Annotated in this window: 867 protein-coding genes, 9 tRNA genes, 3 rRNA genes, 2 other RNA genes, 7 pseudogenes and 2 riboswitches (1 of these 890 only partly in view); of the genes and pseudogenes, 312 read left to right on the top strand and 576 right to left on the bottom strand. The window is 65.6% G+C overall.

Features of this window, described 5'->3' with window-relative positions; translation table 11 throughout:
• Window positions 1–10: 10 nt before the first annotated feature.
• The 12 genes from V3G39_11785 to V3G39_11840 form a co-directional block, all read right to left on the bottom strand.
• Complete coding sequence (locus V3G39_11785) at window positions 11–892, bottom strand: hypothetical protein (GenBank protein ID XAS75344.1); 882 nt, start codon at window positions 890–892, stop codon at window positions 11–13.
• Between the two features lie 26 nt (window positions 893–918).
• Window positions 919–2430, bottom strand: coding sequence for a long-chain fatty acid--CoA ligase (locus V3G39_11790; GenBank protein XAS75345.1), 1512 nt, complete (start codon window positions 2428–2430; stop codon window positions 919–921).
• Window positions 2431–2491: 61 nt separating this feature from the next.
• On the bottom strand, window positions 2492–3709 hold the full coding sequence (locus V3G39_11795) for an acyl-CoA dehydrogenase family protein (GenBank protein XAS75346.1): 1218 nt from the start codon (window positions 3707–3709) through the stop codon (window positions 2492–2494).
• A gap of 1 nt (window position 3710) precedes the next feature.
• A complete protein-coding gene (locus V3G39_11800) occupies window positions 3711–4733 on the bottom strand; it encodes a phosphotransferase family protein (protein XAS75347.1) in 1023 nt (340 codons plus the stop codon).
• Window positions 4730–5182 carry a MaoC family dehydratase gene (locus V3G39_11805; protein ID XAS75348.1) on the bottom strand — a complete coding sequence of 151 codons (453 nt, stop codon included), beginning with the start codon at window positions 5180–5182 and terminating at the stop codon, window positions 4730–4732. The genes V3G39_11800 and V3G39_11805 overlap by 4 nt, the downstream gene beginning before the upstream one ends.
• A 27-nt stretch (window positions 5183–5209) precedes the next feature.
• A complete protein-coding gene (locus V3G39_11810; GenBank protein XAS75349.1) occupies window positions 5210–5866 on the bottom strand; it encodes an HAD family phosphatase in 657 nt (218 codons plus the stop codon).
• The gene (locus V3G39_11815; GenBank protein XAS75350.1) at window positions 5863–6873 is read right to left on the bottom strand and encodes an NADPH:quinone oxidoreductase family protein; all 1011 of its coding nucleotides are present in this window, start codon (window positions 6871–6873) and stop codon (window positions 5863–5865) included. The genes V3G39_11810 and V3G39_11815 overlap by 4 nt, the downstream gene beginning before the upstream one ends.
• On the bottom strand, window positions 6870–7688 hold the full coding sequence (locus V3G39_11820) for an SDR family oxidoreductase (protein ID XAS75351.1): 819 nt from the start codon (window positions 7686–7688) through the stop codon (window positions 6870–6872). The genes V3G39_11815 and V3G39_11820 overlap by 4 nt, the downstream gene beginning before the upstream one ends.
• Before the next feature lie 4 nt (window positions 7689–7692).
• Window positions 7693–8445 (bottom strand): SDR family oxidoreductase, encoded by a 753-nt coding sequence (locus V3G39_11825; protein XAS75352.1) that lies wholly within the window; start codon window positions 8443–8445, stop codon window positions 7693–7695.
• Window positions 8446–8490: 45 nt separating this feature from the next.
• Window positions 8491–9711 carry an acetyl-CoA C-acetyltransferase gene (locus V3G39_11830; protein XAS75353.1) on the bottom strand — a complete coding sequence of 407 codons (1221 nt, stop codon included), beginning with the start codon at window positions 9709–9711 and terminating at the stop codon, window positions 8491–8493.
• Window positions 9712–10641: 930 nt separating this feature from the next.
• The gene (locus V3G39_11835; protein XAS75354.1) at window positions 10642–11625 is read right to left on the bottom strand and encodes a quinone oxidoreductase; all 984 of its coding nucleotides are present in this window, start codon (window positions 11623–11625) and stop codon (window positions 10642–10644) included.
• A 49-nt stretch (window positions 11626–11674) separates the two neighbouring features.
• Window positions 11675–12295 carry an L-threonylcarbamoyladenylate synthase gene (locus tag V3G39_11840; protein XAS75355.1) on the bottom strand — a complete coding sequence of 207 codons (621 nt, stop codon included), beginning with the start codon at window positions 12293–12295 and terminating at the stop codon, window positions 11675–11677.
• A 119-nt stretch (window positions 12296–12414) separates the two neighbouring features.
• On the opposite strand from V3G39_11840, the gene V3G39_11845 reads away from it, so the two are divergent.
• Window positions 12415–13026 carry a histidine phosphatase family protein gene (locus V3G39_11845; GenBank protein ID XAS75356.1) on the top strand — a complete coding sequence of 204 codons (612 nt, stop codon included), beginning with the start codon at window positions 12415–12417 and terminating at the stop codon, window positions 13024–13026.
• A gap of 34 nt (window positions 13027–13060) precedes the next feature.
• On the opposite strand, the gene V3G39_11850 is transcribed toward V3G39_11845, so the two are convergent.
• Entirely contained in the window at window positions 13061–14545 is a 1485-nt protein-coding gene (locus V3G39_11850) for a glutamate--cysteine ligase (GenBank protein ID XAS75357.1), read from the bottom strand.
• A gap of 347 nt (window positions 14546–14892) precedes the next feature.
• On the opposite strand from V3G39_11850, the gene V3G39_11855 reads away from it, so the two are divergent.
• Genes V3G39_11855 through V3G39_11865 form a run of 3 tightly spaced genes read left to right on the top strand, consistent with a single transcriptional unit; the run spans window position 14893 to window position 20392 of the window.
• Window positions 14893–16071 carry an exonuclease SbcCD subunit D gene (locus tag V3G39_11855; GenBank protein XAS75358.1) on the top strand — a complete coding sequence of 393 codons (1179 nt, stop codon included), beginning with the start codon at window positions 14893–14895 and terminating at the stop codon, window positions 16069–16071.
• Window positions 16068–19139 (top strand): AAA family ATPase, encoded by a 3072-nt coding sequence (locus V3G39_11860; GenBank protein XAS75359.1) that lies wholly within the window; start codon window positions 16068–16070, stop codon window positions 19137–19139. The genes V3G39_11855 and V3G39_11860 overlap by 4 nt, the downstream gene beginning before the upstream one ends.
• A gap of 35 nt (window positions 19140–19174) precedes the next feature.
• Entirely contained in the window at window positions 19175–20392 is a 1218-nt protein-coding gene (locus V3G39_11865; protein ID XAS75360.1) for a pyridoxal phosphate-dependent aminotransferase, read from the top strand.
• Window positions 20393–20444: 52 nt separating this feature from the next.
• On the opposite strand, the gene gcvP is transcribed toward V3G39_11865, so the two are convergent.
• From gcvP to V3G39_11935, 14 genes are all read right to left on the bottom strand, one after another.
• Window positions 20445–23360: an aminomethyl-transferring glycine dehydrogenase gene (gene gcvP / locus V3G39_11870; protein ID XAS75361.1), complete on the bottom strand. Its 2916-nt coding sequence runs from the start codon at window positions 23358–23360 to the stop codon at window positions 20445–20447.
• Window positions 23361–23450: 90 nt separating this feature from the next.
• Window positions 23451–23548, bottom strand: a riboswitch (glycine riboswitch).
• 110 nt (window positions 23549–23658) lie between these two features.
• Window positions 23659–24195 carry a MerR family transcriptional regulator gene (locus tag V3G39_11875; GenBank protein XAS78227.1) on the bottom strand — a complete coding sequence of 179 codons (537 nt, stop codon included), beginning with the start codon at window positions 24193–24195 and terminating at the stop codon, window positions 23659–23661.
• A gap of 273 nt (window positions 24196–24468) precedes the next feature.
• Complete coding sequence (locus V3G39_11880; protein ID XAS75362.1) at window positions 24469–24999, bottom strand: bifunctional nuclease family protein; 531 nt, start codon at window positions 24997–24999, stop codon at window positions 24469–24471.
• Window positions 24996–25649 carry a MerR family transcriptional regulator gene (locus tag V3G39_11885; protein XAS75363.1) on the bottom strand — a complete coding sequence of 218 codons (654 nt, stop codon included), beginning with the start codon at window positions 25647–25649 and terminating at the stop codon, window positions 24996–24998. Before V3G39_11885 ends, V3G39_11880 begins: the two co-directional genes overlap by 4 nt.
• Window positions 25650–25674: 25 nt before the next feature.
• Window positions 25675–26109 (bottom strand): FHA domain-containing protein, encoded by a 435-nt coding sequence (locus V3G39_11890; GenBank protein ID XAS75364.1) that lies wholly within the window; start codon window positions 26107–26109, stop codon window positions 25675–25677.
• A gap of 91 nt (window positions 26110–26200) precedes the next feature.
• The gene (gene gcvH, locus V3G39_11895; protein ID XAS75365.1) at window positions 26201–26587 is read right to left on the bottom strand and encodes a glycine cleavage system protein GcvH; all 387 of its coding nucleotides are present in this window, start codon (window positions 26585–26587) and stop codon (window positions 26201–26203) included.
• A gap of 66 nt (window positions 26588–26653) precedes the next feature.
• A complete protein-coding gene (locus V3G39_11900; GenBank protein XAS75366.1) occupies window positions 26654–27451 on the bottom strand; it encodes a DUF881 domain-containing protein in 798 nt (265 codons plus the stop codon).
• Window positions 27448–27780 carry a small basic family protein gene (locus V3G39_11905; protein ID XAS75367.1) on the bottom strand — a complete coding sequence of 111 codons (333 nt, stop codon included), beginning with the start codon at window positions 27778–27780 and terminating at the stop codon, window positions 27448–27450. The genes V3G39_11900 and V3G39_11905 overlap by 4 nt, the downstream gene beginning before the upstream one ends.
• The gene (locus V3G39_11910; protein ID XAS75368.1) at window positions 27777–28649 is read right to left on the bottom strand and encodes a DUF881 domain-containing protein; all 873 of its coding nucleotides are present in this window, start codon (window positions 28647–28649) and stop codon (window positions 27777–27779) included. Before V3G39_11910 ends, V3G39_11905 begins: the two co-directional genes overlap by 4 nt.
• Window positions 28646–29281: a CDP-alcohol phosphatidyltransferase family protein gene (locus tag V3G39_11915; protein XAS75369.1), complete on the bottom strand. Its 636-nt coding sequence runs from the start codon at window positions 29279–29281 to the stop codon at window positions 28646–28648. Before V3G39_11915 ends, V3G39_11910 begins: the two co-directional genes overlap by 4 nt.
• A gap of 33 nt (window positions 29282–29314) precedes the next feature.
• Window positions 29315–30157 carry a formate dehydrogenase accessory sulfurtransferase FdhD gene (fdhD, locus tag V3G39_11920; protein ID XAS75370.1) on the bottom strand — a complete coding sequence of 281 codons (843 nt, stop codon included), beginning with the start codon at window positions 30155–30157 and terminating at the stop codon, window positions 29315–29317.
• On the bottom strand, window positions 30157–32445 hold the full coding sequence (locus V3G39_11925) for an FdhF/YdeP family oxidoreductase (protein ID XAS75371.1): 2289 nt from the start codon (window positions 32443–32445) through the stop codon (window positions 30157–30159). Before V3G39_11925 ends, fdhD begins: the two co-directional genes overlap by 1 nt.
• Before the next feature lie 38 nt (window positions 32446–32483).
• Complete coding sequence (locus tag V3G39_11930; GenBank protein XAS75372.1) at window positions 32484–33659, bottom strand: nucleotide sugar dehydrogenase; 1176 nt, start codon at window positions 33657–33659, stop codon at window positions 32484–32486.
• A gap of 15 nt (window positions 33660–33674) precedes the next feature.
• Window positions 33675–35030 carry a deoxyribodipyrimidine photo-lyase gene (locus V3G39_11935; GenBank protein ID XAS75373.1) on the bottom strand — a complete coding sequence of 452 codons (1356 nt, stop codon included), beginning with the start codon at window positions 35028–35030 and terminating at the stop codon, window positions 33675–33677.
• 74 nt (window positions 35031–35104) lie between these two features.
• Here V3G39_11935 and V3G39_11940 point away from each other — a divergent pair, with 74 nt between their 5' ends.
• From V3G39_11940 to V3G39_11950, 3 genes are all read left to right on the top strand, one after another.
• Window positions 35105–36511 (top strand): wax ester/triacylglycerol synthase family O-acyltransferase, encoded by a 1407-nt coding sequence (locus tag V3G39_11940; GenBank protein ID XAS75374.1) that lies wholly within the window; start codon window positions 35105–35107, stop codon window positions 36509–36511.
• 196 nt (window positions 36512–36707) lie between these two features.
• Window positions 36708–37019, top strand: a complete 312-nt coding sequence (locus V3G39_11945; GenBank protein ID XAS75375.1) for a transposase — start codon at window positions 36708–36710, stop codon at window positions 37017–37019.
• A 47-nt stretch (window positions 37020–37066) separates the two neighbouring features.
• Window positions 37067–37474, top strand: a complete 408-nt coding sequence (locus tag V3G39_11950) for an IS3 family transposase (GenBank protein XAS75376.1) — start codon at window positions 37067–37069, stop codon at window positions 37472–37474.
• Here the strand turns inward: V3G39_11950 and V3G39_11955 are convergent.
• Window positions 37418–37675: pseudogene (locus V3G39_11955) on the bottom strand (IS3 family transposase). The gene V3G39_11950 and the pseudogene V3G39_11955 sit on opposite strands and share 57 nt — an antisense overlap.
• A 201-nt stretch (window positions 37676–37876) precedes the next feature.
• Here V3G39_11955 and V3G39_11960 point away from each other — a divergent pair.
• From V3G39_11960 to V3G39_11985, 6 genes are all read left to right on the top strand, one after another.
• The gene (locus V3G39_11960) at window positions 37877–39334 is read left to right on the top strand and encodes a DUF222 domain-containing protein (protein XAS75377.1); all 1458 of its coding nucleotides are present in this window, start codon (window positions 37877–37879) and stop codon (window positions 39332–39334) included.
• Window positions 39335–39447: 113 nt separating this feature from the next.
• Window positions 39448–39852, top strand: a complete 405-nt coding sequence (locus V3G39_11965) for an SRPBCC family protein (protein XAS75378.1) — start codon at window positions 39448–39450, stop codon at window positions 39850–39852.
• A 55-nt stretch (window positions 39853–39907) separates the two neighbouring features.
• Window positions 39908–41143 (top strand): FAD-dependent oxidoreductase, encoded by a 1236-nt coding sequence (locus V3G39_11970; protein ID XAS75379.1) that lies wholly within the window; start codon window positions 39908–39910, stop codon window positions 41141–41143.
• Window positions 41144–41343: 200 nt separating this feature from the next.
• Complete coding sequence (locus V3G39_11975) at window positions 41344–42000, top strand: hypothetical protein (GenBank protein XAS75380.1); 657 nt, start codon at window positions 41344–41346, stop codon at window positions 41998–42000.
• Window positions 42001–42012: 12 nt separating this feature from the next.
• Window positions 42013–42504 carry a nucleoside deaminase gene (locus V3G39_11980; GenBank protein ID XAS75381.1) on the top strand — a complete coding sequence of 164 codons (492 nt, stop codon included), beginning with the start codon at window positions 42013–42015 and terminating at the stop codon, window positions 42502–42504.
• Window positions 42505–42933: 429 nt separating this feature from the next.
• Window positions 42934–43746 (top strand): methyltransferase domain-containing protein, encoded by an 813-nt coding sequence (locus V3G39_11985; protein XAS75382.1) that lies wholly within the window; start codon window positions 42934–42936, stop codon window positions 43744–43746.
• A gap of 35 nt (window positions 43747–43781) precedes the next feature.
• Here the strand turns inward: V3G39_11985 and V3G39_11990 are convergent, their stop codons facing one another.
• Window positions 43782–44102: a MerR family transcriptional regulator gene (locus V3G39_11990; GenBank protein ID XAS75383.1), complete on the bottom strand. Its 321-nt coding sequence runs from the start codon at window positions 44100–44102 to the stop codon at window positions 43782–43784.
• Window positions 44103–44325: 223 nt separating this feature from the next.
• Between V3G39_11990 and V3G39_11995 the strand changes: the two genes are divergently transcribed.
• Both V3G39_11995 and V3G39_12000 read left to right on the top strand, forming a co-directional pair.
• Window positions 44326–44757 carry an HSP20 family small heat-shock protein gene (locus V3G39_11995; protein ID XAS78228.1) on the top strand — a complete coding sequence of 144 codons (432 nt, stop codon included), beginning with the start codon at window positions 44326–44328 and terminating at the stop codon, window positions 44755–44757.
• A 20-nt stretch (window positions 44758–44777) separates the two neighbouring features.
• Entirely contained in the window at window positions 44778–45071 is a 294-nt protein-coding gene (locus V3G39_12000; GenBank protein ID XAS75384.1) for a hypothetical protein, read from the top strand.
• Window positions 45072–45283: 212 nt separating this feature from the next.
• Here V3G39_12000 and V3G39_12005 read toward each other — a convergent pair whose 3' ends face one another.
• Window positions 45284–46027 (bottom strand): GAF and ANTAR domain-containing protein, encoded by a 744-nt coding sequence (locus tag V3G39_12005; protein ID XAS75385.1) that lies wholly within the window; start codon window positions 46025–46027, stop codon window positions 45284–45286.
• 341 nt (window positions 46028–46368) lie between these two features.
• Between V3G39_12005 and V3G39_12010 the strand changes: the two genes are divergently transcribed.
• Complete coding sequence (locus V3G39_12010; protein ID XAS75386.1) at window positions 46369–47490, top strand: AI-2E family transporter; 1122 nt, start codon at window positions 46369–46371, stop codon at window positions 47488–47490.
• Window positions 47491–47584: 94 nt separating this feature from the next.
• Here V3G39_12010 and V3G39_12015 read toward each other — a convergent pair whose 3' ends face one another.
• The gene (locus tag V3G39_12015) at window positions 47585–48373 is read right to left on the bottom strand and encodes a sulfite exporter TauE/SafE family protein (protein XAS75387.1); all 789 of its coding nucleotides are present in this window, start codon (window positions 48371–48373) and stop codon (window positions 47585–47587) included.
• A gap of 229 nt (window positions 48374–48602) precedes the next feature.
• Complete coding sequence (locus V3G39_12020) at window positions 48603–49997, bottom strand: rhodanese-like domain-containing protein (protein XAS75388.1); 1395 nt, start codon at window positions 49995–49997, stop codon at window positions 48603–48605.
• Between the two features lie 152 nt (window positions 49998–50149).
• On the opposite strand from V3G39_12020, the gene V3G39_12025 reads away from it, so the two are divergent.
• From V3G39_12025 to V3G39_12035, 3 genes are all read left to right on the top strand, one after another.
• Window positions 50150–50356, top strand: a complete 207-nt coding sequence (locus tag V3G39_12025; protein XAS75389.1) for a hypothetical protein — start codon at window positions 50150–50152, stop codon at window positions 50354–50356.
• Window positions 50357–50431: 75 nt separating this feature from the next.
• Window positions 50432–50698 carry a metal-sensitive transcriptional regulator gene (locus V3G39_12030; GenBank protein ID XAS75390.1) on the top strand — a complete coding sequence of 89 codons (267 nt, stop codon included), beginning with the start codon at window positions 50432–50434 and terminating at the stop codon, window positions 50696–50698.
• Between the two features lie 161 nt (window positions 50699–50859).
• Window positions 50860–52455 carry a phospholipase D family protein gene (locus tag V3G39_12035; protein XAS75391.1) on the top strand — a complete coding sequence of 532 codons (1596 nt, stop codon included), beginning with the start codon at window positions 50860–50862 and terminating at the stop codon, window positions 52453–52455.
• Window positions 52456–52628: 173 nt separating this feature from the next.
• Here V3G39_12035 and V3G39_12040 read toward each other — a convergent pair whose 3' ends face one another.
• Window positions 52629–52838, bottom strand: coding sequence for a hypothetical protein (locus tag V3G39_12040; protein XAS75392.1), 210 nt, complete (start codon window positions 52836–52838; stop codon window positions 52629–52631).
• Window positions 52839–52854: 16 nt separating this feature from the next.
• The gene (locus V3G39_12045) at window positions 52855–53649 is read right to left on the bottom strand and encodes a hypothetical protein (protein ID XAS75393.1); all 795 of its coding nucleotides are present in this window, start codon (window positions 53647–53649) and stop codon (window positions 52855–52857) included.
• A gap of 126 nt (window positions 53650–53775) precedes the next feature.
• Between V3G39_12045 and V3G39_12050 the strand changes: the two genes are divergently transcribed.
• A complete protein-coding gene (locus tag V3G39_12050; GenBank protein XAS75394.1) occupies window positions 53776–54468 on the top strand; it encodes a response regulator transcription factor in 693 nt (230 codons plus the stop codon).
• Between the two features lie 279 nt (window positions 54469–54747).
• Here the strand turns inward: V3G39_12050 and V3G39_12055 are convergent.
• The 11 genes from V3G39_12055 to V3G39_12105 all read right to left on the bottom strand — a co-directional run bounded on the left by V3G39_12055 (window position 54748) and on the right by V3G39_12105 (window position 64619).
• A tRNA-Pro gene (locus V3G39_12055) sits at window positions 54748–54821 on the bottom strand.
• A gap of 74 nt (window positions 54822–54895) precedes the next feature.
• Window positions 54896–56377 (bottom strand): ribosome biogenesis GTPase Der, encoded by a 1482-nt coding sequence (gene der, locus V3G39_12060; protein XAS75395.1) that lies wholly within the window; start codon window positions 56375–56377, stop codon window positions 54896–54898.
• A 12-nt stretch (window positions 56378–56389) separates the two neighbouring features.
• Window positions 56390–57118 (bottom strand): (d)CMP kinase, encoded by a 729-nt coding sequence (gene cmk / locus V3G39_12065; GenBank protein XAS75396.1) that lies wholly within the window; start codon window positions 57116–57118, stop codon window positions 56390–56392.
• Window positions 57115–58197 (bottom strand): prephenate dehydrogenase, encoded by a 1083-nt coding sequence (locus V3G39_12070; protein ID XAS75397.1) that lies wholly within the window; start codon window positions 58195–58197, stop codon window positions 57115–57117. The genes cmk and V3G39_12070 overlap by 4 nt, the downstream gene beginning before the upstream one ends.
• Window positions 58194–59054 carry a pseudouridine synthase gene (locus tag V3G39_12075; protein XAS75398.1) on the bottom strand — a complete coding sequence of 287 codons (861 nt, stop codon included), beginning with the start codon at window positions 59052–59054 and terminating at the stop codon, window positions 58194–58196. Before V3G39_12075 ends, V3G39_12070 begins: the two co-directional genes overlap by 4 nt.
• Window positions 59051–59662: an SMC-Scp complex subunit ScpB gene (gene scpB / locus V3G39_12080; protein XAS75399.1), complete on the bottom strand. Its 612-nt coding sequence runs from the start codon at window positions 59660–59662 to the stop codon at window positions 59051–59053. Before scpB ends, V3G39_12075 begins: the two co-directional genes overlap by 4 nt.
• The gene (locus V3G39_12085; protein XAS75400.1) at window positions 59655–60554 is read right to left on the bottom strand and encodes a ScpA family protein; all 900 of its coding nucleotides are present in this window, start codon (window positions 60552–60554) and stop codon (window positions 59655–59657) included. Before V3G39_12085 ends, scpB begins: the two co-directional genes overlap by 8 nt.
• Before the next feature lie 6 nt (window positions 60555–60560).
• Window positions 60561–61421, bottom strand: coding sequence for an AAA family ATPase (locus V3G39_12090; protein XAS78229.1), 861 nt, complete (start codon window positions 61419–61421; stop codon window positions 60561–60563).
• A gap of 48 nt (window positions 61422–61469) precedes the next feature.
• Window positions 61470–62429: a site-specific tyrosine recombinase XerD gene (gene xerD / locus V3G39_12095; GenBank protein XAS78230.1), complete on the bottom strand. Its 960-nt coding sequence runs from the start codon at window positions 62427–62429 to the stop codon at window positions 61470–61472.
• 93 nt (window positions 62430–62522) lie between these two features.
• On the bottom strand, window positions 62523–63884 hold the full coding sequence (hisS, locus tag V3G39_12100) for a histidine--tRNA ligase (GenBank protein XAS75401.1): 1362 nt from the start codon (window positions 63882–63884) through the stop codon (window positions 62523–62525).
• A gap of 39 nt (window positions 63885–63923) precedes the next feature.
• Window positions 63924–64619, bottom strand: coding sequence for an MBL fold metallo-hydrolase (locus V3G39_12105; GenBank protein XAS75402.1), 696 nt, complete (start codon window positions 64617–64619; stop codon window positions 63924–63926).
• A 368-nt stretch (window positions 64620–64987) separates the two neighbouring features.
• Here V3G39_12105 and V3G39_12110 point away from each other — a divergent pair, with 368 nt between their 5' ends.
• Genes V3G39_12110 through V3G39_12120 form a run of 3 tightly spaced genes read left to right on the top strand, consistent with a single transcriptional unit; the run spans window position 64988 to window position 68213 of the window.
• Window positions 64988–65524, top strand: coding sequence for a peptidylprolyl isomerase (locus tag V3G39_12110; protein ID XAS75403.1), 537 nt, complete (start codon window positions 64988–64990; stop codon window positions 65522–65524).
• A gap of 53 nt (window positions 65525–65577) precedes the next feature.
• Window positions 65578–66918 (top strand): DUF349 domain-containing protein, encoded by a 1341-nt coding sequence (locus V3G39_12115; protein XAS75404.1) that lies wholly within the window; start codon window positions 65578–65580, stop codon window positions 66916–66918.
• Window positions 66915–68213 (top strand): M18 family aminopeptidase, encoded by a 1299-nt coding sequence (locus V3G39_12120; protein XAS75405.1) that lies wholly within the window; start codon window positions 66915–66917, stop codon window positions 68211–68213. Before V3G39_12115 ends, V3G39_12120 begins: the two co-directional genes overlap by 4 nt.
• Before the next feature lie 23 nt (window positions 68214–68236).
• Here V3G39_12120 and V3G39_12125 read toward each other — a convergent pair whose 3' ends face one another.
• The 9 genes from V3G39_12125 to V3G39_12165 form a co-directional block, all read right to left on the bottom strand.
• Window positions 68237–70588, bottom strand: coding sequence for a bifunctional (p)ppGpp synthetase/guanosine-3',5'-bis(diphosphate) 3'-pyrophosphohydrolase (locus V3G39_12125; protein ID XAS75406.1), 2352 nt, complete (start codon window positions 70586–70588; stop codon window positions 68237–68239).
• Between the two features lie 9 nt (window positions 70589–70597).
• A complete protein-coding gene (locus tag V3G39_12130) occupies window positions 70598–71137 on the bottom strand; it encodes an adenine phosphoribosyltransferase (GenBank protein XAS75407.1) in 540 nt (179 codons plus the stop codon).
• Window positions 71134–72309 carry a protein translocase subunit SecF gene (secF, locus tag V3G39_12135; GenBank protein ID XAS75408.1) on the bottom strand — a complete coding sequence of 392 codons (1176 nt, stop codon included), beginning with the start codon at window positions 72307–72309 and terminating at the stop codon, window positions 71134–71136. The genes V3G39_12130 and secF overlap by 4 nt, the downstream gene beginning before the upstream one ends.
• 1 nt (window position 72310) lies before the next feature.
• The gene (secD, locus tag V3G39_12140; protein XAS75409.1) at window positions 72311–74299 is read right to left on the bottom strand and encodes a protein translocase subunit SecD; all 1989 of its coding nucleotides are present in this window, start codon (window positions 74297–74299) and stop codon (window positions 72311–72313) included.
• Between the two features lie 6 nt (window positions 74300–74305).
• Window positions 74306–74725, bottom strand: coding sequence for a preprotein translocase subunit YajC (gene yajC / locus V3G39_12145; protein ID XAS75410.1), 420 nt, complete (start codon window positions 74723–74725; stop codon window positions 74306–74308).
• A 184-nt stretch (window positions 74726–74909) separates the two neighbouring features.
• Entirely contained in the window at window positions 74910–76052 is a 1143-nt protein-coding gene (ruvB, locus tag V3G39_12150) for a Holliday junction branch migration DNA helicase RuvB (GenBank protein XAS75411.1), read from the bottom strand.
• A complete protein-coding gene (ruvA, locus tag V3G39_12155; protein XAS75412.1) occupies window positions 76049–76648 on the bottom strand; it encodes a Holliday junction branch migration protein RuvA in 600 nt (199 codons plus the stop codon). The genes ruvB and ruvA overlap by 4 nt, the downstream gene beginning before the upstream one ends.
• The gene (gene ruvC, locus V3G39_12160) at window positions 76645–77184 is read right to left on the bottom strand and encodes a crossover junction endodeoxyribonuclease RuvC (protein XAS75413.1); all 540 of its coding nucleotides are present in this window, start codon (window positions 77182–77184) and stop codon (window positions 76645–76647) included. Before ruvC ends, ruvA begins: the two co-directional genes overlap by 4 nt.
• A gap of 104 nt (window positions 77185–77288) precedes the next feature.
• Window positions 77289–78050 carry a YebC/PmpR family DNA-binding transcriptional regulator gene (locus tag V3G39_12165; GenBank protein XAS75414.1) on the bottom strand — a complete coding sequence of 254 codons (762 nt, stop codon included), beginning with the start codon at window positions 78048–78050 and terminating at the stop codon, window positions 77289–77291.
• A gap of 203 nt (window positions 78051–78253) precedes the next feature.
• On the opposite strand from V3G39_12165, the gene V3G39_12170 reads away from it, so the two are divergent.
• From V3G39_12170 to V3G39_12195, 6 genes are all read left to right on the top strand, one after another.
• A complete protein-coding gene (locus V3G39_12170; protein XAS75415.1) occupies window positions 78254–78691 on the top strand; it encodes a VOC family protein in 438 nt (145 codons plus the stop codon).
• An 84-nt stretch (window positions 78692–78775) separates the two neighbouring features.
• Window positions 78776–80128 (top strand): M20/M25/M40 family metallo-hydrolase, encoded by a 1353-nt coding sequence (locus V3G39_12175; protein ID XAS75416.1) that lies wholly within the window; start codon window positions 78776–78778, stop codon window positions 80126–80128.
• A complete protein-coding gene (locus V3G39_12180) occupies window positions 80128–81585 on the top strand; it encodes an MFS transporter (protein XAS75417.1) in 1458 nt (485 codons plus the stop codon). Before V3G39_12175 ends, V3G39_12180 begins: the two co-directional genes overlap by 1 nt.
• A gap of 185 nt (window positions 81586–81770) precedes the next feature.
• The gene (locus V3G39_12185) at window positions 81771–82673 is read left to right on the top strand and encodes a class I SAM-dependent methyltransferase (protein XAS75418.1); all 903 of its coding nucleotides are present in this window, start codon (window positions 81771–81773) and stop codon (window positions 82671–82673) included.
• Between the two features lie 37 nt (window positions 82674–82710).
• Window positions 82711–83265 (top strand): carboxymuconolactone decarboxylase family protein, encoded by a 555-nt coding sequence (locus tag V3G39_12190; GenBank protein XAS75419.1) that lies wholly within the window; start codon window positions 82711–82713, stop codon window positions 83263–83265.
• 57 nt (window positions 83266–83322) lie between these two features.
• A complete protein-coding gene (locus V3G39_12195; GenBank protein ID XAS75420.1) occupies window positions 83323–84858 on the top strand; it encodes an alpha-N-arabinofuranosidase in 1536 nt (511 codons plus the stop codon).
• A 7-nt stretch (window positions 84859–84865) separates the two neighbouring features.
• Here V3G39_12195 and pdxT read toward each other — a convergent pair whose 3' ends face one another.
• Window positions 84866–85486 carry a pyridoxal 5'-phosphate synthase glutaminase subunit PdxT gene (pdxT, locus tag V3G39_12200; GenBank protein ID XAS75421.1) on the bottom strand — a complete coding sequence of 207 codons (621 nt, stop codon included), beginning with the start codon at window positions 85484–85486 and terminating at the stop codon, window positions 84866–84868.
• Window positions 85487–85561: 75 nt separating this feature from the next.
• Between pdxT and V3G39_12205 the strand changes: the two genes are divergently transcribed.
• Window positions 85562–86461, top strand: a complete 900-nt coding sequence (locus V3G39_12205; GenBank protein ID XAS75422.1) for an aminoglycoside phosphotransferase family protein — start codon at window positions 85562–85564, stop codon at window positions 86459–86461.
• Between the two features lie 35 nt (window positions 86462–86496).
• Here the strand turns inward: V3G39_12205 and V3G39_12210 are convergent, their stop codons facing one another.
• Complete coding sequence (locus V3G39_12210) at window positions 86497–86778, bottom strand: hypothetical protein (GenBank protein ID XAS75423.1); 282 nt, start codon at window positions 86776–86778, stop codon at window positions 86497–86499.
• Between V3G39_12210 and V3G39_12215 the strand changes: the two genes are divergently transcribed.
• Complete coding sequence (locus V3G39_12215; GenBank protein XAS75424.1) at window positions 86762–87016, top strand: hypothetical protein; 255 nt, start codon at window positions 86762–86764, stop codon at window positions 87014–87016. The two genes, V3G39_12210 and V3G39_12215, sit on opposite strands and share 17 nt — an antisense overlap.
• Before the next feature lie 7 nt (window positions 87017–87023).
• Here V3G39_12215 and V3G39_12220 read toward each other — a convergent pair whose 3' ends face one another.
• From V3G39_12220 to betA, 6 genes are read right to left on the bottom strand one after another with little or no spacing between them, the layout of a single operon-like run.
• Entirely contained in the window at window positions 87024–89006 is a 1983-nt protein-coding gene (locus tag V3G39_12220; GenBank protein XAS75425.1) for a VWA domain-containing protein, read from the bottom strand.
• A gap of 32 nt (window positions 89007–89038) precedes the next feature.
• Complete coding sequence (locus V3G39_12225) at window positions 89039–90439, bottom strand: sigma 54-interacting transcriptional regulator (GenBank protein ID XAS75426.1); 1401 nt, start codon at window positions 90437–90439, stop codon at window positions 89039–89041.
• 57 nt (window positions 90440–90496) lie between these two features.
• Window positions 90497–91660, bottom strand: coding sequence for an aromatic ring-hydroxylating dioxygenase subunit alpha (locus V3G39_12230; GenBank protein XAS75427.1), 1164 nt, complete (start codon window positions 91658–91660; stop codon window positions 90497–90499).
• Between the two features lie 58 nt (window positions 91661–91718).
• On the bottom strand, window positions 91719–92894 hold the full coding sequence (locus V3G39_12235) for an FAD-dependent oxidoreductase (protein ID XAS75428.1): 1176 nt from the start codon (window positions 92892–92894) through the stop codon (window positions 91719–91721).
• On the bottom strand, window positions 92891–93238 hold the full coding sequence (locus tag V3G39_12240) for a bifunctional 3-phenylpropionate/cinnamic acid dioxygenase ferredoxin subunit (protein ID XAS75429.1): 348 nt from the start codon (window positions 93236–93238) through the stop codon (window positions 92891–92893). Before V3G39_12240 ends, V3G39_12235 begins: the two co-directional genes overlap by 4 nt.
• Before the next feature lie 5 nt (window positions 93239–93243).
• Window positions 93244–94947 (bottom strand): choline dehydrogenase, encoded by a 1704-nt coding sequence (gene betA, locus V3G39_12245; protein ID XAS75430.1) that lies wholly within the window; start codon window positions 94945–94947, stop codon window positions 93244–93246.
• A 143-nt stretch (window positions 94948–95090) separates the two neighbouring features.
• On the opposite strand from betA, the gene V3G39_12250 reads away from it, so the two are divergent.
• On the top strand, window positions 95091–95897 hold the full coding sequence (locus tag V3G39_12250; protein ID XAS75431.1) for an IclR family transcriptional regulator: 807 nt from the start codon (window positions 95091–95093) through the stop codon (window positions 95895–95897).
• On the opposite strand, the gene V3G39_12255 is transcribed toward V3G39_12250, so the two are convergent.
• The 5 genes from V3G39_12255 to V3G39_12275 are packed head-to-tail and all read right to left on the bottom strand — an operon-like array spanning window position 95894 to window position 103996.
• Window positions 95894–98329, bottom strand: a complete 2436-nt coding sequence (locus V3G39_12255; protein ID XAS75432.1) for an FAD-dependent oxidoreductase — start codon at window positions 98327–98329, stop codon at window positions 95894–95896. The genes V3G39_12250 and V3G39_12255 overlap by 4 nt on opposite strands.
• A gap of 31 nt (window positions 98330–98360) precedes the next feature.
• Entirely contained in the window at window positions 98361–99365 is a 1005-nt protein-coding gene (locus V3G39_12260) for an ABC transporter substrate-binding protein (protein ID XAS75433.1), read from the bottom strand.
• Window positions 99366–99418: 53 nt separating this feature from the next.
• Complete coding sequence (locus V3G39_12265; GenBank protein XAS75434.1) at window positions 99419–101398, bottom strand: ABC transporter permease subunit; 1980 nt, start codon at window positions 101396–101398, stop codon at window positions 99419–99421.
• Window positions 101395–102489: a glycine betaine/L-proline ABC transporter ATP-binding protein gene (locus V3G39_12270; protein XAS75435.1), complete on the bottom strand. Its 1095-nt coding sequence runs from the start codon at window positions 102487–102489 to the stop codon at window positions 101395–101397. The genes V3G39_12265 and V3G39_12270 overlap by 4 nt, the downstream gene beginning before the upstream one ends.
• A 28-nt stretch (window positions 102490–102517) precedes the next feature.
• Entirely contained in the window at window positions 102518–103996 is a 1479-nt protein-coding gene (locus V3G39_12275; protein ID XAS75436.1) for an aldehyde dehydrogenase family protein, read from the bottom strand.
• Between the two features lie 206 nt (window positions 103997–104202).
• Here V3G39_12275 and V3G39_12280 point away from each other — a divergent pair, with 206 nt between their 5' ends.
• Window positions 104203–104745 carry a GNAT family N-acetyltransferase gene (locus V3G39_12280; GenBank protein XAS75437.1) on the top strand — a complete coding sequence of 181 codons (543 nt, stop codon included), beginning with the start codon at window positions 104203–104205 and terminating at the stop codon, window positions 104743–104745.
• Window positions 104746–104758: 13 nt separating this feature from the next.
• Here V3G39_12280 and polA read toward each other — a convergent pair whose 3' ends face one another.
• Window positions 104759–107440 (bottom strand): DNA polymerase I, encoded by a 2682-nt coding sequence (gene polA, locus V3G39_12285; GenBank protein XAS75438.1) that lies wholly within the window; start codon window positions 107438–107440, stop codon window positions 104759–104761.
• A gap of 79 nt (window positions 107441–107519) precedes the next feature.
• On the opposite strand from polA, the gene V3G39_12290 reads away from it, so the two are divergent.
• Complete coding sequence (locus V3G39_12290; protein ID XAS78231.1) at window positions 107520–107903, top strand: PaaI family thioesterase; 384 nt, start codon at window positions 107520–107522, stop codon at window positions 107901–107903.
• Between the two features lie 22 nt (window positions 107904–107925).
• Here the strand turns inward: V3G39_12290 and V3G39_12295 are convergent, their stop codons facing one another.
• From V3G39_12295 to V3G39_12395, 21 genes are all read right to left on the bottom strand, one after another.
• Window positions 107926–108504 (bottom strand): GNAT family N-acetyltransferase, encoded by a 579-nt coding sequence (locus V3G39_12295; protein ID XAS75439.1) that lies wholly within the window; start codon window positions 108502–108504, stop codon window positions 107926–107928.
• Between the two features lie 118 nt (window positions 108505–108622).
• Window positions 108623–109339, bottom strand: coding sequence for an ABC transporter ATP-binding protein (locus V3G39_12300; protein ID XAS75440.1), 717 nt, complete (start codon window positions 109337–109339; stop codon window positions 108623–108625).
• Window positions 109336–110178, bottom strand: a complete 843-nt coding sequence (locus tag V3G39_12305) for an ABC transporter ATP-binding protein (GenBank protein ID XAS75441.1) — start codon at window positions 110176–110178, stop codon at window positions 109336–109338. Before V3G39_12305 ends, V3G39_12300 begins: the two co-directional genes overlap by 4 nt.
• Window positions 110175–111863, bottom strand: a complete 1689-nt coding sequence (locus tag V3G39_12310) for a branched-chain amino acid ABC transporter permease (protein XAS75442.1) — start codon at window positions 111861–111863, stop codon at window positions 110175–110177. Before V3G39_12310 ends, V3G39_12305 begins: the two co-directional genes overlap by 4 nt.
• A complete protein-coding gene (locus V3G39_12315) occupies window positions 111860–112783 on the bottom strand; it encodes a branched-chain amino acid ABC transporter permease (protein XAS75443.1) in 924 nt (307 codons plus the stop codon). The genes V3G39_12310 and V3G39_12315 overlap by 4 nt, the downstream gene beginning before the upstream one ends.
• A 103-nt stretch (window positions 112784–112886) precedes the next feature.
• Window positions 112887–114065 carry a branched-chain amino acid ABC transporter substrate-binding protein gene (locus V3G39_12320; protein ID XAS75444.1) on the bottom strand — a complete coding sequence of 393 codons (1179 nt, stop codon included), beginning with the start codon at window positions 114063–114065 and terminating at the stop codon, window positions 112887–112889.
• A 196-nt stretch (window positions 114066–114261) separates the two neighbouring features.
• The gene (locus V3G39_12325; protein XAS78232.1) at window positions 114262–114858 is read right to left on the bottom strand and encodes a response regulator; all 597 of its coding nucleotides are present in this window, start codon (window positions 114856–114858) and stop codon (window positions 114262–114264) included.
• Window positions 114859–115012: 154 nt separating this feature from the next.
• Window positions 115013–115095 (bottom strand) — tRNA-Leu (locus V3G39_12330).
• A gap of 53 nt (window positions 115096–115148) precedes the next feature.
• On the bottom strand, window positions 115149–116603 hold the full coding sequence (gene pyk / locus V3G39_12335; protein XAS75445.1) for a pyruvate kinase: 1455 nt from the start codon (window positions 116601–116603) through the stop codon (window positions 115149–115151).
• Window positions 116604–116672: 69 nt separating this feature from the next.
• The gene (locus V3G39_12340) at window positions 116673–118130 is read right to left on the bottom strand and encodes a glutamate synthase subunit beta (GenBank protein XAS75446.1); all 1458 of its coding nucleotides are present in this window, start codon (window positions 118128–118130) and stop codon (window positions 116673–116675) included.
• A complete protein-coding gene (gene gltB, locus V3G39_12345; GenBank protein XAS78233.1) occupies window positions 118123–122637 on the bottom strand; it encodes a glutamate synthase large subunit in 4515 nt (1504 codons plus the stop codon). Before gltB ends, V3G39_12340 begins: the two co-directional genes overlap by 8 nt.
• A 245-nt stretch (window positions 122638–122882) precedes the next feature.
• On the bottom strand, window positions 122883–123842 hold the full coding sequence (gene lgt, locus V3G39_12350; protein XAS75447.1) for a prolipoprotein diacylglyceryl transferase: 960 nt from the start codon (window positions 123840–123842) through the stop codon (window positions 122883–122885).
• Window positions 123839–124639, bottom strand: a complete 801-nt coding sequence (trpA, locus tag V3G39_12355) for a tryptophan synthase subunit alpha (protein XAS78234.1) — start codon at window positions 124637–124639, stop codon at window positions 123839–123841. Before trpA ends, lgt begins: the two co-directional genes overlap by 4 nt.
• Window positions 124633–125940, bottom strand: coding sequence for a tryptophan synthase subunit beta (gene trpB, locus V3G39_12360; protein ID XAS75448.1), 1308 nt, complete (start codon window positions 125938–125940; stop codon window positions 124633–124635). The genes trpA and trpB overlap by 7 nt, the downstream gene beginning before the upstream one ends.
• On the bottom strand, window positions 125937–126737 hold the full coding sequence (trpC, locus tag V3G39_12365; GenBank protein XAS75449.1) for an indole-3-glycerol phosphate synthase TrpC: 801 nt from the start codon (window positions 126735–126737) through the stop codon (window positions 125937–125939). The genes trpB and trpC overlap by 4 nt, the downstream gene beginning before the upstream one ends.
• 5 nt (window positions 126738–126742) lie before the next feature.
• Window positions 126743–127006, bottom strand: coding sequence for an HGxxPAAW family protein (locus V3G39_12370; GenBank protein XAS75450.1), 264 nt, complete (start codon window positions 127004–127006; stop codon window positions 126743–126745).
• A 76-nt stretch (window positions 127007–127082) separates the two neighbouring features.
• On the bottom strand, window positions 127083–127664 hold the full coding sequence (locus V3G39_12375) for a Trp biosynthesis-associated membrane protein (GenBank protein XAS75451.1): 582 nt from the start codon (window positions 127662–127664) through the stop codon (window positions 127083–127085).
• Window positions 127661–129205, bottom strand: coding sequence for an anthranilate synthase component I (locus tag V3G39_12380; protein XAS75452.1), 1545 nt, complete (start codon window positions 129203–129205; stop codon window positions 127661–127663). The genes V3G39_12375 and V3G39_12380 overlap by 4 nt, the downstream gene beginning before the upstream one ends.
• Window positions 129202–129558, bottom strand: a complete 357-nt coding sequence (hisI, locus tag V3G39_12385) for a phosphoribosyl-AMP cyclohydrolase (GenBank protein XAS75453.1) — start codon at window positions 129556–129558, stop codon at window positions 129202–129204. The genes V3G39_12380 and hisI overlap by 4 nt, the downstream gene beginning before the upstream one ends.
• A 116-nt stretch (window positions 129559–129674) precedes the next feature.
• Window positions 129675–131510 (bottom strand): ABC transporter ATP-binding protein, encoded by a 1836-nt coding sequence (locus V3G39_12390; GenBank protein ID XAS75454.1) that lies wholly within the window; start codon window positions 131508–131510, stop codon window positions 129675–129677.
• A complete protein-coding gene (locus V3G39_12395; GenBank protein ID XAS75455.1) occupies window positions 131507–133459 on the bottom strand; it encodes an ABC transporter ATP-binding protein in 1953 nt (650 codons plus the stop codon). The genes V3G39_12390 and V3G39_12395 overlap by 4 nt, the downstream gene beginning before the upstream one ends.
• Window positions 133460–133477: 18 nt before the next feature.
• Here V3G39_12395 and V3G39_12400 point away from each other — a divergent pair, with 18 nt between their 5' ends.
• Window positions 133478–134119, top strand: coding sequence for a TIGR03085 family metal-binding protein (locus V3G39_12400; protein XAS75456.1), 642 nt, complete (start codon window positions 133478–133480; stop codon window positions 134117–134119).
• 78 nt (window positions 134120–134197) lie between these two features.
• Here the strand turns inward: V3G39_12400 and hisF are convergent, their stop codons facing one another.
• On the bottom strand, window positions 134198–134953 hold the full coding sequence (hisF, locus tag V3G39_12405; GenBank protein XAS75457.1) for an imidazole glycerol phosphate synthase subunit HisF: 756 nt from the start codon (window positions 134951–134953) through the stop codon (window positions 134198–134200).
• A 62-nt stretch (window positions 134954–135015) separates the two neighbouring features.
• Here hisF and V3G39_12410 point away from each other — a divergent pair, with 62 nt between their 5' ends.
• Window positions 135016–135630, top strand: a complete 615-nt coding sequence (locus V3G39_12410; protein XAS75458.1) for a hypothetical protein — start codon at window positions 135016–135018, stop codon at window positions 135628–135630.
• Window positions 135631–135669: 39 nt separating this feature from the next.
• On the opposite strand, the gene V3G39_12415 is transcribed toward V3G39_12410, so the two are convergent.
• The 46 genes from V3G39_12415 to V3G39_12640 form a co-directional block, all read right to left on the bottom strand.
• A complete protein-coding gene (locus V3G39_12415; protein XAS78235.1) occupies window positions 135670–136131 on the bottom strand; it encodes a PH domain-containing protein in 462 nt (153 codons plus the stop codon).
• Window positions 136128–136973, bottom strand: a complete 846-nt coding sequence (hisG, locus tag V3G39_12420) for an ATP phosphoribosyltransferase (protein XAS75459.1) — start codon at window positions 136971–136973, stop codon at window positions 136128–136130. The genes V3G39_12415 and hisG overlap by 4 nt, the downstream gene beginning before the upstream one ends.
• A 75-nt stretch (window positions 136974–137048) precedes the next feature.
• Entirely contained in the window at window positions 137049–137312 is a 264-nt protein-coding gene (locus tag V3G39_12425) for a phosphoribosyl-ATP diphosphatase (protein XAS75460.1), read from the bottom strand.
• Between the two features lie 11 nt (window positions 137313–137323).
• Window positions 137324–137818: a 6,7-dimethyl-8-ribityllumazine synthase gene (gene ribH, locus V3G39_12430; protein ID XAS75461.1), complete on the bottom strand. Its 495-nt coding sequence runs from the start codon at window positions 137816–137818 to the stop codon at window positions 137324–137326.
• Window positions 137815–139068 (bottom strand): GTP cyclohydrolase II, encoded by a 1254-nt coding sequence (gene ribA, locus V3G39_12435; GenBank protein XAS75462.1) that lies wholly within the window; start codon window positions 139066–139068, stop codon window positions 137815–137817. Before ribA ends, ribH begins: the two co-directional genes overlap by 4 nt.
• Before the next feature lies 1 nt (window position 139069).
• Window positions 139070–139771, bottom strand: coding sequence for a nicotinamide mononucleotide transporter family protein (locus tag V3G39_12440; GenBank protein ID XAS75463.1), 702 nt, complete (start codon window positions 139769–139771; stop codon window positions 139070–139072).
• A complete protein-coding gene (locus V3G39_12445) occupies window positions 139768–140400 on the bottom strand; it encodes a riboflavin synthase (protein ID XAS75464.1) in 633 nt (210 codons plus the stop codon). The genes V3G39_12440 and V3G39_12445 overlap by 4 nt, the downstream gene beginning before the upstream one ends.
• Entirely contained in the window at window positions 140400–141461 is a 1062-nt protein-coding gene (ribD, locus tag V3G39_12450) for a bifunctional diaminohydroxyphosphoribosylaminopyrimidine deaminase/5-amino-6-(5-phosphoribosylamino)uracil reductase RibD (GenBank protein ID XAS75465.1), read from the bottom strand. The genes V3G39_12445 and ribD overlap by 1 nt, the downstream gene beginning before the upstream one ends.
• Before the next feature lie 128 nt (window positions 141462–141589).
• Window positions 141590–141726: riboswitch (FMN riboswitch) on the bottom strand.
• A gap of 10 nt (window positions 141727–141736) precedes the next feature.
• Complete coding sequence (gene rpe / locus V3G39_12455; GenBank protein XAS75466.1) at window positions 141737–142408, bottom strand: ribulose-phosphate 3-epimerase; 672 nt, start codon at window positions 142406–142408, stop codon at window positions 141737–141739.
• Between the two features lie 16 nt (window positions 142409–142424).
• The gene (locus V3G39_12460) at window positions 142425–143999 is read right to left on the bottom strand and encodes a transcription antitermination factor NusB (protein XAS78236.1); all 1575 of its coding nucleotides are present in this window, start codon (window positions 143997–143999) and stop codon (window positions 142425–142427) included.
• A 2-nt stretch (window positions 144000–144001) separates the two neighbouring features.
• Window positions 144002–144934, bottom strand: coding sequence for a methionyl-tRNA formyltransferase (gene fmt, locus V3G39_12465; GenBank protein ID XAS75467.1), 933 nt, complete (start codon window positions 144932–144934; stop codon window positions 144002–144004).
• Window positions 144934–145479 carry a peptide deformylase gene (gene def / locus V3G39_12470; protein ID XAS75468.1) on the bottom strand — a complete coding sequence of 182 codons (546 nt, stop codon included), beginning with the start codon at window positions 145477–145479 and terminating at the stop codon, window positions 144934–144936. The genes fmt and def overlap by 1 nt, the downstream gene beginning before the upstream one ends.
• A 1-nt stretch (window position 145480) precedes the next feature.
• A complete protein-coding gene (locus tag V3G39_12475; protein ID XAS75469.1) occupies window positions 145481–146209 on the bottom strand; it encodes an HAD family phosphatase in 729 nt (242 codons plus the stop codon).
• Window positions 146210–146246: 37 nt separating this feature from the next.
• Window positions 146247–148283 carry a primosome assembly protein PriA gene (locus tag V3G39_12480; GenBank protein ID XAS75470.1) on the bottom strand — a complete coding sequence of 679 codons (2037 nt, stop codon included), beginning with the start codon at window positions 148281–148283 and terminating at the stop codon, window positions 146247–146249.
• A gap of 40 nt (window positions 148284–148323) precedes the next feature.
• Entirely contained in the window at window positions 148324–149544 is a 1221-nt protein-coding gene (gene metK / locus V3G39_12485; protein ID XAS75471.1) for a methionine adenosyltransferase, read from the bottom strand.
• Window positions 149545–149684: 140 nt separating this feature from the next.
• Entirely contained in the window at window positions 149685–150929 is a 1245-nt protein-coding gene (coaBC, locus tag V3G39_12490) for a bifunctional phosphopantothenoylcysteine decarboxylase/phosphopantothenate--cysteine ligase CoaBC (protein XAS75472.1), read from the bottom strand.
• Between the two features lie 24 nt (window positions 150930–150953).
• The gene (gene rpoZ, locus V3G39_12495) at window positions 150954–151217 is read right to left on the bottom strand and encodes a DNA-directed RNA polymerase subunit omega (protein XAS75473.1); all 264 of its coding nucleotides are present in this window, start codon (window positions 151215–151217) and stop codon (window positions 150954–150956) included.
• Between the two features lie 85 nt (window positions 151218–151302).
• A complete protein-coding gene (gene gmk, locus V3G39_12500; GenBank protein XAS75474.1) occupies window positions 151303–151863 on the bottom strand; it encodes a guanylate kinase in 561 nt (186 codons plus the stop codon).
• Window positions 151864–151866: 3 nt separating this feature from the next.
• Complete coding sequence (gene mihF / locus V3G39_12505) at window positions 151867–152181, bottom strand: integration host factor, actinobacterial type (GenBank protein ID XAS75475.1); 315 nt, start codon at window positions 152179–152181, stop codon at window positions 151867–151869.
• 146 nt (window positions 152182–152327) lie between these two features.
• A complete protein-coding gene (gene pyrF, locus V3G39_12510) occupies window positions 152328–153233 on the bottom strand; it encodes an orotidine-5'-phosphate decarboxylase (GenBank protein XAS75476.1) in 906 nt (301 codons plus the stop codon).
• Window positions 153230–156535 carry a carbamoyl-phosphate synthase large subunit gene (gene carB, locus V3G39_12515; GenBank protein XAS75477.1) on the bottom strand — a complete coding sequence of 1102 codons (3306 nt, stop codon included), beginning with the start codon at window positions 156533–156535 and terminating at the stop codon, window positions 153230–153232. Before carB ends, pyrF begins: the two co-directional genes overlap by 4 nt.
• 2 nt (window positions 156536–156537) lie before the next feature.
• A complete protein-coding gene (gene carA / locus V3G39_12520) occupies window positions 156538–157704 on the bottom strand; it encodes a glutamine-hydrolyzing carbamoyl-phosphate synthase small subunit (protein XAS75478.1) in 1167 nt (388 codons plus the stop codon).
• Entirely contained in the window at window positions 157701–158999 is a 1299-nt protein-coding gene (locus V3G39_12525; protein ID XAS75479.1) for a dihydroorotase, read from the bottom strand. Before V3G39_12525 ends, carA begins: the two co-directional genes overlap by 4 nt.
• Window positions 159000–159021: 22 nt before the next feature.
• Window positions 159022–159948: an aspartate carbamoyltransferase catalytic subunit gene (locus tag V3G39_12530; GenBank protein XAS75480.1), complete on the bottom strand. Its 927-nt coding sequence runs from the start codon at window positions 159946–159948 to the stop codon at window positions 159022–159024.
• On the bottom strand, window positions 159945–160565 hold the full coding sequence (pyrR, locus tag V3G39_12535; GenBank protein ID XAS75481.1) for a bifunctional pyr operon transcriptional regulator/uracil phosphoribosyltransferase PyrR: 621 nt from the start codon (window positions 160563–160565) through the stop codon (window positions 159945–159947). Before pyrR ends, V3G39_12530 begins: the two co-directional genes overlap by 4 nt.
• 162 nt (window positions 160566–160727) lie before the next feature.
• Window positions 160728–163895, bottom strand: coding sequence for a glycoside hydrolase domain-containing protein (locus V3G39_12540; protein ID XAS75482.1), 3168 nt, complete (start codon window positions 163893–163895; stop codon window positions 160728–160730).
• Window positions 163896–163927: 32 nt separating this feature from the next.
• The gene (nusB, locus tag V3G39_12545; GenBank protein ID XAS75483.1) at window positions 163928–164341 is read right to left on the bottom strand and encodes a transcription antitermination factor NusB; all 414 of its coding nucleotides are present in this window, start codon (window positions 164339–164341) and stop codon (window positions 163928–163930) included.
• Window positions 164342–164348: 7 nt separating this feature from the next.
• Complete coding sequence (gene efp / locus V3G39_12550; GenBank protein ID XAS75484.1) at window positions 164349–164909, bottom strand: elongation factor P; 561 nt, start codon at window positions 164907–164909, stop codon at window positions 164349–164351.
• 87 nt (window positions 164910–164996) lie between these two features.
• Window positions 164997–166073: a 3-dehydroquinate synthase gene (gene aroB / locus V3G39_12555; protein ID XAS75485.1), complete on the bottom strand. Its 1077-nt coding sequence runs from the start codon at window positions 166071–166073 to the stop codon at window positions 164997–164999.
• On the bottom strand, window positions 166070–166579 hold the full coding sequence (locus tag V3G39_12560; protein ID XAS75486.1) for a shikimate kinase: 510 nt from the start codon (window positions 166577–166579) through the stop codon (window positions 166070–166072). Before V3G39_12560 ends, aroB begins: the two co-directional genes overlap by 4 nt.
• Entirely contained in the window at window positions 166573–167793 is a 1221-nt protein-coding gene (aroC, locus tag V3G39_12565) for a chorismate synthase (protein XAS75487.1), read from the bottom strand. The genes V3G39_12560 and aroC overlap by 7 nt, the downstream gene beginning before the upstream one ends.
• Window positions 167794–167806: 13 nt before the next feature.
• Window positions 167807–168661: a shikimate dehydrogenase gene (locus tag V3G39_12570; GenBank protein XAS75488.1), complete on the bottom strand. Its 855-nt coding sequence runs from the start codon at window positions 168659–168661 to the stop codon at window positions 167807–167809.
• On the bottom strand, window positions 168655–169923 hold the full coding sequence (gene mltG, locus V3G39_12575; protein XAS75489.1) for an endolytic transglycosylase MltG: 1269 nt from the start codon (window positions 169921–169923) through the stop codon (window positions 168655–168657). The genes V3G39_12570 and mltG overlap by 7 nt, the downstream gene beginning before the upstream one ends.
• Window positions 169920–170435: a Holliday junction resolvase RuvX gene (ruvX, locus tag V3G39_12580; protein XAS75490.1), complete on the bottom strand. Its 516-nt coding sequence runs from the start codon at window positions 170433–170435 to the stop codon at window positions 169920–169922. The genes mltG and ruvX overlap by 4 nt, the downstream gene beginning before the upstream one ends.
• Window positions 170432–173137 carry an alanine--tRNA ligase gene (alaS, locus tag V3G39_12585; GenBank protein ID XAS75491.1) on the bottom strand — a complete coding sequence of 902 codons (2706 nt, stop codon included), beginning with the start codon at window positions 173135–173137 and terminating at the stop codon, window positions 170432–170434. The genes ruvX and alaS overlap by 4 nt, the downstream gene beginning before the upstream one ends.
• 130 nt (window positions 173138–173267) lie before the next feature.
• Complete coding sequence (locus V3G39_12590) at window positions 173268–174377, bottom strand: dipeptide ABC transporter ATP-binding protein (GenBank protein XAS75492.1); 1110 nt, start codon at window positions 174375–174377, stop codon at window positions 173268–173270.
• On the bottom strand, window positions 174374–175531 hold the full coding sequence (locus V3G39_12595) for an ABC transporter ATP-binding protein (GenBank protein XAS75493.1): 1158 nt from the start codon (window positions 175529–175531) through the stop codon (window positions 174374–174376). Before V3G39_12595 ends, V3G39_12590 begins: the two co-directional genes overlap by 4 nt.
• 13 nt (window positions 175532–175544) lie before the next feature.
• Entirely contained in the window at window positions 175545–176558 is a 1014-nt protein-coding gene (locus V3G39_12600; GenBank protein ID XAS75494.1) for an ABC transporter permease, read from the bottom strand.
• A 120-nt stretch (window positions 176559–176678) separates the two neighbouring features.
• On the bottom strand, window positions 176679–178406 hold the full coding sequence (locus V3G39_12605) for an ABC transporter substrate-binding protein (GenBank protein ID XAS75495.1): 1728 nt from the start codon (window positions 178404–178406) through the stop codon (window positions 176679–176681).
• 91 nt (window positions 178407–178497) lie between these two features.
• A complete protein-coding gene (locus V3G39_12610) occupies window positions 178498–179496 on the bottom strand; it encodes an ABC transporter permease (GenBank protein ID XAS78237.1) in 999 nt (332 codons plus the stop codon).
• Between the two features lie 300 nt (window positions 179497–179796).
• Window positions 179797–181503 carry an ABC transporter family substrate-binding protein gene (locus V3G39_12615; protein ID XAS75496.1) on the bottom strand — a complete coding sequence of 569 codons (1707 nt, stop codon included), beginning with the start codon at window positions 181501–181503 and terminating at the stop codon, window positions 179797–179799.
• The gene (locus V3G39_12620; protein ID XAS75497.1) at window positions 181500–183593 is read right to left on the bottom strand and encodes an ABC transporter ATP-binding protein; all 2094 of its coding nucleotides are present in this window, start codon (window positions 183591–183593) and stop codon (window positions 181500–181502) included. Before V3G39_12620 ends, V3G39_12615 begins: the two co-directional genes overlap by 4 nt.
• Entirely contained in the window at window positions 183586–184521 is a 936-nt protein-coding gene (locus V3G39_12625) for an ABC transporter permease (protein ID XAS75498.1), read from the bottom strand. Before V3G39_12625 ends, V3G39_12620 begins: the two co-directional genes overlap by 8 nt.
• Window positions 184521–185501 (bottom strand): ABC transporter permease, encoded by a 981-nt coding sequence (locus tag V3G39_12630; protein XAS75499.1) that lies wholly within the window; start codon window positions 185499–185501, stop codon window positions 184521–184523. Before V3G39_12630 ends, V3G39_12625 begins: the two co-directional genes overlap by 1 nt.
• A 130-nt stretch (window positions 185502–185631) precedes the next feature.
• Window positions 185632–186267, bottom strand: coding sequence for a hypothetical protein (locus tag V3G39_12635; GenBank protein ID XAS75500.1), 636 nt, complete (start codon window positions 186265–186267; stop codon window positions 185632–185634).
• Window positions 186268–186443: 176 nt separating this feature from the next.
• A complete protein-coding gene (locus V3G39_12640) occupies window positions 186444–187802 on the bottom strand; it encodes a replication-associated recombination protein A (GenBank protein ID XAS75501.1) in 1359 nt (452 codons plus the stop codon).
• Between the two features lie 62 nt (window positions 187803–187864).
• Here V3G39_12640 and V3G39_12645 point away from each other — a divergent pair, with 62 nt between their 5' ends.
• From V3G39_12645 to V3G39_12655, 3 genes are all read left to right on the top strand, one after another.
• The gene (locus V3G39_12645) at window positions 187865–188710 is read left to right on the top strand and encodes a thioesterase family protein (GenBank protein XAS75502.1); all 846 of its coding nucleotides are present in this window, start codon (window positions 187865–187867) and stop codon (window positions 188708–188710) included.
• Window positions 188711–188720: 10 nt separating this feature from the next.
• Window positions 188721–189518: a GNAT family N-acetyltransferase gene (locus V3G39_12650; GenBank protein XAS75503.1), complete on the top strand. Its 798-nt coding sequence runs from the start codon at window positions 188721–188723 to the stop codon at window positions 189516–189518.
• Window positions 189519–189634: 116 nt separating this feature from the next.
• Window positions 189635–190144, top strand: a complete 510-nt coding sequence (locus V3G39_12655; protein XAS75504.1) for a GNAT family N-acetyltransferase — start codon at window positions 189635–189637, stop codon at window positions 190142–190144.
• A gap of 54 nt (window positions 190145–190198) precedes the next feature.
• On the opposite strand, the gene aspS is transcribed toward V3G39_12655, so the two are convergent.
• Both aspS and V3G39_12665 read right to left on the bottom strand, forming a co-directional pair.
• On the bottom strand, window positions 190199–191983 hold the full coding sequence (gene aspS, locus V3G39_12660) for an aspartate--tRNA ligase (GenBank protein ID XAS75505.1): 1785 nt from the start codon (window positions 191981–191983) through the stop codon (window positions 190199–190201).
• A 122-nt stretch (window positions 191984–192105) separates the two neighbouring features.
• Entirely contained in the window at window positions 192106–192468 is a 363-nt protein-coding gene (locus tag V3G39_12665; protein XAS75506.1) for a YchJ family metal-binding protein, read from the bottom strand.
• 108 nt (window positions 192469–192576) lie between these two features.
• Between V3G39_12665 and argG the strand changes: the two genes are divergently transcribed.
• Window positions 192577–193989, top strand: coding sequence for an argininosuccinate synthase (argG, locus tag V3G39_12670; protein ID XAS75507.1), 1413 nt, complete (start codon window positions 192577–192579; stop codon window positions 193987–193989).
• A gap of 77 nt (window positions 193990–194066) precedes the next feature.
• Here the strand turns inward: argG and V3G39_12675 are convergent, their stop codons facing one another.
• The 30 genes from V3G39_12675 to infC form a co-directional block, all read right to left on the bottom strand.
• Window positions 194067–195269 carry an aminotransferase class I/II-fold pyridoxal phosphate-dependent enzyme gene (locus tag V3G39_12675; GenBank protein XAS75508.1) on the bottom strand — a complete coding sequence of 401 codons (1203 nt, stop codon included), beginning with the start codon at window positions 195267–195269 and terminating at the stop codon, window positions 194067–194069.
• Window positions 195266–195898, bottom strand: coding sequence for an NUDIX hydrolase (locus V3G39_12680; protein ID XAS75509.1), 633 nt, complete (start codon window positions 195896–195898; stop codon window positions 195266–195268). The genes V3G39_12675 and V3G39_12680 overlap by 4 nt, the downstream gene beginning before the upstream one ends.
• A gap of 13 nt (window positions 195899–195911) precedes the next feature.
• A complete protein-coding gene (locus tag V3G39_12685) occupies window positions 195912–197588 on the bottom strand; it encodes a CTP synthase (GenBank protein XAS78238.1) in 1677 nt (558 codons plus the stop codon).
• 15 nt (window positions 197589–197603) lie between these two features.
• The gene (recN, locus tag V3G39_12690; GenBank protein XAS75510.1) at window positions 197604–199385 is read right to left on the bottom strand and encodes a DNA repair protein RecN; all 1782 of its coding nucleotides are present in this window, start codon (window positions 199383–199385) and stop codon (window positions 197604–197606) included.
• Window positions 199385–200302 carry an NAD kinase gene (locus V3G39_12695; GenBank protein ID XAS75511.1) on the bottom strand — a complete coding sequence of 306 codons (918 nt, stop codon included), beginning with the start codon at window positions 200300–200302 and terminating at the stop codon, window positions 199385–199387. Before V3G39_12695 ends, recN begins: the two co-directional genes overlap by 1 nt.
• A complete protein-coding gene (locus V3G39_12700) occupies window positions 200299–201090 on the bottom strand; it encodes a TlyA family RNA methyltransferase (GenBank protein ID XAS75512.1) in 792 nt (263 codons plus the stop codon). The genes V3G39_12695 and V3G39_12700 overlap by 4 nt, the downstream gene beginning before the upstream one ends.
• On the bottom strand, window positions 201090–201272 hold the full coding sequence (locus V3G39_12705; protein ID XAS75513.1) for a hypothetical protein: 183 nt from the start codon (window positions 201270–201272) through the stop codon (window positions 201090–201092). The genes V3G39_12700 and V3G39_12705 overlap by 1 nt, the downstream gene beginning before the upstream one ends.
• A gap of 116 nt (window positions 201273–201388) precedes the next feature.
• Entirely contained in the window at window positions 201389–202009 is a 621-nt protein-coding gene (locus V3G39_12710) for a hypothetical protein (protein XAS75514.1), read from the bottom strand.
• A gap of 50 nt (window positions 202010–202059) precedes the next feature.
• On the bottom strand, window positions 202060–203100 hold the full coding sequence (locus tag V3G39_12715) for an HAD-IIA family hydrolase (protein XAS75515.1): 1041 nt from the start codon (window positions 203098–203100) through the stop codon (window positions 202060–202062).
• A 3-nt stretch (window positions 203101–203103) separates the two neighbouring features.
• The gene (locus V3G39_12720; protein XAS75516.1) at window positions 203104–203511 is read right to left on the bottom strand and encodes a single-stranded DNA-binding protein; all 408 of its coding nucleotides are present in this window, start codon (window positions 203509–203511) and stop codon (window positions 203104–203106) included.
• Window positions 203512–203644: 133 nt separating this feature from the next.
• Complete coding sequence (locus V3G39_12725) at window positions 203645–204472, bottom strand: hypothetical protein (GenBank protein XAS75517.1); 828 nt, start codon at window positions 204470–204472, stop codon at window positions 203645–203647.
• Window positions 204469–204654 (bottom strand): hypothetical protein, encoded by a 186-nt coding sequence (locus tag V3G39_12730; protein ID XAS75518.1) that lies wholly within the window; start codon window positions 204652–204654, stop codon window positions 204469–204471. The genes V3G39_12725 and V3G39_12730 overlap by 4 nt, the downstream gene beginning before the upstream one ends.
• 265 nt (window positions 204655–204919) lie before the next feature.
• Window positions 204920–205037, bottom strand: a 5S ribosomal RNA gene (rrf, locus tag V3G39_12735).
• A 124-nt stretch (window positions 205038–205161) separates the two neighbouring features.
• A 23S ribosomal RNA gene (locus V3G39_12740) occupies window positions 205162–208301 on the bottom strand.
• Window positions 208302–208644: 343 nt separating this feature from the next.
• Window positions 208645–210176, bottom strand: a 16S ribosomal RNA gene (locus V3G39_12745).
• Together the 16S, 23S and 5S rRNA genes form the textbook arrangement of a ribosomal RNA operon.
• 326 nt (window positions 210177–210502) lie before the next feature.
• The gene (gene tyrS / locus V3G39_12750) at window positions 210503–211771 is read right to left on the bottom strand and encodes a tyrosine--tRNA ligase (GenBank protein ID XAS75519.1); all 1269 of its coding nucleotides are present in this window, start codon (window positions 211769–211771) and stop codon (window positions 210503–210505) included.
• A gap of 77 nt (window positions 211772–211848) precedes the next feature.
• Window positions 211849–212487, bottom strand: a complete 639-nt coding sequence (locus V3G39_12755; GenBank protein XAS75520.1) for a DNA-3-methyladenine glycosylase — start codon at window positions 212485–212487, stop codon at window positions 211849–211851.
• A 2-nt stretch (window positions 212488–212489) separates the two neighbouring features.
• Entirely contained in the window at window positions 212490–213938 is a 1449-nt protein-coding gene (gene argH / locus V3G39_12760; GenBank protein XAS75521.1) for an argininosuccinate lyase, read from the bottom strand.
• Window positions 213935–214462 (bottom strand): arginine repressor, encoded by a 528-nt coding sequence (locus V3G39_12765; protein ID XAS75522.1) that lies wholly within the window; start codon window positions 214460–214462, stop codon window positions 213935–213937. Before V3G39_12765 ends, argH begins: the two co-directional genes overlap by 4 nt.
• A complete protein-coding gene (gene argF / locus V3G39_12770) occupies window positions 214459–215388 on the bottom strand; it encodes an ornithine carbamoyltransferase (GenBank protein XAS75523.1) in 930 nt (309 codons plus the stop codon). Before argF ends, V3G39_12765 begins: the two co-directional genes overlap by 4 nt.
• On the bottom strand, window positions 215385–216572 hold the full coding sequence (locus V3G39_12775; protein ID XAS75524.1) for an acetylornithine transaminase: 1188 nt from the start codon (window positions 216570–216572) through the stop codon (window positions 215385–215387). Before V3G39_12775 ends, argF begins: the two co-directional genes overlap by 4 nt.
• A 55-nt stretch (window positions 216573–216627) precedes the next feature.
• A complete protein-coding gene (gene argB / locus V3G39_12780; GenBank protein ID XAS75525.1) occupies window positions 216628–217554 on the bottom strand; it encodes an acetylglutamate kinase in 927 nt (308 codons plus the stop codon).
• Window positions 217551–218702 carry a bifunctional glutamate N-acetyltransferase/amino-acid acetyltransferase ArgJ gene (gene argJ / locus V3G39_12785; GenBank protein ID XAS75526.1) on the bottom strand — a complete coding sequence of 384 codons (1152 nt, stop codon included), beginning with the start codon at window positions 218700–218702 and terminating at the stop codon, window positions 217551–217553. The genes argB and argJ overlap by 4 nt, the downstream gene beginning before the upstream one ends.
• Window positions 218703–218754: 52 nt before the next feature.
• Window positions 218755–219840, bottom strand: a complete 1086-nt coding sequence (gene argC, locus V3G39_12790; protein ID XAS78239.1) for an N-acetyl-gamma-glutamyl-phosphate reductase — start codon at window positions 219838–219840, stop codon at window positions 218755–218757.
• Between the two features lie 28 nt (window positions 219841–219868).
• Window positions 219869–222400, bottom strand: coding sequence for a phenylalanine--tRNA ligase subunit beta (gene pheT / locus V3G39_12795; GenBank protein XAS75527.1), 2532 nt, complete (start codon window positions 222398–222400; stop codon window positions 219869–219871).
• Window positions 222400–223494 carry a phenylalanine--tRNA ligase subunit alpha gene (pheS, locus tag V3G39_12800; protein ID XAS78240.1) on the bottom strand — a complete coding sequence of 365 codons (1095 nt, stop codon included), beginning with the start codon at window positions 223492–223494 and terminating at the stop codon, window positions 222400–222402. The genes pheT and pheS overlap by 1 nt, the downstream gene beginning before the upstream one ends.
• A gap of 61 nt (window positions 223495–223555) precedes the next feature.
• Complete coding sequence (locus V3G39_12805) at window positions 223556–224314, bottom strand: RNA methyltransferase (protein XAS75528.1); 759 nt, start codon at window positions 224312–224314, stop codon at window positions 223556–223558.
• A 109-nt stretch (window positions 224315–224423) separates the two neighbouring features.
• The gene (gene rplT, locus V3G39_12810) at window positions 224424–224831 is read right to left on the bottom strand and encodes a 50S ribosomal protein L20 (GenBank protein XAS75529.1); all 408 of its coding nucleotides are present in this window, start codon (window positions 224829–224831) and stop codon (window positions 224424–224426) included.
• 59 nt (window positions 224832–224890) lie between these two features.
• On the bottom strand, window positions 224891–225085 hold the full coding sequence (gene rpmI, locus V3G39_12815; GenBank protein XAS75530.1) for a 50S ribosomal protein L35: 195 nt from the start codon (window positions 225083–225085) through the stop codon (window positions 224891–224893).
• 95 nt (window positions 225086–225180) lie between these two features.
• Complete coding sequence (infC, locus tag V3G39_12820) at window positions 225181–225765, bottom strand: translation initiation factor IF-3 (GenBank protein XAS75531.1); 585 nt, start codon at window positions 225763–225765, stop codon at window positions 225181–225183.
• A 404-nt stretch (window positions 225766–226169) separates the two neighbouring features.
• On the opposite strand from infC, the gene V3G39_12825 reads away from it, so the two are divergent.
• A complete protein-coding gene (locus V3G39_12825) occupies window positions 226170–226505 on the top strand; it encodes a TfoX/Sxy family protein (GenBank protein ID XAS75532.1) in 336 nt (111 codons plus the stop codon).
• A 16-nt stretch (window positions 226506–226521) separates the two neighbouring features.
• On the opposite strand, the gene V3G39_12830 is transcribed toward V3G39_12825, so the two are convergent.
• The 7 genes from V3G39_12830 to V3G39_12860 all read right to left on the bottom strand — a co-directional run bounded on the left by V3G39_12830 (window position 226522) and on the right by V3G39_12860 (window position 234954).
• Window positions 226522–227718 carry an MFS transporter gene (locus V3G39_12830; protein XAS75533.1) on the bottom strand — a complete coding sequence of 399 codons (1197 nt, stop codon included), beginning with the start codon at window positions 227716–227718 and terminating at the stop codon, window positions 226522–226524.
• A gap of 87 nt (window positions 227719–227805) precedes the next feature.
• Window positions 227806–229215, bottom strand: coding sequence for an FGGY family carbohydrate kinase (locus V3G39_12835; GenBank protein XAS75534.1), 1410 nt, complete (start codon window positions 229213–229215; stop codon window positions 227806–227808).
• A 34-nt stretch (window positions 229216–229249) separates the two neighbouring features.
• Window positions 229250–230257, bottom strand: a complete 1008-nt coding sequence (locus V3G39_12840) for an NAD(P)-dependent alcohol dehydrogenase (GenBank protein ID XAS75535.1) — start codon at window positions 230255–230257, stop codon at window positions 229250–229252.
• Between the two features lie 7 nt (window positions 230258–230264).
• The gene (locus V3G39_12845) at window positions 230265–231752 is read right to left on the bottom strand and encodes a mannitol dehydrogenase family protein (GenBank protein XAS75536.1); all 1488 of its coding nucleotides are present in this window, start codon (window positions 231750–231752) and stop codon (window positions 230265–230267) included.
• A 2-nt stretch (window positions 231753–231754) separates the two neighbouring features.
• On the bottom strand, window positions 231755–232603 hold the full coding sequence (locus V3G39_12850; protein ID XAS75537.1) for a carbohydrate ABC transporter permease: 849 nt from the start codon (window positions 232601–232603) through the stop codon (window positions 231755–231757).
• Entirely contained in the window at window positions 232604–233575 is a 972-nt protein-coding gene (locus V3G39_12855) for a sugar ABC transporter permease (GenBank protein XAS75538.1), read from the bottom strand.
• Window positions 233575–234954, bottom strand: a complete 1380-nt coding sequence (locus tag V3G39_12860; GenBank protein XAS75539.1) for a sugar ABC transporter substrate-binding protein — start codon at window positions 234952–234954, stop codon at window positions 233575–233577. The genes V3G39_12855 and V3G39_12860 overlap by 1 nt, the downstream gene beginning before the upstream one ends.
• 128 nt (window positions 234955–235082) lie before the next feature.
• Here V3G39_12860 and V3G39_12865 point away from each other — a divergent pair, with 128 nt between their 5' ends.
• A complete protein-coding gene (locus V3G39_12865; protein ID XAS75540.1) occupies window positions 235083–236081 on the top strand; it encodes a sugar-binding domain-containing protein in 999 nt (332 codons plus the stop codon).
• Window positions 236082–236091: 10 nt separating this feature from the next.
• Window positions 236092–237492 (top strand): dihydrolipoyl dehydrogenase, encoded by a 1401-nt coding sequence (gene lpdA, locus V3G39_12870; protein XAS75541.1) that lies wholly within the window; start codon window positions 236092–236094, stop codon window positions 237490–237492.
• An 11-nt stretch (window positions 237493–237503) separates the two neighbouring features.
• On the opposite strand, the gene V3G39_12875 is transcribed toward lpdA, so the two are convergent.
• The 9 genes from V3G39_12875 to V3G39_12915 all read right to left on the bottom strand — a co-directional run bounded on the left by V3G39_12875 (window position 237504) and on the right by V3G39_12915 (window position 247835).
• Window positions 237504–238271, bottom strand: a complete 768-nt coding sequence (locus V3G39_12875; GenBank protein ID XAS75542.1) for an SseB family protein — start codon at window positions 238269–238271, stop codon at window positions 237504–237506.
• On the bottom strand, window positions 238268–239005 hold the full coding sequence (gene priA / locus V3G39_12880) for a bifunctional 1-(5-phosphoribosyl)-5-((5-phosphoribosylamino)methylideneamino)imidazole-4-carboxamide isomerase/phosphoribosylanthranilate isomerase PriA (protein ID XAS78241.1): 738 nt from the start codon (window positions 239003–239005) through the stop codon (window positions 238268–238270). Before priA ends, V3G39_12875 begins: the two co-directional genes overlap by 4 nt.
• 66 nt (window positions 239006–239071) lie before the next feature.
• Window positions 239072–239722 (bottom strand): imidazole glycerol phosphate synthase subunit HisH, encoded by a 651-nt coding sequence (hisH, locus tag V3G39_12885; protein ID XAS75543.1) that lies wholly within the window; start codon window positions 239720–239722, stop codon window positions 239072–239074.
• Window positions 239719–240342, bottom strand: coding sequence for a hypothetical protein (locus V3G39_12890; protein XAS75544.1), 624 nt, complete (start codon window positions 240340–240342; stop codon window positions 239719–239721). The genes hisH and V3G39_12890 overlap by 4 nt, the downstream gene beginning before the upstream one ends.
• Before the next feature lie 5 nt (window positions 240343–240347).
• Window positions 240348–240980 carry an imidazoleglycerol-phosphate dehydratase HisB gene (gene hisB, locus V3G39_12895; protein XAS75545.1) on the bottom strand — a complete coding sequence of 211 codons (633 nt, stop codon included), beginning with the start codon at window positions 240978–240980 and terminating at the stop codon, window positions 240348–240350.
• Window positions 240980–242095, bottom strand: a complete 1116-nt coding sequence (locus tag V3G39_12900) for a histidinol-phosphate transaminase (GenBank protein XAS75546.1) — start codon at window positions 242093–242095, stop codon at window positions 240980–240982. The genes hisB and V3G39_12900 overlap by 1 nt, the downstream gene beginning before the upstream one ends.
• A gap of 13 nt (window positions 242096–242108) precedes the next feature.
• Window positions 242109–243452 carry a histidinol dehydrogenase gene (hisD, locus tag V3G39_12905; GenBank protein XAS75547.1) on the bottom strand — a complete coding sequence of 448 codons (1344 nt, stop codon included), beginning with the start codon at window positions 243450–243452 and terminating at the stop codon, window positions 242109–242111.
• A 61-nt stretch (window positions 243453–243513) separates the two neighbouring features.
• Window positions 243514–246501: a bifunctional [glutamine synthetase] adenylyltransferase/[glutamine synthetase]-adenylyl-L-tyrosine phosphorylase gene (locus tag V3G39_12910; GenBank protein ID XAS75548.1), complete on the bottom strand. Its 2988-nt coding sequence runs from the start codon at window positions 246499–246501 to the stop codon at window positions 243514–243516.
• The gene (locus tag V3G39_12915) at window positions 246498–247835 is read right to left on the bottom strand and encodes a glutamine synthetase family protein (protein XAS75549.1); all 1338 of its coding nucleotides are present in this window, start codon (window positions 247833–247835) and stop codon (window positions 246498–246500) included. Before V3G39_12915 ends, V3G39_12910 begins: the two co-directional genes overlap by 4 nt.
• 66 nt (window positions 247836–247901) lie before the next feature.
• On the opposite strand from V3G39_12915, the gene panB reads away from it, so the two are divergent.
• The gene (panB, locus tag V3G39_12920; protein XAS75550.1) at window positions 247902–248774 is read left to right on the top strand and encodes a 3-methyl-2-oxobutanoate hydroxymethyltransferase; all 873 of its coding nucleotides are present in this window, start codon (window positions 247902–247904) and stop codon (window positions 248772–248774) included.
• Between the two features lie 42 nt (window positions 248775–248816).
• Here the strand turns inward: panB and V3G39_12925 are convergent, their stop codons facing one another.
• The 3 genes from V3G39_12925 to V3G39_12935 all read right to left on the bottom strand — a co-directional run bounded on the left by V3G39_12925 (window position 248817) and on the right by V3G39_12935 (window position 251350).
• Window positions 248817–249698: a GNAT family N-acetyltransferase gene (locus tag V3G39_12925; GenBank protein XAS75551.1), complete on the bottom strand. Its 882-nt coding sequence runs from the start codon at window positions 249696–249698 to the stop codon at window positions 248817–248819.
• A gap of 130 nt (window positions 249699–249828) precedes the next feature.
• Entirely contained in the window at window positions 249829–251082 is a 1254-nt protein-coding gene (locus V3G39_12930) for an MFS transporter (GenBank protein ID XAS75552.1), read from the bottom strand.
• 79 nt (window positions 251083–251161) lie between these two features.
• Complete coding sequence (locus V3G39_12935; protein ID XAS75553.1) at window positions 251162–251350, bottom strand: methionine aminopeptidase; 189 nt, start codon at window positions 251348–251350, stop codon at window positions 251162–251164.
• A 60-nt stretch (window positions 251351–251410) separates the two neighbouring features.
• Here V3G39_12935 and map (V3G39_12940) point away from each other — a divergent pair, with 60 nt between their 5' ends.
• Window positions 251411–252268 carry a type I methionyl aminopeptidase gene (gene map, locus V3G39_12940; protein ID XAS75554.1) on the top strand — a complete coding sequence of 286 codons (858 nt, stop codon included), beginning with the start codon at window positions 251411–251413 and terminating at the stop codon, window positions 252266–252268.
• A gap of 26 nt (window positions 252269–252294) precedes the next feature.
• The gene (locus V3G39_12945) at window positions 252295–253074 is read left to right on the top strand and encodes an ROK family protein (protein XAS75555.1); all 780 of its coding nucleotides are present in this window, start codon (window positions 252295–252297) and stop codon (window positions 253072–253074) included.
• An 8-nt stretch (window positions 253075–253082) separates the two neighbouring features.
• Here V3G39_12945 and V3G39_12950 read toward each other — a convergent pair whose 3' ends face one another.
• Both V3G39_12950 and V3G39_12955 read right to left on the bottom strand, forming a co-directional pair.
• Window positions 253083–254240: a peptidoglycan bridge formation glycyltransferase FemA/FemB family protein gene (locus tag V3G39_12950; GenBank protein ID XAS75556.1), complete on the bottom strand. Its 1158-nt coding sequence runs from the start codon at window positions 254238–254240 to the stop codon at window positions 253083–253085.
• Window positions 254241–254294: 54 nt separating this feature from the next.
• Window positions 254295–254948 (bottom strand): MBL fold metallo-hydrolase, encoded by a 654-nt coding sequence (locus V3G39_12955; protein XAS75557.1) that lies wholly within the window; start codon window positions 254946–254948, stop codon window positions 254295–254297.
• A 50-nt stretch (window positions 254949–254998) separates the two neighbouring features.
• Here V3G39_12955 and V3G39_12960 point away from each other — a divergent pair, with 50 nt between their 5' ends.
• The gene (locus V3G39_12960) at window positions 254999–256459 is read left to right on the top strand and encodes a GuaB1 family IMP dehydrogenase-related protein (GenBank protein XAS75558.1); all 1461 of its coding nucleotides are present in this window, start codon (window positions 254999–255001) and stop codon (window positions 256457–256459) included.
• A gap of 17 nt (window positions 256460–256476) precedes the next feature.
• On the opposite strand, the gene V3G39_12965 is transcribed toward V3G39_12960, so the two are convergent.
• The 3 genes from V3G39_12965 to V3G39_12975 form a co-directional block, all read right to left on the bottom strand.
• Window positions 256477–256704, bottom strand: a complete 228-nt coding sequence (locus tag V3G39_12965; protein XAS75559.1) for a hypothetical protein — start codon at window positions 256702–256704, stop codon at window positions 256477–256479.
• A gap of 71 nt (window positions 256705–256775) precedes the next feature.
• Complete coding sequence (locus V3G39_12970; GenBank protein ID XAS75560.1) at window positions 256776–257507, bottom strand: ABC transporter permease; 732 nt, start codon at window positions 257505–257507, stop codon at window positions 256776–256778.
• Entirely contained in the window at window positions 257504–258223 is a 720-nt protein-coding gene (locus V3G39_12975; GenBank protein ID XAS75561.1) for an ABC transporter ATP-binding protein, read from the bottom strand. The genes V3G39_12970 and V3G39_12975 overlap by 4 nt, the downstream gene beginning before the upstream one ends.
• A gap of 55 nt (window positions 258224–258278) precedes the next feature.
• Between V3G39_12975 and V3G39_12980 the strand changes: the two genes are divergently transcribed.
• Window positions 258279–258854, top strand: coding sequence for a TetR family transcriptional regulator (locus V3G39_12980; protein XAS75562.1), 576 nt, complete (start codon window positions 258279–258281; stop codon window positions 258852–258854).
• Window positions 258855–258989: 135 nt separating this feature from the next.
• Here V3G39_12980 and rnpB read toward each other — a convergent pair.
• From rnpB to V3G39_12995, 3 genes are all read right to left on the bottom strand, one after another.
• Window positions 258990–259401: RNase P RNA component class A (gene rnpB / locus V3G39_12985), an RNA gene on the bottom strand.
• A 144-nt stretch (window positions 259402–259545) separates the two neighbouring features.
• On the bottom strand, window positions 259546–260985 hold the full coding sequence (locus V3G39_12990) for an RNB domain-containing ribonuclease (protein XAS75563.1): 1440 nt from the start codon (window positions 260983–260985) through the stop codon (window positions 259546–259548).
• Window positions 260986–261066: 81 nt separating this feature from the next.
• A complete protein-coding gene (locus V3G39_12995) occupies window positions 261067–262455 on the bottom strand; it encodes a DUF222 domain-containing protein (protein XAS75564.1) in 1389 nt (462 codons plus the stop codon).
• Window positions 262456–262676: 221 nt separating this feature from the next.
• On the opposite strand from V3G39_12995, the gene yaaA reads away from it, so the two are divergent.
• Window positions 262677–263426: a peroxide stress protein YaaA gene (yaaA, locus tag V3G39_13000; GenBank protein XAS75565.1), complete on the top strand. Its 750-nt coding sequence runs from the start codon at window positions 262677–262679 to the stop codon at window positions 263424–263426.
• Window positions 263427–263486: 60 nt separating this feature from the next.
• Here yaaA and V3G39_13005 read toward each other — a convergent pair whose 3' ends face one another.
• The 7 genes from V3G39_13005 to V3G39_13035 form a co-directional block, all read right to left on the bottom strand.
• Complete coding sequence (locus V3G39_13005; protein ID XAS75566.1) at window positions 263487–264764, bottom strand: bifunctional RNase H/acid phosphatase; 1278 nt, start codon at window positions 264762–264764, stop codon at window positions 263487–263489.
• A 4-nt stretch (window positions 264765–264768) separates the two neighbouring features.
• Complete coding sequence (locus V3G39_13010; protein ID XAS75567.1) at window positions 264769–265509, bottom strand: C4-type zinc ribbon domain-containing protein; 741 nt, start codon at window positions 265507–265509, stop codon at window positions 264769–264771.
• Window positions 265506–266393, bottom strand: a complete 888-nt coding sequence (locus V3G39_13015) for a Nif3-like dinuclear metal center hexameric protein (GenBank protein XAS75568.1) — start codon at window positions 266391–266393, stop codon at window positions 265506–265508. The genes V3G39_13010 and V3G39_13015 overlap by 4 nt, the downstream gene beginning before the upstream one ends.
• A 113-nt stretch (window positions 266394–266506) precedes the next feature.
• Window positions 266507–266582, bottom strand: a tRNA-Val gene (locus V3G39_13020).
• A 55-nt stretch (window positions 266583–266637) separates the two neighbouring features.
• The gene (locus V3G39_13025; protein XAS75569.1) at window positions 266638–267132 is read right to left on the bottom strand and encodes a hypothetical protein; all 495 of its coding nucleotides are present in this window, start codon (window positions 267130–267132) and stop codon (window positions 266638–266640) included.
• Window positions 267133–267142: 10 nt separating this feature from the next.
• Entirely contained in the window at window positions 267143–267601 is a 459-nt protein-coding gene (locus V3G39_13030; GenBank protein XAS75570.1) for a peroxiredoxin, read from the bottom strand.
• 55 nt (window positions 267602–267656) lie between these two features.
• Complete coding sequence (locus V3G39_13035; protein XAS75571.1) at window positions 267657–268076, bottom strand: DUF3052 domain-containing protein; 420 nt, start codon at window positions 268074–268076, stop codon at window positions 267657–267659.
• 232 nt (window positions 268077–268308) lie between these two features.
• Here V3G39_13035 and aceE point away from each other — a divergent pair, with 232 nt between their 5' ends.
• Complete coding sequence (aceE, locus tag V3G39_13040; protein ID XAS75572.1) at window positions 268309–271068, top strand: pyruvate dehydrogenase (acetyl-transferring), homodimeric type; 2760 nt, start codon at window positions 268309–268311, stop codon at window positions 271066–271068.
• A gap of 83 nt (window positions 271069–271151) precedes the next feature.
• Here aceE and V3G39_13045 read toward each other — a convergent pair whose 3' ends face one another.
• Together V3G39_13045 and V3G39_13050 are read right to left on the bottom strand one after the other, a co-directional pair.
• The gene (locus V3G39_13045; protein XAS75573.1) at window positions 271152–271610 is read right to left on the bottom strand and encodes a glycerophosphodiester phosphodiesterase family protein; all 459 of its coding nucleotides are present in this window, start codon (window positions 271608–271610) and stop codon (window positions 271152–271154) included.
• A gap of 134 nt (window positions 271611–271744) precedes the next feature.
• Window positions 271745–271936 (bottom strand): annotated as a pseudogene (locus V3G39_13050) (glycerophosphodiester phosphodiesterase family protein).
• Window positions 271937–272082: 146 nt separating this feature from the next.
• Here V3G39_13050 and V3G39_13055 point away from each other — a divergent pair.
• The 6 genes from V3G39_13055 (at window position 272083) to V3G39_13080 (ending at window position 278659) form a co-directional block, all read left to right on the top strand.
• A complete protein-coding gene (locus V3G39_13055) occupies window positions 272083–273219 on the top strand; it encodes a helix-turn-helix domain-containing protein (protein ID XAS75574.1) in 1137 nt (378 codons plus the stop codon).
• 78 nt (window positions 273220–273297) lie between these two features.
• Window positions 273298–274482: an acyltransferase domain-containing protein gene (locus V3G39_13060; GenBank protein XAS75575.1), complete on the top strand. Its 1185-nt coding sequence runs from the start codon at window positions 273298–273300 to the stop codon at window positions 274480–274482.
• A complete protein-coding gene (locus tag V3G39_13065) occupies window positions 274479–275558 on the top strand; it encodes a beta-ketoacyl-ACP synthase III (GenBank protein ID XAS75576.1) in 1080 nt (359 codons plus the stop codon). Before V3G39_13060 ends, V3G39_13065 begins: the two co-directional genes overlap by 4 nt.
• Before the next feature lie 78 nt (window positions 275559–275636).
• On the top strand, window positions 275637–275885 hold the full coding sequence (locus V3G39_13070) for an acyl carrier protein (GenBank protein ID XAS75577.1): 249 nt from the start codon (window positions 275637–275639) through the stop codon (window positions 275883–275885).
• 105 nt (window positions 275886–275990) lie between these two features.
• Window positions 275991–277235: a beta-ketoacyl-ACP synthase II gene (fabF, locus tag V3G39_13075; protein ID XAS75578.1), complete on the top strand. Its 1245-nt coding sequence runs from the start codon at window positions 275991–275993 to the stop codon at window positions 277233–277235.
• The gene (locus tag V3G39_13080; protein XAS75579.1) at window positions 277235–278659 is read left to right on the top strand and encodes a carboxyl transferase domain-containing protein; all 1425 of its coding nucleotides are present in this window, start codon (window positions 277235–277237) and stop codon (window positions 278657–278659) included. Before fabF ends, V3G39_13080 begins: the two co-directional genes overlap by 1 nt.
• A gap of 51 nt (window positions 278660–278710) precedes the next feature.
• Here V3G39_13080 and V3G39_13085 read toward each other — a convergent pair whose 3' ends face one another.
• A complete protein-coding gene (locus tag V3G39_13085) occupies window positions 278711–279226 on the bottom strand; it encodes a DUF3145 domain-containing protein (protein ID XAS75580.1) in 516 nt (171 codons plus the stop codon).
• Between the two features lie 178 nt (window positions 279227–279404).
• Window positions 279405–280649, bottom strand: coding sequence for an LCP family protein (locus V3G39_13090; protein ID XAS75581.1), 1245 nt, complete (start codon window positions 280647–280649; stop codon window positions 279405–279407).
• A gap of 389 nt (window positions 280650–281038) precedes the next feature.
• Between V3G39_13090 and V3G39_13095 the strand changes: the two genes are divergently transcribed.
• From V3G39_13095 to V3G39_13155, 13 genes and pseudogenes are all read left to right on the top strand, one after another.
• A tRNA-Ile gene (locus V3G39_13095) sits at window positions 281039–281112 on the top strand.
• 585 nt (window positions 281113–281697) lie between these two features.
• Entirely contained in the window at window positions 281698–281976 is a 279-nt protein-coding gene (locus V3G39_13100; GenBank protein XAS75582.1) for an SHOCT domain-containing protein, read from the top strand.
• 10 nt (window positions 281977–281986) lie between these two features.
• Window positions 281987–282145 (top strand): DUF2933 domain-containing protein, encoded by a 159-nt coding sequence (locus V3G39_13105; protein ID XAS75583.1) that lies wholly within the window; start codon window positions 281987–281989, stop codon window positions 282143–282145.
• Between the two features lie 105 nt (window positions 282146–282250).
• The gene (locus tag V3G39_13110) at window positions 282251–284614 is read left to right on the top strand and encodes a heavy metal translocating P-type ATPase (GenBank protein ID XAS75584.1); all 2364 of its coding nucleotides are present in this window, start codon (window positions 282251–282253) and stop codon (window positions 284612–284614) included.
• 126 nt (window positions 284615–284740) lie between these two features.
• Window positions 284741–285328 carry a LemA family protein gene (locus V3G39_13115; GenBank protein XAS75585.1) on the top strand — a complete coding sequence of 196 codons (588 nt, stop codon included), beginning with the start codon at window positions 284741–284743 and terminating at the stop codon, window positions 285326–285328.
• Window positions 285329–285337: 9 nt separating this feature from the next.
• Window positions 285338–286282: a M48 family metallopeptidase gene (locus V3G39_13120; protein ID XAS75586.1), complete on the top strand. Its 945-nt coding sequence runs from the start codon at window positions 285338–285340 to the stop codon at window positions 286280–286282.
• Between the two features lie 80 nt (window positions 286283–286362).
• Window positions 286363–286794 (top strand): PRC-barrel domain-containing protein, encoded by a 432-nt coding sequence (locus tag V3G39_13125; GenBank protein ID XAS75587.1) that lies wholly within the window; start codon window positions 286363–286365, stop codon window positions 286792–286794.
• A gap of 184 nt (window positions 286795–286978) precedes the next feature.
• Window positions 286979–288328 carry an APC family permease gene (locus tag V3G39_13130; protein ID XAS75588.1) on the top strand — a complete coding sequence of 450 codons (1350 nt, stop codon included), beginning with the start codon at window positions 286979–286981 and terminating at the stop codon, window positions 288326–288328.
• Between the two features lie 433 nt (window positions 288329–288761).
• Window positions 288762–289421 (top strand): ATP-binding cassette domain-containing protein, encoded by a 660-nt coding sequence (locus V3G39_13135; protein ID XAS75589.1) that lies wholly within the window; start codon window positions 288762–288764, stop codon window positions 289419–289421.
• The gene (locus V3G39_13140; GenBank protein XAS75590.1) at window positions 289418–290971 is read left to right on the top strand and encodes an ABC transporter permease; all 1554 of its coding nucleotides are present in this window, start codon (window positions 289418–289420) and stop codon (window positions 290969–290971) included. The genes V3G39_13135 and V3G39_13140 overlap by 4 nt, the downstream gene beginning before the upstream one ends.
• A gap of 490 nt (window positions 290972–291461) precedes the next feature.
• Window positions 291462–292109 (top strand): hypothetical protein, encoded by a 648-nt coding sequence (locus tag V3G39_13145; GenBank protein ID XAS75591.1) that lies wholly within the window; start codon window positions 291462–291464, stop codon window positions 292107–292109.
• A 254-nt stretch (window positions 292110–292363) separates the two neighbouring features.
• A pseudogene (locus V3G39_13150) lies at window positions 292364–292537 on the top strand (IS256 family transposase).
• 312 nt (window positions 292538–292849) lie between these two features.
• Window positions 292850–295174 (top strand): transglycosylase domain-containing protein, encoded by a 2325-nt coding sequence (locus V3G39_13155; GenBank protein XAS75592.1) that lies wholly within the window; start codon window positions 292850–292852, stop codon window positions 295172–295174.
• A 1360-nt stretch (window positions 295175–296534) separates the two neighbouring features.
• Here V3G39_13155 and V3G39_13160 read toward each other — a convergent pair.
• The 8 genes from V3G39_13160 to V3G39_13195 all read right to left on the bottom strand — a co-directional run bounded on the left by V3G39_13160 (window position 296535) and on the right by V3G39_13195 (window position 303090).
• Window positions 296535–297797 (bottom strand): ScyD/ScyE family protein, encoded by a 1263-nt coding sequence (locus V3G39_13160; GenBank protein XAS75593.1) that lies wholly within the window; start codon window positions 297795–297797, stop codon window positions 296535–296537.
• A 276-nt stretch (window positions 297798–298073) separates the two neighbouring features.
• Window positions 298074–298146 (bottom strand) — tRNA-Asn (locus V3G39_13165).
• 97 nt (window positions 298147–298243) lie between these two features.
• On the bottom strand, window positions 298244–298765 hold the full coding sequence (locus tag V3G39_13170) for a hypothetical protein (protein ID XAS75594.1): 522 nt from the start codon (window positions 298763–298765) through the stop codon (window positions 298244–298246).
• Between the two features lie 4 nt (window positions 298766–298769).
• Window positions 298770–299042 (bottom strand): GlsB/YeaQ/YmgE family stress response membrane protein, encoded by a 273-nt coding sequence (locus tag V3G39_13175; GenBank protein ID XAS75595.1) that lies wholly within the window; start codon window positions 299040–299042, stop codon window positions 298770–298772.
• A 118-nt stretch (window positions 299043–299160) separates the two neighbouring features.
• Complete coding sequence (gene dnaG / locus V3G39_13180; GenBank protein XAS75596.1) at window positions 299161–301056, bottom strand: DNA primase; 1896 nt, start codon at window positions 301054–301056, stop codon at window positions 299161–299163.
• Window positions 301057–301133: 77 nt separating this feature from the next.
• A complete protein-coding gene (locus tag V3G39_13185) occupies window positions 301134–302399 on the bottom strand; it encodes a deoxyguanosinetriphosphate triphosphohydrolase (protein ID XAS75597.1) in 1266 nt (421 codons plus the stop codon).
• Window positions 302396–302818, bottom strand: a complete 423-nt coding sequence (locus tag V3G39_13190; GenBank protein ID XAS75598.1) for a DUF3806 domain-containing protein — start codon at window positions 302816–302818, stop codon at window positions 302396–302398. Before V3G39_13190 ends, V3G39_13185 begins: the two co-directional genes overlap by 4 nt.
• Window positions 302815–303090 carry a DUF2277 domain-containing protein gene (locus V3G39_13195; protein ID XAS75599.1) on the bottom strand — a complete coding sequence of 92 codons (276 nt, stop codon included), beginning with the start codon at window positions 303088–303090 and terminating at the stop codon, window positions 302815–302817. Before V3G39_13195 ends, V3G39_13190 begins: the two co-directional genes overlap by 4 nt.
• A gap of 52 nt (window positions 303091–303142) precedes the next feature.
• On the opposite strand from V3G39_13195, the gene V3G39_13200 reads away from it, so the two are divergent.
• Window positions 303143–303988 carry a sulfurtransferase gene (locus V3G39_13200; GenBank protein XAS75600.1) on the top strand — a complete coding sequence of 282 codons (846 nt, stop codon included), beginning with the start codon at window positions 303143–303145 and terminating at the stop codon, window positions 303986–303988.
• 32 nt (window positions 303989–304020) lie between these two features.
• On the opposite strand, the gene V3G39_13205 is transcribed toward V3G39_13200, so the two are convergent.
• The 9 genes from V3G39_13205 to V3G39_13245 form a co-directional block, all read right to left on the bottom strand.
• The gene (locus tag V3G39_13205; protein ID XAS75601.1) at window positions 304021–304968 is read right to left on the bottom strand and encodes an amino acid ABC transporter permease; all 948 of its coding nucleotides are present in this window, start codon (window positions 304966–304968) and stop codon (window positions 304021–304023) included.
• Complete coding sequence (locus V3G39_13210) at window positions 304965–305645, bottom strand: amino acid ABC transporter permease (GenBank protein XAS75602.1); 681 nt, start codon at window positions 305643–305645, stop codon at window positions 304965–304967. The genes V3G39_13205 and V3G39_13210 overlap by 4 nt, the downstream gene beginning before the upstream one ends.
• 12 nt (window positions 305646–305657) lie before the next feature.
• Complete coding sequence (locus V3G39_13215) at window positions 305658–306512, bottom strand: glutamate ABC transporter substrate-binding protein (protein ID XAS75603.1); 855 nt, start codon at window positions 306510–306512, stop codon at window positions 305658–305660.
• A gap of 58 nt (window positions 306513–306570) precedes the next feature.
• Complete coding sequence (locus V3G39_13220) at window positions 306571–307299, bottom strand: amino acid ABC transporter ATP-binding protein (GenBank protein XAS78242.1); 729 nt, start codon at window positions 307297–307299, stop codon at window positions 306571–306573.
• A 143-nt stretch (window positions 307300–307442) separates the two neighbouring features.
• Window positions 307443–308621, bottom strand: coding sequence for a tRNA dihydrouridine synthase DusB (dusB, locus tag V3G39_13225; protein ID XAS75604.1), 1179 nt, complete (start codon window positions 308619–308621; stop codon window positions 307443–307445).
• Between the two features lie 69 nt (window positions 308622–308690).
• Window positions 308691–309299, bottom strand: a complete 609-nt coding sequence (locus V3G39_13230) for a response regulator transcription factor (protein ID XAS75605.1) — start codon at window positions 309297–309299, stop codon at window positions 308691–308693.
• Window positions 309296–310501 carry a sensor histidine kinase gene (locus V3G39_13235; protein XAS75606.1) on the bottom strand — a complete coding sequence of 402 codons (1206 nt, stop codon included), beginning with the start codon at window positions 310499–310501 and terminating at the stop codon, window positions 309296–309298. The genes V3G39_13230 and V3G39_13235 overlap by 4 nt, the downstream gene beginning before the upstream one ends.
• A gap of 13 nt (window positions 310502–310514) precedes the next feature.
• Window positions 310515–311321, bottom strand: a complete 807-nt coding sequence (locus V3G39_13240) for an ABC transporter permease (protein XAS75607.1) — start codon at window positions 311319–311321, stop codon at window positions 310515–310517.
• Window positions 311318–312274, bottom strand: coding sequence for an ABC transporter ATP-binding protein (locus V3G39_13245; protein ID XAS75608.1), 957 nt, complete (start codon window positions 312272–312274; stop codon window positions 311318–311320). The genes V3G39_13240 and V3G39_13245 overlap by 4 nt, the downstream gene beginning before the upstream one ends.
• Before the next feature lie 98 nt (window positions 312275–312372).
• Between V3G39_13245 and V3G39_13250 the strand changes: the two genes are divergently transcribed.
• Window positions 312373–312702, top strand: coding sequence for a DUF6703 family protein (locus V3G39_13250; GenBank protein ID XAS75609.1), 330 nt, complete (start codon window positions 312373–312375; stop codon window positions 312700–312702).
• 9 nt (window positions 312703–312711) lie between these two features.
• Here the strand turns inward: V3G39_13250 and V3G39_13255 are convergent, their stop codons facing one another.
• From V3G39_13255 to recO, 3 genes are read right to left on the bottom strand one after another with little or no spacing between them, the layout of a single operon-like run.
• Window positions 312712–313200, bottom strand: coding sequence for a GNAT family protein (locus tag V3G39_13255; protein XAS75610.1), 489 nt, complete (start codon window positions 313198–313200; stop codon window positions 312712–312714).
• A 21-nt stretch (window positions 313201–313221) separates the two neighbouring features.
• A complete protein-coding gene (locus V3G39_13260) occupies window positions 313222–313998 on the bottom strand; it encodes an isoprenyl transferase (protein ID XAS75611.1) in 777 nt (258 codons plus the stop codon).
• The gene (recO, locus tag V3G39_13265) at window positions 313995–314768 is read right to left on the bottom strand and encodes a DNA repair protein RecO (protein ID XAS75612.1); all 774 of its coding nucleotides are present in this window, start codon (window positions 314766–314768) and stop codon (window positions 313995–313997) included. Before recO ends, V3G39_13260 begins: the two co-directional genes overlap by 4 nt.
• Window positions 314769–314828: 60 nt before the next feature.
• On the opposite strand from recO, the gene V3G39_13270 reads away from it, so the two are divergent.
• The 3 genes from V3G39_13270 (at window position 314829) to V3G39_13280 (ending at window position 317890) form a co-directional block, all read left to right on the top strand.
• Window positions 314829–316418, top strand: a complete 1590-nt coding sequence (locus tag V3G39_13270; GenBank protein ID XAS75613.1) for an NAD(P)/FAD-dependent oxidoreductase — start codon at window positions 314829–314831, stop codon at window positions 316416–316418.
• A 130-nt stretch (window positions 316419–316548) separates the two neighbouring features.
• Window positions 316549–317157 carry a tetratricopeptide repeat protein gene (locus V3G39_13275; GenBank protein ID XAS75614.1) on the top strand — a complete coding sequence of 203 codons (609 nt, stop codon included), beginning with the start codon at window positions 316549–316551 and terminating at the stop codon, window positions 317155–317157.
• Window positions 317158–317230: 73 nt separating this feature from the next.
• Window positions 317231–317890 (top strand): alpha-ketoglutarate-dependent dioxygenase AlkB, encoded by a 660-nt coding sequence (locus V3G39_13280; GenBank protein ID XAS75615.1) that lies wholly within the window; start codon window positions 317231–317233, stop codon window positions 317888–317890.
• Window positions 317891–318066: 176 nt separating this feature from the next.
• On the opposite strand, the gene V3G39_13285 is transcribed toward V3G39_13280, so the two are convergent.
• From V3G39_13285 to hrcA, 15 genes are all read right to left on the bottom strand, one after another.
• Complete coding sequence (locus V3G39_13285) at window positions 318067–318399, bottom strand: hypothetical protein (GenBank protein XAS75616.1); 333 nt, start codon at window positions 318397–318399, stop codon at window positions 318067–318069.
• Window positions 318396–319655 carry a cytochrome P450 gene (locus V3G39_13290; GenBank protein XAS75617.1) on the bottom strand — a complete coding sequence of 420 codons (1260 nt, stop codon included), beginning with the start codon at window positions 319653–319655 and terminating at the stop codon, window positions 318396–318398. Before V3G39_13290 ends, V3G39_13285 begins: the two co-directional genes overlap by 4 nt.
• A gap of 86 nt (window positions 319656–319741) precedes the next feature.
• Complete coding sequence (locus V3G39_13295; protein ID XAS75618.1) at window positions 319742–320218, bottom strand: tRNA (cytidine(34)-2'-O)-methyltransferase; 477 nt, start codon at window positions 320216–320218, stop codon at window positions 319742–319744.
• A gap of 5 nt (window positions 320219–320223) precedes the next feature.
• A complete protein-coding gene (locus V3G39_13300; protein ID XAS75619.1) occupies window positions 320224–321159 on the bottom strand; it encodes a pseudouridine synthase in 936 nt (311 codons plus the stop codon).
• Window positions 321160–321180: 21 nt separating this feature from the next.
• Window positions 321181–322443, bottom strand: a complete 1263-nt coding sequence (locus V3G39_13305; GenBank protein ID XAS75620.1) for an aminotransferase class III-fold pyridoxal phosphate-dependent enzyme — start codon at window positions 322441–322443, stop codon at window positions 321181–321183.
• 62 nt (window positions 322444–322505) lie between these two features.
• Complete coding sequence (leuA, locus tag V3G39_13310; protein ID XAS75621.1) at window positions 322506–324248, bottom strand: 2-isopropylmalate synthase; 1743 nt, start codon at window positions 324246–324248, stop codon at window positions 322506–322508.
• Window positions 324249–324568: 320 nt separating this feature from the next.
• Window positions 324569–325984, bottom strand: coding sequence for a PQQ-binding-like beta-propeller repeat protein (locus tag V3G39_13315; protein ID XAS75622.1), 1416 nt, complete (start codon window positions 325982–325984; stop codon window positions 324569–324571).
• A gap of 5 nt (window positions 325985–325989) precedes the next feature.
• Window positions 325990–326733, bottom strand: coding sequence for a class I SAM-dependent methyltransferase (locus V3G39_13320; protein XAS75623.1), 744 nt, complete (start codon window positions 326731–326733; stop codon window positions 325990–325992).
• Between the two features lie 6 nt (window positions 326734–326739).
• Window positions 326740–327651 carry a GTPase Era gene (gene era, locus V3G39_13325; protein XAS75624.1) on the bottom strand — a complete coding sequence of 304 codons (912 nt, stop codon included), beginning with the start codon at window positions 327649–327651 and terminating at the stop codon, window positions 326740–326742.
• Entirely contained in the window at window positions 327648–328973 is a 1326-nt protein-coding gene (locus V3G39_13330) for a hemolysin family protein (GenBank protein XAS75625.1), read from the bottom strand. The genes era and V3G39_13330 overlap by 4 nt, the downstream gene beginning before the upstream one ends.
• A gap of 7 nt (window positions 328974–328980) precedes the next feature.
• Window positions 328981–329472 carry an rRNA maturation RNase YbeY gene (gene ybeY, locus V3G39_13335; protein XAS75626.1) on the bottom strand — a complete coding sequence of 164 codons (492 nt, stop codon included), beginning with the start codon at window positions 329470–329472 and terminating at the stop codon, window positions 328981–328983.
• Window positions 329469–330509, bottom strand: a complete 1041-nt coding sequence (locus V3G39_13340) for a PhoH family protein (GenBank protein XAS75627.1) — start codon at window positions 330507–330509, stop codon at window positions 329469–329471. Before V3G39_13340 ends, ybeY begins: the two co-directional genes overlap by 4 nt.
• A 47-nt stretch (window positions 330510–330556) precedes the next feature.
• Window positions 330557–331303, bottom strand: a complete 747-nt coding sequence (locus tag V3G39_13345) for a 16S rRNA (uracil(1498)-N(3))-methyltransferase (GenBank protein XAS75628.1) — start codon at window positions 331301–331303, stop codon at window positions 330557–330559.
• 9 nt (window positions 331304–331312) lie between these two features.
• Window positions 331313–332437, bottom strand: coding sequence for a molecular chaperone DnaJ (gene dnaJ / locus V3G39_13350; protein ID XAS75629.1), 1125 nt, complete (start codon window positions 332435–332437; stop codon window positions 331313–331315).
• A 56-nt stretch (window positions 332438–332493) separates the two neighbouring features.
• Window positions 332494–333525, bottom strand: a complete 1032-nt coding sequence (hrcA, locus tag V3G39_13355) for a heat-inducible transcriptional repressor HrcA (protein ID XAS75630.1) — start codon at window positions 333523–333525, stop codon at window positions 332494–332496.
• A gap of 125 nt (window positions 333526–333650) precedes the next feature.
• On the opposite strand from hrcA, the gene V3G39_13360 reads away from it, so the two are divergent.
• The 10 genes from V3G39_13360 to V3G39_13405 all read left to right on the top strand — a co-directional run bounded on the left by V3G39_13360 (window position 333651) and on the right by V3G39_13405 (window position 343780).
• Window positions 333651–334520, top strand: a complete 870-nt coding sequence (locus V3G39_13360; protein XAS75631.1) for a DUF3097 domain-containing protein — start codon at window positions 333651–333653, stop codon at window positions 334518–334520.
• A 10-nt stretch (window positions 334521–334530) separates the two neighbouring features.
• Window positions 334531–335466, top strand: coding sequence for a hypothetical protein (locus tag V3G39_13365; protein ID XAS75632.1), 936 nt, complete (start codon window positions 334531–334533; stop codon window positions 335464–335466).
• A gap of 113 nt (window positions 335467–335579) precedes the next feature.
• Window positions 335580–336539 (top strand): quinolinate synthase NadA, encoded by a 960-nt coding sequence (gene nadA / locus V3G39_13370; protein XAS75633.1) that lies wholly within the window; start codon window positions 335580–335582, stop codon window positions 336537–336539.
• Window positions 336539–337987: an FAD-binding protein gene (locus V3G39_13375; GenBank protein ID XAS75634.1), complete on the top strand. Its 1449-nt coding sequence runs from the start codon at window positions 336539–336541 to the stop codon at window positions 337985–337987. Before nadA ends, V3G39_13375 begins: the two co-directional genes overlap by 1 nt.
• Entirely contained in the window at window positions 337984–338883 is a 900-nt protein-coding gene (gene nadC / locus V3G39_13380) for a carboxylating nicotinate-nucleotide diphosphorylase (GenBank protein XAS75635.1), read from the top strand. Before V3G39_13375 ends, nadC begins: the two co-directional genes overlap by 4 nt.
• An 883-nt stretch (window positions 338884–339766) precedes the next feature.
• On the top strand, window positions 339767–340285 hold the full coding sequence (locus V3G39_13385; GenBank protein XAS75636.1) for a hypothetical protein: 519 nt from the start codon (window positions 339767–339769) through the stop codon (window positions 340283–340285).
• A 155-nt stretch (window positions 340286–340440) separates the two neighbouring features.
• Window positions 340441–341616 (top strand): VOC family protein, encoded by a 1176-nt coding sequence (locus V3G39_13390; GenBank protein ID XAS75637.1) that lies wholly within the window; start codon window positions 340441–340443, stop codon window positions 341614–341616.
• Window positions 341606–342247: a GNAT family N-acetyltransferase gene (locus tag V3G39_13395; GenBank protein ID XAS75638.1), complete on the top strand. Its 642-nt coding sequence runs from the start codon at window positions 341606–341608 to the stop codon at window positions 342245–342247. The genes V3G39_13390 and V3G39_13395 overlap by 11 nt, the downstream gene beginning before the upstream one ends.
• Window positions 342248–342589: 342 nt before the next feature.
• A complete protein-coding gene (locus V3G39_13400; protein XAS75639.1) occupies window positions 342590–343027 on the top strand; it encodes a GNAT family N-acetyltransferase in 438 nt (145 codons plus the stop codon).
• A 381-nt stretch (window positions 343028–343408) separates the two neighbouring features.
• On the top strand, window positions 343409–343780 hold the full coding sequence (locus tag V3G39_13405; GenBank protein XAS75640.1) for a hypothetical protein: 372 nt from the start codon (window positions 343409–343411) through the stop codon (window positions 343778–343780).
• A 721-nt stretch (window positions 343781–344501) separates the two neighbouring features.
• Here V3G39_13405 and V3G39_13410 read toward each other — a convergent pair.
• The gene (locus V3G39_13410) at window positions 344502–345215 is read right to left on the bottom strand and encodes a GntR family transcriptional regulator (protein ID XAS75641.1); all 714 of its coding nucleotides are present in this window, start codon (window positions 345213–345215) and stop codon (window positions 344502–344504) included.
• A gap of 175 nt (window positions 345216–345390) precedes the next feature.
• On the opposite strand from V3G39_13410, the gene V3G39_13415 reads away from it, so the two are divergent.
• The 5 genes from V3G39_13415 to V3G39_13435 are packed head-to-tail and all read left to right on the top strand — an operon-like array spanning window position 345391 to window position 352191.
• On the top strand, window positions 345391–346596 hold the full coding sequence (locus tag V3G39_13415; protein ID XAS75642.1) for a CoA transferase: 1206 nt from the start codon (window positions 345391–345393) through the stop codon (window positions 346594–346596).
• A 9-nt stretch (window positions 346597–346605) separates the two neighbouring features.
• Entirely contained in the window at window positions 346606–348687 is a 2082-nt protein-coding gene (locus V3G39_13420; protein ID XAS75643.1) for a hydantoinase/oxoprolinase family protein, read from the top strand.
• A 3-nt stretch (window positions 348688–348690) separates the two neighbouring features.
• Window positions 348691–350565, top strand: a complete 1875-nt coding sequence (locus tag V3G39_13425) for a hydantoinase B/oxoprolinase family protein (protein XAS75644.1) — start codon at window positions 348691–348693, stop codon at window positions 350563–350565.
• A 58-nt stretch (window positions 350566–350623) separates the two neighbouring features.
• Window positions 350624–351238 carry an isochorismatase family protein gene (locus tag V3G39_13430; protein ID XAS75645.1) on the top strand — a complete coding sequence of 205 codons (615 nt, stop codon included), beginning with the start codon at window positions 350624–350626 and terminating at the stop codon, window positions 351236–351238.
• Entirely contained in the window at window positions 351235–352191 is a 957-nt protein-coding gene (locus tag V3G39_13435; protein XAS75646.1) for a hydroxymethylglutaryl-CoA lyase, read from the top strand. The genes V3G39_13430 and V3G39_13435 overlap by 4 nt, the downstream gene beginning before the upstream one ends.
• 222 nt (window positions 352192–352413) lie before the next feature.
• Here the strand turns inward: V3G39_13435 and V3G39_13440 are convergent, their stop codons facing one another.
• Both V3G39_13440 and V3G39_13445 read right to left on the bottom strand, forming a co-directional pair.
• Window positions 352414–353022, bottom strand: coding sequence for a hypothetical protein (locus V3G39_13440; protein XAS75647.1), 609 nt, complete (start codon window positions 353020–353022; stop codon window positions 352414–352416).
• Window positions 353019–355358: a cbb3-type cytochrome c oxidase subunit I gene (locus V3G39_13445; GenBank protein XAS75648.1), complete on the bottom strand. Its 2340-nt coding sequence runs from the start codon at window positions 355356–355358 to the stop codon at window positions 353019–353021. The genes V3G39_13440 and V3G39_13445 overlap by 4 nt, the downstream gene beginning before the upstream one ends.
• A gap of 209 nt (window positions 355359–355567) precedes the next feature.
• Here V3G39_13445 and V3G39_13450 point away from each other — a divergent pair, with 209 nt between their 5' ends.
• The 3 genes from V3G39_13450 (at window position 355568) to V3G39_13460 (ending at window position 358194) form a co-directional block, all read left to right on the top strand.
• Complete coding sequence (locus tag V3G39_13450; GenBank protein XAS75649.1) at window positions 355568–356071, top strand: GNAT family N-acetyltransferase; 504 nt, start codon at window positions 355568–355570, stop codon at window positions 356069–356071.
• A 360-nt stretch (window positions 356072–356431) separates the two neighbouring features.
• Window positions 356432–356554, top strand: coding sequence for a hypothetical protein (locus V3G39_13455; protein ID XAS75650.1), 123 nt, complete (start codon window positions 356432–356434; stop codon window positions 356552–356554).
• Between the two features lie 404 nt (window positions 356555–356958).
• Window positions 356959–358194, top strand: a complete 1236-nt coding sequence (locus V3G39_13460; GenBank protein ID XAS75651.1) for an IS256 family transposase — start codon at window positions 356959–356961, stop codon at window positions 358192–358194.
• Window positions 358195–358452: 258 nt separating this feature from the next.
• Here V3G39_13460 and V3G39_13465 read toward each other — a convergent pair whose 3' ends face one another.
• The 5 genes from V3G39_13465 to V3G39_13485 form a co-directional block, all read right to left on the bottom strand.
• Entirely contained in the window at window positions 358453–359463 is a 1011-nt protein-coding gene (locus V3G39_13465; GenBank protein ID XAS75652.1) for a magnesium transporter CorA family protein, read from the bottom strand.
• Window positions 359464–359572: 109 nt separating this feature from the next.
• The gene (locus tag V3G39_13470; protein XAS75653.1) at window positions 359573–361162 is read right to left on the bottom strand and encodes an ABC transporter permease; all 1590 of its coding nucleotides are present in this window, start codon (window positions 361160–361162) and stop codon (window positions 359573–359575) included.
• On the bottom strand, window positions 361159–362070 hold the full coding sequence (locus V3G39_13475; GenBank protein XAS75654.1) for an ABC transporter ATP-binding protein: 912 nt from the start codon (window positions 362068–362070) through the stop codon (window positions 361159–361161). Before V3G39_13475 ends, V3G39_13470 begins: the two co-directional genes overlap by 4 nt.
• A gap of 7 nt (window positions 362071–362077) precedes the next feature.
• Complete coding sequence (locus V3G39_13480) at window positions 362078–362731, bottom strand: TetR family transcriptional regulator (protein ID XAS75655.1); 654 nt, start codon at window positions 362729–362731, stop codon at window positions 362078–362080.
• 491 nt (window positions 362732–363222) lie between these two features.
• Window positions 363223–364056 (bottom strand): SDR family oxidoreductase, encoded by an 834-nt coding sequence (locus V3G39_13485; protein XAS75656.1) that lies wholly within the window; start codon window positions 364054–364056, stop codon window positions 363223–363225.
• Between the two features lie 446 nt (window positions 364057–364502).
• Between V3G39_13485 and V3G39_13490 the strand changes: the two genes are divergently transcribed.
• Window positions 364503–364757 carry a hypothetical protein gene (locus tag V3G39_13490; protein XAS75657.1) on the top strand — a complete coding sequence of 85 codons (255 nt, stop codon included), beginning with the start codon at window positions 364503–364505 and terminating at the stop codon, window positions 364755–364757.
• A gap of 365 nt (window positions 364758–365122) precedes the next feature.
• Here V3G39_13490 and V3G39_13495 read toward each other — a convergent pair whose 3' ends face one another.
• Window positions 365123–365410 carry a hypothetical protein gene (locus V3G39_13495; protein ID XAS75658.1) on the bottom strand — a complete coding sequence of 96 codons (288 nt, stop codon included), beginning with the start codon at window positions 365408–365410 and terminating at the stop codon, window positions 365123–365125.
• A gap of 139 nt (window positions 365411–365549) precedes the next feature.
• Between V3G39_13495 and V3G39_13500 the strand changes: the two genes are divergently transcribed.
• Window positions 365550–366317 (top strand): LuxR C-terminal-related transcriptional regulator, encoded by a 768-nt coding sequence (locus V3G39_13500; GenBank protein XAS75659.1) that lies wholly within the window; start codon window positions 365550–365552, stop codon window positions 366315–366317.
• A 409-nt stretch (window positions 366318–366726) separates the two neighbouring features.
• Window positions 366727–367356, top strand: coding sequence for a LysE family translocator (locus V3G39_13505; protein XAS75660.1), 630 nt, complete (start codon window positions 366727–366729; stop codon window positions 367354–367356).
• A gap of 771 nt (window positions 367357–368127) precedes the next feature.
• On the opposite strand, the gene V3G39_13510 is transcribed toward V3G39_13505, so the two are convergent.
• Both V3G39_13510 and V3G39_13515 read right to left on the bottom strand, forming a co-directional pair.
• Window positions 368128–368886, bottom strand: coding sequence for an SDR family NAD(P)-dependent oxidoreductase (locus tag V3G39_13510; GenBank protein XAS75661.1), 759 nt, complete (start codon window positions 368884–368886; stop codon window positions 368128–368130).
• A 28-nt stretch (window positions 368887–368914) separates the two neighbouring features.
• Window positions 368915–369931: an acetamidase/formamidase family protein gene (locus V3G39_13515; GenBank protein XAS75662.1), complete on the bottom strand. Its 1017-nt coding sequence runs from the start codon at window positions 369929–369931 to the stop codon at window positions 368915–368917.
• Between the two features lie 317 nt (window positions 369932–370248).
• On the opposite strand from V3G39_13515, the gene V3G39_13520 reads away from it, so the two are divergent.
• Window positions 370249–371031, top strand: coding sequence for a DUF1206 domain-containing protein (locus V3G39_13520; GenBank protein ID XAS75663.1), 783 nt, complete (start codon window positions 370249–370251; stop codon window positions 371029–371031).
• A gap of 434 nt (window positions 371032–371465) precedes the next feature.
• On the opposite strand, the gene V3G39_13525 is transcribed toward V3G39_13520, so the two are convergent.
• Window positions 371466–372197, bottom strand: coding sequence for a PIG-L deacetylase family protein (locus tag V3G39_13525; protein ID XAS75664.1), 732 nt, complete (start codon window positions 372195–372197; stop codon window positions 371466–371468).
• A 274-nt stretch (window positions 372198–372471) separates the two neighbouring features.
• On the opposite strand from V3G39_13525, the gene V3G39_13530 reads away from it, so the two are divergent.
• Entirely contained in the window at window positions 372472–373788 is a 1317-nt protein-coding gene (locus V3G39_13530; GenBank protein XAS75665.1) for an ISL3 family transposase, read from the top strand.
• Between the two features lie 978 nt (window positions 373789–374766).
• On the opposite strand, the gene V3G39_13535 is transcribed toward V3G39_13530, so the two are convergent.
• The 5 genes from V3G39_13535 to V3G39_13555 form a co-directional block, all read right to left on the bottom strand.
• Window positions 374767–375024 carry a hypothetical protein gene (locus V3G39_13535; GenBank protein XAS75666.1) on the bottom strand — a complete coding sequence of 86 codons (258 nt, stop codon included), beginning with the start codon at window positions 375022–375024 and terminating at the stop codon, window positions 374767–374769.
• 112 nt (window positions 375025–375136) lie between these two features.
• Entirely contained in the window at window positions 375137–375448 is a 312-nt protein-coding gene (locus tag V3G39_13540; protein ID XAS75667.1) for a type II toxin-antitoxin system PemK/MazF family toxin, read from the bottom strand.
• Window positions 375448–375687, bottom strand: a complete 240-nt coding sequence (locus tag V3G39_13545; protein ID XAS75668.1) for a ribbon-helix-helix domain-containing protein — start codon at window positions 375685–375687, stop codon at window positions 375448–375450. Before V3G39_13545 ends, V3G39_13540 begins: the two co-directional genes overlap by 1 nt.
• A 610-nt stretch (window positions 375688–376297) precedes the next feature.
• A complete protein-coding gene (locus tag V3G39_13550) occupies window positions 376298–376480 on the bottom strand; it encodes a DUF4177 domain-containing protein (protein ID XAS75669.1) in 183 nt (60 codons plus the stop codon).
• Between the two features lie 653 nt (window positions 376481–377133).
• The gene (locus tag V3G39_13555) at window positions 377134–377565 is read right to left on the bottom strand and encodes a DUF6278 family protein (protein XAS75670.1); all 432 of its coding nucleotides are present in this window, start codon (window positions 377563–377565) and stop codon (window positions 377134–377136) included.
• A 79-nt stretch (window positions 377566–377644) separates the two neighbouring features.
• On the opposite strand from V3G39_13555, the gene V3G39_13560 reads away from it, so the two are divergent.
• Window positions 377645–378697: an MFS transporter gene (locus V3G39_13560; protein ID XAS75671.1), complete on the top strand. Its 1053-nt coding sequence runs from the start codon at window positions 377645–377647 to the stop codon at window positions 378695–378697.
• A gap of 71 nt (window positions 378698–378768) precedes the next feature.
• On the opposite strand, the gene V3G39_13565 is transcribed toward V3G39_13560, so the two are convergent.
• The 3 genes from V3G39_13565 to V3G39_13575 all read right to left on the bottom strand — a co-directional run bounded on the left by V3G39_13565 (window position 378769) and on the right by V3G39_13575 (window position 379893).
• Window positions 378769–379197 carry a type II toxin-antitoxin system VapC family toxin gene (locus V3G39_13565; GenBank protein ID XAS75672.1) on the bottom strand — a complete coding sequence of 143 codons (429 nt, stop codon included), beginning with the start codon at window positions 379195–379197 and terminating at the stop codon, window positions 378769–378771.
• The gene (locus tag V3G39_13570) at window positions 379194–379430 is read right to left on the bottom strand and encodes a type II toxin-antitoxin system Phd/YefM family antitoxin (GenBank protein ID XAS75673.1); all 237 of its coding nucleotides are present in this window, start codon (window positions 379428–379430) and stop codon (window positions 379194–379196) included. The genes V3G39_13565 and V3G39_13570 overlap by 4 nt, the downstream gene beginning before the upstream one ends.
• Before the next feature lie 109 nt (window positions 379431–379539).
• Window positions 379540–379893 carry a hypothetical protein gene (locus tag V3G39_13575; GenBank protein XAS75674.1) on the bottom strand — a complete coding sequence of 118 codons (354 nt, stop codon included), beginning with the start codon at window positions 379891–379893 and terminating at the stop codon, window positions 379540–379542.
• Between the two features lie 764 nt (window positions 379894–380657).
• On the opposite strand from V3G39_13575, the gene V3G39_13580 reads away from it, so the two are divergent.
• Entirely contained in the window at window positions 380658–380876 is a 219-nt protein-coding gene (locus V3G39_13580; protein XAS75675.1) for a hypothetical protein, read from the top strand.
• A gap of 599 nt (window positions 380877–381475) precedes the next feature.
• Here the strand turns inward: V3G39_13580 and V3G39_13585 are convergent.
• Both V3G39_13585 and V3G39_13590 read right to left on the bottom strand, forming a co-directional pair.
• The gene (locus tag V3G39_13585; protein ID XAS75676.1) at window positions 381476–381799 is read right to left on the bottom strand and encodes a HepT-like ribonuclease domain-containing protein; all 324 of its coding nucleotides are present in this window, start codon (window positions 381797–381799) and stop codon (window positions 381476–381478) included.
• A complete protein-coding gene (locus V3G39_13590; GenBank protein XAS75677.1) occupies window positions 381796–382266 on the bottom strand; it encodes a nucleotidyltransferase domain-containing protein in 471 nt (156 codons plus the stop codon). The genes V3G39_13585 and V3G39_13590 overlap by 4 nt, the downstream gene beginning before the upstream one ends.
• Window positions 382267–382684: 418 nt before the next feature.
• On the opposite strand from V3G39_13590, the gene V3G39_13595 reads away from it, so the two are divergent.
• The 8 genes from V3G39_13595 to V3G39_13630 all read left to right on the top strand — a co-directional run bounded on the left by V3G39_13595 (window position 382685) and on the right by V3G39_13630 (window position 389864).
• Window positions 382685–383407 carry a hypothetical protein gene (locus tag V3G39_13595; protein XAS75678.1) on the top strand — a complete coding sequence of 241 codons (723 nt, stop codon included), beginning with the start codon at window positions 382685–382687 and terminating at the stop codon, window positions 383405–383407.
• A 167-nt stretch (window positions 383408–383574) separates the two neighbouring features.
• Window positions 383575–383829 carry a ribosomal protein L7/L12 gene (locus V3G39_13600; GenBank protein ID XAS75679.1) on the top strand — a complete coding sequence of 85 codons (255 nt, stop codon included), beginning with the start codon at window positions 383575–383577 and terminating at the stop codon, window positions 383827–383829.
• A 675-nt stretch (window positions 383830–384504) separates the two neighbouring features.
• A complete protein-coding gene (locus V3G39_13605; protein ID XAS75680.1) occupies window positions 384505–384972 on the top strand; it encodes a hypothetical protein in 468 nt (155 codons plus the stop codon).
• On the top strand, window positions 384969–386555 hold the full coding sequence (locus tag V3G39_13610) for an alpha/beta hydrolase (GenBank protein ID XAS75681.1): 1587 nt from the start codon (window positions 384969–384971) through the stop codon (window positions 386553–386555). Before V3G39_13605 ends, V3G39_13610 begins: the two co-directional genes overlap by 4 nt.
• Before the next feature lie 64 nt (window positions 386556–386619).
• Window positions 386620–387561: an ATP-binding cassette domain-containing protein gene (locus V3G39_13615; protein ID XAS75682.1), complete on the top strand. Its 942-nt coding sequence runs from the start codon at window positions 386620–386622 to the stop codon at window positions 387559–387561.
• Window positions 387558–388304: a hypothetical protein gene (locus V3G39_13620; GenBank protein ID XAS75683.1), complete on the top strand. Its 747-nt coding sequence runs from the start codon at window positions 387558–387560 to the stop codon at window positions 388302–388304. Before V3G39_13615 ends, V3G39_13620 begins: the two co-directional genes overlap by 4 nt.
• A gap of 79 nt (window positions 388305–388383) precedes the next feature.
• Window positions 388384–389019 (top strand): DUF4389 domain-containing protein, encoded by a 636-nt coding sequence (locus V3G39_13625; GenBank protein XAS75684.1) that lies wholly within the window; start codon window positions 388384–388386, stop codon window positions 389017–389019.
• 245 nt (window positions 389020–389264) lie between these two features.
• Entirely contained in the window at window positions 389265–389864 is a 600-nt protein-coding gene (locus V3G39_13630; GenBank protein ID XAS75685.1) for a hypothetical protein, read from the top strand.
• A 271-nt stretch (window positions 389865–390135) separates the two neighbouring features.
• On the opposite strand, the gene V3G39_13635 is transcribed toward V3G39_13630, so the two are convergent.
• The 3 genes from V3G39_13635 to V3G39_13645 all read right to left on the bottom strand — a co-directional run bounded on the left by V3G39_13635 (window position 390136) and on the right by V3G39_13645 (window position 394657).
• Window positions 390136–391005: a DUF6544 family protein gene (locus V3G39_13635; protein XAS75686.1), complete on the bottom strand. Its 870-nt coding sequence runs from the start codon at window positions 391003–391005 to the stop codon at window positions 390136–390138.
• 435 nt (window positions 391006–391440) lie between these two features.
• A complete protein-coding gene (locus tag V3G39_13640; protein ID XAS75687.1) occupies window positions 391441–393978 on the bottom strand; it encodes an ABC transporter permease in 2538 nt (845 codons plus the stop codon).
• A 1-nt stretch (window position 393979) separates the two neighbouring features.
• Window positions 393980–394657 (bottom strand): ABC transporter ATP-binding protein, encoded by a 678-nt coding sequence (locus tag V3G39_13645; protein XAS75688.1) that lies wholly within the window; start codon window positions 394655–394657, stop codon window positions 393980–393982.
• A 1196-nt stretch (window positions 394658–395853) separates the two neighbouring features.
• Here V3G39_13645 and V3G39_13650 point away from each other — a divergent pair.
• Genes V3G39_13650 through V3G39_13660 form a run of 3 tightly spaced genes read left to right on the top strand, consistent with a single transcriptional unit; the run spans window position 395854 to window position 398359 of the window.
• Window positions 395854–396945, top strand: a complete 1092-nt coding sequence (locus V3G39_13650) for a hypothetical protein (GenBank protein ID XAS75689.1) — start codon at window positions 395854–395856, stop codon at window positions 396943–396945.
• On the top strand, window positions 396942–397688 hold the full coding sequence (locus tag V3G39_13655; GenBank protein XAS75690.1) for a hypothetical protein: 747 nt from the start codon (window positions 396942–396944) through the stop codon (window positions 397686–397688). The genes V3G39_13650 and V3G39_13655 overlap by 4 nt, the downstream gene beginning before the upstream one ends.
• Entirely contained in the window at window positions 397685–398359 is a 675-nt protein-coding gene (locus tag V3G39_13660) for an SRPBCC family protein (protein XAS75691.1), read from the top strand. The genes V3G39_13655 and V3G39_13660 overlap by 4 nt, the downstream gene beginning before the upstream one ends.
• Window positions 398360–398981: 622 nt before the next feature.
• On the opposite strand, the gene V3G39_13665 is transcribed toward V3G39_13660, so the two are convergent.
• The 11 genes from V3G39_13665 to V3G39_13715 form a co-directional block, all read right to left on the bottom strand.
• On the bottom strand, window positions 398982–399593 hold the full coding sequence (locus tag V3G39_13665; GenBank protein ID XAS75692.1) for a CBS domain-containing protein: 612 nt from the start codon (window positions 399591–399593) through the stop codon (window positions 398982–398984).
• A gap of 307 nt (window positions 399594–399900) precedes the next feature.
• Window positions 399901–400155: an ANTAR domain-containing protein gene (locus V3G39_13670; GenBank protein XAS75693.1), complete on the bottom strand. Its 255-nt coding sequence runs from the start codon at window positions 400153–400155 to the stop codon at window positions 399901–399903.
• Between the two features lie 33 nt (window positions 400156–400188).
• Entirely contained in the window at window positions 400189–400656 is a 468-nt protein-coding gene (locus tag V3G39_13675; protein ID XAS75694.1) for a GAF domain-containing protein, read from the bottom strand.
• 400 nt (window positions 400657–401056) lie between these two features.
• Complete coding sequence (locus V3G39_13680; protein ID XAS75695.1) at window positions 401057–401254, bottom strand: hypothetical protein; 198 nt, start codon at window positions 401252–401254, stop codon at window positions 401057–401059.
• A 705-nt stretch (window positions 401255–401959) separates the two neighbouring features.
• Window positions 401960–402649 (bottom strand): response regulator transcription factor, encoded by a 690-nt coding sequence (locus V3G39_13685; protein ID XAS75696.1) that lies wholly within the window; start codon window positions 402647–402649, stop codon window positions 401960–401962.
• Window positions 402628–403326 (bottom strand): histidine kinase, encoded by a 699-nt coding sequence (locus V3G39_13690; GenBank protein ID XAS75697.1) that lies wholly within the window; start codon window positions 403324–403326, stop codon window positions 402628–402630. The genes V3G39_13685 and V3G39_13690 overlap by 22 nt, the downstream gene beginning before the upstream one ends.
• Window positions 403327–403333: 7 nt before the next feature.
• A complete protein-coding gene (locus V3G39_13695) occupies window positions 403334–404389 on the bottom strand; it encodes a GAF domain-containing protein (protein XAS75698.1) in 1056 nt (351 codons plus the stop codon).
• Between the two features lie 41 nt (window positions 404390–404430).
• The gene (locus V3G39_13700) at window positions 404431–405459 is read right to left on the bottom strand and encodes a hypothetical protein (GenBank protein XAS75699.1); all 1029 of its coding nucleotides are present in this window, start codon (window positions 405457–405459) and stop codon (window positions 404431–404433) included.
• A 417-nt stretch (window positions 405460–405876) separates the two neighbouring features.
• The gene (locus V3G39_13705; protein ID XAS75700.1) at window positions 405877–406548 is read right to left on the bottom strand and encodes a BON domain-containing protein; all 672 of its coding nucleotides are present in this window, start codon (window positions 406546–406548) and stop codon (window positions 405877–405879) included.
• Between the two features lie 441 nt (window positions 406549–406989).
• The gene (locus V3G39_13710; protein ID XAS75701.1) at window positions 406990–407349 is read right to left on the bottom strand and encodes a hypothetical protein; all 360 of its coding nucleotides are present in this window, start codon (window positions 407347–407349) and stop codon (window positions 406990–406992) included.
• 306 nt (window positions 407350–407655) lie between these two features.
• A complete protein-coding gene (locus V3G39_13715) occupies window positions 407656–408459 on the bottom strand; it encodes a GAF and ANTAR domain-containing protein (GenBank protein XAS75702.1) in 804 nt (267 codons plus the stop codon).
• Between the two features lie 583 nt (window positions 408460–409042).
• Between V3G39_13715 and V3G39_13720 the strand changes: the two genes are divergently transcribed.
• The 4 genes from V3G39_13720 to V3G39_13735 all read left to right on the top strand — a co-directional run bounded on the left by V3G39_13720 (window position 409043) and on the right by V3G39_13735 (window position 410682).
• Entirely contained in the window at window positions 409043–409255 is a 213-nt protein-coding gene (locus V3G39_13720) for a hypothetical protein (GenBank protein XAS75703.1), read from the top strand.
• Between the two features lie 31 nt (window positions 409256–409286).
• Entirely contained in the window at window positions 409287–409712 is a 426-nt protein-coding gene (locus V3G39_13725) for a PRC-barrel domain-containing protein (protein XAS75704.1), read from the top strand.
• Window positions 409713–409794: 82 nt separating this feature from the next.
• On the top strand, window positions 409795–410094 hold the full coding sequence (locus V3G39_13730) for a hypothetical protein (protein ID XAS75705.1): 300 nt from the start codon (window positions 409795–409797) through the stop codon (window positions 410092–410094).
• A 39-nt stretch (window positions 410095–410133) separates the two neighbouring features.
• The gene (locus tag V3G39_13735; GenBank protein XAS75706.1) at window positions 410134–410682 is read left to right on the top strand and encodes a GNAT family N-acetyltransferase; all 549 of its coding nucleotides are present in this window, start codon (window positions 410134–410136) and stop codon (window positions 410680–410682) included.
• A gap of 302 nt (window positions 410683–410984) precedes the next feature.
• Here the strand turns inward: V3G39_13735 and V3G39_13740 are convergent, their stop codons facing one another.
• Window positions 410985–412037 carry a zinc-dependent alcohol dehydrogenase family protein gene (locus V3G39_13740; GenBank protein XAS75707.1) on the bottom strand — a complete coding sequence of 351 codons (1053 nt, stop codon included), beginning with the start codon at window positions 412035–412037 and terminating at the stop codon, window positions 410985–410987.
• A gap of 596 nt (window positions 412038–412633) precedes the next feature.
• Between V3G39_13740 and V3G39_13745 the strand changes: the two genes are divergently transcribed.
• Window positions 412634–413881, top strand: coding sequence for an FAD/NAD(P)-binding oxidoreductase (locus V3G39_13745; protein ID XAS75708.1), 1248 nt, complete (start codon window positions 412634–412636; stop codon window positions 413879–413881).
• A 109-nt stretch (window positions 413882–413990) separates the two neighbouring features.
• On the opposite strand, the gene V3G39_13750 is transcribed toward V3G39_13745, so the two are convergent.
• Window positions 413991–415186 (bottom strand): IS3 family transposase gene (locus V3G39_13750; protein XAS75709.1). Its coding sequence is split into 2 segments (ribosomal slippage): window positions 413991–414905 and window positions 414908–415186, totalling 1194 coding nucleotides; the frame shifts between segments, so codons are not numbered across the junction.
• Window positions 415187–415255: 69 nt separating this feature from the next.
• Here V3G39_13750 and V3G39_13755 point away from each other — a divergent pair.
• Both V3G39_13755 and V3G39_13760 read left to right on the top strand, forming a co-directional pair.
• Window positions 415256–415516, top strand: a complete 261-nt coding sequence (locus V3G39_13755) for a TusE/DsrC/DsvC family sulfur relay protein (protein ID XAS78243.1) — start codon at window positions 415256–415258, stop codon at window positions 415514–415516.
• A gap of 37 nt (window positions 415517–415553) precedes the next feature.
• Entirely contained in the window at window positions 415554–416069 is a 516-nt protein-coding gene (locus V3G39_13760; GenBank protein XAS75710.1) for a DsrE/DsrF/DrsH-like family protein, read from the top strand.
• A 367-nt stretch (window positions 416070–416436) separates the two neighbouring features.
• Here V3G39_13760 and V3G39_13765 read toward each other — a convergent pair whose 3' ends face one another.
• Complete coding sequence (locus tag V3G39_13765; protein XAS75711.1) at window positions 416437–416790, bottom strand: DUF4342 domain-containing protein; 354 nt, start codon at window positions 416788–416790, stop codon at window positions 416437–416439.
• 783 nt (window positions 416791–417573) lie between these two features.
• On the opposite strand from V3G39_13765, the gene V3G39_13770 reads away from it, so the two are divergent.
• From V3G39_13770 to V3G39_13790, 5 genes are all read left to right on the top strand, one after another.
• Complete coding sequence (locus tag V3G39_13770) at window positions 417574–417726, top strand: hypothetical protein (protein XAS75712.1); 153 nt, start codon at window positions 417574–417576, stop codon at window positions 417724–417726.
• A gap of 212 nt (window positions 417727–417938) precedes the next feature.
• Window positions 417939–418241 carry a hypothetical protein gene (locus V3G39_13775; protein XAS75713.1) on the top strand — a complete coding sequence of 101 codons (303 nt, stop codon included), beginning with the start codon at window positions 417939–417941 and terminating at the stop codon, window positions 418239–418241.
• Window positions 418238–418468: a YlcI/YnfO family protein gene (locus V3G39_13780; GenBank protein ID XAS75714.1), complete on the top strand. Its 231-nt coding sequence runs from the start codon at window positions 418238–418240 to the stop codon at window positions 418466–418468. Before V3G39_13775 ends, V3G39_13780 begins: the two co-directional genes overlap by 4 nt.
• A 373-nt stretch (window positions 418469–418841) precedes the next feature.
• Window positions 418842–420320: a hypothetical protein gene (locus tag V3G39_13785; protein XAS75715.1), complete on the top strand. Its 1479-nt coding sequence runs from the start codon at window positions 418842–418844 to the stop codon at window positions 420318–420320.
• Window positions 420321–421341: 1021 nt separating this feature from the next.
• The gene (locus tag V3G39_13790) at window positions 421342–421641 is read left to right on the top strand and encodes a hypothetical protein (protein XAS75716.1); all 300 of its coding nucleotides are present in this window, start codon (window positions 421342–421344) and stop codon (window positions 421639–421641) included.
• Window positions 421642–421797: 156 nt separating this feature from the next.
• On the opposite strand, the gene V3G39_13795 is transcribed toward V3G39_13790, so the two are convergent.
• The gene (locus tag V3G39_13795; GenBank protein XAS75717.1) at window positions 421798–422292 is read right to left on the bottom strand and encodes a GNAT family N-acetyltransferase; all 495 of its coding nucleotides are present in this window, start codon (window positions 422290–422292) and stop codon (window positions 421798–421800) included.
• A gap of 95 nt (window positions 422293–422387) precedes the next feature.
• On the opposite strand from V3G39_13795, the gene V3G39_13800 reads away from it, so the two are divergent.
• From V3G39_13800 to V3G39_13820, 5 genes are all read left to right on the top strand, one after another.
• Window positions 422388–422597, top strand: coding sequence for a YlcI/YnfO family protein (locus tag V3G39_13800; protein ID XAS75718.1), 210 nt, complete (start codon window positions 422388–422390; stop codon window positions 422595–422597).
• Window positions 422594–423016, top strand: coding sequence for a Fic family protein (locus V3G39_13805; protein XAS75719.1), 423 nt, complete (start codon window positions 422594–422596; stop codon window positions 423014–423016). Before V3G39_13800 ends, V3G39_13805 begins: the two co-directional genes overlap by 4 nt.
• A 47-nt stretch (window positions 423017–423063) precedes the next feature.
• On the top strand, window positions 423064–423300 hold the full coding sequence (locus V3G39_13810) for a hypothetical protein (GenBank protein ID XAS75720.1): 237 nt from the start codon (window positions 423064–423066) through the stop codon (window positions 423298–423300).
• Window positions 423297–423563, top strand: a complete 267-nt coding sequence (locus tag V3G39_13815) for a type II toxin-antitoxin system PemK/MazF family toxin (GenBank protein XAS75721.1) — start codon at window positions 423297–423299, stop codon at window positions 423561–423563. The genes V3G39_13810 and V3G39_13815 overlap by 4 nt, the downstream gene beginning before the upstream one ends.
• 604 nt (window positions 423564–424167) lie before the next feature.
• Window positions 424168–425435 (top strand): IS3 family transposase gene (locus V3G39_13820; GenBank protein ID XAS75722.1). Its coding sequence is split into 2 segments (ribosomal slippage): window positions 424168–424453 and window positions 424453–425435, totalling 1269 coding nucleotides; the frame shifts between segments, so codons are not numbered across the junction.
• Here V3G39_13820 and V3G39_13825 read toward each other — a convergent pair.
• From V3G39_13825 to V3G39_13835, 3 genes are all read right to left on the bottom strand, one after another.
• The gene (locus V3G39_13825; protein XAS75723.1) at window positions 425390–426133 is read right to left on the bottom strand and encodes a hypothetical protein; all 744 of its coding nucleotides are present in this window, start codon (window positions 426131–426133) and stop codon (window positions 425390–425392) included. The two genes, V3G39_13820 and V3G39_13825, sit on opposite strands and share 46 nt — an antisense overlap.
• 1881 nt (window positions 426134–428014) lie before the next feature.
• Window positions 428015–428638: a hypothetical protein gene (locus V3G39_13830; GenBank protein ID XAS75724.1), complete on the bottom strand. Its 624-nt coding sequence runs from the start codon at window positions 428636–428638 to the stop codon at window positions 428015–428017.
• A 164-nt stretch (window positions 428639–428802) separates the two neighbouring features.
• A complete protein-coding gene (locus V3G39_13835) occupies window positions 428803–429642 on the bottom strand; it encodes a GAF and ANTAR domain-containing protein (GenBank protein ID XAS75725.1) in 840 nt (279 codons plus the stop codon).
• Between the two features lie 489 nt (window positions 429643–430131).
• Here V3G39_13835 and V3G39_13840 point away from each other — a divergent pair, with 489 nt between their 5' ends.
• Window positions 430132–430743: a CBS domain-containing protein gene (locus tag V3G39_13840; protein ID XAS75726.1), complete on the top strand. Its 612-nt coding sequence runs from the start codon at window positions 430132–430134 to the stop codon at window positions 430741–430743.
• 373 nt (window positions 430744–431116) lie between these two features.
• Here V3G39_13840 and V3G39_13845 read toward each other — a convergent pair whose 3' ends face one another.
• Window positions 431117–431458, bottom strand: a complete 342-nt coding sequence (locus V3G39_13845; protein XAS75727.1) for a hypothetical protein — start codon at window positions 431456–431458, stop codon at window positions 431117–431119.
• 528 nt (window positions 431459–431986) lie between these two features.
• Between V3G39_13845 and V3G39_13850 the strand changes: the two genes are divergently transcribed.
• The gene (locus tag V3G39_13850) at window positions 431987–433195 is read left to right on the top strand and encodes a serpin family protein (GenBank protein ID XAS75728.1); all 1209 of its coding nucleotides are present in this window, start codon (window positions 431987–431989) and stop codon (window positions 433193–433195) included.
• A 56-nt stretch (window positions 433196–433251) separates the two neighbouring features.
• Here V3G39_13850 and V3G39_13855 read toward each other — a convergent pair whose 3' ends face one another.
• A complete protein-coding gene (locus tag V3G39_13855; protein XAS75729.1) occupies window positions 433252–433653 on the bottom strand; it encodes an SRPBCC family protein in 402 nt (133 codons plus the stop codon).
• Window positions 433654–434266: 613 nt separating this feature from the next.
• On the opposite strand from V3G39_13855, the gene V3G39_13860 reads away from it, so the two are divergent.
• The 3 genes from V3G39_13860 to V3G39_13870 all read left to right on the top strand — a co-directional run bounded on the left by V3G39_13860 (window position 434267) and on the right by V3G39_13870 (window position 436087).
• On the top strand, window positions 434267–434452 hold the full coding sequence (locus tag V3G39_13860; protein XAS75730.1) for a hypothetical protein: 186 nt from the start codon (window positions 434267–434269) through the stop codon (window positions 434450–434452).
• A 257-nt stretch (window positions 434453–434709) separates the two neighbouring features.
• A complete protein-coding gene (locus V3G39_13865) occupies window positions 434710–435177 on the top strand; it encodes a hypothetical protein (GenBank protein XAS75731.1) in 468 nt (155 codons plus the stop codon).
• 109 nt (window positions 435178–435286) lie between these two features.
• Window positions 435287–436087, top strand: coding sequence for a hypothetical protein (locus V3G39_13870; protein XAS75732.1), 801 nt, complete (start codon window positions 435287–435289; stop codon window positions 436085–436087).
• 52 nt (window positions 436088–436139) lie between these two features.
• Here the strand turns inward: V3G39_13870 and V3G39_13875 are convergent, their stop codons facing one another.
• Together V3G39_13875 and V3G39_13880 are read right to left on the bottom strand one after the other, a co-directional pair.
• Window positions 436140–437036, bottom strand: a complete 897-nt coding sequence (locus tag V3G39_13875) for a serine/threonine protein phosphatase (protein XAS75733.1) — start codon at window positions 437034–437036, stop codon at window positions 436140–436142.
• A 42-nt stretch (window positions 437037–437078) separates the two neighbouring features.
• Window positions 437079–438386: an IS256 family transposase gene (locus V3G39_13880; GenBank protein ID XAS75734.1), complete on the bottom strand. Its 1308-nt coding sequence runs from the start codon at window positions 438384–438386 to the stop codon at window positions 437079–437081.
• Between the two features lie 608 nt (window positions 438387–438994).
• On the opposite strand from V3G39_13880, the gene V3G39_13885 reads away from it, so the two are divergent.
• From V3G39_13885 to V3G39_13915, 7 genes are all read left to right on the top strand, one after another.
• Complete coding sequence (locus V3G39_13885; GenBank protein XAS75735.1) at window positions 438995–439498, top strand: hypothetical protein; 504 nt, start codon at window positions 438995–438997, stop codon at window positions 439496–439498.
• Window positions 439499–439875: 377 nt separating this feature from the next.
• A complete protein-coding gene (locus tag V3G39_13890; GenBank protein ID XAS75736.1) occupies window positions 439876–440364 on the top strand; it encodes a hypothetical protein in 489 nt (162 codons plus the stop codon).
• A 194-nt stretch (window positions 440365–440558) separates the two neighbouring features.
• The gene (locus tag V3G39_13895; protein ID XAS75737.1) at window positions 440559–441401 is read left to right on the top strand and encodes a GNAT family N-acetyltransferase; all 843 of its coding nucleotides are present in this window, start codon (window positions 440559–440561) and stop codon (window positions 441399–441401) included.
• 138 nt (window positions 441402–441539) lie between these two features.
• A complete protein-coding gene (locus tag V3G39_13900; protein XAS75738.1) occupies window positions 441540–442328 on the top strand; it encodes a methyltransferase domain-containing protein in 789 nt (262 codons plus the stop codon).
• Window positions 442329–442440: 112 nt separating this feature from the next.
• Window positions 442441–442674, top strand: coding sequence for a ribbon-helix-helix domain-containing protein (locus V3G39_13905; GenBank protein XAS75739.1), 234 nt, complete (start codon window positions 442441–442443; stop codon window positions 442672–442674).
• Window positions 442671–442913 carry a toxin gene (locus V3G39_13910; protein XAS75740.1) on the top strand — a complete coding sequence of 81 codons (243 nt, stop codon included), beginning with the start codon at window positions 442671–442673 and terminating at the stop codon, window positions 442911–442913. Before V3G39_13905 ends, V3G39_13910 begins: the two co-directional genes overlap by 4 nt.
• 1358 nt (window positions 442914–444271) lie before the next feature.
• Window positions 444272–444943 carry a hypothetical protein gene (locus V3G39_13915; protein XAS75741.1) on the top strand — a complete coding sequence of 224 codons (672 nt, stop codon included), beginning with the start codon at window positions 444272–444274 and terminating at the stop codon, window positions 444941–444943.
• Window positions 444944–445124: 181 nt separating this feature from the next.
• On the opposite strand, the gene V3G39_13920 is transcribed toward V3G39_13915, so the two are convergent.
• Window positions 445125–445976 (bottom strand): hypothetical protein, encoded by an 852-nt coding sequence (locus tag V3G39_13920; GenBank protein ID XAS75742.1) that lies wholly within the window; start codon window positions 445974–445976, stop codon window positions 445125–445127.
• A gap of 1514 nt (window positions 445977–447490) precedes the next feature.
• Between V3G39_13920 and V3G39_13925 the strand changes: the two genes are divergently transcribed.
• A complete protein-coding gene (locus V3G39_13925; protein XAS75743.1) occupies window positions 447491–448417 on the top strand; it encodes a hypothetical protein in 927 nt (308 codons plus the stop codon).
• Between the two features lie 69 nt (window positions 448418–448486).
• On the opposite strand, the gene V3G39_13930 is transcribed toward V3G39_13925, so the two are convergent.
• Both V3G39_13930 and V3G39_13935 read right to left on the bottom strand, forming a co-directional pair.
• Window positions 448487–448918 (bottom strand): PIN domain-containing protein, encoded by a 432-nt coding sequence (locus V3G39_13930; protein ID XAS75744.1) that lies wholly within the window; start codon window positions 448916–448918, stop codon window positions 448487–448489.
• Complete coding sequence (locus V3G39_13935; protein XAS75745.1) at window positions 448915–449190, bottom strand: hypothetical protein; 276 nt, start codon at window positions 449188–449190, stop codon at window positions 448915–448917. Before V3G39_13935 ends, V3G39_13930 begins: the two co-directional genes overlap by 4 nt.
• 136 nt (window positions 449191–449326) lie before the next feature.
• On the opposite strand from V3G39_13935, the gene V3G39_13940 reads away from it, so the two are divergent.
• From V3G39_13940 to V3G39_13950, 3 genes are all read left to right on the top strand, one after another.
• A complete protein-coding gene (locus V3G39_13940; GenBank protein XAS75746.1) occupies window positions 449327–449488 on the top strand; it encodes a hypothetical protein in 162 nt (53 codons plus the stop codon).
• The gene (locus V3G39_13945; GenBank protein XAS75747.1) at window positions 449485–449913 is read left to right on the top strand and encodes a hypothetical protein; all 429 of its coding nucleotides are present in this window, start codon (window positions 449485–449487) and stop codon (window positions 449911–449913) included. Before V3G39_13940 ends, V3G39_13945 begins: the two co-directional genes overlap by 4 nt.
• 137 nt (window positions 449914–450050) lie before the next feature.
• Window positions 450051–450539: a GNAT family N-acetyltransferase gene (locus V3G39_13950; protein XAS75748.1), complete on the top strand. Its 489-nt coding sequence runs from the start codon at window positions 450051–450053 to the stop codon at window positions 450537–450539.
• Between the two features lie 177 nt (window positions 450540–450716).
• Here the strand turns inward: V3G39_13950 and V3G39_13955 are convergent, their stop codons facing one another.
• Window positions 450717–451148, bottom strand: coding sequence for a hypothetical protein (locus V3G39_13955; GenBank protein XAS75749.1), 432 nt, complete (start codon window positions 451146–451148; stop codon window positions 450717–450719).
• Window positions 451149–451571: 423 nt separating this feature from the next.
• Here V3G39_13955 and V3G39_13960 point away from each other — a divergent pair, with 423 nt between their 5' ends.
• Window positions 451572–451964 carry a DUF4870 domain-containing protein gene (locus tag V3G39_13960; protein XAS75750.1) on the top strand — a complete coding sequence of 131 codons (393 nt, stop codon included), beginning with the start codon at window positions 451572–451574 and terminating at the stop codon, window positions 451962–451964.
• Window positions 451965–451971: 7 nt separating this feature from the next.
• Here the strand turns inward: V3G39_13960 and hemW are convergent, their stop codons facing one another.
• From hemW to V3G39_13985, 5 genes are all read right to left on the bottom strand, one after another.
• On the bottom strand, window positions 451972–453219 hold the full coding sequence (gene hemW / locus V3G39_13965; protein ID XAS75751.1) for a radical SAM family heme chaperone HemW: 1248 nt from the start codon (window positions 453217–453219) through the stop codon (window positions 451972–451974).
• 12 nt (window positions 453220–453231) lie between these two features.
• The gene (locus tag V3G39_13970; GenBank protein XAS75752.1) at window positions 453232–453711 is read right to left on the bottom strand and encodes a hotdog fold domain-containing protein; all 480 of its coding nucleotides are present in this window, start codon (window positions 453709–453711) and stop codon (window positions 453232–453234) included.
• A gap of 10 nt (window positions 453712–453721) precedes the next feature.
• Window positions 453722–454456, bottom strand: coding sequence for a tRNA (guanosine(46)-N7)-methyltransferase TrmB (gene trmB, locus V3G39_13975; protein XAS75753.1), 735 nt, complete (start codon window positions 454454–454456; stop codon window positions 453722–453724).
• Window positions 454453–456312 (bottom strand): translation elongation factor 4, encoded by a 1860-nt coding sequence (lepA, locus tag V3G39_13980; GenBank protein XAS78244.1) that lies wholly within the window; start codon window positions 456310–456312, stop codon window positions 454453–454455. Before lepA ends, trmB begins: the two co-directional genes overlap by 4 nt.
• Window positions 456313–456379: 67 nt before the next feature.
• Complete coding sequence (locus tag V3G39_13985) at window positions 456380–457615, bottom strand: MFS transporter (protein ID XAS75754.1); 1236 nt, start codon at window positions 457613–457615, stop codon at window positions 456380–456382.
• Window positions 457616–458092: 477 nt separating this feature from the next.
• On the opposite strand from V3G39_13985, the gene V3G39_13990 reads away from it, so the two are divergent.
• From V3G39_13990 to V3G39_14025, 8 genes and pseudogenes are all read left to right on the top strand, one after another.
• Window positions 458093–458785, top strand: a complete 693-nt coding sequence (locus tag V3G39_13990) for a helix-turn-helix domain-containing protein (GenBank protein ID XAS75755.1) — start codon at window positions 458093–458095, stop codon at window positions 458783–458785.
• A 10-nt stretch (window positions 458786–458795) separates the two neighbouring features.
• Window positions 458796–459953 (top strand): ATP-binding cassette domain-containing protein, encoded by a 1158-nt coding sequence (locus V3G39_13995; protein XAS75756.1) that lies wholly within the window; start codon window positions 458796–458798, stop codon window positions 459951–459953.
• On the top strand, window positions 459950–460651 hold the full coding sequence (locus V3G39_14000; GenBank protein XAS75757.1) for an ABC transporter permease subunit: 702 nt from the start codon (window positions 459950–459952) through the stop codon (window positions 460649–460651). The genes V3G39_13995 and V3G39_14000 overlap by 4 nt, the downstream gene beginning before the upstream one ends.
• An 8-nt stretch (window positions 460652–460659) precedes the next feature.
• Complete coding sequence (locus V3G39_14005; GenBank protein ID XAS75758.1) at window positions 460660–461424, top strand: ABC transporter permease; 765 nt, start codon at window positions 460660–460662, stop codon at window positions 461422–461424.
• A 48-nt stretch (window positions 461425–461472) separates the two neighbouring features.
• Window positions 461473–462432: a glycine betaine ABC transporter substrate-binding protein gene (locus V3G39_14010; GenBank protein ID XAS75759.1), complete on the top strand. Its 960-nt coding sequence runs from the start codon at window positions 461473–461475 to the stop codon at window positions 462430–462432.
• 22 nt (window positions 462433–462454) lie between these two features.
• A pseudogene (locus V3G39_14015) lies at window positions 462455–463845 on the top strand (malate synthase A).
• 198 nt (window positions 463846–464043) lie between these two features.
• Window positions 464044–465381, top strand: coding sequence for an acyl-CoA dehydrogenase family protein (locus tag V3G39_14020; protein ID XAS75760.1), 1338 nt, complete (start codon window positions 464044–464046; stop codon window positions 465379–465381).
• Window positions 465382–465424: 43 nt separating this feature from the next.
• On the top strand, window positions 465425–466675 hold the full coding sequence (locus tag V3G39_14025) for an acyl-CoA dehydrogenase family protein (protein XAS75761.1): 1251 nt from the start codon (window positions 465425–465427) through the stop codon (window positions 466673–466675).
• A 4-nt stretch (window positions 466676–466679) separates the two neighbouring features.
• Here V3G39_14025 and V3G39_14030 read toward each other — a convergent pair whose 3' ends face one another.
• Window positions 466680–467045, bottom strand: a complete 366-nt coding sequence (locus V3G39_14030) for a GntR family transcriptional regulator (protein ID XAS75762.1) — start codon at window positions 467043–467045, stop codon at window positions 466680–466682.
• Window positions 467042–467539, bottom strand: coding sequence for a DUF427 domain-containing protein (locus tag V3G39_14035; GenBank protein ID XAS75763.1), 498 nt, complete (start codon window positions 467537–467539; stop codon window positions 467042–467044). The genes V3G39_14030 and V3G39_14035 overlap by 4 nt, the downstream gene beginning before the upstream one ends.
• A gap of 200 nt (window positions 467540–467739) precedes the next feature.
• Here V3G39_14035 and V3G39_14040 point away from each other — a divergent pair, with 200 nt between their 5' ends.
• Together V3G39_14040 and V3G39_14045 are read left to right on the top strand one after the other, a co-directional pair.
• On the top strand, window positions 467740–468933 hold the full coding sequence (locus tag V3G39_14040) for an acyl-CoA dehydrogenase family protein (protein XAS75764.1): 1194 nt from the start codon (window positions 467740–467742) through the stop codon (window positions 468931–468933).
• Between the two features lie 49 nt (window positions 468934–468982).
• Window positions 468983–470128 (top strand): acyl-CoA dehydrogenase family protein, encoded by a 1146-nt coding sequence (locus tag V3G39_14045; protein ID XAS75765.1) that lies wholly within the window; start codon window positions 468983–468985, stop codon window positions 470126–470128.
• On the opposite strand, the gene V3G39_14050 is transcribed toward V3G39_14045, so the two are convergent.
• The 3 genes from V3G39_14050 to V3G39_14060 all read right to left on the bottom strand — a co-directional run bounded on the left by V3G39_14050 (window position 470093) and on the right by V3G39_14060 (window position 471973).
• On the bottom strand, window positions 470093–470545 hold the full coding sequence (locus tag V3G39_14050; GenBank protein ID XAS75766.1) for a GntR family transcriptional regulator: 453 nt from the start codon (window positions 470543–470545) through the stop codon (window positions 470093–470095). The genes V3G39_14045 and V3G39_14050 overlap by 36 nt on opposite strands.
• Window positions 470542–471471 carry a hypothetical protein gene (locus tag V3G39_14055; GenBank protein ID XAS75767.1) on the bottom strand — a complete coding sequence of 310 codons (930 nt, stop codon included), beginning with the start codon at window positions 471469–471471 and terminating at the stop codon, window positions 470542–470544. Before V3G39_14055 ends, V3G39_14050 begins: the two co-directional genes overlap by 4 nt.
• 88 nt (window positions 471472–471559) lie before the next feature.
• Window positions 471560–471973 carry a MerR family transcriptional regulator gene (locus V3G39_14060; protein ID XAS75768.1) on the bottom strand — a complete coding sequence of 138 codons (414 nt, stop codon included), beginning with the start codon at window positions 471971–471973 and terminating at the stop codon, window positions 471560–471562.
• Between the two features lie 199 nt (window positions 471974–472172).
• On the opposite strand from V3G39_14060, the gene V3G39_14065 reads away from it, so the two are divergent.
• Window positions 472173–473678, top strand: a complete 1506-nt coding sequence (locus tag V3G39_14065; protein XAS78245.1) for a SulP family inorganic anion transporter — start codon at window positions 472173–472175, stop codon at window positions 473676–473678.
• A 99-nt stretch (window positions 473679–473777) separates the two neighbouring features.
• On the opposite strand, the gene V3G39_14070 is transcribed toward V3G39_14065, so the two are convergent.
• The 33 genes from V3G39_14070 to V3G39_14230 form a co-directional block, all read right to left on the bottom strand.
• Window positions 473778–473850, bottom strand: a tRNA-Ala gene (locus V3G39_14070).
• A 69-nt stretch (window positions 473851–473919) separates the two neighbouring features.
• Window positions 473920–474423: a DUF4442 domain-containing protein gene (locus tag V3G39_14075; protein XAS75769.1), complete on the bottom strand. Its 504-nt coding sequence runs from the start codon at window positions 474421–474423 to the stop codon at window positions 473920–473922.
• A 10-nt stretch (window positions 474424–474433) separates the two neighbouring features.
• On the bottom strand, window positions 474434–475060 hold the full coding sequence (locus tag V3G39_14080) for a histidine phosphatase family protein (GenBank protein XAS75770.1): 627 nt from the start codon (window positions 475058–475060) through the stop codon (window positions 474434–474436).
• 16 nt (window positions 475061–475076) lie between these two features.
• Window positions 475077–475430: a ribosome silencing factor gene (gene rsfS, locus V3G39_14085; protein XAS75771.1), complete on the bottom strand. Its 354-nt coding sequence runs from the start codon at window positions 475428–475430 to the stop codon at window positions 475077–475079.
• Window positions 475431–476021, bottom strand: a complete 591-nt coding sequence (gene nadD, locus V3G39_14090) for a nicotinate-nucleotide adenylyltransferase (protein ID XAS75772.1) — start codon at window positions 476019–476021, stop codon at window positions 475431–475433.
• Window positions 476022–476035: 14 nt separating this feature from the next.
• Window positions 476036–476230, bottom strand: a complete 195-nt coding sequence (locus V3G39_14095) for a hypothetical protein (protein ID XAS75773.1) — start codon at window positions 476228–476230, stop codon at window positions 476036–476038.
• Between the two features lie 46 nt (window positions 476231–476276).
• Window positions 476277–477560, bottom strand: a complete 1284-nt coding sequence (locus V3G39_14100) for a glutamate-5-semialdehyde dehydrogenase (protein XAS75774.1) — start codon at window positions 477558–477560, stop codon at window positions 476277–476279.
• A 52-nt stretch (window positions 477561–477612) separates the two neighbouring features.
• Window positions 477613–478269, bottom strand: coding sequence for a VTT domain-containing protein (locus tag V3G39_14105; protein XAS75775.1), 657 nt, complete (start codon window positions 478267–478269; stop codon window positions 477613–477615).
• A gap of 206 nt (window positions 478270–478475) precedes the next feature.
• Complete coding sequence (proB, locus tag V3G39_14110; GenBank protein XAS78246.1) at window positions 478476–479609, bottom strand: glutamate 5-kinase; 1134 nt, start codon at window positions 479607–479609, stop codon at window positions 478476–478478.
• A 13-nt stretch (window positions 479610–479622) separates the two neighbouring features.
• Window positions 479623–481176 (bottom strand): GTPase ObgE, encoded by a 1554-nt coding sequence (obgE, locus tag V3G39_14115; GenBank protein XAS75776.1) that lies wholly within the window; start codon window positions 481174–481176, stop codon window positions 479623–479625.
• 78 nt (window positions 481177–481254) lie between these two features.
• A complete protein-coding gene (rpmA, locus tag V3G39_14120; GenBank protein XAS75777.1) occupies window positions 481255–481527 on the bottom strand; it encodes a 50S ribosomal protein L27 in 273 nt (90 codons plus the stop codon).
• 67 nt (window positions 481528–481594) lie between these two features.
• Window positions 481595–481915, bottom strand: a complete 321-nt coding sequence (rplU, locus tag V3G39_14125) for a 50S ribosomal protein L21 (GenBank protein ID XAS75778.1) — start codon at window positions 481913–481915, stop codon at window positions 481595–481597.
• Between the two features lie 114 nt (window positions 481916–482029).
• Window positions 482030–484633 carry an Rne/Rng family ribonuclease gene (locus V3G39_14130; protein ID XAS75779.1) on the bottom strand — a complete coding sequence of 868 codons (2604 nt, stop codon included), beginning with the start codon at window positions 484631–484633 and terminating at the stop codon, window positions 482030–482032.
• Between the two features lie 319 nt (window positions 484634–484952).
• The gene (locus tag V3G39_14135) at window positions 484953–485690 is read right to left on the bottom strand and encodes a TIGR03936 family radical SAM-associated protein (GenBank protein ID XAS78247.1); all 738 of its coding nucleotides are present in this window, start codon (window positions 485688–485690) and stop codon (window positions 484953–484955) included.
• Window positions 485691–485702: 12 nt separating this feature from the next.
• The gene (locus tag V3G39_14140; protein ID XAS75780.1) at window positions 485703–487658 is read right to left on the bottom strand and encodes a TIGR03960 family B12-binding radical SAM protein; all 1956 of its coding nucleotides are present in this window, start codon (window positions 487656–487658) and stop codon (window positions 485703–485705) included.
• A gap of 20 nt (window positions 487659–487678) precedes the next feature.
• Entirely contained in the window at window positions 487679–489511 is a 1833-nt protein-coding gene (locus tag V3G39_14145; GenBank protein ID XAS75781.1) for a long-chain fatty acid--CoA ligase, read from the bottom strand.
• A 51-nt stretch (window positions 489512–489562) separates the two neighbouring features.
• Window positions 489563–490498 carry a bifunctional riboflavin kinase/FAD synthetase gene (locus V3G39_14150; protein ID XAS75782.1) on the bottom strand — a complete coding sequence of 312 codons (936 nt, stop codon included), beginning with the start codon at window positions 490496–490498 and terminating at the stop codon, window positions 489563–489565.
• A 9-nt stretch (window positions 490499–490507) separates the two neighbouring features.
• Window positions 490508–491620, bottom strand: a complete 1113-nt coding sequence (locus tag V3G39_14155; GenBank protein ID XAS75783.1) for a HoxN/HupN/NixA family nickel/cobalt transporter — start codon at window positions 491618–491620, stop codon at window positions 490508–490510.
• Window positions 491621–491701: 81 nt separating this feature from the next.
• The gene (truB, locus tag V3G39_14160) at window positions 491702–492649 is read right to left on the bottom strand and encodes a tRNA pseudouridine(55) synthase TruB (GenBank protein XAS75784.1); all 948 of its coding nucleotides are present in this window, start codon (window positions 492647–492649) and stop codon (window positions 491702–491704) included.
• Window positions 492618–493037 (bottom strand): 30S ribosome-binding factor RbfA, encoded by a 420-nt coding sequence (gene rbfA, locus V3G39_14165; protein ID XAS75785.1) that lies wholly within the window; start codon window positions 493035–493037, stop codon window positions 492618–492620. The genes truB and rbfA overlap by 32 nt, the downstream gene beginning before the upstream one ends.
• Window positions 493038–493087: 50 nt before the next feature.
• Window positions 493088–494107: an SAM-dependent methyltransferase gene (locus V3G39_14170; GenBank protein ID XAS75786.1), complete on the bottom strand. Its 1020-nt coding sequence runs from the start codon at window positions 494105–494107 to the stop codon at window positions 493088–493090.
• 136 nt (window positions 494108–494243) lie between these two features.
• A complete protein-coding gene (infB, locus tag V3G39_14175; GenBank protein XAS75787.1) occupies window positions 494244–497228 on the bottom strand; it encodes a translation initiation factor IF-2 in 2985 nt (994 codons plus the stop codon).
• 159 nt (window positions 497229–497387) lie between these two features.
• A complete protein-coding gene (locus V3G39_14180; protein ID XAS75788.1) occupies window positions 497388–497720 on the bottom strand; it encodes a YlxR family protein in 333 nt (110 codons plus the stop codon).
• A gap of 8 nt (window positions 497721–497728) precedes the next feature.
• Entirely contained in the window at window positions 497729–498835 is a 1107-nt protein-coding gene (gene nusA / locus V3G39_14185; GenBank protein ID XAS75789.1) for a transcription termination factor NusA, read from the bottom strand.
• On the bottom strand, window positions 498835–499449 hold the full coding sequence (rimP, locus tag V3G39_14190) for a ribosome maturation factor RimP (GenBank protein ID XAS75790.1): 615 nt from the start codon (window positions 499447–499449) through the stop codon (window positions 498835–498837). The genes nusA and rimP overlap by 1 nt, the downstream gene beginning before the upstream one ends.
• Window positions 499450–499526: 77 nt before the next feature.
• Window positions 499527–500414: an ABC transporter permease subunit gene (locus V3G39_14195; protein ID XAS75791.1), complete on the bottom strand. Its 888-nt coding sequence runs from the start codon at window positions 500412–500414 to the stop codon at window positions 499527–499529.
• Entirely contained in the window at window positions 500401–501117 is a 717-nt protein-coding gene (locus V3G39_14200; protein ID XAS78248.1) for an ABC transporter ATP-binding protein, read from the bottom strand. Before V3G39_14200 ends, V3G39_14195 begins: the two co-directional genes overlap by 14 nt.
• A gap of 59 nt (window positions 501118–501176) precedes the next feature.
• Window positions 501177–502304, bottom strand: a complete 1128-nt coding sequence (locus tag V3G39_14205; protein XAS75792.1) for an ABC transporter substrate-binding protein — start codon at window positions 502302–502304, stop codon at window positions 501177–501179.
• A 75-nt stretch (window positions 502305–502379) separates the two neighbouring features.
• Window positions 502380–503651 carry a GTP-binding protein gene (locus tag V3G39_14210; GenBank protein XAS75793.1) on the bottom strand — a complete coding sequence of 424 codons (1272 nt, stop codon included), beginning with the start codon at window positions 503649–503651 and terminating at the stop codon, window positions 502380–502382.
• The gene (gene cysD / locus V3G39_14215) at window positions 503651–504574 is read right to left on the bottom strand and encodes a sulfate adenylyltransferase subunit CysD (protein XAS75794.1); all 924 of its coding nucleotides are present in this window, start codon (window positions 504572–504574) and stop codon (window positions 503651–503653) included. Before cysD ends, V3G39_14210 begins: the two co-directional genes overlap by 1 nt.
• Window positions 504571–505125, bottom strand: coding sequence for an adenylyl-sulfate kinase (cysC, locus tag V3G39_14220; GenBank protein ID XAS75795.1), 555 nt, complete (start codon window positions 505123–505125; stop codon window positions 504571–504573). The genes cysD and cysC overlap by 4 nt, the downstream gene beginning before the upstream one ends.
• Window positions 505122–505814, bottom strand: coding sequence for a phosphoadenylyl-sulfate reductase (locus V3G39_14225; GenBank protein XAS75796.1), 693 nt, complete (start codon window positions 505812–505814; stop codon window positions 505122–505124). The genes cysC and V3G39_14225 overlap by 4 nt, the downstream gene beginning before the upstream one ends.
• Window positions 505815–505965: 151 nt before the next feature.
• Complete coding sequence (locus V3G39_14230; GenBank protein ID XAS75797.1) at window positions 505966–507621, bottom strand: nitrite/sulfite reductase; 1656 nt, start codon at window positions 507619–507621, stop codon at window positions 505966–505968.
• 92 nt (window positions 507622–507713) lie between these two features.
• Here V3G39_14230 and V3G39_14235 point away from each other — a divergent pair, with 92 nt between their 5' ends.
• Window positions 507714–508640, top strand: coding sequence for a hypothetical protein (locus V3G39_14235; protein XAS75798.1), 927 nt, complete (start codon window positions 507714–507716; stop codon window positions 508638–508640).
• Window positions 508637–509548: an aminoglycoside phosphotransferase family protein gene (locus V3G39_14240; GenBank protein ID XAS75799.1), complete on the top strand. Its 912-nt coding sequence runs from the start codon at window positions 508637–508639 to the stop codon at window positions 509546–509548. The genes V3G39_14235 and V3G39_14240 overlap by 4 nt, the downstream gene beginning before the upstream one ends.
• Before the next feature lie 15 nt (window positions 509549–509563).
• On the opposite strand, the gene V3G39_14245 is transcribed toward V3G39_14240, so the two are convergent.
• Entirely contained in the window at window positions 509564–510325 is a 762-nt protein-coding gene (locus V3G39_14245; protein ID XAS75800.1) for a thioredoxin domain-containing protein, read from the bottom strand.
• Between the two features lie 31 nt (window positions 510326–510356).
• Window positions 510357–510845, bottom strand: coding sequence for a MauE/DoxX family redox-associated membrane protein (locus V3G39_14250; protein ID XAS75801.1), 489 nt, complete (start codon window positions 510843–510845; stop codon window positions 510357–510359).
• Window positions 510846–510928: 83 nt separating this feature from the next.
• Between V3G39_14250 and V3G39_14255 the strand changes: the two genes are divergently transcribed.
• Window positions 510929–511795 carry a glycosyltransferase family 2 protein gene (locus tag V3G39_14255; protein ID XAS75802.1) on the top strand — a complete coding sequence of 289 codons (867 nt, stop codon included), beginning with the start codon at window positions 510929–510931 and terminating at the stop codon, window positions 511793–511795.
• Window positions 511796–511843: 48 nt separating this feature from the next.
• Here the strand turns inward: V3G39_14255 and V3G39_14260 are convergent, their stop codons facing one another.
• Entirely contained in the window at window positions 511844–513610 is a 1767-nt protein-coding gene (locus V3G39_14260; GenBank protein ID XAS75803.1) for a proline--tRNA ligase, read from the bottom strand.
• A gap of 226 nt (window positions 513611–513836) precedes the next feature.
• Here V3G39_14260 and V3G39_14265 point away from each other — a divergent pair, with 226 nt between their 5' ends.
• On the top strand, window positions 513837–514829 hold the full coding sequence (locus V3G39_14265) for a hypothetical protein (protein XAS75804.1): 993 nt from the start codon (window positions 513837–513839) through the stop codon (window positions 514827–514829).
• Window positions 514830–514922: 93 nt separating this feature from the next.
• Here V3G39_14265 and V3G39_14270 read toward each other — a convergent pair whose 3' ends face one another.
• Window positions 514923–516593 carry an acyl-CoA dehydrogenase family protein gene (locus tag V3G39_14270; GenBank protein XAS75805.1) on the bottom strand — a complete coding sequence of 557 codons (1671 nt, stop codon included), beginning with the start codon at window positions 516591–516593 and terminating at the stop codon, window positions 514923–514925.
• 37 nt (window positions 516594–516630) lie between these two features.
• On the opposite strand from V3G39_14270, the gene V3G39_14275 reads away from it, so the two are divergent.
• On the top strand, window positions 516631–517404 hold the full coding sequence (locus tag V3G39_14275) for a maleylpyruvate isomerase family mycothiol-dependent enzyme (protein ID XAS75806.1): 774 nt from the start codon (window positions 516631–516633) through the stop codon (window positions 517402–517404).
• A 14-nt stretch (window positions 517405–517418) separates the two neighbouring features.
• Here the strand turns inward: V3G39_14275 and V3G39_14280 are convergent, their stop codons facing one another.
• Window positions 517419–517799, bottom strand: a complete 381-nt coding sequence (locus tag V3G39_14280; protein XAS75807.1) for a MauE/DoxX family redox-associated membrane protein — start codon at window positions 517797–517799, stop codon at window positions 517419–517421.
• Window positions 517800–517834: 35 nt separating this feature from the next.
• The gene (locus tag V3G39_14285; protein XAS75808.1) at window positions 517835–518674 is read right to left on the bottom strand and encodes a GNAT family N-acetyltransferase; all 840 of its coding nucleotides are present in this window, start codon (window positions 518672–518674) and stop codon (window positions 517835–517837) included.
• A gap of 76 nt (window positions 518675–518750) precedes the next feature.
• Here V3G39_14285 and V3G39_14290 point away from each other — a divergent pair, with 76 nt between their 5' ends.
• Window positions 518751–519290 carry a DUF402 domain-containing protein gene (locus tag V3G39_14290; protein ID XAS75809.1) on the top strand — a complete coding sequence of 180 codons (540 nt, stop codon included), beginning with the start codon at window positions 518751–518753 and terminating at the stop codon, window positions 519288–519290.
• A gap of 7 nt (window positions 519291–519297) precedes the next feature.
• Here the strand turns inward: V3G39_14290 and ispG are convergent, their stop codons facing one another.
• The 7 genes from ispG to V3G39_14325 all read right to left on the bottom strand — a co-directional run bounded on the left by ispG (window position 519298) and on the right by V3G39_14325 (window position 526222).
• Window positions 519298–520455: a flavodoxin-dependent (E)-4-hydroxy-3-methylbut-2-enyl-diphosphate synthase gene (gene ispG, locus V3G39_14295; protein XAS75810.1), complete on the bottom strand. Its 1158-nt coding sequence runs from the start codon at window positions 520453–520455 to the stop codon at window positions 519298–519300.
• Between the two features lie 20 nt (window positions 520456–520475).
• Complete coding sequence (locus V3G39_14300) at window positions 520476–521798, bottom strand: site-2 protease family protein (protein XAS78249.1); 1323 nt, start codon at window positions 521796–521798, stop codon at window positions 520476–520478.
• A gap of 40 nt (window positions 521799–521838) precedes the next feature.
• Complete coding sequence (gene dxr / locus V3G39_14305) at window positions 521839–523020, bottom strand: 1-deoxy-D-xylulose-5-phosphate reductoisomerase (protein ID XAS78250.1); 1182 nt, start codon at window positions 523018–523020, stop codon at window positions 521839–521841.
• Between the two features lie 63 nt (window positions 523021–523083).
• Window positions 523084–523776 (bottom strand): hypothetical protein, encoded by a 693-nt coding sequence (locus tag V3G39_14310; protein ID XAS75811.1) that lies wholly within the window; start codon window positions 523774–523776, stop codon window positions 523084–523086.
• Window positions 523773–524360, bottom strand: a complete 588-nt coding sequence (locus V3G39_14315) for a hypothetical protein (protein ID XAS75812.1) — start codon at window positions 524358–524360, stop codon at window positions 523773–523775. Before V3G39_14315 ends, V3G39_14310 begins: the two co-directional genes overlap by 4 nt.
• Window positions 524357–524659 (bottom strand): hypothetical protein, encoded by a 303-nt coding sequence (locus V3G39_14320; protein XAS75813.1) that lies wholly within the window; start codon window positions 524657–524659, stop codon window positions 524357–524359. Before V3G39_14320 ends, V3G39_14315 begins: the two co-directional genes overlap by 4 nt.
• Before the next feature lie 114 nt (window positions 524660–524773).
• On the bottom strand, window positions 524774–526222 hold the full coding sequence (locus V3G39_14325) for an NAD-dependent succinate-semialdehyde dehydrogenase (GenBank protein ID XAS75814.1): 1449 nt from the start codon (window positions 526220–526222) through the stop codon (window positions 524774–524776).
• Window positions 526223–526453: 231 nt separating this feature from the next.
• On the opposite strand from V3G39_14325, the gene V3G39_14330 reads away from it, so the two are divergent.
• Complete coding sequence (locus V3G39_14330) at window positions 526454–527707, top strand: saccharopine dehydrogenase NADP-binding domain-containing protein (GenBank protein ID XAS75815.1); 1254 nt, start codon at window positions 526454–526456, stop codon at window positions 527705–527707.
• Window positions 527708–527717: 10 nt separating this feature from the next.
• On the opposite strand, the gene V3G39_14335 is transcribed toward V3G39_14330, so the two are convergent.
• Together V3G39_14335 and V3G39_14340 are read right to left on the bottom strand one after the other, a co-directional pair.
• The gene (locus tag V3G39_14335; protein ID XAS75816.1) at window positions 527718–529619 is read right to left on the bottom strand and encodes an acetate--CoA ligase; all 1902 of its coding nucleotides are present in this window, start codon (window positions 529617–529619) and stop codon (window positions 527718–527720) included.
• A 46-nt stretch (window positions 529620–529665) separates the two neighbouring features.
• Window positions 529666–530640, bottom strand: a complete 975-nt coding sequence (locus V3G39_14340) for a GDSL-type esterase/lipase family protein (protein ID XAS75817.1) — start codon at window positions 530638–530640, stop codon at window positions 529666–529668.
• 298 nt (window positions 530641–530938) lie between these two features.
• On the opposite strand from V3G39_14340, the gene V3G39_14345 reads away from it, so the two are divergent.
• A complete protein-coding gene (locus tag V3G39_14345) occupies window positions 530939–532036 on the top strand; it encodes a Rossmann fold nucleotide-binding protein (protein XAS75818.1) in 1098 nt (365 codons plus the stop codon).
• Between the two features lie 27 nt (window positions 532037–532063).
• On the opposite strand, the gene rlmN is transcribed toward V3G39_14345, so the two are convergent.
• From rlmN to rpsB, 6 genes are all read right to left on the bottom strand, one after another.
• On the bottom strand, window positions 532064–533230 hold the full coding sequence (rlmN, locus tag V3G39_14350; GenBank protein XAS75819.1) for a 23S rRNA (adenine(2503)-C(2))-methyltransferase RlmN: 1167 nt from the start codon (window positions 533228–533230) through the stop codon (window positions 532064–532066).
• A 69-nt stretch (window positions 533231–533299) separates the two neighbouring features.
• Entirely contained in the window at window positions 533300–534181 is an 882-nt protein-coding gene (locus V3G39_14355; GenBank protein ID XAS75820.1) for a phosphatidate cytidylyltransferase, read from the bottom strand.
• Window positions 534182–534202: 21 nt separating this feature from the next.
• Window positions 534203–534769, bottom strand: coding sequence for a ribosome recycling factor (gene frr / locus V3G39_14360; protein XAS75821.1), 567 nt, complete (start codon window positions 534767–534769; stop codon window positions 534203–534205).
• A gap of 58 nt (window positions 534770–534827) precedes the next feature.
• Entirely contained in the window at window positions 534828–535559 is a 732-nt protein-coding gene (gene pyrH, locus V3G39_14365; protein XAS75822.1) for a UMP kinase, read from the bottom strand.
• Window positions 535560–535699: 140 nt separating this feature from the next.
• Window positions 535700–536527, bottom strand: coding sequence for a translation elongation factor Ts (gene tsf, locus V3G39_14370; GenBank protein ID XAS75823.1), 828 nt, complete (start codon window positions 536525–536527; stop codon window positions 535700–535702).
• A gap of 57 nt (window positions 536528–536584) precedes the next feature.
• Window positions 536585–537493, bottom strand: a complete 909-nt coding sequence (rpsB, locus tag V3G39_14375; GenBank protein ID XAS75824.1) for a 30S ribosomal protein S2 — start codon at window positions 537491–537493, stop codon at window positions 536585–536587.
• Window positions 537494–537766: 273 nt separating this feature from the next.
• On the opposite strand from rpsB, the gene V3G39_14380 reads away from it, so the two are divergent.
• Entirely contained in the window at window positions 537767–538921 is a 1155-nt protein-coding gene (locus tag V3G39_14380; GenBank protein XAS75825.1) for a pyridoxal phosphate-dependent aminotransferase, read from the top strand.
• 41 nt (window positions 538922–538962) lie between these two features.
• Here V3G39_14380 and V3G39_14385 read toward each other — a convergent pair whose 3' ends face one another.
• Window positions 538963–539271 carry a DUF4333 domain-containing protein gene (locus V3G39_14385; protein ID XAS75826.1) on the bottom strand — a complete coding sequence of 103 codons (309 nt, stop codon included), beginning with the start codon at window positions 539269–539271 and terminating at the stop codon, window positions 538963–538965.
• A gap of 168 nt (window positions 539272–539439) precedes the next feature.
• Between V3G39_14385 and V3G39_14390 the strand changes: the two genes are divergently transcribed.
• Window positions 539440–539925 carry a M23 family metallopeptidase gene (locus V3G39_14390; protein XAS75827.1) on the top strand — a complete coding sequence of 162 codons (486 nt, stop codon included), beginning with the start codon at window positions 539440–539442 and terminating at the stop codon, window positions 539923–539925.
• A 6-nt stretch (window positions 539926–539931) separates the two neighbouring features.
• On the opposite strand, the gene V3G39_14395 is transcribed toward V3G39_14390, so the two are convergent.
• The 18 genes from V3G39_14395 to V3G39_14480 all read right to left on the bottom strand — a co-directional run bounded on the left by V3G39_14395 (window position 539932) and on the right by V3G39_14480 (window position 555683).
• Window positions 539932–540900: a tyrosine recombinase XerC gene (locus V3G39_14395; protein XAS75828.1), complete on the bottom strand. Its 969-nt coding sequence runs from the start codon at window positions 540898–540900 to the stop codon at window positions 539932–539934.
• A 9-nt stretch (window positions 540901–540909) separates the two neighbouring features.
• A complete protein-coding gene (gene dprA, locus V3G39_14400) occupies window positions 540910–542004 on the bottom strand; it encodes a DNA-processing protein DprA (protein XAS75829.1) in 1095 nt (364 codons plus the stop codon).
• Window positions 542001–543530 carry a YifB family Mg chelatase-like AAA ATPase gene (locus tag V3G39_14405; protein ID XAS75830.1) on the bottom strand — a complete coding sequence of 510 codons (1530 nt, stop codon included), beginning with the start codon at window positions 543528–543530 and terminating at the stop codon, window positions 542001–542003. The genes dprA and V3G39_14405 overlap by 4 nt, the downstream gene beginning before the upstream one ends.
• Window positions 543527–543916, bottom strand: coding sequence for a YraN family protein (locus tag V3G39_14410; GenBank protein ID XAS75831.1), 390 nt, complete (start codon window positions 543914–543916; stop codon window positions 543527–543529). Before V3G39_14410 ends, V3G39_14405 begins: the two co-directional genes overlap by 4 nt.
• A 202-nt stretch (window positions 543917–544118) precedes the next feature.
• Window positions 544119–544424: a DUF2469 domain-containing protein gene (locus V3G39_14415; GenBank protein XAS75832.1), complete on the bottom strand. Its 306-nt coding sequence runs from the start codon at window positions 544422–544424 to the stop codon at window positions 544119–544121.
• The gene (locus tag V3G39_14420; protein XAS78251.1) at window positions 544421–545119 is read right to left on the bottom strand and encodes a ribonuclease HII; all 699 of its coding nucleotides are present in this window, start codon (window positions 545117–545119) and stop codon (window positions 544421–544423) included. Before V3G39_14420 ends, V3G39_14415 begins: the two co-directional genes overlap by 4 nt.
• Before the next feature lie 23 nt (window positions 545120–545142).
• The gene (lepB, locus tag V3G39_14425) at window positions 545143–545949 is read right to left on the bottom strand and encodes a signal peptidase I (GenBank protein ID XAS75833.1); all 807 of its coding nucleotides are present in this window, start codon (window positions 545947–545949) and stop codon (window positions 545143–545145) included.
• Window positions 545950–545956: 7 nt separating this feature from the next.
• Window positions 545957–546652, bottom strand: coding sequence for a signal peptidase I (lepB, locus tag V3G39_14430; protein ID XAS75834.1), 696 nt, complete (start codon window positions 546650–546652; stop codon window positions 545957–545959).
• A gap of 151 nt (window positions 546653–546803) precedes the next feature.
• Complete coding sequence (rplS, locus tag V3G39_14435; protein XAS75835.1) at window positions 546804–547175, bottom strand: 50S ribosomal protein L19; 372 nt, start codon at window positions 547173–547175, stop codon at window positions 546804–546806.
• 193 nt (window positions 547176–547368) lie between these two features.
• Window positions 547369–548544, bottom strand: a complete 1176-nt coding sequence (trmD, locus tag V3G39_14440; protein XAS75836.1) for a tRNA (guanosine(37)-N1)-methyltransferase TrmD — start codon at window positions 548542–548544, stop codon at window positions 547369–547371.
• Window positions 548545–548548: 4 nt separating this feature from the next.
• The gene (gene rimM / locus V3G39_14445; GenBank protein ID XAS75837.1) at window positions 548549–549058 is read right to left on the bottom strand and encodes a ribosome maturation factor RimM; all 510 of its coding nucleotides are present in this window, start codon (window positions 549056–549058) and stop codon (window positions 548549–548551) included.
• A 54-nt stretch (window positions 549059–549112) separates the two neighbouring features.
• Complete coding sequence (locus V3G39_14450) at window positions 549113–549571, bottom strand: DUF2752 domain-containing protein (protein XAS75838.1); 459 nt, start codon at window positions 549569–549571, stop codon at window positions 549113–549115.
• Between the two features lie 13 nt (window positions 549572–549584).
• Entirely contained in the window at window positions 549585–550775 is a 1191-nt protein-coding gene (locus V3G39_14455) for an MFS transporter (GenBank protein ID XAS75839.1), read from the bottom strand.
• Between the two features lie 113 nt (window positions 550776–550888).
• Window positions 550889–551131, bottom strand: coding sequence for an RNA-binding protein (locus V3G39_14460; GenBank protein XAS75840.1), 243 nt, complete (start codon window positions 551129–551131; stop codon window positions 550889–550891).
• A 5-nt stretch (window positions 551132–551136) separates the two neighbouring features.
• A complete protein-coding gene (gene rpsP / locus V3G39_14465) occupies window positions 551137–551703 on the bottom strand; it encodes a 30S ribosomal protein S16 (GenBank protein XAS78252.1) in 567 nt (188 codons plus the stop codon).
• A gap of 161 nt (window positions 551704–551864) precedes the next feature.
• Window positions 551865–552851 (bottom strand): 2-dehydropantoate 2-reductase, encoded by a 987-nt coding sequence (locus V3G39_14470; GenBank protein ID XAS75841.1) that lies wholly within the window; start codon window positions 552849–552851, stop codon window positions 551865–551867.
• Complete coding sequence (locus tag V3G39_14475) at window positions 552848–554053, bottom strand: CapA family protein (GenBank protein XAS75842.1); 1206 nt, start codon at window positions 554051–554053, stop codon at window positions 552848–552850. The genes V3G39_14470 and V3G39_14475 overlap by 4 nt, the downstream gene beginning before the upstream one ends.
• Before the next feature lie 25 nt (window positions 554054–554078).
• Window positions 554079–555683: a helix-turn-helix domain-containing protein gene (locus V3G39_14480; protein ID XAS75843.1), complete on the bottom strand. Its 1605-nt coding sequence runs from the start codon at window positions 555681–555683 to the stop codon at window positions 554079–554081.
• 81 nt (window positions 555684–555764) lie between these two features.
• Between V3G39_14480 and aceA the strand changes: the two genes are divergently transcribed.
• On the top strand, window positions 555765–557099 hold the full coding sequence (aceA, locus tag V3G39_14485) for an isocitrate lyase (protein XAS75844.1): 1335 nt from the start codon (window positions 555765–555767) through the stop codon (window positions 557097–557099).
• A gap of 36 nt (window positions 557100–557135) precedes the next feature.
• Entirely contained in the window at window positions 557136–558815 is a 1680-nt protein-coding gene (gene aceB, locus V3G39_14490) for a malate synthase A (protein XAS75845.1), read from the top strand.
• Between the two features lie 10 nt (window positions 558816–558825).
• On the opposite strand, the gene V3G39_14495 is transcribed toward aceB, so the two are convergent.
• The 11 genes from V3G39_14495 to V3G39_14545 all read right to left on the bottom strand — a co-directional run bounded on the left by V3G39_14495 (window position 558826) and on the right by V3G39_14545 (window position 574754).
• Window positions 558826–562134, bottom strand: a complete 3309-nt coding sequence (locus V3G39_14495) for a glucodextranase DOMON-like domain-containing protein (protein XAS75846.1) — start codon at window positions 562132–562134, stop codon at window positions 558826–558828.
• A 99-nt stretch (window positions 562135–562233) separates the two neighbouring features.
• Window positions 562234–563139: a GNAT family N-acetyltransferase gene (locus tag V3G39_14500; GenBank protein XAS75847.1), complete on the bottom strand. Its 906-nt coding sequence runs from the start codon at window positions 563137–563139 to the stop codon at window positions 562234–562236.
• 32 nt (window positions 563140–563171) lie between these two features.
• On the bottom strand, window positions 563172–564266 hold the full coding sequence (locus tag V3G39_14505) for an amidohydrolase family protein (protein XAS75848.1): 1095 nt from the start codon (window positions 564264–564266) through the stop codon (window positions 563172–563174).
• A 20-nt stretch (window positions 564267–564286) separates the two neighbouring features.
• On the bottom strand, window positions 564287–565159 hold the full coding sequence (locus tag V3G39_14510) for a universal stress protein (GenBank protein XAS75849.1): 873 nt from the start codon (window positions 565157–565159) through the stop codon (window positions 564287–564289).
• Window positions 565156–566997 (bottom strand): amino acid permease, encoded by a 1842-nt coding sequence (locus V3G39_14515; GenBank protein ID XAS75850.1) that lies wholly within the window; start codon window positions 566995–566997, stop codon window positions 565156–565158. The genes V3G39_14510 and V3G39_14515 overlap by 4 nt, the downstream gene beginning before the upstream one ends.
• 300 nt (window positions 566998–567297) lie before the next feature.
• Window positions 567298–568902, bottom strand: coding sequence for a signal recognition particle protein (gene ffh / locus V3G39_14520; protein XAS75851.1), 1605 nt, complete (start codon window positions 568900–568902; stop codon window positions 567298–567300).
• Window positions 568903–568949: 47 nt separating this feature from the next.
• Entirely contained in the window at window positions 568950–571316 is a 2367-nt protein-coding gene (locus tag V3G39_14525) for a [protein-PII] uridylyltransferase (protein XAS75852.1), read from the bottom strand.
• The gene (locus V3G39_14530) at window positions 571313–571651 is read right to left on the bottom strand and encodes a P-II family nitrogen regulator (protein ID XAS75853.1); all 339 of its coding nucleotides are present in this window, start codon (window positions 571649–571651) and stop codon (window positions 571313–571315) included. The genes V3G39_14525 and V3G39_14530 overlap by 4 nt, the downstream gene beginning before the upstream one ends.
• A complete protein-coding gene (locus V3G39_14535) occupies window positions 571648–573105 on the bottom strand; it encodes an ammonium transporter (protein ID XAS75854.1) in 1458 nt (485 codons plus the stop codon). Before V3G39_14535 ends, V3G39_14530 begins: the two co-directional genes overlap by 4 nt.
• Before the next feature lie 78 nt (window positions 573106–573183).
• Window positions 573184–573960, bottom strand: a complete 777-nt coding sequence (locus V3G39_14540) for a hypothetical protein (protein XAS75855.1) — start codon at window positions 573958–573960, stop codon at window positions 573184–573186.
• A 116-nt stretch (window positions 573961–574076) separates the two neighbouring features.
• Entirely contained in the window at window positions 574077–574754 is a 678-nt protein-coding gene (locus tag V3G39_14545) for a helix-turn-helix domain-containing protein (GenBank protein ID XAS75856.1), read from the bottom strand.
• 41 nt (window positions 574755–574795) lie between these two features.
• Here V3G39_14545 and V3G39_14550 point away from each other — a divergent pair, with 41 nt between their 5' ends.
• The 4 genes from V3G39_14550 to V3G39_14565 are packed head-to-tail and all read left to right on the top strand — an operon-like array spanning window position 574796 to window position 577723.
• Window positions 574796–575872, top strand: coding sequence for a tellurite resistance/C4-dicarboxylate transporter family protein (locus V3G39_14550; protein XAS75857.1), 1077 nt, complete (start codon window positions 574796–574798; stop codon window positions 575870–575872).
• A gap of 7 nt (window positions 575873–575879) precedes the next feature.
• Window positions 575880–576074 (top strand): DUF1737 domain-containing protein, encoded by a 195-nt coding sequence (locus V3G39_14555; GenBank protein XAS75858.1) that lies wholly within the window; start codon window positions 575880–575882, stop codon window positions 576072–576074.
• Window positions 576071–576496 carry a rhodanese-like domain-containing protein gene (locus V3G39_14560; GenBank protein ID XAS75859.1) on the top strand — a complete coding sequence of 142 codons (426 nt, stop codon included), beginning with the start codon at window positions 576071–576073 and terminating at the stop codon, window positions 576494–576496. Before V3G39_14555 ends, V3G39_14560 begins: the two co-directional genes overlap by 4 nt.
• Before the next feature lie 3 nt (window positions 576497–576499).
• Window positions 576500–577723, top strand: coding sequence for an O-succinylhomoserine sulfhydrylase (locus V3G39_14565; protein XAS75860.1), 1224 nt, complete (start codon window positions 576500–576502; stop codon window positions 577721–577723).
• Window positions 577724–577755: 32 nt separating this feature from the next.
• On the opposite strand, the gene V3G39_14570 is transcribed toward V3G39_14565, so the two are convergent.
• The 3 genes from V3G39_14570 to V3G39_14580 form a co-directional block, all read right to left on the bottom strand.
• Window positions 577756–580038: a hypothetical protein gene (locus V3G39_14570; protein ID XAS75861.1), complete on the bottom strand. Its 2283-nt coding sequence runs from the start codon at window positions 580036–580038 to the stop codon at window positions 577756–577758.
• Window positions 580038–581276 carry a signal recognition particle-docking protein FtsY gene (gene ftsY, locus V3G39_14575; GenBank protein ID XAS75862.1) on the bottom strand — a complete coding sequence of 413 codons (1239 nt, stop codon included), beginning with the start codon at window positions 581274–581276 and terminating at the stop codon, window positions 580038–580040. The genes V3G39_14570 and ftsY overlap by 1 nt, the downstream gene beginning before the upstream one ends.
• A gap of 78 nt (window positions 581277–581354) precedes the next feature.
• Window positions 581355–581540 (bottom strand): hypothetical protein, encoded by a 186-nt coding sequence (locus V3G39_14580; GenBank protein XAS75863.1) that lies wholly within the window; start codon window positions 581538–581540, stop codon window positions 581355–581357.
• A 112-nt stretch (window positions 581541–581652) separates the two neighbouring features.
• Between V3G39_14580 and V3G39_14585 the strand changes: the two genes are divergently transcribed.
• Window positions 581653–582876 carry a serine hydrolase domain-containing protein gene (locus V3G39_14585; GenBank protein XAS75864.1) on the top strand — a complete coding sequence of 408 codons (1224 nt, stop codon included), beginning with the start codon at window positions 581653–581655 and terminating at the stop codon, window positions 582874–582876.
• Here V3G39_14585 and smc read toward each other — a convergent pair.
• From smc to V3G39_14640, 11 genes are all read right to left on the bottom strand, one after another.
• A complete protein-coding gene (gene smc / locus V3G39_14590) occupies window positions 582855–586475 on the bottom strand; it encodes a chromosome segregation protein SMC (GenBank protein ID XAS75865.1) in 3621 nt (1206 codons plus the stop codon). The two genes, V3G39_14585 and smc, sit on opposite strands and share 22 nt — an antisense overlap.
• A 70-nt stretch (window positions 586476–586545) precedes the next feature.
• Window positions 586546–587313 (bottom strand): type I methionyl aminopeptidase, encoded by a 768-nt coding sequence (gene map / locus V3G39_14595; protein ID XAS75866.1) that lies wholly within the window; start codon window positions 587311–587313, stop codon window positions 586546–586548.
• A gap of 145 nt (window positions 587314–587458) precedes the next feature.
• Window positions 587459–589396, bottom strand: a complete 1938-nt coding sequence (locus V3G39_14600; GenBank protein ID XAS75867.1) for a M3 family metallopeptidase — start codon at window positions 589394–589396, stop codon at window positions 587459–587461.
• Complete coding sequence (mutM, locus tag V3G39_14605) at window positions 589393–590292, bottom strand: bifunctional DNA-formamidopyrimidine glycosylase/DNA-(apurinic or apyrimidinic site) lyase (GenBank protein ID XAS75868.1); 900 nt, start codon at window positions 590290–590292, stop codon at window positions 589393–589395. Before mutM ends, V3G39_14600 begins: the two co-directional genes overlap by 4 nt.
• On the bottom strand, window positions 590285–591034 hold the full coding sequence (gene rnc, locus V3G39_14610; GenBank protein ID XAS75869.1) for a ribonuclease III: 750 nt from the start codon (window positions 591032–591034) through the stop codon (window positions 590285–590287). The genes mutM and rnc overlap by 8 nt, the downstream gene beginning before the upstream one ends.
• A 16-nt stretch (window positions 591035–591050) precedes the next feature.
• The gene (gene rpmF / locus V3G39_14615) at window positions 591051–591245 is read right to left on the bottom strand and encodes a 50S ribosomal protein L32 (GenBank protein XAS75870.1); all 195 of its coding nucleotides are present in this window, start codon (window positions 591243–591245) and stop codon (window positions 591051–591053) included.
• A 1-nt stretch (window position 591246) separates the two neighbouring features.
• The gene (locus tag V3G39_14620) at window positions 591247–591819 is read right to left on the bottom strand and encodes a DUF177 domain-containing protein (protein XAS75871.1); all 573 of its coding nucleotides are present in this window, start codon (window positions 591817–591819) and stop codon (window positions 591247–591249) included.
• 101 nt (window positions 591820–591920) lie between these two features.
• The gene (gene coaD / locus V3G39_14625; GenBank protein ID XAS75872.1) at window positions 591921–592421 is read right to left on the bottom strand and encodes a pantetheine-phosphate adenylyltransferase; all 501 of its coding nucleotides are present in this window, start codon (window positions 592419–592421) and stop codon (window positions 591921–591923) included.
• A gap of 9 nt (window positions 592422–592430) precedes the next feature.
• The gene (rsmD, locus tag V3G39_14630; GenBank protein ID XAS75873.1) at window positions 592431–592988 is read right to left on the bottom strand and encodes a 16S rRNA (guanine(966)-N(2))-methyltransferase RsmD; all 558 of its coding nucleotides are present in this window, start codon (window positions 592986–592988) and stop codon (window positions 592431–592433) included.
• On the bottom strand, window positions 592988–595234 hold the full coding sequence (locus V3G39_14635; GenBank protein ID XAS75874.1) for an ATP-dependent DNA helicase RecG: 2247 nt from the start codon (window positions 595232–595234) through the stop codon (window positions 592988–592990). Before V3G39_14635 ends, rsmD begins: the two co-directional genes overlap by 1 nt.
• 4 nt (window positions 595235–595238) lie before the next feature.
• The gene (locus tag V3G39_14640; protein ID XAS75875.1) at window positions 595239–596789 is read right to left on the bottom strand and encodes a DAK2 domain-containing protein; all 1551 of its coding nucleotides are present in this window, start codon (window positions 596787–596789) and stop codon (window positions 595239–595241) included.
• A gap of 190 nt (window positions 596790–596979) precedes the next feature.
• Here V3G39_14640 and rpmB point away from each other — a divergent pair, with 190 nt between their 5' ends.
• Window positions 596980–597174: a 50S ribosomal protein L28 gene (gene rpmB / locus V3G39_14645; protein XAS75876.1), complete on the top strand. Its 195-nt coding sequence runs from the start codon at window positions 596980–596982 to the stop codon at window positions 597172–597174.
• 72 nt (window positions 597175–597246) lie between these two features.
• Here the strand turns inward: rpmB and thiL are convergent, their stop codons facing one another.
• On the bottom strand, window positions 597247–598224 hold the full coding sequence (thiL, locus tag V3G39_14650; GenBank protein ID XAS75877.1) for a thiamine-phosphate kinase: 978 nt from the start codon (window positions 598222–598224) through the stop codon (window positions 597247–597249).
• A gap of 86 nt (window positions 598225–598310) precedes the next feature.
• Between thiL and V3G39_14655 the strand changes: the two genes are divergently transcribed.
• A complete protein-coding gene (locus tag V3G39_14655) occupies window positions 598311–598541 on the top strand; it encodes an Lrp/AsnC ligand binding domain-containing protein (GenBank protein XAS75878.1) in 231 nt (76 codons plus the stop codon).
• A 41-nt stretch (window positions 598542–598582) separates the two neighbouring features.
• Window positions 598583–599002, top strand: coding sequence for a DUF3515 family protein (locus tag V3G39_14660; protein XAS75879.1), 420 nt, complete (start codon window positions 598583–598585; stop codon window positions 599000–599002).
• 67 nt (window positions 599003–599069) lie between these two features.
• Here the strand turns inward: V3G39_14660 and V3G39_14665 are convergent, their stop codons facing one another.
• Window positions 599070–600203, bottom strand: coding sequence for a D-alanine--D-alanine ligase family protein (locus tag V3G39_14665; GenBank protein ID XAS75880.1), 1134 nt, complete (start codon window positions 600201–600203; stop codon window positions 599070–599072).
• A gap of 72 nt (window positions 600204–600275) precedes the next feature.
• Between V3G39_14665 and V3G39_14670 the strand changes: the two genes are divergently transcribed.
• Window positions 600276–601337 (top strand): PLP-dependent aspartate aminotransferase family protein, encoded by a 1062-nt coding sequence (locus V3G39_14670; protein ID XAS78253.1) that lies wholly within the window; start codon window positions 600276–600278, stop codon window positions 601335–601337.
• Between the two features lie 24 nt (window positions 601338–601361).
• Here V3G39_14670 and V3G39_14675 read toward each other — a convergent pair whose 3' ends face one another.
• Entirely contained in the window at window positions 601362–602363 is a 1002-nt protein-coding gene (locus V3G39_14675) for an NAD(P)H-dependent glycerol-3-phosphate dehydrogenase (protein ID XAS75881.1), read from the bottom strand.
• A 127-nt stretch (window positions 602364–602490) separates the two neighbouring features.
• Here V3G39_14675 and cofC point away from each other — a divergent pair, with 127 nt between their 5' ends.
• Window positions 602491–603165: a 2-phospho-L-lactate guanylyltransferase gene (cofC, locus tag V3G39_14680; GenBank protein XAS75882.1), complete on the top strand. Its 675-nt coding sequence runs from the start codon at window positions 602491–602493 to the stop codon at window positions 603163–603165.
• A gap of 4 nt (window positions 603166–603169) precedes the next feature.
• Window positions 603170–603382: a hypothetical protein gene (locus V3G39_14685; protein ID XAS75883.1), complete on the top strand. Its 213-nt coding sequence runs from the start codon at window positions 603170–603172 to the stop codon at window positions 603380–603382.
• Between the two features lie 23 nt (window positions 603383–603405).
• Here the strand turns inward: V3G39_14685 and V3G39_14690 are convergent, their stop codons facing one another.
• From V3G39_14690 to leuC, 4 genes are all read right to left on the bottom strand, one after another.
• Window positions 603406–603864, bottom strand: coding sequence for an HU family DNA-binding protein (locus tag V3G39_14690; GenBank protein ID XAS75884.1), 459 nt, complete (start codon window positions 603862–603864; stop codon window positions 603406–603408).
• Window positions 603865–604006: 142 nt separating this feature from the next.
• Window positions 604007–605323, bottom strand: a complete 1317-nt coding sequence (locus tag V3G39_14695; protein XAS75885.1) for an ISL3 family transposase — start codon at window positions 605321–605323, stop codon at window positions 604007–604009.
• 285 nt (window positions 605324–605608) lie between these two features.
• Entirely contained in the window at window positions 605609–606214 is a 606-nt protein-coding gene (gene leuD, locus V3G39_14700) for a 3-isopropylmalate dehydratase small subunit (protein ID XAS75886.1), read from the bottom strand.
• A gap of 19 nt (window positions 606215–606233) precedes the next feature.
• Window positions 606234–607634, bottom strand: coding sequence for a 3-isopropylmalate dehydratase large subunit (gene leuC, locus V3G39_14705; protein ID XAS75887.1), 1401 nt, complete (start codon window positions 607632–607634; stop codon window positions 606234–606236).
• A gap of 93 nt (window positions 607635–607727) precedes the next feature.
• Here leuC and V3G39_14710 point away from each other — a divergent pair, with 93 nt between their 5' ends.
• A complete protein-coding gene (locus V3G39_14710; protein XAS75888.1) occupies window positions 607728–608486 on the top strand; it encodes an IclR family transcriptional regulator in 759 nt (252 codons plus the stop codon).
• Window positions 608487–608565: 79 nt separating this feature from the next.
• Here V3G39_14710 and V3G39_14715 read toward each other — a convergent pair.
• The 6 genes from V3G39_14715 to clpS all read right to left on the bottom strand — a co-directional run bounded on the left by V3G39_14715 (window position 608566) and on the right by clpS (window position 611666).
• A tRNA-Glu gene (locus V3G39_14715) sits at window positions 608566–608638 on the bottom strand.
• Window position 608639: 1 nt separating this feature from the next.
• Window positions 608640–608711 (bottom strand) — tRNA-Gln (locus tag V3G39_14720).
• A 120-nt stretch (window positions 608712–608831) separates the two neighbouring features.
• Window positions 608832–609236 (bottom strand): DUF3224 domain-containing protein, encoded by a 405-nt coding sequence (locus V3G39_14725; protein XAS75889.1) that lies wholly within the window; start codon window positions 609234–609236, stop codon window positions 608832–608834.
• 54 nt (window positions 609237–609290) lie between these two features.
• Window positions 609291–610787, bottom strand: a complete 1497-nt coding sequence (gene gltX, locus V3G39_14730) for a glutamate--tRNA ligase (GenBank protein ID XAS75890.1) — start codon at window positions 610785–610787, stop codon at window positions 609291–609293.
• Window positions 610788–610839: 52 nt separating this feature from the next.
• Window positions 610840–611421: a DUF2017 family protein gene (locus tag V3G39_14735; protein ID XAS75891.1), complete on the bottom strand. Its 582-nt coding sequence runs from the start codon at window positions 611419–611421 to the stop codon at window positions 610840–610842.
• Window positions 611421–611666 carry an ATP-dependent Clp protease adapter ClpS gene (gene clpS, locus V3G39_14740; GenBank protein XAS78254.1) on the bottom strand — a complete coding sequence of 82 codons (246 nt, stop codon included), beginning with the start codon at window positions 611664–611666 and terminating at the stop codon, window positions 611421–611423. The genes V3G39_14735 and clpS overlap by 1 nt, the downstream gene beginning before the upstream one ends.
• Window positions 611667–611769: 103 nt before the next feature.
• Here clpS and V3G39_14745 point away from each other — a divergent pair, with 103 nt between their 5' ends.
• Both V3G39_14745 and V3G39_14750 read left to right on the top strand, forming a co-directional pair.
• Complete coding sequence (locus V3G39_14745) at window positions 611770–613068, top strand: nicotinate phosphoribosyltransferase (protein ID XAS75892.1); 1299 nt, start codon at window positions 611770–611772, stop codon at window positions 613066–613068.
• On the top strand, window positions 613065–613643 hold the full coding sequence (locus V3G39_14750; GenBank protein XAS75893.1) for an isochorismatase family protein: 579 nt from the start codon (window positions 613065–613067) through the stop codon (window positions 613641–613643). The genes V3G39_14745 and V3G39_14750 overlap by 4 nt, the downstream gene beginning before the upstream one ends.
• Window positions 613644–613648: 5 nt before the next feature.
• Here the strand turns inward: V3G39_14750 and V3G39_14755 are convergent, their stop codons facing one another.
• The gene (locus V3G39_14755; protein ID XAS75894.1) at window positions 613649–614524 is read right to left on the bottom strand and encodes a universal stress protein; all 876 of its coding nucleotides are present in this window, start codon (window positions 614522–614524) and stop codon (window positions 613649–613651) included.
• Between the two features lie 154 nt (window positions 614525–614678).
• Between V3G39_14755 and V3G39_14760 the strand changes: the two genes are divergently transcribed.
• Window positions 614679–615491 (top strand): hypothetical protein, encoded by an 813-nt coding sequence (locus V3G39_14760; protein XAS75895.1) that lies wholly within the window; start codon window positions 614679–614681, stop codon window positions 615489–615491.
• Here V3G39_14760 and V3G39_14765 read toward each other — a convergent pair.
• The 6 genes from V3G39_14765 to V3G39_14790 form a co-directional block, all read right to left on the bottom strand.
• Window positions 615479–616261: an RDD family protein gene (locus V3G39_14765; GenBank protein ID XAS75896.1), complete on the bottom strand. Its 783-nt coding sequence runs from the start codon at window positions 616259–616261 to the stop codon at window positions 615479–615481. The two genes, V3G39_14760 and V3G39_14765, sit on opposite strands and share 13 nt — an antisense overlap.
• A 30-nt stretch (window positions 616262–616291) precedes the next feature.
• A complete protein-coding gene (locus V3G39_14770; GenBank protein XAS75897.1) occupies window positions 616292–618037 on the bottom strand; it encodes a DEAD/DEAH box helicase in 1746 nt (581 codons plus the stop codon).
• A gap of 65 nt (window positions 618038–618102) precedes the next feature.
• A complete protein-coding gene (locus tag V3G39_14775) occupies window positions 618103–618447 on the bottom strand; it encodes a hypothetical protein (protein XAS75898.1) in 345 nt (114 codons plus the stop codon).
• 91 nt (window positions 618448–618538) lie between these two features.
• The gene (locus V3G39_14780) at window positions 618539–618859 is read right to left on the bottom strand and encodes a DUF3039 domain-containing protein (GenBank protein ID XAS75899.1); all 321 of its coding nucleotides are present in this window, start codon (window positions 618857–618859) and stop codon (window positions 618539–618541) included.
• A 62-nt stretch (window positions 618860–618921) separates the two neighbouring features.
• Entirely contained in the window at window positions 618922–619506 is a 585-nt protein-coding gene (locus V3G39_14785; protein XAS75900.1) for a YqgE/AlgH family protein, read from the bottom strand.
• A gap of 34 nt (window positions 619507–619540) precedes the next feature.
• Window positions 619541–622015: a DEAD/DEAH box helicase gene (locus tag V3G39_14790; protein XAS75901.1), complete on the bottom strand. Its 2475-nt coding sequence runs from the start codon at window positions 622013–622015 to the stop codon at window positions 619541–619543.
• 407 nt (window positions 622016–622422) lie between these two features.
• Here V3G39_14790 and V3G39_14795 point away from each other — a divergent pair, with 407 nt between their 5' ends.
• Window positions 622423–623079 carry a TetR/AcrR family transcriptional regulator gene (locus V3G39_14795; protein XAS75902.1) on the top strand — a complete coding sequence of 219 codons (657 nt, stop codon included), beginning with the start codon at window positions 622423–622425 and terminating at the stop codon, window positions 623077–623079.
• On the opposite strand, the gene V3G39_14800 is transcribed toward V3G39_14795, so the two are convergent.
• The 4 genes from V3G39_14800 to V3G39_14815 form a co-directional block, all read right to left on the bottom strand.
• Window positions 623067–624503, bottom strand: a complete 1437-nt coding sequence (locus V3G39_14800) for an NAD-dependent malic enzyme (protein ID XAS75903.1) — start codon at window positions 624501–624503, stop codon at window positions 623067–623069. The two genes, V3G39_14795 and V3G39_14800, sit on opposite strands and share 13 nt — an antisense overlap.
• A 136-nt stretch (window positions 624504–624639) precedes the next feature.
• Window positions 624640–625007, bottom strand: a transfer-messenger RNA (tmRNA) gene (gene ssrA, locus V3G39_14805).
• A 112-nt stretch (window positions 625008–625119) separates the two neighbouring features.
• Window positions 625120–626394 (bottom strand): cyclopropane-fatty-acyl-phospholipid synthase family protein, encoded by a 1275-nt coding sequence (locus V3G39_14810; GenBank protein XAS75904.1) that lies wholly within the window; start codon window positions 626392–626394, stop codon window positions 625120–625122.
• The gene (locus tag V3G39_14815; protein XAS75905.1) at window positions 626391–627827 is read right to left on the bottom strand and encodes an FAD-binding oxidoreductase; all 1437 of its coding nucleotides are present in this window, start codon (window positions 627825–627827) and stop codon (window positions 626391–626393) included. The genes V3G39_14810 and V3G39_14815 overlap by 4 nt, the downstream gene beginning before the upstream one ends.
• Before the next feature lie 177 nt (window positions 627828–628004).
• Here V3G39_14815 and V3G39_14820 point away from each other — a divergent pair, with 177 nt between their 5' ends.
• From V3G39_14820 to V3G39_14835, 4 genes are all read left to right on the top strand, one after another.
• Window positions 628005–628649 (top strand): TetR/AcrR family transcriptional regulator, encoded by a 645-nt coding sequence (locus V3G39_14820; GenBank protein XAS75906.1) that lies wholly within the window; start codon window positions 628005–628007, stop codon window positions 628647–628649.
• A gap of 83 nt (window positions 628650–628732) precedes the next feature.
• The gene (locus V3G39_14825) at window positions 628733–630298 is read left to right on the top strand and encodes a DHA2 family efflux MFS transporter permease subunit (GenBank protein ID XAS75907.1); all 1566 of its coding nucleotides are present in this window, start codon (window positions 628733–628735) and stop codon (window positions 630296–630298) included.
• 141 nt (window positions 630299–630439) lie between these two features.
• Window positions 630440–633823, top strand: a complete 3384-nt coding sequence (locus tag V3G39_14830; protein ID XAS75908.1) for a pyruvate carboxylase — start codon at window positions 630440–630442, stop codon at window positions 633821–633823.
• Window positions 633820–634602 carry a hypothetical protein gene (locus V3G39_14835; protein XAS75909.1) on the top strand — a complete coding sequence of 261 codons (783 nt, stop codon included), beginning with the start codon at window positions 633820–633822 and terminating at the stop codon, window positions 634600–634602. Before V3G39_14830 ends, V3G39_14835 begins: the two co-directional genes overlap by 4 nt.
• A 12-nt stretch (window positions 634603–634614) precedes the next feature.
• Here the strand turns inward: V3G39_14835 and V3G39_14840 are convergent, their stop codons facing one another.
• Window positions 634615–635049, bottom strand: a complete 435-nt coding sequence (locus V3G39_14840) for a hypothetical protein (protein XAS75910.1) — start codon at window positions 635047–635049, stop codon at window positions 634615–634617.
• 255 nt (window positions 635050–635304) lie between these two features.
• Between V3G39_14840 and V3G39_14845 the strand changes: the two genes are divergently transcribed.
• Window positions 635305–635553: a WhiB family transcriptional regulator gene (locus V3G39_14845; GenBank protein XAS75911.1), complete on the top strand. Its 249-nt coding sequence runs from the start codon at window positions 635305–635307 to the stop codon at window positions 635551–635553.
• Here V3G39_14845 and V3G39_14850 read toward each other — a convergent pair.
• Window positions 635516–637024: a PAS domain-containing sensor histidine kinase gene (locus tag V3G39_14850; GenBank protein ID XAS75912.1), complete on the bottom strand. Its 1509-nt coding sequence runs from the start codon at window positions 637022–637024 to the stop codon at window positions 635516–635518. The genes V3G39_14845 and V3G39_14850 overlap by 38 nt on opposite strands.
• A gap of 63 nt (window positions 637025–637087) precedes the next feature.
• Complete coding sequence (locus tag V3G39_14855; GenBank protein ID XAS75913.1) at window positions 637088–641917, bottom strand: NAD-glutamate dehydrogenase; 4830 nt, start codon at window positions 641915–641917, stop codon at window positions 637088–637090.
• A gap of 144 nt (window positions 641918–642061) precedes the next feature.
• Between V3G39_14855 and V3G39_14860 the strand changes: the two genes are divergently transcribed.
• Both V3G39_14860 and V3G39_14865 read left to right on the top strand, forming a co-directional pair.
• A complete protein-coding gene (locus V3G39_14860) occupies window positions 642062–642622 on the top strand; it encodes a hypothetical protein (protein ID XAS75914.1) in 561 nt (186 codons plus the stop codon).
• On the top strand, window positions 642619–643110 hold the full coding sequence (locus tag V3G39_14865) for a DUF2505 domain-containing protein (GenBank protein ID XAS75915.1): 492 nt from the start codon (window positions 642619–642621) through the stop codon (window positions 643108–643110). Before V3G39_14860 ends, V3G39_14865 begins: the two co-directional genes overlap by 4 nt.
• Here V3G39_14865 and pruA read toward each other — a convergent pair.
• The 5 genes from pruA to V3G39_14890 are packed head-to-tail and all read right to left on the bottom strand — an operon-like array spanning window position 643107 to window position 648770.
• Window positions 643107–644741: an L-glutamate gamma-semialdehyde dehydrogenase gene (gene pruA / locus V3G39_14870; protein ID XAS75916.1), complete on the bottom strand. Its 1635-nt coding sequence runs from the start codon at window positions 644739–644741 to the stop codon at window positions 643107–643109. The genes V3G39_14865 and pruA overlap by 4 nt on opposite strands.
• Window positions 644742–644787: 46 nt before the next feature.
• Complete coding sequence (locus V3G39_14875; GenBank protein ID XAS75917.1) at window positions 644788–645294, bottom strand: hypothetical protein; 507 nt, start codon at window positions 645292–645294, stop codon at window positions 644788–644790.
• On the bottom strand, window positions 645294–646712 hold the full coding sequence (locus V3G39_14880) for a wax ester/triacylglycerol synthase family O-acyltransferase (GenBank protein XAS75918.1): 1419 nt from the start codon (window positions 646710–646712) through the stop codon (window positions 645294–645296). Before V3G39_14880 ends, V3G39_14875 begins: the two co-directional genes overlap by 1 nt.
• Before the next feature lie 4 nt (window positions 646713–646716).
• The gene (locus V3G39_14885) at window positions 646717–648075 is read right to left on the bottom strand and encodes an AAA family ATPase (GenBank protein ID XAS75919.1); all 1359 of its coding nucleotides are present in this window, start codon (window positions 648073–648075) and stop codon (window positions 646717–646719) included.
• A complete protein-coding gene (locus tag V3G39_14890) occupies window positions 648072–648770 on the bottom strand; it encodes a hypothetical protein (protein ID XAS75920.1) in 699 nt (232 codons plus the stop codon). Before V3G39_14890 ends, V3G39_14885 begins: the two co-directional genes overlap by 4 nt.
• Before the next feature lie 143 nt (window positions 648771–648913).
• Here V3G39_14890 and V3G39_14895 point away from each other — a divergent pair, with 143 nt between their 5' ends.
• On the top strand, window positions 648914–649126 hold the full coding sequence (locus V3G39_14895) for a helix-turn-helix domain-containing protein (protein ID XAS75921.1): 213 nt from the start codon (window positions 648914–648916) through the stop codon (window positions 649124–649126).
• 21 nt (window positions 649127–649147) lie between these two features.
• Here the strand turns inward: V3G39_14895 and V3G39_14900 are convergent, their stop codons facing one another.
• A complete protein-coding gene (locus tag V3G39_14900; GenBank protein XAS75922.1) occupies window positions 649148–649690 on the bottom strand; it encodes a hypothetical protein in 543 nt (180 codons plus the stop codon).
• A gap of 113 nt (window positions 649691–649803) precedes the next feature.
• On the opposite strand from V3G39_14900, the gene V3G39_14905 reads away from it, so the two are divergent.
• Together V3G39_14905 and V3G39_14910 are read left to right on the top strand one after the other, a co-directional pair.
• Entirely contained in the window at window positions 649804–650625 is an 822-nt protein-coding gene (locus V3G39_14905; protein ID XAS75923.1) for a LysM domain-containing protein, read from the top strand.
• Window positions 650622–651197, top strand: coding sequence for an Rv3235 family protein (locus tag V3G39_14910; protein ID XAS75924.1), 576 nt, complete (start codon window positions 650622–650624; stop codon window positions 651195–651197). Before V3G39_14905 ends, V3G39_14910 begins: the two co-directional genes overlap by 4 nt.
• Before the next feature lie 27 nt (window positions 651198–651224).
• Here the strand turns inward: V3G39_14910 and secA are convergent, their stop codons facing one another.
• The gene (secA, locus tag V3G39_14915; protein XAS75925.1) at window positions 651225–653984 is read right to left on the bottom strand and encodes a preprotein translocase subunit SecA; all 2760 of its coding nucleotides are present in this window, start codon (window positions 653982–653984) and stop codon (window positions 651225–651227) included.
• Between the two features lie 149 nt (window positions 653985–654133).
• Here secA and V3G39_14920 point away from each other — a divergent pair, with 149 nt between their 5' ends.
• Complete coding sequence (locus tag V3G39_14920; GenBank protein ID XAS78255.1) at window positions 654134–655822, top strand: GNAT family N-acetyltransferase; 1689 nt, start codon at window positions 654134–654136, stop codon at window positions 655820–655822.
• On the opposite strand, the gene V3G39_14925 is transcribed toward V3G39_14920, so the two are convergent.
• The 10 genes from V3G39_14925 to V3G39_14970 form a co-directional block, all read right to left on the bottom strand.
• The gene (locus V3G39_14925) at window positions 655801–656100 is read right to left on the bottom strand and encodes a GNAT family N-acetyltransferase (GenBank protein ID XAS75926.1); all 300 of its coding nucleotides are present in this window, start codon (window positions 656098–656100) and stop codon (window positions 655801–655803) included. The genes V3G39_14920 and V3G39_14925 overlap by 22 nt on opposite strands.
• Window positions 656100–657194, bottom strand: coding sequence for a crosslink repair DNA glycosylase YcaQ family protein (locus tag V3G39_14930; protein ID XAS75927.1), 1095 nt, complete (start codon window positions 657192–657194; stop codon window positions 656100–656102). The genes V3G39_14925 and V3G39_14930 overlap by 1 nt, the downstream gene beginning before the upstream one ends.
• Before the next feature lie 140 nt (window positions 657195–657334).
• Window positions 657335–658030 carry a response regulator transcription factor gene (locus V3G39_14935; GenBank protein XAS75928.1) on the bottom strand — a complete coding sequence of 232 codons (696 nt, stop codon included), beginning with the start codon at window positions 658028–658030 and terminating at the stop codon, window positions 657335–657337.
• Window positions 658031–658070: 40 nt separating this feature from the next.
• Window positions 658071–658739 (bottom strand): ribosome-associated translation inhibitor RaiA, encoded by a 669-nt coding sequence (raiA, locus tag V3G39_14940; protein ID XAS75929.1) that lies wholly within the window; start codon window positions 658737–658739, stop codon window positions 658071–658073.
• An 82-nt stretch (window positions 658740–658821) separates the two neighbouring features.
• Entirely contained in the window at window positions 658822–659658 is an 837-nt protein-coding gene (locus V3G39_14945; GenBank protein ID XAS75930.1) for a phosphoribosyltransferase family protein, read from the bottom strand.
• 68 nt (window positions 659659–659726) lie between these two features.
• On the bottom strand, window positions 659727–661538 hold the full coding sequence (locus V3G39_14950; protein XAS75931.1) for an LpqB family beta-propeller domain-containing protein: 1812 nt from the start codon (window positions 661536–661538) through the stop codon (window positions 659727–659729).
• Complete coding sequence (gene mtrB / locus V3G39_14955) at window positions 661535–663238, bottom strand: MtrAB system histidine kinase MtrB (protein XAS75932.1); 1704 nt, start codon at window positions 663236–663238, stop codon at window positions 661535–661537. Before mtrB ends, V3G39_14950 begins: the two co-directional genes overlap by 4 nt.
• A gap of 31 nt (window positions 663239–663269) precedes the next feature.
• Complete coding sequence (gene mtrA / locus V3G39_14960; protein XAS78256.1) at window positions 663270–663947, bottom strand: MtrAB system response regulator MtrA; 678 nt, start codon at window positions 663945–663947, stop codon at window positions 663270–663272.
• Between the two features lie 136 nt (window positions 663948–664083).
• Window positions 664084–665535: an adenosylhomocysteinase gene (gene ahcY / locus V3G39_14965; protein ID XAS75933.1), complete on the bottom strand. Its 1452-nt coding sequence runs from the start codon at window positions 665533–665535 to the stop codon at window positions 664084–664086.
• Between the two features lie 205 nt (window positions 665536–665740).
• Window positions 665741–666466 carry a class I SAM-dependent methyltransferase gene (locus V3G39_14970; GenBank protein ID XAS75934.1) on the bottom strand — a complete coding sequence of 242 codons (726 nt, stop codon included), beginning with the start codon at window positions 666464–666466 and terminating at the stop codon, window positions 665741–665743.
• Between the two features lie 251 nt (window positions 666467–666717).
• Here V3G39_14970 and V3G39_14975 point away from each other — a divergent pair, with 251 nt between their 5' ends.
• Complete coding sequence (locus V3G39_14975; GenBank protein ID XAS75935.1) at window positions 666718–668349, top strand: DUF222 domain-containing protein; 1632 nt, start codon at window positions 666718–666720, stop codon at window positions 668347–668349.
• A 52-nt stretch (window positions 668350–668401) separates the two neighbouring features.
• On the opposite strand, the gene V3G39_14980 is transcribed toward V3G39_14975, so the two are convergent.
• The 12 genes and pseudogenes from V3G39_14980 to V3G39_15035 all read right to left on the bottom strand — a co-directional run bounded on the left by V3G39_14980 (window position 668402) and on the right by V3G39_15035 (window position 679063).
• Window positions 668402–668938 carry a DinB family protein gene (locus V3G39_14980; GenBank protein ID XAS75936.1) on the bottom strand — a complete coding sequence of 179 codons (537 nt, stop codon included), beginning with the start codon at window positions 668936–668938 and terminating at the stop codon, window positions 668402–668404.
• A complete protein-coding gene (locus V3G39_14985; GenBank protein XAS75937.1) occupies window positions 668935–669687 on the bottom strand; it encodes a metallophosphoesterase family protein in 753 nt (250 codons plus the stop codon). The genes V3G39_14980 and V3G39_14985 overlap by 4 nt, the downstream gene beginning before the upstream one ends.
• Window positions 669688–669697: 10 nt before the next feature.
• The gene (locus V3G39_14990) at window positions 669698–670657 is read right to left on the bottom strand and encodes a cation diffusion facilitator family transporter (protein ID XAS75938.1); all 960 of its coding nucleotides are present in this window, start codon (window positions 670655–670657) and stop codon (window positions 669698–669700) included.
• Between the two features lie 9 nt (window positions 670658–670666).
• Window positions 670667–672526 carry an alpha-amylase family protein gene (locus V3G39_14995; protein ID XAS75939.1) on the bottom strand — a complete coding sequence of 620 codons (1860 nt, stop codon included), beginning with the start codon at window positions 672524–672526 and terminating at the stop codon, window positions 670667–670669.
• A gap of 1 nt (window position 672527) precedes the next feature.
• Window positions 672528–673901 carry a mycothione reductase gene (locus V3G39_15000; protein XAS75940.1) on the bottom strand — a complete coding sequence of 458 codons (1374 nt, stop codon included), beginning with the start codon at window positions 673899–673901 and terminating at the stop codon, window positions 672528–672530.
• Window positions 673902–673910: 9 nt separating this feature from the next.
• Complete coding sequence (locus V3G39_15005) at window positions 673911–675152, bottom strand: aminotransferase class V-fold PLP-dependent enzyme (protein ID XAS75941.1); 1242 nt, start codon at window positions 675150–675152, stop codon at window positions 673911–673913.
• Window positions 675153–675193: 41 nt separating this feature from the next.
• Window positions 675194–675415: pseudogene (locus V3G39_15010) on the bottom strand (tryptophan 2,3-dioxygenase family protein).
• Between the two features lie 137 nt (window positions 675416–675552).
• Window positions 675553–675777 (bottom strand): annotated as a pseudogene (locus V3G39_15015) (hypothetical protein).
• Between the two features lie 13 nt (window positions 675778–675790).
• Window positions 675791–676978 carry an SIS domain-containing protein gene (locus tag V3G39_15020; protein ID XAS75942.1) on the bottom strand — a complete coding sequence of 396 codons (1188 nt, stop codon included), beginning with the start codon at window positions 676976–676978 and terminating at the stop codon, window positions 675791–675793.
• An 8-nt stretch (window positions 676979–676986) separates the two neighbouring features.
• Window positions 676987–677217 (bottom strand): hypothetical protein, encoded by a 231-nt coding sequence (locus V3G39_15025; protein XAS75943.1) that lies wholly within the window; start codon window positions 677215–677217, stop codon window positions 676987–676989.
• On the bottom strand, window positions 677214–678689 hold the full coding sequence (locus V3G39_15030; GenBank protein XAS75944.1) for a phosphomannomutase/phosphoglucomutase: 1476 nt from the start codon (window positions 678687–678689) through the stop codon (window positions 677214–677216). Before V3G39_15030 ends, V3G39_15025 begins: the two co-directional genes overlap by 4 nt.
• 20 nt (window positions 678690–678709) lie before the next feature.
• Entirely contained in the window at window positions 678710–679063 is a 354-nt protein-coding gene (locus V3G39_15035; protein ID XAS75945.1) for a DUF3499 domain-containing protein, read from the bottom strand.
• Window positions 679064–679286: 223 nt separating this feature from the next.
• On the opposite strand from V3G39_15035, the gene V3G39_15040 reads away from it, so the two are divergent.
• The gene (locus V3G39_15040; GenBank protein XAS75946.1) at window positions 679287–679610 is read left to right on the top strand and encodes a metallopeptidase family protein; all 324 of its coding nucleotides are present in this window, start codon (window positions 679287–679289) and stop codon (window positions 679608–679610) included.
• A gap of 6 nt (window positions 679611–679616) precedes the next feature.
• Entirely contained in the window at window positions 679617–680447 is an 831-nt protein-coding gene (locus V3G39_15045; GenBank protein ID XAS75947.1) for an NAD(P)H-binding protein, read from the top strand.
• Here the strand turns inward: V3G39_15045 and V3G39_15050 are convergent.
• From V3G39_15050 to V3G39_15060, 3 genes are read right to left on the bottom strand one after another with little or no spacing between them, the layout of a single operon-like run.
• A complete protein-coding gene (locus V3G39_15050; GenBank protein XAS75948.1) occupies window positions 680444–681901 on the bottom strand; it encodes a DUF5719 family protein in 1458 nt (485 codons plus the stop codon). The two genes, V3G39_15045 and V3G39_15050, sit on opposite strands and share 4 nt — an antisense overlap.
• Window positions 681898–685026 (bottom strand): glycosyltransferase, encoded by a 3129-nt coding sequence (locus V3G39_15055; protein ID XAS75949.1) that lies wholly within the window; start codon window positions 685024–685026, stop codon window positions 681898–681900. Before V3G39_15055 ends, V3G39_15050 begins: the two co-directional genes overlap by 4 nt.
• Window positions 685027–685052: 26 nt before the next feature.
• Complete coding sequence (locus V3G39_15060; GenBank protein XAS78257.1) at window positions 685053–685319, bottom strand: WhiB family transcriptional regulator; 267 nt, start codon at window positions 685317–685319, stop codon at window positions 685053–685055.
• 123 nt (window positions 685320–685442) lie between these two features.
• Between V3G39_15060 and cofD the strand changes: the two genes are divergently transcribed.
• Together cofD and V3G39_15070 are read left to right on the top strand one after the other, a co-directional pair.
• Entirely contained in the window at window positions 685443–686417 is a 975-nt protein-coding gene (gene cofD, locus V3G39_15065) for a 2-phospho-L-lactate transferase (GenBank protein XAS75950.1), read from the top strand.
• The gene (locus V3G39_15070; GenBank protein ID XAS75951.1) at window positions 686410–687459 is read left to right on the top strand and encodes a coenzyme F420-0:L-glutamate ligase; all 1050 of its coding nucleotides are present in this window, start codon (window positions 686410–686412) and stop codon (window positions 687457–687459) included. The genes cofD and V3G39_15070 overlap by 8 nt, the downstream gene beginning before the upstream one ends.
• A gap of 12 nt (window positions 687460–687471) precedes the next feature.
• Here the strand turns inward: V3G39_15070 and V3G39_15075 are convergent, their stop codons facing one another.
• Genes V3G39_15075 through V3G39_15090 form a run of 4 tightly spaced genes read right to left on the bottom strand, consistent with a single transcriptional unit; the run spans window position 687472 to window position 690997 of the window.
• Window positions 687472–688392, bottom strand: a complete 921-nt coding sequence (locus V3G39_15075) for a DNA-3-methyladenine glycosylase 2 family protein (GenBank protein XAS75952.1) — start codon at window positions 688390–688392, stop codon at window positions 687472–687474.
• Window positions 688389–689138 (bottom strand): hypothetical protein, encoded by a 750-nt coding sequence (locus V3G39_15080; GenBank protein ID XAS75953.1) that lies wholly within the window; start codon window positions 689136–689138, stop codon window positions 688389–688391. Before V3G39_15080 ends, V3G39_15075 begins: the two co-directional genes overlap by 4 nt.
• A 10-nt stretch (window positions 689139–689148) precedes the next feature.
• Window positions 689149–690114, bottom strand: coding sequence for a hypothetical protein (locus V3G39_15085; protein ID XAS75954.1), 966 nt, complete (start codon window positions 690112–690114; stop codon window positions 689149–689151).
• Between the two features lie 13 nt (window positions 690115–690127).
• Window positions 690128–690997: a glycosyltransferase gene (locus tag V3G39_15090; protein ID XAS75955.1), complete on the bottom strand. Its 870-nt coding sequence runs from the start codon at window positions 690995–690997 to the stop codon at window positions 690128–690130.
• A 50-nt stretch (window positions 690998–691047) separates the two neighbouring features.
• Here V3G39_15090 and V3G39_15095 point away from each other — a divergent pair, with 50 nt between their 5' ends.
• The gene (locus tag V3G39_15095) at window positions 691048–692544 is read left to right on the top strand and encodes a hypothetical protein (GenBank protein ID XAS75956.1); all 1497 of its coding nucleotides are present in this window, start codon (window positions 691048–691050) and stop codon (window positions 692542–692544) included.
• Between the two features lie 9 nt (window positions 692545–692553).
• Window positions 692554–693885, top strand: a complete 1332-nt coding sequence (locus V3G39_15100) for a C1 family peptidase (protein ID XAS75957.1) — start codon at window positions 692554–692556, stop codon at window positions 693883–693885.
• A gap of 30 nt (window positions 693886–693915) precedes the next feature.
• Here the strand turns inward: V3G39_15100 and V3G39_15105 are convergent, their stop codons facing one another.
• Window positions 693916–694632: a GntR family transcriptional regulator gene (locus tag V3G39_15105; GenBank protein ID XAS75958.1), complete on the bottom strand. Its 717-nt coding sequence runs from the start codon at window positions 694630–694632 to the stop codon at window positions 693916–693918.
• 144 nt (window positions 694633–694776) lie between these two features.
• On the opposite strand from V3G39_15105, the gene V3G39_15110 reads away from it, so the two are divergent.
• From V3G39_15110 to V3G39_15135, 6 genes are all read left to right on the top strand, one after another.
• Window positions 694777–696000 carry an NRAMP family divalent metal transporter gene (locus V3G39_15110; GenBank protein XAS75959.1) on the top strand — a complete coding sequence of 408 codons (1224 nt, stop codon included), beginning with the start codon at window positions 694777–694779 and terminating at the stop codon, window positions 695998–696000.
• Entirely contained in the window at window positions 695997–696755 is a 759-nt protein-coding gene (locus V3G39_15115) for a 5-oxoprolinase subunit PxpA (protein ID XAS75960.1), read from the top strand. Before V3G39_15110 ends, V3G39_15115 begins: the two co-directional genes overlap by 4 nt.
• A complete protein-coding gene (locus V3G39_15120; GenBank protein ID XAS75961.1) occupies window positions 696748–697377 on the top strand; it encodes an allophanate hydrolase subunit 1 in 630 nt (209 codons plus the stop codon). The genes V3G39_15115 and V3G39_15120 overlap by 8 nt, the downstream gene beginning before the upstream one ends.
• Complete coding sequence (locus tag V3G39_15125; GenBank protein XAS75962.1) at window positions 697374–698225, top strand: biotin-dependent carboxyltransferase family protein; 852 nt, start codon at window positions 697374–697376, stop codon at window positions 698223–698225. Before V3G39_15120 ends, V3G39_15125 begins: the two co-directional genes overlap by 4 nt.
• Window positions 698226–698317: 92 nt before the next feature.
• Window positions 698318–698605 (top strand): DUF3311 domain-containing protein, encoded by a 288-nt coding sequence (locus V3G39_15130; GenBank protein ID XAS75963.1) that lies wholly within the window; start codon window positions 698318–698320, stop codon window positions 698603–698605.
• Window positions 698602–700275, top strand: a complete 1674-nt coding sequence (locus V3G39_15135) for a sodium:solute symporter family protein (GenBank protein ID XAS75964.1) — start codon at window positions 698602–698604, stop codon at window positions 700273–700275. Before V3G39_15130 ends, V3G39_15135 begins: the two co-directional genes overlap by 4 nt.
• 44 nt (window positions 700276–700319) lie before the next feature.
• Here V3G39_15135 and V3G39_15140 read toward each other — a convergent pair whose 3' ends face one another.
• The 4 genes from V3G39_15140 to V3G39_15155 form a co-directional block, all read right to left on the bottom strand.
• Window positions 700320–700679 (bottom strand): hypothetical protein, encoded by a 360-nt coding sequence (locus V3G39_15140; GenBank protein XAS75965.1) that lies wholly within the window; start codon window positions 700677–700679, stop codon window positions 700320–700322.
• Window positions 700680–700753: 74 nt separating this feature from the next.
• Window positions 700754–701503, bottom strand: coding sequence for an SDR family NAD(P)-dependent oxidoreductase (locus V3G39_15145; GenBank protein ID XAS75966.1), 750 nt, complete (start codon window positions 701501–701503; stop codon window positions 700754–700756).
• Entirely contained in the window at window positions 701496–702719 is a 1224-nt protein-coding gene (locus V3G39_15150) for an AMP-binding protein (GenBank protein ID XAS75967.1), read from the bottom strand. Before V3G39_15150 ends, V3G39_15145 begins: the two co-directional genes overlap by 8 nt.
• Complete coding sequence (locus tag V3G39_15155) at window positions 702716–702967, bottom strand: acyl carrier protein (protein XAS75968.1); 252 nt, start codon at window positions 702965–702967, stop codon at window positions 702716–702718. Before V3G39_15155 ends, V3G39_15150 begins: the two co-directional genes overlap by 4 nt.
• A gap of 68 nt (window positions 702968–703035) precedes the next feature.
• Between V3G39_15155 and V3G39_15160 the strand changes: the two genes are divergently transcribed.
• Genes V3G39_15160 through V3G39_15180 form a run of 5 tightly spaced genes read left to right on the top strand, consistent with a single transcriptional unit; the run spans window position 703036 to window position 709456 of the window.
• Window positions 703036–703566, top strand: coding sequence for a GNAT family N-acetyltransferase (locus tag V3G39_15160; GenBank protein XAS75969.1), 531 nt, complete (start codon window positions 703036–703038; stop codon window positions 703564–703566).
• Window positions 703556–704614 carry a pseudaminic acid synthase gene (gene pseI, locus V3G39_15165; protein XAS75970.1) on the top strand — a complete coding sequence of 353 codons (1059 nt, stop codon included), beginning with the start codon at window positions 703556–703558 and terminating at the stop codon, window positions 704612–704614. Before V3G39_15160 ends, pseI begins: the two co-directional genes overlap by 11 nt.
• A gap of 6 nt (window positions 704615–704620) precedes the next feature.
• The gene (locus V3G39_15170; GenBank protein ID XAS75971.1) at window positions 704621–706939 is read left to right on the top strand and encodes a glycosyltransferase; all 2319 of its coding nucleotides are present in this window, start codon (window positions 704621–704623) and stop codon (window positions 706937–706939) included.
• Complete coding sequence (locus V3G39_15175; protein ID XAS75972.1) at window positions 706939–707772, top strand: hypothetical protein; 834 nt, start codon at window positions 706939–706941, stop codon at window positions 707770–707772. The genes V3G39_15170 and V3G39_15175 overlap by 1 nt, the downstream gene beginning before the upstream one ends.
• A complete protein-coding gene (locus tag V3G39_15180; GenBank protein XAS75973.1) occupies window positions 707765–709456 on the top strand; it encodes a hypothetical protein in 1692 nt (563 codons plus the stop codon). Before V3G39_15175 ends, V3G39_15180 begins: the two co-directional genes overlap by 8 nt.
• A gap of 5 nt (window positions 709457–709461) precedes the next feature.
• On the opposite strand, the gene V3G39_15185 is transcribed toward V3G39_15180, so the two are convergent.
• From V3G39_15185 to pseB, 5 genes are read right to left on the bottom strand one after another with little or no spacing between them, the layout of a single operon-like run.
• A complete protein-coding gene (locus V3G39_15185) occupies window positions 709462–711174 on the bottom strand; it encodes a class I SAM-dependent methyltransferase (GenBank protein XAS75974.1) in 1713 nt (570 codons plus the stop codon).
• The gene (locus V3G39_15190; GenBank protein ID XAS75975.1) at window positions 711171–712037 is read right to left on the bottom strand and encodes a hypothetical protein; all 867 of its coding nucleotides are present in this window, start codon (window positions 712035–712037) and stop codon (window positions 711171–711173) included. Before V3G39_15190 ends, V3G39_15185 begins: the two co-directional genes overlap by 4 nt.
• A gap of 1 nt (window position 712038) precedes the next feature.
• A complete protein-coding gene (locus V3G39_15195; protein XAS75976.1) occupies window positions 712039–712923 on the bottom strand; it encodes a hypothetical protein in 885 nt (294 codons plus the stop codon).
• Window positions 712924–712929: 6 nt separating this feature from the next.
• Entirely contained in the window at window positions 712930–714063 is a 1134-nt protein-coding gene (locus V3G39_15200) for an aminotransferase class V-fold PLP-dependent enzyme (GenBank protein ID XAS75977.1), read from the bottom strand.
• Window positions 714063–715052, bottom strand: a complete 990-nt coding sequence (gene pseB, locus V3G39_15205) for a UDP-N-acetylglucosamine 4,6-dehydratase (inverting) (protein XAS75978.1) — start codon at window positions 715050–715052, stop codon at window positions 714063–714065. Before pseB ends, V3G39_15200 begins: the two co-directional genes overlap by 1 nt.
• A 136-nt stretch (window positions 715053–715188) precedes the next feature.
• On the opposite strand from pseB, the gene V3G39_15210 reads away from it, so the two are divergent.
• Genes V3G39_15210 through V3G39_15235 form a run of 6 tightly spaced genes read left to right on the top strand, consistent with a single transcriptional unit; the run spans window position 715189 to window position 720921 of the window.
• Window positions 715189–716256, top strand: a complete 1068-nt coding sequence (locus V3G39_15210) for a hypothetical protein (protein XAS75979.1) — start codon at window positions 715189–715191, stop codon at window positions 716254–716256.
• Between the two features lie 47 nt (window positions 716257–716303).
• On the top strand, window positions 716304–717785 hold the full coding sequence (locus V3G39_15215; protein XAS75980.1) for an aldo/keto reductase: 1482 nt from the start codon (window positions 716304–716306) through the stop codon (window positions 717783–717785).
• A complete protein-coding gene (locus V3G39_15220) occupies window positions 717782–718444 on the top strand; it encodes a TIGR03089 family protein (GenBank protein XAS75981.1) in 663 nt (220 codons plus the stop codon). The genes V3G39_15215 and V3G39_15220 overlap by 4 nt, the downstream gene beginning before the upstream one ends.
• Entirely contained in the window at window positions 718441–719490 is a 1050-nt protein-coding gene (locus tag V3G39_15225; GenBank protein XAS75982.1) for a Gfo/Idh/MocA family oxidoreductase, read from the top strand. Before V3G39_15220 ends, V3G39_15225 begins: the two co-directional genes overlap by 4 nt.
• A 10-nt stretch (window positions 719491–719500) precedes the next feature.
• Window positions 719501–720292, top strand: coding sequence for a CoA transferase subunit A (locus V3G39_15230; protein XAS75983.1), 792 nt, complete (start codon window positions 719501–719503; stop codon window positions 720290–720292).
• On the top strand, window positions 720292–720921 hold the full coding sequence (locus V3G39_15235; protein XAS75984.1) for a CoA transferase subunit B: 630 nt from the start codon (window positions 720292–720294) through the stop codon (window positions 720919–720921). The genes V3G39_15230 and V3G39_15235 overlap by 1 nt, the downstream gene beginning before the upstream one ends.
• A gap of 13 nt (window positions 720922–720934) precedes the next feature.
• On the opposite strand, the gene V3G39_15240 is transcribed toward V3G39_15235, so the two are convergent.
• The 3 genes from V3G39_15240 to V3G39_15250 form a co-directional block, all read right to left on the bottom strand.
• On the bottom strand, window positions 720935–721765 hold the full coding sequence (locus V3G39_15240; GenBank protein XAS75985.1) for an ABC transporter ATP-binding protein: 831 nt from the start codon (window positions 721763–721765) through the stop codon (window positions 720935–720937).
• A 1-nt stretch (window position 721766) separates the two neighbouring features.
• On the bottom strand, window positions 721767–722627 hold the full coding sequence (locus V3G39_15245; GenBank protein XAS75986.1) for an ABC transporter permease: 861 nt from the start codon (window positions 722625–722627) through the stop codon (window positions 721767–721769).
• 86 nt (window positions 722628–722713) lie between these two features.
• Window positions 722714–723688, bottom strand: a complete 975-nt coding sequence (locus V3G39_15250) for a glycosyltransferase family 2 protein (GenBank protein XAS78258.1) — start codon at window positions 723686–723688, stop codon at window positions 722714–722716.
• 493 nt (window positions 723689–724181) lie between these two features.
• Between V3G39_15250 and V3G39_15255 the strand changes: the two genes are divergently transcribed.
• Window positions 724182–725099, top strand: a complete 918-nt coding sequence (locus V3G39_15255; GenBank protein XAS75987.1) for an LCP family protein — start codon at window positions 724182–724184, stop codon at window positions 725097–725099.
• Window positions 725100–725185: 86 nt separating this feature from the next.
• On the opposite strand, the gene V3G39_15260 is transcribed toward V3G39_15255, so the two are convergent.
• From V3G39_15260 to V3G39_15270, 3 genes are read right to left on the bottom strand one after another with little or no spacing between them, the layout of a single operon-like run.
• A complete protein-coding gene (locus V3G39_15260; GenBank protein ID XAS75988.1) occupies window positions 725186–726352 on the bottom strand; it encodes an acyl-CoA dehydrogenase family protein in 1167 nt (388 codons plus the stop codon).
• Between the two features lie 9 nt (window positions 726353–726361).
• Window positions 726362–726883, bottom strand: coding sequence for a 5-(carboxyamino)imidazole ribonucleotide mutase (gene purE, locus V3G39_15265; protein ID XAS75989.1), 522 nt, complete (start codon window positions 726881–726883; stop codon window positions 726362–726364).
• Window positions 726880–728058: a 5-(carboxyamino)imidazole ribonucleotide synthase gene (locus V3G39_15270; GenBank protein XAS75990.1), complete on the bottom strand. Its 1179-nt coding sequence runs from the start codon at window positions 728056–728058 to the stop codon at window positions 726880–726882. The genes purE and V3G39_15270 overlap by 4 nt, the downstream gene beginning before the upstream one ends.
• Window positions 728059–728103: 45 nt before the next feature.
• On the opposite strand from V3G39_15270, the gene V3G39_15275 reads away from it, so the two are divergent.
• The gene (locus V3G39_15275) at window positions 728104–728553 is read left to right on the top strand and encodes a GtrA family protein (protein XAS75991.1); all 450 of its coding nucleotides are present in this window, start codon (window positions 728104–728106) and stop codon (window positions 728551–728553) included.
• Here V3G39_15275 and V3G39_15280 read toward each other — a convergent pair.
• From V3G39_15280 to V3G39_15290, 3 genes are read right to left on the bottom strand one after another with little or no spacing between them, the layout of a single operon-like run.
• Complete coding sequence (locus tag V3G39_15280) at window positions 728545–729504, bottom strand: HAMP domain-containing sensor histidine kinase (GenBank protein XAS75992.1); 960 nt, start codon at window positions 729502–729504, stop codon at window positions 728545–728547. The two genes, V3G39_15275 and V3G39_15280, sit on opposite strands and share 9 nt — an antisense overlap.
• Window positions 729505–730191 carry a response regulator transcription factor gene (locus V3G39_15285; protein XAS75993.1) on the bottom strand — a complete coding sequence of 229 codons (687 nt, stop codon included), beginning with the start codon at window positions 730189–730191 and terminating at the stop codon, window positions 729505–729507. It abuts the gene before it with no gap.
• A gap of 9 nt (window positions 730192–730200) precedes the next feature.
• A complete protein-coding gene (locus V3G39_15290) occupies window positions 730201–732051 on the bottom strand; it encodes a biotin--[acetyl-CoA-carboxylase] ligase (GenBank protein XAS75994.1) in 1851 nt (616 codons plus the stop codon).
• A gap of 25 nt (window positions 732052–732076) precedes the next feature.
• On the opposite strand from V3G39_15290, the gene V3G39_15295 reads away from it, so the two are divergent.
• Genes V3G39_15295 through V3G39_15310 form a run of 4 tightly spaced genes read left to right on the top strand, consistent with a single transcriptional unit; the run spans window position 732077 to window position 737557 of the window.
• Window positions 732077–733711, top strand: coding sequence for an acyl-CoA carboxylase subunit beta (locus tag V3G39_15295; protein XAS75995.1), 1635 nt, complete (start codon window positions 732077–732079; stop codon window positions 733709–733711).
• Entirely contained in the window at window positions 733708–733914 is a 207-nt protein-coding gene (locus tag V3G39_15300; GenBank protein XAS75996.1) for an acyl-CoA carboxylase epsilon subunit, read from the top strand. Before V3G39_15295 ends, V3G39_15300 begins: the two co-directional genes overlap by 4 nt.
• A 51-nt stretch (window positions 733915–733965) precedes the next feature.
• Entirely contained in the window at window positions 733966–735639 is a 1674-nt protein-coding gene (locus V3G39_15305) for a DUF885 domain-containing protein (GenBank protein ID XAS78259.1), read from the top strand.
• Window positions 735640–735682: 43 nt separating this feature from the next.
• Window positions 735683–737557, top strand: a complete 1875-nt coding sequence (locus V3G39_15310) for a Na+/H+ antiporter (protein XAS75997.1) — start codon at window positions 735683–735685, stop codon at window positions 737555–737557.
• Window positions 737558–737671: 114 nt separating this feature from the next.
• Here the strand turns inward: V3G39_15310 and V3G39_15315 are convergent, their stop codons facing one another.
• Window positions 737672–738538 (bottom strand): hypothetical protein, encoded by an 867-nt coding sequence (locus V3G39_15315; GenBank protein XAS75998.1) that lies wholly within the window; start codon window positions 738536–738538, stop codon window positions 737672–737674.
• 158 nt (window positions 738539–738696) lie between these two features.
• On the opposite strand from V3G39_15315, the gene V3G39_15320 reads away from it, so the two are divergent.
• The gene (locus V3G39_15320) at window positions 738697–739341 is read left to right on the top strand and encodes a Maf family protein (GenBank protein XAS75999.1); all 645 of its coding nucleotides are present in this window, start codon (window positions 738697–738699) and stop codon (window positions 739339–739341) included.
• On the opposite strand, the gene V3G39_15325 is transcribed toward V3G39_15320, so the two are convergent.
• Together V3G39_15325 and V3G39_15330 are read right to left on the bottom strand one after the other, a co-directional pair.
• Window positions 739338–740906 carry an acyl-CoA carboxylase subunit beta gene (locus V3G39_15325; protein ID XAS76000.1) on the bottom strand — a complete coding sequence of 523 codons (1569 nt, stop codon included), beginning with the start codon at window positions 740904–740906 and terminating at the stop codon, window positions 739338–739340. The genes V3G39_15320 and V3G39_15325 overlap by 4 nt on opposite strands.
• Window positions 740903–742084 carry an acyl-CoA dehydrogenase family protein gene (locus V3G39_15330; protein ID XAS76001.1) on the bottom strand — a complete coding sequence of 394 codons (1182 nt, stop codon included), beginning with the start codon at window positions 742082–742084 and terminating at the stop codon, window positions 740903–740905. Before V3G39_15330 ends, V3G39_15325 begins: the two co-directional genes overlap by 4 nt.
• A 51-nt stretch (window positions 742085–742135) precedes the next feature.
• Between V3G39_15330 and V3G39_15335 the strand changes: the two genes are divergently transcribed.
• The gene (locus tag V3G39_15335; GenBank protein XAS76002.1) at window positions 742136–742549 is read left to right on the top strand and encodes a MerR family DNA-binding transcriptional regulator; all 414 of its coding nucleotides are present in this window, start codon (window positions 742136–742138) and stop codon (window positions 742547–742549) included.
• On the opposite strand, the gene V3G39_15340 is transcribed toward V3G39_15335, so the two are convergent.
• Window positions 742539–743831, bottom strand: coding sequence for an HD domain-containing phosphohydrolase (locus tag V3G39_15340; GenBank protein XAS76003.1), 1293 nt, complete (start codon window positions 743829–743831; stop codon window positions 742539–742541). The two genes, V3G39_15335 and V3G39_15340, sit on opposite strands and share 11 nt — an antisense overlap.
• A complete protein-coding gene (locus V3G39_15345) occupies window positions 743818–744924 on the bottom strand; it encodes an HD domain-containing phosphohydrolase (GenBank protein ID XAS76004.1) in 1107 nt (368 codons plus the stop codon). Before V3G39_15345 ends, V3G39_15340 begins: the two co-directional genes overlap by 14 nt.
• A gap of 199 nt (window positions 744925–745123) precedes the next feature.
• On the opposite strand from V3G39_15345, the gene V3G39_15350 reads away from it, so the two are divergent.
• Complete coding sequence (locus tag V3G39_15350; GenBank protein XAS76005.1) at window positions 745124–745489, top strand: hypothetical protein; 366 nt, start codon at window positions 745124–745126, stop codon at window positions 745487–745489.
• 154 nt (window positions 745490–745643) lie between these two features.
• Window positions 745644–745820, top strand: coding sequence for a hypothetical protein (locus tag V3G39_15355; GenBank protein ID XAS76006.1), 177 nt, complete (start codon window positions 745644–745646; stop codon window positions 745818–745820).
• A gap of 79 nt (window positions 745821–745899) precedes the next feature.
• Here V3G39_15355 and rsrA read toward each other — a convergent pair whose 3' ends face one another.
• The 5 genes from rsrA to V3G39_15380 all read right to left on the bottom strand — a co-directional run bounded on the left by rsrA (window position 745900) and on the right by V3G39_15380 (window position 749477).
• Window positions 745900–746166: a mycothiol system anti-sigma-R factor gene (gene rsrA, locus V3G39_15360; protein XAS76007.1), complete on the bottom strand. Its 267-nt coding sequence runs from the start codon at window positions 746164–746166 to the stop codon at window positions 745900–745902.
• Window positions 746163–746816 carry a sigma-70 family RNA polymerase sigma factor gene (locus tag V3G39_15365; protein ID XAS76008.1) on the bottom strand — a complete coding sequence of 218 codons (654 nt, stop codon included), beginning with the start codon at window positions 746814–746816 and terminating at the stop codon, window positions 746163–746165. The genes rsrA and V3G39_15365 overlap by 4 nt, the downstream gene beginning before the upstream one ends.
• Before the next feature lie 218 nt (window positions 746817–747034).
• Window positions 747035–748036 (bottom strand): glucose-6-phosphate dehydrogenase (coenzyme-F420), encoded by a 1002-nt coding sequence (fgd, locus tag V3G39_15370; GenBank protein ID XAS76009.1) that lies wholly within the window; start codon window positions 748034–748036, stop codon window positions 747035–747037.
• Window positions 748037–748046: 10 nt separating this feature from the next.
• A complete protein-coding gene (locus V3G39_15375) occupies window positions 748047–748685 on the bottom strand; it encodes an alpha/beta family hydrolase (protein XAS76010.1) in 639 nt (212 codons plus the stop codon).
• A gap of 3 nt (window positions 748686–748688) precedes the next feature.
• Window positions 748689–749477, bottom strand: coding sequence for an SOS response-associated peptidase (locus V3G39_15380; GenBank protein ID XAS76011.1), 789 nt, complete (start codon window positions 749475–749477; stop codon window positions 748689–748691).
• 50 nt (window positions 749478–749527) lie between these two features.
• On the opposite strand from V3G39_15380, the gene aroA reads away from it, so the two are divergent.
• From aroA to V3G39_15420, 8 genes are all read left to right on the top strand, one after another.
• Window positions 749528–750826 carry a 3-phosphoshikimate 1-carboxyvinyltransferase gene (gene aroA, locus V3G39_15385; GenBank protein XAS76012.1) on the top strand — a complete coding sequence of 433 codons (1299 nt, stop codon included), beginning with the start codon at window positions 749528–749530 and terminating at the stop codon, window positions 750824–750826.
• 2 nt (window positions 750827–750828) lie between these two features.
• On the top strand, window positions 750829–751887 hold the full coding sequence (gene rsgA / locus V3G39_15390; protein XAS78260.1) for a ribosome small subunit-dependent GTPase A: 1059 nt from the start codon (window positions 750829–750831) through the stop codon (window positions 751885–751887).
• Between the two features lie 2 nt (window positions 751888–751889).
• Window positions 751890–753626, top strand: a complete 1737-nt coding sequence (locus tag V3G39_15395) for an FUSC family protein (protein ID XAS76013.1) — start codon at window positions 751890–751892, stop codon at window positions 753624–753626.
• Complete coding sequence (gene hisN / locus V3G39_15400) at window positions 753623–754417, top strand: histidinol-phosphatase (GenBank protein XAS76014.1); 795 nt, start codon at window positions 753623–753625, stop codon at window positions 754415–754417. Before V3G39_15395 ends, hisN begins: the two co-directional genes overlap by 4 nt.
• 88 nt (window positions 754418–754505) lie before the next feature.
• Complete coding sequence (gene gabT / locus V3G39_15405; GenBank protein ID XAS76015.1) at window positions 754506–755843, top strand: 4-aminobutyrate--2-oxoglutarate transaminase; 1338 nt, start codon at window positions 754506–754508, stop codon at window positions 755841–755843.
• A gap of 138 nt (window positions 755844–755981) precedes the next feature.
• Window positions 755982–756131 carry a hypothetical protein gene (locus V3G39_15410; protein XAS76016.1) on the top strand — a complete coding sequence of 50 codons (150 nt, stop codon included), beginning with the start codon at window positions 755982–755984 and terminating at the stop codon, window positions 756129–756131.
• Window positions 756132–756148: 17 nt separating this feature from the next.
• Window positions 756149–756727, top strand: coding sequence for a PRC-barrel domain-containing protein (locus V3G39_15415; protein ID XAS76017.1), 579 nt, complete (start codon window positions 756149–756151; stop codon window positions 756725–756727).
• Entirely contained in the window at window positions 756727–757170 is a 444-nt protein-coding gene (locus V3G39_15420) for a PRC-barrel domain-containing protein (protein ID XAS76018.1), read from the top strand. Before V3G39_15415 ends, V3G39_15420 begins: the two co-directional genes overlap by 1 nt.
• 25 nt (window positions 757171–757195) lie before the next feature.
• On the opposite strand, the gene V3G39_15425 is transcribed toward V3G39_15420, so the two are convergent.
• Genes V3G39_15425 through V3G39_15435 form a run of 3 tightly spaced genes read right to left on the bottom strand, consistent with a single transcriptional unit; the run spans window position 757196 to window position 761273 of the window.
• A complete protein-coding gene (locus V3G39_15425; GenBank protein ID XAS76019.1) occupies window positions 757196–758533 on the bottom strand; it encodes a pitrilysin family protein in 1338 nt (445 codons plus the stop codon).
• Window positions 758530–759849, bottom strand: a complete 1320-nt coding sequence (locus V3G39_15430) for a pitrilysin family protein (GenBank protein XAS76020.1) — start codon at window positions 759847–759849, stop codon at window positions 758530–758532. Before V3G39_15430 ends, V3G39_15425 begins: the two co-directional genes overlap by 4 nt.
• Window positions 759846–761273 carry an NAD(P)/FAD-dependent oxidoreductase gene (locus V3G39_15435; protein XAS76021.1) on the bottom strand — a complete coding sequence of 476 codons (1428 nt, stop codon included), beginning with the start codon at window positions 761271–761273 and terminating at the stop codon, window positions 759846–759848. Before V3G39_15435 ends, V3G39_15430 begins: the two co-directional genes overlap by 4 nt.
• 118 nt (window positions 761274–761391) lie before the next feature.
• On the opposite strand from V3G39_15435, the gene V3G39_15440 reads away from it, so the two are divergent.
• Together V3G39_15440 and V3G39_15445 are read left to right on the top strand one after the other, a co-directional pair.
• A complete protein-coding gene (locus V3G39_15440) occupies window positions 761392–761961 on the top strand; it encodes an FHA domain-containing protein (GenBank protein XAS76022.1) in 570 nt (189 codons plus the stop codon).
• Window positions 761958–764348 carry an FHA domain-containing protein gene (locus tag V3G39_15445; protein XAS76023.1) on the top strand — a complete coding sequence of 797 codons (2391 nt, stop codon included), beginning with the start codon at window positions 761958–761960 and terminating at the stop codon, window positions 764346–764348. The genes V3G39_15440 and V3G39_15445 overlap by 4 nt, the downstream gene beginning before the upstream one ends.
• 11 nt (window positions 764349–764359) lie before the next feature.
• Here the strand turns inward: V3G39_15445 and smpB are convergent, their stop codons facing one another.
• Genes smpB through ftsE form a run of 4 tightly spaced genes read right to left on the bottom strand, consistent with a single transcriptional unit; the run spans window position 764360 to window position 767903 of the window.
• Complete coding sequence (gene smpB / locus V3G39_15450) at window positions 764360–764830, bottom strand: SsrA-binding protein SmpB (protein XAS76024.1); 471 nt, start codon at window positions 764828–764830, stop codon at window positions 764360–764362.
• 32 nt (window positions 764831–764862) lie between these two features.
• The gene (locus tag V3G39_15455) at window positions 764863–766185 is read right to left on the bottom strand and encodes a M23 family metallopeptidase (GenBank protein XAS76025.1); all 1323 of its coding nucleotides are present in this window, start codon (window positions 766183–766185) and stop codon (window positions 764863–764865) included.
• 10 nt (window positions 766186–766195) lie between these two features.
• The gene (gene ftsX / locus V3G39_15460; protein ID XAS76026.1) at window positions 766196–767116 is read right to left on the bottom strand and encodes a permease-like cell division protein FtsX; all 921 of its coding nucleotides are present in this window, start codon (window positions 767114–767116) and stop codon (window positions 766196–766198) included.
• Window positions 767117–767129: 13 nt separating this feature from the next.
• Window positions 767130–767903, bottom strand: coding sequence for a cell division ATP-binding protein FtsE (gene ftsE, locus V3G39_15465; protein ID XAS76027.1), 774 nt, complete (start codon window positions 767901–767903; stop codon window positions 767130–767132).
• 158 nt (window positions 767904–768061) lie between these two features.
• On the opposite strand from ftsE, the gene V3G39_15470 reads away from it, so the two are divergent.
• Both V3G39_15470 and V3G39_15475 read left to right on the top strand, forming a co-directional pair.
• Window positions 768062–768403, top strand: coding sequence for a thiamine-binding protein (locus V3G39_15470; protein XAS76028.1), 342 nt, complete (start codon window positions 768062–768064; stop codon window positions 768401–768403).
• A gap of 186 nt (window positions 768404–768589) precedes the next feature.
• Entirely contained in the window at window positions 768590–768850 is a 261-nt protein-coding gene (locus V3G39_15475) for a GNAT family N-acetyltransferase (GenBank protein XAS76029.1), read from the top strand.
• Between the two features lie 17 nt (window positions 768851–768867).
• On the opposite strand, the gene prfB is transcribed toward V3G39_15475, so the two are convergent.
• The 8 genes and pseudogenes from prfB to V3G39_15515 all read right to left on the bottom strand — a co-directional run bounded on the left by prfB (window position 768868) and on the right by V3G39_15515 (window position 774225).
• The gene (prfB, locus tag V3G39_15480) at window positions 768868–769986 is read right to left on the bottom strand and encodes a peptide chain release factor 2 (protein ID XAS76030.1); all 1119 of its coding nucleotides are present in this window, start codon (window positions 769984–769986) and stop codon (window positions 768868–768870) included.
• Window positions 769987–770021: 35 nt separating this feature from the next.
• On the bottom strand, window positions 770022–770516 hold the full coding sequence (locus tag V3G39_15485; GenBank protein XAS76031.1) for a pilus assembly protein TadG-related protein: 495 nt from the start codon (window positions 770514–770516) through the stop codon (window positions 770022–770024).
• On the bottom strand, window positions 770513–770968 hold the full coding sequence (locus V3G39_15490; protein XAS76032.1) for a pilus assembly protein: 456 nt from the start codon (window positions 770966–770968) through the stop codon (window positions 770513–770515). Before V3G39_15490 ends, V3G39_15485 begins: the two co-directional genes overlap by 4 nt.
• A complete protein-coding gene (locus V3G39_15495) occupies window positions 770965–771381 on the bottom strand; it encodes a TadE family protein (protein ID XAS76033.1) in 417 nt (138 codons plus the stop codon). Before V3G39_15495 ends, V3G39_15490 begins: the two co-directional genes overlap by 4 nt.
• Before the next feature lie 13 nt (window positions 771382–771394).
• Window positions 771395–771604, bottom strand: a complete 210-nt coding sequence (locus V3G39_15500; protein ID XAS76034.1) for a hypothetical protein — start codon at window positions 771602–771604, stop codon at window positions 771395–771397.
• A 34-nt stretch (window positions 771605–771638) separates the two neighbouring features.
• Complete coding sequence (locus tag V3G39_15505; protein ID XAS76035.1) at window positions 771639–772562, bottom strand: type II secretion system F family protein; 924 nt, start codon at window positions 772560–772562, stop codon at window positions 771639–771641.
• Window positions 772559–773422: a type II secretion system F family protein gene (locus V3G39_15510; GenBank protein XAS76036.1), complete on the bottom strand. Its 864-nt coding sequence runs from the start codon at window positions 773420–773422 to the stop codon at window positions 772559–772561. The genes V3G39_15505 and V3G39_15510 overlap by 4 nt, the downstream gene beginning before the upstream one ends.
• Window positions 773419–774225 (bottom strand): annotated as a pseudogene (locus V3G39_15515) (ATPase, T2SS/T4P/T4SS family). Before V3G39_15515 ends, V3G39_15510 begins: the two are co-directional and overlap by 4 nt.
• Window positions 774226–774425: 200 nt before the next feature.
• Here V3G39_15515 and V3G39_15520 point away from each other — a divergent pair.
• Both V3G39_15520 and V3G39_15525 read left to right on the top strand, forming a co-directional pair.
• Complete coding sequence (locus V3G39_15520; protein XAS76037.1) at window positions 774426–775232, top strand: phosphoribosyltransferase; 807 nt, start codon at window positions 774426–774428, stop codon at window positions 775230–775232.
• A 6-nt stretch (window positions 775233–775238) separates the two neighbouring features.
• A complete protein-coding gene (locus tag V3G39_15525; GenBank protein XAS76038.1) occupies window positions 775239–776093 on the top strand; it encodes a DNA-processing protein DprA in 855 nt (284 codons plus the stop codon).
• A gap of 1460 nt (window positions 776094–777553) precedes the next feature.
• Here V3G39_15525 and V3G39_15530 read toward each other — a convergent pair.
• From V3G39_15530 to V3G39_15540, 3 genes are all read right to left on the bottom strand, one after another.
• Entirely contained in the window at window positions 777554–778618 is a 1065-nt protein-coding gene (locus V3G39_15530; GenBank protein ID XAS76039.1) for a hypothetical protein, read from the bottom strand.
• Window positions 778619–778787: 169 nt separating this feature from the next.
• Window positions 778788–779879, bottom strand: a complete 1092-nt coding sequence (locus V3G39_15535; GenBank protein XAS76040.1) for an XRE family transcriptional regulator — start codon at window positions 779877–779879, stop codon at window positions 778788–778790.
• Entirely contained in the window at window positions 779876–780550 is a 675-nt protein-coding gene (locus tag V3G39_15540) for a hypothetical protein (GenBank protein ID XAS76041.1), read from the bottom strand. Before V3G39_15540 ends, V3G39_15535 begins: the two co-directional genes overlap by 4 nt.
• Before the next feature lie 82 nt (window positions 780551–780632).
• On the opposite strand from V3G39_15540, the gene V3G39_15545 reads away from it, so the two are divergent.
• From V3G39_15545 to V3G39_15570, 6 genes are all read left to right on the top strand, one after another.
• Window positions 780633–781832, top strand: coding sequence for a tyrosine-type recombinase/integrase (locus tag V3G39_15545; protein ID XAS76042.1), 1200 nt, complete (start codon window positions 780633–780635; stop codon window positions 781830–781832).
• Entirely contained in the window at window positions 781829–783982 is a 2154-nt protein-coding gene (locus V3G39_15550) for a site-specific integrase (protein XAS76043.1), read from the top strand. Before V3G39_15545 ends, V3G39_15550 begins: the two co-directional genes overlap by 4 nt.
• A gap of 931 nt (window positions 783983–784913) precedes the next feature.
• Window positions 784914–785159 carry a hypothetical protein gene (locus tag V3G39_15555; protein XAS76044.1) on the top strand — a complete coding sequence of 82 codons (246 nt, stop codon included), beginning with the start codon at window positions 784914–784916 and terminating at the stop codon, window positions 785157–785159.
• Window positions 785160–785796: 637 nt separating this feature from the next.
• Window positions 785797–787650 carry a hypothetical protein gene (locus V3G39_15560; protein ID XAS76045.1) on the top strand — a complete coding sequence of 618 codons (1854 nt, stop codon included), beginning with the start codon at window positions 785797–785799 and terminating at the stop codon, window positions 787648–787650.
• Complete coding sequence (locus V3G39_15565; GenBank protein XAS76046.1) at window positions 787647–788531, top strand: HAMP domain-containing sensor histidine kinase; 885 nt, start codon at window positions 787647–787649, stop codon at window positions 788529–788531. Before V3G39_15560 ends, V3G39_15565 begins: the two co-directional genes overlap by 4 nt.
• Window positions 788531–789946, top strand: a complete 1416-nt coding sequence (locus V3G39_15570; GenBank protein ID XAS76047.1) for a response regulator — start codon at window positions 788531–788533, stop codon at window positions 789944–789946. Before V3G39_15565 ends, V3G39_15570 begins: the two co-directional genes overlap by 1 nt.
• Window positions 789947–790323: 377 nt before the next feature.
• Here the strand turns inward: V3G39_15570 and V3G39_15575 are convergent, their stop codons facing one another.
• Entirely contained in the window at window positions 790324–790770 is a 447-nt protein-coding gene (locus V3G39_15575) for a hypothetical protein (GenBank protein XAS76048.1), read from the bottom strand.
• A 380-nt stretch (window positions 790771–791150) separates the two neighbouring features.
• Between V3G39_15575 and V3G39_15580 the strand changes: the two genes are divergently transcribed.
• Window positions 791151–795155, top strand: coding sequence for an FtsK/SpoIIIE domain-containing protein (locus tag V3G39_15580; GenBank protein ID XAS76049.1), 4005 nt, complete (start codon window positions 791151–791153; stop codon window positions 795153–795155).
• Here V3G39_15580 and V3G39_15585 read toward each other — a convergent pair.
• On the bottom strand, window positions 795116–795592 hold the full coding sequence (locus V3G39_15585) for an SRPBCC family protein (GenBank protein XAS76050.1): 477 nt from the start codon (window positions 795590–795592) through the stop codon (window positions 795116–795118). The genes V3G39_15580 and V3G39_15585 overlap by 40 nt on opposite strands.
• Window positions 795593–795715: 123 nt before the next feature.
• Here V3G39_15585 and V3G39_15590 point away from each other — a divergent pair, with 123 nt between their 5' ends.
• Together V3G39_15590 and V3G39_15595 are read left to right on the top strand one after the other, a co-directional pair.
• Window positions 795716–797458 carry a biotin carboxylase gene (locus V3G39_15590; protein XAS76051.1) on the top strand — a complete coding sequence of 581 codons (1743 nt, stop codon included), beginning with the start codon at window positions 795716–795718 and terminating at the stop codon, window positions 797456–797458.
• A gap of 70 nt (window positions 797459–797528) precedes the next feature.
• The gene (locus tag V3G39_15595) at window positions 797529–798731 is read left to right on the top strand and encodes a serine hydrolase (protein XAS76052.1); all 1203 of its coding nucleotides are present in this window, start codon (window positions 797529–797531) and stop codon (window positions 798729–798731) included.
• A gap of 48 nt (window positions 798732–798779) precedes the next feature.
• Here the strand turns inward: V3G39_15595 and V3G39_15600 are convergent, their stop codons facing one another.
• The 3 genes from V3G39_15600 to V3G39_15610 form a co-directional block, all read right to left on the bottom strand.
• Window positions 798780–800087, bottom strand: a complete 1308-nt coding sequence (locus tag V3G39_15600) for a DUF222 domain-containing protein (GenBank protein XAS76053.1) — start codon at window positions 800085–800087, stop codon at window positions 798780–798782.
• Between the two features lie 152 nt (window positions 800088–800239).
• Window positions 800240–800316, bottom strand: a tRNA-Met gene (locus tag V3G39_15605).
• Between the two features lie 62 nt (window positions 800317–800378).
• Complete coding sequence (locus V3G39_15610; protein XAS76054.1) at window positions 800379–802991, bottom strand: UPF0182 family protein; 2613 nt, start codon at window positions 802989–802991, stop codon at window positions 800379–800381.
• Between the two features lie 75 nt (window positions 802992–803066).
• Here V3G39_15610 and V3G39_15615 point away from each other — a divergent pair, with 75 nt between their 5' ends.
• A complete protein-coding gene (locus V3G39_15615; GenBank protein XAS76055.1) occupies window positions 803067–803609 on the top strand; it encodes a PPA1309 family protein in 543 nt (180 codons plus the stop codon).
• Between the two features lie 19 nt (window positions 803610–803628).
• On the opposite strand, the gene V3G39_15620 is transcribed toward V3G39_15615, so the two are convergent.
• The 3 genes from V3G39_15620 to V3G39_15630 are packed head-to-tail and all read right to left on the bottom strand — an operon-like array spanning window position 803629 to window position 806195.
• A complete protein-coding gene (locus V3G39_15620) occupies window positions 803629–804717 on the bottom strand; it encodes a PDZ domain-containing protein (GenBank protein XAS76056.1) in 1089 nt (362 codons plus the stop codon).
• Between the two features lie 2 nt (window positions 804718–804719).
• Window positions 804720–805145, bottom strand: coding sequence for a molybdenum cofactor biosynthesis protein MoaE (locus V3G39_15625; GenBank protein ID XAS76057.1), 426 nt, complete (start codon window positions 805143–805145; stop codon window positions 804720–804722).
• A 6-nt stretch (window positions 805146–805151) separates the two neighbouring features.
• Window positions 805152–806195, bottom strand: coding sequence for an NAD-dependent epimerase/dehydratase family protein (locus tag V3G39_15630; protein XAS76058.1), 1044 nt, complete (start codon window positions 806193–806195; stop codon window positions 805152–805154).
• A 66-nt stretch (window positions 806196–806261) separates the two neighbouring features.
• Here V3G39_15630 and V3G39_15635 point away from each other — a divergent pair, with 66 nt between their 5' ends.
• Both V3G39_15635 and V3G39_15640 read left to right on the top strand, forming a co-directional pair.
• Window positions 806262–807773: a zinc-dependent metalloprotease gene (locus V3G39_15635; GenBank protein XAS76059.1), complete on the top strand. Its 1512-nt coding sequence runs from the start codon at window positions 806262–806264 to the stop codon at window positions 807771–807773.
• A 14-nt stretch (window positions 807774–807787) separates the two neighbouring features.
• Entirely contained in the window at window positions 807788–808372 is a 585-nt protein-coding gene (locus V3G39_15640) for an NUDIX domain-containing protein (protein ID XAS76060.1), read from the top strand.
• On the opposite strand, the gene V3G39_15645 is transcribed toward V3G39_15640, so the two are convergent.
• Entirely contained in the window at window positions 808369–808992 is a 624-nt protein-coding gene (locus tag V3G39_15645; protein XAS76061.1) for a YgjP-like metallopeptidase domain-containing protein, read from the bottom strand. The two genes, V3G39_15640 and V3G39_15645, sit on opposite strands and share 4 nt — an antisense overlap.
• A gap of 144 nt (window positions 808993–809136) precedes the next feature.
• Between V3G39_15645 and V3G39_15650 the strand changes: the two genes are divergently transcribed.
• Together V3G39_15650 and V3G39_15655 are read left to right on the top strand one after the other, a co-directional pair.
• A complete protein-coding gene (locus V3G39_15650) occupies window positions 809137–809949 on the top strand; it encodes a hypothetical protein (protein XAS76062.1) in 813 nt (270 codons plus the stop codon).
• A gap of 14 nt (window positions 809950–809963) precedes the next feature.
• A complete protein-coding gene (locus V3G39_15655; protein ID XAS76063.1) occupies window positions 809964–811286 on the top strand; it encodes an AarF/ABC1/UbiB kinase family protein in 1323 nt (440 codons plus the stop codon).
• 67 nt (window positions 811287–811353) lie between these two features.
• Here the strand turns inward: V3G39_15655 and V3G39_15660 are convergent, their stop codons facing one another.
• The 5 genes from V3G39_15660 to nudC form a co-directional block, all read right to left on the bottom strand.
• Window positions 811354–811491 (bottom strand): hypothetical protein, encoded by a 138-nt coding sequence (locus tag V3G39_15660; GenBank protein ID XAS76064.1) that lies wholly within the window; start codon window positions 811489–811491, stop codon window positions 811354–811356.
• 57 nt (window positions 811492–811548) lie between these two features.
• Window positions 811549–811833, bottom strand: coding sequence for a WhiB family transcriptional regulator (locus tag V3G39_15665; GenBank protein XAS76065.1), 285 nt, complete (start codon window positions 811831–811833; stop codon window positions 811549–811551).
• A 130-nt stretch (window positions 811834–811963) separates the two neighbouring features.
• Window positions 811964–812170, bottom strand: coding sequence for a hypothetical protein (locus V3G39_15670; GenBank protein XAS76066.1), 207 nt, complete (start codon window positions 812168–812170; stop codon window positions 811964–811966).
• Window positions 812171–812299: 129 nt separating this feature from the next.
• The gene (locus V3G39_15675; GenBank protein XAS76067.1) at window positions 812300–814429 is read right to left on the bottom strand and encodes an ATP-dependent DNA helicase UvrD2; all 2130 of its coding nucleotides are present in this window, start codon (window positions 814427–814429) and stop codon (window positions 812300–812302) included.
• 4 nt (window positions 814430–814433) lie between these two features.
• Window positions 814434–815348 (bottom strand): NAD(+) diphosphatase, encoded by a 915-nt coding sequence (gene nudC, locus V3G39_15680; protein XAS76068.1) that lies wholly within the window; start codon window positions 815346–815348, stop codon window positions 814434–814436.
• Window positions 815349–815389: 41 nt separating this feature from the next.
• Here nudC and V3G39_15685 point away from each other — a divergent pair, with 41 nt between their 5' ends.
• Window positions 815390–816541, top strand: a complete 1152-nt coding sequence (locus V3G39_15685) for a phosphotransferase (GenBank protein XAS76069.1) — start codon at window positions 815390–815392, stop codon at window positions 816539–816541.
• Here V3G39_15685 and V3G39_15690 read toward each other — a convergent pair.
• From V3G39_15690 to moeB, 3 genes are all read right to left on the bottom strand, one after another.
• Window positions 816517–819954 carry an ATP-dependent DNA helicase gene (locus tag V3G39_15690; GenBank protein XAS76070.1) on the bottom strand — a complete coding sequence of 1146 codons (3438 nt, stop codon included), beginning with the start codon at window positions 819952–819954 and terminating at the stop codon, window positions 816517–816519. The genes V3G39_15685 and V3G39_15690 overlap by 25 nt on opposite strands.
• Entirely contained in the window at window positions 819951–823100 is a 3150-nt protein-coding gene (locus tag V3G39_15695; GenBank protein ID XAS78261.1) for an ATP-dependent DNA helicase, read from the bottom strand. The genes V3G39_15690 and V3G39_15695 overlap by 4 nt, the downstream gene beginning before the upstream one ends.
• Window positions 823101–823165: 65 nt before the next feature.
• A complete protein-coding gene (gene moeB / locus V3G39_15700; protein ID XAS76071.1) occupies window positions 823166–824305 on the bottom strand; it encodes a molybdopterin-synthase adenylyltransferase MoeB in 1140 nt (379 codons plus the stop codon).
• 106 nt (window positions 824306–824411) lie between these two features.
• Between moeB and V3G39_15705 the strand changes: the two genes are divergently transcribed.
• Both V3G39_15705 and V3G39_15710 read left to right on the top strand, forming a co-directional pair.
• Window positions 824412–825041 (top strand): TetR/AcrR family transcriptional regulator, encoded by a 630-nt coding sequence (locus tag V3G39_15705; protein ID XAS76072.1) that lies wholly within the window; start codon window positions 824412–824414, stop codon window positions 825039–825041.
• A gap of 129 nt (window positions 825042–825170) precedes the next feature.
• Entirely contained in the window at window positions 825171–825392 is a 222-nt protein-coding gene (locus tag V3G39_15710) for a DUF3107 domain-containing protein (GenBank protein XAS76073.1), read from the top strand.
• A 92-nt stretch (window positions 825393–825484) separates the two neighbouring features.
• Here V3G39_15710 and V3G39_15715 read toward each other — a convergent pair whose 3' ends face one another.
• The gene (locus tag V3G39_15715) at window positions 825485–826189 is read right to left on the bottom strand and encodes a ferritin-like fold-containing protein (GenBank protein XAS76074.1); all 705 of its coding nucleotides are present in this window, start codon (window positions 826187–826189) and stop codon (window positions 825485–825487) included.
• A 223-nt stretch (window positions 826190–826412) separates the two neighbouring features.
• Between V3G39_15715 and V3G39_15720 the strand changes: the two genes are divergently transcribed.
• Window positions 826413–828008: a DEAD/DEAH box helicase gene (locus V3G39_15720; protein ID XAS76075.1), complete on the top strand. Its 1596-nt coding sequence runs from the start codon at window positions 826413–826415 to the stop codon at window positions 828006–828008.
• Between the two features lie 80 nt (window positions 828009–828088).
• Here the strand turns inward: V3G39_15720 and V3G39_15725 are convergent, their stop codons facing one another.
• From V3G39_15725 to V3G39_15735, 3 genes are read right to left on the bottom strand one after another with little or no spacing between them, the layout of a single operon-like run.
• A complete protein-coding gene (locus tag V3G39_15725; GenBank protein ID XAS76076.1) occupies window positions 828089–829135 on the bottom strand; it encodes an NAD(P)-dependent alcohol dehydrogenase in 1047 nt (348 codons plus the stop codon).
• A 53-nt stretch (window positions 829136–829188) separates the two neighbouring features.
• Complete coding sequence (locus V3G39_15730; protein ID XAS76077.1) at window positions 829189–830049, bottom strand: PD-(D/E)XK nuclease family protein; 861 nt, start codon at window positions 830047–830049, stop codon at window positions 829189–829191.
• On the bottom strand, window positions 830046–830894 hold the full coding sequence (locus V3G39_15735; GenBank protein ID XAS76078.1) for a PHP domain-containing protein: 849 nt from the start codon (window positions 830892–830894) through the stop codon (window positions 830046–830048). Before V3G39_15735 ends, V3G39_15730 begins: the two co-directional genes overlap by 4 nt.
• Window positions 830895–830966: 72 nt before the next feature.
• Here V3G39_15735 and V3G39_15740 point away from each other — a divergent pair, with 72 nt between their 5' ends.
• The 7 genes from V3G39_15740 (at window position 830967) to V3G39_15770 (ending at window position 837398) form a co-directional block, all read left to right on the top strand.
• Window positions 830967–831563, top strand: coding sequence for a hypothetical protein (locus V3G39_15740; GenBank protein ID XAS76079.1), 597 nt, complete (start codon window positions 830967–830969; stop codon window positions 831561–831563).
• Window positions 831560–832192 (top strand): hypothetical protein, encoded by a 633-nt coding sequence (locus V3G39_15745; protein XAS76080.1) that lies wholly within the window; start codon window positions 831560–831562, stop codon window positions 832190–832192. Before V3G39_15740 ends, V3G39_15745 begins: the two co-directional genes overlap by 4 nt.
• Before the next feature lie 86 nt (window positions 832193–832278).
• Entirely contained in the window at window positions 832279–833853 is a 1575-nt protein-coding gene (locus V3G39_15750; protein ID XAS76081.1) for an aminopeptidase P family protein, read from the top strand.
• On the top strand, window positions 833850–834323 hold the full coding sequence (locus tag V3G39_15755) for a hypothetical protein (protein XAS76082.1): 474 nt from the start codon (window positions 833850–833852) through the stop codon (window positions 834321–834323). The genes V3G39_15750 and V3G39_15755 overlap by 4 nt, the downstream gene beginning before the upstream one ends.
• Before the next feature lie 10 nt (window positions 834324–834333).
• Window positions 834334–835659, top strand: coding sequence for a CBS domain-containing protein (locus V3G39_15760; GenBank protein XAS76083.1), 1326 nt, complete (start codon window positions 834334–834336; stop codon window positions 835657–835659).
• A 47-nt stretch (window positions 835660–835706) separates the two neighbouring features.
• The gene (locus tag V3G39_15765) at window positions 835707–836237 is read left to right on the top strand and encodes a DUF1003 domain-containing protein (protein ID XAS78262.1); all 531 of its coding nucleotides are present in this window, start codon (window positions 835707–835709) and stop codon (window positions 836235–836237) included.
• Window positions 836238–836264: 27 nt separating this feature from the next.
• A complete protein-coding gene (locus tag V3G39_15770; GenBank protein XAS76084.1) occupies window positions 836265–837398 on the top strand; it encodes a P-loop NTPase in 1134 nt (377 codons plus the stop codon).
• Between the two features lies 1 nt (window position 837399).
• Here V3G39_15770 and V3G39_15775 read toward each other — a convergent pair whose 3' ends face one another.
• Genes V3G39_15775 through sigE form a run of 4 tightly spaced genes read right to left on the bottom strand, consistent with a single transcriptional unit; the run spans window position 837400 to window position 840152 of the window.
• A complete protein-coding gene (locus V3G39_15775) occupies window positions 837400–837771 on the bottom strand; it encodes a preprotein translocase subunit TatA (GenBank protein XAS76085.1) in 372 nt (123 codons plus the stop codon).
• Between the two features lie 20 nt (window positions 837772–837791).
• Window positions 837792–838940 (bottom strand): trypsin-like peptidase domain-containing protein, encoded by a 1149-nt coding sequence (locus V3G39_15780; protein ID XAS76086.1) that lies wholly within the window; start codon window positions 838938–838940, stop codon window positions 837792–837794.
• 27 nt (window positions 838941–838967) lie between these two features.
• A complete protein-coding gene (locus V3G39_15785; protein XAS76087.1) occupies window positions 838968–839513 on the bottom strand; it encodes a zf-HC2 domain-containing protein in 546 nt (181 codons plus the stop codon).
• Window positions 839514–840152 (bottom strand): RNA polymerase sigma factor SigE, encoded by a 639-nt coding sequence (gene sigE / locus V3G39_15790; protein XAS76088.1) that lies wholly within the window; start codon window positions 840150–840152, stop codon window positions 839514–839516.
• Window positions 840153–840307: 155 nt separating this feature from the next.
• Between sigE and V3G39_15795 the strand changes: the two genes are divergently transcribed.
• The gene (locus V3G39_15795) at window positions 840308–840940 is read left to right on the top strand and encodes a class I SAM-dependent methyltransferase (protein ID XAS76089.1); all 633 of its coding nucleotides are present in this window, start codon (window positions 840308–840310) and stop codon (window positions 840938–840940) included.
• Between the two features lie 83 nt (window positions 840941–841023).
• Here V3G39_15795 and V3G39_15800 read toward each other — a convergent pair whose 3' ends face one another.
• Complete coding sequence (locus tag V3G39_15800; protein ID XAS76090.1) at window positions 841024–841191, bottom strand: DUF3117 domain-containing protein; 168 nt, start codon at window positions 841189–841191, stop codon at window positions 841024–841026.
• Window positions 841192–841360: 169 nt separating this feature from the next.
• Between V3G39_15800 and V3G39_15805 the strand changes: the two genes are divergently transcribed.
• A complete protein-coding gene (locus tag V3G39_15805; protein ID XAS76091.1) occupies window positions 841361–842167 on the top strand; it encodes an enoyl-CoA hydratase-related protein in 807 nt (268 codons plus the stop codon).
• 16 nt (window positions 842168–842183) lie between these two features.
• On the opposite strand, the gene V3G39_15810 is transcribed toward V3G39_15805, so the two are convergent.
• Genes V3G39_15810 through dapE form a run of 6 tightly spaced genes read right to left on the bottom strand, consistent with a single transcriptional unit; the run spans window position 842184 to window position 846732 of the window.
• Window positions 842184–843428 carry a hypothetical protein gene (locus V3G39_15810; protein XAS76092.1) on the bottom strand — a complete coding sequence of 415 codons (1245 nt, stop codon included), beginning with the start codon at window positions 843426–843428 and terminating at the stop codon, window positions 842184–842186.
• 31 nt (window positions 843429–843459) lie between these two features.
• A complete protein-coding gene (locus V3G39_15815) occupies window positions 843460–844053 on the bottom strand; it encodes a DNA-3-methyladenine glycosylase I (protein XAS76093.1) in 594 nt (197 codons plus the stop codon).
• Window positions 844054–844086: 33 nt separating this feature from the next.
• Window positions 844087–844545, bottom strand: a complete 459-nt coding sequence (locus tag V3G39_15820; protein XAS76094.1) for an SRPBCC family protein — start codon at window positions 844543–844545, stop codon at window positions 844087–844089.
• Between the two features lie 6 nt (window positions 844546–844551).
• A complete protein-coding gene (locus V3G39_15825) occupies window positions 844552–844869 on the bottom strand; it encodes a DivIVA domain-containing protein (protein ID XAS76095.1) in 318 nt (105 codons plus the stop codon).
• Between the two features lie 31 nt (window positions 844870–844900).
• Window positions 844901–845662, bottom strand: a complete 762-nt coding sequence (locus V3G39_15830) for a TIGR00730 family Rossman fold protein (GenBank protein XAS76096.1) — start codon at window positions 845660–845662, stop codon at window positions 844901–844903.
• The gene (gene dapE, locus V3G39_15835) at window positions 845659–846732 is read right to left on the bottom strand and encodes a succinyl-diaminopimelate desuccinylase (GenBank protein XAS76097.1); all 1074 of its coding nucleotides are present in this window, start codon (window positions 846730–846732) and stop codon (window positions 845659–845661) included. The genes V3G39_15830 and dapE overlap by 4 nt, the downstream gene beginning before the upstream one ends.
• A 172-nt stretch (window positions 846733–846904) precedes the next feature.
• Between dapE and V3G39_15840 the strand changes: the two genes are divergently transcribed.
• From V3G39_15840 to V3G39_15875, 8 genes are all read left to right on the top strand, one after another.
• A complete protein-coding gene (locus V3G39_15840) occupies window positions 846905–847231 on the top strand; it encodes a metal-sensitive transcriptional regulator (protein XAS76098.1) in 327 nt (108 codons plus the stop codon).
• 81 nt (window positions 847232–847312) lie between these two features.
• Window positions 847313–848491: an FAD-dependent oxidoreductase gene (locus V3G39_15845; GenBank protein ID XAS76099.1), complete on the top strand. Its 1179-nt coding sequence runs from the start codon at window positions 847313–847315 to the stop codon at window positions 848489–848491.
• Window positions 848488–848808: a (2Fe-2S)-binding protein gene (locus V3G39_15850; GenBank protein XAS76100.1), complete on the top strand. Its 321-nt coding sequence runs from the start codon at window positions 848488–848490 to the stop codon at window positions 848806–848808. The genes V3G39_15845 and V3G39_15850 overlap by 4 nt, the downstream gene beginning before the upstream one ends.
• Window positions 848796–850226, top strand: a complete 1431-nt coding sequence (locus tag V3G39_15855; GenBank protein XAS76101.1) for an FAD-dependent oxidoreductase — start codon at window positions 848796–848798, stop codon at window positions 850224–850226. The genes V3G39_15850 and V3G39_15855 overlap by 13 nt, the downstream gene beginning before the upstream one ends.
• Before the next feature lie 5 nt (window positions 850227–850231).
• Window positions 850232–851140 carry a dihydrodipicolinate synthase family protein gene (locus V3G39_15860; GenBank protein ID XAS76102.1) on the top strand — a complete coding sequence of 303 codons (909 nt, stop codon included), beginning with the start codon at window positions 850232–850234 and terminating at the stop codon, window positions 851138–851140.
• Window positions 851141–851163: 23 nt separating this feature from the next.
• Window positions 851164–852165 carry a proline racemase family protein gene (locus tag V3G39_15865; protein XAS76103.1) on the top strand — a complete coding sequence of 334 codons (1002 nt, stop codon included), beginning with the start codon at window positions 851164–851166 and terminating at the stop codon, window positions 852163–852165.
• Between the two features lie 8 nt (window positions 852166–852173).
• Window positions 852174–853661 carry an aldehyde dehydrogenase (NADP(+)) gene (locus tag V3G39_15870; GenBank protein XAS76104.1) on the top strand — a complete coding sequence of 496 codons (1488 nt, stop codon included), beginning with the start codon at window positions 852174–852176 and terminating at the stop codon, window positions 853659–853661.
• Window positions 853661–854626: an ornithine cyclodeaminase family protein gene (locus V3G39_15875; protein XAS76105.1), complete on the top strand. Its 966-nt coding sequence runs from the start codon at window positions 853661–853663 to the stop codon at window positions 854624–854626. Before V3G39_15870 ends, V3G39_15875 begins: the two co-directional genes overlap by 1 nt.
• A 6-nt stretch (window positions 854627–854632) precedes the next feature.
• On the opposite strand, the gene V3G39_15880 is transcribed toward V3G39_15875, so the two are convergent.
• Window positions 854633–855325, bottom strand: a complete 693-nt coding sequence (locus tag V3G39_15880) for a GntR family transcriptional regulator (protein XAS76106.1) — start codon at window positions 855323–855325, stop codon at window positions 854633–854635.
• 147 nt (window positions 855326–855472) lie between these two features.
• Between V3G39_15880 and V3G39_15885 the strand changes: the two genes are divergently transcribed.
• From V3G39_15885 to V3G39_15900, 4 genes are all read left to right on the top strand, one after another.
• Window positions 855473–856255, top strand: coding sequence for an amino acid ABC transporter ATP-binding protein (locus V3G39_15885; GenBank protein ID XAS76107.1), 783 nt, complete (start codon window positions 855473–855475; stop codon window positions 856253–856255).
• A gap of 1 nt (window position 856256) precedes the next feature.
• Complete coding sequence (locus V3G39_15890; protein XAS76108.1) at window positions 856257–856898, top strand: amino acid ABC transporter permease; 642 nt, start codon at window positions 856257–856259, stop codon at window positions 856896–856898.
• Window positions 856898–857554, top strand: a complete 657-nt coding sequence (locus V3G39_15895) for an amino acid ABC transporter permease (protein XAS76109.1) — start codon at window positions 856898–856900, stop codon at window positions 857552–857554. Before V3G39_15890 ends, V3G39_15895 begins: the two co-directional genes overlap by 1 nt.
• Before the next feature lie 90 nt (window positions 857555–857644).
• On the top strand, window positions 857645–858523 hold the full coding sequence (locus V3G39_15900) for a transporter substrate-binding domain-containing protein (protein ID XAS76110.1): 879 nt from the start codon (window positions 857645–857647) through the stop codon (window positions 858521–858523).
• Between the two features lie 481 nt (window positions 858524–859004).
• On the opposite strand, the gene V3G39_15905 is transcribed toward V3G39_15900, so the two are convergent.
• On the bottom strand, window positions 859005–859976 hold the full coding sequence (locus V3G39_15905; GenBank protein XAS76111.1) for an aldo/keto reductase: 972 nt from the start codon (window positions 859974–859976) through the stop codon (window positions 859005–859007).
• Window positions 859977–860090: 114 nt separating this feature from the next.
• Between V3G39_15905 and dapD the strand changes: the two genes are divergently transcribed.
• Both dapD and V3G39_15915 read left to right on the top strand, forming a co-directional pair.
• Entirely contained in the window at window positions 860091–861020 is a 930-nt protein-coding gene (gene dapD / locus V3G39_15910) for a 2,3,4,5-tetrahydropyridine-2,6-dicarboxylate N-succinyltransferase (protein XAS76112.1), read from the top strand.
• Window positions 861021–861038: 18 nt separating this feature from the next.
• Window positions 861039–862037 carry a hypothetical protein gene (locus V3G39_15915; protein ID XAS76113.1) on the top strand — a complete coding sequence of 333 codons (999 nt, stop codon included), beginning with the start codon at window positions 861039–861041 and terminating at the stop codon, window positions 862035–862037.
• Between the two features lie 190 nt (window positions 862038–862227).
• Here V3G39_15915 and sucD read toward each other — a convergent pair whose 3' ends face one another.
• From sucD to V3G39_15930, 3 genes are all read right to left on the bottom strand, one after another.
• Window positions 862228–863118 carry a succinate--CoA ligase subunit alpha gene (gene sucD, locus V3G39_15920; protein ID XAS76114.1) on the bottom strand — a complete coding sequence of 297 codons (891 nt, stop codon included), beginning with the start codon at window positions 863116–863118 and terminating at the stop codon, window positions 862228–862230.
• Between the two features lie 45 nt (window positions 863119–863163).
• Window positions 863164–864348, bottom strand: coding sequence for an ADP-forming succinate--CoA ligase subunit beta (gene sucC / locus V3G39_15925; GenBank protein XAS76115.1), 1185 nt, complete (start codon window positions 864346–864348; stop codon window positions 863164–863166).
• A 96-nt stretch (window positions 864349–864444) separates the two neighbouring features.
• The gene (locus tag V3G39_15930; GenBank protein XAS76116.1) at window positions 864445–864855 is read right to left on the bottom strand and encodes a cobalamin B12-binding domain-containing protein; all 411 of its coding nucleotides are present in this window, start codon (window positions 864853–864855) and stop codon (window positions 864445–864447) included.
• Window positions 864856–865200: 345 nt separating this feature from the next.
• Here V3G39_15930 and V3G39_15935 point away from each other — a divergent pair, with 345 nt between their 5' ends.
• Window positions 865201–865953, top strand: a complete 753-nt coding sequence (locus V3G39_15935; protein XAS76117.1) for a M23 family metallopeptidase — start codon at window positions 865201–865203, stop codon at window positions 865951–865953.
• Window positions 865954–865981: 28 nt separating this feature from the next.
• On the opposite strand, the gene pcrA is transcribed toward V3G39_15935, so the two are convergent.
• Together pcrA and V3G39_15945 are read right to left on the bottom strand one after the other, a co-directional pair.
• On the bottom strand, window positions 865982–868468 hold the full coding sequence (pcrA, locus tag V3G39_15940) for a DNA helicase PcrA (GenBank protein XAS76118.1): 2487 nt from the start codon (window positions 868466–868468) through the stop codon (window positions 865982–865984).
• Between the two features lie 67 nt (window positions 868469–868535).
• Complete coding sequence (locus tag V3G39_15945) at window positions 868536–869804, bottom strand: divalent metal cation transporter (protein ID XAS76119.1); 1269 nt, start codon at window positions 869802–869804, stop codon at window positions 868536–868538.
• Window positions 869805–869879: 75 nt separating this feature from the next.
• Here V3G39_15945 and V3G39_15950 point away from each other — a divergent pair, with 75 nt between their 5' ends.
• The 7 genes from V3G39_15950 to V3G39_15980 all read left to right on the top strand — a co-directional run bounded on the left by V3G39_15950 (window position 869880) and on the right by V3G39_15980 (window position 876206).
• A complete protein-coding gene (locus V3G39_15950) occupies window positions 869880–871154 on the top strand; it encodes a carboxylate--amine ligase (GenBank protein ID XAS76120.1) in 1275 nt (424 codons plus the stop codon).
• Window positions 871151–871918, top strand: coding sequence for an amino acid racemase (locus V3G39_15955; GenBank protein XAS76121.1), 768 nt, complete (start codon window positions 871151–871153; stop codon window positions 871916–871918). The genes V3G39_15950 and V3G39_15955 overlap by 4 nt, the downstream gene beginning before the upstream one ends.
• A complete protein-coding gene (locus V3G39_15960) occupies window positions 871915–872442 on the top strand; it encodes a GNAT family N-acetyltransferase (protein ID XAS76122.1) in 528 nt (175 codons plus the stop codon). Before V3G39_15955 ends, V3G39_15960 begins: the two co-directional genes overlap by 4 nt.
• Window positions 872442–873791, top strand: a complete 1350-nt coding sequence (locus V3G39_15965; GenBank protein XAS76123.1) for a serine hydrolase domain-containing protein — start codon at window positions 872442–872444, stop codon at window positions 873789–873791. Before V3G39_15960 ends, V3G39_15965 begins: the two co-directional genes overlap by 1 nt.
• A gap of 46 nt (window positions 873792–873837) precedes the next feature.
• Window positions 873838–874491, top strand: a complete 654-nt coding sequence (locus V3G39_15970; GenBank protein ID XAS76124.1) for a DedA family protein — start codon at window positions 873838–873840, stop codon at window positions 874489–874491.
• A 22-nt stretch (window positions 874492–874513) separates the two neighbouring features.
• A complete protein-coding gene (locus V3G39_15975; GenBank protein XAS76125.1) occupies window positions 874514–875647 on the top strand; it encodes an SLC13 family permease in 1134 nt (377 codons plus the stop codon).
• A gap of 73 nt (window positions 875648–875720) precedes the next feature.
• Window positions 875721–876206: an 8-oxo-dGTP diphosphatase gene (locus tag V3G39_15980; GenBank protein ID XAS76126.1), complete on the top strand. Its 486-nt coding sequence runs from the start codon at window positions 875721–875723 to the stop codon at window positions 876204–876206.
• Window positions 876207–876233: 27 nt separating this feature from the next.
• On the opposite strand, the gene V3G39_15985 is transcribed toward V3G39_15980, so the two are convergent.
• Window positions 876234–877367, bottom strand: coding sequence for a glycosyltransferase family 4 protein (locus V3G39_15985; GenBank protein XAS76127.1), 1134 nt, complete (start codon window positions 877365–877367; stop codon window positions 876234–876236).
• 35 nt (window positions 877368–877402) lie between these two features.
• Here V3G39_15985 and V3G39_15990 point away from each other — a divergent pair, with 35 nt between their 5' ends.
• Together V3G39_15990 and V3G39_15995 are read left to right on the top strand one after the other, a co-directional pair.
• Entirely contained in the window at window positions 877403–878245 is an 843-nt protein-coding gene (locus V3G39_15990) for a PIG-L family deacetylase (GenBank protein ID XAS76128.1), read from the top strand.
• Complete coding sequence (locus V3G39_15995) at window positions 878242–879333, top strand: lysylphosphatidylglycerol synthase transmembrane domain-containing protein (protein ID XAS76129.1); 1092 nt, start codon at window positions 878242–878244, stop codon at window positions 879331–879333. The genes V3G39_15990 and V3G39_15995 overlap by 4 nt, the downstream gene beginning before the upstream one ends.
• 4 nt (window positions 879334–879337) lie before the next feature.
• Here V3G39_15995 and V3G39_16000 read toward each other — a convergent pair whose 3' ends face one another.
• A complete protein-coding gene (locus V3G39_16000) occupies window positions 879338–880228 on the bottom strand; it encodes a phosphatase PAP2 family protein (GenBank protein XAS76130.1) in 891 nt (296 codons plus the stop codon).
• A 117-nt stretch (window positions 880229–880345) separates the two neighbouring features.
• Between V3G39_16000 and V3G39_16005 the strand changes: the two genes are divergently transcribed.
• From V3G39_16005 to V3G39_16015, 3 genes are read left to right on the top strand one after another with little or no spacing between them, the layout of a single operon-like run.
• Complete coding sequence (locus V3G39_16005) at window positions 880346–880702, top strand: PRC-barrel domain-containing protein (protein XAS76131.1); 357 nt, start codon at window positions 880346–880348, stop codon at window positions 880700–880702.
• Complete coding sequence (locus tag V3G39_16010; GenBank protein XAS76132.1) at window positions 880699–881448, top strand: class I SAM-dependent methyltransferase; 750 nt, start codon at window positions 880699–880701, stop codon at window positions 881446–881448. Before V3G39_16005 ends, V3G39_16010 begins: the two co-directional genes overlap by 4 nt.
• Before the next feature lie 45 nt (window positions 881449–881493).
• Window positions 881494–883089, top strand: coding sequence for a phospholipase D family protein (locus V3G39_16015; GenBank protein XAS76133.1), 1596 nt, complete (start codon window positions 881494–881496; stop codon window positions 883087–883089).
• 204 nt (window positions 883090–883293) lie between these two features.
• Here the strand turns inward: V3G39_16015 and V3G39_16020 are convergent, their stop codons facing one another.
• Both V3G39_16020 and V3G39_16025 read right to left on the bottom strand, forming a co-directional pair.
• Window positions 883294–884298, bottom strand: a complete 1005-nt coding sequence (locus V3G39_16020; protein XAS76134.1) for a phosphotransferase — start codon at window positions 884296–884298, stop codon at window positions 883294–883296.
• 76 nt (window positions 884299–884374) lie between these two features.
• Window positions 884375–885010 (bottom strand): TetR/AcrR family transcriptional regulator, encoded by a 636-nt coding sequence (locus V3G39_16025; protein ID XAS76135.1) that lies wholly within the window; start codon window positions 885008–885010, stop codon window positions 884375–884377.
• Between the two features lie 82 nt (window positions 885011–885092).
• On the opposite strand from V3G39_16025, the gene V3G39_16030 reads away from it, so the two are divergent.
• From V3G39_16030 to V3G39_16040, 3 genes are all read left to right on the top strand, one after another.
• Entirely contained in the window at window positions 885093–885386 is a 294-nt protein-coding gene (locus V3G39_16030) for a hypothetical protein (protein XAS76136.1), read from the top strand.
• A gap of 799 nt (window positions 885387–886185) precedes the next feature.
• Window positions 886186–886515 (top strand): hypothetical protein, encoded by a 330-nt coding sequence (locus tag V3G39_16035; protein ID XAS76137.1) that lies wholly within the window; start codon window positions 886186–886188, stop codon window positions 886513–886515.
• Window positions 886512–886910 carry an isoprenylcysteine carboxylmethyltransferase family protein gene (locus V3G39_16040; GenBank protein XAS76138.1) on the top strand — a complete coding sequence of 133 codons (399 nt, stop codon included), beginning with the start codon at window positions 886512–886514 and terminating at the stop codon, window positions 886908–886910. The genes V3G39_16035 and V3G39_16040 overlap by 4 nt, the downstream gene beginning before the upstream one ends.
• A 369-nt stretch (window positions 886911–887279) precedes the next feature.
• On the opposite strand, the gene V3G39_16045 is transcribed toward V3G39_16040, so the two are convergent.
• Window positions 887280–887432 (bottom strand): hypothetical protein, encoded by a 153-nt coding sequence (locus V3G39_16045; GenBank protein ID XAS76139.1) that lies wholly within the window; start codon window positions 887430–887432, stop codon window positions 887280–887282.
• 75 nt (window positions 887433–887507) lie between these two features.
• Between V3G39_16045 and V3G39_16050 the strand changes: the two genes are divergently transcribed.
• Both V3G39_16050 and V3G39_16055 read left to right on the top strand, forming a co-directional pair.
• Complete coding sequence (locus tag V3G39_16050; GenBank protein XAS76140.1) at window positions 887508–889082, top strand: acetolactate synthase large subunit; 1575 nt, start codon at window positions 887508–887510, stop codon at window positions 889080–889082.
• A 613-nt stretch (window positions 889083–889695) separates the two neighbouring features.
• Window positions 889696–889875 (top strand): hypothetical protein, encoded by a 180-nt coding sequence (locus V3G39_16055; GenBank protein XAS76141.1) that lies wholly within the window; start codon window positions 889696–889698, stop codon window positions 889873–889875.
• On the opposite strand, the gene V3G39_16060 is transcribed toward V3G39_16055, so the two are convergent.
• Window positions 889872–891251 (bottom strand): NAD-dependent succinate-semialdehyde dehydrogenase, encoded by a 1380-nt coding sequence (locus V3G39_16060; GenBank protein ID XAS76142.1) that lies wholly within the window; start codon window positions 891249–891251, stop codon window positions 889872–889874. The two genes, V3G39_16055 and V3G39_16060, sit on opposite strands and share 4 nt — an antisense overlap.
• Window positions 891252–891952: 701 nt before the next feature.
• Between V3G39_16060 and V3G39_16065 the strand changes: the two genes are divergently transcribed.
• Entirely contained in the window at window positions 891953–892273 is a 321-nt protein-coding gene (locus tag V3G39_16065; protein XAS76143.1) for an antibiotic biosynthesis monooxygenase, read from the top strand.
• Between the two features lie 153 nt (window positions 892274–892426).
• Here V3G39_16065 and V3G39_16070 read toward each other — a convergent pair whose 3' ends face one another.
• From V3G39_16070 to V3G39_16090, 5 genes are all read right to left on the bottom strand, one after another.
• Window positions 892427–893047, bottom strand: a complete 621-nt coding sequence (locus V3G39_16070; GenBank protein XAS76144.1) for a methyltransferase domain-containing protein — start codon at window positions 893045–893047, stop codon at window positions 892427–892429.
• 92 nt (window positions 893048–893139) lie between these two features.
• Window positions 893140–893925, bottom strand: a complete 786-nt coding sequence (locus tag V3G39_16075) for an LLM class flavin-dependent oxidoreductase (GenBank protein ID XAS76145.1) — start codon at window positions 893923–893925, stop codon at window positions 893140–893142.
• A gap of 48 nt (window positions 893926–893973) precedes the next feature.
• Window positions 893974–895857 carry a GMC family oxidoreductase N-terminal domain-containing protein gene (locus V3G39_16080; GenBank protein ID XAS76146.1) on the bottom strand — a complete coding sequence of 628 codons (1884 nt, stop codon included), beginning with the start codon at window positions 895855–895857 and terminating at the stop codon, window positions 893974–893976.
• A gap of 133 nt (window positions 895858–895990) precedes the next feature.
• Entirely contained in the window at window positions 895991–896758 is a 768-nt protein-coding gene (locus V3G39_16085) for a cyclase family protein (protein ID XAS76147.1), read from the bottom strand.
• A 30-nt stretch (window positions 896759–896788) separates the two neighbouring features.
• The gene (locus V3G39_16090) at window positions 896789–897442 is read right to left on the bottom strand and encodes a DUF998 domain-containing protein (GenBank protein ID XAS76148.1); all 654 of its coding nucleotides are present in this window, start codon (window positions 897440–897442) and stop codon (window positions 896789–896791) included.
• A 65-nt stretch (window positions 897443–897507) separates the two neighbouring features.
• Here V3G39_16090 and V3G39_16095 point away from each other — a divergent pair, with 65 nt between their 5' ends.
• Complete coding sequence (locus V3G39_16095) at window positions 897508–898512, top strand: alpha/beta fold hydrolase (GenBank protein XAS76149.1); 1005 nt, start codon at window positions 897508–897510, stop codon at window positions 898510–898512.
• A gap of 12 nt (window positions 898513–898524) precedes the next feature.
• Window positions 898525–899193 (top strand): class I SAM-dependent methyltransferase, encoded by a 669-nt coding sequence (locus tag V3G39_16100; protein XAS78263.1) that lies wholly within the window; start codon window positions 898525–898527, stop codon window positions 899191–899193.
• Here V3G39_16100 and V3G39_16105 read toward each other — a convergent pair.
• A complete protein-coding gene (locus V3G39_16105) occupies window positions 899179–899526 on the bottom strand; it encodes a cupin domain-containing protein (protein XAS76150.1) in 348 nt (115 codons plus the stop codon). The two genes, V3G39_16100 and V3G39_16105, sit on opposite strands and share 15 nt — an antisense overlap.
• A gap of 194 nt (window positions 899527–899720) precedes the next feature.
• Here V3G39_16105 and V3G39_16110 point away from each other — a divergent pair, with 194 nt between their 5' ends.
• Window positions 899721–901373 (top strand): ABC-F family ATP-binding cassette domain-containing protein, encoded by a 1653-nt coding sequence (locus V3G39_16110; GenBank protein ID XAS76151.1) that lies wholly within the window; start codon window positions 899721–899723, stop codon window positions 901371–901373.
• 9 nt (window positions 901374–901382) lie between these two features.
• Here the strand turns inward: V3G39_16110 and V3G39_16115 are convergent, their stop codons facing one another.
• The 4 genes from V3G39_16115 to V3G39_16130 are packed head-to-tail and all read right to left on the bottom strand — an operon-like array spanning window position 901383 to window position 905106.
• On the bottom strand, window positions 901383–902294 hold the full coding sequence (locus tag V3G39_16115; protein XAS76152.1) for a glutaminase: 912 nt from the start codon (window positions 902292–902294) through the stop codon (window positions 901383–901385).
• A 1-nt stretch (window position 902295) separates the two neighbouring features.
• Entirely contained in the window at window positions 902296–903873 is a 1578-nt protein-coding gene (gene guaA, locus V3G39_16120) for a glutamine-hydrolyzing GMP synthase (protein XAS76153.1), read from the bottom strand.
• A gap of 10 nt (window positions 903874–903883) precedes the next feature.
• Complete coding sequence (locus tag V3G39_16125) at window positions 903884–904285, bottom strand: DUF3817 domain-containing protein (protein XAS76154.1); 402 nt, start codon at window positions 904283–904285, stop codon at window positions 903884–903886.
• On the bottom strand, window positions 904282–905106 hold the full coding sequence (locus V3G39_16130) for an SURF1 family protein (protein XAS76155.1): 825 nt from the start codon (window positions 905104–905106) through the stop codon (window positions 904282–904284). The genes V3G39_16125 and V3G39_16130 overlap by 4 nt, the downstream gene beginning before the upstream one ends.
• Before the next feature lie 130 nt (window positions 905107–905236).
• On the opposite strand from V3G39_16130, the gene V3G39_16135 reads away from it, so the two are divergent.
• The gene (locus V3G39_16135; GenBank protein ID XAS76156.1) at window positions 905237–906997 is read left to right on the top strand and encodes an ABC transporter ATP-binding protein; all 1761 of its coding nucleotides are present in this window, start codon (window positions 905237–905239) and stop codon (window positions 906995–906997) included.
• Window positions 906978–908753, top strand: coding sequence for an ABC transporter ATP-binding protein (locus V3G39_16140; GenBank protein XAS76157.1), 1776 nt, complete (start codon window positions 906978–906980; stop codon window positions 908751–908753). The genes V3G39_16135 and V3G39_16140 overlap by 20 nt, the downstream gene beginning before the upstream one ends.
• Window positions 908754–908860: 107 nt before the next feature.
• Here the strand turns inward: V3G39_16140 and V3G39_16145 are convergent, their stop codons facing one another.
• Together V3G39_16145 and guaB are read right to left on the bottom strand one after the other, a co-directional pair.
• Window positions 908861–909982 carry a GuaB3 family IMP dehydrogenase-related protein gene (locus tag V3G39_16145; GenBank protein XAS76158.1) on the bottom strand — a complete coding sequence of 374 codons (1122 nt, stop codon included), beginning with the start codon at window positions 909980–909982 and terminating at the stop codon, window positions 908861–908863.
• A 26-nt stretch (window positions 909983–910008) separates the two neighbouring features.
• Window positions 910009–911535 carry an IMP dehydrogenase gene (gene guaB, locus V3G39_16150; protein XAS76159.1) on the bottom strand — a complete coding sequence of 509 codons (1527 nt, stop codon included), beginning with the start codon at window positions 911533–911535 and terminating at the stop codon, window positions 910009–910011.
• Window positions 911536–911559: 24 nt separating this feature from the next.
• On the opposite strand from guaB, the gene V3G39_16155 reads away from it, so the two are divergent.
• Window positions 911560–911991: a hypothetical protein gene (locus V3G39_16155; GenBank protein ID XAS76160.1), complete on the top strand. Its 432-nt coding sequence runs from the start codon at window positions 911560–911562 to the stop codon at window positions 911989–911991.
• Window positions 911992–912526: 535 nt separating this feature from the next.
• Here the strand turns inward: V3G39_16155 and shbA are convergent.
• On the bottom strand, window positions 912527–913222 hold the full coding sequence (shbA, locus tag V3G39_16160; protein ID XAS76161.1) for an RNA polymerase sigma factor ShbA: 696 nt from the start codon (window positions 913220–913222) through the stop codon (window positions 912527–912529).
• Window positions 913223–913332: 110 nt separating this feature from the next.
• Between shbA and V3G39_16165 the strand changes: the two genes are divergently transcribed.
• Window positions 913333–913575, top strand: coding sequence for an RNA-binding S4 domain-containing protein (locus V3G39_16165; GenBank protein XAS76162.1), 243 nt, complete (start codon window positions 913333–913335; stop codon window positions 913573–913575).
• 190 nt (window positions 913576–913765) lie between these two features.
• On the opposite strand, the gene groL is transcribed toward V3G39_16165, so the two are convergent.
• Both groL and groES read right to left on the bottom strand, forming a co-directional pair.
• The gene (gene groL, locus V3G39_16170; GenBank protein XAS76163.1) at window positions 913766–915376 is read right to left on the bottom strand and encodes a chaperonin GroEL; all 1611 of its coding nucleotides are present in this window, start codon (window positions 915374–915376) and stop codon (window positions 913766–913768) included.
• A 119-nt stretch (window positions 915377–915495) separates the two neighbouring features.
• Window positions 915496–915789: a co-chaperone GroES gene (gene groES, locus V3G39_16175; GenBank protein XAS76164.1), complete on the bottom strand. Its 294-nt coding sequence runs from the start codon at window positions 915787–915789 to the stop codon at window positions 915496–915498.
• Between the two features lie 239 nt (window positions 915790–916028).
• Here groES and V3G39_16180 point away from each other — a divergent pair, with 239 nt between their 5' ends.
• On the top strand, window positions 916029–917252 hold the full coding sequence (locus tag V3G39_16180; GenBank protein XAS76165.1) for a class I SAM-dependent methyltransferase: 1224 nt from the start codon (window positions 916029–916031) through the stop codon (window positions 917250–917252).
• A 10-nt stretch (window positions 917253–917262) separates the two neighbouring features.
• Here the strand turns inward: V3G39_16180 and V3G39_16185 are convergent, their stop codons facing one another.
• Window positions 917263–917475: a hypothetical protein gene (locus tag V3G39_16185; protein XAS76166.1), complete on the bottom strand. Its 213-nt coding sequence runs from the start codon at window positions 917473–917475 to the stop codon at window positions 917263–917265.
• A 13-nt stretch (window positions 917476–917488) separates the two neighbouring features.
• Between V3G39_16185 and V3G39_16190 the strand changes: the two genes are divergently transcribed.
• Together V3G39_16190 and V3G39_16195 are read left to right on the top strand one after the other, a co-directional pair.
• Window positions 917489–918508 (top strand): glycoside hydrolase family 3 N-terminal domain-containing protein, encoded by a 1020-nt coding sequence (locus V3G39_16190; GenBank protein ID XAS76167.1) that lies wholly within the window; start codon window positions 917489–917491, stop codon window positions 918506–918508.
• Between the two features lie 75 nt (window positions 918509–918583).
• A complete protein-coding gene (locus V3G39_16195; GenBank protein XAS76168.1) occupies window positions 918584–919756 on the top strand; it encodes an MFS transporter in 1173 nt (390 codons plus the stop codon).
• A gap of 5 nt (window positions 919757–919761) precedes the next feature.
• Here the strand turns inward: V3G39_16195 and tsaD are convergent, their stop codons facing one another.
• The 5 genes in view from tsaD to V3G39_16220 are tightly spaced (each overlapping or abutting the next) and all read right to left on the bottom strand, a layout consistent with a single transcriptional unit that may run on beyond the window.
• Window positions 919762–920814 carry a tRNA (adenosine(37)-N6)-threonylcarbamoyltransferase complex transferase subunit TsaD gene (gene tsaD / locus V3G39_16200; protein ID XAS76169.1) on the bottom strand — a complete coding sequence of 351 codons (1053 nt, stop codon included), beginning with the start codon at window positions 920812–920814 and terminating at the stop codon, window positions 919762–919764.
• Window positions 920804–921286, bottom strand: a complete 483-nt coding sequence (rimI, locus tag V3G39_16205) for a ribosomal protein S18-alanine N-acetyltransferase (GenBank protein XAS76170.1) — start codon at window positions 921284–921286, stop codon at window positions 920804–920806. Before rimI ends, tsaD begins: the two co-directional genes overlap by 11 nt.
• The gene (tsaB, locus tag V3G39_16210; GenBank protein XAS76171.1) at window positions 921283–921972 is read right to left on the bottom strand and encodes a tRNA (adenosine(37)-N6)-threonylcarbamoyltransferase complex dimerization subunit type 1 TsaB; all 690 of its coding nucleotides are present in this window, start codon (window positions 921970–921972) and stop codon (window positions 921283–921285) included. The genes rimI and tsaB overlap by 4 nt, the downstream gene beginning before the upstream one ends.
• A complete protein-coding gene (gene tsaE / locus V3G39_16215; GenBank protein ID XAS76172.1) occupies window positions 921969–922439 on the bottom strand; it encodes a tRNA (adenosine(37)-N6)-threonylcarbamoyltransferase complex ATPase subunit type 1 TsaE in 471 nt (156 codons plus the stop codon). The genes tsaB and tsaE overlap by 4 nt, the downstream gene beginning before the upstream one ends.
• A protein-coding gene (locus V3G39_16220; protein ID XAS76173.1) for an alpha/beta hydrolase crosses the window boundary here: on the bottom strand, window positions 922436–922746 show its end. It continues 874 nt past the right edge of the window; only the last 311 of its 1185 coding nucleotides appear in the window; its start codon lies off the right edge, out of view; the stop codon is at window positions 922436–922438. The genes tsaE and V3G39_16220 overlap by 4 nt, the downstream gene beginning before the upstream one ends.

The raw sequence follows: 922746 nt of genomic DNA on the forward strand, positions 1-922746 counted from the left end.
TCGCGGGGGATCAGACGTCGGTTCGGCTGCGCCAATCCTGCAGTCGCACCGAGTCGCCGCGTACCCGCGCCGCTCTGCGGTCGTCCAGTACGGCGTTCAGCAGGATCCCGGCGACGATCACGCCACTGACGGTGAGCACCCAGACCGAGAGCACGAAGGTGCTACCCACCAGGCCGTAGTCCTTCACCTGTTCGGTGATCTGACCGGGGATCCAGATCTCGGAGCCGATCGAGACGAGCACGGCGCCCCCGGCGATCAGTAACGACCCTGGAGCCAGCTTGGACCAGGGCACCCGCCGTAACAGCAGGGACCACTGTGTCCACCAGTAGAACCCGCCCATCGCGATCCCGAGCGTGACCGACTCGAGGGCGACTTCGGCAACGCCGTTGACCGGCCAGTTGCGGGTGTGCCCGCTGAGCCACATCGCCGCCGCGAGAAACGGCACCAGCGACACGACCCATACCAGTCGCATCCACCACCACCGCTGCCACGGCATCCTGGGGCGGTCCCAGGCGATTTCCAGGATGCGCTGGGTGGTTCCGGCGACCCCAACTGTGAAGGCGATCGCCAGGACGAGCCCGATGACCAGCTGCCCCCACCCAGGATCGGCGGTCGGCTCCAGCAGGGCCCGTACGTCTTTTCGGCCCTCCGCGTTCAGACCCAGTGCGTCGCTGATCAGACCGAACGCCGACCCCTGGTGGAACCGCCGCAACAGTGCTGAGGTCGCGATCAGCAGCGGCACCACGCAGAGCAGTTGCTGGGCGGCGAGCGCGAGCGTGTAATTGCCCAGGTCCAGGGTCTGGGAACGTCGCAGCGTGTGGCCAGGAAGGGTCGCTGACCACCGCGCATCCAGTGCGCTCAGCACTTCGGACACTCGACGTCTTCTGGTCACCTGCCCGATTCTCCCTCGTCCGGGTGTCAGCTGTCCGCGCCGGCCTGCCTGCGAAGCTCCCGGCGCAGAATTTTCATCGACGGTCCGAGCGGCAGATCTTCCCGGACATGAACCGTGCGGGGATATTTGTACCGCGCGAGATGTTCTCGGGCAAACAGCTGAATATCGTCTGCCGTGCTGACCGAGCCGGCAATCAGCGTCACGAACGCGACGATCTCCTCACCGTACTCGGCGTCGGGCACGCCGACGACGGCTGCCATCTGTACGTCAGGATGGGTCACCAGGACTTCTTCGACCTCGCGGGGGTAGATGTTGAACCCGCCACGGATGATCAGGTCCTTCTTGCGGTCCACGATCGACAGAAAACCGTCCGCGTCCTTCACCCCGATGTCTCCGGTGCGGAACCAGCCGTCCTGGATGGCCGCAGCAGTGGCTTCGGGATCATCGAGGTAGCCCTCGAAAACGCAGTGTCCGCGCACCACGACCTCACCGCGTTCGCCCACCGGGATCAGTTCGACCCGGTCCTCGATCGCGCTGTCGGCAATCTCCACTTCCACTCCCCAGGACGGGTGACCGACGGTGCCCGGCCGCACGCCGTAGACCTGCTGGTTCGACGTGGCGCCGGGTGAGGTCTCCGACAGCCCGTAACCCTCGGTGATCTGCGCCCCGAATGTTGCTTCGACCTGCTCTAGCACCGCTACCGGCAGGGCAGCTCCACCGGAGGCGACCCGCTTCATCAGCGGGATACCCGGTGCACCGGGTCGGGCGGCCGCCTGCAGCAACTGCACGAACATCGTGGGCACCCCGGCGAACACAGTGACCCCTTCGTCATTGAAGCTGCGCAGACAGGCAGCCGCATCGAACCGTGGCATCAGGACCATCGTCGCGCCGACCCGCAGCGGGGTGTTCATCGACGCCTGCTGACCGAAGATGTGGAACAACGGCAGACATCCCATGACCACGTCCTGGGAGTTTGCCGGGGTGTCGGAGTCATAGGCCATGTTCAGCACCGTCATGATCAGATTCAGGTGGGAGAGCATCACCGCCTTGGGCCGGCCCGTGGTGCCACTGGTGAAGATCAGCACGGCGATGTCGTCGGGCGCCCGGGTGACGTAGGTGGGTAGCGGGTCAGGGTACGTTGCCAGCTCGCTCACCAGGATCGCGCTGGCGCCGCCCTGCTGCGCAATGGCCGCAGCCAGTTGTCCCACGGACTCATGGAACAGCACGAGGTCGGCGCCCGACCTTCGGACCATCTCGCCGCCCTCTGCGGGGGTCAGCAGCGGCGAGATCATTACCGCGGTCGCACCGGCCGCGATGACCCCGTAGTAGCCACTGACGAACTCGATGACGTTCGGCGCGAACAGCGCGACCCGCGACCCCGGACCGACACCGCGCTCGGCGAGGGCGCCGGCCACCCGCAGACTGCTGTCCCACAGCTGCGCATACGTCACCCGCCGCTCGCCCTGGACGATCGCCACCTTGTCAGGGCGGCGCTTGGCCGAGTCGGACAGGATGCTCGCCACGGACAGTGTCGGCATGAGATCTCCCTTGTTCCAGCCGGACGACCACGCTGCCGCCCGGCTCCACCTAACTGCCTGACTAACTCGTGTGCCGGCGCAACTCCCGCTTCGCCAGCGAGTTCTTGTGCACCTCATCGGGACCATCGGCGAACCGCAACGTGCGGATACCCGCCATTGCCCGCGCCAGCGGGAAGTCCTGACTCAGGCCGCCCGCTCCGTGCGCCTGAATGGCCTTGTCCAGGATCCACTCAACCGTTCGTGGAGTGGCGATCTTGATGGCCTGGATCTCGGCGTGCGCGCCCTTGTTGCCGACCGTGTCCATCAGCCACGCGGTCTTGAGCACCAGCAGGCGCAACTGCTCGATGCGCACCCGTGATTCGGCGATCCAGTCGCGGATGACGCCCTGCTCGGCGAGCGGCCGACCGAAGGCGACCCGCTCGCTGACCCGGGTACACATGAGCTCGACGGCGAGCTCGGCGACGCCGATACAGCGCATGCAGTGGTGGATCCGACCCGGGCCGAGGCGGGCCTGGGCAATCGCGAAGCCCTCGCCCTCGCCGCTGATCAGGTTGCTCACCGGCACCCGGACATTGTCGAAAATGATCTCGGCGTGCCCACCGTGGTCGTTGTCGTCGTACCCGTAGACGGTCATCCCGCGCACCATCTGCACACCGGGGGTGTCACGCGGCACCAGGATCTGGCTCTGCTGACGGTGTCGCTCAGCCCCCGGATCGGTCTTACCCATCACGATCAGGATGGCCGCGTCGGGGTTCATCGCACCGGTGATCCACCACTTGCGACCGTTGATGACGTATTCGTCACCGTCCCGTTCGATCCGGGTCTCGATGTTGGTGGCATCAGAGGAGGCGACGGCCGGCTCGGTCATCGCGAACGACGACCTGATCCTGCCCTCCAGCAACGGTTTCAGCCACTGGTCCTGCTGCTCGGGGGTGCCGAACTGCTCCAGCACCTCCATATTCCCGGTGTCCGGTGCGGAACAGTTCACCGTCGCAGGCGCCAGCTCCAGGGCTCGGCCGGTGATCTCGGCAAGCGGCGCGTACTGCAGGTTCGTCAGGCCGGCGCCGTGCTCGCCGGGCAGGAACAGGTTCCACAACCCCTGCGAGCGCGCATCGTCCCGCAGGGTCTGCAGGGTCGCGCTACGCGACCACGCCCAACGATCATCGGACGCGTCCAACTCCGCGTGGAAGGTGTCGACGGAGGGAATCACCCGCTCGTCGACGAATTCGCGTAGCTGGGTCATCAGCGCCTTGGTGCGCTCGTCGTAATCGAAGTCCATCTCAGCCTTCCCGCAGGGCTGTGAGCCCCGCGTCCACGAGGGGGCCGACCGCCGTCCCTACGTGTTCGAAACCGGGGCCGACGGTCTGGCCATGGATGTATCGGTAGTGAATGCCTTCCAGGATGGTCGCCAGCTTGTAGTACGCCAAGCCCAGGTGCCAGCCGATGTGTGACACGTCGCGGCCGCTGGCACGGGTGTACCGCTCCAGCATGGCTTCCGTGTCGGGGTAACCCGGCGCGCTGGCCACGTCTGAGACACCAGAATCGGGCGTCAGTTGCGAAAGCCGTTGATAGACGACGAAAAGTGCAACGTCCGACAGCGGATCACCGAGCGTTGCCATCTCCCAGTCGAGTACCGCGCCGATCCCGTCGTCCGACGTCACGAGGAGGTTGTCCAGCCGGTAGTCGCCGTGCAGAACCGACACGTCACCACCCGTCGGAACCCGCGCTGCCAGAAGATCCGACAATTCATCGGCGCCTGGCAGGTCACGACTGCTGGAGGCGGTCATCTGCTTGCGCCAGCGACGCACCTGGCGCTCCAAGAAACCCTCCGGTCGGCCGAACTGACCGAGCCCGACCGCGTCGTAGTCGACGGCGTGCAACGCAACGAGGGTGTCCACCAACCGGTGGCCGATAGCCCGGGTGCGGTCTACGCCGAGTGGCTCCAACTGGGAGGCGTCGCGGTAGGGCGTGCCCTGCACGAACTGCATGACGTAGAACGGCGCGCCGATGACGCTCTCGTCCGCGCATACGGCGTACGTGGCGGGAACCGGTACGTCGGTCGGTGCGAGCGCCGTGATGACCGTGTGCTCGCGCACCATGTCGTGCGCTGTGGACAGCACGTGCCCCAGCGGTGGCCGCCGCACGATGACCTGCCGGGTGCCGTCAGTGACGGCGTAGGTCAGATTGGACTTGCCGCCGGCCACGATCGCGGCGCTCAACTCACCGCTGAGGCAGTCCGGCGCGTGTTCTTCCAGGTATTGCGAGAGCGCGGTGAGATCCAGACCCTTCGGGCTGTCGCTCACGGCACGAGCACCGCGACGGTCTCGGCGACGCAGGCCGGTTTGTCACTACCCTCGAGCTCAACGGTCACCGTCACGACGCTCTGAGCGCCGCTCGCGCCCCGGTTCAGCGCGGTGAGCTTGGCGCTCGCGCGCACTCTGGAGCCGACCGGCACCGGGGTGGGGAAGCGCACCTTGTTGGAGCCGTAATTGATCCCCATCGACAGGCCCTGCACCGTGTAGATCTCCCAGACCATCGACGGGATGAGCGACAAGGTGAGGTATCCGTGCGCGATCGTGCCACCGAACGGACCCTGCTTCGCCTTCTCCACGTCGACGTGGATCCACTGGTGGTCACCGGTGGCGTCCGCGAAGGTGTTCACCTGCTCCTGCGTGACCGTGTGCCACTCGCTCACGCCGAGCTCTTCCCCGACGACGGCTTCCAACTCATCCAGTCCATTGAATGTACGCATGGGCGAATCTCCTTGCTGTTGAGGCGGCTACGACGTGGGGCTGAGCGCTGGGGTCAGCAGCGCGGTCAGAGATCGAGCTGTGCTGTGCGCATCGGTGTGCAGCACGGTCTGCAGCCCGGCGGCGCGGGCACCGACCAGGTTGGGTTCGGCATCGTCGACGAAGACCACCTGCGCCGCGTCCAGTCCCAGGCGCGAGACCGCGAGGTCGAAGATGCGCCGCTCCGGTTTACGCATACCGACCTCGCCGGAGATCACGATCGGGTCGAAGAGCTCGGCCAGCAGCTTCCGGTCGTAGGAGAACCCCCAACTGTTGGACAACAACCCGGTCCGTACGCCGTCGGCGCGTAACTTTCGCACGACCTCGACGGTGTTCGCATCGACGCGACTCGTGGCGAAGATGCCGCGTAGGTGATGACCAGGCTGTACCGGACCGCCGTCGACCGACCTCAACTCCGGGGTCAGCAGCGCGTTGAAACCGTCTGCGGTCAGCTCGCCGCGCTCGAGGCGGTGGATAGGGCTGTCCGGCGACGCCGCGCGTCCCAGCCACATCTTCAGGACCTGGGAGAAGGACTGCGGATCGATGTGCTCACTGGTCGTCCACGCGGAGATGCTGTCGCGGATCGGCGCCGTCAGCACGCCGCCGTAATCGAACAGGACCGCCTGTGCTCGCTCGGTGCGACTCACGGAATCATCACGACGCGGCCGACCGTCTCGCCCGCTCCCAGCCGTCGCAACGCGTCCGGTACGCCGTCGAGGCCGATGCGTTCGCTGACCAGCGGCACGGCGATACCGTCCTGCGCCAGTTGCGTGAGCGTGGCGTGGCACTGCGTCATCAGTTCGGGGATCTTGGACTTATAGAGACCCCAGTGCAGCCCGAGGATCGAATAGTTCTTGATCAGTGCATGGTTGAGCGCAGCCGACTGGATACGTCCGCCGGCGAAACCAATCACCACGATCCGGCCCTCGAAGGCGATGCACTTGGTCGAACGGTCGTAGGTGTCGCCACCGACCGGATCGTAGATGACGTCGGCCCCGCGACCTTGGGTGACCTCCTTGACCACCTGCACGAAGTCCTGCGCATGTCGATCGATCACCACGTCGGCACCGAGTTCGCTGGCGAACCGGGCCTTTTCGGGTCCGCCGACCACTCCGATGACGCGGGCACCGGCGGCCTTGCCGAGCTGGACGGCCGAGCTGCCGACCCCACCCGCTGCGGCATGCACCAGCAGGGTCTCCCCCGGTTGCAGCATCGCCCGGCGGTGCAGAGCGAACCAGCTGGTCTGATAGCCGATCCAGAACGATGCGGCCTGCGCGTCGTCGAGCGCCGCGGGCGCCAGATGCACGTCGGTGGCGTCCATCAGGGCGAACTGGGCGAATCCGCCGGCGGGGATAGCCGGCGACCCGAGGACACGCGCGCCGACCCGGATGCCGTCGCCGGGCACCACCCCCTCACCGAAAGCGGTGATCTCGCCGCAGATCTCCACCCCGGGGGTGAAAGGCAGGTCGGGGCGTACCTGGTATTTGCCCTGGCACATCAGGACGTCGGGGAAGTTCAGCGCTGCAGCGAGCACCCGTACGGCGACCTGACCGGCACCGGGGACCGGAACCGGCACGTCGACCAGGGTAAGGACGTCCTGCGGTTGCCCGAGTTCGTTGATCTGCCAAGCCTTCATCATGTCCATAGCGCTCATCCTCGATCTTCCCGTGCCTTCTCGAGTTTGCGTTGCAGCTTGTTCATTCCGGCGAGCCAGCGGTCCGGCTCGCTCGCCTTGGTGGCGGCGTATCCCGCGACCTCCGGGTGGGGGAGGATAAAAAATTCCTCGGTGTGCAGCGCTGCGGCAACCACCTCGGCGACCTGTTCGGTCGATAGTGCGTCGTCGTGACTCAGCAGGTCGATCAACTCCCCCGATGCCTCGAGCATCCGGGTCTGCACCCCTTGTGGGCAGATTGCCTGCACGACCACGCCGCGGTGCCGGTACGTGACGGACAACCACTGCGCGAAGGCAACTGCTGCGTGTTTGGTCACGGCGTAGGACGGGTCGCCCAGGATGGTGAGCATCCCGGCCGCCGACGCGGTGACGACGAATCGACCACCGCCCTGACGGATCCAGATCGGTTCGAGGGCTCGCGCCGCACGGATATGGGCCAACAGGTTGATATCCATGACCGTGGCCCAGTCTTCGTCACTGGTGTGCGCCAGGTCGGTACCGAGCCCGATCCCTGCGTTGGCGAAGAAAATGTCGATGCTGCCGAGCAACCGAGTGGCGGCGTCGACCAGATCGGTGACACCGCGCTCCGTCGACAGGTCAGCAACGACCGGGTCGGCGCCGATCTGCTCGGCGAGCTGGGTCAACTCCTTCGCATCACGGTCGGCGACCACGACGCGCGCACCATCGGCGGCCATCCGGGTCGCGATCGCCGCACCGATTCCGCGTGCTGCTCCCGTGACGACGACGGTCTTGGCAGGGCTGTCAGTTATGTCAGGGCCGTCGGTCAGGTCAGACATCGGTTCACACCCCGCCGGTGAGCGTCACGCCACCGTCGAGGACGAGGGTCTGACCCGTCGTCCACGCGCTGTCGTCGGAGAGCAGGTGAGTAACCGCAGCTGCGACGTCCGCAGGCTCCCCGAGTCGGCGCAGCGGGTAGGCCGAGGCGACCTTTTCCTCACCCTCCGCGTACAACGCCTCGGCGAACTGCGTCTTGACGACCGCGGGAGCCACTGCGTTGACCCGGATCCCCGGGCCGAGCTCGACGGCGAGGCTTTCGGTCAACGAGATCAGCATCGCCTTCGTCGCGCCGTAGAAGGAGATACCCGGTGCTGGTCGAATGCCCGCCACCGACGCGACGTTCACGATCGACCCACCGTGCTCGTGCATCCAGGCCCGGTAGGCCAACTGCACCCACGAGAGTGCCGCGATCGCGTTGACTTCCGTCGTCTTGCGGGCGGCACCCAGGTCCACCTCGATCAACGGACCGTATGACGGATTGATACCGGCGTTGTTGACCAGCAGATCCAACGACCCGAAAGCGGCGATAGCGGCATCGATGGCAGCCTGCTGATGCGCCGGGTCGTCGGCTTTACCGGCCACCGCGAGCGCGACGTCCGGTCCACCCAACTGGGCTGCGGCCACGTCGAGTGCCTCCTGCTTGCGCGCGGTGATGACAACCCGCCCACCCTCGTCGACAATGCGTTGGGCAATGGCGAGGCCGATGCCCCGACTGGCGCCGGTGACGATGGCGGTCTTCCCGGACAAACGGCTCACGAACTACTCCTCATTGACGAACGGGTGTGGTCGGGGCGCGAACGCTCAGCTGAGTCGTTCCAGAATCATTGCCATTCCCTGGCCGCCGCCGACGCACATGGTCTCCAGACCGAACTGCTTGTCGTGGAAACGCAACGAGTTGATCAGGGTGCTGGTGATGCGCGCACCGGTCATCCCGAACGGGTGCCCGATGGCGATCGCGCCGCCGTTGACGTTGAGCTTGTCCATCGGGATGCCCAGGTCGCGCGCAGAGGGGATGACCTGGGCGGCGAATGCCTCGTTGATCTCGACCAGGTCGATGTCGCCGATGCTCATGCCCGCATACGCGAGCGCGCGACGCGACGCCTCGACCGGACCGAGGCCCATGATCTCCGGCGACAGACCGGTCAGACCCGTCGACACAATGCGTGCCAGCGGGGTCAGGCCGAGCGCCCTGGCCTTGGTGTCGCTCATGATGACGACAGCAGCGGCGCCGTCGTTCAACGGGCAGCAGTTGGCGGCCGTGACCGTGCCGTTCGGGCGGAACACCGGCTGTAGACCGGACACTCCCTCCATGGTGACGCCGGCGCGCGGGCCGTCGTCCTTGCTCACCGTGGTGCCGTCGGGCAGCGTGACGGGGGTGATGTCGCTCGCCCAGAAGCCGTTGGCGATGCCCTGCTCGGCAAGGTTCTGGCTGCGGACGCCGAACTCGTCCTGCTCGGCGCGCGAGACGCCCTTGAACGCCGCCACGTTCTCGGCGGTCTGACCCATCGCGATGTACACGTCCGGCAGGTTGCCGTCCTCGCGCGGGTCGTGCCACCCCTCGATCTGCCCGGTTGCGGCGACCTCGGTACGTCGGCCGGCGTCGTCGAAGATCGGGTTCTTCGTATCGGGGTGACCGTCGGCGAAACCGTGCTCATACCGACTGACGGTCTCCACCCCGGCTGAGATGAACACGTCGCCTTCGCCGGCGCGGATCGCGTGCATGGCCATCCGCGACGTCTGCAGGCTGGAGGAGCAGTAGCGCTGCACCGTCGTGCCGCCGACGTGATCCAGGTCCAACATGGTGGCCACGATGCGTGCCATGTTGAAGCCGGATTCACCGGCCGGCTGACCGCAGCCGAGCATCAGATCCTCGATGTCCCCCCGATCCAGCTCGGGCACCTTGTCCAGTGCAGCCGCCACCATCTGCACCGTCAGGTCGTCGGGCCGTATCGAGGCCAGCGAACCCTTGCGGGCCCGGCCGATCGGGGAACGGGCGATGGAAACAATGACAGCCTCGGGCATGTGCACTCCCTGCAGTAGGGCCGCCGCGACTCACGCGGCGACCGACTAAGCGCTTGCTTACTTGTGGTCGGGATCACCTTAGCGGTGATCGAATCGTTACCCAACGTAATGCGCCACGGCGTCGTGACAAGAGCGGTAATCACCGGCACAGTCGACGCCTGCTCATCCACTCAGGCGAACTTCTGTGCCACGACTGCGGGGCAGGACGACGACCTACAGCGGTGCGTGCACAGTTCCTTCACAGTCGCTTCGCGCCCGACCAACCATGTTGCCCCCTCCCCCGCCCTACTTTGCCTCACTGCACTACCTTCCTGGGTTGGACGGCGTACGCACTATTGCGGTCGCCCTGGCGATCTGCGCACATCTGGGTCTGCCGTGGGCGCAGGGTGGGACCGTGGGGGTCGGCATCTTCTTCACCCTGAGCGGCTTCCTCATCACCTCGATCCTGGGTCTACGTTCCAGAACCTGCTGCTGTCCTACTCCTCGTCGTGGTTTTGATCAGGACGGCGTTCCTCCACCCGTGGGGATTCGTTCTGCTCTCGGTCGCCACAACGGTTCTGGTGGCGGGCGATCGGCGGCCCACCCCGACGCACGGGCCAGGCATCGCGGTGCCGCGGCCAGGTCTCCCAGCCTGAATCCTTGCGATCGTTACCCCCCGACTGATCATCACGCAGCGGGCGAGCCGCCGGCGAAGCACTCTCAGGCCAGCGCTTGTCAAGCCCGCCAGCACACACAGGCCGACTCACGAGCAGTTGCCGTGTTGTGGGTGAACACCCGCACGCTGATCAGCAGCGGCCCCAATGCCTCATCGAACATGTTCATCTGGAACGACGCACTGACGCAGGCGTGCACCCGCTACCCCGAGCCTACGGATCTACGACTGGGCCTGCGCACTGTCTCGTGTCGTCTCATTGAGCGGACGTCGGAGCGTCAGAGCGTCAGCAACAACTTGCCGGTGGTGGCCCGACCTTCGAGCGCTTCGTATGCTGCCGCGGCATCGTCGAGAGGGTGCGTGGCACTGATGTCGATCTGCAGCGATCCGTCCAGGATCCCGCCGAGGATCGCGCCGGCCCGCCACAGCAGTTCCTCCCGGGTGGCCAGGTATGCGGCCAATGACGGGCGGGTGACGAAGAGCGATCCGAGGGCGTTCAGACGTTGCAGGTCGAAGGGCGGCACCTGTCCGCTCGCGCCGCCGAACAGCGCCATCGTCCCGCGTGGTCGCAATGATCGTAGGGATGCCTCGAAGGTCGCCTTGCCGACTCCGTCGTAGGCCACATCAACTCCGCGACCGGCCAGCTCCCGCACTCTTGCAGCCAGCTCATCGGGACGCCCGTCGTACTCGTGGTAGCCGATGGTGTGCGCTGCACATAACCGGGAGGCTATGTCGAGCTTCGCCTGGCTGCCTGCAGTCGCGACGACATGGGCGCCCTTCGCAGTGATGAGCTGCACCAGCAACTGCCCGACCCCGCCGGCCGCTGCATGTACGAGCGCGATGTCACCCTCGCGTACCGGATAGGTCGATTCGACCAGGTAGTGGGCGGTCATCCCCTGCAGCATGGCTGCAGCCGCCTTCGTCAGGTCCAGACCCTGCGGCACAGGTACGACGCTCGCCGCAGTGACATTGACCAGTTCAGCGGCCGACCCGGCAGATTGTCCCCAGGCGACCCGATCGCCCGGGCTGATATCCGTCACGGCAGCACCGACCACCTCGACGATGCCCGCGCCCTCCTCGCCCAGCACGAACGGCGTCGAACCGGGATAGACACCCTGCCGCTTGTAGACGTCGATGAAGTTGACACCGACAGCCGCGACCCGGACCTGCACCTGATCCTGCCGGGGTGGCGGGACGTCGTACTGGCGCACGGCAAGGACCGAACGGTCACCGTGCTCGGTCACGAATAAGGCACGCGTCATACCCGCCACTCTAGGACCGGTCCGACCGGCAGCGGATGCCGTCAGGCCGTCATTCGAAGAGGCTCGGATCTCCGGAACCGACCCGCACGACCTCGGGCACCTCGCCCGACCAGTCGATGACCGTGGTCGGCTCGTCACCGCATTCGCCGGTGTCTATGACGGCGTCGACCTGATGATCCAGCTCCTCCTTCACCGTCCACCCGTCGGTCATCGGGCTCGTTTCGCCCGGCAGGATCAGAGTGCTGGACTGCATCGGCTCCCCCAGCTCGGCGAGCAACGCGCACACCACGGGAGCCGCCGCGATCCGCACTCCCACCGTGCGTTTCTTGGGATGCAGCAGGCGTCGCGGCACCGCACCGGTCGCGGGCAGGATGAAGGTGTATCTACCCGCGTCGGCAGCCTTGACAGCACGGAACACCCGGTTGTCCAGTTGCACGAGTTGCCCGATCTGGGCGAAATCGTGACATGCCAACGTGAAGTGGTGGTGCGAGTCCAGCGCCCGGATACGGGTAATCCGCTCCTTGCCCTCAGCGTTGTCCAGCGAGCATCCGAGCGCATACCCCGACTCTGTCGGATACGCGATCAGACCACCACGACGAATGATGTCGGCTGCCTGCGCAATGCTGCGTGGTTGCGGATCGTGGGGGTGAACGTCGAAGTACCTCGCCATGCAGCAACGGTAGGCGACGGCGGTGACATCCGGGGCAAATTCTCGATCCACCCGCGCATCGCGCGAGTCCTGCGCGCTGTCGGTCTGCAGATGGCCCGGGGTCCGATTAGATTGCTCGGATGAGCGTAGCGAGCCCGAAATTCAGCCTGATCCTCATCCGGCACGGCGAGACGGAGTGGTCCCTGAGCGGACAACACACCGGCACCACTGACCGTCCCCTGCTACCCGAAGGCGAAGAGTGCGCGCGACGGGCCGGAGAGGTGATCAAGGACATGCCGCTGGCAGCCGTGTTCGTCTCGCCACTTCAGCGTGCGCGTCGCACCGCAGAGCTCGCCGGTATCACGGACTACGAGATCGATCCGGACCTGCGCGAATGGGATTACGGCGCATACGAGGGCATGACGACCCCGCAGATTCGCGAACAATGCGGAAACCCGGAATGGGAAATCTTCAAGGATGGCGTCGTGCCCGGTGTGACGCGGGGCGAGACGGTCGAAGATGTCGCCGCACGGGTAAGTCACATCGTCGAGAAGGCCGTGCCGCTGCTGGACGAGGGCAACGTGGTCGCCTTCGCGCACGGGCACTCACTGCGCATCCTGGCGTCCGTCTTCCTGCAGACGGTGCCCCGCCTCGGCGCCAAGCTGATGCTCGACGCAGGTGCGGTGTCGATGCTCGGCTACTACCACGGCAACCCGTGCATCCAGGTCTGGAACCGCTCGACCCGGGAGTGATGCCGCGGTGCACCTTTCGTATCGGTCAGGTCGGTCAGCTCGGCAGCGCCCAGGTATGCACCGGCTCGTTGCTGTGCATGCCTTCCAGGTAGAGCTCGAGCATCTGGGCCAGCGCTTCGGCGCGGCTGGCTCCGCGTGCTTCCAGCGCCTGCACGCAATCGATCTGCCAGGTGGCCCCGTTGACGCCCGCGCGGCAGCGTGCCTCGATGATCCCGAGGTAGCGCTCCCGCACGGCGGTAGCCACCCCCCACCGTCGTAGGCCTTCGTGCGCCAGCGGTAGCAGGTGGCGTAGGACGAGTTCATCCGCCGAAACCTCGCCGTACCCGGGCCAGTAGAGGGTGGCATTGATCCCGTGCCGGGCGCCCTCGGTGAAGTTGTGATCCGCTGCGGCGAAGCTCATCCGGGTCCAGACCGGACGGTCGTTCTCCGCGAGCATTCGCACCACGCCGTAGTAGAACGCCGAGTTGGCCATGGTGTCCACGATGCTCGGACCGGCCGGCAGGACGCGGTTCTCCACCCGCAGGTGCGGCGATCCGTCGACGGTGTCGTAGATGGGCCGGTTCCAGCGGTAGACGGTGCCGTTGTGCAGCCGCAACTCCATCAGCGCGGGCGCGGTGCCTGCGGCCAGTACAGCCACCGGGTCTTCGTCGCTCGTCTCCGGCAGCAGCGCCGGAAAATAACGGACGTTCTCCTCGAACAGGTCGAAGATCGAGGTGATCCACCGCTCTCCGAACCACACCCGGGGCCGGACGCCCTGGTTCTTCAGTTCGATCGAGCGGGTGTCGGTGGCCTGTTGGAACAACTCGATCCTGGTCTCATGCCACAACTGTTTGCCGAAGAGGTAGGGCGAATTGGCGCCGATCGCCAACTGCACCCCCGAGATCGCCTGCGCGGCATTCCAGTAGGCCGCGAACTGCGCCGGGGGGGTCTGCAGATGGAGCTGGATCGAGGTACAGGCGGATTCGGGGTAGATGGAATCGGCGTACATCGCGAGGCGCTCCCCGGTCGGACCCTCGATATCGATGAAGAGATCCTCCCCGCGGGCGGCGAAGATCGACTCGTTCAGCGCGGCGTACCGGGTGTTGGCACTCATCCAGTCCGGTGAGAAGTGTTCGGGCATCAACGTGGGCAGAATGCCGATCTGCACAATTCGGGCCCCTGATTCGCCCGCTTTCTCCTCGGCGCGGTTCAAACTCTCGCGCAGGTCGCTCTCCAGCTCGGCCGCCGAATGACCTGGCATCGGACGCGGACTGACGTTGAGCTCGATGTTGTAACGTCCGAGCTCGGTCTGGTAGTCGTTGTCGGCGATGCTCTCCAGCACCGTTGCATTCGACATCATCGGCAGGCCGTCGCGGCCGACCAGATTGAGCTCGATCTCCATACCGGTGAGCTGACGCTCGTACTCGAAAGAATGCGTGGCGAGCATCCGTTCGAAGACGTCGAGGTCTTGGCGGACCTTCTCGCGGTACCGCTGCCGCTGCTCGCGGGTGTAGGCCACACCCGAGACTTCTGCGCCCATCAGGCCTCCTCATGCAGTGGATCAGAAATAAAGCAGGTACGGATGTGGGCACAGTTGCTGGCCGGGCGCGCAGCGACTCTCGAGCAACTTCGAGCACACCGCACTGGTGGAGATCGGCTAAACCTACGGGGTCCAGGCCCGGTTTGTGATCGCTGCGCCCGAAGAGCGGACAGCAGTGCCCACATCGCGGACCGTGCGGCCCCGTGCGGATCGAGGATGGAGGGGTCAACCGGACGCTGCATCGAGAAGCCGTCGACAGGTCATCTGCCGGCAGATCTCCGTCCGGACGTTCCCGCCCGACCGGCCGATAACGGCCGTTGTCGGTGCCAGCTTCTAACCTTCGGGGTGTGCGCATCATTCACACCTCCGACTGGCACCTGGGTCGCTCCTTCCACGGTGCCGGGCTGCTCGACGCCCAGGCGCAGTACCTCGACCATCTGGTCCACCTGGTCCGCGAGGAGAAAGCCGATGCCGTCCTGGTGTCCGGCGACATCTACGACCGCGCCCTGCCGGCCCCCGCGACCGTTGCCCTGCTCGATGACGCGGTCGTTCGACTGCTGGACGCCGGGGCTCAGGTGGTCCTGTCCAGTGGCAACCACGACTCGGCCATCCGGCTGGGCTTCGCATCGCGCGTCCTGGAGCGGGCCGGGCTGCACATCCGCACCCGCGTCGACTCCATCGGAACACCGGTCGACCTGGGCGGCCTCGTCGTCTACCCGCTTCCTTACCTCGAACCGGCCGTGGTCGGGCCCGAGCTCGGCACCGACGAACTAACCCACGCAGCGGTGCTACGAGCCGCCATGCAGCGCGTTCGAGCCGACATCGCGGTGCGCAACCGCCGCAGCGTCGTCATGGCACACGCCTTCGTGACCGGCGCGACGACCTCGGACTCCGAGCGCGATATCGCCGTCGGCGGGGTCGCGGCTGTGCCCAAGGAGGTGTTCACCGGTGTCGATTACGTCGCGCTCGGACATATCCACCGACCGATGGGTCTGGCGGCCGGCATCCGCTACAGCGGCTCCCCGGTGGCCATGTCGTTCTCCGAGACCGGTCAGGTCAAATCCTCGGTCGTCGTCGATTTCGACGGGCGGGCCGTGCGGACCCGGCTGGTCGAGGCACCCGTACATCGCCCGCTCGCACGGTTGCGTGGAACGCTGCCCGAACTACTGCGTGACTCATCTCTTGTGCAACATGAGTCCTCCTGGTGCGAGGTCACCCTGACCGACGCAGCGCGACCAGCCGCCGCCATGGAACAGATCCGACGCAGATTCCCGCACACGTTGACACTGGGATTTGAGCAGGTGCACACCCCGACGGCCCGTCGCAGCTACACCGACCGGGTACGCGGGCGCGGCGACGTCGATCTGTGTTGCGATTTCACCCAGCACGTGCGCGGTGGACTGGTGACAAGTGCCCAGGAACAGGCGATCTGGATCTCCGCTCTCGAGCACGCCCGCACCGACCGCGCCGCCACCATCGATGAAGGGGTAGCCGTTGCGCCGTCCTCCACGCGCGGCGCGGCATGAGACTGCACCGGCTGCAGGTGCAGGCGTTCGGCCCCTTCGCCGCCGTCGAAACGGTCGACTTCGATGCGGTCGCAGCCGCGGGCCTGTATCTGATTCAGGGTGCCACCGGAGCCGGTAAGACCTCGATCCTGGATGCGATCTGTTACGCGGTCTACGGGGCTGTCCCCGGAAGTCGGACCGGTCACCGCGGGTCGATTCGTAGCGATCACGCCGACCCCCTGCTCGCGCCACGCGTCGTGCTGGAGTTCACTGCCGCCGGTGACCGGTTGCGCATCACCCGTAGCCCGGAGTGGGATGCCCCGAAAAAACGCGGATCCGGTACCACCCGCCGCCCCGCGACCGTGGTGTTGGAGATACTGCGCGGGGCCGAATGGGTCGCGCAGAGCACCCGCATCGACGAGGCCGCAGAGATCGTGACCGACCACCTCGGTCTCGGTATGGAGCAGTTCGCCCAGGTGGTGTTGCTGCCGCAGGGCGAATTCGCATCATTCCTGCGGGCCAAGCCCGAAGAGCGGTCGGCACTGCTGCGCAGGTTGTTCGACATCGAACGCTTCGCAGATGCCCAACAGTGGCTCGCTGACCGCAAACGCGCACTCTCCGACACGGTGCACGACGCCGATCTCGCTATCGCGCTACACGGCGAACGGCTGACCACGGTGCTCGCCGAGTCCGACCTACCAGCGGCCCCCTCCAACGGCGCGCCTCAGGTCCCCGCGTCAGATCTACCCGGGTCCACGTTGCTCGCCACGATCGGCGAATGTCGTGCGCTGGCGGTGGACCGCGCCACCCAGGCACTGGTCGACGCGGACGGCGCGGCAGAAGATCGAGACATCGCCCGCGACGCCCGGTTACGCGCCGAAACAACTCTGCAGTGGCAACTGCAGGCCACCGAGGCACGGGCCACGCTGGCCGCCTACGAGCAACGACACGCGGCACGAGAGCTGGAGCTGTCCACCGTTCGGGCCGCCCGCCGGGCTGCAGTCATACGTCCGGTCGCAACGCACCGACTGGCGGTGGCCGAGGTGCTCGCCACCGCCGAGGGCGCAGCGCGAACCGCTGAACGCATGGTCGTCGAACTGGTCGATACCGATTGCCTGGTCGACGGTCAGCTGCATCGGACGTCTCTGCAGACCGCCGTCGAGCTGGGTAGCTCGACGCTCGATGTGCTCGCCGATCTGGCCGCCCAGCACGCCACCGCCGCGGCTGCGGTGGTTCTGCATTCCAAGGCCTCCCTGGCCGCACACGAGCGGAGTCTCGCTGCGCACGAAGCCACTGTGCGGCTGCAGGCCACCATCGACGACGTCGAACGGGAACTCGCCGCGCTGTGCACCGACGTGTCGGTGCTGCAGGATGCGCGACGATCGGTCGAGGTACACCGCGTAGCGCTGCACACTGGACGAACGCTGGCCGATGCGCGGGTCCTGCAGACCGCAGCCGAACAGCAGGCAAAGGTCTCGCGGTCCAGGTTCGCATCGGCCGAGCAGCAAGCGATCGACCTGCGCCAGGCGCGACTGTCCGGGATGATCGGTGAGATCGGCGCCGGACTCACCCGCGGCTGCCCGTGCCCGGTATGCGGATCCACCGAGCATCCAGCGCCCGCTGCACCACCTGCTGGTGCCGCAGCTGAGCAAGACGTAGTGCGCGCCGAGGCAGTGGCCGTCGCGGCCCGCCAGGCCCTCAGTGATGCAGATGCCGCCTTCGCAACAGCCCGGGGCAGCCACGCTGAACGAGCAACAGCGCATCGTGCGGCGCTGGACGCCCTCGATACCCTCCCCGGAACGCTTGACGACGATGCGCTGCAGGGCGCGCTCAGTTCGGCGCAGGCAACGCTGACCCGAGTCGAAGCTACCCGCAGCGCATTCGAGGCGCTGAGTGGCCGACTCGCAGAACTCACCGGGTCTGCGACCAGTGCGCAGCAGAGCTGCACCAGCGCCGATTACGACCTGGGCCTGGCCGAGGCCCGGCACGCGGAATCGCGGACGGTCCTGGCGACCCTCGAAGCCAGAGCGCTGGCGCTGCGTGAACAACACACCGCGCAATGCTGCTGCGATCGCGTCGATCGCGGCGATCCCATCGACCGCCACACGCGCCTGGTGCCGGCCCTACGAGACCTGCATCAGGCCGATCTGGCGGTTCGACTCGCTGCAGCAGCAGACCGCCAGTCCGCCGCCGAACTCACCGAAATACTGGCGTCTCAGGGATTCTCGGATCTCTCCCAGGCGCAGGCCGCTCTTCTCGATCTGCCGCAGATGGCGCAGATCGAGAACCGGATTGCCGCCGAACAGACTGCCAACGAGCGGGCTACCGGCATTCTGGAGCAACCGCAGCTCATCGCCGCCGAGCGCTCGCCGAAACCCGATATTGCCGCGCTGGAAGAAGCGGCCCAAGCCAGTGATCACCGACACCGGGCAGCGGTGCACGCCGTGTCCGGTGCTGATCGCGCGGTGCATGAGTTGGATCGCATCGCCACCTCGGTGCAGCTCCTGGTCACCGGATCGTCCACTGCACGAGCCGACCTCGCAGTGCTCGGACCACTCGCCGAGACGGCGTCCGGGCAGGGTGACAACACGCTCCGAATGCGTCTGACGTCCTACGTGCTTGCGGCGCGGCTGGAATCGGTCACCGCCCTGGCGAACGAGCGGCTCGCGGTCATGTCCGATGGTCGCTTCACCCTCGAGCACAGCGACGAACTGGCCAAGGCCGGTGCCCGCAGCGGTCTGGGTCTGCGGGTTCTGGACAGCTGGACCGGGCGCAGCAGAGACACCGCGACACTGTCCGGTGGGGAGGCCTTCATTGCCTCCCTGGCGCTGGCCCTCGGGCTGGGTGATGCCGTACTACAAGATGCCGGAGGTCGGCCGCTGGAGTCCCTGTTCGTCGATGAAGGGTTCGGGTCGTTGGACGAACAGACTCTCGACCAGGTCATGAGCGTGCTGGACACATTGCGCAGCGGGGGTCGCAGTGTCGGGATCGTAAGCCATGTGGCCGAGCTGCGACACCGCATCCAGAGCACCATCGACGTCGTGAAGACCGAAAGCGGTTCGCACATCCGAGCCCACGCCGTGGCATAACGCCCGGACATGCGGGCTGTGTCAGGCTGTGCCGCGTGCGCGAGATCAAACAGTCAGCCAAGCTGCAACATGTCCGGTACGACGTACGCGGACCGATCCTGGTCGAAGCCGAGCGCCTGGAGGCTGAGGGTCACCGCATCCTCAAGCTGAATATCGGTAATCCTGCGCCGTTCGGGTTCGAGGCGCCGGCGGCCATCGAACAGGATCTGATCCATCACCTCCCGACCAGTCAGGGATACAGCGATTCCCGCGGAATCTTTTCCGCACGCACGGCCGTCGCGAACTACTACCAGAGTAAAGGTCTGACCGAGGTCGGCGTCGGCGACATCTTCATCGGCAACGGGGTCAGCGAACTGATCTCCATGGTGCTGCAGGCGTTCGTCGACAACGGCAACGAGATTCTGATCCCCGCTCCCGACTATCCGCTGTGGACCGGCGCAGTGACTCTTGCCGGCGGTATTCCTGTGCACTACCGGTGCGATGAGGAGAACGGATGGAATCCCGATCTGTCCGATATCGAGGCCAAGATCGGCCCGAACACCCATGCGCTCGTGCTGATCAACCCCAACAATCCGACCGGCGCCGTCTACAGCGAAGACATCGTGCGTGGTCTCGTCGATATCGCCCGGCGGCACGACCTGGTTCTGATGTGCGACGAAATCTACGAGAAGATCCTGTTCGACGACGCGGTCCACCACCACGCGGCGACGTTCGCCGGTGACGACGTGCTGTGTCTGACGTTCAGCGGCCTGTCCAAGGCGTACCGCGTCTGCGGATACCGCTCCGGGTGGCTGGCGATCACCGGCCCGCGGCATCGTGCCGGGGATTTCCTCGAGGGTCTGACTCTGCTCGCGAATATGAGGATGTGCGCCAACGTCCCGGCCCAGCACGCGATTCAGACGGCACTCGGTGGATACCAGTCGGTCGGCGAACTCATTGTGCCCGGTGGCAGATTCTACGAGCAGTCCATGCTGGCCTGGCGACTGCTCAATGAGATCCCCGGCGTCAGCTGCGTCAAGCCGCAAGGCGCGTTGTACTGCTTCCCGCGCCTCGATCCGGCGGTCTACCCGATTCAGGACGACCAGGCCTTTGTAATCGACCTGCTGCGCGCGCAGAAGATCCTCGTCACTCATGGCACGGGCTTCAACTGGTTCGAACCCGACCACTTCCGGTTGGTGACGCTGCCGGACGTGGACACGCTGGCCGAGGCGATCGGCCGTATCGCGGCCTATCTGGGCACGATTCGCGTCTGACGATCGGCGTCAGACGCGAATCACCCCAGGAATATGGGGCCAGGATGCGCGCTCAGTCTTCGAACGCCTCCGGCGCCGGGCAGGAGCAAATCAGGTTGCGATCGCCGTAGGCGCCGTCAACACGCCGCACCGGGGCCCAGTACTTGCGGGTCGGATCGACGCCTGCCGGGTAGACCGCTTCGGCCCGTGTGTACGGGTGCTCCCAATCGGTGGTGAGGGACTGCGCGGTGTGCGGGGCATGCCGCAGCGCGCTGTCGGCCGCGGCGACACCACCGTCTTCGACGGCCTGAATCTCGGCCCGGATCGCGACCATCGCATCGCAGAACCGGTCGATCTCCGCCAAGCTCTCACTCTCAGTGGGCTCGACCATCAGGGTGCCGGCTACCGGAAAGGACATGGTCGGAGCGTGGAACCCGTAGTCGACCAGCCGCTTGGCGACGTCGTCGACGGTGATACCCGAGGACTTGGTAATGCCGCGCAGGTCCAGGATGCACTCGTGCGCCACCAGTCCGTGCTCGCCGGAGTACAACACCGGGTAGGAATCGCGCAGACGCGCCGCGATGTAGTTCGCGGAAAGCACTGCGGTTTTGGTTGCTTCGGTCAGTCCGTGACCGCCCATCAATCGCACGTACGCCCAGGAGATCGGCAGGATCGACGCAGACCCGTACGGTGCTCCGGACACCGGACCGACTCCGGTACTTGGGCCGGCCTCAGCGGCGAACGGGTGATTCGGCAGGTAGGGCGCCAGGTGCGCGCGGACCGCGACCGGTCCCACACCGGGGCCGCCACCACCGTGCGGGATGCAGAACGTCTTGTGCAGGTTGAGGTGGGAGACATCGCCACCGAAAGTGCCCGGCTCGGCGATACCGATCAACGCGTTGAGGTTGGCTCCATCGACATAGACCTGCCCGCCCGCCGCGTGCACCAGCGAGCACAGCTCGGTGATGGTGTCTTCGTAGACACCGTGTGTCGAGGGGTAGGTGATCATCGCTGCAGCGAGCTTGTCGCCATGCTGATCGATCTTCGCGCGCAGGTCATCCAGATCGATCTCGCCCGTGTTGGCTGTCTTCACGACGACGACCTTCAGGCCCGCCATGACGGCGCTGGCAGCATTGGTGCCGTGCGCCGAGGCGGGAATGAGGCAGATCCGACGCTCGAAATCGCCACGAGCCTCGTGGTAGGCGTGGATGGCTAACAGACCCGCGAATTCTCCCTGGGAACCTGCATTGGGCTGCAGGGACACCGAGTCGTACCCGGTGATGGTGGCCAGCCAGGATTCCAGATCGCTCACGATCGACCGGATCCCGACCGTCTGGTCGGCGGGCGCGAACGGGTGCAGGTTGGCGAACTCCGGCCAGGTGACCGCTTCCATCTCCGTGGTCGCGTTCAGCTTCATCGTGCAGGAACCAAGCGGGATCATCCCACGGTCCAGTGCGTAGTCGCGGTCGGACAAGGTGCGCAGGTAGCGCAGCATCTCGGTCTCGCTCTGGTGGGCGTGGAAGACCGGGTGGGTCAAGAAGCTGCCCTCCCGGATGACCGCCGGTGCCCAGGACGGTGCGGGGGCGTCAGCGATCCGCTGCGGAGCGGCCGCTCCGAAGGCTGCTGCCACCGATGCGAGTTCCTCATCCGTCGTGGTCTCATCGACACTCAACGAAAGCCGGTCGGCATCGATCTGCCACAGGTTGATGCCGCGCTCCAGCGCGGCAGTACGGATGAGTTCGGCGCGCTGCGGGACCTCGAGCGTCAGCGTGTCGAAGAAGTCACCCGCTGCGACCTGGACGCCGGCCTCATGAAGCGCCGCCGCCAGGGCTACTGCCTTTGCGTGCACCTCGCAGGCGATTCGTGTCAGGCCGACGGGGCCGTGCCATACGGCGTACATCGAGGCCATGACCGCGAGGAGCACCTGGGCGGTGCAGATGTTCGAGGTGGCCTTCTCCCGGCGAATGTGCTGTTCACGGGTCTGCAGGGCAAGGCGATAGGCCGGGGCGCCGTCGGCATCCACGCTGAGACCGACCAGACGGCCCGGCATCGTGCGCTCCAGCCCGGCCCGGACACTGAGGTATCCGGCGTGCGGGCCGCCGAAGCCCATCGGGACCCCGAACCGTTGCGTCGTGCCGACGGCGATATCGGCTCCCCAGGTGCCGGGCGCTGCGAGCAGGGTCAACGCCAACAGATCGGCGGCGACCGTGACCAACGCACCGAGCTCGTGAGCGGCAGTGGCCAACCGGGACCACTGCCGAATGCGCCCGGAGGCATCGGGGTACTGCACCACGACACCGAAGACGTCCCGGTCCCCAGCCGCAGCACGCAATCCGTCGGGATCTGCAACTGCGCTCAGGTCGGTGACGACGACATCGATCCCGAGCGGCTTGGCACGCGTGCGGGTCACCGCGATCGACTGCGGCATCACCTGGGCGTCGATCACCAGGACGGCGTCGGCGGTCGCCTTGCTGCTGCGCCGCATCAACGTCATGGCCTCGGCGACGGCCGTCGATTCATCGAGTAGGGACGCGCCGGCCGTAGCCAGTCCCGTCAGGTCGCAGACGACCGTCTGGAAGTTGAGCAGTGCCTCCAGGCGGCCCTGGGAGATCTCCGGCTGGTAGGGCGTGTACGCCGTGTACCAGGCGGGGTTCTCCAGAACATTGCGGCGGATGACCGCCGGTGTGTGCGTCCCGTAGTAGCCCAGCCCGATCATGCTCGTCAGCACTGTGTTCTGGGCCGCGATCTCGCGCAGCTCCCGGATCACGGCCGGCTCGGATGATGCTGCCGCCAGCTGCAACGGATGGTCCGAGCGGATCCCGCCGGGTACAGCGGCCTCCATCAGCGCGGCGACGCTGGGCTGTTCGATCGCCTTCAACATCACCGTCACGTCATCGCTGGTGGGAGCGATGTGCCGGCGAACGAAGTCCGGCGCGACCGCCTCAGGGGAGACGGCGTCTGATGCGGTGTGTTCGGTCGAACTACTCATGGCGTTGTGTTCCCTCGCGGAGGCGGACAGTGGGCTACGCCTCCCCTACTGTCGACCGCACGCAACAAGGCATGCGAACTTCAGACGTGCCTCGACCGGGCGGTCCGGGAGCCTGAGAGGTTCTGGGGAGAATTGCCCCTTCGGCGTCCTCGTGCCAGTAGGAACGAGTTCTCTCCCGCCGGTGTCGTCAGCAGGACAAGCGTACTACGCCCCACCGGCAACGGTACGCAGCCGCGACTCGTCGGCCTGCTGAAAGCTCCCGCCGATCAGGGAGTAGGCCCGCCAGTTGCGGCCCGTCTCAACCGGCGTCTCGCGCCTCGCGCCGACGCTGCAGCTCATCACCGGGGTGGGCTGCCGGACGCTCTGCGTCCGGACGTTCGCTCGGTAGCGAACTGAGGCTGCCCTCCACTTCGCGCCATACCGACCCCAGGGCAATACCGAAAACGCCCTGACCACCGCGCATCAGATCGATGATCTGATCATCGGACGTGCATTCGTAGACGCTTGCACCATCGGACATGAGAGTGATTCCGGCGAGGTCAGCTATGCCACGCGAACGCAGTACTCCCACGGCGACCCTGATCTGCTGCAGGGAGACGCCGCTGTCCAGGAGTCGTTTGACCACCTTGAGTACGAGAATGTCGCGGAAGCTGTAAAGGCGCTGGTGACCGGAACCGGACGGGTTGCGCACCGATGGTTCCAATAGACCGGTGCGGGCCCAGTAATCGAGCTGACGGTAGGTCACCCCCGCCGCGTTGCACGCAATCGGCCCTCGATAACCGACGGCCTCGTTGTCGACGCTGTCTGCAGGATGCGCAAACAATGCGCCCTGCAGCGGTGCAGGGGCGGACGTGGCCCTGTCGCGAGCCGTGGCATCGCCTGTCGTGCCCGTTACCGCCACGGTCGACCTCCATGTTGTGGGCCTGCAGCCCGCTCGGACTGCCCGCTCGGCGGACGGCCAATGTTCACTGTACGACCCGGTCCGGCTCTTCTTTCAGGAACGAAGCGGACCGCCCGTGCTCGAAAACGTAAGCGCCAAAACACGGCGGGTCAACGACTGATGCCTTGAAGCTTCGGCGTGTCGCGAGCCAATGGCCAAGACTAAACCTCAACTTGAGGGTGACTGTTCTCCGTCAGGACCCTCGGGATCTGAGTCCGCGATCTCATCCTCGCTGGCCGCTTCGAAGTCCTCCGCGGATACGTTGTCAAGGAATTCGCGGAACTTCTCGACCTCATCGTCTTCTTCGACCGGCACAGCGACACCGACTGCGTCGAAAATCTCGTCGGCCACATAGATGGATACACCGGCACGCAGTGCGATGGCGATGGCATCCGAAGATCGGGCGCTGATCGTCGTATCACCGTCCACCACCAGCTCGGCATAGAAAATATTGTTCTCCATGCGGCTGACCACCACATGCTCCAGCGTGTGACCGAGTTCGGCCAACACGTTGACCAGGAGGTCGTGGGTCAGCGGCCGGGGCGCGGTAATGCCCTGTTGCGCGTAAGCGATCGCCGTCGCCTCAGGCGCACCGATCCAGATCGGTACGTACAGCTGACCATCGCGTTCACGCAACAGAACGATCGGCTTATTGGTGGGCATCTCCACCCGCACGCCCATGACATCGACTTTCCTCATGGAGCCAACGCTACCTGCGCGCGCAGCAGAGCGAGATGCAGCTCCAGACACTCCCCCTCGACGGCGCTCTCCGCACTGCCACCCCGACCGCCACGAAGCTGTGTCACGATCGCCGCCTCCCGTTCGGCCGCGAGGCGGAAGGTGCGTAGATGTCTGGCGCCGAGCCCCCGTTGCATCAATGCAGCTGCGCTTCGCGCGATCACGAGCGCGGGCCGGTCGAAGTAGCCGTCCACCGACACGATGAGGCCGAATCCGGCAAGGTCGCGCACCTGGATCTCGCTGAGTCCGGCGCCGCGAGCCACTTCGCCCAACGTCAACCGCAAGGGCGACTCGTTCCGGGTCACCGCTTCGTCTCCCACGGGCCCGAGCGGGTCCAACGCCACCGGGGGTGGCGGTACGGGACGAGGATCGGGCCCAGTGGACGGTTCGAGACCACGGTCGTAGGCGTCCAACGCCTCTCGGATGACGCGCAACGGCCAGAACCGATCCCGTTGAGCGGTGAGTACGAACCTGAGGCGATCGACGTCTGCGTCGCTGTAGCGGCGGTAGCCGGAGGCCGAGCGCCCTGGACTGACCACCCCCTCGGTGTCCAGGAAACGGACCTTGGAAATCGTCAGGTCGGGAAAATCAGCACGTAGTAGAGCCAGCACCGATCCCACGGTGTGGCTGGAACCGTCAGGAACCGGCGGCACCGTAGAACACCAGGCGGTACTTACCGATTTGGACCTCAGTGCCGCTGACCAGTTGGGCCGAGTCGGTGATCTGACCGTTGACGTAGGTGCCATTGAGCGAACCCACGTCCTGCACGACGTACCCGTGCTCGGCTCTGCGGAAGATCGCATGGCGGCGAGAGACGGTCACGTCGTCCAGGAAGATGTCGCTGTCAGGATGCCGCCCCGAACTGACCTCGTCGGCGTCCAACAGGAACTTCGCTCCGGCACCGGGCCCACGCTGCGCAATCAGCAACGCAGTGCCGGGACGCAAGGCCTCGATAGTCGCCTGTTCGGTGCCCGAAGGGTGCGACTCCGGCTGCTGCACCACGGCCGGAAGTTCCGCGCCGACAGCGGGTATACGAGCTGTGGTGTCACCGGAGGCCGGTTGATCGGTCATTGCGTCACCCTATGCGATAGATATAAGGCCAACCGCACACCGATCGGTGCGCGGCTGGTGCTGAAGAGAAGCGTTGAAGGGGCCTGCCTGCTCAGCCGAGTGAGGCGGTGTAATCGGCAGCGTTCTTCAGAGCCGCCATAGCAGTCGGGTCGCTCAACCGGAGCTCGAACATCCAGCCCTCGCCGTACGGATCAGAATTGATGAGCTCCGGGGTGCTGTCCAGCTGGACGTTGACAGCGCTGACCTCACCGTCCAGCGGCGCATACAGATCGCTGACGGATTTGGTCGATTCGACCTCACCGCAGGAATCGCCGGTAGCGACCTGGTCGCCGACGGCCGGCAGGCTGACGTACACGACGTCACCCAACGCCTCCTGGGCGAAGGCGGTGATGCCGATCCGAACGACCTCTCCCTGCTCGCCCACCCACTCGTGGTCCTCGGTGTAGCGCAGGTCGTCGGGGTATTCCAGCTCGGACATGAGGCTCCTCGAGTGAAACGGCGTCGTGACACCCCCGGTCAGCACTCGTGGTGCTCGGGGACTCAGTCAACCGGTCGGCGTACTGTCTGGCTGAGCGTAACGAGCACTGCTTCGTGCCCGCAACGCGGAGACGGTCACTGTAGTCGCAGTCTTCACGACCGCGGTCGCGCCCAGTTGCCGGAACGTGCTCACCACGCCACCCGGTATCGCCATCGCGGTCGACATCGTCTGCGGGTCCCCGATGGCCAGAACTGTGTACGGCGCGTGGATCGCCGTACCGTCCACGACCAGCCGATTGTCCGAACTGGTTGAGAAATACGTGCTGGCCACTACTCGCACGTCGTTGATCTGGATCGCCTCGGCCCCGGCGTCGCGCAGCTCCTGCACGGTATCCAGCAACGTCGCGGCCTGCACACCTACCTTTGGATCTGCGACCAGAATGCGGATTCCCGGACCCTTCGCGCCGATCGTGCCCGCAAGAATGCCCAGTTGGGTAAGACGTTCGCGCGCCGCCTGCAGCGCTGCTGCATCCCCCTTGCTGCCCTGCAGCTGATTGCGTGTGTCGGTGAGCGTGTCCTTCTCCCTCGCCAGTCGTGCGTTCTGCCCGGTCTCGGCGTCCAACAACGCAATCAGGTTGTCCTGAGACAGGTCCTCCAAACCTGAGGATCGGGTTTGTTGCACCTGCGCTGCCATCGCGAATCCCAGACCGAGAGCGAGCACGACTGCGATGGCATTGCCCTTGGTGGCTCGCGGTCGACCGTTTCGCGCCAGGATGCGCCAGCCCGAGACCGACCCGGCCGTGGGTTCCGCACCCACTCCGGACCGGTCCGCAGACTCCGGCTGCCCGCCATCGGGGGTCGTCATGCGTGGAAGAGGTGGCGGCGTATTGCCGCCACGTTGGAGAAGATGCGCAACCCGAGCACGACGACCACCGCGGTGGAGAGTTGCGAACCAACACCCAGTTGGTCACCCATGAATACGATCAATGCAGCGACGACGACGTTCGAGAGCAACGACACCACGAAGACCTTGTCGCTGAAGATTCCGTCGAGCATTGCCCGCACGGCGCCGAAGACCGCGTCCAGCGCAGCAATGACGGCAACCGGGAGGTAGGGCTGCAGCCACAGCGGGACATCGGGGTGCAGGAACAACCCGAGCACGATGCCGACGACGAGGCCGATGGCGGGAATCACGGGGTCTCCTTCGCGTAGCGCAGTCCGGCAGGTGCCGCAGCGGGCAACGACACATCGGTCCGATCGCTCAGGGTCTTACGGATACCGAAGCTCTGGCTCAGCCCCTGCAGATAGATGCCACCCTCGCTGCGAGCGAAATCTTTACCCATTGAGGCCGGACCGATCGCGGACACCGTATACGGGGGCTGCAGTGCGGTGAAATTGACCAGGATCGCCTGCCCGGCCGACCTGATCGCACTCTGCGCCGTCAGGCGCTGCCCGTTGATGGCGATCGCTTCGGCTCCGGACTGCCACAGCCCGTTGGTGATCAACTGCAGGTCGGTCGAGCTGAGCTGACCTTGACCGCCGGCTGCTGTGTTGCCTGGATCGGCCCGCGGATCGGCTCCGGACCCTGGATCGCTACCCGGCGCATCGTCGACCTGCAGCACGATCCCCGGTCCGCGCACCGCCGTCAGACCCGTGGCAGCCGACAGGCTCAGCAGCTCCTGTGCGGTCACCGTCCCGTCGTTACGGGACAGCGCCCCGGCCTGAGCGGTGGCGATCTGGGCGCGTAGTGCAGTGATCTGGGTGGTCGATGCCAGGATGCTGCGTTGCCCCACCTCGATACGAGAGACGAGTGCGTCGCGTTGCTTCTGCTGAACGCCACTGGGCACGCGAAGGCTGAGGGCGGCGGCGATCAGTGCGAACCCGAGCAGCACCACCGTCAGGATCAACAACGGCGACCGGGTCGGGGGTACGGCAACGAGCCCCGCGGCAGCCCGCCGGTCGGCCTCCTGCTGGTAAGCGGGGTCCAACGGATTACGCATCAGCTCGGTGATCAGCGACATCGAGGCCGCAGGATCACGGCTGGCCGCCAGTGGCGGAGTCACGGAGAATGCACGGGCGCGCGCGACACCCTTGATCCGTCACGGACCATCTGGCGGATCTGGACGGCGTACATCAGGCCGGCGACCCAGTAGAGCCCGGTGCCCCACCACGCGAATCCCCAACCGATCGGCAGCGCGATCGCGCCGACGATTCCGGGTTGGTGACCGAGCAGCACCAGCGGGAATGCGTAGATGAGGTTGAAGGTCGCGGCCTTGCCGATGAAGTGAACCGGCGGGATCGGGAGCCGGTGAATTTTCAGGACCGGCCCGAGGCTCAGTACGAACAACTCACGCACGACCAGGACGGCGACCAGCCACCATGGGATGAAGTGCCGCCACGCCAGGCCGAGCAGGGTGGACAGGATGTACAACCGGTCGGCCAGCGGGTCGAGCAACTGGCCCAGGCGGGAGACCAGTCCGTAGGCGCGGGCGACCTTACCGTCCAGGTAGTCGGTGAACCCGGACACCATCAGGACGGCCAGCGCCCACAGGTCGTGCCCGGTCAGGATCAACGCCAGGAAAACCGGCACACCCACCAGGCGCGATGTCGACAGCGCATTGGGAATGGTCCAGATTCGATCGCTCACGGGCTGCGTCACATCGGCAGCAGCCTGCTTCGCGTCATCCTCCGGCACAGCAGCAGCCTAGTGCGATGCGTGCAAAGTTCCTTAACGATCGCTCCGCGCCTGGACCCGGTGCGGATGTGTGAAGCCGGTCATCCGGTCCTCACGCAGGAACGCCACGAGGGTGATCCCGAACTGTTCGGCCGCCTCGATAGCGAGGCTGGAGGGCGCCGACACGCAGGCCAGTACCGAGATACCGGCCATCGCTGCCTTCTGGACAATCTCGAAGGACGCCCGTGACGTCACCACGAGCGCCAGATCGGCCCTGTCGACATCCTGCATGACCGACCAGCCGATGACCTTGTCGACGGCGTTGTGGCGCCCGATGTCCTCGCGGATCACGACCGGTCGACCGTGTCGGTCGAACAGACCGGCGCCGTGCACACCACCGGTCTGCTCGAATACCCGCTGACCGGCCCGCAACTGCACGGCGCTCGATGCCAGGACCTCCGGCGTCCACCCGACGTCATCACTCTGGTCGTCGTCACTCTCGGCATCCGGTGCAACAGGTATGACAGCCAGCACCGCGTCGATACTGGCCTTTCCGCACAGCCCGCATCCGCCGTACATGACCAGGCTGCGCTGCGCGCTGACCGGCAACGGGCGCGCGGAGTCTCTGAGGGTGACCTCCAGCACGTTCATCGTCTCGGTGTCGACGCAGTATCGCGCGACCAGGACGTCGTCCCTGCCAGCAATGACGCCCTCGGCCAGCAGGAAGCCGTGCACCAACTCCACGTCGTTGCCGGGGGTGCGCATCGTGACGGTCAGCTGCTCGCCCCCGACCCGCACCTCGAGGGGTTCCTCCACGGCGACCGTGTCGATCCGACTACGTGCGTCGCCCGCCAGGTCGAACCGGACCGCCTTGCGACGCGTTGTGACGCGCCCCATCAGACCAACGCCTCCAATCGCACCAGGACCGTCTTGGAGGTCGGGGTGTTGCTGCGTTTGGCGGTGGAATCCAACGGGATCAGCACGTTGGTCTCGGGGAAGTAGGCGGCCACACATTGTCGCGCCGTCGGATAGGACACGATCCGAAATCCCGGCGCGCGTCGTTCCTGTACGGCGTCGGTGCCGTCGACACCACGCCACACAGAGACGATGTCGACCATCTGCTCATCGTGCAGGCCGAGATCGGCCAGATCGTCACTGTTGACGAAAACGACGCGGCGCCCGTCCTTGATACCCCGGTAGTGGTCGTCCATGCCGTAGATCGTGGTGTTGTACTGATCGTGGCTGCGTACGGTCTGCAGCAGTAGGTGACCCGGTGGGCAGTCCGGTGCCCAGAATTCATGCACGGCGAAGGTGGCTTTGCCGGACGCTGTCTCGAAGCGGCGTTCGTCCCGCGGCGGGCTCGGCAGCAGGAAACCACCCGAATGGTCCAGGCGGGTCTCGAAATCGGCGAACCCCGGCACGACGGCCTCGATGTGCGAGCGGATCACCCGGTAGTCCGAGCGCATCGCCGCCCAGTCGATGTCCGTGTTGTCGAAGGTCTTGCGGGCCAGTTCACACACGATGGCGACCTCGCTGAGCAGGGTCGGGTCCGCGGGTTCCAGCCGCCCCTGTGAGGCGTGCACCATGCTCATCGAGTCCTCGACGCTGACTCGTTGCGGACCGCTGATCTGCCGGTCGTGTTCGGTGCGTCCGAGCGTGGGCAGAATCAGCGCTTCCTGCCCGGTGACGGTGTGTGAGCCGTTGAGTTTCGTGGATACATGAACGGTCAACGCGGCACGCTGCAGCGCTGCGGCCGTGACGTCGGTGTCGGAGGTCGCCCGCACGAAATTGCCACCGAGCGCCATGAACACCTTCGCGTGCCCGTCGCGGAAGGCGCGCACGGTCTGCACGACGTCGTGTCCGTGCTCGCGGGGGGTCTTGATCGTGAAACGGGCATCGAGGGCCGCGAGGAAGGGCTCGCCCGGCTTCTCGTAGATGCCCATGGTGCGGTCACCCTGCACATTGGAGTGGCCACGCACGGGACAGACACCGGCGCCCGGCTTACCGATATTGCCCTGCAGGAGTAGCACGTTGACGACGTCCTGAATCATCGCGACCGAATGCCGGTGTTGGGTCAACCCCATTGCCCAGCACACGGTCGTTGCCCGCGACGCGGCAAATTCCTGCGCCAGCGCCTCGATCTCACGACGTTCCAGGCCGGTTGCGAGAAGCGTGGCATCCCAGTCGATGCGTCGCACGGACGCGGCATACTGCGCGAAACCGCTGGTGTCGGAGTCGATGAATGCACGATCCAGCACATCTGGCCGTTGCAGCAGCAGGTGGCCCAGTGCCTGGAAAAGCGCCTGGTCGCCACCGAGACGCACCTGCAGAAAGAGATCGGCGAGCGCTGTACCGGGGCCTACCACCCCTCGAGGGGTCTGCGGGTTGCGGAACTTGATCAGGCCCGCCTCGGGCAACGGGTTGATCGCCACAATGCGGGCCCCGCGTGATTTGGCCTTCTCCAGCGCCGACAGCATCCGGGGGTGGTTGGTGCCGGGGTTCTGACCGGCGATCACCAGCAACTGCGCGTTCTCGACATCGTCCAGCGTGACGGTGCCCTTGCCGACGCCGATCGATTCGGTCAGAGCGGTCCCGCTGGACTCGTGGCACATGTTCGAGCAGTCCGGCATGTTGTTGGTGCCGAACTGACGCACGAAGAGCTGGTAACAGAAGGCGGCCTCATTACTGGTGCGACCGGAGGTGTAGAACACCGCCTCGTTCGGATCGGACAGCGCCCGTAGGTGGCCGGCGAGTACGTCCAGCGCTGCGTCCCAGCTCAGCGGCCGGTAGTGGGTGTCCCCCGGTGCCTTGTGCATCGGGGTGGTCAGCCGACCCTGTTGACCCAACCAGTAGTCACTGCGGCCGTGCAGATCCTCGATGCTGTGCTCGCGGAAGAATGCGGGAGTCACCCGCCTGGTGGTGGCTTCCTCGGCGACTGCCTTGACGCCGTTCTCGCAGAACTCGGCAGTGTGGGTGTGGCCCGGGTCGGGCCAGGCGCATCCCGGACAATCGAAGCCGCCGGGCTGGTTCAACTGCAGCAGGGTGCGTCCCGAGCGCACCGGGCCCATCTGCTTCAACGCCATCCGCATCGATCGGACGACGGCGGGCACACCGGCCGCAGACTGGCGGGGAGCACCCACCTCGATGTTGTCGTCGCTGTCGTGAATTTTCGTTTCGCTGGCCACGCTCGAACGGTACGCCGCTATCCGGAGCGCGGTGTAGGTCAGTCCCCACCGAAGAGGTCGCGGGTATATACCTTCTCGGGCACGTCGGCGAGCTCCGAGGAGTGCCGATTGGCGACGATGACATCGGCCGTCTCGGTGAACTCGCCCAGGTCCGCCACGATGCGTGACCCGAAGAACTCCTGCTGGTCCGCCAACTCCGGCTCGTAGACAATCACCTCGACGCCTTTGGCCTTGATCCGCTTCATGATGCCTTGCACGCTGCTGGCGCGGAAGTTGTCCGACCCGGACTTCATGATCAGCCGGTGGATGCCGACGACCCCGGGGTGCCGACGCAAGATGTCGTCAGCGATGAAGTCCTTGCGCGTCGTGTTGGCGCCGACGATGGCCTCGATGAGCTTTTGTGGGACCTCGCGGTAGTTGGCGAGCAGCTGTTTGGTGTCTTTGGGCAGGCAGTACCCGCCGTAACCGAACGACGGATTGTTGTAGTGCGAGCCGATCCGTGGATCCAGGCTCACGCCGTCGATGATCTGTCGGGTGTCGATGCCGTGGGTCAGCGCGAAGGTGTCGAGTTCGTTGAAGTAGGCAACCCGCATCGCAAGGTAGGTGTTGGAGAAGAGTTTGATCGCCTCGGCCTCCTTGCTCGAGGTCAACAACAGCGGCACGTCCTCGCGCACGGCCCCCTCGCGTAGCAGGTCACCGAAGGCTTGGGCCTGCTCGGTCCGGGCGCCGACGATGATCCGCGACGGGTGCAGGTTGTCGTGCAACGCGCGACCCTCCCGCAGGAACTCCGGGGAATGCACGATGGCCTGCGTCCCGAACTGCTCACGCAACGCCTCGACGGCCCCGACCGGAATCGTCGACTTGACGATGATGTAGGCGCCGCTGTCGGCGGCGAGCACGTCACGGACGACTCCTTCGACGCTGGAGGTGTCGAAGGAGTTGGTCTGGGGGTCATAATCGGTGGGGGTGGCGACCAGCACGAAGTCGGCGGATGCGTACGCCGACGTCGGATCGGTATCGAAGGTCAGCTGCAGGTCGCGATGCGCGAGGAAATCCTCAATCTCCGGATCCCCGATCGGGCTGCGCCCCTCGCGGAGCAGCTCGATCCGGTCCCCGTCCAGATCGACGCCCAAAACCTCGTTGTGCTGGGCCAGCAGGATGGCGTTGGACAGTCCGACATATCCCATGCCCACGACGACGATGCGGCGGTTCATGGCGCACATCCTGCCTCAGCGGGCGCTCTCGTAACGACTCAATGCTTCTTTTCGCTCCACCGCATGGTCGACAATCTGCCGCGGGTAGTCGTGCTCGTAACCATCGTCGGCTCTCCACGGTTCGTGGGCGCTCTTGCCACTGAGGTGGCGTAGTTCCGGCACCCAACGCCGGACGTAGTCACCCGTGGGGTCGAATTTCTGGCCCTGCGTGATGGGGTTGAACACCCGGAAGTACGGCGAGGCATCGGTGCCCGTGCCGGCGACCCACTGCCAACCGTGGTTGTTCGACGCGATGTCCCCGTCGACCAGGTGGTCCATGAAGTGGCGCGCCCCGACCGTCCACCAGACATGCAGGTCCTTGGTCAGGAAACTGGCGGTGATCATCCGTACCCGGTTGTGCATCCACCCCGTCGCGAGCAGTTGCCGCATCCCGGCGTCGACGATCGGGTAACCGGTCTCACCGGACTTCCACGCCTGCACGTGCTCGGCGGCTTCGTCGTACCGCATCGACGCGAGCGGGTCACGCAAGTCGTGCCACGCCGACCGCGGGTTGTGCCACAACACGTCTGCATAGAACTCCCGCCAGGCGATCTCGCTGCGGTAAGTGGAAGCGCCGCCGGAGCGCTTGCGCGCAAGGTCGGCAAGAAGGGTGCGGGGGTGCAGGACACCGAGTTTGAGGTAGGGCGACAACTTCGATGTGCCGTCGACCGCTGGGTGGTCGCGCTCCTTCGCGTACTCATCGACAGCGCCGTCCAGGAAGTCGGCCCACCGGGCGAGAGCCGCCTCCTCCCCCGCCGCGAAATCCAGCGTGCCCTGGGCGGCAGTCGCCACGGAATCGGCGGCATCGTCCTGCGATCCGCCGTCGATCCAGCGGATCTTTGCGGGACGCTGCGCTGGCGCGGGCCAGCCATGATCGAGCCACGCCCGCGAGAACGGTGTGAAGACCTTGTACGGCGATCCACTGCCGTTGAGAATCACCCCGGGACCGACGGCATACGGTGTGCCGGTTTCTATCAGTCGCACATCGTCACCCAGGCAGCGACGGACGCGCTCGTCGCGATGACGCCCGTACGGTGTCGTCTCACGCGAGACGTGCACGCTGTGCACACCGTGTTCTTTGACGATCTGCGCGATGACCTCCTCGGGGTCACCTCTGCGGATGGTCAGGCGGCCCTCGCACGCCTCGTTCAACGACTGCAGGTTCGCGGCCAGCCAGCGCCTACGAGCTTCACCGGCACCGTCCCACAGTCGCGGCTCGATGATGAACAGAGGGACGACGCCGTCCGCTGCGGATTCCTGCACAGCCGCACCGAGCGCCGGATGGTCGCGTAGTCGAAGGTCACGCCGGAACCACAACACGGAATTAGCCACGCACCCATCTTGCCGTTCGCCGCAATCGCTGCAATGAGGCAGTATCTGCAACACCCCTGCGAAAGGCAGACCTGATGCCGTTTCCCCCCACCTTCGCCGACCCGACCGCCATTGCGTTCCTGACGGCTGAGAACCGCACCATGCCGATGCACGTAGGCGGTCTGCAGCTCTTTCGTAAACCCCCTGGCGCGCCGCGTGATTACGCGAGCACGGTGTACGAGCAACTCATCGACGTCGACGACGTCGCCCCGCTTTTCCTGAAACGTCCTGTTCGCTCCCTGGGTACCGGCGGTTTGTGGGCATGGGAGCCGGACAGCCAGTTCGATATCGAACACCACGTCCGACACAGCGCGCTGCCACGGCCGGGCCGCGTGCGCGAGTTGCTCGAGCTGTGCTCGCGACTGCACGGGACCCGACTGGCACGTGAGCGGCCCCTGTGGGAGGCACATGTCATCGAGGGCCTGGAAGGCGACCGGTTTGCGATCTACACCAAGTTGCACCACGCGCTGGTCGACGGGATCGCCGCAAGTCGCCTCTCGCAGAACTCGCTGAGCACGGATCCTGACGACACCCGGATTCGGCCACCGTGGGCCGCCGGCCCGAAACGGCCCCGGACCGCAGCCCAGCCGGAAACCGACACATCTGTGTCACCCGCAGCACTGCAGTCTGCGATGGCGGTACTCGCAGATGCCGCAGGCATGCCGAGCGCGCTGATCAGGACGCTACGGCGCGGGGTCCAGGGTGAAACGTCGGCCGTATCGCTGCATGCCCCCCGCACCATCTTCAACACGACCATCACCGGATCGCGTCGCTTCGCGGCGCAGAGCTGGCCGATGGAGCGGCTGTCGGCGATCGCTGCCGCTACGGGCACGACGGTGAATGACGTGGTGCTCGCGATGTGCGGTGGGGCCACTCGCGGATACCTCGAAGATCTCGGGGAGCTACCCGGCGAACCCCTCGTCGCGATGGTGCCAGTCGGTCTGAATGCCAAAGACTCCCAATCCGGTTCGTCCGCCGGTGGTAACGCGGTCGGTGCGGTGATGGCCACCCTCGCGACCGACCTGACGGACCCGGGCGATCGCCTCACCCGGATCCACGGTGCGATGGTCGACGGGAAGCAAGCACTGTCATCGATGACAGCGACCCAGATCGTGGCGATGAGCGCGGTCGGGATGGCGCCGGCGATGTTGGTGCCGTTGTTGCGAATGCAGGGCATCGTGCGTCCGCCGTTCAACCTGATCATCAGCAACGTCCCGGGGGCCCGCAAGCGTCACTACCTCGGTGGTGCGGCCATGACAGGCCATTACCCCCTGTCGATCCCGATGCAGGGCATGGCACTGAACATCACCTGCCTCAGCTATGCCGGGAGCATGGAGTTCGGGCTGACCGGCTGCCGACGCAGCGTGCCACACCTGCAGCGACTCCTCGGACACCTGGACGATGAAGTGGCCGGCCTGGAGCAGGCCGCCGGCATCGCCTGAGCACGCCGGGCAGCCACTGTTGGGCCACCCAGCAATGCGTCCGACGAGCAGGGTCGCCACGGTTTGAACACGTTGGCGGCGAGATGGCGGGGCCAGCTGGGTCGAAGGGGAACCCTGCCGAAGTTGTCCTGAGGTTGACCCCGTTTGGTGGACATCCTGTCCGTCAGGTTTTGCCCTGGCAGGGAAGGATGTACTCATGGGTGCGAAGAGGAAGAGTTACACCCCGAAGTACCGGCAGGAAGCTGCTCATCTGGTGATCGATACCGGGCGCACCGTGGTGGCGGTCGCTCGGGAGATCGGTGTCGGGGAGGCGCTGTTGGGGCGGTGGGTGGCGATCGAGCGGTCCCGGATGGATGATCCGCCTGGGGCGGTCGATGCGGATGAGCGGGCCGAGTTGGTCCGGTTACGCCGTGAGGTCGCGGAGCTGCGGATGGATCGGGAGTTCCTGAAAAAAGCAGCGGCCTTCTTCGTGGCGGAGAATTCGAACCTGAGCAGGCGTTCGCAGTGATCCACGCGCAGAAGGCCACTGCTGAACCCGGCCGTGGCGTGACCCGAATGGCAGAACTATTGGACGTCTCACGCTCGGGGTACTACGCCTGGGCTGCCCGCCGGACAGGAGGACAGCCCGGTCCGCGGGCATGCCGTCGGACGGATTTGACGGTGAAGATTCGCGTCGCTCACGACGCGTCCAACGGGGTCTATGGTTCCCCGCGGATCGTGGTCGATTTACGCGAGGGCGGTGAGGTCGTCTCGCGTAAGACTGTGGCGAAGTTGATGGCCGCGGACGGGATTCGTGGGATCAGCCCGCGCCGGTGGCGGCCAGTGACCATCATCACTGATACGTCGGTCCACGCGATCCCAGACCTGCTCGCCCGACGTTTCGACCAAGGCGTCCTGGCCCGTGATGGCTTCGGCGTGGGTATCGCACCAATACCTGTCGTAGTACTCGGTCCTCAGGGTTGACCAGAACAATTCTTGCTGGGCGTTGTCCCAACAGACGCCGGTGCGACCCACCGACAAGCGGACGTCGACTTCTTGGGCGACATCGGCCAGTTGGGTGCTGATGTACTGGCAGCCGCGATCCGCGTGGAAGATCACCTTCGCCGTGGGGCCGGTTTCTTCGCCGCGGAAGGTGACCGCCCGCCGCAGGGCGGGCGTCAGTATCTGGATCGAGCAGGTCTACAACCGTTCCCGCCGCCACAGCGCGCTCGGGCAGATCAGCCCGGTAACGTTCGAACACCAACTCATCACCGCGGTCGCCCAGGCCGCTTAAATTGATGTCCACCAAACGGGGTCAACCCCAGTCCTGCGCGTCGACCGAGCTTTCAGCGGGGGCTTGTCGGTGGTCGGTGCTTTGATCAATACATGAGTTCGACAGCAGGTGTGAAGGTCGTCGGTGACGACGCGAACAACCCTGCTACCGCGCCGGTTTCACTCCAGGACCCACTGGAGCGGGCACGCCGAATCTGTGGGCGGTTGAACGCCGCACACGCCGAACTGATCGACCTCGTCGCCGAGCTGACCACCAACGACACGTGGGCCATCGCCGGGATCCGCTCGCTCGAACACTGGCTGACCTGCTTCACCGGAGTCTCCCCCGCCACCGCCCGCGACCTGACCTGCATCGCCACCCGCCGATCCGAGCTCCCCGCACTAGGCCGCGAACTAGCCACCGGCCGACTTTCCCTCGGCCAAGCAGCCGTCATCGCCGCCCACACACCCATCGGATACGACACCGACGTCGTCGACCTCGCCGTACACGCCACCGTCCCCCAACTACGACGAGCGCTAGTCAGATACGACTTCACCGAACCCACCACCCACAACCAGACCGATACCCCACCAGTGGCGCCCGACGCCCTCTCGATCGCCGCCGCACCCGCAGAACTATCAATGCACTTCAGCAAAGACCGCTTCCACCTGACCTACTCCGCACCCGCCGACATCGGCGCTCTGGTCCAACAAGCCCTCATCGAAGCCAAAGACGCCCTCTTCCTGGCCACCCAAGGAGCCCAAGGCACCCAAGCAGCCGTAAACACACCAACTGGATCGGATGAAACGAGCCAGGGTGCTACCAGCGTCACTACCGCTACCGGGCGACAGACCCGGATGGCCGACGCGATGGAACAACTCGCCACCCGCTCCCTACAAATCGGCACCGAACACGTCACCGGGCGGGCGAGCAAGTTCCGGATCTACCTACACCTGAACACCGACGCAGCAGCCTGGACCCACAAAGCCGGCGCCCTCCCAGAACACCTACGCCGCAAATGGACCTGCGACGGGACAATCCAACCCATCTGGGAAACCCACGGAACACCCATCAACGTCGGACGCGCCCAACGCATCGTGCCAAACCACACCCGCCGCCTGATCGAAGACCGCGACCGCGGCTGCACCTACCCCGGCTGCCTGGCCATCCATCACCTGGAATGCCACCACATCGTGCACTGGGCCGACGGCGGAACAACCACCATGAACAACCTCATCAGCCTGTGCCCCCACCACCACGACCGACACCACCTGGGCGACTTCACCATCCACCCAATAACGACAAAGCCCGGACAACACAGCCAATTCCAGTTCCACACCCGCGGCGGATGGAGCATCGAACCCGTCACCGCCACACCCACACCTACCGCTGAACCCGGCAACGGCAACTGGCCAACAGACGACACCGACCCAACGGATCTGAGCGAACCACCCCGATACATCGGCCCCACCAACGAAGTACTCCACCTGGACTGGGTCCGCTTTTACCGCCGGCCACCATCTACCGACGACGAGGACAAGGGCAACAACAACGGCGTCCAGTCGTCGTAGAACTTTCGGAGCCGAGCAGTTCTGCGATCGATTTCGGCGCCCATCTTCACCTTTGGCAGCTGAGAAACTGACGTGAAGGTGACCACCGATCAGCTCGGTGAGATGGTGGGAGCATGCGTGACTTCCGACGAGGCATTGCCTCGATAGGCGCCAGCGGCCCCTGCCCGCCTGAGAAAGCATGGGAACGCTACGCCGATCCGCAGCTGTGGTCGACCTGGTCACCCCAGATCCGGCGTGTCGAAACCAACACCGAGCGACTGAGAGTAGGCACCACCGGAACGGTCCACGGGCCGGTGGGGGTGCGGGTTGACTTCGAAGTCACGGCGTTCGACGAAGAAACCATGCGCTGGGCCTGGAGCGTGCGGTGCGGGCCCATCCGGATGGACCTATGGCACGGAATCAACTCCCGGCCGACCGAGCAGGGCTGCTCCACCTGGCTCAAAGCGCGTGGCGCGTGGCCGATCCTCGCCGCGTATCTTCCGATCGCCCGGATAGCACTGCACCGGCTCGTGCATTGAACGCGGGCGGCACTCACCCCCTCTTCCTGACCACCTCAACCACCAGGAGTTCGACATGACCGAACAAGACCCCTTCATCATCGTCGGCGCGAGCCTCGCCGGAGCCAAGGCAGCCGAAGCGCTGCGGGAGGAAGGTTACGAAGGGCCGATCATCCTCATCGGCGATGAGGAAGACCGGCCCTACGAGCGGCCGGCGCTGTCGAAGGAGTACCTGCAGGGCAAGGCAGAGCGTGATTCCTTCGATGTACACGTTGCGGACTGGTACGACGCGCACCACGTCCAGCTGCGACTGTCCACGACTGTCACCGCAATCAACCCGGCAACTCATCGGGTGACGCTCGGCGACGGCACACAGCTGCGTTACGCAAAGCTGCTGTTGACCACGGGCTCCAGAGTTCGTCCGCTGGCGGTGCCTGGCGCGGACCTCGCGGGCGTGCACTATCTGCGCACTGTTGCGGACAGCGACGGGATTCGCGCAGCCTTTGCCAAGGCATCACGTGTTGTCGTCATCGGGGCAGGGTGGATCGGGTTGGAGACCGCCGCGGCGGCTCGGGCGGCTGACGTCGAGGTGACGGTGCTGGAGAATGCCGAGCTGCCACTGCTGCGGGTGCTCGGAGCGGAAGTTGCTCAGTCATTCGCGGACCTGCACACCGACCATGGGGTCGATCTTCGCCTCGGTGTGTCGGTCAAGGCACTTACCGGCGACAACGGTCGGGTCACCGGTGTGGAGCTCGAGGACGGCACCCACCTGGAAGCGGACGCGGTGATCGTAGGCGTCGGGATCGTTCCGAATTCTGACATCGCGGAGGCGGCCGGCCTCGAAGTCGACAATGGAGTGCGCGTCAACGCATCTCTGCAGTCCAGCGATGCCGACATCTACGCTGCCGGTGATGTCGCCAATGCGCACCATCCGTTCCTGCAACGCCAACTACGTGTTGAGCACTGGGCAAACGCCACCTACCAACCAGCAGTTGCCGCGAAGTCGATGCTCGGTACTGCGGGCGAATACGACAGCCTGCCCTATTTCTTCTCCGATCAATACGACCTCGGGATGGAATACACCGGGTACGCAGAACCTGCTGAATGCGACGAGGTCGTCATTCGCGGATCGTTGAAGGACCGCGAATACATCGCGTTCTGGCTGATGGGTGGCAAGGTGCAAGCCGGGATGAACGTCAACGTTTGGGACGTGACGGAAGATATAGAGGCACTCATCCGATCGGGCAAGCAGGTCGACACAGCGCAACTCGCCAATACCGACACGCCGCTGGGTTCCGTCATCCAGCATTGACGCCTACCGCTGACCCTGGGGCGTGCGTGCACTCGTGAGACTGCATGCATGCCCCCAGGGCCGTGCAGGAGTCGGCGGGCCCTGCGTATCCCAGACTGTTCACCGTTTGCGGACCCCCCGTCCGAGCGATCTGAGGAAGATCGAGGACAACGCCATAGTCTCGTCGTCCTCGTCGCACGGATCCGTGCCAGGGTGGTCCGATGAAGCTGTCCAGGGAGTCGAGGCTCACGGGAGCATGGGTCTGCATCGCGGTGCTTCTGCTCACCGTCATTCAGCTCGCGATCGGAGCCTTCGGCGACCTCCCCCAGTTTGCTGACAAGGGATTCGGCTATCGCCTGGTCGTGTATCCGGTGTTGATGTTGATAGTCCCGCTGGTATGGCGTTTGCGAAATCGCGATGTTGCCACCCGGTCGGTGCCGTGGGTCGCTTTCGCGCTCATCGGGGCGCCGTTCCTGATCGACGTGTCAGGAAACACCGCCGGGTTGTACGACTCGATCGACGTGTGGGACAACATCAACCACTTCGTAAACTGGATGCTGCTGTCAGCCGGCATCGGACTGCTTCTCGCGCGAATAGACATCCGCCCAGCGTGGATGTTGGTGCTGCTGATCACCGGTATCGGGTGTCTCCTGGCCCTTGGTTGGGAGATCGGCGAGTGGTGGACTTTCATTCGGCGCGGAACCGAACTGAAAGGAGCGTACGAGGACACGCTCAGCGACGAACTTCTCGGCACGGCAGGCGCATTCGTCGCTGGACTCCTCGTGGCGCGATGGAGAACCGGTGTCGGCAGCTCGGCGGTGGGGCCGCTCCACAGGTCAAAGGACTCAGGCATCTACAGTGATGATTCCCCACTTTGATACGGAGTCCCCATGCCTGACACGAGCAGTACCACGGCCCTGACTCAACGCGCCGTCGATCTGGCTGTTGAAAATGTACAGGCGGGCGGAAAACCGTTCGCGTGCGTCATCGTCGATGCGACAACCGGCCAGGTGGTGCACGAAGCGGCGAACCAGGTCTCCCAGACCGGCGACGTAACCGCCCACGCTGAGATCGTCGCCATCCGCGAGCTCGCCGCTGCCGGGCGCACCGACCTGACCGGTTGCGATGTCTACATCACCGCCTACCCGTGCCCGATGTGCCTCGGCGCGCTCTATTACGCCGCGCCGGAACGGGTTCTGTACGCGTCCAGCCGCGAGCAGGAAGGCGAACACTACGAGGACGGCGGTCGCTACATGACCCTCGGGACGTTCTACGAGGAGTACTCCAAGCCGGCCGCGGAGCAGAGTCTGCCGTCGGTGCACATCTCCACCAATGACCCCACAGCCGCGTTCCGACTATGGACCAGCCGCAACAAAGATTGACGCGACTCAGAGCAGAAATACGTGAGAGGCGTTTCGGGGCCGCCTCTTTCTGTGTCGGCCCAGTCAACGGGCTGACAACATCGGCGGCTGCGGTTCTCTGGCTCGACAACTCTGGAAGTCACACCGCATCTGTCCGCGACCGCGACACCGTTGATCACCGAGCGCCAGTTGTACCCTCGCGGCAGCTCACACAAACCTACAGTTCAGCGCTGGCAGAGGAGTAACGCGAAGGGCATCAGGTGCGGGGACGATTCCTGAATTTGGCACTCGTGTCGGGCAGGCTGTAACTATGAATTCACCTCTGATACAGGCGTCTTCGGCTGGTACGCCAGCTATGGCGGATTTTGCAGCGGCGAGTTCTGCAACGGCGGCGTACGAGTTGTTGGACCTACGGCGTCCACCCAGGGTGACCGGGGTGGACTTGCGACGATGCCCGGGTTCGTACCGGATCGCAACGTGCGGGCAGTCACCGCGATGAGCGTGTCCTGCACGGCAATGGATGCCGAGTTCGACACGTTAGCGACCTGGACAGCGCAGGTAGCCGCCGATCTGACCCCGGCCGACCGGATCCCAGCAGGATGCCGAGGTAGCGGCAACCCCGGCGCCATGCACTGGCTATTGGACCACCTGCAACCGCAACCGGGCCAGACCTTCCTGGACGCCGGCGCCGGCATCGGCGGACCGGCCGCGTTCGCCGCCGCAGAAACCGGCGTACGCCCCCTGCTGACCGAACCCCAACCCGGGGCATGCCGAGCCGCGCGGTCCCTGTTCGACCTCCCCGCCCTGCGCGCCAACAGTCGCTTACCCATCGCAACTGGGGCCATTGCGGGCGGGTGGAGCCTGGGAGTGCTCTCGACCATGCAGGATCAGCCTCAATTCCTGGCCGAAATACGACGGGTACTACGCCCTCAGGCGCGTTTCGGCCTGATCGTGTACTGCGCCGCCCACCCCGGACCCTTACGCCAGCCACCACCTGAAGGGAACAACTTCCCCACCGAACGCGCCCTGGGCGCCCTGCTGGAGCACGCGTCGCTACGGGTACTGACCAGCGGGTGGATAGAGCACTTTGCTGCACTACCAGCCGGCTGGGCGGACGCGACCCACACCGTGCAAGCCGAGCTCGAACACCGCCACCGCAACGATCCCCGCTGGCAACGAGCCGAAGAACAATCCAGCCGGATGGGCGCGCTGCTCACCACCGGTGAAGTACGCGGACAACTACTCGTGGTCCAGCCGGCCTGAGACTGCGATACACCTCGGCCGGGCGCGCGGCCAAGTCACACCGTGCCCTGACCCGGCCCCACGGATGGATCGTTGATGTCGCGCCCGGCGCGTTGGGGTGGGTTGTCGCGGAGTTCGCTGTTCTCATCTTGCAGCTCTAAGACCATCGCGATGCCGGCAAGGTTGAGCCCTTCCCTCTGCAGGTTGCTGATGCGTCGGAGCCGGGCCAGGTCGTTGCTGCTGTAGCGGCGGGTACCGCCGATGGTGCGCTCGGGGTGCAGCAGGCCTCGCGTTTCGTACAGGCGCAGGCTTTGCGCGGGGGTTCCGACAAGTTCGGCTGCGACAGTGATGCTGTACACCCCGCGCGCGGTGTCCACCGGGGCTGATGATGGGTGACCGCTGACAGGTTCCTGGTGGGCTTGTGCGTGCTGGTCCCGGTGGTCTCGCGTCACGATCCTCATCTTTTCCAAAATCTGGATAGGTGCTCCTCTTGCATGAGCCTCTCACGGGTGTTATAAAAAACCTATGGCAATCGCCACAGATCCCCATCCCGGGGGTCTGGGTAACAGGTGAGAGAAAGGAACGATCGACATGCCTGCGATGCTCATGCGTACAGACCCGTTTCGGGAGCTGGACCGGCTGACCCAACAAGTACTCGGTGCCGCCGGGACTCCCGCGCGCCCCTCGGTGATGCCGATGGATGCCTGGCGTGATGGTGACACGTTCCACATCGAGTTCGACCTGCCCGGGGTGGCCCCGGACTGCATCGACCTGGACGTGGAACGCAACGTGGTCACCGTACGAGCCGAACGCCCAGCGTTGGACAGGGACACCGAAATGCTGGCCGCTGAACGCCCTCGTGGAGTCTTCTCCCGCCAGCTGGTCCTGGGTGACAACGTGGACACCGAGCGAATCGACGCCAGCTACGACGCGGGAGCGTTGACGTTGACCATTCCGGTTGCGGAAAAAGCAAAGCCCCGCAAGATCCGTATCAGTGGCCACGACCACGACCGCACCACGATCAGCGCCTGAGGGGTTGATGGGGCATCGTGATGGCAACGCCGCTGGCCACCGCCACCGAACCCGAGCCCGCCGCGGTCGACGAGGTCTTCCTGGAACTCATCCTGGGCGACCCGGACCTGCTGGAGGCGCAGTTCACGGCCATCACCGCTGATGAGGGCACCGGGCAGCGACCACCCGAAGAGTCACTGGTCGTGAAGGATGTTCCCGGTCGGGGCTGGCCCGCAGTCCTACGGGGCAGCACCAGTGCGGTCCGCCTACCCGCCAGGGTCGGTGAGCGCATCACCAGGCGGCGTAACAGGCAACGGTCCCCGCCTCAAGCCTGACCCGCTCCGTTCCGTTCCGCTCCGAAACGTTGATGGAAGGCAGGTGATCGCATCGATATACGACGTATCCCATTCGTGAACACTGTCGGGCGGCCCGCGCCTGTCAGCCCCGACCCTTTGTCGACCCTCGCATGCACCACACGGCGACAAACTATCTCGGGGCATTCAGGCCGGGCCGCACCCTCGTTGCGGGCGGCTCGGAGAAGTGCTGGTCAGGTGGCGATGGACTGATCGGGGGTGATGGGGCCGGCGTCGGGCAGGGCACGGGTGTGCACGATCTCCTGCGCGATCTGAACGAGTTTGCGGTTCGTGTCCTGGGAGACGCGGCGTAGGAACGCGAACGCTTCAGTGTCGCCGATGTTGTACCGCTCCATCAGGATCCCCTCAGCCTGCCCGATCACGGTGCGGCTGATGATGCTCTTGTCACGGTTGTGGATGTCCCTGCTGTCCGAGACCGCGACCGCCAGATGCGCGGCCAAGCTTTCCGCGATAGTGAAATCGTCACCGGTAAAAGCTCCGGGTCGATCGCAGTACAAGTTCATCGCTCCGAAAGATCGCTCATGGGTGAACAGCAGCATCGACAGCAACGAGCCCACCCCCAGCTCTTCATGTACCTGGCGGGCCCACTCGGGCCAGCGAGTCTCCCCAGCCAGGTCGGACACGTAGAGGGATCGGTTCTCAAACCGGGCCACGTCCACGCACGGGCCCTGGCCCAGGTCGTGCTGGACGTCATCAGCCCGCGCCACCACACCATCACTCGCCGCGCCCGCACTGATCTTCTTGCCGGACACCAGGGTAATTCCGGCGTGATCACACGCAGGAACCAACGCGACCGCCAGATCCACCCCGGCCTGCATTCGCTCCCTCGGGTCGAGCGACTGGTGCAGATCCCGCGGAACATCGACACCGGAACCCGGCAGGGAGGGCTGGGCAGGGCCACGTGCAGACAGATTCATAGCGGATCCGATGCTTCACGCCTAGCCCCCGGTTTCGAGAGAAAGACGAAATGATCGAGAGCCCACTGCCAGACCCGCGTAACCCCCAGCATCCCACCCGTCGGCACCTACCAGTCGCGTCCGCGGCCCATACCGCCTACCGTGAACAGCACAGGATCTCGGGTATCCGGATATCTAAGGACCTCAGGCCCCGCCGGTTGACTTCCACAGCCGGTGGGACCACATCCCCTCCTGGCAGCCACTCTGACACGCTGAGTGGCCGGCGAGATGTTCATCAGGTTGGTCCCACCGCGGGATGATCAGACGGTGAGCAATCCATTGCGACAGAAGCAAGGTCGGGCATGACGCGACGAGCTGATGCACCGGACGAGCCCACCCCCGACTTTGATGCGGCACCTGCCACTGGCGGGAACGGCGTTCACCCGGCGGCGCAACTAGGACCCCGCCTGAACCGACGCTCGCCGTTCATCATCGGCCTGATGGCAGCGGCCGGTGTCGTTGTCATCTACTGGTTGGCGTTGGTGCTGGGGTCGATGCGCAGCGAGCTGGTCCTCATCGGATCCGCGTTGTTCATCGCGATGGGCCTGCAACCGGTGGTGGCGTGGCTCGAGCGCCACCACTTCCGCCGTGGCCTCGCCGTGACGGCGGTGTTCCTGTTCTTCCTCGCCCTGGTCATCGCGTTCCTGGTCGCGGCAATCCCCCCGATCGTCGCGCAGGCGACCCAGCTCATCAACGACATCCCTTTCTACGTCGCACAGCTGCAGAACAAATCCTCGCTCGCCGGGCGACTGAACACCCAGTACAACATCGAGTCCAAGCTCATGTCCGCGGTGAGCGGACCCTCGATGCTGGGCAACGTCGTCGGCATCGGCGAGGCCATTTTCGGGTACGTCACCAACCTCGTCCTGCTGACCGTGCTCACGGCATACTTCCTGGTCGACCTGCCCCGCGTGCGACGCCTTCTCTACCGCCTGCTGCCGGCGTCACGGCGCCCTCGGGCGGTGCTGCTCGGCGACCAGATCATCGAAAAAGTAGGGGCGTACGTACTGGGCAAGGTGATCATCTCGATCGTCACCGCGGTTTCCACCTACATCTGGTTGGTGATCTTCGGCGTTCCCTACCCGCTGCTACTCAGCGTCCTGGTCGCCCTGCTGGACCTCATCCCCGTGGTCGGTTCGAGCATCGCCGGGGTGTTCGTGTGCGCAGTTGCGCTTACCGTCTCCATTCCGGTGGCGGTGTACACGGTGGGCTTTTTCCTCGCGCAGCGGGTGATCGAGGACTACGTACTCATCCCCCGCATCATCGGACGGGTGGTGAAGGTACCGGGGGTGATCACCGTGGTCGCAGTCATCCTGGGTGCAGCGGTCCTGGGCCTGGTCGGCGCGCTCATCGCCATCCCGGTCGCCGCTGCGGTGCAGCTCATCATCGAAGAGGTCGTGATTCCCCGGATGGACAAGGAGTAGTAGCGCACCGGGCGCAGGCGGATCCCCGCGCGGCAGTGGGCCACCAGGCCGGCGAAGTGTGTAGGACCCGGTCTCTGGTGGGGGCCCGGTCGGGTCAGTTGAGGCTGAACGCGCTGTGCATCGCTACGTAGACCGCAACGACGATGAGCAGCCCGGCGAACGCCCGACTGAGCGCGAGGTTGGAAACCCGGTTGGCGACCCGGGTGCCGAGCAGAGACCCGGTGATCGCGGCCACCGTGAAGGGAACGATCACCGACCAGTCGAAGGTTGCGTGACCGGCCCGGGCGGCCAGGGCAGCGGCTGAGTTCAGGGCGATGATCAACAGTGAGGTACCGACCGCGACGGGCATGGTGAAGCCCAGCATCATGACCAGGGCGGGCACGATGATGAATCCACCGCCGACGCCGAGGAACCCGGTCAGGAACCCGACCAGCAGGCCGGCGAAGATGAACTTCGCAACACCGGCGGGGCTCATCCCCTTTCGAACCCCCGACATCTTGCTCTCATCGGGCGACCTGGGGCCGGTCGCACGGCGCAGCATGCCGGCTGCTGCGAGCAGCATCAACGCAGCGAACGCGAGGAGTAGCAGGTTGGGGTCGACCTGCCGGTTCAGGGCGGTGCCGACCAGGGATGCGGCGATACCGGTGATCCCGAAGGTGATTCCGGTCGCCCAGCGCACATGGGCGGATCGGGCGTGTCCGAACGCGCCGATCAGCGCGGTGATACCGACGATGACCAGACTGGCGGTGGTGGCTGCACGGGCCGGCTCACCCAGCACGTACACCAGCGCCGGGACGGTCAGGATCGAACCGCCGCCGCCGAGGGCGCCGAGGCTGATACCGATCAGCAGACCCAGCAGTACCGAGCCACCCAGGATCAGCACCGGTCATGGGCCTTAGCCACGGCCGAACAATCGGCTCAGGAACGATCCCTGCCGGCTGCTCGGCGCGGTCGGGTGCCCGGGGCACCGGTCAGCGCGAGGAACGCGGCCCATGACCTGGTCCACGTGCTGACCGCAGCCGGCCCAGGTGGTCTTGCCGCAGATCTTGCAGGTAATGGCACGACACATAGGTGTTTCTCCGAATCAGTCGATGGTGCTGTGGGGTGAGTAGTCAGGAGGTGAGCGGGAGTCCGCTGGTGGTGGCGTGCTCATCGAAGCTGTCGTCGATGAGCACGACGGGCAGGTCGTGGGCAGCCAGGACCGAGGCGGCGATCGACGCGCGGTAACCGCTGGCGCAGTGCACCCATACTTCCCCGCGCGGTACCTGGTCCAGGTGGCCCAGCAGTTCGTGCAGCGGGATGTTGAGAGCGCCCTCGATGTGGCTGGTGGCGAACTCGGCGGAGCGCCGAACGTCCAGGACCGGCACCGTGCGGTGGTGGCGCACCTGGGCCAGGTCGGCGAACTGCGCGCGGTGGAAGGAACCCAACGATTCAGTGGTCCAGTCGCGGGGCTCCCCGGTAGCGGCGCCGTCCAGGCGGTCGATGCCGATACGGGTCAGCTCACGTTGGGCCTGCGCGACCTGCTCGGGGTTGTCACCCAGCAGGGTCAGCGGGGTATCCCACGGGATCAACCACCCCAGGTACGTCGCGAACTGACCCTCGACACCGACGTTCAGGGTGCCGCTCACGTGCCCGGCAGCGAACGCGGTCCGGTTGCGTAGATCCACGATCCACTCCCGGTCAGCGATCCGGTGCGCCAGGGTCGCGGCATCGACAATCTGCGGGGTGTCGAGGTTCGGTGCGGTGGGGCCGGCGGCGTTGCCCGGTGACATGTGTACGTAGTAGGCCGGGTAGTCCCCCAATCCGGCGAGAATGTCCTGCGCCCAGTGCTGCTCGTCCTGGATCAACGCCGGGTTGATGTCCTTCTCGGCGCCGATCGTTGAGTCCGTGGCGCCCCCGGTCGAACCAGCCGAGCAGAACGAGCCGAACCCGTGGGTGGGTAGCACCTGCGTCTGATCGGGCAACTCCGTCGCCAGGCGGTGCACCGAGGCGAACTGATGATGCAAGAGGTCCTGGGTGTGGTCCTGCCCGAGCAGATCAGGGCGCCCGGTCGCGCCGAACAGCAACGACCCGCCGGTGAATACCCCGACTGTCTCCGCTCCTTCGAAGCCCTGGGGACCAACGGCCTCCAAGGCATACGACAGATGGGTGAAGGTGTGACCAGGAGTAGCGATCACCCGTACCCGCATCGTCGCTGACACCTGCACCACGTCACCATCGCGGACCGGAACCCGATCGAAGGAAACCTCGTCGTCGGCGTTCACGTAGTAGCCCGCTCCAGTGACGTGCGACAGAGCCAGGCCACCGGTCAGATAGTCGTTATGCAGATGCGTCTCGAAAACGTGCGTGATCCGCACCCCATGCTCAGTCGCCAGATCAAGCATCCGGTCGATATCACGCTGCGGATCAATCACCACCGCCACCGTCCCGTCGTGCACCAGGTAGGAGCGATCACCCAAGGTTGGCGTCTCCACGGTCAGCACCATCGGTTGTTTCGAGGTCGTCATCACAGATTCCTTCTCGTCCGGCACAGCTTCGGCCGGACTGAGTCGGCGGTCTCACTTTCGCGAGGGATCAAATACCCATGGGGGTATGTTCAGAGTAGCCTCAAATACCGCCAGGGGTATACCTACCGGATCGTCGACCAATAAGGAACGCCATGAGCTACGCACTCAGCACGACCATCCGTCAACCGTTCGCTGCGACCGTCCAGGCCACCCGGGACGCGCCGGCCGACCAGGCCTTCGGTGTCCTGACCGAGATCGATCTCGCCGCCGCCCTCAAAGCCAAAATCGATGAACACATCGCGCCGCAGGTCATGCTGGGCCCCTGCCCCACGTCGCCACCGACGCCCGCGACAGACTGACCAAGACCCTCGCCGCAGTCACCAGCCTCGCCACCCGCTGACCCCCACCCCGACCGAACCCGCAAAGGACCACCCATGGTCGCTCTCGACCCCACCGACATGACCCCCGTGCTCAACCGGCTACGCCGAGCACAAGGCCAACTCGGCGGCGTGATCCGCCTGATCGAAGAAGGACGCGACTGCAAAGACGTCGTCACCCAACTCGCAGCAGTCAACCGGGCACTGGACCGCGCCGGATTCGCCATCGTCTCCACCGGCATGCGCCAATGCCTCACCTCCCCCGACGGCATCAGCCCCGAAGACCAGGCCACCATGGAAAAGCTCTTCCTCACCCTGTCCTGACACCCCACCGCGCACGTGGCTGCCTGCGGAACGCTCCGATGGGCGACCGGGGTGCATCGCAACCATGGGTCCGGCGCCCGCTGCCCATCCTGTTGCGACGATCCCGCGAATCAGCTCAGCGACTGCTGGCCCAAGCGAGTTCCGCGCGGTTGGATGAGGGCATGGATGTTGCTGACTGGTTTTTGAGCGCGGCCGAGCGCGGCAATCCCGCCACCCGCCTGGACTCTCGCCACGACGATGGGCGAGCGTGGACCTCGGGTAATGAGGTCCTTCCCTTGGTGCACGGAGTGACCTACTTCGCTCAGTTGCTGAGGTGTCTGTGCGAACTTCGCGCAGGGGACCTGGTGTTGTTCACTGACTGGCGCGGTGATCCCGACCAGCACCTGGATGAGTCGGGCGCACAGGTCACGACCGCGTTGTGTGACGCCGCCAGCCGGGGCGTGGTGGTGAAGGGGCTGATCTGGCGTTCGCACCTGGACAAACTCTCCTTCAGTGAGCAGCAGAACCGTCATCTCGGTGAGGAGATCGAGGCGGCCGGTGGTCAGTGCCTGCTGGACCAGCGGGTCCGTCCGGGCGCCTCCCACCATCAGAAGTTCGTCGTCATGCGTCACCCCGGTCGCCCCGAACTGGACGTCGCGTTCGTCGGAGGTATCGACTTGTGTCACAGCAGGCGCGATGACGCCGCACATGCCGGTGATCCACAAAAGCAGCCGATGGCTGAGGTCTACGGGCACCGTCCCCCGTGGCACGACATCCAGGTAATGGTCCAAGGTCCGGCAGTAGCCGATGTCGAGGCCACGTTCCGGGAGCGGTGGCAGGACCCTGCGCCGCTGAGTCGTAACCCGATCAACCTGCTCAGCGAACGGCTGCGTCATGATGACCACACCGCCGATCCGCTGCCGGATCAACTGCCCGACCCTGCGCCGAGGGGAAGCGCCTACGTGCAGGTAGTACGCACCTACGGCAACCGGCATCCCGGGTACCCGTTCGCCCCGCACGGTGAGCGCAGCGTGGCCCGCGCGTACTCCAAAGTGATCCAGCGCGCCGAGCGGCTGATCTACCTCGAAGACCAGTACCTGTGGAACACCGACATCGTGGCGTGCTTCGCCGACGCGTTACGTACCTCGCCTGCACTACAACTCATCGCGGTCATTCCCCACCACCCCGATCAGGACGGGCGATTCTCACTGCCACCAAACCTCGTCGGACGACAGGCAGCGTTGGACCTGCTGCACGCCGCGGGACCAGGGCGAGTGGCCGTCTACGGGGTGGAGAACCCCGCGAGCACACCGGTCTACGTGCACGCCAAAGTGTGTGTGGTCGATGACGTCTGGGCAGCGGTCGGGTCGGACAACATCAACCGCCGCTCCTGGACGCACGACTCAGAAATCGCGTGCGCAGTCCTGGACGACGCGCATGGCCCACGCGAACCACAGATCATCGACCGTTTCGGCTCCGGCGCGCGTACGTTCGCCCGCGAGCTGCGTTTGGAACTGGGCCGCGAGCACCTGGACCTCGACACCGACACCGCGTTGATCGATCCCGCCCGCGCATTCGAGACATTCGCGGCCAGCGCTACCCGCCTGCAGGCATGGCATGACGGCGGACGCAGCGGGCAACGACCACCGGGCAGATTGCGGCCCTACCAACAGCCACGGTTGTCGCGCCGAACCCTGGCCTGGGCAACCCCGCTCTACCGGATCATCTACGACCCGGACGGGCGCCCACTAGGCATGCGTTACACCCACTGTTTCTGATTGACAACGGGGGATTTCGAGGCGCTTCGTGAGTTCTGCGGATCAGGCTTTGAACACCGCGGAGTCTGTTCAGTCCGTTGTGGAGTGGCCCCGTAACGGGTTGCTGCACAACACGATCCGCTGTGACCGCGATGGTCACAGCGGATCGTCTTGCTCCAGTGCTGGTTACCGGGCTAGTAGATGCGGCGTCGAGATCCACCGATGGGGACCAAGTTGATCACCACGCCGACCACGAGCAGCACGATGCCGATCCACAGCAGGACGTGCAGGCTGGCGACCAGTAGGGCCAGGATTATAAGAATGATTCCGAGAACAACCATGGTGACTCCTTTGATGTTGTGAAACGGTGGTGTTGCGGTGGGTCTTTCGAACTCATCAGTCAAGCAGCCAACTGGTTACTCAAGCAATGGGCACGGTGTGGTCCACCCGTCGGTGGTAACGCATCCCAGCCAGTCCGCCCAGGATCGCCCCGATCAGGGCAGCGACGGCGACAACGAGCAGGGCGATGATCCCGGCGGTGGTCAAGGTGCCTTCGCGGACCGGAATACGGGGAAAGATGTTCAGGGTGGCCGACACGTTGTATTTCTGCCCGGCTGCTGCCGCCAGCACCGCGAGCACGACAGCGATGACCAGGGTCCATACCCATACAGCGACGCCCTGGCTGATGCCGTTGAAGCGGGCCATCCGGCCGGCGACGTACCCACCGCAGTAGTAGGACACCAGCACGATCACCAACAACACGATCGCCCCCACGATCCCCACGGTGTTGGAGCTGCTCGTCCCACCATCAGCGGCCTTCGTGATGTCGTTGCTGCCGACTCCGACCGCAGCGCCGGCAGCCGCGAGCAGCGCGGTCAGCAGAACCGCCATTCCCGTGGCGGTCAACCACCCGAAGAACGCAGACCCGACCTTGACACCCCCATGCCGGTCCTTCTGGACCTGGGTCACTGCCTCGGGATCGACCAGTACACGCTCATCGTCGGCAGCCACCACCCGATCCGATCCACGGCGATCAACCTCGACCCGCTCGTTGCGGGTGTCGCGGATGCGTTCCTCTTCAGGGGTGCCCGTGGTGGGGTCTGCATCTCTGCCCTGGCGCCACGGCGTCCCCGGCTGTGAACGGTCGCCATCTTCAGCGACGGACTCGTCGAAGGGGCGAGCCCCGCCCGCACCGTCGTTGTTGTTGGTAACCACTGGAATCTCTCCTTCATGTCGAACGAAATCAGCTCGGACTGCCAGAACGGGTTGTTCCCGCATGACAACACTCTGACACCCCTCAGGAGGTGGTACCACCCCCCCTGGGAGGTTTATATTTCATTCATGGCAAAGGACTCCCTACCCCATGCCCGCAAGGGCTCCCGGGGGCCGATCACCGTGGCGCTGGTCGATGACTACGACGTGGTCCTGCTCGGGGTGGCCCGCATCATCGACCAGTACCGGACGCGGGTCATCGTCGCGGAAATGGACACCAACGAACCCCTGGCCGACACCGTCGACATCGTGCTGTACGACGCGTTCGCCCAACCTGAGTCGGACCGGGACGAAATCGCCGTGCTGATCAAGAATCCCCATGCACGCAAAGTGGTGGTCTACACCTGGAACTTCCACCCCCAACTGATAGCCGCCGCCCGCGCCCTGGGGGTGCACGGGTACCTATCCAAATCGATACCTGCCCGTGACTTCATCACCGCGCTGGAAGCAGTACACGCAGGACAGATCGTGATCAGCGACCCCCCCGGATCAGCCCGCGCAGTAACCGGGCTGGACTGGCCAGGCCGCGCCGAAGGCCTGACCGACCGCGAATCAGAGGTCCTCGCCCTGATCACCCAAGGAAAAAGCAACCCCGAAATAGCCACCCTGACCTACCTCGCGCCCAACACCGTGAAGTCCTACACCCGCATCATCTACCGCAAACTCGCCCTCACCAGCCGCGTCCACGCCGTCCTATGGGGCATCGAACACGGCTTCTCCCCCGACCACCACCGCATCGACCACTGGCGCGGCGGACCCTGACCCACCACACAACTCCGCCGGTTCTCTGGATTGCCCGCTCACGGCCACCGAAGACCTGACATGAGTCCCCTGTGTCGGGCAACGCCTTCCGACAGCCTGCAGCGACGTGTGCACCCAGCCACGACGGGACAAGGAAACGGGATCAGCATCCGGCCGGGATTCGCCCCACCGTGGCCAGGGAACGAAAGAAGGGACCGGGCGGACCCAGTCCCTTTTTCCCAGAACCCTGCACGGCCACGTTTCGCGACCTCGCAAGGTTCTGACCTGCACACACATCTGTCGGGCTGACAGGATTTGAACCTGCGACCCCTTGACCCCCAGTCAAGTGCGCTACCAAACTGCGCCACAGCCCGTTGCCCCGGAGGGCGAGCGAAACAATATCCCACCGAGTGCGCCGCCGCCCAATCGGGACAGCGGCGAGAGGGACTCAGCGCTTTCGCTTCTCCCGCACCCGTACCGACAGTTCGATCGGGGTGCCCTCGAAACCGAACTCTTCGCGCAATCGGCGCTCCAGGAAGCGGCGGTAACCCGCCTCGATGAAACCGCTGGCGAAAACCACGAAACGCGGCGGTCGGGTGGAAGCCTGGGTCGCAAAGAGGATCCGCGGCTGCTTGCCACCGCGCACGGGGTGCGGGTGGCTGGAGGCGATCTCACCGAGGAAAGCGTTCAGTCGCCCGGTCGGCACCCGGTAGTCCCACGATGCGAGGGCGGTCTCCAGCGCGCGCACCAGACGGTCCGTGTGCCAACCGGTGACCGCCGAGAGGTTGACCCGGGGCGCCCAGGTGATCTGTACGAGCTCCCGCTCGATTTCACGCTCGAGGTAATAGCGTCGTTCCTCATCCACCAGGTCCCACTTGTTGTACGCCACTACCAGGGCCCGTCCGGCGTCCACGATCTGCTGCACGACTCGGATGTCCTGCTCGGCGATGGAGTCTTCGGCGTCGATCAGCACTACCGCGACCTCGGCCTTCTCGATAGCCGTCTGGGTGCGCAGTGAAGAGTAGAAATCAGCACCCCGCGTCTGATGCACGCGCCGACGGATTCCGGCCGTATCGACGAATCGCCACACCTTGCCGCCGAGTTCGATCATTTCGTCGACCGGGTCGCGGGTCGTGCCCGCAACTTCGTCCACGACGACTCGCTCGGACCCGGCCAGCTTGTTCAGCAGCGACGACTTGCCGACATTCGGTCGGCCGACGAGCGCAACCCGCCGCGGACCGCCGCGGCGGTAGGCGTCGCCCACACTGGATTCGAGTGGTAGTACCGCGAGCAACGCGTCCAGTGCGTCACCGGCCCCCCGCCCGTGCATCGCGGACACCGGGTAGGGCTGACCGAGCCCCAGGGACCACAGCATCGCCGCATCTGCTTCGGTGCGTAGGTCATCGACCTTGTTCGCGATCAGAATCACCGGCTTGCCCGATTTGCGCAGCAGCTTCACGACTGCCTCGTCGGTGTCGGTCGCGCCCACCATCGCATCCACGATGAACAAAACCGCGTCCGCCAGCTCGATGGCTACCTCAGCCTGCTCTGCGACCCGCAGGTGGATGCCGGTCGCGTCGACCTCCCAGCCGCCTGTGTCGACGAGGGTGAACTCGCGGCCCGTCCACTCAGCGTCGTAGGCGACCCGGTCGCGGGTCACCCCCGGCACGTCCTCGACGACCGCTTCGCGGCGGCCGAGAATACGGTTGACGAAGGTCGATTTGCCGACGTTCGGACGACCGACGACGGCCACCACCGGACGTAGCTCCCCCTCCACATCGGTGCCGTCAGCACCGGCCTCGCCGCTCAGCAGCGCGCGATCGGCCTCACTGAGGTCGAAATCCTCAAGACCGACCCGCAGCGCCCGCTCCACCGTGGTGTCGGCATCGGGAAGTTCACTGTCGGCCGGCTGGCGCGCATCGTCGGTCATAGGATCATTGTCTCAGGGTTGAGGGGCTCCGCCGTCACGCCCGTTTCGCACGACGGCCAGGACCGCCTGCACCGACCCGTCGAAGTCGAGATCCGAGGTATCGACGGTCACGACGCCGTCAGCAGCCTGCATGAATGCGGCGACCGTGGAATCACGCGCGTCCCTATCGACGACCTGGGCGCGGGTCGCTGCTGCAGTGGTGGACAACTCCCCCGCCCGGCGCGCAATGCGTGCTTCTTCACTCGCGGTCATCAGGATCCGCACGGTCGCGTCCGGTGCGACGACCGTCGTCAGGTCGCGCCCTTCGGCGATCACCCCTCCGGTGGCGTCGCTGATACGTGCGATCAACTCGCGCTGCCGATCGCGCAGGTGATCGCGCACGCCCAGATTGGTCGCGACCGTGGACACCGCCATCGAGATGGACGGCTCCCGGATGGCTGCGGCAATGTCGCGATCGGCCACCAGCACGGTAGGCGACGTGGGGTCGCTACCCATCGACAGCGGAAAGGTCAGTGCTTCGAGAGCTACCGCGTCCTGGTCGGCCAGGTCGAGCCCGCGATCCACGCACCACCAGGTGAGGGCGCGATACATCGCCCCGGTGTCGAGGTAGCCGACGCCCAACTGCTGCGCGACGGCCTTGGAGACACTGGATTTGCCGGTCCCCGACGGCCCGTCGATCACGACGACCAACGCCTCCGTCGACCCATCGAGCGGCATACCAGAACTGCTGACCTCGTTCATTCGTGCACCTTCCACCCTCGTGCTTCCAACTGCGTCATCAACCGGTCGAGCGCAGATGGCAGGACCGAGAGTTCGGCAATACCCAGCGGCGCCCCGATGCCGTGTTCGAGGCGAAGATCTTCCAAGTTGACCCCGGCATCGCCGACATCGTTGAACAGCCGACCCAGGGCACCGGGCTCGTCCGGCACCAGCACCACCACGCTCGCGTACGACGCTGCAGGTGCACCGTGTTTGCCGGGGATCCGCGCATGACCGAGTTGTCCGTGGCTGATCGTGTGCGCCACCACCGCGCGGGCACCGTTGCCATCATTGGCTGCTATCGACGCGAGAGCAGCCGCGACACCGGCCAGGTCCGCGGCAGCATCGCGCAGGACCGGGGCGAGCACCTCGGCGTTCCCGGCGAGTATCTGGGTCCACAGCAGGGGGTCGCTCGCCGCGATGCGGGTCACGTCCCGAAGGCCTTGGCCGGCCAGGGACACCGCGGCGTCCGGCAACTCCCGGAGCCGACCCGCGACCACGCTCGCCGCCACCTGAGGCAGGTGCGAGACATAGGCAACGGCCCGATCGTGCTCCTGCGCGCCCATCGTCACCACTGCAGCTCCGGTGACGCCCGCCAATCGGGCGACCTGCTGAACAGCAGCAGGATCGGTGCGCTCATGGGGGCACACCACCCAGGTACGCCCCTCGAAGAGATCGGCCTGAGCGGCAACGGCACCGGAACGCTCGCGGCCGGCCATCGGGTGCGAGCCGAGGTATCGAGGTAGCTGAGCCACGGTCGCACCGATTTCGACATCCCGCAGAATCGTCGACTTCACGGAGGCCACGTCGGTCACGACTGCATCCGGCCACTTCGCCAGTGCGGCCACGATGACCTCAGCGGCAACATCGGGCGGCGCAGCCACGATGACGACCTCAGGTGCCTGGGGCTCCGTCGCTGTGCCGGCACCCAGGTCCGCCGCGAGTGCGACCGCCGTCGGCGAGGGATCGGCAAGCGTCACGGTGTGCCCGGCACGTGACAACGCGAGTCCGATCGAGGTACCGATCAGGCCCGCGCCGACGACGTGGACGGACGAACTCACAACCCGGCTGCCTTGTAGAGGCCGGCGATCTCCCTGCTGGACAGCGGCCGCAACTTGCCCGGGCGCAGCTCACCGAGCTGGACCGGTCCGACGTCGGTGCGCACGAGGGATTCGACCGGGTGACCGGTCGCTTCGAGCAACCGGCGCACGACGTGGTTGCGACCCTCGTGCAGGACGACCTCGACCATCGCCCACCCCGGGCGGGAGTCCACAACCTTGAACGAGTCGATCTTCACGACGCCGTCTTCCAGCTCGACGCCGTCACGAAGCTGGCGGCCGAGCGCACGCGGCACGGGGCCGGGTACGACGGCGACATAGGTCTTGGTGACGCCGTAGGACGGGTGCTGCAGTCGGTTGGCCAGCTCGCCGTCGTTGGTCAGGATCAGCAGACCCTCGGTGTCGACGTCCAGCCGTCCGACGTGGAACAGCCGTTCCTTGCGCCCTTCGACGTACTCCCCCACCGACGGGCGATCCAGCTCGTCGTGCATGGTCGAGACCACACCGGTGGGTTTGTTGAAGGCCAGGTAGACCCGGGAGCTGTCCAACTGCACGCGCTCGCCGTCCACGTGGATCGTCACGCGCTCAGGGTCGATACGGACACCGAGCTCGGTCACCCGTTGCCCGTCGATCTCGACCCGGCCGGCAACGATCAGGTTCTCGCAGACCCGACGGCTACCGACGCCGGCCGCGGCCAGCACCTTCTGCAGCCGTTCACCGCCGGGCACATGCTGATCGACTACCTGCTTCGGCTTCTCCCGCGGTGGGACCACCTGCTGTACGGGTCGTTTGGCGTTGCGGCCCGGCGACGGGCGACCTTTGCGGTGCGAACGTGCGCCGCCTTTGTCTTGGCTACTCATGCGTGTCCTTGCTCGATCAGTTCTTCGATGACGTCGGAGTCGGGGAGATAGGGGGCGAGCGCCGGCAGGTCCTCCAGGGAGGTGAGCCCGATGCGCTGCAGAAAATAGGGGGTGGTGCCGTAGAGACCGGCGCCGCTGTCGGCCGCCTCGCCGACCTGCGCGATCATTCCGCGGGTGACCAGGGTGCGCACGACGCCGTCGACATTCACGCCGCGTACCGCACCGATGCGCGATCGGGAGATCGGCTGCCGGTAGGCGACCACGGCCAGCGTCTCCAATGCGGCCTGGGTCAGCTTTGCGTGCTGACCACCCATCAGGAACCGCTCGACGACCGGTGCGTAGTCGGCCCTGCTGTAGATCCGCCAGCCGCCGTTGATGCAGCGCAACGTGAAACCGCGACTCTGCGCGGCGTATTCGGATTCAAGATTTTCCAGCAACCCGCGGATACGCGCTGCCGGCAGCTTCAGTCCGTCGGCGAGCTCGGGCACTGTCACCGGTTGATCCACGACCATCAAGACGGCTTCGAGGGCTGCGGCCACCCCTCCGGGTAGCTGGCCCAGATCGAGTTCGAGTTGCTCGTCCTCGGGCGCCGACACGTCATTACTCATCGGTCGGCTCCTCCTTCACGTGCGCCTCGGTGTCATCGTCGTATTCATCGGTGATCTGGACCTGTCCGGTGCCGGTCCATCGCACGTGCAGGATCCCGAGAGCCTGGGGTTGCTCGAAGGCCACTGCGGACTCCTTGAACAACTCCAGCAGGGCAAGAAATCTCGCCACGATCACCAGCGTCGAGTCGGCATCGGCCACCAGCTCGGAGAAGGACAGCGTATTGCCTGCTCTCAGTAACTCCGAAACGATCTCCGCCTGCTCACCCACATTGACGGTGTTCGCGTGTAGATGCTCCAGCCCGACCGTCGGCTCCGGTCGGGGCGTCATGGCGCGCGCGGCGATCTGCGCCAGCTGTTCCGGGCCGATGCCCATGACCAGTTCCGGGAGCAGCGACGCGAACCGCTCCTCCAGGCCGGCCTGTCGGGCGGTGATCCGCCCGGACGTCGCCATCCGTTCCGCGAGCAGCGACGCAACATCCTTGAACGCCCGGTACTGCAGCAGCCGCGCGAACAGCAGATCGCGAGCTTCGATCAACGCAAGGTCCTCTTCGTCCTGGCTGCCGCCGCCCGGCAGTAACCTGCCCGCTTTGATGTCCAGCAAGGTCGCAGCGATCAGCAGGAACTCAGTGGCCTGGTCCAGATCCCAGTCGTCTGCGCCGGCCTGCGCCGTACGGATATGCGCAATGAATTCGTCGGTGACCTGGGACAGGGCGATCTCGGTGACGTCCAGTTGATGTTTGGAGATCAGGCCCAGAAGCAGCTCGAACGGTCCGGAGAACACATCGAGGTGCACTTCGAACGGTGTCCGCGGTGCGCGGCGGGTCAGCACGCCGCCGGGCACCTGCGGTGGCGGCGTCCCGGTGCCGCTCTGCGGGTCGGTCGCTGCCGGCACTGCGGCTCAGGCCGTGGCGCCGCGCGCGATGAGTTCGCGGGCGAGCTGCCGGTAGGCCTCGGCGGCCCCATGCGTGGACGCATACCGGGTGATCGGCTCCGCGGCCAGCGAGGCATCCGGGAACTTCACCGTGCGGTTGATGACCGTGTGCAGTACGTCGTCGCCGAAGTGATCCACCACGGAACGCACGACGTCCTTGCTGTGCAGGGTGCGCCCGTCGTACATCGTGGCGAGGATTCCGTCCAGCCGCAGACCCGGGTTCAACCGGTCAGTGACCTTGTCGATCGTCTCGATCAGCAGCGCCACCCCGCGCATTGCGAAGAACTCACACTCCAGCGGGATCAGCACGCCATGCGCTGCCGTCAACGCGTTGACCGTCAGCAGTCCCAGTGAGGGTTGGCAGTCGATCAGGATGACGTCGTACTCGTCAGTGACCGGTCGCAGCACCCGCGCCAGCACCATCTCCCTCGCGACCTCGCCCACCAGCTGGACCTCTGCCGCTGACAGGTCGATATTGGCGGGCAGCACATCCAGGCCTGGTGTGTTCGTGAATTGGATGACGTCGTGGATGTCGTGACCCCGGCTGACGAGCAGGTCGTAGACGGTCACGTCCAGCTCGTTGGCGCGGACCCCCAGCCCGACGCTGAGCGCTCCCTGCGGATCGAAGTCGACGACGAGCACCTTGCGGCCGTACTCCGCCAGCGTGGCACCCAGGTTGATGGTGGAGGTGGTCTTGCCGACCCCACCCTTCTGATTGCACATCGCGATGATGCGCGCGGGCCCGTGGGTCGACAGCGGGTTCGGGGTCGCAAAAATGGGAAGCGGTCGGCCTGTCGGTCCGATGTTCTCGTGCGAGGTCAAAGTAATCTCGTGCTCTTCCGGGTAGGACGTCGTACGGCTCGCGCCGATCGCGACTCAACTTAATGCATCGCCGCCGGGTCCGTGGTGGGTCGCGCGTGCTCGGGGGTGGGCGCCGGCGAAGACTTCGCGTAGTTGCTGCACCGAAACCATCGTGTAGATCTGCGTGGTCGTCACCGACGCATGTCCCAGTAGCTCCTGCACGACCCGTACGTCCGCTCCGCCGTCGAGCAGATGAGTGGCAAACGAGTGTCTCAGCGTGTGCGGGCTCAGATGCGCGTCCAGTCCCGCCCGCGCGGCGCATGCCTGCACGATGTTCCACACCGACTGGCGGGTCAACCGGGTGCCGCGGGCACCGAGAAACAACGCCGGGGTCGACATCTTCGCGACCTGCGCCAGGGCAGGGCGACCGCGCACCAGGTACGCCGACAGCGCAACTCTGGCGTAGCTGCCGAGCGGCAGGATGCGCTCTTTGCTGCCCTTGCCCAGGACCCGCACTGCATCGTTGTCCAGGTCGACATCGTCGACGTCCAACCCGGTGGCCTCACTGACTCGCGCACCGATTCCGTACATCAGTTCCAGCAACGCACGGTCGCGCAACGCAGTGGGTGTGTCACCGACGCTCGCCGCAGCGAGTAACCGCTCGACGTGGTCCACCGGAATTGCCTTCGGCAGTCGCTGGGGAGGCCTGGGAGGAGTCACGCCGGCGGCCGTGTCAGTTGCGAGCTCCCCTTCGAGGGTGAGGAAACGGTGCAGCCCACGCACTGCGGCGAGATGACGGGCAGTGGAGGATGCGGCGAGCGCCGGATGCTCCTGGTCGCCCGCACGCAACGTGGCGGCGTATTCGCTCACGTCAGCCTCTGCCACGGCCGACGGGTTGCTGATACCGCGGGCAGCGAGGTAGGCGGCGTAGCGGCGCAGATCACGCTCGTAAGCCGCGAGGGTGTGGACCGACGCGCCACGCTCGACGCGCAGGTGGTCCAACCATCCCCGCACGGCACGGTCCAGCGGGCTCAGCACGTGATCATTGTGACCGACAATCTCGGGTTTTGGACATGCGCAACGGGTCAGATATGACCCGTTGCGCATGTCCAAAAGGTGAGACGCTCGCTACGGGCGCACCAGCGACGGGCGTAAATCACCTGCCGGCGGACACCAGGTATCGGGGTCGGCCGCAACCTGCTCTCCGCTGCGGATGTCTTTGACCTGGTCGGCGCCGGACCCCTCGTCGCCGCCCTCTGTGACGTCCTGTTCAACGCCCGGGAACCAGACGTAGGGAATCCCCCGCCGATCCGCGAACTGGATCTGTTTACCGAACTTCGCCGCCTTCGGTGCTACGAGCGCAGGGATGCCCCGACGTCGCAACGCCGTGGCGATCCGCATCGATCCGGCCCGTGACTCCTCGTCGTTGACTGCGACGAGCACGGCGACCGGGGTCTCTCGCGAGGCGCTCAACCCGCCCTCGGTGATGAGCAGTCCGAGCAGCCGGGACAACCCGATGGAGATACCGACACCGGGGTAGGTGCGCTTACCGTCGCTGGCCAGCGCGTCGTACCGACCTCCGGAGCAGATCGACCCGAACGCCTCGTTACCTTCCAGGACCGTCTCGTAGACGGTGCCGGTGTAGTAGTCCAGGCCGCGGGCGATCTTCAGCTCGGCGGACAGGATGCCCGGCGCGTGTTCGGCGCCGGCATCCATGATCGCGGCGAGCTGGGCAAGCCCTTCGTCCAGTAACGGGTGGTGCACGCCGAGGGCGCGCACCTGCGCGACGAAACTGCTGTCCGGCGTCGAGATGGCTGCCAACGCGAGGCACTGGTCGGCCTGCTCCTGCGTGCGACCCGCCGCGACCAGCACGTTGCGCACCCCGTCGGCGCCGATCTTGTCCAGCTTGTCAACGGTACGCAGGGTGCCCGCAACGTCGTCGATCCCGAGCCCGCGGTAGAAACCCTCACAGATCTTGCGGTTGTTGACCTGGATGCGGAATGGTCCGATCGGTAGCCGAGAGAAGACATCCGCTATGACGAGCGGTAGTTCGACCTCATGGTGCGGGGCGAGCGTGTCAGCCCCGACAATGTCGATATCGGCCTGGATGAACTCGCGGTAGCGGCCACGCTGGGGGCGCTCGCCACGCCAGACGGGCTGGATCTGGTAGCGGCGGAACGGGAAGGTCAACTTGCCGGCGTTCTCCAGCACGTAGCGAGCCAACGGCACGGTCAGGTCGAAGTGCAGGCCGAGGGCCGGCGTGCTCGCGTCGTCATCACCGGCGAGGCGGCGTACCGCGTAGATCTCCTTGTCGGCATCTTCACCTTGCGAGCTCAACCGATCCACCGGCTCCATGGCGCGGGTGTTGATCGAGGCGAACCCGTGCAGCTGGAACACCTCGCGGATGGTGTCGATGAAGTGCTGCTCCACGATCCGCTGCCGGGGCAGCCACTCAGGGAAACCGCTGATGGGGGTGACTTTGCTGGCCATGAGTAGAGCGAACGTCCTTCGGATGCGTGGTGAGCGGAATCAGAGGTTCTGCAGGTGGGGATTGGTCGCGCGCTCGCGGGCCATGGTGCTGCCCGGTCCATGCCCGGGCAGCACCAGGGTGTGGTCGGGCAGCGGTAGCACGACCTCCTTCAACGAGGCGGCCATTGCTGCGGCCGATCCTCCGGGCAGATCGGTGCGCCCGATGGATCCGGCGAACAGCACATCACCGGTAAGCATCGTCATCGAGCAGGCGGCCTCGTCGGGAACGCCGTCGGGAATACCCGGCAGCCCGAACATGACCGAGCCTTCGGTATGCCCGGGCGTATGCAGCACGTCGAGCTCGAGGCCGGCCAGTGCAAGCCGCGCGCCACCTTCGACGGCGGTTACGTTCGAGGGCTCTTTCCAGGTCGCGGCCGCACCGAACTGCTGCTCGAACATGGCCAACAGCTGGGGGTCCAGGCCCGCGAGTGGGTCGGTCAGCCGGTAGCGGTCGTCGGTGTGTATATACGCGCCGAGCTCGCCCCCGCAGACCGGCGTCACCGAATAGACATGGTCCACATGCCCGTGGGTGAGCAGGACAGCACTGGGTCGTAACCGATGCTCGCGCAGCACCTCGCCCAGCGTGTCGGTGACGCCGATGCCCGGGTCGACGATGACGCACTCCTGGCCGGCGCCGGTAGCGAGCACATAGCAGTTGGTGCCGAAAGCGGCGGCAGGGAAAGAGAGAGCAAGCACTCCAGAACCCTACCGACGTCTGATCCACGCTTCTGCCGGGTGCTCACGCCACATCGGCACCGGTGACAGCCCGCACTGCTCGCCTGTTGCCTACACTGCACACGTACGCCGAGACACCTCTCGGTCCCAACGAGTCCGGTTTCGGCGGCAAGGGAGTAACGCACGTGCGAACGACACGCCGCAGTGCAGCAGGCATGTCGTCGGCAGTAGTGGCCGCGTCGGCTCTGCTGTTGACCGGATGCGGATCCCAGACATCTACTGCTGCAACGTCCGACACCGCCGCCGGGAACTCAGCACCCTCATCTGCTGTATCCCCCGGGGCCGCGGGCCCGAAGTGCACCGCCGCCCCGAATGCCAGATCTGCGCCCATGCTGAAGCTGCCGAACAAAGAATTCGCTGCAGGCAAGACGTTCATCGCAACGATCCAGACCAACTGCGGACCGATGACGGCAGAGTTGTTCGGCCGCCAGGCACCGCAGACCGTCGCCTCGTTCATCGCGCTCAGCAAGAATTTCTACCCGCAGACACCGTGCACTCGGTTGACAACTTCAGGCATCTACGTCCTGCAGTGCGGCGACCCGACCGGCCGCGGAGATGGCGGGCCGGGGTATGAGTACGGGCTGGAGAATCCGCCGAAAGACGGCAACTACCCCGCGGGGACGTTGGCGATGGCGCGAACCACCGACCCGAACAGCAACGGAAGCCAGTTCTTCATCGTCTATCAGGACAGTCAGATCGACCCTTCGACCGGCGGGTACAGCATCTTCGGACGTGTTACCTCCGGGTTGGCGACCGTGCAGGCCCTCGCCAAGAAGGGCACCGACAGCAGTAACGCTCCGGGCGACGGACACCCCACACAACCCATCGGCATCTTGAAGATCACCATCACCGAAAAGAAGGCATGAGACCCGTGTCAACGGATATCCCCAAGCCCCATCCGAAACCCGCCATGCCCGTCATGCCGGCACCACGCCCGCCGGCCGCCGGCCCAGGGGCATCACTGGATGCCCCTGCGACAGCCGTCGCACCGCCGATGGTCAGCACCAGCAAAGCAGCGACATTCGGCCGGGTCGGCGATGACGGCACGGTCTACGTACGCACACCCGAGGGTGAGCGCGAGGTCGGTAGCTACCCGAATGCGAGCCCTGCGGAAGCGCTCGGCTACTTCGCCCGCAAGTACGACGAGCTCGCTGCGTCAGCGGTGCTCCTGCTGCAGCGCGTGGTCCAGACCGACCTGACCGCCGGCGCGGGCGGGGAGCTGCTCAAACAGCTGCGCGGCAGCGTGAATCAAGCCCGGGTGGTCGGAGATCTGCCGGCCCTCGATGCGACCCTCGAGCAGATCGCGACCGCCCTCAAGGCAAAGGGTCAAGTTGAGGGTGAGGTTCGCGAAGCCGCCCGCAAGGAAGCCCTGAGTGCCCGGGAGATCCTGGTCACCGAAGCGGAGAAGATCGCAGCGGTCCCGGCCAAGAGTGTGCAGTGGAAGACCAGCACGGCACGGATGCGTGAGCTCCTGGAGGACTGGAAGAACGCGCAACGCCATGGCGCACGGTTGGACAAAGCCACCGAGAGTTCACTGTGGACACGGTTCAGCGCTGCCCGCAACAGTTTCGACAAGGCCCGTCGCACCCACTTCGCCACCCTCGATGAGGAGCACGGCACCGCCAAGACCCGCAAGCGCGAACTAGTGGCCGAGGCCGAAAAGCTGTCGACATCGACCGAGTGGGGCCCCACTGCCGGGGCGTTCAAACGGCTGATGGGTGAGTGGAAGCAGGCCGGCCGCGCGTCCCGCTCGGACGACGACAAACTCTGGGAGCGCTTCAAGGCAGCCCAGGACGCCTTTTTCAACGCCAAGGACCAGGTCGTCGCCGCCGAGAACGTCGAGTTCGAAGCCAACGTCCAGGTCAAGGACGCGCTGCTCAAGGAAGCCGAAGCGCTGCTACCCGTCAAGGATCTGGCAGCTGCAAAGGTGGCGCTGCGCGGGATCCAGGACCGGTGGGACGCTGCGGGCAAGGTGCCCCGCAAGGACATGGAGCGGGTGGAGAAGGCGATGCGACGCATCGAGACCACAGTGCGCGATGCGGAGAACACCCGTTGGAAGAAGTCCGATCCGGAGATCGCCGCACGGGCCAATTCCATGGTCGAACAGCTGGAGCGTGCGGTTGCCGGACTGCAGGCAGATCTGGACAAGGCGATCGCTGTCGGCGATGAACGCAAGATCGCCGCTGCCCGCGAGTCGCTCGCGGCCCGTCAGACCTGGTTGGACCAGGCGCGCGGGGGCGCCGAGGAGTTCGGCGGATGAACCCGACCCTGCCCGACCGCGCAGCGGCCGATGGACTGGTCGATTACCTCAACGCCAGCCCGTCGCCGTTCCACGCCTGCGCTGCCACTGCGCAGCGGCTGGTCGAGGCCGGTTTCACGCAACTGGACGAGAGCGCTTCGTGGCCGGCCGAACCCGGTAGATACCTGGTGGTGCGCGGTGGGTCGCTCGTTGCCTGGTCCACCGAACATGCCGAGGGACCCACGACGGCGTACCGCGTTATCGGCGCACACACCGACTCCCCCAATCTGCGTATCAAACCCTGCCCGGACCTGACCCGCGTCGGGTGGCAGTTGCTGGGTGTGGAGATCTACGGCGGACCGTTGATCTCCAGTTGGCTGGACCGCGACCTCGGCCTGTCGGGTCGTATCGCTGTACGCGACGGCTCGGGTACGCGTGCGGTCCTCTTCCGCGACGACGACCCGGTGCTGCGGGTCTCGCGCCTCGCGATTCACCTGGACCGCTCGGTCCGTGACGGCGAGGCACTCAACCCGCAGACACAACTCGCGCCGCACTGGGGCCTGGGGAACGCACCGGGCGATTTCCGAGGTTATCTCGCCCAGCATGCCCAGGTCGCACCCGGTGACGTCCTCGGCTGGGACGCCATGACCCATGACATCGCACCCGCATGCATCTTCGGACGCGATCGCGACCTGGTGACCGGCGCACGGATGGACAATCAGGCAACCTGCCACGCAGGGACGTCAGCACTGATCGAGGCTGCTGCTGCGCCGGGTCGCACTGCCCTCGTCCCTGTGCTGGCGCTGTTCGACCACGAAGAAGTCGGCAGCGTCTCCGAGCGAGGTGCCGCGAGTGTCTTCCTACCAGTTGTGTTGGAGCGGGTCACTGCATCGCTCGGCGGCTCGCGCGAGCATTACCTACGCGCGCTGGCAGGAAGCATCGTCGCATCCGGCGACATGGCGCACGGCACCCATCCGAACTACGCCGACCGACACGAGCCGCAGCATCTGATTGCCCTGAACGGTGGGCCGGTGCTCAAATTGAACTCGCAGCTTCGGTACGCCACAGACGCCCTCGGCGCGGCAGCATTCCGGTTGGCCTGCGAGCAGGCGCAGGTACCCTGTCAAGATTTCGTCGTGCGTTCAGACCTACCCTGTGGCTCGACGGTGGGACCAGTGACAGCTGCCGGCCTCGGCGTCAGCACCGTGGACTTCGGTGCACCGATGCTGTCGATGCACTCGGTGCGCGAGCTGGTCGGCGCCGATGACCAGCGGATGTACTCCGCAGCCCTCACCGCATTCCTGTCCCCCGCCTGACCCCGTCCTCGCCTGACCCCAACTCAGCTGGGGGCAGCTGCCGACTCGGTCTTTTCGCCGACGTCTTCGGTGCGGCGGTGGCCTGACCCGGTGATGCGGTAGACGTCGAACACCCCATCGATCAGCCGCACTGCCTGCATGACGTGCTTGAGATGGCTGGGATCACCCATCTCGAAGGTGAATTTCGACAGGGCGACCCTGTTGCGGCTGGTGGCCACACTGGCGGACAGGATGTTGACGTGCTGGTCGGACAGGACCCGGGTCACGTCCGAGAGCAGCCTGTTGCGATCCAACGCCTCGACCTGCAGTTGCACCAGGAAAATACTCGCAGCAGACGGCGACCAGGCAACCTCGAGGATCCGCTCGGGCTGGGTGCGCAACGACTCCGCGTTCGTGCAGTCGGTGCGGTGCACCGACACGCCGTTGCCCGTCGTCACGAAGCCCATGATGTCGTCGCCGGGAACCGGGGTACAGCAGCGTGCGAGCTTGACCCACACGTCGTCCGTGCCGACCACGGTCACGCCCGAATCCGCGTGCCGGTGTCGTGCCGGCACGCCCAGCGGAGTCGTGGCCTCGGCCAGATCCTCGGTGGCTGCCTCCTCCCCGCCCAGCGACACCAGCAACTGGCTGACGACGTGCTCGGCGGACACGTGACCGTCACCCACCGCTGCGTACAGCGCGTCGATGTCCTGGTAGTGCAATCCCGTGGCCACCTGGGTCAACGAGTCATGCGACATCAGCCGTTGCAGACCCAGACCCTGCTTACGGACGTTCTTGGCCAACGACTCCTTTCCGGACTCGATGGCCTCCTCGCGCCGCTCGCGGGAGAACCACTGCCGGATCTTGTTGCGTGCCCGGGGGCTGTTGACGAAGTTCAACCAGTCCCTGCTCGGGCCGGCGCCGTCCGCCTTGGAGGTGAGCACCTCGACGACGTCACCGTTCTCCAGCGTGGACTCCAGCGGCACCAGTCGGCCGTTGACCCTGCCGCCGATGGTGTGGTGGCCGACCTCGGTATGCACGGCGTAGGCGAAGTCGACGGGGGTCGAGCCGGCAGGCAGGCCCATGACCTCCCCCTTGGGGGTGAACACGTAGACCTCGCGACTGCCGACCTCGAAACGCAGCGACTCCAGGAACTCCCCCGGATCACTGGTCTCGCGCTGCCACTCCAGTAACTGACGCAACCACGCCATATCGTTGACCGGACCGTCGTCGGTGACCTGGGGACCACCCGAAGCCGCGGCACTGGCGTCCTCTTTGTATTTCCAGTGCGCTGCGACTCCGTACTCGGCCCGGCGATGCATTTGATACGTGCGGATCTGAATCTCGACCGGCTTACCGCCGGGGCCGATCACCGTTGTGTGCAGCGACTGGTACATGTTGAACTTCGGCATCGCGATGTAGTCCTTGAAGCGCCCCGGCACCGGGCTCCAACGGCTGTGCAGGGTGCCGAGCACCGCGTAGCAGTCGCGCACCGACTCCACCAGTACACGCACCGCAACGAGGTCATAGATCTCCTCGAAGTCACGCCCCCGCACGATCATCTTCTGGTAGACGGAGTAGTAGTGCTTGGGCCGCCCCGTCACCGTCGCCTTGATCTTCGCGGCCCGTAGGTCTGCACCGACCTGCTCGCCCACACCCTTCAAATACTCCTCGCGGGCCGGTGCGCGGTCGGCGACCAACCGGGCGATCTCGTCGTAGACCTTGGGGTAGAGGGTCGCGAACGACAGGTCCTCCAGCTCCCACTTGATGGTGTTCATGCCCAGCCGGTGGGCCAGCGGAGCGAAGATCTCCAGCGTCTCGGTGGCCTTGCGTTGCGCGGACTCCACTGACACGTAGCGCCAGGTGCGCGCGTTGTGCAGCCGGTCGGCCAGTTTGATGACGAGCACGCGGATGTCGCGGGCCATCGCGACCACCATTTTACGGACGGTCTCGGCCTGCGCCGCGTCGCCGTACTTCACCTTGTCCAGCTTGGTGACACCGTCGACGAGCATCGCGATCTCATCGCCGAAATCGCGTCGCAACTGCTCCAGGGAGTACTCGGTGTCCTCCACCGTGTCGTGCAGAAGCGCTGCGGCGAGGGTCGGGGGTGTCATGCCGAGCTCGGCCAGGATGGTCGCCACCGCGAGGGGATGGGTGATGTACGGATCACCACTTCTGCGCAGCTGACCCGTGTGGCACCGCTCGGCAACGACGTAGGCCCGCTCGATGACGGATACGTCTTCCTTGGGGTGGGTGCTCCGCACGGTGCGCAGCAGCGGCTCCAGCACCCGGTTCGTACCTGAGCGTGGTCCGCTGAACCGGACCAGCCTCGCGCGGACCCGTGAGGTCGCGGCAGCAGGCGGTGCTGGGGTGGTTTCCCTGTCGCCAGCACTCATGGGCAAATCCTAGTCGCCGTCGATGCTCAGCAGCGCGAGCACATCGCGATCGGGCAACGCCGACCGTCCGCCCAGAAAGACCAGCTCCATCAACATCGCAATCCCGACCACCCGCGCGCCGGTCCGTTCCAGCAACGTACACGCGGCAGCAGCGGTGCCGCCGGTCGCCAGCACGTCGTCCACGAGCAGCACGCGGTCGCCCCCAGCAACGGCATCGGCGACGATCTCGATCCTCGCCGTCCCGTATTCCAGCTCGTAGTCCTCGCCCAGCACGGCGCCCGGCAGCTTGCCCGCTTTACGGACTGCCACAAACGGAAGACCGAGCGCCAGGGCTACCGGAACACCGACGATGAACCCTCGCGCCTCCACCCCCGCTACTGCGTCCACCGTGCCGCGATATCGACCGGCGATGTCCTCGACGACCGTCGTGAATGCGGCTGGGTCGGCGAACAACGGAGTCAGGTCTTTGAACGCCACCCCCGGCTTGGGGAAGTCAGCGATCTCACGGGTGTGCTCGCGCAGCAGCCTGGCGATGTCGATATCGCTCACGTGCGGTCGTCCTCGTCGCGCAGTGCGAGCGGGTGCACCTCACGCTTGCGCACTTTGGTCCGGCGCGCATCGGCAGCGGCCTTGGCGCGCTCGGGTTCGATGACCCCGGACATGTTCTCGCCCTGCTGCTCCTCTGCACCCTTCGAGCCCGTCCCGACGCCGACGCCGAGTGCAGCGTGCTGCGAGGTCTGGAAGGTGGCGGCCCGGCGTTCCAGATCTTTCATCGCGGGCTCGCGGGATCGTAGGGACGCCAGCAGGGGGGTAGCGATGAAGATCGAGGAATAGGTGCCGACCGCGATACCGACGAAGAGCGCCAGCGCAAGGTCCAGCAACGTACCCGGGCCGAGGACCGCGAAACCGACGACCAGCAATGCTGCAATCGGCAACAACGCCACCACGGAGGTGTTGATCGAGCGCACAAGCGTCTGGTTGACGGCGTAATTGGCCGCCTGGGAGTAGCTGCGGTTGCCCGACTCGATCGCCTCGTTGGTGTTCTCGCGCACCTTGTCGAAGACGACCACCGTGTCGTAGATGGAGTATCCGAGGATCGTCAAGAACCCGATCACCGTCGCCGGGGAGACCTCGATGCCGACGAGTGCGTAGATCCCTACGGTCAGCACGAGGTCGTGGATCAGCGCGACCAGAGCCGACACGGCCATCTTCCAGGTCCGGAAGTAGATCGCCAGCAACGCGGACACCAGCGCCAGGAAGACGACCAGTGCCTGAATCGCCTTTGTGGTGACCTGCTTACCCCACGTCGGTCCGATGAAGCTGCTGGTGATGGAACCGGTAGGAACCTTGAACTCCTTGGCCAGCGCGGCGCTCACCTTGTCGGTGCTGGCGGCAGTGCCATTACCGAGGTCCTTGGAGTCAATCGTCAGGCCGCTGTTACCGACCTTGGTGACGTCGAGATTCGCGGTTTTACCCGTTACCGAAGCGATGACCTTGTTCGCGCGGGCGGTGTAGTCACCCATCTGGGAGATACCCGCAACCTTGATCTCGGAGCCACCCCTGAACTCGAGGCTGAGATTCAGTCCCGGACCCAGGAGCCCCACAAGGGCCAGCACCAGGAAGACCGCGCTGACGGCGTACCAGGTCCGACGTCGTCCGACGAAGTTGATCTGTCGACGACCCGTGTAGAGGTCGTTACCGAAGGCAGCGAAGCTCGCCATGTCAGACCTCGCTTCCGGCTGCGGCAGCGGCAGCCTTACGTTCGGCAATCGTCACGCGGCCACGACCGGCGTACGTCACGCCGCGGGCCCCGAGACGGTCCGGATCGAATCCGGACCACTTGTGGCCGTTGCCGAAGAACGACGTGCGTGACAGCAGCGTCAGCACCGGGTGGGTGAAGAAGAAGACCACGGCGACGTCGATGACGGTGGTGAGGCCGAGGGTGAACGCGAAGGCCTTCACATTGTCTTCGGACAGCAGGTACAAGACGGCAGCTGCCAGGAAGTTGACGGTGTCGGAGATCAGCACGGTCCGCTTGGCGCGATCCCATCCGGTCTGCACACCGGCCCGTAGCGGGCGACCCGATCTGACTTCATCTCTTACCCGCTCGAAGTACACGATGAAGCTGTCCGCGGTGATACCGATGGCCACGATCAGTCCGGTCACGCCGGCCATCGTCAGACGCAGCCCGCTGGTATATCCGAGCAGTGTCACCGCGGCGTAGGTGATCGTGCCGGCGATGACCAGCGAGGCGATCGTGACCAGGCCGAGCAGGCGGTACTGGGCAAGGGAGTACAAGACGACCAGGAACAGGCCGATGATGCCGGCGATGATGCCGTCGCGAAGTTGGGAGGAGCCCAGCTGCGGACTGATCTGGCTGGAGGTCAGCTCCTTGAAGGAGAACGGCAGCGCACCGAACTTCAGCTGGTTGGCCAGTGTTTTGGCGGTTGCCTCAGTGAAGTTACCGGTGATCTGAGCCTTACCACCGGTGATCGCACCGTTGGTGTTCGACGGGACCGAGATGGCCTTGCCGTCGACCACGATGCCGAACTGGTTCTGCACACCTTTCAGGCCGTTCAGCCGACCGGTGACCTCGCCGAACTTCTTGGCACCCGCAGATTTGAACGACAGATTGACCTCATACCCGCCGGTCGCGACGCCCTGCTGGTTGGTGGCCGGACCATAGCTGGCATCGCTGATCTGGCTACCGGTTACCTCAGAGGGGCCGAACAGGTACTTGGTCGCGGGTTGACCGGGTGTGTTCGCGTCTGCGCAGGCCACGGTCGGCTCGCCCTTGGGCACCTCGGATGAGATCTGCTGCCACTTGGCGGCTGTCGGGCCGAGGCGCGGATCGTTGTTGGAGCAGGAGTAGTTCTGCAGCAGCTGGCTGTAGGTCTCCCCCTTGGTTGCCAACCCGTTGATGATCCAGATATCACCGACAGGACGGGTCTCCCACTGCGTCGAGCTGGCGCCCAAGGTGCCGGTGGTGCCGGTGCTCTTCGGCGTCGCGGGCGTCGAGCTGGAGGGCGCGGGACTGCTGGACGAAGCCGTGGGACTGGCCGGGCTGGAACTGGTGGGCGCGGGAGTACTGGTCGCCGCACGGAACGCCTGCGGCAGCACGTCGTTCGCGGTGGTGCCGGAGGACTTCGCGGGCGAGGGTTTGGATGACGACGGCGACGGTTTGGACACCGACGGCTGCACCGACGGGGAGCTGGGCGACGCGGATGCCGACGGGGACGGCGTGGGCTTCGGCGTCGCCGGCGCGACATAGGGCGTCGGCAGAGTGAACGTCGGCGGTACATCGGTCGCACTCGTGATGGCGGCACGGAAGAACAGCTGTGAGGACTGCGCAAGTGCGCTCAGCGTCTGCTGGCTGGGGTTGCCCGGTAGGGAGACTTCGATGCTGTCCGCACCCAGGGTGCTGACCTGCGCCTCGGTCACCCCGTTTCCGTTGACCCGCTGCCGGATGATGTCGACGGCCTGATTGACCTGACCCGACGTTACTTTCTGACCCTTGCCGACCGAAGGCTGCAGCACGATCTGCCGGCCACCCTCAAGGTCAAGGCCGAGTTTCGGGGTCCACTGACCGCTGGGGTTACCCAGCGACACACTCGCGCCGATCGCGCCGAACATCGCGATGATGAACGCGGCGAGAATGATGAGTGTGCGGGTCGGTCGACCGCCGGGTGCGCGTCGTGTGCGGGTTGCCACCGGTGCTCAGGCCCCCGTGCGGTCGTCGCCGCGTTCACGGAATTCGTCCGTGTCCAACTCGTACGGGTCGCGGGCTCCGCTGTCCGCATCCGCTACAACGGCAGTGTTCCCGCTCTGCGCGGCATCCTCGGGCAGCAACGTTGCACGGGGTACGACCGCACGGCGGATGAACTGCATCCGGACACCAGGGCTCACCTCGACGGTGGCGATTCTGTCGTCGATCTCGACCAGGGTGCCGAGCATGCCGGAGGTCGTGCTGACCTGCGATCCGACCTTGAGGCTCTCCTGCTGCTGACTGGCCGCTCGTCGCTTACGACGGTTGGAGATGAACAGCAGCGCGCCCATCAGAATCACCAGGCCGATCAGCACATACGTACTGCTACCGGACCCGGAGTTGCCGGAGTTGGCTGTCACGAAAACGGGCATGAAGCAGAACGTCCTTTGAAATCTCGCAGTAGCGCGGAGCCGCAACGGCTCTTACTCGGTGGTGCATCTGAAATATGGAGCGGACTTTGAAGGTGACCGCCCTGGCTTACCAGCCGCTGAGTCTAGGTCAGCATCGCCTTAGGCCCAACCACCGGTTGACTAAGTGGCGCATGGTCGACAGGTATCAATCGGCATTCGGGGGTCCCCCTCCGAACCGGCCGTCGACGTCGGTGAAAGGCAGCTGGGCGCCATCTGTGATCGGCGTGGGTGGGGTGAGGCCCAGGTGGGACCACGCCAGCGGTGATGCGGCGCGCCCACGCGGCGTGCGCACGAGGTAGCCCTCGCGGACCAGGTACGGCTCAGCGACCGTCTCAACGGTGTCTGCTTCCTCGCCGACCGCGACCGCGAGAGTCGACAGACCCACCGGTCCGCCGCCGAAGCGACGACACAGAGCGTCCAACACGGCGCGGTCCAGGCGATCCAGCCCGCGGTCATCCACATCGAACAACTCAAGAGCTGCTCGCGCTGACGGCAGATCCACGATGCCGTTGCCGTGCACCTGCGCGTAGTCGCGGACGCGGCGCAGCAGCCGGTTCGCAACGCGGGGGGTGCCTCGTGCACGACCGGCCAGCTCGTCGATTCCTGCAGGCGTGCTGTCGACCCCCAACAGGCTCGCGTTGCGGGTAAGGATCAACGCCAGGTCCACGCTGGAGTAGAAGTCCAGGTGGCCGGTGAAACCGAAGCGGTCCCGCAGCGGCGCCGGCAACAACCCTGCCCGGGTCGTGGCACCCACGACCGTGAACGGCGGCAACTCCAGCGGGATCGCAGTAGCGCCCGGGCCTTTGCCGACGATGATGTCGACGCGGAAGTCCTCCATTGCGAGGTACAACATCTCCTCCGCCGGGCGCGCCATCCGGTGGATCTCGTCCAGGAAGAGCACCTCACCCTCCGCGAGGGAGGAAAGTACCGCCGCCAGGTCGCCGGCATGTTGGATGGCCGGCCCGCTGGTGATGCGGATCGGCTGCTCCAACTCAGCGGCGATGATCATTGCCAGCGACGTCTTACCCAACCCGGGTGGCCCGGACAGCAACACGTGATCCGGTGGAGCATTACGTCGCCGAGCTGCCTCCAGCAGCAGAGCCAGCTGATCGCGTACTCGCGGCTGGCCCGGAAACTCCGACAACTTGCGCGGTCGCAGCGCCGCATCGAGTCGGCGGTCGTCGTCATCGCCGCTTCGACTACCCGGATCTACGATCCGAGCGGTCGCGTCGAACGACTGGTCGCCGTACGACTGGTCGCTGTCCGCCAGGTCCTCGGGCTGATTCATCGGCCGAGCTCGCGTAATGCCGCCCGCAGCAGGACCGACACATCGGCCTCTTCGGACTCGCTGTCGCTGACCTTGGCGAAGGCATCCTGAGCCTGCCTGCTGGACCACCCGAGACCGATCAGGGCCTCGACGACCTGGTGCTGGCCGTCTTCGAAGGGCAACGTCGCCAACGTATCGGCCACCCCGGTGGCGGAGACGGGCCCGACCTTGTCCTTCAGCTCCAGGACGATCCGCTCAGCGCCCTTCTTGCCGATCCCCGGCACCTTCACCAGCGTTGCCAGCTCGCCCAGGCCGATGGCCCGACGCAACACCTCGGGAGCGTGGATGGCCAGCATCGCCAGCGCCAGCCGGGGCCCCACCCCACTGACGGTCTGTACCAGCTCGAACAGGTCACGCTCGCCCGTGGAGGCGAATCCGAACAGCGTCAGGGAGTCCTCACGGACCACCAGGGTGGTGGCCAGGGTGGCGGTGTCGCCGATCCGCACCGAAGCCGCTGTGGACGGGGTGGTCAGCACGGACATACCGACTCCACCGACCTCGATGACCAGCGTGCCGAGACCGGTCATCACGACCGTGCCGCGCAGGCTGGCGATCATCGTGGCGCCCTTCCAGCTCGCGCAGCAGTCTGCCGCGCCAACGCCGTGGCAATGCGGTCCTGGGCACCTCCGCGCCAGACGTGACAGATAGCCAGCGCCAGCGCGTCGGCTGCGTCCGCAGGCTTGGGGGCCACCTGCAGGCGCAGAATGCGGGTGACCATTGCCGTGACCTGGGCCTTGTCCGCCCGACCATTGCCGGTGACGGCGGCTTTGACCTCCGACGGGGTATGCATCGCCAGCGGCAGACCCAACCGGGCGGCAGCCAGCATCGGCACCGCGGACGCCTGCGCGGTGCCCATGATCCCCTTGATGTTGGCCTTGGCGAACACCTGCTCGACCGCGACCGCGTCCGGCTTGTGGATCTGCAGCCACTCATCGATCTCGGTCTGCAGCATCAGCAGCCGCTCAGCAGGATCGTCGGCCACCGGAGTACGCACGACCCCGACCGCAATCATCCGCAGCGGGATGCCGATACCACCCTCGACCACGCCCAGACCGCACCGGGTCAGACCGGGATCGACACCGAGCACGCGCACTTCAGCCTCCGATAGGACATCTCAGGTCACCGAACACGTGTTCGGTGACCTCGAACGTACCCGCCCACGTCACACGCGGCGCGCAGGCGGGTCGGCGAGTCCGGTCAGTCGTCGTCCTCGTTCAGCTCTGCCAGAACCTCGTCGCTGACATCCCCGTTGGCGAAAACATTCTGCACATCGTCGCTGTCCTCCAGCGCGTCGATCATCCGAAACATCCGGCGCGCGCCGTCGGCATCCAGTGGCACCTGCACCGTCGGCACCCAGGAGGATTCTGCCGAGTCGTAGTCGATGCCGGCAGCCTGCACCGCCTCGCGAACGGCGACGAAGTCGGATGCCTCCGAGACAATCTCGAAGAAGTCGCCGTGATCGTTGATCTCCTCCGCACCGGCGTCGAGGACGACCTCGAGGATGTCGTCCTCGGTCTTGTCCGCCTTCGGGACGGTCACCAGACCCTTGCGCTGGAACTGGAAGGCCACCGATCCGCTCTCGGCCATCGTCCCGCCATTGCGTTGCAGCGCAGTGCGGACCTCGGCGACGGCCCGGTTCTTGTTATCGGTCAGGCATTCGATCAGCATGGCGACGCCACCCGGCGCGTATCCCTCGTACATCAACGCGAGGTACTCCGTCGCTCCGGCTTCTGCGCCGGAACCACGCTTGACCGCACGGTCGATGTTGTCATTGGGCACCGAGGACTTCTTGGCCTTCTGTACCGCGTCGTACAACGTCGGGTTGCCCGAGAGGTCTCCCCCACCGGAGCGCGCCGCCACCTCGATGTTCTTGATCAACTTCGCGAACAATTTGGCGCGTCTACCATCGACCACGGCCTTCTTGTGCTTGGTGGTGGCCCATTTGGAGTGCCCGCTCATTGTCTCCCTGCTTCGTACTAGTGACCTCGGGAATCGCGCTGTGCGCTGCCGCGATCCGCCCGTCATCGTAACGAGCCGGGAGTTGCGGAACAACGGAACAGTCGTTGTGGGTCGGGCCGAAGCCACGCCGCTGCCAGATCGGGCCACCGTGACCGCTGCCATCGCCACCCTGCAGCCCACCGGATGTGCGGTAGAACAGTGTCATGGCTTTTATCACCAGCTCAGGTTTCTCCCATGTGCGACTGACCGTCACCGACATCGCCCGCTCGAAGGCGTTCTACGACCAGGTCTTCGGTTGGCCCGCAGCGATCGACAACTCCGCAACGGTTGAAGAACCCGGTGTTCGGGAGTCCCCGGAACAGTTCTACGGCGGCACCGTCTACCAGACCCCCTCGGGAGCGTTGTTCGGGCTACGCCCGGTCGCGCCGGGCGATCAGCGATTCGATGCCGATCACACCGGCCTGGACCATGTCAGTTTCCAGGTGGCCTCCCGCGCGGACCTCGTCGATGCCCACCAGAAACTCCAGGACGCCGGTATCCCGCACGGAGAGGTCACCGACCTCACCGGCGCCGGAATGGCAATTCTGTCGTTCAGCGACCCTGACGGAGTGCATCTGGAGCTGAGCGCGCCGCTGTCCTGATCATCGAGGGGCGGGCGCCCCACTGCGGTACTGCGGCACGGCTGACCCGCTGCCGAGGGCCGCACCGATAGTTAGAGTGCCCCCATGTCCGTGCACCCTCGCGCCGTCGACAAGCTCCAGACGCTCGTCAGGATTGCGACGGTCAGCAACCGGGACCCCGGCCGCGTCGACTCCGCTGCGTTCGACCTGTTCCGCACCGAACTGGCACGGCTGTTCCCGCTGTTGCACGAACATCTCGAGCTGACCCGGATCTCTACCCACGGCCTCCTTTTCCACTGGTCCGGCCGAGCACAGGTACCGGCAACGGCAGCCGGGCGACCGGTCGTGTTGATGGCGCACCTCGACGTCGTGCCGGTCGAGGGCACCTGGCGGCACGACGCGTTCGGTGCCGCGGTCGTGGAACACCTCGGCACCGAAGCGATCTGGGGACGCGGCACCCTGGACGACAAAGGCGCCCTGGTCGGTATCTGCGAGGCCGTGGAAGAGCTACTCGCCGGGGGGTTCGCCCCGGCCCAGGATGTGTGGCTGTCCTTCGGTTGCGACGAAGAGGTGATGGGCACCGCCGCAGGACTGGCGGTCGAAGAGCTCGCGCGACGCGGTGTGCGGCCGTGGTTTGTACTGGACGAGGGCGGCGCCATCGCGAGTGAGGCCTTCCCTGGGGTCGCCGCATCCATCGGCGTCATCGGCGTCACCGAGAAAGGCACCACCTCGATCGAGATACGGGTCGAGGGGCGCGGCGGGCATGCCTCAACGCCGTCGAGGATGGGTCCGACAGCGCGGCTGGCCAGAGCGATCACCCGCCTGGACCGTTCCTCTCTGCCGGCGAGCCTTCCGGAGCCCACCATCGAACTTTTCCGCCGCCTGGCCCCGCACGCGGTGCTCCCGTTGCGCCCGCTGCTCGCCAACGCCGGGCGCCTGCAGGCGGCGCTGACCCGGGTTCTGCTGGCCGCAGGGCCGGAAACCGCCGCGATGACCCGCACCACGTTTGCGATCACCACGTTGTCGGGCTCCCCTGCAATCAATGTCATTGCTGCCACCGCACGGGCCGGGGTGAACATCCGGGTAATGGTCGGTGACAGCGTTGCCGATGTGCTCGCACACGTACGCAGAGCGGTCGACGACGATCAGGTGCACATCGACGTCCTGGAAGTAGGCGCCGCGAGCCCGATCTCACCGATCGACGACGAAGCGTTCCAGCTCCTGGAGTCGACGATCAGCACAGTGTTCGCCGACGCCGTGCCAGCGCCGTACGTCATGATGGCCGCCACCGACGCGCGCCAGTTCACTGCGATCTGCGACCGGGTCTACCGCTTCGTACCGTTCCGGATGACCAAGGCTCAACGTGAGTCGATCCACTCCTACGACGAACACCTCGGCGTGGATGCCTTTCTCGAGGGCATCACCTGGTATCGACGGCTGATCGAGGAGATCCGCTGATGACACCGGCCCCTGGAACACGCAGCCCTCGGGTGGTCGTCCAGAGCCTCGCGAAGGTCGTGGGTTTTCTGGTCATGGTGGAGGTCGCCAGCGGCGTGCTGCAGGGGTACTACACACCGATATACCCCCAGATCGCCCACCATCTCGCGATGGCTGAGGGCGACGTCAACTGGTTCGAGGCGGCCCAGCTGGTCCTCTCCGCGCTGTGTGTGCCGCTGCTGGCGCGCCTCGGCGACCTGATCGGGTACCAGCGGGTGCTGCTGCTCGCCACCGCTGTTACGGCCCTCGGGTCGTGGATCCTGGTCATCGCACCGTCGTTCACGACCTTCCTCATCGGCTGGTCGCTGCAGGGCGCGTACGTCGTCTGGCTGCCGCTGGAGATAGCGATCATCCACCGTCGCCTGCGCGGCGGCAAAGACCGCGAACGGCGTACCCGCCGGGGTGCTGCGGTCCTCGTCGGCGCCCTCGAGCTCGCCGTCATCGGTGGCGCCCTGACGAGTGGCCAACTTGTTGACCAGGTGGGGATGGGTGTGGTCCTGGCGCTGCCGGCGATCGTGGTGACAGCGGTCTTCTTCGTCATCCTGCTCGGCATCGAACACACTCCCGGTGAGGCCACCGGTGGGATCGACTGGACGGGCCTCGCACTGATCACCGGCTCGCTCGGGCTGGTGATGGCCGGCCTGGTCGTCATCCGGCTCCGCGGTCCGGAGTCGTGGCTGGCGTGGCTCCTGGTGGCGGCCGGGGTCGCGAGTCTGGTGCCGTTCGTGCGGTATGAACTGGGCCGGGCCGAGCCGCTCGTCGATGTGCGTCTCCTGCGTGATCCGCGGCAGTGGCCCATTCAGCTGACTGCTTTCCTGTTCGGTGTCCCAGTGCTCGGAGGTCAGATCCCGCTGTCCACCTACGCCCAGGCCGACCCGGCCGAGCGCGGCTACGGGTTGGGAGCCGACGCGGCCTTCGTCTCGACGCTGATCGGGGTCTACGTCATCACGTTGGCGATCGGGGCGTTCACGCTGCCGCTGACCTCACGGCTTCTGGGGTTACGACGCGCTCTCATCGTGTCGTGCCTGCTGATCGCTCTCGGCTACGCCTTGTGGATCCCGTTCCATGACGCCACCTGGCAGGGTCTGGTCAATATGGGCATCGCAGGCCTCGGTTCCGGCGCCGTGGTCGCAGCCCTGCCGGCCGCCGCGGCCGCTGCAGCCCCCGAGAATCGCACCAGTTTCGCCACCGGCATGACCAACGCGACCAAGACGGTGGGTGGGGCGATTGCCAGCTCGATCTTTGCCATCGCGCTGTCTGCTGACGGTTTGGACCTGAACCGGGCCTCGGCCCCGCTGTCGGGCTACCTCACGGTCTGGGCCGTGTGCTCAGGCGCCGCTGTACTGGCCGCGCTCGCGCTGATGGCCGCCCCGAAGCGGGCCTTCACGGACCTGGTGCCGACCACGCCGATGGCCTGAACAGCAGGACCGGCTCGGCGTCGACGCGCGCATCACGGCGGCATGCGCTGCAAGGACCGGTTGAGGCACCGCGGTCAACGGGGATCTTCGAGAGTTTTCCCAGCGTGCGCACATACTGCGGTCTGCTCACGTTAGGTTGGGGCGCCGTCCTTCGCCCGCAGAACACCCGGAGAGGTCACTCATCCATGAGCCAGGCCACCGCCCCTCTTCTATCGGCACTGGATGCCGGCGACCTGGGCACGATCAAGGGGTGGTTCAACCCCAGTGACCGTCATCTGTTCGAGTTCCTCCTCGGCGAGCAGGTGCGACACGAGCATCACGGTGAGCTGGTCGAAGTGGGTAGCTTCCTGGGTAAGAGTGCCGTGCTGGTGGGGCATTTCCGGCAACCGGGAGAGACCTTCACCGTGCTGGATCTCTTCGAAGGTGAAGCAGGTGACGCAGAGAACACCCGCGAGCTGTCTGACTCCTACAGTGGGCTGACCCGCTCAGCATTCGAGGCGAACTATCTTCGTTTCCACCCCGATCTGCCGACCATTGTTCAAGCAACGTCCAACCACATCGTGCAGCACGTGGCCCCCGGCTCGGCGCGCTTCGTGCACATCGACGCATCCCACCTCTACGAGCACGTCGCGACAGATGTCGACTCCGCGCGACTCCTGCTCCAGCCGGACGGCATCGTCGCGTTCGATGACTACCGCTCCGAACACACCCCGGGCGTGCCTGCCGCCGTATGGGAGGCCGTCGCCACCAAAGACCTGCGGGTCATCGCTCTCACCGAGTCCAAGCTCTACGGCACTTGGGGTGACCCGGCAGCAGCCCAGGAGCAGATCCAGACCTGGCTGGGGGCGCGCGGGCACTGTTTCTGCGCGACGCACATCATCGCCGGACGACCGATCCTACGCATCAAGATCAGCGATCTGCCCGCCCCTGAACCCGCGCCGGCATCGACTCCCCCACCGGTCGTCGCGGCACCAACCGCAGTCCGCGGCATGCCCCGGTCGCGGACCGGCATCCGCAAAGTGGCCAAGGACTGGCTACCGCCCATCGCCCACCGGGCCGTCTCACGGCGGATGAATCCGCCCAAATAACCACCCGCCCCACCAACGGGAGCTCGATGGAGGACACATGAGTCGACAACCTCGGCTGCGACCGGAGGACCTGGACGCGGACCAGACCACGCTCTACCGAGCGATCGCAGACGGTCCGCGAAGTCAGGGTCCGCAGGCGTTCGCGCTGACCGACGCCGACCTGCAGCTTCAGGGACCATTCGGCGGATTCCTCCTCTCGCCCGCGATCGGCGCCGCCCTGGCAGAGGTCGGCGTGGCGGTCCGCTACCGCTCGCAGCTGCCGAACCGCCTACGCGAGCTGGCCATTCTCGTCGTTGCCGCCAGTCGGGACAGTGCGTTCGAGCGCGCCGCGCATGAGGCCGTGGGCCGCACCTGCGGCATCACCGAAGCCGAGCTGATCACGATCCGTGATGGCGGATTACCCCAGCTCGACGACCCCGTGGAGTTGGCCGGCCTGCGCCTGACCTCGGCGCTGACCATGGGGGACGTCGACGACGAGATCTGGGAGCAATGTGTGCCACCACTCACCGAGCGCGACGTTTTCGAACTGATCGTGCTCGTCGGCTACTACTCGACACTCGCGCTGCAGATGCGAGTCCTACGCGTCGAGTGAGCCGTCCCCCCTTCCCCGAGACCTAAAAGATCAGGGAAGGTGCGGGACACTCGTGCGATGTCGCAACCGACCGCCGCACAAAATTCGCCGAAGGCCACCGTCACCGCTCATCCGCAATTTGTGGTCGGGCCCGTCCAGCGTCGGATCTTCGGGTCGTTCGTGGAACACATGGGTCGATGCGTATACGAGGGCATCTACGAGCCGGCGCACCCCCATGCCGACGAACGGGGATTTCGCGGCGATGTGTTGCAGCTGGTCAAGGAACTCGGCGTCACCCTCGTGCGGTACCCCGGCGGCAATTTCGTCTCGGGCTTTCGCTGGGAAGACTCGGTCGGCGCACCACAGGAGCGGCCGGTCCGGCTCGATGCGGCCTGGAAAGCAACTGAGACCAATGAGTTCGGTCTACATGAGTTCATGGAGTGGATCGGTGAGATCGGGGCCGAACCTCTGATGGCGGTCAACCTCGGCACCCGTGGCCTGCCGGAGGCACTCGATCTGCTCGAGTACTGCAACCATCCTGGCGGAACCGAACTGTCCGATCGCCGATCCCGCAATGGCGCAGTACAACCGTTCGGGATCGGCCTCTGGTGCCTGGGTAATGAGATGGACGGCCCGTGGCAGTTGGGCCATCTCAGCGCGTCCGACTACGGGCAGCTGGCATCTCGGACCGGTCAGGCGTTGAAGCGGTTCGACCAGGAAATCTCCCTCGTCGCCTGCGGGAGCAGTAATCGGGGCATGCCCACCTTCGGTGCCTGGGAGGCCGAAGTGCTCGATCGAGCGTTCGACGTCGTGGACTATGTCTCGGCACACGCCTACTACGACCCCGACGCAACGGACCGACAGTCCTTCCTCTGCAGCTCGGTCGACATGGACCTGTTCATCAACTCGGTCACGGCGACAGCGGACCACGTCGCATCGGTCCGCAAGTCCGACAAACAGATCCAAATCTCCTTCGACGAGTGGAACGTGTGGCGTCAGTCGGCTTTCGGCGGGGAGGACCTACTGGAGTGGACCGACCGGCCGCGGCACCTGATCGAGGACGAGTACACCGCCGATGACGCCGTCGTGGTCGCCTCACTCATCATGACGCTGCTCAACCACTGCGACCGAGTGGGTATCGCCTGCCAGGCCCAGCTCGTCAACGTCATTGCGCCGATCCGGACCATGCCTAACGGCCCGGCCTGGCGGCAGACGACCTTTGCGCCGTTCGCGCTGTTGGCACGGCACAGCCAGGGGGTGGTGCTCGATCTGCGGGTAGACGGGCCGACGGTGACAACGACCTATGGCAGTTGCAGCGCCCTACTGTGTTCCGGCACCCGCAACCCGGATGACGGTTCGATGACGATCAGCATCGTGAACCGCTCGGCAACGGATGCGATCAATACGGCCATTGATCTGACTGCTTTCGGTCCGCTGGAGATCGTCGAGCACGTCGCTCTCGATGGGGTCGACCCGCAGGCCAGCAACACCGCCGATGAGCCGAACCGGGTGACCCCGGAGTGCGTCGAGGTCACCGGGGTCGTCGACGGAACCGTGACGGTACAGATCGCGCCGGCAGCGTGGCACCTGATCCGGCTCACTACCCGGGCTTGAGGCGCAGTCAGGATGTTCTCGAAGCCCTCACCAGGTCAACGAAATAGCTGTGCACCCGGTAGTCGTCGGTCACCTCCGGGTGGAATGAGGTGGCCAGGAGCGACCCCTGGCGCACAGCGACAATGCGTCCCGCCGCAGGCCCGTCCGGCACCCGCCCGAGCACCTCGACGCCCGCACCTGTCTGCTCCACCCACGGAGCCCTGATGAACACGGCATGGACGGGACGGACAGTGCCGTCGGTCAACCACGCCAGCCGCAGATCAGTCTCGAACGAGTCGACCTGCCGACCGAAGGCGTTCCGCCGCACAGCGATATCCATTCCACCGAGGGTCTCTTGTTGGCGGTGACCGTCCAGCACCCGGTCGGCGAGCAGAATCATCCCCGCGCACGATCCGTAGACCGGCATACCTGCCGCAATCCGTTCCCGGATCGGAGCCTGCAGTTCAAAGGCACGCAGCAGTTTGTCCATCGTCGTGGACTCACCACCCGGCAGCACCAGGGCATCGACCTGGGCCACTTCGGCGGGTCGGCGAACAGGCACGGCCTGCGCGCCGGCCGACTCCAGGGCGCGCACATGCTCCCGCACATCTCCCTGCACAGCGAGCACACCGATCCGCAGCCTCGTCACCAGAGGATCCTAGGAAACCTGGCCCGCACGGCTGCCATCGGGCATCGCACATCGCACATCGCCATACTTGACCGCATGCTGATTGACGTACCTACGCCAGTTCGGCGACGGGCGTTGCTGCTGGGTGCGCAGCGCTGGCTGGACGATCTCCCCTGTCTCATCGAGGAACTCGCCCGCACCTGGCAGCTGAGCGACCTCAGTGGCCCGTTCCAGGACGCCACCGAGGCGTATGCGGTCGGCGTCACGTGCGCAGATGGCACGCGTGCCGTGCTCAAACTGATCGTCCCGCGAGGTCGCGACGCCGAGAACGAGATCACCGCCCTGCACCTTGCGGGCGGCCGGGGCGCCGTGCGCCTGCTGCGCGGTGATGCGCACCGGGGTGCGCTGCTGTTGGAACGGCTCGGCGCATCGATGCACGACCTGTCCCTGCCCACCCGGCAACGCGAGATCCACCTGGTGCGAGCCCTGGCGCAGATCTGGCGTCCCGTGCAGGGATCCCACCTTCCGACCACTGCCCAGATCGGCCTCGAGCTCGCGGAAAACATCGAAGTGAACTGGAACGCGGCGACACACTCAACCCCCGAAAACGTCATTCGCAGCGCGCAGGCCGCTGCGCTCGCGCGAGCCGCAGCGTACGACGCCCGGACCGCAGTGCTGCTGCACGGGGACGCCCATCAGTGGAACGCGCTGCAATCGGAGCGCGGGTTTGCTCTGGTCGACCCCGATGGTCTGATCGGCGACCGCGAGTACGACCTGGCCGTCCTGGTCCGCGAAGATCCGTGGGACGCCGATGCGGAACCTCGGGAACAGTCCCGGCGCCTCGCCCGTTCGACAGGGACCGACCCCGATGCAATCTGGCAGTGGTCGGTCGCCCAGCGGGTACACACGGGACTGCTGCTGTGCGCGCTCGGGATAGAGGAGGAAGGGACGGCGATGTTGGAATTCTCCCGCCACCTTGCCGAGACCGCCGCCTGAACATAACGACTTGATCTCTGTACCCAGCCGGTTGGCTAGAAGTTATCAGGCATCGCGCAGACTTCGCCCATGACTTCCCGCAACATTTTCTCGGTCCCCCTCCTTTTCAGCTGCTCAATTTTGACGGTGGCGTTGACAGCCTGCGGAACCAGCACAGGTCCAGGCGCAACGACGCCCGCGCCGGTTACGAAGACCGTGGTGGTGACATCGGCGGTGAGCACTACGCCACGCGCTTCTGCCCCAGTTGCCACATCAACCCCCGCCAGCCAGCAGACACCCGGGACAAACACATCGAGTTCGGTGACCGCGCCGTCCACTTTTGTGATGCCGAATGAAGTCGGCAAGGTGCTTCAAGCAGCGCAGGACGACATTCAACGGGTCTCGGGCAACCCGGTGTTCTTCACCGCCTCCAGCGACGCCACCGGTGCGAACCGCTTCCAGGTTCTCGACTCGAACTGGAAGGTCTGCGCTCAGAACATCGCGCCGGGCAGCCGCCAGGACCAGGACAGCAACATCAGCTTTTCCGTCGTCAAGCTCACTGAGAAATGTCGATGAGACATCCTCAGCCGGAGGCGCCGAACCACCCGCCACGCGACGTGCGACCGGACAGGTAACTGTCGACCACGGCCGCGCCCAGCCCGTCCAACTCGGGCGCCTGCACACGGCCCCCCGACCGCCCCGCGAGCTGATCGAGGAACCGCGCCAGTCCCGGATCCTCACCGAGCCGGAAGATGGTGGTCTGAGCACCCAGCCGGACCGATGTATCCAGCTCCCGCACCGCGTACGCGACGGTCAACGGGTGCGGCGGATAGTCGAAGAAGACCTCGCCGTCGGCCTCGAGGTGGGAGGTCGGCTCCCCGTCGGTCACAATCAACAACACCGGTTGAGCATTCGGGAACCGCCGGAAATGACCGTTGGCCAGCATCAATGCGTGGTGCAGGTTGGTGCCTTTCTCCCACTCCGGGGCCAGTCCGGTCAGCTCGGCGATGTCCATCGTGCGAGCGTGCCGTCCGAAGGCGACCAGCTCCAGGTGATCGCCCCGGAAGCGGGTGGAGATCAGCTGATGCAGCGCCAGTGCAGTCCGCTTCATCGGCAGCCAGCGACCGTCCATCGCCATCGAGAACGACGTGTCGACGAGCAGCGCAACCGCTGCCTGCGTGCGCGCCTCGGTCTCCTGCACCTCCACGTCCTCGAAGGAGATCAACGGCCCGCCCGGCTCGCCGGCCCGCCGCACCGTCGCGTTGGTCAGCGTGCGGGTCACGTCCCACGATTCGGTGTCGCCGAACTCCCATGGCCGCGAAGCCCCGGTCGGCTCCCCCGCCGTGCCTGCCTTGCGTGCATCCCGCTGTCCCTGCCGACCCGACAGCGCCTGGCTGACGTCCCGCAGCAGCGACCGTCCCAATTCGCGCATTGCACGGGGTGAGAGCCGCAGGTCACCCTGGGGGTCGGACTGCAGGTAGTCGCGGCTACGCAGCTGTTTGTCCAACTCGGCGAGGCGTTGCGCGTCGATGGCGGCTTCGTCACCGAGCTGACGGCGTAGTGCGTCCAGGTCCAGGTCGTCCATCTGTGCTCCGGCGTACTGCTGGGACAACTGCTCTCCCAGAGCGTCCAGGTCGGCGAGGTCCTGCAGCATTCCCGTGCCGTCACCCAGCCCCATCCCCTGCTCGCCCTCGAACTGCTCGCCACCGCTCCAGTCCTCGCCTGGGCGCAGCGCACGCAGGTTGTCGTCCAGCGCCCCGAGCTGATCCATCAACTCCGGCGACCCGAACGCCTGCGCGGCCAGCGCATCCAATTCGTCGCGCTGCTCCTGGGTCATCGAGTTACGCATCCGCTGGGCAGCGGCCGCCCGCTGCGCCAGCGCATCCAGCAACTCGTCCATCGTCTCGGGGCGTTCGGGAAAGAAATCCCCGTGCTTGTCCATGAACTGCTCGAACGCGGAGTCGGTGTTCTGCCCCGCCCGGTGCTGTGCCAACAGCGAATTGAGATCCTTCAGCATCTCGGCGACCCCGGCGCGGTCCTCCTCAGTGGCGCCTTCAAGAGCCTTCTTCATCCCCGCGAACCGCTGGTCGAGCATCTCGCGCCCGAGCAGGTCCTTGATCCGTTCGTAGTCTTCGCGGGCTTCGACATCGCGCCATGGATAGTCGCCGAGCTCGTTGACCGCAGCGGCGGTCGATGGTGACAGGTTCTCGATCCGCATCTCGGCGAATCTCGCGTCGTCGTCCAGGTCGCGCGCGAGCCGCTTGCGCTCGCTGAGCACGGCTTTTTCCAATAGTTGCTTGATCTCGGCAAAAGTGCCGTCCAAATTGTGTTTGGCCAACATCTCGCGACGCTTCTGCGCAACCTGCCGGGCCAACTCGTCCAGACCTTGCTGATCGCGACCCCCGCGACGTAGGAATTCACGCATGGCGTGCTCGGGAGAATACCCGGACATCACATCTTCCCCGATGGCATCCAGCGCCTCGGACAGGTCCACCGGCGGCGCGAGTGGGTCCGGCCCACCGACGTATCGGCCGTAGCGAGACCGATGCGTTCGCTTACTGACCATCGCGCAAACCTCCGGGTAACGAGTAGATGGATCTAGCGGTAGGTCGCTCGGCCTTCTTCGTCGACGTCCTTGCTGACCTTGCGTGCGAGATACAGGCCCTCAAGCGCCAACTCGACGGCACTGGCCCGTGCGCCGGCAGTACCCGCCCCGAGCCGATCGGCAACCTGGTCGTAAAGATCGGATCCGGCGATATCCGGCAGTGATGCGAGCAGGACCGCGGCGGTCACTTCGTCCCCGGTGCTCACCTCATGACCTGCCTCGATCGCAGCTACGAGCGGGCCCAGATCGATGCCGCGCAACCGAGCTCGGGCGGTGTCGGCGATCGCCATCCGCAACAGGTGTTCCAGAACTGCTTCTTCGCGGCCTTCGTGGCCACTTTCGAATTCGACCTTGCCCGTCAGCACGTCTGACGCAGTGTCGAGGTCGATGATCCGCGCAACCGCTTCGTCCTCATGCTGCACCGTCGCCCGGCGCAGTGCTGCGGCAGCGACGGTTTCGGCTGCTGCAATCGCGAATCGCGCAGACACTCCGGAGCGCTGATCAACGGCACTGGATTCGCGCAGGCCACGGGTGAAACGAGCCAGTATCTCGACGATGAAATCGGGCACCGCGCCAACGAGATGCGCCTCCTGGGAGATCACCGCGATCTCGCCCTCGACGGTCAGCGGGTAATGGGTACGCACCTGCGCACCGAAGCGGTCCTTCAGCGGGGTGATGATGCGGCCGCGGTTGGTGTAGTCCTCGGGATTGGCGCTGGCCACGACGAGCACGTCCAGCGGCAGCCGGAGCACGTATCCGCGTACCTGGATGTCGCGTTCCTCCATCACGTTCAACATCGACACCTGAATGCGCTCCGCCAGGTCGGGCAGTTCGTTGATCGCGACAATGCCGCGGTGCGCGCGCGGGATCAGGCCGAAGTGAATGGTCTCCGGGTCGCCCAGACTGCGCCCTTCGGCGACCTTCATCGGGTCGATATCGCCGACCAGGTCGCCCACCGAGGTATCGGGTGTCGCGAGCTTCTCGGCATACCGTTCGTCCCGGTGCCGCCAGGCGACGGGCAACTGGTCGCCGAGCTCGCGCGCACGCCGGATCGATGCCGGGGTGATCGGGTCGTACGGGTGCTCGCCGAGTTCGGAACCCGCGATCACCGGCGTCCACTCGTCCAGCAGACCCGCAAGGGTGCGCAGTACGCGGGTCTTGCCCTGCCCGCGCTCACCGAGCAGCACGATGTCGTGCCCGGCCAGCAACGCCCGCTCAAGCTGCGGGATCACGGTGTCCTGAAAGCCTTGGATGCCCGGCCAGGCGTCACGACCTTCCGCGAGAGCGGCCAGCAGGTTGCGGCGGATCTCCTGACGGACGCCGATCAGCTCGTGGCCGCTGGCGCGTAGTTCGGCGAGGGTGGAGATGACGGGGGCTGTGGTGGATGCACTCACCCCTGCACGCTACGTCACGCCCCGGACCGACCGATCGACGCGGGTTGGTCGGTGCTGTCAGGCCGGGTCGGTGACACGCGACTGCACCCAGTCGTGGAATGCCGCGATGTGATGCTCGCTGGGTACGAGAACGCCACCGTTCGCGTACATCCGCGAACTCATCGCCGGCTGGCACCGTTCGCAGGCGTCGAAGTCCTGCCTGTTGACGCGGTCGAACAACTCCACGGACGCGTCCAGGTCCTTTCCACTTTCGACGACGCCCGGCAGGTAGAGCCAGTCACACTCCACGATGGTGCGATCGGGCGCCATCGGGAACATCCGGTGCACGATCACGTGGTCGGGCACCAGGTTGATGAAGACCTGCGGACGCACCGTGATGGCGTAGTAGCGCCGATCCTGCTCCTGACTCACCCCCGGTATCCGGTCCAGGCCCTGCGAACCGTCCACCGTGAATCCCTGGATCTGCTCGCCGAACTGCGCGCCGTGTCCGACGAAATACTGCGCGGCGTATCCGTCGGCGAACTCCGGCAGTACCTCGGTCAGCTCAGGGTGGATCGTCGCGCAGTGATAGCACTCCATGAAGTTCTCGATGATCAGTTTCCAGTTGGCCCGCACGTCGTAGACGATCCTGCGTCCCAGCGCGAGATTCTCGATGTCGTAGCGCTCGATCGACTCCAGGTCGCCCAGCCGGTCGACCACCTCCTGCTGCACCGAGGCGGTGAAGTCAGGCGCCTGGTCCGCCAGACACACCCACACGTACCCCAGCCACTCCCGGACGTGAATAGCGCGCAACCCGTAGTCGACCCGGTCTATGTCGGGCATCTTGGTCAGGTTCGGCGCCGCGATCAGCTTGCCGTCCAGGTCATAGGTCCAGGCGTGGTACGGGCATTGGAACGCGCGTTGGACCTGTCCTGACTCGTGCACACACAACCGGGCGCCGCGGTGTCGGCAGATGTTGAAGTAGGCCCGCGCCTGCCCTGTGCGGTTACGGGTCAGCAGAATGCTCTCGCGACCGATCTGCACCGTCCGGAAAGAACCCGGTGCAGGCAGGTCTGCGCTGCTGACCGCGCAGCACCACAGTTGCTCGAAAATGCGCTCCTGCTCGCGAGCGAAGTACGTGGGATCCACATAGGTATGACCGGGCAGCGTGGAGATCAGGCTGGCGCCGGCCCGGCTGCTGGGCTCGCTCGCTGACGGGGTGGACTGCACGGTGTCGGTCACGTCACTCCTTCGATCAACAGTGTTTTCAACGGAACTGAGCGGTAGTCGGGTAGGAGCGTCATCCGGCCGGCACCGCCGGCCGGTAACCCGACAGCGAACGCCGCCAACGCCCGAACAGCTGCACCTGATCGATCCCGACGACACCGATCGGCTCTCCCGCACGTCGGTAGACCGCCAGAAAGCTGCCCGAATCCAGGTCGCCGGCCTCGACACTCACCTCGTCGTGACCATCGATGGTGCCTGCGAACTGAATGCGCGACCCGTACTGGTCCGACCAGAAATACACGGGTTTCACCTTCCCGATGGCGCCGCCGTGCAGGAGCTGCTGACTGATCAACGCGGGGCGCTCGTGAGCTCCCGTCCAGTGTTCGACGCGTCGATGTCTGCCGACCTGCTCATCGAACCAGGTCGCGCAGTCACCGACGGCGTAGACGCCGTCGATGCCGGTGAAGCCCGCGGCGTCGCACCGCACGCCGCCCCGTAGATCCAGGCCCGTCGACCCGAGCCACTCGACGTTGGGTACGGCGCCCACCCCCACCACCACGACGTCAGCCGTCAGCACCTCACCGTCGGCCAGCTGCACCTGTCGCACCCGGGTCTCACCGGTCATCCCGACCGGCGCCGCACCGGTGAGAAGTCGGACGCCCGCGCGTTCATGGACACGAGCGACCACGGCACCTAGAAATACGCCGAGCGGACCCGCCAAGGGCGTGGGCGCAGCCTCCACCACCGTCACCTGCAGTCCGAGTTCGTGCGCAGACGACGCGATTTCCGAACCGATGAAACCGGCTCCGATGACCACGAGGCGACGGCTGATCTGCAGGTCGGCCGACAGTGCAAAGGCGTCATCGAGAGTGCGCAGGGTGTGAATGCCCGCCAGCCCCGGACCACATGGCAGGGTGCGGGCCCGGGCACCCGTCGCGAGCACCACGGCGTCGCCGAACACCTGCCGACCGTCGGCGAGCGTGACGGTGCGGTCAGCAGCGAGATCGACGGCGGCATCGCCCAGCAGGTACTGCAAACCGAGCGACTCGGTTTCATCCTCCAGGGCGAGATCAGCCACGCCCATCGTCCCGGCCAGAAATTGCTTCGACAGCGGTGGCCGGTCGTAGGGCGCGTGCCGTTCGTCTCCGATCAGCGTGATGTCCCCGTCGAAGCCCTCCGCCCGCAAGGCGCGGGCGGTGCTCAGACCGGCCAGGGAGGCACCGACGATCGTCACTCGATGCGGTGTCATACCGATCCGAGGCTCAATCCGGGTGGCAGGTTCGGCTGCTGGGTGGATAGTTCGACCTGAATCTCACCATCGACGACGACAACCCGATGCGCCCGTACCGGGCGCTTGGCCGGCGGCGCATCGACGGCGCCGGTGCGCAGGTCGAAGCGCGATGCATGCAGCGGGCATTCCACCTCGCAGCCCTCTACCCACCCGTCGGCCAATGACGCGTCCTGGTGGGTGCACGTGTCGTCGATTGCAAACAAGTCGCCGTCTTCGGTGTGAAAGACAGCTATCGGCGGATCTGCCGCCACCCGCAGCGCATCGCCGGGCGCCAGCGCAGCCAATGGGCACACTCTCAGCATGGGGTTCACCTCGGGACGGATTGCAGGGACGGCGGTTCCAGCGGCATGCCGGTTCCAGCGCGGTAGAACGTCGTGTCCTGCGCCGCCAGGGGCGTCCGTCCGCGCAACAGGTCGGCGGCCTTCTCGGCGAGCATCACCACGGGTGCGTAGATGTTGCCGTTCGTCACGAAGGGCATGACCGAGGCATCGGCGACGTAGAGGCCCTGCAGCCCGTGCACCGCCATGGTGGCCGGATCGACCACGGCCATGTCGTCGGTACCCATTCGCAGCGAGCAGGAGGGGTGCAGCGCGGTCTCGGCATCCTTGGCCACCCAGTCCAGGATCTGCTCATCGGAAGTGACCTGCGGTCCGGGCGAGATCTCCCCGGCGCTGAACGGCGCGAGCGCCGGCTGGGCCAGGATCCGGCGAGCTGTCCGGACGGCCTCCAGCCATTCGCGGCGGTCGTTCTCGGTGGACAGGTAGTTGAAGCGCAACGCCGGTTTCACCCGCGGATCACGACTGGTGATCTTCACCGAACCGATGGTGTCGGCGTACATCGGACCGACATGCACCTGGTAGCCCTCGCCGCCTTCAGGAGCCGACCCGTCGTAACGCACTGCGATCGGCAGGAAGTGGAACATCAGGTTGGGGTAGGCGACCTGGTCGTTGCTGCGCACGAAACCACCACCCTCGAAGTGGTTCGTAGCGCCTGGGCCCTTACGCGCGAACAGCCACTGCGCACCGATCCATGGCTTGTAGCGGTGTTTGAGGTAACGCTGCATCGTGACGGGCTGTTTGGCTGCATGCTGGATATAGACCTCCAGGTGGTCCTGCAGGTTCTCTCCCACACCGGGCAGGTGGTGCACTACCGGTATCCCGAGCGCGGCCAGCTCTGCGGAGTTACCGACCCCGGACAACTGCAGCAGCTGCGGGGAATTGATGGCACCGCCACACAGGATGACCCGCTGCGCGCGGGCCTGGATGCCCCGGTGCCGCCCCCGGTCGTAGGTCACCCCGACCGCGCGGGTGCCATCGAAGACGATCGCGGTGGCCAGGGCGCGGGTGCGCACCGTGAGGTTGGGTGCTCCCATCACCGGGTGCAGGTAGGCCCGAGCAGCCGACAGTCGGCGGCCACGGTGGATATTGCGATCGAACGGCGCGAAACCGTCCTGGCGATAGCCGTTGACGTCACCGGTCCTGGGGTAACCCGCCTGCTCGGCCGCCGCGAAGAAGGCCTCGAACAACGGATTCGTCGCCGGGCCACGCTCCAGAATCAGTGGACCGTCGTGCCCGTGGAAAGGGTCGTCAGGGGCCGCCGCGAGGCAATTTTCCATCTTGCGGAAGTAAGGCAGACAGTGCGCGTAGTCCCAATCCTGCATGCCCGGCACGGTCGCCCAACGCTCGTAGTCCATCGGATTTCCGCGCTGGAAGATCATGCCGTTGATGCTGCTGCTGCCGCCGAGTACTTTGCCGCGCGCGTGATAGATCCGCCGCCCACCCATCTTCGGCTCGGGTTCGGACTCGTATCGCCAGTCGTAGAACCTGCTGCCGATCGGGAACGGGAGGGCGGCCGGCATATGGATGAAGACATCCCACAGCGAATCCATCCGTCCCGCCTCGAGTACGAGGACCCGCCTGGAAGGGTCCTCACTCAGTCGCCGGGCCAGCACGCTACCGGCGGATCCACCACCCACGACGATGTCGTCGTACTGCTGTGTCCCGTTGTCCATCGATTCTCCACACATCACGAGGTCGAACCCGCCGTCACCGCCGTATCGAGAGTAGCAATGTAAGCGTCATATGCACCAGCTCTCACATAGTGCAACTTCGATCGCTTCATTCCTGCTGGTTTCAACGGATCTATAGTTGCGCCATGAGCGTCGAGGGGGCAGATCAGGGCGGTAAGGAGAGCCGCGGACTGGGCGGTGTGCAGTCGGTGGACCGGGCGATCACAGTGCTGGAGATCCTCGCTGCCCGCGGCAGTGCCGGAGTCAGCGAGGTAGCCGACGAGATCGGGGTGCACAAGTCGACGGCCTTCCGGCTGCTGGCCGCCCTGGAAGAGCACGATCTGGTCCGCCAGGGCGAAGACCGCGGTCACTACGAGCTGGGTTTCGGAATGCTGCGCCTGTCCAATTCCATCCCCGGCCGCCTGGATCTGGTCCGCCAGGCACGACCGGTCATGGACGCTCTGGCGCTCGAGCTGGACGAGACCATCAACGTTGCCGTGTTGCGTCAGGGGTACGTCGTCAATGTCGGGCAGTCGATCGGCCGGTCGGCGGTTGCTGCGCACAACTGGATCGGCGAACTCACGCCACCGCATGCCACCTCCAGCGGGAAGATCCTGCTCGCAAATCTGGACGCAGAACAACGTCGCATGATGACCCTGCAACTGGTCCGGTTCACCGACCGCACCATCACCACCCGCTCGGCGCTGGACAAGGAGCTGCTGACGGTCACCCAGTCGGGGTACGCCAGCACCGATGAGGAGCTGGAGGTCGGATTGAGGGCGATTGCGGCGCCGCTGCGCGACCACACCGGCGCGATCGTCGCGGCGCTGTCGGTGTCCGGGCCCGCATACCGCTTCGACGTCGACCGCACCACGCAGCTGGTGGCTGCGGTCTGCCGGGCGGCCGACCAGATCAGCAGCCGCCTGGGCTATTTCCCACCCGTGCCGCACTAGCCCCGCAGCCGCTCCATCCCCGGATCCACCAGCGGCTCCGCTGCCACCACCGCGTCCAGTCTGCGGTCGAAGTAGCCGATCTGCAGCCGCGTTCCCACCGTGGTCAGCGCATTCGGCAGCCAGGCGTACGCCACACCGGAGCCGATCGTGTGCCCGTACGCGGCACTCGTCACGTACCCGACACAGGTGTCACCGTCGTAGACCGGCTCCTTCCCCGAGGCGGTCTCGCCAGGTTCGCTGAGCACCAGACACGTGAGCTGCCGGTGCGAGCGGTCCTTGCGCGCCAGCAGAGCGTCCCTGCCGATGAAGTCGCGCTCGGAGCGCACGGCGAATCCGACACCGGCTGCATAGGGGTCGTGTTCAGCGGTCATGTCCGACCCGTAGGACCGGTACCCCTTCTCCAGGCGCAGGCTGGTGAATGCGCCTCGCCCGGCAGCGATGATCCCGTGCTCCTGGCCCGCCTCGAAGAGGATGTCCCAGAGCCGCTCGCCCTGATCCGCGGTGGTGTACAGCTCCCAACCCAGCTCACCGACATACGACAATCGGAGTGCGGTCACGGCGACCGGACCCACGTAGCAACTGACCCCCCGGAAGTATTTCAAACCGTCCGGGCCGAGATCGACGTCGGTCAACGGCTGCAGCACCTTGCGGGCATTCGGACCCCACAGCCCGATGCAACAGGTGCCCGCCGTGATGTCGCGCACCTGTGCGGATCCGTCGGGTAGCAGGTGACGCTGCATCCACGCCAGGTCCGCGTTCCCGTTCGCGCCCACCTGGTAGTGGTCGACCCCCAGCCGAGCGACGGTGATGTCACTGCGAATGCCGCCGTCGTGGTCCAGCATCAGGCAGTAGGTGACCGCGCCGACTGATTTCGCAACATTGGCCGTGACCAACCGCCCCAGGAACGCTGTCGCGCCCGGCCCGGTGACCTCAAGGCGCTTCAGCGCGGTCATGTCGTACATCGCGACCGTCCTGCGGGTGGCCTGCGCTTCGGCAGCCACGATCGGCGACCAGTACCGCGCGGCCCACTCCCCGAGATCGGGAATATCTGCGTCCTCGTCCAGGGCCTTGTTCGCTTCGTACCACTGCGGACGTTCCCATCCGGCCGCTTCCAGGAACTGTGCTCCCAGCTCCTGCTGCCGGCGGTAGAACGGGCTGACCCGTAACGGTCGTAGATCGCTCGGCGGCTGCAGGGGATGCAGGATGTCGTAGACCTCATCGAAGTTGCGGCAGTCGCGGGCCAGCACATAGTCCGGTGCGGTCTGATGCGGCTCGAAACGCGCCAGGTCGCACTCATGCAGGTCGAACGAGGTGCACACCCCATCGACCAGGAGCTCGGCCACGGCGCGACCGACCCCCGCCGAGTGGGTCACCCACACTGCCTCTGCGACCCAGAAACCGGCTACGTCCGGCGCCTGTCCGATCAGCGGCATGCCGTCGGTGGTGAAGGAGAACAGCCCGTTGAAGCCGGACTCGATGCTGGTTTCCCGCAGCGCCGGCAGCAGGGCCTGCGTCTGCTCCCAGGCCGGAGCGAAGTCCTCAGGGGTGAACTGCAGCACCGACGGCATCGGTGCATCCTTCGACCAGGACGCGATGTCGTTCGCGTCCAGCGGCATCGCCCGGTGTCCGTAGTAACCGACCCCGAACCGGTCGAACTTCTCCCGGTAGTACAGGTCCTGGCCCTGATGACGCAGGATCGGCAGGGTCGCCTCCTGGGTGCGGCCGGCGAGCGCGGGCACCGGTGCGGTCCAGGCCATCTGGTGCCCCAACGGGGTCAACGGCAGGCTCAGGCCGACCATCGCGGCCACTTTCGGACCCCAGATGCCGGCACAGCACACCACGATGTCGGCCGGGATCTCACCGTGATCGGTGAGCACCGCGCGCACAGCGCCCCCGGTGACCAACACCTCCTTCACCTCGTGCTGCCCGAGCAGCCGCGCGCCCGCGCCCGCGGCGCGGTCCAACTGCGCCTGCACGCCCTGCACCGCACGCGCCAGGCCGTCGGTGGGCACGAACAGCCCACCGAGCACCTGATCGCCATCGAGTAACGGATACCGCTGCAGAGTTGACTGCGCGTCCAGTACCTCCGCGTGCACACCCCAGGACGACAGCCATCCGTGGCGCCGGTGCAGCTCCTGCAGGCGCTCCGGCGTCGTGGCGACCTCCAGGCCACCGACCTGCAGGAAACACGACGCACCGTCGACCGTGAGACCGCGGTACTTCTCAACGGTGTAGCGGGCCAGGTCGGTCAGCAGCTTGGTCGGGCTGGCCTGGAACACCAGACCCGGTGCATGCGAGCTCGAACCACCCGTCGCCGGTAACTCGCCCTGATCGACGACGGTGACGTCGGTCCATCCCTTCAGGGTGAGCTCATCGGCGAGCGCTGCGCCGACGACGCCCGCGCCGATGATGACGACCGTGGGACCAGTCATGGCAACTCCGTGTGTGAGGTCGGGATTTCGGTCAGAATTTCTTGGCACCGGGGATACCGGCCAGCCAGGCATTCACCTTCGCGGGGTTGGCGGCGACCCACTTCTGCGCGGCCGCGGCAGGGGTCATCTTGTCCTCGGCGATGTAGCGCGCAATGACGTTCTGGTCGGCATTGGTCCACTTGAAGGCCTGCGCGAGCTTGAAGGCCGCCGGGTTGCCGGTCTCCAACCGGGTCGAGGCGATCTTGTTGAGCTTGTAATCGGGGTAGTCGCACTTGACGTCCTGAGCCTTGGCGTCGCAACCGGCCGTGTACGCGGGCAGAGTCACCTTCTTCAGTGCCACCTCCGACAGGAACCACTGCGGGCTGTAGAAGTACCCCAGCATGGGGGTCTTCTTGGCCTGAGCCTGGCGGAAGGAGGTGATCAGCGCCGCCTCGCTACCGGCGTAGACGACCTTGTAGTTCAGTTTGAGGTTCTTGACCAGGGCAGCATCGTTGGTCACGAATGCCGGGTCGCCGTCGAGCAGCTGGCCCTTGCCGCCCGATTCGGAGGTCTTGAACAAGCTCGCGTATTTGTTGAGGTTCTTCCAGTCGGTGATGCCCGGGTACTTCGCGACCATCCACGGCGGCACGTACCACCCGATCTGCCCCACGTTGCCGGTGGGCCCGAGGTCCTTGGCGACCTTCTGGTCGGTGATGTACTGCTTCACCAGATCTTCGTGCCCCCAGTTCTCCATGATGAGGTCGATCTGACCGGTGGAGAAGCCCTTCCAGGCAACCTGCTCCGCGAGCGGGATCTGCTTGACCTGGCAGCCCAACGCCTTGGTGGCGACCTCGGTGTACACGGCAGCATCCGCGGTGTAGCCGACCCAGTCGTTCATCGCCAGGTTGATGGCGCCGCAGGGCGCGCCCTTGGCAGCGGTCTTGGCGGAGCCTGATCCACCTGCTGCAGCGCCGACCTTGGCTCCGCCGCAGGCTGTCAGTCCAAGCGCCAGCACAGCGAAGGTCACTGCGCCGGAACGGATGTGATTGCGTTGCATGACAATCTCCTTTTTCGGGATAAGTGGAGCCAGAGCGAAAGTGCGCAGTCAGGTCAGGATGCCCTGCTGGGGTCGATACGGCGTGCTGCGCTCTGGGTGATGCGGTCCAGGAACACCCCGAGGAGCACGATCGCGAGTCCGGCCGCGAGACCCTTGCCGAAGATGGACTGCTGGACGAAACCGTTGTATACGTCGTATCCCAGGGCTCCGGCACCGACCATTCCGCCCACCACCACCATCGACAACACATAGATCAGCCCCTGGTTGGTCGCCAGCGCAAGAGACTTCGCCGCCATCGGCAGCTGTACCTGGCTGATCAGCTGCCAGGTGCTCGCCCCGGAGGATGTCGCCGCTTCGACGGTCTCGGCCGGAACCCCCTGAATACCGTCCGCCACCACCTTGACCGTGACGGGTATGGCGAAAGCCATCGCGGCGGCAATCGCGGTAAAGCGGGAGGCTCCGAACAACGCGAGGAAAGGTACGAGGTACACGAAGGCCGGCATGACCTGGAATCCGTCCAGGATGGGGCGGATGATCCGCTCGACCCGGCGATCGCGACCCATCCACACGCCGAGCACGATGCCGACGATCATGGTCAGGGCAGTGGCGACCAGGGTCATCGCCAATGTTGCCATCGCGTCCTGCCAGACACCCAGCATCACCACCAGCAGCAGACAGACAACGGTGGCGACCACAGCCCAGCGGCCGCCCATCAACGCCGCCGCGACGGCCATCACCCCGATCACCAACCAGAACGGTGACCCGGTGAGTAGCGACTGCAACGGGTTGAGGACCGCCACGGTCAGGCCGTCCCGGACACCGTTCGTGACTCCGGAAAAGGTCGTCTGCACCCAGTCGGACGCGCTCGATGCCCCGGTCACGATCTGCGGACCGATGTTGAGGGAGTCGGGGAAGACCGACGCCCAGACGAACGTGGCCGAGTCGTAGACCGCGATGCCCACCACAACCACCCCGGCGAGGACCGCCGCACGTCGGGTACGGGTGCCGAGCACCCGTTGGGGGCCGGACCGACTGGACCGTCTGCTGACCGCTGTCGTGGTGCGGTCCAACACGACGGCGAGGACGACGATCGCCAGGCCACCGTTGACGGCGTCTCCCACATTCAGTGTCTGCAACGCCCTGATCACCGTCTGACCCAGGCCTGGGGCGGAGATCAACGCCGCAATGGTCACCATCGACAGCGCCGCCATCATCGTCTGGTTGATCCCCAACACGATGGTGCGGGTCGACATCGGCAACAGCACCTTGCGCAAGGTCTGGTTGCGCGTGGAGCCCAGCGACTCAGCTGCCTCGACCGTCGTCAGCGACACCCCGCGGATACCGAGGTCGGTCAGTCGGATGACCGGCGGGATCGCGAAGATCAACGTGGCCACCGTCGCCGATGCCGGCCCGATCAGGAAGAGCAACGTCAACGGCGCCAGATAGACGAAGCTGGGCATCGTCTGCAGAAAGTCCAGCACCGGAAGCACGAGGCGACGCGGGGTGTCGTGCCGCCCGATCCAGATCCCGAGCGGGATTCCGATAACGACTGCTATGAGCACTGCCCCCAGTGTCAGCGCGAGGGTGTCCATGCTCTCCTGCCACAGACCCTGCAGCCCCAGGAAGAAGAAGCCAGCACCCGCGAACAACGCATACCGCCAGGTCGTGGCCAGCCAGGTGATGAACACGACCAGGGCGATGACACCCAGCCAGCCGATCAGCGGGGCCGGCCGGCCGAAGCCGGGTTGGGATATCAACGACTGGATGAACGTGACGAAGTTCGTGATGCCGATCTGGATGTAGTTGATCCCGTAGACGAAGATCGGGTTGCTGTTGCGGCCGCCCGCGATGTTGTCGTTGACGGTGTTCAGCCGATCGTGCAGCGGTGTCGTGGAAGCCGTCGCGAGGGGCAGCGTCTGCTGCCCGCGGAAAGCCAGGTACAGCACGATCCACGCCGCACCGAGCCCGATCCATGCCCACCGCGCGCGTAGCTTGGTGGTGAAAGCACCGAGCGGCACCGCGCCGGTGGTCATACCGGTTCCCGCGACAGCACCGTAGCCAGCTCCTCGCGCCCGACGTAGCCGATGACCCGATCACCGTCGACAACACGCAACCGTGCATCCGATTCCAGGATCTGACGTATTGCGTCCCGGATCACCGTTCGACTGGCAACCGTCGGACCGTCGGTGCGCTCGCCCGGCTGCTCAGGCGTCGCGATCCACCGCATCGTCAGGACGTCCTGACGAGCGACGTCCCGCACGAAATCCCGCACATAGTCGTCGGCGGGATTACCGACCAACTCATCGCCGGTTCCGAGTTGGATGGCCGCCCCGTCGCGCATGATGAGGATGCGGTCACCGAGCTTGAGGGCCTCGGACAGATCATGCGTCACGAAAACCATCGTCTTACCCATGTCGTGATGCAACCGGATGACCTCCGCCTGCATGTCGCGGCGGATCAGCGGGTCGAGTGCTGAGAAGGGCTCGTCGAACATCAGCAGTTCCGGGTCACCGGCCAGCGCACGTGCCAGACCCACCCGCTGTTGCATGCCGCCGGACAACTCGTGTGGGAAAGACTTCTCATAACCGGTCAGACCCACGAGGTCGATGACCTCCTGGGCCCGGGCCCAGCGGCTGGCCTTGTCGACTCCCCTGATCTCCAGTCCGTAGGCGACGTTCTCGGTGACGCTACGGTGCGGCAGCAGACCGAAGTGCTGGAAGACCATCGAGATCTTGGTACGACGGATCTCACGCAACGTCTTGTCGTTGGCGTCCAGCAGGTTCGAGCCGTCGAGGTCGATCTCGCCGCTGGTGGGTTCGATCAGCCGTGAAAGGCAACGGATCAGGGTCGACTTGCCGGAACCGGACAAGCCCATGATGACGAATACCTCGCCGCGTGGCACGTCGAAGGACACGTTACGAACTGCAGCCGTGCACCCCGTCTGGTCAATGAGCTCGCGGCGCGACAGCGCGCGTAGCTGCGCCGATGCGGGGACGTCGTCGGCCTTCCTGCCGAACACCTTCCACAGGTCGCGGACCCGCAGCAGCGGCTCCTGGACATCCGACACACCGGTCGGGCGACTGCGGGAGTCGGAGCGCACTGGTCCTGTCGTGGGTGCGGTCATGTGCATCTCACCTTCTAGGAGTTCCGTGTCAGGCTTCGGCGTTGCCGAACCAACGCGGCGGTGCGGGTTCGATGTTGTGCCAGATGTGCTTGGTCTCGCGGTACTCCTCCAGACCCGCCTTACCGAGTTCGCGCCCGACCCCGCTGCGTTTGAACCCGCCCCATTCGGCTTGCGGTACGTAGGGGTGGAAGTCGTTGATCCACACCGTGCCATGCCGCAGCGCTCGCGCAACCCGTTGTCCACAACCCGGGTCACCGGTGAAGACGCCGCCGGCGAGTCCGTAGATCGTGTCGTTCGCGATCGCGACGGCATGCGCCTCGTCGCTGAATCGTTCCACGGTGAGCACCGGACCGAACGATTCTTCCTGCACGATCTGCATCGAGCTGTGGCAGTCGTCGAAGATCGTGGGCAGGTAGAAGAACCCGCCCTGCAACGCGTCGTCGGCCGGGCGGGCGCCGCCGCAGCGGAGCACGGCCCCCTCGGCGATACCTGCCGCAACATAGGACTCGACCTTCTCCCGGTGCGCCGCAGAAACAAGGGTGCCGGTTTCGGCAGCCTCGTCAAAGGGACCCCCGAGGCGGATCCGGCCGGCCCGCGCGACCAGTTCATCGACGAACTCGTCGTGAATGCTGTCCTGCACGATCAGCCGCGAACCGGCCGAGCAGACCTGCCCGGAGTGCAGGAAGATCGCCGTCAGCGCATGGTCCAACGCGGTTTCGCGGTCTGCGTCGGCGAATACGATGTTCGGATTCTTGCCGCCCAGCTCCAGAGCGACCTTCTTGATCGTCGAAGCCGCCGACGCCATGACGGCCCGACCGGTGGCCAGGCCTCCGGTGAAGGAGATCAGATCCACGTCCGGATGGCTCGCCAACACGGCTCCGGTATCGGGACCAGCCCCCAGGACCAGGTTTCCCACACCGGCCGGCAGACCGGCGTCGGTCAGGGCCTGCAGGAACAGGATGGCGGTTGACGGGGTGAGCTCACTGGGCTTGACGATGAACGTGTTGCCCGCGAGCAACGCCGGTGCGATCTTCCAGATCGCCTGCAGGAGGGGGTAGTTCCACGGAGTGATCAGGGCACATACGCCGACCGGTTCATACTCGATACGGCTGACGATGTCGCGCCGACCGGTGTCCACGACACGTCCGGCCGATGCACCGGCCATGCTCGCGTAGTGGCGTAGACAGGCGATCACGTCCTCCATGTCGTATTCGGCCTCGACCAGACGCTTGCCGGTATCCAGCGCCTCCGCACGCGCAAAGTCATTCTTGCGATCCGCCAGGAGTTCAGCTGTCCGGCGCAGCAAGTCGCCGCGATCCCTCTCGGGTAATTGCGGCCACGGGCCGGAGTCGAACGCGCGTCGGGCAGCGGCGATGGCCTGTTCGCAGTCTTCGCGGCCCGCCTCGCTGACCGTCGCGACCAGCGAACCGTCGGCCGGACAATGGATCTCGCGGACAGCACCGGAGGCCGCGCTGCGCCATTCTCCGTCGATGAACAGATCGTGCATCCGACACCTCCCCGATTCTGTTCGTGTCTGTTGCTCATGTTGCCGCATGTTGTGCATTACGCACCACCTTTTCCACACAGCTGCCGCTGAGGTTACCGCGCCGGACGAAGCCGCGGGCCGCAAATTTGCCGCCACCGACCCCGCAAGCACCCTTCGCCCAGGCATCCGGTGAGGCGCCTTTCGGACCGGCAGGACATCATGTCCGGATGGATTCGCCGGAGCAGCCCACGATCGTGATCCGCCCACGACACCCGGATGATCTACCGGAGCTGACCCGCATCCTGGCCGCCCAGCAACCCCAGTCCCGCTACCCGTTTCGCTGGCCCATGCCGTTCCCGGTGGAGCAGTTCATCGCCCGCACGACCGAGGAAATGGCCTGGGTTGCGACCCGGAGTGACCGCGTCGTCGGCCATGTGTCGGTGACCACCCTCGAAGAGGATGAGATGGGCCGCTCCTGGTCAGCGGGCACCGGCCGCGCCGCCCGCGAACTGGGCTGCGTTTCAGTGCTCTTCGTGGACCACACGCTGAGAGGGTCCGGCATCGGCGGGGCGCTGATGGACACCGCCGAAGCCTGGATCTTCGGTCGCGGCGACAGCGCGGTACTGGACGTGGTGCAACGGCACAGCAACGCGCTCGCGGTCTACCGCCACCGAGGGTGGCGCGAGATCGGAACCGCCAGGCCGCCATGGCTGCCCGATGAGGAACCACCGGTCATCCTGATGGCCAAGGATGCGCCGACGGCCCATTGAAAAGAGTCGTGGATCAGTGAGCAGCGTCGTGCCAGGATCGGCCGACGCCCACGCTGACGTCCAACGGCACGGTGAGATCGATCGCGGCGCCCATCTCCTGACGCACCAACGCCTCCAGCTCGACGCGTTCGCCCGCGGCCACTTCCAGCACCAGCTCGTCGTGCACCTGCAGCAGCATCCGAGACTGCGAGCCGGACTCCCGTAACGCTGCATCGACGCGCAACATCGCCAATTTGATGATGTCGGCCGCCGATCCCTGGATGGGGGCGTTCAACGCCATCCGCTCGGCCATGTCGCGACGCTGACGGTTGGTCGACGTCAGGTCAGGTAGATACCGACGGCGCCCGAGCATCGTCTCGGTGTACCCCGTCAGGCTGGCCTGCGCGACGATCTCGCGTAGGTAGTCACGCACGCCGCCGAACCGGGCGAAGTACTCATCCATCAGGCCCTTGGCCTCATCGGTGCCGATCGCCAGCTGCTTGGACAGGCCGAACGCAGACAGCCCGTAGGCCAGGCCGTACGACATCGCCTTGACCTTCGCGCGCATCGCGTTCGTGACGTCCTGCGGGTCCACGTGGAAAACCCTGGACCCGACGAAGCGGTGTAGATCCTCACCGGTGCGGAATGCCTCGATCAGGCCCTCATCGCCGGACAGGTGCGCCATGATCCGCATCTCGATCTGGCTGTAGTCAGCCGACAGCAGCGTCTCGTAGCCCGCGCCGACGACGAAGACCTCGCGGATACGTCGGCCCGCTTCGGTGCGAATGGGGATGTTCTGCAGGTTCGGGTCGGTGGAGGACAGCCGCCCGGTCGCGGCGATCGTCTGCTGATAGGTGGTGTGGATGCGACCGTCGTCGGCCACCGACTTCATCAGACCTTCGACGGTGACCCGCAGCCGCGAACTGTCCCGGTGTCGCAACAGCGCTTCCAGGAACGGGTGCTCGGTTTTTGCGTACAGGTCGGTCAGCGCGTCGGCGTCGGTGGTGTACCCGGTCTTGGTGCGCTTCGTCTTCGGCATACCCAGGGTCTCGAACAAGACGACCTGCAGCTGCTTGGGCGATCCCAGATTGATCTGTTCCCCGTCGATCGCCTCGTAGGCATCGGCGGCGGCAGCGGACACCCCGTCGCCGTAGTCACCCTCCAGAACCTCCATCGCGTCCACGTCGACTCCGATTCCGGCGCGCTCCATGGCGGCGAGCACCTGCACGAGCGGCAGCTCCAGATCGCGCAGCAGCGCGCCCTCGCCGATCTTCTCCAGCTCTTCATCCAGTGCCGTGGACAGGTCGAGCACGGCCCGGGCAGCCGACATGGCCTCATCGCTGCGCTGGTCGCCGACACCGAGGTCGAGCACCCCCTGAGCGGCGTTGGCCGGGGTGCCGGTCAGCTCGCGCTTGAGGTGGCGCAGCACGAGATCGGTCAGGTCGTAGGAGCGCTGGTCCGGCCGCACGAGGTAGGCGGCCAGCGCGGTGTCACTACTGATCCCCCGCAGCGGCAGACCGCGGGCCTGCAGCGCCTGCATCGGCCCTTTCGCGTCATGCAGGACTTTCGGCCGTTCGGCGTCGGCCAGCCAGGCGGCCAGTGCGGACTCCCCGTCGGGTGCGAGCGTTTCCAGGTCGATGTAGGCGGCGTCGTTGCGTCCGGCGGGAGCAATCGCGAGGCCCTGCATATCTCCGGTCCCGCGGGCCCAGCTGCCGAGCACGTGTACCCCGCAGCGCACCCCGGGACCGGCCGTCTCGGTCAACCATCCGGGCACCTCACCGCTGTCGAGGACAACGCCGTCGACCTCGACGCCCGCGCCGGGAGTGGCTTCGTCCGCCACTGACTCCAAGGTCGCGAACAGCCGATCGCGCAGCACCCGGAACTCCAGACCGTCGAAAACGGTGTGCACCTCCTCCCGATCCCACCCCTGCCGCTCCAACGCGTCCACCTCGAGGGGCAACTCCAGGTCGCCCAGCAACTGGTTCAGGTGCCGGTTGCGAAGGACGCCGTCCAGATGTTCGCGCAGCGACTCCCCCGCCTTGCCCTTGATCTCGCCGACGTGATCGACGACCCCGGTCAGGTCGCCGTACTGGTTGATCCACTTGGCGGCCGTCTTCGGGCCGACACCGGGCACGCCCGGCAGATTGTCCGACGTCTCGCCGACCATCGCCGCGAGATCGCTGTAACGCTGCGGGGGGACGCCGTACTTCTCCTGCACCGCGGCGGGTGTCATCCGCGCCAGGTCGGACACGCCTTTGCGGGGATAGAGCAATGTGACCCGCTCATCGATCAGCTGAATCGCGTCGCGGTCACCGGAGCAGATCAGCACCTCGTCGAAGTCTGCGGCCCGGGCCTGGGCGGTCAAGGTGGCAATGATGTCGTCAGCTTCGTAACCGGGCATCTCGACGTAGGAGATGCGCAGCGCATCCAGGACCTCCCGGACCAGCGAGACCTGACCCTTGAACTCATCCGGAGATGCGGACCGGGTTGCCTTGTACCCCGCGTACTCCTCCCTGCGGAAGGTCTGCCGGGAGACATCGAAGGCAACCCCGACGTGCGTCGGCGCCTCGTCGCGCAGCACGTTGATCAGCATCGAGGTGAAGCCGTACACGGCATTTGTCGGTTGCCCGGTCGTCGTGGAGAAGTTCTCCACGGGCAGCGCGAAGAACGCCCGGTAGGCCAGAGAATGCCCGTCCAACAACAGCAGCCGTTTCACGCATGGCAGCCTAAGCCCCATGACCGACACCACGCCCAACGGCGATCTGAACGCCGCCCTGCTCGCACAGTTCAACGGAATGAATGCCGGCGCTCTCGGTGAGCGCATGGGTATCGAATTCCTGGAGGTCTCACCCAACCGTGTCGTCGCGCGGATGCCCGTCGCCGGCAATACCCAGCCCTACGGCCTGCTGCACGGCGGAGCAAGCGTGGTGTTGGCCGAGACGGTCGGTTCAGTGGGGGCGGCGCTGCACGCCGGAGACACGGGGATAGCGGTCGGGATCGACATCAGTGCTACCCATCACCGCGCCGCCCGCGAGGGCTACGTCACGGCGACCGCTACCGCGCTGTCGCTCGGTCGCACGCTGGCGTCCTACGACGTGGCGATCCTCGACGACGACGGACGTCGGGTGTGCACCTCGCGCATCACCTGCATGGTGCGTCAGACCGCACCGGGCGCCTGAGGGTCAGGCGCGCGCGTCCGCGTCAGAGGGTGCCGGCGACCTTCACCTTGTCCTGCGATCGGGCCCGCAGTGATCGGCGCTGGCGGACCGTTGCCGCGCCGGTGGGGTCGGCGTGACCGACGAGTGTGCGGCGCAATGACGCCGTCGAGGTCGTGCGGACGGTGAGAACCCCGGCGAAACCCAACTTGGCGAAGTACCGATTGGCGCTGCGTTCGGCGACGGGCACGAAACACACGACCTGCGCGCACCCCAGTTCTTCGGCGCGCTCACAGACCTGAACGAGCAGCGCCTTGGCAACCCCGGCTCCCCGATGTTGGGGGGACACCCACATCTGGTCGATCCACACAGCCTGTTCTTCGGCGAGCCCGGACAGCGGGCTGATCGTCGCGACGGCATATCCGGCGTCCTGCCCGTCACAGGTGGCCAGCAGGATACGTACGTCCTCCCGTGCCAGAGCGGCCTGCATCCGACCGTCGCGGGCCGCGCGCTGAGCCCACTGCAGGGTCTGCCCCGACTGGGTGCGCAGGGCGATCCAGAGCGGGATCAGGCGCTCCAGATCGCTTGCTTCGGCGATGCATACCTGCACTGTGGGACGAGTCATCGCCAAGCACCTCACGCGACGTGGAAACGGGACGCACTGACACTAGTGCCCGAACCTCGCAGTTGTTTGACGGGTTGCTGAATGCCGGGTCAGTCGGGTCGGGCGGTATAAGCCGCACTCAGTCCTCGCCGAGGTAGGCCTTCTTCACATCGTCGCTGACCAGGAGTTCGCGGCCCGGGCCGTCCAGGACGATCTTGCCGACCTCCAGGACGTACCCGTGAGTCGCCAGCTTCAGGGCAGCCCGCGCATTCTGCTCGACCAGCAGAATCGTCGTACCGCGCTTCTGCAGGGTCTGCACCGTCGTCATGATCTTCTTCATCATGATCGGCGACAGGCCCATCGAGGGCTCGTCCAGCATCAGCAGTTTGGGCCGGCTCATCATCGCCCGGCCCATCGCCAACATCTGCTGTTCACCGCCGGAGAACGTGCCGGCCGCCTGTTTGCGGCGTTCCGCCAGGATCGGGAAGAGCTCGTAGGCCTCGTCCAGATCGGCCTGGATGTTGCCCCGGTCCTTGCGGGCGAACGCACCCAGCATCAGGTTCTCCTCCACCGACTGACGGGGGAAGATGCGGCGCCCCTCGGGGGAATGCGCCAGCCCCATCGTCAGGATGGTGTGTGCGGGAGTCTTGTCGATCCGCTCCCCCAGGAAGCTGATCTCGCCCCCCGAGGGACGCAGCAGGCCCGAGATGGTGCGCAGCGTCGTGGTCTTACCGGCGCCGTTGGTGCCGATCAGGGTCACAACCTGCCCCTCGTCGACCGTGAAGCTGATGCCCTTGACGGCCGTGATCTTGCCGTAGGCAACCTTGAGGTTCTTGACCTCGAGCATGGGGCTCACGCCTGGTCCTCCACATCGTCGTCGTCGTCACCGGTGCCGATGTAGGCCTCGATCACCCGATGGTCGGACTGCACCTCGCCGGGCGTCCCCTCGATCAGCACCTCGCCGCGGACCAGACACAGGACCCGGTCACACAGGTTGAAGATGAACCGCATGTCGTGCTCGATCACCACGACGGCCCGACCGGTCTCCCGGATGCGGAAGATGAGGTCGGAGGCCTGCTGGGTCTCCTGCGGGTTCATCCCCGCGGTGGGCTCGTCCAGCAGGATCACCTTCGGATCGGTGGCCAACGCCCGGGCGACCTCCAGCCGTCGCTGGTCGCCGTAGGGCAGGTTGCGCGCGAGCATCTCAGTCGCGTGGCCCAGACCCACGAAGTCCAGCCAACCCTGCGCCTTCTCGCGCGTCTCGGCCTCCTCGCGACGGAACTTGGGACCGTGCAGGATCGTAGTCAGCACCCCGGAGCTGGTCCGGCAGAAGGTGCCGACCATGACGTTCTCCAACGCGGTCATATTGCCGAAGAGTCGGATGTTCTGGAAAGTTCTGGCCATCCCGGCCTCGACCACCTTGCGCGGCTTCGGCGGGATCTGGACCCCGCCCAGCTGCACCGAACCCGATGTCGGCTTGTACAGACCGGTCAGGCAGTTGAAGAAGGTCGTCTTACCGGCACCGTTGGGGCCGATCAGACCGACGATCTCCCCCTCGTGAACGGTCATATTGACGTCCTTGACGGCGGTCAGGCCCCCGAACTGCATCAGGACGTTGTCGGCCTGCAGCAGCACCTTGCCGGTGAACCCGCCATCGCCTCCCGCATGTCGCGGCTTCGTTGCAGCGGTACTCATGCGATTGCCTCCTGCTCGTCCAGGTGCTCGTGCCCGATGATGTCCGCCAATTCGTCGTCCTCTTCGTGGAATTCAAGCTGCCGACGCTTGCTGGCGATCAACCCCTCTGGTCGGAAGCGCATCATCAGGACCAGCGCCAGCCCGAAGATCAACAGGCGGTAGTCCTCGATGAAGCGCAACTTCTCGGGCAGCAGCTTCAACACCACCGCGCCCAACGCGACGCCGACCACGGTGCCCATCCCGCCCAGCACCACGGCTGCGAGCAGGAAGGAGGACTCCTGGAAGGTGTAGTTGTCCGGCACGACTGCCGGAGTCGAGTGTGCCTGCACCGCTCCGGCGATGCCTGCGAGGAATGCTCCCCCGGCGAACGCCAGGATCTTCAGCCCGAAAATGTTGACGCCCATGGCTTCGGCAGCCCGCTCGTCCTCACGGATGGCGATCCAGCCGCGCCCGATCCGACTGTTGTTCAGCCGGGAGAACACGGTGATGATCAGGGCCGCGACGAAGACCAACAGGATGTAGTAGTTGGAGTAGTTGGAGATGGTGAACGGCCCGAGATTGTGCGACGCGCCGAAGTTGAATCCGAACAGATTCAGGTCCGGGATACCGGCAATACCGTCCGAGCCGTGGGTCAGGTTCGGGCCGCTGATGCCGTCCAGGTTCAAGACGGCCTTGTGGAAGATCTCACCGAACGCCAGGGTGACGATCGCCAGGTAGTCACCGGACAGCCGCAACGTGGGCGATCCGATGATCAGACCGAGCACGGCCGAGGTGAGCCCGCCCAGTAGAGCGACCACCAGGAACGGCGGGTGCCATCCGATGGTGGCGCTGGCCGCATTCGACATCATCGCCCCGACGTACGCCCCGGTACCGAGGAACGCGATGTACCCCAGGTCCAGCAGGCCGGCCAGCCCGACGACGATGTTCAGTCCGAGCGCCGCGCACAGGAAGATCGCGATCTGCACCGCGATCGACATATTGGAGTCGGTGCCGTTCTGGGTGAGCGGGAAGAGCAACGCCACGACCAGTGCGCCGAGCATGATCACGGGGCGGTGACGCGATGCCGCCATCGTCAACCACGAGAAGTAGCCACCACGGAACAGGAGCGAGCCGAAGGTCGCGGCTGCGGTGAGGGATGCGAGGACCGATCCGCCGTCATCCCCGCGCAGTACGAAGGCAACCATGAACAGCAGGGCTGCGAGCGTGGCGGTGATGACGACGATTTCCAGCCAGGCGGCGCCGTGCACCTTCAGTTGGTTACGCACCTTGACCGGTGCCAGCAGCAGCGCGCCGGCGATCATGACCAGTGTCGCGACGAGCGCGACCCAGGCACCGGGATCCAGGTTGATCAGGCCGCCGGACTGGTAGGCGATGTTGTAGTCGATCAGTCCGATGAAGATGAAGGACCCGATTGCCAGGGATTTCGCGGCCGCGGGCGTGTCCCACCACGACATGGCCGCCGGGCGGCAGTACAGCAGGAATGCGTGGACCAGCCCTGCGGCTCCCATGATGATGGCCAGCTCCTGCAGCGGAGCCGGATTGCCGGTCAGCGACAGGTCCCCCAGAAGCTTCGGGTCGTAACTCCAGGAGAGCAGCGCTGCAACGATCAGCAGTACCGACCCACCGGTGAACAGGCCCTGCCCGATGGCGGGCTTGGGCGACATGGTGGCCAGTGGATTCTTCATGCGCGGTCCACCACCCGGGCTCCGAAGAGCCCTTCCGGCTTGAAGACCAGTACCAGAATCAACACGACGAATGCGTACACATCACTCCAGGCGTTACCACCGAATTGGCCAGGGATGTACTGCGTGGCCATGGCCTCGATGAGGCCGAGGATCAGGCCTCCTGCAACGGCACCCTGGATGTTGCCGATACCCCCGAGCACGGCTGCGGTGAAGGCTTTGAGCCCGGCGAGAAAGCCCATGGTCGAGGACACGTTGCTGTCGCGCAGACCTTGGGCGACTCCTGCGAGCGCAGCGAGAATCGCTCCCATCGCGAAGGCCGCGGTGATGATGCGGTCGACGTTGATACCCATCAGCCGGGCAGTGTCCGGATCCTGGGACACCGCGATCATCGCTTTTCCGGTGCGGGTCTTGGCAATGAAGATGTAGAGCCCGATCGCACTGACCGCCAGCAGCGCGAGGGTGAACAAGGTCGTGCGTTGGATGACGACACTGCCGATCGTCAGCGACTGACCGGTGACCCCGTCGATGCTGGGGTAAGGCACGTTGCTGGTGGCCCCCGGGTACCAGAGCTGGATGGCGCGCTGCAGCGCGATCGAGATACCGATCGCCGTGATCAGCGGGGCCAGCCGTGGCGCGTTGCGTAGCGGCCGGTAGGCGAATCGCTCCATGAGCAGGGCGACACCCACCGAACAGAGCGCACCGCCGATGATCATGACCGGCAACACCCACAGGCCGGTGCTCTTCTGACACACGACCTGCCAGGTCGCCAGGGACCCGAAGGCACCGATCATGAAAACCTCGCCGTGCGCGAAGTTGATCAGCTGCACGATGCCATAGACGACGGTGTAACCGACGGCAATCAATGCGTACAACGACCCGACGGTCAAACCGTTGAGCAGCTGCTGGATGAACTGAGTCATCAGGCTCCCAGTGTTGTCAGAATTGTCATTTTTTTGCGTGTTTGCGCAGTGACGCGAGGGCGAGAACCGACATGGTTCTCGCCCTCGCGCTACTGATGTGCGGTCAGAATTTGTCGGTCTTGGCGGCGACCCAGGTGCCGCCGGTCACCTTGTAGACGGTCAGCACCTTGTTGGTGGTGTCACCGAACTTGTCGAAGGCGACGTCACCGGTCACCCCGGTGACCTTCACGTCGGCCATTGCCTTGACGGTCGCTTCGCGGGCGTCCTTGGGGGACTTCGCATCCTTCAGCGATGTCTTCAACGCTTCGATGATCGCGTTGGCTGCGTCGTACGCGTACGCGCCGTAGCCGCCGGCTTCGGTGGAGAACCCACCCTTCTTGTAATCGGCCAGGAACGCCTTGCCGGCGGGGGTGCTGTCGGTGGGGGCGCCCACCGAGGTGGCGAGGTCACCCGTGCGGCCACCCAACTTGATGAACTGCGGGTCGTAGATCCCGTCGCCGCCCATCACGGGCACCGCCAGACCACCCTGCGCCATCTGCTTGGACAGCGGGCCGGCCTGCGGGTATTCACCGCCGTAGTACAGCGCCTGCGGGCTGCTCGGCTTGATCTGGCTGATCACGGCAGAGAAGTTCGTCTGCGTCGGGTCGATTGTCTGGGCGGCGGTGATCGTGCCGCCCTCCTTCTTGAATTCCTTCTCGAAGGCCGCGGTCAGACCGGCGCCGTACGCCTTCTTGTCGTTGATCGTGGCGACCTTCTTGATGCCCTGCTGGATGAGGTACTTCGCCGCGAACGGGCCCTGCACGGCGTCAGTGGTGCAGGTGCGGAAGTAGGTCGCGTACGGGCGCTTGTCGTTCACATTGCTCAACGCGACACCGGTGTTGGCGGGCGAGACCTGCACGATGTTCGCCTTGGCGAAGACCGGCTGCGTGCTGGTGGAGACACTGGAGTTCAGGTTACCGACCACACCGACCACGGTGGGGTCGCCGGCGAGCTTGGTGGCGGCGTTGGTGCCGACCTCGGGCTTGCCCTGATCGTCCTCGGCATCGACCTTCAGCGTCCAACCGGGGATCGTCTTCTTCTCGTTGGCCTGCTGGATGGCCAGTTTCACCGAGTTCTGAATACCGAGGCCGACTGCGGACAGGTCGCCGGTGAAGGGGGCCGTCACGCCGATGGTGGCCACCTTGGCGGTGTCGCCACCGCCGGCCTTGCTGGTGCCACCGTCGGTGCTGCGGCTACCGCATGCGGACAGTGCCAGCGCGCCGGCGATTACGGGGACACCCACCTTGATCAGGGTCGAACGCACGAGATTGCCTCCAGGAAGTAACGATCGGTCGCTGCGATCGCAGCGACTCGGATCTTATGTACCTGATCGGCCATTCAGTCATACCCAGCTGATTTTGATTCCTGTTCGTGATCTTTGAATTTCTATATATTCGCCTGTGCACGCAATCTGCTTTGCAGATCCGCGGCGACATTGATCAATCCCGAGCACGAGATCCCTCGATGATCGCGTCGGCCACCTCACGCATTCCGAGGCGTCGATCCATTGCGGCCTTCTGGATCCACCGGAAAGCGGCAGGCTCATCCAACGCCAAGTCACGCATCAGGATGCCTTTCGCCGCGTCCAGCCGTTTGCGGGTCGCCAGGCGATCGGACAGGTCGCCGATCTCGGCGCTCAGCGCGACCCGCTGCGCCCACCGCGACAAGGCGACCACGATGGCCGGTCCGAGGTCATCGATGGTGAACGGCTTGACGACATATCCCATGACGCCCGCGTCGCTCGCCCGGCCGACCAGGTCCTTGTCGGAGAAGGCCGTCAACATCACGACGGGCGCGAGCCCTTCAGAGCCGATCGTCTCCGCCGCTGTGATGCCGTCCAGGACCGGCATCTTGACATCCATCACCACCAGGTCAGGGCGCAGCAGCCGGGTCTGCTCGATGGCCGAGCGACCATCGCGTACGGCTGCCACGACGTCGTACCCGGACTCGGTGAGCATCTCGGCCAGGTCCATCCGGATCAGGGCCTCGTCCTCAGCGACGACGATCCGTGGGCGCGGCAGGGGCTCCGGCTGGATGGTTGCGCTGTCGTCGGCGCTGTCATCTGCGCTGTGGTCGGCATTGTCCTCGGTCACGAGACCGAAGCGTACTGACGTGATGTTTCGGCAATGAAAACTCGCGTCGGCCGGTTTTGCCTGTTCGGCTGGCTTTGTCTGTCAGGAGGTCATCAGGTGCCGGGAGCGGGATTCGAACCCGCACGCCCTCTCGAGCAAAGCATTTTGAGTGCTCCGTGTCTGCCATTCCACCACCCCGGCAAGGAGTGCGCGCGCAATTCTACGCATGCGCGCGCACCTGATACGACCAGGCGTCAATCGTTGGGGATTTCGGCGTACGCCGGGGCGACCTTGTTCTTGGCGTCGCCCATCTGGTGCACCCGCAACGCGTTCGTCGACCCGGGAATGCCGGGTGGCGAACCGGCGATGAGGATGACCAGGTCGCCCTCCTTGCTGAGTCCCAGCTCCAACAGGACGTCGTCGACCTGCATCGCCATCTGGTCGGTGTGCTTGACCTCGGGCACCAGGTAGGCGTTGACACCCCACACCAATGCCAGCTGGTTGCGAACCACCGGGTTGCAGGTGAAGGCCAGCATCGGCCGCGGGCTGCGCAGCCGAGCCAGCCGCAGCGCCGAATCGCCACTCGTGGTGAAGGGGATCAAATACTTCACACCGAGTAGTTCACCGATATCCGCGGCAGCCTTTGTCACTGCGCCGCCCTTGGTGTGCGGTTGCGTACCGAGCGGCGGGATGCGCTCCAAGCCGTGCTCTTCGGTGCTCTCGATGATGCGGGCCATGGTCTGGACCGCCACGATCGGCCATGCTCCGACACTGGTCTCACCTGACAGCATGATCGCGTCCGCACCGTCCAGCACGGCGTTGGCGCAGTCGCTGGCCTCGGCCCTGGTGGGTCGGGAGTTCTCGATCATCGACTCCAGTACCTGGGTCGCCACGATCACCGGCTTGGCGGCCCGCCGGGAGAGCTCGACGGCACGCTTCTGCACGATCGGCACCTCTTCGAGCGGCAACTCCACACCGAGGTCGCCGCGCGCCACCATGATCGCGTCGAACACGTCGATGATCTCCGCGAGATTGTCGACCGCCTGCGGCTTCTCGATCTTGGCGATCACCGGCACGCGGCGTCCCAGTTCGTCCATGATCTCGTGAGCGCGGTCGATATCGGAGGCGTCCCGCACGAAGGACAACGCAATGAGGTCGGCGCCGAGGGTGATCGCCCAGCGGAGGTCGGCCTCGTCCTTCGTGGACAGAGCCGGCACGCTCACGGCGACGCCGGGCAGGTTGATGCCCTTGTTGTTGGACACGGTGCCGCCCTCGACGACCTCGGTCACGATGTCCGTCGCGCTCACCTGCAGTGCGCGCAACGACACCTTGCCGTCATCGATGAGCAGCGAGTCACCGGGTGCAACATCACCGGGCAGACCCTTGTAGGTGGTCGAAACACGGTCCTGGGTGCCGTCGACCTCGTCCACGGTGATGGTGAACCGGTCCCCCACGGCAAGAACGACCGGACCGCCGGAGAAACGACCGGTGCGGATCTTCGGACCCTGCAGATCGCAGAGGATCGCCAGTGGGCGCCCGCTGTCCTCGGCAGCTTTTCGCAGGTTGTGGTAGACGATTTCATGATCTTCGTAGGCACCGTGGGAGAGGTTCAGGCGGGCGACGTCCATCCCCGCCTCAACCAGCTCCCGGCACCGCTCCGCGGAGGAAGTTGCCGGACCCAGAGTGCAGACGATCTTGGCTCTACGCATGATTTCGATCCTAATCAAGAGGCGTTACAGGATTCGTGACGTCCGCCGTACGGTCCGGTAACTTGCGCCTCAGACCACCAACGGTCGGTCGGTCGGCGCAATAGGTGCGGGCAGGTCCGATGAACCGGTCAGGTAGGCATCCACCCCACGGGCAGCAGCACGCCCTTCGGCAATGGCCCAGACGATCAGCGACTGCCCACGCCCGACGTCGCCGGCCACGAAGACACCCGGCTGGCTCGACATGAAATCGGCGTCCCGACGCACATTGGTGCGCTCGTCGAGCTCGAGGCCGAGTTGACTGATCAGCCCGTCGCTCTGCGGGCCGAGGAATCCCATCGCGAGCAGCACCAGCTGCGCCGGGATCTCCCGCTCAGAACCTTCGACCTCGACGAACCCGGCGGCAGTGCGCTCGACCTCGACGATCCGCAGACCGGCGAGATTGCCCGCACCGTCGTCCACGAACTCCTTGGTGTTGATCGCGTAGACACGCTCGCCACCCTCCTCGTGGGCGCTGGCCACGCGGTAGAGCATCGGGTAGGTCGGCCAGGGGTTCGCCTCCGCGCGCTCCTCGCCGGGCCGGGGCATGATCTCCAACGAGGTGACCGATGCAGCACCCTGCCGGTGCGCGGTGCCGATGCAATCCGCTCCGGTGTCACCGCCGCCGATCACGACGACGTGCTTGCCCTTCGCCGTGACCTGCCCGGGGGCTTCCTCACCCAGTGCGACCCGGTTCGCATCGGGCAGGAAATCCATTGCCTGCATGACACCGTTCAGGTCGTGCCCGGGCGCTGGCAGTCCGCGCCGCACGGTCGCACCCACGGCGAGCACCACTGCGTCGTACCTCGCCCGAAGTTCGGGCCCGGACAGTTCCTCGCCGATCTGCACACCGCAGCGGAACCGGGTGCCTTCGGCCATCATCTGCTCCAACCGGCGGTCCAGGACAGATTTCTCCATCTTGAACTCCGGGATGCCGTAACGCAGCAGCCCACCGGCCTTGTCCGCCCGCTCATAGACCGCGACGGTGTGCCCGGCGCGGGTCAACTGCTGGGCAGCGGCGAGACCGGCCGGGCCTGATCCGATCACCGCGACGGTCTTGCCGGTAAGGCGGTTCGGCAACTGAGGCAGGACGGCGCCCGCGGCGAACGCCTGCTCGATCGTGGTCAGCTCCACCTGCTTGATGGTGACCGCCGGTTCGCTGATGCCGAGCACGCAGGCGGTCTCACACGGAGCCGGGCACAACCGACCGGTGAACTCGGGGAAGTTGTTCGTGGCGTGCAACCGCTCGATGGCATCCGCCCAGTCCCCGCGCCAGGCGAGATCGTTCCACTCCGGAATCAGATTTCCCAGCGGGCAGCCGTTGTGACAGAAGGGGATGCCGCAGTCCATACAACGACCGGCCTGCTCCTGCAGGTCACCCAGCTGCTGCTCCTCATACACCTCTTTCCAGTCCCTGATACGCACTGGAACGGGTCGCCGTGCGGGCAACGCACGGTCGCGGACCTTCAGAAAACCTCGTGGATCAGCCACGGTTCACCTCCATGATTCGTTCCCACACCTGCGCGCCGTCGGGGTCCAACCCTTCGGCGTCGGCCGCTGCCCGCACGTCCAGCACCCGTTGGTAATCGCGCGGCAGCACCAGGCTGATCCGCGACGCCGACTCCGGCCAGGTCTGCAGCAACTTCTTGGCCACCTGCGACCCGGTCCATTCGTGATGGTCGCTGAGGAGTTTCTGGACGCGTTCCACGTCATCCTTGCGAAGCGCCATCACGTCCACCAGCTCGGTGTTGACGACCCGCTCGTCCAGATCCAGCACATACGCGAGTCCACCGGACATACCCGCCGCGAAGTTACGACCCGTCGAACCCAGCACCAGCACCGTTCCGCCGGTCATGTACTCGCATCCGTGATCACCGACCCCTTCCACGACGGCGAGGGCTCCGGAGTTCCGCACGCAGAACCGCTCCCCCACCTGACCGCGTAGGAAGAGCTCGCCGCTCGTGGCGCCGTACCCGATGACGTTGCCCGCGATGGAGTTGAGCTCCGGTACGAACACCGCGTCCCGCAGCGGTCGAACGACCACCCGGCCGCCGGACAGACCCTTGCCGACGTAGTCGTTGCCCTCACCGAACACCCGCAGCGTGATCCCGCGCGGTAGGAATGCGCCGAGCGACTGCCCCGCAGTGCCGGTGAGCGTTACGTCGATCGTGCCGTCGGCCAGACCCTCCGGGTAGCGTTTGGTCACCTCGTGTCCGAGCATCGTGCCGACCGTCCGGTTGACGTTGCTGACCGGCAACTCGATGCGGACCGGCGCCTGATCCAGCAGCGCGTCGCTGCTGAGGGTGATGAGCTGCTGATCCAGCGCCTTCTCCAGCCCGTGTTCCTGATCGACGGTGTGGTGGCGCGCGGTACCGGTCGGCACCGGCACGTCGGCCAGGATCGTGGACAGGTCCAAGCCCTGAGCTTTCCAGTGCGAGATGGCCTGTTCGGTGTCCAGGGCCCCGACCTGACCGACTGCCTCCTCGATGCTGCTGAACCCGAGCTGCGCCAGGATCTCGCGGACCTCCTGCGCGATGTATTCGAAGAAGGTCTGCACGAACTCCGGTTTGCCGCTGAAACGGGCGCGCAGCTCCGGGTTCTGGGTGGCGACACCGACCGGGCAGGTATCCAGGTGGCAGACCCGCATCATGATGCACCCGCTGACGACCAGCGGCGCACTGGCGAAACCGAATTCTTCGGCCCCCAGCAGCGCGGCCACCACCACGTCACGGCCGGTCTTGAGCTGGCCGTCGGTCTGCACCACGATGCGGTCGCGCAGGTTGTTCAGCAGCAGCGTCTGCTGGGTCTCTGCCAGGCCGAGCTCCCACGGTCCGCCGGCGTGCTTCAACGACGTCAGTGGGGCGGCACCCGTGCCGCCGTCGTGACCGGAGACCAGGACGACGTCCGCATGTGCCTTGCTGACCCCGGCGGCGACGGTCCCGACGCCGACCTCGGAGACCAGCTTCACGTGGATGCGCGCGGCCGGGTTGGCGTTCTTCAGGTCGTGGATCAACTGGGCAAGATCCTCGATCGAGTAGATGTCGTGGTGCGGCGGCGGGGAGATCAGCCCGACCCCGGGCGTGGAGTGGCGGGTGCTGGCGATCCAGGGGTACACCTTCGGCCCGGGCAACTGACCGCCCTCGCCGGGCTTGGCGCCCTGCGCCATCTTGATCTGGATGTCATCGGCCTCGGTCAGGTAGACCGAGGTCACCCCGAACCGGCCGGAGGCGACCTGTTTGATGGCCGAGCGACGTTCCGGATCCAACAGCCGGTCCAGATCTTCGCCGCCCTCACCGGTATTGGAGCGTGCGCCCAACCTGTTCATCGCGATCGCCAGGGTCTCGTGTGCTTCCTGGCTGATCGATCCGTAACTCATCGCACCGGTGGAGAACCGTTTCACGATCTGCTGCACGGACTCCACCTGATCCAGCAGGATCGGGTCGCGCCCGGAGTTGAAACGGAACAGTCCGCGCAACGTCATCAACCGGGACGACTGCTCATCGACACGGGCGGTGTACTGCTTGAAGATGTCGTACCGCCGCGCCCGGGTGGAGTGCTGTAGACGGAACACCGTCTCCGGGTCGAACAGGTGCGGCTCACCGTCCCTGCGCCACTGGTACTCCCCGCCGGTCTCCAGAGTGCGGTGCGGTGGCCGCTGGCCGCTGCGTGGATATGCAGTGGCGTGCCGGGCGGCGACCTCCTTGGCGATCACGTCCAGCCCTACTCCGCCGATCCGGGAGAAGGTACCGGTGAAGTAGTCGGCCACCAGCTCATCGGACAGACCCATGGCCTCGAAGATCTGCGCGCCCCGGTAGGAGGCCACGGTGGAGATGCCCATTTTCGACATCACCTTCAACAGCCCCTTGCCCAGCGCCTTGATCAGGTTCTTGGTGGCCTGTTCGGCGGTGATGTCCGGCAGTTCGCCGCGCCGCACCATGTCCTCCACCGACTCCATTGCCAGGTAGGGGTTGACGGCAGCAGCGCCGTAACCGACCAGCAGTGCGACGTGGTGTACCTCGCGCACGTCACCGGCTTCGACCAGCAGACCGACCTGGGTACGGGTCTTCTCCCGCACCAGATGGTGATGCACGCCCGCGGTCAGCAGCAGGGACGGAATCGGCGCGAAGTCGGCGTTGCTGTCCCGGTCGGACAACACCACGAAGCGGTAACCGTCCGCGATCGCCTGGCTGACCTCGGCGAAGATGCCCTGCAGGCGCGCCCGCAGCGCCGTCGCGCCGCCCTCGACGTTGTAGGTGCCCCGGATGACGTAGGTGCCGTACCCCGGGAAGTTGCCCTCCAGGTTGATATGCGCCAGCTTGGACAACTCGTCGTTGTCGATCACCGGGAACGGCAACTCGACCTGCCGGGCATGCTGCGGACCGATCTGCAGCGCGTTGCTCTCCGGGCCCATGAGGGTGCCCAGAGAAGTCACGAGTTCTTCCCGGATCGAGTCCAGCGGTGGATTCGTGACCTGCGCGAACAGCTGCGAGAAGTAGTCGAAGATCAGCCGCGGCCGCTGTGAGAGCACCGCGATGGGGGTATCCGTGCCCATCGAGCCGAGTGCTTCGCCACCCGTGCGTGCCATCGGAGCGAGCAGGATGCGCAGCTCTTCCTGGGTGTAACCGAAGGTCTGCTGACGGCGCTCGACCGATGCCGGTGTGTGCCAGACATGCTCGCGCTCGGCGAGGTCCTTCAGTTTGATGATGCCGGCCGTGACCCACTCGGCGTAGGGGTGCTCCGCGGCCAGCTGCGCCTTGATCTCCTCGTCTTCCACGATGCGACCCTCGGCGGTGTCCAGCAGGAACATCCGGCCCGGTCGCAACCGCCCCTTGCGCACCACGCGGGCGGGATCGAGCTCGAGCACGCCGGCCTCCGACGCCAGAACCACCAGACCGTCGTCGGTCACCGAATACCGGCCCGGACGTAGCCCGTTGCGGTCCAGCACCGCACCGATCAGCGACCCGTCGGTGAAGGTCACGCACGCCGGCCCGTCCCAGGGCTCCATGATCGTGGAGTTGTATTCGTAGTAGGCCCGCCGGGCAGCATCCATCGACGCGTGGTTCTCCCAGGCCTCCGGGATCATCATCAGGATGGCCGCAGGCAGGCTGCGGCCGGCCAGGTGCAGCATCTCCAGCACCTCATCGAACGACGCCGAATCTGAACTACCCGGCGTACAGACGGGGAAAGTACGCGACAGATCGCCCCGGAACACCCCGCTGGCCAGCATGGATTCGCGGGCGCGCATCCAGTTCTGGTTGCCCCGTACGGTGTTGATCTCGCCGTTGTGCGCGATCAGCCGGTAGGGGTGGGCCAGCTTCCAGGACGGGAAGGTGTTGGTGGAGAAACGCTGGTGGACCAGCGCGAGCTGGGTGGTGAACCGCTCGTCGGACAGGTCGGGGAAGAAGGGCTCCAGCTGCCCGGTGGTGAGCATCCCCTTGTAGACCACCGTCCGCGCGGACAGCGACGGGAAGTACACGTCGGTCTCGTGCTCGATGCGTTTGCGCAGACAGAACGCCATCCGGTCCAGCTCGACGCCGCCCGCGTCGCCGTCCGCGTCCGCGACGAACACCTGCCGGAAGACGGGCATCACATCCAGGGCGGCCTGTCCGACTCCCTCGGGGTCGATCGGCATCTCCCGCCAGCCGAGCACCTGCAGACCCTCTTCGGCGGCGAGCTGCGCAAAGCGCTCGCCGATGTGCCACTGGGCGTCAGGATCGGTCGGCAGGAAGGCAATCCCCACGGCGTACCGGCCCTTCGCCGGAAGCTCGAATGCGCAGACACCACGGAAGAACTCATCAGGGATCTGGGTCAGCACGCCCACGCCGTCGCCGACACTCGCGTCGGCACCGGTGGCGCCGCGGTGCTCCAGATTGCGCAGCGCGGTCAGCGCATGCTGCACGATGTCGTGACCGGCCCAGCCGCGCATCGTGGCCACCATGGCAACCCCGCAGGCGTCGTGCTCGTAGCGCGGGTCGTAGAGACCCTGTGCCGGTGGCATCGAGGAGAAGGGGCTCTGCTGCGCAGAACTTGTACTTTTCTCCGGAAAATCGATGGCGTCGCTGAGGGTCATCTGGCGCACCGTTCTGTGGTCGTCGTACGCCCATGGGAAACAGGCGCAAAGGGCTGATCGAAGATGTCTGGACCGGCGCGCTGCGAATTCACGCACGCGCATCGGCGACATCACTGCCCGGCAGGACGACGTTGGCCGGCGGGAGCATCAGACTAACGGTGCCCCGCCGAAGTTCACAAGGTGGACTTGCCCGTCTCACCCTTCGAGACGGTGGAGGGGGCGTCGCCGCCCTGTTCCGGAGCGTCGCCAACGCCGTCTGCGGTACTCACCGTGCCCGCCGTGCCCGCCGGAGACGCGAGACCTTCCCGGATGCCGTCAGGGTGGCGCCGTCCCATCATCACGAACAGCACCGCACCGCCCAGGAAGACCAGGATGGACACCCAGACGTTGACCCGCTCACCCAGGATGTAGTTCGCCGGGTCGGTACGCATCAGCTCGAAGACGATGCGCCCCATCGGATAACCCATGATGTACAACGCTGTTGCGCGCCCCCGGCCCAGCAGGACGCGGCGGTCGATCACCAGGATCGCAATAGCGACGAGCAGTACCCAGATCGATTCGTACAGGAAGGTCGGCTGGTAGTAGCCGAGGACGACGGCCTTCCCGCCGTTGTAGACCGCATGACCGCGCGCCGAGTCCCACTCGTAGATCTGCAGTTTCCACGGCAGGTTGGTCAGTCCGCCGTACAACTCGTTGTTGAAGTAATTGCCCCACCGACCCATTGCCTGCGCCAGCAGGATGCCCGGTACGGCCGCATCGGCGAAGTCCAGGAAAGAGATGCCGGCCTTGCGGGCCCCGATCAGACCGCCGACCGCGCCGAGTGCGACGGCTCCCCAGATGCCCAGCCCGCCCTGCCAGATGGCGAACGCGTCCAGCGGGTGACCGCCCTTACCGAAGTATGGGCCGGGTGAGGTGATGACGTTGTAGAGCCGCCCGCCCACGATGCCGAACGGGACGGCCCACCACGCCACCGTGTAGATGTCGTCGACCTTGCCACCGCGCGGGATGATCCGGCGCCCCGCAACCCATACCGCAGCGAAGATTCCGGCCAGAATGCACAGTGCGTACCCGCGAATGGGCAGCGGGCCGATCCACCACACCCCGTGCGTCGGGCTGGGCAGGTAGCTGTTCACGAACGACGGACGCCGTCAGCCAACTGACCGGTCAGGGTCCGCAGGTCCGCCAGACCCGCCGCGGCGGTGTCTGCGTCCAGCAACTGACGAACCAATGCCGATCCCACGATGACACCGTCCGCGAACTGGGCGACTTGGGCGGCCTGGTCAGGGGTGGAGACCCCCAGACCCACGCAGATGGGCAGGTCGGTGACCGCGCGGGTGCGCTCGACCAGCACCTGAGCCTGGTCACCGACGGTGGCGCGGGCGCCGGTGACGCCCATCAGCGACGCCGCGTACACGAAGCCTCTGGTGGCCGCCGTCGTGCTCGCCAACCGTTGCGGCGTCGAACTGGGCGCAACCAGGAAGATCCGGTCCAGGTCGTACTCGTCGCTCGCAGCAATCCAGTCGCCGGCCTCGTCGGGGACCAGGTCGGGGGTGATGAGGCCGCTGGCTCCGCTGTCACGCAGCGACGCGGCGAACTGCGACACGCCGTACCGCAGCACCGGATTCCAATAGGTCATCACGACTGCCGCACTGCCTGCATCGGTGATCGCCCACGCTGCCTGGAAGACATCGCTGACCCGGACGCCGTTCTCCAGCGCCCGTGTCGCGGCAGACTGGATGACCGGGCCGTCCATCAACGGGTCGGTGTAGGGCAGACCCACCTCGACGATATCGGCGCCGGCATCTGCCATGGCCACCATGGCCTCGATCGATCCCTCGACAGTGGGGAACCCCACGGGGAGGTAGCCGATCAGAGCCGCCCGCCCCTCCTGCCGGGTGCGTGCGAGCACTTCACTGACACCGGTCACGATTCACTCTCCCCGCCACCCGTGGCGGCATCTACGTCTGCGGGCCGCGGCGAATCCGCCGACGGTGTCGTCGCGTCATCATCGATCAACCCGAACCAGGAGGCCGCGGTCTGCACGTCCTTGTCACCCCGGCCCGAGAGATTGACCAGGATCACACCCTCGGGGCCCAGTTCGCGGCCCACCTGCATGGCGCCCGCCAACGCATGGGCGCTCTCGATCGCCGGAATGATGCCCTCGGTCTGGGACAGCAGCCGGAAGGCCTCCATCGCGTCCACGTCGGTGACCGCGCGGTATTCGGCCCGCCCGCTGTCGCGTAGGAAGGCGTGCTCGGGTCCGATGCTGGGGTAGTCCAGGCCGGCCGAGACCGAGTGCGAATCGACGGTCTGGCCGTCCTCGTCCTGCAGGACGTAGGTGTAGGCGCCGTGCAGCACGCCCGGCTGTGCCTGACCGCTGAATCGCGATGCATGCCGACCAGAGGCAACGCCCGCGCCGCCACCTTCCAGACCCACCAGTCGTACGTCGGCGTCGTCGATGAAGCGATGGAAGATACCCATCGCGTTGGAGCCACCGCCGACACAGGCCAGCACGGCGTCCGGAAGGCGGCCGTGTTCATCGAGCATCTGAGCGCGTGCCTCGACGCCGATGATGCGGTGGAAGTCGCGGACCATCTCGGGGAACGGATACGGACCGGTCACGGTGCCGAGCACGTAATGCGTGCCGTCGACGTTGGCCACCCAGTCGCGGAACGCCTCGTTCACTGCATCCTTGAGGGTCCGCGAACCGTGCTCGACCGGCACGACCTGCGCACCGAGGAGCCGCATGCGCGCGACGTTCAGCGCCTGCCGCTCTGTATCGACCTTGCCCATGTAGACAATGCACTCCAACCCCAGCAGCGCGGCCGCCGTCGCCGTCGCGACACCGTGCTGCCCCGCGCCGGTCTCGGCGATCACGCGCGTCTTACCCATCCGACGGGCGAGCAACGCCTGACCCAGCACATTGTTGATCTTGTGCGAGCCGGTGTGGTTGAGGTCCTCCCGTTTGAGGATCACCCGCGCTCCCCCACAGTGCTGCGCGAACCGCGGAACACTCGTCAGAATGCTCGGCCGCCCCGTGTAGGAGCGGTGCAGCTCGGTGAGTTCGCCGATGAAGGCCGGGTCGGCCATTGCCGTGGTCCGGCATTCATCCAATTCCTCCAGCGCCGCGACCAGAGCCTCGGGAACATACCGGCCACCGAACGCCCCGAACCGGCCCAGGCCGGGTGCAGGAGCGGTCTTGTTGACGGGTTGCGGTGAAAGAGTGGTCATACGGGCACCTCACGGCCTGCGTCGATTAAAATTTGTGCGGTCTCACGGGGCGATCCACCGATCACCAGTGCCTCGCCGACCAGCATTGCGTCGGCACCTGCAGCAGCTATCACGCGTACGTCGGAACCGGTGGCAATACCACTCTCGGCGACCTTGATGCGGTCGGTGGGTAGCAGTGGCGCCAGGCGCGCGAACGCGTGCGGGTCGACGTCCAGTGTCTTCAGATTCCGGGCGTTGATCCCGATCACAGCTGCACCCAGATCCACCGCCCGAGTCAGTTCCACCTCGTTGTGCACCTCTACCAGCGCCGTCATGCCGAGGTCGCCCGCCTGCTGGTACAGATCGCGCATCAGGGTGTCGTCCAGGGCAGCGACGATCAGCAGGATCAGATCCGCTCCGTGCGCGCGTGCCTCGGTGACCTGGTAGGGGTCCACCATGAAGTCTTTACGCAGTACGGGCACGGCGACCCGGGCTCGGACAGCGTCCAGATCGGCGAGCGACCCCCCGAAGCGGCGTTGTTCGGTCAGTACCGAGATGACGCTCGCGCCACCGGCCTCGTAGGCCGCAGCCAGGTCGGCGGGGTCCGGGATATCAGCCAACTCGCCCTTGCTGGGGCTGCGTCGTTTGACTTCGGCGATCAACGCAACAGACCCAGTGCCGCCCAGCGCGCTCTGCGCGTCCAGTGCGGGAGGCAGCTGCGCTGCGACCCGCGACAACTCGCTGAGGTCGGTGTCACGTCGACGCGTCGCCAGGTCCTCGCGGACCCCGGAGATGATGTCGTCCAGAACGGTGCCCACGTAGGTCAGTGCACTCCGGTCTGGGCCTGGGTCGGTAGGTCGCGGGTGTCCTGCTCGCCCGGCGCCTTCAGGGCGGGTGCGCCGAAACCCGCAGCGCTGAGCCCTTTGCCCACCACGATGGCGATCACCACGAGGATCGCCCCGGCGATATCCAGCCAGGTCTGGTCGAAGCCCACCCCCAGCGAGATCAGCAGGGACGCCACGATGAGCAGACCGACCATGCTCCAGGCCGCGACACTGTGCCCGTGGTTTTCGTGTTCCTCGGCCATCGATCGTGCTCCTTTTAAATCAGTGCCCCTCATGCTGCGCAGGACCGCGCGGCACCGGTGACCGTAGGACATTCTGTCAGGCTGAGTGAGCCCCATCGTCCCGTGGGTCATCGACGGTCGGATCCTCGCCGGCGCTGAGCCGGTCCCACGCCGAGGTCTGGGCGACCTTCGCCGTCGGGGCGTCGTACCTGCTGGACAAACCGTTCCACCGCCGACCCCCGATTCCGGCCTGGATCGCGACGGCGACCAGCACGGCCGCACCGAGAACTGCGACCCACGGCCAGAAGGTCAGCGAGCCGTTCACCACGGCTTCGCCGGTGCGACCGGTGGACGTCGCAGCACGGGCACGCACCACCGCTGCCGGGTCGTTGACGACCAGGAGTGCGCCGATCATGGCCAGCACTCCCGCCAGCGCGGTGGCGAACGTTGCGATCAGGCGGGCGATCCGACCCGCTGTCAACAAGGCGATGACGGCCGCCGCCCCCATCAATGCGCCCGCCGGAACCAAGGGCGCCGCACCGGAGCCACCGATCGCCACCTTCGACTGCTCCAGCACCGCGTCGGCGATATTTCCGTGCACCCATGTTCTGCTGGCTGCCAGCAACAGCAGCAGCACCGCGACCAGTCCGAGGAAGAAGACGGACCGTTTGCTGGTCATGACACCCCCCGCATGCCCTGCGCCATCGCCACGGCGCGTAGCGCAGCCCTGGCCTTGTTCCAGGTCTCCTGATACTCACTCTCCGGCACTGAATCGGCCACGATGCCGGCACCGGCCTGTACGTACGCGACGCCGTCCTTGATGACCGCGGTGCGGATGGCGATCGCCAGATCGGCATCCCCTGCGAAGTCCAGGTATCCCACGACGCCGCCGTAGACACCCCGCCGAATACCCTCGTATCGGTCGATCAGCGCCATCGCGCGGGGTTTGGGGGCGCCGGACAGAGTGCCGGCAGGGAAGGTCGCGACCAGTACGTCGTACGCGGTCAACCCCGAGCGCAACTGGCCGACGACGGTCGATTCCAGGTGCATGATGTGGCTGTAGAAGCGGGTCTGCATGAACTGGACGGTCTCGACGCTGCCCGGCGCGCACACCCGCTGCAGATCATTGCGCGACAGGTCGACCAGCATCAGGTGTTCGGCGCGCTCCTTGGGGTCGGCGACGAGTTCACTACTGAGTCGCTGATCGTCCTCGGGGGTCTTGCCGCGCGGTCTGGAACCGGCAATCGGGTGGGTGGTGACGCGTTGCCCTTCGACCTTCACCAGAGCCTCCGGACTCGACCCGACGATGTCGTAGGTCGAGCCGTCGGCCAGCGGCACCCGCAGCAGATACATGTAGGGACTCGGGTTGCTGGCGCGCAATGCCCGGTAGACGTCGAGTGCGTCGGCCGTGCACGGAACGCTGAACCGTTGGGAGACCACGATCTGGAAGGCCTCACCGGCGCGGATCGCTTCCTTGGCCTGCTCGACCATGTCGTGGTACTGCCCGCGCGTATGGGTGCTGACCGGCTCGCGCTCGAGCACCTCGGGCGCCGACACCGCACTGCGGGCAGGTCTGGTCAGATCCGCCTGCATCCGCTCGACCCGGGCCACCGCATCGAAGTAGGACCGCTCGACACCCTCGGGGCGGCTGTCGTAGTTGACGGCGTTGGCGATCAACAGGATCGACCCGTCACTGTGGTCCAGGACCGCCAGGTCGGTGGCCAGCATCATGCTGATCTCGGGCAGCCCGAGCTGGTCGCGACCCGTATCGGGCAACGCCTCGAACCGGCGCACGGCGTCGTAGGTCACCACGCCGACCATCCCACCGGTCAACGGCGGCAGACCGGGGATTCGCGGGGTCGCCAACTCTGCCAGCGTCTCCGTGAGTGCCCGTGCCGGATCGCCTGCTGTCGGTACCCCCACCGGGGGTGACCCGATCCAGTGCGCCTGGCCATCGCGCTCGGTGAGGGTGGCGCGACTGGCGACCCCGACGATGGAATAGCGCGACCAAACCCCGCCGTGCTCGGCGGACTCCAGCAGGAAGGTGCCCGGTTCATCGCGCGCCAACTTGCGATAGACCCCGAGAGGGGTCTCGGCGTCGGCGAGCAGACGTCGTACGACGGGGATCACCCGACGGTCGCGGGCCAGCTCGGTGAACACCTCCAGCGAGGGCCAGTCCTGCCCGAACGGGGTCTCGGCATGCAGCCCGGTGATGTTCATCGCGGATCTCCGGCGACCAAGCGGTGGAAGCAGCTGCGTTCGCCGGTGTGGCACGCCGCGCCGACCTGCTCGACCCGCAACAGCAGCGCGTCACCATCGCAGTCCAGAGCAGCAGACTGCAGGTACTGGACGTGGCCGGAGGTGTCGCCCTTGCGCCAGTATTCGCCCCGGCTGCGCGACCAGAACGTCACCCGTCCCTGCGCCAGGGTGCGACGCAATGCCTCGTCGTCCATCCAGCCCAGCATGAGCACCTCGCCGGTGTCGTGCTGTTGGACGATTGCCGCCACCAGTCCGTGGTCGTCGCGTTTGAGAGAAGCCAACAGGTCAGCAGTGGCGAGGGGGGTTGCAGACACCCCGCCATTGTGCCGTTGCGGTCCGGACCTCGCCGAATCGACCGTCGTCCCGCTTTTTGGACATGCTCAACGGGGCACATGTGCCCCGTTGAGCATGTCCAAATCGTGAGATGGGTTCAGCGGGACTGCTGGGCCGTCCACGACGCATGCATCCGGGCATAGACGCTCCCGGCCTGCGTGACCAGCTCGGCATGCGGTCCACGCTGCACCACCCGCCCACGATCGACGACGACCACCTCGTCGGCGGCTTCGGCGGTGGACAACCGGTGCGCGATCGCAATCGAGGTGCGACCGCGCGAGAGGCTCTCCAGGGCACGTTGGATCGCGACCTCGGTCGCGGGGTCCACTGCGGAGGTCGCCTCATCCAGGAGCAGCAGATCCGGGCCGGCCAGGTAGGCCCGCACCAACGCGACGAGCTGACGTTCGCCGGCAGACAACGACTCACCGCGTTGACCCACCGCTGTCGCGAGCCCGGCGGGCAGCCCGGCGAGCCAGTCACCCAGGCCGAGGATCCGGAATGCCTCGCCAACCTGCGCGTCGGTGATCTCCGGTCGCGCGAAACGCACATTGTCGACCAGTGGGGCATCGAACAAGAAGCCCTCCTGCGGAACGAGCACCACACGGGACCGCAACGAGGGGAAACGGATTCGACGTACGTCGACCCCGTTGAGCAACACGGTGCCACTCACCGGATCCATCAGTCGGGTGAGCAACTTGCCGATCGTGGTCTTGCCGGAGCCGGTCTCCCCCACGATCGCCACCCGAGAGCCGGGCGCAAGATCCAGGTCGATGCCGTGCAGCACCTGCGGGCCGCCGGGGTAGGCGAAGTCGATACCGCGCAGCTGTACCCGTACCGGACCAGCGGGCAGGTCGACTCCGCCGGCGCCGGGATCGGGCACATCGGCGGGCGTGTCGATCAACCCGATCACCCGACGCCATCCAGCGACCGCATTCTGCAGCTCGTTGAGGTTCTCGGTCGCGGTCTGCACCGGCTGGGTGAACAAATTGACCAGGAAGAGAAAAGCCACCAACTCACCCAACGAGAGTCGCCCGTGCGCCGCGAGCACCGTACCCACCGCCAAGGAGGAGATGGTGGTGATGCCGGCGACCAGCTGTCCGGTGACGAAGGCGCTGACCGTGCGGACCTGGGCGTTGATGGCAGACAGGCGGTGCGCCTCGACCGCAACGTCGACCCGCTCCGCCGTCCGGTCCTCGACCCCGTACGCGCGGATGGTCGTTGCCCCGACCACCGATTCGGAGATCGCGCCGAGCATGTCGCCGACCCGCTCGCGAACCGCAAGATAGGCGCGGCCGACGACCGCCTGGAAGCGGCGCAGCAGGATGAACAACGGGATGAAGCAGAGCCACACCACCCCGGTGAGCTCAGGACTGTAGAAGAGCATCAGCGCACTCGCGATGAGGATCTGTGCGCTGGAGACGATCAAGGTCAGACCGCTGGACTGCACGAACTTGGAGATCTGATCCACGTCACTGGTCACCCGCGACACCAGTGAGCCGCGCCGTTCGGAGCTCTGGGTGAGCATCGACAGATCGTGGATGCGTCGGAAACCGGTGATCCGCAACGTCGCCAGGCCACTCTCGGAGGACCGGAAAAGTCGCAGGTTGACCGCGTACGACGCGAAGCTGGTCACTACGACGGCAACCGCCACCAGCAGCACGAAACGCAGCACCAACCCCACGTCGGGCCCGCCCTTCGCCAGGATCCCCTTGTCGGTGGTCTGCTGCACCGCGACCGGCACGAGTACCTGCCCGAGCGTGGCGAGCAGCGCCAGCCCAAGAGTGATCGGGGCGCCGCGGCCCAGCTCCGGGGAGATAGCGAGGCCGCGCTTGAGGATGCTCCAGGTGCTCAGGTGATCGGTATCACCGACGCCTGCTGTCCGGGCGTCAGGGACTGCAGCACCGGTGGCGGCCTTCGTGGGGGCGGCGCTCATCGCTGATGCGCCGTCTCGTCGAACAGGTCCAACTCCAGATCGGCTTCGTTCGATTCCGCCTCGGCCATCTTGGCGCGGTCGACCAGCTTGGCCCGGTCGGCGAGTTCGGCTCGGTGCTCGACGTCGTCGGCGTACGCGCTGACGATGTGTGCGTACGGAGTACACCGCTGCATCAGCTCCAGGTGGGTGCCGGTGTCGACCACCCGGCCGCGTTCGACGTAGACGACTGCGTCCGCGAGGCAGATGGTGGACAGCCGGTAGGCCACCACCAGGGTGGTGCTGTTGCTTCCGCGTTGCGCTGCGTCGGCGCGTAGTCCGTCCAGGATTGCGACCTCCACTGTGGGATCCACCGCCGAGGTGGCGTCATCGAGTACGAGCAGGTGAGGGGAGCGGATCACAGCGCGGGCCAGGGCAATCCGCTGACGTTGCCCACCGGACAGGGTGGCGCCGCGTTCGCCGACGCGGGTATAGAGGCCGTCGGTGAGCTCACCGACGAACCCGTCGGCCTGCGCGACCCGCAACGCCCGCTGCACATCTGCGTCGTCGTACCCGCCACCGAGGGTGATGTTGCCCAGCACGGTGTCGTCGAAGAGGAAGGTGTCCTGCGAGACCAGGGTCGCTGCCGCGCTGATCCCGTGCCGACGGACGTCGGTCAGGTGGATCCCGTCGATGAGCACCACCCCGGAGCTCGGGTCGACGAGTCGGAGGGCGACGTTGGTCAAAGTGGATTTGCCCGAGCCGGTCGGGCCCACCACCGCGGTCAGCGAACCAGCCGGCAGATCGAGCGTGACGTCATGCAGCACCTGTACCCGGGTGGTGGGCTTCTGCTCTGCCTGCCCTGAGAGGTTCGCGTGCCCACCGACCTCGTAGGAGAAGTCGATATGGCCCATTGCGAGTGCGCCGGATCCGTCGGAGGGAAGGTCTTTGCGCCCGTACTGCATCGACCCTTGAGCGGACAGCACCGTGTCTACCCGGCGCCATCCGACCAGGGTGATGGGCAGGTTGCCGAGTACCCACCCGATCGAGCGCACCGGGAAGGCAAGCAGGGAGAACAGGTACGCGACCTGTACGACATCGGCGGCGCTGAGGTCTCCGGACTGCACCCTCGCCGTACCGACTGCGAGCACCGCGAGGGTGCCGAGGGTGGGGATGGCGTCGATGACCGGGTCGAAGATGCCCATCACCCGACCGACCTCGATCGCGGCGCCGCGCAGCTCGTTGGTCCGCTCGGCGAACCGCTGCGTCTCCTGGTCCTCGCGGCCCATGGATTTCACCACGAGCGCGGCCTCGATGCTCTCGTGGGCGACCTCGCTGACCTCCCCACGTAGCTGCTGAGCCCTGGTCGCCCGGGGCGAGACCATGGCCCGGAAGACCGTGTTGACCACGAACAGCGTCGGAAACACCAGCAGGCCTATCAGCCCGAGCCAGATGTCGATCCGCAGCATCTCGGTAACACCGACGATCAGCATCACCACGACGCCGAGGGCCAGCGGCAACGGCTGGAAAATCCCCCACGCAGCCTCCACATCGGCATTCGCGTTCGAGAGCAGCTGACCCGAAGGGTGGCGGTGATGCCAGGACAGTGGCAACCGCAGGTACTGCCGGGTGACCTGGCGGCGGTAATCGGCGTTGAGGTTGTAATAGGCCACCCCGGCTCCGACCCGGCGCAGCACGACGCCGACCGCGATCAGCAGCACCACGATTCCGAGTTGCCACACGATGGTCCACACCTGGCCGGCGGTCACCCGTCCCGCCTGCACAGCGGGTGTCACGACGCTGCTGATCAGGTGACCGATCACCCGGGCGGTGAACACCGTCATCACGCCGTAGAGGACCGATCCCACCACCGACACGGCCAACGCGCGTGGCTGCCTGCGGAAGCCCGTACCCACGATGCGTAGCACCGGACCGAACGACCGCGTCGTGGAAGGTGCATCGGTCGAAGACATATGTACCAGTATGGACGCATGCAGAACATCGCCCAGCAGGAACGTGCCGCCCTCGTATCGACCATGCTCGCCATCGGACCGGATGCTCCGACGCTGTGTGGGGACTGGCTCACCCGCGATCTCGCAGCGCACCTGGTGCTGCGTGAACGTCGCCCGGACGCTGCCCTGGGCGCGGTACTTCCCGCACTGGCGGGCCGGACCGCACGCATTCAGAAGGGGATGGCCGAGGGCGACTGGAACGCTCTGCTGGAGCAGATCCGCACCGGCCCGCCGCGCTGGCACCCTGCCGCGATCGCCAAGATCGACGACGCCACCAATACCGGCGAGTTCTTCGTGCACCACGAGGATGTGCTGCGTGGGGCACCCGGGTGGGAACGTCGCGTTCCGTCCCCACAGTTGTCGAAGGCCCTCTGGTCGGCACTGCCGCAGATCGGCCGGTTGGCGTTGCGCACCGTCCGCGTGGGAGTGGTCGCGAATTCCCCCGGCGTCGGCCGTCGTTCGCTGAAGAAGCCCAAGGACGGTCACGGCAGCGTCGTGCTGACCGGTGAGCCGGGCGAGATCTTCCTGTCGATCTTCGGTCGCGACACCGTCGCCCAGGTCGAGTTCGAAGGATCGGACGCCGACGTGGCGGCCTACCAGGGCGCGTCGCGCGGCGTGTGACCAGAGTCGTAGGAGTTGTGTGAACGGGTGCGCTCCATAGAGCGCACCCGTTCACACAACTTTCAGGGATCTCGCGGTCTAGCGGACGGGGTATCCCGCTTCGCTCAGGGCTGCCTTGACGTCGGCAATGGTGAACTGGCCGAAGTGGAAGACCGAGGCCGCCAGCACCGCATCCGCACCGGCGCGCACCGCGTCCACGAAGTGCCCGGGACATCCAGCACCACCGCTCGCAATCAGCGGGACCGTCACTTCTGCGCGCACTGCAGCAATGAGCTCCAGGTCGAATCCGTCCCTGGTGCCGTCGGTGTCCATCGAGTTCAACAGGATTTCCCCGGCCCCGAGCCGGGCAGCCTCGGCGCACCACTGGACGGCCTCGATCCCTGCCGACTGTCGACCGCCATGTGTGGTGACCTCGAAGTGTCCGTCGGGAGCGCGACGCACATCGGCGGACAGGACCAGCACCTGGGCACCGAAGCGGTCCGCGATCTCGGCGATGACCTGCGGGCGGGCAATGGCTCCGGTATTGATGCCGACCTTGTCGGCGCCGCTGCGCAGCAGCCGGTCCACGTCGTCGACGCCGCGCACTCCGCCGCCGACCGTCAAGGGGATGAACACCTGCTCGGCGGTCCGGCCCACCACGTCGTAGGTCGTCGCGCGGTCGCCGGAACTCGCGGTGACGTCCAGGAAGGTCAGCTCGTCGGCTCCCTGTGCGTCGTACCGGCGGGCCAGTTCGACCGGGTCGCCGGCGTCGCGCAGGTTCTCGAAGTTGACGCCCTTGACGACCCGTCCGGCGTCGACGTCGAGGCACGGGATGACCCGGATCGCGACGCTCAAGACGAGGCCTTCGGCAGGGCTGCACGCAGGAATGTCACGGGTAGCAGCCTACGGTGAGCCCCATGGACACCCCGACCGACGATCACGCGCTGGGCCCGGACCAGTCGTCGTTGGCCGGCGCCAACGCCGTCGCCGCGTGGGCGCGATCCGCCTGCGAAATGGTGGAGCAGGAGGATGTGGTCCGGCCCGTTGTCATTGCCATCGACGGACCCGCCTGCGCCGGCAAGACAAGCCTGGCGGCGTTGACCGCCGAACTGCTCGACGACGCGCCCGTCGTCGCGATGGACGATCTGTACCCCGGCTGGGACGGCTTGGCCGACGGTGTACGGCTGGTCGCGGACAAGGTGCTCGGGCCGATGTCACATGGCGAACGGGCGTGGTACGAGCGGTACGACTGGGTTGCGCAGGCCGGCGCGGAGACGGTGATCGTGCGCAGACACCGGTACCTGGTCGTCGAAGGGGTCGGATCGAGCGCCGGGCCGGCGTCGCCGTACGCAGATGTGCGGGTATGGGTAGACGCACCTGTCGACGTCCGCCGCGAGCGCGCCGACGCGCGCACGGCCGGCACCCAGGGTGGTTTCGACGGTCACTGGCAACACTGGGCCGACCAGGAGGCTGTCCTTTTCGCAGCTGACGGCACGATGGAACACGCCCACCTGCGCATCGACACCGCGTGAGCCCACTGCCGTCAGCGAGCTCGGTTCAGTCGTTGCGACTCAGCTGCGTTCGACGGTGGAGTGCACCTGGACGAGCGCGGCCATTCGGCCGGCCTCGGCGTCGGCGCGCTCACCGTCCGAGCGCTGGATGGCCATCACAGCGAGATGCTCGGTGTCATCCAGCTCCAGGACCAGCCACGGGGTGCCACCGCCGAATTGCACATTGACCACCTCGGTCCAGGCCACGGTGCGCGTTGACATCAGGTTGCGTACCTGCACACCTTCCGTGGTGGGCACCGCCCGGACCTGCGCGTACCGCATGAGGATCAACGCGACCACCACCCCGAAGAGAACCAGCATGGTCGAGTCGGCGCCGGCCCAGCCGCTCACCCCGCCACGCGGCACGGTGAAGGCCACCAGCGTGAACACCACCACACACGCGACCGCCGAAACGACCGCGACGATCCGCGAACGGTGTGGGCGGAAGACGTCGTACGGTGTCCCGGTGCCTGCGCCGCTCATAGCCGGCACGCCGCAATCTCGGTCACCAGGATGGCGCGGGCACCGAGCTCGTACAGCTCGTCCATCACGGTGTTGGTCACCTTCCGCGGCACCATCACCCGTACCGCGACGTACTGGTCATCGCGCAACGGGGACACCGTCGGACTCTCCAACCCCGGGGTGACCGCGCAGGCCTGCTCCACGAGTTCGCGCCGGATGTCGTAGTCGACCATGACATACCGCTGCGCAGTCAGCACGCCCTGCAGGCGGCGCACGAAGACGGACAACATCGGGTTGGACTCGGCATCCGCGCGCTGCACGAGCACGGCCTCGCTCTGCAGGATCGGCTCGCCGAAGACCTCCAGACCCGCGTTGCGCAGGGTGGACCCGGTCTCGACCACGTCCGCGATCACATCGGCCACGCCGAGCGTCACGGCCGTCTCCACCGCGCCGTCCAGGCGTACGACGCTTGCCTGGACCCCGTGCCGGGCCAGGTCGGCGCGCACCAACCCCGGAAAGCTCGTGGCAACGCGCCGACCGTGCAATTGCGAGACGTGATCGGGTCCGCCCGGCAACCCCGCGTACCGGAAGGTCGATGCACCGAAACCGAGCGCCAGACATTCGGTGGCGGAACTGGCCGAATCCAGCAGTAGGTCGCGACCGGTCAGCCCGACATCCAGGGTGCCCTGCCCGACGTAGACGGCGATGTCACGGGGGCGCAGGAAGAACAGTTCGACATCGTTGTCGGGGTCGAGGATGACCAGTTCCTTGGCATCACGCCGTCCGCGGTATCCGGCCTCCCGCAGGATGGCCGCGGCAGGTTCGGCCAACGCACCCTTGTTGGGCATCGCGACTCTGAGCATCGGTGGTCCTTCGTGAGGTTGTCAGCGTGGGGTTTGTCGGCGTGGGGGTTGTCGGCGTGGGGTTGTCCGGCTATTTCACAGGTGGGCGTAGACGTCGTCCAGGCTGATCCCGCGCTCCAGCATCAGTACCTGCAGGTGGTACAGCAGTTGGCTGATCTCCTCCGCAGTCGCGGTGTTGCCCTCGTATTCGGCCGCCATCCACACTTCGGCGGCCTCCTCCACGATCTTCTTGCCGATGCCGTGCACACCACTGTCCAGTTCGGCGATGGTGCCCGAATCGGCGGGGCGGACCCGTGCTTTCTCGGACAGCTCAGCCCAGAGGCTCTCGAACGTCTTCACAGCAGACCAGATTACGTGGCGGTGCGCGCGGGCCTGGATACCGCCCGCAGAGTGACGGCGGTCGCGACCGCGGCGGTTGCCGCCTCATGACCCTTGTCCTCGATGGATTCCGGCAGCCCGGCGCGATCCAGCGCCTGCTGCTCGTCGTCACAGGTGAGCAGCCCGAACCCGATCGGAACACCGGTGCTCGCACCGACCTGGGTGAGTCCCAGGGCGGCCGCCTGACACACATAGTCGAAGTGCGGGGTACCCCCGCGGATGACGACGCCGAGGGCGACCAGAGCGTCGTAGGACGGCGCGAGTCGCGCACACGCCACGGTCAGCTCGAAGCTGCCGGGAACCCGGATCAGGTCGATATCGCCATGGCTCACTCCCGCGTCGGCCAGACCGCGGAAAGCACCGTCCACCAGCCCGTCCATGATCCGGGTGTGCCAGGACGCGGCGATGACCGCCACCCGTAATCCACGGGCATCGACGTGCAGAGTGGGGGCGCCGGGTCCGCTCATGTCAGGACTCCTTCAGTGCTCGTGGTGGGCGGGGTATGGCCGAGGCGTTCGCGTTTGGTACGCAGGTACCGCTCGTTCTCCGGGGTGCGACCCACGTGCAGCGGTACCGAGGCGACCACCTCGATGCCCAGCTCGGCCAACGCAGCTGCCTTACGAGGGTTGTTGGTGAGCAACCGGACGCGCTGCACTCCCAGGTCCTGCAGGATCGCCGCGGCCGCATCGTATTCGCGGGCGTCGACGGGCAGACCGAGTTCGGTTTGCGCATCGACCGTGTCGAAACCATTGTCCTGCAGCGCGTATGCACGTAACTTGTCGATCAGACCCACTCCGCGACCCTCGTGCCCACGCAGATAGATCACCACACCACCGTCGCGGGCCACGGCCTGCATCGAGGCCTGCAGCTGGGGTCCGCAGTCGCAGCGCCGCGAACCGAAGACGTCGCCGGTGAGGCACTCGGAATGGACCCGTACTAGGACCGCTGCCTGGTGGTCGCTGTCCTCGAGCGCTTCTTCGTCGCTGCCCATCCCGGCGGGACTGACCAACGCCAGATGGTCCGCGCCGGTGACGAGATCCGCATACGCCGTGACCGCAAAGACCCCGTGCTCCGTGGGGAGCACGCTGTGCGCACGCGCCGACACCCGGTCACGGGATCTGCGCCATGCCACCAGGTCCGCGATCGTGATGACCGTCAGACCGGTACGCCCGGCAAGAGCCATACCGTCCGCGAGGCGCATCATCGAACCGTCATCGTGCACCAACTCCACGATCATCCCGACGGGGGGCAACCCGGCCAACCGGCACAGATCCACCGCCGCCTCGGTGTGACCGGCGCGGGTCAGCACACCCCCGGACCGGGCCCGTAGCGGGAACACGTGGCCCGGTCGTGTCAGGTCGGTCGCCAGGGCACCGGGGTCGGCGAGCGCACGCAGAGTTGCCGTGCGGTCCGCAGCACTGATGCCGGTGGTGACCGAGCCGGCCGCGTCCACCGAGACGGTGTAGGCAGTCCCTTTGGGGTCCTGGTTGTCCGCCACCATCGCCGGTAGCGCCAGCCGGTCGGCGATCTCACCCGGCAGTGGCGCACAGATGACGCCCGAGCCGTGCCGGATCGCCCACCCCATCCACTGTTCGGTGACCAGCGACCCGGCCATCACCAGGTCGACCTCGTTCTCCCGGTCGGCGTCGTCGGCGACCAGCACCGGACGCCCGAGGGCAAGCTGCGCGAGGGCCTCGTCGATGGTTGCCAGTGGCATCTCAGATACTCCCGGTCGGTTCGAGCACCAGTGCGTCGCGCCCGCTACTGCGCGAGACCTTCAGCCAGACGAAGAAGCCCCAGATCACAAAGCCTGCATAGACGGCGTACAGCACGGCGGAGGGGTAGTACTGGAACTTGATCAGCTCCGGCACCCCGACCAGGTCGACCGCCAGCCACATCAACCAGAAGTCGTTCCAACCGCGCGCCATCGCGAAGGTCGCCATCATCGATCCGACGAAGATCCACGAGTCGGCCCAGTAGTACCACCAGGGCGCGGGGAAGCCGGCCCCGATCATGGTGAAGATCCACCAGCACAGCACGACACCGGCGGCCCAGGCCACGACGTACGCCGCGCGTTCGACTGCGGTCGCCCAGCGCGGGTCCACCGCTGGGGCATCTGCGGTCCTGGTGCGTCGGGTCTGCCGCCAGGCCCACCAGCCGTAGACCGACGTCAGGATGAAGAACACCTGTCGGCCGGCCTGCCCGAAGAGCACCTGACCGCCGTGTCCGGTGAATCCCACCGCGAAGAACACGGTGAGCAGCAGCGCGTTACCGAGGATCCCGACCGGCCATGCCCAGATCTTGCGCCGCATCCCACCGAGTGCCGAACCGATGCCGAACAGGTTGCCGACGATCTCCCGCCAGGTGATCTGGTGTCCCCCGATGGTGATGTACGCGTCGTAGATGTCGACGATGCTCATCTGTTGTCTGCTTCCGTGGCGCCCGTGTCGCAGCTGTTCGGCCCGAGGTGCAGGAGCCGCTCGGCGTACTTGGCCAGCACATCCACCTCGAGGTTGACGCGTTCGCCGAGTGCGCGCGCCCCCAGGGTCGTCAGGTCCAAGGTGGTGGGGATGAGCGAGACGGTGAAATTGGTCGCGCTGACCGATGCGACCGTGAGCGAGACCCCGTCCACGGTGATCGAACCCTTCTCGACCACGTACCTCGCCAGCGCGGCGGGCAGTTCGATGCGGATCACCGTCCACCGCTCGCCCGGTTCGCGGCCCAGGACGGCGGCAGTGCCATCGACATGGCCCTGCACGATGTGGCCGCCGAAACGGCCGTCGACGGGCATGGCCCGTTCCAGATTGACCGGGTCGCCCGGCGCTACCGCTGCCAGGCTGGAGCGACGCAACGTCTCGGCCATCACATCGACGGTAAAACTGTGGGCGTCGTGTTCGACGACGGTCAGACAGACCCCGTTGACGCAGATCGACGCGCCATGTCGGGCATCCGACAGCACGACGTCCCCTGCGATGCGCAACACGGCCGAATCCTTGCCGTGCTCGATCGACTCCAACGAGCCGAGTTCCTCCACGATGCCGGTGAACATCAGGTCTCCTCCTGTGGGATGTCGCTGGTCGGGATGTCGCTGGTCGGGATAGCACTGCACCCGGGGCGCATTTTCAGTCGAACGTCGTTGCCGATGCGGGTGACGTCATGCAGTTGGAATGATGCTGCGCCGCCGATGCTCTCGATGCCGAGTGGGCCTACGGCGGGGTGCCCGTCGCCGAGCAGCATCGGCGCGAGGTAACACACCACCTCGTCCACCAGGCCCGCCGTCAGGAATGCCGCACCCAGTGTCGGGCCGCCCTCCAGGAGCACGTGCCGAATCTGACGACGGTGCAGCTCGGCGAGTACCGCGCCGGGATCATGGCGCCGCAGCTGAATTGTCGGCGCGGAATCATCGAGCACCCGAGCGGCGTCGGGCACCGCTCGCCCGCCCACGACGACACGCAACGGCATCAGGTCAGGGGTCGTCGGCGTGCGCACCGTCAGTTGCGGGTCATCGGCCAGAACGGTGCCGGTGCCGACGACGATCGCCCCGACGCCGGCTCGCAGCAGATGGACGTCGGCGCGGGCAGTCGGGCCGGTGATCCACTGGCTGCTCCCGTCCACAGCAGCGCTTCGACCATCCAGCGTCGCGGCGAACTTCCAGGTGAGGAAAGGTCGCCCGTGGGTCACCGCGAAGGTCCAGTACTCGTTCAGCATGCTGGCTTCGCCGGCCAGGACGCCTGCCTCGACGCGTACACCGGCCCGCTCGAGCGCCGCTCCGCCACCGCGCGCCGCGGGGTTGGGGTCGGACTGGGCGAACACCACCCGCGCCACGCCTGCGTCGATCAGGGCCTGCGCGCAGGGCCCGGTGCGGCCGGTGTGCGCGCAGGGCTCCAGTGAGACGTACGCCGTGCTGCCGCACGCCCGGTCCCCGGCGGCCTCGAGCGCCGCGACCTCGGCATGGGGTGAGCCGGCACCCCGGTGCCACCCGCTGCCGACAATGTCCCCGGACGCCACCAGAACGCAGCCGACGCGTGGATTCGGGTCGACTTCCGGACCACGGCCTGCCAGGTCCAGGGCATCCCTGATGAAGCGCTCATCGGTGGATCGGGTGTCCATCTCGCTCCTGATAGCCGGCCGGTCGGGCACGGGCTCCGGGAGATGGCGCGCCAAGTGGGAGCGGTCCGAGAGACCCTTCAGGGGTCACCCGTAACCGCGACGAGACGTCGCCGACCCGCCTGAGCGAGTCACGTGCTGCCTACCATCCGGACTTTCACCGTCGGTCCCGGAGTTCCACCAGGTCAACCGATCCACTGGGAAAAGCTGGACCGGGTCGCGGACTGTCACCGCCGGTTCGGAATTACACCGACCCCGGAGCACGTTCGGTTCAAATGCTACCGCAGCATCAGGTCGGTACCGCCGGTGAGCGCCATCTCGCGCAGGCGGTGGATAGCGTCGGCTGCGCTGTCGGCACCGTAGACCGCCGAACCGGCAACGAAGACGTCCGCACCTGCCTCGGCACACTGACCGATGGTCTCCAGCGATACGCCGCCGTCGACCTGCACCCAGATCTCACCACCGCGCCGGCGCACGGCCTCCCGCACCGCACGCACCTTCGTCAGCTGATCGACCATGAAGGACTGGCCACCGAATCCGGGCTCCACGGTCATCACCAGCACCATGTCGAGCTCATCGAGCAGTTCCTCATAGGGCTCGAAACGCGTGCCCGGCTTGATCGCCATACTCGCCCGAGCCCCGGCCGACCGGATCGCGCGTGCCAGTCTCACCGGGTCCGAGGCGGCCTCGATGTGAAATGTCACGCTGCCCGCGCCGGCTTCTGCATAGTCCGGCGCCCAACGATCCGGGTCCTCGATCATCAGATGGCAGTCCAGCGGGATGGGGCTCACCTTCGCCAATGCTTCGACGACCGCAGCCCCCAGTGTCAGGTTCGGTACGAAATGCCCGTCCATCACATCTACATGCGCCCAGTCGGCCGTTTCGATGCGGGCGAGCTCGCTCTGCAGGTTGGCGAAATCGGCGGACAGGATGCTCGGTGAGATCTGCACGAGGTACTCCTTGTTCTCAGCTGGTCAGGCGGGGCGGGTCGGCCTTACGCAGCAAGGCGAAATACATGGCATCCGTGCCGTGGATGTGCGGCCACAGCTGCACGTCAGGCCCGTTGCCCAGGTCAGGGATCGGGGCGCCGGCGGCGTCGCGGAAGAGCGGCCGGGCATCTTCCAGCACCACAGCGTTGTCTGCAACTACTGAGGCGACCAGTTGGGAGGTCTCGGCGAGATGCGGGCTGCAGGTGGAATACCCCACCACGCCGCCCGGCCGGGTCGCGGCAATAGCTGACTCGAGCAATTCGCGTTGCAGAACGACCAGGGGCGCCACATCCGAAGGTGTCCGTCGCCAGCGCGCCTCCGGTCGACGCCGTAGCGCACCCAGGCCGGTACACGGCACATCGGCAAGGACCCGCTCGTAGGTGTCCGGTTCCTCCTTCCCCAGATCACGTCCGTCACCGGTGCCGATCATTACCTCGATACCGGCCTCCAGCGTCGCGCGCAGCGACTGCCGGACCAGCGTGGTGCGGTGCTCGCTGACCTCGTTCGCGAAGACGGTGGCGCCCTGCTCGGCCGCGAGGTTCGCCAGCAACGCAGTCTTTCCGCCCGGCCCGGCGCACAGATCCAGCCATTCCTCATGCGTCCGCAATGTCACCAGATCCGGCTGCGCCAGTGCCAGCGTGAGCAGCTGTGAACCTTCATCCTGCACGGCGGCCCGCATCCGCCGGACAGCCTCGATCGACGCAGGATCGCCACCGTCCAGCACTGCGCCGACCCGGGACAGACGTGAGGGTTTGGCTCCCGCGTCCACCAGCTCCTGCACGCTCGCCAGACCGGGCCGGGCCACCAGCGACACCAGCGGCGCGGCGTTGTCGGCCCGCAGCAACGCGAGCAGCTGCTCTTCGATATCCGCTTCGGTCGCAGTGCCGCGCTCCAACAGTGCGGCCCGCATCGCGCGTACCGCCCAGAGCGGATGGGAGTGCTCGACGGACAGCCGTTCCAACGGCCCTTCGCCGGTGGTCACCTCGGTAATCCAGTCCTCGCGGGTGCGCTCACTGACCCGACGCAGGACGGCGTTGACGAAACCGGCGGCCCCGGCACCGTTGACCTCGCGGGCGAGGGCCACGGTCTCGGAGGCGGCGGCATGCGCGGGGACCCGCATGCCCAGCAGCTGATGCACGCCCAACCGCAACGTGTCCAACACCGGCGGGTCGATCTTTGCGACGGGCCGACCGGCGGCGCGTTCGATGATCGGGTCGTAGAGTCCGCGCATCCGGATCGCGCCGTAGGTCAACTCGGTCGCGAAGCCGGCATCCCGGCCGTGCAGGTCGTGCTCGCGCAGCAGTTTCGGCAGGATCAGGTTCGCGTAGGCACCCTCAGCGACATCACGGGTCACCTGCCAGGCGACGAACCGTGCAGGGTCCCCCGACCGGCGACGATCGGAAGGACGTTGGGTCGATCGGCCACCACGGCGGCCTGCACCCGGCCCGCCGTTGTCCTGCCGGTCGTCGTCGCTGCGCCGCCGCACCGCGGGGCGCTGCCTGCCGCGCGCATCGCGGTAGCCGTCGTCACTCTTGTTGTCGTCGCCCTGCATGCTCACCCGAAGACCTCGCCCTGCTCGATCCGTGATCCACGCGCCCAGTCGGCGGCGGCCATCGCCTTCCTGCCCTGGGGCTGAACCGATCCCAGGAGCACCCGCCCCGCACCGGTCTGCACCTGCACCCCGCTCTTCTCAACGGTCAGGACCCCCGGTGTACCGCCGCCCTGCTGATCGACGTCCACCATCGTGACGGGGCCCAGCTTGAGGCGCTGATCGCGAAAGAGCGTCCACGCGCCCGGCGACGGGGTAACACCACGTACCCGTCGGTCGACGGCGAACGCCGGCTCATGCCATCGCACCCGGGCGTCCTCGACGCTGATCTTCGGAGCGAGTGAGACTCCTTCGCCGGGTTGTGCCGTGGGTGTCAGTTCACCCTGCGCCAACGCGTCCAACGTGGCGACCAGCAGGCCGCCGCCACCCTCGGCCAGCCGGTCCAGCAGCGCGCCGCTGGTGTCGTGATCGGAGATGGTCTGCGTCATGGTGCCGAGGATCGGCCCGGTATCCATACCCTCATCGAGCAGGAAGGTCGTCGCTCCGGTGACCTGGTCACCATGCATGATCGCGTGCTGTACCGGCGCGGCACCGCGCCAGGCCGGCAGCAGCGAGAAGTGCAGGTTGACCCACCCGATCCGCGGGATCTGCAGCACCGACCCAGGAATCAGAGCGCCGTAGGCCACGACGGGACAGACGTCGGGGGCCAGCTGCGTCAGTTGCTCGCGGAAGTCTGCATCCCGTGGGCGGTCCGGCATCAGTACCGGTATGCCGAGTTCGTCAGCGACGGCACCGACGGGTGAACGCCGCACCGAACGACCCCGCCCGGCAGGTGCATCCGGTCGCGTGACCACGGCGATGACCTCGTGCGCGGAGCCGAGCACAGCGCGCAGCGCGGGCACCGCCACCGCTGGCGTGCCGGCGAAGACCACGCGCATCAGAGCGCTCGCCCGTAGGTCGCGTGCGGGCTGTCGCGCACGATCGGACCGGGTAGCCCCGCCCATTCAGCACTGCGGATGGCTTTCAGCGCGGCGCGCCGCGCCGGCCCGTCCAGCCGATCCACGAAGAGGATGCCGTCCAGGTGGTCGGTCTCGTGCTGCATACAGCGCGCCAGCATGTCGCTGCCCTCGACCGTGACCGGTTCGCCGTGCATGTCGAAGCCGGTCGCGACCGCGCGCAGCGACCGGGTGGTGTCGAACACCATGTCGGGGATCGACAGGCACCCCTCGGGGCCGCACTGCAACTGCGTGGACAGCGCCAGTTGGGGGTTGACGATGTGTCCCAGCTGACTGTCAACGTAATAGGTGAAGACCCGCAGCCCGACACCGATCTGGGGGGCCGCCAAACCTGCCCCCGGCGCGTGCATCATTGTCTCGGTGAGGTCGGCGACCAGTGTCTGCAATTCGCGGTCGAAGACGGTCACAACGGCTGCGGGTGTCCGCAACACCGGATCGCCGTACAACCGGATCGGGGTTACCGACATGTCAGAACTCCTGCCCGAACGGGTTGCTGACCGGCAGAGCGCGCAGCAGCAGATCAGTGCGTAGATCCTCGGCACCGGTGTAGTGGATGGCATCCATCCCGGCGCGCACGGCAGCCTGCACGTTGTCCAACCGGTCGTCGATGAACACGGTTTCATCCAGGGGGCCCAGGTGCTCGATGCGTTCGGCGAGGATCTCGAAGATCTCCGGGTCCGGTTTGGCGACGCCCTCCTCCCCGGAGACCACGATGTCCTCGAAGAGGTGCAGAAAATCAAAGTGTTCGCGGGCAACCGGGAAGAGCTCATGGGACCAGTTGGTCAGCCCGAAGAGTGGCACGCCTGCATCGGCCAATTCACGGAGGACAGCCACGGTCGGTTCGATGGGGCCGATCATCGACGCGGCGAAGTTGGCGCGGTAGGCCAGGATCTCCGCGCGGTAGTGCGGATGCGTGTTGACGGCCTGTGCTTCGCCGTCGGCCCACTCACGCCCGGCGTCCTGCAGGGCATTCCAACTGTAGAAGTCGAAAGACTCATCGGCGAGGAAAGCCGACGCCCGTGGTTCACCGACACCGGCGCTGATCGCCGCGCGAGCGTCCCAGTCGATCAGCACGTTGCCGAGGTCGAAGACGACCGCAACGACTGGTGAGGGTGCGACATCGGGGCTCGCTGGGCTTACGGGTCGCACTGCTGCGGGCAGGGCGGATCCGCCGGACTCCGGAAGGTTCGAACTCATGGTGACGCAAGCCTAACCGCGTGCGGCAGTGGCCGGATCAGAGCAGATCGCCCGCCGGGTCGACGTGCACACTCACGCTGCCGGGATCCTTTCGTGCACTGCGGACGGCTCGAGCGGCATGCAGGGCCGCCGCTGCCTGCGGCCCCTGACTCAGCGGCACGCGCAGCAGGAGCCGCTCACGCGGTTCGCGGTCCCGCCCGATGTGCACCAGAGGACCGATGCGCTCCACACCGACACCGTCAGCTGCGCCACCACCAGCGCCACCAGCGCCACCCACGAGCTCGTCGAGTGCCGCAACGGCGGCGGCGTCCCCGGTCAGACCGGCCATCCACACCGTCGGCGGTAGGGCCAACTCGGCACGTTCGGTGAGTTCGCGCTCCGCCAACCAGGCGGGCGCCCATCGAACCAGCGCTTGCACGACCGGCAGCGGATCTGCATCAGGGATCCCGCACAGGACCACCACGCCGTGGTCATCGCGTGATCGCGTGAGGGCAGCGGCTGTACACCAGCGGCGCAACGCCTCCTGACCGGCAGACAGGACGGGCCGGTCGATCAGTGCCCAGCCATCCAGCAGCAAGGTCGCACAGTATCCGCCGTCCGCTACCGGCTCGGCGCCCGGCGTGGCAATCACCAGCGCGGGACCCTCGCCCACCCTGTCGATGACGTCGGTGGCGCTGGATCGCAGGACCGGGACCCCTGGAAAGGCCCGGCCCAGTTCCTCCGCAGTTCGCGTCGCTCCGATCACGACCGCGCGGAGTCGATGCGAATGACAGTTCGGGCAATCGAACGGATCGGCTGCGACACCGCACCAGCGGCATTGCGCAGGACGTCCCGGACCCGGCAGCGCGAGAGGCCCGTGACAGCGGGAGCACCTCGCCGGGTCCCGGCACATCTCGCACCGTAGCGACGGGAGGTATCCCCGGAACGGCACCTGCACCAGAACCGGACCACGCGTCAGGGCTTCGTGGGCGAAGCGCCAGGCTTCGGTCGGCAGATGCGCCCGAGCGGCGGCGCCGGAGCGTTCGACCTCTCGTTCGCCACCTGCGACCACCACTGCGGGCAGCTCGCCGCGACGGGTCACCGCCTGGACGGAGACCACCGCGCCATGGGCAACCCACTGCTGCATGACGACCGACCGGGTGAATCCCCCCGAGAGCAGCGCTGCACCGGTCTGTTCGGCTCGCAGACGCAGCACCTCGCGTACCTGCGGGTAGGGCGCCCGCAGGTCGGTCAGCAGATCGTCACCGTCGTCCCACCAGGCGACCAGACCGAGGTCGACCACGGGCGCGAAGGCCGCCGCCCGGGTGCCGACCACGCACCTGACATGGCCCCGCAGCAGTTTGAGATAAGCGGTGTAGCGGGCCTGCGGGCCCTGGTCAGCGGTGAGTCGGACGTGGCGACCGGCGCCGAGCAGTTCGGTGAGCGCGGCATCGACCCGGTCGACGTCGCGGTGGTCGGGAACGATCAGAACTGCAGATCGTCCACCCTGCAGGGTGGCGCGTGCTGCGGCCGCGAACGCTGCAGGCCAGTCCTGTTGCGGATCGGTGGTCGGAGCGGCCAGCCAGGATGCGGCCGGCCCCTCACCCGCAGCCAGCCGGCGCAGGAATGCCGGTCCTGCGGGATACCGGTCCCACGCGGTAGGTCCCTCGCCAGCGGGCTGCGTCGCCTGTGCTTCTCCTGCTTGCCCTGCTTCCGCTGCCCGTGCGTCGAGGGCCTTCTCGGCCCCGGCATGTCGAGCGGGCACGGCGAGGCGCACGACATCGCTGAAGGTACCCGCGTAGCGGTCCGCCACCGCACGGCACAGCCGGGCCAGCGGTGGGGTGAGGACGGGCTCGGGCGACACCACCTTGCGGATCGCGGTCAGCTTGCCGAGATGTTCGGCCTGTGCCGTGCGATCCAGTACGAACCCGGAGACGTCCTTGCCGGCGAAGCGGACCTTGACCCGCACGCCGGGCTGCGCGACGAGGTCCAGCTCGGCCGGAACGGCGTATTCGAAGGGCCGGTCCAGATGCGCGAGCCCGATATCGACCGCGACCAGCGCGACCGGGCGGGTTACCTCGGTTGTCGGCATCATCTGGTCAGTTATACGCGCGACCTGCGACACGACCAGCTGCCTACGTACGGACGGCCTTCTGCAGCGCCTCGACGCGGTCGGTGCGCTCCCAGGTGAAAGCGTTCTGCACACCCGGGGCACTCGTGCGGCCGAAGTGACCGTAGGCGGCCGTCGGCTGGTAGATCGGGCGTAGCAGATCCAGTTCGGCGACGATCGCGGCGGGCCGCAGGTCGAAGACCTGCGAGATTGCCCGCTGGATGTTCTCCAGCGGCACGGTTTCGGTACCGAACGTCTCCACGTAGAGCCCGACCGGCTGGGCCTTGCCGATCGCATAGGCGACCTGCACCTCGCAACGCGTCGCGAGGCCGGCCGCGACGACGTTCTTGGCAACCCACCGCATGGCATACGCCGCGGATCGGTCGACCTTGGAGGGGTCCTTACCCGAGAACGCGCCACCACCGTGGCGGGCCATTCCGCCGTAGGTGTCCACGATGATCTTGCGGCCCGTCAGACCGGCATCACCCATCGGTCCACCGATGATGAACTGGCCGGTGGGGTTGATCAGCTTGCGGTAGGAGGAGGTGTCCAGCGGGTTACCCGCTGCTGCCAGCTCTTCCAGGACCGGGCGGATGACGTGCTCGTCGATGTCCGGCGCGAGCATCCCGTCCAGCGAGATGTCCTCGGCGTGCTGGGTGGACAACACGACGGTGTCCAGCGCGACTGCCCGTTCGCCCTCGTAGGAGATGGTGACTTGCGTCTTGCCGTCCGGGCGAAGATAGGGCAGCGTTCCGTCCTTGCGCACCGCCGTGAGCCGCTCGGACAACCGGTGCGCCACGAAGATCGGCAGCGGCATCAACTCTGCCGTGTCGTCGCACGCGTACCCGAACATCAGGCCCTGGTCGCCGGCGCCCTGGCTGTCGAGCGCGTCGGTGCCACCTTCTGCGCGGTGCTCGTGGGCCGAGTCGACACCCTGGGCGATGTCCGAGCTCTGGGTGCCGATCGAGATCGAGACGCCGCAGGTGTGCCCGTCGAAGCCCTTCAGCGACGAGTCGTACCCGACCCGCACGATGGTGTCCCGCACCAGTTGCGCGATCGGCACGTAGCTGTTCGTGGTGACCTCACCTGCCACGTGCACCAGACCGGTGGTGACCATGGTCTCCACGGCAACCCGCGAACGAGGGTCCTCCGCGAGCATCGCGTCCAGGATCGCATCGCTGATCTGATCGCAGATCTTGTCCGGGTGACCTTCGGTCACCGATTCGGAGGTGAACAGACGAACCACTACAGCTTCTCCTCGTGTCGCATCATCTGGGCGCTTACGGTGTTGTACTCAAGATGCACCTCGGCATCCTCGAGCGTTGCTCGACGGGTCCCGAGATGTGGCGGAGCCGACAGACATCTCCCGCTGGCCGCCCGCCGAGTCTAATCAACAGCGCGTAACTGCAGGACCGCGTCCCAGATGCCGTCGGCGATCGTGAGCTTGTCGCTGCGGCCCAGCGTCTGTGCTGCGCGGCCACCCGGGGTCATGAGGTGCACCGTGGAATCGTCCTGACCGAAGGTCACACCCTCGCCGACCTCGTTGGCTACCAGCAGGTCGACCGGCTTGCGCGCGAGTTTGGCACGTGCATGGTCCAGGACCGAGCCGTCGTCATCGCCGGTCTCGGCTGCGAATCCCACCAGGAACGGGGTGCGCTCGGCTGCCCGACCGACCAGAAGTTCGGCCAGGATGTCCGGGTTACGCACCAACCGCACCGTCGGGACCTCATCGGGTGCCGCGGGATCGAAGGACTTCTTGATCTTCGCGGCACTGACACTCTCGGGACGGAAGTCGGCCACCGCAGCAGCCATCACGATCACGTCGGCGGTCTGAGCCAGTACCGCCGCGCGCAGCTGCAGCGCAGATTCGACGCTGACCAGGCGGCATCCGTGCGGTGTCGGAAGCGACGCGGTGGAGATGAGCGTGACCTGAGCGCCGCGTCGGACCGCGGCCTGCGCGAGCGCATATCCCTGTTTGCCCGATGACCTGTTGCCCAGGTAGCGGACCGGGTCCAGCGCTTCCCGCGTCCCACCGGCTGTGACCACGACCGATATTCCGGCCATATCGCCACCTCCGATGTCTTCGATGACCCGGGTATCACCGCAGCTGGACAGGTGGGGCGCACAGAACGCAGCGATGTCCGCAGGTTCGGGCAGCCTGCCCGGCCCGGAGTCGGCGCCGGTCAATCGGCCCACCGCGGGATCCATGACCTGGACACCTCGTTCGCGAAGCGTTGCCACATTCGCGACGGTGGCCGGGTGCAGCCACATCTCGGTATGCATGGCCGGGGCCATCACGACCGGGCAGCGCGCCGTGAGCAGGACATTGGTCAACAGATCGTCAGCGAGACCGTGCGCCGCCCTCGCGAGTAGATCCGCGGTTGCGGGGGCCACGACGACCAGGTCCGCATGCTGACCCAGGCGTACATGCGGGACCTTGTGTACCTCGGTCCATACATCGGTGACAACAGGTTTGCCGGACAGGGCCGCCCAGGTAGGAGCACCGATGAACTTCAGGGCCGCAGCAGTAGGGACAACCGTGACGTCATGTCCACCCTTAACGAATAGGCGCAACAACGAGCACGCCTTGTACGCAGCGATCCCACCGGTCACCCCCAGGACGATGCGCATGGTCTTACCGGATACCGACGCGGGTCAGGCCTCGACCTTTTCGATGTCGAGTTTGCCCTGGTTCAACTCGCGTAGCGCGATCGACAACGGCTTGTCGTTCACGCCGCTCTCGACCAGCGGGCCGGCGTACTCCAGCAGACCTTCGGACAGCTGGGAGTAGTAGGCATTGATCTGACGGGCCCGCTTCGAGCCGTAGATGACCAACGCGTACTTGGAGTCGGCGACACTGAGCAGGTCGTCGATGGGCGGGTCGGTGATGCCTTCGGGGGCTGCCTGGGTGCCTGACACGGGTGTCTCTTTTCGTTGCAGTGCTGAAGTTGAAACGGTGCCGTGCCGCTGACGCGGTCAGGGACGGACACGTGAATGGCCCAGTTTACCGCCGTCGCATCAGTTCCATCAATTCGACGACTTCGCCCGAAGCGCGCTCGACGTCGTCGTTGACAACGACCGTGTCGAACTCGTCCGCTGCAGCGAGCTCGATCCGTGCAGTGGCAAGACGCCGCTCGCGCTCAGCCCCGGTCTCGGTTCCTCTGCCCACCAGACGCCGCACCAGCTCCTGCCACGACGGCGGTGCGAGGAAGACGAAGTGGGCATCCGGAAGCTGCACGCGTACCTGCCGGGCGCCCTGCAGATCTATCTCCAGCAGTGGTAGCCGCCCGTCCGCGATGGCCTGGCGCAGCGGCTCTCGCGGGGTGCCGTAACTCGCGCGACCGTGCACAACGGCGTATTCCAGCAACTCATCCTGCTCGACGAGCTCGTCGAAGCGGTCCTGCCCGATGAAGTGGTAATGCACTCCGTCGATCTCGCCCGGGCGTGGGATGCGGGTCGTCACGGACACCGAGAGCCAGACCTGCGGGAAGTGATCGCGAATATAGGCCGAAACGGTGCCCTTGCCGACCGCGGTCGGCCCGGCAAGTACGAACAGTTGCGGCACCCCTCAGGCCTCGAACCGCTCCAGCAGGGCGGCGGCCTGGTGGACCCCGAGCCCACGCACCCGTCGGCCGCTCGAGATGCCGATATCGAGCATTATCTGAGCTGCTTTGATACGACCCACTCCGGGCATCGACTCCAGCAACGCCGACACCCTCATCTTGCCGATGACCTCGGAGGTCTTTCCCGCCTCGACGACGTCGCGCAGCGATCCCTGCGCATTCTTCAGGCGGTTCTTGATCTGGGCACGTTCGCGGCGAGCGTCTGCCGCCTTCTCCAGCGCCTGGGCTCGTTGCTCGGGCGTCAGTTGGGGAAGGGCCACCGGGATGCTCCTGCTTCGTGGAATGAGGTCGGGTCGAGCTGCCGAACAAGTGCCGGTAGCTAGTGGGACAACCTATCGGGGAAACCTAATGCGGTGCAGGCCCGCTGCGGCAATCCGGGGTCGGTGTTTCTGATCTCACACTGACCTCACGCACTGCATCGCAGTGCATCGGCCGTCCGGCGGGCGGCTGCCCGCAAAACGTGGGCATCGGGGCCTGCGGACAGCACATCACGACTGCTGGCTGCCAGCACCCTGGATCGAGCGGTGCCGAAGACCGCGTCCAGCTCGGCCGGACCTGCGCCCTGCGCGCCCACACCCGGTGCGAGCACCGGTGTCACACCGGTCTCGAGCGCGAGATCGTGGGCTGCCTGACCCACGGTCGCGCCCACCACCAGTCCGATGCTGCCGAGCTCGCCGCGGTCGCGGGCAGCTTCATTGTCACGGTCGGCACCCGCCGCGACGGCTCGGGCCACGCTCACGCCGTCGTGCATCGCGTGCTGCACCGCGGCGCCCTCAGGGTTGGAGGTCAGCGCGAGGACGAATATGCCGCGACCCTGATCGTGTGCGAGATCGATCGCCGGTCGCAGCGACTCGTACCCCAGGTAGGGGCTGAGGGTGACGGCGTCGGGAGCATGCGGGCCCTCGCGCAGGTACGCCTCGGCGTAGGCCGACATCGTGCTGCCGATATCGCCGCGCTTCACATCCAGCACGCTCAACGTGCCCAGGTCACGCAACCCTGCGACCACCTCTTCCAGCAGCGCCATTCCCCCGGATCCGAAGACCTCGAAGAATGCCGACTGCGGTTTGACCGCAGCCACCTCGGCGCCGAAGGCCTCGACACAGGTCATCGCGAACGTGCGCACCCCGTCGAGCGTGTACGGCAGCCCCCACGACTGAACCAGCTCGCGGTGCGGATCGATCCCGGCGCAGAGCGGACCGTATTCACGCATCGCCACAGCGAGGCGCACGCCGAAGGGTGGCGCCTTGGGCAGTGCCGGCGCGGATGTCGTAGCCGACGCCGCCTCAGAGGGGGTCAATTCAGAGGGGGTCATTGCGCGGTGTACTCGAACAGTCCCTTGGCGTGCTCCTGCAACGGCTTGACCCGCATCGGGCCGGCGAGCTGCGATTCGATGCCCTGCACCGCGGCGGCCAGCTGCTGAACAGTGGTGATGATGGGCCTGTCCATGCTGGTGGTCGCGGCTCGGATCGCGTATCCGTCCGCGCGGGCGTCCTGACCGGAGGGGGTGTTCACGACCATCGCCACCTCCCCGCCCAGGATGCGGTCCACGATGGTGGGCTCACCCTCGGGGCCTACGCCCTCGCTGTGCTTGCGCACCACCTCGGCGTGGACGCCGTTGCGGCGCAACACATCTGCAGTTCCCGCCGTGGCCAGCAGATCGAAGCCCAGATCGGCGAGTCGTTTCAACGGAAAGATCATCGCCCGCTTGTCGCGGTTGGCGACGGAGACGAAAATCGTGCCTTTGCGCGGTAGGCCGGTGACCGCGTGCAGTTGACTCTTTGCGAACGCCGATCCGAAATCGTCGTCGATGCCCATCACCTCGCCGGTCGAGCGCATTTCCGGTCCGAGCAGACTGTCGACGACCTGACCCTGCGTGGTCAGGAAGCGCTTGAACGGCAGGATTGCCTCTTTGACGGCCGTAGGTGCAGTCGAGGGCAGCGTGCTGCCGTCGCCGGTGCTGGGAAGGATGCCCTCGTCGCGTAGCTGCTGGATGCTGGCGCCCAGCATCACCCGTGCTGCTGCCTTTGCCAGCGGCACCCCGGTCGCCTTGGCAACGAACGGAACCGTTCGACTCGCGCGAGGGTTGGCCTCCAGGACGTACAGGATGTCCTGGGCGAGCGCGTACTGCACGTTCATCAGGCCCCGTACACCGATGCCCTCCGCCAGCTTGCGGGTGTACCCACGCACCCTGGCGACCTCCGCCACCCCCAGGGTGACCGGGGGCAGCACACACGCCGAGTCACCGGAGTGGATCCCGGCCTCTTCGATGTGCTCCATGATGCCGCCGAGATACATGTCGTGCCCGTCGTACAGTGCATCCACGTCGATCTCGATCGCATCGTCGAGGAAGCGGTCGACCAGGACCGGGTGCTCCGAGGAGGCCTGGGTGGCCCGGGTGACGTACTGCTCCAGGGTTGCGTCGTCGTAGACGATCTCCATTCCGCGCCCACCGAGCACGTAGGAGGGCCGCACCAGCACCGGATAGCCGATTTCGTGGGCGACGGCGACCGCTTCGCTCGCGCTGTAGGCCGTTCCGTGCTTGGGCGCCGGCAGACCCGCTTCCGCGAGTACCCGCCCGAATGCGCCGCGGTCCTCGGCCAGGTCAATGGCCTCCGGGGAGGTACCGACGATCGGCACACCCGCTTCCTTCAGCGCCTTCGCGAGCCCGAGCGGAGTCTGCCCACCGAGCTGCACGATCACTCCGGCCAGCGGCCCGGCGGCACGCTCGGCGTACACGACCTCCAGCACGTCCTCCAAGGTGAGCGGCTCGAAGTAGAGGCGGCTGGAGGTGTCGTAGTCGGTGGAGACTGTTTCGGGGTTGCAGTTGACCATCACGGTGTCGAACCCGGCATCCCGCAGCGCGAATGACGCGTGCACGCAGGAGTAGTCGAACTCCACGCCCTGCCCGATCCGGTTCGGACCAGAACCCAGGATCAGTACGGCCGGGCGCTCGCGGGGCGCGACCTCGGTCTCCTGGTCGTAGGTGGAGTAGTAGTAGGGCGTGTGCGCTGCGAATTCGGCGGCGCAGGTGTCGACCGTCTTGTAGACCGGGCGGACCCCGAGCGCGTGCCGCACGCCGCGCACGACGGCTTCTGGCATGTCCCGCAGCTGAGCGATCTGGGTGTCGGAGAAACCGTGCCGCTTGGCCAGCCGCAGCAGCTTCGCGGTCAGTTCCGGCTCGGTGCGCACCCGCTCGGCGACAGAATTGATCAGCTCGATCTGGTCCAGGAACCACGGGTCGATCTTGGTGGCGTCGTGGACTTCCTCGACCGACAGTCCCGAGCGCAATGCCTGCTGGACGAGCACAATGCGCCCATCGGTCGGTGTACGTGCCTGGTCCAGCAGCGCCCGACCCATCGCCTTGGACGGTTTCGCCTCCGGGTCCCAGTGGAAGGCCGCTCCGACGCGCTCCATCGAGCGCAGTGCCTTCTGCAGCGCCTCGGTGAAGTTGCGACCGATCGACATGGCCTCGCCCACCGACTTCATCGTCGTGGTCAGCGTCGGGTCGGCCGCCGGGAACTTCTCGAACGCGAAACGGGGCACCTTGACCACGACGTAGTCCAGGGTGGGTTCGAAACTCGCGGGGGTCGCCTCGGTGATGTCGTTCGGCACCTCGTCCAGGGTGTAACCGATCGCCATCTTCGCGGCGATCTTGGCGATCGGGTACCCGGTCGCCTTGGAGGCGAGGGCGCTGGAGCGGGAGACCCGCGGGTTCATCTCGATCACGATGATCCGACCGTCGGCGGGATTGATCGCGAACTGGATGTTGCAGCCGCCGGTCTCGACGCCCACCTCGCGGATGATGGCGATGCTCACGTCGCGCAGCCGCTGGTATTCGCGGTCGGTCAAGGTCAGCGCGGGGGCGACGGTGATCGAGTCACCGGTGTGCACGCCCATCGGGTCCAGGTTCTCGATGGAGCAGACGATCACCACGTTGTCCGCGTGATCGCGCATGACCTCCAGCTCGTATTCCTTCCAGCCCAGGATGGATTCCTCCAGGAGCACCTCGGTGGTGGGGCTGGCCTGCAGCCCGGCGCCCGCGATACGTCGCAGCCCTTCCTCGTCGTAGGCGAAACCGGAGCCGAGCCCGCCCATCGTGAACGAAGGACGCACCACCATCGGGTAACCGAGGTCGTCGGCGATCGCCAGGCAGTCCTCCATCGTGCGGGCAATGGTCGAGCGGGCCGACTCAGCGCCGCACCGTGCCACCACGCCCTTGAAACGCTCGCGGTCCTCACCGAGCTCGATGGCCTCGACATTTGCGCCGATCAGCGGGCAGTTGTACTTTTCCAGCACGCCCGCGTAGTGCAGCGCGATCGCGGTGTTCAGCGCGGTCTGCCCGCCCAGGGTCGCCAGCACGGCATCGGGGCGTTCGGCCGCGATGATCGATTCGACGACGGCCGGGTTGATCGGCTCAACGTACGTGGCGTCGGCGAACTCCGGGTCGGTCATGATCGTCGCGGGATTGGAGTTGACCAGGATCACCCGCAGACCCTCGTCGCGCAGCACTCTGCAGGCCTGCGTGCCCGAGTAGTCGAACTCGCATGCCTGACCGATCACGATCGGTCCGGAGCCGATGACCAGAACGCTATTGATGTCTTCGCGACGAGGCACGCTCAGGACTCCTTGCTGGTGGTCATCAGGTCGATGAAGCGGTCGAAGAGGTAGGCGGCGTCGTGCGGACCGGCCGCGGACTCCGGGTGGTACTGCACCGAGAACGCCGGCAGGTCCAGGCATTCCAGACCTTCGACGACGTCGTCGTTGAGGCAGATGTGCGAGACCCTGACCCGGCCGAACTGCGCACCGGCGGGAGCCTGCGACTCACCCTCCAGCGGCGCATCCACGGCAAAACCGTGGTTGTGCGAGGTGATCTCGACCTTGCGGGTACGGCGATCCAGCACCGGTTGGTTGATTCCCCGGTGCCCGTACTTCAGTTTGTAGGTGCCGTAGCCGAGCGCCCGACCCAGGAGCTGGTTACCGAAGCAGATGCCGAAGAACGGGATGCGCGCCTGCAACACCTGCTGCAGCAGGTGTACCTGCGGAGCGGTCGCGGGGTCACCGGGACCGTTGGAGAAGAACACCCCGTCCGGCGCCAGCTCGGCGATCTGCTCGAACGTTGTGTCCGCCGGAAGCACGTGCACCTCGACCCCGCGGGCCGCGAGGTGCAGCGGTGTCGCAGCCTTGATCCCCAGGTCGAGAGCAGCGACGGTGAACCGCTTCTCACCGACTGCGGGCACCACGTACGGCTGTGCGGTCGACACCTCCGAGGCGAGTTCGGCTCCGACCATCGCAGGCGCCTCGCCCACTCGTGCCACGAGGTCGCCACGCAGCTCGTCGCCGGAGAAGATACCCACCCGCATCGCCCCGCGTTCGCGAAGGTGCCGGGTCAACGCCCGGGTGTCAATCCCGCAGATGCCGACGATGTGCTGATCGCGCAGGTCCTGCTCCAGGCTGCGCACCGAGCGCCAGTTGGAGGGTCGCAGCGCGGGATCGCGCACCACATAACCCGCGACCCAGATCCGCGCCGATTCCCCGTCCTCGTCGTTGACGCCGGTATTGCCGATATGCGGCGCCGTCATCACGACCACCTGGCGGTGATAGCTCGGGTCGGTGAGCGTCTCCTGGTAACCGGTCATGCCGGTGGAGAAGACCGCCTCGCCGAAGGTGACTCCGGTGGCGCCGTACTGCTCACCGGCGAAGGTGGTTCCGTCCTCCAGGACGAGCGTTGCCGGGCCACGGTCGAGCACATCGATGGTGGCTGAGGAATTGTCGGGTGAATTCACGGGTGCACCTCACCGTCGAGCAACGTGGCCCGACCTCGTAGGTAGGTGGAGTGCACGGCGCCGTCCAGCGCGACGCCGTGCCAGGGGTTGTTGCGGGACAGCGAGCGGGAGTCCGCACGGTCGACGATCGTGCGGCAGGACGGGTCGAACAGCACCACATTCGCGGGCGCACCGTCCCGCAGGCCTCGCCCGTGACCGGCCAGACCCGCGATCCGTGCCGGTGTCGTCGACATTGCCGCCGCCACCTGCGCCCAACTCATCGCACCGTCGCGCACCATCACCGTATGGACGACCTGGAGAGCCTGCTCCAGCCCGAGCATCCCGAATGCGGCCTCCTCGAAGGCGTGCTCCTTGTCGTGGCGCGCATGTGGGGCATGGTCGGTGGCGACGGCGTCGATGGTGCCGTCCGCGAGTGCTTCGCGCAGCACGAGGATGTCCTCGATCGGCCGCAGCGGCGGGTTGACCTTGAAGGTCGGGTCGTAGGTCGAGACCTTTTCCACCGGCAGCATCAAGTGGTGCGGTGTGACTTCCGCTGTCACATCGATACCTGCCGCTTTCGCCCACCGGATGACCTCGACGGCACCAGGTGTGGAGACATGCGCGATATGCACGCGACTACCGGTGTGCCGGGCCAGCATCACGTCGCGAGCGACGATGACCTCTTCGGCAACGGCGGGCCAGCCGGGCAGACCGAGCCGTCCGGACAGTTCCCCTTCATGGGCGCACGCCCCCGGTCCGGCAAGGCGCGGGTCCTGCGCATGCTGCGAGACGACACCGCCGAAGGCTTTGACGTATTCCAGGGCCCGCCGCATGATCCGCGGATCATGCACGCACCTGCCGTCGTCAGAGAAGACCCGGACACCGGCGCGTGAGCGAGCCATCAGCCCCAACTCGGCCAGCTGCTCACCTGCCAGCCCCTTGGTCACCGCACCGATCGGTTGCACATCGACGAGGCCTGCCCTGCGACCCAGATCCAGGATGCGCTCGGCGGCTTCGGCGGTGTCGGTGACCGGGTCGGTATTGGCCATTGCCAGTACGGCGGTGAATCCGCCGGCCGCAGCGGCAGCCGATCCGGTCAGGACCGTCTCGGCGTCCTCCCTGCCGGGTTCGCGCAGATGGGTGTGCAGGTCCACCAGTCCCGGCAGCACGATGAGCCCGTCGGCGTCGATCCGGCGCGCATGGCCCGGTATGTCGGCAGCAGCCACTTCCCGGCGTACGACGCCGTCGATCAGCAACAGGTCTGCACGACCCTCCCCGACGATGTTGCCGCCATGGATCAGGTACGTGTCGCTCATCCGTGCCTCTTGCCTCGATGGGTTATTCACCGGCGCCTCCCAGCAGGTGGTAGAGCACACTCATGCGGATCGCGACGCCGGCCGAGACCTGGTCCAGGATCGCCGAGCGCGCTTCGTCGGCCGCGTCTGCGGTGATTTCCAGGCCGCGATTCATCGGACCGGGGTGGGCGATGACCGCGTCGGGGCGCAACAGCGCCAGCCGTGCACGGGTGAGGCCGTACCCGACGGTGTACTCGCGTGGCGTCGGGAAGTACCCGCCGTTCATCCGTTCCTTCTGCACGCGCAGCATCATCACGGCATGCGCATCGGGCAGGACAGCATCCAGGTCGTAGGACGTGGCGAATCCGGCCGCCGCACTCCACGCGGCGATACCGCTGGGCATCAGTGTCGGCGGCGCCACGAGGGTGACCTGCGCACCGAGTGTCTTCAACAGCAGCAGATTGCTGCGCACGACCCGGGAGTGGGTCAGGTCGCCCGCGATGACGATGTGCTTTCCGGCCAGGTCGCCGATGCGCCGGCTGATCGTGTAGGCATCCAGCAGCGCCTGAGTGGGATGCTCGTGCGTCCCGTCGCCGGCGTTGATCACCACAGCGTCGATCCAGTCGGCCACCTGTGCGGGCGCACCGCTCGCGTGATGCCGGATCACCATGGCGTCCACGCCCATGGCCGCCACTGTCGTCACGGTGTCGCGCAGCGACTCGCCCTTGCTGACCGAGGACCCTTTGGCGGAGATGTTGATGACGTCTGCTGACAGCCACTTACCCGCGATCTCGAAAGAGGATCGGGTGCGCGTGGAGTCCTCGAAGAAGAGGTTGACCACCGTACGACCGCGCAGTGCCGGCAACTTCTTGACGTCGCGGTGCTGTACCTCGTGCATCTGGGTGGCGGTGGCCATGATGGCCAGGATCTCGTCCCGGTCCAGATCCGCCGCAGACAGCAGGTGCTTCACTGCGTCACCTGGTCGCCGCTGCGAACCGGATCCGCGACGCCGGGCGGGGCGATCATCCGTACCTCGTCCACCCCGTCGTCTTCGACCAACGACACGTGGACCCGTTCACTGAGAGCCGTGGGCAGGTTCTTGCCCACGTGGTCGGCCCGGATCGGCAGCTCGCGATGACCCCGGTCGATCAGGACCGCGAGGCGCACCGCCCGGGGACGACCCAGATCGCCGATCGCGTCCAGGGCGGCTCGCACGGTGCGTCCGTGGAAGAGCACATCGTCGACCAGGACAACGACGGCGTCGTCGACACCGACCGAGGGGATCTGGGTCGCGGCTGCGGCGCGGATCGGCTGAGTGCGGAGGTCGTCGCGGTACAAGGTGACGTCCAGCGTGCCGGTCGGGACCACGACGCCCTCGACATCGGCGATGGCATCGGCGAGGCGGGCGGCAAGCGTGGCACCGCGCCTGGGGATACCGAGAAGCACGAGATCTTCGGCACCTTTGTTGCGTTCGAGCAACTCGTGCGCGATGCGGCGTAGAGCTCGGGATATCTCCCGGTCGGACAGGACCACCCGGCCGAGGGAAAAAGCCGGATCAGCGGATGTGGCGGGGTCTGCACGCGTCACAGCGTCAGGACCTCCTTCGCCGCCTCGCAGGACGGATCGTTAAAGGATGTCTGTCGGAGTTGAGAGTAGCCCTTTCGGGATCGAGGTCGCGTCACGGTCCGACAGATGGTTGCCGGCTGCAGGGTCGGCCGGGGCAATCGACCCGGTATCGCCGGCCCGCGGTCAGCTCAGGTAGGCCGAGACGTCGACGATGAGGGTCAGGGTGGTCGAGGACCGGTTGGTGAAGGTCAGCGTGCCGTTTGCGGCAATCGGCATCAGCGCCGTGTTCGAAACCGGCCCGCCGCGGCCGAACTCGAACAGCGAGGCCGCCCCGGACGCGCCACCTGCAAGAGATCCGCTGGCGCCCACCGGGCCTACCGACATTGCCACCTGCACGCCCTTCGCGCTGCTGGGCAGCGGCGTGCCGTAGGTATCACGCACGCGGACCGAGACGGACCGGTCGGCAGCCAACTGGAAGCGTTGCGGATGGACGGCGGTACCAGCCGCACTGGAGAGCACCCGGGTCTGCGGCACCTGGGTCCACTCACCCTGATCTGCAGGGCTGCCACCTCCGTATGCCTGCACGTCGACCAGCAGCTGCAGCGCCATCGGTGAGCGATTGGTGATCGTTATCGTGCCGTCCCGTTGCAGCCGGATGAGCGCGGTACCAGCGACGGTCGCCCGCGGCCCGAAGTTCAGGACCGACGTGCCGGTGGCGCCGTTGACCGTGAGGTAGCCGGCAGCCCGTGGGGCGGCCGCCGTCAGATTGAGCAGGGCCGCGGTCGTGCCGGATCGCACGGGAGACCCCGGTGCCCCCGCGATCCGCAGTCGGACGGTGCCACCGGCCGGTATCGCGCCGATCCTGGCGTTGGAGGCGCTGCCGTGCCTGGTGTCGACCAACCGGGTCTGCGGGGTCACCGTCCAGCGGTCCCCCGCCCGCGACGCGAACGCCTGCACGTCGATGACCACCTGCACCGACGCCTTGCCGTGATTGACGAACGTGACCTTGTGACGGGTGAGAGGGAACAGCCTGGACGTCGACGAGACCAGCGAGGCACCGAATGTCACCGGTGCCGAGGGGGTCGTCAGCCAGCCGCTTCTGGAGGACTCGACGGTTACCTGCAACTGCGCGCCGGTCGCCCACGAGGGCACCGGCGAGCCGCGCAGGCCCGACACCGCGACGGTCATCGAAGCTCCGGGCGCCAACGCCCGACGCACCGGGTTGTAGGACGTGCCGCGACGGGTGTCCAGCAACCGCACCGGCGTCACCGCCGTCAGCCGGGTCGCCGGGGTGGGGACCACCGCAGCAGAGGCGACTGCCGGGCCCGCTCCCCCGCTGTTCTTCGCAACGACAGTGAACCGGTACGACATCCCGTTCTTCAGACCGGTGATCGTTGCCGTTCGCGCAATTGCCCGGACAGTGACCGATCGGCCTCCCGGCGACGCGGTGACCGTGTACGCGGTCGGAGCCGCACCTGACGCGGAAGCTGTCCACCGCACCGTCGAGGACGAGTCGGCAACCGACGCAACCACCTGCCGCACGCCGGCCGGAACGGCCGCCGCCGACGACCCGATCGGCTGGAACCACAGCGCATCGGCCGCGAGCCGCGTGCCGGCGGGGCTCCCCGCGTTGTCGGCGAGGTGAGCCACGACCCTGCCCGTCGCCCGCACCGTGAAAGTGGTGACCGGCCGGTAGCCCTTCGCGCCGGCTTGGGTGATGACTGAACTCGCGGAGACGCCCGCACCGGTGATCGTGTAACGCACTTTGGCAGTGCTGTTGGAGGCGGGAAGATACGCCATCGCCCGGTAGGTGCCGGGGGTCAGGTCTACCGACCAGCTCGCTCCGTTGACCTCACGGGATGCGCCACTGCTACCGGTCCAACTGGCCTGACCGCGCAGCCCCTGCCCCGCCATCGAATGCCAGGACGACATCGGACCGGTCCACCTGAAACCCGCGCCGACCGGGCCCGTCACCCGGTTCCCGTAGCCGACGGGGGTCGCATTCCCGGACAGCCTCGTATCGATCCAGTTCGCATCGAACTGCAGACGGACTCCGCCCCAGGTCTCGGTGATATTGCCCGCGTACTGGTGCATGCGTTGGTTGCCGGCCCACTTCGTGTCAGGAAAGTCGGGGAACTTCGACTGGACAAGGTTGTCGGCGATGCCGTTCCAGTAGGCGATCCACACATCGTCCGGCGCGACGAAACCCCTTGCCGCGCGGGACATATCGCTCATCATGGACTGCGGGCCGCCGTAGACACCCGAGCGGTAACCCGACCGGTGCAGTGCGGCCGTCCAGGACGACATGAAGGACAGCACCGTCGCGCGACAGGTCGGGCTGGACCCATAGTCCTCCATGTCGTAGTAGAGCGTGCGGCCGGGAGCAATTGCGAAGTGGCGCGCCTTGGCCACCGCATCGGTTGCCGCAGCAGTGCCCTGACTGGACGCCGACGACGGGGAGATGGTCCGCGGTCCGCGGTTGGTGACACACGGCGCCTGCAGACCCACGTAGATCGGGATCAGACCCCACCCGGCTGCGCTGACCGACGTCACCCAGGACGCCGAGAGGTTGCCGTCTCCGCAGGCGCGCTGCGAACCGCCGATGTAGATACCCGCTGCTCGGAACCGAGAGCTCTTCCAGGCGTTCATCGTCTTCAACGACGGCGCGGCGCAGGTGTCGATACCCAGTCCGGTGAACACACCCGTCGCGGGTGCCGCTGCCGTGGCCGGTCGCGCATCGGCGGGTACCCGCGAAGCAACCCGATCGACGCCGCCGGCGAAAGAGGGTGCGGATGAGGGGTTCGTGCTCGCGGCCGAACGATCGGCTGGGGCCACCGACCCGGTCGTGGCAGCCATTGTTGCCAGCACCTGATCCACTGCGGTTCGCGACGAACCCCAGGTTGCCTGGACGACCACGTCGCGGTCGGCGACAGCTGCGATCTGCGACCCCGATGACGGGTCAGCGGCGATGTCGGCCCGTACCGCGCCGATCCGGCCGTTGACGCGGGCGGTTCGGGCGGCTGCAGGAGCCAACCACACCGTGTCCGCTCGTCCGACCAGATGGGCTGGACAGTCCTGTTGAGCTGCGGCTGCGCCGAGGTAGACCGTCGACACGTCCAGGCGTACGCACGCGCTCGGCGTCCTGTCCAGGTCGATGACGCGCCACGAGAGGGGTACCCGCAGCGATACCCCTCCATAGGACACCGAGCGCGTCGGTGACGTTCCAGCAGCCGTCGCTTGGACGTCGTGCGAAGCCGGCGGGATGGGAGCAGCGGCCGCGGCGGTCAACTGGCCGGAGCCGGCGACGATGGCTGCGGTCAGCAGCGAGGACAACACACCGCGAAGGGGCACTCGGACTCCAGCTGTTGGCGTTACACGATGCTTCAGCTCAGAGTGTGCCGGATGCTCGCGACCTGGGAGAGCAAACCGCTCATAAACTTAGGAGATTCATCAGTGGACAGCTGAGCGGCAAGGTGGGTGGCCTCCGCGATGGCGACCTTCTCCGGCACGTCGTCGTTGTAGGACAGTTCCCATACGGCGAGCCGCAACAGAGCACGATCCACCGCCGGCATCCGCTCCATCGGCCAGCCCCGGCTGTAGGTCTCGATGGTCTCGTTGATCACCGACCAGTGCTCCACGACACCGCGAACCAGCACTGCCGTGTATTCCGGCAGCGGAGCCGGCGTCACGGGCTCCAGGACCCGTGCGTCCAGCAACGTCACGGCGTTGACGCCGCGCTGCTCGGCCTCGAAGAGCAGGTCGACTGCGCGCTTGCGAGCTTTCGTGCGTGCGCCCATGCTCCGGTCAGCTCACGCGGCCGAGGTACGAGCCGTCGCGAGTGTCGACCTTCACCTTGGTGCCGGCCTCCAGGAAGAGCGGTACAGCGATCTCGACACCGGTCTCCAGGGTCGCGGGCTTGGTACCACCGGTGGAGCGGTCACCCTGCAGACCAGGCTCGGTGTGCGCGATCTCCAGTACCACCGAGGTCGGCAGCTCGATATAGAGCACGGCGCCGTCGTGGGTCGCGACGATGGCCTGCATGTTCTCCAGCAGGAAGTCGGCAGCAGAACCCACCGTCTCTGCCGGGATGGTCATCTGGTCGTAGTTCTTGACGTCCATGAAGACGTAGTCCGCGCCGTCCTTGTACAGGTACTCCATGTCGCTGCGGTCCACTGTTGCGGTCTCGATCTTGATGCCCGCATTGAAGGTGCGGTCCACGACCTTGCCGGAGAGCACGTTCTTCAGTTTCGTCCGCACGAAGGCCGGGCCCTTGCCGGGTTTGACGTGCTGGAACTCCACCACTGCCCACAGCTGCCGGTCGATCGACAGGACCATGCCGTTCTTCAGTTCATTCGTGCTCGCCACGTGCTCGTCATCCTTCAGGTCGTCAGGTAGTCGCTACCGCAGGGGAGCGACGGTCGAGTCTACCGGCCGCAGTTGCCGGCGCCCGAATCAGCGTTCCGCGCTGACGGCGTCGTACGCCGCCCGCAGGTCCGCATCGGACGGGCCCTGCAGTCGGGTGACCTGCGCGATGCCGGTCAACGCCACGAAGCGCAGCAGATCGCCGCGCGTCTTCTTGTCACGGCGCATCGCCGCCAGCAGTTCCTCGAAGCGCCCGCCGCGATAACTGGTCGGAAGACCCAGCGAAGTCAAGATCTCGCGATGGGCCGCCACCAACCCTGCGTCGATCAACCCGGCCCGCCTGGACAGTTCAGCGACGTAGACCATCCCGACCGACACCGCGTCGCCGTGCCGCCAGGTGTAGTGCTCGACCTGTTCGATGGCGTGGGCGAAGGTGTGCCCGTAGTTGAGGATCTCGCGCAGGGAGGACTCCCGCAGATCGGCGGCCACGACCCGCGCCTTGACCGCAACGGCCCGGTGGATGAGCTCCGGGAGCACGTCCCCGCGAGGGTCGCAGGCCGCACCTGGGTCGACGCGGATCAGCTCCAGGATCTGTGGATCGGCGATGAAACCGCACTTTGCGACCTCGGCGAGGCCCGCGGCCAGGTCCGGCGCCGGCAGGGTGTCCAGCAGATCGAGATCGGCGAGCACGGCGAGCGGCTCGTGGAACGCACCGACGAGGTTCTTGCCCTCGGGGGTGTTGATACCGGTCTTACCGCCGACCGCTGCGTCCACCATTCCCAGCACTGTCGAGGGCAGCTGGATCACCCCGACCCCCCGCAGCCAGCTCGCGGCGACGAACCCGCCCAGGTCGGTGGTCGCTCCCCCACCGAGCGCGACGATCACATCCGATCGGGTGAAACCGGCTTCGCCCAGCACCGACCAGAGCCGCGTCATGACATCGACCGTTTTGGCGTGCTCGGCATCCGGAAGCTGCTGCACCAGGACCCGTCGACCCGCAGCCCTGAGCGCCTCTGCGAGCTGTTCGGCGCGCTCGGCGAGAACCGGCGCATGCACCAGCAGCACCCGGGTCGCGGCTGCCGGCACGACCTGCGGCAGCTGCTGCAGGACGCCGTTGCCGATCACCACGTCGTATGCCGTCCCGACGGTGATCGTGGTGGCGTTCAACGAGGCTCATCGTCGTGCAACAGCGCCACGACCTCGTCGGCGATGCTGTCCGGGGAGCGTCCACCGGTGCCCACCCGCCATGTCGCGAGCGCCTCGTAGGTCGGTCTGCGCACGGTCATCATCCGCGTCCAGGCCGCCCGCGGATTGACCGCCAGCAGCGGCCGGGACCCATCGAATCCGACCCGTCCGGCGGCGTCCCTGATCGTCACGTCCAGGAAGACCACCGGCAGGTCGCGCAGCAGACCTGCCGTGTCGGGGTGCATCGCCGCTCCACCGCCGAGCGCCACCACGCCGTCGCCGAGAACGCCGCGGGCAACTGCCTGCGCCTCCAGCGCGCGAAAGGCCGGCTCACCCTGCTCGAGGAAGATGTCGGAAATACTCAGACCCGTCTCGTCCTCGATGAGCTGATCGGTATCCACGAACGGGGCTGCGAGACGCTGAGCGACCAGCGCGCCGACGGTGCTCTTACCGGCGCCTGGCGGGCCGATCAGCACGAGCGTCACCATGTGCGCAACTGCTCGGGGATCGAGTTCAGATAGCCGCGGTGGTTCCGGGAGGTCTCCTGCAGGCTGTCGCCGCCGAATTTCTCCAGGCATGCCTCCGCCAGCACCAGGGCCACCATTGCCTCCGCGACCACGCCGGCCGCAGGCACAGCGCAGACATCGGAACGCTGGTGGATTGCGGTGGCTGCTTCCCCCGTCATGGTGTCGATGGTCTGCAACGCCCTGGGAACCGTGGAGATCGGCTTCATCGCGGCCCGCACCCGCAGCATCTCTCCGGTCGACATGCCGCCCTCGGTACCACCGGCGCGGCCCGTCGTGCGGCGGACGATTCCGTCCTCCCGCACGATCTCGTCGTGCGCCTGCGACCCGGGGCGCGCCGCCGTACGGAACCCGTCCCCGATCTCGACACCCTTGATGGCCTGGATCCCCATCAACGCAGCCGCAAGCCGGGAATCAAGCCTGCGGTCCCAGTGCACGTGCGATCCCAACCCGGGCGGAACGTCATAGGCGATGACCTCGACCACCCCGCCGAGCGTGTCCCCCTCGGCGCGGGCCGCGTCGACCGCAGCGACCATCGCCGCTGAGCCCACCGCATCCAGGGTGCGTACCGGATCAGCATCGAGCGCATCGACATCATCCGGCCCGGGGAGGGGCGCGTCCTGTGCGACGGCCGCGCTACCGATGGCAACGGTGTGCGATACCAACCGGATTCCGTAGGCCGACTGCAGAAAACGAGCCGCGACCTCGCCGAGAGCGACCCTCGCGGCGGTCTCGCGCGCCGAGGCGCGTTCGAGCACCGGACGGGCGTCGTCGAACCCGTATTTCTGCATACCGACCAGATCGGCGTGGCCGGGACGAGGCCGGGTCAGCGGCTTGTTTCGGGCCAGCTCCTTCGGCGCGCCCACATCGTCGGCATCCGCGAGCGCGGCGTCGTCGACCGGGTCCGGGCTCATCACCGTCTGCCACTTGGGCCATTCGGTGTTCGCGATGAGGATCGCCACCGGCGAGCCCATCGTCAGACCGTGCCGCACACCACCGGTGAACTGCACCTGATCCTGTTCGAATTTCATCCGTGCCCCACGCCCGTACCCGAGCCGGCGGCGCGCCAGGGCGCCTACCAGATCCGAGGCGGTGACCGGGATTCCGGCGGGAAGTCCCTCGATCACCGCGGTGAGGGACGGGCCGTGGGATTCCCCGGCGGTCAGCCAACGCAACATGGTCCGAAGTTTGTCACGAGGCGGGTATGCCCTGTGCAGCCCGTCCGGCTGTCTGCATCGCGGCCAACGGCGCCGGCAGACCCGTCATCAGTCGTACCTGCTCGGCGCCCTGATGAATGAGCATCTCGATCCCCGGTACCACGCGGAATCCGACCCGCTGCGCCGCCAGACCCAGCGGGGTGGGCCACCCCGCGTAGACCACATCCAGCAGCACGCCCGGTGGGCACCCCCGATCATCGCTCAGGTCCTTCATCGCGGCGGCGACCGGATCGGCGGCACCGGCAGGCAGAGTGCTGACCACGACAGCTGCGGACACCGTCGCTGCGGGCGCATCAGCAAGGGAGATCACCGTCGCCGTGATTCCCATGTCCGCGGCCTGGCGCAACGTCTGGTCTCGGGCACGATCGCGCACAGCCAACGTCACGTCGGTGATTCTGAGCTCTTTCAGTGCTGCGAGAGCCGATCGCGCGGTCGCCCCCGAACCCAGCACGAGGGCCGAACCGCCTGCTGCCCGCCGCACACCGGCATCCACGAGTGCTGAACAGATGCCGGCGACGTCGGTGTTGTGAGCCTGCCACCGGTCGCCGTCATGCACGAGCGTGTTCGCGGCACCCGTCTGGCGGGCCACCTCCGAAGCGTCATCTGCCAGGGCCAGTGCGGCTTCCTTCAGCGGCATCGTCACCGACAGCCCACGCCATTGCTCATTCAGTCCTGCGACGAAAGCGGGTAGCTCCTCGGGCTCCAGGCGGTGCAGCTCGAAGGTCCACTGCGAAAGCCCGAGCGCCACATACGCGGCGCGGTGCAGCACCGGAGACAACGAGTGCGCCACCGGGCTGCCGACGACGGCAGCGCGCTGCCGACTCAGCATTTGCCGGGATGTGCGCCGCACCAGGTCTGGAACTGTTTGACCGCAGCCTGATGCTGCGCGGCGGTGGTGGAGAAGACCGTCTGACCGGTGGCCAGGTCGACTGTGACGAAATAGATCCAGCTGCCGGGTGTCGGGTTCAATGCCGCCTTCAGCGCAGCTACTCCGGGATTGTCGATCGGACCCGGCGGCAGGCCGGGGCGCTTGTACGTGTTGTAGGGGCTGGCGGACTCCCTCGCCTTGCCGCTGGTGGTGACCGTGCCGCGGCTCTTCAGCACGTAGTTGACCGTCGAATCGAACTGCAGCGGCATCTTGGCCGCCAACCTGTTGTCGATCACCCGGGCGACCTTGCCCTCATCCTGGGTGCGGCTGGCCTCGGCCTGGACGAGGGAGGCGACAGTGGTGACCATGGCGAGTCTGTCAGCTGCGATGTTCAACGCGGCTGTCTGTTTCTTGAACTGCGTCACCATGGTTTTCAGCTGCACCTGTGCGCTGGCACCCTTGGGGAAGTTGTAGGTCGAGGGAAAGAGATACCCCTCCACTTTCCCGCCCGCTGCGACCGGGAGTCCCAGACTCGCGGCGGACACCTTGGCGTAGTCGGCGAGCGGGACCTTGGTGGCCTTCGACAGACGCGCATAGATTTCAGTGGCCCACAACCCCTCGGGAATGGTGACACCAGCGAGCTTGGTCCCCGGTTGCAGCAGCAGGGCGAGGGCCCCCGCCGAGCTCATCTGGCTACGCATCCGGTAACTGCCCGGTTGCAACGCGGCGAAACCTGCACTGCCGGCTGCCAGATCGGTAAAGGTCGACGCGGACTTCACGACGCCCGCCTGCTGCAGTGTCTGCCCGATGGCTGCGCCGCTGTCACCGGGCTGAATGACGATGGTCACGGTGCCGGTACCAGGGCCCTGGTAGTCGCCGCCGGCGGCGTTGGAACTGAATGAGGGAAGCCACGAAGAACCCAGCGCCCCGATCGCGAAGATCAGTGCTGCCCCGATGACCACGACGCCGATGACCATGGCCAGGCAGCCACGGATCGCGGATTTACGACCATCGTCGGCCACGGGGCTTTTTTTGCCGGAGGGACGCGGCTGGGGACGCTCACGGATCTCGCGTCGCGAGGTGGCCGGCCTCGCCGGAACGGCTATTGGCAACGTGGGGTCGGCGGGGTCTCCGACCGGCGGCTGACGTCGCGGGTGTGCGGTGGTGGCGCCATCGTCGTCGGGCGCACCGAAGATCGCATCCCCCAGATGGGAGTTGTTCATGGCAGCCTTTCTTGCCCCGACGGGGTACGCCGAGAACGGTGCCGCGGCTTGCGGGCACCGACAACTTCTCCGGGAGCGTTACCGGAAAGTCTTTCTGCGTCAAGGGCAGACTGCAGAATCACTGCCGCGGCCTGCTGGTCGATCACGCTGCGGCTACTGCGGGCGGTGCGCCCTGCCGCGTGCAGCGCCCGCTGAGCGTCGACGGTGCTGAGTCGTTCGTCGACCAGACGAACGGGCACACCAGGGGTGCGCTCATCCAATGCGACCGCCCATTCACGGGCGGTCGCAGCAGCGGCTCGTTCGGTGCCGTCCATCGAGCGCGGCAGGCCGACAACGATCTCCAGGACCCCGCGCTCCCGCGCTTCCTGCGCAATGGACGAGGTGTCGTTGACCGCATTTGGATCGCGCGGCACCGTGCGCAGCGGGGTCGCCAGCAGAGCATCCGGGTCGCACAGGGCCACCCCGACGCGCACCGAACCCACGTCGACCCCGAGCCGGACCCCTGGCCTCATCGAGCGGTGACGACCTGACCTACCGCGTGCTCGACCCCGACGAGAGCCTGCCCGGTCTTGGAAGCGTCGCTGCCGCCGCCCTGAGCCAGGTCCGGCTTACCACCGCCACCACCGCCCAGCACGCCTGCGGCGACCTTGACCAGATCACCGGCTCGAATACCCCATTCGCGGGCCAGGGCATTGGTCGCGATCACCACCACCGGCCGGTTCTTGCTCAGCCCGGTGACGGCCACCACCGACGGTGTGGCGTCCGCGAGTTGATCGCGCAACTGCAGGACCAGGGCGCGCACCTCCTCGCCACTGAGGTCGCCGGCATCGTGACCGATGTAGCGCACGCCGAAGACGTCCTGGGCGCCCGCAAGGATGTCCGCGGCGCCGGCGAGAACCTCAGCCTGACGCATCTTGGCAATTTCCCGCTCCGCGTCCTTGACCCGGGCCAGCAGCTCGGAAATACGCTGCGGTAATTCACCGGGTTGCACCTTCACCAGGCCCGACAGCTCAGCGACCAGCGCCCGCTCACCGGCCAGGTAGCGCAAAGCATCCATCCCGACGAAGGCCTCGACACGTCGGACCCCGGAACCGACCGACGATTCACCGGTCAGGGTCAGCGCCCCGACCTGCGAGGAATGCGCGACGTGGGTTCCACCGCACAACTCCCGCGACCACGGTCCCCCGATCTCGACCACGCGCACTTGTTCGTCGTAGGACTCACCGAACAGCGCCAGCGCGCCCCAGTCCCGCGCCTGCGGCAAGGTCATGTACTGCGCCGAGACCGGCAGGTCGCTACGCACTGCCAGGTTCGCGACCTCTTCGATCTCCGAGCGCGTCTCGGGCGACAGGGCCGATCCCCACGCGAAGTCCAGTCGTAGATAACCCGGTTTGTTGTACGAACCGGACTGCAGCGCCGACGGGCCGAGCACCTGCCGCAGCGCGGCGTGGATCACGTGCGTGCCTGAGTGCGCCTGACACGCGGCTATCCGCCAGTCGGGGTCGACGTTGGCCTGCACCTGTTCGCCGACCTGCACGGGGGTCTCACCGACCCGCACGGTGTGCACGACCAGCCCCTTGACCGGACGCTGCACGTCCAGCACCTGCAGGGTGCCACCGGGCGTGACGATCTGCCCGGAGTCGGCGATCTGACCACCGGATTCTGCGTAGAACGTCGTGCGGTCCAGGACCACCTGACCGGTCGTACCCGGCTCCAGCTCCTGCTCCCGCTGACCGTCGCGGACCAGACCTACGATCGACGCGTCGCAGGACAGGTGCTCGTAGGCCTGCCAGTCGGTCGCACCGAGCGACAGCAACTGCGTCCAGACGCCGACGTCGGCATGGCTGGCTTTCTTGGACTTCGCGTCCGCACGTGCGCGCGCGCGCTGCTCCTGCATCAGGAACCGGAATCCGGCCTCGTCCACGGCCACGCCCTGCTCGCCCGCCATCTCCAGGGTCAGGTCGATCGGGAAGCCGTAGGTGTCGTGCAGTTGGAAAGCCGACGCGCCGGACAGTTCCCCGGCGCCTGCGCCCTGCTGTCTCTTCACCTTCGATACAGCCGTGTCCAGGATTGTGGTGCCCTGATCCAACGTGCGGCGGAAGGCGTCCTCCTCGGCGTAGGCGATCTGGGCAATGCGCGCGAAGTCGGTATCGAGCTCGGGGTAGCTGGCCTTCATCCGGTCCCTGCTCACCGGGAGCAGCTCCGGTAGCGCATGGTCGCGGTACCCCAGCAGACGCATCGCCCGCACGGCGCGCCGCAGCATCCGGCGCAGCACATACCCACGCCCCTCGTTACCCGGCGTGACGCCATCACCGATCAACATCAGCGAGGATCGGATGTGGTCGGCCACGACCCGCAGGTGGACATCGTCGGGGTGGGAGCTGTTCGCCGCATGCCCGGACTTGGCACCGTAGGTGCGACCGGTCAGCTCCGCCGCCCTGGCCAGGACCGGGTAGACCTCGTCGATCTCGTAGAGGTTGTCCTTGCCCTGCAGCACCGAGGCCATCCGCTCCAGGCCCATCCCGGTATCGATGTTCCTGCGCGGTAGCGGCCCGCTGACGTCGAAGTCGGTCTTGCCGCGGAAGGCGGACAGCTCCTCCTGCATGAAGACGAGGTTCCAGATCTCCATGAAGCGGTCCTCATCGACCGCCGGTCCACCGTCAGCGCCGTACTGCTCGCCACGGTCGTAGAAGATCTCCGAGCTGGGACCGGCCGGACCGGGAATACCCATGCTCCAGTAGTTGTCGTTCGCGTCGCGTCGCACGATGCGCTCGGTTGGGATGCCGATCCGGTCGCGCCACAGCTCGTAGGCCTCGTCGTCGTCGGTGAATACCGTCGGCCACAGGCGATCGGCGTCCAGGCCGTATCCCCCGTCCGCCTGGCTGGTTGTCAACAGTCCCCAGGCCAGGTCGATCGCACCCTCTTTGAAGTAGTCGCCGAAGGAGAAATTGCCATTCATCTGGAAGAAGGTGCCATGCCGAGAGGTCTTGCCGACCTCTTCGATATCACCGGTCCGCACGCACTTCTGCACACTGGTGGCCCGATCCCAGGCCGGCTCGCGCTGACCCAGGAAGTACGGCACGAACGGCACCATTCCCGCGTTGACGAACAACAGATTCGGATCGTCGTAGATCAGCGATGCGCTGGGTACGACGCTGTGCCCGTTGTGCTGGAAGTAGGCAAGCCAACGGCGGCGGATCTCGGCGGTTTCCATGAGACTTCCTGAGGTGGGCAGCGATCGCTGCATCGGGCGAGCAGCGCAGCCGACCTTACAACCGCACACGCAGTCGGCCCGCACCTACGTGCGAGCCGACCGATGCTGTGCAGCTGAGCGGGCAGTGCGATCAGGCCGGCGTCGCCCCGTGACCTGCTGCGGGTCGGTGGCTGGAGGGCGTTCCGTCGGCGGGCCGGTCGAGGGTGATCGAAGGGAAGAAACAAGCCAACTGGTGATCGCGTCCGTCGTCCGCCTGCTCCAGCGGCGGCTCTTCGATGGCACACACGTCCTGTGCTTTCCAACAGCGGGTGCGGAACACGCATCCCGACGGCGGATGCTGCGGACTCGGTAGATCACCGGTAAGCAGGATGCGTTCGCGGTCGTTCTTGCGAGCAGGATCCGGTATGGGCACCGCGGACAGCAGTGCCTGCGTGTAGGGATGCTGCGGCACCTCGTACAGCGTCTCGCGGTCAGCCACCTCCATCACCTTGCCCAGGTACATCACCACCACCCGGTCGGAGATGTGACGGACCACGGACAGGTCGTGCGCGACGAAGATATAGGACAGGTCCAGCTCGTCCTGGATCTCCTCCAGCAGGTTGATCACCTGCGCCTGAATCGATACGTCCAGCGCGGATACCGGCTCATCACAGACGATCAGCTTCGGCTTCAGGGCAACCGCGCGCGCCACGCCGATCCGTTGACGTTGCCCGCCGGAGAACTCATGCGGGTAACGGTTGTAGTGCTCGGGGTTCAACCCCACGCGGGCCATCAACTCCTGGACGGCCTTCTTGACGCCCCCCTCAGGGTCGATCTTCTGGATCTCATAAGGCGCAGCAATGATGCTGCCGACCGTGTGCCGAGGGTTCAGCGATCCGTACGGGTCCTGGAAGACCATCTGCATCTCCCGACGCAGCTTGCGCAGATGCGACCCCTTGGCATCGGTGATGTCCTCGCCGTCGAAGCTGATACTGCCGCCCGTGGGCTCCAGCAGCTTCAACATGGTGCGACCGGCCGTCGACTTACCGCAGCCGGATTCACCGACGAGGCCGACGGTTTCACCACGACGGACGGTGATGTCCAACCCGTCCACGGCCTTGACCGGCGCATCCGCGCGACGAATCAACCCACCCTTTTTTTGCGGGAAGTACTTCTGCAGGCCCTTCACGACGAGCAGGTCGTCCTTGGGCTGCACGGCTGTTGAACCGGACTTGAGACCATCCTGAGGTTGCGTGCTCATACGTTCTCCTGGAATTCGTCCGCCGAAGCGGATTCGGTCTCCGGCCTACTGAACTCTTCGCTGATCTTCGACATCTGCTCCGGGTTGTCCGACTCGGGATCACCGGCAATCTCGTCGCGATCCTTGTCGGTCAGGAAACACCGTGCCTCCTGAGTGCCGATCTGGTAGAGCTCCGGCTCGACAATGAAGCATTTGCGCTCAGGGACACGGCCTGAGTAGGCACACCGAGGATTGAACGAACATCCGCGCGGCAGGTTGATCAAGGACGGCGGATTGCCGGGAATCGGGTCCAGCTTATCGGCCTTCGGTCGGTCGAGGCGGGGCATTGAGGCCAGCAGGCCCCAGGTGTAGGGGTGCTTGGGGCGCGCGAATGTATCGAGAACCGCGCCCTTCTCCACCGGCCGACCGGCGTACATCACCAGGATGTCGTCGGCGATATCGGCGACCACGCCGAGATCGTGGGTGATGATGATGATGGCCGACCCGAACTCGTCCTGCAGCTCCACCATCAGATCCAGAATCTGGGCCTGCACCGTGACATCCAGCGCCGTGGTCGGCTCATCCGCGATGAGCAGCTTCGGGTTGTTGATCAGCGCCATCGCCACCATCGCACGTTGCCGCATACCGCCGGAGAACTCGTGCGGGTACTGGTCGATACGCCGGGCCGGTGAAGGAATACCGACCTTGCTCAACATCTCCAGGGTCCGCTCGCGCGCCTCCTTCTTACTCGCCTTGGGGTTGTGCACCCGATAGGCCTCGACGATCTGCGCGCCCACTGTGTAATAGGGGTGCATCGCTGACAGCGGGTCCTGGAAGATCATCGCGATGTCTTTTCCGCGCAGGTGTCGGTATTCCTCATCGCTGATGTCGGTCAGCTCGCGACCATCGAATTTGATCGACCCGGATACCTGCGCGGACGTACCGCGCTGCAGGCCCATGATGGCGCTGCTACTGACCGATTTACCGGATCCGGACTCGCCGACGATGCCCACGGTCTTACCCGCAGCGAGGGTGAAACTCACCCCGTCAACTGCCTTGACCAACCCGTCCTCTGTCGGAAAATGGACCGCGAGGTCTTCGACCGCCAACATCACTGAATCGCCAGGACGGTCGTCATCGGGCGCGCTCTTGCTCCCTGTCACAGCTGTACTCATCAGTGCGCCTTCCTCACGCGAGCTTCACGCGCGGATCGATAAAGCCGTACAGGACGTCGACGATCAGGTTCGCCAAAATGATGAACGTCGCCACAACCAGCACGATGCCGATGGTGGTAGGCAGGTCGAACTGAGTGGCTGAGGAAACTGCAAGCGTGCCGAGACCGGGGTAGGCGAAGATCTGTTCGGTGATGATCGCACCGCCGAGCAGCGCGCCGAGGTCGAGACCGGCCTGAGTCACGATCGGAGTCAGAGCAGCCCGCAAGGTGTGCTTGAACAGCACGCGGGTGCGCGGCACTCCCTTCGCCTTAGCGGTGCGTAGATAGTCCTCGCCGACTGTTTCCAGCACGAAAGCCCGGGTAAGTCGCACATAACCAGCCGCGTAATAGAGCGCGAGAGTAAGAGCAGGCAAGAACAGACCCTGTAGCCATAGGGCAGGGCTGGTGGAGAACGGGGTGTAGGTCGGTGTCGGCACCAGCTGCCATTTGATCGATACGAACTGGTACAGGATCAGACCTGTCACCACGGTCGGCATCGCGTAGAACACCAACGAAACCCCCACTAGAGCTTTGTCGATGATGCTACCGCGCAGCAACGCCGCGATGATCCCGAGCCCTACTCCGAGGATGATCCACATGATAAACGCCGCGATTGCCAGCGATGCCGATACTGGTATTCGCGGTTTCAGCTCGGTAGTGACATTTTGCGAGACCTGTAACGAATAACCCAGGCATGGCGCTGGGCATTTGGCGATAGTTTCAGGCGCTGATTTCTTCAGTGCGGGGTCATCCGGGAATTCCCGGCCCTTCACGACACCGACAACGAATTGTGACCACTGCTCCAGAACCGGCTTGTCATAGCCCAGCGCCTTGGAGTTTCGCTCCACCAAGGCAGGGGTGCACTGTTTACCGCAGGTGAACTGCGCCGGGTTGATGGGTCCGGCAAAAAAGAGGATGAAGGTAATCAGACTTACCGCAAGCAGTAAGAAAACCCCACCGATTAGTCGACGGATGACGTAGGCAAACATTCAGGGACTCCGCTCCCGGGTTGCGCAGGCCCGTGAGGTTTCGCGCAACGTGGCTCTTCCTGGTGACACAGATGGCGGTCAGGCCTCGGCGAGAGGCCCGACCGCCATAGTGGTCTTGACTTACTTCGAGACGCCGATCGACCCCAGGTCGGGGTACATGCTCACGGCCGGGTTGTTGATGTAGTTCGTGATCTTCGAACCATGCAGGAAGACAAACTTCTCGACAATGAGGGGGAAGTACGCGTAATCCTTGCCCAACTGCGCGTCAGCCTGATTGTAGATCTCGGCCGCCTTGTTGACGTCGGTCTGCGTACCAGCCTTGTCGAACAGCGCATTGACGGTCTTGCTGGTGTAACTGCCGTAATCTTGGGCCTTCGAAGACGCCGTCAGGTTTACCCGCGAGTCGAACAGCGGCGGAAGCACGGTCGACTGCGCCGACCAGTCAGCGCCCCAACCGGCCCAGTACAGATCCGAGTCATCGGTGGGGGTCTGGATCGTCGGGTAGTACTTGTTCGGCACCGGGTTCAGCGTGACGTTGAAGCCGGCCTTGTCCCACGTCGCCTTCAACGCCGAGGCGCCCGCAGTACGCGGCGCATTGGGCCGGTAGGTGAACTTGATCGGGTACGGCATCTTCACACCCGCAGACTGCAGGATCTTCTTGGCCGCCGCAGCGTCACCCTGACCCAACGGGCCAAGGGTGGGGTTTTCCTTGTATCCCAGCAGCGCCGGGCTAACCAGGGACTTGGCCGGTGCGGCCGTCATCGACCCACCGTAAGCCTTGATGTAGGCCGGTTGGTCAAGGGCTGTGGCAAGAGCCTGTCGGACCTTGGGGTTCGTCAACCTCTTCATGTTGGGCAGGATGTAGTCCACGAACGGCGATTGCGGATTTTCGACGCGGCTCTTGACATTTGGGGCCTTCAACTGCGACAGGTTCGCTGGCGGGACGTTCATCATCTCGACAGCAGTCTGGTCGACGCCATTGTTCGCAATCAGCAACTGCGCCGCTGTGTCCGGTGGCTGGTTCTCTTTGAAATCGATCTGGTCAGGCAGCGCCTTACGGTTGCTGTCGGACTTTGCGATGAATTTCGGATTGCGGACGAAGGTGCCGCCCTGACCGGGCTGCCAGTTGCCCTGCAGCATGTACGGACCGTTGGAGAAGATGGACAGGTTGCTCTTGACACCCTGGTCCTTGTCCTTGCGGTACGGGTCGAACTCACGCAGGCTCGCCAGGGCGAGGGGGAAGTCTGGGAACGCCTTCCGGAAGTTGTAGGTGATCGTCTTTCCCGAACACGAGACGGCCTTGTCGAAGCCTGCCTGATCCTTGCTGTCGTTGGGGCCCTGATACACCGGGGTGCCGTCGGCCTTGGATTTGATGTCCAGATAGGCCCATGCGTACGTCGGGCCCCCGGTGAGGTTCGGATCGAAGTTGCGTTCGATGCCGTACTTCAGATCCGCGCACGTGACCGGCTTGCCGTCCTGCCACGTCACATCGTCCTTGAGGGTGTATTTCCACGTCTTTGCGCCGTTGGACTGAGTACCCGTGTTGGTGGCCAGATCCGGTATCGGAGTGGCGGCCGTTTTCGCATCCTCGGTCACCGGGAGCTGCACCAGGCTGCGGGAGAAGAGACGACTCTCGTTACTGAGGTCAACTCCGATGTAGCTGCGCTGCGGGTCCCAACTCGTGACCGGGGTCTCGTACAGGTACGTCAGGGTGCCGCCTTTGACGGTGCTGTTGGTTTTGGCAGCGGTTGCGCCACCAGTGCTGCCACCGCCGCAGGCGGACAATGCCGTCGCAGCCGAGATCGCGGTAGCGACCGCGAGCATGGCTGGCTTCTTCCTCAGTGTCATTGTGTTTCTCCTTGAAGGTAAGCGCGGGGTATGCGCTGGGATGCGCCGATGTTGGTCGTCGCGTTGAGGGGTGTAGATCAGGACGGGCAGGTCATCGACGGCCTGCTTTCGGGTCGAAGGCATCGCGTAGTCCGTCACCGAGCAGGTTGAACGACAGCACCAGCACGACGATCAAGATCGCCGGCTCGAAGAAGAACGGTGCGTCAGTCTGGATGTAGGAAATGGAGTCATTCAGGATGTTGCCGAGCGTCGGCGTCGGCGGCCGGATGCCGACTCCCAGGAACGCCAACGCTGCTTCGGCGGATATGTACAGGGGCAGGTATAAGGAGGTATAGACCAGGAACGGGGCCCACAGGTTGGGCAGCAGTTCCTTGAGGTAGATCCGAGTCCTGCTGGATCCCAGGCTGTTCGCAGCCTCGATGAACTCGCGATTCCGCAACGTCAACACCTGCCCTCGAATGACCCGGGCAAAGTTGGGCCAGCCAAAAACCCCCAGGACCAGCGTGGCGTAGAGCCCGTTGGCCAACGGGCCGCCTGCCCCGCCAGGCAGATGTAGGTCGTCGGCCAGAATGGTCACAAGAATTCCCGACAGGGCGAGCAGCATAAGGGTTTGCGGGAAGCACAGCGTCAGGTCGATGATCCGCCCCAGCACAAAGTCGACCTTGCCGCCGACAAATCCGCTGATCATTCCCACGAGCGCGCCGAACAACAGGGTGACCGCAGTGGCGCCCAAGGCGATCGCGAGCGAATACGTCGTACCGAGCATCAACCGACCGATCATCCCGTAGCCGTTGGCCGGGGCGACGCCGAGCAAGTTCGCGGACGACGCACCGGTGAAGCCGCCGATCGGCATTCCAGAGGAGTCGAGCAGATTCGGATGCGTTGCCCCAGGTCCTATGACGCCGAACTTGGTCAGTAGAGGCGCCGAAATAGCAATCAGGATGCCGAGCATGGCGACCACACCTGCAGCAAGGGTGACCTTGTCCTTCTTCAGGTGCCCCCACGCCAGCTGCCGCGGGGTCTTACCCTGAATCTCTTGCGGGCGGTCCTCGTCCGGGACCTGCGCCTCTTCCGGATCTTCGATGATCACCGTCAACGCGATCTGCCTCCTACTGGAACGAGAATGTGCCGGACAAGTGACCTGGTCGGGGCGGTGCTGTTAGCGCGCTACGTACGGACCCGTGGGGAAACATACCCACCCGAAGAGCCGCGGGCCAGACCCTGGCCCAACGTGCAACCGAATCGTGACCTCGCGGCGGTATCGAGACTTCGAGCGGACCCGGACGGGTCATCAAGATTGCACCGATGTGGCACCGGGGTGGCACGCAAACGGAGCCGGTGTCCAGGACACCGGCTCCGTCGATCCCGTGACGGGATGTGTTGCTACAGGTCAGCCGTTGACGCCGACCTGGGTCCAGTCGATGGTCTCGAACTGGGTCGGGCCGAAGTTCACGACGCCGTTCTTGACGCCCCAGATGAGCGGGGTGGTCGCCAGCGGGACGATGGCCACGTAGGACGCGAGGTCCTTGTCAATGGCAGCGATGTCAGCCAGCCGGGAGGTCGGGTCGAGGTTGGCCAGCGCCTTGTCCCAGAGCGCGCCCTGGTTGGGGCCGGAGTAGCCGGTGTAGTTGGAGCCGCCCTTTGCCGGGTAGTAGATCGGCTCGGAGCTGGAAACCGGGAGCAGACCACCCTCCCAGGTGAAGGAAACTGCCTGGTAGTTGCCGTTCTGGATGTAGTCGGTGAAGTACTTCGCCACCGGCACCGTGTTCAGCGTGACCTTGATGCCGACCTGCTTGAGCAGGGTCTGCACCAGCTGAGCACGCTGCGCGTTCGTCGCCGTACCGGACGGGATCGTGATCGCGAAGCCGAGCGTCTGACCGCCCTTGGCGAAGTAGCCGTCACTGCCCTTGGCGTAGCCGGCCTTCTTCAACATGTCCTGAGCCTTGGACACCGAGTACGGGTAGTCGTTGCCGAAGTCGTCGGTGTACCCCTTCTGGCCCGGCATCAGGATGAAGTTGCCCTGTGTCTGCGGGGGTACTCCGAGGCCCTTCTGGATCACTTTCGTGAAGGTCTGGCGGTCGATACCGTAGGCAATTGCCTTACGGACGTCCACGTTGTTGAACGGCGCCTTGCGGATGTTCATCGTGAGGTGGTTCCACTGCAGCCCACCGGACTTCATCAGCTTCGCGTCGGTGCGGCTGGATGCCTGCTTGACAACGTCGGCATTGGCCTGGGTGTCGGCAACGTCGATTTCCTTGTTGTCGTACGCCTGGCCGACCGAGTTCTGGTCGATGACACGCCAGATGATCTTCTGCAGCTTGGGCTTACGGCCCCACCACTTCGGGTTGGGGACCTCGGTAACCACCTTTGCGCTGGCGTCCACCTTGCTGATGATGAACGGGCCATTGGTCGGGTACTGCGTGCTGGCGTACTTGGTGTTGAAGTCCGCCGGCGTTGCCGATGCGATCGACGGCAGTACCGGGTAGACGAAGGCCACCCAGTCGGAGAACTTCTTCTTGAATGTCACGGTGTAGTCGTAGGGCGTTGCGCCCTTGGTCACCGCGCTGATGTCCTCCCAACCGGTCGTCGAGGCCGGCTGGAACTTGGTGTTGGTGCCGTTCATGGCCTTCCAGTTGTTCAGCTCGTCCATGTAGGTGATCGGCTTGCCGTCACTCCACACACCCTTCGGGTTGAGCTTGACCTCGATCTTCTGCGGGCTCTGGCTGACGATCTTCGCCGAGACGACGTAGTCCGGGTTGACCTGGTAGGTGCCATCCGCGTTGAAGGTGAAACCGCCACCCACCGGGGTGATCGGGTTCTGGATCGTCTGGGTGTCACCGAGCAGACCGTTGGCCTGGTAGTTGTTGAAGTTGGACGGAAGAGAGGCGACCATTCCGGTCAGGGTGCCGCCCTCCTTGACCTTGTCGTAGGCGACTTTGGTGTATGCCGACGCCGGCAGGCTGGACGCGGCAGCCGAACTGCCGGACTTGCTGCCCGAGGCACTGGATTTGGTGGCGCTACTGCCTCCACCGCACGCAGCGAGGGACAGGGCGAGCCCCACCCCCGTGGCGGTCACTACTGTCAACTTGCCCCTCATGATTTCTCCTTCTCGGTGATATTGACCCCGGTCACCCGTAGCGGATTTTCTTCCGCCCAATGGCAGGCAACTGAGGAACTGTGGATCGAGCGCAAACTCGGATCCTCCTGGCGGCAGCGCGCTTGACGCCGCTCGTCCAAAAGCTTGTACAACGGGCAACGTCCATGAAAGTTGCAACCGTCGATCTGTTGTGTGGGACTGGGTAGATCGCCCTCGAGCAGAACCCGTTCGCGGGTCCGTTCGACCCGCGGATCAGGAATCGGCACGGCAGACATCAACGCCTGGGTGTAGGGATGTTGCGGCGAGGAGAATACGTCGTCGGCACGCCCGTACTCCACGATTCTGCCCAGGTACATCACGGCCACCAGGTCTGCGATCTGCCGCACGACCGCCAGGTCGTGCGCCACGAACAGGTAGGACAACCCCAGCCTGTCCTTGAGGTCCTGCAACAGGTTGATGACGCCGGCCTGGATCGACACATCGAGCGCGGACACCGGCTCGTCCAGGATGAGAATCTTCGGGTCGGTCGTCAATGCCCGGGCGATACCGATCCGCTGACGCTGACCGCCGGAGAACTGATGCGGGTAACGACCTGACATCGACGGATCCAGACCGACGATCTCCAGCAGCTCGGCGACCTTTGCCGAGCGCTCGGTGCGCGAGACGCCCCGCACGCTGAGGGGTTCGGAGATGATGTCCTCGATCGACAGGCGGGGGTCGATCGCTGCCATCGGGTCCTGGAACACGACCTGGATGTCACCTCGCAGCTTCAACCGTGCTGAAGAGCTGAGAGTGGACACGTCGACGCCGTTCAGTTCCACAGTGCCGCTCTGCGGCGTGGCCAACTCCAGAATTTCCAGGATGGTCGTGGACTTCCCGCACCCTGACTCGCCGACCAACCCGAGGACCTGCTTCTCCTCCAGCTGGAAACTCACCCCGTCGACGGCCTTGACCGACCCGATCGTCTTGCGGAACACCACTCCGGTAGTCAGCGGGAAGTGGCGTTTGAGGTCCTTGACGGACAGCACCGTCGCGCCCTTCACGGTGGCCTGCGCCTCGGCCGGAACCGGCTCCGGCGGCGGGAAGACCTTGGCGATATCGAGAGCGCCCGACTCGAATTCGTCAACTCGGATACAGGCCACCTCACGCGACCTGATCTTGACCAGCTCGGGCTCCTCGACCAGACAGGCGTCGATCACGGCAGGGCAGCGGGGCGCGAACGGGCACCCCGGCGGCAGGTCCGCCAACGACGGCGGCCGCCCCTCCATGGGCACCAGCCGGGTGTGCCCGGCAGTCTGCATGTTGGGAACCGAACGCAGCAGGCCCATGGTGTAAGGCATTCGCGGCGCCGTCAGTACATCGTCGACACTTCCGGTTTCGACCAGTCGACCGGCGTACATCACCGCGACCCGATCCACATTGCCGGCAACGACGCCCAGGTCGTGGGTGATCAGCACTACTGCGGCGCCGGTCAGATCCTTGGCCTTCTGCAGTACCTCCAGGATCTGCGCCTGGATCGTCACGTCCAGAGCGGTGGTCGGCTCGTCGGCGATGATCAGGTCAGGGTCGTTGGCAATCGCCATGGCGATCATGACGCGTTGCCGCATACCGCCGGAGAACTCGTGCGGGAATGCCTTGATACGACGCTCTGGAGCCGGGATCCCGACGGTGGTCAGCAGTTCGATCGCTCGACTCTCCGCAGCACCCTTGGAAAGCCCAGAATCATGTAGTCGCAGCGCCTCACTGATCTGGGCACCGACGCTGTAGACCGGAGTCAAGGCGGACAACGGGTCCTGGAAGATCATGGCGATCTCTTTACCGCGAAGCTTCGACAACTCCCGGTCGGAGCGGCTCAGTAGTGATTCGCCGCGGTACCGGATATCCCCGGTGATCCGGGCGGTGCTTGGCAGCAGCCCCATGACCGCCATCGAGGAGACGGACTTGCCCGAGCCCGACTCTCCGACGATGCCGAGGAACTCACCCCGGTTGACCTGGTAGGAAATGCCGCGAACAGCCCGCACAGTGGGTGCGCCGCGTTGGACGAACTCGACCGACAGGTCGTCGACCTCCAGCAGTGGCGTATCAGTCATTGGTGACTCCTGAAGTCGGGTCGACAGCGTCGCGCAGGGCATCGCCGACCAGGCCGACGGCGAAGAGCAGCAGCACCAGAGCGGCGGACGGGAAGAGGAACAGCCAGCTCTGCGTCGTCGCTCCCGGGGTACCGGCGGCGATCAACGTGCCCAGTGAAATCTGCGGAGCCTGCACGCCGTACCCGAAGTAGGACAGCGCGGTCTCGGTGCTGATGGCGTAGACCACTCCGAGCGTTGCGTCGATGATCAGCAACGACGCGACATTCGGAATGATGTGTCGGAAGACAATCTTCGGCGTGGAGACACCCATGAAACGGGCCGCCTTGACGAAGTCTCGATCTTTGAGCGACCGCGTCGAGGAACGGATCACCTGAGCCAGGATCATCCAACCGAATGCCGGAATGAACAGCACGAGGGATACCCACGAAAGGCTCTTCAACGCCGGGCTGATCAGCAACAGGATGAAGAAGGACGGCAGTACCAGCATCAGGTCGATGAACCACGACACGATCGAGTCGAAGACGCCACCGATGTACCCGGTGAAGGATCCCACGATCGCGGCGATGACGGTGCCCAGTGGCCCACCCACCAGGCCGACGACCAGGGAGATACGAAGTCCCAGTGCCGTGTCGACATACAGGTCGTGGCCGATGCCGTCGGTGCCGAACCAGTGGTCGGAGCTGGGAGCAGTGCCGCTGTTGAGCAGGTCGGTACTACCGGCTCCCCAGTGCGTGGTGGCCGGCCCGAAGATCGCCCACGCGATGATCAGCACAACCGTGATGGCACCGATCCAGAACCGGGTCGTGGACCGCAACTCCAGCCACACGAGCTTGCCTCGGCTCGCCTGACCCTTCTTCGCCGCTTTGGAGTTGAAAGGCGCCGAGTCCGGCTCGGGCTCTTCAAGTACCTGCTGGTTTTCAAATGCCATCAGATTCTCACTCTCGGGTCGAGTGCGGCATAGAGGATCTGCGAAAGGGTCGAACTGATCAAGATCAGGATCGCCACATACAGGATGGAACCGGTCGTTGCGTTGATGTCGTTCTGGGTAACGGAGTTGAGCGCCAGCTCCCCCATTCCGTGCCAGCTGAAGATGGTCTCCAGAAAGACCGACCCGGTCACGAGCAGACCGAAGCTGTAGGCGAAGAACGTCGACATCGGAATGAGAGCGACCCGCACACCGTGTCGGATCATCGCCGACCCTCGCGTGCGGCCCTTCGAGCGGGCGGTTCGGATGTAGTCGGCACTGAGGACGTCGAGCATCGCGTTGCGCTGATACCGGGAGTAGGACGCGGCGCTGGTGGCGGTCAGGGCAATTGTCGGCAGGACGATGTGACTCAGTCGGTCGAGTAGAACGGACCAGAAACCACTGGTACCAGGCGTGTACTGCCCGGTGAAGTTGATGAAGTTGATGCCGATGGCTTCGTTGAACTTCGTCGCGATGATCATCAGGAGGACCCCGATGACGTATACCGGGATCGACAGGACGAGGAAGGAAAGGTAGGTCACGGCCTGGTCGCTGGCCCGGTACTGCCGCACAGCGCCCCAGACGCCCAGGACCACTCCGAGGATCGCGCCGAGGATCGCGCCGATCAGCAGCAGCTGCAGGCTGACGCCGGAGCGCACGATCATGTCGTGGACCACGGGCTGCCCGTTGATCTCTTTGCCCAGGTTCCCGTGCAGGACCAGCTGGGTGAACCAGTGCCAGGTCCGTTCCAGAACCGGCGTATTGGGATTGGTGCCGTACTGATCGAGCGTGCGGGCGATCACCTCGTTGCTGGGTCGAGGGTTGCGACCGAGAAAACGCGCTGCGGGGTTCTCGAAGATGCTGGCCAGGATGTAGCTGAAAGTAGTGGCCAACAACGTAAGGATCACGTAGTTGATAAAACGTCGCAGCAGGAAAAGACTCATGCCCAACTCACCCCCTCAGGCCCTTGAGCAGCGGGCAGGAAATCCGTGGATCGCACGAGGTGTGCGCTCCTTTCGATAGGCGGCAGTGGTCCGCGGTCGCAGAAACTACGTGCACTAGCTGGTAATTGGCTCACAACCACCACGCTGCGATTGATACGAGCACGGCAATGCCGGCAGGCAGCAGGGTGCTCGTGTTCCACACCGACGTGACGGTGCTGCCTGATCCGTTATCGGCCACTCTGTCCATCCGCTCCTCGATGGTCCGCTGCGCCAGGGCACTGCCTGGTTGCAGCGAACCGGTCGACGTGCGCGTGCTCTGGCGGGCGGCACCCGGATGGGTTGCGGCGTACACCTCGCCTCGGCTGGGGTTCCAGGCCCTGTTGCCCGGAGCATTCCAGGACCGGAATGCCCGCTCGCCGCCATCGAACGACGCGATGACCTCGACCAGTCCCCGAGTACGTACATAACGCACGGCGCCGTAGGGGATGACATGTGTCCGCCACACGTTGCAGACGACGACCGCGTCACGTAGTACACCCAGATGCGGCCGCACGAGGATCATCCAGGTCAGCAGTGACACAGCACCGAGAACCAGCAGGATCTTGAGCGCCAAACCCAGCGGCTCCTGCAGTACGGCCAGCACGGCACACAGCGCGCAGAACGCCCACACAGATCCCCCGTACACCCACGCGGACATACTGCGGAAAATCTGCTGATCCGAATCGTCGACGTCGCGGTTCGTACCGGTCGAACCCATACGCGACATCGAGTCGATACGTTGACGCGCGATGTTCACGAGCAAGCCTCTCCAGCAACATTCGACATGGGTGGTGTCGACCACTACGCAAGGGCGGCCGGCGTGGTGGTGGGTCGCTCCCCATTAGGGAACATGCCACACGGGAAGCGAATACGGAAGGATGTGAGCCGACGGTGACCAAACCGTTACGGTCGCTGTCGAGCCCCTCGGATAATGCTTTTCAACGACGCCCAGCGCTCTGTCAGGCTGGCTTCCCAGCCTCGCCCGCTGGGACGGTAGTAGTCAGCCTTCTCCACCAGATCGTCAGGCAGGAACTGCTGCGGGCCAACACCGTTGGGCTCGTCGTGGCTGTACCGGTACCCCGCACCGTGTCCGAGGTCAGCGGCCCCCGGGTAGCCGCTACCCCGCAAGTGCGCCGGGACCGCGCCTCCGAGGCCGGCGCGCACATCCGAGATCGCTGCATTGACCGCTGAGTAGGACGCGTTCGATTTCGGTGCGATCGCGTTGTGGACCACCGCCTGCGCCAGGATGATGCGTGCCTCCGGCATGCCGATCTGGGCCACCGCGTGCATTGCCGCAACCGCAGTCTGCAATGCCGTCGGATCGGCCATCCCGACGTCCTCACTCGCTGCGATGACGACCCGGCGTGCAATGAAACGCGGATCCTCCCCCGCTTCCAACATGCGCGCCAGGTAGTGCAGTGCGGCATCGACGTCGCTGCCACGCATCGACTTGATCAACGCACTCGCAACGTCATAGTGCTGGTCGCCTGTGCGGTCGTACCGCACGGCCGCCCGGTCCATTGCCTGCTCGACGTCGACTAGTTCGATCTGATCGCAGGAGCGATCGGCGGCCACACCCGCCCCCGCCTCGAGCGCTGTCAGCGCCCGGCGACCATCGCCACCAGCCATCCGTACGAGATGGTCGCGGGCATCGTCGTGCAGGTCGAACACCCCCCCGAGACCGCGATCGTCACGCATCGCGTCGGCCAGCAGACGTGCCACGTCCTCGTCGGACAGCGAGGTGAGACGTACGAGCACCGACCGCGACAGCAGGGGAGCGATCACACTGAATGAGGGGTTCTCCGTCGTCGCGGCCACCAGCACGATCAACCGGTTCTCCACCCCCGGCAGCAGCGCATCCTGCTGCGCCTTGCTGAATCGGTGGATCTCATCCAGGAACAGAACGGTCTGGCGCCCGTAGAGATCCCGCTCCCTCGCGGCCTGGTCCATCACCGCACGAACGTCCTTGACGCCCGCGTTGATCGCCGACATCTCCACAAATGTCCGGCCCGCAGCGTCCGCGACCAGGTGCGCCAGAGTCGTCTTTCCGGTGCCGGGCGGACCCCACAGAATCGCCGACATGGCACCGGCCGCACCGCTGGCACCCTCGATCAACCGACGCAGCGGGCTGCCCTGCCGTAGAACGTCGTCCTGGCCTCGAACCTCGCTCAGGTCCCGTGGGCGCATCCGCACCGCCAGCGGGGGTTGGATCGCGGGATTACCCCCCGGCGTCCGCCCGGGATCGGAAAACAGATCAGCCATGCGCTGAACCGTATCCGGGACCGGTGACCGGTGATCGCGCTCGCGTCGTCGATGATGTCCCGATGAGTGAGTTCGACGATGCGCTACGGATGGATGACGCCGACCCGACCGGCACCTGCAGCGGGGTGCTGAGTGACGACTGGAAGATCGGCGAAGCCGTGAACGGCGGATTGTTGATGGCCCTGGCCGCGAAGGCCGCCGCGACCGCGTCAGGGGGTACTGCGTCAGGGCCTGCTGCGGGTCATCGTGACCCGCTCAGCTTCAGCGCGGTGTTCCTGTCGCCCGGTACCGCCGGTCCCGTGCACCTCTCACCGAAGGTACTGCGCACCGGGCGTTCGATGAGCAGTGCCGAAGTCGTGGTTACCCAATCGGGCAGTGACGGGGCCGTGGAAAGGTTCCGGGCACTGGTCACCCTCGGGGATCTGGACCGGCACGCTGCCGCCCCGTTGGTCACCACGCAGCCGCCGGCGATGCCGGTGCCCGAAGCATGCGTGAGCACCGACGACGCTCCATCCAGCATGAGCAGTACGGGCTTCCTGCAACGGCTGGACCTACGTCTGGACCCGGTTTGCGCCGGGTGGGCGGTCGGGGCACCGAGCGGGCAGGGTGAGATGCGCGGTTGGCTGCGATTCGCAGATGGGCGGGAGCCGGATCCGTTGTCCCTACTCCTGGCCCTGGACGCCTTCCCACCGGTGGTCTTCGATCTGGGGTCGACCGGCTGGGCGCCCACGGTCGAGTTCACCGGGTATGTGCGGGCGCGCCCGGCGCCGGGGTGGCTGCAGGTGCGCACCCATACCCACCACGTGGCCGGCGGCTTGTTCAACGAAGACTGCGAGATCTGGGACAGTACCGGCACACTGGTCGCTCAATCCCGCCAACTCGGCTCGGCGCGATTCCCGACGCCATGAGGATCTTCCCTTGCTGATCGACGAGGACCCGTTCGTCATCGGTGATCTGCCCCCAGGAGCGTTGGCTGCTGCCTGGCGGCACGGCGAGGCGGTGGCGGTGCACCGGATACCCCCGATGAGACGGGGCCTGTCGATGCTGTTGTTGGGGCCGCCGGCGGACCTGGCGCCACTGATCGCCGCCCTGGTGGGCACCGATGCAATGATGGGCGTACGCGGCGTAACGATCGAACGTCACAATTTCGAGCCGGTTGCCGCTGAGCTGAGGCGTGCGGGAGCTGTTCTGCACGAGGGTCACGACTGGGACTGGATGTGGACCTCGACGCCGCCGCCCGCGCCCAACAGTCACCACGACACCCGCAACAACGACACCCGCAACCGGATTCACGAGCTGGACGACACGCTTGATGCAGCGCAGATCCGGCGCTTCTACGCCGCGGCGAACCCGGACGCCGAGTCGCAGCCCGGGGAAGGGGTGGCGCAGTTGTGGCTGGGCATCCGCGACCGGTCCGGTCTGATCGCTGTCGGCGCTCTGCACGCAACACCCGCCGGGTATCCGCACCTGACGGGGATAGCGGTCGACCCAGCCGCGCGTGGTCGCGGGCTCGGCGTTGCCCTGTCGGCCGAACTGACCCGCCGCGCCCTCGGACAACCACAACCGGTCGGGCGACCGATGAGCACGTTGGGTATGTACGCCGAGAACGATGCTGCCCGAGCGGTGTACACCCGGCTGGGTTACCGGGTCGGCCGCGCGTGGGCCTCACGGCCCATCACCTCACCCGGCGTCTCGCACGCGGTTAGCTCTGGTTAGCTCACCATCTGAGGCGGGCGGGGAAATCGTCATCGCCCGTGCGGGGATACCCGTCGCGCGGCTCGTGGTGGAGCACGTAGCGACCGCGCGTTCGTTCGGGCAACTATTTTGGGACGGTGGACTTTCGCGAAATCGGGGCGACAGACGTCGGGGCACTCCAGACGCTGTTGGAGTCGGTCTCGGACTATTCACAGCGCGTCACCGGTTCGCCCACGGGCCCTTCGGACGCGCTGAGCGCGCTGCGGGCCGTGCCTCCGGACAGAACAGTGGACGACAAGTTCGACATCGGCATGTGGGACGGGCACCAACTGGTGGCATTTGCGGACGTCGTGCGTGGTTATCCGGCCGAGGACATCGCCTACATCGGTCTGCTGATCGTCGACGGCTGTCAGCAGGGACGCGGGCTCGGTCGCGGCCTGCACGGCGAGCTGCTGCGGGTCGCCTCCGGCTGGGCCGGGATACGCCGGATGCGCTTGTCGATCGTCGCTACCAATGCGTCTCGTGCGGATCCGTTCTGGTGGGCGTTGGGCTACCGGCCCACCGGCGAGGTCAGGCCCTACCAGTACGACAGTGTCGACAGCGCCGTTGCGCTCTGGGAGCGCCCACTGCGGACCGAAGTTGGGTGAACGGGCGCGCTCTATAGGGCGCGTCCGTTCACCCAACTTTGCAACTGGTCTCGGTCAGCCCTGCGCGGGCTCCGCCGGCTTTGCATCCACGCCGGCCTCTTTGCGCTGCTCGGGCGTGATGGGTGCGGGCGCGGCCGTCAACGGGTCATATCCGCCGCCGGACTTGGGGAAGGCAATGACCTCCCGGATCGACTCGGTGCCCGCAAGCAACGCGCAGATCCGGTCCCAGCCGAAGGCGATCCCGCCGTGCGGGGGCGCGCCGAAGGCGAAGGCGTCGAGCAGGAAACCGAACTTCTCCTGCGCGTCCTGCTCAGACAGACCCATGATTGCAAAGACGCGTTCCTGGATGTCACGGCGGTGGATACGGATCGACCCGCCACCGATTTCGTTGCCGTTGCAGACCATGTCGTAGGCGTACGCCAACGCACTGCCCGGGTCGGTGTCGAAGGTGTCTTCGAATTCCTTCTTCGGGCCGGTGAACGCGTGGTGCACCGCAGTCCAGGCGCCGGAGCCGACTGCGACGTCGCCGGAAGCGACCGCGTCAGAGGCCGGCTCGAACATCGGCGCGTCGAGCACCCAGAGGAAGGACCACGCCGACTCGTCAATGAGCCCGCAGCGCTTGCCGATCTCCAGGCGGGCAGCACCGAGCAGGGCGCGCTCGCTCTTGCCCGGACCCGCCGCGAAGAAGATGCAGTCACCCGCTTTGGCGCCGACGTGTGCGGGCAGGGCTGCGGTCTCGGCCGCACTCAGATTCTTGGCAACCGGACCGGTGAGCGTGCCGTCCTCTTGCACCAGCACGTAGGCCAGGCCTCGGGCGCCGCGCTGCTTGGCCCAGTCCTGCCAGGCGTCCAGCGTGCGACGCGGCTGCGCGGCACCGCCGGGCATCACCACAGCGCCGACGTACGGCGCCTGGAACACCCGGAAACCGGTCTCGGAGAACAGTTGCGTGCACTCGACCAGTTCGCTTTCGAACCGCAGGTCCGGCTTGTCCGAGCCGTATCGGTCCATTGCATCGGCGTACGTGAGCTGCGGGAACGGCGTCGTCAGTTCGACCCCCTTGACGGCCCACACCGCGGTGGCAATGGCCTCCCCCAGTTCGATGATGTCGTCCTGTTCGACGAAGCTCATCTCGATGTCCAGCTGGGTGAACTCCGGCTGGCGGTCAGCCCGAAAGTCCTCGTCGCGGTAGCAGCGGGCGAGCTGGTAGTAACGCTCCATGCCGGCCACCATCAGCAGCTGCTTGAACAGCTGCGGGCTCTGCGGCAGGGCATACCAGCTGCCCGGCGCAAGCCGGGCGGGCACGACGAAGTCACGGGCGCCCTCGGGGGTGGAGCGGGTCAGGGTCGGCGTCTCGATCTCGACGAAGTCCCGTTCGGCCAGGACAGCGCGGGCGGCCTGGTTGACCTTGCTGCGAAGGCGGATTGCGCCACCGGCCTCGGGACGACGTAGGTCGAGGTAGCGGTACTTCAGCCGGGTCTCCTCACCGACAGTTACCCGCCCGTCCAGCTGGAACGGCAGCGTCGCGGAGGCGCTCAGCACCTCGATCTGCTCGGCGACGACCTCGATCTCACCGGTCGGCAACTCAGTGTTGAAGTTGCCGTCCGGGCGCACTCGGACCCGACCGGTGATTCGGACGCAGTATTCGTTGCGCAGGTCGTGCGCGCCGCCCTGCTCCAGCACCTCGTCGCGGACGACGACCTGGGCGATGCCGCTGGCATCACGCAGATCCAGGAACGCGACCCCACCGTGATCACGCCGACGGGCCACCCAGCCGGCGAGCGTGACGGTCTGGTCGGTATGACCGGCGCGTAGTGTGCCGGCCTCCTGGGTGCGGAGCACAGGGAGATTCCTTTTCAGTAGGGAAACGATCGAGAGTGGCCGTGCCCGAGAGGTAGGCCTGCTGCCATCGTACGGATGCCAGGCGCGCACGGCACGTCAGTATTGCGGCGCCTGCGACTGGCTCATTCCTCGTCGAGATAGAGCCACCGACCACCGCGGCGCTCGAAGATGCTCCTCTCATGCATCGACCCGCCCTCGTAGGAGGCAACGAAAGAGACAATTCCCCGCTGATCGCCGGGCCCGCCACCGTCAACCTCGAGGATGCGCAGCCCTGTCCACTTCATCCCCTGGTCCAGGGTGACCTGTTGGGGACGGGTGCGCGGATGCCACGTCCGCCAGAGATGCTCGGCATTCCCGTAGAAATTCGCCGTGTACCGCGAGCGCATCAGTTGCTCGGCGGTGTCGGCCAGGGCTGTGGCGCCCAGGAGCGGCCCGCAGCAGTCGTCGAAGGAACTTCGGGAGCCACAGGGGCAGGGGTCCGGCATGGACCCAGCATGGCAAACCCGCGCTGGCAGACCGACCACGGTGGTGTCTGTGTGACCGGCATGCGGCACCGTCGACATGCATCACCCGCCCGCCATTAACCTGAGGTCGTGTCCAAGGTTCTGAACTCACTGCCCGTCGGCGAGCGCGTCGGCATCGCCTTCTCCGGAGGTCTCGACACTTCGTGTGCCGTCGCCTGGATGCGTGAGGGCGGCGCGGTGCCGTGTACCTACACCGCCGACCTGGGCCAGTACGACGAATCGGACATCGCGTCGGTCCCGGGCAGAGCCGGGCAGTACGGCGCCGAGCTGGCACGGCTGGTGGACTGCCGCGAACCGCTGGTCGAAGAAGGCCTTGCCGCGATCGCCTCGGGCGCCTTCCACATTCGCTCCGGGGCCCGCACCTACTTCAACACGACCCCACTGGGTCGGGCAGTCACCGGCACGCTGCTGGTGCGCGCGATGGCCGATGACGGGGTGTCCATCTGGGGCGACGGATCGACGTACAAGGGCAACGACATCGAGCGTTTCTACCGCTACGGGCTGTTGGCCAACCCGGGCCTGCGGATCTACAAGCCGTGGCTGGACGCAGACTTCGTCGCCGAACTCGGCGGTCGGCAGGGCATGTCGGACTGGCTGACCGAGCGCGATCTGCCCTACCGCGACAGCGCAGAGAAGGCCTACTCCACCGACGCCAACATCCTGGGCGCGACGCACGAGGCCAAGCGGTTGGAGCACCTGGACACCAGCCTGGAGATCGTCGAGCCGATCATGGGCGTCGCGTTCTGGGACGACGCGGTCGCGATCGCGACCGAGGACGTCACCATTGCCTTCGAGCAGGGCCGACCGACCTCGATCAACGGCCGGTCCTTCGACGATGTGGTGGCGCTGATGCTGGAAGTCAACGCCATCGGTGGACGGCACGGCTTGGGGATGTCCGACCAGATCGAGAACCGCATCATCGAGGCCAAGTCCCGTGGCATCTACGAAGCGCCCGGGATGGCGTTGCTCTTCATCGCCTACGAGCGCCTGGTCGCTGCGATCCACAACGAAGACACCCTGGCGTCCTACCACAACGACGGTCGACGCCTGGGTCGGCTGCTCTATGAAGGACGCTGGTTCGATCCGCAGGCGCTGATGATCCGCGAGGGGCTGTTGCGCTGGGTTGCCTCAGCCGTGACCGGCACCGTCACTCTGCGGCTGCGACGCGGCGAGGACTACTCGATCCTGGACACGTCCGGTCCCGCGTTCTCCTACCACCCGGACAAACTGTCGATGGAGCGCACTGCCGACGCGGCTTTCGGACCGGTGGACCGCATCGGTCAACTGACGATGCGCAACCTCGACATCGCCGATACCAGGGCGAAGTTGGAGCTGTACGCCGCTCAGGGGCAGCTAGGCACCAAGACGCACCTCATCGGCGAGCTCGAGCCCGGCGGCGCGGCGCAGATCTCGGCCAATCCCAGCGCGGATGACGACGACGACGCGCTGGACCGCGCGGCGATGGAGTTCGGGACCGACTGACGGACCGCGTGGCGCGGCCCGACCCCCCGCCGAGCGGCGGCATCCGGCCTCAAGCGGCGGTCAAATAAGGCCGCCACTCATTGGTGATGTCCGCCGCTCGGCGATCGGGGTGGGTGGGGTGCCGAAGTCCGGACGTAGGCAGCCAGTCGGTCCAGCGCCTCGTCCAGAGCCGTGGTTGCTCCGCAGAACGAGAGCCGCATGAAGTGGTGTCCGTCGACGGGGTCGAAGTCGATACCCGGCGCGAGGGCCACCCCGGTCGCATTCAGCGTGTCATGGCACCAGCGCAGCGAGTCGTCGGTGAGGTGGCTGATGTCGCAGTACGCGTAGAACGCACCGTCCGGCGGAGCGAACGAGGTGATACCCAGCTCCGGAAGTCGGCGCAGCAGCACCTCACGATTTCGGGCATACCGCTGCACGTGTGCGGAGAGTTCGACATGCGCCTGCGGTGAGAAGGCCGCGACCCCGCCGACCTGTGAGACCGCCGGTGCGCAGATCGACAGGTTGCCCTGCAGCAGATCCATCGACTGTCGTAGCGCGGGCGGCAGCAGCGACCACCCGAGACGCCAACCGGTCATCGAATGGAATTTGCTCACCGAGCCCATCACGGCACTTTCACGGGAGGACTCCCACGCGGTGACGCACTCGCGGCCGTAGGAAATTCCGTGGTAGATCTCATCGGAGATCAACAGCACGTCGTTCTCCTGGCACCAGTGGGCGATCCGGGCAAGTTCACCGGGGTCGATGATCGTGCCGGTCGGGTTCGCCGGGCTGGCGATGATCAGCCCGTCGGGTCGTTCCGGGAGCGCCTCGAGCATGGCGACCGTCGGCTGGAAGCGGGACTCGGGTCCGCACAACAGGTCCATGGGCACACAGCCGAGGGCATGCACGGTGTTGCGGTACGCCGGGTAGCCAGGCCGGGTCATCGCGATCCGGGCGCCCGGCTGGAACGCTGCGAGCAGCAGCGTGCTGAACCCGCCCGACGATCCGTTCGTGACGAGCACGTCGTCGGCGGATACATCGAGGCCGTAGGAACTGCCGTAGTGCCCGGCGATTGCCTCGCGCAGAGCTGGGATGCCATCGGACTCCGTGTAGCCCAGTACCTGGGTGTCGATCGCCTCGTGCACCACGTCCAGCACCGCGCGTGGGGCCGACGTCGAGGGCTGGCCGACACACAACATGATCGCGTCACCATGGGTGCGCTGCCGCGCGATGGACGCACGCACCAACTCCATCACCTGGAACGGCGGGACGACACCGCGCGCGGCAAGCTCTCGACTCATCGGTATGAGGGGTGGAAGGGCCAGGGGGCATCAGCCGGGCGCAACGGTGCCCAGTCCTGCTGGCGGGCAACATGGCCGGCCAGCACGGCGGCAGCCCCTGGGCCGTTGTGCATCCGACCGGCCAGAACCGCCGAGACCGCGTCGTCCAGATCGACCCAGCTGAGGGTCATTGCGGCTTCTTCACCTTCGCGGTCGAAGCCGGTCTCCGCCGCTACGAACACGTCGCGGGCCAGGAAGACCCTGATGTTCTCCGACATCGCACCGGGCGAGGTGAACAGGTCGATCAGCACATCCCAGCGGCGCGCATCCAGCTCGACCTCCTCGCGCAGCTCGCGGGCGGCGGCGTCACGCGGATCTTCGCCCGGTTTGTCCAGCAGACCTGCCGGTATCTCCCAGCAGTAGGTACCCACCGGGTGCCGGTACTGCTGCATCATGGCGACCTGTTCGCTGCCCGGCTCGCCCCGTAGCGCCAACACGGCCACGGCACCGGTATGGCGGATGTAGTCCCGAGTGACCTCTCCGGCACCGTCCAGGTCGACCACATCGGTGCACACGTCCCACACCCGTCCGTGGAACGACGTCTGAGATGACACCACCCGATGCGGGGCGAAGCGATCTTCGATATTCACGACAGTTCGATCCTCACGACGCCGTGGTGGGTTCGCTGACCCGCTGGGCGGGCACATCGACCAGCTGCCCGGCGCGCTGCTCGTCCAGAGCAGCCCCGATGAGACCGGCGAACAGCGGGTGCGCACGGTGCGGACGGGACAGAAATTCCGGGTGCGCCTGCGTCGATACGTAGTAGGGGTGTATCTCGCGCGGCAGTTCCACGAACTCCACCAGTTCTCCGTCCGGTGAGGTTCCACTGAAACGTAGACCGGCCTCGGTCAACTGGTCGCGGTAGGCGTTGTTGACCTCGTAACGGTGTCGGTGCCGTTCGGACACCTCGGTCCTGCCGAACGTTTCTGCAACGACCGAGCCTTCGGCGAGGACGGCCGGGTAGGCACCCAGTCGCATTGTCCCGCCGAGGTCGCCGGCCCCCTCGACGAAGGCTTTCTGCTCTTCCATCGTCGCGATGACCGGAGCCGGTGAGCCGGGATCGAACTCGGAAGAGGACGCATGCTCGATACCAGCGACGTTCCGGGCGTATTCGATCACCATGCACTGCAACCCCAGGCAGATCCCGAGTGTCGGCACCAGGTGTTCGCGGGCCCAGCGCAAGGCGCCGAGCTTGCCTTCGATACCGCGGATTCCAAATCCTCCAGGCACCAGCACAGCATCGACACCGCCGAGCGCCTTCTGCGCACCTGCGGGGGTGCTGCAGTCATCGCTGGCGACCCATCGGATGACGACTTTCGCATCGTGGTGGAAACCGCCGGCCCGGAGCGCCTCGGTAACGGACAGGTAGGCGTCGGGCAGGTCGACGTATTTGCCAACCAGGGCGACCTGCACCGAGTGCTGAGGGTGATGCACGCGCTGCAGCAGCTCGTCCCAGTCGTGCCAGTCCACATCACGGAAGGACAACCCGAGCCGTCTGACGACGTAGGCGTCCAGGCCCTGGGTGTGCAACACCTTCGGGATGTCGTAGATGCTGGGCGCGTCGATACAGGCCGCGCATCCGTCGGCGTCGACGTCGCACATGCGCGAAATCTTGGCCTTGATGGCGTCCGGGATCTCCCGGTCGGCCCGCAGCACGAGCCCGTCGGGTTGAATGCCGACCTGACGCAGGGCAGCAACCGAGTGCTGGGTGGGCTTGGTCTTCAGCTCGCCGCTCGGCGCGAGGTAGGGCACGAGCGAGACGTGCAGGAAGAAGACGTTCTCCCGACCGACGTCCTGGCGCACCTGACGGGCCGCCTCCAGGAACGGCAGCGACTCGATGTCTCCGACGGTGCCGCCGATCTCGGTGATGATCAGGTCGACGTCCTCACCGGCCTGCGCGCGCATCTGCGTCTTGATCTCGTCGGTCACATGCGGGATCACCTGCACGGTGTCGCCGAGGTACTCCCCCCGCCGCTCACGGGCCAGCACCCGGCTGTAGACCTTTCCGGTCGTGACATTGGCGTCGCCGGCGAGGTTGACGTCCAGGAAACGCTCGTAGTGACCGACATCCAGGTCGGTCTCGGCGCCGTCCTCGGTGACGAACACTTCACCGTGCTGGAACGGATTCATCGTGCCCGGATCCACGTTGAGGTAGGGATCCAGCTTTTGCATCGTGACCCGCAGGCCGCGCGCACGCAGCAGGTGTCCGAGGCTGGAGGCGGTCAGGCCCTTGCCGAGTGAGGAGGCGACGCCCCCGGTTACGAAGATCTGTTTCGTCATCTGCACCACGGGCTGTCAGCCTACGTCATCCGCGGTTGTGTGTGTCCCGTCATCGGCCGTCGGCACGGACCATTCCTCGCAGACGGGGCTCCCAGCGGCCCGCGTAGCCCCCTCCAACAGTTCGCGTGCGTGGCGCTGGGCGACCTGGCTGTCCCCGGTACCGCCCAACATCCTCGCCAGTTCCGCCAACCGGTCAGCACCATCGACCGCGAGTACGTCGCTGCGGGTGATGTGCCCGTCGCTCTGCTTGTGCACGACCAGGTGACGGTCGGCATACGCGGCTACCTGCGCGAGGTGGGTTACGACGATGACCTGTGCGTGCTCGGCAAGTCGTTGCAGGCGCGCGCCCACGTCCAATGCCGCCGCGCCGCCGACCCCGGCATCGACCTCGTCGAACACGAATGTCGGGACCCCGCCGGATCCGGTGGCGACTTCCAGGGCGAGCATGACCCGGGACAGCTCTCCCCCGGATGCTGCCTTCGCCAGATTTCGCGGCGTCGCTCCGGCGTTGGCGGCCAGCAGGATCTCGATGCGATCGACCCCGTGTGCCGTGTATTCCTGCGGCGTCGACGTGACCTGGACGTGTACCCGTGCCGAACCCATCGCGAGGTGTGCCAGCTCCTCTTCGACCAGCCTTTCCATGCTCTGCCCCGCTGCCGTGCGCGCCTGGGTGAGGGCCGTCGCAGCACTGCACAGCTGCGGAGTCAGTTGCTCGAGCAGTTCCTGCAGCTGTTCGATGCGATCGTCTCCCGCAGCCAGTTCCTGCACCCGACTCGCAGCGTCACGGGACCACTCCAGCACATCCACGACCGTCGATCCGTATTTGCGGGTCAATGAGCCCAGAGCCGCCCGACGCTGCTGGACCGCCTCCAACCGTCCCGGCTCGAGATCGAGGTCGGATACGTAGCCGCCCAGGTCGGCCCCCAACTCCCCGGCCAGTACGCGGATCTCGCGCAACCGGTCGGTCAACCCGCCGAGCTGCCCGTCGTGCTCTCGCAAGGCCGCGAGGCCCGGTCCGACACCCGAGATGAGATCGACGACGTAGGGCATGATTTCCAGCGCATCGTCATCGCCGACCAGCGCGTCCCGGGCACGGGTGGCAGCTTCCCGCAATGCGTCGACGTGCAGCATTCGTTCGCTCTCGGCGGCCAGTTGCTCATCTTCACCGGGTTGCGGGTCGATCACCGCGATCTCCTCCAGCCCCAGCGTCAACAACTGCAGTCGGTTGGCTCGCTCACGCGATTCCTGCCGCAGCGTGTTCAGCTCGTCGCGAGCTGCGGTCCATCGCTGGAACAGATCCTGGTACGCCGCCCGCTGGGCAGCAAGCCCCTCGCCGCCGAACTCATCCAGCATCACCCGATGCTGGTCGGGACGTTGCAGTCGCCACTGATCGGACTGGCCGTGCACGGCGACCAGGTGCTCGCCGATCTCGGCGAGCACCCCGATCGGAACCGACCGACCTCCTACATGTGCCCGCGAGCGCCCGTTCGCGGACACACTCCGGGTCAGCACCAGACCGTCGTTGACAGCGTCGGTGAGATCAGCTCCCGCGTCGACGGCGCGGCGTAACGCATCGGAGTCTGCGCCGACGTGCACGATGCCCTCGACGATGGCCTGGGACTCGCCGGTGCGTACCAGGCCCGGGTCCGCCCGTCCCCCGAGCAGCAGGCCGACACCTTGCACGACCATGGTCTTGCCGGCGCCGGTCTCGCCGGTAACGACATTGAGGCCGCGTGACAGCTCCAACAGCGCGTCGTCGATGACTCCGAGGCCGCGCAGGTGAATCTCCGTCAGCATCAGCGCGGATCCGCCGGCACGACTGCGCCGTCCAGCCCTCGCCATCCGGACACGGACAGGTCGAACTTGGCCACCAACCGGTCGGTGAAAGGTGCGGCACTCAGTCTGGCCAGTCGCACCGGCCGGTCGCTACGTCGGACGTCGATGCGCGCGCCCGGCGGGATGTCGAAGGACCGGCGCCCGTCGCACCACACCACGGCCTCGGCGCCCGTGCGTTGCATCAGCTCGACACCGACCCGCGAATTGTGGTCGATGACCAGGGGTCTGGCAAACAGTGCGTGCGCTGATATCGGAACCACGAGAAGAGCCTCGACTCCGGGCCACACCACCGGACCGCCGGCGGAAAAGGCGTAGGCCGTGGACCCGGTGGGCGTCGCCATGACAATCCCGTCAGCACCCCAGGTGGACAGCGGCCGGTCGTCGATCTCCAGTATCAACTCCAACATTCGCTCGCGAGAGCGCTTCTCCACCGAGGCTTCGTTCAACGCCCAGCCGGTCCACCTGACAGACCCGTCGAGACTGACCTCCACCTGGAGTGTCATCCGCTCCTCAACCGTCCAGGAACGGTCCACGATCTTCGCGACGGTGGCATGCACGTCGTCGCGGTCGGCTTCGGCAAGGAAGCCGACATGACCGAGGTTGATTCCGAGCAGGGGCACGCCCTCGTCGCGCATCAATTCGGCGGCGCGCAGGATGGTGCCGTCGCCGCCGAGTACGACCGCAAGCTCCGATCCGGCGACGCATCGTCCGCAGTCGACACTCACATTGGGTTCCGCGAGTACGCCGAACGCTTCGAGTTCGTCCTCCGGGCCGGTGACCTGGACATCCGCAGCGGCAAGATCCCGCACGAGGGCAAGGGCGATATCGACGGCCTCTGCGCGACGGGGATGGCCGATCAACGCGATGCGACGGTTCACAGGCGCCCGTCCGCCACAGCGTCCATGAATTCCTGAATCGACACGTCGCTCATTTTGCCTTCCGCGCGGTGTCGGCACCACATCAGGTACTCGGTATTGCCGGTCCCCCCGATGACCGGGCTGTGCAACAGCCCATGCACGTGCAGTCCGAAGGATCGCGCAGAGTCCTGTACGGCCGCCAGGACTTCGTGACGCTGCTGTGCGGAGCCGACCACCCCGGTACGACCCAGTCGCTCTTTACCGATCTCGAACTGCGGCTTGATCAGGGTCACCAGGTGACCCTGCGCCGCCGTCAACGCCGCGAGGGTGTCCAGCACCAGCCGCAGTGAAATGAAACTGAGATCGGCAACGACGATGTCGGCCACACCTCCGACCGCTTCGGGGGCCAACCCGCGCACCGACTGCCCTGACATCTCCACCACGCGTGGATCGCCTGCCACCAGCGGCGCCAACTGCCCCCGACCGACATCGAGGGCCACCACTTCGGCGGCCTGTGCAGCCAGCAGTACCTGGGTGAAACCACCGGTAGAGGCCCCTACATCGATACACCGCGCGCCCTTGACGTCGATCGGGTACGCGGCCAGGACAGCCAGCAACTTGTAGGCAGCCCGGCCCACCCATAGCTCGGACTCGCCTTCCACTTCAACGCCCTGATCGTCCCGGACCTGGGTGGACGGTTTGCGGACCGGTTGACCGTCAACACGCACGCGTCCCTCGCGCAGCACTTCCGCAGCCGTCGCGCGTGACCGGGACAGACCACGGACGACCAGAGCCTGGTCCAACCTCATCAGCGGGACGACTCGGTCAGGCAGCTGTTCAATGCCTCGTGTGCCCGTGACAGAACGTCGATCACAGCGGCAAGGTCGCAATCGGGCTGCACGGACAGCTCGCGGGCTGTCAACATCTGGCGCGCAGCAGCAGCACCGGCATCTGCGTCCTGAGCGTGCGCGACGTGCTGAGCCTGTGACATGGCGGCAGGGGTTTGGGGCCGCGGTGGGCGAGGCGTCGGACCGGGGGCAATGCCTGCTGTTGGCGCCGCTCCGCGAGCAACCGCACCGAAGGAACTACTCGATGAAAACTGTGACGTCACGCGTCATTCTCGAGGTCGGAGTAGGAAGGATCGGAGTAGGAAGGATCGCCACGTCGCGATTGCACCTTTGCCGGCGTGCTCGCGCCATCAGCCGACGTCGTCGACGCCCTGGAGGTCGACGGCTTTCGGGTAGCAGCCTTCTTGGTGGACGCAGTGGTTGCAGCGACCTTCCTCGCGGCCGTTGCCTTCGCAACGCCTTTACGCGGTGCCCTGCTCGTGCCGCGTACCTGCCTCGGTCTATCGGTTGGAGTGCTGGCCGCAACTGCGGAAGCTGCCTCCAAGGCCTTCCGCAAATCGGCGATCTGCGCCGTGAGCCGGTCGATCTCGGCCCGGCTCGACTCCTGGATGCCGGGGGTGCTGAGTCCGACCCGTTGCAACTGCAGGTCGATCTCGGCGCGCAGTACATCGGCAATAGCACTGCGGTTGGTGGCGACAAGGGCGGTGAGTTCCTCGGTCACCTCGCCGATTTGTCCGCCGAGCTGAAGCATCTTGACGGCCGACGGACCGACCCCGGGCACTTCCAGCAGTCCCTCAGCCAGTTCTCCCGCTCTTTCCTTCACAGCAGCCCCGATCATGGTGGCTATCGTGAGTGTCGAGCGAACAGCCTCGAATGCCATGCGCGGGTCCTTTCCGTGGGTTCGACGACGCTTCGGCTACGAGCCCCACGCTACTGCCACGCAGTGATGGCGCGAACGGCCGCGTCCTGGGTCAGCCGCCCCTCGTCCAGCCCTTCCCAGATTGCCCGCAGCGCTAGTCGCAGCGTGACGTCACCTGGTGTCTGCGGCGCATCCGCTCGGTCACAGCGCACGGTGCACTCGTCGTCAGTGACCTCAAGGATCGCGGTCACTTCGCCGATTTGCCACCCGCCCTGAGTACGCTGCGGCTCCTCGTAGGGCTTACTCAACGATCGCAGGTCACTTGCCACGTACCGTGGCCGAAGCCCGGGCTCGCAGCGGACCAGATCGACCGGGCCGTGCACGCCGGTGAGGACGAGCAGCGCATCCATGCCAGCAGCATGTGCACCCGCGATGTCGGTCTCGAGGCGATCGCCCACTGCCAACGTCTGCCCGGCCGATACGCCCAGCAGCCTGGCGGCCATCTCGTACATCAACGGGCCGGGCTTGCCGACCACTTCCGGGTCTAGATCGACGGCCATCCGCACGGCGCCGACCAGTGAACCGTTACCCGGTGCCACACCACGTTCGGTGGGCAGAGTCCGGTCGTCATTGGTCACGATCCAGGCAGCGCCGGCTTGCACGGCGAACGCCACCTCCGCGAGGTCCGCTGCGCATACCTGGGGACCATAGCCCTGCAGAGCGGCCACTATCTCGCCCTGCCACCGCGCTGCTGCTGAGGGCTGCACCGGGGTCAATCCGGCGTTCTGCAACGCGGCGGCGACGCCGGCACCGCCCACCGCAAGGACACCGGCACCGGGCGGAAATCGATCCGCGATCACTGCGGCCCCTGCCATCGAACTGTTGATCACCTGGTCTGCCTCGGTCTGCAGGCCCAGGTGACACAGTTGCGCTGCCACGTCGGATGGCGTGCGCGATGCATTGTTGGTGGCATAGACGACGCCGGCTGCCGGACCGCCACCGGCCGCGGTGAGCTCTTCCACGGCGTACGGCACGGCCTGAGAACCGAGATAGACAACCCCGTCGAGGTCACATACGAGGCCGGCATATCGATCGCGCAGAGCTGAGGGCATGGCTTATTGTGACGCCGCGCCTGGCGCCTTACGAACTCTGCTCACCACCGCAGCCTCGACCTCGTATCGACTCGCTGCACCTACGGGTGTCTTATAAAATCGGCGACGCAGACCGCCCTCGACGCCCACCGTCGCACCCTCGATGAGATTCAGGGCTGCGCGCCGGGTGCGCGACGTCCAACAGGCGATCTCGATGACATCCACCGACTGGCGCGCGCCGGCAGACCTCTTTGCCGTTTGAGGGCGGTCCAGGATCAACCTGAAAGTCACCAACTCGTCTCCACTCGGCATCACCTGCAACTTCGCGGGAGCGCTCACCCGTCCGACCAGTCGCACCTCGTTGAGCGACGTGGGCACAGCCTGCTGGACACCACCACCCCCGGAGGGCTTCACGTTCTTCTTCTCGGCCATGTTCCCTAGCGTGCTGCGGGGGACAGCCGCTCCCTACCGGTCCAGCACAGGGTGTGGATGAACCTCTCTGTCGAAAGGGGATGGGCATGGCCGACCAGCATGGCCATCCCGCTCCCAGGGCAATGCTGTGCGGTCAGTGATCGTCGGAGCGCTCGCCCATGGCACTGTCGGCTTCGCGGTCAGCTTCGAGTTCGGGTTCGCCACCACCATCGGATGAAGACGGCTCATCTTCGCCCGCATCCAACAGGTCGGTGAACTCGTCATCCACCTCCAAGCCCAAGCGGAAAGCTGCGTCCGTCTGCTCGTGCACGTCCGCGTCCAATGCCTTCCGAAACCATTCGTGGGCGCCGTCCTCGTCACCGGTCGCCAGCAGAGCGTCGGCGTAGGCATAGAAGAGCCGAGCGGCCCACGGCTGGTCGGTGGCCTTTTGAAGGGCCGGAATTCGCAAGCACATCACCGCGGCCTCTGGTTGCCCGAGATCGCGGCGTACCCCCGAGACAACGATGGCGAGCTCGATATTGTCACCCTCGCCCAGATTCTTCGCCTCGGCAGACGCTGCCAGTTCCAAGGCCCTGTCGGGGCGACCCAGACCGCGTTCGCAATCGGCCATATAGGCGAGCAGGTGGTCCGAGCCGGAGAGCCGACGCGCGGTCCGAAATTCACGCAGCGCATCGGAGAATTCTCCTCGGCGATACCGCACGAGCCCCAGTGCTTCCCGTACCGCCGGCACCCGACCCGCCCGCTTCGCAGCATGCTCCGCATGCTCCAAGGCCAAGTCCACGTCGTCGTCCAGCACCTCTGCGGTCATCACCAGATGGCGTGCAACTCCTAGCGCATTGTCTTTACTGAGGGTTCGTAACTGCGTCCAGACCTGACGGTCCAACTCTTTACCGGTGATCTCATCCGGTAGTTCAGGTTCGCGGATCCGAGCCCTGTCCGGGGAGCGGCCAGGCGCGTTCACTTCCCAGCTGCGTGGACCCCGGTCGCGACGATCTGGTTGACCAGCCGGCCCACCGCGCATCGACGTCGGCTGGCCGGAAGCGTGCCCTCTATCGGTAGGACGGCCTCCCGATTTGGTCCCACCCGAACTCCTGGCGCGACGCTCACCCGCATCATCGGACCCTCGGGGTGCACGCTCGGCATTACGCCCACCCTTACTGTTCGTGTCCGGGCGATCGGCACGAGCCGCACCCCACCGGGACGCCCGTGGTGACTGGTCCGGTTGATCGGAGGACTGTTCTTCCTCGGACATGTTTCCTACCTCTTCAGATTGCAACGTTGAATCAATCAGTGCCGAGCGCTGCCAGCTGGTGACATCTTCGCATGCATCAGCAGCACGTCCGGAAATGCCAAATGCGGAAGCACCGGGCCGCTTTCGCGACCGAGTGCTTCCGCATTTGCGAAAGATGTTCGGCGGTGTCCTACTCTCCCACACACTCCCGTGTGCAGTACCATCGGCGCTGAAGGGCTTAGCTTCCGGGTTCGGTATGTGACCGGGCGTTTCCCGCTTCGCTATGACCGCCGTAACGTTATGAAACTATGACCACACTCCCCCCGACCCGAACACGAACACGTCGTGTTGAAAAGGGGGTGGTGGTGTTGTTTCAGAATCACACAGTGGACGCGAACAGCTCGTTATAATTAGTTGTGGTGTTCAAGTTGTTGGCAGATTAGTACCGGTCAGCTACACACCTTACGGTGTTTCCACATCCGGCCTATCAACCCAGTAGTCTAGCTGGGTGCCTTCACACCCCGAAGGGTGATGGAAACCTCATCTTGAAGCGTGCTTCCCGCTTAGATGCTTTCAGCGGTTATCACTTCCGAACGTAGCGAATCAGCCGTGCCACTGGCGTGACAACTGACATACCAGAGGTTCGTCCATCCCGGTCCTCTCGTACTAGGGACAGGTCTTCTCAAGTTTCCTGCGCGCGCAGCGGATAGGGACCGAACTGTCTCACGACGTTCTAAACCCAGCTCGCGTACCGCTTTAATGGGCGAACAGCCCAACCCTTGGGACCTACTCCAGCCCCAGGATGCGACGAGCCGACATCGAGGTGCCAAACCATGCCGTCGATATGAGCTCTTGGGCAAGATCAGCCTGTTATCCCCGGGGTACCTTTTATCCGTTGAGCGACGGCGCTTCCACAAGCCACCGTCGGGTCACTAGTCCCGACTTTCGTCTCTGCTCGACGTGTCTGTCTCACAGTCAAGCTCCCTTGTGCACTTACACTCGACACCTGATTACCAACCAGGCTGAGGGAACCTTTGGGCGCCTCCGTTACTCTTTAGGAGGCAACCGCCCCAGTTAAACTACCCACCAGGCACTGTCCCTGATCCGGATCACGGACCGAAGTTAGGTGCTCAGAACGATCAGAGTGGTATTTCAACGATGACTCCACCCGCACTGGCGTGCGAACTTCATAGTCTCCCACCTATCCTGCACAAACCGTACCAAACACCAATACCAAGCTATAGTAAAGGTCCCGGGGTCTTTCCGTCCTGCTGCGCGTAACGAGCATCTTTACTCGTACTGCAATTTCGCCGAGTTCATGGTTGAGACAGTGGAGAAGTCGTTACGCCATTCGTGCAGGTCGGAACTTACCCGACAAGGAATTTCGCTACCTTAGGATGGTTATAGTTACCACCGCCGTTTACTGGCGCTTAAGTTCTCAGCTTCGCCACAAGTGACTAACCGGTCCCCTTAACGTTCCAGCACCGGGCAGGCGTCAGTCCGTATACATCGAATTACTTCTTCGCACGGACCTGTGTTTTTAGTAAACAGTCGCTTCTCCCTGGTCTCTGCGACCCTCACCCCTAGCACGTAAAGTGCTTCAAGGATTGGGCCCCCCTTCTCCCGAAGTTACGGGGGTATTTTGCCGAATTCCTTAACCATGATTCACTCGATCGCCTTGGTATTCTCTACCTAACCACCTGAGTCGGTTTGGGGTACGGGCGGCTCGAACCTCGCTAGAAGTTTTTCTTGGCAGCATAGGATCACCCTACTTCCCCCATTCGGGGTCACTATCACGTCTCACCCTATATGACTGGCGGATTTGCCTACCAGCCGGGCTACACGCTTAGACGTGGACAACCATCGCCACGCGGAGGCTACCTTCCTGCGTCACTCCATCGCTTACCTACTACAAGATCGGGTCCCACGCTGAACCCACACACACTCCCACACACCCCGAAAGGCACATGAAAGATAACGGTAGGACAAGATGGTTAGCATCCCCTGATTCGATATGGGCGGTTCTTCGCCGGTTCCGGAATATAAACCGGATGTCCATCGACTACGCCTGTCGGCCTCGCCTTAGGTCCCGACTTACCCAGGGCAGATTAGCTTGACCCTGGAAACCTTGGTTATTCGGCGGACGGGTTTCTCGCCCGTCATGCGCTACTCATGCCTGCATTCTCACTCGTGTGGGCTCCACACCTGGGTCACCCCGGCGCTTCACTGCCCACACGACGCTCCCCTACCCATCCACACCCCTGAACCACCAAACGTATTCGGTGACTAGAGAATGTGTGAATGCCACAGCTTCGGTGGTGTGCTTGAGCCCCGCTACATTGTCGGCGCGGAATCACTTGACCAGTGAGCTATTACGCACTCTTTAAAGGGTGGCTGCTTCTAAGCCAACCTCCTGGTTGTCACAGCAACTCCACATCCTTTTCCACTTAGCACACGCTTAGGGACCTTAGATGGTGATCTGGGCTGTTTCCCTCTCGACGACGAAGCTTATCCCCCGCCGTCTCACTGCCACGCTTAAACTTACCGGCATTCGGAGTTTGGTTGACGCCAGTAACCTGGTGAGGCCCATCAGCCATCCAGTAGCTCTACCTCCGGTAAGAAACACGTGACGCTGCACCTAAATGCATTTCGGGGAGAACCAGCTATCACGGAGTTTGATTGGCCTTTCACCCCTACCCACAGCTCATCCCCTCAGTTTTCAACCTAAGTGGGTTCGGTCCTCCACGCCGTCTTACCGGCGCTTCAACCTGGCCATGGGTAGATCACTCCGCTTCGGGTCTAGACCCAGCGACTCAATCGCCCTATTCGGACTCGCTTTCGCTACGGCTTCCCCACACGGGTTAACCTCGCCACTGAGCACTAACTCGCAGGCTCATTCTTCAAAAGGCACGCCATCACCCCACAACGGAGGCTCTGACGGATTGTAAGCACACGGTTTCAGGTACTATTTCACTCCCCTCCCGGGGTACTTTTCACCTTTCCCTCACGGTACTTGTCCGCTATCGGTCACCAGGGAATATTTAGGCTTAGCAGGTGGTCCTGCCAGATTCACACGAGATTTCACGGGCCCCGTGCTACTTGGGTATCAACTCGAACAGTCACACATGTTTCGGTTACGGGAGTCGCACCCTCTACGCCACACCATTCAAGATGCTTCACCTACATGCACAATTTTTTACTGTCCTCCATCATGTCAGTAATGGAAAAAGTCAACCCCACAACACCACAACTGCAACCCCTGACAGGTATCACACAGCTGCGGTTTAGCCTGATCCGCTTTCGCTCGCCACTACTCACGGAATCACATGTTGTTTTCTCTTCCTGTGGGTACTGAGATGTTTCACTTCCCCACGTTCCCTCCACACACCCTATGAGTTCAGATGCGGGTAGCACGACATATCTCGTACTGGGTTTCCCCATTCGGAAACCCTCGGATCACAGCCTGGTTATCGGCTCCCCGAGGCTTATCGCAGATTCCTACGTCCTTCATCGGTTCCTGGTGCCAAGGCATCCACCGTGCGCCCTTAAAAACTTGAGCCACAAAAAATAAAGATGCTCGCGTCCACTGTGTAATTCTCAAACAACACACACCCACCACACCAACCCACCACACAACGTGGAAGGCGATGACAATGGTGCTCAAACAAGAAGACCCAACCGTGACAAACACGATCGTTTCCTCATAACCCCAACAGCGTGTCGACACGCAACCCCAGATCACATACTCAGCCTCCACACCACCACCAACAACCCCGAAAGGCCACCAGTAACAGCAGTACTACCAAACACGTCAACCAACAGGTCACGCACTATGATTGATGATTCCACCCATGAGCACACCCGGTCGCACATTCGGCAACCGATGGTGTATCGCTCCTTAGAAAGGAGGTGATCCAGCCGCACCTTCCGGTACGGCTACCTTGTTACGACTTAGTCCCAATCGCCGATCCCACCTTCGACCACTCCCTCCACACAAGGTGGTTAGGCCGTGGGCTTCGGGTGTTACCAACTTTCGTGACTTGACGGGCGGTGTGTACAAGGCCCGGGAACGTATTCACCGCAGCGTTGCTGATCTGCGATTACTAGCGACTCCGACTTCATGGGGTCGAGTTGCAGACCCCAATCCGAACTGAGACCGGCTTTAAGGGATTCGCTCCACCTCGCGGTATCGCAACCCTCTGTACCAGCCATTGTAGCATGCGTGAAGCCCAAGACATAAGGGGCATGATGATTTGACCTCATCCCCACCTTCCTCCGAGTTGACCCCGGCAGTCTCCTATGAGTCCCCACCATTACGTGCTGGCAACATAGAACGAGGGTTGCGCTCGTTGCGGGACTTAACCCAACATCTCACGACACGAGCTGACGACAACCATGCACCACCTGTACACCAACCAAAAGGAAACAACATCTCTGCTGCGATCTGGTGTATGTCAAGCCTTGGTAAGGTTCTTCGCGTTGCATCGAATTAATCCGCATGCTCCGCCGCTTGTGCGGGCCCCCGTCAATTCCTTTGAGTTTTAGCCTTGCGGCCGTACTCCCCAGGCGGGGCGCTTAATGCGTTAGCTACGGCACGGAACTCGTGGAATGAGTCCCACACCTAGCGCCCAACGTTTACGGCATGGACTACCAGGGTATCTAATCCTGTTTGCTCCCCATGCTTTCGCTTCTCAGCGTCAGTAATGGCCCAGAGACCTGCCTTCGCCATCGGTGTTCCTCCTAATATCTGCGCATTTCACCGCTACACTAGGAATTCCAGTCTCCCCTACCATACTCTAGCCTGCCCGTACCCACTGCAGACCCGGAGTTAAGCCCCGGGCTTTCACAGCAGACGCGACAAACCGCCTACAAGCTCTTTACGCCCAATAATTCCGGACAACGCTCGCACCCTACGTATTACCGCGGCTGCTGGCACGTAGTTAGCCGGTGCTTCTTCTCCCGCTACCGTCACCCCGAAAGGCTTCGTCACGAGCGAAAGGAGTTTACAACCCGAAGGCCTTCATCCCCCACGCGGCGTCGCTGCATCAGGCTTTCGCCCATTGTGCAATATTCCCCACTGCTGCCTCCCGTAGGAGTCTGGGCCGTATCTCAGTCCCAATGTGGCCGATCACCCTCTCAGGCCGGCTAACCGTCAAAGCCTTGGTGAGCCACAACCCCACCAACAAGCTGATAGTACGCGAGTCCATCATCCACCACCCGAAGGCTTTCCACCCCCCACCATGCGGCAAGGAGTCATATCCAGTATTAGACCTCGTTTCCAAGGCTTATCCCAGAGTGAAAGGCAGGTTACTCACGTGTTACTCACCCGTTCGCCACTAATCCACCACAACAAGTTGCGGCATCATCGTACGACTTGCATGTGTTAAGCACGCCGCCAGCGTTCGTCCTGAGCCAGGATCAAACTCTCCAAAAAAAACTTCTTGCAAAATCCGAACCCAGCTGACATCAAAGAAATAACTTCCATCAACATCAACCAAACATTAATCTGGCATCAATCATTCAACACGCTGTTGAGTTATCAAAAAACGATCGCGTCCTGGGCCACGCAGAGCTGAACTGCTCTGGCTTTCCTCGGGGCAACTTCTTTAGCTTACCACACTTTCACCGGCTTTACTGTCTGTGCTGGCTACTTCTGTGTGGATCACCCTCCGGCCAGCCGATTCGTTCTCGTCTGTGCCTCGTTCAGGTGATGACAGAACTGTACGTCATGGTTTGCGATGCGGCCAAATCGCCCGGATCTCAGGGCTTTTCGGCACGTCGGGCGGCCACGAGGTGCCGCTTGCCCCGCTTGATGAGCACCACGTGGTCATGCAGGTAGTCCTGGGCCTGCACGGTTGCCTCGGCGTCGCTGACCTTGACGTTGTTCAGCGAAATCCCGCCTTCGGCGATGAGCCGACGTGCCGCATTCCGACTCTCGACCACCCCAGTGATGACCAACGCGTCGACGACCGAGGTACCGGGGGGCACGTCGGCGCCGGCTAGTTCGGCAGTGGCATCCCGCAGGGTGCGCTCGTCCAGCTGGACGAGATCTCCCTTGCCGAACAGCGCCTCCGATGCCCGTTGCACCGACGACGTCGCGTCGGCCCCATGTACCAGGGTCGTCACCTCAGCGGCGAGGGACCGCTGTGCTGCCCGCCGGAACGGTTCATCGCGAACCTGGCGTTCCAGTTCGGTGATCTGGGTGCGATCGAGGTCGCTGAACACCTTGACCAGGCTGATCACCTCGGCGTCATCGACATTGAGCCAGAACTGGTAGAAGGCCCACGGGCTGAACATGTCGGCGTCCAACCAGATGGCATTGCCCTCAGATTTGCCGTACTTGCGCCCCTGCGCATCCGTCAGCAGGGGGGTGGTCAGCACGTGCACCGACGTGCCCTCGCACGAGTGGATCAGGTCAGCCCCGGCGAGAATGTTTCCCCACTGGTCGACCGCACCGGTCTGCAGGGTGCAGCCGAACTCGCGGAACAGGTGCAGGTAGTCCAGGCCCTGCAGCACCTGGTAACTGAACTCGGTGTAGCTGATCCCATGCTCGCTGTTGAGCCGGGCCGCGACGGCATCCTTCTTGATCATTGTGTTGACCCGGAAGTGCTTACCGATGTCCCGCAGGAAGTCCAGCGCGGAAATCCCCTGCGTCCAGTCCAGGTTGTTGACGATCTGTGCGGGGTTCTCGCCCTCGAAATTCAGGAAGGGGCGGACCTGGCGCTGGATCTTCTGGACCCACTCGGCGGTCTGCTCGGTGGTTTTCAGTACCCGCTCCGCCGAGGGTCGCGGGTCACCGATCAGGCCCGTCGATCCGCCCACCAAGCACAGCACCCGATGGCCGGCCTGCTGCAGACGACGCAGCAGCACCAGCTGCACAAGATTTCCGAAGTGCAGGGAAGGTGCGGTGGGGTCGAAGCCGCAGTACACCGTCAATGGCGGTCCGCTGAGCGCCTCATTGAGAGCGACCTCGTTGGTTGTCTGGGCGACCATGCCGCGCCATTGCAGCTCCTCGAAAATGTCAGCCACGCGCACGGAACCCTTCATTGCAATCGACAGGACGGTGCTCAGCCTGCCGCATCTGCAGGGCAGGGTGGTTCAGCGGATCACGGAGTGGCCACCTCAGCCCGGCGGCGGCGGACAACTGCCGCGCGGTACAGCGACACATGCGGATCACCGGTCACCCAGAACCGCCACGGGTAGGTCGCGCCATCACCACCGGGACCGCTGACACCGACGCGGGGCCCGGTGCTGATCGCCGAGGCAGGCAAGGCAGCCGATCTGCTCAGTTGGACCGGTGAGTCCTGGGGTCCGAGGTCTACCCCGTTGAGACTCAGGTCGGTAATGGCCATTGCCTGGGCAAGGCGGGCCGGACCCCGAGCGAGGTCGCGGTCCGCCGACTTCCCGCGACGCTGCCTGGCGATGTCGATGCCGCCGACCACCTCGCCGGCGCGCAGTAACACCCCCGCCGCGCGTCCGGTTTCCCCGCACACCACATTGATGCAGTAGTGCATCCCGTACGTGAAATACACATACAGATGCCCGGGCGGACCGAACATCACCTGGTTGCGCGGTGTCTGCCCCCGAAAACCGTGCGCACCCGGATCATTGGCCCCGTCGTACGCCTCGACCTCCACGATGCGCACACGTACGCCCGAGTGTTCGATGCTCGCACCCAGCAGAGCCGGAGCCATCTGCACCGCAGGCAACCCCACACCCCACTCGAATCGGCCCGCCGCGGACATGATCACGCCTCGCGCTGCGTGCCAACGGGTTGGTCGACCCAGTCCCGCAGTTGATCACGTCGATGGATGACCGTTGTCAGCTGCTCCCGTACCCGGACCGGAGCCGTCCCCCCGCGAGCATCCCGCGATGCCAGTGAACCCTCCACGGACAGCACCGTTCGTACGTCCGGGGTCAACTGGGGATGGATCTGCTGCAGCTGCTCATCGGTAAGATCCCACAGCTCGATCCCGCGAAGCTCGCAGAAGCGCACACAGGCACCAGCGACCTCATGCGCAACCCGGAACGGCACGTTCTGGCGCACCAGCCACTCCGCGATATCTGTTGCGAGGGCAAATCCCTGCGGCGCCAGTGACTGCAGGCGCTCCCTGTGGAACACCAGGGTGTCCGTCATGCCGGCGAAGGCCGGGAGCAGTACCTCGAGGGTGTCGACAGCATCGAACACCGGCTCCTTGTCTTCTTGCAGGTCCCTGTTGTAGGCCAGCGGAAGCGCTTTCAGCGTGGTCATCAGCCCGGCCAGGTCACCGATGAGGCGACCTGCCTTGCCCCGCGCGAGCTCGGCGACATCGGGGTTCTTCTTTTGCGGCATGATGCTGGAACCGGTGGAGTATGAATCGTCCAGCGTGATGAACGAGAATTCCTTCGTCGCCCACATGATCACTTCTTCGGCAAATCGCGAGATGTCCACCGCCGCCATCGCAGCCACGAATCCGAACTCGGCCACGAAGTCGCGGCTTGCGGTGCCGTCGATGGAGTTGTCCACCGACGTCGAGAAACCGAGATCCTTCGCTACCGCCTCGGGGTCGAGCCCGAGCGAGGAACCTGCGAGGGCCCCGGCGCCGTAAGGCGAAACATCGGTCCGGGCATCCCAGTCACGGAATCGGTCGACGTCTCGTAGCAGTGCCCACGCATGCGCGAGCAGATGGTGGGAGACGAGGACCGGTTGCGCATGCTGCAGGTGCGTGCGACCCGGCATCGCGACGCCGAACATCCGGGTGGACTGAGCGGTCAGCGCATCGACGACATCCAACAGCAGGCCGGAGACGATCCGCGCGTGGTCGCGCAGGTACATCCGGAACAAGCTTGCCACCTGATCGTTGCGGGAACGTCCGGCGCGCAGCCTGCCGCCGACATCTGCACCGGCCCGGTCGATCAGCCCGCGCTCCAGCGCCGTATGGACGTCCTCGTCCTCCTCGGCAGGGATGAAGCGACCGCTTTCCACATCGCTGGCCAGTAACGTCAACGCTGACAGCATTTCACTCAGATGTGCATCGGAGAGCAACCCCGCCGCGTGCAGCACCTGCGCGTGAGCTTTTGATCCACGGATGTCGTACAGCGCCAGCCGCCAGTCGAAGTGGGTGGACTTGGACAAGGCCGCCAAGGCATCCGATGGCCCGCCGGAGAACCGGCCGCCCCACAGGCTCACGGGTGCGGACTGTTCTTCCTGGTTCATTCGGGGAGTCCTCCTTCATCACGTACGAGATCGGTGTAACGGGCCGCAGCGAGCAGCGCGCGCGCAGCGGCCGGGGCACTCTGGGCCGAACTGGCTACCACGAGCACAGTGTCGTCGCCCGCGACGGTGCCCACAACGTCGGCCGGGAGCGAATGGTCGATGGCACTGGCGAGGTAGTTCGCAGCACCCGGTGGGGTGCGCAGGACCACGAGGTTCTCCGACACCTGCGCACTGACCAGTAGTTCGGCGCAGATACGGCGCAGCCGATCGCTCAGCTGGGTGTCACCAGGTGATGGTCGAACCCGGTCGTCGCCCACCTCACCGGGCAGCGCGTAGACCAGCTGCGATCCGTGGCGCACCTTCTCGGCGCGCAACTGCAGCAGGTCTCTGGACAAGGTGGCCTGAGTGACCTCGACGCCGTTACCCGCGAGGTGATCGGCCAGCTCGGACTGCGACCGGATCAGCTCAGAGCTGATGATGTCGGCGACGAGCTGCTGCCTCGCCGTCCGCGTGGCGGGAATCATCGCTGCTTCATCAAGAAGGCAAGCACGGCCTTCTGGACGTGCAACCGGTTTTCGGCTTGATCGAACACGACCGACTGCGGTCCGTCGAGCATCTCGGCGCTGATCTCATAGCCGCGGTACGCCGGTAGGCAGTGCATGACCAACGCCCTGGGGGCCGCCTGCGCCATCAGTTGCGCGGTGACTGCGAACGGGGCAAAGGGCGAGCTGGCACCCTTACGGGTAGCGCTTTCATCCTCCTGGCCCATCGAGACCCAGGTATCTGTGATGACGATCCCCGCACCGTGCACTGCGCTTACCGGATCATCGGTAAGGGTGACGGAGCCACCTGTCGTTGCCGCGATGTTGCGCGCGCGACGGACGACATCGCCGTCGAGATCGGCGATATTCGGGCCGCCGATACGTAGGTGGAGGCCTGCCGTGGCAAATCCGAGAAGGTAGGAATGTGCCATGTTGTTGGCCGCGTCTCCGACGTAGGCCGCCACCTGACCAGCAAGCGTTCCGCGGTGCTCACCGATCGTCAGCAGATCGGCCAGAATCTGGCAGGGATGGAACTGGTCGGTGAGCGCGTTGACGACCGGCACCCCGGCATGCGCTGCCATCTCCTGCACCCGCGACTGGTCGGTCGTCCGCCAGACGATGGCACCTACCTGCCGGCCGAGCACCTTGGCGCAGTCCGCGATCGACTCGCGCGTGCCGATCCCGGCCATCGGTCCATCGACCAGCACCGGATAGCCGCCCAACTCATGCGCTGCGATGGTGAAGGACAGTTGCGTGCGTAGCGTCGGCTTGTCGAATATCAGGGCGATCCCGGGCCCACCGACGGCGCGACTGCGGTCCCGGTTGCGCTTCTGCTCGCCCGCATCATGCAGTACCGCAGCTTGCTCGGCGGGGGTCAGGTCATCGTCCCGCAGGAAGTGCCGTGTCATGAAGTGGCCTCGCTCATCAGTTGCGGCAGCGCGTCCAGGAAGGTGTCGAGCTGTCCGACGGTCAGAATCAGCGGTGGCACCAATCGCAGGGCGTTCGGCGCCACCGGGTTGACGATGAATCCCGCCGCCCGGGCAGCACCCGCAACCGCGGGTGCAATGGGGTGTTGCAAGGTGATCGCCGCCATCAGACCCAGGCCGCGGACACCGGACACTCCGGCAGGCGGATGGTCGGTCAGTCGCTGGGTCAGGTGCGCGCCGACCAGTTCGGCGTGGCGCAGCAGCCCCTGCTCCTGGATGGTCGCCAGCACGGCCAAACCTGCTGCCGCTGCCAACGGATTACCGCCGAAGGTCGAACCGTGCTGGCCGGGTTGCAACAGCTGCGACACCCGCTCGCCATACGTCACCAGGGCCCCGATCGGCACCCCGCCACCGAGCCCCTTTGCGACTGTGATGGCGTCAGGAACGACGCCGCTGTGCTGGTAGGCGAACCATGCACCGGTGCGGCCCATGCCCGACTGGATCTCGTCGAGAATCAGCAGCGCTCCGGCCGCCGTCGTGATCTCCCGCGCGGCCTGCAGATAACCGGCGTCAGGGACGATGACGCCCGCCTCACCCTGGACGGACTCCAGAACGACAGCACCGGTCGTGTGGTCCACCCGGGCTGCGAGTGCATCCACGTCACCGTAGGGAACATGCGTAACGCCTGGCATCAGCGGCTCGAAGGGGCTGCGATAAGCCTCCTTGTGCGTCAGTGCCAAGGCGCCCGTGGTGCGACCGTGGAAGGCGCCTTCGGCCGCAACGATGCCGGTGCGCCCGGTGCGTCGGGCGAGCTTGATGGCAGCCTCGATGGCCTCGGCCCCTGAGTTACCGAAGAACACCCTCGACCCCTGGGGCGCCTGCGCCACAGTCAGCAAAGCCTCCGCCAGTTCGATCTGGACCGGTGAGGCGAAGAGGTTGGAGATGTGGATTGCTTCAGCTGCCTGCTTGGACACGGCTGCGACCAGCGCGGGGTGCCCGTGCCCGAGCACATTGACCGCGATACCGCCGACCAGGTCCAGGTAACGATGACCGTCCGCGTCCCAGACGTAACAACCATCACCGTGGGTGAGTACCAACGGTGGGGTGCCGAAGACGTTCAGCATGCTCGCCTCGTAGCGGGTCAGCAGATCCTGCTGCGCGCTCATCGCGTCGGGGTCCTCGCGGAGTATCGGAGCGCAGCGGAGAACTCCGTGGGGTGACTCATCCTGGTTCCTGCACAGACATCATGGTGCCGATTCCTTCGTCGGTGAACACTTCGAGCAACAGCGAATGTGCACGTCGCCCGTCGATCACGTGTGCTTGAGGTACCCCACCGCGGATCGCCCGGATGCAGCCCTCGAGTTTGGGGAGCATTCCGGAATCCACGGTGGGCAGCAGGTCCTCCGCAACCTGCAGTGACATCGAGCTGAGCAGGCTGCCCCGATCGGGCCAGTCCGCGTAGATGCCTTCGACGTCGGTCAGCATCACGAGCTTGTGGGCCCCCAGCGCAACCGCGAGCGCGGATGCCGCGGTGTCTGCGTTGACGTTGAGAACCTGACCGGGCGCACCGAGGTCGGGAGCAACCGACGACACCACGGGTATCCGACCGGCCGCGAGAAGGTCGCGCACTGCCGCCGGATTGACCGTCACGACGTCACCCACCAGGCCGATATCGACTTCTTCACCGTCCACGATCGCGCCTCGACGACGTGCTCCGAAGAGTGCGCCGTCCTCACCGGACAGTCCGACGGCCAACGAGCCGTGCTGGTTGATCAGACCGACCAGTTCCCGGGAAACCTGACCTGTCAGTACCATCCGCACGACGTCCATGACCTCTGGGGTGGTTACCCGTAAACCCGCTTTGAATTCGCTGCGTAGGCCGAGGCGATCCAGCATGACCTGGATCTGTGGGCCCCCTCCGTGTACGACGACGGGTCGCAGCCCGGCGTACCGCAGAAAGGCGATGTCCTGCGCGAACGCCGTCTTGAGCTCGTTGTCGACCATCGCATTCCCGCCGTACTTGATGACGACGAGCGCATCGCGGAAGCGCTCCAGCCACGGCAGTGCATCAACGAGGGTGGCGGCCTTCTCGTGCGCGGCCGCCAGGTCGATCGGGGGTCGCAGGTTGATCGCAGAGTGCAGGGTCATGTGCTGTACGCCGAGTTCTCGTGCACGTAGTCGTGCGTGAGGTCGTTGGTCCAGATGGTCGCGGCGGCTTCTCCCGCGTGGAGCGCCACGACGACCTGCACCTCTCGGCCGCTCAGATCGACTGCCGCGCGGTCATCCCCCACGCCGCAGTTGCGACAGACCTGTACACCGTTCATCCAGACATCCAGATCGGCCGGTTCAAACGCTGCCCGCGTCGTGCCGACGGCAGCCAGCACCCGGCCCCAGTTCGGGTCGTTACCGAAGATCGCGCACTTGAAGAGGTTGTTGCGGGCAATGGACCGGGCCACTTCCAGCGCGTCGGCCGTGCAGGCGGCGGAGGTGACTTCGATGCTGATGTCATGACGGGCACCCTCCGCGTCCGCGATGAGCTGGCGGGCCAGGTCCGCGCAGCATTCGGTGAGTGCGCCCACCAACTCCGAACGTTGCACGCGCACGCCCGATGCGCCGGATGCCATCAGCAGGACGGTGTCATTGGTCGACTGGCAACCGTCTGAATCAATCCGGTCGAAGGTCAGTTCAGTCGCGGATCGCAGCGCGCCGTCGAGCTCGGTCGGGTCCACGACGGCGTCGGTGGTCAGGACCACGAGCATGGTGGCGAGCGCCGGTGCCAACATGCCGGCGCCCTTGGCCATTCCGCCGACCGACCAGCCCGCTCGCTCTACGAGCGCTTCCTTGGAGCGGGTGTCGGTCGTCATGATTGCAGTGGCGGCTGCCGTTCCGCCGGCAGCGTGCAGCGCTGCTGCCGCCTCTGCGACGCCGCTCAGCAGCTTGTCCATCGGCAGCCGTTCCCCGATCAGCCCGGTGGAGCACACCACCACATCGCCCGCAGAGACTCCGAGCGCATCTGCGGTGGCCTCTGCTGTGCGATGGGTATCAGCAAACCCCGCACCACCGGTGATCGCGTTGGCACCACCGGAGTTCAGGATCACTGCGTCGGCGCGAGCATCGGACAGGACCTGCCGACTCCACGTGACCGGCGCCGCCTCCACCCGGTTGCTGGTGAACACGGCTGCAGCGTGATGCTCCGGCCCGTCGTTCACTACGAGGGCAACGTCCGGCGTGCCACTGGGTTTGAGACCAGCGGTGACCCCGCTCGCGCGGAAACCTGCTGGCGCGGTGACGCTCACGACGGACTCCTGGTGGGTGATGCTGCGGTTGATGGACGGATGAGGGTCTCGTTCATGGCGCGACCCCGGCGGTGGGCAGGCCAGCAGACTCGGGGAGGCCAAGAGCGATGTTCATGCACTGCACCGCCGCACCCCCGGTGCCTTTGGTGAGGTTGTCGATGGCCGCGACCGCAATGATCCGGCCGACGCGCTCATCGACCACAACCTGCAGCTGCACGTTGTTGGACCCCAGCACCGCACCGGTGCTCGGCCAGCTGCCCTCGGGTAGTAGCTGGACGAACTGCTCATCGTCATAGGCCCGCTGATACGCCACCCGCACCTGTGCGGCCGTCGCGCCATCGGCAAGGGGCGCGGTGCAGGTCGCGAGGATGCCTCGGGGCATCGGCGCCAACGTGGGCGTGAACGACACCGTGACTGCCTCGCCCGCCGCGTTCGACAGACTCTGCTCGATCTCGGGGGTATGCCGGTGCCCACCGCCGACGCCGTACGGGCTCATTGCGCCCATGACCTGTGAACCCAGTAGATGCGGTGCTACGGACTTTCCGGCGCCAGAAGTACCGCTGGCAGCAACAATCACCACATCCCGAGGTTGCGCCAGACGGGTCACGAAGACGGGAGCGAGCGCCAACGCACAGGCTGTCGGGTAACAGCCCGGTACGGCGATCCGACGTTCGGCGAGGAGTTGCGCGCGTTGTTTGGCGTCAGGAAGATCGCAGTCCCGCAGCCACAGTTCCGGCAGTCCGTAGTCCCAGCTGCCCGCATGCGGGGAGCCGTAGAAATGCTCCCAGGCAGCGGCCTCGGTCAACCGGAAGTCGGCGCCACAGTCGATGATCAGCACGTCGTCCATGTTGTTCATGTCGTTCATGTCGTTCACGTCGAGCTGACCCGCCAGCTGAGCAGATGCGCCGTGCGGCAGAGCCAGAAAGATCACATCGTGACCTCGCAGTTGTTCCACCGACGTCGGCGCCAGCACCCGCTCCGCCAATGGCGTCAGATGCGGGTGATGCACACCGAGGCGATCCCCCGCAGACGATGCAGCAGTCAGGGCACCGATCTGGACCTGAGGGTGCCCGAGTAGCAACCGGAGGATCTCGCCACCGGCGTATCCACTGGCTCCCGCTACCGCAACCCTGAGCATCTGCATGATGATACACGCTCATGCATACTCATCCAATTCGCTGGTAGGCACCCGTCTCTTGTTCTGCACATGCCACTGCCCGGTCACGCGCAGTGTTGACCTCCGCGGTCGTGAGGGTACGGTCTGCTGCCCGGAAGTGCAGCCGGTAGGCCAACGATTTCCTGCCGACCTCGACCTGCTCCCCCTGATAGACATCGAAGAGCGAGACCGACTCGAGCAACTCGCCCGCCCCGGTGCGCAAGGCAGCTTCGACCAAGACAGCAGCCACCTCTGCACCGACCACGAGAGCGACATCGCTACCGGCCATCGGGAAGGTGGAAACGGGTGCGGACACAGTCTCGCCAGCGCTCGCGGCGAGCAGGACGTCGACATCCAGCTCCCCGGCGACGGTGCGCCGAGGCAGTTCCAACGCCTCGCAGACCTTCGGGTGCAACTCACCGACCCATCCGACCCGTTCGCCGTCGGGCGCGCTGACCGCGGCGCAGCGTCCGGGGTGGAACGGCGCGCACTCGTCGTTACGGGTGCCCAACGTCAGACCGAGCGCCTCGCCGAGGTCGCCCACGATCTCCAGGGCATCGGTCCAGTCCGCTACCCGGCCTGCTCCCCACCAGGCAGTGCGGTCACGCTCGCCGGAAAGGATGAAGCTCAGATAGCGCGGCTGATGCGGGACGGCCTCGCGGATCTGAGCGAGGACCGTGTCCTCGGGCCGCAGGCCAGGGGCCATCGTCGGCGCGTGACCGAGTTTTGCTCCTGGCAGCGCAACTAGCCCGAACTCGAACAACGCAACGTCACGGCTGCCGCGGGATACGTTGCGCCGCAGGATGTCTGCCAGCCCCGGCAGCAAAGTAGTGCGGAAGAGGTCCGCTTCCTGCGAGAGGGGGTTGACGATGCGAACCGCTCGTCGACGTGGGTCATCGGCGTCGATACCGAGCTGGTCCAGACTCGAGGCACCGATGAACGGCGCACTCCAGGTCTCCTGCAAGCCGCGCCCGGCAAGGAGATCGGCCAACATCCGTCGACTGTGCTGCTTACGGGTCAGACCGCGACCCCCCGGGGGGGTCGGCACGATCGACGGTATTGCCTCGTACCCGCGGATCCGGGCGACTTCCTCCACCAGATCCGGCGACGTGCGTAGATCCGGCCGCCAGCTGGGCGGAATGACGTTCGCCCGGTCGCCGATCTGCTCGATGTCGCAACCGATCTCGCTGAGCACTCCGATGACGTCGGCAGCTGGGTAGTGCACCCCCACCAGGCGGGTCGGCAGATTCAGATCGAATTCGATGGCAGCGGGCGTGGATACCTCACCGACGTCGGTCACGGCCGCGTCTGCCACGCCACCTGCGAACTCGACCAGCAGGTCCACGATCAGCTGGGCTGCGGCTGACGCAAGCTGTGGATCCACACCCCGCTCGAACCTCTTCGACGCCTCCGAAGGAAGTTTGTGTCGTCGAGCGGACCGGGCGATCGTGGTGGGGTCGAAATTGGCAGCCTCGATCAGGACCTCACTGGTGCCATCGGAGATTTCCGTTGCGGCACCCCCCATCACCCCCGCGATGCCGATTACCGTCGATCCGTCGTCGGTGATCAACAGATCCTGGCTGAACAGCGAACGGTCCTGTCCGTCCAGAGTGCGTAGAACCTCTCCCTCACGGGCCCTGCGTACGACGATCGGCCCCGACAAAGTCGCTAGATCGAAGGTGTGAGTGGGCTGACCGAGCGCCAACATCACATAGTTGCTGACGTCGACAATCAGTGAGATGGGTCGCATACCGGCTTCGGTCAGCCGGGTTGCCATCCACGGCGGGGTCGCTGCACCGGGATCGATACCGCGCACGACCCGTGCGACATAGCGTCGGCAGCCGAGCTGCCCGCGCAACGGCGCGTCGTCCTCCAACCGGACCGGGTATCCATCGCCGTCACCGTCCGGCGCATGCGCCAGCAGAGCCGGAACCGGGTCGGTGAACAACGCCCCGGTCGCATGCGAGTACTCCCTGGCCACTCCCCGCAGACAGAAGCAGTAGCCACGGTCGGGAGTCACGTTGATCTCGACCGTCTCGCGATCCAGACCCAGGAGCGGTATGACGTCCTGGCCGGGTCGCAGCTGGGCCCCCGGCAGGAGCTCAGCGAGTCGGATGATGCCACCGGAACCGTCATCGGGCATACCGAGCTCGTCGGCGGCGCAGATCATCCCGGCGCTGACATGGCCGTACGTCTTACGCGCCGAGATAGCGAACCCGCCGGGCAGTACCCCGCCGGGCAGCACGCAGACAACCCAATCCCCAGCGCTGAAGTTGTGCGCGCCACAGACGATCCCCTGCGGCTCGCCGCTGCCGTTCGCGTCGCCGACATCCACGTGGCACCAGTTGATCGTCTTGCCGTTCTTCTGCGCTTCGGGGGCGGCACTGATGACCCTGCCGACGACGAGCGGCCCGGTGATATCGCTGCCGTGCAACCCTTCTTCCTCCAGTCCCACCCGAACCAGGGAAGCCGCAATGTCGGCTCCGGTCGCCTCAGCAGGCACCGCGACGTATTCGCGCAGCCACTCCACGGGAACCCGCATCAGATCTCCATCCCGAACTGCGCGTTGAAACGCACGTCGCCCTCGATCATTTCGCGCATATCGGCCACACCCGTGCGGAACATCAACGCGCGGTCGATGCCCATCCCGAAGGCGAACCCGGAATACCTGTCCGGATCGATCCCGCAGGCGCGCAGCACGTTCTGATTGACCATTCCGCAACCGCCCCATTCGATCCAGCCGGTGCCACTGCAGGTACGGCAGGTTGGGTCGGCTCCTCGACATACAAAGCACCGCAGGTCCATCTCTGCAGACGGCTCGGTGAACGGGAAGTACGACGGGCGCAATCGCGTGGTGATGTCCTCGCCGAAGAGTTCGCTCGCCAACCGGTCCAGGGTGCCCTTGAGGTGAGCCATCGTGAGGCCCTCATCGACGGCGAGGCCCTCCATCTGATGGAAGGCGGGCATGTGCGTGGCGTCCAGTTCGTCCGTACGGAACACCCGTCCGGGCACCGCGATGTAGAGAGGCGCGCCCCGTTCGAGCATTTCTCGCGCCTGCACCGGGGAGGTATGGGTGCGTAGCACCAGACCGGCCTCGGGCGGGTCGACGTAGAAGGTGTCCTGCATCTGCCGCGCCGGGTGGTCTTCGTCGAAGTTCAACGCGTCGAAGGTGAACCATTCGGCCTCGACCTCCGGCCCCTCGGCGATCTCCCAACCCATCCCCACCATGACGTCGGCCATCTGCTGGCTCATCAGCTCGACGGGGTGCCTGCGTCCGACCGGGCGCCGGGCGACCAGCAGGGTCATGTCGACCCGCTCTTCGAGCAGAATGCGTTCGTCCCGCTCGGTCTCCAGTTGGACCTGACGCGCCGTGAACTGTCCCGCGACCAGCCCGCGTGCCGCGCCCATCCGCTTACCGGCTTCCGCCTTCGCACTGGGCGGCAGCGCACCGATCTCCTGATTCGCCAACGCCAGCGGGCTTTTCGGCCCCTGGTGCGACGTACGCACCACTTTGAGCGCCTCCAGAGAGTCGGCCGCCCCGATGGCGTCGGTCGCAGCCTGGACCGCTGCGTCGATCTGCACAGGGTTCAAGGCGGCAACTTCGACCGGGTCGAACTGGGTGTTGGGGCCTGACATCATCGCGTCGATTCTGAGGGGAGCAGCACGCAGCGGAGTCTATCGACGCTGCCGACCTGCTTCATCGGGGTTGCGGCACGGCCTGGGCGCTCGCGCTCGCGTACATGCAGATCGTCGCGGCCATCGCCAGATTCAGGGATTCGGCGTAGCCGTGGATCGGTACCCGGACGACGACGTCGCACTGCTCGCGCAACTGCTCCGGCAGACCCCAGGCTTCGTTGCCCATCACCCACGCATGCGCAGACCCGAGCTTCGCGTCGGGCAGTAGCACCGACCCGGAGCCGTCGGCGGCGATGACGGTAATGCCCCGCTTGCGACAGGCATCGATCACGGACGCCAGATCAACACCGACGACAACCGGCAGATGCCACAGCGACCCAGCCGTCGACCGCACGACCTTCGGGTTGTAGACGTCGACACTGGAGTCGGTCAGGATGACCGCCCGCGCACCGGCCGCATCTGCCCCCCGCAGGACTGTCCCGGCGTTACCGGGGTCGCGTACCTGCGAGAGGATCACGACGAAACCCGCATCTGCTGCTGCGACGACACTGTCCAGAGCCGGGGCGAGCGGCACGTCCAGCGTGCGCGCGACCGCCAGGATCCCCTGCGGGTGCGTCGAGTCGGCAAGTTCACCGAGTACGTCTGCGCTGCAGTCAAGCACGGCGACGTCGGCTGTACGCGCTGATTCCAACAGCACCTGGTGCCGCTCCGCACAGGCAACGTCGACGTAGACCTCGACAGCGGTCGCAGGGGCGAATTGCAACAGCTCCCGGATACCTTGCGGGCCCTCGACGACGAAGCGGCCGGTCCGTTCACGCATGGAACGCCGACCGAGCGCTCGTACTGCCTTGACCCGCTCAGCGCGAGGGTTGGTCAGCACAGCAGGCTCAGCCGGCGTTCGATGCGTTCGGGACCTTCCTGGTACAGGATCAGGCAGCGCTCTCGGCGTCGGCCTGCTCACCCTTGGCGTTCTCATCGTGCGCCGGGACGTTGACCTTGGCGATCTCGACGAGCGCGGCGAAGGCCGGGGCGTCGTTCACGGCGAGCTCGGCGAGCATCCGGCGGTCGACCTCGATCTCAGCAGCCTTCAGGCCCTGGATGAAGCGGTTGTAGGTCATGCCGTTGGCGCGGGCACCGGCGTTGATGCGCTGGATCCAGAGGCGACGGAAGTCACCCTTGCGGGCCCGGCGGTCCCGGTAGGAGTAACTCATGCTGTGAGTTACTTGCTCTTTCGCCTTGCGGTACAGGCGCGAACGCTGACCGCGGTAGCCGCTCGCCTGTTCCAGGACGACGCGACGCTTCTTGTGGGCGTTGACTGCCCGCTTCACGCGTGCCACGTGAATCTCCTTCGTGTTGTGCTCCCGGCGAGACCGCCGGTGATGCGGATGGGCAGTGCTTACTTACCGAGCAGGCGTTTCATCCTCTTGGTGTCCGCAGGAGCGACGACAACGTCGTTCACCAACCGGCGGGCATTGCTGGAGCTGCGCTCCTGGAACTTGTGCACGTGACGCGCCCGCTGGCGCATCAACTTGCCGGACGCCGTAACGCGGATGCGCTTCTTGGCTCCGCTGTGCGTCTTCATCTTCGGCATCTGCCGGTCTCCTTCATATCTTCCCGGTCACGCAATCGACGCGTGATTCTTCCGGGGTCAGCGTGCAAATCTGGGGGCTCGCTCGCGCGAGCCGGTCATTCGGTGGTGACGGTTTCGTCGGCGGGCTCTGCCGTCTGCGCGGTCGCAGTCTCACCTGACTGGTCAGCGGCTTCGGCTTCGCGTTTGCGGCGACCTTCGGCGCGGGCCTCAGCCTTCTTCTTGACCGGTCCGATGACCATGACCATGTTGCGGCCATCCTGTTTCGGCGAGCTCTCGACGAAACCGATCTCGCCCACGTCCTCGGCCAACCGCTGCAGCAACTTGAAACCCATCTCGGGACGGGACTGCTCGCGGCCGCGGAACATGATGGTCACCTTGACCTTGTCGCCGGCGTTCAGGAAGCGCTCGACATGGCCCTTCTTCGTGCCGTAGTCATGAGGGTCGATCTTCAGCCGCAGCTTGATCTCCTTGATGACCGTGTTGACCTGGTTCTTGCGAGCCTCACGGGCCTTGACGGCAGCTTCGTACTTGAACTTGCCGTAGTCCATCAGTTTGGCAACCGGCGGCTTTGCCATCGGTGCGACCTCGACCAGATCCAGATCGGCTTCACCGGCCAGTCGCAACGCATCCTCGACGCGCACGATTCCGACCTGTTCACCATTGGGTCCAACCAACCGCACCTCGGGTACCCGGATGCGGTCGTTGATGCGTGGTTCAGCGCTGATGTCTGCTCCTTCTTCGGCTGTTCAGGCTCCTGGGAACGAGAAAAGGCTCCTCGTCACCACTGGTGCACGAGGAGCCAACGCCAAAGCTCGAGCGAGTCGTTGTCAGCGACTGGTCCAGCGCGCCATACGTCGCGCACCAGATCTGCTCGGACCGGACCCGGCAACATTGCTGTCACTCGGGTGGAAGCGGGGCTTCTCTTGCACATCGCAGCACGGACACCTTACGGATCTGCCCGTGCTGCAATCGGTGCTGAGATGTTAGCAGGAGACGCCGGATTCCTATCAATCGGCTACCGGCACGTTCTGCGATGACACGAGTTCGGCCCCATTGGGCGAACCGTGATCGCCATACTGCAGGTATGACGCACGATCCGCTGCTGGCTTCGCGCATCCGAGCACTGCTCGCGGACGAAGCGGCCACGTCCGAAAGGGCGATGTTCGGTGGATTGGCGTTCCTGGTCACGGGGCGGTTGGCAGTTGCCGCAAGCGGGCACGGGCAGCTGATGGTGCGGGTGGACCCCAGCCGGTCTGCTGAGTGGGTGGACCCACCATCCGTGCTGCCGGTGCAGATGAAGGGCCGCGCCCTGGCCGGATGGCTCGAAGTGAGCGCCGATGCCCTGCGGGAGGACGAGGTCCTGCGCGTCTGGGTCGAACGTGGTGTGGCCCGCGCCGCAGCCCTGCCGACGCGCAGCTGAAGATCTCGCAACCCAGTCAGGCGGCGAGCACGTGCTGGGCAGTGGTCCGACGGGCATGCACCCGAGGGGCGAGGGCAACCAGGAGGGCGATGACCACCCCCAACGCCGCCACTACGAGGAAACCGCCGGCGAAACCGAACCGGTCGATGGCCAGTCCCCCGATCGGCGCGCCCAGCGCCGAGCCGAGCGTCATCGAGGAACCGTGCCATCCCATTGCCTCCCCACGAGCCGACTGCGGCACGGCCCGCGACAGCGCATCCACCGTCGAGGCAATGGTCGGGGCGCAGAAGATACCGGCCGGCAGCGCCAGGACGGCCAGCATCCAGGGCGTGGTGGCAAATGCCATCGGCGCGGTCGTGACGGCCAGCCCCAACAGCAGCCACGCCGGCGAGATCGAACGCGCGAGGGCGCCGTAGACCACTCCGCCCATCAACGAACCTGCCCCCCACACCACCAGCACGAGTCCGAGGGAGCCCGCGGAGGCGAACTGCTGCATCGCCGCCACGAAAGACACGTCACTACCGGTGAGAACGATCGTCGAGGCTGCCGCAGCGGAACAGATGAGGATAAAGCGCGGTCGCAGCCACGCGCGGCGGGAAACATCTTTCTCCGTGACCCCGGTGGCGACGGTATCGTCGCGCAGCGGCGGATCGGCCCACCACAGAAGCGCCCCGACGCCGACACCCATCATCTGGATGCCGAACAGGACCCATACCGTCGAAACCGCCGTCGTCAGCCATACGACGATCAGCGGACCCGACATGAACGCCAACTCGATGACAATCCCGTCCAGCGACAAGGCCGTGCGGCGATCGGTGTCGGGCACTGCCGCGATCACTCCCTGGCGAATCACCGAGAAGGTAGGCACGACGAACAAGCCGGCCACCACCGACAGGACCAACAAGGCCCAGTACCCGACGAACGGGGCAATGGACCAGCACACCGCGTTGACCAGGACCGATGGCGCCACCACCCGGCGCAGTCCGTGCCGATCCAGCAGCCTGCCCCGCCAGGGCCCCGAGACGGCAATGGCAACCGTGCCTGCCGCGGCCACCAACCCGGCCTGGGTGTAGGAGCGGTGCAGGTGACCCACGACGTGCAGAGTGAGGATCACGCCTGCCGAAAAGATCGGCAGGCGTAGCAGAAAGCCCAGCAGCAGCACGCGACGTGCATCGCGCACGGCGAGTACTCGCCGGAATGGTCTGATCGACATGGCCGGATTGTTTCATATCGAAATTCTCGATCGGAACGATATGTGTGTCCCGTACCCGCTCAGTGCAGCCACACACGATGGCGGCACCTACCCGTGCAGCGCTGTTCTCAGCTCGTCGTACCGCCCGCGAATCTGCTCGCCCTGACCGCCTGCCGGCGCATCGATCACGGCCTCCCGACCGACCGACCACGGCGGCAGCTGCGATCCCTCACCGCTCAAGACCCACGCTGCCTGTCGCGCCGCGCCGAGTGCGACGTATTCGGCGCCTTCGGGAATACCGACCGGCACACCCAGCACCATCGGTGCGATGGCGCGGACAGCGGCCGAGGCGGCCGCGCCACCTATCAGCAGAGCCCGGTCCACCCGCACCCCGACTGCGCGCAGGTCAGCGATACCAGCGGCCAGGTTGGCGAGCATGCCCTCAACACAGGCACGCGCGAGATTCTCCGGCGTTGCGTTCGCCCGCGTCAGGCCGCCGATGGTTCCGGTGGCTCCCGGCAGGTTGGGCGTGCGTTCCCCGTCCAGGTACGGCAGCAGGACCAACCCGCCTGCCCCAGCATCCGCGGCCAACGCGAGGCGGTCCAGTCCTGCGAGGTCGGTCCCGAGCATCGCCGCGCCGGCGCTCAGCACCCGCGCCGCATTCAGGGTGCACATCAACGGCAGATGCCCACCGGCAGCGTCCGCGAAACCCGCGACAGCACCACTGGCATCCCCGGAAGGTCGATCGTGGGCCGCATACACAGTGCCACTGGTGCCCAGTGAGACCACCGCCTCGCCGGGCTGCAATCCCAACGACAGTGCAGCAGCCATGTTGTCTCCGGTTCCCGGAGCGACGAGGATGCCCGCAGTCGTGCGGCCTGCGACACCGTTCGGGGCAAGCACGTGCGGTAGCTGCACCTGCCGGCCGCATGCGCGGTACACGAGATCCTCGTCGTACTTCTCCGAAACCGGAGACCAGTACCCCGTCCCGGAGGCATCACCGCGATCGGTCGTCCAACGCTCGAATCCGCCGTCTGACTGCAGGATCCGGCCGGTGAGCCAGTCGTGCGGGAGAAGGACGCGCTCGGTCCGCGCCACGTTGTCAGGCTCGTGATCGGCCAGCCACCTCAGCTTCGCGACGGTGAAGGCTGCCAGCGGCACGACATCCACCCGGTCCACCCACGCCTGCGGTCCACCGAGCTCCAGCACGAGGTCACGCGCAGCCTCGGCCGACCTCGTGTCGTTCCACAGCAGAGCATCCCGGACCAGCTGATCGTCGCCATCGAGGGTGACCATGCCGTGCTGCTGGCCACCGACAGACAGCGCCAGGACCCCGTCCAGCATGCCGTCGGCGCTCACCTGTTCCCACGCCCGCCACCAGTGCAGGGCGGAGACCTCGGTGCCGTCGGGATGGGCAGCACGGGCCTGCCGCACGACGTCGCCGGTCTCCGCGTCACAGACGACGATCTTGGCTGACTGCGTGGACGAATCGAGACCGGCGACAAGGGGCCGAGGCATCTGAATCCTTTGACTAGGAGTAGGGAGGAGAGGCTCAGTCGGCTGGTCGGACCATGGCCTTCAGGAACGACGGGTCCTTCTTGGCAGCCTGCAGCGCGTCGGGCACCTGATCGAGACCGAAGTAACCGCTGACGAGGGCATCCAGATCGATCGCCCCCGATGCGGCCAACTCGATGGCGGCCGGCCAGGTCCCGGCATACCGGAACGTGCCGGTGATGATGAGCTCGCGCTCCTGCACCCGCGACAACGGCAGATTCAGTTCGTCACCGCCCATTCCCACCAGGATCGCCCGTCCTGCCGGCGCCAGAGCCTTGATCCCGTCGATGGTCGCGCCGGGGTGGCCACTGCCTTCCAGCAGGACCGTCGGCTCCTGCAGCTGTGAGTCTGCAAAGGACCCGTGCACGACGTCAGTCGCGCCCATCCGGGACGCGACGACCAACCGCTGCTCGTTGATGTCGCAGGCGTAAACCTTTGCGGCACCGAGCGCGCGGGCAACCGCAACCATCAGCAGACCGACCGGACCGGCACCTGTGACGAGCACGACGTCGCCTGCCGTTACCGAAGCGCGCTGAGCTGCCCACAACGCCACCGACAGCGGCTCGATCAATGCGGCAGCATCATCGGACAGCGCGTCGGGGACCGGGTGAGCGAACGCGTGGTGGGTCAGTACCAACTCAGCAAAGGCCCCGTCGAACGGCGGGGTCGCATAGAACTCCACCTTCGGGCACAGGTTGTAGTGCCCGGACAGGCAGTACTGACACGAACGGCAGGGCACGCCCGGCTCGATGCTCACCCGCTGGCCCACTCGGCTCGGATCGACGTCCGAGCCGACCTGCTCGATGACCCCCGACGCCTCGTGACCGAGGATCAGCGGCTCGCGGACCACGTAGCTACCGATCCGGCCGTGCTCGAAATAGTGCACATCCGAACCACACACACCGACCGAGGCAACTCGGACCAGAACTTGCTCGGGTCCCGGCTCGGGTGCCGGACGGTCGGTGACCTCTGTCTCGCCGGCCTTGTTCAGCACGCTTACGCGCATAACATCCTCATCTTTGGGTTAGTCGCTCTTCCAGGGCACGCAATGTCGCCAGCGCGCCGATCTCGTGCAGCGATGTGAGAGCTTCTTGATAGGGCCGGGTGAACTCCTCGTGCGCGGCGAGGTCACCGAACAAGGTGGTGTCGCGCACGAACGCCAAGGGGTCCCCGGCGTCGGACGCCGCACGCATCACGGCCTCCTTGCGGTGGTCGACGATCTCGATCGGCTGACCCGTCTCGTCCACGCCCTGCGCATACCGCGCCCAGGAGGCGACCACGAGGGCAGATCGGTCAACACGTCGACCGGCCGCAATATTCGCAGCGATCACGGGGACCAACCACTTCGGAATGCGATCGGAGCTCTCGGCGCACAGCCTGGCGAGGGTGTCGCGCACCTCGGGGTTGGCGAATCGCGCGACAAGCTCGGTGCGGTACGCAGCCAGGTCGACACCGGGTACCTCCGGAAGTGTCGGACTGCCCTCGAATTCCATGTAGCCCAGCAGGAAGCGCACGAACAACGGATCACTGGCGACATCATGCGCGTAGCGGTACCCCGACAGGTATCCCAGATAGCACAACGCCTGATGGCTGGCGTTCAACAGCCTGAGCTTCATCAGTTCGTACGGGATGACGTCGTCGACAACCTGTACGCCGGCGTCCTGCCATGGTGGCCGCCCGTCGACGAACCTGTCCTCCAGCACCCACTGGGTGAAAGGTTCGCACACGACCGGCCATCCGTCACCAACTCCGAAGCGTTGCTCCAACGCCTCGATGTCGGCGGGTGTCGTTACCGGCGTGATGCGGTCGACCATGCAGTTGGGGAAGGAGGCCTGCTCATTGATCCAATCCGCCAGATCGTCGTCCTTGAGCCGTGCGAAGGCGACAACCGACAGGTGCGCGGTGTCGCCGTTGCCGGGCAGGTTGTCGCATGTCATCACCGTGAACGGGGTGGTACCCGCCGCTCGACGACGACGTAACGCCTCGACGATGAAGCCGAACGCCGTACTGGGAGGTGCAGCCTCCAGCAGATCACCCTGAATCGAGGGGTGGTCCGCCTCGAACTGCCCGGTCACCTGATCGATGAGGTAACTACCCTCTGTGATCGTCAGTGACACGATCCGGACTGCGGGATCAGCCAGTTGGACCAGCACCGCCTCAGGGTCACTCGGCGCGTGCAACATGCGCATCAGCGACCCGATCACGCGCGGTTCGAGGCTGCCGTCCGGGTGTTTCTGAACCAGCGTGTACAGGCCGTCCTGCTCGTTCAGGATGTCCACGATGCGCTGGTCATGGGGCAGGACGCCGACTCCGACAATGCCGAAGTCGAGCGCCTGTCCGCTGTTCATCAAGGCGTCCAGGTACATCGCTTCATGAGCGCGGTGAAACCCGCCGACACCAAGATGCACGATCCCCGCAGTCATCGCGGAACGGTCGTACGTCGGGCGCGCTACCCGGTCGTCCAGTTCGCCAAGAGTGGCCTGCGAAAGGGCTGCCGTCACAGCTACTTCACCGCGCCGAGGGACAGACCCTGCACGAGCTTGTCCTGCGCCGCGAAGCCGGCGATGAGAACAGGCAGCGAGATCGCGACGGATGCCGCACACACCTTTGCCAGGAACAAGCCCTGACTGGTCACGAAGCCGGTCAGGAATACCGGTGCCGTCTGGGCGGTCGTACCGCCCAACGTGTTCGCCAGGAGCAACTCGTTCCAGCTGAAGATGAAGCAGATCAGCGCAGCTGATGCCAGACCGGGCATCACCAGCGGGATGATGATCTTGTACATCTGTTTGACGAATCCTGCTCCGTCGACCTGCGAGGCCTCGAGGATCTCGATCGGCATCTCGGCCAGGAACGATCTCAACATCCAGATCGCGATCGGCAGGTTCATCGCCGTGTAGATGATCACCATCGCCCACACGCTGCCCAGCAGGCCGGTGTTCTTGGCGACGAGATAGAGCGGGAGAAGGCCCGCCACGACCGGCATGAACTTGGTGGACAGGAAGAAGAACATCACGTCGGTCCACTTCTTGACCGGCCTGATCGACAGCGCGTACGCCGCCGGGAGTGCGAGCGCCAGCACGAACAGCGTCGACACCACTGAGGCGGTGAGCGAGTTCAGCAGCGGCCCGACGGGGTGCGCCGCCCAGAAACTACTGAAACCGGATGTCGACAGCGCTGCGAAGAACGCCGGGGGGTTCTTCGCCGCGTCGTTCTCACTGTGGAACGCGGTCAGCACCATCCAGAGGATCGGGATGATGAACAGAATTCCGGTGATCCAGGCAGCAAAGCTCAGAATCACCCCCGAGCGCTTGTTCTGTCCTACCGTCCGACTCACATAAGCGTTGCCAGCCATTCAGCTCTCCTCCTTGAGAACCGTCAGCACGGTCCGCAGCGCGAATGTAGCGATGATGATCGTGCCGATGACGGTGATGACCCCTGCGGCCGAGGCAGTTCCGTACTCTCCGGTGCCGGCGAAGAATGCCTGCTGGATGTAGTACGGCAGGTTCGCGGTGTTCTGCCCACCTGAGGTGATGGTGAAGACGGCCTCGAAGTTCTGAACGATATAGATAGCACCGAGCAGGCCCGCCAATTCGATGTACCGCCGCATGTGCGGCAGGGTCATCTTGGTGAAGATCTGCCAGGAGTTGGCGCCGTCGACCTTGGCAGCCTCGATGACATCCATCGGGCGACCCTGCAGGCCGGCCAACAGGATCAGCATCATGAACGGTGTCCACTGCCACACCAGCGAGACGACGATCGAACCCAACGGGTGACTGTTGATCCAGACCGGCTGCGGTGGATTGTTATCACCGAACCACCCCCAGACCATCGTGATGATGCCGTTGAAGAAACCGTTCTGGGCATCCAGCAGGGCATGTTTCCAGACCAGGGCAGCAGCTTCGGGAACGATGAGGAACGGAGCGATCATCATCGTGCGCACCACGCCGCGGCCCTTGAAGGTGCGGTCCAGCAGCAGCGCGATACCGATACCGAGAACCAGACTGATCCCCACGACCAGCAAGGTCAGCTTGATCGTGGTGAACACCGCAGACCGAGCGGCGTCGTCCTGGAAGACGGTCCTGAAATTGTCGAGTCCAGCAAAGCCCTGGTTACCGCTGAAGGCGGTGTATTTGCTGAAGGCGATGAAGATGGTCGCGAGGAAGGGCAGCTGCGTCATGATGATGACGAAAATCAACGCCGGCATCAGCGGAGTACGCCGCACCCAATTGTCGCGACGCTCGCGCCGCTTGAGTTCTTTGTCCGCACCAGGCGGTGCCGTGGGGGCTTCCACGGCACCGCTGGAGTCGAGACTTGCAGTGGTCATTACTTCTTGTATTCCTTGACGCCGTTCTGAGCGATCTTCTGGCTCGCGTCGAGCGCGGCCTGGACCGTGGTGCTACCCGCGATCGCGTTGGAGATCTGCTGGCTGACGGTCTGCCCGAAGTCGGTGAACTGAGCAACACCCACGAACTGGATGCCGGGCACCGGCGGGTGGGTCGGGCGGTTGGAGCCGTCCGGAACCGCGGCGTTGATGGCAGCCAGGGTCGGCTTTGCGAAATTGCTGGCGACCTTCAGGTACTCGGGGTTGTCGTAGAGCGACGCACGGGCGCCCGCCGGAACATTCGCCCAGCCCATGCCGGCACCGCTACCGGCGCCGATCACCGCGGGGAATCCCTTACCGCTGGCCCAGGAGATGAACTTCCAGGCAGCGTCCTGGTTCTTGGAGGCCTTCTCAACACCCCAGGCCCACGTGTAGAGCCAGCCGGCGTTCTTGACCTGGTCCACCGGTGCGGCGACGTATCCCATGTCATTGGCGTACTTCGACGTCGAGAACGTTCCGGCCGCCGATGTCGCGTCGTACCACATGGCTGCCTGGCCCTGGATCATCGCGTTGTCGCACTCGGTGAAGCCGGACTGGGCTGCACCCTTCTCGCCGTACTTCTGGACCAGGTTTACATAGAACTCCGTGGCCTTCTTGAATCCGCCGGTGTTGAGCTTTGCGTCCCAGTTCTTGTCGAACCAGGTGCCGCCGAAGGTGTTGACAACGGTCGTCAACGGCGCCATCACCTGGCCCCAACCGACCGCGCCGCGTAGGCAGATGCCGGCGACCTTCCCGGGCTTGTTCAGCTTCTGGGCAAAGCCCGCGATCTGCTGCCAGGTCGGGTTCTCCGGCATCGTCAGACCGGCGGCCTTGAACAGGTCTTTGCGGTACATGGTGAAGGAGGACTCGCCGTAGAACGGTTCGCCGTAGATCTTTCCGTCGACTGTCAGCGACTTGGCCATCGGCTTGAGGATGTCGCCCTGATCGAAGTCCTTCCCGTCGAAGCTGGCCTTGGGGTCGGTCGTGTACTTCGTGAGGTCGGCGACCCAGCCCTTCTTGGCATAGATCGGGATCTCGAAGTTGGACAGGGTGGCCAGGTCGTACTGACCGGCCTGCTGAGAGAACTCGGTGCCGGCGGTGGCTCGCAGGTCGTTCTCCGGCTTCAGCGTGAGCTTGACCTTGATACCGGTCGTCTTCTCGAACTGGGGGATGACCTTCTGCAAGGCAACCATCTGAGGATTGTTGACCAGCAGAACGTTGAGCGACTTGTTGCCGCCTCCGCCACCGCCGCCGCCCCCACTGCTCGCCGAACATGCGGACAAACCCGTTCCTACCAAGCTGACGACGGCCACGCCGATTGCTGCCCGTGATACGACTCGCATGAGATCTCGTTCCGTTAAGTGCTCATATGAGCACGGATTGCTCAGATGAGAGTAGTGTTACAGATCACATGGCCGGAGCGCGACAAGCTGAGGTCGCGATTCGATAACGACTGCGGGAGCAAACGGACATGGACGCACCGGCTGGACCGGCCGAACAGCTGCGCGGCAGTGCGCAACTGGATGAACGTGCCACCCGGGAGATGCTCGTCACGGTTGCCCGCCGGTACTACCTCGAGGATGCGAGCAAGGTAGCCATTGCTGCCGAGCTCGGGATCTCCCGCTTCCGTGTCGCACGGCTCCTGACGCTGGCCCGGGAAGCCGGTGTGGTCCGTATTCGCGTCGAGTCCGGCCCCGGCGACCATGGTGAGCTCGCCGCGGCGATCACCGAACGCCTTGGTCTTCGCCGGTGCGCTGTGCTCAACGGCGCGGCGGGTGACAGCTCCCCCCAGGCCCGTCGGATCCGACTCGGGGAACTGGCAGCAGCAGAGTTGTCCGCCGTGCTGACGCCTTCGGACGTGCTCGGTCTGCCCTGGTCGCGATCCGCGTCAGCCACGGTGGCTGCACTACGAACGCTGCCGCCGATCGATATCGTCCAGCTGAGCGGAGCGCGGTACGAGCCCGGCGCAGACCAAATCGCATCGCCCGCAGATATGGTCCGGGATCTGGCCGCTATGGGCGGCGGGCGCAGTTACCGCTTTCACGCGCCGTTCGTCGCGCCTGACCGCGCTGCGGCCGACTACCTACGCAAGGACCCTGCCTTCATCGCAGCCCACGAGCACGTCACGTCGGTCACCGTCGCCATCGTCGGCGTCGGCGTGTTCGAACCCGAACTGTCCACCCTTTACGGGGCCGCATCTGCTGCGGAAATCGAGGAACTACGCGCCGGCGGTGCAGTCGGCGAAGTCAGCGGAGTGTTCGTCGACGCATTCGGCGACAATGTCGCAAGCCAGTTCGCCCGCCGCCTGTTGACGACCAGCGACGTGGAGCTGCGGGCGATACCGAACGTCATCGGGGTGTGTATGGGTGCCGAACGGGCCGCAGCGGTGACTGCCGCGTGTCGCGGCGGACTGCTGAACTCCCTGGTCCTTGATGTCCCGCTTGCGCAGGAACTGCTGTCTGCCGACTAAAGTCGCCCCCATGGCTGATCACTTTGATGTAGTAGTCCTCGGTGCCGGTCCCGGCGGGTATGTCGCGGCGATCCGCGCCAGCCAGTTGGGCCTGAAGGCCGCTGTTGTCGAAGGCAAGTACTGGGGCGGGGTGTGTCTCAATATCGGCTGCATCCCTTCCAAGGCTCTGCTGCGCAACGCCGAGCTCGCGCATGTGCTGCACAAAGAGAAGGACGTCTTCGGCATCACCGGCGACGTGAGCATGTCCTACGACGTGACGCATGCCCGCAGTCGCAAGGTGTCCGACGGCATCGTCAAGGGCGTGCACTACCTGATGAAGAAGAACAAGATCACCGAGATCGACGGGTGGGGCACCCTGACGGACACGAAGTCGATGACCGTGAAGCTGAACGATGGCGGAACTCAGGAACTGACCTACGACAACCTCATCCTCGACACCGGTGCCCAGACCCGACTGATCCCGGGCACCCAGCTGTCCGAACGCGTCGTGACCTACGAAGAGCAGATCCTGGACCCGAACCTCCCGGAGTCCATCGTCATCGCGGGATCGGGCGCCATCGGCGTCGAATTCGCTTACGTGTTGAGCAACTTCGGTGTCGACGTGACCATCGTGGAGTTCCTGGATCGGATGGTCCCGACCGAAGACATCGCAGTCTCCAAGGAGCTGCTCAAGCACTACAAGAAGCTCGGCGTGAAGGTGATGCTCTCCACCAAGGTCGAGAACATCGACGACTCCGGCGACAAGGTGAAGGTCACCGTCTCCCCCGCTGCGGGTGGCGAATCGCACGTCATCGAGACCGACAAGGTGATGCAGGCCATCGGTTTCGCGCCGCGCACCGAGGGCTACGGCCTCGCGGAGATCGGGGTGCAGCTCACCGACCGCGGAGCCATCGCCATCGACGGTCGGGGAGCTACCAACCTCGACGGTGTGTACGCCATCGGGGACGTGACCGCCAAGTTGATGCTCGCGCACACTGCGGAGGCCCAGGGTATTGTCGCCGCCGAGACGATCGCCGGAGTGGAAACAATGGAGATCGACTACGACATGATCCCCCGAGCGACCTACTGCCAGCCGCAGATCGCCTCTTTCGGCTACACCGAGGCACAGGCCAAGGACAAGGGCTACGACGTGAAGGTCGCCCAGTTCCCGTTCTCTGCGAACGGCAAAGCCCAGGGCCTGGGCGAATCGGCCGGCTTCGTCAAGATCATCGCCGATGCGTCGCACAACGAGATCATCGGCGCCCACCTCATCGGACCGGACGTCACCGAGTTGTTGCCGGTGCTGACTCTGGCCCAGAAATGGGACCTGACCGCGGACGAGGTGGCCCGCAACGTTTTTGCGCACCCGACCCTGGGTGAAGCAGTCAAAGAGGCCATCGAAGGTATCGCCGGTCACATGATCAACCTGTAGCGGCGGGGGGGCTAGGGACCGGCGGTCACGATCCGGAAGGACAGCGCGTCAATCCTCGCCCGGGCTTCACCGTCGGTCGCTATCCGCTCCCCCACCCGGGCGCACAATTCCTGCACGCCATCGGACCCAAGTCCGGGCCGCAGGCTCAGCACCACGCGTAGCCCGCCGGAGTTGCCGTCCTCACAGGCCGCCGTCACCACGTCGCCTTCCTCTCGCGCGGCCCGGGTGACTGCCTGCAGTACGAACGGGTCGGTATACGCGGGCTGCCACGTCCGTTGCATCGCCAGGGCCCACACCATGCTCGGACGGACCACCCGCACCTGCTGCGATCCGAGCTCCAGCACCAGGACGTCACACCCCTCCGACACTGCCGCCTGTGCCGCCTGCGCAGCCGGCACCGGCCGCGGCCGAGCCTGCGGGTTCCAATTCGCAAGCGCGGCCATCCCGGTGAAGACCGGCAGCGCGCGCTCCCCGTCGTCGGCAGTCAGCGTCACCACTGCCATCTGCGAGGACTTCTCCACGCTCAGGCCGTCCGGCGACTGCTCGATCTCCTGCGCGGCGGCGACGATGGGCACCAACAGTCGCGCGGCTGCGAGCGCCGCCATGAACGTCACGTCGTCGGCGCCCAGCGCCGCCGTCAGACCCGCGTCCGCCGCACCGGTGTCCTGATCGAACCCCGTCGAGGGCAACTCCCGCCCCGTCCACGCCCGACCGGCCGAGTCACTTCCCTCTCGGTCCGCCGCGTCGTCACCACCACCGAGGCTGTCCAGACCGCTCACTTGCGGCCGGCCGCATCGAGTGCCGCGCCCAGCGTGAACGCACCGCGGTAGAGCGCCGATCCGATGATGGCCCCCTCCACACCGCTCGGGACCAGCGCCCGGAGCGCCTCGATATCGGCAATGGTGGACACCCCACCGGAAGCAACCACCGGACGGTCCGTGCGCTCGCACACCTGACGCAGCAACTCCACATTCGGACCGGCCAGCATGCCGTCCTTGGCGACGTCCGTCACGACGTAGCGGCTGCACCCTTCGGTATCGAGACGATCCAGGGTCTCCCACAGATCCCCGCCCTCGCGGGTCCATCCCCGAGCTGCGAGCGTCGTGCCACGGACATCAAGACCGACGGCGATACGGTCCCCGTGCTCGGCAATGGCCTGTGCCGTCCACTGCGGGTTCTCCAGGGCTGCAGTGCCCAGATTGACCCGTCTGCAGCCCGTCGAGAGAGCGGCATCGAGAGTTTCGGCGTCCCGGATGCCACCGGACAGCTCCACCTGCATATCGAGCCGGCCGATGATCGAGGCCAGCAGGTCCCTGTTGTGACCACGACCGAACGCCGCGTCGAGGTCGACCAGATGCAGCCACTGCGCACCCTGGTCCTGCCACGCGAGCGCCGCCTGCCACGGGTCGCCGAAGTCGCCGCCCGTGCCGGCGATGCCCTGCACCAGCTGAACCGCGCGACCCTGCACGACGTCGACCGCCGGGAGTAACTCCAGCCGTTGCGGGTTCGTCAACCCATCAGCGTGCAGTGCGGGGGTGTGCTCGGAAACCACAGACAAACCTCTCCATTACGTTGACGCTCACCAGGATGCCAACCAGTTCTCGATCAATGCTGCTCCGGCGTCGCCGGACTTCTCGGGGTGGAACTGGGTCCCGGTCAGCGGGCCGTCCTCGGCGGCGGCAATAAACGTGCCACCGTGCCGGGCTGTGCTGATCCGCACACCCGGGCCGGCCGACGTATCACTGGTCGCCAGTTGAAACTGCCCCTCGTCGTACTCGGCCGCGTAGGAGTGCACGAAGTAGAAATGCTCGGCCTCCACCCCTTTCAGGAGCAGGGATGACCGGGCCGCTTCGACCTGTGACCAGCCCATATGCGGCACCACCGGTGCGTGCAGTCGGGTGACCGTGCCCGGCAGCAGACCCAGTCCGGGCAGCGAAGTACCGGTCGAATGTTCGGTGGACCCGGCGAACAGGATCTGGAATCCCACACATACCCCGAAGACCGGAGCCGAGAGCGCCAACCGTTCCCGGATCAACGCAGGACCGCCGACCGCACGCAGACCCGCGACGCAGGCGTGGAAGTTGCCCACTCCGGGAACATAGAGGGCGTCGGCTCGAGCGACCGCATGCTGGTCCGCGGTGAGTTCGACATCGGCACCGACCCGTTCGAGCATCCGCACGACGGAGCGGATGTTGCCACTGCCGTAATCGAGCACGACGACGCGCTTCATACCGTTCCCGCGATCGTGTCGTGGATCTCTTTACGCTCGGAGGTGATGCGTTGGAACTGGCGCACCGACCGGGCAGCGGGTTCGATGAGCACGGCGCCGTCCGCGCTGCGGACACCTCGTCCGAGCACCAGCCGTTCACCGGGTAGCCCCAGTACACCGACCACATCGGCGAGCACATCGCTGACCGCCGAGCTTCGTTCGGCGAAAATATCGCGTAGATCCTGCTCCACGTCAGCAGTGGCCCCAGCAGCTCGCACCAGGTCCGCAGGTTGAGCGGCGGGCAGGGACGGGAGCCGCGCCAGACCTCGCCCGCTCTCCCAGACCAGCCACCGCGTCACCGCTCGCCACCCGGGTGGATGCACCGTAGCTACCAGACGGCCGTCGATCTGGAAGAAACCCACTGCGCTGCGCATCGCGGACGGGACGACGCGCGCCAGGAGCAGCGCCGGTCCCGCGTCATACGGGGCAGGAGCGGCGGCCGGGCCCGCAGGAACGACAGCGGACCAACCTGCCAGCGGTACCACGTAACAGGGCGCGGATCCTCGGGCGACCCAGGTCTGCGCCCGTGGACCGTCGCCTCTCAGGTAGAGCACGCCCGTGCTGGGCCGGGTGGACACCATTGGACTCAGAGGGATCCCTTGGCGCTCGGGATACCGACCACCCGCGGATCCCTGGCGACGGCAGCTCGGACAGCACGGGCAACGGCCTTGAACTGTGCCTCGACGATGTGGTGCGGATCGCGACCGGAGATCAGACGCACATGCAGCGCGATACCCGCGTGGAAGGCAAACGACTCCAGCACGTGCCGGGTCAGCGATCCGGTGTAGGCACCACCGATGACGACGTAGATCTGCCCCTCCGGCTCCCCCTCATGCACCATGTACGGTCGGCCGGCGACGTCGACGACGGCCTGGGCCAGCGCCTCGTCCAGTGGCACCATGGCATCCCCGAACCGTGAGATGCCGGACTTGTCACCGAGCGCCTCACGCAGGGCCTGCCCGAGCACGATCGCGGTGTCCTCGACCGTGTGGTGGGCATCGACGTCGATATCGCCGGTGGCTCTGATCCGCAGATCGATCAGACTGTGCCGCGCGAAACTGTCGAGCATGTGGTCGTAGAAGCGCACACCGGTGCTGATGTCGGACTCCCCCGTACCGTCCAGGTCCAGGAAGAGGTCGACGCTGGCTTCTTTGGTCGAGCGCGTGACGTGGGCCGTGCGGTGTGGCGGGCCCTGCGGTACGGGGTGCTGCTCGTTCATCAGGTGCTCTCCTCGATGTCCACGCGTAGGTCGGCCAGGGCCGCGAGCACTGCCTGGGTCTCCGCCGGGGTGCCGGCAGTGATCCGCAGGTGATGCTCCATCCCGACGTCGCGCACCAGAACACCTCGGTCCAGTAATTTCGCCCATGCCCTGCGCGCGTCCGCAAATCCTCCCACGAGCACAAAGTTCGCATCGCTGGCCACCGGCGTCAGCCTCAGGGCCTGGCAGCCCTCGACAAGCACGTCGCGGGATTCCTTGATCTGCTCCACCATGGCCAACATGGTGTCCGCGTGGGCGAGCGCTGCCAACGCCACGGCCTGCGTCACGCTCGAGAGGTGGTAGGGCAGCCGCACCAGTCGCAGCAGGTCGGTGAGCTCGGATGCGGCCGCGAGGTAGCCCAGCCGTACCCCGGCGAAGGCGAAGGCCTTGGACATCGTGCGGGTGACGACCAGCCGGTCCCGACCCGGTAGCAACGTGATAGCGCTTGCCGTTCCCGCGCGGGCGAACTCTCCGTAGGCCTCGTCGACGATCACGACCGCGCGAGGTGCTGCCTCATACACGCGCAGCACGACGTCCGGGTCCAGTGCGGTGCCCGTCGGGTTGTTGGGCGAGCACAGGAAGACCAGATGCGGATCGTGGCGGTGCACCTGTTCGACGGCGAGGTCGGCGTCGATGTCGAAGCGGCCCGGCGCGGCATCACGCAGACCGTCGACCCAGGTCGTACCGACGCTTCGGCTGATGATCGGGTGCATCGAGTAGGACGGGGTGAAACCCAGGGCGGTCCGCCCTGGCCCCCCGAACGCGAGAGCAAGGTGTTGCAGCACCTCGTTGGAGCCGTTGCCGGCCCAGATCTGCGCGGCCTGCAGACGGCAGTTCGCGGTGTCGTTCAGATACCCGGCAAGTGCGTCCCGAAGCTGACTGAATTCGCGGTCGGGATACCGGTTCAGGCCGGCCGCGACCTCCGCGACAGAGTCGGAGATGGCCTCGACCACCTGCGGTGGCACCGGGTACGACGACTCGTTGGTGTTGAGGGCGACCGGTACGTTCAGCTGCGGTGCACCATAGGCCGTGACGCCGCGTAGGTCGGGCCGCAGCAGATCCTGCAACTCGCTCATCGCGCTGCAGACCTCAGGACGTCGCGAAACGGGCCGTGACCGCTTCGCCGTGGGCGGGCAGATCCTCCGCGTCGGCGAGCGTGACGACAAATCTCGCCACCTCGCGCAGCGCCGCCTCGGAGTAGTCGATGACATGGATGCCGCGCAGGAATGTCTGCACGGACAGTCCGCTGCTGTGGCAGGCGCAGCCTGCGGTGGGCAGCACATGGTTGGAACCGGCGCAGTAGTCGCCGAGGCTGACCGGGGCGTACGGGCCGACGAAGATCGCACCTGCGTTCCGGATCCGTGCGGCTACCGCAGCCGCGTCCCTGGTCTGAATCTCCAGGTGCTCGGCCGCGTACGCGTCGATCACTCGAATACCGTCGTCGAGACTGTCGACCAGGACGATCGCCGACTGCCGACCGGCGAGCGCTGTCGTGACCCGCTGCGTGTGTTTCGTCTGCTCGACCCGAACGCCGAGACAACGCTGTACGTCGTCGGCGAGGGTCGCGCTGTCGGTGACCAGGACTGCGGCGGCGAGGTCGTCGTGCTCGGCCTGACTGATCATGTCCGCAGCAACCAGCTCTGCGTCGGCGGCATCGTCGGCCAGGATGGCGATCTCGGTGGGACCGGCTTCGGAGTCGATCCCGATCAGGCCCTTCAGCAACCGCTTCGCGGCGGCTACATAGATGTTGCCAGGACCGGTGACCAGGGTGACGGGCTCGCAGACCGTTGCGCCGTCGTCGTCGCGGGCGCCGTAGGCGAACATCGCCACAGCCTGGGCGCCGCCGACTGCGTAGACCTCGTCGACGCCGAGCAGCTCGCAGGTGGCCAGAATGGTCGGGTCCGGGTACCCCGTGAAGATGCCGGTGTTGTCCACCTGCGGCGGGCTGGCCACCGCCAACGACGCCACCTGCGCGACCTGGGCGGGCACGACGTTCATCACGACACTGCTGAAATACACCGCGACCCCACCGGGCACGTAGAGCCCGACCCGGTCGACGGGAACCCAGCGTTCGGTCACGGTACCCCCGTCGACCACGGTGGTCGTGGTGTCGGTGCGTCGCTGGTCCTCATGCACCAGGCGCGCCCGCCGGATGGATTCCAGCAACGCTTCGCGTAGTTGCGGGTCGAGCTGCTCAGCGGCCGCGCGCAGCACCTCGCGCGGCACCCGCAGCGTGGCAGGGCGCACCTTGTCGAAACGCTCACCCAGCTCCAGCAGGGCCTGCTCCCCGCGGGCCTGCACTTCGGCACAGATAGGGCGCACGACGTCCAGCGCGGCATCGACATCGAACTCGGCGCGAGGCAGAATGGCGCGCAGGCCGCGGGCGTCCAACGAGGACAACGCGCTGCCGCGCAGGTCAAGACGGGATATCACCGGACCAGTTTAAGCGGGCCGGGCGGGCGCTGACCCACCCCGTCCATGTGCCGTCGGTAACTCAGCGGTGGGTGGGGTGCTCGTCCCGACCTTCGATGAGATCACTGCCGTAGAAGCGGTGTTCGACGATCGAGCGGGCCAACCGGGTATGGCGCAGGTAGTCCTCCTGCAGCCCATAGGCCCGCGACAGCGGCCAACCGAGTAGTCCGGCGATGCCGCGGACGTCAGCCAGACTGCTGGGCAGCGAGTCGATCGACCGCCCACGCCACAACATTCCGGCGTTGCGCAGCCGGGTGGCGAACTCCCACGCCGCGCCGAGTCGTTCGGCTTCCTCCTCGGTGAGCAGATCGTGCTCGGCCATGACGCGCAGCAGCGAGAAGGTGCCGGTGTGTTGCAGGGCGGCAATCTCGTGACCGTGCTCCAACTGGGCCAGTTGAACGGTCCACTCGACGTCCGACAGGCCACCCCGACCCAGTTTGAAGTGGGTGCGCCGGTCGCCGCCGCGCGGGATGCGTTCGGCTTCCATCCGCGCCTTGAGGGACCGGATCTGACGGATCGCGCCGAGGTCCATCCCGCCTTCGGGGTAACGCAGCGGGTCGATCAGGCGCACGAACCGGGCGCCGAGATCGACGTCCCCGGCGATCGGCAGCGCACGCAGCAGGGCCTGCGCCTCCCAGCCGGCCGACCACCGGTCGTAGTAGGCGGCGTAGGAGGACAGGGTGCGCACGATCGGCCCGGATTTGCCCTCAGGACGCAGATCGGCATCCACGATCAGCGAAGGGTCCGGTCCACTGAGGGCCAGCGAGGACCGCAACTGGTTGACGACGGCGGTGGCTTCGGTCGTTGCTCGCCCGGGCTCGGCGCCCGGCAACGGGTCGTGCACGAACAGAACGTCGGCGTCGCTGGAGTACCCGGTCTCGCGACCGCCGAGCCGGCCCATCCCGATGACTGCTATCACCGTCGTCAGTGGCGCCCCGGCCTGCGACACGGCATCACGAACAGCGACATCCAGAGCGGCTTGGATAGTGGCTGCGGAGATGTCGGTGAGGGCTATCTCCAAGGTATTCAGGTCCACGGACCCGGCAATGTCGGCCACGGCTACCCGGATGAGTTCGGCGCGACGGATCTCCCGGATCGCCCGGACTGCGTCGTGGCCGTCGTCGTGACGTTCGATCGCCGCCTGCATCACTTCGAGGATCGCGCGGCGCGTCCACGGGACACGTGCCTGCTCCGAGCCGAAGACCGCCACCGAGGATGGCGCCCCCTCGATCAAGGTCCCGGCATACCTGCTATTGGCCAGCACCCGGGCGAGCAGCTGAGCCGCGCCACCCTCATCGCGCAACATCTTCAGGTACCAGTGGGTGGCCCCCAACCTGTCACTGATCCTGCGGAACGCGAGGAGCCCGAGGTCGGGATCGGCCTCCTGGGCGAACCACTGCAGCATCACCGGCAGCAAGGTCCGCTGGATGGCAGCACGCCGACTCACGCCTTCGGTCAGGGCCTGGATGTGCGCGATCGCACCCTTGGGATCGGCATACCCCAGGGCGGCGAACCGGTCCTGGGCGCTGTCCAGGGACAGGCAGGCGTCGTCGTCACTGAGCCGGGCCACGGCCGAGAGCAGCGGTCGGAAGAACAACCGCTCGTACAGCCGGCGTACGTCACGGGCAGTGGTACGCCACAGGGCCACCACCCCCTCGACGGGGTCACCCTTGACCGCGAGCGCACGACCCAACGGACGCAACTGCTCGGGATCGATCGGCATGAGGTGGGTGCGTCGCATCCGGGACAGCTGGATGCGGTGCTCCAGAACGCGCAGCCGGCGGTAACAACGGTCCAGCTCCTCACCTGCCTGACGACCGACGTAACCGCCGCGCACCAGCGCCTCGATCGCGGCCAGGGTGCTGCGGTGACGCAGTCGCTCATCGGTGCGCCCGTGCACCAGCTGCAGCAACTGGGTGCTGAACTCCACATCGCGTAGACCACCCGGACCCAGCTTCAGCTGCCGTTCGGACTCACTAGCCGGCACATACTGCTCGACCCGCGCCCGCATGGCCTGCACGTCCTCGACGAAATGTTCCCTGGTAGAGGCCGCCCAGACCATCGGGGCCATCGCGTCCAGGTAGGCAGCACCCAACGCCGCATCACCCGCCACGTGGCGCGCTTTGAGCAGCGCCTGAAATTCCCACGTCTTGGCCCAACGCTCGTAGTAGGCCGCGTGTCCGGCCACCGTGCGCACGAGTGGACCCTGCTTACCCTCCGGCCGCAAGGCGGTGTCGACCTCCCACAGCATGCCTTCCGCAGTGGGCTGCGAACACGCCTTGATCAGCGCGATGGCCAGTTTGCCGGCGATGTCCCGCGCCTGTGCCTCGTCGTCGCCCGGATCGACCGGCTCGGCAACGAAGATCACATCCACATCGCTGACGTAGTTCAACTCGCGTCCGCCACATTTGCCCATCCCGATCACGGCCAGTCGCACCCGCTCGGCACCCTCGACCTCGCGACGCGCAATGGCCAGCGCCGCGTCCAGGCAGGCACCCGCGAGGTCGGCCAGCGCGCGGGCGACCTCGGGAAAGGACTCGATCGGATTGCTCGTGACGTCGTAGGCGGCGATGCGTACCAGCTGGCGCCGGTAGGCGACCCGCAACAGGTCGTAGGCCTTCTCGCCGCTCGCTTCACCGACATCGCGCGCGACCTCGGCGTAGATCCCGGCCGCGTCCTTCAGCTCTGCGCCGGTGACCTCGGGCCAATGGTCGGGGTGGCGCACCAGATGGTCGGTCAGGCCTGCCGAGCTGGCCAGCAGGCCAACCAACGCTCGCGCCTGCGACCCCGCCGCCACCAGGACGGCGTCCAACTGCGAGCGTTGCGAACCTGTCGTCGCCTCGCGTAGTCGGACCATTCCCAGCACCGCCTGGTCCGGGTCGACGGAGGCCGAGACCACCCCGAGAGTGCCGGGTCCGATGCTGGCTCCCAGCTCTTCCAGGCAACGTCCGGAACGATCGACGTGCAGGAACCCGGCCCGCGCCAGCGCTCCCCGCGTCGGAATACTCACGGGCGATGCAGGTACTGGTCGAGCTCGAACTGGGTGACCTGATCACGGTAGGCCGCCCATTCCGCCTTCTTGTTACGCAAGAAGAAGTCGAACACGTGCTCACCGAGGGTCTCCGCGACCAGCTCGCTGTTCTCCATGAGGTGAATCGCGTGATCCAACGAGGCAGGCAGCGGATCGATGCCGAGGCTGTGGCGCTCGCGGTCGGTCAATGTCCAGACGTCGTCCTCGGCCTCTGCGGGCAACTCGTACTCCTCTTCGATGCCCTTCATGCCGGCGGCCAGCAGAACCGCGTACGCGAGGTAGGGGTTCGCGGCCGCATCCAGGGATCTGATCTCGATCCTGCTGCTTTGGTGCTTGCCCGGCTTGTACATCGGCACCCGCACCATCGCGCTGCGGTTGTTGTGCCCCCAGCACACGTGGGCCGGGGCCTCCGCGCCGCCCCACATCCGTTTGTAGGAGTTGACCCACTGGTTGGTCACCGCCGAGATCTCCGCCGCATGCCGCAGGATTCCGGCAATGAAGTGCTTACCCGTCCTGGACAGCTGATACGGCGCGCCTGCCTCGTGGAATGCGTTGCGGTCGCCTTCGAACAGGGAGACGTGAGTGTGCATCCCGCTGCCGGGATGGCTGGCCAGCGGCTTGGGCATGAAGGAGGCGAACACGCCCTGCTCCAGTGCGACCTCCTTGATCACCGCGCGGAACGTCATGATGTTGTCCGCCGTCGTCAGCGCGTCGGCGTAGCGCAGATCGATCTCGTTCTGCCCGGGTCCGCCTTCGTGATGACTGAACTCCACCGAGATTCCCATGCTCTCCAACATGGTGATGGCCGCACGCCGGAAGTCGTGCGCGGTGCCGTGCGGGACGTGGTCGAAGAATCCGGCCTGGTCCACCGGCACCGGCGGTGAGTGGGTGCCGGTGCGCTGCTCGAAGAGATAGAACTCGATCTCGGGGTGGGTATAGAACGTCAGGCCCTGATCCGCAGCACGGGTGAGCGCGCGTTTGAGGACGTATCGGGGGTCGGCGGCGGCGGCGCTGTTGTCCGGGAGTCTGATGTCGGCGAACATCCGTGCCGTGCCGGGGGCATCACCCCGCCAGGGCAGGATCTGGAACGTCGACGCGTCGGGCAGGACCAGCATGTCAGCCTCGAAGACGCGCGCCAGCCCTTGGATGGAGCTGCCGTCGAAGCCGATTCCCTCCGCAAAGGCACCTTCCAGCTCCGCCGGTGCGACTGCGACCGACTTGAGCATCCCGAGTACGTCGGTGAACCACAGCCGTACGAAGCGGATATCGCGCTCGTCGATGGTTCGGAGCACGAATTCCTGCTGACGGTCCATGGCTGTGATCCTAGGCGGACCCGGCCGGGATGTCGGAGGGCACCGATCCCCGATTACCCTCCGGGGATGACTGAGGAAGCTCCGCCCTATGGCAGCGGCAACGCCACCGGCCCGTCCGACACACCGCCGGGCACGTCGGTGCGGCGGGTACGAACCCATCACCTGCTCGCGCTGAAGCAGGAGGGCACGCGCTGGTCGATGCTGACGTCCTACGACCAGTTCACCGCCGCGATCTTCGACGAGGCGGGCATCGAAGTGCTGCTGGTGGGCGATTCCGCGGGGAACAACGTCCTCGGTTACGAGACGACCCTGCCGGTGACCGTGGACGACCTGCTCCCCCTCGTTCGGGCTGTGTCCGGTGCGGCGCGCCGCGCTCTGGTCGTCGCGGATCTGCCGTTCGGCAGTTACCAGCGCGATCCGGCCCAGGCCTTCGACACCGCGGTGCGCTTCATGAAGGAAGGACGGGCCCATGCGGTGAAGCTGGAGGGTGGCGCGTCGATGGCGCCCACCGTCGAGCTCCTGACGACAGCCGGCATTCCCGTGATGACACATATCGGTTTCACGCCGCAGAGCGAGCACACGCTCGGCGGATACAAGGTCCAGGGCCGGGGGTCCGGAGCCGACCAGCTGATCGCCGATGCCGAAGCACTGCAGGAGGCGGGCGCGTTCGCCGTGGTGATGGAGATGGTCCCGGCACCCCTCGCCGCCCGGGTCACTGCAACGGTGCGCATCCCGACGGTAGGCATCGGCGCAGGCCCCGACTGTGATGCGCAGGTGCTCGTCTGGCAGGACTTCGCCGGGATGCGCGGCGGGCGAATGGCGCGATTCGTCAAGCAGTACGCCGACCTGCGCGGCACCCTGCTGGAGGCCGCCCGCGACTACCGGGCCGACGTCGTGGCGGGAACCTTCCCGGGACCGGAACACTCTTTCGAGAAATAGCTCGGCGTGGCGTCGCGCCCTGCCGTCCGCAAGCGCGACGACTTACCCCGGCCGACGGAAGTCGGTGACGTCGGCGAACTGCCGGAAGCCGGCCGAGACGTAGGTCGCGACCGCGCCCGCATTGCTGCTCGGGGTGCACACCGTCGCGCTGGAGGAGCCCATCTCCTGCAGCGCAGCGGCTGCCGCGACAGAGATGGCAGTGCCGTACCCGTGGCCTCGATGATCCTGGTGGACGCCGAGTGGTTCCAGCAGACCCGGTCGTCCCTGCCCGGCCGACCACACGGTGACGGCAGCGACTGCCCGGCCCTTCGGGTCGTAACCGACCAGGCACCGGGCCCGACGGTACGCCGGAGCCAGCGTCATCACGTGCCACTGCTGCACGGTGAACGTGGACCGTGCAAACGACGCCAGCTGTACGGCGACACAATCGCGAACGACCGGGTCCCGAACGTCGTTCGTCGTAATGACCTCCACTCTGAGGCGGCTGTCCGGCACCGGCGTAGTCAGGTTCCGCGACAACGGAGTCCACGGCTCGTCGGGCTGCCAACCGTTGCGACGGAGAAGACCGCGTAGGGCGGCTCCGGATCGGGCTTCGACGGTCCCGGGACCGGCGGGCAGCACACCGGACGCCGGGCTCGCCAGATCGGCCACCAGGTGCTCGGCAAAAGCATCATCCTCATCGACGTCCGGTGCGATCGCCATCCGGATGACCGTCTGGCCATCGACCATGCCGGCGGCCAGGATCTGCCCGTCACGACGCCATACCCGAACGGAATCGGACACCTCCTGCGCACCCAGGCGGTACTGCCACCCGATGTCGCCCGGATGAAGCTGGACCGGTCCGCCCTGGTGCTGCCAGGCCGCCACCACGTCGGCGACCTCCTCCAGCGAGTCCGGCGTCGCACACCGCAGAGTGATCGTCATTCGTTGATACAACCCCATACGGCACGGCCGCCGCACCTGGATTAATCAGCCGCCTCGAGATGCCGCGCTCCCACAAACCCGCGGAAAGTGACCGGCGCCCGATGATTCTCGCCAGGCACACCACATGCCGTCACGGCGACGACCGTGCAGACGACGTCTCGGACTGACGGGCCAGGTCGGCGGCTGCGCGGTGTTGTGACCCTGATGGCACCGAGCGCCACATCACGGTTGCGGCTGCGAACCCCAGACCTCCGCAGACGACGATGCCTGCGCCGAGGCTGAGGATTGCAGTGACACCGGCCAGCAATGCGGGACCCAGGGTGGAACCTGCATCCGAGAGCTCCCGCCAGATACCCAGGAACTGAGGTCGGCCCACCACGGGTGAGAAGTCGGCGCCGAGCGTCATCACCATCCCCGACCCGATCCCGTTGCCGAAACCGAGCACACAGGAGACCAGGGCGAGCGTGAGTACCCCGTGCGTCAGCGGCATAGCCATCATCGCCAGCCCCATCACCAGCATGGACGGCACGGTGACCCACCGCCTGCCGAAGATGTCCATCACCTTGCCGGCTGGATAGAAGACGAGCATGTCGATGCCGCCGCTCACCCCGTAGATCAGCGATGCCGTGGTCGGACTCAGTCCGAGGTGCTCGGCCCACAGTGGAATCACGGCCTGCCGGGATGCCCGGATCGAGGACACGAGTAACACCCCCATACCGACGGTGAGGAACACCTTGCGGTAGTCGCGCAGCACGCCGCGCACGCTCGGAGTGCCCGTGTCACCCACCTTCGCGCGTTGCGCAGCGGCATCACGCGGCAGATCCTTCAAGGTCGCACCCAGCACACCAGCCAGCAGCAGGGCCGCAGCACTCACGGCATACGCGCCCGCCAGGTGCCAGACGCTCATCGCTGCGGCGCCCAGGAACGGCCCCGCGAACACCCCGATCCGCATGACGCCACCCAGCGTCGACAACGCCCGTGCCCGGTGGCTGGCGGGGACCGCTTCGGTGAGATAGGTCTGGCGGGCAAGCATGAAGACCGACGCGCTGATGCCGTAGAGCAGGGCGCCAACCATGAACACCCAGATATCGCTGCCGATCAGGAACAATCCAGACGCGAGAACCCCTACGACCGCCGCACCGATGATGGCCGGCCGCTCGCCGTACCGGTCGGTGATGACGGAGGAGGGCACGTTGAACACGAGTGAACCGACGTTGATCAGAACGACCATCGTGGCAGCGATGGCCACGCTCGCACCCAGGCTGCGTGCCGACAGCGGAAGCACCGGCAGGATCGCGCCCTCGCCGAGGCCGAAGAGCAGTGTCGGCCCGTAGGCGGGGATCGCCAGCGCGCGGAAGCTGAATCCGTCTTCCGTAGCGCTCATCTCAACCTCGACAATAGAGCTTGCCTATTGATGCGCCGTACGCCGCGGCCCGTCACTCATCCGCGGGTCCGTCCTGAAATCAGTCGCGAGCGCCGTGCTCGTTCCACTCTTTGTCCTCTGAATCCCAGTCCTGCGTTTTCTTTCGAGCGGAAGCAAGCGCGTTCGCGGCGGCGTCCCTGGTGTCGTAGGGACCCATCAGGTGGTCCCCGGCGCTCTTGCTGTCGTCGTCTTCGACCTGGCCGCTGTCCACGTTGTACCAGTAGGTCATCGCACTCTCCTGCGTAGTAGTCCGAGGTAGTCCGTTCCGCAGCCCTAGACTGGCACATCTATGACCTTCTCCCCCGTCGTCGCCGGCCGGGTCGGACCGCGTCGCGCTGTCCCATCCGCAATTACCCGGCCCGAGTACGTGAACCGGCCCGCTCCGACGCCGTTCACCGGGTCGGAGATCAAGGACGACGCGACGATCGAGGCAATGCGCGTCGCCGGCCGGATCGCGGCCGGAGCACTCGCCGCGGCCGGGGCTGCCGCAGCACCTGGAATCACCACCGACGAACTGGACCGGATCGGGCACGAATACCTGCTGGACCACGGTGCCTACCCCTCCACACTCGGCTACCGCGGGTTTCCTAAGTCGCTGTGCACGAGCGTGAATGAGGTCATCTGCCACGGAATTCCCGACGACCGGCCGCTGGACGACGGCGACATCGTCAAGATCGACATCACCGCCTTCATCGACGGGGTGCACGGCGACAACTGCGGTTCGTTCGTGGTCGGGGATGCCGACGAGGAATCCCGCCTGTTGGTCGAGCGCACCCGCGAGGCGATGAACCGCGGCATCCGCGCTGCATTGCCCGGTCGTGAGGTCAATGTGATCGGGCGGGTCATCGAGAAGTACGCCGCCCGCTTCGGCTACGGCGTCGTACGCGACTACACCGGGCACGGGGTGGGTCAGGCATTCCACTCCGGTCTGGTGATCCCGCACTACGACTCGGCACCGGCGCACAATGACCTCATCGAGCCCGGGATGACCTTCACCGTCGAACCGATGATCAATCTGGGCGGACCGGACTGGCAGATGTGGGAGGACGGCTGGACGGTCGTCACCGCTGACCGGTCGCGTTCCGCGCAGTTCGAGCAGACCATCCTCATCACCGGGACCGGCCCCGAAATTCTCACCACCGTCTGATCCGAACAGCACCCCAAGGAGATCTCATGTCGACCACGCACCCCCTCGGTATCGACGTCGGCGGCACCGGGATCAAAGGCGCGCCGGTCAACCTGAGCACCGGCAAATTCGCCGCGGACCGGCTGCGCATCGAGACGCCGAAAGTGTCCACGCCGGACGCCGTTGCCGAGATCATCGAGCACATCGCCCAGCACTTCAAAGATCTGGTGGGTGATCAGCCGATCGGGGTGACGTTTCCCGCCGTCGTCACGCACGGTGTCGTTCGCAGTGCCGCAAACATCGATGCATCATGGATCGGCACCAACGTCGAGGAACTGCTACAGGACCGACTGGGTCGCTCGGTGACGGCGATGAACGATGCGGACGCCGCAGGTGTCGGCGAGCTGCAGTTCGGTGCCGCGCGAAACACCGAGGGTCTGGTGCTGGTCTCGACCCTCGGGACCGGCATCGGCTCGGCACTGCTGAACCACGGTCAGCTGGTCCCCAACTCAGAGCTCGGCCATCTGGAGATCGATGGCCATGACGCCGAGAGCAAGGCCGCGAGCAGCGTCAGAGAGAACGAGGACCTGTCCTGGGAGGACTGGGCCGCGCGGTTGCAGCGTTACTACAGCCACGTCGAAGACCTGCTGTGGCCGGATCTGATCGTCGTCGGCGGCGGCATCTCGAAGAAGTCCGACAAGTTTCTCCCGCTACTGCACCTGCGCGCTCCGATCGTGGCCGCCCAGCTACGCAATGCGGCCGGCATCGTCGGGGCGGCCCACCACGCAGTGCAGTCCGCGAAAGCAGAGGGCACCCACCGCGAGTGAGCCCGGTCTCAGCTTTTGGACATGCTGGACGGGGCATATTTGCCCCGTCCAGCATGTCCAAAACTCGAGACGGTTGCCTTTGGATTGCGCACCGCCGCACGCACGGCGGGCACACCCCGCTTGAGCCCGCGGCGCACCACGGGCAATGCCCGCTCGAAGAATGCGTAGAGCGGCGAGAACGGCAGGTCCCAGGTCCCTATCAGCAGGTCCTCATGGTGGGCGAACTGCCGCTTGAAGTCGGAGATGCCGTCGTTGAGCAGGCCGTTGAAGTCATACCGCGTCACTCCCAGCTCGCGCATCTGGGTCATTGCGTAGAACTTCAATCCGTAATTGAGGCGCAGCTTCATCCCGCGCGGGTTGACCCCGCCGTACAGCTCGAACGCCGTCGTGCCGGAGGCGACCAGCCAGACGAACGCGACCAGTTCTGCACCCTCCCAGGCAGCCAGCAGCCGGGACCGGTCGCCGAGCAGGTCGCGGATACCGCGGTGGTAGTCATCGGAGTGGACTGCGAAGTCGGCGCGTTCTGCAGTGGCCCGGTTGATGTCGAGCACCGCAGCCAGGTCAGCGTCGGTGGTGACCTCGCCGAAGTGGACGTCCTCGGCACGGAAGGACTTACGGACGTTCTGCCGGGTGGAGGAACTCAGACCCTTCATCAACGTGTCGTCGTCGGCGGTCACGTCGACGATGAGGGTGCGCGGGATCAGACCGGTATTGCTGCTGCGCCGAAAACCGGCAGCAGCAACGTCGGCGAGCCACCCGGAAGCCGGACCCTTCTGCAGGGCTTCGATCTGGGTGTCGTCCGCGCCCTTGGGCAGCGGGGCTCCCGGCTGCTCCCAGTCCGGCTCGATGGTGAGCGCGATGGGCTTGTGATGCGAGCGGACGTAGGACGCGATGGCCTGCAGGACGTCTGCCCGGTCAGCCTCTGCTGCCTGCGGTCCACGCGGAATGTAGGCCAGGCACCGGAAAGGCCGCGGCAGCGTGCGCAGCAGTACCTGAGCACTACCCACCACCCGTTCGCCGTCATGCACGACGAGATGGTCAGCACGCCACTCGTAACGCGCCTTCAGCCGGCCCCAGCCCCACAGCTGCAGCGGGTGCCCGTGCGCGTCGTCGACGATGGCGTCCCATTCGCCCTGGTCGCGGCAGGAGGTCACCGTGAGCGTCATGCCCGGCAGGCTATCCGCCCCGCCCGCTCAACCACACATCTCTCGCGCGGGGGCTCAGAACTGCGCAGCAGCACCGTCAGACAGATCGCGCACCTCGACACCACCGTCGAGGCCGAACGTTGCGACATGGTGCAGATAGGCGCCGCGACCGACCTGCGACAGCAACGCATCGTGAATCGGGACGATGACCTTCGGCTCGATCCGCCGCACGAAGGCAACGGTCTCGCGGACCGCGGCCCATGGGGCCGACAGCGGGACAGCGAGTACGTCGACGTCACCCGCCGGTTCAGCGTCCAGCGCATCACCCGGGTGGAAGACCGACGGTTCACCGGCTGCCGCGAACAACAGACCCAGATTCGCGATCCTCGGAAGGTATTCATGGATCAAGGCGTGCTGAGCACCCGCTGGCGTCACCGTCACGGAGCCGACCGAGAATGCTTCTGCGTCGCGGGTCGGCGTCGCAGTGATGCCGTGTTCCGCAAGCACTGCGACGGTGTCCGGGTCCGCAAACAGGGCGGCGGCAGGATTGGCAGCAAGCAGCGGGCCCAGCTTGTCCGGCTCCACGTGATCGGCGTGCTGATGGGTGACCAGCACAGCATCCAGGCCCGTCACGCCGTCGTATCGGGAGAAGCTGCCCGGGTCTATCAGCAAGCGTGCGGCAGGGTATTCCAGCAGGAGGCAGGCATGGCCGAGGTGGGTGATCTGCATACTCGGCACGGTACGCCGAGCGCCCTTGGGTGGCGCCGTAGGATCGGCGAGTGCATTTTCTTGGGGACACCCCCGCCCATGACCTGACCTACAGCGACGTCTTCATGGTGCCGTCCCGTTCGTCGGTGACCAGTCGCCTCGCTGTCGACCTGTCCACCCGCGACGGGCTGGGCACGACGTTGCCGCTCGTGGTGTCGAACATGACGGCCGTCTCCGGACGACGGATGTCCGAGACGGTGGCGCGCCGCGGTGGCATCGCAATCCTGCCGCAGGACATTCCCGTCCACGCGGTGCAGGAGACGATCGAGGCGGTCAAGGCCAGCCACCCCGTGTTCGAGTCAGCGGTGACGATCGGTCCCGACGCACCGGTGAGTGCTGTTCTCGCGCTGATGGGCAAGCGTGCACATCGTGCCGCTGTCGTCGTGGACACAGACGGTCGCCCCGTGGGGGTCGTACAGGAGGCCCAGTGCCTGCGGGTCGACCGATTCACCACCGTCGGCCAGGTGATGGCCGAAGACCTGCTGACGGTGCCCGCCGCCGTCGACCTGCGAGAGACCTTCGACCTACTCGTCAGCTCTCATCTGGAACTCGCGCCGGTCATCGACGCAGACGGCAGACTTGTCGGCATCCTGACCCGCAAGGGCATCCTGCGCTCGACCATCTACTCCCCCGCACTCGACCGCGACGGGCGGCTGTCCCTCGGGGTGGCCATCGGTATCAACGGGGACGTGCGGGAGAAAGCCGACACCATGCTCGGCTCCGGCGCCGACGTGTTGGTGGTCGACACTGCGCACGGCCACCAGGACAAGATGCTCGATGCACTGGGCCTGGTACGCGACGCAAGAGACGAGCACGAAGCGGCGACCGGCGTACGCATTCCGATAGCTGCCGGAAACGTCGTGTCGGCCGCCGGCACACGTGACCTCGTGAGCGCCGGCGCCGACATCGTCAAGGTCGGCGTCGGCCCCGGTGCCATGTGCACGACCCGGATGATGACCGGAGTCGGCCGACCCCAGTTCTCGGCTGTGCTCGAATGCGCCGCGGCGGCAAATGAACTCGGTGCGCACGTATGGGCGGACGGCGGTGTGAAGTACCCGCGTGACGTGGCGCTGGCGCTCGCCGCGGGTGCCGCCTCGGTGATGATCGGCTCGTGGTTCGCCGGCACCTGGGAAAGCCCCGGTGACCTCAACAAGGATGCCGATGGTCGGCTCTACAAGGAGTCCTTCGGGATGGCCTCAGCGCGCGCCGTCGGCAATCGCAGTGCCGGACGCGATGCATTCGACCGAGCCCGTCTGGGGTTGTTCGAGGAGGGCATCTCCTCCTCGAAGATGTACCTGGACCCGGCACGGCCCGGCGTCGAGGACCTCATCGACGGAATCGCAGCCGGCGTCCGATCGAGCTTCACCTACGCCGGAGCGGACAGCATCGCAGCGTTCCGCGAGAAGGCCGTGGTCGGCATACAGAGTGCCAGTGGATATGACGAAGGTCGACCGCACGAGACGTCCTGGTGAGCCGGCCTTACTGATCTTCAGCGGTTCGCGCGACGCTCACGACGACCCTCGCGCGATCGGCCTACGCCGTCCTTTTCGTCGAACGCGCCTGGAAACAGGAGCCGACGCCCGAAGGCCCAGTAGTACCCGGTGACCATCGCCAGCACCACCAGCCCCCACACGGGTGCGTTCGTAGGCCCCATCAGGACGGCGTAGATCGCCACCAGAAAGCCCAGTCCGATACCAATTCCGTTTGCTCGCTGCATTGTGGTTTCCCATCTGAGGTGTGCTTCTCAACCTAGTCACAACGGACGGCTCGGCAAGTGATTTCGCGTGGTCACCGGGTGCTGCGCCGCAGAGTTGCGGTCGCCGCGACGAGTGCTGCCAGCGTGCCCCCCGTCAGTACGAGCAACCCCCGCAGGAAGGTTCCGTCTACCGAGGGCGAGGACGCAACCTGCTGAAGCGCCTCGACGGCGTAGGTCAACGGCATCGCATCGGAGAACCAGCGCAGCACCGGAGCCATCTGGTCGCGTGGCTGGAACAATCCACAGACCAGCAACTGCGGCAGCACAATCACCGGCATGAACTGCACTGCTTGGAACTCGGTACGGGCAAATGCACTGGCGAGTAGTCCGAGGGCCACTCCGAGCAAGGCGTCCAGCGCGGCAATGAGGACCAGCGCCCACACCGCGCCGGCCAGTGACAACCCCATCCACAGTGAGACGGCCACCGCCAGCGCAACCTGCACGAGCGCGAGCGCGGAGAAGGCAACCGCATATCCCGCGATCAGGTCCAGCTTCGCCATCGGCGTGGTGAGCAAGCGCTCCAATGTGCCCGACGTGCGTTCGCGCAAGGTCGCGATGGACGTCACCAGAAACATCATCAGGAATGGAAAGAAACCCAACAGCGCGGGTGCCGAGCGGGTGAAGATCGCGGCGGAGTCAAAGACGTAGCGCAGCATCACCAGCAGCACTGACGGCATCAGCAGCATCAGCACAACGGTGCGTGGATCGTGGCGCAACTGGGTGAGCACACGCACGGCAGTGACGAGGGTGAGCTTCGGACTCATGCTGCACTCTCTTGCGCGACCAGTGCCAGAAACGCTGCAGCCATCGAGTGGGTAGCTGTGCGCTGCATCAGCTTTCGAGGCGAGTCGTGGGTGAGGACGATACCGTCGCGCATCAGCAGCAGGTCGTCACAGCGTTCGGCCTCTTCCATCACGTGGCTGGACACCAACAAGGCCAGCCCGTGCTCCACCAGGCGACGGAAGAGCGACCACAGGTCCTCGCGCAGCACTGGATCGAGCCCCACCGTGGGTTCATCCAGCACCAGTAGCTGCGGTCTGCCCAGCATTGCCACGGCGAGACTGACCCGCGAACGTTGGCCGCCGGACAACCGCCCGGTCAGATGAGCTCCGAGAGCAGTCAGGTCCACTTCCTCCATCACCCGATCCACATCGGCCGCCGGCGCGCGGACCACCTGGGCGAAGTAGCGGATGTTCTGCGCAACCGTCAGGTCGTCGTACACCGAGGCCTGTTGCGATGCATAGCCGATCTGCGCCCTCAGCGACGGGTGGCCGGCCGGCCGGCCTAGCACGGTCAGCGTCCCGGACGTGATCCGCTGGGTACCGACGATTGCCCGCATCAGCGTGGTCTTGCCGCAACCACTCGGCCCGAGCAGTCCGGTGATCGAGCCAGGGTCGACCGTGATGTCCAGGTGCCGCAGGACCGCTGTGCCATCGCGAGTGACGCAGAGATCCTCAGATCGGACGGCATAATTAATCATGCGATTAAATGTAGACTTGCCAGGTCAGATGTCAAGAGTGAGCGGAGGCGGATCAGTGGCTACTGCTGGACGCCGGCCGGGTCCCACCACCACACCCGAGCAGATCCTCGATGCGGCACGCAGTCTGTTTGCCGAAAGGGGATATCAAGGCACGACGATGCGTGCCGTAGCGCAGCAGGCCGGGGTGAACTCTGCTCTGGTCCATCACTACTTCACATCGAAAGAGCGACTCTTCGTCGCGGCACTGCGATTTCCGCTCAACCCAGCTGAGGCAGTGGCCGCCCTGCTCGCGGCCGGCCCACGCGAGGAGTTCGCGCAGCGCCTTGTGCGGTTCTTCATCCGCGCCTGGCGCGACCCGGAAACCGGACAGCAGTTACAAGCCGTCATCCGCAGCTCCGTGGGTACAGCGCAAGGCGCGGCATCGGCGCGTCAACTCGCCGAAAACGTTCTGCTGGAACGCACGGCGGGAATGCTGGGGGTATCCCCCCTGCATCTGGCTGCAGCGATCACCCACCTGATCGGGCTGATGATCGGCGCGACCATCATCGGTATCGAACCCCTTGCATCAGCCGGCGAGGACGAACTCGTCGACCTGGTGACGCCGGCAATCGCGCATTACCTCGCCACGTAGAGATTTCGAACCGTTCGTGACCTGCAGGCTTGGCGACCTCGATCCCTCAGCGGCAGACTGCGTCGATATCGAACCGCACATCCTCGATGAGGGGTCGGTGAGTGCCTGCCCGCCGAGAAGACGTACCTGCGGGGTGGGACGAGCTGGCCGTTACGCCGGATTCTGTCAGGCGCCGCTGTTGCCGGCGACGCCGTAGCGACCATCCATCTAGGACCGTCGTTGCCGACGGCCTCCAGCGATCTACCCGCATACTCGGGCGGGCCGCCCTCGAACGCATGCTGTCTGATCTTGCTCCGGGTGGGGTTTACCGAGCCGCACCGGTCACCCGGCACGCTGGTGGTCTCTTACACCACCGTTTCACCCTTACCGCCGCGGTCTGGCGCGGAGCGCAAGCCCCGACCACCACGCGACGGCGGTCTGTTTTCTGTGGCACTTTCCCGCGGGTCACCCCGGGTGGCTGTTAGCCATCACCCTGCCCTGTGGAGTCCGGACGTTCCTCGGCGAGCAGCACTTGCGCATTGCCCGACGCGGCCGCCTAGCCAGCTCGCCCACGCACTCATGGTAGTAGTCGCGGCGGGCAGCCTCGACCGAGCGACTGCCTGCGTTCAACAACTCTGAGCGAACCGGCCCGAAATGCGCCACCTGGACCTGCGCCGCCTGGACCTGCGCTGTCTACAAACAGCTGTCTCCCTCAGGCGCCGGCGAGCTCGAAGGTCAGTTTGTGCGCGGCGATGTCCACTGCAACCAGCGTGACTTTCACGACCGACCCGGGTTCCGCGCTCCCCAGGCATCGCGCGAGGACCGCGACGTCGCGCAGCTGCACCTCGATATTTTTGTCGCGCACCGACACGACCATCGCATCAAAGGTCTCCCCCAGTCGTGGCGCAAGGACGGCTGCTTCGACGGCGTCGTCACAGGCCCGGCCCACCGACGAAGCCACCTGGTCGCGTGATCGCATGATGTCGGGGAGGTCATCCAGAGCCTCGACCGCCCACGCCGGTGGCTCTGCGCCACGACAGACGGCCTCGCAGATAGCAAGCCCGAATCGGTCCACCAACCGCCGTAGGGGGGCGGTGACATGCGCATAGGGGGCAGCAACCGCCGCCTGGTCGGTGACTTTCGGAATCTCACCGTTGAAGGGGGTGTACCCGGCCCCTCGAAAGAGTGACGCCGCATCGTGGATCAGTGCCAGGTGTCTGGGACCGGTGCGATCCAGCGACGCGATGAACTCGCCGTACGTCCGGCCGTCCGGCCAGTCGATCGTCATGGCCGATGCACGCCGTCGGAAGCTGTCGATCGCGCTCTGCTGCGGCGGCGGCATGGTGCGCAGGATGCCGACCTTGGCATCGAGCATCATCGTCGCCGCACACGTTCCGGCCAGCAGTGAAATTTGCGCGTTCCAACCTTCGCTGGCCACTGGTGGTCGGAACTGCAGTCGGTAGGTGCCGTCCTCGTCGCGTTCCACCTCCTGCTCTGGCATCGGCAAGTCCGCACCGCCGCGTTTGTGCTGCAGGGCGATCCGCAACTCGCCGATCTCCTGCAGCAGGCTGAGCCCGACGGGCAGCTGCCGGCCGATCCGTTGCTGGACCCTTTCGTAGTCCAGCCGGGCGATGCTGCGAACCCGTGCGAGATAGACCGTTGCGGCGATCACCTCGCCGAGAGCATCGAGCTCGACGTCCCAGACATATGCCCCGCGCACCTGACCCGGCAGCAGGCTGGCGACGTCTTCACTGAGCACCGTGGGGTGCAACGGAATCCGCATGTCCGGCAGGTAGACCGTCTCGCCCCGTACGCGTGTCTCCTGGTCGAGAGCACCTCCAGGTTCGACGAAAGCCGCTACGTGGGCGATCGCGTATCGGACCCGGAATCCACCGGTCGTGCGTTCCAGATACATCGCCTGATCCAGATCGACGGAGCCCGGAGGGTCGATGGTGAAGAACGGTACGGACGTCTCATCCCGTGCCGGCAACTGCGCTGCGTCGACGGCACGCCGGGCTTCGTCAAGCGCGGCCTCCGGGTAGTCGATCGACAGCTCATGTTCCGCGCGTATCGCGGCGAACGCCCGTTCCAGCGGGCCGGGGTCAGCGGTGTTCGGATCGGCCTGAGGTGCATGCACGACGCGAGGCAGCATGTCGGTCACTGTACGCAGCGGCGGACGCCGACCGGACGGCGTACGTGATCTCAACCGACGTGATCTCGGCCGACGTGTGCGTCAGGCCACCTTCGCTGGCCGTGCCGTGTTCGGCATCAGTCCTGGTGTCGTGTTCCAGGTGACGCCGGTGGCGGTGACATCGGCGGTGAGCAGGTCGCGGTGCACGATGGTGTGGTGGCGGGCGCACAGTAGTGCCGCGTTGGTAAGGGTTGTTTCTCCGCCGGTCCACCACGGGGTCACGTGGTGGGCGTCGCACCAGTCCGGTGGCCGATCGCAGTCGGGGAAGGTGCAGCCGTGATCGCGGTGGATGACCGCCGCTCGTAATCCGCCGGTGAAGAGGCGTCTGGCCCGTCCCACGTCCAGTGGCTGCGATGCCCCGCCCAGCACCATCGGGATCAGATCCGCGTCACACGCCAACCGGCGCAACGTGCCCGCGTCGATGAGGTCACCATCAGCGGTGCGCCCGATGCCGGGCAGGTAACCGGGAAGCTTGTCGGCGTCCCGCAGGCGGGCGAGCAGGGTGTTGTAGTCCAGGGTCACGACCAGTTTCGCGGTACCGCCGGTCTCACCGACCGGCCGGGGCGCGGTGCCGTCCAACACGCCGGCAGCTGTTTCCACCAGCCGCAGCAGGGCGTCCGCGCGCCGTTTGCCCGGGGTCCGAAGATCGCGGTCGCGATCAGCCCCACCCGTCGTGTCATCCGGCGCAGTGTCGGGACAGCCTTGTGGTGTCGGCGCGGAGAGGAACTGCAACGCGTGCTTCACGGTCGCGGCGTGCGCGGTCGACAGATCTGCCTCGAACCGGGTCAACCCACCGGACAGGGCATACCACCGCACCGACTCACACTCCTGCTGCACTTCCTCATCACCCGCGAGTTGTTCGGGGGCGAACCGGCCGATGATCCGGGTGGACAGTTCCTTCAACGCCCGGGACCCGTAACTGGACAAACTCAGATACCGCAACAACATCTCATCGCGGTCCGCGCACGGCAGTTGGCGGCATACCCGCGGCACTTCCCGCAACGCCACCGCTGCAACAGCCACACTCGCGGACCCAGCCGCCAGACAGCAAGACACGACCTGATTGCGCGGGTCAGCGCACTCCACCCCGACCGCACCCACCCGCCGGACAACCACCGGATCCACCCCCCGAGCGTGCTGCGCAACCCACCCCGGGGCACCCGTCGCCATCGAACCGGCGACCGTCCCACGCGTCAAGGCCTCCGCGGTGGTCAACACCGCAACATTCTCCGCACGGCACACCACCGTCAGCATGCTCGACACCACGTCGCCCAGGTCTGCTTCGCTGAGCTGGAACAACACCCCCGGCCAGGTGTCCAGCGACGCGAGGAAATCTGTCAACAGTCCCATCAACCGGGCGCCCGTACCGGGAGCTGCGGGCGCGATCGGCGAGGGCGGCGAGGGTGCATGGTCAGGGACTGGATGACTCACGATCCGCCCCTTTCCAAATGCTGCCCAAATGCTTCGAACTGATGTATTCATCATACGTACGTTCGGGTGTGCACACAAGGGATTAAGCGGACGAATTCTATTGATATCAATGGGATTCCGACCAATAGTTATCCACATCCCCCATCTACTTCCCGAGTTATCCACACATCTGCCGTGCACCCTTCCGGGCCCATCAAGCACCCCTCACCTAGGCTGCGTTCGTGCTTGTCCTGTTGCCACCATCAGAGTCCAAAACTGCCGGTGGGGGTCGCAGTCGTCCGCTGGATCTCGCCGAACTGTCGTTCCCAGCCCTGACACAAGGCCGCGCAGAAGTGCTGGCCGCACTGGAACTGACATCTCGCAACAATGATGCTGCGTCGGTCCTCAAAGTCAGCCCCAACCTGACCGAGGAGATCGCTCGCAATACGCGATTGCGCACCGCTGCCGCAACCCCGGCCGGTCGCCTCTACACGGGCGTTCTGTACGACGCCCTGAGCCTGGCCTCGCTCGACGCCGCAGCACTGCGCCGAGCACGTCGGTGGATCGTGATCCAGTCAGCCGCATTCGGGGCCCTGCGGCTCGGCGACAAGATCCCGCCGTACCGGCTGTCCATGGGCGTCAGCCTGCCCGGCGTCGGCCCGCTTGCCGCATGGTGGCGACCGCACCTGGCGCCTGAGATGACCGCAGCGGCCGGCCGCAAGCTTGTCGTGGACTGCCGCTCCAGCACCTACGCCGCCGCGTGGACACCCGGCCCGGCATCGGCGCTGCGCTGGGTACGTATCGACGTCCCCGGCGCCACTCACAACGCCAAGCACACCCGTGGACTGGTGACCCGCGCCATCTGCCAACTGATGACAGAACCGACCACACCGCAGGCGCTTCAGGCAGCCCTCAGCCCGTCCTTTCAGACGAGCCTGGTGCCCGCCGCGGCAGCCACCAAACCGTGGTCTCTGCGGATCACCGCCCGCTGATGACCGCTCTGCAGTAACCCGCCTCAGGTGCCGGCCGGCGCAGAGATCCGAACGGCAGGGTCAGCTCTGCCGTAGATGATGGGTGACGTTCAAACTGTCGACAGTCGCCTTACCGTCCGGCCAGACCTGCACCGTGGTCAACGACGCCGGATCGGCCTGCAGCATCCAGGCGGTTTCACCCGGTATGCCGAGCAGCAGGGACAACACCACCATCAAGGGTTTGCGATGCGTTGCCACCACGGCTGTGCCGCCCGGCCCGGCAGCCGCGACGGCTGAGGCAAAGCCCCGCGACACCCGCGCGGCGAGCTCCGCGTGCGACTCGCCACCCGCAGGGCGGAAGTCTGCCTCGATCCGCATCCGAGCCAGCTGCCCCGGGTACTTCCGCTCGATCTGCGGGAAGGTCAGCCCATCCCACTCTCCTACGTGCTGCTCGTCCCAGTCGTCGTCGACCTGGGCGCTGACCCCCAACGCGGCGCCGGCCGCGGCGCCGGTCTGCGCGGCTCGCGACAGAGAGGACGTCACGAGATGCACGACACCGCCCAGACGCTGCGCCAACTCCTGCGCTGCAGCCGCCGCCTGAGCTCGCCCCTGCGCATTCAGGCTCGGGTTCGCGCCACCGCGACCGTCGAGTCGGTGGTTGACCGTGAAGTCGGTAACGCCATGCCGGAGCAGGATCACGGTTGTCGCGGTACCCGGATCGGGACGCATGGGCGCAGATGCTGGCGACGGCCGCGGTGCAGATGCGTCCTGGCCGGATACCTGACCCGGCACGAGCTGCTCATCGAACAAGGTCGCGTCTGTCGCGGCGGCCGGCGAGGAAGTGGCGGGCGCTCGATCCTGGCCTGATTTCTGTTGTTCGGAGGGGTTGGCCAAGTCGGCGGAGTCGCTCCCGGCAACCCACAGATCCCGCACGATCGTGCGGCCGTCCATACCGTCATTGCTGAGCTTGTCGGCGGCCTTGTTGACCTCGCGTGGGATCCAGGTCCAGCTGACCTCTCCTCCGTTGGAACGCAGACTGCGCACCAGAGCCTGCGCCTGCATAGCGAGCCGCTTCATATCCTCGTGCTTGATCTTCCAGCGACCAGCCATCTGCTCAACGACCAGTTTGGAGTCCATCCGCACTGCGACCCGCGCCCCCGGGTCGATGGCCAGAGCTGCTTCCAGCCCCGCAATCACTCCCGAGTACTCGGCGACGTTGTTGCTCGCCTTGCCCAGTGGCGCCGCGCGCTCTGCGAGCAACTCCCCCGACGCTGCGTCCTTGACCAGCGCGCCGTAGCCGGCGACTCCGGGATTACCCCGGGACCCGCCATCGGCTTCGACAATCAGTTCGCGCGCCACCGGATCACAATCCCGACTCTGCAGTACGCACCAGAATGCGCCCGCACTCGTCGTGTCGAAGGACTTCGTCCTCGACCGCGCCACGGATGCGCGCGAGCTCGGACTGGTCCAACTCCAGACCGCACCCGCCGCAGCGCCGCTGTCCCAGAGCTGCGGCTGCGATTCCACCCCGCTGCTCACGGATACGCAGGTAGAGGTCGAGCAGGTCCTGACCGACACCCGCAGAGATGTTCGCGCGCTCGGCCAGGATGCGTTCGCGCTCGGAGTTCAACTCCGCCAGTTCGGCATCGCGCTGTGCGACGAGCTCGGCCAAGGTCGCGTCGTGCTGGGCGGCCTGCTGCTCGCGGCGACCTTCGACGGCCCGCAGATCCTCGGCGCGCTCCATGATCTCCAACTCGATGTCCTCCAGCTCGCCCTGGCGTCTGGACAGCGCCTCCAACTCGTGCTGCAGAGCCTGCAGGTCTTTCGGCGACCCGGTCCCGGCATCCAGGCGTGCCTGGTTGCGCGTGGCGCGATCGCGGACCTGTTGGACATCGACCTCTGCACGGGTGATCTCGCGATCGATGTCCATCAACGCGGTACGGGCTATGACCACTTCCTCCCGCGCTGTCTGCGCTTCCTGCTCGGCTTTCGCTGCCTGGGCGGCGACCGGGTGGTTCTCGACGCGGTGGGCGATCTGATCCAACCGCGTGTCGAGTTTCTGTAGGTCCAGCAACCGCCATTGACGGCTGGTGTCAGCTTTCACGAACGCTCCTGTTGCTCTGCCGGTCGATGGCCATCTGTGTGCTGCCCGTCTGTGCAGTGCCCGAGGGTGAAATCCCACGGGTCGGTCCGCAGATCGCAGACGTGGGTGACGATACGTGCCTGCAGTGCCTCCGCGAGACGAGCCGCCGCTGCAGCGAGCCAGAGCTGCTCAGTCGCGTAATGCCCCGCATCGACGAGGTAGGGAGGGCCACCGTTGGCCTCCTCGCGCGCCTCGAGGGCCGGATGATGCCGCAGATCAGCGGTGATGTAGACATCAGCACCGCTGGCGCGGACCTCGTCGAACCGGTCGTCACCTGATCCGCCCATGACCGCGATGGTCCGCACGAGTGCGTCCGGATCGCCCGCCACACGTACCCCGACCGGTGTTGGCGGCAACGCCGCTGCCAACCGGGTCGCGAACTCGCGCAGCGTGATAGGTGCCTGCAACTCCCCTACCCGACCGATCGGGTATCCGTCCTCGTGGCAGAGGGGTCGCGCATCCGCCGGCAACCCGGCTGCCGAGGCGAGCGCGTCGTTGACACCCGGGCGGGCGACATCAGCGTTGGTATGCGCGCAGAGCATCGCGAGGTCGGCGACTATCGCCGCGGTGACGATCGCGCCTTTGGCCGACGTCGTGGCCACCGAATGCACCCCGCGCAGCAGCAACGGGTGATGGGTGATGAGCAGATCTGCACCCGCATCGATCGCATCCTGCACCACGGCCCGGGTCGGATCGACCGCAAAATGTACGCGGCGCACGGGCTGGCCCGGATCACCGGTGACGAGGCCCACCCGGTCCCAGGACGCGGCGCTCGAGGCGGGATAGAAACCCTCCAGAACTTCGAGCACATCGCTCAGCGTGGGGGGTTGCGCCGCAGCAGTCATGATTCCATTCTCGCCGTCTCCGGACACTGAAGCCAGCCTGCGCGGCGGGTCTGGCCAAACATGCATGACCGGCACCCCCGTCGCGGGGGTGCCGGTCAGTGTCACGCGTGAAGTGGTAGGCCCGGCCGGGCTCGAACCGACGACCACCGCGGTGTAAACGCGGTGCTCTACCAACTGAGCTACAGGCCCCTGACCACGAGCAATCGGGCGTGCCGATCCTAGACGAAGATCTGCCGCGGTCCCATCACTGCGTTGCGACCTCGCCCTCGTTCATCCGTGCCTCGTAGTAATCCGAACTCTCGTGACGCCATATCAGCACGATGGCACCCACGCCGATCGCGACGTTGAGCGCACTGACCGCCAGTCCGAGCTGTCCGCCACCTTGGGAGAGCACCGCTGAGGCGGTGTAGAGAAAACTGATCACCGAGAACGCGCACAGCCCGCTGGCGACGTAACGCGCCCAGGTGCGGCCCCTCCTGTTGAACACCGCCATGGCCACCCACAGCAGGGCGCCGAGTACCCCGATGACGGCGGCAGTGATGACCCTGCCGTGGAAGATCGTCTCGATCTGAGCCGGAGTGAGCCGGTCTGCGACAGCTCGCTTGGTGTTGCTGTTCACAATCGACGCATGCACCGGACCGGTGTTGAGCACACTGAACACGACGCCGAACAGAGTCAGCGCCGCCCCGAGGCACATCAGCTTGACACCACCCAGCAACGTACGGGGCGGTTGAATCACATCAACCGGTTCACAGCGCGGTCAGAGCCTCATGGAACCCACCGAAGTCTCGTGCCTCACCGGGACCGTTGACCAGAGTCCAGCGCAGCACGCCCTGGGTGTCGACCAGGAAGGTTCCCCGGATCGCCAGACCTGCCGGCTCGAGGAAGACGTCGTAGGCGCGGGACACCTCACCATGCGGCCAGAAGTCGGACAGCAGCGGGAAGTCGTAACCCTGCTCATCGGCCCAGGCACGCTGGGAGTACATCGTGTCGCATGAGACGCCGACCACCTGCACGTCCGGGTTGGCAAATCGGGAGATGTCGTCTCTGATCTCGCACAGCTCCCCGGTACAGATGCCGGAGAAGGCAAAGGGATAGAAGACCAGCAGCACAGCCTTGTCGGCGCGCAGTGTCGACAGCGAGGTGTCCTGGCCGAACTGGTCCTTGAGGGTGAATTCCGGGGCGATATCGCCAATCTGCAGGGTCATCGCGTTCGGGTCCTTACCAAGTGTCGGGGCACTGCGGAAAATTTCGTGGGGTGACTCATCGCTGCTTCGCCGTCCCGCCTTGAACCAGCTTCGTGGCGATCCAGTCGGCACCCGCCTTCAGCGGGGAGGAGGCCTTCAAACCTGCCGTCTGGGCGGCTTCTTCGATATCGGCGGGCTCCACCGTGTCGGGGTGACCGCTCACCGGCGAGAGCAGAACTACGAATCCCTTGTCGGCGAGACCGGCCAGCGCATCAACGCAGTCATCGATAAGGTCGCCGTCACCTTCACGCCACCACAGCAGCACTGCGTCGACCACCCCGTCGAAGGTTTCGTCTTCGATCGGCGATCCGATGGCCGCCTCGACAGCCTCCCGGAACTGAACATCGGCGTCGTCATCCCAACCGATCTCCTGCACGATCTGTCCGTCGACGAACCCGAGACGTCCGCCTAGCGTCGTCTCTCCCTCTTGCTTCAAGGGCCATCCTTTCTGCGCCGTCCCGTGGGTCGACTATCGGTGATGCGGTGCTCCATAATCGCGCGTGTTTGCGCTTAGTCCACCCGCAACCGACCGTATTTGCAACCGATCACCTCCACAGCGCTGTGAAGTGACGAGTCGGTGGTCCCTACTCAAAAGTAATCGACCAGGGTGCGGAGCCGGAGATCCGGCGGGTGGAGGATGGTCGTTAAGCACCTGAGAGGAGCCACCCGTGGCACGTGAAGAAGCAGGTCCCATCCTGAATGGCATTCCGAGCCAGCTCCCGGACATCGATCCCGAAGAGACCGCAGAATGGCTGCAGTCACTCGACGCAGTCATCGAGCAGGGCGGTCCGGCCCGAGCGCGCTACGTCATGCTCAAAATGCTGGCGCGAGCCAGGGAGAAGCAGATCGGTGTCCCGTCCCTGACGGCCACCGACTACATCAACACCATCCCGGCCGAGGCCGAGCCGTGGTTCCCCGGCGATGAGGAAGTCGAGCGCCGCTACCGCGCGTGGCTGCGCTGGAACGCCGCGATGATGGTGCACCGCGCGCAGCGGCCCGGGATCGGAGTCGGTGGCCACATCTCCACCTACGCCTCCGCGGCGACCCTCTACGAGGTCGGCTTCAATCACTTCTTCCGCGGTAAGGACCACCCCGGCGGCGGCGACCAGGTCTTCTTCCAAGGGCACGCCTCCCCCGGGATGTACTCGCGGGCCTTCCTGGAGGGACGCCTGTCCGAAGCACAACTGGACAGTTTCCGACAGGAGCAGTCCCACCGGGTCGACGGCCAGCGCGGCCTACCGTCCTACCCGCACCCACGCAACATGCCCGACTTCTGGGAATTCCCCACGGTGTCGATGGGGATCGGCCCGATGAACGCGATTCATCAGGCGCAGTTCAATCGCTACCTCGCGGGACGCGGGATGAAGGACACGAGCCAACAGCACGTGTGGGCCTTCCTCGGCGACGGCGAGATGGACGAGCCGGAGTCGCGCGGGCTGCTGCAGACAGCGGCCAACGACGGCCTGGACAACCTGACGTTCGTCATCAACTGCAACCTGCAACGCCTGGACGGCCCGGTCCGCGGCAACGGCAAGATCATCCAGGAGTTGGAGTCCTTCTTCCGCGGCGCCGGCTGGAATGTCATCAAATGCATCTGGGGCCGCGGCTGGGACCCGCTGCTCGCCGCAGATCGCGACGGCGCGCTGGTCAACATCATGAACGAGACCCCGGACGGGGACTATCAGACGTTCAGGGCCAACGACGGTGCCTATGTGCGGGAACACTTCTTCGGCCGCGACCCGCGCACCCGCGCGATGGTCAAGGACTGGTCGGACGAGGACGTCTGGTGGAAGCTCAAGCGGGGCGGGCACGACTACCGCAAGGTGTACGCCGCCTACCGGGCCGCGATGGCGCACCATGGCCAGCCGACCGTCATCCTGGCCAAGACCATCAAGGGCTACTCGCTGGGTACCCACTTCGCCGGTCGCAACGCCACGCATCAGATGAAGAAGCTGGCGCTGGAGGACCTCAAAGGGTTCCGTGATTCGCTGCACATCCCGATCAGCGACAAGGTGCTGGAAGACGATCCGTACCGGCCGCCCTACTACCACCCCGGCGAGAACGATCCGGCGATCCAGTACCTGCGTGAGCGTCGGACCAAGCTGGGTGGCGGTGTGCCCAGTCGTCGCACCGAAGGGATGTCCCTGAAACTGCCCGGTGACGGCGCCTATGCATCGGTCAAGAAGGGATCGGGCAAGCAGGAGATCGCCACCACGATGGCCTTCGTACGCGGACTACGAGATCTGATGCGGGACAAGGACTTCGGCCCCCACATCGTGCCTATCATCCCCGACGAGGCGCGGACGTTCGGAATCGACAGTTTCTTCCCGACCGCGAAGATCTACAACCCGCACGGGCAGCATTACACGTCCGTGGACGCGGAGCTGATGCTGGCATACAAGGAGTCGACCGACGGTCAGATTCTGCACATGGGCATCGACGAGGCCGGATCGGTGTCTGCATTCACCGCAGTCGGTACCTCGTACGCGACGCACGGCATCCCGATGGTGCCGATCTACGTCTTCTATTCGATGTTCGGGTTCCAGCGCACCGGTGACTTCATCTGGGCGGCGAGCGACCAGATGGCGCGCGGCTTCCTGATCGGTGCCACCGCAGGCCGCACCACGCTCACCGGTGAAGGTCTGCAGCACGCGGATGGTCATTCGCTGCTACTGGCCGCCACCAATCCGGCCATCGTCGCCTACGACCCCGCATACGCGTACGAGACGTCGCACATCATGCAGGAGGGGATCCGCCGGATGTTCGGTGACGATCCGGAGAACGTCATCTACTACCTCACTGTCTACAACGAGCCCATGCGCCAGCCGGCCGAGCCGGAGGACGTGGACGCCGAAGGCATCCTGCGCGGTATGCATCGCATCAGCGAAGGCAGTCTCGAAGGGGTCGACGAGAATCCGCCTCGCGCCCAACTGCTCGCCTCCGGCGTCGGCGTGCCGTGGGCCCTGGAGGCTCAGGAGCTGCTGCGGGATGACTTCGGGGTTGTGGCGGACGTGTGGTCGGTGACGTCGTGGAACGAGCTTCGGCGCGACGGCCTGGCATGCGACGAGCAGTCCTTCCTGCATCCGGAGGAAGAGCGACGGGTGCCCTACGTGACCCAGCGCCTGCAGGACGCGCCCGGACCGGTCCTGGCCGTGTCGGACTGGATGCGCCAGGTGCAGGATCAGATCACCAACTGGGTGCCGGGTGACTACCACTCACTCGGGGCGGACGGTTTCGGTTTCAGCGACACCCGCGCGGCGGCACGGCGGTATTTCCACATCGACGGCCCGTCACTGGCCGTGCGGACGTTGCAGGCCCTGGCCGACCGCGGTGAGATAGACCAGTCCAAGGCGCTCGAAGCAGCGACGAAGTACCGGCTGCTCGACGTGACCGCCGGAACGTCCGGCAACGCGGGCGGCGAATCCTGACCCACCGCACCAGACGACGGTGACACCGCTAAACCCGAGGGGCTCAGGTCGACGTGAGCCTCTCGGGTTCTGCTGTGCCAGGGTCAGCGGCGTCCGTACGCTCCCGTCGAGCGCGCCATGACCTCGTCGCGAGCGAGCACGGCAAGATCTGGTTGGTCGCAGATCAACGCATCGACACCCACCCGCAAGAATCTGCGCATCTCCGCCACCACGTCGCCGTGGTCGGCCTCCTGACCGGGACGCCGCAGGTCCTCAGGCAGGAAGGCGTTCTCAGCGCGGAAGGTCCAGACGTGCACGCGCAGACCGGCTGCGTCGGCCCAACCCGACAGGCGCCGCAGGCCGGTCGGGCTCAGCAGGTCGTCGTAACTGCTCGGTCCGGTCGTCGACGCGAGCTGCAGCGGATCATCCTCGAGGAGAAAGGTCAACGGCAGGTCCGATCCCAGCTCAGCTCGTAACCGGATCAGACTGGACAGCTCGAACGACGACACGAAGATCGGGATGTGAGTGCCCGGCGCCCGGTACGCATTCAGCGTCGCGAGCACGCACCTGCAGCAAATCCGCAAAGGTTGCGACACGTAAGCGTCCGTCGTAGACGGTGTTGGACCCGCGCAGGTGTCCCATCCGCTCGGTCGCCCAGAGCGTCCTGATCTCAGCGAGGGTGATAATCCTCCACGAATCAGTCGCTGACCTCGCCACTGCCGCACCGCCGCGTCCTGCGCCGGTAGGCGAACTCGCGGCGATGGGCGACGTCCGTCGTCAGCGACAGCTCGGACTCATGCCGGCAGACCAGCTGAGCGTCCCAGGTCATCACCAGGTCCGGCTCGAGCGAGTCGACACCGAGGCGGGCGGCGAGAAGGTGGGACTCGACGGTGTGCTCCGGTCACCGAGGCGATGACTGTGGATAAACAATCGTCCTCGGCCGCCGCACCCACCCGCGGATGAGTACATCCGCGGATCTCCTCGAATCCCTGCGATTTACCCCAGTTATAGAGGTCATACAAATACGCTGTCCAGATGAGTAGTGGTACGCATCACCGGTTGGAGCAGCGCGCCGGTGAGTTGTCGACAGCGGCCGTCCAACAGATGGAGACGGCGTACCAGTGGTACCGGCAGTTGTCGGCCTCCGACCGGTCCTGGGTCGGGCTGGTGGCCCAGGCCGGTATCGGAGATTTCATCTCCTGGCACGGCGACCAGTCACAGGCACCGTCAGTGGCGACGGATGTGTTCGGCAGCGCGCCGAGGGATCTGATGCGCACCGTAACGCTGCGCCAGACGCTCGATCTGGTCCGCACGGTCATCGACGTCGTGGAACAACAGGTGGCGACGCTGGCTGCGCCGGGCCAGGAGGTTCAGCTACGGGAGGCCGTGCTCACCTACTCCCGGGAGATTGCCTTCGGAGCAGCACAGGTGTACGCGAGCGCCGCGGAGAGCCGTGGAGCGTGGGACGCCCGGTTGGAATCGCTCGTCGTCGACGCCGTCCTGCGCGGTGAGGCCGACGAAGCACTGACCTCGCGGGTATCGGCGCTCGGGTGGGACGAAGTGCACGACATCGTTGTGGTGGTCGGCTCCGCACCAGCGGGTCCGGGCGCGGAAACAGTGGATTCGCTACGACGAGAGGCGGTCCGGCGCAATCTCTCGGTGCTTGCGGCAGTTCAGCGCAACCGGCTGATCGCCATCATCGGTGGGCTGAACGACGCGCTGGCCGGGGTGACCGCCATCAGCTCCCAGTGGGGAGAGGGTCCGGTGGTCATCGGAGTCAAGGTGCCGCACCTGTTCGCAGCCGGGCGTAGCGCGCGCGCCGCCATCGCCGGTCACGCAGCGGCACCTGCGTGGCCGGAGGCGCCCCGACCATGCATGGCTCAGGAGCTACTTCCGGAGCGCGTGTTGGCCGGTGACTTCCGCGCCCGACGTCGACTGATCGACAAGATCGCTGACCCCCTGGCCGCCCATCCAGCACTCTACGAAACTGCGACGGCCTACCTCGAACACGGAAGTCTCGAGGCAACAGCCAGGATGCTCTTCGTGCACCCGAACACCGTGCGCTACCGATTGGGTCGGATCAACGACCTGACCGACTGCGATCTCACGCACTCCCGAGAAGCCTTCACGATGCGTCTGGCCCTCGCGATCTCGCACCTGCCCGATTTGTAGTAAACCTACAAAACCAGCACGTCAACTTGGTCGCGCCGCCACCCGGGAACCCGGCCCCGACCAGTGCACGATGGGTACGTGCTAGCAATCGTGTGTCCCGGTCAGGGTTCCCAGACCCCTGGATTCCTCTCCCCGTGGATGGAGGTGCCGGGCTTCCGGGAGCGCCTCTCCTGGCTGTCGGCCGTCGCCGGCATGGATCTCGTCGCTCACGGCACGACCTCGGATGCCGACACCATCAAGGACACCGCAGTCGCGCAACCGCTCATCGTCGGCTCCGGACTGGTGTCCCTGCTGGCACTGTTCGAGCACCCGATGGACGGTTTCCGGCTCGTCGGAGCGGGCGCTGGTCACTCTGTCGGAGAGATCACCGCAGCATCCGCAGCCGGAGTCCTCTCCGCGGAGCAGGCGATGGTGTTCGTCCGAGAGCGCGGAGCCGGGATGGCCGCGGCGAGCGCCGCCTCGAAGACCGGAATGAGTGCGGTCCTCGGCGGGGATCGTGACGAGGTGCTGACCGTCATCGCACAGCACGGCCTCACTGCTGCGAACATCAATGCCGCCGGCCAGGTCGTCGCAGCCGGCACCATGGAGCAGCTGGCAGCACTGAAGAACTCACCCCCCGCCAAGACGAGGGTCATCCCACTGCCGGTCGCAGGTGCATTCCACACCGAGCACATGACACCTGCGGTGGCCCGACTCGCCGGGCTGGCTGCGGCCATCTCCACGCACGATTCGCGTATCCCACTTGTCAGTAACCGCGACGGGCAGGTCATGCACCAGGGCCGTGAGGTGCTCAGCCGCCTCGTCAGTCAGGTACGTCGCCCCGTGCGGTGGGATCTGACTATGGAGTCGCTGGCGTCGATGGGGGTGACCGGACTGATCGAGATCCCCCCGGCGGGCACCCTCGTCGGCCTCGCCAAGCGCGGCATGCCCGGTGTCGAGACACTGGCTCTGAAGTCGCCCGATGATCTGGAGCAGGCGATCCGGATGGTCGGCGAGCATGGCGAGCAGCACGACAGCGGCATCGCGCCGTCCTGGCGGCTCGTGATTGCACCGGCCAAGGGCATCGTTAATCTGGACCCCACCGAAATCGGCACCACCATCGTGCCCGGCAGCCAGATTGCCGAAGTGTCGACTCTTCGGGACAGCTACCCCGTCGTGTCACCGCACGGCGGCCAGATCATCGAGTGGCTGGTTGAGGATGGCGACCCGGTCGCTCCCGGCCAACCGCTGGTTCGGCTGCACCCGACGAGCATCAGCCGATGACGAGCAGCGCGAAAGGCACCGGCGTGTTGCGCTCGGTCTCAGGGGCGCAACACGCCGCGATCCTCGGAATCGGCGCCTACCGGCCCGAGCGGGTTGTCACCAACGACGACATCTGCGAATGGGTCGACTCCACAGACCAGTGGATCCGGGACCGCACCGGCATCATCAGCCGGCGCTTTGCACGCCCGGATGAGACTGTCATCGACATGGCGTACGCCGCCGCCGGGCCCGCCCTGGAAATGGCGGGTATCACCGCCGACCAGCTGAGCGGGGTCATCGTCGCGACCATTACCCACACGATGCAGACCCCTGCAGCCGCACCGATGCTCGCGGCCCGACTGGGCGCGAACGGCCCAGTCGCGTTCGACATCTCTGCGGCCTGCGCCGGCTACTGCCACGGCATCGCCCTCGCCTCGGACATGATCCGCGGCGGCAGCGCCGAGTACATCCTGGTCGTCGGAGTCGAGAAGCTGTCCGACATCACTGACAAGCGCGACCGCGGCTCGGCGTTCATCTTCGCCGACGGTGCGGGCGCGGCCGTCGTGGGACCGTCGACCACCCCCGGCATCGGCCCTGTGGTGTGGGGGTCGGACGGTGAGAAATGGGAGGCCATCTCCCAGCGCGTGCCGTGGGACACCATCGTGGCATTGCAGGAACAGGAAGACCTCACTGGCGAACCCGCCGACTGGGTCGCTGCGGGCGCTCTGGACGCGGCAGAGGCCTCGACCCTGAAGATGGCCGGTCAGACGGTTTTCCGGTGGGCCGTCTGGTCGATGGCGCCAGTTGCCCAACAGGCCATCGACGCCGCCGGCATCACCGCCGCCGACCTCGACGCCTTCATTCCCCACCAGGCCAATATGCGCATCACTGATCTCATGATCAAGAAGCTCAACCTTCCCGCCGACGTTGCGGTGGCGCGAGATATTGCCGAAACCGGAAATACCTCGGCAGCATCCGTACCGCTGGCAACGGAGCGGATGATCCGTGAAGGCGCCGCGCCGCGCGGCGGACTCGCGCTGCAGATCGGCTTCGGCGCCGGGCTTTCCTACGCTGCCCAAGTCGTGCGACTGCCATAGCGCCACTCAGACACCCGCGGCTCGGCGGGAACTCCGGGCCAGCAGAGAACCATCCCGCAGCAATGAAGGAGAACAGCAATGGCGCAAGATGAGCAGGAAATCCTGTCCGGTCTGGCCGATATCGTCAACGAAGAGACGGGCGTCGACGCTGCCGATGTGCAGCCCGGAAAGTCGTTCACCGACGACCTGGACATTGACTCGCTGTCGATGATGACGATCGTGGTCAACGCCGAGGAGAAGTTCGGCGTCACCATCCCCGACGACGAGGTCAAGAATCTCAACACTGTCGGCGACGCAGTGAAGTACATCCACAAGGCTCAGGGCTGACGCACGATCATCCGGGTGGTCCGCTGTCGGCGGGCCACCCGGAAACGCCCCCTGCGGCACCCCCCGAAACACCCACACGCACCTCGCACAAGGAGTTCCCACCCCATGACTGCAGACCGGCGCATCGTCGTCACCGGAGTCGGCGCGACCACTCCGCTGGGCGGCACCATGACTTCGACCTGGGAGGCGTTGCTGGCCGGTACGTCCGGCGCCAAGCCGCTTCCCCAGGAATGGCTGGACCGCTACGAGCTGCCGGTGAGGTTCGCAGCGACCCTCGCACAGCCGCCGTCGGAGGTGCTGAAGAAGGTGGAGATCCGCCGGATGGACCCCTCTGGTCAGTACGCCGTGATCGCTTCTCGCGAAGCGTGGGCTGATGCCGGCTCACCCGAATTGGACCCGGAGCGTCTGGGCGTGGCGATCGGCACCGGTATCGGCGGTGTGCACACCCTGCTGGACCAGTACGACGTACTGAAGGAAAAGGGCCCACGCCGGGTCTACCCGCTCACCGTGCCGATGCTGATGCCGAACTCCGCCTCCGGCAACGTCTCTCTCGAACTGGGTGCCCGCGCCGGCGCCCACACCACCGTCTCGGCGTGTGCGTCGGGCGCCGAAGCCATGGGGTACGCGGCAGCGATGATCCGCGACAACCGGGCCGACGTCGTCGTCGCCGGAGGCACCGAAGCAGCCATCCACCCGCTACCCGTTGCCGGGTTCGCGTCGATGCGCGCACTGTCCACGCGCAACGACGATCCGACGCACGCCTCGCGCCCCTACGACACCGACCGGGACGGCTTCCTGATGGGTGAAGGCGCCGGGGTCGTCGTGCTCGAGGCGTACGACCACGCGGTAGCTCGCGGCGCGCGTATCTACGCCGAACTGGCCAGCATCGGGATGTCGGCGGATGCCTTCCACATCACCGCCCCGGAACCGGAGGGTGCCGGAGCGTCCCGCGCGATGCTGGAAGCCGTCGAGCGGGCGGGTCTGTCCCCCCGCGACATCGTCCACATCAACGCGCACGCCACCTCGACCCCGGTCGGAGATATCGCTGAGTGCAACGCGATCCGACGGGCATTCGGCAAGGACACCGATGGAATCGCGATCACCGCGACGAAGTCGATGACCGGGCATCTGTTGGGGGCCGCGGGCGCGCTGGAAGGCGTCATCACGGTGCTGAGCATCTACCACCGCATCGTGCCGGCGACCACCAACATCGACAACCTCGACCCGGAGATATCCCTGGATATCGTGCGTGGCGAGCACCGCATCCTGCCCGACGGCGATATCGCGGCCATGAACAACTCGTTCGGTTTCGGCGGCCACAACGTGGCCCTGGCAGTGAAGAGCATCTGATGACGACCACACACCCCGCAGCCCCGGACGCTGCCCAGGACGCGCCGGATCCCCGCGATCCGCTGACCCGATTGCACATCTTCTTCGACGAAGGGTCGATGGAGCTGATCTCCGCGCAGGACCGCAGCGGAATGCTCGCCGCCATCGGCACGGCCCGCGGTACGAAGGTGGTTGTCTTTGCCGCTGATGCGCGTATCCAGGGCGGCGCGCTCGGTGCAGAGGGCTGTGACGTGATCGTGAAGGCCTATGAGCGCGCCCTGACCGAGCAGACACCCGTCGTGGGCCTGTGGCAGTCCGGCGGGGCACGCCTGGCTGATGGTGTGGTCTCGCTGAACGGAATGGGCGAGGTGTTCGCGATCATGACCCGCGCATCCGGCAAGATCCCGCAGATCTCGGTCGTCGTCGGCGCTGCTGCCGGCGGCGCCGCGTACGGACCGGCACTGACGGACATCGTCATCCTCGGCCCGGACGGCCTGATCTTCGTTACCGGTCCCGACGTGGTTCGTTCGGTCACTGGCGAACATGTCACCGCCAAGCGGCTGGGTGGCGCCGAGCCGCACGGCCGCCGCTCCGGTGTTGTCCACGTGGTGACCGAGACCACTGAAGAGGCCTACGAGCGCGGCCGCCAGATGGTCGACCTGCTGGGAAACCAGGGCGAGCTGGATTTGAGTTCGGTGCAGGATCGTGACCTGGCTGCGACCTTCCCGGAGTCGGCAAAACGCGCCTACGACGTGCATCCCCTGATCGAGAACTTTGTCGACGACCCGGCCGATTCCATTGAGCTGCACCCCAAGTGGGCCCCGAGCATCATTACCGCGCTGGGGCGCCTGGGCGGGCGCACCGTGGGCCTGGTGGCCAACAACCCCCTGCGCCTCGGCGGTTGCCTGGACGCGACGTCCGCGGAGAAGGCGAGCCGGTTCGTGCGGATGTGCGACGCGTTCGGAATCCCCCTCGTCGTCTTGGTGGATGTGCCCGGTTACCTGCCCGGGGTCGGTCAGGAGTGGGACGGCGTCGTGCGACGAGGCGCGAAGCTGCTGCACGCGTTCGCCGAGGCAGTCGTACCGCGCGTTACTCTCGTTACCCGCAAGACCTACGGTGGCGCGTACATCGCGATGAACTCGCGTTCCCTGGGAGCGACCCGGGTGTTCGCCTGGCCGACCGCCGAGGTCGCCGTGATGGGCCACGTAGCAGCCGTCCGGATTCTGCACCGCCGCCGACTGGCGGAGGTGGAGCCGGAAGAGCGCACCGCCGTGGAGAACGAACTCGCCGTCGAGCACGCGGTGTTGGCCGGCGGGTTGCCACGTGCAGTCGAGATCGGAGTTGTCGACGAGATCATCGAGCCGACGACCACTCGCACTGCGCTTGCCGCCGCCATTGTGGCTGCCCCGCAACGACGCGGGGATCACGGCAACATTCCGCTCTGACCGCGGCAATCGCCGGCGGCCGAAAACCGACCACCGGCGATTGTCAGCGGTTCAGGACACCCTGTGCAGCCACCGTACGGTCGCGCCGTCACCCGCGTAACGGAACGGCTCGAGTTCTTTGTCCCACGATGTGCCGAGCAGCTGCGCCATTTCGGCGCGGAACAACAACGGATCGCCCCCGCAGGCCGCCAAGGCCGACCGCAACCGGTCCTCCTGAACGACCGAGTCTCCTGACGCGGACGTCCAGGTGTGGTGGATACCGAGGGCGGGCGTGTGCGCCCAGCGTGACCCGTCCGCTCCGGGGCTGGCTTCCTCGGTGACCTCGTACCGGACGTGGTCCCAACCCCGCAGCGTGCTGGCCAGTCGCGCCCCGGTGCCGGGGGCGTCCATCCAGGACAGCTCAGTGCGGACCATACCGGCGGTGACCGGTTGCGCGGTCCATTCCAATGACACGGCCTGACCCAGCACACTCTCCAGTGCCCACGCGATATGCGGGCACAACGCGGTGGGGGTTGAGTGAATGAACACAACCCCTCGCGTCACGACACGACTACCTGCCACCGACATCCGAGCCTCCTTCACCATCAGGTACGTCTTCCCCAACGACCTACCGGCAAGCGAGAACTGCGACCGCGGCGCGGCCTACTGCGTATCGAATTGTGTCCTGTATCCGAGCTGTTGCAATTGTGCCTCATCCGTCACACGAGCACCACCCTCGAGCGGGTCCTTCCGCTCAGGGGTGGCTCTACGGTGCTGAGACGGGCACCTTGGGTGAGGCAGCGAACGCCTGCATAGGCGTCATGGCGACGCCGTTGATCTCAACCGTCCGGGCCTGCGAAACCTGTGCACAGCCCACGGCGGTGGCCGCAGTCGTCGAGTAGTCCTTACCGGTGCTCCCGGTACCTCCGGTGCCCTTTGCCGGGGGCCGTGTCGATGCTTTCGGCGAGGGAGTAGCCGGCTTCGCGGCGGAACTCAGCGAAACATCGTCCTTGATCTTGGTGAGCAGCGCCTGCGCATTGGATGCCTCGACGACGACGTTCGGGTTGCGTGGATCGGGGATTGTGGGCAGCGTCGTGAACGTGATCCGCTTTCCCGGGATCTTGTTCAATTGGCTCGCCAACCCGGTCAACTTGCCGATGTCACCCAGACCTGTGTCGACGGTGACGGCCTTGGTCGCCGCATTCGCCAGGGAGTACAGGCGCACTGGATTGGCCAGTGTCGAGGCGCTTTCCAGTTTGCGCAACATCGAGGACAGAAACAGGTGCTGCCCGACCGTCCGACCGATATCACTGCCGTCCCCGAACCCGTGACGGGTTCGTAGGAACGCGAGCGCCGACTTGCCCTTCAGCGTGTGCGAGCCCTGTGCGAGCTTCAGGTGGGAGTAGGTGTCGTAGACGTTGTTGTCCACGCACACGGGGACCCCCCCGATCGCGTCGGACATCGTGATGACACCCGCGAAGTCGATTACAGCGAAATGATCAAGCGTCACCCCCGTCAGCTGATGGACTGCCTTCAAGGTGCACGCGGGTCCGTACTGCAGCGAGCTGTTGATGCGGTCCCGGTGGGCCGCCACTGTCTTGCCGGTGGCCGGGTCGGTGCATGCAGGTAGCTGGACCTCGGTGTCTCGCGGAATGCTGATGATCGAAGCGTTGGTGCGGTCGGCGGAGACATGGATGAGCATTTCCACGTCGGCGTTGGCCGGCAACGAGGTCGCTGCTTTGCCCTTGGCCTTGCTCGTCGACAGAGAGCAGTCACCACCGATTTTGCAGTCCGCGGCGCTGCCACGCGTATCGGAACCCATCACCAGGACATTGATGGGAGCGTTTCCTTGTGCGTTCTGCGTCTCGGTCCCGACCAGTCCCTTCGGGATGGCGACAGTGCGGATGTTCCCGTTCAGATGCATGACGACGCCTGCGCCGATCACGACCGCGACTAATCCGAGCGATACGAGCACCGCCAGCACGGCAAAGAGGCGACGACGACGGTACATTTTGCGACGCGCGGCCCGCCGGTTCGCATCGGGTCGCTGTAGGCCTGCTGGTGGCAATCGATGACGTGCAGGTTCGTTCACCGGAGGACCGCGCGCGAGCAGAGCGACATGCCGCGCTGTTCGCTGTGCTGTGGACGAGTGATCATCTGCGGTGGTACTCCCTGGCGTAGTCGTGGCGCGGGTGCGTCGTGGGCACGATAGTCACCGAACCTTTCGACCCCCTGATGTGGCTGTTTCATGCCTTCGCGCCCGGCGGTACGTTATGCCGCGTCCGACAAAATCATCCGGGTAGGGACTGAAATTCTGCTGAGAAGGGTTTCACCCCCGTCACCTCATATGAGCAACCCGGCTGTCTACGGTCACGCGCGGACGGTAAAGTCTGGGCGCTGGGGGCGGTAGCTCAGCTGGTTAGAGCAGCGGACTCATAATCCGTCGGTCCTGGGTTCAAGCCCCAGCCGCCCCACTTGTGTCATCACGGGTCACGGGCCTGCGTGACGCCCAGGCCACTGACAGTCAAGACGTGCTCCAAGGAAACTGCTGACTACGCGGTTGCGCATCGCTCAGGCCGCGCTGTTTGAGGCTGCGGAGGAAACACGCTGGCGTTCTCATCCAGGCCAGCGCAGCGCAGAACCTCGACACCTGCGACTTTCCGGATCCCTGTTCCGCACATCCCTTCGGCGAGGTCATCCAACGGGCGGGTGCCGACGACCTCACCGGCGTCGAGCTCGATCAATTCCTGCAGTGCGACAAGGGCAACGGTTGGTCTTCTCGGATATGCCTCCTGGTCGATACACGCCGAAGATTTCGCCGCAAGCACTCGCACCCCACCACTGCCGGGGACGCTGCCCCCGTCCGCAGCATTCGATTTGTTGCTCGTGACGTTCGTGGCCTCAGTTGTTGTGTTGTCGCGCGGCTGCTGATGCAAACCTCGATCGCAGGCCACCGGGTGGGACGTTCGCCCCTGTCCGGGTGGGGTAGGTCCGCGCAGACTTGAGCTGGGCGCAGCGGGAATGTCGCGTGCCTCCGAGACAGGTGGATGTGGATCCTGATGATGTGGTGGAGCCAAGGCGGTTGGAACATCGGTGACTGGCTCGCGATGAGTTTCATGATGGTTTTCTTCTGGGGGCTGCTGATCGCGCTGGTCCTCTGGCTGGTGCGCGGCAACCGCTACACGCACGGTCCCGCGGACCTCGCGGTGGGTGATCCGACCCAGCGCGCCGACGTGCTGCTGGCAGAACAGTTCGCCCGGGGCGAGATCGATGAGGACCAGTTCGCTACGCAGCGTCAGGTCTTGCCTTCGGCCGGCCACCGCGCGTCATCGACATAGGACGTGGGTGATGACCTCATACCTTCCCTGGCTGCTGCTGGTCGTGACCTGCCCGCTGATGATGTTCGTCATGATGCGGCGTATGGGTGGCGGCAAGGACGCTGACCTACGCGCTGCGCGCAGCCGCCCCACCGGCAGCAACCCGATGAACCGGCGATGGACACGCTGACCTTCGCAGACACGCCCCGCGCCCGGGTAGGCCCGCATACCGATCGTGCGGGCAGGCGATCCGCCATTCGTTGAATTACATACCCCTAGGGGGTACTCTTCCGTTATGAGCAGTGAACCGACCTACCCCGAATCGCAGGCGCCACCGACCCTGAAGGACCCGGTCTGCGGCATGGATGTGGACCCCGCGACGAACGAGCTCACGGTCGCGGTCGATGGCGACGTGTTCTACTTCTGCTCCCCTGGTTGTCAGGCCAAGTTCGAGGCCGACCCCGCCCGGTACACCGGTCAGGACCATGTGCCCGGCCACGACGCTGCCGCCCCGGTCCCAGCAGGTGTTGAGGTCGCGGAATACACGTGTCCGATGCACCCCGAAATCCGTCAGGCTGGACCCGGGTCGTGCCCCATCTGCGGGATGGGGCTCGAACCCGTTCTGGTCACCGCCGACAGCGGCCCCAACGCTGAACTTGCCGACATGACACGCAGATTCTGGGTCGGCGTCGTGCTGTCCATCCCAGTGCTGGTCCTCAGCATGGGCAGGGACCTCTTCCCGGGTCTTGATGACCTCATCTCCCCGACGGTGTCGGGGTGGATCCAGCTCTTCCTGGCGACCCCGGTCGTGGTGTGGGCCGGGGCGCCGTTCTTCCAGCGCGGCTGGTCCTCGGTCCGCACCCGCAACCTGAACATGTTCACGCTCATCGCGATGGGCACCGGTGTCGCCTGGCTGTTCAGCGTCATCGCTACCGTCGCCCCCGGGCTGTTCCCCGACGCGTTCCGGATGAACGGCGCGGTCGATGTCTACTTCGAAGCCGCAGCGGTCGTGACCACGCTGGTCCTGCTAGGACAGGTACTGGAACTGCGAGCCCGTGAACAAACCTCCGGCGCGCTGAAGGCACTGCTGGACCTGAGCCCGAAGACCGCCCGCCGGGTCCACACCGATGGCACCGACGAAGAAGTGACACTGGATGAGGTCCAGATCGGCGACCGGTTGCGGGTCCGCCCGGGTGAGAAGGTGCCGGTCGACGGTGCCGTAGAGGAGGGCCGTTCCTCCGTTGATGAGTCCCTGGTGACCGGCGAGTCGATGCCGGTCACCAAGACCGCCGGTGACCCGGTCACCGGCGGCACCATCAACCAGACCGGGGCACTGGTCATGGTCGCGCAGAAGATCGGCAAAGACACGATGCTGGCCCGCATCGTGGCGATGGTCGCCGAAGCACAACGTTCCCGTGCCCCCATCCAGGGGATGGTCGACCGGGTAGCCGCGGTCTTCGTCCCCGTCGTGATCAGCGTTGCCCTCGTCGCGTTCGCGGTGTGGGCCCTCGTAGGTCCCGACCCGCGACTGGCACATGCCCTCGTCGTCGCGGTCGCCGTGCTGATCATTGCCTGCCCGTGTGCGCTCGGACTGGCCACACCCATGTCGGTCATGGTCGGTGTCGGACGCGGCGCACAGATGGGCGTCCTGATCAAGAACGCCGAAGCCCTGGAACGAATGGAAAAGGTCAACACCCTGGTGGTGGACAAGACCGGCACACTCACCGAAGGACGACCTTCCGTCACCAAAATCGTCGCCCACAGTGGTGCCGGTCCGGTCTTTGAAGAAGCCGAATTGCTGCGCCTTGCGGCCGGGGTCGAACGGGCCTCCGAGCACCCCCTGGCCCAAGCCATCACCAACGCAGCCATCGACCGGGCCATCACCATCCCCGATGTCACCGACTTCGACTCACCCATCGGACGTGGTGTCACCGGTGTTGTCGACGGTCACACGGTGACATTGGGCAGCGCCGACTTCGTGACCAGCCAGAACATGGACCCCGCCGCTCTGATCACGCAGGCAGACCAGTTGCGTGGCGATGGCGCAACCGCCATCTTCATCACCGTCGACAACGCCGTGGCAGGCATCTTCGCGATCGCCGACCCCGTCAAAGCAACCACCCCCCAGGCCGTGAAATCACTACGTGCCCAAGGTATCGACGTCGTCATGCTGACCGGCGACAACCGTGTCACCGCTGAAGCCGTCGCCCGCACCCTGGGTATCGACCGGGTCGAAGCCGACGTCCTGCCCGACCACAAAGCCGACGTCGTGCAACGCCTACGCAAGGAAGGCCGCGTCGTGGCAATGGCGGGTGACGGCGTGAACGACGCCCCAGCCCTCGCCGCAGCCGACGTCGGACTGGCCATGGGTACCGGCACAGACGTAGCCATCGAGTCCGCAGGCATCACCTTGCTCAACGGTGACCTGACCGGCATCGTGCATGCCCGGCAACTCTCGACCATGACGATGAGCAACATCCGGCAGAACCTCGTTTTCGCGTTCATCTACAACGCCGCAGGTATCCCCATCGCCGCCGGAGTCCTGTACCCCGTGTTCGGGCTGCTGCTCTCCCCGATGATCTCTGCTGCAGCGATGGCCCTGTCCTCAGTCAGCGTCATCACCAACGCGCTACGCCTACGCACCCAACACCTCAACTGAGTGCACGTTCCTGCGCCGAGGCACGCCGGGTGACTTTTGGCCCTACGCAGCGATGCGGGCGGCGGTTAGCGTGTTTGACAGCCGCCCGTTGCGGATCGCACCTAAATTCTCATTGAGGGCGTCGTTGTGATTGTTGTTTGGATCATCCTGGTGATCGTTGCCGTGCTGGTGTTGATGACCGGATGGATGTTCAACGGCCTCGTGCGTCGCAAGAACAGGACCGCGGAGGCCTGGTCGCAGATCGATGTCGAACTCAAACGCCGTCACGATCTCATCCCGAACCTGATCGCTACCGTCAAGGGTTACGCCGCGCATGAAAGCGGCACCTTCGAGGCGGTCACCCAGGCCCGGGCGACGGCGGTAAGCGCGGGCGCCAGCGGCGACCCGGCGAAAGTCGCCGGCGCTGAGAATGCGCTGAGCTCCACGCTTCGTTCGTTGTTCGCCGTCGCGGAGAACTATCCGACACTGCGCGCGGTGGAGAGTTTCGTGGCACTGCAGGAGCAGCTGACGGCGACCGAGGACAAACTGGAGTACGCCCGCCGCTACTACAACACCAGCGCCCGCGACTACAACACCGCGATCCAGACCTTCCCCAGGACCATGATTGCCGGGCCGTTCCACTTCACGTCGGTGACCTACTTCGAGGCCGAGGCCGGCGACCGTGACACGCCCGTCGTGGATTTCTCCCCGCCCGCTTCGCGCCCCGGCCGGTAGACGCCCACCGTGTATGAGGAAATCGCCCGCAACAAGCGACGAACGGTCGTTTACATCGTGGTGTTCGTCATCCTCTGGCTTGGCGTTGGCGCGCTGATTGGTGGGCTTGCCGCCGTCACAGTCAGTCGCCGCCCGGGGTCTGCAGCGCCGATAGTGGCGGACGTGTTCATCGGTGTCGCGGTAGCCACGGTGCTCGTGGTGGCTGCCATCGTCTTCACCTTCCGCTCCGGGTCACGGCTGGTGCTCTCGATTGCCGGCGCGCAGGTTGCAGACCCGAAAAAATACGCGCAGTTGTGTGACCTTGTTCAGGCGTTGGCGTTGGGCACCGGCCTACCGACGCCGGCCGTCTACGTCATCGAAGACACCTCACCCAACGCGTTCGCCACTGGCATCAGCCCGGCCCACGCAGCGGTCACTGTCACCACCGGTCTGCTCGCGGTGATGGACCGCGAAGAACTCGAGGGGGTCCTCGGACACGAACTGAGCCACATCAAGAACTACGACACTCGTCTGCTGCTGATCGTTACGACACTGCTCGGAATGGCCGGACTCGCAGCAAGCTTGGTCTGGCGCAGCGCATTCTTCATGCGCGGTCGAGGGCGAAATGGCCAACAACTGCTCCTGGTGGTGCTCGCCGCCGGGGCGCTACTGGCAGTCATCGGGTTCGTGGTGGGCCCGATCATCCGTCTGGCGCTGTCGCGGCGGCGAGAATCGCTCGCCGATGCCAGCAGCGTCGAACTCACCCGCAACCCCGCCGGCCTGATCCGCGCACTGAAAACATTGCAGACCAACGACGTGCCCCTGAAGAAACTCAATCACGCGACCGCAGCCATGTGCATCGATGACCCGCTGCAACACCACCAGGGCCGCATCCACCGCCTCTTCGACACCCACCCCCCGATCGCAGACCGCATCGCCACCCTCGAACGCACCGCTCAAGGCCTATCCGTCTAACAGCCGGATTCCAGTGATAACCCCAAGTCCCCACCCGCTTACCGGATGCGCACTGGCCCACGACAAGGAGCAGAAACCTGATGACACATAGCGACAGCGCGACCCTCTACACGCTGGGCGACCGCGGCCAAGCGGTCGATGGATCAGCCAACGACGTGCGCGGCCGAGAAGTGAGAGACAAAGACGGCGTCGGCATCGGTAGGGTCGCTGATCTCCTCATCGACGACCAAGAGAAGAAAGTCCGTTTCCTGCTGGTTGAACATGGCGGGTTCCTTGGCTTCGGCGACACCAAAACCCTGATACCCGTGGACGCCGTCACCAAGATCACCGAGCACGAGGTCTTCATCGATCAATCCCACGAGCGGGTCGCATCGGCGCCCGATTACGCCCCTGATCTCGTCGATGACCGGGACCACCACACCAGCGTCTACAGCCATTACGGACACACACCGCACTGGAGCCATGACTACGTGTCTCCGCCACGTCTGCCATTCATGAATCCCCCCGCCTAGCGCACTCAGTCCAACCATCTGACCGGCTGCGATCGATGCCTTCAAGGCCTTTCCTTGCGTGTCCGCATCCCCCAAGGTCTACCGCAGAAAATCCTGAGGATCGCGCCCGCAGCGCCGGTCGAGACGCTGCAGCATGCGAGTTTGAGCGACCGCCTTCGGCATGCATCGCAAGGACGTAGCAACCATGAAAAACACTTCCCCCGGACCCGAGCATCAAGCGTCGGAGGACGTACCCGGCAGTCTGAGTTTGTCGGGCGCCGTTGCGCTGGGCACTGGGGTCATGATCGGCGCCGGGATCTTCGCCCTGACCGGCCAGACCGCTCGACTCGCCGGGGATTTGTTCCCGTTCGCGTTCATCGTGGCGGCAATCGTTGTCGGCTTCAGCGCCTACTCGTATGTAAAACTGTCCGGTGTCTACCCCTCATCCGGGGGCATCGCGGTGTTCCTGCGCGAGGAATACGGACCCGGCACCACCACGGGTGTCTTCGCGATCCTCATGTACGTCTCGATGGTCATCAGCGAAAGCCTGGTTGCCCGCACCTTCGCCTCCTACATCCTCCAGATCGTTGGTCTACACCCTGTTGCCTTCTGGGTTCCTGCGCTAGGCGTTGGACTTCTCGCGGTGGCCTTTCTCGTGATCGTTGCCGGGAACAAGGCTGTCGAGGCGAGCCAACGCGCTATGGCAGCGGTCAAGATCCTTGGTCTGGGGCTATTCGCGATCGCCGGCCTGTGGCTTGCCCACGCCACCAACTTCACCAACGGAACTGCCGCTGCCGGCATCGATGTCTCCCCGGAGGGCTTCCTGGCTGCGGTCGCCTTGGCCATCCTCGCCTACAAAGGGTTTACCACCGTCGCCAACAGTGGTGGTGAGATCGTCAACCCGCATCGCAACACCGGCCGGGCCATCGTGATCTCGCTGGCCATCTGCGGCGTCGTCTATCTGGCCATCGCCGCGGCCGTGGCCGGCAACCTCACCCTCCCCCAGATCATCGCCGCTGAGAACTTCTCCCTCGCCGAGGCTGCCAGGCCTGCGTTTGGCGACAGCGGCGTCTGGTTCACCGTGGTGCTCGCCGTGGTGGCGACCGCGTCAGGGGTCATGGCCAGTGTGTTCGCCGCCTCCCGCATGCTGGGGATGCTCATACAAATGAAGCAGGTGCCCCACCGCCACTTCGCGATCCGCGGCCCCATTCGCATCCACGCGACCGTCTACACCGTCGTTCTGGCGATGGCCCTGACGGCGACACTGGACCTGCGCCGCATCGCCGCCCTCGGCGCGATCTACTACCTCCTGATGGACATCGCCATCCACTGGGGCCTCCTTCGCCACCTGCGAGCACGTGTGGAGTTCAAGCCGACCATCGTCGTGGCCGCAATCGCCCTGGACCTCCTCGTCCTCAGCGCCTTCGTGTGGGTCAAAGCTTCGGCTGACCCCCTCAGCCTCTACGCCGCCGGCGCCGGCATCATTCTCATCGTCCTTGGGGAACGGCTTTTCATGCGATCGCACACCCGCCCCGACGGTTCCATGAACATGTAGGACAGCGTCACCCACCCGGTACCGTCTTTCCCACGGAACCCACCGCGCCACTGTTCCGACCGATCTCCAGCTCCCCTGAATCATTGATCCCACACCGCCAGATTCTCCAAAACGGCGATGCCCCCGCACCCTTGACGTTCAACACAAGACGTTGACACGAATATCCGTGTGCACCTACTTTTGTAGGGCTGCGTATTCAGCCAGTTCGGAGCGGAGAGGCCGCTTCTTTGCCGCCTTTCGGTAGCAATACTGCTCATGCCGGGCCTTCGTACGAGTTTGACTTTGCGTCGTCATCACGGCGAGCAGGGCGTGGACTATGCCAACGTCATCAGCTCAACCAACATCGCAACGCGGGTATGCCACAACGCCGCCATTGGACACCACGACGCAGGAACCCGACCGGAAAGGAAGCCCTGTCAGCGCCGCGCCCACAGTGACGTCAGCTAATGACGGCGCGCCCACGACAGTGTTGGAGGCATCGGCGATCACCAAGGCCTACCGGCGTGGCATCTGGCCACGACGTCGCACCGCCCAGGTCCTCAGCGGCGCGGATCTCACCTTGTTTCCTGGCGAGGTGGTCGGGCTGGTCGGGGAGAACGGTTCGGGCAAGTCCACCTTGATGAAAATTCTGGTCGGTGCCCTCGCTGCCGACCAGGGCACCGTGACCCACAGTGGCCGGCTGGGTTACTGCCCGCAGGAGGCTCTGGTGTACCCGAGGATGACCTGCAACGAACATTTCGACCTCTTCGGCCACGCCTACGCCATGACCGGTGAGGCCACGATCCATTCTCGACAGGGGATCTACGAGGCGCTCGGCTTCGACCGGTACGCAGCTACCCGGGCCGATCAGCTGTCTGGCGGTACCTTGTCCAAGCTCAACCTTGGCCTGGCGCTGCTGGCCGACCCTGACCTACTCCTGCTCGACGAACCGTATGCCGGGTTCGACTGGGACACGTACCTAAAGTTCTGGGATCTAGTCGCACAACGGCGGACCGCCGGCCGGACAGTGCTGATCATCAGCCATTTCGTCGTCGATGAGGAGCGTTTCGACCGCATCGTGGCCGTGCGAGACGGTAAGACCGGCCCGAAATGACGACCCTGGTGCTGGTGCGCCGGTTCCTGACCGACTACGTCCGTAACCCGGTCAATTTGCTGCTTCTCGCTGTCATCCCCACCGTGTTCGTCGTCGTCGTGGGGGGTTCCCTATCGAACTATTCCAAGCTGCTCGGCGCACCGCCCGGGTCATCCGTGCAGACCGCTACCGCTGGCTGGGCCGCTGCGTTCTTGGCCGGAATCGCGATGTACTTCCAGACCGCGGCCACCCGCGACACCGACCGTCGGATGGTCATCGCGGGTATGCGCGCTTCGCGGCTGGCCCTGGCCCGGCTGCTGTCCGGTGGGTGCCTTGCCCTGTTGGCTGCCGCTGCCGCGTTGATCGCCCTCGCCGCGCGCACCGGGATCGACTCCCCTGGGCGAGCCGTGGCCGGCACCCTGATGTTCGCGATCATCTATGTGGCCATCGGCGCCGGGGTCGGATCGGTCGTCAGCTCGCCGGTCAATGGCACGGTGATCGTCTTGTTCGTGTGGATCCTTGATGTGTTCTTCGGTCCCGCCATGGGCGCCGGCGACCGGGTCGTCACGCGCGCGCTGCCCACCCACTTCGTCACCTTGTGGATGCTCGACCAACCCTCGGGCCACGGCGGACGGATCGGCGATCTGGGCTGGGCCCTGCTCACCACGGCCATCGCGGCCGCCGCGGCCTGGGCCCTGGCCGCGGCTCGCAGCAGAACCGCGCACCCACAGGCTCACCGCTCCCGACCTGGCTCCAGAATCAATCAAACCAGCGCCGCGTGGCGATCAACATGCAAAGACGCCCGCCGCAACCCCACCCTGTGGGTGCTGTTCGTGATCGTTCCGGTGGTATTCATCCTCGGCGCCAACGCGGTTACCCCGAACAAGCCCATCACTTTTTTCCTCACCGGGCCAAGCGGCCTGCTCGCCCATACCTTCTCGATGCCCGATGTGCACGATGCAACCATGGCGCCGATCGCGGTCGGCTCCCTCGCCGCACTAGTGGGCCTGTTCACCGTGCTCGACAGTCACAACGGCGACCGCCGCGCAGCTCTCGCGGGACTGCGCCCTGCCTCCCTGCTGACCGCGCGCCTGGGTGTGCTGGCTCTCGCCGCTCTGGGCGCCACCGCGATCTCTTTGGCCACGACCGCCCTGGTCTTCCACGCCGAACGCTGGCCGATCTACGCCGCCGCCAATCTGCTCATCGCCCTCACCTACGGTCTGATCGGCGCGCTACTCGCCCCGATCTTCGGCCGGGTCGGCGGAGTGTTCATCGCGTTCCTGCTGCCGTTCCTGGACCTGGGCATCGCACAGAGCCCCATGCTGCACGCCACTCCCACCGCCGGGTCCAAATGGCTCCCCGGTTACGGCGGCTCCCGCGTTCTACTGGATGGCGCCCTGCTGCACACGTTCCACGACTGGGGTCCGCTGATGCTTGCTCTGGGCTGGCTCGTCGTCCTCGCAGGAGCCGTCACCATCGCCTACCACCGCGCCACCCGCCCCGCGCGGACCCAGCCAGCAGCGGTTCCGGCGGTCAGAACCACAGGTGGCCACAAGATCGCCTGGCACTGACCCCGTAACCGGCTACCCATCTTGGGCCATCGTGGCGAGCCAGACGGAACAACCACCACTTGCCCGAGCACTAAGGCGCGCTGGTGCTGGCCTGCCTTCGAGGCCGAAGAGGGATATCCAGTCCAGGATGCCCTGACTACCAAAACTCGAGAGTGAACTCGTCGAAGCCACGAAAAAGAGGGTCGTGGCCAAAGCGATCACCCAGTGGGTGCGCATCGATCTCCTGATGGTTTGACGAACTCGGGTATAGCCAACTGGACCGCCACGACGCCGAACTACTTCTCCAATTTCTGACCGAACGGGAAGAGACGAACTCTGTCGCGATCGTTGCTGACAATCCTTCTCGGGCTGGAGGCGACACGATCATCGAAAACCGACACCCACTCCTAGCGCCCGGCCTGACTGCCGGGGTTTGCCTGCGGAGTGAGCCACCTGTCAGTCGGGACGTCTGGCTCTGGTCGGCTAGCGATCGCGCGAGTGGAATGGGGCCATGACCACCGTCCACTTTCGCCGTACCCTTCCCACAATCAGTGTTCTCGCTGCGGGAGCGCTGGCGTTGACCGGCTGCGGGGGCAGCGGGTCGATGATGGGCGACGGCGGGTCGGCGATGGGTGGTACCGGCCAGGGGATGAGCGACGGCGGGTCGGCGATGGGTCGTACCGGCCAGGGGATGAATGGCTACACGCTGTCTGGCAGCACGTGCACCCCCGCCGCACCGTCGTCATCCGGGGCGGTGGTCCACGTGATCCTGGCCGACATGGGCATGACCCAGATGATGGGCGGTACTGCCCCGATGGGCGCCCGCATGATGTTGCGCGCTACGCCGTCAACTGTCGCGGCCGGCACCATCACCTTGCAGGCCAGCGACCGCGGCTGGCGGACCCATGAACTGGTCGTGCTCCCTCTCGCCGCGGGCGCGAAAATCGGCCAACGGATCCCCGGCGCCAACGGCAAGGTCTCCGAGACCGGCTCTCTGGGTGAGGCCTCCACCGCATGCGCGGCCGGTGCCGGCGAGGGCATCCCCGCAGGCTCCGCGTCCTGGGTCACCCTGAAGCTACCCGCCGGCCGGTATGAGCTGGTCTGCAACCTGCCCAACCATTACGCCGACGGTATGCGCCAAGAACTCGACGTCACCTGAACACCCCGAGAGGTTCGCGAGGGCCGCCTGCGCGACAGATGCGGCAAGTCGCTCCCAGTGCGACGAACCTTAAGTAGTGGATCCGATGGCGGCACTGTTGGCCCGCACTGGTCGGGCGCCTGAGGCAGCCTGTGCCATTACCGCGGCAAGGCGTCCTGGCTGGCCGTCGGTTCCCGTCTCGACCTTCCCGTCGCTATCGCTCCAACCGGTGTCAACCGGACCGGGCAGTCTCTGAGTCATTCGTTGCGAGACCGGCACGGGGTCACTTCCCCAACGAGCATGCAGCGCTGAGACGCCTCCACCTCGTCACCCGGAGCCGGGACCCGCCCGGGAAAGCAGCCACCCGCTGGACTGTGCGGTGGAAATCAGCACTGCGCGTCTTCGCCATCGTGCTCGAGGGTCGCTGGCCCGCCGCTGAAAAATATTGACCACCAATCGGGTCACCAACACCGAAGCTCGGATAGTCCCTCCGTCGCGGGGCTTGGCCTGCGGTGTTGCACTGGGCGTGACTGCCATGACAGCACTGGGCCACGTCGCAGTCCTTGCGAATAGCGGTGGTGCACCCGGCCGCGAAGAGCGCGGCCAGACATAGCTGACGAGTTTCACATGAATGCGCTGCCAGCAGTGTGGTTTGGAGGCTGAAAGACCACCGAGCGGTTCAGCTACGTCCGGGTGAGGTGGCTGAATGGACAGCAGGCGGGATAAGGGTCTGCACAGCAGCGAGCGTTAATCTCGCCGGCATGCGTGTCATCAATCGTCTGGGATCCGTGCTCACCTTGCTCGTTGCACTGATCGCCACCGCGATGGTGATGGGATTGTTGGCGGCTGGGTTGCTGATCCCTGCTGTGGGTAGTGCTGGTCTGGCGAGCAATGGGAGCATCGCCCTGTTCAACGGGTTGCCCGCGACGTTCGCTATGAATCCGTTGGCGCAGCAGTCGCGGATCCTCGCCGCGGATGGTTCGACGATCGCCACACCGTTCAACGAGAACCGGGTCGTGGTGCCGCTGAGCAAGGTCGCGCCCATCATGCGCAAGGCGCAGGTCGCGATCGAGGACCAGCGCTTCTACCAACACGGCGCGATCGACCCCAAAGGTCTCCTGCGCGCGGTCAGCAGCAACGCGCAAGGCGGCGGGCTACAGGGCGCCTCGACCCTGACGCAGCAGTACGTCAAAGTCGCCTTGGAGAACCAGGCGCGGGATGCCGGCAACACCAATGCCGCCAACAGAGCCGTGACCCAGGACGGTCTACAGGGGTACGTGCGTAAGTTGCAGCAACTGCGATACGCGATCGCGTTGGAGCAGAAGTACTCCAAGGACCAGATCCTGGACGGGTACCTGAATATCGTCTACTTCGGCGATCAGCAGTACGGCATAGAGGCCGCCGCCGAGCATTACTTCAGCGTGCACGCCTCTCAACTGAGCCTGCCAGAGGCCGCCTTGCTGGCCGGAGTGGTAAACCAGCCGACGTCGTTCGACCCGGTCACCAACCCCAAAGACTCCCAAGCGCGACGCAACACAGTGCTGCAGGCAATGTTGCAGCAGAAGATCATCACTCACCAGCAATACTCCGCGGCCGTAGCCCTACCAGTGTCCAAAATGCTGAAGCTGAAGAACGTCAGCGGTAACTGTTCGTCGTCGCAGTACCCGTACTTCTGCAACTACGTCACCAATTGGCTTTACCAGCAACCTGCTCTCGGTACGACCCGGGCCGCGCGGATGGCGACGCTGAAGAGCGGGGGTCTGACGATCAAGACCACCTTCCAACCGAAGATGGCCGCGATCATCAACGCGCAACTACGAGCGAAGGTACCCACCCACAACCAGTACAACATCAATACTGCTGCGGCGATGATCCAACCCGGGACCGGCGACATCATCGCCATTGGTCAGAACACCTCGTACAGCAATACGAACAGCAGTGGGAAGACATCTCTGGATCTTGCAAACTCCAGCTTCACCTTCGGTTCGTCAGCGAAGTACTTCTCAATCGTCGCCGCGCTGCAACGAAATGTCTCACCGGACAACACCATCGACGTACCGCCTCAGAACATCAGCGTCAACGGTCAACCCGGCACTGCCTTTCCCTTCAAGGACTTCGCCGGGCCGTGCTACCAGGCGCCCCGGGGCACCTTCCCAATGGGCAATGATGCGCGGGTACCGCCCGGTCCGATGACGTACGCGCAGGCGACCGCGTTGTCGGTCAACACCGCCTTCACGCAGCTGGCTACCCAGGTTGGGATGTGCAACATCGTCGACACGATGGTGAAGCTGGGTTTGACGAGATCGAAGTTGCAGATCACGCCCGCAGCGGTCGTGTTGGGCGCCGGCGTAACGTCACCCATCCAACTGGCCAACGCGTATGCGACAGCGGCCGCGGGCGGTAAATACTGCCCACCACGCCCGGTGCTGTCGATGGTGGACGGGAACGGCAAGAAGTTACCCATCTCCGTTGCTGCCTGCAAGCAGGTCATGACCCCAGCGGTTGCCGCCCAGGTAGATCAGATTTTCCAGGCGGTTCTTGACCCCAACAACCCGCAAGCCACCGGCTATGGGTCGGCCCTGGCGAACAGTCGCCCTGCCGCCGGCAAGACCGGAACCGTGACCGGCGCGAAGAACATCTGGTTCGTTGGCTACACCCCGCAACTGGCCACCGCCGTGTGGATCGGACACTCCGGCGATCAGCCCGACCTGAAGAACATCACCCTCGCAGGTCATAACTACGGCAGTTCGTACTTGTTCGCCGGCTCGATTGCCGCACCCACCTGGAAGGCCATCATGGACGCGGCGCTGAAGGGGCAGCCGGTCCAGCAGTTCCCCGCTGTTCCGGGGAATCCTACTAGTTCAACGAGTCCGTCACCTTCGCCGTCGCCAAGTCAGGTCCCCGTACCCAGCGTCATCGGCCAGAGCATCAACGCCGCAATCGCCACGCTGCAGGCCGCGGGCTTCCACGTACAACTGGGCCCGGCCCGCAAAGGCCCGCAGCCCAGGGGGCAGATCACCGGCACGTCCGCCGCCGCGAATGAAGCGCCAGGCACCACCATCTTCATCTACCCCAGCAGCGGCTGAGCAGGTAACCACGCGATCACCCAGGGCGTGGTGGGCGGCAGCCAGCCCATCCCGGATCCGCCCGGACGTCAAGGAGTGCTAGACCTCAGCGATTGCCCCGTCACCAGGAAGTCGCCCAACCGCAGCGGTCAACGCATCGTGCTGGGCCTTGAGGTGCTGATCGCGAATCAACGCCTGCCCATACCCAATCCTCGCCGTGCAATACCACCGTATGAGTCGTCTGCGCCTTCATGGTGTGCGGCCGAGTGACCAGACACCACGCCACACGCCAGGCCGGTCACTTCGACTGACAGCAGCCGAGGTCAGCTCGGGAAATTACTCGGACAAACACCTCGTGAGGCGGGACACTGAAAGATTCCAAAGAGAGCCAGATGGCGTAACGACAGAGGCACCCTCAGGGCGTCAGGAAAATACGGATTGGCTCGACTCAAGTGCATCCCTAGAAGGAGCCCTGATGAATCCCATCCCCTCCACATCCTCGGCGGCCGCTCCGGGTCCAGACTCAGTCAATGCTTTGCCTACCTGGCTTCTGATAGCCCTGCTCGCACTCGTGACAGCCATAGTGGTCGCAATGTTTGCCCTTACGCTCTACAACCTGACCGCCCCCCGATCGACACTGAAAACCGTGCTCGGACTGCGGAGGCGATCCAAAGGAGCAAAATCACTTCAGGAGCTTGCATCGGGAGGTGCCGTGGGCATCGCAACGACCGACTCAGCCGTCCAGCAGAAGTTGGTGGACACTCTCGGGCTCTCCGCACGCGTCGGTAAGCGTACGACGCGCACCACATTGGCAATCGCTGGTTTTTCCTTGCTGGGTGTCGCTCTGGTGGCGTCATTCGGCCTCTCTGGCCCCGGAGTACGCGACCTTCGAACCCAGCTGGTAGCGGCCGTGACAACTCTGGTTGCCGCCATCGCCGGCTTCTTCTTCGGCGCTCAGTCCCCCGGTAATCCCCCAGTCGACATTCCCCCACCTGACACCCCCAAGCCCGATTCCCCCTCTGCCCCATCACAGATGACCCCGCCTCCGAGCACGGGGCATTCCGAACGTGTCCCGGCGGCAAATAAAGGGTAGATGACGTCGTTTGCGTTCGGCTGGCGCTGCCGAACACGTTGCGGGTGACCTGCCGTGCATGGTGAGCAAATGGCTGACCTTCGAGTTCTGGACGACAGCGTCGGACCGACGATCCTGGCCGACTTCGGTGGTCCAATCGGACTGAGGAGCGGCAACGCGAGCCACAACCGGCGCCCCGAGTCGGGGCGCCGGCGTGTTGCTGAGCTCCAGCAGCGACTACGGATCGGTCTACACGGCGCTGACTATTCGTCTGATGCATGCGTCGCAGGCGTTTGCGAGTAGCCCGGATCAGTGTTTGTCCTGGGGGAGCGCAATCTTGATGACCTGTCCGCCGCCGGCAGCCGCGGGCAGGATCGAGCCGGTGGTGACGTAGGCGGTATTTCCGCGCAATGCGATTCCGTAGGGTGCGAACAAACCCGCTGCCACCACCTGCTGCTGGTCACCCCCGCCGCGTGGGATCTTCACGACGGCCCCGATCGGACCGTTCAGGAGGCCTTTCTGCGCTATCTCCACGGCGTAGAGCTCACCGTGGCTCCCGAATGCCAGGTCGGTGACATTGGTCAGGCCGGAGGCGTACACGCTGGTCTTCCCGTCCTTGACCTTCCAGATCCTCGAGCCGCCCTGGCAGAACGGGAATCCGGTGAGCTCGCTGACGTAATAGGCGTGGTCTGGGCCCTTCACGACGGAGGTCGGGACGGACTGAGGCGCCTGCGGTGACGGTGGGCAGGTCTTCGTTGCCGACGGGAACGTCGCGATGAGCCTCGTCTTGCCGTCGGGGGCGACCCGGAGCAGGTCGTTGGCGCCAGCATCGGCGACGACGAAGCCATTCCCGTCCGTGATCAGCGCGTTGGCGTTGGAGTCGGGAGCTTCGGCGGGCGGGACCGGGTTGTTGACCGCTTCGAACGCTGCGATGTCGGCCCGTTGTTGAACCCCGGCGATCCCGGTACGGAAGAAGGGCGCCCACCACGGCGATACCCGACTGGTGGCGACGGTCCCGAGCAGGTGCCCGGCGCTGGAGTACGCGGAGAACTTGAATCGGTTCGTCGGGTTGGAGCCGAGACCGATGGTAAAGGCAATGTGGTCACGACCCATCATCGTGACATCGGATGGGCCGGCGGCTTCTGCCCCAGGTGGCAGTTGGCCGCCCTGTGCGGAGATCTGCGGTGCCAGCGAGGGCAGCCCGGTGATGACCTGGCGGGCACGTCCGTGGGTGATCCTGGTGATGGCCCCCGACGTGCCGAAGCACGAGTTGAGACCGGGGGTGTCAGGGCTCGGGATGCAGGGTCCGCTGCCACCATGACCGGACTCTGCGACGTAGAGGTCACCATTGCTGGAGAACGCAAGCTGACGCGGGTTGTCCAGGCCCGTGGTGACGACGGGGTACGCCGGCTTGCTGTTGCTGTTCCTGTTGCCGGGGTTGACCTGACCGGGCGTTCCTTCGGTCGGCATGGCCATAGCGGGAGCCACGGACAAGCCGAGACAGGTGATCACCCCTAAGGTCGTGGCGGCTCCTCGCCGCGATGCGCGAGGGTGTGTTCGATGGGTACTCATGATCGATCCTTTCGGCCGGGCCGACGACCTGGGCCGTGACGGCGCTCACTGTGACCTTCCGAAATTAGCGCTTGCCGGAAGAACTCGTGACCAAATCGTGAAGATTTACTGACCCTTTTCGACGTTCTGGGTTGGTCGCTCGTGATAACGGGTGTTCGAGTGACTCGAGGAGCGGTCGATGTTGTGTACCCGGAACCCAGAAGTGCACGGCTGGCGAACAAATGACACGAGGAAGGGCCCCGACCAACTGGTCGGGGCCCTTCCTCGTTCTTCCTGCTCCCCCGGTTGGACTCGAACCAACAACCCTCCGGTTAACAGCCGAATGCTCTGCCAATTGAGCTACAGGGGACCGGCGCCAAGGCGCGGTCAGCACTCTAGCAATTCAGCCCGCCAGGCACCAAACAGACCCCACGCTCTCGACTAGGAGCCACCTCGTGGCCGGCGATCTAGAGCCCCACCTGGTCTCGAAGTTCTGCGATCAACTGATCGACTCTGGCGATGACGGCCGGATCGTCTGCGGGGGTGAGACGACCCAGAACGGTCTGCTCGATCAGGTGGCCGTTTCGCAGGTCTTTGCGGATCACCACACGTCCTGAGCGGCGTGGGCCGGGCAGGTCCAGAGGCGCGGCGAGCACAACGCTGGCCTGAACCCGCTCGTGAAAGGTTTCGGGGACCCGCGTCTCCTGTTCGCGGAACGTGTACTGACCCGCGCGGCGACCGTCGACCCAGGTCACCGTGAGGGTCCAGGTGTCCGGGTCCCACTGGCCTGCGTCCACGTCGAACCACTCACGCTCGCTGAGGATCTGCTCTGCGGTGCAGATCACGAACCGGTAACTGGTCGCCACGACGTAGGCATGCGTTGTGTCCTCGCGAGCGGCGGCGAGGACCTGCTCACCTCTGACCAGTGCGAGCTCGACCCGTACCTCGCTCGGGAGCGGGTCGGCACGTCGTAAACGCGGTCGCCTCACAGTGTCAGCGACTTGTCTTGCGGCCGGTGACGCTGAGGAACATCCCGATCAGGATGGCAGCCACGACGATCCCGACGAGGAACGGCACCACCTCGAAAGACTTGTTGGATCCGTCGTAACCGAGCTTGTAGCAGATCCACGAACCGACAGCTGAGCCGATGGCGCCCAGGATCGTGGTCAGGATGCACCCGATGTTCTGCTTACCGGGCATGATCAGCCGCGCGAGCGCGCCGATGATGAAACCGACGACGATGGCGCTGATGACTGTTCCGAGCATGTGAACTCCTTGATCGTGACGATTCTGCGCGGTGTCTGGACTCCCGCTGGGTAATGAACTCTGCAACGACTCTGCCTGGCTCGCCCGGGCTCACGCAAACCGGTCGCACCCAGCAGGCTCACTCCACGCTGGCACGTAACCGCGTCAGATCCTTCTGTAGCGCGGTCAGCCGCTGGGCGATCTCGCGCGCGGAGCCCGGCTCAGAGCGACGCAATTCACTCATCGCCTGGTTGATCTCGCTCAGCAGCGCGACCTCTCGCACCCGCACGAGCAATGAGCGGGCGTAACGCAGCGGCGGTCCACCGGTCTCTGCCTCCAACCGGACGGGCAGCGTCGCCACGGCGTACCGGTACAGCAGCTGGTGCACCACCTGCGGCACCCCGTTCTTGACGTCGTCCAGCCATACGGCCGGCGTCCGCTGGCCCGGTGGTCCCGCGGCCATCACGGCCGCGAACAACGCGCGGTGGGCAGGGGCGGTGAAGTCGGTGCTGGACACCTGGGAGAGCTCCTGCTCCGGCACGTTCATCGGGAACTGCAACAGGCACTCCAACAATTGCGCCTCGGCCCGCACCACCGGGTCACGCTCGTCCGGGGCCGGCATCCCCGGCGACGGCGCGTCGCGTCCGCTCTCGTCGTCGCGGGCCTCGATCGCGCGCTGCGAGCTCCGGTTCGCGCTGGTCGAAGGAGCGGTTCCGGCGCGGCGTAGTTCAGCACGCAGGTGATCTTCGGACAGCCCGACCCACCCGGCAGCCGTGCGCAGGTATTCCCCGCGCATCACCGGCTCGCGGACCGCAGCGATGATCGGTGCGATGGCCCGGGCGCCCTGCACGCGACCTTCCGGAGAGTCCAGGTCGAATCTACGCAGCGTTGTACGAACGGCGAACTCGAACATCGGAGTAGCGTCCTGCACCAGTCTGCGGACCGCTTCATCCCCGCCGCTGAGTCGCAACTCGCAGGGGTCCTGCCCGTCCGGCGCGACCGCGACAAATGAATTGGCGTCCCACTGTCCGGCCATCTCGAACGCCCGCATCGCCGCTTTCTGCCCGGCAGCATCCCCGTCGAACGTGTAGACCACCCGTGCAGCCCGCTGATCGGGTGCGTCGCGCAGCAGGCGGCGCAACGTGCGCAGGTGCTCGGACCCGAACGCCGTACCGCACGTCGCGACGGCATGCTCGACTCCCGCCAGATGGGCCGCCATCACGTCGGTGTAGCCCTCGACGATGACCGCCTCGCGATCTTTGGCAATGGCCTTCTTCGCCAGGTCCAGCCCGTAGAGCACCTGCGTTTTCTTGTAGATGGGCGTCTCGGACGTGTTCAGGTACTTCGCCTCGATGCGGTCGTCGTCGAAGATGCGGCGAGCGCCGAAACCCACCGTGTCGCCGGTGATGTCCCGGATCGGCCAGACCAGTCGGCCCCTGAACCGGTCGTAGAGCCCGCGCCCGCGGCCGACCAGCCCGGCCAGCACCACTTCGTCCTCGGTGAACCCCTTCTGCCGTAGATGGCGCGCGAGCACGTCGCCGCCACGCGGGGCGAAACCGACCCCGAAGTGGGCTGCGGCGTCCTGATCGAATCCGCGCTTGTGCAGGAACAACCTCCCGGCCAGCGCGTCGGGGGTGTGCAACATCTCCTCGTAGAATTCCGCCGCCACCCGATGCGCCTCGACGAGCCGGGTACGTCGCCCGGCGCCTTCTTCACGCGGCCGGTCGCCATCCTCGTAATGCAGTTCGATACCGGCCCGCGAGGCCAGCCGTTCCAGCGTCTCGGAGAAGGTCAGATGTTCGACCTCCATGACAAAAGAGATGACGTCTCCGCCCTTATCGCACCCGAAACAGTGATAAGTGCCGTTGTCCGAGCTGACGGTGAAAGACGGTGTCTTCTCGTCGTGGAAGGGGCACAGGCCTTTCAGTGACCGCGGACCAGCCGAGCGCAGGGTGACATGTTCGCGGACGACGTCCTCCAGAGAACTGCGCTCCTTCACCAGAGCGACGTCGTCTGTCTTGATCAGCCCGGCCACCGGTCACCTTTCGCGTGTTGTTCCGCTTGATTCTACGGAGCGCCGCAGCGCCGGCCACGACAGCCTGGGGGACGTCGTCACGACCACGTCCTCGCGAGATCGAAGGCACGGGGATCGGTCAGGGATGCGACCTGATCGACGGCAACCCGCAGCACGCCAGCCTCCTCCTGGGCTCGTCGTAGATCCTCCGCAAACATCGGATCCAATCGGGAGGGGTCGCGCAGATACGCCTCGATGAGCGCCTCGATCACTTCCTGCTGCACCGCCAGCAATGCATTACGGCTGTCGGTCAACCGCACGAACAATGCGTTGATGGCCTTCAACATTGCGCACTCCGCAAGGACGGTCTGCGGGACGATCACGCGGGCCCCGTACCTGGTCGCCGGGCCGACACCGTACCGGTCACGGGTGGCGTCGGTAGCGGTGCTCACGAAATGTCCGATCAGCCGACTGGTCATGTCTTTGAGCGCTGCCACCGCAGCGCGCGAACCGTCGTGCGAGCGGGGGACGATCCCGCTCGCAATCAGTCCGCTGAGTGCTTCTTCCAACAGGTCCCGCTCCAACTGCGGCGCGAATGTCGATCGGGCGAGGTCGGCCAGTGCAGCGCGCTCATCCGCCGACCACAGCGCGGTGAGCGGTACAAGACCGGAGGTTATTCCGTCTTCAACGTCGTGCACGGAATACGCGACATCATCGGCCCAGTCCATCACCTGCGCTTCCAGGCACGGTTCGCCTGCCGGAGCGCCGGCCCGCACCCAGTCGAAGATCTCGGCATCGTCCTCGTAACAGCCGAATTTCATTGTCTCTGAACCAGACTCGGCCCGCTTCCAGGGATATTTCGACGCGGCGTCCAGGCATGCCCGGGTGAGGTTGAGACCTACCGACCGACCGTCGGCGCGCACTCTCTTGGCCTCCAAACGGGTCAGTAGCCGGAACGTCTGCGCATTGCCCTCGAAACCTCCGGCCGGCTGCGCCAACCGGTTCAACGCGTCTTCACCGTTGTGCCCGAACGGCGGATGGCCGAGGTCGTGCGCGAGGCACGCCATGTCAACGACATCGGCATCGCACCCCAGCGCCGCCCCGAACTCCCGGCCGATCTGTGCCACTTCCAGCGAGTGGGTCAGCCGGTTACGAATCAGTTCATCGGTGTCCGGTGGCAGGACCTGGGTCTTCGTCGCGAGTCGGCGCAAGGCTGCCGAGTGCAGCACCCTCGCGCGGTCGCGTGCGAAATCGTCGCGATCGGCCCTCTTCAGGGCTGGATCCTCGGGCAGGAATCGTTGCCGGTCCGCGAGCGAGTAGCCCGGCGGGAGGTGCGCCTCAGACCCCTCCTGGGCACCTCTCATGCCTTCTCGGCACCGAGCTGAGCAACCACATGTCCGGCAAACTCGCCCAGCCAACCACGTTGCCCTGCATTCCAGTTGTCGGCAACCAGGTCCGCCGGAAAGAGGACTCCCGCCTCGTCCGCACCGACCAGCGCCAGGTCGGACCCGTCGGTATCGGTCACCACATGCCAGGAGACGTCGGAGCGACGCTGGACGTATTCACCCATCGCCATCCCGATCATCGTCAGCACCTGCGTAGGGTCGGCGCGCTGCGTCTCGGGGGTGTCCAACACCGCATCAAAATGAGCTTCGTAGGCTCGCTCGATCGAGGCAACGTCATCCAGGTCGATACCAGCGCGCTCGGCGTCGGCCAGCCACCCGGTGAGCGCGCGCTGCGATGTGCGGTCCAGTTTCTGGATGCGCAGTTCGGAGCCGGTCATCGGGATTCCGCGAAGCGCGCTAGGCTGCGTGACTTGGTCTTCTCCGCCTCTACTGCGCGATTCTTCGGCGGGGCAGTGGTCACCAATGCGTCGACCAACTCGCGGGTGAGCTCGGCGATGAGTTGCGCTGCACGGTCGAAGGCGGGTTGGTTGGAAACCGAGGGAGTACGTGTACCGGCGATTTTGCGAACGTACTGCAACGCAGCCGCCTGCACCTCATCGTCCGTTGCGGGTGGGGCGAAGTTGTTCAACGCTCGAATATTGCGGCACATGGCCCCAAGGTTGGCACATGCCGCTGCGGCGCGGAGCCCCTATTGTGCAGACATGACGCGTGCCCTACGCCCGCTCGTCGACGTCGCCACCCTGCACGAGTGGGTCACCGCCGACCGACCTGGGCCGACCCTGCTCGATGTCCGCTGGTCGCTCGGTATGCCGAGCCTGCGGCCCTCGTACGACGAAGGCCATCTGCCGGGGGCAGCGTGGGTGGAGTTCGAGCAGGCCTGCTCCGGAACCCCGCACCCGCGACAGAGGGGCGGGCGACACCCGATGCCCGACCTTGCCATTTTCGAAGCAGCCATGTGGGCGGCCGGAGTATGCAACGAGCGGCCCGTCGTCATCTACGACCAGGCAAACTCATTGGCGGCAAGCCGGTGCTGGTGGTTGTTGCAGTATTTCGGCAAAGAAGATGTTCAAGTGCTCGACGGCGGCCTCACCGCCTGGAGCGCTGCGGGGCTGAACATCACCACAGACATCCCTACGGCGCAGGGAGACTTTGTGGCGACCCCGGGTCATGTTGCGCTGGTCGATGCAGATGCAGCTGCCGAGTACGCCGACCGCTCCACTCTGCTGGACGCCCGCCCGGCAACACGATTTCTCGGGCGGGGCGAGACGATCGACCCCGTCGCCGGGCACATCCCCGGTGCGAGGAGCGTCCCGGCGCTGGAAAACGTGCACCCCGACGGACGCTTCCTGTCCCCCGACGACCTTGCGATGCGCTTCACCGCTGACGGCATTCGACCCGAGTCACAGGTCGCGACCTACTGCGGCTCGGGCGTGCAGGCCACCCATCTGGCTCTGGCCCTGGAAGTTTCCGGCATCCATCCGCAGACGGCGGTGTACATCGGGTCCTGGTCGGATTGGATCACCGACCCCGACCGACCCGTCGCGTGACCCCGACCCGACCACAGTCCGCGACGGGAAGGTCAGCTGCCAACGCTGGGCGCAGCGAAACCTGCGGGACCTGCTGACGACGGTCCAGCGACAACGCCCGATCCACCGCCGGGTCCCGGTGCGGCCCCTGCGCTACGACCACGCCGCTTCATCCGTCGCTCAACGAGCTCAGCGAGTTTGCCGATGCCGTAGTTGAGCAGAATGTAGATCGCCGCAACCACCACGAGCATCGCGAAGATGTTGCCGTTTGCCGCCGTTGCCGGCTTACTTCGGTTGAGCAACTCCCCGTAGAAGACGGTGTAACCGAGCGCAGTGTCCTTCAGCACAACCACCAACTGCCCGATCAGGGCCGGCAGCATGGTGGTCACCGCCTGCGGTAGCAGGATCGTCCGAACCGTCTGACCGGCCGGCAAACCGATGGCCAGACCGGCTTCCCGCTGGCCTCCGGGTAACTGGTCCACACCCGATCGGATCACTTCGCAAATAACAGCAGAGTTGTAGAAGACGAGCCCGCTGACGGTTGCGACCAGCGGTCGTGTCCCCGAATCAATCCACCCCTGGGCGCTGAGCAGACCGAAGATGAACAGCATCATCAGCAGCACCGGGATGGCGCGAGTCACCTCGACCCACGCCCCGGCGACGACTTTGACCGCACGCAGTAGAACAGCGACGGGCGACTGCTTCGCCGGCGGTTCGATCAGCCGCAGCATCGCCAACACCGCACCCAGCACGCAACTGATCACGATGGCAATGGCCGCTGCCTTCAGCGTGCCGACCAGTCCGGGCAGCAGATAGTTCTTCCACAGCGAACTGGTGAGGAACGGTCTCCACTTGTAAGCATCGAACTGGCCCTTGTCGTTCAACCGCAACGCAGCCAGCGCGAGCAGCACAAGGAGAAGGGCACTACCCACGATGCCCAGGATCAGATGACGGCGGCGAGCTTTCGGTCCCGGCGCATCGAACAGCACCGAGGAATTCATCGCTTCACCGCCACGCGTCGGCCGAGAACGCCGATACTCAGGCCCGTGGGAAGGGTCAGCAGCACGAAGAGCAACCCGATCAGCAAGAACGCCGCGTTGAGGCTCCCGGGATCACGCTCGGTCACCGACTTCAACACCGCAGACAGCTCATTGACACCGATGACAACCGCCACAGTCGTGTTCTTCGTCAGTGCGATCAGGGTATTACCCAGCGGCACAACGGCTCCTCGGAACGCCTGCGGAAGGATGATCTCCCGCATGCTCTGCGCAAAGGTCAAACCAATGGAGCGTGCTGCTTCAGCCTGACCGAGCGGGATCGTGTTGACCCCCGCGCGCAGCGATTCGCAGACATAACTCGCGTGGTAGACGGTGAGCCCGATCCACGCCAATCGGAAGGTATTGCTGTTGGCGAAGTTGGGATCGCTGTCGTTGGCAAGTTTGAGTCCGAGCTGGATGTACAACACGAAACTGCACGACAAGATGATCAGAGTCAGCGGAGTATTACGGAAGATATTGACGTAGGACGTCCCGAAGAACCGCAGAATCCGCACTGGCGACAGCCGCAACACGGCCACGATGGTGCCGAGGATCAAACTTCCGATACCGCTGAGCAGGGTCAGCTTGATCGTTGTCCAGAACGCCGCCCAGATATCGAATTCTGAGAACAGACTGGTCACGACGTCCTCCGGTCAGCTGGCACAAGCAGTCTGCTTCGGGGGGTTGGTCTTCTCGTTGAACTTGTAGTCCGCGCCGAGGTTGTTCGCTACGGCCTTCTTCCACTCGCCCGAGGAGATGGTCTTGGCGATTGCGTCATCGATCTTCTTGCACATCGCGGCATCGCCCTTCTTGATACCGACGCCATATTGTTCTTCACTGAAGGTGCCGCCGACGAGCTTGAACTTGTCCTTGTACTGAGCCTGGTTCGCGTACCCGGCAAGGATTGTGTCGTCGGTGGTCATCGCATCGATGGAACCGGAAGCGAGCGCTTCGGCGCACGCAGAGTAGGTGTCGAACTTCTGCGGCACCAGTGCCGGCGCCTTCTCTTTGAGGTTGTCGACCGACGTGGAGCCGGTGACCGAGCACACCTTCTTACCGGACAGGTCGTTCACACCGGTGATCTTGGAGGCCTTGGCCACCAGAATGGACTGACCTGCCACGAAGTACGGCCCGGCGAACGAGACGATCTTCTTGCGCTTGGGACTGATCGAATAGGTGGCGAAGGTCATCTGCACGGTGCCGGCCTGCAGCATCTTCTCGCGCTGCGGGGAGGGTGTCTCGACGAAGTCGATCTTGTTGAAACCCATCTTGGCGGCCACACAGGTCGCCATGTCAACGTCGAGGCCGGTGTATTTGTCACCGTCTTTGAGGCCCATACCCGGCTGGTCGTACTTGATCCCGACCTTGACGGTGCCGCCGGAATCAGGCAGCTTGCACACCGCGTCCTTCGCGGCGGCGGAACCGCCACCGGAGTCGCCACCGCATCCGCTCAGAGCGACGCCGATGGCGGCCAGGGATGCTGCTGTGGTGATTGCGCGGATCTTCATGGGGTTCCTCCGAAAATAGTTAGCTGCCGGGTCAAGAAAGAAATCAACGAGCGCGAATTCAGTGGGTCAGGATCTTGGATAGGAAGTCTTTGGCGCGAGCGGACTGCGGGTTGGTGAAGAATTCCTCGGGCGGGCCCTGTTCCAGGATTTCCCCGTCTGCCATGAAGAGCACACGGTCCGCGGCACGACGGGCGAAGCCCATCTCATGGGTGACCACGATCATCGTCATGCCGTCTTTTGCCAGGCCGGTCATCACGTCCAAGACCTCATTGATCATCTCTGGGTCCAGCGCGCTGGTCGGCTCGTCGAAGAGCATCACCTTGGGGTCCATTGCGAGCGCGCGAGCAATCGCGACGCGCTGCTGTTGGCCACCGGAGAGTTGCGCGGGGTACTTGTCGCGTTGGGCTTCGACTCCGACCCGCTTCAGCAGCTCCATGGCTCGCGCTTCAGCGTCGGACTTGCTGACCTTGCGCACCTTGATCGGACCCAGCGACACGTTCTGCAGGATCGTCTTGTGCGCGAATAGATTGAACGACTGGAAGACCATGCCGACATCAGCACGCAGCCGGGCGAGTTCGGCGCCCTCCTCCGGCAGCTTGATGCCGTCGATGGAGATGCTGCCGGACTCGTAGGTCTCCAGGCGGTTGATCGTGCGACACAACGTCGACTTACCGGAGCCGGAGGGCCCCAGCACCACGACCACCTCACCCTTGGCAACGGTGAGGTCGATGTTCTTGAGGACGTGCAGGTCGCCGAAGTGCTTGTTGACCTCGCTCATGACGACCAGCCCGGAGCTGGCGGGGGCTGAGAATCCCGAAGACCCTGAAGTGTTCTGCGTCACAGTCAGGAACCCTACAAGGTCTTGCCAGGTTTTCTTAATGTATTGGAGCTATACCCACGATCGCTACGGATTCGTTACGCACCGGCTTTCTAGCCTCCCGAGACCGCCAACTCCGCCTGCCCGATCTCGGCCCGCTGTCGATCATCCAGCGACCGCGAGTTCAGCCAGCCGTCCGGCAGGATCACCCGCCGCTCGGACCCCGCCCGACCCCGTTGGCCCTCTGCCGGCTCCCCGGGCCAGGGCTGATCGAGGTCGAGGGTGCCGATGAGCCGGTCCAGGGAGTCCAGCGAGTCCACCAGCGCCAGGCTGGACCGCAACTCACCGCCCACCCGGAATCCCTTGAAATACCAGGCAATGTGCTTACGGATGTCTCGACAGCCCTTTTCCTCGGACTCATAGAACTGACAGAGGTAGGTCGCGTGCTGACGCAGCGTTGCGGTGACCTCCCGCAATGTCGGACGGATGCGTTGACCGCTGCCTTCGAACGCGGCCGCGAGATCGGCGAAGAGCCAGGGCCGTCCCAGACAACCGCGTCCCACGACAACTCCGTCGCACCCGGTCTGAGCCACCATTGCCAAGGCATCTTCCGCCGACCAGATGTCCCCGTTACCGAGCACGGGCACCTCGGTAACGACCTCTTTGAGGCGGGCGATCGCCGACCAGTCAGCAGTGCCGGAGTACGCCTGGGATGCCGTCCGAGCATGCAGGGCAACCGCAGCGACCCCCTCACCTTGGGCGATCCGACCCGCCTCCAGGTAGGTGAGGTGGTCCGAGTCGATCCCCTTGCGCATCTTGATGGTGACGGGAACGTCGTACGCAGAGGCCTCCCGCACTGCTGCTGCAATGATCGCGCGAAAGAGGTCGGTCTTCCATGGCAGCGCAGAGCCGCCACCCTTGCGGGTAATCTTCGGGACCGGGCAACCGAAGTTCAGATCGATGTGGTCGCAGCGATTCTCGCTGACGAGCAGGTGCACCGCGTGTGCAGTGGTGACAGGGTCCACGCTGTAGAGCTGAATCGAGCGGGGTGCTTCAGCTGCGTCATGCTCGATGAGCCGCATCGTCATGGCGTTGCGCTCGACCAGTGCGCGGGAGGTGATCATCTCGCTGACGTACAGGCTGCGGGCGCCACTGGCAGCGGTATCGCGGTCGCCGTACTCGCGGCAGAGCCGACGGAAGGCGCGGTTGGTGATCCCGGCCATCGGGGCAAGAACCACGGGGGTCTCGATGACGTGGCGGCCGATTCGCAGGGCAGGCAGAAGTGCTGTCATAACGCCGCCCAGTGTCGCAAACATCCCTGCAGACCCGCGTATGGGCCGCTGTGCCGCACACTTTCTACCTCAGAGCCAGCCGTTACCGTCGGCGATCTGAACTGCTTCGGCACGGTTGCGAGCGCCGGTCTTGCCGATTGCTGCGGACAGGTGGTTGCGCACCGTGCCCTCCGACAGGAACACCCGCTTCGCGACGTCTGACACCGTGCCGCCGACCTTCGCCGCCAACAGCACCTCGGACTCGCGCCTGGTCAGCGGGGATTCGCCCGCGACCAGACTCTCGGTCGCCAAGAGCGGATCCACCACTCGCAGGCCATGTTGCACCCGTCGGACCGCGTCCGCCAGCTCAGCCGCCGGCGTGTCTTTCACTACGAATCCGCTTGCCCCGGCCTGGAGTCCACGGCGCAGATAGCCGGGTCGCCCGAAGGTCGTCACGATCAGGACCCGGACCTGGGGAAGCACCTCGCGCACCGCTGCAGTAGCAGCAATGCCGTCCATGCCCGGCATCTCGACATCCATCAGAATGACGTCCGGCCGATGTTGCCTCGCAGCTTCGACCGCCGCTTCCCCGGACCCCGCCTGGGCGACCACGCTCAGATCGGACTCCAGTTCCAGCAGCGCCGCAAGCGCGCCACGTACCAGCGCCTGATCGTCGACCAGCATTACCGTGATCGTCATGACGAGGCGGCTCGCTCGGGTACCGACCGGGCGCACGTCGGAGCCGACGGCGCAGTCATCGTGAGGCTGAAGCCTCGTGGCAGGAGACTCTCGGTAATCAGCTGAGCACCCACCGACATTGCACGCTCACTCAACCCGAGCAGCCCGTTCCCCTTCGACCGACTGGTGACCGCTCCAACGCCGTCATCGCAGACCGTGAGACTGGAGCTGGTGATCTGGATCCTGCAGGTGCTCGCCTCGCTGTGCCGGATGACGTTGGTGACGCCCTCGCGGACGGCCCAGGCAAAAACCTCCCGCAGGTCCGAGGGCACTTCGTCGGTCGCGGTCGGTAGCTCAGCCCGGATTCCGGCGGCACGCAACCCCTCACGGGCACGGGCCAACTCCCCCGACAGGGTGACCTCGCGAAAACCGGTGACGGCCCGACGCACGTCTGCCAGCGCATCTCTGGACAGCCGCTCCAGGTCCGCGATCTCCGCGCGTGCCCGCACCGGATCCACGTCGATCAGCTTGCCTGCGAGCTCGGCCTTCACCGTGATGACGGTGAGAGAATGCCCAAGAATGTCATGTAGATCGCGCGCCATCCGGTTGCGCTCCTCATCGACCGCGAGCCGGGCGTTCTCACGGCGGCTGGCCTCCAACTGCCGAGCCCGGCCGCCGGCGACCCGGCCGGCAGAAGTCGCAATGGTGGCGAACGTGAGGCTGATCAGCAATCCCGTGTCGACCTGCCAACCCGGCACCGCCACCGACATGACGACGTAGGACATGCCGACGCTCGCTGAGATCGCCACCGCAACGGGTATCGAGAATGTCCACATTGCCGAAACACCGAAGAACACCAGTGTGGCTGCCCCGCTCTGTCCGATCGAGAAAATCGCGATCAGGGACAGGATCAACAAGCCGGAGTATCGAAGGAGCGAGGCTCGGCGTCTCTCGATCTCCGGGCCCATGACTGCGCCACCAAAGACCTGCCAGCGCTTCATCCAGTGCCACAGATACAACGCAGCGAACAACACAATGGAGGCCGCTCCGATCCAGCCTCTCGGCCGGTCGAGCATCTGCAGCGAGTCCACGAGAGGGCCCAGCAACCAAAAGAGCCAAATTCCCGCCCAGAAGAATCCGATCAGCGGTGCGCGGTCATCGGCGGCGTCGCTCTCCCAGGTGGTGCGGTGCAACACCCCCCGCCACTGCATCAGCCTGTTCACAAGGCTCAGCTTGTCAGACCCGGGCGGTGTCGCGGCGGAACATGAACACCGCGCCCCCACCGAGAAGGACCGCCCAGCCGGCAATGTTCGCGAGCCACATCCAGGACCCGGTCCAGCCGGTGAAGCCTGCGTGGGCCATCGCCGTAACGCCGTACATCGGGGTCCACCGTGCGAACAGATCGAAGCCGTGGCTGAAGATCGGCTGCGGGAAGAATATGCCGCCAGCGAACGCCAGGAAGGTCGTCGCGAGCCCCATCAGCTGCATCACGTTCTCAGAAGGCATCATGAAGCCGACGAGTAACCCGAACGCAGCCATCAGCATCGAACCGACCCAACTGACCGCGAACGCGAGCACGAGGTCCCCCGCAGGCGCCGTTGCACCGAAAGAGAGACCGAGCGCGTACATGATCACCAACGGCGTCACGGCGATCGTGGAGGAGACGATCACTTTGGCCAGAATGTAGGACGTTGCGCTCAGCGGGGTCAGGCGCAGCTGACGCGACCAGCCTTGGGCCCGCTCGACAGCGACACCGGCCGCCGTGCCGGCGTTGGCGACGAATGCGCCGTACAACCCCAGCGAGACCATCGTCCACGCGGCCGAATTACCGCTGCCGGAGGCAAAACTCTCGGCCCGGAACATGAAGAAGAAGATCACCGGCAGTGCGATGGTGAAGAACATCGAGCGCTTGTTGCGCAGGATCCGGACCAGCTCGATGCGCAGCAGAGTGACGTTGAAACCGCCGTATTTCGGCACTGTGCGGTCCAGCGCAATCGGCGAAGTAGCGACCTGCTCGGGTGGGTTGGCAGCAATGGCACTCATGCGTGGTCTCCGTCAGTGGTGTTATCGGAGGTCAGCGCCACGAACGCCTCCTCCAGGCCTTGCGCAGTGATTTCCAGATCACGCGCATCGGTGGTGGTCAGCAGAGCCCGGGCGACGGGGTCGCTGTCGTGTGCGGTGATGGTGACGGTCTGACCCTGGATGTCGACTCCCTCCACGCCCTCGATCGCCAGCAGGGCTTCGCGGTCAGGGTGGGACACGGTCGCACGCAGCGTGCGACCGCTCGCAAGCGCCTTGATCTCCGCTCCGGTGCCGTCCGCGACGACTTGACCGCGGCGCACCAGAACAATCCGGTCGGCGTACTGATCGGCCTCCTCCAGGTAGTGGGTCGCAAACAGAACCGTTCTGCCGCGGGCGGCATCACTGCGGATCGCAGCCCAGAAATCCCGTCGCCCGGTCACGTCCATCCCGGTAGTCGGCTCGTCCAACACCAGCAGCGCCGGGTCACTGACCAGCGCCATCGCAAACCGCAACCGCTGCTGCTCGCCGCCGGAGCACTTCATCACCCGTTGATCGCGGATTCCCCAGATACCCGCGCGCTCCAGACATTCCTGCACCTCGCGGGTCTGGACGAAAAGGCTGGCCGTCAACTGGACGGTTTCAGCCACCGACAGGTCCCGCAGCAAACCGCCCGTCTGCATGACCGCTGCCACCAGGCCGCGCGCAACCGCGTCCCGGGGTGACATCCCGAAGGTCTGGACGCTGCCCTCGTCTGGTTTACCCAGGCCGAGGATCATGTCGATCGTGGTGGTCTTACCGGCCCCGTTCGGTCCCAGGAAGGCGACGATCTCACCCTGCTGGACCTGCAGATCGATGCCCTGCACGGCGTGCACACTTCCAAAGGATCTACGCACGCCGGTGAGCGTGATGGCGGCTCCCCCTGCGAGCCGCCTCGCGTTCGTATGAGACTTCTTGGCGGGTGCTGTAGTGATCATGGGTTCAGGTTGTCGGTCACGAAGCAGGTGGCCCTGCGGCGCACGTCATGACAGCGCCATGACATCTGTCACCTGCGCGCCACGTACGCTGTGCAACCGTGTCACCCACGACGACTCGACCGCAGCCTCGCGTCCACAAATCTGCGATCCGCATCAAAATCGAACACGCCAGCGACCCGCTCGTACAACGACTCGCTCGAATACCCGCAGTGCTCGTCATCGGGTCGCTTGTTCTTCTGCTCGTACTCGGGCTCGTGTTCAGCGGTGTCGTCGGCGCGATCCTGATCGCGATCGTGGCGCTGGTGCATGGATGGGGCGTCTACCTCGCCTGGCCGCGGCTGACTGGGCTGGAGCGTCAGATGCGACTGTCCGTCCTCATGCTCGTCGTCGCGCTCGGCGTCGTCAGCCTGTTGTCCGGCCTACGCTGAGCCCCTCGGTCACCGGGGCACATCTTCACGCAGGCGTGCGTAGAGCAGGCCATCGCGGAACGCCCCATCGCGCCACTGCGCGCCGCGGATGATTCCCTCGCGGGTGAAACCCGCCTTCTGCAAGGCTCGTTGCTCGGCGACATTGGCAACGTCGGTGTGTGCCTGGACCCGGTTGACGGCCGTGTGCGTGAAGAAAAGTTGCGCCAACTGTGACTGAGCAGCGGTACCCACCCCGTGACCTCGATGATCGCCTCGTAACCAGATGCCGATCATCGGGCAGCGCGAATCTTCATTCGGCCCCCACCGCACCCAGTGCCAACTCATCGATCCGGCAATCGATCCGTCCGCAGCCACGACGGAAAGGCCGCCGGCACCGTCCAGGTCGGCGGTTCGGGTTGCCGTCGGTATCGCGCGCGGGCCGAAATCGTCGTACGGGCTGTCACCACCTGTCAGATACGGGAGATCGCTGACCTGCTGAGCGCGCACGGTGACCGTCATCCGCTCAGTCCCTAGCCGAAACTACCGAGCGGCATCGACCGCTCCACCGAACCGCCGGTCCCGGTCCACGAAGATCTGAATTGCGCGCCACAGGTCGAGGCGAGTGAAATCGGGCCAGAGGGTGTCCAGGAAGACCAGCTCGGCGTACGCGGACTGCCACAGCAGGAAGTTGCTGGTCCGCTGCTCACCGGAGGATCGCACGAACAGATCGACATCGGGCATATCCGGCCAGTCCAGGTTGCGCGCGATGGTCCGTTCATCGATCTTCGAGGGCTTGAGCGTGCCGGCCGCGACCTGCTCGGCAATCCGCCTGGTCGCGGACGCGATCTCCGCACGCCCGCCGTAATTGACGCACATCTGCAGCGTCATCACCGTGTTGTCCGCCGTGATCTCTTCGGCGCGACGCAACTCCTTCAGCACCGAACGCCACAGCCGAGGTTGCTGACCGGACCAACGGCAACGCACGCCCCAGGAGTGCAGCAGATCTACCCGTCGACGGATCACGTCACGGTTGAAGCCCATCAGGAACCGCACCTCATCCGGCGAGCGCCGCCAGTTCTCGGTGCTGAACATGTAGGCCGACAGGTTGGGCACCCCCGCCTCGATGGCTCCCGCGATGACGTCGATGAGTTGCGCTTCGCCGGCCTCGTGACCTTTGGTGCGCGGCAGTCCGCGTGCGTTGGCCCATCGACCGTTGCCATCCATCACCATCGCGATGTGTTGGGGCACCAGCCGTTTGGGAATGACCGGCGGGCGCTCACCGGTGGCCAGTGGCGGCGGTGGGACGGGAGGGGTCACCGAGCGACCGCCCTTTCGATCTGAGCAACGGATGCGTCTTCATCGGGTCGGTCGATCAGCCTCAACGACCGCACCCCGCGTTCCAGATGCCACTGCAGGTAGGCCGCGACCAGCCCGTCGGCTTCCCGGCGGGCTCGATGGTCGGAGATTTCAGCCCGCTCCCAGTCGCCGGTCAGCAAGGCAGCCAACAACTCGAAGGTGAGCGGGTCGGGCGCCGAGGAGCCTGGCGTACGGCAGGAATGGCAGACAGCGCCACCCGCGGCGAGGTTGAAGGCGCGATGCGGCCCGATCGCCCCGCAACCGGCGCAGTTGACAAAGCTGGGTGCCCAACCCGCGATCGACACCGCCCGCAGCAGGTAGGAGTCCAGCACGAGCCCGACCGGATGGGAGTGATTCGCGAGTGCCGCGAGCCCCCCGGCCAGCAGATTGAACTGCTGCACAACCGGTTCGTGTTCCTCGCTCAGCCGGTCCGCTGTTTCCAGCATGGCCGTCGCGGCGGTGAAGGCGGGGTAATCGCGGGCAATGTGATCGCCGTAGGAGGCTATGAGTTCAGCCTGGGTAACCGTGTCGAGCGAGCGACCTTCGTAGCACTGCAGATCCACGACCATGCCCGGCTCCAGTCGTGCGCCGAAGCGGGACCTGGTGCGACGCACACCTTTGGCGACCGCCCGGATCTTGCCGCGCCCGCGCGTCAGCAAGGTGACGATGCGGTCGGTCTCGCCCAGCTTGTGGGTCCGCAGCACGATCGCGACGTCCTTGTAGGTGGGCATGGTGGGTCCATCATCGTGGATCGATGGACAGGTGACACACCCGACTCTTACTGTATGGCGATGCAGCAGCCCCGCAATGTCCCAGTAGATACAGTCCCAGCCGATGTCGATGTGGTCATAGTCGGCGGTGGCCACAATGGCCTGACTGCCGCCGCATACCTGTCCAGGGCCGGTAGATCCGTCCTGCTGCTCGAGCGCTCGGATCACCTCGGCGGGGCCTCGGTGTCGGCCGAAGCCTTCCCGGGCATGGGCGCCCAACTGTCGCGGTACTCCTACCTGGTCAGCCTGCTACCCCAGCAGATCATCGATGACCTGGGACTACGCATCCACCTGGCGCGTCGGCGTTACTCCTCCTACACCCCCAAGCCGGGCACCGATCAGGGGTTGCTGGTGGACCATGGTGATGCGAGCGCGACGCGTGCCTCGTTCGAACGCATCGGAGCCGGCAGTGATGTCGATGGGTGGGACCGGCTCTACGCCCGCACGACCCGCCTCGCGCAGGCGCTGTGGCCCTCGGTCACCGGACCTCTGCCCCGACGCCGCGACGTGCGCGCCTCGATCGCCGACGACTCCATCATGCGGGACTTTCTGGAGCGTCCGCTCGGTGAGGTCATCGAGACGTCCATCGCCGATGACCTGGTGCGCGGTGTCGTACTGACGGACGGACTGATCTCGACGTACGCCGCGGCCCACGACGACGATCTGCAGCAGAACATCTGTTTTCTCTACCACGTGATCGGCGGCGGCACCGGCGACTGGGACGTGCCCGTCGGTGGGATGGGGTCGGTCAGCGGCGAGTTGGAACGCGCAGCCCGCGAAGGTGGAGCTGACCTACGAACCGACGCCACCGTCCTGTCCGTGAGCGACGGTTCAGTGACGTGGCGCAGCACCGCCGGAGACGAAGCACGCGTATCGGCCCGGCACGTGCTGTGGGCGGCCGCGCCCGGGGCCCTGGACGACGTGATGGGAACCGGTCGTGGCCCCTCGGAGGGCGCACAGGTGAAGATCAATCTGCTGCTCTCCCGGCTGCCGAAACTGCGAGACGCGTCAGTGGCCTCGAACGCAGCCTTCGGTGGCACCTTCCACATCAACGAGACCTACAGTCAGCTCGAAAGTGCCTACCGCGCGGCGCACTCCGGAAACCTGCCCGATCCGCTACCGGCCGAGATCTACTGCCACTCCATCACCGACCCGAGCATCTTGTCACCGCAGTTGCAGCAGTCGGGCGCCCAGACCCTGACGGTTTTCGCGCTGCACGCCCCCGACCGCCTTCTCGAGGGAGCAGACCAGGATGCTGAGCGCGTCCGTTTCGAGCGGGCGACGCTTGATTCGCTCTCGAGCGTGCTTGCCGAGCCGATCGAAGACGCCGTCCTACGCATGCCGGACGGGCAGTTGTGCATCGAGACCAAAACGACCCGTGATCTGCAGGACGCGCTCAACATGCCCGGAGGCAACATCTTCCATGGCCCGCTGTCGTGGCCGTTCGCGGAGGATGAGGAAGATCTGAGGGATGCCGCCGCACGTTGGGGCGTGCAGTCCGCGTACTCCGGCGTGCTGTTGGCCGGTGCCGGTTCTCGTCGCGGCGGCGGAGTCAGCGGACTGGGCGGATACAGCGCCGCGCGCGCCGTGCTGGAGACCTGGAACGGCTGAGTCGGTCCGTCCGCTGCCATACTTCACCGATGGTCGACCCCCGCCCCCTCTGGGACTTCGCGGACCCTGAAACCTCCGCCGCACGTTTCAGCGCACTGGCCGACGCTGCGCAGGAACCCGCACGCACCGCATGGCTGACCCAGTACGCCCGCGCACTCGCCTGCAGGAGAAGTACCCCGAAGCGATTGCAGTCCTCGACAGCCTGACACCCTCGGGACACGAGGCGTCAGCGCGCGTTCAGCTGGAGCGCGGACGTGTATTGTGCTCCCGAGGAGACCAAGATCAGGCCCGCCCGCACTTCGAACAAGCCGCCACGATTGCGGAGGCGGGAGGCATCGATGCCCTACTCATCGACGCACTTCACATGCAGGCGCTTGTTGCACCGGCCGCGGACCAGAAGGCGATCAACGAACACGCGCTCGAGGTGGCCCGTTCCAGCGCCGACGAATCTGCCCGCGATTGGGACGCATCGCTGTTGAACAACATCGGCATGAACTACGCCGATGATGGTGACTTCAACGCGGCACTGGACGTGTTCGGTCAGGCGGTGGCAGCACGCGAGCACATCGGGGCCGCCGCCGAGACCCGAGTCGCCCGGTGGATGGTGGGGTGGTCGCTGCGCAAGCTGAACCGCCGTGACGAGGCGCTCATCATGCAGACCGCGTTGAAAGCCGAACTGGACGCGCTGGGTTCGACGGATCCCTACGTAGACGAAGAACTCGACCTGCTGGCCGAGTGATGCACGACGACCGAAGCCGGACATGAGAGCCCTCCGCGTCGACCCCGTTCGAACATACGTCTATTATTGGGCGATGACGTTCGCTCTGCAGGGTTCACTCCTCGACCAGGTCGAGCACATCGGATTGCGCTCGTTGTCGACCGGAATGCGGCGCACGCAACTCACGCAGGGGGCCTGGGTCGACGTGCGACCCGGGTGGCTCACCGGCGCGGACGAACTGTTCACCCGACTGTGCCCAGGCGGATCAGCGGACGTCGACTGGCGCAGCGAGCGCCGGGTGATGTGGGAGCGCGACGTCGCAACGCCGCGGCTGTTGAGGTTCTATGACGAAAGTGAGCCGTGGCCCGACCCGATACTGTCGCAGGCCCGTTCGGATCTCAGTTGCTACTACGAGGCTGAACTCGGAGAACCATTCACCACCGCCGGAATGTGCCTCTATCGCGATGGGCGCGACTCCGTCAGCTGGCACGGCGATCGGGTCGGACGGGCGTCGCACCAGGACACGATGGTGGCGATCGTCTCGATCGGCGCGCCACGAGCGCTGCTACTGCGCCCGCTCGGCGGCGGCGGCGGCGGCGGCGGCGGAAAGACTGTCCGGCACGTCCTTGGCCACGGTGATCTACTGGTGATGGGCGGGTCCTGCCAACGCACCTGGGAGCATGCCATCCCCAAGACCGCGGGCCGGGTCGGACCGCGGATCAGCATCCAGTTCCGCCCACGCGGCATCCGCTGACCCACCACTCCCAGGGACTCTCTGGCTCAAAGAAGGCCGCTCGGGTTGCAACTTTCTGTGAGGGACGCGCAATTGCAGCACCTTCAGCAAAAGATGCAACCACTGGATGTACGGGGTCCTGCCGGCCGACGCTCGGCGGTCACAGTCGTGCTGCGACCAGCACCCGGTCAGCGACGTCAGACGAGGTCAGGGAGGACGTGCAGGATGCCGTGGCCGAGCGCGCGAATCCCCGATGAGATCTCGTGCCAGTAACTCAGCGTGAGAACGCTTTGGACTGCGACCGGATGCTGGCCGGTGAACTGCATCAACTCGTCGGCGACCAGCGGCGTCAACGCGCGCCATGGAGCCAGCTGCTGGAAGTCGGTGACCTCGTGATCGGTGAGATTGTTCGCCACCATGTAGCCGACCCACTCGGGGTCGAACATCCGCAGCCTGGAATCTTTCGCAGTCAGCAGCGTCGCCACGGTCGTCTTGCCGACGCCGAAGGTCCCGTTCAGCCACACGATCATGACGTGCTCATGGCCACCGAGGACGGGCCATGGATCACCAGAGAGCGTCGATACTTCGCGTGTCCACCGACGTGCCTCATACGGGGTAGCCGACGAGCCAGAGCAGCGAGCGCTATCTCCAGCTCAAGTCGCGCGAGTGGTGAACCCAGGCAGTAGTGGATCCCGGCCGAGAACGCCAGGTGCTCGGAGGCGTTCGCACGGGTGATGTCGAACTGCTCGGGGCGCTCGAAGACCTTCGGATCACGGCCCGCCCCGCCGAGCCGCAATTGCACGAACTGTTCCCTGGCAATCCGCTCCCCTGCGATCGTCGTGTCGTCGAAGGAGATGCGCGACGTGCCCTGGACGGGGGCGTCGTACCGCAACACTTCATCGACTGCCGAGGCCGCCAGTGATGGGTCGGCCACGAGTCGCTCCCACTGGTCGCGGTGCGCCATAAAAGCAAGCACCCCGTTACCGATGCCGTTGACTGTCGTCTCGAAGCCGGCCACCAACAACAGGGTGCACAGAGGCACCATCTCAGACGGGGTGATCGAGTCTCCTTCTGCAGCAACGACGTAGGAAACGATGTCCTCCTGCGGGTCATGACGACGCAACTCGAAGAGTCGAGTGAAGATCGCCTCGAGCGCCTTATCGGCCTCGACCAGTCGGGCTGCGTGTCGCAGCGAGGTGACCCCCGACAACGCCGTACCGATAGTCGCGCCATAGGTCGCGAATTCTTCGGTCTCGTTCGCGGGGATCCCCATCAACCGGGTAATGACGGTGATCGGCAGTGGTGCTGCAAAGGACGATACGAGATCGAACTTCCCAGCCCGTTCGGCGTCATCGAGCAGGGCCTCGACACATTCCTCGATCAGTGGCCGGTACTGCTGCATCTGACGCGGGCTGAACGCCGGTGCGGCCAGCCGGCGTAACCGGGTGTGATCGGGAGGGTTGTAACCGAGGAACGACAGGTCGCCACCCTCGCCACCTGGTGTATTGACCTCTTGCTCCGAGCGCGGCCCGAACCGTCGGCTCCGGAGGATCTCTTTGCAGATCGCGTGATCCACGGTTGTCAGATGGCCGAACCTGTTGCGTACGAACGGACCTCGGCTACGGACAATCTCGTAGTTGGGATAGGGGTTGCGCCGGCGAGCGCCGTAGGCGACCTGCGCCAGCGGCTCACGTCGAATAAACGCGTGGTAGGCACGGGCCGCCTTGTCACCATACAACTGGGTGGCGAAGCTGACCGCTTGCTGAAGCTGCGATTGCGAAGCCATGGCTCCCTTTCCCTCGCGCCGGGGCTGCCCGAGCGTCTCGATCGGATGGCGACCGTCGTAATTACGAACTGGACGATCGGTGATTCTCAGCCGCTCTCGGTGTCGAAGCCGAGTTGTCGCCACGCCTCGTACGTCGCAATGCCGGCGGCCGTCGCCAGGTTGAGCGACCGTCGCCCCGCCAGCATGGGGATGCGGACCGGTTCGGTGATCCGCGGATCGGCCAATACCTCGGCGGGCAGGCCTGTCGGCTCGGCGCCGAACAGCAGCACATCACCGGTGCGATAGCTGATCTCGGTGTAGGAGCGCGCCGCGTGGGCGGTGAACGCAAACACCCGGGCGGGCAACAGGACCTCGAACGCCGCCTCCAAGTCCTCGTGCACCGTGAAAGTGGCCAGCTCGTGATAATCCAACCCAGCTCGTTTCAGGCGGGCATCGGTCAGTTCGAAACCCAACGGTCCGGCCAGATGTAGCTGTGCACCCGTGGCGGCCGCCAACCGGATGGTTGTCCCGGTGTTCTGCGGGATTCGCGGCGAGTGAAACAGCAGACGCACCGGACAGCTCATTGGGCTCAGTATGCCGCCTGTTCCTGATCAGGCCAGCGCAGCTGCCGCGCGCTGCAGAAAGTATGTGCCACGTGATCCACCGGGTCCACGAAGCTGGTCTGCGCCGCCAACAAGCGCAGCGGGTTCTCGTGATCGTCGTCGGTCAGCGTGCCCACGATCGGATAGAGCGGGTCGCCGACAATGGGGATGCCGAGCGCGTTCAGATGCACCCGCAATTGGTGCATCTGGCCGGTCCGGGCATGGAGTTGATACAAACCGAAACCTGAACGGCGTTCCAACAACTCGATCTCACTCTCCGCGTTCGGCGTGCGGCCGGGAATCTCCCTGACCTGCAAAGAATCCGGCGCCTTCGCAAGGTGGCTCAGCACCACCCGTGGCAGCTGGAGGTCAGGGCGTATCGGGGCGATCGCCAGATAGCGCTTACGGACCCGGCGACGCTGGAAGCACTCCTGGTAGGCCGCCCGCCACCGGGCACGCGTCGTCAGGATCAAGACACCGGCGGTGAGCCGGTCCAGCCGGTGGGCCGGCGACAGCTCCGGCAACTCAAGCTCGGTGCGAGCTCGCACTACGACGCTATTGAGCACGTGCCGGCCACGCGGGGTCGTGGCAACGAAGGGAGGCTTGTCGATCACCAGGATCCGTTCGTCCCGATAGATCACCGGCAGCTCAAAGGGCGCAACTACCTCTGGCCGCAACTGCTTGTGGAACCAGATGAAGGTGTTGGGGAGGACCGATTCCACACCGGACCAACGGGCGCCCCGGTCGTCGACGAACTCCCCACCCGCGAGCATCGCGTCCACCCCGTCAGCCCCTAACGGGCCGAGCCGACCGATCAGGAAGTCCCGGATGGTCGGCCAGGGTGTCGGCTTTCCCCGGTCAGGCGTGCGCAACCAGGACGCGCCGAGCCCGTTCCGAGGCGGGAGCGGGGACTTCGGCGGCACCAGGAAATCCTAGGACCCTCGTCAGTCGTCGAGCGCCGCGGCGAGGGCCGTGGCCAACTCCTGAACCTGCTCGTCGGTCATGATCAGCGGTGGGGAGATCTGGATCCCGCCCGCACCGACAGCTCTGGTAGCTATCCCGTGGTGTCGCAACTGCTTCGCAAGGGCCATCGCCGCACTGGGATCGGCAAGCTGAACGGCAGCCAGAGCTCCGGTGCCGCAGCGCACTTCGCTCACCGCATCGTGGTCTTCGAGCGGACGAAGCGCAGCGGCAAGGCTGTCCTGCAGCCGCGTTGCTTCGTCGAGTAGGCCCTCCCGCTCGATGATGTCGAGGTTGGCGAGCGCGACTGCCGCAGCGGCCGCGTGGCCCGAGTAGGTGTACCCGTGGCGAAGCCAGCGGCCTGCGTCAGGCTCGAAGAACGGGGCCGCCACCTTCGGCGCAACGAATACCGCGCCCATCGGCAGGTACCCCGAGGTAAGTCCCTTGGCCGTCGTCACGAAATCAGGCTCCAAGCCGTAACGGGTGGAAGCGAACCACGATCCCCCGATCCGTCCGAAGCCGGTCACGACTTCGTCGGCGACGAACAACACCTCGTACTCGCCGCAGATCTTGCGGACCGACAGTAGATAGTCCTCCGGCGGCGGGTAGACCCCGCCCGCGCCCATCACCGGCTCGCAGAAGAACGCCGCGATGTTCTCCGGCCCGATCCGCTCGATGGTGGCGCGCAGATCCTCGGCGTCATCCCAGGCAACGTGCGCCTGATCGGTGATCAGCTCGCCGTACCCGTCGTGGTTGCCGGGGATGCCAGCCAGCGACGTACCGGCGTAATGCATTCCGTGATAAGCCTTCTCGCGCCCGATCAGGATCCGACGGGTGGGCTGCCCCTGCTCCACCCAGTACCGGCGGGCAATCTTCGCCGCGGTCTCGATCGAGTCCGAGCCACCGGAGGTGAAGAAGATCTTCGATCCCGGTACGGGGGCAATCCCTGCAAGGCGCTCGGCCAACTGCACCGTCACGTCGGGCGTGAAATCGCCGAAGGTCGAGTACGCGGCAAGAGTGCGCATCTGCTGAGCGGCAGCTTCAGCGAGTTCCTCGCGGCCGTGCCCGACGTTGGCGAACCAGAGCCCCGCCGTAGCGTCGAGGTAGCGCTGCTCGAAGTCATCCCACACGTAGCAACCCTCGCCGCGGGTGATCACGAACTCGCCGTTTCGCTCGACGGCCCCCATGTCACTGAATGGATGCCACAACGCGCCCATAACGGCCTCCTCGATTTCGCTTTCGGACATACCCGGTTTGGACATGCTGATCGGGTCATATGTGCCCCGATCAGCATGTCCAAATCGTGGGATCAGGCGGTGGTTGGCTCCCGCTCGGCGCGGTTGAGCGCCGAGAGGATCGCGGTCATCGAGCCACGGACGATGGAGCTGTCAATACCGACGCCCCAGATGACCCGCTCGCCGATCGCGCACTCGAGGTAGGCCGCGGCGCGGGCATCGCCACCTGCCGTCATCGCGTGCTCGGCGTAGTCCAGCACCCGCACATCGGAACCGACTTTGTGCAACGCGTCGACGAATGCCGCGATCGGACCATTGCCCCAGCCTTCGACGGCGATCGGCTCGCCACGGTCGGTCATCTGCACCACGACGTGGTCCTGACCTTCGGCACCGTCGACCTGGTAACTGACCGGAGCGAACCGGCCCCACGCGGCATCGCCCTCACCGGTGCCCGGCAGGTATTCATCGCTGAACATCGCCCACAACTGGGCAGGGCTCACCTCGCCGCCGTGCTGGTCGGTGCGTCGCTGCACCACGCCGCTGAACTCGACCTGCAACCGCTTGGGCAGATCCAGGCCGTGCTCGGCTTTCAGGATGTACGCCGAACCGCCCTTGCCCGACTGGGAATTGACCCGTACGACGGCCTCGTACGTCCGACCGATGTCGTGCGGGTCGATCGGCAGGTACGGGACACCCCACACGATGTCGTCGATTCCTTTACCAGCTGCCGCAGCGTCCTTGTCCATCCACTCGAAGCCCTTCTTGATCGCGTCCTGGTGCGATCCGGAGAAGGCGGTATAGACGAGGTCACCGCCCCACGGGTGGCGCTCGTCCACCTGCAGCTGGTTGCAGTGCTCGACGGTGCGGCGGATGTCGTCCATGTCGGAGAAGTCGATCTGCGGGTCGATGCCCTGACTGAACAGGTTCATCCCCAACGTCACCAGGCAGACATTTCCGGTGCGCTCGCCGTTTCCGAAAAGGCATCCTTCGATTCGATCTGCCCCTGCCAGGTAGCCGAGCTCAGCGGCGGCCACACCTTCGCCGCGGTCGTTGTGCGGGTGCAACGACAGCATCACGCTTTCCCGCCGGTCCAGGTGCCGACTCATCCACTCGATCGAATCGGCGTAGACGTTGGGCGTGGCCATCTCCACGGTCGCCGGCAGGTTGATGATCATCTTGTGATCCGGGGTGGGGTCGATGATGTCGATTACCTCGTTGCAGACTCGCACCGCGAACTCCAGCTCGGTGCCGGTGTAGGACTCCGGTGAGTACTCGTAGTACACGTCCGTGTCGGCAACCGTCTCCTCCAACTTGCGGCACAGCCGCGCACCCTGCAGCGCGATGTCGACGATGCCGTCCTGGTCCAACCCGAAGACCACCCGCCGCTGCAGCACCGAGGTGGAGTTGTAGAAATGCACGATCGCGGTCTTCGACCCGCGGATGGCGTCGAAGGTGCGCTCGATCAATGCGTCCCGACATTGGGTCAGCACCTGGATCGTCACGTCGTCAGGGATATGTCCGTTGTCGATGAGCTCACGCACGAAGTCGAAGTCGGTCTGGCTGGCGCTGGGAAAACCGACCTCGATCTCCTTGTAGCCCATCCGCACCAGGAGTTTGAACATTCGCATCTTGCGCTCGGCGTTCATCGGGTCAATGAGTGCCTGGTTACCGTCGCGCAGATCGACAGCGCACCACCGGGGCGCCTGGGTCATCTTCTTGTCCGGCCAGGTGCGGTCGGGCAGATTGACGACGATCTGCTCATCGAACGGTGCGTATTTGCCGATCGGCATGGGAGAGGTTTGCTGGGGGTGAATCACGGAACTCGCCTTTGATTGCGATGGGCTCGGCTCGGGCAGCACGACCTCCGCGACGAGGAAAGCCGAAAGTCAGGCCTCGTCGCGGCAGCTAAGAAGAAGTCCGTATGCCGCACGCATTGGCGTAACCCTAGGCCCCGGGGTTGTTACTCGTCCACAGCGGGCGACAAGTGGCTAAGCCCCACGTTTCACCGTCAACGGCGACGCCGGCACCGATTGTCAGCGGAACTGCGGCAGGGTGTGACCGGGTCCGCATTCACCGAACGCGATGTGCCCCAACTACTGGGTCATTGACCGGCTCGGCTCGGCGCTGCGCTGTGCGCTCAGTCGAAAGCCGTTACGCCGGTCACCGTAGGAACCAGCAGGATTCCAGCCCTCGCACCCACCTTGCTGTAGACGCTGGGCGAATTGAAGACCGGCACATCGGACCCGACCGCCACGCCGGCTACCTTCTTCAAGCTCACCCGATCCCAACCGGCGAGCGTGTTTGTGTGGGAGTCCAGTGCCCAGACGACATCCCCGAGTACGACCGGTGAGCTGTCCGCTCCGGACAGCCGCGGCCCGACTTCTGCAGAGGCCACCTCGATGACCTGGATGCCGCCACCACGGCAAGGGACGAAGAGTCGCTGCGTGCGGGCGTCATACGCCGGCCCACCATCCGGGTCGCTCCCGCAGACACCGGGGATCTTGGCGACCATGCTCAGGTCGCCCGATCGCAGCAGAAAGCCGACATCGGTCTTGCCGACCCCGAACACCATTCCGCCCGGAAGCAGGACGGGGTTTGCGGTCGACACATCCTCGTCACCGCCGGCTTCACGGTCCTTATACGCAGCCACCGGCGCCAGCTCCGCGTTGAGCTTCACGACACTCTCGGTGTACTTCTTCGGGTCCGGGCCGCCCTGCGGGGGATCAGGATTGGCATTCCCGGTCGACACGTAAATATCACCGGCGCCATTGATCGCGGGCGCGCCACCGGACTGCCAGATGGCACCGCCTCCGCCGTCGGAAGCCACTTCAAATGACCGCTGCCGCGTCGGATGCAGCGGATCGATCGAGACCACCCACCCGTGGTAGGTGCCGCAGTCACCAGAGTTCCCGCCGTACGACACCATGACCCGACCGGCGTCGAACGCCAGCGAGGCGCGCTGCAGCAGCTGGACCGGCCGCTCGCCGTTCGGTAACGGAGGATCGGCGCGCACGCTGCTACGGATGGCACCCGTCGAAGCATCGAGGCCGACGAGTTGGTGATGGGCTGCTCCCCTACCGTCAGCAATCTCGGCAACGACATACATGGTGCCGGTGGCCGGGTCGATGACTGGCGTGCTGGTGATCCCGAGCGGATCGATGTTGCCGCACCCGGCTACTTGTACGACGTCGGTCAGCGGACGGCCCACTGTGCGCGACCAGAGCACCGCACCGTCGGATGGGCGTAGGGCCACCACCCGGTCGGCCTCGGTCGCCACCAGGATCCGCCCACCGAACACCAAAGCCTGGCCACGCACCGCAGCCCCGAGGTCGCGGGTCCACGCATGCCTGGGCGTCCCCGCAGCCACGCCGACCGCAACCTGCCCGGTACGTGCGTCGTTCGCGTGATAGCTCAACCAGTTGCTGCTGGGCCCTCCAGCCGTCGTAACCGGTACCGAGTGGCTGGGGATGCCGAGGGTGCCAGGGGTGCTGCACCCGGCACAACCCACGGCCGCCGCCACCGCCACCACGAGCCACCGCCCGGCTGAAGCCATCGCAGTCAGCGACGCAGATCGGGTTGGCGACGGACGGCGATGTAGTTCTCGTCGATCTCCTCGATCGAGAACTTGCCGATCGGGATCTCCGAAAGGATGACTTCCTCGTCAAGGCTGAGTGGTGTCACAACGGTCCGCGCCGTGCGCACCTGCTCACCGTCGCGCAACACGATGTAGGTGTTGACGATTTCGACTCGGCCCTCACCGGCAGGTTTGGCTTCGAAGAACCGTTGGTATTCGTGCCGACCCATCGTCGCGGACCCCGCGAGGTGACGCTCGACCAACGTGTCAGGAACACCGCCGTAGGAGCGGCTCATCAGGATCGGCGCACCGGGCACCAGCACCTGCGCCATCCGGGTCCAGAACCTGTCGCGGGTCCGACCGCCCAGGAAATAGATCACATTGAACAGCAGTGCCCCACCGCATTCGTCCGGCAGCCACACATCGAGTATTGACTCCGGCAATACCGTTGTCCGGGAACGAATTTCGGGTCGCTCAGCTACCCGCAACATGAGCAGCGACCGCATCAACGGGTCGGGCTCGACAGCCAGGATCTCGGCCAGTGGGAAGCGAGCCGCGAGCGCCAACGTCGTCAGACCGCTGCCGCAACCGATATCGATCAGCGGCCGGTCCCCGATCAGCGCCGCCCGCTCCCACGGGATGGCGGAGATGTAGTCCGAGTCCGCGTCGATCGGCAGTCGCAAGGTGTCGCCGTACTCGGCCCACACGGCGTTGTCGTCATCTGCCATGCCGAGTCAGAATCCCAGCTTCGAAAGCTGATTGGGGTCGCGCTGCCAGTCCTTGGCGATCTTCACATGCAGATCGAGGAAGACCCGCTGACCCAACAATGTTTCGATCTCGCCGCGCGCGTTGGTGCCGACCTCGCGCAGCCGGGACCCGGCCCGACCGATGATGATCGCCTTCTGACTGTCCCGCTCGACGTAGACGCTGACGCGGACATCGAGCAACTCTTTCCCGGGTGCGCGACCCTCACGCTGCACCATTTCTTCGACGACGACCGCCAGGCTGTGCGGCATCTCATCGCGCACGCCCTCCAACGCGGCTTCCCGCACCAGTTCCGCGACCATCACCATGTTCGGCTCGTCGGTGATCACGTCGTCGGGGTACAACTGCGGGGATACCGGCAGGTGCTTCAGCAACACCTCGCGAACGGTGTCGACCTGGTCGCCCTTGGTCGCCGAGCAGGGCACGATGTCGTCCCATTCGCCGAGCGTGTCGATGGCGGTCAGGTGCTGCATCAGCCGGTCGCGCGACGCAGTATCGGACTTGGTGGCAATCGCCACGATCGGACGCCGCCGTCCACGTCGCAGCTCAGCCAGCTCCCTGGCGATGAACTGGTCACCGGGGCCGATGCGCTGGTCAGCAGGTAGGCAGAAACCGATGACATCGACATCCAGCAGGGTCGACCGCACGACGTCGTTCAGACGTTTACCGAGCAGCGTCCGGGGCTTGTGCAGCCCAGGGGTGTCGACCAGGATCAGCTGCCCGCCGGGGCTGTTGGTGATGCCGCGGATCGGGTGCCGGGTGGTCTGCGGTTTGCTGGAGGTGATCGCGACCTTGCCGCCCACCAATGCGTTCGTGAGGGTCGACTTGCCTGCGTTGGGGCGCCCCACCAGGGCAGCAAATCCTGCCCGGTATTCCGTCACGATGCTCTCTCTTCCAGTGGCTGCGCCACGCTTTTTGCAGATTGTGTCGCGTTGAGGTCGTCGTCCGACTGCTCCAGAACGCGTTCGATCACTACTGTCGCGAGTTGGTGTCGACGACCTGCCATCCGCTCGGCCGTCAGCCGTAGATCACCGAGTTGTGCGCTCGCACCGGGGATCGGGACCCGGCCGACCAGTTTGCCGAGCAGACCCCCCACCGTGTCGACGTCGTCCTCCTCGATCGTCACGTCGAAGTGTTCGGCCACGTCGTCCACGGACATCCGGGCCGGCACCCGCACCTTGCCGCCGCCCAGCTCCTCGGTGCCCGGCGTGGCGCGGTCGTACTCGTCGTCGATTTCTCCGACGACCTCCTCCACGATGTCTTCGAGCGTTACCAGACCCGCGGTCCCGCCGTACTCGTCGATGACCACCGCGAAGTGGCGTCGCGCGACCTGCATCTCTCTCAGCAGATCGTCCGCCGGCTTGCTGTCGGGCACGTAGACGGCAGATCGCATCACGGCGTCGCAGGCAGCACGCGAGTCAACCCGCCCGTCGACCAACCTGCCCGCCACGTCCTTGAAGTAGAGAATCCCGATGATGTCATCTGGCCCGTCGTCCACCACCGGGATGCGGGAGAATCCCGTGCGCTGAAACAACGACATCGCCTGGCGCAGCGTCTTGGCCCGGTCGATGGTGACCATGTCGGTGCGCGGCACCATCAACTCGTGGGCCAACGTGTCACCCAGCTCGAAGACCGAGTGGATCATCTTGCGCTCATCGGCCTCGATCAGTTCCGAGTCGGTTGCCAGGTCGACGTATTCGCGCAACTCCGCTTCTGAATCGAAGGGGCCGTTGAGGTAACCGTGCCCGGGCGTCACCGCGTTCCCCAGCGCGACGAGGAGCCGGGCGATCGGACCCATCAACGTGCGAAGGCTGAGCACGATCGGTGCCACGAACAGTGAGATGGCTTCGCCGTGCTGACGACCCAGCGTTCGCGGAGACACCCCCACCAGCACAAAGGATGCCAGCGCCATCACGGCGATGGACACCAGGAGCCGGGCCCAGAGAGAACTTACGGCATCACCGACGGCGATCGTGACCAGCACCGCCGCCGTGGCCTCTGCCAGCACCCGGAGCAGCGCAAGGGTCATAGCGACCGCGCCGCTGTCTTTGACCAGTTCGAGCAACGCGGGCGCTCCGCGGCGTCCATCGTCGACGAGATCTTCCACGTGGTGCACGCCCATGCGTGCCACTGCGGATTCGGTGGCGGCGAGTAGGAATCCGAAGATCACCGATAGCAGCGCAAAGACCAACAACAACGTCATCGCGGCTTCACTGCCCCGTCGGCGGGGCGATCCTCACGACCGGTAGGTCACGCGTGGCGAGAAACCGCAGCAGCAGCGTGCGCTGTAGGGAGAACATTTCCTGTCGCTCGTCGGGCTCCACGTGGTCGAAACCCAGCAGGTGCAGGATGCCGTGCACGGTGAGCAGCAACAGCTCCTCCTCGGTGGTGTGCCCAGCTTCGGCTGCCTGAGTGGCAGCCACCGTCGGACACAGCACGAGATCGCCGAGCACACCCTCCTGCGCGTCGTCAGCGCTGTGCCCCGGGCGCAGCTCATCCATCGGGAAGCTCATGACGTCGGTCGGACCGGGCAGGTCCAGCCACTGCACGTGCAGCACTTCCATCGCGGCCTCGTCGATCACCCGGACACACAGATCGGCCTGCGGGTGCACATTCAGCTCATCCATGACGAAGGTCGAGCAGGCATGCAGTTCATCCAGATCGACCTCGACGTCGGTCTCATTCAGCAGGTCGATGCTCACGAGAGACCCCGCGAGATACCGGTCGGCCGAGCCTCATAAGACTCGTACGCCTCCACGATCGCGCTCACGAGTCGGTGCCGCACCACGTCGCTGGAGTTCAGATGCGCGAAATGTACGTCGTCCACGTCGTCGAGGATGCCCTGGACCACGCGTAGGCCCGATTTGGTGCCACCTGGCAGATCGACCTGGGTGACGTCACCGGTGATGACCATCTTGGAACCGAAACCGAGTCGCGTCAGAAACATCTTCATCTGCTCGGCGGAGGTGTTCTGTGCCTCATCCAGAATGACGAATGCGTCGTTCAGGGTGCGCCCGCGCATGTAGGCCAGCGGTGCGACCTCGATCGTGCCGGACGCCATCAACCGCGCCATCAGCTCGGGGTCGACCATGTCGTGCAGCGCGTCGTAGAGCGGACGCAGGTAGGGGTCGATCTTGTCGGTGAGGGTCCCCGGCAGGAATCCCAGATGCTCGCCAGCTTCGACAGCGGGCCTGGTCAGGATGATGCGACTGACCTGCTTGGCCTGCAACGCAGCGACTGCCTTGGCCATTGCCAGGTAGGTCTTACCGGTGCCCGCAGGGCCGATGCCGAAGACGATCGTGTTGTCGTCGATCGCGTCGACGTACTGCTTCTGCCCCAGCGTCTTGGGCCGGATGGTGCGACCGCGGCTGCTCACGATGTTCATCGTCAGCACGTCGGCGGGCCGCTCCCCCTTGTCGGAGCGCAACATCGCTATCGACCGCTGAACAGCGTCGGCATTCAACGGCTGCCCGGCCTCGATGACCAGCAGCAGCTCATCGAGCAGCTCCTCGACCAACGCCATGTCGGCCGGCAGACCTTCGAGATGAAATTCGTTGCCGCGCACGTGGATCACCAGGCCTGGAAAGCCTCGTTCGATGGTCCGCAACAACTCGTCGTGCGGGCCGAGCAACGTCACCATCGAAACGGTGTCGGGCAACTGCACGGTGTGACCGGCCACTACATCTCGTGGCCGCTGACCGGATTCGGAGGACCTGGCAGGACGGTGGGGTGCTGTCATTGTGATCCCAGTCTACGGTCGTCCACCGACACGCACCCACGCGATTTTCACCAGCGCAGCCGGGCGGACAGCACGGCGATGGCCGCCGGGCCGGCCGTAGAACTACGCAGCACCCCCGGCCCGAGTCGCACTGCGTCGGCGCCTCGCTCGGTCAACGCGGTGAGCTCACGGTCGCTGATTCCGCCTTCCGGACCCACGATGAGCATCAACCGCTCGGCATGACGCAGACCATCCAGCTCCAGCTCACCGATGCCGGTCGTCGCCGCCTCGTGCAGCGCGAGTACCCGCGCGCCGCTGATCTGTCCCACCAACGCAGCGGTCGTCACCAACTGCTCGACGACCGGCACATCGGCGCGTCGCGACTGCTTCGCGGCGGCCGTGACCACCGTCTCCCACTTGCGATGCGCCCGGGCGGCACGGTCCGCACGCCACTGCACGACACTTCGCTCAGCAGCCCACGGCACGATCGTGTCCACGCCCAGCTCGGTGGCCGCCTCGATGGCCTGCTCGTCCCGGCCACCCTTGGCCAGTGCCTGCACGAGCGTCAGACGCGGCCCCTCCTGGACGGGACGTTGGATCAGCTGGACAAGGACCGTCAATACGTCCTGATCGGCGGCGGCAACCTGTCCCACCACGACCGTGCCGGAACCATCGGCGAGCTGGACGGGCTCACCAGGGGCCATCCGACGCACCCGCACCGCATGACGACCCTCCGGACCGTCCACCGATACCAGCGCGCCCACCGCGACATCCCGCAGCGACCCCGGCGCCGCCCAGAACATCGGTGCGGTCATCGCAGGACGCTACTTCTGCTTGAAGGCGTCGCGTAGCTTGCCGAGCAGACCCTGACCGACCGGCTGGAAGTTGCCCACCGGGGCCTCTTCGCCGCGTTCTTTGGCGAGCTGACGCAGCAGTTCCTCCTGCTGGTGGTCCAGCTTGGTCGGCGTGCGGACGTTCGCATGCACAAGGAGGTCCCCGCGGATTCCCAAGCGCAATTTCGTGACGCCCAGACCCTTCAGAGTGATGACGTCGCCCGGCTGGGTGCCTACCCGCACCGTCACCTTCCGCTCACCGTCGAAGGTCTCCAACGGCAGGTCGGTGCCCAGCGCGGCCGCTGTCATCGGCAGCTCCACCGAGCAGTGCAGATCGTCGCCCTGACGCTGGAAGGTCGGATGTTTGCCGATGCGGACCTCGAGGTAGAGGTCACCCGCCGGCCCACCGCCAGGGCCGACCTCACCTTCACCGGAGAGCTGGATGCGGGTACCGGTGTCGACCCCTGCAGGCACCTGGATGGAAATCGTGCGACGGTCCCGGACGCGTCCTTCCCCGGAGCATTCGAAACACGGATCGGTGATGATCTCGCCGAATCCGCGGCATGCCGAGCAGGGTCGGGTGGTCATGACCTGGCCCAGGAAGGAGCGCTGGACCTGCTGTACCTGACCGGCACCGCGGCACACGTCACAGGTGCGCTTGCCGGTGCCGGGACGGGCTCCGTCTCCGTCGCAGGTGTTACACAGCGTCGCAGTGTCGAACGTGACGTCCTGCTCGCCGCCGAAGACAGCCGTCCGCAGCTCGAGATCGACCGGGATCAGGGCGTCCTGGCCGCGCTGGGCGCGTGAACGGGTGTTGCCCGCTCCAGCCGCCGTCCCCCCGAAGAAGGCATCCATGATGTCGCTGAAGGAGAAACCCTGACCGAACCCGGCAGCACCCTGGCCGCCGTACGGGTCCTGGCCCATGTCGTAGGACGACTTCTTCGCCGGGTCCGACAACACGTCGTACGCCTGGGAAACGGACTTGAATTCTTCAGAGGCCTCGTCACCGGGGTTGACATCCGGGTGCAGTTTGCGGGCGAGGCGTCGGTAAGAGCGTTTGATCTCTTCCGGGCTGGCGTCTCGTGAGACACCGAGGACGGAGTAGTAGTCGTTCACAAATGTCCTTCTCAGCTGGTCTTGCTTCGATCGGTTCGGGTCGGTGCGGGTAGAACTCAGCTCTCGTCCAAAATCTCCGAGACGTACCGCGCGACTGCTCGTACCGCAGCCATGGTGCTCGGGTAGTCCATCCGGGTGGGTCCGAGTATTCCCAGCCCGGCATGCGAAGCGATGCCGTAGGTAGAGCTGACGACCGATGCGCCGCGCAGCCCATCCACCGTATTCTCCGCGCCGATGCGCACGGCAACTGAGTGGGCTGATTCGGTAGTCATCTGTCCGAGCAAACGCAACAACACGACATGTTCTTCCAACGCCTGCAGGACCGGACCGATCGTCATCGGAAAATCGTGCACCGAACGGGCCAGATGCGCGGTGCCCGCGAGGACGACACGCTCCTCACGCTGCTGAGCCAGGGCCTCGGCGAGCACGGCGATGACCAGCCCGGCAGTTTCGCGGTGTTGCGGCGCCATGGCATCGATTACCGCGGGTAGCAGCGGGATCCCATCGGACCAGGTGGCACCGGCGACAGCCTCATTGACCCGGTCGCGCAGCGTACGCAGCAGATCCTGACCGGCTTCGGCGACCAAATCGACGTCGACCGGCACGACCCGCTGCTCGACCCGCCCGTTGGACAGGATGACCACGGCCATCAACCGGTCACCGCCCAACGGAACCAACTCGATGTGTCGAATGGTCGCGGGATTCAGCGACGGGTACTGCATCACAGCGACCTGGTTGGTCAACGACGAGAGCAGCCGCACCGTGCGATCGACCACATCATCCAGATCGACGGCGTGCGCGAGAAAGGTCTGCACGGCCGAGCGCTCCGCCCGTGACATCGGCTTGATCTCACTGAGCCGGTCCACGAATGCCCGGTAGCCCGCGTCGGTAGGCACCCGACCGGCGGAGGTGTGCGGGGCCATGATCAGCCCCTCCTCCTCCAGTACGGCCATATCGTTGCGGACCGTGGCGGCGCTGACGCCCAGCCGGTGACGGTCCAGCAGGGCCTTCGAGCCGACGGGTTCGGAGGTGGCCACATAGTCCTGCACGATGGCGCGCAGAACTTCCGCGCGACGTTCTTGGCTCATGTCACCTCCCCAGGCGGCATCGTCGGTGGCTGGCACTCGGGCATATCGAGTGCCAAGTCTACGTGCTCAAGACGTCAGGCGTGTCGCCCCGTCCGGCGCCCGCAGCCGCCGCATACGCTCGCGGGGTGAGCAGCGATCGATACGGCGGCGATGTCCTGAGCAGCGACTGGCGCGCGCCCCGGCGTGGCCGATCGACCCCTGTCGATGCCGTTGTCGGCCTCGTCATCGAGGACGTCGAGACGGGCTTCTGCGGCGCGGTGACCCGGGTGGAAAAGGCCGGCGGGATGCACGTCGTCCACCTCGAAGACCGCCGCGGCCGCAGCAAGGCGTTCACGCTCGGCCCCGGATTCCTGTTGGACGGTAAACCGGTCGAGCTGAGGGCAGTCAAGAACACCGAAGCCATCGATGCTGTACGCGCGGCCGCCACGCGTACGGCAAGCGGGTCACGGGCGGTGGCGGGTACCGCGGCATGCGTCGCGTCCGGGTCACGGATCTTCGTCGAGGGGCGCCACGATGCAGAGCTCGTGGAGAAAGTCTGGGGCGACGACCTGCGTATCGAGGGTGTCGTGGTGGAGCTTCTGGAGGGGGTGGACGATCTCACCGGCGTCATCCGCGACTTCCGCCCGGCCCCTGGCCGGCGGATGGGCGTCCTGGTGGACCACCTCGTGCCGGGTACCAAGGAATCACGCATCGTCGCGGACGCTCTCTCGTCCTACCGAGGTGACGACGTGCTGGTGGTCGGCCACCCGTACATCGACGTCTGGGAGTCGGTACGACCCGAGCGACTCGGCTGGGAGGACTGGCCGCTGATCCCGCGCGGCCAGTCGTGGAAGCACGGCATCCTCGCCGAGCTCGGCTGGCCGCATGCCGACCAGCGCGATGTCGCGCACGGCTGGAAGCGCATCCTGTCGACGGTCCGTTCCTACGCCGATCTGCAGCCGGAGCTCCTGGGCCGGGTCGAAGAACTCATCGATTTCGTCACGGCGCCGCAATGAGGCCGGCCCTGTGACACCTGGCCCGAACGCACCTGTCTTACCGGCAGCTGTGCGCGCCGAGTTGGTCGCCGTAGTGGCGACCGTCGGTCCGGACGGCCCCGCTGTGCTCGCAGCCGGGCAGCCGCCGCGCCTACCGGCCGGTGCGCTGCAGGCGACCGGCGATTCTTTGCAGGAAGGCGTGCGCGCTTTTGCGGCCGAGCAGACCGGACATTCGCTGGGCTACGTCGAGCAGCTCTACACCTTCGCCGATCTCGGGCGCGCCGACCCCGCTGCTGCCCATGACGGCACCGCGAGGGTCATCTCCATCTCCTACCTCGGCCTGACCCGCGCGGACTCAGGTGCACCGGAGTGGACGGCTGCCTATTCGCTCCTGCCCTGGGAGGACCGCCGGTCCGTGGGCACCGCGGCTGCACTGCTGGAGGAGCTGGAGCGTTGGACACTGGCTGCGAGCGGGGCAACGCGCGCGAACCGACGAGAACGACGTAACCACCTTTTCGGCACAGCCGACCTGCCCTGGCGACCTGAGCTCGCTCTGCAACGATACGAATTGCTTTGGGAGGCAGGCATCGTCGGCGAATCACCGCGTGCTCGACATCCTGGAGTCGACTCCGGGATCGTTATGCTGCACGATCACCGCCGGATCCTCGCGACAGGCCTGTCCCGATTGCGCTCGGCACTGCAGTACCGCCCAGTCGTCTTCGAGCTGATGGCGCCGACCTTCACCCTGGGTCAGCTCCAAGAGGTCGTCGAAGCACTCGCGGGCCAGGACCTGCACAAACAAAACTTCCGCAGACTGGTCGAGCAGCAGCATCAGTTGGTCGAACCCACGGGCGAGTCCGAGCACGGAACCGGTGGACGACCGGCGCGGCTCTACCGATTCCGCCGAGAGGTCTTCGCCGAACGCGCCCAGGTCGGCACCAAACTGCCGATCCCGCGGGCGCGCTGACCGCGAGCGCAGCACAACAACGCGACGTGACAACGCAGGACAGACGGACTGGGTGTTATGCTCAGTATCAGCATTTACTCAATCAGAGTATTACCGGCTGTGGAGGTACCGAGATGACCGCGACGACGTACGACAAGGTCCGGCACGTGATACCCGAGGTCGAGTGGGCCACCTTCACCGACGACATTGCCGCGATCCTGGCCCTGAAGACCGAGCAGGACGCGGTGATCCTCGCCCACAACTACATGACTCCGGAGATCTACCACGGGGTCGCGGACATCGTGGGCGACTCCCTCGCATTGGCCCGCGAGGCCCAGCATGTGCAACAGGGCACCATCGTGCTCGCCGGAGTCCACTTCATGGCCGAGACCGCGAAGCTGCTCAACCCCTCCAAGCGAGTGCTTCTGCCTGACCTTCGTTCGGGTTGCTCACTCGCCGAAAGCATTACGCCGCACGATGTACGGGCGCTACGCGCCGAGCACCCCGGCGTGCCAGTCGTCACCTACGTCAATACCTCGGCGGCGATCAAGGCCGAGAGCGACATCTGCTGCACCTCCGGAAATGCGGAGCGCGTCATCGCATCGCTCGGTGTACGACGGGTCATCATGATTCCGGACCAGTACCTCGCGCGAAACATCGCCGCACGGATGGGTATCGAGGTCATCACCCACCCCGGGGCCTGCGAGGTACACGAGCGGTTCACCCCGCTGGACATCGCCGAAATCAGACAGGGTCACGAGGGGGTCGTGGTTCTCGCGCACCCGGAATGCCCGCCCGACGTGGTGCAGGTCGCCGACTTCGCCGGATCGACCGCAGACATGCAGGCCTACGTGCAGAACCACCGTCCGGCCAAGGTCGCGCTGATCACGGAATGCTCGATGTCGGACAACGTCGCGGCCGACCATCCGGATATCGAGTTCGTCCGACCGTGCAACCTGTGCCCGCACATGAAGCGCAACACCCTCGCCAGCATCCGCACCTCGCTGCAGGCCGGTACCAACGAGATCACCATCGACCCCGCGACTGAGGACGCCGCGCGGCTGTCGATCGAGCGCATGCTGGCGGTGTCCTGATGACTGTGCCTGTCATCGTGGGGTCCGGCCTCGCGGGTCTGACCGTGGCCGGGGCGCTCGCGCCAAAGCCGTGCATCCTGATCACCGCGGCTGAACTGACCGGGGGCGCTGCCAGTATGTGGGCTCAGGGCGGCATCGCTGCGGCGCTCGGTGCCGACGACTCCCCCGCTCTGCACGCCGCAGATACCGCCACAGCCGGCGCCTATCTAGGTGACGCGCAGGCGATCAACCGCATCACCACGGCAGCGCCGGACGTCGTCCGTCACCTGCTGGCCCTCGGGGTGCCCTTCGACATCCGTAGCGGCGACGGGGCCCTGGACCTGGCGCTCGAAGGCGGCCACTGCCGCAAGCGCATCGCACACGCCGGAGACCGCAGCGGCGCCGCGATCACCAGCACCGTCGCGCAACACATCGCCGCGCTCGGCAGCGTCGAGGTGCGCCCAGGTCACCGCGCCCGACGACTGCTACTCGACGCGCACGGCCAGGTCAGCGGCCTGATCGTAGAAGATGCCGCCGGCGCTGTGACCGAAATCCACACCGACCGGGTGGTCCTGGCAACGGGCGGTCTCGGTGGCCTTTTCGCGCACACCACCAACCCGCGCACCGCTCTCGGGCAGGGCGTCGCCATCGCCGCGCGGGCAGGTGCCCGGACCGATGATCTGCACTTCGTGCAGTTCCACCCGACGGCTCTCGACGTCGGTCTGGACCCGATGCCGCTGTTGACAGAGGCGTTGCGCGGAGCAGGCGCGGTGCTGCTCGGCGACGGCGAACGGTTCATCGACGAGTTGCAACCTCGCGACGTCGTCGCGGCCGCTGTGTGGGCCCAGGCGCAGCGTGGCCATCGGGTGACGTTGGATGCCCGGCACGTGCCGGACGTGGCAGCGCGATTCCCGGCCGTAGCCGAACTCGTCGCAGCGGCCGGTCTCGATCTCGCGCACGATCTGCTGCCCGCTGCGCCCGCAGCGCACTACTCGATGGGTGGAGTCACCGTCGACCGGCGATCGCGCACGTCGGTGCCCGGGTTGTGGGCGGTGGGCGAAGTGGCCCGCACCGGTCTGCACGGTGGTAATCGACTCGCATCCAATTCTCTGCTGGAAGCCGTCGTAACCGGTGAGGCGGCAGCCGCAGATCTCCTGGACCCCGAGTGGTCAGCTCGCGCCAACGAAGTCGCCACCGCTGACGCAGACTGCACGCGTGCGCACAGCAGCGGGCGGGAAGTCCCGCTCCAGCAGATCCGCGACACATTGCAGCAGGCCTGCGGTGTGCTGCGCTCGGAGCACGTGCTGCGGGCAGCGGTGGAGCGCCTCGAGGGCTGCACCCATGAAGACGCGGCCTACGTTGCATGGTTGATCGCCCGATCGGCTCTCGCGGATCCGCGCAGCGTCGGCGCCCACCGCCGTGTCCAGAACGCACCGGCTGAGAACTCGACGGCAGGGAGCATCGTGTGAGCACCGACCTCGCACTCGACGCGTTGATCCGACGCGCCCTGGAGGAAGATCTCGGAGGTATCGGTGACATCACGACCCAGGTGACGGTGCCCGCGAACATCGGCGGTTCGGCGTACGTTGTTGCCCGCGAAGACGGGGTTCTATCCGGATCATGTTGCGTCACCTCAGCATTCGCACTGGTCGACGCGGATCTGCAGGTGCGCTGGGATGCCGTCGATGGTGATCGGGTGCAACCCGGCGACGTCGTCGCGTCCGTGCGGGGTCGAGCAGCATCGATCCTGTGCGGGGAGCGGGTCGGCCTGAACCTGCTGTCGCACTGCAGTGGCATCGCCACCCGTACCGCGACGCTGGTGCGCCTCGTTGAGGGCACCGGTGCCCGCATCGCTGATACCCGCAAGACGATGCCAGGTCTACGGGCGCTGGAGAAGCAGGCAGTCGTGCACGGTGGCGGGATCAATCACCGCTTCGGCCTCTTCGACGCCATCCTCGTCAAGGACAACCACATCGGGCTGGGTGGCGGGCTGACGTGCGTGCTCGATCGACTCGCAGCGCACCGCGGCCACCTCGTCCGCGTCGAGATCGAGGTGGACAACCTCGACCAGTTGCGGCAGGTCCTTGCCTTCGACTGCAGACGCGTGCAGTCGGGTCGACCCCCTGTGGTCCACGCCGTGCTGTTGGACAACATGACCCCGGGCCAGGTCGCCGACGGTGTTGAACTCGTGCGCGTTCATCCCACGTCCGTCGTGGTGGAGGTCTCCGGCGGGGTGACCGAGGACTCGGTGCGGGCCCTGGCCGAAGCCGGCGCCGATGTCATCTCGGTGGGCGCCCTCACCCACAGCGTCACCGAGCTGGACTTCGGGCTCGATCTGCGCAGTGAGTCAGCAAGCTCTGACTAACCCAGCAGTGGTGTGCAGACGGTTTCACTTCAGGTTCTCAGGTGCGCTACCTGTCGTCGGCGACCTGCAGGGCTTATCGCAACGAAGCGATCAGGACATCGTCGCCGCTGCGGCATCGGAGTTGGGCCGCCTGAGACAACTCCTCGCGGGGCCCGGGACCGCAGTAGTCATCTCACGTCGAAACCACCGCATGTCATCAAGCCTCCACTCTCGTCGAACTCAACCCCAACGCTCGTTCCAGGGTTGAGTTGTAATCAACCACATGTTCAGCCAGATACGAGCTATGACCGATACGGAATCCCCAACTGCGCCTATCGGAAGGACATTGGCGCCCGACGTACTCTGGGAGAACGAGATCGAGGCAGGAGGGCCCAGCGATGACGCCACATTTAGGCCAACACAATGAGCGTGGGATCGATGGTGCCTTCTTACCTCGGCGCCGACTTCTCAACATCGCCGGAATTGCTCTGCTCTGCGTGCCAGCCATAGCCGGCGTCACGAGCATTTCCCACGACTCTGCTACGCAACGACAGCCTGCGGCGGTGCCGAACGTGAGCGGACCAGGCCAACCAACGACCCCCACGGCACAGTGTCCAACAGCCTCAGACGGCCACATCACCAACCTCCCTCCTCCACGGCGTCCACAATCCAGAGCGGGGACTTCAACCGCACCGATCGCGCCCGCTTCGCCACCACGGCCGCACTCGAGGCCAACCGTTTCGCCAGCAACTCTGATCATCTGCCCAGCCGGGACGTGACCTGCGCCTAGATGTCTGCACTCACCAGCTGATCATCGGCGATCGGAACCAGGTCTTGCTGGTGCAATCGAGAAAAGCTTCGCGGTGACCTCGGATCAACCGGCTCGACCGGACATACTTCGCGGATGCTTCTGCGCGACCTTCGTACGTCGATAGAACTAGTGGTGAACGGTTACCAATTCCCGGATATTGGATCGGACGACCAGCCAGAGGATCCAGAGTCCTGGGATTCCAACTGGCTCATCATCCACGGCACCGTGACTACTGGAGAGGGCTCGCCATGGTCATTCCAGCAACCCTGTCTGACAACGTGGGAGGTGGCCGAGTTGGCCGACTGGTTTCAGAACGTCGCAGCCGGTCTCACACCACCGCTCCCACCCGAGGCCAGGGAGCCAGATAAAGCTTCCTCCTATGCTCCTGCTGGATGGTTGACATTCACCGAGCCAAACCTGAGCTTTGGGGTGGGCGCCCAGTCCGAAGCGAGGGTGCAACTATTGATCTGTTTGAGCCACGAGCTCGCGCAACCCCCGCTGGACGTACAGCGACCTACCACCTCTCGGATCACCATCGAGACCACGCCACAACAGACTCAAGACGCCGCAGCTGCATTGCAGGAGTATCTCGCGACGTTCCCAGCCCGGTGAACGATCGCTCCCTGTACCCGTCGGTACTCAGCGGGTGAAGAGCACGAGGTCATTCCGCGAGACGCGCTTACCGGGACTGGTCCACATCACACCATGGCCATGAGCTGATCAAAATCATGGGCGAGCTCTACTGGTGGGCTCTACAGTGGCAGGGCATGACACAGATTGGAACGGATTGGCGGATGGTCGACGGCGTCGCGACGGCGTGGTTCGACGCGCCCTCGCTGATCGAGGGGGCTGTACTGGCCGGGCGTATCGTCGAGTTGTCGCCCGAAATCCTGGTCGACCTGCGCCCGACCGGCGTCCAGGTGCGCCTTGGTTCGGCCGAGCATGCCGAGGCGGTGTCGGGGGCTGCGCGGGATATCGGGCTGGCAGCTGACCCAGCCGTCCTGCAGCACATGAATGTCGTATTCGAGTCCGCGAATCCCGCTGTGCTGAATCGGTTCTGGCAGCTCGTACTCGACTACGTGCCCGGGGACGGCAGCGGTTTGGTGGACCCGTTGCGGCGCGACCCCACGATACGGATCCGGCGGTCCACCGAGCTACGGCCGTTGCGAAACCGCATTCATCTGGATGTGGTGCGGTCGGACGCTGTGGTCGAGCGGGCAAATGTCGGTGAGGCGTCAGGACCGTTCGGGGTCCGTCACAGCGACCCGGACGGCAACGAGGTCGACCTGGTGCCGGGCGACCCGCTCGGTGAGGGGACCGGGACAGCCGACTGGCAGGCGGTATTCAGCGCGATGGCGTGCTATCGCACCACCTCCCCGACACAACAGAGTGACCTCGCCACAGCAGCAGCCGCGCTCGCCGAGGAAACGGGCTTTCCGCTACTGATCGACCTGCGCCCGGGGCTCGTGATCATCGACAGCGGCAAGGACCAGTGGGAAGCCGACACCCACGGCCTCGACCTGGACTTCATCACTCTCGCCGGAAGGCTCCAAACCGCTGCCCGCAAACTCGGGGCCACCGCAGATCCGGAATTACCGCGCTTCGTTCAGCTGTTCCTCGATGCCGCCGACGTGGCTGCGGTTCGCGCGTTCTGGGTCGCTGCCCTCGGATACACCCACGACCGACGAGCCGGGGTCAACGACATCTACGATCCACGGCGACTGAACCCGGTGCTGGTGTTCCAAGAGCTCGACTCTTCAGAGACGGAGCGGCGCCGACAGCGAAATCGCATACACCTCGAGCTGGCGGTGCCGACGGACCTCGCCCCGGGGCGGCTCGCCGCGACATTAGCGGCCGGTGGCCGGCTCCTTGACGAGTCGCCGCACCGCTGGCGGGTCGCCGACCCCGAAGGCAACGAGGTCGTGATCGTCGATGAACAATGAGCCCTCTACATCACACGGAACCGACTCTGGAGCACGCGGCACAGGCACCGAGACGCCCTACACAATTACCCCGCTCAGCACTGAGACCTGGCCGGCGTTCGACGCGCTGGTGCAGCGGCACAACGGCATCTTCGGCGGTTGCTGGTGCCTCTGGTTCCACCCCGACAGCCCCGAGCGCGGCCAGAGTTTCGAGGGCAACCGTGCGCTCAAGAAAACGTACGTCGAGCGGGGGCAGGCACACGCCGCGCTGGTTATGCACGGTGATGAGGCAATCGCGTGGGCGGAGTACGGCACACCCATCGAGCTACCGACCATCCATCACCGGAAGCAGTACGACGCCACTAAAGCCGAGAACCCCGACTACCGGATCACCTGCGTGTTCGTCGACAGGCGGTACCGGCGGCTGGGCTTGACCGAGCTGGCGATCACCGGTGCACTCGACCACATCGCGCAGGCAGGCGGTGGGCGGGTTGAGGCCTATCCGCACGACCTGACCGAACAGACCAGGAAGATGTCGTCGTCGTTTCTCTACAACGGCACCCGTCGCCTTTACGAGCGGCTGGGCTTCACCTACGACCGGCCCAAGGGGCTCAAGAACTGCGTGATGGGCAAGACCGTCGAGCCTGCCTGAGGCCAGTCAGCATCAGCCGTGAACAGGCCCTGGGTACGGGACATGCGACTCGGCCGAGGTCAGGTAGTCGAGGGACAGGTCGTGGGTTGATGCGCACGACAGCACGATCGAGACCGCACCTAGCCATTCGTGCTCGGAGCAGGGAACTATCTGTTGCCAGCGCGACGTCCCGAGGTGGCGCACCATCGGATCTCGAAACAGACATCAGCAGCGCGCCGAGGAAGCAGCGGCTGTCGAACGCGCGCTGAACAACAGGTGCCTGCGACGACCGTCCCGAATGCGCACCAACCGCCAGCTTTCGCGAAGGCAGAAGCGACTCACATGGATGGACATACTGACGAAATGATCCAGAACCCTGTTGCCGTCTGTGCACCCCAGGAACACCACTTTGACGCCTGGGCTGCCCTCTTCCGTCCATACCGCGTCTTCTACAAGCTCCCCCCAGATGAGGCCATCGTCGAGCGGGTCTGGTCGTGGATCCACGACCCTGGTCACGAGACAAATGCACTCCTCGCCATTGAGGACGCGCAGGTGATCGGCTTGGCCCACTACCGGCGATTCGCCCGGCCGTCTACCGGATCCGTCGGCCTGTGGCTCGATGACCTGTTTACCGACCCCGAGCACCGCGGCAATGGAATCGGGCGCATCCTCATCAACACCATCGCAGACCTCAGCAAACGCAACGACTGCAGCATCGTCCGGTGGATCACTGCCGCCGACAACCTCCCAGGCCAACGCCTCTACGACACGCTCGCCATCAAAACGACGTGGATCACCTAAGACAAAACGCCCTGGTAGCCGATGGATCACTGGGGTCCTATTGGCGGCCTCTCATCTGGCTGTCGCAGCAGCGGCATCCGCATAGCGGGGTACGCGGCGGTGGCGGTGAACGCAGGTTGGCCGTAGCCCCGTCGGCTTGACTACTGACCCTCGGTGAACGGGATGGGTCGGGGCACCGTCGTGACGGTCTCATTACGGCGTCGACGGCGGTTCGCTGGCTCCGGTGGGTTCTCACGTTTTGCAGGCGACTTCCGAGCACTGCAATGGCAACGGCGCTGTTCAAGCGCTGTGGCCTGCCCGTGCCAGCCGGGCTGTGGTCTGCGACGTCTCACAGTAAACAGTGGAGGCAGGAAAGGCGCGATGATTCGTCTTGTAACTTGGGTGACGACCACAACACTTGTGGTGGCCGTGGCTGCGGGGATTTGGTGGCTAGTCGTGCCGCGGACGGACTTTGTGCCCGCGAAGTCCGATATCTCCTCGTATGCAACCCAGTCGGTCAACCCGCGTGACGTCATATTGCGGTCTTCCACGCTCGGCTCGGGTGACAAGGGACTCCGTGCGGTGGTGGTCAGGGAGTCCGCGAGCACCGTGGTCGTCGCGATGAGCTTCGAAAGGTTTGAGTGCAACGGTTGCGCTCAGACCGCCCAGGCATTCATCGGCACGGTGACCGTGCATCTGCACGATCCACTTGGTCGCCGCGCCGTGCTCGACGACTCCACACATCGGGCAGTGAAGTACCGGAAGCTGCCGTGAGTCGAGGTAGTGCGCGCAGCTTTCAATGACCGAACAGCTCCTCGATCGTGGGCCGTCGGGACAGCTCCTGCTGCGAGCCTGACCTGGAACGAAGAAATGCGTAGCCCGGTGGCGTTGGCTGTTGTGCGCGTCAGGACCACGACTGAAAAACCCCGCCGGAACCCAGTGAGCAACGCGGACCCGCACCGAAATCGGTACGGCGATTCACGTCCCGAAAGCGGAACCGCTGCCGGCGTCGCACTCATCGGAAATCTTTGAAGCGCGTGGCGTCCCGCGTGGATGTGCGCTGCGGGACACCTGTGGTCGACCACAGTTGTCCGCTGCCTATGGTCCAAAACGACATGAGCCAGACATGCGTTATGTGCTCCGGCAGTTTTGGTGACAACGTCGGCAGTACATCTTCCTTGTCACGCCCGAGCATGTCGACGACACCGGACGTCGCTCCGGTTTCGGGTCCATCGGCAGGTCACAGACCCACCGCGATACGACGCTGCCGGTGCTGTCGACAACGCGGGCTGTCCGCTGGCCATGCTGTTGGCGGTCGTGACATCCTTCTCGGCTGGAATGTCCCGTCTCAATGCGCGCGTCGAGGGTATGGCGTGGATCACATCAAATAGCTCTTTCCGTCATCCGGTATAGCGACTGTATACAGTCGGCGGAAAGGTGTGGTGTGAATCACACCCATTCAGAGTTCAATATGTGGGCCTGCGACCGCTGGACTTCAAGTGGTTGAAGAGTCGTCGCTGTCGCCATCCTCGCCACTGTCGCCAGCGGCGTCGAAGTATTGGCGCATCACCGACCATGCTGCGTGCACGTGCGCGCGCATGATTGACTCCGCCCACGCCGGGTCCCCCACCCGGAGCGCATCCACCAATTCTCGATGATGGGCCATGCTCCGTTGCAGGGAAGCATTGGAATATCGGGAGAAGGTGTGCCGCACGAGCGGGATCTGCAGGTTCGACGTGACGAGCCCCGTCAGCCGGGAGTCACCTGACGCCTCGATAACCATGCGGTGAAAGTCGTTATTGAGTTCTGCGACCTTGTCAAGGTCCGGAATCCCCTTATCTACGGCGTTCTCCATCGCATCGCATAGCGCGTCCAGCGCAGCACAGTCGGCTGCACCGGTGCCTGCGGCCAAACGGCAACCATGGGGCTCCAGCAGTGATCGCAAGCTGTATATCTCGTTGAGGTCCGACGCGCTCCATGTCTGCACCTGGACACCACGGTTTCGCTGGTAGTACACCAGGCCCTCAGCAGCCAACTGCCGCAGCGCTTCGCGGACCGGCGTCCGACTGACGCCGGTGCTCTCCGCCAGCTTGTCCTCACGCAGCCACTCCCCCCCTGCGCGTTGTCCGGAGAGGATCTGCTCGCGAATGCAGCGGTAGGCATGCTCAGCGGCTCGGCCTGCGTCGGTGGGGTGCCCTTGACTGCTCATATCCCCTACATGTTAGGTGGTTTTTGAACAGATTGTATGCAACCTCTTGACTCCCGCACCGGAGGCCTCTAGCTTCAGGATCAGAAAACTTCTCCAAATGCGTTAGCCGAAACATCGACTGCGTGACTCGATGTTCCGGCTGCCACCGCGTTCTACTGACCAAAGCGAGCAGTTGATGACAGAAACGCAACCCCTGCCTCTCGATAACTTACGAGTCGTCGAACTCGGTCAGTTATTGGCCGGGCCGTTCTGCGGGCAGCTCCTCGGCGACTTCGGCGCGGAAGTGATCAAGGTCGAAGATCCAGGGCGCGGTGATCCCATGCGTGAATGGGGCCGCGAGAAGCCGTACGGAAAATCACTGTGGTGGCCGGTCGTCGCTCGCAACAAGAAATCAGTCACGGCGAATCTGAGAACGCCCGAGGGGCAGGACATCGTCCGCAAGCTTGTGGCATCAGCCGACATCCTCGTGGAGAACTTTCGGCCAGGGACACTCGAGCGCTGGGGTCTGTCGCCAGACGAACTATGGGCAATCAATCCCGGTCTGGTCATCACCCGAGTGACGGGCTTCGGTCAGACGGGTCCCTACTCGCAGCAAGCCGGCTACGGATCTATCGGCGAAGCGATGGGTGGCATTCGCTACGTCACCGGTGACCCCGACCGGCCGCCGGCACGAACCGGCATATCTCTCGGAGATTCACTCGCAGCAGTGTTCGCGTGCCTGGGCACGCTGGTCGCTATCCATCAGCGCGGCCGCAGCGGTAGGGGTCAGCTCGTCGATTCGGCCATCTACGAGGCAGTGCTGTCGATGATGGAGTCGATGTTGCCGGAATGGCAGATAGCGGGCTACCAGCGTGAGCGCACCGGCGCGACCCTTCCCAACGTGTCCCCCAGCAACGTGTATCCCACGGCTGATGGTGACCTGATCCTGGTGGCGGCCAATCAGGACAGCGTGTTCGGCCGCCTTACCGAGGTGATGGAACGCCCGGACCTGGCCACGGACGAGCGGTACGCCACCCACACCTCGCGAGGCGCTCACATGGAAGAACTGGACGGGCTCATCGCCGAGTGGACATCGACCGTGACCGCCGACGACCTGCTGAAGAAGATGCATGCGGGCGGGGTGCCGGCCGGCCGTATCTTCCGCGTGAAGGACATGTTTGCCGACCCGCACTTCGACGCACGTGAAGCAATCGTGCGGCTACCGCACCCCGACTTCGGCGAGTTCGCGATGCACAATGTCGCGCCTCGCCTGTCGCAGACCCCAGGGAGGGTCCGCCATGTAGGGCCCGCACTCGGAGAACACAACCAAGAGATCTACCACGACATGCTGGGGATGAGCGACGACGAAATGTCGACGCTGCGTTCCTCCGGCATTATCTGAGGAGCCTGTATGACATACCGACTCGGCGTCGATGTGGGCGGAACGTTCACCGACCTCCTGTTGATCAACGAAGACACCGGAGAGACCTTCCGGGAGAAAACCCCGTCAACACCCGAGGACCAGTCGATCGGCGTGCTCCGCGGCGTGCAGCAGGTTTGCAAGGACGCAGGCGTAGAACTGCGTGAGATCAGATCTTTGCTGCACGGCACCACGGTGGCCACCAACGCGGTCTTGGAAGGCAAGGGCGCCCGCGTCGGCCTGGTGACCACCGACGGGTTCCGTCAGGTGTTACAGATCGCCCGCTCCTTCGTGCCGGGAGGGCTGGCCGGTTGGATCATCTGGCCCAAACCGGAGCCGCTGGCCGCACTCGAAGACACCGTCGAAGTCATCGAACGCGTCGGCGCCGACGGCAACGTTGTCACCGAGCTCGACGAAAACGACGTCCGCGCCAAGTTGGGACGGCTGCGAGGTCAGGGCATCGAAGCGCTGGCCGTCTGTCTGATCAACTCCTACGCGAACGCCCAGCACGAGCAGCGCATCGGTGAGATCGCTGCTGAAGAGCTACCGGGCATCAGGGTGTCGCTGTCCTCTTCGGTCCTGCCGGAGTTGCGCGAGTACGAGCGCGCGATCACGACGGTCGCCAATGCGTATGTGCAGCCACAAGTCGCCAGCTACGTCGCGCATCTCGAGTCCCAACTCAAGGAGGTCGGAGTCACCGGCAGGTTGTACGTGCTGCGTAGTGACGGCGGCCTGGTCTCCGCTGGGGCCGCGAAGGACAATCCGGTCGCGATGCTCATGTCGGGCCCCGCCGGTGGAGTCACCGGCGCAGTCTGGGTCGCTGAAGAGACTGGCAACGAAGACTTCCTGACCTTCGATATGGGCGGGACCTCCACCGATGTCGCCCTGGTGCAGGGTCTGACGCCTCGCATCGGCCGCGAGACGACGGTCGCAGACCTGAAGGTGCGCGCAACCTCGGTCCAGGTGCAAACCGTAGGGGCGGGTGGTGGGTCGATTGCGCACGTACCTCAACTGACTCAAGCGTTGCGGGTAGGACCGCAGTCCGCAGGCGCGTCGCCCGGGCCGGCGGCCTACGCAGCGGGTGGGACGGAACCCACGGTCACCGATGCAAACATCGTCCTGGGGTACCTGCCGACCGACCTCGCCGGCGGCGAGGTCACTCTCGATCGGGAAGCAGCATTCGCCGCCGTCAAAACAATCGCAGACGCCACCGGGCTCGGCTCCGTCGAAGCGGCAGCCGAGGGCATCGTCAAGATCGTCAACGAGAACATGCTCGGCGGACTCCGGCTCGTCTCGGTGCAACAGGGTTTCGATCCGCGTGAATTTGCGCTGGTTGCCTACGGTGGAGCGGGTCCGCTGCACGCCAATGCCATCGGCAGGCTCACCGGGTCGTGGCCGGTGATCATTCCGCCGTCACCAGGGGTGCTGTGTGCACTGGGAGACGCGACCACCGGTCTGCGTGATGAGGCGGTCCGCACCCTGGTCCGTAAATTCAGTGACCTCAGTGACGACATATTGATCGAGATTCTGGCCGAACTTGCCGCCGCGGCCCGGGTGTCTTTGGACGACGAGGGCGTCGACTCCTCTGACCAGAAGGTCAGCTACTCCGCAGACCTGCGTTATCACGGTCAAGGCTTCGAGATTCCGGTCAGCATCGACATCGACGCCTTCGACAGTGACGGTGCCGGTATCGACAGCCTGCGGGCAGCCTTCGATGCCGAGCACGAGCGGCTGTTCTCGTTCCTGCTCAGCAACGAGCAGGAACTGGTGACGGTGCGCGCGACAGTAAGCGGTCCACGACCCGACTTCGCCGCGGCCATCCTCGACGAGGGCGGCACCGACCCCAGCGCGGCCAAGGTGTCCGATCACGAGATCTGGGTCGATGGAGCAACCGTCGAGGCCGTCATCTACGACCGGTCCCTGTTGAAGTCCGGCAACGTGATCGAAGGTGCCGCGGTGCTTACCGAGATGGACTCCACCACCTTGGTGCTGCCCGGCTACACCGCAACCGTCCACAGCAGCGGAAGTCTGCTCATCCGACCCAGTGACGCTGACCAGAACAAGGAGGGCTGAGAGATGGCACGTTTGATCGAAACTGCGACCGAACCGCTGAAGCCGGTGGAGGTGGACCTGGTCACCCTCGACCTGGTCGAGAACGGCTTGCGCAATGCCCGGTACGAGATGGATGAGGTGCTGTTCCGGACCGCCCTGTCCCCTGGCATTCGAGAGCAACACGACGAGTTCCCGTTGATCGGCGATCCCGAGGGAAAGATGGTCGTCGGACAGTTCGGACTCTCGATTCCGGACTTCCTGAAGAACTTCGAGGGCGACATCGAAGAGGGCGACGTCCTGTTGACCTCGGACCCATACTCGTGCGGCGCGGCGATCAGCCACGCCAATGACTGGCTCATCGTGATGCCGATCTATTTCGAGGGTCGCATCATGGGATGGTCCTCGATGTTCGGGCACATGTCTGATGTCGGCGGCAAGACACCGGCGTCGATGCCTACCGATGCCCGCACCATCTTCGAGGAAGGGGTGGTGATACCGCCGTTCAAGATCTACAAGAACGGCGTCCTGGCCGAGGACTCGCTGCGCATCATCCTCAACCAGGTGCGCAAACCTGATTGGAACCGTGCCGACCTGAACGGCTTGGTCGCCGCCTGCCGCACGGCATCGCGACGGGTGCAGGAAATGTGTGCCCGGTTCGGCGCAGAGACCTACGCCTCTGCGCTCGATGCGCTCTTGGACCGCAACTACCGGGCCATGAAGTCGCTGCTCCGAATGGTGTTCAAGGAGGGCGAGACCCTCTCCTTCACCGACTACATCTGCGACGACGGTGTGGGCTACGGGCCCTACAAGCTCTGCATGAGCTTGACCCGCACGGGCGACAAGGTACTGCTGGACCTGACCGGGAGCAGCCCCCAGGCAGCAGGACCGATCAACTACTACATCAACGAGAACCTGATCCGGATGTTCTTCGGGATCTACATGATCACCGTGGCTGATCCGCAGATTTTGTGGAACGACGGCTTCTACCCGCTCATCGATGTCGAGATCCCAGAGGATTCCTTCTGGCGGCCGAAATACCCTGCCGCTCTCAATGCTCGTAACCACGGCATCGGTCGGGTTTTCGACCTGTTCGGCGGCTTGCTAGGACAGACGAACCCAGACCTGTTGAACGCGGCCGGGTTCTCCTCCTCCCCGCACTTCATGTTCTCCGGCAACTACACGACGGGCGAACGCAAGGGTGAATGGTTCCAGCTCTACTCCATCGGCTTCGGTGGGATCCCCGGTCGCCCGATCGGTGACGGCCCGGACGGCCACTCACTATGGCCTTCCTTCGTCAACATTCCGTGTGAATATCTCGAGTCGTACTACCCGCTGCGGATCGACCGTTGGGAGACGGTCAGTGACACCGGCGGTGCAGGCCTGCACCGCGGCGGCAACGGCGTCGACGTCGTCTACCGATTCCTCGAGGCGGGCACCATCGCGATCCACGACGACCGCTGGCTGACCTACCCCTGGGGAGTCAACGGCGGTGAGCCCGGAGCGCGCGGACGCAAATGGATCGTGCGAGCGGACGGCACCACCGAGATCGTCGCGAGCAAGGTCACCGGACTACAGGTGTACCCCGACGACGTCCTGCATTTCGTGACGTGGGGTGGCGGCGGCTGGGGCGACCCGATGGCCCGGGACCCCGAACTCGTCGCACTGGAAATCCGTCGCGGTCTGGTGACCAGCGACGGCGCGCGCCGGTACGGCGTTGTCTGTGACGCGGACGGGAGCGTCGACGACGGCGCGACTGAGCAGCTACGTACGCAGCTGCGTGCCGGACGACCCGACCCGTTGCCGACCTTCGACATGGGTCCCCCTCTGGAGACGATCCTGGCTCGCTGCGAGGAGGAGACCGGGCTACCCGCTCCGAAGCCGCCGGTGCCCATGCTCTAGTTCGCCATGCCCTGGTCCGTTGGTGTTCCAGTCCGCCGCACTTTTCAAGAGGAGCAGTATGCAGTCGTCATTCGCCGATGGATTCGCCGGACGTCTCACTCCGGGGCGCCGTCCGGTGGTGCTGGCCATCGACATGATGCGTGCCTACTTCGATGAGGAGAGTCCCTTCTGTCTGCCGTCGACAGATTGCCTTGATGCCGCGAGCCGCGTCCTGGACACGGCCCGAGACGTCGGGGCGCTGGTCGTCCATACCCGGGTGGAGTACGGGGCGGGCGGGGTTGATGCCGGTGTCTTTCTACGAAAAGTCGGCGGACTGGGCAGCCTCATCGGCCCGGGGCCGATGGGTGAGCTGATGCCTCAGGTCGCTCCGGTAGAGGGTGAGCTCGTCGTCGTGAAGCAGTATGCCAGCGCCTTTTTCGGCACGTCCCTGGTCTCGACGTTGGTTGCAGCCGGGGTGGACACCGTTGTCATCCTGGGCGTCAGTACCAGCGGTTGCGTGCGCGCGAGCGCAGTTGACGCGCTGCAGTACGGGTTCGTGCCGCTGGTCGTCCGGCAGGCCGTCGCCGATCGAGACGAGGGCCCGCATGAGGCGAATCTCTACGACCTGCAAGCCAAGTACGCCGAGGTGCTGGACGAAGAGACCGTGATTGCGTATCTGAAGGAGGGTCAGTGAGCACCGCACCGGTCGCATCGGAGCCCCCGGATCGTCATGGAATCGCTATCTGCGAGGTGTCGCCGCGCGACGGCCTGCAGAACGAGGACGTCCTGGTCTCGACCGCGGACAAGGTCGAACTGATCCGACGGGCCGTTCACGCGGGCGCCCGCAGGGTGGAGGCCACCAGCTTTGTACACCCCGGCCGGGTCCCTCAGATGGCCGATGCCGAGGACGTGATGGCTGCGGTACCGCGTGACAACGGTGTCAGCTACGCGGGCCTGGTCATGAACGCGCGTGGCCTCGATCGAGCCGTGGCGGCCGGGGTCGACGAGGTCAACCTCGTCGTGGTCGCTACCGATACCTTCTGTCAGCGCAACCAGGGCATGACCACAGCGCAAGCCTGTGATGTGGCCGGTGACCTGGTGGCGCGAGCTCGGGAGCAGGGCCTGTTCACCACAGTCACCATTGGTGCTGCTTTCGGCTGCCCGTTCGAGGGCGAAGTCTCTCTCGACAGGCTGGACCAGGTGTTGAAGAAGGTCATCCAGACCGGGCCGGACGAACTGGCTCTCGCGGACACGATCGGCGTGGCCGTGCCGTCGGACATCACCACCCGGATCGGCCGAGCGGCCGAACTCCGCAGGGCCGGCACGCCTCTGAGGTTGCATCTGCACGACACTCGCCATACCGGTGTTGCCAATGCCGTCGCAGCGATCAACGCCGGGGTCTCGGTGCTGGATGCCAGCATCGGCGGAACGGGCGGGTGCCCGTTCGCGCCGAACGCCACTGGAAATGTGGCCACCGAGGATCTGGTCTACCTCTTCGACCGGATGGGCGTACGCACTGGACTCGACCTGGCACGGTTGACCGAGGCAGTCCAGTGGCTGGAGGTGCGCCTCGGCAAATCCCTGCCGGGCGCCCTGCTACGCGCCGGCGCATTCCCAATGATCGACCCCGATCAACGCTCAGCTTGAAAACAAAGTGTCGAAGCGTCGCGGGAGATCTGAGCGAGTCGTCCTGGATTCGAGCAAGATTTCTCTCCTCGGTCACTCCAACTCGCCCCGATCACCGGTCGTGTTGGGACGTCAGACCATTGCTCGTTCGGAGTCAGCAAACTGTTGTTGAGGTCTCGCCCAGGGGATGAGACATAAGACGCTGAGGGGTTGGGAGGCTTCGGTGTCTCACGTCGAGCCCTTTTAGATTTTGTCCTGGGGGATGTCTTTGGGGTCTGTGCCCCAGGTGGTGCGGCTGGTCCGGGTGATGCGTAGTCCCGCCGCGGCCGTGGCTTCTGGGAAACCGGTTGGCGTCCGCCGGAAGTGTTCGGTGAACTTTCGTGCTAGGACAGCGGATCCGAGAAGTGGCACGGCGAGGACGGCCAGGTTGCCCGGTTGGTGGTGACGCACCGCCATCACCAGTAGTAGTAGCGCTGCGAGGCCGACCAGCACCAGGACGAGTCCACGATGAAACCTCGCTGCCTCTGAGTGCGGCCATGGCTGAGTGGGGCGGGTAACTTCCCGGCCATGGGATGAGGTGGTGCAGCTGGCCTTGACCGGGCACGAGTTGCACACCGACGGTTTGGCTCGGTAGTACATGAGCTGCTGCCGCTCGTCGAACGATATGGGCCACAGCATCTGATCCTGTGGGCATGCCCACGCGTCGTGCTGTGGGTGGTACCGGAACCCCGCGGTGCGGTACCGGTCGGCTCGGGAGTTGCTGTGCTGTGCCAGTTTGTCCAGGATTCCCGCGAGGACCAGGAGAGCGGTGGCATACCCGGAGAACAGCGCAACCTCAGTAGAGACGCTCACCGTCCGTTGTCCGCCCCGCCCGCGCCCGCCGGCTCCCCGATCTCGGTGAACAGCACATCTTCGGGCTCCTCCATGGCCTGGTTGCGGCTGCGGTAGCGCACCGCCAGCCAGCAGAGCCACAGGAAGGGCAGCGCCCCGCCGACGATGAACACGACGTCTCCGGGCAGCCGCATCCACTCGATGAGGCTGTTGCTGGGGTTGGTAATGAACTTCAGTTGGCGGGCCGCGAAATAGCCGTCACCCACGGACTTGTAGAGCTGCACGATCCCCAGCGGCAGCAAGGTTGCGAAACACATCCAGGCAAGGCCGATATTGGTGGACCAGAAGGAGATCTTCGCCAGTCGGTCCGACCAGTGCTCCTCCGGGATGAGGTAGCGCAGACAGAACAGGGCCAGTCCGATGGCCAGCATCCCGTAGACCCCCATCATCGCGGCGTGCGCGTGATTGGCGGTCAGGGCCGTACCGATCTCGTAGTACGAGACGACCGGCAGGTTGACCAGGAAGCCGAAAATTCCGGCACCCAGGAAGTTCCAGAAGCCCACGGCCACCAGGAACATCACCGCCCAGCGGTGCGGGAACGGCGTTGCCGATGACTCTTCCTGACGCGAGCCCAGCTGCAGGAACGACCAGGCCTCCACGGTGAGGAAGGTCAGTGGTAGCACCTCGGCTGCTGAGAAGAACGCACCCAGGGCCATCGTTTCCGCTGCGGTGCCGGAAAAGTACAAGTGGTGCATTGTGCCAACGACGCCGCCGATGGAGTACAGGATGATGTCCAGATAGATGATGGTCATCGCAACCCTGCGCCGGATGACACCGAGCATCACGAACAGGTAGGCGACCAACACGGTGGTGAAGATTTCCAGGAAGTCCTCGACCCACAGGTGTACCACCATGAACCGCCAGAAGTCCGCGACGGTGTAGCTCGATTCGGAGCTGGTCAACAGGCCCACTGCGTAGAACGCCGGGATTGCCAGCCCGGTGTAGAAGAACAGCCATGGAAGATTGATCCGAGACTGTGCCACCATCGCTCGCCGCAGCCCGCGGAACAGCATGAAGGCCCAGAAGAACAGGGCCAGGGTCAGGAGCACCTGCCAGACCCGGCCCAGGTCCAGGTACTCCCAGCCCTGCATCCCGAACGCGTGCAAGGCTGGGGAGAGCCAGCCGTGGATATCCAGGCCTTCTCCGATCAGGCTGCCGAATACGACGACGACCAGGGCCCCGAGCAAGCCGTACGCCAGCCAGGATTGGCGGCGCGGTTCGCGCCCGGAGATGATCGGCGCGAGAAAGAGGGCGGTGGCCAGGAACGAGGTCGCGGTCCAGAAGATTGAGAGTTGCACGTGCCAGGTGCGCACCAGGTTGTACGGCAGCCACTGACCCAGGTTGAATCCGAAGAAGCTGGTCAGATCGGCGCGATAATGCTCACTGGCCGCGCCCACCAGCGTCTGCACCAGGAACAACAACCCGACCACGAGGAAGAAGTAGGCGCACGCACGCTGGGTAGGTGTCACTGCGACATCGTCAGGGCGACGAAAGGAGATGGTGTCTGCCTGACGGCCACGCCAGCCCATCCGCTCACCCCACCGGCCGAACGCCGCGAACAGGACACCGATCCCGGCGAGCAGGACGATCAGTGACAGGACGCTCCAGACCACGACGTCTGCGGTCATCGTGTTGCCTACCAGCCGGTCCGGTGGCCAGTTGTTGGTGTAGGAGTAGTTCTTATCCGGACGCAGTGTCGATCCCGCCCACGCCGACCAGGCGAAGTAGGCAGTCAGCTGCTTGACCTCGACGGGATCGGTGATGGCCTCCGGTAGCAGACCGTTGGCAGCGCTTTGGGGACCGAAGTATTCGGTGTAGTGGGCCACCAGCTCCCGGAACGCCCTGGCCTGGGCGTCGCTGTACGTGACGGTGTCAGATTTCGCGTTGTAACGGTTGGTCTTGAAGTCGGCGACCACCTTGTCCCGCGCCGTGCTGGAGGTGCTGCCGCCGTACTCACGGGTCGCGATCAGCGCCGCGCGGTGCAGGTAATCAGCAGTGAAGTCGGGACCCAGGTAGGCGCCATGACCGAAGATCGAGCCGTACTCCATTAGTCCCTTGCGCAGGAAGAGTTTCTGCCCCGCAATGACGTCGGCACCGGTGTAGACGACCTGTCCTTGACTGGTCTGGACCTGCGCGGCGATCGGCGGATCAGCGGTGTAGGCGCGGTAACCCAGAAAGCCCAGAATTGCCAGGCCGCACAGCAAGACCAGAGCGGTCACCTGCACCCACACCCGGGAGACGAGCGGGCCTCGTTTCGGCTCGGACGGCGGCAACAAGGTCGTGATGTTCTGAGCCATGGTCATCCTGACAAACGACGAGTGATCGCCATGGTGTCCGCAGCGGAGCAAGTGCTCCTACAAGGCGGCAGCGGGCAGCCGACCTCGGTTCGGGCCTGCTGAGGGATCCCAGCCTTACGGAGGTTACCCAGGTCTGGGAAATGTCGCTACCCCTGCTGGACAAGATGTACGCAGTCCCCGCACGGATGCGCCCTCGATAGAGTTTCGGCGTGCCGGACGGTGATTACCTCGTGGAACTGGTTGCAGTGGACAACATTGTGCTGGAGCGGCTCGTGCAGGTCGCGACCAGCGATGCCTTGGCTGATGAGGTGACGCCACCGTTGACCTCCGGCCCGGAGTGGACCCCAACGCGGATCGCGTGGCTTCGCGCCTTCCACGTTGACCGCCGCGCTGGTCTGCAGGGCCCCGCTGGTGAAGTCACATGGGCAGTCGTCCTCGACCAGCGAGTCGTCGGCTCGGTGCGCCTGCAGCGCACGCAGCAGTCCGGTGAGCTGGAGACTGGCGCGTGGCTGACTCGTAGCAGCCGGGGTCAGGGCGTCGGTCGGGCTGCGATGGAAGCGGTATTGCGCGAGGCCGCAGCGCTTGGGTTCGTAGCCGTGTGCGCACGGACCACCGTCAGCAACGCCAGCGCGTTGAGGCTTTTGAAGCGCCTCGGCTTCGACCTCACGCCAACGGGCGATGACGGCGGTATCTACGCGCTCCTCGCCATTTAGTTTCCCTTCCTCCGTAACGGGATCCGAAGTCGGTGAGCTCCACTGACAACCAAGACCGCCGCTGCAAGCCCTCTGTCCGGGGACGACCTCAAAATCATCGCCTCACCCCGGATCACCAATCAGAGCCCTTGCCTGTCGCTCGTCACAGGCCGACCCCGCCGTGTTCCTGGCCCCAGAACGACCTTTCGGTCAGCACCGGGAAGCAACATTCCAAGCGCGTGCAGTGGCCCACACCCGCTCGTAACCGGCTGCAGTCGACCATTCAACGACGGCCAGACCGGCTTCTGTTGCACAACCGCACCCATAAGCCGTACGCAGCAACTCGTACGCCAGTTCCGGTTCACCCGAAGCCCCATTGTCATGAAACACCAGACCGCAGTATCCGATGACATCACCGACTTTCTTGCGATGCACCGCGAGAAGCCCCGGTTGGGTTGTCTTGTGCTCACCCCGTATGCCGGTCGCGAGGTCCTCGACCGCTGATCGGCCCTTGGCATCTATTCGCCGATGAGGTGGCACCCTCGGGTCCCGCTCCGTCCATAACTGACGGTAGATTTCGGCTTCATCCAAGCGCCGACGGCGGAGGATGAGCCGATCAGTCTCCAGCATCGCGAGTCTCGACATGTCCACACTTTGCCAAGACAGGAACCGATCCAGCTGATTGCGGCGGCCGTTCGCCTGTCCGTCCGGCCGCTCTGTACGGCAGGACTGACTCAGCTGCGTTCCACGCGGGCGGACCCGAAACCTATGCTGCCTAAGTCGAGGACTATGTCGGATGGTGACGTCCCGTCGAGTGGTGTAGTTCCGGGCTTGTCCTGAATGAGGTGAGCCATCGTGCGATGGTCAGTGAGAACTGTCTAGGAATCTCACGAGAGGACACACGCACGATGGCTCTTGACCAGTCTGCCCTGCTTGACCTGTTGGCCCAACTGAAACTGACGGATGTCTCGGATCGGATCCGTTCGATCACCGAAGCGCTCTACCAGGAGCTGATCGATACCGAGGCCGCGGCCGTGATCGGCGCGGGCAGGTATGAACGCAGCGATGAGCGCACGACCCAACGCAATGGGACCCGGCCCAGGACGTTGTCGACCACGGCCGGTGACCTGGAACTGCGGATCCCGAAACTGCGACGTGGGAGCTTCTTTCCCTCGCTACTGGAACGACGGCGCCGAGTGGATCAGGCGTTGTTCGCGGTGGTGATGGAGGCCTACCTACACGGGGTTTCGACCCGGAAAGTTGATGACCTCGTCAAAGCTCTCGGCGCCGATACCGGGATATCCAAGTCCGAGGTGTCACGGATTTGCGCTGACTTGGATCTGGAAGTTGGTGCGTTCACCGGCCGGGACCTGTCCGCGATGGCCTTTCCCTACGTGTTCTTGGACGCGACCTATTGCAAGGCCCGGGTCAACCACCGTGTGGTGTCCCAAGCGATCGTCGTAGCGATCGGTGTCGCGGCGGACGGGCGCCGCGAAGTACTGGGGTTCGACGTCGGGGACACCGAGTCCGAGCCGTTCTGGGCCGCGTTCCTTCGGTCGCTGAAAGCCCGAGGGCTGCACGGGGCGCAGCTGGTCATCTCTGATGCTCACACCGGGTTGAAGAAGGCCATCTCCACGGTCATGCAGGGAACGGCGTGGCAACGGTGCCGGGTCCATTTCATGCGCAACGTGCTCGCCGTCGTGCCCAGGAATAACCAGGACATGGTCGCCTCGATTATCCGAACGATCTTCGCTCAACCGGACGCCAAGCACGTGCTGGCCCAGTTCGAAGAAGTCACCCGGATGCTGGCCCGGTCTCACCCCCAGGTCGCCGTGATGCTCACCGACGCGAAAGACGATCTGCTCGCATTCACCGATTTCCCGATGAAACACTGGCGCCAAATCTGGTCCACCAACCCGTTGGAACGAGTCAACAAAGAGATCAAACGCCGCACCGACGTCGTCGGTGTCTTCCCCAACCCCGCCGCCCTACTACGCCTGGCTGGCGCTGTTCTGGTCGAGCAACACGACGAATGGGAAGCCGCCGACCGCCGCTATTTCTCCGCCGCCTCAATGACCGAACTGACCGCCCCACGCCACCCCGACAAGGAGGCCACCACCGCCCCAGAAATCAACGCCGCATAACCTGAACCCACTAACCCGCACGGTGTGACGAAACCCCACCACTCAGCGGGACGTCACCCTGTCGGATACGAAGTGGAACCCGTCGCACGCTGACCACCACATCCAAGACGGTGTTCGTTCACCAGCTGCATCGCGGTGGCTCCCACTGAGTAGCCCGCCTCAGGAACCGTCGATCGTCGGGCGGATGGGGCCTGCTGATCGTGCCCAGTGTCTCCGGCATCGAGATCAGTTGGGGCCGACTTTCCCGGGAGTATGGGGTCAGATCCAGCCCTTACGACTGAAGGTGGCGTAGAGGGCACCGCCGATCGCGAGGATGATCGCGATGCTGAAGAGGAAGCCCCATTCCTTACCGAAACCGGGGTACGGCACGTTCTGCCCGAAATATCCGGTCACAGCGGTGGGCACGGCGATGATGGCAGCCCAACTGGTGAGCTTCTTCATCACGTTGTTCAGTCGAGCGTCCTGCAGGGACAGGTTCGTCTCGAAGATGGTGGTGACCATATCGCGCAGCGACTCCGTCCATTCCGAGGCCCGCAGCACGTGGTCGTACAGATCGTCATACCACGGGTCCATTTCGGTGGGGGCGTTGAAGTCTCTGCGGTGGCGTAGGACGGAGTTGATGACCTCACGCATCGGCAGCACGACCCGTCGCAGTTGTACCAGGTCCTTTCGGACCTGGTACGTGGCGCGTTGCACGTCGGCGCTGGCCGCGGTCTCATCGAACAGTCCATCCTCCAAGCCCTCGATCGCATCGTCGAGGCTTTGGACGGCCTCGAAGTGTCCATCAACGACGGTGTCAAGCAAGCCATGCACCAATGCACCGACCCCGTACTGGAGTAGGTCGGCGTTGTCGTCCCACCGGTGCACGACCTCCTCGATATCGAAGTCCGGGTCGGCGCGAACGGTAATCAGCCCATGGGGAAACACGAACGCTGAGACCTTGCGGATCGCGAGCCGGGTGCCCGTCGCGTCGGGGGGCACACTGTCCAGCTTGACCGCGTAAACAGTCATGAACGTGTGCGTTGCGTAGCGGGTGGCCTTGGCACGTTCCGAATGAGCGATCGCGTCCTCGACGGCCAGCGGTGCGAGGGTGAGCTCCCCGGCGAGTTCCTGCAGGAGGCGGTGGTCAGGGTCGCACAGGTCCACCCAGGTCAAGCTGTCCTGCTCGTTGAGGTAGTCCGATATCCGAGCGAAGTCGAAGTCTTCGGCGACTACCTTTCCGTCCCGCCACACACGTCCACGGACCGTCTTGTTGTCGGTTTTCACCATCTCAGTGTGCCTGCGAGACAACTGGTCACGACCGCGCCGCACCGCGCTACGTTGCGAAATGGTGTGGCTCTGCGGTCGATGGTTGACGGCTGTTCACCGGTTGGCGAACTCAGCCGATGTCGCGGGTGCGGTAGGACGCAGCGCCGGCAGCGAGCAGGGCAACGGCGAGGAAGCTCATCGTGACGGTTGGTGCTAGGGCGAAGCCTTCGACTGGCATCCGTGGCACGTGGGCAAACGGGGAGATATCGATCGCCCAGGACGGCAGTCGCAGCAGTTCACCGACCTGCCCGAGAGTGAGGAACAGGGCCAGCAGAACCCACCCGGCCGCAGCGAGCGTGCTGCGCAGCGCGTAGGCGGTCATGGCCAGGGCGGTGACAAGCCACACCGCAGGCGCCTGGGCCAGGGCTGCCGGCAGTGTGCGGTGAATGCCGTCGCTCAGGTTGCCGGCCACCGCGCCGAAACCGACCGCCATACTCAACCCAGCGATCAGGAGCAACCAGGTGGTACCCCCGATCGCCACAGCCACAATGGCGAGGTACACGCGTCGACGCGAGGTGGCCGTAGCAAGCACCTGCTCGGTGCGCCCGTCGTGTTCTTCAGCGCCGCCGTGGGTGATGACGGTGACGGCAAAGCAGCTGACAAGTACCGCGACGATGGAGAGCTCAGCAGCGAGCAGGGCGTCTTGCACCGCTCCGACACCTCCGATCCGCGCGAGCATGTCGCGTCCGCTCGGGGACCCCAGCAGATCCCCGATGTTGGGGGCGATTGCGCCGAGAGCAAGGCCGAGGACAGCGATGGCTGCGGTCCACACGAATACCGTGGTGGCGTGCAGCCGGATGGTCAGCGCGGTCGCGTCGCCGAGCCAGGGTGAGCCGATGGCAGGTCCCGGTCTCGGCGCGAGGAGGCCGCCATCGAGGTCTCGCCGGGCGCGCAGCAGGTGCGCTGTTGCGAGCAGAGCGGCTGCGGTGGCCGGGTAAAGTAGCAGAACCCACCAGCGGGGGCCTGACCACGCCCGCAGCTGGGTGGACCAGCCGAACGGGGACAGCCAGCTCAACCACAACTCGGTGGTATCGCCGACAGCGCGCAGCGCGAATAAGGCTCCCAGTGCGCCTGCAGTGATGGCGGCGCAGGTGCGGGTGCTGGCGGAGAGTTGACAGGCGGTGGCGGTGAGGCCCGCCGCGACTATTCCGATTCCCGTCCACGAGGCACCGAACAGCAGCGACCCAGTCACGGGTAGGCCTGCAGCGACGTCAACAACCGCGGCCCCTGCCCCCACCAGGAGGGACGCTCCGGCCCCTTCGGCGGTAGCAGCAGCCAACGGCGTGGCGCGGCCTATCGCGGTCCCAGCGAGCAGCTCGGCACGACCAGATTCCTCTTCACTGCGGGTATGTCGTCGGACCAGCACACCAAGTAGGACCGCGACGAATACCGCGTAGAGCACGGTCATCTTGGTCATCGCCAACTCACCGACGCTGCCCGTGTCCAGGATCGGCCCGTAAAGCGCCACTAATGCCGGGCTGGCATCGATCGCCTGCGCGGCAGCCACCTGCTGTGCGGCCGTCGAGTAGAGGGAACTGGTCGCGATGGCCGAGGCCGCGCAGATCCCTACCAGCAGAAGCGTCCCGGCGCCGAGAAGGAACCGGTCGCGGCGCACCGCGAGCCGGGTCAGCGTTCCGATCCCGGTCAGGGTGGTCCTCACCGGCGCGGCCCGGCCGGGGTGGTCGTGCGGTACGCGTCCAGAAACAGCTCCTCCAGCGTCGGCGGCGTGCACGTCAGGTCGCGGATACCGGCCCGGGTGAGTTCGGTAAGGACGCCCGCCAGCATGTCGGGCTCGACCGTGCACACCACGGCAGCGCCCTGAATGCACAGGTCATGCACCCCGACCAGGTTCAGCTCCCCCGGGTGGGAAACTTCCGCCCGCAGATGGGTGCGCCGCAGGTGACGCAACTCGGTGAGCGTGCCGGACTCGACGGCGCGCCCCTCGCGGATGACCGTCACCCGATCAGCGAGACGGTCGACCTCGCTGAGGATGTGACTGGACAGCAGCACCGTGGTCCCGGTGCTGGTGCGCTCGGCGACGCACTGGTTGAACACCTCCTCCATGAGCGGGTCCAGCCCAGAGGTCGGCTCGTCCAGGATCAACAGATCAGCATCGCCGGCGAATGCGGCCACCAGCGCCACCTTCTGCCGGTTCCCCTTGGAGTAGGCACGGCCTTTCTTGTGTGGGTCGAGCTCGAACCGCTCCATCAGTGATGCCCGCCGACTGCGGCGAGGGTCCACTCCCCGCATCCGCAGCAGCAAGTCGATGATCTGACCGCCGGACAGGTCCGGCCACAGCGCGACATCACCGGGCACGTACGCCAACCGGCGGTGGATCGCCACGGCGTCGGCCCACGGGTCCCGACCGAACAACGACATCGACCCGGAATCGACCCGCAGCAGACCCAACAGCGCCCGGATCGCGGTCGACTTCCCAGCCCCGTTCGGTCCCAGAAACCCATGAACCTCCCCAGCAGTCACCGTCAGGTCGAGGCCGTCCAGGGCGCGTGTACCGCCGAAGGTCTTGACGAGGTTGTGAATCTGCACCACAGGTCTGGGAGGGGACATCGTTGCCTCACGTCTGCGGTTCAGCGGGAAACTCGCGTAGGTAGTCATCGAGTAACTCAGGGGTGGTGAACAGACCCTCGGAGTACAGCTCAAGGGACGGGAGTGCGATCTCCTGGGTGTAGGCGCGCAACACCTCACCCAGGTCGTTGCCGGGCGTCGGGTAACGCTGCAGATATACCAGGAACGCCCCGAGCCCGCTGTAGGCCAAAAACCGGGCGCGAGCGGCCGGATCACGACTTTCCCGCACCCGCCGGGCCGCGGTGGCCTGTGCCAGATATGCCTGTGCGTCCTCAATCATCCGATCCAGGAATGTCGCCGCCAGGTCACCACCAGATTGCAAGGCGCGCACCAGGTACCCCGCGACGGTCGCGTACTCCTCCACGGCCGCCAACTGAGCGAGCAGAAGTCCAGGAGTGGCAGTGACCATGGTCGCAGTCTTCGCTTCTCGCACAGTGCGCAGCACCTGCTCGTCACACACCGCCCGCAGCCCTGCCTTGGACTGGAAATGATGAATGACCAAGGCATGACTGGTACCGGCATCCGCCGCGATGACCCGCAACGAGGCAGCGAATCCATCAGCAGCGAAGCGGGCGATGGCCGCATCCCGAATCCGTGCCCGCGCCGTTAGATCGCCCTCCGGCACCTCAATGGTTGACCGCATGGTTAATACGCTAACCACTTGGTCACCCGTGCGTCAACGCTGGCTCGGTGACAGTCTGGGACGGTCTCGCGGACAGTAACCAGCTCTAGGCGGACCAGATCCGGAACGAACAGGGTCGCTTCAGAATGCTGCGCTCGCGGCTGGGACAAGCACGGGATCGATGTTGACGGCGACGACGTGGTGACCGAGCTTGGCGAAGTACCCGCCAGGTCGGCCTGGCCGCAACCGGCACCACGAAGCTGCGCGAGGCGTGCCCGGGGGCATCTACGGGGCGTCCTTTGCCCAGAGATCCTCACCTCGAGTGCGGTTGGTCGGTGAGGGCCGGCCAGGTCGAACCGTTAGGCACTTCAACTCCGCGCCCCCAGGAGGCAGTTTGGTGGGGGCGGAGTTGAAGTGGTGGTGGCGGCGCTGACTATCACCATGCTTCAACTGGGGCAGCGATCGAGACCGTCTTCAAATGAAGATCGGCGGATTCGTGCGGTCGGACAGCCTCAGTGCAGGTAGGAGGCGCCGTTGAAGTCGAGAATCGCGCCCGAGGCCCACTCGGCGCCCGGCTGGGCCAGCGCCATGACCGCCGCCGCGACCTCCTGCGGTGTGGCAACCCGGCCGAACGGACTCTGAGCACGCACTGCATCGCCCTGCGGTCCGTCGAGTACCGCTGCCCCCATGTCGGTCGCGATGAAGCCAGGTGCAATGCCGACGCACCCGATTCCGTGTGGTGCCAACGCGACTGCGAGCGACTGGGTCATCGCGTGCACCCCGGCCTTGCTCGCGCCGTAAGCCGGCACCTGCGGCTCCCCCCGGTAGGCTCCTCGCGACCCGACCGTAACGACCCGCCCCCGGGGCAGCCCGGGTGCGGGATCGACCTGCAGCATGTGCCGTGCGACGAGATAGGTGACGTTGGCCGTGCCCAGCAGGTTGACGTCGGTCGTGCGGCGCCATCCCCGCACCCATTCCTGGTATGACGAGTGCTCAACGCTGAGGTCCAGGCGCCGCCCCTGGGTGGCCGGGTCCTCGGCGAACAACGCGGCGTTGTTGATCAGTACATCGATGCGCCCCAGGGCAGCGGCGGCCTCTCCGACGAAACGCTCGACCTGTTGCGGGTCGGCCAGGTCGCCCTGCACCACGGTGTGCCCGCCACCCTCGAGTCCAGCCGCCACAGCCTCGGCCTCAGCACGTGAAGAGCGGTAGTGCACAGCAACCCGGTCACCACATACGGCCGCGAAGATGCGGGCCACCTCGGCGCCGACTCCCCGAGACGCTCCAGTGACCAGGATGCCGCGGCGGGGCGGCGTGTGCGTCGTGGACGGCTGAGAAATCGTCATACTGGCTATCCTGCCGCCTGCGTGCATGGCACCGCGACCTGTCTTTTCGCACGACCGAGCGTGGCGCGGGTGTTTCGATATCGGCGCTTGATGCACCAGCCGATCGACATCGCCGGTGTCAGCCGCGCACGGCGCCACGAGCGATACCCATATCGGGTTGCCCGAAGGTCAGGCTGGGACCCGGTATGTCAACGGGGTGCAGCTCCAGGTTTTAGGCCGCGAACTGGGTATTTCTACTGATGTGGCTGGACCGGGACAGTCGCAAGATGGACTGCATGCCAGCACATCAGACACCTGCGCCGCAGCCCATGCCGCGTCCATCAAAATCGTCCTCTGCTCCGACGCCGACAATCTTCAAAAGCGGACCAGACCGACGCCGAACCTCGCTGAGCACCCGTCGCGGCCACTGGCGATTGGCCGCCGCCGGCCTCGCAGTGGGTCACGCAGTGACAACCTTCGTCGGTTGCGTCGTCGTTTTCAGCTCGAAAATGACAGCGTGCGCGAATCCCTACGTCTCCACCAGCCGACATCTGATGATTGCGGGATTCTGCGCACTCGCGATTGTCAGTCTCGCCGCATGGGGGGTAGCCGCGGTGCACTGGCGTAGACCGTGGTTGCTGATTGGCGGAGCAGTCGCCGCAGCACCCGCGATCTGGTGGCTCGCCGTCGCCCTGTTGCAACCCTCCCAGTTCTGCTTATGAGCCCGAGAGCCGCACGGAATTAGCGCGGATGAACATGCACGCCAGGACCGTCATTGGGGTCACCTTCTGATTCCCTCGTGACGAGTGGTGTTTGGCTCGCCCGAGAGGTCCACTCCTGTTGGGTTCGACAGCACCCGGGACGCCCGAGACCCAGAAATGAAGGCGCCGCCACCAAGGGACGTAGCCCCGGCACCGACGCCTCGGTCGACGGTCAATCGTCGGGATCAATGCTGCCGTTGCATCGAGACAGGCTCTGGCTTGGCAGTGAGCGTGGTGCTGCAGGCGATGCAATCAAGCCAGCGTGGTCGACAAGCGGGTGGCTCGTCGACCACTCCCGCTGCTGCGACGTGATCTGCTCGGCAGTTTCAGGCGTGGTGCGGGTGCGCAGCACGCCTGGCGGAAATGGCGATGAAGGTCGCGGCAAACGCGACGGCGAGCAACATCGAGGCCACGAGGCTGATCGGCACGACCAAGTGCCACGGCACTTTGGTGACAACGACCGGGTCCACGACAGGTCCCCCGGTACCGCCTTGGGCGCTACCGGAGCCGCCAGGTTCGGGAAGCAGCATGGCGTCAGCGGACGTGGCTGCGCCGATCATAATGGCGAGGGTGCAGACCGCGACGAAGCTCGCCTGCTTGAACTGAGTGAACATGATTGACCTCCTGGCCGACGGGTCGCTGGCTGCGACCTGCGACCATCGTGTCCAGTCGGTACTGTCCCCCGCCATACGGAATTCTCCTCATCCGCTTACCCACCCAAAGCCCGTAGCCTGGTCCACGGAGGCGATCGCCATGGACCAACTGCATCTCATCGCGAGCGACGTGAGGCACCTGAGGGGCCTGCTGGACTTCGAGCGGCCCGCCGGCGAGAACGACGAGGTGCCGCCGTCATGGTTAGAGGACCTGGCTGGCTTAATACCCTGCGATGAAATCACCTTTCAGGTGATGGACCCCGTCCGTCAGTGGGTCCATGGGCAATCTCTTTCCACCGGGCAGGAAACGAGCGAAGATGACGAGCTGGAGGCGCTGTTCTGGGCCAGCTTCCCGGACAGCATCGCCTGCAACTATCCCCAACGAACCGGCGATCACCACACCATCACGCGGCTGTCTGACTTCTACTCCCGGCGAGATGTCAACCGGGGAGCTGCCGGTGCCTACCTGCGTGCGACCGGCGTTCGGAACGAGGTGCTGATGCCTCTGCCGATGCTGGATGGTCTGGACCGTCGGGTGCTGTTGTTCCGGTTCGGCGGCCGTGATTTCACCGAACGGGAGGTGCTCCTGCTGGGCCTGCTACGGCCCCACCTCATCGAGGTGTGCCTGCGCCAGCTGCGTCGCCGCCGCGGGCAACGTGAACTGACCAAGCGGCAGTGGGACATTCTTCGGCTGCTTGCGGCCGGATGCTCCAACCGTCAAGCAGCTCGGGCACTGGGTATCTCGGAAGCCACGGTGAGCAAGCACCTGGAGAACCTCTACACGCGCCTCGGCGTGAACAGCAGGACAGAGGCCTTGGCCCAGGTCACACCCCTGGAACGAGACACGCAGGCCGCCCTAGCCCTCTAGCTGTGATACCGAGGGACGTTGGATGGTTGCCGGGCGCTGACTGCGAAGAAGGACGCCGAAACACAGGATGGTGACGGAGTGTCCCGGTCGCACCGACCCAGAGGAACAAGACCTCGCCCGTAGCGGCGAACCAACTGCCGTGCAGAGAACAAACTTCCGCCTCCCTGCCGCGATCCAACCGCGACGAGCCCAGGGTGTGGTCCAGAATCCGATGCGGGCAGAATCCTCACCGGAGTCCCGATAAACGAATGGGATGCGGCGACAGCGGACGGCAATCCGGGTCTTGAGCCGATGGGCCTAGAACGGATGCTTCACACGGGACGCCAGGTGCCGTCGCCATGTGTGTAACGGATCGGCGAACGGGAGCGCAAATCTCGGCTCGTCAGGATGGCGACCGTAGCCTTAGGAGATGGAAGCTGCCCTGTTGACGTTCTCGGCGGTAGCGTTCCTGTTGGTCGTGACGCCAGGCCCAGATTTCGCGGCCGTCGTGCCGAATGCGTTGCGTGGGCGGCCGGCCGGAATCGCCACTGCGCTCGGGACCGCGTCCGGTCTTGCGGTGCACGCCGGGATTGCAGCAGCTGGATTGTCGACGATTGTTCTCGCGTCAGACTGCGCGTTCTCCCTGGTGAAGTATCTGGGCGCCGCGTTTCTGGTCCTGTTGGGGTTGAGAGCCTTGTGGAGATCCCGAGGCTCCAAAACCGCGGAGGAGCCGCGAACCACGGTCCCGTCTCGGCCCTTACCCATAGGGCGTGCCTACCGGCAGGGGCTGATGGTCAACGTGCTGAACCCCAAAGCTCCCCTTATTTACCTCAGTGTCATGCCGCAGTTCCTACAGACGAATGTATCCACCACAGCGCAACTTCTCGCGATGAGCGCGATCCTCGTCGCGATTGCACTGACCTGGTACACGACCCTGACCTTCCTCGTAGCGGTATTCCGCCCGGTAATCGAGCGATTCAGAGCCTCGATCGACCGTTTCACCGGTCTGATCCTGATTACTCTTGGCATCCGGGTCGCATTTGAAACACGACCCGCCTGAGCCCAGCCCCGATCTTGCTCCCCAGGTAGTTAATACATTGGAGGCCCTCAACAGGGACGCGGTTCGCGGAACAGGCGAATCTGCGGCGCATCACTCTCCGCTCACCGGCATCCGCCCAGGTCGGTAGCAGGACCCCCGACCCGGTGAACGATTATCTGGGGGACGTCCCGCCGGCACGCTTGGGCGAAACCCCAGGCGAGGACGGCCGTGATGGTGGCGATGTAGTTGGGGCTAGGTCCAGGGCGAGCAGGCAGATCGCGGTGAGTGCGGCCGCGGCTCGAAGTCCGCGCCGAGGGTAGCGATCGCCAATGTTTGAGCACAGCAGGAGACCGAGGACGCCGGTTGCGCCGTAACCGAGTAGGACTGGGCTCACCCTGGCGGCGCTGATCCCGGCGTTCTGTAGCAACGGGCTGAGGTAAGTAAAGGGTGTGTACTGGCCAAGGGTGGGCACCACGACGATGGCGGCGACGATGAGCAGGGGGCGAACGGGCCGATGTCAGCAGCGACAGATGGGCTGGTGGTGGCTGCGTAGCCGCGTGGTGGGCAGGACCAAGTGTGATCAGCATCGCGAACACGAGCATGGTGATACAGCAGCCGGCGAACGCCCCGCGCCAGCCGATGGCGGTGCCGACCGCGGTCCCGAATGGAACGCCGAGCGCGAGGGCCGCGGCAAACACAAGGGAGAAGGCAACTGCGATCGGTATCGGGGCGAACCAGCAGTTGCGGGGGCCGCGGCAAGCTCCTATTCGGGCCAGGTTCCAGAGCCGGGTTCTACAGTTGGATGCCGCGGGTCAACGCGCCGTCCACGACGAGGTTGGTGCCGCTGATCCGCCGGGCCAAGGGGCTGGCCAGGAAGACCACGGGTGCGGCGACCTCTTCGGGGGTGCCCATGTGTCCGGATGGGTTGAGGTCCATCGCGGTCTTGAACAGATCTGGGTTCCCAGCCTCGATACCTTCCCAGACCCCACCTTCGAAGTAAGTGTTGCCCGGAGAGACCGTGTTGGCGCGAATACCCTTGTCGGCCAACTGCATCGCGAGCCCGTGGATGTATCCGATGATGGCGGTCTTGGCAGTGCCGTACGGGCCCGAAGCAAAGTCCGACTCGCGTCCGGAGACGCTGGAGATCGCGATGACCGATGCAGCTTCACTACGTCCCAGGTGAGGCATCGCGGCTCGAACAAGTCGGACGGTATGCATGAGGTCCACGTTGAAGCTGGCCTGCCAGTTCTCCTCTGTATCAGGGATCGCGAGGGCGCTGACGTTGGCCACGACCACGTCGACACCGCCGAACGACTCAGCCGACTTCGCCACCCACGCCGCCAAAGCCTCGCCATCGCCGACGTCTACGGTCGAGCCGATCACGGTGCCCTGCGCCTGAAGTGCCTCCTGCACGGCCGAGACCTCTTCGGTGTTGCGCGCGCAAAAGGCGACGTGGGCCCCCTCGTTGAGGAAGGCCTCGACGACCGCCCGACCGATACCTCGGGTGCCGCCGGTGACCAGGACACGAATTCCACTGAGCTGCAGATCCATCGTCATACCTTTCGCGGAGTGCGGGAGCCTATGGAGTGAGACCGGTGCCGAGAGCGCGTGCTCGGGCACGAAGCTCGGCGTGAATGCCGTGAAAGGCGGTGGCGCGAGGCAGGAGATCCTTCGCCGCCTTGACCACCACGCTGTAGTTGGCGTCCACAACATTGGCAATCGGCGCTCGAACGATTTGCGAGCACAGCTGGTAGGCATCCATCGGGTGCAGGTTGCACAACTGGCCGACCCAGTGCACGAGCTCGGCATTGCCGATCCGCCAGGAGTCCTCCATCGGGCGGCTGGAGCCGACGGTCATCCAGTGGCTGTCGTTCTCGATCCGCGGCCAGCTCGGGGCACCCCCCTTGATGACTTCCACGATGAGGGTGGTGGTCATCGCCCCTTCGACGGCGGTACCGCATGCCTCACCCTCGCCCTGGCGGTAATGCCCATCGCCAACGGAAAAAAGGGCTCCTTCGACGTTGACACCCAGGAAGACCGTGGATCCAGCGCGGATCTCCGGAGTGTCCATGTTGCCGCCGAAACGCTCGGGGACCAACGACGACCGCACCTCCCCGCCTGCCGGAGCCACACCCACCGTCCCGAGCATGGGCTCGAGCGGCAGTTCAATGCGATGGTCGCTGTACCGCGCGGCAAACGCAACGGTCCTGCGGTCCCGGTCCAGCTCGTAGATCCAGGTGGTGTCGGGAAGCGGGTCCTGAAGCGTCACCACACGGTCGGTGCTCGTCATTCCGCCGAAGAACGGGATGGCCGCTGATGCACCCCAATCGCGCGCCGGTTCCAGGGCGACCAGGTGAAGCGCGAGCGTGTCGCCGGGTTCGGCTCCCTCGACGTAGAAGGGGCCGGTCTGGGGGTTGACGAACCGCAGGTCGACCTTGGCGCTGGACAGATCATCGACGCTACGCAGCGCGCCACCGAACGCGTCGTCAGACCACAGGCGAAGGACAGCACCTGGCTTGACCCGCATCACCGGGGCGGCGCCGCCGAACGTGTAGACGTACTGATCTCGGGTCGGCACGTACTCGATGACGTCCATCACCGAAAACTACCTCAGGGATAGCGGGGTCGTACACGGTCAGTTCTCAGCTCGGCAACACGGGTCGCACCCAGGAGCGCGAGGGCGCCCGCGATGTCGTTCGGGAGGATCGCGGCGGCCCGACATGCACCTCGACTGCACCCCGCACACGTCACCCAGCTACGACACCCGACACCACGCGAACACCGGGACTGACCCAGACGTCTCCTTAGTTTTTAACACGGGACTAGAACTTGGCCCGGCAGCGACGGGCGAACCCGCCCACTCGCGCCCTCATAGGGCGTTGCGGAGTGGGCGATTGTGGGACGCTGAGCGTCGTGGACACCCCAGATGTCAAGGAAACAGCTCAACATGCGGGTCAGTCCCAGGCCGTGCAGGGGGGTGCGCGCCTTGGATTTGTCGTCAGTGGCGTGCTGCACCTGCTGATCGCCTGGATCGCGCTTAAGGTTGCCTGGTCCACTGGTGGTGGTAGCGCTAACCAGTCCGGCGCGCTGAGCACGCTGGCCCGCAGCACGGGCGGCGCGCTGCTGCTATGGGTGGTGGTCGCCGGATTCGCTCTCCTTGCCGTCTGGGAGCTCACGCAGGTCATCCGCGTCAGCGATATGTCTGACCGTGCTAAAGCTGTTGGCAAATTCGTCGTTAACGCCGCTTTGGCGTGGACGGCGTTCAAATTCGCTACTGGTTCGCCTACGTCCAGCAGGGGCCGGACGGAGGATCTCACCGCGACCCTCATGCACCACCCGGGCGGTCGCCTCGCGGTGGCCGCGATCGGGCTCGCCGTGGTCGGTGTCGGCGGCTACCACGTCTACAAGGGCTGGAAGAAGAAATTCCTCGAAGACCTGCGGGAGCACCCAGGCAACGGGATCGTCCAAATCGGTCGTGCAGGGTATGTCGCCAAAGGTATGGCGCTGATCATGGTGGGGTTCCTCTTCGTCCTGGCAGCGGCCCGCAACGCGCCATCGAAGTCGACTGGGCTGGACGGGGCCCTGCGAACACTGCGGCAGGCCCCGGCCGGCACCTGGCTACTCAGCCTCGTTGCCATCGGTATCGCCGCGTACGGGGTCTACTCCATCGCGCGCGCACGATACGCACGTGTCTGACCAGCGGTGATTTGTAGAACGCGCCCTTGGCGCCCCAGCCGATCAGCCACTGTCAGAGCTCGTCGAACGCCGATGGCGGGCGCTGACCGGCGACGGATCCTCAATGGACACGAGTCGTCTAGCCGCTGCGACCGTCGTGAATTCGCGCCGGTGGCCGTCGCGTGGTTGCCGCCGGTGTAGGTGAAGTCGAAACCGCGAAGCCCGTGATCCGCGTCGCGGAGGCCCGTGACGATGCGGATGCCGTGGGCAGTAGACCGTCGTGCGGGCCAGTCGCGTCGGTCACCATGAGGTGTGCCACGTTCTGAGTGCCCGCCCAGCAGTTCTCATCAACGTAAGGGCAGCTCTGCTGAATGGTTTTTGAGTATGACGAGCCCCGCGGGGTCCCCGTTCTCATACACGACTCGCATGCCGAGGATCCCGACGTGCCGGGAGCACTATCCGGTGTTGACGACCCGGAAGATCTCGGCCAGGCGCCCGGGGCCCATCCCAGCGTTCTGGGCGGTCTTCGTGCCCCATTCGCGCAGCCTTTCCTCTAAGCCGTTGCCGAGGTGCACGGTCTGGCTGGTATGGGCGCGGAGCGCGGTGAGCTTGGCGTCGAACGTGTCGGTGATGTCGACTGCGTGCTCGGCTCGTTCGTCGGCCATCAGCCATACCTCGGTCACTGTCCACGGTTCCAGGCCTTCCTGCGCAAGCAGCTCGGGGAAGGCAAAGCGGTTGCGCGCGGCGGGGTAGAGCGCGCGGATGGTGGCTTCCCCGGCGGCGAGGTGGTCAGGGTGGGAGGCGCCGATGCGGTCCCACCAGCGTTGCGGGCTCTGTGTCAGGACCCGTTGCGGGCGCACCTGTCGCATCGCCCGGACGATGTCGCGTTGCAGCTCGCGGGTGGGGTCCAAGGATCCGTCGTGGTAACCGCTCAGGAAGCGGACGTCGGAGACTCCTACCGCAGCGGCTGCCGCGCGTTGCTCGGCCTCTCGGATGGCGGGTACCTGATCGCGCGGGGTGTCATCGAAACCACCCTGGTCCCCGTAGGTACAGATCAGGTAGGTCACTTCGATCCCCGCGCGTGTCCAGGTGGCCGTGGTGCCGGCGGCGCCGAAGTCGGCGTCGTCGGGGTGGGCAACCACGACCAGGACACGATCGACATCGGCGGTGGGTAAGGGGTCGGGCATGGCAGCCTCCAGGGGTGAAACAGCGAGAAGGCCCGACGCTACGGGCTTCGCCCGTACTCGTGTGCGCTTTACGGAGCATCCCGGTGAACGTTCCGCTGGCCGTGATGGTGTTCCCCGCAATGGAAATACGCGGGGTCGCGTTCAAGTAAACGGGCTCTTCGCACTTGAGGGTGGGGTGAGGGCGACACGCCGGTAGCCGGTGGTGGGGTGGTGTGGGGTCGAGGCCCCTGAAAATCAGAGGACTCTTACCTCTTCTGATGTCAAGGACCTCGACATGTCTGACCCTACGTTGTGCTGCCCGAACGAGGACGATTACTGCGACCGGTGCGACCTACTGATCGGCCTGCCGGGGCTGCGGGTGATCGGGGTGGAGCGTGGACCTGGTGGTGCGCTAACGGTGAGGGTGGAGTCACCGCCGGGGTTGATGGGCTGCGCCTCGTGCGGTGTTGTCGCGCACGGTCACGGCCGGCGGCCGGTGCGGTTGATCGATACCCCTTCTGCTGGTGCCCCGGTCACGGTGATCTGGTCCAAACACCGCTGGATCTGCCCCGAACCGTCCTGCCCGGTCAGCTCCTTCACCGAGCAAGACGAACGGGTCGCTGTTCCGCGGGCGTTGTTGACTGAGCGGGCGTGTTGGTGGGCGATTGGGCAGCTACGGCGTGAGCACGCGAGTATCAGTGGCTTGGCTCGGCAAATGGGCACCACGTGGCACACCGTGTGGGACTCGATCCGCCCGCTGTTACAGGCCGCTGCCGATGATGAAACCCGCTTCGCGGGGGTCACCATGCTCGGGGTCGATGAGCATGTGTGGCACCACGTGTCCGAGCGCAAACATGGACCGAAGTTCTTCACAGGGATGGTCGACCTGACCCGAAATGCCAACGGGCACACCAACGCCCGGTTATTGGACTTGGTCCCTGGCCGGTCCGGCGCCGTGTACGCAGGGTGGCTCACCGCGCGTGGCGAAGCGTTCCGCGACGGTATCCAGGTTGCCACGTTGGACCCGTTCCACGGGTACAAGAACGCGATCGATGACCACCTCGACGACGCGATCGCTGTGGTGGATCCGTTCCACATTGTGAAGCTCGCAACCCAGGCCGTCGATGAAGTCAGGCGTCGTGTCCAGCAGGAAACCACCGGCCACCGGGGCCGCAGGGGTGACCCGTTGTACGGGATCCAAACGATCCTGCGGTGCGGGCAAGAACGCCTGACCGACCGGCAACGAGCACGCCTGCAACGGGCGATCGCCGCCGATGAACGCCACGAGGAGGTCTACCTAGCCTGGCAAGCCAGTCAACTCGTCCGTGACGCGTACAAAAACAAAGACCTACCCACCGGGCGGGCTACCGCTCAGCGGATTCTGGGCTGCTTCGCGACGTGCCCGATCCCCGAGATCAAACGCCTCGGCACGACACTGAAACGGTGGAAAGAAGCGTTCCTGGCCTACTTCGACACCAACCGGGCCAGCAACGGCGGCACTGAGGCTGTCAACGGCCTCATCGAGCTGCACCGCCGTGTCGCCCGCGGCATCCCCAACCGCGATAACTACCGCCTGCGAATGCTCCTGATCGGCGGAGGCCTCAACCTATGACCCCACCCTCAAGTGCGAAGAGCCAGTAAACGCCGGTGCTGCCGGCCGAGGCCTGCGGCGTGGAAGCATGCCCTGCTGCTGAAGCGCCGATCACTGCGCCTGCTGCCCTTACCCCGACACCGACCGATACCGCGAAACGACGCGTTCCAGGCATTCCAGACATCCCACCTTTCTGTCGCCGTCAATCACCGATCTATACGAATAAACGTCCGAAGAATCGCAGGGGATGGTTACGTTCTGGTCATGCTGCGGTGATGTTTCTGAAGCATGCTGAACGGGTGTAAAAAAGGCGGCCCACGCAGTCGGCGACGAAACCCTCGATGCCGAGAGCCACGCGATGATCGAACGGGTCAGTGCTGTCGATCAACACCCCGAGGCTGCTACAGCCAGAAGGTAGTGACCTGAACCCAGACCAAACCGAACTCACCTGCCGCCTCTCATGTCACTCACGGGCGACGTCGCAAAGGCAACGGCGTACCCGGAGCAACCTGGGCCTGGCGCTTGACATGGGCTACCGGGCCGAACCCCGGATACGGGTACACCACTCGTCGTTCAGACCATCATGGGCAACACCAGCAGACCTTGTCCCCGGCGCACAAGATTTCCTCGCCGAACTCGGCTCGGACACCGGCTATCTCAAAGACTGACGATTCACCCCCACTGTGTCTCGGCGAGCGATCAACCTACGGTGACGTTTTCCTCGTGTCAGCGAGATCGGTAGGCGTTGGCCGTGTGCTGGATGTCGAGCACGATCACAGCGTGCTTGTCGTCAATAATCGCGCAAAGCACGCGCCGGTCCCTGCCGAGGCGCGCTGTGGATACCGGTGAGCTCCTCGGCCAGCGCCTTACCGACGCGCTAGGGCTTCCCTAGGAGAGGGCCCGTGATGAACTCCATCGCTCCCGCGGCCACATGGGGCGGGCGTCGATCGGCGAGAGCTCGTCGATCGGGCGCGGCGGTACCGAGTTCGTATGGTTCATTCACGAAACGTGGCGGTCCCGGATGAGAGCACGGGCCGCTTCGACTCTGTAAACCACATCACCTGCACGAACGCACTCACGCGCCTCGGCCAGCGCGCACAGCGCCTCCGGGTCGGCCTTGACGTCCTCGGTCTGACGCCGAGCAAGGTAGTCCTCAATGGCATGAACCACTTCATGCTGCACGCTGCGGTGTTCTTCGGCAGCGTGCAGCGCGTAGGGCCTGATCTGCCTCAGCCGGTAGTTGAATTTCATAGCCATGACGTAATGGCCTCAAAATGCACCGTATCGGTTCATGCCTTGTCGTGAGTGGATCATCGACCGAGACGGCACGGTGGGCCCTGTCGACTCGCAAGTAGTCGGCCAGCAGGGATTATTCGGGCATCAGATCGAGTTCGAAGGCGTCACTGATCGCGCGGGCCAGTGCGGGTTCTTGGTCGTCGAACAGTAGGCCGATCGTGTCGCCGACAGCACTCACTCGCACCGTGGTGATGTTGTCGCAGCTGACGACGCTGTCATGGTCCAGCCCGTTTCGTGGCCCGACAGCAACCTCGCTGGTGATTCCCCGGATGGTGCTGGTGATCGGCGCCACGGTTAGCCAGGTCAGCAGATGGAGCTTTGACTGCCGTGTCAGGATCAGCGCTGGTCGACGCTTGTCCAGTTGTACTGACGCGATGGTGCGCATCAGTCCAACGCGGGATGCGGCAGATCGAACACACCGTCGAGATCTGGATAGATCGGCTCGCCCCGCCGGGCGAGGTCGATAAGGATGGCCTCTTCCCCGCGATAACGCTGATCCCGTTGGAGGCGGGCGATCCCGTGGCGGACGGCCTCGGAGCGGTTAGCCGCACGGCCGTCGGCGACCTCAGCATCGAGGGCCGCGAGCTCACTGTCATCGAGACGGATAGCGATCTGTGTGGTCATCACCGCAGTCTATCTCGCGATGTAAACCATTTGGTATGCAGAATGGGTGGGTTTGGACTCCCCGCAGGCGGTTTTTCATTGCCGATGAGCCATCCCGTCCCGGTGAACCGGCCAGTGATCGCTACGGACCAGCCCGGGACGGCCCCGAGGGGGGTGGTCTGAAAGTTTCACCATTGAGCGTCGTCGATGAACTCAAACCCGACGGCTCCGGAGCACAAAGAAGTCAGGCGATCCGCGTGCCCCACCCCCACAGCTATCGGATGGGCGTGCGGCCTCGTAGTACTGGTTGCGGCCTCATGGGTAGCCGGAGCGCTCGGTCTAGGCCCATGGGAACGAACCGCGACTACCGCCGTAATCGTTTTCGTATTTTCGTGGCCATCTCCCGGATCGAGCGATACGAAGACCCGCGGGAACTCTTGGGTGACGTCCCGCTGAGTGGTGGGGTTTCGTCACACGGTGGCCAATAGATCGTGTTGGCCGTAGGTCGGTGATCTGGGGTGAGAAAATTCTCCGTCGGGCCACCAGTCGCTGCCGAAATACCTTCCTCTAGCGATCACGTTCGCAGTCGTGAACGCTCACAAGGCCTCCGGTGCGTGGTGTGGAGCGTGCTCTATTGGCCGTCGCGCTCCAAGATGACCAGGACCTCAGAACTCATGCTCTTCCAGGTGCTGCTCACGACGTGCCAGCCGTCGGCGGCATTGCTATTGAGTGCGTCCTCCAAGCTCTCCGGGTCGAAGCTTCCTGTGAAGCGGCGGCCTTTCTCAACGTGTACCTTGTACTGCTTGCCGGTCATTTCAGATCTCCCATGGTTGTTGTGTTTGACGCATCATGCATCCCTGGTGATCTGTTCGTCTCGAGCCGGGCGCCGGGCAGATGTGAAGCTCCTTTCCTTGTGTCCCGGCTACTCGAGCGACGTAGGCACCGCACCCCCGCCCATGGGGTCGTCCCTTTGTCAACTCAGAGCTCGGTCCAGGATGCGCCGACGTCCGGACTCCAGGACAGCGCTGGACAAGGTGAAGCCTCCGATGAGTACAAAAAATAGGTAAACGAAGTCGCCACTCGTCTTATTTACAACTCCGGCTGCGAGCATCGTCGCGACCCACACGAAGGACATCTGCAAGATCATTCGACCGTAGGCGGCACTCAGCTGCTCCCGGATCCGGTCGGTCATCACGTTGCCCCTCTCACTCGCTGCACGTGTCTTTCAGCGTTCCTGAAGCCCCCAACGGACGCCAGGGCCGAAAGCCCTCCCACCATCTGCCTGCTTCAATCTGCTCTTCCCTTCGGACGCCCGGCCATTTTCGACATCGGCCCTACGAAGTCCTAAATCCTGTGCACGGCGCCGTTCTGCGTACCGGTCATCGATCCCTCACCGGGTTGGCGAGGCTGACCTCAGGCCACGTCCCGAGGACGCGGTGACAGGCTCACGGCCTTCCGTCGTGACGATCAAATGCTGGCATTGGTGTAGATCGCGGCCAGGCTGCCCGGATGGGACGCTGCCTGCGCGATGACGTCGATATCTCGACCGGACGACACGTGCACGACGGGGTGACCATTGGGCCAGGATCGCCACGCAGAACCAGGTACGTGCCTGACGATCACGGTGCCGAGGTAACCGCCAGCCTCGAGATCCAAGATAGAACTGACCGCTGGGTCACCGGACCAGGTTGCCACGAGACGATCCAACGCAGGAAGGCTGTCGGGTGCATCGTCCAAGTCGATGCCGCGGTCAACAGCCCAGGCTCGTAGGTGCCTACATTGACCCATCAACTCAAACGTTGCCGTCGGATCGGCAGCACCGGCAGATCCCCAGACAACCACCCCACGAGCGATCCCGTGCTTCGGCCCGGGCAGCCACTGCCGCCATTTCCCGTGCATGAATTCAGGGTCCCACGAGGTCCCGAAGCACCGCAGAGTTCTTGTGCACTCGGTCCGCCCACCGATCCTCAATCGGCACATGGAGATTGGCCGACACGGGCATCGCCGGGTCGTGATGCTGGTGGCCGATTTCTCCCGTGCGGCCGCGGTGTTGTCTATCCCGATTGCGTTCGCCTTCGGTGGGTTGACACTCATCCAGCTCTACCTCGTGGCGTTCCTGGTGGGCGTTTTCGACGTGTTCTTCGGTGTGGCCTACCAGGCCGTCCTGATCTCGATGATCCAGCGCGATCAGTACGTAACGGCCAGTAGCTGGTTACGCGGCAGCGAGGCTGTCACCCAAACGGTCGGTCTCACATTGGGTGGTGTGCTCGTCAGCGCGCTGACAGCACCCGTCGCGCTGGTGTTCAACGCGGCCAGCTTCCTGATCAGCGGGGTACAACTAGCGCGGATCCATCCCACCGAACCAGCGCCAGCGAAAAGCACCCACGGACAGGGAGTGGGCGAGGGTCTGCGATGGGTCTACCGTTCCCTGCTGATGCGGGCCCTACTGACCTCCTCAGGGCTAACGAACCTGGCCGTCTTCATGAGCACCGGTGTGCTCACCCTGTATGCGGTACGCACACTGCACCTGACACCGGCCGCCATCGGTATCGCCCTGGGCACCGGCGCGATCGGTGCATTCGTTGGCGCGGTGACCTGCGCGCGTGTGGAGACGCGCCTCGGCCTGGGCCGGCTACTGGCGGTTTCCTCCCTCATCTACCCGGCCGGTCTTCTCTTTTATCCAGAAGCCCGCGGCCCCGTGCTCCTTGCGGCAGGGACCCTCGCGGCTGGTGAATTCATCGCCGCTGTCACCGCGGTCTGGGCCGACATCACGCTCGGCACCATCCTCGCCATCGAAGTGGCCGATGACATCCGCTCACGGGTCAACGGCGCCTTCCGCACCATCAACCAGGGAGTACGACCCATCGGTGCCATCGCCGGCGGACTACTCGCCGCCTGGATCGGACTACGCAGCGCCCTGCTGTGCTCCGCGCTGATCGGCCTGCTCGGCGGCTCGTTGATCCTTCGAAAACAGATCCTCTCGATGAGAGGAACCCCACCCAGCTCCAGAGCACCGACCACCGACGACTGATAAGAGCCCAGAGGTCTAGAACTCGGTGCCGAAAGACCATCGGCCTGCGCGACAAAGTTTGCAGTCGGCGACTACCGACCGGGCGTTGCCCACGGGTCTACCGCCGCCACCCCAGTTGGCTGAAAGTCCTTGATGTTCCGTGTGATCACAGTTAACCCATGGACCTGCGCGGTCGCAGCAATGAATGCGTCACGCTCGGGACGAGGATCTGGCACATGCAGATGCGCGGCGCGAAGCGCCACGTCGACATCGACGGGCAGAATGCGACCGTCGAACCCGGCCAGAACTCCTGTGTGCATCCAATCCCTCAACACGGCAGCCTGCTGACGATCGCGGCGCTCAATTCGTGCCACGCCCAACTCGATCTCCATGACTGTGACCACGCTGATGTACAGGTCCCGCGCGGGATGCAGCTGCGCCCATTCCAGCACTCCCGGGTCCACCACGCCGGGACGCTTACGCAGCTCGCTGACAACATTGGTGTCGAGCAGAAAACTCAAAGATCCGCCGACTGTGGCAGCGAAGTCAACCGAGCCGGTTCGAACTCGATATCGCTATTCGTCTGTAGCCAGTCCACGATGCTGCGCTTGTCGGTGAGGGCTTCATAGGTCGGGGCCGATAACAACACATAGGCCGCCTGCCCTCGGTCAGTGATGACAACTGGACCGTGATCGGCCGCCCGCTTGGCGGCACTGACATCGCGATTGAAGTCGCGGGCACTCATTGTCGTCATCGCAAACCTCCTAATGTAGGTACGTACCTACATTAGCTGAGCAACGCGTCCTAAGCAACACGGCAGCCACCGCAGCTGGTCCGCAAGGCGATCGACGAACTAGACGGGTTTAGGAGTACGGGTGCCATGTCACAAGCGGGTCGGATGAGGAGTCACGGTGGGGGTGCCGCCCCGCGCGTTTGGCCCGCGCGCGGTCAAGGAGAGCGGTCGTTCCGCAGTGGGGGCAGTCTTCGCTGCGTAGCTCGATAAGTCCGTGATCGACGACAGTGGCGCCGGTTTCGGCCTGCAGGGACGCGGCGAGGTCGTCGTACTGGCTGAGCCAGTGATCCCTGGCCAGCTTGTCCGGGCTGTGGGCAGCAGAGATCTTCTCCTCCCATTCCTGTGCCCAGGCGGTCAGGCGTGCGGTGAGCTGCGCAGACAGGTTCCGCGGCTCGGCGCCTCTGGGGCCGTTGCCGACCCACACGGGGAACGCGTTGAAGTCTGGGCATAAGTCCAGACGACGGGACCCATCGGGTGGCTGCCCGTCGGGGCAGGACGCAACATGTTCGCGAAAACGCACGCCATCATCATCACCACGAATAGAGCCCCACGCCACCATGCGGCAGCTTGGACCTTCTCCGGTCTTTCCGCCTGTTGCGCGAGGATCCCGTGCCGGTGATCCATCCGCCAATCGGACACCGCCACGTGCCATGGCGTCCCGTATGGAGCACCCCTCCGGAAGGATTCGGGCTCGAGGTGGATTCCGCCCGCTCTGTCGCCCTTCGTCGTTCGGCGTGTGGGACAGCAATAGACACGAGCATCAGGCGCCTGGCGGCCTTTCGCTTGACGGTCATACGCGGCGGAAGGACGCAGGTTCAATGTGCGCGGTTGCGGCAGCGTCGTGGGCCGTTCCTTGTGAATGGATGTGCGGGGTGGACGGGGGTTCGAAGGTGTTCCTACCCCGAGTGTCGAAATCAGCGGCCCCCGCTCGTCACCGTGATGTGTGTCCTGCGATGAGAGGATAAATCGTGCCCGAGTGGGTCGTCATGTTTCCTGCCGACAAGGAGGCTAAGTGGGAGGCCGGCAGCGCCGCCGACCACCAAGCTGCGTTCGACACCGACCAAGAGTTCCGACTTCCATATCGTGCCGCCTGCTATCCGCCCAAGCCCTCGTCACGTCGGGGACCTTCGACCCTGGCGACCCCTGTGAGCACGAAGCAGACTAGAAGCGAAGTGAATGGGAGAGATGATGACCGAGCAGACGCAGAAGCGGTTGAGTGCGGCCTACGGTCGGGTGATCCTGCTGATGTCCTTGGTGTGGGCGGCGACGATCATGTCAGCCGCCGTCGTCGACAAGGCGAGCGGCGAGTTCATCTACCTGATCTTCGTGCTCATAGGCGGATTCGCTCTGTCCGGTGCAGTCCTGGAGTCCGGGCGCCGGCAAATGTTGGACCCCGCCCGGAGCTGACCGGCAGGCCATCCTTCGGCCACCAAATGGCCATGATGATGATGGTGGCGCCGCTCGAGAGTTCCTCACTTGTGCGCGTCGACACGTCCTCTTCTCGGCAGCTCGGCGAAACGTCCTCAACTCGGCTGCTTGTTGTCCTGACCCCAGGATCGGTGTCTGGCAAGGCTCGGTCCAGGACAGTGAAACCGCCGTATCTCGAGTAGCCCTATCTGGGCGGAATGGGGCACGACTCCGCTGGCGTCCGTTGAGGTCGCTCCAAAGGCCGATCGGTGACCGGGACGAGGTCGCCGATCGAGCTGCTCGCCACGATTCGCGCTCCAGGTTCAGTGAATACTCGAGGTTTCCTGCAGCCAGCAAACCTCCGCGCAGACCGAGTTCGACACGGCACCATCTCCGCTGCAACCGCCAAGGCCATCTGGAAAACGCACCAACCGGGACTCTCCGCGTCCCGCAAATCGAACCGCGACCGGCGACGGCCAGCGACGAATCGGTGCTCGGTGCTCAGATCTGCGGGATTGTTCCGCACGGTGTTTTATACGAGACAGCATCCAAGATGGTGTTCCGGTCACCGATCCGCGACCGGGACACGAGCGCCATGGTTAGCCGCCAGTGAGCTCGCGCTTGACCCGGCGAACGATGCCCGGCAGGTCGACCTTGATCGTCTGGCGCACGATCTCAGGGTCCACCAGCAAATAACCGTGAGCGATGCGGTTACGCATTCCCCAGATGATCTGCCAGTCGTCCTCGAACAGGCGAGACCGCACGTCCGGCTCGAGCCGGGCAAGTACTTCGATCCCGGCAGACAGCCTCATGCAGATCGCGTCGACGACGAGCTGGTCCAGACCATCGACGGCGGCATACTCGCTCGCCAGCTCCAGGTGGACAAGAGCCTCACGCAGTAACTCCTGCGCCGATCGACTCACAACGACACTGCCTCACGCATAACGCGCTCTCGAAGGTCGGGCCGAAGCGCTGATTCGGGCACCAGGTCGACCGGTGCGTCTAGCAGGTCTGCCAGTTGCTGCTCAAGGCGACCCAGCTGCATCAGGCTCAATGGGTGCCCCATCGCGAACAGCAGGTCCACGTCGGAATCAGGTCTGTCTTCACCAGAGGCCACCGATCCGAAAACCCGCACCCGGGTGCCACCGGCTTCGGCCACCGACTGCCGGACTCTCTCGGCATTTCGACGTAGGCGGTACGCCAGCGGTGACGTGCCGTGGAACCGCAGCAATCGCGACACCTCAGGCTGACTCCGGCCGATTGCCTGGGCGATTTGGGTCTGCGTTAAGCCTTGCGCTGCGGCCCGTCGTACCGCGCTCACCAGCTCGAGACGGGCCTGGGCTGTGACCTCGTCGGTGTGACGAGCTACTTCTGTTAGATCCATCGCCATGACACAAATATAGCAATTGCTATGCGAACTCACACCAGACCCGTTCCCGTCCCGGTCAGCGATCCCGAAACGGGCATCACTTGAGCCTTTGGGGGGGGCTAAACCTGGAGGCGCAGCGCCGGAGGACACAGTCGGGGCGCTTGAGCCGCTCTGGCGATGGCCCTACCGAAATCTGCTTGCGCTACCTGGTGTCACGCAGGACCTAGGCCTCCGATTTTGTCAAAGCTGCGACTGAGCCCGATAGGAACAAGGTGGCAAGACCGGCGACGCTGGAGGGGTAGCCGGGCGTCGTTGGTTTGCCCGGGTGGGAGGCGGTCACCAGTGCAGCGCGCAGTTCGAGACGGCGCACGCGCCGCGGCTCGTTAAGTATCCGGACATACTCATGGCGGCGTCGTCGCCTGTCAACGTGGGGAAACTAATGAAGAAGCTCGCACTGATCGCAATGCCGTTGGGTCTGACCGTGGCAGGCTCGGTGATGGCATTGGCCACCCCAGCCCAGGCCGTCCCGGCCCCGGCCGCCGAGTCGCACCCGGCGGGGTCGGTCTTCGTACACGGCACCAGAGGAATGGCGCATTTCTGGGCGCGCAGTGACTGCGCGGCACACGCTTCATGGGAAGTTGCCCAGGTCAAGAAGTCTCGCAGCGCTGCGCTTCTGCCGGAGTTGAACGTCGAGTCCAAGAATGGCGGCGATCTACGGTTCACCTGTTACCCGGTCCAAGGCGCGCAATGGAGCTACCTGGTGGGGTACACCTCCACCACGGGTGCACCTATCGCCACTAGCGACCGGTTCGTTGAGACCACCCACCGCGCCAGTTACGGACCCGCCAAGAATCCGGTTGATGCCGACAACATCTGGTACTACAACCATCACGTCGACACCAGAGGACCCTCAGCAACCCTGCGCAACTGCACGGGCTGGTTGCAGTGGTTCGGCAACCTGGTGGAGACCAATCCCCATACTCATCTGATCAGCGCCGACAACGCGTGTTTCGTGGCCCCGGGTCGGGCCGGGTATGACGTCTCTTACCTTGCCACCACCAAGACCGCCGGCCTACGGGGCGACACACCCACCCAGGTCAACTCGGCACCGATGCTGGACACACTCGGGTACGACTACGGGCAGGTCGTGTCTGGGGATTGACCCTCGACGCGGTGGCCGCCCCTATAGGAGACCGTGTAGAACACTCCCTGCGGTCTGAGCACCGGGCATCGATTCGGCGCTGCCCGCGGTCGCGAGTGACGGTTCCTCCAGTGACACGGGTCCACTGGGGAAGTCGATTAGGTCCCCCAAACTGCGATCATCAGGCGATGAACTTCCTCCAGCGATTCCTTGACCATCGACGCCGCGAGCAGCAAACACGCCGGGAAATCGGCCAGAAGATGGACGAGTACCTTGTCACCCTGATCGACCCACAGACACTGCGCGAAGCGCACGACCTCGTTGACCAAGGCAAGAAGATCCTCGCAATCAAACGGGTGCGCGAGGCCACCGGAGGACGTTTAGGCCTGAAGGAAGCCAAAGATTTCGTCGACAGGTTCGACAAACACGGTTCAGGTGCCTAGTGGCAGGCGAGACCGAAGTGCTCGTAACAACGACCCTCTGCGACGTGAGATGTCTGAGTGATAACCGCAGAACGATCGTCTTGCGGTCGCAGGCCACATAGCGGCAGGGCACGTGGTTGGACAAGGAGGCAGGACCTGAGCAGCAGGGCAGATTCTGTCCGTTCAGTGCGTGCTGAGCGCTTCGCGTGGGTACTCATGCCGGACTGCTGAACGGTCAGCGCAGCGTTGCACCCCACCACCCGACGCTGACGTAAGCCGCGAGCTCCACACCAAACCAAGCGACGTCGGCAGCACCAACCCCGGACCGCTGCGACATGACTGCAGCGTATGGGCCCACCGGTGGGCGCGCCGCCGCGCGACTGGCCGTACCGGGGTTTCGTTCACGGAGCAGGGATCTTGTTGCATTGATCGGGCGGTCTATGGAGAGTCGTCATGGACGTAATCGACGGTGCCGACGACGGGTTAACCGCGGTCGCCGAGTGTGCACAGGACCTTTATAGTGTTCGGCCCCGCGGCTGTGATCGACGTCCCGATCATCTGTGAGGTACGTGACTCGGACCCTTCCTCGCCATCGTCCACGCGGCACCCCGACATCGGGTCTAGGGGCAAAGCGGGACCTTTGCCCATGGCCGACGGTGCTTGGCCATAGCAGTCTGGTGGGCGGAGATGGTCAAGGTGCGCAAGTCGACAGTTGTCAAGCTCTTCTGGAGCAGCCTGGTCGGGATGGCTGCGTCTGTCGTGCTGTTCATCGTGGCTGGCGCGCTAGCCCTGGGCAATGATGTGTTCGTCATGGATGGTCCCGACGTCGTGGGGATCAAGGCGGGCCTGTTCGGCTGGGTGATGCTAGGCATCAGCGGGGTTGCCGCGTTGGGCATGCTCGCGGCAGTTACTGTGCAGTTCGTCGCCTGGATCGGCGCGGTCCTGAACACCGCACAGCTGCCAGATAAGACCTGGTTCATCGTCGTGCTGGTCGGCGGGCTGGTAAGCCTCGGCTTTCTCGCGACTTTGGCGTACGTCGTCGGCGGCCCCGATGACGAGCAGCCGGTGACCGGCACCCACGCGCAGCCACTCGGTTCGAGCTCGCTAGTTCCCTCGGCGAAACCCAACGAGCAGCGAGCCACGGTCGTAGGCCAGGACCGATGATGACAACGGGTCGTGCGGGCACCGTTGTGAGGGGCCGGTTCGCGGCCAGCGCGGGTGAGATGAACGCACTCACCCGGCGCCTCATGTCGCTGGACCGACGCATCGCGCTTGGTGTGGCCTGCGCCGCCGCGGCACTTTTCGGTGTCCTGGCGGGCGTATGGACGCCCCGGGGACCTGTCACCGAACTGCAGGCTCTGACCTCGATCATCCTTGGTTTGCTCGTCGGCGTGTTCGCGGGCCTGGTGATGCGCACCCGGTGGGCGATGCTCGCTGCCCCCGCGGTCTTCATCGTTGTCTTCGAGCTGATCCGCGTCAGAACGACCGGCCCACTAGTCGACGGCATCCACCCGGGAAGCACGCTCGGGATCATCTCGTTCGTGCTGGGTCGCGGCCTGCAGGGGCTACTGGCGATCGTGCCGATGCTGCTGGGCGCCACCTTCGGCGCCGCCGTCGCACGCCACCTCAATGGCACCGGGAAGGTCCGACGCGGCTGGCGCCGGACCGGGTCGTGGACCCGCCGCACATTTACCGTGTTGGTGACCGTGGCGATGGTGGCGCTGAGCCTGGCCATTCTGCGGCCTGCGAGCACCGCGCCCATCGTGGGTGCCGGCGGGCGCACCGTGCCCGGAAGTGTCGCTGAGCTGACCCGCGTCGACGTCGGCGGTCACAGCCTCGGGCTGATGATCCGGGGGAACAGCACCACCAACCCGGTTCTGCTGTTCCTCGCTGGTGGCCCGGGTGCCGGGGAGATGGGGGCGATGCGCCGCCACGGACAAGCGCTAGAGAAGGAGTTCACCGTCGTCACACTTGACCAGCGCGGTTCGGGCAAGTCCTACGACCAACTGGAACCCACCTCGTCCCTAACCCTCGAAGGGGCCGTCAGCGACACGGTCGGGGTCACCAACTACCTACGTGACCGGTTCCACCAGGACAAGATCTACGTGCTTGGCAACTCCTGGGGCACCATCCTCGGGGTCTTGGCCGCCCAACAGCACCCCGAGCTGTACCGGGCGTACATCGGCACCGGCCAGATGGTCAGCATCCGCGCGACCGACCGCATCTTCTACGCCGACACCCTGGCCTGGGCTCGGCGCACCAACAACACCGCCTTGGTGAACACCCTGACCGCGAACGGGCCGCCGCCCTATGCCGACGTCCGCAAATACGAACCCGCCCTGCTGACCTACGAGAGTAAGGTCTACCCCTACGACCACAGCCCCAACGCCGAGAGTGCCGGCGGTTACTCCACTAATATCTTCGTGCAGGAATACAGCCTGCTGGAGCAGTTACACGGCTTCGCCGGGGTCATCGACGTATTCGCCGTGCTCTATCCCCAGCTGCAGGGCATCGACTTCCGCACCCAGGTCACTGCGCTCAAGGTGCCCGTGTACGTCATCGAGGGACGCCACGAAGTCGGCGCCCGTTCCGTAGTCGCACGGCAGTGGTTCAAGACCCTCCGGGCGCCGAGCAAGCAGCTGATCGTCTTCGACACCTCCGGTCACCGGCCATTGTTCGAGCAGCCAGTGCTGTTCAACACGGTCATGACCAACACGGTGCTCGCGCAGACACGAGCAGCGGGGTGAGCCGTCCATGACCATCTCGACGGCGCCACCAGATGCGCGTTCCCTCCGACAGAAGGACCCCATCATGTTGCCACTGGAGTTCACGCACGTCACCAAGAGCTACGGCCACCAGGTTGTGCTCGATGACCTCACGTTCACCGTCCACCCCGGACGGGTCACCGGATTCCTGGGGCCCAATGGTGCGGGTAAGTCGACTGCAATGAAGGTCCTGCTCGACCTCGCTAAGGCCGCGCACGGTCACGCCACGATCGGCGGTAGACGCTTCCGCGACATGCCCGACCCAGCGCGGAGTGTCGGGGTGGTCCTGGAGCCGAACGCCTTTCACCCAGGTCGTAGCGGGCGCAACCACCTGCGCATCCTGGCCGACGGGGCCCGCGTCGACCCCGACCGGATCACCAAACTGTTGGACGACGTGGGCTTGACGCACGCGGCGGACCGCCACGTGGGCGGGTACTCCCTCGGGATGCGCCAACGCCTCGGGCTCGCGGCCGCGCTACTCGGCGACCCACCGGTACTCGTACTCGACGAACCGGGCAACGGGCTAGACCCCCAAGGCATCCACTGGCTGCGAGACCTACTGCGCGAGCGAGCCGCGCGGGGCGGCACCGTGTTTGTCTCCGGCCACCTGCTCGACGAGGTCGAACACCTCGCCGATGAGATCGTCGTCATCAATCACGGCCGGGTCGTGACCACGGGTACGTTGTCCGCCCTGCAGAAGGTTGGCACCACGGTGCGCACCGATGCGCCTGAACAGCTGACGCAGTTGCTGTCCGCGGCTGGTGCCACCGTGCACGCCGCCAAGGAGGGCGAACTGGTCGTGCGGGGCATCCCCATCGCAGAGATCGGCGACCGGGCCTGTGCCGCGCAGATCGCCCTGCACGAGCTCTCTCCTCAGGCCGGGTCGCTGGAGGAACTCTTCCTGGCCTGGACCCAGGACGAGCAGTCCGCTGCTCCGAATGTTGCCGCAGCCACTGGCGCAACGACCGAACGGCAGGCAGTGCGATGATCCTGGCGCCACTGGTCCGCGGCGAGATCCGCAAGATCACCACCACAAAACTGCCCTGGGTGTTCATCGCCGTGCTGGTCCTCGTGGCCGCACTGAACGCTGCCATCGTCGCCTTCGCCACCCAGCCGGACGGGAGCAAATCTTTTGTCGCTACCGCTGCCGATCAGCAGTCCCTGGTGGCTTTCGCTTTCAACGCGCTGATGGGCACGAGCCTGTTCGGAGCCATCTGCGTGGCTCGTGAATACGGGCACGACACGGTCGTCCCGATGTACCTCACCTCCCCGAACCGCACCCGCGCGGTCCTTGCTCAACAGATCGCACTGATGGTGTCCGGCGCGGTCCTCGCACTCATCGGTCAGGCCCTGATCATCATTGGAGTCGCCCTGGCCCTGCCCGGCACGGACTACGGCCTCCTGCTATCGGCCGGCGACATCACCCAGCTACTGGCCTCTGCCACGTTCGCCGGGATGATCGGCGCGGTGCTCGGAGCCGGACTGGCGGGCATCATTCGCAATGTCGGGGGCGCGGTGACTGCCGCTCTGCTGGTGGTGTTCCTGCTCCCGCCGCTGGTCGCCCAACTGTTCAGTGGGGCGGGTCCGTGGATCCCGGCAACCCTCTTCAGTGTGATTGCTGGCGTTGGGGCCAACGTCAGCCTGTGGGCCGCGCTACTGGCTATCACCGCATGGGCCCTGGTACCAGCAGCCGCCGGACTGATCACCGTCCAACGGCGCGACGTCGTATGAGCCGGACCGCGGACGGTCCGGTACGAATCGTCCATCACCTGAACCCGCGCAGCTACTGCAGTGCCTGGAAAGACAAACGATGAAACCAACCACTGCCTACCCCGTCCGATTCTCGGTCGACTATCCGGATCGAGCACTAAACCGGTCCACGACGGCTTTCCGCCTCATCACGGTGATCCCCATTGCCGTTGTCCTGGGCGCGGTGTCCGGCGGAACCTCACAATGGAACTCCAGCGGCAACACCTCCCAGGTACTCGCGGCAGCTGGTGGTCTACTGTTCTTCGGCCCGTTGCTGATGATCGTGTTCCGGCGCAAATACCCGCGCTGGTGGTTCGATTGGAATCTCGAGCTGCAACGGTTCGGCAACCGCGTCTGCGCCTATCTGGCGCTGATGGATGACCGGTACCCCTCCACCGATGAGCACCAGTCGGTACACCTCGATTACCCCTACCCCGACGCCACGCGAGATCTGAACCAGTGGCTGCCCCTAGTGAAGTGGATCCTGGTCATCCCGCACATCATCGTGCTGGTGTTCCTGGACGTCGCGGCGGTCTTCGTCGTCATCGCCGCCTGGTTCGCGATCGTGTTCACCGGCAGATACCCACGCGGAATGTTCGACTTCGTCCAGGGCGTCATCCGGTGGCACAACAGGGTCGCCGCGTATGCCGTAGTCCTGGTCACCGACCAGTACCCCCCGTTCAGCCTGTCGGCCTGAACCACGACGCATGACCGGCGCAGCCAATGGGAACAGCAACCAATGAGATAGCTCTCGCCCACCCCGACGACTGTTGGACCTCCAAGCCTGCGGACTACAACGTCCGCCAGCGAGAGGTCAATCCGCAGTCGTGGCTACAGCCAGAGGCGCAGGGCGGCGGATGACGTTGTGAACATCCTGGATGACGGGATGCGTGTCGCTATAGCCAAAGGAAGGTGCAGGCGATTGGTATGAAGAGTGAACCGATGAAGAGCGCACCCGATGACCGTCCCGGTTTATCGAAGGCGGCCGTTGTCCTGTTGTGGATACCTGTCGGCGCCGGTGGCCATGTGGTGGGGCATACCAGCCGCTGGTGGGAACGGGCAGATGCCGCGATAGCACGCAGGAAACCCCAGGTGCTGTTCCATGCTGCGCTAGAGATCTCTGTCGACAACGACAATTACGTCATCGAAATGGCCCCTGAGTGGAGCGGACCACGAGTCGACCATGGGGTGGTCGCGACCGGCCCCGTCGGCCTACGGTCTCTGGGAAGATCAGCGCTCTTTCGCTACGAAGTGCGCTGTTGGCGCGGGGGCACCATTCCCGACCGAGGTTGGGCTGTTGGCGGTTCGACCCTGCTCACCGACAACGATGCCACTGCCCGACTACTGCTGCGACGTATTCGTGACGTGCCCACACTGACCTGGGGGCGAAACGTTCTCGATACCGGTGACATGTGGAACTCCAACTCGCTTGTGTCCTGGCTCCTGACTGTCAGCGGCATCGCCACACTACTGGTGCCGCCGGACGGCGGACGAGCTCCCGGCTGGGTGGCCGGGGTGGCGATGGCAACAACGGCTAACTGACCCCGCCCCCGCCAACAGCAGTGGGGACAACCGTGGCGGCTTAGCGCACTCTGGCCAGTCGGAACCGCCCCGGCGACTCCGCGGCCGTTGTCCTCGTCGGGCTTCCCGCTCTGGTCCTGCCCGATGCCCTGACCGGACCCGAGGTGGCCTGCGCCCGCTGGGGAGGCAGGCAGGGCGCGTCCTGCTACGTCGAGCGTGCCGGGCCACGATTCGTTGTCGCGGAGAGGGACGCCGCGCCGGGTGCTGTCGCCCTCGCGTGGACAGCGGGTTGTCAACGGCCGGCGCGGTTGATGACCGGGAGTGAGGATCGGGGTACGGCGGCTTCTGTCACACCGTTGCGCGGGTTGTAGGTGATGGCGTCGAGGTGGTACTCCAGGTAGGTAAACGTGCCGTCCGTTCCTGCGGCGTGCCAGACCCCGGCACCCGTCGTCAGCACCCGGCGTCCGCCGGTGTCACGGTGTCCAGCGAGCGGGGTCGACCAGCGCTGTGGAGTGAATGTCTTCCCGTCGGCAGATGCTGCCGATCGGTCGTCGGAGACGAAGTCGACCAGATCATGGTGTGCGTCGAAGGTGAGGACAGCGGAGACGGTCTGATTGCCATCGGTGAATTCGCCACGGACGTGCAAAGCGTCAATGGCGCTCCACTTGGCAGGAGCGTCGGCGATCGCGCCAGGGGCCATGACGACCAGGTCGTTGAACACTGTGACGGTCTCACCACGGTTCATCTCGGGGCCGGATGCGTTGACCATGGTGAACACCGAAAGCAGCTTCACCCGCATCGTGGCCGTGGTGTGAGCAAAGACGTGCAGGACGGTGACGGGCAGTCCGGATTTGGTGGCGTCCATCAGGAAGATCCGCTGCGGTCGTGGTCCGTAGGTATTGACCTGCTGACCGGTGAACGGCATCCATGCTGCGTCCGGGCCACTGCGAATACGTCCGTGGAAGTCGGCACGAAAACTGACCACCCGGGGCCGCCCGACCGCACCGGAACGTCGGATGTAGGCCGCCAACGGGGCTGGCAGGCCCACGAGGTCCGATTCGGCCAGTACCGCTGAAGCGGGGTCGACGTCGGCCAGCGCCTGAGAGACATGCTGCCGATACTGGGCATGGAAAACTCGTCGGTCCCTCGGCAGCGAAGCCATAGCCGGCCGCCAGGACCAGGATGAGGTTCACGATGGTCCCGGCCCGCGCATCGTGCCAGGAGGTGGCAATGGCGACCTGCGAGACGACCGCTGCACCGAGCGCACCGGCCCACCACCAGGTGGGCGCGCCGACGGCGAGCAATACCGCGGCGGTGAGCACGAAGATGGCAGCGAGCAGCCAGAGCACGCCCCCCAAGACGCCGACCGGCTTGGTGAGCTGGGGAACTTCGGCCAACCCGAATCCTTTTGCGGCGCCCAGCAGGTGGATCAGGCCGTGCCCCGCGAGGACAACAACGAGCACCCAGCGCAGTGTTGTGGTCATAGAGATCAGCTCCTCTGATTCGCAGGATGAGCGGAACGAAATGCATCGGCCTGTCTGCGCTGCGAGGGGCGCATGGCCAGTACCTTCACGAATCTTCCTTCGCATGTGGCCTGCTAGGAGGTGACGATTGCCTGCAGGATGTTCAGGCGGACAGCGCGCAGGGCCGGTAGGCCTGCGGCGAGGACTCCGACCACGCCAGCAGCCAGCAGCATGGCGAGGATGAGCGGCCAGGGGATCGCGAGCTGGGTCAGCCCTTGAGAGACCAGGCCACGCTGCAGCGCCACCCCCAGCCCGAGGCCGAGGCCGGTGCCGAGCACGGCGCCGAATACTGCGGTGGTCACGGCCTCGATGGTGATCATCGCGCCCAGTTGCTGGCGGCGCAGGCCGATCGCCCGCAGCAGCCCGATCTCTCGGGTTCGCTCGAACACCGACAGGGCCAGGGTGTTGATGATTCCCAGGACGGCGACCACGATGCTGAAGAGCAGCAGGACGTAGAGCAGGTTGATCAGCAGGTCGATCGAGGCGCCTTGGGCGTTGGCGAATTCCGTGCCGTCCTGGACCGAGACGATCAGGTAGGGACGCACGAGATCGCTCAGCGCGACTCGCAGGGCCGGGAGGTCGGCCCCCGGTACGGCCCGCACGAAGAGTCGGGCATCGGCCCGTTGACTCACCGGAAGTGCGGCGTCGTACAGAGACCGGTCGATGATCAGGTGCGAGCCGAACGCCTGACTGTCCTTGTAGATGCCGCCCACGACCAGGGGTTCGCCCCTGAGGGTGCCGACCGTTGCGGACAGGGGCTCTCCGACGTGCCAGCCGCGTGCGGTGGCGGTGGTCTGATCGACCAGGACGGTGTGTCGACCCAGTGCTGCCAGGGCGCCGTTCTTCATCGGCACCCGGAAGTTGTCCGCGACGTCGGCGGCACTGGTGGCCGAAGCGCTGGTGTGGAAGGTCCCGATCCGGACATCCACGAAACTCACCGCGGCTACCGAGCGCACCGACGGCAAGTCGCGGGCAGCGGCAGCCACGGGTGCCGGCACCGGGGCGATATTGCCGCTGTTGAGCACGAAGTTGGAGGTCAGCTCGTCGGCGACTCCACTGCTCACACTGGCTTTGACGCTCTGCGCCAGCACCGAGATACCGGCGATCAGGGCCAGTCCGATCATCAGGGCACTCGCTGTGGTTGCCGTACGACGTGGGACCCGCAGCGCGTTCTCGCGGGCGAGCCGCCCCACAGCTCCGAGAAGGGCAACGAATGGCCAGGCGATCACCCGGACGACCGGGCGGGTCGCCAGCGGCGCCGCGACCAACATGCCGAGCACAGTCGCCACTGCTCCCACGGCCGCTACCGGCCACGACACTTGTGCGCGGGTCACCGCGACGCCGAGCACCAGAGCGCCGCAGATCACCATGGCCACGCCGATCAGGCCACGCCTGCCCAGGCCACCGGCGTTCGACCCGTCATCGCCGCGCATCCCGGCGACCGGCGCGACGCGCGAGGCACGACGTGCGGGCAGCACCGCAGAGATGACGGTGACTACGACCCCGACCAGCACGCTGAGCACGATGGTGGTGGGGTGAACGGGCAGGCCCGATCCGAGATCGGTATTGAGGAAGGTGCTGATGACCGCTTTGGCGCCGGCCGCGATCAGCAGCCCGAAAAGGATGCCGAACGCCGAACCCACCAGGCCAACGACGACCGCTTCACCCAGCACCATCCGGATCACCTGGGCCCTGGTCGCTCCAACGGCTCGCAGCAGGGCCAGCTCGCGGGCGCGCTGCGCGACCAGCATGGAGAAGGTATTGACGATGATGAACGAACCGACGAAGAGCGCGACACCGGCGAACACCAGCAAGAACGTGGTGAAGAACGACAATCCCTGCTGCACCGAGGTCTCGGTCTCGGCCTGCACGGTCGCACCGGTCACCGCCTCCAACTGGGCGGGTAGGGCTTTCGCGACGGCTGCCCGCAACGTCGCCTGACTGACTCCCGGGGCGGCGGTGACCGACAGTGACGGGACCGTGCCGTCGGGCGCGAAGGCCCGTCGGGCGGTGGCATCGTCGACGAGAACGGCCGTGGCACCGAAAAGCGATCCGAAAGCCACCTCGCCGGTGATGATGACCGACCTGGCCTGGTCACCGATCACAGCGCGGGTGCGGTCCCCCACCTTCAAATGCGCCCGAGCCAGGGTGCTGCTCTCGACCGCGACCTCAGTGGGGCCTGTGGGTCCGCGGCCGGAGACCAGGACGAACGCCGGGTCGTCCTTGGTGAAGGCGAAACCCAGCGATGGCGCGCCGCCGTTGCGGACAGCGAGCCCGTCCTTCCCGGCCAGCAGGGCGGTGCCCTGCAGGTCCGGCGCCACGCGCGCGACCCCAGGCACGGCCGCGACAACCGGGACGAGGGTCAGAGGTATGCCGGGCTTGACGGTGGATCCACCTGCGGAGACCGGAGACACGGCCGCGTTCCCTACGCTACGGACTTGGACGTCCAACCCCTTGGACGCCTGGGAAACCAGGCCACCCAGGGTGTTGTTAATACTGTCGCTCAACACGAAGGTGCCGGCCACGACCGATACCCCGAGCATCACCGCGAACGCCGTCAGCAGCAACCGCATCACGTGGCCCTGCAGACCCCGAAGGGTGACATGCAACATCTCAGGCCTTCCGGCGGGCGAGCTCGAAGCTCTTCATCCGCTCCAGGACCGACGTGGTCGTCGGGGCGAGGATCTCATCAACAATGCGACCGTCGACGAGGAAGAGCACCCGGTCGGCAAACGACGCCGCGACCGGGTCGTGGGTAACCATCACGATGCTCTGCCCGAAGTCGTCGACCGAGCGACGCAGGAACGCCAGGATCTCCGCGCCCGCAGCAGAATCCAGGTTGCCGGTCGGTTCGTCGGCGAACACGATCGCAGGTCGACGTACCAGGGCACGCGCGCAGGCGACCCGTTGCTGCTGTCCACCGGACAACTCACCCGGCCGGTGCGTCAGCCGATCTTCAATACCGAGGGTATCCACGACCGTGTCGAACCAGGCGCTGTCGAGTTTCGCGCCCGCGATATCGACCGGCAGGGTGATATTCTCGCGCGCCGTCAGAGTCGGCACCAGGTTGTAGGCCTGGAATACGAACCCGAGCCGGTCGCGACGCAACATCGTCAGCGCCTTGTCCTTCAGACCCCGGATATCGACACCGTCGATGATCACCTGACCCGACGTCGGCGCATCCAGCGCTGCCATACAGTGCATCAGCGTGGACTTACCCGACCCCGACGGGCCCATGATCGCAGTAAGCCGGCCACGACCGAACTCCACCGTGACATCGTCCAGGGCCACGACCTACGCATCGCCCACCCCATAGACCTTGCACAGATGCTCAGCCCGCGCCACCGCGTCCCCATCAGTCAGGGCATCGATCTCAGCTGAACTGCGTTCTCGGGTGATCGTCATTCGGGACTCCAGAACAGGCCCGCGAGGAGGCAGACCGTATGTCGTGTGGCGGGCACGTCACCCGGAGCGATCTGAGGACGCACTTCCCTACTGAAGACGCTAAATGCGCACCATCGCCGCCGTAAGGGCCAAAAGGCCCCACAGCAGACCCGTCTGAAACCAGCAGTAGCGGCGTGAAAGGGGGTCTTCGCAACCTCCAGATCCTCTGGTGCCGTCAGGTTCTTAGTGCATGCCGGTTGGGGCAGGGGGCGCAAACCAGCCCAACCGGCCGGTGGGCAGCCTCAGGGTGACCCAGGAGGGCGAGCCTGCGGGGATGCCGGCACCAGCTGCGCGCAGGCCGGTGCTTTCCACCGGGCGAACCGGCCTCTGCGATCCCCTCGCGCCCGGGCGCCTGCGGGGTACAGTGAGGATGCTGGTTTATCCCAGCTGGTTCGGAATGGGTTTGGCTGTCCGCCGCCAACCCGTGGCTGTCCGTAGCCTGCGCCGAGCGCTTCGGTGATCTCCTACGGGGGAACCATGATTTTAGAACCTGACCGCGTTGTCCCTCATCTGACCTGCTCGAGGCATGTCAACGACTACGTGCTGCGACCACGGCTGCGGGAGGGAGCGCGGAGCGGTCACCCGGGACAGCACTATGATCCGTTTCGTGCTGGGGCACATTCAGGGGTCGATGCTGCGGGTGTGGAACTCGTGACAAACACCCTACGACCGCGTCGTGCCGGTTGTTACCGCCATCTGAGCCTTGATCCGATGATCTCCCCGGTGGGGAGCACCCCGAACCGACCGATGGCGGTTCCGCACAGCCCGCTTGGTGTCGTGGCTGTCGAAGATGCGCCTGTACCGCTGACCGCCTCGGTTGACGTCATTGCCCTGTCGGGAGCGCGGATATGACGGTGCGACCGGACCCTAATTCGAGCGCACCAGGCCGTGACTCCGACGACATCGAGCTTGGGGGCAATGGCTCTGGATTGTCGAGCCTGTCGGCGACGCCACCGCGTCCCTCGAGAAATATCGGCCGTCGCTCGTTGCTGAGGGGTGCCGGTGCTGGTGGGCTTACGGTGCTCGTTGCCGGCACCTGGGGTGTGAGTTATCGCGTCTATGACAACGGGGTCCTGAACGCTGGTGCGGGCGCGCCTTACCAGGCGTGGAGCCACTGGCGCGACGATCCAAGCCCGTTAGGGGCTGTCGCCGCGGCGGTCCTGGCGGCGAACCCGCACAATACTCAGCCGTGGAGTTTCCACGTCACAGCAAGCCGCATCGATGTTTTCAGCGATCCCGCTCGGCGGATGCCGCACATGGACCCGCTGTCCCGGGAGCATCAGATCGGCCTGGGGTGCGCGCTGGAAAATCTCACCTTGGCCCTTGGGGCGCGCGGGTACCGTCCTGACATTTCCCTACTGCCCGCCCGTTCGGATCCCACGCATATCGCGTCAGTGGGACTGACAGCCACTGCTAGGACTTCTTTGCCACAGTACGACGCGATCGGATCCCGACACTCCGACCGTGGCCCGTTCACCGGTGCACGGGTCCCCACGGCGACCCTCGCCGCTCTTGGCGACCTCGCCGCCGACCTGCCAGGGGTGGATCTGCGGTGGGTCACCAGTCCCGAAGAGATGTCGACGATGAATGGGCTGTTGATTGAATCCGCCGAAGCAATCGTTGCTGACCAGGAACAGTCCATCGAAGGCTTCGCATGGTTCCGCAACAACCGTGACTCCATTGAGAAGTACCGCGACGGTCTCACCCTCGACGGACAGGGCCTTTCGCCGCTCACCTTGAGCCTGGCAAAGCTGCTACCAGCCAGCTCGAGAGCGGCCGGTGACCAGTTCTGGTTGACTCAGACCCGGACCGTTCACACCGCAACCGCTGCGGCCTACGGCGTCGTTACCGTTGCCGATCCGGGTGATCCGCGCACCCGGCTCAACGGGGGACGGCTCACGCAACGTATCCACCTCGCCGCGACAATCGACCAGCTGAGCCTGCAATACATGAACCAGATCACTGAACGCGTCGACCGCGACCGGGCCACTGCTAAACCGGACACGTTCGAGGCACGCTTCGACCGGCTCATCGATCGACAAGGGCGCCACGGCCTCGTCACTTTCCGACTCGGATACCCCCAGCGTCCCCCGCGCAAGAGTCCGCGCCGCTCATTGCAGGCGATCATCAGATGAGCCTCACACCTCGCCACTTGGTGCCTCTGCGCACGGTGGGTGGGATATTGGCATTGGTGGGTGCCTGCCTGGGTGTGCTCGCCGGCCTCGCCCAGACCCTGGTTGGGCCTGCTATCCCAGGTTGGAGCGGTGCCAAAACCAACACAGTCGGTCTGGGCGTGCTGACCGTCGCACTCAGCCTCGTCGCGCTGGGCTGCGCGGTGGCCCTGCGCGCGAGCCATCCCACGCCGGTCGGGCGTAGGGCGGCGTACCTGGCCGGATTGGTGATCCCAGCTGCCGTGTGTTTCAGCACCGTCGGCCGCCTGTGGTGGATCCCGGGGACGTTGCTACTTCTCGCGGCCGGAGGCGTCACTATTGGAAGCGACACATCAGGCATGACCGCGATAGTCCGCGACCGCTGGACCCGGGTCCTGATCAGCGTGCTGGGGTCGTGTCTGCTGCTGATCGCGGTGAGTGCCGCCCCCGTCCTCATTCTGCTCCTGGGTGTAGCAGGCGGTGCAGTCCTCGCTGTCGCACCGTGGTTACCGGTGCGGCCCGCCTGGCAGCTCGCGCTGATCCTCCTGGCCACCCTTCCGTTCGCAGCCCTGACCTGGACCAGCCTCGCAACCCCGGGCATCGCCCTCTTAGCCGTTGCCCTCTGGTTCGCGGGACGCAGCAAGCCCAAAAGCGGTCGCGCGCCAGGTAACAAGACGCACGCCCGTCCGACCGCACCGCGCGTCCCCAACACGACCCACCGCGCATGAACCACCTGGGCACCCGAGCAGTGCTCGTAGCTGCGACCGTGCTTCTTGCACGGCGGACCTACTTACGATGGGGTGCCACCAGCACCGAGATCCACGGCCCCCTCACCGGTGACCAGTTGCTGCCCGATGCGGACCTGACTGCTACCCGGGCCGTAACGATCCGGGCACCGGCGGCGCAGGTCTGGCCCTGGCTGGCCCAACTCGGGCAGGGCCGCGGCGGCTTCTACAGCTACGACCGCCTGGAAAACGTTGTGGGATGCAACATCCACAATGCCGACCACATCGTGCCGGAGTGGCAACCCATCGAGGTCGGTAATGAGGTTCGACTCCACCCAGATCTGGCGTTGGTCGTTGCGCAAATAGACCGGCCCCACGCCGTCGTGCTGCGCGGTGGAGTGCCGATGGGGACTGCACCGCCACCGTATGACTTCACCTGGGCTTTCGTCCTACGTGAGTACTCGGACGGAACGAGCCGCCTCATCGTGCGTGAGCGCTATAGCTACGTGCACTGGTGGTCCCTGCTGATCGTCGAACCGGTCGAGCTGGTCAGCGCCATCATGAGCCAACGGATGCTACGTGGCATCCGCGATCGAGCCGAAATGCAGGCGCTGCAATTTCCCAGCCCACAACCTGGACCCGACGGCACCGGTCCTGGTCCAAACGAGGCGTAGCGGCGTAGTGGTAGTTGCGGAGGCCGCCGCAGCGTCAAACAACGCACTGCTACAGGATTCGCGACTGTCCTCCGGGAGGGCTGCGACCACCAACGGGCCTCTTGCCAAGCTGCACTCTCATACGACGCTGCGAATACCAAAAGGAATTACCGGAGACGTTTCCCGAGTCCTGATGACGCGCGCGATGGGTGAAACGTCGACAGTTCAGTGCACCACTTTGTGACACAACCGCTTGATCGGGTAGGCGCGTCATCCGGACGCCGGAAGCTGACCTGACTGCCCCTCAGGTCTGTCTCGATTAGGGAACGATCTGCGAGACGCCGACCCATGTCGTATGCGGATCGTCCTACGGTGATGGTCCGTCCACTGATCGCATGAGTGCCACCGGCGCCGTGGTGGGCGTTTCCTTATTCGTGGCCTGTCCCGGTCGGCGCGGTGGTCGTCGCGACGAGGGGAGTCCATCCTGTGGGCTCCCGCACAGGAGGGGTTGACGGCGGCTTTCCGGATCTTAGTCAGTTTGCTCTTCACTGCCTGCTCGGTGGTTGGCGCCGAGCCATCTCTTCGATGCCCTCGGGTCGCACGCGGTTCCGCCAGCCCACCACCTGCCGGCGACCTGTCGGCGTCAGTCCCGTCCCTCCTTTATGGCCCAGTCGTCAACCACGACGCGGCGCACACCCGCCACGGACGCTGCGAGGGTTTCGGCCAGGTGCGCGTCACGCGCGGACTGCGGGCCATGAATGGTGACCTGCGCGTCGCGGACTTCCGCGCACCAGTCCGGCTGGCCGTAGCTGGCCAGGTTTGCCGTCACGTCCCTGCTGATCTGCGCATCACGCCGAGACAACGTTCGGATGATGTCACTGCGGCTGATGATGCCGACCAACCGATTTTCGCGCACGACCGGCAAGCTTTTCCAGCCTCGTTCTGCGAGGACTTTGGCAACCTGCGCGACGTCCGCCTGCTCACGGGTGGTGAATGGCGATGCGGTCATCACTTCATCCACCCGGGACGGTCGTGGTGGCGGCGCTGTGACCGGCCGCATGTGGGCGCGAGGGTCAGGTTCCAGCGGGGCCTGCAACAGGTCTGATTCGCTGACTACGCCCATCACCCGCCCGTCCCCGTCCACCACCGGAACACACGAGATCCGCTCCGTCGTCAACAATCGGATCGCGTCATTGATCGTGGCGTCGGCCGGCAGACTGAACACCGAGCGGGTCATAACTTCTCGTACCAACATCTCCACGTCCTTTCACTGTGCCAGCTCGAGTTCGAGCTCGTTAGAGTTTCGCCCGGCGCACGGCAACTTCCTCCACCCTGCCGCGCCACGGCTCGCCCCGGCAGAGTCAAAGGTCACAACACCGCAGGACCAGTGGTGGTGAGTGTGGTTGTCTGCACGGCCCGTCCAGGTACGCCGTGATCTGGCGGCTTCCTGCACCTGGACCAGGGACCCGTCATCGATACACATCCCAATACCGGGCAGGTGATTGACTCTTCGACTCGGACGCGTTTCGAGCGCGGGTGCCCCAGTTCTGGTGGCGGGATCGTCAGCTGCCGGTGTGGCGTGCGCGGGTGCGTCGTATCGCTTCGTCAACCAGGTGCTGTGCGATTTCGACCATCTTCACGTGCTCATGCTGGCTCATCGTCTGCAACCGTTCGCGGGCTCGCGCGGAACTGACACCGGTGCGGCTACGGATCAGGCCGATTGCCTCATCGATCACCGGCCGATTAAGCAGAGCCGTCTGTAGCTGGGTGGTCAGCGTCATCGCCAGGGACAGGGTGTGCGCGTTGTGCACCGTCACAGCCGCGGGCTCGGCGAATAACTCACCCAGCTCTTAGGCGCGGTCGTCGAAGACGTCCTTACCGTGGGCATACACGTCGATCGCGCCGACAACCTGCGCGGGCAATAGCAGCGGCAGCGACAGCGCGCTGTGGATCCCCAGACGGCCTACCCGTGGGCCAAAATGCGGCCACATCTTTTCCCCACCCAGCGACCCTGAACGCACCGTGCGACGCTCCAGCGCCGCGGTAATACACGGGCCCTCATTCACCGTGACGTATTGGATCTGGTCGATCTGCGCGACAAATGGGTCGCTAGCCGCCGACGCCTGCACCCTGTTGTCCGGGCGATCAACGCGCAGCAGTGTCACTCCCGCACCATCCGCACCGGGAATCGCGCGGGCTGCGTACGTCGCGACCTGACCGAGAAATTCGGTCAGGCTGCGCGAACCGGTCACCAGCGCGGCCAGGTCAGCAAGGCTCGTTTGCAGAGCGTTGGTGTCGGCCTGGACCTGTCGATTCATTGCACGACTCGCGCGCACGTCCGAAACGGCATCCAGGTCTGCCAAGACTTTGATCGATGCCTGAGACGCTAGGGCCTCCTGGTGCTGGGGTGCTCTGCCACGCAGCGACTCCCGGGTCACTGGGGACTCCCGGGTCACTGGGTATGAGTTCATTGTGGGGCTCCCCTGTTCGAAAACTGCGGTTGGATCACCCCCCATGCTCTGGGGTAGCAAGCAGTGCCGGTAGAGACTTTCGACCCCTGGTGCTCTCGGAACAGGAGCCTGACCCAGGTTCGTCTTCCGACAAGCTCTGATCTGCCGACACACGGGTTAACGACCACAATCGGCAGCGGCTGCTCTACCAGCTCTCCTGCCACCGTGCGTGTGACACCCGGTCACAGAACCTGTCCAGTTCATGCAGCTAGACCCGGGCTGAGTACAGGCGAAGTGCGCAGGTCGGGCAGCGAGAGCACGCTGATGACCACTCCTCCCCGAGCTTGGGCCACGGCTCCCCGAGGTAGGGCGTGTGCGCGCCGCACAGCGCGACCTTCGAACCGTCGTATGTTGCGTGCGCCAGGCCGGTCAGCCCAGGGTTGCCCGGGTCGTCGAACCACGCCATGAGCGGCCACGGTGTACACGAATTTCCGACCCAGGGAAGGCCTTCGCAGGCTTGGTGGGCTGACATCCCGGGCTACTCCTTCCCTGAGGCTTTGCCGCAGGACGGTCGCATGGCGTCTGTAGTGGGCGATACTCCGCTGCGTCGTGGGCACCTGTCCGAAGATGTTCCTCGGGCGCACCATCAAGACTGCAACGATGCGTCAGGGGTTGTAAGGGGCTGAAGTCCCGACCGTGACAACACACGCCGTCAGACCATGACCAGCCTGGTCGACTGCTTCAGACCCAAGTGACTATGTCCAAGGCGAACTGACTCCACCCTGTCAGAGTCACCCAAGAGGGGGCGGCGCCCACGAGTCCTGCTGCGGGTGTGGGTTTTGTAGGTCCCTTGCTGGGCCGAGTGCTCATGACTACCCCTTCGGGTCACCCCTCTCGCAGCTGAGGACGCCAACCCGCCGACATTGACCCAAGACCCGAAATTGACAGCCGAGATTCCCGTTTGCGGGCCGCCCGCAGCCCTGTTGGCTACGGGGTCTTCGACAGAATCCCCGCCCATCGGTCCGCTGAGGACTGTTAGGAATCAACGTGTGCCTCGGATGCTTGGACGAGCGGGTGAGGTCACGCCTTCGTGGGGTCTGCGGGGAAGGGCATAGGCCGCAGCGCAAAGGTTCGAGGGCCCGGTGGGGCCGAGACTCGATGGACCCGGTCCTTAGCCCTGGCCGTGTTCGGTCTGGTAGAGCGCGGCCTGGGTGCGGCTACGTAGCCCGAGTTTGGCGCGGATCCCGGAGACGTAATTCTTGATGGTCTTCTCGGCGAGGAAGAGTCGCTCACCGATTTGCCTGTTGGTCAGACCTTCGGCGATGAGAGCGAGAACCTCGTGCTCGCGGGTGGTGAGGGCTTCCAGCTGCGGATCTATTACACCCTTCTCGCCCTCCCGGAGACGATGCAGCAAACGTTTGGTGACGGCGGGGTCGAGCAGGGACTTGCCGGCGGCCACCTGTCGAACAGCCTCAACGATGGTAGAGCCGCGGACCTCTTTCAGCAGGTACCCCGACGCTCCGGCCATCACGGCGGCGAAGATTGCGTCGTTGTCGTCGTAAGAGGTCAGGATCAGGACGTGGATCTGCGGCAGGGCCGAACGGATCTCGCGGCACACGTCGATGCCACTACCGTCGGGCAGTCGCGCGTCGAGGATCGCCACCTGCGGGCAGGTGGCGGGGATACGGGCGAGGGCTTCTGCGGCTGTGCCCGCTTCACCAACGACGATGACGTCGGGCTGCGCCTCGAGCAGTTCGCTGATGCCTCGCCGGACGATCTCGTGGTCATCGACGATGAAGACCCGCACCGCGGGTGTGGCAGCAGAGGTGCTCTGGGTGCTCACGGCAGTGGAATCGCCCATCGTAGGTTGGTCCCTCCTGGGTGGTGATCTATATGCGGGTGGGGCAGCGGTGAGGTGATGACCAGTTCGCCACCGCGGCGTTCGGCGCGTTCCCGCAGGTTCTTCAGGCCGCTGGCTCGGGTGGTCCTTCCCATACCAATGCCGTTGTCGGTGACCTCGATGCTCACCTCGGTGGCGGTGGCACTGATGTCGACGTCGACCTGGTCGGCCTGGGCGTGTCGCGCGGTGTTCGTTAACGCTTCGCGCAGGACCGCCCCCAGGTCGTCGAACGCCTCGGTGGGAACAACCGCATCCACGGGCCCGGCGAAACTGACCCGAGGTTCGAAGCCGAGCAGCGATGCGACCTGGGCAGTAACGTCGAACAACTGTGTGCGCAGGTCGGCGGTGCCCGCTGCCAACGGGCCGCGGAGTTTGAAGATGGACGTGCGGATCTGCCGGATCGTGTCATCGATGTCGGTCACGACCCGGGAGAGCCGGTCGCCCCTAGGGTCAGAGCCGAGGCCAGACGCGAGGCTCTGCAGTGTCAGCCCGGAGGCAAACAGCCGTTGGATCACGTGATCATGCAGATCGCGTGCGATCCGGTCGCGGTCCTCCAACAGGATCACGCGTTGCTGGTCGGCGCGGGCATCGGCCAGTTCCAGCGCCACGGCAGCGTGATTAGCGAAGGTGGTGGCCATGTCCAAGTCATCCGGACTGAACGTGCGTCGCCCGTGCCGCCGGGCTACCAACAACGTGCCGCGCACCGATGGTGGCTGACCGAGGAAGCGCCATCAACGCACCTACGTCAACGACATCGCTGAGGTGGACCCTGAGCTGATCGTCGTCGCTGAGGTCATCGATGAGCATCGGCAAGCCAGTCTCCATGACCTGGCCGGACACCGTGTGATACGTCGGATAAGTCATAGCGGTCAGCTGGTCCGCCCCGGCGCCGGTGGCTACCTCGATCATCAGCCGTTGCCCGTCCCCTACCCGCAGGACCACGTTGACAGCGTCGGCATCCGCGACCTGCTGCATCCGGCGCGCGATGACCCGCAGGGGCTCCTCACCCTCACTGGCAAGCAGCTGTTGAGTGATCTCGGTGGACGCCGCGAGCCATTCCTGTTTGAGACGAGCTTGCTCGAACAGTCGCGCGTTCTGGATCGCCACACCCGCCGTACCGGCGAGCGACGCGACTAACTCCTCGTCTTCGACGCTGAACTCTCGCTCGTCATCGCGGGTGAGATAGAGGTTGCCGAATACCTGCCCGCGCACCCGAATCGGTACGCCGAGAAAGGCCAGCATCGGGGGGTGATGCGGTGGGAAGCCGACCGAGCGCAGGTCATCTCCCAGACAGCGCAGCCGAATCGGGCGTGGGTCCTCGATCAACGCCCCTAGGAGTCCTTTCCCCTCGGGAAGGGGCCCAATCAGGGCAGCCGTCCGCTCATCGATTCCCGTGGTGATGAATTGCTCTAACCCACCCTCGGGGCCCAGGACGCCGAGCGCCCCATATCGGGCGTCGACCAGCTTGCACGCGGCCTGCACAATCCGGCGTAACACCGTCGGTAATGTCAGATCATCGACAATCGACCCGTTAGCCTCCAACAGACCGCGAAGCTTATTCTGCGCCGCCAACACCTCCTGTGCCCGGTCGATGAGCTGGGCGAGCAACTGGTCCAGCTCCAACCGGGGAGGACTCGGAACGGCCGCACTGATCAGGTCCGGCGCCTCAAAATCAGGCTGCTCCAGCTCAGGTGACTGCATCGTCATAGAAGCCTAGTCACACCGAGAGCGAGCAGGGGTCCTCATCCGCGCTCACGCAGCATGGAGACAAGTCGCCGTCGCCGCGGCGACGCGGACTCGGCGCCGCGACCCACGCGCAGCAGCAGGTGCGGGTACATCGACAGCTGCAGTTGGCGGCGTAGTTGCGCACGGACCGCAGGCGTCTCGATCGGCGCTGCCATCAGGCTCGCGGAGAAACCATGACGGGTGATCTCCAACAGCACCCGCTGCAGTGCCTCTCCCGCACGGATCCAGCCATCGGCGGTGTCACAGCAGGTGCCGAGCACCACCAGGCAGGGGGTCGTACTGCTGGGGCCTTCCACCGAAAGAACTGGATCGTCACACCGGGCTGCGAAGCGGTGCTCCTCGGATACGAACTCAGGTGTGGTCGGTTCAGGGAGCCCACCGGAACGGTCCGGTCTCTGCGTGGTCCAGGCACGCACTTCGGCGCAATACGCTGGGTCAGCGTTCTTCTGCTCGTTCGCACGCTGCGCGAGCACGGCCGTACTGATTCGCTCCTGCGGTGTGCGAATCGTCCGAAACGACGCACCTTCAGCCTCCGCCGCGCGCTGCAGGGCATCCAGCAGCTGCAACGGCACCGGATCCGGCGCGAACGCACGGCGATTAGAGCGCCGTAACTCAACCAGTGCGTCCAATGCTTTCAACGGTGCCGGAGCCTGTGGGTTAGCCGCCCGGGGCTCCCAAGAAGTGGCTACCCCGTCCGTGGCCCGTGCCGGTCCATCGATCAGAAGCAACCGGGCCACCAAGGAAGGCTGGTCGGGATCGGGCCGACGTTGGATGAGTGGATGAAAGCCGTCCGCGGCCAGCGACACCCGCGCATTGAATAGCGCGCACCCACAGCTGAGTATCAGCTGCCGTCCGGTGGGATCCAGGACGAGCAGCCATCGCTCCAGATCGGCGTGAATCTCCAAAACATCCGGGGCGAGTACGAAGTGCCATGGCTGAGTGTTGTGCACCGATGGGGCAAGAGTGGCGCGCACCGCGGCACGGCGCAACGACAGCGCCCGCGCCGGGCCTGCCGCCATCATCACTATCGGTCACCGTTCCCCTCCTGCGTGATCTGTCAGACGTTCAACCCCCGAAATACCCGCGATCCTGCGGGTAGGAAAGAAGGTCCCCAGCTGTGCTTACCGGACCAGTTGCGTTGTCGGGGGTGCGCGAACGGCGCTGCGTCGCCCGGGGATTGACCAACAGCACCCCTTCTCGTCTCTTAAAGTCGGTATGCGGACCACAGGGCCATCTGGCCCGGTCTCCATGGGCGCGGCCTCATGACATCGGCACTGCCACCCGTGCCCCCTCAACCCATAGCCCGTGATGCTTACTTGGCCTGTATTGCGAAGACCTTGCCAGGGGCCGGTAACGGCCTATTCGAGCGTGCGGCAGCGGCGGGTTGTTTTGGCGGAAGGGGTGGCTATCAAACTTTCCGGGCGGCCCCCTACGGGCGGCTTCTATGCGGTGATGTGGATGTTGTTGGCCACGTGCGTGACATGCGGAGAGGACCACGCCGCCTTCTCAGCCTGCCTGCGTTCGGCCCAAGAACGGACGTGGCCGCTCAAGGTAGCCGTGGTGCCCGTCACGGTGACATGGACCTGGTTTCCGTCGAAGGTCGCGTTACGGATCAGGGCTTTTCGAATCTTCCCCTCAGCGTCCGCAACCGACGGGCGGGCACTGAGGGTGATCTCGTTAACGACGAGCACGACTCCCTTGACGCGTTCAACGGCGCGACGAGCAGCCTCGCGCTGATAGTTCCACCGGACCTCGCCCCTAAGGACGACAGTGTGCTTCTGGACGGTCGCGCGCACAGAGTCCGGGAGCTTAGCGACCCAGCCGATCGCGTCCTCAACGTTCTTGGCGATATCGGTCTCGGTCACCGTCCACGCGTACGACGAGGGGTGAATCACCACATCGTCGACAACGGTCGTCACCCCTGAGATCCGGAAAGCCGCCCCATTTGCCGCTAAATGCTCGGTGTAGTCATCAACCTCACCGGACAGGGTCACGACACCGTCCTTGACGGCCACGCCGATTCCCGCGTCGTCGAGGTCGGGGATCCACGCCAGTTCTTCCTGAACGGCCTCCTGGATCTGGTGATCGCTCTTCAGGAAGGTGCTGGTAGCCATGATGGTGTCCTTTCGTGGGCGCGGTTGTGCGCACTTCCACCCTTGTCGGACAAGTGGCAGCGGCACAGTGCCGGAAGTCCCAGCCCACCCCGCTACTGCCCAGGTCATCTGGGGCGCGCCCTTCCCACCGAGCTTCCATGGGCGCCTCAGGCCAGAATCTGGACCGCCGGTGCACGGGTCGATCACAATGGGACATGGTGATCCTGACGAATAAGTCGTGACCGCTGTGGTCTAAGCGCCCGCCAATCTTGATCAGGAACGCGTGTCACGCAGGGGCAAGCATCACCGGTGCGACAGTCCCCGGCGGCCGGCCGGGCTTAGGGCGGTCAATATTCTGCTCGCCTCGGTGGCCCTGTCGGTGTGTGTTGCGCCCGCGAGGATGTCCAGTTCGGTGTACGCCTCTTCGCGGGCGCGGCCACCGGCCAACAGGACCCCGAGGGCTTAGCTGGTTACCGACTCGGCGTGGATGAGACCGGTGATGTCCGGTTCGCCCGCCAAGCCTTGGTGCTGGTCCAGGTCGGCGGAATCAAACTCGCGGCCGGTCAGGAATGCGAGGTCGGCGGACAGGTCGATGAACGCGCCCGGTGTCCCCGCGTAGAGCACTACCTCGATGCCCGGCTGATCATCTGTCGTGTCAGTTGGTCCCGACAGCAACAGGGACGTCTCGACGTCGCCGGGAGCATCCAACAGGGTCAGGCGCAGGACCACGTGGTCGGCCAGTGCGCGGGAGTGCTCGGTGATGGTGATGGTCAGTCCGAGAAAGGAGGCCACCGCGAGCCAGGCGGTGGCCTGCGAACGCAAACAACGGTCCGCGCGGTATCGGTTGTCATGCCCGTTGCTGGGTTGAAAATGGCGGCAGAAAGTAACCCCAGGTCAGTAGCCAGCGCGGCAGTGATCTCCATACGACATCTGCTCCGATAGCGCTCCCGAGCGCGGAAGTCACCTGCCTGGCGCCGCCCACGACGAGTCGTCGCGGCGCGGTGGGTATGGGTGCGGCGCAAATCAGGGTCTCCGCCGTCGTTCCACTACCCGGTTTGGCCGTAAGGCACGCACCGCGTCACGTCACGTCCCGTGGGGCCGTCGCTGGGGGTGGACCAAGAAGAGTGTTCAGGTGTCGGTGGCGCGGGCGCGGCGTACCGCTTCATCAATTAGGTGCTGCGCGATGTCGACCAGCTTCAGCTGGTGGTGGTGGCTCATTGTGTGCAATTCTTCGCGTGCTTGGGCGGAACTGAGGCCGGTACGGCTGCGGATCAGGCCGATCGCCTGATTAATGGCCGGTGGGTTGGCCAACGCCGTCTGTAGCTGAGTCGTCAACGCGACCACCACTTGGGACAAGGTATGCGCGTTGTGCACCGCGACCGCCGCCGGCGCGGCGAACAACTCCCCCAGCTCCTGGGCGTGGTCATCGAAGACGTCCTGAGCGTGGGCGTACACGTTGATCGCACCGACGACCGACCCGGGCAACAGCAACGGCAGCGACAGTGCGCTGTGGACACCCAACTGCGCCGCCCGTGGGCCGAAATGCGGCCACTCCTTCTCCCAACCCAGCGACCCCGACCGCACCGTGCGTCGTTCCACCACGGCAGTGATACGTGGGCCCTCATTCACTGTCACGTACTGGATCTGGTCAATTGCCGCGACGAACGGGTCACTGGCCGCTAACGCCGCGACCCTGTTCTGCGGGCAATCAACGCGCAGCAGGGCCACCCCTGCCCCGTCCGCACCGGGAATCGCGTGGGCCGCGTACGTGGCGACCAGGGCGAGTAACTCATCCAGGCCACGTGAACCGGTCACCAACGCAGCCAAATCGGCAAGGCTCGTATACAGGTCCTCGGCGTCGGCCTGCACCTGTTGGGGGGTGACTCCCGGCGGGTCTGCGTCGGGATGGGGGTCGTGCGGCTGCTCACTCATCGCCGTTCCCTTCGCCATTGAAACCCGCCAGCACAGGCGGACATATCAGGCCCATCCCGGCCGCGATGGACATCAACTGGCGTCACTGCACGATAGCGCCACCAGGTATCACCGGCTCCCTCTGTTCGCCGCAGAAAACTCACTGGGGAACACCCCTTCTACTGATAGATATCACCACGGTGAACGCGATCTGAACCGAACTAGTACCGGTGTAGCGTTGATGACGCTGATCAGATCAGCCAGTTCAGGAAGGGTGTAGCCGTCCGCCGCCGCACCGCAGGGGCATTCGCCCCACGGCCCTGACAACGGCACCACCACCGTTACGCAGGTTCCCATCGCGTGGCCACAGCCACCCTCGAACCCACCCCCGGACCGCGCCACTATCCGCACCGGCTGCGCGATGGCCCATCCGCTGTGACGTACCGATCCAGGAGCACCAGATGACGCACCTTTCCCCGCGACCTGCTCCCCACCCGTTCAACCGCTCCGCCGAGCTCAACCGCTCCGCCGCGCTCACACGCATCGACCCCACCCGCATGCACGAACACCTTCAACCTGACCCCCGCGCGGTTACGAGGCCGAGGTGAGCACCCCCAGCGCACCTGAGATCGGGGTACTGGCCGGGTTGAGCATTCGAGAGCTGCTACGGGATTTGACGATGCTGCAGGACAGGGTGACCGCCGATGGCGCTACCTACGGGTACCGGCCCTCGCCGGGCGGGGTCAGGCGGCGCGCCGTGATCAGGGCACGAGAACGAGCCATTACCGACGAACTACGCCACCGGCGTCAGCATTGATACCGGACCTGCCCTCAGCAGAGGACACCCCATGACACCCACAGACGACATCGCCACCCTCTACACGCTCGGCGACCGTGGTCAGACAGTGGACGGGACCGTTGATGACGTGCGTGGCCGCACCGTGAAAGAGGCCGACGGCACCGATATCGGCATGGTGACCGACCTCATCGTTGATGACCATGAACAGCAAGTCCGCTTCCTGGTCGTCGAACACGACGGATTCCTGGGCAACAACGAGACCAGGACCCTGGTCCCCGTCGAAGCCATCACTACAACCACCGCGGCCGAGGTGTTCATCGACCAATCGCGCGAGCACGTCGCGTCGGCGCCTATCTATCACCCAAGTCTGGTCCATGACCGGGCCCACCACGCGAGCATTAACCACCACTACGGGCACGCGCCCCACTGGGGTCATGGCTACCTGCCTCCCAGGGACGGGATGTACTGCCTATGACACGGATGACTCCCACCAGATGGGCAGGCACTGCGCCACAGCCCGTTTGCCGCGGTGGTGGATCGACAGGAGGTACTGCCAGATGAGCACCAAAGGACCACGCATCGGGTGGACCACCGACCCGACAGGCGGCGCAGTAGGCATGGCGCACGCGACCTACCCTCGGCAGACCATCTCGCTCTCCGGAGCCGAAACGCCCTTCCTCTGCGACCCCTGGCCGCGGGCCGGGCAAGAATGGCCCACGCCCTACAGCCGGTGCCCATCGGCTACCGGGCCGGTCGCGCAGGTCGAAGCGTGGACCGTAGTGCCAGGGACGCGCTCAGGTCGTTCCTCGGACCCGTTCTTTGATCTGAGTGATACCGCCGTCTTCGCGTTCGCGTAGGCGTTCATGCCGGCCCCGCGGATGTGCGAGCCTGTGAGCATGGTCGACATCAAGGTTCGCCTCCTCCACGACGACGAATGGCAGCTCTACCGTGCAGCCCGGTTAGCTGCGTTGGCAGACGCACCGGAGGCCTTCGTCGCCCGCTATGCGGACGAAGCCAACGACAACGACGACGTCTGGGGCCTGCGGATGACCCGCGCGGGTCGCTTCATCGCCGAGCGCGGTGATGACACGGTGGGTCTGGTCTGTCTGGGCTTGCACAACGAGAACCCCGAGACCGGCGAGGTGTTCGCGCTGTGGACCGCACCGACGGTGCGTGGTGAACATATTGCGCATGATCTGGTGGCAGCCGCTGCCCTGAAAGCGGCCGAGGACGGGTGCAGGCTGCTGTACTTCTGGGCACCTTCGGACAACGCCTCCGCGGTCGGCTTCGCGAGCTCCTTTGGCTTTCGTCCGACAGAGGAGCGTCGGGCGGTGCGGGTCGCACAAGGGGCGACCGAAAAAGATGCAGACGAGGTCGCCATGGTGCTGCCCCTCTGCCCGGACCCGACCCAACCGCCGAATCCTTACATGGCTTTTCACAGCTGAGCAGACCGGCGCCGCGGGCTGGAATAACGAGCCGGCGGCTACTCGCCAGGCTGGCCCGCAGCCGAATCGCGGACCGGTCAACGATTCGGCAGAAGGGGCGGGCTGGTGCAGCGCATCACGGTGCACCAGCGGATGCCCTCGGATGGTGGGAGCGTTTCCACACAAGTTGGATGACGACGCCGTTGGGGTCACGAACCTTGAGGCGCGTACGCCCCAATTCCTCCCACCATCGGCATAGGGATTTGTACACCCTTCAGTTTTGGAGCGCACTGAAGGGTGTCTGCCCTGGCTCCAGGATGCATCTACCGGATCAGAACTTTAAGCGCATCATTGTCGGCGGCGTGGCTGAAGACGTCGTAGGCCTCGATCACCTGGTCGAACGAGAAGGTGTGGGTAACGAACTTGTCAGCTGGCAGTTTGTGTCCGGACACGAGTTTGAGCAGCATCCCGAGGGTATTGGTGTTGACGAGACCCATAGATATGTTGATGTTCTTGATCCAGAGTTCGTTCAGTCGTAGTTCGACAGGTTTGCCGTGCACACCAATGTTGGCTACATGGCCTCCGGGTCGCACGAGCTCGGTCGCCATCGTGAACGTCAGCGGAACCCCGACCGCCTCGATGGCCACATCGACCCCTGCGCCGTCCGTGAGGGCAAGTACCTGGTCTTTCCAGTCGTCGTCACCTGAATTGACGGTGTCGGATGCGCCGAATTCTTTTGCTCGCTTTAGGCGTGCCTCGTCGAGGTCGATCGCGATGACCTTGGTCGGGCCATACAGCCGCGCGGTCATGACGGCGGAGAGTCCAACGGGTCCCGATCCGATGACGGCGACGATGTCACCGGGCTGTACGTGGCCGTACTGCACACCTATCTCGAAACCGGTGGGCAGAATGTCGGAGAGCAGAATACCTTCGGAATCGGTCATTCCCTCAGGAACTTTGTAGACGGAATTCTCGGCGAACGGGACCCGCGCGTATTCGGCCTGGGTGCCATCGATCATGTAACCGAAGATCCATCCGATCCCGGGCGTACCTTCAGGGTCGAGGCAATGGCTGAAAAGTCCCTTGCGGCAGTTGGGGCATCTTCCGCATGAGGTGACGCACGAGAGGATGACGCGGTCCCCCACCGCGAGTTGGGTAACCCCGGTGCCGATCTCAGTGATAACGCCGATGCCCTCGTGACCGAGGATGCGACCGACCTTCACTTCTGCAACGTCGCCTTTCAGGATGTGCAGATCAGTGCCACAGATCGTTGTCGCCACTATTTTCACGATCACGTCAGTGGGGTGTTGGATCACCGGATCTGGCACCTCTTCCCAGCTTTTTTGTCCTGGACCGTGATAAACGAGTGCTTTCATGGTCGACCTTCCTCAGGTCAAACCACGACGGCCGACCGGTTACTGCCAGTCCACGACGGCCGTCGCGTTACCAGCAGTGCCAAAGGTCCCCAGGGTCGGTTGTGCCCGCGCCTGCTCGATGGGACTGCTACCGCCAGCGCCTCCGTTCTCCGAGCCGGAGTTGGGATTGGACAGAGCTGCCGATCTGGGCGTTCCTGACCCTTTTCAGCGTTCCGACCTCCTGGCGCATTTCCGTCCGGATGCCCCGCCCTGGCTCATGCCCGGCGAGGGTCCCGCACCTTGATCCAGGCCTGAACCGATGGAGGCGACGACCGAATTCAACTACCGCAGAACGGCGCCGTGGCCCTCCCAGTGCGCTAAGGACGCATTGAGGCTCGATTGACCAGTGCCCCTACTGTCGCGAAGACCGTGAGACGCGAGGGGCGATCCGCGGGCTGAGGGCGGCGCTTATCTGGGCTGTATTGGGCGATCGTCGCCGTGTATCCAGATGCTCATCACTGCGATGCAAGGACGTTCGGCCCTCATGTGAGGTTTCGACCGCTCGTAGCGTGCAGTAAGGACAGAGAGCTGTTCCGGTGAGTCAGGAGTGAACTGTGATGAAGCGGTTGCTGGTGCTGGGTGCGGGTACTGCCGGGACGATGGTCGTGAACAAGCTTCACCGGCGACTGCCTCAGGGGCAGTGGGAAATCACCGTGGTGGACCGCGACGACGTACATCCCTACCAGCCCGGTTACCTTCTTCTGCCCTTCGGGACCTACACCCCGGAGCAACTGACCCGCTCGCGCCGCGATCAGTTGCCCAAGGGCGCGGACTTCGTGATCGGTGACGTCGATCGGGTCGATGCCTCCGCCAGCACCGTGTTGTTGATGGACGGGCGGAGCCTCGCGTACGACTATCTGGTCATCGCCAGCGGCACCTCGCCGCGCCCGGACCAGACCCCCGGCATGCTGGGGAGTCAGTGGCGGCACAGCATCTTCGACTTCTACACGCTCGAGGGCGCGAAGGCTTTGGCTACGGCGCTGCGGGACTTCGATCGAGGACGTCTGGTCGTGCACATCACCGACATGCCGATCAAGTGCCCGGTCGCACCCCTGGAGTTCACCTTCCTCGCCGAGGCGTCGCTGCGCGAGAAAGGAGTGCGCGACCGCGTCGAGATGGTCTACGTCACTCCGCTGCCCGGTGCGTTCACCAAACCAGTAGCTTCAGAGCACCTCGGGTCCATGCTCGAAGAGCGCAAGATCCACGTCGAGTCCGACTTCCTGGTCGAGCACATCGACGAGGAAGCCAAGACTCTCGTCTCCTACGACGAGCGCGAGGTCCCCTTCGACCTTCTTGTCACCGTCCCCCTCAACATGGGCGCAGATTTTATCCAACGCTCCGGACTCGGCGACGAACTGAACTACGTCCCCGTCGACAAACACACGCTGCAGTCGAAGGCCTTCGCGAACATCTTCGCGGTGGGCGACGCCAGCGACATACCAACCTCTAAAGCTGGCTCGGTAGCGCACTTCGCGGTAGAGGTGTTCGTCGACAACTTTCTGCAGCTCATCGACGGAAAACCAATGACAGGTTCCTTCGACGGCCACGCCAACTGCTTCATCGAGTCCGGCGACAGCAAAGGACTCCTCATCGACTTCAACTACGACACCGAACCGCTCACCGGCACCTACCCACTACCGCTGGCAGGCCCGTTATCCCTGCTCAAAGAGACCCGCCTGAACCACCTCGGAAAACTCGCATTCCGGTGGATCTACTGGAACGTGCTGCTGCCCGGGCGCCCGCTACCGCTGCCCGCGCACATGTCAATGCTCGGCAAGACCATGCCCAAAACCCCCAGCAACTAGAAAGAAACTGCCATGCCCCAGACCACACTCGCCGGTCGCCCAATCCAGGTCAACGATGAAGGCTTCCGGGACTGCCCCCGGTTTGGTTGACACTTCGGGTGGGTTGTTCTTAGGCCGCGTTTGCGGTCGTGTAGATCATCTCAAATTCGACCGGGGTGAGTTTTCCAAGGCGTCGTTGTCGACGTCGGCGGTGGTATTTGGTTTCGATCCAGGTCACGATCGCCAAGCGGAGTTGCTCGCGGGTTTCCCACCGTCGGGTGTTCAGCACGTTCTTCTGTAGCAGCGCGAAGAAGGATTCCATCGCGGCGTTGTCACCGCATGCACCGACCCGTCCCATCGAGCCCAGGAGCCCGTTCTTCTTCAGGAGGCGCACGACTTTCTTGGACCGAAACTGACTGCCCCTATCCGAATGCAGGATCGTCCGGTGTGGTGATCGCAGGCTGATCGCGTTACGAATCGCCGAGGCCGCCAGCGAGGACTTCATCCGCGAATCGATGGAGTAGCCCACGATCCGCCCGGAGTAGCAGTCTTTCACCGCGCACAGGTACAACTTGCCTTCACTCGTGGGGTGCTCGGTGATATCGGTCAACCACTTCTGATTCGGCCCGGTCGCGGAGAAGTCACGACCCGGACCACCCTCCTTCCTGTCAGCGGTCTTGATCGCGAGCAGGTCATCGTGCACCGGCGGGCCCGGCTTGCGACCGGTGCCCCGCTTGACCGAGTGGATGGAGAAAATCCGCTGGGCCGAGCACAACCGCCATACCCGGTTCTCCGACGCGCTGATCCCACGAGCAGGCAGCTCGTCAGCGATGAACCGGTACCCGAACCCCGGGTCATCACCGTGAATATCTACCGCGGCGTTGATCAGCTGCGCATCGTCCCAATCCCGCTGCGACACCGGGTTCTTGACCCATTTGTAGTACCCCTGCGTCGATAACCTCAGGACCCTGCACGCCACCGCGACCGGCACCCTGATGCGGGCACCGGTCGCGGCCATCTCACGGACGAGCGGGAAGACTATTTTCCCGGCAAATTCGCCTGGGACAAGTACGCCGCTGCGCGGCGTAGGACCTCGTTCTCCTGCTCCAGCAACCGGTTGCGCTTCTTCAACTCGCGCACCTCAACGGACTGCTTCTCGGTGACGCCGGGACGGTTGCCATCCTCGACATCGGCCTGCTTCATCCAGTTCGCCAAACAACTATCAGAGATCCCGAAGTCCTTGGCGATCTGATTCAACGGCGCATCGCCCTTACGGGCCACCGCCACGACATCATCGCGGAACTCTCGTGGGTAGGGCTTGGGCATGACAGACATCCTTCCAGCGAGGAGCAATCCTCACAGGTCAGGTGTCAACCAAACTCTGGGCAGTCCCTCCTGACCGACTCGACGCAATGGGATGAGGACCTCGCAAACGTGCTCGCGGGCGCCATTGGCATCACCCTGACTGAAGATCACTGGAAAGCTATCCGCTTCCTGCGCGAAGACTTCGCCGAGCAAGGCGAAACCGCAACCCTGCGACGAATCTCCACCCGAGGTGGCATCCCCATCAAAGAGCTCTTCGCCCTCTTCCCGAAGAAACCGGCCAAGAAAATGGCGTACATTGCCGGCCTGCCCAAGCCGCACGGATGCGTCTGAGAGTGCCCACTTTTCAACTGCTCACGGAGGAAACACCATGACCGCCACCGACCTCGGACCCGCCATCGTCCCCAGCTTCGACAACGACGATCACGAAGGGCGCAAACTCGCCATAATCTGCTCCAAAGGCAGCCTCGACATGGCCTACCCCGGGCTCATCATGGCCAACGCGGCCCTCGGCGAGGGCATCGAAACCCACCTATTCTTCACCTTCTGGGGATTCGAGATCATCAACAAGAAGACCATGGGTGACTTGAAGTTCACGATGCTCGGCAACACCGCAACCCACCTGCCCCAGGGGCTGGGTGGCTTGCCCGGCATGACTGCCATGGCGACCTCGAAGCTCAAAAAGTCGATCGCCGACCTCGACGTACCCGAAGTGCCAGAGTTCCTAAAGCAGATCGTGGCTTCAGGGGGTCACCTGTGGGCCTGCCGAATGTCGGCCGACATGAACCACCTCACCAACGCCGACCTCTACGACGAGGTCGAAGGCATCATCAGCGCCAGCGACTTCATCGAGAAGACCGCCGGGGCACAGATGCTTTTCATCTAATAGCCCACCGGCCTCCGATGTCCGGTGTCCGGAGGGTGCGGCACCTTGACGCGCTACTCCACGGCGCCGTCTTCCCACAACCGTCACCACCCGTTACGCGCGGGCGCCTCCTTGCCCATACAGCCCACGCGGATCCGACCGCCTTAGACCTCAGTACCGTCGGCGCCGATCCATCCGCCGTCGGTCGAGCGGACAACAAGAACCCGAGCACCCCGCTCGTTGCGCCCAGGTCCACCTTCGGGAGCAAGTCATCCCCGCATGCACGCACTTCCTCTCGTCGTCGGTGGCGCCCCACCGCAGCGAGACGTGGCGTAGCGCCACCAAGGCGGCGGCTGTCAGTAGCCCGCCTAGACCAACGCCGACGCAGTCAGTCCCAACTTCCCATCTGCGAGCGGTGGTTATCGCAGCTGTTGGCGGGGTCGGGTTTGGTCTCATGATGCACCTCGATCTCCCAATCGCTGGCCAGGGCAGCGATCGCTGCGACGGCTGTAAGTGCTGGTGCTGCAATGGCCGCGACCACGCCGGCTGTTACGGGAATCTCAATCACGGTGTGTCCTTGCTTATTCTTGACCGTGATGCGCCGGACGTTGCCCTGATGCAGGAGGTCCTTAACTTTCGCGGTCATCGCGTCCCCGCTGACCTTGGCGCTGTGGGCGAATGTCTCTTGGTTTCGGTCTGGACCGTTCTGATCTTCGTGTCTCGTTGTGTCGTTGCCGTTCATAGGTGCTTTCCGTCCCTCCTTGTCGTGTGCTCCTGGTGTCGTTCGATGGCCTCGTGACCGAATGGGGGCGAGATGGTCGGGAAGGACGCGAGGAGAACATCTCTCCTGCAGCGATCAGGGTTTACGGGCCGTGCACCATCACCCGCGGCCGGCCAACGCCACCACCCCCGCGGCAATAACGCTGGCTGCGGGAAGGACGCGGCGAAAACGGCAGTAGTCATGGCCCCTAGTCCACTCCCGTGAGCGTCAGCCGCACAGAGCCCTACGTCCCGCCCGGGAGGCGGCTGATTCGGCAGGTCACCGAAATGGTCAGGCGCCCACCAACGTTCAGGCCGTACGGAAGGACGAGGTGGCGGGCGGGGCAAGCCTCATAGCCGAACCGCCTGCGTTGACGGGTGAGCACAACAAGCCAGCCGCGGCGAGGATCCCCGGGTGCCGATCACCGGCGGATTTTCTCCCGCGCCTTGACCGGGCCCTCCGGGTCGGGCAAGTCCACCCTGTTGCACATGATCGGCGCGTTGGAACGCCCCGATTCGGGCAGCATTACGGTCTTGGGCCAGACGATCACCGACCTGGCCTCGAAAGACCTCGCCGCCTACCGGCGTCGGGTTGGGTTCGTGTTCCAACGGTTCAACCTGCTCCCCACCCCAACCGTGCTGGACAACGTCCTAGCACCGGTCTTGCCGTTTCGGCCAGGGCCCGAGGTCCGTGACTGGGCCCGGGACCTCCTGGCAGCGGTCGGGCTGGAAGGACGGGACAACACGCTGGCCACCCGCATGTCCGGTGGTCACAACAACGCGTCGCGATCGCCCGCGCCTGATCGCCAACCCCGCCCTGGTCCTGGCCGATGGACCCACCGGCAACCTCGACAACACCACCGGCAACGAAATCATCGAGCTGCTCCTCGGTTTGCGCGAGCAACACGACACCGCCTGATCATCGCCACCCACGACCCCGACCTCGCAAGCCAATGCGACCGCGCCATCCACCTGATCGACGGCAAACTCGAGGATTGAAACAACAACAACCGCCCGGTGACACACGAAATTCACGACACCACCCGATGCGGTGGTGGCCGTCCCGATAGACGAACCCGTTCCGGGAATCTTCTGTAGTCGGACGTGCTTGTTTGTAATACGATTGTCGTTATGGAGCGATTCGACGTCGATGACCTTCAGGACGACTGGCCGTTCGAGATTGACCATCAAGCCGCTCACCTGTTCAAGCACCCAGGACTAGGCCTCGAAGATATCGGCGAGGTGTGGGCCAGCGACCCGCTGTTCTACCCAGCCACGCCACCCGCACATTGGCTCATGGTCGCCGACGTCGCGGGCCGAGTACTGACCGTGCCTTTGGCGCCTTCAACTACCGGCGACCCGCGCCGGTGCCGCCCCATCGGCTGCTACATCGCTGCCGCCCACCTCGCTCGCCGCTACCAGGAGGACCGATGACCACCATGACCCCCAATGAAGAAAATGCCTTCTACGCCGACCCGGACCACCAAGTGCCTCAAGGGCCGCCGGTGCGTCGCCGGGCCAAGCTCAGCGAGCCCGTACCCGTGCGATTCCCCGAAGACCTCCTGCGCGAGGTCCGCGACCACGCCGCCGCCGACGACCGATCAGTCTCCAACTGGATCCGCCGGGCTGTCGAGCACGAGCTGGAACGCTCCCACCGCTGATCGTCCCCAGTCATCGATCGGCAATCGGAACGCCTCACGGCCTGGCGTCCATCAGATATCACGGCTTGAATCATTGTTTGTCGCACGCCGATAAGTAGCTCCAGGATCATCTGGCCGACTGGCTTGAATTGTCCATCCCAGGTGAGGCGGTTTGATCTGGCCCGATTTCATCAAGCTGCGCGGGTACAGTCGGCCGGTACTGTCCCCATGGCCTGAGGCTGAGTTGTTAGCAATGACGTGTCCGGTGTGCGGTCAGCGACTGCCTCGCAAGGCCCGGGTGTGTGGGATATGTGGGGAACCGATCAATGCCACCTCGGTGGCGTCCACCTCGATGGTGCTCGCGGCGACGGCCGGTCTGCAGCAGGCTGCAAGCATGGCTGATTCCGATATGGCGGCGGTTTCTTCGTCGAACGGCCCGGCGTGGCCGAGGCGGGCGCGCTTTGCCGTTCTGGCGGGCGCGGTGGTTGTTGGGTTGGCGCTCATCGCAACGTATGCCGCGTTACGGTCTGCGCCGCCCCGCGTACCTGACGGCGCGGCGTACGGGGTGGTGCGGGTCTCCTCGGACCCGCAGTTGCGATGGCAGCACCCGCTGGCCCAGATCGCGCCAGACTTGCGATGTCCCACAATTGTTCGATCAACTGATCCGATTGCAGACGCGTGCGTCGTGACCGCCAGTGCGACAGTGGCGGACGTTGTCGTGGTGTCAGTGCAACGGTCCCAGCAGTCCGAACTGATCGGACTTAGCGGGGCAAATGGTGCCATCCGATGGCACATGCGCGCGCCCGCCGGGTCGACGTACGACTGCATGCCCCTGAACAAGCGACTGTGGTGTGTGACGGTTCCGCTGATCTATCAAGCTGTCACGGACGAATCCCCAGTTGCCGGTACGAACTCACTCTCCAGTAGTGGCCCCCGGTTCAGCGCCGCCTACCGTAGTGCGGTGCTGACCGAACTGGATCCGGCTACCGGTGTTGTCCTACGTAGCTCACCGATCCCAGGCTCAAACGTCTCGGCTACTTTCGCTGGAGCCGCAGTCGGATCCAACGGGTTCTACGTGCTCGGCCTCGGCTCGAACTTCGCGGGCACGGTCATGCGGTTCTCGGTGAATGGCACACCACAGTGGAAACATGTGGTGAGCGTCCCGCCGCAGTTGAGCTCTTCGAGCATTACTGGCCAGTTTGCTGGCCCCCAGGTCCACGAAGTGGCCGGTAGGGCACTGGTCTCGCTCAGCGAAGTGGGCGGCCGGCAGGCTGTCTTCGCGGTCCAGGGGGGAACACTGATCCGCTCGGCACCCGGGCACGTGGTGACAGTCATCGATGGAGTCGTGGTGAGCCAAATTGGCGATGGTCTGCTGAGCATCGATAACCGCAAGATCGCCGATAACGCTGTGCCAGTCCTGTCTGTTGAGGACCGATCAACGGGCGAGTCAGTCCTGACGACGTCGTCCCTCACCGGCGGCTTCACTACCCGGGCCTCCACCGATCCACTCCATAAGGCTCACCGACTGCCCGCGGGGCAGGAGCCGGTCGCCTACTGCGAAGGCGTGATCATCACCGCCAGAAGCAATATCTTCGCCGGTTACGACCCAAGCAGTGGTGCCCGGCTATGGGCGGTGATGGGCAACGGGGGGACCTATCCGCAGATCAGCTGCACCCACGACAGCGTGGTGATCGCAAACGATGGCCACGCTCGTGCGTTCTCACTCAACAACGGATCACCGTTGTGGACAATTCGCTACCCGAACGGCTCGAGGTTGACCAGTAGCGGGTTCGGCGATCCACAGGACGGGTTGGTGGCCGGCCCCGCAAATTTTCAGGCGAATCCCTCCACCATGCTGAGCTACCTCCGCTAAACGATCATCCCGCAACGCCTCCGCTCGGGCCGAAGCCCGTCAATCCGTAAGTGGATCGGCGACCGGGACCACCAGCGGCAGCGTCGGGGGTCGTTCCCCTGGGTGGGAGCCGAGGGAGTTATTTGGACGGGCCGGATCCCCAGAGTGCTGCGCCTGCGTGCGTGGATGGCATAGATCCGCCCGCGACGCGCAGCCACCGCTGACCGGTAGATAGGTAGCGGCGGGAGTAGCGACCATCGGCCTGGGCCATGAGTAGATGCGATTCCAACGCGAATCTCAGGTGGGCGCGTCCGCGCGGCATGACCAACTCGCTCAGTGCAACCCGAGGTGAGCGGAACCTGAGCTCAAAGCGGTCCCGGCGGGCGCCAATGCGCAGCACCGAGGTGTGATTGGTGAAGGATCCCGGCGAGCTAGTTCGCGGCGACATTGTGGCCCCCTTTGATGGCAACAGTGTCCCTCGAGATCAGCGAAAGAGATATGCGCAAAGTCCTGCTGAGATCACCGGTCGGGGATCGCCAACCGGCCATGTGTCGCGACGAGGTGGTACCCATGATTACTACGTGGATTGCGGCGCGAGCTTGGCCCCGTCAACAGGCGACGTAGATCAGGTTTTCTTGGTGGACCGGGACGCTCTCATAACCGAAAAGCAAACGAGACCAGCGACGCTCATCACGAGCTGAGGCTCGTGTTCCACCCGTCCATCAGCGATAGAAAATGCCAAAATCACGATGATGCACACCGCGCTGAAGCCAATGAAAACTTCCCAGAATCGCTTCACGGTCTCACAGTAACTACCGCGCGAGCCCGAGACACTCGACGCACGTTCCACAGGGCTGCTTCACCGCTCAACGATCAGTGACCGGGGACGACCTCATCTGCCCGTTTGGGGGCGCCCGGCGTCAGGTGGGGCCTCTGAGGGCGGTTCTCGGTTCTGGTAGGCCGGTTGTGCTGAGTAGTTCTCCCTACGAGAGTGAGTACATTCTCTGATGTCCCTGGTGCTGGTTGGCGACATGATTTCGGTATGAATTCTACGAAGGCTCCGTGGTCCCGATCCGCGTCGCAGCAGCAGTCCGGCAGCCGCAACACCTCAGCCATCGTGCTCACTGTTGTTTCCGCTCTCAGCTGCCTGGTGGGTATCTTCCCGGCGGGCCTACCAGGACTCGTGCTGGGCATCATCGCGCTGAGCAAACAGAGCAGCGACCTGCCCAGGTCTCGTAAATTCAGCAAGATTGGCTGGATCGTGTGGTCGAGTATCACCGTCATCTCGATCATCGCGTTCGTTGTCTGGGTGGCCAGCGGGAACTTCAACTACGGAGGATGAGGTTGCTGCCTTGCTTGGCCGATTAAACGTCCCACTCAGAGTTCGACACCGCCACGGCGGCATTTATACCTACCGGCCACCCGACCACGGTCTTACGAACCCGTGGCCTGTGAACTGCTGCTGCCCAGTGAACGATCGGCGTGCGGAACAACAGGGTCAGCTAGTTCGGCGCACCATGCGCCGCTCAAGACCCACGTCCGCACTCTTCGTCGTGCCATCGAAGACAAATCCCTGACGCTCGTAGAAAGTGATGGCGCGTGTGTTCCCGTCGAGCACCCACAAATAAGCGCCAGCTCGACCAAGTGCTGCCTGCAGCAGTTCGTAGCCAACACCGCGGCCGTATACGTCCGCACGCACATACAAGGCCATCAACTCATGGGCGGGCAGGTCGGTTTCGGGGCCGTCGCGCCCTACACCGGTGCTGGAGAACCCCAGCAATCGACCGACGACATGATCGTCTTCGATGAGCAAGTTCCTGCTTGAACCGCTGGCAATGATCTGCCGCCATCGCTCGACCCGCACTCTTCGTTCACTACGGCGCGCGGCGAAGATATTACTGGGGATGAGCCCGGCGTAGGCCTCCTCCCAAACGTCGAGGTGCAGGTCCGTCAATGCTTCCGCATCGAGGACATCACACGGCCGGATCACCATCCAAACATCGTAAGACGGTGCCCATCCGCGAGCAGTGGGACCGCGCGTAAGAGGATCGTCTATCGGGCAAAGTGATGTCGCGATATCATGGTGTCATGACACGCCAGACGACTGTCCGCCTTCCCCAGGAGCTTGCCGATCAGGCCGAGGCGGTGGCCAGGGTGCGCGGTACCAGCGTTAACTCTTTGATTGTGGAGTCGCTAGCGGGCGAGATCGAACGTGTCCGCGCGGATGAGGACTTCACCGCGCGTGCGCGCACCATGCTCGAACGCGACAAGGAACTGCTGGACCGGCTTGCCCAGTGACCCGGTACATCCGCCTTGGTGAGTACTTCTGGCTAGCCGAGCAGGTGACCGGCATCAACAGCAACGACCTGAGCGCAGCGGCGCGTATCGAGCTCGCAGACTCAGCCCTGCACGCGCCCCAGGCGGGATTCGAGGGCCACGAGTTCTACCCCGAACTACTTGAAAAGGCCGCCGTGCTGGTCTGCCGCCTCGCCTGGAATCACCCGTTGCCCGACGGCAACAAGCGAGCGGCCTGGGCAGCGATGGCGATGTTCCTTGACCTCAACGATGTGGATTGGAACCCTGATTCGCCGCAGGTAGATGAGGCCGAGGCAGCAATGGTGGCCATCGCGGCTGAACAGGTCGATCAGGCCTGGGTAGCGACGTGGCTCCGAGGAAGAACGCACCCTAGGGAATCACTGGGCAGAGAACCCGAATGACGATCCCTGACCGGGACGCGCGTCTACATTTCGTCTACAATGGAGATATGGCTTCCGTAGACACCACCACCGTTCGTGTTCGCCGACCAGACTCCGAGCGGTTGCAGTCCCTCGCCAAGGATCGGCAGACCGCGGTCATCGATGTGCTGCACGCCGCCATCGACGCACTAGAGCGGCAAGAATTTCTCCGCGGGCTGGGCCAGGACTACCAGCGGCTGCGTGATGACCCCGAGCGTTGGGATCAGTACCTGGCCGAACGACAGGAGTGGGACTCCCTCGCGTGATCTGGCGAGGGGAGGTCTACGACGTCGACCTGGGTCAACCGGTCGGCCACGAGCCAGCCTTCCGGCGGCCCGCCGTCGTGGTCTCGGTCGACATCTTGAACAACAGCCCTGGCCAGTTGGTCATGGTCGTGCCCATCACGTCGGCCGCTTACGGACTGCGCAGCCACGTCGAGGTCGAGCAGGGAAGCAGCGGGCTCGGCCACACTTCCTACGCGCGCTGCGCGCGATCTCGACTTCACGGTTGTCATCTCGCCGGGGAATGATCGCCCCCGATCAGATGAGCGCCATCGACCAAGCGCTGCGCTTCGTCCTCGACCTGTGACCAAGGGTCTGCCTCGATAGACGATGGCTGAACCGGAACGAGAGCTGCGCGGCCACCGGATCCGTTCATCTATTGATGCAATTCTCTCGCGGTCACGACTCCGGTGGTGTTAATGCTGGTTAGTTTGTGCTGAGTCATGGCCAGTCGCGCCGGGTCAGCACCAACAACACCGCAAGGGCCGGTACCGACCAGGCCCGAGCAGGTTCGGCTGTCGGGAGACTGCTTTGTCCGCCATCAGCCCGTCTTGGTCCGCTGCGGTCGAGTGCGCGGCGGACGGCGGGTCGACCGATCTCTGTGCGTGCCGGTGCGCCTAACACCCCAGGCCGGTTAGATTACAAATTCGTCAGGTTGGCGGATGCCAGCCAATAGCAGGGCAACCGTCACCACACCCAGCGTCGTTAGCCCAGCCCAGATCGGTAGCTCGGAACCAGGTCCCACGTTTTGGTGCGCGACCTCGAGGCTCGCGGCAGCAAGGGTGAGGGTGTAAACGCTCCTGAATCGCCCCGGTGTGTCCGGAGACTCTGAACCTTGGGAAGGTTGGAGTTATGCCAGGAAATACGTCGAGTCGATACCCCGTGGAGTTGAAGTCGCGGGCGGTGCGGATGGTCGCGGAGCGGCCACCTGCGGAGTCTGAGTGGAAAGCAGTCCAGCGGGTCGCACCACTGCTGGGGGTGACCTCGCCGGAGACATTGCGGCAGTGGATACGCCGGGCCGAAGCCCAGGCCGCTAGTGCGGGCGAGGGAGCGCTGACGGAGTCAGCGCAGGTGCGTGACTTGCGCCGGGAAGTCGCGGAGCTGAAACGGGCGAACGGGATTTTGAAAGCGGCGTCAGTTTTCTTCGCGGCCGAGCTCGACCGGCCACACGGCTGATCGTAGATTTCATTCGGGCTCACGCCGATAGGCGTGAGCCCGGTGGTCTGCGGTGGGGTGTCGAGCCGATCTGCACCGTGCTTTCTGAGCATGGATGGAAGATCGCCTCATCAACGTATTACGAGCACGTCAACCGCCCCGCCCAGGACTGGGAAGTGCGGGATGCGTCGCTGATCAACGAGATCCGCCGGGTACACGCGCAAAACTTCGGGGTGTACGGGGCTAGGAAGGTCTGGTTGACCCTCAACCGTGAGGGGACCCCGGTCGCGCGGTGCGCCGTGGAACGCCTGATGCGCGGTGAGGGCCTGGTCGGCGCGGTCCGCGGGAAGGTCAAACGCACCACGATCGCTGATCCGCACGCTGCGCGACCGCCGGATTTGGTCAAGCGGCACTTCGAACCATTGGCACCAAACACGTTGTGGGTCGCTGATTTCACCTACGTATCGACGTGGTCGGGGTGGGTGTACGTCGCGTTCGTGATCGATGCCTACGCCCGGCGGATCGTGGGCTGGTCGGTGTCCACGTCCATGACCACCGACTTCGTGTTGCACGCGTTCGAGCAGGCAGTGTGGACCCGCAACCGTTACGGCACAGCCGATTTCACTCATTTAGTTCACCACAACGACCGCGGAGCCCAGTACACCTCGATCCGCTTCGGCCTGGCACTAGCAGAAGCGGAGATTGCTGGTTCTGTTGGCACTACGGGTGATTCCTACGACAACGCTCTCGCGGAATCGATCAACGGCCTGTACAAGACCGAGCTGATCAAACCCCGCAAACCCTGGAAAGGGCCCGACGACGTCGAGATAGCGACCGCTGAATGGGTCGACTGGTTCAACCACCGCCGCCCCTACGAGTACTGCGGCGACATCCCACCAGCCGAATTGGAGGCCGCCTACTACGCTCGATTCACAGCCCAACAACCAGTTGCGCTGATCGTTTGAGAGAGCCTCCGGACACCCCGGGGCGGTTCACTCCCTCCCACACTCATGACGCCTGCCAAAAACCAGCCGAATACCCGTCGTCGTAATAGCCAGATGGCGGAAAGCAACATGGGCGGCACAATGAACACAAGGTCAATGGCGAAGACCACCCCGGTTGGATGCCCGGAGTCGACGATCGGCTGGGGGACCTTGTGGGTGGCGAGGTAACCGAGAGAGATTCCCACCCACAAAAGACCGAGCCCCGCGGCCACCAGGCTCGTGTAGGTGATGGCAACAATCCGCGCGGCCCCTCCTGCCATCGTGTGACCGAGGTGCGCCAGGTCGAGGCGTGGCACCGAGAACAACAGCGCATACAGCGGCAGTCCGAAGGTGGCGACGTACAACAGGAAGAACTGGTTGAAGGCTGCGGCTACCGCGTAGAACAAGTAGCTGTACATCGAATAGAAGAGCATGCCTAGCCACAACACCCGACCCCGCAGCGACCCCCGCATCTCTGCGACCAGGCCGAACACAAGCAGCGGAACAGCAACCACGAGGGTGACGATGTCCTGTCCTTGGAACGTGGCGGTGACCAGTGCGTTATCGCGGTACAACCAATCCGTGGCGAAGACACCGACGGCCGACTCCGTAGCCATCGTGACGGCCGTCGCAGCGGTAAGGACATACGCGGCCGGGAAGCCGTCTCGGGCACCGCTCATGGACCATTCCTTACTCGCTCAGAAGGCCACGGTGGTGCATGCGTCGCCGCAATTCTGCGGCTAGTAGCGCCGTTTATGCCGTTCTAGGGGGCGCTCAGATTACACGGGCCTAGGGGCGATTTTATGGGCGGTGGGCGTCGTTGGTTGGACCAGGTCGGTGCTGGGGTCGCCCGAGTCGGCGCAACTCCTTGATGATGTCCTGCTCGGCGACCAATAATGAGACTCGTACCGGGCTCGGCGTCCCCGAATCGTTTCCGGTAGCAGGGGCGGGGGCGACACGAAGGATGTCCTCAATGCGCGCAAGTTGACCGATGAGATCCCGGATCGCAGGACGTGTCACCGCGGTGATCTCGGTGTCCCGTGCTCTGTCAGGTCATCTACGACAGGACAGGCCACCTGCGGGAATACGGCGGTGGGTGACAGCGGTACATGAACAGTGTCGCGGTCTTGGTCGACCCTGATCACAGCGAGATCCAGTGAATCGCTCACCGTGACATCAGGGTGGCAGTGCGCATTCAGAACCCGCACGACGCGGTCAATGTCTTGTGCTCGGATCGGTGGATAGCCGACACGAGATTCGAGGGTGCTGTACACGTCTTGGGCGGTGATGGTCATTGATGTGCTCCTCGCACTCACGATTGCTCCTGAGTGGCTGAACAAACCTTGCGGGGGCACGCGAAACCCAACATCGCGATCATCGTGACCGCTAAGAAGGCCTGCCCCTGACTGCCTGGCTTCAAGCGATCACTCGGCCGGGCGCGGCATACGCGGCATACCCGGTTCCAGGCTGGCTGGTTCCCAGCAATCCAGCAGCGTACCCGTCGGTCCTAAGCATGGCCAGCGCTGCGTCCACCCACACACCCGTGAACGGAGCACGGTAACGGTACTGGCAGACCAAGAAACCACACCAATCAGCCCCAGCTTCCACATCCGCCGCGACGACGGACTCGACCAACCGTGCCGGTGGCCACACACGAGCCTGCTACACGGCGCCGTCCCAGTGATACTGACCACTCAGGAAGCGACCAGCACCGATCACCGACCCGTCCCGGTCGCCGACCCCGAACCGGGTCAATGACCCGACGATGTGGGGTCGTCTGTGCTTTCCGGAACGACTGAATTGTTCCCGGGAATCACATAGTCGTTAGGGTCATGCGGCTGCGTGCGGCGGCGAGCATGAGCTCAACGAGTGCGGCAGCGGACAGCCGGACTTTTCCGGACTGGCTGAGGGACTCAGCACCTTCACGCTACCCCGATCCTCTTCCTGCGGAGGTCGCCGCGATGAACTCACCCTGGGGGGCAAAAGCCATAGTCAAAGAGGACTAACGTCGAAGTCGTTGCAGCACCTTAGACCGCCCCGGCCGTGGCTGACGGAGTGTGGGCCGATCTGGTTGGCGTGCTCCCACTCATCGGAGCTGATGCACTAGTTCTCAGTTGTGGTCCGAATGCCAGCGCCCCCCATCCAGGCCTCAAACGTGAGGACCTGTCCGCTGGCCCCGCTTGTTCTGTGCGTGTTCCCAGGGGTTCTATCCGGCGGTGGTGGAACAACTGGGACGTTGCGGGGCGCACGCGACCGCCCTGCGGTATAGCGAGCATCGGGGCGAACCCGCAGCGTTGTTGTGAGAGGTGCTGATGTGGTGGACATGGTGATCCTGACGAACAGAACGATCGCCGTGGTGTCCGGATCGGAGCGGAAACTCCTAGGAGTCGGCAGCGGACGGCCGGCTGATGTTCGGACCTGCTGGAGTCCCAGCACTACCAACACTAGGGGCTTGACGTGTTGTGATCCCTTGCGCGACCTCACAGGCCCGTCCGGGAGGTCCCCCACAGCGATGGCTACGCCCACTGTCATCAGGGACTCGTGTCACGGAGGGAGAGACATCAACTGGACAATATGTCCGGGCCGCCTGGGGTGAGGACCGTCAAAATTCTGGCGGCTTCGGTAATCCTGTCGGTGTGCGCTTCCTGCGCGAGGGTCTCCAGTTCGGCGTTGGCTTGTTCGCGGGTGCAGCCACCGGCGAGTAGGACGCCGATGGCTTGGCTGATCACCGCCTGGTCCTGGAGGACACCGGTGATGTCGGGTTCGCGCGCCAGGCTCTGGTGGTGGTCCAGGTCGGCGCTATCGAGTTCGCTGCCGGCCAGGAACGCCAGGTCAGCGGCGAGGTCTACGAACGCGCCCGGTGACCCCGCGTACAGCACTACCTGAATGTCCGGTTGGCCCTCTGTTCTGTCGGTGGGTGCCGGCAGCAGCAAAGATGTCGCGATGTCACCCGGAGCAGCGTGATCATCCAGCAAGGTCAGGCGCAACACCACCTCGTGCGCCAGCGCACGGGTGCGGTCGGTGATGGTGATGCTCAGCCCAAGGAAAGAGGCCACCGCGAGCCGGGTAGTGGTCGCGAACCCCAGGATTGTCCCCGCAACATCGGTCCTGGGGTCTACCGAGAGATCGACAAGGGCGGCCGTGAGTAACGCGAGGTCTGCGCCCAGCGCGGCGGTGATTTCCATGTGGCGTCTGCTCCGACGGGCGCTCCCAGAGCGCGGAACTCACCAGCCTGGTGCCGGCCGCGACGAGTCGTCACAGCGCGGTGGATATGGGTGCGGGCGGGAGTGGGGGGTTTCCGCCGTCGATGCACGTCCCGGTTTCACCGTATTGCATACGTCACGTCACGTCAGAGGCCGCCCGGGGTGGTCCCAGATGGTTGTCCGCTGCTGGTGTGGCGGGCGCGGGCGCGTCGGACTGCTTCATCGACCATGTGGTGTGCGACCTCGACCATTTTCACGTGCTCATGCTGGCTCATCGTCTGCAAGCGTTCGCGGGCTTGGACCGAACTGAGTCCGGTGCGGCTACGGATCAGGCCGATCGCCTCATCGATCACGGGCCGGTTGGCCAACGCCGTCTGTAGCTGGGTGGTCAACGCGATCGCCTGAGACAGGGTGTGCGCGTTGTGCACCGCGACCGCCGCCGGCGCGGCGAACAACTCACCCAACTCCTGGGCACGGTCATCAAAGACGTCCTTACCGCGGGCGTACACATTGATCGCACCCACCACCTGACCGGGCAGTAGCAACGGCAACGACAACGCGCTGTGGACACCCAGGCGCCCGACCCGCGGCCCGAAGCGGGGCCACATCTTCTCCCCACCCAACGACCCCGAACGCACCGTGCGCCCCTCCAACGCGGCAGTGATGCACGGGCCCTCATTCACCGTCACGTACTGGATATGGTCGATCTCCGCGACGAATGGGTCACTGGCAGCCAGTGCCTGCACCCTGTTGTCCGGGCGGTCAACCCGCAACAAGGTCACCCCCGCACCGTCCGCGCCAGGAATTGCCTTGGCCGCGTACGTCGCCACCAGTTCCAATAACCGATCCAAACCATGAGAACTGGTCACCAACGCGGCCAGATCAGCCAGGCTCGACTGCAGATCGGCGTCATCTTCATCGATCTGCTGCTGTTCTGCCTCCGTCGGTGGTTTCATCGAATGTTCGTGCGGCGGCTGGTCATTCATTGCCGATCCCTTTTATTGGAGACACATGAACCACAGACAGCGAGATCTTGCCCGGCAAGTAGGAGACACTCGGCGCGAAATGGCCCTCCTTTGACGGTACCGCCAACCACCAAGGGCTTGACCAGAACCACCCCTTCTCCGCATCCGGGGCAGCGCACCGCGACAGGTAGCTGGTCTCGATCACGCCGCTCCCGAGCACAGACCGCAGCCGGACCCGGTGCCATCCTGCAGGGGGTGTCATCCTGCGGGTGTAACGTCAAAGATGCTGATCAGATCAGCCAGTTCGGGAATGGTCCGGCCGTCCGCCGCCGCACCGCAGGAGCATTCGCTCCGCGCCCCTCACAACGGCACCACTACCTTTTTGGTAGGTTCCCGTGTCTCTTTTACTTGTCGTCGTCGTTGTTGTTGTGCGCAGCTGACGATTCCGCCGCCAGGACTGGGGCGCCCGCGCTCGAATGACCCTGACTGGCACAGTGAAAGGAGGCTGAGATGTTGGTACGAGAAGTTATGACCCGCTCGGTGTTCAGTCTGCCGGCCGACGCCACGATCAATGACGCGATCCGATTATTGACGACCGAGCGGATCTCGTGTGTCCCTGTGGTGGACGGGGACGGGCGGGTCATGGGCGTAGTCAGCGAATCAGACCTGTTGCAGGCCCCGCTGGAACCTGACCCTCGCGCCCACATGCGGCCGGTCACAGCGCCGCCACCGCGACCGTCCCGGGTGGATGAGGTGATGACCGCATCACCATTCACCACCGGTGAGCAGGCGGACGTCGCGCAGGTTGCCAAAGTCCTCGCAGAACGAGGCTGGAAAAGCCTGCCGGTCGTGCGCGAAAATCGGTTGGTCGGCATCATCAGCCGCAGTGACATCATCCGAACGTTGTCTCGGCGTGATGCGCAGATCAGCAGGGACGTGACGGCAAACCTGGCCAGCTACGGCCAGCCGGACTGGTGCGCGGAAGTCCGCGACGCGCAGGTCACCATTCATGGCCCGCAGTCCGCGCGTGACGCGCACCTGGCCGAAACCCTCGCAGCGTCCGTGGCGGGTGTGCGCCGCGTCGTGGTTGACGACTGGGCCATAAAGGAGGGACGGGACTGACGCCGACAGGTCGCCGGCAGGTGGTGGGCTGGCGGAACCGCGTGCGACCCGAGGGCATCGAAGAGATGGCTCGGCGCCAACCACCGAGCAGGCAGTGAAGAGCAAACTGACTAAGATCCGGAAAGCCGCCGTCAACCCCTCCTGTGCGGGAGCCCACAGGATGGACTCCCGCACGTCGCGACGACCACCGCGCCGACCGGGACAGGCCACGAATAAGGAAACGCCCACCACGGCGCCAGTGGCACTCATGCGATCAGTGGACGGACCATCACCGTAGGACAATCGGCCTGCGGAACGCCGTGAAACCTGAGCTAGTTCGGTCTGAGGCGTTTGGGATTGAACGGGATCTCTGGCTCCCTGGACTTCTGAGCGTCTAGAAGTCGGAACCCTGGAACTTCGAATGGTCCGTGTTCGGGTCCAGCGTGCGGTGCCGCAAGGGCGTGAGGAACACGGTGCAGAACAGCAGGTACCCGAAGCTGCTCGCTGCAACGTCAGTGATGACAAACCATCGTGGTCGCGCCGTGAAAGCCATGACCATGCCACCGAGGACGACGTAGAGACCAGCAAACATCAGCAACTGGACACTCGGGGTAAGTTTCCGTCCTTTTTGCTCACTACGGGTAGAGACGAATCGGAACAGCAAGCCAAGTCCTGCACCCATCAGCACGCCGAACATGATCGACACAGCGAGATCGCCCGACGATGGCGACCCCACATCAGAGTCCTTCGGTGAAAGGACCAGAAGAGCGAAGAAAATTCCCACCGTGAGCATCCCGTAGATACAGGAGCCCCACCAGGTCAACCGACCTATCAAGAGGTGCTCCCGTTCGAGTAACCGCAGTCCTTGGCCGCTGGCCCCACCAGGTCGCTATTGGATTTCCCCACACCCGTGATCATGCCAGCGCAGCGCGTGCCAGGCAGTCGACGCTTCCGATTAGCTGAATAGTCGTAGAAGAGTCACGCCCATAGTTTGCCAGTCCGTGTTCAGGCCGTCCCGGTGAGCGATCCCGTTACGGCGATCGCCGGGTCAGTTCGATCGATGACCACGATGGTGCCGATTGGTCGTCGTATGCCGTTCGGCTTCCGGGACGTCCCGCGTATGTGCTTCATCGGTTCTGTCGCCAACCGATCTGTTCTGGGGCACGTCTAAGGGAGTATGGATCGAGTGAGCACTGATCACCCTCGGAAGCACCTCACTGCAGGTAGGACTGTTCTTGCGCTAGGAGTGGGGTGCTCGCTATTGATGGCTGGTTGTGGCACGGGCCCCGGCGCGCCCGGCCCGACGCATTCGAAAGGCGCGACCGGCCCGGCTGGTGCGACCCCGGCGGTTTACGAGGGCCACCTGCAGAGATTGCATCCGGGATCGGTCGGCCCTGCGAACCTTGCAGCGGCGGATCAGGCGTTTGGATTGCGGCTGCTACACGACGTGTGCGCCACCGACCCCATGAAGAACACGGTGCTGTCACCTGCCAGCGCTACCCAAGCACTCGGAATGTTGCAAACCGGTGCCCTCGGGTCGACCCGGACCGCCCTGTCGAGGCTGTTGCACCAGTCCGCCTACGGTCCAGCGGTCATCGCTGCCCAGCACTCACGGACAACCCAGCTTCGCAAGATCGCGGGCCTATCTACTAGCGACCGTTTATTCACTCAAAGCGGAATCACGCCGCGACAAGGCACCTTGAACGATCTGCGCACCGCGTACGACGTTCAGCTGTTGGGCCTGGACTTCGCTGGCCAACCCAAGGCATCGACCGACGCCATCAACCATCTGGTCTCCAACGACACTCACGGGCTGATCCCTCAGCTTTTCGACCAAGCGCTGGACACCTCGACGGTCACCGTGATGACCAATGCGATTTACCTCAAGGCGCAATGGCAACACCCGTTGCAGACGCCAATACCAGGGGTATTCACCCTGGCAGACGGTAAGCGCGTCATGGTGCCAACTTTGAAGAGCACGGACGCGCAAGCCGCAAGTGCTTCCGCAGGCGGCTGGCAGTCGGTGCAATTGCCCTACGTCCATGACCAGCTCACTGCTTACGCCTTGCTGCCACCAGCAAGTGCGAAGGCCTGCGCCGTGCCTAACACCGTAACCATGGCCACGCTCCTGCACCCGGACGCCAATAAAGTGGCCACGGTCGCGATGCCTAAGTTCCACTTGAGCCAGACCAATGAGCTGCTGAAGGTCCTGACCAGCCAGGGATTACAACCCAATGGCGACTATGCGGGGTTCAGTCCCGGTGCCCACGTCAGTGACGTGGTTCAGAAGGTCGACATCTCCGTCGACGAGTTCGGCACGACCGCCGCGGCGGCCACCGGCGGCGCCATGGCCATGTCGGCACGGGGAAGTGACATCCACGTCAACCTGAACCGACCATTCCTGTTCCTGGTCACCGACACCGCAACCCACACACCGCTGTTCCTAACTCGAGTCGCTGACCCCCGCGGCTAAACCCCCAACCCGAGCACGTACCCGACGTACGTTCCGCTTGCCGATCGCTGAGCGGTTCAGGCTTGCTCAAGCACCTGCTTGAGCGAGGCAAGGTCGGCACGAACGGCGTTAGCGTCTTGAACGAACTGCTCGTCGGTCATTCCAGGCTGCCGCCGCAGCGTGAACACCACCTCGCTGGCATCCTCGATCGGGATCACTCGCATCGGGTTATAAACACTCGCACCCGAGGGCAGCGTGACGACGTGGTCGAGCACGCCGAAGGGGTTGTGCTCGGCGAAGCTGACCGTGACGCGACCCATCCGCGAGTCGGCTACCCATTGCCCGTCCACGTGCTCAACGCGCCTGCTCGCCAACCCCGCCGCCCACCGGGGCAAATTCGCCGGATCGACGACATACTCGTAGACCGCTGCGGCCGGTCGATCGATCACGATGCTCAGATGCTGGGTGCCCGATGCCATAGCGCACATCGTGGCCCACCTCGCCGACAGCGCGAGATCCGTTCGTAAGAGGATCCGCTTGCGGACGCGGTCACCGCGACCGTGTTCCGTTTAGAACACCCGAGTGGGACGGTCCAGCCGATGTGAGCTCGAGGGCCGATTTATAGCCTGCGGTCGCCGGATCCCGTTCCGCTTGCGGCTGCTTATTCGGCTGTCTGAGGTACCTGCAGAGGAGTCAGTTGTGCGGTTCATTCACGGTGGGCATGGAACACCGATCGGGACTCGGATGATCGCCTTGCCGGTGGGGGTGGCAACTTCAAGAGGCACGCAGGCTGGCTGGTCGAGAGAAAATCCTCCGGGGTAAGCGAGCCATGGTCCTCCACCTCCAGGCGGTGCCGGGCAGGCGCGTACTTGAAGAGTCGTTGTCCACTCAGACGCATTGGTTCCCCAGCCGATGGAGACCTTCTTTGCCCAGGCCTTCGGGATGGTCAACGTTGCAGCGCGCCCGGAACGAAGGATCAGGCCGTTCTTGGCGAACAGCCGGTGTGGCGCCCCGCTCGTCGGGGAGGTTTGCATCGTCGGTTTCGTCTGTACCCCGGCCGTCCCGAGGACTACCTGGACTTGACTGTCAACTGTGCCGGAACTGCCGATCGGATTCGAGCAGTCCAGAAAGATCCCACGAATTGCACTGCTGGAACTTTTGCTGGCGTTTCCTGAGCTGTTGGGGATTGATGTTGGGACCTTGTCCGCGGTGCCGCTGGAACAAGCCGCGAAGCTGACGACAAGCGTGCCGCTGGCTGTCAAGGCGGCGGCGCGATGAAGAACGGACGTGTGGTGGTTCGTCACGATGTCTTCCTCCGGGTCAATCACCGAGCCTGTTGCTAGTACGCCGAGTGCCAGCAAGGCTAGCTACCGGTTAGACGAAATCGACGTAAAGTTTTGAACTGCCCCCACTTGTTTGGGAGCGACTCCAGCCGGCCACATCGTCTAACGATTTACGGTCCCCGCAACCCGATCCTGTTCCGGTGACGAGCAGCGGGCCGAGCCTTCCTGGTGTCACTGACTTAAAGTCTCTCCGTGGCAGAGGACATCGCGGGTGGACCAGGGTGGATCAGCGATGGTCGCACCTTGCGGCCGGTCATCACTGACCTCGTGGTTTTTCGCGAGCACCACTTGGAGGATCCCCTCACCGCAGCGATCGAGCAGCTGTGGTCTGGGCATCCGCTCGAAGCCCTCCACCAGCTCTCAACGCACGATGCCTCACCACGGGTGCGAGCCCTGCGAGGGGACTGCTTGCGAGATCTGGGTCGCCATGCCGAAGCGCTCGAGGTGTACCGACAGCTCATAAAGGAATCCGAAGGCGGACCACGGGAAGCAGTCATGCGCCAGCACTATGGAAAAGCTCTTCTGTCAGCCGGCGATCCCCACCACGCGCGGCAAGAGTTCTTTCAGGCTCTCCACCTCCGACGCCTCGGCAGCGACGATGCCCTGATCGCTTCATCCCAGCAAGCCCTGCAGGTCGCTGACGAATGTTGTCGTCCCTGAAACCCGAGCAAGGAGTCGGTCGCGGTCATCAATGGCGGGCCGGGACGGTGTGTGGCGGAGAGCAGGCAGCGTTGGGACTACGCGCGCACAATCGGGGTAATTTGTGCGGATGCTGCGGGTACCGTTGAAGGTTGTTCTGGATGACGAGGATCCGAGACAAGCTTCGGTGTTCGTGGAGCTGCAGGTCGATGGGCAGCCGGTCGAGGCGCTCTTGGACTCTGGTGCTGCACGCTCTGCCATCCTCGAACGACCCGATCTCACACCCTGGGTCGTACGTGACCCGAGCACAGGTGTTTTCGGCGTCCACGCCGACCAGCAGCATGCACAGGTTGCGGTTCGTTTCGCCGGTCAAGATCTGGGCTCTATAGACGTGGAGGTGGTCCCTGGTGACCACGGGGCTCACGGGGCCCTCGTGGGTCAAGACGTCTTGTCCCGTTTTCGTTGCGAGTACCGACTAGGTGACGCCGTCCTGATCCTGGACGGCAACCTGCCGCAACCGGCTCACCCCATCCACGTCGGCCTCAGGCGCCACGTGTACCTCCCGGTCACCTGGCCGACCGGGGAGAGCGCCGACGCCGTGTTCGACACCGGTGCTTCAGTCACCGTCGTCGACCAACGCTTCGCAGCACAGCACCCACGCCTATTCACCCACGAGGGGGTGAGCGAGGGCACCGACTCCACCGGAACGGTCCTACAAGTCCCGATGGCTCAGATGTCAGCGGTTCACCTGTTGGGTGCCGAATTCGGACCATCACTGGCCGCGGTGGTAGACCTGAGCGCCGCCAACGCCATCATCGACCGGCGCATGGACTTGATCCTCGGGTGGCCACTCCTGAGCCAGGGCGCCTTCGTCATCGATCACCACCAGCAACTGGCGTCCTACCGACCCGCCGCACTACCAGTCTGCTGAGCTACGCCTCGGTTCGAATCACCATCGGCGGCTGGGACGTGGTGCTGCTGATTTACCGCTGCAGTTGCTGGCCCTTGGTGTACGTCGCATGAGTGTCACCGGCGACGAGACGCCAGGAGAAGTCGTTCATTGCTGCAGCAGCGGGAGCGTGTCGAGCAAGGATGCTCGCCACGACAGGTGGTAGGTCCTGCGGCATGTCGCCGTGGGAGCACCGAAGGACGTAGGCATTGCGCGCCGCAATATCGCCCCTCGCCAGCTCCGGCGCCCCAACCACCGTGGTGACCAGCCAGTTAACCAACCGCATCGCCGCATAGTCGGCGTCATGGTCAACGTTATGCGCGACGAAGTCACGCTCTGCGTCGGACAGATCGAAGTGAGGCGATGTGGCTAGTCCAAAGTCGATGAGGAAGATTCGGTTGTCATCGGCCCGCATATTGCCGAAGTGTCCGTCCATATGGAGCAGCTCATGGCGGTGCAGGAAATCGACAGCTCCGAAGAGTTCTTGCTCGACCGCCTCGGCCCTGCGCAATGGATGGGCGAGCCAGTCAGCGAGCCGGTCGGGGAGGTATTCAAGAAAGAGCACAAGGCCAAAACTGGCGTCAGCCAACTCCTGAAAGCGCGTCCGAACCGCCGTATCGCCGCCGAATTGAGTGACGACCGCTTCAATGTCGCGGTGCTCGGACACGCCGGGTGGACGGCCCGGGAGCACTCGCCAGTGGTGCAGCAAGGCAAAGGATTCGGTTTCACCGGCGAGGAGTCCTTCGGTGACGGTGAGGTTCGCCGCTAGCTCGCGCCACACTCCGAACCCCGGGCCAGCAAGAGGGTGCATGCCGTACTGGCAGGAGGTCGGCAGGTTGAACAGGTTCGCTGTGCTGTGGGGGTGCGCCAGTTCGCGGTCTGTGATTGGAACGCGCTTGGCGAATACCGGAGTGCCACCGAGGTCCAGCACGGAAGTTCCACGAGTAATAGTCAAATCCTGTGGATGGGCGTGTCACGCGACGTGTTGATCACCGCCTGATTCGTGGTCGCTGGGTCGTTCGATCAGGATGCCGTTTTTGAAGGTGGCGCCGGCTCGGACGAGGGCGACGAGGTGGGGTGCGTTGACTGCTCGCCATCTGGTTTGGGCGGACTGGATGAGCTTGAAGGCCATCGCGACCCCCGCGGCCCTCGAGCCGGGTCCTTTCGTCACCCGTTGGCGCAACCGGACGGTCGCGAAAGTTGATTCGATGGGGTTGGTGGTGCGTAGGTGGACCCAATGCTCGGCCGGATAGTCATAGAACGCGAGCAACACGTCCAGATCATCGGTGATCTTCGCGGCAGCCTTGGGCCATTTCGTGCCGTACTCCTTCGCGAACGACCTGGCCGCGGCCTGGGCGTGCGTCTTGTCCTCGGCGTTCCAAATTTCGGCCAGTGCGGCTTTCGCGCCCGGCTGAGCGGACTCCGGCAGGCAATTTAGGACGTTGGCGATCTTGTGGAACCAGCACCGCTGCTCACGTGTTTCGGGGAACACCTCGCGCACAGCAGCCCAGAACCCCAACGCCCCATCGCCTGCTGCCAGGACCGGGGCGGCCATCCCGCGGCGTTTACACGAGCGCAGCAGGTCCGCCCAGGACTCGGTCGATTCGCGGTGCCCGTCCTCCAACGCGATCAACTCTTTGGTCCCATCAGCGCGGACCCCAATCATCACCAACAGGCACACCTTGTCCTGGGCCAGGCGAACTTTGAGGTGGATCCCGTCCACCCACATGTACACGTAGTCGGTGCCGGACAGGGACCGCTTGGTGAACGCGTCCGCCTCGCCTTGCCACGCGGTCGTTAACCGGGTGATCGTTGCCGGTGACAGGCCATGGCTACTGCCTAGAAACTGCTCCAACGCCGGAGCGAAATCATTCGACGACAGACCGTGTAGGTACAACAACGGCAGCACTTCAGCGACCTGCGGGGACTTACGCGCCCACGCGGGCAGGATCGCTGAGGCGAACCGGGCCCGCGCCCCAGTGCCCTCCTGAATCCTCTTGTCGTTGACCCGAGGTGCCCGGACCGGCACCGCGCCCGCCGCAGTGCTCACCTCCCGCGGCTCGTGGAACCCGTTACGCACCACCAACCGGTGACCATCAACGTCGAGCTGGTCCGCGAACGCGTCGATATACGCGGCGACCTCACCCTGCAACGCTGCCGCAAGCATCTGCCGGGCACCATCACGCACAATCTGATCCAGCAACGACCCGCCCTCAACCACGGCGATCTTTTCGTTACTGTCCTCGCTGGACCCGCGGTTCTCCTGAGCTACCTTGAGCATGGGCGTACCTTCCCGAGCCGGCGCGCCAACGCCGACCCCGATCAGAACTTGCATGGGCTTCAGATCTTGCTCGGGAGGTACGCCCTCTTCACGTCACCTCGCCGAACTCCATCCACAGGTTCTGATCATTACTCAAGTTCCACCACCGACGCCCACTGCACCTCTCGGTGCAGCACGGAGGATCTCAGACAACTCGTCGTCGGTGCGGCTGGCGAGCGAAGCGGACAAGGACTCGTGACGGATGCGCCGGGTACTGAGCATCACGTCATTCTGCCCACTGCGGACATGCGAGACATGGGGCAGAGGCGAGGAGGGCTTCGGGGCGGTCTCCAACAGCGAACGATGCCCCTAGACGTCATGCGGTGAGGACTTCGCCACTGTTGGCGGTAGAGGGGAAGTTCGCCTCGTCACCGGTTTGGGATCCCGTCCCGGTCGCCGATCGCTCAGCGTGCACCCCGCCCATCGTGCTTACCGCCAAGTCTGTGTGGAGGGCGAACCCGGGCACCGACAGGGGACGTGGCGGACCCGGTGGGGTTGTCCGGTCTGAGGCTGACCTACTTGGCGGGGTTCTCGTCCGGGTTCCTTTTGCGTAGGGCACGCTTGTTGATGTGGCTAGTTCGTTGCGGTTGGTGGAGAACGTCCGAGGGGACGCGGACGGCGGCGGTGCTGTTCGCCGATCGCGGCGCGGCTACTTGGATTTTGTCGTCGACGGTGCGCCGCTCGGCGACAAGTTTGCGTCTGTCCTCGGAGGTGCGAACATGCCTGCCGACTACGTGCCGGTCCTCGTGCTGGACTGGCCGATCGGTTTTCCGGCTGACGACTATGGGCGCCTGGTTGGGGAGCTTTCCGCTCCGCTGCCTGATGATCGGGTGCCGCTTTACATCTGCGCGGAGTGCGGCGACCTTGGGTGCGGTGGGGTGACGGCTGTGATCGAGCGAACCGCGGACACCGTGGTGTGGCGTGACTTTGGATATCAGAACGACTACGAGCCGTTTGACTCCGATGACGTGTTGCCGTGTGTTGGTCCAATCATGTTCGACCAGCACGCCTATCTCAGCGCGTTGTCGGGTTTCAAGGACCGTTGGCCGACTGCGGATCGGCTACGAGAATAAGGCTGATGCCGCGGCCCATTGACCGGGAGGCACGACAGCTCGACGGAAGTTCGGCTCCGTCCCCGCAAGTCGAACGACATGCGGCAACAGATCGGCGCCCGATAAGCGTCTGCCGCGCCCGGTCAGCCATCGCCGTAACGGGATCCGTATGCGGGTCGTGTGGCGCCACGGACCCAGCGCACAACGTCTGTAGTCAGTGATGGGCCTCTGACCTAGCTGCTGAGCCGGCAGATATTCCTACACTTGCGGACTAGGGGCTTATCTACCCCGGACGCCTCCGGGCTCCCGGGGGTGGCTCGCTGCAACTTTGTGAGAGAGACAGAACAATGCCGCTACGTGTCGCTCAACCTACCTCGCCTGTTCTGGAGACGTGGCGGGTGATGCTGCTCGGTCGGCTGCTCTTCACAGTGTTCGGCGCTGGGGGGCTACTGCTGTGTATCCCGCCATTCGTCACAGATATGAGCCAGTACCGGGATTGGAGCCTATGGCTTATTTTTGCACTGAGCCTGGCGGCAATGATTCTGCCCTGGCGGTTGGTGGTGCGCCTGCACGAGGACGCTCTATTCACCCAAGGACTCCTACTCAGCCACGTCATCCCAATCGCCGAAATCTCTCTCATCGCCCCCGACTCCAGCGGACTCGGAATTTGGTGGGGTGACGGGCACAACATGACCACCAGCTTCGTCGGCGAACGAGGCCTCCTGTCTGACCTGCTCGGCAACGAAGGCAAAGGCGGGCGGATAGAAGACCGCATCCTGGACGCAAGAGACGCCTACCTGACCGCCCACGGCCTTACCGCTCTTCCCGACCCCACGACGAAGCATCAACAACAAGTCGACGACTTCTGGCAAGGCCGACCACACTGACCGGCAGCGTGATGGCAGGTCTCCCACATGCTCAACGCAAGGTCCGATAGTCCCCGAATGAGGAACGGTTACCGGCGACAGATCGACGTGGGCGTGAGCATCCGACGTGCCGGTCCAGCCATCGCCGTAAAGGGATCCTTGACCGGCGATCAGTTACTGACGGTTCTTCTACCGGAGCGGTGGAGGATGGCGTGATGAAAATCCGACCGGCTACCGCGGTTGATGTTGCCACGGCGCCGGACTGGCTCGAGGGTGTGGATCTGCGTCCGGACCGGTGGCGCGACCAGTGGACTCGCGCGGCCGTTGGCTTCGATGCCGAAACGAAGGCGCTACTGGCGGTGGGGCGGATCTTCACTTCCCGTGTCCACGACGACCGGTACTGGACCGAGATCATGGTGGCACCACCACTGCGGCGACGCGGCCACGGCACAAGAATCGCTGAGCATCTCGCGACCTTGCGGCCGGACCCATGGCCGATGTGCGACCGGGGATTTGTCGGGACCGAACGGGTGCTCTTCTCTCGCAGCCTCGGCGCGCTTCCGTATCAAACGTGCCCTCCCGAGCATGTGCGCACCGCAGACGCAGCCGGACTAGCTACCTCGGGGGCCGTTCAAACGCAGCGCGGTACCGACGTCGGGATTAACGAACTTCGTCGGGCCTGGGTTGACCTGTACGCGTGGATGCACGCTGACTGGTCGCCGGTCGCTGCTGGGTTCGAGGAGTCACTGCTGGAAGACTTTCAGGACGTGGACCTAGTCCACACCCGCGTCGTTGTCGTTGACGGTCAGATCCGAGCCGGTGCCTTCGTCTTTCCCGACGAGCCTCACCCGGTCGTAGTGGCTGAATGCCGCACCCGCACCGAAACCAACGGGTTAATGCTTCTCCGTGCCTGCGTGCGAGACAGCCTGCTGTCGTTATCCGTTAGCAACGTCACCGATGTCGACTTTGACGGCCACGACACGGACCGCCACTTCCGGCCGCTACTTCAAGAGATACCGGCTTCTGGTACCGCTTTCGAGCTCCTGGAGTGGAACTGAACGCGGTCCCACCACCAACTGTGAGCGACCGGTCAGCGATCGGTGATCGGTGACGGTTGCCGTTGTGGGTACGGCCTTGCCGCATCCGTCGTGAGGCGTCAAAACTGGCGAGTCGCGTTGTGGTGCCAGGATGACGCCATGGGTGATTTTTCAGCGGGAGAAGACATCTGGACCGAGAGGCTGGGGAATCTGCGCAATACCGTCCGGCAAGAGCTGATCGGTCGCCACCTTGATGATCACGTCCGGGACGGGGCCAGGGTGCTGGATATCGGGTGTGGGCAGGGTACCCAAGCAATTCGGATGGCCCGCCGAGGGTGCAGCGTCACCGGAGTCGATCCTTCAGAGCAGCTGTTCGCGAGGTGCGCGGCTGACGCTGAGGTTGCCGGGGTCGCCGTGGATCTGCATCAAGGTCACCTGCAGGATTTGGATGCTGTGCTGGGTGACCGCACTTTCGAGGTGGTCTGTGCCCATGGGGTGTTGATGTATCTGGATGATCCGCTGCTCGCGTTGGACGTACTGAGCGATCGGGTCGCACCCGGTGGTTTGCTGTCCGTGACGTTCCGCAACGGTGATGCTTTAGCGTTCCGCCCCGGGTTGAGAGGTCAGTGGCAGGCTGCCGTCGAGGCCATGGATGCCACCACGTACGTCAACGAAATCGGCGTGCGAGCCAGGGCCGATCGCCTCGAGACGGTCACTGACCACTTGATACGTCGCGGAATGAGTATCGAGGCCTGGTACGGCGTGCGGGTTTTCACCGACGCCTTACCCAGTGAACAGAGCGCAGTAGTCGGGCCGGACCTGGAATGGTTACTGCGAGCAGAGCAACAAGCCTGTGCCCGAGACCCCTACCGACGGCTCGCCTCCCAACTCCACGTACTGGCACAACAGCCAGACCCTTCTCAACCCCACGGGCCAACTGCGCGGTAGAGGATCGCTGACCGGGACGTCCTACCTCGGGCGGCAGAGCCGGCACGGCCGGCCGTGCCGGCTCGCGCACGTCGGTCTACCGTCAATCCGATTTTCGTCATACGATATTTCTATGGTGAGCGAAGAGCAGATCCAGCAATGGGCAGACGAGGCCGAGGCCGGGTACGACGTAGAGGAGTTGAAGCGTCGCGGGCGCGGTCGTCCAGGGCGTGGGGCTGAGCCAATGCAGGTTGTTGCTGTGCGCCTGACAGCGGAGGAGGTCGCCACGTTGGATGAGGTGGCCAAGCGTGAACACCTGTCGCGTTCTGAGGCCATCCGGCGGGCTCTGGCCGACTTCGCAGCGTGAAGGTGCACCGCAGCGCGCTCAAACATGGGGTGTCGAGCGAGGACGCAGTGCAGGCCGCCGACTGGCCGCAATGGATCGAGCCCCTTGAGGACGACGGCTGGCCGCATCGTGAGCTGCGGCTCGGCTTCGACACGCAGGCGCGGCTGCTCGAGACCGTTGTGCTCATCTTCGACAGTGGTGAGGAGCTAGTGATCCACGCGATGCCAGCGCGCAAGCAATTCTGGGAGCTCGTGCCCTGAGGCCGCGAGCACTTCGCGCGAACCGAAACCTTGCCCCTAGCGAGACGCCCGCCAGAAAGGTTGTTCACCCGTCCCGTTCGCCGATCCGCTTGCGGACGCGGTCACCGCGACTGTGTTCCGTATAGAGCACCCGAGTGGGACGGTCCAGCTGTTGTGAGCTCGAGGGCCGATTTTGCTGCTGGTGCTCGCCGGTGACGGTTCCGCGTACGGGACGCGATCGATAGTCGATTGTCCAGGTGGCCGAGTCCTTGGTACGGGAAACGTCGAGGCTGGTGTGGCAGATTGAGCGTCGTGTCTGATGGACAGCGTTCAATCGACCCTCCGCGCAGCTGGGGCCCAAGTGCTCGCTCTGGCCAGCGTGGATCGCAGTACGGCGCGCTCGAGGTGGTGTTGTCGCGGCAATCACTGGCTGGGGTAGTCAAAACGCCGCTGGCCGAGCTCGTTGGCCAACTCAGCCTTCGGGTTGAGCACTCGTTCAACGACCAATACGACGGCGAGTTCGCCTATTTCGAGACCGACCACGACACCTTCACGCTGGTGCACTGGGAACCCAGTGAGTATGTCGAGGTCTGGGCATCAGTCTGGCCTGAGAACCCACGGCCCAGCTCTGCGGAATTCCCGGTCGGGACCGAGGAGTTCCGCAGATTTCTTGACCTCATCAACCTGCCATCAGACGACATCTACATACCGCACGGCCTTAGCCCCCAACCCTCGCCTAGCTAGCTAATCCACGATCGTCGACCGGGGTGTCATGCAGCGCGAGCCTGCTGCATGACTTAGGCGCCGAATACCCGGCGATAGGCTCAAATTGTGCGAGATTCTGCTCCTGCCCTCGTCTTGATGAGTGATTACGCTGCTCGCACTCCGCTGTGGCACGCAGACGGCGGCAACCTGAGCGACTTGGCACCCTTGAGGTTGGCCCCTCATCTTGTGCAGGACCTGCTGAACTGGCAGCGGTACTTCGACCAACACTTCCACTTCGACCGCACGACGAACTGGGACACGGCGGAGGCGGCATCTTGGTATGAAGCCCAGGGCCGGATGCTTCACACACGCCTAATCCGAGCGCTGCCTGCTCGATCAGTCACGCTCGATCTGTGGCCTATTGAAGGTGTCGCCCCCGGAACATGATCGGACACAACGCGTGAGCACCGACTCCGTCCCGATAGTCGATCGTTGACTGGGCGGGCAGTAAGCCTCCGGGGCATGGTCGCGTGGATTAGTTGTGGGATGTGACTCGTCGAGTTTCGGGGTGTTGTCGATGGCGTCAAGGGGCGGGTAGGGGCGGTAGAACTACTCAGTCGGGTGCGTAGTTCTACCGGTGTCCGCGTCCCGGCCGGCCAACCAGGATGGACGCCATGGTCTTGTGGATGCGCGGCGCCGTCCGCGCCGGTGGCGTGTTCCTCGTCGCGCTCATAGGAATGTGGGCGTTAGGGTGGCGATGGGAAATGGACGCATCTTTGGCTGCCCGGCCCGCCCTATTCATCGTCGTACTGGAAGTGATCTGGGCCCGGATAGATACAGCGCGCCTGGGGCCCGTTGCTAGCGAATGGGTGTGGGCCCACGCCGCGATTTGGGTGGCTGCGGGAGTCAGCGTCGCTGCCCTTCTGCGGGGCATGCCGGTGATCGTCATCGTTGCGCTAGTAGCCGGCGTTGCGGCAGGTGTGGCAGTACCAGCCTGGGCCGCAGTCGGAGGTGCCCACCGCACGCAGGCGTCGATGGATGGCCCATCGCGGCCGGTGTCTGCTGCGGCCATGACGGTAGTGACCGTTGGCGGGGTCGCGGCGCTTCTGGTAGTTCCACTTGTCGTGCTCGGGTGGCTTGCAACAATCGCGTGGACCGGCTGCTTCATCGAGTGCAAGCAGCCGGATCACTTTGCGGCCGTGAGGTTGGCCGCAGGTGCGGGCGTGCTGCTGATCGACCTGGTTGCCTGGGGCATGGCGGCCTGGCGCAGATTTCCCAGGGTGCTGACAGGCATTGCGGCTGTGCCACTTGTCGTGGGCGCCGCGGCTGTTTATCTCATGAGGTAACGAGATACGGCAATAAACACGCACCGGGCTTCATCACCGAAGTTACGCCACGATGTGTCCGCGTCGGCGTCCTACACAAACTCGCTGCAGCCCAGATGACGATCCATGACCGGCGACGATTCACCGGAAAACCAGGACAAGCTCCAACGGTTAGCGGGCGCGGCCGCACGCGCGTTGAGAGTTAGCCATCAACGGGCTCGTCCTCGGGAGGGAAGCGCCGGTCGAACACGTCGCCAGCTTTCTTCACCGTTTTCGGTCCTGTTGGCGAACTGGCCAGGCTGATGAACGTTCCGATCGGTGGTGGCGTAACAAGCGCTACGCCGGTCAAGACAGCGGCCCACATTAGCCACACCCACAGGACCAATATCTGGCGAGCCTGTTTTCGCGAGATCCGAGGTCGTGCGCGAAACAGGGCTTCGGCGGCGGCGTCGATCGCCGCGGATAGCTGAGCCTCCGCAACGATTCCGGTCTCCGCTGCCTCCAGCGTCGCTGCGTCAAACTCGCCGTGCTCGACTAGCCCCGCCAGCCGCTCGAACCCGGCTGCGGTTGGAAATTCTAGGCGCAGACGCGATAGATCGTTGATCTGCTCCAAGGAGTGGGTGAACTCCGGATTAATCACCAGTCCGGCTAGTCGAGACTGCGCGCGTGCCATCTCCATCAGAGGAACCGCCAGCGCTTTTGCCCACTGTCTTTGCTGTTCTGCAATCTGAGTAAACATCGGTTCTAGTACCAGTCGAACACCCGACTGTTGGGCCATCTGAGCAAAGAGTTGTGGCGCGACCACTCTTGTCGCTGCCTTATTTTGCAGTTGAAAGGCTTTTAGCACAGGTAGCACCTGGGCGGCGACGTCCGCTGCTATCGGCCGAGTGAGCTGCTGCAGCGCGCTTGCGAGTGGGCCGTTGATCTGCTTTTGAAGCTGATTCAGAGAGTTCGTGAACGCTGGTGTGGAGAGCGCGCGGATAAGGGCGGCCTGCTGCTCCTTCGTGAGGTGTGGCTCGTCGTCACCGTCATCGGTCGCCGTAGTTGTCATCACGTCCCGACTGTAGGTCGAAATCGCAGCGTGGAGCGGTTGCTATGCACGGACGCACCGAACCGGGATCCGCGGGTGGTTTAGGAGTGGCGGGTGGTGACCGCTCTTCTAGGATGCGAGGCTTGATGATCATGCGACAGCGGGTGGCAGCACTGATCGAGCGAGACGGGCAGCTGCTCGTAGTTCGTCAGCGGGCACGGGGTCTATTGGGTCGTCACGACGGGGACGTTTATTTGACTCCGCCTGGTGGTGGCGTCGAAACCGGAGAGTCACTGTTCGAGGCTCTGGTCCGTGAGGTACAGGAAGAGGTCGGTCTGGTCGTGACCGAAGCGAGCCTTCTGTCCCGGATCGATCACACAGGTGGCAACACTGCGCTCTTTGAGACCGTCGTTCAGCCCGGGGAACCGGTATTAGGTCTAGATCCCGAAAATGAGTGCCTCTGTCCTCGGCTCGTCGGGCTGCAATGGGTTCCGGCGATACCGCACGAACGTTGGTGTCAGCCGGGCGCGGGATCGAGGCTCAAGGTCGTTGTCTCGGGTCCATCACCGAACGCCGGATGCGTGTCTTGACCATCATGGCCATCCGCCGCGTCTGACAACGCCTTCTTCGAGCATGTCGAGTAGGCGCCCGTTTGCCGATCGCCATACGCCCATCGGCACGTGGCAGTTGCGAATCGGTGCGATCCTGAGCCATGCGGTGGTGGCGACGGGAAGTGATTCGTATGGTCTCAGGTCCTTTGGGCCCGATGGAGCCCGTGTTGTCCGCTGAGGAGCGTGGCAGTGTGACGCCAGCACACCGCCAGCTCATCTCTACTCTCACCCGGAGCCAAGAACTCGAGTGGTCTGGTGTGGCGTTGTTGTCATGCCTGCGGTGGTTGTGCACCAGCACGCTGACTGAGGCGCCCGAGGTGCAGGTGGATGGGGCGTGGACCGATGGGTCCGACGCGTTCTGTGTCGTGTACCGGGTGCCTTACGGGCCCCCGAGGGGGGTCGGGTTTAGGTGTCACCGGGCTGATGGCAACCCGATCGGAACGATTGATTCTGATGGCGACGACTCAGAGCCTGTGGAATTCGGGCGGCAGGTCGCCGATTTCGAGATCGGAGAACCCCTTGGCTCGAGGGTTACGCGACTACGGCGGGACGAGCACGGTGTCGGGTGGTGGGGGTCCTTGGGCGACGACCTTCCTGTTCGGTCTTCCATGCATAACTAGACCCCTTGGTGCCACTCAGCGCATGTTGGCGATCCGTGGCTAAATTCTCAGCCCGTCCCGTTTAGCGAACCATCACCGGCGACGGATGAAGACGATCTGGGCCCCGCGCCCAGATCGCCAGGACCGTCCCACGTGGGTGTCCTATACGGAACACGGTCGCGGTGACCGCGTCCGCAAGCGGATCGGTGACCGGGACGGGACTATCCAACGGCGATGGCGCCGTGGTCCGCGGGCAGCAGTGCGTGTGAGCGGTGGTTTGCTGAAAACAGTTCGACACCGAATCGCTGTTACTGACACGCTGCGGGACATGAGCCCCCGTCCATCTACTTCGCGGCTGGTGGCAGGCCTCCAGCAGGCGATGCCATCGGGGAGCCCGGTAGGGGATTCCGGCATCGTGTTGGAGGTACGCGCTACCGGTAGCGACGCTGTGGTGCTGCTGCGATGGGCTCGCGACCCGAACACCTACGGCGTCCCGATCTCGCTGGATGAAGCAGCCACCATCTACAGCGGGGCCAACGAGAGCATCGAGGAACACCTTTCCGAGATCGAAATACTCCTCATGGAGGAGTTGGGAACTGGTCTGGTGTCCCGGGCCCGGCGGCGGCTTGCGGGAGATTACATCGAGCTGACCGGGCCGGACTGGCCCGCTGACCACCGATTCGCCGAACAGGTCATATATCCAGATAGCGATCAGCTCAGAACATTGGCGTCTGTGACACGTGCAGATGGGATAGACCCGGCGGTCGCGTTGGCTAGCGCCAAGGCCGGGTCACTGGTGGCGTGGGTTGTTGCTTACGAGGACAACCGGCACGGTGGGCCGTACGTGGGCCAGGCGGTCATCACTGGCCACCCCGGTGAACCTGCGGTCCTGCAAATGGTGCAGCTGAGCCAGGACGCGGTACCTCACACGGTCGCCCTCGACCTGGCCCGCCTGGCCGGCCACTGCGCCGGGGAAGCGGGCTACCTCTCAGTGCGCACCAAAGTGGACCTGCCCGAGCTCGACCTGCTCGGCTACCGCCCTAATGAGGACGGCACTTGGAGGGTTGACACCACGTTCTTGAACGAGGACCAAGACCGGGCGAGCATCCTGCTCACTGATGCTCGCCGCGACTCGACCGCGTGGGGCAGCGACCGAGACCTGGGCAACACTCACCTCGCCAAGACCCGTACCCAACGGTGGCTGCACCGCCTCGCTCATCCCCCGGCGGCGGCACTGCCCGATCGTTCGTCATAGCGGATCCCAGGCCACCGAAGCGAACTCGCCCTCCATCACCATAAGCGGATCGTCTTATGGGTGCGGTAACTACCGCTCTGTTGCGGGCTTGATGGTGATGACCTCGCACTTGATAAGTGCGCCAGAGCGTTCAATCTGACTGTCGGCAGTGAGCAGCGCCATCTCGTGGCGTTCCGCAGCGGCAACGTAGATTGCGTCGGCGTAGCGAAGCGACCCTTGCGCGAGGGTCCACGCTCGATTGACATCGGACCAAGGCGTCCCCTCGATCACGATTTCGAGGGCTGCCGCAGCCTGGAGTGCTATCGCGAGATCCGCCAGCTGCAACGGATGGCTCGGCCGGTTTGCGGCTGCTCCGAGGCCAGACATCACCTCGAATGCAAAGTGCCCAGGCGCGAGGAGCTTCTCGGCAGCCGGCACAGCCGCCAGTGCAGCCCGCGCGGCGTCTCCTCGCAAACCGGGATCAGCAACTACGTCAATGACGAGTGAGGCGTCGATAATCACTCCGCTGGACGAGCACTCAACTGATCAGCCCGCTCATCATGTGCTTGATCGACCGCCGCCAGTACCGCGTCCCGCTCGCTCTCGGGCACCCCTGGCTTGCCACGCAGCCGCTCTGCGGTGCGAGCGATCGCGGCTTGGCGCCGCAGATACATCGCCTGAGCGTGGACAGCATCACGGAGATAGCTCTGCAAGGACGCCCCTTGCTCCGCTGCTGCTGAGCGGATCTGATCGAGGTCATCCGGGAGCACGTCGCGAATCAGCACGTTCGACATGCAGCAATGCTAGCAATTTTGATATCACATTTGCAAGCAACTCGCATGATCCGGAGCTTCGAGTCCGTAAGACGATCCCGTTGCGGGGACGAAACCGTGATCCGACAGCAACCCTGGGTGTGACTCTCCTATAACCATGCGTTTCATCGGTGGCGGGGACTGTCTGTCGGGCATGATGGCGGGCGTGGGGAAGTCCAACGGTGACTGGCTGGTGTCAGGGTGCGTCGCACGCGATGAGCGCGACCTGTCCACGTTGGCGACCGAAGACTGCGGTGACTCGAAGGCTGATATCCGTTGATCGGTCGATTGACCTGGTGGGGTGCCTGTCTCTACGGCGTAGTCACGATGGGCATTTTCTTTGCTCTGCAGACCATTGCCCCCAGCGATTCGCATTCGGGATCGCCCTCGTGGGTCGAGGTGATGGGCTCGATTGGGGTCGGCGTCCTGCTTGGCGCAGGATTTGGCCTGCTCATGAGATTCGTCTCAAGTGGCCGACAGGCACCCGCCCGCAGGGTGCAGGCCCTGACCTTCGTTGGTCTTTTTGTCGCCATGGGTGGCGTGGTGATGCAGTTCGCGGCACGACCACAGTGGTTTGTCATCACCGATATCGCAGCCTGCTGCCTCGGGTATCTGCTGTGCTGCACCTTGTTCCTCACACCATTGCGGTACCGCCTGCTGGCCTCGAACAAGATGCGGAGTCCCTCCAGCCAGTCTGAGGTTTAACCTCAGACATATTGATTAAAAGGGACCTTGCTAGGCCCCAAAGACCCGCCCAGGTCAGATCCCTTAGCGGTCCGTATGCCGATCCCGTTACGGCGACGACGAGATCTCGGGTGCAGGTCGGCGTATGTTTCTCCTCGATGATCCGTGAGAGACGTCCGCAAGACCTCGACCGGCTGTGCGAGATCGCGGCGACCCTGGATATTCGGCCGAGTTCGATGTCAGGCAAGGACCCCAAAGCATGGCTCGAGACGGATGCCGTCGAGCTTTCGTGGGTGTACGACATGGCGCCGGTGCACGTCGCGCCGACTCAGAACTTGGTCGGGCACGTGCAGATCTACCGCCCCACCGAGGCATCATCAACCCCCGGTCTGGCCGCATGCGCCCAGCAACCCGCCGGTGAACTGTTGGCCATTGGCCGATTCCTTGTGAAGCCGCAAGCTCACGATTACGGGATTGCCAGGCACCTGTTGAAACAAGCGCGGATGTACATCCAGAGGCAGGGGAAGACCGCAGTCCTGGATCTGAACGCCAACGGCTACCTAACCGCCGCATTCTGCAAGAAATACGGGTTCGTCGAAATCCCCTCAACAGACCCTGCTGTTGCTCCGATGATCTACGCCAGCTGACTCAAGCCGTCAGTCTCCCGATGGCCTCCCGGCTACTGGCCAGCGTTGCGATGTCCCACTCGCCGATCGCTCACCGGTGACGATTCCTATCATGGTGCGACGGGATAGTGGCTTCGGATAGCGATGCGGTTCCAGGCGTTCATCGCGATCGCGGGCCAGCTGATCGCGGTGACCTGCTCATCGCTGAGTGGGCGCCGACTTACTGGTGAATCTCACGGGTCCACGGAGGCCGTCCTCTGGCCATAACCGAATGAAGTGTTCTTGGGGCGGCCAATTGTCTTGTGCAAACGCTTGGGCATCGCCGGCCATCCTGCCGACGCAGACTCGGGCTCGGAGCGGGCCATCGCTGCGCCCAAGGAGGGTGCTGTCTGCGCTGGTGTCGTCACGGACGTAGATGTCTCCGGACATCTCGACTGAAAGTTCTTCCGCGATAGTCCACCCACCGTCGCGGAAGTACGTTTCTAGATCCGCTTCGGCTGGAGAGTCGAGCAGTTCGATATTGAGGCTGATTCGCTGGATTGGTGCATCGGTCTCGATGGCTATGCCATCCCCGTCCAGCATTTCTTGCGGTGTCCAGTGTGAGAATTTTTCTGCGCTCTCCATTTTCATGTCACCACCGTCGCCGTGAACGAAGTAGCACCAGAAGCTAGCTGTGACATCAACTATCAAAAGATGAGCCCTTCCCGCTCGACTGACATTCCCTGGCTAGAAGTCTAGGAGCTCGTGCCTGACGATGAAGAAATTTGATGAGGCCATCGCTGTTCCGGTCAGGGATCCCACAAACGGTGAACCTGCAGGTCAGAGATGCAGCCGCACCTCCTTAGCGCGATGTCCGTCCCGTAACGCCCGTCCGCCTGGGCGTCCCGGGATAGGGGCGTCTTACGAGCACATCAGGGTGCAGGACCCAGACTGGATTGTGAGAATTCGCGCACAGCAGCTGCGTGCCGATCTGCCGGTCAACACGCTGAGTCGATGGAGGGTGGCGCGAGCGACCTCAGATGGATGAACCACGGCCAGTGATTCACTTCAGGTATGCCTACTCACGCACCGCCCAGCCCGGACGCGACCGTTCTCACCCGGCAGGACCGTAGCTGGGGCGTCATCGCCCACCTTTCGGCCATCATCGCCGCCGTCCTGTCGGCGGGTTGGCTGAGCCTGATCGGACCGCTGGTCGTCTACCTGCTGAAGAAGGACCGGCCCGGTGTCCGAGCGACCGCTGCGGGCGCCTTCAATTTCAATCTGGCCTTCTGGGTCGTGTACCTGATCTCATGGGGGCTGATCTTCACGCTGGTCGGCGCGGTAGTGGGCATCCCGCTGCTGATCATCGCGTTCCTGGTCAGCGTGTGGTGCCATCTGCGCGGCGCCATCGCCAGCTACCACGGGCGCCCGTACACCTACCCGTTCCAGCTCAAGGTGCTGCGTTAGAAGGAGGTCAAAAGCCAAGCAGTCGGCGTACAACGGTGTCGGCCAGCATCCGCCCACGCAAGGTCAGCACAACCCTGCGGTCGCGAGACCGTAGGGCTGGGCCCGGCTGCACCAACTCATCCGCAATCAGACCGGCTACCGCCGAGCGACCCTTGGCGGCTAAGGAATCTAGCTTCAGACCGTCAATCAACCGGATGCCCAGCAGAATCTTCTCGTCGTACAGCTGCTCCTGGGTCAGGATCTCCCGACCCGCGCCCGGCGATACGTCGCGTCCCAGCCGGTCCGCATACGCCGTGGGGTGCTTGACGTTCCACCAGCGCACCCCACCGACGTGACTGTGGGCGCCCGGCCCGATCCCCCACCAGTCGTCGCCACGCCAGTAACTCTCATTGTGCGCGCATCGCGCATCGGTCCGGGCGGCCCAGTTACTGATCTCGTACCAGCCGTATCCGGCAGCCGCGAGCATCCCGTCCGCCATTTCGTATTTGAGCGCCTCGTCGTCGTCCTGCGGCATCGGCACCTCTCCGCGCCGGACCTGAGCGGCGAGTTTGGTGCCGTCCTCCACAACAAGCGCGTACGCGCTGACGTGGTCCGGGCTGAGGGCCACCACTGCCTCGAGGCTGCGCTGCCAATCGTCCAGACTCTCCCCCGGTGTGCCGTAGATCAGATCGAGGCTGACTTGCAACCCGGCATCGCGCGCATACCCGACAGCATGCTCGACATTCGCCGGGTCATGAGTACGGTCCAGAGTGGCCAACACGTGGGGCACCGCCGACTGCATTCCGATGCTGACCCGGGTGAAACCACCCACCGCGAGAGTGCGGACGACGTGCGCCGTGACCGTGTCCGGATTGGCCTCGGTGGTGATCTCGGCGCCCTCAATGAGGCCGAAACGATCTCTGATGCCGTCCACCATGCGCACGAGGTCATCTGCGGCGAGCATGGTGGGAGTGCCTCCGCCGATGAATACCGTAGACACCGCCGGTACCTGTTCACCCGTGCTGCGCAGCACCCGGTCGGCCAACGTAATTTCCGAGAGTGCTGTATTTGCGTAGGAACTGACACCGGCACCCGACCCGGGAATACCGAGCTCGGGAAGGGTGTAGGTGTTGAAATCGCAGTAGCCGCAACGCACCCGGCAGAACGGCACGTGCAGGTAGACGCCGAATTGTCGCTCTGCGAGACCGCGCAGTGCCGGCTCGGGAATGCCACCGTCGCTGGGGACGGGTTCACCCTCAGGTAAGGCGCCCGGCACGGCTGAATCCTCTCAATGTTTCGTGCTTGCGGATTTCACGGTGACCCACACCGGGATGATGCCGCGGACCACCTCGGTGCCATCGTCCAGGGACGCGCAGCAGCGTACGTCGACGGCGAACGGCGGCTCGCCTGCCCAATCCTCGGGGTCGGTGCGTGCTTCGCAGCGCACGTCGCCGGGTACCTTGGCCAGGTAGTCCAGCTGGATGCCGCGCGGGATCCACCGCATCCCTGCCGGAAGCGTCGCTTCGCACAACAGCCCCATCGCCGCTTCCAGGCCGTTGGCGATGGCAATCGCGTGCAGCGTCCCGAGGTGGTTCTGCACACGGCGCCGCTTGTGGACGCGCACCGTCGCGGCATTCGGGGCCATCTTGAGGACTTGCGGGCGCACCGTTGCAAAGTACGGCGCCTTGTACATGTAAGCGATCGAGAAGGCCCGCTTTCCAAGCGGGCGGTCAGCGAGACGCTGGTATGTCGCAAAGGTCGACGTCATGACGGTGAGATCACTGGCCGCTAGCGATGCTGGCGGTCAGCGATCTCCGCGCAGCGATGTCGTAGATCGTGCGGCCGACGTCCAGGCCCTTGCGCTCGAACCGGGTCATCACCCGACCCTCGAAGCGTTCGGTGAAATCGACGGGACCGCCAGCCGCATTGTCGAAGGCGGGCTCGGCGCGCAACACCTCGCGCATGACGAATGCGTATTCCTCCCAATCGGTCCCTAGACGCCACACACCACCGGGCCGCAGGACCGTGGCAGCCAATTGAGCGAATTGCGGTTCCACCAGGCGACGTTTGTGATGCTTCTTCTTCGGCCAGGGGTCTGGGAAAAAGACCCACAACTCGTCGATGGACGCTGCAGGCAGAGCGCCGGCGACCAGACTCGCTGCGTCGGCCTGCACGACCCGCAGGTTCGTCAACTCGGCACGCGCGGCCTTGGCGATGGTCTGAGCCACCCCAGGGGTCCACACCTCGACCGACAGGAAGTCCGTCTCCGGATGGGCGGCGGCGGCGGCGACCACGCAGTCGCCCGACCCGGACCCGATCTCCAGGATCAACGGCGCCGTGCGGCCGAAGATCTGCGCTGCGTCCAGTTGAACACCGGGCTGCACGCTCGTGCCGTCCTGCGACAGCGGGACCAGGTAGGACGGACCATGCGCCTCGAAGGTGCGGTGGTGCCGGGGAGGCATCCGACCGCCCCGACGGGTGAACGACCGGTTGCCCGAGACCGGAGCGGTCACTTCTTTGCCTTGTCCGCCGAGCCGTCCTGGGACAGTGCGGCGATGAACGCCTCCTGCGGCACCTCCACCGATCCGACCATCTTCATTCGCTTCTTGCCTTCTTTTTGCTTCTCCAGCAGCTTGCGCTTCCGGCTGATGTCGCCGCCGTAGCACTTCGCGAGGACGTCCTTGCGGATCGCGCGGATCGTCTCCCGGGCGATCACCCGGGCTCCGATCGCTGCCTGAATGGGCACCTCGTACTGCTGGCGCGGGATGAGTTCTTTGAGCTTGCCCACCATCATCACGCCGTAGGCATATGACTTGTCGCGGTGCACGATCGTGCTGAAAGCGTCGACCATGTCGCCCTGCAGCAGCACATCGACCTTGACCAGGTCGGCGTCCTGCTCACCGTCGGGCTCGTAGTCCAGCGAGGCGTATCCGCGGGTCTTGGACTTCAGCGCGTCGAAAAAGTCGAACACGATCTCGGCCAGCGGCAGCGTGTAGCGCATCTCGACCCGCTCGGGCGAGAGGTAGTCCATCCCGCGCAACGTGCCGCGCCGCGTCTGACACAACTCCATGATCGCGCCGATGAATTCACTCGGTGCCAGCACTGTCGCCCGCACGATCGGCTCGGTGATCGCGCTGACCTTACCTTCGGGGAACTCACTCGGGTTGGTGACGGTTTCGACACGTCCGTCGTCCAGTCGCACCTGGTAGACCACGCTGGGCAGCGTCGAGATCAGGTCGAGATCGAACTCGCGCTCCAGCCTCTCGCGGACGATCTCCAGGTGCAGCATCCCCAGGAAGCCGATGCGGAAACCGAAGCCCAGCGCCACCGATGTCTCAGGCTCGTAGACCAGGGCTGCATCGTTCAGCTTGAGCCGGTCCAACGCGTCGCGCAGTATCGGGTAGTCAGAACCGTCGATGGGGTAGAGCCCGGAAAAGACCATCGGCTTGGGGTCGCGGTACCCACCCAGCGCTTCGACCGCACCCGTCCGCGACGTGGTGACCGTGTCGCCGACGCGGGATTGGCGGACGTCCTTCACACCCGTGATCAGGTAGCCGACCTCACCGACGCCCAGCCCCTTGGCCGGAACCGGCTCCGGTGAGATGACACCGATCTCGAGCAGTTCGTGCGTTGCCTTCGTGGACATCATGGTGATCCGCTCGCGCGGGTGCAGCGCGCCGTCGACGACCCGCACATAGGTCACGACACCGCGGTAGGTGTCGTAGACGGAGTCGAAGATGATCGCCCGCGCGGGGCCGTCGGCGTTACCGGTCGGAGCGGGCAGCTGGGCCACGATCTGGTCCAGTAGCGGCTCGACACCGACACCGGACTTGCCGGACACCAGCAGGCAGTCCGAGGGCTCGCAGCCGATCAGCCCGGCGAGTTCCTCGGCGTACTTCTCCGGCTGAGCAGCAGGCAGGTCGATCTTGTTCAGCACCGGGATGATCGCGAGGTCGTTCTCCATCGCGAGGTAGAGATTTGCGAGGGTCTGCGCCTCGATGCCCTGCGCGGCATCCACCAGCAGCACCGCACCCTCGCAGGCAGCCAGCGAGCGGGAAACCTCGTAGGTGAAGTCGACGTGCCCAGGAGTGTCGATCATGTTGAGGCAGTAGACGATTTCGGAACCGTCGGCTGCCGTGGTCGCCCACGGCATCCGGACCGCCTGGCTCTTGATGGTGATGCCGCGCTCGCGCTCGATATCCATCCGGTCCAGGTACTGCGCCCGCATCGCCCGGGGATCCACGACGCCGGTCATCTGCAACATCCGGTCCGCCAGGGTCGACTTGCCGTGGTCGATGTGCGCGATGATGCAGAAGTTGCGGATCAGGTCCGGCGGTGTCGCCGCAGGTTGCAGCGCGTTGCGGGCCATGGGTGACACGTGTGGGGTCCTTGCGGTGGGGAAGGGGTTTGGGCGGGTCGGTCCTCATCTTCCCACGTCAGGAGACCTGACCGACCGCCTCCTCGCGACGGCCGAGGCTGCTGGGTGCCGCTCTACGCCGCCCGAGGAATGCCGACACGGCGGTGATCAGGATGCCGCCGATGGCCAGGAACGCGCCCACCCGGCTGGGCCACTCGTACCCCAGCCCCTGAGACAGCACCACTCCCCCGACCCATGCGCCGAGCGCATTGGCCATGTTGAGAGTCGAGTGGTTCAACGCTGCAGCGAGCGCCTGCCCGTCGTGCGCGACATCCATGAGGCGGGTCTGCAGCATCGGCACGAGCAGGGTGCCGACGAAACCCAGCAGGAACACGGCCAGAACTGCACCGGGCACCGTGTGCATCATCGGTCCGAAGACGAGCAGCAGCGCCGTGATCAGGACGAGCGACACCATGATCCCGCGCAACAGGCCGATCCGCGCGACCCTGCCACTGGCGAAGGCTCCGAGTGTCATCCCGATGCCGTAGCAGACCAGGAAGAACGGTACGAGCTCGTCGCGGACGCCGGTGAGCTGCGTGAGGGTCGGCGCGATATAGGAGAAAGTGGCGAACATCCCACCGAAGCCGACCGTGCCGATACCGAGCGCCAACCAGACCTGCGGGAGGCGTAAGGCTCGCAGCTCCGAACCTGCCGTCGCGCCCACCGGACGCCCCGACCTGGGGATAAAACGCAGCACCGCGAGCACCGTCAACACAGCGATCACCGCCACCACTGCGTATGGCCACTCCCAGCCGAACTGCTGCCCGATGATCGTCAGGGCGGGCACCCCGACGATATTCGCGACCGTCAGCCCGGTAAGAATCATCGCTACCGCCCAGGTCCGGCGGTGTTTTTCCACGAACCCGGCACCGAGCAGGGATGCGATCCCGAAGAAGGCACCGTGCGGCAGCCCGGACAGAAAGCGCGCAACGAGCAGGGTGGGGAAGTTCGGGGCGAGCGCAGATGCGGTATTGAAGAGTGCGAATGCAATCATCAACGCGACCAGCAGACCTTTGCGCGGCAGCTTCGCGGCGAACGTGGTGATTGTCGGGGCCCCGACAACTACCCCGAGCGCATACGCGGACACGACGTAACCGGCCTTCGGGATGCTGACATGGACCCCGTCGGCGATCTGGGGCAGTAGCCCCAGCGTGACGAACTCAGTGGTGCCGATCGCGAATCCGCCCAGCGCCAACGAACCCAGCGCTGCATACAGGGTGGAGCCGCGCAGCGGGATATCGGTCACTGTCACCATGGTGGCTGCCCGGCGGTCGCAGGACAAATGCGCCGAGGCGTACTTCGCAAGACAGTCTCCGATCCGGACAAAATTGCTCAGCTGACCAATTCCGATGCTGGCGACGGGACGTGTGAACGCAGCAGGAATGCAAGCCCCCCGTCCGGATCGTGGACAGTCACCAATCGGTTTGCACCGACACCTGTGGTTCGGCCGTAGTTCATTCACGCCTGCGCCACGCACGATTTGCCAGGTGCGAGTCTGGCCGGCTTTTCCATCAAATCAATTGCAGCAGTAGTTTTTTCGCGTTCAGATGTGTGGTCGGGAACACCGCTGAACGCCGGTCCGTGACGCACGAAGCGCGCGAGGCTCATCGTCACGCATCCCCGATACGACGGGGCGGTCCTTCCTACCAGCCGGGGGGAATGTCAGGCTTACCACCTGACGAAACACTCGTGCTACTGAATGGAAACAATGTCCAAGCTTGATCCAAGCGCTGTGGAGAGCCCCACATCGACGCGCGCCGTGGACCGCGCAATGGCCCTGCTGTCCGAGGTGTGCAGCGAACCCTCGCTCACGCTGAGTGAGTGCGCCCGCCGCACCCAGCTACCGGCGAGCACCGCCCTGCGACTGTTGCGCACGTTGGAAGGATCCGGTTTCGTGACCCGTGACGTCAGGGGCAGTTTCGAAGCCGGCCCGCGGATGGTCCAGATCGGTACCCGGGCGCTGAGCGTGCACCGGATCCTGGAGATTGCCCGACCCGCGCTGGCGACGGTGGTGGATCGGACCGGCGAGTCCGCGTATCTTGCGCTGCCCGGCCCTGGACGGACGGCCGTGTACGCCGCCGCGCACGAAGGCACGTGGCCGATCCGGCACAGCTCGTGGATCGGGCGGGAGGTCGGCCTCGACGCGGCCGCTGTACGGGCCGCGCTCGATGGGCAGACCGATGCCTGTGGGTACGTCACGTCCCAGGGCCGCCTCGAACCCGATATCACCGCCGTGGCCGCCGCAGTCCGCTTCCGCGACCGGATCCTCGCGGTGGTCACTGTGCTCGGACCGACGTACCGGCTGACCGGCACCGCACTGACGGACTGCGGCGCCGTGATGGCCGACGTCGCCCACGATCTGGAACAACAGCTCGGCAACCCATCGACCATGCGTACGCCGCACGGCGTACGCCTGAACTCATAGGAGCTCCGCGATGATCCGGTTCGACAACGTGACCAAGCGATATCCCGACGGGACCGTCGCCGTCGATTCATTGAGCGTGACGGCGCGCACGGGCAAAATCACCGTCCTCGTGGGCCCGTCAGGCTGCGGCAAGACGACGAGTCTGCGGATGATCAACCGGATGATCGAACCCACCGAGGGCTCGATCTGGCTGGACGACCGCGACACCTCCACGATCGCGACCCACGAGCTGCGACGGGAGATCGGCTACGTCATCCAGCACGCGGGCCTTTTTCCACACCGCACCATTGTCGACAATGTCGCCACGGTGCCGCTCCTGCTCGGTGCGAACAAGAAGAAGGCCCGCAAGGACGCACTGAACTTGATGGAGCGCGTCGGCCTCGACCCGGCATTCGCCAAGCGGTATCCGGCGCAACTGTCCGGCGGGCAACAGCAGCGCGTCGGCGTGGCCCGCGCGCTGGCTGCCGATCCGCCGGTGATGCTGATGGACGAGCCATTCTCGGCCGTGGACCCGGTCGTGCGTGAACAACTGCAGGATGAATTCCTGCGCCTGCAGGAAGACCTCGGCAAGACGATCGTTTTCGTCACCCACGACATCGACGAAGCCATCAAACTCGGTGATCAGATCGCCGTGCTGCGCGTCGGTGGCCAGCTGGCTCAACTCGCCAGCCCGGCTGACCTGCTCGCCCGACCGTCCGACGCGTTTGTCGCCGGTTTCGTAGGGCGTGACCGTGGCTACCGCGCGCTGGGCTTCAGCAGCGGGCACACTTTGCCCCACCACGGTGAGCAGACGGTCCGGATGGGCCAGCCGGCTCCGTCCGGCTCGGGTGGCGAATGGGTGCTCGCGGTCGACGACGAACGGCACCCGCAAGGGTGGGTCAACTCCGGTCAGGCTGCTGGCCGCTCCGTGACCGAGGGGATGCTCTACCGCGGCGGAACCCTCGCCACCGACGGCGGGTCGCTGCGTGGCGCACTGGATGCCTGCCTGTCCTCACCATCAGGTCGGGGGGTGGTCGTCGATGAGGACGGTCATCTCCTCGGAAGTGCCCAGCTGGACGAGATTGTGCAGCTGATCAAAAAACAACCCGGACCACTCGCCGAGGTCGATCCCCGTGCAGATGAGCTTGAGGGGTCCGGACGGCCGGTGCTCGAGAAGGATTCGGCATGATTGCCGCCTCAGGTGCCCCGAGCTCCTCGCCGTGGGCCTTCTGGAGCTACTTCATGGACCACCGCAGCGCTGACCTGGAACTGCTCTGGTCGCACACCTGGCTGTCGGTGGTGCCTGTTGTGGTGGCGTTGGTGATAGCTCTCCCGCTCGGCTGGCTGGCCAACCGGTTCTCCTGGAGTTATCCGCCGATCATGTCGATCTCCGGGCTGCTCTACACGATTCCCTCCATCGCCCTCTTCGTGCTGGTACCGCCGCTACTCGGACTGGATCAGCTCTCGCAGCTCCAGGTGCCGATCGCGCTCACGGTCTATTCCGTAGCGCTCCTGGTCAGGGTGGTCGCCGACGGACTCTCATCGGTCAGCGAGGAGACCCGTCAGGCAGCCACTGCCGTCGGCTACACCTCCGGCGCACGGTTCCTCAAGGTGGATCTGCCGATCGCCGTTCCGGTCATCGTCGCCGGCCTGCGGGTTGCTGTCGTGTCGAACGTCAGCATCGTGGCGATCGCAGGCACCATCGGTTTCCAGAACCTGGGCAGTCTGTTCATCACGGGATACCAGCTCTCCTCCGGAACGAGCCCGTACTACCCGCCGATCGTGCTGGGCCTACTGCTCTGCCTCATCCTCGCGTTGGCGCTGGACGCGGTGGTGATCGCCATCGGCAGAGGGCTCACCCCCTGGCGAGCGGCGGCCCGATCATGATCGGCAATGTGATCGGCTGGCTCAACGATCCGGCCCACTGGCATGGTTTCGGAGCTACCGCCGGCATCACCTCTCAGCTGAAGTTCCACATCTTCCTGGTCGGCGCTGCACTGATCATGGCCGTCGTGATCGCGGTGCCACTGGGGTTGCTGATCGGGCATACCGGCAAGGGCAAGTCGTTCATCTCCATCGCGAACGCGATTCGTTCAATACCCAGCATCGGCCTGCTGATCCTGCTCGTGGTGATCATCGCCCCGCATTTCTACGGCCGCACCCAGACCGGGTACATCATTCCGACCGAGATCGTGCTGGTGCTGCTGGCGATTCCGCCGATTCTCGCCGGCACCTATGCGGGCGTTGAAAACGTCGATCCGGCCGTGCGTGATGCGGCGTACGGCATGGGAATGAAGGGCCACCAGGTTCTCTTCCGGGTCGAATTGCCGAACTGTCTTCCGCTGGTCTTCTCCGGGGTGCGATCCGCCGCGCTACAGCTCATCGCGACAGCCACGATCGCCTCCTTCGTAACGTTGGGCGGCCTCGGCAGATTCATCTACGACGGCCTGGCTCAACGCGACTTCCCGCAGATGATCAGTGGTGGACTTCTGGTCGCCGCACTGGCCCTGTTCGTCGACCTGGTGCTGTCCATCATCCAGCGCTTCACCGTTTCACGGGGAGTCAGCCGCAGGTTCTCCAAACGAGCCGACACCGCGCCGGGTTCGTCGCAGGTCGACGCACGGGTCGGCGCGCTCGACGAGGTCGAGGTGCCTGCCTGACCCACTTGTTTTCTTCACTCACCAATGCACGTCATCACAGGAGTAGACATGATCAAGCGCAACATCACCATCGTCGTAGCGGTAGGGCTCAGTCTGGGTCTCGCCGGGTGCGGCAAGGACAGCTCGAAGGCGGGCGGGAGCAACGCGCCATCGGCCAGCGGCAAAGCCACAGCCACGATCGCCTCGAAGCTGATCATGGGCGGCTCTTCGGAGTTCAAGACGCGCGCCAACGGGCTGCCGGGTCTGAAGAAGAACTACGGGGTCGTCTTCGGCAGTTACAAGGTCACTGACACCGGAGGCCCGGTCACCGTCGGCGCGTTGGTGAACGGTCAGATCGACGCGGCCGACATCTTCAGCACCGACCCCTCGATCAAGAAGTACGGATTTGTTTCCCTGAAGGACCCGAAGAACAACTTCGCGGCGCAGAACATCACCCCGCTGGTCACCAAGTCGAAGGCGACACCGGGGGTGCAGGCCGTACTGAACGCGATTTCCGCGAAGCTGTCGCAGAAGGCGCTGGTGGACCTGGTCTCCCAGGCCATTACCGACAAGAAGGATCCGGCAGCGGTCGCAAAGGGCTTCTTAGCAGCGAACCCGCTCAACATGTCGGGCAAGGCAAGCGGTGTATCGGTCATCGTCGGCTCGTCGAACTTCCCGGAGAGCGTCGTGCTGGGAAACGTCTACTCCCAGGCTCTGGCGAGCGCAGGAGCGAAGGTCACCGACAAGTTCAATATCGGCAGCCGCGAGAAGTACTACCCGGCATTGAAGGCGGGTTCGATCAACGTCTTCCCGGAGTACAACGGCGCGTTGGCCAGTTACCTGGACAATTCGACGAGCGCATCCAGCACCGCCGAGGTTATGGCCGCACTCAAAAAAGCATTGCCCGCCAACATCGTGGCCCTGAAACCTGCACAGGCGCAGGACAACGACTCGGTGATGGTGACCGCGGCAACCGCCAAGAAGTACAACCTGGTATCGATCGGCGACCTGGCCAATAAAGCGCCCTGACCGGTAATTTTTCTCACCACCACTGTGCCGCCCCGTCCTTGGACAGGGCGGCACAGCTGTCGCACGGCAGAATGAACGGGGCGACTCGCCCGAACAAATCAACTTTCAGGAGCCCCTGCACCGGGAGTTGAACGGCGATCGTCTCGCCGCGCTCGCTGCGCGCGCAGTCCGGGTGGCCCAGGTTGCTGACGGCACGGACCTCGGATTCCTGCAGGAGACCCGTGGCATCCGCGAGGATGCGAGCTGGCAGGTCGCCCCCTCGCGCCAGGCCTGACCGACCGTCGGGTCGAGATGACCGGGCCCACAGATCTGAAGATGGCGATCAATGCGCTCAATTCCGTGACGCCGGTAAGGAATACCGGGTGGTCCCCATCGACCAGCAGCCCACTACCATCCTGCGGCGGCGCGGCTGGCAGCTGCCCGAGAAACACATCCTGGTGGACGGCGAGACGACATCGGGTTCGCTGGTGGACTTCGCGCTGTACTTCGTCGCGTGCGCCCGCAAGCGGATCGAGCGCGGCCACGGACCGTACTTCTACCTGCCGAAATTGAAGAGCCACAAAGAGGCCCGCATCTGGAATCGCGCGTACGTGACCGCTCAGAATTTCCTGGACATTCCGCAGGGCACCATTCGAGCCACCTGCCTGATCGAGACCCTGCCGGCCGCGTTCGAGATGGAAGAGATCCTGTACGCGCTGCGCGACCACTCCTCGGGCTTGAACGCGGATCGGTGGGACTACCTCTTTCGGTCATCAAGACCTACCGCACCCGTGGTGCGAACTACATCGTCCCGGACCGCAACACCGTCACCATGACAGTGCCGTTCATGCGCGCATACACCGAGTTGCTGGTGCACACCTGCCACAAGCGGGGCGCGTCGGCGATGGGCGGGATGGCTGCCCAGATACCGACCAAGGACGAGCAGATCAACCAGGCCGCTTACGAAAAGGTCACCGCCGACAAGACCCGCGAGGCCAATGACGGCTTCGATGGCTCCTGGGTTGCCCATCCGGCTATGGTCAAGACCTGGTTCGAGGTCTTCGAGAAGGTCCTGGGCGGAAGGCCCAACCAGTTGGCCAAGACCCGTGACGACGTCGATGTGCAGGCAGCAGGCCTGTTGGACGTGCGTTCGACCCCTGGCGGTGAGCCATCAACAACCTCATGGAGGACGCGGCCACAGCCGAGATCTCCCGATCGCAGATCTGGCAGCAGATCCAGAACCAGGTCCGGACGGCCGACACCGACAAACTCATCACCCGCGAGTGGGTGCTGCAGCTGGTCGACGAGGTCATCACCGGGTTGCCAGGCGACGCGGGAGACTACGCCGCCGCCAAGGAGACCTTCCTGCAGGTCGCGGTCGCCGACGAGTACGCAGACTTCCTCACCCTGCCTGCGGATGAGCGGATGCCCTGACCGACCAACTGAAGCTACGAACTGCCAGCCCGACCGCTCCCGAGTGGTCGGGCCGGTCCGTTTGAGAGGTGGGTGGTGCCGCGACCGATCGACCCGAAACTGATACGACATGTTTCCGGTACCGCGCGTATCAGGCATCCGCTAGGCTCCTTTACTGCCCGTCAAGTAGAGCGCCATTCGTCCAAGGAGGTCCGCGCGATGAGCACGCACACCAAGCCCAGCCTCGCCGGTAGGGGACAGGCCTTCGGGTTACGACTGATCGCCCGTGCCGGCGGCCTGGAGGCAATGAAGAACCCCGTGCTGCGCGCCAAGGTCGAACGCATCCTCTACAAGAGTGCTCAGCAGGGTTTCAAGGCCCAGACCACCGCCGGCAGAGCATTTACCCGCAGAGCCGGATCCGGTGCAGCGAACCGGCCCGAACGCACAACGCGACGGCGGGAGTTCGACCTGCGACCGTCCGAGGACCAGGAAATGATTCAGGAGGCTGCCCGAGAACTGGCTGACGAAGTCATCCGTCCCGCGGGTGGCCAGGCCGACACCGACCGCGCCATACCAGCCGATGTACGCATCCACGCCATCTCGATGGGCCTGACGTTGGTCGGTGTGCCGACGGAGCTGGGGGGCGTGGCCGAGGAAGCGTCCGCGGTAACCAGCGTGTTGGTGTTGGAGGAGCTGGCGCGCGGGGACATGGGACTCGCAGTCGCCCTGATGTCATCAGCCGCTGTAGCGAATGCGCTTGTCAACTACGGCAATTCCGCTCAGCAGCAGACCTTTCTGCCGCCCTTCACCGACGATGACGACCCGGCCACCGGAGCTCTGGCGTTGATGGAGTCACAGCCGCTCTTCGACCCGATGAAACCGCTCACCACCGCCCGTTTGGAGGGCACAGGGGGCTCGCACATCGTGATCGACGGAACGAAGTCACTGGTCGTTTCCGCCGGAACGTGCGATCTCTACATCGTCTCGGCACTGCTCGATGGCGAGCCGAGGCTGATCCTGGTCGAACCGGGCACCCCAGGACTATCCACCTGCGATGACCCCGCCATGGGTATCCGGGCCGCGGCAACGGGACTACTGCGTCTGGATGCAGTACGGGTGCCGAGCTCCAACGTGTTGGGCACTGCAGCGGACATGCGTGACGCCGTCCGTCGCAGCCGGTTGGCCTGGGCCGCTGCAGCGGTCGGCACCGGGCAGGCGGTGGTAGATCACCTCAAGGCCTACACAGTGCAACGCACTGCATTCGGTGAGCCCATCGCCTGGCGCCAGGCAGTCGCCTTCACGATCGCCGACGCCGCGATCGAGGTCGATGCGCTCCGTCTGGTCGTCTGGCGGGCTGCCGCACAACTGGACGCCGGTCTCGACCCGGCTGCCTCGATCGCTCATGCGCGAAGCCTCACCTCGACGTACCTGACACGCGTCGGATCGGATGGTGTGCAGCTGCTGGGCGGACACGGTTTCGTCAAGGAGTACGACAACGAGCGTTGGTACCGCGACCTGCGCGGGGCCGGTGTGCTCGAGGGCACCCTGTTGGTCTGAATCGGCCCTGTCTGAATCGACCTCGAACGAGAGGAACCACACCATGATCGATCTTGAGGTCCCCACGAAGTTCCGCCCGTTGCTGACCCAGGCAGCAGCACTGGCCGATGACCTGTTCCGTCCGATCAGCCGTAAATACGACCTCGCGGAGCATGAGTACCCGACCGAGCTGGACCTGTTGTCGGCGTTGCTGGACGGAATGTCCGATGCCGGCGCGAACCAGGGAGCGGGAGCAAGTGGGTCCACGCGCGCTGCGGTTGATACCGAGCCGGCCGGTGTGGGTGCGGGTCGAAACGACCGGCAGGGCAAACCCAACAAGAACGGCGCCAATCTCTCCTCGGCCCTGTCGGTCATGCAGACCTGCCGGGGAGATGTCGGCCTGACGTTGTCGATACCTCGCCAGGGCCTGGGCAACGCCGCCATCGCCGCTGTGGCCAACGATGAACAGAAAGCGCGGTACGGCAACCGCTGGGCGGCCATGGCCATCACCGAACCGGGCACCGGATCGGACTCGGGTGCTCTTCGCACGACGGCGACCAGGGACGGGGACGAGTACGTCCTGAATGGCGAGAAGATCTACGTCACCGCCGGCTCACGCGCCGAGCTGGTCGTTGTGTGGGCCACCCTGGACCGCTCGCTCGGTAAACAGGCGATCAAATCCTTCGTTGTCGAGACCGCCAATCCCGGTATGCAGCTGGTGCGGCTGGAACACAAGCTGGGCATCCGGGCCTCCGACACTGCGGCATTTCTCCTGCAGGACTGTCGGGTCCCTGCTCGTGATCTACTCGGCGACCCGCAGATCCGCACCGAGGGCGGCTTCGGCGGCGCCATGCAGACGTTCGACAACACCAGACCGCTGGTTGCGGCCATGGCCTGCGGTCTCACGCGCGCCTGCCTGGACCTGACCACGGGGTTACTCACAAAGGAAGGCGTCACACCCGACCTGGATGCACCTCTGAGCACCCAGTCCTACGCCGCGACGCGGCTGATCCAGATGGAAGCCGACTATGAGGCGGCGTATCTGCTGGCCCTGCGGGCGGCGTGGATGGCCGACAACGGTCAGCCGAACTCGATGCAGGCTTCGATGGCCAAGGCGAAGGCGGGGCGAACCTGCGTGAACGTCGCGCTGTCCTGCATCGAGCTGGCCGGGGGAAGCGGCTATTCAGAGAGCGAGCTGTTGGAGAAGTGGGCGCGCGACGCCAAGATCCTGGACATCTTCGAAGGCACCCAACAGATCCAGCTGCTGATCGTTGCCCGCCGTCTGCTCGGACTGTCCTCCAGCCAGCTCAAATAGCACGTCACACGTTCTCCAGCGCAGCCCGAGCGATGGCCAGCAGTTCATCGGCGCCCAGCCCGAGATCCCTGGTCTGCTCGGCAAAGGTGCGCGCAGCCTGCACCGCGAGGGCGCCCGACTCTTGGCTCCCTGCACTGATGAAGGTGCCGGCCCTGCCGCGGCCCTGCACCACACCTGCCTGTTCGAGGCGCGTGTAGGCCTTGGCGACCGTGCCGGGCGCCACACCCAGACCAGTCGCGAGCGCACGTACAGTCGGCAACCTGGTGCCGGGTGGCAGTTCGCCAGCGGTCGTACCGGCCACGATCTGCCGACAGATCTGCTCGTACGGCGATGCCGTGTCGCCAGGGTCTATCCGCAGCCCCGCGATCACCACCCGAGCGTGCCCGGTTCGCCCTTGAACGGTCCGACCACCCGATCGGTGATCCATCCGCCGTAGAACGACCCGGCCTGCGGTCGTACCCGTTCGCCCGCCACGCGACACTCGTCGACCTGTCCCGGCATGACCGCCACGTAGTCGAGCAACTGCTCGAAGCCGCGGGTCGGCTGCGGGTAGGTCCACCCCGCACGAGGAGCCACCACTGCCCCGGCGACCAGATCGAAATACGAAGCCATTCCTTTGAATTCACAATAGGACGACCCGCCGACAGCCTTCAGTACGCCGTCGATGAAGTGCTGGGCGGGTACGTAGTAGGTCGGCGGATGGCTCGTTTCGAGCACCCGCAATGCGGCCGTGGTGCTCGCGATGGTGACCCCGCCGAGCACAATCTGCACCAACTCGTCGGTCGCCTCCACCCGTGGCGGGCGCGGGTAGTCCCACACCGATTCCTGCCCCGGGCCGGGCGCGATCCTGCGTCGTGAGGTCATTGAGGCTCCATTCGTGACACGGGCTCACCGATGTGCGCTGCCCTCGCCATTCTGCATTGCCTCGCAACACCGAACTGCGCCGGTCGAGCGAGAGCAACCGGGCCTTCGCGGTAGGCGACGTTACTCGTGCGTACGCAAAGTGAGATGCTGCTTACAGCTATGTGCAGTGCCACCTCGGTGGACGACCCGGAAGGATCCCGATGGACCTGGAATACACGCCCGAGGAAGAGCAGTTCCGACAGGAAGTACGGACAGTCTTCTACGAGAAGGTGCCCGCCGAAATCCGCGAGCGGGTGGTGCAGGGCAACATCTCCCGCGAGGACATCGTGACCAGCCAGCGGGTCCTGCATGAACACGGACTGGCAATTCCGCACTGGCCGAGTGAATGGGGCGGCAGGGACTTGACCCCCACCCAACAGAACATCTACACCTGGGAACTGCAGCGCGCTGGCGTGCCCACCCCGCTGGCTTTCAACGTCAGCATGGTCGGCCCGATCATCGCCGAGTTCGGCACGCAGGAGCAGAAGGAGAAATTCCTTCCGGGGACGGCGAACCTCGACATCTGGTGGTCGCAGGGATTCTCTGAGCCGGAGGCTGGGTCTGACCTCGCCGGACTCAAGACCACCGCGATTCGCGATGGCGATGAGTACGTCATCAACGGCCAGAAGACCTGGACCACGCTGGGCCAGTATGGCGACTGGATGTTCTTGCTCGCCCGGACCAACCCCGGCGCCGAGCGCAAGCAACAGGGCATCTCCTTCCTGCTGGTGGACATGCAGACACCGGGCATCGAACGGCGTCCGATCAAGCTGTTGGACGGTAGCGAAGAGGTCAACGAGTTCTTCTTCGACGACGTGCGGGTGCCGGTCGGCAACCTGGTCGGTGAGGAGAACCAGGGCTGGACCTACGCGAAGTTCCTGCTCGGCAACGAACGCAGCGGCATCGCCCAGGTCGGCACCAGTCAGCGCACCTTTGCCGAGATCGTCGAAACGGCAAAGGAGACCGAACTCGAGGACGGTGTGCTGGCCGACGATCCGCAGTTCCGTTCCGAGCTGCACACCGCCAAGATGCGACTACTGGCCCTGGAAGCCACGCAGCTGCGGGTCACGGCCGAGTCCAAGGACGGCAAACCCGCACCCGCCTCATCGTTGCTGAAACTGGAAGGCACTCAACTGCTGCAGAGTCTGACGGCGCTACGGATGGATATCGGCGGCACCGACTCCGTCATCGTCGGAGCCAGCGAGGGCACGGACGGCACCCCGGTCGGCATCAACAGCGAAGCCGCCGCCAGCGTCGCGGCGCTGCAGTACCTCAACATGCGGAAGCTGTCGATCTTCGGCGGCTCCAACGAGATTCAGCGCGGCGTCATCGCCAAGGCGGTGCTGGGCCTGTGATGGAACTTCAGCCGGACGCATCCTTCGACATGACAAGCGAGAGCACCCCATGGATCTGACACTGAACGAGGACCAGGAAGCCTTCGGCGCGAGCGTCACGGACGCCCTGGCCCGCAAATACACCCCTGACTTTCGTGCTGCCTCCGCGGCGAGTGACACCGGTTGGGACGCCGGTGTCTACAGCACGCTGGCCGAGATCGGGCTGGCAGCGTTGACCATCGACGAGGATCACGACGGTTTGGACGCCGGGGCGGGCGAGGTCTATGCCGCGCTCTACGCGCTCGGTCAGCACGCTGCCGTCGAACCGTTCCTGGACGGGGTGTACCTGCCGAGTTGGCTGATCGGCCAGGCCGCGCAAGGTAGTGACCTGCTGAGCGCGCTGGCTGCAGGCGAAGCAACAGCAGCGTTGGCGCACAGCGAACCCCGACGGGTTTGGGATGCAATACCGATGACCCAGGCCACCGATAGCGGCAACGGTGTCACCTTGTCGGGCACCAAGACCGCTGTGGCACACGGGGATCAGGCATCGCACTACCTGGTGACAGCAACCGGGGACGCTGGATTCGGGGTCTACCTGGTAGCCGCTGACGCCGACGGCATCTCCCGCGCGGACGGGCGGGCCGCGGACTGGACCCGCAGCAGCGTCGTGACGTTCGAAAATTCTGCGGCGATTCTGCTCGGCTCCTCCGGTGACGCTGCTCGAGCCGCGTTCGATGTCGCTGTCGCTCGAGCCCGCGTCGCTGTTCTCGCCGAGGCTGTGGGTCTGATGGATCGTGCGTCGACGATCACCATCGAGTACCTGAAGAGTCGCAAGCAGTTCGGGGTGACGCTCTCGACCTTCCAGGCACTCGTGCACCGCGCTGCCGACCTCTACGCCGAGGTCGAGTTGGCCCGGTCCGTCGCGCTGTGGGCGACCGCAAGCCTCGAACGCGATGCTGAAGCCGGAACCGACGACATCGACCTCATCGGTACCGCCGACGATGCCTACGTGTACATCGCGCAGGCGGCCCGCGTCGTGGCCGAAGAGGTCGTGCAGTTGCACGGCGGTATCGGAATGACCTACGAGACGCCGATCAGTCACTTCGCGACCCGGCTGACGACGATCAGTCAGGTGTACGGCGGTATCAGCGCCGCTCGCCGCCGCGTGCTCGCATCCGACTCACCGCTCGTGACCCCCAGCGTGGTCCACCACTGACACCTGGGCCGCCATTGACGCACGCCGCTCGCGCGCTGGTCCACTGACCAGCGCGCGAGCGAACGCAGCGGCGATCTCATCGTCGCTCGTACCCCACAAACGGGCCCGCTGGACGGCTTCGACGAACAGCTGCTCCACGCGGTGCGTGCGAGCCGGGCTCTCGGTGACCTGCGCGGCGCTGCTCACCCTGGTGCCGGCACCACGGCGGGTACGGATCAGACCAGCCTTCTCCAACTCGCGGTAGGTCCGGGCCACGGTGCCGGTCGCTATCCCCAGGTCGGCTGCCAGCTGGCGAACTGGCGGCAACCTGCTTCCCTCGGTCAACACGGCCGACTCCATGAGATCCACGAATTGCCGTCGCAGTTGCTCGTACGGCGGGGTGGGGTCCGTGGCGTCGAGCCGCAACTCGATACTCATGCCGCGCCCTTCACCCAGGACTCCGCAGTCTCCGTAGCCGCGGACTTTCTGCCGATCGGCCGGGCCCCCAGAAGGACCACCAATGCCCAGATCGAGGTGACCAAAGAGAGCAGCAGGGCAGCAATTGTGGCCCACGCGATCACGGTGAATGCGCCTCCGAGTCTCGTCCCGATCAACGGGATTCCGACTTCGGAGGCAATGCCTACCAGCGATCCGCAGACCGCAATACAGGCTCCTGCCACCACGGAACGTGCTGCTCCCCGACGGATTGCATCATCAACGATGGCGATCTGCGCGTCCGCGCCGTTGCGGGGGCGGCGAGCGGTCTGCCACAGCGCGAGCCCGGCAAAGGCCAGGACCAGGACGACCGCGACCCCGAGGGGCACCGAATAGTACGAACCGGGCCATGGACCAAAGCTTGCCTTGCACCCGTCGGAGCACGCGTATTTGAAGGATCGGCCCGCACGTCCTTGATCATCGGCTGATGCGACAGCGGTCGTCCAGGTGAGCAGTCCTGCCAACACGACGACAGCTCCCGCCGTTGCCCACGAGAGAGCCTGCGGGATCAGATCGCGCACCCGCCGAATCTCTAGGGCTGCCACCCCGGGGGTACGAGCCGAACTGCGCGTCACGACGTTCGCCACTACCACCGCAAGAATCTGGGTCGCACCGAAGGTGACGGGCACCATCAGGATTCCGCGACCCAGACCTCCGAGGCTCGACATTGCAGCCACCAACGCGATTCCGACCGGCACCGCGAGCCACTGCAGTGTGCGGGTGGTCCAACCCAGTCGGCGCAGGTGCGGTCGAGCGACCACTCCCCTGTTGAATGCCGTCGGGCCTCGCACCACGAAGGTGAGAACCATTGCGATGATCGAGATGGCGATGATCAGCACCACCATCGCTACCAATAGATGGGGAGACATCAGAACCACCTTGTATCAATCGACTATGACAAGATTCACCGTCGCAGCCCTTGCGTCTTGTGTCAAGGAATTGTTACAAGCTCGAGCTTCAGCTGTCCACGGGAGGCAACTGGGCGCCGAGCAGATCGATGAACTCGTCAGCCATTTCCAGTTGCCGCACCAGCGTGGCCCGACGCGATCCAGCGGCCAGTCGGACCTCGCGCAGACGTCCGATAGCGGCCTCGCGCCCATCCGCACCCTTTCGGAGGCACTCGATATCGCTCATCGCAATCTTCATCTCATCGAGGGTGAAACCCAGCGGTTTCATCCGACGGATGACCAGAATCTTTTCGACATCAACCTCGGTGTACAGCCTGAATCCGCCGTCACTACGGCCGGATGGGCGCAGTAACCCGACTTCATCCCAATGGCGCAGGCTGCGAAGTGACAACTCGGTTCGCGAGGCCACTTCACCGATGTGCATGGCCGGCGAACCGTCGTGCTGGTCAGTGATTCGGCTCACTATCGGCCCCTTCCATCAGCATCATGGCAACTCTACCCTCACGTAAGGGTAGGGTTGGCTGCAGACTTGTCGGCCATCAGTGCGCTGTGCGTGCCCGTGTACCGACATCACCTGACCACCTCGGTTGCGCCCCTCATTCATTACGGGACCAGTCGACGCGCCCTTGAACGGAGCCCCCATCGTGAGCACCGCCCCACCGATGCCCGACACATTGCCTGATTCCCGCCTGGAGCCCACGGTGCTCAATGCGCTGCGCTCCCCCAAGCTACTGCGGGTGGAAATTCTGGCCGGGCTCGTTGTCGCGCTCGCGTTGATTCCCGAAGCGATCTCCTTCTCGATCATCGCCGGTGTCGATCCACGCATCGGCCTCTTTGCTTCTTTCACCATGGCAGTGTCGATCTCCTTCCTCGGGGGTCGTCCCGCGATGATCTCAGCTGCGACCGGCTCCGTCGCACTGGTGATCGCCCCTGTCATGCGCAGCCACGGGTACGACTACCTGATCGCAACCGTTCTGCTCGGCGGCCTTCTCCAGATTCTTTTCGGGGTCTGCGGAGTTGCGAAGCTGATGCGGTTCGTCCCGCGATCGGTAATGGTGGGCTTCGTCAATGCACTTGCGATCCTGATCTTTCTGGCGCAGGTGCCCCGTCTGATCAACGTCCCGTTCGCTGTTTATCCGATGGTCGCCGTGGGGCTGGCCATCATCTTCGGCTTACCGCGTATCACCAAGGTTGTCCCAGCGCCGCTGGTCGCGATCGTTGCGCTGACGGGGTTCACCGTCCTCACTGCGCTGACGGTCCCGAACGTCGGCGATGAAGGCAAGCTGCCCAAGTCCCTGCCGAGCTTCTTCATACCCGACGTGCCGTTCACGCTCGATACGCTGCGCATCGTGGGCCCGTACGCACTCGCGATGGCCCTCGTCGGCCTGCTCGAATCTCTGCTGACTGCGAAATTGGTCGACGACGTCACGGATACCCCCTCGAAGAAGACCCGTGAGGCATGGGGCCAGGGCGCCGCCAACGTCATCACCGGCTTCTTCGGCGGGATGGGTGGCTGCGCGATGATCGGTCAGACGATGATCAATGTGAAGGCGTCCGGCGCTCGGACCCGCATCTCCACGTTCCTCGCCGGCGTATTCCTGCTGATTCTGGTCGTCGGTTTCGGTGACGTCGTGGCCATCATTCCGATGGCCGCGCTGGTCGCGGTGATGATCATGGTGTCCATCGGTACTTTCGACTGGCACTCCATTCGGCCCGCAACCTTGCGGCGGATGCCGAAATCCGAGACATCAGTGATGGTGGTGACCGTTGTCGTCGTCGTCGCGACGAACAACCTCGCCATTGGCGTCATCGTGGGAGTGCTGCTGGCCATGACGCTCTTCGCCCGCCGGGTCGCGCACCTGACCCAGACCCACCGGGAGCTCATCGAACACGCCGACGGAACGGTATCCGTGCACTACCGCGTGACCGGCGAATTGTTCTTCGCCTCCAGCAACGAGCTGTATACCCAGTTCGAGTACGCCGCCGATCCGGACGAGGTGACCATCGACCTGCGCGAATCCCACATCTGGGACGCGTCTACCGTCGCAGCGCTGGACGCGATCACGACCAAGTACGAGCGCAAGGGCAAGCGGGTGAGCATCGTCGGGCTGAATGCGAGCAGCGCCGACCGACACGATCGACTGACCGGCACGCTCGCCGGCGAATAACGCCGCCATGCAGGTTCGCACCGCATCAGCGGCCGGACGCTGAGAAACCCCGGGCCAGGAGGCCCGGGGTTTCTCAGCGATGAAGCATGTCATCTCGGGTGGAGCTGAGGGGATTCGAACCCCTGACCCCTTCCATGCCATGGAAGTGCGCTACCAACTGCGCCACAGCCCCGAAGCCCACATCAGCAGGCGACCGGCACACTCTATCCGGCGGCCAACCTGGCGCCAAATCGTCTCCCCGTCACAGCGATCCGGCGGCGGGAAGGGCATCTCGATCCATTGCTGCACGCTTCTTACGGGCATAGATCTGACGGCGGGCACGCGCGACCACGGTGCCATCCGCAAGCCTGAGATCGACCTCGAACCAGTGCAGGACCTTTTGGCCGGCGTCGCACTTGGTACGAATCTGATCGGCCACCTCGAGCGGCATCTCGAACACCCCGTAGACGGTGCCAGCTCCCGGTGAGACGTACTCCAGGTGTACTGCCCGATCCCAGACCGTGTAGTCCTGACCGAGTTGACGCATCAGCAGCAGCGCCAAGAAGACATCAGTCATTGCTCCGATAGAGCCACCGAACGCCGTGCCGTGCTGGTTGCGGTTCAGCCGGTTCAACACCAGCTTCACCCGCGCCCGAGTCCAATCGTGCTCGATCTCCTGCACCCGGATCCCGGCGCCCAGCATCGGCGGCCAGAAGTTGAGCATCCTGGTCAACTTCGCGGGGGTGAAGTGCCTCCGCGACTTCACCGAGCTGTGATTATGCGTGCGCGTTCCACTGCTCGATGCGCCAGCCGGTCCGGTGCTGCACCAGAAGGGCCCAATGGCAGTTGCGCAGCCCGCTCAAGGTCTGCCAGGCGATACCCTGCGGCATTCCGCACAGGTCGGCGCAGAGGGCGCGGCCGGTCACCCCATGGGTTGCCAGGGCCACCGTGACGCCTTCGTCCAGCTGCGCGAGGACATCCTGCTCGAACGCTGCCAACCGGGCGGACACGTCGCTGACGGATTCCCCCGTGCGGCCACGTTTGAGGTCCTGGCCGTCGTTGATGGCGGACTGCTCGTCGGGAAACTGCTCGGTGACCTGCACGGTCGTCATCCCCGACCAGTCCCCCACGTGGATCTCCCGCAACCGTTCGTCGAAGATCGGCTCGAGCCCACACGCGGCCCCGAGCGCGCGCGCGGTGTCGGCCGCCCGCATCAGGTCGGAGGCGTAGATCGTGTCGATCCCGAGCGACGCCAGCGCTGCCGCAGCTTCGCGTGCCTGCTCACGTCCCAGATCGGACAGCGGCGCATCGAGCTGGCCCTGCCAGATGCCTGCCGCGTTGTATGTCGTCTGCCCGTGCCGCAGCACAATAAGGCGACGCGGCGGTCCGGCGGGGTGGTCCATCAGATCAGCTCACTCATCAGGCGAGTTCGACAACCGGACAGTCGCGCCAGAGACGGTCGAGGGCGTAGAACTCACGCTCTTCCTCGTGTTGAACGTGGACAACGATGTCACCGAAGTCGAGGAGCACCCACCGGTCCTCGCGCTGCCCTTCGCGGCGAAGCGGTTTGACGCCCAGCGTGTGCAGACGTTCGATCACCCCGTCGACAATGGCGCCGACCTGTCGCTCGTTGCTCGCCGCAGCGATGAGGAAAATGTCGGTCAACGCGAGCTGCTCGCTCACGTCGATCGCCACCACGGATGAGGCGAGTTTCTCTTCGGCGGCCGAGGCGGCCTGCTTGGCCAACTCGACGGCCTGCTGCGTGGCAGCCACTCAGTACTCCCTGATCTCTCCGGCGCCAGGCCGGTAAAGGTTGTATTTCCCGATGTACTGCACGACGCCGTCCGGTACCAGGTACCAGACGGGTTGGTTCGATTGGACCCGGCGGCGGCAGTCGGTCGAACTGATAGCCATAGCCGGGATCTCCTTCAAGATCACCCGTTCCTGGGGAAGCCCGGCATCGGACAGCAGGTGACCCGGGCGGGTGACTCCGATGAACTGGGCCAGATCCCACAGCTGATCCACCCCACGCCACGACAGGATCTGCTGCAACGCGTCGGCTCCGGTGATGAAGAACAACTCCGCGTCCGGACGTTGCTGCAACAGATCACGCAGCGTGTCGAGCGTGTACGTCGGTCCGCCGCGCTCGATGTCGACACGGCTCACACTGAAACGCGGGTTGGAGGCCGTGGCGATCACCGTCATGAGATAGCGATGCTCAGCAGGTGTTACCCGCTGACTGGCCTTCTGCCACGGTTGACCGGTGGGCACGAAGACAACCTCGTCCAACCCCAGCAACGTCTGCACTTCGCTGGCTGCAACAAGATGGCCGTGGTGGATCGGGTCGAAGGTCCCACCCATCACGCCGAGGCGGATGGTCAGTGCCCGCTCTTACGGCCCGACTGGGGACGCGGCTTGGCGGCGGTGTTACGGAAGGACCACAGCAGCGCCAGCAACGCCAGGAAAACACCGAACGCGATAACACCGTAGAAGACGTGCGGCATAGGCAGTGAGTTCTCGCGAAGCGGGGGCACCGAATTGTCCGCCACAAAAGAGACGAGCGAGGATTTCATACACCGAATGTTAGCCGGTGTCAGGACCGTCGACAGACCCCCCGTGTCAGTGGCGAATTTGGCCGTCGCCCTGAACGACCCATTTGGTGCTCGTCAGCTCCTGCAGAGCCATCGGACCGCGTGCATGTAACTTTTGGGTGGAGATACCGATCTCGGCTCCGAACCCGAACTCTGCGCCGTCGGTGAATCTGCTGGATGCGTTCACCATGACAACTGCAGCATCCACCCGGGCAACGAATTGACCTGCGCTGGAGCGGTCCTCAGTGACGATCACCTCGGTGTGCCCGGTGCCGTAACGATCGATGTGCTCGATGGCGGCAGCGAGCGAATCCACCACTCCGACGCTCATCTCCAGCCCGTGGAACTCCGCGGCCCAGGCCTGCTCCGTCACCGGCCGATGCGGCAGACCGAGCTGCACTGCATACGTCGTGGCGCGCTCGTCGAGATCGAGCACCACCCCCGCGTCGTGCAGCTCGCTCAGCAACGCCGGCAGTACCGCGTCGGCAAGGTCGCGGTGGACCAGCAGGGACTCGGCGGCGTTGCAGACACTGGGACGCTGTGTCTTGGCATTCACGGCGATGGCGCGGGCCATGACCGGGTCGGCTGCTGCGTCCAGGTAGATATGGCAGTTCCCGATCCCCGTTTCGATCACCGGCACGGTCGCGCCGAGCACCACCGTCTGGATCAGGTCCGCTCCGCCGCGTGGGATCACCAGATCCACCAGCCCGCGTGCGGTGATCAGGGCGCGAACCTCGTCACGCTCACCGCACAGGAGTTGGACCGCGTCAGCAGGAAGGTGGCATCGCTGCAGTGCTGCGCGCAGGGTGTCGACCAGGGCTGCGTTGCTGGCGGCCGCCGCCGAACCTCCGCGCAGGATCATCGCATTGCCGCTCTTCAGCCCCAATCCAGCTGCATCGACCGTTACATTGGGCCTGGCCTCGTAGATCATCCCGATCACACCCATCGGGACGCGCACCTGACTGACCTGTAGGCCGTTGGCCAACGTCGACCCGCGCACCACTTCGCCCACCGGGTCCGCGAGACCGGCAAGATCTCGCAGCGCCTGTGCGATGTCCGCGACCCGCTCCGGTGTCAGCCGCAACCTGTCCTGCAGGCTGAGCGGCATACCGCTGTCCGCAGCACGCTGCAGATCAGACCCGTTGGCTACGACGATCGCGTCCGTCGCCTCGGCCACGGCATCAGCCAGGGCGACCAGAGCCGCGTCCTTCTCTGCCCGGGTCAGCAACGCCAGCTGTCGGGCAGCCACCCGCGATCGCCGTGCGACGGCTCGCACTCGGTCGTCGACGGGTAGCAGCTCGGGGGTTGTCATGCCGGAAATACTAGGGCCGGGTGACCTGATTGCTCGGTGCTCCGCTGGCCGCTCACGCGGCAGACTTGGCCCGTTGGCCGCGCACGATCGATCCGATCACGACGAGAGCGATGGCTGCATAGGAGAGGTAGTTGCTGTACTTCGCGAGGACACCGACGAAGTCCTTTGCGGGAGTTCCGATCTCGTAACCCAGCAACATCCACAACCCCCGGTAGACGATCGCCGCTGCGAAGTCGATCAGCAGGAACCGGCGTAACCGCATCCCCACATCTCCGACAAAGGCGTTCACGACCGCGCTGGGGAAGAACGGGATGAACCAGACGATGAACACGGCCGGACCACCGAAGCGTTTGGCCAGTCGCTCCGCTGCGGAAGCTGTGCGAGCAGCAAATTTCGATCGCCCCGCGACGACCTCGATGATGCCGTGACCCCACAACCGCCCGGCCCACCAGAAGATCCAGTCGAACTTGATAGATGTCAACGCGCCGACCAATAGGCCGGCCCACCACCACGGTTCGTGGCCGACCCGCAACCGGGCACCGATGTCGACCATGGCGATGTTCGATCCGCTGAACGCGGCGAGTGCGTAGGTATTGAGACCGAGTAGCCAGGCGCGCAACGGCAGGGTCGCGAAACCGTAGAGGCCGAGCAGGGCGATACAGGCCCAGCACCAGAGATCCTTCTTGCCGGGCTTGCCGCTCCATGGCATGCGAGGGTCATCCCACCACTCGCGCGGCGTCGGCTCTGCCGGCCCTGTTTGGTCAGCCGACGCTATTGGTTCAGCCGATGCTGGGCGTTCACCGGGGTCAGTCGGCTTGCGCAGCTCGACCGGTGCGACCGGCTCCGCACGTCCAGGTGACGCGGGTGCCTGCCCCGGCGGCAGGTCGGGTCTGGCCGACCACGGGTCCGTACCGGTCATGGGGTCCTCCTGCTCAACACAACGAGATCATCAATATGGATGACCTCCCGCTCGTACTCCGGACCCAGTTCCCGGGCCAGTTCTCTGGTGCTCCGCCCAAGCAGTGCCGGCAGATCCCGCGAGTCGTAGTTGATCAGCCCGCGTGCGACGACCGCACCTGCAGCGTCCACCACGTCAACGGCGTCACCGCTGCTGAAGGTTCCCTCGACGGCCTTGATACCGGCTGGGAGCAACGATCTGCGGCGCCGGGTGACCGCGGCGACGGCTCCGTCGTCCAGTACGACCCGACCCTGCGGCGCCGTCGCATGCTCCAACCAGATGCGTCGGGCATGACCCCGCCGGTGAGTCGGCGCGAAAACGGTACCGACATCGCCGCCACGCAGGGCCGCCTCGACGTTGGACGCAGCGGTGAGCAGCGTCGGGATCCCCGAGGACATCGCGATCCGGGCGGCCTCGACCTTGGTCACCATGCCGCCGGTCCCTACGTTGGATCCGGGACCGACGATCGGAATATCGGCCAGCGCATCCGGATGGGCGATCAGTGGCACCCGGTTACTGCTTGCGTCGGTCGGCGGGCCGTCGTACAACGCGTCCACATCGGACAACAGCAACAGCCCGTGGGCGTCGATCAGCTGAGCCACCAGCGCGGCCAGCCGGTCGTTGTCACCGAATCGGATTTCGTGGGTGGCGACAGTGTCGTTCTCGTTGATGATCGGCACGACACCCATGGCCAGCAACCGTTCGAGCGTCCGACGGGCATTGAGGTAGTGCCCTCGTCGGGTCACATCTTCAGAAGTCAGCAGAACCTGACCCACCTGCTGGCCGTGCGCAGCGAATGCCGCGGTGTAGGCCGCCAACAAGATCCCCTGACCGACGCTGGCAGCTGCCTGCTGCGTCGCCAGGTCACTCGGGCGGCCGGTCAGCCCCAGTGGGCCGATACCAGCGGCAATTGCGCCCGAAGAGACCAGTACGACCGACCTGCCGCGGTCGCGATGCATTGCCAGCGCAGAGACGAGCGCAGCGACTGCCCCCGGGTCGAGATGACCGCGGGCGTCGGTCAGCGAACTGGAACCGACCTTGACGACCAGGGGCGAAGCCGCGTAGATCCGGTCGCGTAGACGACCGGCGATATCCCCGTCGGATTCAGTCACTATCGTCGTCGGCGCCCGCGGGTACCGGCGCTTCCACCGGCTCGCGGTTGGTCCAGATCTCGGCGCGACGCTCGGCGTCCATGTCCTCGCGGGCCTCGCGCTGTCCGTCCTTGCGGGCGTGGAACTCATCACGCCGCTCAGCTCGCGTCGGTCGGGTCGGCTCGTCCAGCCGAAGGTCGGAGCCCCGGGCGCCGAGCAGCTCGGCCCCGGAGTACATCGTCGGCTCCCAATCGAAGACGACGGCGTTGTCTGCGGGCCCGATCAGCACCATTGAACCGGGAACGGCCCCGGCCTTGAACAGGGCCTCTTCGACGCCGAGGCGCGCGAGTCGGTCGGCGAGGTAGCCGACCGCTTCGTCATTGGCGAAGTCGGTCTGACGCACCCATCGGGTCGGTCGGTCACCGGCGACCCGGAACAGTTCCCCGTCGGGTGTTTCTTCGCGCACCACGGAGAATCCGGTGTCGTCGACTGCCTTGGGTCGCAGCACAATACGCTGCGGAACGATCTGCTCGGCCTCTTTGCGGGCAGCCACTACGTGCGCCGCCAACGCGAAGCTCAACTCTTTCAGACCCGTGTGCGCGACCGCCGATACGACGAACACTTCCAGCCCGCGTGCTTCCAGATCGGCGCGTACCATCTCGGCCAGCTCCCTGGCGTCCGGTACGTCGGCCTTGTTCAGGATGACGATGCGGGTGCGCTCCGCCAACGGGCGGCCACCCAGTGAATCGTCGGCGACGTACTCCGAGAGTTCGTGCTCGATGGCGTCCAGATCCGACAGCGGATCACGGTCGGACTCCAACGTCGCGCAGTCGATGACGTGCGCCAACACCGAGCACCGCTCGACATGTCGCAGGAACTCAAGACCCAGGCCCTTGCCCTGGCTTGCGCCGGGAATCAAGCCCGGGACATCGGCGATCGTGTAGCGCATCGCGCCGGCGGTGACGACGCCGAGGTTGGGCACCAAGGTCGTGAAGGGGTAGTCCGCGATCTTGGGTTTGGCCGCCGACATCACCGAGACGAGACTGGACTTGCCGGCCGATGGGAACCCGATCAACGCCACATCGGCCAGAGTCTTCAGCTCCAGGACGACGTCCAGCGCATCGCCCGGTTCGCCCAGGAGCGCAAAACCAGGAGCCTTGCGGCGCGGTGAAGACAGTGCGCGGTTGCCCAGGCCCCCGCGGCCACCACGGGCCGCGATGAAACGGGTGCCGGCCCCGACCAGATCGGCCAGGACGGTGCCGGAACGATCAGTGACTACGGTGCCCTCCGGGACGGGCAGGATGAGGTCTTCCCCATCGGCACCGTTGCGTTCGTCGCCGGCACCGGGCCGACCGTTTCCGCCGGCACGGTGTGGGCTGCGATGGTAGTCCAACAACGTCGTCGACTGTTGGTCCACGACGAGGACCACGTCTCCCCCACGCCCGCCGTTGCCGCCATCCGGTCCGCCCAGGGGCTTGAACTTCTCGCGCTTGACCGACGCCACGCCGTGACCACCGCTACCGGCACTCATGTGCAGTAGTACACGATCAACGAAATTGGTGGCCACGATGGATCCTTAAAGGAGAAAAGTTGAAAGGGACGGGCCCATCGGGCCCGCCCCTGCTCACATCTGGTGCGAAACGGCTTAGGCGGAGACGTCCTGCAACTGGGCGTCGACGATGTTGACGGTGCGGCGACCGCCCTTCTGACCGAACTGGACCGCGCCGGCGACCAAGGCGAACAAGGTGTCGTCCTTGCCGCGCCCGACGTTCACACCTGGGTGGAAGTGGGTGCCGCGCTGACGCACGATGATTTCGCCGGAGCGAACGACCTGACCGCCGAACCGCTTGACGCCGAGTCGCTGTGCATTGGAATCGCGCCCGTTCTTGCTGGACGATGCGCCCTTCTTGTGTGCCATGTGTCTGGAGCCTTACGTGTGGAGGAAACCTGCGTGCGAAGGAGAGAAGGAGTCGATCAGACCAGACTCAAGAATTGATCTCGGTGATCTTGACCTGTGTCAGGGGCTGACGGTGACCCTGGCGCTTGCGGTAACCGGTCTTGTTCTTGTACTTGATGATGGTGATCTTGGGGCCCTTGGCGGACTTGATCACCTCGGCCTTCACGGTGACCTGCGCCAACTTCGCGGGGTCACTGGTGATGGTTTCGCCGTCTACCAGCAGCAGCGGCTTGAGCTCGAAGCTCTCGCCGGCCTGCACGGTGATTTTGTCAATGATGAGGACGTCGCCCACGGAAACTTTCTCCTGGCGGCCGCCTGCGCGAACAATCGCGTACACGTCGGAACTCAACCTTTCGTCATGGCGCACTCGCTCTGGTATGACCGGCCAACAGCAACCCTGCGGAGCAGGACGTCGAAACGGTGGGAGCGCCAGCCTTTGATCTTACTGGTCAGATGATGGGGCTTACAAATTCACCGCAGCCCGGGTCGGCCCGTCAACAGCAGCCACCGGCGAGTCTGCGATGACCGGCCGACCGGCAGGGGCTACGGCGCGCTTGCGTTTGCGCCGTGCGGGCGGACCAGCAGCAACTGTCTGCGCGACCGGCTCAACAGCCGGCGCCGAGCCGACCTCCGGCGCTGCGTCAGCCGCTACCCGGGTCGTCTGTTGCTGCACAGCAGGCTCTGCCCGGGGCGCCGGACCGGCCGAGGCCTCAACGCGACGCACCTCTGCATGGACTGCTTCGATCGACTCCTTGGCGACGTCGTCGGCCTTCTCGCCAGCAGTGACGGCCGCCGCGTGAGCAGCTGCTGCGATCTGAGCGGCTGACGGACCCGAGGATGGCGGCGCAGCCTCGACGACCGGCTCCGGTCGTGCCTTGGACCGCCGGCCGCGGCCACCGTTGCTGCCGTTGTTGCTGCCGCCGCCATTGCCTGCAGAGTTGTTGGTGCCGGACTGGTCGCCGCGCTGGCCGGAACCTCCGTCGCTGCCGCCGGATTTGTCGACGGGAGTGTCGTGCACGATCAACCCGCGCCCCCCGCATGCCGTGCATTCCTCGGAGAACACCTCGATCAGCCCCGACCCGACCCGCTTACGGGTCATCTGCACCAGCCCGAGCGACGTCACTTCGGCAACCTGGTGCTTGGTCCTGTCGCGACCCAGACATTCCAGCAGTCGGCGAACCACCAGATCGCGGTTGGCCTCCAGGACCATGTCGATGAAGTCGACGACGATGATGCCACCGATATCGCGCAATCTCAGCTGCCGCACGATCTCCTCGGCAGCCTCGATGTTGTTCTTGGTGACCGTCTCCTCCAGGTTGCCGCCGGAGCCGACGAACTTGCCGGTGTTCACGTCGATCACCGTCATCGCTTCGGTGCGGTCGATGACCAGGGAACCACCCGAGGGCAGCCACACCTTGCGGTCCATGGCCTTGGACAGCTGCTCATCAACGCGGTGCACGGTGAACAGGTCCTGCTGACCGGTCCACTTCTCCAGCCGTCCGGCCAGATCCGGGGCGATCGCCTGCAGGTAGTGGTGCACCTGATCGAAGGCAGTGTCACCGGAGATGACCAACTTCACGAAATCTTCGTTGAACACGTCGCGGATGACCCGCAGTGCAAGATCCGGCTCGCCATGCAGCAACGCGGGTGCGTGGCCGGATTTGGCGTCCTTCTGGATCTTTTCCCAGGTCGCCTGCAACCGCTCGACGTCGGCTTTGAGGTCAACCTCGCTGGCGCCTTCGGCCGCAGTACGGACGATCACCCCAGCATCGGACGGCACGACCTCTTTCAGGATCTTCTTCAGTCTGTTGCGCTCGACGTCGGGCAACTTGCGGGAGATCCCCGTCATCGCGTGGCCCGGCACGTAGACCAGGAACCGCCCGGGCAGCGAAACCTGAGAGGTCAGCCGCGCCCCCTTGTGCCCGATCGGGTCCTTGGTGACCTGGGCGAGCACCGATTCGCCGGACTTGAGCGCATGCTCGATCCGCCGGGCCTGGCCGTTCTCCAGGCCGGCGGCGTCCCAGTTGACCTCACCGGCGTACAACACGGCGTTGCGGCCACGACCGACGTCGACGAAGGCGGCTTCCATGCTGGGCAGCACGTTCTGCACGCGGCCCAGGTACACATTGCCGGCCATCGAGGACTGCGCGGAGTTGCGTGACACGTAGTGCTCGACGAGCACACCGTCCTCGAGCACACCGATCTGCGTGCGACCCTCACGTTCACGCACCACCATGATGCGCTCGACGCTTTCGCGGCGGGCCAGGAACTCCGCCTCAGTAATGACCGTCCGGCGCCGTCCGGCCTCCCGGCCTTCGCGACGGCGCTGCTTCTTGGCCTCCAGCCGAGTGGATCCCTTGATGGAAGTGACCTCGTCGCGACTCGTGCGCGGCTCACGGACCCTGGTCACGGTGCCGGGAGGATCCTCACTGTCGGATCCGGCTCCGCTGCGACGGCGACGACGGGTGCGCTTGCGACCATCGCCCTCCGCCGCGCCGTCGGAATCCTCGGGGCCGTTCGCATCCTCGGATACGGCTGATTCGCTACCGGCATCCTGATCCTCGACCTCGTCGCCCTCATCGGTCGACGTCGAATCCGCAGCCTTGACGCCGCGCGATACACCGCTGCGCTTCGGACCATCCTGTTTCGTCTGCTTCGGAGCGCCCTGATCGGCGTCGGGAGGACCGCCGTCTGCCTTGGGTTTGCGCCCGCGGCCGCCTCGACGGCGGGCCCGCGGTTCATCGTCACCGTCGCCATCGGCACCCGACGGGGAACGATCAGTCTCAGTGCTCGAGGAATCGCCGTTGTCGGCGAAGTCCCTGCTATCCCTGGATTCCCTGCTGTCCCTGGCCTCGCTGGCATCGCCGGCATCGCTGTCTGGGGATGCCGGTCGCTGCGGCGCTAGACGCGGTGCCCGCCGGGTGGTGTCGGGCGCCTGGAACAACAACCCGAATGATGGGATGGCGGACGTAGGGGGGGCAGCTGCAGTCGGCTGCGAACCGGAGTCCGTGGAGTTTCCGGAATCCGTCGAGTCTGCAAATGGGTCGTTGTCATCGTGGGGCGCCATCGCGCCTCCTTCTGGTCAGCACACGGTGCGTCCACAACACGGGGACCGGGGGGTCCGCACGCCCGCGTGAAGCGGGTACAGGCCGGTCGCGTCGTGCGCGACCGAGAAAGTCGGCTGTTGCGGCACGATCGGCTCGCGCAAAGCGCGGCACCGGTTGGCCGTCGTCCCTCAACGTGACGCGCATCCGGCGGTTCGGAGCCGGGCGAGACGTCCGTCGGGACGGGGCACCCTGCGCGTTGTGCGACACCTGGTGACCTCGATGATCATCTCACACACCAGCCGCCCACTCGGGACGTTTGCGCTCAGCAGGGTGGCCCGGTCAATCGGCGCGCTGCGCGGTCAGGGGGTCCGCGATGCTCCCATCCACCTGCAGCGGACCCTGTCGTAGCCGGGTAACCAGCGGCGAGCGCACCGGGTGCAGGTCCGCGATCTGTGCCAGAGCGGCCAGCACGTCGTCAGGGCGTACCGATGGGGTGAGATGTCGCAGCTGCACCGTCAACACCGAGAGGTACGGCGGTGCGGAACGAGTGGTGTCGGCGCTCAGGATGGCCGCACGCACATCGAACGTGCGCGGGCCGCTCTTCATCATCCGGGTGACCTCCACCTGCCCGCTGTCCAGCAGTTTCGCCAGCGCACCGGACAGGGTGTCGCAATCGACATCAGCGAACTGCAGCATCCAGTCGCTCGCCTCGAGCAGATCTGCTAACGCGCCGCTCTGCGCCTCGCACACCGCGACGATTGCCAGATCACCGGGCAGGGCGTCATCCAGCTCGTGATGCACCGCCTCAGGGTCTCGTCGCTCACGTAGTTGCAGCTCGAAGTACTCCGCCTCACTGGCAGTTCCGGTCGCGGCGGCATTGGCGTAACTGATCCGCGGGTGCGGATGGAACCCGGCCGAGAATGCCATCGGGATGCCCGCCCGACGGATGGCGCGTTCCAACGCACGCTGAAAGTCCCGGGTAGAGGAGAAACGCATTCGACCGCGTTTGGCGTACTGAATGCGCAGCTTCTGCACCGCCGGGTCCGGTACGGGCCCCTCCGGGACCCGTTGACGGATTGGCACGGGGACTCAGACGACCGTCAGCGGCAACAACCTCTTGCCGGTCGGGCCGACCTGGATCTCGGTGTTCATCTGAGGACACACGCCGCAGTCGAAGCACGGGGTCCACCGACAGTCCTCGACCTCGGTCTCGTCCAGCGCGTCCTGCCAGTCCTGCCACAGCCAGTCCTTGTCCAGGCCGGAGTCCAGGTGGTCCCACGGCAACACTTCGTGTTCGGTGCGCTCCCGGACGGTGTACCAATAGATGTCGACCGCAGAATCTGCGAATACCTCACTGGCACAGCTCATCCAACGCTCGAAGGAGAAGTGCTCACTCCACCCGTCGAACCGGCCGCCGGCCCGCCATACCGCCTCGATCACGGGACCGACCCGACGATCACCACGCGAGAGAAGTCCTTCGATCAGACCGGGTTGGCCATCGTGATAGCGGATGCCGATCGCGGACGCGTATTTCTTGTCGGCCCGGATGGCCACCCGCAGTTTGGCCAGGCGGGCGTCGGTCTCCTCAGGGCCCAGCTGCGCGCACCACTGGAACGGAGTGTGCGGTTTCGGAACGAATCCGCCGATGGAGACCGTGCACCGGATGTCCCGCCGCCCGCTGACCGCGCGGCCAGTTTCGATCACCCGTTTGGCAAGGTCTGCAATCTGCAGGACGTCCTCGTCGGTCTCCGTCGGAAGGCCGCACATGAAGTAGAGCTTGACCTGCCGCCATCCAGCGCCGTAGGCAGCCGCAACGGTCTTGATGAGGTCGTCCTCGCTGACCATCTTGTTGATGACCTTGCGGATGCGTTCCGAGCCGCCCTCCGGAGCGAACGTCAACCCGGAGCGTCGGCCACCGCGGGTCAGCTCATTGGCGAGATCGATGTTGAACGCGTCGACCCGTGTCGAAGGCAACGACAGCCCCGTCTGGGTGCCTTCGTACCTGTCCGCCAGACCCTTGGCGATGTCGGCGATCTCGGAATGATCCGCCGAGGACAGCGACAACAGGCCCACTTCTTCGAAACCGGTCGCGTCGAGACCCTTCTTGACCATGTCGCCGATACCGGTGATGGAGCGCTCCCGGACGGGGCGGGTGATCATGCCGGCCTGGCAGAACCTGCACCCTCGGGTGCAGCCGCGGAAGATCTCGACCGACATCCGCTCGTGCACGGATTCGGCCAACGGAACCAGCGGCTGCTTGGGGTACGGCCAGGCGTCCAGGTCCATCACGGTGTGCTTGGAGACGCGCCATGGGACACCGGTTTTGTCGGCGGCCGGTGCCACCCGCTGAATTCGGCCGTCGGGCAGGTAGTCGACGTCATAGAAGGCCGGTACGTAGACACCACCGGTACGCGCCAACCGCAGGAGCAACTCGCTGCGCCCACCGGGGCGCCCCGCACCCTTCCAGGCCGCGATGTGGTCGGTGATCGCCAGGACCGCCTCTTCACCGTCGCCGACGACCGCGGCATCGATGAACTGGGAGATCGGCTCGGGGTTGAATGCCGCGTGCCCCCCGGCGATCACGATCGGATCGTCGGGGCCACGGTCGGCCGCATGCAGCGGAATCCCCGCAAGATCCAGCGCGGTGAGCATGTTGGTGTAGCCCAGCTCAGTGGCGAAAGAGAGCCCGAAGACGTCGAAGTGCCCGACCGGGCGGTGACCGTCGACCGTGAACTGCGGCAGGCCGGCGGCCCGCATCGCTGCCTCCATGTCGGGCCACACCGAATACGTGCGCTCGGCCAGGGTGTCCGAGCGCTCGTTCAGCACCTCGTACAAGATCATGACGCCTTGGTTCGGCACGCCGATCTCGTAGGCATCGGGGTACATCAACGACCACCGAACCGTCCGCTCACGGCCCTGATCATCGAATCCCCCGCAGTTCCACTCCTTGCACGTGGAGTTGAGCTCGCCGCCGACATACTGGATCGGCTTGCTCACCTGCTCCAGGAGCGGTTCGAGGTCGTAGTAGATGGACTCACCCTGCATACCCGTCAGCCTAGGCCGGGTCAGTCGGTATAGAGCGCATCCAGGTGCTCGCCGTATTTCCTGGTGACGACCTTGCGCTTGAGTTTCAGGCTCGGCGTGATCTCACCGTCTTCGATGCTCAGGTCATGGTCCAGGATCAGGAAGCGTTTGATCTGCTCCCACCGGTTCAGTCCGGCGTTCAGCTGGTCCACGTAGCCCTGCACCATGTCCCGGGCCCGGTCCGACGTCACGATGGTGCGGTAGTCCGCGCCCGCCATCCCGTTCTGCTTGCCCCAGTCCGTCATGGCTTCCTCATCGAGGGTGATCAGCGCCGAGACGAACTTGCGACCGTCTCCTTCGACAACGAGTTGCGAAGAATAGGGACACAGGCCCTTGAACGTCGCCTCGATCTGACCAGGCGCGACGTATTTCCCGTTGGAGGTCTTGAACAGGTCCTTCTTGCGGTCGGTGATACGCACGTGTCCGCTGGGCAGGATCTCGGCGATGTCACCGGTATGCAGCCAGCCGTCCTTCAGCGTCTCCGCAGTTGCTTCGTCCAGCCCGCGGTAGCCCTGCATCACCCCAGGACCCTTGACCAGTAGTTCGCCGTCCTCGGCGATCTTGACCTCGGTGCCCGGCAGCGGCCACCCCACGGTGCCGATCTTGTTCGTATCAGGCCGGTTCACACACGTCGCCGCACTCGTCTCGGTCATGCCGTAGCCCTCCAGGACCGGCATCCCCATCGAATCGAACCACTGGGCGACCTCGGAATTGAGCGCTGCAGATCCGGAGATGAAGAACCGGATGCGCCCCCCGAAGCGCTCCCGGATCTTGCTGAGCACGATCTTGTCGCCGATACGGTGCTGCAGAGCGAGCAGCCCGCCGACGCTCTCTTCTTCCGAACGGCGCTGCGCGACGAGTTTGCCGTTGGCGCTGGCCCAGTGGAACAGCTTGGCCTTCACACCGCCTTCGCTGTCCATCATCGTGTTGATGCGGCCGTACACCTTCTCGAAGATGCGCGGCGCCGCGCCCATCCAGGTCGGGCGAACCACCGCGAGGTTCTCGGTGATTTTGTCCACGCGTCCGTCGATGGCGGTCGGGAAACCGATCTGGATCGGCAGGGTCAGCAGCAACTTGCCGAAAACATGCGAGAGCGGCAACCACAGGTACTGCAGATCCTGCGGCGTGAGCAGACCCGTTGAGTCGGTCGCAGCGACCTCGTACATCCAGGAACCATGCGCGAGTCGCACGCCCTTGGGGCGGCCCGTCGTGCCTGATGTGTAGATCAAGGTAGCGAGATCGTCGGGGCCCAGCGCCTCGACCCGCTCCTCGAGAGCGCCTTCGTGCTCGCGTAGGTAGTCGGTGCCCAGTGATTCCAGGTCAGCGAGGGAGATCACCCAGTCGCCATCGCCCGCCCCGTCGATCACGACGACTTTGACGACCTCCGGGATCGCATCGCGCCCACCTCTGAGCGTAGCTACCTTTGCATCGTCCTCGGCGATCACCACCGTGCTGCCGGAGTCAGAGACGATGTAGAGCATGTCGTCCGCGGTGGACGTCGGATAGATCGTTGTCGTTGCAGCACCCGCGAGCATCACCCCCAGGTCGGCGAGCGCCCACTCCACCCGCGTCGACGCGGCGATTCCGATGCGGTCCCCCGCTTTCACACCGAGCGCCAACAGTCCCCCGCCGATGGCGCGCACCCGCGCGTCGGCCTGGGACCACGTCAATCGCGCCCAGCCGTCACCGGCGGGATAGCTGTACGCATGCGCGGAGGGGGTTTTCTGCACCCGATCGATGAAGAGATGGGCAACCGAGGGCGCCCGGTCGTCGATGACGGACTGGTCGAACTTCTCGTCCTGCATAGTGATCATTGCTGACTGCTCCAGGATGGATGGGACGTGGCCGGTGTGGCCTGCGCCACCCTACTGCCCAGTCAACTTCCGCGCCCGCGCGACGTCGCGACCCATCTGATCTATCAGCTCTTTCACAGATTCGAACCGGACGTTGCTGCGCAGCCGCTCCTGGAACCGGATCGTGACGACCTCGTCGTACAGGTCCAGATCGGTGCGGTCCAGCACATACGCCTCGACCGTGCGGTGCACTCCGTCGAAGGTCGGGTTGGTCCCCACCGAGATCGCAGCGGGCAGCGTCTCAGCCGTAGCGTCAGCGCGGACCAGCCATCCCGCGTATACCCCGTCGGCCGGCACGAAACCCGTCGCGTCCTGGGCCAGATTGGCGGTGGGATAACCGAGCTCGCGCCCTCGTTGAGCCCCGTGGACCACCATGCCGGTTACCGCGTGCTGACGACCCAGCACCCGCGCGGCTGAAGCCACGTCGCCGGCCTGCAGATCGGACCTGACCTGACTGGAGGAGTAACGGCCGTCCTCCCCGACGTCCTGCAGCACCCGGACCTCGAAGCCGAACTCAGCTCCGAGCTCGCGCAATGTCTGCACGTCTCCGACGTTACGTGCCCCGAATCGGGTGTCCCGCCCGACGACGGCAGCGGTGGCGCCCAGGGCCTGCACGAACACCTCGTGCACGAAGTCGCGAGGGGACATTGCGGCGAGTTGCAGCGTGAACGGCATGACGAGCACTGCGTCCAGACCGCTGGCCTCCAACTCGCTCAGCCGATCCTGTAGCGAGCCGATGGCAACAGGCGCCCGATCGGGGTACAGGACGGCCAGCGGGTGAGGGTCGAAGGTCACCGCCACCGAGGTTCGGCCGGTATCGCGCGCCAACTGCACGACGGACGACAGCAGGGCTTGGTGCCCACGATGCACCCCGTCGAAGTTGCCGATCGTCACCACAGAGGGCCCGAACCCGGACGGAACGTCGCGGATGTCGTTCAGACGCAGCACGGCGTCACTCTAGCTCGCGAAGAGTTCCTTCTTGTTCAGGCCAAGGGCGTACCAGGCGCCGACAGCCAGGACCCAGGTCCCGACGAACACGCCGACGATGATGAACCCGACGCCGTCGAGGTTGACTGATCCGATAGCGGCCACCGGCCCGCTGGTGAGGTCCAGGCGGTCGGCGAAGATCGAGCACAGCTCGATGGTGCCGATGACGACCGCGACGAAAATCGACAGTCCGGTCACTGTCGCGTTGTAGTACAACCGTCGCAGCGGTTGCGCGAAGGCCCACTTGTAGGCCTTACCCATGAAGACCCCATCTGCAGCATCCAGCAGACTCATCCCGGCGGTGAAGAGTATCGGCAGGGTCAGAATGGCGTACCAGGGCAGCGCGTAGGCCGCCGCCCCACCTGCGAGCACCAGCAGGCTGATCTCGGTCGCAGTGTCGAAACCGAGGCCGAACACAAAACCGATCGGGTACATCTGGGCCGGTTTCGTCACCGCTCGCGTCATGCGCCCCAGGAACCGGTTGAACAAGCCACGGTTCTGCAGGTGATCCTCCAGCGCAGCTTCGTCCAACTCGCCGCCACGGGCGCTGCGCCAGACCCGAATGATGCCCATCAGGGCTGCAAAATTGAGCAACGCGATGATCCACAGGAATATCCCCGACACCGACGTACCGATGAGACCCGTGACGGTGTGCAGGGTCGAGTTACTGTCCGTCACCCCGCGCCCCAGCGCCCTGATACCGAGCGTCAGCAGCAGGCAGAGCCCGAAGACGACCGATGAGTGGCCCAGGGAGAACCAGAAGCCGACGCTCAGCGGTCGCTTACCGTCGGTCAGCAGCTTGCGGGTGGTGTTGTCGATCGCCGCAATATGGTCGGCGTCGAACGCATGCCGCATACCGAGGGTGTACGCGGTGATCCCCAGTCCCACTCCGAACACACTCTTGGTGCCGAGCCCGTAATGAGCTGGGGCAATCACGGCGAACAGCAGACCGAAGCCGATCACGTGTAACGCGATGATGGCCGCGGTCATCCCATAGACAGACCGACGATCTTCGGCGGTGAACTCGGCTGCGAAGGCGCGGATACGACCCAGGCTCGGCGCATCTGTCGCAGATTGAGCCATGGAGTGTTCCTCACGTCGGAGCGATACATGCAGCCTCCGAACAATAGCTCCCAAATGCGATGCTGTCGCACGAACTGGCGATCAGCCGTTGACGAGCCTCGGGAACACCACGAGTGACCGGGTCGTCTCCCCCGACTGATCCAACATCGCCACCAGCTCGCCGTCCTGGCCCAGCCCGGCGACCGGCCGGCCTGTCACCCGATTTACGGCGGCAATGTGCTTGCCGTGTCGCAGGTCGCGTTCTTCGTCGTCGGTCAGTTCGCGCACGGCGAACTGGGCGCGCGCCACGCGCGCCATCGGCACGATCGGAAGTGGCCCCTGCGCCTGCCTCATCGCCAGGAGCACCTCCAACTCAGCGGCATCACGGATCTGCAATCGGCCGACTCTGGTGCGCCGTAACGCCGTCAGGTGCCCACCGACACCTAGATCGGCTCCCAGATCCCGGGCCAGCGCCCGCACGTAGGTGCCGGAGCTGACATCGAGCTCCACGTCCAGATCCAGCATCGCCAGCCCGCCGGCTTCGGCCGATCGCGTCGCCACCACCTCGAACCGCCCCACCTGCACGGGTCGAGCAGCAAGGGCGACCTGCTCGCCGCCGCGCACCCGCGCGTAGGACCTCACCCCGTCGACCTTGATGGCGCTCACGCTGCTGGGGACCTGTTCGATAGGTCCTGTCAGACGAGCGACCGCGCGATCCACGGCCTCCCCGGCCACCCCGGAGGCGTCTGCGGACGACACGATCTCGCCCTCTGCGTCGTCGGTGATGGTCGCCTGACCCAGCCGAATGGTGGCCGTGTAGGTCTTGTCGCACCCAACCAGGAAGGTCAGGAGCTTGGTGGCCCGTCCGATACCCAGCACGAGCAGCCCGGTGGCCATCGGGTCCAAGGTGCCCGCATGACCCACCTTGCGGGTCTGCACGAGGCGACGCGAGCGGGCGACGACGTCGTGGCTGGTCCAACCGGCCGGCTTGTCGACCAGTAGCAAGCCGTCGATGCGCTTACTCCGACTTCTTGTAGGGGTCGGCCTCACCGGCATAAGTGGCCTGAGCCTTCGCCTCAGCCAACTCTGCATCGCGTTCCCGGGCGGCCTGCAGTGCGTCCTCGATCTGCGCGGCGCCCTCCGGAATCGCGTCGGGTACGAACTCCAGCGACGGGGTCAGCCGGATACCGAGTCCCTGACCGACGTGGGAACGGATGCGACCGCGGTACTCCTGCATCACCTTCTCGGTGTCCAGGCGCTCCTGATCGGAGCCGAAGATCGTGTAGAAAACCGAGGCATGCTGCAGGTCACCAGTAACCCGGACGTCGGTGATGGTGACGAATCCCAGCCGCTCGTCCTTGATGCGGTGCTCCAGGTACTGCGCCACCAGCGACTTGATACGACCGGAGACCTTGCGTGCGCGTGCGGGATCAGCCATACCCGCATCCTCGCACCGCGCACGGCCTGGACGCGAAACCGGGCCGATGCTCAGGGTTTGCGGGCGACGATCAGGTCGCGGTCGATCGATACGTCGACGCGGTGCCGCAGGTCGTCGTACCCGACACCGGTGACCACCTCGAGCCCGTGGTCGATCAGCAGCGACGCCAGCTCGTCCCGGGGCGACACGTGGCGGTTGAACGAGATCCCCATGGCTCCCCCACTACGCAATGCCCGCGCCCAACCTGGCATGGCCTGGTCGAGCAGTTCGAGCGGACTCCGCACGACCTGGTCCGTGTGCGCACCGTGCTGAATCCCGTAGGGAGTGTCCGTCACGATGACATCGACGCTGCGGGCCCGCAGCAGACCTCCCAATTCCCGGGTATCGGTGCACAGGTACTCCACCCGTTGCACCTGCCCGGCCCGGAAATCCTCCTTGGTCGCGGCGATCTCGATCTGCACCCGTCGACCACGCGTCCGACCATCGGTGCGCAGCCCGCCCTCCTGGACGGTGTGCTTGTACCGGTGCTGTCGCATCCAGGTCTTGATGAACGCCGTGTACGCCTCGTGATCCTTGCGGTCGATCTCGACCCCCGTGACGTCGTATCCGAGGGACAGAGCCACATTCAACGTCGTTCCACGCCCGCACATCGGATCGAGTACCTCCAACGACCCGTCCAACCACCGCTGCGGCCTCGCCGTCGCTGCGGCCGTCACCCCGAGCGCAAGGCGGGTCCACTGCTCATTGGTCTTGCCGGCGTACTTGGGGATGCTCACCAGGTCGCTCGGATAGACCACGCGGCGTCGTAGCTGTACCGGCCGCAACAGCTCTCCCACCCGCTCGAACAATGCAGCGCTCGCCGACAGGTTCGAGAGCACCTCGACCAGCTGCTCACCATCGCCGTTGACAGCGAGGTACTCCACCCCCGCGAGGTCGGCGCTTCTGATCTGCACCGGCCCACTGCAGAGTGCGCCGGTCAACACCCGCGCCTCCGCCGCCACGAGATCTCGCGCGGCACCGGCATAGACCCGGTTCGCACTGGGGGCTAACAGTAGGAGGAGATCGGTCACGCGCACACGGTAGCCGCGCCGTCGCGAGCCTGCTGCGGTCGCATCTTTTGGTGAGGGTGCTGCTATTGCATGACCCTCACCAGAAGAAGCGACCCGCCACCCCTGGCAGGGGTGGCGGGTCGCTTCTTCGGTGGCCCTACTTACGGGGCTTTTCGCGCATTTCGTAGGTGGTGATCAGGTCGCCATCCTGCAGATCGTTGAACGATCCCAGGTTGATACCGCACTCGTACCCATCGCGAACCTCGGTGACGTCATCCTTGAAGCGCCGCAAACCGGCGATCTCCAGGTTCTCGGTGACCACGACACCATTACGGGTGATCCGCGCCTTGCTGCCACGACGCAACAGACCCGACCGCACCAGCGAACCGGCGATATTGCCGAACTTGGAGCTACGGAAGATCTCACGGATCTCCGCGGTACCCAGCTCTGCTTCCTCGAACTCCGGCTTGAGCAGACCCTTGAGCGCTGCTTCCAGCTCCTCGATGGCCTGGTAGATCACCGGGTAGTACCGGATCTCCACACCCTCCTTCTCGGCGTAGGCAGCGTTCTGGCCCTCGGCCCGCACGTTGAAGCCGATGATGATCGCTGTAGCGGCCACCGCGAGGTTGATGTTGTTCATCGTGATCGCACCGACGCCGCGGTCGATGATGCGTATCTCGACCTCTTCGCCGACATCGATCTGCATCAGCGCATCTTCCAGCGCCTCAACAGATCCGGACCCGTCGCCCTTGAGGATCAGGTTGAGGGTCTCGACCTTGCCCTGTGCGAGCGTCTGGTCCAAGTCCTCCAGGCTGATCAACTTCCGGTGCCTCATCAGCTGTGCCCGTCGGTTGTCCGCTTCCTTCAGCTCGGCGATCTGCCGGGCCTTGCGGTCATCCGAAACCACGATGAAGGTGTCGCCGGCGCGCGGCACCGCTGCCAGACCCGTGACGAGCACGGGACGGGACGGACCAGCTTCGCGCACGTTGTTGCCGTGCTCGTCGAGCATGGCGCGAACGCGACCGTGCGCCACGCCTGCGACGATCGAATCGCCGACCCGCAGCGTGCCTCGCTGCACCAGCACGGTGGCCACTGCACCTCGACCGCGGTCCAAATTGGCCTCGATCGCGACACCACGAGCTTCGATGTCCGGGTCCGCCCGCAGATCGAGCGCAGCATCGGCGGTCAACAGCACTGCTTCGAGCAGCGAGTCGATGTTCTCGCCCTGCTTGGCCGAAACGTTGACGAACATCGTGTCGCCGCCGTACTCCTCGGCCACCAGGTTGTACTCGGTCAGCTGCTGACGCACCTTGTCCGGGTTGGCACCCGCGACGTCCATCTTGTTGACCGCCACGACGATCGGCACACCGGCCGCCTGAGCGTGGTTGAGCGCCTCAATGGTCTGGGGCATCACGCCGTCGTCTGCCGCGACCACCAGGATCGCGATGTCGGTCACCCTCGCACCACGAGCACGCATGGCCGTGAAGGCTTCGTGACCAGGGGTGTCGATGAAGGTGATCGCACGCTCGGCACCCTCGTGCTCGGTGTGCACCTGGTAGGCACCGATGTGCTGGGTGATGCCACCGGCCTCGCCCTGGGCGACTTCGGCATTACGGATGGCGTCCAGCAGACGCGTCTTACCGTGATCGACGTGACCCATGACCGTGACGACGGGAGGCCGCGGCTGCAGATCCTCGTCGGTCTCGGCCTCGACCTCGGCGTCGAGATCGATGTCGAAGGAGGCAAAGAGCTCCTTCTCCTCGTCCTCGGCTGAGACGACCTGGATGTTGTATCCCAGCTCGGCGCCCAGCGCCATGAAGGTGTCCTCATCCAGCGACTGGGTCGCCGTGGCCATTTCACCGAGGTGGAACAGCACCGTCACCAAACTTGCCGGATTGGCATCGATACGGTCGGCAAAATCGCTCAGCGACGCACCGCGACGAACCCGCACCACGGTCTTGCCGTCACCGTGCGGCACGCTGACGCCACCGATGGTGGGCGCCTGCATCTGCTCGAATTCCTGACGCTTGGCGCGCTTGGACTTACGTCCGCGAACCTTGCCGTTCCCTCGACCGAATGCACCGGGAGCCGCACCGCGGGCAGGCCCGCGACCGCCACCGGGACGACCGGCGAAACCACCCGGACGGGCGGGACCGCCCGCTGCGCCACCGGGACCACCACGGCCACCGCCGCCGCGTGCCGGACGCTCACCCGGACGGGCAGCAGCAGCACGGTCTGGCATCATGCCGGGGTTCGGGCGTGCGCCACCAGGGCCACCACCTGGGCCTATCGGTCGACCGGCAGCCGCAGGTCGTGGTCCTGCTGCGCCACCCGTACCTCGGGCGCTCGCGGGGCGGGGCATGCCCTGCTTGTCCGCGAACGGATTGTTGCCGGGTCGGCCCGGCGCAGAAGCCTTGGGCGCTGTGCCCATGCCCTGTCTCGGGGCGAACGGATTGTTACCGGGGCGCGGGCCCGCGGGTCGAGGACCGGCCGGACGGGCGCTACCACCGCTGGTGGCGCCACGGGTGGGCGGCGCCTGACTTGCCGCCGCGGCCGGGGTCTCCACGACAGCTGCGGGGGCCTGCGGCTCGGGGGCCGCCGGCGTTGCGGCGGGCGTAGGTGCGGGCTTCAGTGCGCCAGGCATGGAAGGCGTGTAAGGCACAGCGGGCCGGACCGGTCCGGCAGCAGCGGGGGTCTGCGCTGCGGACCCACCGGTCGGGGCGCCGGAACCTGCACCTACCGGGCGGGGAGCGACACCCTGGCCACCAGGTCCTGGGACCACGCTCGGCCGCGACGGGGCCTGCGGCTCCTTCGCGGCAGCGGGCACCGAGGATACGGCTGGCGCAGCGGCTGATCCAGGCGACGCGGGCACGGCAGGAGCCGTGGGACCGGGCATACCGGGCTTGGCCGCGCCGGCAGGGCCGCCGGGCTTCGGCGATGATTTTTCGTCCGGCACCGGGGTGGCCGGGGCTGCCGACCCTGCGCCGGGCGGCGGATTTTCTTTGATCTTGCGCACCACGGGCGCTTCGATCGTAGAGCTGGCGGTCTTGACGAACTCGCCCTGCTCTTTGAGGTAGTTGAGTAATTCCTTGCTCTGCATCCCGAGCTCTTTTGCGAGCTCGTGAACCCGGACCTTTGCCACGCTTCTCCTGTATGGGATCTGCGACGGTCCGAGCAGCGGCCGGGACATCCCGGTTGCAGCACAGACCGTCAGTTAGTTGGTGCTCATTACTGAGAACTCATCGAGTGCTCATAGCGTTGAACCCGCTTCCGGTCTTGTCTCGCCGCACACGGCGGCAGGTCAATTCATCAGTCGTGCAGTGATCTCGCAGATGCTGTCACGCAACGGACGGACATCGATCTCACGGGAGTGCGTCACCGGGAAGGCCCGACTGAGCGCACGACGTTTGACCGCCTTGTCCAAACATTGCAAGTCCGGGTGCAACCAGGCCCCTCGGCCCGGAAGACAGCCGCGCACGTTGAGTACGACGCTCCATCCGTCATCCCCAGCGACCGCGGCTACCCGCAACAGCTCTGACCGATCGGCGCGACTCCTACATCCCACACACGTGCGCAAGCCCCGATGGGCAACCGCTGACGAGGTGGCATGGCGGATCCGCTCCCGCTCGACCATCGCCAAGTCTAACCCAGACCAGAAGGACGGTCATCCCCGCGATTCGCTGATGCGCTCTGGCTGTCACGGTGATCCGGGGCCTCGGACGCAGCGGCCTCGGTGGCCGTGTCGGAGCGAATGTCGATTCGCCACCCGGTCAACTTGGCAGCCAACCGCGCATTCTGACCTTCTTTGCCGATCGCCAGACTCAGCTGGAAGTCGGGCACGATAACGCGAGCGGCCCTCGCGCGGTCGTCGACGATCTGGACGGACTGCACTCTGGACGGGGACAGCGCAGAGGCGATGAACCTGGCCGGGTCGCGGTCGAAGTCGACGATGTCGATCTTCTCCCCGTGCAACTCCGTCATGACGGCCCGGACGCGGGCACCCATCGGGCCGATGCAGGCGCCCTTCGCATTCATTCCGGGCACCTTTGTATGGACGGCGATCTTGCTGCGGTGACCTGCTTCACGTGCCAGCGCGGCAATTTCAACGCTCCCGTCGGCAATTTCCGGGACCTCGAGCGCGAACAGCTTGCGCACCAGGTTGGGGTGCGTTCGCGACAGCCCGATGGACGGACCTTTGAAACCCCGCTTGACGCTCACCACGTAACACCGCAGGCGCTGCCCGTGGACGTATCGCTCACCCGGTACCTGCTCGGCCAGCGGAAGCAGCCCCTCGATGTTGCCGAAGTCGACATGCACGTTGCGCGGGTCGCCCGACTGCTGAATGACCCCTGCGATGATGTCGCCCTCGCGCCCACGGAAGTCACCGAGGATGGCCTCGTCCTCGACGTCCCGCATGCGCTGCACGATGACCTGACGCGCCGTCGCTGCCGCGATCCGGCCGAAATCGGTAGGGGTGTCATCGAATTCGATCCCCGGTTCAGGGGTCACCGGCTGAGGAGCGTTCTCGTCGCCGTCCACCCCACGACGCGCTGTCGCTTCGCGGTCTTCACGTACGAGCACTGCGACCCGACCGCTCGCGCGGTCCAGATGGACCCGGGCCTGACGGTAACTGCCGTCGATGCGGTGATAGGCCGCCAACAGGGCCTGCTCGATCGCGGGAACGATCACATCCATCGGGATTTCCCGCTCACGCTCGAGAGCGCGTAATGCCGCCATGTCGATATCCATCAGTCCTGCTCCTCGCTGTCGGTGTCGATATCGATGTCCGAGTCGATGTCGGTATCGATATCTGTCAAAGCTTCGCGCGGGGGGTTGAACTCGAGCTCGATCCGGGCACGCTCGACCGTGACGTACGGAACGGTGTGTGTAGTGCTCTGGTCAGATTTCGCGACCGGCACCGCGAAGTCGAAATCGTGCTCCCCGGCGCCCGCAATGCGACCGATCACACGGGTGTCGTCATCGGTAACGGTCAGGTTGATCAGTCGGCCCACGTTTCGTCGGAAATGCGCTGCCGTCGTCAGGGGCCGGTCGGTACCGGAGGATCCGACCTCGAGCACATAGGGAGCCTCACCCATCGCATCGGAATCGTCGAGTGCATCACTGACGGCGCGCGTGATGTCGCCTACCTCGTCCAACGAGAGCGGGGTGAGGATCGAGGTGCGGTCCTCGTCGTCGACCTGCACGGCGCGGTCCACGAGGACACGCACGAGTCGGCGCTTGCCCGCGGGGGTGACGGTGATCGCCTCGAGCACCATCCCCGCGCGCTCGAGCACCGGGATCAGGAGCGCCTCTATTCGCTGGGTACGCGCACTGGGTGCTGTGCTGGGAGCTGCCACGTTCATCTGCCCCACCTTCCCGGTATTTTGTTGTGTGGATCACGAACCGCCCACCTTACCCGGCGGCAGCGGCCCGATTCGCCTTACCGGCCGGCGGGCAGCAGCCCTCGACGCCGCAGAATGCAGCGCTCGATCGGTGCGAAGACGGTGACTTCGACGATCACTCCCACCAGCAGAATCAGCACGATCGCGCTGAGCACCGCTGGTATGTCGGAGTCCTGCGATCCGTTGCTCAGCAGCCCCCCGAGGCCCGTGCCCAGTGACGAGGAATTGGCAATGAGTTCAGCGGCCATCAAGGACCGCCAGGCGAACGCCCATCCCTGTTTGAGGCCCGTGACATAGGCAGGCAGGGCTGCGGGCAGCAGCACCGAGCGCATCAGCTCCAGCCTGCGCGCACCCAGAACGGTGCCTGCCTCGCGCAACAGAGGGGGCGTCTGATCCAGCCCACCGATCAGTCCGTTTGCAATCGATGGCACCGACCCCAGCAGCACGACGGTGTAGATCACTCCCGGACCTCCGGGGAAGATCACCAGGGCGAAGGGCACCCAGGCGACTGAGGGCAGCGACTGCATCCCCGACAACAGGGGTGCGACACCGCGGCGCAACAGGCGCACCTGGCCGACCACAGCGCCCAGCACGGTGCCGATCAGTACCGCCGCGGCGAAGCCGATGAGGCCACGGTGCAGGCTGATCCAGGTTGCGTGCAGTGCAGTGCCGTCCGCTATCGAGGACCACAATCGACTGCCGACCACCGACGGGGTGGGCAGCACCCAGGTCGGCCGGATTTTGCTCAGACACACCGCCTCCCACAGCGTCACCAGGACGGACAACACGACCAGCGGCGCCAGGAACGAGGACACGACAACCCGCCGGGGACGAACGCCCAGGGGCGAATCCAGGGCGTCGAGTCCATCGCTGAGATCGGCCAACTGCACCGGCGTCTCCGACGTGATCTGCTCAGGCATACGCATGTCGACCGATCTCTGCGCGCAGCGCCGCCGTGATCTGCGATATCAGCTCCGGCACCTCATCGGCTGTAATTGCGCGAGTGTCCCAGGTCTGCAGTACCCGGCCTGGGCGCGAGGACAGCAGGACGATTCGCTGGCCGAGCAGGACCGCCTCCCGGACGTTGTGGGTGACGAACACCACTGACAGCTGATCCGTGCGCCACACAGCCAACAGCTCCTCGTGCAACAGATCTCGGGTGATCGCGTCGAGAGCAGCGAACGGTTCGTCCATCAGCAGCAGTCGCGCACCCTGCGCCAGACTGCGCGCGAGAGCGATGCGTTGACGCTGCCCGCCGGACAGTTCGTGGATCGAGCGGTGGGCCACATTGGCCAGCCGCACCGACTCCAACAACCGACGACACCGCTCTGGGCGTGCTTTTCGTGCAACCCCGGCAAGTCGAAGGGCGAGGTTGATGTTGCCTTCAGCGGTCAACCAGGGCATCAGCGCCGACTCCTGGAACATCAGCGCCGGTTGCCCGCCCACTGCGTGCACCTGGCCTTCGCTCGGGCGCTCCAACCCGGCGAGCAGCCGCAGCAGTGTGCTCTTGCCGCAGCCGGAAGCCCCGAGGACGGTGACGAACTCCCCCGGCGCGACGTCGAGGTCGACGCCGTCCAACGCGAGCACTGCATCCGGGCCGTGCCCGTAAATTTTGCGAACGGACCTCATGCGGGCGGCGTAATCCTGGGTGTCATCGGTGGGCTGCCGTTGTGGCTGCGCGGTGATGCTCATCTGGTTCCCCCTGTCGTGACATCGAGTCCAGCGTCGGAAACTGTTGGTAGGCGTAGCTGCTGCAGAACGCGGTTGAGCACGCTCAGGTCGAAGATTCCGCGTAGATCCGGAATTTCCGACAGCACGCCGACCTGCACGGCGTGCCGCGCCAGCGTGCGCAGAGTGGACGCGTCGGGATCCCAGCCAATGTCGACGTCGGCCAACGCCGACCTCAGCACCGCGTCCGGCAACCGACTCCCGGTCAAGGCGATGAGATCTGTCCGCAACAGTCGTACTGCGCGCGATCGATCGCGGGTGATCCCACGGGTGGTGGCCACCTGCGCCGTCAACAGTGCCGAGACGGTGTGCGGGTACTTCCGCAGGTAACTGGCCGAGACGACCAGATCTGTCGTGGCGAAGGTCCCCCGCGGCCACAGGGAGCGCTCGTTGACCAATACCCGTCCGCCGGCTGCGACCAACCGGGCAACCCACGGTTGCGGCAGCCATGCGGCGGCAACCCGCCCTCTTTTGAACAACGCAAAGGTCATCGCGTTGCTCTGTGACACCAGATCTACGGTGCGCGTTCCTGATCCCTGCCAGGCCAGACCATGAGCCGTCAGGTAGGACTTCAACGCAAGGTCCTGCGTGCCGCCCCGCTGCGGATCCGCCACCACCTGACCCGCCAGCTGGGACACGTCGCTGATATGGGGCTGGACCACCAACCCCGCCCCACCGGAGGCCGCACCCGCCACGATCCTCACCGCCTCGCCGTTACTGCGTAGGAACGCCGTGATGGCCGGGTTCGGCCCGATGTAGGCCGCGTCGACCACACCGGCAAGCAGTGCCCGCACGGCGTCGGGACCGGCCGCGAAGATCTGGGTGCTCAGTTTCGTGGCGCCGAGAGTCCGTCGGTAACTTCCGTCGCCGATCCCGATCACCGGGACGGCATGCGCCACATTGGCGAAATACCCGAGTCGCAACTGGGCGGCCTGCCCCGGTCCGGCGACTACTGGTCCATCACCGATGGATGCGGCGGCTGCCGATGTGCTGTCCATTCCCGTGGCGCCGCAGGCGGTGGTGCCGATGCTGAGGAGCCACAGCAGCAGGCCGGCGGCCCAGCGGGGCGCGAGTCGCGCAGTTGTCATGAAAGGTCCTCGGGCACCTGGGGTCGCGCGGCTGCACAACAGACGGAGGAGAAGCGGAAAGGTTTGGATCGCGACTCAGGCCACCGATACGCCCAGGTCCGCACCGGCCATACAGGCAGCGAGGGTGGCTCCGGTGGCGGGGTCGATGATGACGAAACCTCCGGTCGTGCGCTGACTGCGGTACTCGTCGATCGCCACAGGTGCCGCCAACTGCAGAGTGCATCGGCCGATGTCATTGAGCTGCAGCGCTGCCGAGCTGTGCGACCACTGCAGATCGTTGACATTCCACACGTGGGTAACGGGCCCGAGCATCGCGCGCACGGTCTTCGTGCCCGCCTTGACCAACACTCGCTGCCGCACAGTGGAGGCCGCGTCGCCGAGCCAGGTGACCACCGCGTCCAGAGATCGAGTGACTGCAATGGGCTCGGTTGTCGTGAGCACCTCTCCGCGGGCGACATCGAGCTCGTCCGTGAGGCGAATCGTCACAGACTCTCCGGCGACCGCGATCTCCTGCGGGCCGGTCGGTGTGTCAATCGCCAGTACCCGCGAAGTGGTTCCCGACGGGCTGGCGTGCACGACGTCACCCACCCGAACGCGCCCAGAAGCCACCCGTCCGGCGAGGCCCCGGTAGTCGGGATACGCGGGCGTCCGCGGCCGGATGACCAGCTGTACCGGCATCCTGAACGGCTCATCCGTATCGTCGTGCTCAGTCCCGAGGTCTTCCAGCAGTGACAGCAGCGTCAGGCCTGCGTACCAGGACGGCGCGGGTGCGGCCACTCCCTCACCGGTCAGCGCACTGATCGGTACGGCAGTGACCAGACCCAGCCCGACCCCTGCGGCAATCTCCTGTAACTGGACCTCGACTTCATCGAAGCGTGCCTGCGACCAGTCGACCGCGTCCATCTTGTTGACCGCAAAGATCACCCGCGGCACTCGCAAGAGAGCCAGGAGCGCCGCATGACGGCGGGTCTGCATCGAGGCTCCGTGCCGTACGTCGACCAGGACGACTGCTGCGTCGGCTGTTGAAGCGCCGGTGACTGTGTTACGGGTGTACTGCAAGTGTCCAGGAGTGTCGGCAAGAATGAAACTTCGCCGATCGGTGGCAAAGTAGCGGTAGGCGACATCGATGGTGATGCCCTGTTCCCGCTCGTCGCGCAGGCCATCTGTCAGCAACGCGAGGTCCATCTGGGTCGCGCCCCGGTGTCGACTCGCCGCCTCGACCGCGTCGTACGTGTCCGCGAGGATCGACTTGCTGTCGTGCAGGAGGCGGCCGACCAGAGTGCTCTTGCCGTCGTCCACCGATCCTGCGATGACGAGACGTAATGGGACATTCTGTAGTGAACTCATTAAAAATATCCCTCACGTTTGCGGTCTTCCATCGCCGCTTCGGACAATCGGTCATCGGCCCGCGTCGCACCGCGTTCGGTCAAGCGGCTGACCTTCACTTCTTCGATGACCTGCGCCACCGTGCTCGCGTCGCTCTCCACCGCTCCGGTGCACGATCCATCGCCGACGGTTCGGTAACGCACCGTGCGCGTACTCAGTGACTCAGCACCACGGGGACCGCCCCACGGACCAGGAGTCATCAGCATCCCGGCACGGTTGAAAACCGGTCGCTCGTGGGCGAAGTAGATACTCGGCAGTGAGACGTTCTCTGCCTCGATGTAACGCCATACGTCGAGCTCGGTCCAGTTGGAGATCGGGAAGACGCGAGTGTGTTCACCGGGCGCGTGGCGCCCGTTGTAGATGCGCCACAGCTCTGGGCGTTGTCGCCTGGGATCCCACCCCCCGAACGCGTCGCGGATGGAGAAGATCCGTTCTTTGGCCCGCGCCCGGTCCTCGTCGCGCCGTGCCCCACCCAGCAACGCATCGAAGCCGTACTCAGAGATGGTGTCCAGCAGCGGGATCGTCTGCAGCGGGTTGCGGGTACCGTCGGGGCGCTCGACGAGACGACCGTCGGCAATCCACTCTTCGACCTTGGCTACAACCAGCGTCACGCCCGCTTCCGCGACGATGCGGTCCCGGAAGTCGATCACCTCGGCCAGGTTGTGGCCGGTATCCACGTGCAGCAGCTTGATCGGTAACGGGGCGGGCCACAGCGCCTTGAGCGCAAGATGCAGCACGATCGCTGAATCCTTACCCCCGCTGAACAGCATTGCCGGGCGGTCGAATTCAGCGACCACCTCACGGATGATCTCGATCGACTCCGACTCCAGATCACGTAACGCGGCTAGGTGGGCGGCCGTTGTCGACGCTGTATGCACGCTCATGCGACCTCGCTCTCATCGGTGATCTCGCGGTTCTGGCGGGCCAAGCCGAGCAGGGCGTCGACGGCCTGCCCCAGCGGGACGTGTGCGGTGTCGATGCTCATCTCGGGCAGTAGTGGCGGTTCGTACGGGTCGTCCACACCCGTCATCGCAGTGAGCTCGCCGCGAGCCGATCGGGCATACAGACCTTTGACGTCCCGCTCCCTGCAGATCTGGAGCGGGGTCGATACATAAACCTCGCGATAGGTGATGCCTGCACCGAGATGCTGATCACGGACGGCGGCGCGGGCCCGTTCATACGGGGCAATCACCGGCACGATGACGGTCACCCCATGCCGGGCGAGCAGCTGTGCGACGAAGCCCACCCGGCGTACGTGGGTATCGCGGTCGGCACGGCTGAAACCCAGCCCGGCAGACAGGTTGGTACGCAGTTCGTCACCATCGAGTAGCTGCACCGGCACCCCATCCAGGTCGAGCCGCACGGCGAGCGCCTGAGCGATCGTCGTCTTTCCCGCGCCGGACAGTCCGGTCAGCCAGATCGTCTGCCCGCTCATAGGTGGATCCCACATTCGAGCTTGTCGACGCCGACCCATCGTCCGGAACGGGCATCGGCACCGAGCGCGACCCGCGCGGTGCAGGGCGCGCAGCCGATCGACGGATACCCCTGGGACAACAGGGGGTTCATGATGACGTCGTGCTCGCGCACGTAGTCAGCGACCTGCTCATCGCTCCATCCAGCCAACGGAGCAAGTTTGATCCGATCACGACGCTCGTCGAATGAGACCACCGCGGTGTCGGCGCGGGACGCACTCTCGCTGCGCCGCAGACCGGTCGCCCACGCGTCGTAGCCGTCAAGGGCGTCATCGAGCGGATGCGTTTTCCGCAGGGCACAGCACAGGTCCGGATCCCGATCGTGCAACCGCTCGCCGTACGTCACATCCTGCTCGGCAACGGTCTGCGCGGCGTGCAGGGTGACGACGCGGACCGCGTACTCGCGCTCGACCTGATTGCGAACAGCCAGTGTCTGCGCAAAGTGATAGCCGGTATCGAGGAAGAGCGCATCGACGCCGGGGAGCACGCTGCTGGCCAGGTGCAGCAACACCGTGTCCTGCATCGACGCGGCGACAGCAAATCGACTCCCGAATGTGTAACCCGCCCACGCGATGACCTGCGACGCGCTGGCATCGTGCAACTCCCGCGCGCCATCCGCTGCGAGGTCGCGCAGTGTTGTCGTGGCGGTCATGATGCTACCGATCCACGAAGTCCGTGGAACTGCACCACGAACACCCGCAGGCAACTGCCGCAACTCCATGCACCTCGGGGCTCGACTTCGGGACGCAGATCCTCCTCCGCGCAATATGGGCAGTGGAAGGGCACGACGCGGTTGTTGGCGCTCATCGCAGCGAACTTTCTTCGGCGCGCACGGCCCATTGAGCGAACCGCTCGTCGGGCAGGCGCTGTTCATCGAACCGGCGAGCTAGACGCTCGACGTACTCCCCCAGGTCGTCCGAGGTCACCTTCAACGAGCGCAGCTTGCGACCGAACCCGGCATCCAAGCCGAGTCCGCCGCCCAGGTGCACCTGAAAACCGGCGACCTGCTCACCCGCGTCGTTCGTCACGATCTGACCCTTGAGGCCGATATCGGCCGTCTGAATGCGGGCGCATGAATTCGGACACCCGTTGAGGTGGATGGCGATCGGCTGGCTCAGTGCGAGGTCGTCGAGACGTCGCTCCAGTTCCTCGACCAGCGTCTGCGCCTTGACCTTCGTCTCGACGATGGCGAGCTTGCAGAACTCCAACCCGGTGCAGGCCATCACCGAACGGCGCCACACCGAGGGCCTCGCATAAAGCCCTACCGCCGCGATGGTCTCGATCAGCTGCTCCGTGCGCGCCGGCTCGACGTCGAGCACCACGAACTTCTGGTGGGCGGTCAGTCGAACGCGCCCGGATCCGGCATCCTCCGCCGCATCCGCGATGCTGGTCAGCACTGTGCCCGACACGCGCCCCGCGATCGGAGCGAAACCAACGTACTCACGTCCGTCGCGCTGGCGGTGTACACCGACGTGGTCCAAGGTCTGGGCCGGCAGCTCTGCCGCGGGACCATCGGGCAACGCGTAGCCCAGGTACTCCGTCTGCAGCACGTCGCGGAACTTCGACGCGCCCCAATCGGTCACCAGGAACTTCAAGCGGGCGCGATGCCGCAACCGGCGGTAGCCGTAGTCGCGGAAGATACGGACCACGCCGTACCAGACTTCTGGAATCTCCTCGAGAGTCACGAAGGCACCCAGGCGCACAGCGAATTTGGGGTTGGTGGACAGGCCGCCACCGACCAGGAGGTCGAAGCCGGGGCCGAGGGTGGGGTGGGTGACCCCGATGAACGAGACATCGTTGATCTCCGGAGCTGTGTCGGGCAGCCACGAGATCGCCGTCTTGAACTTGCGCGGCAGGTTGGACAGCTCAGGGTTGGCAATGAACCGGTCGCGGATCGCCTCGATGGCCGGGGTGGCGTCGATGACCTCATCAGCGCTCACACCCGCCACAGGTGACCCGAGGATCACCCGCGGCACGTCGCCGCAGGCCTCGGCAGTCGTCAGGCCGACGGCCTCCAGCCGCTGCCAGATCTGCGGCACATCCTCGATACGGATCCAGTGCAGCTGGATGTTCTGCCGGTCGGTGATATCAGCGGTGTCGCGCCCGAACTGGGTGGACAGCTGCGCAATGACCCGTAGCTGGGCCGTCGTGAGCGTGCCGCCGTCCACCCGAACCCGCAGCATGAAGTACTCATCGTCCAGCTCCTCGGGGGCGATGGACGCGGTACGCCCGCCGTCGATGCCCTGTCGACGCTGGGTGTACAGCCCCCACCACCTCATCCGGCCACGCAGGTCAGAGGGGTCAATCGATGCGAATCCCTGCTTGGCATATACCTGTTCGATACGTGCTCGGACGTTGAGACCGTCATCTTCCTGTTTCAACGTCTCGTTGCCGTTCAGGGGCTCACGATCGCCGAGCGCCCACTGTCCGTTGCTGCGGGTAGTCGTCGTTGTCGTCATGAGGCATAACTTTGCATTTGGATTAACCAAACACAAAATGATGTCATGTTTGTCTCATCGATCGAGACGGCCGTCTCGCCTACGATCGTGGGGTGAGCAGCCCCGCGATGCCTCGGTCTCGACGTGCGGTGCTGGTGGGAGTGGCCCTCGCCGGAGTGGGCAGCGTGTCCGCATGCAGCGTCCGCCTGCAGCGCGACGCACCCGCGATACCAGGTATCCGAACCCAGGGTCCACCACCTGATGCTGCCGCCTTCCACGCCGCGCTGGCCTCATCTCTGGGTCTGCAGAACATCGCAGTCACCGAACCCAAGCCATGGGGGCCACGCCTGACAGTGATGCACCGCCAACAGGTGACCCGCCTGCTAGCGGTGATGAGATCCAACGGGATCAGCCCGAGCATGCCGAGCGCCTCGCCATCAGCCAGCCCCTCGACGAGCACGAGCACCAGCACGGCGGCTCTGGGGTATGCCGAATTTCTCGGCGTCGACACCCAGACGCTGCAGAACGTCCGATCCAGCACGCCGACGAACACCGCGATGTTCGCCGCCCTGTTGGCCTCCTACACGGCGGCCGCCACAGTCGTCGGTCCCGCGCCTGCCTGGGTTGGGCTGCAACCAACTCAAGGTATGGCGGTCACTCTGATCCCCGCGGTGCGACGGGCCGTCTATGCACTCGAAGTTATCGCCGCGCGCACTCCGGACAAGGATCGTTACCTGGTCGGTTCCTCCGTGCTGATCATGTCGGCGCAGCGCTCCCGGTTGGAGAAGGCAGCAGGCGCCAGCGCCCCGCCCGCGCCGCTGAGCTATCGCCTGCCCATCGCACCGATAAACCCGGCCACCAGCTCTGCACTCGCCCGAACCGTACTGGCAGCTGTTTCCCAGGCAGCTGCCCGATCGGTGGACGCGCATCATGGATCCGTCGATGTGGTGCGGGCCGTGGTCCGCGAATGGGCTGAACCGACGGCACTGGGGTGGCGTTGGGGAGCGCCGCTCGCACCGTTTCCCGGCCTCGCCTCGTGAGCACCTCGGCAGGCGATATCCCGGTAACTTTCTCCGCTTCGATGGGTGGGCGACCCGCTGCAGATGGACCGGACGGTGCCACGTGGCTTGCTGCGCTGCCCCGCCTGATCGATGAATGCGTCGATCAGTGGGGTCTGCTTCTGGATGGCACACCGACCCACGGGCAGTGCGCCCTCGTCATACCGTGTCGTTGGCAAGGTCAGGACGTCGTGCTCAAAGTGACGTGGCCACATCCCGAAGCCCGGTTCGAGCACCTGGCCTTACGACGCTGGAATGGGCGCGGCGCCGTGCAGTTGGTGGCAGCCGACCCGACGCGGTCGGCGCTACTGCTGGAGCGACTCGATCGATCTCGCGATCTGCATGCGTTGCCGATCATGCAGGCATGCGCTGCGTTGGGCGGGTTGTACCGAGAACTGGACGCCGCCCCGGTCGCCAGAGTCGCGGACCTACCCACAGAGGCTGCCCGCTGGGCTCGAGAGTGCCGCGCCGGCTCGCCGCGGGTGCCGCGCCGGATGACCGAGCAGGCGGCATCTCTCCTTCGCGACCTTGGCCCGGGTAGCCGCGAAGATCTGGTGCACACCGACCTGCATTACGCGAATGCACTGGCCGCGCAGCGCGCGCCGTGGTTGGCGATCGACCCCAAACCCATCAACGGCGAGTGGGAGTTCGCGGTGGCACCGGCGCTGTGGAACCGTTGGGAGGAAGCGCTGCAGGCGGACAGCGTACGTGCCCACCTGCGTACCCGGCTCGAGATCGTCTGCGACGTGGCAGGCCTGGATCGGGACCGTGCGCGCGGCTGGTCCTTCGTACGGCTGGTGCTGAATGCGCTGTGGGAAGCCGAGAAAACCCCGCCAGATCAGGACGCGTTGTCCTGCTACATATCCGCAGCTAAAGCAATGCAGGAGTGATCAGACCCCTAGCACCTACTTGGTCTGGCTGGAAAGCACCTGCTGGAAAGAGTTGGGGACGGTGAGCAGGGTCTTGTAGTCCGGGCCGGTGCTGGACAGCTGCTTCCCATTGAAGAAGAACGTGGGGGTTCCGTTGACGTTGGCCTTGTTTGCGGCGGTCTGGGTCGCTTGCACATAACTCTCGTATTTCTTCGACGTCACGCAATTGTCGAAGGTCTTCTTCGCGGCACCGGTTATACCCGCGGTCGCCCCGAATCCTTCGATCTGAGCTTGGGTGTAACCCTTACCCTCCTGCGTCGGTTGTCCCGCGAAGTTGGCTGTGTGGTAGGGCTCGAACTTTCCGGCGTCCGCTGCGCAGAACGCCCCGTTGGCAGCCAACGTAGAGGCATTGTTCTGCAGATTGGTGTCCAGGAAACTCAACACATGGTACGTGAGCTTGATCGAGCCCGCCTTTGCCATAGCCATGATCTGCGGGCCGTTTGCCTTCTCGAACTCGTTGCAGATCGGGCATTGGAAGTCTTCGTACACATCAACCGTCGGTACCCCGGCCTTGGCAACACCCGGATAGGGATTGATGCCCTTGCCACCGGCGATGGCGCCCTTCGGCAACGCGCTGTTGGACGCGTTCACATTGGTCTTCTGAGACTGCGTGACCAGAACGGCGCCGCCAGCTGCCAGCAGCACCACAACAGCCACGACAGCGGCGATCAGTGCCCTGGACGGGCCCTTGGGTGGTGCAAGAGACTTGATTTCTGCGGACCGGTCCGGACGACTCATGCCGCGGAGTGTAGCCGGGGCAGATATGTGCTCAGCGGTCCCACAATGCCCGGTCGACACTGAGCCTGGTCACGGGAAAGAGCACGAGCCAGACCGCGCACAGCAACAGCGCGACGTCCCGCGCGATATCCAGGGCGTAGCTCGTCGTAGCCGCGGTTCCCCCGCCACCGAAACATCCACAGTCGATCGAGATGCCGCGAGCCCACACCGAGACAATGCCGGCGATGAACGCCGTCATCAGCAAACCGCCGAGAACCGCGATCCAACGGGTCAGCAACCCGACGATCAACAGCACCCCGAGAATGATTTCGAAGAACGGCATGAACACACCCCAGATGTTCGCCAGGTCGTACGACAGAATCTGGAACGCGCGGGTGGCCTGTTGGGTCTGGGCGATGTGTTGAGCCTTGTCCACCCCCGCAACCAGGTACGTCGCTCCGAGGATGAGTCGGGCAGCGACGCCTATCCACCGGGTGATGGTCGTTGCACCGATCCGCGAAACACGGTTTGTCGTCGTCACGGGGTCATCGTAGGTCTGCGGGCTAGGTGAGCCCCCGCCGTGAGGGGCTGACCCACCCAACGCGGGGCCACTATCATCCGCTCATGCACCCAGAGAACCGTGCGCCTCGCTCCTCACCCCGTGAGGCGCTGCGCCGCTCACCACGCTGGCTGAAGGACGCCCTCGGTACGTCCGCCACCACGGGCATGGTGGTTGCTGCGCGCCTGACTGACGGAAAGGGACGACGTACTACCGACCCGGAGTCCGCACTCAACGACGCGTGCGTAACCGTCGTGGTCAAGACCTTCCTGCGACCCGACGTCGCGCGTCGCCTCGTACGGTCGCTGCGCCGTCAGTTCGGCGGGCGCATCGTGATCGCCGATGATTCGCGGAAGCCGATGACCCACCACGACCCGCTGGTCGATGTCGTGGCGCTGCCCTTCAATTCCGGGGTGGCCCATGGGCGCAACGCCGCCCTGGACATGGTGACGACCGAGTTCATACTTCTTGCAGACGATGACACTGTGTTCACCGCCGCGTGCGACATCACCGCGGCACGCACCTACCTGCAGGAGAACCTCGAGGTCGACATCGTCGGTTTCAGCCTGATCCACCTGCCCAAACGCTACGTCGCGAGCTCAGAACCTGCCCCGTTGTTCCCGGGACACAAGGCTCCCTTGCGGGCCCACGACCACCTCATCGGTGGTCTACCGGTTCGCCACAAAATCGACCAGGTCTATCTCGCGAGAACCGAATCCATCCGCAAGGTCCGATGGGACGAGCGGCTGCGAATGGTGGATCACCGCGACTTCTTCTCCCGGGCGAGCGGCGTCCTGATCACAGTGTTGGACGAGGGCAACTTCCTGTATCACGCGCGCACGCCGTTGCGGAAGGAGTACAACTCCTACCGCAACGACGTGAATGCCGACCTGATCAAGCTCGCAGAGATCTGGAGTTCGCAGCCCGGCTGAGAGCCATGGTCAGCTCCGACCCAGGGTGACGGCACCCGACAGGGTTGCTCAGTCCTTGCGCCCGACTTCGGCCACGACCTGGGCCACGGCGTCCTGCACCGCAACCTCACGGCGCTCGCCGGTACGACGGTCTTTCAACTCGACCACACCATCGGCCAGGCCGCGTCCGAGCACCAGGATGGTCGGCACGCCGATCAGCTCCGAGTCCTTGAACTTCACGCCCGGCGAGACCTTGCGCCGGTCGTCATACAGAACTTGAACACCCTGCGCCTCAAGGGCATTCACGATTTCGTCGGCCTGCACGAAGACCGCCTCGTCCTTGCCGGTCGCCACGACGTGCACGTCAGCGGGAGCGATCTCGCGCGGCCAGATCAGGCCGATGTCGTCGAGGTTGTCCTCGGCGATGACACCCACTGCGCGGGTGATGCCCACGCCGTAGGACCCCATCGTCACCGTGACGAGCTTGCCGTTCGAGTCCAGCACCTTCAGCCCCAGCGCCTCGGCGTATTTCGTACCGAGCTGGAAGATGTGGCCCATCTCGATGCCTCGGGCCAGCGAGAGGGTGCCCTGCCCTGACGGGCTGAGGTCACCTTCGCGGATCGTCGCCGCCTGGATGGTGCCGTCGGCCTCGAAGTCGCGCCCGTGGACCAGATCGATGACGTGGCTGTCGTGCTCATCGGCGCCGGTCACCCAGGCGGAGCCACGCGCGATCAGCGGGTCGAGCAGGTAGCGGATGCCGCTGGCATTGTCCGTTCCCAGCACACCCGGTCCGATGTAACCCTTGGTCAGACTCGGGTTGGCCGCGAAGTCCTTCTCCTCGAAGGCAGTCACCTCGGCCGGAGCGACCTTGGCCTCCAACCGCTTCGGGTCGACGTCGCGGTCGCCGGGTAGACCGATGGCGAGCGGCTCACGAGTACCGTCCGGGAACTGCAGCATCACGATGACGTTCTTCAACGTGTCCGCGGCGGTCCACTCGCGACCATCGGAGCGCGGATGGTCGGCGTTCAGGGCTGCTACCAAAGTGTCGATGGTCGGCGTGCCGGGCGTGTGCTCGACGTGTGCCGGCCCGGCCGTGACGTCCACCTCGGGCGCCTGCGGGATCCGAACGGCCTCCACGTTCGCGGCGTACCCGCTCTCGTCGCGCACGAAGGTGTCCTCGCCGTGCTCGCTGACCGCGAGGAACTCCTCCGAGGCCGAGCCACCCATTGCGCCGGAGTCGGCCTGCACGATCACGTACTCGAAGCCGAACCGCTCGAAGATCCTGATGTAGGCGTCGCGGTGCAGGTCATAGGACTTCTGCAGCCCGGCGGCGTCGATATCGAAAGAGTAGGAGTCCTTCATGATGAATTCGCGACCGCGCAGGATGCCACCACGCGGGCGGGCCTCGTCGCGGTACTTCTGTTGGATCTGGAACAGGCTGAGCGGCAGGTCCTTGTAGGAGGAGTACGTGTCGCGCACCGCGAGAGCGAACATCTCCTCATGTGTCGGACCGAGCAGCATGTCTGTGTCTCTGCGATCCTTCAGCCGGAACAGGTTCGGGCCGTATTCGTTCCATCGCCCGGTCAACTCGTAGGGCTCGCGAGGCAGCAGCGCAGGGAAGCGCACCTCCTGTGCGCCCATCGCGGTCATCTCCTCGCGGACGATGGCCTCGACCTTGGCCAGGACGCGCATCCCGAGCGGTAGCCAGGTGTAGATGCCGGGCGCCACCCGGCGTACGTATCCAGCACGCACCAGCAGTTTGTGACCCGGCAGCTCTGCATCGGCCGGGTCCTCGCGCAGGGTTCGCAGGAACAGGGTCGACATGCGTAGGGCCACGGCGCAGCACTCCTTCAGATGATGAACGGGACGTGGCCGAGGATATCCGCCCACGACCGCAGACCCCGACACCTTTTCCCCGGTTTTCCGTCCCCATCGTCGAGCGGCGGCGTCCGCTTCCCAGCGGCGGAGTTATATGTCCTCCACTGGATGGTGGAGCCCGCCGCTCGACGCGGGCTGGGGATAACTACTGCTGTGCCACCGTCTCGAAGAGCACCATCTGACGATGCAGCAGTTATCCGCGCAGGTGCAGGACAACTCAGACGGCACCTCACAGTCATCGACGATGCCCGAGATCTTCACCCACGAAGTCGTAGAACGGCTCCACTCTGCGGACGACAGCCCGGGTAAGGGTCCAAGCCCGCGGTGGTTCCACGCGCGACGCGACGCCTACATCGACCTCTCGGCCTGGGAAGCTCTCAATGCTGATGATCAACACCTCGTGCTGGCGCACATCGCTTCGACGGCCTCACCATCCGATCGACTGATCAGCCATCGAACTGCAGCGATCGCCTGGGGGATCCCCATCATTGGGAAAGCACCGAAGGACGTGGACATGTTGGACGTCGACGACTCGACGGGTGAGGGTCATGGGATTCAGCGGCACCGCACGCAACATCTGCCCGAAGCGGTCGAACACCTCGGCCTGCGGCTCACAGATCCCGTCCGAACGGCGGTGGATCTGGCCCGTTGTCACCCGCTGGCGACGGGACTCGCTGCCATGGATGATGTGTTGCACCGCTCGTTGGGCACCCGTGATCAGATCCGGTCCGAACTGGACAACATCCCCAAAGGTGGCCGGGGCCGACGTCGCGCCCACCTTGCCGCCGCGCTGGCTGACGGCCTCGCAGAGTCGGCCGCCGAGTCGTTGAGCCGAGCCCGCCTGTACGAACTCGGCATGCCCAAACCGCAACTACAGGTGCGCTTCGATGATTCGGCCGGGTTCGCCGGAAGGACCGACATGTACTGGCCCGAGTTGGACACCATCGGTGAAGTCGACGGGCGCAAGAAATATGACGTCGCACCGGGCTCGACGGGTGAGGAGGCGTCACGTGCTCTCTGGCGGGAGAAGCGACGGGAAGACCGCCTCCGCCACATCGTGCACCGAGTTGCGCGCTGGGGCTGGGACGACGCCATCAGCCCTGAGCGATTCCGAAGGGTACTGGTAGGTCATGGTATTCGACCGCGGCGGGACCCGACGTGGATCACCACCTCATGACCTACCCGTCGAGCGGCGGGCAACACCACTCAGCGGCGGGCATATATGGCCGCCGCTGGGTGGTGAACGCCGCCGCTCGATGGAAGATGTCGGTCATGAAGGAAGGGCGCGGTGGGCGATCTCGGCGATAGCTGAGGGGCCGATGCTGGTAGGCAGCGCACCGAGCACTCCCGGGTCGCGGCCCACGATGCGGGATGCCACGAAAGCATCCGAGACCGCCGATGGAGCATGCCGCACCAGCAGTGCACCCTGCAGGACGACCGCCATCCGCGCGGCAATGGCCCGCGCCTGCGCTTCGGCGCCGCTGGGATCGGACAGTGCCGACCTCAGCCGCAGTAGGACATCATCCGCAGCGGCCAGCACATCGGGCGCCGCCTGCCCGGCGAGCGCCACTTCGGCCTCCCAGGCCGACACCGCGTGCGGGGAGCGCTGGGCGGCACGAAGGACATCCAGGGCATTGACATTGCCGCTGCCCTCCCAGATCGAGTTCAGCGGCGACTCCCGCACCAGCAGCGGCATCCCGGACTCCTCGACGTAGCCGTTGCCGCCGAAGCATTCCATTGCCTCCACACAGACCGGAGCCGTGCGCTTGCACACCCAGAATTTCGCGAGTGGTAAGGCGATCCGACGGAACGCCCTCTCGTGCTCATTGTCACGTCGGTCCACCGAGTGAGCCAGCCGCAGACCCAGGCTCGTCGCGGCCTCGGACTCCAGCGCCAGGTCGGCCAGCACGCCGGTCATGGCCGGCTTGTCGATCAATATCCCGCCGAACGCCGCCCGGTGGCTCGCATGCCAGCTGGCTTCCGCCACTGCGCGGCGCATCAGCCCGGCCGAGCCCAGCACACAGTCCAGTCGGGTGGCGGCCACCATCTCGATGATCGTGGGCACGCCGCGGCCTTCGTCACCGAGCCGTTCCGCATACGCATCTTCGAATTCCAACTCGGCGGACGCGTTCGAGCGGTTGCCGAGTTTGTCCTTCAACCGCACGATGCGTATCGCGTTGCGGGACCCGTCCGGGCGAACTCTGGGCACGGTGAAACATGTCAGTCCCTCAGGCGCCTGCGCGAGAACAAGGAACAGGTCGTTCATCGGGGCAGACGTGAACCATTTGTGCCCCCGCAGCGTGTAGGTGCCCGATGCTGCGCGCGTGGCCGACGTCGTGTTGGTCCGTACATCGGAGCCGCCCTGCTTCTCCGTCATTCCCATCCCGGCGAGGACACCGGCTTTGGCTGTCGAGGCGCGCACTCCCGGGTCGTACACGGTCGATGCCAGGAGCGCACCCCACTGGGCAGTCGCGTCGGCATCACCCGCAAGGGCGGGGACAGCCGCGTAGGTCATCGTCAGCGGGCACGCATGACCTGGCTCGGTGGGTGACCATGCGATGAAACCGGCCGCCCGACGAAGATGCGCATCGGAGTCCGATGAGAACCATGCCGACGCTGTCAGCCCGAAGCCGACCCCGCGCTCCAACATCCAGTGCCAGCTCGGATGGAATGCCACCTCGTCGATGCGCTCGCCGAAACGATCCGCGGTGCGCAATACCGGCGCATTCGCATTGGCGAGCATGCCGTGCTCCCGTGCTTCGGCGGAACCGGCAACCTGGCCCAGCTGCGCCAACGACTGCACCAGACTGCCGTGCTGCTCATCCGACGCGTACGCCGCCAGCCCCCCGGTCAATGCCCGGTCGCACGTCACTGTGTTGTAGTCCTGCAGAGGTGGCGCCTGATTCTGCGGTGCGCGCGCGAAAGAATCGGAAAGACTCATCTGTTGGACAGTAGCCGGGCCGCGTAACGTCACAGTCATGTCCTCGACGCTGCCCTTTGAGACCTATCTGGACGCCATCGTCGAATCCACCGCTCGGCTGCGCGAGGATTCGGCCCAGTCCGGCCTGTCAACCACGGTGCCGACCTGTCCCCAGTGGAACGTCAGTCACCTCTTGGCTCATCAAGGAATGGTGCACCGGTGGGCTACACATGCCCTGTCGGTGGCTGCCACCGGCACCGACACCGACTTCGACCGTGAAGAGGTCGAGCGCGCCGGCCTCACCGCTGATGACACCTGTGCCTGGCTGCAGGAAGGTAGCGACCGGCTCGTCGACCGGTTGCGAGCCACCCCGTCGGACGCGAAGGTCCCGTTCTTCATGGACAGTCCACTACCGGACCGGGACAGCTGGGCACGCCGACAGAGTCACGAGACCACGATCCACTCCGTGGATGCTCTCGGCGCTCGCCTCGGCTACCAACCCGGCGAGGGTGATGTGGACGTCGAGCCGACCTTCGCTGTCGACGGCGTCGATGAACTGCTGTGCTCCTACCTGCCTCGCCCCAAATTCGACATGCGCTCCAGCGCGCCGGTCACGGTCGCTGTCCACACAACAGATACGGGACACGCCTGGGCACTGTCCTTCAGCGAAGAAGCTCCCGTAGTGGTCCGCGATCGCACCGTGGACAATCCGGACGCGGTGGTCTCAGGCACCGCAGTCGGTCTCTACCTCACGCTGTGGAACCGTGGCACTCACACCTCCTACGAAGGTCGAGATGTGCTGGCACTCTGGCGCGACCGAATGAAGGCCTGACCGGCTGCGTAGCCTCAGCGGGCCCGCCACGCCCAGCGGATCAGCGGGATCTGCAGCGGTAGGCGCACGAGGGTAGCGGCCAGATACACGCCGCGCTGCGTCGTCGCTCCGTTACTCACCAGGTCCTCCCCCGCATCCCACGCCATCTGCACATTCGCAGGAAAGATCGCCACCAGCAGGGCAGCGGTGGCGATGGCGGCGGGACGGCGGGTTGTGGGCACTGCCAACCCGATCGCGCACAGTAGTTCGGCGATCCCGGACAGGTACACCAGCTCACGATGGGCGGGTAGCACATCAGGGACCGCGCCCTGGAAGACCTGTGGGCGAGCCAGATGCAGCACCCCGGAACCGGCAAAGATGACAGCCACGAAACGGGCCCCACGAGATAACGACATGCGCCCCACCCTTGCAGAGTCTGGCCGGCCCGCTCTCAGAGGATGATGGTCGCGAAGTTCGCGATCGTCTCGAACCCCGTCGCCCGGTAGCTGCGCAGTGCCGGTTCGTTGTAGGAGTTCACGTAGAGCGTGACATCTTCGGCGAGGTGGTCCAGCACATGCTGGACCACTGAGTTCATTGCCGGAATCGCGAGTCCCCGGCCACGCTCCTTAGGAGCTACCCATACCCCCTGAATCTGGGCGACACCGAACGCGAGCGACCCGACGTCGGCCTTGAAGAGCACCCGGCCGGCCTCGACGATCACATAGGTGTGGCCCGCACGAATGAGCGACCGCACCAACCGGCGGTACTCATGATCGGAACCTGTGTACGGCGGGTAGCCGATCTCACCGGTGAACATGTGCGCGGACGCCGGCACGACCAGGTCGAGTTCGTCCTCGCGCGCGAGGCGTACGCGCGGGTCCATCGGACGCCCGGTATCGCGAGGCGACGTGGTGACGATCATCATCGGCTGTTCCGGGCGCAGCGATCGCGGCTGCCCCCAGGTCGGCTCCAGTCGCTCCCACAACCCGAGCACCTGGTCGGCCTCGCCGAAGATCGAGGAGCAACGACGCCGGTACCTGCGCAACTTGGCCGCATAGACATCCAACGCCCGCGCATCGCAACCGATCGGCACAATATTGGCTGAGACCCAGCACATGGAACTGAAGTGCTGGCCGCCGATAGCGATCAGCGAACTGGCAGCGGCCGGGCCGGCCTCCAGCAACCGCGCCGCGACGAAAACATTGGATTGCGGGTCCTGCCTGCACACCGCGAGCGCAGCGTCGAAGTCGCTCGCACCGAGCGTCCGCGCGGGGCTAGAAGTTCGCAGCACATCGGACAGCCTGCCCCATATCCGCCGCATATTGGTGGTAACACCCCGACCGCTGGCCGTTGATACCGTCTGCGGCATGGCCAGAGCCCTGCCGACAACCCCCGGAACCCCCGTCCTGGTCGATTTCCGTAAGTGGGACGGCGCGCAGCACTGGCAGGAACCGACGACCTACCTGGGCACCGACGAATACGGCATATGGCTCGGGATGCGTGCAGGCACCATCTTCGAACGGCCCGGCCACCGGGTCGTGTCCAGATCCGACTCCGTCAAGGTCGCCACCGACAAGGGCTGGTTCGCGACCTTCAACGGGCCCGGGCACCACATCCAGACCTACGTCGACATCACCACGGTCGGCGAATGGCGCCTATTGGATGACGGATTCGCCTTCACCCTCATCGATCTCGACCTGGACGTCGTACGCGAACACGAAGGGCGGCTCTACGTCGACGATGAGGATGAGTTCGAAGAGCACCAGAAGCTCTACGGTTACCCGCAGGACGTCATTGCACGCGCGCTGCAGGACTGCTCGAGTGTCCGGAACGCTGTCTCAGCCCGCAACGAGCCCTTTGCGCAGCGACCGCAGCATTGGCTGAATCGGCTGCTCAGCCCTCAGTAATCCCCGCTCAGCTGACCGACACGATGGGCGCACCGGTGTCGCCGTCGACCGGCTCGCCCATCTCCTCCGCGATCCGCATGGCCTCCTCGATGAGGGTCTCGACGATCTGGCTCTCCGGCACGGTCTTGACGACCTCGCCCTTGACGAAGATCTGACCTTTACCGTTACCAGAGGCGACTCCGAGGTCGGCCTCACGCGCTTCGCCCGGACCGTTGACCACACAGCCCATGACCGCGACCCGCAGCGGCACCGTCAGACCTTCCAGCCCTGCAGTGACCTCCTCAGCCAATTTGTAGACGTCGACCTGAGCTCGCCCGCAGGAGGGGCAGGACACGATCTCCAACCTTCTGGGCTTGAGGTTCAGCGACTGCAGGATCTGAATGCCGACTTTGATCTCTTCAACCGGCGGTGCGGACAGCGAGACCCGGATCGTGTCACCGATTCCTTGGGACAACAGTGCGCCGAACGCGGTCGCGGACTTGATCGTGCCCTGGAACGCCGGTCCGGCCTCGGTCACGCCGAGGTGCAGCGGCCAGTCGCCGCGCTCGGCGAGCAGTTCGTAGGCGCGCACCATGATCACCGGGTCGTTGTGCTTGACCGAGATCTTGAAGTCGTGGAAGTCATGTTCTTCGAAGAGCGATGCCTCCCAAACTGCTGACTCGACCAGCGCCTCGGGTGTCGCTTTGCCGTACTTGTCCATGATGCGCTTGTCCAGCGACCCGGCGTTCACCCCGATCCGGATCGAGATACCCGCGTCCTTGGCCTCTTTGGCGATCTGCTTGACCTGATCGTCGAACTTGCGGATGTTGCCGGGGTTGACCCGAACGGCTGCGCAGCCGGCGTCGATCGCCGCAAACACGTACTTGGGCTGGAAGTGGATGTCGGCGATGACGGGGATCTGACTCTTGCGCGCAATGATCGGCAGCGCGTCGGCGTCGTCCTGGCTGGGGCATGCGACGCGCACGATGTCACACCCGGACGCCGTCAGCTCGGCGATCTGCTGGAGCGTTGCGTTGATGTCGGTGGTCGGGGTCGTGCACATCGACTGCACCGAGATGGGCGCGTCGCCGCCGACATCCACCTTGCCGACCTTGATCTTGCGGGTCTTACGCCGCGGGGCCAGGACGGGAGCGGGCGCGGACGGCATACCGAGAGAGACGGTCATGAGAAAAGCTGCGTCCTTCGTTAGTTGAATCTGATCGGATTGACGATATCGGCGTAGAAGAGCAGACCGAACATCACCAGGAGCACCATGGACACGCCGTAGGCGACCGGGAGTGCTTTGGCCACGTCCACGTAGATCGGGCCGCGAATGCCGCGGGCCCGCGCGATCGGTCGTTTGACGGCTTCCCAGAGTGCGCCGGCGATGTGGCCGCCGTCCAGCGGGAGCAGAGGGATGAGGTTGAAGACGAACAACGCCAGGTTCAGCGACGCCAGCAGTCCCAGGAGCAGGGTCACCTTGTCGACCAGCGAGACCTGAGTGCTCTGTGAGACATCGCCCGCGATGCGCCCGACGCCCACGACCGAGATCGGACCGTTGGGATCGCGGGTCTTGCTGTTGAACGCCGCATTGAAGACGCCCACCATCTTCTGCGGGATCTTCACGAAGACCGAGGCAGTCTGCGCCACCCCGTCCCAGACGATCGAAGGCGCTGCGGTGATCGACTGCCGGTACACAATGCTGGTGCCGCCGATACCGGCGCCGATCTGGCCCGCGCGCACCGTCTCGGTGTCGCCGGTCCAGGTGGTGACCGGATTGCCCTGGTCATCGGTCTTGACCAGCGTGCGCAACGCCGGCGTGATCTGCAGGGTGCGGCGTACCCCGTCACGCAGGATCACCATCGGGATCGCCTGGTTCGGATGCGCGCGGATGATGTCGGTGGCCTGCAAGGTGGTCGTGACCTTGACGCCGTCCACCGACTCGATGCGGTCCTTCGGCGCAAGGCCCGCGGCTGCGGCCGGCGACGGTGTCGCGCAGGTCTTCGGCGCGGGGTTGGACTGGGTGGGTAGGCAGTTGCCGACTGCGGTCACGTCGGCCGTGACCTGCTTCGGCAAGCCGATGCCGCACGATATGACGATCAGCAGCACGGCAGCGATGACCAGGTTCATGCACGGCCCGCCGAACATGATGATGACCTTGCGGTGCGTCGGCAGTTTGTAGAAGACCCGATGCGCCTCGTGCGAGGGGATCTCCTCGAATGCTGCTTCGCGGGCCTGATCGACCAGCTGACTCCAGCGACCCGTGGAGGACCTGCGCACCATGGAGGGATCCTGCCCCGGTGCGGGGGGGAACATGCCGACCATCCGGATGTAGCCACCGAGCGGGATCGCCTTGACGCCGTACTCGGTCTCGCCCCGCCGACGGGAGAACAATGTCGGTCCGAAACCGATCATGTACTGGGTGACCTTCACACCGAACTTCTTGGCGGGAAGCATGTGACCCAGCTCGTGCAATGCGATCGAGGCCGCAACACCGACCACCATGAGCAGCACACCGAGCAGGAACATCACCCTTCTAGCGTCTCACGCGGAAGGTGAACAACTCGTATCACGGGGCTGTGACGTGCGCACGGGCTCGAGAACGGGCCCAGTCCTCGGCCGCGAGGAGGTTCTCGACGGTGAGCTCGCCCGGCGCGGGCTGATGGTCGTGAACGACCTGTCGCACCGTGTCCACGATTGCGGTGAACCGCAACCTCCCGTCATGGAAGGCGTCAACGCATTCTTCATTGGCTGCGTTGTAGACCGCGGGATAGGTCGACCCGGCAGCACCGACCTCACGGGCCAGATCGACCGCCGGGAAGGCGTCGTTGTCCAGCGGCTCGAAATCCCACCGCGATGCCTGAGTCCAGTCGATGCGCGGCCCGGCGTCCGGAACATGGTCCGGCCATCCCATACCCAGCGCGATCGGCACCATCATGCTCGGCGGGCCGCACTGGGCAATGGTCGATCCGTCGACGAACTCGACCATCGAGTGGACCATCTGCTGCGGGTGCACGACCACATCGATCTGCTCCAGCGGAATGTCGAAGAGCAGGTGCGCCTCGATGACCTCCAAACCCTTGTTGACCAACGTCGCGGAGTTCGTGGTCACCACGCGCCCCATGGCGAAATTCGGATGGGCGAGCGCTTCCTGCGGCGTGACGTCGTGCAGCTGTTCACGTGCACGGCCCCGGAACGGGCCGCCGCTGGCGGTGACCACGAGACGCCGCACCTCTTCATGCCGCCCAGCGGCGAGACACTGCGCGATGGCGCTGTGCTCGCTGTCCACCGGCACGATCTGGTCGGGAGCAGCGGCTGCCTTGACGATGGGACCGCCGACGATCAGTGACTCCTTGTTGGCAAGCGCCAACGTCGCCCCGTTGTGCAGGGCCGCTAGCGTCGGTCGCAGTCCGATGGATCCGGTGATGGCGTTCAGCACCACATCCGCCCCGCAGCGGCTTGCGAGCACAGCCGCGTCAGGGCCCACGACGATCTGCGGACGATAGTCGGACAGACCTGCGGCCCGTGCTGCATCCTGCACCTCTGCCCGCATCTCGTTCTGCCCGCCGCGCGCCACGGCGATCATCTCCACTTTCAGCTGCACCGCCTGCCGGGCCAGCAGCGCGGTGTCCGAGCCGCCCGCTGCGAGGGCCACGATCTGGAAACGATCCGGTTGGGCACGGGCGATCTGGATCGCCTGGGTGCCGATCGAACCGGTCGAGCCGAGCAAGGCCACTGTGCGGCGGCTGATAGGAGGCATGACTCCATTCTGCCGAATGCCGATCTGGATCATCAGCTGCCGTGGTGCGCTCTGTCAGCTGGCCCGGTCGATTCCTAACTGCTCGGCGACCAGACCCGCGAGCGACGTGTGGCCGACGACGAATCCTGACCGCGCGCGAGGGCTCGGGCTGCTCACCAGATACGTGCCGGCGTCCCCCCAGATAACGCAGACGAACTCATCCTCGCTACCGGTGACGACCTGCGTAACATCCGCAGTCGCGAGCACGACGCCCCACGGCGCGGGCTCGGCCAGCAGCCGCAGATCCCCGGCGAATCGACAGCCGGTTGGCACGGTTTCGCCATGAGAGGCAGGGGAGAACACGGGCGCCAGCGCTGCCGCGACAAGCAGTGCCGTCCGACTGGCCGGTACCACGTCGAAATCATGCAGTCCGTCACTTGAGATGTCCTCACAGACCGCCGTTCCTCCTGCCTCGTACACGTGGCGCACCGAGCGCGATCCGTCGATGTGCAGCTCGACCCGGTAGCGGCGTTCGCAACCGGACCGTACCTGCAGCAACTGGACGAGTTCATCGGGTACCAGCAGTCCACCGCCCTGGGCCTCGCAGACACCGTGCGCACATAGCGAGCGGTAGGCCACGTTCACGGCCACTTCGCGCCCGTTGGCGTCGAGCCGGTCCAGATAGGGGGTGTCCACTTCCGCAGCGGCGCTCAACAAATCCAGCTCCTCGTCGGTCAGCCGAAACAGTGGCGCAATCGGTTCATTCATGACGCGCTCACCGGTGGCTGCACCGAAATGACCTGATGGCCGCCGCCACCTACCCACGCGTCGACGACACGATGCACAGGCCCGGTCCGCATCCTGCGGTCTCCGAGGTCGGGTCGATGCACCGGCCCACAACGCATCCGTCGGCCCGGTTGACGAGGTTGACCCGGTATCTCTATCTGGTCCATCGCGAGCGCCCACGATCTTTGATGCGCCCGGATACGCGACCACACCTCCTCGACCTGCGAACGCGCTACCGATCGTTCAGTGGCAGCGCCCAATGAGCCGCCGACAACTGCGGGCCGCGCCTGGAGTCGGTCCAGCTCGATCAACTCCCACTCCAGGCGGGCGGCGGTTGCGGCGGCATGCTGTGCAGCGTTGCGCAGCATTTGGGCAACCGTTTCCAGACCGCGCAGGTACTCGCCGGCAGCAGTCGCATGCTGCAGCGCAGCGCCGCCCGTCCAGTGCTCGTTCAGTCGACCCGCGGACCTGCGCACCAGAGTGACCTCGTGTTCCAGGTCCTGCACCGTGCACAACAGCTGCCGAGCCGCGACGCGCATCGCCACCGGGTCGGGCCGGGTTGTCACCGGCGTCGCCGCATCACGCCAGCGCTGTGCCATTCGGTATCCGCGTACGCGAAAGCCGCTGAATCCAACGTCCGGCGAAGTGTTGATCGCTGCCCGTCAATGAGGTCCAGGTGCGACCTGAGTCGATGACTGAATGACAGGCCGGCGTCGGTGGCCTCCTGGGACCCCACCGCCTCCGTGAGGGTGCCCATGCTCCGGTGCACACCCTGATCTTCGCGTGCCCATGCCGGGCGCAGAGCTGCGGCCGCCGCCTGTAGCTCCTGCGGGGAAACCCGCAGCAACTCCCCTCGTGCATCCATCGTTCTGTCCTTCCGCCTGCGTCGTCAACGACGACAGGTGACACGGTAGGGGCACGAGGGGGGCGTCTCGGAAGTTATCCACAAGGTACGTCGAGTGGCGCGGTGATCACTGCACTACAGCGCCAACCCGACGTACTTGGTCTCCAGATATTCCTCGATGCCCTCGAATCCGCCCTCGCGGCCGTACCCGCTGGCCTTGACACCGCCGAACGGCGCTGCCGGGTTGGAGATGATCCCTTGATTGACCCCGACCATGCCGTAGTCGAGGTCTTCGCTGACCCGCAGTACCCGCGAGTAGTCACGGGTGAAGAAGTACGCCGCGAGACCGTACTCGGTGGAGTTGGCCCGCTCGACCGCATCCTGCTCGTCGGTAAAGGTCTGAATGGCCGCGACCGGCCCGAAGATCTCTTCACGCACGAGGTCGGCATCAGCGGGCACGTCGGTCAGCACGGTGGGCGGGTAGTAGAAGCCGGCGCCGTCGATTGCCGCGCCACCACATACCAGCGTGGACCCACGCTCGGTGGCGTCCGCGACGAGCGAGGCAACCTTCTGCACGGCCTTGGCATTGATGAGCGGACCGACAGTGACGCCTTCGGCCAACCCGTTACCGATGACCATCGAACCCATCCGGTTGGCAAGCTTCGCAGCGAATTCCTCAGCAACGTCGACGTGTACCAGGAACCGGTTTGCCGCCGTGCAGGCTTCGCCGATGTTGCGCATCTTCGCCTGCATTGCGCCGTCGACGGCCGCGTCGATATCCGCGTCGTCGAAGACGATGAACGGCGCGTTCCCGCCCAGCTCCATGGACAGCCGCAACAGCTGGTCGGCGGACTGCTCAACCAACTTCCGACCCACTCCCGTTGAACCGGTGAAGGTCAGCTTCCTGGCCCGCGGATCGCGGATGAGCGGCTCCATCACCGCACCTGACGTGCTCGTGGCGATGACATTGAGCACCCCTGCAGGCAGGCCGACCTCTTCCATCAACTGCGCCAAGGCAAGCATCGACAACGGGGTTTCGGCGGCCGGCTTCACGACCATCGTGCATCCGGCGGCGATGGCGGGACCGATCTTGCGGGTGCCCATCGCGAGCGGGAAGTTCCACGGCGTGATCATCAGCGTCGGACCCACCGGGCCCTTCATCGTCAGCAGCCGGGTGGCGCCGTTGGGAGCTGTGGAGAATCGGCCGGAGATGCGCACTGCCTCCTCGGAGAACCAGCGGAAGAACTCAGCGGCGTAGGCGACCTCGCCCTTCGACTCAGCCACCGGCTTGCCCATCTCAAGGGTCATCAGCTCGGCGAAGTAATCAGCCCGTGCAGTGATCAACTCGAATGCGCTGCGCAGGATCTCGCCACGATCGCGCGGCGGCGTGCGGGCCCAATCGCGTTGTGCAGCAGAGGCTGCTGCGAGTGCAGCGCCCCCATCGGCGACTGAGGCATCGGCCACGGTGGCGAGCACCTCGCCACTTGCCGGGTTGTCGACAGTAAAGGTTTTGCCACCTTCGCCGTCGCGCCACTGCCCACCGATGAACAACTGCTTCTTGACCTTTTCGACCAACTCGGTCATTTCCACTTCTCCCTGCTCGGTTCGTGCATGGCGCCTATCAGCGGTTCGGATCGATCATCGCGTGTTTGATCCGGGTGTAGTCCCCGACGTTGCATTCTCCCGTCGAAGAGCCGCCGTGAGTGAACCCTCTCGCACTCCCACCATCGTCATCGACGACACCTCGAAGGCAATCATCGCCCGTGTCCTGTTGTTGCGTCCCGCCCTGTCCGACCGGGCCGATAATGTCGAACCATGGCAACCCCCCGCGATCAGCGCGACCTCGACATCGTCCTCTTCGGAGCCACCGGCTTCGTCGGCAAGCTCACCGCCGAGCATCTCGCCGCGCACGCACCGGCAGGGCTGCGTATCGGGCTGGCCGGCCGCAACGCAGCCAAGGTGCGCGACGTGCGGACATCTCTTGGCCCCTCAGCCTCGGACTGGGAACTGATCGCCGCCGATTCCAGCGACCCTGCCTCGTTGGCGGCCCTCGCTGATCGGGCACGGGTCGTGATCACCACCGTGGGCCCCTACGCCAAATACGGCATGCCGCTCGTGCAGGCATGCGCTGAAGCGGGCACCGACTACGTGGACCTGACCGGTGAGGTGCTGTTCGTCCGCGAATCCATCGATCTCTTCCACAACACCGCATCGGCCTCCGGCGCCCGCATCGTGCACTCGTGCGGTTTCGACTCGGTCCCCTCCGATCTGGCGGTATTGAACCTCGCCGAGCAGGTAGCTGCTGACGGGGCCGGCACACCGACCGACACCACGTTGTTCGTCACGATGAAGGGCGGGGCCAGCGGCGGCACGCTCGATTCGATGAAAGGACAAATCGATCAGATCCGCACCGACAAGGCCAAGCGCATGATCGCCCTGGACAAGTTCGCGTTGTCACCCGACCGCTCTGCTGAGCCGAAGGGCGAGTGGCGCGACAGTATGTCGGTGCACTATTCACCGGAGGTGAAGTCCTGGACCGGGCCGTTCGTGATGGCGAGCTACAACACCCGCATCGTGCGTCGGAGTAACGCTCTGCGCGGCCACGACTACGGGCCGACGTTTCGTTACCGGGAGGTGCAGCGCGCCGGCGACGGGTTGAGCGGGCGGGCGACGGCCTACGGGCTCTCCGGTGGACTCGCTGCCGGTTTCGGCGCGCTCAGCATCCCGCTGCTACGACCCCTGGTGAACAAGGTGCTCCCCAAAGCCGGCGAGGGACCCAGCGCGCAGGCACGCGCCAAAGGATTCTTCAAAGTCGACGCCCGGACCACGACCACCGACGGCTCGCAGTACCGCAGTGTCGTCGCCGCCCAGGGCGACCCCGGTTACGCCGCGACCTGCGTGATGCTCGCGGAGGCCGCACTTGCGCTGGCTACCCAACGCGAGCAGTGCCCCCTCCCGGAAGGCATCAACGGGGGCGTCCTCACACCGGCCACTGCGCTCGGCGACGTGCTGAGCACACGTCTGCGCGACCAGGGGTTCACCATCCGAGCCGAACGACTGAACGCCTGAGGCGCGCCGACTAAGGGCGGGCCCTCAGGACCTCGCCCAGTGCCTCCAGCACACCGATGTCCTCGATGGTGCCGGGGACACGGGGCTGTTCGCCGTCGGCGACCTGACGCATGGTGCGCCGCAGGATCTTGCCCGATCTGGTCTTGGGTAGGGCCGCCACGATGTCGACCCGCTGCAGTGACGCGATGCCGCCGATTTGATCGCGCACCATCGCAGCCAACTCGCTGCACACTCGTTGAGCATCCGCGTCGGAGGGCATCTCAGAACCTTTGAGCACCACGAGCGCACGCGGCACCTGCCCTTTCAGCTCGTCGGCGACCCCGATGACGGCGCATTCGGCGACGGCGGGATGCGAAGCCACGACCGCCTCCAGACCACCGGTCGACAATCGATGACCGGCCACATTCAGGACGTCGTCGGTCCGGCCCATCACCCAGACGTAACCGTCGTCGTCGCGGTACCCGCCGTCGCCGCTGCTGTAGTAGCCCTCGAAGGCCGACAGGTAGGACGAGACATAACGATCATCGTCATTCCAGAGCGTCGGCAGAGTGCCCGGTGGCATCGGCAGCTTGATACACAGTGCCCCCTCCTGCCCGGGCGCGCACTCGGCGCCCTCAGCGTCCAGGACGCTCACGTCGTATCCAGGACTGGGGAAGGTCGCCGAACCCGGTTTGATGTCGAACAGCTGTATCCCCACCGGATTGGCGCAGATCGGCCACCCCGTCTCGGTCTGCCACCAGTTGTCGATGACCGGCACCCCCAGGCGGTCCGTAGCCCACCTCCAGGTGTCCGGATCGGTGCGCTCGCCGGCCAGGAAAAGGGTGCGCAGGCTGGACAGGTCGTACTCCGCCATCAACTCGCCGTCCGGATCCTCCTTCTTGATGGCGCGGATCCCGGTCGGCGCGGTGAACAGCCCCGCGACGCGGTACTGCTCGATGATCCGCCAGAAGGTCGAAGCGTCCGGCGTACCCACCGGCTTGCCCTCGAACAGCACCGTCGTGCACCCCGCGATGAGCGGCGCGTAGACGATGTAGGAGTGCCCGACCACCCATCCGACGTCGGACGCGGTGAACCAGACGTCGCCGGGCTGCATTCCGAAGATGTGGGTCATCGACCACTGCAGGGCCACCGCGTGCCCGCCGTTGTCACGCACGATGCCCTTGGGTGAACCGGTGGTGCCCGAGGTGTAGAGGATGTAGAGCGGATCGCCACCTGACAACGGGACGCATCCAGCGGCCCCGATACCGTCCGGTCGCATTGCCGTGCGCCAATCGATGTCGCGCTCGCCCATCGAGGCCTGCGCCTGCGGGCGTTGCAGGACGACGACGTTCTCCGGCGGGTAGGTAGCCCGTTCTACCGCTGCATCGACCAGTGGCTTGTACTCCACGACCCGGGTCCGCTCCACACCACAAGAGGCAGTGATCAGCACCTTGGGTCGTGCGTCATCGATACGGGCGGCCAGCTCGGCTGCCGCGAAACCACCGAACACGACGGAGTGCACTGCACCGATCCTGGCGCAGGCCAGCATGCTGATGATCGCCTCCGGAATCATTGGCAGGTAGATCACCACCCGGTCGCCCTTGCCCACGCCCAGCGCGGTAAGCATCCCGGCCGCTCGGCCGACCAGATCCAGCAGTTGCGCGTAGGTGTAGGTGCGGGACTCCCCGGTCACCGGGCTGTCCCAGATCACCGCAGGCTGGTCGGCTCGCCCGGCGATCACGTGTCGGTCAAGCGCGTTGTAACAGGTGTTCATCCGGCCGTCCGGGAACCACCGGTAGAACGGCGGGTTCGTATCATCCAGGATCGTGGCCGGTCGGTTGATCCAACTGATGGCCTGCGCAGCCTCGGCCCAGAAGCCCTGCGGGTCGTTCATGCTGCGCTGGTACGCGGTGTCGTACTCGCCGTTGTTCATGCCGGTCATTGTGCACCCGGGTCCGCGCGATTGCCCGGCGTCGGCCTCAGAAGTAGGTCTTCTTGACCGTTGCCTCGATGGTGTGCGCAAGCACATCCTGGCCGGCGACACTGGGATGCACACCGCAGCCGTTCTGGGCTCCCGCAGCTGTCCCGGCCTGGTGCGGGAACAACTGGGTCAGCAGGCCAGCAGCGCAGCTGTCGCCACCGGAGTGCAGCGCCGCGTTCTGGAATGCGCCGAATTCGTCGGCGACCTTGACGACGAATGGCTTGGCAGCCGCCGCCATCACCTGATTCAGGCCCTGACTGCTTGCATTGGCGGCCGCTGACCGGTAGTCCGTCGAGTAGTAGTCGACAATCACGATCTGGCCGAAGTAATGCGCCTGATAACGCAGCGCGAACAAAATGGTGCTGACATTCTTGCCGATCCCACCGAGGGTCGCGGTCAACGCCGGACCGGAGCATGTGCCGCCATTCTTCGCCTGGCAGAGGAACCCGTCGTTGGCCCCGATACCCAGGGTGACCAGCCGGGTATTGCGGTGTTTCTTCAGAAAGTTCACCGCGAAAGTCAGCTGGCTCTCTTTGGAGTTGCGGTACGTCGCATGCAGCGGGAAGTTGGTGCGGTAGCCCGCAGCCGTCTCACAGGCGTAGCTCGGGTTGGCCGTGCTGACGAAGCTACCGGACGTCTCGCCAGGGCACGAAGCGTTCGTAACCCGCAGGCCGAGAGCGGAACCGATCTCCTCCGGGTAACCGACAAAGCTCTTCGGGTTCGGGTAGTTCGGCGGCGGAAACGTCGTGGGCTCGCGGTAGCCGAATGCCACCGAGTCACCGAGGGCCAGATAGTCCGACCCGGGCACGACCGGCAGTTGGAAGGAAGCCCACGAACGCCCAGAATGCCCGGTGGTGTGGCTGGGCGTCGTGGTCGCGGCCAGCGACGGTACCGCGATACCCACGCTGAGCGCCGTTGCAGTCGCGAGGGCGAGAACGTTGCGACGCGAACGTCGGATGGTGGAAATGCGCATGAGCTGTTGCCTGCTTCCGTGGAACTTTCCCCTGATCCACTGTGCAAATTAGCACCGCCGCACACCCTGGTCAACGGATTCTCATAGGGATTCAAATTTCGCACTGGAACCGTTCGCCGACACCAGTGCGGTGCGTGCTCGGGCAGATAGCCGCGACCCCCCTGCGGTCGCGGCTATCTGCCGAACACTTGCTTGCCCGCGCTTACACCGGCATCAGGTCAGACGCAGCTCTGCGGCTCATGGTTGTCTGCAGCGACCCGTTGTGACCCAACCGTGACCTTCGGGGCAGGATGACGTCGTGGCCAGCAACGAAATCACTACGCCGGAGGCCCTGCGTCACTACCTGGCGGCCGGAAAACCGCTACGGGGGCTGCGACTGCAGGATGTTGACCTACGCGACGTGATGCCAGATCTACTGCAGATCCCGGATCTGAACGGCACGGTGGTCCTCGGTGGCGTTGTACCTGCAAAGCTGCTGCGCCACCTGCGCTCTGCGGGGGCACTGGTTTTCCCAACGGACCCGGCCCTGCCCGTCGATCCCTACCGCTCGATGCTCTACGACCCGCGGGAGCTCTACGCCGGCATCACAACAGGCGGGTATGCCGCAACGCCGGACAAGCAGGCCTACGACTGGCTCCTGGATCCGGATCTGACCCACGATGCCTACACAACCATGGTCCGGGCGATTCACGACGACGCGATCGCCGATGCCCTGGATGAGCAACTGAACGGCGCGCGCGTCGTCGGGGTGATGGGCGGCCATGACGAGCTGCGGTCCAGCAACGGATACGCCGACGCAGCACGGCTGGCCCAGCGCCTGGCCCGGACGGGAGTCGTCGTGCTGACCGGCGGTGGGCCCGGTGCGATGGAGGCTGCCGGGCTCGGTGCGAGCGCCACCGATGAGGAAGCTCTCACCACGGCGCTCGTCGAACTCGCTGTCACGCCGTCCTACCGGGATGACGTCACCGCGTGGGCACAGTCAGCCTTGATGGTGCGCGAACGCTGCACCGACACGGCCGGCCTCGCCCGGTCGATCGGGGTGCCCACCTGGTTCTACGGGCACGAGCCGCCGCATGTCTTCTGCGGCGGAGCGGCGAAATTCTTCAGCAATGCGCTCCGCGAGGACCTCCTGCTGACCCACTGCAACGCCGGCATCATCGTGCTGCCAGGCGCGGCCGGCACCGTGCAGGAGATCTTCCAGACGGCCACCCGGATGTACTACGCGTCGCCGGACACCCCGCTGGCTCCACTGATCCTGGTCGGCCACCGGCAGTGGACTGAGAATGTGCCGGTATGGGACCTGCTCACCACTCTCAGCAGGGATCGGCCGATGGCAGCGGTCATCCATCTCGTCGAGACGACTGAGCAGGCCGCGAACCTGGTCAGCGTCAGGTGATCACTTCAGCATCATCCCACCAGGACGCTACGCGGTCGAGGCCGCGAGTTGCCCGCAGGCGCCGTCGATGTCCGAACCGCGGGTATCGCGCACGGTGGTCGGAATCCCGCGCGCGCGCAGCCGCTCGACGAACTGCTGCTCGACTCCCCGCCGTGACGCGGTCCACTTCGACCCCGGTGTCGGATTCAACGGGATCGGGTTGACATGCACCCACCCGGAACCGCGGGCGTTGAGCTTCTGGCCCAATAGATCCGCGCGCCAGGCATGGTCGTTGATATCGCGGATCAGGGCGTACTCGATCGAAACACGTCGCCCGGTGACCTCGTAGTACCGGTAGGCGGCATCGAGGGCCTCGTCGACCGACCACCGGCTGTTGATGGGCACCAGTTCGTTGCGCAGCTCGTCGTCCGGCGCATGCAGGGACAACGCAAGAGTGACCGGGATGCCCTCCGCCGCCAACTTGTCGATGGCCGGAACCAGGCCGACCGTCGACATTGTGATGCCGCGCGCGCTCATGCCGAGGCCCTCGGGTGCCGGTGACACCAGCCGCCTGATCGCGTCGATCGCGCGACGGTAGTTGGCCAGCGCCTCCCCCATTCCCATGAACACCACATTCGAGACCCGCAGTGGTGACTCACGATCCTCGTCTGCGCCGCCGGGCAACTGACCCTCGCGCAGCATCCGAGCGCCCGCCACGACCTGTTCCACAATTTCGGCAGTCGAAAGGTTGCGCGTCAATCCCTCCTGCCCGGTCGCACAGAACGGACAGTTCATTCCGCAGCCGGCCTGGCTGGAGATGCACATCGTCACCCGACTCGGATAGCGCATCAGGACCGACTCGACCATCGCACCGTCAAATAGCCGCCACACACTCTTCAGGGTCTGCCCGTCGTCAGCCTCCAAGGTACGCACCGGGGTCAAGAGCGGCGGCAGCAGTTGCCGCACCAACTCCGCACGACCGGCCTTCGGCAGGTCCGTCATGAGGTCCGGATCATCGACGAAATGTTCGAAGTAGTGCGTCGAGAGCTGGGTCGCCCGAAACCCCTTGTGACCCAGGGCTTCTGCAGCAGCCTTGCGACCGGCGAGGTCCAGATCAGCCAGGTGGGTCGGCGGCTTCGCGCGTCGAGGCGCGGCGAAAGTCAGCTTCCCCGGCTCTGGTCGCGGGGCGGGAGTCGGTAGATCGACAGTCGGCATCTGGCCATCGTCCCAGGTGGGCGGCGGCTGCGCGAAAGCGTCAGCGAACGGACGCCGCGAACCTCTGACTCAGGCGACGAACGGAGTCAGGATCGCCCACACGACGGGAGCCGTCACCAAGAGCGAATCGAGCCGGTCCATCAGGCCCCCGTGACCGGGGATCAGGTTGCTCATGTCCTTGACACCCAGGTCGCGCTTGATCATCGATTCGCAGAGGTCACCCACCGTGGCCGTGACCACGGTCAGCGCACCGATGATCGCCCCGATCCACCAGCGACCGTCCAGCAGCAGCGATACGGCGAGAGAACCCACGACGACACATGACACCGCCGAACCGGCAAACCCCTCCCAGGACTTCTTCGGCGACACGCTGGGCGCCATCGGGTGCTTACCGAATACGACCCCGACCGCGTAACCGCCGATATCGCTGGCGACGGTCACCAGGACGAAGGTGACGATCCGCCAGGCCCCGTCGTGCTGAGCAACCAGTAGCATCGCAAAGGAGACCAGAGCCGGCACGTAGAGAATGACGAAAGCGCCACCAGCAGCATCCCCGGCGGCTCCCTGATGCGGCCCGAACGAGCGCCAGACGACTACCGACACCATGGCCAGCACCACTGAACTGGCCAATGCGACCGGGCCCCACTGGTAGGCGATGACCGGCACCACGGCTGCCGCAGCCAACGTAGGCGCAGCCGGCGGATGCACGTTGCCGTGTTGCATCGCGCGGAGCAGCTCCCACACTCCGACCACTCCCGCGAGAGTCGCCAGGGCCACGAAGAATTCGACGCGCACGAACAACGACGCGATGACCAGAGCCCCCAACAGGGCACCCACCCCGATCGCGGCGTACAGATTGCGTCCGGCGCGGGGGGTCGGGTTTTCGCGGGGCGCGGACTCGTCGATACGGGTCGTACGGGCGGCTTTGCGACTTTGGGGTTGATCCGACATCAGTACGGCAAAGGAGCGGGCTCAGACAGTGAGCAGCTCCGTCTCCTTACTTTTCATCATCTCGTCCACCGTGTCGACGTACTTCTTGGTGGTGGCCTCAAGCTCCTTCTCGGCGCGTGCTCCCTCGTCCTCGCCGACGTCACCGTCTTTGACGTGCTTGTCGATCTCTTCCTTCGCGCGGCGCCGGATGTTGCGGATGGCGATCTTGGCGTCCTCGCCCTTCTGTCGGGCCAGTTTGATGTAGTCACGGCGGCGTTCCTCGGTCAGCTGGGGTAGCTGGATACGGATCAGATTCCCGTCATTGCCCGGGTTGACGCCGAGGTCGGATTCGCGCAGCGCCTTCTCGATCGCCGACATCGAACTCTTGTCGAAAGGCTGGATCAGCACCGTGCGAGCTTCCGGAGTCTGGAAGGAGGCCAGCTGCTGCAACGGGGTCGGTGCACCGTAGTAGTCCACCAACAACTTGTTGAACATGCCCGCGTTCGCCCGACCCGTGCGAATGCCCGAGAAGTCCTCCTTGGCGACCTCGACAGCCTTGTCCATCTTCTCCTCAGCCTCGAAGAGACTTTCGTCGATGTTGCCGTCCATGGTGGAAAACTCCTTCATACCGTGCGGAATGGGTGTCATTGACGATGCAGATGCCCGATCAGGCAGGCGAAACCAATGTGCCGATCTTCTCACCCTGCAGCGCGCGAGTGATATTTCCCGCACCCTCCATCCCGAAGATGACCATCGGCAGCTTGTTCTCCGCGCACAGCGCGAAGGCCGTCTGATCCATCACGCGGAGGTCCCGTTCGACGGCTTCCTGATAGGTCAGCTGCGTGAGCCGGGTGGCCGTCGGGTCCTTCTTGGGGTCCGCGGTGTAGACGCCGTCCACGCCGCTCTTGGCCACCAGAACCACGTCGCACCGACTCTCCAGCGCACGCTGCACGGCAACCGTGTCGGTGGAGAAGAAGGGCATCCCCATCCCGGCGCCGAAGATCACTACCCGGCCCTTCTCCATGTGTCGGATCGCTCGCTGGGGGATATAGGGCTCCGCGACCTGGCCCATGGTGATCGCTGTCTGCACGCGGGTATCGATATCTTCCTTCTCCAGGAAGTCCTGCAGTGCCAGGCAGTTCATCACGATCCCGAGCATGCCCATGTAGTCGGCCCGCACCCGGTCCATGCCCTTCTGCTGCAGCTGAGCACCCCGGAAGAAGTTGCCGCCGCCGATCACCACGGCGATCTGCACACCGGATCGTGCGGCCCGCGCGATCTGCTCGGCGATGTCTTTCACCACGTCGGGATCCAACCCGACTGCTCCCCCGCCGAATACCTCACCGGATAGCTTCAACAACACCCGGCCGGGGCGGTCGGTCGAGGTCTGCGTGCTCACGTGGCTGCTCCCGGAGGGTTGGCAATGCTGGGGTCGGTAGATACTTCCACAGATCTTTGCGTTCCCGCGTACCGGAAAACGAGACGCCACCGGCGGTACAGGAAATCCTGTACCGCCGGTGGCGTCTGACGCATCGGGTGCTAGACCCCGACCTTGAAGCGCGCGAAGCCGACAATCTCGACTCCGGCCTCCTGCGCGACCTTGCCGACCGTCTTCTTCGGCTCCTTGGCGAACGCCTGTTCATGCAGCACGTTCTCTTTGAAGAAACCGTTGACGCGGCCTTCGATGATGCGCTCGAGGGCCTGCTCGGGCTTGCCTTCTTCACGGGCCGTTGCTTCGGCGACACGACGCTCATTGGCGACAGTCTCCTCGTCGACCTCCGCGCGGGTCAGGAAGTTAGGACTGAACGCGGCAACGTGCATCGCGATATCCCGCGCGGTCTGGTCCTGCCCGCTCGTGCCCACGAGCACACCGATCTGCGCCGGCAGGTCCGGGCTCGTCTTGTGCAGGTAGGACGCGACGACCGGAGCTTCGACCCTGGCGACCCGCTTGATCTCGATCTTTTCGCCGATGGTCGCGTTCGCGTCGTCGAGCAGGTCCTTGATGGACTTGCCGTCATCGCCTGATGCCGCGAGCAAGCTGTCGGCATCAGCGGCGGCCGATGAGACGGCCACCTGCAGCACCTGCGCTGCCAGCTGACCGAACTTCGCACCCTTGGCCACGAAGTCGGTCTCGCAGAGCAGTTCGACCATGGTGCCCATGCCGTCTCCAGCAGAAGCGATGATCAAACCGTTCTCCGTCGTGCGGCTATCGCGCTTGGCAACACCCTTCTGTCCCTTGATCCGCAGGATCTCGGTGGCCTTGGCACGATCGCCATCGGCCTCCTCGAGCGCTTTCTTGACGTCCAACATGCCGGCACCGGTGGATTCGCGCAGCGCCTTGATGTCAGCAGCGGTGTAATTGGCCATAGATGTGCCTCGTTCCTTCGCGAAATGACGTAAAACTTAGGACGACGACGACAGAGCTCAGGCGCCCGCGGTGTCGTCGGTCGTAACAACCTCGACCGCAGGTGCCTCAGCGGCAGCGGCCGGCGCGTCGACAGCAGCAGGTGCTTCGACGGCAGGAGCCTCAGCAGCAGGTGCCTCAGCGGCAGCGGCCGGTGCTTCAGCAGCCTGCGTTCCGAGCAGTTCGGCTTCCCACTCCGCCATCGGCTCCGCCTGCTCGCCGGTGCCGGAACGGCCCTGCGAACGGGAGATGAGACCGGCTGCAACAGCGTCCGCGACCACTCGGGTCAACAATGCGACCGACCGAATGGCGTCGTCGTTGCCGGGGATCTTGTAGTCAACCTCGTCCGGGTCGCAGTTCGTGTCGAGGATCGCAATGACCGGGATGTTCAACTTGCGCGCCTCGGTCACCGCCAGGTGCTCTTTCTTGGTGTCGACGATCCACACGGCCGACGGAACCTTCGTCATGTCCCGGATACCACCGAGGGTGCGCTCCAACTTGATCATCTCGCGCTTCATCACGAGAAGTTCCTTCTTGGTGCGGCCAGAGCCTGCGACGTCGTCGTAGTCGACCTCTTCGAGCTCCTTCAAGCGCGCGAGGCGCTTGCTGACGGTGCCGAAGTTGGTCAACATCCCACCGAGCCAGCGGTGGTTCACGTACGGCATGCCGACGCGAGTCGCCTGCTCGGCGACTGACTCCTGCGCCTGCTTCTTGGTACCGACGAACAGGATCGTGCCACCGTGCCCGACAGTCTGCGAGACGAACTCGTAGGCCTCGTTGAGGTAGGTCAGCGACTGCTGCAGATCGATGATGTAGATGCCATTGCGCTCGGTCATGATGAAGCGCTTCATCTTGGGGTTCCAGCGACGGGTCTGGTGCCCGAAGTGGACGCCGCTGTCGAGCAGCTGGCGCATTGTGACAACGGCCATGCCGAAGTCCTTTCGTCAAGGTTTCCAGTTTTTCTCCGCCGGCACGGGTGCGCTGACGGACCTGGTGTCCAGACCACCCGGACCGACCACGAGAGCAGTCGGACTGAAAGGTGAGCCCCGGCGGGCAGCCATCGCGAGCGAGGATGCACTACCGGACATGGACACGCGAATTCGGCCTTCGCCACACCACGCGAGGTGGCATTGCCAAGACCGTGCACAAAGTGTATGACTCCGCACCATGCGCCGCCAATCGCACCGCATACGCTGGCGGCCATGGGCGACCATCTCGTGGAACGTATGCACGGCTTCGGCGAATCGGTCTTCGCGGAGATGACGCAACGCGCAGCGGCGGCAGCAGCAGTCAATCTCGGACAGGGTTTCCCCGACACCGACGGTCCGCCGGCCGTGCTGGCAGCTGCAGTCAACGCCATTGCCAGTGGACTGAACCAGTACCCACCGGGTAGCGGCATGCCCGTGCTGCGGCAGGCCATCGCCGCTCACCAGGACCGCTTCTACGGATTGGCCGTCGACCCTGCCGATGAAGTACTCGTCACCGTAGGGGCAACCGAGGCGATCGCTGCGGCCATCCTCGCGTTGTGCGAACCCGGCGATGAAGTAGTGACGTTCGAGCCCTACTACGACTCCTACGCGGCCTCGATCGCCCTGGCCGGCGCCGTCCGTCGTACTGCGCCTCTCACATTTCCGCACTTCGGGATCGATCCTGTCGGGCTGCGGTCAGCGTTCAGCTCACGCACCCGATTGGTGCTGCTGAACACACCGCACAACCCCACGGGCAAGGTCTTCTCCCGCTATGAACTGGAGTTGATCGCCGGATTGGCCCGCGAGTTCGACGCGGTCGTGCTCACCGATGAGGTCTACGAACACGTGGTGTACGACGGCACGCACATTCCAATGGCCACGCTGCCGGGCATGGCACAGCGCACCCTCACGATCAGCTCGGGCGGCAAGACCTTCGCCACGACCGGGTGGAAGGTCGGCTGGATTCACGGACCGGCTGAGCTGATCAGCGCGGTCCGCACGGTGAAGCAGTTCCTGACCTTCGTCGCCAGCGGCCCCTTCCAACCAGCGATCGCGGTCGGCCTGGAGCTTCCGGACAGCTACTTCGCAGACCTCACGGCCTCCATGCGCCACCGGCGGGACCTGCTCGTCAAGGGCCTGGAGGCCATGGATGTGCCGGTCAGTGTGCCTGCCGGGGGCTACTTCGTCATTGCCGACATGGCTCGGTTCGATACCGACGCGCTCGCCCTCTGCCGCGCGATGCCTGAGCGAATCGGCGTAGCGGCCGTCCCGGTGTCGGCATTCCACGACCATCCGGACATCTCACCGTCCCTGGTGCGGCTGGCGTTCTGCAAGAAGGACGACGTACTGGCCGAAGGGGTCCGCAGGCTCGCGCTCCTGACCGATTGACCACGCGCCTGCCATATCTGCCACGCACATCCCCATTTCGGCTACTCCGGTTTCTTCGCGACCTGGATGCCGAACTGCACATCAGTGCCCTTGACACTGGTCACCGTCACGACCGTCTTGAGACGAACCCCGCCATCGGTCAGTGTGCAATCGGCAGTTGCCCCCACTTTGGATTTCAATTTCGGGCACGTGATCTTGTCGGGTTTGTGGCCGACCTGCTTGGTCAATGCGGTGGAGACCTTGGCAGCCAGATCAGTCCCGCTGATGTCGGAAGTGCCACCGCATCCCGATATACCGACGGCAAGCAGGGCGCTTGTCGCGATCATCAGCGGCCAACGTTTCGTTGTCATGTCTCAACCTCGCTCGTGGGCACCTGCTCCGAGCCCGGTTTGAGGACCCGCCTGCGCCATTGGCACCCTATCCATACACAGCGGACTGTCTTTTCCACATCCCCCGGCGCCGTCCACAACCTGCGAGCTGTGCGTGCATGCCCGGTAAAGACAGCCCAGGCTGGGGCAATGCTCTTGTCCACCCTGCTGCTGGTTGTCTTCGGTCTGTCGGCTGCCTCCCCCGTGGCTGCTCCGACATCCGACTACCGATGGCCTTTGCAACCGCTACCGACCGTGGTCCGCGGATACGAGGCGCCACCGCAACCCTGGGCTGCAGGTCACCGGGGGGCCGACCTCCTCGGCCGCGCGGCTCAGGCGGTCCTGGCCGCCGGCGACGGGGTGATCAGTTATCGAGGGGTACTCGCCGGTCGAGGCATAGTGAGTGTTCAGCACCCCAATGGGTGGAAGACCACTTACGAACCTGTCGTGGATGCCCTGCCGGTCGGTACCGCGGTGCACCGCGGTGAACAGATCGGCATCCTGGCGACGGCGCAGAGTCACTGCGCTCCGAGGATCTGCCTGCACTGGGGACTGATCATCGCGCCAGACAGCTACCGCGACCCGCTGACCCTGCTTGTGCTCCGGGCACCTGTTCTGCTGCCGCTGACCGACTGAAGAACGTCATGCCCGCGGATGCGCCTGGACGAATGACGCGCGGAGCCGTTCCACCGATACGTGGGTGTAAACCTGCGTTGTCGCCAGACTGGCATGCCCCAGTAGTTCCTGGACCATTCGAAGGTCGGCGCCACCGTCGAGCAGGTGCGTGGCCGCGCTGTGCCGCAACCCGTGCGGACCGATCGTTGTGGTGCCCGGCGCATGTTGCAACAACGCGGTCAGGCTGGTTCGTACCGTACGCGGATCCACGCGACCACCGCGGCGACCCAGGAACATCGCCGGCCCGGAGGAGGAAGTGACCAGATCGGGTCGGATCGACAGCCACCGTTGCAGGGCGTGGGCGGCGGGGACGCCGAACGGGACAGTGCGCTCCTTGTCTCCCTTACCGATCACTGTCACCAGCAACTGAGTCAGATCGACGTCGTCGACATCGAGACCCACGAGCTCGCCCACCCGGATTCCGCTCGCGTAGAGCAACTCCAGCATTGCGTGGTCGCGAACATGAACGGGGTCGCTGTCCTCTGCCGTGGTTGCGGCGAGATTCATCAGGTTCTCCGCCTCATCGTGACGCAAGACAGCGGGCAGGTGCTGCCGGCGGCCCGGGGACGCCAGCCGCAGCGCTGGATCAGTGGGCACCCGTCCCGTCCGGTGGGCCCACCCGAAGAAACCACGGGCCGAGGCGGCTCGTCGCGCGATGCTGCTACGGGCTGCGCCGGACCGGTCCTGCGCCGCTAGCCAGGACCGCAGGTCAGCAAGCTCTACATCCTGCACAGCGTCAGTACCGCCCACGGCCAGGAAGTCCGCAAGCGCATTCAGATCCGAAAGGTAGGCGCGCACCGTGTGCGCTGATCGGCCCTTCTCGAACCGCAGATGCCGCTCGAAGGCCGGCAACTGCTGCACCAGCCCCACAGGACCGCAGACCCGTGACTGCGGCAGGCGACCGCCTGCTGCGTCAGCATCATCCGGTACCTGCATCCACTCACGCTATCCCGCCCGGCGCCAGCCTTCCGGCGATCGCACGGCGAGCCCGTTCAGCTCCAGGGCGCCCAGGCCGCCCAGCACCTCCCCCACCGACAGCCCAGCGGACCTGGTGAGCTGATCGACGCTGCACGAGCGGCGCGGAGCAAGAGCATCCAAGACGCGTCGTGGCACCTCGGGCAACCCGTCGACGGCAGTCTTTTCGCCGACCCTGCAGGGCCCGAGATCGGCCCCGTAGTCCCCGAGGATCTCGACGCACTCGCCGACATCGGTGACCAGGCAGGCAATACCCTGACGGATCAGTTCGTTGGTGCCCACGCTGCTCGTGGAGGTCACCGGTCCCGGCACCGCTGCCACGACGCGGTGCAGCCGCTCCGCGTTGCGAGCGGTATTCAATGAACCGGACCTGATCCCCGCCTCGACCACGATGGTGCCCGGTGTCAAAGCCGCGATCAGTCGGTTGCGGGCCAGAAACCGGTGCCGTTGAGGCGAGCTGCCCGGTGCGCATTCGGAGATGACCGCCCCCGTGAGCAGGATCTCCTCCAACAGGGCGGAGTTTCCGGCCGGATAGAGACGGTCCACACCACCCGCCATCGCCGCTATCGTCACGGCTCCGGCCCGAAGAGCACCGCGGTGCGCGGCTGCGTCGATCCCGAATGCGCCACCGGACACGATCGAGAATCCACGGGCTCCCAGGTCGTGGGCCAGACCGGTCGCCACGGTCTCGCCGTACGCCGTGGCCAACCTCGCTCCGACGATGGATGCACTACGAACGCAGGAGGGCGCCAGCTGCGCCGGACCGCGAACCCAGAGGCACAGCGGCGGCAACTCCAGATCGTTCAAGCCGGTCGGCCATTCCGGGTCACTCGGGATCACAATCCGGATATGCAGCGCATCCGCTGCATGCCGAACGCGGTCGACGTCCAGGTCGGCGACCCGCGCTGCGAACCGCTGGTAGGTGCTCGCGGGATTGCGAGCGATCTGGTGCCATGCGCGTACCGGGCCCCGCTCGGCCACCAGGGAACCGATCGTCGGGTCCATGGGTTCGCCGACCTTGCACAGGGCGATCCGGCAGGCCCGATCGTCCTGCAGCACGCTCACGACGCCACCGCATTGGTACGTAGGGCCAAGGCGCGGTAGAGATGGTCGGGCCCAGGAGTTTTCAGGCCTTCCAGATCGGCCAACGTCCACGCCACTCGTAGGCAACGGTCGTAACCGCGCATCGTAATAGCGCCGGTTTCCAACGCACCGTCGAGGGCTGCCGTGCTGGACTGCGGCAGCCGCCAACGGCTGCGTAACGCGGGCCCGGGAGCGTGCGAGTTCAAGGTCCACCCAGTGCCTTCCCAACGGCGCTTCTGCAGGTCACGGGCCGCAACAATGCGACCGGCGACCGCTTCGCTGGACTCACCCCCGGGGCCGGCCAGGCTTGCTCGAGTCACGGGCGCGATCCGCAGATGCACATCGACGCGGTCCATCAGCGGCCCGGACAGTTTGTTCAGGTAGCCGCGGCGCATCATGACCGAGCAACTACACGCGGATCCCTTTCCGAAGTTCTTACCGCACGGACACGGGTTGGCTGCCAGGACCAGCTGGAAACGCGCCGGGTATGTCGCCACCCGGTCTGCCCGCGCGATGGTGACTCGACCGGACTCCAACGGCTGCCGCAACGCATCCAGGACGTCCCGCCGAAATTCCGGCGACTCGTCCAAGAACAGCACCCCACGGTGGGCGCGGCTCACCGCACCGGGGCGAATCGGCCCGCTGCCCCCTCCGATCACAGCGGCCATCGAGGCCCCGTGATGCGGCGCGACGAACGGAGGGCGGTCCAGCAGAACCCGGTCGTCCAAAGCGCCGAGCACCGAATGGATCGCGGTGACCTCGATCGCCTGGTGGCGGTCGAGGACCGGAAGAACACCCGGTAGACGCTCGGCAATCATGGTCTTGCCGGCACCCGGCGGGCCGATCATCGCCATGTGATGACCACCTGCCGCAGCTACCTCGACCGCATGCCGCGCCTCTTCCTGGCCGGACACATCTGCCAGGTCCGGCACCAGCGGCAGGGTCTGTGGCACCGGACGGTCGAACGAGAGGTCGGGCAGCGGCTCGCGCTTCCTGACCATCTCGTACCGAGCGACCAGCTGAGACAGCGTGCGGATGGGTGTTACCAATATGCCAGGCACCAGCGAGGCCTCCGCAGCGTTGGCCGCAGGAACGACTACCTGTGTCGCACCGCCCTTGGCAGCAGCGAGCACTGCAGAAAGGACCCCCGGGACCGAGCGCACCGTTCCGTCCAGCGCCAGTTCGCCCAGATGCACCACATCACGAACGACCTCTGTATCGACAACCTCCGCGGCTGCAAGCGCCGCTATCGCAATTGCGAGATCAAATCCCGACCCTTGCTTGGGCAACGCCGCCGGGGACAGATTCACGATGATGCGACCCTTGGGAAGCTCGAGGTTGCTGTTACCGCAGGCCGCTCGAATACGCTCCGGCGACTGCCGGCAGGCCGCGTCCGGCATCCCGGTGACAGTGAAGGCCGGCAGGCCCTGAGCCGAGTTGGCCTCGACGTAGACGATGGTGCCCTCGATCCCGCGCAGCGCAACGCTGCGGGTACATCCAAGGCTCACCAGACGTCCCTGATGTGTTCGATGATCGGCGCAGTGCGCGGCCGCACCAGAATCCCCACGACGTCGATACGCACGCTCGTCACCGCAACGGGATGCTCGCGCAACCAGGCATGAGCCAACTGCCGGAGCCTGGCTCCCTTGAGGCGCGTCACCGCCTCCACCGGGCGGCCGTACGTCGTACTACGCCTGGTCTTGACCTCGACGATCACGAGGGTGTCGGCCACCTCGTCCAGCGCCACCACGTCGAGCTCACCGGCGCGACACCGCCAGTTGCGCTCGATGACCACCAGGCCTTGCAGCCGCAGATACTCCACGGCATAGTCCTCGCCCGCTCGACCCAGCACATGCCGTGGATCGACCCGTCCGTTGGATACAGACGCATTCATCGCCACCACCTCCACCAGCGACTTTGGTGGCAGGTGCAGGCACGAAGAAGTCACCGGGAGATCGGGTGTGGAAAATGCACGCACGGGTCAGGGGATGTGGAAGAGCGAGATGGAAGTACCCGACCCTCGCTCCGCTCAGTCGGGTAGTTCCATCTCGATCATCACGTTCCGGCAAGACGGACCTACCCGACCCTCGCTCCGCTCAGTCGGGTAGTTCCATCTCGCGGTCCGGCAGCTCTTCCACATTCACGTCTTTGAAGGTGATGACGCGGACTTTCTTGACGAAACGGGCGGGGCGGTAGATGTCCCAGACCCAGGCGTCGTTCATCCGCACGTCGAAGAACACCTCGGCGCCCTCACCCCGCACCAGTACGTCGACCTCGTTACACAGGTAGAAGCGACGCTCGGTCTCCACGACGTGGGTGAAAAGTCCCACCACGTCGCGGTATTCCCGGTACAACGCGAGTTCCTGCTCGGTCTCATATTTTTCCAGGTCTTCGGCGCTCACGCCCACTCCTTCACAATCTGTGCTTCGCGGTCGGACGTTACCTCGACGCTATCGGGAACTGCCGCTGCGAACGGCCGCCAGGATCGACGGTGCATCTCGCACGGACCGTGCACGTTGATCGCGGCCAGATGGTCGGGCGCCGAATATCCCTTGTTCCCGGCCCAGTTGAACTGCGGGAAATCCTGATGGAGCAGGGTCAACAGTGCGTCGCGCTCGACCTTGGCCAGCACACTTGCAGCCGCGACCGAGGAACACTTCATGTCCGCTTTGATCATCGTGACCACGGGCGGCACCGACGGACGATCGCAGGTCAGCTCGAAAAGACCCTGTGCACCCGGATCACTCAGCCAGTCGCAATTGCCATCAAGGATCACCAGGTCCGGCAGGACATCCAACGCCGCGAGCGCCCGCTGCCCGGCCAACCGCAACGCTGCCATGATGCCGACCTGATCGATTTCTGCGGCACTCGCATGCCCGACTGCGTAGGCCAACGCCCACCGTTGCAACCGCGGCACCATGCGTACCCGCGCAGCGGGCGTGAGCAGTTTGGAGTCGCGCACGCCGACCGGAGCCGTGGGAGTGCGTTCGTCGATCACGACCGCTCCGACGGAAACCGGACCGGCGAGTGCGCCCCGACCCACCTCGTCCATCCCACACAGCACCCGATGACCATCCCGTTGCAGGGCACGCTCCATGCGCAGCGTCGGGCGGGCGGGTGTCACGGCTTGGGTTTGGGGATGTCGGAGAACACCGAGTTGGCGTTGGGTAGGGCTCCGATGCGGTTGATCGGCCAGGCAATGGCAACGACCTGACCGGTGACGTCGGCGATCGGCACGGTGCCGTCGATACCGCCGGTGCCCTGATCGTGGTACCTGGAATCGGCGGAGAACCCCCGGTTGTCGCCGAGCACCCACACCTTCCCGGCCGGCACGACGATATTGAATTTCGGTGGTACCCCTGCTGCTGCACCGGAATCAGATTTCGTCCCCGGCGGCAGGTAGGTCTCGGTGATCGCCTTGCCGTTGATGGTGATCTGGTGCGCAGCGTTGCAGCACACGACGTGATCCCCAGGGAGTCCGATCAGCCGCTTGACCAGGTGATCCGGACCGCCAGGGAGTACACCCACCCCGATCAGTGCGTCTTTCACGACGCGCTTGAACAAGTTCGGATTGGACGTCGTCTCCCCCCATGTCGGCGGCCTGGAGAACACGATGACGTCACCGCGGTGCAGGTCTGAGTGCTGGGGGGTGAACTTGCTGACGAGGATCCGGTCGCCGGTGATGAGAGTGTTCTCCATTGACGCCGACGGGATCGAAAACGGCTGGATCACGAACGTCTTCACCAAAAACGACAGACCGAGAGCGACCACCACGACGATCGCCAGCTCACGGATGAAAGCACCCCGAGAACGTCGGGTGGGCTGCGCGACCGGCTGCGCCGGGATCTGCCCTGGGGCCGGCGCTGAGTCGTTCGACGGCACCGGATCCGGCTCCGAGTCGGCTCGATCGTGAGTGTGGTCTGTCATGCGTTCATCAAGGGGAAGGCACCTTCGCGAAGGTCGTGGAGTAATTGCTGAGCCAGGTTATGCGGTCCAGCGGCCACACGATGACATCGGCCCGCCCGGTGATATCGGCGATCGGCACGGATCCCGTGGCACCGGTGCCGTTGTCGTGATAGCGGGAATCACTGGAGTCGCCACGGTTGTCACCCATCACCCACACCCTGCCCTTGGGGACGGTGACGTCGAACTTGAGCAGGCTGGGCGCTGTTCCGCGGGGCACGTAGGGCTCCAGGATCGCCACACCGTTGATCGTCAACCGCCCCTGGGCATTACAGCACTTCACGTGGTCACCGGGCAGTCCGATCAACCGCTTGATCAGGTGATTGTCACCGCCGGGGTAGAGCCCCACGAACTCCATCGCCTTCTTCGCGGTCCCGGGATGATCCCCGAGATCCGGGCCCAACCAGTGGTTGGGATCCTCGAAGACAACGACGTCGCCACGTTTGAGGTCGAACACTTTGGGGGTGAGCTTGCTGACCACGACCCGATCGCCGCGCACGAGGGTGTCATTCATCGATGGGGAAGGTATCCAGAATGGCTGCAGGAGAAAAGTTTTGAGCAAGAAGGACAACACCAGTGCAACAACGACGACGACCACGATTTCGCGGGTCGCTGCCCACCACGACCCCTCGCGTCGCCCGCTGGGGCTTTCAGATCCGGAAGTCACCACGAGAGTGTGCCCCACGAAACCGTGAAGCCGGGCCACAGCCACATCTGTCGCTGAAGTTGATACCGCCGAAGAAGATACGGCGATGGCGTGACCCCCTCGCGGGAATCACGCCATCGTCACGACTGCGGGTCGGTGCTGTCCGCGGTGATCAGGCCTTGCTGGGCTTGACTGCAGGGGCGTCGCGCTTTTCCTTGATCTTGGCAGCCTTGCCGCGAAGGTTGCGCAGGTAGTACAACTTGGCGCGGCGCACGTCACCACGTGAAGCGACCTCGATGTGGTCGATCACCGGGGTATGCAGCGGGAAGGTGCGCTCGACACCGACACCGAAGCTGATCTTGCGCACGGTGAAGGTCTCGCCCACACCGCCGCCGTGACGTCGGATGACGACTCCCTGAAAGATCTGGACACGACTACGGGTGCCCTCGATGACCTTCACGTGCACCTTGACGTTGTCGCCGGCGCGGAACTGCGGGATGTCGGACCGCAGACTGGCTGCATCGATGTCGTCGAACTTCTGCATGACGGGCTTCTTCCTCGTGACGCCACAGGTCGTCACCGTTGATGAACGGGGTGCGCCGACTGCCTCAGACCGCATGACCTGACGGATCAGGCCACATCCCCCTGTGGCGGGGGTCCGTACGCATACGCGGCGCGAGAGCTGATTGTGCCAGACAAGCGACGTCGTGCGTAAATCGTGGACCGCGACCCTCGCGTCAGTTCGGGTCGCCTCCGTCGAGCTGCTTGCGCAACCGGACGGTGCGATCGTGCGGTCCGGCGCCCGCGCGCCGGTAGCCGGCCGCGCGATACAGACGCAGCGGACCTCGACTGCGGTCACCGGTGAACAGGCTGTAGGCGGTGACCCCGGCCGGCGCGTATGCCTCGACCTGCTGCAGCAGCCATCGTCCCAACCCACGTCCGCGCAGATCCGGCGCGACCATCAGCCGCTCGATCTCCCAGTCGTCGTCGAGCTGCCGGCCGCGGACCGACGCGATCAACCGTCCGTCAACGCGGGTCACGTAGGTCTTCGTGTTCTGCAGTGAGAGGGCCAGGGAATCGTAGGTCTCATGCTGTGCCGGAATATCGAGCGTTGCGTTCTCGATACCCGCCGACAACCAGCAGGCGTGGGTCAGCGTGAGCAGTTCGCCCACGTCACCGAGGCCGGCGGGTACCAGCTCCAGCTGCGAGGTCCGGACGGCAGCCGAGGGATGCAGCAAATCTGGTCGGCGCTCGGCGGTGCGGCGCAGTCGCTGCTCGCGGCGCCACGAGGAGATTGCGCCATGGTCGCCCGACAGCAGCACCGATGGGACCGAATAGTCGCGCCACTGGGCAGGTTTGGTGTAGACGGGGTATTCGAGCAGGCCCCCCTCATGGGATTCCTCATCGAGTGAGGCGGCATTGCCGATCACGCCCGGTAACAACCTGGCCACGGCTTCGATCATGGCCAGCGCCGCGACCTCGCCCCCATTCAGCACGTAGTCGCCGAGCGAGATGACCCGCACCTGCATCGTCGCCGCCGCGTAGTCGTACACCCGCTCGTCGATGCCCTCGTAGCGGCCGCAGGCAAACACCAACCACGGATGCCCGGCCAGCTCGTGAGCCATCGCCTGTGTGAAGGGCGCACCACCGGGGCCGGGCACGACCAGAACGGGACGCTCGTCGCCGCTGGCCGCTACCTCGTCCAAGGCTGTCGCCCATGGCTCGGGTTTCATGACCATCCCCGCGCCACCTCCGTACGGCGTGTCGTCGACGGTTCGGTGCCGGTCGTGGGTGAAGTCCCGCAGATCGTGCACCCGAACATCGAGGACGCCGTCGCGGCGCGCCTTTCCAATCAGCGACAGGTCCAGTGGTGCGAGGTAGTCAGTGAAGATCGAGACGACGTCGATGCGCACGCAGTCAGGCTCCGGCCAGTTCCAGCAGCCCGGGGGGAGGATCGATGGTGATCCGGCCACCTTCCAGATCGACCTGCGGCACGATCTGATCCACGAACGGCACGTAGGCAGCGCCACCGCCCACGAGCTCGACCTCAATGAGATCCTGCGCCGGGCGTTGGTGCAGAGCTGTCACCGTGCCCACCGGCGACCCGTCGAGCAGGACGACGTCGAGGCCCACCAGGTCGTCTTCGTAGAACCCGTCGTCCCCGCCGGGCGAGTCCGGCTCTGCGAGCAGCCGCGTACCCCGGATTGCCTCGGCCCCCTCCCGGTCGGTCACCTCCTCGAACGCCAGTACCCACGTCATACCCTGCAATCTGGCCGAGCGGATCGTCAGCGCCCCGATCGAGGGTTCGGTGACGAAGTCTGCTCCCGGGACGAAACGCTCCGCCGGCTGATCGGTGTGCGACTGAACCGTCACCGCGCCCTTGAGTCCGTTCGGACGACCGATTCGCGCAACCAACACCTCATCCATACCGGAAGTCTCTCAGTACGGGACGGGTCATCGCGACCTGCCTGGTGACCGCCGTCAGGGCGCGAACCCGGCGCCCCACGGCGTGTTGCGTACAACCATGAAACCAATCGCGACGATGGCCGCGAGGGTGGTCGCGGTGCTGGCGTGTCGGCGGGTGAACGGCACCACGTGCACGCCCCGCCAACGATTGCGCACCTCGACCAGCCACCATCCGATGACCACCGGCAACAGCGTCAGCGCGAGCACGTTGCTCGAGACGGCCGCCCGCAGATCGCCATTGGTGAGGTCGTTCACTGCTCGCATTCCACCGCAACCGGGACAGTAGAGACCGGTCAGCGCATACAGCGGGCACAGCCCCCACGAGGCGTGCCGGTGCGGATCGCGGAAGTGCACTGCGACGGTGAGCAGCACTGCCGCCAGACCACCCAGCACCATCGAGCGGGTCCGCCGCCACGGTGTCGGTTGCGCACAGGGGTCAGCTACCGCGTATCGGGGCGGCGAGAGCTGGGTCATGCGCACGAGTATCTCAGGATGGTGCTTGCGTAGGGGGCCCGCCGCGTCGCACCTCGGGCATGACAACGCTCAACCCGGACAGCAGCAGCGCCAGCGACAGCGGAGCGATCAGCGCATGGGCAATGCCGAAGGCATGCACGAGGGTGCCGATCACGCCGGGCCCGAGTAGACCCGCCGCGTACCCCATCGAAACCACCACGGACAGCCCTCGTCCCCCGGCGAGGTTGCCGGCGAGCCCGTAGATCTGCGGTGCGACCAGCCCCATGCCCAGGCCCACGACGGCCCAGCCGGTGAGCAGGAGCCAGAGCGGACCGGCTACCACACAGATCAGGTAGCCGCCCGCAGCGACGGCCGCGCCGGATCGGACGACCGCGCGGCGGCCCATGGCATGCACGGCAGCGTCGCCGAGGAGCCGGATGGTAACCATCGTGGCCGACACAGCGACCACCCCGAGCGCCGCGGTCGAGTCCGAAACCTCGGCGATCACTTTCACATCGAACGCCGACCAGTCCATCGCGGTGCCCTCTGCGATGGCGAAGCAGATGGCCATCAGGCCCAGCAGCCACGCTGCCCGCGGGACTGCGCTCTTCCTACCGTCTGCGTCGGCGTGCGCGACCACCTCGGACTGAGCTGAGAGCCGATCCTGAAAGTAGACGCTGCCCAGTAACGCAACGCCGACCGTGGTGAGCGCGACACGCGCCAGTCCTGCCCCCGACAGTGCTGCAGCACCCAACAACAGCACCAGGAGGGACACGCCCAGGGTCCCGACGGAAAAGAACGCATGCAGCCGACTCATCACCGGCCGTTCCCGGTGCTGTTCGACCTGCACGGCGAGTGCATTCATCGAGACATCGAGCGCGCCGTTACCGAGACCGATCAGGAGCCCGGCCACGCACGCCGTCCATATCGACGTCGCCCAGGGCAGCAGCAGCAATCCGAGACCCATCGCCAGGGTGCCGATCTGCATCGGCCGTAACGCCCCGCGCGCATCGGAGCTGCGACCCCCGAGGTTGATGCCGACGATCGCGGACAAGCCCAGGGACATCAGCAGAACACCGATCCCGAGTGCGTCGGTGTGCAGCTGGTCGCGCAGCGCGGGTGTCAGGGCTCCGATAGCGCCATAGCCGAATCCGTTGGCGGTGAAGGCGACGAGCACTCCAGCGAGCGCCGACGGGCTGCCCAGCGCAGGGCGGGTGGTGGTCACGATGAGGGACCTTCTTGTGGAAATCAAGCACGTGGAGGAGCGGAAATGACCGACGCCAGGCGCTCCGGCCATCCCGGTCCACCTGGCGTCGATCGACATTCCTGACTGAGGGGTCAGCGCACCTGATCTGTGTCGACGATGTCGACACGAATGTTGCGACCGCTGGCGAGCGCTCCCACGACCGTGCGAAGCGCGGACGCCGTGCGACCCGAGCGTCCGATCACCCGACCGAGATCATCGGGGTGCACGCGCACCTCGAGCATCTCGCCGCGTCGGCCGTCCTTGTGCGTCACCACGACATCGTCTTCGTGATCGACGATGCCTTTGACAAGGTGCTCGAGAGCTTCTTCCAGCAAGAGACTCAGCTCTCGGTGCTGGCGGCGGCCTCGGCAGTCGCTGCGTCAGCCTCCTTGGCGGCGGGCGCAGCTGCATCGGTTGCCAACTCGTCGACGGGCTTGGAGTCCTCGGCCTTCTCGGCCGGCTTCTCGGTCGCCTTTTCGGTCGACTTCTCGCTGACCTTCTCGGTTGATGCAGCGGCCTTCTTGCGGGTGGTCGCGCCACCCTTACCGGCTGCGTCGGACTCGTTCTGCGCGGCGGCCAGGGCCGCCTCGTATGCGGCCTTCTTGTCGCGCGGAGCTTCCTTCACGCGCAGGGTGCCCTCGGCACCCGGCTCGCCCTTGAACTTCTGCCAGTCACCGGTCACGCGCAGCAGAGCGTGCACCTGCTCGGTGGGCTGAGCACCTACGCCGAGCCAGTACTGCGCGCGGTCGGAGTCGATCTCGATCAGACTGGGGTCTTCCTTGGGGTGGTACTTGCCGATTTCCTCGATCGCCCGACCATCGCGCTTGGTGCGCGAGTCCATGACGACGACGCGATACTGGGGGGTGCGAATCTTGCCGAGACGCTTCAAACGAATTTTGACGGCCACGTTGGTGGTGTCTCCTGTTCCATCATCAGTGAGCACGGCGAGACCACATGCGAATGCATGGGGGGGCCGAGACTCGGGGTAGGCGCGCGGGCAGGTGGAAACCGACCGGACGCGCGGGTACGCGGGACAGTCTGCCAGAACCACCCGACGCGCCGAAATCCTCAGGCTGGCGGGTACAGACCGATGGAGCGGGCTCGTGTCCGCGCCAACCCGAAGAGCATCCGGGTCGTCGGCATCGCCACCTGCGCCAGCTGCGCCAGTTCTACGACCGATCCGAGCAGCGCATCGAGCTCGACCGGCCGACCGGCGTCGAGGTCCTGCAACATCGAGGTACGGAACGGCCCGAGTTGCCGGGTGATCCGGTGGCGGTCGGCAGGAAGCTGATCGATGGGTATGCCGAGCACTTCGCCCAGCGCCTTCGCCTCCAGCATCACTGCTTCGATCAGTTCGAGCACGAAGGGATCGTCCAGGATCAGGTCCATCGTGCTGGTGGTGAGCATGCTGACGGGGTTCATCGTCATGTTTCCCCATAACTTCCACCACACGTCGCGCTGGATCTGCGGTGAGGTCGTGGCAGCCAGACCACCGTTCACCAGAACCGCTGCGACCTTCTCGCTGAACGGGTCTGCGCCTCCTGCGGGTTTCCCCAGCACGACCGCCTCTCCCGTCGACCAGGCCACGGCCCCCGGCCTGGGCGTGCTGGCTCCCAGGTGGACCACGGAGCCGATGACCCGCCCGACAGGCAGGGCTGCCGCGATCGATCCGTCCGGGTCCGCCGTACACAACGTCCGGCCGGCGACCGACCCACCGAACCCGCCCTGCAGGAACCACCACGGCACGCCGTTCATTGCAGTCAACACCCGGGTCTGGTCACCGAGCAGGGCAGACACGACCGGTAAGGCCGTTCCCAGCGCCGGCGCCTTCACGGCCACGACCACCAGGTCCTGGGGCCCCAGATCCGCCGGGTCATCACTTGCGACGAGCCGGTAGCAGGCCACTTCCCCGGCATGCTCGATCAGCAGCCCGTCGCGCTGCACGGCGGCCAGGGTCGCGCCGCGCGCCAGCAGCGACACTGTCGCGCCACCGCCGGCGAACGCGGCGGCGAGGGTACCGCCGATCGCTCCGGCGCCCACCACGACGACCCTCATGAGCCGTCCGCAACAGCCGGGCAGGACCTCAATGCGTTCATGGCGCGCTGAGTCCGTTTCCACGATGCAGCATCGGAGTCGGGCGTAGAGAACTGCACGGTGTGCCGCGCGGTCGTGTTGACGTGGGTGGGCTGGTAGCTGGCGCGTTGGCTCCACCGACCGGATGCTGTGCGGGTGAAGGTGATCTGCGCCAGGACGCCATCCCGGTTGGACTCCGTCTGCGGACCATGGCCGGGCCCCTGGTTGGAAATGAAGTTCCCGAGCCCGTAGAAGACGAACTTGCCGTTGAGCTCGGTGCACGGTTGGACGATGTGGGCGTGGGTGCCGAAGATCGCGTCGACAGCAGGTGACTTCGTCAACGCCCCGGCCAGCGCAACCTGGTCAGCAGTCGGTTGCTGCACGCCCTCTCTCCCCCAGTGGATACTGACAATTACCAGGGCAGCGCCTGCCTTCTTTGCTGCGGTGGCGTCAGAAATGATGCCCCGAGCACCGGCCGCCGGCCACAACGAACTACGCAACCACGGAGCGCCGCTGGGGACCGCGGTCGTGGGGCCGTCCGAGTTGGGGAAGGTATAGGTGTAGGCGAGGTGGGCAATCTGGACGCCCTTGACGTCGTACACCGCAGGCTTGCCCGACGTCTTCGCGTCGGCCGACGGCCCGGAAACCTTCAATCCGGCGTCCGTCAGTTGTCGACGCGTTGAGGCCATCCCGGCAAGTCCGCGGTCGATGGTGTGGTTGGAGGCCATGTCGCAACCGTCGTAACCCGCTCGTTTCAGGGTTCCTGCTATCTCGCGCGGCACGTTGAACACGAGCGAACCGGGGACGCTCAGGTCGGTATCGGTGGTGGAGATCGGGGTCTCCTGATGGCAGAGCGCAAGGTCGGCTGCCGAGATGGCCGATCGCACCTGCGCGAACATCGGATCGAAGTCGTAGCCCTTGCGACCTGCGGCCGACGCGTAGCCGGCGGCCTCCTGCCCGATCGCGGTGTGCAGCAGGATGTCGCCGCTGCCGCTGACGGTGACGGACGGCTGCACAGCAGGTGGTCGTGTCGACGCGGAGGCAGCCGGGGCGTCAGAGGCTGATGACGATGACGCGGCGGGCGAGGGGCTACCCGACGTGCAGGAGGACAGACCGCACGCGGTGAGGAACACCGTCGCCACACCGAGCGATGCAGCACCCCGCGAGGACCTCGATGGCATCATCACGCGACCGTACTGGACCCCACGCTCAGGAAGGGGCGTGCCGGTCCAGGAAGCGGTAGACCTCCGTGTCGTCGACACCGGGAAATACCCCGGGCGGCATCGCGGCCAACAGGTGGGAATGGGCGCGCGCGCTCGGCCAGGCGTTGCCGACCCACCGCTGGGCGAGGTCCGCGGGCGGCAGGTTGCAGCAGGTCGGATCGGGGCAACGCGAGACCGCCCTGTGGGTGGTCTCCCGGCCGCGGAACCATTTGACGTCCTGATAACGCACCCCGACGTTGACAGAGAAGACCCCCGCAGGGGCCCTGTCGATCGCGGCAGTGCACCAGTAGGTGCCGGAGCGGGTGTCGGTGTAGGCGCAGAACGCCTGGGACAGGTCAGGTTGCTCGAACACCCTGCGAGCGGTCCATGCCCGACACACCCGCTGACCCTCGATGGCCCCGGTGGCGTCGCTGGGAAAGACCACCCCATCGTTCTCGTAGGCCTTGTAGATCATCCCGTCCTGCCCTATCCGCATGAAGTGCACGGGAATGCCCAGGTGTCGGGTGGCCAGATTGGTGAAGCGGTGCGCTGCCGTTTCGTAGGAGACCGCAAACGCATCCCGAAGATCTTCGATGGCAATGTCCTTGTCCTGCATCGCCGTCCGCAGCAGCCGCACAGCGCCGTCCTGTGGCATCAGCACCGACGCGGCGAAGTAGTTGATCTCGACCCGCTGGGTGAGGAACTCGGCATAGTCGTGCGGCACGTCGTGCCCGAGCACCAGGTGCCCCAGCGCCTGCAACGCCAGCGAGCGGGAGTCGTGTTGACCGGCCTCGGGTTGCGGAAGGTAGATGCGTTTGTGGGTCATATCGGTGACGGTGCGGGTGGACCCGGGCAGGTCTGCGGTATGTACGAGCGCGAATCCGAGATGTGCCGCGATCCGGTCGACGGCCACCCGCCCTACCGGCCCACCGGCGTAGTGGATCGCCTCCAGCAGCGTGCTCGCCTCGGTTTCGATGTCGGCGAAGTAGTTGTCCGCGCCGCGCATCCGGACCCGCAGGTCGTAGTTGGCCCGACGAGCGTGCTCGGGCGTCGCGGCCCGCTCGGCCGACGTCGCCGCGATGACCTCGTGCAGCCCGACAAGCGCTTCCAGCGCCTCCAGGGGCAACCGTGGTCCGATCTTGACCCTGGGCAGCCCGAGGGAGTCGTAGCCGGCATTTCGCTGGGCCCTCTCCAACCGGATCTCCAGGGCCGCCCGACGCGAAGGCGCTTTGGTGGCGAGGAACTCAGAAAGCTGGGTGTCGAAGGTGGAAGCCAATGCATTGAGCAGCGAGAGCCGGGGCTCGCGCTTGCCGTTCTCGATCAGCGACAACGCCGAGGCCGACATCCCGATCGAGGTGGCGACGTCGCCCAACGTCAGGCCCTTCTCCTGGCGGAGGTGGCGAATCCGACGTCCGATCGTCAGCGGATCGGGCTCATCGCGCACATCGGTCACGCTGGGGACGAAACGGTGCGGGATGGTCAGCCGCCCGGGGAGGGCGTCACCATCCGTCGGGTTGACACCTCGCGAGGTCGGCTGTGCACGGTCGGCTGAACCACGGGCGCTCGAACCACGCGTGGTGGGTGACGGCTTCATACGATCAACAGACGGCATAGCGTTACTTTATGTCAATTTTCACGTTTATTGACGAAGAAAATCTGGCTACTTGCTCGTATTTGCCCACAGACTTCTGTCATGACTTCAACCATCCCCGACAGCGAGATCAACCAAGCCCCCTCCGGCGACGCCGGAGCAGACCGCAAGGCGCAGGCCGCGACAGCGCTGCAGCAGGAGTGGGACGCCAACCCCCGGTGGAACGGCGTGCAGCGCGACTACTCCGCCGCCGACGTCGTGAAACTGCAGGGCAGCGTGCAGGAGGAGTTCACCCTCGCCCGACGCGGGTCGGAGCAATTGTGGGAGAAGCTGCACACCGAGGACTACGTCAATGCGCTCGGCGCCCTCACCGGCAACCAGGCCGTCCAGCAGGTCAAGGCCGGCCTGAAGGCCATCTACCTGTCCGGCTGGCAGGTCGCAGGTGACGCGAACGCCGCGGGGCAGACCTACCCCGACCAGTCGCTCTACCCAGCAAACTCGGTGCCGCAGGTCGTTCGGCGCATCAACAACGCTCTGCTGCGCGCCGACCAGATCGAGTACTCCGAGGGCATCAAGACCGTCGATGAGTGGGTCGTCCCGATCATCGCGGACGCGGAGGCCGGCTTCGGTGGCCCGCTCAACGCCTTCGAACTGATGAAGTCGATGATCGCTTCCGGTGCCGCGGGCGTGCACTGGGAGGACCAGCTCGCCTCGGAGAAGAAGTGCGGCCACCTCGGTGGGAAGGTGCTGATCCCGACCCAGCAGCACGTGCGCACCCTCAACGCCGCACGCCTGGCCGCCGATGTCAGCAACGTGCCGTCCATCGTGATCGCGCGCACCGACGCCGAGGCAGCAACGCTGCTGACGACCGACGTGGATGAGCGCGACCAGCCGTTCATCACCGGTGAGCGCACTGCCGAAGGCTTCTACAAGGTCACGAACGGCATCGAGCCGTGCATCGCACGCGGCCTGGCCTACGCGGAATACGCCGACCTGCTGTGGATGGAGACCGGCACTCCCGACCTGGCGCATGCCAGGACTTTCGCCGAAGCGATCAAGGACAAGTTCCCCGACCAGATGCTGGCCTACAACTGCAGTCCGTCGTTCAACTGGAAGAAGCACCTGGACGACGACACGATCGCTGCGTTCCAGCGGGAACTCGGCGCGATGGGCTTCAAGTTCCAGTTCATCACCCTCGCCGGCTTCCATGCGCTGAACTACTCGATGTTCGAGCTGGCCCACGGGTACGCCCGCGAGCAGATGAAGGCGTATGTGGATCTGCAGGAGAAGGAGTTCGCCGCCGAGGCACGTGGATACACCGCGACCAAGCACCAGCGCGAGGTCGGCACCGGCTATTTCGATCTGGTGTCCACTGCGCTGAACCCGCACAGCTCCACCACGGCGCTGAAGGACAGCACAGAGAACGCCCAGTTCTAACAACCCACGAAGTTCTCCGCCTCGAAAGGTCAGATCATGCGTGATTCAAGCGCCACCCCGAAGATCCGCGGCGCCTTCGGCGACCGGTACGAACAGATCCTCACCCAGGACGCGCTCGCGTTCGTCGCCGCTCTCGATGGAGAGTTTGCCGGGCGCCGCGCTGAGCTTCTGGCGCAGCGTCGTGACGGGGCCCGTGCCATCAACGCCGGGGCCGACCTGCAGTTCCTGAGTGAGACCGCCGCACTGCGCGACGATACGGGCTGGCGGGCGGCGCCGACCGCTCCCGGTCTGCAGGATCGGCGGTGTGAGCTGATCGCTCCCGTGCACAGCAATATGGCGATGCACGCGCTGGAATCGGGCGCGACGGTCTGGATCGCGGACCTCGAAGACGCGATGGCACCGACGTGGAGCAACCTCATCGACGCTCAGCTCACCCTGCACGACGTGGCGCGCGGTCAGTTGAGTGTGCGTCGCGAGGACGGGCAGGTGCGCCGCCAGCCGGCGCGTACACCGACGGTGGTGTTGCGACCGCGCGGGTGGCACCTGTGCGAGAAGCACATCAGCATCGACGGTCGACCGGTCTCCGCGACCCTGGTGGACTTCGGGCTCTACTTCTTCCACAACGCCCAGGCCCTGATCGACGGCGGCGCCGGACCATATTTCTACCTTCCCAAGCTCGAGTCGCATGCCGAGGCGCGATTGTGGAACGACGTGTTCCGCTTCGCGCAGAACGAGATCGGTATTCCCCAGGGCACAATTCGCGCCACCGTGCTCATCGAGACCGTTCCAGCAGCGTTCGAGATGGAGGAGATTCTCTTCGAATTACGTGAGCACTGCAGCGGTCTGGCAGACGGACGCTGGGACTACCTCTTCAGCTACGTGCGTACCTTCGCCCACCGCGGCACGGAATTCGTGCTGCCGGACCGCGACCACATCACGATGGCCAGCCCGTTCCTGCGGGCGTACATCGAACTGCTCGTGGCGACCTGCCACAAGCGCGGCGCGTTTGCCATCGCCGGGCCCGCGGCGACCAACCCGACCCGGCACGACGAGGACTCCCGGGTGCGGGCGCTGGCGATGGTCCGCTCGGAGAAGGAGCGCGAGGCAGCCGAAGGCTTCGACGGATCATGGGTCGCCCACCCGGCTCTGGTGCAGGTGTGCTCAGAGGCCTACGCGGCAGTGCTCGGCGACAAACACGATCAGCGCGATGTGCAACGCGTCAGCAGAGCGACGGCCCGAGACCTGGTCTCGTTGGTCGGGATCCAGCAGACAATCAGCCTGCAGGGGGTGCGTACCAACGTCTCCGTCGCTCTGCAGTACCTGGCTTCCTGGATCAACGGCCGTGGGGCTGTCGCGATCGACAATTTGATGGAGGACGCAGCGACCGTCGAAATGGCTCGAGTCCAATTGTGGCAGTGGCTTTTCCACAACGTCACCCTTGCCGAGGGTCCTCGTGTCACTCGCGAGCTCATGGACCGTGTCGTCTCCGAAGAGATGTCGAAACTCACCCGCACCGCAGATGCCGCGACGACCGCACGCTACGAAGATGCCCGCGAGATCCTCGAGCGTGTTGCTCTGCAGCCACACCTGCCCGGGTTCTTCACCAACTACGGGTACGTCCGGTTCCTGACCGAGCCGAACCTGCGGATGCAGGTCGGCGTGCCCGAGACCGATCTGCACCAGTCGGAGCGGGTGCTCTCCCCCGCGCTGCGCTGACCGACCCAGGTCAGGGAATCACGACGTCGCTCAACGTCACCGGTTGGTGCGCCACGTAGTTCAACTCATCGCTCTGCGTGGCCCCGACCGGTACCAGCGTGTCCATCACCTTGGGCACAGACGACGGGTCGGCTGCGCAGACCGGGTCGGTGGAGGCCGTCGCGCATACCCCGAAGGCGTACGGCTGTGGGGTTGCTGCGAAGGATCGCGTCTGGTCGGCGCCGTGAGTGCCGTCCTGTCCGGTCAGCGCTACCATGAAACCCCAGCCGGCAGAGGGCATCCCGCCCAGCGCAGCCGCCGGCACCGTGAAGGTGATGTAGCGGGAGACAGCGTTGGCACTGACCGTGGGAGTGCCCACCGATGTGCCGTCCGGACCGACGATCTTGCTGCCGGCGAACCCCTGGACCTCGATCAGCCTGCTCCACGCCGCCGAACCGCTCACCCGGTAGTTCATGCCGGGGTAGGACGACGAGGTGGACGTCGAGATCGCGGCCGGGTCATGCACGTAGACGTCGACCAACTGGGCACCGTTGCTGGAGCCGAAGGTCGGACTCAGATCGCGCGTCTGCACACGGAAGGTAACGGTCGAACCGGTGTTGTAGACCTCGAACCGGGTCAGGTCGAAGGCTCCGGCGTGGAACGCCCCGTCGGTGGGGTAGGCGTACTTGCCGGGTCCGTTGTCATCGCCGGTGGGGTCGGTCGTGGCGTAGAGCAACGTGCCGTCCACCACATCGCTGACGACCTGGCGAACGACCTGTGCAGTGCCGCCGCCGGGCGCGGTACTGCTCACCGCGATCGAGTTGCTGCCGGCGGCCAGCGGCACAGTCACCGAGAAGAAACCCCAGGCCCCGACCCGCAATGTCCGGACCGTGGTGGCGTTCGTACCGTCCACGCCCGAGACCGAGATGTCGACGGTCGCGCCCCGGACGGCAGTGCCGGTCACCGTCACGGTCTTGCCGGCTGCCGTGCCCGCGTTCGGGGCGCTCACTGTCAGCCGGGTGCTCTGCTGGCGGTGCCGCACGTACCGGTCCACCGTGATGCTCGGCTGCTCTAGGCTGCGGCCGGCGGCCAAGTCGGCAGTCAGTCGCACCTGGGCTCCCGCGCCCCAGGTCAACGGCGACGCCGAGCCGTCGGCTTTGCCGTTGACGAACCCGATGGACGCTTTCGTCGGATCACTGCCGTACGGCGAGGCGGGCAGCCCTGCTGCGTCCCAGACCTGCTCTGGCACCAGTCCCGGGCCGGAATTCATCGCGTTGACGGTCTTCAACAGCCGGGCTGCGCCGAGCCGGTCACCGGTCGCGAGTTCCTGCTGTGCACGCTCGACAGCCAGCACGGGCCATGGGTGTCCGGTGCCCACGTTGCCGTTCGTCCACGGTGCTCCGGCCACCGTGCAGGAGCTGGCAGACGGGACCGCGCAGTCGCCGTACCCGTCACCGTTGTAGCGCAACCACCCGGGCCCGGATGCCGTTTTCTTCTCCAAGACCCTGTCCGCGACCTGGACGCTGTTCGTGATCGTGGGGTCGGTCGCCGGCAGCAGGCCCAGACGGACGTACTCCAGAAATCCCAGATCCATCACACTGCGCTGATCCAGGGTCGGTCCGCCATTGCCCACGTTGTAGCTGATGGCGGCGTTCGGGTCACCGGTCTTGGACAGTCGGATGAAGTAGGGCGACTTCGACAGCGAACCGGTCGTGGTGACACCCCACGACGTGATCTGACGCTGCCAGGAATCTGCTGTGGCGAGCCAGATCCGCGCGCGGGCCGGATCGTGCTGGGTGCGGGCAATGGACGCCGCGGAAACCAGGCCGGCAATTTCGGCAGCGATCGTGGAGGGGGAATACCCGCCCTGCTCCTCCCAGCGCTCGACGCCGTAACTGGGACCGTGTGACACCAGGTAATCGGCCTCGGCACGAACGTGCGGGTAGAGGGAGCGGTCACCGGCAAGTCCGGCCTGCCACGCCATCAGCAGGGGGTAGGCGGTCTCGTCCGGTTGGGTGTTGAACGAATCGGGGGCCTTCGCTCCGTTCAGCAGGGAGTTACGCGGCTGGGAGCCGTCCGGCAGTTGGCTCCTGGTGAGCAGGAACCGCGCCGTATCGCGGGCCGTCGCGAGGTCGCCGTCGACCAGCAGCCCGGTGAATGCTTCGTAGAGATCACGCGGGAAGACCTCCCAGTAGCTCGTGGTGAACAGGTTGTCCGGATCGTTCGCAGGAGTCGACTGCCCCCAGGGTTTGTCGACGCCGGCGACGATCGCGCCCGGATAGGTCTTGTCCTCGGAGGCCTTCAGCACATTGGCCGACTGGTAGTAGTCACGTACGGCGCCAGGCTGCCGGTGCCATCCGGCGTTCAGCCGGTTCACCGAGCGCAGCCCCTCGTCGTAAGCCCTCCACCCGGCGATGTAGGTCGCGCTGGTACGCGCGAAGGGCGCTGCGGCCGACGTCACGGCCGTCGCCACCGCTGCGTGTTGGGAGGTGCCGAAACCCAATGCCAGCGTGAAGGCGCCCTTCCTGTCGGGCCTGACCTGCGCGGTCTGCTCGACGTTCCCAGCGGCTGCTTGCGAGTACGTAGGGGTCAGCGATTTGGCCGCATCCAGCTGCGCCAGGCCGTCGCTGCTCGTGCCGACGAAACCGCTACTGACGGCGCCGAACGGGTGATCGGCGGTGAGCGCGAGGAACGAGGGCACTGCATAGGACCGACCCGCAGCCTGGCTCTTGGTATTGACGTCGTAACTGACCGCTACCGGATGCCCGGTGGAGGTGTCGGTGACCGCGGTATCCGCGCCGGCGTTCGAAGCGCCACCACCGCCGTTGCCTCCCGCGTTGGCATCGAGACGAACGTAGATCCGATAATCCACAGCCGCCCGGATCAGCGGCTGGTAGGTCGTATGAGCCACGACCGACTCCCGCGCCGGGTCCGTGACGTAGGTGGTCTTCAGCTGATAGCGGCCGCTCTTCGCGCGCGAGGTGACCGTGCACGACATACCGCTGGCATCCGAGCCCACCGTGTAGGTCATGTCCCGCGTTTGCAGATCGGAGAACGAGCTGCCGTCACTGACGATGTATTGCATCGTCGCGACATTCGTGGCATCGACGGTCGGCGCGAAGACGTCGGACAACACCCCGTTCGCCACGGTGTACCAGATCTTGGACGTCCGATTCCGTGCCGTACCGATGCAATCCTTGCGCGACTGGGCCTGGTAGCTGGTGGCGCCCGGACCGTTCGGAGCAGCAGTGCCCGCCTGCGCCCGGGCGGGTGAGCTGGCGTACCCGGTACCCAGCGCCATTGCGGACGTGACGAGCAGGACGGCGAAACGACGCGACATGGATGACTCTCCTGTGTGATGTGAATCACTTCGGGATCAACATAGACCTACTAGACAGCTTGCTGCTGGAGCAGTTTTTTTCAGACCTTGCAAGGCGGCTCAGGCGAAGGCGGCCCGAATCTGCAGCGCGATACGACTGATGTCCCGCGACTCCAGGGCGACTTCATCGTCGGAGTGGACCACTGGGACGACGTGCGGATCGAATCCGGCCTGCTCCAGACCCCGGTCAGCACCGTCCGATGTGTCGTCGCCGGCGACGAAGTCGGCATGCTCGATGATTGCCCCGATGGGAGAGGCCGCGAGCAGTCCCCAGATCGTCTGGGGCCCGACAACGGTCGTGGAGAACAACGGCAATCCCAGTTCGGCGGCCAGCGCCTGCGCGAGCGCTGACGAACGATGCGCTCCGGGTCCCGCCCGCACCACTGCGGCGATGCGCGCAGGCCGATGCGCGGCGTACGGCGGCGCCGGCCACTCATCGCGGTGCACCGCATACCCATCGTGGTCGCGCCAGGACGCCGGCTCACTGCCGCTCTCCAGCAGCAACATCGAGCGAACGTGCCCCTCCCGGCGAAAACCGAGCGACCGCAGCACACCCGCCGAGCGAACATTGCCCGGCCGCACGTTGGCCTCGACGCGGTGCAGGCCCATACCTCGGTCGTCACCGGCGAACGCGAGATCCACGACCAATTTGAGTCCTTCGGCGAACAGCCCGCGCCCGGCGTAGGGGTCGTATGCGTCATATCCCATGGTGCCGTTCTGGAAGCGACCGCGAATGACGTTGCTGACGTTCACCTTTCCGACCAGATCGTGATTTCCGTCCGGCTCGGTGGCGTGAATGAGGAACGTGCGGTGCTCGCTGCTCTGCCGACGTAGGTGCCACGCCAGGTCGCCGACCGAGACCGGGTTCCATTGACCGATCCGATCCCAGGAGGCCCGCACCGCGCGCTCGTACGGCACCAGATCGGTGCGCATCACCGTGCGAACCCACACGCGTTCGCCCCGCATGATGAGCGGCTTGACGGCCCCCGACGACCCGTTCATCGCACCGCGTGGCCACGCAGCACGATATGCGCTGGGGCGCTCAGCACGCGGACATCGACGCGCGGGTCCTGCTCGTAGACAACGAAGTCCGCGCTTGCTCCCTCCTGAAGAGCCGGGCGTTGCAGCCATTCACGCGCTCCCCACGTCGCAGCGCTCAGAGCCTCGATGTTCGTCATACCGACCTTCGTCAGCTCGAACACCTCCTGCGCGACGAGGCCGTGCGGCAACTGCCCGCCCGCGTCCGTGCCGACGTAGATGGCTACCCCCGCCTCGTGCGCTGCGCCGATCGTGTCGTAGCGCCGCGCATACAGATCACGCATATGCACGCCGTACGCCGGGAACTTCCCCTCCCCGGCCTGCGCGAACTTCGGAAAATTCTCGATATTCACCAGCGTCGGCACGACCGCGATTCCCTGTTGCGCGAACAGGTCGATGCTGTCTTGCGTCAGGCCGGACCCGTGCTCGATGCAATCGGTACCCGCTGCAGCGAAATCAAGCAGTGATTCCTCCCCGAAGCAGTGTGCGGTGACCCGAGCGCCCTCTTCGTGCGCCACTGCGATCGCGGCGTTCAGGGCCTCCCGTGGCCAGCACGGCGCGAGGTCTCCCCGGTCGCGATCTATCCAGTCGCCCACCAGCTTCACCCACCCGTCGCCGCGTCGTGCCTCTTGCCGCACATACGCGACCAGATCAGCCGGCTCGATCTCATGCGCAAAATTACGGATGTACCGCTTGGTGCGCGCGATGTGCCGCCCGGCACGGATGATCCTCGGCAGGTCCTCGCGCTCATCCATCCAGTGCGTGTCGACCGGCGAGCCCGCATCGCGCAGCAACAGGGCCCCTGCCGCACGCTCGGACATCGCATGCTGCAGCGCCGTCGCGTCGTCGACGCCGCCGGTCGCCTCCAACCCGACGTGACAATGCGCGTCGACCAGCCCGGGCAGCACGAACCCGCGCACCGTCTGCACCGGCTCGTCGGACGCCGGAGCCGTAAAGGTGATCTTGCCGTCCACCACCCACAATTGATCGCGGACCTCATTCGGCCCGGTCAGAATCGTGCCTCGGACGTGCAGCATGGCGTCGGACTTCGTCATGAGACCGACTGTAGTTCGCCTCAGCTTCGGGGTAGTAACAGCACCGGAACCGGGGAGTTACGGACGATTTTGGCCGCGTGCGACCCCAGGAAGAACCGACTGAGCGGACCGCTGCTGGTGCCGACGACCAGCAGGTCGCCGTGGGTCCATTCGACATCCTGGATTGCCGCATCCCAGGTGGCTCCCTCGCCGAGAACCACCTGCGTCGAGACGTCGTCCGTGACCGCACCCATCGTCGATGCGACGTCAGCCTCCAGTCGATGCCTCCACTGATCGACGACCGACTGCTCGGCATCCAACTCCACCGCCTCATTCGCGCCGGCCATCGGCCGAACCGCAAAGCAGACCACCCGTAACGTCGAACCGAAGTCGTGCGCGCGCCGGGCGGCCCTGGTGAGCAGTGCGCTGTCGTGATCGGCACGACCGAAAGCGACGCTCACCCTGGTCAGTTCGGTCGACGAACTGGCCCGATAGCCGCGCGGCGCGATCACCGTCGGCAGGTCGGCGCTGTGCAGCAGCCGCTCGGTCACCGCCCCGAGCATGACCTGGCCGAGTACACCGGTCGATGACGACCCGAGGACGACCATGGAGACCTGCCGACCTTCGACAATCTGCAGCAGGCCGGTGGACACCGACCGAGCGCGATGCACGACGTACTCCACGCCCAGCGGCGCAGCTCCGAGATAGGTACGGGCCTGCTCCACCGCCGTCTTCGCCACCTGCTCCTGGTAGGCGAGGTATTCGCGGTCACCTTGGAAGGGATCGGGCGGCCACGGGGCCTTGACCACCGTGGCCACCACCAGATCTTCTGCCCGCGAGCGGGCCAGTACAGCGCCCAACTGCAAGGCCGCGTGACCCTTGGTGCCCGGCGCGAGGCCGATCACAATGGTCATCGGACCTCCGACAGACTTTCGTCCTGCGGCTGCACAACCACGTGGGTGATCGGCAGCCCATGCGCCTCACGGGCGCGGTCGATCAGATCGAAGCGCAACCACGCCGAGTCCTGCTCCGGCAGGGTGCAGATCACCAGGCGGTCCGGATGGAAGGAAACCACCGCGTCAGACAGTGCCTGCAAGGGCTTGTAACTACCCAGTTCACCGCTGGCCTTCAGGTTCCTGGACCGCAGAACTTCCAGGGTGCGATCCAACCGCGCCTGAGCGGCCACCGTGGTCGCATCCCACATGTGAACAGCACCCTCGTGCATTGCCGTGCCGGTGTCGATGGGATTGGCAGGCACGGAGACGAAGTACTCGGCGTAGCCCTGTTCGTCGATGGCGCGAAGCTCCTGCAGCAACTCATCGCCCTCCACGGTTTGATTGGCGAGCACCAGCACCCGCGACGCCGGAGACGTCGGCTCGGCGATATCGGCTGTGGAGATGTCACGGTCACGGAAACGCTTGGTCGCGAAGAAGATCACAACCACCAGCGCCCATGCGCCGAGACTCTCCACGAACTGCGACCGAGAGCTTGCATCCCAGGCCATCTGACCCAGAATCGCAAGGATGCCCACCGCAACCAGGATCGACAAGACGGGGAACAACCACATCTTGACGGTCAGATCCTTGGACCCGGAGCGATACCGCAGCACGATCTGGGAGATGCAGATGAGGAGGTAGACGAACAAGATGATCGCGCCCGAGGAGTTCAACAGGAACAAGAACACCGTCTCGGGCGAGATAGCCGCAGCGATGACGCAGAGGAATCCGACGACGGAGGAGCTGAGGATCGCCATCATCGGAACACCCGCACCGTTGACCTTCATCATGCCCAGCGGCGCCTCACGCCTGGCTGCCAGCACGAAGAGCATCCGTGAGGAGGTGTAGAGGCCCGAATTGAGGCAGGACAATACGGCCGTCAGGACGACGGCATTCATGATGTCTCCGGCGGCGGGAATCTGCATCTGGGTGAACGCCGCGACGAAGGGCGAAGCGCCCAGGCTCTTGGAGTTCCACGGGAGAATCAGGACGAGCAGCAGCATCGAACCCACGTAGAACACGGCAATGCGGAAGACCACCGAGTTGGTTGCTTTTTTGATGGCCCGGCCCGGGTCATCGGACTCGGCGGCCGCAATGGTCGCTACCTCGGCACCGACCATCGAGAAGATCACCACGATGATGGCGGCAAAGATGGCGGACCCTCCGTGCGGGAGGAACCCCCCGTGTGCCGTCAGGTTACTGACGTCGAATCCGCCCTTTTTACCCGGCCAGAAACCGACGACGTACAGCACACCCATGACGATGAAGACGATGATCGCCGCAACCTTGATACCGGCGAACCAGAACTCGAATTCACCGAACGAGCTGACCGAGACCAGGTTGGTCGCCGTCATCAGCGCCATCAGGATCAGGGAGAGCAACCAGAGAGGGACACCGGGTAGCCAGTACTGGATGACCTTGCCACCGGCGACGGCCTCAAAGCCGATCACAATGACCCAGAAGTACCAATACAACCAGCCGACGGAGAAGCCTGCCCAACCGCCGAGGGCGTTGCGCGCGTAGTCCGCGAACGAACCCGTCGACGGGTTGGCGACCGCCATTTCTCCGAGCATACGCATGACCAGAATGATGAGAATTCCAGCGCTGAGGTAACTCAGGAACGCACCTGGGCCTGCTTCGCCGATGACGACGCCCGATCCGACGAACAGCCCGGCACCGATAACGCCACCCATGGCGATCATTGTCAGGTGGCGTTGTTTGAGACCCTTTTTGAGTTCCACTGGTGGAGCTCCCATTGATACTTCTCCTCAGCAAGGTCGACCCTCTGGCGGGGTCGATTGGCGTCGATGCCTGAACACCGCGCGAGTCAACCCAACTGGGCGAATCAACACGCAGCACGCGCCGGACCCGTCGATACGGAGCAGCACGCTCGACCCAGGATCGAGAGTGGGCCGTCGAGCATTTCGCTGTCGCTTATGGCGCACGAATTGCTTAAGAGGAACCCTGCGTTGGCTGAGTATTACCTGTCAATACAAACTGATGGGTAACTTTCGCCTGGGGGGATCAACGGACCATATCGTTACCTGCCGGAGACCTCAGTCCTTGGTGCCGAGGAACTTCTCGAAGCCCTTCGGGATTTTGACCGGCTCGCTCGGCTCGTCGACAGGGGCGCCGAATGCGTTGCCGAAGGAACGTTCGCGGGCGTCGGAGGCCTTGCTCAGCGCCTCTTTCTCCTGCTGGGCGCGCTTGGCGGGATTGCCGCTCTTACCCTTCTTCACCTGCTGCTTGCCGCGCTTACCCCCGGCGGCGCCACCCATGCCCGCCATTCCAGGCATGCCGGGTATCCCCCCGCCACGACGCATCTGGCGCATCATCTTCTGCGCCTGACCAAAACGCTCCAGAAGCTGGTTGACCTCCGAAACGGTCACTCCGGATCCCTTGGCGATGCGGGCCCGACGAGAGCCGTTGATGACCTTGGGGTGGGTGCGCTCGAAACGGGTCATCGACTGCACCATGGCCTCGACGCGGACGAACTCGTTCTCATCCAGCGCGGCGAGCTGGTCGCGCATACCCGACATGCCGGGCATCATGCCCATCAGAGCCTTGATGTTGCCCATCTTCTTGATGGCATTCATCTGCTCCAGGAAGTCTTCGAAGGTGAAGTCCTCCTCGTCCATGAACTTGCGCGCCATCTCACTGGCCTGACGCTGATCGAACGCCTTCTCGGCCTGCTCGATCAACGTCAGGACATCGCCCATGTCCAGAATCCGCGAGGCCATCCGGTCCGGATGGAAGACCTCGATGTCCTGCACGCCTTCACCCGTGGAGGAATACATGATCGGACGGCCGGTCACCGAGGCGACCGACAGTGCCGCGCCACCACGCGCGTCGCCATCGAGTTTGGACAGCACCACACCGGTGAAATCAACACTTCGCTGGAAGGCCAACGCCGTCTCGATCGCGGCCTGACCGATCATCGCGTCGATGACGAAGAGCACCTCGTCGGGCTTGATCGCCTCCCGGATGTCGGCGGCCTGCTGCATCAGTGCCTCATCGACCGCCAGCCGGCCGGCAGTGTCGACGATGACGACGTCGTACTGACGCACCCGCGCCTGGCCCACCCCGGCCTGGGCCACCCAGACGGGATCCCCGTAGGATGCCGTGCCGCTGCCGTCGCCCTCCGCGACTGCCCCGACACCACCGACGTTGCCCCGCTCGGGGGCGAAACACGGTACGCCCGCGCGCTCGGCGACGACCTCCAGCTGCGTCACAGCATTCGGGCGCTGCAGATCGGCCGCGACCAGTACCGGGAAGTGGCCTTCGTCGCGCAGTCGCCTGGCGAGCTTGCCCGCAAAGGTCGTCTTACCGGAGCCCTGCAACCCCGCCAGCATGATGACCGTCGGCGGGCGCTTGGCCAGCGACAGCGGTCGGGTCTGGCCACCGAGGATCTGCACGAGTTCCTCGTTGACGATCTTGACGATCTGCTGGCCCGGGTTCAGGGCCTTACTGACCTCGGCGCCGAGTGCGCGCTCGCGGACCTGGGAGGTGAACTGCCGCACGACCGTCGTCGCGACGTCGGCGTCCAGCAACGCCAGCCGGATGTCCCGGATAGTGGCGTTGATATCGGATTCGCTGAGCCGACCCTTGCCCTTGATGTTCTTGAAGGTGGCCGTCAAGCGGTCAGAAAGAGTGTTGAACACGCGCCCAAGGATATCGGGCGCCGCCACCACTGGCGGCGTGGTGGGTTTCAGCCGGCCCGACCGTCACACGCGTCGATCAGCGCGGCGATCACCTGCGCCACTGCAGGCGGCTGTACAGGGACCCGACCGGCTGCCGTGACATAGAAGGTGTCCAGCGTCTGTCCGGCGTAGGTAGCCACGTGCGCCGAACGAACAGCCAGTCCGCATCTGGCGAAGGTCATCCCGATGTCGCGGAGCAGGCCTGGGCGATCGGCGGAGCGCACCTCGATCACGGTCGCGTCGAGTGACCCACCCGGTACGACCATCGCGCGCGTCACGGCAGACACCCCGGTCAACGGCTGCACGCGGCGTGGGCGGCGCACCCCACCGTGCGGCCGGCGATGGCCGGTGCTCAGCTGCTCCAGGCTGCGCGCCAGCTGCGGCCCGTCGGGCAACTCACCGCTGGGGCATTCCACATCCCACCTGTTGACAGCCACACCGTCGACGGTCTGCACCCGCGCCGTCCGTACGACGACCCCGGCCGCATCCAGCAGTCCGGCGGTGTCCGCGAAGAGGCCGAGCCGGTCGATCGCGACGATCTGGATCAGCGCCCCGCGTTGAGTGGACGTGACCTCGACGTGGACGGCCCCGATCACCAGATCCTGCATCCCTGCGGTGATCACCGCGTCGAGATGCCCGGTCGGCTCGGGCCCCGCAGCCCCCTGTTGGTCGCCGAGCAGATCACGGCCTCGCCCGGCCAGGGCGGTCACCAGGGATGCGCGCCACGGCGTCCACGCCTTCGGCCCCGCTGCAATGGCATCGGCCTGGGTCAGTGCGGCCAGCAGGTCGAGCACCTCCCGCTGCTCACCCACCGCCGCGCAGAGTGTGTGCACCGTCGCCGGGTCCTCGATGTCCCGGCGCGTCGCGAGCTCCACCAGAGAAAGGTGTTCGCGCACGAGTAGTTCGATCAGGTCCACGTCGCGTTCGGCGAAACCCATCGAGCGAGCGATATCGCGGGCTACGGGTGCTCCTTGCGCCGCGTGGTCCAGGGCCCCCTCGACCTTGCCGATGTCGTGCAGCAGGGCGGCCACCAGCAGCAGATCGGGCCGCGCGACGTCCGCGCTCAGCGACGCCGCCTGCACGACGGTCTCGACCAGGTGCCGATCGACCGTGTGCCGATGCACGGCGTTGCGCTGCGGGCGACTGCGCACGGCTCGCCACTGGGGTATCCAGGAGAGGATCACCCCGGCGAGGTCCAGGCTCTCCCACACCTGCCGCAACCCGGGCCCGGTCGCCAGGAGATCCACGAACGCATCGCGGATCGCGGGGCTCCAGGGGATGTCCGGAGCCTGCACATCTCGACACAGATTGGCCAAGGTCGCCGGCGCAAGCGGTAACTGCGAGCGCGCGGAGAGGACCGCCGCACGGATCAGCAACAACTGATCCGCGCGCGGCGTGGCACGTGCGCCGAGCACCACCTCGCCGTCGTGTTCGAACAGCCCGTACCCGAGCGGGCGTAGGACCGGACGGCGTGGCCCCACCCGCAGCGTGCGCGCCCGCTGGCTCTGTCCGGCCCGACGCATGGTGCCATCCAGCGCGAAATCGATCGTGCGCGCAGCCTGCACCACCACCGTCAGCAGGGCATCCTGATCCTGGTGACCGAGAAGGGCCGCGACCCCGTCCAGATCTTCTGGACCCAACCGGTCACGTCCCCGACCGGTGACGACGTGCAGCGCATCGCGGACATCCAGCAACTGCCCGTACGCCTCGTCGACCCCGCCATGCGGTCGGTCTGTCAGCCAGGCAGCCGCCAACGACCGCAGGATGGCCATGTCCCGCAAACCGCCGCGACCCTCTTTGAGCTGCGGCTGCGCCGAATCAACCAACGAACCGTGCCTTTGATGGCGGGCCTGCAGGCTCTCGCGAAGCTCCGGAAAACGCCGACGGGCGTTGCCGCGCCAATCATGGGCGACGCTGGCCCGCACTCCCGCAACGACCACGGGGTCCCCCGCGAGCACCACCAGATCCAACATGCCGACGGCTGCCGACAGGTCCGCAGATGCGACGGCCCGCGATTCGCTCAGCGTCCGCACACTGTGATCCAGCCGCACCCCGGCGTCCCAGATCGGGTACCAGACCCGGTCCGCGAGAGCAGTGACGTCGGCCGTGCTGAGCGATCGCCCGTCATGGATCAGCACCAGGTCCACGTCACTGAGCGGGCCGCCGTCACCACGCGCGAGGCTGCCCACAGCCGCCAGAGCGACCCCGTGCTGCCCGTTCGACCGCAATGGCGCAACGGCCTCCAGCCACAGTCCGCACAGCCAGTCACGACCGTAGGACGCCAGTCGTTCCCGCCGGGGCGGGCCAGCACCGGGAAGGGTGAACTCGCGGGTACCCGCCAGGTCCAGGCGTCGAGCGTCGTGATCGACCGTCACAGTGCGCTCGAGCCCTTCTCCCCCGTCCGGACCCGCACCACACCCTCGACGGGCACTGTCCACACCTTGCCATCGCCGATCCGACCGGTCTGAGCGGCTTTGGCGATGACGTCGACGACACTGCCGGCGTCCATGTCATCGACAACAACCTCCACACGCACCTTGGGTACGAAGTCCACGGTGTACTCGGCGCCCCGGTACACCTCGCTGTGACCGCGCTGGCGGCCGTAACCGCTCGCCTCGCTGACCGTCATGCCGGCGATGCCGTAGGCCTCGAGTGCCTCCTTGACCTCATCCAGCTTGAACGGCTTGATGATCGCGGTGATCAGCTTCATGCCTTTACTTCCTCTTCGTCGTGGTGGCGGGCGCCCTCGGGCGCGGCGGGCCGCGTCGGCAACGAACTGCCTCCCGCGTGGTGTCCGACCCTGCTCCCGGCGAACAGGTTGCCCAGGTCGTATCCGGTCTCGGCATGCTCGGCAGAATCGATGCCGGCATTCTCCTCGTCCTCGGTCACCCGGAAGCCGATCGTCTTGTGCAGGGCAAAACCGATGATGTACGTGACGACGAAGGAGAAGATCAACACGCTGAACGCCGCTGCGGCCTGGACGCCCAGCTGCAGCAGACCGCCCCCGTAGAACAGGCCTTCCTGAGTGCCCGATCCGTTCGGGCTGGACTTGCTGGCGAGCAGACCGATCAGGAGGGTGCCGGCCAGGCCGCCGACGAGGTGTACGCCGACCACGTCGAGACTGTCATCGAATCCGAGCTTGAACTTCAGGCCGACGGCGACCGCGCACAGTGCGCCGGCGACCAGACCTACGATGAGGGCTCCGATGGGTGTCACGGTGGCGCAGGCAGGGGTGATGGCTACCAGCCCCGCGACGACACCGGATGCCGCGCCGAGGGAGGTGAAGTGCCCGTCACGTAACTTCTCCACGAGCAGCCAGCCCAGCATTGCCGTGCAGGTCGCCGCCAGGGTGTTGACCCATGCGCCCGCCGCCACTGCCGTCGCGCCGAGTGCCGAACCGGCGTTGAACCCGAACCACCCGAACCACAGGATCCCGGCTCCCAGCATCACCAGGGTGAGGTTGTGCGGGCGCATCGGTTCCTTGCCGAAACCGACCCGCTTGCCCAGTACCAGCGCCAGCGCCAAGCCGGCCGCACCGGCATTGATGTGGATCGCTGTCCCGCCCGCGAAGTCATAGGCTCCGTGACCATTCAGGAAGAGACCGCCATTGGCGATCCAACCGCCGGCTTTTGCTGCGTACCCGTCGAATGCGAACACCCAGTGCGCTGCCGGGAAGTAGACCAGCGTCGCCCAGAGCACGGTGAAGATCGCCCAGGTCGAGAATTTGGCCCGGTCGGCGATCGCTCCGGAGATCAACGCCACCGCAATGATCGCGAAGACCACCTGGAAGGCGACGAATGCACCGCCGGGGATGCCCCCGCCTGCTGCTGTACCGCCGGCAGCAGGGGTGTATCCGTAGATCGCATCCAGCACGCCGTGCAGGCCGAAATGCTGGAACGGGTTACCCAGCAGGCCGCCACCGACGTCGTTGCCGAACGTCTCGCTGTAGCCCCACAGGATCCACACCGTGCCGACCGTGCCCATGCTGATGAAGCTCATCATCATCATGTTCAGCACGCTCTTGGTGCGGACCATCCCGCCGTAGAAGAGTGCTAACCCCGGTGTCATGAACAGCACCAGAGCGGCTGCAGCAAGCACCCAGGCCGTGTTGCCGCTGTCGATGAACGGCGTATCGGCCGCTGCGAGATGTGAATAGGTGGTCATGGGGGATGACTATGAGCGACCTGCGTTTCGCCCGACCGCGCCCGTTGTTACAACGATGTTGCGAGTGACGACCGGAGGTTAACGATCTGTTGCGAGCTCGTGCTCCTGGATCAGAGCAGCCCGGCGCCACGGATCCCCGACCCCGGACGTCCAGGTCTCCGGTGGTGTGACGGTCGTCCGTGGCGCCCAGTGCACCGTGCTGGCTGACGATGTGTCGATGGCTCCCGCAGCGTCCGCTTGCAGCATCGCTGCCAACCGGGCCAGCGCGTCGACGCCGGAACAGACGTCTGTTCCTTCGACCAGCACCGGCAGCTCATTGCGCGCTACCTGCGCCCACTCCTCGCGCCAGCTGCGGATCAGTTCCCAGGCCGCAGTGGTGATCGGCTCCCGGGTCATCGCCACCGCATATCCGAACCGCTTGATCGGGTCACTCGTGGCGTCGCTGCGCATGAAAGCCGGGGCCAGCACCGTGCGTAGTTTCTCCGGGTTGCCGATATCGATCCCATGCCTCCAGTACGCAGAGAACAAAGTACGCCGGATCGCGTCCGGGGCGTGAGCGACCACTCCTTCGGCATACGCCGACACCGCTGCGGTGGGGTTCGGTATCAGATCAGGCGGATCGTCGAGTAACCCGTGCTGAGAAGCCGGTACTGCCTGCATACCCGCGAGCGCGGTCGTCATATCGCTCGATTCCGCGGGGGTCCGGCGACGTCCACCGACCGGCAGACCGGACTCACCCTCGATCGCCCGCCATTCGATAGGGCGACCACCCAGCCGCAACCGATCTACCAGCTGGCTCGCCAGGTAGCACCGCGCGCCACTGAAATCTGCGTAGACAACTGCTGCAACGACCATTGGGTTCACCGTCGACCTTGTGTGCCTGCTCTGCTCGGGCCGCCTGTCACCTTCATGGTGGCCCGAGTTGTTTTTACTAATTTATTGGATATATTACCCGATCCAGAAGGCTCGGCTCAGCCCGCCAGTCGGGCAATGCACAGGTTGGGCTCGACGAAGGGCTCCAGGCTGTCCACCCGTACCGGCGCTGTGAGCTCGGCCAGGACCCCACGCATCAGCCCCAGATGGACTGCGCAGACAACATCGCGGTTGGCCTCTGCCGCCTCTCGGAAAGGACAGTGGTGCAACAGGATCAGCCGGGTATCGCTCGTGGTGACGGGCTCTGGAGCGAAGCCGTAATCGCTGAGGACCGCCGTCAGCGCGCTGACCGCAGCAGGAGCACTGCGGACGGCCCCATCAGCGCCCACCACCGAGCGACCCCACGCTTCTCCCGCTTCCAGTGCGGCGCCGGCGGGATGATCGGATCGGGTGGCGATGTACTGCACCAGCAGTTGTGCCAACAACCCGTACCGACGTGCACTACGGGCGGTACCTTCGGAACTGCTCTTGTACAACGCCCTCGGACGACCCGGGCCCGTGCGTGCTCCCGTTGTCCGCTCAACCAGCTGTTGTTCGATCAGCGCATCGAGATGAAAGCGAGCGGTGTTGGGATGAAGTCCGACGTGAGCGCAGATTGCCTTGATCCCGAGGGGTCCGTCGGCCTCCTGCAGCACGGCGAGCACCCGGCCACGACTGGCGCCGATGGCGGTGTTATCCGGCGGTTCGGTGGGGATCACGCTCGACATGGCATCCATGATCCTATTTTTCACCGTCGAATGGTGCAAAAGCGGTCCGCGTGACGATCGACCCGGTACCGACGTTCAGCGCACGACACGCCGTTCGCGAGGCCGTACGGGGCATGCCCCCGGGCTACTTCGCACTGGTCATGGCAACCGGAATCGTCTCGATCGCCACCAAGGACCGCGGAATTGATGCCCTTTCGGGGGCGCTGCTGTGGCTGGGCATCCTGGAGTACGCCACCCTGGTCGTGTTGTATGTCTGGCGGGCAGTCGCCTTCCTGCCGGCGGTCCGAGCCGACCTCGCCGACCCGTCGCATGCTTTCGCCTACTTCACCTTCGTTGCAGCCACCGATGTCCTCGGCGCGCGGCTGGCCAGCAACAGTCACCAGGGCAGTGGCAGTGCCATCGTCCTGTTGTGTGTCGGCGGGTCGACCTGGGTGGTTCTGGGGTACCTCATTCCCTGGACCGCGGTCGTCGGCCACGCGCGGCGTCCACTGCTGCACTTTGCGAACGGCACCTGGTTCATCTGGGCCGTCGCGAGCCAATCCGTCGCCGTCCTCGCCGCTTCCCTGGAACCATCCGTATCCAGCGGCCGTCGCGAGCTCGCCCTGATGGCGGTGTTCGCCTGGTCGGTCGGCACCTTTCTCTACGCAGCAGCTGGAATCTTCGTCGCGGCGCGCCTGCTGATCTACCCGGTCAGGCCGAAAGATCTGACCCCGCCGTACTGGGTGGCCATGGGAGCCACGGCCATCACGGTGGTGGCCGGCGCGCGTATCGCCGGGATGGCCGACGCGCCCATGGTCAGTGCCACCCGCGGTTTGGTCGCGGGGGCTTCGGTGCTCTTCTGGGCGTTCGGCACCTGGTTGATTCCGCCGTTGATCGCCGCGGGCGTATGGCGTCACATCGTCCACCGCGTTCCCCTTCGCTATGACGCGTCGTTGTGGAGCATGGTGTTTCCACTCGGCATGTACGCCGTTGGCGGGCGCTACCTGGGTCAGGTCGATCGGCTACCCGTCGTGGAGTTGATCGGTAACGGTGCCACGTGGGTGGCTCTTACCGTCTGGGCGATCACGGCAGTCGCCATGATGGGGCGCTTCCTGAGCATCATGGCGCGACCACGGAGTGGGAGATGATGACCTCATGAGTGATCCCCTGCGTTACCGACTGCTGACCGGCCCCGACGACCGCAGTTTCTGCGAGAAGGTCAGCGCCGCGCTGGAGGAGGGGTACGTACTGCACGGCTCGCCGTCGATCGCATTCGACGGAGGGCGGCTCATCGCCGCGCAGGCCGTCATCCTGGCGAGCCCGACCGACGGCTGGGTGCACAACGCATGAGCGAGGGATACGCGGGCGATCTGACCCCGCAGCAAGCGTGGGCGCTGCTCACCGAACACGACGATGCGATGCTGGTCGATGTCCGCACCCGCGCCGAATGGGCCTATGTCGGCGTGCCTGACACCGCCGCCTTGGAACGGCCGACCGAACTGGTCGAGTGGGTGAACTTCCCTGAGGGCGCGGCCAATACCGGCTTTGTCAGCGAGTTACAGCAGACCGGCCTGCAGCGAGGCGACGGCCGACCCCTCGTGTTCCTGTGCCGCAGCGGGGTCCGCTCGATCAGCGCGGCGCGGGCCGCAACCGCAGCAGGCCTCGGCCCGGCCTACAACGTACTGGACGGGTTCGAGGGCGGCCTGGACGCCGACGCACACCGCGGCACAGCGGGTTGGCGCGCTGCCGGACTACCGTGGAAGCAGAGCTGAGCAATGAGTGATCCACGACCGAAGTCGTCGCTGCCGGGCGGCCTGCGGCCCAGCACCTACGCCGTCCGCGGCGGCCACCAACGCAGCGATTTCGACGAGACGTCCGAGGCACTGTTCCTGACCCAGGGTTACGTCTACCACCGGGCGGCCGACGCGGAAGCGGCGTTCGCCGGCGATCTGGACCGCTTCGTCTACAGCCGGTACGGGAACCCGACCGTCGCGACTTTCGAGGAGCGACTGCGACTCATCGAGGACGCGCCGGCGTGTTTTGCGACGGCCACGGGCATGTCGGCGGTCTTCACCGCACTGGCGGCGCTGGTCAGGCAAGGCTCCCGAATCGTCTCCGCCCGTGCTCTTTTCGGGTCCACTATCGTCATCTTCGAGGAGATCCTCGCGGGGTGGGGCGTGCACACCGATTACGTCGACGGGCACGATCTGGACCAGTGGGAGCAGGCCCTGGCCACCCCCGCCGACGTGGTGTTCTTTGAGACGCCCACCAACCCGATGCAGGACGTGATCGACATCGCCGCAGTCTGCGAGTTGGCCCATGCTGCGGGGGCCACGGTGATCGTCGACAACGTCTTCGCAACCCCCGTGCTGCAGAGACCGATGACGATGGGCGTGGACGTCGTGGTCTACTCCGCCACCAAACACATCGACGGGCAGGGTCGGGTGCTCGGCGGAGCCATCCTGGGCGGCACCGACTACATCGACGGCCCGGTCAAGAAGCTGATCCGCAACACGGGTCCGAGTATGTCCCCCTTCAATGCGTGGGTCCTGCTCAAGGGTCTGGAGACTCTGGACCTGCGGGTGCGCGCCGCCACGTCCAGTGCCTTGGAGCTGGCGCAGTGGCTGCAGAGTCAACCTCAGATCGCGTCGGTGCGGTATCCCTACCTGCCCTCACATCCGCAGTACGACCTGGCCCGGCGTCAGCAGGACGGCGGGGGCACGGTCGTGACCTTTACCCTCGCGAGCGGCAACGACCCCGCTGATGCAAAGGCCGCTGCGTTCGCTCTGCTGGACAATCTGGCGATTGTCGACATCTCCAACAACCTCGGCGACACCAAGTCGCTCATCACCCATCCGGCCACGACAACGCATCGCAAACTGGGGCCGGCGGGTAGAGCCAAAGTTGGCATCGGCGAGGCCACTGTGCGGTTCTCCGTCGGCTTGGAGCACGTGGAAGACCTACGTGACGATCTTGCGGCTGCCCTCGCGCACGTCTGAGAAACCGGGGGCGGCACCGCCGCGTCTGCCAGTCAGCGAGACGCACTGCGTCGCAGCAGTGACCGCATCCGGCCGCCGGGATCCTCGCCGACAGCGATGACATCGATGCGCACTCCGATCACGGCATCCGGCAGTTCGCTGGCGGGATCGTCGAGCACATCCACGACAACGAAGCCGCTGGGTCCGATGTCGGCGTCAGTCAGCCGGATCTGGATGACAGCTTCGTGCGATGGCGGCAACTGATCCCCGCCGGCCGGAACCTCGGCCGCTGTTGTATCAGGAGTTGCGGTGTGCGGGTCCAGGATTGCGGTGGCCCGACGTTTTCCACCGATATGGACAGCGAGCGTACGGACCCGATCGGCGTCCTGTCCGGGATGTTCCTTGGCCCACCACTGCGCCGCGGTGGGATCGATCTGCAGAGTCATCGCCAACAGTCGCGCTCCCGGCTGCGGTGAGCAGCGGATACCGATGCTTGCGTCGGATTTCCACGCCCTGGCCACCATCGCCCAGCTGCGGTGCCATCCCTTGAGCAACGCCACCCGGGGATCCGCGCCCGTGGTGATCTCTGCACCGATGCCGAGCGCCCCGAGGGGCTCGTCCAACGAGGTCAACAAGTGGTAACCGGCCACGGCGGGGCGTATCCGCACGCTGGCGGCGACATCCTGCACGGGCGCGCGCAGCAACGCAGGGCCAGCATCTTTCCACCACCGTGCGACGGACGTGAACAACGGGTCGGCGTCCCCTTCCACGGCGTTCATCGCCACATTCAACTGGGTGTGCAGCTGCCCGGCAATGCCCTGCCGCCAGTGCGGCACCAGCCCGGAGTCGACGTCTGAACCACTGCGGTAGAACCACATCCACAACCGAGCACGCTGTACCTGCTCGTCGGTGATCAACTCCGCGCCGCTCACCAACGCGGCAAGGGAGGTGTCCAGCAGCCGCCAGTAGGACGGCTGATCATCGGCGCGCATCGTGAACCCGCAGTGGCTCCATTCAGACCAACCGGCCTGAATGGCGGGGGTGCCGTACGCGGGGTACTCGTTGCTCACACTTCCGCGGACCGTCACCACCAGATCCGTCAGGCTCCACAATTGGTTCTTGCTCAGCATCTTGGACTGGGTGAACCGCAGGTGACGGTGGTGCCCGAAGCGTTCGGCGACGCGTTCGAAGGACCCCGTGGTGTCGTAGAGGTACTGCTTGGGATGGTCCAGTAACAGCCAGCTCACCTCAGGGTGGCGTGCGGCGTACTCCGCAGTGCGTTCGAACCAGTCGGCGAGCGAGTCGAAATTCTCGTGGTTGCCGCCCAACGCATCACTGACAGCGTGGTTGAACACGGCCACGACGGGCCGGTCCGCCGGGAGTCCGATACGGCGGGCGGCCCACTCCCGCACGACGAGACGCTCGGCCGCAGAGACGTAGGCGATTTCGTCGTCTTCACTGTCCGAGCGCCACCAGGAGGGGGTACCCAGGTTCCGGCGGGACCGCCAGGTCACCAGTTCCGCGGCCGGGCCCAGGGCAGCGCGGTGCGGCCACAGCTGTTCTTCGAAGAAGGTACCGAGCGAGAGGGTCACCGCCTGGCGGTAGGACTGTTGCACGGATGCAGGGTCTATCCCCCGGTAGGCCTTCATCCCACCGGTGCTCTGCACGTGCAGAGTCGGCACACCGACCCGGCCGGCGGCGACCGAGGCCGGCGCCCACTGGGCGTAGTCCACGTGACTGGTGACGAAGGCGATCGGCGAAGTGTGCTCGACCAGCGCCTCCCAGATCCTGGTGCTGATCTCACTGTGCTGCCGCAGCGCGGTATGCGCGTCATCGCCGCGTAGCTGATCGGTCATCGCCGGCACCCCACGGATACGGGCGCCGGTGGCGTCCAGGATGGAGGCGAAGTGCGCCGGATCAATGCCTAGTTCGGCGGCGATGGGCAGCTTTTGCCCATCGACCACGAGGTGGGTTGCGCCATCTCGCACAGCGGGCAGGGCGACCCGCAGGTCGACCACGTCGACCGCGCCCCACGAGCGCGCCATGTCCCGCAGCATGGCCGCGTCGTACCCGGTCCACACGCGTTTCTCCCACTGCGGCTCCGAGCCCACGACGGCGATCACCCGGGCGCCGGTGTTGATCGACAACGACGACGCGAGGCTGAGCGAGCGCAGGCTGACCCTCAGATCCTGGGTCAGCAGCTCCACCAGAATGTGCTCACCGCGCGCGGGAAGTCCGCTGAGCCGCACCCGCCAGAACGAGTCAGCGGAGCGCAGCACCGGCGCGAAACCCGGACCGAACTGTCCTGCGACGCTGCGTAGGTCAACCTGTGGCATCAGGCGAGAATCGCGTCCACGAATGCTGCGGGGTCGAACGGCGCGAGGTCATCGGGCCCTTCGCCCAGGCCCACCAGTTTGACCGGCACACCGAGTTGACGCTGGATCAGGACGACGATTCCACCCTTCGCGGTGCCGTCGAGTTTGGTGAGGACCACCCCGGTGATGTCAACGGCCTGAGCGAAGACCTCGGCCTGGCGTAGGCCGTTCTGGCCGGTTGTCGCATCCAGCACGAGTAGGCACTCGTCGATGGCGCTCTGCTTCTCCACGACCCGTTTCACCTTGGCCAGTTCGTCCATCAGGCCCACCTTGTTGTGCAGCCGTCCCGCGGTGTCGATGATCACCACGTCCGCTTCGGCATCTGCGGCGTCCTTCACCGCATCGAAAGCAACTGCGGCCGGGTCGGCGCCATCGCGGTCGGCGCGCACCGTGGGCACCCCGACGCGTTCGCCCCAGGTCTGCAACTGATCAGCGGCTGCGGCCCGGAACGTGTCGGCGGCGGCAAGGACGACGTCCTTGTTCTCCGCGACCAGCACCCTGGCCAGCTTGCCGACCGAGGTGGTCTTGCCGGTGCCGTTGACGCCGACAACCATCACGCAGGCAGGCCGGTTACCGACCCGCGTCGCTGAAATCCGCCGATCCATCGTCGGGTCGACCAGAACGAGAAGCTCCTCGTGAAGCCATGCGTAGACCTGTTCCGGCGTCGCCTCCCCCGCTGCCCGTACCCGACGTTTGAGCGCATCGACCAGCTCGGTGCTTGCTTCCACCCCCAGGTCGGCACCGAGCAGAGTGTCTTCAACCTCCTCCCAGACCGACTCGTCCAGTTGACCGCCCGACAGGATCCCGAGCAGACCCTTGCCCATCGCGTTGTTGCTGGCTGCGAGCCGCGAGCGCAGTCGCGACATCCGATGACGCGCCGATTCCGGGGTCTCGATGGCGACATCGGCGGGCTCGAGGGGCACTTCGTCGGGCAACTGGGCGGGCACCGGTTGCGCAGGCACCGGCCGCGGCTGTACCACCGGGTCGACCGGCGGCTCTGCGGTCTTACTGGTGTCGATCCGAGCCGTACTACCGGCCTGGTAGGTATTTGCGCCGCGGACTTTCTCTTCGCGTGGCGCCGCAGCTGGTACCGAGGCCCGCCGTCGCGGTGCGCGACTGCGTAGAAACGCAACCGAGCCAACCAGCGCGAGGAGCACAACGGTGGTGATGACGGCGAGGATTTCCCAGAGACTGTCCACGCCACCATCTTCGCAAAGATCGAGTGCCGGATCGATCCGCCACGACGAAAGGATCGCCCCCAACGAGGGGGCGAGGAGTCAGGAGGTGCTGCCGGCCTCATCGGGCTGTTTGTCACGGTGCCGCTCGGTGACTTTGCTGAGCATCTGCTCGCCCCGCTCGGTCAGCAGTTCCCTACCTTCACGACGCGCAGGAATGGCGACCAGGGCCACGACCGCACCAGCGAGGACCACACACAGCAAGAGCGCACCAACAAGCCACAACATGCCCTCATTCTGCGGTAACGGGCTGTGAAAACCAGTTCACAACACGCGCTTCGCCTCGGGTAGAGCAGCCCCCGCAACAACAACCCAGGTCATCGGTGCGAGGCTGTCCGCCATGAGTGTCCAAGATCACAGCAGCAGCGCCCCCGGTGGATTCGACACCGACCGGTTGGCGAGGCTCGAAGACCACCTTCGCGGGTACGTCGAGAGCGGCAAACTTCCGTGTTACCACCTGCGGATCGTCCGACACGGTGCGCTGGCCTACGACACGTTCGGTGGGATGCGCGACATCGAAGCCGGCGCGCCGAACAGCTCTGACACGCTTTACCGGATCTACTCGATGACCAAGCCCATCACGTCGGTCGCAGCCATGATGCTGGTCGAACGCGGGCTGCTGCGGTTGGACGACCCGGTCGCCACGTATCTCCCGGCGTACGCCGACCAGCGGGTCTACGTCGGTGGGCCGGCGGCCGCACCGGTCACCCGGCCCGCAGCCGGGCCGATGCGAATCCGCCATCTACTGAGCCACACCTCTGGGCTGACCTACGGCTTCCAGCGCGTGCACCCCACCGACGAGGCAATGCGCTCTGCCGGATTCGATATCGGCGTGCCGCCGGGGATGGACCTCGCGGCCGCCACCGACGCGATGGCCGGGCTGCCCCTGCGTTTCGAGCCCGGCACGAGCTGGAACTATTCGGTCTCGACCGATGTACTCGGTCGGGTCGTGGAAGTGGTGTCCGGAATGTCCCTCGGACAGTTCTTCAGTGCCGAGATCTTCGAACCGCTGGGTATGCACGAGACCGCGTTCCATGCGGTCGATACCGCCCGGTTGGCGCGGCTCTACCACGGCGTCCCGGGCAGTGGACCGACTCCGCTGGACGCGCTCGGCAACGCCGCGCTGACGCCTGCGACCTACCAGTCCGGCGGTGGCGGGCTGGTGTCGAGCATGGGCGACTACACCCGGTTCGCCTCGATGCTGCTGGGTCGCGGGCAACTGGACGGGGTCCGGCTACTCGGAAACCGGACAGTCGACTTCATGGCCACCAATCATCTGCCAGGCGGCGCCGATCTCGGATCCTTCGGCATTCCGCTCTACGCCGAAACCCCTTTCGACGGAGTGGGATTCGGCCTCGGCTTCAGTGTCATGCTCAATCCCGCCGCGGCCGGCTACCCGACCTCGAAGGGCGAGTACGGCTGGGGAGGAATGGCCTCCACGGTGTTCTGGGTGGATCCAGCAGAGGAGCTGACCGTGGTCTTCATGACCCAGCAGATGCCGTCCAACGGGTATCCGTTGCGGACCGAGCTACGACAGCTGGTCTATGGAGCACTCACCGACTGAGGTGCTTGCAGCGACGCAGGGGTGACATCTCGTAGCCGTTGCGAGACGACGGTGCTGATCCCGTCGCCCTTCATCGACACGCCGTACAACGCGTCGGCGACCTCCATGGTCCGTTTCTGGTGGGTGATGACGATCAGCTGGCTGGAATCGCGAAGGTCCTGGAACAGGGTGATCAACCGGCCCAGGTTGGCGTCGTCGAGCGCTGCCTCGACCTCGTCCATGATGTAGAACGGGCTCGGCCTGGCCTTGAAGATCGCCACCAGCAACGCGACGGCAACCAGCGAACGTTCCCCGCCGGACAGCAGTGACAGTCGTTTGATCTTCTTGCCCGGTGGGCGCGCCTCGACGTCGATACCCGTGGTCAACATGTTCGTCGGCTCCGTGAGCACGAGTCGGCCCTCTCCGCCGGGGAAAAGCCTTTCGAACACCCCCTCGAACTCGCGGGCGGTGTCTGCGAATGCTTCGGCGAAGACGCGCTGTACCCGCTCGTCGATCTCAGCCACGATGGCGAGCAGGTCTTTCTTGGAGCGTGTCAGGTCATCCAGCTGCGTCGTGAGGAACGTATGCCGCTCCTCCAGGGCCGCGAACTCCTCCAGTGCGAGTGGATTGACCCTGCCCAACTGGGTCAGTTTGCGCTCGGCCACCCGCAACCGCTTCTCCTGGACCTCGCGAACGAACGCGGTCGGTTCCGGAACAGCCGCTGGGTCCGCTACATCGTCGACACCGGGGATGTGCGGTATCGGCAGGTGCGGCCCGAACTCCTGGATCAACGTCTGCGGGTCGATACCGTGCTCGTCCACGGCCCTGATCTGCATGGCCTCGACCTTGAGGCGCTGCTCGGCACGTGCCATCTCCTCACGGTGCGCCGAATCGGTCAGAGCCCGCACCTGCTCCGCGTGAGTCACGACCCGTTCGCGCAGGACTTTGACGTCGGCTTCCAGATCTGCGCGCCGCCGCTGGGCCTCGTCGCGCCGGAGGAGGGCGACCTGCAACGCGCTGTCGGCCTTCGCGGCAAGTACCTCCGCGTCGTCCCTGACCTGGGTGGCGACCTGCGCCTCGCGTTGACGACGTTCCCGCCGCAGCTGCGCTTTGCGCCGGTTCTCGACCTCCGCGCGGGCGGCTGCCTCCAGTGACTCCGCTCGGCCCTCCAGCGCTCGGGCCTGTTCCTCGCGGCTTCGTAAGGTCAACCGATGTTCGGTCTCGCCCGAACGCGCGGCCGCGGCCACCGCGGCCAGCCGGGGTTGCTCATCGACGTCCGGCTCGCCCTCGGACGGTTGGGCGTGGGCCGCGTCGAGCCGCTCCTGCAAGGTCGCCAATTCGTCCTCGTTGCTGCTCAGGGCGGCCTGCGCGGCATCCACCGACCGGGCACTGCGCTCGCGTTCACCGCGCGCAGCCCGCAGGGCCTGACCGAGTTGTCCGAGCTGCTCGGCAACTGCCGCCATCCGCGCGTCGGACTCCCCCAACCGGTCCAGGGTCGCGTTCACCGCGAGTGTCAATGTGTCCATCGACGTCTGAGCCGCCTGGACCGCGAACCGGGCCGATTGCGAACGCGTTACCACCGCAGCGATGCGCTCTTTCGTGTCATCGACCGCTGACTGGATTTCCAGGGTGCTCGGCGCCGCTGCCGACCCGCCACGCACGAAAGCCGCGGTGAACAGATCGCCCTGCGCGGTCACGGCCACCACCTCGGGGTTGTCGCGGGTGACGGCATCGGCGGCTGCTGCGTCCGGCACGATGAGCACCCCGGCCAGCAGTTCGCGCAGGACAGATTGCAGTGCGTCCGGCGCCGTGACGACATCGAGCGCCCAGACGGCCCCCGACCCGCTCTGCCCCAGCTGCCACCCGTCGTCGACACTGCGCTCGATCAGGATCCCCGCGCGGCCCGCGTCGGCGGCATGCAGTTCTCGCAGCGCACCTGCCGCGGCGTCGCGATCGGCGACGACGACAGCGTCCGCTGCCCACCCCAGCGCTGCGGACACAGCCACCTCATGGCCGGACTGCACCCTCACCAGGGAGGCGACCGAGCCTCGTACGCCGTGTTCACGCGCGTCGGCCTCGTCACTCCTGCTGCTCCAGGTCAACAGGTGCGCTGCCCCGTCACCACGTCGCAGTCCCAGTTCGAGGGCCTCCAGGCGGGAGGTCAGTGCGGAGCGTTCCTGTTCGGCAGCGCGCTCATCGGAGACAGCCCGTTCCAGGGACGTCCGGGCCTGCGCCAATTGCGCCTGCGCCTGCTCGTGCTCGGCGTCCAGCCCCTGCTCGCCCTCTTCGTCATCGGCCAACCCGGACTCCAATGCCGCGAATTCCCGTTCTGCACGGGCCGCGCGGACCTCGATCTCCTGGGCGCCGGCAGCCAGCCGGCCGAGCTCCGATTGGGCGGCCTCGATCCGACTACGCCGGGCAGCGACCTGACCCTCCAGCTTGGCCAACCCTTCGCGACGGTCGGCAGCAGCACGCAGCAGCCGAGCCACGCGGTGCTGCTCATCCTGATAGGCCTGTTCGGCGGCCTCGCGAGTCGTGGTGACCACCTCGAGCTGCTCTCGCGCTTCCTGCGCCGAGGTCAGCAACGCCTGATGCTGCTCTCGCTCGCCGGCCGCCTGCGCGCGTAGTCGCTCCGGATCCCGCCCGGTGCCTTCCTGCTCCTGCTGATGCGCCTCGGCAAGGAGCCGGATCCGCTGATCGGCCAGGGTACGGGTGGCGCGGATCCGCTCGGCCAGCGATGTCAGCGCAAACCACTGGTCCTGTGCCGTGGTCAGCGCCGGCGCTGCCGCAGCGGCTGCTGCCTCGATCTCATTCAGACGGCCCTGGGCAGCCGAGAGGTCTGCAGTCGCTGCGCCCTGCCGTTCGCGCATCGCCTCCTCGTCGGCGACGTCCTGCTGCAAGGTATTCATCAGCCGCACCAGGTCGTCGGCGAGCAACCTCAGTCGGGCGTCCCGGACATCTGCCTGGATCGTGGCAGCGCGGCGGGCGGTCTGTGCCTGTCGGCCCAGCGGGCCGAGTTGTCGGCGTATCTCCGTGGTGAGGTCACCGACCCGGTGCAGGTTGGCCTCCATGGTCTCCAGCTTGCGCAGCGCGCGTTCCTTGCGCTTGCGGTGCTTCAGGACCCCGGCTGCCTCTTCGACGAACCCGCGCCGTTCCTCCGGGGTTGCGCGCAGGATGGCGTCCAGCTGCCCCTGCCCGACGATCACGTGCATCTCGCGACCGATACCGGAATCGGAGAGGAGTTCCTGCACATCCAGCAACCGGCAGGTCGTGCCGTTGATGGCGTACTCCGAGCCCCCGCTGCGGAACATGGTGCGCCTGATCGTCACTTCGGTGTAGTCGATCGGCAGGGCAGCGTCGGTGTTGTCGATCGTCAGAGCCACTTCCGCGCGGCCCAATGGCGCGCGACCCGGCGTGCCGGCGAAGATGACGTCCTCCATCTTGCCCCCGCGCAGGCTCTTGACCCCCTGCTCCCCCATCACCCAGGCCAGGGCGTCCACCACATTGGACTTGCCCGAGCCGTTCGGACCCACAATGGCGGTGATACCCGGTTCGAGGCGTATCGAGGTCGACGACGCAAAGGACTTGAAGCCCTTGAGGGTCAGGCTCTTGACGAACACGAGCGGGTGACTCCTGCGGTGCTCGACGTGTGGGGAGCTACGGACCTGATGATTCTACCGAGCGGGAGGATCAGCCGCGGGCAGTGAAGACGATCGTCTCGTCGGCGGTGATGGCGATGGTGTGTTCGCTGTGCGCACCGCGCGAACCGTCGGCGCTACGCAGCGTCCAGCCGTCGGCGTCGGTGTAGATCTCGTCCGTGGTGTGCATGAACCACGGCTCGATGGCGATCACCAGACCGGGCTGCAGTTTCATGCCCCGCCCGGCGCGTCCGTCGTTGGGCACGTGCGGGTCGCCGTGCATCGTGCGCCCGACCCCGTGCCCGCCGAACTGGGTGTTCACGGAGTAGCCACTGCTGTGGGCGACCTGCGCGATGGCCGCACTGATGTCACCCATCTTGTTTCCGGCGCGCGCGGCACCGATACCTGCGGTGAGGGCGCGCTCGGTGCAGTCGATGATCGCGAGATCCTCCTCGCGCGGTGTGCCCACGACGAGCGAGAGCGCCGAGTCCGACACCCAACCGTTGACCGACACTGCGAAATCGACCGATAACAGATCCCCGTCGCGCAACCTGTAATTGTGCGGAAGGCCGTGCAGCACAGCGTCATTTACGCTCGTACAGAGGACCTTGCCGAACGGACTCGCCCCGAAGCTGGGGTGATAGTCGATGTAGCAGGATTCGGCGCCCGCGTCACGGATCATCTGGTGCGCGAGGGCATCGAGGTCGAGGATATTGACGCCGACGTCGGCCGCGTCCTGCAGCGCAGTGAGCACCGAGGCCACGAACCTCCCCGCAGGGCGCATCTGTTCTATTTCGGCCGCTGACTTCAGTTCGATCACGCCTCACACCGTATGCCGCGCCACTGAGGGTGCGCGTCGGCCCGTCCGCGTTCTGGTCTCCAGCGACCAGAACGCGGACGAAAAGCAGCCATCCCCGGCATGTTTGAGTCGCCGGCGACCACAACGCGGCAAAAATAGCCGGGGTCTACTGCGCCAACCAGGCCTCGTAGGCATCGAAGGTATAGGGCCGACCGAGGAAGTCCGCGACGAGATCAGCCGCATCTTTGCTGCCACCGGCCGCGAGTACCCGGTCGCGGTAGCGCGCTGCCACGTGCGGCTCGAAGAGATCATCTGCGTCGAACGCACTGAACATGTCTTTGGCGATCACGAGGGACCACATGTAGGTGTAGTAGCCGGAGCTGTAACCGTCCAGGTGCCCGAACGAGCAGTGGAAATGGGTGTCCTCGATATAGGGGAACACCGAGTACGCGGTCTGGGTCTCGCGTACTGCGGCCGTCAGATCCTCGGGTCGGTGCTGGTGGATGCCGGCCGACAGCGCCGCGTAGAACATCTGGGTCCGAGCAAGGTACCCCTTACCGAAATCGTCGGCGATCCGCATCCGGTTCACCAGATCAGCGGGGATGGTGCTGCCGTCCGCGTCGACCGCGAACCGGGCCAGCACCGCTGCGTCCCAGGCCCATTCCTCCAGCATCTGACTGGGGGCCTCGACGAAGTCCCATTCGGTGGCGACGCCGGAGAACTGAACCCACTCCTGGTGCCCGCCGACGACGTGGTGGATGAGGTGACCGAACTCGTGGAAGAACGTGGTGACCTCGGAGTGCTCCATCAGACCGCGGCTGAAGTTGCAGACCAGGACGCCCTCGGGCAGTTGCGTGTCGAGCACGCCCTCGACGAGAACGAATTGCGCCGCGTGCTTGTATTTGCCCTCCCGTGGATGCAGATCCAGGTAGATGCGCCCGATGCGGGTGGTGCCGCGCAGCACGTCGTACGCGCGGACGTCAGGCGCCCACACCGCCGCATCGGTCACCGGCTCCCAGGTCAGTCCGAACAGCTGACCGGTCACGTCCAGCAGCCCTTGCAGCACGGACTCAAAACCGAAGAAGGTGCGCACGAGCTGCGCGTCGACGTCGTACTGCTCACGGCGCACGGTCTCGCTGTAATACGGCAGGTCATAGGCGTAGAGGTCCGTCGCGTCCGGCGCGTCCTGCCGAAGTCGGTCCAGCAGGATCTGCTTGTCCCGCTGCGCAGCATCAGCGGACGCGGTCACGATCCGCTCGATGAACTCGTTGATCGCGGCGCCATTCCGGATCATCTTGTTCTCGGCGTTCAGGTCTGACCAGTCCGCATACCCCAGAAGGCCGGCGTGCTCGGCGCGCAGCGTCAGCAGGCGTTGCAGCACCTCGTCGTTGGCTGGCCACGCAATGTTGAGTCGCTCCCGGTTCAAGGCCTTGCGGGTAGCTGCAACGCTGCAGAACGTAGCGACCGGCACGGAGTCGGGGTAGTCGGTGGTGACCGTGATCGTCCCGTCCGCCTGCACGGGGTGGCCGGCCAGCCAGTCGGTGGGCATCCCCGCCAGCTCCTGCGGCGATACCTGGATCGAGCGGGTGCCCTCGCGGATGTTGCGGCCGAATTCCTGGCTGGCGCGCAGCTCCTGCTGGGCCAGCTCACGTAGCCGGTCCCTGGTCGTGACGTCGCGGTCCACGCCCGCCCGGCGGAAGTCACGCAGCTGGCGGGTCAGCAGTCGCTGCTGCAACTCATCCAGGCCCGCGACCCCGAGACGATCGAAGATCGCGAACAGATCGCCGTCCAGACCCAGATCGGTCACGAACGCGTCGACCTGCTGCATACCGGCGTCGGCCGCCTCGCGCACCGCCATGTCCGGGTTGGTCTCGGCGTAGACAGACGTGATGGCAGCGGCAGTGGAGATCTCGATATGAACGTCGTTCCACGCCCGCAGCACTGCAACCGCATCCGCTGGAGGGTCTGATTTCAGGGCTGCCACCAGGATGCGAGCCCGTTCCAGGCGACCGCGGGACTGCTCGATGATCCACTCCAGCGCCCCGTCAGCCGTCGGCAGGGTCAAGGGAAGGAGGTGTACCGGAGTCGATGATGTCTGCGTCACGGTCCTAATCTACCGACGCGGTACCGCGGTCGGGGTTGGCACTGTGGGCAGCTGAACGACGACCTGTTCATGAACGACTCGCGGACCATCGTGGCCCCGCATCGCCGGCACGGCCGACCGACCCGCCCGTAGGCCTGCAGGGACCGCTCGAAATAGCCGCTGGCGCCATTGACGTTGACGTACAACGCATCGAAGCTCGTACCGCCCTGCGCCAGCGCATTCGTCATGACCTGCGCAGCCTCATCGAGCACGAGACGCAAGGTTGCCAGCGGCAACCGGTCGGGCGCCCGCTCCCCGTGCAGCTGGGCACGCCACAAGGCTTCGTCGGCATAGATGTTGCCGATGCCCGAGACCAGCGACTGGTCCAGCAGTGCCCTCTTGAGCTGGGTACGCCGCCGCCGGATGGCCCGTGTGACGGCGCCGGCGTCGAACGAAGTTTCCAGCGGGTCGGGGGCAATGTGCGTGATCACGGACGGAACCAGCCTGACCTCACCGGATACGGCGCCCCCCATCTCATCGGGCACCAGGTCCACCAGCTGCAATCCGCCGAACGTGCGTTGATCGATGAAGCGGAGTTGCCGACCATCGTCCAGGTCGAAGATGGCGTGCGCGTGTTTCTCCCGCGGAGCATCCGCGGCTTCGACGAGCATCTGACCACTCATCCCGAGGTGGACGACCAGCGCCTGATCCTCGTGGGATCTCAGCCAGAGGTACTTTCCGCGGCGCGCTGCGTCGCGCACCTGAAAACCGGTCAACCGGGCAGCAAGATCCGCTGGCCCCGGGACGTGACGGCGGGCCACCCGCGCACCGAGTACCTGCACCGCATCGAATCTGCGTCCGACGACATGTTCGGCCAGCCCGCGTCGGACGACCTCGACCTCGGGTAGCTCAGGCACTGCTGGTGGCGCGATCCTTCAGCCGGCCCCAGGCTTCTTCCGCGGCCAGTTGCTCGGCGGACTTCTTGTTGCGCCCCACACCGGTCCCGACCGACTCATCGCCCACAACCACCGTCGCAGTGAAAACCTTGTCGTGATCGGGCCCGTCCTCCTGGACGACGTAACGCGGCGAGGCCAACCCCGCAGCCGCGCAGATCTCCTGTAGTGAGGTCTTCCAGTCAAGCCCGGCGCCGAGCTGCGCACTCTGCTCGATTCGCGCATCCATCAGAGCGTGTATCAGCCGACCGGCAGCCTCGACCCCGCCGCACAGGTAGACAGTTCCGAATACCGACTCCATCGTGTCGGCCAGGATCGATTCCTTGTCGCGTCCGCCGCTGCTGAGCTCCCCTTTGCCCAACCACACGAACGACCCGAGATCCAACTCCCGGGCAACCGCTGCAAGCGCACGTGAATTGACCACCGCCGCACGGAACTTCGCCAGCTGACCCTCCGGCAGGTCAGGGTGCGCCCGGTAGAGGTGGTCGGTTACCACCAAGCCCAAGATGGCATCGCCAAGGAACTCTTGACGCTCGTTATGGGGTATGCCGCCGTTCTCGTACGAGTACGAGCGGTGCACAAGCCCACGTTCCAGAAGCGTCTCGTCGACCTGGATTCCGCTGGCCTGATCGAGAATTGCAGCGAGCTCCGCGACGGGCCGGCGCGCAGCGTCGTAACTACGCGCGGACCGTCGGGAGTTGCTCATCGAGGCGTTGTGGTGCTCAGACCTGGTGCTCGGCGCGCATTGCGTCGGGGTACTGGCGACCGTTGTAGCTGCCGCAGGCCGGGCAGGCCATGTGCGACTGCTTCGGCTCACTGCACACGGGGCAGCTGGAGACCGGCACGGGCGTGGCCTTCCAGTTTGCGCGTCGGGAGCGGGTGTTGGAGCGGGACATCTTCCGCTTCGGGACAGCCACGTCAGTTCCTCTTCTCGTCGGTGTCGGCAGGCGCCCCGGTCAGATCGACCAGTGCTGCCCACCGTGGGTCAAGCATTTCGTGATGGTGGTTCGGGTCGTCGCGCAGGTGAGCACCGCATTCGGAGCACAATCCCGGGCAGTCTTCCTGACACACCGGTTGGAACGGCAGTGAGGGCACCACTGCATCACGCAATACGGGCTCTAGGTCGGCAAAGTCGCCGTCCAGCTCGTACTGGTCTTCCTCGTCGTCGCCCAGCTCTTCGGCGTGCGCCTCGCGGTCGGTGTGTACGAACAGCTCCTGGAAATCCACGTCCACAGGGACGTGCACCTCATCCAGGCACCGCACGCACGCACCGATCGCCGTCGCCGTGACCGATCCGGACACCAGCACGCCCTCCATCACCGAATCCAGGCGCAGATCCAGGTGGATCGGCGCCGCGGTGGGAACGCTGACGACCTCGGTACCGAAGTCTTCCGGTGCTTCGATCCTGCGTTGGAGCGACATCGTTGAGCCGGGTCGCCGACTGAGTTCCCGGGTATCCAGGATCATCGGCGAACGGGGGTCAGGATGCATGATGTCGGTATCTCACGGAAGATCGAAAAAGAACGGCCTTGTCAGAGCGACCAGACCAGAGGGAGACGATACCGGCTGGTGCGCCTGTTGCCCAAAACGATCTAGCGGCCGACTGTTCGCACCCGATCCAGCAGCGGGCCCAGGACCGCCGCCGGCACCATCGCCGACACGTCTGCGCCGTACCCGGCGATCTGTCGGATCAACGAGCTGGAGTAGTGGGCGAACGCCGGATTGCCGGGCAGGAACACCGTCTCCACCCCGGTCATCTCACGGTTCATGGTCGCCATCGGCAGCTCGTAGGCGTAATCCTGCCCGCTGCGGATCCCCTTCACCAGGACACCCGCGGCCAGGTCACGACAGACGTCCACGACCAGCCGGTCCGCGACTGCCACCGAGCGCACGCCGGGCAGGTCACTCGTGGCGGACTCGATCAGGGCCACCCGTTCGGCCGGGTCGAAGGTGCCACTCTTGGCGGGGTTGTAGAGCACGGCGACGACGACTTCGTCGAACAAGGCGGCGGCGCGGGTCACGATGTCGAGGTGGCCGACGGTGAAGGGGTCGTACGAGCCGGGACAGACACAGCGACGAGGATCGGCGGACATTGCCGCAGGCTACTCGCAGAACTCGGCGAACCAGAGGGTCGTTTCGCCGTAGGCCCGTGATTCCATCGCCCGCAGCCGGTCAGGCCACGCCGGGGCGCCGGATCGGCTACTTCGTTCCAGCACCACGACTGCCTCGATCTGTAACCACCCTCCCTGCACCAATGCGGCCAGGAGTTCTGCGATCTCAGCCTGTGGAATGGCGTACGGCGGGTCGATCAGCACCAGGTGCATCGCGTGCGGCGCCACGGCATCCACGACGCTGGCGGCGGCCGCGCATCGAACGGTTGCCGGCAGAGATAATTCGGCGACGTTACGACGAATGACCGCTGCGGCGCGCGGGTCTTTCTCGACCAGCAACGCCGTGCGGGCGCCGCGGGACAACGCCTCCAGACCGAGGGCTCCGGATCCTGCGTACAGATCGAGCACCGCAGCATGCTGCAGCGCACCCAGATGTGCGAGTCGACCGAAGAGCGCCTCCCGGACCCGGTCACTCGTGGGCCTGGTGCCCTCGCCGGGCGGCGTCGCAATACGTCGGCCCCGAGCGCTGCCCGCAATGATGCGCGGCATCAGCCCCGCTCCAAAAAGGCAGCTTGTTCATCGTCGAGCCGGGTGGCGACCAGTTGAGCCAGTCCCGGGTACGCCACCAGCTGCGGGTCGGTGGCAACGAGCTCGGCCGCGTCGGCGCGGGCAAGTTCGATCAGTTCGATGTCTTTGGGGTGGGAGATCCGTAACAGTCGCAGCCCGGAGCGATGCCCGCTCTGCCGGGCACCCAGGATGTCGCCCTCGGACCGCAGCGACAGGTCCAGCTCCGCGAGCTCGAAGCCGTCAGTGGTCGCCGCGACGGCGTCCAGGCGCGCCCTGGTGTCCTCGTTGTCGGTGCCGCTGACCAGCAGGCACAGACCGCCCGCGCTTCCCCGACCCACCCGACCGCGTAGCTGATGCAGCTGCGAGATGCCGAAACGATCCGCGTCCATCACCACCATTGCTGTTGCATTGGGCACATCCACGCCCACCTCGATCACCGTGGTACTGACCACGACGTCGATCTCGCCGCGTCCGAACGTCTGCATCACGCCTTCCTTGACATCGGCGGGCAACCGGCCGTGCAGCAGCTCGATGCGCAACCCCGCGAGCGCAGGCTCGACGCGTAGATCGGCCACCATCTGATGTACGCCGATAGCCTCCGGTCGCTGCGCTCCGACCTCTGGGACGACGTCTGCGCCGTCGGACCCGACGTCGTCCCAGAGGTCGCCTTCGGCTCGCACCGCAGCCTCATCGATGTGCCCGCTGTCGTCGCCGCCCTCGTCTCCGATACGTGCGCACACGACGTAGGCCTGGTGACCGGCGCGCACCTCTTCCGCGACGCGCTCCCAGGTGCGTTGCAACCACGCCCGATTCGTCGCCGGGACGACGTGCGAGACGATCGGGGCACGACCGCGGGGCAACTCACGCAGCACGGAGGTGTCCATATCGCCGAAGACCGTCATCGCCACGGTCCTCGGGATAGGGGTAGCCGTCATCACCAACACGTGTGGAGTATGAGAGGCCTTGCCGCGCAGCGCATCCCGCTGCTGGACCCCGAACCGGTGCTGCTCGTCGACCACCACCAACCCCAGCTCACCGAACATCACCGTGTCCTGCAGCAAGGCGTGCGTGCCGATCACTATGCCGGCCTGCCCACCCAGGATCTCGTGCAGCACCCCGGCACGCTGCGAACGGGTCATCGACCCGGTCAGCAGCGCCACCCGAGTTCCGTGTTCGGCGCCGCCGAGCATCCCGCCGAGCGCCAGGTCACCCAACATCGCGCTGATCGAGCGGTGGTGCTGTTGTGCGAGAACCTCCGTCGGGGCCAGCAGGGCAGCCTGTGCGCCCGCATCGACGGTGGCGAGCATCGCCCGTAGCGCGACGATGGTCTTGCCCGAGCCGACCTCACCTTGCAGGAGGCGGTGCATCGGCGTCGTACGCGCCATATCGGCGCTGATCTGCTCGCCGACCTCCCGCTGTCCTGCGGTGAGCTCAAAGGGCAGCCGCTCGTCGAAGGCGTCCAGCAGCCCCCCAGCGCGCGGAGCCCGGGCGGTCGCCTCGGTGGCGTCGTAGGCGGCCCGCCGTTGCGCCAGTACGGTCTGGATCACCAGGGCCTCGTCGTACCGCAACCGCCGTCGGCCCCGGCCCGCTTCACCGAGGGTGCGCGGAAGATGGATGGCGCGGTAGGCCGCGACCTGGCCCGCCAGCTCATGCCGCACCCGAATCGCCGCTGGCACCGGGTCCGCAGTGTCGTCGAGCTGGTCCAGCACCAACCGGTAGGAGCGGGTCAGCTGCATATCGGTGACCCCCTTGATCGCCCGGTACAGCGGCACCAGGCCACCGTCGTAGATCGACGCCTCACCTCCGGGGTCGAGCAGCGAGTAGTCGGGGTGGGTCAGCTGCACGCTGGCCCCGTACCGTCCGAGCTGACCGCGGAACACGCCCCGTACCCCGGGCTGCAACCGCGCCTCATGCCCGTACTTGCTGAAGAAGACCAGCTCGGCATGAGCACCGTCGGCGTCCTCGATACGCACCTGAAGCATCTCGCCGCGACGCTGGCGCATCCGGCGGGTCGTGGAGCTGACCACCGTCGCGATGAGGACGGCCTGATCGCCCATCTCGAATTCGCCGAGGTGCCCGGAGGTCGTCGCATCGATGTATCGGCGCGGCAGGAAGTCCAGGAAGTCACCGACGGTGCGGATCTGACGTTCGGTGGCGAGTTTCTTCGCGGCGGCGCCCAGGACGTCGACCAGTTTCGTGGAGCGTTCGATACCGCTGATGGCGACCACGGCTCTACTCGCACCCCAGGTCCAGCACGACGCCCGGCCGGCGACCGGGATAGGACGTCACATCGACCTGCGGATGGCAGTCGTGCAGGTATTCACCCAACGCCTCCAGAAGGCTCTCGGGGGCCTGCGCCCCGGCGATCAACGTCACGAGTTCGATGTCGCTGGTGATGGCGGCATCCAGCACCTCACGACAACGCTGAGTCAAGCGCCCCTGGTCGTCGGAGTCGCTCGACACCACCTGTGTGCCGACCTCAGCAGCCGCCTCGTCGCAGTTCGCACACAGCGCAACGGTGTCAGCGCAGTCGCCCTCACCGAGAACAGACAGCACTGCCAGTGCGGCGATCAGCTGCCCCGGGTGCCGACTGCTGACGAGCCTGCTGCCCGGACGGTCCGCCATCGCGGCGCTCGCCAGGGCGTGCAGCTCGGGGGTGTCGACGAGGAGGAGGCAGTCCCCGGCTCCCTCGAGTGCGTCATGCAGAGCGACCTCATCAGGCGCGAGAAGAACTGAGGCGCAGGGGTCGGCCTCGCGCACCAGATCGACCAGTCCGGGCGAGGCCAGCGCGACAACCACCGGGGACCCAGTGCTCGTCGCGGGGACGACGACCGGCTTGCCGAGGTGTTCTGCGAACCGGGTGATCTGGAATCGTTCGGGCGCCCCGGCCGCCACGGCGGCGTTGACACCGGCGGCCAGGTCGTCGAGATGGACGTGCACGCTGCACAGATCCGCCTCACCCGCCATCACCAGGCTGTCGCCCAGCTGCGACAACACGTCGGCGAGATGCTCCAGTCGCGCCGCATCGCCGTCTCGCAGCACGAACATCAACTCGTATGCGAGGCCGTGGCCGAGGCCGGACGACTGAGCACCCTCGCCGACCGGGCACACGCGCCCGGGTGGGGTGAGCCAGTCAGGGACCTGCGCGCTCAGCACTGTCCCCGGCTCGCGGTGGACCACATGCTGCAGCGCGCGCAGCACGAGCCAGTAGCCGACCGCACCCGCATCGACGACCCCCGCCTCCCGCAGCACCGGCAGCTGCTCACGGGTACGGGCGACAGCGTCCTGCGCCGATTGGACCACCAGGTCCACCATGTCGACCAACGATTCGCCGCGAGCGTGCGCCGCCGCCTGCGCTGCTGCATCTGCGACCGACAACATCGTGCCTTCGACAGGGGCCCGAACGCCGTCCCGGGCTCGACGGGCGGCCTCTGCCAGCACATCGGCCACATCGACAGCACGCAGCGGCGAACCACCCAGAGCAGTGACCACATCTGCCAACCCCCGCACGAGTTGGCTGAGGATGACACCGGAGTTACCGCGCGCCGCAAGCAGGGTGGACCGCGCAAGTACTTCGACCGAGCTGAGCAGATCGCGGGGCGCCTCCGCGGCAAGACCGTCCACGGCGAGCTCCATCGTGATGCTCATATTGGTGCCCGTGTCACGATCGGGCACCGGGAAGACATTGAGCGCATTGATGGCGTCAGCATGCATCGACATCGCCGCACGCGTGGTGATCACCCAGCGTCGCAACGCCAAGACATCGAGCTGTTCCAGCGACATACGAGGTGTTTTCCTTCGGCAGCATCGGCGGGCACAGGCTGCACGCAGGCTAGCAATTTGGGATGTGCCGCGCCGCTCAGATACGATCTGGCTGTTCGCGGACCTCTACGGTCCTGCCTGCACCTCGTGCAGAGCCTGACCTGCGTTCGCATAGTGATACTTCATCTTCGAGACACCAGTAGGAGACACCGTGGCTGCCACGTGCGACGTCTGCGGCAAGCGACCCGGCTTTGGCCACAGCATTTCCCACTCCCACCGCCGCACCAAGCGTCGTTGGAACCCCAACATCCAGCGGGTGCGCACCATGGGTGGTGAGTCGGGCAAGACCCCGATGCGCAAGAACGTCTGCACCTCCTGCCTCAAGGCCGGCAAGGTCGTCCGCTGACGCAGCGCCATCATCAGAAAAGCCGGTCCTTCGGGACCGGCTTTTCTGTTGTTTACAACTCCTCGAACCCGCTCAGGCTGAGAAGTGGTCCCAGCCACCCGGCTGCACCGGGGTGCCGTCCACGCTCACGCCCGCGCCAGGCTCCACAACACCGATCCTCCGCCACGCCGAAGGTATCGCGGCTCTGGGCGGGAACGTGGCCAGCAGCGTGTGCTCCTCGCCGCCGTTGAGCACACAATCCAGGGCTGCGTCGCCGACCTGAACACGCAGGGCATCGACGTCTGCCTGCAGCGCAGGTATTTGTAGATCCAGTCGCACCCCGCTGGAGGTGGCGATTCGACCGGCGTCGCGCAGCAGCCCGTCACTGATGTCGATCATGCTGGTTGCACCGGCAGCCGCGGCGGCAGGTCCTTGCGAATAGTCGACCTGTGGGCACAAATGGAAACGGACAAATTCTGAATCACGTGCAGCGGAGTCGCGCTGCAGCAGCAGTAGGCCGGCACCTGACCGCCCGAGCCCGTCGCTGACCGCCACCACATCCCCGACCTGCGCCCCGCTACGCAGTACCGGCGGACCGGTGAGCTCGCCCATTGCGGTGATCGAAACCATCCGCACCCCAGCAGGAGCCGAGGACAGGTCCCCGCCGAGCACTGCAACATCATGGTCGGCGCAGGCAGCCGCTATCGACGCGGACAATTCGCGTGCCCACCGGACCGGTGTTGCCGCGTCGGCGACGAGAGTCACGACGATCCCGGTACCCACTCCCCCCATTGCGGCAATGTCGGCAAGATTCTGAGCCACACACTTCGCGCCGACATCGGCGGCGCTGGACCATTCGTCGAGCCAGTCCCGGCCGACCACCATCGCGTCAGTCGTGACCAGCGTTGCTCCGGTGCGCACGGCCAGCAGGGCGGTGTCGTCACCCGGTCCGAGCAACTGGTGGCTCGCGGGAACCTCGGGCGGCGAGAGAATGTGGTGCAGTATCGCCGCCTCATCCAAATCGGCCAGCGTCGCGTCGGCGTGAACAGCGTGTCCCTCTCGCACCGTCATGATGCCTGCACGGTAGCGTCTGCCCCGGACCGGCACAGCCGCCGGTCTCGCCCTCGCCGGGCGCGGACCATCCGACGGAGGCACCCATGGTTCAGGCATACATTCTCATTCAGGCAGATGTGGGCAAGGCACGCACAGTCGCTGCTGCGTGCGCGCAGCTGCCCGGTGTGCACGCCGCCGAAGACGTCACCGGGCCCTACGACGTCATCGTCCGGGCCGAGGCCGCAACCGTCGATGAGCTCGGCAAACTGGTCATCTCCAAGATCCAGAGCGTCGGCGGTATCACCCGCACCGTGACCTGCACCGTGGTCGCCTGATTCCTGCCCCCCTGACCACCCGAGGTCGCGCTGCGCTACTCATGGCAGCCGGCGCGCTGTTGCTGTCGGGCTGTGGCGGCTCGGAGATGGTCAAGGCCGATGCGGCTCCGTCCGCCGGATCATCCGGTTGTGCTCGGGCAGCATCGAAGTGGCCCGCGACAGTGGCCCAGCAGAAGGTCCGACCGACCACGGCAAAATCAGACACTGTGCGCGCGTGGGGCGACCCGGCGATCATTGCCCGCTGCGGCGTTACCAGCCCCGGCCCCACGACCGAGGACTGCGTCAACGTGAACGGCGTCGACTGGGTCGGCAGCACGCTGTCCGACGGCTATCGCTTCGTGACCTATGGGCGCTCACCGGCCATCGAAGTCCTGATTCCGAAGAAATACCAGACATGGCCCGTCGCCGCGTTCTCAGCTGCAGCCCAGGCCATCCCGCAGGGCCCCCGCCACTGCACCTAGAACGTTCGGATGTGCTGTCTTTCCCTTGATGCGGTCGGCAGCAGTGCTGTTGTCTGCAGCAGGTCGCTCAGCGCAACCCGGTGCGTCGCTCCAGGGCGAGCTCGATCAGCTCGGTGATCAGGCTGGGATAGTCCACCCCGGCTGCCGCCCACACGGCCGGAAACATCGACTGCGGGGTGAATCCCGGCAGGGTGTTGATCTCGTTCAGCACGATGGCACCGTCCGGGCAGTACCACCAGTCCACCCGCGCCAGGCCTTCACATCCGGCAGCCTCGAACGCCTGGACCGAGAGTTCGCGAATCTGGTCTGCGACGGCGTCGGGTAGCTGCGCCGGGCAGCTGAGCCGCGCAGCATCGTCCAGATACTTGGCTTCGAAGTCGTAGAACGTATGCCGACCGGCGGCGACCTCGATCTCACCGATCAGGGATGCGCGTGGCGGCTGCGCACCCCTGCCCTCGAGCACCCCGCATTCCACCTCCCGGCCCTGCACGGCGGCTTCGACGAGCACCTTCGGGTCGTGCACGCGCGCAGCCTCGATGGCGGCGCGTAGCTCCTCGGGCGCCTCCACCCGGGTCACCCCCATGCTGGAGCCCGCCCGCGCAGGTTTGACGAAGACGGGCCACCCGAGCGAACTGGCAGCATCCAGACACAGCAACGCATCGCGTCGCCATTCCTTGTCGGTGATCACGGTGTAGGCACCGACGGGCAACCCCCGACCAGCGAAGATCACCTTCGCCAGGCCCTTGTCCATCATTACTGCGGACGCCGACACCCCGCAGCCCACGTACCGCACGTCGGCCAGCTCCAGCAGGCCCTGCAGGGTGCCGTCCTCCCCGAACGGACCGTGCAGCAGCGGAAATACGACGTCGACCTGCGCCAGCTCCCTGGGCGGCTCTCCCGGTTCCAGAACAACGAGGGACCGTGAGCCCGGGTCGGTCGGCAGGGCAACAGCCTGCTCTCCCGACACCTGCGGCGTATGACCGGCCGACAACTTCAACGGCTCCGGATCATCGGGCATCAGCACCCAGCGACCGTCTTTGCGGATACCGATCGGCACAACGTCGAAACGATCGCGGTCGATGCTGGCCAACACGCTCGCAGCGGTCGCGCACGACACCTCGTGCTCCGAGGATCGCCCGCCGAACACCAGCGCGACCACCGGTTTGCCCGATGCCGGGCGTTCCTCACGTGTTGTGTTCATCGAGGTCACCGTAACGGTCCACCCCCCGGAATCGACGCGCCACGCGGTCGGTGCCACCCTGTCTGCGTGCCCATTGATCCCGGACAGCTGTCGCCCGCCACCCGCCTTGTCGGGCTCGGTCGCCCACCGCGTCGGCCCGGGGCATCGGTCAACCCCGCGCTGGAGCTGACCTCCACGTATGTCGCGGGCGGCGACGTGGTCTACGCCCGCACCGGGAACCCGACCTGGTCGGCCTTCGAGGAAGTCCTCGGATCTCTGGAGGGAGGTCAGGCGCTCGCCTTCGCCAGCGGAATGGCGGCCGTGTCCGCAAGCATGTCCCTCGTGCCGCACGGCAGCATCGTGGTCGCCCCGATCCACTCCTACAACGGCACCGGGTCACTGCTGGTCGAGGCCGCAGAGCAGGGCCGGTTCGAGGTGCGCCGGGTCGACGTATGCGCCACCGACGAGATACTGGCGGCAATGCGCGGAGCGCACCTCGTGTGGCTGGAGTCCCCCACCAACCCGATGCTCGAGGTCGCCGACCTACCGACGCTGCTGGCTGCGGCGCGTGACGCAGGCGCCATCAGCGTCGTTGACAACACGTTCGCGACTCCCCTGCTGCAGCAACCGATTGCAATGGGCGCGGACGTCGTCGTGCATTCGGCGACCAAATTCATCGCCGGGCACTCCGATGTGCTGCTCGGCGTCGCGGTCACCGACCGCGCAGATCTACACGGACACCTGTTGCGCCACCGCATCCTGCACGGCGCCATTCCCGGCCCGTTCGAAACATGGCTGGCCCTACGCGGCATCCGCACCCTGCAGGTGCGCCTGGACCGCTCCTGCGCTGGTGCGGCCGAGCTGGCATCCCGCCTGGTCGACCACCCGGCTGTATCGCGGGTTCGTTACCCGGGATTCGGCGGCATCGTCAGTATCGAGGTAACCGGTGGCCCCGCACACGCGACCCGCGTCGAGGAGTCGGTGCAGGTCTGGCTACCCGCGACGAGCCTCGGCGGTGTGGAGTCGCTCATCGAACGACGCCGACGCATCCCGACCGAGCCGACCACCGTGCCGCAGGAGCTGTTACGCCTGTCGGTCGGTATGGAGGACGTGAGCGACCTCTGGAGGGACCTGGACGCGGCCCTGCGCTCCTAGCTTCACGGCAATGTGGGCTGATTCTCAGGCCTTCTCGTCCTTGCGGGAGCGGGACATCAGGCTGGCCACGACCTCGCTCGGCGCACGCCCTTCGTGCACGACAGCGGCTACGTTCTCCACGATCGGCACATCCACGTCGACCGAGCGCGCCAGTTCCAGGATCGAGCGGCAGGACTTCACGCCCTCAGCGGTCTGCTTCGACTCGGCGATGACCTCCGCCAGGCTCCTGCCAAGGCCAAGCTGGAACCCAAAGGTGCGATTGCGCGACTTGGGCGAGGTGCAGGTCGCTACCAGGTCGCCTACCCCGGCGAGGCCGAGGAAGGTCGCCGGGTCTGCAGTCAACGCGCTGCCGAGCCGGGCACTCTCCGCGAGACCGCGAGTCAGCAGGCTGGCCATGGTGTTCTCCCCCATCCCCATACCGCTGGCCATGCCGACCGCCAACGCAACGACGTTCTTCGTGGCGCCGGCGATCTCGGTGCCGATGACGTCTTTGCCGAGGTAGGGGCGGAAATAGCGTGTCGCGCAGGCCTCCGCGACGCGCGCGCGCATCCGGGCACTGGAGGACGCCACCAGGGCGGCAGCCGGTTGGCGCTCGGCGATCTCCAGCGCGAGGTTGGGACCTGAAACCACCACCACCCGTTCCGGCTCTACCCCACCGGCATCGACGATCACCTCGCTCATCCGAGCCATCGTGCCCAGTTCAATGCCTTTCATCAACGACACCACCGCAGCGTCCGACGGGATCGCGGACCGCCATTGGGCGAGATTGTCGCGCAGACTCTGGGCAGGCACCGCGATCGCGACGATGTCGGCGCCTGCCATCGCTTCGGCAGCATCGGCGGTCACCGAGATCGAATTCGGCAGCAGCAGATGTGGCAGGTAGGCGGAGTTCGTTCGCGTGGCGATGATGTCCGCCACCACCTCGGGGCGACGCGCCCACATCGTGACCTCGTTGCCCGCGTCGGCGAGCACTGAGGCGAATGCCGTACCCCAACTACCGCTTCCCAGTACTGCGACCCGACTCATGAGTGACCACCTTTTCCGACGTCGCTACCGCGAGGATCGTAACGTTCTGCGGAAAACACCCACCTGTAACTACGCAGCCGCTGACGGCAGGGGTACGCCGCCTGACGAAGTCTGACACGATTCGGCCGTGACATCGGTGGGAAATTCAACATGGCGGGTCATCGTGCCGGTCAAAGAACGCGATCACGCGAAGACCCGGCTGAGGCCTCCGACCGGCGTCGACCGTTCTCAACTTGCGATGGCATTCGCGCTGGACACCCTGAGCGCGGTGTTCGATGTCGTCGCGGCGTCCGGTGTCTTCGTGGTCACCGATGACCAGGGCGTCGCTGGGTTCGTCGCCGACCGCGGCGGTAACACCGTGCGCGATCCAGGACGCGGTCTGAACCCCGCCATCGCTGCGGGACTGAACGCGGCGAGCGATGCAGACCTCATGTCGGACCAGCCATGCCATCCAAGCCGTCCGTGCCATCCAGGAGCCGTCCTGCTGGGCGATGTACCCTGCCTGACCCCCGCTGACCTCACGGCAGCACTGCGGGCCTGCGCAGTGGCCGAATCGTGCGTAGTCCCCGATGCGGACGGCACGGGCACCGTGCTGCTCACCCACCACGACCTGCGCCGTATCGTCCCGCGCTTCGGCGCAGGATCGGCAGCCCGGCACAGCCGTTGCGCTGCCACCCTCCCACTGGATCTGCCTCGGCTGCGCACCGACGTGGACAACGAAGCTGCGTTCGAGCAGGCCCGGGTATTGGGCGTCGGCCCGCACACAAGTGCCCTGCTCGGCGCCGCCACCTCGGTAAGCTGATCGGATGCAGGCGAGTGTGCACACCTTCGACTTCGACACTGCGCGTGGCTCGGTCATCACCGACAACGGGCGCGTCCTGCCCTTTGATGAATCTGTGTTCGTGGCGTCTCGGCTACGCCACCTCCGGGTGGGTCAGCGCGTCAGTATCGAGGTCGGAGCCGGAGACGTCACCCGCCTGTGGATCGTCGGAATAGGTGCTGCTCAGCACATTCGCTGAGCAGCATCCCCTCCGCAGTACTACTAGCTCGTCGCCGTGACTTTTTTCTGAGCTGCTTTCGCGGTAACGCGCTTCTTTGCAACACCGTTCTTGGCGACGGCCTTGGTGGCGCGCGTCGACACCGGTTTGCGCGTCGTGGACACGGCAGCGCGGGTAGCTGTACCTGCTGCGGCCCGACCTCCGGCGTTGCCGGTCTTCGGAATCGTGCCCACGTCGGCGACGCCCGCTTTGAAAGCGGCACCCGGCTTGAACTTCGCCACCGAGGTGCGCTTGATCTTCACCGTTTCGCCGGTGCGCGGGTTGCGACCGGTACGAGCCGCCCGGCTGACCTTCTCAAATGTTCCGAAACCGGTGATCCCCACTTTTCGGCCGGCCGCTACTTCGCGAATGATGATGTCGAATACCCCCTCGACGGCGTCGCTGGCCGTTTTCTTGCTCCCTAGACGCGTCTCCAGACTCGCAACGAGTTCAGCTTTATTCACGGCTGGCCTTCCTGATCCCCGCACTCGAACTGTTTCAGGCACGGCATGGCATTCGGGCGGAACCGCCCGACACACCACTGACCGTAAGGCCGCAGTGCCGGGCGATCAACCCTTAAGAGGCTCTTCGCACTTGAGGGTGGGGTCATAGGTTGAGGCCTCCGCCGATCAGGAGCATTCGCAGGCGGTAGTTATCGCGGTTGGGGATGCCGCGGGCGACACGGCGGTGCAGCTCGATGAGGCCGTTGACAGCCTCAGTGCCGCCGTTGCTGGCCCGGTTGGTGTCGAAGTAGGCCAGGAACGCTTCTTTCCACCGTTTCAGTGTCGTGCCGAGGCGTTTGATCTCGGGGATCGGGCACGTCGCGAAGCAGCCCAGAATCCGCTGAGCGGTAGCCCGCCCGGTGGGTAGGTCTTTGTTTTTGTACGCGTCACGGACGAGTTGACTGGCTTGCCAGGCTAGGTAGACCTCCTCGTGGCGTTCATCGGCGGCGATCGCCCGTTGCAGGCGTGCTCGTTGCCGGTCGGTCAGGCGTTCTTGCCCGCACCGCAGGATCGTTTGGATCCCGTACAACGGGTCACCCCTGCGGCCCCGGTGGCCGGTGGTTTCCTGCTGGACACGACGCCTGACTTCATCGACGGCCTGGGTTGCGAGCTTCACAATGTGGAACGGATCCACCACAGCGATCGCGTCGTCGAGGTGGTCATCGATCGCGTTCTTGTACCCGTGGAACGGGTCCAACGTGGCAACCTGGATACCGTCGCGGAACGCTTCGCCACGCGCGGTGAGCCACCCTGTGTACACGGCGCCGGACCGGCCAGGGACCAAGTCCAATAACCGGGCGTTGGTGTGCCCGTTGGCATTTCGGGTCAGGTCGACCATCCCTGTGAAGAACTTCGGTCCATGTTTGCGCTCGGACACGTGGTGCCACACATGCTCATCGACCCCGAGCATGGTGACCCCCGCGAAGCGGGTTTCATCATCGGCAGCGGCCTGTAACAGCGGGCGGATCGAGTCCCACACGGTGTGCCACGTGGTGCCCATTTGCCGAGCCAAGCCACTGATACTCGCGTGCTCACGCCGTAGCTGCCCAATCGCCCACCAACACGCCCGCTCAGTCAACAACGCCCGCGGAACAGCGACCCGTTCGTCTTGCTCGGTGAAGGAGCTGACCGGGCAGGACGGTTCGGGGCAGATCCAGCGGTGTTTGGACCAGATCACCGTGACCGGGGCACCAGCAGAAGGGGTATCGATCAACCGCACCGGCCGCCGGCCGTGACCGTGCGCGACAACACCGCACGAGGCGCAGCCCATCAACCCCGGCGGTGACTCCACCCTCACCGTTAGCGCACCACCAGGTCCACGCTCCACCCCGATCACCCGCAGCCCCGGCAGGCCGATCAGTAGGTCGCACCGGTCGCAGTAATCGTCCTCGTTCGGGCAGCACAACGTAGGGTCAGACATGTCGAGGTCCTTGACATCAGAAGAGGTAAGAGTCCTCTGATTTTCAGGGGCCTCGACCCCACACCACCCCACCACCGGCTACCGGCGTGTCGCCCTCACCCCACCCTCAAGTGCGAAGAGCCCCTTAAGACAGCTCAATATCGTCTACCGGCAACGGATTCGGGACATGCGAACCCGTTGCCGATGCGCCGAAGGAGCCTTGCAATCAACCTACGGCGGCGAAACATACTGTCTGTCAACATGCTTGCGACCTTTTGGCAGGTCAGAGTGTTGCCCGACAGCTGGTCAGGCTGACCGTACGACGGGCTCCACCACGGGTTTCCATGCCGGGCGGGCCTGTTCGAAATCGGCGACCAGCTGATCGTGTCGCAGGGTCAGACTGATGTCGTCGAGGCCCTCCAGCAGACGCCACCTCAGGTAGTCGTCGATCTCGAAGCTGAAGACATGCTCCCGGATAGAGACCGTCCGCTCGTGCAGGTCGACCGTGAGCTGCACCCCCGGCTCGGCGTCCAACAGCTTCCAGATCAGCTCGATGTCCTCTTGCTGAAGTTGCGCTGTCAGGAGCCCGGCCTTGCCCGAGTTGCCCCGGAAGATGTCCGCGAACCGCGACGACAGAACAACCCGGAAGCCGTAGTCCATCAATGCCCACACGGCGTGCTCACGAGAGGAACCGGTGCCGAAGTCCGGACCGGCGACCAGCACCGAGCCTTGCGCATACGACGGGTTGTTCAGGATGAAGGTCGGGTCTCCCCGCCAGGCTGAGAACAGGCCGTCTTCAAATCCGGTCCGGGTCACCCGTTTGAGATAAACCGCCGGAATGATCTGGTCGGTATCGACATTGCCACGTCGCAGCGGCACCCCGGTGCCGGTGTGCCGGATGAAGGCGTCCATCGGTTACGAGTCCTTCCTGTCAGACTGTTGTGAGATCGGACGGGCTGGACAATGTGCCACGTACTGCTGTTGCCGCCGCCACCAGCGGGCTGACCAGATGCGTGCGGCCACCCTTACCCTGACGACCTTCGAAGTTGCGGTTGGACGTCGATGCGGACCGCTCCCCGACGGCGAGCTGGTCGGGATTCATGCCCAGACACATCGAGCACCCTGCCAGTCGCCATTCGGCACCGGCCCGCATGAACACCTGGTCCAGGCCCTCGGACTCAGCCTGCAGTCGAACCCGCGCAGACCCCGGGACAACCAGCATTCGGACACCCGTCGCGACCTGTCGGCCATCAATGATCTGTGCTGCTGCGCGGAGATCTTCGATACGGCCGTTGGTGCACGAGCCGAGGAACACCGTCTGTACTGCAATCTCCCGAAGCGGGGTGCCCGGGACCAGGCCCATGTACTCGATGGCCCGTTCGGCGGCTGCGCGCTCACCCTCGTCCGGCATCTGCTCCGGGTCCGGCACTGTCCCGGAAAGGGGAAGCCCCTGACCGGGGTTGGTACCCCACGTCACGAAGGGAGCCAGGTCATCGGCGCACAGATCGACCACGGCGTCGAACGTCGCGTCGTCATCGGTCATCAGCCCACGCCACGAATCGAGCGCAGCGTCCCAGTCGTCGCCCTTCGGCGCGTAGTCGCGGCCCTTGAGATAGTCGAAGGTCACGTCGTCCGGCGCGATCATCCCGGCGCGGGCCCCAGCCTCGATCGACATATTGCAGATCGTCATGCGAGCCTCCATCGACAAGTCGCGGATCGCCGACCCGCGGTACTCGATGACGTAGCCCTGCCCACCACCGGTGCCGATCTTGGCGATCACCGCCAGGATCACATCTTTCGCGGTAACGCCGGGGCGCAAGGTCCCCTCGACATTGACAGCCATGGTGCGGAAGGGCTTCAGCGGCAAGGTCTGGGTAGCCAGCACATGCTCGACCTCGCTGGTGCCGATGCCGAACGCGAGCGCACCGAAAGCGCCGTGCGTCGAGGTGTGACTGTCACCGCAGACGATGGTCATACCGGGCTGCGTCAGACCGAGCTGCGGACCGATGATGTGCACGATGCCCTGCTCCGCGTCGCCCATCGGGAAGAGTCGCACGCCGAACTCTGCACAGTTGCGGCGCAATGTCTGCACCTGCGTGAGGCTGACCGGATCGAGGATAGGGCCCGGAGTCGTGGGGACGTTGTGGTCTTCGGTCGCCACGGTCAGGTCTGTTCGGCGGACCCCGCGCCCGGCGAGGCGTAACCCGTCGAATGCCTGCGGGCTGGTGACCTCGTGCAAGAGGTGCAGGTCGATGTAGAGCAGATCGGGTTCTCCGTCCGCGCTGCGGACGACATGCTGTAGCCATACCTTCTCGGCCAGGGTGCTTCCCACGGTTGGTTCTCCTCGCGCTGTGAGTGAGCAGCGTCTCGCCCCGATGTGCGCAATGGGCTTGCGTCTCGCTTGCTGAGACGACAGTATCAGCGCATGGACAATTCTAGCGGCGTCGGAGTCTTGGACAAGGCCGCGATCGTGCTCGCAGCACTAGAAGCAGGACCCTCGACCTTGGCCCAACTGGTCAGCCACACAGGATTGGCTCGACCGACCGCCCACCGGCTCGCTGTCGCTCTCGAGCACCACCGGTTGGTCTCGCGCGATCTGCAGGGCCGGTTCGTGCTCGGCCCCCGCCTGAACGAGCTGGCCTCTGCTGCCGGTGAGGACAGGCTCCTCGCGGCAGCTGGACCTGTGCTCGGCGCGCTGCGCGATCACACCAGCGAGAGCGCGCAGCTTTTCCGACGCCAGGGCGACCAGCGCATCTGCGTGGCAGCCGCAGACCGCCCCGCTGGGCTACGGGACTCGATCCCGGTCGGCTCGACGCTGACCATGCACGGCGGTTCCGCAGCGCAGGTACTCCTGGCATGGGAAGAGCCGGATCGTCTGCACCGTGGGTTGCAGAATGCCCAATTCACCGCAACCACTCTGTCTGCCGTGCGACGGCGCGGTTGGGCGCAGAGCGTGAGCGAGCGCGAGCAGGGGGTCGCCTCCGTCTCTGCTCCCGTGCGAAGCCCCTCCGGTCGGGTCATCGCGGCCGTGTCGATCTCCGGGCCCATCGACCGGGTCTCGCGACAACCAGGTCGGCTGCACGCGGGCACCGTGGTGGCGGGCGCCAACAAGCTCACCGAAGTGCTCGCCCGGGCACATGCGGCCGGACAGGGCGGCGCGCGACGCTCGGAACAGTCGGCCTGACCGCACCTACAGCCTGACCGCACATACAGAAGAGCGACCCCCGGACAAAGCCGGGAGTCGCTCTTCTGGCTACTTCACGTAGCCCCGACGGGATTCGAACCCGCGCTACCGCCTTGAGAGGGCGGCGTGCTAGGCCGCTACACAACGGGGCCGCTGGGGTACAAGGACTCGAACCTAGACTAACTGGACCAGAACCAGTCGTGCTGCCAATTACACCATACCCCATGGGGGTATCACCATCATGTCTCCCCAGTTGGCGGAGCAACGATCGTGAACCGAATGGAAACCTTACTGCCTACTGCAGATCGACCCAAATCGGCCACCGCTCAAAATGCGGCTCCCGCACTACGAAGGCAGCGCGTAGCTCAATTCGTAGTGGTGCGCTCCTGATTCGTCCTGGCTGATGGTGAAGGTTCCGGCGATGCCCGCCAGATCAGCCAGACCCGAACCGGGAACCACCTCGATCACCTGCCGGAAGCCACTCTCGTCCATGATCCCGAAGTGCTGCAACGCAAAGCCACCCTCGCTCTCACCGATCTGCGCACTGACCATCTCGATGACCACATATCCCGCCCCGCCTGTGACCGGGTCCCCCGCTCCCAGCATCTGCCCGCGCGAGGTACCCACCAGGTCGCCGGTGAATGTCTTGTCGAAGAGCCAACGACCGACCCCCGGGGTGTCGTCGCCCTCCGCCGCCGTCATCGCGATGTCGAACTGACCCGTCGCCGTGTGGCGTTGCGCGCTATCCATCCGGGCAGCATAGGACGTCTGCAGCCCGTCGACCATGGTCGAACGCTCAACTGGTCAGAGCGAGTCGCGCAGGCTCTGCAGCCGCGCCAGGACCGAGGCCTGGCCCAGGATCTGCATCGATTCGAACAATGGCGGCGAGATGCGTTGCCCCGACACTGCCGTCCGCAACGGACCGAAGGCCAGGCGCGGTTTCACACCGAGTCCATCCACGATCGCGGCCCGCAGATCCGCCTCGATCCGCTCGTGGTTCCAGTCGTTTCGCCCCAGTGTCTGCAGTGCATCGATCGCGGCGTCAAGGACCTGTGCCGCGCCGTCCTTCAACCCGGCCCGGGCCTCCTCGGCAATGGGTAGATCCGCGTCGGGGGTGTAGAACGGCAGGACCAGCGCGGTGGCCTCGGTCAGCAGGACGATCCGGGTCTGCACGAGCTCCGCAACCGCACGCAGGCGCGTCAGCTGCGGCTTGGTGGGGCTGCCGGACAGCACTCCGTCACGCTGTAGGAAGGGCAGCAGTCGTGCAGCGAACTCGTCCAGTTCCAATTCACGCACGTAGTGCCCATTGAGCCAGTTGAGCTTGTCGAGGTTGAAGACCGAGCCGGCCTTGTTGATCTTGTCCCAGGCAAACCCGTCGCTGAACTCATCGAACGTGAAGACCTCCCGCTCAGTACCGTCCGGTTCCAGAATCGGCGGGTACCCCTGCAGCGCGAGGAAATTCACCAGCGCCTCGGGGAGGTACCCCTCGTCGCGGAACCACGTGAGCTTGGCCCACGGGCTCTTACGCTTGGAAATCTTCGCCTTCTTCTCATCACGCAGCAGCGGCATATGAGCGAACGCGGGCGGCGTCATACCGAGCCAGGTGTAGAGCAAGAGGTGTTTGGGGGTGCTGGAGATCCACTCCTGGCCGCGCACCACATGGCTGATGCCCATCTCGTGGTCGTCGACGACGACAGCAAGGTGGTAGGTGGGGAACCCGTCGGCCTTGACGATGACCTGATCGTCGGGACGTGGCGCACTCGTCTGACCCATCACGAGGTCGTTCCACGACAGCTGTACGTCATCCGGGATGAACATCCGGACCACCGGCGTCTCGCTGTATCCCGGTAGCTCGGCACGCTCCTGTTGCGTCTTACCGTGACACATCCGGTCATAGCCGGTCGGCTGCTTGGTCTTCTGCTGCATCTCACGCATCGCGGTGAGCCGCTCGGGCGAGCACCAGCACAGATAAGCATGGCCGTCCGCGAGCAAACGGTCGGCATAAGGCCGATAGGTGTCCAGCCGCTCGGACTGCCGGTAGGGGGCGCACGGACCACCGACATCCGGGCCCTCGTCCCAAGTCAGCCCCAGCCAGCGAAGGGTGTCGTAGAGCTGCTGCTCGCTGTCCTCCTGGAAGCGCGCGCGATCAGTGTCCTCGACACGCAACACGAAGGTTCCACCCTGCTGGCGAGCGAAAGCCAGGTCGAACATCGCCATATAGGCGGTGCCGACATGCGGATCTCCGGTCGGCGACGGGGCAACGCGCAGGCGGACGGGAAGGTCAGTGGAGAGCTCAGCCATGATGACCATTGAGCTTAGTGGCGGCGCAGGACCGCCATCGCCGGGCGTGCTGTTACCGCACGGTCAACGTCTGAGCCAGGGATTCCTGCAGCCAGGTGAAGAACTCGTAGTAGGCGGCGAAGAGCGTCTGCAGATCGGTGTCGCGGTCGAACCCGACCCGCTCGTGCAGCTTCTCCGCATCCTCATCGGACTGGATATCAAGTCGATCGGCCAGGATCAACCGGACGTCGCCGATCCCGATCATCAGACTTTTCGCCTGTTCGTGGTCCAGGTCCACCTTCGAGCCCTTGTCGAATGACAGCACTGCGATCGCGACCTGCAGATGCGCTGCCTTCGCTCGACGGATGTTGTTCTCGGCGAGCTCGCGAAAATCCGTCGCGACGTCATCGTCGTCGCGACTTGCCCGGGGAAGCAACCTGCGCAGCGCGGGGTCGCGCTGCGCGATCTCCTGCTGCGACGCCGGACTGCGGCCCAACCCGTCGAGCAGATCGCGCAACGGATCGCCAGAGCTGGGCGCCTCGTCCAGCGCCAGCAGGTCACGTGCCTGAACCAGAAGACCGACGACGATCTCGCGCTCCTGGGCGTCCATCCGAGCCAGGTACCGCTCCCCCTTGCGCCGGAATGCCTGCGCCATCAATCGTCCTTGGCCAGGGTCGCCCACAGGCCATAGGTATGCATGGCTTCGGTGTCGGACTCCATTTTCTCGCGAGAACCCGAAGACACGACAGCGCGCCCCTCCTCGTGGACAGCCACCATGAGCTTCTCCGCCTTGGTCTCGGAGTAACCGAAGTGGGTACGAAAGACCCACGACACGTAGGACATCAGGTTCACCGGATCGTTCCAGACCACGGTGATCCACGGACGGTCGGCCTGTTGCATGGTGTCTGTGGCCAGACCACGATCAAGGCCCGGCAGGGCATGCTCAGGCGGCGCAACGGACATACCTCCAGGGTAGGCGACCAACTCACCTAGACTCGCCCGCGTGAACGGATCGCGGGCCCTGCTCACCGACCACTACGAGCTGACGATGGTGCAGGCCGCCCTGGCCAGCGGGGCAGCCCACCGACGCAGCGTGTTCGAAGTTTTTGCACGGCGACTGCCGGACGGACGTCGTTACGGCGTGCTGGCCGGTACCGGGCGACTTTTGGATGCACTGGTCGACTTCCGCTTCGGCGACGCCGAGCTGGCAGCCCTGAGTCAGCACGCAGTGGTCGATCGCGCGACCATCGACTGGCTCGCGGACTACCGCTTCGGCGGAACGATCACCGGATACGGCGAGGGGGAGGTCTACTTTCCCGGATCGCCGGTACTCGTGGTCGAGGCCTCCTTTGCCGAGGGAGTGCTCCTGGAGACTCTCGCCTTGTCGATTCTCAATCACGACAGCGCTATCGCGGCTGCGGCCTCCCGGATGACGGCGGCCTCAGACGGTCGTCCGTGCATTGAAATGGGGTCGCGGCGCACTCATGAGGAGGCCGCCGTCGCCGCGGCGCGCGCTGCCTACATTGCCGGATTCACAGCCACCTCGAATCTTGCAGCCGGGCAGCGGTACGGCGTGCCGACGACGGGCACAGCAGCACATGCATTCACGCTGCTGTACGACACGGAGCGAGCGGCATTCCAAGCGCAGGTCTCCAGTTTCGGTGCCGGGACCACACTGCTGGTCGACACGTACGACATCGCTGAAGGGGTCCGTACGGCTGTCGAGGTAGCCGGGCGCGAACTGGGGGCGGTCCGTATCGACTCCGGCGACCTGCTTGCCAACGCCAGGGCCGTCCGCGAGCAACTGGACAGGCTCGGGGCCCACGCGACCCGGATCGTCGTCACGTCCGATCTGGACGAATTTGCGATCTCGACGCTGGCGTCGGCCCCGGTCGACTCCTACGGTGTCGGCACCAGCCTGGTGACCGGCTCCGGAGCTGCGACCGCCGGAATGGTCTACAAGCTGGTCGCCCGCGAAGACGAACAGGGTGTCCTCCTCGGTGTCGCCAAAAAATCCAAGGACAAAGCATCGATCGCGGGACGTAAGTACGCGGTGCGTCGGCTGGGCGCCGACGGCCGCGCTGAGGCGGAGGTCATCGGTCTCGGCGCCCAACCGGCCCTACGCGGCCAGGACCGCGCTCTCATGGTCGAGATGGTCATCGACGGCGAACGAGTCAACCACGATGACGAACGGACCGCGCGTGCCCGACACCATTCCTCTCGCGCCCAACTACCGGCATCCGCGGCGCAGCTCTCCCGCGGTGAACCCGTGATCCCTACCGTCTACGAGCAGGTCCGATGACTGCTGCCATGCCGCGACGCGCCCTGATCGTCGTCGATGTCCAGAACGACTTCTGCGAAGGTGGATCGCTGGCTGTTCAGGGAGGCGCGCAGGTCGCTGCGCGGACCGCGACCTACATCAGCATGCACCGTGGCGACTATGCGGCCGTCGTCGCAACGGCCGACTGGCACATCGACCCGGGTACCCACTGGTCTGACACGCCTGATTTCCAGGTCAGTTGGCCAGTGCACTGCGAAGTCGGCACCCTCGGCGCTGACTTCCACCCAGCGTTGGCCGCCGCATTGCAGGGTGTCGATGCAATATTCCGCAAGGGTCGTTTCAATGCCGCCTACAGCGGGTTCGAAGGCGTCGACGACTCCGGAGCCGGCCTGGTCACCTGGTTACAGCAGCACGACATAACCGACGTGGATATCTGCGGACTGGCCACCGACTACTGTGTGCGGGCAACAGCCCTGGACGCCCGAAGGCAGGGCCTACAGACCACTGTGCTGACGGATCTTGTCGCCGGGGTGGCTCCCCTCAGCACCAGTGCAGCATTTGAGGACTTCGCGGCAGCGGGTGTGCGTACCCGCTGAAACTTCTACCGGGTGATGACCAGGGTCGACTTGGAATGACCGAGCAGGTCTCGGGCGACCTGCCCCAGCCGCAGGCCGTCGAACCCACCGGAACCCCGCGCACCCACCACCATCAGATCGGTTGACCCGGAGTGTTCGGCCAGCACCCGTGACGGGTTGCCCCGCATGATCTCGACGCTGACCTGAACGTCGGCATGCGATGCGCGCTGTGTCTCGATCCACCGTCGCACCCGCTGTTCGCAACTGGCGGCATAGTCCGCCCATTCCGATTTGCGCAGATGCGGATCCTGGGAGTCACGCGGCTGCCACGCGTGCACCACGACCAGTGCGCTGCCCGTGCGTTGCGCCTCGTCGAAAGCCCACCCGAGCGGGCTCGGAACATCCTCAGCCATGTGCAGCCCCACGGTGATCCGCTGGTGAGCCGGTTTCGCAGAACCGCCTCTCACCACGACGACAGGTGCCGCTGAGTGACTGGCGACCTGGGCTGCTGTCTGCCCGATGGCGGAGAAGCCGAGGTGCGAGTCGCCCTGAGCGCCGAGCACGACCAGATCTGCTGCTGCACTCGCCCGCACCAGAAGCTTGGCGGGGTAGTCCTCCGACTGGACGGTTTCGACCTGCACCCGTGAGTCGACTGCGTGAATATGTGCGGCTACCCGGTCCAACATGCGCTTGTTGCTGAGCCGGATGGACTCCGACTCTGCGCCCATCCCGAAGGCGAATCCCGGTCGATCCGGACTGAATCCATGCAATACCCGCAACTTCGAGCCTCGCGCAGCGGCAGCCCGCGTCGCCCAGTCCACCGCTGCTGTCAAGGCACCGGTGGAGTCGACCCCCACGATGATCTGCGACGTGCTTTCGCGTTCAGACTCTGTGATCTGCACGATGACCTCCAAGGATGCCTCGTCGACGCGCGACCCTGCACGTCGATCGTGGGCCGGACGATGCCCAATTGCGTAGATACGAGCATAGATCGTGTCGCGACCGAGATTCGGACCGCCGCGGCCGCATTTTCCCGACCGCAATAACGTTGGCTGTATGACGGTCGCGGTGAAACAGGAATCGCTTTTCGCGGGTCTCTTCGATGATGCGTCGGCATTGCTCGGCGCGACTCTGCAGCAGGCTCTGGAAGGGCGCGCCGCTCGGCTCGGCACGCCCGATGCCTCCTATGTCGGATCGATGTTGCTACCACCATCCGTGGTGCGAGAGGCCCTCAGCGAGAAGGGCTCGTTACGCATCACGATCGTCGCCGGTCTGCACGACGACATCACGCAGGTGCTGAATCTTGCGGAGACGGTCAGTGCCCATCGCCGTCACGAACTCGTCGGGTTGCACGTACCTCATTCGGCGAGCTGGCGAGAGGCCCTAAATCTTCTTGTGCCGGTGGTCGTTCGGTTGCCCGTCGGCGGAGCCGGCCTGGGGATGTTGGACGAACTCGTCGGAAGCGGGCCGATGATCCGCGCGGGTATCCGCAGCAGTGGACCGAACGCAGCAGACAACGAGGAACTGGCGGCGTTCGTCGTGGGCTGCGCGCAACGCTCGATCGCCTTTCAACTGGCGGGTGGTCTGGGTGGGTGTGTCACCGGAGAGGCCGGGCGCAGCGGACCGGGCATCCTCAATATGTTGCTCGCCACAAAGCTGGCCCTGCGGGACCGCAGCGTCGAAGATGTGACCGCGGTGCTACGGCAGCCTGAGCCGGAGCTTGTGCTGTCCCACGTTCGCGCCATTACCGAGGACAAGGTGCTGCAGATCCGACGCATCTTCCGATCTGTCAGTTACCGGGACGTGCGCACTGCGGTAGGCGATCTCGCAGCCCACTCGCTGATCTCCACAGCCGGTCAGCGCGTCTGACTACCTCGGGTCCGCACCACGCAGGTTTGCGCTGCGAGGTCGTGGATGGCTCTCCGCCCCGCATCGCGAAGCGGCCAGAGGTAATTCACGAATCCGAAAAGGAACGCGAGTGCGCCCAGCGCAGCGACTGGCGCCAACACCACGTTGGCGCATTTCACCAGAAAACGGACAGCTGCGGAACGCAGACTCGGACAACCCGCCGACTCTGCCGGCCGGACGCGCGTTCCGGCGACGATCTTTCCGAGGGTCTGACCGCGCCACGCTGTCATGCCGATCTCATAAACGCCGTAAACCCCGATATTGGCGACCACGATCTGCCACGGCAGTGTCGCCACGTTCTGCGGAATCGAGGGCATCGGCCCGGAGAAACCCCAGTCCGACAGGAAGTTCTGGTAGCGCCGGGCCCACTCCAGCGTCCATGGCAGCGCCACGAGTGCAGCCACCATCGAGGTCAGCAGGTAGTCGATCACCAACCCGCCGGCACGCTGCCACCAGCCGGCCAGTCTGCTGCCGTCGGCCGTCGTCGCAGTCTTCGAGCCCGCTCCAGCGGGTTGCCCCGCCTGCCACTGATTATTGTTCCCAGCGGGCCCGCGGCCGGTTCTCACGCCGTCGTGGGAAGGGTCCGACACGTGCGGTGCCGCCAGTTCGGACTTGTCCAGCCCCGGTTTGATCTTCGGTATCTGCTGGGGCGACCACACGATCCCGTCCCAGTAGCGAAGCTGATCGGGGTCCTGTGGATCCACGTACCAACCGGACGGACGCTGCGTCATGGCCAGATTCTCTCATCGTCGCGAAGTTGCTCAGCGCCGACCGACGAACCACCGTCGCAGCGTGTCGATCCGAGCACCCACCTGATCGTTGGAAGCGCGATCGAGCGCCGGACCACCGCACACCCGCCGCAGCTCGGTATGCAACTGGGCGTGCGGCTCACCGGACTTGCGCGCGTACGCCGCTACCAGCGAGTTCAGTTCCTTGCGCCGAGCAGCCAGCGCCCGGTGCTCGGCTACCGGCGCGCCGGTGGCACGGGGCGCTGAGTCCACCTGCTTCTGCTGCCGTTCACGCAGGAGTTGGGTGACCTGCTCCGGCTCGAGCAAACCCGGTAGGCCGAGGTATTCCTGCTCATCGGCGCTCCCGGTCGCGGAGTTCAACCCGAACTGCTGGGCGTCGAACAGCACGTGGTCGAACTGGGCATCGGATTCGAGCGCCTCGAACGACCCCTGTTCCCCCGTGATCGACTCCGTTGCGTTGGCCGCTGCCAGCAGATCCTCCTCCGGCGCCCACAGGGCTTCCTCCTCCGATGAGCGCGGCCGATCCAGCGCGTGGTCCCGATCGATCTCCATCGCGGCTGCGTGCGTCAGCACAGGCGCCACGCTGGGCAGGAAGATACTCGCTGTCTCACCGCGCCGCCGAGCTCGAACGAATCGTCCGACGGCCTGTGCGAAGTAGAGCGGGGTGGCGGCTGAGGTCGCGTAGACACCAACACACATCCGTGGCACGTCGACACCCTCGGACACCATTCGCACGGCGACCATCCAGCGCTGACCGCCCTCTGCGAACTTCTCGATTCTGCTGGAGGCACCTGCGTCGTCGGACAGCACGACGACCGGGTCCTCGCCACTGATCTGCCCCAGCACTTTCGCGTACGCCCGGGCATTGGCCTGGTCGGAGGCGATCACCAGTCCACCGGCATCGGGCACGTGCCGACGCACCTGCGTCAGCCGGGTGTTCGCTGCCTGCAGGACCGAGGGGATCCAGTCACCGCTCGGGTCCAGAGCCGTCCGCCAGGCAGCTGCCGTCAGGTCTTTGGTCAACGGTTCCCCGAGCCGTGCGGCGATCTCGTCTCCGGCCCGGGTGCGCCAGCGCATCGCCCCGCCGTAGGCCATGAAGATCACGGGGCGCACGACACCGTCCCGCAGCGCCTGTGCGTAACCGTAGGAGTAGTCGCTCGAAGATCGGCGGATACCGTCTGCGCCGGCGTCATACCGCACGAACGGGATCGGACTGGTGTCGGAACGAAACGGCGTGCCGGTCAGCGAAACACGGCGGACAGCCGGTTCGAACGCCTCCCGGATCGCATCACCCCACGACTTGTTGTCGCCCCCATGGTGGATCTCGTCAAGAATCACGAGAGTGCGGTGCGCCTGGGTGCGAGCGCGATGCAACGCCGGCTTGCTGGCCACCCCTGCATAGGTGACCGCGATTCCGTGGTAGCTGCTCGCATGCTCCTGTTGAGCGTTGGTGAAGCGTGGGTCGATCTGAATGCCGACACGTCCGGCGGCATCGGCCCACTGGGTCTTCAGATGCTCGGTGGGCGCCACGATGGTCAGATGGGTCACTATGCCGCGGTCGAGCAGCTCGGTGGCCAACCGCAGCGCGTAGGTGGTCTTGCCTGCGCCAGGCGTAGCAACAGCTAGGAAATCTCGGCGTTCTTCGGCGAAATAAATGTCGAGTGCTGCGGCCTGCCAGGCGCGCAACTTCTGCGCGGTTCCCCAGGCGGCGCGTTCCGGAAAGGCCGGTGAAAGGTGCGACGCGGCTGAGGTACTCATAGGTCTGCAACCCTAACCAGCCGCTCTGACACCTCCCACCCGACTCTCGTCAGCTCGGTGAAAAGTCAGTCGTCGCGCGACTCCTGCTGGGAGTGCTCGGCGTTTTCGCCGTCCACCGGACCCCAACCGCTGTGACTTCGTCCGCTCGTATCGGCAGAGCCACCGCCCTGGCTGTGCGACCCGTCGGCATTCATTCCCTGCGGATGACCGCGATCGACCTGGCCGGCCTCGTGACCGCCGGTGTCGGTAGGCGCATACCCGGAGTGAAAACCGTCTTTCTGGGAGGATTTGCCTCCGCCCTCGCTCTGCTCGCCCGACGCAGCCATCCCACCCGGCTCGTCGTTACGTCCGTCTGCGGGCTGGACGTGGTCACGTTCGTCGTGGCTGGGCGTGTCTGTGGGTTCGGTCATCAAGATCCTCCGGAGCATCGGCGGGCCCAGGGGGAGCCCACCACTGCTTGTACCGTCGCCCCTGGCTGCTCGGCTGTCAATGAGCGGACCGTCAGTTACTGCCGTCCCCACCGTCCTGTGGCGCACGAAGGCCGTCATAGATTTCCTTGCACGTCGGACATACCGGGAATTTCTGCGGATCCCGACCGGGTGTCCAGACCTTTCCGCACAGCGCCGTGACGGGGTCTCCCGACATTGCGCTCTCCAGGATCTTCTCCTTGCGAACGTAGTGCGAGAACCGCTCGTGGTCGCCGGGCTCCTGCTCTTGAGCGCGGACGTCCTCGCGCTCGAGTACCGAGGTGGAGGTGCGGGGGCCGCTCGGCTGTTCCTGGGGACTCGGCGGCACATCGGGGCTGTCAAGGGGCGGCGTCATGGTGCCATCTTAGATTCCGGCGCCATCGGCCGGCCACTGGTTGCTGCTTTGTCGCCGCTGGCTCAGTTGAGCGAGGGGTCGGGTGGGTAGGAGGACAGGAACCGCAACATCCCACGCTGCCGCTGCAGGACCGAGGACCAGAGCTGGGTGGGTTCGAGGGTGAACGCATCGTCGGCCTCGGCCTCGACGACGAACCAGGAACCGCCATCGATCTCGCCCTCCAGCTGGCCGGCACCCCAACCCGCGTACCCGGCGAAGATGCGAATCCCCGCGACCTCGGGCACCACCACCAGCGGTGGCGCGTCGAGATCGACCAGGCCGACAGCACCGAACAGCCTCTTGATGCCGACGGACTCGCTGATTCCGGGCATCCGGACCAGGCCGAGGGCAGTGTCCAACGAGACCGGCCCACCCTGGAACACCTGCGCCGGGGCATTCACATGTTCCTGCCAGCCGGGCAGCACCGAGTCGACTTCTGCCGACAACGGATGGTTCAGGACGAGCCCGTGGGCCCCTTCGTCGTCATGATGAAGCACAAGGACGACGCTGCGTTCGAAAACGTCAGCGTCATCCTCATCGCCGCTCTCTGCGGCGGATGTGCGCCCGCTCGGGGCAGCGACCAAAAGCCGACCGGTCAGATCGTCCATGAGGTCATTCTGCCCCGTGCGCAGCTGCTATCTCTCAATCGCGCGGGCGGCCACGGTTTGCTCCATCGAATCGGCGGGCCGATCCGGACGGTCCGCCGCGGTAGTTACCGGGTCGGCCACCTCGACGAGCACCGCCACCGCCGCTACCACCACGGCCCTGTTCGCGCTTGGGCGTGAGGATGCGGTGCAGATCCTGGTCTGAGATCGGCCGGTCCTCGGGCGTGCGACCGCCCGCTGCACGAATGACCTCATCGCCCGGCCGGGCGCGCTGCAGGCCACCCTCGACACCGGCCTGCTCGAGCAACCGCGTCACGGCCTTGCGCTGATGCGGCAGGGCCAGGGTCACCACAGTGCCGGCCTCTCCCGCACGGGCCGTGCGACCTGCGCGGTGCAGGTAGTCCTTGTGGTCTGCGGGCGGATCGACCTGCAACACCACGCCGACATCATCGACGTGGATCCCACGTGCTGCGACGTCTGTGGCGACCAGCACGGGGATACGGCCGTCTTTGAAGGCGCTGAGCACCTTGTTGCGTTGTCCCTGGTTGAGACCACCATGCAGTGCCGCCGCCAGAACGCCCTGCTCGCGTAGTTCGCTCGCGATGCGGTCGGCTCCCAGCTTGGTCCGGGAGAAGATCACGGTGCGGCCCTCACGGTTGGCGACCTCCGCCGTGACGATCTTCTTGTCGCGCGGCTCGATCAGCAGCGCGTGGTGCGCCATCGTCGAAATGCTGACAGTGCCGTCGTCGGTGGAGTGGGTGACGGGATCGATGAGGTAGCGCTTCACCACTGTGTCGATACCGCGGTCCAGCGTCGCGGAGAAGAGCAGTCGTTGTCCGCCGGCGGGCACCGTGTCCAGAATGGTGGTGATGTCCTCCAGGAAGCCCATCTCCGCCATGTGATCGGCCTCGTCCAGGATCGCGATCTCCACGCGGGACAGATCAGCAGCGCCACGGTTGATCAGGTCCATCAACCGGCCGGGGGTCGCGATCAGCAGGTCGACACCGCGGGCCAGGGCCTGCAGCTGGGGCTCGTACGGCATACCGCCGGCCACCAACTTGTGGTGCAGGCCGATGGCGTGCACCAACGGCTGCAAGGCATCGCTGACCTGCATCGCAAGCTCGCGGGTCGGCACCAGCACCACTGCACGCGGACACTGCGGGCGGGCCTTACCGCCCTGGGCCAGCCGGGTCAACGTGGGCAGCCCGAAGGCAAGCGTCTTACCCGAGCCGGTGCGACCGCGGCCGAGCACATCCCGACCGGCGAGAGCGTCGGGAATCGTGGCGGCCTGAATCGGGAACGGCGAGGTGATGCCGTCGCGGGCCAGTCGCCGCACCAGGACATCCGGCAGCAGCAGATCGGCGAAACCGTTGCTGTCATCGGTGGTCTCGCTGCTGGCACTGTCGTCAGACATAGGAGTCCCTATCGCGGCAACACCCTGATCGACGCGTGCGTTGTCAGCACCGTCCTGATCTGCCACGGCATCGACCACAGGCTGCTCAACCTGCGTCTCGTCCCGCGGTGTCTCCACTCGCGATCCCCGGTCGGAATCACGGGACGTGTCCTGGCGCGGGTAGGTGCGGTCGGTGTTACTGCTGTTGTTGTAAACGGGGCGGTCCTCACGGTTGTTGTAGGAGCGACGCTCGCCACCGCGGTCATCGCGGGCCGGACGGTCGTCACGGTTGTAGGACGGGCGCGAATCGCGGTTGTCCTTGTTGTAGGACGGGCGACTGTCGCGGTTGTCCTTGTTGTAGGACGGGCGACTGTCGCGGTTGTCCCGGTTGTAGGACGGGCGACTGTCGCGGTTGTCCTTGTTGTAGGACGGGCGACTGTCGCGGTTGTCCCGGTTGTAGGCAGGACGGTCATCACGGTTGTAGGACGGGCGACTGTCGCGGTTGTCCCGGTTGTAGGACGGGCGACTGTCGCGGTTGTCCCGGTTGTAGGACGGACGGTCGTCACGGTTGTACGACGGGCGCGAATCGCGGTTGTCCTTGTTGTAGGACGGGCGACTGTCGCGGTTGTCCCGGTTGTAGGACGGGCGACTGTCGCGGTTGTCCCGGTTGTAGGACGGACGGTCGTCACGGTTGTACGACGGGCGCGAATCGCGGTTGTCCTTGCTGTAGGACGGGCGACTGTCGCGGTTGTCCCTGTTGTAGGCGGGGCGGTCCTCACGGTTGAACGACGGGCGGCTGTCGCGGTTGTCCCTGTTGTAGGCGGGGCGGTCCTCACGGTTACCGGAGGAACGACGCTCCCCACCGCGATCATCACGGGAGTCCCGGCTGAACGACGGGCGGCTGTCCCGGTTGTACGAAGGGCGGGAATCGCGGTTGTTGTAGCTGCGAACGCCGCCTGGTCCGCCCTGGCCGCCTTGCCGACGATCAGACGTGCGGGGCGCATCGGAGCCGCGGCTGCTCGGACCGTCGGAGCGGCGAGCAGGAGCGCGCTGCGCTTCCTGCTTCTGGGCCCTGCTCCAGCGCGGCTTCTTGTCGTCAGGCTTCTTGGGTGGGGTCATGGTGTTGCCTCTCAGATATGGGCGCGCACAAAACCCCAAAGGGAAACGACAGCGACAGGTCTCGATGGACCCGTGCTGACGAAAACGAGGTACGCATAGCGCCGTCGAAGATCTCGGCGCCCATACATGAGGAGCCGGTCCGCTGCTGATTGCAGGAGTAGGTGGACCGGTCAAAGAAGAGAACGCAAGATCGCGTGAATACAACTTGAGAGTAGCGGCAGTCAGGCCTACCCACGAATCACACCGGCGCAATCACGTCCCAAACGGCCCCGAAGTGACTGATCTCACCGATGCAGGTCCTCTCCCACTCCTATGGGGGCCCTTCACCCCTCGGACCCGGCATCGGCCGGCTGGGTTCACGCAGCACCTGCTCCCGACGGAGCGTTGTGCCATAGCGTTGTGCAGCGATGACCGACACACGCACGAAGCTATTGACCGCCACCGATGCCGTGCTGCGCGAGGACGGGCTGGCTGCTGTGTCGGCGCGGTCGGTCGCCACCCGGGCGGGGGTCAACCAGGCGTTGGTCTTCTACCACTTCGGCACCGTCACAGATCTCATCGATGCTTCCTGCCGGACAGCACTGGACGCCCGGGTTGCCGTGTACTCCGACCGATTCGATGCCGTGCACACCCTGGAGGCACTCCTCGTCGTGGCGCGCGAACTGAACACCACGGAGCGCCGCGGCGGGAATGTCGGGTCGATGGCGCAGATCCTGGCCGCCGGTCAACACAACGAAATCATCGCCGGCACCGCGCGCTACTGCCTCGGGCAGTGGTCCGCTCAGGTCGAGCGCGTTCTGCGCAGAGTCCTGTCCGGACATCCCCTCGCTGATGTCGTCGACATCGACGGCCTGGCGAATGCGGTGACCTGCGGCTTCATCGGGGTGCAGCTCATGCAGGGTGTCACCAGCGAAGCCGGCGACTCTGCGCTTGCGAGCCTCGATCAGCTCGCGGGGCTGATAGGCGTCCTGGATGACCTGGGACCGGTAGCACGACGGGCGGTCACCACCGGATTACTCCGACGGGAGGCCCGTCGCCGCGCTCACCGGGCTCAGACGACCTGACCCCGCGCTGCCGCCTCGTCCGCGCCCTTACCCCCCGCTGCATCCACCACGGCCTTGGCTACGACTGATGCGATTCCGGGGTGGAAGACGCTTGGGATGATGTAGGCAGCGTTCAGCTCTTCTGGTTTGACCACGTCGGCAAGTGCCATGGCTGCCGCAAGCATGATGTCGAGCGTGATGTCGGTTGCCTGCGCATCCAACAGACCACGGAACACGCCCGGGAAGACGAGCACGTTGTTGATCTGGTTGGCGAAGTCGCTACGGCCCGTGGCGACCACCGTTGCGTGCTCTGCTGCATCGCCCGGATCGACCTCTGGCTTGGGGTTTGCGAGCGCGAAGACCACGGCGCCGTCGGCCATCGTGGCGATATCGTCGCCCGTCAGCAGATCCGGAGCGGAGACGCCGATGAAAACATCGGCGCCGCGCACCGCGTCCTTCAATGTGCCGGTGACGCCTCGTGGGTTGGTGTGCTGTGCCACCCAAGCGAGCGTCGAGGAGCTGTCGCCGACGATGTCGGCCCGGTCACAGTGGACGATTCCGTCGATATCGGCGAGCACCAGGTCGCGCGCACCGGCGTGCAGCATCAACTTGGTGATCGCGGTGCCGGCGGCTCCGGCACCACTCTGCACGATGCGCACATCAGCAAGGTTTTTGCCCACGACCCGCAAGGCGTTTCGTAGGGCCGCGAGTACGACGATCGCCGTACCGTGCTGATCGTCGTGGAAGACCGGGATGTCCAGTTCTTCGCGCAACCTCGCCTCGATGCTGAAACAACGCGGAGCCGAGATGTCCTCGAGGTTGATACCGGCGAACACTGGAGCAATCGCCTTGACGGTACGGACGATCTCGTCCTCATCGGTGGTGTCCAGGCAGATCGGGAAGGCGTCGATGTCGGCGAATCGCTTGAACAGGGCAGCCTTGCCCTCCATGACCGGCATGGCGGCGAGGGGGCCGATATTGCCCAGACCGAGAACCGCCGTACCGTCGGTAACGACCGCCACCGTGTTTCGTTTGATTGTCAGCCGCCGAGCGTCTTCGGGATTCTCCGCGATGGCCATGCAGACCCGAGCCACACCCGGGGTGTATACCATCGACAAGTCGTCACGGTTGCGAATCGGCACCTTGGACTCGATCTTCAATTTGCCACCCAGGTGGGCAAGGAAGACCCGGTCGCTGACCTTGCGGACCTCAACCCCTTCCACCGCGCGCATGGCGTCGACCAGCTCACCGGCATGGTCGGCGTCACGAGCCGCTGCGGTGACGTCCACCTGCATGCGGGCGGTGTCCGAAGAACTGATGTCGAAGGCGGTGACCAGTCCGCCCGCACGCTCGACGGCGCCGGTCAGCTCGCTGACCGCAGTGGGGCGGCCCGGAAGTTCCAGGCGCACGATGATGGAGTTCGAAACCGAAGGCATGAGGGGCATGGGACCTATTGTGCTGCCCGACACGAGGTGCCGCAGGCAACATTTGGAGGTTCGCCGGTAACTGCGGGGCGGATATATCTTTCCGCGTGGAAAATGCGGCCGCCGAAGGGTGTTACTCAACAGTGTGACGTGCCGGGAGTGGAGGTGGCGGGAATCGAACCCGCGTCCGCTAAACGCGCTCCAGGGCTTCTCCGGGTGCAGTGCGCTAAGGATTTTCTCGGCCCCAGGACTCGCACGCACGCGTTCCCTGACAGGCCCAGCCGAGTAAGAGTCCCGCGTCGCCCCTCGGCGTGACGACACAGCAAGTCCTCTAGCTGACGCCAGACACTGAGTCGAGAACAAGCTCAGGCTGACGGACTTCTACGCTCGCTTAGGCAGCGAGGGCGAAGTCGGTGCGCTTGGAATCGGCACCTATTGGTTTTGCACAGATCGTTAACGAGATAACTGTGCATCCTCGACCCGCTTCCCCTGAAATGTCGGTCAACGTCGAAACCGATCACCCCCAGGTTGCGGGCACGTCACACTGTTGAGTTGTCGCCGACCCGTGGGCCGACGTGTTCATCGTAATCGTCAACGGCGACACGAGCCACCGCATTCCGCCTCAGCTGGACAGTCCCTACCCGTACAACGGGCGAAGCGGGTACTCCGCGGTGCCGTCGCGGCCGACTTTCTGGCCGAGCACCTGGTGCAATTGGATGTTGTTGCGGGTGAATCCCAACGCGGAACCCGCCAGGTACAACCCCCAGATCTTGGCGATGGGTAGGCCGGCATCAGCAACGCACTCGTCCCAGTTGTCCTCCAGGTTCTGGGCCCACTGCGTACAGGTACGCGCGTAATGCTCGCGTAGATCCTCCACATGCCGAACCTCGAACCCCTGCGCCTGCATCGCTGACGCGATCGTGCCGACCGGTACGAGTTCGCCGTCCGGAAAGACATACCGGTTGATGAAACCGCCCTTGGTCAGCGAGGGCTTCTTCGTGTCCGTGCGGGTGATGCAGTGGTTCAGCAACCGGCCGCCAGGGCGCAGCTTGGAGTGCAGGAACTGGAAATACGCGGGGTAGTTCTTCGCACCGATGTGTTCGGTGAGGCCGATCGAGCTCACGGCGTCGAAGTCGCCCTCGGTCACGTCGCGGTAGTCGCAGAACCGCACCTCGGCGCGGTCGTCCAGGCGCATCTCCTTGATCTTCTGACCCGCCCAGCTCGCCTGGTTCTGCGACAGGGTGACACCGAGCGCGGTGACGCCGTAGTGCTCGACGGCATGTCGGACCATGCCGCCCCAACCGCACCCGACATCCAGCAGTCGTTGGCCGGGCTGCAGGTCCAGCTTGCGGCAGACCAGATCGTGCTTGTTGGCCTGCGCCTCCTCCAGGCTTGCATCTGCAGTCGGGTACGCAGCACAGGTGTAGGTCATCGACGGGCCGAGCACGAGCTCGTAGAACTCGTTACTGACGTCGTAGTGGTAGCGGATGGCGTCTGCGTCCCGCTTTCGCGAGTGCCGCAGTCCCTCCAGTCCGCGACGCCACTGCGGCGGCTGCTCCTGCTCCGGAAGGGGCGGGATCTGTAGGTTCTTGATCCCGAGACCCCGGGCGATACGCGCCACCTTGGCGAACTGCGGACGCTTGATCTCGAAGTCGGTCATGAACAGGTTCAGGAACTCGTAGGGGTTACCCGGCGGAATGCCATCGAATTCCAGGTCACCGGACAGATAGGCCCGAACCAACCCCAACTCCCCTGGAGAGGTGACCATGTACCGAAGGGCCCGCTCGTTGAGTAGCTCCATAGCGAACGGAGCGTTCGGATTTCCGCCCGTCGAGCCGTCGTAGGCCGTAACGCGTAACGGCAGCTCAGTGCCGAACAGCTCGTCGAAAACCGCACCGATCGTCATCTTCATCGACGCTTCACCGCCTTCGTGTAGAGGTCGGGCAGGCGCCCGTCCGGGTCGTACGTGCTCTTGATCTGCTGATAGTGGGCCCCGCCGTACATCGCCCAGAACTCATCCTGGCCGTAGTAGGCATCGCTGTAGAGGGATTTGTGACCACCGAGGGACTGCACGACGCGCTCGATCGAACGGTTGACATCACCATCCAACGCACCCTCCTCGATCGCCACCGTCGACCAGAAGCCGACATTCACGTAGGTCTCGCCCCGCCGCATTGGGTAGAGCGGCCATGGCTGGCCGGCCCGCGTATCGTCCTCAGACTCGCGAAGCCGCATGGGACACAACCAGATCGGCTCGATCGGTACCTCGCGCAGGAACCACTCGAGAAACTTCTCGGTCTGAGCGAGTGGCAGCTCCACGTCCTGCACGACACGCTCTCGTGGCGCCTTGCCCCTGCGCGCATCGATGGAGGCCATCACGCCATATCTGGTTTCGAACCGGATGATCCTGGAGTAGACGTCGCTGCGTAGATAGCGTCGTGGAACCAACCGCCGTAGCCAGGGTTTCTGAAGTCCGAGGGCGCGGTTGCACCAGAACCAGTCGGTGTCCCAGCGCCAGATGTAGTCCAGCGTGCTGACGTAGTCCTCGTCGCGCGTCTGGATCGAGCGGTAGTAGATCTGCTGGCCGGTGTAGTCGGAGGTGTACGGGGCCCGTGCCCTGAAACTACCCAGCACGAGGTAGCTCTCTCGCGGTCCGAAGACCACTCCGTCCAGAAAGTCCACCTTCTCGCCGCCGTAGTCGCGGTGTTCGACGATCGAGTCCATGACCGACAGCAGTTGCTGCACATCCTCGAAATGCAGATGCCGTAGATGAACGTACGGCTCGATCGGGTCGAGCGCGATCTTCAACCGCACCGCGTATCCCAAGGATCCGTAGGAGTTGGGGAACGCCGCGAAAAGATCAGCATGCGGACCCTGCGGCGTCGCGGTGACGATTTCACCGGCACCGGTCAGGATGTCCATCTCCAGGACCGACTCGTGCGGCAACCCGTTGCGAAAAGAGCTGGACTCAATACCGAGGCCCGTCACCGCACCGCCCAGCGTGATGCTGCGCAACTGCGGGACGACATACGGCATCAGCCCGTGTGGAAGCGTGGCGTCGCACAGATCTTCGTAGGTCGTCATCCCCTGGACCTCAGCGGTGCGCGCTTGTTGATCGATGCTGATGACCCCGTTGAGCTCGGCGACATTCAGACCGGGGCCGCTGATCTCACTACGCGTGCGGAACAAGTTGGAGGTCTTCTTGGCCAGCCGCACCGGAGCGCCGGGCGCCAAGCGCCGAAGCTGCGCAACAAGATCCTGCACTGCGTCGTCGTGTCGTTGCCGACCGATCGGTCCTGCTACCAACGGTGATGCCTCGCTCTCCCAAAAGCAGGAATGTGCCATACAGCGACGGCAAGACTAGTGGTTCGGTAGTTATATCGCATCTCTAAGTAAAATGTCGGCGGCCTCATCGGGCCCGATGTGAGCCTTCCCACACTCCCCCAGGTTGCACCATGTCCCCCTCAGTGTTTCGATGGTACGAAACAGTTCTGTTTCATCGACACCGAAGGGAGGGCTGTTGTGAACGCTGCATCGTCGGCTGGGCCCGTAGTGGTTCCGACTGCCCGGCCCCGTGTCGAAGGGGACCGCGAACAGGAAATTCTGGCGGGCGCCATCGTGGTGCTTTTGGACGTGGGATACGACCTGCTCACCTTCGACGCCGTGGCTGCACAGGCCCGAGCCAGCAAAGCAACCCTCTATCGACGGTGGAAGACGAAAGCAGATCTCGTCGTCGCTGCCATCGACGCTGCGGCATGCTCGGAGACAGCCGTCAACCCGCCCGACACCGGCTGCCTCACATCTGACCTGCTCGCAATCTTCGCCGACCCCGCCATCGACTCGACAGAAATCTCCGAAGTCATGGCAGCCATCTTTCCCGCGCTGCACCGCGATGCCGAGTTCACTGCGGTGTTCACCGAGAAGTTCTTCGCGCCGCGTCAGCTCGGACTGCGTACCGTCCTACAGCGGGCCCAGGCCCGTGGGGAGGTCGGCCCCGGCGCCGACCTCGACCTCTTCGCGGCCATTCTGCCGGCGATGAAATTCCACGACGTCGTCGTGCGCAACGAACCTCGCACCGCAGGACGGATGCGTCAGATCATCGAAGAAATCTTGCTCCCTGCCTGCGTCGCCAGTCGCGTCGCAACAGATGCCGGTGGTGGCGCCTAACCTGCGCACCCGTCCACCAACACAAGGCCGACCCTCAGCCTTTTTTCAGCCCACAGCAGTTGCTTCATCCCTCAAGGAGAACCATGTCCGCCGCCACCGCCGAATCGGTCGAAGTGACCGAACCGCCGCCCAAGACCCGCCACCTCGGGGTCGCGCTCATCGTCATTGCATTTGCGCAGCTGATGATCGTGCTCGACGCCACCATTGTGAACATCGCGCTGCCCCGTATCCAGTCTGATGCCTCCATCGGGCTGACCCAGGCCGATCAGGTCCAGTGGGTCGTCACGTCCTACGCTCTCGCGCTGGGCAGCCTGCTGCTGCTCGGCGGGCGCCTCGGAGATCTCTTCGGTCGCCGCAAGATGTTCGTCGCCGGTATCGCGATCTTCTCGGTCGCATCGCTGCTGGGCGGCCTGGCTCCGACCGGCATTCTGCTGATTTCGGCACGAGTGCTGCAGGGAGTGGGTGCGGCGCTGGCCCAGCCTGCGGCGCTGGCTCTGATCAACACCACATTCCCCGTCGGCAAGGAACGCAACCGTGCGATGGCCGTGTACGCGGCGATGTCCGGTATGGGTGCTGCCATCGGCCTGATCCTGGGCGGCTTTTTGACCCAGGCCCTCGGCTGGGAGTGGACCTTCTTCATCAACGTGCCGATCGGCGTCGGTGTCGCGCTGGCAGCGCCACGCGTACTGGTGGAATCTGAAGGCAGCGACGCGCGACTGGACATCCCCGGCGCCGTGACTGCGACCCTGGGGCTGTTCGGGATCGTCTATGGTCTCTCGCACGCCGCAGGTCACTCATGGGGAGATGCGCTCTCCCTGGTGCCACTGATCGCGGGCGTGATCCTGGTCGTCGCGTTCTTCGTCATCGAGAGCCGGGTCGAACATCCGCTGCTGCCACTGCACATCGTCACCGACCGCACCCGCGGGGTGAGCTTGTTCGCAATGCTCATCGTCGGCGCGGGACTGTTCGCGATGTTCTTCTTCCTCGGCCTCTTCATCCAACAGGTGCTGGGGTACTCCCCGATCAAAACGGGCGTGTCGTTCCTGCCCTTCAGCGCCGGCATCGTCATCGCTGCAGGCCTCGCGACCAACCTGGTCTCGCGGGTCGACCCACGATGGATCGCTGGAACCGGGGCCGTTCTCGCGGCCTTCGGCATGTGGGGCTTCACCCACCTCTCAGTGGACTCCGGCTACTGGAGCCACCTGTTCCCCTACATCACCATCATGGCGTTCGGACTGGGTCTGGTCTTCATCCCGTTGACTCTTACCGCGACGGCCGGCGTCAAGGGCGACGATGCGGGCGCAGCAGCATCTGCGTTGAACACCATGCAGCAGATCGGTGGCGCCATCGGCATCGCAGCACTGAGCACCGTGTTCGCCCACGCAGCGACCTCACAGGGGAAGGTGCTCGGCGCCGCAGCTGCAGCCAAGGCCAAGGCAGCCGCTGCCGCCGGCCAGATCCCGACGAAGGCCCAGATTGCCGCCAGCAAACAGGACATCGCGCTGCACGTGCAGACGTACGCGTCCTCGCACGTGTACTGGGTTGCAGCCGGAATGATCCTGGTGGGCGCACTGGCACTGTTCGCCTTCCTGACCGTCAAGCACGACGACCTGCAGACCGAGGGTGGCGCCGGCGCGCACATCGGCTGATATCGAGCAAGCAATGGCATGGGCGGCGTACCGATCGGTACGCCGCCCATCTCGCTGTCCGCCATGTGCGCATGAATCAACCAGTCCCTTCTTGCCGGATAAGGTTCTGCGCACCAGCGCCGCCACCCCCAGGGAGTTCGCGTGTTCCGCAAGGTTCTAGTCGCCAATCGAGGCGAGATTGCAGTCCGGGCGTTCCGCGCCGCCACCGAACTGGGTGCAGCCACAGTCGCTGTATTCCCCTACGAGGACCGCAAGAGCGAGCACCGGATGAAGGCCGATGAGGCCTATCAGATCGGTGTCGTCGGCCACCCCGTGCGGGCCTACCTCGACCCCGCTGAGATCGTGCGGGTCGCCCGGGAGTGTGAGGCCGACGCCGTCTACCCGGGGTATGGATTCCTCTCCGAGAATCCTGCTCTTGCCGAAGCCTGCGCCGCGGCCGGCATCGCGTTCGTCGGTCCACCGGCCGAGGTCCTGCACCTCACCGGGAACAAGGCGCACGCCATCGCGGCAGCCAAAGCAGCCGGACTACCGACTTTGCGCAGCATCCCGCCCAGTGATGACCCGCAGGTACTGCTCGCGGGGGCAGCGCAGATCGGCTACCCGGTCTTCGTCAAGGCGGTGGCCGGTGGCGGCGGCCGCGGCATGCGCCGCGTTCAACGCCCCGAAGATCTACGCGAGTCCCTCGATGCCGCCATGCGCGAAGCGGAATCCGCGTTCGGTGACGCAACCTGCTTCATCGAGGAAGCCGTAGTGGATCCCCGGCACATCGAGGTCCAGATCCTGGCCGATGGCCAGGGCACGGTGCTGCACCTTTTCGAACGGGACTGTTCGGTCCAGCGCCGTCACCAGAAGGTGGTGGAGATCGCTCCTGCCCCGAATCTGCCGGCCGAGCTGCGGGATCGGATGTGCAGGGACGCTGTCGCCTTCGCCACCGAAATCGGCTACGTCAACGCCGGCACGGTGGAATTCCTGCTCGACCCGTCCGGACGGTACGTCTTCATCGAGATGAACCCCCGGATCCAGGTGGAGCACACGGTCACCGAGGAGATCACCGATGTGGACCTGGTCTCCTCCCAACTGCGGATCGCCGCCGGCGAGACCCTGTCGGACCTCGGGCTGATGCAGCAGGACATCAGGGTGCGCGGGGCGGCTCTGCAGTGCCGCATCACCACCGAAGATCCGTCCAACGGATTCCGACCGGACACCGGCACTATCACCGTCTACCGGTCCGCCGGCGGATCAGGGGTGCGGCTGGACGGCGGGACGATCTTCGTCGGGGCCGAAGTCAGCGCCCATTTCGACTCACTGCTGGTCAAGCTGACCTGCCGCGGACGAGATTTCGCGACCGCGGTGCGGCGGGCCCGCAGAGCACTCGCGGAGTTCCGGGTGCGTGGCGTCAGCACCAACATCCCCTTTCTGCAGAGCCTGCTGGAGGAACCGGACTTCCTGGCCGGTCGCGTTACAACCTCGTTCATCGAAGAACGACCCGATCTGTTGAACGCGCGGGTACCCGGTGACCGGGGCACCAAACTACTGACATATCTGGCCTACCAGAGCGTCAACAAGCCGCATGGTTCCTCGACGATCTCGCACAGTGCGCGCAGCAAACTGCCCGACTGCGACCTGGACGCCGCGGCTCCGCCCGGCTCGCGTGACCAGCTGCTGCGGCAGGGCCCGGATGCCTTCGCGCGGGCGTTGCGCGCGCAGGCGGCTGTGGGTGTGACGGAGACGACGTACCGCGACGCCCACCAGTCCCTGTTGGCGACCAGAGTCCGCACTCGTGACCTCTTGCACGTCGCGCCGTTCACCGCGCGGATGACACCGCAACTGCTGTCGGTCGAGGCATGGGGAGGTGCTACCTACGACGTTGCGCTACGTTTCCTGTCCGAAGATCCCTGGGAACGCCTGGAGCGGCTACGTGCAGCGATGCCCAACCTGCCGATCCAGATGTTGTTACGCGGTCGCAACACCGTTGGTTACACCCCTTATCCGACCCGGGTGACGGACGCTTTCGTCGTCGAGGCCGCCAACACCGGCGTCGACATATTCCGGATCTTCGACGCACTGAACGACGTTGCGCAGATGCGACCTGCGATCGAGGCCGTCCGGACCCGCACCAACGCCGTTGCCGAGGTGGCGCTGTGCTACACCGGCAACCTCAGTGATCGCGGTGAGCAGCTCTACACCCTGGACTACTACCTGGGTCTCGCCGAGCAGATCGTCAACGCCGGCGCGCACATCATTGCCATCAAGGACATGGCGGGTCTGCTGCGCGCACCGGCTGCACGCATTCTGGTGACCGCTCTGCGGGAGCGATTCGACCTGCCGGTCCACCTGCATACTCACGACACTGCGGGTGGCCAACTCGCGACGTTGCTGGCGGCGATCGAGGCCGGCGTCGACGCAGTCGACGCCGCAAGCGCGTCGATGGCCGGCACCACGAGTCAGCCGTCGTTGTCCGCACTGGTCGCTGCCACGAACGGCACGCCCCGCGCGACCGGGTTGGACCTGCAGTCGGTCTGCGACCTGGAGCCGTACTGGGAGGCGGTGCGCGCGCTCTACAAACCGTTCGAGTCGGGCCTGGCATCACCGACCGGGCGGGTCTACCACCATGAGATCCCCGGCGGCCAGTTGTCCAACCTTCGCCAGCAGGCAATTGCGCTGGGCCTCGGCCACCGCTTCGAGGCAATCGAGGACATGTACGCAGCTGCGAACACCATTCTGGGCAATATCGTCAAAGTGACACCGAGTTCCAAAGTGGTGGGTGATCTCGCGTTGTCCCTGGTCGGCGCAGGGACCGACCCGGTGCAGTTCGAGCAGGAGCCGGGGCGGTTCGACATCCCGGACTCGGTGATCGGCTTCCTCGCCGGTGATCTCGGCGATCCCCCTGGCGGTTGGCCGGAGCCCTTCCGCACCAAGGCGCTTGCCGGTCGCAGTATTCAGCGGATCGACCCCGAGCTGGGCGCGCAAGACAGTGCCGACCTTGCCGCAGATCCGCGGGCAACCCTGAACCGGTTGCTCTTCCCGGGCCCCACAAAGGACCTGCAGCGATCGCGGGAGATGTACTACGACCTGTCCCTCCTGGCGACGCGGGAATTCCTTTACGGCCTGGATCCGGGCGTGGAGTATGAACTCGACCTCGAACCGGGTAAACGTCTCCTGCTCTCGATCCAATCCATCGGCGATGCGGACGAGCGCGGTCTGCGCACCGTGATGTGCCTGGTCAACGGGCAACTGCGACCCGTGCAGGTCAGAGACGAAAACGCAAAGGTCGAAGTAGCCGCTGCCGAGCGTGCCGATTCCAGCGTCCCGGGGCACATCGCTGCCCCCTTCGCCGGGGTCGTCACTGTCTCAGTGTCCATCGGCGACGAGATCGCCCCCGGCGCAACGGTCGCATCGATTGAGGCCATGAAGATGGAAGCGAGCATCACCTGCCCCGTGGGCGGGACGGTGCGTCGGGTCGTGATGCCAGGGCCCGGTCAGGCGGAGGGCGGGGATCTGCTGCTGGTGGTGGAGCCTCGATGATCTCCCGCCTGGTCCGCAGGTTTGTCGGTGCCACCGCGTCCGTGGGGTCAGCTCTCGTCCTGGTGTCCTGCGCGTCGGGTGGGTACAGCGGGCCGCCCAGCTGGACCGCCCAGTCGCCGTCAGGAGTGTTCGTCGCTGGGGCTTCCGCACCGGGGTCGGTTCAACGCAGCACCGTGCAGTCGCCGACCTGGACACTGACCACCAGCACACCGGGCGATCCCAACGTGGACCCGAATACCTGGCCCGATGCCGACACTGCGCTGAGCAGCCGGCAACTGAAGTCGCTCTTCCCCGATGCTGCTGATATCGGCGCCGCCAGCTGCATCAAGTTGACCCTGCCCTCGGGCGCGAAGACGGCCAAGAACACTCGCTGTGACTGGTCGGTCACCTTCGGCAAGAACACCTCCCAGGTCGCTGCGCTGACGGTCATCCTCCGCGGATTCGGCGCAGATTCGGCGATGACACGCGCCTGGTCGACCCGGCAGGCTCAGCAGGTCACCGGTCGCTTCAGTGGGGACACGTTCTACGCGCCTGGCACCTACGGCGCCAAGGGTGTTTATTTCCTGTCCAACGGGCAGGCATCGTTGCTCATCTCGAACGGTTCAGTCGCGGGCTGGCTGGATGTCGAGTTCGCAAACTTCGACGGGGCTCTGGGCAAGAGCACCGACGACGCTGCCAAAATAGTGCGGGCTCAGATCTTCCCGATCGTCGTGGAAGACCTCGTCGGCCACCTGCCTCGAACGGGTGTCGGCACGCCGCTGACCGCGACTGGATCATGACGGAGGTGACCGTCAGCGCGTGGAGGCGTCCTCGTCGCGATGGGCATCGTCCGGGTTCTCATCGGGCAGCGGCGCCAGCCACGCCGACACCAACGTCAGCGCAGCCACAATTATCACGCAGACACCGAGAACTGGGGCGCCGCCTCTCGCCAGCGTCGAGCCTGCCAACGCGGCGAAGATGCCCCAGATCACCGTCGGCGTTCTGGCCGCCGAACGACCTCGCCACAACGCTCGCCCGATGAGGAGTGCGCCCGCCGCGAAAATCAGAACCAGCAGATCGAACGTGACCGACCGACCCGCTTCCGAACCGCTGTCCAACGTTGTCCGGACCAGCAGAACCACCGCCAGAATCCCCAGTGCCGCGCCCTGACCAGCCATCAGCACGGCAGGCACTACGCGTCGCCAGAACGGGGGGCAGGGGGCAGATTTGTCGTCGCTGGGCGGCACCCTGCAATGCTAATTGCCCATCGAGTGTGATGAATACCTCAGCCAATTGACTGAAAACTTGACCGATAGCTCTTGTGCGATCACGTTGGAATCTGTGAGAGTAGGAACATCTTCGCGTGATGCGTCGTTGTTCGGGTGAAAGAGCGTGTGAACACACGGTGCCTGAAGCGTCTGCCGACACGCTGAGCCCCAGCCAGAGGACTACCTCGAAGCCGTGTAATCGCACGGCATTCCCATGTGCAAGGAGCAAAATTAATGGATTGGCGCAACCGCGCTGCGTGTCTCGACGAGGACCCCGAGCTGTTTTTCCCGATTGGGAACACCGGACCCGCCCTGCAGCAAATTGAAGACGCCAAGGCTGTTTGTCATCGCTGCCCTGTCATCGACACCTGCCTGAAGTGGGCACTGGAATCCGGCCAGGATGCTGGCGTGTGGGGCGGTTTGTCCGAGGACGAGCGTCGGGCACTCAAGCGTCGTAACGCGCGGGCCCGTCGCGCGGGTTGATCGCGATAACCATTTCGCAAGTCACCGAGGTGCCAAGGTCCGATCCCCGATTCCATTGGATCTGACCGGTCATATCTGTGATGAGCGACTTGACGATCTGAGTGCCGAGACCGCCGGGCCTGCCTTCGAAACCCGCGGGCAACCCTGACCCGTCGTCAGTCACCCGCATGAAAAGTATGTTCCTGTCACCTCGTGCATGTGGCTGCCGGCCGGCGTGCACTTCGATGTGACCGCCATGCTCGGCGTATCCATGTTCGGCCGCGTTCTGCACCAACTCTGCGAGGATCATCGCCACGGTCGTGGCGTCATCCGCCCCCAGCAGGCCGAATGATCCGCTCAAGGATCCGGTGACGCCCATTCCGGACCGGTTGGCGATCTCAATGGCCGCTGCTATCGAGCGCCGCGCGATCTCATCGAAACTGACGTATTCGTCCAACCGCGTACTCAGGGTTTCATGCACGTCGGCGATCGTTGCCACCCGACGCACCGCATCCTCCAGCGATGCCCTCGCGGCCGGGTCCTGCAACCGTCGCGCCTGAAGTCGAAGGACAGCAGCAACCGTCTGCAGATTGTTCTTGACCCGGTGGTGAATCTCGCGGATCGTCGCGTCCTTGGTCAACAGCTCCCGCTCGCGTCGGCGCTGCTCGGAGATGTCCCTGACCAGCAGCACGGCACCCACTCGTTCCGACCGCTCCAGCAGCGGAATTGCTCGCGCACTGACGATGGCGTCATCGGTATCTATCTCGGTGTGCCACGGGGCCCGACCGGTAAGAACCGGCATCAGTTGTTCATCGACCGGGCCACGTTCGGGTAGGACCTGACTGAGGACGCTCGCCAGCCGAGCACCGATGACCTCCCCGTCGTATCCGAGTCGATGCGTCGCGGACACGGCGTTGGGGCTGGCGTACAGGACGACCCCGTCGGGATCCAGGCGGAACACCCCGTCCCCTACCCGCGGCGCCCCCGGTCGTCCGCGGGTCTCGGCGTCCCGCTGCGGGAAATCTCCCGCAGCGATCATCGCGGCCAATGCGTCCGCAATGGCGAGATAGGTCACTTCCAACCGGCTCAGCGACCGCATCGAGCCCACATTCGTGTATCGGGTCAGCACCGCGAGCACCCGCCCGTCGTGCATCACCGGCACAGCCTCAGAGCGGATGGCGACCTCCCCCCGCCACAGCGGCGTTGCCGAGCGCACCTGCCGCCGGTGGTGCAGCGCCTCTCGGACGAATCCGTCTTCGCTGCGATCCATCATCTGACCGACGAGGTCCTCGGTGTGTACACCCACCCCTGTGGTCGGCCGCACATGAGCAGCTGCCACCCACCGGTCCTCGGTGGACAGCACCCACAGCACGAGATCCGCGAACGACAAATCGGCAATCAGCTGCCAGTCGGCGACCAGGAGATGAAGCCAGGCGACATCAGCAGCCTGCAATGCGGTATGTCCCGCAACGACATCTTTCAGCGAGGGCACATCGTGAGCCTACTGACGGTCTCCCGCGGTGCGTCCCCGCCCGTCTATTTCTGATGCACTGCACTAGGTTGCAGACCCCGACCGGATCACCGACCGCAGCGTCCGCAATGCCACCGACACCGGGGCCAGCCCGGGCTTGTCTATTTCGGTGAGCCCGCGCAGCGCCTGAGCAACCCGTTCGACAGCTTCACTGTTGGTATCCGTCCAGGAGCTGAGCCGCGCCTGCGCTGAGGAATCCCTGTCGGTCGCAGCCAGCACCGCCGCCGTGAAGGAATCCAGCACGCTGTAGACATCGTCGCGCACCGCGCCACGTGCCAACGCATCCCAACGATCCTCGCGCGGCAGGGCAGAGATGGCCTCCAACATGAGATCGACACCGAATCGTTCGGACAGGGCGTGGTGGACCACGGCCACGTCACGCGGCTCGGTGTCGCTGTCGCGGGCCTGTTCGGTCACGTTCAGCAGCGAATATGCATCCATCAGTCCGGCAGTCCACTGCGCCAGCTCCTGCGGTACGTCGTGATCCACCAGGTCCTGCACAGTGGCTTCCCAGCGCTTCAACTCCGCACCCTGCAGGAAGGATGAGATCTGCGGACTCAACTGTGCGATGACCGGCTCGAACCGCTGAATTTCAGCGCCGATGTCCAGCGCAGCGGGCCTGCTCTGTAGTAACCACCGGGCTGCGCGGTCGATGAGCCGGCGAAACTCCAGATAGAGACGGGTCTGGGTATCGGTCGTTACGACATTGTCCAGTGCTTCGACCTGCCCCACGAAACCGGCCATGTCGAAAATCTCGCGAGCGATGACGAAAGCCCGGGTGATCCGCTCCGCGGTTGCCCCGGTCTCTTCCTGGACGCGGAAGGCGAAGGTGATACCGCCGCGGTTGACCATCGAGTTGACGACCGAATTGATGACGATCTCGCGCCGCAACGGATGCTCGGCGATGTCCTTGGCGTAGTCGTCGTGCAACTGCGCTGGGAAGTAGTTCAGCAAAGTGGCCTCGAACCACGGATCCTGCGTAAGACTCGCTTTGCCCAGGTCCGCTTTCAGTACCAACTTGGCGTAGGCGACGAGAACAGCAAATTCTGGCGCACTCAGCCCCTCACCGCGCGCCTCGCGGTCCGCCATCGCCGCGTCACTGGGCAGGAACTCCAGCTCGCGGTCCAACTCGCCCCGAGCCACCAGCCAGTCGATGAAGCGACGGTGCACGCTGATCATCGCGCCGCCCTGTGCGCGGGCATTGCCGAGCAGCACGTTCTGCTCGTAGTTGTCGCGCAGCACACGATGTCCGATGTCCTGCGTCATGCTGTGCAGGAGTACATCGCGTTGCTCACGTTCGAGCCTGCCCTGACGGACCAGATCAGTCGCGAGAATCTTGATGTTGACCTCATGGTCGGAGGTGTCCACACCGGCTGAGTTGTCGATGGCATCGGTGTTGATACGTACACCTGCTCGCGCGGCTTCGATTCGGCCCAGCTGGGTCGCACCCAGGTTGCCGCCCTCCCCGACAACCTTGCAGCGCAGACCTGCTCCGTTGACCCGAACTGCATCGTTCGCGCGGTCGCCGACGTCGGCATTGATCTCGACGGAGGACTTGATATAGGTCCCGATTCCACCGTTCCAGAAAAGATCGACCGGTGCGAGCAGGATCGCCTGCATCAGGTCCGCCGGTGCAAGCTTGCTCACGTCATCGGCCAGCCCCAGGGCAGCACGCACCTGGGCGCTGATCGGTACCGACTTGGCAGACCGCGGATAGACCCCGCCGCCGGCCGACAGCAGGCTGGAGTCGTAGTCGGCCCACGACGAGCGCGGCAGTTCGAACAATCTCTTACGTTCGGCGAAGGACGCAGCTACCTCCGGCTCGGGATCCAAGAAGATGTGCCGGTGGTCGAAGGCCGCGATCAACCGGATGTGCGGCGAACACAGCATCCCGTTACCGAACACGTCACCACTCATGTCGCCGACACCGGTGGCGGTGAAATCCTCTTCCTGGGTGTTCACACCCATCTCGCGGAAGTGCCGCTTGACGGACTCCCACGCACCACGCGCAGTGATGCCCATGACCTTGTGGTCATACCCTGCCGACCCGCCGGAGGCGAAGGCGTCGTCCAGCCAGTAGCCGTATCCCTGAGCGACTTCATTCGCGATATCGGAGAACGATGCCGTGCCCTTGTCCGCGGCGACCACCAGGTAGCTGTCGTCCCCGTCGTGGCGCACGACGTTCGCCGGTGGTACCACGGCGCCGTCCACGAGATTGTCCGTCACGTCCAACATCCCACTGATGAACTGCTTGTAGCAGGCGATGCCCTCAGCCAGCCATGCATCGCGGTCGGCGGGATCGGGCAGGTTCTTGGCGAAGAAGCCACCCTTCGACCCGGTCGGGACGATGACGGCGTTCTTGACCGTCTGAGCCTTGACCAGACCCAGCACTTCGGTGCGGAAGTCCTCGCGGCGATCGCTCCATCGCAGCCCGCCGCGCGCGATCGGGCCGAACCGCAGGTGGACCCCCTCCACGCGCGGGCTGTAGATCCAGATCTCGAAGCGTGGCTTGGGACTCGGCATCCCGCTGACCGCGCGCGGGTTGATCTTGAAACTGAGCACGTCCAGCAGTGACCCGTCAGGTTTGCGGGCAAATGCGTTGGTACGCATGGTGGCCAGGATGACCTCCATGACGGTCCGCAGCACTTTTTCTTCGTCAAGACTGCTGACGTCACTCAGACCCGCGTCGAGACCCTCGATGATCTCGTCCTGCCGGCAACTCCTGCTGTCCGATTCGATGCTCGGGTCGAAGCGGTTCTCGAAGAGTTCAACCAGCCCGCGCGTCAGATCCAGATTTCCGATCAGGGTCTGCTCGACGAACCGCTGGCTGCGCCCGAAACCTATCTGCTGGAAGTACTTGGCGATGGCCCGCAGAATCGAGACCTGCCGCCAATCAAGGCCCGCCCGAAGCACCAACCCGCCCAGACCATCGGACTGAGCCTGCCCGTGCACCACCGCGAGGAAGGCATCCTGGAACTGCTCGCGCACCAGTGCAGCATCTCTGCCGGAGTCCTGATCAGTACCCCAGAACTGCTCGTTGGCAGCCCGCAGACCGAAGTCGTAGATGTGCACGACAACCCCGTCCAAGCGGGTCATCGTGTAAGGCCGCTCGTCGGTCACATCGACCCCCAGTCCGGTGAAAACCGGAAGGATGTCGGTAAGGATCAACCGCTCTTGACGGAACAGTTTGAACCGTCGCTCAGACGGGTCACTGCCGGGTTCGCGGTAAAGCGTCAGTTTGGTGTCGCCCGCACCGTCCAGGTCTTCGATCCGGCGTAGATCCGCGACCCCTTGGCGAGGAGTGAAGTCTTCCTTGTACGCCTCTGGGAAGGACTTGGCATAAAGACTCGAGACGCGCGCGGCGGCATCCGGACCATCCTCCTCGCGGCTCGCATCACCGAGGCGCTCTCCCCAGGTCTGGGTGCTGGTCAGGATGTCCTTCTCGAGCTGTTCGAATGGAACATCGTCCACCTGACCCGACTCGGGTCGCACGACGAAATGAATGCGGGCCAGCGTCGAGTCACCGACGCTGGTGGTGAAATCGATGGATTTGGCGTCATACGCCTTGCTCAGCACCTGCTCGATACGCAACCGCACAGCGGTGTTGTAACGATCGCGCGGCAGGTAGACCAGAACGGAGACGAATCGCTCGAATTCGTCCACGCGGCGCATCACGCCGGCTTGGCGACGTTCCTGCAGCCGCATGACGGACGAGACGGTCCGATGCAACTCCCGGGTGCTCGTCTGGAACAGTTCGTCTCTTGGAAACGACTCCAGGACCTGCAGCAGATCCTTTTCGGAGTGGCTGTCGGCAAGGAATCCGGAACGTTCGATGACCTGCTCGACGCGATCCTTGATGACCGGGATCGTCAGCACCGACTGGGTGTAGGCCGTGGAGGTGAACAAGCCCAGGAAGCGGCGCTCCCCGATCACCTCACCCTGGTCGTTGAAGGTGCGTAGCCCGACATAGTCCAGGTACTGCGGGCGGTGCACGGTCGCGCGCGAATTTGCCTTGGTCACCGTCAGCAGCCGCGCCTCTTTGGCACCGGCCCGTACGTCCGGCGCGAGGCGGGCGAACGAACGCGACTCCTCCCCCGCACCGCGTAGGATCCCGAGGCCGCTCTCGCTCTCTGCCCGTAGGACCGTCTCTCCGTCAACCTGCCCCAGTGCGTAGTCGCGGTAACCCAGGAACGTGAAGTGGCCGTCCTCCAGCCACCGCAGGAAATTCACGGTGCGTGCGGCAATAGGGCCAGGAACTGCCTGCGGCGGATCCTGTTCGAGCTGGGTGGCCAACTGCGTGCAGCGCTCCCGCATCGGCATCCAGTCGGCGACGGCAACCCGCACATCACCCAGGACAGCATGCAGCCGCTCGGCGAGTTCTTCGTCGGCGGCGGGGGTGGCTGCGAGGTCGATCTCGAAGTGCATCCAGGCTTCCAGCACCCCGTCGGTGCCACCGTCCAGGACACGCTGCAGACGGCCCGCGTCATCGCGATCGACCAGCAACTGCGGGTGGATCAGCGAATGCACCTCGCGGTCGCCGAGCGCGGCAAGAACCGAGTCCACCAGGAACGGCATATCGTCGGTGACGATGTCCAGGACGGTGTACGAGCACGACCATCCATCGGTGTCCTGCGTGGGGGTGAACACCGCGACCTTCGTCTGACCGGCGCTTCGTTCGGTGGCGAGCTCGAGATGTTTCTCGACCATGCCCGCTAGCACCCGCGGCCCGCAGGAGGCGAGATCCACGTCGACAACGTGCTGGAAATACTGCTCCACCAGCCCCTTGTCACGAGATTCGGTCAGCACTACGCACTCGCGCAGTAGGTCGTTGCGGGAGTCGGGAACCGCGCTCATGGCGTGCTTACACACTTTCGCTGATTCAAAACGACGTACGTCGTTGTACATCGTCGCCCGACCTTATCGCCCTTTCGCCGGCCGTGGAGGACCGCTGTGGAGGAAGGGATCGGTTCGCCGCAAGAGCCTCTAGGGTGGTGCGACATGGATCGGGAGCAGATCGCACGCGGCGTCGCGGCGACCGTCCCGCAGCTGCTCAATACCCACGTCGAGACAGCCGATGCCCGCACCGTGGACGCCGTCGCATCTGCCGTCGAACGGATCGTCGAGGAAGTGCTGCACTGGCATGACCGCGCCGTGCTGGGGACCACATATCGCAGGGTCACCACTGTCGGCCGTGCCCTCACACCTGCCACGGATGATCATGATCACGCAGCCGCGCTGCGGTGCCACATCCAGCAGGGCCGACTGCCCGGGGCGCCCGCGAGTCTGCAACTCGCCGCTGCCGAGCTGAACAGCGCGGTCCGTCGCCTGGAGGCTGCCATCGGCAGCGAGCCTGCCCTGCGCGACGTCGACGCGACCCGGTTGTTGGATCACACCACCGCGCTGGCAACGGCGTTGGGCCATCATGCTCAGCTGTTACGCCGCGAAGCCGCCCAGTTACGCGTGTCCGACACCAAAGAACATCGCGATCAGGTGCTGGCCCGTGTGGTGCGGGCCGAGAGCCGTCTGACCCGCATCGCGATGGCTACGCTGGCGACATGAAGATCGAAGAGAAGTGGGTCTACCCGGCGCCCGGGGACCGGGTCTACGCCATGATCATCGACCCGGCGTTCCAAGACGCCAAGTGCATGGCTGCGAGGGCTACCGAGCACAGTGTCGACGTGCAGAAAACCCAGGAGGGTCACACGGTGGTGACGCACCGAAGCATGTCGACATCGTCGTTCCCATCTCAGTTCAAGTCGATGGTCGGCGACTCGCTGCAGATCGTGGAAACCCAGGCATGGGGTTTCGCCGACGGGGACGGCAATCGGTCGGCCGACCTGATCGTCGAGATCAAGGGCGTTCCAGTGGGTCTGACCGGCACCATCACGGCCACCACTCACGGGCCCGACACAGTGATGCAGATGGCCGGCGACCTCAAGGCCCGCATTCCACTCTTCGGCGGGAAGGTCGAACAGGCGGCAGCCCCTGCCATCGTCTCGGCCATCCAGAGTGAGGCCGAGACGGGCAAGGGCTACCTCGCGAGTTAGTCCTGCTCCATCGCCGGGTACGGGTGACTGGTCGGCGCGTCGAAGGTCTCCTTGATCGAGCGCGGGCTGGTCCAGCGCAACAAGTTGACTGGTGCGCCGGCTTTGTCGTTCGTTCCGGACGCACGGCCGCCGCCGAACGGCTGTTGTCCCACGACCGCGCCGGTCGGCTTGTCGTTGATGTAGAAGTTGCCCGCGGCGAAGCGCAACCTGCTCATGGCATCGGCCACGACCATCCGGTCCCGGGCGATGATCGCACCGGTCAGCGCGTAGGACGCCACCGACTCCATCTGGTCCAGCACCTTGTCGTAGTCCGCATCCGCGTAGACGTGCACCGCCAGGATCGGTCCGAAGTATTCGGTGCTGAACACCGCGTTCTCGGGGTCGCTGACTTCCAGCACCGTCGGGCGCACGAAGTAACCGACCGAATCGTCATAGGTGCCGCCGGCAATGACCTTGACATTGTCCTGGCCCTGGGCCGTGTCGATAGCCGCCTTGTGCTTGGCGAATGCCCGGTCGTCGATGACGGCGCCCATGAAGTTGCTGAAGTCGGTGACGTCGCCGACGGGAAGGCTGTCGGTGATGGAGGCCAGGTCGTCCTTGATCTGCTTCCACAGGCTCGCCGGCACGTACGCGCGCGACGAGGCCGAGCACTTCTGACCCTGGTACTCGAACGACCCTCGGATCATGGCAGTGCGAAGGATGTCCGGATCCGCACTCGGGTGGGCGAGGATGAAGTCCTTCCCACCGGTCTCGCCCACCAGACGCGGGTAGGTGCGGTACTGCGTGAGGTTGGCACCCACCGTCTGCCACAGGTGCTGGAATGTGGGGGTCGATCCGGTGAAGTGCACGCCTGCAAGATCGCGGTCCGCGAGCACGACCTTGGACACGTCGAGGCCGTCGCCGGTGACCATGTTGATCACGCCGGCCGGCATTCCGGCGGTTTCCAAAAGCTCCATGATCAGCTGTGCCGAACGCTGCTGAGTCGGCGACGGCTTCCAGACAACAGTGTTGCCCATCAGCGCAGGTGCTGTGGGCAGATTGCCCGCGATGGCCGTGAAGTTGAACGGGGTGATCGCGTACACGAAGCCCTCGAGCGGGCGGTGGTCCGTGCGGTTCCAGACTCCTGGGGAGTTTGCGATCGGCTGTTCGGCCATGATCTCGCGCGCAAAGTGCACGTTGTAACGCCAGAAGTCGATCAGCTCACAGGCGCTGTCGATCTCGGCCTGGACAGCCGTCTTGCTCTGGCCGAGCATGGTCGCTGCGTTGAGGCGAGCGCGCCAGGGGCCGGAGAGCAGGTCGGCTGCCTTCAGGAGCACCGCTGCACGATCGTCGAAGGACAGATTGCGCCACCCGGGCGCGGCCGCCTTGGCAGCATCGACGGCCTGCTGGGCGTCACCGGTCGTTGCGTTGCGCATCGTGCCCAGCACCTTTGCGTGGGCGTGCGGCTGACGCACGAGAATTTCAGCACCACCGCCCATCACCCGCTTGCCGCCGATCGTGTGCGGCAGTGCTACCGGCGTGGCAGCCATTGTCTCCAGCGCCGCCACCAATTCGACCCGTTCCGGGCTACCGGGTCGATATTCTTTGACGGCTTCGTTCACAGGGGTAGGTACGCACGTGACGGCATCCATCAAAAACGGCTCCTCAGCAGAAATGGGCGCGACTGGGCCAGCCTCGCTATCGTGGCACCGTACTGCCGAAAGCGCCCTCAGGGCGATTGGGGTCGTCCGGATCGCCTGGTTCGCCGAGAACGTCGATGAGATTCGCCAGCTCGGTGACGTCGAACCACGACAGATCCAGGTCAGCCAGCTCATCGCGCTCGTTGACCGGATCGAGCACGTGCAGGCTCATCACCCTTCGCAGATCGAGCCCGCCGCCGATTCGCACTCGAGCATCATGAGTTCGGTGAGCAGAATCTGCACCGCTCATGGCCACCTGCACCTGGTGGCTTTCGAGGTCGGCAGCACACACAACCCGGCCGCCGTCACCCGCTGCCTGCGAAGCGGCCTGTTGGAGGGCGCGGTACTCGTAATCCTCCTCATCGCCGCCGGAGGTGCCCGATGCACGCAGCTCATCGGTGACGGCGAATCCGATCAGTTCGCGAGCGTCGAATCGGCGATCGTCGCGTAGGTCGTGTAGTTGTTTCATCGAGACGGGGACATAGACCCTGCGTACTGCTGCCATCAGGCGGCGCCTTCCTGTGCGAGTTCGCTGAGGGAGTCCTCGATGCACTGACCGAGGACGTCCAGATCCGGCATTGCGTCCCGGTCCGCGTTCAGTCCGAAGCAGACCTTCCCGTGGTAGGAGGTGATACCGATGGTGAGCGCCTGCGCCCTGGCCAACGGAATCACCGGGAACGTGCTGTCCAGCTGCGCGTCTGCGGCGAACAGCGGCTGTTGCGGCCCAGGGACGTTGGTGATGACCAGGTTGAACATCCGACGGGTGATCGCGCTGCCCAGTCGGGCGCCGAGCGAGTGAAGGGTCGGTGGGCCGTACCCGCCCAGGCTGACCATCGACGCCGCACTGGCACCGCCCTCCACCTGCTGTTGCATGTCGTAGGCGATCTGACGCAGCCGCATCATCGGCCGCGGCTCGCCCACTGGCAGATCGATGAAACAAGGCACCACCGCCTCGCCGACGCCATCGCGCACAGGCACGCTGAGCGGGACCATTGCGCGAATTTTGCCGGCCGGTCCGATCCCCTCCCCCCGAGTCATCAACCAGGAACGCAAGGCCCCGGTGATCGTGGCGAGCACGACGGCGTGCACGGTGAACGATCGCGCAGCAGGATCGCGGAAATCCTCGGCCGCCACCAGGCGAGCACGTACCAATTGGTAGGTGGCCAGCTCGCTCTGCACCATGACGTAGCGACGATGCGCTCCGATCGGCCTGTTGAGCAAACTGTCCGGCGCCGGCCGAGCCACACTGCGAGCCAGGATCCCCGCGGCGCCTCCCGCTACCCCGAGCACCCGTCCGGCGACCGATGTCATACCGGTCACCGCGTCGCGCACACCGTGCACCAACTCACGTGGACTGAGGGCGATAGCGACGGCCGCCCCGGCGAGCAGCTCCAGGTCGCTCGGCGTCTTCGCTGGATGCCACCGCTGCGGCGGCCCGATCTGCCGGCCCGGATCCGGATCGACGATGACCTGGGCCAGATCCACTGCATGATGCCCGTCGACCAATGCCTCGTGGGTCTTGGTGACGAGGGCGAACCGTCCCCGCTCCAATCCCTCGACCAAATAGATCTCCCACAACGGGCGGTGCCGGTCCAGTGCGCGAGACTGGACACGCGCTACGAATTCTTCCAGTTGCGCAGCGCTGCCCGGACGCGGCAGCGCTGATCGACGCACGTGATAGGTGATGTCGAACTGATCGTCATCCACCCAGACCGGCGATCCCATTCGGCCCGGAACCTCGCGGACCCGTTGGCGGTAGCGGGGAACGGAGCCGATCCGATTTCCGACGAGGTCCAGGAGTAGTTCGTAGGTGAATCCCTGCGGGCCCGGGGTGAAAATCATCACCGATCCGACGTGCAGTGGTGTGGTGGTTTCTTCCCGGTAGAGGAACGACGCGTCCAGAGAACTCAATCGATCAGCCACGCCGTCATGATCTCAGACTGGATCGACGCAACCGCGCAATACGTCCTCGACGACCGGCAGGCGGTACGCCGGACAAGTCAGCAGCCAGGTCGGCGAGCGCCAAGCGTGCCGCGCTTGCGGGAGCTACCGCCGCCAGCACGGTCCCGGTCAACAACGCGCCGTCCAGACCCTCCCGGTCCTCCGGAACAAGGGTGAGATCGCGCACCCCGGCGAACCGGCACAGCGCCTCGGCGATCTTCGTACGCGCAGACGCCCCGACTGCGGAGGACCGCACGCGCGTCACCACTACGCGCGGCTCTGCCTCGATCACCGGGCGCACGTCCTCCAGGGCTCGCACCAGGCGCTGCAGGCCTACCGGGTCCGCGGTCCCCACGGCAAACACGACGTCCGCCGCCCGCAGCGCCGCCAAGGTGGCTGCATTGCGGCGCGGCGCAACCGTGTCATAGCTCAGTTCCTCATCCTCCTCGATCACACCGGCACAGTCGACGACGACGAAGTCGACCATCATGGCGGCCGTCCGCAGCACTTCGGTCAGCGCGTCTTCGCGCAGCTCGGGCCACCGGGAAGCACGCGAGATGCCGGTAAGTACCCGTAGACCTGGCAGCACCACAGGCGCAACAGCGGCCAGCGAGGGCACATCGAGTCGCCCGGACTCCGCGAGACGTACCGCCGCCGCTACCCCCGGAGCCTCGTCCAAGAGCGCGAGGAACTGACCCACACACGCGCCGTAGGTATCGGCATCCACAATCAGAGCGGTCTTACCGACCCTGGCGAGCTCGGCAGCGAGGTTCACGGCCACCGTCGTGCGGCCCGGAGCGCCGACTGCTCCCCACACCGTCACGATCTGCCCCTGGTCGGTATCGGTACCGACCTCTTCGGCGGGCAGTTCGGAAGCTATCCCGTGACTCGTCTCACCGTCACTGCTGGCAACAAGTCGTTCGAGCATGCTGACCTGTGCATCGAGCGCGCTGCTGTCGTACGCCGCCCCCGACTCCGTCCCTACAGCAGCGGCCCCTGCAGCGGCGCCGCACACCTCGTCGACAAGGGTCTGCACCGCATGAATGCTCACCACCCGCGCGACGTCCCACTGTCGAAGCACCCGTTCCTGCGTCTCGTCGGCTGGGTCGAAGACGCCGACAACGGCCACCGCACCCGCGCGTAGATCGGAGAGCACCGACCGGCGTACCCCGGGCAGATCCGGAGAGATCACTGCCACCTGAGCCCGCCCGGACTGCGCGATAGCCAGCAGATCGGCCACATCCGGACACCGTCGCACCACCTGTAGACGGGTGCTCGCACCCAGTGCCGTGGCCACTGCAGCCTCGGCGTGCGCGCTGACCGCAGTGACGACCGTGACACTCACGGGTTGTCCTTCGCTGGTGACCCTGCGGTGGGTACGAGGTCGATCTTGGCCCCCTTGTTGATCGCACCGAGGACAGCGGGGATGCGGGAATCAATGATCTGTACCTGCACCGAGCTGTCTCCCGAACCCGAACCCGAACCCAGACCGCTGGCGCCGCGCGCAACCTGCGCGACCATCACTCCGGAGATGAGCAGCTGTGGGTCCGCGTAGCTGGTGTCGCCGGTGGCGGCCCGCTGCTTCTGCGAGACGTACATGTCGACCACAGAACCCGGCGTCAGGATCTGCGATTGCGCGGAGGTCACCGGTAGCGCAATGGTCTTCTGACGCAGTGCAGAGGGGTCGCCGAGGGCTGCCGCGGGCACTAGCTCACCGCTCTGCACGACTCGTAGGACCTGACCTCCGGGCAGAGCGGAATCAGCACGCAGGTAGCGGGCATGAGGTCCATCCATCCGCACCTTCACGGCGCGCACATCGCTTTTCCCGATCTGCTGGCCGGGTACCAAGGCATGCGTGGCCTGCAGCATCTGCACCGAGGAGTCGAAGTGCACGAGTGCTGCGCCACCGGCGATCATCGCGGCTGCCACCAACCCGACACCTGCGATCAATCTGCCGTCCCGCCACGAAGGCCGCTGCAGCCGCGATGCTGCGGGAGCGGGGAGCAGCACGTGACTCCCCCGGCGACGGAAGCTGGTCATCCCACACTTTCCCGGTTTCGGATCATGCTGGTCATTCTGGCCCAACACCGGCCTGCATGGGCGATATCCACAGGGAACAACTGGGGGTTCTGCGTGGATGCGTCACAATGGGCCAGCACCATCACTGTGACGGAAGAAGGAACGTGCCCCCTCGATTCCTGCAGATTGCCGATGTCGCCGAGACGCTCAATATCTCCGCGCGTCAGGCGTACGGGCTGGTCACGTCCGGAGAACTGCCCGCCATCAAGATCGGCAAAAGCTGGCGGGTGGAGGTCGCAGAGTTGGAGACCTACATCGAACGCGCCTACGCCGATACCCGCTCCCGCGTCGAGAGCGGGACCCTCGAGGTCGATTGACCACGACCGCTGTGCACTGCGCTAACACCTGCGCAGGATCGCGATCGCACGGAACGGCACGGTGCGGTGACCGGTGAGGGCCCTCGCCCTGCGGATGGAATCCGCCGGATGTTCAGCTATCTGCAGATGATCAGAGCCCACCCCGTCGATCGTCCCGGTGAACACGTTTCCGCCGTTGTCATGCACCGCAACTGCACACCTGTCCCGCGCCACGGCTCGTAGGGCCACGCCCACCCCGAAACGACGCCCCAGATGGCCGCCGACTTCACTGCGGGTACCGAGGCCGGTGATGGACAACACCGCGCCGAATGGCACCACAGCGCTGCCCCGCTGATCTTCTTCGATCAGCAGCCAATCGCTGCCGAGATCCTGCAGGACTCCCGTGAGCGGACCGATGGCAGTGGTGAGCCCCACCGGTAGGCCGATCCGGGTAGCGGCTCGATCCGCCCACGAGACTGCCGCTCGCTCGCGCCGCGTGCGGTCCGCAACCTGGCCCATCAGCTCCTGCCGGTCGCTCTCAGCCAGTTGGGCCTCCAAATCGGCAAAAAGATCCGTCCAGCGCATGGGGGCAGCCTAAGACCGACAGCCGCCGGGGAGAGTCACACTGATGTGCATCTGAAGTATTGAAATGACATTTAACGTATACAAACGCATTAAAACACGTCTAGAGTCACCGCATGACAGTTCAGCAGCCAGATCCCGGCACCGTGGCGACCGCCCGCCCCGCACCACAACGGGCCTCGCTGCTGGGCCTGGTCCTTGCGCTGGGTCTGTTCTCAGCGGCAATCTGGGCGGCGGGCAGCACCGCGGCCGCGTACCGTGAACTGGCGCAACGCTCTGCCGTGACAACGATCGAGGCAGTCCCGCTCGTACTCCATGCAGTGCTGACGATCGCCCTGCTCTGGGCGCTCATCCTCGTCGCGATGAGCATTGCGACGCTTCGTCGAAGTGCCCGGCAGTCCGGCCGTGGGGCTCAGATCATGCTGCCGGCCGGTCTCATCGGGCGCATCAGTACCGTGCTGATCGCTGTCACGCTGGTTACCACTGCTGGTGGTGCTGCCACGCCCAGCAGTGGTGACCAGGCAACTCTGTCCGCCACGCAGGTGCGCAGCGGCCTACGCGCCGTCGCACCGACCCCAGGTTTCGCGGAACCACCCGTGCCCACCTTCGGCCAAGGCGATCTGCCGGTACCCGGGTGGACAGCGCCGGCTCCGCGGAGAGCGTCAGCACCGGGCTCAGCAGGCGCATTCCTGCTCGCGGGCGGCGCACACAGCCACGACGACCGGCCCGAGATTGTCGTACGACGCGGCGACAGTCTCTGGGCGTTGGTGTCGCGTCATCTGCATACCGAGGATCCCGCCGTTATCGCCGTGCAGTGGCCGCTCTGGTACGCCGCGAACCGGACCGTCATCGGGCCAGACCCCGATGTCCTTCGCATCGGACAGGTCCTGCAGCTACCCGCAGAAGCCGCCGCTACGTCTGTGGGAGGAACCCGATGAGCTTCGCCACTCTGGCCCCGATGCACGTCGTCACCTCGACGCTGCGGCCACTGCGTATTCGCCCGGCGTGCGACGTCGAGCCCGGCGTTCTCGACGAACACGAACTGGATCGTCTCTATGCGCAGGCAGCGTCGGGCGCGGATGATGCCCGGCACCCGGCCCATTACGTGCAGTCCTGCCTGGCCGTCGACTTCCGATCTACCGAGCAGGACGCGCACTTCGGTCCGCAGGCGACGCTGACCTCCGTGCTACCGGAGCCACGCGCCTGGGTCGGGGCCATCACCACTGCCATTTTGGAGAGTCTGGCCGGTCGGCGCGCGCCTACCCAGTTCGCCCGCTGCATGACCACGGAGATCTATGGCGTCATCACTCGGCGGCACGCAGTAGCTCAACGGCGCGGAGCAGTCGCACACCACCGCAGTTTCGTGCGCAAGGTTGCCGTGTGCGAGCCGGCAGACGGGGTGATCGAGGCGAGCGTCGTCGTCCACCATGAAGGCAGAGTCCGAGCGATCGCGCTACGCGTCAGCGGGGTCGACGGACGCTGGCTCATCACTGCCTTCGAGATGGGCTGACCCGGCTCGGATCAACCTCCGCCGAAGTCAACCCTTGGCCGTATCGGACCCCTGCACTGCCCGGGCGGCCGCTGCAGCCTTCTTCTGCTGCTTCTCCTGAGCGCGGCGCTGTGCTCGAGACAACCCGGAGGTGTCCAGCTCCTCCAGGCGGCCCTGCTCATCGATCAGATGGAGCTCAGCTCGACCGGACTCATCCGGCGCGCTCAGCGTCAGCTGCTCCTCCGTTTGATGAGGCAATGACGCCTCCAGCTCCTCGGGATCCACTTCGACGTGGAACAGGTGCTGGACCGATTCCTCCTTGATGCCCTCATTCATCGCGGAGAAGATTTCATATCCCTCCCGCTGGTACTCGACCAGCGGGTCGCGCTGCGCGAATTGACGCAGGTGGATCCCGTCCTTGAGGTAGTCCATCTCGTAGAGGTGCTCACGCCATTTGCGGTCCAACACCGATAGCACCACCCGGCGCTCGACCTCCCGGGTGACCCGCTCGCCGAGCTGTTTTTCGCGGGCGTCATATGCGTGCTGGGCGTCTGAGCGCAGCTCTTCACCGAGCAACTCCGACGTCAGGCCCGAGCGTCCACCGACTTCTTCTTCAACCTCGGCGACCGTGACGGTGACGGGGTACAGGTCCTTCAGTGCGGACCACAACGTGTCCAGATCCCAGTCGTCCGCAAATCCCTCACCGGTCGCACCGTCCACATACGCGTCGACGACGTCGTTGACGAAGTGCCGCATCTGGGACTGCAGGTCCTCGCCTTCCAGAACCCGGCGCCGGTCGCGGTAGATCGTCTCGCGCTGACGATTCAGCACGTCGTCGTATTTCAGAACGTTCTTACGTTGTTCGAAGTTCTGGCTCTCGACCTGACCCTGGGCGCTCTGGATCGAACGACTGACGAGTTTGGACTCGATCGGTACTTCATTCTCACCCTCCGAGGTGGCCATGAAACGCTCGACCAGTTTGTTGTTGAACAACCTCATCAGGTCGTCCTGCAAGGAGAGGTAGAACCTGCTCTCCCCCGGGTCACCCTGGCGGCCGGCCCGACCGCGCAGCTGGTTGTCGATGCGCCGCGACTCGTGACGTTCGGTGCCCAGGACGTACAGCCCGCCCACGTCCAGCACCTCGTCGTGCGCCTTCTGCACGGATTTCTCGGCCTTAGCCAGTGCCTCGTCCCAGGCCGCCTCGTACTCCTCGGGCGTCTCAGCCGGGTCCAATCCCCTCTTCTTCAAGGCAGCGACAGCGATGAACTCCGGGTTACCGCCGAGCATGATGTCGGTACCTCGACCGGCCATGTTGGTGGCGACGGTCACCGCCCCCTTGCGGCCGGCCTGAGCCACGATCGATGCCTCGCGCTCGTGCTGCTTGGCGTTGAGAACTTCGTGCGGAACCTTACGACGACGCAACTGCTCGGACAGGTACTCGCTCTTCTCCACGCTGGTCGTGCCGACCAGAACCGGCTGACCCTCCTTGTGGCGCGAGGCGATGTCGGCGACGACGGCAGCGAATTTCGCCTTCTCCGACCCGTAGATCAGGTCGGCCTGGTCGATGCGGACCATCGGCTTGTTCGTCGGGATCGTGACGACGCCGAGTTTGTAGATCTGGTGCAGCTCGGCGGCCTCGGTCTGCGCGGTGCCGGTCATGCCCGAGATCTTTTCGTACATCCGGAAGTAGTTCTGCAGGGTGACGGTGGCCATCGTGACGTTCTCGTTCTTGATCTCCACCCCCTCTTTGGCCTCGATTGCCTGGTGGATGCCCTCGTTGTAGCGGCGTCCGGCGAGCATCCGGCCGGTGTGCTCGTCGACGATCAGGATCTCACCGTCGATGACGACGTAGTCCTTGTCGTTCTTGAACAGCTCCTTGGCCTTGATCGCGTTGTTGAGGTAGCCGATCAGCGGCGTGTTCTCGGCCTCATAGAGATTTTCGATGCCCAGCAGGTCCTCGACCCTCTCAATCCCGGATTCCAGGATGCCGACGGTCTTCTTCTTCTCATCGACCTCGTAGTCACCGACGCGGACCTCGGCCGGGTTGTTCGGGTCCTTCTTCGGCGCCAGGGTCAGCTTCTCCACGATGCGCGAGAATTCGACGTACCAGCGGGTCGCCTCGTCGGCCGGCCCACTGATGATCAGCGGTGTCCGGGCCTCGTCGATCAGGATCGAGTCGACCTCGTCGACGATGGCGAAGTGGTGACCCCGTTGCACCAGCTCCTCATCGGACCAGGCCATGTTGTCCCGCAGGTAATCGAACCCGAACTCGTTGTTGGTGCCGTAGGTGATGTCCTTGAGGTACTCCACGCGACGTTCTTCCGGCGTCATGGAAGCCAGGATCACGCCGGTCTCCAGACCGAGCGCACGGTGCACGCGCCCCATCAGCTCCGACTGGTACTCGGCGAGGTAGTCGTTCACGGTTACGACGTGCACGCCCTTGCCGTCCAGCGCATTGAGGTAGGACGGCAGGGTGGCGACCAGGGTCTTGCCCTCACCGGTGCGCATCTCGGCGACGTTGCCCATGTGTAGGGCGGCGCCTCCCATGATCTGCACGTCGAAGTGGCGCTTGCCGATGGTCCGACGGGCGGCCTCGCGAACGGCGGCGAAGGCCTCCGGCAGCAGGTCGTCAAGCGTCTCACCGTCCTTCAGGCGCTTGCGGAACTGCGTGGTTTCCGCCTTCAGCTCCGCGTCGCTGAGCTTCTTGAAGTCCTCTTCCAGGACGTTGACCTGCTCGGCAACAGCGGCCAACCGCTTGACCATCCGGCCTTCGCCGACGCGAAGGACCTTCTCGACTACTTTGGGCACGAAAGCTCCTCGTAAGTGGGCATACCACCGATCAGTTTATGCCTTGGTCGGGCGGCCGCTAAATCAATGTGCGTCGAATATCCAACGGATGGTTTAGTGAGAAGGTGCCATTGCTACCCGCTGACGTTCCCTCGCTCACCGATGGCGTGGTGACCCTACGCTCGCATCGCCCCGGTGACATCCCGAGGATGACGCAGGCGTGTCGCGATCCGGCCAGCCGGGCCGCGATCGCGCTGCCCGCGCCCTACATCGAAGCGGATGCCCACTCATTCCTGGACACGGTAGCGGCGGGGCAGGCTGCCGGCACACAGATCGAGTGGGCGATCGAATCCGGCGGCCGATGGGTCGGAAACATCGGTCTGCATGACCGGCGGGGCGACACCTTCGAGGTCGGGTTCATAGTGCACCCGGACGCGCGCGGTTATGGCATCTGCCGCCGGGCACTGGCGCTGCTCGCCGGCTACGCCCTCGACAAGCCCGGGTTGGGACTGACCGGACTGACCTGGCGCGCCGCGCGGGGCAACTTCGGGTCCTTACGAGTCGCCTGGTCCTGCGGGTTCACCGTGGACGGGATGTGGCCGGTGCCGCATCCGGTCTCCGACGGGGTCGTCGTGGACGGAATGTGGATGGGCCATCTGGACGCCGGCGCACCGCGCGGGCCGTTGCGCCCGTGGTACCGACCACCGACCGTCGACGGCGGAAGATTCGTCCTACGACCGTGGCGCGAGGACGACACACCCCGTTCCCGGCCGGACGCACTGAGTGCGCTCATGGTGGAAGACATGCAACCCGACGCCGAGACGTTCACCGCCTGGCTGCTGGCCCGGCACGAGCGGATGGCGCAGGGGCAGGGCATCTACTGGTGCATTGCGGACCCCGACATCGACGAGCCGCTCGGCCATATCCAGGTCCAGGGACTCCAGGTCCCGTTCACTCGCGGTACGGGTGCCGTCGGCTACTGGCTCTACCCGTCAGCACGCGGTCTCGGACTCATGCAGGAAGCCCTGGACCTGGTGACAGCCCATGCCTTCGCGCCCATGACGGACATGTCGGGGGCGTCCGGGCTGGGGCTGCACCGCCTACAGGCCGGTACCGATATCGCGAACCGAGCCTCTGCACGGGCGTTGCGACGCGCGGGTTTCCGCCAGGTGGCGCAGGAGCGCGCGGTACTGGCGCACCTCGACCGTCCACCGTCAGGCGCGCTCACCTTCGAACTTCTCGCCGACGACGACCGGCTGACCCAGAGCATTGAGCCTGCCGTCATTGCAACACTGCGGACGCAGCGGCTCGTGTTACGAGCATGGACAGATGCCGATCAACCATCCGAAGATGTCGAGCTGGACCGTCGCGCGCTGCGCTACATGCCCCCCGGTGCTCAACCGACCTACAGCACCTGGCACGAGTGGTTCGAGCGTCGATGCCGCCAGATCGACACCGGCCAGCTGCAGTGGTGCATCGCCGACGCGCACACCGACCAGGCGCTGGGGTCGGTAGCACTCTTCGATCGGAGCGCGCCGGTCACCGATCGCGCCGAGATCGGCTACTGGCTCTACCCCGACGCACGCGGCCGCGGATACGCGGGTGAAGCGGTCGACGCCGTCCTCGAACACGGCTTCACCCCGGCCGCAGAAGACGGGCTGGGACTGACCCGCATCGAAGGGGAAACAGACGCAGAAAATGGCCCCTCACAGAATTTACTGCGCGCGAAGGGGTTCCGAGAGTGGGGTCACGCGCTGGCCAACTACACGCGCGCCGACGGTTCGCTCAGCGACAGCACGTACTTCGAACTACTCGCCGTCGACTACCACCGAAGAGATCAGGACTGCGCAAGGTCCTGATACCCGGGATGTTTCGCGATCCAGGACCGAACGTATGGGCATTGGGCCAGGACACGTGTCACGCCGCGGGTGCGCAGATCGTCCAGGGTGGCCCTGGTGAGCTGACCGGCGTACCCGCGACCCGCGAAGCGCGGGTCCACCTCGACATGCGGCAGCACGACGGCACCGGCCGACTCCGCGAAATCAGCGAATCCGACCATCTCGGCGTCTGCGAACGCCTCGTAACGGCTGCGCTCGTCGTTGCGTCGTACGACCAGCTCATGCTCGATTGTGCTCATCAGATCTCCTTCATTCCCGGGCCGGTGAGCCGAGTCAGCCCCAGCCAGGTAGCCATTGCCTGCAACTGTGTCACCAACGCCGTCCGCGCCTGCACCGGTGCGTGCTCTTCCCAGTGGGCCGCGTGCACGACCAACGCGCCCGCGCCTCGATCAGCCTTGAGGTCGACGCGGCCCACCAAATGCTCACCGAACAGGAACGGCAGCACGTAGTACCCGTGTACCCGGTCCGCCGCGGGAACGTAGATCTCCAACCGGTAGTCGAAATCCCACAGTGCGCGTACCCGGTCACGTTGCCAGATCAACGAGTCGAACGGGCTCAACAGGGCAACCGCATGCACGGCACGAGGGCGGGCGGCCCCGACGTACAGGTAGGCGGTGCGCCGCCACCCGGGCACGGTCACCGGCTCGAGCTCACCGCCTTCGATCAGGGTCTTGAGCGCCGGGGATGCCTGCTCGGGAGTCAGCCGAAAATAGTCGCGCAGGCACTGCACGGTGCCGATACCGTGCGCGCGGGCGGCGATCCGCATCAACTGCACGCAGGCCGCATCCGGGGACAGGATCCCGGCAGCCGCGCCCGCCGGCAGCACCCGATGCGACAGGTCGTACAACCGCTCGAATGAGGTGTTGCGGCCGGCCGAGGTGATCTCACCCGCCCAGAACAGATGCTCCAGCGCATTCTTGACCAGTGACCAGTTCCATCCCCACCCATCGGTGGGCCGCACCTCGACGGCGGTCAGCCGGCGCTCACATTCTCGCGCCGTGAGCGGTCCATGTACCCCGACGGTCGTCAATACCCGAGCCACCAACTCCGGGTAGTGCACGGCGACCCGCCGCATGCCCCCCCACGCATCGCTGTGGGCCCGTTGCATTCGGAAGTTCAACAACGGCCACGTGCTGGGCGGGATGAGGCTGGCTTCGTGGGCCCAGTATTCGACCAGTCGACGCGGCGAGCGGTCGCGTGCCCGGTCCAACAACGCCCGGTCATAGGGGCCGAGCCTGGAGAAGAACGGCAGATACTGGCTGCGTACCAACACGTTGACACTGTCGATCTGGACCACACCCACTCGGTCCAGCACACCCTGTACCGAACGCATGGTGGGCGGGTTGCCACGAACCGGGCTGCCCGCCGGACGATGGTGGAAACCTTGTGACGCCAGTGCTATCCGACGCGCCGACGACAGTGACACCGAGCGTTGCGGCGCACTGGGTGACGAAGAGGAAGAAGGCATGGCGCCTAGCGATCGCGACGGGGATCGACCTGCGCACGCCCACCGGCCACGCCGTGACTGCTTATTCCGGCTGGGTCGACCAGGCCCACCGCGACTGCATACCGGGTTGCCTCAACACGGCTGCGCAGATCGAGTTTCTCCAGGATGCTCCGCACGTGGTTCTTGACGGTGTTCTCGGAAATGAAGAGCTCGGCTGCGATCCGTCGATTGGAGTGCCCGGCTGCAACCTGTACGAGGACCTCGCGTTCTCGCCGGGTGATGCTGGCCAGCTGCCGGTGAGTAGCGGGCTGACTGTCGGCGCCATCGGCCGCAGCGAGGGCGATCACGCTCGTCGCCAGGATCGGGGAGATCCAGCCGGTTCCCCCTGCCACAGCGAGAACCGCTGACCGCAGCTCTTCGGCAGCCACGTCGCGACGTAACAGACCAGCACACTGCACACGGACTGCTTCCTGAACCGCCTGCGGCCGGTTCGTGGGTAGCACGATGATCGTCCGCGAGCCGGCGTAGCTGAGTACTGTCTGCACCCCGGGCAACCCGAGCTCGATCAGAACGACGTCGAACCGATCGGTGGCCGACAGCTCATTGCCGTCAGCCACCGATCGGACCGTCTCTATGTCGTGTTCCCGCAGCGCGGCGACGATGCCGCGACGGTACATCGGGTGTGCTGAGACGACTGCCACGGTGATCTGCACATCGTCCACGACACGAGATTCTGCCCCAGACCCGCGATTCGCGCGCGGGTCAGCCGGCCGCGGCTTCGCTGTGGTCCACAGACGCGCTGGATTCTGCGTCATCCACCTCAAGCGCGATCACGCCGTAGGACCACCCGCGACGGCGGTACACAACGCTGGGTTTACCGGTTTCCACATCCTGGTAGAGGTAGAAGTCGTGCCCGACCAGTTCCATCTCCTTGAGGGCCTGGTCCACTCCCATCGCAGCGCTACGGTGCACCTTCTCGCGCAACTCGATCGGGCAGTCTTCATCACCTCCAAGAGCAGCGACATGCGCTGGAAGGGGGTCCTGATCGCTTTCGTGCTCCGCCGCGCCGTGATCGGGCTCGGCCGGCGGGGTCAGACCGGCGGTGGCTCGGGCCACCGATACCGGTACGCGGCGACCGCGATGTACCCGCCGCTTGTCGTGCTGTCGCCTCAGCCGCTCGCCGAGACGGGTCGTCGCAAGATCCAGCGCCGCGTATTCGTCGTCCGCGCTCGCTTCCGCACGAATCACCGATCGTCTCGCATAGCAGGTGATTTCGATGCGTCGGGCTTCCTTGGCCTGGCGTGGATTGGCTTCCTGGGTGATGACCACCTCGCAACGTCCTACCGCTGGATCCAGCGAAGAGACCTTGGCAAGTTTCTCTTCGATGTGGCGGTGAAAACGCTCGGGGACGGCCATGTGGCGTCCGGTCACACTGATCTCCATTAACGACCTCCTGATCGCACATACGGGCAGATCCCTGCTGGCTGGCTGGCCGGACCGTCAGGCCTTCACATCACCTCCGCCCCACAACCCGGGCGGGCAGCACATCGGTTTCGCGGGGACTCGCGGTGTGCTCCATTCCCTGACGGTAACGGTCCCGCCGGGTGGCGGCAATGCATACGGCCACAACGTAGGACGCGCCGGAGTCGGTCAGCGCCCGGGATGCCTCCACCAGGGTCGACCCGGTGGTCACGATGTCGTCGACGATGATCACGACACGACCGTCGATCAGCTGCCTGGCGGCAGTCGGTACGAGCATGGATCGATGCACATTCCGCGCGCGTTCGTGGGCGGACAACCCCACCTGGTCCTGGGTCCTCTTGGAGATACGCAACAACCGCGCGGGCTGCGGTAACACCGGTCGTGTCGCATCGGTGGCACGCAGCAGGACCTCCCAGAGCGGATCGCGCCCCCGCGCCCGCATCGCTCGCGCCGAGGAGGGTACCGAGGTGATCCGCAGGTCACCCGATGCCACCGCACCCCGGACGCGGTCGTCCTGACTCAGACAGGTTGCCAGCGCAGACCGCAGAAAGACGCTGCACCACCCGCACAGGTCGGCGCGATCAGCGTCTTTGTACCGCCTTAGCGTCGAGGAGAGCACGCCGGCGTACTCACTCTGTGCCCAGGTACTGGGAAACCCGACCGGAGCCGGTTGCGGGTCGACCCGTGAACCGGGCGCCAGGGCGCCGCGCCGCAGTGAATGCGTACAGGTGCGGCACATGGTGGATCCGGGCGCTGCACATCCCCCACACGCTGCGGGCACGACAAGATCGGCGAGGTCGGCGAACAGTCGCGCAGCGAGGTGCATGTGCAGAGCCGACCACGCGTCCGGCAGCACAACGCGCTGCACCCCCCGGCTGTGTGGATCAGGGGGACGACTGCTCCCGGGTGTGCACAACCCAGAGGATGCCTGCCGGTTCAGGTACCGGGCGAGGTGAGGTCGTCGACGCCCTCCAGCCGGGCCCAACTATCGCCCTGTCGGGTCCACGTGTCGCCGCGTTGATCGATAACGTACAGATCAGCGGGTCCGGTGCCCGGTGCCAGTACCTCTCGGACCCCAGGGGGAGCGGAGAAGTCCTGTTGCTGCCCGCTGAGTGGCACCTGGGCAACGCGCGGCGCGTCGGACGTCGGACGCTGGCCGATCTGGCCGCGCCCGAGAACGGCCAGGGTGCCATCGTCGAGCCACGTCACGTCTTGAACAGTACGGAGTCTGGTCGGAAGTGTCCGCGGGGCGCCCAGACCTATCGGGGTTCCGCCCGTGTTCCGCAACAGTCCGGCGACTTCAACAGAGGTGATCCCTCGCGCGTCGCGCACCACCATTGCCACCCGAACGCCGTCGAACGACACCTTCAGCGCCAGCACGTTGGACCGGCCCAGCCACGGCGTGGCCAACGGCACGGCTCGCAGTCGTGCACCGCGGGCAGCGGTGTCGACCGCCCAGACGCCCTTGGCCTTCTGGGACCGGTCCGGGTCGGGCTCTCCGGTGATGCCGGCCACCAAGACCGTGTTGCCCGTGAACGAGGGTCGGGTCAGGTTTCCTGCGAAGGGTGGCACGGCGCGCTGCGTGCGGTCCAGCCACAGCATCAGTTGGCGTCGATCGGTGGAGAGGGCGGCGACCCTGCTCGCGGAATCGTTCGATGCGAAGTCGTAGAACTTCGGCCCGATGACCGGCAGCCGCGTGGGCGGCTTGACCGGCTGGTCCGGCGAACGCAGTGCGGTGTCAGCGTTGGACAGCTTCCATCGCAGACCGTCACTACTCCTCAGGATTTCACCGGACGAACCGGGCTGTGAGATCTGGTAACCGAGGTCGGCCGCACCGATCGGGTTGGATGGCAGGTTCGGCGCGGCAAGTCGGTTACCGGCGACGGTGAGATCTACCCGGGTCACCTCCGGCACCGCCGACAACGTGGCGGACATCGCCGCCCAGAGAGCGGTGCGGGTCGCGCCGTCGGTGGTCAGCGCGGGGGACGTCAGATCAATACCGGCGACGCCGGTCGACGGATCAACCGGCACCGCGTTGATCGCCAGCCGGACACCGGAAAGGCTCGCCGGGCGAAGTACGGGGCGCAGCCAGGCCGGCGGCGGAGCAAGGACAGCGCGGGCCAGGGCGGTGGCCAACCCCGCTGACGGATACCACTGGACGTCAGGCACCAGGATCTTGGAGACCGCGCTGGGGTAGTACACCTTTTGTGGGGAGTAGACCCGCAGCAGGTCCTCATTGCTGAGCCAGGGTTTGAAGTCGGCAGGTAGCGAGCTGATGCGCCACTCTCCCGCAATGCGCATCAGCGAGACGTCGAGCGTGCGCCTGGCGGCCGGAATCACCGGGTCGAGGTGGCCGGTGGCGTCGCGAGTCGCCTGCTGCATACCGGTGACGGTCGCACCTCGAGCAGTCAGAGCGGTGACCTTGAGGTCCGATTCACCGGTGATGATGCTCGCCGCACCCGATGGCTTCCACCGGGTCGAGGCCTGCGTCGTGAGGTACTGACGAGCGACGCCGTAGTCATCGTCCAAACTCGCACCGGCCCGCAGAAACCCCAGCACGGCATCACGGGCGGACTCCCCCGGGTCAGGTGGCAGACCCTGGACGTACAGCGTCGGGATGGCGTCGTTGCTGATCGCCTGCTGCGCAGTGACGGCGCTACTGGTGGCCAAACCCGCACAGCCGGACAGGGCCAGCGACGCCGTCACAGCAAGCGCGCAAACACCCACTGCAGTTCGCCCGGACGTCATCTCTGCACCCGGGAACCGGACTCGGACGACGCTCCGCTGCCAGTGCCGGCATCGCTGCGCGCGCCGATGGTCAGACTGTCTGCCTGCGGCATGACACGCCCGATCGTCGAGTCGTCCGGTGCGAGGTTCAGCGGTGAGTGACCAATGGGTACTCCCGTCTTGGCGGGCAGCGTCAGCCGGAAGCATGCTCCTCGCCCGGGCTCTCCCCAGGCCTGCAGCCACCCGTCGTGCAGCCGCGCGTCATCCAGCGAGATCGACAATCCGAGGCCGCTGCCACCGGTGGTTCGCGCCCGGGCCGGGTCTGCGCGCCAGAAACGGTTGAACACCCTGCTGGAATCACCCGGTGCCAGCCCGATGCCGTAATCGCGCACTGTCAACGCCACAGCGCTCGCGTTGCGACCCACCGTGATGTCGATGGGGTGTCCCTCGCTGTGCTCGATCGCGTTACTGACCAGGTTGCGGACGATCCGTTCCACCCGACGTCTGTCCATCGGCGCTACGGCCGGTCGTCGACCGTGCACCCGGAGTTTGGTGTGGTTGCGGGTCGCGAGAGACTCGAACCCGTCGCAGACCCGGCGCACCACATCACGAATATCGACCGGTTCGTCCTGTAGCGAACTGGCTCCCGCGTCAAACCGACTGATCTCCAACAGGTCGGTCAGCAATGCCTCGAACCGATCCAGTTCGCCGCTGAGCAGCTCAGCAGATCGCGCGACCGGCTCCGCGAAATCCGCACGCCGGTCGTGCAGCATGTCGGCCGCCATCCGGATCGTGGTGAGCGGGGTCCGCAGCTCGTGGGACACGTCGGAGGTGAAGCGTTGCTGAAGTGTGCTCAGGTCTTCCAACTGGCGGATCTGCCGTTGCAGACTGTCGGCCATCGCGTTGAAGGATGTGGCGAGCCGCGCCAGGTCGTCCTCCCCGCGCACCGGCATCCGCTCGTTGAGCGCCCCGTCGCTCAGCCGCTGTGCGACATGTGCTGCCGAACGCACCGGCGTGACAACCAGCCGCGTGACCAGATAGGCGAGTGCAGCAAGCATGAGGAGCAACAGCACACCGCCGAGCGCGAGGGCACCCTTGACAATGTCCAGGGTGCTCTCCTCGACGTCCATCGGATAGATGAGGTACAGGTCGTAGTCGCCCGCTCCTGGCACGGTGACCCGAGACCCGACAATGACGGCAGACACCTGCCCGTCCCCGGTGGAATATCGGGGGGCCGTCGTGATCTGGGTCTGCTGGTGGGTTGGATCATTCTGTACGGCGCGCATCATTGCCGGTGGGATGGTCATGTTCTTCGGCCCTGTGCTGACCCGCGGTAAACGCTGGATGATCGTGCCGAGACCGTGGGTGAAAATGACCCGACGAGAGAGGTCGTCGCCCGGCGATGCGGCTGCCGTCACGGCGCCCTGAACCAGCAGCTGAAGGGTGCCGTGGTCGGTCTTGTCGGTCGCGCTCAGGGTCGCCTGAGCTTGCGAGCGGTGGGCAAGCGCGTCCTGCTCGGAGGAGGTGACCTTGTTGGCCATGAGACCATCCGCGATGCGCTGATACATGTAGCTGCCGAGCACGAAGGTGAGCACCGCTCCCACCGTGACGGTGATCGTGATGACCCGCATGTGGATCGACCGCCGCCAGGCCCGCCGCAGCAGCCGCCATCCGGCGTTGATCCGCGAGGACCACGTCGCTCGCGGCTGCTGGGACTTCATTGCGATGAAGCAGTGCAGTGTGTTGACGGGCTCACGCCGGGCCTGCCTTGTAGCCGACCCCGCGGACCGTGAGAACAATGGTGGGGTTCTCAGGATCGCGTTCGACCTTGGACCGCAGTCGTTGTACATGGACGTTGACCAGTCGGGTGTCACCGGCGTGCCGATAGCCCCATACCTGATCCAGAAGCACCTCCCGGGTGAAGACCTGCCATGGCTTGCGCGCAAGCGCGACGAGCAGGTCGAACTCCAGGGGTGTCAACGAAATATTCTCGCTGCCACGACCCACTTTGTGACCGGAGACATCGATACTCAGGTCGCCCAGCACGAGGTGCTCGGTCTCCTGCTCATCGGTCCGACGCAGCCGCGCGCGCACCCGTGCGATGAGCTCCTGCGGCTTGAACGGCTTCGTGACGTAGTCATCAGCGCCGGACTCCAGCCCCGCAACGACATCAATCGTGTCGGTGCGTGCAGTAAGCATCACGATGGGGACCACCGATTCTGCCCGGATCGCACGACACACCTCGACCCCGCTCATCCCGGGAAGCATCACGTCCAGCAGAACGACATCCGGGGCAGCCTCACGAAATGCCTTGACCGCGGCGGCCCCGTCCGCGCAGTGCGCTGTCTCGAGGCCTTCACCCCGCAGAATGATGCCGAGCATCTCCGCCAGCGATGGATCGTCGTCGACGATCAGCACCTTTCCCCGCATCGGCATCGCGTAGCTCTCCCTCTGATTGATCAGTAGCGCGTCAGTTTCTCACACGGTCCTCACGCCAAGGTGGCCGCCGAGGGAACGTATTCCCCGGGCGGCCACCTGCGTTGAATGCAGATCCGATCAGTCGGACTCAGTAACGGTAGTGCTCCGGCTTGTACGGGCCGGCGACGTCCAGACCGAGGTACTCGGCCTGGGTCTTGGACAGTTCGGTCAGGCGTACGCCGAGCGCGTCGAGGTGCAGACGGGCGACCTTCTCGTCCAGGTGCTTGGGCAGCACGTAGACCTGCTTGTCGTACTCGGTGGGCTTGGTGAAGATTTCGATCTGCGCGATCGTCTGGTTCGCGAAACTGTTGGACATCACGAAGGACGGGTGGCCCGTCGCGTTACCCAGGTTCATCAGACGACCCTCGGACAGAACGATAATGCTGCTGACGCTTCCGTCGGCCTTCGCCGGGAAGGTCCATTCGTGCACCTGCGCCTTGATCTCGGTCTTCACGATGCCGGGGGTGCGGGCGAGGCCGACCATGTCGAGCTCATTGTCGAAGTGGCCGATATTCGCCACGATCGCCTTGTTCTTCATCTTCGACATCTGCTCGGCGCTGATGACGTCGTAGCAGCCGGTGGTGGTGACGAAGATGTCGGCGATGTCGACGACGTCATCCAGCTGAGCGACCTGGTAGCCCTCCATCGCGGCCTGGAGCGCGCAGATGGGGTCGATCTCGGTAACGATGACGCGGGCGCCCTGGCCGCGCAGGGACTCGGCGCTTCCCTTGCCGACGTCGCCGTAGCCGCAGACCACGGCAACCTTGCCGCCGATGAGCACGTCAGTGGCGCGGTTCAGACCGTCGATGAGACTGTGGCGGCAGCCGTACTTGTTGTCGAACTTGGACTTGGTGACCGAGTCATTGACGTTGATCGCCGGGAAGAGCAGCTCACCGGTGCGGGCCAACTCGTACAGACGGTGCACGCCAGTGGTGGTCTCTTCGGTGACTCCCAGGATGCCCTTGGAGATCGTTGTCCACTTGGTCGGGTCGGTCACCATGGTGGCGCGGACCAGTTCCTTGAAGACAGAGAACTCTTCGGTGTCGTCCTCGGTGGTCGGCGGCACGCCACCGGCCAGTTCCCACTCGCGACCCTTGTGGACGAGCATCGTGGCGTCGCCGCCGTCGTCGAGGATCATGTTGGGGCCTTCGCCACCGGGCCAGGTCAGGATCTTGTCGGTGCAGGCCCAGTACTCCTCGAGGGTCTCGCCCTTCCAGGCAAAGACGGGAACGCCCTGCAGGTCGTCGGGGGTGCCGTTGGGGCCGAGCACGGCAGCGGCCGCTGCTTCGTCCTGGGTGGAGTAGATGTTGCACGAGGCCCAACGCACATCGGCGCCGAGCGCAGTGAGGGTCTCGATGAGGACGGCGGTCTGCACGGTCATGTGCAGCGATCCTGCGATGCGGGCGCCGGCCAGGGGCTTGCTCGTGCCGAATTCTTCGCGCAGGGACATCAGGCCGGGCATTTCGTGCTCGGCGAGACGGAGTTGGTGGCGGCCCGCTTCGGCGAGGCCTAGGTCTTTGACCTGGTAATCGAATGACATGTGCGCTTCTCCCTCTGTCACGGCAATGGCGTGACTGATCGGAAATGGTCTGTTAATGGACCCGGCGCGCCCTGCTGGGCTGCGTGGCACGGGTTATCACCCACGCCGGCATCCTCCACTCTACCGATCGGCGGACGGTATAGCACATCGCATGCCGGCGCGGGCGGAACAAGCTGCTCCCGACGCAGGTAACGGTGGACTCGCTTCAGATCGCAGTGGTCTGAAAAACCATGATCGGGTCTGCGGCTGAGAAGGCCCTGCCGGACCAGGCGCCGGACACGGTCTCGATATTGAAACCCGCCTCCAGCAGGTCGTGCTCGATGGTCGGGAGATCGCGGAACATCAGTGTCAGGTCCTCGATGACCTGCTCACCGGTCCGTTCGAAGACGTTGTGGAAGGCGAGCCGGACGCTGCCGTCCGTGCCGACATCCCGAATTTCCGTCCACTCGGTCAGAGGTCCGAGGTCGGTGTGCCGAGTGGCGCGCGGTCGCGCAGCCCAGGTCTCGAAAGCCCGGGCAGCGGGATTGCGACTCTCGAAGGCGAGCACTCCACCCGACCGGATAGCCCGGCGGATGCCGTGCAGCGTGGCCGGCCAGTCGTCGCCTGTCAGGTGCTGGGCAACGTTGCCCGTCATGACCGCGTAGTCGACATTGCTCATGCGGAGGTCTTTGGCGTCGCTGTGCACCCATGTCACCGCCGCGGCGCCCGGGCGTGCTCTTGCGTAATCGAGCATGGCCAACGAAGGATCGAGGCCGACGACCCTTCGACCGCCGGTTGCGAGCGTGACCGCGAGCATCCCGGTGCCACAGCCGATGTCGAGAATCGAGCGTGCCCCGATCCGCTCAGCGAGCGACCGGTAGAAGTCGTGGTCCGGTCCGTCCGGATTATCTGTGTCGTACAACTGCAACAACCTGGCGTCGTAGTCAGTCATCGACCGGATTCCTCTTGGGTGGGCCTCACGTCAGTCGCACAGCGCATCAACCGGTGAGTCCTTTCGCTGGAGTGCTCCCTCACCGACAGCATCTCAGCAGATGTCACCATCCGCTACTGTCTGCGCGGTGCCGAGAGCGACCGCGATTCGGACCGGGCGACGACCAGTTGACCGTAGGCCGAAGCACCCACTTCCCGGGGCTAATGCTCTGTTCAAGGGGGGCTGTCGGTGGTCGGTGCTTGTATGAAGACATGAGTTCGAACACCGCCTGGGTTGATACCCCGGCCCTGACACCACCGGATCCGCGGACGGCGCTGTCGCATGTGGTGGGTCGGCTCAACGCGGCGCACGCCGAACTCATCACACTCGTGACGCAGGTGCTGGCGGATCAGTCATGGGTGATCGGGGGGATCCGCTCCCCGCAACACTGGTTGACGTGTTACGCGGGCCTCTCGCACGCGGTCGCGACTGACATTGTCCGGATCGCGGAAAGGTCTGTGTCCCTGCCCGCGCTGGCCCAAGGCCTGAACGAGGGTGACCTGTCGATCGGACAAGCCTCGGTCATCGCTCGCTACACCCCCGACCACTTCGATACCGACGTCGTTCAACTGGCCCGACACGCGAGCGTGCCCCAACTACGCCGAGCACTGAGCAACTACGAATTCAGCCCCACACCCGCCGCCGCCGCTACTACCGGCGGAGACGGTGAGGCGACGGTCGAACGGTTGGATGAGTTCGACCCGACCGTGCAGCGGGCCCAGGTACACATGCACACCCAGGACGGACGATTCCACCTGACCTACGACGCGCCCGCCGACATCGGGGCCCTGGTCCACCAGGCAGTAGTAGAGGCCAAAGACGCCCTGTTCCTGGCCGGCCACCCACACGTCACCATGGGTGAGGCGCTACTGGAGGTCGCGACCCGATCACTGCAACAAGGGACTGACCTGTCCACCGGCCGATCGAACACGTTCCGCATCTACCTGCACCTGGACACCAGCGGACACGGGTGGATCACCAACAGTGGCGCACTACCCCCGCACCTACTGCGTAAATGGACCTGCAACGGGCTGGTCAACCCCGTGTGGGAAACGAGCGGGTCACCCGTCAACGTCGGACGCGCCCAACGCATCGTGCCCGCCCGCACCCGGCGCCTGATCGAAGACCGCGACGGCGGGTGCGCCCATCCCGGCTGCGGCGCCACCGGGCACGTGGAATGCCACCACATCACCCACTGGGCCGACGGCGGACCCACCAATGTCGAAAACCTGATCAGTCTGTGCCCCTACCACCACGACCGACACCACACCGGTGACTTCACCATCGAACCCCTCCCCGCACACCCGGGCCACTACAGATTCCTCGATCGCGGCGGCGCGCCCCTGGGCCCCATCGAAGGAAGACCACCGGCGAGGAACACACCAGACCCGCAGACCACCCCCTACCGGGGCGCATCCGGGGAAGCACTACACCCCGCATGGGTACGGTTCGCCCCCAACCCCACCCCCGCCACCACACGCGACCGCCGAAAACTCTGGATCCTCGCCGGCGGAACCGGCAACCCACCAGATCCGCTTGCAGAATCGACCATCTCCCCACCACGCCTGGTTACAGTCGGGGACATGAACGATGACACCCGCGATCAGCCCATTCCGGACGAGCTCACAATCGACGTCGACCAGGAAGCACTGGCTAAATGGGACGACGTGAGCGCTGATTACGCCGGTGAGGGTGAAGAGGACAAGAAACGCCCAGTCTTCGCTGGTGAAAAATCTGCCTCAGGCTCACCTGAAACATCCGACGAGGCCGGGGAAACTTTGGAGGAAAAGCCCGCAGCAGAAGCTGGTGCGACAGACTCCGGCTCACTGCACGCCGAGGATTGAGCCCGCCTGTTCGGTCGGCTGGTCCGACTCCAATCCGAACATCCTGACAGTTCTAGGTATTAAGGCCGACGTCGACTCCGTGATGAGTCAGGTCGTGCAGGCAGTACTGGCCGAGCGTGAGGACGGTGAATTCCGAGCCGTCGGAGCGCCGACCGGCGCGGGACCATTCCTCGCCACCAACTTTGCCCCACTCGCCGATCAACAGCGCGGCGGCCTGCGTCAGCTCCGTGGCGACGGCCGACGGCGTCTGGCGGGAGTACTCGCCTTCTCGTGCGGTCTCGTCCTGATCCCAGTCGACAAATATGGGGTCGTCCTCCTGCCTCAGCTGTTGCAGGCGTCGCGTGAAGACGCCGCACACATCCCGCACGTGGCACGCGTACTCCAGATCCGACCAGCGGGCCGGATCTCGCCGGATGTGCACGTCAGCCCGCTGCAGAACCTCCGGCCACCTCGCGAGCGCTCGCTCCAGACCATCGACCACATCGGTCGCCGGCACTTCCCCAGCGGCCAATCCACAGTCAGGACAGCGGTGTTCCAGCGTCCAGGTCCAGTCCTTGGTGTCCGGTGGGATCCGCGTGCTGTCCCTCATTGCCGCCAGCCTTCCTGGCGGGCCCGGTAAACACCGGTCCGCAGCTCGGTCGCCCAGAAGGACAGCCCAGGCATCCCTAGATCGGCAGCGACCTGGATCTCGGCCTCGACGTCGTAGGGCACCCGGACGAACTGAAGACCGAAAGGGCCCGGATCGCGACTGTCTACCCGACCCTCGAGGATCGCGTAGGACGGCGTCGGCTCATCCAGTGCGTTACCGACGCTGCCGACATTGAAAAGTGTGCGGCCCTCGCGGACTTTCAGGTAAGCGTCGTGGATGTCGCCGTATCCGACCATTGTGGGTAACGGGCCGCCGCCCGTCAGCTCGGTGCGCTCGAACATTGCGTCGAACTCGCGCTGCGTATGCCCGGTGTGCACCTTGGTATGAACGTTGTGCGCACTCGCGTGGAACAACCGGATCGCTCGAGCACTCATCAGCAGGTCATGCGACAGCGGCAGCGTACGAAGCCACTCATGCTGGTCCTGTCTCAACTCTGCACGCCACCACCACGGCAGCTCATCGGTGAAGTCAGGTTCGATTGCGGGCAGAAAGTCCTCCCAGTTGCCGCGGATGTTCACCTCGCAGACCTCGCGGCAGATGTCGGCCACTTCCTGGCCACGCGGGCCTTTGCCGACGAAATCGCCCAGGTTGATGATTCGCGTGATGCCTCGCTCACCGATATCGCCCAGCACTGCCTGCAGCGCAGTCAGGTTGCCGTGTACGTCGGAAATCAGCGCAATACGGTCCATCACGCCGTCCTCATGACGACTCCCTCGCCTGTTCACGGTCCAGGTCCGGCTCGAGATACATGACCAGCCGCAGATCAGGCGCGGCCGCACGGGCGCGTTGCTCGGCCGCGTCGATGGCACGCGCCACCTGCTCGCCGGTATCGGTCTCACCCACGGCAATCTTGACGGCCACCAGAAGCTCTTCCGGACCCAGGTGCAGCGTCTTGGCATGGATGATGCGGTCCACGCCGGGTGCGCTCCCGATCGCCGCGAGAATGTTCCGGCGTACCTCTGGAGTCGCGCTCTCCCCGATCAGCAGCGACTTGGTCTCGACGGCCAGCACGACCGCAACACCCACCAGCAGCAACCCGATCAGCGCTGTGCCGGCGGCGTCCCAGTAGGAGCTGCCGGTCGCCACCGACAGCACGACACCGAAGAGGGCGAAGGCGAGTCCGATCAAGGCGGCAAAATCCTCCAACAGGATCACGGGAAGTTCGGGAGCCTTGGCTCTACGGATGAACTGCAGCCAACTCGCGTCACCCCGCAGCGGGTTGCTCTCGCGCACGGCCGTGCGGAACGAGAACCCTTCCAGCACGATCGCGGCGAGCAGCACCACAATCGGCACCCACCACCAGGCCTGATCGATGCCAGGCTTCGTCCCTTCGCCCGAATGAGCTTCGTGCGCCTTGTGATAAGCCTCGTACAGCGCAAACAACCCGCCCAGGCTGAAGAGCACGATCGACACCAGGAACCCGAAGACATAGCGCTCCCGGCCATACCCGAACGGGTGCTCCGGAGTGGCTTCTTTCTTCGCCCGCTTGCCGCCGACGAGCAGCAGGATCTGGTTGCCGGAGTCCGCGAGGGAGTGGATGCCCTCGGCCAGCATCGAACTCATGCCGGTCAGCGCGAAGGCGACAAGTTTGGTCACCGCAATTCCTAGGTTGGCTCCGAGCGCGGCCAGAATTGCGGTGTTACCGCCCTCGGTCGACATAGCTGAAGTCTAGGCGGGGACCTCGTCGCGATTGACGATCCACGCTGCCGAATAGGGCGAGAGCCACAGCGCTCCCTGATCGTCCGACCCCACATCGCGCGATTCCAAAACGTCGTACGCCAGGTGGATTCCAGCCGAGGTCAGCACACTTCGCTGCATGGGTCGCCACTGGTCGGTGATGTTGTAGGCACACACCATCGGACCGCTCGGGTGCTGCCGTACCGCGAGCAACAGTCCGTCATCGGTGTCTGCGACGACCCTGGATTCCGCCGACGCATGCAGCTGCGGGGTGCGGGCTCGCACCTGCGCCAGGTGCACGATCCCGGGAAAGACGCGCCCCGCGACCGTGTGCGGCCGATCACGGTCGGCCCGCATCTCATCGGTCAGTCGCGGCCTGTGTGCCCAGCGGTTGTCGGCGTCATGACCGGGCTCGTCGGCATACCCGACGTCGTTCAACGCCCCCAACTCATCCCCGCTCCAGATCACCGGGATGCCGCCCCAGCCGATGGCGATGGCATGCGCGAGGTAGACCCGGGCCAGCGCGTCATTCTGCTGCTGCCCGACTGCATTCACGCCGGCGAGTGATGCGGCGGTGCCGCTGATCCGGCGATCCCCCGTCTGCTCGTTCTCCTGGAAGACCAGGCCGTCGGCTGTACTGCCGGCGAAGATTCCGGAGTACCAGTCGGACAGGAACGACCGGTGCCCTGGGCCGCTGACCCCGACCGCAGCAGCGTCGCCGTCATCGATTGCCCAACCGATGTCGTCGTGGCAGCGCACGTAACAGATCCAGGTGCCCCCGGTGGGCTTGGGTGGCAGCTCCCCCAATGCACGGCGCGCCAGCCGCGTGTCGCCCGTGGCGAGCATCGACCAGATCTGCACCATGAGGCTGTTCTGGTAGGCAAGGTCACTCACCTTGCCCGCATACCGACCCCGGCCCAGGTAGGGAATGAGATCGCGCGGACCGACGATTGCCTCGGCCTTGAAGACCGTCGCGGGGCAGGCGATTCGGGCAGCAGTGCGCAGGATCGCGGTGATGGCGTGCACTTCGGGCTGGTTTTGGCAGTCGGTACCGATCCGCTTCCACAGGAAAGCAATCGCGTCCAGCCGCAAGACCTGCACCCCGAGGTTGGACAGGTGGAAGATCAACTCGATGAACTCCCGCAATACGGCCGGATTGGACCAGTTCAGATCCCATTGGAAAGAGTTGAAGGTCGTCCACACCCAACCGCCCGCCTCGGCGTCCCAGGTGAAGTTGCCGGGCGCAAAGTCTGGGAAGACCTCCGGGACGGTCGCATCGATCTGATCCGGCACGGTCCTGTCCGGGTAGACATAGAAGTAGTCGCGATAGGTCGGATCGCCCGCACGCGCGGCAACCGCCCAGTCGTGCTCGCGCGCGACGTGGTTCAGCACCAGGTCGAGCACCAGGGAAATGCCCTGCTCGCGTAGCGAGGTGGCAAGCTGCCGCAGGTCCGCCACCGTGCCCAGGTCGGCCCGCACCGACCGGTAGTCCTGCACGGCGTACCCACCGTCGCTGTCACCTGCGCGTGGGGTGAGCAGCGGCATCAGGTGCAGGTAGTTGACGCCCAGTTCCTGCAGGTAGGGAATCTGCTGGGAAACACCTACCAGATCACCCGCGAATCGCTCTGCGTAGCAGGCGTATCCGAACATGGCAGGCTCCTGCAGCCAATCCGGCCGCAACAGCCGCTCGGCGTCCAACCGATGCAGCTCCGGGTCGCGCTGCGCGTAGGCAGTCGCGGCGAGCTGCACGATTTCGTCGACCAGAGATTCGGCGTACTGCGGGTAGGCCTCCTGCACTGCGGCAACCAGGTCTGGCAACCACCGCTGCACCCGCAGCTCGAACTGCTCCACGTCAGTCGTCGAGGTCGAGACCGAGCAGTGCGTTCTCGATGACCTCGGCGAGCGCCGGGTGGATCCAGTACTGTCCGCGCGCCATCTGCGGCACGGTGAGCCCGAAGGTCATTGCCTGGATGCAGGATTGGATCAAAGAGCTCGCATCCGGGCCCATAAAGTGCGCACCGACGAGTTTCTTGGTCTGCCTGTCGGCTATCAGCTTCACGATGCTGGTGGTGTCCTCCATCGCCCAGCCGTACGCCACGTCGCCGTACTTCTGCACCTTGACAGCGATGTCGAGGCCGGCAGCCTGCGCCTGCTCCTGCGTCAGGCCGACAGAGGAGAGCTGGGGATGGGTGAAGACCGCCTGCGGGACGAATCGGTGGTCGAACTCGCGTAGGTCATCCGGGTGGGTCAGGTTGTGCGCCACTGACCGCGCCTCCTGGTTGGCAACGTGCTTGAGCTGGTACGGAGAGCTGACGTCGCCGAGCGACCAGATGTCTGCGGCCGAGGTCTGGCCGAACTTATCGACGAGGATCCGACCGTCGTCATGTGTGTCGACATCGGCGACCGCGAGGTCCAGCGCTTCGGAATTGGGCACCCGGCCGGTCGCGACGAGCAGCACCTCGCCGCTGACGGTCGAGCCGTCGCCCAGCGTCAGCCTGACCTCACCATCAACTGAATCGGCGCTCACCACGGGCGAGTTCAGGTGCACGTCCCACTGCGCGCAGGCCTGCTCGGTGAACGCCTGCGAGATCTCGGCGTCTTCCTTGGTCAGCAGACCTTTGCCGCGGGCCACGATGCGCACACTCACCCCCAAGGCGGAGAACACATGCGCGAATTCAGCCGCGATGAAACCGCCACCGAGAATCACCATGGATGCAGGCAACGTCTCCAGTCGCATCACTGTGTCACTGGTGTGGAAGGGCACGCCGCTGGTCAGGATCCGGTCCGGCACCATCGCTCGGCTGCCGGTGGCCACCACGATCTGGTCGGCACTGAACTCGTGTTCCTGCCCGTCGACCAGCACCGCCAACGTCTTCGGTCCGGTGAAACGAGCCTCCCCGAGGTAGGCAGTCGTGTTGCCGCCGTTCACCCGGTAGTCACGCCCGCCCGCCGAGATCGGATCGATGCGACCGAAGACCCGGTCCCTGATATCCGGCCAGCGCACCGCGTCAACGTGGGCGTCGACCCCGTACCGACCGGCGCCACGCACGGTATCGGCCACTTCGGCGGCGTAGACGAACATCTTGGTCGGGATGCATCCGACGTTCAGGCAGGTCCCACCGAAGATGCCCCGCTCGATGATCGCGACGGATTTGCCGTCCCAATCGGGGGTCACCAACGAGTTACCCGAGCCGCTACCGATGATCGCCAGGTCGAAATGAGTCACTGGCTCAGCCTAGGCGGACAGCAGGCCTTCGATGACCCCGGTCGCGGTGACGAGATCTGCATAGGACGTCGACAGCGGCGCCAACCCGAGGCGGATCCCGTCGGGCATCCGGAAGTCGGTGAGCACCCCGGCATCCCACAGCGCGGCATTGACCTCGCGGAAGTCCGAGCGGGTGATGGTGACGTGGCTACCCCGACGCTGCGGGTCGCGCGGTGTCGCTACCCGCACGTCATACCGGCCCAGCACCTCGTCTGCGAGCTCGATCATGAATGTCGTCAGTGCGGTGGACTTGGCACGGATCGCTTCAATACCAGCCTGCGCGACCAGCGATACGCCCTCGCGCACCCCGACCATGCCGAGAATCGGCGGTGTGCCGCTGACCAGGGAGCGGATACCCGCGGCGGGCAGGTAGCCCGGACCCATCACGAAAGGCTCAGCTCGGCCCATCCAGCCCTGGATCGGCTGATGGATGGCGTCCTGCAGATCGCTGCGTACGTAACCGAACGCCGGGGCGCCCGGCCCGCCGCACAGGTACTTGTAGGTGCAGCCGACCGCGAGGTCCACGCCCCACTCGTCCAGCTGCATCGGCACCGAACCCACGGAGTGCGACAGATCCCACAGCACCAACGCACCTGCATCGTGCACGACCGAGGTGATGGCCGGGACATCAGCGAGGTGCGCTGACCGGTACGCGACGTTACTGAACACTGCCAGCGCGGTCGCCTCGCCCACCGCTGCCCGCACCTCCTCAGGCTCGATACCCCCACTCGGGTCCGTCTCGATCCACCGCGGGGTGAGCCCCAGTTCTGCACAGATGCCTTCGACGACATAGCGGTCCGTCGGGAAGTTATGCGTGTCGAGCGCGATCTCAGTGCGCCCGGGCCGCGCGCCGACACCGGCCCGGGCCAGCTTGTAGAGCAGCACCGTCGTGGAGTCGGCGACAACCGTCTGACCCGCTGCGGCGCCCAGACACGCGTCGGCAATGGCATCACCCAGGTTCTGCGGCCACGCCATCCACGGGTCGCCGCCGTCGGTCCAACCCCGGATCAGCTCACCGCTCCAACGGGTCGTGACCAGGTCGTTCAGGGCGCCCGCCGTTGCATGCAACGGCCGGCCGAGGGAGTTGCCGTCGAGGTAGGCGGACACCTCCCGCGCCATCGGCAGGAACGCGTCGGCGAACGAGGCCAACGGGTCGCCCAGATCCAGCTGCGCAGCGCGTTCGCGCCATGAGGTGAGGTCGGACATCGTCATGTCTTCTTTCTACAGTCCTTGATTTCTACAGTCGTCGATTTCTACAGCCCTTGCGCGATCTGGGCACGGACGGTGAACAGCTCGGGGAAGAACGTCTGATCCAGCGCGCGACGCAGAGACGCGACGCCGCTGGAGCCACCGGTGCCGGGTGCGCCGCCGATGATGCGCTCGACCGTCTTCAGGTGCTGGGACCGCCAGAGCTGGAAATTGTCCTCCAGGTCGACGAGCTCCTCACACGTCTCGTAGATGTCCCAGTGCCGCGCCGGTTCGGAGTAGACCTCGTGGAACACCTCGCCGCCCCTCGTGCGGGGTGTACGGCAGCCGGACGTCGCGCTCGACGACAGCGGCCGGTACTGCAAATCTGCGACGGCCCAGCAGCGCGTGCGAGGAGGGTTCGGCGGAAGGTGCGGAACGTGGCGTACTCGCTGGGGGTGAGGGTCGCCAGGACCGACCATTGCTGCGTGAGCGTGGCCTGGATGTGTTTGACCCGAGCCAGCCGCTTCAGCGACGCCTGCAACTCATCGTGCTGCGGCGGTACCGCGCGCGGTAGCTGCGCGGACAGCAACGTATCCAGGTGCAGGTAGGCGCCGTAGGACATCGCCGGGACGTGGAACTGATCGTTCATCAGGCCCGCTGGCTCATTGGGCTCGCCCTCGCCGACGGTCCCGCAGGTTCGCCACGTGAGCCGACACCGCCGGGTCCACTCCGAGGCCGATCGCCAGATAGGTCGCGACGAAATCGACCATCGACAGGTGTTCGGCGAGGCGCACCACCGGGTGTCCGGGCGCAGCCACGGACTCCACCACCCGCACCTGCGCCTCGCGCGCAGTGGCGAGGAGATCCTCGGTCAGGGCCCGCTCCTCCTCGCTCTCGCGGGTGGGCACCGCCACCGGCGCGTCGCGCAGCATCATCAACCCCAGGTTGGGTTGTGCCGGACCGTCCAGGAACGGGTCGGCGAAGATGTCCATCCCGGTGCGTCCCGCGAGGCCGTGACCGCCTCCTGCGGTGAACGGGCCGTCGAAACACGCCACCACCTGCGAGGCCGCATCGGGCAGCTCACCCCAGGTGGCGGGCATCCGGGCGGTCCGGGAGAGCATCGACGCGGCGCGGCGCGCAGCGACGCCGGTCAGCGGGTTGTCGCCCAGGATCACCGGCACCGTCTCGGCCAACTGCACCGCCATCACCTTGGCCGGGTTGACGAACGACTCCGAGGAGGGCCGACAGGTGTCGGCCTGCTCGTCCAACCTCGTGGCGATCTGCCCGAAAACGGACTCCGGCACGTCGGCCAGACCCAGGACGTCCGCGGCGAGCAGTACCGGAGTCAGCAGCGACCAGAGCGACGTGCGGCTGGAGGTACGCCCGCGACCGACGCCGATGTGGACGCCGCGCGCGCGATGCGCAGCCTCGGACAACGGCGAGTCGTCAGCGCCCACCGTCAGCAACGAGGCCCCGCGGCGGGCCGCTTCCCAGGCAATCGCGACCGGACCGTCGGCGGTGCCGGACAGCGATACGGCAATGACGAGATCGAGCGGTCCCACCCACCCAGGAAGCGGAAGATTACGGCGGACCGTCACCGGCACCGGTGAACCGGGCTCGGACAACAGCTCCAGCACGTCTGCGACGACAGAGGAACCCCCTAGTGCCGCAACGAGAACCGAGCGTGGACGCTCACCGAACGCGACGCGCGCCACCCCTGCCTCCTGAGCGAGCGTGACAGCTTCTCGAACCTGGGCACCGGCCGTGGCCAGCGCGCGCAACGTACTGCGCGAATCCCGCCAGACGAGCTCGTTCGGGTCATCGATCCACGACTCCTGCAACAGTGGCATTGCCGCGCTCAGACCGCGATGATGCGTGCCTCGTCGGCAAGCAACACCGGAATCCCGTCGGTGATCGGGTATCCGCGACGGATGCCCGGGTCGCACTCCTGCGCGCACTGCAGCTCCGGCCCACCGTCCGGCGACGTGGCGTCGACCAGCTCGTTACGGCATACCGGACACCGCAGAATTTCACGCAGCCACGGTTCGATGGTGTTCGGTTCGGTGGCGTTCGGTTCGATGGTGTTCATAGCAGTCCAGTCTCCTCGTCGTCTGCACGGATCGCCGCGAGGGCGCGGTCCCGGATCGCCGTCATGGTCGATTCATCGGCCGCCTCGACGTTCAGGCGCAGCAGCGGCTCGGTGTTGCTGCCCCGAACATTAAGCCACCACATGGGCGCGGACTCGTGGGTGAACGTCAACCCGTCCAGCGAGTCCTGCACCACCCCGTCCATGCCGAGAGCCATCGAACGCACCCGCTGCGTCGCAGCGCTTTTGTCCGCCACCGTGGAGTTGATCTCGCCGGACGGGACGTAACGGCTGTACCCGGCCATCAGATCCGAGAGAGACCCGTCGTGCGCGCGCAGTGCGGACAGGACGTGCATCGCGGCGAGCATCCCGGTGTCGGCGTACCAGAAATCCTTGAAGTAATAGTGGGCGGAGTGCTCTCCTCCGAAGATGGCCTCGTTGTCGGCCATGTCCGACTTGATGAAGGAGTGCCCGACACGGGTGCGCACCGGGATCGCGCCGTGCTCACGAATGATCTCCGGCACGGCGAGGGAAGAGATGAGGTTGTGCACCACGCGAATCTGCTCGGCCGGTGTTCCGTCCTGCACCGCCCGGTCGATCTCGCGCACCGCCACCAGCGCGGTCACCGCCGACGCGCTCACCGGCTCACCACGTTCGTCGACCACGAAGCACCGGTCGGCATCGCCGTCGAAGGCCAACCCGATGTCGGCGCCGTGCTCGCGCACGGCGTGTTGCAGGTCGACCAGGTTGGCCGGCTCCAGCGGGTTGGCCGGATGGTTGGGAAAGGTGCCGTCCAGCTCGAAATAGAGCGGCACGATCTGCAGTGGTAGTGGCGCAAGACCCGCGTGCGTGCCCAGCACAGCAGGGACGGTAAGCCCGCCCATCCCGTTGCCCGCATCCACGACGACCTTCAGCGGTCGACCCACCCCCAGGTCGGCTTCGCTGCTCAGATCCACCAGCCCACGCAACATCGCGGCGTAGTCGGCGAGGAGGTTCTGTTCACTGACCGAACCGATCGTGCTGACCGGGTCCGGCTCACCATGGTCCAGCCAGTCCTGGGCCTGGTCCCGCACCTGCGCAAGGCCCGTGTCGGTGCTGATCGGCGCTGCGCCGGCCCGACACATCTTGATGCCGTTGTACTGCGCCGGGTTGTGACTCGCGGTGAACATCGCACCGGGCAGATCCAGGATGCCGCTGGCGTAGTAGAGACCGTCGGTCGAGCAGAGCCCGATGACTGTCGCGTCGACGCCACGGGCCACCACCCCCTGCGCGAATGCGGCAGCTAGCTCCGGGGAGCTGGGTCGCATGTCGTAACCGATGACGACGCCGGCGCTTTTCTGCCCGCTTTCCGGCCGCGCGATCTGCTCGGCGAACGCGGCACCGAAGGCCCGGGCCACCGCAACGGAGAGCTGCTCGGGGACGAGACCGCGAACGTCGTACGCCTTGACGAAATCTTGCAGCCTGGTCGAGATCACCGCCGCAGCCTAACGGGGCACTAAGAGCTGGGAACCACGCGCAACCGGGACTGCGCGGGCGGCGGTGGCACCTCGCGGCGGCCTGCTTCCCGGACGGCATCGGCGAGCGCAGCCAGATCGTCACCGAACGGCACCGGAGGCTCCAGATCAATAGCGAGTCGCACCACATCCCAACCCCTCGGCGCGGTGAATCGACTCGTGTGAGTGGCGCACAGGTCATAGGAGTGCGGCTCGGCATAGGTGGCGAGGGGGCCGAGCACGATCGTGCAGTCCGCATGGACGTAGGTCAATGTCGCGACCGATGGCTGCGAGCACGCACTGCGGTCGCAGGTACGCATCAGCGGCCGGGAGGAAGCAGTGGCGGGGTGTGTCACGAAGTGAGGCTAGGTCAGAGCCGGACGAAACGACCGCCCGGCGCGCCGCAAACGCTCTGGTTAGGGTTGGTCGATGACCGGTGACGCCGCTTGGCAGGACCTACGCCGCCCCGCTGGGCAGGCGGAGGGCGCCGGGGCCGCTCCCCGACCCAGACGGCCGACCCGTCCCGGGCGGCATGGACGAGGCCCCCGTGGTCCGATGGCCTGGCCCAGGGTGCCAGCGATGCAGACCCGGTCCGACGACTTCGACCGGACGGTGCTGGAGTCCCTGGAGCGACTGGAGCGCCGCATCAAACGGCCCCTGGACATGCTGGAGGTCGCGGTCGAGGACGTCCCGGCGCACGATCCGGCGCCCTGGGAGTCGGACGTGGCGCTCGGACGTAGCTTTCCCGGCCACGGGGGCGCTGTTACGCGGATCGTGATCTACCGTCGCCCGATCGAAGCGAGGACCTTCGACCGCGACGAACTCAGCGAGCTCATCGACCACGTCGTCGCCGAGCAGGTGGCTGACGTGATCGGCATCCACCCCGACGACCTGCAGGACTGATCGCGAATGACCGACCCGACTGCTGCTCCTAACCTGCTCACCGGACTACCCGTCATACCCCGGCACCCCGTTCTGGTCACCGGCGGCACCGGCACCCTGGGCCGTGCGGTCGTCCAGGAACTCCTCGTGTCCGAGGTCCCGGCACGCGTTCTGTCCCATCGGGCAGATGCGCAGTCGGGGGCACCGGTTTATCTCGGCGACCTACGCACCGGCTCCGGGCTGGCAGATGCTGTGCGCGGCGTGAGTGCCGTGATCCATTGCGCCACGAGTACGACCGGGTCCGCGGTCGACGTGGACGGTCTGGAGCGGTTGTGCAATGCATTGGCGCAGCACAACCCGCAGGCGCACCTCGTGCATGTGTCGATCGTGGGGTGTTGGGACAACCCGTTGCCGTACTACCGGGTCAAGGCCGAGGCCGAGACGGTGGTGGGCCAGTCCGGGCGACCGGCCACGATCGTGCGCGCCACCCAGTTCCACCCGTTCGTGGAGCGGATATGCACGGCGTCGCTCGGGCCGCTCGCCGTGGGTCTTCGCGGATTGCGGTTCGCGCCCTGCGACCCGGTGTGGGTGGCCGGACACCTGGTCGATGTGGCGCTGGAGGGGATTCCGGCAGCAGGGCCGATCGAGCTCGCCGGACCAGAGGTACTGACCGCTCGGGAGCTGAGCGTGCTGTCCGCCCATTTGTCCGGGAAGTCCACCCCACGACAGGTCAGGCTGCCGACCGTGGGGCGCACCCTGTCGGCATTCGCGCGCGGGTCGAATCTGCCCGGTGAGCAGGCTGTACGGGGTGGGCGCACCTACGCGCAGTGGTGGACCGACCGGGCAACTACTCCCTAATCTGCAGCCTCTTGATCGGCAGGGACCAGTCGGATCGCCTGCGATCGAAGCGGTAGGGGCGCGAGCGCCGTCGTCGCGAGCAGCGGCCCCTTCGCGGAAGTGCCCTGCAGGGTCACCGCAGTACGCACCGAACCGGAGACGACGGTGATCCACACGGAGCGAGCCCCTGGCAACGCCTGTATCACGGGTGTGCCGGGGGTGATGACGCGGGTCGTCGCCGTAAGCGCGCCGCCGGCGTCGACGGTACTCACGCGCACTCTTGCCGAGCCGGCGACGGCAGTCACACCCAGTGTCGCCGCGAGACCGGCGGGCAGGCCCGTGCCCGTGAGAGTCGTCACGGGCACGGCAGCAGTCGCCCAGGACAGATCGGCCGCGCCACGTGCTGCAGTGCGCGTGAACGCGGCGGCCACCACTGGTTCATCCGAGAGCACCTGAACGCTGTAACTACCTGGCGTCAGGCCGGTCAACGCGGCGGCAGCAGTGCTCGCCGCCGGGACACTGATGACCTTCTCCATCGCAATCACGCCGTTCGCACCGGTTGCCCGTACGCGCACGACGGCCGACGAGCCACCGGGATTGGCCACCCGGACTGAGGGGACCACGCTGGAGGCAGTCACCACGGGTACCACCTGGGTACGCGCCGGGGCCGCCGACATACCGGAAACCGCCATACCTACCGGGGATTCACCATCGCGCCAGACATCCGAGGCCCAGGCAGCTACCGGCCCACCCGCCGAGGTCACGTGGATCGCCGGGTCGATGCCGGGCCGAGCAGAGGCGAGGACCAGGACGACCCGTGTCCGCGCTGCCACCACCACGCCCGCAACCGAACCGGGGTCGCGCCCGGCACTGGTCACCACCTCTGCTGTCACCGTCACGGCAGAGGCGCCGGGATTGCTCAGCACCAACCGGGTCGCCCGTCCCGGTTGGTGACCACCGGAGAGCAACCACCCGTCACGCGTGGCCGCACCGCACTGCACGAACGACGCACCGCGAACCTGCGCCGTCTCCAGCGCCGAGTACTGCGCAACGGAACTGCCCGGCGCGGACCGACCGGTCAGCTCAATGCTTTCGGCTCTGCCTGCCTGCACCAGATTCTGGAACAGCCCACCGGAGGTCGGCGCCAACGTACCGGTCGACGAGGTGCCCTTGTCCGGCAGGAAGGTGGCCTGCAATCGACCCGCGGCAGCCGGCAATGCGACCGGCGGCGTGATCCCCGCAAGTACCTGCGCGGGCGGAGTCGCCGCAAGGGTTCCCGCCTGCTGCCCCTCGAGCTCGGGGCCGGGGCACGTCCACGTGGCCCGGTCCAGCGCCTGCGACGGCTGGGATACCGATGCGATCCGGTCGCCGCGCCGGTCCCACCGCAGGGTCCCGTCTACGTGACCCGCGCCGTAGACCAGGCCGGTCCCCACGCCGGCGGCAACGAGCACCCGTAGCACCCCGCCGACCTTCACACCCGGGCCTTTCGCGACCCGAACGGGATGGCCAGGTAGCAGACCGCGATGAGCAGCACCAATTGCAACCAGGGCAGTCGACGATTCGCCGCGCCCGGCGTCACGCGCAACGTGCCGCCGGTCGTCGGCAGCGCGTAGCTGGGCGATCCGCCCGCCAACGAGGCCGACAGCAGACGTCCGTCCAGCGTGACCCGGCCCCGACCGATCCACCCGGCACCCTCGGCCAGCACCAGTGCCCGACCGGGCGGGCCGGGGCGCAACACGTCCGTCGCCAGGCCGTGCGCGCCGGTCGACGACAGCTCAGTCGCCGGGAGACCCGCCTGGGTGAGGATCAGTCGGCTACTGGCCACCGGACCGCTGTCGCCCGAAATAGGCACCACCCGCCACAACGCGGTATCCCGCGTGGTGGACAGCTGGGTCACTGCGCCCGAAGCGATCAGCGTGGAGTTCAGCTGGGCGTCTGCGGGTGCACCGCGCACGACCACATAGGACACCGCCAACTGGTGTAGCAGGTCGGTGGCCGAAGCAGCACCGGCGCCGAGTGCGGTCACTGCGGCAGCGGTCCGGGCGTCGTATGCCGGGTCCGGGCGCCGTAGATCGCGCGCGGGCACGCCCGACTCCCGCCCGACCAGGCGGTAACTCAACGTTGCAGCGCCGCCGCTGCCGGGGGTACGGCTCAGGACGAGCGCCCGCGGGGCGCGACTGGCGGCCAGCTGTTCATCGACCACGGATGGCAGCACGTTCGTAGCCGGTGTCGTCGCGCGCGGTGACGCGGTCCAGATCGCGAAGCCGCCGAGGACGCTGGCACCGACGCAGGCAACGGCCGTACCGGTGCGCACCCAGAGCCGCGCCCGGCCGCCCGTCAGGCCCCGGATCCCCATCAGTCCCACCGCGAGCAGAGCGAACGCGTAGACGTCGAGCGCAGGACCGACCCATGGGGTCGCGGCCCCCGTGACGGCTGCCCTGGTGGCGGTGAGCACGACGTGCGGTGCGGCGAGCGCAGCAGCCAGGCCGAGTAGCCCGGTGCCGATCAACGCTGCCCCCCGCATGCCCAGCCCGGGGCGCAGCAGCCCGCACACCCCGATGAACAGCACCGGAACTGTCGCCACCACGGCATAGGAGCCGGGACCGCCGGGATGCACGAGTGCCAGCTGCCAGCCGCGTGCGAGGGCACCACGCGCGTCATCCAGCGCGCCAGGGCCGGCGAGCAGCAACCGGTGATCGCCGGTCACGGCAGCACGGGTCCAGGGCCCCAACAACAGCCACGGCGTGATCAGAATCGCCAGCTGACGCCACCGTGCGGCACCGCGGGCCGCAACGACACCCACGAGGGCCACGATGCTGCAGGCCAGGAGCAGAACAGGCGCGAAGGCACCGGTCGCAGCGACTGCCAGGACCGCTCCGAAAGCAGTTGCTGTCGTTGCCCCTCGACGTGCTGCAGCAAGTGTCCCCGCGAGTGCGACTGGCAGCAGGATGTGCCCCACCGCCGGCCCGAGCCGGCCCTGCCCGACTGCGGTGGTGAGGGTGGGCAGCGTGGCCCACAGCAGCGCGATGACCGCCCGTGGCCACCGCTCGGTGGTGATGATGCGACCGCAGCAGTAGGCAGCCAACCCCGACAGCGGCATCGCGGCGACCAGAATCCAGGCGACCGCCACCGCGCCGGACGCGGCCGGATTGACCCAGGGCAGCAGTCCGACCAGCCAGGCCAGTGGCGCAAGCACGACCAGGTAGGGGGTCGGCGTCGAGGCATGGCCGAGTCCCGGGCCGACCCAGGCGTCGTGGTAGGTAGCCCAGATGCCGGCTGCGTCGGTGCGGAACGGTAGTAGCTGCCCACCGACCAGGCCCTGCCCGGCCCCGGTCAGCGAACCGTCGGTCAGCAGATCGCGCCACCACACTGCGGCGGCAACCGACAGGAGCAGTACCACCAGTCCGCCGGGGCCGAAGATCGCGCGGGCGATGCCGCCGTGCCCATCGCCGCCGATGGACCCGGTCCGAACCGCGTCGAGCTGGGCACGCGCCGCCTGACCCGCCGTAACGAACAGTCCTCGCAGGTTGCGACGCCGAGTGGTGGCACGGCGAAAGAAACGGCCGCGGGCCCGCAGCACCCGCAGTACGCCGAGTGGCGCACTGGCCTGCACCAGTTCGACACCGGCTCGTCGCGGACGCTTTGCGAGCAACAGGAACAGGGCCAGCACGGTCGAGCTAACCGCCATCCATAGTGCGAGGAACGGCATGCCGAGCAGGCTCGAGCGAGCCAACGCGACCTGACGATGACGGCGCAGGGTGCGGATGTTCGAGCCGTCCGCGCGCGCCCGACCACGGACCCGGGCGGAGGGGACCACGACGACGGAGTGGCCGATGAGGTGCGCCCGCCACCCCAGATCCAGTCCGTCGCCGTCGCCGTCGAAGGCGGGGTCGAATCCGCCGAGGGTGTTGTAGGTGTCGCGGCGCACGAGCATTCCGGCGCTACTGACCGACAGCGCATCCCGCCGATGATCCAGCTGGCCCTGATCGGGGGTGCCGGGTGGCACCGTGGCGACATGGCGCCCGGTGCGGGTGATGTCCGAGCCGATGTCCAGCAGCATCGTGGGGTCGGCCGCGTCGACCACCTTGCACCCGGCGATACCGACCCGCTCGGACCCCGATGCGGCTTCGGTCAGTTCCTCGAGTGCATCGACGTCGGGGGCACTGTCCTCGTGCAGCAACCACAGCCATGAGGTGCGGTCGCTGGCTCGCACTGGACGGGCGCCGGCCCGCCGTGCGGAGCGCCGCTGTACCACATGGTCCTCGCCGGGTGGGGGCAGGGCATCCACGGCCATGTCGACCACTGCGGCGAACGGCGTATCAGGGGGCACGGTGACCACCGACAGGCCGGAGAACGCCTGACGCAGCGTGCCGTGCTGCTCCAGGTACGTGCGCACCAGGCGCCCGACGGTTGCGTCCACGACGACCACCCGGTCCGGCGGGCGTGTTTGACGAGCCAGTGCCTCACAGGTGTCGTCCAGGGAAATCACCGGTCCGGTGCCCGCCTCATCGCGAACGACCAGCAGTGCGGTGACCATGGGCCCAGGCCTGCCGGTGTCTTCGACATCGAAGAAGCCCGCACGCGTTTCTACGGCGCGCATCCCAGCCGACGAGGCGTCCAGCGCGCTCAGATCGCGCGCTTTTTCAGCTTGCGACGTTCGCGTTCGGACAGGCCTCCCCAGATCCCGAACCGCTCGTCATGGGCCAACGCGTACTCCAGGCACTGCGTCTGTACGGTGCAACCGACGCAGACCTTCTTCGCCTCCCGGGTGGAACCGCCCTTCTCGGGAAAGAACGCCTCTGGGTCGGTCTGCGCGCACAGGGCACGCTCCTGCCAGGACAGTTCCCCGTCGTCGTCGTCGAGGCCGTCTCCCACAATCAATGCGAATTCCAGCACGGACCCTCCCGGACGACAACGCCGAGACAAGAAGAATCGACTGGGGTAATTACACGGCTGTCATTCGTCTGAGTCAAGCCCGAATCTTTCGCCCGCCCGGCCGGCGACGATGATGGGCCCATGCACATCACCGCATTGGCCGGCGGAGTCGGCGGCGCCCGGTTCCTGCGCGGCCTGCTCCACCACCTGAAGGATCGACCGGGCGGTCCGCACCGCCTCACCGTGATCGCGAATACCGGCGATGACATCACCCTGTTCGGGTTGCGGGTCTGCCCCGATGTGGACACGCTGCTCTACACCCTCGGCGGTGGCGTCCACGAAGAGCAGGGTTGGGGCCGTGCCGGTGAGACCTTCGACGTCCAGGCCGAGCTCGCCGCATACGGCGCGACACCGCAGTGGTTCGGGCTCGGCGACCGGGATTTCGGCACACATATCGTGCGTAGTCAGTGGTTGGGACAGGGGGTCAGCCTGAGCGACGTGACCGCACGGCTCGCAGGCCGTTGGGGGTTGCCGGAGCAGGGCGTGAGCCTGTTGCCGATGACCGACACCCCTGTGGAGACGCACGTGGTGATCGACGACGGCGACGCGCAACGCGCGATCCATTTCCAGGAGTGGTGGGTGCGACTACAGGCGGCAGTGCCCGCGCGGCGCTTCGTGGTCGCTGGGCTGGACAAGGCCGCGGCAGCCCCAGGGGTCCTGGACGCGATCAGGCAGGCAGACGTCGTGCTGCTGCCACCCAGTAACCCGGTGGTCTCGATCGGGATCATCCTGTCGGTGCCGGGGGTGCGCGATGCGCTGCGCGGCACATCGGCGCCCGTCGTGGGCGTCTGCCCGCTGGTCGGGGGCGCGCCGGTACGTGGACACGCGGATGCGTGCCTGGCTGCGCTGGACGTGCCCGTGACCGCGGCGGGAGTTGCCGGCCTGTATGCGGACTTCCTGGGCGGGTGGCTGGTCGACGAGGCCGACCGGGACGCGACCTACGACTCGCGCCTGCAGGTCCGCACCGCTCCCCTGCTGATGACCTCGGTCCAGGCGGCGGGCGAGATGGCCGGGGCCGCACTGGACCTTGCCGAGGAGCTGCCACGGCGTGGTTGACCCACCCGGTATTGCTCTGGTCCCCGTCCGGGGCATGCCGGAGGTCATCACCGGCGATGACCTGGCTGTCCTCATCATGACTGCGCTGACTGCGTCTGGCATCGCCCTGGTCGAGGGAGACATCCTCGTGGTGACCAGCAAGGTGGTCTCCAAGGCTGCCGGGCTGTGGGCCGACCCGGACCGTCGCGCAGCGCTGGTACTGGAGCAGTCGACCGCCGTCGTTGCGGAGCGGCGCACGGCGACATCCCATACCCGGGTCGTTACTGCCCGTAGCGGCCCCGTCCTCGCAGGCGCGGGTATCGATGCCTCCAACTCCGACGACGACCGTCTGCTGCTGCTGCCCGCCGATCCGGATGCTGCAGCTGCCGATCTGCATCGCAAACTGCGCCGCCACCTGCCGGACGAAGCGCGGATAGCGGTGCTCCTGACCGACACCGCAGGTCGACCGTGGCGCGCCGGACTGGTCGATATCGCGTTGGGCTGCAGCGGGCTGTGCGGCATCGACGACCTCCGCGGTACCAGCGACACCCACGGCCGCGATCTGGCCGTCACCGTGCGTAACCTCGCGGACGAGATCGCCGCCGCCGCCGATCTCGTCAAGGGAAAGCTGGACCGGGTGCCCATCGCGATCGTGCGCGGACTGCCGCATCTGGTCCTCGAACACGGCCCGGGCACACCGGCTCGTGATCTCGTGCGCTCGGGGCCGACCGACTGGTTTGCCCTGGGTCGCGCCGAAGCTGTCCGCGATGCCCTGGGCATCCCCGCGGGTAGCGAGCTGTCGGAAAGCGTGGGAATCGAATCAGTGGCCCCGGAGCCGCTACCGGATCGGGTCGCGCGGGCCGTCCGTATTGCCCTGCACGGACATGAAGGGGCCGGCGGTGACGTCGGGCAGGACGGTCATCGCGTCGACCTCAGCGCCCGGGACAGCCTCACCCTGGGACGCGTGTGGGCGCGCCTGGAGATCGCGCTGGCGGGCGAACGGCTCACTTGTGCGGCGACCCACAACGAGGCGGGCGTGACCCTGCAGGTACGCGAACGCTGACCTGCTCGCTTTTCACGGCAGATGGGTGGGAAGCGTGATCCGGGCGCCACGGCGCGGCCGGGTGAGGTGCCCGGCCAGCACGAGCCGCTGCACGCGGTACCGGTGCCCGACGTAGGGCGTGAGCAGGGCCTCCAGCGCCAGGTCATCCACCGGAGCACCCGTCAGAGCCCAACCGATGTCCGCTGCGACGTGGTAGTCCCCGAAGCTCACCGCGTCGGCATCGCCGAGTGCGCGCTGGAACGTTTCGGCCACCGTCCAGACCCCGACACCGGGAATTGAGGACAACCGTCGCCAGGCGGTCGCCAGCGGCAGCTGGGTACATTCCTCCAGACGTCGGGCCACCGGCAGGACCCGCATCACGGTGTCGGCCCGCTGCGCGTCGACCCCGGCGCGCAGCCACTCCCACGACGGAATCGCCCGCCAGCCAGGCAGGTCCGGCGGGCAGCGGAGCCCAAGCCGCTCCCCCGGGCCCGGGGCCACCGATCCGAATCGAGCGACCAGGGCACGGTATGCAGCAAACGCCTGCCTGCCCGTTACCCGCTGCTCCAGGATGGCCGGCACCAGAGCCTCCATCACCAGACCCGTGCGACCGACCCGCCAGTGTTCTGCTCGGCGCGCAACATCGCGCAGCTGAGCGTGGTGCACCTCGAACCCGGAGACGTCATCGCGTCGACCGAGCCAGTCCGGGTAGGCCTCGGCACACCACTGCGCGCCCGGCCCCCACGCCTGCAGCTGCGCGGCGCGTTCGGTACGCCGCCACATCCGGACGGTGGCGGGTCCGTGTGGTGTCTGAAGACCGCGCCAGATCGCCCCGTCATGCACCCGCCACGTCGGGTCGCCGGATCCGCGACGCAACGGCGCCAGAATTTCACTCAGTGGCACCGGTCGCCCGGGCGCCCACTCCGCAACTGCATCCGGGCCGGCGTCACTCACCGGCGCCGGAAGGACAGCAGCGCCAAACCCACGGTGTCGGCCTCGTCGTCGCGCTGCACGGCGCGCGCCCGGGCGGCTTCCGCCAGCTGCAGATCACCGAGCAGCGTCAGACCCTGCTCGTGAGCGCGGGCGATCAGCGACCGAAGGTCGGCCACCCGCAGCGCTCCCCTGTCAGCCGGCCCGAGTCGGATCGTGAGCACCACCACCCCACCTCGACGTAGCGCGGTCGCGGCGAACGCGAGGTCGGTATCGACCCTGTCGGCGACACTGGAGTGCGGGTGCAGGCGGGCGACGAGGTCCACCGACCCGGGATCGATGGCATTCCCCACGACTTCCGCGCGGGTCACGTCCAGGTGCAGCGGGGCGAACCCGGCGCGGGCCGCCCATCGGGAAAAGACCGACCGTTCGCCGGCGGTGTCGACCACGACAGCACGCCGCCTGCCATCGTCGATCACCCTCAGCAACGCGGCCAGGCCGCCGAGCGCGGCCCAGGCAGTGGTGTCGTCCAGCGCCCGCGGCAGACCCAGGCTGCGCGAGAATCGCCGCGCCGCTCGAGCATCACGACTGTCGAGCAAAAGCCCGGTGATGCGTACCTCGCTGACGTCCCCCGCGCGCAGGGCTGCGGGTTCACCCGGGTGGGGAAGCCTGGCCGCAGTGCCACGGGCCGCCGCTCGTGCCCGGCCGACAACTCGCTGCACGGTCGGTGAGGTCGCGATCCGCACGGATGCGGTGGTATTGCGAAGCACCCTGATGACTCTAGCCCGCAGGTATGTCAGCCACTGGTATGAGCGCAGGGAGATAGCGCTCCAACAGCGCCCGCTGGTTGGCACCGAGGCGCTGCTCGAGGTGCTCCAGACCGGGCACCTGCACCCGGTAGCAACGAAGCCCGTGCAGCGCCGCAAGATTGAGCAGCGCCGTGCTCGTGCCGCCCAGGATCAGGGCACTGTCGACGATCCGACCGTCCAGCTCGGCGGGCCGGTCACCGGGCAGGGTCTCGAAGTCGTCGTACCGGTCGATGTGCTCGGCGGGATGCGGACGGATGACCAGGCGCAGGCCGAGGGCGGCCGTTCGTTCGTGGATCGCCTCGATGTGCGCGCGGTAGACGTCCTCGGACAGGGACCCCATCTCGACCCACGGCTGCGTCAGCAGCACTGCCCGACCCGAGCCGTGCTCATCGCCCGCGCTCGTCCGCCACCGGAATTCCCCGGCGATGCGCCGATCCAGCTCCCAGTTACGGGTCTTGTCGTACATGGCGAAACGCTGCGACGTCAGGGTGGCGTCGGCGACCCGTACTGCGGTGGTCCGCACCGAGCACCACGGTTCACGCAGGCCCTGGCGGGTCCACGCGTCATGTCGGGTACGCCAGGTGCCGTAGCTGCCGATCCCCTCGTCGGTCACCACGACCCGGATCCGCGATCGGCCCTGGCGGCGCCGCAGGTCTGTCCACGGTTTGATCCCCGGTGCTCCGACGGCGACGTAGGTCAGCTCGGCGCCGTCCGGAGTCCACTCCTGCATCGAGGACAGCACTCGGACCGACAGGCGGGCGTCGTCGGGCAGGAACTTCGCCACATCATCGGAGCTGACGGTGGCGTTGCCGATGAACCGGCCACCACCGACGTAGTCGACGTCGAGTGAATCGGCGGTGCGCAGCGCATCGCGCAGATATGCCGACACATGCACCAGGTGGGTGCGACTACGCACACCGGTAACGACGACCCGCATCAGTTCACCCGCATCAGATCACCGGCGGTCGTCCGGACCGGGTCAACAGGCCGACGGTGCGCCACGACATGGGCGCGCGCGCGCCGGCATCGGTGGTCCACCCCTCCCGGAAGCCCGCCAGCCACACCGACCGGACCCGGGCATCAGGGGCCCGCAGCATCATCACGCCCGTCCAGGTGCCCAGATACACCGGCACCAACGGCAGCGGCAGCCGGCGGCGCGCGACCCAGACCCGGTTGCGTGCATTGGTGCGGTAGTAGACGTCGTGGCGGGCTGCATCCGTCGCAGGATGATGGATGGTGACCGACGGGTCGTACTCGATGTCCCAGCCCGCGTCGATCAGCCGCCAGGCCAGATCGATGCCCTCGTGCCCGAAGAAGAACTGACCGGGCCAGCCTCCGACCTGCTCGAAAGCGGACCGCCTGATGACACAGAACGCCTCGGAGAAACACGTCACCGAACCGGGCCGACCGCCGTCGCGTACATCGATGCGCGGGACCCAGCGGCGCGGTGCCGGCCTGCCGTCGGGATCCGCGCCGCGCGCCACCGCGACAGCGCGACGTGGGTGGGATTGCAGCAGCCCGCACAGCCGGGACAGCACGTCGTTCGCGGGCAGGGTGGCGTCGTCGTCGTGGAAGTAGAGGTACTCGCCGCGCGCCTCGCGGACCCCGATGTTGCGGCCCTCGGGCACCCCGGCATTGACCGGCACGTACACACTGCGTACCCAGTCCGGGAGCCCCTGCGGCTGCCAGCCGTTGCCCACCACGACCACATCGAGTTCGACATCCCGTTGGGCGCGCAGGGTCGCGAGCCCCTCGGCGAGTTCGTCAGGGCGATCACCCATGTGCAGGATCACCACGCCGATCGTGGGGTGGGCAGGCATCGCTCTTCAGGTCCTCTTCCGTCGGCGGTCGTCCGCCCTAGGCTACGAGAATGACGAGCTCGGCAACGACTGCGCCCATCCTGCTCGGCGGGGAGATGACCGGGTGGTGCGATGGGATCGACCCGCCATCGGCGCTGACCGCATGGGTGGCCACCGTGTTGTCGCGCAGCAACGGCTCGGTGCTGCTGATCGGTCCTCGCGCGGCCGGTATCGCGCAACACCTCGGTGCTCGCGCGGATGTGCTGGTACGCGGGACGATTGACGCAGACCGACTGCACAGCGAGGGAGTTCGGGTGCAGTGCGGGGGTTTGGACCGGCTGCCGACACGGGCCGGTTACGACACAGTCGTGATGTTGGACGGTCCCGACCGCGTGTTGACCCCCGACTCGCCCGGCCTGGGTCATCTCGATGTCCTCGATCTGGCTGCGACCCATGCCGGTGGCCGGCTCATCGCCTATGTGCCGAACGCGCTGGCCGCCTACCCGCTTCCGCACAGCCGCGCATCCGGCGACCCGTCGTGGTGGGTCGGTTCTGCGGGGTACGACGAGAGGGTCCCGGTGCAGGCAGAGTTGCCCGCACCGCCCGCTCGGGTGGTCTTCGGCGATATCGCTGTCGTCGAATATCAGCGCATTGCCGACCCGCTCACCACGACCACGATGCGCGCGGCGCTCGTCGCACACCAGGGCTGGCTGGATGCCGTGGATGCGGGTGCCTGCAGTGCCCTGGCGACCGGGTGGGTGCTGGTGCGCGGTACGGCGTTGCCGCAGGATCTGCCGACTGTCTTCGCCACCACACTTCCGGAGCCCTCGGTGACTGCGGGTGACCCACTGGAAGTGCTGCTCACCAGCGCGTTACGGGTAGGCGGGCACGAGCAGATCGGCGCCCTGATCTGCTCCTACGCCGATCTGGTCGCTGCCCTGCCGGCCGATCAACGCGCCCTCGCCGCGCCTCGCAACGTGGTGCGAACAGATGCCGGCGTCCTCGCGCTCCGGATCGAGGTGAGTCGCCCCTCGCAGGACTCGCTCCCGACCACGCCGACAGCACCGACAGCACCGACAGCACCGACAGCACCGACGACGACCGTCGCGACCGCGGCCGGCCTCCTGGATCTCGCCGCACTGGTTGCGGGCACCGCCCACCATCCGTACGCGCCGGAGCTGGACACTACCGGCGTCGCTCAGGAGCTGGGAGTCTGGGCAGATCTCCGGCCGGATGCCGCCACATGGCGTCAGGCGCAGCAGCTGCGGCACGCGGTGGCCCTTCCTGCCCGTCGGCTGCCACCATCGGTCGACGCCGAACACGTCTCCCGGGTCACGCAGTTGGAGAGGCTCGCGCAGCTGGAGAGTGCATTACGCGAGCGGCACAGCAAGGTGGTGAGCCTGCAGGCCATGGCCACCCGGCAGGAGCGTCGGATCCGAGCGCTGGAGCACGCCATCAAGACCGAGCACGGCCCGCGCGCCCGGCAGGCGTTGTTCCTGATGACCGCACCCACGTCCCGGCTGGTCGAAGCCGCCCGGAGCAGGATCGGCAACCGGCCCGGTCGGTAAGGTGCATTGATGAGCGAAGCAACGACAACAGCCCTGACTCCCGACGACATCGAACTGCTGCGCAAAGAGTTCCGGTCCCAGTCCACCTACCGGGTCATGCAGAACGCTCTCACCGTGACGGCCCTCAAGGACGTGGCGCTCGACCGCGAGATCGTGACGCGCACCGACACGTCGATGTCCCACCGGTTGGACGACTGGAAGGTCACCAATCAGGAGAAGAGTGGACGGTGTTGGCTGTTCGCCGGTCTCAACCTGCTGCGGGTGGGCGCGGCGCGCCGGATGGGCCTGAAGGACTTCGAATTCTCCCAGAACCACCTGCTGTTCTGGGACAAGTTGGAGCGTTGCAACTACTTCATGGACTCCGTCGTCCGGCTGCGTGACCGCCCCAGCGACGACCGCACCCTCGGTTTCGTCCTCGACGAGGTGATGGGCGACGGCGGCCAGTGGAACATGTTCGTAGCACTGGTCCAGAAGCATGGCCTGGTCCCGAAGCAGGCGATGCCCGAGACGCAGTCGTCAGCACAGACCGCGCCGATGAACGCGGTACTGCAGTCGTTGCTACGCCAGGCTGCGCGTGATCTGCGGGCCGCCGCGGTGAAGGACGTGGACGGCATCAGAGCGCAGGTGATGTCGACGGCGTACCGGATCCTGGCAATGCATCTGGGCAGCCCGCCGGAGACCGTTGACTGGCAGTGGACCGACAAGGACAAACAGTTCCACCGCGACACCACACAGACCCCGCAGGAGTTCGCCGCCCGGTACGTCGAGCAGGACCTGAGCGACTACGTCTGCCTGGTGGACGACCCCCGGCAGAGCAGCCCGCGCGGGGCCACCTTCACCGTCGACGAGCTCGGCAACGTCGTGGGCGGAGCGCCCGTGACCTACCTCAATGTCGAGCCCGACCTGCTGAAAAGCATTGCCGCGGCGGCGATCAGCGGTGGTGAGCCCGTCTGGTTCGGGTGCGATGTAGGCAAGATGATGGCCGGCGACCTCGGCATCTGGGACGCCGATCTCTACGACTACGACGGTGTCTACGACGCCCAGCTCGGTATGGACAAGGCAGGACGGCTGGAGTTCCACGACACGCTGATGACGCACGCAATGTTGCTGACCGGGGTGGACCTGGACGGGGACACCCCGCGCAAGTGGCGGGTGGAGAACTCCTGGGGCGACAGCAAGGCTGACCAGGGGTTCTACACGATGAACGATTCCTGGTTTGCGCCGTACGTGTTCGAGATCGCGGCGCACAAGGATCGACTGCCCGTCGAACTTCGGGCAGCGCTGGACACCGAGCCGATCGTGCTTCCGGCCTGGGACCCGATGGGTGCTCTCGCCAGATAGCGCCGCAGCACCCCGTCAGGTGTGGCCCGGCTACTTCTCGGCGATCGACTTGTCGGCGATGGCGGACAGCAGGGCGGCGCAGGCACGATCGAGGTACCCGGTCAGGTAGTCGGACGCCCCGAGCCGGTCGCCGGCCTCCAGAAAGGCGCAGATCGCGTCGTTGTCGGCCAGATACGGCAGGTGGAACTCCTGCGATGGGCCCACCTGGTGGAAGACCAGGCGCATCTCGGCCAGGAGCAACGCCATCTGATGGTCGAGGCGTTCGCTACCTGCCAGGGCGACGAGTTCGCGGTGGAAGTGCTGGTTCGCACTGCCCACCCCGTCCCCGTCGTCGACGGCGGCGGCCCGCTGACCCTCGGCCACTGCGGCTCGCAGAGCTGCGGTGGCCGAGGGCGTGGGATCAACAGTGCGCAGCACGGCGGGTTCCAGAATGCGTCGGGCCCGATAGATATCGCGGACCGTCTCGACACCGGGAGTGGCCACGAACACCCCGCGGTGCGCTTCCCGGACCAGCACCCGTTCACCGATGAGCTGTGTCAACGCCTCGCGCACGGTATTGCGAGAGACGGCCAGAGCCGCACAGATCTGCTGCTCGGGCAGCTGCATACCGCAGCGGAGCAGACCCTCGGCAATTTGGTCGCGCAGCACATTGGCGACGCGGTCCGCCGTGCTCTGCACCGCCATACCCGCTCTGGCGTGCACCAACGCATCGAACGGGTCAGCCATATCCCCTGTCGTCTTCACCACCTGACGATCCTAGGTCGATGCGCCACATCGCCGGTTCGGCACACGATTGCCGAGTTTCATACTGACCCCTTGTGGGATTGTTCAACAATCGCTATCTTTCGTTGTGGCCGTAGTCACACCCGACCGCCGACGAAAGTGAAACTGATGACCGACACGACTCTCGACGAGAAGTCAGCCACCCGAGCATCGAAGGCGAACAGGGGCGCCGTCCTGGGTGCCATGTTCCTGATGGCCACCAGCGCGATCGGGCCGGGTTTCATCACCCAGACCACGACCTTCACCGCGAAACTCGGTGCTGCGTTCGCTTTCGCGGTGCTGGCCTCCACCCTGATCGACGTCGCGGTGCAGTTGAACGTATGGCGCGTCGTGGGGATATCCGGGTTACGGGTCGGTGAGCTCGGCAACTCGGTGCTGCCGGGTCTGGGATGGGCACTGGCGGGCCTGGTCGTGCTGGGCGGGGTGGTGTTCAACATCGGCAATATCGGCGGCGCCGGCCTGGGGACCGCTGCCATGCTCGGTATGAACGTCAAGCTCGGCGGCGTGCTCTCCGCACTGATCGCCATCGGAATCTTCCTGGTCAAGCGGGCCGGCGTCGCCCTGGACCGGATCGTCGTGGTTCTCGGTGGGGCGATGATCCTCCTGACCGGGTACGTCGCGATCGTCTCGCGGCCCCCCGTTCTGTCCGCGCTGCGCAACACCGTCGCACCGAGCACCATCGATCTGGTCGTGATCACCACCCTCATCGGAGGAACCGTCGGCGGCTACATCACCTATGCCGGAGCACACCGCGCGCTGGACTCCGGCCTCGCCGGGCCCGAGCACTCCCGTGACATCGCCCGCAGCTCGGTCATCGGCGTGCTGATCACCGCGGTCATGCGCGCACTGCTCTTCCTCGCAGTGCTCGGTGTGGTCGCCGGCGGGGTGACCCTGTCCAAGGACAATCCCTCGGCCAGTGCATTCCAGGCCGCGGCCGGCGAGGTCGGGCTGCGTACCTTCGGCATCATCCTGTGGGCGGCGAGCCTCACCTCGGTGATCGGCGCGGCCTACACCTCGGTCAGCTTCCTGACCCGCCGGCAGAGTTCGGAGAAGCTACGCAATCTGCTGACCGTGGGCTTCATCGCATTCTGCGCCGTCATCTTCCTGATCATCGGCAGCGCACCGGTAAAACTGCTCATCTTCGCCGGGGCATTCAACGGGCTGATCCTGCCGATCGGGTTCACCCTGGTGCTATGGGTCGCCTGGCGCCGACGGGACCTGCTGCAGGGTTATGCATATCCGCGGTGGTTGCTGATCGTCGGTGTGGTCGCGTGGCTGATCACTCTCTACCTCGGCTACTCCTCCATCACCAGCCTCGGCAAACTCGCATGACCCGCGTGGACCTGAACAGCGATGTCGGCGAGTCCTTCGGTCGGTGGACACTCGGTGATGACGAGGCCGTCCTCGCGCAGGTGAGCAGTGCCAACGTGGCCTGCGGGTTCCATGCCGGGGACCCGACCACGTTGCGGCGGACCTGTCAGTTGGCGGTCGCTGCCGGTGTGGTCGTCGGCGCCCAGGTCGGATACCGGGATCTGGCCGGTTTCGGTCGGCGGTTCCTGGACGTGGCACCACGGGAGCTGACCGACGACGTGCTCTACCAACTGGGCGGGCTGGACGGACTGTGCCGGGCCACGGGCACCCAGGTGCGGTACCTCAAACCGCACGGCGCGCTGTACAACACGATCGTGCACCACGAAGCCCAGGCGCGGGCCGTGATCGATGCAGTCCTGGAGTACGACCCGACGCTGCCGGTGCTCGGTCTGCCCGGTTCGGTGTTCCTGGCTCAGGCGCAGGCTCGAGGCCTGCGCACGATCGCCGAGGCTTTCGCCGACCGCGGGTACACCCCGCAGGCGACCCTGGTGCCGCGTCATGAGCCCGGGGCGTTGTTACATGACCCGGACGAGGTCGCCGCCCGGATGCTGCGCCTGGTGCAGCAGGGGGTCATCACCGCGGTCGACGGGTCGACCGTCAAGGTGCGGGCACAGTCGGTGTGCGTCCACGGGGACTCACCCGGTGCGGTGGACATGGCGCGCGCCGTGCGATCGGCTCTGGTCCGCGAGGGTGTGGAGGTGGGCAGCTTTGCCTGACGTAACGGTTCTGCCTTGCGGCGACGCCGCCCTCCTGCTCGAACTGGCCGATCTGGACGCGGTCTTCGCCGTCGTTGCCGCGATCGAGGCGCAGCGCACCACGTTGCAGCTGTACGACGTCGTACCCGGTGGGCGCACCGTCCTGGTGACGGTCGCGCCCGGTCGATCCCTTGACGTGCTCAGCGCGCGACTGACCGAGCTTGCCGACCAGGCCGCGGACATCCGGCCCGGCAACGACACGGACGAGACCACGATCGAGGTGACGTACGACGGACCCGACCTGCAGGACGTCGCGCAGCTGACCGGGCTCAGCACCGATGAGGTGATCAGCGCGCACACGGCGACGCCCTGGCGGGTCGGATTCGGTGGCTTCGCGCCGGGATTCGCCTACCTCGTCGGCGGTGACCCCCGACTCACAGTGGCTCGCCGCGCCGAGTCCCGCACCACCGTTCCGGCCGGATCTGTTGGCTTGGCAGGCGAGTTCAGCGGCATCTACCCCCGGTCCTCACCCGGCGGCTGGCAGTTGATCGGGCACACCGACGCACCGTTGTGGGACTTGGAACGCCGACCGCCGGCACTGCTCCAGGTGGGCACCATGGTCCGATTCGTGGCACGCCGGTGAACACCCTGACCGTGTTGGCGACCGGTCCGCTGGCCCTGCTGCAGGACCACGGACGGCCGGGTCTGGGTGGCCAAGGTGTCGGGCGCTCAGGCGCGGCGGACCGTGGGTCGCACGACCTCGCGAACCGGTTGGTCGGCAACGCACCCGACGCCGCCAGCATCGAAATCGTCTTCGGTGGGCTCAACGTGCGCGCTGACCACGACCTGATCGTGGCCCTCACCGGTGCACCCGCCCCCGCAACCTTGGACGGCACCCCCGTCGGTCACAACGCCGTGCTGCGGATGCCCGCCGGGTCGGTCCTCGCCCTCGCCACTCCCCGGACCGGCCTACGCAGCTATCTAGCGGTCCGCGGTGGCATCGCGGTGGCACCGGTACTCGGTTCCCGGGCCACCGACGTCCTGTCCGGCCTCGGGCCACCAGCACTGACAGCGGGAACCGTGCTACCGATCGCAGTGCCCGCACGCGCCCTACCCATCCTGGATCAGGCCGCCGTGTGGTCACCACCGGCCGGCGCCATCGTGCTGCGCGCCCGGCGCGGGCCTCGGGCGAGCCGGGTCGCTGACGACCCGTTCGGCCGCGCATGGACAGCATCCAGCCGTAGCGACCGGATCGGGATCCGACTGGAGGGCGAGCCGATGCGGTTCGTACCTGACCTGCCCGAGCTACCCAGCGAAGGCGTGGTCCGGGGAGCCCTTCAGGTCCCTCCCTCTGGGGAACCGGTCCTGTTCCTGTCCGACCACCCCGTCACCGGTGGATACCCGGTCATCGCCGTCGTAATATCCACCGACGTCGACCTCGCCGCCCAGGCCCGACCCGGGCAACAAATCGTCTTCCGAGACAAATCGTGACCAGAAGCGTCGGTCACGATCACTTTTTTCGGGTTACGTTCCAGTGTTCGTGGTTTACAAGCCTTGTCCCCCTTCCGATTTGGAGGTTCGCAATGTCAGAACATCAGAATCCTGATGAGGCACCGCCGGCCAGGGTCGGCCTGCTGTGGCTGACCGGCGTTTTGCTACTCATCCCCATGCTCGCGCTGATTCCGGTCGGGTGGTACTCCCGGCAGGATCCGAAACTGGGCCCGTTCCCGTTCTTCATCTGGTACCAGCTGCTGTGGGTCCCCCTCACCGCCGGTTTCTGCTGGGCCGCCTACCTCGTGGTCCAAAAGGCCCGACCGTACCGTGCGATCCAGCGCGCCGAGCCGTCCGCATCCACCGAAGGTGACGCATGAATGCCCTGATCCCCCAGGTGGCCAACCCCTCCCGCCCCAACTCCGGCGTGCACAGCGTCGCGCTGACCGTGCTGATCGTGTTGTTCCTGCTGGTCACCGTCATCGGGTTCCTGGCCAGCCGCTGGCGTAAAGCCGACTCACTGGACAGCCTGGACGAGTGGGGCCTGGGCGGGCGATCCTTCGGCACCTGGGTTACCTGGTTCCTGCTCGGCGGCGACCTGTACACCGCCTACACCTTCGTTGCCGTGCCGGCCGCGATGTACGCCCTCGGTGCGGTCTCCGGCTTCTTCGCCGTGCCCTACACGATCGTCGCCTACCCGATCATCTTCTTCTTCATGTCCCGGCTGTGGTCGGTCAGTCACCGACACGGCTACGTCACCGGCGCGGATTTCGTACGCGGGCGCTACGGATCGCGCGGCTTGTCCCTGGCGATTGCCATCACCGGGATCCTGGCCACCCTGCCCTACATCGCGTTGCAACTGGTCGGCATCCAGGCTGTGCTGGAAGTGGCCGGAGTCGGTGGCGGCAGCAACTGGTTCGTCAAGGACATCCCGCTGATCATCGCGTTCGCCGTGCTCGCGGCCTACACCTACACCAGTGGTCTACGCGCACCGGCGATCATCGCCTTCGTCAAGGACGGGCTGATCTACCTGGTCATCATCGTGGCGATCATCTACCTGCCGAGCAAGGTCGGTGGCTGGGGTCATATCTTCGATGCCGTCAACGCCAAGAGTGCGGCCGCTCCGGCCGGTAAACCGTTCCCGGCCACCGTGCCCAAACCGGCGCAGTGGACCTACATCACCCTCGCGTTCGGATCGGCGTTGGCGCTGTTCATGTACCCACACTCGATTACCGCGGTGCTGGCGTCCAAGAGTCGCAAGACCATCCGACGTAACGCCGCGATCCTGCCGGCCTACTCGCTCGCGCTGGCACTGTTGGCGCTTCTTGGCTGGGTCGCGATCGCGGCCGGTACCAAACCCCTCGGTTTCGGTAACAAACCCAACGCGCAACTGGTGGTCCCGCAGCTCTTCCTGGACCAGTTCCCCGGTTGGTTCGCAGGAGTCGCGTTCGCTGCCATCGCTATCGGCGCGCTCGTACCCGCAGCCATCATGTCCATCGCCGCGTCCAACACCTTCACCCGCAACATCTACAAGGAGTGGCTGAAGCCCGATGCCACGCCCCAGGAGGAGGCCAAGATCTCCAAGCTGGTCTCCCTGGTCGTGAAGGTATTCGCGGTCGGGTTCGTCCTCGCTCTGGACAAGCAGAACGCGATCAACTTCCAACTGCTCGGCGGCATCTGGATCCTGCAGACCTTCCCCGCCATCGTCGTCGGCCTGTACACCAAGTGGTTGCACCGGTGGGCGCTGTTGATCGGCTGGGCTGTCGCGATGATCTACGGCACCTGGAAGGCATTCGGCATCTCCTCCGCGACGACATCCCACTTCGCCGGATCCTCAGCGATCATCCCCGGCATCAACCAACTGGGTTATATCGGAGCCACCGCGTTGGCGCTGAACTTCATCGTGGCGGTCGTGCTCACCTTCGTCTTCCGGGCAATGAAGACACCGTACGGACACGATGAGACCGCGAAGATCGACTACTTCGCCGACTCCGAGGACCCCAGGGCGGCGGTCTACAACCGCGACCCGCTGGGACAGGACAACTTCTGACCCGAGGATCTTGATAAGAGGCAGTTACAGCAGCGCGGTCGGAACTACTCCGGCCGCGTTGCTGTTCGCAACGATCCGACCGTGCCGCAGGTGACGCGGATGCCACCGGTCGCGTCGTCGGGCACGAGAACCGTACGGAGGGCGACCTGATCCGCCAACGCGGCGGGAGGCATGAGACCGGGCCACGCCAACCAGGACAGCACCGGAAGATCAAATAGTTTGGCGATCACTTCGGCGCGGGTCCACAGTGTCCAGACCACCACCGGGTCATCGCTGCCGACCCGTCGGGCCAGCCGTGACGACACCCGGGCGTACGCCGGTTCGGCATCGACAGCGTGCGCGGTGCCAGCCTCGTGCGGTGCGGCCCAGACCACGGCGCGACCGTCCGGAAGGTAGGTCCGCACCCCCGCCACTGCACGCGCCTCGGCGGCCGAGGCGATGATCTGCAGGTCGGGTGCCCGCGGATCCGTCGGCGGGATCAGATGCTGCCGCCGCCGTCGATGGTGATGACCTGGCCGTTGATGTTGGTGTCGGTGAAGAGCAGCGACCGCACGACGGGTGCGATGTTCTCCGGCTCCACCAACCGGCTCGTCGGGGTGCGGCGGGTGATGGTCGCCAGCTCTTCGCTGCCGAGCACCGAGGACATCTCGGAGGCGAAGAAGCCCGGTGCTACGGAGTTGACCAGGAATCTGCCGTGCATCTCCCGGGCGAGGGTCCGCATCGCTGAGTCCAGGCCGCCCTTGGTGGCGGAGTAGGTGACCAGGCCGGAGTAGCCGCGCTGTGCGCAGACCGACGTGACCATCACGATGCGCCCGCGACCTGCCTTGGCCATCGCATGCCGTAGGAAGGCGCGGGTGACGATCAGCGGAGCGGTCAGGTTGGTGGCGATGATGGCCGCGATGCGCTCGGGTGAGGTATGAACGTGCAGCGAATCCTGACCGATGGCGGCGTTGTTGACCAGCGCATCGATCGGGCCGAGGTGCGCTGCGGCCTCCTTGATGAAGGTCCGCACCGCCGACTCATCGGTGATGTCGACCGAGCCGATATGCACGTCGTCCGGACGTTGCGCAGCCAGCTGCTCCAGCTCCGGCGTCACCGTGCGCGCGAACGTCGCAACCTTGGCGCCCGCGTCGAGGGCATCCATGACGAGGGCCAGACCGAGGCCCCGAGATCCGCCGGATACGAGCACGCAGCGGGCGGCGGGGATGGGTGCAGACATTTCAGACATCGGATTTCAGGGACTCCTTGATGGGGATTTCGGGCAGCAGTTTCAGGCGGCGCGGCACGCTGTAGTCGGGTAGTCGCGCTGCACACCAGGCCGTCAGGTCCGCCTCCGTGCATTCGGTGGCCTCGCTGGACAACACGACCTGGGCGGTGACGACATTGCCCACCAGCGGTGCGCGCCGTCCCTTGACCGCCGCCCATACGACACCAGGATGTGCCAACAACACGCCGCGAACCGTTGCGGCAGAAGCCTTCGACCCGCCCACATTGATCTCATCCGAGGCGATGCGACCGGTGATCAACACGCGGCCGTCGACGACCTCGGCGCGGTCACCGGTACGGATCTGGGCGTCCATTCCCTCGGCGGCCTTCGCGGAGGCGATGAGCAGCTCGCCGTCACGGATGCGCAGCTCGGGGCGCCCCGGAGTCGCGCGTTCCAACCATGCCGAAGGGAAACCCGCCAGACCGTCATGCACCACGATGGCCGCGCCGGCCTCGGACGAGGCGTAGATCCAGGAGATCCGGGCCGCCGGGTAGAACTCGTGCAACTGCGTCAGGATGGCCTGATCGACGGGCTCGCCGCCCAGGGTGATCTGCTCCAACGGCACCTGTGCGAGCGCGTCCGCAGCGCGGAATATCGCCTGCCGCCAGAAGGTCGGCGTGCCGGACGCCGCGGTGACCCCGTGCTCGGCGGCGAGCTGCGGCCAGCTGTCGATCTGATCAGGCTCGACGAACACCACGTCCTGCCCCGGCAGCTGCAAAGACAAGGTGACGATCTGCCACCAGGCGTAGGCGCCCGTGGCGTACGGGCACAGCCAGGTCCGACGTGGCTGGGTACCGCCGATGGTCGTCAACGACTCCAGGGTGTGCCCGACCTGCTTGGGCCGGCCGGTGGATCCGCTGGTGAGTAGCCAGATACGGCCCGGTTCGGGGTCGCGGCGGGTGGTCGCCTCGGTCACCTGCGGCGGATGGACGACCGCCAGCCCGGAGTCGAGGAACTGCTGCTGCTGCTCTTCGCCGATCCGGGACGAGGCGGCGATCAGCGTTTCGCGTCGTGGGTCACGCGCGTGTGCCCAGACCGCACTCAGGGCCTGCGCGTTGTCACTGACCAGGTGGGCCGCCGCAACCGGCCCGGGCGCGGACGGCAGATCCCGCCAGGTGCCGGTGTAACCGCGAGCGACGACCGTGTTGTCCGCGCCCGCTGGCAGGGCAGGACTCAAGACTGCTGAAGTTGTTCGATGAAGGTCAGGACGTCGGCGATGGTCTGCACGGACCGCAACCCGGGCGCGTCGAAGTTGAGCTCCTCGTCCAACTCGTCCTCGACACGCAACGCCAGCTCGGAGAAGTCCAGGGAGCGGAAGCCGATCGTATCCAGCTGGGTGTCGTCGTCGGCGGGAAGCTCCTTACCCTGCGCGGCGAGGACCTCGCCCATCATGGTGCGGACCTGTTCACGGGGAAGGGTGGTCATGGCGATGTAGTCTAGACATCCGCCAGACACCTATCACTTTCCACCGACCAGCCCTGCCGGAGGCTCGATTGCTGCGCCCTGCCACCGAGGCGGACAAAGAGTCCATTCGCGTCTGGCGAAACCATCCGCAGGTCCGCGAAGTCTCGCTCACCCGCGATGTCATCTCGGTCCAGGAACACCAGCGTTACTGGGACTCCCTCCAGGACAACCCCAGCCGCATCGTGCTGATGTACGACCGCGGCGAGACACCGAGCGGAGTGGTGACGTTCTTCGACATCGGCCAGGTGGCCACCGAAGACACTGCAGCCGGTACCGAACGTCACGCGATGTGGGGCTACTACCTGGACAACGACGGGCTGCAGGATCGTGGGGAGCTGATCCCCGCGTGGATCAAGATCCAACGAGAGGCCGTGCGGTACGCCTTCGACGAACTGGGGCTGGACCAGTTGGACGGCGAAGTGCTGGATGCGAATGAAGCAGTGCGCAGGATGAACACCCGCAACGGCTTCGAAGAGATTTCAGCGACCGAGCACACCATCGATGGGGAGCAGGTGCTCGTGCACACCATCCGACGCAGGAGGCAACAACGTGACAACTGAGAACCACGTACGAATCGGCGAACACGAGATCGGGCCGGCTTCGCCGCCGTTCATCATCGCGGAGATGTCGGGTAATCACGACGGATCGCTGGACAAGGCGCTCGACATCGTGCGGATGGTCGCCGCGTCCGGGGCCCATGCCCTGAAACTGCAGACGTACACGCCCGAGACGATCACCCTCGAATCCGACGCGCCCGACTTCCGGCTGTCGGCAGGGCACGAGCTGTGGGGTGGGCGCACCCTGTGGGACCTCTATGTCGAGGCGCACACCCCGTTCGAGTGGCACGAGCCGATCTTCGCCGAGGCCCGCAAGCACGGACTGACGGTCTTCTCCTCACCGTTCGACCCGACCGCCATCGACCTGTTGGAGTCGCTGGACACCCCGGCGTACAAGATCGCCAGCTCCGAGATCGTGGACCTGCCGCTGATCCGGCTGGCGGCCAGCAAGGGCAAGCCCATCATCATCTCCACCGGTATGGCGTCGGTCGGCGAGATCCATGCGGCCGTGCAGGCAGCCCGCAGCACGGGCAACGAGCAGATCGTCGTGCTGGCGTGTACGGCGAACTACCCTGCCGACCCCAGCGAATCCAACCTGCGGGGTATCCCGGTGATGCGCGACGCCTTCGGCACGCTGATCGGCTACTCCGACCACACCATGGGCATCGGCGCCGCGATCGCCGCGGTGGCGCTCGGTGCGGTGCTCGTGGAGAAGCACGTCACGCTGTCCCGCGAGAGCGGTGGCGTCGACTCGGCGTTCTCCTCAGAGCCCGATGAGCTGGCCGCGTTAGTCAGCCAGACCAAGGTCGCGTGGCAGTGCCTGGGCGAGCCGCGTATCGGCGCCCGCCAGCAGGAGAAGGAAGGACTGCGCTTCCGCCGGTCGCTCTACGTCGTCGCCGATGTCGTGCAGGGCGAGACCGTCACTGCCGCCAACGTACGGTCCATCCGCCCGGCGAACGGCTTGGCGCCCGACGACTTCGCCGCGGTGGTGGGTCGGACCTTCACCCGCGACGTGGCACGTGGCACGGCGCTGTCGCTGGATCTGATCTAGCCGCTCGTGGCCGCTCCACTGCTGTCGGTCGTCGTGCCCTACTACGGCGTGCAGGATTACATCGCGCCGTGCCTGGAATCCATCCGGGTGCAGCGGTTGCAGGACATCGAAGTGATCATGGTCGATGACGGGTCACTGGACGCCAGTGTCGAGGTCGCCCGCGAGTACGCCGAACGTGACGAGCGGTTCCGCATCGTCACCAAGGTCAACGGTGGCCTCGGCCCGGCCCGTAACACCGGCACCGGCGAGGCGACCGGTCAATACCTGACCTTCATCGACAGTGACGACCTGGTGAGCCGCTCCAGTTTCGAGCTGATGGTGGCCTCGCTGGAACGCAGCAGCTCCTCGTTCGCGTTGTGCAACGCGCGACGGTTCAGCCGCACGTCCGGCGTGCGGCAGAGCTGGACGCACAATCAGATCTGCCAAACCACCGTCGCCGGGACCGACATCTTCGAGGCGCCCGCGCTGGTACGCGACCGGATGGTCTGGAACAAGGTCTACCGGCGGACCTTCTGGGACGAGTACGGCTATGAGTTCCCGCCGATCCGGTACGAGGACTACCCGGTAACCCTCGGCGCGCACCTGGACGCCGTCACCGTCGACATCATCTCTGCGCATGGCTATTACTGGCGCGAGCGCGAATCCGGGGACTCCATCACCCAGCAGGTCTTCCGGTACGACAACCTGCTGGACCGCGTCATCTCGGCAGAGATGGTGCTGGATCTGGCCGACCGCAAGGGCACCCCGCAGATCCGGGAGAACCTGCACTGGTATCTCGCGGGGATCGATCTGGCCGCCATGTGCGCGGCGTTCGCAGTCGTGCCCGATGAGGATGTCGAGAACCTGCTCCTGCTGGGCCACAGATTGACCTCCCGGCTGCGCTTCGACGTGTCAGCGCGGCCCCGGATCGACCAGATCCAGTACCACGCACTGCGGGCAGGAGATGTGCCGTTACTGCGCGAACTCGCCCGGTTCCGCGACGGCGGCGGCCTCACCGGTGGCGTCGCGTTGCATCGGTCGCTACGACGTCCGTGGCGCTACGACGCGGCGTACCCGGGCAGAGGTCGCTCCACCGCTCCTGACCGCGCCTTCTCCTATCCGCTGACGGCCCTCAAACTCTCCAGCGCGGTCACGCAGCTGCGCTGGGACGGCGACGATCTGGTGATCCAGGGCCGCGTGGAGCTGGCGCATTTCGAGCCTGCCGACGACTACGAACTGAAGATCAGCGCCGTGTGCGGCATCTCGCGGTCCCCGCTGGCGGTGACCCGTCGCCGTACCCGCGACCTGCGCGGTGGCATCGGCAACGTCGGATTCGAGACCCGGGTCAACGTCTCGGCGCTTGCGCGGCGCTCGGACATGGTGTGGCCGCTGCGTTTCGAGGTCGAGCTGACCAATGGCGGCATCCGTCGTGTCGGCCCGCTCACCGGTTTGTTCGACGGCAGCCCCCGGTATCCGCCGTCCCACCCGCTGGGCGCTGATGCGCTGTTACAGCCCGCCTCGTCGCAAGGCGGGATGCTTGCGGTGTTCCGCGTGTACGCGCCGACGACGGTGTCGCAGGTGGTTGCCGATGGCAACGATCTGGTCGTCCGGGGCACCATCCCCGAGCGGTGCAACGAGGCATCCCTGCAGGTCGGCCGGGCCCGTCCGCTGCTGCCGGTGTCCTTTCCGGTGACATTGGAACCGCAACGGGGCACCACCAGCTTCGAGGTCCGCGTCCCTGCTGCGCAGGTCCTGGACGGCGACCACGCCGACGACCCGTTCACGCTGGCCTCGGTGCGGTCGGTCGAGCTGATCACCGACATCGGTCCGCTGCCGCTGTCGTGGCCGCACTACCTGCGCGATATCGAGGTCGCGGTGGCCGGTGAGGTCGTCACCCTCACCCGCACCCCGTTCGGACTGATGCGTCTGACACACGGTCCGGCACGTCCCTCGGCCTACCTGCTCGCTGCGAACTCACACGGGACCGACGAGATGGTGGTCGCACGCGGCGTGGTGTGGCCTGGGGTGCCCGTCACCGGAATGGCGTGGCGCCGGTACCTACCCGGCAGCGACGACTTTGTCGAGATCGGTTGCGACTACGACGCCGTCAGCGGCGAATTCACCGCCACCGCCGATCAGGCCCGCCTCATCCCCGCTGTCGACGAACCGGTGACGCCCGGAGCGCCGGCTGCGGACTGGACACTTTTCGCGCACATCGACAGCGGTGACTTCCCGGTCCTCTGCCAACCGGGTGCGGCTACGGGACTGCCGCATGAAATACCCGTATCGGGACGGATGCTCTTCCTGACCACCGTGGCCGACACCCTCCGCGCGCAGGTGCGCTGATGTACGTCGACAACCACCGTCTGGGCCAGTCCCAGATCTTCGCGGTCTACGCCGATCCCACGCACGCTGCCATTGACCCGTGGAGCCCGCCCAGCATCCGGGGCCGGCTCCAGTCGCACTGGGATCTGGTTTCCCGGCCGGACCCGGTCATCGACCTGTTCCCGTACTTCGCCTGGAGCGACGCGGCCCGACAGCGCCGTATCGCCCGGGGGGCCGGCGCAGGCTTCGTCCTCGGGGCCGCCTGGGCCTATCTGCTGAGAACCGATCGGGACGGGTACCGATCCGAGGCAGAGCTGGAAGAGCGAGCCGAGGAACCACCACCACCGCTCGTCACACCCGCCGGGACGCTGTTCCTGCCTCGGCACGGCCTGCAGGGTCTGCACCTCGCGCGGCGTCTCGCCGACCATCTGCAACGCACCGTCGGCGCGGCCACCGTGGCGCTGTACCCAGCCGATCTCGCAGTCCCGGACATCGAACGCGCCTACCGCGAACTCGGGCACGCCGTGGTGGCCCTCACCGGAGTCGAGGACGAACCCGGCAGTGACGCGCCGCGCCCGCTGATACAGCTACGCGACCTGTTCCAGGCACACACCGCCGTGAGTTCCAACGTGCCGCGCGTCGAACTGCTCTACGCCGCCTGCTCCGGACAACAGGTCACCATCACCGGGCCGATCGTCGCGGAGCTGGACCCGGTACGACGCCAACTTGCCCGACAACTGGGCGAATTCGATGCCTCGGACTGGCGTACCTACGCCGACCGCGAACTGGGCACCTCCCGCGTCGTGCCGCCCCACGAACTCCGCGTACTCCTGGATTGGACCCACGATGCCTGACCCCACCTCCCTGCGGGTGCTGCCCGGCGCCCATCGCGCGTGCTGCGAGCCGGCCGCGGTCGCCGGCCCGGTCCTGAGCGCCCTACTGGCCGATGTGGTGCCGAAATCGGACTCCCTGCTCGTCCTGGGCCCGGTCGCAGCAGAGACCCTGCAGATCCTGCAGGGGCGTGCCCGCACCTGCACCGTGCTCCTGCGATCGCATGCGGATGCCCAGCAGCTCACCGAGAATGCGACACCCGCGCTGCACGTCATCGCCGGATCCCTCGCCGCGTTCGCCGCGCAGGACTCGCGGCTCTTCGACACCATCGTGGCAGTCGACGGGTTGGAGCGCACCGCCGAACTGGGCGCAGAGCCGGTGAGTTGGGCCGACGCATTCGCCTGCGTCGCGGCTCGGCTGGCACCCGGCGGCACGCTCGTGCTCGGGGTGGCGAATCCGGCCCGGCTCGACACGCTGGTGACCGTACCCGCGGCCGCTGATCGCACGGCGGGCATTTCCGGCGACAGCACCGCACCGACGTCCCTGCAGGCCCTGCACGCCGCGTTCACCGACCAGGGCTTCGTCGTACCCGCGGTGCACTGCGGTTTCGGCCGCGCTGATGATCTGCAGACGCTGTTGAGCGCCGACGCGCTCGGTGACAGCGGCCCCGGCACGGCGTTGACGGCCCTCGCGCAGCGTGCGATCGAGCGTGACTGCGCGGACCGGCCCAGAGTCCTGGCGCCGGCAACCCTGGTTCGGCGACTCTCACTCGCGGGGTCGCTGCCCGCAGCTGCCAGCAGGTGGCTAACGGTCGTGGGTGGTCGGGGCAGGTCGGCGTACCTGCAGGATGGTGCGGACGTCCTCTGGCTGGACCGCGCCGGATCGCACCTGATCACCGGCGGAGGGACCCGGGCCGTTCCCGCTGCCGTACCGACCTCGACAAGTGTTGAACACCTTCTGCTGCAACAGATCGGCACGGCTCAGACGGAGCAGTTCCGTGAGATCGCCGCCGGCCTGGGGGTATGGATACGCGAGTCGGTGGCTTCATTCACCGGTGACACGATTGCCTTCGAGGATGTCTACACCGACGCGGGCACCTTCGTGCGCGGACTCGGGCTCGATCAGGACAGCCACCATTCCTCGTCCACCTCGTCCAATTCTTCGACGGAGTTGCTGACGCGTGCCTGGCGGCACTTCGCGGTCCGCCTGGCCGACTCCGAATACCTCAACCCCTGGCCCGACACGCTGTCCACCGGGCAGCTGGTGTCGATGTGGTTGGAAATGTCCGGGGTTCCAGAGGGCGCGTCGGATGCCGTGGGCGACACCGACGACGTGGACGACGACGCAACCGCCGTGTCGGCACCCGTCGAGGACCTGCGGTCACGCGCCGAGCACACGGAGCAGGCGCTGGAACGCGCCGAGACGTTGCGCGCCGAGATGGACGTCATGGCGCAACTGCTCGCCGACCGGGACACGTCCCTGCAACTTCGCGAGGCACGCATCCGCCGCTTACGCGTCCAGGTGGTGCAGCAGAACGCCCTCCGCGAGGAAGCTGTAGCAAAGGGTGCTGCCCTGAGCGCCGGGTCGACCTACCGGCTGGCCCGCCGGATCGACCAGCTGCGCGATGCCCGCGATCCGAAGAAGGTGGCCCGCGCCGCCCTGAAACGCGCGGACGGTGCGATCCGCGCCTACCGCAGAATGCGCTGACCGCGTCAGGGACGCAGGTTCCCACCGAGCTTGCGGATCGGGTTGATCAACGCTGCGCCGGTCCGGTAGGTGATCGAGCGGCGTAGGTCTTCGGCCGACGCCTGCAGGATGCTCTGCTGCTTGAGGGCGAGTTTGAGTTCGGCTGCATGCCGCTCGGCACGCACGCGCATCTCGCGCTCGCGGATGTTCAGCCGCTCCTCGAACCACCGCGACCGGGCGGACAGCGCCGCGTTGGTCTCAGTGAGTCGCTCGATCACCGCGAGTAGACCCGGCACGTCGTGGGCCGGCAGCTGCGCCGATATATCGTCGCCGGCGGGCAGTAGATCCTGCGGGGCATCGCGGCCGGGTAACCCGACCATCGCGCCGAGGGTCGCCAGCATCGTCGCGTCGTCGGTTGCAACGGGCCAGGGATGGCGTGCACCACGGGCTCGGATGACGAGCACCAAATCGGCCAACGCCGACCAGGTGGCCGTGTCGACCTCAACGGCGCGATCACCGGGAGCCAAGGCCGTGAAATTCGCCGAACCCGGCGAATCCAACAGCACATTGTCCAATCTCGTGTCCGCGTAGGCCGCAGGCAGGGTGCCGTCCTGCTCTGTGGTGGCCACCAGCCAACTGCGGTAGCGCCCCAACAGTTCGCGCAGGCCCGGCAGATCCTGGGCCGCGCAGGCATCCAGCGCCAGGCCGGACAGCAACCGGGCATCATCGGAGATCGACAGTTCGGTGTCGGGCGCGCCGGGCACGCGACGTACGATCCGTTCGCCCGTCTCGACGTAGGTCGCCGCGCGGTCCACCAGGTCGTCGGCGATGATCGTGGTGGCCGCCAGACCAGGCACCGGGGCAGACCCGGTGATCAGCAGCCATCCAGAGCACAGCTGGGCCAACCGCCCCGACAGCACGGCCGCCCGGGTCACCCGCGAGGGATCGGCACCGACCCGGCGGTAGGCGGGCGACCCGAGCGTCAACGCGCCGAGCAACGTGGTCATCGGCGCCGATGCGTCATCGAATTCGCTGATCAGGACGGTCTGTTCCTGCCACGTCGGCAGCGCTCCCAGAATCTGCGTGTGCCCTGCCGATGCCGCTACCTGCGCGAGCGCTCGGGAGGAACGAGGCCTGGTGTCATCGAACGTCGCGGTCACCGACCAGTCCTCGTCGCGATCACTGGTGTACCGCGAGTGCAGACTGGTCAGCTGCGCCAGGCCCAGTTCATTCTCGACCGCCAACAGCAGCGTGCCGCCGGGCGCGAGCAGCGCCTGGGTAGCGGCGTACATCGCTGCCCAGGTCGTCGGCTCACTCTCGGAGGACCACACCCGGGTCAGATCGTCCAGGGCCACCACCACGTCGTAGGGCTCAGGCTGCGTAGCGAGCGTCGCGGCATCGGCGCAGATGACGTCGACATGCTCGCGGTCGGCCAGCGCGTTCCCGATCGTCACCGCATCCGGGATCGAACGAATGATCACCGTGAGCGCGCTGACCTGGTCGGCCAACCCGACGATCAGGTCCAGACAATGCGGTCCGAGCACCACCACACGGTGTTCGGGGCGCGCGACCTGCGCCAGGACGGCGCGGTGGGCTGCGCTGGAACCGGCCGGCGAGTGCTCCAGGTCCGACCAGTTCTGCGCCGCCCCCGGGCCCAACAGGACGTTGCTCGGTCGGCTGGACCGGTGTGCGCCGCCCGCGGGAGTCGCCGTATTGGTCATGTCAGCCGTATTCGTCATCCGGTGTGCCTTTCGTTCTCGATGGCCTGCTGCAGTTCCCACTCGTCCTGCCAGCCGAAGATCTCCCGTAGCTCCTGCGGGGACATCATCGCGTCACGACCCAGCTCGCGGTCGGCAAGATGCTGCGCCGCTGCCCGATCGGTGTGCTTGCCGTGCAGCTGCGCGAAGGTCCATTCCAGCAACTGCTCGCCGTTGAAGCCGTCCTTGACACCGATGAACTCCATCGGGTCGCCATAGACGGCGGGTTCCAGACCGAGGGCAGCACCGTAGAACGTCGCCGTCGAGAGCCTGTTGGACGCGACCCGGGTGTGGCGGCGTAGCTCGGTCAGCTGCCGACGCAGGAAGTCATGATTGCCGCCGGTCCAGAAGGTGCCCCGCTTGCCGTGGCAGATCACCCGGAAGCCGGCGTCCTCGTATTTGGCTCGGATGGCCGGCTGCTCGTATTCGACGTAGTAGAGGCACATCGTGACGGGCCCGGTCTCGGTCTCCTTGATCTCGGCGATCAGCCGGTCGTGGTCACCGCTGACCTCCTCGTAATCCGCTGTGCCGTGGAAGGGATACCAGATGGTCCCCTCCGGCGCGGGAGCATCCGGGTCGGGGGCCAGCAAGGTGTCCAGGTAGAGCAGGGGGGCTCCCGTCACGACGTAGTCACGCCACCCGATCGCCTGACCGCGGCGGCGGCAGACGTCGGACCAGACGAACCGGGGGAAGCCTTTCGGCGGGTTGTGGCCGTGCCCGAAGCCGTGCACAAAGGTCCACCCGTGCTGCAGGATGCCGTTGATACGAGGCGGGTTCGAGGCGTCGAGGCCGCAGTACTCCGCGAAGATGTGAGCGTGGCCGTACCAGTGGTTGCTGGAATCCATGTCAGCGCAACTTATCCCACGAGAGCACGTGTTCGAGCACGCCCGGCGCCAGCGTGGCGTCGATGCCGAGCTCGATCCGCGCGACCTCCTGCGCAATGGCGTCCGGTACACGAGTCTGATGCAGGTCGGGAAACATCCGTTGCTGACGCGCCATCCCACCGAGCACCGCGTGGTCGCCCTGCAGCACCATCGGATCGCCGTAGACCCCGATAGAGGCACCGACGGATGCGCCGTACAACAGCGCCGACCCCATCCGGTTGCTGACCACCCGCCGGTGCGCGCGAAGTTCGAGCAGTTGCCGGTCCAGGAAGTCGGTGTCACCGCCCGTGTACATATGACCTCGGCGGCCGTGGGTGATCACCCGGAACCCTGCGTCTTCGTACACCCGCCGCACCGCCGCCTGGTCGTAGTCGTTCCAGTAGAGGCAGAGCGTGATGGGCACATCACCCTCGGTCGAGCGCACCTGCGCCGCGTACGCCGCATGGTCACCGACGATCTGCTGACCCTCCCACCCGTGGAAGGGATAGACGATGGTGCCGCGCGCATCGGGGTTCGACGTGGTTGAGGGATCCAGCGTGGTTGAGGGATCCAGCGTGGTTGAGGGATCCAGCGTGGTTGAGGGATCCAGCATCAGCAGGTAGGCCCAGGGCGACCCGATGACTCGGTATTCTCCGCCGCTCAGCGACCGTCCGCGGCGGGCCACCGCCTGCGACCAGACCAGCCGCGGATAACCGGCGATGAAGTCGTGACCGACGGCGAAACCGTCATGGGTGTTCCAGCCGTGCTGCAGGTATCCCCAGATGGTGGGTGGCGCAGCTGACTCGGGCAGCCCGCAGTACCTGGCCAGGATGTTCGCGTGCCCGTAGAAAACGTTCGCGTGGTGCATGCCGCGTTACGCGCCGACGAACGCGCGCACCAGTTCGATGACACGGTCGATATCGTCCTCGCGCAGGTCCGGGAACATCGGCAGGCTGATCTCCTGCTCGTAGTACGTCTCGGCGACCGGGCACATTCCGCGCCGGTATCCGCGGTCCTCGTAGAAGGGCTGCCAGTGCACGGGAATGTAGTTGACCTGCACCAGGATCCCGTTGGCGCGCAGGTGGTCGAACAGCTCGCGGCGCCGACCGTCCCGGATCCGCAACGGGTAGAGGTGCCACATCGGGTCGGCGCCGGCCCGGTGGCCAGGCAGTCGCAGCACGTCGACGTCGGCGAATCCGGCGTTGTATCGGTCGGCGATCTGCTGACGGCGCGCCTTGAACTGCCCGAGTCGTTTCAGCTGGTTGGAACCCAGGGCCGCGAGAACGTCGGGAAGTCGGTAGTTCAGACCGAGCTGCGGCATCTCGTAGTACCAACCGCCCGGGGACGAGTGGCGCAGGGACTCCTCGTCGCGGACCATCCCGATGCCCTTGAAACACCGTGCCCGTTCCACGATGTCCGCGTCGAGGCCGACCACCGCGCCGCCTTCGGCCGTCGTGAGGTTCTTGGTCGGGAAGAAGGAGAAAGTCGTCACGTCGGCCATCGAGCCGACGGGCACCCCGTGCAGCGACCCGCCGATGCTGTGCGCGGCGTCCTGCAGTAGCAGGGCGCCCGCGTCGTGGGCGACCTGCGACAGGGCCGGTGCGTCGATCGGGTGACCGCCGAAGTCGACACCGGCGATCACTTTCGTGCGGTCGGTGACGGCAGCCTCGGCGGCCGCCGGGTCCAGGTTGCCGGTGTCTTCGGATACATCCGCGAACACCACGTCGGCGCCCTGCCAACTCGCGCAGGTCGCGGTCGCCAGGAAGGTCAGCGGCGTGGTGATGACCTGGTCACCGGGGCCGATGCCCAGACCCGCGTAGGCCGTGTGCAGCGCAGCAGTCCCGGAGCTGACGGCGACGGCCGTCTGGGACACCCCGGCAAGGTCTGCAATGTCCCGCTCGAAGGCGCTGACAGCTGGACCGGTGGTCAGCCAGTCGCCGCGCAGTACCGCCGCGACAGCCTCGATGTCGGACTCGTCGATCGACTGACGGCCATACGGAACGGGCACTAGATGCCTGTCTCGAGCACCTTGCGGATGTCCTCGGCGGAATACCACAGGTCGTTCTTGTCCGAGGAGCAGTGGAAGCCCTCCGGCACCGCCTCGCCGTCGGTGATCGGCCGGTAGCCCCAGGTGCCCAGCTCCGGCTCCAACACGAAGTACTTGCCGCCCATCACGATGACTGCGCGCCGGCCCTCCTCCGGGCTGATCATCTCTTCGTGCAGCTTCTCCCCCGGCCGCAGGCCGATGTCGTGCATCTTCGCGCCGGGCGCTACTGCCTGCGCCAGGTCGGTGACCATGTGCGAGGGAATGTGCGGCACGACCAGCTCGCCGCCCTGCATCATGTCGAAGGTGTCCATCACCATCTGGACCGCGTCCGGCAGGGTGATCAGGAAGCGCGTGCAGCGCAGGTCGGTGATCGGCAGCGATTCGCCCGCAGCGTGCAACGCGCGGAACTTCGGGATGATGGAACCGCGCGACCCGGTGACATTGCCGTACCGGACGACCGCGAACCGGGTGGGGTAGGCCGCTGCGTAGTGGTTGCCGAGAATGAAGAGCTTGTCGGCGGTCAACTTGGTGGCGCCGTAGAGGTTGATCGGGCTGGAGGCCTTGTCGGTGGACAGCGCCACGACCTTCTGTACGCCGGAGTCAATGGCGGCCTCGACGACGTTCTGGCTACCCATCACGTTGGTCTTGACGAATTCGAACGGGTTGTACTCCCCCGTATCGACCTGCTTGAGCGCCGCTGCGTGGACCACGTAGTCGACCTGGTGCATCGCGCGCTTGAGGCGGGGCAGATCGCGCACGTCGCCGATGAACCACCGCAGCCGGGGGTCGTCACCGAACAATTGGCGCGCTTCCCACTGCTTGAGCTCGTCGCGGGAATAGATCACCACACGCTTGGGTCCGACGTCGGCCAGGAGTCGGGTGATGAAGGCTTTACCGAACGATCCGGTACCACCGGTGACGAGGATGGACGAACCTTCAAGAATGCTCACGCTGAGGACTCCCACTGCAGTGACCGAGCCGGTCAAGGGTTGACGAAACTACCGGGCCGCGACACCCGCTGACCAGCGACGAGGCTAGCATTCCGACGCTGGTGACACCGACGATGAACGGGGAGTGGCGCGGATCATGGCGGTAGACAGGGTTCGCCGGGTGGCGTTGCGGTGCGACGGCGGACCCACCATGGGCGTCGGGCACGTCATGCGGTGCGTGGCGCTCGGCGAGGAACTGTCGGCGCGCGGTCACGAGGTGCTGTTGTGGGGGGATCTGGGCGGCATCGGCTGGTTGCACGAGCTGATCACCCAGCACGGGTATCCGGTGCATGCGGCTCCGACGGACCCGCAGGACTGCGCGAGCTCTGCTGCGGACCTGCAGCTGGACGCGGTCGTGCTCGACGGGTACCACCTGCACCCTGGCATCGGTGGTGCGCTCGCTGCGGACTCGCGCAGGGTACTGACCCTCGTCGACTACGGCTTCGGGGTAGCGCAGTATGCCGATGTGTACGTCGATCAGAATCTCGGCGCCCGGCGGCATCCCGACCTACCCGCAGACTCGATCGATCTGAGCGGAATCGACTACGCGCTCTTTCGCGACAGCGTCCGCGAACGGCGCCGTTCGTTGCCCCACCATTCGCCACCGCGCCACTTCGACGAGGACGGAACCGGTCCAGCAGTCACCCGCGTGGTCGCCGTCTTCGGTGGGACCGACGCGTACGGCGCCGCGCCCGTGGTGCTCCCCGCCCTGCTCGCGGTCGGGGCACCGGTGGATGTGACGGCCGTCGCCACCGACGAGCAGCACATCGCAGCGCTGCGGGCATTGCCGTTGGGGCCGGGCCAGTCGCTTCGCATCCACCCGCCGCAGCCCGATTTCGGTGCTCTCGTCCAGGATGCCGACCTGGTGCTGAGCGCATCCGGGACCTCGGTGTGGGAGCTGCTGTGTATGGGCATCCCGACCGCGGTCATCTGCGTCGTGGACAACCAGGAGGAGGGCTACCGCCAGGGCCTGGAGCACGCTGTGGTGACCGGCCTGGGGCACCTGGGCCATTTCGACAGCGCAGTCGCGAGCGCCGCACTGGCCCCCTTGGTGACCGACGCGTCGGTACGAGCCGCCTTCGCCGGCCGCGGTGAGGTGCTCATCGATGGTCGCGGTCGTGGGCGGGTCGTGGACGCGTTCCTGCGCGGACCGACGAACGACTAGCCTTCCGGGCAAGCCCGTACCCGCCGTATCGGAAAGGCCCACCCCCCGTGACCCGCACCCGAGTGGTCGTCCAATCGCGTCTGAATTCTTCCCGTCTGCCCGGCAAGGCCCTGATGACGATCGCCGGTCTTCCGCTGATCGAGTTGGTTGCCCGCCGTGCGGCCCGCAGCGGCCACGAGGTGGTGGTGGCCACCAGCGACGAGCACTACGACACCCGGATCGCGGAGCACCTGACGTCGGTCGGCATCTCGGTGATGCGCGGCGAGCTCGACGACGTGCTGGGCCGGTTCGTGCATGCGACAGCCGATCTTGCGCCGGACGACCGGGTCGTGCGGCTGACCGGTGACAACCCGGTCATGGACGCGGATGTCATCGACGAGTTGCTCGCCGCGATGGACCGGTCGGGGCACGACTACGGCCGCGTCGACGTCGATGTCGTGCCGGAGGGGCTGGGCGCCGAGGGTTTCTGGGTGCGCGACCTGCGCCTGGCCGCCGCATCGACCACCGATCCGTACGACCGCGAACACGTCACCCCATGGCTACGTCGGCACCTGGGCGAGCTGCTCTTCGCGCCGGCTGACAATCCCGGGGAGCCGAAGAGGTTCCGCTGCACTGTGGACACGCTGGACGACTTCGACCGTGCCAGCAGACTCTTCGCGCAGGTCGGTGATCCGGTCGCCGCGCCGTGGACCGACGTGATGGACGTGCTCGCCCGGGAGGTCCGCGATGCGGGATGCAGTGTCCCGGAACGCTCTTCAGCACTGGGTCTGAGCTCGATCGTCTTCGGCGGTAGCCGGCTGGCCGAGCCCGCCGCCCCGGTCACCAGGGCGATGCTCGCCGATGCAGTCGCTCGCGGCGTCACCCACGTGGAGGTGGGCCGCGCCGACGGTGAGGCGGAGGCGGTGTTGCGGGCCTGCGCCGATCCGCAGCTCGTGCAACGGATGAAGGTGCTCAGCAGGTTGGCCCCGCTGGCCGGCGGCGGTGCGCCGAAAGCGGAGGCAGCCCTGGAACGCTCCTTCGCAACGATCGGACGCCGTTCTGCCACGGCGGTTCTCGTGGACGCGTTGGTCGATGCAGGACCGGCGGTCTGGGCCCGCCTGCGGCGCTACCGCGACGAGGGGACGGTAGCCGCGATCGGTGTTGCCGCCCGCTCCGCGCAGGAGGCTCAGCAGGCGCTTGCGCTGCATGGCATCGGCATCATCGAACTCCCGGTCAATCCCTGCTCCCCGCTTCCCGCCGAGCTCGCGTCGGCAGCCCGGGCAGGCGGCGTGGAGCTGGTCGCCCGCAGCGTCTACGGCGGCGGCCGCCTGACGGCCGACCCGCGACTGGCCAGCCTCGCCAAGGAGTTGGGCCGCGACGGGAGCGACGATCTGCTGCTCGCGTACGCCCTCGGACACCCCGAAATCGCAGCAGTCGCGATCGGCTCGCTGGACCGCGCACAGCTGGCCCGCAACCTCGACCTTTCCTCGCTGACGCCCCTCACCCGACAACAGATCCACCATGTTTCACAGGAGATGAATGAGTCGTGACCCCCGCTGACGTTCTGGCCGGACTGCTGAAGTCGGACCCCACCTCACCGCGCATCACCTGCTATGACGATGCCACCGGCGAACGTATCGAGCTGTCCGGGAAGGTGTTGGCCAACTGGGTCGCCAAGGCCGCAAACCTCCTGCAGGACGAGCTGGACTCCGCGCCGGGCACCGTGGTGTCGCTGCGGTTGCCGCCGGACCACTGGCGCACCTACTACTGGGCCTTCGCGGCGTGGTGCGTCGGCGCCACCGTGGTCACGACGGGCTCACCGTGCGATATTGCCATCAGCACCACGGGAGCCGACGGTGCAGAGCAGCAGATCATCGTCACGCTCGCCGCGCTGGCACGTGTCGCCACCGTCGATCTACCGGCCGGCGGAGTCGACGAAGCCCGCGAGCTCGCCACCTACGGTGACGCATTCGCCCCCTACCTGGTCCCTGCCTCGACCGACGCAGCGTTGGACGAGGTGTCCTACGCTGATCTCGTCGAGACGGGTCATGGAGCACCGCACCGCCGGGTACGGGTGGAGGGGGATCTGCAGGCCGCGCTGCGTGAAGCGTTGGCCGTGTGGGCCGACGACGGGTCGGTGTTGCTCCTGCGCAATGTGCAGGAGGCGGACGTCGAACACCGGTTGGCCACCGAGGGAGTAACCTCATGACCCTCTCGTTGCCCACCACCCGCACCCCCGATCCCTCGCTGGCGCCGACGCTGAGATGGGGCATCGCGGCCACCGGCGGCATCGCGGCGTCGATGGTCGACGCCCTGCACAAACACACCCGGCAGGACGTCGTGGCGGTCAGTTCCCGATCCCAGGCGCGCGCGGACCGCTTCGCGGCCACCTGGTCGGTCCCGCACGCCTATGAGGGCCTGGACACGATGCTGGCCGACGACGGCATCGACATCGTCTACGTCGCGTCGCCGCACTCCGGGCACCACCGCGACGCGCTGGCCGCCCTGCGGGCCGGCAAACACGTGCTGGTCGAGAAGGCCTTCACCCAGAACAGCGCGCAGGCACGCGAGGTGCTCGACACCGCCGCAGCTGCGGGCCTGGTCGCCATGGAGGCGATGTGGACCCGCTTCCTACCCGGCACGGACGTCGTCCGCCAACTTCTGAGCAGCGGTGCGCTCGGTGAGATCACCACCGTCCTCGCCGACCACGGGCAGTGGTTCGCGCCGGACCCGCAGCACCGGTTGTTCGCACCCTCGCTGGCCGGCGGCGCGCTGCTGGATCTGGGGATCTACCCGCTGTCCTTCGCAGATTTCGCGCTGCCCGGTAACGAACGATCGCTGACGGCGATCGGCGACCTCACCGATACCGGCGTGGATCGGCAGGTCAGCATGACCGTGTACAGCGGGTCTGCCTACGCGGCGCTCAGCACGACGCTGGCCGCGCGTACCCCCACCACCGCCTCCATCAACGGCAGTGCCGCGCGGGTGGAGCTGGCCGGAGATTTCTACGCACCCACGACGCTCACGCTCGTCACCCGCGACGGCGAGCGGGCCGGCCATGACGGCGGGCCGATCCGCGGACACGAGGCGCTGGCCTACGAGGCCGCCCATCTCGCACAGCTGGTGGCGGACGGTACGCCGCACTCACCGCTGCTGCCGCCCGAGACGACGCTGCGGGTGATGTCCATGCTCGATCTGGCCCGCGCCCAGGTCGGCGTACGTTACCCGGGGGAAGCTGGCGGGTTGGACGGGTAGGGTCGAAATCATGGACAAGGTCGTTCCCTCGGCCGCTCTGGCCGTCTCCCAGGTGGTGAGCGGATCCTCGCTCGCCGTCGGCGGATTCGGGCTGTGCGGCGTTCCCAGCGTGCTCATCGCAGAGTTACTGGCCAAGGGGGTGAGTGATCTGTCGGTGGTCTCCAACAACTGCGGGGTCGATGACTGGGGTCTCGGAATCCTGCTGCGGGAGAAACGGATCTCCCGGATGACGGCGTCGTACGTCGGGGAGAACAAAGAGTTCGCGCGCCAGTACCTGCAGGGCGAACTGGAGGTCGAGCTCACCCCGCAGGGCACCCTCGCGGAGAAGCTGCGAGCGGGCGGCGCCGGCATCCCCGCGTTCTACACCGCCACCGGGGTGGGCACCCAGGTCGCTGAGGGCGGCATGCCGTGGCGCTACGCACCGGACGGAAGTATCGCCATCGCGTCGCCACCGAAGGAGACCCGCGAGTTCGAGGTCGACGGCGCGCGCCGGACCTTCGTGCTGGAGGAGGCGATCACCACCGATGTGGCGCTGGTCCGGGCCCGCCGCGGCGACCGGCACGGAAATCTGGTCTTCCACGAGACCGCCCGCAATTTCAACCCCCTCGCCGCAATGGCGGGTCGCTACACGATCGCTGAGGTCGAGGAGCTGGTGGAACCCGGTGAGATTGCACCGGATGACGTGCATCTGCCGGGGATCTACGTGCACTGCGTGCTCGCGCTGACGGCTCAGCAGGTCGACGACAAGCGGATCGAGAAACGCACCGTTCAGGCATCCGCACCCGCACAGGAAGATCACTGATGGCACTCACCCGCGACGAGATGGCCGCCCGCGCGGCGCGCGAACTGCATGACGGCGACTACGTCAACCTCGGTATCGGTCTGCCGACCCTGGTACCCAACTTCGTGGACGAGTCCACCGAGTTGGTCCTGCAGTCCGAGAACGGCGTGCTGGGCGTCGGCGCCTACCCCCAGGCCGGCAGCGAAGACCCGGACCTGATCAACGCCGGCAAGGAGACCATCACCCTGCGTCGTGGCGCGTCGATCTTCGACTCAGCGCTCAGTTTCGGGATGATCCGCGGCGGAAAGGTGGATGCCGCGATCCTGGGCGCCATGCAGGTCTCGGCGGGCGGTGACATCGCCAACTGGATGATCCCCGGCAAGATGATCAAAGGCATGGGCGGCGCCATGGACCTGGTGCACGGCGCCAAAAAAGTCATCGTGCTGATGGAGCACGTCGCGCGCGACGGCTCGGCCAAGATCGTGCCCGAATGCACCTTGCCGCTGACCGGGAAAGGCGTCGTCCAACGCATCATCACCGACCTCGCCGTGATCGATGTCACGCCCGAGGGGCTGGTACTGATTGAATGCGCACCGGGCGTGACAGAAGAAGAGGTACGCCGCGCGACCGCGGCCCCGCTCCTCGCTTAACGGCTCGGATCGCTTAACGACTCGGATCATTGACGAATTCAGGCGGCCGCACCCATGGGGTGCCCAGCAGATCCTCCATGTATTCCTTCATGATCTCCTCCATCGACCCGTCGGCCATCATCTTGCCGGCCTTGAGGTAGATGCCGCGGGTGCAGAAACGCAGCAGATCGCCTTGGGAATGCGAGACCAGGAAGAGAGTGCGGCCCTGGGCCAGTAAACCTTCCATCCGCTGATAGCACTTCTCGCGGAATCCGGCGTCCCCGACAGCGAGCACCTCGTCCACCAGGATGATCGGCTCATCCAGGCAGGTGATCACCGCGAAGCCGAGGCGTACCTGCATACCCGAGGAAAAATGCCGGTAGGGCAGATCGAGCCCGTCGCGCACCTTTTCGCCGGCGAAGTCGACGATGTCCTCGAAACGGTCCTCGATCTCGGCCTTGGTCATCCCGTGCAGTCCACCGGTGAGGTAGATGTTCTCCCGCGCCGACAGATCGCCACTGAAACCACCGGTCAACTCGATCAGCGGTGCGACGCCGTCCTTCACCTTCACCTCGCCCTCGTCGGGCAACAGGGTACCGGCGATCATCTTCAGCAGAGTCGACTTGCCGCCGCCGTTGCCGCCGACCAGACCGACTGCTTCACCGCGCCCGACCGTGAACGAAATGTTCCGCAGCCCCCAGAAGGTGTCCTTCTGGTGGGCGCTACCACGTCGGTAGACGATCTCGCGCAGCGAGAGATTGCGTTTGCGGCCGGTCAGGAATTCAATGCCCACATTGTCGACGGCAATAACCGGCTCGCCGGTGGACGATTTCCACTTGACCTTTTCTGCGGAGGGAAGTGACACCTCAGATCTCCTTCAAAATCGGCTTTTCGAGCTTACGGAAGACCCACATACCGAAAACGAGCCACAGCACGCTGATCACTGCGGCGATGATCCACAGGTGCCACTGCAGCGACTCTCTGGCGATGATGCCTTGGTGGTACAGATCGATGATGCCGGACAACGGGTTGTATTCCAGCACGTGACCCATGATGCCCAGCACTGCATCCGGCGCCTTCGCGGCGCTGGTAGCTGTCGCGGGGGTGCCAACACCCTTTGCCCGCAGGAACGCGAGCGAGTAAACGATAGGCGTCATGTAGAAGCCGATCCGCAGCACGATCCGCACGATCCGCACGAAATCGTCGACCAACGCCGTGACAGGCGCCATCACCAAGCCGACGCCGATCAGCAGAATGAGCTCGATCAGCAGCGCAGGAATCCACAGCACGAGCTTCCAGTTGAGAATGACCGCATGTTCGACGTATGCGAAATACAAGATGAAGAGAATGAGGATCGGCAGCGACAACAGGTGCTCGATCCCCTTGGCGAGCACCACCCGGATCACCCAGAGCTCGCGGGGTAGGTTGGTCGAACGGACCAGCAGCCGCTCGGCGTACAGCGCGCGTGCGGTCTCGTTGACCGAATTGCTGAACCAGTTCCAGGCAAGCACTCCGGCCACCATGAACAGCACGAACGGAATGCCGTCGCTGCGCAGTTCCTGACTCCTGGAATTGCCGATCTGGTAGATCTTGCCGAAGACGAACCAGTAGACCAGGATCATCGACAGCGGATCGATGAGCGTCCACAGATATCCGAGCACACTGCGGGCGTACCTGATGCGCAGATCGCGCTTGACCAGGGTCCAGAGAACCGCGCGATACTCCACGATGCTTCTGAGACGTTGGGCGTACGACATAAATTCCTTCGGCTGGTCCTCTTGCCCGGGGGTCCGGGCGCATTTCATTCGACGAGTCAGGCTACCGGGGTGTCCCTGGAAACCTGCTGGGCATCATCGGCCAGCCGCACGCGGCTGGTCAGGAAGCCCCAACCCCACGACATGTGCATGGTGGCCAGGACGGCGGGTACCTGCACGCGGGTTCGCGGTGTCTCCTTGCGGGAGATGACCAGGCCACCGACCGTGATGGCAGTGACGTACGCCGCCGGGATCGCCCACAGCGGTCGCCACTTCAGGCCACCCACCGCACTGAACGCGATCGCTGTCACGGCTGCCGGCGGCGCGAGATATCGCGCGTTGATGGAGCCCTTGTGCTCGCGGGCCACGACGCGGCGCCAACGGCCGTAATCGCGGTACTGCCGTGCCAGAGTCTGGAAGCTGCCGCGCGGACGGTAGGTCACCAGGAGCTGCGGGGTGAACCACACCACCCCGCCCTGCTGGCGGATCCGGAAGTTCATCTCCCAGTCCTGCGCCCGGATGTAACGGCGGTCGTAGCCGCCGACGCGGCGCAGCCAGTCACGCCGGAACACCCCGAGGTAGACGGTGTCGGCGGGGCCGGGGGCGCCGCCTTGTTTGAACTTGACCCCACCCACGCCGATCTTGCTCTTCATCGCCGCTGCGACCGCGCGCTCGAAGTCGATGGTGCCCTCGGCGTCCATGATCCCGCCCACGTTCGCCGCGCCCGTCGCCTCCAGCACCTCAACGGCGGTGCGTAGGTAACCGGGCGAGAGGATTCCATGCCCGTCGACACGGGCCACCACGTCGTAGGACGCCGCAGCGATCGCCGCGTTGAGCGCATCGGGGGTACGCCCGCTGGGATTGCGCACGGTACGAACGCGGTCATCGGCTGCGCTCAACCCGGCGGCGACGTCATCGGTTCGATCATTGGAGGGACCCAGCGCGAGCACGACCTCCAAAGGCCCGGACCAGTCCTGCGCGAGGATCGCAGCCACCGATTCGGTGAGGTGGCGCTCTTCGTTCAGGATCGGCATAACCACTGAAATTCCCTGCAATAACGGGGTTTCAGTCGACTGCACGGGCGCAACGTTACACGGAATGCACAGCCGCGCCGGTTAGCCTGAGCCGATGACGGACGACTACCGACGGCGTGACGACGAGAAGGTTGCGCGTCCTCTACCGGTGCGCCGGCCCCGACCTGCATCCGATGGTCATGGCGCAAACAGCAGCAACGATGTCGACGCTACTCAGGCAATGCCACGCGGCCCCCGCCCGTCTGCCGGCCGCCCGCCTGCGAACCGGCCTGCTGCGAACCGCGCTCCGATGGACCGGCCTTCCGTTGACCGGCAGTACGCCAATCGACCTCCGGTAAACCGCCCGCCGGTACATCGGCCTCCCGCCGGCCGCCCGCCTGTGGGCCGACCTCCGGGAAATCGCCCGCCTCCCAACGGCCGGTACGACAATCGCCCCGCACCGCGACCACCTCGACGGCGCCGCCGTCGTTGGCCACGCTTTCTGACGGTCTTCGTGGTCCTGGTCGGGTTGTGGGCAGGGGTGCTGCTCTGGGCCGGCTTGGCCGCGTGGGGCAAAGTCGCGCGAGTGGATGCCATTCCCACCGGCAACCAACCCGCGGCCGGCAAGGGCACCAATGTGCTGCTGGTGGGTTCGGACAGTAGAGCCGGACTGACCTCGGCGCAGGCCAAGAAATTGCGCACCGGCGGATCCGACATCGCCGGCGCGCGGACCGACTCGATCATGCTGCTGCACATGCCCGACAGTGGAGCGCCGACCCTGGTCAGCATCCCGCGCGACACCTACGTGCGGATTCCCGGTCACCGTTCCAACAAGATCAACGCCGCGTTCGCGTATGGGCCCAAGACGCTGGTGCAGACCGTGGAGAACGTCACGGGACTACGCATCGAGCACTACATGGAGATCGGTTTCGGCGGTTTCGCCGGGATCGTCAACGCCGTCGGCGGCGTGCAGATGTGCCTCCCGAAGGCGATGAACGACAGGGATGCTCACATCAACCTGCCCGCAGGTTGTCAGAACCTGGCGGGGGCCAACGCCCTGGGCTACGTCCGCTCCCGCCACGTCGACGCCACCAGCGACCTGGCACGGATCAAGCGTCAGCGCGAATTCCTGTCCGCGCTCACCAAGAAGATCGCCTCGCCAGGCAACCTGCTCGTCCCGTGGCGGCTGAAGAACATCGGCGAATCCGGTGCGCAGGGACTTGCAGTGGAGAACGGGATGCACTCCTGGACTGCGCTGAACATCCTCTGGACATTGAAGAAGATCAGTGGCGGCGGCAATTCGGTCCAGGTACCGATCGCCAACGCGAACTACTCCACGCCCGCCGGATCATCGGTGCTGTGGGACAAGGCCAAGGCACGAGCGCTCTTCGACGCACTCAACAACGACCGCTCCCCCAACGTCGCTCCCTGACCCCCGACGGGTAGGAGGCCACCTGGCACCGGGCTGGGACAGGTTGCCACCGCCCTGAGAAATCGCGGCTGGCGACCGACAAAAAGTTAGCGCTTGAGGAGCTGGCGCGCCATGACAACACGCTGGATCTGGTTGGTGCCCTCATAGATCTGGGTGATCTTCGCGTCGCGCATCATCCGCTCCACCGGGTGATCCTGGACGTATCCGGCGCCACCGAGCAACTGCACGGCATCGGTCGTGATCTCCATCGCGACGTCGGAGGCGTAGCACTTGGCGGCCGCACCGAAGAAGGACAGGTCGGCGTCGGACCGTTCGGATTTGGATGCTGCCACGTAGACAAGTTGCCGCGCGGCTTCCAACTTCATCGCCATATCGGCGAGCATGAACTGCAGCCCTTGGAACTCGGCAATGGCCTTACCGAACTGCCGACGCTCCTTGACGTAGCCGAGCGCGTAGTCCAGCGCGCCCTGGGCGATCCCGACGGCCTGCGCACCGATGGTGACGCGGGTGTGATCCAGGGTGCGCAACGCGATCTTCAGCCCTTCGCCCGGCTCACCGATCATCCGGTCGGCGGGGATACGACAGCCGTCGAAGTGCAGTTCGCGAGTCGGCGAACCCTTGATGCCGAGCTTTCGCTCCTTGGCGCCGAAGTCGAAGCCCTCGTCGCCCTTCTCCACCACGAAGGCGGAGATATTCCGACCGCGTTCACCGTCCGGGTCGGTCACGGCGAGCACAGTGTAGAGCTGGGACTCACCGGCGTTGGTGATCCACGACTTCTGGCCGTTCAATACGTATGAGTCACCGTCGGCGATGGCCTTGCACCGCATCGATGCGGTATCCGAACCGGCTTCCCGCTCGGACAGTCCATAAGAGATCATCGCCTCGCCGGAAGCGATCAGTGGGAGATATTTCTTCTTCAGCTCATCGCCGGCTCCGAGAATGATCGGCATCGAGCCGAGCTTGTTGACGGCCGGGATCAGCGAGGACGACGCGCAGGCCCGGGCCACCTCCTCGATCACGATGCAGGTGGCCAGCGCGTCGGCACCCGCGCCGCCGTACTCCTCGCCGATGTGCGGCGCGTGCAGATCGGAGGCCACCAGAGCCTTCAATGCCTCGTGCGGGAAACGCGACTCGGCGTCGACTTCTGCCGCGAAGGGCGCGATTTTGTCGTTTGCGATGTCACGAACTGCTTCGCGCAGCGCCTCGTGATCTTCGTTGATCTTGAAGAGGTCGAAGTCCTTGTTTCCGCTCACGACATCACCCTACTTCTCGGTACTACCTGCCACCTCGGCGCGTAGTGCAGCACCCTTGGCATGTGCTGCCTCTTGCAGTGCGACCTGGAAGTCCTGCATGGCCGATCGCAACCGAACGGCCTGCTCGTCACCACCGCTGGCGAGGATCCGCACCGCGAGCAGTCCGGCGTTGCGGGCACCGCCGATCGAGACCGTCGCTACCGGCACACCGGCCGGCATCTGAACTATGGACAACAGCGAATCCATCCCGTCCAGGTACGCGAGCGGCACCGGCACACCGATCACCGGTAGCGCGGTGACCGAGGCGAGCATGCCCGGTAGATGCGCGGCGCCGCCCGCTCCCGCAATGATCACCCGCAGCCCACGATCTGCGGCCTGTTCGCCGTAGCCGATCATCTCGCGCGGCATCCGGTGAGCGGACACGACGTCCGCTTCGTACCCGATCCCGAACTCGGCAAGTGCCTGCGCTGCAGCTCGCATCGTCGGCCAATCCGAGTCGCTGCCCATCACGAGGCCGACCTGAGCATTCATTCGTGCACCACGCCCCGCAGGTAGTCGGCGGCATGCTGCCCGCGGGCCACCACCTGTTCCAGATCATCACCGAATGTGTTGACGTGGCCGATCTTGCGCCCGAGCCGCACCGATTTGCCGTAGAGGTGCACCCGAAGACCGGGATCGCGCGCCATCAGGTGCCGGTAGGTGGGGTAGAGCTCGCCGTACTGCTGCGGGTCGCCACCGAGCACGTTGGTCATGACGGTCCACGTCGACCTCGGTGCCACGTCGCCGAGGGGCAGGTCCAGCACCGCACGCAGGTGCTGCTCGAACTGGCTGGTGACGCTACCGTCCTGAGTCCAGTGCCCGCTGTTGTGCGGGCGCATCGCGAGCTCGTTGACGACGTACGCGTGCTCATCACCGGGAGCGAGCTGGAAGATCTCGACGGCCATCACTCCGGTGACCTGTAGCTGGCCGGCTATCTGGAGGCCGACATATGCGAGCTCGCCCGCAAGATCGTCGGGCAGATCGGCCGCTGGAGCAATGACGCTGGTGCAGATTCCGTCGGTCTGCACGGTATGCACGATCGGCCAGACCGATGCCTGACCGGATGGGCTACGCGCTACCAAGACGGCTAGTTCCCGGACGAAGTCCACCTTTTCTTCGGCGAGCAACGGGTCTCCGTGCGCAAACCAGTCGGCCGCATCGGAGGCCGCGTGGACGACCCGCACACCTTTGCCGTCATACCCGCCGCGCGGGGTCTTGAGCACGACGGGCCAGCCGTGCCTGTCGCCGAACGCAGCAAGCGCTTCGACGTCATCGACCTGCGCCCAGACCGGGCATGGAACACCGAGTTCGGTCAGGCGTGCTCGCATGGCCAGTTTGTCCTGGGCGAAGATCAGGGCCTGCGGTCCCGGATGGACGACGACACCGTCGGCGACCAGCGCCGCCAGCACTTCCTGCGGTACCTGCTCGTGATCAAAGGTGACCACGTCGCATCCTGCAGCGAACTCCCGGACCGCGTCGATGTCGTCTGCGGCGCCGAGAAACACCGACCCGATCGCGAGCGCCGCCGCATCATTCTGCGATTCGGACAGGACGCTGAGCGTGATGCCGAGTTCGACGGCGGGGCCGACACACATACGGGCAAGTTGACCTGCCCCCACGATGCCGACCACTGGGAAACCGCCGGGGGCGCGAGGGGGGCGATGCACGGACACATGCTACTGACCCTCAGTTGCACGCCGTACTCTCCTCGGGTGCTGGCATCCCTTCGGACAACCTTTGATCGACTGTGGCTGGAGCTTGCCAAGTTCGGACTCGTCGGACTGGTGTCCTTCGTCATCGACCTCGGTGGATTCAACCTGCTGGTGGCCGGGCCGCTGGACCACAAGGTCACCACGGCAAAATTGATCAGCGGCGGAGTCGCGACCGTCGTCGCGTGGGTCGGCAACCGGTACTGGACCTTCCGGCACCGCCGCAATCGTCCCGTGCACCACGAGGTAGCACTCTTCTTCATCGTCAACGCCATCGCGCTGGCGCTGTCAGCGGCAACGGTCGCACTGGCGCACTACGCGTTCAACGCCAAGGGTGCGCTCGCGCTGAACTTCGCGGCGTTCGTCGGTATCGGGCTCGGCACCCTCTTCCGCTTCTGGACCTACCGCCGATTCGTCTTCACGAACGAACCGGACGTCACCGGCTCAGCCTGACGCCGAGGACAGGAACAGGGCGAACACCGCGGGCTGGGCGCTCCGCAGCTCCAGGCGACCGCCGATCGTCTCCGCGAGGTCACGGGCCAGAGCAAGTCCGAGGCCGGTCCCGCCCGAGCTGACCCGTCGCTCGAAGATATGCGGCGCGAGGTTGACGTCCACGCCCGGTCCGCCGTCACTGGTCTGCACGATCACGGAGGGACCGCTCCTTCTCGCGAGGATCTCCACCGTCCCCTCGCCGTGGATCAGCGCATTCTCCAACAGGGTCGCGAGGATCTGGGACAGTCCGCTGCGGGTGGCGACCACGTACAGACCTCGCTCACCACTTACCAGCACACTGCGGCGTGCCGTCTCGAATGCAGGCTGCCACTCCGTCTGCAACGCCGCAATCACCGAGTCCAGCGAGATGTCGGACGGTAGGTCGACGCTACCCCTGGAACGGGCGAGCAGTTCCTCGACCACCTTCGTCAGGCGTTCGACCTGAGCTATCGCCACCTGTGCTTCGTCCCTGGTCGTATCGAGGTCCTCGGCCACGACGATTTCCTCCAGCCGCATCAGCAGTGCGGTCAGCGGGGTGCGCAACTGGTGACTGGCATCGGAGGCAAAATCACGCTCGGAAGCCAGCAGCCGCGCCTGTTCTGCGGATCTGGACTCGTAGAACGCCGATATCCGATCGACCTCGTCGATGCCGGTGCGCAACGGCGCCACGTTGACCGTTCCCGCAGCCAGCTGATCGGCTCGATCCGCCAGTTCGCGTACCGGATCGACCACCGCACCGATACGCCGCGCGCCGATGAAGACCGCGAGCCCTCCGGACACCACCGCAACGGCGGTCACCACCGCCGCTATCCGCCAGGACGGTCGCAGCAGCACCCCGAGCACCGCCAGGCAGAGCAGCGGCGTCAGCAGTGCCGCACCCAGGACGAGCGTGAGCCGACCTCGCAGCGTCACCTACGCGTCACCGTCGTTGACCTCGAAGCGGAAACCCACCCCACGCACCGTGCTGATGTACCGCGGATCGGCTGCGTCGTCCCCCAACTTTCGGCGTAGCACGGATACATGCATGTCAAGGGTCTTGGTCGAGCCCACCCACACGGTGTGCCACACCTCGCGCATCAACTCCTCGCGGGAGACGACTTTGCCCCCCTCACGCACGAGCACCCGGAGCAGATCGAATTCCTTCGCCGTCAGATGTACTTCGCGATCACCGGTGAACGCGCGGCGACTGGCGATATCAACCCGCACACGCGAGTCGTGGCCCTCGCCGACCTCGTCGGAGGTGGTCCTGCGAAGAAGGGCACGCGCACGAGCCATCAGTTCCGCGAGCCTGAACGGCTTTGCGACGTAGTCGTCGGCACCCGCGTCCAGACCGACCACCATGTCCACTTCGTCGGCCCGGGCCGTCAGGATCAACACCGGCACCGTGTTGCCCTCGGCCCGGATCCGTCGGCACACCTCGAGACCGTCCATCCGCGGCAGCCCCAGATCCAGGATCACCAGGTCCGGGCTCTCGCTCGCAGCGGCCAGCGCAGCGACGCCATCGGCCCGCACGCTCACGTCGTACCCCTCGCGGCGCAACGCCCGGGTCAGGGGTTCAGAGATCGTGGAATCGTCCTCTGCAAGCAGCACTTTTGTCATGACAAGCTCCTATGGCCGCGGGTCGGGTTCGGTTGGGCCGCGCTCGAGCACCCAGGTATCGATCGGTCCAATGCCGGCGAGTTCGACACGTTTACGTCGACGGGCATGCACGCCCGCCGCCGGATCCAGCCCCTTGACGACATCTGCGTCGACCAGGATGCGGCCCGGTTTTGCAGCCACTGTAAGCCTGCTGGCCCGGTTCACCGTCGTGCCGAATACGTCGCCGAGTCGCGCCAGAACCCGTCCGCGCGCCAGACCGACCCGCATCCGGGGCACCAGTTCGTCGGCTTCGGCAGCTTCCCGCAGCGCGAAGGCGATATCGACGGCGCCTTGAACGGAGGTATGCGTGAAGAGCACCTCGTCTCCGACAGTCTTGACCACTGCCCCGCCGCCTGCGCCGATCACATCGGAGGCCACCGATTCGAACCGCAGCACCAGCTGCGCCAGTTCACGCTCGGTCAGCCGTCGCACGAGGTTGGTGAAGTTGACCAGATCGGCGAACCCGACGGTACGCACGATGCCGACCTGGGATTCAGGTTCGGAATCGGCGATCATCCGCGATATTGCGATTGACAGGTTGCGGCGCCACACATAGTCCACCAGCGGGGACAGCCGCCCGGCGAGGTCGACCGTCAACGCCGCGGTGCGCTTGGCGGTCTCCCGGTCCAGACCGCCCCGATCCTCACTGACCAGGTCGGCGATCAACTGCAGTGACCACATGGCCATCCGGTCCGTCGAACGACCTACTGCGCGAGCCAGTCCGAAGGCAGTGGTCAGGTCGATGACACCTTCGCGGATCAGATCATCGAACAACCGCAGCGCCTCGATATCGGCCTGTCCGAAGAACAACTCGTCACCGCGCGCGCGAACGAATCCCAGCGAGCGCCAGATCTGTGCGCTGACCTCCGCGGGAATCCCTGAGGCCTCAGAGATGTCGCCGCGCCGCATCGTCCGAGGATGACCCATCAGTTGCTCGTCGATCTTGTCCACGAACTCGGCGGCGTCATCTGCCGCGACGCGCTGCGCAGTGACCACGCGCGAGACCGGCGGTTCGCTGGCTCGCACGTGCACCACGTCGCCCACGGAGTAGGCATCGGTCCGATTGGCATGCGAGATGAGGATGCGCCCCGACGCATCCACCCCGACCGCTTCCCCAGCGATCGTCCCCTCGGGCGTCTGCAACTGCACCTGCTGGCCGATGGTCACGCAGGCAGCACGGTAATCATCGTCGGACTGCGCTGTGGCCCAGACGCGTTGCACCACCACCAGCTCGCGAAGTATCGCGAGGATGAGTTCTTCGCGCGCCACCTCGACGCCACACAACGCCAGGGATGTCGACTGTTCGGTGGGTAGCTCGTGCTGTGTCTGGTGCACATTGAGACCGATGCCGATCACCACGACAGGATTGACGCCGGCCGCCACCGAGCACAGCACCCCGGCCACCTTGTGCCAGGGTTGCCCGCCCTCGTCGTCACCGTTGCCGCCGGGTTTCGCAAGAACGCCGGGTTTCGCAAGAACATCGTTGGGCCATTTCAAGCCGAGTGGTACTGCGGCGAGATCGGCGACGGCACGTCGTACGGCCAGCCCCGTCAGCAGCGGAACCCACCCCCACCGCGACTGTTGCGTCGGTAGCGGCAGACTCACCGACAAGGCGATCGACGTCCCGGCAGGAGCTTCCCACCGGCGATCCAGCCGGCCCCGGCCGCTGGTCTGATGGTCCGCGGTGACGACCCGCCAGATTCTCGGGTCGGCCATCAGGACGTCGTTGGTGGACACCACTTGGTCGCGCACCTCGACGTCGCGCCAGACCGTCGCGGCGAGCGCGTCGTTCAGCAACTCCGGTCGCAGGCGGTCTCTCACGATGACAAGGCTAGAGTCTGGCCACATGAGCGATGCCGCCCCCATCGGAAAAGAATCACCTGCAGTTGATGTAGACCTGCACACGACGGCGGGCCGACTCGCCGATCTGCACCTACGCAACGAGGAAGCCGTCCACGCCGGCTCAGCACGCGCAGTGCAGAAACAGCACGCCAAGGGCAAGCTGACCGCTCGCGAGCGCATCGACCTCCTGATGGACGAGGGCTCGTTCATCGAGCTGGACGAGTTGGCGCGGCACCGCTCCACAAGTTTCGGGCAGGACAAGAACCGCCCCTACGGCGATGGCGTCGTTACCGGCTACGGCACCGTCGACGGCCGTCCGGTCTGTGTTTTCTCCCAGGACTTCACGGTCTTCGGCGGCTCACTCGGAGAGGTCTTCGGGGAAAAGATCGTGAAGGTCATGGACCTCGCGGCCAAGATCGGGGCCCCCGTCGTAGGCATCAACGACTCCGGCGGCGCCCGCATCCAGGAAGGCGTCGTAGCGCTCGGTCTCTACGCGGAGATCTTTCGGCGCAACGTGCATGCCTCCGGAGTCATCCCGCAGATCTCGCTGGTCATGGGCCCATGCGCAGGCGGCGCGGTCTACTCCCCCGCCATCACCGACTTCACGATCATGGTCGATCAGACCTCGCACATGTTCGTTACCGGCCCGGACGTCATCAAAACCGTTACCGGTGAGGACGTCGGCATGGAGGAGCTCGGCGGGGCGCGCTCGCACAACACCCGTTCCGGGGTGGCGCACTACATGGCCAGCGACGAGGAGGACGCGATCTCCTACGCAAAGGAGCTGTTGTCCTATCTGCCGTCCAACAACATGGACGAACCGGTGGTGTTCGATGCCGAGCCGGATCTGGCGATCAGCGACTACGACCGCGAGCTGGATACGCTGATACCCGACTCGGCAAACATGCCCTACGACATGCACACGGTCATCGAGCACATCCTGGACGACGCCGAATTCCTGGAGACCTCCGCGTTGTTCGCACCCAACATTCTCACCGGCTTCGGACGCGTCGAGGGCTACCCCGTCGGAGTTGTGGCCAACCAGCCGATGCAGTTGGCCGGCACCCTCGACATCAACTCATCGGAGAAAGCGGCCCGGTTCGTCCGCACGTGTGATGCATTCAACGTGCCGGTCCTGACCTTTGTGGACGTGCCCGGTTTTCTGCCCGGCACCGACCAGGAGTGGGGCGGAATCATCCGCCGCGGTGCGAAGCTGCTCTTCGCGTATGCCGAGGCCACGGTGCCACTGGTCACGGTCATCACCCGGAAGGCCTACGGCGGCGCGTACGACGTGATGGGTTCCAAGCACCTGGGCGCCGATATGAACCTCGCCTGGCCGACCGCGCAGATCGCCGTAATGGGGGCACAGGGCGCTGCCAACATTCTCTACCGCAAACAGATCAAAGCAGTGGCTGAGGCCAATCCGGAAGATCCGGGTGCGGTGGAAGCCAAGCGCCAGGAGTTGATCACCCAGTACGAGGACGCGCTCGCGAATCCTTATCTGGCTGCCGAACGTGGCTACGTCGACTCGGTGATCCCGCCCAGTTACACCCGCAGTTACGTCGTCCGTGCGTTGCGTACGCTACGCACCAAGCGCGAGACCCTGCCGCCCAAGAAGCACGGGAACATCCCGCTGTGAGCGATCCATCACCCACGGCCAAGACTGCTCAGACTCCGACGCTGCGGGTGATTTCGGCCTCCGCGACACCGGAAGAGGTAGCTGCGATCGTGGCCGTTCTCGCTGCGGTCGGCGGATCCAGCACAACGCCTGAATCACCCGCGTCGCGCTGGACAGGACGCAGCCGGACCGGTTGGAAGGGATCGTCGTTGCCCCGCAGATGAGTCGAGTGCGAGCGCAGCACCCGGGGTAACGTCGGGCAGGTGACCGAACAGATGCCGGACCGCCCAACCACCCCCGTCGACGCGATTGCCGAGAGGTACCACGACGCTTCGATCGCTCTCAGCCCGATTACGGCAACAACGCTCGGCGTCCCCGGGCAGGACGACCGCCTGGACGACTTCTCGCCGGCCGGTTTGCAGGCCCGTGCGGACCTGGCCCGCGACACGCTGGGCCGCCTTTCTGAGGCAACCGCAGCGGACGACGTCGATCAGGTCACGATCAGTGCGATGACCGAGCGGCTCGGGTTGCAGGTGGAAGCGTTCGAGGCAGGAACGACGCTGATGTCGCTGAACGTGATCGCGTCCCCGCTGCAGGACGTGCGGGACATCTTTGATCTGATGAATACCGCTGATACAGAGGCAGTTTCGACGATCGGCAGCCGGATGGCCGCCATCCCGCAAGCCCTCGACCAGTGGTTCGAGTCGCTGCACGAGGCGGCCGGCCGTGGCCTCGTGGCCCCGCAGCGTCAGGTCCTCGCCTGTATCCAGCAGACCCGGGACCACACGGCCGACGACGGCTATTTCCGCTCGTTTGCGGGCCAGCACCCAGCCATTGCCGGACAGATCGAGGTTGCAGCGGCGGCCTACGCGGCAGCCGGCGACCGACTGCACGATGAGATTCTGCCCAAGGCACCCGAAGCCGACGCGTGCGGTCGGGAGATATACCCGCTGTATTCACGCGAATTCCTCGGCACCACAGTGGATCTGGAAGAGACCTATGCGTGGGGCCAGCAGGAGCTGGCCCGGATCACCGGTGAGATGCGCAAGGTGGCCGAGCAGATTCAGCCCGGCGCGGGGGTGAAAGAGGCGATGGCTGTGCTGGAGGCCGATCCGGCCTACCAGTTGCACGGCACGGACGCACTGCAGCGGTGGATGCAGGAGAAGGCCGACCAGGCGATCTCCGAGCTCGGTGCCAGTCACTTCGACATCCCGCAGCAGGTCCAGCGCATCGAATGCATGATCGCGCCCACGCAGTCCGGCGGCATCTATTACACCGGGCCGAGCGAGGACTTCTCGCGGCCGGGCCGCATGTGGTGGTCGGTTCCGAAAGGCGTCGAACAGTTCGGGACCTGGCGTGAACTCACGACCGTCTACCACGAGGGCGTACCCGGCCACCACCTACAGGTCGCGCAGACGATGGTGCGCTCAGGGCTGCTGAACTCCTGGCGTCGCACGGATGCCTGGACCTCCGGGCACGGAGAGGGCTGGGCGTTGTACGCGGAGCGACTGATGCAGGAGCTGGGTTATCTGGACGATCCAGGCAACCTGATGGGGATGTACGACGGTCAGTCGATGCGCGCTGCCCGGGTCGTTCTGGACATCGGGGTGCACTGCGGGTTCGAGGCACCAGCCGAGGTGGGCGGCGGCGAGTGGACGTACGAGAAGGCCTGGACCTTCCTCAAATCACACTGCGATATGGACGACGGGTTCCTACGGTTCGAGTTGGATCGCTACCTCGGCTGGCCGGGACAGGCACCGTCGTACAAGATCGGAGAGCGGATCTGGCTCGAGCTACGCGATGAGGCACGCCACCGCGACGGAGCGGCGTTCGACCTCAAGGCGTTCCACCGCCGAGCGCTGGACATCGGTGGCGTCGGTCTGGACACTCTGCGCCAAGCAGTGCTCGGTGATCTCGGCGGACCGGAAGTAGCGCGCACCACCGGCTGAAACGCCCGCCCGAGATGGGGCGCCGGCCTGACACACTGTCGCGGTGCACGTAGCAATCTCGGTTTTCTTCATTGCCGCGACGGTCGTTGTGATTGCCTCTCTGGCCCGGCGCGTGAACATCTCGGCGCCTCTGCTGCTCGTCGCGGTGGGAGCGGCGTACTCCTACCTGCCCGGGGTTGCCGCTATCCGGCTGGAACCCGACGTCATTCTGCTCGGTTTCCTGCCGCCGTTACTCTTCGCAGCGGCATCGACCACCTCCGTCGTGGACATCGCCCGGGACAAGCGCCAGATACTCGGGCTGTCGGTTCTCCTGGTGCTGTTCACCGCGTTCGGGGTGGCGCTGGTCGCCTGGAAGTTGTTGGAGGTGCCGTTCGCCGTCGCGGTCGCGCTCGGTGCCATCGTGGCGCCACCCGATGCCGTGGCCGCCACGGCGATAGCGCGAAAGATCGGGTTGCCACGACGGGTGGTGCTGATCCTGGAGGGCGAATCGCTGCTCAACGACGCCACCGCACTCGTCACGGTCACCACCGCCAAGACCATCATCGCGACCGGCTCCATCACGTGGTACGGCATCAGCGGCAACGTCGCCCTTGCCTCCTTGGGTGGCGGCGCCATCGGATTCGTCGCGTTCAAGCTGATTGCCTTCGTGCGGGGTCGGGTTCAGGACACGGTGACCAGCGTCGCCATCTCTTTCATCTCCCCGTGGATCGCCTACCTACCGGCGGAGGAACTGCACTCGTCGGGTGTCATCGCCGTGGTCGTCGCTGGGCTGCTACTTGCTCACGACGCACATCTGATCCAGACACCGCAGTCGCGGGTTGCCGAGCGGATCAACTGGTCGACGGTCACCTTCCTGCTCGAGAACACGGTCTTCCTGCTCATCGGGGTGCAGGCCCGCTCGATCATCGACGGCGTCCGAAACTCCGAGCTCGGCGACGGGAGGGTGGTGCTCACCAGCCTCGTGGTGCTCGTCACGGTCATCGCGCTGCGCCCGGTGTACCTCGGGTTCTGGCAGGTCTTGAGCCGTTTCGTGCATTTCCAGCAGGATCCGATCACCCCCCGCGAGGCGGTCGTCGCATCCTGGGCCGGGATGCGTGGCGTGGTGACCATCGCCGCTGCACTGCTGTTGGCACCGAATACCCCCGAACGGGACGCGATCATCTTCATCGCCCTGGTCGTCACCATCGGCACGCTGGCCCTGCAGGGATTTTCGCTCGGTTCGCTGGCCCGCAGCCTCGACCTGCACGGTCCCGACCCACGGGAGGACGCGTTACAGCAGGCCCAGCTCGTCCAGGCGTCCGTCGATGCAGGCCGGGAAAGACTGGACGAGATCCTCACGAAAGAAACGCTCCCGGACGAGGTCGTGGAGCAGCTACGACGCGGCGGTGACCGACGGGCCAACCTGGTCTGGGAACGGCTGGGTACTGGGCAGGCCGCCGACTCCGAGACCCCCACACACACCTATCGGCGGATCCGGACCCAGATGCTGGATGCCGAGCGCTCCACGATGCTCAAGATCCGCGACAAGGGGGTGATGGATCACGAAGTACTCGAGCAGGTGATGCGCTCGTTGGATCTGGAGGAGTCGGCAATCACCTATAGCGATGAACGCTCCGAGACCATCCGCGAGCACACCCTGCTGACTCCTGAATCCCGCTCCTTCGGCTGCGAACACCTGCGCGCGGCGCCCGTCGCAGTGGATCCGTTGACCCCCGAAGGATGCCCGGACTGCGCCCGGGAAGGCACCGACCCGGTGCACCTGCGGCTGTGCCTGACCTGCGGCCGTGTCGGATGTTGTGATTCATCGGTGGGGATGCACGCCGACCAGCACTTCCGGGAGACCGGCCACCCGGTGATGCGCTCCTTCGAGCCCGGCGAGGCCTGGCGCTGGTGTTACGTGGACAGCAAACTCGGCTGACCCCCGCGCTTCTCCATCTTTCACACCCCGAGATGTCACTTTTGGAGGGTATTTGGCCGCAAACACCCTCCGAAACTGACATCTCGCGCCCGGGGTGGAGGGGTGGAGTAGGTGTTAGTTGCGGAGAAGTCGCTGCAGCCGTGCGCGCAGGTCAGCCGCACCAGGGCCGAGGTCTCGCGATGTCATCACCACGACTCGGTAGCCGGCGTCCTCCAACTGCGCAGCACGCTTGAGGTCACTGGTCCACGACGCTGCGTGGACGCCCCCGTAGTACTCGCCGATGACCCACGCCGCGCGCCACAGGAAGTCGACCCGGCCGATCCAGCCACCTCGGGCATCGAGGATGTCGACGTTCAACTCGGGCTCCGGTAGCTTCCACCTGGCGAACGCCAACCGGGCACGGGTCTCCATCGGAGATGCGCTCGAGTGGCGCAGCAGCGGAAGAGCATCGCTGGTTCTACGCAGACCCCTTGCTCCCCGACGACCGGCAACAGCCGCGTGCAGGTCATCTGAACTGCAGAGCTGCGCGCGCAACAGGAAGTCACCCGCGACGACCAGATCGGACGCGCTCAGGATGGACGCCAGGTCGACCCAGGTGTCCGCCACGGCAACCAGCGGCAAACCCGACCATGTCGTTCCGGCACGGTCAGCATGGTGCTCGACAAAACCTTCGTGCCGCCAGCGGGCAGCCTTCCTGGGCACGGTCACATGCAGGCCAGCGGATGACTCCAGAGCAATCGGCAACGGGACACCCATCAACCGGGCTGCGGTGGTGTGGCTGAAGAGAGCCCCGCCCGGCATGACGACCAGAGCGGCCTCGGCAAGATCGGCATACGTTGTGGGTTCCTGCGTGACGCGCATCCCCCGGAACGGCGCGGTGAGGTCGCCTGCGTCCAGCCGTTTGGGATGAATTCCTGCGCCCATGGCCTGCGCGACGGAGAAATGGGTGCCCAGCGCAGCAGGGAGTGGACGTCGTTCCATCGCGCGAGCCTGACAGGAACGGTGCGTCACCCGCGGGCGTCATCCACAGGCTTCGTCGAGATGTCACGTTCGGAGGGTCATACCCGGCAGACACCCTCCGAAACCGACATCTCGGAGGGCTGCGTCACGTGTGCTGTCGCCGGACGTAGGGTCCTTCTGTGCAACTTGTTCTCGCTTCTGCCTCCCCCGCACGACTCGCAACGCTGCGCTCCGCGGGCATCGAGCCACGCGTCGTGGTCTCCGACGTCGATGAACCGGCGGTGGTGCAGAAGGCCCGCTCGGCGTACCCCGAACTGGAACCCGCCGATGTCGCGCTCCTGCTTGCCCGCGCCAAGTGCGAGGACGTGACCGGCCGACAGGATGCCGGCGATGCACTGGTTCTGGGCTGCGATTCAGTGCTCGAACTGGACGGCAGGGACTACGGCAAACCCGAAGACGCCGCGACTGCGATCACCCGATGGAAGGACATGCGGGGCCGCGCCGGAGTACTGCACACCGGCCATTGGCTCATCGACGACCGCGAGGACTCCACCGGCGCAACATTCGGGGTGACCTGCTCGACCGTCGTACATTTCGCCGACCTGAGCGACGCCGAGATCGAGGCGTACGTCGCGACCGGCGAACCACTCTGGGTGGCAGGTGGATTCACCGTCGACGGGCTCGGCGGCGCATACGTCACAGCAATAGAGGGCGACTTTCACAACGTCGTCGGAGTCAGCCTCACCACGCTGCGCGAACTCCTGGCCCAGATCAACGTCGCGTGGCATGACCTCTGGACCGCATCCCCACTCGTCAACGGCTAGACCGGCGGAATCGCGCGGCGCCGCTGCGTGAACGACCGGTCTCGGCGCGCCGCGTATCGCAGTCGCCCCAGTAACTCTGCGCGCAGGTCTTCGGCCTCGATCACGCCGTCCACCACCAGATCCGCTGCAAGCCGCTGGATGTCGACGTCCTCCAGGTACTCCTCGCGCTTGACGCGAACGAACTCCTCGCGTTCTTCCGCATCCTCGATCGCTGCGATCTTCCCCGCGTAGACCGCGTTGATCGCTGCTTCGGGACCCATCACGGCAATCCGAGCAGTTGGCAGCGCCAGCGTGGCATCCGGACCGAAACCCGGCCCGCCCATCGCATACAGCCCTGCGCCGTAGGCCTTGCGCACGACCACACAGATCTGGGGCACGGTTGCCTCTGACACAGCCGCCACCATTTTTGCGCCATGTCGGATGATGCCACCGCGCTCGACCTCGGAGCCGATCATGAAACCGGGCACGTCGGCCAGGTAGACAAGCGGGATCGAGTAGGCGTCGCAGGTCCAGATGAAACGAGTGGCTTTGTCGGCGCTGTCGGTGAACAGCACGCCGCCCTTGACCGCGGAGTTGTTGGCCACGAAGCCCACACTGCGCCCGTCCATTCGACCGAAGCCGATGACCAGTTCAGGCGCGAAAAGAGGCTTGATCTCGAAGAAGGAATCGTCATCGACCAGTCCATCGATGACGTCGTGGATATCGAACGGTTGGCTCTCGACCTCAGGGACCGTGTCGGCATCCAGCAGCGTTGCAGGTGCCTCCGGGTCGTACGTCGGGGGCTCGTCGCGCCAGGTGGTGGGCATGTACGAGAAATAGAGCTTTGCGAGGTCGATGGCCTCGGGATCGTCTGCCACCAGCAGGTCACCGACACCGCTGACCGTGCAGTGCATCCGCGCGCCGCCCATCTCCTCCAAGGACACCCGCTCCCCCACCACCATCTCGGCCATCCGCGGGCTGCCCAGGTACATCGAGGCGTTGCCCTCGACCATGATCAGTACGTCCGTGAAGCTCGGGATGTACGCTCCGCCGGCAGCCGATGGACCGAAGAGGCAGCAGATCTGCGGGACCCGGCCGGACAACGCGACCTGGTTGTGGAAGATCCGACCAGCTCCACGACGGCCCGGGAAGAGTTGCACCTGATCGGTGATGCGCGCGCCCGCGGAGTCCACGAACCAGAAGATCGGCAGTTCCTCGCGCAATGCCGACTCGGTCGCGCGGACGATCTTCTCGACCGTTCGCGCGCCCCACGAACCGGCCTTGACCGTCGGGTCGTTCGCGACGACGATCGCCGGACGACCGTCCACAGTGCCCCGACCGGTCACCACGCCGTCGGCGGGTAGACCCGGTGCAGTGGAGTTGGCGTACCGGCCGTCTTCGATGAACGAGCCTTCATCGAAGAGTAACGAAATGCGCTCGCGGACATATAGCTTGGACTGTCGATCCAGCTTTGCACGCGCAGCCGCGGGTGGTTGCGCGGAGGCGTCGTGTGCCGCATGCAACCGGTCGCGAGCGTCCTGGACACGCGGATCGGTCGGGTGCGTGGGTCCGGACGCCCGGGTCATGCGGGCAGTCCCAGACCGCGCGCGATCACCATCCGCTGCACCTCGGACGTCCCTTCGCCGATCTCCAGAATCTTCGCGTCCCGGTAGAACCGGGCCACCGGATACTCCTCCATGAAGCCGTTGCCACCGAAGATCTGGGTCGCGATCCGGGTCGCGGCCACTGCAGCCTCGGTGGAATAGAGCTTGGCGATGGCGGCGGCCTGCTTGACGTCCGCCACCCCGCGGCGACCGGCTTCCTGCTCGTCCTTGAGCCACGCCGCCTTGTAGGTCAGCAGGCGCGCCGCCTCCACGGAGGTGGCGAGATCCGCCAGCTGGAAGGAGACCCCCTGGTTGACCCCGATGGGCCGACCGAAGCTGGTGCGGGTCTTCGCGTAGTCGGTAGCCAACTCCAGGCACGCCTGGGCGCAACCGAGGGCGAGGGCCGAGATGGCGATCCGACCGTCGTCCAAAATCTTCAGGAACTGTTTGAAGCCCTGTCCGCGCTGCCCCAGCAGGTTTGCCTCCGGCACGACGCAGTCGGCGAAGGACAACCCGTGGGTATCGGAGATGTGCCAACCGAGCTTGTCGTACGGCGACTCGGCAGTGAAGCCGGGCGTACCGGACGGGACCATGATGGCGCTGATCTCCGGGCGGCCCCGGTCGTCGGTGCCGGTGCGCGTGGTGACGGTGACCACCGACGTACGGTCGGTGCCGGAGTTGGTGATGAACGCCTTGGCACCGTTGATGGTCCAGTTACCGTCGGCCAGGTCGGCCTTGGTACGGGTCGCGCCGGCGTCCGAGCCGGCGTCCGGCTCGGTCAGTCCGAACCCGGCCAATGTCCGTCCGGCGACCAGGTCGGGCAGGAACTGCTGCTTCTGCTCGTCGGTGCCGTAGCTGAGGATCGGGTTGATACCCAGACCCACCCCAGCCGAGAGCGTGATGCCGATCGACTGGTCGACGCGGCCGAGCTCTTCGATGGCGAGGCACAGGTAGGTGAAGCCGCCGTACTCCAGCCCCGAGCCGCCGTACTCCTCCGGGACGACGAGCCCGAAGAGGCCGAATTCGCCCATCTGCGGCATCAGATCGGAGGGGAAGTAATGGTCCCGATCCCATTGCGCCACGTGCGGTGCGACCTTGTCAGCCGCGAAGTCACGCACTGAATGACGGAAGTCGTCGTGGTCCTTGGAGAGCTCGAACATCGATGAACCTTTCACTTGACGTTGACGTCAACGTAAAGCATGCTCGGCCGCATGACAACTCGCGACCGCACCTGGACGATCGCGCAGCTCGCCACCGAGTACGACGTCACGCACCGTACGCTGCGCCACTATGAGGAACTGGGCCTGCTGAGCCCCGAAAGACGCGGCACGGCACGGGCCTTCACGAGGCGCGACCGCACCCGGTTGGCGTTGATCCTGCGTGGTCGACGACTCGGCTTCGCGCTGGAAGAAATCCGCAAGATCGTCGACATGTACGACGAACAACCGGGCAGGGTCGGGCAGTTGAATTACCTGTTGGGGCAGATCCACGAACGACGCAGTGATCTCGAGGCGCGCCGTCGGGATATCGAGGACTCCCTCGCTGAGCTCGTCGAGCTGGAGCATCGTTGCAGTGCGGATCTTCAGGCGCTGCGGGCGCAGCGTGCGCTTCCCGTCAGCCGGTAGCGGGCGAATGCTGTCGTAGAGCGGCTACGACGGCCGGGTCGTACTCGTAGCCGAGCCCCAGGGACAGGCGCTCCAGCGCAAGGTCAGTGGGCTGCCCAGCCGCACCGGTGAGATCGTCGAATGCGTTGCACACCTTGATGATCCGAGCTGCGAGGGGCACGTCTTCACCGAGTTCGCGCACTCGCCGGTACGGCACGGCCTGGGCCTCGATGATCACGGCGACCTCGTCGAGGACTCCGCTTCGCCGCACGATGCTGCCACCTTCGCGAGCCAGCTCCTCCTGGTCGCGTGGGGCAGCTTCGATGGTTGCTCCACCTGGGATCGGGGTATCCAGGGAGACCTGACCGATGTCGTGCAGCAGGGCGGCATCCTCCAGGACGGCCAGGTCGTTGTCCGACAGCCCGAGCGACTCACCCACTCGGCGGGCCAACGACGCCACCCGCGTCGAATGTCCGGCACAGGTGAAGCCGGCGACGTCGGTCATCGTCGCAAGTGCTGCAATGGTCTCCCGCCGTTCGGCGCGCATCACATACCCTCGCTGGAGCCCCGAGCGGGCCAGCATCAGAGGCAGCGAAATCAACGGGATCGCCCACAACGACAAGGTCGGTAGCGCAATCGCAATTGCCAGACCCGTCGAGGCCGCTGCCACGTAGATAGGGCCCAGTACCCGCAGCGCCGATCGAATGAAGGTCGGCCGTGCGAGGACGGGGGCAGTGAAGAATCCGAGCATCACCACCTCGAAGGTCAGTGGAAGCGCGATGCACCCGGCCATCACCCCCATCCATCGCTGGGACGCCACTTCCCGGGCCATCACAAGGCCGGAAACCCCGTTCCAGATGGGCAGCCACCGGTAGACCACGGAGATCGCAGAAACGGTCAGCACATGCAGCGCGAGGTCGAGGGGCCGCACCGCGCCTTGCTTCCTGACCCGACGCAATCCGCCGCCCAGGGCGTAGCCGGCACCGGCAGCCAGGATGGCCGCCGATGTCTGCGACGGCAAGCCGGTGCCGGCAGCCGTGGCGGGTACCAAGGCCACCACCACCGAAAACGCCGTTGCGAGCGGCGTCACGGCGGCGAACTCGCCGATCCGGACCGGAAACGCGGCCGCAGCCCCGATCGCGACCGCCAGGATGAGGAAGACCATCGCGTCCCAGGAGCCCATTCGCCGGCCATTGCTCAGATCGTGGACGACGATCAACAGAGCCAGCGCCAGGCACACCAACGATGACGCCACCACGAGCCGCCCGGACCACCGGCGCAGTACGTCATCAGGAGTGGTCATCAGCTACCTGCAGTCCATCAGCGAACATTTCCGACACCCAGGGAAGATGCGGATCAACCCCGACCATCGGCTGTGGCGGATCCCCGATCACCAAGGCGCTACACCCGTGGATGACCCGCTCGTGGGCGCGCCGCAACGCATCGACAACAGCCGGGTCGAATTGCGTGTAAGCCCCGGCCTCCACCGCCGCAAGGCTGCGTTCCGCGATCTTCGCGAAACCGACCCCGGTGACATCAGCGTCCGCTCGGCCAGCGTCGGCAAGCAGCAACGCGCAGTAAGCGTCGGCCACGCTGAGGATTAAGGCCAACTGTGGGATCTGTTGCTCCCGCAACCCATCCGGGTATCCGCGACCGTCCCAACGCTCATGATGGTGCTCCGCGGCGCTACGCGATTCGGCGAGGAAGTCGATCCCGTCCAGCATCCGCATACCTTGTCGCGGGTGCGCGAGGATCCACTCGCGCTCGGCACCGGTCAGATGGATGCCCGGGCTGCGGGAGGCGGGGGCCACCAGACCGATGTCATGCAGTAGTGCTGCGTGTTGCAGGGACCGCATGGCAGCAGGCGGCAGCCGCAACGCCACCCCGATCTCGCGGGCGACCGCCTCGACCCAGACGCTGCGCCCGCGCAGCATCGGCTGGCCTGCCTGCCCGGCTGCAACCAGGGTCTCAATAGTTCGTAAGTGCGCTTCGTACTCCTGCGCCCGCAGCCCGATGGACCACTGCGCGATCAGCAACGGCGCGACGATCGGTAGGAAGCTGACCGGTCCCAACTTGATGGGGGCCCACAGCACCGCGAAGACGAAGGCGATGACGGCATACGCCGGGTAAAGCGTCCACACGTTTGCCGCCACTTCGTACAGCGAAAGATCCAGCGGCTGACCGGAGGCAAGCGACACCATGACGGCGACACAGATCACGTTGACGGCGAAGTTCAAGACCATCGCCACGATCAGCGGAACAAGTACGTGGACGATCATCGAGTTGGCACTTGCAGTCGCCGGTATCGGGGAGGTACCGGAGAACAGTGCGTATCCGAATGCGCCGCTCACGGCGCACAGCGTGATGGTCGCGGTATTGAACAATCGCACCGACATCGGAACCCGCTGCGGAGCCAACGCCGCACTGCAGAATGCCACTATTACGCTGCCGAACAGCCCCGCAAGGGGAAGCGCCGCTAGGATCGCAATTGTTGTCAGCGACAGCGTCCTAGCGTGGCGCAAGTTACCGTAGTTTGACTGCGCGAGGAGTCCGAGCAATGCCAGACAGACGGTCGGCACGAGCGGCGGAGATCTGATGACCGCTGCCGATGCGACGATTGCCCCGACGGTGGCCGCGATTGCCGTCGTCACCAGCGCCACGATGAAGGTTAACTGCGCAGAGGACAATCCCAAACGTGAACGTCGCATCACAATTCACAGATTACTCAAACAACCCGGCGGCACCGCAGTTCAGTTAGCTACGCACCGCGAGCCCGTGAGTGACCAGGCGAATGTTCAGCGGCCGGTGGGGTTCCAACCGATGAAGCTGTCGGCCGGGTCGGTCTTCACGATGCGGCCGGTGGGGTTCCAGCCGATGAAGCCGTCGACGCCGACGCTGGTGAAGCGGCCGAAAGTGGCGGTGGAGTTCGTTGCAGCGTCCATGATGGCTCTCCTGAATTGAGAATCTGGGTGACAGCGCCTGATGTATCGGCCGTCGCTACCATGATCAAATAATTCAATTTGCATGTCTATAAAATTCGCCATCGTTGACTCAAAAAAGACGCAATTTACCCCTGCTTTACCAGTCAAAGACTCCGTCGAGACCAGGTGTCCGCATGTCGGGGCTGCATTCGAACGGCTGCCGGGCGGGCTACCCTGTTACGGCATCAACCAACGGTCCTGCGCTTCGCGCGGCCGTACGTCACCTGGAGGACATCATGAGCAAACGAGCTCGCAAGCGCCGCTCCCGCAAGGGCAAGTCCGCTAACCACGGCAAGAAGCCCAACGCCTGAGTAGTTCAGTCTGTCGAGACGCAACGAGGCCCGCACCGAATCGGTGCGGGCCTCGTGATGTCTGCAGGGAGGAAGAATGTCAGCCCATCGGCCGACGGACACCGATCTCGGTATAGGACACCGTCGTGATCTGAGTGAGGATCTGCGCTCGAAGCGTGGCCGGTGCCTGCTCACAGGCACACGAGCGGCGCACCAACGCCTTCAGGATCGCGTCGCGCTCGTACTCCTGCAGGCAGGGCGGGCAGTCCTCAAGATGCGCTTTGAGGTGCGAGCATTCATCGCGGCTCAGCTCGCCGTCCAAATAGGAGTAGAGCTGGCTCAGGTAGTCATCACACTTATGACTCATGAACGCGCCTCCTCACGGATGAAGCCCCGCTCGAGCGCGTAGTCGGTCAGCAGTTCCCGCAGCAACCGGCGGCCACGGTGCAGTCGGGACATCACCGTGCCGATCGGGGTCTGCATGATCTCGGCGATCTCCTTGTAGGCGAAACCCTCCACATCGGCGAGGTAGACCGCCATCCGAAAGTCCTCCGGGATCTCCTGCAGTGCGCGCTTCACGTCCGAGTCAGGCAGATGGTCCAACGCCTGTGTCTCGGCGGACTGCAAGCCGGTGGAGTTGTGCGATGCGGCCCGCGCCAACTGGTAGTCCTGCACTTCTGCGGCATCGGACTGCAGGGGCTGACGCTGCTTTTTGCGATAGGTGTTGATGTAGCTGTTCGTCAGAATCCGGTATAGCCAGGCCTTGAGGTTTGTACCCGGCTTGTACTGGTGGAATGCGGCGTAGGCCTTGGCGAAGGTCTCCTGCACCAGGTCTTCGGCATCGGTCGGGTTGCGCGTGGTGCGCAGCGCGGCGCTGTACAGCTGGTCGAGATAGGGCATCGCGTCCCGCTCGAACCGCTGGGCCCGCTCGGCCGCGGTCTCGGTGGCCACGTCGACATTACCGTCATCGGTGTTGACTCGTTCTTGCGGAAGCACCGCTTCGTTATCAGTCATCACCGGCCAGCTTAGACCGCCGGGACGCCGGGCACCCGTGTAGATCTGCTGAGTGGGTACGCGACCGGCGCTGGGCGCGGCGCCCGTGCGCCCGCTCTCCTGAGCCGGGGCTTCCGACAGTGCAAACACTGGGTGTTACTCCTTCGGTTCTGACGCTCTCTGACGCCTTCTACAACCGACTCCCACTGCCGCTCATTCCCCGGCTGCCCATTCCTGGCCATTCACAGTTCGCGCAGGGCCGGCATCACGTCGGTGGCGAATTGGTCCAGGAAGCGGCGTTGGTCCGCCCCCGGAGCATGCACCACGAGATGGTCGAAACCCAGTGCTCGGTAGGGCTCGATACCGTCCAGCACGGTTTGAACGTCGGAGGCGACGATCCACCGGCCGGCAATCTGCTCGATCGGCAGGGCGTCGGCGGCCCGCTCCATCTCCATCGGATCGGACAGCGAGTGTTTCTGCTCGGCGGTCAACGCAAGAGGTGCCCAGAACCGGGTGTTCTCCAGGGCTCTTTCGGGATCGCGGTCGTAGGAGATCTTCACTTCCAGCAGTTGGTCGGTGCTGCCTGGCTCCTTGTGCGCCAACGCCATCCCCTCGCGCATGGCCGGCACCAGCGAGTCCTCGTACAGCTCGCGGCCCTTGCCGGACGTAACGATGATCCCGTCGCCCATCCGACCGGCGTACTTGGCCATCGTGGGCCCCCCGGCAGCCACGTAGACCGGGATCGGAGTGTCCGGCCGGTCGTAGATGGTCGCCTCGGACGTGCGGTAGTAGTCACCCTCGAAGGTGACCCGGTCCCTCGTCCACAGCTGACGCATCAGCCGCACCGACTCCCGCAGTCGGGCGAACCGCTCCTTGAAGTCCGGCCACCCCTGCAGACCGACGGCGATCTCGTTCAGCGCCTCGCCGCTACCGACACCGAGGGCGATCCGCCCCGGGAACAGGCAACCCATCGTGGCGAACGTCTGCGCGAGCACCGCGGGGTTGTAGCGGAAGCTCGGTGTCAGCACCGAGGTGCCGAGCACGACCCGCTCGGTCCGGGCACCAGCTGCCGCCATCCAGGTCAGCGCGTGTGGGGCGTGACCACCCTCGTGCCGCCACGGCTGGAAATGGTCGGACGCGAAGACGCTGTCCAGGCCGGCCTCCTCCGCCGCGATAGCGAGATCCACGAGCTCCCGCGGCCCGAACTGCTCGGCTGAGGCCTTGTAACCGATCCGTAACGACATGCCAGTGACGCTACTGCGCGAACTGCGCCAGCCAGCCTCGGGCCGCAGCAAGGACGTCCGCGGGATGTCTGGTGAAGCTGTGGTCACCTCGTGCGGGCAGGATGTGCGCCGCATCCCCGACCGCGCGCTGCACATCCGCCGGGGTGCCGAACGGGTCCCGCTCACCCTGGATGACCGTCAGCGGCAGACCCGCGGACAGCACCAGCGCCATCTCGGGGGCCCGGCTCGTACCCCCTTTCGGCGGCACGAGGGGGAAGGACAACGCGATCACCGCGTCCGCGCCGACGGCTGCAGCCGTCCGGCAGGCTACCCGCGCGCCGGCGGAGCGCCCACCCACGATCACCGGTCCGGGCAGTGCCCACCGCCCACGCCGGAGCCGCGCCAGCACCTCGATCCAGGCGATGTCCAACGTCCGCGGTGGGGTCGCGATACGCCGGCCGGCTACCCGCCACGGTTGCTCGACCCGCACGTAGGTCCAGCCGTCGCCCACCACGGCGCGCAACGCCACCAGATCGGGCGCTTCGATCCCGCCACCGGCACCGTGCGACAGCACCAGTGAACCGAGGCTCACCACATCCGGCGAAGGCCTCTCGATCGTGGCACGCGCAGGGCCCACCGACGTCTGGATCGTGCGGACCCGCACGGGCACGCCTCAGTCCCCCAGGATTTCGCCGACCGGTGCCAGATCCAGCAAATGCGGGCCGTTGTTGCGGCCCGAACTCACGGCGGCACTGACCGGCCACGCCTCGAACCGCCCCGGGGTGTGCGGAGCAAGAGCTGCTCGGACGAACTCCGGATCCTGCTGGTCAGGATCCAGCCATTCGTCCCAGTCATCTCTGTCCAGCACGACGGGCTGCCGGTCGTGGATGCGCGCGAGACCCTCTTCGGCAGCAGTCGTGATGATCGAGAAGGACACCAGCCATGCCAATGGGTCGTCGCCGTCTGCAACGCTGCGGTCCCGCCAGAACTCGTAGATACCAGCGAAGGCGAGCGGCTCACCGTCGCCCTGGTCACCACGACGGATGAAGAACGGCTGTTTGCGCGGCTTGCCCGCCTTCGTGGTCGCTGTCGGGCTGACCTGCCACTCGTACCAGCCGGCAGCCGGCACCAGCGCGCGTCGAGCAACCGCGGCTTTGGCGAAGGCTCCTTTGTCCAGCAACGTCTCGGCCCGGGCGTTGATCATTCGGATTCCGACCTTGATGTCCTTGGCCCAACTCGGCACCAGACCCCACGTGAGCAAGCGCAACTGACGCACATCGCCCCGGGTAAGCACCACGGGCGCCTGCTTGGTCGGCGCCAGGTTCCAGTCAGGGCGCCCTGCAGGCGGGTCCTGGGGGTTGACCAGCACGGAACGGGTCGGATCAGCGGTGCAGTCCAACTCGATCTGCATCTGCTGCACCAGATCGTCGGCGGTGAAGGTTGCGGCATACCGTCCACACATGCACCCGAGCGTATGCCGGGGCCCATGTTGCGCCGCTACCGTAGGCCGGGATGAGCACAACACACGCAGCCTCAGCCGACTGGGCATCGCCCCGAGCCCAGGGCCCGATCGACGCCGATGTCACCGTCCCTGGGAGCAAGTCACTCACCAACCGCTTCCTGGTCCTGGCGGCGCTGGCGTCCGACACCTCGCGGCTGCGGCTACCCCTGGAATCACGCGACACCGCCCTGATGGCGAATGCGCTGCGCAGCATGGGCACCAGGATCGAGCGCGAGGACTTGCAGACACTACGCATCGAGCCCGCACCGCTGCGTGGACCGGCGCAGATCGACTGCGGTCTGGCCGGCACCGTCATGCGGTTCCTACCGCCAGTCGCTGCACTAGCGCGCGGCACCGTGCACTTCGACGGAGACGACGGCGCCCGGCGCAGACCGATGGGACCGGTCCTTTCAGCACTGCGCGACCTCGGGGTTTCGGTGCAGGGCGACGCGTTGCCGTTCACGATCGAAGGAACGGGACAGGTGTCCGGCGGCACCGTTCATGTCGACGCCTCCAACTCATCACAGTTCGTGTCAGCCCTGCTGCTGTCGGGCGCGCGGTACGAGAACGGACTGACCGTCGTCAACGACGGGAAACCGGTGCCCTCCCTGCCGCACATCGAGATGACGGTGGAGGTGCTGCGCGACGCGGGGGTCATCGTCGACGACGGCGACGCGAACCGCTGGCGGGTCGAACCGTCCGAGATCTTCGGCCTCGATGTCGACGTCGAGCCAGACCTGTCCAATGCCGCCCCGTTCCTCGCGGCGGCGCTCGTCGCGGGTGGTGAGGTGCGGGTGCCCGGGTGGCCGCAGGTGACGACCCAGGCGGGTGACCAGATCCGCGACATTCTCGACATGATGGGAGCCGAGGTCCGTCTGGACCGGGACGGCCTGACGGTGCGCAGCGGCGGCCCCATCGGATCGCTGGACGTGGACCTGCACGACGTCGGAGAGCTCACTCCCGTCGTCGCTGCGCTGGCCGCACTCGCCGACGCCCCGTCGCACCTGCACGGCATCGCGCATCTACGACACCACGAGACCGACCGGTTGGCCGCGCTGACGAACGAGTTGAGTTCGCTCGGTAGCGACGTCACGCAGACCGACGACGGGCTCATCATCCGGCCCCGCGAATTGCACACAGGGACCTTCCACACCTACGCCGACCACCGGATGGCGATGGCAGGTGCCGTCCTCGGGCTGGCCGTACCAGGCCTGATCGTGCAGGACATCGCCACCGTCGCCAAGACGTTGCCGACCTTCACCACGCTGTGGGCCCAGATGCTCGGTGTGAGCACGGACCCCACGCCGTGACAATGCGGCGCGACTGGGACGAGAGCGACGTACGCATCCGTCCGGGTCGCCGCTCGCGCCCCCGCACCAAGGACCGTCCCGCTCACGACGACGCAGTCGTCGCGCTGGTCATCGGGGTGGACCGGGGGCGCTGGACGTGCCTGCTCGAAGGGAATCCGGTCATCGCGATGCGGGCCCGCGAGCTGGGTCGCAAATCAATCGTGGTCGGTGATCAGGTCGGTCTCGTCGGAGACGTCAGCGGTCGACCCGGCTCGTTGGCGCGCATCGTGCGCGTGCAGCCGCGTACTTCGCTGCTGCGTCGCACCGCCGAAGACGACTCGGACAAGATCGAGCGGGTGATCGTCGCGAACGCCGACCAGCTCGGCATCGTCACCGCACTGGCCGACCCGGAACCGCGGCCGCGGATGATCGACCGCTGCCTCGTCGCGGCCTACGACGCCGGAATGACGCCTCTGCTCATACTCACCAAGGCCGACCTGCGCGATCCCACCCAGTTCCTGCAGGACTACGTCTCCCTGGATGTCCCCTACGTCATCACCAGCTCCTACGCCGGGCCGGGCACCGACGGCCTCGCCGACCTGCGGGCCCGGTTGACCGACCGGATGACTGTGCTGGTCGGGCATTCCGGGGTGGGCAAGTCGACCCTGGTGAATGCGCTGGTACCGCAAGCTCATCGAGCCATCGGGGTCGTCAACGCAGTCACCGGACGCGGTCGGCATACCTCCACCTCCGCGGTTGCACTGCCCCTCATCGACGGCGGTTGGGTCATCGACACACCAGGCGTGCGATCCTTCGGTCTCGCCCACGTCGACCTCGACCGCATCATCGACCACTTCCCCGACCTTGCGGCCGGGACCGACGACTGCCCTCGTGGCTGCACTCATGACGAGCCCGAATGCGGCCTGGACGCATGGGTCGACGGCGGTCATGCCGGCCTCGCCGGACCGTCGCGCCTGGAGTCGTTGAGGCGACTGCTGAGGTCACGGGCGGGCCTGCCTGAGGCCGATGGCGATTCGGGCGACGTGTACGACGCCAACAGCACCGGATCGGGCAGAACATGACGATGTGGCGCGTAGAGGTGCCCGAGACGCTCGCTCGTCACGTGATGGCCTTCACCGAGATCACCCCGGCACCAGGTCGGTGGCGATTCGCACTGGAGGCCACGTTCCTGACGGCGGTCTCCCTGGTGACCGTGAGCATCGTCGTATCGCCGGCTCTGTCGATCATCGGGTTGACCGGCGCGTTCCTGGCGGTCACGGCGCGCTCCCGACCACTGCGGGCGCGGGCAGCCATCCTGGCGGTGATGTATGCCGGCTACCTGATCTCGGTCACGCTCGGTGCGCTCACCGGCTCCAGACCCTGGCTGCTGACCATTGCCCTCACCGGTATCTCGGTGGTGGCCGTGATGGGCTACAACGCCCTGGTCGGTGATCAGCCGGGTCCGATGTTCTTGATCATCGGGGCCGCTATCGCGGCGTACCTGCCTACCGTGAACATCCCGGTCGCGACCGTCATCGAGATCAACGCGCTGGGCGCAGGCAGCGCATGCGCGGTAGCCCTGCTGCTGCAGTCGTTGCGCCGCGACACTGTGGTGCACGACGTCGTGGACGGCGCAGAGCAGGCGATCAAGGCCTATACCGCCACCGCACCGGGGCAGGGCGAACCCGCCGAACGCGGCCGGTTGCGCGACGCGGCGTACGCCTCCGTCTTCCGCGCGAGCAGTGTCCTGGAGTCGGCCGTCGGATCCACCCCGCGCAGCGCCCGCTGGGCGACCGAACATCAACGACTGCGGCGCCTGCACGTGGATCTGGTGGGTCGGATCTCACTCGCGCGGCTGGGCAATGCGCCGGTCGCCGTCGGCGCGATGGAGCAGAGCCGGTACCTCGGACTGCCCTCTTCGGCATACCTGCTGCGATGGGGGCTGTCCCAGCGTTCGCTGCCGTGGCTCGCCGCACGCCGCCTCGCCGCCGCCGTGATCCTCAGCTGCGCGGTGTCCTACGGGCTGCGGATCGGCCACCCTTACTGGGCCGTGCTCACCACGGCGTTGATCATCACCGTTGGCACAGACCGGCTCTCCCTCACCCACCGCGCACTGCGCAGGCTGGCCGGGACCCTGGCCGGCGTGCTGGTCTTCTTCGGTCTGCATGCGCTGCATCCCGGTGGCACCTGGCTGCTGATCGCTGTGCTGGTGCTGGTGTTCGTGATGCAGATGGTGGTCGTGCGCAACTATGCGCTGGGCGCGATTTTCATCACGCCTATGGCGCTGCTCATCTCCTCGGCCGGCGAGCCCTATGAGCCAGTGCTCAATATTGCCGGCCTGCGCATCCTGCAGACGGCCATCGGAGCGGCGTGCTCGCTCCTGGTGATCTGGGTCAGCAGCCGGGGCACTCCGATCCTGCTCGTGCGACGCCAGTACCGGCGGGCGTTGCGCGCATTGGAGCATCTTCTCGTGCTGCTGGCCGAGGGTGAACAGTCCACCGATCGTGGTTTCTCCGCGCGCCGCGACCTGGCCTTCGAACAACTTCAGTGCGCCCAGATCCTGGCGATCGCCCAGGTCGACCTGCCCTTGGTACTCGGACGCTGGGATGAGTTGGAAGCCGCTCTGAACGAGGTGTCCTACACCGTGTTGGCCGCCTGTTGGACGGTAACTCCGGGCGAGGTCCTGGACGCATCCGCGATGGCATCCCGGCTACAACGCCTGGTGGCCAGCCTGCCGCCGGTCAGTAGACAACCCGTGGACGCCCACCAGCTCGCGGCGGATCTGCACTCGGTTCTACAGGTCGGTACGGTCATCCGATGACCGGATCAGCGCCACCGACGTACGGGGACGACGTGCGCCTGGCACACGTCCTTGCCGACTCTGTCGAACCCGTCACCATGGGCCGATTCCGCGCAGCGGACCTCGCAGTCAACACCAAACCCGACCTCACCCCTGTGAGCGAGGCCGATCTGGAAGCCGAGCGTGTCATCCGGGCCCAGCTGGCACGGGCCCGTCCGCGGGACGGCATCAAGGGCGAGGAGTACGGCGTAACGGGCACCGGAAGCCGGCAGTGGATCATCGACCCGATCGATGGCACCAAGAACTACGTGCGGGGTGTGCCCGTGTGGGCGACTCTGATCGGCCTGGTGGACCACGGCGAGCCGGTCGTCGGGCTGGTCTCGGCACCGGCTCTGAATCGGCGCTGGTGGGCCGGCAAGGGAACAGGTGCATGGAGTGGGCGTTCCCTCTCCAACGCCAAACCCATCGCCGTATCGGGTGTTTCGACGCTCGCTGATGCCTCGCTGTCCTACGCGAGCCTCGGCGGATGGCGCGCAGCGGGCCGCCTGGACGCCTTCATATCCCTGCTGGACGAGTGCTGGCGCACCCGGGCATACGGGGATTTCTGGTCGTACATGCTGGTTGCCGAAGGCGCCGTCGATATCGCTGCGGAACCTGAGCTGCAGGACTACGACATGGCGGCACTGGTGCCGATCGTCACCGAAGCGGGCGGGCGGTTCACCGGTCTGGACGGTCGCGACGGATGTTGGAGCGGGAACGCCGTGGCAACCAACGGGCTGCTGCACGACGAGGTCATCAGCCGCTTGTGGTGACATAAGTTCGATTTCGAAGAACAGTGGTGGCACACTCTGAGATGAGCCTCACATTTGTGCCGCGCAGCCCGTCGTTAGGAGATTTGCCATGACCGTCGTGGAAAACACCGCAGTAGTGCAACGTCGTGAGCTGCGCACCGAGTTACCCGGGCCGAAGTCCCGCGCGCTGACGCAGCGGCGTAACGCCGTCGTGGCCGCAGGCGTTTCCTCCACCATGCCGATCTATGTTGCGCGCGCTGCGGGCGGGATCATCGAGGACGTCGACGGCAACACCCTGATCGATCTGGGATCGGGCATCGCGGTCACCTCGGTCGGCAACTCCGACCCGCGAGTGGTCGAAGGCGTGCAACAGCAGGTCGCCGACTTCACGCACACCTGTTTCATGGTCAGCCCCTACGAGGGCTACGTCGCGGTCGCGGAGAAACTCGCCGAGCTCACCCCGGGCGATCACGCCAAGAAGTCGGCCCTGTTCAACTCCGGCGCCGAGGCGGTCGAGAACGCAGTCAAGATCGCGCGGTACGCAACAGGTCGCACCGCCGTTGTCGCGGTTGATCACGCCTACCACGGCCGTACCAACCTCACGATGGCCCTGACAGCCAAGGCCATGCCGTACAAATCAGGCTTCGGCCCGTTCGCGTCCGACATCTACCGGGTGCCGACCTCCTACCCCTTCCGCGACCCAGCAGGAATGACCGGCGAGCAGGCCGCTCAGCGCGCGATCGCCATTGCGGAGAAGACCATCGGCGCCGATCAGATCGCCGCGCTGATCATTGAACCCGTCCAGGGTGAGGGCGGTTTCATCGTTCCCGCCCCAGGATTCCTCGGTGCGCTCTCGAAGTGGTGCACGCAGAACGGCATCGTCTTCATCGCTGATGAGGTGCAGAGCGGTTTTGCCCGCACCGGTGCCTGGTTCGCCTGTGACCACGAGGGTGTCGTGCCCGATCTGGTGACCACCGCGAAGGGCATCGCCGGCGGACTCCCACTCGCGGCCGTTACCGGTCGCGCCGAGCTGCTGGACGCAGTCCACGCGGGCGGTTTGGGTGGTACCTACGGTGGCAACCCGGTCGCGTGCGCAGCAGCACTCGGCGCCATCGAGACCATGGAATCCGATGGTCTGATCGAGCGGGCCCAGCACATCGAAGACCTCGTAAAGGCACGCCTGACAACGCTGGCCTCGACGACTCCGCAGATCGGCGACGTCCGCGGGCGCGGAGCGATGCTGGCGATCGAGATCGTCAAGCCCGGCACCATGGAGCCGGACGCCGTCCTCACCGCCGCGATTGCCAAGAAGTGCCACGCGCAGGGAGTCATCATCCTGACCTGTGGCACGTACGGCAACGTCATCCGGCTGTTGCCGCCGCTCGTGATCAGCGATGAACTGTTGAACGAAGGTCTCGATGTGCTGGCGGAGGCCTTCGCTTCCTGATCTGGTCGCTCCCTGATCTGATCGGCACGGGCGCTGGTAACGACTAAGGTCGTGACCAGCGCTCGACCATGTCGACGTCACGCACTGGTAAGGACGTCCGGTGGACATATCGACTTCGAAACCTACGGAGGTTCTGCGATGAACTGGTGGCAGTGGTTACTCGTGATCGTGGTGATCGTGCTCCTACTGGTGGGCGGTTTCATCGCGATCCAGGCGCGCCGCCGTCGCGGCGGCGTCATTGTGGATCCGGCTGGTTCACCCCGCTCCAGAGGCGGTAAGGGCGCATGACGCCGATAACACGCCTGATGCGTACCTCAGCACTCGAGAAGCTCCCGGTCGTCACGATGGGAGGTGAGGACATCGCGCAGATCAAGGATGTCGTCTACTCCGCCGGCGGTGGGCAAGTCGGCGGCTTCACCCTCGCGGGCCGCGGTATCTTCGCCGGTCCGCTCAAGACAGCACTCGCATGGAGTTCGGTCTCCTCCCTCGGCTCCGATGCCGTGATGATCACCACCGAGAGCGTGCTGGAAGCAACCGATGCTGTGCTGGACCGGTCGGCAGCAAGCGGCGGCTCCGGTGGCAATGTGCTCGGCTCGCAGGTGCTGACCGACGGCGGCAGCGACCTGGGCAAAGTGATCGACGTGATCATCGAGGTATCGCAGGGCGGCGCCGGACAATGCGATGTCGTCGGTTATGAGATCGAGGCATCCGAAGCCCTGGGCAGCAACGGCACCAATGTGCTCATCCCCCTACCGGACACCATCGCGGTCTCGGGCGAACACCTGATCGTGCCGGCCAGTGCCAAGGATTTCGTAGGACACGACCTGGCCGGTTTCGGCGCGGCCGTCGAGCAGTTCCGGGCCCAGTTGGAGGCTGATCGCTGATGCGTTTCAAGGAGTCCATCAACCGCAAGGTCGTCAGCCTGGCGAATGCAGAGAGCATCGGCAAGGTGTCCCATTTCGTCGTCGACGTGCCGGAGCACAAGATTTCAGCGCTGAAGTTGCGCAAGACCGATGACAAGCACCGCGCGTTCCTGGTGTGGGGGTCTGTCTCGGGATTCGGCGACGACGCTGTGACGGTCGCTGACGCCGCGGTCCTGGTGGACGGTGACGAGACGCTGGAGAAGGATGCCGACAAGCATCACCAACTTATCGGCAAACTCGCACTGAGCACGCTGGGCGATGAACTGGGTGTCGTCTCTGACGTCGAATTCGATCCCGCGACGGGTGTACTGCTGCGCATTCAGCACACCCATGGTTCCACCCACGGCGACGGTCTCGTAGGTATCGGTTCCTACGCTGCCGTGCTCGAGGTCACCGCAGACTGAGACCAGCGAGTCACGCCACGGTTCATCAGATGACCGTGACTTCGCCGATGCCCAGCGCTCGGATGGCGTCGGCGTGGTGGGAGGCATCCCCCACCAGGACCAGCGTGCGCGGCTGCCCGGACCACGCGTTCCACGCCTCGATCAGGTCGGAAGAGCTCAGCTCACGCAGCTTGTTCAAATAGTCGGTGACAAATTGCGTTGAGAGCCCGTCCAGGGCCAGCGCCGCCGCCTGGTCGGCGACGACATCTGCGGTCGCGTAGCGGCCGGGTGCGGTCATGGCGATGAAGTCCGCCCCGGAGCGTAGTTCCTCGTCGGTGAACCCGTCACCGATGCTGTCCAGCACCGACCAGAGCTGCTGCACCGCATCCACAGTCGAATCTCCACGCACCGAGCCCGCTGCAACGAAGCTGCCGCTACCGCCGCGGGGCCGGAACCCCGCACCGAAGCCGTACGTGTAGCCCTTCTCCTCACGCAGCACCCGGTCGATCCGGGCACCCGGCGACCCGCCGATGAGGTAGCTCAGTACCGGGTAGGGCGCCCATCCGCCCACGACCGTGCGCGAGGGCCCGCGCCAGCCCAGTTGCACCTGGGTCTGCACCGATCCCGGCCGGTCCACGAAGACGACCCGGTGCCCACCCGTGCGCGCGTCGTCTTCGTGGGTAGCTGCTGCTGCGCCGGGACCCCACGCCCCCAGGGCGGCATCCACGTCTGCGAACACCTGCTCGTGGTCCTGGTCCGCTGCCACGATGACGCGGGCACCCGTGGAGTGCACGGTGGCGGCATGGAAATCGCGGACGTCAGCGGCGGTGATCGCAGCGACCGACTGCGCCCGCCCGGCGACCGGTCTACTGGCACGAGCGGTGGGCTGGTAGTGCGCACCGACCCATTCCAGTGCCGCACGGGACGCCGGGTCGGCCAGCGCGTGCTCGATGTCGGACAGCCGGGCTGCCACGGCCCGCTGCACTTCCTCTTCGGGGAAGACGGGCTCCGTGAGGCATTCGCGCAGCAGGTCCACAGCGGGTGCCATCGCACCCGTCGGGACGTCGACCTGCACACACAACCCCGACAGCGTCTGGGCGGCTCCCAACGCGACACCGTTGCGCTCGAGCAGTCCGGCGAACTCGTCCGGCCCGTGGCTGGCGGTGCCCTCGTCCATGGTGCGCGAGACGATCGTGGCCAGTCCCTCCAGCTCGCGCGGTTCCGCAGCGGCCGGTACCGGGACGATCACCTGAACCGATGCGACATGCTGGCCGGGCAGGCGGTACACCGTCAGCGGCACCCCGTTACGCAAAGTGTGCTCGGTGGGCTGTGGAAAGGACCACGGAGCAGGTGGTGCGACATCCGGGCGGGCAATCTGACTCACGATGCGTCCTCGCGTCGGTAGATGACGGCGGCTGCGTGCTCCGGTGCCAGGAACTGCGCTGCAGTGTCCTGTATCTGCTCCGGGGTGATGGCCAGCAACTCCCCCAGATGAGTGTTGAGGTAGCCCGGTTCGTCATGCAGCAGGGTGTACTGGCTGATGAAGTCCGCTCGCTCCTCGATGCTCGCAAATGCCTGCAGCACCTGGCGGGTGGCACCCGCCCGCAGCACCTGCATCTCGTCGTCAGTGGGCGGTGTCTGCGCCAGAGCTACCAGCTCTTCGCGGATCGACTCCTGCACCTGCTCGACGCGGTGTCCGGCGGCGACGTCGGCGCCGAGCAGCCCCAGCGACACGCCACCGGCGAGACCGAAGGAGTTGCTGAACACGTGGTCGGCGGCGTGCTCCCGTCGCACGACACGACGGTGCAGCCGGGAGGTCGCCATCCCTGCCAGCAGATCCAGCGCCAGTTCGGCGGCCAGATAGCTGCAGGTGCCCTGCGTGCGGTCGGCGGGTAACCGGAACCCGAGGTAGATGCGGTCACTGGGCACGTCTTCGACCCGCTCGACGGTGGTGGGTGATGTCAGCGGAGGTAGCGGCGTCGAGACCGGCAAGCCCGGCCGTTCCAAGTCCGGCAAACCGCCGAAGTACTTCTGTGCTGCTTCGAAACCGGCTTGCGGCTGCACGTCACCGCACAGGGTCAACACGGTATTGCTCGGTCGGTAGTGGGCGCTGTAGAAGGCCTGCACGTCCTGCAGCGATGCGGCATCCAGGTCGTCCATCGAACCGATGGTGGAGTGGTGGTAAGGATGTCCCTCAGGAAAGACCGCCCCGTAGATGTCGGCGAGTGCGTTGCCGTACGGGCGGTTGTCGTAGCGCTGTCGCTTCTCCTCCTTGACCACGTCGCGTTGATTGTCCAGATTTGTCTGGGTCAGCGCGTCCAGCAGGTATCCGTGCCGGTCGGCCTCCATCCATAACGCCAACTCCATCGCGCCGGTCGGGACCACCTCGAAGTAGTTGGTGCGGTCGAACCAGGTCGTGGCGTTCAGCCGGGCGCCCGCCGCCTGCAACCGCGAGAAGTGCTCGCCTTCGGCGACGTTGCGCGATCCCTGGAACATCAGATGCTCGAACAGATGCGCCAGCCCGGTAGCGCCCGGCACCTCGTGCCGGGAACCGACACCCACCCAGAGATTGACCGCCACGGTGGGCACGTTGTGGTCGCTGGAGACGACCACCCGCAACCCGTTCGCGAGCGTATGTGTGGCCACTTCGTAATCGAGGCGGGAGTCCTGCAGCGACTGGGGCGTCATCCGCGCGGTCATCCGACCTCGTTGGCCAGTGCGTCGATTCCCGCCTCATGGTCGTTGAGGGAGGGCCGTCCGCTGGTCGTGGACGGCGTGAAGTCTGCACCGAGCTTCTCGATCGCCAGGCGCGCGTAGATCTGCTGCTCGGTCGAAGTCCGCTCTCCTCGACCTCTGCCCAGGAAGGAGACGGTCCAGTGGAAGAAAGTGCCGATCCGACTCTTGAAGCCGATGATGTAGACGATGTGCACCCCGAGCCACATCACCCACGCCACGAACCCGGAGATTTCGACCTTGCCGATCTTGGCGACCGCGCTGAACCGGGAGACCGTGGCCATCGAGCCCTTGTCGAAATAGTTGAACGGCTTGCCGTCGTCGGGTTTACCGGCCAACCGCGCCTTGATCTTCTTCGCGGCATACTTCCCACCCTGGATGGCGACCTGCGCGACTCCGGGCAGGTTGTCCAGCGCGATCATGTCACCGACCAGGAAAATCTCCGGATGACCCGGCAGCGTCAGGTCTTTCTCGACGTGCACCCGGCCGCTCCGGTCGACTTTTGCACCCGTTCGGTCAGCGAGCATCTTGCCCAGTGGGCTGGCTGCCACTCCCGCCGCCCACACCTTGCACAGCGCTTCGATGCGGTGCTTGGCGCCGTCCGGCGACTCGTACTCGACACCCTCAGCATCGATGTCGGTGACTTTGGCATCCATGGTGACTTCGACGCCGAGCTTCTTCAATCGGCTGGCTGCCTTGGCTCCCAACCGTTTCCCGTACGGGGTGAGCACCGCGTCGGCTGCATCCAGGAGCACGATGCGCGCGTGCCGGCTCTTGATCGCCCGGAAGTCATGGGACAGCGTGCGCTTGGACAACTCGGCAATCTGCCCGGCCATCTCCACACCTGTCGGCCCGGCGCCGACGACAACGAAGGTCATGAGGCGGTTGACCTCCTGTGGGCGACCCGCGGCGGCGGCCATCTCGGCCAGTTCGAAGGCCCCGAAGATCCGACCGCGCAGCTCCAACGCGTCATCGATGCTCTTCATGCCCGGCGCGAAGCGTGCGAAGTGGTCATTCCCGAAGTAGGACTGGCCGGCACCAGCCGCCACGATCAGGCTGTCGTAGTCGTAGATGTTGGTCTGCTCCAGCGCGACTGCGGTGACCTGTCGTTTTTCGACATCGATGTCGGTGACGTGCCCGAAGAACACCCTGGCATTCTGCTGCCGGGAGAGCACCTCGCGGGTCGACGGGGCGATCAGACCCTCGGACAGAATGCCGGTGGCGACCTGGTAGAGCAGTGGTTGGAACAGGTGGTACGTCGTCCCGGAAATCAATGTGACATCCACGTCTGCGCGCTTCAGGGCACGTGCTGCAAAGAGCCCGCCGAAGCCGGAACCGATGATGACGACGCGGTGGCGCCGTGTGGAAGTGTCCGAACTTGATGGCTGCATGATTTCTACGGTAGTCGGCGCGACATCGACTCGCATCGTCCGGCAGTAAGGTGAGGCCCGTTGCGACCTGTCCGCAGCGCCATGGCAGCTGACTATTTACCGTGTACGTGGAGGGGCGATGAGTCAACCGAACGATCCTTTCCGATCGCCGAACGAGACCCTTGCGGCGCCGATCGTCTGGACCGCGCCGGCCCCAGCATCCCGACAGCATCCGTGGTCGGCTCCGGATCCCTTCGCCGAGCCGCAGCGGCCGGCTCCGCCGGCGCCGGTGACCCAGTCGCAGATCGACTGGCCACAACAGGACCAGCACGACCAGCAACCGGAGCCTGCGTTCCTGAAAAAACCTGAGCCCGAGCCCGAACCTGAGCCCGTCATTGAGCAGTTCGCTCCGCCGGTACCGACTCCCGCCGCCCCCACCGCTGAGGATCGACCCGCCGACGATGATGATGTCCTGACGATCGGGCGCGGTCGGGGTAATTCCATCGTGCTGGACGACATGCTGGTCTCACGTCACCACGTGCGCATCACCGCTGACGACGACGGGCTGGTCCTGCAGGACCTCGGCAGCCGCAACGGCACGTTCGTCAACGGGGATCGGGTCCAGAGCGCGGCACTGCACGAGGGTGACCTGATCGGTATCGGGTCGACCACCTTCGAAGTACGTGACGGCTGGCTCGTCAGCGTTTGATCGACGAAAGCGGTAATCAGGTGCAGAACGCCTCCAGCGGTGACCTCACTCTCAGCTTCCCCGGCGGCCACCGCCGGCTGTCGGACGGCGAATCCGTCGTGGTCGGCAGATCCGGCGAGTGCGACGTGAGTATCCCCGACAGCAACGCCTCCCGACGTCATGTCCGCCTCACGCGGCAGGGCACCACAGTGCTCGCAACAGATCTGGGCAGCTCGAACGGGACCTGGATAGCAGGCGCCCGGATCCAGACGCCCACGCAGGTGTCGTCGGGCGGTTTTGTGCAACTCGGCGGTCCGACCGGCCCGGGTCTGCAGATTGGTTTCCTACCCGCGCCCGGGCCTGCGGCGCCGATCCCCGCAAACCTGATGCCCAGTAATACCGGAGTGGTCTTCGACCGTTACGCGGCACCGGCCGGTCCCCCGCCGGTGCAGGCTCAGCCTCATCAGCAGCCCGGGCGGCAGGTGCTGAGCATCGGCCGCGGTCGGGAGAATCAAATCGTCCTGGATGACCTGTTGGCCTCGCGGCGACACACGGAGTTGGTGTCCCGTCCGGGCGGGTTCGAGGTACACGATCTGGGCAGTCGCAACGGTACCTACGTCAACGGTCAGCGCATCTCGGTCGCACCGCTGGGTGAAGGCGACCTGCTCGCGGTCGGCCACTCGCGCTTCACGGTGGCACAGGGGCAGTTGGTTGCCAACGTCGATCAAGGCGATGTCGCTTTTGTCGCCAACCACCTGTCGTACGTGCTGCCCGGCGGCAAGAAGCTGCTGGACGACGTCTCGTTCGCACTGCCCGGTTCCAGCCTGCTGGCCATCATCGGCCCGTCCGGGGCCGGCAAGTCCACCATGCTCAAAGCGTTGACCGGTGCAGCACCGGCAACCAGCGGGGAGGTCTACTACGACGGTCGCGACCTCTACCAGAATTTTCAGGATCTCCGCCACCGGATCGGGGTTGTACCCCAGGACGACGTGGTCCACCGGCAACTCACTGTGCGGCAGGCGTTGCGTTTCGCCGCTGAACTGCGGTTCCCAGACGATCTGGACACCCATCTACGCACAGCGCGGGTCGAGGAGGTCATCGACGAACTCGGCCTGACCGAGCACGCGGCCACCAGGGTCGACCGGCTCTCCGGAGGCCAGCGCAAACGCACATCGGTGGCGTTGGAGCTGCTGACCCGCCCCTCCCTGCTGTTCCTGGACGAGCCGACGTCCGGGCTCGATCCGGGCCTGGACAAACAGGTCATGCAGACGCTGCGGCAACTCGCGGACGGCGGCCGCACCGTCGCGGTCATCACCCACAGCGTGGCCAATCTGCATGTCTGCGACAAGGTGCTGCTGCTCGCGCCGGGTGGACGGGTCGCCTACTTCGGCCCGCCGGACGGGCTGCTCGCCTTCTTCGGCGTACGTGATCACGCCGACGTGTTCACCGCCGTTGCTGCGGACCCGGCCGGTGTCGCGCACCGCTTCCGCACCTCCTGGCTGCACGAAGAGCAGGTCGCCGGTCCGTTGCGCTCACCTCGCGGCCTGCAACCGCCGGAGGAGCCGCCGCGCCAGCAGAGCATCGCGGCGCAGTTGTCGACCCTGGCCCGACGACACCTGCGGGTCATCGCTGCAGACCGCGGTTACGCCACATTCATGGCTCTGCTACCGGTCGTCCTGGCCGTTTTGACAATGGTGGTGCCGGGTCGGTTCGGACTGTCGTTCACTACCGTCCTCGTGAGTGGCACACCCGTTCCGGCCTCGGGGGTGGAGGCCAGCCAGATCCTGGTGATCCTGATCATCGGGTCGGTGTTCATGGGCACTGCGGTCAGCGTGCGGGAGCTGATCGGCGAGCGTGCGATCTTCAAGCGCGAGCGTGCCGTGGGTCTGTCCAGCACCGGTTACATCGCAGCCAAACTGCTGATTTTCGGGGTGATGACCTTGTTGCAGTCAGTGGTGCTGGTGTTACTTGTCGAGACCCGCAAGTCCGCGCCGAGCAGTGCCGTGGCCTTGGGCTCACCGACCCTGGAGCTGATCATCGCGTGTTGGTTGACAGCCCTGGCAGCGATGGCACTGGGCCTGCTGATGTCGGCGATCGTGCGTACCTCGGAGCAGGTCATGCCGCTGCTGGTGGTCTCGATCATGGCTCAGCTCGTGCTGTGTGGCGGATTGTTCCCTGTTGCCGGCCGCGTCGTTCTGGAGCAGCTGGCCTGGCTGGCACCCGCGCGGTGGGGTTTCGCCCTGAGCGCGAGCACCGTTGATCTGGATCGGTTCTCGTTGAAGGACAAGGATTCGCTGTGGGAGCACACGGTCGGCAACGGCACGCTTACGACCGTCATGCTGCTGGTGCTCACACTGCTGTTCGCCGGCGCCGCTCTGTGGAGGCTGGACCGCGACCGGGCCGAGTAAAGGACCCAGCCTCAGCCCTGGCGGCGTAGCGACATTGCGCGCTGCGCCTCGCGGTCATCCTGCCGCTCACGCAGCGCCTGCCGCTTGTCGTAGAGCTTCTTACCGCGGGCCAGTGCGATTTCGGTCTTGGCCCGGCCGTCCACGAAGTAGAGCGACAACGGGATCAGCGTGTAACCGCTCTCCCGGGACTTGATCAACAACTTCTCGATCTGCTCGCGGTGCAGCAGTAGTTTGCGTCGGCGTAGCGCAGAGTGGTTGGTCCAGGTGCCCTGCATGTACTGAGGGATATGGACCCCCTCGAGCCAGAGCTCTCCACCGTATTCGGCGGCGTACCCGTCGACCAGCGACGCGCGCCCCATCCGCAGACTCTTGACCTCGGTGCCCATGAGGACGAGGCCCGCCTCGACCGTGTCCTCGATGAGGTAGTCGTGACGCGCCTTCTTGTTGTTGGCAACGAGCTTCTTGCCGGATTCTTTTGCCACTCGATCCATGGTAGCGATCGGGTGCAAACCGATTACTGCAACCAGAGCATCGGATTGACGTAGGTACCGTTGTCCAGCACCGCGAAGTGCAGGTGGCAACCGGTCGAACGGCCCGTCGTGCCGGAGTAGCCGATCAGCTGGCCGCGTTTGACCGCGCCGCTGCGGATCACGAAACCGGACAGGTGCTCGTACTGACTGGCCAGGTTCTGGCCCCGCACGTAGCCATGGTCGATGACGATGTTCCCACCGGCGATGCTGTCCGACCCGGCAAAAATGACCGTGCCATCGGCCGCTGCACGCACCGGGGTACCGCAGGGGTAGGGGAAGTCGTCACCAGCATGCAGCCGCAGCACACCGTCGACCGGATTGACGCGCATCCCGAAGACCGACACGATGCTGGACAGCGGCATCGGCGGGGTGAAGAAGCCGTTACCACGGGCCGAGGCGGGGGCGGGTCCGGTGGCAGCGGGCGGCTGCGGGGTCTGCACGGCGGGCGCCCGGGTGGCGGTGGCTGCCGCGCGACGCTGCGCCTTGGCGAGCGCCACCGCGCGTACCCGCAACAGCGTCGTCAGTTTTGCCGCCTCCACCTGGTGCTGCTTGAGTTGCGTCGCGTCGACTGCCTGCTGCTTGACGAGCGCATTTCGTGCCGAGGTCTGGGTGCGCTGGGTGGTGAGCACCGCGTTCTGGGCGGTCTGTGCCGCGTTGCGAGCCGTGGTGGCATCCGCTACGGCGTTGTCCGCCGCAATCTTGAGACCGGCGACCCGACGACGTGCCGACGCGAGGGCGACGCCCTCGGTGCGCTGGGTGGCCTGCTGGCCGGCCAGCTTGGTCAATACCCCGTTTTGTTGGCGTAACAGCAGGTCCGCGGTCGACATCTGATCGGCGACGTCCGGTCCGTCGGCGCCGAGAATCTGCAACGTCAGCGCGAAATTACCCAGTCCGCCTGCCTCATAACTGCGGCGGGCGATACCGCCGACCAGGATGGTGGTGCGCGCCTGCGCGGCGGCTGTCGTGCTGATCGCTGTGGAGTTCTTGGACTCGGTCGCACGGGCAGCGGCCAACTCACCGGCGACGACAACGCTGCGGTTCGCAGCAGAAGTGAGCGCGGTCTGTCGGGTCTTCAGCGCTGCCTGGGCGCTCGCGACGGCCTTGGCGGTGCCCGCCAGTTTCAGCTGAGCGGTCTGCAACTGCGCCGACGTGTCGTCCAGGTCGGCCTGGGCGGTCCTGACCTGCGCATCGACTTTCTTCTTCTGCGTGGCCGGGTCGTCGGCGTACGCATGCACCGAGACGCTTGCTGCGCTGACTGCCACCAACGCAGCAGTGAGTACCCGCATCGAGCGGACCGAAAGGGGCATCTTCACATTGTCACACTCGCACATGCCGTCGGAGGGTCAACCACGAAGTAAGCAGTGCCAGTAGCGCGGTGCCGATCAACATCCACGGTGCAATGGCCCAGAGGTCACCGGTACCGATCAGGCTGACCAGGTCGCCGTTGTTGCCCGCGTGGTTGAAGAGTCGCTCGATGCCGAAATGGATCAGTGCCCAGAGCGCGCCGACCGCGAGCGCTGCGCCGATCATCGTCGCGACCAGGGTTTCGATCACGAAGGGCAGGTAGATCACCGAGTTGGAGGCGCCCACGACCCGCATGATGCCCACCTGACGGCGGCGCGAGAAGGCGACTTGTCGAATCGTCGTAGTGATCAACAAGATGGCGCAGACACCCATGACCACGGCGAGGATCACCGCGCCGATACTCAACAGATTCAAGATTTTGAAGAAGGTGTCCAGCACTTTGCCCTGGTCGCTCACCGCCTCGACACCGGCCGCGCCCGTGAACAGGCTCGCCACGTCGGAGTAGCGACTCGGATCGCTGAGTTTGACTCGGAAGGCAGCGGGCATCGACGCCTGAGTGATCTGGGACAGATATGGGCTGGAGGCGAACTGCTGTTTGAAGCGGGTGTAGGCCTGCGCTGAGGATTCGTAGTAGACCTGCTCGACGAGCGGTTGCTGCGCGAGCAGATCACGCTTGATGGACGCCGTCTGCGCGGCAGTTGCAGCCCCGTTCGCACAAGAGGGGACGTCGCCGCTCTGTGCAGTGCACAGGAAGACCGAGACCTGCACCTTGTCGTACCAGTAGCCCTTGGCCAGGTCGACCTCGCGCTGCGCGAGCAGACCGGTGCCGATGAAGAGCAACGAGATCATCGAGACGATGATGACCGAAACCATCATCGCGGCGTTACGGCGGAAGCCACTGGCGATCTCGCCGAGCATGAACTGCAGACGCATGGTGTCCTGGCCCTCAGCGTTCGTCGGACGTGTCGTCGGCCGCGGCAGTTCGGGGGTTCATGCTGCGCGCGGGCCGTGTCGGACGCGCTGACGGTGGGGCCAGCGCTTCGTCGTACCGGCCGTGCTGCTCGTCGCGAACGACCTTCCCACCGCGCAGCTCCAGGACCCGCTTGCCGAACCGGTCCACGATGCTGCTGTCGTGGGTGGCGACCAGGACAGTGGTGTCCGTGCGGTTGATGCGGTCCAGCACTGTGACGATGTCCTCGCTGATCTCGGGGTCCAGGTTGCCGGTCGGCTCGTCGGCCAACAGGATCGGGGGCTTCTTCACCACGGCGCGCGCGATGGCCACCCGCTGCTGCTCACCGCCGGACAACTCGTGCGGCAAACGACGCTCCTTGCCGGCCAGCCCGACCAGCTCCAACGTCTCGGGCACCAGCGTCTTGATGACGTGCCGTTTGGCGCCGAGCACCTTCAGCACGAAGGCGACGTTCTGATAGACCGTCTTGTTCTCCAAGAGTCTGAAGTCCTGGAAGACTACGCCGATCTCACGTCGTAGCAGCGGAACCCGCCTATCAGGCAGAGTTCGCAGCTCGCGACCCGCCACGAAGATCGACCCGCCGGTCGCGACCAGTTCACGCGTGCACAGCTGCATCATGGTGGATTTGCCCGAGCCCGATGCTCCGACGAGAAATACGAATTCTCCGCGACTGATGTTGATCGAGACGTCGTCGAGAGCCGGCGCATCCTTCGCGCCGTATTTCATCGTGACACTCTCGAATCGAATCATGCGGTGTAGGCAGGTCCTTGCCGGTCGGGTTTGGCGCACGTGACGAGCGACTTCTAGGCTGCCGCCGCGGCTGAGGTTATGCCGATCCGCAGGCGAATCCGGCTGCGACGCGCCGACCGGACGTTTCACAGTCAGGTGAGCCGCCTACGGTGGGCAACATGCTCTTTGCCTTCTCTGTCGCCCCGGCCACCACCGATGATCCGAACGGCTCCGTCAGCGCCGCCGTCGCCGACGCGCTGCGGGTCGTGCGCGACTCCGGCGTGCCGCATCACCTGGACTCGATGTTCACCACGCTCGAAGGTGACTGGGACACCTGTATGCCCGTGATCAAGGCGGCCTGTGAGGCGGTCGCCGCACACAGTCCCCGGGTATCGCTCGTGGTCAAAGCCGATATGCGACCCGGTTACGAGGGGCAGCTGCAGGCCAAGGTCGCCCGCGTCGAGGCTCGACTCTCCGATGGCACGTCCGCTGAGGGCGCGCCCGCCTCTGATGGAGCCTGAGGCGGCCGCACCACCGGCCTACGAGATCCGTGCGCCACATGAGCAGGACGCTTCGCCGCTCGCGCAGCTGCACGTGCAGGTCTGGCAGACGTGGGTGTCCGAGTTCGCCGACGGCAGCCCGAATTCCGCCGGCAACTGCCTGTTCGTCGCTGTGCACACGTCGTCCGGCGCCACCGCCGTTTCGCCTTGGCCGGACCCTCCCGCGACGAGGATGCCGTGCTGCCGCACGAGTTGATGGCCCTGAACGTGTTGGCCGCGCATCACGGCACCGGGGTGGCACAGCAACTGATGGCTGCGACAGTGGGCGACCGGCCCGCCTACCTGTGGGTGTTGCGTGGCAACAACCGGGCAATCACGTTCTATTGCAAGGTGGGTTTCGAGCTGGACGGCGTCAGCAAAGACGACGTGCACCTGGACTGCACCGATCTGCGAATGGTTCGGCGCTGAGCCTCAGCTGCTGAAGCTCAGTCGTTTTCGGCGGCCCGCTCGCCACTGCGCTTCCAGCGGATCCCGGCTTCCATGAAGGCGTCGATCTCGCCGTCGAAGACGGCAGAAGTGTTGCCCACCTCGAAGTTGGTGCGCAGGTCTTTGACCATCTGGTAGGGATTCAGCACGTAGGTACGCATCTGGTCACCCCAGCTGGCCTTGATGTCGCCGGCCAGTTCCTTCTTCTCAGCGGCCTCTTCCATCCGGCGGATCACCAGCAGCCGCGACTGCATGACGCGCAGCGCGGCGGCACGGTTCTGGATCTGCGACTTCTCGTTCTGCATCGAGACGACGGTGCCGGTCGGCAGGTGGGTCATCCGGACGGCGGAGTCGGTGGTGTTGACCGACTGGCCGCCGGGCCCGGAGCTGCGGAAGACGTCGACCTTCAGGTCGTTGTCGGGAATCTCGACGGCGTCGGTCTGCTCGATCAGCGGCACGACCTCCACGGCAGCGAAGGACGTCTGGCGACGGCCCTGGTTATCGAACGGGCTGATCCGTACCAGCCGGTGGGTGCCCGCCTCAACCGCAAGGTTGCCGTACGCGTAGGGCTCGGTGACCTCGAAGGTCGCCGACTTCAGCCCGGCCTCTTCGGCGTAGGACGTGTCCATCACCTTGGTGGCGTAGCCGTGCCGCTCGGCCCAGCGCAGGTACATCCGCATCAGCATCTCGGCGAAGTCGGCAGCATCGACGCCGCCGGCACCGGCACGGATGGTCACGACGGCCGCGCGCTCGTCGTACTCACCGGACAGCAGCGTCTTGACCTCCAGCTCACTGACCGCCTTGCGCAACGAACGCAACTCACGCTCGGTGTCGGCGACCGCGTCGGCGTCGTCTTCCTCGGCCGCGAGCTCGACCATGATCTCCAGGTCGTCGATACGCTGGTCCATCGTCACGATGCGCTCGAGCTCGGAGTTGACCCGGGACAGTTTGCTGGTGACTTTCTGGGCGTGCTCAGGGTCGTCCCACAGATCCGGCGCACCGGACTGGGCCTCCAGATCGACGATCTGGGCGCGCAGCGATTCGAGGTCGCTGACCTCACGCACGGTCCCCATGGTCGTGCGGAGTTCTTTCAGCTCAACAGCAAAATCAACAGCCACGACTGGTCAGCTTACGCGGTGCGCGCTGCGCGGCCCTAGTCCACATCGGAGCGGGCCTGTGCCTGCACCGTGATCGTGACGTCCTTTCCGAGTGCGCCCAGCACGCTCCCGAACAGCGGTGGCCGCACCGTGCCGGTCACCCGGACGACCGCCATCCGACCGTCCGGTGTGCCCGTGCCGTCGACAACCGCCCAGCCGAGGACGTGCAAGGGCAATTCCTGAGCGCGCAGCTGAGCAGCCGCGTCTGCCCGTACAGACGCGTTCGACAGCGGGACACTCCGGCCCACTCCCCCGCCGTAGACCGCTGCGTTGTCCACGGCATCAGCGGCGTCTAGCGCAGCGGCATCGGCTGCATCGAGCAGGTGGATGCGGGCCAACTGCACGCTGGTGAGATCGATGCCTCCCATGATCAGCAGCCCCAGCAGCGCAAACAGGCCGGCGCACAGGATGATGATCCGACCCCGGTCAGGTCGGTCGTCAGCAAGGCAGCGGTCGATCCTGCCGCGTAACGCCGCCCCCGGCCTCCTCATCGCGCACCGAATCTGTCCACCGGCTCTGCGTGTCGTGCATGCAGGTGCACAGCGCTCGGGACCACGGCCCGCAGGAACGAGGGGATGAAGGGCAGGTCGACATCGAGGTCCGCGATACCGCTGACCACCGCGCCCCTGGTGAGGCAGGGCGAAGCAGTGCAACTGATCGAGACGTCACCCTGGTCGGCGAAACCCTGGTCCTCGAACGCCCACCGGGCAGCCTGGCGGGAGCGGCCCACCGCGGTGCTGTCGGAGGATGCTGTCACGTACGTTCGCGTCGATTCCCGCGCTGCCTGAGTGACTGCGTAGGCGCCCGCCTGCAGCCGTGCGAGGGCAATCACCAGATAGAAGACGGGAAGAGTGATCAACATTCCGACCACGATGAATTCGATGACCGCGCTGCCCCGATCACCGCCGCCCAACCTGCGTGTCATCCACCGCCGGACCGTCACTGCTTCTCCTTATAGGCATGCGCGGTGATCGTCAGGCTCTGCGAAGGTCCGAACGGGCCCACGACCGGTAGGGGCGCTTCGACCTTGACGGTGATGACGATCATCCCGTTTCGCCGTTCCTGGGTAGCGGTGACGTCCCTGGCGTATCGCGGGGACAGCGAGGTCGTAATCAGGTCACGGGTCCGCTGTGCACCCGCGTCCGTCGAGCTGTCCACTCGTGCGCCGAGTCGGGCGCCCTCGGCTGCGTTCGCGATGAGAGTGTTACGGACGAAGAGGGAGAACCCCACCTGGAAGGCCGCGAGGAAGAGCACCATCACCAGGGACCCGACCATCGCGAATTCGGCCACCGCCGACCCCCGGTCGCGGCGCTCGGTGCGAGGTCGGCCGCGAGCTGTCGCGACCGCCGTTCTCATTTATGGACGCTTCTCATTTATGGACGCTGTTGATGGCATCGGTGAAGATCTTGGTCAGCTGCGGCTCTGCGAACCGCCACAATGCGGTCACCAGTCCGGCTGTCATCAAGGTGATCAGTACCCATCCGGGTACGTCCCCACGCTCTCGTTCACCGGCGAGGCGGTGCGGGGCCTGCACCAGGTACCGGGTGAGGCGCTGGGAGATCTTCGATAGTGGTTTCATCGGCTTCTTCTTTCGGTTGGGTGGTGCATTCAGATCAGAGATTCAGGCTGCTCAGGCCTGGATAGATCGCAAAAACAACAGTTACCGGCAGTACGAGGAACACAACGGGGATCATCATCGTGATCTCCCGCTGCCCGCCAAGCTCGATCAACGCCTGCTTGCTGGCGTCCCTGGCGTCCTGGGCCTGCGCGCGCATGACATCGGCCAGTGGCGTCCCGCGCTCGACGGCCACCACGACGCCATCGACAAACCGCGCGAGCCCAGGGATACCGGTGCGATCGGCGAGACCTTCCAGAGCCATCGGCAGGGTCTGGCCGGATCGCGCGTCACCCAGGCACCGGGCCAGTTCTGCGGACAGTTGGCCAGACGACAATTTCGTGACCCGCTCCAACGCCGCGGCGGCACCCTCACCCGCGGTGATTGCCAGCGCGAGCATCTCGGCCACTGCGGGGAACTCGGCGAGGATCTGGGATTCACGCTGCTCGGCCGCCCGGGTGAGCAGCTGATCGCGAACGACGACACCGATGCCGACACTGACCACGATGATCCCGACAGCACTGAGCACCGAGGTGCCGCCGCCGATGATCTGGAACGTCACCCACAGCGTGCCGACCACCCCGCCGGTGACTCCCCACAGCGCCTGCTGCGCTCGGAAACCCTCGACATCCGCCGGCAGACCCGCGCGCTCCAGCCGCCGTCGCACGGACGTGGCGCCGCCGAGCACCCGCTCCACGAGTCTGCCCAGACGGTGCAGCAGTGGCGCGAAGAACCGCGATATCTCCAGGTGCTCCACCGAACTCAGCAACAGTCGGGACGGCCTCGGAGCATCATCGACATAGGGCGCAATGCGAGCTTGCAGATCGGGCCGGCGCCGCGCGGGCAATCCGAGCCATATCAAGGCCAGCCCCGCTGCGAACACCAGACCGACCAGGGATCCGGTCCATGCTGCCGGAGTCATCTCATGACCCGCACTTCATCCGGCAGCCGACCGATCCGGCGCATTATCTGGTAGGCGAGCGCCGAGATGCCCGCACCGACCACCAGCACGACCACTCCGGTCGGCGTCTGGTACGCCTGCAGCGACGTGCCCCTCGTCGCGAGCATCGCCAGGACCAGCCAGGGGGCGGCAAGAGCCAACCGTGCCGCGTTGACCGTCCAGCTCTGCCGTGCCTCCAACTCCGAACGGGTGCGCCCGTCATCGCGTAGAAACGCCGACAGGGTGCGCAGCAGTCGACCCAGATCCGTACCGCCCACCTCGCGGGCGATCCGCAGGGACTCCACGAGGCGATCGGCCACGGGATCGCTGAGACGGGTCTTGAGCGCATCGAGACAACTCTGGAAGTCACCGGTGGCCCGGTAGTCGTGTGCAAAGTCCAGAAATGCCGGCCGAAGTTCCTCGGGCCCCCTCGTGGACAGTTGCGCCAGGGATTCCGGGAGCGCCATTCCCGCACGTACTGCAGAACCGATGTGATCGACCACGTCCGGCCACAACTCGCGCATCTGGGTACGCCGCCGACGGGCGCGACCTCTGATCAGCGCAATGGGCCCGTACCCGCAGATCATCGAGAAGGCGAGTGCGATGGGGACGACGCCAACTGCCGCCATCACCAATAAAAACACCAGCAGCCAGATAGCGAGCGCGACGACGAGGAGTTGGTTGGCACTGATCGCACCGACTCCACTCTGCGCAATCGCGTCGGACAACTTGTCCCGCCAGGTCGGCGTGGTGGACGCAATGAGTTGCTCGGGCCGGGGCCAGAACGACCACCAGATGCAGAACAGCCCCAACCCCAGGAGTAGCGGCGGAAACCAGGTCATGAACGGTCTCCCAACAGTCGCGCCGGGTCATATCCGGCACGGGCGAACCGCTCCTGGTGCGGTGGAAATCCGTCACCTCGCACCAGTTTCCCGTCGCGCTGGACGAACAACTCCGCAATCTCCACGACTTCGTTCTCGGCGCGGCCCGGAATGGCCGAGATCTCTCGCACGGTGCGCCGCCCGTCCCGCTCGAGTCCCAGGTGGACCACGATGTCGATCGAACTGGCGACGGTGGGCACGACGAACGACGAGCTGACGTTCGGACCCGCAAGCAACGGCAGGGTGCACATCTTGACGATGGCCTCCCGCGCCGAGTTGGCGTGCAAGGTGGCCATCCCGGGTAGCCCCGAATTGAGCGCGATCAGCAGATCGAGAGATTCCTCCTGGCGGACCTCGCCCACGATGATCCGCGATGGCCGCATCCGCAATGCTTCCTTCACCAGCCGTCGCAGGGGAATCTCACCGGTCCCTTCCAGGCTCGGCTGCCGACACTGCATCGCCGCCCAGTCCCGGATACCCAGGCGTAGTTCGAATACCTCTTCGCAGGACACCACGCGTTCGTTGCTGGGAATGGCTGCCGCGAGACAGTTCAGCATCGTGGTCTTGCCGGCCTGGGTGCCCCCGGCGACCAGGATGTTCAGACCCGATACGACGCAGGCGGACAGGAACCGGGCGCTCTGATGAGTGAGAGACCCGAGTCGCACCAGATCATCCAGCTGATGGGCACGGCTGACGAACTTTCTGATATTGACCAACCAATGTGCTCTGGTCACGTCGGGGATGGCTACGTGCAGCCTCGATCCAGCAGCTTATCTGGGGTACTTAGCGTAGATGCGACCGTTTGCTGAGTTAGAGGCTTCGATTACATGTGATCGAAAGGTTCACTTGGCTATGATTCTGTCGTGGGCAACGTGCGCCGAAGGGTCTGGAAGTTGACGAAGATCAACCGCTGGGGGTTGTCGGCGCAAACAGCCTGCGATTCGTGTCGGCAAGGGAGGACATCGTGACTTCCTTCTGCTTTCCGTTCGCCGCGGACCAGCGAGGTAACAAACTAGAGCGGTTCCTCGTTCGCGACTATTCCGAAGCGTCGGACGTTCTACTGTTGCTGTGCGGCCCCGACGAGGTGGCTTCCCAAATTGTGGCTGCGGCTAGAGGCGCGTGCCAGGCCAAGGCGCTCAGTCCCACGGGTAAACAGAACTGGACGCATGCGTTTTACTTCTCTCGGGGTGTTCCGTCGAGCGTCTCCGATCTGTGCAACGACCTCACTACGTGGCTGACGATCCCGGCGCGCCCGGACATCGACATTTCTCTGAGTCTCGACTGGTACAAGCAACCTTGCGACGATGGTGGCTTAGCCGACACACGCGCAGGTCAGCTCATCGCTTTCACCAAGTACGCGACATACCCGCAGGCATCGGGTTCGCGGAAAGCGCGGATAGAGCTAGTGAATGCCTTGGCGGAAGTGATCAGCAACCACCCCGTGTTCGCAGACGCGGAACTCGTCTCCTCGCCGCCAGGAAGCAAAGGGGATGGCACCAGCTTCGGAGAACAGCTCGGACGCGACGTCGCCAAGAAAGCAGCTAGGAAATTCGTGCCGATGAACGGACCAGCACGTGAACCGCAGAAGGAGCTAATCGCTCGCCATGTGCGCGACGACTTCGAGTTGAGCGAAGTCGTCGATCGTCCGATCGTTCTGATTGACGACGTTTTTCATACTGGTGTCACTTTGGAGTCAGCCGCTCGTGCTGCTCGTCGCGCAGGTGCACCAACGGTACTTGCGCTGACCGCTGCGAGGACGTTGAGGCGGTGAGCTCTGGTGGGTGATTTCCTTCAACTAGCGCTCACGGCGTTCGAATGCCTTCGGACGCCGTCACGCATCACCGCTGGGCTCTGCGACGGTGGCATCGCGACTCTTGAGGAGGCGTATGTCGGCATGCTGCCTGATGTGCGTGCAGGCGTTGACCAGAAGGCCCACGAGATGCGGCAGGCTGGCATCGGCGCTGTCATCTTTTCTGCACCCGACTACCCAAGCAGCCTGGTATCTAATCGACGTCCTATCGCTCCAATCATCTTTTACCGCGGCAATAGAGACCTCCTGTACACCGACGGCATCGGGATGTGCGGCTCGCGGCACGTCAGCCCTCGGGGGCTCGACGCGGCGTCCCGTTGCGGCGAACTCGCCACGCAGAAGGGTCTAACAGTGGTTTCTGGCTACGCCGCTGGCGTCGACACGGCCACCCACCTCGCCGCGTTGCGAGACGGAGGCAGCACTGTCGTGGTGCTCGCCGAGGGCATCGACCACTTCCGCATAAAGCGCGCGTTCGCGGCCGACTTCGATTGGGACCGCGTTCTCGTGCTCTCGCAGTTCGTTCCGTCGCAACCGTGGCGCGCGCACGCAGCCATGGCGAGGAACGGGATCATCTTCGGCCTTCCGAAGGCACTTCTGGTTGTCGAGGCTGGTGAGAAAGGTGGCACCCTCGCTGCTGGCGAGGGTGCCTTAAAATTCGGACGAGCCGTGATCACGGTAGATTTCGGCGACGACACGCCTCTAGGCAACCGCGTCCTCATCGAGAAAGGCGCCCGCGCGGTGAGGACGCCGCCCCAGTTGAGGGCGGCCTTCGACGACGTACGGTCGTCAACTCCCGTGGTGCAGCTACCCACCTTGTTCTAAATTCGACCGGGTACCCGGTCGGCTGACGGTGGTGGCCGGGGCATACCCCACCCTCTCAGAGGAACAAATGCAGGCGCGCTGCGCCCGCTTGCCACCCTGCTCGTTCAACTTCACATCCCGCCTGTGCTGCCTTACACCAGTTTGCCCGACCTCGACAACCAGGTCCAAGGCAGCAGCGCTCACCTATCGAGCATCTGCACGTAGGTCGCGAAAGGACAAGGCCACCTTTCGGGCGCGCCGACGGCGGCACCACCAAACGACTCTTCGCGAGTCCTCAGGATTACATCATCATCAACGAATCTCATTGTTTAACAACCTAATTAAGCTATTAAATGATATTATTATCAAATGGAACCCCGCCCCCACTACCCTCGCCGAATCAACCACTTACGTCGCATCGGCCTACCGAAGGGCCCTGCACGTGACGTCGGTATCGGCACTGATCCCGAGATGACCAGGTGGGTGACTGTGCGCGGGGTAACCAACTGCCCGTGGGCGTTGATGATCCGCCGAGCGGCTGGCCCGGACGACTCGCTCGGGAAACGGGACCCGAGTAGACCTCGTCAGGTCACGCCAACCCTGCAGGTGGCACTTTCTGCTGGGGTCATGGCCGACCTGCGGCTGAAACCGGGTGACTGGGTATACCTACGGACAACCCGATGTCTCAGCGGATTTCGCCTTGTTCCCGCGAACCGCGTCGGCGTGCAGCACGAACCGCAACAAGCGCCGCGACAGGAAGGGCCATCATGATTCTGTTCCGAGTTCCACGTTCCCCACGGAGCCGAGTTGGACCGGCACTGACTCGGGGACCGGCACCGACTCGGGGACCGTCACTGGTCTGTGGTGTCCTATCGGGGTGGAACTCATGACGACGCTGTTCAGGATGGAGCGACTGAGGGTTCCATCTGATCACCGCAGAGGGTTAAAACATTGGGGTGGCCGCGACGCGTGGCGTGCAGCTGACCTCGTCCGGCACGCGACGATCGGTGCGGGGTGCACGCTGCCACCGACAGTTATCTCTGATGGGCTTGCCTGTGCGGTCGTCGAGTGGGACAACGACATTCTCGGCACCCGGATATCTAGCGGACAATGGCCGGTCCTGTTCAGGAACGTGCTCCACGATCGGGCCAAGCACGGTCGTGATGACCTGACACTGTCTCCGTTGCGGATTCTCGGGTATATCGGTATCGGACCGCTATCAACCTCCCGCACCACTCTTGCTCGGCTCGGCGGTATGAGTAGAACTATTGCAGCAGTGCCCGATTCACCACCGCCTGGCCAGTTGGACGTAATGGAGTGCGACTTCTACGGCTTAACCGTGGCGAAGGTAGACCCGCACGACCGTGTCGAGGTAGTGGTGGAGGGTCTCGATGGAGGAGTAGGGGAGCATCGGGGAGTTGGCCGACACCACTTTCGGCTCCGTGAAGAGCAGTTGTTCGATGTCGCTCTTCGGACCGGGGCTACGCCATTCGGAGCGGTGCAGGGTCGATGATCGCGTTCCGCCACCCTGCGAAGAAGTCCGGGGTGGGCCAACCGATCCCGAGATCGTAGGCCACTTCCTGACACAAGGTTTGGGCGTGCTCGCACTGGCTGACCCAGGTTCTACGCGCGTCCTCCGCGGTTGAATCGGGGCCTAACATTTGCTGGCTTTGATGGGCGATTGCAGCGAAAGAGTGCTCGTAAGCAGAAACTTCATCTACGACGGTGTCGATCAGCAAACCGCCAGAGCAGTACCTGCAGGGGCACCTCCACCTGATGTCCGGCCCTGTATCCCTGATTGTTGCGTCCGAGACGGTGTCAAGGGCTCGATACGCCATTGCCGACGGTACGTACAGTCCGATCCTTGGGTCGTGGAAGCCACCCCCGCTCCTCTTTGTGGGCCGCGGGTATATGTGTCGAAGCCCAGTCGTAGTTCCAATTGCACCGACGCTTGCCCCGAAACATGCTGCGCCGACGGCAGATAGATCACACCGCAAGACAAGGATTTTTTGGTCGACCTCGTTGAGGATTCGAACAAGGCCGTGAACGGTTTTCTGCGAACCGTACGGGTCGTTGCTGTGCTCCAAGATGATTGCCACGGCAACACCCACGTCGTTGATGGCCTCGATGAGCTTGGAGGTGTTGGTGCCAACCCAGTGCGGGTGCATTGGTAAGACTGCAACCACGTCCGGGCCAAGGTCCTTGGCCTGTTCGAGGACGCTCCGCAGCGCGCGTTCGCCATCTCGCTCGATGAAGGGCGAGTCGGTGAGTGCAGCAGGGCAGCCAAGGTTCAGCTGCGCGTCGATCCAGTCCTTGCTGAGCCGAGCCGGCCCAACACAGCGGTCAGCGCCGTCGTATAGCGATGCATCCACCAGGATGTGGCGGACCCCGTTCTCCGTGTAATGGTCGTGGACCCTGATCAGTTCTTGGAGCCTCTTCACCTTGTTTTTTGGGTCAGTCTTGATCGTGTAGACGCTTCCAACCCCCTCAGCTGCGCCCAGTTTCGCCGTTCGTGCAACGTCGGCCCTCGTACCGAGCATCTGCATAAATAGCGCAGGGCATCCCGGATACAGCGGTCGTTGGCTACGAATTTCTGGTGCCGTCGTCAGCATGTTTACTCCTCCCGTCCCAAATCGTGATTTCGATAGTACGCACGAATGTGGACCACCCCTGGGGGGCGCAAACTCGCACCTGTGGATAACGTCATTGAACTCATCATTCGCGGACCAGCCTCAGTGACGTGCTGGGTGGCGCTTTTGGTCCGCCGTAGTGGTGATGGAGTGCAGATGTGTTCATGAGGGCGACCGTGGCGAGGTTTCCTTCTGAGTAGCCGTGATCGACCCGGTGCACTTCGATTACTCGGGCAAGAGACCGGGGCCTCTCCACGACGAGGGTCCCCGGCTCACGTGTTCGCCAGCCCAGTTTGCTCAACTTGATATTGAATTCGCGGTATTGACGATCGCTGATCTGGTCTAGATCCCGCGCACGGCGTATTAGTGCGGCCACCGACATCCCCCACTGGGCCTTCAGTTCCAGGAGCCGTGGGAAGTCACGGGTGGTGAGTCCTACGAGTTGGTCTTCGATGTCTTCCGCTGGCGCGAGGAACACTGCCGCGAACTCGTCAGCCTCTTTCTCCTGGTCTTCGCTTGGGAGGGGATGCATGATCAGGTGCCCTAGCTCGTGGGCGAGTGTGTATCGCTGCCGGTCCGGTTCGATACCGGCGTTCAGCACAAGGATCGGAGGGCGATCTTGGTCGTGCGGCCATGTTGTGGTCGCGGCTTGCGCCTGGGAGCCGAGGTCGCGAGTGACCACGATGACGCCCGCGGCTTCGACGAGGCCCATCACGTTCTCGATCGGCCCGGATGGAACCCTCCACATGGTGCGGACAATCTGAGCGATGTCGGCTGGGCTGCCGTGCTCCTCGATTGACAGGCGTACAAGTTGCACTTCAGGAACGAGTTCGATGTCGCCGAGAAATCCTTCGACGGTGACCCGCGTCAGGTGTGTGAGCGCTTCGATGCGCCGCTTGGTGATCGCGTTGATCTTCGAGTGATGACGCCGGTGGTGCAGGCAGGTGACTTCTAGCCCTTGGATCGGGGTGTCGTCGGTGAGGAGGTCTACGGGGCAGTTCAGTGCATCTGCGACTTTGGACAGGGATTCCCCTGTCAGGTCGATGAGGCCAGCCTCGACTTTGGAAATAAAGGCCTGGCTCATGGGCGGCTCGACATTTTCGGCTAGGTCTCGTTGAGACCAGCCTTTGGCCTCTCGGACGAGTTTCACCATGCGCCGGTGAGCTACGTCGCTCACGCGTCGTCACCTTCTTTCTGGAGTTTGTCGGCTGCCGATTTGCGCGCGGAACGAATGATGGGGCCGGTCAGAGGCGCCAAGGGCAACTGCTCTGATGCGGTCAGTTGGGCGTTGCCACCCGGAAGTGGAAGGTGGTAGTAGACGCGGTCGCCGATATGGCAAACCAAAACAACGCGTTCGATGTGCATGTCAGCGGCATCCAACACGTATCCCGCAGTCAGGACTGTCGCCTCTTGATCCAGCCCGTCGAGCTTGGGTGCAGACGGGTCACCCAAATGGAAATTGAGACGAGTGGCCCGGACGGAGTCACTCGGACAAATAGCTAGGGCTGTTGTCAGCTTGCGGAATCGGACCTGTGCAGCTCCCCCGTCGAAGGTGACCCACGGACGCCCGTGCCGGTCATCCACCTTCACGGCAGGTGTCCCCTCGAAAATGCGGTGCGCGGGCTGCCGCATCAGGTCGGAGACGAACATCGCTCGGGAACTGGCAGTGGCTTGCGTCATTACCTTCCCGTTACGCTCTCGAACTTTCGCGTAGGCGCCCCACGCATCGAAAAGGACCTGCGCGAGCTGACCCAGGTAGGGCTTGACGATGGGCGTCACAGCAGAGCAGGAGAGCGGGATGGACATGTCGGTAGCTTCGGTCATCATGATCCCCAAGAGGCGCGTCATAGCACTGTGTGGAATAGTCTAGTTATCAATAGTGTACATAATTGCCGGGCAGTTAGCGCGGCTGAGCCCTACAGGGATGCCAATGAGTGCAGCAACAGGGAAAGTGAGGGCGGCCGCCGCACGGCTGCCCAGTGGTGAGCGCACGCACACCGTGTGCGGCACCGATGGCCTGCCGCAGCCAGTCGTCGAGGAGTTCTTGGAACACTTGCGCACCAGCCAGGCCTCACCCCACACGGTGCAGGCGTACGCGCGCGGCATGGCGGCGTGGTGGTCACTCCTGGAGGACCGAAGGTATGACTGGGCCGACATCCCGAGTGGGGCGATGAGCGAGTTCTTGCGGTATCTGAGGACCGGTGACCTCCCCTCGGTTTCCCGCGTAGGAGCAGACCCGACGTGGCTTTCCCCCGCCAGCGTCCAGCAACGTCTCGCGGCGGTGCAGGCCTTCTATCAATGGTCAGCCAGCGCGTATGACGATGTTGCATCGGTGCGGAGGCTGCGACGTGTCTCGCATCGGTCCGGTCGGTATGCGCCAATGCTCGCCGGGGTCGGTCCACCCCGGTCGCGGATGGGCCCGATCGCGCGCGTCCGCTCCACTCAGGGCGGGCGCCCACCGTTGCTGACACCCGAGCAGGTCGATGCGATCGTGCGTGTCGCGGGCACACCGTACGGCCCAACTGGCCAGCTGCGTGCCACGCGAGACCGGCTGTTCTTCGCGATGCTCCCCGAGACCGGACTGCGTATCGGGGAGGCACTGAGCTTGCGACATTGCGACTGGCACGTTGGCCGCGGCGACACCCCTCACATTGAGGTGGTGCCCCGGCAGGATCACCCCCACGGGGCTCGCGTAAAAAACAACCGGCACCGGCGCCTCTACGTCAGCGATGAACTGGAGGCTGCGTACTCAGCGTACGTGTGGGCGTTGGTTGATGCGGGGATCGACCTCGACATCGAAAACCTCTCTCAACACTGGGTTTTCGTGAACGTTGCCGCCGGGCCGCGCTGGCAAGCAATGCGACCGGAAACGATCTACGACCGGGTCGAGTCGATTACCCGAAAGTTAGGAGACCGCGTACCTGCCGGGTGGTCCCCGCACTGGATGAGGCACACACACGCGACCGCGTTACTGCTGTCCGGCACCCAACCTCACGTCGTGATGCGCCGCCTCGGCCACGCCGACATCCAGACCACCATCTCGACGTACGGCTGGGTGACCGAGGACGCTGAGATGCGGGCACTGTCGGGCTGGCGAAAGTACGCCCACGGGTGGGAGGACCTCACATGAACACCGGCAATCCCGACCATCACGTCCAAGGACGCGCCTCGAAAGAGGCGTGGCAGTACCAGTGGGCGCAGGTACCACCGCAATGGCATGGCCCATGGGTGATCGACGCTGAACCCTTCCGGGAGCTATTCACCCAGAACTCGAATTACGAAGCTGGGCGAGCCTTCGACTTTCGCCCTGCCGGACCACCGCAGCTCGGGCAGGAAACTGGGTGGTGGCTGTGGACCTGTTGGGCGGAGGGGCTGCGAAAGGTTGAGCCGTCAATGTTGCGTTGGTGGGCGACTGCCATCAGCAATCTTGTTGCCGAGCGGGCACGGCTAACAGGTCGCCGGTCAGAAAGTCTCGCCGACTTTGCTCCAGAAATTGTCGTCAGAGAGGCATTGCGAGCGTTCCTGCACCGCAACGACCGCATGCCATCCGCCGGTAACCAACGCAACCTCACCTCGATCGCGCAACACGCCTACCTGTTGGTCTCAGTGCGCTGCTCGCCCGACCCGTGGTGGGCCCACGACCGGTGGGACTTGCGCATCGATGACCGCATCCCCCGGCGCCCGCATGAGCCGCAAGGACATCAGCCGGTCAACCTGGGCCTGATCACGACGCCGTGGTTGCGAGAAGGGGTACGGCACTGGCTTCGGTACGCGCTGACCGACGAGACCTACCGTTGGACCACCGCCGTCGTCCGATGCCGCAACCTCGCCACATACTTCGATCCTTGGCTGGAACAGCAGGGCGCAACAGACCCGGCGATCGCCGACCAGCCTGCGGTGGTCCGTTCCTTGTTCAATGATTACCTCGGGTGGTTGCGAACGCCCCGAGGAACGGGGCGCAAACCTCTTGGCGACAACCAAGTCGCTGCTGTTCGCACTCACGTGCAGGGTCTCTATACCTGGGCCCACGACAACCAGGACCTCCTCGCAACCGCGACGGGAAACTCTGCGTGGGCTGGGTTGACCGAGCGACACCTCATGCTGTGGACCCCGCTACCGAGGCGCCGCCAACCAACCGCGACCACAGGGTCCACCCGCGGGGACCCGATCGCCCCGATGGACCTGGGACGGATGATCGCGCACCTTGACGTGCTGCGCACCCCAACGACTGAGCACGTCACGGTCGACGCGCCGGGCTCTGGGCCGCGCACCTTTCCAGGGCTGGGCGACCCGCAAGCAGCCCGCGCGTGGTTGTTACAGGCAATGACCGGTCGACGAGTGTCAGAAATCCTCATGATCGACTACGACTGCCTCACCCCCCTCGTGCCATACGAAGAAGCCGCCGAGGACGCGATGGTCGCCCGACTGCGTTACCAGCAAACAAAAGTGGACGGCGTGGACGCCACGATCCTGGTGGACCTTGCCGCCGTTCGGGTAGTCCAACAGCAGCAGGAATGGGCCCGCGCCCGCTGCGACGACGGCATCACCCCGACGTACCTGTTTCTCGCACCACGACACAACCACCGCGGGTTGCGCCCGCGCCCCTATCCCTCCCAGCAGGCCGCGTTGCGACGCTTGGATGATCTTGTGGAACTTAAAGACACAGGAGGTAACGCGTTACGTTATGGCCAAACGCACCGGCTGCGACACACACGGGCCACTGATTTACTCAACAGTGGAGTCGCCATTCACGTCGTGCAGCGCTACCTCGGGCACCGCTCACCCGAGATGACGATGCACTATGCGCAGACGCTCGCCAATACGGCCGAAGAGCAGTTCCTACAAGCAAAACGCGTGGGCGCATTCGGTAACAGTCTCGCTCTCAACGCTCGCGACGCCTTAGACATCACACAAATGAGCCCCGACCGCGCTGACCGAATCCTTCCCAACGGCCTATGTCTCCTTTCACCCGCGCAGACCTGTGATCGTGGTAACGCATGCCTGACCTGCGGCCACTTCGCGACAGACGCCACTCACCTACCAGAACACGACGCCCAGAAGAGAAGAACGTTGCAAATCGTGGAAATTCGCCAAGGTGCGTTCTCGGAGAAGCACGGACAGCCCATGCCCGAAAGTAATGTTTGGCTCCGCGAACGTCGCCGAGAGATCGCGTCCCTCGATGCGATTACCGTCCGACTCAGAGAAGACGAAACCGGCGCGCCCGTTATCGGCGCCGGAGTTGTCGCCCGCCACGACCAGGTAATTGGGGACGACGAATGACAGGCACGGAACCCCCAGTGGTCATCGCGCGACGCAAAGCAGCCGCGCAAACCCAGCGCCGCGCTGATGCAGCGGTCCGCAGTCTCGTCAAACGCAAGGCCCCCGTAACTTTTGCCGCAGTGGCAGCAGAAGCGCGCGTATCTGCGGGGTACCTGCATCGCCATCCGACGCTCGCCCCCCGCATCCGGCAGTTACGGAACGCCACGAGGCTGAACCCACTCGCCGCCGTCGGCTCGACCGAATCGGCCGAACCAAGCGTGCTCGACGCCCTCCGCGAACACCTTCGTCGAACTGAGGCGCTACACGATCAAAAGGTTCGCGCACTGCGCGATGAGAACTCCACGCTCCGCGCAGACTTAGAGGCGGCCTTAGGAGAAGTTCTCACGCTGCGCCGGGCCACGCCGCAGGTCTCCCCGAAAATGGACCGATAGCAACTCCCCCATCGATTGAATCGCGTCCGTGAGCCCAACCCAGCCCAACTCATCACTCATAGGTTCCCCGGGCGAGACGAGGTTAGGTATCCGACCGGCGACGTCTACCCCCGCGGTGCTGAACCCGGGTGGGCATCTTCGACGGCGGCTCCAGAAGATCAGCAGGTGCCACGCCTAACACGGACGCGAGTTCAATAAGCCGCTCGACCATTAGAGGCTTCTTCCCCCACTCCACCTCGATCAAGTACGAGCGAGCCATGCCAGCTTCGAGGGAAAGCGCCTCCTGGGTCAGGCCCGCAGCTTCACGAACCTCGCGGACGCGTGCCCCGACATCCAGACGAATCTGCGCACGTCGCGCAGCGACGGTCCAATCTTCTCGCATGGGCTGCATGTCACCGCCAGACGACGCATTTGTCTGTACGCTGTAGCGGACATGAATCTCAGGTACTGGTCTTGGCGTCGACTTTCAGGGCAACGTGGGCCGTGCCGGACTCAATTGGGTGTCGCTCGATGCCATCCACAACCGGCCGCGCGGCGTGAACAAAAAGACTGAACTCAGCATCGTGCTGCACCTCGGCGACACGGTCCGCCTCGGCGAGGTGCAGCTGCTTGTCGAGATGCTGGTTGAGTTCGGCACCCCCGCCAACCACAACCTCCTAATCCGCGAGAACGGGGAACCCGCGGCTTTAGGCCTCCGATCTCCTCTTCAGAACCTCACCGATGCTGCGCCGCAGGCAAACTCCTGAAAGTCGGTGCGATGCGGCTTCAGGCGCATCGCATCACTTTGAAGCACGTCACGCAGTGCGGACGGGCCCGGTCACCCTGAAAATGTCGGCCATCCCCACGACCTGCCACCTTTGAGCCGTTGGCTGCAGGCTGACATCAAGCACGCCCAGCCCGTCATTGCAACCTTCTACGTGGCGCCGGACGCGAGATTGTCCGAGTCGCTACCGTGTGTCTCATCCTGTCCGAGCGCCAATCTTCTTAGTATGGCCTGAGCTGTCCGCCGTGGCGGATCCTCTACCGAACAGCAGGGTCCCCGCCAGACCCTTGGGTAAAAGCCCCACGAGCGGGAAGGCGGTGGGCGACAACATACGGGCGCAGCCACTACGTCTCATTAGCGGCGGAGTGACGCAGTCAGTCGCAGTCTGGCCGGCGAACGACCTTCACGACTCCGATCCGCCCTGCGTGCAACGCCCGTTAGCGCGGCCCTAGCTGGCCCTGTCGACCGGCTCGTGCCGCCGTCGAGGCTGCAACAGCTGCACTAGCACGCCGATTGGTGAAGGCGCCTTGGCTATCTTGATCACATCGCTAAGCCAGACCCAACACCCGAGAAGGCCACGCGACGCCCACCCAGTCGTTGAAGAGCAAGGAGAACGTGAGTTGAAGCTTGAGCGAATGCGCGTGGAGGAAGGATTCCTCGATGGGCTAGACGTGACGTTCGCGTCCGGCCTGAACGTCGTGATTGGTGCGAGGGGTGTAGGCAAGACGAGCTTGGTTGAACTCATTCGTTATGGCCTTCGATTGCCGCACCTTGATGAACGCCGATCCAACTACGGCCGTCTCCACGCCGAGGCTGTCCTCGGCGGTGGGCGTGTCTCCATCACCTATCTAGAAAACGACCAACGGCGAACAGTGTCGCGTTCGGCAAACGATCCCGACTTGGGGGATCAACACTTAGAACCGGCAAGCACGATGCCAGAGGTGCTAGGCCAGAACGAACTTGAGGGTATTGGCCTAGATCCACGAAGTCGATTAAGGCTCGTAGATGCACGAGCGTCTCTAGCTTTGGACGCCCACGATCCACGCCTACGTGAACTTCGAACCGAAGCTGAATCAATCACCGTTCAGCTGAGAGAGCTGGGGCGGCAGCGTGAGTCGCACCGGCAAGAGGAAATCCTCCGCCCGTCGCTGGTCGCTGAACTCGCGGATGCGCGTGCTCATGAGAACGAGTTGCTCAGTCGAGCTTCTGCCGAAGTCGCTGACCTGCGCGGGGCCCTGGCTGAAGGTACAACGCGACTGAGCGCTACGCGAAGCCAGCGGGAGGAGCTCCTCCTCATGAGAGGAGAGCTCACAGATATCGCCGGAGAGGCTGCTGAGCTCGAAACGCGGCTGGCGAATCTGCTCGCGGACTACAACGACCCAATCAGTGGCGCGAATCTCAACGTGAGTACGGCGAAGGCGTTCAGGAGTCAGACGGTCGCTACCTCCAAATTGCATGACGTAGTGACGGACGTCGCCGCTACCGTTGAGAGACTCGCTTCTGACATTGCGGCAATTGACGACCAACTTAGACCGCTCAGGATTGAATTCGAACAACTTCAAGCCGGTGCTGGTGAAGCGGCGCAGCTGACATCCCGTCTCGAGAGGCAATTGTCAGATGTAGACAGCCGCCTTCAACGGCTGCCCGCTATACAGGAACGATCTCAGGCTCTCGAGTTGCGTCGCGACGGAATCATGATCGCTCTCGACCAGATCGCTGAAGCTGTCTGGATCGCGCGCTCGAAAGCTGTCCATGCGTTGAACCAGGAATTCACGCCGCGAATCCGTGTAGTAGCAGAACACTTCGGAGACCGGGACGAGTACGTAAGTCGGCTCGCGGACGCTTTACGGGGTAGTGGTCTTCAACATAATCAACTGGCCAGTTGGATTGCGGATCGGGTTACCCCAAAGGAACTCGTTGCGGCGACTGAAAACTCTGATGCGGCACTCTTAGCGACCCTAGGTGAAATAACGCCCAACCGGGTCGAGCGGCTCATTAGCCACCTGGCTATGTCAGAGAAATTAGGCGAGGTTCTCACCTCGAGGGTCGATGACGTAACCGTGTTCGAATTGCTGGTGGGAAATCAGTACAAGTCATCAGAAACCCTATCCACTGGACAGAGATGCGCGCTGGTCTTGCCGCTGCTTCTCGCTGAAGCAGGCAGGACCTTAATTCTCGATCAACCGGAAGACCACCTGGACAACGCGTACCTGGTCGACAACACTGTGAGGTCGTTATCCGCGAGGTCTCGAAAAGCTCAGACAATCGTAGTGACCCACAACGCAAACATCCCAGTACTCGGGAACGCTGACAGGGTAATTGCGCTGCAAAGCGATGGTCGTCGCGGATATGTGCACGAAGTCGGAGCGCTCACCGAGCCAAAGATCGTCTCCGCAATCACGAGACTGATGGAAGGTGGAAGTGAGGCATTCGCCCAGCGGGCGGCCTTCTATCGCACTGGTGGTAATCCATGAACCGCGATGAAGCCCTCAATGCGATGTCCAGCGATGTGCCCGCCGAACGGCTAGAATCAGCGAGGTATTTGCAGTTTTGGGCGATTCCTGCTGATATCCCTCAACTCCGATCCTTCCTGCAAGCCGAATCGGTGGGTTGGATATCCCGGTCTCTGAAGTCCGCGCTGGCTAGACTCGGAGATGCTCCGGAACAAGAAATCGATCTGGAAGACTATCTCCAGGACGATGGGACGCAATCGCAGGAAGTTTCGGCTCTTGCGCGTGCACGGATCGCCCGAACCGTGGTACACGAGCTGGAACCTATCGTGGGCGCCATTCAGTATTACGCATCGCGTGAGGTCACCGACTATTCGAGTAGCCGAACCGCTTCCCAGGTCAATCGGATGGCTCGACTATTGAGGGCCATCGAAACTCTAGGCAGAGTTTCTGGGACGCCACGAATCCAGAAGTTTGACCTCGCCACTCTCATTGCGAAGCTGGTGGAGGCAGAGCAGGTCGCCGCCGAGATCGTCATGAAAGTCGAAGGGCCCGGACGACTCATACTTTCGAGCGATCCTGACCTGATCGAACTTGTGCTTGGCAATGCGTTACGAAATGCCGCAGAGGCCATAAATGAAGTGCTCTCGCACGGATCGGTCGCAGTGGTGTATGGGGGTACTGATCGTGACTTCTGGGTCACCATCTCAGACAACGGGAAGGGGCTTCCAACGGGTAGCTCTGAGCGATTGTTCGATGTAGGAACGTCGACCAAGGAAGGGCATTTGGGTATGGGCCTCGCACTATCCATTGAGGCCACCCGAACTTTGGGTGGCAAACTCCGACTATCGGGTACAGCACAAGGAGCCAGGTTCGAGATGAACGTACCGGATGGAGTCATCTGATGCAGTTTCTGTTAGTCGAGGACAACCCGGGGGTAGTGTCTGTCTTTCGCGACTTTGCAGCTAGCGATAGTCACGTTGTCGAAGTGGTGGGCGATCTTGAGAGCGCATTGGCGCACATCGATGCCGGACCATCTGGGAGTGACCTCGTTATATGCGACTTAAAAATCCCCTCCCAACCTGGATCGGTAGACGCAGAAGTCGAGCATGGCCTCATGGTGTTGCGGCGACTACTCGCTCGATTGCCAGGTGTTCCTGTGGTAGTTCTCTCCGCTTTCGGGACGGTCGATGTGGTCGCAGGAATGCTGTTGGAGGCTAAGCAGCTAGACGTCTACGGCAGTGGAAGTCCTATCCCGATGTTGAGGTTTGAGCAGAAGGCTAATGTAACTGCGGCGATGCAATCTATTACGGACGCACACGCCGAGCTCAATGAGCTCGATGGGATTGAGTTGGTGGGTGCGTCGGACCTCGACAAAGAGCAGCATCGTGCCCTGCGCGTGTTCGCACGGCGGAGGGGCGGAAGGACGGTGCAATACAGGCCACTGTCCGGCGGCCTCTCTGGCGCAGCTACTGGGTTGGCGACAGTGAGAAGTGAAAGCGGGGCTCAGGTTGCACATGTGGTCGCCAAACTAACCCGACTAAGTAGTGCTTTGGAGGAACGGGAGAGGTACCGCACCTACATTTCTGGGCGTCTCGGCGCGGGGACGTATGCTGATCTGAGCGACGAAGTCTTGGCAGGTTGCCAAGATGGCGCCGGACTCTTCTATAGCGTCGCTGATACGTACGACAAAGACTTGTTCACCGTGCTTAGGCTCGATGAAGAGTTGGCGGTTCGTGCTGTCGAGCGCCTGGTCTCAGACACGTCGCACTGGATTTCGGGTGCCCCACAAAGGTCAAAAATGTGGGTTGAAGTTCGTGAACTTCTCATTACCCCAGACAAGTATGAAGAGGTAAGAAGTCGCTACGCCATTCGCGAAGTTGCGGAAGAAAAACCAATACAGACTGTCTGGGCGGCCCAGCATGGTGATCTGCACGGTGCGAACGTGTTGGTCGATGAAGCGGGTCGCCCCGTTCTAATTGATTTCGGACGAACTTCGTATGGTCCGAGTTTGCTCGATCCGATCACTCTCGAACTAGCGGTTCTCTTCCACCCCGATTCTCCCTATCGAGATGACGCCTGGCCAAGTGTTGCCGCATTGGCCGATTGGAATGATCTGGATTCCTATCTCGTCGGCTGCCCCTATCCTCGCTTCGTGAGGGTCTGCCGGGAGTGGGCATCCCGGGTGGGGGCTGGCCAGCGAGACCTGTACGCGGTCGTTAACGCCATCTGCCTACGGAACCTGAGGTTCAAAGATGTGAACTCCGAGCGGGCGCTTGCGTTGCAGGAATGGGCGGCGAGCGTGCTCGACGAATCCTGAACCGTCCGCCGCGCCACAGGGGGTGGTAGGCCGAACACGCTGATCGGCATGAGAGTGCGGTCATCGGGAATGACGGAGGCGTCCCGCATGCCGAACGGTTACCGATCAAGACCACGCCCTTCCTTCACCGCAGCCAAAAACCGAACCCCGACAGCAGAATCCCGTTGCAAGTGCATCGACGAGCGCCTTCACATGAGGTGTTGCGTCGATCGATAGAACCTGCGGGACGTCTTCCGCAATCAGGACACGCCTTGATTGTTCGCACCAAACGCCTCAGATTCGTCGGCAGGTGCGACCAGCCCGTCGATCACCGTCCTACAGATAACCCGTGATCGATACGGCCAACACCGCGTCCTCATGACCGTCGATCACGTTAATCACACCCCGAGGACTGCTACAGATAAATCTGGAAGTGAGGCGTCGACGAAGGGCGAGGAAAGGTCGATACGACGTCCGGACGGTTTGAGCATGCGCTCGACCAGGTGCTTGACCTGATCCTGCGTGAGGATGGTCGAGGTCAGTTCAGCGATCCCCGAGCGGGCCACGAAGACCCTGGCCGGATCATTGATCCAGATCTCCTCGACGGTCGGGTCATCGAGGTAGGGCTGCAACGGGCCGTAACCAGCGACCGAGTTCAATACTGCGCGGGTAGCGGTTTCGACGTCGCCCAACGGCGCCATCCCACCGTGCAGACTGCGTTGCTCGTAGTCCTTGATGACATCACTGACCAGCCCACGCAGCAGGACGTGCTCGGTCATCGGATCCAGGCGTTGGCGACGGATCAGTTCGCGCACCTCGTCCTCGACGATGGTGACTCCGTCCATCCGCGTCCTCTTTCCGGCGTTACCGCCTGCCGCCTACCCGACCGAGATCCACTATGCAAGCAGGGTTACCGGCGTGTCGGAGAGTTATCCACAACCATTTCTTCCCAGAACTGGGAAAATCCCGACAGGTGGGACTACTCACCGGTTATCCACAGGTGAATATCGGGCCACTGCCAGAAAGGGTCGATCATTTTCGGATGACAGGCACCCCAGACAGCGGCGTCGCGCTGCGCTGCACCGTCGTCCGATCAGATTCTGGGCTGGTCCGACAGTGGTGCCTATGCGTGCCAGTGGGGACGACGTGGAGCAGCATCGCGCAGCAGATCGGAGCCACCGAACCCTCCTACGCGGGTCCGCATCTGATCGCTGGGACCCATTGCGTGGGAGTCCCTCCCCTGATCAACGAGGTGGTGATCAGTGATCTGGTTGCCGACGCCGCGCCGCCGCACCTGTTGGACATCGTTGTCATCGAAGGTCCTTGCGTAGGAGCTCGCGCCGCCCTGACCGATCAACCACTCGGCATCGGCCGAGGTCCCGATAACCACCTCGTGCTGGATGACTCGGATCTCTCTCGGCATCACTGTCAGCTGAGGATCGATCAAGGTCGCGCCGTCGTCTGCGATGCGAACTCCACCAACGGTTCATATCTCGATGGCAGTCCGGTCGGGTCACAGCAGCTGGAGATGCGGGCCGGTCAACGGTTGCGGATCGGTGGCAGCACGCTGGTCCTGGAACGTTCGAGCCGGCCGAGCGAACCACTGGCTGTGGACACAGCCGGTCGCTACCTCGTTCACCGACCCCCGCGGAATCAGCTACGCGTCGCCGACCTGGACCTCGTCGAGCCGGCCGCACCCGCTATCGAGAAACATCGCGGATTCCCCTGGGTAGCCGCCATCACCCCCCTCATCCTGGCCGTCGTCATGGTGCTGGTCCTGGGCAATCTGATGTTCGCGATGTTCGCGCTCCTCAGCCCGGTGATGGTCATCGCCCAGTACGCCGGCGATCGCAACACCACTCGCGGCCGTCATCACGACCAGCAGTCGGCCCACGCGCAGAACGTGGAGCGATTCCAGCAGGACTGTGCGGCAGCGGTCCGCGCCGAGCAGGGGATGCGTCGACAGATCGCCCCACCGGTGGCAACTGCAGCTCGCGACGTCCAACTGCGCACCGCCCGGTTGTGGAATCGCGCGCCCACGCACGAGGACTTCGGTGCGTGGCGCGTCGGCATCGGCACGACCGAGAGTCGAATTCGGCTGCGTGCCGCAGTCGGCGAATCCCGTCACCTTCGCATCGACGATGTTCCCGTCGTGGTGCCGATGCGCGAGCATTCTGTGGTCGGCATATCAGGGGCTCTTCGGCACTTACTCACGCAGTCGGCCCTGCTGCAGCTAGCCACCTGGCACAGCCCTGGATATCTCCGCATTTTCGTTTTCTGTATGCCTGATCACGCGAGAGCGCCGTGGGTTGCGTTGGCCGCGCTACCCCATGTGACCCCACATCCAATGGCTGCGCCCAGGATCTTTACCGCCGAAGGGGAGGACACCGCTATTACAAAAATGTGCGCAACTCTGGCGATCGCGGGCGATCACGACAGTCCGCACACCCTGGTTGTAGTGGATGGCGCGGTCGGCAACATCCCGGCGGTGGCGGACCTGATCACGAACGCTGCACGCTGCGGGCTCGCGGTGCTGGCACTCGCGGAGCAACCTCGTCAGTTACCGCCCGCCTGCACCTGCATCATCATTGCCGATAAGCGGGATCAGGCATATGTCGACGACGTCCCGGTCCGACCGGATCTGCCCATTGCGGAACTTGTCGCCAGCACCGCCCGCGCGCTCGGAGCAATAGCCGATGCCGACCCGAGCGACGCCGGGAGTCAGATCCCCGACAGCGTCGACTTCATCGCATTGATCGGCGCGGAACTAGGTTTCGATGTCGGCGACCCCGCCGAGGTGTTGCGTGGATGGCACTCTCAGCCCATCCAGACCCGAGCGCTCCTGGGGCAGGGCGCCAACGGTCCGATCTGGACCGACCTGGCTACGGACGGTCCCCACGCCCTGATCGCAGGCACGACGGGCGCCGGCAAGTCCGAGCTCCTGCAGACGATGATCACCTCGCTCGCGCTGACCAATTCACCGGATCGACTGTCCTTTGTCCTGATCGACTACAAGGGGGGCGCGGCATTCGCAGAATGCGCTCGGCTGCCCCATACCCTCGGCCTCGTCACCGACCTGGACGCGCACCTCACCTCACGCGCACTGCGCTCGTTGGAAGCTGAGGTGCGTCGCCGCGAACGAATGCTGGCGTCGTGCGGCGCCGCCGACATCTCGCGTTACGACGCCTTGGCGCCGGAGGTGCCACTGGCCAGGTTATTCATCGTGATCGATGAATTCCGTGTGCTGGCCGAGGAACTACCCGACTTCATCGAAGGCCTGGTCCGGATCGCAGCGGTCGGGCGGTCGCTGGGGATCCACCTCATCCTGGCGACTCAGCGACCCGCCGGCGTCGTCTCGGCCGATATGCGCGCGAACCTCAACCTGCGCATCGCGCTGCGGGTGCGAGACAGCTGCGATTCCCACGATGTCATCGAGTCGGACGCAGCGGCGGTCATTCCAGCTGAGCTGCCGGGCCGCGCCATCCTGCGCACGGGAGGTGGCCCGCCCATCCTGTTCCAAACTGCGTGGACCGGCGGCCCGTTACCCACGGCTGAGGTCCCGATCCGGGTGGCCCGCATCGACCCTCGCACCGGCGCACCCAACTGGCCACCGGCTCAGACCGCCGAACGCGAGTCATGCGCCCTGACACTGCTGCAGGAAACTATCTCTGTCGCCGCGGTCACGGGCCGCATCCACACCCCGCAGTCCCCGTGGCTGCAACCGTTGCCGTCTGCCGTGAGCCACGCAGAGGTGCAGCAACAGATGAGAACACGTCAACTCATGCTCGATCTGCACCTCAGGCGGAGCTCAGGTACCGGGTTTGTCGTGGGCCTGGTCGACCTCCCGGCGGAACAACGTCAAGAAGCCATCGGTTGGCACCCGGGCCCCGACGGGAACCTCAGCATCGTGGGTGGGCCACGGAGCGGTCGCACCACGGCGGCAAGGACTCTCGCCTACAACGCGGCACGAGAACTACCCAGTGGCCGGTTGCATCTGTATGTCCTGGATGGCGGCGGCAGCCTCCTGGATCTGGCCCGGCTCCCGCACTGCGGGGCGGTGATATCGAGGCAGGAGCTGTCGCGAACCACCCGCTTGGTCGACTGGCTGTGCGGTCTCATTCGGCAACGCCAATCGCGGCCCTGCACAGCCGGCGGAGAAGCCGCTACCGATCCGCTCATCGTGCTGGTGATCGATGGTTGGGAGATCTTCCAGGAGATGAGCAACGAGCACACAGTCGGCGACTTGGAAGATCGGCTCGGTCAAATTCTTCGCGATGGCGCCTCGGTAGGTGTCACCGTGGTCGCAACGGGCGGACGCGCCCTGATGTCGGGTCGGACCGGCGCGTTCTTCTCCAGCACCATCGTCCTGCGGATGACCGACCCCACCGATCTGCTGATGGCGGGGTTACGAAGCTCGCAGATACCTGCGCAGATGCCACCCGGGCGGGGTGTGCTGCTGCCCGGTGGCCAGGAGCTTCAGGCCACGCTGCCGGATCACCCATGGGAACCGGGTTGCACGCAGACTGATGGCAGCACCACGGAAACGGGCCCGGTACACATCGCGGAACTGCCTGCACGCGTGCACCTCGCCGATCTGGTGCCTACCCCGCACCCTGCCGACCTCGTGCTCTGTGGGTGCACGGTTGACGGTCCGGACGGACTTCCCACCGGACCGTTGGGAGAGGCGGGATGGCTGGTCTGTGGACCACCTCGCAGCGGCCGTAGCAACGTGTTGTCGGTGCTCGCCGTAATGCTCGCGCCCCATCGGACGGTCGGGTGGATATCGACCGGATCGACGCCGGCCGGCACACCCACCGATGTCGTGCGGCTGCCCTTCGATGACCCGGGATGCATGCATGAGTGGTGCCTGCAGCACCCTGACGCCGCGATCCTGATCGACGACGTCGATCAGCTCGGCGGCTTCCCCGCCGAGAGCGTCGTGCTGGAGCACCTCGCCCGCAACCGGAGCACCGGAGCCATCGTGTGCGCCACCGGCCCAGCCGGCGAGCTCGCGACCTCATACCGGGGGCTCGCTCCGGAGTTACGCAGGCGCCAGACCGGCATCCTGCTTCAGCCGGGGCGACACGACGGCGACGTCTTCGGCATCCGCACAGGCCCCGCCGACCGCCCCAGACCAGGACGCGGACTACTCGTGATCCGCGGCGAGATCGGCGAGATTCAGATCGCCGGTCAGGCCAGTAGCGCGCGTTCCAGTTCCTCCAGCGCCTGACGGGCGTAGCCACGCCACATCCTGCCGAATGCCGGGAGCGCGAGCGCGCCGACTCCGTTGGCTGCTCGCACTGTCCATGACCACGTCACTCGGGTGCCGGTGCCGACCGGTTCGAAGGACCAGGTGCCCTCCACCGAGGCAGCGAGCACCACCATCGGACCAGTGATACTGCCGAGCTGGTAAGCAAAGGACCGCGGAGCATCGACCTGCAGCAGGGTTTCCAGCATCGACCCACCGTCCGCGGTTCGGATCGTGCGTGACTGGCCGACCGCGCTGCCCCACGGCTCAATGAATCCGGTTGTCGATCTGATCACCGGAAGTACGCCGTACCGGCGGGAGAAGAGTTGCGACAGAGGGGCTGTCAGCGTCCGCTGGAACGTCTCGTCCAGCCCCAGGGGAATGGCACGACTGGCGGAAACGATCAGCGGCGACGGCATTACCGAAGGGTAGGCCCATGGCATGCTCCACGGGGCCGTTTCAACAGTGGACACCACCCTCGCTGGGGTCCACGATGTCCGGGTGTGGTGCAGCTTGGCGCCCCGTAATCGAAGGTGGGCTCCATGACGTCCGACAACCCGGCGCCGATGAAGGACAGCACGACACCGGCCACCACGGCGACTGCAAAGAAAGCCGCCGCGCGCAAGGCCACCGCCCAGAAGACCGCAGCGACGAAGACCGCGCCTGGCAAGACCACAGCAAGGGCAACCGTCAAAAAAGCGACGGTCAGGAAAGCGACCGTCAAAAAGGTAGCTGAGCCCGTGGAGCCCGTCGAGCAGGTTTTCACAGATGGCGCCGACCGCGAGGTCAGCCTCGGCACCGACGCCGCCTTTGCGGCGCCCGCTCCCATGCCGGGGAATGTGCTGCGCAGCATCTCCGACATCCGGCACGCCATGCGTACCAACACCACGCCGGTCTTCTTCTTCGGCGCGACCCCGTTCAACCTGCTCGGGCTGGACCGCTGGGTCCGTAACTTCTCCTACGTCAGCTACTACGACGGTTGGGACGGCGCCCACCCGCGCATCTTCACCCCCCACGACAAGCCCTATGTGGAGTTCGCGAGCGGCGAAGAGGTCAACCACTGGCTGTTGCGCAACGAAGAGGTCCGCGCCTATGTCGCCGCGAAGACTCCTACCGGTGTACGCCCCAAGGTTGCGATGGTTTTCGTCGACGAAGAGACCGAGACGATCTGCGACGAGGCGGGGTACGACTTGATCCTGCCGCCCGCGTCGCTGCGCCACCGGCTGGACTCCAAGCTCGAAACCACCCGGATGGCCAACGAGGCCGGGGTGCCCAGCGTGCCCAACGTGATGGGCAACGTGCACGACTGGAAGGGGCTGTGCGCACTCGCGAAGAAGGCTGGCCTCGGCGACGATCTGGTCATCCAGTCTGCCTACGGCGACTCGGGCAAGACCACCTACTTCGTGGACGGCCCGGAGTCCTTCAAGAAGCACGCGGAGGACATCATCGACGAAGACGTGAAGATCATGCGTCGCATCGACAACTTCCCGGTGGCCGTCGAGGCGGTACTCACCAGCTGCGGAACGATCGTCGGCCCGTTCATGAGCGAGTTGACCGGTCATAGCGAGTTGACGCCCTACCGCGGCGGGTGGTGTGGCAACGAGATGTTCCCCGCCGTACTGAGCGAGCAGGCACGCGCCAAGGCGACCGACATGGTCATCCGCCTGGGTGACCGGATCGGCAAAGAGGGATACCGCGGCTTCTTCGAGGTCGATGTCCTCGTCGACCTGTTAGACGACGAGGTGTACCTCGGTGAGCTCAACCCGCGCATCAGCGGCGCCTCCGCAATCACCAACGTCACAGCCGGCGCGTATGCAGATGTGCCACTGTTCCTCTTCCACCTGTTGGACTACCTCGACATCGAGATCGATATCGATGTGAACGAGATCAACGAGCGGTGGCAGCGGATCTCCGGCGCAGACGAGTGGTCGCACATGATCATCAAGGAAACGGCCGATACCGTCGAACTGATCCGCAGTGCCGCCGCGACAGGTCAGTACTCGCTGGCCGCCGACGGTGAACTGATCTTCCGCCGCGCAGCGCTGGACTGGCATCAGCTGCAGAACGAGAGCGAAGCGTTCTTCCTACGCGTCTACGGCGCGGGCGACTACCGCTGGAAGGGCGCCGACCTCGGCGTGCTGGTCACCAAGGGCCGCTTGCAGCAGGAAGTAGACGGGAAAGTCGTGCTGACCGAGCGTGCGCGGGCCCTGGTCGATGCCGTGCGGTCGCGGTACACCGGCGTGGCGGTCGACAAGGACGGCATGCCGGTCAGCGCGGTCAAATAGCCGCAGTCAAATGGGACCCGGCTGCCGGACCAGCTGCACACATCGTTTCGAGGCTGAGGACAATATTTCCGTGCCCGTGAATCAAGAGCCCGATCTCGTCGCTGACGTCACTCTGGAGAACTGGCAGACAGGGCCCCATGTGCAGTGGTCTTTCCAGCATGTGGATGAGGTCGTGCGGACCGCGCCGATCCTGACGGGCGACTCCCCCACCCCGCTGCTCAGCGCCCCCGCACCACTGCAGGACCTGCCCGTGACACTGAACGATGGCAGCAACGTGTCGGTGCAATGGGTGATGGACTCCACCGATACCGACGGCTGGATCGTCTGGCGCGGTGGCAAGGTGCTCGCCGAGCACTACCCGCGCGGGATGCAGCCGCACACCCGTCATCTGCTGATGTCGGTGAGCAAGTCGCTCACCGGTGCCGTGGCCGGCGTGCTCATCCATCAGGGACTACTCGACCCCGCGCGCGCGATTGCGTCCTACATCCCGGCGCTGGCCACCCGCGGATACGGCAGCGCCACGGTGCGGGACCTGCTGGACATGCGCTCCGGCATCCGGTTCTCCGAGGAGTACACCGACCCCGAGGCCGAGGTCAGGGTCATGGAGCAGGTCATGGGATGGGCCACGCCCACATCCTCAGACCTACCGGGCACCCTCTATGACTTCCTCGCCGGGCTGCAGCAAAAGGGACCGCATCACGGTCCGTTCGAATACCGCAGCTGCGAATCGGACATGCTCGGGTGGGTGTGTGAAGCGGCCAGCGGGCGCCGGATGACCGATCTGCTGTCCGAGCTGTTGTGGTCGCCGATGGGCGCGGAGTACGGGGCGTACATCGGCGTGGATTCCGTCGGTAACGGCATGTACGACGGTGCGATCTGCACGACGTTGCGCGATCTGCTGCGCTTCGGGACGCTGTTGCTGCACGGCGGGCGGTCCACGACCGGCGTCCAGGTGCTCCCCGAAGCGTTCATCACCGACACCTGGCTGGGCGACAGCGAATCTGCCGCCGCCTTCGCGAACAGCCCCACGGTGCACCTGATGCCCGGCGGGATGTACCGCAACCAGTGCTGGTTCCCCGCGGCCGACCGCAGTGTGCTGCTCTGCCTCGGAATTCACGGACAGATGGTCTACGTCAACCGGGTCACCGGAGTGGTCGCGGCGAAAATGTCCTCATGGGCCGACCCGCAACATGCCTGGAAACTCTTCAGCACCATCCGCGCCTTCGACACCATCGGGATCCACCTCACGACGCCGTTGCATCATCAGCCGTGACATCGCCACCGGCGGCATCGCCCGATTTGTGAACCCATCGACACATTTTCAGTTGCGCTGAATGAGGTGTGGCCCGTCGGTCAGGATTTTGATGTCGATCAGTTTGCGGAAGTGTTGTTCGAGGCGGGTGTCGCGTCGGGGTTTTTGCCCGGGCAGTAGCGGCGGCCTGGTGGTGATGGCGGGCTGCCAGTCGGGGTGTTCTTTGGTGTAGTTGCAGTTTGCGCACAGCCCTTGGCCGTTGTTGTAGGACGTGGGTCCTCCGGCTGCGTGCGGTTGGATGTGGTCGATGTGTCGGATCGGCGCGTCGCAGTAGGGCGTGCGGCAGACCTCGTCGCGGAGGGTGATCAGTTCACGCAGTAGCCCGGTGTAGGTGCGGGCGGTGGTTTCCATCCGGACCAGGTCGGTGTCGTGGGGCGTGGTGAACAGTCGCCGGAGGGTGGTTTTGTCCGCGTCGGTGACCAGTTCCCGGGCGAGGTCGGCGGTGATGGGTCCGTATCCGTCCAGCCGGGCGGGGGTGTTACCGCCCGCGAGGAGGGAACCGGTGTCCATGACCAGGTTGATCCGTACGTCGTACCCGGTGCCGACTTCGCGGCCGGTGAGGCGTTCGATCAGTAGGTCGGCCACCTGTTGCCCGCGCGACCGATTTTCGGTCGGTACGTGGGTTCTTTCTTCAGCGGCCCGTTGCAGGGCCACGTAGGCGCTGATCGCGTCGGCGCAGGGTAGGACAGCGGTCAGGATCGCCATCCCGTCCGGTGCGGGTCGCACGCTGACTCGCCGGGATGCCACCGCGCGGGATCGTTTCGCGACGACACTGGCCGCGTCCAGTTCCGCGGTCCGCCCGCCCGCGAGGGCCCGCGCCCGCCGATCAGAGACCCGGGCGAGGTCTTCGGCGATGTCCTGATCGACTGTGGCTCGGATCTGCCGGGTCGTACACGCCGTTTCCTGCGCCACGATCACCGCCCGCCACTCGCTGATCTCCCCCCGCCGTAACGCACCGTAGGTGCAGGGCAGTTCCTCGACCAGGGCTTGCGCGAGACCCAGGTGACGCGACCCCCGGTGCGGTGATTCCCGCCGGGCCAACGCGACCCGGGCACCCACGCACCGGGCTGTGTCGGCCTGGGCGATCCCACGCGCCTGATCCGCACCGCGCTGCTGGTCGTACACCGCGACGGTCAGGCCCGCCTGCGCCGCAGCCGCGGCACCCTTCAACGCTTCCAACACAGTGATCTGCGCCAGTCGTTCATCGGTGGACGCGTCGTCATCCAACGTCAGCATCCGAACGATCCAACTACGCACCTCCGCAGCAGATAGCGGTACCTCACGGGGAGGTGCTGCCGCCTGAAGGGAATCGAACATAAGTACATATTACCAGTTCAGAGGCCGGAATCAAGAGTAAAACCGACAAATTTCACGTTGTCGGGTGAGCTATGGAGGTACTGCGGTTGGAAGGCGCCGCCCCAACGACGAAGGCCCGGATCCAGTGGATCCGGGCCTTCGTCGTGACGCGTTGGTAGCGGGGGCAGGATTTGAACCTGCGACCTCCGGGTTATGAGCCCGGCGAGCTACCGAGCTGCTCCACCCCGCGTCGGTAAACCAAACCTTACGGGAGCACTGCCGTCGTGCAAAATCGACCCGGGGTGATGCTTCTCACTTCGCGGTGGCGAGGTCGGCGAGCGCCGCCTTCAGCGTGCTGCCCCAGGCGATCTTGCCGCCTTTCGCGGTCGTGGCGCCGTACCCGACGACAACAGCCTTGAGCACGGGGTAGGCCTTGTCACCGTCGGCTCGCACGAACAGCGGTTCGATCTGCACCATGCCGCCCGCGGCCGGAACCGTGAGCAGACTTCCGCGGATGACCAGCTCTTTCTCCCGCGATCGTCCCTCGAAGAACTGCTGCAGTGTGCCAGGCATGCTGGAGGAGGTCGTCACCGACGCCAACAGATCATCTTGAAACTGCTGAGGGCTGCGAGCAGCACCGCTGACCTTCAGAAGATGTAGTGACGAACTGGCCGATCCGTCGCCGTCCGCCACCACGAAGCCGGTGAGTGGACCCTTCTTGCCGGGATCGACGTAGGTTGCCGACAGCCCGTAGGTCGGGGAGGTCGCGCCCGGCAACGTGACAGGTTGGTACTGCGAGGGCTGCAGAACCGCTGTGCCACTGGTCGGGTCCAGCGGCAACGCCCACGACGACTTCTGCGCAACGAAGGACGCACGGTCCTTGTGGCGGAACACGGCAAGCACGGAGCGCTGCATCTCGAACTGGGCCTGCGGGTAGCGCAACTGGGACGCAACCTGGGCGGGCATCTGCGAACGCGGGAGCAATGACCCCGGGAACACCTTCTGCCAGGCGCGCAGGATCGGGTCCTTGGCATCCCAGGTGTACAACCGCACCGTGCCGTCGTAGGCGTCCACCGTCGCCTTCACGGCGCTACGCACATAGTTGACCTCCGGTCCGGTGACACCGGGCGCCGTCGGCAACTCCTGAGCGCGTGAGTACGGGTACCGCGCAGAGGTCGTATAGCCATCCACGACCCACAGCGTCCGGCCACCCGCCTGGACCGGGTAGGTGCCCTGGTCCACCGAAAGCCACGGCGCGACCTGCCGCACACGATCGACCGGGTCGCGGTTGTAGATGACCCGCGATGTCGTGCTCACCGACCGCGACGTCAGCATGTCGACCGACCGGAAGGACGCGGCATAGGCCACCCGCCGCATGATTCCGCCCAACGCAACTCCGCCGGTGCCGTCGTACCGGTAGCCGGTTGTCTTGTCCCCGTCCGCCTCGATGGCCTTGCCCCCGACGACTGAGTAGGACGGCAGGCCCGAGCCGAAGTAGATGCGGCTGCGCGCGGCTTCCGGCGTGGTCACGAACGACGGTGATCCCCCGCCTGCGATCGTCGAGTCAGCCGAGATCACGCCGGTGGAATGCGTATAGACCAGATGACGCCCGACCCAGCCGCTCTGCTGCTTCGGGATCTCCGACGGGTCGATTGTCCGCGCTCCGACGACCGTCGGGGACACTGCGGCGCCGCTACCGGTGCGCCCGGTGTCCAGGACGGCGTCGAAGGAAGCGGGCGGGGTCGCCTTCAACTTCTGGAAGATGCCGCCGGCCGTGACCGGGTCCAGCAACGGCTGCGGGCCGACCTGCTTCGCCAACTCGGCAGCGGTCGTGCCCGCCGGTAGTTTCGAGCCCGCTGCGTACGCATCGGCTGTGACACCGGAGACGCCGTACGCCGCGCGGGTGCCGTCGATCTCGCGCTGCACGTAGGAGGCCTGAGATTTCGACTCCGGCCCGTTCGCCCGCAGCGTGCCGATCACGTCAGGGTAGAGGCCCCCGAAGATCACTGCACACGCGGAGAGCATCGCGATCGCAGTGGTCGGCAACCGCCAGTTCCGTGAGCGCAGCAGCACCAGGAACAACAGCGCAGTGAGCACAGCGGAGACGGCCAGGATCTCGTGGATGGGCAGGGTCGCCGACACTGACGTGCTGTCGACGCCGGTGATGGCGCGGCCACTCTTGTACACCAACGCATACCGGCCCCACCACCATCCGGCGGCCCGCACCAGCAGGAGCGCGACGATCAGCAGACCGAGGTGGGTGCGCGCCAGCCGGGTCGCACGCAGACCCCCGTCGCGCAGCAGAATTCCGCCGTAGATGTAATGCGTGAGACCGGCCAGAACCAGCGACAGCACCAGAATGACCGTCGCGAACCCGATCGCCATCTCGATCAACGGCATGGTGAAGACGTAGAACCCGATGTCGCGGCCGAATTGCGGATCGGTGGCACCGAAACTGGTGCGCCCCCACCACAGAAGCGGTACCCGCCACTGGCCCGCCGCACTGACGGCCACCAGCAGCGCGAACATCGGCACCACCAGCATCGCGCCCGACCTTCGGAAGGGCTCGATCGAGACTCGGTAACGGTGCATCGCCTCCCCGGCGGCATCCGGTACGCGCAGTGGGCGGTACCGGTAGGCCATCCACACACCGACGTGACACAACACTTCGGTCAGCAGGAATGCGAGCGCGAACAGTGCTGTGCGAGTGAGTAGTTCGGTCCGGTAGACCGCCTTGAAGCCGAGGTTGTCGAACCACAGCTGCGATGTCCACACGTTGGCCGCGAATTGGCCCACGATGAAGACTGCAGCGAGGAACAGCAGTCGGCGCAACACTGGATGACGACGCCGCCCACGTAGCAGGGTGGGCGAGTTCTCGTGGAAGTCCGCGTCGCGCGAAGGTCCGAGATCGTCCGCAGAACTCATCGAGATCTTCCGTTCCTACAGCGGGCAACGACACACCAAAGGTAACCGCGTGGGACATACGGCACCATGTCAGGTATGCCGACCACCCCAGATCCGGGTCCTTCCACGTCGTTCTCCCCCCTCGTGAACTGCGCCGTCGACACAGAGAAACACGTGTCGCGGGCAGGGTGGGACCAGGCCCCGCGCTTGTTCGCGATTGCCCGCAACGCGGGCCTACTCGCCCGTGAGCCCGCCCTGGCCGCGCAACTGGGAGCCGCGGATGCGGAGGGGTTGAGCACCATCGAGCAGGAGGGTCTGGCTCCCACGTCGTCGCTGGAGTCACTGCTCGGTCGGCTCGCGTGGCCGCCGGAGGTCGATGGCGTGGCAGTCGCCGTCGAGCGCATCGTGGTCCCCCCCGAAGCCGAGAACGATCTACCTGCCGATCCCCAGCAGGCCGCCGACGCACTCGCCGCGCACCCCGACCGGGCCGACGTGCGCCTGCTGGTCGCGGTGCTGCGTGACGGCGAATCGATCTGCCTGTTGCGTCAACGGGCCCACGATTTCGATGACCGCGTTGCTGTCGGGTCGCAGATCGCGCCCGGGCTGGTCGAAGCCCTCCGCGCGACTCTCACTGCCTGAGACCGGTCTGCGTCGCTGCTCAGCAGGAGGGCAGGGACCCAGCCTGGCCCGCTGCCACCTTGCGTACGGCGTTCAGGGCGTCGTTGAAGGTGGCGATTCGGATCACCGTCAGCCCGGACGGCACGTGGCCGTGCGCCTCTGTGCAGTCCGATGCGGGAGCAAGGAAATATTTCGCGCCCGAGTCGTGCGCGCCGACCATTTTCTGCCGGATCCCACCGATCGGGCCCACCGTGCCGTCCTCGGCCATGGTCCCCGTCCCCGCGAACCGCTTTCCGGCAGTCAGCGAGCCCGGCGTCAGCTTGTCGTAGATGGCAAGGGTGAACATGGTGCCGGCCGACGGTCCGCCTACATTCCCAGCATCCACAGTCACCGGGAACGGCAACTTGTAACGCGGCAGAGGGTAGAAGCCGATCAGTGATCCCGCACCGTCAGGATTCTTCTCCGTCGGCACCTTCAGGGTCATCGGATTGTTCCCCCTGGTGACCTCGAGCGTGACGCTCGTGCCGGGCGCCACCTTGTTCAGCACCTGCCGGGCGCTGGCCAGGCGCGTCAGAGGCGACCCGTTGATGCTGCGTACGACATCGTTGACCTTCAGGAACTTCGCCGCGGGTGCGTTCGGATTGATCTCACCCACCAGCACGCTCTCCGGCACCTTGATACCGAGGCTGCGCAGCGCCACCACCTGCGCGGTCTGCTGCGAACCGCTCATGTCGGCCGCGTCCTGCTGCTGGACCTGTTTTCCGGTCACGCCCTTGGGAAAGTATTCGTCGGCCGATGCGAATTCGGCATTGCTGTTGAGATGTGCCGTTGCCCACTCCCAGACGCTGACCGGGTACTGCGGACCGCCGGCAAGCGAGACGGTGGTGAAGTCCAACGCCCCGGAGGTGGGGTAGGTCGGGTGACCGGAAACGGTGACAACGGGCTTGCCATTGATGTTGCCCAATGTGTTCTGCGCGGGACCCGGCCGGAGGATAGCCACCGGTACGTGGATCAGGTTCAGTGCCGCGATGATCACGACCATCACGACCGCGAAGACCAACCACCGAACGGTGCTCGGTTGCAGCCGTGAACCTCGCGATCCACCGTCCGCGACGTGATTCGAGCTCATACTCACAGGCCTACCCACTCGTCCTTGCCATCGCCGAATACCTGGTGTTTCCAAATCGGGACCGTGTGCTTCAAGGTGTCGATCAGCTGCGCACACGCGGTGAGCGCGGCGTGTCGGTGCGCTGCGCTGACGGCGACGACAACGGCGAGATCGCCCACCACCAACCGGCCCGTCCGGTGCACCGCCGCGGCAGCGGTCACGTCGTCGTTCAAGGCTTCGAGGACCACGTCGTAGAGAACCTGCTCGGCACTCGGGTGCGCGCTGTAGTCCAGGCTCGTCACGAATTCAGCATGATCGTGTGCACGCACCTGACCCACGAACAGACTGATGCCGCCGGTTTCGTCGTCGCTGACAGCGGCAAGTACCTCCTGCACCGACAACGGGCTATCCCGAAGTTGGGCGATACGTACCCGTGGATCCTGATTCATGACGAATCAACCTTTCCTGCGTCGACGCCGCATGATCGCGGCAGTTGCCCCCACGGCCACCGCTGCACTGGCAGCGCCGAGTGCGGCGGCGTCCCGGGCCCCGAAACGAGGTGTTGCGCGGCGGTGGCCCGCTGCATCCTCCAGCAGCACCGCGAGGCAGAGAGCATTGTCGTACGTCGGCTCCCAACCTGCTGCGAGCAGGGCCGCGGAATCGACCACCAACGGGTGCGTGACGAAGTCCAGATCGGACTCCGGGGACTTCAAGGTCCCGAGCCGATGCAATCGGCTGGCGATCGCGCCGGCCGTGCTGGCACCGACCTCGACCGGTCGCATCCCGCTGCGCTCTTCGATCTCGGCCTGGGTCAGATAACCGGGTGCACCCACCGGCAGCGGACCGGCGAGGCCCACGTCGATCGTGACCTCGACCGCTGCGGCGAGGTCTTCGACATGGCAGAACTGCCAGGTCGGAGCACCGCCGGCGACACGCAACAGACGCGGTGCGGTGAAGTGCCGGGTGGTCACGGTGTCGACCCCGCCCACTACGGATGCCGGCCGCAGGACCGCGATACGCACGGCGGGGTAGGCCGGGCCGACCTCGGCGAGGGCCTGCTCAACGGCGACGAGATCCGCTATCAGACCGTCATGTCCACGGGCCCGCAAGGGGCTGTCCGCGGGCATCGGGGTCGGGTTGTCGACAGCCGCCCCGTAGATCTGTGCGGCGGTGACCACGACGAGCTGCGAGACGGCGTTGGCCGCGCAGGCCAGCAGCAGAGTCCGCACCTCGCGCACCAGACGGTCACGTCGCGCGCTCGGATCCTCGGCCTGGTCACGCGACAGGTCCGTCGGCGTGACGACGTGTACCAGGGCATCGACGCCACCCAGTTCAGCACCGACCAACGGGCTCGCCAGATCACCCTGCAGAGCGACCACCTGGCCCCCGCGCCCGACCCACCGACCGGCCACAGCGCCGGCGATCGGACCGCCCGGACGGGTCACCGCGATCGGCTGGACGCTGCGCCCTAGGCGAACACGCCGATCTGGGGAACTCATTGACCGCCTGTCGTGGTTATCTGGGACAAGACGCATTCTCTCACCGTCTTGTTTCGAGGAGTACACATGAGTGACTTGCCCCCGGGCCGTCCCGGCGAACCCAACGACCCCGACCAACCCGATCTCGGAGAGCTGTTGCGCTCCCTGATGGGCGGTGGTGATCTTGCCGGTGCCTCCGGCCTGGCCGATGCCCTCAAGAGCATGGGTGCCGGCCAGCTCGATCCGGCGACCCTCGGAATGCTGCAGGCGCAGCTGCAGGCGATGATGTCCGCCCCCGCAGACGGCGGCTTCAACATCACGATGGCTACCGACATTGCGCGCAAGCAGGTTTCTGCTGCTGGCGATGCCAGTGTTTCGGCCCGCAGGATGGCTGACGTCGATCAGGCCGTTCAGGTGGCGAACCTGTGGCTGGACGACGTCACGGATTTCGCCGCGGTCGGGCCCGGCCGCGCCGTGTCCAGAGCGGAGTGGGTCGAGCAGACGATGCCGATGTGGCGCAGGTTGGTCGAACCGGTCGCGGACGGCGTCGGTAACGCCATCCAGCACGCGATGCACGAGCAACTCGGATCGCTCGGCGAGGGAGCCGGTGAACAGTTCGGGTTGCCGGCCGGAATGGACATGAGTGCCGTCATGGGACAGCTGGAGCCGATGATGAAAAAGATGAGCAGCGCCATGTTCGCCACCCAGGTCGGCCAGGCGGTCGGCGCACTCGCGGGCGACCTGGTCAGTGGCACCGAAATCGGCATCCCGTTGACAGACAGCACCGCCGTCGTCCTGCTGCCTGCGAACATCGACGTATTCGCCGAGGGCCAGCAGGCGGATGCCGGCGAGGTCCAGCTCTACATCGCCACCCGGGAAGCCGCACGGATGCGACTGTTCCGATCCGTGCCGTGGCTGTCTCCCGCACTCATCGCGGCCGTGCAGAGCTACGCCGGCGATATCGCCATCGACACCGAGAGCATCGAACGCCAGCTCCAGGACATCGACCCCAGCAACCCTGCGGCCATGCAGGAAGCCCTACAGGGCTCGTTGTTCGCCCCTGAGCCCAGCGAATCCCAACGACGCGCGCTCGCTCACCTGGAGACGCTGCTGGCCCTGGTCGAGGGTTGGGTCGACGTCGTCGCGGACCGGGCCGCAGTCGGCCACCTTCCGCACGCCGGCGCCCTAGCAGAATCAGTACGTCGCCGCCGGGCCGCGGGAGGCCCCGCCGAACGCGTCTTCGCCTCGCTGGTGGGTCTGGAGCTGCGGCCCCGACGGTTGAGGGATGCCGCTGCGCTCTTCAGCCAGTTGGAGGACACCGCCGGACCGCAGGCCCGCGACGGCGCCTGGAAGCACCCTGACTTCGCACCGAACGCCGATGATCTGGACAATCCGTCGGCCTACGTCGCGCGCAGCACAGGCGAGCCTCAGCAACCGAAGCGCGATGACGTGGACGCTGCGCTGGACGCGCTGCTTGCCCAGGGTGAAGCGGAGATGGAGGGTGAACACGGCAGCACAGGTGATCAGAAGCCGGGTCTCGGATTCCGTGGGCCTCAGACTGATGATGAGGGTGACGATTCGCCCGCGTCGGACAAATAGACAGGTCGGCTGGGGTGGACGCGGCATTCCCGCTACTGGCTGCTGACGTCGTCCGCGAACTGTCGAGCGATCGTGAGACTTCCACGGTCGGTCGTGACCAGGGTGGGCTGTGGGAGGAGTTCCTCCGGGTCGCGCGCGGCGATCCGTCCTCGACCTGGCGCGACGGGCCGGCGGACCATTTCACCGCCAGCATGTTCGTCTTCGACGCGGCGCTCGAGCGGGTCTGTCTCGTCCTGCACAAAAAGGTCGGCCGCTGGCTTCAGCCGGGTGGCCATCTGGAGGCCGGTGATGCCACCGTGGGCAGCGCTGCTGCACGGGAGGCGCAGGAGGAGACGGGCCTGCTGGGACTGGCACTGCTGCCCGGCGTCGTACATCTGAGTCATCACGCGCTGAACTCCAACTTCGGCTCATGCCGCTCCCACCTGGATGTGCGATTCGCCGCTGTCGCAGCGCAAGACACGGTCCCGGTCTGCTCGGCCGAATCGCAGGACGTGCAGTGGTGGCCGGTCGACGCGCTCCCACCGGACACCGACGACGAACTACGGACCGTCATTCCGCGCATCCGAGATCAGCTGCTCGAGGCGCATCCACTGCACTAGTGCGGTGCGTGCAGGATGTCGTCCTCATCCTCGGGTAGCCCGGCGCCGAAGGACACCCCGTCCAAGAAAGCCTGCGCCCGGTCCAGGTCGGGATAGGCCGACAGGAGGTCCCAGAACCCCGGACTGTGGTCGGCACGCAACAGGTGCGCCAACTCGTGCAGCAGGACGTAGTCCACGACGTAGGCCGGCATGCCGATCAACCGCGACGACAACCTGATCGTGGCGTGCGCCGGGGTGCAGGACCCCCAGCGGGTGCGCTGGTTGTCCACCCACCGCACCGAGGAAGGCCGCGCCATTCCGCCCAGATACCGGGTGGACAGTCGCCCGGCAGACGCAAGGAGTTCGGCATCGGACGGGCGCTGGCGTTGATGCTGTCTGGACTTCGTGACTTTCGCGACCATGTCCGCGACCAGCCGTGTCTCCTGCGATGCGGGAAGGCCGGCCGGCACCAGCACCACGATCCGATCTCCGTCGCGGTAGGCCGACACCGTCCGGGTCCGGCGCGCCGAACGACGGATCTCGACCTCCTGGCCGTCAGCTCGCGTCAGTATCGAGGTGCTGACACCGCCGCCACCGGCGCGCGCAGCAGCCTTGGACGGGCGTGACGGGCGCATCGGCATGACAGCAATCTAGGCGCGAACACCGCCAGGACGGCAAACCCGCGACGGTGACCCGGTGGATACAGGAGTGCCTGTGGATAACTGCGGCGCCGGACATTCGGCACTGTCAAGGTGTGGACTCGACCATCTGCAAGGAGCGCACCGATGACCTCAACCATCCCGCTACGTGCCCACCTGCGACGTCCTGGCGAGATCCATCTCGGCCTCGGGTCGGATGCAGCTGTCGTCCTCAGCGGCTTGACCGAAGCCGAGACCAGGACAGTCGTGGCGTTGGGTCCGATGACCGCCCGGCAGTGGGGCAGCGCCCACCTGGCCAGGCCCCCCTCGCCTCGGTGGCCCGCCGTGCTTCAGCTGCTCGGCGATGCAGCCAGTGCGCTCGGAACACCCGCCCCGGACGTCAGTGGCGTCCTGATCTGCGGCAGTGGGAGCGTGCCGCAGGCAGTTCGTCACGTGATTGCGGACATGGGCGATAGACCTGCCCGCAGCCCCACCACACTGGCCGTGTTGATCGCCGCAGAACACATCTGCGCAGGAGCTGCCGACCGTTGGCAGCGCGAGCGCGTACCCCACCTACCGGTCACGGTCGGCGCCCGGCGTGCCGTGGTCGGTCCACTCATCCGACCCGGTATCGGACCGTGTGTGGGCTGCCTGGATCACCACCGGGCGGTCCTGGACCAGGGCTGGGCTCCCATCGCCCTCGAGGAACCGTGGCGCGATGGGATCGGGATTGCCGGTAGCACCGAAGCGCCTGGTCGCTCCGCGGCCACCACCGTCAGTGCCCCCGCCGACCTGTGCGCCGTTGTCGCCGGAGTGGTCGGGCTCGTCACGCGCGGCTACCTCACCGGGGCGCCGCTGCCCGTCGGGGTTTCCCTCACCATCACCAGCCCTGTGCCGCGCATCCAGCACCGGCTGTGGCGGCCACACCCTAGGTGCTGCCCAGACGCGGAATGGCAATAAGTGATACTCGAGAGATGACAGACCTGCCTCGCAAGGGCATCGCCCGCGCCGCGCGACTCGCTAGTCTCCCGTTGGGATTCGGAGCCCGCACAGCGATCGGACTCGGTAAACGGGTAGGCGGCAAACCCGCTGAGGCGGTGGCTGCGGAGCTTCAGGCTCAAACCGCTGCCCAACTGTTCAAGGTGCTCGGCTCCCTCAAGGGCGGCGCCATGAAGTTCGGCCAGTCGATGTCGATTTTCGAGGCTGCGCTGCCCGACGAGGTTGCCGGTCCCTACCGGGCCACGTTGACCAAGCTGCAGGATTCTGCACCCGCGATGCCGGTGGCCTCCGTGCGCAGGATCATGCGCGATGAGTTCGGCACCCGGTGGCGCGGCAAGTTCGAGTCCTTTCAGGAGAAGCCCATCGCGGCCGCCTCGATCGGCCAGGTACACCGGGCGGTGTGGAAGGACGGTCGCGACGTCGCCGTCAAACTGCAGTACCCGGGTGCCGGCGAAGCACTGATGTCGGACCTTCAGCAGGTCTCGCGGGTCATGCGCCTGACCACGAGTTGGTTGCCGGGTCTGGACCTCGGACCGATTCTGGACGAACTCAAGGGTCGGATGGCCGAGGAAACGGACTACCTGCAAGAAGCGCGGATGCAGGAGCAGTTTGCGCAGGCCTACGACGGGGACCCGGAGTACTCGATCCCACACGTACTCACCGGCACCAATAACGCCATTGTCAGCGAATGGATGGAGGGGATCCCGCTGTCGCAGATCATCGCGACCGGCACCCCAGAACAACGCGACACCGCCGCGTCCCGCTACCTGCAATTCTTGGTGGAAGGACCGCTCAAAGCTGGTCTGCTGCACGCAGATCCGCACCCAGGTAACTTCCGTCTGCTCCCGGACGGACGACTCGGGGTGCTGGACTTCGGCGCCATCAACCGGTTGCCGGACGGACTGCCACCGGCGCTGGGACCGCTGCTGAACGACGCGGTCGACGGCAACGCACAGTCGTTCGTCGAAGGATTGCGGCGCGAGGGCTTCATCCGCCGCGGGGTGCGCGTGGATGACGAGGCGATCCTGTCGTACCTGAAGGTATTCCTGGAGCCGTTGCACGTTCAGGAGTTCACTTTCAGTCGAGCCTGGATGCGCAGCATCTTTGCCTACATCAACGATCCACGCAGCGCGCAGTTCGCGATCGGGTTGAAGTTGAACCTGCCGCCGAACTACCTCCTCATCCACCGAGCCTGGCTCGGCGGCATCGCAGTGCTCAGCCAGATCGAGGGCACCGTGCCTGCGCGCGCCATCGTGGACCGCTGTGTACCCGGTGCCGAGTTCCCGCCGCTGACCTGAGCAGCTGGCCGCTCACCGACACAGACGGGCCGGGTGGCGATCTCCCACCCGACCCGATGTGCCGATATCAGTACTTGCGGTAGCGACGCCGCTGGATCCGCCGCGCCTCACTGGTGATCTCTCGTGCGGGTCTGGTTCCCCCGCGCGATTGCTGGTTACGTCCCGGTGGTCGGGACAGCGCCTGGATGTACTGCCAGTTATGCATGGTGAAACTCCCTGTTGGATATGATGATTCATTGGTCTTGCGCTGGCCGTGCGGTCATCACGCAGCGACCGGATGCTTGCGGGGACGTCCCCGTGGCCGCTTCCGCGCGACGATCTCGCCACTGACGAGTAGCTCCGCACCCCAGACACCCCACGGCTCTGCACGCTGCAGGGCGCCCGCCAGGCACGCTGCCTGCAGTGGACACTGCCTGCACAGCGCCTTCGCGAACTCCACGTCCTGGGGTCGATCGGCAAACCACAATTCGGGGTTGCCGGCGCGGCACGGTAGGTCGATTCCGGCTGCTACCTGCTGCGCAGTCGCGTCGATCAAATCGGTGAGCATTTCCTTCTCCTGATGGGTCGCGCCGGTCTGCGACCGGCACTCTCGGTGATGGAGGACCCGCGGCGGAGAACAAAAAAGCCGCGGACCCGATGTCGGGTTCCGCGGCCTGGAGAAGGACCTGGTGAGTGGATCAGCCAGGCGCTCTGCCGGAAGCGGAACGGGACGGGGCGAAGGCATTGCTGCCGGTCGGGACATAGGTGACATCGGTCGCACGCAAGCGCCTGGACACACTGGTCCCCTTGATGCAGGACGTGGCGGCAATGCCCGACATGTCGATGTGGTGACGGATATCCGCGCGAGGCTCCGTGCGGTGCATCACAAAAGTCGTGGTCTTCATCAGGTCATCCCTCCTTCCACTGCCTGCGGCCCCGGACCGCCACCGAAGCGGCCGGGCTGACTAACGACGAGGTTACGTGCGGCGTGGTGACGCAGGCAACCTATTTTCTGGAGAAGATCTTCGAACGGATCAGTGATTAGCCGATTCCATTGCGGCAGTGCACTTTTGGGCTACTACGGCGGGGTCATCACCGGTCAGGACCGCGAGCACTGACCCGCCGTAGGTCGTGAGTTTGCGGGCGCCGACCCCGGAAATCGTGGCCAGTCCGGGCAGATCAGTCGGAACCTTTTCGGCGATCGCCACGAGGGTGGCATCGGTGAAGACCACGAAGGCCGGCACCTTCGTGGCGGTCGCCACGGCCAGACGCCAGGCACGCAGCGCCTCGAACTGCGCTTCGTCGTAGCTCGCGGGACAGTCCGAGCACCGGCCGATCTTGCGTTCGGCCCCCACCTGCAACGTCTTGCCGCACACCCGGCAGGTGCTCATCTTCGCCGCGCGGGTCCGCGACACCCGGCTGCTGGCGGATCGCACGGGAGCGGCCGGACGGGCGCCTTCACCGAGGACCGCGGTGGCCCCCGCCAAAAACCGCGACGGCTTCCGCGAGGCCCGGCCGCCAGGATGTCTGGAGGCTGCCCAGCTCAAGGTGAGGTGGCGACGGGCCCGGGTCAGGCCGACATACAGCAGGCGGCGCTCCTCGGCGACCTGCGCGGGGCCTTCGGCCATCGAGAAGGGCAACAATCCCTCCGAGCACCCGACCAGGAACACCGCATCCCACTCCAGGCCCTTCGCCGCGTGCAGAGATGCCAGCGTGATCCCCTCGATGGTGGGCGCGTGCTGCTCGCTGGCCCGCCGGTCCAGCTCAGCCACGAACTCACGCATTCGGCCGGCATTGGAGGTGCCGAAGTCGTCAGCGAGGCTGGCCAACGCGTCCAGGGACTGCCATCGCTCGAGCACCGCCCCGCCCGCCGGCCGCGTCGGAGACCAGCCGGCAGCAGTGATCACGTCACGCACGACTTTGGCGAGCGGATCGACCCCGTCGTCGCCGCGCATCGCACCCCGCAACAGAACCAGGGCTGCCCGTACTTCTTTGCGTTCGAAGAATCGTTCCCCACCGCGGACGAGGTAGGGCACCCCGGCCGCTGACAACGCAGCCTCCAACACCTCGGACTGCGCGTTGATCCGGTAGAGGATCGCGATCTGCGAGGCGGGGACACCGCTCGCGATCAGCGCCTTGATCCGCGCGGCAACGTCGTCGGCCTCGCCCTGGTCGTCGGTGTATGGCAGCAACTGCGGGACCGGACCGGGTGCGGACTGCGCCTGCAGCGCCATTCCCGATCCCTCCCTACCGCCACTCTGCAGAACCAGGTTGGCCAACTGCACCACCTGCGGCGTGGAACGGTAGTTGCGTACCAGGCGGGTCACGGCGACACCGTCGCGCCGGGCGAAATCGGTCAGATGTCGCGGGCTGGCGCCGGTGAAGGAGTAGATGGTCTGGGCGGGGTCGCCCACCACGCACAGATCGGTGCGCTCGCCCACCCACTGATCCAGTAGCGCCTGCTGGACGGTGTTGACGTCCTGGAACTCATCGACCACGAAATGCCGGTACTGATCGCGCACCGTGCGCGCCACATCGGGCCGCTCGGCGAGGATCCCCGTCATCAGCAGCAGCACGTCCTCGAAATCGATCACGCCGCGCGCCGTCTTGGCTTCTTCGTAGGTCTCGAAGAGCCGCGCCATCGCGGTCAGATCCAACTCAGGCGGTTTTCGACCAGCCGCTCGCGCGGCAGCGACATAGTCCTGCGGAGCGACCATCGCCACCTTGGCCCACTCGATCTCCGCCGCGAGGTCACGGATGACGACCCGGTCCAACCGCAGCCGCAACCGGGACCCGGCCTCGGCCACCACCGGCGCCTTGTACTTGAGAATCTCCGGAGCCGGCCCGCCAACCGTCTGGGGCCAGAAGAAATGCAACTGACGCAGGGCCGCGGAGTGGAATGTACGGGCTTGCACGCCCGGCAACCCCAACTCCCGCAGCCTGGTCCGCATCTCCCCCGCCGCACGCGCGGTGAACGTCACCGCAAGCACTCTGCGGGGTTGGTAGGCGCCCGAGAGCACGCCGTAGGCGATCCGGTGGGTGATGGCCCGTGTCTTACCGGTACCTGCCCCGGCGAGGACACACATCGGACCGAGTGGGTGAGCCGCTACTTCCCGCTGCTCGGGGTCCAACCCCTCCAGCACCTGGTCGGCGCTGCCCTCCATCACGTCACCACCGCTCGCCGGCCGCTTGCGGCAACGGGCCGCCGTACCAGTCTTCGATGAGATGACGGGCTATCGACAGCGATGGGGGCACGCCGAGCGTCCGATCCACCAACGCGTCCGCCAGCTCGGCGCGGCTGAACCACTGCGCTGCCTCGATCTCGGAAGGGTCCAACACCAGATCGGTGCTGGTCGCGTGGGCCGCGAAACCTACCATCAGTGAGGCGGGAAAGGGCCACGGTTGATCGCCCCGGAACTGCACCTGCGACACCGTCACACCCACTTCCTCCAGGACCTCACGCGCCACCGCGTGCTCCAACGACTCACCGGGCTCCACAAAACCAGCCAGCACCGACATCCTGTTGGTCTGCGCACCGAATCTGGTGCCGCGCGCCAGCAGCAGGCGGTCGTCCTCATCGACGACCGACATGATCACCGCCGCATCCGTGCGCGGGTACTGCTCGGACCCCTCCCGGGTGCAGCTACGGCCCCACCCGGCCTGCGATACCTGCGCGGGCGCTCCACACCGCGGGCAGAACCCCTGCGTGCGTTGCCAGTTCAGGATGCCCAGAGCGGTCGTCAGGATGCCGACGTCGCGGACCGGCAGGTGCAGACCGACCTCCCGCATGGTGACCGCATCCTCGGGCGCCTCGTCGTCGCCGCGATCGACCGCGACCACATCGGCGCCCGCGTCGACTCCGAGGAAGATTGCGAGTCTGGAGCAGTCGTCGTCGACCGGTGGGCGCAAGACGACGTGATCGCGCGCGACGCTGGCGCGATCGCCGAATACGTCGAGGACCTGAGTGGCAGGGTTCGCCAGTAGTTGGCGCACCAGCTCAGGTTCGTTTCGGCGATGGGAGGCACGGTCCAGCGACGTGCGGGACAGGACGAGGTCGGACAGGCTTGTGGGTGTCGCAGGCACGCTCCCAGGCTACGGCCCGTATTTCCCCTACCGTTAGCGGTGTGTTGCGTCCTGCTCTGAGTCTTGCTGCCCTCGCCCATGCCGCGGCACCCGGTGTCTATCCGACGGGCGTTCAGGAACTGCCCACGCCGCGCGGCGCCGCCTATCAACTGGTCCTGGTCACCGACGAACACGGCGACTCCTGGACGGTCCGGGCTTCCCTCGACTCGGCCGCCGGCGCTGCGTTGGAAGCAGCCGCGAGCTTGTTGCGCCTGCTCGGCGGGCGGCTGCCCTACGCCGTCCCCGTCGTTGCGGGCACTGCGACGGGCGATGACGGCACCACCGTGATCCTGTACCGCGCGCTACCTGGATTGCCGCTCGTCTGGCGGGATCTGTCCGCTGCCTCGCCACTCGCGCGCAGTGTCGGAACCGCCATCGCCGCCCTGCACGATGTGGATCCCCGGGTCATCGAGGAGGCCGGTCTACCGAGCTACGACGCGGACGCCTACCGTGCCCGGCGGCTGGCCGCGCTGGACCGCGCGGCCAGCACCGGCAGGGTGCCCGCCGCGTTGCTGACCCGATGGGAACGCGCACTGGAGGAGGTGACGCTCTGGAAATTCGCGACCTGCGTGACCCACGGCACCCTCGAGGGTTTCCATGTCCTCGCGGACACCGAGGTCCGAGCGATCGACACCTGGGAGCGTGCGTGCGTCGCAGACCCGGCCGAGGACTTCGCGGCTCTGCTCGCCCTCGCGCATCCAGACGCCTTCGACACGGTGCTGGAGGCCTACTCCGGCGCACGACACGACCAGCCGGACCCGCATCTGGAGCGCCGGATCCGACTCAGCGCCGAACTGCACCGGGTCACGGCGTTGCTGGACGCGATGGCAGCCGATGACGACCGACTCATCGAGCGCCGGACGGCTGCCCTGGCCCGTTTCGCCGATACCTGTGCGGACGACGACCGGCTGATGCCGTCACCGTTCGTGCGGCGTCGTCCGCCCGCTGCCACCGGGCAGGAGCCCATCGATCCGGCTGACGTGCAGGCTCTGGACGAAGGCGTCGAGGACGAGACCATCGAGATTCCGATCCCGGTGCCCGGCTCCGAAGACACCGCAGCTAAGGACACCGCAGCTGAGGACACCGCAGCTGCGGACGCCGCGCCTCAGGATGCCGCACCTGGAGATGATCAGGGCTCCAGCACGCCCTCATGATCGGTCGGCGCTGTGTTGATTTGTGCTGAATCGGTCGGTGCTATCGCGGCGAGCAGTTCGGCGAGCTGCTCGGAACCGGGTAGGTCCGGCCACACCGTCTCGCCGGTGCCCGCGTAGTAGAAGGCGCCGGAAACCAGTTCAGGGTCGAGACCATGCAGTCGCGCGTAGGCAATGCGGTAGGCCGCGAGCTGCAGGGCGCGGGTGCGGGCTGCTTCGCCGCTCGGCATGGCCCCCGTCTTCCAATCGACGATGACGTAGCCCACGCCGTCGAGCGAACGGAAGACCGCATCGACACGGCCCCGGATGCTGATCCCGGCGATCCATGTCTCGAGGGCGATTTCAACATCGATCGGGGCGCGATCAGCCCACTGTGAGGCGAGGAACCGGTCTTTCATGCCTTGCAGGTCGGCGTCGAGATCGGCGTCTTCGTCGCCCGACCCGGGCAACGAGGTGATGTCCAGCAACGCGGCTCGCTGGAAATGCTGCTCGACCCAGGCGTGGAACGCCGTACCCCGACGCGCTGCGAGCGCGGGCGCGGAAGGCATCGGACGGCGTAGTTGGGAGGCGAAACCCTGCGGGTCCTGCGCCAACGCGACCAGTGCGGACGTCGAAATATGCCCTGGGAGGTTGACGGCCGCCTCTCGGCGGGTGCGGGAGGCCTGCCGCTCCACGAGTAGCCGCAGCAGCCGCCGGCCACGGTCAGTGTCCGGGTCGGCCAGTTCGCCCGGGTTCGGGGCCGTGATTGCTGCCGAGATCTTCGCCACGCCGGCCTGGAGGTCCTCCCGACGATTTTTCAGTCGGTCCCCCGGCCAGATAGCGACATTGTCGCTATCTGCGCGGGGGTTGATCGGTTCTGGATCATCGGGCAGGGGGCACCAGGTGGACCGCTGGACCAGACCGGCGTCCACCAGCTCAAGCAGGAAGCGCGAGGTCACCCGCGGAAACTTGCCCGCACCCCAGACGGCGCCGGTGAGCAGCATCTCGTGACGGGCGCGGGTGAATGCGACGTAGGCCAGGCGTCGTTCCTCGGCCACCGCATGAGCGCCACCCTCGGTGCGGAAGGCGGTCAACGCCTCCCGCAGCGCAGGGACGTCGCCCGCGTCCTGCCAGCCGAAGAACGGCAGACCGTCGACGTCACCACGCAGGTCGTACGGCACGCCGTCGAGACCGCCGGTCCACCCGGTGTCGGTGGTCACCCAGCTGCCGTGATCCAGCGGGTGCGCATCATCGCCGCTCCCGATGGCCCACCCGCCGTGCTTCTTCTTCCAGGTGGTCCGGTGCCCGTGCGAGGGGAACGTGCCCTCGCTGAGCCCTGGAACCGCGACGTAGTCCCATTCCAGACCTTTCGCAGCATGCACGGTGAGCACCTGCACCGCGGCGTCCGTGGTTTCCAGGAACGGCGTACTCAGCCCGCGTTCCTCCTTCAACGCGGCGTCCAGCCAGGCGAGAAAGCCGCCGAGCGTGGGTCGGTCGGCCTGCGCTGCGAACTGGGCTGCCACGTCGGCGAACGCGTCCAGGTGCACCCTGGCGGTGCCGGGCGTGTGCTCGGCTCGGGCCAGGACTTCGATGTCCACACCCAGGGACCGTTCCGCCTCACCGACCAGCTCGGCGAGCGGAAGTCCGGTCATCGAGCGCACCCGACGGATCATCCGCGCCAGGTGGTGCAGCCGGGTCAGGGCGACCTCGCCGATGTGCTCATCGGCAGGTCCGCGCCACCCGGCATCAGGAAGTCGTTCGAGCGCTTCGATGATGCTGGGCTGATCGCGGGTGTCCTGCTCCAGATCCTTCACCTGCGCGTCATCTTTGATCTGCGGGTCTTCTCGCTGTCTGCCGTCCGCGCCTCGGTCGTGCCGTACAGGACGATCCTGGCGGACGAGCCGGCGAGCCCACGCGTACAAACCGGCCAGATCTGCCGGCCCGATCCGCATCGCGGGACCGGTCAGCAGTCGCATCAGTCGATCCCCGCGAGTGGGGTCCTGCACCGCCCACAACAAACTCACGATGTCGGCGACCTCGGGGGTGGTGAGCAGGCCACCCACCCCGACGACCTCGACGGGCAGCCCATGTGCCTGGAGCCGATCAACGACCAGGGAGAAGAGGGCCCGCTTACGGCACAACACTGCGGCGGTGACCTTGCGGTGTCGACCCGGACCTTCGAACCACTGCCCGGCAATCCAGCGCGCGACGTGCTCCGCCTCGTCCTCTTCGGTTTCCAACCGGGCCGCGTGCACCGCGCCCGCCGCCGCGTCCGCCCGGGGCCTCAGCGCGAGCACGGGAACTCCGCTGCGGCGCAGGGGTGCCGATGTGCGGTCAGCAACCTTCAGCACGGCGACATCGTTGCGCCAGCTTGTTGCCAGCGGCAGCTGTCGGCATCCTGCCTCGCCATGGAAATGCTCGGCGAACGCCGAGAGGCTGGTCGCGCTGGCTCCGCGCCAACCGAAGATCGACTGGTGCGGATCACCGACGGCCGTCACCGCGACCGGCTCCCCCGGCGCTATCAGCAGTGAGCGCAGCAGGACCATCTGCGCTTCACTGGTGTCCTGGAATTCATCGAGCAGCACTGCTCGGAAGCGGCCCCGCTCCATGGCCCCGACGTCCGGGTACTGCTGAGCCAGGCGCGCCGCAAGCGCCATCTGATCGGCGTAGTCCAAGCTCGTACGGCTGCGTTTCAACTCCTGGTAGCGGATCACTATCGGCATCAGATCGGCGCGTGCCAGCAGGACGTCGAGCACCTTTTTGTCCTCCTGCGACAGTCCCTTCACCCGCCCGGCACCAGGCAACGACGCGACCTGCTCGACGACGCCCAGCAGGTAGTCGCGTACCTCATCCGGCGTTCGTAGGTGCTCGGCCATCTCTCCCGCGATGTCGACGACCGCGGCGATCACAGTGGACTCATGGCGGTCGACCCGGTCCATCGGTCCGTCGTAGGCCGAGACGACCTCGGCCGCGAACTGCCAGGCTGCCGCCTCGGACAACAGTCGGGAATCGGGTTCGATACCCATCCGCAGACCGTGTTCGGAGACCAACCTGCCGGCGTAGGCGTGGTAGGTCTGCACCGTGGGGGTGTCGGCGAGACTCTGTGTGCCGTCCTCCGGGTCCACCGGTGGCGTCCACAGTCCGGCGTGGGTCAGCTGGCGCAGGCGTCGCCCGACGCGCTCGGCAAACTCGCCCGCACCCTTACGGGTAAAGGTCAGACCAAGCACCTCAGAGGGCTGCACATGACCGTTGGCAACCAACCAGACGACGCGGGCGGCCATTGTCTCGGTCTTGCCCGAACCGGCTCCGGCCACCACCAGTAACGGCTGATCGGGTGCCGCCTCGATGACAGCTGCCTGTTCCTTTGTGGGGGCCGGCAGGTCCAGGCGGACTGCGAGCTGCAGGGCGTCCAGGGGCCGTCCCGATCCGCCGTTCACTGATGCTCACCCAGCATCCGACCCTCTTCCTGCAGTGGGCAGCACGCGCGCACCGGGCAGGTGCCGCAGCGCTCGGATACTGAGGCTATGACTGTCGAGCCGGCCATTCCGTCAGCGGTTTGCGCCAGCAGCCGGTGCGCCCAGGAGTCGGTGACTTCATCGAGGGCGGCCTGCGGCTGCACCTTCACGCCGCGTGTCCCCGCAGCCTTGCCGATATGCACCAGTGCTGCACCGGCAGAGTGCGTCTCGTTCGGGAAGGCTCCCTCGACCACGGCCACCTGATAGACGCCGAGCTGGGCTTGGCTGGCCATGTCGCCGTCCTTGGGCTTGCTGGATCCGGTCTTGAAGTCGATGACCCGGATGCCCGCAATGCCGTGCTTGCGCTCCGTCCGGTCGACGCTGCCATGCAGTTCAGCGCGACCGACCTGCAGGCGCACATCGACCTCCACCCCTGCCTGCTCCCACCCTTCTGCTGCAGCTTTCTCGAAGTACCCGTGCAGGTACTCCAGCATCCGATGGGCCCGGGCACGGTCCCGTTCGCTCATCCAGGTGTCGCCGAAACCGAGCCGCGGCCATCGCTCGTCCAGGGCCCGGGTCATGGTGGCCAGGTCGTCCGCCGCGAACTCTGCGGCGATCTCATGCACGAGAGTCCCGAGATTACGGGTCCCGATATCGGGGCCATCCGCGCCGATACTGCTCAGCAGCCAGTTCAGACCGCAGGTGCCGAATGCCTCGACACGCGACGGCGACACCGAAACCTTCGCATCAGGTGCCCGCAACGGCCGGTCGTCGGACAGCGCAGTCAACGCCCACCACTGTCCCGGGTCGGCGCCGGGCACGTCGTGAGCTGCCAGGAAAGCCAACTCGGCTGCTGCCCGGTCGGCCGCAGCCCCGCGCGCAGTCACGATCTCGCGTCGCAGCGCAGCGACCGAACCGGACAGGGTCAAGGCGTCGGGGACCTCGACCGGCGTCCGGGGCTCTTCATCCTGATGCGTCAGCCGCACGGGCGGATCCACGAGGTCGAGATAGATCGACGGTTGTTCGTCGTCGCTCCGCACGGCTGTCACGAGCAGCTGCTCGCTCGCGCGCGTCACAGCAACGTGGAACTGGCGGGTCTCGTCGTAACGCACCGCCGCCTGCGCGCCACGCAGCGCCTCCGCCGAGCCCAGGTGCGCCTCGCGACCTCTCATCACGTCGACCAGCTGCTCGGAGCCGAGCAGTGAGCCACGCAGCCGCAGATCGGGCCACACGCCGTCCTGTACGCCACACACAGCAACCACCCGCCACTGTCTGCCGGCGGCTGCAGCCGGGGTGAGCAATGCGACCGAGGCGTCATCGGGGGCGCCGGGAACCAACCGGTCACCCGGCACATCCTGGCCGCGGATGTGCTCCAGAAATCCTTCGGGTGCTGACCCCGGAAGACGGTCGTCATACGCCGCGGCGGCCGCGAAGAGCGCCATCATCGCATCGAGATCGCGGTCGGCCCGGGCGCCGGCAGCGCCCCCCTCCAGTGCTGTTCTGCGCCAACCCTCCGCCAGGGCGCCTGCTTCCCACATGGCCCACAGCACCGTCTCGGCAGTAGCCCCCCGGGCCCGTCCTGCGTCAACTCCCGCGCGAAGCACCCGGGCGATCCGAGCCGCGGGGGCGACCTCCGGCTCGTCCAGCGGGCCGGCCGATGTCACCGCCGCAGCAAGCAACTCGTCGCTGGACCGGTTACCTCCGACCTGCAGCTCCGAGGCACGCAGCACCCGCCGCATCCGACGCAGCACGATGGCATCGGCGCCACCCAACGGCGAGGTCAGCAGATCAACGGACGTCTCGGCGGTGAGCGGTTGCTCGCGGCCATCGCGCAGGGCGATCGCCGTCTCCAACAGCATCAGGAACGGTCGTACTGCCGGCTCGTCACGCACCGCGAGGACCGTGGACGGCACTGCGACCGGCACGCCGGCACCACTCAAGGCCCGACGCAGGGCTACGGCGCGGGCCTGGCCGCGCACGATGACGGCCATCTGTGACCAGGGCACCCCACCCATGAGGTGCAATTCGCGAAATTGGCCGGCAACGTAGGCGGCCTCCTGAGACGTCGCACGCAGCAGAGCCACGTCGACGTGTCCGTCGACGCCGGTAGGCCGTGGCCGGCGTTGACCGCCCGCGCCCACCGTGCCGATCCGGGCGCTCACCCGCGCAGCGACCGCGACTGCCGCCTCGCTGAGCCGATAGGACTGCGGCAGGATGATCGGATCGGCTGCGCTGCGTCGCTGGCTCAACGATTTCAGGTACCGCGGATCGGCACCGCGGAAGCCCTGCACGGTGGAGTCGGGGTCTGCCAACAACACGATCCGCGCGCCGGGGTGGGCCAGGACGTCGAGCAGCGTCGCCGACGCATGCGTCAGTTCCTGAGCGTCGTCGACGACGATGAGCTTGGTTCGCCGCTGCATCCGCGCCGCGGCCTCACGGTCGGTCTCCAGCAGCCCGGCGGCAGCACCGAGAATCCAGGACGGGTCATAAGCGCCCGGTCGTGACAACGCGGTGACCTGGTCGTACTCGTCGAGCACCCGCGCCGCAGCCACCCATGCGGGTCGCTGATGCCGCACCCCGAGTTCGTGCAGCGCGTCGCCATCCAGGCCCCACTCCACAGCGCGCATCAGCAGGTCCCGCAGTTCCGAGCGGAACCCCCGGGTACCCAGGGCCTCACGGACGAAATCTGGCCACTTCGGGGTGCCCTCCAGGCGATCTGAATCCTGCGCGTGGCCCGCCAGCAGTTCCCGCAGGACGACGTCCTGCTCCGGTCCGGACAGCAGCCTCGGAGCGGGCTCCCCGGCCAGGGCGGCGGCCTCCCGCAGAATCCCGAACGCGAGCGACTGATGGGTGCGCGCCACCGGTTCGCTCGTCGTCGCCTGCAGCCTGGCCGTCAGATGATCGCGCAGCGCAGCCGCCTGGATGCGCGTAGGCGCCAGCAGCAGACACTCGTCGGGACGCATCCCTCCGGCGACCGCCGCGACCACGGTCTCCACCGCGACCGTCGACTTGCCCGTGCCCGGAGCTCCCAGGACCACAGTCATCGATGCAACGCCGCGCACCGCCAACTCCTGCATCTCGTCCAGGTCCGGACGAGGCAGTCGGGACTCGGCAGCCCTGCGCATCATCACCACGTGCGCTATCCCATCACCCTGGTCCGACAGTCCGCCCCGCTCAGTGCTGCGCGAGGATCTCAGTACTGCGCAAGCGTGGGATCGATCTGCTGTGCCCAGGCGAGGATCCCGCCCTCCAGGGAAGCGACCGGACCCGCATAACCGTCCTGGAGCAGGGAGCGCACCGCTGCGCTCGATCGCGCTCCGGACTTGCAGTGCAGCACCAGAGTGCGCCCGTCGGAGGCTCCGAGATTGCCGATGCCGACATCGTCAGCCTCGAGATGTTCGGCGAAGGGCAACGCCACGATGTCACGTTCGGCAGCGGTGCGGATGTCGATGACCCGGGCCCGGCCGACGGCCAACAGGTCGCGTAGCTCGTGCACGGTGAGCTCCGGTACCGGGATCCGCTGCTTCGGTGCCGACAGCCTGGTGATGCTCGGGTCGATCCCGCAGATCGGACACGCCGGATCAGCTGCCATCGGCAACGTCTGCCAGCTTCCGGCCAGCGCGTCGTGCATGACCATCCGGCCGATCAGCGGCTCCCCGAGGCCGAGCAGCAACTTGATCACCTCACCCGCCTGAATGGCTCCCATGGTGCCCGGGAGCAAACCGAGGACGCCGGCCTCCGCGCAGGACGGCACGGCACCGTCCGGCGGAGGCTGGGGGAAGATGCAGCGGTAGCAGGGACCCTCACCCGCAAGCCACACCGACGCCCGCCCTTCGAATCGCTCGACCGAGGCCCAGACGAGCGGGAGCCCGAGGAACACACAGGTGTCGTTGACCAGATATCTCGTTGCGAAGTTGTCGGTCGTATCTACCACTACGTCGTGGTCGGCCGCCAACTCCAAGGCATTCGACACCTCGAACCGGGCCTGCAGGGTCTGGACGTGCACCTCACCGTTGATCCCAGCGACCGCTGTCCGGGCAGCGGTCGACTTGGCCGAACCCAGGTCGTTCTCGGTGAACAGCACCTGCCGTTGCAGATTGGAGGACTCGACCACGTCGTCATCGATGATGGTGAGATGTCCGACGCCCGCCGCAGCCAGATAGGCCAGGACGGGAGCTGCCAGACCGCCGGCGCCCACCACCAGAACCCTGGCGTTCTTGAGGCGCCGCTGACCCGTGGTGCCGATCTCGTCGAGCAACAGGTGCCGGGAGTACCGCTGAACCTGGCCCGGGGTCAGTGGGGGCGCTGGCGGTATCAGCGGTTGGCGCGTCACGGGGTCGAGGTTACCCGTGGGAATAGAATGACCTGCAAACTCATCGGTAGGGAACTGCCACAGGCAACCGCCGCGCACAGTACATCGATCCGAGGACGGAGCCAGGGTGGCAACACAGACCGAAGAACACGCTCGAGGAGGGCGCTTACCCCGCTCCGCGCGGCGGGCCCAGCTACTTGAGGCGGCGTTGGCGGTCTTTGCGGATTCCGGCTACCACGCGGCGTCGATGGACGAGATCGCCGTCCGGGCCAGTGTCAGCAAACCAGTGCTCTACCAGCACTTCCCTGGCAAGTTGGACCTCTACCTCGCCTTGATCGACCGGCACACCACGGAGGTGCCCCGGCTGGTGCGAGAAGCGCTCGCGGCCACTCACGACAACGCGACCCGCGTCGCGGCAGCCCTGAGTGCATTCTTCGAATTCGTCGAACGCGACGACGCGGCGTTTCGGTTGGTGTTCGAATCGGACCTGATCGACGACCCCGCAGTGAAACAACGCGTGCGCCAGATGGACAACGAGTGCGCCTCCGCAGTGGCAGAGGTCATCGGTGAGGACACCGACCTCGGCCTGGAGCAGGCACAGGTGCTCGGGGTTGCACTGGTAGGTATGGCGCAGATCGTCGCCCGCTACTGGTTGCATGAGGAACCCGCGTCGCGGATGTCGCGCACGGAGGCCGAACGACTCGTGGTCACCCTTGGATGGCGGGGTATGGCGGGCTTCCCCAAGACGGGCGAATAGGCCGCCCAGGCAGGACGGCCTCGGAGTACCGGTGCAGGAATGATCGGGTGGCCGCGAGGCTTACCGTTGTAGGAGACGGCTCGTCGCACCTGCCGGTGTTCGGGCGGACAGCAATCGAAGGGATTCACGGTGGAGGTAAAGATCGGCGTGCAGCATGTGGCGCGCGAGGTAGTGCTCGAGTCGGATCAGAGCGCCGAAGAGGTGCGCGATCTGGTGGCGGCGTCGCTGAAGTCCGGTGATCCGTTGACCCTCACCGACGAGCGCGGTCACACCGTGACGGTTCCGGCGTCGGTCATCGCCTATGTGGACGTTGCTTCAGAACAGGCTCGTCGGGTCGGCTTCGGGAGCTGACCGACCAGCTGAACAACAACCAGCTAAATACCGGGAGACCTGCGCAGCTGCGCAGGTCTCCCGTTCTCATCGGGTGTTCAAAGGGTGGCGGATCAGGCCGACAGCCCGAGGGCTTCCATCCGCGCCGTGTGGGCGTCGGTGAGACGGGTGAACAGGGCCGACAGCTGCGCCAGCGACATGCCGTGACCTGACCCGTCGGCAATCAGGAATCGCTCCAACGATTCTGTCTCGGCGATCGTCATCTGTGCCTGGGTGAGCACTTCGCCCATCAACCGTCGGCCCCACAGCGCCAACTTGCTGGCCATCCGCTCGTCATCGGTGATGGCGTACCGCAGCTGCTGTTCGACGAACACGGCCGCATCGTTGTCGGCGAGCACCTCCAGCATCAGCGTGCGACTCGTAGGGTCCACCCACCGGGCGCATTCGCGGTAGAAATCCCGCGCGATCGACTGTCCGGCATAGGCCTTCATCAGGCTTTCCGCCCAGTTGTGGGGGGTGGTGCGACGGTGCCACTCGTCGATGGCGGCAGCGACCGAGTCCATCGCTTCCTGCGGATCGACGTCCAACTCGTGCAGCCGCGCGACGATTGCCTCGTAGTGGTGGAACTCGCGCACGGCGAACGCCGCGAGTACGCCCTTGAGTTGCACTCCCGGGGCCATTCCCGCGTCGTTGACCGTCGCGAAGAAGCTCTTGAGCTCGCCGTAGGCCAGCACGCCGAGCAGGGTAGTGACCCCCGCCCGGATGACCGGGTCCTGCAGGTCGGCAGCAACGGGTTCGACAGCGGGCGCATCATCCATCCGCCGATGCTAGCGGGATCAAATGCGCTGTCGGGGCGCCTGGTGGCACTAGACTGCGAATTGTCAATAAGGTGCCCGGTCGGCATGACGACCTTTTGCAACGAATCAGTCGACGTCGTACGTCGGCAACGACATCCCCCGATCGGCTCCCCCACAGCTCGCCTGCGATGTGACCTGATTTCCTGGTCCAGCACGCGGGAAGCCGTTCGAAGGATTGCCGTACATGAGTTCACCCGCCACCTCTGAATCCAGCACGTCCGAAGCCACCGCATCCGAAGCCACCGCATCCGAAGCCACCGCATCTCAAAGCACTGCTCCGGAAGCACCGGCGCCCAGCTTCGGCGATTTCGGTGTCCACCCGCTGATCGTCCAGGCACTGGCCGATGCCGGCATCATGTCGCCGTTCCCGATCCAGTCGATGACCTTGCCGGTCGCCCTGAACGGGCACGACATCATCGGGCAGGCCAAGACCGGCACCGGAAAGACTCTCGGGTTCGGGGTGCCGCTGCTGCACCGCATCACCTCCCCCACCGACGCCACCTACGCCGACCGACCCGCGCCCGGCAAGCCGCAGGCCCTGGTCGTCGCGCCGACCCGCGAGCTCGCCAACCAGGTCATGGGCGACATCACCACGGCCGCGGCGCTGCGCGGTATCCGGGTCATGGCCATCTACGGCGGTCGCGCATTCGAGCCCCAGGTCAACGCGTTGCGTAACGGCATCGAGGTCGTCGTGGGTACCCCCGGACGGTTGATCGACCTGGCCGGACAGGGCCACCTGGATCTTTCCTACGTTCAGACCGTCGTCCTTGATGAGGCTGACGAGATGCTCGATCTGGGCTTCCTGCCCGACGTGGAGAAGCTGCTCGCGATGACTCCGGCCTCCCGTCAGACCATGCTCTTCTCAGCGACAATGCCCGGCGCAGTCGTGGCTTTGGCGCGTCGCTACATGACCCAGCCCACGCACATTCGCGCGATCAACGAAGAAGGCGACTCCGGGCACACCGTCGCTGCGATCGAGCAGTTCGTCTACCGAGCGCACGCTATGGACAAGGTCGAGATGCTCGCCCGCATCCTGCAGGCCCGCGGTCGCGGCCTGACGATCGTGTTCAGCCGCACCAAGCGCACCGCGGCCAAGGTGGCCGACGACCTGCGCGAACGTGGCTTCGCGTCCGCATCGCTGCACGGCGACCTCGGCCAGGGCGCCCGCGAGCAGGCCCTGCGGGCCTTCCGCGCCGGCAAGATCGACATCCTCGTCGCTACCGACGTCGCGGCCCGTGGCATCGACGTCGAGCACGTCACGCACGTCGTGAACTATCAGTGCCCCGAAGATGAGAAGACCTACCTGCACCGCACCGGGCGTACCGGTCGCGCAGGCAACACCGGGGTCGCTGTCACCTTCGTCGACTGGGACGATCTGCCCCGCTGGGGCCTGATCAACAAGGGACTCGACCTCGGCATCCCGAACCCCGTGGAGACCTACTCCTCCTCGGAGAGCTTCTACACCGACCTGGACATCCCCACCACCGCGACCGGCAAGCTACCGCGCGCCGAGCGCACCCGCGCAGGCCTGGACGCCGAAAACCTCGAGGATCTGGGCGAGACCGGGAAGTCCCACCGAGCCGGCCCGGCGCGCGGCGGAGCCGGGTCCGGCGGACGCTCCCACGGTGGCCGTGACGGCCAACGTGGCGCTCGCAAAGAACCCACCGCCACCCGAACGGGATCCGACAACGGATCGACCACGTCGGAGGACCGGCCCAAGCGTGCGCGTAACCGGCGTCGTACCCGCGGCGGTTCGGCGGATTCCTCGCAGGCTTCCTGACCTCAGCTGAAGAACGAAGAACGGGCGCGCTCTGGTGAGCGCGCCCGTTCTTCGTTCGTCTACTACCTGGGTCGAATTCCTCAGGCAGAGATGGTGCTCGTGTCGATGACGTAGCGGTAGTGCACCTTGCCCTCAACGACCTTGTCGTACGCCGCAGTCACCTCATCGGCGCCGATGACCTCTACGGTCGCACCGAGGTCGTGCTTGGCGCAGAAGTCGAGCATCTCCTGGGTTTCGGAGATACCGCCGATGTTGGAGCCCGCGACCACCTTGCTGGTTCCGATCAGGGCACCCGGCGCGATCTCGTACTTCTTCGGGGGCAGGCCCACCGAGGCGAGCACCCCGCGCGGCTTGAGCAGCGCGATGTAGTCCTCGATCGGCAGATCCGCGCTCACGGTGTTGAGAATGACGTCGAAGTAGCCCCTGTGGTCGGTGAAGACCTTTTCATCCGTCGTGGCGAAGTGGTTCGTCGCACCGTACTTCTTGGAGTCCGCTTCCTTGTGCGTGGTGCGGGAGAGCACGGTGACCTCGGCGCCCATCGCCGCGGCGATCTTGACGCCCATGTGTCCGAGGCCGCCCATCCCGATGACAGCGACCTTGCTGCCTTCGCCGACGCCCCAGCGGCGCAGCGGCGAGTAGGTGGTGACGCCCGCGCACAGCAGCGGCGCGGCAACGTCCAGCCCGAGGGCCTCGGGAATGTTCAGAACAAAGCGCTCGGAGACGACGACACCCTGGGAGTAACCGCCCTTCGTCTTCTCACCGTCGTAGCCGACGCCGTTGTAGGTCATCACTGCACCCTTGGTGCAGTGCTGCTCGAAACCCGCCTCGCAGTACTCGCATTCGCCGCAGGAGTCGACCATGCAGCCGACGCCGACGTGGTCGCCGACCTTGACGCGGGTGACGCCGTCGCCGATCTCGGCGACGACTCCGGCGATCTCGTGGCCTGGGACCATCGGGAAGATCGAGTCACCCCACTCTTCACGGACCTGGTGGATGTCGCTGTGGCAGATACCGGCGAACTTGACGTCGATGCGGACGTCGTCGCTGCGCAGGTCGCGTAGTTCGATCGAACCGGCCTTGAAAGAGTCGCTCGGTGAGGCGACGGATAGAACAGGTGTAGTTGTCATGTCATGGACGCTACGCCCAACACCTGGGGTAGACGCGAATCCGGTGAGATGACTCACACGTCGGGCTCCAGCGCTGCCCAGGAATTCTTCTCCGGTCCCACTGCCTGCCCTTCGGGGCAGTGCGCGCGGTAGTCGCACCACTGGCACAGCGCCGATGTCCGCGGGGTGAACGCGCCCGACTCGACCCCCAGCTCGCGGTAGGAGGCGTCCGCCTTCTGCAGGTCTCGCGCGATGGACTCCGCCTCGCTGATCTTGCGCTGCAGCGAGGCCTGGGTATGTTCGTGCGCAATCACCTCCCCAGTGGGCACGTGATGCAGTTCCACCCGCGTGCAGTCACGCCGGAAGAGGCGACCCACCGCCGTTGCGTAGAACGCCATCGCGAGAGACGTTCGCGCATCGTCGGCGCTCAACCCGCGACGGGAGGTCTTGTAGTCCACGACGACCAGATCCCCGTTACGGTCATCCAGGCGGTCGATCCGACCCGTCATCGCCAGCACCGCAGTTTTCATTCCGACGGTGCGCTCGATGCCGGCGGGTTGAGTAGTGCGGTCGATACCGCGCAGGTATTCCAGCACCTCGCCGGTGACCCGCGAGCGCCAGCGGGTGGACTGGTCGGCGTCTTTGAAACCGGCCGGGAGCCACCTGGTACGGATCAGCTCGCGGACGCCGTCGGGGGTCCGCGCCGCCATCGGCAGGTCCCAGAAATCGCGTAACGAATTGTGCACGCTCAGACCGACCGACGTATGCGCGCGTTGCAGACGCCCCGGCGGAGAGGGCCTGTCCAGGTAGCGCATCCGGTAGGCCCGCGGACAGTCCAGCCAGGTCGTCAGGCGACTCGGGCTCGCGGAGTACAACCGGGGCGGCAACCCGGCGATCTCCGTCTGCACCCCGGCGGGATTCTTGTCGCTGCTCACGGCAAAAGGATCTTCGTCGGGGACGTGGCCTGCGCAACGATGGTGTCCAACACCTCCGGGGTGGTGAGATTCTCGCCGAGCCGATTGGGCTTTCCGGCGCCGTGATAATCGCTGGATCCTGTTGCGAAAAGGCCTAGTTCGAGGGCCAGTTCCCCTGCTCGCTGTACCGACGCGGCGTCGTGGTCGCGGTGCAAGACCTCGATACCACCCAGTCCTGCGTCGGCCATCTCCCGGATCACATCCTCGGTGACCACCCGGCCGCGCTGGTGGGCCAGCGGATGCGCCATGACAGGCACCCCGCCCGCTGCGCGCACCAGTTCCACGGCACGCACGGGATGCGGAGCGTAGTGCGACACGTGGTATTTGCCTCCCGATCGCAGCAGGGTCGCGAAGGCCTCCCCGCGATCGGCCACAATGCCCGCCGCTACCAGTGCGTCGGCGATGTGGGGACGTCCCAGCGTCGCGCCCGGTGCTGCCTGGGCTGTCACCTGATCCCAGGTCAACCCCGTTTCGGGTCCCAACAGCTGCACGATGCGCTCAGCGCGGCGCTCTCTGGACTCCCGCGCCGCGCTCAACTCCTGCGCCAGAGGCTGGTAGCTCGGGTCAGGCAGATAAGCAAGCAGGTGCACGCTGATGCCGCTGACCGAACACGAAATCTCGATACCCCGCACGAGCGCGACACCGTGCCGGGCGGCAGCGCTAGCAGCGGAACCCCACCCGGTGATCGTGTCGTGATCGGTCAGTGCCACCACGTCCAGGCCCGCGTCAGCGGCCGATGCCATGACCTGCTGCGGGGTCTGCGTCCCATCACTCTCGCTGGAGTGGGTGTGGAGATCGATGCGCACGTGATCGACCCTACCGAGGCGCGCCGACACCTCATCCCGGGTTCGCGCCTCGAGGTTTGCGAGACTGTCCCCGTGACTGCGTCCCTTCCTGCTGCCTCCACCGCAGTGCCTGCGCAGGGGTCGGCACCGCTCAGTCGGGCCGCCTCGGGCCAGGGCCGGCCCGATCAGACCATCCCTATGCGGCGCAGTGGTTTTCGAGGCAGTGGTTTTCCCGTCAGTATTCGACTCTGCGTGCGACTCATGTACCTCGGAGCGAGCCTCAGCGTGCTCGCAGCGCTCGCCGAGGTACAGGCGCACGGCGCGATCCGCGCGGCCCTGGTGCAGCAGAACACGCACTCGCTGGGCTCGCGCCTGAGTCCGACCGACATCACCGATGCGGCGAACTTCACGGTGACGTTCATGGTCGGAGCCGCGTGTCTGAGCGCAGTGCTCTGGCTGCTTGTCGGGTGGGGTATCGCCCTGGGGTCGCGACGCGCTCGGATGATCGGCACGGTCTTGGCGGTGCTGTGCATCCTGAAGGTGTACGGCACCCTGACCCAGGGTGGGGCGTCGACGCTCGGGATCCTCATCGACCTGTTGCAGCTACCCGTGGCCTGTGCGGTCACAGTGCTGGCCTGGAGCGGTCGCAGCGCCTGCCATTTCAGGCACGCTCCGGCGTCGACCCGATGAAGCGGCGTCACATCTGCGACATGCGCGGCTGCCGTGCGTTCGCGGTGCCTGTGGGGTTGCTGTTGTGCGCCGGACTGCTGTCGGGGTGCGGCGGTAGCGCCCGGCCGTCGCCGACGTCGTCCTACCCCACCTCCAGCGTCCCCCTGGTAGCGCCGACGCCGTCGTCGAGCAGCACGCAGGCGCAGGCCGGTAGCGTGCGCAGCCGCGACGGGTCCTTCTCCGCAGTGCTGCCCGACTCGTGGGGCACGGTGAAGAGTTCGGTGACCGGCATGATGCTGTTCGAGCGGGCCCCCAGCGCGACCCACGGGATCCGGACCAACTTCAATGTGCTGCGCCAGGGCGCTGCAGGGGCCTCGCTGACGGACGCGGTGTCCCAGGCCACCGCCAGCCTGCAACAGTCAGGGTGGGCCGTGACCGCTGGGCCCGGCCTGACCGTCGGCGGCATCCCGGCGAAATCGGTCATGGCGACGACCGCCGCCCAGGGCAAGAAAATCAGCGTGCATCAGTACTACATCCTCAAGGGAACGTCGGTGTACATCGCGACGATGACCTCGTCGCCATCGGATGCTCCTGCCGCACAGAAGACCGCCACGGCCATCTTCGCGAGCTGGGCGTGGAGTAGTTCCTAGTGCAGTGGATCAACAGCAGGACGGGTGCGGAGCGACTGTCACGCAACGTTGCACGCACCGTCCTCGATCGGTGACACGATGTCGGGATGAGTGAAGAACAGCCGATGGCAGAACACCGCAGCAGACCTTCCAGTGCGCAGTTCCGCGAATTCGTGGCATCAGGGTGGGCACCGCGATCCGACGAGCCGACACCGCGCACAGCGGCAGCTGACTTCACGCCGGCGCGCCGAGCTGCTCTCGGCGCGCATTTCGTCGGTGAGCGTCTCGTCCTACCGGCAGGCGGTCTGAAGGTCCGCAGCAATGACTGCGACTACATCTTCCGCCCGCATTCGGCGTTTGCGCATCAGAGCGGCCTCGGCGGCGACCGCGAGCCCGACGCCGTACTCGTACTGGAGCCGGTCAGCCACCCAGACAGCTCAGACAGCTCAGACAGCTCAGACAGCTCAGAAACCGAACTGACGCACGAAGCGACCATCTACTTTCGCCCACTTGCCGGCCGCGACACCGAGGAATTCTTCGGCGACGCACGATATGGCGAGTTCTGGGTAGGTGCCCGACCCACTCTGCAGGACGTCGAATCCGAACTCGGTATCAAGGCGCGGCACATCGATGAGTTCAAGGACGCGATCTCCAAGGATGCCGGTGCAGTGCAGATCCGGGTCGTACGCGATGCGGACGCCTCGATCACCGCCATCGTCGATGAGATCCGGGCCCAGGCCGCAGGTACCCAACAGGCGAGCGGTGATGACGACCACGGTGATCGAGGCGAACACAGCGAGGATCACGAGTTGGCGCGCCTGCTGTCCACGCAACGGCTGGCCAAGGACCCCTTCGAGATCGAGCAGATGCGGGCCGCCGTGACGGCCACCGCCCGCGGTTTCGAATCGGTCATTGCAGATCTGCCGGACGCCGTGCGCCGTGGGCGCGGCGAGCGCTGGGTGGAAGGTGTCTTCGGGCTGACCGCCCGCCACGAGGGCAACGGCGTGGGGTATGACTCGATCTGTGCGGCCGGGGACCACGCCACGACGCTGCACTGGATCCGTAACACCGGCGAGATCCACGACGGTGATCTGCTGCTGTTGGACGCCGGTGTCGAGGTCGACTCGCTCTACACCGCCGACATCACCCGCACCCTCCCGGTCAACGGTCGGTTCAGCGACCCGCAACGTCGGGTGTACGACGCGGTGTACGCCGCCCAGGAAGCCGGCCTGGCGGCGATCCGGCCCGGTGCGACCTTCGCCGACGTCCACGCTGCGGCGATCCGGGTCATCGCGCAGACACTCTTCGACTGGGGCCTGCTGCCCGACGGGGTCGACGTCGATGCCACCTTGAGCAAGGAGACCGGGCAGTACCACCGGCGCTGGATGGTGCATGGCACCAGCCATCACCTCGGCCTCGACGTGCATGACTGCGCGCGAGCGCGCGACGAGGATTACATGCAGGGGGTGCTGACGCCGGGGATGATTCTGACGGTGGAGCCGGGTCTGTATTTCAAGGCAGACGACGAGCTGATCCCGTCCGAGCTACGAGGTATCGGAGTCCGCATCGAGGACGACGTGCTGGTGACCGAGACCGGCCACGACAACCTGTCGGGGTTCATGCCGCGTTCCAGCAGCGAGGTCGAGGACTGGATCGCGCGGGTCTGGTCCGAACGCGAATGACGGCACCTCCCGCCTTCGCCAAGTCGACCATCTGCTGGTTGGAGATCGACGGGCGCGACTGGCCGGCCTGGTACGTAGCGGTCGGCGACACGGCCTACATCGTCTCCGGCGCGGGCGAGCAGGAACTACCCGACCTTCCGGCGACCCTGCCGATCACGCTACGGGTGAGGACAGCCCTGCAGTACGCGGGCAAGTTCGAGGCAACCGCCGACCGCCTCCGACAGGGAGACGAAGCGTGGGATGAGGCCGTCGGTGCGTTGCGTCCCGCGCGGTTGAACTCCACCGGTGACGACCAGGTGGGTCGCTGGGTCGGCGACGGCGTCGTATGGGCGGTTCGACCCGATTTCGAGCACCTCCTCCCTTTCGAGCGCAATGCGCCGAGCGGCGCACGGGAGCCGACCCCGACACCGGCGACCACCCGGGTCCCGATCCCGCGCCATCTCGGAGGTCGTCGCCGCCACGCGGGTTAATCTGTGCACCGTGGCCTCTCTGACACGCGTGTTCGTCGCGCGCATATCCGGTCTGACCGTTCTGGACCCGTTGGGCGACCAGGTCGGACGGGTGCGCGACGTCATCGGCGTATTCACGTCGGCCGGAGCCCTACGCGCCATCGGACTGGTCATCGAGGTACCCGGTAAGCGCCGGGTCTTCGTCCCGATGACGCGCGTCACGGCCATCGATGCGGGCGCGGTGATCACGACCGGTCTGGTCAACATGCGCCGGTTCGAGCAGCGCACCAACGAAACTCTCATCCTCGCCGAGCTGCTGGATCGTGACGTCGACATCCGGACAGACGGTGAGAGCTTCACCGGCCTGGTCGAGGACGTGGAGATCGAGCAGAACGCCCGTCGTGACTGGTTGGCCACCAAGGTCTTCGTCCGTCGTTCTGCGGCCACCACGTCGGCGGCCTCCAAAGCCATGTCGCGGCTGACCCGTCGGCGCAGCGGTGCAACGGTGCTCGTACCGATCGCGGACGTGAGCGGGTTACGGCACCAGCCGGATGCACAGAGCGCCGAACGGCTGCTGGAAACCTACGAGGACCTTCGGGTTGCCGACCTCGCGGAGGTCGTGCACGACCTGACACCCAAACGTCGCGGAGAGGTCGCCGCAGCCCTGGACGACGACAAGCTCGCCGACATCCTGCAGGAGCTGCCGGAGGACGACCAGGTGGAGATCATGGGCGGCCTGGAGATCGACCGGGCGGCCGACGTGCTGGAGGCGATGGAGCCGGACGACGCTGCGGACCTGCTCTCGGACCTGCCGCCCCTGCTCGCCGAACAGCTACTGCAGCTGATGGAACCGGACGACGCCGAACCGTTGCGCCGGTTGATGGAGTACGACGAGAACACCGCCGGCGGCCTGATGACCACGGACCCGGTCGTGCTCGGGCCCGAAGCCACCATTGCCGAGGCGCTCGCCCTCGTCCGGCGCGAAGAGGTCGCGCCGGCTCTGGCATCGTCGATCTTCGTGTGCCGTCCGCCGCTGGAGACCCCGACCGGCAAGTTCATCGGCATCGTGCACACCCAGCGGCTGCTGCGTGAGCCGCCGTCGTTCGCGGTCGGGATGATCATTGACAAGAGCGTCGAAGCGGTAGCCGCCGACGCACCCCTGGGCCACGTCACGCGCACCCTGGCGACGTACAACCTGGTCAGCCTGCCGGTGGTGGACGACGCCGGCCGGCTCCTCGGCGCGGTCACGGTCGACGACGTACTCGATCACATCCTGCCGGACGACTGGCGCGAAGCCCGGCACGAGGGCCGCCGCTACACCCGGGCGTCCGCCAAGGACGACGGAGGCGGTTCGTGAGCGAGGTCGACACCGCGGGCAAACGACGAGGCGGTCGTACCCGCATCATGCAGGAGCGCCGCGACAGGCTGGATCAGCCGCAGGAGATCCGGCGCGGGCTGCTACCCCGCCTCAACCTGGACGGCGACCGCTTCGGCACCTTCGCTGAAGGTTTCGCGCGGTTCATGGGCACTGCCCAGTTCCTTGTCGGCATGACTGTCTTCATCGCCGTCTGGATCACCTTGAACCTGGTCGGTATCTTCGGACTGCGGTGGGATCCAGAACCGTTCATCCTGCTGAATCTGATCTTCTCCACCCAGGCGTCCTATGCCGCGCCGCTGATCCTGCTGGCCCAGAACCGCCAGGACGACCGCGACCGGGTCGGCCTGGAGCAGGACCGCACCCAGAACGCGCGAAGTCTGGCCGATACCGAGTTCCTCACCCGCGAGGTCGCTTCGCTGCGGGTGGCCCTTCGGGAGCAGGCCACCCGCGACTTCGTCCGGTCCGAGCTGCGCTCGCTGCTGGATGAGATGGAGGAACGCGGCTACCTGCATGCGCCCACACCGGAGGATGGCGACTCCCCACCCTTCGACGGGTGAGAGGGAGGCAGTTCTACACTTGTCGGTATGCCTGCCCCCACGATCGACGCTGTTCGCGATGCCCTGACAAAGGTCATCGACCCTGAGATCAAACGGCCGATCACCGAGCTCGGGATGGTCGAGAGTGTCGACGTCACGCAGGCCGGGCACGTCACGGTCACCATCCTGCTGACGATCTCCGGATGCCCGCTGAAGGCCACTCTTACCAGCGACACCACCCAGGCGGTCCTGGGAGTGGCCGGAGTGACGGGCGTCGACGTCCGCCTCGGAGTGATGAACGACGAGCAGCGCACCGCCCTCAAGGACCACCTGCGCGGCGGGATCAAGGACAAAGAGATCCCCTTTGCCCGGCCCGGTTCGCTCACCCGCGTGTACGCGGTAGCTTCCGGTAAGGGTGGCGTCGGCAAGTCCTCGATCACCACCAACCTGGCGGCCTCGCTGGCCAAACAGGGCCTTCGGGTCGGGGTCGTGGACGCCGACATCTACGGTTTCTCGGTCCCCCGGATGCTCGGGGTGGATCGCAAGCCCACCCAGGTCGACGACATGATCCTGCCGCCGGACAGTCACGGCGTGAAGGTCATCTCGATCGGGATGTTCGTGCCCGGCAACCAGCCCGTCGTGTGGCGTGGCCCGATGCTGCACCGCGCCCTGCAGCAGTTCCTCGGTGATGTTTTCTGGGGTGACCTGGACATCCTGTTACTGGACCTGCCGCCGGGTACCGGTGACATTGCAATCTCCACGGCGCAGCTGATCCCCAACGCGGAGATCCTGGTCGTCACCACCCCGCAGCAGGCAGCAGCCGAGGTTGCCGAGCGCGCGGGGGCGATTGCCCTGCAGACCCATCAGCGCATTGCCGGCGTGATCGAGAACATGTCATGGCTGGAACTCCCGGACGGCTCCCGCCAGGAGATCTTCGGCTCCGGTGGCGGCGCGGCAGTCGCGGCATCGCTCAGCCGGGCGATCGGTGCCCCCGTGGAACTGCTGGGTCAGATTCCGCTGGACACCAACCTGCGCGAAGGTGCCGACGAGGGAATGCCGGTCGTACTACGCAACCCTGACAGCGCCGCTGCTGTTGCGCTGCGCGGCATCGCCGCAGGCCTCGGTAGCCGCTCGCGCGGCCTCGCCGGGCGTTCCCTCGGCCTGACGCCCGCGGGTCGCTGACTCAGGTCGCTTCCACGTCGTACGGCGTGGAACGATCCGGGTCCCAACGACGCAGGCTCTCCTGCACTGCGACCTCGGGATTCAAGTAGGGCGCGTCTTCGGACGGCTCGCCCTCCTCCGGGTCATCCCACAACGCTTCCCGGATGATCTTTCTCGGGTCGTACTGGCGGGGGTCGTACTGCCTCCAGTCGACGTCCTCGAAATCTGGTCCGAGCTGGTCCTTCAGGTCGCCTTTGGCACCGTTGGCCATGTCGCGGGCCTGGCGGATGAACGAGCGCAGCTTGCCCAGGTACTCCGGCAGCCGTTCAGGACCGATGAGCACCATGGCGGCGATCACCAGGATCAGCAGCTTCCATGACGTGATCCCGAACATGACTTAGTTTTCCCGCACTCTCAGTTGGTGGATGCCGTGGTCTGCACCGCGACACTACGGTCCTGACCCTCGCGGGTGATAGTCAAGGTCACTGTTGCGCCGATCGGCTTGGAGCGCAGCGCGACGATGAACGCCGTCGGGCCGGCGACTTTCACCCCGTCGACCGCGGTGATCACGTCGCCGGACTGCACCCCGGCCTGCTGGGCGGACCCGCCGTCCTGAGCGCTGGTGACCCGCGCCCCGGGACTGAGCTGAGCTTCGACCTGTACCCCGATCGTCGGATGCGCGGACTTGCCCGTCCTGATCAGCTCATCGACAGTGCGTCTGGCCTGGGCCGCTGGGATCGCGAACCCGACGCCGATGTTCCCACTCACCTGGCGCCCTTCGCTGGACCCACCCGTACTGGCGATCGCCGAGTTCACCCCGACCACCTGACCTCGCATGTCCAGCAACGGACCACCGGAATTGCCCGGATTGATCGCCGCATCGGTCTGTACCGCGTTCAGGTAGGAGACGTCGGTCATCGACCGCCCGGTGGTCACGGGGCGGTTCAGCGCGCTGACGATGCCTGTGGTGACCGAGCCGGTCAAACCCAACGGTGCCCCGACCGCGATCACCTGCTGACCTACGATCAACGCATCGGAGTCGCCGTAACTCAAAGCCGGTAGATCTGCCCGGTCCACCTTGAGGACGGCGAGGTCATAGGACGCGTCGGCGCCCACGAGCATCGCGTCGACCTGGCTGTTGTCGGCGAACTGCACCGTCAGTTTTCCGTCGGGCCCGGCCCCTCGTGCCACGTGGTTGTTGGTCACGATGTAACCCTGGGAACGGATCACGAATCCTGATCCGGTGCCTGCCGGTTTGCCGGTGGAGTCGGCGATCTGGATCGTCACCACGCTGGGTAGCGTGGCCCGCGCAATGGCGCTGACCTGCCTGTTTGCATCAGCCGCGGAATTGGCGTCCTGCTGGCCCATGCGGTGCTCGATCAGAGCGCCGGTCGCGCCGCCCGCACCGCCGGCCAGAAGGGCAATGAGCATTCCGGCGACGAGCAACCGACCGGTGCCCGATGACGAGGGATCGCTATTTCGCGGCGCACCGGGTTGTCCTGTGCGCGTCGCCGACGACCAGTCGCCCAGCCCCTGGTGCGGCTGATCCGGGGGCGTCGTCATAGTGGCGATTGTCCCTTACCGAGCTGCTCAACGCCCAACGGTTCCTACCATCGCAGCCTGCATCAGGGGATCGACCACCGGCTCACTGACGGGTGGCACGGGCGCAACGGGCCCGCGCCGAACACTCGCCTGCCGCACGATGTTTGCTGGTTGGCGTTGCAGCTGGCCAGTATTGACGGTGACACCGGACACCGGCACCTGCACGGCCACGAGCGTCGCGCCCACACACCCCGCGACGGCAAAAATGGCACACGCCACCGAGCGGCGGGCCGACGTGTACTGGGCAGGCGCCCCGGCGTGCAGCGTGGCCGGACCATGCCGGCGAATGGGCTGGGCCTGTTCGTGGACCTGTTGCGCCAGGCTCATCAGACCTGCCACCAGATCGTGCTCGCCCTGAGGACCGAGCGAAAAATGACGCAACCGCCGGATCAGCTCGCGCTGTTCGTCCACATAGGCCCGGCAGTGCTGACAGACGGCCAGGTGACGTTCCACCTCACCTGCCCCGCGCACGTCGAGCATGTTGTCGACATAGTCACCGAGCACCTCGCCGCCGTGAACTTCCCGCGCGCGCATCTACATCGAGCTCGGCGAAATGGAGGGCAGCGAAAAGCCCGGGCGGGCCGAAACCGCAGGAGTGATCGGTGGCGGCGCCCGGTGGGCCAGTGCCTCACGCAGGGAAGCGCGGCCGCGGTGGATACGGGAGCGAACCGTACCCAGCTTCACGTCGAGAGTGGCGGCGATCTCCTCGTAAGAAAGGCCCTCGATATCGCAGAGCACCACTGCCGCCCGAAATTCCGGGCTCAGGGAGTCCAACGCCCGTTGGATGTCGTCGTCGAAGTGGGCATCGACATAGGTCTGCTCAGGGCTGCGCTCGCGGCTGGGCAGACGAGCGGCCGACTCATCCGTCAGCGCATCGAAACGGATGCGCTGCTTACGACGCATCTTGTCCAGGAAGACGTTGGTCGTGATGCGGTGCAGCCACCCCTCGAAGGTGCCCGGCCGGTAGGACCCGAGGGAGCGGAAAACCCGCAGGAACACGTCGTGGGTGAGGTCCTCGGCGTCATGGACGTTGCCGGTAAGCCGGTAGGAGAGGCGGTACACGCGCGCCGAGTGCTCGGTGACGATCTCTTCCCAGGTCGGCGGTACCCACCCCTCGGGCGCCTTGTCCGGGACGATCGTGCGGCCGGTGGGAGCACGGTGCTGCGTTGTCATGCGACCATCCTCATTTCCGCCGCTGTGTAGGGCCTGTGTAGGCGCTGAGCCGACGTCACATCTTTGCAACGCTTCGGGGATCGGATTCGTTCTCGTCCTCGCGGGCAACGTTGGCGGCGTTGGCGGCGTGCACTGCGGACCGGCAGACTGACCCTATGCAGATACGAGCGTCCAGCTGGAGGTACGCCGAGGACTTCATCCCGGAGTCCGAAGCCATTACCGCCGCCGCCACCCGCGGCCAGCATCTCGGCGCGGCGCCGGTCGGCCAGGGTACCGGGGCTGCGCTACGCGGATTCGCCGCCGCAGCGCGGGCGACCGCCGTCGTGGAGATCGGGACAGGAGCCGGCGCCTCGGGGCTGTGGCTGCTGTCCGGCATGCCCGGGCGGGGCGTGCTGACCACCGTCGACGTGAGCGCGGAGCTACAGAGCGCCGCCCGCGAGGCGTACGCGGCTGCTGACATCCCCTCGTACCGCTTGCGGGTGATCTGCGGCAATGCATTGACGGTACTGCCCCGTTTCGCCGACCGGGCCTACGACCTGGTGTTCGTGGACGCCGACGCAGTGGACTATCCGCGCTACGTCGAACAGGGCCTGCGATTGCTGCGGCCCGGCGGCGTTCTGGCCATCAACCGGATGCTCGGAGCGGACACCGTCGCTGATCCTGTGGCACGCGACGAGACGACCACGATCCTGCGCGATCTGGGAAAATCTCTTCGCGACGACCACGACCTGGTGGTGACTCTTCTGCCGGTGGGGGACGGATTACTCACGGCGGTCACTCCCCAGTAGGACCCGCTGGATTCATGGGGGTACAAGAAGGGCCGCACCACCGTGACAGTGGTACGGCCCTGCTCGAACGTCGGCTGACCCGATCAGCCGATACAACCCTGGATCGCGTCGCGAAGAGCTGCTGCCTCCTCGGCATTCATCTCGACCACCAGTCGGCCACCGCCCTCGAGCGGCATCCGCAAGAGGATGCTGCGACCCTCTTTGGTGACCTCGAGCGGACCGTCCCCGGTCCTCGGCTTCATCGCCGCCATGATGCTCCCTTCGGTGACGTGGTCGCACTCGCGTCCACGCGTCTGCCGTGTCCGGACAATCTGCTGCCCGGTACTGCCTCGCCATGTCGCACTATTATCGCCGAATCGGCAGAGTTGCGACAAATCCGCACCTCCGCTTCCGCTCACAGCCCGCACCCCAGGAGTTCTCATGACGACCCCGCCAGCACCTCAGGAACACCCCGTCGTCCTGACCCTGGTGGGCGGGGTCGCGACCGTTCGCCTCAATCGGCCGACTGCGATGAATGCACTGAACCTCGCGGTCAAGGAGTCACTCCTGGCGACCTTGCAAGAGTTGAGCGCCGACGCGAAGGTGCGCGTGGTGGTTCTGACCGGCACCGGCAGAGCCTTCTGCGTCGGGCAGGATCTGAACGAACATGTCGCCCAGTTGCGTAGTGGACAGATCCTGTCTTCGACGGTGGTGCAGCATTACAACCCGATCATGACGCTGCTGCACACCATGGACAAGCCGGTCATTGCCGCCGTCAACGGCGTCGCGGCCGGTGCAGGCGCATCCCTGGCCTTCGCCGCCGATGCGCGTTTCGTCGCCGACACCGCGGGATTCAATACGTCCTTCGCGGCCATCGGCCTGTCCAGTGACACCGGTGCGTCGTGGACCCTTCCCCGGCTGGTGGGTTATCCCGCGGCGCGAGAACTGCTGATGTTTCCCCGCACCGTCCCCGCTGAGGAAGCACAACGTCTGGGTCTGGTGACCCGCCTGGTGCCGGCGGCCGAACTGGACGCGACAGTGGCGGAGTACGCCGCGCAACTGGCGACCGGACCGACGCTCGCCTACGCCTCGATACGGCAGGCAGTCGCGTATTCCGCGGGCCACAGCCTGGCCGACTCCCTGGCCAACGAGGCCGAACTGATGGCGCGCACCGGTGCCTCGGGCGATCACCTCGCGGCGGTCGAGGCGTTCTTGTCCAAGACTCCCCCGACCTTCACCGGGCAATGACCGCTCGTGCAGAGCATCAGATCGGGTTGCCGATCGGCGGTATGAAGCGCAGCAGAGTCCAGGCCCACCACACCTGCCACCCCAGGGACAACACCAGAAAGATCGCGAAGCGCAGACGTACCAGGATGATGCGGTCGCGGCGCGCCCAGCCGACCCCCAGCGCGATCGGCACGAGCGGGAAGAGCAGCAACGCAAAGCGGTACGTGCTGGTCCAGACGTCCACCGCAGCAACGAGATAGGCGCCGTAGGCGACCGTCCAGCTCAGCAGGACCGGCCCCAGCGCCCTGGCCCACGGGCCGGCGACCATAGCGGCGAACGTCCCGAACAGCAGGCACAGTACGACGACGGCACCGACAGAGCCGAAAAAATGGGCGAAATTGGTGAACCACGGCGTGAAGAAGACCACGCCGTCCACCCGCCAGGAGGCCTGGGTATCGAAGTACGCGTCGGGCACCTCGGTGACGCGCGCGGCAATCTGCATCCACAGCACCGTTGCCACCAGACTCGAGCCCGCTGCAAACGAGATCCCCCACCAGTCACGCGCAGTCATCGCCCGAATGTCCCGTTCGCGCCACCGCCACCATCCGGCGGCGAGTACGACCAGCACCAACGGGGCGGCGATGGGCCGTGTCACACCCATCGTCAACGCGAAAAAACCCGCGGGCACCCACGCCTGCCTGGACAGGGCCAACAGGAAACCCATCAGGATCAGCAGCGCCAGCGACTCGGTGTAGGTCATCTGGAAGGTGGGCGATGGGGGCAGCGCGCTGAAGACGACGACGCTGGCCAGCGCTGCCGACGCTCCGATGCGCTCGCGGAGCAGCACTGCCATCACAGCAATCGCGGCGCCACCGAAGACGAGCGACAGCAGCGATCCACCCACTGCGAACGAGGCTCCGGTCATGAGCATGAGGGTCTTCACCGCCAGCGGATACAGCGGCAGAAAGGCCCACGCGTTCTGCTCGACCAGACCACCCGGACCACGCGGCAGCGAACGTGGATACCCCGATTCGGCGATCTGCTGGTACCAGTGCCCGTCCCACATCCGCACTTCGTCCCAGTACGTCGCCGCCGAAGCACCCGGGTGACCGGTGATTCCGGCGACTGGTTGATGACGGGCCAGCCAGATCATCAGTACGGCCGAGAAGGCACGACAGGCGAGGTAACCCAGCAGAGCCAACGGGATCAGCCGTCGATCCGCCAGTGCCGACCATCCCCCGCGGGAGCGCACCAGGACGACCGGCGACAGCACCGCGCTCATGCGCGTATTGCCACCGACACTCATCCGGTGCTCATTCACTACTGATTTCGGGGACGCAGCGGTGGCAGCCCAGGACGTGATCATCGACCACGCCGCAGGCCTGCATGGCGGCGTACATCGTGGTGGGACCGACATGCCGGAACCCGGCAGCCTTGAGCGCCGCCGCCAGGACAGTCGATTCCGTAGTGGTCGCCGGCACCTGATCGAGGGTGAGTGGTGCGGGATGCGAGGCGGGTCTGGCCGACCAGAACAGCTCTTCCAGCCCGCCGTGTGCCCGCAAGGCGAGGGTTGCTCGGGCATTGACGATCGCCGCGCGGATCTTGCGCTCATTGCGCACGATCTGCGCGTCGTCCAACAGGCGTCGGACCTGCTGTTCGTCGTACGCTGCGACGACGTCCGGGTCGAACTGGTCGAAGGCGGCTCGGAAAGCGTCCCGCTTGCGCAGGATGGTCATCCAGGACAAACCCGACTGGAACGCCTCGAGCGTGATGCGCTCGAGCAGCGCGCGCTCGCCGCGGACAGCGACGCCCCACTCCGTGTCGTGATACTGCTCGTACTCCTGCCCTACGGCCCAGCCGCAACGCACCAGTCCGTCGCTACCGCGGACCTGTCCCGCCTGCGTCATACCGGCTGCACCATCGCCGAAAGGTCGACGCGATCAATGCGCCTCAGCGGCGGCGACAATCTTCTTCAGCACCCCGGCGTACATCGCCTTGGTGATCAGACCCCCGACCGGCCGACTGATGGTCGCCAGGAGCCGGGGCGCCGGTCCGACGTCGGTCGTCCAGACCAGCGTCGCGCCGCCCGGCGTCGGATGCACCTCGAAGTTCACCGTGCCGGACAGAACCTTGCCGAGTTTGCGAATTGCGAAACTACCGCTGTCATGACCCTCTACCGGGGAGGGCGGCGACCAGGCCGTGACGACCATCGGATCAGGCAGTGTCAGAGGGCCCAGCTTGCTGAAGCCTTCGAAATGACGACCGACACCCTCGGGCTCGTCCGGCACCTTCATCTGCGTGAGCGGAAAGTACCCGGCGTGCCGCTTCCAGTCGGTCGTGACCGCCCATACGGCATCCACATCGGCTCGGGTCTCACGCGTCATCCGGACTTGCGGCATTGCTGCTCACTTTCCTTGTTCGTCGGCGGGCTGGGTGTCATAGCTGTGCCTGGCCGAGCGCAGCCGGGCGATCTCGTCGTCGCGCTCACCGAGCGCCTGCACCAGGCGGTCCAGGACGTCGTCGACCTGACCCATCCGATACCCGCGCAACGTCTGGTCGAATCGCACGGACTCCACGTCCTCCGTGGCCAGCGGCGCATCGGGCAGGCCGACGAAGGGCGTTGTCGAGGTCGGGTCGTCGAGATGGCCGCCGAACCACCCGGCGATGCCCGCCAGCACGACACCCGTCACGAGCACGAGCAGCACGAGTAGGAACACGATCACGATGCCAGGGTAGCTACTACGACCGACAGCCTCACTCCGGAGCTGAGGCAGCAAGGACGCCGTTACCCGCGACGATGGCTCTGACGGCCTCAGCAGCCGTGTCGACGACCTGCAGGCGGGCGATATCGGCGGCCGCGATCATTCCTTGCGGCAGCACGGTTTCCTGCAGCCAGGCCAGCAGCGGCGCCCAGAAATCGCGGCCGATCAGGACGACCGGGAAGCTGGTCACTTTCTGTGTCTGGGCCAGGGTCAGCGCTTCGAAGAGTTCATCGAACGTGCCGAAACCGCCCGGCAGGACGACGTAGCCCTGGGCGTACTTCACGAACATCGTCTTGCGCACCATGAAATAGCGGAAGTTGATGCCCAGGTCGACGTAGTCGTTCAACCCTGATTCGAACGGCAACTCGATACCCAGACCGATACTGGCACCGCCCGCTTCATGGGCGCCCTTGTTCGCGGCCTCCATCACGCCTGGCCCGCCACCGGTGATCACGGCGTACCCCGCCTGCACCAGGAGCTTTCCGACCTCTTCCGCCAGCAGATAGAACTGCGAATCCGGATTCATCCGCGCCGAACCGAAAACGCTGATCGCCGGTCCGAGCTCGGCGAGGGCGCCGAAACCCTCGACGAACTCGGCCTGGATGCGCATCACCCGCCACGGGTCGGTGTGCAGCCAGTCGCTGTCCTGATCACGGTCCAGCAGCCGCTGGTCGGTCGTGGTCGACGGGACGAGCTTGCCGCGCAACGTGCTCGCCCCCTTGCGGTACGTGCCGTGGACATCCTGGCTACTCATGCCAGCCACCGCCGCATCGCCTCCAGGGCCTGCTCGATCTGCTGCTCGGGACACTGTTCGTCATCGGTATGCGCGTAATTGGGATCACCGGGGCCGAAGTTGACGGCGGGTATGTCGAGCGCTGCAAACCGTGCCACGTCCGTCCAGCCCTCCTTGGCCGTGACTGGCAGGCCCAACGCCGCAACGAACGCCTTCGCTGCGGGTTGATCCAACCCTGGACGCGCGCCGATCGCGCAGTCGCCGAGCACAACGTCGTACCCCTTGAATACCTCGCAGACGTGTGCAAGCGCCTCGGCTGCCGACTTGTCGGGTGCAAACCGGTAGTTCACGCTGACCGTGCACCGGTCGGGGATCACATTTCCGGCAATACCGCCGCTGATCCCGACTGCGTTGAGCGCCTCGTGATAGTCCAGGCCGTCGACAGTGACCGTTGCCGGCTCGTACGCCGTCAGACGCGACAGCAGCTGGGCGGCACCGTGGATGGCATTGCGCCCGTTCCACGGTCGCGCCGAGTGCGCAGAGATCCCGTCGACCGTGACCTCGACCCGCAGGGTGCCTTTGCAGCCGCCCTCGATACCCCCGTCGGTCGGCTCGAGCAACACTGCGAAGTCAGCGTCGAGCAGATCGGGCTGCTGCTCACCGATCCGTTTCAGTCCGTTGAACTCATCCTCGATCTCCTCGCAGTCGTAGAAGATGTAGGTGACGTCGCGGGTGGGTTCGCTGACTTCGGCAGCAAGTTTCAGCTGCACCGCGACCCCGCCCTTCATGTCCGTCGTACCGCGCCCGATCAGCATCCCGTCGACCCGCCGTACCGGCAGATTCGGCGGATCGGTCAGCGGCACCGTGTCCAGATGCCCTGCCAGCACCACCCGCTCGTCACGACCTAATTGGGTGCGCGCGACGATCACGTTGCCGTCCCGGATCACGTCCAGGTGGGTGGCGCCCAACAACGCCTGCTCGACCGCGTCGGCGATCTCATGCTCACCTCGGCTGACGGAGGCGATGTTGCACAGGTCGACGGTGAGATCGACGACGTTCTTGCTCAGGTCCAGGACCTCAGGGCTCGACATACCGCCATCCTGACCTACCCCCGTGGCCGGCTACCCGGCGACGCGCGGCGAACCGGAAGCAGTTGATACCCCCTGGGGGTAAGGATTAGCATCGAGGGATACTTCGAGGCAGCTGTAGGACCGCGCTGTCGGGCCTGCCGACCACCTTCAACACAACCTCTGAGGACACCGCATGACCGCAACCGAGCCGACCACCCCCGCCACTCCTGCCACTCCCGACCCGGGGTACGTCGACACCAAAGCCGATCACCTCAAACGGCTGCGCCGCGTCGAAGGTCAGGTGCGCGGATTACAGCGGATGGTGGAGAACGAGACCTACTGCATCGACGTGCTTACCCAGATCTCGGCGGCAACGCGAGCCCTGGAGGCGGTTGCCATCGGGTTGCTGGAGGAACACCTCACGCATTGCGTCACCCACGCGATTCAGGGGGGCGGCGCCGAAGCCGACGCCAAGATCAAGGAAGCCTCAGCAGCGATCGCGCGCCTCGTCCGCTCCTAGCCTGCTCCCAGCCCGCTCGCAGTCAGACGGGCCGATATGGTGCGGTCACAGGTCTGGTGCAGGAAAGTGCAAGAAGGTGCAATGAAAGCTGTCGTGGTCGGTGCGGGAGTCATCGGTGCCGCCTGCGCGCGTGCGCTCGCCCAGGCCGGGATCGCCGTCACGGTGCTGGAGCGCGGTGCTGCTGCCAGCGGCACATCCGCCGCGTGCGAGGGCAACCTGCTCGTATCGGACAAATCACCAGGTCCCGAGTTGGAACTGGCGCTTTTCAGCACGCGGCGCTGGGGCGTCGTAGCGGCGGAGCTTGCTGACGAGCTCGGAGCCGGCTTCCCCTCGATCGAGTACGACCGCAAGGGCGGTCTGGTGGTCTGCTGCGCTGCTGCCGGTGCCACCGCGCTGCAGGACCTGGGCAATCGTCAGCGTGCTTGTGGGGTGCTCGTCGAGCGGTTGCACCCTGCGGAGGCCCGCGTGCTGGAGCCGGACCTCACCGGTGACGTCGTCGCGGCCGCCTACTACCCCCAGGACGCCCAGCTGCAGCCGACGGCCGCGACCGAGGCACTGCTCGCCTCGGCACGCCGCGCCGGAGCGCAGGTGTTCACCGGGGAAGAAGTCATCGGCCCGCGGCGACGTGCGGACGGCACGTTGTGCGGGGTCGCCACCAGGTCCGGCGGGTACGACGCGGACATCGTCGTCAACTGCGCCGGGCCGTGGGCGGGCGCAGTGGCGACATCGCTCGGCGTCGAGCTGCCCGTACTCCCGCGGCGAGGCATGATCCTGGTGACCACGCGGATGCCACCCCGGATCCGGCACAAGGTGTACGGCGACGACTACGTGAATGCCACCCAGTCCGCAGACGCGATGCTCCAGACCTCGACAGTGGTGGAATCGACGGCCGCCGGAACGGTACTGATCGGTTCGTCCCGCGAGCGCGTGGGACTCGATCCGCGCACGGACATGGCGGTTGCAGCGCAGATCGCCCGCAAGGCGGTCGCTCTCTTCCCCTTCCTCGCCGAGACGACTGTCCTACGCAGCTACGCCGGTTTCCGGCCGTACATGCCCGACCACCTGCCGGTCATCGGGCCCGATCCCCGGCTGCCGGGCCTCTACCACGTGGCAGGTCACGAGGGCGCGGGCATCGGGTTGTCGATCGCCTCCGCCGACCTGCTCCTGGCCCAGGTGACCGGGTCATCGATGCCGTACGACGGCACGCCGTTCGCTGTGGACCGGCCGAGCCTCGCGATCCACCTTCAGCGGGCCGCATGACGTCCCGCGCAGTGGACCCTGCCTGGGACCCCATCGGTCCCGAGGCAGGTCGCCCGGTCAGCATCGAGGTCGACGGGCAGACCTACACGGGCGTCCTGGGGCAGTCGGTTGCGGGCATCCTGCTGGCCAACGGCGTGGCCAGTTGGCGCACCAGCTCGACCCGGCAACAACCGCGCGGGGTGTTCTGCGGCATCGGCATCTGTTTCGACTGTCTGATCGAGGTCGATGGGCGCCGCGATGTACGCGCCTGCCTGTTCCGACCGCGCGGCGGCGAAGTACTGCATGCGCAGGACGCGGGGCCATCGTGCAGGTCCTGATCGTGGGTGCGGGACCTGCCGGCCTGTGTGCAGCCGATGCTGCCCGCCGTGCGGGTGCCTCGGTGCGTGTTGTCGACTCTGCCGATAGCACCGGGGGCCAGTACTGGCGGCACCTCCCCGTGCAGCGTGCGGCTCGAGCCGAGCACCTGCTGCACCACGGATTCGAGCGCTATCAGTCGTTGCACGCGTCCCTGGACGCCGACCCGATGGTGTCGATCGAGCTGGGAACCCAGGTCTGGGCGATCGAGCAGCGTGACGAGGGCCTTCGGGTGGATCTGGTGGCGGGTGGCGCCGACGGCACCGGCCGACGCACCGAGGCCTGCCTGCCGGAGGCACTGGTTCTGGCAACGGGGGCGCACGACCGGGTGCTGCCGGTCCCCGGATGGACGCTGCCCGGGGTCTACACCGCAGGTGCCGCCCAGGCGATGGCCAAGGGCGAGAGGGTGGCCATCGGTGAGCGGGTCGTGGTTTCCGGAGCAGGACCCTTCCTGTTGCCGGTGAGTCAGGCAATCGGGTTGGCCGGCTCGCGTGTCGTCGGCGTCTACGAGGCGGCAGGCTCCCGACGGCTGGCCCGTTCCTGGTTGACGCGGCCACACGAATTGATCGCGGGGCGCGCGAAGGGTGCCGAGCTGGCCGGATATGTATGGCACCACCTGCGGCATCGGATCGCCTACCGGCCCGGCTGGGGAGTAGTGGCCATTCACGGAACAGATCGCGTGGAAGGGGTGACCGTCGCGCGGTTGGACGACGCGTGGCGCTCGGTTCCCGGTACCGCTCAGCACATCGACTGCGACGCGGTGTGCCTCGGGCACGGCTTCACCCCACGCCTGGAACTGCCCTTGGCTGCCGGCTGCCGTCTCACAGCGAGACGATTTGTGGAGGTGGACGCGCGGCAACAGACCAGCGTCGCGGGTGTCTACGCAGCCGGCGAAATCACCGGTGTGGGTGGAGCCGACCTGGCTCAGGCCGAAGGCTGGTTGGCCGGCTGGTATGCCGCCGCAGGTTGCGCCGATCACGTCCAGACCCGTCGGCCCGCCCGCGCCCGTCGAGAGGCCACAGCCTTCGCCGACCGCCTCGAACGCGCTCATGGCATTCGCCCGGGATGGACGACCTGGCTCGAAGACGACACCCTCGTATGCCGTTGTGAGGATGTTCCGCTCGCGGCCCTGGCGAGTGCCGTTTCGCAGACAGCCTCAGTCGGTCTCCGGTCGCTGAAGTTGACCACCCGCGCCGGTCTGGGAGCATGCCAGGGTCGGGTTTGCGGGCGTAATGTCGAGTCCCTGCTCGGTGGAGGAACCACAGACCGTCCCGGATTCAGCGACGGTGTCAGCACTGACCGTCGTCCGATCGCGGCGCCGATCCGACTCGGTGAGCTTGCCGACTTTGCCGGTCCGACCAACCACGAGAGAAAGGAATGAGACATATGACTGCAATAGACCTAGGAGGAGTCGTTGTCGCCACCACCCTGGCGTTCGCTCCCGATGATGCGGCACCAGGCGGCCTGGCCGTCGACTACGACAAGTTCGGCGAGCATGTCGACTTCCTGATGAGCAGCGGCTGCCGAGGGGTAGGACCCAACGGCTCACTGGGTGAGTACTCATCACTGACCGAGGACGAACGACGCAAGGTCGTCGAGGTTGCGGTGGACGCGGTTGACGGACGCGGTCTGGTGATCGCCGGGGCGCACGGAGTCGGCTGGCATCAGGCCCAGGTTTGGGCGCAGCAGGCGCAGTCCGCGGGAGCCGACGCAGTCCTGCTGCTGCCGCCGACCATGTACCGCGCCAATGAGCAGGAAGTGGTGACCCACTACGAGAAGGTTGCTGAGATCGGCATGCCGATCATGGCCTACAACAACCCTTTCGACACCAAGGTGGACCTGACGCCGGCTCTGGTGGCGCGGTTGTCGCAGATCCCCGAGGTCGTGGCGATCAAAGAATTCTCCGGCGATGTGCGCCGTGTCTTCGAGATCAAGGAACTCTGCGATATCGACATCATCGCCGGGGCGGACGATGTGCTCTTCGAGCTGTTGATCGACGGCGCGGTCGGCTGGTTCGCCGGCTATCCGAACGCGTTCCCCAAGGAGGCGGTGCAGTTGTACGAACTGTGCGCCTCAGGACACTGGGAGCAGGCGCGCACCCTGTACCAGCAGCTGGTCACTGTGTTCCGTTGGGATTCGCGCACCGAGTTCGTCCAGGCGATCAAGTTGTCCATGGACATCTGTGGGCACTCCTACGGTGGGCCCACCCGCCCGCCGCGCGGCCCGCTGAGTTCGGCTCAGACAGCCCAGGTGAAGGCCGACACCGAGCGGGCCATCGCAGCGATTCAGCGCTGACCCGGGCACCGGAGGTCTCCACCATGCGATCTACGCGCACGCTGCACACCGTCGAGTCCCACACCGAAGGCATGCCGACCCGCGTGGTGGTCGGTGGTGTCGGGGTGATTCCTGGTGCCACGATGAACGACAAGCGGTTGTATTTCATCGAGCATTTGGACCATCTGCGCAGATTCCTGATGAACGAGCCGCGGGGTCATTCCTCGATGTCCGGCGCCATCCTGCAGCCATCCACCCGACCCGACTGCGACACCGGGGTGATCTACATCGAGGCCAGTGGCTGCCTGCCGATGTGCGGACACGGGACAATGGGGGTGGCCACAGTGCTGGTCGAGACCGGCATGGTGCCCGTGTTGTCGCCGGTCACGCAGATCAGACTGGACACCCCGGCCGGTCTCGTGGTGGCCAGCGTTGCTGTCGACGACGGCCGCGCGACATCGGTCACGCTGCAGAACGTCCCCAGCTTCGTGGAGCGTCTTGATCGGTACATCGACGTCCCCGGGGTGGGTGAGGTGCCTTACTCGGTCGCCTTCGGGGGCAACTTCTACGCGTTGGTCCAGTTGGACCGGATCGGGCTTTCCTTCGACCGGGCTCAACAGCAGCAGATCCTGACGGCCGGTCTGGCGATCATGGCGGCGATCAACGAGCAGGAGCCCCCGCACCACCCCTTCATCGAAGGGGTCGATCACGTTCATCACGTGGAGTTCATTGCTCCCGGCTCGGACGCCAGCCGGTCCCGGCATGCCATGGCGATCCACCCTGGGTGGTTCGACCGGTCGCCGTGCGGAACCGGAACCTGCGCGAGGATGGCGGAGTTGTATGCCCGTGGCGAGTTGGCACTGAATACCGAGTTCAGCAACGAGTCGTTCATCGGCACCACCTTCACCGGGCTGTTGCGCTCGACCACCACGGTCGGCCCGTACGACGCCGTTGTACCGCAGATCACCGGCCGTGCGTGGGTCACCGGCACCGCGCAGTACCACCTCGACCCGAGCGACCCTTTCCCATCCGGATTCCAGTTCTAGGAGACACCGTGAGCACCTTGGACATCGTTCTGTCAGCAGCCGCGGCTGCGGCACCCCTCTTCGCCGCCACCAGCCCACGGGATCGCGCAGCCGCCCTCGTTCGGGTCGCCGACACCCTTGATGCCCACGGGGACGAGATCGTCGCGCTCGGCACGCAGGAGACCGGCCTTACCGAAGCCCGTCTGCGTGGAGAGTTGAAACGTACGTCTTCCCAGCTGAGACTCTTCGCCGAGGTGGTTGTCGAGGGCGCGTATCTGGACGCCCGGATCGATGAGCGTGACCCCGACTACGTCATCGGGGCGCGACCCGACGTACGCCGTGTCAACGTCCCGGTCGGCCCGGTCCTGATCTTCGCCGCTTCGAACTTCCCGCTGGCCTTTTCGGTCGCCGGTGGCGACACCGCTGCTGCTCTGGCAGGAGGTAATCCGGTGGTGGTCAAGGCGCACGACGGCCACCCCGGGCTCAGCGAGTTGACCGGCGCTCTGGTGGCAGGGGCTCTTGCCGAGGCCGGTATGCCGGCCGGCGTCTTCGTTGTGATCCATGACCGGCAGGACGGCGTGCAGGCACTTCAGGACGCACGGATCCGGGCGGCCAGTTTCACCGGTTCGACCGAGGTCGGTCGGATGCTCGCGGACCTCGCAGCCGCCCGCGCAGTGCCGATCCCGTTCTACGGAGAGCTGGGCAGCGTCAATCCGGTCGTGGTGACCCCTGCGGCCATCGCCGAGGACGCCGAGGTCATTGCGCGTAGCTTCATCGCCTCGGTCACCGGTTCCACCGGCCAGTTGTGCACCAAACCCGGATTTCTGCTCGTGCCGGACCTCGCGCCATTGCGTGAGGTCCTGGTGCAGGAGGCGAGCGCAGTGGTCGAGAGCCGACAGCTCACCACGGGCATTGCAGACGGTTACCGCCGCCGCCGTTCTGAAGTGCTCGCGACGAGCGGTGTCCGCGTCCTCGTCGAGGGCGGGGTAAAGGAAGGACCCGACGGGCAGGGCTGGGTCACCCCGACCGTGGTCTGCACCACGCTCAGCGAGCTCCTCACGGCGGGCCCAGATCTGCTCGAGGAGAGCTTCGGCCCGCTGTCGGTGGTCGTGGAGTACGAGGACCTCGCGGCGGTGACTGAGGCGATCCCCCAGCTGTTCCCGGGCAATCTGACGGCCACCCTGCACGCGGGCGCGGACGAGGACCTGCCCGCGCTGCAGCCGTTGGTCGCCGCCTTGTCCCGGACCAGTGGCCGGGTGCTCTTCGGCGGGTGGCCCACCGGTGTGTCGGTCACGCCAGCCATGCAGCACGGTGGCCCGTATCCGGCCACGACCACCGATGCGACATCGGTCGGCACCGCTGCTATAACCCGCTTCCTGCGCGCAGTTGCCTATCAGGACGCCCCGCAGCAGCTGTTGCCGGCGTCGCTGCGGGACGACAATCCGTGGCAGGTTCCACAACGACGCAGCCCGGCCGGGCTGTCCACCGGTTGGGGTCTGCTGACCGGCAGATACTGATGGCCCGCCCGGGCCTGCCCTGGCTCGACGCCGAGCTGATCCACTCGGCGCTCCGGCCACGTGCCGCTGTAGATGCTTTGGCCGAAGCACTGCGCGGTGGCCTGGACCCCAGCGCGGGAGCCTCACGGTCGATCATCTCGATGGCACACGGAGAGCTGCTGATGATGCCTGCGGAGTACGCCGATGTGGCAGGAGTGAAACTGGCCACCGTCGCACCACAGAATCCAGCGAATGGGCGGCCCCGGGTGCAGGGCATCTTCGTGTTGCTCGACTCCCAGACCTTGACCCCTACCGCAATACTGGATGGCATCGAGTTGACGGCGCTGCGTACACCCGCAGTCTCACTTCTGGCTGCCCGCGACCGCTTGCTGGCACACACCGATCCACTGGACATCCTCGTCTTCGGAGCTGGTCCGCAGGCAGTCAGGCATGTCGAGACCACCCACGATGTCCTGGCAGATCACCGCGCGCTGGCCTCTGTCACGTACGTGTGCCGACACCCCGCGCGGGCGCAGGTGCCCGATATCGCAGGACTGCGCCCCCGTGTACTCGTGGCGGCTGAGGCAGCCGATCTGATTGTTTCGGCAGGGCTGATTGTCTGTGCCACCACCGCCGAAGATCCCCTCTTCGATGGTGCAGCCGTCCGAGACGACGTGATCGTCCTCGCGGTCGGCGCACACCACCGCAGCGCCCGCGAGGTGGACGATGCGCTGATCAGCAGGTCGTGTGTGGTCGTGGAGGATGTCGTGACAGCGAAACGTGAGGCCGGAGACATCGCTCTCGCTCTCGTGTCAGGGGCCCTCAGGGAGGAGCGGATCATCGCGCTGGCGCGCGCGGTACGTGAGCCGGCTCTGGTGGCAACCGACGCGCCGTTGTTCTTCAAATCTGTGGGAATGGGCTGGCAGGACGTGGTGGTCGCCCGGGCGGTGCTCGGCGCTCTCGAGGACGGCGCACTGCAGAGTTGACGCCCTTCAGCGCGTCGAGCTCGGTTCCTCGTCGCCGGTTGCCCACGTGGTCCGCACCCGGTTGATATGTCGCGCGGTCAGCTGTTGGATGCCCGCGACGTCACCATCCAGAGCGAGGCCGACCAACTCCCGGTGTTCGGTCGCCGTAGCGATCACATGGCCCGAGGCCGCAGCCTTCTCCAGACCGTAGAGGCGGCTTCGCCCCCGCAGTTCCCCCACGGTACGCACCAGCGAAGCGTTCCCGCCCAAGGCGAGGAAGCCAAGGTGGAATTCGTTATCGATCTTGATGTAGGCCACGAGGTCACCGGCCAGAGCCGCCTTCCGGACCTGCCCGGCAAGCACCAGTAGCCGTTCCAGCTCGGTGCGCATCCACTCCTGGAAAGAGGCTGCGATCTGACCCATCGTCGGTACCTCGAGCAGCAGCCGCACCTCGACCAGCTCGTCGAGCTCGGCCCCGCTGAGTTGTAAGACCCGGAAGCCCTTGTTGCGCACGACTTCGACCATATTTTCGCGCGCCAGCTCGATCATGGCCTCGCGGACCGGGGTGGCTGAGACGCCGAATGCCTCGGCCAACGTCGGCGCGGAGATGATCTCATTCGGCTTCAACGCGCCCGAGATGAGTGCGGCGCGTAGCGCCTGCAGGACATCCTCGCGGGCACTGGACCGCCTGATCGCGCTGAGGGGTTCTGAGCGCTGCACAACAGCTCCTTCGTTCCTGTCTTTCGCTCCCGCCCGGACGCAGCCTCGGTGGTTGAATCGGCGCGACGTAACGAAGAGCTAACGGTTCTTTCAAACCCTCGACATGTGACATTGCACACAATACTCTCCCGACAGGAGGTATTACCTGTGACCCTGACCGACGGTACCAAAGGCGTCGACACCTTTACCGGTATCGACCTGCAACACCTTACAAAACGTTTCGGCGACAACTTGGTGCTGGACGACGTTTCGCTGCGCGTCGAGCCTGGCAGCGTCACTGCCCTGATCGGCCCGTCAGGCGCCGGTAAGAGCACATTCCTACGCTGCATCAACCTGCTCGAAATCCCCGATTCCGGGTCGATTCAAGTCGCCCATCACACCATTGAGCCGGGCAAAGAAATTCGCCCCCGGGATCTGGCTGCGCTGCGACGAACTGTCGGAATGGTGTTTCAGTCCTTCAACCTTTTCCCACACATGTCCGTGCTGGAAAATGTGAGTTTCCCGCAGCGCAAAGTTCTGGGGCGCAGCCGTACCGAAGCCGACGAACGGTCGATGCAGCTGCTCGAACGGGTCGGCCTGCCGGAGAAGGCGAAAGAATTCCCACAGCGATGCTCCGGTGGGCAGCAGCAGCGGATCGCAATCGCCCGGGCGCTCGCTCTCGATCCGAGCATTATGCTCTTCGATGAGCCGACATCGGCCATTGATCCTGAGGTCGGGCTCGAGGTACTCGCAGTGATGCGCGAGCTGGCCGAAGAAGGCATGACGATGCTGATCGTGACGCACGAGATGCAGTTCGCCCGTGACGTCTCAGACACGCTGGTCGTCATGGCGGACTGCAAGATCGTCGAACAGGGCGATCCACGCGAGATCATGAGTAATCCCAGCAACGCGCGGACTCGGCAGTTCCTACGGGCTGTCCTGGAGCGGTGAAATGGGAGTCTTCACTGCCGTCCTGGACGGCCTACCCACGACATTGTGGTTGACGTTTTCTTCCTTCGTCGTCGGCGCGATCCTCGCGATACCACTGGCCCTCGGCCTTCGGTCACGGTTTGCAGTGACCCGGCTCGCGTGTCGCCTGTTCGTCGATTTCGTGCGCGGCGTGCCGATCATCGTGTGGCTCTTCCTGATCAAATTCGGCGTCAATGTCGGCGCCTTCCACTTCAGTCCGCTCAAGTCGGCCATCATCGGCCTCAGCATTGTCTCCACGGCCTACCTCGCAGAGATTTATCGAGGTGGATTGCAGACCGTCCCGGCCGGACAGGTAGAAGCCGCCCAGGCACTCGGTCTTTCCTCCCGGGTGTCGTTCGCCCGGATCATCGCACCGCAAGGGCTGCGAATCGTCTCCCCCTCTGTCGCGACCTACCTCATCGGGCTTTTCAAGGACACGTCCATCGCCTCGACAATCATCGTTCCCGAAATGGTCTTCCAGGCGCAGTCCTTTTCTCGCCAACACCCGACAGCCGAAGGGATCCTCCCCTACATCTACGCGGGTCTGCTCTACATCGTGCTGAGCCTGCCCGTCGCCTACCTGGCACGACGACTTGACCGACGGATGCGGGAGGGGATCCTCTGATGGGCTGGCTCAACGATTGGGTGAGTTACCTACCCACCATGCTCGGCGGACTGAAATACAGCGCGTTCATCGCAGTGGTGACGATTGTCGTTGGCTACCCCATCGGGCTCGGACTCAGCATGATGGTCACGTCGCGACATTTCGCAGTCCGCACCATTGGTCTGGCCATCGTCGAAATCGGCCGAGGTGCTCCGGCTCTCGTAGTGCTCTACCTGGTGTATTACGGGCTACCCCGCTTCGGGATCACCTTCGGCAGCGTCACGGCCGCGTGCGTGGGACTGACATTCAACTCTGCGGCCTACTCCAGCGAAATGATGCGCGGCGGTATCCAGGCAGTGCCGCGCGGTCAACTCGAGGCAGCCTCAGCCCTGGGGCTGAGTCAGTCTTCTACCTTCCGCCGGGTCATCCTGCCGCAGGGACTGCGCTCAGCGATCCCCGGTCTGATGGGCCTTGCGATTCAGATGTTCCAGGGCACGTCGCTGGCCTATGCGATCGCGGTGCCCGAGCTGATGAAGACCGCTTACAACATCGGCAGTCAGAATTTCGACTACCTCAAGGTCTTCATGCTGGCTGGGTTGGTCTATGCCGCAGTCTCTATGCCGGCAACGTGGATCACCGTCTACTTCGAACGTCGAATGTCCCGCCGTTACGCCTAGGACCCACTCGTGACCATCGAGCAGGTCAGGAACCGGGGCTACCTGCCCTTGTCCACCGAACCGACCAAGATTGAAACCTGAAAGGCACCCATGTTGTTCTCGCACCGCAAGATAGCCGTTACAGTCGCGGTCGCCGCGGCCGCCGGATCCGTCCTGACCGGCTGCGGAAGCAGCTCGTCGAAGGCAGGCGGCACCACTTCCAACTGCACGCCCGTGCACAAAGGGATCAAAACCGTCACCAGCGGCAGTCTGACGGTCGGGGTCATCGATATCCCACCGCTCAGCAGTTACAACAGCGGTGATCCCAAGGGCGTAGATGTCTCGATCGTCAAAAAGATTGCCAAGGAGGAATGCCTCAAGCCCGTCTGGCAGCAGGCGACCTACGCCGATGCGATCCAGTCGATATCCGGCAGTCGGATCGACATGGCCATCGGCAGTATCGATGCGACCGCGAAACGTGGTGCGGCGGTTGACTTCTCCGCTTCCACCTACCTCGACGGCATGGGTATCGCAGCGAAGACCGACGTGAGCACGATCGACCAGCTGGCCAAGGTCGGCAACGTCGGCACCGTTGACGGCTACCTGTGGGTGAACGACCTGAAGAAGATCCTCGGCAGCAAGCTCAAGACCTACCCGAGCAGCGTCGAACTGAAAGCCGACCTGGACGCGGGCCGTATTCAGGCGAGTGTCGACGCTTATCCCGTTCTGGTCACCGAGTACCCGAAAGGATCCGCTTTCAAGATCGAACTCGCGAACAAGCACCCTGACCCGCGAGTTCAGGCAATTGTGAAAGCGCCTGAGGCTGCATTCCCCTTGACCAAGGGGAACACCTCGTTGAAGACCGCCACCAGCGAGGACATCGTGAAGATGCGCAAGGACGGGACGCTCGGCGGTTTCCTCAAGGATGCCGGTCTCGACCCCAAGTTGGCCGATGTGGGCGCCACCCAGTACATCGTTCCTGCCAGCTGAACGCGTGAGTGAGCGGGTCGGTACGGGGTTCCTCCAGCCGTACCGACCCGCTCACTCCGTTACCGACTCGTGATCCTCACATTCGCGACGTCAGTCTCCAGCCGGATTCGTTCACGCCGGTGAGGCCCAGGCGGGGGTCCTCACCAAAGACATCGGGTTCGAACAACCCAGCACCGGTTGAACACAACGATTTCCACTGAAGGATCACGTACGACCGTCGCAGCACATCACACTATTGCATCAATGGCTGTGCGGGTCACCGCTCAAGTATTGCGGCTCCGGGTTTTCCTCTTTTGGCGAGAATGGGCCGAACGCGCCGTCGTACAATTCAGGATCGCCTTTGACAAGGCTGGATAGTCATTCGAGAGAATTCTCAGATTCTCTCCGTAAGAATCTGCAATCTACCCATAAAACGGTGCCCTATTCCCCCTTACGCCACTACTGGGCCACCATCTCATCAATTATTTCTTCTCGTACATTGTCAGTTGAAACCTGCGGGCTCACGCACCGTGTAAGCCGACTCCAGGCGGGTGCATTCGTCCTCGGAAAGCTCCAGGTCGACGGCCTTGATCGCGTCAGCCAGATGGGCCTGCTTCGTCGCACCGATGATCGGCGCACTCACCACCGGGTTGCGCAGCACCCACGCGAGCGCGACCTGCGCCCGGCTCACGCCGCGCTCAGTCGCCACGGCGGCTACCTCGTCGACGATCGCCTCGTCCGTTTGCAGGTACAGCGTCTTACCGAACTCGTCGGTCTCGCTGCGGTCGCTGGTGGCGTCCCAGTCGCGGGTCAGTTTCCCTCGCGCCAACGGTGACCACGGGATCGAGCCGATCCCTTCATCGGCCAGCAGCGGGAACATCTCGCGCTCTTCCTCGCGCTGCAGCAGGTTGTAGTGGTCCTGCATAGTGACGAACCGGGTCCACCCGCCCAGGTCGGCGACGTGTAGCGCCTTCGCGAACTGCCACGCCCACATCGACGACGCACCGATGTACCGCGCCTTACCGGACCTGACCACATCGTGCAGCGCCTGCATCGTCTCTTCGATCGGCGTATGCGGATCCCAGCGGTGGATTTGGTAGAGGTCGACGTAGTCAGTGCCGAGGCGGGTCAGGCTGGCGTCGATCTGCGACATCACGGCGCCTCGCGAGAGTCCGGCGCCGTTCGGTCCGGGACCCATCCGGCCGTTGAGCTTGGTGGCGATGACCACTTCCTCGCGCCGCGCGAAGTCCTTCAGAGCGCGGCCGGTGATCTCCTCGGAGCTACCGTCGCTGTAGACGTTGGCGGTGTCGAAGAAGGTGATGCCCGCCTCGACGGCCGCCTTGAAGAACGGTCTGCTGGCCTCTTCGGTCAGACTCCACGGGTGCGCACCACGGTCAGGCTCGCCGTAACTCATGCAGCCCAGCGCGATCCGCGAAATCTGCATACCCGTCGTACCGAGTCGGGTGTACTCCATGGCCTTGTCCCCTCACGTCGAATGTTCGGTCCCGTTCGACCGTACGCCGCGACACACCCCGTCGTGGAGTGGACGGGGACCGGATCGGGTCGGTCGCTCGCCTACCCTGGGCGCATGACGCGCACCGCTTGGGGTCATGGCCTCATGACCACGACGTACGCCGGCACGGTCCTGGACACCTGGTACCCGACGCCGGCCCTCGGCGACGCACCGGCCGACGACCCGTACTCGACACCGGCCAACTTCGCCGCACTCGCCGGCGACGACATTGCCCGACAGGTCAAGACTGCGATCGTGCTGACCGAGGTCGATCTCGACACTCCGCCGGTCGATGTGCCCGACGCCTACCTGCGTCTGCACCTGCTCTCCCACCGGCTCGTGCTCCCCAACACCGTCAACCTCGACGGTTTATTCGGGGTTCTTGCCAACGTGGTCTGGACCAGTGCAGGCCCGTGCGACGTCACCGATTTCGAACAGACCCGGATGCGGTTGAAGCTCGCCGGCCCGCTACACGTCTACGGCATCGACAAATTCCCCCGGATGACCGATTACGTCACCCCCTCCGGCGTGCGGATCGCGGATGCCGACCGGGTTCGCCTGGGCGCGCACCTCGCGCCGGGCACCACCGTCATGCATGAAGGCTTCTGCAACTTCAACGCCGGCACGCTGGGCACCTCGATGGTCGAGGGACGCATCGTGCAGGGCGTCGTCGTGGGCGACGGCAGCGACATCGGCGGTGGCGCGTCGATCATGGGCACCCTGTCCGGTGGCGGAAGCGACCGTGTATCGATCGGTGAGCGCTGCCTCGTCGGCGCCGAGGCCGGCGTCGGTATCTCACTCGGTGACGACTGTGTCATCGAGGCGGGCCTCTACGTCACCGCCGGCACGAAAGTGACTCTGGACGACGGTTCGGTCCTCAAGGCACGGGAACTCTCAGGACGGTCCGGGATGTTGTTCCTACGCGACTCCACCACCGGTGTCGTGCGCTGCCGAGGACGCAAGGGCCACGGCATCACGTTGAACGACGCGTTACACCAGAACTGAAAGCACCCAGATTCCTCAATGGCATTTCGCAAGAAGAAGGATCGGCAGGGCCACGATCGCGAGTTCGACGGGCTGTACGACGACGCAGACGGGGCATACGAGGACCACGACCACGACAATGCCGACCCCGTCTCATCCACCTTCGAATTCCACGATGCGCCCCCGCGCCGGAGGGGATGCGCATGGGCCGCCGGTTGCCTGATTCCGGTGCTGGTCGTCGCCGGTGTCGCAGGCGGTGCGTACTACGGCTACCAGCATCTGCTGGATAATTTCGGCTCACCCAGCTGCGAGTTCACGGCGACCGGGAACGTCAGCTACTCCCCCGAACAGTCCGCGAACGCCGCCACCGTCGTGCAAGTCGCGACCGTCAAAGAACAGTTGCCCAGCCGCGCCGGGGAGATCGGCGTAGCGACCGCGATCACCGAATCGAAGTTGCGCAACCTCAAGTACGGCGACCTCGACTCCCTGGGGCTCTTCCAGCAGCGCCCCAGCCAGGGATGGGGCACCCAGGACCAGATCCTGGACCCGGTCTACGCATCGACCACCTTCTACAACAGGCTCGCAAACATCACCGACTGGCAGAAGCAACCGATCGAAGTGGCCGCGCAGGAAGTACAGCGCTCCGCGTTCCCTTCGGCGTACGCCGACCACGTCACCGCGGCCGAGATCCTCACCGCCTCGCTGGACGGGAGTCACCGTGAAGCAGTGGCCTGCCGACTGGACCCCGCAACGACCTCGACATCCCCGACCGCTCTGGTCAAGAAAATGAGCAATCAGACCGGCCTCGTGGCGACCGCGGGCAGCGCAGACGTCAGCTTCACGGCCCGCAACGGCGCGCGTGCGTGGGCCCTGGCCGGCTGGGCTGTCACCCACGCCCAGTCCGACGGCATCACGAGCGTGACGGTCGGTGACCGGATGTGGAAACGTCAACGCGGACGTGGCGGCGCGACCTGGACGGCAGCCACGCGAGCCGCCGGCTCCCCCACCAGCGTGCGTATCGAGCTCGCCGGCCGCTGAGCCGCTCTCCCGCATCCGTCGTTGTGGTCGATGGCGACCAAAAAAGCCCGTATTCGTCTCGTTCTTCGCGCGTTCACGTCGGTGACGACCCAAACGCCGGCGACGCCAACGCTGGCAGCGCCGGGCATGACGAACGGCCGGTCGACCCCGAGGGGGCGACCGGCCGTGTCGTACACCTACGTCGTGCCGCCTATGCGGACAGGCCGCGCATGATCTCGCGCATCAGCTCTGCGGTGGCGGATGGCGTCTTGCCGACCTTGACGCCGGCTGCCTCCAGCGCCTCCTGCTTGGCAGCGGCGGTGCCGGATGAGCCGGACACGATCGCGCCTGCGTGACCCATCGTCTTGCCCTCCGGAGCCGTGAAACCCGCCACGTAGCCGACCACTGGTTTGGTGACGTGATCCTTGATGTAGGCCGCCGCGCGTTCTTCGGCGTCGCCGCCGATCTCACCGATCATCACGATCGCGTCGGTTTCGTCATCGGCTTCGAATGCTGCCAGGCAGTCGATGTGGGTGGTACCGATGACCGGGTCGCCGCCGATACCGACAGCGGTGGAGAAACCGAAATCGCGCAGCTCGTACATCATCTGGTAGGTCAGCGTGCCGGACTTGGAGACCAGCCCGATCCGACCGGGCCCGGCTATGTCACCCGGGATGATGCCCACGTTGGACTTGCCAGGGCTCATCAGCCCGGGGCAGTTGGGGCCGACGATCCTGGTCTTGCCCGAAGCCAGCGCATGCGCGTAGAACTCAGCGGAGTCCTTGACCGCGATGCCCTCGGTGATGACGACGACCAACGGCATCGCGGCATCGACGGCTTCGACGACGGCCGCGCGAGCGAATGCCGGGGGGACGAAGACGACCGACACGTTGGCGCCGGTCTGCTTCATCGCATCTTCGACACTGCCGAAGACGGGGATCGTGGTGCCGTCGATATCGACGGACTGGCCCGCCTTGCGCGGGTTCACGCCCCCGACGACGTTCGTGCCGTCACCGAGCATCAACTTCGTGTGCTTCATACCGACCGCGCCGGTCATGCCTTGTACGACGACCTTGGAGTCGGCGTTGATAAAGATTGCCATGTGTCTGATCCGTTCTGGTCTGTTCGGTGAGCTCAGTCAGCTCGGTCAGCGGGCGGCGAGCTCGGCGGCCTTGGCCGCAGCGCCGTCCATGGTCTCTTCGATGCTCACCAGCGGGTGGTCGCGCTCGGCGAGGATACGTCGGCCTTCGATGACGTTGTTGCCGTCGAGGCGGACGACGAGGGGCTTGGTGGCGCTGTCACCCAGCGCGTCCAGCGCGCCCACGATGCCGTTGGCGACTTCGTCACACGCTGTGATGCCACCGAACACGTTGACGAACACCGACTTCACCTGCGGGTCGCCCAGGATGATCCCGAGTCCGTTGGCCATCACCTCTGCGCTCGCGCCGCCACCGATGTCCAGGAAGTTGGCCGGCTTGGGATGTGCGCCCTGGCCGTTGGTGATCTTCTCGCCCGCGTAAGCGACGACATCCAAGGTCGACATGACCAGACCCGCACCGTTACCGATGATGCCCACGTCGCCGTCGAGCTTGACGTAGTTGAGGCCCTTGGACTTCGCCTGCGCCTCCAAGGGGTCCGCGGCAGCGGAGTCTTCCAGGCCTGCGTGATCGGGGTGGCGGAAGCCGGCGTTCTCGTCGATGGTGACCTTGCCGTCCAGCGCCACGATCTTGCCGTCAGCGGTCTGCACAAGCGGGTTGACCTCGACCAGCGTGGCATCCTCCTCGCGGTAGACGTCCCACAGCTTCTGCAGGACCGGGGCGACTTTGGCACCGGTCTCCGCATCGAAACCTGCTTCGCGCACGATCTCGGCGGCCTTCGCCTCGTCGATGCCGACCATCGGGTCGACGGCGACCTTGGCAAGTGCCTCGGGCCGCTCGACAGCCAGCTGCTCGATCTCGACGCCGCCCTCGACGGAACACATCGCGAGGTAGGTGCGGTTGGAGCGATCCAGCAGAATCGAGAAGTAGTACTCATGTTCGATCTGTGCGCCGGCCGCGATCATCACGGTGCCGACGGTGTGTCCCTTGATGTCCATGCCGAGGATCTGCTCGGCGTACGTCTGCGCATCAGCAGGGGTCTTGGCTACCTTGACCCCGCCGGCCTTGCCGCGCCCGCCGGTCTTGACCTGAGCCTTGACCACGGTGACACCGCCGCCGCCGACCTCTTGTGCAGCCGCTTCCGCCTGCGATGCGTCGGTGATCGTCTTGCCCGCGAGTACTGGCACGCCATGTGCCTCAAACATGTCGCGTGCCTGGTATTCGAAAAGATCCACGTCAGATACGTCCTGCCCATCGAGTATGTGAATTGCTTCGGACTGTATCGCCCCTACGCGGGGGCAAAACGCCACCGACCGCGCATCGACCGGGTATCAGCCCTGCCCGACATGCTCGCGCACCCAGCTGACGATTTCGACAGTGGTGGCGCCAGGGGTGAAAACCGTGCCGACCCCCATCTGCGCCAGTTGCGGGAGGTCCTCCTGAGGAATGATGCCGCCACCGAACACGACGATGTCCTGCGCATCGCGTTCCTTGAGCAGCGCGGTCACCTTTGCGAAGAGCGTCATGTGCGCACCCGAAAGCACCGACAGACCGACCGCATCAGCATCCTCCTGGATGGCGGCCTCCACGATTTGCTCCGGCGTTTGATGCAGCCCGGTGTAGATGACCTCCATGCCCGCATCTCGCAGTGCGCGGGCAACGACCTTCGCTCCACGATCGTGGCCGTCGAGCCCAGGCTTGGCTACAACGATTCGCAGCGGGCGGTCAGCGATATTGCTCATTTACGCAGCGTACCGGGGGCGCGCACCACCAGATGAGACACTCGTCACCGGCCGGCTTTCGGCACTCAACTTTTACTGGCTGGCAACGTCACGGTACGGTAACGACGCGCGGCTTCAGATGACCTGTGAGCCGCAGGGCCAGTCCGAATCCGGTCTTTCGCATGGCCCACCACGGAGAGAGAGCAATTTGTGAGTCGTGCTGTCGGGCGTCACAGCGCCAGTAACCATAGTCAGCACACCGCGCCTGCACCAGGCACCGCGATTCTCCCCTCGGCCCACGCGACCCGTGCTGCCGCACGTGCGGCGGCCGCACGCCGCCCCTCCGTAGCTGCTCGCGTTCGAGCGGTGTCCCTTCCGGGCGTAGCTGCTGTGACTGTCGGCATCGTTGCCATCGGGGCCGCTGGCGCGACCACCTTCGACGGTGCACCTGCCGCGGCAGGCGGCCCGACCTACCAGGCTGCGGTTGCAGCGTTCTCGGCCCGGCCCGTCTCCAACCGGATCCTGCCGACCCCGGCACCCACGCATTCCAGGCTCACCGCCGCAAACCTTTCGCCGTCCGCTGACTCCATGCTCGAGGCCTCCATCGAGGCCGAGAAGCCGGTCGTGCCGCCGCCCGCGAAACCAGCGGTGAAAGCCCGGTCGAAGGCCGTCACGTCTCGCACCCTCGCGCAGCGCCGTGGTGCGACCAGCGCCGCCAAAGGCAGCGCCGCGGGCTGGGTGTGCGCGATCTCAGGGTGCGGTGGCACGTTCACCTCGCCCTTCGGATCACGCTGGGGCACGACGCACCTCGGTGACGATTTCTCCACCCCGGTCGGCACACCTCTGCACGCCCTGAACCGGGCAACCGTGACCGCTGCCGGGATGTACGGCGGTATGGGCAACCGGGTCGAGCTGGACTTCGGAAACGGGGTGAGTGCGGTCTATGCACACATGTCTTCGATCAGCGTGTCACCCGGCCAGCAGCTTTCGGCAGGGCAGCTCATCGGACTTTCCGGCAACACCGGTCACTCCACGGGCCCGCACCTGCACCTGGAGATCCACCTCGGTTCAGTACCGGTCGACCCGGCGCCGTGGTTGCGCGCGCACGGAATTTTCTGAGACCCGCACTCCTTCGCAGGCCCGCGCTTCAGAGTTTGACGACGGGTGCGTACCGCAGCAGTAGGCGCTTGACACCGGTGTCGCCGCCGAAATCAATATGTGCCATGGAACGCTCCCCCTGACCCTCCACCCGCACGACCGTGCCCAGACCGAACGAGTCGTGGGTAACGCGGTCCCCCGCATCCAGTGAGATCACCGGTCGATTGCCCGGGCTGCGAACGCCGGGGCGGGATGCCAGACGCGCGATGGCCGGAATGGAGGAGGGTCGGGTCGAGGTGGTCTGCACCCGCGCCCAGTCGATCAGGCTGCTGGGGATTTCGTCCAGGAAGCGCGATGCCGGGTTGTACTGGGGCGCGCCCCACGCCGAGCGCACCTCAGCCCGGGACAGGTGCAAGCGCTCGCGGGCCCGGGTGATTCCGACGTAGGCGAGGCGACGCTCCTCCTCCAACTCCTTCGGATCACCGAGCGCGCGCAGATGCGGGAAGACGCCGTCCTCCATACCGGTGAGGAAAACAACCGGGAATTCCAGGCCCTTGGCGGTATGCAGGGTCATCAAGGTGATCACGCCCAGGTCCTGTGCCTGGCCCGTGTCGTCCGGGATCTGGTCGCTGTCGGCAACCAGGGAGACCTGCTCCAGGAAATCCTGCAACGATCCCTCGGGGTAGTTGTCATCGAACTCCCGCGCCACCGCCACCAACTCCGACAGGTTCTCCACGCGCGTCTCGTCCTGCGGGTCATGGCTCGCGCGCAGCTCCGAAAGGTACCCCGATCGATCCAGGATCGCTTCGAGCAGATCCCCGACACCACCCACGCTCTGGTGGACCTGCTGCAACCCCTCCATCAGCGCGGTGAACCCTCCGATGGCAGTCACCGAGCGGGTGGCAATACCCGGCGCATCGGCCGCCCGACCCAGTGCAGCGATGAACGGGACGCGCTCCCGCTCCGCCAGGGCGCTCACACAGGCCTCGGCGCGGTCCCCGATCCCACGTTTGGGCGTATTGAGGATCCGGCGCAGATTGACGGTGTCGAGCGGGTTGGACACAACCCGCAGGTAGGCGAGCGCATCCTTGACCTCGCGTCGTTCGTAGAACCGGGTGCCGCCGACGATCTTGTAGGGCAGCCCGACTCGGACGAGCACCTCCTCCAGCGCACGCGACTGGGCATTGGTGCGGTAGAAGACGGCTACGTCCTTGGGCTTGACGCCGTGCTCGTCGCCGAGCAGGTCGATGGTGCGCGCGACGAACGCCGCCTCGTCGTGCTCGGAGTCGGCGACGTATCCGACGATGAGCGCGCCGTCGCCCGCCTCGCTCCACAGGTTCTTCGGGCGACGGTCGGGGTTCTTGGCGATGACCGCATTGGCCGCCGCGAGAATGTTCTGGGTGGACCGGTAGTTCTGCTCGAGCAGGATGGTGCGCGCGTCCGGATAATCCTTCTCGAACTCCACGATGTTGCGAATGGTCGCTCCGCGGAACGCGTAGATCGACTGGTCGGCGTCCCCCACCACACACAACTGCGCGGGCGGCACCACACCGACCGCGTCGTCGTGCACCGCGTGTCCGACGAGCTCCTTGACCAGCGTGTATTGCGCATGGTTGGTGTCCTGGTACTCATCCACCATGACGTGCCGGAAGCGGCGCCGGTAGTGCTCGGCGACGTCTGGGAAGGCCTGCAGGATATTGACGGTCATCATGATGATGTCGTCGAAATCGAGCGCATTGGCCTGCCGGAGTCGTCGTTGATAAGAGGAGTAGGCCTGGGCCAGCATGCGGTCCTGATGGCTGCCTTCAGTCACCTGACCGGCGTAGGTCTCCTCGTCGATCAGTTCGTTCTTGAGGTTGCTCACTTGATGGGTGAACGAACGCGGGGGGTAGCGCTTGATGTCCAGGTCGAGGTCGCGCAGCACCAGGGCCATCAACCGTTGGCTGTCGGCTGCGTCGTAGATCGAGAAAGTGGATTTCAACCCGACCTTCGTTGCCTCCCGCCGCAAAATGCGCACGCAGGCGGAGTGGAAGGTGGAGACCCACATGGCGCGGGCGGCGGGTCCGACCAGAGCCTCCACGCGTTCGCGCATCTCAGCCGCTGCCTTGTTGGTGAAGGTGATCGCCAGGATCTGGCCGGGCTGCGCGCCGCGCTCGGCCAGCAGGTAGGCGATCCGATGGGCCAGGACGCGGGTCTTACCCGACCCGGCACCGGCCACGATCAACAAGGGCGGCCCCTGGTGCAGCACAGCTGCACGCTGCTGAGGGTTGAGGCCCTCGACCAGTTGCTCGCCGGTCAGCCTTCCCGGACCCCGCCGGCCACCGGGCATTCCCGGCGCATCGCCGCCCAGACTCGCCCAGGTCGGCACGCCATGCTCATCAACAGCGTGCTCATCAACAGCGTGCTCATCAACAGCATGCTCATCAACAGCATGCTGCCCAACGGATGGTGGCCGCAGCCGGGCGACCGGCACGGCACCACCCATCTGGGAAGGGGGCATTCCGGGCAGGGGAAGGTCGTGGAACAAGCTGCTCATCTCACCCGTCAGGGTACGTGCCGCCACCGACGTCATCGCGCGGGCGACAGCACATCGCGCGTTCCGGCTACAGCACCGTGACCGCGGTGTAGAGACCGAACACCACGACGATCCCGGTCAGGGTCCAGGTCGTGATCAGGCTCAGGCCGTGCTGCCGGTGCTGCACGGGCAACGCGCGGTGCTCCAGCAGCAGTAGGAAGCCGAGCACGATCGGCAGCAGAACCGCGTTCATCACCTGCACGTCCACCGACAGGTTCACCAGACTCGGCGCCAGGACCACCGCGATCGCGCTACCGAGCAGCGCCGCCACACAGACCAGGTAGAACGCCCGTGCATGGCTGCGCGAGTCGTTCAGGCTGACCCGCCACCCCAGCACCTCACCCAGACCCCGACTACCGGCCACCGCAACGACCAGCGCCGCGACCGTCGACGCGCCCAGCATGCCCAGACCGAACAGCAGATTCGCACCCGTGCGTCCGAGGGCCGGCACGAGAGCATCCGCGATCTGACCCACCGTCTGCAGTGCCTGGCCGGGATGAGCGCGGCCGACGGTAGCCGCAGTGGCGACGACGACCGCAGCCATGATGATCTGGGTCACCACGGAGCCGACCGCAGTGTCGATCCGGCCGATCCGCAGGTCTTTTGCGCGAAGACCTTTGTCCAGCACGGCGCCCTGTTGGTAGAAGACCATCCAGGGCATGATCACCGCCCCCACGTTCGCAGCGACCAGCTGTAGATAGGCCGGGTGCGTAGATATCGAGTGCGCCAATCCGTACGCCATCGCCCCGCCCTGGGGGTGGGCCAGGATCGCGGCGGGGATGAAGAGCAGCTCCAACAGTCCGAGGGTCACCCCGACGACTTCCACCCGTCGATAACCACCGGTCACACACAACAGCGCAAGTGCGAGCGCGACCGCCGTCACTGTCAGCCACGGTGGCAGCCCCACGAGTTGCCCGACCCCGGCGATACCGGCGAACTCGGTGATCAACGCCCCGACGCATGCGGCCAGCAATGTCACACCCGAGAGCCAGGCCCACCCTTTTCCGTAATGCTCACGGATCAGCTCACCATGCCCCTTGCCCGTGATGATCCCGAGCCGGACGGTGATCTCCTGCACGATGTAGAGGATCGGGATGAGGATCAACTGCGGCAGCAGTAGCCGGTATCCGTAGGACGCGCCCGACTGTGCGGCCGTGATGACACTGCCGGCATCGGTGTCGGCGAGCATCACCATCAGGCCCGGGCCGAGCAGCAGGATCGAGGCCGGCAGCCACCGCTTCCTACCGACCACGGTCTTATCGGCCGAGACAGGAGAGCCGGCCGATGGGAGGTTCACCGAATGAGGGTAGCTATACCTAACTGGGTAAAGCATGGGAGCGCTTCTCGTGCGCTCGCGGTTAGTCTCGTGTCCATGCCGAAAACGCCGCCCGAAGCCGCGCTGCTGCTCTCCGGGCAGGAGTTCGCGCCCATCGTCCTGGGGGGCGACCGCCTGGGTTACAGCCTGGCCCGCTCGTTCGACCTCGGGTACGGCTACCGCACGCTCATCGTCTCCACGATGCTCGGCGGACCGGTCGCGCACAGCTCGCTGATCGAGCACCACGTCGTGCCGAGCCTGCAGGATCCGGAGGTTCTGGTAGCCCAGCTACGCGAGCTGGCGCCGCGGATCGGGCCGCAGCGGAAACTGCTGCTGGCCACCACCGACCACGTCGTCAGTGTGCTGGCGAGTATCAAGCACCGCCTCGAGGATCTTTACGTCATCCCGTACTGCGATGCGGATCTGATCGACCGGCTCAGCCGGAAGGAGAACTTCGCGGATGTATGCGCCGAGTTGGACATCCCCCATCCGAAAACGGTGGTCTATGACGTTGCCGAGCGACCCGATCTGGCCGCTGCGACCGCCGATCTGACCTTCCCGGTGATTGCCAAACCCTCCAACGCGCAGGCTTATGCCGCTGTCACCTTTCCCGGCAAGAAGAAGGTGCACTCTGCGGGTGATCTGGCGCAGTTGGAACAGCTGCTGGAGGCGTTGCACCGCTCGGGGTACCGCGACAAGTTCATCCTGCAGGACGTCATCCCCGGCGATGACCAGGGCATGCGGGTGATGACCTGCTATGTCGACAAGCAGGGGGTCGTCAAGTTTGCGGCCTTCGGGCGGGTGCTGGTGGAGGAGCACTCCCCCGAGACGCTCGGCATCCCCGCGGCGATTCTGACCGGCACCGACCACGAGGCGGTCGCCCATGCGACCCGGCTGCTGGAGCACGTCGGCTGGCGCGGTTACGCCAATTTCGACATGAAGTTCGACCCGCGCACCGGTAAAACGGTGTTCTTCGAGCTGAACCCCCGCCTGGGTGGAACGTCGTTCTACATCACCGCGGCCGGGTTCAACACGGTGCAGCTCTACGTCGAGGAATGGGTACGCGGCCTCGACTTCACCGACCGGCCGATGCTCGAGGCGAGCCACGAACACATCTTCACCGCCATCCCGCTGCGCCTGCTGAAGCGTTACGTCACCGACCCCGCTCTGCGACCGGCCTTCGACCGTGCCGTCAAGGCCGGCGAGGTCACCAACCCGTGGTTCTACAAGTCCGAGCGCGATCCACGTCGTTGGGCGTGGATCGCGGCCAACCAGGTCAACTACGTACGCAAGTACCGCGAGCACTACCCCGAACCGAAAGCGCTGGTATGACCCAGATCCCCCCGATCGACGCATCATTGCGCGTCGATCGCGATCCCTCCTGGTCGGACACCGTGGTGGGAGTCATCGGCGGGCTGGGCCCGGCCGCGACGGCGCTCTTCCTGCAGTTGATCGTCGACCTCACACCCGCCGCCCGCGACCAGGACCACCTGGATCTGATCGTGCTGGATCACAGCACGACTGCAGACCGCACGGCCTACATCCTGGACCCGGCGAATGCCCGCAATCCCGGCCCGGGTCTGGCCAGGGATGCGGCCAGACTGGCGGCGCTCGGAGCCTCTTTCGTGTCGATTCCGTGCAATACCGCACATCACTTCGCCGGCGAGATCGTCCAGGCCAGCGGCCTGGCGGTCGTCGACGTGGTCGAGGAGACTGCCCGCGCCGCCGTCGACGCTGCAGCAGGCGCACCCGTTGCCGTGCTTGCCACCGACGGAACCCGCGCAGCACGCGTCTACCAGGATGTCCTGGAACGGCTCGGCGCACAGGTGCTGCTCCCCGATGAGGCACAGCAGCGGCTGGTGATGTCGGTGATCTACGACGGCGTGAAGGCCGGTGGACCGGTGGATGTGGACGGGTTGCTCACGGTCATCGATGCGCTGCGTGACCAGGGGGCAGGGGCCGTCGTGCTGGGCTGCACCGAGCTGTCGGTGGTCTACGCCCAACAGGGTTGGGGGCAGCGGCCGCACATCGTCGACTCGGTCGAAACCCTGGCCCGAGCGACGGTTGCGCGCGCCGGTCGTACTCCACGACGATGATCGATCTGGTATTCCCGAGCGTCGATCTCGCCGCATCGTGGCGGGCCGGCGTGGCCGAGTTCCCGCCGGGCGCGGTGCTGCACGGTTTCGGGTACGACGATCAACTCGGCTTCGAGCTCGCTACTGCGGCCGGATTCGCGGATTTCGTACAGTCCCTGCGGGACGCCGAGCGCGGTGTCGGGCTCCCGGCCGGCTGGGTGCCGTGCACGACGTACTGGATCATCGACTCCGCGGAACCGGACCAGCTGCTCGGTTCGCTCGCGTTGCGTCACCACCTCGAGAATGACTTCCTGGCTGAGTACGGCGGGCACATCGGCTACGGCGTGCGCCCATCGGCGCGACGTCGCGGGGTGGCATCGGCTGCGCTACGGGCGTCGTTGCCTCGTGCGCGCGCCCTCGGGCTGGACCAGGTGATGCTCACCTGCGACGACGACAACCTGGCATCCCGCGCCACGATCGAGGGTTGCGGCGGTGTCTTCGAGCGGATGGCCGGGCAACGGCGCCGCTACTGGATTGCGACCTGATGCCGACCGTCGCCCAGCGCATCACGGCCGAACTCGTCGCCGCGCGACAGGCATCACGCTGCCCGTCGATCGCGGCGGCCGTGTTCATCGACGGCATCGAGGTTTGCAGTGGCGCAGTCGGCGAAACCACTGGCCGGGTGGGCGGGCCGGTGGCCACTGCGAGCACTCGGTACCGGATCGGATCGATCACCAAGACGATCACCGCGATCACCGTCCTGCAACAGGTGCGGGACGGTCACCTGGAGCTGGACGCACCGGTGAGCGACCGGCTGCCTGAATTGACCCTGGGCAACCCCGATGTCGCGACGGTGACCACACGCGCTCTGCTGATGCACGGCAGCGGACTTCTCGCCGAGCCCTCCGGGCCATGGTGGGAGCGCAGCCCGGGCCGCACCTGGGAGCAGCTGACCCCCCAGCTGCTACGCAACCCTGATCTCATCGGGCGATTTCACTATTCCAATACCGGGTACGCGATCCTCGGCGAGCTCGTCGCACGCTGCACCGGGCGCACCTGGTGGGACGTGGCCCGCGACGACGTGCTCCTGCCGCTGGGTATGACCAGCACGACGTATGCCGCGCCCACCGGCTGCGCGCCAGGTCTTGCTGTGCACCCCGACGCCGACCTGCTGCACACCGAACCGGCCTATGACACTGCTGCGATGGCTGCGGCGGGCCAGTTGTGGTCGACGGTCGGAGACCTGGCTCGCCTCGGCGGTTTCCTGGCGCGCGGGGATGGCCGGGTGCTGCCGAACGGTCTACTTTCGCGCATGCTGACGCCCCGCCTGGTCGATGATGTGCCGGGTCGGACATGGACGCGGGCCTACGGATTCGGCGTCGATGTCACCGACCGGTCCGGCACCCGGTACGTGGGGCACGGCGGGTCGATGCCCGGGTTCGTCGCTTGCCTGCGGGTCCGGGCCGAAGACGGTGCGGTGGTCGCTGTGCTCGCCAACTCCACTGCCGGTCACGACGGCGAGCTGGCCTACCGGCTGCTGGCCGCTGCGGATGTCGAACATGTTCCGGACGGTGTGATCCGGGCCGTCGACACCACATCGGGCGATCTGGCCGGGCGGTGGTTCTGGGGGCCTCGGCCATACCTGGCGCGCCCTGGCCGGGGCGGCGCTCTCGAACTCGCCCCGGAGGGCGCCGGCCGCGGATCGCGTTTCGTACCCAGCGGGCCCGACATGTGGACCGGTCAGGACGAGTACTTCGCGGGTGAGACGTTGCGTGTGCTGCGCCGCGGTGAGCGGTCCTCCTACCTGGACCTGGGCTCGTTCCGCTTCACCCGGTCACCGTACGATCCGTCCTGCGACATACCCGGCGGCGTGGACCCCGCCGGCTGGCACTAGTGCGTTACGTGAGCCGCACTTCCGATCCACTGCACGAGGGAGATCCGTGGAGCACTGGCTGAGCACGATCCCACCGATCGTCGTCCTGCTGGTCGTGGGCGTCGTGGTCCTCGTCGAGAGCATGGGCATCCCCTTCCCCGGCGAGATCGTGCTCGTCGCGGCCGCCGTCGGCGCGTCCCAGAGCAAACTGGACGTCGGGCCGTTCGAGATCGCGCTGGCTGCGACGCTCGGTGCCGTGATCGGCGATTCGATCGGTTACGGACTCGGGAGCCGTTACGGTGACCGACTTTTCGTGTGGTTGGGCCGCAAATTCCCCAAACATGTCAACCCGGACGTCCTGGCCTACGCCGAGCACATTTTTCACCGGTACGGCCTCTTCGCGGTGTTCTTCGGCCGGTTCATCGCGTTGCTGCGGATTTTCGCCGGACCGCTCTCCGGGTCGCTACGCATGCGGTACAACCGGTTCCTCCCGGCCAATGTGCTCGGTGCGGTCTGCTGGGCGGGCGGCACGGTCTACCTCGTCTTCTACCTCGGTACGGCCGCCGAGAGGTATCTGAAGGGTTTCTCCTATGTCGGGCTCGCCATCGCGGTGATCTTCGCGCTGGTCGGTTCGACGTTGCTGCGTCGACGGTTGGAGCACAACGTCGAGGCCTACGCCAAGAGCAGGCGCACCGAGAGCAGCTCGTCGATTCACCGCTGACCAGCATGTCAAGCTATGCAGCATGTGGGCAGTGCTCGGGGTCGTCGGCGCGCTGACGGTCATCAGCGGGGTCCTGCCTGCATCTGTCGCATCACAGGTCGCACTGGTGCGTGGCGGGCCGATCATGGCATTCCTGGTGGCGATCACGGTGCTCGCGGAACTCGCCGACCGCGCCGGAGTCTTCGATGCGGCGGCCGGGGTGTGCGCACGCGCCGCACGGGGTTCCACCCGCGGTCTCTTCCTGCTCATCGCGGCGCTCGGAACGCTCACCACCATCGGTATGAGCCTGGACACGACGGCCGTGCTGCTGACGCCCGTCGTACTGGCAGTGGCTACCCGCCTGGGCCTGGCACCCCTGCCGTTCGCCTTCCTCGCCGTCTGGATTGCCAACACCGCCAGCCTGCTGCTGCCGGTATCGAACCTGACGAACCTGCTCGCCGTCCAACATCTGCAACTCTCGACGCTGGCGTTCGCCGCCCGGATGAGCCTGCCGGAAATAGTGGCGGTCACAATCACTGTCGGGTATCTGGCCGTTGTGTTCCGTCGCGACCTCACCGGACGGTACGAGCTGCCCGAGCCCGCGGCCGTACAGGACCGCGCATTGTTCCGGATCTGCACTGCAGCGTGCGTGGCCCTTGCTCCAGCGGTACTTGTCGGTGTCCAACCGTGGGTTGCCGCGACCGTGTGTGCAGCGGTCAGCGCCGCGGCGTTCTGGTGGCGTCGCGGCGCCTCGCTGACGTGGTCGCTCATTCCGTGGCGGATTGTCATCTTCACCGAGGGACTGTTCCTGATCGTCACCACGCTCGCCCGGCACGGCGGCACCACCGTGCTGGCACATCTCGTCGGTCACTCGGCCCTCGCGACCACCTTCGTGGCCGCAGGACTCGGCAACGTCGTCAACAACCTGCCCGCCTACCTCGCCGTCGAACCGGTGACCTCGACCGCTCACCCGACGCAGCTGCTCGCCGCCCTCCTGGGCACCAACGCCGGCCCCCTTGTTCTCGTCTGGGGCTCGCTGGCGACGTTGCTGTGGCGGGACCGGTGCCGCGCGCGGGGGCTGCACATCTCCGCTGGCCGCTTCGGGCTGATCGGACTCGGCGGCGTGCCTCTTGTGCTCGTCGGCACCTGGGCCGCACTGATGATCACCAGCGGGTGACCGGCTGTTCCCCGAGCAACCCGTTCCCTGAGCCACCCGTTCCCTGAGTCACCCGCTCGCTAGGCTGCCCGCGATGAGTGAGGACGATAGGACCACCTTCGTACCTGTGTGCGTGATGCTGGTGCGCCGAGCCGATGACCACGTGCTGCTGGGTGAGAAACTCACGGGCTTCGGCGCGGGTCAGGTCGTCGCCCCCGGAGGGCATCTCGAGCCGGGCGAGACCGCGCTGGAGGCGGCGGTCCGGGAAACCCACGAAGAGACGGGACTGACCGTCGCCGACGTTGAGTGGCGCGCAGCCCTCACCTTCGAGTTCCCGACCCGACCCGCATGGAATCTTGCCGTGCAGGTGTTTTCGACTTCGACGTACGCCGGTGAGCTGACGGCCACCAGCGAGTTGGACCCGTGGTGGTGCCCGGTGACCGAGCTGCCGCTGGAGCGCATGTGGGACGACGACCGCTACTGGCTGGCGCGGGTGCTGTCCGGCGAGCGGCTGCGCGGCCGTTTCGTCTACGGAACCGACAACACGACCGTCGCCGCTGCAGATCTGAACCCCGCCTGACCCACCCAGGTGGCCGGACCCACCCAGTTATCGCGCGAGTTCCAACTCCTGGGCACGGTGATATTCCGCCACGACCGTCTCCACGACCGACGGCCATGCCTGGGTAGGTCGATGGATGGCGTTGTGCTGGGTGATACGCCGACGCAGATCGTCATCCGTCGCCAACCGCACGATGGCCTCAACCATCCCGAGGTCGTCACCGGCGAGCAACCCGTTCACGCCGTGCTCGATGAAGGTCGATACCCCGCTCCGCCGCGGCGCTACTACGGGCAACCCCGTGGTGCGCGCCTCCAGAGCGGCGATTCCGAAAGCCTCCAAGGTGCCCGGGGAGAGGTAGATGTCGCTGGCCAGATAGCGCTCGCGCAACTGGGCCCTCGACATCCGCCCCGGCAGGCTGATCCAGTCCCCGGCCCTCAGCTCCTGGACGTGTGCCTGCACCCGTTCGCGCAATTCGCCCTCGCCGAGGATCTCCAGACGTATGTCGCGCTCCGGCACCCGCCGCCGGACCTCGGCCATCAGATCCAGCAGAGCCAGCGGACGTTTGCGCCGGGCAAGACGCATGGCTGAGACCACCCGCAGCACCCCGTCGTCAGCCCGCTCGTTCGGCCCGTCGCGCTCCCAGTCAGAAGACTGGATCCCGTTGGGCACCAGATGCACCAGGTATCCCGGCCCGGCCATCCGTTGGACGGGCGCAGCCGCGACCGTCGACACCGCCGACAGGGCCGCACCGCGCGCGCCCCAGCGACGGACGTAACCCGTCGCTCCGATCCAGTGCGCGGATCTCCCGTGCACCGAGTGCCAGGTCACGGCCGTCGGCAGCCCGATGCCCTGGGTCACCCGCACGCAGTCGAAGGCGAACGGACTGACGATGCCCATATGCGCGTGTCCGACATCGAACCGGCCGGCCTGCAGCATCCGCCGCAACGCGCGCGGCGCAAAGGGGTTGACCGGAAAATCCTTCGGCAACGTGATGGCCAGGCGGTGCACGGGGATACCGTCCAGCCAGTCGGTGCCCACCCGTAGCCGCTGCGGACCGACTGTCGCGGTGAAGACTTCGACCTCGTGCCCGGCGGCCTGCAGATGACGCGCCAGGTCGTGCACCTGGACCTCGATACCCCCCAGACGCGGCAGATAGCAGTCGCTCAGCAGGGCCACCTTCACGCGCCCCAGGATGACATGCGCCAGACTAGACGGCGATGTCGCACACTCTGGTGGTTTTCCATGCCCATCCCGATGACGAGGCGCTGCTGACCTCGGGGACCATGGCCAAGGCCGCCGCCGAAGGCCACCGCGTCGTCCTGGTGGTCGCCACCGACGGCGACCTCGGACTGGCTGCCTCCTCCTACCGCGCTGGTGGAGCCTCGCTGGCCGGTGTCCGGATGCGCGAGCTGGCAGCGTCGGCGAAGGCCCTCGGAGTCGCCCGGACCGTGCACCTCGGGTACGCCGATTCCGGCAGCGGACCGCTGCTGTACGACGACCCGCCCGGTATGACGCGCTTCGCCCGCGCCGACGTGCAGGAAGCTGCGGGCAAACTCGCGCTCATCCTGCGCGAAGAAAACGCGGACGTGCTGCTCAGTTACGACGCGGCCGGCGGGTACGGGCACCGTGACCATGTCCAGGTACATCGGGTGGGCGCCCGGGCCGCACAGCTCGCGGGCACCGCCCGCGTCCTGCAGGCCACGGTGCCGCGCGACCTGCTCGTGCGCGCCATTCGGCTCGCCGCGCGGTTCTACCGCTTCCCCACGGACTTCGAGATCGACTCCTACGAGCGCGCCTACTCCCCGCGCGCCGCCATCACCCACCGCATCAGGGTCTACCGGCAGATCAGCGCCAAACGGGCCTCGATGCGCGCGCACGCCTCACAGGCAACCGACGACTCCCCGGGTGCCGGCGACCGCACGCTCGGGATGTTGCTGCGGATCCCCCGCCCTCTCTACGATCTTGCCTTCGGCCGCGAATGGTACGTGGACCCCGACCACCGGGGACCGGTATCGCACGACATCTTCGCGGACCTGCCACCCATGAGCCCTCAGCCATGAGTGTCCAGTCCGGTCGCCCGACGGTCACGCGGGGCCAGATCCGCAGCGCCGTCATCGGGATGACGATGGCCGGTCTGCTGTTGGGTGTGGGGCTGCCGCTCGTCGCACAGACCAGCTGGCACGAAATCGGCCAGCATCTCTCGCAGCTCGGGCCGCTCGCAGCACTCGAACTTTTCGGCCTCGTTGCCTTCGGACTGTGGTGCTACACCTTCACCCTGACCGGATCGCTGCCGGGCCTGAGCCATCCCAAAGCCCTGATCATCAATGTCTGTGGCTCCTCGGTGTCGAACCTGCTTCCCGGTGGCGGCGCCGTCGGGATGGCCGCGACCTACTACATCGCGCGTAGTTGGGGTTTCACCCGCCGCAACATCTCCACCTCGATCATCGTCAGTGCGGTGTGGAACGTGCTCGCCCGGCTGGCGATGCCGTTGGTCGGCCTGGCGGCGGTCTCGACCTCGAAGAACGCATTGCCTCGTTCGGTACGCACTGCCGCTCTGTACGGCGGCGTCATCGGGCTGCTGGTACTCGCCGGATTCATCGTCGTGCTCATCAGCCCGGTGCTCACCGCGCGGCTCGGGCGGTTCCTGGACAAACGCGTGGCCGGGCTGATCGCCCGCTGGCGGCGGGGTGATCAGCGCGGGGTGCGGCCCACCATCGCCGTGCTGCTGGCCGATCAGCGCACCCGCCTGTCGGTGGTGACGAAGTCCGGCTGGCTGCCCATGACCTTCGGCGTCGTCGCCTTCCTCGGGGTCTACTTCATCTTGTTCTGGCGCACGATGACCGCGGTGGGTGTCGATCTGCCCATCGCGGATCTTTTCGCCGCCTACGCGCTGGGCCGATTGCTCACCGCTGTGGGCGTCACGCCGGGTGGTCTCGGCATTTCCGAGGCCGGGACACTCGCGGTCCTGGTCGCGTGGGGAGCCGACAAACCGGCGTCCGCCGCCGGCGTGCTCATCTTCGCGGTCTTCTCCCATCTGCTGGAGGTACCGCTCGGTGCGATCGGCTGGGCGGCATGGTGGAAATCGGCCAAGGTCGACGTCGCCGACGATTCGGTGGACGTGGAGGCGCTACCGGAACAACTGGCGTGATCTGTCAGCGCAGGAAACGGTCGGCGGTGCGTGCCACCCATACGTACACGACGAGGGTGCCCACGGCAACGGCGATCACGGCGGCGAAACCGAGGATCGCGGCGCGCCAGTTGGGCGCCGTCTGAGCTCCCCAGGCCAGCAGGAGCAATGACACGAAGGCAACGCCTGCGGTCGCCGACCGCAGGGTCTGCGCGAGACTGCGCTGCATCCGCGCCGAGGCCGAGTCCGAGATACTGCGGTCGCGTCTGGTGCCACCCAGAGCGGCCACCACGGCGAAGGCAACTGCGGTCCAGCCCAGACACACTGCGAGTGCGGCCAGGACGTCGCCCGGGCGATGCCAGTGCCCGATCACCGTACCGACCCCGAAGAAATAGCCGACTGCCGTGCACACGGGCAGTGAGGACCGCTGCCAGGAGGCCGGCAGGACGATCAGCAATGCCAGCGAGATCGAGACCCCTACAGTGGCGTGCCCGCTGGGCATGCTCGGCAAATTATCGTCGACGATCGCGCCGGGTAGCCGGTAGATGAACTCGTTCTTGAGCACCTGAGTAGTGACTGTCGCGCCACCGATGAGCACCAGGGCGCCCGCCGCAAGGCCCACCCGGCGCCGTCCCAACGCCACCAGTGCGAGCAGCACCCCGGCGATCCCGACTCTGAGCACGGACACCTGTTGCAGTCGGGACTCGATGTTGTAGAACAGCCACGGCGGGCCGCCGAGCGCCCACTCCATGCGGTGGTCGTAGCGCGCACCCGTTCGGGTGTATACCAGAACCGTTACCAGGGCTACCAGTACAAGAGCGCAGACGACGACCACCGCGACCAGCGATCGCCATAGGGTGACGGTCTGCCGCACGGCAGGACGTTGCCCGGTCGGTTGGGCGGTTACGACATCCACTCCTCAATTATGGCCACTCCCGCTGGCACGGGCCTGTGCATTCTCGATGCGTGCGATGTTGTACTGATGAGCAGGCCGGATCGACGGCATCCCAGATACGAAAATGGAGACCACCCGATGTTCGAAGCAGATGACATCCGCGACTGGCGGGGCCGCGACGTGGTCGACACCGACGGGTCCAAGATCGGCTCGATGGAGTCCGTCTATTACGACACCGCCACCCAGGAGCCGGTCTTCGCAGCCGTCACCATCGGGATGGTCGGACGACACAGAATCGCCTTCGTGCCGCTGGACGGGGCGCGCGTCTCCCCCGACCACCTCCGGGTGATGTGTGCGAAGAAGCTCGCCAAGAATGCTCCGACCATCGCCACCGACGGCGAGTTGACCGCCGAAGAAGAGCCGGCGCTCTTCGAGCACTACGGCCTGACGTACACCGCGGGAGTGTCCGGCGAGCGACGTCTCGGGCGACGGTGACGCCTCCGACCGCAGACGCCTACGGCCAGACGCACGCACCGGTGTACGACCGGATCTACGGTGCCCGTTTCGTGCCGGATGCCGCAGTCGCCGCGCTGAGTTCGGCGGCTGGTGCCGGTGGCAGCATCCTCGAGTTGGGCCTCGGGACAGGTCGGTTGGCCATTCCGCTGGCTGCAGCCGGGCTGCGGGTGGACGGTATTGAATCCAGCACGGCGATGGCCGCCCGACTGCGGGCCCAACCCGGTGGCGACACGGTGCGGGTGATCATCGCGGATCTGGCTGACTTCGAGGTGCCAGGCAGGCAGTACGACGTTGCGGTGTGCGCCGTCAGCACATTGTTCATGCTGCCCGATCGCGAGGCGCAACAACGGTGTGTCCATGCTGCGGCGCGGCACCTGCGGGTCGGCGGGCGGTTGTTCATCGAGGCGTTCCGCCTGGACGAATCACGTTTCGACGCGCAGCACGAGCGGGTGGAGGAACGCCCTGATCCTGGCGGCGACGGCCATGTCGTGCGCAGCGTGCATGATCCGCGCGCCCGGGCTATCCGCATCACCCACGAACTGACCGACGGCGCCGCCATGAGCTCCTACGATGTCGTGCTGCGGTACCTGAGTGACGAGCAGCTCGATGCGATGGCCGCCGAGGCGGGGCTGCGCCTTGTGGCGCGGTGGGACAACTGGACCGGGCGGGCGGCTGGCGAGACCAGCTCCGACCCCATCAGCGTGTACGAAAGGACCGCAATCTGACCTCAGTTGGCTCCCTTGTCGCGCTGGGAAGGGTTGGATGGGGGTATGGACGTTGCTGACTGGTTCCTGAGCGCCGCCGAACGCGGTAACACCGCTACCCGCCTAGACTCCCGGCACGAAGACGGACGTGCCTGGACCTCTGGGAACGACGTCGTTCCGCTGGTGCACGGCGCCGCCTATTTCGATGAGTTGGTGCGTCAGCTGGGTGAACTGCGGTCGGGCGACCTGGCCATGTTCGTCGATTGGCGCGGTGACCCCGACCAGCATCTGGATGGGTCCGGCACGGAGGTCTCGTCTGCCCTGTGTGCGGCCGCGAGTCGGGGCGCCGTGGTCAAGGGGCTGATCTGGCGCTCGCACCTGGACAACTTCTCCTTCAGCGAGGAACAGAACCGGCACCTCGGTGAGGACATCGAGGCGGCAGGGGGTGAGTGCCTGCTGGACCAGCGGGTGCGCCCGGGAGGTTCGCATCATCAGAAATTTGTGGTGCTGCGGCACCCTGGTCGCCCAGAACTCGACGTCGCGTTCGTCGGCGGGATCGACCTGTGCCACGGCAGACGCGACGACGAAACGCACGCCGGAGATGCGCAGCAGGCACCCTTGGCGCAGGTGTACGGCGATCGTCCCCCGTGGCACGACATTCAGGTGATGCTGCACGGCCCGGCCGTGGCCGATGTCGAAACATCGTTTCGGGAGCGCTGGGAGGACCGTGCCTCACTCAGCCGCAACCCGATCAATCTGCTCAGCGATGTGGTGCATCGAGCCGACCGTTTCGCTGATCCGCTGCCTGCTCAGCTGCCCGACCCCGAGCCGCGTGGAACCGCGCACGTGCAGGTCATTCGCACCTACGCCAACAGGCATCCCGGCTACCCGTTCGCGCCGCAGGGTGAGCGCAGCGTCGCGCGCGGCTACTCCAAGGTGATCGAGCGCGCCGAGCGGCTGATCTATGTCGAGGACCAGTACCTCTGGAATACCGGCATCGTGGGGGCGTTCGCCGACGCATTGCGCGCGACACCGTCGCTGCACCTCATCGCCGTGATCCCGCACCATTCGGATCAGGACGGTCGGTTCTCCCGCGCACCGAATCTTGTCGGCCGGCAGGCGGCACTGGACCTGCTGTTCGCGGCGGCGCCCGATCGGGTGGCCGTCTACGGGGTGGAGAATCCCGCCGGCAATCCGGTGTATGTGCACGCGAAGGTCTGCGTGATCGATGACGTCTGGGCCTCGGTCGGCTCGGACAACATCAACCGCCGCTCGTGGACACACGACTCGGAACTGGCGTGCGCGGTCGTAGATGACGCACGCGACGAGCGTGAACCAGCGGTGATCGACCGGTTCGGTCACGGCGCCCGCCAGTTCGCCCGCAAGCTGCGTCTGGAACTGGGCCGCGAGCACCTGGACCTCGACGACGACAGCACTTTGATCGACCCCTCCGAGGCGTTCGACTCGTTCGCTGCGAGTGCTGCAGCTCTGCAGGCCTGGCACGACGGCGGCCAAAGTGGGCAACGTCCACCGGGCAGGCTGCGGCCCTACGCGCCGCCCGGCCTCTCGCGTCGCACCCTCGCCTGGGCGACACCGCTCTACCGGATGGTCTACGACCCGGACGGTCGGCCCTTACGGATGCGCTTCGCCAACCGCTTCTGACCCCCGCAGCCGATCACTACCCGTCACAGCAGGTGGCCCCTTCCCGCCCAGTAAGGGCTACGCCCGGGAACGCGGATCCCCGGACCACCGAGAACTACAATCGCGCCCGGGGCAACCTCGACCGCTACGGCGTCTATTTCCTCACCGCGGACGTGGCTGAAACTATGCCCTGGACCGAGTCCTCGTCCTCGTCGGATACCGCGGTCAATGCTGGTCGGTGCGCGGGTGATCTTCGAGGGCGTTGAGGACTGTGCCTAGCAGATCCGGTGTCGGCAGGATGCGCAACGATTCATCGATCTCGAGCTGGGCCCAATGCCGATCGCGTGGAGCTGCCGTCGGGTCGAGAGCGACGCGCACCTGGAGACTGAGGAAGTTCAGCTGGGTGGCGATCAGCATTGTGAAGTCGGCTGCTGAGCGTAGTCGCGCCGGTCCGCCTGCTTCCACGTAGGACCGGTATGCCCACCGCATCGAGTCAAGATCCGGTTGCCCGTCGTGATAGCAGGCCACCAGAGTGCGGGCCAGCTCCTGCGCTGGTTCCGCGGGCCCGATGTCCTCCCAGTCCACGACCACCAGCTCACCGGCTTCGTCGGCGAGCACGTTCTCCGGATGCAGGTCGCGGTGACACAGCCGCATCCTGGCCGGCGCGGGCGAAGAGAGGATGGAGTGCAAAGCGGGCAGGCCGTCCGCCGCGGCGGCCAACCGTGTAGCCCAGGACATGCCGGCTTCAGTGGCTGCTGTCACCAGTGGTCCCCACTCATCCTGGTCCGGCGGGACCTCATACCACGGCTCGGGTGGTGCGCCGTTGAGCTCCCGGTCTACTGGTTGAGCACACCGGTGTAGACGGGCAAGGAGAACGCCGAGCGCCTCCGCGGTGGCAGCGAGGTCGGCACTGCGCAGCTCGACCCAGTCATAGAGCCGCAGCCACCCGCCGTTCGTTAGCGGCACGACGTACTCCCCGTTGCGATCGAGATGGCTAGCCGGGAGGCGGACTCCTGCTGCGGCTGCCCGCCGCGCAAATTTCACTTCGCTCTCCACCTGACCTTGCGCAGGAGGTGCACCCGCGGACACTTGCTTAAGCGCGTACACCCGACGCCCAGCCGTCAACCGCCACACCTGGCCCCGTGCGCCCCGTGCGCCGGGCGTGATCGAGACGTCCTCATCCCCAAGGTCGAACGACTCCCGCGCCCGGGACATCAAGTCGGACTGCATGCAACCAATTATCGGTGATCAAGACATTCGCGGTAGACCTGCGTCTTCTCGCCGCGTTGCGGGCGGTTGGCCTTCCTCACTTCTCGGAGAGAAATAGTCGGCGCCAGCTGTCGGCCAACCATTCCTGGTAGTGCTCCGGCGACCAGCCGCGGTCCTGGACCAGTAGTCGGTGCAGGTCGGGACTGTTGGTGGCCCAGATCGTGTCAGCGACCTCGTCCATGCTCAGGCCGCCGCGGAGCTGACCGGTCGCGAGCAGGTCTGCGGCGAGCAGTCGCATGTTTGTGGCGCGTCGGTCGCTGATCTGCGACCAGACCTGAGCCGCTTCCGGGTCAGTGGCCGAGGCGTCGCGCAGCGCCAGGAAGAGCGGTGCTAGTTGCGAAAGGATGCGGCGCATCGCGGCTGCGTACAGATCGAGCTTTCGGCCCGCATCAGGCTCAGCGGTGATTTCTTGAACGTAATCCCGCTCGAACGGGTCGAGCGGTTGGTCGGTCCCGGAGATGGCTCGCTCGACCAGTTCTCGCAGGATTAACGGCTTGCGGCCGACCAGCTCGTAGATCGTGTCGACGTGCACGTCGGCGCGACGGGCAAGTTCGGCGATCGTCGTTCCCCGATAGCCCCGCTCGACGACCAGAGCCTGGGCCGTTACCAGGATCCGCTGACGCGTTGCCTCGGACTGAGCCCGGCGCTGCTCACTCTCATAACCACGTTTCATTACACCTCCCTGTTGACGGCTGTTCCGCTCAAGAGCATAGTTGATCCGAAGATCCTTCGGATCAACTGAGGAGACCGGTGCCATGACCTACGCATTCACCCAAGACGTCCCGATCGATACAACGGCGTACGACAAAATCGTCGCTGAACTCGGGCCCGACCCCGCACCAGGCTTCGTCGTGCACCTGGCGATCGCGCGCCCCGAGGGTGGCCTGCGCTACATCGACGTCTGGGACACCGAGGCGGACTTCGAGAAATTCGCCGAAGAGCGCTTGCACCCAGCCGTCCACCCGGTACTGCACGCGGCCTTCGGGGAGAACATGCCGCCCGAGCCCGAGCGCGTTCCTCTCGACGTCATCCACGTCTGGAAAGCCTGACCACCCACACAACAGCCGTCAGGACAAGATGCATCACGCCAGATCCTCTGGCCGTTTACACGCCGATGAGCGGAACGTCCCTCCGCCTGCGGTGACACCGAATTTGTCACGATCAGCGATTGCGTCGGCTCATCCATGCCGCGCACTCGGCGCGTCGCATCGTCGGGAAACAGGTTGAGCGACGTCGCGACCGACAGTCTCGCGCGAGCAACTCACGACCAGCAGGAGGATCTTGCGGTTCGTCTCAAACGATTATCCGCGCAGGTGCGTCCTACCGCCGCCAGCGGACGCAACGACCTCGAGCTTGCGGTGGGTAGCGGCGTGAGGTGGATCTTGCCACGGACGGCAGCGGTCATGGGGAGACCCGTAAAGACCGCATTCAGCAAGTCGCACTCCCATACAGAGGAAGATGATGCTCATGGGAAGCCAGATGTTGTAGCGCTTGGAACCATGGCAGGAGCCGTGCTTGCGTACGTCCTGCAGGCATTGACGTCTGCTAGACAAAGGCGGAACGACATCGCCGACCGGACGCGCGCAGAGCGTCTCGAAGCAGCGGCAGCCTTTCCAACCGCGCTGGTCGCTTACCGGCACGCACAGATCGCCCGACGATTGGACCAGTTGCGCACCGGCAGCCGTAGTGAACCCAGAACTTCATCGATGTCGCACGCACCAGGCTTGTCCTCTAGTGACGCCGCGCGTCAGACTGATTAGCGGTGTGAGCTGAGCCTCAGACTCCCGCCTGGCAGAGGATCATCTCCGAAACGACCGGACGTAAAGCCCGTCAGCACGTCCGTAGCGGATGCGCACCAGCGCGCACCTCGGTGCGCAGATCCTGCTCCGGGCGACCGTTATCGCGTTCGTCCTGTTAGCAGTGAGCATCCGACTGCGCGGCCTCGCGCGCCGAAGCGGATCCCGCGTGGACCGTGGCAGCATCGTGGCGGTCGTCGTGGGGATCGCGGCCGGAGCCTTCATGGCGGCCTGGTGTGCAGCCAGAGTGACGAGCGCTTCGCTCCCCGCCGGCAGCGCGCTCTACGGCTGCAGCATCGCGCTGATGTGGGCCGGGATCGCGCTTCGCCAGTGGGCGGTTTGGGTTCTGGGCCGGTTCTTCACCGTCTTCGTGCGGGGGTGACCGCCGGGCAGACCGTGATCGACCGCGGACCGTACCGCTGGGTCCGGCATCCGTCGTACACCGGTCTCCTGCTGACCTTGTACGGCGCTGGTGTGGCCTTCGGCAACTGGCTCTCCATCCTCGCGCTGATCATCCTGTCCGCGCACGGGCTTGCGATCCGGATCCGCGTCGAGGAGCGCGCTCTCCTGGCTGCTCTCGGCGAGCCCTATCGGGCGTACGCCGCTCATCATCGTGCGCGCCTCATCCGGGCATCTGGTGACAGGACCCCGGGGTTCGCTGAGCGGCTAAGTCCGTCCTGTGTCTGCCGCGCTCTGCTCGGACGTGGCAATGAACGGTTCGAGCACGGCCACTGCGGCATACGGCTCCGACCAGGTGCCGTGTGCTCCTACTCTTAAGGCAGCGTCCTCGCAGTGTCACCGCCAGACGCGGGCGGCTCATCAGCTCCGCCGGCGTGGTTGACCGGGTGAGCCTCCTTGTGTGCTCGAGGACGTTGGACCTTACTCTTGAGATGGGTGGCCTCGCCGATTTGAGGTCCAGGCTGCGACGAACTTGACCGCTCCGCTCCTAGACGCATCAAGTTCGGGGTTCTGCCCGTGGGTGGGAGCCGCCCACCCCCGGGGAGTCCCTCTAGTCAGAGTGGACGACTCTCGGCGGAGAGTACGCCCCGGCCCGCGAATCTTGTCCCGTTTTCATAACACGTTGATCGCAGAATTGAGAGGGCGAACCACCGCATCCGCCAAGGAGAAGGGCAGCCGCGGCGCAGCTCACCGCGGATCGGCCCGGCGTCCACGCTGATATGACGCAGGGGTGCGCGACGGTTGCACGCGCATGCCGCGATCGGCGGTCAGCTCCCGGTGCTGGGCATCGAAGGCGCCGAGCAGCGCGAGCACCTGGGTCGTCACGCTTGAGCCGCTCACCTCGTCGCGGTAGGCGACGCCCATCGTCCCCGAGGTGCCTGGCAACCTCGGTGCGGCGGTGTATAGCGTGCAGTCATGACCCCTGAACCCGTTGACCTCTCCGGCGCCGAAGCGCTGCTCGTCACCCTTGTCGACGCCGGCGTTGACACCTGCTTCATGAACCCGGGCACCTCGGAGATGCACTTCGTCAAGGCCCTGGACACCAGCGAGGGGATGCGCGGTGTGCTCACCCTCTTCGAAGGCGTCGCGACTGGCGCAGCCGACGGGTATGCCCGGATCGCTCGACGCCCGGCAGCCGCGCTCCTCCATCTGGGTCCCGGGCTGGGCAACGGCTACGCCAACCTGCACAACGCGCGGCGCGCTCACACGCCGCTGGTGTGCATCGTGGGTGTCCACGCCGCCGATCACGTCGGCTACGACGCGCCCCTCCAGCTGGAGGTCGAGGCCATCGCGCGCACCCTCGACGGCTGGGTCAGGACCAGTGGCACCTCCCGCTCCCTGCCGGTCGACGCCGCCCGTGCTGTCGCGGCCAGCCAGAGCAACGGTGGCCAGATCGCGACCTTGATCGTGCCCGCCGACGCCTCGTGGAAGACCGGTGCGAACCCGGCCGCGCCGCGCCCTGTGCCCGTCCGTACGCCGAGCCCAGCTGCGGCGTGCGACATCGCAGCCGAGTGGCTGCGCGAGGGAGCCAGCACCCTGCTGCTGCTCGGCGGGCCGGCGCTCGACGAGCCGGCCGTCCTGGCCGCTGACGCCATCCGCGCGGCCACCGGGGCGAGCGTGCTGGTCGAGACCTTCCCCTCGCGCGTAGACCAGGGGGGCGACCTCCCCTCGTTCGACCGCATCCCCTATCTCCCCGAGATGGCTGATGCGAAGCTGGCCGGCATCGAGAAGATCGTCCTGGTCGGGGCCGCGGCTCCGGCGACGTTCTTCGGCTACCCCGGACGTAGCGGTGATCTCGTCGGCGAGCGCCCGCTGCTTCCGCTCTGCGACGTCACCCATGACGTCGCGGCCACGTTGCAGGGCCTCGCCGAGGCCCTCGACGCCCCGCCGACCGGCCCGGCTGAGCGTGCGGTGGCACCCGAGGTCTCCCCCGGGGAGTCGCTCGACGTGATGAGTCTCGTGCAGGTCGTCGCGGCGACCCTTCCCGAAGGCGCGATCGTGGTCGACGAGCTCAATACCTCTGGTCTGGGACTGCCGGCGGCCTTGAAGTCCGCCCCGCGCCATAGCCTGCTCACGCTGACCGGAGGCGCGATCGGGCAGGGAATGCCAGTGGCGACAGGGGCGGCCCTCGCAGCTCCGGCACGCCGTGTCTTCTCCCTCGAGGCCGACGGCAGCGCCGCCTACACGATCCAGTCGCTCTGGACCCAGGCTCGTGAGAACCTGCGGGTCACCACGGTCCTGGTCAACAACGCCGCCTACGCGATCCTGCGCATGGAGCTGCAGCGCACCGGCGCAGGAGCGCCCGGCACGAAGGCCCGCGCGATGCTCGACCTGGACTCCCCGGTGCTCGACTTCACCGCCATCAGCACCGGCTTTGGTGTACCGGCTCGCCGGGTCACGACGACCACCGAGCTTCAGGAGGCCCTCGCGGAGGCGGAGCGCACCGACGGTCCGTTCCTCATCGAGGCCATCGTCCCGGCGATCGCCTAGAGGCACTGTCGCGGCCGCGATGAACCCGAACGCCGACTCGCCCCGGAAGTGGAACCGCAGTCGGCAACCACCGGCCAGGCGGAGAGCTGGTGGCGCCGGCGTTCCGTTGGGGTGTCGGATTCGGGACGGCGACGCCGTAGCTGCTCAGTGACTTGTTCACGACTCCGCAATGTCGGCCTTCGCGGCGATCCGTCGGCGTCCGATAGCGCAGTAGACCGTGGATCGGCCAACGCCGAAGAGCTTGGCCACCTCGAGAGTGCCGTACTCGCCGCTGTGAACCAGGGAGACCAGGTGGGCTTCCTGCTGGCGGTTGAGCTACGGCGCCGCTCTTACTCTCGACGAGTCTGGGTCTCGACGTGTGGCGGGACCGCCCGACTGACTTAGCAACGCCGCACGGGATGAACGGACCCGCATACCACCGGTCACTGCGGAATCGCGTTTCTGTGAGGTTCTCCTGGCCAGCGTCTTCGGATCGATCGGCAGCAGTGACGCGGCATTGGGTCGGCCGCAGAAGAGGCTGGACCGACAGTGGGGCTGACCGAAGTTCTAGGCCGGGTGCGGTTCACGCCTTCGGCTGGTCCGGGGCACCACGAAACGTCATACGTTCGCCAGGTTGCCCGAAGATGATGAGGACCTCAGCGGGCTCGGCGCCGGCCCCACGCTGGTCATCTGCGGCCGGGAGGACCAGATCACCCCGCTGGAGGGCTCCGAGCTCATGGCCGCGGAGATCCCCGGACGCACGACGACCCCCGCAGCACGAGCTGCGGGGGTCGTCGTGACAGGGGGTGACTAGCCCTTCGGGGTGTACATGAGCTTCTTGTTCACGAACTCGTCGATGCCCAGGGTGCCGAGCTCGCGGCCGACGCCCGAGCGCTTGGTGCCACCGAACGGCAGGTCCGCGGCGGAGCCCTGCGCGCTGTTGATCCACACCATGCCGGTGTCGAGACGGTTGGCTACGTCCGCGGCCTGCTTGGCGTCGGAGCCGAAGACCACGCCACCGAGACCGAACGCGGAGGCGTTGGCCATCTCGACCGCGGCGTCGGCGTCGGCGACCTTGTAGATCACCGCAGCCGGGCCGAACAGCTCCTCGGTGTAGGCGCGCATGTCCGGGGTGACGTCGGTGAGGACGGTCGCCTCGAAAAACGCGCCCTTGCCCTCGACGCGCTTGCCGCCGGTGCGCAGGGTGGCGCCCTTGGTGACGGCGTCGTCGACCTGCTCGGCGAGACCCTTGGCCGCGGCCTCGGACGAGAGCGGACCGAAGTCGGCGTCGGCGGAGAACGGGTCACCGGGCTTCAGCGAGGACATGACCTGGGTGAAGCCCTCGACGAACTGGTCGTAGACGTCCTCGAGCACGATGAAGCGCTTGGCGGCGTTGCAGGCCTGGCCCGCGTTGCCCATACGGCCGGTGACGGCCGCCGTGATCGTGCTCTCCATGTCGTCACCGTCGAGGACGATGAACGCGTCGGACCCGCCCAGCTCGAGGACGACCTTCTTGAGGTTCTTGCCCGCCTCGGCGGCGACGGCGGCACCGGCGCGCTCGCTGCCGGTCACCGAGACGCCCACCAGGCGCGGGTCGGCGATCATCGTGGCCGCCTGGTCGTTGGTGGCGAAGACGTTGATATAGGCGTCGGCGGGAAGGCCTGCGTCGTGGAACAACTGCTCCATCGCGGTGGCCGACTCGGGGCACTGCGGTGCGTGCTTGAGGATGATCGTGTTGCCGATCATGAGGTTCGGGGCTGCGAACCGCGCGACCTGGTAGTACGGGAAGTTCCACGGCATGATCCCGAGGAGCGAGCCGACGGCCTCCTTGCGGACGATCGCGTTGCCGCCCATGGCCGGGTTGATCGCCTCGTCGGCGAGCAGCTTCTCGGCGTTGTCCGCGTAGTAGCGGTAGATGCTGATGACGAGCTGCAGCTCGCCCTTCGCCTCGATCAGGCGCTTGCCCATCTCCCGGCTGATGATCTCCGCGAGGGCGTCCGTGCGCTCGGTGTAGAGGTCCGCGACCTTGTTCAGGATCGCGGCGCGCTCGGGCTTGGTGGTGGTGCGCCAGGAGGTGTACGCGGCGTCGGAGCGCGCGAGGACGTCCTGGATCTCGGCGTCGGTGGCCTCGGGGAAGGACTGGCCGGCCTCACCGGTGGCGGGGTTGACAACTTGGTACGTGCTGGTCACTGCGATGTGCCCCTCTCGTTGAACATGACTGTCACGCACCACAACGTCGGCCGGGAGAATCTTGTTCCGTGGACCACGTCCGCCCAGGTGGTGCGGGTCGCCCCCGCTCCGGGCACGGGTCGGGGCCCGGTCGTGTTGCAACCGACACGAGAGCTGTTGGAGTCACCGAGTTCGGGGACGAGAACGACCTGCGCGAGGTCACGGTGCCGAGAATGAGGCGCCGGGCGTCCCGTAAGTGCTCGGCATGGACGCGGCCGGCGTGGTCGCGGAGGTCGGCGCGGTCAGCCGCTTCACCGTCGGTGAGGACTGACCCAGTACCGGCCCATGCCTGGTCGATCATCCGGCCCCGTCCCACCGTCGGGCGAAGCCCGAAGAAGACGCGACCAGCCGGACCGGGCGCGCTGATCCGGCCGCGATCCGGGCGGTTGAGGACCCGCGTCTTTCCGCCGCGAGTCGGCTTCGTAGTCCTCTAGCTTGCGCGCCGGCCGCGCCCTTAGCTCAACTGCCAGAAGCCGTGTTGGCGTCCCATGGTGCGGAATCGCACTCGACAGACATTTGGCCGGCACAGCGGGTACGCGGCCGCTCGCGATGAGGGAGTCTTGATCTGCTCTCGCCCGCTGACATGTGCTCCGATCGTGCGAGAGTGCGAGTCGGAGCAGGTTCACCCAGGACCTGACCCGCACCCAACCGAGGAGAACGCCTTGATCTACATCACCGTGAAAAAGAAGCTGAAGCCCGGCACCGCGGACGCCTACCTCGCGGCGAGCCAGACCTACACCGACGCGACGCGCGCCGAGCCCGGCAACAAGTTCTACGAGCACTACCGCAGCGTCGACGACCCCGACACGATCCTGACGATCGAAGCCTTCGACGACGCGGCGGCCGGCGATGCGCACGTCAACTCCGAGCACTTCCAGCACGGGGTAGACGGCGGCGCGAAGCAGTACATCGCCGAGCGTCCCGACATCCTGTACATCGACGTCGCGGACCGCGATGGCTGGGACAAGATGTCGGAATTCTGAGCCGAACAGCACCGCTCGTGCTTCGCTACGGGGCCGCTCCTCGCACGATTCGTGCGGGGCGTGGCTCCGAGCGACACGGCCTACCAAGAAGCGTGCGGGTCTGACCGTCGCACGCCGAAGAGGTTGCACATGAGAGGGGCTCGGCGATCGGCGTCAGACACACCGCGCCCACGCGCCGTACAACGGATCGTGGCCCGGTCGCCGGTCGGTCCGCAACGCGGTCGAGACGGCGTTGAAACCGGCCTGCTCCAGGTAAGCCCGGACAATGGCCACTCGCCCGTCCTCGTCGGTGACCAGCCACCCGCGGATCGCCTTGGTCGGGAAGCACCTGTTACTGAAACTGAGCACCACGACCCCACCGGAGCGCAGCACCCGGGCCGCCTCGCGCAGCACCTCGATCGGGTGAATGAGGTAGTCGATCGACACGCAGCAGAGCACCGCGTCGAAAGACGCGTCCTCGAACGGCAACCGCGGATCGATATTCAGATCCTGCACGACGACCTCGTCGGCTACCGGATTGGCCTGCAGCTCCACGGCGTTCATGCCAAGCGCGACCAACCCACCGCTCGGCTTCCTGGACAGGTGGGACACCCAGGACGACATCAGGTCCAGGACCCTGCCGTCCGGCACCCCCAGCTCGTCGTACAGCTCACTGACCGCTGCGATCGCCCCGTCGTCGATATGGGTGACCAGGCGCGTCGGTGCGTAGAAGTCGGCGTCGTCGCCGCCGTCTTGGCGGTCGAAGAAACCGGCGGGCCAGTCGATGTCTGCCATTGCTGCATCCTGCCCCACTCGTGCGCGCCTCGAACGAGCGGACGGCACAGCTACGCGTGGTTGAGGGGCCGTATAGAGCTCGCTATGTCAGCTCAGGGACCTGCCTCGATGATCCGCTCGACCTCGGCGAGATCCAGGTCGAACGGCCCTATCCGGGTCAGGACCCACGAAGCGCCGCGGTCCAGCCAGGGCGCGGGATCCTGCTCGGGCTGTAGGTCGACCACCACCTCAAAACCCGGCGCCGGGTCGTGCCCGGCCAGCGCCGACGTCACCTCGTCAAGGTCTGCGGGCCCGTCCAGGCCGATGACGAAAAAGCCGTCATATTTCGCGGCCCGGCGGATCGGCGCCCGGTTGCCGAACCGCCCAGCCAACCAGATCGGCACGGTAGGAGCTGGGCGGAAGCAGGCGTCCCGGGCGGCGTAATGGGTTCCTTCGTGATCGACCGAACTTCCGCTCAGCAGTCCGGTCAGTACCTCCAGACCTTCGTCGAGCATCCGGCCGCGCACCTTGGGGTCCGTTTCGTCGCCGAACGCACCGAACTCCCCGAGGCCGTCGTCGCCAAGCCCCAGCCCCAGCACGAACCGGCCCTGCGACAGCACCGCCAAACTTGCTGCCTGCCGGGCAAGGACCTGCGGTCGGCGCCGCGCCAGCGGGGTCACCATCGGCCCAAACAGCAACCGATCAGTGCGCATCGCGACAGCCGCGCAACAGGTCCATACGTCGGCAATCGCGGCGACCCGCTCGCCGTACTGCAGGTGATCCCAGAGGAAGAACCCGTCCCAGCCGGCCACCTCGGCGGTGGCAGCCAGGTCGCCGATGACCCGTGGGTCAGCCAGCGCATCGAAAGGGGCAACGAAAAGGCCGCGGCGGGTCGTCATGCCACCATCATGTCGCCGCAGCCAGGACGGGACCGGGAGGGACCCTGCTCAACCGACAGTGGTCGCCAACGACATTCCGTGATCATGGGCGATCAGCTCTGCCGCGCGCTCGCCGATCATGATCGTGGCCGCGTTGGTATTGCCACTGACGACCGTCGGCATGACGCTGGCATCGGCGACGCGTAGCTTGGCCACGCCGATCACCCGCAGCTCGGCATCGACGACGCTGCCCATCCGGCACGTCGACGTCTCGTGGTAAACCGTCAGGGCGTAATGCCGCGCCAGGTCCTCCAGCAGCGCATCGGTGGGCACATCACCCGTGGTGTGACCGTGCGCCTTGGCCAAAGCGGGCGGAACCATCAACGGTCCGACAGCAGCAGCCGGCCAGTGGTCGACGATCTCCAGGGCTCGTCGCATCACCGCGACCATCACCGTCACGTCGTGCGGGTCGGCCAGGTAGTTGAGGTCGATCCGCGGCGCGTCGCCGACATCGTTGCTGACCAGGCACACCTCGCCCTCAGAATGCGGCTGGACAGGGTTGGGGAGCACGACGACGGTCTCGGCATCGGCTGATAACGCGACGTCGGGATCTTCGAAGTAGGCGGCCGGGTCGACCCTGAACAGAAGCTTCCAGATGTCGGGGGTGTAGCCGCAGGCCAGCAGCCCGATCTGGGCATCGTGGGTGTGCAGGTCGCCGAGCCCGGTGGAGAAGAAGGCCACGGCGTCGTAGAACGAGGAGGACGCCAGCCCCTTGCCCGTGGTGGCCCACTCGGTCACCCTGCGCTCGGCTTCGGCCTTGAGCGCCAGCAACTCCGGCGGCATCTTGTCGTCATCGGCCGGGTCGGCCGGCAGCGGACCGGCGGGGGCCCGCAGCGCGTCCGGGCCGAGCGAGATCGCGATCTCGGTCATCGTCAGCGCCACGCCCGGAGCCGGGAAGGCAAGCGGCACGTGCAGGTGGTCTTTGAGGTGTTTGCCGACGTGCGGGTTGTCCAGCACGCACTCCACACCCACGGACGCAAGCTCCTCGCTCGGTCCGATCCCGGACAGCAACAGCAGCTGCGGGGAGCCGATCGCACCGGCACTGACCACGACCTCGTGGTCGGCGTGGATGGTCGTTGTAGCTCCGTCCGCGTCGCGATACCGCACACCCGTGGCGCGCAGGCCGCCCGCGTCTGAGTCCATCAGCACCTCCTCGACCTGCGCGTGGGTGATGACCGTCAGGTTCGCGCGCTGCATCACCGGCTCAAGGAACGCGTGGTAGGTCGAGGACCGCATCCCGTTGCGCGTGGTGGTCTGGAAGAGCGACGAGAGCCCGGTCGGGCCACCGCGGTCCCGCCCGTTGTAGTCGCCACTGGGGATACCGGCGGCCTCAGCAGCCTGGACGAATTGCTCGGCCGCGACCGTCCGCGGTGCCCGCACAGACACTCCCAGCGGACCGCCCACGCCGTGGGCCTCATCGTCAATGACCACGCCCTCCGGCGGGTCCGGTGGTGCGAGGTCCTCACTCTTCATGAAGTACGGCAGTACTTCGTCGTAGGACCAGCCCTTGCCGCCGTCTTCGGCCCACCCGTCGAAGTCACCGGGGTGCCCTCGCACGTAGGCCATGTAGTTCATGCCGGAGGAGCCGCCGAGCATCTTGCCGCGGGGCACCATCATCCGGCCGTCGGTGAGGCCCTTGCCGGCCCCGCCCGGGTCCCCGGTGTACATCCAGTCCACGTCCGGATCCAGTTGCAGCGAGGCAACCGCTGCCGGCATCGCCTCTCGGTCCGGCGGCGGTCCACCGGCCTCGACGAGAGCGACGCGCACGGACGGGTCCTCGGTGAGTCGGGTGGCGATCACGGCACCCGCCGACCCACCCCCGACCACGATGACGTCGAAACGCTCTGGCTCGGCGGTTTCAGGGTTCTCGGACGGGATGCGTGCGTCGCTCATCGGCGCCACCTTTCATGCTGGGTCGGCGACCCATACGGGCCCATTGTGATGTATATCACAGTCGAAACCGTAGGGTTAGCCCGAAGGCGACAATCAGCGATGAGCTGCGCGCCGGGCCACGGCGCAACCGACCTCAGCCGCGGTCGACGATCGCGAAGACCCGCGCCGGGAAGCCAGAGCCTTCCTGCGGTTTGGGCCAGGTCGCGACGATGAGGGCACCGGTCGGCGGCACCCGGTCGAGCCCAGCGAGCATCTCGATCTGCCACTTGTCGGCGCTGAGGATGTAGGTCTCCGCCGCCAGGGAGCCGGCGCCCACGACGGCACCCGGGTCGGTGTCGGTCGTTTCATGGCCGATGGCGGTCACGTCCCGTTCCTGCACGAGGAAGGTCAGCGCCTCCACACCCCAACCGGGGTAGTGCGCGAGGCCGTCCGCGTCGCAGTTGGCCATCGCCTCCCCATCGGGCCAGCGGTCGGACCACCCGGTCAGGAGTGCGACGAACGAGCCGGCTGGGATCTTCCCGTGCTCGGCTTCGTGCGCCTGCAGGTCGGCGACTGTGACGGTGTGGTCGGCGTCAGCCGCGACCTGGCGGCGGACGTCGACGACCACCAACGCCAGGATCATGTCGGTCACCGGCAGCTCGTCCAGGAAGCGGCCACCTCGGGCAAAGTGGGCGGGTGGGTCGACGTGGGTGCCCCACTGGCCGATGTGGGTGAAGCGGTGCGCCAGGAAGCCCGTGCCGACCGAGCCGACCCCCTCATCGAAGTGGAAGAGCGTCTCGCGTTCCTCGTCAGGGAAGGCGGTGTAGTGCGGGATGCCCGGCCCGAACGCATGGGTGAGGTCGATCCACTCGCACGAGTGGAGGCGAGCGAGGACGTCGGCGAGAGATGCGGGGTCGGCCACCCCACCGACTCTATCGAGCCGCGTTGTGTCTCACCGCCGCGACGGTGGTCCCTCGAATGCGCCTGTACGCCGACGTAGTTGGGTCCCGGCGAACGCGGCGAGGCCGAACAGCACCGGCCACAGTGCGAGGCGTTCGAGACCACCTGAGACCGGGCCCCCTCCGGACAGGATGAACGCAACGGCCGCTACTGCGGTGACGGCTCCCGTGCTGAGAAGTGCCCCGGCCAGACGCGGCTGTTCGCTGCGTAACCGGGCTCCCAGAAGCAGCATGGCCAGCGGCTGCGCGACGAACAACGGCGTCGCGGCGAACGCGTGCAGCGTGGCGTCCTGATCCAACGGCGCAAAACCCGTGGCGATCGAGCTCAGCCCGGAGACGACCAGCAGCCCCGTGACCCATGGCCCCAGCGGACGCGCGAGCAGGGCTGCGCCGCCGGCCAGCAACACTCCGAAGGTCATGAAGGAACCGTTCATCAGCCCATGACGCGGTGAGCAATAGGTTGGTAGACAGCCGATCTCGCCGAGTTTGCTGACCGAGTCCCCGATAAAGCTGTAACCGCCCTTGGTGGCGACGGCAGTGATGGACTCGGTCGCGATGTACGCCGGCCGCACGAGGAGTGCCAGCGCTCCCCAGCGGGCGACCCGAGCCCCGGTAGGTGCCTGTCGCCGTCCCGAGCTCGCCACCATCAGGTCACCGTAGACCGTGCTGAAAGGATCAATGGCCGGCGACGGACGGCTGCCATAGTTGACCCATGAGCAACTGGCCGGTCACTGAGGGTGTTTTCGAACTGGGCGATATCGAGGTGGAGCGCGGAGGCATCATCAGTGGCGCCCGGCTCGCGTGGCAGACACACGGCACCTTGAACGCCGCCAAGGACAACGTGATCGTCTATCCGTGCAGCTACTCGGCCTCGCACGAGGACCTGGCCGGCCTCGTGGGGCCGGACCTGATCCTGGATCCGCTGAAGTGGTTCATCGTCATCCCCGACATGTTCTCCAACGGGTTGTCCTCCAGCGCTGCGGACACGTCGGATTTTCCTGATCTCGTCACTGCCGGCGACAACGTCCGCGCCCAGCGACGCCTGCTGCGGGAGCAGTGGGGCATCGATCGGGTCGCCGCGGTCTACGGGTTCTCGATGGGCGCCATTCAGGCCTATCACTGGGCATCGCTGTTTCCTGACGTCGTCGAACGCGCGATCGTGGTCTGCGGGAGTGCACGTACCGCGCCCCACAACCGGGTTTTCCTCTCCGGACTGCTTCGAATCCTGGAAGCCGCCCCTGAATACCTCGGCGACGGACGGCTCCGGAGCGAGCCGGCAGCGGCACTACGCGCTTTCAGTCACGTCTACGCCGGGTGGGGCCTGAGTCAGGACTTCTACCGCGCGGAACTCTTCCGGACAGTGCTCGGGGCGCCGGATCTGCAGACCTATCTACGCACCGACTGGGAGGCCGGTTTCGCCACCAGCAGGGCAGCCAACCTCTACGCCCAGGCAAGGACGTGGTCCGAAGCCGACATCAGCGGCGGCGGTGACCTGCCGGCGGCGCTGGCTGCGATCCGGGCCCGCGTGCTCCTGATGCCCAGCGAGACCGACCTCTATTTCCGGGTGGCGGACAACGCCGCAGAACTACCTCACCTGGCCCAGGCGGAGCTTTTACCGATCCCCACCATTTGGGGTCACCGTGCCGGCAGTCCCGCAGGGTTGCCGACCGAGCTGGCCTTCGTACGAACCGCCGTGCGGCGGTGGCTCGACACCTGACCGGCACGGCCGATCCCGGCCGTAAGACGCGAGACTAGGGTCGGGAAGATGCACCAACACGAGCGGTTCGACGACGAAGCAGCAACCTGGGACGACGACCCGGCTCAGGAGGCGCGGCAGGTCGCGGTGGCGCACGCCATCTCCCAGGCCGTGGACCTCAAACCCCGGATGAAGGTGGTCGACGTCGGTGGTGGCACCGGCCGGTTGAGCATTCTGCTCGCCGACCAGGTCGGCTCCGTGGTGGTGGCTGATCCCTCCGCTGGAATGGTGCAGGTCGCCCGCGAGCGGATCGAGGCTGCCGGGCTCAGTGAGCGGCTACGAGCGGTCCAGGTCGACCTGACGACCGACCGGCTCGACGGGGTCTACGACGTGGTGTGGAGCTCGATGGCCCTGCATCACGTGGCGAACCTGGATGAGCTGTTGCGGTCGGTGGCGGGGCTGCTCGTCGACGGCGGTCAGCTAGCCATCGCGGATCTCGAGGAGGATCCCGACGGCGCGTTCCACGCCGACAAAGCCGACTTCGACGGACATCACGGCTTCGACAGGACAACCCTGACCGAGCAGATTGTCCGCGCCGGCTTCACCGACGTCCACTTCGTTGACGCCACGACCATCCGCAAGGGCGACCGCGATTTCGGCATTTTCCTGTGCACAGCAAGCAAGGGCTCAGAGCCCGGCTGAGACGACATCGATGGAGATCTCGACGGCCGGAACCGCACCACGGTTCTCCAGCCAGTGCACCGTGTTGCGGTCTTCGGGCCAACCCACGCCCGGACCGTACTCCGTGGCGATCCCACCGCGGTGGTCGGTGATGCTCCCCTCCAGTACGTAGACGATCCCCGGTCTGCCCCGGTGATCGTGAACCGGGCCGAAGACCCCACCCGGGCTGATGGTCACCATTCGCATCCGCAGCTCGCGCCCCTGCATACCCTCGATCTCGACGCCGAGATCCACCACGGCGAGTAACTGCACCGTGACTCCCGTGGTCTTCGGTGCCGCCCGGTCGTCGCTCATCGCTACGTCCTCTCCCTCAGAGGTGGGCGCGCCGCTCGCCGGAGCTGCCCGACTGCACCCCTCGAGAGTTGAAACTTCGTGGGGTTGGATGGATTCTGCACCCTCAAAGGGAGGTTCGCCATGAATCGATGCCCGGAGAAGCCCGGGCGGTCGACCCCGCTGCCCCGGGCCGGCGGCACAACTACGATCGCCAGGTGAGTGCGAACCTTGTCACCAAAAACCTTGCTGGTGGCCACGCTCACCGCACCCTCTTCACGGCACTGGACCTGACCGTCGCACCCGGCGACGTGGTCGGAGTGGTCGGCGCCAATGGTGCCGGCAAGACCACTCTGCTGCGGATCCTCGCCGGCGATCTGGAGCCGCTGGAGGGAACCGTCTCCATGTCGAGCACCGACGCCTTCGTGGGATGGCTCCCCCAGGAGCATGAACGGGTCGCCGGTGAAACGCTGGGCGGGTTCGTGGCCCGCCGTACCGGTGCCGCTGCCGCGACCCTCGCGATGGAGGCTGCGGCCGCCGCGCTCGGCGCAGATCAGCCCTCCCGGTCTGCTGATGATGACTACGCAGAAAGCTTCGACCGGTGGATGGCCAGCGGTGCGCCCGACCTGGACGAGCGACTCCCCGCGATGCTCGCCGACCTCGGCCTGCAACTCGGCGCCGACGCACAGATGACGTCGCTGTCCGGCGGGCAGGCCGCCCGGGCGGCGCTGGCCTCGCTGATGCTCAGCCGGTTCGACCTCGTGATGCTCGATGAGCCGACCAACGACCTGGACCTGACCGGTCTGGAACGGCTGGAAACCTTCGTCCGCGAGCTGCGCTCCGGAATCGTGCTGGTCTCGCACGACCGCGAGTTCCTCTCCCGGGTCGTGACCCGGGTCGTCGAACTCGACCTGGCCCAGCGTCAGGTCGCCGTGTACGACGGCGGCTACGACGCATTCCTGGAGGAGCGGGCCATCGCGCGCCGGCACGCCCGGGAGGCCTACGAAGAATTCGCCGGCAAGAAGGCCGACCTCGTTGCCCGGGCCCGCACCCAACGGGAGTGGAGCTCCCAAGGCGTCCGCAACGCCATGAAGAAATCCCCCGACAACGACAAGATCCGTCGTAAGGCCCAAGCAGAATCGTCGGAGAAACAAGGCCAGAAGGTCCGACAGATGGAATCGCGGATCGCGCGCATGGACGAGGTCGAGGAACCGCGCAAGGAGTGGGCGTTGCAGTTCACGATCGCCGGCGCTCCGCGGTCCAGCACGGTCGTCGCAACACTCGACGAAGCCACGGCAACCCTCGGTGACTTCTCCCTGGGCCCGGTGACCCTGCAGGTCAGCGCCGGCGACCGGATCGGCGTGACCGGCCCCAACGGCGCAGGCAAATCAACACTGTTGCAACTGCTGCTCGGACGGTTCGAACCCTCGAGCGGGCGAGCCAGCGTGGGCGCCTCGGTCGCGGTCGGCGAGATCGACCAGGCGCGCACCGGCCTCGAGCAGGATCTACCGCTCGGCGACGCGTTCGAGGCGGCGATGCCCCAGATGGCATCCGGTGAGGTGCGGACGCTGCTCGCGAAGTTCGGCCTCAAGGCCGACCAGGTCACCAGCCGGGTCGCCAAGCTCTCCCCCGGCGAGCGCACCCGCGCCGCGATGGCCCTGCTTCAGGCCCGCGGGGTGAACCTCCTCGTACTGGACGAGCCCACCAACCATTTGGATCTACCGGCGATCGAACAGCTCGAAGAAGCACTCGACTCCTACGAAGGCGCCTTGTTGCTCGTCTCGCACGACCGGCGGCTGCTGAACAATGTCCGCCTCGACCAGCGCTGGCAGGTCGACGGCGGTCAGGTCACCGTGATCCAGGTGAGCTGACCATCCGCCCTAGAAAACGGTCCAGTCGGAATAGGTCGTGAACGCATCCAGCGCAGCCAGCCCGGCTGCTGAGTTGCCGGAGGCCCCGAGCGAGGGGCTCCACACGCAGGCGACGCCACGGTCGGGGATGACGGCCAGGATGCCGCCACCGACACCGCTCTTGGCCGGTAGTCCGACCCGGTAGGCGAAGTCGCCGGCCGAGTCGTAGGTGCCGCAGGTGAGCATGACGGCATTGATGCGCTTCGTCTGGCGGTCGGTCAGCAGCGTGGAACCGTCGGACAGTACGCCGTCGCGGGCCAGGAAGAGACCGGCGAGCGCCAACTCGCGGCAGCTCATCGACAATGCGCACTGCGCAACGTACTGGTCGATCACATCCTCGACCGAACACTCCAGATTGCCGTAACTGGCGAGCAGATGCGCCAGCGCCGACGTGCGGTGCCCGGCCGCCAACTCCGAACGGGCCACCACCGGGTCGCTGCCGAGATCATCGCAGCCGCTCTCCCTGCGCATCAGGTCCAGCAACGCGCCGCTTGCGTCCCCGGTCAGCGCCTGCAGCCGGTCGGTCACCACGAGCGCACCCGCGTTGATGAACGGATTACGCGGACGTCCCGCCTCCTGATCCAGCAGGAGCAGCGAGTTGAACGGGCCACCGGACGGTTCGCGCGAAACCCGCTCCCAGATGCGCTCCCCCTCTGCCGCGATCACGAGCGCAAGGGTGAAGACCTTACTGATGCTCTGCACCGAGAAGCGCACGTCTGTATCGCCGACGACGTGCACCTGACCGTCCAGAGAGGCCACCGCCATCCCGAACTGCATCGGGTCCACCGACGCCAGACTGGGTATGTACTCGGCCAGCTTGCCGCGGCCTACCTCAGGCGCGGCGACCTCCTGCGCCCGCAGCAGCGCCTGGCTGATCTGCACGCTATTCCCACTCGATAGTGCCCGGCGGCTTGCTCGTCACATCCAGGACCACCCGGTTGACCTCACTCACCTCGTTGGTGATCCGGCCGGATATCTTGGCGAGCACCTCATACGGCAGTCGCGTCCAGTCGGCGGTCATCGCGTCTTCGGAGGACACCGGTCGCAACACGATGGGGTGACCGTAGGTGCGCCCGTCGCCCTGCACCCCGACCGAACGCACGTCTGCGAGCAGCACCACAGGGCACTGCCAGATGTCACGGTCCAAGCCGGCCGCGGTGAGTTCCTCACGGGCAATGGCGTCCGCGCGGCGCAGGATCGCCAGGTTGTCCGCGCTCACCGCACCGATGATGCGGATACCGAGACCCGGCCCGGGGAAGGGTTGGCGCCACACGATGCCCTCGGGAACGCCGAGCTCGAGCCCGACCTGGCGCACCTCGTCCTTGAAGAGGCTGCGCAGTGGCTCGATGAGCGAGAACTGCAGATCGTCGGGCAGCCCGCCGACGTTGTGGTGGGATTTGATGTTGGCCGCACCGGTGCCGCCGCCGGATTCCACGACGTCGGGGTAGAGCGTGCCCTGCACCAGGAATTTCACCGGATGCTCGTCTTCATCCGCCGACCCGACGATGTCGCGCGCGGCCTGCTCGAAGCAGCGGATGAACTCGCGGCCGATGATCTTTCGCTTGGTCTCCGGGTCGGTCACTCCCGCGAGTGCGGTCAGAAACTGTTCGGCGGCGTCCACGACGACCAGGTCGACACCGGTCGCGTCGACGAAGTCCTCGCGCACCTGCTGTGCTTCACCCTCGCGGAGCAATCCGTGGTCGACGAAAACACAGGTCAGCTGATCGCCGATGGCTCGCTGCACCAACGCCGCAGCCACCGAGGAGTCCACTCCCCCGGACAGCCCGCAGATTGCACGGGCCGAACCGACCTGCTCTTTGACATTCGCGACCAGCTCGGTCGCCATGGCTTCTGCGGTCCAGTTCGGCGTCAGCTTCGCACCGCGCAGCAGGAAGTTCTCCAACACCCGCTGACCGAAGGTCGAGTGCAGCACCTCGGGGTGCCACTGCACGCCGTACAAGGCCCGCTCATCGTCCTCGATCGCCGCGACTGCCGCCCCGGGGGTGACTGCTGTGACACGTACGCCCGATGGTGGGGAGGACACCGCGTCGCCGTGACTCATCCACACCGACTGCTCGTCCGGCTGCCCGTCGAAGAGCGTGCTCGTGGTGTCGGCGAGCTGAGCGATCGTCGCGCCGTACTCGCGCAGCCCGGTGTGCTCGACGTTCCCGCCCAGCGCCTGGACCATTGCCTGGAAGCCGTAACAGATACCGAACACCGGAATGCCGGCTTCCAGCAGCGCACTGTCCAGACCGGGCGCGTTGTCGGCATACACCGAGGACGGCCCGCCGGATAGGATGATCGCGGCCGGTTTCCGCTCCAGGATCGCGGCCGCCGACATCGTGTGCGGCACGACCTCGCTGTAGAGCGAGGCCTCCCGCACCCGTCGGGCGATCAACTGGGCGTACTGGGCGCCGAAATCGACGACGAGGACAGGATTTTCCTGCAGGGGCGCGGTCACGCGGGCAAGACTACGCAGCGGCAGCAGTCGAGGACGAACGCTCAGCGGCCAGGCCGGTGAGCTCACCTTCGACATTCGCGCTGACCTTGCGCTCGATGTAGAACGACAGGAACGGGATGCACCCGGCGAGGATGACCCCGACCATCTTCAGCAGCCCCCACCGCATCTTGAACGACAGGTTCACCGTCGCGGCGATGTAGACGATGTAGACCAGGCCGTGCGGTTGCGGCCACCAGTCGAGCGCGCCGTTGTCGAAGGCGTACTTGAGGATGACCTGCGCGGTCAGCAGTAGTAGCCCGAGTCCGACAATCACCGCCATGATCTTGAAGAAGGTCAGCGCTTTGCGGGATTTGTCAGGATCGATCAGCGTCCTCCCGGCGGTGGCCGTCACCTGTGGGGTCTGCTCGCTCACTGCTGATCCTTCGTCTCGGCGAACGGCGACGCAACAGCATCGTCGTGATCGTGCACGTGCTCATTCTCCCCGCTGCGCCTCAGCGCCAGCTGGGTGGCCCGCGTCAAGGCGTATTCGTCGCGCACCATGCGCACCCACACGTAGACCGCGAAGCATGCGAATGCCCACCATTGCAGGGCGTACCCGGCGTTCAGCAGGTGGAATCCGCCGCCGCCGGGCTGTGGCGGCGGGAACTTCTGGATCGGCGCAGCGGTCGCTGTCGGCGTCTCACTGGTCGCGAAGATGAACGAGTTGTAGACCGTGCCACCCCACGTATTGGCGAGTACGGCAAGGTTGATCGCCCCGATCTGCCCGGGCGGGTAAGGGGTCGCATCCGGTGACTCCCCAGGAGCCAACGCACCGTCGACGGTGACCTGACCGGTGCCGGTCAGGGGTGCCGGCACACCCTTCGGGTCAGTGACGAACCCGCGGATGACCCCTAGTCGTGCCCCGTTCGCGTCCAGTACCAGTGGCGTCAGCACCCAGAATCCGGGGACACCGTTCAGGGTGCGGCCCGCGACGATCTCCTGGCGGGAGGCGTCGTAATGGCCGGTCGCGCGCACCGGACGCAACGATCCGTCGCGGGGAAAACTCTGGGCCGGTTGCATCGCGGCCGTGATCGACACCGTGGGACGGTCCTGCATCTGGGCGTTTGCGGCGCCGTGCCCGGCACTGCGGGCGACATCCAGCTGCCAGATCCCCAGGAAGATGAACGCAACCACCAGCGCCACCATCAGCGCGAACAGACCCATCAGCCGGGTCGTCAAGGCAGTGCGGAGCATATCTCCCATTGTGGCGCTGCCACCTGTGCCTTACCGACCGGGGCGCCGGTCGAGCCCCTCGCACGGTTGAGCAGGACCACGGAAAACCATTCGCGGGTGGAACCGGCCTCGATCTACGCTGAGGGACGCTATGAAATCGCTGCCGTACGACGACCCGGGCACCCCCGACCTGCGCTCGCCGGATCGGTTCATTTTGTGGACCGCCCGTATGCAGTGGCGCACGGTCACGCTCGGGGTGGCGTGCGGGATCGTCTGGATGCTGAGCCTCGCGCTGATGCCCGCCGTGATCAGCAGAGGCACCGACGCGGGTATCCGCGATCACGACCTGGGCGCGCTGCTCACCTGGTCTCTGGTCCTGATCGGTCTCGGCGTGCTCAGCGCCTGCGTCGGTACCCTGCGCCACCGGTTTGCCGTCCTCAACTGGTTGCAGGCCGCGTTCCGATGCATGCAACTGGTCGGTGAGCACGCGACCGATACCGGTGAGGCGCTGCCCCGGGCGATGCCGACCGGTCAGGTCGTCGCGAGCGCAGCCACCGACGCGGGCCGGTTCGCCCAGTCCTTCGATGTGTTCGCCCGGTTCGCCGGATCGATCGTCGCCTATCTCGTGGTCGCCGTCATTCTGCTGCGCAGCTCGATGCAACTCGGGCTGGTGGTGCTGCTCGGCGTCCCGATCCTGCTGGTGAGCCTCGCGGGTGTCATCCGACCCCTGCAGCGTCGCCAGGCCGATCAACGCGAGCAGTCCGGGAAACTGTCCGAGTTGGGTGCCGACACCGTCGTCGGACTGCGGGTACTGCGCGGGATCGGCGGCGAGGACACCTTCCGCCGCCGGTACGCCGAGCAGTCCCAACGGGTCCGCCGCGAGGGCGTGCGGGTCGCTGCACCGCAGTCGACCCTGGACTCGGCCCAGGTGCTGCTGCCGGGCCTGTTCATGGTGGTGGTGACCTGGCTCGGTGCCCGTGCCGTGCACGATGGCTCGCTGACACCCGGTCAGCTCGTGGCGTTCTACGGATATTCCACCTTCCTGGTCATCCCGCTGTCCACGGCGACGGAGATGACCGGCAAATTCCTCGGCACCCGGGTCGCCGCCGACCGGATCATCAAGGTCCTGCAGATTCAGGGCGACCACCTCCGCTCAGAGCACCTCGGAGAGGCATCGACGACCCGCCGGCTGCCCGCCGGTCTGCAGCAGTTGGTGGATCCGGGGACCGGCGCGCAGTTCGCGCCCGGACTGCTGACCGCCGTGGTGTGTGATGTGCCCGCCGATGCCGCTGCACTGGCGGACCGGCTGGGCCGGTTCGGCCAGCCCGACCCCTCCGAGACAGGGGTGGCCTTCGGCGGCGTACCGATAGGGCAGGTAGCCGTGGCCGAGGTGCGCTCGCGCATCGTGGTCTCGCAGATCGACCCGCACCTCTTCGCGGGAACGTTGCGCGATGAACTGGACCCCGCCGGCAGGAGCACCGCCGACCAGATCGCAGCGGCATTCAGCGCGGCAGACGCTCACGACGTACTGCTGGCCCTGGACGACGGCCTGGACTCTCGGGTGCAGGAGCGCGGCCGGTCCTTCTCCGGCGGTCAGCGACAACGCCTCGCCCTCGTGCGCGCCCTGTTGACGAATGCGCAGACCCTCGTGCTCGTCGAGCCCACCAGCGCGGTGGACGCCCACACCGAGGCTCGTATCGCTGCCCGCCTGCACGACGCCCGCCACGGCCGCACGACCATCGTGATGGCGACCAGTCCGTTGCTGTTGGACCGGGCCGATCGGGTGCTGCTCCTGCAGGAGGGGCGGATCGCTGCGGTGGGCACCCACGCCGAGCTGAGCCGTGACAGTGCGGCCTACCGACGCGTCGTACTGCGTGGGGAGGAGGACGCCGATGAGCCTGCCCACCGCTGAGAAGCCGACCACGACACCGGCGTCCACGTTGCCGATCGCGGACGGACAGACCGTTCGCCGGCATGCCGCGATGCTCATGCGCAGTCATCGACGCGCGCTGATCACGACCGTCACCCTGCATGCCCTCGCTGCAGTCGTCGGTCTGATCTCTCCGCGGCTCTTCGGCGAGCTGATCGGGCAGCTCTCGCACGGCATCGACAATGCGAGCATCGACCGCTTCGGGTTCGCTCTGCTGGCCGTTGTCGTGGTGCAGACCGTGCTGACCTGGTGGGCGCGGCGGTCGGCGTTCATCCTCGGTGAAACCGTCTTCGCAGATCTACGCGAACGCTTCATCGACCGGGTGCTCGCGCTGCCGCTGTCCACCGTCGAAAGCGCGGGCACCGGGGAGTTGGTGTCACGTACCACCAACGACGTCGACGCGCTGTCCTACGCCGTGCGGTTCGGGGTGCCGACGACGCTGGTGGCGGCGGTGACGTCGCTGCTGACCCTCGTCGCGGCGTTCCTGGTCAACCCGTTGGTCGCGCTCTCGTTGCTCGTGACCGCGCCGTTGTTGGCGTTGTCCACGAAGCGGTATCTGCGGTTCGCCGGTCCCGGTTATGCCCGCGAGCGCGCTTCCTACGCCGTGACCAACGGCATGGTGACCGAGAATGTCGAAGGGGCTCGCACCATCGACGCGCTGTCCCTGCAGGGGGTGCGGCGCACGCGTCTGCACCAGGCGATGCGCGGTATGTGGGATGCCGAGATCTACACGCTCAAGCTACGGATGTGGTGGTTCCCGGCCGTCGACCTCGGCGCGGTGCTGCCCGTGGGCATCAGCCTGCTGTGGGGCGGCTATCTCGTCGACCAGGGCCACGCGAGCCTCGGCCAGGTCATCACAATCGTGCTCTATGCCCTGGCCCTCGGTGACCCCGTCGATGAGCTGCTGACGTGGTTGGACGAGATCCAGGTCGGTACCAGCGCGTTGGCTCGCATCATCGGTATCGAGGCGTTGCCGCCGGATCGCACCGTGGGCGACGGGCAGCCGGTGGATTCGCATCTGGTGGCCAGCGCGGTGCGCTATTCCTACCGCAGCGGGCGCGAGGTGCTGCACGGCATCGACCTGGATCTGCAACCGGGTGAGCGCGTCGCGATCGTCGGACCATCCGGCGCGGGCAAGTCCACCCTCGGCAGATTGCTGGCCGGGATCGACGGACCTGGCTCGGGCAGCGTCACCGTGGGCACCGTTCCACTGGTCGAGTTACCGCTGGATGACCTGCGCGGTGAGGTCGCGCTGGTCACGCAGGAGCACCACGTCTTCGTGGGCACTCTGCGCGACAACCTGGTACTCGCCGACCCCGGTGCGAGCGATGAGCAGCTCTGGTCGGCGCTGACCTCGGTCGATGCGCTGCCCTGGGCATCACAACTGCCCGACGGTCTGGACAGCCGCATCGGACAGGGCGGTCAGACGCTGACCGACGCTGCAGCACAACAGCTTTCGCTGGCCCGTCTGGTACTCGCCGACCCGCACACACTGGTCTTGGACGAAGCCACCTCACTGCTGGATCCGCGAGCAGCACGCCACCTGGAGCGGTCGATGAACGCGGTGCTCGCGGGGCGCACGGTGGTCGCCATCGCGCACCGGCTGCACACCGCGCATGACGCCGACCGCGTCGCGGTGGTCGAGGACGGCAGGATCAGCGAGATCGGATCGCACGCCGAGCTGGTCGCGGCCAACGGGGCCTACGCCGCGCTGTGGCGCACCTGGCACGACGAGTAGGGACGAGCGCCTTGTTCGGCCGGGGTGGACGGTTTGCGTCGGTGACCCTCGCTATTGCAAGGGTCACCGACGTAAACCGCACACCTACCGGCGTACTGCATCCCGGGTCAGCTGCGCTGGTAGGGCGCGACGACGACCTCGACGCGCTGGAACTCCTTGAGGTCGGAGTACCCGGTGGTCGCCATCGCCCGCCGTAGAGCGCCGACCAGGTTGGTCGTGCCGTCAGCCGACTGACCGGGCCCGGTCAGGACCTGCTCCAACGTGCCGACCGTGCCCACCTCGACCCGCTCACCGCGTGGCAGATCGGGGTGATGGGCCTCGGACCCCCAGTGGAACCCCCGGCCCGGCGCCTCGGTCGATCGGGCCAACGCCGCACCCAGCATCACCGCGTCAGCACCACAGGCGACCGCCTTGACCACATCACCACTGGTGCCCAGGCCACCATCGGCGATGACGTGCACATACCGCCCGCCGGTCTCATCCATGTAGTCGCGTCGGGCGGCGGCGATGTCCGCGATCGCGGACGCAAGCGGCGCGTGAATGCCGAGAGTACGCCGGGTGGTATGCGCTGCTCCCCCACCGAAACCGACCAGTACGCCTGCTGCACCGGTACGCATCAGGTGCAGACCCGCGGTGTAGGTCGCGACCCCGCCGACGATGACCGGCACATCCAACTCGTAGATGAAGCGCTTCAGGTTCAGCGGCTCGGCCCGACCGGACACGTGCTCGGCCGAGACCGTGGTGCCCCTGATCACAAACAGGTCGACCCCCGCGTCGATGACTGTGCGCCAGTGCTCCTGGGTACGTTGCGGGGAGAGAGCTCCCGCAACGGTGACACCGGATGCGCGAATCTCTTTGAGGCGCAACTCGATCAGGTCGGGGCGGATCGACGAAGCATAGATATCGCGCATTCGCGCGGTGGCGTTCGCCGGGTCCAGTGAAGCGATCTCGGCCAGCAAGGGCTCCGGGTCCTCGTAGCGGGTCCACAGCCCCTCGAGGTCGAGGACCGGAAGACCACCCAACTGGCCGAAGGCAATCGCCGCCTTGGGTGACATCACCGAATCCATCGGCGCGGCCATCACCGGCAGGTCGAAGTGGTAGGCGTCGATCTGCCAGGTCACCGAGACTTCCTCGGGGTCGCGGGTGCGCCGTGAGGGCACCACTGCGATGTCGTCGAAGGAATACGCCCTGCGCCCACGCTTGCCGCGGCCGATCTCAATCTCAGTCACGTGCGACAGGGTAGCCGCCAGCCACGTCAGCGGGTTGTGTAGTTCGGCGCCTCGACGATTCCCTGGATGTCGTGTGGGTGACTTTCCTTCAGCCCGGCAGCTGTTATTCGGACGAAACGACCCCGCTCCTGCAACTGAGGGATGGTGCGAGCGCCCACGTAGAACATCGACTGGTGCAGGCCACCGACGAGCTGACGGGTGACGGCGCCCAACGGCCCGCGGTAGGCGACTCGGCCCTCGATACCCTCCGGCACGATCTCGTCGTCGCTGGTCACGTCGGCCTGGAAGTAGCGGTCCTTGGAGAACGACTTCTTACCGCGCGAGGCCATCGCGCCCAGTGAGCCCATCCCCCGGTAGGTCTTGAACTGCTTGCCGTTGACCAGCTGCAACTCCCCGGGACTCTCCTCGCACCCGGCCAGCAGCGAACCCACCATGACCGCGCTCGCACCCGCCACCAGCGCCTTGGCGATATCGCCGGAATGCTGCAGGCCGCCGTCGGCGATGACCGGAACGCCCGCCGGCCGTGCGGCACGCGCTGCGTCGTACACCGCAGTGATCTGGGGTACGCCGACACCGGCGACGACCCGCGTGGTGCAGATCGAACCTGGGCCGACACCCACCTTGACGCCGTCCACTCCTGCGTCCACCAGGGCTTTGGCGCCCTCGTACGTCGCGACGTTGCCACCCAGGATCTGCACGTGACGGGTAGCCGGGTCCGATTTCAGCTTGCGGATCATGTCCAGCATCAACCGGGCATGGCCGTTGGCCACATCAGGGACGAGCACGTCGACGCCGGCCTCGACCAACGTCGTCGCCCGCTCCCACGCGTCCCCGAAGTACCCGATAGCCGCGGCCACCAGCAACCGACCGTGCTCGTCGTTGGACGCCAGCGGGAACTGCTCGGACTTCACGAAATCCTTGACCGTGATCAACCCGGTCAGTCGGCCGTCACTGTCGACCAGGGGCAACCGCTCCCGCTTGTGCGCTCGCAGCAGATCGGCCGCGGCGTCACGGGCGATGTCGGTCGGGCCGGTCACCAACGGCGGCCGGGTCATGATGTCGTCGACCTTCGTGGTCGCCCACTCCGCCAGCGGGGTGAACCGCAGGTCCCTGTTGGTGATGATGCCGATCAACCGGTTCTGCGAATCCACGACCGGCAGCCCTGAGACGCGGTACCGACCGCAGATCTCGTCCAATTCCTCCAGGGTGGCGTCGGCGCCGATCGTCACCGGCCGGTCGATGATCCCGGTCTGGGTGCGTTTGACGAGGTCGACCTGATCGGCCTGATCGGCGATCGAGAGATTACGGTGCAGCACCCCGATGCCGCCCTGCCGCGCCATCGCGATGGCCATCCTGGACTCGGTGACCGTGTCCATCGCCGCAGACACCAGCGGCACCCTCAGGCTGATCCCCCTGGTGAGCGCACTGGTCGTGTCGACCTCGCTCGGAATGACGTCGGTCTCGTTCGGCAACAGCAGCACGTCGTCATACGTAAGGCCGAGCGGACCGAAGATCGGCGGAAGCGAATTGTCCTGCGATTGCGCCAGCACCATGCGCGCAATCATAGGCGGGGCATCATGAGTGACCTGCGACGCAGCCTCCGGTCGATGCCCTACGAAGCAGTTCCCGAGCCAGACGCGTCGCTGCTGGACGTCGCGACACTCGGGGACTGCGTCGTTGTCGACCCCGAAGGACCTGCGCTGGGTTGGGACGGTACGGGCGGATTGACCGTGCGGATCGGTGGATCCGGGCGCCAGATCGGCGACGTCGGCGGCACGGTTGTCGGCGGGGTCGTCGTCGGTGGGGTCGTCGTCGGTGGGGTCGTCGTCGGCGGAGTCGACTTCGGTGGGGTCGACTTCGGCGGAGTCGACTTCGGCGGAGTCGACTTCGGTGGGGTGGTCGACTTCGGCGGGGTGGTGACCGGCGAGGTCGGCGATCCGGGCGAGGTGCGCGTCCGCCGCGGGTGGATCGTTACCGAGGGACGCCGGAAGATGGACGACGGCGACTGAGTGGCAGCTTCCGCGCGCAGGAGCGGAGCCGTCGGGCCGGCCGACGACGTACCCGCCACCGCGGGCAACCGGGCACCGGGCGACGGGTGCTGATGCTGGGTCGAGGCGGCGGGGGAATCGAAGACCAGACCTCGGGTCACCTGCCCCAGCTGACGCAGCACGGGCACGTTGGTGCTGGTCATCGCGGCTGCCATACCACTCACGGACAACGCACCTAGCAGGACCGCAGCAGCTGCTCCTGCGCGGAAACCCACTCGACCCCGACGTGCGTATCGTCCGGCCGGTTTGTCGGCGGTCCCCGCACCGAGGACGTCGACGTCGCCACCGGCCGCGATGGTTGCATCGGATGACACAGCCGCGCTGGAACTCTCGTCCGCAACCATCGGCTCGACCATCAGGCCCTCGTCGATCCCGCACGCCCAGGAGTCCAGCAGCCCGCTCAATTCGTCGCTGCCGAACGTGCCGGACGCTGAGCGACTGCCGAGCTGGTCCAGCAGCTCATCATCACCCTGGATGTGGTTGATGGACGGCGGCGTCATGACGGGTCTCCGCTCGGATCCAACATCGCGCGAAGTCGCGTCAACGCACGATGTTGCGCCACGCGCACGGCACCGGAAGTCATCCCCAGAGCGCGCGCGGTCTCCTCAGCGCTCATCCCGACGGCAACGCGCAAGGTCAGGATTTCACGGTGCTGTGCTGACAGACGGCCCAGCAGTGCCCATACCCGATCGGCCTGCTCGCCCGCCAAGGCAGCCGCTTCAGGTCCCGGAGCCTTGTCGACGGACTCCGGAATATCGGCGACCGGCTGAGGTCCACGCATCACCGATCGTTGGACGTCGGCGACCTTGTTCGCGGCAATCCGATAGACGAAGGCTTCGAAGGGCAGCCCGCGGTCGACATAACGAGGTAGCGCGGTCAGCACGGCCACACACACCTCCTGCGCTGCATCTGCAGCGGCATCAGTGGCAGCCGAGTGCCGCCCCAGGCGACCGCGCGCATAGCGCAGAGCAATCTGGTGGACGGCTGCCATCAACGAATCGGTGACATCTGCATCCCCACTGCAGAATCTGCTCACCATCTCGCGCAGGGAAATCTGCGCGTCTGCCGGTTCCATCGAAGGAACCGTCGGTTTCGTTACGCCACCGCTGCCTTCGCGCTCCAGGGCAGCACCGGTGACGGATTCGGGCACCCATCGTCGGCGCGGCGCCGCGTGTACTTCACCGAAACTCATGGACCCTCCGAGTCGACCGGAATCTCCCGCCGGGTCTCCACCGTAGACACGGCCACCCCTCAGGCGTCAACCATGCCCCATCTCGGACGCCTAGACCACCGGGTGCCAACATGGCCGGTATGACAACCTCCCCTGAGCCGATAGCCATCCGTGATGACGCCATCCGGCTGGGGCAACTGCTCAAACTTGCGGGCGTCGTCGAGGACGGCGGGCAGGCACGCGAAGTGATCCAGGGCGGCGAAGTCCTGGTCAACGGCGAGGTCGAGACGCGTCGGGCGGCAAACATCCCGGTGGGCGCGGTCGTGCGTCTGGGCGATCAGGAGATGCAGGTTGTCCGCGCCACGACGGCCTGACCGGGTTCCCCACGTTTGCGTCGCCGGCGACCAGAAACGACCGGAAAAGCGCCATCCGACTCACGTTTGCGTCGCTGGCGACCAGAACGCGAGAACGCGGTAAATGAGGACGCGGGAGAGGGGTTGATACGCGGACGCGAAAAGGCCCCCGACCGCAACTACGGTCGGGGGCCTCTTTCAGTCGGGAGACTCAGTGCGAGTGGCCGTGGCCACCGGCAGCCGGCTCCTCTTCTTCCTTCTTCTCCACCACGAGCGTGTCGGTGGTCAGGACCATCGACGCGATCGACGCGGCGTTACGCAGCGCGGACCGGGTGACCTTGACCGGGTCGATGACGCCGGCCTTGATCAGGTTGCCGTATTCACCGGTCGCGGCGTTGAGGCCGTTGCCCGGCTCGAGGTCACGGACCTTGGACACCGCGACGTAGCCTTCGAGGCCGGCGTTCTCAGCAATCCAACGCAGCGGCTCGGCGACTGCCTTGCCGATGATCGCTGCACCGGTGGCCTCGTCACCCTCCAGCGTGAGGTCGGCCAGCACCGCTGACGCGTGGATCAATGCTGATCCACCACCGGCGACGATGCCCTCTTCGATAGCAGCGCGGGTCGCCGAAATCGCGTCCTCGATGCGGTGCTTCTTCTCCTTCAGCTCCACCTCGGTGTGCGCGCCGACCTTGATGACGCAGACGCCGCCGGCGAGCTTGGCGAGACGCTCCTGCAACTTCTCGCGGTCCCAGTCGGAGTCGCTGCGCTCGATCTCGGCCTTGAGCTCGTTGACGCGGCCGTCGACGTCAGCGGAGTCGCCCTGACCCTCGATGATCGTCGTGTTGTCCTTGGTGACCACGGTGCGACGGGCCTGGCCCAGCACCTCCAGGCCGACCTGGTCCAGCTTCAGACCGATCTCTTCGGCGACAACCTGGCCACCGGTGAGGATCGCAATGTCCTGCAGCATCGCCTTGCGACGGTCCCCGAAACCGGGGGCCTTGACGGCGACGACGTTGAACGTGCCGCGGATCTTGTTGACCACCAGGGTCGAGAGCGCTTCACCGTCGATGTCCTCGGCGATGATCAACAGCGGCTTACCGGCCTGGACGACCTTCTCCAGCAGCGGGAGGATGTCTGAGACCGAGGAGATCTTGCCCTGGTTGATCAGGACGTACGCGTCCTCCAGGACGGCTTCCATCCGCTCGGGGTCGGACACGAAGTAGGGGCTGATGTAGCCCTTGTCGAACTGCATGCCCTCGGTGAAGTCCAGCTCGGTGATCGCCGTCGAGGACTCCTCGACGGTGATGACACCGTCCTTGCCGACCTTGTCGAAGGCTTCAGCGATCAGTTCACCGACGGTGCTGTCCTGTGCGGACAAGGTGGCGACCTGGGCGATCTCGTCCTTGCCGTCCAGTTCACGGGCGGTTTCGAGCAGGCGGTCGTTGATAGCACTGACGGCCTGGTCCATACCGCGCTTCAGAGCGGACGGGGCGGCTCCGGCTGCGACGTTGCGCAGGCCTTCCTTGACCATGGCCTGAGCGAGCACCGTGGCGGTGGTGGTGCCGTCACCGGCGACGTCGTTGGTCTTGGTGGCGACCTCTTTGGCCAGCTGCGCGCCGAGGTTCTCGTACGGGTCCTCCAGCTCGACCTCGCGGGCGATCGTCACACCATCGTTCGTGATGGTCGGCGCACCCCACTTCTTGTCGATGACGACGTTGCGACCCTTCGGGCCGAGCGTCACCTTGACGGCGTTGGCGAGCGCGTCAACGCCGCGCTCCAGGGACTTGCGGGCTGAGTCGTTGAACTCCAGCGTCTTGGACATATGTGGTCCTTACGTGTTCGAAGTGCGAAGGATGGTGCAAGGGGTACGACGACGCCCCGGCGAGGTGCCCGGCATGGGCCCAGCGCCGGGGCGTGCGTTCGTACCGAAAGCGGGGGGTGTTACTTGACGACCGCGAGAATGTCGCGAGCCGAGAGGATGAGCAGCTCCTCGCCGGAGTACTTCACCTCGGTGCCGCCGTACTTGCTGTAGATGACCTTGTCGCCGACGGAGACGTCCAGCGGAACGCGGTTGCCGTTGTCGTCGATACGACCGGGGCCGACGGCCAGAACCTCGCCCTCCTGGGGCTTTTCCTTGGCGGTGTCCGGGATGACCAGACCGGAAGCGGTGGTCTGCTCGGCTTCGATCGACTTGACGACGACGCGGTCTTCGAGCGGCATGATGTTGACCGACACGGTGGTGACCTTCCTTGATGGCCTGCCGATGGCAGGGAGTTGTGGTCCTGGAAAAAACATTGCCGGTGTCAACGGGTGGTGAGGCCGCCGTCGCGGGGGTCGACCTCGGTGTTGACACTGGCACTGTCCCAGGTTGAGTGCCAGGAATGAATCTATGCCGCAGTTAGCACTCATGCAACTCGAGTGCCAACGACTTCATCCGATCGGGCACCGACATTCGGTGCGCCACAATGAATGCCATGGATGCGGACCTCGTGCACCGACTGGCTTCCGGTGAAGGATGGGGACTGCTGCAGTCGCTGCCGCCGTACGACGCGAGCCAGGCGATGTCCCTCGCGACCAGGCTGCGCGGGGAGGGATTCGCCCCAGAACTGATAGCGGCCGCCCTCACCCAGTCCGAGCTGCGCGCTCGCGCAGAGGTCAAGTTCGGCCCAGCTGCCGCAGACATGCTCTTCACCCGCGACGGCCTGGAGCAGGCCACCCGCCGACCTGTCGCCGAGCGGCACGCGGGGCGCTTCCTGGATGCCGGTGCGCGCACTGTCTACGACCTCGGTTGCGGCATCGGCGCCGATGCCATGGCGCTGGCAGCTGCGGGCATCCACCTGCAGGCCGTCGATTCGGATGAGGCCACCGCCGCCATCGCGGCGGTCAACCTGCGGCACTGGTCACACGCCCAGGCACATCACGGACGCGCCGAAGATGTCGCCATCGCGACCGGCGACGCCGCGCGTCACTGCGGGGTATGGCTGGACCCCGCGCGCCGGTTGCCCGGTGTCGCCGACGCGCAGGGCCACAGCAGGCGGCTTTTCAGGCTGGCCGACATCAGCCCGTCCTGGGATTCGGTGCGCAGCTACCTCACCCGCACCCCGGCCGGTGGCGCCAAACTCAGCCCGGCCTTCCCGCACTCCCAGATACCGCTCGGCATGGAGGCGCAGTGGTCCTCGGTCGACGGGGAGGTGCTGGAGTGCACCCTGTGGGCCGGCGACACCGTGCAGAACGCCGGGCGTACGGCGCTGGTCATGCGGGCCGGACGAGCCAGCCTGGTGACACAGCAGGACGCGGCGGGCGCTGCGCCGTTACCGGCCCAGCTGCACCGGCTGGGCCCCTACCTCTACGAGCCGGACCGTGCGGTCATCCGAGCCGGCCTGGTCGGCGCGCTCATCAATACCGCCGACGGCAGGGAGCTGTCCCCTGGTGTCGGTTATGTGACCGGCCTGGCCGACGTACACGTGCCGTGGGCCCGCAAATATGCCATCAGCGACGCCGTGCCCTACAACGTCAAAGCCCTCCGCGCGATGTTGCGGGACCGTCGGACCGGCACCCTGACCATCAAAAAGCGTGGAGTGTCCGTGGATGCGGAGCTGCTGCGTCGACAATTGAGACTCACCGGCGACCAGGAGACGACCATCGTGATTACCCGCATCGGCGGCGCCCAGGTGGTGCTCGTGGTGGTGCCGCTGTGACACATCGCCGCTATCCGACCGCGCTCGGATTGCCGCTCGCGCTTGCGCTCAGCGCCTGTTCTGCGGGGTCTGCGAGCTCCGCCGCTTCCTCTACCTCGCCCTCACGCAGCGCGGCAGCGTCCGCATCCTCCACGTCTGCACCCCCCACGTCCACACCCTCCACCTCGACGTCCTCCCGGCCGGTTCCGCCGTCGTCGAAGGCCTCGCCAAACTGCGTGGACACGGCGGTCGCGGCGATGACACCTGCCCAACGCGCAGGCCAACTGATCATGGTCGGGATGACTCAGGGCGGCGCCGATGACATCGCCGCGGTGCGGGCTTCCCTCCGGGACCACTATGTCGGCTCCGCCTACTACGCGGGCGGCTGGGAGGGGGCAGCCGCCGTGCAGGCGGCCGCCGATTCCCTGCAGGGGCAGACCCGACAGGCAGGCTCCCCCGGCCTGCTGCTGGCAGCAGATCAGGAAGGCGGGCAGGTCCGGCAGCTACGCGGCAACGGGTTCACCTCGACCGTTTCCGCAGTCCGGCAGGGTCAGCTGACACCGAGCGCCCGCAGGGCCTACGCCGCGTCGATGGGCAGGCAACTGCGAGCTGCCGGCCTGAATGTCGATCTCGCGCCGGTTGCTGACACCGTGCCCGCTGCCCTCGGCAAAGACAACGGACCGATCGGCGCATTCGATCGCGAGTACGGCAACGACCCGACGAAGGTCGCTGCCGCGGTGTCGGACGTGGTTCACGGCTTCGACTCGTCCGGCCTCGCAGCCACGCTCAAACACTTCCCCGGAATCGGTCGCATCGCCAAGAACACCGACTACAGCTCCAGCGGAATCACCGACTCGACGACCGGTCCCGACGATCCGTACCTGACTCCTTTCGGTGCGGGCATCCGCGCGGGCGCCGGGCTCGTCATGATCTCCTCGGCGCGCTATCCGAAGCTGGACCCGAAGCATCCGGCGACCTTCTCTGCGCCCATCATCACGGGTCTGCTGCGCCAGAAGATGGGCTTCAAGGGTGTGGTCATCTCCGATGACCTGAACACCCCGGCGCTGGCCTCGACGCCTGTGCAAGAACGCGCGGTGCGCTTCGTCGGGGCCGGGGGCGACCTGCTGCTGACGGCGACCGACAGACTCGTACCGGGCCTGACCCGCGGGCTGCTCGCCCGGATGGCTTCCGACCCGGCCTTCGCGAGGGTCGTCGCGGGCGCCGTGCAACGGGTGATGACGCTCAAGGCGAGTCTCGGATTGGTGCGCTGCGGCTGAGATGTCGCGGCTACCTGCCGGTCGGGGATCATCATGAGCGTTCGCCACCGGGCCGGTGGTGTGCAGGAAACGCGTATGCTTGCCAGTCTGTTCTGCACCTATCTGGGTTCCTCGATCACGGCGACTGCGAGCACGATCTTCCTGGTGCAGCGTTTCGGCGTCGGCGCATCCTCAGGTCTCGCGCTCGTTCTGCAACTTCTGCCGAATCTGCTGCTGGGCCCCGTTGCCGGCGAGATGGTCGCTCGGGTCAATCCCAAACTGGCTGCGATGACGGGATCCATCGGGGTCGGCGTCGCCGTCCTGGGATACCTCCTGGTCACCCAGTCGTGGCAGGCGCAACTCGTATCTCTGCTCGTCGGGCTTGCCGGTGTGATCGGCACGCCAGCACGTATGTCGCTGCGCGCATCGGTCTTGACCCCTGACCGGCTGCGGTCCTCGACCGGTGCCATCGTTGCTGCAGAGCGCCTCGGGCTGGTGCTGGGCCCTCTCATCGCGACCACCATCGCAGTCATGATCGGCGTGCAGGCGGCATTCGTCCTGGAGTTCTTCCTCGCGCTGGTCGCCGTTGTGACTCTGCTGGGTCTGCAGCCACGCGCATCCGACCGTGGCACACCCACTGCGGGCGGGTTGCGCGGGGTGTACCGACGGGCCTGGCAGTTGATGACCCGTGACCGGGTGATCTGGGAATACAGCCTCTCCGGCTTCATCTATCTGATCGGTGTCGGGATCCGCCGGTTATTGTTCCCGGCCGCGTTGATCGTCACTCTGGCCAGCAGCGAAAACCGGCTGGGCATCCTGGTCGGTGCCATGGCAGTGGGTGGAATCGTGGGTGGTCTCATCGCACCGCGGGTCGACATCGAGCACATCGACCGGCAATTCGTCCTGCAAACCTGCGTAGAGATGCTCGTCTGGGTGGCGCTGGGTTTCGTGAGTTCCCTGTCGCTGTACCTCCCACTGCTGGTGATCGCCGGTGTGCTCGAGGGCTTCACCACGACGCTCTACTTCATCCGGGTGCAGGACAGGCTGCGCCCCAAGGAGATCGGCCGCTACTTCTCGCTGATGAGTCCGATGTCGGATGCCTCGATCGTCATCGGCGTGCTCATCGCCTCCTGGCTCGGATTGCACGCCCTCGCCGATTACGGATTCTGGATCATCGGGGCCCTCATCGGCGCACCACTGCTGGTCTGCCCGGTCATCGTCCGCAACGCCCTCACGACCACCAAGGCGCGCCCTCGCGGTCGCGGCTGACCAGCTCAGCGGGCCTGCACCAGCTCGACGGGCATCGAGGAATCCGGCGGTAGGTCCAAGGAACTCGGCGGTAGTCCGCGAGCGACCATCTGCGCGCCGAGCGCTGCGACCATCGCGCCGTTATCGGTGCACAGTCGCACCCGTGGGACCCGCAACGCGATACCCGCGTCAGCGCACCGCTGCTGGGCAAGAGCCCGCAGCCTGCTGTTGGCCGTCACACCCCCGCCGATCTGCAGGTCGTCGATGCCGTATTCGCGGCACGCGTCGATGGCTTTGCGGGTCAGAACGTCCGCCACGGCTTCGTTGAAACTCGCCGCGACATCGGCCACCGGAATCACCCGGCCCGCACGCTCGCATTCCTGCACCCAGCGCACCACCGCACTCTTCAGGCCGGAGAAGGAGAAGTCGAAACGGTGCTGGGCCAGGTCCTTGTTCGCGCTCAGCCCCCTCGGGAACGCAATTGCCTTCGGGTCGCCGTCCCGGGCGATCGCATCGATACTCGGGCCACCCGGGTACGGCAGGCCCAACAGCCGGGCCACCTTGTCGAACGCCTCACCCGCCGCGTCATCCATTGTCGCGCCGAGGGACTGCACGTCGCTGGCGATATCGCGCACGAGCAGCAGGTTGGTGTGCCCGCCCGACACCAGCAGGGCCACTGTCGGCTCAGGAAGCGGACCGTGGTCGAGCACGTCGGCGCAGACGTGGGCGCACAGGTGGTTCACGCCGTACAGCGGTTTACCGAGCGCCCATGCAATGGCCTTGGCTGCGCCGACACCCACCATCAAGGCGCCAGCGAGACCGGGACCGGACGTCACGGCAACGGCGTCCACCTGCGCCAACGAGACCCCGGCTTCCGTACAGGCCCGTTGCAGGGTCGGAAGCATGGCCTCCAGGTGGGCCCGGCTGGCAACCTCCGGCACCACCCCGCCGAAACGGGCGTGCTGCTCCACGCTGCTGGCGAGGGCATCGCCGATCAACGTCGTACCCCGCACGAATGCAACACCGGTCTCATCGCACGAGCTCTCCACCCCGAGCACCAGTGGATCCTCAGTCGACATCGCACACGTCCTGTTCGGCGGGAGAGTTGTTGAGCAGCCGGCGTAGGACGAATGCGTCGATATCGCCGGGTTGGTAGTAGCGCCGCCGGATACCGATCTGTTCGAAACCATGCCGACCGTAAAGTCGGCGCGCGGACTCGTTGTCTGCGCGTACCTCCAGCAGCACGACTTCCGCTCGCGCCGCCCCTGCCAGTGACAACAGGTCGCGCAGCAGCAGCTGACCCACGCCGCGCCCCTGCGCCGCCCGATCCACCCCGATCGTCATCACGTCCGCAACGTCGCCCGCGACGGACAACCCTGCGTAGCCGACGATCTCGCCGCCGTCGCGGGCAACCCTGTAGATGCGCTGGGGTCGTGCTGCGAGCTCGCTCCACCACGCGCCTGCACTCCACGCGTCGTGCTCGAAAAGCTGCTGCTCGAGAGTCACCAGCGTGTCGATATCGGGCCATCGCAGCTGCGTCAGCTCGATCACGACGGCACCGACTTCGTATGCACTGCCTTCCGGGCGACCGAGGGTTGGGCATCGGGCTGACGCAGATACATCGGTCGCGGCTGCAACAGCTCACCGCCGTCGCGTCGTCGTGCCACGACGAGCGCACCGAGCAGGCCGGCATCCACGTCGGCCACCTCGATGACCTGCGGGAAGCTCTGCGGATACAGCAGTGGACCGCGGCCGGCCACCGGTAGGTCCCGCATGTCCCGGTCGAGCGAATCCGCTGTGGCGACGGCGGGTTCACCGTGCCGGTGTACGCCACCCGCGACGGCGGTGTAACGCGCCCAGTAGACCTCCTTGCGACGGGCATCGGTGGCGACGAGGAACTCCTCACAGCTGCCTGCTACGGCCACTTCGTACGCGATGGCGTCCAGGCTGCATACGCCGTACACCGGAATGTCCAGGACGAATCCGAGGGTGGTGGCCGTCACCAGGCCTACCCGCAACCCGGTGAACGGGCCCGGCCCGACACCGACCGCGACACCGCTCAGGTCCGACGGGGCCAGGCCCGCCCGCTTCATCACCAGGTCGATGGTGGGGGCGAGAGTCTCGGCGTGCCGCCGGGCTTCAGGAATTGACTCCTTCGCAAGTACGCGCGTGCCGTCGTGGACCGCAGCCGTCACCGCCGACGTCGCCGTGTCCAGAGCGAGCAGCACACCCGTCACGACAGTTCCGCCAGCAGCTGCTCGAATCGGTCGCCGAGAGCGCGACCCGTCACGGTGCGGATCTCATCTCCTGCCAGTTGCAGTTCCAACCGCTCGTCAGCGAGTCGCTCAGCCAGTCCCTCGCCCCATTCCACGACGGTCACTGCGTCCTCCAGTCTGGTGTCCAGGTCGAGATCGTCCAGCTCCGCTGCATCACTGAGACGGTATGCGTCCACATGTACCAAAGGCGGCCCGTCCACGAGAGATGGATGGGTGCGCGCGATGACGAAGGTCGGAGACGTGATCGGGCCCCGCACCTGCAACCCGCGCGCAATGCCTTGCGTCAAGGTCGTCTTGCCAGCGCCGAGGCCGCCGGTGAGGATGATCAGGTCGCCACCGTCCAGCAGCATCCCCAGACGGGCGCCCCACTCCTGCAGAGCCTCCGGGTCGAGGAAGGTCCACCGGGCCACATCGGTCACCGCTGTCATGAGGTGGAGCGCCCGGCCTTGCGCGGCCGACGCGCGGGTACCGTCACGCGCTTGGCGACGCGAGGCGCCCGATGAGCCCGGGATTCGCTACTGTGCTTGCGCTTGGGCGCATCCGGTGTTGCGCCGTCGCCCAGCGCCCGACAGGCACGATCGAGCATCGTCAACAGATGTTCGTTGACCAGATCGGGGTATTCCAGTGGCAGCACATGGCCTGCGTCGTGGATCAGGACGAACTCGGTGCCCGGCATCGCGTCGACTATTGCTTCGGAGTGCACCGCGGGCGTGATCCGGTCCCGGTCACCGCACA

It is taken from the genome of Dermatophilaceae bacterium Sec6.4 (genome assembly GCA_039636865.1).
In the GTDB taxonomy this organism is placed as follows: Bacteria; Actinomycetota; Actinomycetes; order Actinomycetales; family Dermatophilaceae; genus Allobranchiibius.

Bases quoted from the DNA above. Each gene is read 5' to 3' on its own strand.
- V3G39_11790 (XAS75345.1), bottom strand. From the start codon at position 2,430: ATGCCGACACTGTCCGTGGCGAGCATCCTGTCCGACTCGGCCAAGCGC.
- V3G39_11795 (XAS75346.1), bottom strand. From the start codon at position 3,709: ATGGACTTCGATTACGACGAGCGCACCAAGGCGCTGATGACCCAGCTA.
- V3G39_11805 (XAS75348.1), bottom strand. From the start codon at position 5,182: ATGCGTACATTCAATGGACTGGATGAGTTGGAAGCCGTCGTCGGGGAA.
- V3G39_11815 (XAS75350.1), bottom strand. From the start codon at position 6,873: ATGAGCGCTATGGACATGATGAAGGCTTGGCAGATCAACGAACTCGGG.
- V3G39_11820 (XAS75351.1), bottom strand. From the start codon at position 7,688: ATGTCTGACCTGACCGACGGCCCTGACATAACTGACAGCCCTGCCAAG.
- V3G39_11830 (XAS75353.1), bottom strand. From the start codon at position 9,711: ATGCCCGAGGCTGTCATTGTTTCCATCGCCCGTTCCCCGATCGGCCGG.
- V3G39_11835 (XAS75354.1), bottom strand. From the start codon at position 11,625: ATGACGCGTGCCTTATTCGTGACCGAGCACGGTGACCGTTCGGTCCTT.
- V3G39_11840 (XAS75355.1), bottom strand. From the start codon at position 12,295: ATGGCGAGGTACTTCGACGTTCACCCCCACGATCCGCAACCACGCAGC.
- V3G39_11845 (XAS75356.1), top strand. From the start codon at position 12,415: ATGAGCGTAGCGAGCCCGAAATTCAGCCTGATCCTCATCCGGCACGGC.
- V3G39_11850 (XAS75357.1), bottom strand. From the start codon at position 14,545: ATGGGCGCAGAAGTCTCGGGTGTGGCCTACACCCGCGAGCAGCGGCAG.
- V3G39_11860 (XAS75359.1), top strand. From the start codon at position 16,068: ATGAGACTGCACCGGCTGCAGGTGCAGGCGTTCGGCCCCTTCGCCGCC.
- gcvP (XAS75361.1), bottom strand. From the start codon at position 23,360: ATGAGTAGTTCGACCGAACACACCGCATCAGACGCCGTCTCCCCTGAG.
- V3G39_11880 (XAS75362.1), bottom strand. From the start codon at position 24,999: ATGAGGAAAGTCGATGTCATGGGCGTGCGGGTGGAGATGCCCACCAAT.
- V3G39_11890 (XAS75364.1), bottom strand. From the start codon at position 26,109: ATGACCGATCAACCGGCCTCCGGTGACACCACAGCTCGTATACCCGCT.
- gcvH (XAS75365.1), bottom strand. From the start codon at position 26,587: ATGTCCGAGCTGGAATACCCCGACGACCTGCGCTACACCGAGGACCAC.
- V3G39_11900 (XAS75366.1), bottom strand. From the start codon at position 27,451: ATGACGACCCCCGATGGCGGGCAGCCGGAGTCTGCGGACCGGTCCGGA.
- fdhD (XAS75370.1), bottom strand. From the start codon at position 30,157: ATGGGGCGCGTCACAACGCGTCGCAAGGCGGTCCGGTTCGACCTGGCG.
- V3G39_11930 (XAS75372.1), bottom strand. From the start codon at position 33,659: ATGAACCGCCGCATCGTCGTCGTGGGCATGGGATATGTCGGACTGTCC.
- V3G39_11940 (XAS75374.1), top strand. From the start codon at position 35,105: ATGCCGTTTCCCCCCACCTTCGCCGACCCGACCGCCATTGCGTTCCTG.
- V3G39_11945 (XAS75375.1), top strand. From the start codon at position 36,708: ATGGGTGCGAAGAGGAAGAGTTACACCCCGAAGTACCGGCAGGAAGCT.
- V3G39_11950 (XAS75376.1), top strand. From the start codon at position 37,067: ATGGCAGAACTATTGGACGTCTCACGCTCGGGGTACTACGCCTGGGCT.
- V3G39_11960 (XAS75377.1), top strand. From the start codon at position 37,877: ATGAGTTCGACAGCAGGTGTGAAGGTCGTCGGTGACGACGCGAACAAC.
- V3G39_11965 (XAS75378.1), top strand. From the start codon at position 39,448: ATGCGTGACTTCCGACGAGGCATTGCCTCGATAGGCGCCAGCGGCCCC.
- V3G39_11970 (XAS75379.1), top strand. From the start codon at position 39,908: ATGACCGAACAAGACCCCTTCATCATCGTCGGCGCGAGCCTCGCCGGA.
- V3G39_11975 (XAS75380.1), top strand. From the start codon at position 41,344: ATGAAGCTGTCCAGGGAGTCGAGGCTCACGGGAGCATGGGTCTGCATC.
- V3G39_11980 (XAS75381.1), top strand. From the start codon at position 42,013: ATGCCTGACACGAGCAGTACCACGGCCCTGACTCAACGCGCCGTCGAT.
- V3G39_11985 (XAS75382.1), top strand. From the start codon at position 42,934: ATGCCCGGGTTCGTACCGGATCGCAACGTGCGGGCAGTCACCGCGATG.
- V3G39_11995 (XAS78228.1), top strand. From the start codon at position 44,326: ATGCTCATGCGTACAGACCCGTTTCGGGAGCTGGACCGGCTGACCCAA.
- V3G39_12000 (XAS75384.1), top strand. From the start codon at position 44,778: ATGGCAACGCCGCTGGCCACCGCCACCGAACCCGAGCCCGCCGCGGTC.
- V3G39_12005 (XAS75385.1), bottom strand. From the start codon at position 46,027: ATGAATCTGTCTGCACGTGGCCCTGCCCAGCCCTCCCTGCCGGGTTCC.
- V3G39_12010 (XAS75386.1), top strand. From the start codon at position 46,369: ATGACGCGACGAGCTGATGCACCGGACGAGCCCACCCCCGACTTTGAT.
- V3G39_12020 (XAS75388.1), bottom strand. From the start codon at position 49,997: ATGACGACCTCGAAACAACCGATGGTGCTGACCGTGGAGACGCCAACC.
- V3G39_12025 (XAS75389.1), top strand. From the start codon at position 50,150: ATGAGCTACGCACTCAGCACGACCATCCGTCAACCGTTCGCTGCGACC.
- V3G39_12030 (XAS75390.1), top strand. From the start codon at position 50,432: ATGGTCGCTCTCGACCCCACCGACATGACCCCCGTGCTCAACCGGCTA.
- V3G39_12035 (XAS75391.1), top strand. From the start codon at position 50,860: ATGGATGTTGCTGACTGGTTTTTGAGCGCGGCCGAGCGCGGCAATCCC.
- V3G39_12050 (XAS75394.1), top strand. From the start codon at position 53,776: ATGGCAAAGGACTCCCTACCCCATGCCCGCAAGGGCTCCCGGGGGCCG.
- der (XAS75395.1), bottom strand. From the start codon at position 56,377: ATGACCGACGATGCGCGCCAGCCGGCCGACAGTGAACTTCCCGATGCC.
- cmk (XAS75396.1), bottom strand. From the start codon at position 57,118: ATGAACGAGGTCAGCAGTTCTGGTATGCCGCTCGATGGGTCGACGGAG.
- V3G39_12075 (XAS75398.1), bottom strand. From the start codon at position 59,054: ATGAGTAGCCAAGACAAAGGCGGCGCACGTTCGCACCGCAAAGGTCGC.
- scpB (XAS75399.1), bottom strand. From the start codon at position 59,662: ATGAGTAATGACGTGTCGGCGCCCGAGGACGAGCAACTCGAACTCGAT.
- hisS (XAS75401.1), bottom strand. From the start codon at position 63,884: ATGGCCAGCAAAGTCACCCCCATCAGCGGTTTCCCTGAGTGGCTGCCC.
- V3G39_12110 (XAS75403.1), top strand. From the start codon at position 64,988: ATGCTGAAGCTGCCGAACAAAGAATTCGCTGCAGGCAAGACGTTCATC.
- V3G39_12115 (XAS75404.1), top strand. From the start codon at position 65,578: ATGCCGGCACCACGCCCGCCGGCCGCCGGCCCAGGGGCATCACTGGAT.
- V3G39_12120 (XAS75405.1), top strand. From the start codon at position 66,915: ATGAACCCGACCCTGCCCGACCGCGCAGCGGCCGATGGACTGGTCGAT.
- V3G39_12125 (XAS75406.1), bottom strand. From the start codon at position 70,588: ATGAGTGCTGGCGACAGGGAAACCACCCCAGCACCGCCTGCTGCCGCG.
- secF (XAS75408.1), bottom strand. From the start codon at position 72,309: ATGGCGAGCTTCGCTGCCTTCGGTAACGACCTCTACACGGGTCGTCGA.
- yajC (XAS75410.1), bottom strand. From the start codon at position 74,725: ATGCCCGTTTTCGTGACAGCCAACTCCGGCAACTCCGGGTCCGGTAGC.
- ruvB (XAS75411.1), bottom strand. From the start codon at position 76,052: ATGAATCAGCCCGAGGACCTGGCGGACAGCGACCAGTCGTACGGCGAC.
- ruvA (XAS75412.1), bottom strand. From the start codon at position 76,648: ATGATCGCCAGCCTGCGCGGCACGGTCGTGATGACCGGTCTCGGCACG.
- V3G39_12165 (XAS75414.1), bottom strand. From the start codon at position 78,050: ATGAGCGGGCACTCCAAATGGGCCACCACCAAGCACAAGAAGGCCGTG.
- V3G39_12170 (XAS75415.1), top strand. From the start codon at position 78,254: ATGGCTTTTATCACCAGCTCAGGTTTCTCCCATGTGCGACTGACCGTC.
- V3G39_12175 (XAS75416.1), top strand. From the start codon at position 78,776: ATGTCCGTGCACCCTCGCGCCGTCGACAAGCTCCAGACGCTCGTCAGG.
- V3G39_12180 (XAS75417.1), top strand. From the start codon at position 80,128: ATGACACCGGCCCCTGGAACACGCAGCCCTCGGGTGGTCGTCCAGAGC.
- V3G39_12185 (XAS75418.1), top strand. From the start codon at position 81,771: ATGAGCCAGGCCACCGCCCCTCTTCTATCGGCACTGGATGCCGGCGAC.
- V3G39_12190 (XAS75419.1), top strand. From the start codon at position 82,711: ATGAGTCGACAACCTCGGCTGCGACCGGAGGACCTGGACGCGGACCAG.
- V3G39_12195 (XAS75420.1), top strand. From the start codon at position 83,323: ATGTCGCAACCGACCGCCGCACAAAATTCGCCGAAGGCCACCGTCACC.
- V3G39_12205 (XAS75422.1), top strand. From the start codon at position 85,562: ATGCTGATTGACGTACCTACGCCAGTTCGGCGACGGGCGTTGCTGCTG.
- V3G39_12220 (XAS75425.1), bottom strand. From the start codon at position 89,006: ATGGTCAGTAAGCGAACGCATCGGTCTCGCTACGGCCGATACGTCGGT.
- V3G39_12235 (XAS75428.1), bottom strand. From the start codon at position 92,894: ATGACACCGCATCGAGTGACGATCGTCGGTGCCTCCCTGGCCGGTCTG.
- V3G39_12240 (XAS75429.1), bottom strand. From the start codon at position 93,238: ATGCTGAGAGTGTGCCCATTGGCTGCGCTGGCGCCCGGCGATGCGCTG.
- betA (XAS75430.1), bottom strand. From the start codon at position 94,947: ATGGACAACGGGACACAGCAGTACGACGACATCGTCGTGGGTGGTGGA.
- V3G39_12250 (XAS75431.1), top strand. From the start codon at position 95,091: ATGAGCGTCGAGGGGGCAGATCAGGGCGGTAAGGAGAGCCGCGGACTG.
- V3G39_12255 (XAS75432.1), bottom strand. From the start codon at position 98,329: ATGACTGGTCCCACGGTCGTCATCATCGGCGCGGGCGTCGTCGGCGCA.
- V3G39_12260 (XAS75433.1), bottom strand. From the start codon at position 99,365: ATGCAACGCAATCACATCCGTTCCGGCGCAGTGACCTTCGCTGTGCTG.
- V3G39_12265 (XAS75434.1), bottom strand. From the start codon at position 101,398: ATGACCACCGGCGCGGTGCCGCTCGGTGCTTTCACCACCAAGCTACGC.
- V3G39_12270 (XAS75435.1), bottom strand. From the start codon at position 102,489: ATGACCGCACCCACGACAGGACCAGTGCGCTCCGACTCCCGCAGTCGC.
- V3G39_12275 (XAS75436.1), bottom strand. From the start codon at position 103,996: ATGCACGATCTGTTCATCGACGGAGAATGGCGCAGCGCGGCCTCCGGT.
- V3G39_12280 (XAS75437.1), top strand. From the start codon at position 104,203: ATGGATTCGCCGGAGCAGCCCACGATCGTGATCCGCCCACGACACCCG.
- V3G39_12290 (XAS78231.1), top strand. From the start codon at position 107,520: ATGAATGCCGGCGCTCTCGGTGAGCGCATGGGTATCGAATTCCTGGAG.
- V3G39_12295 (XAS75439.1), bottom strand. From the start codon at position 108,504: ATGACTCGTCCCACAGTGCAGGTATGCATCGCCGAAGCAAGCGATCTG.
- V3G39_12305 (XAS75441.1), bottom strand. From the start codon at position 110,178: ATGAGTACCGCTGCAACGAAGCCGCGACATGCGGGAGGCGATGGCGGG.
- V3G39_12310 (XAS75442.1), bottom strand. From the start codon at position 111,863: ATGAAGAATCCACTGGCCACCATGTCGCCCAAGCCCGCCATCGGGCAG.
- V3G39_12315 (XAS75443.1), bottom strand. From the start codon at position 112,783: ATGACTCAGTTCATCCAGCAGCTGCTCAACGGTTTGACCGTCGGGTCG.
- pyk (XAS75445.1), bottom strand. From the start codon at position 116,603: ATGCGTAGAGCCAAGATCGTCTGCACTCTGGGTCCGGCAACTTCCTCC.
- gltB (XAS78233.1), bottom strand. From the start codon at position 122,637: ATGCCACCGGCACAGGGTCTCTACGACCCGCGCTACGAGCACGACGCC.
- trpB (XAS75448.1), bottom strand. From the start codon at position 125,940: ATGACCACTCTTTCACCGCAACCCGTCAACAAGACCGCTCCTGCACCC.
- V3G39_12370 (XAS75450.1), bottom strand. From the start codon at position 127,006: ATGGCCGAGGAACACGAAAACCACGGGCACAGTGTCGCGGCCTGGAGC.
- V3G39_12375 (XAS75451.1), bottom strand. From the start codon at position 127,664: ATGACCAGCAAACGGTCCGTCTTCTTCCTCGGACTGGTCGCGGTGCTG.
- V3G39_12380 (XAS75452.1), bottom strand. From the start codon at position 129,205: ATGAACATCACCGGGCTGCATGCCGAGACCCCGTTCGGGCAGGACTGG.
- V3G39_12390 (XAS75454.1), bottom strand. From the start codon at position 131,510: ATGAGCGCCGCCCCCACGAAGGCCGCCACCGGTGCTGCAGTCCCTGAC.
- V3G39_12395 (XAS75455.1), bottom strand. From the start codon at position 133,459: ATGTCTTCGACCGATGCACCTTCCACGACGCGGTCGTTCGGTCCGGTG.
- V3G39_12400 (XAS75456.1), top strand. From the start codon at position 133,478: ATGCAGAACATCGCCCAGCAGGAACGTGCCGCCCTCGTATCGACCATG.
- V3G39_12410 (XAS75458.1), top strand. From the start codon at position 135,016: ATGGACACCCCGACCGACGATCACGCGCTGGGCCCGGACCAGTCGTCG.
- V3G39_12415 (XAS78235.1), bottom strand. From the start codon at position 136,131: ATGAGCGGCGCAGGCACCGGGACACCGTACGACGTCTTCCGCCCACAC.
- hisG (XAS75459.1), bottom strand. From the start codon at position 136,973: ATGCTCAGAGTCGCGATGCCCAACAAGGGTGCGTTGGCCGAACCTGCC.
- ribH (XAS75461.1), bottom strand. From the start codon at position 137,818: ATGAGCGGACCCGGCGCCCCCACTCTGCACGTCGATGCCCGTGGATTA.
- ribA (XAS75462.1), bottom strand. From the start codon at position 139,068: ATGCCACTGGCAACCATCGACGAGGCCCTCGCGCAGCTTGCCCTCGGG.
- V3G39_12440 (XAS75463.1), bottom strand. From the start codon at position 139,771: ATGAGCATCGTCGACATCTACGACGCGTACATCACCATCGGGGGACAC.
- V3G39_12445 (XAS75464.1), bottom strand. From the start codon at position 140,400: ATGTTCACCGGCATCGTGGAGGAACTCGGCTCGTTGGAGTCGATCGAG.
- ribD (XAS75465.1), bottom strand. From the start codon at position 141,461: ATGGACACCCGATCCACCGATGAGCGCTTCATCAGGGATGCCCTGGAC.
- V3G39_12460 (XAS78236.1), bottom strand. From the start codon at position 143,999: ATGCAGGGCGACGACAACAAGAGTGACGACGGCTACCGCGATGCGCGC.
- fmt (XAS75467.1), bottom strand. From the start codon at position 144,934: ATGCGCGTGGTCTTCGCCGGCACGCCAGCGGTGGCGGTGCCCGCGCTG.
- def (XAS75468.1), bottom strand. From the start codon at position 145,479: ATGTCGGTAACCCCGATCCGGTTGTACGGCGATCCGGTGTTGCGGACA.
- V3G39_12475 (XAS75469.1), bottom strand. From the start codon at position 146,209: ATGAGTTCGAACCTTCCGGAGTCCGGCGGATCCGCCCTGCCCGCAGCA.
- V3G39_12480 (XAS75470.1), bottom strand. From the start codon at position 148,283: ATGATGCCGACAACCGAGGTAACCCGCCCGGTCGCGCTGGTCGCGGTC.
- coaBC (XAS75472.1), bottom strand. From the start codon at position 150,929: ATGCGCATCGTCCTGGGGGTGACCGGTGGGATCGCTGCGTACAAGGCG.
- pyrF (XAS75476.1), bottom strand. From the start codon at position 153,233: ATGACCCCCTCTGAATTGACCCCCTCTGAGGCGGCGTCGGCTACGACA.
- V3G39_12525 (XAS75479.1), bottom strand. From the start codon at position 158,999: ATGAGCGACACGTACCTGATCCATGGCGGCAACATCGTCGGGGAGGGT.
- nusB (XAS75483.1), bottom strand. From the start codon at position 164,341: ATGGGCGCACGCACGAAAGCTCGCAAGCGCGCAGTCGACCTGCTCTTC.
- V3G39_12560 (XAS75486.1), bottom strand. From the start codon at position 166,579: ATGGTGACGCTCGTGCTGATCGGCCCGCCAGGCGCCGGTAAGAGCACC.
- aroC (XAS75487.1), bottom strand. From the start codon at position 167,793: ATGTTGCGTTGGCTGACCGCCGGGGAATCCCACGGCCCGTCCCTCACC.
- V3G39_12570 (XAS75488.1), bottom strand. From the start codon at position 168,661: ATGCTGAGTCGGCAGCGCGCTGCCGTCGTCGGCAGCCCGGTGGCGCAC.
- mltG (XAS75489.1), bottom strand. From the start codon at position 169,923: ATGAACAACTCCCATCTGGGGGATGCGATCTTCGGTGCGCCCGACGAC.
- ruvX (XAS75490.1), bottom strand. From the start codon at position 170,435: ATGAGGCCAGGGGTCCGGCTCGGGGTCGACGTGGGTTCGGTGCGCGTC.
- alaS (XAS75491.1), bottom strand. From the start codon at position 173,137: ATGGAAACCGCCGAGATCCGCCGCCGTTGGCTTGCCTACTTCCAGCAC.
- V3G39_12590 (XAS75492.1), bottom strand. From the start codon at position 174,377: ATGAGCACGCAACCTCAGGATGGTCTCAAGTCCGGTTCAACAGCCGTG.
- V3G39_12595 (XAS75493.1), bottom strand. From the start codon at position 175,531: ATGAGTACAGCTGTGACAGGGAGCAAGAGCGCGCCCGATGACGACCGT.
- V3G39_12600 (XAS75494.1), bottom strand. From the start codon at position 176,558: ATGTTTGCCTACGTCATCCGTCGACTAATCGGTGGGGTTTTCTTACTG.
- V3G39_12605 (XAS75495.1), bottom strand. From the start codon at position 178,406: ATGACACTGAGGAAGAAGCCAGCCATGCTCGCGGTCGCTACCGCGATC.
- V3G39_12615 (XAS75496.1), bottom strand. From the start codon at position 181,503: ATGAGGGGCAAGTTGACAGTAGTGACCGCCACGGGGGTGGGGCTCGCC.
- V3G39_12620 (XAS75497.1), bottom strand. From the start codon at position 183,593: ATGACTGATACGCCACTGCTGGAGGTCGACGACCTGTCGGTCGAGTTC.
- V3G39_12625 (XAS75498.1), bottom strand. From the start codon at position 184,521: ATGGCATTTGAAAACCAGCAGGTACTTGAAGAGCCCGAGCCGGACTCG.
- V3G39_12630 (XAS75499.1), bottom strand. From the start codon at position 185,501: ATGAGTCTTTTCCTGCTGCGACGTTTTATCAACTACGTGATCCTTACG.
- V3G39_12635 (XAS75500.1), bottom strand. From the start codon at position 186,267: ATGTCGCGTATGGGTTCGACCGGTACGAACCGCGACGTCGACGATTCG.
- V3G39_12640 (XAS75501.1), bottom strand. From the start codon at position 187,802: ATGGCTGATCTGTTTTCCGATCCCGGGCGGACGCCGGGGGGTAATCCC.
- V3G39_12645 (XAS75502.1), top strand. From the start codon at position 187,865: ATGAGTGAGTTCGACGATGCGCTACGGATGGATGACGCCGACCCGACC.
- V3G39_12665 (XAS75506.1), bottom strand. From the start codon at position 192,468: ATGCCGGACCCCTGCCCCTGTGGCTCCCGAAGTTCCTTCGACGACTGC.
- V3G39_12675 (XAS75508.1), bottom strand. From the start codon at position 195,269: ATGAGTCGAGAGCTTGCCGCGCGCGGTGTCGTCCCGCCGTTCCAGGTG.
- V3G39_12685 (XAS78238.1), bottom strand. From the start codon at position 197,588: ATGACGAAACAGATCTTCGTAACCGGGGGCGTCGCCTCCTCACTCGGC.
- recN (XAS75510.1), bottom strand. From the start codon at position 199,385: ATGCTGACGGAGATTCACCTGCGCGGCCTCGGAGTCATCGACGACGCG.
- V3G39_12700 (XAS75512.1), bottom strand. From the start codon at position 201,090: ATGAGGTTGGACCAGGCTCTGGTCGTCCGTGGTCTGTCCCGGTCACGC.
- V3G39_12705 (XAS75513.1), bottom strand. From the start codon at position 201,272: ATGTCACAGGCTCAGCACGTCGCGCACGCTCAGGACGCAGATGCCGGT.
- V3G39_12710 (XAS75514.1), bottom strand. From the start codon at position 202,009: ATGGCATTCGAGGCTGTTCGCTCGACACTCACGATAGCCACCATGATC.
- V3G39_12715 (XAS75515.1), bottom strand. From the start codon at position 203,100: ATGCCCTCAGCTCTGCGCGATCGATATGCCGGCCTCGTATGTGACCTC.
- V3G39_12720 (XAS75516.1), bottom strand. From the start codon at position 203,511: ATGGCCGAGAAGAAGAACGTGAAGCCCTCCGGGGGTGGTGGTGTCCAG.
- V3G39_12730 (XAS75518.1), bottom strand. From the start codon at position 204,654: ATGCCGAGCGTGCACCCCGAGGGTCCGATGATGCGGGTGAGCGTCGCG.
- V3G39_12755 (XAS75520.1), bottom strand. From the start codon at position 212,487: ATGTCCGCGGCGGGCCGATTCGAGTGGGGTGTGGGGTTGCCTGCGGTG.
- argH (XAS75521.1), bottom strand. From the start codon at position 213,938: ATGAACCAGGAAGAACAGTCCGCACCCGTGAGCCTGTGGGGCGGCCGG.
- V3G39_12765 (XAS75522.1), bottom strand. From the start codon at position 214,462: ATGATTCCCGCCACGCGGACGGCGAGGCAGCAGCTCGTCGCCGACATC.
- argF (XAS75523.1), bottom strand. From the start codon at position 215,388: ATGACACGGCACTTCCTGCGGGACGATGACCTGACCCCCGCCGAGCAA.
- V3G39_12775 (XAS75524.1), bottom strand. From the start codon at position 216,572: ATGAGCGCGCAGCAGGATCTGCTGACCCGCTACGAGGCGAGCATGCTG.
- argB (XAS75525.1), bottom strand. From the start codon at position 217,554: ATGACCCTGCACTCTGCGATCAACCTGCGACCCCCGATCGACCTGGCG.
- argC (XAS78239.1), bottom strand. From the start codon at position 219,840: ATGCTCAGGGTTGCGGTAGCGGGAGCCAGTGGATACGCCGGTGGCGAG.
- pheT (XAS75527.1), bottom strand. From the start codon at position 222,400: ATGCGGGTTCCCGTGGAGTGGCTGCGCGAATACGTCGCGGTGCCTGCT.
- pheS (XAS78240.1), bottom strand. From the start codon at position 223,494: ATGTCAGGCCCCAACACCCAGTTCGACCCGGTCGAAGTTGCCGCCTTG.
- V3G39_12805 (XAS75528.1), bottom strand. From the start codon at position 224,314: ATGCGTGAACGGACCGGCCGCTTCGTCGTCGAGGGCCCGCAAGGTATC.
- rpmI (XAS75530.1), bottom strand. From the start codon at position 225,085: ATGCCGAAGATGAAGACGCACAGCGGAGCCAAGAAGCGCATCCGCGTT.
- V3G39_12825 (XAS75532.1), top strand. From the start codon at position 226,170: ATGACGCACGATCCGCTGCTGGCTTCGCGCATCCGAGCACTGCTCGCG.
- V3G39_12830 (XAS75533.1), bottom strand. From the start codon at position 227,718: ATGTCGATCAGACCATTCCGGCGAGTACTCGCCGTGCGCGATGCACGT.
- V3G39_12835 (XAS75534.1), bottom strand. From the start codon at position 229,215: ATGCCTCGGCCCCTTGTCGCCGGTCTCGATTCGTCCACGCAGTCAGCC.
- V3G39_12840 (XAS75535.1), bottom strand. From the start codon at position 230,257: ATGCGCGTAAGCGTGCTGAACAAGGCCGGCGAGACAGAGGTCACCGAC.
- V3G39_12850 (XAS75537.1), bottom strand. From the start codon at position 232,603: ATGGCTGGCAACGCTTATGTGAGTCGGACGGTAGGACAGAACAAGCGC.
- V3G39_12855 (XAS75538.1), bottom strand. From the start codon at position 233,575: ATGACCACTGCAAGTCTCGACTCCAGCGGTGCCGTGGAAGCCCCCACG.
- V3G39_12860 (XAS75539.1), bottom strand. From the start codon at position 234,954: ATGCGAGTCGTATCACGGGCAGCAATCGGCGTGGCCGTCGTCAGCTTG.
- V3G39_12865 (XAS75540.1), top strand. From the start codon at position 235,083: ATGGACGCACCGGCTGGACCGGCCGAACAGCTGCGCGGCAGTGCGCAA.
- lpdA (XAS75541.1), top strand. From the start codon at position 236,092: ATGGCTGATCACTTTGATGTAGTAGTCCTCGGTGCCGGTCCCGGCGGG.
- hisH (XAS75543.1), bottom strand. From the start codon at position 239,722: ATGAAGCGCGTCGTCGTGCTCGATTACGGCAGTGGCAACATCCGCTCC.
- V3G39_12890 (XAS75544.1), bottom strand. From the start codon at position 240,342: ATGGTGTCCACCCGGCCCAGCACGGGCGTGCTCTACCTGAGAGGCGAC.
- hisB (XAS75545.1), bottom strand. From the start codon at position 240,980: ATGAACGAGCAGCACCCCGTACCGCAGGGCCCGCCACACCGCACGGCC.
- V3G39_12900 (XAS75546.1), bottom strand. From the start codon at position 242,095: ATGAGCGAGTTGCAGGATCTGCTGCGGCCCGACCTACGCGGCGTCACG.
- V3G39_12915 (XAS75549.1), bottom strand. From the start codon at position 247,835: ATGGACCGTCAGCAGGAATTCGTGCTCCGAACCATCGACGAGCGCGAT.
- panB (XAS75550.1), top strand. From the start codon at position 247,902: ATGACTGAGGAAGCTCCGCCCTATGGCAGCGGCAACGCCACCGGCCCG.
- V3G39_12925 (XAS75551.1), bottom strand. From the start codon at position 249,698: ATGACGATCACTCTGCGGTGTGCGACGCCGGACTCGCTGGAGGAGGTC.
- V3G39_12930 (XAS75552.1), bottom strand. From the start codon at position 251,082: ATGAGCGCTACGGAAGACGGATTCAGCTTCCGCGCGCTGGCGATCCCC.
- V3G39_12935 (XAS75553.1), bottom strand. From the start codon at position 251,350: ATGACCTACTGGTACAACGTGGACAGCGGCCAGGTCGAAGACGACGAC.
- map (XAS75554.1), top strand. From the start codon at position 251,411: ATGACCTTCTCCCCCGTCGTCGCCGGCCGGGTCGGACCGCGTCGCGCT.
- V3G39_12945 (XAS75555.1), top strand. From the start codon at position 252,295: ATGTCGACCACGCACCCCCTCGGTATCGACGTCGGCGGCACCGGGATC.
- V3G39_12950 (XAS75556.1), bottom strand. From the start codon at position 254,240: ATGACGCTCACGGTGACCTCCTGCCGCGACCAGGGCGAATGGGACGCC.
- V3G39_12955 (XAS75557.1), bottom strand. From the start codon at position 254,948: ATGCAGATCACCCACCTCGGCCATGCCTGCCTCCTGCTGGAATACCCT.
- V3G39_12965 (XAS75559.1), bottom strand. From the start codon at position 256,704: ATGCAGCGAGCAAACGGAATTGGTATCGGACTGGGCTTTCTGGTGGCG.
- V3G39_12970 (XAS75560.1), bottom strand. From the start codon at position 257,507: ATGAGTCCGAAGCTCACCCTCGTCACTGCCGTGCGTGTGCTCACCCAG.
- V3G39_12975 (XAS75561.1), bottom strand. From the start codon at position 258,223: ATGATTAATTATGCCGTCCGATCTGAGGATCTCTGCGTCACTCGCGAT.
- V3G39_12990 (XAS75563.1), bottom strand. From the start codon at position 260,985: ATGCTGCCTCGCGTCGTGCATGCACCTCAGGCCGATCCGAACACCGCT.
- V3G39_13015 (XAS75568.1), bottom strand. From the start codon at position 266,393: ATGACTGCTGCGGCGCAACCCCCCACGCTGAGCGATGTGCTCGAAGTT.
- V3G39_13030 (XAS75570.1), bottom strand. From the start codon at position 267,601: ATGACCCTGCAGATTGGCGATATCGCCCCGGAATTCACCCTCAAGGAC.
- V3G39_13055 (XAS75574.1), top strand. From the start codon at position 272,083: ATGAGTAGTGGTACGCATCACCGGTTGGAGCAGCGCGCCGGTGAGTTG.
- V3G39_13065 (XAS75576.1), top strand. From the start codon at position 274,479: ATGACGAGCAGCGCGAAAGGCACCGGCGTGTTGCGCTCGGTCTCAGGG.
- V3G39_13070 (XAS75577.1), top strand. From the start codon at position 275,637: ATGGCGCAAGATGAGCAGGAAATCCTGTCCGGTCTGGCCGATATCGTC.
- fabF (XAS75578.1), top strand. From the start codon at position 275,991: ATGACTGCAGACCGGCGCATCGTCGTCACCGGAGTCGGCGCGACCACT.
- V3G39_13080 (XAS75579.1), top strand. From the start codon at position 277,235: ATGACGACCACACACCCCGCAGCCCCGGACGCTGCCCAGGACGCGCCG.
- V3G39_13085 (XAS75580.1), bottom strand. From the start codon at position 279,226: ATGTCGGTGGCAGGTAGTCGTGTCGTGACGCGAGGGGTTGTGTTCATT.
- V3G39_13090 (XAS75581.1), bottom strand. From the start codon at position 280,649: ATGTACCGTCGTCGTCGCCTCTTTGCCGTGCTGGCGGTGCTCGTATCG.
- V3G39_13100 (XAS75582.1), top strand. From the start codon at position 281,698: ATGATGTGGTGGAGCCAAGGCGGTTGGAACATCGGTGACTGGCTCGCG.
- V3G39_13105 (XAS75583.1), top strand. From the start codon at position 281,987: ATGACCTCATACCTTCCCTGGCTGCTGCTGGTCGTGACCTGCCCGCTG.
- V3G39_13110 (XAS75584.1), top strand. From the start codon at position 282,251: ATGAGCAGTGAACCGACCTACCCCGAATCGCAGGCGCCACCGACCCTG.
- V3G39_13125 (XAS75587.1), top strand. From the start codon at position 286,363: ATGACACATAGCGACAGCGCGACCCTCTACACGCTGGGCGACCGCGGC.
- V3G39_13130 (XAS75588.1), top strand. From the start codon at position 286,979: ATGAAAAACACTTCCCCCGGACCCGAGCATCAAGCGTCGGAGGACGTA.
- V3G39_13140 (XAS75590.1), top strand. From the start codon at position 289,418: ATGACGACCCTGGTGCTGGTGCGCCGGTTCCTGACCGACTACGTCCGT.
- V3G39_13145 (XAS75591.1), top strand. From the start codon at position 291,462: ATGACCACCGTCCACTTTCGCCGTACCCTTCCCACAATCAGTGTTCTC.
- V3G39_13155 (XAS75592.1), top strand. From the start codon at position 292,850: ATGCGTGTCATCAATCGTCTGGGATCCGTGCTCACCTTGCTCGTTGCA.
- V3G39_13160 (XAS75593.1), bottom strand. From the start codon at position 297,797: ATGAGTACCCATCGAACACACCCTCGCGCATCGCGGCGAGGAGCCGCC.
- V3G39_13175 (XAS75595.1), bottom strand. From the start codon at position 299,042: ATGCTCGGAACAGTCATCAGCGCCATCGTCGTCGGTTTCATCATCGGC.
- V3G39_13185 (XAS75597.1), bottom strand. From the start codon at position 302,399: ATGAGAGGTGCCCAGGAGGGGTCTGAGGCGCACCTCCCGCCGGGCTAC.
- V3G39_13190 (XAS75598.1), bottom strand. From the start codon at position 302,818: ATGACCGGCTCCGAACTGCGCATCCAGAAACTGGACCGCACATCGCAG.
- V3G39_13195 (XAS75599.1), bottom strand. From the start codon at position 303,090: ATGTGCCGCAATATTCGAGCGTTGAACAACTTCGCCCCACCCGCAACG.
- V3G39_13200 (XAS75600.1), top strand. From the start codon at position 303,143: ATGACGCGTGCCCTACGCCCGCTCGTCGACGTCGCCACCCTGCACGAG.
- V3G39_13205 (XAS75601.1), bottom strand. From the start codon at position 304,968: ATGAATTCCTCGGTGCTGTTCGATGCGCCGGGACCGAAAGCTCGCCGC.
- V3G39_13215 (XAS75603.1), bottom strand. From the start codon at position 306,512: ATGAAGATCCGCGCAATCACCACAGCAGCATCCCTGGCCGCCATCGGC.
- dusB (XAS75604.1), bottom strand. From the start codon at position 308,621: ATGACAGCACTTCTGCCTGCCCTGCGAATCGGCCGCCACGTCATCGAG.
- V3G39_13230 (XAS75605.1), bottom strand. From the start codon at position 309,299: ATGACGATCACGGTAATGCTGGTCGACGATCAGGCGCTGGTACGTGGC.
- V3G39_13240 (XAS75607.1), bottom strand. From the start codon at position 311,321: ATGAGTGCCATTGCTGCCAACCCACCCGAGCAGGTCGCTACTTCGCCG.
- V3G39_13245 (XAS75608.1), bottom strand. From the start codon at position 312,274: ATGATCACTACAGCACCCGCCAAGAAGTCTCATACGAACGCGAGGCGG.
- V3G39_13255 (XAS75610.1), bottom strand. From the start codon at position 313,200: ATGACGGTCACCGTGCGCGCTCAGCAGGTCAGCGATCTCCCGTATCTG.
- recO (XAS75612.1), bottom strand. From the start codon at position 314,768: ATGCCCACCTACAAGGACGTCGCGATCGTGCTGCGGACCCACAAGCTG.
- V3G39_13270 (XAS75613.1), top strand. From the start codon at position 314,829: ATGCAGCAGCCCCGCAATGTCCCAGTAGATACAGTCCCAGCCGATGTC.
- V3G39_13275 (XAS75614.1), top strand. From the start codon at position 316,549: ATGGCTGACCCAGTACGCCCGCGCACTCGCCTGCAGGAGAAGTACCCC.
- V3G39_13280 (XAS75615.1), top strand. From the start codon at position 317,231: ATGACGTTCGCTCTGCAGGGTTCACTCCTCGACCAGGTCGAGCACATC.
- V3G39_13285 (XAS75616.1), bottom strand. From the start codon at position 318,399: ATGATCGTGTGGCTGAACGGGACCTTCGGCGTCGGCAAGACGACCGTG.
- V3G39_13290 (XAS75617.1), bottom strand. From the start codon at position 319,655: ATGGCTTCGCAATCGCAGCTTCAGCAAGCGGTCAGCTTCGCCACCCAG.
- V3G39_13295 (XAS75618.1), bottom strand. From the start codon at position 320,218: ATGAGCTGTCCGGTGCGTCTGCTGTTTCACTCGCCGCGAATCCCGCAG.
- V3G39_13305 (XAS75620.1), bottom strand. From the start codon at position 322,443: ATGTCCGAAAGCGAAATCGAGGAGGCCGTTATGGGCGCGTTGTGGCAT.
- V3G39_13315 (XAS75622.1), bottom strand. From the start codon at position 325,984: ATGGCTTCAGCCGGGCGGTGGCTCGTGGTGGCGGTGGCGGCGGCCGTG.
- V3G39_13320 (XAS75623.1), bottom strand. From the start codon at position 326,733: ATGGCAGATGACGACAACGCCGTGTGGGCCGAGTACGGCGACACCTTG.
- V3G39_13330 (XAS75625.1), bottom strand. From the start codon at position 328,973: ATGACGTTGTTGTTGGTCTTTGCGCTGCTATCGGTGATCTTCGGATTC.
- V3G39_13340 (XAS75627.1), bottom strand. From the start codon at position 330,509: ATGACAGCACCCCACCGTCCTGCCAGGTCCTCCGAATCCGGTCAGCGG.
- V3G39_13345 (XAS75628.1), bottom strand. From the start codon at position 331,303: ATGACCGCACCGATGTTCTGGGCGGCGCCGGGGTCGCTGCGGGATGTC.
- hrcA (XAS75630.1), bottom strand. From the start codon at position 333,525: ATGAGCCAAGAACGTCGCGCGGAAGTTCTGCGCGCCATCGTGCAGGAC.
- nadA (XAS75633.1), top strand. From the start codon at position 335,580: ATGACCGCGACGACGTACGACAAGGTCCGGCACGTGATACCCGAGGTC.
- V3G39_13375 (XAS75634.1), top strand. From the start codon at position 336,539: ATGACTGTGCCTGTCATCGTGGGGTCCGGCCTCGCGGGTCTGACCGTG.
- V3G39_13385 (XAS75636.1), top strand. From the start codon at position 339,767: ATGCTTCTGCGCGACCTTCGTACGTCGATAGAACTAGTGGTGAACGGT.
- V3G39_13390 (XAS75637.1), top strand. From the start codon at position 340,441: ATGACACAGATTGGAACGGATTGGCGGATGGTCGACGGCGTCGCGACG.
- V3G39_13395 (XAS75638.1), top strand. From the start codon at position 341,606: ATGAACAATGAGCCCTCTACATCACACGGAACCGACTCTGGAGCACGC.
- V3G39_13400 (XAS75639.1), top strand. From the start codon at position 342,590: ATGATCCAGAACCCTGTTGCCGTCTGTGCACCCCAGGAACACCACTTT.
- V3G39_13410 (XAS75641.1), bottom strand. From the start codon at position 345,215: ATGAGCAGTCAAGGGCACCCCACCGACGCAGGCCGAGCCGCTGAGCAT.
- V3G39_13415 (XAS75642.1), top strand. From the start codon at position 345,391: ATGACAGAAACGCAACCCCTGCCTCTCGATAACTTACGAGTCGTCGAA.
- V3G39_13420 (XAS75643.1), top strand. From the start codon at position 346,606: ATGACATACCGACTCGGCGTCGATGTGGGCGGAACGTTCACCGACCTC.
- V3G39_13425 (XAS75644.1), top strand. From the start codon at position 348,691: ATGGCACGTTTGATCGAAACTGCGACCGAACCGCTGAAGCCGGTGGAG.
- V3G39_13430 (XAS75645.1), top strand. From the start codon at position 350,624: ATGCAGTCGTCATTCGCCGATGGATTCGCCGGACGTCTCACTCCGGGG.
- V3G39_13445 (XAS75648.1), bottom strand. From the start codon at position 355,358: ATGGCTCAGAACATCACGACCTTGTTGCCGCCGTCCGAGCCGAAACGA.
- V3G39_13455 (XAS75650.1), top strand. From the start codon at position 356,432: ATGAAACACCAGACCGCAGTATCCGATGACATCACCGACTTTCTTGCG.
- V3G39_13460 (XAS75651.1), top strand. From the start codon at position 356,959: ATGGCTCTTGACCAGTCTGCCCTGCTTGACCTGTTGGCCCAACTGAAA.
- V3G39_13465 (XAS75652.1), bottom strand. From the start codon at position 359,463: ATGGTGAAAACCGACAACAAGACGGTCCGTGGACGTGTGTGGCGGGAC.
- V3G39_13475 (XAS75654.1), bottom strand. From the start codon at position 362,070: ATGTCCCCTCCCAGACCTGTGGTGCAGATTCACAACCTCGTCAAGACC.
- V3G39_13480 (XAS75655.1), bottom strand. From the start codon at position 362,731: ATGCGGTCAACCATTGAGGTGCCGGAGGGCGATCTAACGGCGCGGGCA.
- V3G39_13485 (XAS75656.1), bottom strand. From the start codon at position 364,056: ATGACGATTTCTCAGCCGTCCACGACGCACACGCCGCCCCGCCGCGGC.
- V3G39_13495 (XAS75658.1), bottom strand. From the start codon at position 365,410: ATGTTCACTCAGTTCAAGCAGGCGAGCTTCGTCGCGGTCTGCACCCTC.
- V3G39_13500 (XAS75659.1), top strand. From the start codon at position 365,550: ATGGACCAACTGCATCTCATCGCGAGCGACGTGAGGCACCTGAGGGGC.
- V3G39_13505 (XAS75660.1), top strand. From the start codon at position 366,727: ATGGAAGCTGCCCTGTTGACGTTCTCGGCGGTAGCGTTCCTGTTGGTC.
- V3G39_13510 (XAS75661.1), bottom strand. From the start codon at position 368,886: ATGGATCTGCAGCTCAGTGGAATTCGTGTCCTGGTCACCGGCGGCACC.
- V3G39_13515 (XAS75662.1), bottom strand. From the start codon at position 369,931: ATGGACGTCATCGAGTACGTGCCGACCCGAGATCAGTACGTCTACACG.
- V3G39_13525 (XAS75664.1), bottom strand. From the start codon at position 372,197: ATGCCCGACCCCTTACCCACCGCCGATGTCGATCGTGTCCTGGTCGTG.
- V3G39_13530 (XAS75665.1), top strand. From the start codon at position 372,472: ATGTCTGACCCTACGTTGTGCTGCCCGAACGAGGACGATTACTGCGAC.
- V3G39_13535 (XAS75666.1), bottom strand. From the start codon at position 375,024: ATGGCTATGAAATTCAACTACCGGCTGAGGCAGATCAGGCCCTACGCG.
- V3G39_13540 (XAS75667.1), bottom strand. From the start codon at position 375,448: ATGCGCACCATCGCGTCAGTACAACTGGACAAGCGTCGACCAGCGCTG.
- V3G39_13545 (XAS75668.1), bottom strand. From the start codon at position 375,687: ATGACCACACAGATCGCTATCCGTCTCGATGACAGTGAGCTCGCGGCC.
- V3G39_13550 (XAS75669.1), bottom strand. From the start codon at position 376,480: ATGACCGGCAAGCAGTACAAGGTACACGTTGAGAAAGGCCGCCGCTTC.
- V3G39_13555 (XAS75670.1), bottom strand. From the start codon at position 377,565: ATGCACGGGAAATGGCGGCAGTGGCTGCCCGGGCCGAAGCACGGGATC.
- V3G39_13560 (XAS75671.1), top strand. From the start codon at position 377,645: ATGGAGATTGGCCGACACGGGCATCGCCGGGTCGTGATGCTGGTGGCC.
- V3G39_13570 (XAS75673.1), bottom strand. From the start codon at position 379,430: ATGACGACAATGAGTGCCCGCGACTTCAATCGCGATGTCAGTGCCGCC.
- V3G39_13580 (XAS75675.1), top strand. From the start codon at position 380,658: ATGACCGAGCAGACGCAGAAGCGGTTGAGTGCGGCCTACGGTCGGGTG.
- V3G39_13590 (XAS75677.1), bottom strand. From the start codon at position 382,266: ATGGCGATGGATCTAACAGAAGTAGCTCGTCACACCGACGAGGTCACA.
- V3G39_13595 (XAS75678.1), top strand. From the start codon at position 382,685: ATGAAGAAGCTCGCACTGATCGCAATGCCGTTGGGTCTGACCGTGGCA.
- V3G39_13600 (XAS75679.1), top strand. From the start codon at position 383,575: ATGAACTTCCTCCAGCGATTCCTTGACCATCGACGCCGCGAGCAGCAA.
- V3G39_13610 (XAS75681.1), top strand. From the start codon at position 384,969: ATGATGACAACGGGTCGTGCGGGCACCGTTGTGAGGGGCCGGTTCGCG.
- V3G39_13615 (XAS75682.1), top strand. From the start codon at position 386,620: ATGTTGCCACTGGAGTTCACGCACGTCACCAAGAGCTACGGCCACCAG.
- V3G39_13620 (XAS75683.1), top strand. From the start codon at position 387,558: ATGATCCTGGCGCCACTGGTCCGCGGCGAGATCCGCAAGATCACCACC.
- V3G39_13625 (XAS75684.1), top strand. From the start codon at position 388,384: ATGAAACCAACCACTGCCTACCCCGTCCGATTCTCGGTCGACTATCCG.
- V3G39_13630 (XAS75685.1), top strand. From the start codon at position 389,265: ATGAAGAGCGCACCCGATGACCGTCCCGGTTTATCGAAGGCGGCCGTT.
- V3G39_13635 (XAS75686.1), bottom strand. From the start codon at position 391,005: ATGGCTTCGCTGCCGAGGGACCGACGAGTTTTCCATGCCCAGTATCGG.
- V3G39_13640 (XAS75687.1), bottom strand. From the start codon at position 393,978: ATGTTGCATGTCACCCTTCGGGGTCTGCAGGGCCACGTGATGCGGTTG.
- V3G39_13655 (XAS75690.1), top strand. From the start codon at position 396,942: ATGAGCCTCACACCTCGCCACTTGGTGCCTCTGCGCACGGTGGGTGGG.
- V3G39_13660 (XAS75691.1), top strand. From the start codon at position 397,685: ATGAACCACCTGGGCACCCGAGCAGTGCTCGTAGCTGCGACCGTGCTT.
- V3G39_13665 (XAS75692.1), bottom strand. From the start codon at position 399,593: ATGTTGGTACGAGAAGTTATGACCCGCTCGGTGTTCAGTCTGCCGGCC.
- V3G39_13675 (XAS75694.1), bottom strand. From the start codon at position 400,656: ATGAATCGACAGGTCCAGGCCGACACCAACGCTCTGCAAACGAGCCTT.
- V3G39_13680 (XAS75695.1), bottom strand. From the start codon at position 401,254: ATGGCGTGGTTCGACGACCCGGGCAACCCTGGGCTGACCGGCCTGGCG.
- V3G39_13685 (XAS75696.1), bottom strand. From the start codon at position 402,649: ATGGGCGATTCCACTGCCGTGAGCACCCAGAGCACCTCTGCTGCCACA.
- V3G39_13690 (XAS75697.1), bottom strand. From the start codon at position 403,326: ATGGCCACCACCTTCGCTAATCACGCTGCCGTGGCGCTGGAACTGGCC.
- V3G39_13695 (XAS75698.1), bottom strand. From the start codon at position 404,389: ATGCAGTCACCTGAGCTGGAGCAGCCTGATTTTGAGGCGCCGGACCTG.
- V3G39_13705 (XAS75700.1), bottom strand. From the start codon at position 406,548: ATGGCTACCAGCACCTTCCTGAAGAGCGATCACCAGATCCAGGAGGCC.
- V3G39_13715 (XAS75702.1), bottom strand. From the start codon at position 408,459: ATGAGTGAGCAGCCGCACGACCCCCATCCCGACGCAGACCCGCCGGGA.
- V3G39_13725 (XAS75704.1), top strand. From the start codon at position 409,287: ATGACACCCACAGACGACATCGCCACCCTCTACACGCTCGGCGACCGT.
- V3G39_13730 (XAS75705.1), top strand. From the start codon at position 409,795: ATGAGCACCAAAGGACCACGCATCGGGTGGACCACCGACCCGACAGGC.
- V3G39_13735 (XAS75706.1), top strand. From the start codon at position 410,134: ATGGTCGACATCAAGGTTCGCCTCCTCCACGACGACGAATGGCAGCTC.
- V3G39_13740 (XAS75707.1), bottom strand. From the start codon at position 412,037: ATGAAAGCACTCGTTTATCACGGTCCAGGACAAAAAAGCTGGGAAGAG.
- V3G39_13745 (XAS75708.1), top strand. From the start codon at position 412,634: ATGAAGCGGTTGCTGGTGCTGGGTGCGGGTACTGCCGGGACGATGGTC.
- V3G39_13760 (XAS75710.1), top strand. From the start codon at position 415,554: ATGACCGCCACCGACCTCGGACCCGCCATCGTCCCCAGCTTCGACAAC.
- V3G39_13765 (XAS75711.1), bottom strand. From the start codon at position 416,790: ATGAACGGCAACGACACAACGAGACACGAAGATCAGAACGGTCCAGAC.
- V3G39_13775 (XAS75713.1), top strand. From the start codon at position 417,939: ATGGAGCGATTCGACGTCGATGACCTTCAGGACGACTGGCCGTTCGAG.
- V3G39_13780 (XAS75714.1), top strand. From the start codon at position 418,238: ATGACCACCATGACCCCCAATGAAGAAAATGCCTTCTACGCCGACCCG.
- V3G39_13785 (XAS75715.1), top strand. From the start codon at position 418,842: ATGGCTGATTCCGATATGGCGGCGGTTTCTTCGTCGAACGGCCCGGCG.
- V3G39_13790 (XAS75716.1), top strand. From the start codon at position 421,342: ATGAATTCTACGAAGGCTCCGTGGTCCCGATCCGCGTCGCAGCAGCAG.
- V3G39_13795 (XAS75717.1), bottom strand. From the start codon at position 422,292: ATGGTGATCCGGCCGTGTGATGTCCTCGATGCGGAAGCATTGACGGAC.
- V3G39_13800 (XAS75718.1), top strand. From the start codon at position 422,388: ATGACACGCCAGACGACTGTCCGCCTTCCCCAGGAGCTTGCCGATCAG.
- V3G39_13810 (XAS75720.1), top strand. From the start codon at position 423,064: ATGGCTTCCGTAGACACCACCACCGTTCGTGTTCGCCGACCAGACTCC.
- V3G39_13825 (XAS75723.1), bottom strand. From the start codon at position 426,133: ATGAGCGGTGCCCGAGACGGCTTCCCGGCCGCGTATGTCCTTACCGCT.
- V3G39_13830 (XAS75724.1), bottom strand. From the start codon at position 428,638: ATGGAAATCACCGCCGCGCTGGGCGCAGACCTCGCGTTACTCACGGCC.
- V3G39_13835 (XAS75725.1), bottom strand. From the start codon at position 429,642: ATGAATGACCAGCCGCCGCACGAACATTCGATGAAACCACCGACGGAG.
- V3G39_13840 (XAS75726.1), top strand. From the start codon at position 430,132: ATGTTGGTACGAGAAGTTATGACCCGCTCGGTGTTCAGTCTGCCGGCC.
- V3G39_13850 (XAS75728.1), top strand. From the start codon at position 431,987: ATGGCTGGTTGTGGCACGGGCCCCGGCGCGCCCGGCCCGACGCATTCG.
- V3G39_13855 (XAS75729.1), bottom strand. From the start codon at position 433,653: ATGGCATCGGGCACCCAGCATCTGAGCATCGTGATCGATCGACCGGCC.
- V3G39_13870 (XAS75732.1), top strand. From the start codon at position 435,287: ATGCTGCGGGTACCGTTGAAGGTTGTTCTGGATGACGAGGATCCGAGA.
- V3G39_13880 (XAS75734.1), bottom strand. From the start codon at position 438,386: ATGCTCAAGGTAGCTCAGGAGAACCGCGGGTCCAGCGAGGACAGTAAC.
- V3G39_13895 (XAS75737.1), top strand. From the start codon at position 440,559: ATGAAAATCCGACCGGCTACCGCGGTTGATGTTGCCACGGCGCCGGAC.
- V3G39_13900 (XAS75738.1), top strand. From the start codon at position 441,540: ATGGGTGATTTTTCAGCGGGAGAAGACATCTGGACCGAGAGGCTGGGG.
- V3G39_13905 (XAS75739.1), top strand. From the start codon at position 442,441: ATGGTGAGCGAAGAGCAGATCCAGCAATGGGCAGACGAGGCCGAGGCC.
- V3G39_13915 (XAS75741.1), top strand. From the start codon at position 444,272: ATGGTCTTGTGGATGCGCGGCGCCGTCCGCGCCGGTGGCGTGTTCCTC.
- V3G39_13925 (XAS75743.1), top strand. From the start codon at position 447,491: ATGAGCCCCCGTCCATCTACTTCGCGGCTGGTGGCAGGCCTCCAGCAG.
- V3G39_13935 (XAS75745.1), bottom strand. From the start codon at position 449,190: ATGTCGAACGTGCTGATTCGCGACGTGCTCCCGGATGACCTCGATCAG.
- V3G39_13940 (XAS75746.1), top strand. From the start codon at position 449,327: ATGCGTTTCATCGGTGGCGGGGACTGTCTGTCGGGCATGATGGCGGGC.
- V3G39_13950 (XAS75748.1), top strand. From the start codon at position 450,051: ATGATCCGTGAGAGACGTCCGCAAGACCTCGACCGGCTGTGCGAGATC.
- V3G39_13955 (XAS75749.1), bottom strand. From the start codon at position 451,148: ATGAAAATGGAGAGCGCAGAAAAATTCTCACACTGGACACCGCAAGAA.
- V3G39_13960 (XAS75750.1), top strand. From the start codon at position 451,572: ATGCCTACTCACGCACCGCCCAGCCCGGACGCGACCGTTCTCACCCGG.
- V3G39_13970 (XAS75752.1), bottom strand. From the start codon at position 453,711: ATGACGTCGACCTTTGCGACATACCAGCGTCTCGCTGACCGCCCGCTT.
- lepA (XAS78244.1), bottom strand. From the start codon at position 456,312: ATGGCCCGCAACGCGCTGCAACCTGCGGCGACACCGCCGGACCTGATC.
- V3G39_13985 (XAS75754.1), bottom strand. From the start codon at position 457,615: ATGGTGACAGTGACCGATATCCCGCTGCGCGGCTCCACCCTGTATGCA.
- V3G39_13995 (XAS75756.1), top strand. From the start codon at position 458,796: ATGATCCGGTTCGACAACGTGACCAAGCGATATCCCGACGGGACCGTC.
- V3G39_14000 (XAS75757.1), top strand. From the start codon at position 459,950: ATGATTGCCGCCTCAGGTGCCCCGAGCTCCTCGCCGTGGGCCTTCTGG.
- V3G39_14010 (XAS75759.1), top strand. From the start codon at position 461,473: ATGATCAAGCGCAACATCACCATCGTCGTAGCGGTAGGGCTCAGTCTG.
- V3G39_14020 (XAS75760.1), top strand. From the start codon at position 464,044: ATGAGCACGCACACCAAGCCCAGCCTCGCCGGTAGGGGACAGGCCTTC.
- V3G39_14025 (XAS75761.1), top strand. From the start codon at position 465,425: ATGATCGATCTTGAGGTCCCCACGAAGTTCCGCCCGTTGCTGACCCAG.
- V3G39_14035 (XAS75763.1), bottom strand. From the start codon at position 467,539: ATGACCTCACGACGCAGGATCGCGCCCGGCCCGGGGCAGGAATCGGTG.
- V3G39_14040 (XAS75764.1), top strand. From the start codon at position 467,740: ATGGACCTGGAATACACGCCCGAGGAAGAGCAGTTCCGACAGGAAGTA.
- V3G39_14045 (XAS75765.1), top strand. From the start codon at position 468,983: ATGGATCTGACACTGAACGAGGACCAGGAAGCCTTCGGCGCGAGCGTC.
- V3G39_14050 (XAS75766.1), bottom strand. From the start codon at position 470,545: ATGAGTATCGAGTTGCGGCTCGACGCCACGGACCCCACCCCGCCGTAC.
- V3G39_14055 (XAS75767.1), bottom strand. From the start codon at position 471,471: ATGTCTCCCCATCTATTGGTAGCGATGGTGGTGCTGATCATCGCCATC.
- V3G39_14065 (XAS78245.1), top strand. From the start codon at position 472,173: ATGCCCGACACATTGCCTGATTCCCGCCTGGAGCCCACGGTGCTCAAT.
- V3G39_14080 (XAS75770.1), bottom strand. From the start codon at position 475,060: ATGGACCACCCCGCCGGACCGCCGCGTCGCCTTATTGTGCTGCGGCAC.
- V3G39_14095 (XAS75773.1), bottom strand. From the start codon at position 476,230: ATGAAATCCTCGCTCGTCTCTTTTGTGGCGGACAATTCGGTGCCCCCG.
- V3G39_14100 (XAS75774.1), bottom strand. From the start codon at position 477,560: ATGACAACCCCCGAGCTGCTACCCGTCGACGACCGAGTGCGAGCCGTC.
- V3G39_14105 (XAS75775.1), bottom strand. From the start codon at position 478,269: ATGCCATGGAGCGGCAAGCCCGGCAAGAAGGATCTCTGGTGCTGGGCC.
- rpmA (XAS75777.1), bottom strand. From the start codon at position 481,527: ATGGCACACAAGAAGGGCGCATCGTCCAGCAAGAACGGGCGCGATTCC.
- V3G39_14130 (XAS75779.1), bottom strand. From the start codon at position 484,633: ATGGCGCCCCACGATGACAACGACCCATTTGCAGACTCGACGGATTCC.
- V3G39_14140 (XAS75780.1), bottom strand. From the start codon at position 487,658: ATGCAGGGTGAGTCCATCTACTACGACCTCGAACCGCTCCTGGAGCAG.
- V3G39_14145 (XAS75781.1), bottom strand. From the start codon at position 489,511: ATGATCACTATGCAGGACGAGAAGTTCGACCAGTCCGTCATCGACGAC.
- V3G39_14155 (XAS75783.1), bottom strand. From the start codon at position 491,620: ATGGCTCAATCTGCGACAGATGCGCCGAGCCTGGGTCGTATCCGCGCC.
- rbfA (XAS75785.1), bottom strand. From the start codon at position 493,037: ATGGCTGATCCCGCACGCGCACGCAAGGTCTCCGGTCGTATCAAGTCG.
- V3G39_14180 (XAS75788.1), bottom strand. From the start codon at position 497,720: ATGGTCGAGCGGGAGCGGATCCGCCATGCCACCTCGTCAGCGGTTGCC.
- nusA (XAS75789.1), bottom strand. From the start codon at position 498,835: ATGGATATCGACATGGCGGCATTACGCGCTCTCGAGCGTGAGCGGGAA.
- rimP (XAS75790.1), bottom strand. From the start codon at position 499,449: ATGAACGTGGCAGCTCCCAGCACAGCACCCAGTGCGCGTACCCAGCGA.
- V3G39_14195 (XAS75791.1), bottom strand. From the start codon at position 500,414: ATGCGTATGCCTGAGCAGATCACGTCGGAGACGCCGGTGCAGTTGGCC.
- V3G39_14200 (XAS78248.1), bottom strand. From the start codon at position 501,117: ATGAGGTCCGTTCGCAAAATTTACGGGCACGGCCCGGATGCAGTGCTC.
- V3G39_14205 (XAS75792.1), bottom strand. From the start codon at position 502,304: ATGACAACTGCGCGACTCGCGCCCCGCTGGGCCGCCGGCCTGCTGCTG.
- V3G39_14210 (XAS75793.1), bottom strand. From the start codon at position 503,651: ATGAGTTCACTACAGAATGTCCCATTACGTCTCGTCATCGCAGGATCG.
- cysD (XAS75794.1), bottom strand. From the start codon at position 504,574: ATGAGCGTGCATACAGCGTCGACAACGGCCGCCCACCTAGCCGCGTTA.
- cysC (XAS75795.1), bottom strand. From the start codon at position 505,125: ATGAGCGGGCAGACGATCTGGCTGACCGGACTGTCCGGCGCGGGAAAG.
- V3G39_14225 (XAS75796.1), bottom strand. From the start codon at position 505,814: ATGACCGCCACGACAACACTGCGCGACCTCGCAGCGGATGGCGCGCGG.
- V3G39_14230 (XAS75797.1), bottom strand. From the start codon at position 507,621: ATGACGACAACGACGACTACCCGCAGCAACGGACAGTGGGCGCTCGGC.
- V3G39_14245 (XAS75800.1), bottom strand. From the start codon at position 510,325: ATGAGTCGTCCGGACCGGTCCGCAGAAATCAAGTCTCTTGCACCACCC.
- V3G39_14255 (XAS75802.1), top strand. From the start codon at position 510,929: ATGCACCCAGAGAACCGTGCGCCTCGCTCCTCACCCCGTGAGGCGCTG.
- V3G39_14265 (XAS75804.1), top strand. From the start codon at position 513,837: ATGCAGCAGTTATCCGCGCAGGTGCAGGACAACTCAGACGGCACCTCA.
- V3G39_14270 (XAS75805.1), bottom strand. From the start codon at position 516,593: ATGAGTCTTTCCGATTCTTTCGCGCGCGCACCGCAGAATCAGGCGCCA.
- V3G39_14275 (XAS75806.1), top strand. From the start codon at position 516,631: ATGTCCTCGACGCTGCCCTTTGAGACCTATCTGGACGCCATCGTCGAA.
- V3G39_14280 (XAS75807.1), bottom strand. From the start codon at position 517,799: ATGTCGTTATCTCGTGGGGCCCGTTTCGTGGCTGTCATCTTTGCCGGT.
- V3G39_14290 (XAS75809.1), top strand. From the start codon at position 518,751: ATGGCCAGAGCCCTGCCGACAACCCCCGGAACCCCCGTCCTGGTCGAT.
- ispG (XAS75810.1), bottom strand. From the start codon at position 520,455: ATGACCGTCTCTCTCGGTATGCCGTCCGCGCCCGCTCCCGTCCTGGCC.
- V3G39_14300 (XAS78249.1), bottom strand. From the start codon at position 521,798: ATGTTCCTGCTCGGTGTGCTGCTCATGGTGGTCGGTGTTGCGGCCTCG.
- V3G39_14310 (XAS75811.1), bottom strand. From the start codon at position 523,776: ATGAATGAACCGATTGCGCCACTGTTTCGGCTGACCGACGAGGAGCTG.
- V3G39_14320 (XAS75813.1), bottom strand. From the start codon at position 524,659: ATGGATGCACGAGGGGAGTTGCTGCGGGTTTCCCCGCAGGAGCTACAG.
- V3G39_14325 (XAS75814.1), bottom strand. From the start codon at position 526,222: ATGACCGAGTTGGTCGAAAAGGTCAAGAAGCAGTTGTTCATCGGTGGG.
- V3G39_14330 (XAS75815.1), top strand. From the start codon at position 526,454: ATGGCAACCCCCCGCGATCAGCGCGACCTCGACATCGTCCTCTTCGGA.
- V3G39_14335 (XAS75816.1), bottom strand. From the start codon at position 529,619: ATGAACAACGGCGAGTACGACACCGCGTACCAGCGCAGCATGAACGAC.
- V3G39_14340 (XAS75817.1), bottom strand. From the start codon at position 530,640: ATGCGCATTTCCACCATCCGACGTTCGCGTCGCAACGTTCTCGCCCTC.
- rlmN (XAS75819.1), bottom strand. From the start codon at position 533,230: ATGCCGACTGTCGATCTACCGACTCCCGCCCCGCGACCAGAGCCGGGG.
- V3G39_14355 (XAS75820.1), bottom strand. From the start codon at position 534,181: ATGTCGGATCAACCCCAAAGTCGCAAAGCCGCCCGTACGACCCGTATC.
- frr (XAS75821.1), bottom strand. From the start codon at position 534,769: ATGGACGGCAACATCGACGAAAGTCTCTTCGAGGCTGAGGAGAAGATG.
- tsf (XAS75823.1), bottom strand. From the start codon at position 536,527: ATGGCCAATTACACCGCTGCTGACATCAAGGCGCTGCGCGAATCCACC.
- rpsB (XAS75824.1), bottom strand. From the start codon at position 537,493: ATGGCCGTTGTCACAATGCGCCAGCTGCTCGACAGCGGCGTCCACTTC.
- V3G39_14380 (XAS75825.1), top strand. From the start codon at position 537,767: ATGGGCGACCATCTCGTGGAACGTATGCACGGCTTCGGCGAATCGGTC.
- V3G39_14385 (XAS75826.1), bottom strand. From the start codon at position 539,271: ATGACAACGAAACGTTGGCCGCTGATGATCGCGACAAGCGCCCTGCTT.
- V3G39_14390 (XAS75827.1), top strand. From the start codon at position 539,440: ATGCTCTTGTCCACCCTGCTGCTGGTTGTCTTCGGTCTGTCGGCTGCC.
- V3G39_14395 (XAS75828.1), bottom strand. From the start codon at position 540,900: ATGCAGGTACCGGATGATGCTGACGCAGCAGGCGGTCGCCTGCCGCAG.
- V3G39_14410 (XAS75831.1), bottom strand. From the start codon at position 543,916: ATGAATGCGTCTGTATCCAACGGACGGGTCGATCCACGGCATGTGCTG.
- V3G39_14420 (XAS78251.1), bottom strand. From the start codon at position 545,119: ATGGAGCGTGCCCTGCAACGGGATGGTCATCGGGTGCTGTGTGGGATG.
- lepB (XAS75833.1), bottom strand. From the start codon at position 545,949: ATGACAGACCACACTCACGATCGAGCCGACTCGGAGCCGGATCCGGTG.
- rplS (XAS75835.1), bottom strand. From the start codon at position 547,175: ATGCAGAAGTTCGACGACATCGATGCAGCCAGTCTGCGGTCCGACATC.
- rimM (XAS75837.1), bottom strand. From the start codon at position 549,058: ATGGATGAGGTGTTGGTTGCGCGAATCGGTCGTCCGAACGGACTCAAG.
- V3G39_14450 (XAS75838.1), bottom strand. From the start codon at position 549,571: ATGACCCAGCTCTCGCCGCCCCGATACGCGGTAGCTGACCCCTGTGCG.
- V3G39_14470 (XAS75841.1), bottom strand. From the start codon at position 552,851: ATGAGGGTCGTCGTGGTGGGCGCCGGAGCGATCGGCGGTACCCTCGCC.
- V3G39_14475 (XAS75842.1), bottom strand. From the start codon at position 554,053: ATGATGCCATCGAGGTCCTCGCGGGGTGCTGCATCGCTCGGTGTGGCG.
- V3G39_14480 (XAS75843.1), bottom strand. From the start codon at position 555,683: ATGCCGTCTGTTGATCGTATGAAGCCGTCACCCACCACGCGTGGTTCG.
- aceA (XAS75844.1), top strand. From the start codon at position 555,765: ATGACTTCAACCATCCCCGACAGCGAGATCAACCAAGCCCCCTCCGGC.
- aceB (XAS75845.1), top strand. From the start codon at position 557,136: ATGCGTGATTCAAGCGCCACCCCGAAGATCCGCGGCGCCTTCGGCGAC.
- V3G39_14495 (XAS75846.1), bottom strand. From the start codon at position 562,134: ATGTCGCGTCGTTTCGCCGTCCTGCTCGTCACGTCCGCAATGGCGCTG.
- V3G39_14500 (XAS75847.1), bottom strand. From the start codon at position 563,139: ATGCGGGGCGAACGCGTGTGGGTTCGCACGGTGATGCGCACCGATCTG.
- V3G39_14505 (XAS75848.1), bottom strand. From the start codon at position 564,266: ATGACGAAGTCCGACGCCATGCTGCACGTCCGAGGCACGATTCTGACC.
- V3G39_14510 (XAS75849.1), bottom strand. From the start codon at position 565,159: ATGACCATTGTGATCGGCCTCGCGCCGGGCACCAAGGGTCACGCGGCC.
- V3G39_14515 (XAS75850.1), bottom strand. From the start codon at position 566,997: ATGGGAGCTCCACCAGTGGAACTCAAAAAGGGTCTCAAACAACGCCAC.
- V3G39_14530 (XAS75853.1), bottom strand. From the start codon at position 571,651: ATGAAGCTGATCACCGCGATCATCAAGCCGTTCAAGCTGGATGAGGTC.
- V3G39_14535 (XAS75854.1), bottom strand. From the start codon at position 573,105: ATGACCACCTATTCACATCTCGCAGCGGCCGATACGCCGTTCATCGAC.
- V3G39_14540 (XAS75855.1), bottom strand. From the start codon at position 573,960: ATGGTCGTTGCAGCAGTTGTCTACGCAGATTTCAGTGGCGCGCGGTGC.
- V3G39_14545 (XAS75856.1), bottom strand. From the start codon at position 574,754: ATGGATGCCATGTCGAGCGTGATCCCCACCGAACCGCCGGATAACACC.
- V3G39_14555 (XAS75858.1), top strand. From the start codon at position 575,880: ATGAGTGATCCCCTGCGTTACCGACTGCTGACCGGCCCCGACGACCGC.
- V3G39_14560 (XAS75859.1), top strand. From the start codon at position 576,071: ATGAGCGAGGGATACGCGGGCGATCTGACCCCGCAGCAAGCGTGGGCG.
- V3G39_14565 (XAS75860.1), top strand. From the start codon at position 576,500: ATGAGTGATCCACGACCGAAGTCGTCGCTGCCGGGCGGCCTGCGGCCC.
- V3G39_14570 (XAS75861.1), bottom strand. From the start codon at position 580,038: ATGCCACAGGTTGACCTACGCAGCGTCGCAGGACAGTTCGGTCCGGGT.
- V3G39_14580 (XAS75863.1), bottom strand. From the start codon at position 581,540: ATGTTGTGGCTTGTTGGTGCGCTCTTGCTGTGTGTGGTCCTCGCTGGT.
- V3G39_14585 (XAS75864.1), top strand. From the start codon at position 581,653: ATGAGTGTCCAAGATCACAGCAGCAGCGCCCCCGGTGGATTCGACACC.
- rnc (XAS75869.1), bottom strand. From the start codon at position 591,034: ATGAGCAACTCCCGACGGTCCGCGCGTAGTTACGACGCTGCGCGCCGG.
- V3G39_14620 (XAS75871.1), bottom strand. From the start codon at position 591,819: ATGCATCCTGACCCCCGTTCGCCGATGATCCTGGATACCCGGGAACTC.
- coaD (XAS75872.1), bottom strand. From the start codon at position 592,421: ATGTCCGCCGATCCTCGTCGCTGTGTCTGTCCCGGCTCGTACGACCCC.
- rsmD (XAS75873.1), bottom strand. From the start codon at position 592,988: ATGCCGCGCATCATTGCGGGCAGCGCTCGGGGCCGACGTATTGCGACG.
- V3G39_14640 (XAS75875.1), bottom strand. From the start codon at position 596,789: ATGTCGCTGGAACAGCTCGATGTCTTGGCGTTGCGACGCTGGGTGATC.
- thiL (XAS75877.1), bottom strand. From the start codon at position 598,224: ATGACGGTGCGAGAGGGACACGCTGTTCACGCCGACGCGACGCTGGCC.
- V3G39_14655 (XAS75878.1), top strand. From the start codon at position 598,311: ATGGTTCAGGCATACATTCTCATTCAGGCAGATGTGGGCAAGGCACGC.
- V3G39_14660 (XAS75879.1), top strand. From the start codon at position 598,583: ATGGCAGCCGGCGCGCTGTTGCTGTCGGGCTGTGGCGGCTCGGAGATG.
- V3G39_14665 (XAS75880.1), bottom strand. From the start codon at position 600,203: ATGAACACAACACGTGAGGAACGCCCGGCATCGGGCAAACCGGTGGTC.
- V3G39_14675 (XAS75881.1), bottom strand. From the start codon at position 602,363: ATGAGTCGGGTCGCAGTACTGGGAAGCGGTAGTTGGGGTACGGCATTC.
- V3G39_14685 (XAS75883.1), top strand. From the start codon at position 603,170: ATGCAGGCGAGTGTGCACACCTTCGACTTCGACACTGCGCGTGGCTCG.
- V3G39_14695 (XAS75885.1), bottom strand. From the start codon at position 605,323: ATGTCTGACCCTACGTTGTGCTGCCCGAACGAGGACGATTACTGCGAC.
- leuD (XAS75886.1), bottom strand. From the start codon at position 606,214: ATGGACGCCTTCATCCGGCACACCGGCACCGGGGTGCCGCTGCGACGT.
- V3G39_14710 (XAS75888.1), top strand. From the start codon at position 607,728: ATGGACAATTCTAGCGGCGTCGGAGTCTTGGACAAGGCCGCGATCGTG.
- V3G39_14725 (XAS75889.1), bottom strand. From the start codon at position 609,236: ATGGATAGCGCGCAACGCCACACGGCGACGGGTCAGTTCGACATCGCG.
- gltX (XAS75890.1), bottom strand. From the start codon at position 610,787: ATGGCTGAGCTCTCCACTGACCTTCCCGTCCGCCTGCGCGTTGCCCCG.
- V3G39_14735 (XAS75891.1), bottom strand. From the start codon at position 611,421: ATGGCGCAGGCATTCCGGCGCAAGGGGGAGCGGTACCTGGCTCGGATG.
- clpS (XAS78254.1), bottom strand. From the start codon at position 611,666: ATGCAACAGGCCGACCGTCCGTGGATCACCGTGGTCTGGAACGATCCG.
- V3G39_14750 (XAS75893.1), top strand. From the start codon at position 613,065: ATGACTGCTGCCATGCCGCGACGCGCCCTGATCGTCGTCGATGTCCAG.
- V3G39_14760 (XAS75895.1), top strand. From the start codon at position 614,679: ATGACGGTCGCGGTGAAACAGGAATCGCTTTTCGCGGGTCTCTTCGAT.
- V3G39_14765 (XAS75896.1), bottom strand. From the start codon at position 616,261: ATGACGCAGCGTCCGTCCGGTTGGTACGTGGATCCACAGGACCCCGAT.
- V3G39_14770 (XAS75897.1), bottom strand. From the start codon at position 618,037: ATGAGTACCTCAGCCGCGTCGCACCTTTCACCGGCCTTTCCGGAACGC.
- V3G39_14775 (XAS75898.1), bottom strand. From the start codon at position 618,447: ATGACCGAACCCACAGACACGCCCAGCCACGACGAACGTGACCACGTC.
- V3G39_14780 (XAS75899.1), bottom strand. From the start codon at position 618,859: ATGACGCCGCCCCTTGACAGCCCCGATGTGCCGCCGAGTCCCCAGGAA.
- V3G39_14785 (XAS75900.1), bottom strand. From the start codon at position 619,506: ATGGACGATCTGACCGGTCGGCTTTTGGTCGCTGCCCCGAGCGGGCGC.
- V3G39_14790 (XAS75901.1), bottom strand. From the start codon at position 622,015: ATGACCCCACCCAAGAAGCCTGACGACAAGAAGCCGCGCTGGAGCAGG.
- V3G39_14795 (XAS75902.1), top strand. From the start codon at position 622,423: ATGACCGACACACGCACGAAGCTATTGACCGCCACCGATGCCGTGCTG.
- V3G39_14800 (XAS75903.1), bottom strand. From the start codon at position 624,503: ATGCCCCTCATGCCTTCGGTTTCGAACTCCATCATCGTGCGCCTGGAA.
- V3G39_14810 (XAS75904.1), bottom strand. From the start codon at position 626,394: ATGAAGATGACGATCGGTGCGGTTTTCGACGAGCTGTTCGGCACTGAG.
- V3G39_14815 (XAS75905.1), bottom strand. From the start codon at position 627,827: ATGGCACATTCCTGCTTTTGGGAGAGCGAGGCATCACCGTTGGTAGCA.
- V3G39_14825 (XAS75907.1), top strand. From the start codon at position 628,733: ATGTCCGCCGCCACCGCCGAATCGGTCGAAGTGACCGAACCGCCGCCC.
- V3G39_14835 (XAS75909.1), top strand. From the start codon at position 633,820: ATGATCTCCCGCCTGGTCCGCAGGTTTGTCGGTGCCACCGCGTCCGTG.
- V3G39_14845 (XAS75911.1), top strand. From the start codon at position 635,305: ATGGATTGGCGCAACCGCGCTGCGTGTCTCGACGAGGACCCCGAGCTG.
- V3G39_14855 (XAS75913.1), bottom strand. From the start codon at position 641,917: ATGAGCGCGGTTCCCGACTCCCGCAACGACCTACTGCGCGAGTGCGTA.
- V3G39_14860 (XAS75914.1), top strand. From the start codon at position 642,062: ATGGATCGGGAGCAGATCGCACGCGGCGTCGCGGCGACCGTCCCGCAG.
- V3G39_14865 (XAS75915.1), top strand. From the start codon at position 642,619: ATGAAGATCGAAGAGAAGTGGGTCTACCCGGCGCCCGGGGACCGGGTC.
- pruA (XAS75916.1), bottom strand. From the start codon at position 644,741: ATGGATGCCGTCACGTGCGTACCTACCCCTGTGAACGAAGCCGTCAAA.
- V3G39_14875 (XAS75917.1), bottom strand. From the start codon at position 645,294: ATGGCAGCAGTACGCAGGGTCTATGTCCCCGTCTCGATGAAACAACTA.
- V3G39_14890 (XAS75920.1), bottom strand. From the start codon at position 648,770: ATGACCAGCTTCCGTCGCCGGGGGAGTCACGTGCTGCTCCCCGCTCCC.
- V3G39_14900 (XAS75922.1), bottom strand. From the start codon at position 649,690: ATGCGCTGGACGGATCTTTTTGCCGATTTGGAGGCCCAACTGGCTGAG.
- V3G39_14905 (XAS75923.1), top strand. From the start codon at position 649,804: ATGACAGTTCAGCAGCCAGATCCCGGCACCGTGGCGACCGCCCGCCCC.
- V3G39_14910 (XAS75924.1), top strand. From the start codon at position 650,622: ATGAGCTTCGCCACTCTGGCCCCGATGCACGTCGTCACCTCGACGCTG.
- V3G39_14925 (XAS75926.1), bottom strand. From the start codon at position 656,100: ATGAGCACAATCGAGCATGAGCTGGTCGTACGACGCAACGACGAGCGC.
- V3G39_14930 (XAS75927.1), bottom strand. From the start codon at position 657,194: ATGCGTTCGGTACAGGGTGTGCTGGACCGAGTGGGTGTGGTCCAGATC.
- V3G39_14950 (XAS75931.1), bottom strand. From the start codon at position 661,538: ATGACGTCCGGGCGAACTGCAGTGGGTGTTTGCGCGCTTGCTGTGACG.
- mtrB (XAS75932.1), bottom strand. From the start codon at position 663,238: ATGAAGTCCCAGCAGCCGCGAGCGACGTGGTCCTCGCGGATCAACGCC.
- mtrA (XAS78256.1), bottom strand. From the start codon at position 663,947: ATGCGGGGAAAGGTGCTGATCGTCGACGACGATCCATCGCTGGCGGAG.
- ahcY (XAS75933.1), bottom strand. From the start codon at position 665,535: ATGTCATTCGATTACCAGGTCAAAGACCTAGGCCTCGCCGAAGCGGGC.
- V3G39_14970 (XAS75934.1), bottom strand. From the start codon at position 666,466: ATGACTGACTACGACGCCAGGTTGTTGCAGTTGTACGACACAGATAAT.
- V3G39_14975 (XAS75935.1), top strand. From the start codon at position 666,718: ATGAGTTCGAACACCGCCTGGGTTGATACCCCGGCCCTGACACCACCG.
- V3G39_14980 (XAS75936.1), bottom strand. From the start codon at position 668,938: ATGAGGGACAGCACGCGGATCCCACCGGACACCAAGGACTGGACCTGG.
- V3G39_14985 (XAS75937.1), bottom strand. From the start codon at position 669,687: ATGGACCGTATTGCGCTGATTTCCGACGTACACGGCAACCTGACTGCG.
- V3G39_14990 (XAS75938.1), bottom strand. From the start codon at position 670,657: ATGTCGACCGAGGGCGGTAACACCGCAATTCTGGCCGCGCTCGGAGCC.
- V3G39_15005 (XAS75941.1), bottom strand. From the start codon at position 675,152: ATGACGATGTCCGACCTCACCTCATGGCGCGAACGCGCTGCGCAGCTG.
- V3G39_15020 (XAS75942.1), bottom strand. From the start codon at position 676,978: ATGCCACTGTTGCAGGAGTCGTGGATCGATGACCCGAACGAGCTCGTC.
- V3G39_15025 (XAS75943.1), bottom strand. From the start codon at position 677,217: ATGAACACCATCGAACCGAACGCCACCGAACCGAACACCATCGAACCG.
- V3G39_15040 (XAS75946.1), top strand. From the start codon at position 679,287: ATGCAGACCCGGTCCGACGACTTCGACCGGACGGTGCTGGAGTCCCTG.
- V3G39_15045 (XAS75947.1), top strand. From the start codon at position 679,617: ATGACCGACCCGACTGCTGCTCCTAACCTGCTCACCGGACTACCCGTC.
- V3G39_15055 (XAS75949.1), bottom strand. From the start codon at position 685,026: ATGCGCGCCGTAGAAACGCGTGCGGGCTTCTTCGATGTCGAAGACACC.
- cofD (XAS75950.1), top strand. From the start codon at position 685,443: ATGCACATCACCGCATTGGCCGGCGGAGTCGGCGGCGCCCGGTTCCTG.
- V3G39_15085 (XAS75954.1), bottom strand. From the start codon at position 690,114: ATGCGGGTCGTCGTTACCGGTGTGCGTAGTCGCACCCACCTGGTGCAT.
- V3G39_15090 (XAS75955.1), bottom strand. From the start codon at position 690,997: ATGCCTGCCCACCCCACGATCGGCGTGGTGATCCTGCACATGGGTGAT.
- V3G39_15095 (XAS75956.1), top strand. From the start codon at position 691,048: ATGACGAGCTCGGCAACGACTGCGCCCATCCTGCTCGGCGGGGAGATG.
- V3G39_15100 (XAS75957.1), top strand. From the start codon at position 692,554: ATGAGCGAAGCAACGACAACAGCCCTGACTCCCGACGACATCGAACTG.
- V3G39_15110 (XAS75959.1), top strand. From the start codon at position 694,777: ATGACCGACACGACTCTCGACGAGAAGTCAGCCACCCGAGCATCGAAG.
- V3G39_15115 (XAS75960.1), top strand. From the start codon at position 695,997: ATGACCCGCGTGGACCTGAACAGCGATGTCGGCGAGTCCTTCGGTCGG.
- V3G39_15130 (XAS75963.1), top strand. From the start codon at position 698,318: ATGTCAGAACATCAGAATCCTGATGAGGCACCGCCGGCCAGGGTCGGC.
- V3G39_15135 (XAS75964.1), top strand. From the start codon at position 698,602: ATGAATGCCCTGATCCCCCAGGTGGCCAACCCCTCCCGCCCCAACTCC.
- V3G39_15145 (XAS75966.1), bottom strand. From the start codon at position 701,503: ATGTCTGAAATGTCTGCACCCATCCCCGCCGCCCGCTGCGTGCTCGTA.
- V3G39_15155 (XAS75968.1), bottom strand. From the start codon at position 702,967: ATGACCACCCTTCCCCGTGAACAGGTCCGCACCATGATGGGCGAGGTC.
- V3G39_15175 (XAS75972.1), top strand. From the start codon at position 706,939: ATGTACGTCGACAACCACCGTCTGGGCCAGTCCCAGATCTTCGCGGTC.
- V3G39_15180 (XAS75973.1), top strand. From the start codon at position 707,765: ATGCCTGACCCCACCTCCCTGCGGGTGCTGCCCGGCGCCCATCGCGCG.
- V3G39_15185 (XAS75974.1), bottom strand. From the start codon at position 711,174: ATGACGAATACGGCTGACATGACCAATACGGCGACTCCCGCGGGCGGC.
- V3G39_15190 (XAS75975.1), bottom strand. From the start codon at position 712,037: ATGGATTCCAGCAACCACTGGTACGGCCACGCTCACATCTTCGCGGAG.
- V3G39_15195 (XAS75976.1), bottom strand. From the start codon at position 712,923: ATGCACCACGCGAACGTTTTCTACGGGCACGCGAACATCCTGGCCAGG.
- V3G39_15210 (XAS75979.1), top strand. From the start codon at position 715,189: ATGGCGGTAGACAGGGTTCGCCGGGTGGCGTTGCGGTGCGACGGCGGA.
- V3G39_15225 (XAS75982.1), top strand. From the start codon at position 718,441: ATGACCCTCTCGTTGCCCACCACCCGCACCCCCGATCCCTCGCTGGCG.
- V3G39_15230 (XAS75983.1), top strand. From the start codon at position 719,501: ATGGACAAGGTCGTTCCCTCGGCCGCTCTGGCCGTCTCCCAGGTGGTG.
- V3G39_15235 (XAS75984.1), top strand. From the start codon at position 720,292: ATGGCACTCACCCGCGACGAGATGGCCGCCCGCGCGGCGCGCGAACTG.
- V3G39_15250 (XAS78258.1), bottom strand. From the start codon at position 723,688: ATGCCGATCCTGAACGAAGAGCGCCACCTCACCGAATCGGTGGCTGCG.
- purE (XAS75989.1), bottom strand. From the start codon at position 726,883: ATGAATGCTCAGGTCGGCCTCGTGATGGGCAGCGACTCGGATTGGCCG.
- V3G39_15285 (XAS75993.1), bottom strand. From the start codon at position 730,191: ATGACAAAAGTGCTGCTTGCAGAGGACGATTCCACGATCTCTGAACCC.
- V3G39_15295 (XAS75995.1), top strand. From the start codon at position 732,077: ATGAGCGATGCCGCCCCCATCGGAAAAGAATCACCTGCAGTTGATGTA.
- V3G39_15305 (XAS78259.1), top strand. From the start codon at position 733,966: ATGCCGGACCGCCCAACCACCCCCGTCGACGCGATTGCCGAGAGGTAC.
- V3G39_15315 (XAS75998.1), bottom strand. From the start codon at position 738,538: ATGGAACGACGTCCACTCCCTGCTGCGCTGGGCACCCATTTCTCCGTC.
- V3G39_15325 (XAS76000.1), bottom strand. From the start codon at position 740,906: ATGACCCGGGCGTCCGGACCCACGCACCCGACCGATCCGCGTGTCCAG.
- V3G39_15330 (XAS76001.1), bottom strand. From the start codon at position 742,084: ATGTTCGAGCTCTCCAAGGACCACGACGACTTCCGTCATTCAGTGCGT.
- V3G39_15335 (XAS76002.1), top strand. From the start codon at position 742,136: ATGACAACTCGCGACCGCACCTGGACGATCGCGCAGCTCGCCACCGAG.
- V3G39_15340 (XAS76003.1), bottom strand. From the start codon at position 743,831: ATGACCACTCCTGATGACGTACTGCGCCGGTGGTCCGGGCGGCTCGTG.
- V3G39_15345 (XAS76004.1), bottom strand. From the start codon at position 744,924: ATGTCGGTGCGATTGTTCAATACCGCGACCATCACGCTGTGCGCCGTG.
- V3G39_15350 (XAS76005.1), top strand. From the start codon at position 745,124: ATGACCGCTGCCGATGCGACGATTGCCCCGACGGTGGCCGCGATTGCC.
- V3G39_15355 (XAS76006.1), top strand. From the start codon at position 745,644: ATGTCGGGGCTGCATTCGAACGGCTGCCGGGCGGGCTACCCTGTTACG.
- rsrA (XAS76007.1), bottom strand. From the start codon at position 746,166: ATGAGTCATAAGTGTGATGACTACCTGAGCCAGCTCTACTCCTATTTG.
- fgd (XAS76009.1), bottom strand. From the start codon at position 748,036: ATGTCGTTACGGATCGGTTACAAGGCCTCAGCCGAGCAGTTCGGGCCG.
- V3G39_15380 (XAS76011.1), bottom strand. From the start codon at position 749,477: ATGTGTGGACGGTATGCCGCAACCTTCACCGCCGACGATCTGGTGCAG.
- aroA (XAS76012.1), top strand. From the start codon at position 749,528: ATGAGCACAACACACGCAGCCTCAGCCGACTGGGCATCGCCCCGAGCC.
- rsgA (XAS78260.1), top strand. From the start codon at position 750,829: ATGCGGCGCGACTGGGACGAGAGCGACGTACGCATCCGTCCGGGTCGC.
- V3G39_15395 (XAS76013.1), top strand. From the start codon at position 751,890: ATGTGGCGCGTAGAGGTGCCCGAGACGCTCGCTCGTCACGTGATGGCC.
- hisN (XAS76014.1), top strand. From the start codon at position 753,623: ATGACCGGATCAGCGCCACCGACGTACGGGGACGACGTGCGCCTGGCA.
- gabT (XAS76015.1), top strand. From the start codon at position 754,506: ATGACCGTCGTGGAAAACACCGCAGTAGTGCAACGTCGTGAGCTGCGC.
- V3G39_15410 (XAS76016.1), top strand. From the start codon at position 755,982: ATGAACTGGTGGCAGTGGTTACTCGTGATCGTGGTGATCGTGCTCCTA.
- V3G39_15415 (XAS76017.1), top strand. From the start codon at position 756,149: ATGCGTACCTCAGCACTCGAGAAGCTCCCGGTCGTCACGATGGGAGGT.
- V3G39_15420 (XAS76018.1), top strand. From the start codon at position 756,727: ATGCGTTTCAAGGAGTCCATCAACCGCAAGGTCGTCAGCCTGGCGAAT.
- V3G39_15430 (XAS76020.1), bottom strand. From the start codon at position 759,849: ATGACCGCGCGGATGACGCCCCAGTCGCTGCAGGACTCCCGCCTCGAT.
- V3G39_15435 (XAS76021.1), bottom strand. From the start codon at position 761,273: ATGCAGCCATCAAGTTCGGACACTTCCACACGGCGCCACCGCGTCGTC.
- V3G39_15440 (XAS76022.1), top strand. From the start codon at position 761,392: ATGAGTCAACCGAACGATCCTTTCCGATCGCCGAACGAGACCCTTGCG.
- V3G39_15455 (XAS76025.1), bottom strand. From the start codon at position 766,185: ATGCCCCTTTCGGTCCGCTCGATGCGGGTACTCACTGCTGCGTTGGTG.
- ftsX (XAS76026.1), bottom strand. From the start codon at position 767,116: ATGCGTCTGCAGTTCATGCTCGGCGAGATCGCCAGTGGCTTCCGCCGT.
- ftsE (XAS76027.1), bottom strand. From the start codon at position 767,903: ATGATTCGATTCGAGAGTGTCACGATGAAATACGGCGCGAAGGATGCG.
- V3G39_15470 (XAS76028.1), top strand. From the start codon at position 768,062: ATGCTCTTTGCCTTCTCTGTCGCCCCGGCCACCACCGATGATCCGAAC.
- V3G39_15485 (XAS76031.1), bottom strand. From the start codon at position 770,516: ATGAGGAGGCCGGGGGCGGCGTTACGCGGCAGGATCGACCGCTGCCTT.
- V3G39_15495 (XAS76033.1), bottom strand. From the start codon at position 771,381: ATGAGAACGGCGGTCGCGACAGCTCGCGGCCGACCTCGCACCGAGCGC.
- V3G39_15500 (XAS76034.1), bottom strand. From the start codon at position 771,604: ATGAAACCACTATCGAAGATCTCCCAGCGCCTCACCCGGTACCTGGTG.
- V3G39_15505 (XAS76035.1), bottom strand. From the start codon at position 772,562: ATGACTCCGGCAGCATGGACCGGATCCCTGGTCGGTCTGGTGTTCGCA.
- V3G39_15510 (XAS76036.1), bottom strand. From the start codon at position 773,422: ATGACCTGGTTTCCGCCGCTACTCCTGGGGTTGGGGCTGTTCTGCATC.
- V3G39_15530 (XAS76039.1), bottom strand. From the start codon at position 778,618: ATGCAGATGCTCGGTACGAGGGCCGACGTTGCACGAACGGCGAAACTG.
- V3G39_15540 (XAS76041.1), bottom strand. From the start codon at position 780,550: ATGACGCGCCTCTTGGGGATCATGATGACCGAAGCTACCGACATGTCC.
- V3G39_15545 (XAS76042.1), top strand. From the start codon at position 780,633: ATGAGTGCAGCAACAGGGAAAGTGAGGGCGGCCGCCGCACGGCTGCCC.
- V3G39_15550 (XAS76043.1), top strand. From the start codon at position 781,829: ATGAACACCGGCAATCCCGACCATCACGTCCAAGGACGCGCCTCGAAA.
- V3G39_15565 (XAS76046.1), top strand. From the start codon at position 787,647: ATGAACCGCGATGAAGCCCTCAATGCGATGTCCAGCGATGTGCCCGCC.
- V3G39_15570 (XAS76047.1), top strand. From the start codon at position 788,531: ATGCAGTTTCTGTTAGTCGAGGACAACCCGGGGGTAGTGTCTGTCTTT.
- V3G39_15575 (XAS76048.1), bottom strand. From the start codon at position 790,770: ATGGACGGAGTCACCATCGTCGAGGACGAGGTGCGCGAACTGATCCGT.
- V3G39_15585 (XAS76050.1), bottom strand. From the start codon at position 795,592: ATGCCGTCGCCGCTGATCGTTTCCGCCAGTCGTGCCATTCCCCTGGGG.
- V3G39_15590 (XAS76051.1), top strand. From the start codon at position 795,716: ATGACGTCCGACAACCCGGCGCCGATGAAGGACAGCACGACACCGGCC.
- V3G39_15600 (XAS76053.1), bottom strand. From the start codon at position 800,087: ATGTTCGATTCCCTTCAGGCGGCAGCACCTCCCCGTGAGGTACCGCTA.
- V3G39_15610 (XAS76054.1), bottom strand. From the start codon at position 802,991: ATGAGTTCTGCGGACGATCTCGGACCTTCGCGCGACGCGGACTTCCAC.
- V3G39_15615 (XAS76055.1), top strand. From the start codon at position 803,067: ATGCCGACCACCCCAGATCCGGGTCCTTCCACGTCGTTCTCCCCCCTC.
- V3G39_15620 (XAS76056.1), bottom strand. From the start codon at position 804,717: ATGAGCTCGAATCACGTCGCGGACGGTGGATCGCGAGGTTCACGGCTG.
- V3G39_15625 (XAS76057.1), bottom strand. From the start codon at position 805,145: ATGAATCAGGATCCACGGGTACGTATCGCCCAACTTCGGGATAGCCCG.
- V3G39_15630 (XAS76058.1), bottom strand. From the start codon at position 806,195: ATGAGTTCCCCAGATCGGCGTGTTCGCCTAGGGCGCAGCGTCCAGCCG.
- V3G39_15635 (XAS76059.1), top strand. From the start codon at position 806,262: ATGAGTGACTTGCCCCCGGGCCGTCCCGGCGAACCCAACGACCCCGAC.
- V3G39_15645 (XAS76061.1), bottom strand. From the start codon at position 808,992: ATGCCGATGCGCCCGTCACGCCCGTCCAAGGCTGCTGCGCGCGCCGGT.
- V3G39_15650 (XAS76062.1), top strand. From the start codon at position 809,137: ATGACCTCAACCATCCCGCTACGTGCCCACCTGCGACGTCCTGGCGAG.
- V3G39_15655 (XAS76063.1), top strand. From the start codon at position 809,964: ATGACAGACCTGCCTCGCAAGGGCATCGCCCGCGCCGCGCGACTCGCT.
- V3G39_15660 (XAS76064.1), bottom strand. From the start codon at position 811,491: ATGCATAACTGGCAGTACATCCAGGCGCTGTCCCGACCACCGGGACGT.
- V3G39_15665 (XAS76065.1), bottom strand. From the start codon at position 811,833: ATGCTCACCGATTTGATCGACGCGACTGCGCAGCAGGTAGCAGCCGGA.
- V3G39_15670 (XAS76066.1), bottom strand. From the start codon at position 812,170: ATGAAGACCACGACTTTTGTGATGCACCGCACGGAGCCTCGCGCGGAT.
- V3G39_15675 (XAS76067.1), bottom strand. From the start codon at position 814,429: ATGGAGGGCAGCGCCGACCAGGTGCTGGAGGGGTTGGACCCCGAGCAG.
- V3G39_15695 (XAS78261.1), bottom strand. From the start codon at position 823,100: ATGATGCGCAGGGCTGCCGAGTCCCGACTGCCTCGTCCGGACCTGGAC.
- V3G39_15715 (XAS76074.1), bottom strand. From the start codon at position 826,189: ATGGATGATGCGCCCGCTGTCGAACCCGTTGCTGCCGACCTGCAGGAC.
- V3G39_15720 (XAS76075.1), top strand. From the start codon at position 826,413: ATGAGTTCACCCGCCACCTCTGAATCCAGCACGTCCGAAGCCACCGCA.
- V3G39_15725 (XAS76076.1), bottom strand. From the start codon at position 829,135: ATGACAACTACACCTGTTCTATCCGTCGCCTCACCGAGCGACTCTTTC.
- V3G39_15745 (XAS76080.1), top strand. From the start codon at position 831,560: ATGAAGCGGCGTCACATCTGCGACATGCGCGGCTGCCGTGCGTTCGCG.
- V3G39_15750 (XAS76081.1), top strand. From the start codon at position 832,279: ATGAGTGAAGAACAGCCGATGGCAGAACACCGCAGCAGACCTTCCAGT.
- V3G39_15755 (XAS76082.1), top strand. From the start codon at position 833,850: ATGACGGCACCTCCCGCCTTCGCCAAGTCGACCATCTGCTGGTTGGAG.
- V3G39_15765 (XAS78262.1), top strand. From the start codon at position 835,707: ATGCAGGAGCGCCGCGACAGGCTGGATCAGCCGCAGGAGATCCGGCGC.
- V3G39_15770 (XAS76084.1), top strand. From the start codon at position 836,265: ATGCCTGCCCCCACGATCGACGCTGTTCGCGATGCCCTGACAAAGGTC.
- V3G39_15775 (XAS76085.1), bottom strand. From the start codon at position 837,771: ATGTTCGGGATCACGTCATGGAAGCTGCTGATCCTGGTGATCGCCGCC.
- V3G39_15780 (XAS76086.1), bottom strand. From the start codon at position 838,940: ATGACGACGCCCCCGGATCAGCCGCACCAGGGGCTGGGCGACTGGTCG.
- V3G39_15785 (XAS76087.1), bottom strand. From the start codon at position 839,513: ATGCGCGCGCGGGAAGTTCACGGCGGCGAGGTGCTCGGTGACTATGTC.
- sigE (XAS76088.1), bottom strand. From the start codon at position 840,152: ATGACAACGCAGCACCGTGCTCCCACCGGCCGCACGATCGTCCCGGAC.
- V3G39_15795 (XAS76089.1), top strand. From the start codon at position 840,308: ATGCAGATACGAGCGTCCAGCTGGAGGTACGCCGAGGACTTCATCCCG.
- V3G39_15800 (XAS76090.1), bottom strand. From the start codon at position 841,191: ATGGCGGCGATGAAGCCGAGGACCGGGGACGGTCCGCTCGAGGTCACC.
- V3G39_15805 (XAS76091.1), top strand. From the start codon at position 841,361: ATGACGACCCCGCCAGCACCTCAGGAACACCCCGTCGTCCTGACCCTG.
- V3G39_15810 (XAS76092.1), bottom strand. From the start codon at position 843,428: ATGAGCGCGGTGCTGTCGCCGGTCGTCCTGGTGCGCTCCCGCGGGGGA.
- V3G39_15815 (XAS76093.1), bottom strand. From the start codon at position 844,053: ATGACGCAGGCGGGACAGGTCCGCGGTAGCGACGGACTGGTGCGTTGC.
- V3G39_15820 (XAS76094.1), bottom strand. From the start codon at position 844,545: ATGCCGCAAGTCCGGATGACGCGTGAGACCCGAGCCGATGTGGATGCC.
- V3G39_15830 (XAS76096.1), bottom strand. From the start codon at position 845,662: ATGAGTAGCCAGGATGTCCACGGCACGTACCGCAAGGGGGCGAGCACG.
- dapE (XAS76097.1), bottom strand. From the start codon at position 846,732: ATGTCGAGCCCTGAGGTCCTGGACCTGAGCAAGAACGTCGTCGATCTC.
- V3G39_15840 (XAS76098.1), top strand. From the start codon at position 846,905: ATGACCGCAACCGAGCCGACCACCCCCGCCACTCCTGCCACTCCCGAC.
- V3G39_15845 (XAS76099.1), top strand. From the start codon at position 847,313: ATGAAAGCTGTCGTGGTCGGTGCGGGAGTCATCGGTGCCGCCTGCGCG.
- V3G39_15850 (XAS76100.1), top strand. From the start codon at position 848,488: ATGACGTCCCGCGCAGTGGACCCTGCCTGGGACCCCATCGGTCCCGAG.
- V3G39_15860 (XAS76102.1), top strand. From the start codon at position 850,232: ATGACTGCAATAGACCTAGGAGGAGTCGTTGTCGCCACCACCCTGGCG.
- V3G39_15865 (XAS76103.1), top strand. From the start codon at position 851,164: ATGCGATCTACGCGCACGCTGCACACCGTCGAGTCCCACACCGAAGGC.
- V3G39_15875 (XAS76105.1), top strand. From the start codon at position 853,661: ATGGCCCGCCCGGGCCTGCCCTGGCTCGACGCCGAGCTGATCCACTCG.
- V3G39_15890 (XAS76108.1), top strand. From the start codon at position 856,257: ATGGGAGTCTTCACTGCCGTCCTGGACGGCCTACCCACGACATTGTGG.
- V3G39_15895 (XAS76109.1), top strand. From the start codon at position 856,898: ATGGGCTGGCTCAACGATTGGGTGAGTTACCTACCCACCATGCTCGGC.
- V3G39_15900 (XAS76110.1), top strand. From the start codon at position 857,645: ATGTTGTTCTCGCACCGCAAGATAGCCGTTACAGTCGCGGTCGCCGCG.
- V3G39_15905 (XAS76111.1), bottom strand. From the start codon at position 859,976: ATGGAGTACACCCGACTCGGTACGACGGGTATGCAGATTTCGCGGATC.
- dapD (XAS76112.1), top strand. From the start codon at position 860,091: ATGACGCGCACCGCTTGGGGTCATGGCCTCATGACCACGACGTACGCC.
- V3G39_15915 (XAS76113.1), top strand. From the start codon at position 861,039: ATGGCATTTCGCAAGAAGAAGGATCGGCAGGGCCACGATCGCGAGTTC.
- sucD (XAS76114.1), bottom strand. From the start codon at position 863,118: ATGGCAATCTTTATCAACGCCGACTCCAAGGTCGTCGTACAAGGCATG.
- V3G39_15930 (XAS76116.1), bottom strand. From the start codon at position 864,855: ATGAGCAATATCGCTGACCGCCCGCTGCGAATCGTTGTAGCCAAGCCT.
- pcrA (XAS76118.1), bottom strand. From the start codon at position 868,468: ATGAGCAGCTTGTTCCACGACCTTCCCCTGCCCGGAATGCCCCCTTCC.
- V3G39_15950 (XAS76120.1), top strand. From the start codon at position 869,880: ATGCCGAAAACGCCGCCCGAAGCCGCGCTGCTGCTCTCCGGGCAGGAG.
- V3G39_15955 (XAS76121.1), top strand. From the start codon at position 871,151: ATGACCCAGATCCCCCCGATCGACGCATCATTGCGCGTCGATCGCGAT.
- V3G39_15960 (XAS76122.1), top strand. From the start codon at position 871,915: ATGATCGATCTGGTATTCCCGAGCGTCGATCTCGCCGCATCGTGGCGG.
- V3G39_15965 (XAS76123.1), top strand. From the start codon at position 872,442: ATGCCGACCGTCGCCCAGCGCATCACGGCCGAACTCGTCGCCGCGCGA.
- V3G39_15975 (XAS76125.1), top strand. From the start codon at position 874,514: ATGTGGGCAGTGCTCGGGGTCGTCGGCGCGCTGACGGTCATCAGCGGG.
- V3G39_15980 (XAS76126.1), top strand. From the start codon at position 875,721: ATGAGTGAGGACGATAGGACCACCTTCGTACCTGTGTGCGTGATGCTG.
- V3G39_15990 (XAS76128.1), top strand. From the start codon at position 877,403: ATGTCGCACACTCTGGTGGTTTTCCATGCCCATCCCGATGACGAGGCG.
- V3G39_15995 (XAS76129.1), top strand. From the start codon at position 878,242: ATGAGTGTCCAGTCCGGTCGCCCGACGGTCACGCGGGGCCAGATCCGC.
- V3G39_16005 (XAS76131.1), top strand. From the start codon at position 880,346: ATGTTCGAAGCAGATGACATCCGCGACTGGCGGGGCCGCGACGTGGTC.
- V3G39_16015 (XAS76133.1), top strand. From the start codon at position 881,494: ATGGACGTTGCTGACTGGTTCCTGAGCGCCGCCGAACGCGGTAACACC.
- V3G39_16020 (XAS76134.1), bottom strand. From the start codon at position 884,298: ATGCAGTCCGACTTGATGTCCCGGGCGCGGGAGTCGTTCGACCTTGGG.
- V3G39_16025 (XAS76135.1), bottom strand. From the start codon at position 885,010: ATGAAACGTGGTTATGAGAGTGAGCAGCGCCGGGCTCAGTCCGAGGCA.
- V3G39_16030 (XAS76136.1), top strand. From the start codon at position 885,093: ATGACCTACGCATTCACCCAAGACGTCCCGATCGATACAACGGCGTAC.
- V3G39_16035 (XAS76137.1), top strand. From the start codon at position 886,186: ATGCGCACCAGCGCGCACCTCGGTGCGCAGATCCTGCTCCGGGCGACC.
- V3G39_16050 (XAS76140.1), top strand. From the start codon at position 887,508: ATGACCCCTGAACCCGTTGACCTCTCCGGCGCCGAAGCGCTGCTCGTC.
- V3G39_16070 (XAS76144.1), bottom strand. From the start codon at position 893,047: ATGGCAGACATCGACTGGCCCGCCGGTTTCTTCGACCGCCAAGACGGC.
- V3G39_16075 (XAS76145.1), bottom strand. From the start codon at position 893,925: ATGACGACCCGCCGCGGCCTTTTCGTTGCCCCTTTCGATGCGCTGGCT.
- V3G39_16080 (XAS76146.1), bottom strand. From the start codon at position 895,857: ATGAGCGACGCACGCATCCCGTCCGAGAACCCTGAAACCGCCGAGCCA.
- V3G39_16090 (XAS76148.1), bottom strand. From the start codon at position 897,442: ATGGTGGCGAGCTCGGGACGGCGACAGGCACCTACCGGGGCTCGGGTC.
- V3G39_16095 (XAS76149.1), top strand. From the start codon at position 897,508: ATGAGCAACTGGCCGGTCACTGAGGGTGTTTTCGAACTGGGCGATATC.
- V3G39_16105 (XAS76150.1), bottom strand. From the start codon at position 899,526: ATGAGCGACGACCGGGCGGCACCGAAGACCACGGGAGTCACGGTGCAG.
- V3G39_16130 (XAS76155.1), bottom strand. From the start codon at position 905,106: ATGCTCCGCACTGCCTTGACGACCCGGCTGATGGGTCTGTTCGCGCTG.
- V3G39_16135 (XAS76156.1), top strand. From the start codon at position 905,237: ATGAAATCGCTGCCGTACGACGACCCGGGCACCCCCGACCTGCGCTCG.
- V3G39_16140 (XAS76157.1), top strand. From the start codon at position 906,978: ATGAGCCTGCCCACCGCTGAGAAGCCGACCACGACACCGGCGTCCACG.
- guaB (XAS76159.1), bottom strand. From the start codon at position 911,535: ATGGTGCTGGCGCAATCGCAGGACAATTCGCTTCCGCCGATCTTCGGT.
- V3G39_16155 (XAS76160.1), top strand. From the start codon at position 911,560: ATGAGTGACCTGCGACGCAGCCTCCGGTCGATGCCCTACGAAGCAGTT.
- shbA (XAS76161.1), bottom strand. From the start codon at position 913,222: ATGAGTTTCGGTGAAGTACACGCGGCGCCGCGCCGACGATGGGTGCCC.
- V3G39_16165 (XAS76162.1), top strand. From the start codon at position 913,333: ATGGCCGGTATGACAACCTCCCCTGAGCCGATAGCCATCCGTGATGAC.
- groL (XAS76163.1), bottom strand. From the start codon at position 915,376: ATGTCCAAGACGCTGGAGTTCAACGACTCAGCCCGCAAGTCCCTGGAG.
- V3G39_16180 (XAS76165.1), top strand. From the start codon at position 916,029: ATGGATGCGGACCTCGTGCACCGACTGGCTTCCGGTGAAGGATGGGGA.
- V3G39_16190 (XAS76167.1), top strand. From the start codon at position 917,489: ATGACACCTGCCCAACGCGCAGGCCAACTGATCATGGTCGGGATGACT.
- V3G39_16195 (XAS76168.1), top strand. From the start codon at position 918,584: ATGCTTGCCAGTCTGTTCTGCACCTATCTGGGTTCCTCGATCACGGCG.
- tsaD (XAS76169.1), bottom strand. From the start codon at position 920,814: ATGTCGACTGAGGATCCACTGGTGCTCGGGGTGGAGAGCTCGTGCGAT.
- tsaE (XAS76172.1), bottom strand. From the start codon at position 922,439: ATGACAGCGGTGACCGATGTGGCCCGGTGGACCTTCCTCGACCCGGAG.